At 60.8% G+C, this 922,746-nt stretch carries 768 protein-coding genes, 3 tRNA genes, 65 pseudogenes and 2 riboswitches (2 of these 838 cut by a window edge); of the genes and pseudogenes, 401 read left to right on the top strand and 435 right to left on the bottom strand.

The features are described 5' to 3' along the window. A protein-coding gene (locus GJU48_RS13180) for a nucleobase:cation symporter-2 family protein (RefSeq protein ID WP_094950692.1) crosses the window boundary here: on the bottom strand, nucleotides 1-784 show its 5' portion. 644 nt of this gene lie to the left of the window's left edge; only the first 784 of its 1,428 coding nucleotides appear in the window; the start codon lies at nucleotides 782-784; the stop codon falls past the left edge of the window. A 234-nt stretch (nucleotides 785-1,018) separates the two neighbouring features. Here GJU48_RS13180 and GJU48_RS13175 point away from each other — a divergent pair, with 234 nt between their 5' ends. Beyond that, the gene (locus GJU48_RS13175; protein WP_094950693.1) at nucleotides 1,019-2,644 is read left to right on the top strand and encodes a methyl-accepting chemotaxis protein; all 1,626 of its coding nucleotides are present in this window, start codon (nucleotides 1,019-1,021) and stop codon (nucleotides 2,642-2,644) included. On the opposite strand, the gene GJU48_RS13170 is transcribed toward GJU48_RS13175, so the two are convergent. Further along, on the bottom strand, nucleotides 2,637-3,791 hold the full coding sequence (locus tag GJU48_RS13170; RefSeq protein WP_155296011.1) for a Gfo/Idh/MocA family protein: 1,155 nt from the start codon (nucleotides 3,789-3,791) through the stop codon (nucleotides 2,637-2,639). The two genes, GJU48_RS13175 and GJU48_RS13170, sit on opposite strands and share 8 nt — an antisense overlap. A gap of 288 nt (nucleotides 3,792-4,079) precedes the next feature. On the opposite strand from GJU48_RS13170, the gene GJU48_RS13165 reads away from it, so the two are divergent. The 5 genes from GJU48_RS13165 (at nucleotide 4,080) to GJU48_RS13145 (ending at nucleotide 9,417) form a co-directional block, all read left to right on the top strand. Then, nucleotides 4,080-5,114: a WD40/YVTN/BNR-like repeat-containing protein gene (locus tag GJU48_RS13165; protein ID WP_176463007.1), complete on the top strand. Its 1,035-nt coding sequence runs from the start codon at nucleotides 4,080-4,082 to the stop codon at nucleotides 5,112-5,114. A gap of 16 nt (nucleotides 5,115-5,130) precedes the next feature. After that, the gene (locus GJU48_RS13160; RefSeq protein ID WP_094953444.1) at nucleotides 5,131-7,506 is read left to right on the top strand and encodes an efflux RND transporter permease subunit; all 2,376 of its coding nucleotides are present in this window, start codon (nucleotides 5,131-5,133) and stop codon (nucleotides 7,504-7,506) included. Between the two features lie 117 nt (nucleotides 7,507-7,623). After that, the gene (locus GJU48_RS13155) at nucleotides 7,624-7,920 is read left to right on the top strand and encodes a DUF5629 family protein (protein ID WP_094953443.1); all 297 of its coding nucleotides are present in this window, start codon (nucleotides 7,624-7,626) and stop codon (nucleotides 7,918-7,920) included. After that, complete coding sequence (locus tag GJU48_RS13150) at nucleotides 7,907-9,082, top strand: lactonase family protein (RefSeq protein WP_094953442.1); 1,176 nt, start codon at nucleotides 7,907-7,909, stop codon at nucleotides 9,080-9,082. Before GJU48_RS13155 ends, GJU48_RS13150 begins: the two co-directional genes overlap by 14 nt. 155 nt (nucleotides 9,083-9,237) lie before the next feature. Beyond that, nucleotides 9,238-9,417, top strand: a complete 180-nt coding sequence (locus tag GJU48_RS13145; RefSeq protein ID WP_065907868.1) for a hypothetical protein — start codon at nucleotides 9,238-9,240, stop codon at nucleotides 9,415-9,417. Nucleotides 9,418-9,543: 126 nt separating this feature from the next. Here the strand turns inward: GJU48_RS13145 and GJU48_RS13140 are convergent, their stop codons facing one another. The 11 genes from GJU48_RS13140 to GJU48_RS13090 form a co-directional block, all read right to left on the bottom strand. Further along, a complete protein-coding gene (locus GJU48_RS13140; protein ID WP_094953441.1) occupies nucleotides 9,544-10,137 on the bottom strand; it encodes a glutathione S-transferase in 594 nt (197 codons plus the stop codon). Further along, nucleotides 10,134-13,772 (bottom strand): AAA family ATPase, encoded by a 3,639-nt coding sequence (locus GJU48_RS13135; RefSeq protein ID WP_094953440.1) that lies wholly within the window; start codon nucleotides 13,770-13,772, stop codon nucleotides 10,134-10,136. Before GJU48_RS13135 ends, GJU48_RS13140 begins: the two co-directional genes overlap by 4 nt. Continuing rightward, on the bottom strand, nucleotides 13,769-15,010 hold the full coding sequence (locus tag GJU48_RS13130; RefSeq protein WP_094953439.1) for an exonuclease SbcCD subunit D C-terminal domain-containing protein: 1,242 nt from the start codon (nucleotides 15,008-15,010) through the stop codon (nucleotides 13,769-13,771). Before GJU48_RS13130 ends, GJU48_RS13135 begins: the two co-directional genes overlap by 4 nt. Before the next feature lie 163 nt (nucleotides 15,011-15,173). After that, the gene (locus tag GJU48_RS13125) at nucleotides 15,174-15,473 is read right to left on the bottom strand and encodes a DUF6124 family protein (RefSeq protein ID WP_094953438.1); all 300 of its coding nucleotides are present in this window, start codon (nucleotides 15,471-15,473) and stop codon (nucleotides 15,174-15,176) included. Nucleotides 15,474-17,076: 1,603 nt separating this feature from the next. Beyond that, on the bottom strand, nucleotides 17,077-18,717 hold the full coding sequence (locus GJU48_RS13120; protein ID WP_094952759.1) for a BatD family protein: 1,641 nt from the start codon (nucleotides 18,715-18,717) through the stop codon (nucleotides 17,077-17,079). After that, a complete protein-coding gene (locus GJU48_RS13115; protein ID WP_094952758.1) occupies nucleotides 18,714-20,453 on the bottom strand; it encodes a tetratricopeptide repeat protein in 1,740 nt (579 codons plus the stop codon). The genes GJU48_RS13120 and GJU48_RS13115 overlap by 4 nt, the downstream gene beginning before the upstream one ends. Beyond that, nucleotides 20,450-21,538 carry a vWA domain-containing protein gene (locus GJU48_RS13110; protein WP_094952757.1) on the bottom strand — a complete coding sequence of 363 codons (1,089 nt, stop codon included), beginning with the start codon at nucleotides 21,536-21,538 and terminating at the stop codon, nucleotides 20,450-20,452. The genes GJU48_RS13115 and GJU48_RS13110 overlap by 4 nt, the downstream gene beginning before the upstream one ends. Then, complete coding sequence (locus GJU48_RS13105) at nucleotides 21,531-22,025, bottom strand: DUF4381 domain-containing protein (protein ID WP_094952756.1); 495 nt, start codon at nucleotides 22,023-22,025, stop codon at nucleotides 21,531-21,533. Before GJU48_RS13105 ends, GJU48_RS13110 begins: the two co-directional genes overlap by 8 nt. Next, the gene (locus tag GJU48_RS13100) at nucleotides 22,022-22,954 is read right to left on the bottom strand and encodes a DUF58 domain-containing protein (RefSeq protein ID WP_094952755.1); all 933 of its coding nucleotides are present in this window, start codon (nucleotides 22,952-22,954) and stop codon (nucleotides 22,022-22,024) included. The genes GJU48_RS13105 and GJU48_RS13100 overlap by 4 nt, the downstream gene beginning before the upstream one ends. Before the next feature lie 5 nt (nucleotides 22,955-22,959). Continuing rightward, nucleotides 22,960-23,919 (bottom strand): AAA family ATPase, encoded by a 960-nt coding sequence (locus tag GJU48_RS13095; RefSeq protein ID WP_017739127.1) that lies wholly within the window; start codon nucleotides 23,917-23,919, stop codon nucleotides 22,960-22,962. 248 nt (nucleotides 23,920-24,167) lie between these two features. After that, entirely contained in the window at nucleotides 24,168-24,521 is a 354-nt protein-coding gene (locus GJU48_RS13090) for a hypothetical protein (RefSeq protein WP_094952754.1), read from the bottom strand. A gap of 492 nt (nucleotides 24,522-25,013) precedes the next feature. Between GJU48_RS13090 and GJU48_RS13085 the strand changes: the two genes are divergently transcribed. After that, nucleotides 25,014-29,882, top strand: coding sequence for an NAD-glutamate dehydrogenase (locus tag GJU48_RS13085; protein ID WP_094952753.1), 4,869 nt, complete (start codon nucleotides 25,014-25,016; stop codon nucleotides 29,880-29,882). Nucleotides 29,883-30,641: 759 nt separating this feature from the next. On the opposite strand, the gene GJU48_RS13080 is transcribed toward GJU48_RS13085, so the two are convergent. From GJU48_RS13080 to GJU48_RS13065, 4 genes are all read right to left on the bottom strand, one after another. Then, nucleotides 30,642-31,226 (bottom strand): hypothetical protein, encoded by a 585-nt coding sequence (locus GJU48_RS13080; protein WP_178119788.1) that lies wholly within the window; start codon nucleotides 31,224-31,226, stop codon nucleotides 30,642-30,644. Between the two features lie 121 nt (nucleotides 31,227-31,347). Continuing rightward, nucleotides 31,348-32,034, bottom strand: coding sequence for a GntR family transcriptional regulator (locus tag GJU48_RS13075; RefSeq protein ID WP_094952750.1), 687 nt, complete (start codon nucleotides 32,032-32,034; stop codon nucleotides 31,348-31,350). Nucleotides 32,035-32,051: 17 nt separating this feature from the next. After that, complete coding sequence (locus tag GJU48_RS13070) at nucleotides 32,052-32,753, bottom strand: FadR/GntR family transcriptional regulator (protein ID WP_094952749.1); 702 nt, start codon at nucleotides 32,751-32,753, stop codon at nucleotides 32,052-32,054. A gap of 169 nt (nucleotides 32,754-32,922) precedes the next feature. Then, a complete protein-coding gene (locus tag GJU48_RS13065; RefSeq protein ID WP_176462990.1) occupies nucleotides 32,923-34,248 on the bottom strand; it encodes a C4-dicarboxylate transporter DctA in 1,326 nt (441 codons plus the stop codon). A 217-nt stretch (nucleotides 34,249-34,465) separates the two neighbouring features. On the opposite strand from GJU48_RS13065, the gene GJU48_RS13060 reads away from it, so the two are divergent. Next, nucleotides 34,466-35,092 (top strand): DNA-3-methyladenine glycosylase I, encoded by a 627-nt coding sequence (locus tag GJU48_RS13060; RefSeq protein WP_094952747.1) that lies wholly within the window; start codon nucleotides 34,466-34,468, stop codon nucleotides 35,090-35,092. A 106-nt stretch (nucleotides 35,093-35,198) separates the two neighbouring features. Here the strand turns inward: GJU48_RS13060 and GJU48_RS13055 are convergent, their stop codons facing one another. The 7 genes and pseudogenes from GJU48_RS13055 to GJU48_RS24995 form a co-directional block, all read right to left on the bottom strand. Continuing rightward, nucleotides 35,199-35,975, bottom strand: a complete 777-nt coding sequence (locus tag GJU48_RS13055; RefSeq protein ID WP_155296010.1) for an SDR family oxidoreductase — start codon at nucleotides 35,973-35,975, stop codon at nucleotides 35,199-35,201. Next, on the bottom strand, nucleotides 35,972-37,039 hold the full coding sequence (locus GJU48_RS13050) for a phosphotransferase family protein (RefSeq protein WP_094952745.1): 1,068 nt from the start codon (nucleotides 37,037-37,039) through the stop codon (nucleotides 35,972-35,974). Before GJU48_RS13050 ends, GJU48_RS13055 begins: the two co-directional genes overlap by 4 nt. A gap of 130 nt (nucleotides 37,040-37,169) precedes the next feature. Beyond that, entirely contained in the window at nucleotides 37,170-37,532 is a 363-nt protein-coding gene (locus GJU48_RS25475; RefSeq protein ID WP_306109964.1) for a hypothetical protein, read from the bottom strand. Beyond that, nucleotides 37,484-38,878: a pilus assembly protein TadG-related protein gene (locus tag GJU48_RS13045; protein WP_306109963.1), complete on the bottom strand. Its 1,395-nt coding sequence runs from the start codon at nucleotides 38,876-38,878 to the stop codon at nucleotides 37,484-37,486. Before GJU48_RS13045 ends, GJU48_RS25475 begins: the two co-directional genes overlap by 49 nt. 88 nt (nucleotides 38,879-38,966) lie before the next feature. Continuing rightward, entirely contained in the window at nucleotides 38,967-39,920 is a 954-nt protein-coding gene (locus tag GJU48_RS13040) for a 2-hydroxyacid dehydrogenase (RefSeq protein WP_094952743.1), read from the bottom strand. Nucleotides 39,921-40,026: 106 nt separating this feature from the next. Further along, nucleotides 40,027-40,530, bottom strand: coding sequence for a cysteine hydrolase family protein (locus GJU48_RS13035; protein ID WP_155296009.1), 504 nt, complete (start codon nucleotides 40,528-40,530; stop codon nucleotides 40,027-40,029). 450 nt (nucleotides 40,531-40,980) lie between these two features. Continuing rightward, nucleotides 40,981-41,175, bottom strand: a pseudogene (locus GJU48_RS24995) (hypothetical protein); the annotation flags it as partial. 513 nt (nucleotides 41,176-41,688) lie between these two features. On the opposite strand from GJU48_RS24995, the gene GJU48_RS13025 reads away from it, so the two are divergent. The 3 genes from GJU48_RS13025 to GJU48_RS13015 all read left to right on the top strand — a co-directional run bounded on the left by GJU48_RS13025 (nucleotide 41,689) and on the right by GJU48_RS13015 (nucleotide 45,381). Next, nucleotides 41,689-42,966, top strand: coding sequence for a serine/threonine transporter (locus GJU48_RS13025; protein ID WP_094953659.1), 1,278 nt, complete (start codon nucleotides 41,689-41,691; stop codon nucleotides 42,964-42,966). Nucleotides 42,967-43,079: 113 nt separating this feature from the next. After that, complete coding sequence (locus GJU48_RS13020) at nucleotides 43,080-43,697, top strand: ParB-like protein (RefSeq protein WP_094953658.1); 618 nt, start codon at nucleotides 43,080-43,082, stop codon at nucleotides 43,695-43,697. Continuing rightward, nucleotides 43,687-45,381: a SulP family inorganic anion transporter gene (locus tag GJU48_RS13015; protein ID WP_256671143.1), complete on the top strand. Its 1,695-nt coding sequence runs from the start codon at nucleotides 43,687-43,689 to the stop codon at nucleotides 45,379-45,381. Before GJU48_RS13020 ends, GJU48_RS13015 begins: the two co-directional genes overlap by 11 nt. Here the strand turns inward: GJU48_RS13015 and acnB are convergent. After that, nucleotides 45,378-47,987: a bifunctional aconitate hydratase 2/2-methylisocitrate dehydratase gene (gene acnB, locus GJU48_RS13010; RefSeq protein WP_094953657.1), complete on the bottom strand. Its 2,610-nt coding sequence runs from the start codon at nucleotides 47,985-47,987 to the stop codon at nucleotides 45,378-45,380. The two genes, GJU48_RS13015 and acnB, sit on opposite strands and share 4 nt — an antisense overlap. 396 nt (nucleotides 47,988-48,383) lie before the next feature. Here acnB and GJU48_RS13005 point away from each other — a divergent pair, with 396 nt between their 5' ends. Further along, entirely contained in the window at nucleotides 48,384-48,854 is a 471-nt protein-coding gene (locus tag GJU48_RS13005; RefSeq protein ID WP_155296008.1) for a DUF1289 domain-containing protein, read from the top strand. 1,089 nt (nucleotides 48,855-49,943) lie between these two features. Here the strand turns inward: GJU48_RS13005 and GJU48_RS13000 are convergent. Next, on the bottom strand, nucleotides 49,944-50,807 hold the full coding sequence (locus GJU48_RS13000; protein WP_094953184.1) for a universal stress protein: 864 nt from the start codon (nucleotides 50,805-50,807) through the stop codon (nucleotides 49,944-49,946). Between the two features lie 156 nt (nucleotides 50,808-50,963). On the opposite strand from GJU48_RS13000, the gene miaE reads away from it, so the two are divergent. Beyond that, nucleotides 50,964-51,566: a tRNA-(ms[2]io[6]A)-hydroxylase gene (gene miaE, locus GJU48_RS12995; protein ID WP_094953183.1), complete on the top strand. Its 603-nt coding sequence runs from the start codon at nucleotides 50,964-50,966 to the stop codon at nucleotides 51,564-51,566. Here miaE and GJU48_RS12990 read toward each other — a convergent pair. After that, nucleotides 51,522-52,721, bottom strand: coding sequence for an MFS transporter (locus GJU48_RS12990; RefSeq protein ID WP_094953182.1), 1,200 nt, complete (start codon nucleotides 52,719-52,721; stop codon nucleotides 51,522-51,524). The two genes, miaE and GJU48_RS12990, sit on opposite strands and share 45 nt — an antisense overlap. Before the next feature lie 157 nt (nucleotides 52,722-52,878). Here GJU48_RS12990 and GJU48_RS12985 point away from each other — a divergent pair, with 157 nt between their 5' ends. Both GJU48_RS12985 and GJU48_RS12980 read left to right on the top strand, forming a co-directional pair. Then, complete coding sequence (locus tag GJU48_RS12985) at nucleotides 52,879-53,586, top strand: winged helix-turn-helix domain-containing protein (RefSeq protein ID WP_094953181.1); 708 nt, start codon at nucleotides 52,879-52,881, stop codon at nucleotides 53,584-53,586. Next, entirely contained in the window at nucleotides 53,587-54,864 is a 1,278-nt protein-coding gene (locus GJU48_RS12980; protein WP_094953179.1) for an ATP-binding protein, read from the top strand. It abuts the gene before it with no gap. Between the two features lie 127 nt (nucleotides 54,865-54,991). Here GJU48_RS12980 and GJU48_RS12975 read toward each other — a convergent pair whose 3' ends face one another. The 3 genes from GJU48_RS12975 to GJU48_RS12965 form a co-directional block, all read right to left on the bottom strand. Continuing rightward, nucleotides 54,992-55,783: a MipA/OmpV family protein gene (locus GJU48_RS12975; protein ID WP_094953187.1), complete on the bottom strand. Its 792-nt coding sequence runs from the start codon at nucleotides 55,781-55,783 to the stop codon at nucleotides 54,992-54,994. A gap of 16 nt (nucleotides 55,784-55,799) precedes the next feature. After that, entirely contained in the window at nucleotides 55,800-57,623 is a 1,824-nt protein-coding gene (locus tag GJU48_RS12970; protein ID WP_094953177.1) for a serine hydrolase domain-containing protein, read from the bottom strand. 94 nt (nucleotides 57,624-57,717) lie between these two features. Then, complete coding sequence (locus tag GJU48_RS12965) at nucleotides 57,718-58,206, bottom strand: GFA family protein (protein ID WP_094953175.1); 489 nt, start codon at nucleotides 58,204-58,206, stop codon at nucleotides 57,718-57,720. A gap of 91 nt (nucleotides 58,207-58,297) precedes the next feature. Between GJU48_RS12965 and GJU48_RS25260 the strand changes: the two genes are divergently transcribed. Next, nucleotides 58,298-58,543, top strand: coding sequence for a hypothetical protein (locus GJU48_RS25260; protein ID WP_256671142.1), 246 nt, complete (start codon nucleotides 58,298-58,300; stop codon nucleotides 58,541-58,543). Nucleotides 58,544-58,592: 49 nt separating this feature from the next. Here the strand turns inward: GJU48_RS25260 and ampC are convergent, their stop codons facing one another. Then, nucleotides 58,593-59,747, bottom strand: coding sequence for a class C beta-lactamase (gene ampC, locus GJU48_RS12955; RefSeq protein WP_094953556.1), 1,155 nt, complete (start codon nucleotides 59,745-59,747; stop codon nucleotides 58,593-58,595). Nucleotides 59,748-59,875: 128 nt separating this feature from the next. Here ampC and GJU48_RS12950 point away from each other — a divergent pair, with 128 nt between their 5' ends. From GJU48_RS12950 to GJU48_RS12925, 7 genes and pseudogenes are all read left to right on the top strand, one after another. Then, a complete protein-coding gene (locus tag GJU48_RS12950) occupies nucleotides 59,876-60,766 on the top strand; it encodes a LysR family transcriptional regulator (RefSeq protein ID WP_094953557.1) in 891 nt (296 codons plus the stop codon). Between the two features lie 76 nt (nucleotides 60,767-60,842). Beyond that, nucleotides 60,843-62,027, top strand: coding sequence for a DUF2252 family protein (locus GJU48_RS12945; protein ID WP_094953558.1), 1,185 nt, complete (start codon nucleotides 60,843-60,845; stop codon nucleotides 62,025-62,027). A 92-nt stretch (nucleotides 62,028-62,119) separates the two neighbouring features. After that, nucleotides 62,120-63,509: pseudogene (locus GJU48_RS12940) on the top strand (ShlB/FhaC/HecB family hemolysin secretion/activation protein); the annotation flags it as partial. A 27-nt stretch (nucleotides 63,510-63,536) separates the two neighbouring features. Then, nucleotides 63,537-63,791 (top strand): annotated as a pseudogene (locus GJU48_RS25720) (hypothetical protein); the annotation flags it as partial. Nucleotides 63,792-63,886: 95 nt separating this feature from the next. Then, nucleotides 63,887-64,852, top strand: a complete 966-nt coding sequence (locus GJU48_RS25715; protein ID WP_371923445.1) for a two-partner secretion domain-containing protein — start codon at nucleotides 63,887-63,889, stop codon at nucleotides 64,850-64,852. 28 nt (nucleotides 64,853-64,880) lie between these two features. Continuing rightward, nucleotides 64,881-66,972: pseudogene (locus tag GJU48_RS25710) on the top strand (DUF637 domain-containing protein); the annotation flags it as partial. A gap of 330 nt (nucleotides 66,973-67,302) precedes the next feature. Further along, nucleotides 67,303-67,695, top strand: a complete 393-nt coding sequence (locus tag GJU48_RS12925; protein ID WP_169876735.1) for a DUF2846 domain-containing protein — start codon at nucleotides 67,303-67,305, stop codon at nucleotides 67,693-67,695. Nucleotides 67,696-68,045: 350 nt separating this feature from the next. Here the strand turns inward: GJU48_RS12925 and GJU48_RS12915 are convergent, their stop codons facing one another. From GJU48_RS12915 to GJU48_RS12905, 3 genes are all read right to left on the bottom strand, one after another. Continuing rightward, complete coding sequence (locus GJU48_RS12915; protein ID WP_178119794.1) at nucleotides 68,046-68,285, bottom strand: DUF6124 family protein; 240 nt, start codon at nucleotides 68,283-68,285, stop codon at nucleotides 68,046-68,048. A gap of 355 nt (nucleotides 68,286-68,640) precedes the next feature. Then, nucleotides 68,641-69,528, bottom strand: a complete 888-nt coding sequence (yghX, locus tag GJU48_RS12910; protein ID WP_094953559.1) for a YghX family hydrolase — start codon at nucleotides 69,526-69,528, stop codon at nucleotides 68,641-68,643. Between the two features lie 44 nt (nucleotides 69,529-69,572). Next, complete coding sequence (locus GJU48_RS12905; protein ID WP_094953560.1) at nucleotides 69,573-70,067, bottom strand: PaaI family thioesterase; 495 nt, start codon at nucleotides 70,065-70,067, stop codon at nucleotides 69,573-69,575. A gap of 135 nt (nucleotides 70,068-70,202) precedes the next feature. Here GJU48_RS12905 and GJU48_RS12900 point away from each other — a divergent pair, with 135 nt between their 5' ends. Continuing rightward, nucleotides 70,203-70,757, top strand: a complete 555-nt coding sequence (locus GJU48_RS12900) for a YceI family protein (RefSeq protein WP_094953561.1) — start codon at nucleotides 70,203-70,205, stop codon at nucleotides 70,755-70,757. Here the strand turns inward: GJU48_RS12900 and GJU48_RS12895 are convergent. Further along, complete coding sequence (locus GJU48_RS12895; protein WP_094953562.1) at nucleotides 70,754-71,644, bottom strand: DMT family transporter; 891 nt, start codon at nucleotides 71,642-71,644, stop codon at nucleotides 70,754-70,756. The genes GJU48_RS12900 and GJU48_RS12895 overlap by 4 nt on opposite strands. Before the next feature lie 89 nt (nucleotides 71,645-71,733). Between GJU48_RS12895 and GJU48_RS12890 the strand changes: the two genes are divergently transcribed. Continuing rightward, nucleotides 71,734-73,059 carry an aminotransferase-like domain-containing protein gene (locus GJU48_RS12890; RefSeq protein ID WP_094953563.1) on the top strand — a complete coding sequence of 442 codons (1,326 nt, stop codon included), beginning with the start codon at nucleotides 71,734-71,736 and terminating at the stop codon, nucleotides 73,057-73,059. A gap of 16 nt (nucleotides 73,060-73,075) precedes the next feature. On the opposite strand, the gene GJU48_RS12885 is transcribed toward GJU48_RS12890, so the two are convergent. Then, nucleotides 73,076-73,507: a nuclear transport factor 2 family protein gene (locus tag GJU48_RS12885; protein WP_083358615.1), complete on the bottom strand. Its 432-nt coding sequence runs from the start codon at nucleotides 73,505-73,507 to the stop codon at nucleotides 73,076-73,078. A gap of 256 nt (nucleotides 73,508-73,763) precedes the next feature. Here GJU48_RS12885 and GJU48_RS12880 point away from each other — a divergent pair, with 256 nt between their 5' ends. From GJU48_RS12880 to GJU48_RS12870, 3 genes are read left to right on the top strand one after another with little or no spacing between them, the layout of a single operon-like run. Further along, a complete protein-coding gene (locus tag GJU48_RS12880) occupies nucleotides 73,764-73,982 on the top strand; it encodes a DUF6434 domain-containing protein (RefSeq protein WP_094953564.1) in 219 nt (72 codons plus the stop codon). Beyond that, the gene (locus tag GJU48_RS12875; protein WP_094953565.1) at nucleotides 73,979-74,449 is read left to right on the top strand and encodes a RidA family protein; all 471 of its coding nucleotides are present in this window, start codon (nucleotides 73,979-73,981) and stop codon (nucleotides 74,447-74,449) included. The genes GJU48_RS12880 and GJU48_RS12875 overlap by 4 nt, the downstream gene beginning before the upstream one ends. A 7-nt stretch (nucleotides 74,450-74,456) precedes the next feature. Then, nucleotides 74,457-75,194 carry a CPBP family intramembrane glutamic endopeptidase gene (locus GJU48_RS12870; protein ID WP_094953566.1) on the top strand — a complete coding sequence of 246 codons (738 nt, stop codon included), beginning with the start codon at nucleotides 74,457-74,459 and terminating at the stop codon, nucleotides 75,192-75,194. Nucleotides 75,195-75,505: 311 nt separating this feature from the next. On the opposite strand, the gene GJU48_RS12865 is transcribed toward GJU48_RS12870, so the two are convergent. Further along, nucleotides 75,506-77,215, bottom strand: a complete 1,710-nt coding sequence (locus GJU48_RS12865; RefSeq protein ID WP_094950158.1) for an amidase — start codon at nucleotides 77,213-77,215, stop codon at nucleotides 75,506-75,508. A gap of 55 nt (nucleotides 77,216-77,270) precedes the next feature. After that, nucleotides 77,271-78,059 carry a helix-turn-helix domain-containing protein gene (locus GJU48_RS12860; RefSeq protein ID WP_094950157.1) on the bottom strand — a complete coding sequence of 263 codons (789 nt, stop codon included), beginning with the start codon at nucleotides 78,057-78,059 and terminating at the stop codon, nucleotides 77,271-77,273. An 83-nt stretch (nucleotides 78,060-78,142) separates the two neighbouring features. On the opposite strand from GJU48_RS12860, the gene GJU48_RS12855 reads away from it, so the two are divergent. Together GJU48_RS12855 and GJU48_RS12850 are read left to right on the top strand one after the other, a co-directional pair. After that, nucleotides 78,143-78,448, top strand: coding sequence for a DUF2834 domain-containing protein (locus GJU48_RS12855; protein ID WP_094950160.1), 306 nt, complete (start codon nucleotides 78,143-78,145; stop codon nucleotides 78,446-78,448). Further along, nucleotides 78,441-78,863, top strand: coding sequence for an MAPEG family protein (locus GJU48_RS12850; protein ID WP_094950156.1), 423 nt, complete (start codon nucleotides 78,441-78,443; stop codon nucleotides 78,861-78,863). The genes GJU48_RS12855 and GJU48_RS12850 overlap by 8 nt, the downstream gene beginning before the upstream one ends. Before the next feature lie 124 nt (nucleotides 78,864-78,987). Here the strand turns inward: GJU48_RS12850 and GJU48_RS12845 are convergent, their stop codons facing one another. Next, nucleotides 78,988-80,199, bottom strand: coding sequence for an MFS transporter (locus tag GJU48_RS12845; protein ID WP_094950155.1), 1,212 nt, complete (start codon nucleotides 80,197-80,199; stop codon nucleotides 78,988-78,990). Between the two features lie 97 nt (nucleotides 80,200-80,296). Here GJU48_RS12845 and GJU48_RS12840 point away from each other — a divergent pair. After that, nucleotides 80,297-81,114: pseudogene (locus tag GJU48_RS12840) on the top strand (AraC family transcriptional regulator). Between the two features lie 351 nt (nucleotides 81,115-81,465). On the opposite strand, the gene GJU48_RS12835 reads toward GJU48_RS12840, so the two are convergent. Together GJU48_RS12835 and proP are read right to left on the bottom strand one after the other, a co-directional pair. After that, on the bottom strand, nucleotides 81,466-81,972 hold the full coding sequence (locus GJU48_RS12835) for a GAF domain-containing protein (protein WP_094950151.1): 507 nt from the start codon (nucleotides 81,970-81,972) through the stop codon (nucleotides 81,466-81,468). A gap of 52 nt (nucleotides 81,973-82,024) precedes the next feature. Continuing rightward, on the bottom strand, nucleotides 82,025-83,527 hold the full coding sequence (gene proP, locus GJU48_RS12830) for a glycine betaine/L-proline transporter ProP (protein WP_094950150.1): 1,503 nt from the start codon (nucleotides 83,525-83,527) through the stop codon (nucleotides 82,025-82,027). Nucleotides 83,528-83,680: 153 nt separating this feature from the next. Here proP and GJU48_RS12825 point away from each other — a divergent pair, with 153 nt between their 5' ends. Together GJU48_RS12825 and GJU48_RS12820 are read left to right on the top strand one after the other, a co-directional pair. Beyond that, nucleotides 83,681-84,211: a GNAT family N-acetyltransferase gene (locus GJU48_RS12825; protein ID WP_094950149.1), complete on the top strand. Its 531-nt coding sequence runs from the start codon at nucleotides 83,681-83,683 to the stop codon at nucleotides 84,209-84,211. Between the two features lie 143 nt (nucleotides 84,212-84,354). Next, nucleotides 84,355-85,758: an MFS transporter gene (locus GJU48_RS12820; protein ID WP_094950148.1), complete on the top strand. Its 1,404-nt coding sequence runs from the start codon at nucleotides 84,355-84,357 to the stop codon at nucleotides 85,756-85,758. Between the two features lie 374 nt (nucleotides 85,759-86,132). Here the strand turns inward: GJU48_RS12820 and GJU48_RS12815 are convergent, their stop codons facing one another. Further along, nucleotides 86,133-87,425, bottom strand: coding sequence for a PQQ-dependent sugar dehydrogenase (locus GJU48_RS12815; RefSeq protein ID WP_094950145.1), 1,293 nt, complete (start codon nucleotides 87,423-87,425; stop codon nucleotides 86,133-86,135). Next, nucleotides 87,422-87,847 (bottom strand): DUF2231 domain-containing protein, encoded by a 426-nt coding sequence (locus GJU48_RS12810; protein WP_094950144.1) that lies wholly within the window; start codon nucleotides 87,845-87,847, stop codon nucleotides 87,422-87,424. Before GJU48_RS12810 ends, GJU48_RS12815 begins: the two co-directional genes overlap by 4 nt. 210 nt (nucleotides 87,848-88,057) lie before the next feature. On the opposite strand from GJU48_RS12810, the gene GJU48_RS12805 reads away from it, so the two are divergent. After that, entirely contained in the window at nucleotides 88,058-88,537 is a 480-nt protein-coding gene (locus GJU48_RS12805) for an AAA family ATPase (protein WP_083358595.1), read from the top strand. Further along, the gene (locus tag GJU48_RS12800) at nucleotides 88,534-89,304 is read left to right on the top strand and encodes a nucleotidyltransferase domain-containing protein (protein ID WP_094950142.1); all 771 of its coding nucleotides are present in this window, start codon (nucleotides 88,534-88,536) and stop codon (nucleotides 89,302-89,304) included. The genes GJU48_RS12805 and GJU48_RS12800 overlap by 4 nt, the downstream gene beginning before the upstream one ends. Nucleotides 89,305-89,397: 93 nt before the next feature. Here GJU48_RS12800 and GJU48_RS12795 read toward each other — a convergent pair whose 3' ends face one another. Next, entirely contained in the window at nucleotides 89,398-89,574 is a 177-nt protein-coding gene (locus tag GJU48_RS12795) for a hypothetical protein (protein ID WP_155296007.1), read from the bottom strand. A gap of 158 nt (nucleotides 89,575-89,732) precedes the next feature. Between GJU48_RS12795 and GJU48_RS12790 the strand changes: the two genes are divergently transcribed. The 3 genes from GJU48_RS12790 to GJU48_RS12780 are packed head-to-tail and all read left to right on the top strand — an operon-like array spanning nucleotide 89,733 to nucleotide 91,070. Then, a complete protein-coding gene (locus GJU48_RS12790; protein WP_094950140.1) occupies nucleotides 89,733-90,164 on the top strand; it encodes an HIT family protein in 432 nt (143 codons plus the stop codon). 20 nt (nucleotides 90,165-90,184) lie between these two features. Further along, nucleotides 90,185-90,640, top strand: a complete 456-nt coding sequence (locus GJU48_RS12785; RefSeq protein WP_094950139.1) for a bleomycin resistance protein — start codon at nucleotides 90,185-90,187, stop codon at nucleotides 90,638-90,640. After that, complete coding sequence (locus tag GJU48_RS12780) at nucleotides 90,633-91,070, top strand: NUDIX hydrolase (RefSeq protein WP_155296006.1); 438 nt, start codon at nucleotides 90,633-90,635, stop codon at nucleotides 91,068-91,070. Before GJU48_RS12785 ends, GJU48_RS12780 begins: the two co-directional genes overlap by 8 nt. Before the next feature lie 57 nt (nucleotides 91,071-91,127). On the opposite strand, the gene GJU48_RS12775 is transcribed toward GJU48_RS12780, so the two are convergent. The 4 genes from GJU48_RS12775 to GJU48_RS12760 form a co-directional block, all read right to left on the bottom strand. Then, nucleotides 91,128-91,691, bottom strand: a complete 564-nt coding sequence (locus tag GJU48_RS12775; RefSeq protein WP_094950136.1) for a cysteine hydrolase family protein — start codon at nucleotides 91,689-91,691, stop codon at nucleotides 91,128-91,130. 60 nt (nucleotides 91,692-91,751) lie between these two features. Next, nucleotides 91,752-93,065 carry an NAD(P)/FAD-dependent oxidoreductase gene (locus GJU48_RS12770; RefSeq protein ID WP_094950133.1) on the bottom strand — a complete coding sequence of 438 codons (1,314 nt, stop codon included), beginning with the start codon at nucleotides 93,063-93,065 and terminating at the stop codon, nucleotides 91,752-91,754. A gap of 306 nt (nucleotides 93,066-93,371) precedes the next feature. Then, nucleotides 93,372-94,178 (bottom strand): suppressor of fused domain protein, encoded by an 807-nt coding sequence (locus GJU48_RS12765; RefSeq protein ID WP_094950132.1) that lies wholly within the window; start codon nucleotides 94,176-94,178, stop codon nucleotides 93,372-93,374. A 28-nt stretch (nucleotides 94,179-94,206) separates the two neighbouring features. Beyond that, nucleotides 94,207-94,839 (bottom strand): TetR family transcriptional regulator, encoded by a 633-nt coding sequence (locus tag GJU48_RS12760; RefSeq protein ID WP_094950131.1) that lies wholly within the window; start codon nucleotides 94,837-94,839, stop codon nucleotides 94,207-94,209. 126 nt (nucleotides 94,840-94,965) lie between these two features. On the opposite strand from GJU48_RS12760, the gene GJU48_RS12755 reads away from it, so the two are divergent. Further along, entirely contained in the window at nucleotides 94,966-95,622 is a 657-nt protein-coding gene (locus GJU48_RS12755; RefSeq protein ID WP_094950130.1) for an O-methyltransferase, read from the top strand. Nucleotides 95,623-95,625: 3 nt separating this feature from the next. Here the strand turns inward: GJU48_RS12755 and GJU48_RS12750 are convergent, their stop codons facing one another. Further along, nucleotides 95,626-96,246 (bottom strand): LysE family translocator, encoded by a 621-nt coding sequence (locus GJU48_RS12750; RefSeq protein ID WP_094950129.1) that lies wholly within the window; start codon nucleotides 96,244-96,246, stop codon nucleotides 95,626-95,628. 123 nt (nucleotides 96,247-96,369) lie between these two features. Between GJU48_RS12750 and GJU48_RS12745 the strand changes: the two genes are divergently transcribed. Next, nucleotides 96,370-98,568, top strand: coding sequence for an OsmC domain/YcaO domain-containing protein (locus GJU48_RS12745; RefSeq protein ID WP_094950127.1), 2,199 nt, complete (start codon nucleotides 96,370-96,372; stop codon nucleotides 98,566-98,568). Between the two features lie 481 nt (nucleotides 98,569-99,049). Here GJU48_RS12745 and GJU48_RS12735 read toward each other — a convergent pair whose 3' ends face one another. From GJU48_RS12735 to GJU48_RS12625, 25 genes and pseudogenes are all read right to left on the bottom strand, one after another. Beyond that, a complete protein-coding gene (locus tag GJU48_RS12735; protein WP_094950126.1) occupies nucleotides 99,050-100,216 on the bottom strand; it encodes a cystathionine gamma-synthase in 1,167 nt (388 codons plus the stop codon). Then, entirely contained in the window at nucleotides 100,213-101,589 is a 1,377-nt protein-coding gene (locus GJU48_RS12730; RefSeq protein WP_094950125.1) for a pyridoxal-phosphate dependent enzyme, read from the bottom strand. Before GJU48_RS12730 ends, GJU48_RS12735 begins: the two co-directional genes overlap by 4 nt. Nucleotides 101,590-101,731: 142 nt before the next feature. Then, nucleotides 101,732-102,595, bottom strand: a complete 864-nt coding sequence (gene dapA / locus GJU48_RS12725; RefSeq protein WP_094950124.1) for a 4-hydroxy-tetrahydrodipicolinate synthase — start codon at nucleotides 102,593-102,595, stop codon at nucleotides 101,732-101,734. A 327-nt stretch (nucleotides 102,596-102,922) separates the two neighbouring features. Further along, a pseudogene (locus tag GJU48_RS25245) lies at nucleotides 102,923-103,038 on the bottom strand (VOC family protein); the annotation flags it as partial. 31 nt (nucleotides 103,039-103,069) lie between these two features. Further along, nucleotides 103,070-103,185, bottom strand: a pseudogene (locus GJU48_RS25240) (VOC family protein); the annotation flags it as partial. 25 nt (nucleotides 103,186-103,210) lie between these two features. Continuing rightward, the gene (locus GJU48_RS12720) at nucleotides 103,211-103,579 is read right to left on the bottom strand and encodes an ester cyclase (protein ID WP_155296005.1); all 369 of its coding nucleotides are present in this window, start codon (nucleotides 103,577-103,579) and stop codon (nucleotides 103,211-103,213) included. A gap of 40 nt (nucleotides 103,580-103,619) precedes the next feature. After that, on the bottom strand, nucleotides 103,620-104,240 hold the full coding sequence (locus GJU48_RS12715; protein WP_094950121.1) for a LysE family translocator: 621 nt from the start codon (nucleotides 104,238-104,240) through the stop codon (nucleotides 103,620-103,622). 426 nt (nucleotides 104,241-104,666) lie between these two features. After that, nucleotides 104,667-105,428 (bottom strand): PIG-L deacetylase family protein, encoded by a 762-nt coding sequence (locus GJU48_RS12710; protein ID WP_094950105.1) that lies wholly within the window; start codon nucleotides 105,426-105,428, stop codon nucleotides 104,667-104,669. 176 nt (nucleotides 105,429-105,604) lie between these two features. Further along, entirely contained in the window at nucleotides 105,605-106,264 is a 660-nt protein-coding gene (locus GJU48_RS12705) for a glycosyltransferase (RefSeq protein ID WP_094950104.1), read from the bottom strand. Continuing rightward, nucleotides 106,261-106,860 (bottom strand): SAM-dependent methyltransferase, encoded by a 600-nt coding sequence (locus GJU48_RS12700; protein WP_094950103.1) that lies wholly within the window; start codon nucleotides 106,858-106,860, stop codon nucleotides 106,261-106,263. The genes GJU48_RS12705 and GJU48_RS12700 overlap by 4 nt, the downstream gene beginning before the upstream one ends. Next, a complete protein-coding gene (locus GJU48_RS12695; protein WP_094950102.1) occupies nucleotides 106,857-107,615 on the bottom strand; it encodes a PIG-L deacetylase family protein in 759 nt (252 codons plus the stop codon). Before GJU48_RS12695 ends, GJU48_RS12700 begins: the two co-directional genes overlap by 4 nt. Next, nucleotides 107,612-108,610, bottom strand: coding sequence for an acyl-CoA dehydrogenase family protein (locus GJU48_RS12690; protein ID WP_094950101.1), 999 nt, complete (start codon nucleotides 108,608-108,610; stop codon nucleotides 107,612-107,614). The genes GJU48_RS12695 and GJU48_RS12690 overlap by 4 nt, the downstream gene beginning before the upstream one ends. A 1-nt stretch (nucleotide 108,611) precedes the next feature. Next, entirely contained in the window at nucleotides 108,612-110,768 is a 2,157-nt protein-coding gene (glgX, locus tag GJU48_RS12685; RefSeq protein WP_094950100.1) for a glycogen debranching protein GlgX, read from the bottom strand. A gap of 131 nt (nucleotides 110,769-110,899) precedes the next feature. Then, on the bottom strand, nucleotides 110,900-111,178 hold the full coding sequence (locus tag GJU48_RS12680) for a DUF2934 domain-containing protein (RefSeq protein ID WP_094950099.1): 279 nt from the start codon (nucleotides 111,176-111,178) through the stop codon (nucleotides 110,900-110,902). Nucleotides 111,179-111,202: 24 nt separating this feature from the next. Next, nucleotides 111,203-113,959 carry a malto-oligosyltrehalose synthase gene (locus GJU48_RS12675; RefSeq protein WP_094950098.1) on the bottom strand — a complete coding sequence of 919 codons (2,757 nt, stop codon included), beginning with the start codon at nucleotides 113,957-113,959 and terminating at the stop codon, nucleotides 111,203-111,205. After that, the gene (gene malQ, locus GJU48_RS12670) at nucleotides 113,956-116,040 is read right to left on the bottom strand and encodes a 4-alpha-glucanotransferase (protein ID WP_094950097.1); all 2,085 of its coding nucleotides are present in this window, start codon (nucleotides 116,038-116,040) and stop codon (nucleotides 113,956-113,958) included. The genes GJU48_RS12675 and malQ overlap by 4 nt, the downstream gene beginning before the upstream one ends. Next, nucleotides 116,037-117,782, bottom strand: coding sequence for a malto-oligosyltrehalose trehalohydrolase (gene treZ, locus GJU48_RS12665; protein ID WP_094950096.1), 1,746 nt, complete (start codon nucleotides 117,780-117,782; stop codon nucleotides 116,037-116,039). The genes malQ and treZ overlap by 4 nt, the downstream gene beginning before the upstream one ends. A 31-nt stretch (nucleotides 117,783-117,813) precedes the next feature. Further along, nucleotides 117,814-119,367 carry a glycogen synthase GlgA gene (gene glgA, locus GJU48_RS12660; RefSeq protein WP_094950095.1) on the bottom strand — a complete coding sequence of 518 codons (1,554 nt, stop codon included), beginning with the start codon at nucleotides 119,365-119,367 and terminating at the stop codon, nucleotides 117,814-117,816. A gap of 422 nt (nucleotides 119,368-119,789) precedes the next feature. Continuing rightward, nucleotides 119,790-120,743 (bottom strand): D-2-hydroxyacid dehydrogenase family protein, encoded by a 954-nt coding sequence (locus tag GJU48_RS12655; protein WP_094950094.1) that lies wholly within the window; start codon nucleotides 120,741-120,743, stop codon nucleotides 119,790-119,792. 26 nt (nucleotides 120,744-120,769) lie between these two features. Then, nucleotides 120,770-121,769 (bottom strand): annotated as a pseudogene (locus tag GJU48_RS12650) (alpha/beta fold hydrolase). 109 nt (nucleotides 121,770-121,878) lie between these two features. Continuing rightward, entirely contained in the window at nucleotides 121,879-122,319 is a 441-nt protein-coding gene (locus tag GJU48_RS12645; RefSeq protein ID WP_094950091.1) for a YqaA family protein, read from the bottom strand. Nucleotides 122,320-122,322: 3 nt separating this feature from the next. Further along, nucleotides 122,323-122,769 carry a DUF411 domain-containing protein gene (locus GJU48_RS12640; RefSeq protein ID WP_094950090.1) on the bottom strand — a complete coding sequence of 149 codons (447 nt, stop codon included), beginning with the start codon at nucleotides 122,767-122,769 and terminating at the stop codon, nucleotides 122,323-122,325. 67 nt (nucleotides 122,770-122,836) lie between these two features. Further along, nucleotides 122,837-123,295 (bottom strand): SRPBCC family protein, encoded by a 459-nt coding sequence (locus tag GJU48_RS12635; RefSeq protein ID WP_094950089.1) that lies wholly within the window; start codon nucleotides 123,293-123,295, stop codon nucleotides 122,837-122,839. Between the two features lie 90 nt (nucleotides 123,296-123,385). Next, nucleotides 123,386-125,110, bottom strand: coding sequence for a methyl-accepting chemotaxis protein (locus GJU48_RS12630; RefSeq protein ID WP_371917663.1), 1,725 nt, complete (start codon nucleotides 125,108-125,110; stop codon nucleotides 123,386-123,388). Nucleotides 125,111-125,531: 421 nt separating this feature from the next. Next, on the bottom strand, nucleotides 125,532-126,512 hold the full coding sequence (locus GJU48_RS12625; RefSeq protein ID WP_155296004.1) for an aldo/keto reductase: 981 nt from the start codon (nucleotides 126,510-126,512) through the stop codon (nucleotides 125,532-125,534). 118 nt (nucleotides 126,513-126,630) lie between these two features. On the opposite strand from GJU48_RS12625, the gene GJU48_RS12620 reads away from it, so the two are divergent. Further along, entirely contained in the window at nucleotides 126,631-127,542 is a 912-nt protein-coding gene (locus tag GJU48_RS12620; RefSeq protein WP_094950087.1) for a LysR family transcriptional regulator, read from the top strand. Here the strand turns inward: GJU48_RS12620 and GJU48_RS12615 are convergent. Further along, nucleotides 127,539-128,444, bottom strand: coding sequence for an AraC family transcriptional regulator (locus tag GJU48_RS12615; protein ID WP_094950086.1), 906 nt, complete (start codon nucleotides 128,442-128,444; stop codon nucleotides 127,539-127,541). The genes GJU48_RS12620 and GJU48_RS12615 overlap by 4 nt on opposite strands. Nucleotides 128,445-128,546: 102 nt before the next feature. On the opposite strand from GJU48_RS12615, the gene GJU48_RS12610 reads away from it, so the two are divergent. The 5 genes from GJU48_RS12610 to GJU48_RS12590 are packed head-to-tail and all read left to right on the top strand — an operon-like array spanning nucleotide 128,547 to nucleotide 132,964. Beyond that, nucleotides 128,547-129,107 carry a carboxymuconolactone decarboxylase family protein gene (locus GJU48_RS12610; protein WP_094950085.1) on the top strand — a complete coding sequence of 187 codons (561 nt, stop codon included), beginning with the start codon at nucleotides 128,547-128,549 and terminating at the stop codon, nucleotides 129,105-129,107. Between the two features lie 51 nt (nucleotides 129,108-129,158). Next, nucleotides 129,159-130,220, top strand: coding sequence for an acyl-CoA dehydrogenase family protein (locus GJU48_RS12605; RefSeq protein WP_094950084.1), 1,062 nt, complete (start codon nucleotides 129,159-129,161; stop codon nucleotides 130,218-130,220). Further along, nucleotides 130,217-131,020 (top strand): ABC transporter ATP-binding protein, encoded by an 804-nt coding sequence (locus GJU48_RS12600; RefSeq protein ID WP_094950083.1) that lies wholly within the window; start codon nucleotides 130,217-130,219, stop codon nucleotides 131,018-131,020. Before GJU48_RS12605 ends, GJU48_RS12600 begins: the two co-directional genes overlap by 4 nt. Beyond that, nucleotides 131,007-132,206 carry an ABC transporter substrate-binding protein gene (locus GJU48_RS12595; protein ID WP_094950082.1) on the top strand — a complete coding sequence of 400 codons (1,200 nt, stop codon included), beginning with the start codon at nucleotides 131,007-131,009 and terminating at the stop codon, nucleotides 132,204-132,206. The genes GJU48_RS12600 and GJU48_RS12595 overlap by 14 nt, the downstream gene beginning before the upstream one ends. Then, nucleotides 132,203-132,964, top strand: a complete 762-nt coding sequence (locus GJU48_RS12590; protein WP_094950081.1) for an ABC transporter permease — start codon at nucleotides 132,203-132,205, stop codon at nucleotides 132,962-132,964. The genes GJU48_RS12595 and GJU48_RS12590 overlap by 4 nt, the downstream gene beginning before the upstream one ends. A gap of 48 nt (nucleotides 132,965-133,012) precedes the next feature. Here the strand turns inward: GJU48_RS12590 and GJU48_RS24900 are convergent, their stop codons facing one another. Next, nucleotides 133,013-133,150, bottom strand: a complete 138-nt coding sequence (locus tag GJU48_RS24900) for a hypothetical protein (RefSeq protein WP_176462913.1) — start codon at nucleotides 133,148-133,150, stop codon at nucleotides 133,013-133,015. A gap of 172 nt (nucleotides 133,151-133,322) precedes the next feature. On the opposite strand from GJU48_RS24900, the gene GJU48_RS12585 reads away from it, so the two are divergent. Then, complete coding sequence (locus tag GJU48_RS12585) at nucleotides 133,323-133,517, top strand: hypothetical protein (RefSeq protein ID WP_053255884.1); 195 nt, start codon at nucleotides 133,323-133,325, stop codon at nucleotides 133,515-133,517. 24 nt (nucleotides 133,518-133,541) lie between these two features. Here the strand turns inward: GJU48_RS12585 and GJU48_RS12580 are convergent. After that, nucleotides 133,542-133,907, bottom strand: a pseudogene (locus tag GJU48_RS12580) (fe2+ zn2+ uptake regulation protein); the annotation flags it as partial. A 238-nt stretch (nucleotides 133,908-134,145) separates the two neighbouring features. On the opposite strand from GJU48_RS12580, the gene pvdQ reads away from it, so the two are divergent. The 3 genes and pseudogenes from pvdQ to GJU48_RS25235 all read left to right on the top strand — a co-directional run. Then, nucleotides 134,146-136,425 (top strand): bifunctional acylase PvdQ, encoded by a 2,280-nt coding sequence (gene pvdQ / locus GJU48_RS12575; protein WP_094950079.1) that lies wholly within the window; start codon nucleotides 134,146-134,148, stop codon nucleotides 136,423-136,425. Nucleotides 136,426-136,637: 212 nt separating this feature from the next. Next, nucleotides 136,638-136,711, top strand: a tRNA-Cys gene (locus GJU48_RS12570). Between the two features lie 98 nt (nucleotides 136,712-136,809). Beyond that, nucleotides 136,810-136,980 (top strand): annotated as a pseudogene (locus GJU48_RS25235) (phage late control D family protein); the annotation flags it as partial. Here the strand turns inward: GJU48_RS25235 and GJU48_RS12565 are convergent. From GJU48_RS12565 to GJU48_RS12550, 4 genes and pseudogenes are all read right to left on the bottom strand, one after another. Further along, nucleotides 136,958-137,254, bottom strand: a pseudogene (locus GJU48_RS12565) (amino acid permease); the annotation flags it as partial. The pseudogenes GJU48_RS25235 and GJU48_RS12565 sit on opposite strands and share 23 nt — an antisense overlap. Nucleotides 137,255-137,404: 150 nt before the next feature. Further along, nucleotides 137,405-137,908 (bottom strand): YkgB family protein, encoded by a 504-nt coding sequence (locus tag GJU48_RS12560; RefSeq protein WP_094951104.1) that lies wholly within the window; start codon nucleotides 137,906-137,908, stop codon nucleotides 137,405-137,407. A 340-nt stretch (nucleotides 137,909-138,248) separates the two neighbouring features. Next, a tRNA-Leu gene (locus tag GJU48_RS12555) sits at nucleotides 138,249-138,335 on the bottom strand. Between the two features lie 350 nt (nucleotides 138,336-138,685). Further along, complete coding sequence (locus GJU48_RS12550; RefSeq protein WP_094953889.1) at nucleotides 138,686-138,967, bottom strand: hypothetical protein; 282 nt, start codon at nucleotides 138,965-138,967, stop codon at nucleotides 138,686-138,688. Nucleotides 138,968-139,149: 182 nt separating this feature from the next. Here GJU48_RS12550 and GJU48_RS12545 point away from each other — a divergent pair, with 182 nt between their 5' ends. Then, complete coding sequence (locus tag GJU48_RS12545) at nucleotides 139,150-139,599, top strand: GFA family protein (RefSeq protein ID WP_094953888.1); 450 nt, start codon at nucleotides 139,150-139,152, stop codon at nucleotides 139,597-139,599. Nucleotides 139,600-139,601: 2 nt separating this feature from the next. On the opposite strand, the gene GJU48_RS12540 is transcribed toward GJU48_RS12545, so the two are convergent. Beyond that, on the bottom strand, nucleotides 139,602-140,129 hold the full coding sequence (locus tag GJU48_RS12540; RefSeq protein WP_094953887.1) for a DinB family protein: 528 nt from the start codon (nucleotides 140,127-140,129) through the stop codon (nucleotides 139,602-139,604). Between the two features lie 125 nt (nucleotides 140,130-140,254). On the opposite strand from GJU48_RS12540, the gene GJU48_RS12535 reads away from it, so the two are divergent. Continuing rightward, nucleotides 140,255-140,911 carry a DUF533 domain-containing protein gene (locus GJU48_RS12535; RefSeq protein ID WP_155296003.1) on the top strand — a complete coding sequence of 219 codons (657 nt, stop codon included), beginning with the start codon at nucleotides 140,255-140,257 and terminating at the stop codon, nucleotides 140,909-140,911. A 33-nt stretch (nucleotides 140,912-140,944) separates the two neighbouring features. Here the strand turns inward: GJU48_RS12535 and GJU48_RS12530 are convergent, their stop codons facing one another. The 9 genes from GJU48_RS12530 to GJU48_RS12495 all read right to left on the bottom strand — a co-directional run bounded on the left by GJU48_RS12530 (nucleotide 140,945) and on the right by GJU48_RS12495 (nucleotide 149,587). Continuing rightward, complete coding sequence (locus tag GJU48_RS12530; protein ID WP_094953639.1) at nucleotides 140,945-141,766, bottom strand: hypothetical protein; 822 nt, start codon at nucleotides 141,764-141,766, stop codon at nucleotides 140,945-140,947. 18 nt (nucleotides 141,767-141,784) lie between these two features. Further along, nucleotides 141,785-142,132, bottom strand: coding sequence for a DUF2493 domain-containing protein (locus GJU48_RS12525; RefSeq protein WP_094953640.1), 348 nt, complete (start codon nucleotides 142,130-142,132; stop codon nucleotides 141,785-141,787). 63 nt (nucleotides 142,133-142,195) lie between these two features. After that, a complete protein-coding gene (gene mgtA / locus GJU48_RS12520) occupies nucleotides 142,196-144,910 on the bottom strand; it encodes a magnesium-translocating P-type ATPase (protein ID WP_094953641.1) in 2,715 nt (904 codons plus the stop codon). Nucleotides 144,911-145,145: 235 nt separating this feature from the next. Beyond that, complete coding sequence (locus GJU48_RS25230) at nucleotides 145,146-145,439, bottom strand: hypothetical protein (protein WP_094953642.1); 294 nt, start codon at nucleotides 145,437-145,439, stop codon at nucleotides 145,146-145,148. Between the two features lie 317 nt (nucleotides 145,440-145,756). After that, a complete protein-coding gene (locus GJU48_RS12515) occupies nucleotides 145,757-146,368 on the bottom strand; it encodes a LysE family transporter (RefSeq protein WP_094953643.1) in 612 nt (203 codons plus the stop codon). A 72-nt stretch (nucleotides 146,369-146,440) separates the two neighbouring features. Then, nucleotides 146,441-147,232: an AraC family transcriptional regulator gene (locus GJU48_RS12510; RefSeq protein ID WP_094953644.1), complete on the bottom strand. Its 792-nt coding sequence runs from the start codon at nucleotides 147,230-147,232 to the stop codon at nucleotides 146,441-146,443. A 211-nt stretch (nucleotides 147,233-147,443) separates the two neighbouring features. Further along, a complete protein-coding gene (locus GJU48_RS12505) occupies nucleotides 147,444-147,914 on the bottom strand; it encodes an arsenate reductase ArsC (protein WP_094953645.1) in 471 nt (156 codons plus the stop codon). Nucleotides 147,915-147,927: 13 nt separating this feature from the next. Further along, nucleotides 147,928-149,211 (bottom strand): arsenic transporter, encoded by a 1,284-nt coding sequence (locus GJU48_RS12500; RefSeq protein WP_094953646.1) that lies wholly within the window; start codon nucleotides 149,209-149,211, stop codon nucleotides 147,928-147,930. Between the two features lie 19 nt (nucleotides 149,212-149,230). Continuing rightward, the gene (locus GJU48_RS12495) at nucleotides 149,231-149,587 is read right to left on the bottom strand and encodes a metalloregulator ArsR/SmtB family transcription factor (protein ID WP_094953647.1); all 357 of its coding nucleotides are present in this window, start codon (nucleotides 149,585-149,587) and stop codon (nucleotides 149,231-149,233) included. A 177-nt stretch (nucleotides 149,588-149,764) separates the two neighbouring features. Between GJU48_RS12495 and GJU48_RS12490 the strand changes: the two genes are divergently transcribed. From GJU48_RS12490 to GJU48_RS12480, 3 genes and pseudogenes are all read left to right on the top strand, one after another. Further along, nucleotides 149,765-149,980: a hypothetical protein gene (locus GJU48_RS12490; protein WP_017138831.1), complete on the top strand. Its 216-nt coding sequence runs from the start codon at nucleotides 149,765-149,767 to the stop codon at nucleotides 149,978-149,980. A gap of 71 nt (nucleotides 149,981-150,051) precedes the next feature. Next, nucleotides 150,052-150,747 (top strand): AzlC family ABC transporter permease, encoded by a 696-nt coding sequence (locus GJU48_RS12485; RefSeq protein WP_094953648.1) that lies wholly within the window; start codon nucleotides 150,052-150,054, stop codon nucleotides 150,745-150,747. After that, nucleotides 150,744-151,034: pseudogene (locus GJU48_RS12480) on the top strand (AzlD domain-containing protein); the annotation flags it as partial. The gene GJU48_RS12485 and the pseudogene GJU48_RS12480, both read left to right, overlap by 4 nt. A 121-nt stretch (nucleotides 151,035-151,155) precedes the next feature. Here the strand turns inward: GJU48_RS12480 and GJU48_RS12475 are convergent. Further along, nucleotides 151,156-151,413, bottom strand: coding sequence for a hypothetical protein (locus GJU48_RS12475; protein ID WP_094952224.1), 258 nt, complete (start codon nucleotides 151,411-151,413; stop codon nucleotides 151,156-151,158). A 109-nt stretch (nucleotides 151,414-151,522) separates the two neighbouring features. On the opposite strand from GJU48_RS12475, the gene GJU48_RS12470 reads away from it, so the two are divergent. Then, entirely contained in the window at nucleotides 151,523-151,876 is a 354-nt protein-coding gene (locus tag GJU48_RS12470) for a hypothetical protein (RefSeq protein WP_094952223.1), read from the top strand. Between the two features lie 145 nt (nucleotides 151,877-152,021). Here GJU48_RS12470 and GJU48_RS12465 read toward each other — a convergent pair whose 3' ends face one another. The 7 genes from GJU48_RS12465 to GJU48_RS12435 form a co-directional block, all read right to left on the bottom strand. After that, nucleotides 152,022-152,726, bottom strand: coding sequence for a YoaK family protein (locus GJU48_RS12465; RefSeq protein WP_094952222.1), 705 nt, complete (start codon nucleotides 152,724-152,726; stop codon nucleotides 152,022-152,024). 69 nt (nucleotides 152,727-152,795) lie between these two features. Beyond that, nucleotides 152,796-154,430: an ATP-binding cassette domain-containing protein gene (locus GJU48_RS12460; RefSeq protein WP_094952221.1), complete on the bottom strand. Its 1,635-nt coding sequence runs from the start codon at nucleotides 154,428-154,430 to the stop codon at nucleotides 152,796-152,798. Nucleotides 154,431-154,554: 124 nt separating this feature from the next. Beyond that, complete coding sequence (locus tag GJU48_RS12455) at nucleotides 154,555-155,604, bottom strand: DNA topoisomerase IB (protein ID WP_094952219.1); 1,050 nt, start codon at nucleotides 155,602-155,604, stop codon at nucleotides 154,555-154,557. Between the two features lie 81 nt (nucleotides 155,605-155,685). Further along, on the bottom strand, nucleotides 155,686-156,765 hold the full coding sequence (gene modC / locus GJU48_RS12450; RefSeq protein ID WP_094952218.1) for a molybdenum ABC transporter ATP-binding protein: 1,080 nt from the start codon (nucleotides 156,763-156,765) through the stop codon (nucleotides 155,686-155,688). Nucleotides 156,766-156,768: 3 nt separating this feature from the next. Further along, on the bottom strand, nucleotides 156,769-157,449 hold the full coding sequence (gene modB / locus GJU48_RS12445) for a molybdate ABC transporter permease subunit (protein WP_094952217.1): 681 nt from the start codon (nucleotides 157,447-157,449) through the stop codon (nucleotides 156,769-156,771). Then, on the bottom strand, nucleotides 157,450-158,223 hold the full coding sequence (modA, locus tag GJU48_RS12440; protein ID WP_094952216.1) for a molybdate ABC transporter substrate-binding protein: 774 nt from the start codon (nucleotides 158,221-158,223) through the stop codon (nucleotides 157,450-157,452). Nucleotides 158,224-158,342: 119 nt separating this feature from the next. Continuing rightward, entirely contained in the window at nucleotides 158,343-159,401 is a 1,059-nt protein-coding gene (locus GJU48_RS12435) for an NAD(P)H-dependent flavin oxidoreductase (protein WP_094952215.1), read from the bottom strand. Nucleotides 159,402-159,605: 204 nt separating this feature from the next. Between GJU48_RS12435 and GJU48_RS12430 the strand changes: the two are divergent. Further along, a pseudogene (locus tag GJU48_RS12430) lies at nucleotides 159,606-159,748 on the top strand (CGNR zinc finger domain-containing protein); the annotation flags it as partial. Nucleotides 159,749-159,838: 90 nt separating this feature from the next. Further along, on the top strand, nucleotides 159,839-160,300 hold the full coding sequence (locus GJU48_RS12425) for a GyrI-like domain-containing protein (protein ID WP_094952214.1): 462 nt from the start codon (nucleotides 159,839-159,841) through the stop codon (nucleotides 160,298-160,300). 3 nt (nucleotides 160,301-160,303) lie between these two features. Here the strand turns inward: GJU48_RS12425 and ada are convergent, their stop codons facing one another. The 4 genes from ada to GJU48_RS12410 form a co-directional block, all read right to left on the bottom strand. After that, nucleotides 160,304-161,347 (bottom strand): bifunctional DNA-binding transcriptional regulator/O6-methylguanine-DNA methyltransferase Ada, encoded by a 1,044-nt coding sequence (ada, locus tag GJU48_RS12420; RefSeq protein ID WP_094952213.1) that lies wholly within the window; start codon nucleotides 161,345-161,347, stop codon nucleotides 160,304-160,306. A 75-nt stretch (nucleotides 161,348-161,422) separates the two neighbouring features. After that, nucleotides 161,423-162,088, bottom strand: a complete 666-nt coding sequence (gene alkB, locus GJU48_RS12415) for a DNA oxidative demethylase AlkB (protein WP_094952212.1) — start codon at nucleotides 162,086-162,088, stop codon at nucleotides 161,423-161,425. Between the two features lie 3 nt (nucleotides 162,089-162,091). Next, the gene (locus GJU48_RS24890) at nucleotides 162,092-162,259 is read right to left on the bottom strand and encodes a hypothetical protein (RefSeq protein WP_094952211.1); all 168 of its coding nucleotides are present in this window, start codon (nucleotides 162,257-162,259) and stop codon (nucleotides 162,092-162,094) included. A gap of 21 nt (nucleotides 162,260-162,280) precedes the next feature. After that, entirely contained in the window at nucleotides 162,281-162,583 is a 303-nt protein-coding gene (locus GJU48_RS12410) for a DUF1883 domain-containing protein (RefSeq protein ID WP_034119651.1), read from the bottom strand. A 211-nt stretch (nucleotides 162,584-162,794) separates the two neighbouring features. Here GJU48_RS12410 and GJU48_RS12405 point away from each other — a divergent pair, with 211 nt between their 5' ends. Then, on the top strand, nucleotides 162,795-163,145 hold the full coding sequence (locus GJU48_RS12405; RefSeq protein WP_094952210.1) for a hypothetical protein: 351 nt from the start codon (nucleotides 162,795-162,797) through the stop codon (nucleotides 163,143-163,145). Between the two features lie 199 nt (nucleotides 163,146-163,344). Further along, nucleotides 163,345-163,575 (top strand): hypothetical protein, encoded by a 231-nt coding sequence (locus GJU48_RS12400; protein WP_094952208.1) that lies wholly within the window; start codon nucleotides 163,345-163,347, stop codon nucleotides 163,573-163,575. 9 nt (nucleotides 163,576-163,584) lie between these two features. Here the strand turns inward: GJU48_RS12400 and GJU48_RS12395 are convergent, their stop codons facing one another. Beyond that, the gene (locus GJU48_RS12395) at nucleotides 163,585-163,869 is read right to left on the bottom strand and encodes a hypothetical protein (protein ID WP_094952207.1); all 285 of its coding nucleotides are present in this window, start codon (nucleotides 163,867-163,869) and stop codon (nucleotides 163,585-163,587) included. Nucleotides 163,870-164,013: 144 nt separating this feature from the next. After that, nucleotides 164,014-164,199: a hypothetical protein gene (locus GJU48_RS12390; RefSeq protein ID WP_094952206.1), complete on the bottom strand. Its 186-nt coding sequence runs from the start codon at nucleotides 164,197-164,199 to the stop codon at nucleotides 164,014-164,016. A gap of 311 nt (nucleotides 164,200-164,510) precedes the next feature. Between GJU48_RS12390 and galU the strand changes: the two genes are divergently transcribed. The 3 genes from galU to GJU48_RS25700 all read left to right on the top strand — a co-directional run bounded on the left by galU (nucleotide 164,511) and on the right by GJU48_RS25700 (nucleotide 166,622). Beyond that, nucleotides 164,511-165,350, top strand: coding sequence for a UTP--glucose-1-phosphate uridylyltransferase GalU (gene galU, locus GJU48_RS12385; RefSeq protein WP_003212579.1), 840 nt, complete (start codon nucleotides 164,511-164,513; stop codon nucleotides 165,348-165,350). 571 nt (nucleotides 165,351-165,921) lie between these two features. Then, nucleotides 165,922-166,461: an FAD-dependent oxidoreductase gene (locus tag GJU48_RS25705; RefSeq protein ID WP_371923421.1), complete on the top strand. Its 540-nt coding sequence runs from the start codon at nucleotides 165,922-165,924 to the stop codon at nucleotides 166,459-166,461. Continuing rightward, nucleotides 166,458-166,622, top strand: coding sequence for a hypothetical protein (locus tag GJU48_RS25700; RefSeq protein ID WP_371923420.1), 165 nt, complete (start codon nucleotides 166,458-166,460; stop codon nucleotides 166,620-166,622). Before GJU48_RS25705 ends, GJU48_RS25700 begins: the two co-directional genes overlap by 4 nt. A gap of 61 nt (nucleotides 166,623-166,683) precedes the next feature. On the opposite strand, the gene GJU48_RS12375 is transcribed toward GJU48_RS25700, so the two are convergent. Beyond that, nucleotides 166,684-167,691 carry a DNA-binding protein gene (locus GJU48_RS12375; RefSeq protein WP_094952204.1) on the bottom strand — a complete coding sequence of 336 codons (1,008 nt, stop codon included), beginning with the start codon at nucleotides 167,689-167,691 and terminating at the stop codon, nucleotides 166,684-166,686. 170 nt (nucleotides 167,692-167,861) lie between these two features. Between GJU48_RS12375 and GJU48_RS12370 the strand changes: the two genes are divergently transcribed. The 3 genes from GJU48_RS12370 (at nucleotide 167,862) to ahpF (ending at nucleotide 171,184) form a co-directional block, all read left to right on the top strand. Further along, nucleotides 167,862-168,794 carry a site-specific integrase gene (locus tag GJU48_RS12370; protein ID WP_094952203.1) on the top strand — a complete coding sequence of 311 codons (933 nt, stop codon included), beginning with the start codon at nucleotides 167,862-167,864 and terminating at the stop codon, nucleotides 168,792-168,794. Nucleotides 168,795-168,927: 133 nt separating this feature from the next. Further along, nucleotides 168,928-169,491 (top strand): alkyl hydroperoxide reductase subunit C, encoded by a 564-nt coding sequence (gene ahpC, locus GJU48_RS12365; protein ID WP_010210361.1) that lies wholly within the window; start codon nucleotides 168,928-168,930, stop codon nucleotides 169,489-169,491. A 127-nt stretch (nucleotides 169,492-169,618) separates the two neighbouring features. After that, nucleotides 169,619-171,184 (top strand): alkyl hydroperoxide reductase subunit F, encoded by a 1,566-nt coding sequence (gene ahpF / locus GJU48_RS12360; RefSeq protein WP_094952202.1) that lies wholly within the window; start codon nucleotides 169,619-169,621, stop codon nucleotides 171,182-171,184. Between the two features lie 106 nt (nucleotides 171,185-171,290). On the opposite strand, the gene gloA is transcribed toward ahpF, so the two are convergent. Continuing rightward, complete coding sequence (gene gloA, locus GJU48_RS12355) at nucleotides 171,291-171,812, bottom strand: lactoylglutathione lyase (RefSeq protein WP_094952201.1); 522 nt, start codon at nucleotides 171,810-171,812, stop codon at nucleotides 171,291-171,293. A 198-nt stretch (nucleotides 171,813-172,010) separates the two neighbouring features. On the opposite strand from gloA, the gene GJU48_RS12350 reads away from it, so the two are divergent. After that, on the top strand, nucleotides 172,011-172,547 hold the full coding sequence (locus tag GJU48_RS12350; RefSeq protein ID WP_094952225.1) for a DUF4946 domain-containing protein: 537 nt from the start codon (nucleotides 172,011-172,013) through the stop codon (nucleotides 172,545-172,547). Nucleotides 172,548-172,656: 109 nt separating this feature from the next. On the opposite strand, the gene GJU48_RS12345 is transcribed toward GJU48_RS12350, so the two are convergent. Both GJU48_RS12345 and GJU48_RS12340 read right to left on the bottom strand, forming a co-directional pair. Continuing rightward, nucleotides 172,657-173,022, bottom strand: a complete 366-nt coding sequence (locus tag GJU48_RS12345; protein WP_094952200.1) for a histone-like nucleoid-structuring protein, MvaT/MvaU family — start codon at nucleotides 173,020-173,022, stop codon at nucleotides 172,657-172,659. 200 nt (nucleotides 173,023-173,222) lie between these two features. Then, nucleotides 173,223-174,764 carry an EAL domain-containing protein gene (locus tag GJU48_RS12340; protein ID WP_094952199.1) on the bottom strand — a complete coding sequence of 514 codons (1,542 nt, stop codon included), beginning with the start codon at nucleotides 174,762-174,764 and terminating at the stop codon, nucleotides 173,223-173,225. 105 nt (nucleotides 174,765-174,869) lie between these two features. Between GJU48_RS12340 and GJU48_RS12335 the strand changes: the two are divergent. Both GJU48_RS12335 and hppD read left to right on the top strand, forming a co-directional pair. Beyond that, nucleotides 174,870-175,415 (top strand): annotated as a pseudogene (locus tag GJU48_RS12335) (DMT family transporter); the annotation flags it as partial. A gap of 245 nt (nucleotides 175,416-175,660) precedes the next feature. After that, on the top strand, nucleotides 175,661-176,737 hold the full coding sequence (gene hppD, locus GJU48_RS12330) for a 4-hydroxyphenylpyruvate dioxygenase (RefSeq protein ID WP_094952196.1): 1,077 nt from the start codon (nucleotides 175,661-175,663) through the stop codon (nucleotides 176,735-176,737). A 55-nt stretch (nucleotides 176,738-176,792) separates the two neighbouring features. On the opposite strand, the gene rarD is transcribed toward hppD, so the two are convergent. The 4 genes and pseudogenes from rarD to GJU48_RS12310 all read right to left on the bottom strand — a co-directional run bounded on the left by rarD (nucleotide 176,793) and on the right by GJU48_RS12310 (nucleotide 180,779). Continuing rightward, on the bottom strand, nucleotides 176,793-177,674 hold the full coding sequence (rarD, locus tag GJU48_RS12325) for an EamA family transporter RarD (protein ID WP_094952194.1): 882 nt from the start codon (nucleotides 177,672-177,674) through the stop codon (nucleotides 176,793-176,795). Nucleotides 177,675-177,889: 215 nt separating this feature from the next. Beyond that, nucleotides 177,890-178,897 carry an aldo/keto reductase gene (locus GJU48_RS12320; protein ID WP_094952192.1) on the bottom strand — a complete coding sequence of 336 codons (1,008 nt, stop codon included), beginning with the start codon at nucleotides 178,895-178,897 and terminating at the stop codon, nucleotides 177,890-177,892. 81 nt (nucleotides 178,898-178,978) lie between these two features. Beyond that, nucleotides 178,979-179,137, bottom strand: a pseudogene (locus tag GJU48_RS12315) (LysR family transcriptional regulator); the annotation flags it as partial. Between the two features lie 331 nt (nucleotides 179,138-179,468). Beyond that, entirely contained in the window at nucleotides 179,469-180,779 is a 1,311-nt protein-coding gene (locus GJU48_RS12310; protein ID WP_094951806.1) for an MFS transporter, read from the bottom strand. 161 nt (nucleotides 180,780-180,940) lie between these two features. Here GJU48_RS12310 and GJU48_RS12305 point away from each other — a divergent pair, with 161 nt between their 5' ends. The 3 genes from GJU48_RS12305 to GJU48_RS12295 all read left to right on the top strand — a co-directional run bounded on the left by GJU48_RS12305 (nucleotide 180,941) and on the right by GJU48_RS12295 (nucleotide 184,174). Then, complete coding sequence (locus GJU48_RS12305) at nucleotides 180,941-182,047, top strand: sugar diacid recognition domain-containing protein (protein ID WP_094951807.1); 1,107 nt, start codon at nucleotides 180,941-180,943, stop codon at nucleotides 182,045-182,047. Between the two features lie 91 nt (nucleotides 182,048-182,138). After that, on the top strand, nucleotides 182,139-183,278 hold the full coding sequence (locus tag GJU48_RS12300) for a glycerate kinase (RefSeq protein WP_094951808.1): 1,140 nt from the start codon (nucleotides 182,139-182,141) through the stop codon (nucleotides 183,276-183,278). A gap of 383 nt (nucleotides 183,279-183,661) precedes the next feature. Next, nucleotides 183,662-184,174: a GNAT family N-acetyltransferase gene (locus tag GJU48_RS12295; protein WP_094951810.1), complete on the top strand. Its 513-nt coding sequence runs from the start codon at nucleotides 183,662-183,664 to the stop codon at nucleotides 184,172-184,174. On the opposite strand, the gene GJU48_RS12290 is transcribed toward GJU48_RS12295, so the two are convergent. Then, nucleotides 184,171-184,863 carry an aspartate/glutamate racemase family protein gene (locus tag GJU48_RS12290; protein WP_094951811.1) on the bottom strand — a complete coding sequence of 231 codons (693 nt, stop codon included), beginning with the start codon at nucleotides 184,861-184,863 and terminating at the stop codon, nucleotides 184,171-184,173. The genes GJU48_RS12295 and GJU48_RS12290 overlap by 4 nt on opposite strands. Before the next feature lie 152 nt (nucleotides 184,864-185,015). Between GJU48_RS12290 and GJU48_RS12285 the strand changes: the two genes are divergently transcribed. After that, nucleotides 185,016-185,510, top strand: coding sequence for a hypothetical protein (locus GJU48_RS12285; RefSeq protein ID WP_094951814.1), 495 nt, complete (start codon nucleotides 185,016-185,018; stop codon nucleotides 185,508-185,510). Between the two features lie 84 nt (nucleotides 185,511-185,594). Continuing rightward, nucleotides 185,595-186,266, top strand: coding sequence for a DUF3313 domain-containing protein (locus GJU48_RS12280; protein ID WP_094951833.1), 672 nt, complete (start codon nucleotides 185,595-185,597; stop codon nucleotides 186,264-186,266). Nucleotides 186,267-186,367: 101 nt separating this feature from the next. Here GJU48_RS12280 and GJU48_RS12275 read toward each other — a convergent pair whose 3' ends face one another. Both GJU48_RS12275 and GJU48_RS12270 read right to left on the bottom strand, forming a co-directional pair. Continuing rightward, a complete protein-coding gene (locus GJU48_RS12275) occupies nucleotides 186,368-187,762 on the bottom strand; it encodes a DUF1254 domain-containing protein (RefSeq protein WP_094951817.1) in 1,395 nt (464 codons plus the stop codon). Nucleotides 187,763-188,005: 243 nt separating this feature from the next. Continuing rightward, nucleotides 188,006-188,371 (bottom strand): response regulator, encoded by a 366-nt coding sequence (locus GJU48_RS12270; protein ID WP_094951818.1) that lies wholly within the window; start codon nucleotides 188,369-188,371, stop codon nucleotides 188,006-188,008. Between the two features lie 726 nt (nucleotides 188,372-189,097). On the opposite strand from GJU48_RS12270, the gene GJU48_RS12265 reads away from it, so the two are divergent. The 5 genes from GJU48_RS12265 to GJU48_RS12245 all read left to right on the top strand — a co-directional run bounded on the left by GJU48_RS12265 (nucleotide 189,098) and on the right by GJU48_RS12245 (nucleotide 195,665). Next, nucleotides 189,098-192,595 carry a response regulator gene (locus GJU48_RS12265; RefSeq protein ID WP_094951820.1) on the top strand — a complete coding sequence of 1,166 codons (3,498 nt, stop codon included), beginning with the start codon at nucleotides 189,098-189,100 and terminating at the stop codon, nucleotides 192,593-192,595. Beyond that, on the top strand, nucleotides 192,596-193,426 hold the full coding sequence (locus GJU48_RS12260) for a CheR family methyltransferase (protein WP_371917694.1): 831 nt from the start codon (nucleotides 192,596-192,598) through the stop codon (nucleotides 193,424-193,426). It abuts the gene before it with no gap. Further along, on the top strand, nucleotides 193,423-194,022 hold the full coding sequence (locus GJU48_RS12255) for a chemotaxis protein CheB (protein ID WP_094951821.1): 600 nt from the start codon (nucleotides 193,423-193,425) through the stop codon (nucleotides 194,020-194,022). The genes GJU48_RS12260 and GJU48_RS12255 overlap by 4 nt, the downstream gene beginning before the upstream one ends. Then, a complete protein-coding gene (locus GJU48_RS12250) occupies nucleotides 194,016-195,209 on the top strand; it encodes a hybrid sensor histidine kinase/response regulator (RefSeq protein ID WP_094951822.1) in 1,194 nt (397 codons plus the stop codon). Before GJU48_RS12255 ends, GJU48_RS12250 begins: the two co-directional genes overlap by 7 nt. 78 nt (nucleotides 195,210-195,287) lie before the next feature. Next, nucleotides 195,288-195,665 carry a response regulator gene (locus GJU48_RS12245; protein ID WP_094951823.1) on the top strand — a complete coding sequence of 126 codons (378 nt, stop codon included), beginning with the start codon at nucleotides 195,288-195,290 and terminating at the stop codon, nucleotides 195,663-195,665. Between the two features lie 39 nt (nucleotides 195,666-195,704). Here GJU48_RS12245 and GJU48_RS12240 read toward each other — a convergent pair whose 3' ends face one another. From GJU48_RS12240 to GJU48_RS12225, 4 genes are all read right to left on the bottom strand, one after another. Continuing rightward, on the bottom strand, nucleotides 195,705-197,375 hold the full coding sequence (locus tag GJU48_RS12240; protein ID WP_094951824.1) for a response regulator: 1,671 nt from the start codon (nucleotides 197,373-197,375) through the stop codon (nucleotides 195,705-195,707). Next, nucleotides 197,375-198,874 (bottom strand): ATPase domain-containing protein, encoded by a 1,500-nt coding sequence (locus tag GJU48_RS12235; protein ID WP_094951825.1) that lies wholly within the window; start codon nucleotides 198,872-198,874, stop codon nucleotides 197,375-197,377. The genes GJU48_RS12240 and GJU48_RS12235 overlap by 1 nt, the downstream gene beginning before the upstream one ends. 119 nt (nucleotides 198,875-198,993) lie before the next feature. Beyond that, nucleotides 198,994-200,061: a tetratricopeptide repeat protein gene (locus GJU48_RS12230; RefSeq protein ID WP_155296002.1), complete on the bottom strand. Its 1,068-nt coding sequence runs from the start codon at nucleotides 200,059-200,061 to the stop codon at nucleotides 198,994-198,996. A 77-nt stretch (nucleotides 200,062-200,138) separates the two neighbouring features. Further along, nucleotides 200,139-201,032, bottom strand: a complete 894-nt coding sequence (locus tag GJU48_RS12225; protein ID WP_094951827.1) for a bestrophin family protein — start codon at nucleotides 201,030-201,032, stop codon at nucleotides 200,139-200,141. Nucleotides 201,033-201,257: 225 nt separating this feature from the next. Between GJU48_RS12225 and GJU48_RS12220 the strand changes: the two genes are divergently transcribed. Genes GJU48_RS12220 through GJU48_RS12200 form a run of 5 tightly spaced genes read left to right on the top strand, consistent with a single transcriptional unit; the run spans nucleotide 201,258 to nucleotide 206,814 of the window. Further along, complete coding sequence (locus GJU48_RS12220) at nucleotides 201,258-202,907, top strand: AMP-binding protein (RefSeq protein ID WP_094951828.1); 1,650 nt, start codon at nucleotides 201,258-201,260, stop codon at nucleotides 202,905-202,907. A gap of 21 nt (nucleotides 202,908-202,928) precedes the next feature. Continuing rightward, nucleotides 202,929-203,696 carry an SDR family NAD(P)-dependent oxidoreductase gene (locus GJU48_RS12215; RefSeq protein ID WP_094951829.1) on the top strand — a complete coding sequence of 256 codons (768 nt, stop codon included), beginning with the start codon at nucleotides 202,929-202,931 and terminating at the stop codon, nucleotides 203,694-203,696. Between the two features lie 11 nt (nucleotides 203,697-203,707). Then, a complete protein-coding gene (locus GJU48_RS12210; RefSeq protein ID WP_094951830.1) occupies nucleotides 203,708-204,892 on the top strand; it encodes an acetyl-CoA C-acyltransferase in 1,185 nt (394 codons plus the stop codon). A gap of 9 nt (nucleotides 204,893-204,901) precedes the next feature. After that, on the top strand, nucleotides 204,902-206,029 hold the full coding sequence (locus GJU48_RS12205) for an acyl-CoA dehydrogenase (RefSeq protein WP_094951831.1): 1,128 nt from the start codon (nucleotides 204,902-204,904) through the stop codon (nucleotides 206,027-206,029). Between the two features lie 11 nt (nucleotides 206,030-206,040). After that, entirely contained in the window at nucleotides 206,041-206,814 is a 774-nt protein-coding gene (locus GJU48_RS12200; RefSeq protein WP_094951832.1) for an enoyl-CoA hydratase, read from the top strand. A gap of 198 nt (nucleotides 206,815-207,012) precedes the next feature. Here the strand turns inward: GJU48_RS12200 and GJU48_RS12195 are convergent, their stop codons facing one another. The 12 genes from GJU48_RS12195 to arnC all read right to left on the bottom strand — a co-directional run bounded on the left by GJU48_RS12195 (nucleotide 207,013) and on the right by arnC (nucleotide 220,028). Then, complete coding sequence (locus GJU48_RS12195) at nucleotides 207,013-208,164, bottom strand: acyl-CoA dehydrogenase family protein (RefSeq protein WP_094952616.1); 1,152 nt, start codon at nucleotides 208,162-208,164, stop codon at nucleotides 207,013-207,015. A 3-nt stretch (nucleotides 208,165-208,167) separates the two neighbouring features. Continuing rightward, entirely contained in the window at nucleotides 208,168-209,271 is a 1,104-nt protein-coding gene (locus GJU48_RS12190) for an enoyl-CoA hydratase/isomerase family protein (protein ID WP_094952615.1), read from the bottom strand. A gap of 117 nt (nucleotides 209,272-209,388) precedes the next feature. Beyond that, nucleotides 209,389-210,102, bottom strand: a complete 714-nt coding sequence (locus GJU48_RS12185; protein WP_094952614.1) for an HPP family protein — start codon at nucleotides 210,100-210,102, stop codon at nucleotides 209,389-209,391. A gap of 163 nt (nucleotides 210,103-210,265) precedes the next feature. After that, nucleotides 210,266-210,442: a hypothetical protein gene (locus tag GJU48_RS24885; protein ID WP_178119786.1), complete on the bottom strand. Its 177-nt coding sequence runs from the start codon at nucleotides 210,440-210,442 to the stop codon at nucleotides 210,266-210,268. Between the two features lie 271 nt (nucleotides 210,443-210,713). After that, the gene (locus tag GJU48_RS12180; protein ID WP_094952613.1) at nucleotides 210,714-212,336 is read right to left on the bottom strand and encodes an ArnT family glycosyltransferase; all 1,623 of its coding nucleotides are present in this window, start codon (nucleotides 212,334-212,336) and stop codon (nucleotides 210,714-210,716) included. 3 nt (nucleotides 212,337-212,339) lie between these two features. Further along, nucleotides 212,340-213,719 (bottom strand): UDP-glucose dehydrogenase family protein, encoded by a 1,380-nt coding sequence (locus tag GJU48_RS12175; protein ID WP_094952612.1) that lies wholly within the window; start codon nucleotides 213,717-213,719, stop codon nucleotides 212,340-212,342. Further along, nucleotides 213,716-214,129 carry a 4-amino-4-deoxy-L-arabinose-phosphoundecaprenol flippase subunit ArnF gene (arnF, locus tag GJU48_RS12170; protein ID WP_094952611.1) on the bottom strand — a complete coding sequence of 138 codons (414 nt, stop codon included), beginning with the start codon at nucleotides 214,127-214,129 and terminating at the stop codon, nucleotides 213,716-213,718. Before arnF ends, GJU48_RS12175 begins: the two co-directional genes overlap by 4 nt. Continuing rightward, entirely contained in the window at nucleotides 214,126-214,473 is a 348-nt protein-coding gene (gene arnE / locus GJU48_RS12165) for a 4-amino-4-deoxy-L-arabinose-phosphoundecaprenol flippase subunit ArnE (protein WP_094952610.1), read from the bottom strand. Before arnE ends, arnF begins: the two co-directional genes overlap by 4 nt. Continuing rightward, complete coding sequence (gene arnT, locus GJU48_RS12160; RefSeq protein WP_094952609.1) at nucleotides 214,470-216,125, bottom strand: lipid IV(A) 4-amino-4-deoxy-L-arabinosyltransferase; 1,656 nt, start codon at nucleotides 216,123-216,125, stop codon at nucleotides 214,470-214,472. Before arnT ends, arnE begins: the two co-directional genes overlap by 4 nt. After that, nucleotides 216,122-217,006, bottom strand: a complete 885-nt coding sequence (gene arnD / locus GJU48_RS12155) for a 4-deoxy-4-formamido-L-arabinose-phosphoundecaprenol deformylase (RefSeq protein ID WP_094952608.1) — start codon at nucleotides 217,004-217,006, stop codon at nucleotides 216,122-216,124. Before arnD ends, arnT begins: the two co-directional genes overlap by 4 nt. Further along, the gene (gene arnA / locus GJU48_RS12150; protein ID WP_094952607.1) at nucleotides 217,006-218,997 is read right to left on the bottom strand and encodes a bifunctional UDP-4-amino-4-deoxy-L-arabinose formyltransferase/UDP-glucuronic acid oxidase ArnA; all 1,992 of its coding nucleotides are present in this window, start codon (nucleotides 218,995-218,997) and stop codon (nucleotides 217,006-217,008) included. Before arnA ends, arnD begins: the two co-directional genes overlap by 1 nt. Beyond that, nucleotides 218,994-220,028 carry an undecaprenyl-phosphate 4-deoxy-4-formamido-L-arabinose transferase gene (gene arnC, locus GJU48_RS12145; RefSeq protein WP_094952606.1) on the bottom strand — a complete coding sequence of 345 codons (1,035 nt, stop codon included), beginning with the start codon at nucleotides 220,026-220,028 and terminating at the stop codon, nucleotides 218,994-218,996. The genes arnA and arnC overlap by 4 nt, the downstream gene beginning before the upstream one ends. A gap of 471 nt (nucleotides 220,029-220,499) precedes the next feature. Here arnC and GJU48_RS12140 point away from each other — a divergent pair, with 471 nt between their 5' ends. Both GJU48_RS12140 and GJU48_RS12135 read left to right on the top strand, forming a co-directional pair. Further along, nucleotides 220,500-221,318, top strand: a complete 819-nt coding sequence (locus GJU48_RS12140; RefSeq protein WP_094952605.1) for a M949_RS01915 family surface polysaccharide biosynthesis protein — start codon at nucleotides 220,500-220,502, stop codon at nucleotides 221,316-221,318. Between the two features lie 108 nt (nucleotides 221,319-221,426). Then, nucleotides 221,427-222,341: a site-specific integrase gene (locus tag GJU48_RS12135; protein WP_094952604.1), complete on the top strand. Its 915-nt coding sequence runs from the start codon at nucleotides 221,427-221,429 to the stop codon at nucleotides 222,339-222,341. 221 nt (nucleotides 222,342-222,562) lie between these two features. Here GJU48_RS12135 and GJU48_RS12130 read toward each other — a convergent pair whose 3' ends face one another. Then, nucleotides 222,563-223,768 (bottom strand): multidrug effflux MFS transporter, encoded by a 1,206-nt coding sequence (locus GJU48_RS12130; RefSeq protein WP_094952600.1) that lies wholly within the window; start codon nucleotides 223,766-223,768, stop codon nucleotides 222,563-222,565. Nucleotides 223,769-224,048: 280 nt separating this feature from the next. Between GJU48_RS12130 and rbsK the strand changes: the two genes are divergently transcribed. From rbsK to GJU48_RS12115, 3 genes are read left to right on the top strand one after another with little or no spacing between them, the layout of a single operon-like run. Further along, nucleotides 224,049-224,969, top strand: coding sequence for a ribokinase (rbsK, locus tag GJU48_RS12125; protein ID WP_094952599.1), 921 nt, complete (start codon nucleotides 224,049-224,051; stop codon nucleotides 224,967-224,969). A gap of 28 nt (nucleotides 224,970-224,997) precedes the next feature. Then, nucleotides 224,998-226,329, top strand: coding sequence for an L-fucose:H+ symporter permease (fucP, locus tag GJU48_RS12120; protein ID WP_094952598.1), 1,332 nt, complete (start codon nucleotides 224,998-225,000; stop codon nucleotides 226,327-226,329). Next, nucleotides 226,326-227,372 carry an aldose 1-epimerase family protein gene (locus tag GJU48_RS12115; protein WP_094952597.1) on the top strand — a complete coding sequence of 349 codons (1,047 nt, stop codon included), beginning with the start codon at nucleotides 226,326-226,328 and terminating at the stop codon, nucleotides 227,370-227,372. Before fucP ends, GJU48_RS12115 begins: the two co-directional genes overlap by 4 nt. On the opposite strand, the gene deoR is transcribed toward GJU48_RS12115, so the two are convergent. Then, entirely contained in the window at nucleotides 227,369-228,127 is a 759-nt protein-coding gene (deoR, locus tag GJU48_RS12110; RefSeq protein WP_094952596.1) for a DNA-binding transcriptional repressor DeoR, read from the bottom strand. The two genes, GJU48_RS12115 and deoR, sit on opposite strands and share 4 nt — an antisense overlap. Before the next feature lie 128 nt (nucleotides 228,128-228,255). Between deoR and deoC the strand changes: the two genes are divergently transcribed. Continuing rightward, nucleotides 228,256-228,939, top strand: coding sequence for a deoxyribose-phosphate aldolase (gene deoC / locus GJU48_RS12105; protein ID WP_094952595.1), 684 nt, complete (start codon nucleotides 228,256-228,258; stop codon nucleotides 228,937-228,939). Between the two features lie 301 nt (nucleotides 228,940-229,240). Here the strand turns inward: deoC and GJU48_RS12100 are convergent, their stop codons facing one another. Further along, nucleotides 229,241-230,584, bottom strand: a complete 1,344-nt coding sequence (locus GJU48_RS12100; RefSeq protein WP_094949830.1) for a sensor histidine kinase — start codon at nucleotides 230,582-230,584, stop codon at nucleotides 229,241-229,243. Continuing rightward, nucleotides 230,581-231,240, bottom strand: a complete 660-nt coding sequence (locus GJU48_RS12095) for a response regulator transcription factor (protein WP_094949831.1) — start codon at nucleotides 231,238-231,240, stop codon at nucleotides 230,581-230,583. The genes GJU48_RS12100 and GJU48_RS12095 overlap by 4 nt, the downstream gene beginning before the upstream one ends. Nucleotides 231,241-231,372: 132 nt before the next feature. Between GJU48_RS12095 and GJU48_RS12090 the strand changes: the two genes are divergently transcribed. The 6 genes and pseudogenes from GJU48_RS12090 to GJU48_RS12065 all read left to right on the top strand — a co-directional run. Continuing rightward, complete coding sequence (locus GJU48_RS12090) at nucleotides 231,373-231,696, top strand: PepSY domain-containing protein (protein WP_094949832.1); 324 nt, start codon at nucleotides 231,373-231,375, stop codon at nucleotides 231,694-231,696. Between the two features lie 92 nt (nucleotides 231,697-231,788). Further along, on the top strand, nucleotides 231,789-232,259 hold the full coding sequence (locus GJU48_RS12085) for a DUF2271 domain-containing protein (RefSeq protein WP_094949833.1): 471 nt from the start codon (nucleotides 231,789-231,791) through the stop codon (nucleotides 232,257-232,259). Between the two features lie 25 nt (nucleotides 232,260-232,284). Continuing rightward, nucleotides 232,285-234,465, top strand: coding sequence for a PepSY domain-containing protein (locus GJU48_RS12080; RefSeq protein ID WP_094949834.1), 2,181 nt, complete (start codon nucleotides 232,285-232,287; stop codon nucleotides 234,463-234,465). Further along, nucleotides 234,449-235,426 (top strand): FAD:protein FMN transferase, encoded by a 978-nt coding sequence (locus tag GJU48_RS12075; RefSeq protein WP_256589232.1) that lies wholly within the window; start codon nucleotides 234,449-234,451, stop codon nucleotides 235,424-235,426. Before GJU48_RS12080 ends, GJU48_RS12075 begins: the two co-directional genes overlap by 17 nt. 31 nt (nucleotides 235,427-235,457) lie before the next feature. Next, nucleotides 235,458-236,159 (top strand): VIT1/CCC1 transporter family protein, encoded by a 702-nt coding sequence (locus GJU48_RS12070; RefSeq protein WP_094949835.1) that lies wholly within the window; start codon nucleotides 235,458-235,460, stop codon nucleotides 236,157-236,159. Between the two features lie 132 nt (nucleotides 236,160-236,291). Continuing rightward, nucleotides 236,292-236,504 (top strand): annotated as a pseudogene (locus GJU48_RS12065) (IS5/IS1182 family transposase); the annotation flags it as partial. A 1,298-nt stretch (nucleotides 236,505-237,802) separates the two neighbouring features. Here the strand turns inward: GJU48_RS12065 and GJU48_RS25220 are convergent. The 3 genes from GJU48_RS25220 to GJU48_RS12050 all read right to left on the bottom strand — a co-directional run bounded on the left by GJU48_RS25220 (nucleotide 237,803) and on the right by GJU48_RS12050 (nucleotide 240,365). Next, nucleotides 237,803-237,952, bottom strand: a complete 150-nt coding sequence (locus GJU48_RS25220) for a nucleoside/nucleotide kinase family protein (protein ID WP_256671234.1) — start codon at nucleotides 237,950-237,952, stop codon at nucleotides 237,803-237,805. Nucleotides 237,953-238,326: 374 nt separating this feature from the next. Further along, nucleotides 238,327-239,697, bottom strand: a complete 1,371-nt coding sequence (locus tag GJU48_RS12055; RefSeq protein WP_094951076.1) for a heavy metal sensor histidine kinase — start codon at nucleotides 239,695-239,697, stop codon at nucleotides 238,327-238,329. Continuing rightward, the gene (locus GJU48_RS12050) at nucleotides 239,694-240,365 is read right to left on the bottom strand and encodes a heavy metal response regulator transcription factor (RefSeq protein ID WP_094951075.1); all 672 of its coding nucleotides are present in this window, start codon (nucleotides 240,363-240,365) and stop codon (nucleotides 239,694-239,696) included. Before GJU48_RS12050 ends, GJU48_RS12055 begins: the two co-directional genes overlap by 4 nt. Nucleotides 240,366-240,511: 146 nt before the next feature. Between GJU48_RS12050 and GJU48_RS12045 the strand changes: the two genes are divergently transcribed. The 6 genes from GJU48_RS12045 (at nucleotide 240,512) to GJU48_RS12020 (ending at nucleotide 244,279) form a co-directional block, all read left to right on the top strand. Further along, nucleotides 240,512-241,015, top strand: a complete 504-nt coding sequence (locus GJU48_RS12045; RefSeq protein WP_094951074.1) for a GlcG/HbpS family heme-binding protein — start codon at nucleotides 240,512-240,514, stop codon at nucleotides 241,013-241,015. Nucleotides 241,016-241,025: 10 nt separating this feature from the next. Further along, a complete protein-coding gene (uraH, locus tag GJU48_RS12040) occupies nucleotides 241,026-241,436 on the top strand; it encodes a hydroxyisourate hydrolase (RefSeq protein WP_094951073.1) in 411 nt (136 codons plus the stop codon). Nucleotides 241,437-241,692: 256 nt separating this feature from the next. Further along, nucleotides 241,693-242,205 (top strand): thiol-disulfide oxidoreductase DCC family protein, encoded by a 513-nt coding sequence (locus GJU48_RS12035; RefSeq protein ID WP_094951072.1) that lies wholly within the window; start codon nucleotides 241,693-241,695, stop codon nucleotides 242,203-242,205. Nucleotides 242,206-242,310: 105 nt separating this feature from the next. Next, on the top strand, nucleotides 242,311-242,871 hold the full coding sequence (folE, locus tag GJU48_RS12030) for a GTP cyclohydrolase I FolE (RefSeq protein WP_094951071.1): 561 nt from the start codon (nucleotides 242,311-242,313) through the stop codon (nucleotides 242,869-242,871). A 36-nt stretch (nucleotides 242,872-242,907) separates the two neighbouring features. Beyond that, entirely contained in the window at nucleotides 242,908-243,618 is a 711-nt protein-coding gene (locus GJU48_RS12025) for an SDR family NAD(P)-dependent oxidoreductase (protein ID WP_094951070.1), read from the top strand. Nucleotides 243,619-243,835: 217 nt separating this feature from the next. Further along, the gene (locus GJU48_RS12020; RefSeq protein WP_155296001.1) at nucleotides 243,836-244,279 is read left to right on the top strand and encodes a PAS domain-containing protein; all 444 of its coding nucleotides are present in this window, start codon (nucleotides 243,836-243,838) and stop codon (nucleotides 244,277-244,279) included. Between the two features lie 24 nt (nucleotides 244,280-244,303). Here the strand turns inward: GJU48_RS12020 and GJU48_RS12015 are convergent, their stop codons facing one another. Next, nucleotides 244,304-244,612: a carboxymuconolactone decarboxylase family protein gene (locus tag GJU48_RS12015; protein ID WP_218193669.1), complete on the bottom strand. Its 309-nt coding sequence runs from the start codon at nucleotides 244,610-244,612 to the stop codon at nucleotides 244,304-244,306. Between the two features lie 145 nt (nucleotides 244,613-244,757). On the opposite strand from GJU48_RS12015, the gene GJU48_RS12010 reads away from it, so the two are divergent. From GJU48_RS12010 to GJU48_RS11915, 21 genes are all read left to right on the top strand, one after another. Then, nucleotides 244,758-245,525 carry a type VI secretion system ImpA family N-terminal domain-containing protein gene (locus GJU48_RS12010; protein WP_155296000.1) on the top strand — a complete coding sequence of 256 codons (768 nt, stop codon included), beginning with the start codon at nucleotides 244,758-244,760 and terminating at the stop codon, nucleotides 245,523-245,525. Beyond that, nucleotides 245,486-246,289, top strand: coding sequence for a type VI secretion system domain-containing protein (locus tag GJU48_RS12005; protein ID WP_155295999.1), 804 nt, complete (start codon nucleotides 245,486-245,488; stop codon nucleotides 246,287-246,289). The genes GJU48_RS12010 and GJU48_RS12005 overlap by 40 nt, the downstream gene beginning before the upstream one ends. A 53-nt stretch (nucleotides 246,290-246,342) precedes the next feature. Further along, nucleotides 246,343-246,840, top strand: coding sequence for a type VI secretion system contractile sheath small subunit (gene tssB / locus GJU48_RS12000; protein WP_083358409.1), 498 nt, complete (start codon nucleotides 246,343-246,345; stop codon nucleotides 246,838-246,840). 40 nt (nucleotides 246,841-246,880) lie between these two features. Continuing rightward, a complete protein-coding gene (gene tssC / locus GJU48_RS11995) occupies nucleotides 246,881-248,332 on the top strand; it encodes a type VI secretion system contractile sheath large subunit (RefSeq protein ID WP_371917680.1) in 1,452 nt (483 codons plus the stop codon). A gap of 82 nt (nucleotides 248,333-248,414) precedes the next feature. Beyond that, nucleotides 248,415-248,834 carry a type VI secretion system baseplate subunit TssE gene (gene tssE / locus GJU48_RS11990; protein WP_176462936.1) on the top strand — a complete coding sequence of 140 codons (420 nt, stop codon included), beginning with the start codon at nucleotides 248,415-248,417 and terminating at the stop codon, nucleotides 248,832-248,834. Between the two features lie 7 nt (nucleotides 248,835-248,841). Next, nucleotides 248,842-250,554, top strand: a complete 1,713-nt coding sequence (gene tssF / locus GJU48_RS11985; protein ID WP_094951066.1) for a type VI secretion system baseplate subunit TssF — start codon at nucleotides 248,842-248,844, stop codon at nucleotides 250,552-250,554. Then, nucleotides 250,551-251,531, top strand: a complete 981-nt coding sequence (gene tssG / locus GJU48_RS11980) for a type VI secretion system baseplate subunit TssG (protein ID WP_256589257.1) — start codon at nucleotides 250,551-250,553, stop codon at nucleotides 251,529-251,531. Before tssF ends, tssG begins: the two co-directional genes overlap by 4 nt. Continuing rightward, entirely contained in the window at nucleotides 251,528-254,149 is a 2,622-nt protein-coding gene (tssH, locus tag GJU48_RS11975; RefSeq protein WP_094951064.1) for a type VI secretion system ATPase TssH, read from the top strand. The genes tssG and tssH overlap by 4 nt, the downstream gene beginning before the upstream one ends. Nucleotides 254,150-254,240: 91 nt before the next feature. Continuing rightward, entirely contained in the window at nucleotides 254,241-258,356 is a 4,116-nt protein-coding gene (gene tssI / locus GJU48_RS11970) for a type VI secretion system tip protein TssI/VgrG (RefSeq protein ID WP_155295998.1), read from the top strand. After that, a complete protein-coding gene (locus tag GJU48_RS11965; protein ID WP_094951061.1) occupies nucleotides 258,349-259,296 on the top strand; it encodes a pentapeptide repeat-containing protein in 948 nt (315 codons plus the stop codon). Before tssI (GJU48_RS11970) ends, GJU48_RS11965 begins: the two co-directional genes overlap by 8 nt. A gap of 10 nt (nucleotides 259,297-259,306) precedes the next feature. Further along, complete coding sequence (locus tag GJU48_RS11960) at nucleotides 259,307-259,957, top strand: DUF3540 domain-containing protein (RefSeq protein ID WP_083358417.1); 651 nt, start codon at nucleotides 259,307-259,309, stop codon at nucleotides 259,955-259,957. Nucleotides 259,958-259,966: 9 nt separating this feature from the next. Next, nucleotides 259,967-260,374 carry a DUF4150 domain-containing protein gene (locus tag GJU48_RS11955; protein WP_094951060.1) on the top strand — a complete coding sequence of 136 codons (408 nt, stop codon included), beginning with the start codon at nucleotides 259,967-259,969 and terminating at the stop codon, nucleotides 260,372-260,374. Then, a complete protein-coding gene (tssJ, locus tag GJU48_RS11950) occupies nucleotides 260,371-261,018 on the top strand; it encodes a type VI secretion system lipoprotein TssJ (protein WP_094951059.1) in 648 nt (215 codons plus the stop codon). The genes GJU48_RS11955 and tssJ overlap by 4 nt, the downstream gene beginning before the upstream one ends. Before the next feature lie 40 nt (nucleotides 261,019-261,058). Beyond that, nucleotides 261,059-262,444: a type VI secretion system baseplate subunit TssK gene (gene tssK / locus GJU48_RS11945; protein WP_094951058.1), complete on the top strand. Its 1,386-nt coding sequence runs from the start codon at nucleotides 261,059-261,061 to the stop codon at nucleotides 262,442-262,444. After that, the gene (locus tag GJU48_RS11940) at nucleotides 262,441-263,109 is read left to right on the top strand and encodes a DotU family type IV/VI secretion system protein (protein WP_094951057.1); all 669 of its coding nucleotides are present in this window, start codon (nucleotides 262,441-262,443) and stop codon (nucleotides 263,107-263,109) included. Before tssK ends, GJU48_RS11940 begins: the two co-directional genes overlap by 4 nt. A gap of 1 nt (nucleotide 263,110) precedes the next feature. Next, the gene (locus GJU48_RS25215) at nucleotides 263,111-263,701 is read left to right on the top strand and encodes a hypothetical protein (protein WP_256671233.1); all 591 of its coding nucleotides are present in this window, start codon (nucleotides 263,111-263,113) and stop codon (nucleotides 263,699-263,701) included. Then, nucleotides 263,634-266,798, top strand: coding sequence for a type VI secretion system protein (locus GJU48_RS11935; protein WP_256671243.1), 3,165 nt, complete (start codon nucleotides 263,634-263,636; stop codon nucleotides 266,796-266,798). The genes GJU48_RS25215 and GJU48_RS11935 overlap by 68 nt, the downstream gene beginning before the upstream one ends. Continuing rightward, nucleotides 266,795-269,500, top strand: coding sequence for an ATP-binding protein (locus GJU48_RS11930; RefSeq protein ID WP_094951055.1), 2,706 nt, complete (start codon nucleotides 266,795-266,797; stop codon nucleotides 269,498-269,500). The genes GJU48_RS11935 and GJU48_RS11930 overlap by 4 nt, the downstream gene beginning before the upstream one ends. Nucleotides 269,501-269,503: 3 nt before the next feature. Continuing rightward, entirely contained in the window at nucleotides 269,504-270,148 is a 645-nt protein-coding gene (locus tag GJU48_RS11925; protein ID WP_094951054.1) for a two component system response regulator, read from the top strand. A 116-nt stretch (nucleotides 270,149-270,264) separates the two neighbouring features. After that, nucleotides 270,265-270,753 carry an Hcp family type VI secretion system effector gene (locus tag GJU48_RS11920; RefSeq protein WP_083358425.1) on the top strand — a complete coding sequence of 163 codons (489 nt, stop codon included), beginning with the start codon at nucleotides 270,265-270,267 and terminating at the stop codon, nucleotides 270,751-270,753. Between the two features lie 191 nt (nucleotides 270,754-270,944). Continuing rightward, the gene (locus tag GJU48_RS11915) at nucleotides 270,945-271,844 is read left to right on the top strand and encodes a LysR family transcriptional regulator (protein WP_094953654.1); all 900 of its coding nucleotides are present in this window, start codon (nucleotides 270,945-270,947) and stop codon (nucleotides 271,842-271,844) included. On the opposite strand, the gene GJU48_RS11910 is transcribed toward GJU48_RS11915, so the two are convergent. Next, nucleotides 271,829-272,818, bottom strand: coding sequence for a cupin domain-containing protein (locus tag GJU48_RS11910; RefSeq protein ID WP_155295996.1), 990 nt, complete (start codon nucleotides 272,816-272,818; stop codon nucleotides 271,829-271,831). The two genes, GJU48_RS11915 and GJU48_RS11910, sit on opposite strands and share 16 nt — an antisense overlap. Before the next feature lie 320 nt (nucleotides 272,819-273,138). On the opposite strand from GJU48_RS11910, the gene GJU48_RS11905 reads away from it, so the two are divergent. The 7 genes and pseudogenes from GJU48_RS11905 to GJU48_RS11880 all read left to right on the top strand — a co-directional run bounded on the left by GJU48_RS11905 (nucleotide 273,139) and on the right by GJU48_RS11880 (nucleotide 282,875). Then, nucleotides 273,139-274,749 (top strand): efflux transporter outer membrane subunit, encoded by a 1,611-nt coding sequence (locus GJU48_RS11905; RefSeq protein WP_371923437.1) that lies wholly within the window; start codon nucleotides 273,139-273,141, stop codon nucleotides 274,747-274,749. 24 nt (nucleotides 274,750-274,773) lie between these two features. Then, nucleotides 274,774-275,961 (top strand): efflux RND transporter periplasmic adaptor subunit, encoded by a 1,188-nt coding sequence (locus GJU48_RS11900; RefSeq protein ID WP_094953652.1) that lies wholly within the window; start codon nucleotides 274,774-274,776, stop codon nucleotides 275,959-275,961. A gap of 9 nt (nucleotides 275,962-275,970) precedes the next feature. Beyond that, nucleotides 275,971-279,054: an efflux RND transporter permease subunit gene (locus GJU48_RS11895; protein ID WP_155295995.1), complete on the top strand. Its 3,084-nt coding sequence runs from the start codon at nucleotides 275,971-275,973 to the stop codon at nucleotides 279,052-279,054. Nucleotides 279,055-279,193: 139 nt separating this feature from the next. Beyond that, the gene (locus tag GJU48_RS11890; RefSeq protein ID WP_094953879.1) at nucleotides 279,194-280,063 is read left to right on the top strand and encodes an isocitrate lyase/PEP mutase family protein; all 870 of its coding nucleotides are present in this window, start codon (nucleotides 279,194-279,196) and stop codon (nucleotides 280,061-280,063) included. A 189-nt stretch (nucleotides 280,064-280,252) separates the two neighbouring features. Continuing rightward, a pseudogene (locus GJU48_RS25210) lies at nucleotides 280,253-280,372 on the top strand (hypothetical protein); the annotation flags it as partial. A 71-nt stretch (nucleotides 280,373-280,443) separates the two neighbouring features. Then, a complete protein-coding gene (locus GJU48_RS11885; protein ID WP_155295994.1) occupies nucleotides 280,444-280,815 on the top strand; it encodes a RidA family protein in 372 nt (123 codons plus the stop codon). A gap of 80 nt (nucleotides 280,816-280,895) precedes the next feature. Then, nucleotides 280,896-282,875 carry a peptidase U32 family protein gene (locus GJU48_RS11880; RefSeq protein ID WP_094950586.1) on the top strand — a complete coding sequence of 660 codons (1,980 nt, stop codon included), beginning with the start codon at nucleotides 280,896-280,898 and terminating at the stop codon, nucleotides 282,873-282,875. On the opposite strand, the gene GJU48_RS11875 is transcribed toward GJU48_RS11880, so the two are convergent. Continuing rightward, the gene (locus GJU48_RS11875) at nucleotides 282,853-283,758 is read right to left on the bottom strand and encodes a DMT family transporter (RefSeq protein WP_094950530.1); all 906 of its coding nucleotides are present in this window, start codon (nucleotides 283,756-283,758) and stop codon (nucleotides 282,853-282,855) included. The genes GJU48_RS11880 and GJU48_RS11875 overlap by 23 nt on opposite strands. A gap of 109 nt (nucleotides 283,759-283,867) precedes the next feature. On the opposite strand from GJU48_RS11875, the gene GJU48_RS11870 reads away from it, so the two are divergent. After that, a complete protein-coding gene (locus GJU48_RS11870) occupies nucleotides 283,868-284,311 on the top strand; it encodes an Lrp/AsnC family transcriptional regulator (protein WP_094950531.1) in 444 nt (147 codons plus the stop codon). A gap of 205 nt (nucleotides 284,312-284,516) precedes the next feature. Next, nucleotides 284,517-284,633 (top strand): annotated as a pseudogene (locus GJU48_RS11865) (queuosine precursor transporter); the annotation flags it as partial. 89 nt (nucleotides 284,634-284,722) lie between these two features. Here the strand turns inward: GJU48_RS11865 and xylB (GJU48_RS11860) are convergent. The 6 genes from xylB (GJU48_RS11860) to GJU48_RS11835 form a co-directional block, all read right to left on the bottom strand. Continuing rightward, a complete protein-coding gene (gene xylB / locus GJU48_RS11860; RefSeq protein WP_256671231.1) occupies nucleotides 284,723-286,351 on the bottom strand; it encodes a xylulokinase in 1,629 nt (542 codons plus the stop codon). Between the two features lie 16 nt (nucleotides 286,352-286,367). Further along, on the bottom strand, nucleotides 286,368-287,360 hold the full coding sequence (locus GJU48_RS11855; protein WP_094950533.1) for a LacI family DNA-binding transcriptional regulator: 993 nt from the start codon (nucleotides 287,358-287,360) through the stop codon (nucleotides 286,368-286,370). 21 nt (nucleotides 287,361-287,381) lie between these two features. After that, complete coding sequence (locus tag GJU48_RS11850; protein ID WP_094950534.1) at nucleotides 287,382-288,314, bottom strand: ABC transporter substrate-binding protein; 933 nt, start codon at nucleotides 288,312-288,314, stop codon at nucleotides 287,382-287,384. Between the two features lie 34 nt (nucleotides 288,315-288,348). Beyond that, nucleotides 288,349-289,341 carry an ABC transporter permease subunit gene (locus GJU48_RS11845; RefSeq protein ID WP_094950535.1) on the bottom strand — a complete coding sequence of 331 codons (993 nt, stop codon included), beginning with the start codon at nucleotides 289,339-289,341 and terminating at the stop codon, nucleotides 288,349-288,351. Continuing rightward, complete coding sequence (locus GJU48_RS11840) at nucleotides 289,334-290,866, bottom strand: sugar ABC transporter ATP-binding protein (protein WP_094950536.1); 1,533 nt, start codon at nucleotides 290,864-290,866, stop codon at nucleotides 289,334-289,336. Before GJU48_RS11840 ends, GJU48_RS11845 begins: the two co-directional genes overlap by 8 nt. A 201-nt stretch (nucleotides 290,867-291,067) precedes the next feature. Continuing rightward, entirely contained in the window at nucleotides 291,068-291,619 is a 552-nt protein-coding gene (locus GJU48_RS11835) for a cytochrome b (protein ID WP_094950537.1), read from the bottom strand. 157 nt (nucleotides 291,620-291,776) lie between these two features. On the opposite strand from GJU48_RS11835, the gene GJU48_RS11830 reads away from it, so the two are divergent. Genes GJU48_RS11830 through GJU48_RS11800 form a run of 7 tightly spaced genes read left to right on the top strand, consistent with a single transcriptional unit; the run spans nucleotide 291,777 to nucleotide 298,077 of the window. Continuing rightward, the gene (locus GJU48_RS11830) at nucleotides 291,777-292,454 is read left to right on the top strand and encodes a thermostable hemolysin (protein WP_094950538.1); all 678 of its coding nucleotides are present in this window, start codon (nucleotides 291,777-291,779) and stop codon (nucleotides 292,452-292,454) included. Beyond that, nucleotides 292,444-293,922: an AMP-binding protein gene (locus tag GJU48_RS11825; RefSeq protein ID WP_094950539.1), complete on the top strand. Its 1,479-nt coding sequence runs from the start codon at nucleotides 292,444-292,446 to the stop codon at nucleotides 293,920-293,922. The genes GJU48_RS11830 and GJU48_RS11825 overlap by 11 nt, the downstream gene beginning before the upstream one ends. Then, nucleotides 293,919-294,593 carry a TenA family transcriptional regulator gene (locus GJU48_RS11820; protein ID WP_094950540.1) on the top strand — a complete coding sequence of 225 codons (675 nt, stop codon included), beginning with the start codon at nucleotides 293,919-293,921 and terminating at the stop codon, nucleotides 294,591-294,593. The genes GJU48_RS11825 and GJU48_RS11820 overlap by 4 nt, the downstream gene beginning before the upstream one ends. Beyond that, nucleotides 294,580-295,389, top strand: a complete 810-nt coding sequence (locus GJU48_RS11815; RefSeq protein ID WP_094950541.1) for an SDR family oxidoreductase — start codon at nucleotides 294,580-294,582, stop codon at nucleotides 295,387-295,389. Before GJU48_RS11820 ends, GJU48_RS11815 begins: the two co-directional genes overlap by 14 nt. Then, nucleotides 295,386-296,030, top strand: coding sequence for a tetratricopeptide repeat protein (locus tag GJU48_RS11810; RefSeq protein ID WP_094950542.1), 645 nt, complete (start codon nucleotides 295,386-295,388; stop codon nucleotides 296,028-296,030). Before GJU48_RS11815 ends, GJU48_RS11810 begins: the two co-directional genes overlap by 4 nt. A gap of 11 nt (nucleotides 296,031-296,041) precedes the next feature. After that, the gene (locus GJU48_RS11805; protein ID WP_094950543.1) at nucleotides 296,042-296,704 is read left to right on the top strand and encodes a response regulator; all 663 of its coding nucleotides are present in this window, start codon (nucleotides 296,042-296,044) and stop codon (nucleotides 296,702-296,704) included. Further along, a complete protein-coding gene (locus GJU48_RS11800; protein ID WP_094950544.1) occupies nucleotides 296,701-298,077 on the top strand; it encodes a sensor histidine kinase in 1,377 nt (458 codons plus the stop codon). The genes GJU48_RS11805 and GJU48_RS11800 overlap by 4 nt, the downstream gene beginning before the upstream one ends. Nucleotides 298,078-298,280: 203 nt before the next feature. Here GJU48_RS11800 and GJU48_RS11795 read toward each other — a convergent pair whose 3' ends face one another. Further along, nucleotides 298,281-299,354 carry an NAD(P)-dependent alcohol dehydrogenase gene (locus GJU48_RS11795; RefSeq protein WP_094950545.1) on the bottom strand — a complete coding sequence of 358 codons (1,074 nt, stop codon included), beginning with the start codon at nucleotides 299,352-299,354 and terminating at the stop codon, nucleotides 298,281-298,283. Nucleotides 299,355-299,849: 495 nt separating this feature from the next. Between GJU48_RS11795 and GJU48_RS11790 the strand changes: the two genes are divergently transcribed. Genes GJU48_RS11790 through GJU48_RS11780 form a run of 3 tightly spaced genes read left to right on the top strand, consistent with a single transcriptional unit; the run spans nucleotide 299,850 to nucleotide 302,830 of the window. Beyond that, nucleotides 299,850-301,199 (top strand): sensor histidine kinase, encoded by a 1,350-nt coding sequence (locus GJU48_RS11790; RefSeq protein WP_094950546.1) that lies wholly within the window; start codon nucleotides 299,850-299,852, stop codon nucleotides 301,197-301,199. After that, nucleotides 301,184-301,567: a response regulator gene (locus tag GJU48_RS11785; RefSeq protein WP_094950547.1), complete on the top strand. Its 384-nt coding sequence runs from the start codon at nucleotides 301,184-301,186 to the stop codon at nucleotides 301,565-301,567. The genes GJU48_RS11790 and GJU48_RS11785 overlap by 16 nt, the downstream gene beginning before the upstream one ends. 9 nt (nucleotides 301,568-301,576) lie before the next feature. Then, nucleotides 301,577-302,830 carry an EAL domain-containing response regulator gene (locus GJU48_RS11780; protein ID WP_094950548.1) on the top strand — a complete coding sequence of 418 codons (1,254 nt, stop codon included), beginning with the start codon at nucleotides 301,577-301,579 and terminating at the stop codon, nucleotides 302,828-302,830. Nucleotides 302,831-302,840: 10 nt separating this feature from the next. Here GJU48_RS11780 and GJU48_RS11775 read toward each other — a convergent pair whose 3' ends face one another. Continuing rightward, nucleotides 302,841-303,845: a M14 family metallopeptidase gene (locus GJU48_RS11775; RefSeq protein WP_155295993.1), complete on the bottom strand. Its 1,005-nt coding sequence runs from the start codon at nucleotides 303,843-303,845 to the stop codon at nucleotides 302,841-302,843. A gap of 103 nt (nucleotides 303,846-303,948) precedes the next feature. Between GJU48_RS11775 and GJU48_RS25205 the strand changes: the two are divergent. Beyond that, a pseudogene (locus GJU48_RS25205) lies at nucleotides 303,949-304,488 on the top strand (TetR/AcrR family transcriptional regulator); the annotation flags it as partial. Here the strand turns inward: GJU48_RS25205 and GJU48_RS11765 are convergent. Genes GJU48_RS11765 through GJU48_RS25470 form a run of 5 tightly spaced genes read right to left on the bottom strand, consistent with a single transcriptional unit; the run spans nucleotide 304,444 to nucleotide 309,721 of the window. Then, a complete protein-coding gene (locus GJU48_RS11765) occupies nucleotides 304,444-305,442 on the bottom strand; it encodes a DMT family transporter (protein ID WP_094950551.1) in 999 nt (332 codons plus the stop codon). The pseudogene GJU48_RS25205 and the gene GJU48_RS11765 sit on opposite strands and share 45 nt — an antisense overlap. After that, nucleotides 305,439-306,137 (bottom strand): ABC transporter permease, encoded by a 699-nt coding sequence (locus GJU48_RS11760; RefSeq protein ID WP_094950552.1) that lies wholly within the window; start codon nucleotides 306,135-306,137, stop codon nucleotides 305,439-305,441. The genes GJU48_RS11765 and GJU48_RS11760 overlap by 4 nt, the downstream gene beginning before the upstream one ends. Before the next feature lie 6 nt (nucleotides 306,138-306,143). Beyond that, complete coding sequence (locus tag GJU48_RS11755) at nucleotides 306,144-306,848, bottom strand: ABC transporter permease (RefSeq protein ID WP_094950553.1); 705 nt, start codon at nucleotides 306,846-306,848, stop codon at nucleotides 306,144-306,146. Continuing rightward, on the bottom strand, nucleotides 306,848-307,702 hold the full coding sequence (locus tag GJU48_RS11750) for a transporter substrate-binding domain-containing protein (RefSeq protein ID WP_176462924.1): 855 nt from the start codon (nucleotides 307,700-307,702) through the stop codon (nucleotides 306,848-306,850). The genes GJU48_RS11755 and GJU48_RS11750 overlap by 1 nt, the downstream gene beginning before the upstream one ends. A 24-nt stretch (nucleotides 307,703-307,726) precedes the next feature. Then, complete coding sequence (locus GJU48_RS25470; protein ID WP_094950555.1) at nucleotides 307,727-309,721, bottom strand: aminotransferase class I/II-fold pyridoxal phosphate-dependent enzyme; 1,995 nt, start codon at nucleotides 309,719-309,721, stop codon at nucleotides 307,727-307,729. A gap of 559 nt (nucleotides 309,722-310,280) precedes the next feature. On the opposite strand from GJU48_RS25470, the gene GJU48_RS11740 reads away from it, so the two are divergent. Continuing rightward, nucleotides 310,281-311,633 carry a cation:proton antiporter gene (locus GJU48_RS11740; protein WP_094950557.1) on the top strand — a complete coding sequence of 451 codons (1,353 nt, stop codon included), beginning with the start codon at nucleotides 310,281-310,283 and terminating at the stop codon, nucleotides 311,631-311,633. Here the strand turns inward: GJU48_RS11740 and GJU48_RS24880 are convergent. The 3 genes from GJU48_RS24880 to GJU48_RS11730 all read right to left on the bottom strand — a co-directional run bounded on the left by GJU48_RS24880 (nucleotide 311,624) and on the right by GJU48_RS11730 (nucleotide 312,610). Further along, nucleotides 311,624-311,761, bottom strand: coding sequence for a hypothetical protein (locus GJU48_RS24880; RefSeq protein WP_176462925.1), 138 nt, complete (start codon nucleotides 311,759-311,761; stop codon nucleotides 311,624-311,626). The two genes, GJU48_RS11740 and GJU48_RS24880, sit on opposite strands and share 10 nt — an antisense overlap. 11 nt (nucleotides 311,762-311,772) lie before the next feature. Further along, complete coding sequence (locus tag GJU48_RS11735) at nucleotides 311,773-311,985, bottom strand: hypothetical protein (protein ID WP_094950558.1); 213 nt, start codon at nucleotides 311,983-311,985, stop codon at nucleotides 311,773-311,775. A 79-nt stretch (nucleotides 311,986-312,064) separates the two neighbouring features. Continuing rightward, the gene (locus GJU48_RS11730) at nucleotides 312,065-312,610 is read right to left on the bottom strand and encodes a hypothetical protein (protein WP_094950559.1); all 546 of its coding nucleotides are present in this window, start codon (nucleotides 312,608-312,610) and stop codon (nucleotides 312,065-312,067) included. A 406-nt stretch (nucleotides 312,611-313,016) separates the two neighbouring features. Here GJU48_RS11730 and GJU48_RS11725 point away from each other — a divergent pair, with 406 nt between their 5' ends. From GJU48_RS11725 to GJU48_RS11715, 3 genes are all read left to right on the top strand, one after another. Then, a complete protein-coding gene (locus tag GJU48_RS11725; protein ID WP_094950560.1) occupies nucleotides 313,017-314,426 on the top strand; it encodes a circularly permuted type 2 ATP-grasp protein in 1,410 nt (469 codons plus the stop codon). A gap of 2 nt (nucleotides 314,427-314,428) precedes the next feature. Beyond that, nucleotides 314,429-315,379 carry an alpha-E domain-containing protein gene (locus tag GJU48_RS11720; protein ID WP_094950561.1) on the top strand — a complete coding sequence of 317 codons (951 nt, stop codon included), beginning with the start codon at nucleotides 314,429-314,431 and terminating at the stop codon, nucleotides 315,377-315,379. A 108-nt stretch (nucleotides 315,380-315,487) separates the two neighbouring features. Beyond that, nucleotides 315,488-315,916, top strand: a complete 429-nt coding sequence (locus GJU48_RS11715; RefSeq protein WP_094950562.1) for a nuclear transport factor 2 family protein — start codon at nucleotides 315,488-315,490, stop codon at nucleotides 315,914-315,916. A gap of 96 nt (nucleotides 315,917-316,012) precedes the next feature. On the opposite strand, the gene msrA is transcribed toward GJU48_RS11715, so the two are convergent. From msrA to msrB, 3 genes are all read right to left on the bottom strand, one after another. Then, nucleotides 316,013-316,708: a peptide-methionine (S)-S-oxide reductase MsrA gene (gene msrA / locus GJU48_RS11710; RefSeq protein ID WP_094950564.1), complete on the bottom strand. Its 696-nt coding sequence runs from the start codon at nucleotides 316,706-316,708 to the stop codon at nucleotides 316,013-316,015. 71 nt (nucleotides 316,709-316,779) lie between these two features. After that, the gene (locus GJU48_RS11705; protein ID WP_094950565.1) at nucleotides 316,780-318,540 is read right to left on the bottom strand and encodes a cytochrome c biogenesis protein DipZ; all 1,761 of its coding nucleotides are present in this window, start codon (nucleotides 318,538-318,540) and stop codon (nucleotides 316,780-316,782) included. 35 nt (nucleotides 318,541-318,575) lie between these two features. After that, a complete protein-coding gene (gene msrB, locus GJU48_RS11700) occupies nucleotides 318,576-319,076 on the bottom strand; it encodes a peptide-methionine (R)-S-oxide reductase MsrB (RefSeq protein WP_094950566.1) in 501 nt (166 codons plus the stop codon). Nucleotides 319,077-319,214: 138 nt separating this feature from the next. Here msrB and GJU48_RS11695 point away from each other — a divergent pair, with 138 nt between their 5' ends. Further along, the gene (locus GJU48_RS11695; protein WP_094950567.1) at nucleotides 319,215-319,925 is read left to right on the top strand and encodes a response regulator transcription factor; all 711 of its coding nucleotides are present in this window, start codon (nucleotides 319,215-319,217) and stop codon (nucleotides 319,923-319,925) included. Beyond that, entirely contained in the window at nucleotides 319,922-321,388 is a 1,467-nt protein-coding gene (locus GJU48_RS11690) for a sensor histidine kinase (protein ID WP_094950568.1), read from the top strand. Before GJU48_RS11695 ends, GJU48_RS11690 begins: the two co-directional genes overlap by 4 nt. Here GJU48_RS11690 and GJU48_RS11685 read toward each other — a convergent pair. The 3 genes from GJU48_RS11685 to GJU48_RS11675 all read right to left on the bottom strand — a co-directional run bounded on the left by GJU48_RS11685 (nucleotide 321,351) and on the right by GJU48_RS11675 (nucleotide 326,263). After that, nucleotides 321,351-322,292, bottom strand: coding sequence for an alpha/beta fold hydrolase (locus GJU48_RS11685; protein ID WP_094950569.1), 942 nt, complete (start codon nucleotides 322,290-322,292; stop codon nucleotides 321,351-321,353). The genes GJU48_RS11690 and GJU48_RS11685 overlap by 38 nt on opposite strands. 63 nt (nucleotides 322,293-322,355) lie before the next feature. Next, entirely contained in the window at nucleotides 322,356-324,620 is a 2,265-nt protein-coding gene (locus tag GJU48_RS11680; RefSeq protein ID WP_094950572.1) for an ATP-dependent DNA helicase, read from the bottom strand. After that, nucleotides 324,617-326,263: a VRR-NUC domain-containing protein gene (locus tag GJU48_RS11675; protein ID WP_094950573.1), complete on the bottom strand. Its 1,647-nt coding sequence runs from the start codon at nucleotides 326,261-326,263 to the stop codon at nucleotides 324,617-324,619. Before GJU48_RS11675 ends, GJU48_RS11680 begins: the two co-directional genes overlap by 4 nt. Before the next feature lie 203 nt (nucleotides 326,264-326,466). Here GJU48_RS11675 and GJU48_RS11670 point away from each other — a divergent pair, with 203 nt between their 5' ends. Beyond that, nucleotides 326,467-326,691: a YgdI/YgdR family lipoprotein gene (locus tag GJU48_RS11670; RefSeq protein ID WP_094950574.1), complete on the top strand. Its 225-nt coding sequence runs from the start codon at nucleotides 326,467-326,469 to the stop codon at nucleotides 326,689-326,691. Nucleotides 326,692-326,894: 203 nt separating this feature from the next. On the opposite strand, the gene GJU48_RS11665 is transcribed toward GJU48_RS11670, so the two are convergent. The 10 genes and pseudogenes from GJU48_RS11665 to GJU48_RS11620 all read right to left on the bottom strand — a co-directional run bounded on the left by GJU48_RS11665 (nucleotide 326,895) and on the right by GJU48_RS11620 (nucleotide 343,965). Next, entirely contained in the window at nucleotides 326,895-328,325 is a 1,431-nt protein-coding gene (locus GJU48_RS11665) for a polyurethane esterase (protein WP_094950575.1), read from the bottom strand. A 181-nt stretch (nucleotides 328,326-328,506) separates the two neighbouring features. Next, nucleotides 328,507-331,614 carry an autotransporter outer membrane beta-barrel domain-containing protein gene (locus tag GJU48_RS11660; RefSeq protein WP_094950576.1) on the bottom strand — a complete coding sequence of 1,036 codons (3,108 nt, stop codon included), beginning with the start codon at nucleotides 331,612-331,614 and terminating at the stop codon, nucleotides 328,507-328,509. Between the two features lie 166 nt (nucleotides 331,615-331,780). Continuing rightward, nucleotides 331,781-334,738, bottom strand: a complete 2,958-nt coding sequence (eprS, locus tag GJU48_RS11655) for an autotransporter serine peptidase EprS (RefSeq protein WP_094950577.1) — start codon at nucleotides 334,736-334,738, stop codon at nucleotides 331,781-331,783. Between the two features lie 30 nt (nucleotides 334,739-334,768). Further along, nucleotides 334,769-336,103: a TolC family outer membrane protein gene (locus tag GJU48_RS11650; RefSeq protein ID WP_094950578.1), complete on the bottom strand. Its 1,335-nt coding sequence runs from the start codon at nucleotides 336,101-336,103 to the stop codon at nucleotides 334,769-334,771. Nucleotides 336,104-336,105: 2 nt separating this feature from the next. Then, on the bottom strand, nucleotides 336,106-337,419 hold the full coding sequence (locus GJU48_RS11645) for an HlyD family type I secretion periplasmic adaptor subunit (protein ID WP_094950579.1): 1,314 nt from the start codon (nucleotides 337,417-337,419) through the stop codon (nucleotides 336,106-336,108). Further along, nucleotides 337,416-339,170: a type I secretion system permease/ATPase gene (locus GJU48_RS11640; RefSeq protein WP_094950580.1), complete on the bottom strand. Its 1,755-nt coding sequence runs from the start codon at nucleotides 339,168-339,170 to the stop codon at nucleotides 337,416-337,418. The genes GJU48_RS11645 and GJU48_RS11640 overlap by 4 nt, the downstream gene beginning before the upstream one ends. Nucleotides 339,171-339,272: 102 nt before the next feature. After that, nucleotides 339,273-339,641 carry a protease inhibitor Inh/omp19 family protein gene (locus GJU48_RS11635; protein WP_094950581.1) on the bottom strand — a complete coding sequence of 123 codons (369 nt, stop codon included), beginning with the start codon at nucleotides 339,639-339,641 and terminating at the stop codon, nucleotides 339,273-339,275. Between the two features lie 50 nt (nucleotides 339,642-339,691). Further along, nucleotides 339,692-341,120, bottom strand: a pseudogene (locus tag GJU48_RS11630) (serralysin family metalloprotease). Between the two features lie 367 nt (nucleotides 341,121-341,487). Next, nucleotides 341,488-342,591 carry a DmpA family aminopeptidase gene (locus tag GJU48_RS11625; RefSeq protein ID WP_094950583.1) on the bottom strand — a complete coding sequence of 368 codons (1,104 nt, stop codon included), beginning with the start codon at nucleotides 342,589-342,591 and terminating at the stop codon, nucleotides 341,488-341,490. 9 nt (nucleotides 342,592-342,600) lie between these two features. Beyond that, the gene (locus GJU48_RS11620; RefSeq protein WP_094950584.1) at nucleotides 342,601-343,965 is read right to left on the bottom strand and encodes an APC family permease; all 1,365 of its coding nucleotides are present in this window, start codon (nucleotides 343,963-343,965) and stop codon (nucleotides 342,601-342,603) included. A gap of 199 nt (nucleotides 343,966-344,164) precedes the next feature. On the opposite strand from GJU48_RS11620, the gene GJU48_RS11615 reads away from it, so the two are divergent. Further along, entirely contained in the window at nucleotides 344,165-344,950 is a 786-nt protein-coding gene (locus GJU48_RS11615; protein ID WP_094950585.1) for a helix-turn-helix transcriptional regulator, read from the top strand. A gap of 64 nt (nucleotides 344,951-345,014) precedes the next feature. Here the strand turns inward: GJU48_RS11615 and GJU48_RS11610 are convergent, their stop codons facing one another. The 4 genes from GJU48_RS11610 to GJU48_RS11595 form a co-directional block, all read right to left on the bottom strand. Further along, the gene (locus GJU48_RS11610) at nucleotides 345,015-346,094 is read right to left on the bottom strand and encodes a polyamine ABC transporter substrate-binding protein (RefSeq protein ID WP_094953734.1); all 1,080 of its coding nucleotides are present in this window, start codon (nucleotides 346,092-346,094) and stop codon (nucleotides 345,015-345,017) included. Between the two features lie 97 nt (nucleotides 346,095-346,191). Beyond that, nucleotides 346,192-346,533 (bottom strand): cupin domain-containing protein, encoded by a 342-nt coding sequence (locus GJU48_RS11605; RefSeq protein WP_094953733.1) that lies wholly within the window; start codon nucleotides 346,531-346,533, stop codon nucleotides 346,192-346,194. Nucleotides 346,534-346,559: 26 nt separating this feature from the next. After that, nucleotides 346,560-347,966 carry an NAD(P)/FAD-dependent oxidoreductase gene (locus tag GJU48_RS11600; RefSeq protein WP_094953732.1) on the bottom strand — a complete coding sequence of 469 codons (1,407 nt, stop codon included), beginning with the start codon at nucleotides 347,964-347,966 and terminating at the stop codon, nucleotides 346,560-346,562. A 49-nt stretch (nucleotides 347,967-348,015) separates the two neighbouring features. Then, entirely contained in the window at nucleotides 348,016-348,825 is an 810-nt protein-coding gene (locus GJU48_RS11595; RefSeq protein ID WP_094953731.1) for a helix-turn-helix transcriptional regulator, read from the bottom strand. Nucleotides 348,826-349,084: 259 nt separating this feature from the next. On the opposite strand from GJU48_RS11595, the gene GJU48_RS11590 reads away from it, so the two are divergent. Further along, on the top strand, nucleotides 349,085-349,357 hold the full coding sequence (locus GJU48_RS11590) for a DUF1652 domain-containing protein (RefSeq protein WP_026013572.1): 273 nt from the start codon (nucleotides 349,085-349,087) through the stop codon (nucleotides 349,355-349,357). Nucleotides 349,358-349,421: 64 nt separating this feature from the next. Here GJU48_RS11590 and GJU48_RS11585 read toward each other — a convergent pair whose 3' ends face one another. Beyond that, entirely contained in the window at nucleotides 349,422-351,872 is a 2,451-nt protein-coding gene (locus GJU48_RS11585; protein WP_094953730.1) for a UvrD-helicase domain-containing protein, read from the bottom strand. A 219-nt stretch (nucleotides 351,873-352,091) separates the two neighbouring features. Here GJU48_RS11585 and GJU48_RS11580 point away from each other — a divergent pair, with 219 nt between their 5' ends. After that, a complete protein-coding gene (locus GJU48_RS11580) occupies nucleotides 352,092-352,787 on the top strand; it encodes a pirin family protein (protein ID WP_094953729.1) in 696 nt (231 codons plus the stop codon). 56 nt (nucleotides 352,788-352,843) lie between these two features. On the opposite strand, the gene pgm is transcribed toward GJU48_RS11580, so the two are convergent. The 4 genes from pgm to GJU48_RS11560 form a co-directional block, all read right to left on the bottom strand. Continuing rightward, complete coding sequence (gene pgm / locus GJU48_RS11575; protein WP_094953146.1) at nucleotides 352,844-354,487, bottom strand: phosphoglucomutase (alpha-D-glucose-1,6-bisphosphate-dependent); 1,644 nt, start codon at nucleotides 354,485-354,487, stop codon at nucleotides 352,844-352,846. Nucleotides 354,488-354,592: 105 nt separating this feature from the next. Further along, entirely contained in the window at nucleotides 354,593-355,999 is a 1,407-nt protein-coding gene (locus GJU48_RS11570; RefSeq protein WP_094953145.1) for an aminotransferase-like domain-containing protein, read from the bottom strand. Next, on the bottom strand, nucleotides 355,996-357,429 hold the full coding sequence (locus GJU48_RS11565) for a hypothetical protein (RefSeq protein ID WP_094953144.1): 1,434 nt from the start codon (nucleotides 357,427-357,429) through the stop codon (nucleotides 355,996-355,998). The genes GJU48_RS11570 and GJU48_RS11565 overlap by 4 nt, the downstream gene beginning before the upstream one ends. 717 nt (nucleotides 357,430-358,146) lie before the next feature. After that, entirely contained in the window at nucleotides 358,147-359,169 is a 1,023-nt protein-coding gene (locus GJU48_RS11560) for a zinc-dependent alcohol dehydrogenase family protein (RefSeq protein WP_094953143.1), read from the bottom strand. A 268-nt stretch (nucleotides 359,170-359,437) separates the two neighbouring features. On the opposite strand from GJU48_RS11560, the gene GJU48_RS11555 reads away from it, so the two are divergent. After that, nucleotides 359,438-360,352, top strand: coding sequence for a LysR substrate-binding domain-containing protein (locus GJU48_RS11555; protein ID WP_094953142.1), 915 nt, complete (start codon nucleotides 359,438-359,440; stop codon nucleotides 360,350-360,352). Here the strand turns inward: GJU48_RS11555 and GJU48_RS11550 are convergent. Next, nucleotides 360,349-361,341: a LysR family transcriptional regulator gene (locus GJU48_RS11550; protein WP_155295992.1), complete on the bottom strand. Its 993-nt coding sequence runs from the start codon at nucleotides 361,339-361,341 to the stop codon at nucleotides 360,349-360,351. The genes GJU48_RS11555 and GJU48_RS11550 overlap by 4 nt on opposite strands. A 31-nt stretch (nucleotides 361,342-361,372) precedes the next feature. Further along, entirely contained in the window at nucleotides 361,373-362,107 is a 735-nt protein-coding gene (locus GJU48_RS11545; RefSeq protein ID WP_094948940.1) for a cysteine hydrolase family protein, read from the bottom strand. 462 nt (nucleotides 362,108-362,569) lie between these two features. Here GJU48_RS11545 and mexE point away from each other — a divergent pair, with 462 nt between their 5' ends. From mexE to GJU48_RS11530, 3 genes are read left to right on the top strand one after another with little or no spacing between them, the layout of a single operon-like run. Continuing rightward, a complete protein-coding gene (gene mexE, locus GJU48_RS11540; RefSeq protein ID WP_094951153.1) occupies nucleotides 362,570-363,811 on the top strand; it encodes a multidrug efflux RND transporter periplasmic adaptor subunit MexE in 1,242 nt (413 codons plus the stop codon). Between the two features lie 15 nt (nucleotides 363,812-363,826). Beyond that, the gene (locus GJU48_RS11535) at nucleotides 363,827-367,006 is read left to right on the top strand and encodes an efflux RND transporter permease subunit (protein ID WP_094951137.1); all 3,180 of its coding nucleotides are present in this window, start codon (nucleotides 363,827-363,829) and stop codon (nucleotides 367,004-367,006) included. Then, nucleotides 367,003-368,388: an efflux transporter outer membrane subunit gene (locus GJU48_RS11530; protein WP_094951136.1), complete on the top strand. Its 1,386-nt coding sequence runs from the start codon at nucleotides 367,003-367,005 to the stop codon at nucleotides 368,386-368,388. The genes GJU48_RS11535 and GJU48_RS11530 overlap by 4 nt, the downstream gene beginning before the upstream one ends. Nucleotides 368,389-368,780: 392 nt before the next feature. Here the strand turns inward: GJU48_RS11530 and GJU48_RS11525 are convergent, their stop codons facing one another. Next, entirely contained in the window at nucleotides 368,781-369,800 is a 1,020-nt protein-coding gene (locus tag GJU48_RS11525) for an AraC family transcriptional regulator (protein ID WP_094951133.1), read from the bottom strand. A gap of 166 nt (nucleotides 369,801-369,966) precedes the next feature. Between GJU48_RS11525 and efeU the strand changes: the two genes are divergently transcribed. Genes efeU through efeO (GJU48_RS11505) form a run of 4 tightly spaced genes read left to right on the top strand, consistent with a single transcriptional unit; the run spans nucleotide 369,967 to nucleotide 374,188 of the window. Continuing rightward, nucleotides 369,967-370,812, top strand: coding sequence for an iron uptake transporter permease EfeU (efeU, locus tag GJU48_RS11520; RefSeq protein WP_094951132.1), 846 nt, complete (start codon nucleotides 369,967-369,969; stop codon nucleotides 370,810-370,812). Between the two features lie 10 nt (nucleotides 370,813-370,822). Continuing rightward, nucleotides 370,823-372,025, top strand: coding sequence for an iron uptake system protein EfeO (gene efeO, locus GJU48_RS11515; protein ID WP_094951131.1), 1,203 nt, complete (start codon nucleotides 370,823-370,825; stop codon nucleotides 372,023-372,025). Between the two features lie 14 nt (nucleotides 372,026-372,039). Then, the gene (gene efeB, locus GJU48_RS11510; protein WP_094951152.1) at nucleotides 372,040-373,344 is read left to right on the top strand and encodes an iron uptake transporter deferrochelatase/peroxidase subunit; all 1,305 of its coding nucleotides are present in this window, start codon (nucleotides 372,040-372,042) and stop codon (nucleotides 373,342-373,344) included. Nucleotides 373,345-373,369: 25 nt separating this feature from the next. Continuing rightward, nucleotides 373,370-374,188: an iron uptake system protein EfeO gene (gene efeO, locus GJU48_RS11505; protein WP_094951130.1), complete on the top strand. Its 819-nt coding sequence runs from the start codon at nucleotides 373,370-373,372 to the stop codon at nucleotides 374,186-374,188. A gap of 351 nt (nucleotides 374,189-374,539) precedes the next feature. Here efeO (GJU48_RS11505) and pssA read toward each other — a convergent pair whose 3' ends face one another. Next, entirely contained in the window at nucleotides 374,540-375,883 is a 1,344-nt protein-coding gene (gene pssA, locus GJU48_RS11500) for a CDP-diacylglycerol--serine O-phosphatidyltransferase (protein WP_094951128.1), read from the bottom strand. A gap of 124 nt (nucleotides 375,884-376,007) precedes the next feature. Between pssA and GJU48_RS11495 the strand changes: the two genes are divergently transcribed. Both GJU48_RS11495 and GJU48_RS11490 read left to right on the top strand, forming a co-directional pair. Further along, entirely contained in the window at nucleotides 376,008-376,571 is a 564-nt protein-coding gene (locus GJU48_RS11495; RefSeq protein WP_094951127.1) for a TetR/AcrR family transcriptional regulator, read from the top strand. Between the two features lie 55 nt (nucleotides 376,572-376,626). Further along, nucleotides 376,627-377,106 carry a nuclear transport factor 2 family protein gene (locus GJU48_RS11490; RefSeq protein WP_094951126.1) on the top strand — a complete coding sequence of 160 codons (480 nt, stop codon included), beginning with the start codon at nucleotides 376,627-376,629 and terminating at the stop codon, nucleotides 377,104-377,106. Between the two features lie 48 nt (nucleotides 377,107-377,154). On the opposite strand, the gene GJU48_RS11485 is transcribed toward GJU48_RS11490, so the two are convergent. Beyond that, nucleotides 377,155-378,312, bottom strand: a complete 1,158-nt coding sequence (locus GJU48_RS11485) for a PQQ-dependent sugar dehydrogenase (protein WP_094952461.1) — start codon at nucleotides 378,310-378,312, stop codon at nucleotides 377,155-377,157. Nucleotides 378,313-378,324: 12 nt separating this feature from the next. Next, nucleotides 378,325-378,639, bottom strand: coding sequence for a hypothetical protein (locus GJU48_RS11480; protein WP_094952462.1), 315 nt, complete (start codon nucleotides 378,637-378,639; stop codon nucleotides 378,325-378,327). Between the two features lie 184 nt (nucleotides 378,640-378,823). Between GJU48_RS11480 and GJU48_RS25185 the strand changes: the two are divergent. The 4 pseudogenes from GJU48_RS25185 to GJU48_RS25870 form a co-directional block, all read left to right on the top strand. Then, nucleotides 378,824-378,901 (top strand): annotated as a pseudogene (locus GJU48_RS25185) (hypothetical protein); the annotation flags it as partial. Nucleotides 378,902-378,948: 47 nt separating this feature from the next. Beyond that, nucleotides 378,949-379,051: pseudogene (locus GJU48_RS11475) on the top strand (DNA polymerase ligase N-terminal domain-containing protein); the annotation flags it as partial. Between the two features lie 48 nt (nucleotides 379,052-379,099). Then, nucleotides 379,100-379,508 (top strand): annotated as a pseudogene (locus GJU48_RS11470) (DNA polymerase ligase N-terminal domain-containing protein); the annotation flags it as partial. Between the two features lie 71 nt (nucleotides 379,509-379,579). Beyond that, nucleotides 379,580-379,679: pseudogene (locus GJU48_RS25870) on the top strand (DNA polymerase ligase N-terminal domain-containing protein); the annotation flags it as partial. 25 nt (nucleotides 379,680-379,704) lie between these two features. Here GJU48_RS25870 and lpxO read toward each other — a convergent pair. Further along, on the bottom strand, nucleotides 379,705-380,604 hold the full coding sequence (gene lpxO, locus GJU48_RS11465) for a lipid A hydroxylase LpxO (protein WP_094952483.1): 900 nt from the start codon (nucleotides 380,602-380,604) through the stop codon (nucleotides 379,705-379,707). Between the two features lie 421 nt (nucleotides 380,605-381,025). Between lpxO and GJU48_RS11460 the strand changes: the two genes are divergently transcribed. Continuing rightward, nucleotides 381,026-381,412 carry a TIGR03067 domain-containing protein gene (locus tag GJU48_RS11460; RefSeq protein WP_094952463.1) on the top strand — a complete coding sequence of 129 codons (387 nt, stop codon included), beginning with the start codon at nucleotides 381,026-381,028 and terminating at the stop codon, nucleotides 381,410-381,412. 138 nt (nucleotides 381,413-381,550) lie between these two features. Here the strand turns inward: GJU48_RS11460 and GJU48_RS11455 are convergent, their stop codons facing one another. Further along, the gene (locus tag GJU48_RS11455; protein ID WP_094952464.1) at nucleotides 381,551-382,363 is read right to left on the bottom strand and encodes a class I SAM-dependent methyltransferase; all 813 of its coding nucleotides are present in this window, start codon (nucleotides 382,361-382,363) and stop codon (nucleotides 381,551-381,553) included. A 152-nt stretch (nucleotides 382,364-382,515) separates the two neighbouring features. Between GJU48_RS11455 and GJU48_RS11450 the strand changes: the two genes are divergently transcribed. The 3 genes from GJU48_RS11450 (at nucleotide 382,516) to GJU48_RS11440 (ending at nucleotide 386,919) form a co-directional block, all read left to right on the top strand. Beyond that, nucleotides 382,516-383,760 (top strand): MFS transporter, encoded by a 1,245-nt coding sequence (locus GJU48_RS11450; RefSeq protein WP_094952465.1) that lies wholly within the window; start codon nucleotides 382,516-382,518, stop codon nucleotides 383,758-383,760. Between the two features lie 142 nt (nucleotides 383,761-383,902). Further along, nucleotides 383,903-385,489 carry an ABC-F family ATPase gene (locus GJU48_RS11445; RefSeq protein WP_026140064.1) on the top strand — a complete coding sequence of 529 codons (1,587 nt, stop codon included), beginning with the start codon at nucleotides 383,903-383,905 and terminating at the stop codon, nucleotides 385,487-385,489. A 254-nt stretch (nucleotides 385,490-385,743) separates the two neighbouring features. Continuing rightward, nucleotides 385,744-386,919, top strand: a complete 1,176-nt coding sequence (locus GJU48_RS11440) for an MFS transporter (RefSeq protein WP_094952466.1) — start codon at nucleotides 385,744-385,746, stop codon at nucleotides 386,917-386,919. Here GJU48_RS11440 and GJU48_RS11435 read toward each other — a convergent pair. Further along, the gene (locus GJU48_RS11435; protein ID WP_094952467.1) at nucleotides 386,913-387,950 is read right to left on the bottom strand and encodes an alpha/beta hydrolase family protein; all 1,038 of its coding nucleotides are present in this window, start codon (nucleotides 387,948-387,950) and stop codon (nucleotides 386,913-386,915) included. The two genes, GJU48_RS11440 and GJU48_RS11435, sit on opposite strands and share 7 nt — an antisense overlap. Nucleotides 387,951-388,191: 241 nt before the next feature. After that, nucleotides 388,192-388,803 carry an FMN-dependent NADH-azoreductase gene (locus GJU48_RS11430; RefSeq protein WP_094952468.1) on the bottom strand — a complete coding sequence of 204 codons (612 nt, stop codon included), beginning with the start codon at nucleotides 388,801-388,803 and terminating at the stop codon, nucleotides 388,192-388,194. Between the two features lie 232 nt (nucleotides 388,804-389,035). Between GJU48_RS11430 and GJU48_RS11425 the strand changes: the two genes are divergently transcribed. The 3 genes from GJU48_RS11425 to GJU48_RS11415 are packed head-to-tail and all read left to right on the top strand — an operon-like array spanning nucleotide 389,036 to nucleotide 391,588. Next, entirely contained in the window at nucleotides 389,036-390,298 is a 1,263-nt protein-coding gene (locus GJU48_RS11425; RefSeq protein ID WP_155295991.1) for an MFS transporter, read from the top strand. A 31-nt stretch (nucleotides 390,299-390,329) separates the two neighbouring features. After that, on the top strand, nucleotides 390,330-391,238 hold the full coding sequence (locus tag GJU48_RS11420; protein WP_094952470.1) for a LysR substrate-binding domain-containing protein: 909 nt from the start codon (nucleotides 390,330-390,332) through the stop codon (nucleotides 391,236-391,238). Further along, nucleotides 391,235-391,588 (top strand): MmcQ/YjbR family DNA-binding protein, encoded by a 354-nt coding sequence (locus GJU48_RS11415; protein WP_094952471.1) that lies wholly within the window; start codon nucleotides 391,235-391,237, stop codon nucleotides 391,586-391,588. The genes GJU48_RS11420 and GJU48_RS11415 overlap by 4 nt, the downstream gene beginning before the upstream one ends. Here GJU48_RS11415 and GJU48_RS11410 read toward each other — a convergent pair. The 3 genes from GJU48_RS11410 to GJU48_RS11400 form a co-directional block, all read right to left on the bottom strand. Then, nucleotides 391,575-392,867 (bottom strand): amidase, encoded by a 1,293-nt coding sequence (locus GJU48_RS11410; protein ID WP_094952472.1) that lies wholly within the window; start codon nucleotides 392,865-392,867, stop codon nucleotides 391,575-391,577. The genes GJU48_RS11415 and GJU48_RS11410 overlap by 14 nt on opposite strands. Before the next feature lie 121 nt (nucleotides 392,868-392,988). Further along, on the bottom strand, nucleotides 392,989-393,372 hold the full coding sequence (locus tag GJU48_RS11405; protein WP_094952473.1) for a DUF1294 domain-containing protein: 384 nt from the start codon (nucleotides 393,370-393,372) through the stop codon (nucleotides 392,989-392,991). Next, nucleotides 393,369-394,199, bottom strand: a complete 831-nt coding sequence (locus GJU48_RS11400) for an undecaprenyl-diphosphate phosphatase (protein WP_094952484.1) — start codon at nucleotides 394,197-394,199, stop codon at nucleotides 393,369-393,371. The genes GJU48_RS11405 and GJU48_RS11400 overlap by 4 nt, the downstream gene beginning before the upstream one ends. A gap of 225 nt (nucleotides 394,200-394,424) precedes the next feature. On the opposite strand from GJU48_RS11400, the gene GJU48_RS11395 reads away from it, so the two are divergent. The 3 genes from GJU48_RS11395 to GJU48_RS11385 all read left to right on the top strand — a co-directional run bounded on the left by GJU48_RS11395 (nucleotide 394,425) and on the right by GJU48_RS11385 (nucleotide 397,237). Next, on the top strand, nucleotides 394,425-396,059 hold the full coding sequence (locus GJU48_RS11395; RefSeq protein WP_094952474.1) for a methyl-accepting chemotaxis protein: 1,635 nt from the start codon (nucleotides 394,425-394,427) through the stop codon (nucleotides 396,057-396,059). Between the two features lie 93 nt (nucleotides 396,060-396,152). After that, complete coding sequence (gene pnuC, locus GJU48_RS11390) at nucleotides 396,153-396,716, top strand: nicotinamide riboside transporter PnuC (protein WP_094952475.1); 564 nt, start codon at nucleotides 396,153-396,155, stop codon at nucleotides 396,714-396,716. Continuing rightward, nucleotides 396,713-397,237 (top strand): AAA family ATPase, encoded by a 525-nt coding sequence (locus GJU48_RS11385; protein ID WP_094952476.1) that lies wholly within the window; start codon nucleotides 396,713-396,715, stop codon nucleotides 397,235-397,237. The genes pnuC and GJU48_RS11385 overlap by 4 nt, the downstream gene beginning before the upstream one ends. Before the next feature lie 19 nt (nucleotides 397,238-397,256). Here GJU48_RS11385 and ggt read toward each other — a convergent pair whose 3' ends face one another. Continuing rightward, entirely contained in the window at nucleotides 397,257-398,981 is a 1,725-nt protein-coding gene (gene ggt, locus GJU48_RS11380; protein ID WP_094952477.1) for a gamma-glutamyltransferase, read from the bottom strand. 263 nt (nucleotides 398,982-399,244) lie between these two features. On the opposite strand from ggt, the pseudogene GJU48_RS11375 reads away from it, so the two are divergent. Continuing rightward, a pseudogene (locus tag GJU48_RS11375) lies at nucleotides 399,245-399,517 on the top strand (TetR family transcriptional regulator); the annotation flags it as partial. Between the two features lie 73 nt (nucleotides 399,518-399,590). Continuing rightward, nucleotides 399,591-399,764 (top strand): annotated as a pseudogene (locus GJU48_RS11370) (TetR family transcriptional regulator); the annotation flags it as partial. Between the two features lie 1,201 nt (nucleotides 399,765-400,965). Here GJU48_RS11370 and pdxR read toward each other — a convergent pair. After that, nucleotides 400,966-402,354 (bottom strand): MocR-like pyridoxine biosynthesis transcription factor PdxR, encoded by a 1,389-nt coding sequence (pdxR, locus tag GJU48_RS11365; RefSeq protein ID WP_094952485.1) that lies wholly within the window; start codon nucleotides 402,352-402,354, stop codon nucleotides 400,966-400,968. A 147-nt stretch (nucleotides 402,355-402,501) separates the two neighbouring features. Here pdxR and GJU48_RS11360 point away from each other — a divergent pair, with 147 nt between their 5' ends. From GJU48_RS11360 to GJU48_RS11340, 5 genes and pseudogenes are all read left to right on the top strand, one after another. Then, nucleotides 402,502-402,978: a carboxymuconolactone decarboxylase family protein gene (locus tag GJU48_RS11360; RefSeq protein WP_094952478.1), complete on the top strand. Its 477-nt coding sequence runs from the start codon at nucleotides 402,502-402,504 to the stop codon at nucleotides 402,976-402,978. Next, complete coding sequence (locus GJU48_RS11355; RefSeq protein WP_094952479.1) at nucleotides 402,971-403,411, top strand: GNAT family N-acetyltransferase; 441 nt, start codon at nucleotides 402,971-402,973, stop codon at nucleotides 403,409-403,411. Before GJU48_RS11360 ends, GJU48_RS11355 begins: the two co-directional genes overlap by 8 nt. Next, nucleotides 403,408-404,040: an FMN-dependent NADH-azoreductase gene (locus tag GJU48_RS11350; protein WP_155295990.1), complete on the top strand. Its 633-nt coding sequence runs from the start codon at nucleotides 403,408-403,410 to the stop codon at nucleotides 404,038-404,040. Before GJU48_RS11355 ends, GJU48_RS11350 begins: the two co-directional genes overlap by 4 nt. Nucleotides 404,041-404,052: 12 nt before the next feature. Beyond that, complete coding sequence (locus GJU48_RS11345) at nucleotides 404,053-405,198, top strand: MalY/PatB family protein (protein WP_094953591.1); 1,146 nt, start codon at nucleotides 404,053-404,055, stop codon at nucleotides 405,196-405,198. Nucleotides 405,199-405,391: 193 nt separating this feature from the next. Next, nucleotides 405,392-405,502, top strand: a pseudogene (locus GJU48_RS11340) (transporter substrate-binding domain-containing protein); the annotation flags it as partial. 1,101 nt (nucleotides 405,503-406,603) lie between these two features. On the opposite strand, the gene GJU48_RS11335 reads toward GJU48_RS11340, so the two are convergent. Then, nucleotides 406,604-406,819: a TOBE domain-containing protein gene (locus GJU48_RS11335; RefSeq protein WP_003173733.1), complete on the bottom strand. Its 216-nt coding sequence runs from the start codon at nucleotides 406,817-406,819 to the stop codon at nucleotides 406,604-406,606. A 335-nt stretch (nucleotides 406,820-407,154) separates the two neighbouring features. On the opposite strand from GJU48_RS11335, the gene GJU48_RS11330 reads away from it, so the two are divergent. The 3 genes and pseudogenes from GJU48_RS11330 to GJU48_RS11320 form a co-directional block, all read left to right on the top strand. After that, on the top strand, nucleotides 407,155-408,126 hold the full coding sequence (locus GJU48_RS11330; protein ID WP_094953592.1) for an aliphatic sulfonate ABC transporter substrate-binding protein: 972 nt from the start codon (nucleotides 407,155-407,157) through the stop codon (nucleotides 408,124-408,126). Between the two features lie 10 nt (nucleotides 408,127-408,136). Next, the gene (locus tag GJU48_RS11325; protein ID WP_094953593.1) at nucleotides 408,137-408,964 is read left to right on the top strand and encodes an ABC transporter permease; all 828 of its coding nucleotides are present in this window, start codon (nucleotides 408,137-408,139) and stop codon (nucleotides 408,962-408,964) included. Continuing rightward, a pseudogene (locus tag GJU48_RS11320) lies at nucleotides 408,961-409,659 on the top strand (ABC transporter ATP-binding protein); the annotation flags it as partial. The gene GJU48_RS11325 and the pseudogene GJU48_RS11320, both read left to right, overlap by 4 nt. Here the strand turns inward: GJU48_RS11320 and GJU48_RS11315 are convergent. The 3 genes from GJU48_RS11315 to GJU48_RS11305 all read right to left on the bottom strand — a co-directional run bounded on the left by GJU48_RS11315 (nucleotide 409,660) and on the right by GJU48_RS11305 (nucleotide 411,805). Continuing rightward, complete coding sequence (locus GJU48_RS11315; RefSeq protein ID WP_094953595.1) at nucleotides 409,660-410,580, bottom strand: FecR domain-containing protein; 921 nt, start codon at nucleotides 410,578-410,580, stop codon at nucleotides 409,660-409,662. Beyond that, nucleotides 410,577-411,095: a sigma-70 family RNA polymerase sigma factor gene (locus GJU48_RS11310; RefSeq protein WP_094953596.1), complete on the bottom strand. Its 519-nt coding sequence runs from the start codon at nucleotides 411,093-411,095 to the stop codon at nucleotides 410,577-410,579. The genes GJU48_RS11315 and GJU48_RS11310 overlap by 4 nt, the downstream gene beginning before the upstream one ends. 92 nt (nucleotides 411,096-411,187) lie before the next feature. After that, entirely contained in the window at nucleotides 411,188-411,805 is a 618-nt protein-coding gene (locus GJU48_RS11305) for an LbetaH domain-containing protein (RefSeq protein WP_094953597.1), read from the bottom strand. 113 nt (nucleotides 411,806-411,918) lie between these two features. On the opposite strand from GJU48_RS11305, the gene GJU48_RS11300 reads away from it, so the two are divergent. After that, nucleotides 411,919-412,884 carry a threo-3-hydroxy-L-aspartate ammonia-lyase gene (locus tag GJU48_RS11300; protein WP_094953598.1) on the top strand — a complete coding sequence of 322 codons (966 nt, stop codon included), beginning with the start codon at nucleotides 411,919-411,921 and terminating at the stop codon, nucleotides 412,882-412,884. A gap of 176 nt (nucleotides 412,885-413,060) precedes the next feature. Here the strand turns inward: GJU48_RS11300 and GJU48_RS11295 are convergent, their stop codons facing one another. Beyond that, nucleotides 413,061-413,687 (bottom strand): helix-turn-helix transcriptional regulator, encoded by a 627-nt coding sequence (locus GJU48_RS11295; protein ID WP_094953599.1) that lies wholly within the window; start codon nucleotides 413,685-413,687, stop codon nucleotides 413,061-413,063. Between the two features lie 251 nt (nucleotides 413,688-413,938). On the opposite strand from GJU48_RS11295, the pseudogene GJU48_RS11290 reads away from it, so the two are divergent. The 6 genes and pseudogenes from GJU48_RS11290 to GJU48_RS11265 all read left to right on the top strand — a co-directional run. Continuing rightward, a pseudogene (locus GJU48_RS11290) lies at nucleotides 413,939-414,073 on the top strand (SDR family oxidoreductase); the annotation flags it as partial. 986 nt (nucleotides 414,074-415,059) lie between these two features. Beyond that, nucleotides 415,060-416,310, top strand: coding sequence for a ribonucleotide-diphosphate reductase subunit beta (locus GJU48_RS11285; protein WP_005788524.1), 1,251 nt, complete (start codon nucleotides 415,060-415,062; stop codon nucleotides 416,308-416,310). A 295-nt stretch (nucleotides 416,311-416,605) separates the two neighbouring features. Next, nucleotides 416,606-416,884 (top strand): annotated as a pseudogene (locus GJU48_RS11280) (DUF1289 domain-containing protein); the annotation flags it as partial. Between the two features lie 90 nt (nucleotides 416,885-416,974). Continuing rightward, nucleotides 416,975-417,901 carry a class I SAM-dependent methyltransferase gene (locus GJU48_RS11275; RefSeq protein WP_094953838.1) on the top strand — a complete coding sequence of 309 codons (927 nt, stop codon included), beginning with the start codon at nucleotides 416,975-416,977 and terminating at the stop codon, nucleotides 417,899-417,901. A 148-nt stretch (nucleotides 417,902-418,049) separates the two neighbouring features. Continuing rightward, nucleotides 418,050-418,769 (top strand): phosphatidylcholine synthase, encoded by a 720-nt coding sequence (gene pcsA / locus GJU48_RS11270; RefSeq protein WP_094953839.1) that lies wholly within the window; start codon nucleotides 418,050-418,052, stop codon nucleotides 418,767-418,769. Between the two features lie 114 nt (nucleotides 418,770-418,883). Beyond that, entirely contained in the window at nucleotides 418,884-419,663 is a 780-nt protein-coding gene (locus GJU48_RS11265; RefSeq protein WP_094952357.1) for a TSUP family transporter, read from the top strand. Here GJU48_RS11265 and nudC read toward each other — a convergent pair. After that, the gene (gene nudC, locus GJU48_RS11260; protein WP_094952356.1) at nucleotides 419,631-420,464 is read right to left on the bottom strand and encodes an NAD(+) diphosphatase; all 834 of its coding nucleotides are present in this window, start codon (nucleotides 420,462-420,464) and stop codon (nucleotides 419,631-419,633) included. The two genes, GJU48_RS11265 and nudC, sit on opposite strands and share 33 nt — an antisense overlap. Nucleotides 420,465-420,469: 5 nt before the next feature. After that, on the bottom strand, nucleotides 420,470-421,282 hold the full coding sequence (locus GJU48_RS11255; protein WP_094952355.1) for a crotonase/enoyl-CoA hydratase family protein: 813 nt from the start codon (nucleotides 421,280-421,282) through the stop codon (nucleotides 420,470-420,472). Nucleotides 421,283-421,625: 343 nt separating this feature from the next. Here GJU48_RS11255 and GJU48_RS25180 point away from each other — a divergent pair, with 343 nt between their 5' ends. Together GJU48_RS25180 and GJU48_RS11250 are read left to right on the top strand one after the other, a co-directional pair. Continuing rightward, complete coding sequence (locus tag GJU48_RS25180) at nucleotides 421,626-421,757, top strand: hypothetical protein (RefSeq protein WP_256589287.1); 132 nt, start codon at nucleotides 421,626-421,628, stop codon at nucleotides 421,755-421,757. A 59-nt stretch (nucleotides 421,758-421,816) separates the two neighbouring features. Next, nucleotides 421,817-422,371, top strand: a complete 555-nt coding sequence (locus tag GJU48_RS11250; RefSeq protein ID WP_094952354.1) for a UPF0149 family protein — start codon at nucleotides 421,817-421,819, stop codon at nucleotides 422,369-422,371. 6 nt (nucleotides 422,372-422,377) lie between these two features. On the opposite strand, the gene GJU48_RS11245 is transcribed toward GJU48_RS11250, so the two are convergent. Continuing rightward, nucleotides 422,378-423,007, bottom strand: a complete 630-nt coding sequence (locus tag GJU48_RS11245) for a lytic polysaccharide monooxygenase auxiliary activity family 9 protein (RefSeq protein WP_083358232.1) — start codon at nucleotides 423,005-423,007, stop codon at nucleotides 422,378-422,380. Nucleotides 423,008-423,487: 480 nt separating this feature from the next. Between GJU48_RS11245 and GJU48_RS11240 the strand changes: the two genes are divergently transcribed. Further along, on the top strand, nucleotides 423,488-424,744 hold the full coding sequence (locus GJU48_RS11240; RefSeq protein WP_094952353.1) for a 3-phosphoshikimate 1-carboxyvinyltransferase: 1,257 nt from the start codon (nucleotides 423,488-423,490) through the stop codon (nucleotides 424,742-424,744). Between the two features lie 32 nt (nucleotides 424,745-424,776). Continuing rightward, nucleotides 424,777-425,166, top strand: coding sequence for a hypothetical protein (locus tag GJU48_RS11235; protein WP_094952352.1), 390 nt, complete (start codon nucleotides 424,777-424,779; stop codon nucleotides 425,164-425,166). 1 nt (nucleotide 425,167) lies between these two features. Here the strand turns inward: GJU48_RS11235 and GJU48_RS11230 are convergent, their stop codons facing one another. Beyond that, nucleotides 425,168-425,767 carry an NAD(P)H-dependent oxidoreductase gene (locus GJU48_RS11230; RefSeq protein WP_094952351.1) on the bottom strand — a complete coding sequence of 200 codons (600 nt, stop codon included), beginning with the start codon at nucleotides 425,765-425,767 and terminating at the stop codon, nucleotides 425,168-425,170. A gap of 77 nt (nucleotides 425,768-425,844) precedes the next feature. Between GJU48_RS11230 and GJU48_RS11225 the strand changes: the two genes are divergently transcribed. After that, entirely contained in the window at nucleotides 425,845-426,447 is a 603-nt protein-coding gene (locus GJU48_RS11225; RefSeq protein ID WP_094952350.1) for a TetR/AcrR family transcriptional regulator, read from the top strand. A gap of 135 nt (nucleotides 426,448-426,582) precedes the next feature. Here the strand turns inward: GJU48_RS11225 and GJU48_RS11220 are convergent, their stop codons facing one another. Together GJU48_RS11220 and GJU48_RS11215 are read right to left on the bottom strand one after the other, a co-directional pair. Beyond that, complete coding sequence (locus GJU48_RS11220; protein WP_094952349.1) at nucleotides 426,583-427,248, bottom strand: GNAT family N-acetyltransferase; 666 nt, start codon at nucleotides 427,246-427,248, stop codon at nucleotides 426,583-426,585. A 56-nt stretch (nucleotides 427,249-427,304) separates the two neighbouring features. Further along, nucleotides 427,305-428,189: a LysR family transcriptional regulator gene (locus tag GJU48_RS11215; RefSeq protein WP_094952348.1), complete on the bottom strand. Its 885-nt coding sequence runs from the start codon at nucleotides 428,187-428,189 to the stop codon at nucleotides 427,305-427,307. 114 nt (nucleotides 428,190-428,303) lie between these two features. Between GJU48_RS11215 and GJU48_RS11210 the strand changes: the two genes are divergently transcribed. From GJU48_RS11210 to GJU48_RS11200, 3 genes are all read left to right on the top strand, one after another. Then, nucleotides 428,304-429,518, top strand: coding sequence for an MFS transporter (locus GJU48_RS11210; RefSeq protein WP_094952347.1), 1,215 nt, complete (start codon nucleotides 428,304-428,306; stop codon nucleotides 429,516-429,518). Nucleotides 429,519-429,599: 81 nt separating this feature from the next. Continuing rightward, nucleotides 429,600-430,451: a CAP domain-containing protein gene (locus tag GJU48_RS11205; RefSeq protein ID WP_094952346.1), complete on the top strand. Its 852-nt coding sequence runs from the start codon at nucleotides 429,600-429,602 to the stop codon at nucleotides 430,449-430,451. Between the two features lie 172 nt (nucleotides 430,452-430,623). Continuing rightward, nucleotides 430,624-432,810 carry a GAF domain-containing hybrid sensor histidine kinase/response regulator gene (locus GJU48_RS11200; RefSeq protein WP_094952345.1) on the top strand — a complete coding sequence of 729 codons (2,187 nt, stop codon included), beginning with the start codon at nucleotides 430,624-430,626 and terminating at the stop codon, nucleotides 432,808-432,810. A 17-nt stretch (nucleotides 432,811-432,827) separates the two neighbouring features. Here the strand turns inward: GJU48_RS11200 and GJU48_RS11195 are convergent, their stop codons facing one another. From GJU48_RS11195 to GJU48_RS11180, 4 genes are all read right to left on the bottom strand, one after another. Next, nucleotides 432,828-433,994, bottom strand: coding sequence for a GGDEF domain-containing protein (locus tag GJU48_RS11195; RefSeq protein ID WP_094952344.1), 1,167 nt, complete (start codon nucleotides 433,992-433,994; stop codon nucleotides 432,828-432,830). A gap of 51 nt (nucleotides 433,995-434,045) precedes the next feature. Next, nucleotides 434,046-436,283 (bottom strand): 1,4-alpha-glucan branching protein GlgB, encoded by a 2,238-nt coding sequence (gene glgB, locus GJU48_RS11190; RefSeq protein WP_094952343.1) that lies wholly within the window; start codon nucleotides 436,281-436,283, stop codon nucleotides 434,046-434,048. Beyond that, nucleotides 436,280-439,627, bottom strand: coding sequence for a maltose alpha-D-glucosyltransferase (treS, locus tag GJU48_RS11185; RefSeq protein WP_094952342.1), 3,348 nt, complete (start codon nucleotides 439,625-439,627; stop codon nucleotides 436,280-436,282). The genes glgB and treS overlap by 4 nt, the downstream gene beginning before the upstream one ends. A 171-nt stretch (nucleotides 439,628-439,798) precedes the next feature. Next, nucleotides 439,799-441,787, bottom strand: coding sequence for an alpha-1,4-glucan--maltose-1-phosphate maltosyltransferase (locus GJU48_RS11180; protein WP_094952341.1), 1,989 nt, complete (start codon nucleotides 441,785-441,787; stop codon nucleotides 439,799-439,801). A gap of 204 nt (nucleotides 441,788-441,991) precedes the next feature. Here GJU48_RS11180 and GJU48_RS24875 point away from each other — a divergent pair, with 204 nt between their 5' ends. Together GJU48_RS24875 and GJU48_RS11175 are read left to right on the top strand one after the other, a co-directional pair. Continuing rightward, nucleotides 441,992-442,150, top strand: coding sequence for a hypothetical protein (locus GJU48_RS24875; RefSeq protein ID WP_174245633.1), 159 nt, complete (start codon nucleotides 441,992-441,994; stop codon nucleotides 442,148-442,150). Nucleotides 442,151-442,297: 147 nt separating this feature from the next. Beyond that, nucleotides 442,298-442,552, top strand: a complete 255-nt coding sequence (locus GJU48_RS11175) for a M10 family metallopeptidase C-terminal domain-containing protein (RefSeq protein ID WP_155295989.1) — start codon at nucleotides 442,298-442,300, stop codon at nucleotides 442,550-442,552. Here the strand turns inward: GJU48_RS11175 and GJU48_RS11170 are convergent. Next, complete coding sequence (locus GJU48_RS11170; protein ID WP_094952339.1) at nucleotides 442,541-443,056, bottom strand: MgtC/SapB family protein; 516 nt, start codon at nucleotides 443,054-443,056, stop codon at nucleotides 442,541-442,543. The genes GJU48_RS11175 and GJU48_RS11170 overlap by 12 nt on opposite strands. A 122-nt stretch (nucleotides 443,057-443,178) precedes the next feature. Between GJU48_RS11170 and GJU48_RS11165 the strand changes: the two genes are divergently transcribed. From GJU48_RS11165 to mapR, 3 genes are all read left to right on the top strand, one after another. Beyond that, a complete protein-coding gene (locus GJU48_RS11165; RefSeq protein WP_094952338.1) occupies nucleotides 443,179-443,418 on the top strand; it encodes a DUF3203 family protein in 240 nt (79 codons plus the stop codon). Nucleotides 443,419-443,602: 184 nt separating this feature from the next. Further along, nucleotides 443,603-445,012, top strand: coding sequence for a cytochrome c oxidase accessory protein CcoG (gene ccoG, locus GJU48_RS11160; protein WP_094952337.1), 1,410 nt, complete (start codon nucleotides 443,603-443,605; stop codon nucleotides 445,010-445,012). Nucleotides 445,013-445,106: 94 nt separating this feature from the next. Further along, entirely contained in the window at nucleotides 445,107-446,516 is a 1,410-nt protein-coding gene (gene mapR, locus GJU48_RS11155; protein WP_094952336.1) for a GntR family transcriptional regulator MpaR, read from the top strand. 311 nt (nucleotides 446,517-446,827) lie between these two features. Here mapR and GJU48_RS11150 read toward each other — a convergent pair whose 3' ends face one another. The 7 genes and pseudogenes from GJU48_RS11150 to tpx all read right to left on the bottom strand — a co-directional run bounded on the left by GJU48_RS11150 (nucleotide 446,828) and on the right by tpx (nucleotide 459,638). Further along, nucleotides 446,828-447,574, bottom strand: a complete 747-nt coding sequence (locus GJU48_RS11150; protein ID WP_094952335.1) for an SDR family oxidoreductase — start codon at nucleotides 447,572-447,574, stop codon at nucleotides 446,828-446,830. A gap of 54 nt (nucleotides 447,575-447,628) precedes the next feature. Next, nucleotides 447,629-449,725 (bottom strand): annotated as a pseudogene (locus tag GJU48_RS11145) (putative bifunctional diguanylate cyclase/phosphodiesterase). Nucleotides 449,726-449,928: 203 nt separating this feature from the next. Further along, nucleotides 449,929-451,404, bottom strand: a complete 1,476-nt coding sequence (locus tag GJU48_RS11140) for an efflux transporter outer membrane subunit (RefSeq protein ID WP_094953376.1) — start codon at nucleotides 451,402-451,404, stop codon at nucleotides 449,929-449,931. Then, entirely contained in the window at nucleotides 451,401-454,508 is a 3,108-nt protein-coding gene (locus GJU48_RS11135) for an efflux RND transporter permease subunit (RefSeq protein ID WP_094953374.1), read from the bottom strand. Before GJU48_RS11135 ends, GJU48_RS11140 begins: the two co-directional genes overlap by 4 nt. Continuing rightward, complete coding sequence (locus GJU48_RS11130) at nucleotides 454,505-457,606, bottom strand: MdtB/MuxB family multidrug efflux RND transporter permease subunit (RefSeq protein ID WP_094953373.1); 3,102 nt, start codon at nucleotides 457,604-457,606, stop codon at nucleotides 454,505-454,507. Before GJU48_RS11130 ends, GJU48_RS11135 begins: the two co-directional genes overlap by 4 nt. After that, nucleotides 457,603-458,907 carry an MdtA/MuxA family multidrug efflux RND transporter periplasmic adaptor subunit gene (locus GJU48_RS11125; protein WP_094953372.1) on the bottom strand — a complete coding sequence of 435 codons (1,305 nt, stop codon included), beginning with the start codon at nucleotides 458,905-458,907 and terminating at the stop codon, nucleotides 457,603-457,605. The genes GJU48_RS11130 and GJU48_RS11125 overlap by 4 nt, the downstream gene beginning before the upstream one ends. Nucleotides 458,908-459,137: 230 nt before the next feature. Continuing rightward, on the bottom strand, nucleotides 459,138-459,638 hold the full coding sequence (gene tpx, locus GJU48_RS11120) for a thiol peroxidase (RefSeq protein ID WP_094953370.1): 501 nt from the start codon (nucleotides 459,636-459,638) through the stop codon (nucleotides 459,138-459,140). Between the two features lie 171 nt (nucleotides 459,639-459,809). On the opposite strand from tpx, the gene GJU48_RS11115 reads away from it, so the two are divergent. The 10 genes from GJU48_RS11115 to GJU48_RS11070 all read left to right on the top strand — a co-directional run bounded on the left by GJU48_RS11115 (nucleotide 459,810) and on the right by GJU48_RS11070 (nucleotide 471,519). Beyond that, on the top strand, nucleotides 459,810-461,099 hold the full coding sequence (locus GJU48_RS11115; protein WP_094953369.1) for a glycosyltransferase: 1,290 nt from the start codon (nucleotides 459,810-459,812) through the stop codon (nucleotides 461,097-461,099). 72 nt (nucleotides 461,100-461,171) lie between these two features. Next, nucleotides 461,172-462,077 carry an AraC family transcriptional regulator gene (locus GJU48_RS11110; protein ID WP_094953367.1) on the top strand — a complete coding sequence of 302 codons (906 nt, stop codon included), beginning with the start codon at nucleotides 461,172-461,174 and terminating at the stop codon, nucleotides 462,075-462,077. A 570-nt stretch (nucleotides 462,078-462,647) separates the two neighbouring features. Further along, entirely contained in the window at nucleotides 462,648-463,931 is a 1,284-nt protein-coding gene (locus GJU48_RS11105; RefSeq protein ID WP_371917713.1) for an ABC transporter substrate-binding protein, read from the top strand. 228 nt (nucleotides 463,932-464,159) lie between these two features. After that, nucleotides 464,160-465,050 carry a carbohydrate ABC transporter permease gene (locus GJU48_RS11100; protein WP_094953611.1) on the top strand — a complete coding sequence of 297 codons (891 nt, stop codon included), beginning with the start codon at nucleotides 464,160-464,162 and terminating at the stop codon, nucleotides 465,048-465,050. A gap of 10 nt (nucleotides 465,051-465,060) precedes the next feature. Next, the gene (locus GJU48_RS11095; RefSeq protein WP_094953612.1) at nucleotides 465,061-465,891 is read left to right on the top strand and encodes a carbohydrate ABC transporter permease; all 831 of its coding nucleotides are present in this window, start codon (nucleotides 465,061-465,063) and stop codon (nucleotides 465,889-465,891) included. Nucleotides 465,892-465,928: 37 nt separating this feature from the next. After that, the gene (locus GJU48_RS11090) at nucleotides 465,929-467,032 is read left to right on the top strand and encodes an ABC transporter ATP-binding protein (RefSeq protein WP_094953613.1); all 1,104 of its coding nucleotides are present in this window, start codon (nucleotides 465,929-465,931) and stop codon (nucleotides 467,030-467,032) included. A 16-nt stretch (nucleotides 467,033-467,048) separates the two neighbouring features. Next, nucleotides 467,049-468,530, top strand: a complete 1,482-nt coding sequence (locus tag GJU48_RS11085; protein ID WP_094953614.1) for a mannitol dehydrogenase family protein — start codon at nucleotides 467,049-467,051, stop codon at nucleotides 468,528-468,530. A gap of 135 nt (nucleotides 468,531-468,665) precedes the next feature. Continuing rightward, nucleotides 468,666-470,147 (top strand): xylulokinase, encoded by a 1,482-nt coding sequence (gene xylB, locus GJU48_RS11080; RefSeq protein WP_094953615.1) that lies wholly within the window; start codon nucleotides 468,666-468,668, stop codon nucleotides 470,145-470,147. 12 nt (nucleotides 470,148-470,159) lie between these two features. Then, the gene (locus tag GJU48_RS11075) at nucleotides 470,160-471,098 is read left to right on the top strand and encodes a carbohydrate kinase family protein (RefSeq protein ID WP_094953616.1); all 939 of its coding nucleotides are present in this window, start codon (nucleotides 470,160-470,162) and stop codon (nucleotides 471,096-471,098) included. A gap of 151 nt (nucleotides 471,099-471,249) precedes the next feature. Next, complete coding sequence (locus GJU48_RS11070) at nucleotides 471,250-471,519, top strand: DUF2790 domain-containing protein (RefSeq protein WP_094953617.1); 270 nt, start codon at nucleotides 471,250-471,252, stop codon at nucleotides 471,517-471,519. Between the two features lie 244 nt (nucleotides 471,520-471,763). Here the strand turns inward: GJU48_RS11070 and GJU48_RS11065 are convergent, their stop codons facing one another. Next, nucleotides 471,764-472,048 (bottom strand): DUF1652 domain-containing protein, encoded by a 285-nt coding sequence (locus GJU48_RS11065; protein WP_094953618.1) that lies wholly within the window; start codon nucleotides 472,046-472,048, stop codon nucleotides 471,764-471,766. Between the two features lie 223 nt (nucleotides 472,049-472,271). Further along, on the bottom strand, nucleotides 472,272-473,294 hold the full coding sequence (gene ilvA, locus GJU48_RS11060; protein ID WP_094953619.1) for a threonine ammonia-lyase, biosynthetic: 1,023 nt from the start codon (nucleotides 473,292-473,294) through the stop codon (nucleotides 472,272-472,274). Nucleotides 473,295-473,567: 273 nt separating this feature from the next. On the opposite strand from ilvA, the gene GJU48_RS11055 reads away from it, so the two are divergent. Together GJU48_RS11055 and map are read left to right on the top strand one after the other, a co-directional pair. Next, on the top strand, nucleotides 473,568-473,768 hold the full coding sequence (locus GJU48_RS11055; RefSeq protein WP_003190946.1) for a ParD-like family protein: 201 nt from the start codon (nucleotides 473,568-473,570) through the stop codon (nucleotides 473,766-473,768). Then, nucleotides 473,768-474,577: a type I methionyl aminopeptidase gene (map, locus tag GJU48_RS11050; RefSeq protein WP_256671230.1), complete on the top strand. Its 810-nt coding sequence runs from the start codon at nucleotides 473,768-473,770 to the stop codon at nucleotides 474,575-474,577. Before GJU48_RS11055 ends, map begins: the two co-directional genes overlap by 1 nt. Before the next feature lie 1,837 nt (nucleotides 474,578-476,414). On the opposite strand, the pseudogene GJU48_RS11045 reads toward map, so the two are convergent. Continuing rightward, nucleotides 476,415-477,332: pseudogene (locus GJU48_RS11045) on the bottom strand (magnesium transporter CorA family protein); the annotation flags it as partial. Between the two features lie 6 nt (nucleotides 477,333-477,338). After that, complete coding sequence (locus GJU48_RS11040) at nucleotides 477,339-478,925, bottom strand: RimK family protein (protein WP_094953807.1); 1,587 nt, start codon at nucleotides 478,923-478,925, stop codon at nucleotides 477,339-477,341. A gap of 94 nt (nucleotides 478,926-479,019) precedes the next feature. On the opposite strand from GJU48_RS11040, the gene GJU48_RS11035 reads away from it, so the two are divergent. Beyond that, nucleotides 479,020-480,114 (top strand): GNAT family N-acetyltransferase/peptidase C39 family protein, encoded by a 1,095-nt coding sequence (locus GJU48_RS11035; protein ID WP_094953806.1) that lies wholly within the window; start codon nucleotides 479,020-479,022, stop codon nucleotides 480,112-480,114. 4 nt (nucleotides 480,115-480,118) lie between these two features. Here GJU48_RS11035 and sfnG read toward each other — a convergent pair whose 3' ends face one another. Continuing rightward, nucleotides 480,119-481,204, bottom strand: coding sequence for a dimethylsulfone monooxygenase SfnG (gene sfnG / locus GJU48_RS11030; protein WP_094953805.1), 1,086 nt, complete (start codon nucleotides 481,202-481,204; stop codon nucleotides 480,119-480,121). A gap of 266 nt (nucleotides 481,205-481,470) precedes the next feature. Between sfnG and GJU48_RS11025 the strand changes: the two genes are divergently transcribed. Beyond that, nucleotides 481,471-482,709 (top strand): acyl-CoA dehydrogenase family protein, encoded by a 1,239-nt coding sequence (locus tag GJU48_RS11025; protein ID WP_094953804.1) that lies wholly within the window; start codon nucleotides 481,471-481,473, stop codon nucleotides 482,707-482,709. Between the two features lie 39 nt (nucleotides 482,710-482,748). Here GJU48_RS11025 and GJU48_RS11020 read toward each other — a convergent pair whose 3' ends face one another. Together GJU48_RS11020 and GJU48_RS11015 are read right to left on the bottom strand one after the other, a co-directional pair. Next, nucleotides 482,749-483,534, bottom strand: a complete 786-nt coding sequence (locus tag GJU48_RS11020) for a sulfite exporter TauE/SafE family protein (protein ID WP_094953627.1) — start codon at nucleotides 483,532-483,534, stop codon at nucleotides 482,749-482,751. Nucleotides 483,535-483,625: 91 nt separating this feature from the next. Beyond that, nucleotides 483,626-484,396, bottom strand: a complete 771-nt coding sequence (locus GJU48_RS11015; protein WP_094953626.1) for a class I SAM-dependent methyltransferase — start codon at nucleotides 484,394-484,396, stop codon at nucleotides 483,626-483,628. A gap of 137 nt (nucleotides 484,397-484,533) precedes the next feature. Between GJU48_RS11015 and GJU48_RS11010 the strand changes: the two genes are divergently transcribed. From GJU48_RS11010 to GJU48_RS11000, 3 genes are all read left to right on the top strand, one after another. Next, on the top strand, nucleotides 484,534-485,055 hold the full coding sequence (locus GJU48_RS11010) for a DUF3455 domain-containing protein (RefSeq protein WP_094953625.1): 522 nt from the start codon (nucleotides 484,534-484,536) through the stop codon (nucleotides 485,053-485,055). Nucleotides 485,056-485,139: 84 nt separating this feature from the next. Continuing rightward, entirely contained in the window at nucleotides 485,140-485,670 is a 531-nt protein-coding gene (locus tag GJU48_RS11005) for a sigma-70 family RNA polymerase sigma factor (RefSeq protein ID WP_094953629.1), read from the top strand. Further along, nucleotides 485,667-486,347, top strand: a complete 681-nt coding sequence (locus tag GJU48_RS11000; protein ID WP_094953624.1) for an anti-sigma factor — start codon at nucleotides 485,667-485,669, stop codon at nucleotides 486,345-486,347. Before GJU48_RS11005 ends, GJU48_RS11000 begins: the two co-directional genes overlap by 4 nt. Here GJU48_RS11000 and GJU48_RS10995 read toward each other — a convergent pair whose 3' ends face one another. Together GJU48_RS10995 and GJU48_RS10990 are read right to left on the bottom strand one after the other, a co-directional pair. Further along, nucleotides 486,348-487,649, bottom strand: a complete 1,302-nt coding sequence (locus GJU48_RS10995) for an ATP-binding protein (RefSeq protein WP_094953623.1) — start codon at nucleotides 487,647-487,649, stop codon at nucleotides 486,348-486,350. A 3-nt stretch (nucleotides 487,650-487,652) separates the two neighbouring features. Beyond that, complete coding sequence (locus tag GJU48_RS10990) at nucleotides 487,653-488,354, bottom strand: response regulator transcription factor (RefSeq protein ID WP_094953622.1); 702 nt, start codon at nucleotides 488,352-488,354, stop codon at nucleotides 487,653-487,655. Between the two features lie 158 nt (nucleotides 488,355-488,512). Between GJU48_RS10990 and GJU48_RS10985 the strand changes: the two are divergent. The 9 genes and pseudogenes from GJU48_RS10985 (at nucleotide 488,513) to GJU48_RS10950 (ending at nucleotide 498,866) form a co-directional block, all read left to right on the top strand. Further along, nucleotides 488,513-489,657 (top strand): annotated as a pseudogene (locus GJU48_RS10985) (efflux RND transporter periplasmic adaptor subunit). Between the two features lie 6 nt (nucleotides 489,658-489,663). After that, a pseudogene (locus tag GJU48_RS25695) lies at nucleotides 489,664-490,617 on the top strand (efflux RND transporter permease subunit); the annotation flags it as partial. A 122-nt stretch (nucleotides 490,618-490,739) separates the two neighbouring features. After that, nucleotides 490,740-492,651, top strand: a pseudogene (locus tag GJU48_RS25690) (efflux RND transporter permease subunit); the annotation flags it as partial. 43 nt (nucleotides 492,652-492,694) lie between these two features. Beyond that, nucleotides 492,695-493,336 carry a DUF1345 domain-containing protein gene (locus tag GJU48_RS10975; RefSeq protein ID WP_094953824.1) on the top strand — a complete coding sequence of 214 codons (642 nt, stop codon included), beginning with the start codon at nucleotides 492,695-492,697 and terminating at the stop codon, nucleotides 493,334-493,336. A 358-nt stretch (nucleotides 493,337-493,694) separates the two neighbouring features. Continuing rightward, nucleotides 493,695-494,753: a LacI family DNA-binding transcriptional regulator gene (locus GJU48_RS10970; RefSeq protein ID WP_094953525.1), complete on the top strand. Its 1,059-nt coding sequence runs from the start codon at nucleotides 493,695-493,697 to the stop codon at nucleotides 494,751-494,753. An 87-nt stretch (nucleotides 494,754-494,840) separates the two neighbouring features. Then, complete coding sequence (locus GJU48_RS10965) at nucleotides 494,841-495,623, top strand: sugar phosphate isomerase/epimerase family protein (protein ID WP_094953524.1); 783 nt, start codon at nucleotides 494,841-494,843, stop codon at nucleotides 495,621-495,623. After that, on the top strand, nucleotides 495,616-496,557 hold the full coding sequence (locus GJU48_RS10960; RefSeq protein WP_094953523.1) for a sugar kinase: 942 nt from the start codon (nucleotides 495,616-495,618) through the stop codon (nucleotides 496,555-496,557). The genes GJU48_RS10965 and GJU48_RS10960 overlap by 8 nt, the downstream gene beginning before the upstream one ends. A gap of 45 nt (nucleotides 496,558-496,602) precedes the next feature. Next, the gene (locus tag GJU48_RS10955) at nucleotides 496,603-497,898 is read left to right on the top strand and encodes an MFS transporter (RefSeq protein ID WP_094953522.1); all 1,296 of its coding nucleotides are present in this window, start codon (nucleotides 496,603-496,605) and stop codon (nucleotides 497,896-497,898) included. Continuing rightward, a complete protein-coding gene (locus tag GJU48_RS10950) occupies nucleotides 497,898-498,866 on the top strand; it encodes an NAD(P)-dependent oxidoreductase (protein ID WP_155295988.1) in 969 nt (322 codons plus the stop codon). The genes GJU48_RS10955 and GJU48_RS10950 overlap by 1 nt, the downstream gene beginning before the upstream one ends. 1,425 nt (nucleotides 498,867-500,291) lie before the next feature. Here the strand turns inward: GJU48_RS10950 and GJU48_RS10945 are convergent. The 10 genes and pseudogenes from GJU48_RS10945 to GJU48_RS10900 all read right to left on the bottom strand — a co-directional run. Beyond that, a pseudogene (locus GJU48_RS10945) lies at nucleotides 500,292-501,977 on the bottom strand (AMP-binding protein); the annotation flags it as partial. 31 nt (nucleotides 501,978-502,008) lie between these two features. Next, nucleotides 502,009-503,307, bottom strand: a complete 1,299-nt coding sequence (locus tag GJU48_RS10940) for an acetyl-CoA C-acetyltransferase (RefSeq protein WP_094953519.1) — start codon at nucleotides 503,305-503,307, stop codon at nucleotides 502,009-502,011. Next, complete coding sequence (locus GJU48_RS10935) at nucleotides 503,304-504,194, bottom strand: MaoC/PaaZ C-terminal domain-containing protein (RefSeq protein WP_094953518.1); 891 nt, start codon at nucleotides 504,192-504,194, stop codon at nucleotides 503,304-503,306. The genes GJU48_RS10940 and GJU48_RS10935 overlap by 4 nt, the downstream gene beginning before the upstream one ends. A gap of 3 nt (nucleotides 504,195-504,197) precedes the next feature. Continuing rightward, nucleotides 504,198-505,541, bottom strand: a complete 1,344-nt coding sequence (locus GJU48_RS10930; protein ID WP_094953517.1) for a 3-oxoacyl-ACP reductase — start codon at nucleotides 505,539-505,541, stop codon at nucleotides 504,198-504,200. Nucleotides 505,542-505,670: 129 nt separating this feature from the next. Beyond that, the gene (locus tag GJU48_RS10925) at nucleotides 505,671-508,196 is read right to left on the bottom strand and encodes an acyl-CoA dehydrogenase (protein WP_094951958.1); all 2,526 of its coding nucleotides are present in this window, start codon (nucleotides 508,194-508,196) and stop codon (nucleotides 505,671-505,673) included. 233 nt (nucleotides 508,197-508,429) lie between these two features. After that, nucleotides 508,430-509,881, bottom strand: coding sequence for an outer membrane protein transport protein (locus GJU48_RS10920; protein ID WP_094951959.1), 1,452 nt, complete (start codon nucleotides 509,879-509,881; stop codon nucleotides 508,430-508,432). Between the two features lie 120 nt (nucleotides 509,882-510,001). Next, the gene (gene praB / locus GJU48_RS10915; protein WP_083358168.1) at nucleotides 510,002-510,505 is read right to left on the bottom strand and encodes an alkane oxidation protein activator PraB; all 504 of its coding nucleotides are present in this window, start codon (nucleotides 510,503-510,505) and stop codon (nucleotides 510,002-510,004) included. 121 nt (nucleotides 510,506-510,626) lie between these two features. After that, nucleotides 510,627-511,121 (bottom strand): alkane oxidation protein activator PraA, encoded by a 495-nt coding sequence (gene praA, locus GJU48_RS10910; protein ID WP_094951960.1) that lies wholly within the window; start codon nucleotides 511,119-511,121, stop codon nucleotides 510,627-510,629. Nucleotides 511,122-511,255: 134 nt separating this feature from the next. Further along, nucleotides 511,256-512,536, bottom strand: coding sequence for an alkane 1-monooxygenase (locus GJU48_RS10905; protein WP_094951961.1), 1,281 nt, complete (start codon nucleotides 512,534-512,536; stop codon nucleotides 511,256-511,258). Between the two features lie 308 nt (nucleotides 512,537-512,844). Beyond that, nucleotides 512,845-513,843: an alpha/beta fold hydrolase gene (locus GJU48_RS10900; protein ID WP_094951983.1), complete on the bottom strand. Its 999-nt coding sequence runs from the start codon at nucleotides 513,841-513,843 to the stop codon at nucleotides 512,845-512,847. 276 nt (nucleotides 513,844-514,119) lie between these two features. Between GJU48_RS10900 and GJU48_RS10895 the strand changes: the two genes are divergently transcribed. The 3 genes from GJU48_RS10895 to GJU48_RS10885 are packed head-to-tail and all read left to right on the top strand — an operon-like array spanning nucleotide 514,120 to nucleotide 517,406. Next, nucleotides 514,120-515,655 carry a flavin-containing monooxygenase gene (locus GJU48_RS10895; RefSeq protein ID WP_094951962.1) on the top strand — a complete coding sequence of 512 codons (1,536 nt, stop codon included), beginning with the start codon at nucleotides 514,120-514,122 and terminating at the stop codon, nucleotides 515,653-515,655. Further along, a complete protein-coding gene (locus tag GJU48_RS10890; protein ID WP_094951963.1) occupies nucleotides 515,652-516,542 on the top strand; it encodes an SDR family NAD(P)-dependent oxidoreductase in 891 nt (296 codons plus the stop codon). The genes GJU48_RS10895 and GJU48_RS10890 overlap by 4 nt, the downstream gene beginning before the upstream one ends. Nucleotides 516,543-516,557: 15 nt before the next feature. Next, nucleotides 516,558-517,406: a metal-dependent hydrolase gene (locus GJU48_RS10885; protein ID WP_094951964.1), complete on the top strand. Its 849-nt coding sequence runs from the start codon at nucleotides 516,558-516,560 to the stop codon at nucleotides 517,404-517,406. Here GJU48_RS10885 and GJU48_RS10880 read toward each other — a convergent pair. Then, entirely contained in the window at nucleotides 517,403-519,475 is a 2,073-nt protein-coding gene (locus tag GJU48_RS10880) for a PTS sugar transporter subunit IIC/EAL domain-containing protein (protein ID WP_094951965.1), read from the bottom strand. The two genes, GJU48_RS10885 and GJU48_RS10880, sit on opposite strands and share 4 nt — an antisense overlap. Nucleotides 519,476-519,675: 200 nt before the next feature. Between GJU48_RS10880 and GJU48_RS10875 the strand changes: the two are divergent. Continuing rightward, a pseudogene (locus GJU48_RS10875) lies at nucleotides 519,676-519,867 on the top strand (6-aminohexanoate hydrolase); the annotation flags it as partial. A gap of 37 nt (nucleotides 519,868-519,904) precedes the next feature. Then, on the top strand, nucleotides 519,905-520,234 hold the full coding sequence (locus GJU48_RS10870) for a DUF6388 family protein (protein WP_094951967.1): 330 nt from the start codon (nucleotides 519,905-519,907) through the stop codon (nucleotides 520,232-520,234). A gap of 8 nt (nucleotides 520,235-520,242) precedes the next feature. Here the strand turns inward: GJU48_RS10870 and GJU48_RS25165 are convergent. After that, a pseudogene (locus GJU48_RS25165) lies at nucleotides 520,243-520,398 on the bottom strand (serine/threonine-protein kinase); the annotation flags it as partial. Here GJU48_RS25165 and GJU48_RS10865 point away from each other — a divergent pair. Further along, the gene (locus GJU48_RS10865) at nucleotides 520,390-520,899 is read left to right on the top strand and encodes an Hcp family type VI secretion system effector (RefSeq protein WP_155296093.1); all 510 of its coding nucleotides are present in this window, start codon (nucleotides 520,390-520,392) and stop codon (nucleotides 520,897-520,899) included. The pseudogene GJU48_RS25165 and the gene GJU48_RS10865 overlap by 9 nt on opposite strands. A gap of 53 nt (nucleotides 520,900-520,952) precedes the next feature. On the opposite strand, the gene GJU48_RS10860 is transcribed toward GJU48_RS10865, so the two are convergent. Then, the gene (locus GJU48_RS10860; protein ID WP_094953274.1) at nucleotides 520,953-521,774 is read right to left on the bottom strand and encodes an aldo/keto reductase; all 822 of its coding nucleotides are present in this window, start codon (nucleotides 521,772-521,774) and stop codon (nucleotides 520,953-520,955) included. A gap of 94 nt (nucleotides 521,775-521,868) precedes the next feature. Here GJU48_RS10860 and GJU48_RS10855 point away from each other — a divergent pair, with 94 nt between their 5' ends. Beyond that, nucleotides 521,869-522,363, top strand: a complete 495-nt coding sequence (locus GJU48_RS10855) for a DUF1543 domain-containing protein (protein WP_094953276.1) — start codon at nucleotides 521,869-521,871, stop codon at nucleotides 522,361-522,363. Between the two features lie 4 nt (nucleotides 522,364-522,367). On the opposite strand, the gene GJU48_RS10850 is transcribed toward GJU48_RS10855, so the two are convergent. Together GJU48_RS10850 and GJU48_RS10845 are read right to left on the bottom strand one after the other, a co-directional pair. After that, nucleotides 522,368-522,913: a GNAT family N-acetyltransferase gene (locus GJU48_RS10850; protein WP_256589315.1), complete on the bottom strand. Its 546-nt coding sequence runs from the start codon at nucleotides 522,911-522,913 to the stop codon at nucleotides 522,368-522,370. 116 nt (nucleotides 522,914-523,029) lie between these two features. Next, nucleotides 523,030-524,076, bottom strand: a complete 1,047-nt coding sequence (locus tag GJU48_RS10845; RefSeq protein ID WP_155295987.1) for a TPM domain-containing protein — start codon at nucleotides 524,074-524,076, stop codon at nucleotides 523,030-523,032. A gap of 130 nt (nucleotides 524,077-524,206) precedes the next feature. Here GJU48_RS10845 and GJU48_RS10840 point away from each other — a divergent pair, with 130 nt between their 5' ends. Continuing rightward, nucleotides 524,207-525,022: an alpha/beta fold hydrolase gene (locus tag GJU48_RS10840; protein ID WP_176463003.1), complete on the top strand. Its 816-nt coding sequence runs from the start codon at nucleotides 524,207-524,209 to the stop codon at nucleotides 525,020-525,022. Next, a complete protein-coding gene (locus GJU48_RS10835) occupies nucleotides 525,012-526,145 on the top strand; it encodes a PAS domain-containing sensor histidine kinase (protein ID WP_094953280.1) in 1,134 nt (377 codons plus the stop codon). Before GJU48_RS10840 ends, GJU48_RS10835 begins: the two co-directional genes overlap by 11 nt. Here the strand turns inward: GJU48_RS10835 and dapF are convergent. Further along, the gene (dapF, locus tag GJU48_RS10830) at nucleotides 526,142-526,945 is read right to left on the bottom strand and encodes a diaminopimelate epimerase (RefSeq protein WP_094953282.1); all 804 of its coding nucleotides are present in this window, start codon (nucleotides 526,943-526,945) and stop codon (nucleotides 526,142-526,144) included. The genes GJU48_RS10835 and dapF overlap by 4 nt on opposite strands. 108 nt (nucleotides 526,946-527,053) lie before the next feature. Between dapF and GJU48_RS10825 the strand changes: the two genes are divergently transcribed. Together GJU48_RS10825 and GJU48_RS10820 are read left to right on the top strand one after the other, a co-directional pair. Then, nucleotides 527,054-528,103, top strand: a complete 1,050-nt coding sequence (locus GJU48_RS10825; RefSeq protein WP_094953284.1) for an alginate lyase family protein — start codon at nucleotides 527,054-527,056, stop codon at nucleotides 528,101-528,103. Between the two features lie 42 nt (nucleotides 528,104-528,145). Then, nucleotides 528,146-528,598 (top strand): annotated as a pseudogene (locus GJU48_RS10820) (AAA family ATPase); the annotation flags it as partial. A 36-nt stretch (nucleotides 528,599-528,634) separates the two neighbouring features. Here GJU48_RS10820 and GJU48_RS10815 read toward each other — a convergent pair. Beyond that, nucleotides 528,635-530,236, bottom strand: a complete 1,602-nt coding sequence (locus GJU48_RS10815; protein ID WP_094953288.1) for a L,D-transpeptidase family protein — start codon at nucleotides 530,234-530,236, stop codon at nucleotides 528,635-528,637. Between the two features lie 39 nt (nucleotides 530,237-530,275). Here GJU48_RS10815 and GJU48_RS10810 point away from each other — a divergent pair, with 39 nt between their 5' ends. Then, a complete protein-coding gene (locus GJU48_RS10810; RefSeq protein ID WP_094953290.1) occupies nucleotides 530,276-530,989 on the top strand; it encodes a murein L,D-transpeptidase catalytic domain family protein in 714 nt (237 codons plus the stop codon). Nucleotides 530,990-531,019: 30 nt separating this feature from the next. Beyond that, nucleotides 531,020-531,766: a creatininase family protein gene (locus GJU48_RS10805; RefSeq protein ID WP_094953292.1), complete on the top strand. Its 747-nt coding sequence runs from the start codon at nucleotides 531,020-531,022 to the stop codon at nucleotides 531,764-531,766. Nucleotides 531,767-531,825: 59 nt separating this feature from the next. On the opposite strand, the gene GJU48_RS10800 is transcribed toward GJU48_RS10805, so the two are convergent. Together GJU48_RS10800 and GJU48_RS10795 are read right to left on the bottom strand one after the other, a co-directional pair. Then, the gene (locus GJU48_RS10800) at nucleotides 531,826-532,167 is read right to left on the bottom strand and encodes a hypothetical protein (protein WP_094953294.1); all 342 of its coding nucleotides are present in this window, start codon (nucleotides 532,165-532,167) and stop codon (nucleotides 531,826-531,828) included. A 45-nt stretch (nucleotides 532,168-532,212) separates the two neighbouring features. Then, a complete protein-coding gene (locus tag GJU48_RS10795) occupies nucleotides 532,213-532,857 on the bottom strand; it encodes an ATPase (RefSeq protein WP_094953296.1) in 645 nt (214 codons plus the stop codon). A gap of 145 nt (nucleotides 532,858-533,002) precedes the next feature. Here GJU48_RS10795 and GJU48_RS10790 point away from each other — a divergent pair, with 145 nt between their 5' ends. Beyond that, the gene (locus GJU48_RS10790) at nucleotides 533,003-533,248 is read left to right on the top strand and encodes a hypothetical protein (protein ID WP_094953298.1); all 246 of its coding nucleotides are present in this window, start codon (nucleotides 533,003-533,005) and stop codon (nucleotides 533,246-533,248) included. 3 nt (nucleotides 533,249-533,251) lie between these two features. Here the strand turns inward: GJU48_RS10790 and yfcF are convergent, their stop codons facing one another. Next, nucleotides 533,252-533,884 (bottom strand): glutathione transferase, encoded by a 633-nt coding sequence (gene yfcF, locus GJU48_RS10785; protein ID WP_094953300.1) that lies wholly within the window; start codon nucleotides 533,882-533,884, stop codon nucleotides 533,252-533,254. 174 nt (nucleotides 533,885-534,058) lie between these two features. Between yfcF and GJU48_RS10780 the strand changes: the two genes are divergently transcribed. After that, nucleotides 534,059-535,492 (top strand): alpha/beta hydrolase family protein, encoded by a 1,434-nt coding sequence (locus GJU48_RS10780; RefSeq protein WP_094953302.1) that lies wholly within the window; start codon nucleotides 534,059-534,061, stop codon nucleotides 535,490-535,492. Here the strand turns inward: GJU48_RS10780 and GJU48_RS10775 are convergent. The 4 genes and pseudogenes from GJU48_RS10775 to GJU48_RS10760 all read right to left on the bottom strand — a co-directional run bounded on the left by GJU48_RS10775 (nucleotide 535,489) and on the right by GJU48_RS10760 (nucleotide 540,283). Beyond that, nucleotides 535,489-536,031, bottom strand: a complete 543-nt coding sequence (locus tag GJU48_RS10775; protein ID WP_371917711.1) for a DUF924 family protein — start codon at nucleotides 536,029-536,031, stop codon at nucleotides 535,489-535,491. The two genes, GJU48_RS10780 and GJU48_RS10775, sit on opposite strands and share 4 nt — an antisense overlap. 313 nt (nucleotides 536,032-536,344) lie before the next feature. Continuing rightward, complete coding sequence (gene metE, locus GJU48_RS10770; RefSeq protein WP_094952711.1) at nucleotides 536,345-538,633, bottom strand: 5-methyltetrahydropteroyltriglutamate--homocysteine S-methyltransferase; 2,289 nt, start codon at nucleotides 538,631-538,633, stop codon at nucleotides 536,345-536,347. Between the two features lie 97 nt (nucleotides 538,634-538,730). Then, a pseudogene (locus GJU48_RS10765) lies at nucleotides 538,731-539,335 on the bottom strand (LysE family translocator). A 72-nt stretch (nucleotides 539,336-539,407) separates the two neighbouring features. Beyond that, nucleotides 539,408-540,283: a LysR substrate-binding domain-containing protein gene (locus tag GJU48_RS10760; protein ID WP_094952710.1), complete on the bottom strand. Its 876-nt coding sequence runs from the start codon at nucleotides 540,281-540,283 to the stop codon at nucleotides 539,408-539,410. Nucleotides 540,284-540,399: 116 nt separating this feature from the next. Between GJU48_RS10760 and GJU48_RS10755 the strand changes: the two genes are divergently transcribed. The 4 genes from GJU48_RS10755 (at nucleotide 540,400) to GJU48_RS10740 (ending at nucleotide 543,600) form a co-directional block, all read left to right on the top strand. Beyond that, complete coding sequence (locus tag GJU48_RS10755; RefSeq protein WP_176462987.1) at nucleotides 540,400-541,689, top strand: NAD(P)/FAD-dependent oxidoreductase; 1,290 nt, start codon at nucleotides 540,400-540,402, stop codon at nucleotides 541,687-541,689. Between the two features lie 19 nt (nucleotides 541,690-541,708). Next, nucleotides 541,709-542,797: a polyamine ABC transporter substrate-binding protein gene (locus tag GJU48_RS10750; protein ID WP_094952708.1), complete on the top strand. Its 1,089-nt coding sequence runs from the start codon at nucleotides 541,709-541,711 to the stop codon at nucleotides 542,795-542,797. Between the two features lie 102 nt (nucleotides 542,798-542,899). Continuing rightward, complete coding sequence (locus tag GJU48_RS10745; RefSeq protein WP_155295986.1) at nucleotides 542,900-543,157, top strand: GFA family protein; 258 nt, start codon at nucleotides 542,900-542,902, stop codon at nucleotides 543,155-543,157. Next, entirely contained in the window at nucleotides 543,154-543,600 is a 447-nt protein-coding gene (locus tag GJU48_RS10740; protein ID WP_155295985.1) for a GNAT family N-acetyltransferase, read from the top strand. The genes GJU48_RS10745 and GJU48_RS10740 overlap by 4 nt, the downstream gene beginning before the upstream one ends. Before the next feature lie 44 nt (nucleotides 543,601-543,644). Here the strand turns inward: GJU48_RS10740 and GJU48_RS10735 are convergent, their stop codons facing one another. The 8 genes from GJU48_RS10735 to GJU48_RS10700 form a co-directional block, all read right to left on the bottom strand. Continuing rightward, nucleotides 543,645-544,964, bottom strand: a complete 1,320-nt coding sequence (locus tag GJU48_RS10735) for an OprD family porin (protein WP_094952704.1) — start codon at nucleotides 544,962-544,964, stop codon at nucleotides 543,645-543,647. Between the two features lie 137 nt (nucleotides 544,965-545,101). After that, the gene (locus GJU48_RS10730; RefSeq protein ID WP_094952703.1) at nucleotides 545,102-545,935 is read right to left on the bottom strand and encodes a phosphodiesterase; all 834 of its coding nucleotides are present in this window, start codon (nucleotides 545,933-545,935) and stop codon (nucleotides 545,102-545,104) included. A gap of 9 nt (nucleotides 545,936-545,944) precedes the next feature. Continuing rightward, nucleotides 545,945-546,976: an ABC transporter ATP-binding protein gene (locus tag GJU48_RS10725; RefSeq protein ID WP_094952702.1), complete on the bottom strand. Its 1,032-nt coding sequence runs from the start codon at nucleotides 546,974-546,976 to the stop codon at nucleotides 545,945-545,947. Continuing rightward, nucleotides 546,973-547,767, bottom strand: coding sequence for an ABC transporter permease (locus GJU48_RS10720; protein ID WP_094952701.1), 795 nt, complete (start codon nucleotides 547,765-547,767; stop codon nucleotides 546,973-546,975). Before GJU48_RS10720 ends, GJU48_RS10725 begins: the two co-directional genes overlap by 4 nt. After that, nucleotides 547,764-548,582: an ABC transporter permease gene (locus GJU48_RS10715; protein WP_094952700.1), complete on the bottom strand. Its 819-nt coding sequence runs from the start codon at nucleotides 548,580-548,582 to the stop codon at nucleotides 547,764-547,766. The genes GJU48_RS10720 and GJU48_RS10715 overlap by 4 nt, the downstream gene beginning before the upstream one ends. Further along, nucleotides 548,583-549,587 carry an ABC transporter substrate-binding protein gene (locus GJU48_RS10710; RefSeq protein ID WP_094952699.1) on the bottom strand — a complete coding sequence of 335 codons (1,005 nt, stop codon included), beginning with the start codon at nucleotides 549,585-549,587 and terminating at the stop codon, nucleotides 548,583-548,585. Then, nucleotides 549,571-550,590 carry a LacI family DNA-binding transcriptional regulator gene (locus GJU48_RS10705; protein ID WP_094952698.1) on the bottom strand — a complete coding sequence of 340 codons (1,020 nt, stop codon included), beginning with the start codon at nucleotides 550,588-550,590 and terminating at the stop codon, nucleotides 549,571-549,573. Before GJU48_RS10705 ends, GJU48_RS10710 begins: the two co-directional genes overlap by 17 nt. Before the next feature lie 177 nt (nucleotides 550,591-550,767). Next, nucleotides 550,768-551,118, bottom strand: coding sequence for a c-type cytochrome (locus GJU48_RS10700; protein ID WP_155295984.1), 351 nt, complete (start codon nucleotides 551,116-551,118; stop codon nucleotides 550,768-550,770). Nucleotides 551,119-551,257: 139 nt separating this feature from the next. On the opposite strand from GJU48_RS10700, the pseudogene GJU48_RS10695 reads away from it, so the two are divergent. The 3 genes and pseudogenes from GJU48_RS10695 to GJU48_RS10685 all read left to right on the top strand — a co-directional run. Beyond that, a pseudogene (locus tag GJU48_RS10695) lies at nucleotides 551,258-551,485 on the top strand (hypothetical protein); the annotation flags it as partial. Between the two features lie 72 nt (nucleotides 551,486-551,557). Next, on the top strand, nucleotides 551,558-552,655 hold the full coding sequence (locus tag GJU48_RS10690; RefSeq protein WP_094952696.1) for a carboxynorspermidine decarboxylase: 1,098 nt from the start codon (nucleotides 551,558-551,560) through the stop codon (nucleotides 552,653-552,655). Nucleotides 552,656-552,683: 28 nt separating this feature from the next. Beyond that, nucleotides 552,684-553,928, top strand: a complete 1,245-nt coding sequence (locus GJU48_RS10685; RefSeq protein WP_094952695.1) for a saccharopine dehydrogenase family protein — start codon at nucleotides 552,684-552,686, stop codon at nucleotides 553,926-553,928. Between the two features lie 413 nt (nucleotides 553,929-554,341). Here GJU48_RS10685 and GJU48_RS10680 read toward each other — a convergent pair whose 3' ends face one another. Further along, the gene (locus GJU48_RS10680) at nucleotides 554,342-555,034 is read right to left on the bottom strand and encodes a M24 family metallopeptidase (RefSeq protein WP_094952691.1); all 693 of its coding nucleotides are present in this window, start codon (nucleotides 555,032-555,034) and stop codon (nucleotides 554,342-554,344) included. Nucleotides 555,035-555,396: 362 nt separating this feature from the next. Here GJU48_RS10680 and GJU48_RS10675 point away from each other — a divergent pair, with 362 nt between their 5' ends. Together GJU48_RS10675 and GJU48_RS10670 are read left to right on the top strand one after the other, a co-directional pair. Then, a complete protein-coding gene (locus GJU48_RS10675; protein ID WP_094952690.1) occupies nucleotides 555,397-555,690 on the top strand; it encodes a DUF6124 family protein in 294 nt (97 codons plus the stop codon). 94 nt (nucleotides 555,691-555,784) lie between these two features. After that, entirely contained in the window at nucleotides 555,785-556,288 is a 504-nt protein-coding gene (locus tag GJU48_RS10670; RefSeq protein WP_094952689.1) for a signal peptidase II, read from the top strand. Between the two features lie 44 nt (nucleotides 556,289-556,332). Here GJU48_RS10670 and glsB read toward each other — a convergent pair whose 3' ends face one another. Together glsB and GJU48_RS10660 are read right to left on the bottom strand one after the other, a co-directional pair. After that, on the bottom strand, nucleotides 556,333-557,241 hold the full coding sequence (glsB, locus tag GJU48_RS10665) for a glutaminase B (protein WP_094952688.1): 909 nt from the start codon (nucleotides 557,239-557,241) through the stop codon (nucleotides 556,333-556,335). A 54-nt stretch (nucleotides 557,242-557,295) separates the two neighbouring features. Further along, entirely contained in the window at nucleotides 557,296-557,640 is a 345-nt protein-coding gene (locus GJU48_RS10660; protein WP_094952687.1) for a hypothetical protein, read from the bottom strand. A gap of 91 nt (nucleotides 557,641-557,731) precedes the next feature. On the opposite strand from GJU48_RS10660, the gene GJU48_RS10655 reads away from it, so the two are divergent. Then, on the top strand, nucleotides 557,732-558,079 hold the full coding sequence (locus GJU48_RS10655; RefSeq protein WP_094952686.1) for a hypothetical protein: 348 nt from the start codon (nucleotides 557,732-557,734) through the stop codon (nucleotides 558,077-558,079). Nucleotides 558,080-558,302: 223 nt separating this feature from the next. Here the strand turns inward: GJU48_RS10655 and GJU48_RS10650 are convergent. The 3 genes and pseudogenes from GJU48_RS10650 to GJU48_RS10640 form a co-directional block, all read right to left on the bottom strand. Next, nucleotides 558,303-558,416: pseudogene (locus tag GJU48_RS10650) on the bottom strand (IS3 family transposase); the annotation flags it as partial. Nucleotides 558,417-558,697: 281 nt separating this feature from the next. Beyond that, the gene (locus GJU48_RS10645) at nucleotides 558,698-559,339 is read right to left on the bottom strand and encodes a ribonuclease T2 family protein (protein ID WP_094953545.1); all 642 of its coding nucleotides are present in this window, start codon (nucleotides 559,337-559,339) and stop codon (nucleotides 558,698-558,700) included. 89 nt (nucleotides 559,340-559,428) lie between these two features. After that, complete coding sequence (locus GJU48_RS10640; protein ID WP_094953546.1) at nucleotides 559,429-560,409, bottom strand: Gfo/Idh/MocA family protein; 981 nt, start codon at nucleotides 560,407-560,409, stop codon at nucleotides 559,429-559,431. A 126-nt stretch (nucleotides 560,410-560,535) separates the two neighbouring features. On the opposite strand from GJU48_RS10640, the gene GJU48_RS10635 reads away from it, so the two are divergent. Further along, entirely contained in the window at nucleotides 560,536-560,898 is a 363-nt protein-coding gene (locus GJU48_RS10635) for an NUDIX hydrolase (RefSeq protein ID WP_094953547.1), read from the top strand. A 505-nt stretch (nucleotides 560,899-561,403) separates the two neighbouring features. After that, entirely contained in the window at nucleotides 561,404-561,544 is a 141-nt protein-coding gene (locus tag GJU48_RS24870; protein ID WP_176463011.1) for a hypothetical protein, read from the top strand. Here the strand turns inward: GJU48_RS24870 and GJU48_RS10630 are convergent. Then, nucleotides 561,541-561,789 carry a DUF1652 domain-containing protein gene (locus tag GJU48_RS10630; protein ID WP_094953548.1) on the bottom strand — a complete coding sequence of 83 codons (249 nt, stop codon included), beginning with the start codon at nucleotides 561,787-561,789 and terminating at the stop codon, nucleotides 561,541-561,543. The genes GJU48_RS24870 and GJU48_RS10630 overlap by 4 nt on opposite strands. Before the next feature lie 245 nt (nucleotides 561,790-562,034). Between GJU48_RS10630 and GJU48_RS10625 the strand changes: the two genes are divergently transcribed. Further along, the gene (locus tag GJU48_RS10625) at nucleotides 562,035-562,979 is read left to right on the top strand and encodes a sensor domain-containing diguanylate cyclase (protein ID WP_094953549.1); all 945 of its coding nucleotides are present in this window, start codon (nucleotides 562,035-562,037) and stop codon (nucleotides 562,977-562,979) included. Between the two features lie 544 nt (nucleotides 562,980-563,523). Here GJU48_RS10625 and GJU48_RS10620 read toward each other — a convergent pair. From GJU48_RS10620 to GJU48_RS10605, 4 genes are all read right to left on the bottom strand, one after another. After that, nucleotides 563,524-563,970 (bottom strand): GNAT family N-acetyltransferase, encoded by a 447-nt coding sequence (locus GJU48_RS10620; protein WP_094953551.1) that lies wholly within the window; start codon nucleotides 563,968-563,970, stop codon nucleotides 563,524-563,526. 77 nt (nucleotides 563,971-564,047) lie between these two features. After that, nucleotides 564,048-564,956 (bottom strand): helix-turn-helix transcriptional regulator, encoded by a 909-nt coding sequence (locus GJU48_RS10615; protein ID WP_094953552.1) that lies wholly within the window; start codon nucleotides 564,954-564,956, stop codon nucleotides 564,048-564,050. A gap of 36 nt (nucleotides 564,957-564,992) precedes the next feature. Next, entirely contained in the window at nucleotides 564,993-565,688 is a 696-nt protein-coding gene (locus tag GJU48_RS10610) for a fumarylacetoacetate hydrolase family protein (protein ID WP_094953553.1), read from the bottom strand. Nucleotides 565,689-565,791: 103 nt separating this feature from the next. Further along, entirely contained in the window at nucleotides 565,792-566,121 is a 330-nt protein-coding gene (locus tag GJU48_RS10605) for a hypothetical protein (protein ID WP_094953555.1), read from the bottom strand. Between the two features lie 331 nt (nucleotides 566,122-566,452). Between GJU48_RS10605 and GJU48_RS10600 the strand changes: the two are divergent. Further along, nucleotides 566,453-570,662: pseudogene (locus tag GJU48_RS10600) on the top strand (RHS repeat-associated core domain-containing protein); the annotation flags it as partial. Between the two features lie 366 nt (nucleotides 570,663-571,028). Here the strand turns inward: GJU48_RS10600 and GJU48_RS10595 are convergent. Continuing rightward, nucleotides 571,029-571,466: a DUF3995 domain-containing protein gene (locus tag GJU48_RS10595; protein WP_094953794.1), complete on the bottom strand. Its 438-nt coding sequence runs from the start codon at nucleotides 571,464-571,466 to the stop codon at nucleotides 571,029-571,031. Between the two features lie 93 nt (nucleotides 571,467-571,559). Between GJU48_RS10595 and GJU48_RS10590 the strand changes: the two genes are divergently transcribed. After that, complete coding sequence (locus GJU48_RS10590; protein ID WP_094953795.1) at nucleotides 571,560-571,949, top strand: DUF2946 domain-containing protein; 390 nt, start codon at nucleotides 571,560-571,562, stop codon at nucleotides 571,947-571,949. Nucleotides 571,950-572,045: 96 nt separating this feature from the next. Beyond that, nucleotides 572,046-574,172: a TonB-dependent receptor gene (locus tag GJU48_RS10585; RefSeq protein WP_094953796.1), complete on the top strand. Its 2,127-nt coding sequence runs from the start codon at nucleotides 572,046-572,048 to the stop codon at nucleotides 574,170-574,172. A 144-nt stretch (nucleotides 574,173-574,316) separates the two neighbouring features. Here GJU48_RS10585 and GJU48_RS10580 read toward each other — a convergent pair whose 3' ends face one another. Both GJU48_RS10580 and GJU48_RS10575 read right to left on the bottom strand, forming a co-directional pair. Next, the gene (locus GJU48_RS10580; protein WP_094953797.1) at nucleotides 574,317-575,333 is read right to left on the bottom strand and encodes an ABC transporter substrate-binding protein; all 1,017 of its coding nucleotides are present in this window, start codon (nucleotides 575,331-575,333) and stop codon (nucleotides 574,317-574,319) included. Between the two features lie 132 nt (nucleotides 575,334-575,465). Then, a complete protein-coding gene (locus GJU48_RS10575; protein ID WP_176463024.1) occupies nucleotides 575,466-575,915 on the bottom strand; it encodes a hypothetical protein in 450 nt (149 codons plus the stop codon). 417 nt (nucleotides 575,916-576,332) lie between these two features. On the opposite strand from GJU48_RS10575, the gene GJU48_RS10570 reads away from it, so the two are divergent. The 3 genes from GJU48_RS10570 (at nucleotide 576,333) to GJU48_RS10560 (ending at nucleotide 577,259) form a co-directional block, all read left to right on the top strand. Next, the gene (locus tag GJU48_RS10570) at nucleotides 576,333-576,608 is read left to right on the top strand and encodes a hypothetical protein (protein WP_094952521.1); all 276 of its coding nucleotides are present in this window, start codon (nucleotides 576,333-576,335) and stop codon (nucleotides 576,606-576,608) included. 110 nt (nucleotides 576,609-576,718) lie between these two features. Continuing rightward, entirely contained in the window at nucleotides 576,719-576,949 is a 231-nt protein-coding gene (locus GJU48_RS10565) for a hypothetical protein (protein WP_094952520.1), read from the top strand. Nucleotides 576,950-577,022: 73 nt separating this feature from the next. Continuing rightward, nucleotides 577,023-577,259 (top strand): DUF2789 domain-containing protein, encoded by a 237-nt coding sequence (locus GJU48_RS10560; RefSeq protein ID WP_094952519.1) that lies wholly within the window; start codon nucleotides 577,023-577,025, stop codon nucleotides 577,257-577,259. Between the two features lie 6 nt (nucleotides 577,260-577,265). Here the strand turns inward: GJU48_RS10560 and GJU48_RS10555 are convergent, their stop codons facing one another. From GJU48_RS10555 to GJU48_RS10495, 14 genes and pseudogenes are all read right to left on the bottom strand, one after another. Beyond that, entirely contained in the window at nucleotides 577,266-577,469 is a 204-nt protein-coding gene (locus GJU48_RS10555; protein ID WP_094952518.1) for a hypothetical protein, read from the bottom strand. A 115-nt stretch (nucleotides 577,470-577,584) separates the two neighbouring features. After that, the gene (locus GJU48_RS10550; RefSeq protein WP_371917703.1) at nucleotides 577,585-578,817 is read right to left on the bottom strand and encodes a methyl-accepting chemotaxis protein; all 1,233 of its coding nucleotides are present in this window, start codon (nucleotides 578,815-578,817) and stop codon (nucleotides 577,585-577,587) included. A 546-nt stretch (nucleotides 578,818-579,363) separates the two neighbouring features. After that, nucleotides 579,364-579,768 (bottom strand): TraR/DksA family transcriptional regulator, encoded by a 405-nt coding sequence (locus GJU48_RS10545; RefSeq protein WP_010564800.1) that lies wholly within the window; start codon nucleotides 579,766-579,768, stop codon nucleotides 579,364-579,366. Nucleotides 579,769-580,182: 414 nt separating this feature from the next. Continuing rightward, nucleotides 580,183-581,205, bottom strand: a complete 1,023-nt coding sequence (locus GJU48_RS10540) for an ABC transporter permease (RefSeq protein ID WP_094952516.1) — start codon at nucleotides 581,203-581,205, stop codon at nucleotides 580,183-580,185. Between the two features lie 25 nt (nucleotides 581,206-581,230). Further along, nucleotides 581,231-582,781: pseudogene (locus tag GJU48_RS10535) on the bottom strand (sugar ABC transporter ATP-binding protein); the annotation flags it as partial. A 63-nt stretch (nucleotides 582,782-582,844) separates the two neighbouring features. Beyond that, complete coding sequence (locus tag GJU48_RS10530; RefSeq protein ID WP_094952514.1) at nucleotides 582,845-583,780, bottom strand: sugar ABC transporter substrate-binding protein; 936 nt, start codon at nucleotides 583,778-583,780, stop codon at nucleotides 582,845-582,847. 48 nt (nucleotides 583,781-583,828) lie between these two features. Beyond that, nucleotides 583,829-584,008, bottom strand: coding sequence for a hypothetical protein (locus GJU48_RS25155; RefSeq protein WP_094952513.1), 180 nt, complete (start codon nucleotides 584,006-584,008; stop codon nucleotides 583,829-583,831). Between the two features lie 128 nt (nucleotides 584,009-584,136). Next, entirely contained in the window at nucleotides 584,137-585,165 is a 1,029-nt protein-coding gene (locus GJU48_RS10525) for a Gfo/Idh/MocA family protein (RefSeq protein ID WP_094952512.1), read from the bottom strand. Between the two features lie 154 nt (nucleotides 585,166-585,319). Beyond that, on the bottom strand, nucleotides 585,320-586,345 hold the full coding sequence (locus tag GJU48_RS10520; protein WP_094952511.1) for a Gfo/Idh/MocA family protein: 1,026 nt from the start codon (nucleotides 586,343-586,345) through the stop codon (nucleotides 585,320-585,322). A gap of 19 nt (nucleotides 586,346-586,364) precedes the next feature. Further along, nucleotides 586,365-588,296: a 3D-(3,5/4)-trihydroxycyclohexane-1,2-dione acylhydrolase (decyclizing) gene (iolD, locus tag GJU48_RS10515; protein ID WP_094952522.1), complete on the bottom strand. Its 1,932-nt coding sequence runs from the start codon at nucleotides 588,294-588,296 to the stop codon at nucleotides 586,365-586,367. Nucleotides 588,297-588,339: 43 nt separating this feature from the next. Further along, nucleotides 588,340-589,167 carry a TIM barrel protein gene (locus tag GJU48_RS10510; RefSeq protein ID WP_155295982.1) on the bottom strand — a complete coding sequence of 276 codons (828 nt, stop codon included), beginning with the start codon at nucleotides 589,165-589,167 and terminating at the stop codon, nucleotides 588,340-588,342. Nucleotides 589,168-589,189: 22 nt separating this feature from the next. Then, nucleotides 589,190-589,978: a 5-deoxy-glucuronate isomerase gene (gene iolB, locus GJU48_RS10505; RefSeq protein ID WP_094952509.1), complete on the bottom strand. Its 789-nt coding sequence runs from the start codon at nucleotides 589,976-589,978 to the stop codon at nucleotides 589,190-589,192. Between the two features lie 3 nt (nucleotides 589,979-589,981). Next, nucleotides 589,982-590,869: a myo-inosose-2 dehydratase gene (gene iolE / locus GJU48_RS10500; protein ID WP_094952508.1), complete on the bottom strand. Its 888-nt coding sequence runs from the start codon at nucleotides 590,867-590,869 to the stop codon at nucleotides 589,982-589,984. A 106-nt stretch (nucleotides 590,870-590,975) separates the two neighbouring features. Then, a complete protein-coding gene (locus GJU48_RS10495; RefSeq protein ID WP_094952507.1) occupies nucleotides 590,976-592,913 on the bottom strand; it encodes a bifunctional 5-dehydro-2-deoxygluconokinase/5-dehydro-2-deoxyphosphogluconate aldolase in 1,938 nt (645 codons plus the stop codon). Here GJU48_RS10495 and GJU48_RS10490 point away from each other — a divergent pair. Together GJU48_RS10490 and GJU48_RS10485 are read left to right on the top strand one after the other, a co-directional pair. Next, the gene (locus tag GJU48_RS10490) at nucleotides 592,912-593,115 is read left to right on the top strand and encodes a hypothetical protein (protein WP_141240592.1); all 204 of its coding nucleotides are present in this window, start codon (nucleotides 592,912-592,914) and stop codon (nucleotides 593,113-593,115) included. The two genes, GJU48_RS10495 and GJU48_RS10490, sit on opposite strands and share 2 nt — an antisense overlap. A gap of 83 nt (nucleotides 593,116-593,198) precedes the next feature. Continuing rightward, a complete protein-coding gene (locus GJU48_RS10485) occupies nucleotides 593,199-594,137 on the top strand; it encodes a MurR/RpiR family transcriptional regulator (protein ID WP_155295981.1) in 939 nt (312 codons plus the stop codon). A 1,036-nt stretch (nucleotides 594,138-595,173) separates the two neighbouring features. Here GJU48_RS10485 and GJU48_RS10480 read toward each other — a convergent pair. From GJU48_RS10480 to GJU48_RS10460, 5 genes are all read right to left on the bottom strand, one after another. Next, nucleotides 595,174-598,284 (bottom strand): efflux RND transporter permease subunit, encoded by a 3,111-nt coding sequence (locus GJU48_RS10480; protein WP_094952506.1) that lies wholly within the window; start codon nucleotides 598,282-598,284, stop codon nucleotides 595,174-595,176. Next, on the bottom strand, nucleotides 598,281-599,507 hold the full coding sequence (locus GJU48_RS10475; RefSeq protein WP_094952505.1) for an efflux RND transporter periplasmic adaptor subunit: 1,227 nt from the start codon (nucleotides 599,505-599,507) through the stop codon (nucleotides 598,281-598,283). Before GJU48_RS10475 ends, GJU48_RS10480 begins: the two co-directional genes overlap by 4 nt. Next, on the bottom strand, nucleotides 599,500-600,738 hold the full coding sequence (locus tag GJU48_RS10470; protein WP_094952504.1) for a TolC family protein: 1,239 nt from the start codon (nucleotides 600,736-600,738) through the stop codon (nucleotides 599,500-599,502). The genes GJU48_RS10475 and GJU48_RS10470 overlap by 8 nt, the downstream gene beginning before the upstream one ends. A gap of 96 nt (nucleotides 600,739-600,834) precedes the next feature. Continuing rightward, complete coding sequence (locus GJU48_RS10465) at nucleotides 600,835-601,173, bottom strand: hypothetical protein (protein WP_083358062.1); 339 nt, start codon at nucleotides 601,171-601,173, stop codon at nucleotides 600,835-600,837. A 27-nt stretch (nucleotides 601,174-601,200) separates the two neighbouring features. Further along, complete coding sequence (locus GJU48_RS10460; protein ID WP_242155759.1) at nucleotides 601,201-601,428, bottom strand: hypothetical protein; 228 nt, start codon at nucleotides 601,426-601,428, stop codon at nucleotides 601,201-601,203. Between the two features lie 66 nt (nucleotides 601,429-601,494). Here GJU48_RS10460 and GJU48_RS25150 point away from each other — a divergent pair, with 66 nt between their 5' ends. After that, the gene (locus GJU48_RS25150; RefSeq protein WP_256671224.1) at nucleotides 601,495-601,764 is read left to right on the top strand and encodes a hypothetical protein; all 270 of its coding nucleotides are present in this window, start codon (nucleotides 601,495-601,497) and stop codon (nucleotides 601,762-601,764) included. Nucleotides 601,765-601,893: 129 nt separating this feature from the next. Here the strand turns inward: GJU48_RS25150 and GJU48_RS10450 are convergent, their stop codons facing one another. Next, nucleotides 601,894-602,799 carry a hypothetical protein gene (locus GJU48_RS10450; RefSeq protein ID WP_094952503.1) on the bottom strand — a complete coding sequence of 302 codons (906 nt, stop codon included), beginning with the start codon at nucleotides 602,797-602,799 and terminating at the stop codon, nucleotides 601,894-601,896. Between the two features lie 412 nt (nucleotides 602,800-603,211). Between GJU48_RS10450 and GJU48_RS10445 the strand changes: the two genes are divergently transcribed. Both GJU48_RS10445 and GJU48_RS10440 read left to right on the top strand, forming a co-directional pair. Continuing rightward, on the top strand, nucleotides 603,212-603,895 hold the full coding sequence (locus GJU48_RS10445) for a response regulator transcription factor (protein WP_003219726.1): 684 nt from the start codon (nucleotides 603,212-603,214) through the stop codon (nucleotides 603,893-603,895). Beyond that, nucleotides 603,873-605,264 (top strand): sensor histidine kinase, encoded by a 1,392-nt coding sequence (locus GJU48_RS10440; protein ID WP_094952502.1) that lies wholly within the window; start codon nucleotides 603,873-603,875, stop codon nucleotides 605,262-605,264. Before GJU48_RS10445 ends, GJU48_RS10440 begins: the two co-directional genes overlap by 23 nt. A 111-nt stretch (nucleotides 605,265-605,375) precedes the next feature. Here the strand turns inward: GJU48_RS10440 and GJU48_RS10435 are convergent, their stop codons facing one another. The 5 genes and pseudogenes from GJU48_RS10435 to GJU48_RS10415 form a co-directional block, all read right to left on the bottom strand. Continuing rightward, nucleotides 605,376-605,792 (bottom strand): SRPBCC family protein, encoded by a 417-nt coding sequence (locus tag GJU48_RS10435; protein ID WP_094953819.1) that lies wholly within the window; start codon nucleotides 605,790-605,792, stop codon nucleotides 605,376-605,378. A 27-nt stretch (nucleotides 605,793-605,819) separates the two neighbouring features. Then, nucleotides 605,820-606,104, bottom strand: a pseudogene (locus GJU48_RS10430) (SDR family oxidoreductase); the annotation flags it as partial. Between the two features lie 237 nt (nucleotides 606,105-606,341). Then, complete coding sequence (locus GJU48_RS10425; protein ID WP_094953820.1) at nucleotides 606,342-607,637, bottom strand: NAD(P)/FAD-dependent oxidoreductase; 1,296 nt, start codon at nucleotides 607,635-607,637, stop codon at nucleotides 606,342-606,344. Next, the gene (locus GJU48_RS10420; protein ID WP_094953821.1) at nucleotides 607,634-608,722 is read right to left on the bottom strand and encodes a polyamine ABC transporter substrate-binding protein; all 1,089 of its coding nucleotides are present in this window, start codon (nucleotides 608,720-608,722) and stop codon (nucleotides 607,634-607,636) included. Before GJU48_RS10420 ends, GJU48_RS10425 begins: the two co-directional genes overlap by 4 nt. 21 nt (nucleotides 608,723-608,743) lie before the next feature. Then, nucleotides 608,744-610,102, bottom strand: coding sequence for a glutamine synthetase family protein (locus GJU48_RS10415; protein WP_094953823.1), 1,359 nt, complete (start codon nucleotides 610,100-610,102; stop codon nucleotides 608,744-608,746). A 138-nt stretch (nucleotides 610,103-610,240) separates the two neighbouring features. Here GJU48_RS10415 and GJU48_RS10410 point away from each other — a divergent pair, with 138 nt between their 5' ends. After that, nucleotides 610,241-611,137 carry a helix-turn-helix domain-containing protein gene (locus GJU48_RS10410; protein ID WP_094953822.1) on the top strand — a complete coding sequence of 299 codons (897 nt, stop codon included), beginning with the start codon at nucleotides 610,241-610,243 and terminating at the stop codon, nucleotides 611,135-611,137. Nucleotides 611,138-611,228: 91 nt separating this feature from the next. Next, a complete protein-coding gene (locus GJU48_RS10405) occupies nucleotides 611,229-613,370 on the top strand; it encodes a TonB-dependent siderophore receptor (protein WP_094952728.1) in 2,142 nt (713 codons plus the stop codon). On the opposite strand, the gene GJU48_RS10400 is transcribed toward GJU48_RS10405, so the two are convergent. After that, the gene (locus GJU48_RS10400) at nucleotides 613,360-614,490 is read right to left on the bottom strand and encodes an MFS transporter (RefSeq protein WP_094952729.1); all 1,131 of its coding nucleotides are present in this window, start codon (nucleotides 614,488-614,490) and stop codon (nucleotides 613,360-613,362) included. The two genes, GJU48_RS10405 and GJU48_RS10400, sit on opposite strands and share 11 nt — an antisense overlap. A 94-nt stretch (nucleotides 614,491-614,584) precedes the next feature. Here GJU48_RS10400 and GJU48_RS10395 point away from each other — a divergent pair, with 94 nt between their 5' ends. Further along, nucleotides 614,585-615,355 carry an AraC family transcriptional regulator gene (locus tag GJU48_RS10395; RefSeq protein WP_094952730.1) on the top strand — a complete coding sequence of 257 codons (771 nt, stop codon included), beginning with the start codon at nucleotides 614,585-614,587 and terminating at the stop codon, nucleotides 615,353-615,355. 63 nt (nucleotides 615,356-615,418) lie between these two features. Here the strand turns inward: GJU48_RS10395 and GJU48_RS10390 are convergent, their stop codons facing one another. Then, the gene (locus GJU48_RS10390; RefSeq protein ID WP_094952731.1) at nucleotides 615,419-615,889 is read right to left on the bottom strand and encodes an Lrp/AsnC family transcriptional regulator; all 471 of its coding nucleotides are present in this window, start codon (nucleotides 615,887-615,889) and stop codon (nucleotides 615,419-615,421) included. A gap of 123 nt (nucleotides 615,890-616,012) precedes the next feature. Here GJU48_RS10390 and GJU48_RS10385 point away from each other — a divergent pair, with 123 nt between their 5' ends. Together GJU48_RS10385 and GJU48_RS10380 are read left to right on the top strand one after the other, a co-directional pair. Then, nucleotides 616,013-617,257 (top strand): methionine gamma-lyase, encoded by a 1,245-nt coding sequence (locus GJU48_RS10385; RefSeq protein WP_094952732.1) that lies wholly within the window; start codon nucleotides 616,013-616,015, stop codon nucleotides 617,255-617,257. 231 nt (nucleotides 617,258-617,488) lie between these two features. Continuing rightward, nucleotides 617,489-618,166: a response regulator transcription factor gene (locus tag GJU48_RS10380; RefSeq protein WP_094952733.1), complete on the top strand. Its 678-nt coding sequence runs from the start codon at nucleotides 617,489-617,491 to the stop codon at nucleotides 618,164-618,166. A 135-nt stretch (nucleotides 618,167-618,301) separates the two neighbouring features. Here the strand turns inward: GJU48_RS10380 and GJU48_RS10375 are convergent, their stop codons facing one another. The 9 genes from GJU48_RS10375 to cobW all read right to left on the bottom strand — a co-directional run bounded on the left by GJU48_RS10375 (nucleotide 618,302) and on the right by cobW (nucleotide 651,641). Next, on the bottom strand, nucleotides 618,302-620,260 hold the full coding sequence (locus GJU48_RS10375) for a MacB family efflux pump subunit (RefSeq protein WP_094952734.1): 1,959 nt from the start codon (nucleotides 620,258-620,260) through the stop codon (nucleotides 618,302-618,304). Nucleotides 620,261-620,263: 3 nt separating this feature from the next. Further along, a complete protein-coding gene (gene macA / locus GJU48_RS10370) occupies nucleotides 620,264-621,385 on the bottom strand; it encodes a macrolide transporter subunit MacA (protein ID WP_155295980.1) in 1,122 nt (373 codons plus the stop codon). Next, nucleotides 621,294-623,570 (bottom strand): non-ribosomal peptide synthetase, encoded by a 2,277-nt coding sequence (locus tag GJU48_RS25685; RefSeq protein WP_256671223.1) that lies wholly within the window; start codon nucleotides 623,568-623,570, stop codon nucleotides 621,294-621,296. The genes macA and GJU48_RS25685 overlap by 92 nt, the downstream gene beginning before the upstream one ends. A 45-nt stretch (nucleotides 623,571-623,615) precedes the next feature. Continuing rightward, nucleotides 623,616-623,753 (bottom strand): AMP-binding protein, encoded by a 138-nt coding sequence (locus GJU48_RS25680; RefSeq protein WP_256671222.1) that lies wholly within the window; start codon nucleotides 623,751-623,753, stop codon nucleotides 623,616-623,618. A gap of 327 nt (nucleotides 623,754-624,080) precedes the next feature. Continuing rightward, the gene (locus tag GJU48_RS25670) at nucleotides 624,081-632,702 is read right to left on the bottom strand and encodes a non-ribosomal peptide synthetase (protein ID WP_256671221.1); all 8,622 of its coding nucleotides are present in this window, start codon (nucleotides 632,700-632,702) and stop codon (nucleotides 624,081-624,083) included. Beyond that, entirely contained in the window at nucleotides 632,699-644,632 is an 11,934-nt protein-coding gene (locus GJU48_RS10360) for an amino acid adenylation domain-containing protein (protein ID WP_452603460.1), read from the bottom strand. Before GJU48_RS10360 ends, GJU48_RS25670 begins: the two co-directional genes overlap by 4 nt. Before the next feature lie 536 nt (nucleotides 644,633-645,168). After that, nucleotides 645,169-645,771: a vWA domain-containing protein gene (locus GJU48_RS10355; protein WP_083360413.1), complete on the bottom strand. Its 603-nt coding sequence runs from the start codon at nucleotides 645,769-645,771 to the stop codon at nucleotides 645,169-645,171. A gap of 53 nt (nucleotides 645,772-645,824) precedes the next feature. Then, entirely contained in the window at nucleotides 645,825-650,570 is a 4,746-nt protein-coding gene (gene cobN / locus GJU48_RS10350; RefSeq protein ID WP_178119784.1) for a cobaltochelatase subunit CobN, read from the bottom strand. Between the two features lie 3 nt (nucleotides 650,571-650,573). Next, entirely contained in the window at nucleotides 650,574-651,641 is a 1,068-nt protein-coding gene (cobW, locus tag GJU48_RS10345; RefSeq protein WP_094952739.1) for a cobalamin biosynthesis protein CobW, read from the bottom strand. Between the two features lie 93 nt (nucleotides 651,642-651,734). Next, a riboswitch (cobalamin riboswitch) is annotated at nucleotides 651,735-651,934 on the bottom strand. A gap of 772 nt (nucleotides 651,935-652,706) precedes the next feature. Beyond that, nucleotides 652,707-652,910: riboswitch (cobalamin riboswitch) on the top strand. 96 nt (nucleotides 652,911-653,006) lie between these two features. Between cobW and GJU48_RS10340 the strand changes: the two genes are divergently transcribed. The 4 genes from GJU48_RS10340 to cobM all read left to right on the top strand — a co-directional run bounded on the left by GJU48_RS10340 (nucleotide 653,007) and on the right by cobM (nucleotide 655,119). Beyond that, nucleotides 653,007-653,195 (top strand): CbtB domain-containing protein, encoded by a 189-nt coding sequence (locus GJU48_RS10340; protein WP_078742010.1) that lies wholly within the window; start codon nucleotides 653,007-653,009, stop codon nucleotides 653,193-653,195. Between the two features lie 11 nt (nucleotides 653,196-653,206). Further along, nucleotides 653,207-653,914, top strand: coding sequence for a CbtA family protein (locus tag GJU48_RS10335; RefSeq protein WP_094953360.1), 708 nt, complete (start codon nucleotides 653,207-653,209; stop codon nucleotides 653,912-653,914). After that, nucleotides 653,911-654,303: a cobalamin biosynthesis protein gene (locus tag GJU48_RS10330; protein WP_094953358.1), complete on the top strand. Its 393-nt coding sequence runs from the start codon at nucleotides 653,911-653,913 to the stop codon at nucleotides 654,301-654,303. Before GJU48_RS10335 ends, GJU48_RS10330 begins: the two co-directional genes overlap by 4 nt. Nucleotides 654,304-654,372: 69 nt before the next feature. Continuing rightward, nucleotides 654,373-655,119 carry a precorrin-4 C(11)-methyltransferase gene (cobM, locus tag GJU48_RS10325; RefSeq protein WP_094953356.1) on the top strand — a complete coding sequence of 249 codons (747 nt, stop codon included), beginning with the start codon at nucleotides 654,373-654,375 and terminating at the stop codon, nucleotides 655,117-655,119. Nucleotides 655,120-655,310: 191 nt separating this feature from the next. On the opposite strand, the gene nfuA is transcribed toward cobM, so the two are convergent. The 3 genes from nfuA to GJU48_RS10310 form a co-directional block, all read right to left on the bottom strand. After that, a complete protein-coding gene (nfuA, locus tag GJU48_RS10320; RefSeq protein WP_017136914.1) occupies nucleotides 655,311-655,895 on the bottom strand; it encodes a Fe-S biogenesis protein NfuA in 585 nt (194 codons plus the stop codon). A gap of 58 nt (nucleotides 655,896-655,953) precedes the next feature. Beyond that, a complete protein-coding gene (locus GJU48_RS10315) occupies nucleotides 655,954-656,106 on the bottom strand; it encodes a hypothetical protein (RefSeq protein WP_155295978.1) in 153 nt (50 codons plus the stop codon). Between the two features lie 714 nt (nucleotides 656,107-656,820). After that, nucleotides 656,821-659,127: a fatty acid cis/trans isomerase gene (locus GJU48_RS10310; RefSeq protein WP_094953355.1), complete on the bottom strand. Its 2,307-nt coding sequence runs from the start codon at nucleotides 659,125-659,127 to the stop codon at nucleotides 656,821-656,823. 166 nt (nucleotides 659,128-659,293) lie between these two features. On the opposite strand from GJU48_RS10310, the gene metH reads away from it, so the two are divergent. Further along, a complete protein-coding gene (gene metH, locus GJU48_RS10305; protein WP_094953353.1) occupies nucleotides 659,294-663,004 on the top strand; it encodes a methionine synthase in 3,711 nt (1,236 codons plus the stop codon). A 260-nt stretch (nucleotides 663,005-663,264) separates the two neighbouring features. Then, the gene (locus tag GJU48_RS10300) at nucleotides 663,265-666,720 is read left to right on the top strand and encodes a dermonecrotic toxin domain-containing protein (RefSeq protein WP_256671220.1); all 3,456 of its coding nucleotides are present in this window, start codon (nucleotides 663,265-663,267) and stop codon (nucleotides 666,718-666,720) included. Here the strand turns inward: GJU48_RS10300 and GJU48_RS10295 are convergent. After that, on the bottom strand, nucleotides 666,714-667,178 hold the full coding sequence (locus tag GJU48_RS10295; RefSeq protein WP_155295977.1) for a DUF6543 domain-containing protein: 465 nt from the start codon (nucleotides 667,176-667,178) through the stop codon (nucleotides 666,714-666,716). The genes GJU48_RS10300 and GJU48_RS10295 overlap by 7 nt on opposite strands. Nucleotides 667,179-667,301: 123 nt before the next feature. On the opposite strand from GJU48_RS10295, the gene GJU48_RS10290 reads away from it, so the two are divergent. Then, nucleotides 667,302-667,520 carry a DUF2970 domain-containing protein gene (locus GJU48_RS10290; protein WP_094953380.1) on the top strand — a complete coding sequence of 73 codons (219 nt, stop codon included), beginning with the start codon at nucleotides 667,302-667,304 and terminating at the stop codon, nucleotides 667,518-667,520. On the opposite strand, the gene GJU48_RS10285 is transcribed toward GJU48_RS10290, so the two are convergent. Beyond that, the gene (locus GJU48_RS10285) at nucleotides 667,517-668,584 is read right to left on the bottom strand and encodes an ABC transporter substrate-binding protein (protein WP_094953381.1); all 1,068 of its coding nucleotides are present in this window, start codon (nucleotides 668,582-668,584) and stop codon (nucleotides 667,517-667,519) included. The two genes, GJU48_RS10290 and GJU48_RS10285, sit on opposite strands and share 4 nt — an antisense overlap. Nucleotides 668,585-669,005: 421 nt before the next feature. Here GJU48_RS10285 and GJU48_RS10280 point away from each other — a divergent pair, with 421 nt between their 5' ends. Together GJU48_RS10280 and GJU48_RS10275 are read left to right on the top strand one after the other, a co-directional pair. After that, entirely contained in the window at nucleotides 669,006-670,664 is a 1,659-nt protein-coding gene (locus GJU48_RS10280) for a nitrite/sulfite reductase (protein WP_094953383.1), read from the top strand. After that, nucleotides 670,648-671,142: a DUF934 domain-containing protein gene (locus GJU48_RS10275; protein ID WP_094953385.1), complete on the top strand. Its 495-nt coding sequence runs from the start codon at nucleotides 670,648-670,650 to the stop codon at nucleotides 671,140-671,142. The genes GJU48_RS10280 and GJU48_RS10275 overlap by 17 nt, the downstream gene beginning before the upstream one ends. Nucleotides 671,143-671,174: 32 nt before the next feature. On the opposite strand, the gene GJU48_RS10270 is transcribed toward GJU48_RS10275, so the two are convergent. Continuing rightward, nucleotides 671,175-671,579 carry a MerR family transcriptional regulator gene (locus GJU48_RS10270; protein ID WP_094953387.1) on the bottom strand — a complete coding sequence of 135 codons (405 nt, stop codon included), beginning with the start codon at nucleotides 671,577-671,579 and terminating at the stop codon, nucleotides 671,175-671,177. A gap of 72 nt (nucleotides 671,580-671,651) precedes the next feature. Here GJU48_RS10270 and GJU48_RS10265 point away from each other — a divergent pair, with 72 nt between their 5' ends. Continuing rightward, nucleotides 671,652-672,884, top strand: a complete 1,233-nt coding sequence (locus GJU48_RS10265; protein ID WP_094953389.1) for an NADH:flavin oxidoreductase/NADH oxidase family protein — start codon at nucleotides 671,652-671,654, stop codon at nucleotides 672,882-672,884. Between the two features lie 77 nt (nucleotides 672,885-672,961). After that, entirely contained in the window at nucleotides 672,962-674,686 is a 1,725-nt protein-coding gene (gene poxB, locus GJU48_RS10260) for a ubiquinone-dependent pyruvate dehydrogenase (protein WP_094953390.1), read from the top strand. Nucleotides 674,687-675,554: 868 nt separating this feature from the next. Here poxB and GJU48_RS10255 read toward each other — a convergent pair. Further along, nucleotides 675,555-676,112 carry an NADPH-dependent FMN reductase gene (locus GJU48_RS10255; RefSeq protein WP_094953785.1) on the bottom strand — a complete coding sequence of 186 codons (558 nt, stop codon included), beginning with the start codon at nucleotides 676,110-676,112 and terminating at the stop codon, nucleotides 675,555-675,557. Nucleotides 676,113-676,339: 227 nt separating this feature from the next. Between GJU48_RS10255 and GJU48_RS10250 the strand changes: the two genes are divergently transcribed. Beyond that, a complete protein-coding gene (locus GJU48_RS10250) occupies nucleotides 676,340-676,573 on the top strand; it encodes a hypothetical protein (protein ID WP_094953786.1) in 234 nt (77 codons plus the stop codon). Nucleotides 676,574-676,635: 62 nt separating this feature from the next. Here the strand turns inward: GJU48_RS10250 and GJU48_RS10245 are convergent, their stop codons facing one another. After that, nucleotides 676,636-676,980 (bottom strand): hypothetical protein, encoded by a 345-nt coding sequence (locus GJU48_RS10245; protein ID WP_094953787.1) that lies wholly within the window; start codon nucleotides 676,978-676,980, stop codon nucleotides 676,636-676,638. A gap of 89 nt (nucleotides 676,981-677,069) precedes the next feature. Then, nucleotides 677,070-677,519 (bottom strand): type II secretion system major pseudopilin GspG, encoded by a 450-nt coding sequence (gene gspG / locus GJU48_RS10240; RefSeq protein WP_094953788.1) that lies wholly within the window; start codon nucleotides 677,517-677,519, stop codon nucleotides 677,070-677,072. Nucleotides 677,520-677,664: 145 nt separating this feature from the next. On the opposite strand from gspG, the gene GJU48_RS10235 reads away from it, so the two are divergent. Next, nucleotides 677,665-678,561 (top strand): LysR substrate-binding domain-containing protein, encoded by an 897-nt coding sequence (locus GJU48_RS10235; protein WP_155295976.1) that lies wholly within the window; start codon nucleotides 677,665-677,667, stop codon nucleotides 678,559-678,561. Here GJU48_RS10235 and GJU48_RS10230 read toward each other — a convergent pair. The 5 genes from GJU48_RS10230 to GJU48_RS10210 all read right to left on the bottom strand — a co-directional run bounded on the left by GJU48_RS10230 (nucleotide 678,541) and on the right by GJU48_RS10210 (nucleotide 683,846). Next, complete coding sequence (locus GJU48_RS10230) at nucleotides 678,541-679,110, bottom strand: GNAT family N-acetyltransferase (RefSeq protein ID WP_094953791.1); 570 nt, start codon at nucleotides 679,108-679,110, stop codon at nucleotides 678,541-678,543. The genes GJU48_RS10235 and GJU48_RS10230 overlap by 21 nt on opposite strands. Nucleotides 679,111-679,130: 20 nt before the next feature. Then, nucleotides 679,131-681,386, bottom strand: coding sequence for an Orn/Lys/Arg family decarboxylase (locus GJU48_RS10225; RefSeq protein WP_094953792.1), 2,256 nt, complete (start codon nucleotides 681,384-681,386; stop codon nucleotides 679,131-679,133). A gap of 193 nt (nucleotides 681,387-681,579) precedes the next feature. After that, the gene (gene dnaQ / locus GJU48_RS10220; protein ID WP_176463026.1) at nucleotides 681,580-682,320 is read right to left on the bottom strand and encodes a DNA polymerase III subunit epsilon; all 741 of its coding nucleotides are present in this window, start codon (nucleotides 682,318-682,320) and stop codon (nucleotides 681,580-681,582) included. 228 nt (nucleotides 682,321-682,548) lie between these two features. Further along, the gene (gene rnhA / locus GJU48_RS10215; RefSeq protein WP_094953852.1) at nucleotides 682,549-683,001 is read right to left on the bottom strand and encodes a ribonuclease HI; all 453 of its coding nucleotides are present in this window, start codon (nucleotides 682,999-683,001) and stop codon (nucleotides 682,549-682,551) included. Between the two features lie 86 nt (nucleotides 683,002-683,087). Next, nucleotides 683,088-683,846 (bottom strand): methyltransferase domain-containing protein, encoded by a 759-nt coding sequence (locus tag GJU48_RS10210; protein WP_094953853.1) that lies wholly within the window; start codon nucleotides 683,844-683,846, stop codon nucleotides 683,088-683,090. 65 nt (nucleotides 683,847-683,911) lie between these two features. Here GJU48_RS10210 and gloB point away from each other — a divergent pair, with 65 nt between their 5' ends. The 19 genes and pseudogenes from gloB to GJU48_RS10115 all read left to right on the top strand — a co-directional run bounded on the left by gloB (nucleotide 683,912) and on the right by GJU48_RS10115 (nucleotide 709,757). Then, the gene (gene gloB, locus GJU48_RS10205) at nucleotides 683,912-684,679 is read left to right on the top strand and encodes a hydroxyacylglutathione hydrolase (RefSeq protein WP_094953854.1); all 768 of its coding nucleotides are present in this window, start codon (nucleotides 683,912-683,914) and stop codon (nucleotides 684,677-684,679) included. 98 nt (nucleotides 684,680-684,777) lie between these two features. Further along, the gene (locus GJU48_RS10200) at nucleotides 684,778-686,190 is read left to right on the top strand and encodes a transglycosylase SLT domain-containing protein (RefSeq protein WP_094953855.1); all 1,413 of its coding nucleotides are present in this window, start codon (nucleotides 684,778-684,780) and stop codon (nucleotides 686,188-686,190) included. A 244-nt stretch (nucleotides 686,191-686,434) separates the two neighbouring features. Then, on the top strand, nucleotides 686,435-688,264 hold the full coding sequence (locus GJU48_RS10195) for an extracellular solute-binding protein (protein WP_094953759.1): 1,830 nt from the start codon (nucleotides 686,435-686,437) through the stop codon (nucleotides 688,262-688,264). Further along, nucleotides 688,261-690,093, top strand: a complete 1,833-nt coding sequence (locus GJU48_RS10190; RefSeq protein ID WP_094953758.1) for an extracellular solute-binding protein — start codon at nucleotides 688,261-688,263, stop codon at nucleotides 690,091-690,093. Before GJU48_RS10195 ends, GJU48_RS10190 begins: the two co-directional genes overlap by 4 nt. Further along, a complete protein-coding gene (locus GJU48_RS10185) occupies nucleotides 690,094-691,167 on the top strand; it encodes a microcin C ABC transporter permease YejB (protein ID WP_094953757.1) in 1,074 nt (357 codons plus the stop codon). It abuts the gene before it with no gap. 1 nt (nucleotide 691,168) lies between these two features. Further along, a complete protein-coding gene (locus GJU48_RS10180; protein ID WP_094953756.1) occupies nucleotides 691,169-692,188 on the top strand; it encodes an ABC transporter permease in 1,020 nt (339 codons plus the stop codon). A 1-nt stretch (nucleotide 692,189) separates the two neighbouring features. Then, a complete protein-coding gene (locus GJU48_RS10175; protein WP_094953755.1) occupies nucleotides 692,190-693,803 on the top strand; it encodes an ABC transporter ATP-binding protein in 1,614 nt (537 codons plus the stop codon). Between the two features lie 346 nt (nucleotides 693,804-694,149). Further along, nucleotides 694,150-694,263: pseudogene (locus tag GJU48_RS10170) on the top strand (NAD(P)-dependent oxidoreductase); the annotation flags it as partial. Between the two features lie 560 nt (nucleotides 694,264-694,823). Further along, nucleotides 694,824-695,105, top strand: a complete 282-nt coding sequence (locus tag GJU48_RS10165; RefSeq protein WP_003174386.1) for a peptidylprolyl isomerase — start codon at nucleotides 694,824-694,826, stop codon at nucleotides 695,103-695,105. 127 nt (nucleotides 695,106-695,232) lie between these two features. Further along, complete coding sequence (locus GJU48_RS10160; RefSeq protein ID WP_094952979.1) at nucleotides 695,233-697,095, top strand: extracellular solute-binding protein; 1,863 nt, start codon at nucleotides 695,233-695,235, stop codon at nucleotides 697,093-697,095. Next, the gene (locus GJU48_RS10155) at nucleotides 697,095-698,156 is read left to right on the top strand and encodes a microcin C ABC transporter permease YejB (protein WP_094952980.1); all 1,062 of its coding nucleotides are present in this window, start codon (nucleotides 697,095-697,097) and stop codon (nucleotides 698,154-698,156) included. Before GJU48_RS10160 ends, GJU48_RS10155 begins: the two co-directional genes overlap by 1 nt. After that, a complete protein-coding gene (locus tag GJU48_RS10150; protein ID WP_094952981.1) occupies nucleotides 698,156-699,178 on the top strand; it encodes an ABC transporter permease in 1,023 nt (340 codons plus the stop codon). The genes GJU48_RS10155 and GJU48_RS10150 overlap by 1 nt, the downstream gene beginning before the upstream one ends. 10 nt (nucleotides 699,179-699,188) lie before the next feature. Next, on the top strand, nucleotides 699,189-700,760 hold the full coding sequence (locus tag GJU48_RS10145) for an ABC transporter ATP-binding protein (protein ID WP_094952982.1): 1,572 nt from the start codon (nucleotides 699,189-699,191) through the stop codon (nucleotides 700,758-700,760). Nucleotides 700,761-700,791: 31 nt separating this feature from the next. Beyond that, the gene (locus GJU48_RS10140) at nucleotides 700,792-702,189 is read left to right on the top strand and encodes a sigma-54 interaction domain-containing protein (protein ID WP_094952983.1); all 1,398 of its coding nucleotides are present in this window, start codon (nucleotides 700,792-700,794) and stop codon (nucleotides 702,187-702,189) included. Between the two features lie 284 nt (nucleotides 702,190-702,473). Continuing rightward, nucleotides 702,474-703,865, top strand: coding sequence for a GntP family permease (locus GJU48_RS10135; protein WP_094951624.1), 1,392 nt, complete (start codon nucleotides 702,474-702,476; stop codon nucleotides 703,863-703,865). Between the two features lie 7 nt (nucleotides 703,866-703,872). Beyond that, the gene (locus GJU48_RS10130) at nucleotides 703,873-704,646 is read left to right on the top strand and encodes a 3-hydroxybutyrate dehydrogenase (protein WP_094951625.1); all 774 of its coding nucleotides are present in this window, start codon (nucleotides 703,873-703,875) and stop codon (nucleotides 704,644-704,646) included. 151 nt (nucleotides 704,647-704,797) lie between these two features. Beyond that, nucleotides 704,798-706,756 carry an acetoacetate--CoA ligase gene (locus GJU48_RS10125; RefSeq protein WP_094951626.1) on the top strand — a complete coding sequence of 653 codons (1,959 nt, stop codon included), beginning with the start codon at nucleotides 704,798-704,800 and terminating at the stop codon, nucleotides 706,754-706,756. Between the two features lie 137 nt (nucleotides 706,757-706,893). After that, nucleotides 706,894-709,431, top strand: coding sequence for a PAS domain-containing hybrid sensor histidine kinase/response regulator (locus GJU48_RS10120; protein WP_094951627.1), 2,538 nt, complete (start codon nucleotides 706,894-706,896; stop codon nucleotides 709,429-709,431). Nucleotides 709,432-709,481: 50 nt separating this feature from the next. Further along, nucleotides 709,482-709,757, top strand: a complete 276-nt coding sequence (locus GJU48_RS10115) for a peptidylprolyl isomerase (RefSeq protein WP_003174397.1) — start codon at nucleotides 709,482-709,484, stop codon at nucleotides 709,755-709,757. 110 nt (nucleotides 709,758-709,867) lie between these two features. Here the strand turns inward: GJU48_RS10115 and GJU48_RS10110 are convergent, their stop codons facing one another. The 8 genes from GJU48_RS10110 to GJU48_RS10075 all read right to left on the bottom strand — a co-directional run bounded on the left by GJU48_RS10110 (nucleotide 709,868) and on the right by GJU48_RS10075 (nucleotide 716,635). Continuing rightward, nucleotides 709,868-710,776: a sugar kinase gene (locus tag GJU48_RS10110; RefSeq protein WP_094951628.1), complete on the bottom strand. Its 909-nt coding sequence runs from the start codon at nucleotides 710,774-710,776 to the stop codon at nucleotides 709,868-709,870. A gap of 291 nt (nucleotides 710,777-711,067) precedes the next feature. Then, the gene (locus GJU48_RS10105; protein WP_094951629.1) at nucleotides 711,068-712,276 is read right to left on the bottom strand and encodes an amino acid deaminase; all 1,209 of its coding nucleotides are present in this window, start codon (nucleotides 712,274-712,276) and stop codon (nucleotides 711,068-711,070) included. An 8-nt stretch (nucleotides 712,277-712,284) separates the two neighbouring features. Continuing rightward, nucleotides 712,285-713,049 (bottom strand): IclR family transcriptional regulator, encoded by a 765-nt coding sequence (locus GJU48_RS10100; RefSeq protein ID WP_094951630.1) that lies wholly within the window; start codon nucleotides 713,047-713,049, stop codon nucleotides 712,285-712,287. Nucleotides 713,050-713,215: 166 nt separating this feature from the next. Beyond that, nucleotides 713,216-713,605: a RidA family protein gene (locus GJU48_RS10095; RefSeq protein ID WP_094951632.1), complete on the bottom strand. Its 390-nt coding sequence runs from the start codon at nucleotides 713,603-713,605 to the stop codon at nucleotides 713,216-713,218. Nucleotides 713,606-713,619: 14 nt separating this feature from the next. Next, on the bottom strand, nucleotides 713,620-714,402 hold the full coding sequence (locus tag GJU48_RS10090; protein WP_094951633.1) for an amino acid ABC transporter ATP-binding protein: 783 nt from the start codon (nucleotides 714,400-714,402) through the stop codon (nucleotides 713,620-713,622). Next, nucleotides 714,399-715,061, bottom strand: a complete 663-nt coding sequence (locus tag GJU48_RS10085) for an amino acid ABC transporter permease (RefSeq protein ID WP_094951634.1) — start codon at nucleotides 715,059-715,061, stop codon at nucleotides 714,399-714,401. The genes GJU48_RS10090 and GJU48_RS10085 overlap by 4 nt, the downstream gene beginning before the upstream one ends. Nucleotides 715,062-715,072: 11 nt before the next feature. Continuing rightward, nucleotides 715,073-715,735 carry an amino acid ABC transporter permease gene (locus GJU48_RS10080; RefSeq protein WP_028616418.1) on the bottom strand — a complete coding sequence of 221 codons (663 nt, stop codon included), beginning with the start codon at nucleotides 715,733-715,735 and terminating at the stop codon, nucleotides 715,073-715,075. A gap of 51 nt (nucleotides 715,736-715,786) precedes the next feature. Continuing rightward, nucleotides 715,787-716,635: a transporter substrate-binding domain-containing protein gene (locus tag GJU48_RS10075; RefSeq protein ID WP_094951635.1), complete on the bottom strand. Its 849-nt coding sequence runs from the start codon at nucleotides 716,633-716,635 to the stop codon at nucleotides 715,787-715,789. A 318-nt stretch (nucleotides 716,636-716,953) separates the two neighbouring features. Between GJU48_RS10075 and GJU48_RS10070 the strand changes: the two genes are divergently transcribed. Next, nucleotides 716,954-717,202, top strand: a complete 249-nt coding sequence (locus GJU48_RS10070; protein WP_094951636.1) for a hypothetical protein — start codon at nucleotides 716,954-716,956, stop codon at nucleotides 717,200-717,202. Between the two features lie 346 nt (nucleotides 717,203-717,548). Here the strand turns inward: GJU48_RS10070 and GJU48_RS10065 are convergent, their stop codons facing one another. The 3 genes from GJU48_RS10065 to rpiB all read right to left on the bottom strand — a co-directional run bounded on the left by GJU48_RS10065 (nucleotide 717,549) and on the right by rpiB (nucleotide 721,012). Next, entirely contained in the window at nucleotides 717,549-719,114 is a 1,566-nt protein-coding gene (locus GJU48_RS10065) for a TerC family protein (protein ID WP_094951638.1), read from the bottom strand. A 392-nt stretch (nucleotides 719,115-719,506) separates the two neighbouring features. After that, entirely contained in the window at nucleotides 719,507-720,487 is a 981-nt protein-coding gene (locus tag GJU48_RS10060) for a sugar-binding transcriptional regulator (protein ID WP_094951639.1), read from the bottom strand. 63 nt (nucleotides 720,488-720,550) lie between these two features. Continuing rightward, nucleotides 720,551-721,012: a ribose 5-phosphate isomerase B gene (gene rpiB, locus GJU48_RS10055; RefSeq protein WP_094951640.1), complete on the bottom strand. Its 462-nt coding sequence runs from the start codon at nucleotides 721,010-721,012 to the stop codon at nucleotides 720,551-720,553. Between the two features lie 283 nt (nucleotides 721,013-721,295). Here rpiB and GJU48_RS10050 point away from each other — a divergent pair, with 283 nt between their 5' ends. The 7 genes from GJU48_RS10050 (at nucleotide 721,296) to dhaL (ending at nucleotide 728,661) form a co-directional block, all read left to right on the top strand. Next, nucleotides 721,296-722,783: a sugar ABC transporter ATP-binding protein gene (locus tag GJU48_RS10050; protein WP_094951641.1), complete on the top strand. Its 1,488-nt coding sequence runs from the start codon at nucleotides 721,296-721,298 to the stop codon at nucleotides 722,781-722,783. Continuing rightward, complete coding sequence (locus GJU48_RS10045; protein WP_094951642.1) at nucleotides 722,780-723,757, top strand: ABC transporter permease; 978 nt, start codon at nucleotides 722,780-722,782, stop codon at nucleotides 723,755-723,757. Before GJU48_RS10050 ends, GJU48_RS10045 begins: the two co-directional genes overlap by 4 nt. A 57-nt stretch (nucleotides 723,758-723,814) precedes the next feature. Further along, complete coding sequence (locus GJU48_RS10040; protein ID WP_094951643.1) at nucleotides 723,815-724,822, top strand: substrate-binding domain-containing protein; 1,008 nt, start codon at nucleotides 723,815-723,817, stop codon at nucleotides 724,820-724,822. Nucleotides 724,823-724,968: 146 nt separating this feature from the next. Further along, nucleotides 724,969-725,724: an SDR family oxidoreductase gene (locus tag GJU48_RS10035; RefSeq protein WP_094951644.1), complete on the top strand. Its 756-nt coding sequence runs from the start codon at nucleotides 724,969-724,971 to the stop codon at nucleotides 725,722-725,724. 27 nt (nucleotides 725,725-725,751) lie between these two features. After that, nucleotides 725,752-726,867, top strand: a complete 1,116-nt coding sequence (locus GJU48_RS10030) for an MDR/zinc-dependent alcohol dehydrogenase-like family protein (protein ID WP_094951645.1) — start codon at nucleotides 725,752-725,754, stop codon at nucleotides 726,865-726,867. A 153-nt stretch (nucleotides 726,868-727,020) separates the two neighbouring features. Then, entirely contained in the window at nucleotides 727,021-728,022 is a 1,002-nt protein-coding gene (locus GJU48_RS10025) for a dihydroxyacetone kinase subunit DhaK (RefSeq protein WP_094951646.1), read from the top strand. 3 nt (nucleotides 728,023-728,025) lie between these two features. Then, nucleotides 728,026-728,661, top strand: coding sequence for a dihydroxyacetone kinase subunit DhaL (gene dhaL, locus GJU48_RS10020; protein WP_155295975.1), 636 nt, complete (start codon nucleotides 728,026-728,028; stop codon nucleotides 728,659-728,661). Here the strand turns inward: dhaL and GJU48_RS10015 are convergent. Then, nucleotides 728,660-729,514, bottom strand: a pseudogene (locus GJU48_RS10015) (LysR family transcriptional regulator); the annotation flags it as partial. The gene dhaL and the pseudogene GJU48_RS10015 sit on opposite strands and share 2 nt — an antisense overlap. A 150-nt stretch (nucleotides 729,515-729,664) precedes the next feature. On the opposite strand from GJU48_RS10015, the gene GJU48_RS10010 reads away from it, so the two are divergent. Then, nucleotides 729,665-731,197 carry an MFS transporter gene (locus tag GJU48_RS10010; protein WP_094951649.1) on the top strand — a complete coding sequence of 511 codons (1,533 nt, stop codon included), beginning with the start codon at nucleotides 729,665-729,667 and terminating at the stop codon, nucleotides 731,195-731,197. Between the two features lie 108 nt (nucleotides 731,198-731,305). On the opposite strand, the gene sohB is transcribed toward GJU48_RS10010, so the two are convergent. Next, entirely contained in the window at nucleotides 731,306-732,331 is a 1,026-nt protein-coding gene (sohB, locus tag GJU48_RS10005) for a protease SohB (RefSeq protein ID WP_094951650.1), read from the bottom strand. A gap of 196 nt (nucleotides 732,332-732,527) precedes the next feature. Here sohB and GJU48_RS10000 point away from each other — a divergent pair, with 196 nt between their 5' ends. After that, nucleotides 732,528-733,238: a histidine phosphatase family protein gene (locus GJU48_RS10000; protein WP_094951651.1), complete on the top strand. Its 711-nt coding sequence runs from the start codon at nucleotides 732,528-732,530 to the stop codon at nucleotides 733,236-733,238. Between the two features lie 56 nt (nucleotides 733,239-733,294). Beyond that, the gene (locus GJU48_RS09995; RefSeq protein WP_048730219.1) at nucleotides 733,295-733,609 is read left to right on the top strand and encodes an SCP2 sterol-binding domain-containing protein; all 315 of its coding nucleotides are present in this window, start codon (nucleotides 733,295-733,297) and stop codon (nucleotides 733,607-733,609) included. 62 nt (nucleotides 733,610-733,671) lie between these two features. Here the strand turns inward: GJU48_RS09995 and GJU48_RS09990 are convergent, their stop codons facing one another. The 3 genes from GJU48_RS09990 to GJU48_RS09980 form a co-directional block, all read right to left on the bottom strand. Then, entirely contained in the window at nucleotides 733,672-733,899 is a 228-nt protein-coding gene (locus GJU48_RS09990) for a hypothetical protein (RefSeq protein WP_155295974.1), read from the bottom strand. Nucleotides 733,900-734,044: 145 nt separating this feature from the next. Further along, nucleotides 734,045-736,681, bottom strand: coding sequence for an MGH1-like glycoside hydrolase domain-containing protein (locus GJU48_RS09985; RefSeq protein WP_094951653.1), 2,637 nt, complete (start codon nucleotides 736,679-736,681; stop codon nucleotides 734,045-734,047). 146 nt (nucleotides 736,682-736,827) lie between these two features. Next, nucleotides 736,828-738,237, bottom strand: coding sequence for an OprD family outer membrane porin (locus GJU48_RS09980; RefSeq protein WP_094951654.1), 1,410 nt, complete (start codon nucleotides 738,235-738,237; stop codon nucleotides 736,828-736,830). Nucleotides 738,238-738,526: 289 nt separating this feature from the next. Here GJU48_RS09980 and hglS point away from each other — a divergent pair, with 289 nt between their 5' ends. After that, nucleotides 738,527-739,903 (top strand): 2-oxoadipate dioxygenase/decarboxylase HglS, encoded by a 1,377-nt coding sequence (hglS, locus tag GJU48_RS09975; protein WP_094951655.1) that lies wholly within the window; start codon nucleotides 738,527-738,529, stop codon nucleotides 739,901-739,903. Nucleotides 739,904-740,061: 158 nt separating this feature from the next. Here hglS and GJU48_RS24865 read toward each other — a convergent pair. Then, nucleotides 740,062-740,263: pseudogene (locus GJU48_RS24865) on the bottom strand (hypothetical protein). Between the two features lie 175 nt (nucleotides 740,264-740,438). Between GJU48_RS24865 and tkt the strand changes: the two are divergent. Next, the gene (gene tkt, locus GJU48_RS09970) at nucleotides 740,439-742,502 is read left to right on the top strand and encodes a transketolase (protein WP_094951657.1); all 2,064 of its coding nucleotides are present in this window, start codon (nucleotides 740,439-740,441) and stop codon (nucleotides 742,500-742,502) included. 108 nt (nucleotides 742,503-742,610) lie between these two features. Here tkt and uvrA read toward each other — a convergent pair whose 3' ends face one another. The 7 genes from uvrA to GJU48_RS09935 all read right to left on the bottom strand — a co-directional run bounded on the left by uvrA (nucleotide 742,611) and on the right by GJU48_RS09935 (nucleotide 753,669). Then, the gene (gene uvrA / locus GJU48_RS09965; RefSeq protein ID WP_094952640.1) at nucleotides 742,611-745,130 is read right to left on the bottom strand and encodes an excinuclease ABC subunit UvrA; all 2,520 of its coding nucleotides are present in this window, start codon (nucleotides 745,128-745,130) and stop codon (nucleotides 742,611-742,613) included. Beyond that, entirely contained in the window at nucleotides 745,127-746,839 is a 1,713-nt protein-coding gene (locus tag GJU48_RS09960; protein ID WP_094952639.1) for an ATP-binding protein, read from the bottom strand. The genes uvrA and GJU48_RS09960 overlap by 4 nt, the downstream gene beginning before the upstream one ends. A 109-nt stretch (nucleotides 746,840-746,948) precedes the next feature. Continuing rightward, entirely contained in the window at nucleotides 746,949-750,041 is a 3,093-nt protein-coding gene (locus tag GJU48_RS09955) for an error-prone DNA polymerase (protein ID WP_218193677.1), read from the bottom strand. Continuing rightward, the gene (locus tag GJU48_RS09950) at nucleotides 750,017-751,438 is read right to left on the bottom strand and encodes a Y-family DNA polymerase (protein ID WP_094952637.1); all 1,422 of its coding nucleotides are present in this window, start codon (nucleotides 751,436-751,438) and stop codon (nucleotides 750,017-750,019) included. Before GJU48_RS09950 ends, GJU48_RS09955 begins: the two co-directional genes overlap by 25 nt. Before the next feature lie 7 nt (nucleotides 751,439-751,445). Further along, nucleotides 751,446-752,060: a translesion DNA synthesis-associated protein ImuA gene (gene imuA / locus GJU48_RS09945; RefSeq protein ID WP_094952636.1), complete on the bottom strand. Its 615-nt coding sequence runs from the start codon at nucleotides 752,058-752,060 to the stop codon at nucleotides 751,446-751,448. Continuing rightward, complete coding sequence (gene lexA / locus GJU48_RS09940; RefSeq protein ID WP_094952635.1) at nucleotides 752,060-752,677, bottom strand: transcriptional repressor LexA; 618 nt, start codon at nucleotides 752,675-752,677, stop codon at nucleotides 752,060-752,062. The genes imuA and lexA overlap by 1 nt, the downstream gene beginning before the upstream one ends. Before the next feature lie 404 nt (nucleotides 752,678-753,081). After that, nucleotides 753,082-753,669, bottom strand: a complete 588-nt coding sequence (locus tag GJU48_RS09935) for an NUDIX domain-containing protein (RefSeq protein WP_094950196.1) — start codon at nucleotides 753,667-753,669, stop codon at nucleotides 753,082-753,084. A 116-nt stretch (nucleotides 753,670-753,785) separates the two neighbouring features. Between GJU48_RS09935 and GJU48_RS09930 the strand changes: the two genes are divergently transcribed. Both GJU48_RS09930 and GJU48_RS09925 read left to right on the top strand, forming a co-directional pair. Continuing rightward, nucleotides 753,786-754,943, top strand: a complete 1,158-nt coding sequence (locus GJU48_RS09930) for a GGDEF domain-containing protein (RefSeq protein WP_155295973.1) — start codon at nucleotides 753,786-753,788, stop codon at nucleotides 754,941-754,943. A gap of 98 nt (nucleotides 754,944-755,041) precedes the next feature. Then, nucleotides 755,042-755,968, top strand: a complete 927-nt coding sequence (locus GJU48_RS09925) for an alpha/beta hydrolase (protein WP_094950232.1) — start codon at nucleotides 755,042-755,044, stop codon at nucleotides 755,966-755,968. Nucleotides 755,969-756,160: 192 nt separating this feature from the next. On the opposite strand, the gene GJU48_RS09920 is transcribed toward GJU48_RS09925, so the two are convergent. Beyond that, nucleotides 756,161-757,321, bottom strand: coding sequence for an alpha-hydroxy acid oxidase (locus GJU48_RS09920; protein ID WP_094950194.1), 1,161 nt, complete (start codon nucleotides 757,319-757,321; stop codon nucleotides 756,161-756,163). 122 nt (nucleotides 757,322-757,443) lie between these two features. Between GJU48_RS09920 and GJU48_RS09915 the strand changes: the two genes are divergently transcribed. Further along, complete coding sequence (locus GJU48_RS09915) at nucleotides 757,444-758,229, top strand: DeoR/GlpR family DNA-binding transcription regulator (protein WP_094950193.1); 786 nt, start codon at nucleotides 757,444-757,446, stop codon at nucleotides 758,227-758,229. Between the two features lie 251 nt (nucleotides 758,230-758,480). On the opposite strand, the pseudogene GJU48_RS25130 reads toward GJU48_RS09915, so the two are convergent. Next, nucleotides 758,481-758,564: pseudogene (locus tag GJU48_RS25130) on the bottom strand (DNA methylase); the annotation flags it as partial. Between the two features lie 25 nt (nucleotides 758,565-758,589). Then, complete coding sequence (locus GJU48_RS09910; protein ID WP_094950192.1) at nucleotides 758,590-758,802, bottom strand: hypothetical protein; 213 nt, start codon at nucleotides 758,800-758,802, stop codon at nucleotides 758,590-758,592. Nucleotides 758,803-759,238: 436 nt separating this feature from the next. On the opposite strand from GJU48_RS09910, the gene GJU48_RS09905 reads away from it, so the two are divergent. Continuing rightward, nucleotides 759,239-759,799 (top strand): type 1 glutamine amidotransferase domain-containing protein, encoded by a 561-nt coding sequence (locus GJU48_RS09905; RefSeq protein ID WP_094950191.1) that lies wholly within the window; start codon nucleotides 759,239-759,241, stop codon nucleotides 759,797-759,799. Between the two features lie 49 nt (nucleotides 759,800-759,848). On the opposite strand, the gene GJU48_RS09900 is transcribed toward GJU48_RS09905, so the two are convergent. Next, nucleotides 759,849-760,055: a PLD nuclease N-terminal domain-containing protein gene (locus GJU48_RS09900; protein WP_094953799.1), complete on the bottom strand. Its 207-nt coding sequence runs from the start codon at nucleotides 760,053-760,055 to the stop codon at nucleotides 759,849-759,851. A gap of 111 nt (nucleotides 760,056-760,166) precedes the next feature. Between GJU48_RS09900 and GJU48_RS25125 the strand changes: the two are divergent. Beyond that, nucleotides 760,167-760,283: pseudogene (locus tag GJU48_RS25125) on the top strand (ATP-dependent Clp protease proteolytic subunit); the annotation flags it as partial. Between the two features lie 196 nt (nucleotides 760,284-760,479). Here the strand turns inward: GJU48_RS25125 and GJU48_RS09890 are convergent. Then, nucleotides 760,480-761,025 (bottom strand): putative natural product biosynthesis protein, encoded by a 546-nt coding sequence (locus GJU48_RS09890; protein ID WP_094953801.1) that lies wholly within the window; start codon nucleotides 761,023-761,025, stop codon nucleotides 760,480-760,482. Nucleotides 761,026-761,087: 62 nt separating this feature from the next. Further along, a complete protein-coding gene (locus GJU48_RS09885; RefSeq protein ID WP_094953802.1) occupies nucleotides 761,088-761,471 on the bottom strand; it encodes a DUF2946 domain-containing protein in 384 nt (127 codons plus the stop codon). A gap of 180 nt (nucleotides 761,472-761,651) precedes the next feature. Here GJU48_RS09885 and GJU48_RS09880 point away from each other — a divergent pair, with 180 nt between their 5' ends. The 3 genes and pseudogenes from GJU48_RS09880 to GJU48_RS09870 all read left to right on the top strand — a co-directional run. After that, the gene (locus GJU48_RS09880; RefSeq protein WP_053255622.1) at nucleotides 761,652-762,260 is read left to right on the top strand and encodes an SCO family protein; all 609 of its coding nucleotides are present in this window, start codon (nucleotides 761,652-761,654) and stop codon (nucleotides 762,258-762,260) included. After that, nucleotides 762,260-762,817, top strand: coding sequence for a copper chaperone PCu(A)C (locus GJU48_RS09875; protein ID WP_371923436.1), 558 nt, complete (start codon nucleotides 762,260-762,262; stop codon nucleotides 762,815-762,817). Before GJU48_RS09880 ends, GJU48_RS09875 begins: the two co-directional genes overlap by 1 nt. After that, nucleotides 762,787-762,933 (top strand): annotated as a pseudogene (locus tag GJU48_RS09870) (LysR substrate-binding domain-containing protein); the annotation flags it as partial. The gene GJU48_RS09875 and the pseudogene GJU48_RS09870, both read left to right, overlap by 31 nt. Nucleotides 762,934-762,966: 33 nt before the next feature. On the opposite strand, the gene GJU48_RS09865 reads toward GJU48_RS09870, so the two are convergent. Continuing rightward, nucleotides 762,967-763,296 (bottom strand): DHCW motif cupin fold protein, encoded by a 330-nt coding sequence (locus GJU48_RS09865; protein ID WP_094953803.1) that lies wholly within the window; start codon nucleotides 763,294-763,296, stop codon nucleotides 762,967-762,969. A gap of 140 nt (nucleotides 763,297-763,436) precedes the next feature. Between GJU48_RS09865 and GJU48_RS09860 the strand changes: the two are divergent. Then, a pseudogene (locus GJU48_RS09860) lies at nucleotides 763,437-763,988 on the top strand (HIT family protein). Nucleotides 763,989-764,079: 91 nt separating this feature from the next. Here the strand turns inward: GJU48_RS09860 and GJU48_RS09855 are convergent. Then, nucleotides 764,080-764,517 (bottom strand): annotated as a pseudogene (locus tag GJU48_RS09855) (GNAT family N-acetyltransferase); the annotation flags it as partial. A gap of 162 nt (nucleotides 764,518-764,679) precedes the next feature. Between GJU48_RS09855 and GJU48_RS09850 the strand changes: the two are divergent. The 5 genes and pseudogenes from GJU48_RS09850 to GJU48_RS09825 all read left to right on the top strand — a co-directional run. Next, nucleotides 764,680-765,261: pseudogene (locus tag GJU48_RS09850) on the top strand (cytosine permease); the annotation flags it as partial. Nucleotides 765,262-765,713: 452 nt separating this feature from the next. Further along, nucleotides 765,714-766,031, top strand: a complete 318-nt coding sequence (locus GJU48_RS09845) for a fructose-bisphosphate aldolase (RefSeq protein WP_094953905.1) — start codon at nucleotides 765,714-765,716, stop codon at nucleotides 766,029-766,031. A 320-nt stretch (nucleotides 766,032-766,351) separates the two neighbouring features. Further along, a pseudogene (locus GJU48_RS09840) lies at nucleotides 766,352-771,431 on the top strand (RHS repeat-associated core domain-containing protein); the annotation flags it as partial. 18 nt (nucleotides 771,432-771,449) lie between these two features. Continuing rightward, nucleotides 771,450-772,154, top strand: a pseudogene (locus tag GJU48_RS09830) (pirin family protein); the annotation flags it as partial. A gap of 144 nt (nucleotides 772,155-772,298) precedes the next feature. Beyond that, nucleotides 772,299-772,646: a hypothetical protein gene (locus tag GJU48_RS09825; protein ID WP_094953413.1), complete on the top strand. Its 348-nt coding sequence runs from the start codon at nucleotides 772,299-772,301 to the stop codon at nucleotides 772,644-772,646. A gap of 62 nt (nucleotides 772,647-772,708) precedes the next feature. On the opposite strand, the gene GJU48_RS09820 is transcribed toward GJU48_RS09825, so the two are convergent. After that, nucleotides 772,709-773,707 carry a quinone oxidoreductase family protein gene (locus GJU48_RS09820; RefSeq protein WP_094953414.1) on the bottom strand — a complete coding sequence of 333 codons (999 nt, stop codon included), beginning with the start codon at nucleotides 773,705-773,707 and terminating at the stop codon, nucleotides 772,709-772,711. 102 nt (nucleotides 773,708-773,809) lie between these two features. Here GJU48_RS09820 and GJU48_RS09815 point away from each other — a divergent pair, with 102 nt between their 5' ends. Continuing rightward, nucleotides 773,810-774,673: a LysR family transcriptional regulator gene (locus GJU48_RS09815; RefSeq protein ID WP_094953415.1), complete on the top strand. Its 864-nt coding sequence runs from the start codon at nucleotides 773,810-773,812 to the stop codon at nucleotides 774,671-774,673. Nucleotide 774,674: 1 nt separating this feature from the next. Here GJU48_RS09815 and GJU48_RS09810 read toward each other — a convergent pair whose 3' ends face one another. Then, on the bottom strand, nucleotides 774,675-775,634 hold the full coding sequence (locus GJU48_RS09810; RefSeq protein ID WP_094953416.1) for a GlxA family transcriptional regulator: 960 nt from the start codon (nucleotides 775,632-775,634) through the stop codon (nucleotides 774,675-774,677). Nucleotides 775,635-775,743: 109 nt separating this feature from the next. On the opposite strand from GJU48_RS09810, the gene GJU48_RS09805 reads away from it, so the two are divergent. Further along, nucleotides 775,744-776,286 carry a thioesterase family protein gene (locus tag GJU48_RS09805; protein WP_094953417.1) on the top strand — a complete coding sequence of 181 codons (543 nt, stop codon included), beginning with the start codon at nucleotides 775,744-775,746 and terminating at the stop codon, nucleotides 776,284-776,286. 346 nt (nucleotides 776,287-776,632) lie between these two features. Here GJU48_RS09805 and GJU48_RS09800 read toward each other — a convergent pair whose 3' ends face one another. Further along, complete coding sequence (locus GJU48_RS09800; protein WP_094953418.1) at nucleotides 776,633-777,964, bottom strand: LLM class flavin-dependent oxidoreductase; 1,332 nt, start codon at nucleotides 777,962-777,964, stop codon at nucleotides 776,633-776,635. A gap of 207 nt (nucleotides 777,965-778,171) precedes the next feature. Between GJU48_RS09800 and GJU48_RS09795 the strand changes: the two genes are divergently transcribed. The 3 genes from GJU48_RS09795 to tal all read left to right on the top strand — a co-directional run bounded on the left by GJU48_RS09795 (nucleotide 778,172) and on the right by tal (nucleotide 780,702). Next, nucleotides 778,172-779,116 carry an aliphatic sulfonate ABC transporter substrate-binding protein gene (locus tag GJU48_RS09795; protein WP_094953419.1) on the top strand — a complete coding sequence of 315 codons (945 nt, stop codon included), beginning with the start codon at nucleotides 778,172-778,174 and terminating at the stop codon, nucleotides 779,114-779,116. A 147-nt stretch (nucleotides 779,117-779,263) separates the two neighbouring features. Beyond that, complete coding sequence (locus GJU48_RS09790; protein ID WP_155295971.1) at nucleotides 779,264-779,584, top strand: hypothetical protein; 321 nt, start codon at nucleotides 779,264-779,266, stop codon at nucleotides 779,582-779,584. A 194-nt stretch (nucleotides 779,585-779,778) separates the two neighbouring features. Further along, nucleotides 779,779-780,702, top strand: coding sequence for a transaldolase (gene tal, locus GJU48_RS09785; protein WP_094953421.1), 924 nt, complete (start codon nucleotides 779,779-779,781; stop codon nucleotides 780,700-780,702). Between the two features lie 364 nt (nucleotides 780,703-781,066). On the opposite strand, the gene GJU48_RS09780 is transcribed toward tal, so the two are convergent. The 3 genes from GJU48_RS09780 to GJU48_RS09770 all read right to left on the bottom strand — a co-directional run bounded on the left by GJU48_RS09780 (nucleotide 781,067) and on the right by GJU48_RS09770 (nucleotide 783,811). After that, complete coding sequence (locus tag GJU48_RS09780) at nucleotides 781,067-782,251, bottom strand: sugar transporter (RefSeq protein ID WP_094953423.1); 1,185 nt, start codon at nucleotides 782,249-782,251, stop codon at nucleotides 781,067-781,069. Between the two features lie 111 nt (nucleotides 782,252-782,362). Then, complete coding sequence (locus GJU48_RS09775) at nucleotides 782,363-782,725, bottom strand: hypothetical protein (RefSeq protein WP_094953424.1); 363 nt, start codon at nucleotides 782,723-782,725, stop codon at nucleotides 782,363-782,365. A gap of 87 nt (nucleotides 782,726-782,812) precedes the next feature. Further along, nucleotides 782,813-783,811 carry a bile acid:sodium symporter family protein gene (locus tag GJU48_RS09770; protein WP_094953425.1) on the bottom strand — a complete coding sequence of 333 codons (999 nt, stop codon included), beginning with the start codon at nucleotides 783,809-783,811 and terminating at the stop codon, nucleotides 782,813-782,815. Between the two features lie 85 nt (nucleotides 783,812-783,896). On the opposite strand from GJU48_RS09770, the gene GJU48_RS09765 reads away from it, so the two are divergent. After that, nucleotides 783,897-784,685 (top strand): AraC family transcriptional regulator, encoded by a 789-nt coding sequence (locus tag GJU48_RS09765; protein ID WP_094953426.1) that lies wholly within the window; start codon nucleotides 783,897-783,899, stop codon nucleotides 784,683-784,685. Between the two features lie 125 nt (nucleotides 784,686-784,810). Here the strand turns inward: GJU48_RS09765 and GJU48_RS09760 are convergent, their stop codons facing one another. After that, on the bottom strand, nucleotides 784,811-785,824 hold the full coding sequence (locus GJU48_RS09760) for an ABC transporter substrate-binding protein (protein WP_094953609.1): 1,014 nt from the start codon (nucleotides 785,822-785,824) through the stop codon (nucleotides 784,811-784,813). A gap of 332 nt (nucleotides 785,825-786,156) precedes the next feature. Here GJU48_RS09760 and GJU48_RS09755 point away from each other — a divergent pair, with 332 nt between their 5' ends. Continuing rightward, nucleotides 786,157-786,588, top strand: a complete 432-nt coding sequence (locus tag GJU48_RS09755; protein WP_094953608.1) for a hypothetical protein — start codon at nucleotides 786,157-786,159, stop codon at nucleotides 786,586-786,588. 142 nt (nucleotides 786,589-786,730) lie between these two features. Here GJU48_RS09755 and GJU48_RS09750 read toward each other — a convergent pair whose 3' ends face one another. From GJU48_RS09750 to GJU48_RS09725, 6 genes are read right to left on the bottom strand one after another with little or no spacing between them, the layout of a single operon-like run. Further along, nucleotides 786,731-788,473, bottom strand: a complete 1,743-nt coding sequence (locus tag GJU48_RS09750; protein WP_094951502.1) for an ABC transporter substrate-binding protein — start codon at nucleotides 788,471-788,473, stop codon at nucleotides 786,731-786,733. Between the two features lie 21 nt (nucleotides 788,474-788,494). Then, entirely contained in the window at nucleotides 788,495-788,767 is a 273-nt protein-coding gene (locus GJU48_RS09745) for a DUF2160 domain-containing protein (protein ID WP_094951503.1), read from the bottom strand. 10 nt (nucleotides 788,768-788,777) lie between these two features. Next, nucleotides 788,778-789,578 carry a carbohydrate ABC transporter permease gene (locus GJU48_RS09740; protein ID WP_003232361.1) on the bottom strand — a complete coding sequence of 267 codons (801 nt, stop codon included), beginning with the start codon at nucleotides 789,576-789,578 and terminating at the stop codon, nucleotides 788,778-788,780. A gap of 10 nt (nucleotides 789,579-789,588) precedes the next feature. After that, entirely contained in the window at nucleotides 789,589-790,455 is an 867-nt protein-coding gene (locus GJU48_RS09735; protein WP_025858174.1) for a carbohydrate ABC transporter permease, read from the bottom strand. Further along, entirely contained in the window at nucleotides 790,452-791,549 is a 1,098-nt protein-coding gene (locus GJU48_RS09730) for an ABC transporter ATP-binding protein (RefSeq protein ID WP_094951504.1), read from the bottom strand. The genes GJU48_RS09735 and GJU48_RS09730 overlap by 4 nt, the downstream gene beginning before the upstream one ends. Next, on the bottom strand, nucleotides 791,549-792,643 hold the full coding sequence (locus GJU48_RS09725; RefSeq protein WP_094951505.1) for an ABC transporter ATP-binding protein: 1,095 nt from the start codon (nucleotides 792,641-792,643) through the stop codon (nucleotides 791,549-791,551). The genes GJU48_RS09730 and GJU48_RS09725 overlap by 1 nt, the downstream gene beginning before the upstream one ends. A gap of 256 nt (nucleotides 792,644-792,899) precedes the next feature. On the opposite strand from GJU48_RS09725, the gene GJU48_RS09720 reads away from it, so the two are divergent. After that, nucleotides 792,900-794,732: a sigma-54-dependent Fis family transcriptional regulator gene (locus GJU48_RS09720; protein ID WP_094951506.1), complete on the top strand. Its 1,833-nt coding sequence runs from the start codon at nucleotides 792,900-792,902 to the stop codon at nucleotides 794,730-794,732. Between the two features lie 106 nt (nucleotides 794,733-794,838). Here the strand turns inward: GJU48_RS09720 and GJU48_RS09715 are convergent, their stop codons facing one another. Continuing rightward, nucleotides 794,839-796,953, bottom strand: coding sequence for a TonB-dependent receptor family protein (locus GJU48_RS09715; RefSeq protein WP_094951507.1), 2,115 nt, complete (start codon nucleotides 796,951-796,953; stop codon nucleotides 794,839-794,841). Nucleotides 796,954-797,221: 268 nt separating this feature from the next. Here GJU48_RS09715 and GJU48_RS24860 point away from each other — a divergent pair, with 268 nt between their 5' ends. Together GJU48_RS24860 and GJU48_RS09710 are read left to right on the top strand one after the other, a co-directional pair. Next, nucleotides 797,222-797,380: a hypothetical protein gene (locus GJU48_RS24860; RefSeq protein WP_176462952.1), complete on the top strand. Its 159-nt coding sequence runs from the start codon at nucleotides 797,222-797,224 to the stop codon at nucleotides 797,378-797,380. An 80-nt stretch (nucleotides 797,381-797,460) separates the two neighbouring features. After that, nucleotides 797,461-798,012, top strand: a complete 552-nt coding sequence (locus GJU48_RS09710) for a helix-turn-helix domain-containing protein (RefSeq protein ID WP_176462956.1) — start codon at nucleotides 797,461-797,463, stop codon at nucleotides 798,010-798,012. A gap of 49 nt (nucleotides 798,013-798,061) precedes the next feature. Here GJU48_RS09710 and GJU48_RS09705 read toward each other — a convergent pair whose 3' ends face one another. The 3 genes from GJU48_RS09705 to GJU48_RS09695 form a co-directional block, all read right to left on the bottom strand. Then, a complete protein-coding gene (locus GJU48_RS09705) occupies nucleotides 798,062-798,562 on the bottom strand; it encodes a hypothetical protein (RefSeq protein WP_176462953.1) in 501 nt (166 codons plus the stop codon). 267 nt (nucleotides 798,563-798,829) lie between these two features. Continuing rightward, nucleotides 798,830-799,120 carry a hypothetical protein gene (locus GJU48_RS09700; RefSeq protein WP_094951509.1) on the bottom strand — a complete coding sequence of 97 codons (291 nt, stop codon included), beginning with the start codon at nucleotides 799,118-799,120 and terminating at the stop codon, nucleotides 798,830-798,832. A 119-nt stretch (nucleotides 799,121-799,239) separates the two neighbouring features. Further along, nucleotides 799,240-799,980 (bottom strand): hypothetical protein, encoded by a 741-nt coding sequence (locus GJU48_RS09695; RefSeq protein ID WP_094951511.1) that lies wholly within the window; start codon nucleotides 799,978-799,980, stop codon nucleotides 799,240-799,242. 287 nt (nucleotides 799,981-800,267) lie between these two features. Here GJU48_RS09695 and GJU48_RS09690 point away from each other — a divergent pair, with 287 nt between their 5' ends. The 3 genes from GJU48_RS09690 to GJU48_RS09680 are packed head-to-tail and all read left to right on the top strand — an operon-like array spanning nucleotide 800,268 to nucleotide 804,314. Beyond that, entirely contained in the window at nucleotides 800,268-800,720 is a 453-nt protein-coding gene (locus tag GJU48_RS09690) for a (2Fe-2S)-binding protein (protein ID WP_094951512.1), read from the top strand. Beyond that, nucleotides 800,720-802,957 (top strand): xanthine dehydrogenase family protein molybdopterin-binding subunit, encoded by a 2,238-nt coding sequence (locus GJU48_RS09685; RefSeq protein WP_094951513.1) that lies wholly within the window; start codon nucleotides 800,720-800,722, stop codon nucleotides 802,955-802,957. Before GJU48_RS09690 ends, GJU48_RS09685 begins: the two co-directional genes overlap by 1 nt. Nucleotides 802,958-802,973: 16 nt before the next feature. Then, nucleotides 802,974-804,314 carry a c-type cytochrome gene (locus GJU48_RS09680; protein ID WP_094951514.1) on the top strand — a complete coding sequence of 447 codons (1,341 nt, stop codon included), beginning with the start codon at nucleotides 802,974-802,976 and terminating at the stop codon, nucleotides 804,312-804,314. A 259-nt stretch (nucleotides 804,315-804,573) separates the two neighbouring features. Here the strand turns inward: GJU48_RS09680 and GJU48_RS09675 are convergent, their stop codons facing one another. Then, entirely contained in the window at nucleotides 804,574-804,936 is a 363-nt protein-coding gene (locus GJU48_RS09675; protein WP_094951515.1) for a hypothetical protein, read from the bottom strand. A gap of 2 nt (nucleotides 804,937-804,938) precedes the next feature. Then, nucleotides 804,939-805,928 (bottom strand): hypothetical protein, encoded by a 990-nt coding sequence (locus GJU48_RS09670; protein ID WP_094951516.1) that lies wholly within the window; start codon nucleotides 805,926-805,928, stop codon nucleotides 804,939-804,941. Between the two features lie 560 nt (nucleotides 805,929-806,488). On the opposite strand from GJU48_RS09670, the gene GJU48_RS09665 reads away from it, so the two are divergent. The 4 genes from GJU48_RS09665 (at nucleotide 806,489) to GJU48_RS09650 (ending at nucleotide 809,958) form a co-directional block, all read left to right on the top strand. After that, complete coding sequence (locus GJU48_RS09665; RefSeq protein ID WP_094951517.1) at nucleotides 806,489-806,791, top strand: DUF6124 family protein; 303 nt, start codon at nucleotides 806,489-806,491, stop codon at nucleotides 806,789-806,791. 440 nt (nucleotides 806,792-807,231) lie between these two features. Then, nucleotides 807,232-808,179 carry an ornithine cyclodeaminase family protein gene (locus tag GJU48_RS09660; RefSeq protein WP_094952089.1) on the top strand — a complete coding sequence of 316 codons (948 nt, stop codon included), beginning with the start codon at nucleotides 807,232-807,234 and terminating at the stop codon, nucleotides 808,177-808,179. A 19-nt stretch (nucleotides 808,180-808,198) separates the two neighbouring features. After that, a complete protein-coding gene (locus GJU48_RS09655) occupies nucleotides 808,199-809,332 on the top strand; it encodes an NAD(P)/FAD-dependent oxidoreductase (protein ID WP_094952088.1) in 1,134 nt (377 codons plus the stop codon). Further along, nucleotides 809,332-809,958 (top strand): helix-turn-helix transcriptional regulator, encoded by a 627-nt coding sequence (locus GJU48_RS09650; RefSeq protein ID WP_094952087.1) that lies wholly within the window; start codon nucleotides 809,332-809,334, stop codon nucleotides 809,956-809,958. The genes GJU48_RS09655 and GJU48_RS09650 overlap by 1 nt, the downstream gene beginning before the upstream one ends. Nucleotides 809,959-810,004: 46 nt before the next feature. On the opposite strand, the gene GJU48_RS09645 is transcribed toward GJU48_RS09650, so the two are convergent. Then, nucleotides 810,005-810,781: an ABC transporter substrate-binding protein gene (locus tag GJU48_RS09645; protein WP_094952086.1), complete on the bottom strand. Its 777-nt coding sequence runs from the start codon at nucleotides 810,779-810,781 to the stop codon at nucleotides 810,005-810,007. A 456-nt stretch (nucleotides 810,782-811,237) separates the two neighbouring features. On the opposite strand from GJU48_RS09645, the gene GJU48_RS09640 reads away from it, so the two are divergent. The 3 genes from GJU48_RS09640 (at nucleotide 811,238) to GJU48_RS09630 (ending at nucleotide 813,563) form a co-directional block, all read left to right on the top strand. Further along, a complete protein-coding gene (locus tag GJU48_RS09640) occupies nucleotides 811,238-811,987 on the top strand; it encodes a response regulator (RefSeq protein ID WP_094952091.1) in 750 nt (249 codons plus the stop codon). Then, nucleotides 811,984-813,045, top strand: coding sequence for an ATP-binding protein (locus GJU48_RS09635; RefSeq protein ID WP_094952085.1), 1,062 nt, complete (start codon nucleotides 811,984-811,986; stop codon nucleotides 813,043-813,045). Before GJU48_RS09640 ends, GJU48_RS09635 begins: the two co-directional genes overlap by 4 nt. A 182-nt stretch (nucleotides 813,046-813,227) precedes the next feature. Then, complete coding sequence (locus GJU48_RS09630; RefSeq protein ID WP_155296092.1) at nucleotides 813,228-813,563, top strand: hypothetical protein; 336 nt, start codon at nucleotides 813,228-813,230, stop codon at nucleotides 813,561-813,563. An 81-nt stretch (nucleotides 813,564-813,644) separates the two neighbouring features. Here GJU48_RS09630 and GJU48_RS09625 read toward each other — a convergent pair. From GJU48_RS09625 to GJU48_RS09600, 6 genes and pseudogenes are all read right to left on the bottom strand, one after another. Further along, a pseudogene (locus GJU48_RS09625) lies at nucleotides 813,645-814,480 on the bottom strand (DNA/RNA non-specific endonuclease). Between the two features lie 379 nt (nucleotides 814,481-814,859). Then, nucleotides 814,860-814,935 (bottom strand) — tRNA-Gly (locus GJU48_RS09620). 63 nt (nucleotides 814,936-814,998) lie between these two features. After that, nucleotides 814,999-815,559, bottom strand: coding sequence for a CDP-diacylglycerol--glycerol-3-phosphate 3-phosphatidyltransferase (gene pgsA / locus GJU48_RS09615; RefSeq protein WP_003232771.1), 561 nt, complete (start codon nucleotides 815,557-815,559; stop codon nucleotides 814,999-815,001). A gap of 12 nt (nucleotides 815,560-815,571) precedes the next feature. Continuing rightward, nucleotides 815,572-817,410 (bottom strand): excinuclease ABC subunit UvrC, encoded by a 1,839-nt coding sequence (gene uvrC, locus GJU48_RS09610; RefSeq protein ID WP_155295970.1) that lies wholly within the window; start codon nucleotides 817,408-817,410, stop codon nucleotides 815,572-815,574. A gap of 1 nt (nucleotide 817,411) precedes the next feature. Continuing rightward, a complete protein-coding gene (gene gacA / locus GJU48_RS09605) occupies nucleotides 817,412-818,053 on the bottom strand; it encodes a response regulator transcription factor GacA (protein WP_003190387.1) in 642 nt (213 codons plus the stop codon). Between the two features lie 151 nt (nucleotides 818,054-818,204). Continuing rightward, complete coding sequence (locus GJU48_RS09600) at nucleotides 818,205-818,570, bottom strand: helix-turn-helix domain-containing protein (protein ID WP_094953694.1); 366 nt, start codon at nucleotides 818,568-818,570, stop codon at nucleotides 818,205-818,207. 82 nt (nucleotides 818,571-818,652) lie between these two features. Between GJU48_RS09600 and GJU48_RS09595 the strand changes: the two genes are divergently transcribed. After that, on the top strand, nucleotides 818,653-818,892 hold the full coding sequence (locus GJU48_RS09595; RefSeq protein WP_094953693.1) for a DNA-binding protein: 240 nt from the start codon (nucleotides 818,653-818,655) through the stop codon (nucleotides 818,890-818,892). A gap of 35 nt (nucleotides 818,893-818,927) precedes the next feature. On the opposite strand, the gene GJU48_RS09590 is transcribed toward GJU48_RS09595, so the two are convergent. Then, entirely contained in the window at nucleotides 818,928-819,374 is a 447-nt protein-coding gene (locus GJU48_RS09590) for a GNAT family N-acetyltransferase (protein WP_094953692.1), read from the bottom strand. Next, nucleotides 819,375-820,124: a carbon-nitrogen hydrolase family protein gene (locus GJU48_RS09585; RefSeq protein WP_094953691.1), complete on the bottom strand. Its 750-nt coding sequence runs from the start codon at nucleotides 820,122-820,124 to the stop codon at nucleotides 819,375-819,377. Nucleotides 820,125-820,743: 619 nt separating this feature from the next. Between GJU48_RS09585 and GJU48_RS09580 the strand changes: the two genes are divergently transcribed. Further along, nucleotides 820,744-821,823, top strand: coding sequence for a 3-deoxy-7-phosphoheptulonate synthase (locus GJU48_RS09580; RefSeq protein WP_094953690.1), 1,080 nt, complete (start codon nucleotides 820,744-820,746; stop codon nucleotides 821,821-821,823). A gap of 10 nt (nucleotides 821,824-821,833) precedes the next feature. On the opposite strand, the gene GJU48_RS09575 is transcribed toward GJU48_RS09580, so the two are convergent. From GJU48_RS09575 to GJU48_RS09550, 6 genes are all read right to left on the bottom strand, one after another. Then, nucleotides 821,834-822,580 carry an NAD(P)H-dependent oxidoreductase gene (locus GJU48_RS09575; protein WP_155295969.1) on the bottom strand — a complete coding sequence of 249 codons (747 nt, stop codon included), beginning with the start codon at nucleotides 822,578-822,580 and terminating at the stop codon, nucleotides 821,834-821,836. Between the two features lie 130 nt (nucleotides 822,581-822,710). Next, nucleotides 822,711-824,318: a 5-guanidino-2-oxopentanoate decarboxylase gene (locus GJU48_RS09570; RefSeq protein ID WP_094952818.1), complete on the bottom strand. Its 1,608-nt coding sequence runs from the start codon at nucleotides 824,316-824,318 to the stop codon at nucleotides 822,711-822,713. Continuing rightward, nucleotides 824,308-826,416: an acetate--CoA ligase family protein gene (locus GJU48_RS09565; protein WP_094952817.1), complete on the bottom strand. Its 2,109-nt coding sequence runs from the start codon at nucleotides 826,414-826,416 to the stop codon at nucleotides 824,308-824,310. The genes GJU48_RS09570 and GJU48_RS09565 overlap by 11 nt, the downstream gene beginning before the upstream one ends. A gap of 18 nt (nucleotides 826,417-826,434) precedes the next feature. Continuing rightward, nucleotides 826,435-827,595, bottom strand: coding sequence for an acyl-CoA dehydrogenase family protein (locus tag GJU48_RS09560; RefSeq protein ID WP_094952816.1), 1,161 nt, complete (start codon nucleotides 827,593-827,595; stop codon nucleotides 826,435-826,437). Nucleotides 827,596-827,622: 27 nt separating this feature from the next. Next, nucleotides 827,623-828,414 carry an enoyl-CoA hydratase/isomerase family protein gene (locus GJU48_RS09555; protein ID WP_094952815.1) on the bottom strand — a complete coding sequence of 264 codons (792 nt, stop codon included), beginning with the start codon at nucleotides 828,412-828,414 and terminating at the stop codon, nucleotides 827,623-827,625. Nucleotides 828,415-828,562: 148 nt separating this feature from the next. Further along, on the bottom strand, nucleotides 828,563-829,201 hold the full coding sequence (locus GJU48_RS09550; protein ID WP_094952814.1) for a TetR family transcriptional regulator C-terminal domain-containing protein: 639 nt from the start codon (nucleotides 829,199-829,201) through the stop codon (nucleotides 828,563-828,565). 178 nt (nucleotides 829,202-829,379) lie between these two features. Between GJU48_RS09550 and dkgB the strand changes: the two genes are divergently transcribed. Beyond that, nucleotides 829,380-830,198 (top strand): 2,5-didehydrogluconate reductase DkgB, encoded by an 819-nt coding sequence (gene dkgB, locus GJU48_RS09545; protein ID WP_094952808.1) that lies wholly within the window; start codon nucleotides 829,380-829,382, stop codon nucleotides 830,196-830,198. Here the strand turns inward: dkgB and GJU48_RS09540 are convergent. The 9 genes and pseudogenes from GJU48_RS09540 to GJU48_RS09500 all read right to left on the bottom strand — a co-directional run bounded on the left by GJU48_RS09540 (nucleotide 830,195) and on the right by GJU48_RS09500 (nucleotide 839,753). Further along, a complete protein-coding gene (locus tag GJU48_RS09540) occupies nucleotides 830,195-830,614 on the bottom strand; it encodes an ANTAR domain-containing protein (RefSeq protein ID WP_094952807.1) in 420 nt (139 codons plus the stop codon). The genes dkgB and GJU48_RS09540 overlap by 4 nt on opposite strands. 134 nt (nucleotides 830,615-830,748) lie before the next feature. After that, on the bottom strand, nucleotides 830,749-834,375 hold the full coding sequence (locus GJU48_RS09535; protein WP_094952806.1) for a transporter substrate-binding domain-containing protein: 3,627 nt from the start codon (nucleotides 834,373-834,375) through the stop codon (nucleotides 830,749-830,751). A gap of 6 nt (nucleotides 834,376-834,381) precedes the next feature. After that, nucleotides 834,382-835,011, bottom strand: coding sequence for a response regulator transcription factor (locus GJU48_RS09530; protein ID WP_094952805.1), 630 nt, complete (start codon nucleotides 835,009-835,011; stop codon nucleotides 834,382-834,384). 299 nt (nucleotides 835,012-835,310) lie between these two features. After that, the gene (locus GJU48_RS09525; RefSeq protein ID WP_094952804.1) at nucleotides 835,311-836,027 is read right to left on the bottom strand and encodes an MgtC/SapB family protein; all 717 of its coding nucleotides are present in this window, start codon (nucleotides 836,025-836,027) and stop codon (nucleotides 835,311-835,313) included. Nucleotides 836,028-836,568: 541 nt separating this feature from the next. Further along, a pseudogene (locus GJU48_RS09520) lies at nucleotides 836,569-836,766 on the bottom strand (IS3 family transposase); the annotation flags it as partial. Nucleotides 836,767-836,883: 117 nt separating this feature from the next. Beyond that, the gene (locus tag GJU48_RS09515) at nucleotides 836,884-837,465 is read right to left on the bottom strand and encodes a GNAT family N-acetyltransferase (protein ID WP_155295968.1); all 582 of its coding nucleotides are present in this window, start codon (nucleotides 837,463-837,465) and stop codon (nucleotides 836,884-836,886) included. A gap of 20 nt (nucleotides 837,466-837,485) precedes the next feature. After that, nucleotides 837,486-837,812, bottom strand: coding sequence for an FKBP-type peptidyl-prolyl cis-trans isomerase (locus GJU48_RS09510; RefSeq protein WP_094952403.1), 327 nt, complete (start codon nucleotides 837,810-837,812; stop codon nucleotides 837,486-837,488). Nucleotides 837,813-838,095: 283 nt separating this feature from the next. After that, complete coding sequence (locus GJU48_RS09505) at nucleotides 838,096-838,716, bottom strand: transglycosylase SLT domain-containing protein (RefSeq protein WP_094952402.1); 621 nt, start codon at nucleotides 838,714-838,716, stop codon at nucleotides 838,096-838,098. 68 nt (nucleotides 838,717-838,784) lie between these two features. After that, complete coding sequence (locus tag GJU48_RS09500; RefSeq protein WP_094952401.1) at nucleotides 838,785-839,753, bottom strand: hypothetical protein; 969 nt, start codon at nucleotides 839,751-839,753, stop codon at nucleotides 838,785-838,787. 196 nt (nucleotides 839,754-839,949) lie between these two features. On the opposite strand from GJU48_RS09500, the gene GJU48_RS09495 reads away from it, so the two are divergent. The 3 genes from GJU48_RS09495 (at nucleotide 839,950) to GJU48_RS09485 (ending at nucleotide 842,121) form a co-directional block, all read left to right on the top strand. Beyond that, the gene (locus GJU48_RS09495; RefSeq protein WP_094952400.1) at nucleotides 839,950-841,449 is read left to right on the top strand and encodes a PAS domain S-box protein; all 1,500 of its coding nucleotides are present in this window, start codon (nucleotides 839,950-839,952) and stop codon (nucleotides 841,447-841,449) included. Nucleotides 841,450-841,580: 131 nt separating this feature from the next. Beyond that, complete coding sequence (locus tag GJU48_RS09490) at nucleotides 841,581-841,832, top strand: CsbD family protein (protein ID WP_094952399.1); 252 nt, start codon at nucleotides 841,581-841,583, stop codon at nucleotides 841,830-841,832. 13 nt (nucleotides 841,833-841,845) lie between these two features. Then, nucleotides 841,846-842,121, top strand: coding sequence for a DUF1652 domain-containing protein (locus tag GJU48_RS09485; protein ID WP_094952398.1), 276 nt, complete (start codon nucleotides 841,846-841,848; stop codon nucleotides 842,119-842,121). Here GJU48_RS09485 and GJU48_RS09480 read toward each other — a convergent pair. From GJU48_RS09480 to GJU48_RS09470, 3 genes are all read right to left on the bottom strand, one after another. Continuing rightward, nucleotides 842,116-843,312, bottom strand: coding sequence for an MFS transporter (locus GJU48_RS09480; protein WP_094952397.1), 1,197 nt, complete (start codon nucleotides 843,310-843,312; stop codon nucleotides 842,116-842,118). The genes GJU48_RS09485 and GJU48_RS09480 overlap by 6 nt on opposite strands. Before the next feature lie 76 nt (nucleotides 843,313-843,388). Further along, nucleotides 843,389-843,697: an RcnB family protein gene (locus GJU48_RS09475; protein WP_094952396.1), complete on the bottom strand. Its 309-nt coding sequence runs from the start codon at nucleotides 843,695-843,697 to the stop codon at nucleotides 843,389-843,391. Between the two features lie 82 nt (nucleotides 843,698-843,779). Continuing rightward, complete coding sequence (locus tag GJU48_RS09470) at nucleotides 843,780-844,190, bottom strand: nuclear transport factor 2 family protein (RefSeq protein WP_256589288.1); 411 nt, start codon at nucleotides 844,188-844,190, stop codon at nucleotides 843,780-843,782. A gap of 22 nt (nucleotides 844,191-844,212) precedes the next feature. Here GJU48_RS09470 and GJU48_RS09465 point away from each other — a divergent pair, with 22 nt between their 5' ends. The 4 genes from GJU48_RS09465 (at nucleotide 844,213) to GJU48_RS09450 (ending at nucleotide 849,249) form a co-directional block, all read left to right on the top strand. Then, on the top strand, nucleotides 844,213-844,770 hold the full coding sequence (locus tag GJU48_RS09465; protein WP_094952395.1) for a helix-turn-helix domain-containing protein: 558 nt from the start codon (nucleotides 844,213-844,215) through the stop codon (nucleotides 844,768-844,770). 11 nt (nucleotides 844,771-844,781) lie between these two features. Further along, nucleotides 844,782-846,128 (top strand): glutamine synthetase family protein, encoded by a 1,347-nt coding sequence (locus GJU48_RS09460; protein ID WP_094952394.1) that lies wholly within the window; start codon nucleotides 844,782-844,784, stop codon nucleotides 846,126-846,128. A 37-nt stretch (nucleotides 846,129-846,165) separates the two neighbouring features. Further along, on the top strand, nucleotides 846,166-847,233 hold the full coding sequence (locus tag GJU48_RS09455; protein ID WP_155295967.1) for a DNA alkylation repair protein: 1,068 nt from the start codon (nucleotides 846,166-846,168) through the stop codon (nucleotides 847,231-847,233). A gap of 156 nt (nucleotides 847,234-847,389) precedes the next feature. After that, nucleotides 847,390-849,249, top strand: a complete 1,860-nt coding sequence (locus tag GJU48_RS09450) for a DUF3857 domain-containing transglutaminase family protein (protein ID WP_094952407.1) — start codon at nucleotides 847,390-847,392, stop codon at nucleotides 849,247-849,249. A gap of 129 nt (nucleotides 849,250-849,378) precedes the next feature. On the opposite strand, the gene GJU48_RS09445 is transcribed toward GJU48_RS09450, so the two are convergent. Further along, entirely contained in the window at nucleotides 849,379-850,272 is an 894-nt protein-coding gene (locus GJU48_RS09445; RefSeq protein ID WP_094952392.1) for a LysR family transcriptional regulator, read from the bottom strand. Between the two features lie 129 nt (nucleotides 850,273-850,401). Between GJU48_RS09445 and GJU48_RS09440 the strand changes: the two genes are divergently transcribed. From GJU48_RS09440 to GJU48_RS09415, 6 genes and pseudogenes are all read left to right on the top strand, one after another. Then, complete coding sequence (locus GJU48_RS09440) at nucleotides 850,402-852,048, top strand: GMC family oxidoreductase (RefSeq protein WP_094952391.1); 1,647 nt, start codon at nucleotides 850,402-850,404, stop codon at nucleotides 852,046-852,048. Nucleotides 852,049-852,113: 65 nt separating this feature from the next. Continuing rightward, nucleotides 852,114-853,736: an MFS transporter gene (locus tag GJU48_RS09435; RefSeq protein ID WP_094952390.1), complete on the top strand. Its 1,623-nt coding sequence runs from the start codon at nucleotides 852,114-852,116 to the stop codon at nucleotides 853,734-853,736. 165 nt (nucleotides 853,737-853,901) lie between these two features. Next, a complete protein-coding gene (locus GJU48_RS09430) occupies nucleotides 853,902-855,851 on the top strand; it encodes a DNA topoisomerase III (RefSeq protein WP_094952406.1) in 1,950 nt (649 codons plus the stop codon). Nucleotides 855,852-855,983: 132 nt separating this feature from the next. Continuing rightward, complete coding sequence (locus GJU48_RS09425) at nucleotides 855,984-856,424, top strand: CBS domain-containing protein (protein ID WP_094952389.1); 441 nt, start codon at nucleotides 855,984-855,986, stop codon at nucleotides 856,422-856,424. 8 nt (nucleotides 856,425-856,432) lie between these two features. Beyond that, nucleotides 856,433-857,282, top strand: a pseudogene (locus GJU48_RS09420) (NAD-dependent protein deacetylase). A 597-nt stretch (nucleotides 857,283-857,879) separates the two neighbouring features. Further along, nucleotides 857,880-858,209 carry a hypothetical protein gene (locus GJU48_RS09415; RefSeq protein ID WP_094952388.1) on the top strand — a complete coding sequence of 110 codons (330 nt, stop codon included), beginning with the start codon at nucleotides 857,880-857,882 and terminating at the stop codon, nucleotides 858,207-858,209. 60 nt (nucleotides 858,210-858,269) lie between these two features. Here the strand turns inward: GJU48_RS09415 and GJU48_RS09410 are convergent, their stop codons facing one another. Beyond that, entirely contained in the window at nucleotides 858,270-859,172 is a 903-nt protein-coding gene (locus tag GJU48_RS09410; protein WP_094952387.1) for a LysR family transcriptional regulator, read from the bottom strand. 133 nt (nucleotides 859,173-859,305) lie between these two features. Here GJU48_RS09410 and GJU48_RS09405 point away from each other — a divergent pair, with 133 nt between their 5' ends. Genes GJU48_RS09405 through GJU48_RS09395 form a run of 3 tightly spaced genes read left to right on the top strand, consistent with a single transcriptional unit; the run spans nucleotide 859,306 to nucleotide 861,888 of the window. Then, nucleotides 859,306-860,004 carry a CoA transferase subunit A gene (locus GJU48_RS09405; protein ID WP_058425579.1) on the top strand — a complete coding sequence of 233 codons (699 nt, stop codon included), beginning with the start codon at nucleotides 859,306-859,308 and terminating at the stop codon, nucleotides 860,002-860,004. A gap of 31 nt (nucleotides 860,005-860,035) precedes the next feature. After that, nucleotides 860,036-860,695: a CoA transferase subunit B gene (locus GJU48_RS09400; RefSeq protein ID WP_094952386.1), complete on the top strand. Its 660-nt coding sequence runs from the start codon at nucleotides 860,036-860,038 to the stop codon at nucleotides 860,693-860,695. Between the two features lie 11 nt (nucleotides 860,696-860,706). Continuing rightward, nucleotides 860,707-861,888 (top strand): acetyl-CoA C-acetyltransferase, encoded by a 1,182-nt coding sequence (locus GJU48_RS09395; RefSeq protein WP_094952385.1) that lies wholly within the window; start codon nucleotides 860,707-860,709, stop codon nucleotides 861,886-861,888. 86 nt (nucleotides 861,889-861,974) lie between these two features. Here the strand turns inward: GJU48_RS09395 and GJU48_RS09390 are convergent. Further along, nucleotides 861,975-862,390: pseudogene (locus GJU48_RS09390) on the bottom strand (PaaI family thioesterase). 157 nt (nucleotides 862,391-862,547) lie between these two features. Between GJU48_RS09390 and GJU48_RS09385 the strand changes: the two are divergent. After that, a complete protein-coding gene (locus tag GJU48_RS09385) occupies nucleotides 862,548-863,402 on the top strand; it encodes a DUF4349 domain-containing protein (RefSeq protein WP_256671217.1) in 855 nt (284 codons plus the stop codon). On the opposite strand, the gene GJU48_RS09380 is transcribed toward GJU48_RS09385, so the two are convergent. Beyond that, on the bottom strand, nucleotides 863,329-864,414 hold the full coding sequence (locus GJU48_RS09380; RefSeq protein WP_094952383.1) for a DUF1615 domain-containing protein: 1,086 nt from the start codon (nucleotides 864,412-864,414) through the stop codon (nucleotides 863,329-863,331). The two genes, GJU48_RS09385 and GJU48_RS09380, sit on opposite strands and share 74 nt — an antisense overlap. A 144-nt stretch (nucleotides 864,415-864,558) precedes the next feature. Here GJU48_RS09380 and GJU48_RS09375 point away from each other — a divergent pair, with 144 nt between their 5' ends. Both GJU48_RS09375 and GJU48_RS25120 read left to right on the top strand, forming a co-directional pair. After that, nucleotides 864,559-865,197 carry a LysE family translocator gene (locus GJU48_RS09375; RefSeq protein WP_155295966.1) on the top strand — a complete coding sequence of 213 codons (639 nt, stop codon included), beginning with the start codon at nucleotides 864,559-864,561 and terminating at the stop codon, nucleotides 865,195-865,197. A gap of 196 nt (nucleotides 865,198-865,393) precedes the next feature. Next, nucleotides 865,394-869,770, top strand: a pseudogene (locus tag GJU48_RS25120) (RHS repeat-associated core domain-containing protein); the annotation flags it as partial. Nucleotides 869,771-870,347: 577 nt separating this feature from the next. Here the strand turns inward: GJU48_RS25120 and hemB are convergent. The 3 genes from hemB to GJU48_RS09340 all read right to left on the bottom strand — a co-directional run bounded on the left by hemB (nucleotide 870,348) and on the right by GJU48_RS09340 (nucleotide 872,998). Next, nucleotides 870,348-871,322, bottom strand: a complete 975-nt coding sequence (hemB, locus tag GJU48_RS09350) for a porphobilinogen synthase (RefSeq protein WP_094952561.1) — start codon at nucleotides 871,320-871,322, stop codon at nucleotides 870,348-870,350. 116 nt (nucleotides 871,323-871,438) lie between these two features. Next, the gene (locus tag GJU48_RS09345) at nucleotides 871,439-872,281 is read right to left on the bottom strand and encodes a PhzF family phenazine biosynthesis protein (protein ID WP_094952560.1); all 843 of its coding nucleotides are present in this window, start codon (nucleotides 872,279-872,281) and stop codon (nucleotides 871,439-871,441) included. 18 nt (nucleotides 872,282-872,299) lie between these two features. Then, a complete protein-coding gene (locus tag GJU48_RS09340) occupies nucleotides 872,300-872,998 on the bottom strand; it encodes a glutathione S-transferase N-terminal domain-containing protein (protein WP_094952559.1) in 699 nt (232 codons plus the stop codon). Nucleotides 872,999-873,252: 254 nt separating this feature from the next. Between GJU48_RS09340 and GJU48_RS09335 the strand changes: the two genes are divergently transcribed. Next, nucleotides 873,253-873,954, top strand: coding sequence for a histidine phosphatase family protein (locus GJU48_RS09335; protein ID WP_094952558.1), 702 nt, complete (start codon nucleotides 873,253-873,255; stop codon nucleotides 873,952-873,954). Between the two features lie 47 nt (nucleotides 873,955-874,001). After that, nucleotides 874,002-875,057: a permease gene (locus GJU48_RS09330; protein WP_094952557.1), complete on the top strand. Its 1,056-nt coding sequence runs from the start codon at nucleotides 874,002-874,004 to the stop codon at nucleotides 875,055-875,057. Between the two features lie 131 nt (nucleotides 875,058-875,188). Here the strand turns inward: GJU48_RS09330 and mnmH are convergent, their stop codons facing one another. The 4 genes from mnmH to GJU48_RS09310 form a co-directional block, all read right to left on the bottom strand. Continuing rightward, nucleotides 875,189-876,292, bottom strand: coding sequence for a tRNA 2-selenouridine(34) synthase MnmH (mnmH, locus tag GJU48_RS09325; protein ID WP_094952556.1), 1,104 nt, complete (start codon nucleotides 876,290-876,292; stop codon nucleotides 875,189-875,191). After that, nucleotides 876,292-877,326: a selenide, water dikinase SelD gene (gene selD / locus GJU48_RS09320; RefSeq protein WP_094952555.1), complete on the bottom strand. Its 1,035-nt coding sequence runs from the start codon at nucleotides 877,324-877,326 to the stop codon at nucleotides 876,292-876,294. Before selD ends, mnmH begins: the two co-directional genes overlap by 1 nt. Nucleotides 877,327-877,421: 95 nt before the next feature. Then, nucleotides 877,422-878,171: a TerC family protein gene (locus GJU48_RS09315; protein WP_094952554.1), complete on the bottom strand. Its 750-nt coding sequence runs from the start codon at nucleotides 878,169-878,171 to the stop codon at nucleotides 877,422-877,424. A gap of 28 nt (nucleotides 878,172-878,199) precedes the next feature. Continuing rightward, nucleotides 878,200-878,451 carry a hypothetical protein gene (locus GJU48_RS09310; protein WP_094952553.1) on the bottom strand — a complete coding sequence of 84 codons (252 nt, stop codon included), beginning with the start codon at nucleotides 878,449-878,451 and terminating at the stop codon, nucleotides 878,200-878,202. Between the two features lie 134 nt (nucleotides 878,452-878,585). On the opposite strand from GJU48_RS09310, the gene nhaR reads away from it, so the two are divergent. Next, nucleotides 878,586-879,488 (top strand): transcriptional activator NhaR, encoded by a 903-nt coding sequence (gene nhaR, locus GJU48_RS09305; RefSeq protein WP_094952552.1) that lies wholly within the window; start codon nucleotides 878,586-878,588, stop codon nucleotides 879,486-879,488. A 3-nt stretch (nucleotides 879,489-879,491) separates the two neighbouring features. Here nhaR and GJU48_RS09300 read toward each other — a convergent pair whose 3' ends face one another. Continuing rightward, the gene (locus tag GJU48_RS09300; RefSeq protein WP_094952551.1) at nucleotides 879,492-880,646 is read right to left on the bottom strand and encodes an MFS transporter; all 1,155 of its coding nucleotides are present in this window, start codon (nucleotides 880,644-880,646) and stop codon (nucleotides 879,492-879,494) included. Nucleotides 880,647-880,886: 240 nt separating this feature from the next. Between GJU48_RS09300 and sstT the strand changes: the two genes are divergently transcribed. Continuing rightward, nucleotides 880,887-882,107 carry a serine/threonine transporter SstT gene (gene sstT, locus GJU48_RS09295; protein WP_094952550.1) on the top strand — a complete coding sequence of 407 codons (1,221 nt, stop codon included), beginning with the start codon at nucleotides 880,887-880,889 and terminating at the stop codon, nucleotides 882,105-882,107. Nucleotides 882,108-882,183: 76 nt separating this feature from the next. Here the strand turns inward: sstT and GJU48_RS09290 are convergent, their stop codons facing one another. Further along, complete coding sequence (locus GJU48_RS09290; protein ID WP_094952549.1) at nucleotides 882,184-882,693, bottom strand: DUF1993 domain-containing protein; 510 nt, start codon at nucleotides 882,691-882,693, stop codon at nucleotides 882,184-882,186. A 116-nt stretch (nucleotides 882,694-882,809) separates the two neighbouring features. On the opposite strand from GJU48_RS09290, the gene GJU48_RS09285 reads away from it, so the two are divergent. Continuing rightward, the gene (locus tag GJU48_RS09285) at nucleotides 882,810-883,460 is read left to right on the top strand and encodes a YceH family protein (RefSeq protein ID WP_094952548.1); all 651 of its coding nucleotides are present in this window, start codon (nucleotides 882,810-882,812) and stop codon (nucleotides 883,458-883,460) included. Nucleotides 883,461-883,579: 119 nt separating this feature from the next. Here the strand turns inward: GJU48_RS09285 and GJU48_RS09280 are convergent, their stop codons facing one another. Further along, nucleotides 883,580-884,398, bottom strand: a complete 819-nt coding sequence (locus GJU48_RS09280) for a shikimate 5-dehydrogenase (protein ID WP_094952547.1) — start codon at nucleotides 884,396-884,398, stop codon at nucleotides 883,580-883,582. A gap of 156 nt (nucleotides 884,399-884,554) precedes the next feature. On the opposite strand from GJU48_RS09280, the gene GJU48_RS09275 reads away from it, so the two are divergent. From GJU48_RS09275 to GJU48_RS09265, 3 genes are all read left to right on the top strand, one after another. Next, a complete protein-coding gene (locus GJU48_RS09275) occupies nucleotides 884,555-884,908 on the top strand; it encodes a hypothetical protein (protein WP_083359188.1) in 354 nt (117 codons plus the stop codon). A 233-nt stretch (nucleotides 884,909-885,141) separates the two neighbouring features. Then, a complete protein-coding gene (locus GJU48_RS09270; RefSeq protein ID WP_010211349.1) occupies nucleotides 885,142-885,336 on the top strand; it encodes a hypothetical protein in 195 nt (64 codons plus the stop codon). 94 nt (nucleotides 885,337-885,430) lie between these two features. Then, nucleotides 885,431-885,613, top strand: a complete 183-nt coding sequence (locus tag GJU48_RS09265; RefSeq protein ID WP_083359190.1) for a hypothetical protein — start codon at nucleotides 885,431-885,433, stop codon at nucleotides 885,611-885,613. A gap of 3 nt (nucleotides 885,614-885,616) precedes the next feature. On the opposite strand, the gene GJU48_RS09260 is transcribed toward GJU48_RS09265, so the two are convergent. Then, a complete protein-coding gene (locus GJU48_RS09260) occupies nucleotides 885,617-886,684 on the bottom strand; it encodes an AI-2E family transporter (protein ID WP_094952546.1) in 1,068 nt (355 codons plus the stop codon). Between the two features lie 358 nt (nucleotides 886,685-887,042). Between GJU48_RS09260 and trhP the strand changes: the two genes are divergently transcribed. Then, nucleotides 887,043-888,356, top strand: a complete 1,314-nt coding sequence (trhP, locus tag GJU48_RS09255; protein WP_094952545.1) for a prephenate-dependent tRNA uridine(34) hydroxylase TrhP — start codon at nucleotides 887,043-887,045, stop codon at nucleotides 888,354-888,356. A gap of 40 nt (nucleotides 888,357-888,396) precedes the next feature. Here trhP and GJU48_RS25660 read toward each other — a convergent pair whose 3' ends face one another. The 3 genes and pseudogenes from GJU48_RS25660 to GJU48_RS09245 all read right to left on the bottom strand — a co-directional run bounded on the left by GJU48_RS25660 (nucleotide 888,397) and on the right by GJU48_RS09245 (nucleotide 891,487). Further along, nucleotides 888,397-889,152 (bottom strand): methyl-accepting chemotaxis protein, encoded by a 756-nt coding sequence (locus tag GJU48_RS25660; RefSeq protein ID WP_370004746.1) that lies wholly within the window; start codon nucleotides 889,150-889,152, stop codon nucleotides 888,397-888,399. A gap of 102 nt (nucleotides 889,153-889,254) precedes the next feature. Continuing rightward, nucleotides 889,255-890,076, bottom strand: a pseudogene (locus tag GJU48_RS25655) (cache domain-containing protein); the annotation flags it as partial. Nucleotides 890,077-890,173: 97 nt separating this feature from the next. Then, nucleotides 890,174-891,487 carry a Na+/H+ antiporter family protein gene (locus tag GJU48_RS09245; RefSeq protein WP_178119793.1) on the bottom strand — a complete coding sequence of 438 codons (1,314 nt, stop codon included), beginning with the start codon at nucleotides 891,485-891,487 and terminating at the stop codon, nucleotides 890,174-890,176. A 244-nt stretch (nucleotides 891,488-891,731) separates the two neighbouring features. Here GJU48_RS09245 and GJU48_RS25865 point away from each other — a divergent pair, with 244 nt between their 5' ends. After that, the gene (locus GJU48_RS25865) at nucleotides 891,732-893,879 is read left to right on the top strand and encodes a methyl-accepting chemotaxis protein (protein WP_094952541.1); all 2,148 of its coding nucleotides are present in this window, start codon (nucleotides 891,732-891,734) and stop codon (nucleotides 893,877-893,879) included. A 66-nt stretch (nucleotides 893,880-893,945) separates the two neighbouring features. On the opposite strand, the gene GJU48_RS09235 is transcribed toward GJU48_RS25865, so the two are convergent. The 3 genes from GJU48_RS09235 to GJU48_RS09225 are packed head-to-tail and all read right to left on the bottom strand — an operon-like array spanning nucleotide 893,946 to nucleotide 896,214. Further along, nucleotides 893,946-895,265 (bottom strand): sensor histidine kinase, encoded by a 1,320-nt coding sequence (locus GJU48_RS09235; protein ID WP_094953710.1) that lies wholly within the window; start codon nucleotides 895,263-895,265, stop codon nucleotides 893,946-893,948. After that, on the bottom strand, nucleotides 895,262-895,930 hold the full coding sequence (locus GJU48_RS09230; RefSeq protein WP_094953709.1) for a response regulator transcription factor: 669 nt from the start codon (nucleotides 895,928-895,930) through the stop codon (nucleotides 895,262-895,264). The genes GJU48_RS09235 and GJU48_RS09230 overlap by 4 nt, the downstream gene beginning before the upstream one ends. Further along, entirely contained in the window at nucleotides 895,930-896,214 is a 285-nt protein-coding gene (locus GJU48_RS09225; RefSeq protein ID WP_155295963.1) for a PepSY domain-containing protein, read from the bottom strand. The genes GJU48_RS09230 and GJU48_RS09225 overlap by 1 nt, the downstream gene beginning before the upstream one ends. 284 nt (nucleotides 896,215-896,498) lie before the next feature. On the opposite strand from GJU48_RS09225, the gene GJU48_RS09215 reads away from it, so the two are divergent. From GJU48_RS09215 to codA, 7 genes and pseudogenes are all read left to right on the top strand, one after another. Beyond that, on the top strand, nucleotides 896,499-897,578 hold the full coding sequence (locus GJU48_RS09215; RefSeq protein WP_094953706.1) for a patatin-like phospholipase domain-containing protein: 1,080 nt from the start codon (nucleotides 896,499-896,501) through the stop codon (nucleotides 897,576-897,578). Nucleotides 897,579-897,866: 288 nt separating this feature from the next. Further along, the gene (locus GJU48_RS09210; protein WP_094951227.1) at nucleotides 897,867-898,079 is read left to right on the top strand and encodes a helix-turn-helix transcriptional regulator; all 213 of its coding nucleotides are present in this window, start codon (nucleotides 897,867-897,869) and stop codon (nucleotides 898,077-898,079) included. 63 nt (nucleotides 898,080-898,142) lie between these two features. Beyond that, entirely contained in the window at nucleotides 898,143-898,499 is a 357-nt protein-coding gene (queD, locus tag GJU48_RS09205) for a 6-carboxytetrahydropterin synthase QueD (RefSeq protein WP_003237990.1), read from the top strand. Nucleotides 898,500-898,785: 286 nt separating this feature from the next. Next, nucleotides 898,786-898,971 (top strand): annotated as a pseudogene (locus tag GJU48_RS09200) (GNAT family N-acetyltransferase); the annotation flags it as partial. Nucleotides 898,972-898,980: 9 nt separating this feature from the next. Continuing rightward, a complete protein-coding gene (locus GJU48_RS09195; protein ID WP_094951226.1) occupies nucleotides 898,981-899,604 on the top strand; it encodes an NUDIX hydrolase in 624 nt (207 codons plus the stop codon). A gap of 144 nt (nucleotides 899,605-899,748) precedes the next feature. Then, entirely contained in the window at nucleotides 899,749-901,017 is a 1,269-nt protein-coding gene (codB, locus tag GJU48_RS09190; RefSeq protein ID WP_094951225.1) for a cytosine permease, read from the top strand. A 111-nt stretch (nucleotides 901,018-901,128) separates the two neighbouring features. Continuing rightward, nucleotides 901,129-902,364 (top strand): cytosine deaminase, encoded by a 1,236-nt coding sequence (gene codA / locus GJU48_RS09185; RefSeq protein ID WP_094951223.1) that lies wholly within the window; start codon nucleotides 901,129-901,131, stop codon nucleotides 902,362-902,364. A gap of 8 nt (nucleotides 902,365-902,372) precedes the next feature. On the opposite strand, the pseudogene GJU48_RS09180 reads toward codA, so the two are convergent. The 5 genes and pseudogenes from GJU48_RS09180 to GJU48_RS09165 all read right to left on the bottom strand — a co-directional run bounded on the left by GJU48_RS09180 (nucleotide 902,373) and on the right by GJU48_RS09165 (nucleotide 909,118). Next, nucleotides 902,373-904,272, bottom strand: a pseudogene (locus GJU48_RS09180) (lipase family protein). Nucleotides 904,273-904,287: 15 nt separating this feature from the next. Beyond that, nucleotides 904,288-904,981 (bottom strand): annotated as a pseudogene (locus tag GJU48_RS25115) (hypothetical protein). Then, the gene (locus tag GJU48_RS09175; protein WP_094951231.1) at nucleotides 904,974-905,810 is read right to left on the bottom strand and encodes a DUF4123 domain-containing protein; all 837 of its coding nucleotides are present in this window, start codon (nucleotides 905,808-905,810) and stop codon (nucleotides 904,974-904,976) included. The pseudogene GJU48_RS25115 and the gene GJU48_RS09175 overlap by 8 nt, the downstream one beginning before the upstream one ends. Further along, nucleotides 905,810-907,828 carry a type VI secretion system tip protein TssI/VgrG gene (gene tssI, locus GJU48_RS09170; RefSeq protein ID WP_094951230.1) on the bottom strand — a complete coding sequence of 673 codons (2,019 nt, stop codon included), beginning with the start codon at nucleotides 907,826-907,828 and terminating at the stop codon, nucleotides 905,810-905,812. Before tssI (GJU48_RS09170) ends, GJU48_RS09175 begins: the two co-directional genes overlap by 1 nt. 303 nt (nucleotides 907,829-908,131) lie before the next feature. Beyond that, entirely contained in the window at nucleotides 908,132-909,118 is a 987-nt protein-coding gene (locus tag GJU48_RS09165; protein WP_094951229.1) for a diaminopimelate epimerase, read from the bottom strand. Nucleotides 909,119-909,478: 360 nt separating this feature from the next. Here GJU48_RS09165 and GJU48_RS09160 point away from each other — a divergent pair, with 360 nt between their 5' ends. Then, a complete protein-coding gene (locus GJU48_RS09160) occupies nucleotides 909,479-910,630 on the top strand; it encodes an MFS transporter (RefSeq protein ID WP_094951220.1) in 1,152 nt (383 codons plus the stop codon). A gap of 24 nt (nucleotides 910,631-910,654) precedes the next feature. Here GJU48_RS09160 and GJU48_RS09155 read toward each other — a convergent pair whose 3' ends face one another. The 4 genes from GJU48_RS09155 to GJU48_RS09140 all read right to left on the bottom strand — a co-directional run bounded on the left by GJU48_RS09155 (nucleotide 910,655) and on the right by GJU48_RS09140 (nucleotide 915,685). After that, complete coding sequence (locus GJU48_RS09155) at nucleotides 910,655-911,203, bottom strand: type III secretion effector protein (RefSeq protein WP_094951219.1); 549 nt, start codon at nucleotides 911,201-911,203, stop codon at nucleotides 910,655-910,657. Nucleotides 911,204-911,690: 487 nt separating this feature from the next. Beyond that, nucleotides 911,691-914,096, bottom strand: a complete 2,406-nt coding sequence (locus tag GJU48_RS09150) for a TonB-dependent siderophore receptor (protein WP_094951228.1) — start codon at nucleotides 914,094-914,096, stop codon at nucleotides 911,691-911,693. Nucleotides 914,097-914,204: 108 nt separating this feature from the next. Continuing rightward, entirely contained in the window at nucleotides 914,205-915,158 is a 954-nt protein-coding gene (locus tag GJU48_RS09145) for a FecR family protein (RefSeq protein ID WP_094951216.1), read from the bottom strand. Between the two features lie 26 nt (nucleotides 915,159-915,184). Continuing rightward, nucleotides 915,185-915,685, bottom strand: coding sequence for a sigma-70 family RNA polymerase sigma factor (locus tag GJU48_RS09140; protein WP_094951215.1), 501 nt, complete (start codon nucleotides 915,683-915,685; stop codon nucleotides 915,185-915,187). Nucleotides 915,686-915,841: 156 nt separating this feature from the next. Here GJU48_RS09140 and GJU48_RS09135 point away from each other — a divergent pair, with 156 nt between their 5' ends. From GJU48_RS09135 to GJU48_RS09125, 3 genes are all read left to right on the top strand, one after another. Continuing rightward, nucleotides 915,842-916,642 carry a glucose 1-dehydrogenase gene (locus tag GJU48_RS09135; RefSeq protein ID WP_094951214.1) on the top strand — a complete coding sequence of 267 codons (801 nt, stop codon included), beginning with the start codon at nucleotides 915,842-915,844 and terminating at the stop codon, nucleotides 916,640-916,642. Continuing rightward, on the top strand, nucleotides 916,635-918,461 hold the full coding sequence (locus GJU48_RS09130; protein ID WP_094951213.1) for a glycoside hydrolase family 15 protein: 1,827 nt from the start codon (nucleotides 916,635-916,637) through the stop codon (nucleotides 918,459-918,461). Before GJU48_RS09135 ends, GJU48_RS09130 begins: the two co-directional genes overlap by 8 nt. A 150-nt stretch (nucleotides 918,462-918,611) precedes the next feature. Then, nucleotides 918,612-919,517, top strand: a complete 906-nt coding sequence (locus tag GJU48_RS09125; RefSeq protein ID WP_094951210.1) for an alpha/beta fold hydrolase — start codon at nucleotides 918,612-918,614, stop codon at nucleotides 919,515-919,517. Between the two features lie 149 nt (nucleotides 919,518-919,666). On the opposite strand, the gene GJU48_RS09120 is transcribed toward GJU48_RS09125, so the two are convergent. Continuing rightward, nucleotides 919,667-920,635 carry a GlxA family transcriptional regulator gene (locus GJU48_RS09120; RefSeq protein WP_094951209.1) on the bottom strand — a complete coding sequence of 323 codons (969 nt, stop codon included), beginning with the start codon at nucleotides 920,633-920,635 and terminating at the stop codon, nucleotides 919,667-919,669. A 90-nt stretch (nucleotides 920,636-920,725) separates the two neighbouring features. Between GJU48_RS09120 and inhA the strand changes: the two genes are divergently transcribed. Continuing rightward, entirely contained in the window at nucleotides 920,726-921,406 is a 681-nt protein-coding gene (gene inhA / locus GJU48_RS09115; protein WP_094951208.1) for an isonitrile hydratase, read from the top strand. 430 nt (nucleotides 921,407-921,836) lie between these two features. Further along, nucleotides 921,837-922,746, top strand: partial view of an undecaprenyl-phosphate glucose phosphotransferase gene (locus GJU48_RS09110; protein ID WP_094951206.1) — the 5' portion only. Its footprint extends 530 nt past the window's final position; the window shows 910 of its 1,440 coding nt (coding positions 1-910); the start codon lies at nucleotides 921,837-921,839; its stop codon lies off the right edge, out of view.

Here is a 922,746-nt window from a genome sequence, read left to right as displayed (position 1 = left end):
CCGGGATAAATGCCACCCAGTCGAACGAGAAACCGTATTTGAACGGCACCGGCACGCTGATCAACGGCACTTGAGGCAATGCGGCCAGGTCGACGCGGCCCATCCACCAGGCCACCACAAACCCCAGGGTCAGGCCGATCACAATCGAACCCAAACGCAGGAACGGGTTGTTGAAGCGGTTGAGCACCACGATGGTCAGCAGCACCAGCGCCGCCAGGCCCATGTTGCTCGCCGCGCCCAGCTCGCTTGAACCAAAGCCGCCGGCCATGTCGGTGACCGCCACTTTGATCAACGACAAGCCCATCAACGTGATGATGGTACCGGTCACCACCGGTGTGATCAGTTTGCGCAATTTGCCGATGAACTGGCTGAGCACCACTTCGATAAACGCCGCGAAGAAGCAGATGCCGAAAATCGTCGAAAGAATCTCATCGGTGCCACCGCCCCGAGCCTTGACCATAAAGCCGGCGCTGAGGATCACGCTGATAAACGAAAAGCTGGTGCCCTGCAGGCACAGCAGGCCGGAACCGATCGGGCCAAAGGTGCGCGCCTGCACGAAAGTGCCCAGGCCCGACACGAACAACGCCATGCTCACCAGATAGGGCACTTCGCTTTCAAGGCCCAATACGCCGCCGACGATCAACGTGGGGGTGATGATGCCGACGAAACTGGCGAGCACGTGTTGCAACGCGGCAAAAATCGCCGCGGTGAAGTGCGGGCGGTCTTCCAGGCCGTAGATCAGGTCGGATTTATAGCGGGGGCGAGGGGTTTGAGCTTCAGACAAAATACAGGCCCGAGAAGGAAAGGGGCGCGCAGGATGCCAGAAAGTTCCAGCTGTCAGAAGTGTGTAAAAATATTTCGAAACATCCTGCATAAAATCCACTCGCCTGCCGATACCCTCGTTAAGCCCACCCAACTATTACAACAGTGGTGCCCAAAGATCAGAGCTGCGCGTTGACGCCGGCTGATCGTGTCGCGGCAGGGATGCACGCCAACACTACTTCTCGAGAGCAGCCCTATGTCCCTCCGTCATCTGAATATTGCCCCTCGCGCGTTTCTCGGCTTTGCGTTCATTGCGTTGCTCGTCGTGATCCTTGGTGTATTTGCCGTCAACCGCATGACGCAGATTCGCCAGTCTTCGCTGGACATGGGGACCAATCAATTACCCAGTGTGAAGTATCTCGGCAACTTGACCGAGAACGTCCTGCGCCTGCGCATCCTGTCTTTTCGCATCCTGATCAACCGCGAGCCGGCAGCCCTGGAAGAAGCCAAGACCCGCGTGGCCGTATTGGTCGATAAGGTCAAGCAGGCCCAGAGTGCTTATGCCGTCATGCCGGCAGGTGCGGAAGAGGCGGCGCTGTACAAAACCTTCGTCGCGACCCTCGACAGTTACTTAGCCGCCCAGGCCGAGATGATGTCGCTGTCCCAGCAGAACAAAGTTGAAGAGATGCGCACCTTGATCAATACGCGCATCAAGGACGGCACCGACCGGATGGGCGAGCAGTTGAACAAGCTGATCGCCATCAACGGCGCCGACGCTGACCAGGCGGCTCTGGATGCTGAAAGCAGCTATCAGCAAGCTGTCACCGGGATCATCATCGTGTCAGTGGTCGCGGCACTGATGACGGTATTGCTGGCCTGGCTGCTGACTCGCAGCATCGTTACGCCGCTGCTCAAAGCCGTGGAAGCGGCCGAAACCATCGCCGGCGGCAACCTCACCAAGCTCATCGAAGACGATGGCAAGGATGAGCCGGCGCGCCTGCTCGGCGCCTTGTCGGCGATGCAAATCAACCTGCGCCAGACCATCCAGCACATTGCCGGTTCGGCCACGCAGTTGGCGTCTGCTGCGCATGAGTTGAGCGTTGTCACCGAAGAGGCCTCCAAAGGCCTGCAACAACAGAACAACGAAATCGACCAGGCCGCCACAGCCGTCAACGAAATGACCGCTGCAGTGGAAGAGGTGGCGCGCAACGCGGTGTCCACCTCCGAAGCCTCCAGCCAGTCGAACCAAGCGGCACGTGAAGGCCGCGACCGCGTGGTGGAAACCGTCGGCGCGATCCAGACCATGACCCAGGACGTGCAAAACACCTCGGTGATGATTGAAGGCCTGGCCACTCAAGGCCGTGACATTGGCAAGGTACTCGACGTGATCCGCGCGATTGCTGAACAGACCAACCTGTTGGCGCTCAACGCGGCGATTGAAGCGGCCCGCGCCGGTGAAGCCGGGCGTGGCTTTGCGGTGGTGGCCGATGAAGTGCGGGCTTTGGCCCACCGCACTGCGCAGTCGACCCAGGAAATCGAGAAAATGGTCGCCGGCATTCAGACCGGCACCGGTGAAGCAGTGCAGTCGATGCAGCAGAGCAACCAGCGCACCCACAGCACCCTGGAAATGGCCCGCGCCGCCGGTGTGGCGCTGGAGCAGATCACCCAGTCCATCAGCCTGATCAACGAGCGCAACCTGGTGATCGCCAGTGCGTCGGAAGAGCAGGCCCAGGTTTCCCGTGAGGTGGACCGCAATCTGGTCAACATCCGCGACCTGGCGACCCAGTCGGCAGCCGGTGCCAACCAGACCAGCGCAGCCAGCCATGAGCTGTCGCGCCTGGCGGTGGATTTAAATGGGATGGTCGCGCGCTTCGTTATCTGACACTTAAATGTGCGGGAGCGACGGTGCGGCGCTCCCGCCGTGGGACGTTGACCCATCGCGCTTGTATGGCGGCCAGGCGTATGGCGGCGGCCAGCCGCTCTACCGCCCAGGCAGCATCAAAGTCAGTGCCATCCGCGCCTTGCCCAGCCAGCGCCATGATCAACTCGTGCACTTCCAGAGTCTTCAACTCGTTGTAACCCAGTTGATGCCCAGCGGCTGGGCTGAACGCGGCATAGCCGGGCAGGGCGGGACCGGCCAGCACACGTTGGAAACCGTCCTGGCCGACGCGGCACACCTGTAGTTCATTCAATCGTTCCTGGTCAAACGCCAGCGTGCCTTGAGTGCCGCTGATCTCAAAACTCAGGTGGTTTTTGTAGCCGTGCTTGAGCCAACTGCTGCTCACCGTGCCGCGCGCGCCATTGGCGAATCGCAGCAGGGCATGCACTTGGTCATCCACTGCGATGGGTTTCAGGTCGCTGCTGCCTTTGACGGCTGGACGCTGGGCGTGGACGGTCTGGGTGTCGGCGCACACGCTGTGCACATCGCCGACTAAATAGCGCGCCATCGACAGCAAGTGGCTGCCCAAATCGGCCAGGGCGCCCCCGGCATGCTCCACTTCGCAGCGCCACGACCAAGGCGAGGCCGCGTCGGCCATGAAGTCTTCGCTGAACTCACCCTGGAAACTGATGATTTCGCCCAGCTCGCCATTGGCAATCATCTGCCGCGCCAGGCTGATCATCGGGTTGTGCTGATAGTTGTAGCCGACCCGTTTGACGACCCCAGCCGCACTGGCGGCGCGGCGCATGGCGTCGGCCTGCTCCAGGCTGACGGCCAGCGGCTTCTCGCAATACACCGCTTTGCCCGCCGCTATCGCTGCCATGGCCATGGGGTAGTGCAAGTGGTTGGGCGTAGTGATGGCCACCACGTCGACCTTGGGGTCGTTGATCAACGCCTGCCAGTCGCCATGGGCCTGGGCAAACCCCCAGGCCGCGGCACAGCGTTGGGCGCGTTCGGTGTCGGCATCGGCCAGCGCGGCCAGCTTGAGGTGTACCGGCAGTTCGAAGACCGCGCGGGCATTGTTGAACGCCAGGGCGTGGGCGCGCCCCATGAAGCCCGTGCCGATCAGGCCGATTCCGAGTTCACGCATAGCGGTGTTCCTTTGAATTATTGTTTTCAAGAGGGGTATTAATGGAATAAAAATTCGCACATTTCAAGATATGGAATAAAACATGCGGTAATGCAGTCATATTCAGCCCATGGCCAAAAGCCGCCAGTTAACAAAAGATAACGTAGCGCCGATTGTCAGACGATTCGAAACCCCGATAGGATGGATCCTGCTTGCTCCAGGCGCTCTAGATTGCAGGTTTCAGAGCCCAGGAAGGCGAGACGACCTAACAATAATAAATCGGGAGAAAGGTCTATGAGTGAGCCTGTCATGGGTTGGGTTGTTTGCCGCCCACGCGCCGCACGCAGGGTTGCGATGTTGGCCACAGCGCTCTCGCTGCTGGGGGTGTTGTCGACACCCGTGCTGGCAGCCGGCGATACCGGCGCAGCGCCGGCATTTGCGATTGAATCCCCCAAGGCTGCCAAAGGCCTGATGATCGATGTGGTCCACGCGGGCTCTCGCCTGGTGGCCGTTGGTGATCGGGGGCACATCCTCTATTCCGATGACCAGGGCAGCACCTGGACCCAAGCCAAGGTGCCGACCCGGCAACTGCTCACAGCGGTATTTTTTGTCGACGCTAAACAAGGCTGGGCCGTCGGCCATGATGCGCAAATTCTCGCAAGCGCCGACGGCGGCGCCACCTGGACCCAGCAATACCAGGACCTCAAGCGCGAAGCGCCGTTGCTCGACATTTGGTTCAAGGACGCCAACCACGGCCTGGCCGTGGGCGCCTACGGTGCGTTGATCGAAACCACCGATGGCGGCAAAACCTGGGACGATGTCAGCGAGCGCCTCGACAACGAAGACCAGTTTCACCTCAACGCCATCGCCTACATCAAGGATGCCGGCCTGTTTATCGTCGGCGAGCAAGGCAGCATGTTCCGCTCCAGTGACGACGGCCAGACCTGGGAAAAACTCGAAGGCCCGTATGAGGGCTCGTTGTTTGGCGTGATCGGCACCGCTCAAGCACAAACCCTGTTGGCCTATGGCCTGCGCGGCAATCTTTACCGCTCCACGGATTTCGGCAGCACCTGGGAGCAGATCGAACTGAACGCGACGCGCGGCGCCCTGGAGTTCGGCTTGTCGGGAGCGACCTTGCTCGATGACGGCTCGCTGGTGGTGGTCGGCAACGGTGGCAGCGTGGTGGTCAGCCACGACGACGGGCAGACCTTCAGCGTATTCAATCGCCCGGACCGCATTTCACTCTCGGCGGTCACGGCGGCAGGCAACGGCAACTTGATTCTGGTCGGGCAGGGTGGCGTTCGCGTCGCCACGGCCAGCGGCGCTGAACGCGTAAAACAATAATAAGGGCGGGGAAAGAATGAGCAGTCATCACAACGATAAAGCGACCTTTCTTGAGCGCCTGATCTTTAATAACCGCCCGGCAGTCATCGTCATCTGCCTGCTGGTGAGTATTTTCCTGTTCTGGCAGGCGACGTTGATTCGCCCGTCCACCAGCTTTGAAAAGATGATCCCGCTCAAGCACCCCTTCATCGAAAAGATGATGGAGCACCGCAACGACTTGGCCAACCTGGGCAACACGGTGCGCATCTCGGTGGAGGCCAAGGACGGTGACATCTTCACGAAGGAATACATGGAGACCCTGCGCCAGATCAACGACGAGGTGTTCTACATCTCCGGCGTCGACCGCTCGGGCCTTAAGTCACTGTGGAGCCCCAGCGTACGCTGGACAGAGGTGACCGAAGAAGGCTTTGCCGGCGGCGAAGTGATCCCGCAGAGCTACAACGGCTCGCCGGCAAGTCTCGACCAACTGCGCAACAACGTGCTCAAGTCCGGCCAGGTTGGGCGCCTGGTTGCCAACGATTTCAAGTCGAGCATCGTCGACATTCCGCTGCTGGAGTCCTACCCGGACCCACAAGACCAAGGCAAGTTGCTGGCCCTGGACTACCGCACGTTCTCCCATGAACTCGAAGGCAAGATCCGTGACAAATTCGAGGCGCAAAACCCCAATATCAAGGTTCACATCGTCGGGTTTGCTAAGAAGGTCGGCAACCTGATCGACGGCCTGGTGATGGTGGTGCTGTTCTTCGGCATCGCCTTCATCATCACCCTGATTCTGCTGTTGTGGTTCACCAACTGCCTGCGCAGCACCGTCGCGGTGTTGAGCACGACGCTGGTGGCGGTGGTCTGGCAACTCGGGTTGATGCACTTCTTCGGCTTCGGGCTCGATCCGTATTCGATGCTGGTGCCGTTCCTGATCTTCGCCATCGGTATTTCCCACGGCGTGCAGAAGATCAACGGCATTGCCCTGCAATCGAGTGAAGCGGACAACGCGCTGACGGCGGCGCGACGCACGTTCCGGCAACTGTTCCTGCCCGGCATGATCGCGATCCTCGCTGACGCGGTGGGCTTCATCACGCTGTTGATCATCGACATCGGCGTGATCCGCGAGTTGGCCATCGGCGCCTCCATCGGCGTGGCGGTGATCGTGTTCACCAACCTGATTCTGCTGCCGGTGGCGATTTCCTATGTCGGCATCAGCACGCGCGCCATTGCCAAAAGCAAGAAGGACGCGCACCGCGAACATCCGTTCTGGCGCCTGCTGTCAAAATTTGCCAGCCCCAAAGTCGCGCCGGTCTCGATTCTGTTGGCCCTGATCGCCTTCGGTGGCGGCCTCTGGTACAGCCAGAACCTGAAAATCGGCGACCTCGACCAAGGCGCGCCGGAACTTCGCCCGGACTCGCGCTACAACAAAGACAACAACTTCATCATCAGCAACTACTCCACCAGTTCCGACGTGCTGGTGGTGATGGTCAAGACGCGTGCCGAAGGCTGCTCGCGCTACGAAGCCATGGCGCCCATCGACCAGTTGATGTGGAAGATGCAGAACACCGAAGGCGTGCAGTCGGCGATCTCCTTGGTGACCGTGTCCAAGCAGATGATCAAGGGTATGAACGAGGGCAACCTGAAATGGGAAACCCTGTCGCGCAACCCCGACGTGCTGAACAACTCCATCGCCCGCGCCGACGGCCTGTACAACAACAATTGCTCGCTGGCGCCGGTGCTGGTGTTCCTCAACGACCACAAGGCCGAAACCCTCGACCGCGCGGTGCATGCGGTGCAGGACTTCGCCAAGGACAACAACAAGGATGGCCTGGAGTTTATCCTCGCCGCCGGTAACGCCGGGATTGAAGCCGCGACCAACGAGGTGATTAAAGAGTCGGAACTGATCATCTTGATCTTGGTGTACCTGTGCGTGGCGACCATGTGCATGATCACCTTCCGCTCCTGGGCGGCGACGCTGTGTATCGTGCTGCCGCTGGTACTGACGTCGGTATTGGGCAATGCGCTCATGGCGTTCATGGGCATCGGCGTCAAAGTCGCGACCTTGCCGGTGGTGGCATTGGGCGTGGGGATTGGCGTGGACTACGGCATCTACATCTACAGTCGCCTGGAAAGCTTTCTGCGCGCCGGCTTGCCGTTGCAAGAGGCGTACTACCAGACGCTCAAATCCACCGGTAAGGCCGTGTTGTTTACCGGGCTGTGCCTGGCCATCGGCGTGTGCACCTGGATCTTCTCGGCCATCAAGTTCCAGGCCGACATGGGCCTGATGCTGACCTTCATGTTGCTGTGGAACATGTTCGGCGCATTGTGGCTGTTGCCGGCGCTGGCACGATTCCTGATCAAGCCGGAAAAGCTGGCGGGGCAGAAGGGCAATTCGTTGTTTGCGCACTGATTCATCGTTGTCGCCAAAACGCCGTGGCCTGTGCTACGGCGTTTTGCATGGCGTGGTCTTAGGTCGATGCAACAATTTGACCTATCATGAGGTCTTTCCTTTTGATGACTGTTAGTTATGACTGCCGACACCGCTACCTTGCTCGACGCGTTTAAAGACTGCCAGATGGTCGAAATCGATGGGCTGCACACCTTCGACTTCAGCTTGGATGACCAGAAGTTGCTAATCGTCTGCATGGACGGTCGTGCCGAGAAACGCTGGAGTTTCAGCCTGGAGCAAATCAACGCTGCGGTCTTTGATCAAACCCTGCAAAGCTGGACCCTTACCGGTGAGTCGGGCGAGCATCGCCTGGTCTGCATGAGCGGCGTCACCGGCGACAATAACGACGAGGACGAAGCGGATGATGATGCGTAAATTCTGGCCTCTGCTGATGGCGGGCAGTGTCGGTGCGATGTCGGTGCAAGCTGCGCCGGCTGACACCTACGAGTTGCTGGTGGGCAGTTACACCGCCGGCACCAGCGAAGGTATTTACCGCCTGCAATTTGACAGCCGTACCGGCCAGTTCACCGGTAAACCGGAGTTGGCGGCCAAGGCGGCCAACCCGTCGTGGCTGACGATCTCCAAAGACCAGAAGCATCTGTTTGTGGTCAACGAAAACGGCCCAGGCCAGAAAGACTCGGTCGGCCGCGTCAGCAGCTACAGCATTGACCCGCAGAGTCACCAGCTCAGCCTGATCAACCAAGTGCAGAGCCTGGGCAATGAGCCGACCCATTCCAGCCTGGCAGCTGATGGACGCTACCTGTTCGTTGCCAACTATTCGGTACTCGAAGACCCGGGCGGCAGCCTGGCCGTGCTGCCGGTCGACGCCAATGGCAAGTTATCGGCGCCGGTGCAACTGAGCGGGCACCCGTCCAGCCGGGTGAACCCTGAGCGCCAGGCTTCCAACCATGTGCATTCGGTGGTGTCATCGCCGGACGGCAAGTACGTGTTTGTTCAGGACCTTGGGGCCGACAAGATTTTTGCCTACCACTACGACCCCAAGGCCAACCACGAGCTGCCACTGACCCCGGCCAACCCGGCCTCGGTGCAGCTGCCGCCCGGCAGCGGCCCGCGTCACTTGTTGTTCAGCGCGGACGGCAAGCATGCCTGGCTGACCACCGAGATGAGCGCCCAGGTCGCGGTGTTTGATTACAACGACGGCAAGCTCAGCCAAACCCAACTGGTGGAGTTCGCTGGCGGGCAACCGGTGTCCGACAAGGCCGGCGCCGCACTGCATGCTTCAAGCGATGGCAAATTCCTCTACGTGAGCAACCGTGGCACCGCCAACCAGATGCTGGTGTTCAGCATCGACCCGGCCACCGCGCACCTCAAGGAGCTGCAGCGCCGCACCGTGGAAGGCGACCACCCGCGTGAGTTCAGCCTGGACCCGAGCGGCAAGTTCTTGCTGATCGCCAACCAGAAAAGCAACCAAATCGTGGTCGTCGAACGCGACCCCAAGACCGGCCTGCTGGGTAAAACCGTGCAGAAACTGCCGATCGATGCCCCTAGCGACCTCAAGTTCCTGGTGCGTCAATAAGCCACAGGCCCCGCATCGCGGGGCCTGACCTTTAGTATTAATTGTATTAATAGCGGCTACTGTTTCAAAGCATTTCTAAGGTTCAGCCCTCGGGCGTAAGTTTGGTTCCAAGGCCTTCCCGGCCACCTCACCAAACGAACACAAGGGTTACCGACATGAACTTGAACCTCTTCTCCATCATCGCCGCTTCTGCTGTTTCCGCCACCGTGGCATTGCCAGCCGCTGCCAGCGTGGACGTTGCCGGCAAAAAATCCAGTACATCCGCCTACACCCAGAAATACCTGCAACAAAGCGCCAACTTCTATGCCGCACTGGATCACAAAACCCAGCACTGAGCTTGAGCTGAACGGCGGTCAAATGTGGGAGCTGGCTTGCCTGCGATGAAATTAACTCGGTGTATCCGTTGGACCGAGTTGACGGCATCGCAGGCAAGCCAGCTCCCACATTTGATTGTGTTGATTTCAGGGTTTTGCCATCACTGCAATAAACAGCGGCGATTCCAGAAAGCGTTGTAGCCAGTTTTGTAAGCGCTGATACGGCGCTCCGGCAAACCACTCCCGGTCCACATGCGCAAACTGGCGCACAAACGGCGCCAGTGCTACATCGGCCAGGCTCAAATGGTCGGCCAGCAAAAACTCCCGGCCCGCCAGTAATCCTTCCAGCTTCTGCAAAAACACCTCGCCCTCTGCCCGATAATGTTCCATCGGCTGCTGCGGGTAGCGATCGGCGTACTTGTATCGATCCAGGTGATGTTTGAACACCTGATCATTCTCGGCAATCAGTTCCAGCACCGCCGGGTCACCCTGCAGCAACCAATCCTCAGGATCGTGCTGCGCCAGCGCCCACTGCATGATTTCCAGGCTTTGCTCAATCACCCGGCCGTCCAGGCTCAATACGGGCACCGTGCTCTTGGGCGACAGCGCCAACATTTCCGCCGGTTTGGCCTTGAGGCTTACCTCGACGATCTGTACGGGCACGCCTGAATAGCGCAAGGCCAGGCGCGCCCGCATCGCGTACGGGCAGCGCCGAAACGAATACAGCAGCGCCTCGCTCACTTGACCTCCAAGGTGCTCAGGCCATTGCCCTGGCGCTTGACCTGGATCTGCACCGGGATGCGCTCGTGCATTTCCTGCACGTGGGAAATCACCGCGACCTTGCGGCCCTGGGCCTGCAAACCGTCCAACGCGTCCATCGCCAATTGCAGCGACTCGGGGTCGAGGCTGCCGAAGCCTTCGTCGATAAACAACGACTCGATTTTCAACGTGCTGGAGGCCATCGACGCCAGGCCCAAGGCCAGCGCCAGCGACACCAGGAACGTCTCGCCACCGGACAACGAGTGCACCGAGCGCAGTTCATCGCCCATTTCCGTGTCCATCACCAACAGCCCCAGCATGCTGCCGCCGCGTTTTAGGCGGTAGCGGCGCACCAGTTGGCGCAGTTGCACGTTGGCGTGGTGCACCAGCAAGTCGAGGTTGTAGGCCTGGGCGATCTTGCGGAAAGTGTCGCCAGTGGCCGAGCCGATCAGTGCATTCAGGCGCGCCCAGCGCTGCCATTCTTCGTAAGCCTTAGTGATCTGGTCGGCCAGCGCGTGGTTGGCGTCCTGACGACGCTGGTCTTCGGCCTGGCGCGCACGCAATTCGGCGCAGTGTTTCTCGCCCTCGGTGAATTGTTGGTTGAGCGCAGCCAGGCTGCTATCGAGTTGCTCAACGTCCAGGTTGCCGTTGTGCAAAGCCTGATGCTCGGCGAGGCGTTGTTCGCGTTCCTGCAGCAGCACCTTGGCTTGCTCGACGGCTTTTTCGCTGTGTTGCAGCTGCTGGCGCAGTGCGCTGACTTGGCTGTCATCAAAGCCCAGCAAGCGCGTGAGCCCATCGTCATCCAGTTCAGGGTGCAGGGCACGCCATTCGCCCAGGCGCTCGCCGAGGCTATGTTGCTCGGCCGCCAGCGCCTGTAGGCGCTCCTGCTGCGCCTTGAGGTCGGCGGCCAGTTGCACCAGCGCACTGCGGATCTCTTGCAGTTGTTGGTTGGCGTCGGCTTCGCTCTGGCGTGACTGCACCACCGTCTGTTCCAGCTGCTGTTGCCACTGTTCGGCACTGGCGTGATCGCCCAGCAGGGCCGTGAGTCTTTCCTGTGCGGCCTGTTGTTGCGTGGCCAACTCGGTGACGTGCAGGTGCAAAGCGTCCAGCTGCTGCTGGCGATGCTGCTGGTGGGTCTGTTCTTTCTCGATGGCCTGCTGACGTTCTTGCTGCTCGGCCAGTTCATCGCGGTGGTGGCCAAGCTGCTCAAGACGCTGGCTGACGTGCTGGTCCAGCTGCATGAAGGTCGCTGCCGGTTCGCGGCGTAAACCGTCGAGGGTCTCGGCGGGCAGCAGGCCGGCGAAGGCCTTGAGTTCTTCGTCAAGGCGCTCACGGTCGTTGGACAGCTCGCGTTGCTGGTCCGCCAGTAACTGGCGGGCTTGCTGGCTGGCGTCCTGGGCGGCTTGCAGTTGTTGCTGCAAACGCCCGGCATTTTGTTGCAGGTTGAGCAGGGCGCCTTGGCGTTGTTCGTCCTGGGTGATGCTTTGCGTCAACTGCGCCAGTTGCTGGGCCAACCAAGTGCTGCGCTTGGCGGCGTCCTGATTGAACAGTGAGGCGGCCAGCGGGTGGGCATCCAGGCTCGGTTTCAGTGCTTGTTGCTGCGTCGCCAGTTGCTCCTGCTGTTGCAGGAACTCCTTTTGCTGGGCGATCAGGCCGCCCACTTCCCCACGTAACTCGGTGAGTTTTTCCTTGAGGATATCGACGGCTTTCTGCGCCGTGGCTTCTTCGTTTTCGTCATGTCGGCCGAGGCTTTGCAGCAGCGCTTCAGGCTGGTGATACGGATGTTCATGGCTGCCGCACACCGGGCACGGCTGGTCATCCTGCAACTGCTCGCGCAGTTCTTCGACACTGGCACTGCGCGCCAGGCGCTGGCGTTCCAGCAGTTGCTTGGTCACCGTCAGGGTTTGCTCGGCGATGGTCAGCTCGGCCTTGGTTCGCAGGCCGCTCTGGTTCAGTTGTTCGCGCTGCTGCTGCGCGTCCGCGAGTCTTTGTGTGAGGTTGGCGCTCTGTTGATCCAGCTGCTGCTGGCTGTCCCACAGGCGCGTAAGGTCTTCAAACGCGCGCTGCTGTTTGCGGTTGTCCTGCAACAGGCTGGCGAGTAACTGGATCTGCTCGGCGACGGCGTGTGGCTCGGCGCCGGCTTCCTGATACAGCAGGTCCAACGCGTCGCGTTGCTGGGTGAACTGCTCGGCGGCGGTGGTGGCGCGCTGTTCCAGCTGCGGCAATTCAGCCTGGCCCTTATTCAGGCGATTGCCGACCAGCATCAACTGTTGCAGACGATCGCGGTAAGCGCTCCAGGCGTCGCTCAGCGGGGCGAGAGTGGCGCTGCGCTCAAGCTCAGCGGCCAGGCGTTGCAGGCCCTCGGCGACTTGGCTGTGTTTGTCCTGCAACGCTTTGAGTAACGTGTGGCCTTCGGTACAGGCGCTGGTGTGTTGCTGTTTATCCTCGGTGCGTTTGGCCAAGTCCTTGGTCAGGTGGGCGAGGGTGCTTTGTTCCTCAAACGCTTGACGCAGCAATGGCACGGCGTCGGCCTGGGTTTTCAGCGCGTCGGCCAATGTTGCCTGGGCGGCTGCTTGCTGCTGTTGCGCCTGCTCCTGACGTGTGTGCAGCACGGTTTGCTGCTCGATATGCTGCTGAATCTGCGCAGCGAGGGGCGTCAACAATGTGCCCAGTTCAGCTTGCCGAGCAAACTGATGGCGCTGCGGCGCCAAATGCTCCAGGCGGCTCAAGTCCTGGCGTTGTGCGCCTTGGCCGTCCCAGTCCGCCTGAGCCCGTTGCAGTTGCTCCGTCGCACTGTGCTGGCGCTCCTGCCATTCGCGCAGTTCCTTGAGCCAGGTGTGTTGCAGCTCCAACTGCTTGAGCTGGGCCTGCTGGGTCTTGAGCTGTTGCTGGGCCTCGGCCAACTGTTGATCAAGTTCGGCGCGGGCTTCGGGAGCCAGGGGCACCACGCCGGTGGCTTGGTCTTGCAGCTGTTTATGCGCGTCCTTGGCATCCTTGGCCTTATCGAAGGCGCGGCGGCCAAGCTGGGTGTAGAGCGCGGTGTCGGTGAGCTTTTCCAGCAGTTCGCTGCGCTCATTGTCGTTGGCCTTCAGAAACGCACTGAACTCGCTTTGCGCCAGCAACACCGCACGGGTGAACTGCTCGAAGTTCAAGCCCAGGGCCAGTTCCAGCTGGGTTTTGTATTCGGTCTTCTGGCTGGCCAGCAGTTGGTCACTGTCGAGGTCGATCAGGCTTTGTCGGCTGTTCTGCAACTTGCCGCTGGCCTTGTCGCGGGCACGGTTGGCTTCCCAGCGAGCGCGGTAGCGACGGCCACTGACGCCGACGAAATCCACCTCGGCATAACCGCCGCCGGTACCGCGACGCAGCAGGGTGCGCGGGTCGCCGATGGAAATATCGCTGTCGGCATCCGGCATCTTGGCCTGGCCGGTATCGCCCAGGCGCGGCACTGCGCCAAACAGCGCCAGGCACAACGCATCGAGCAGCGTACTTTTACCTGCGCCGGTCGGCCCGGTGATGGCGAACAACCCAGCGCTGGCCAGGGGCTCGGCGGTAAAGTCGATTTCAAACGGGCCTGCCAGGGAGGCGAGGTTTTTCAGGCGGATGGCGAGGATCTTCATGGCTGTTCGCCCTCCTGTTGTACTTCCTGGAGCAGCACGGCGAAATCCTTCAAGGTCTGTTCATCCACTTCACTGCCGTAGCTGTCCTGCCAGGCGCGGCTGAACAGCTCCTGGGGCGTGAGCTGGTCGAGTTCGATCAGGCGCTCGTCGTCCGTGTTGTCGCTGCCGCGTTGGCCGGCGTATTCAGCGGCGATGCGCACCAGGCGCACGGCTTTGCCTTGCAGGGCGGTTTCGATTTGCTGGCGCAGGTCCGGTTGCGGCTCGTCGAGGCGCACGCGCACTTCCAGCCACGGGTGGCGTTGGGTTTCGGCGAGCAGGTCGATGTCGGGCAGGTCGGCCAATACCTTGAGGATATCCGCCAGCGGCGCGGCTTCCAGGCGTTGCAGGTTGACCGAGCGCGGAATCAGGCGCGGCTCGACACTCACCAGGCGTTGGCCCTGAAAGGTCACATCGAGAATCTGATGTTTGTAGCCGATTTCGGAAAACGACAAGGGGATTGGCGAGCCACTGTAGCGAATCCTTTCTTCGCCATTCACTTGCTGCGGCTTGTGCAAATGGCCGAGGGCGACATAGGCCACGCTGGCATCGAACAGTTTGGCGGGCAGCGCCTCGGCATTGCCGATGATCAGGCTGCGCTCGGAGTCTTCCGACACCGAGCCACCCGCCATATGCGCATGGCTGATGGCAATCAGCGCCTGGCCTTTTTTGCGTTTGGCGTTGGCGGCGGCGATCAGCCACTCATGTACTTGGCCGATGCCGCGCAGGTAGTCGTCGCCCAAGTGCGCGCCGGTGACTTCCGCCGGGCGCAAAAATGGCAGCGCCAGGCACCAGGCGGCGATCTTGCCTTTGGCGTCAGGCAGCGGGATCAGCAAACGTTCGGCATCCAGTTGGCCGTCATCCAGCCACAGCACGCGGCCCAAGGCATGCGTGCGCAAGCGGCGCATCAGCGGCGCCGGCAATTCGATACGCGAGCCGGAGTCGTGGTTGCCGGCGATCATCACAATCGTGAGTTTCGGGTTTTGTTCATGGGCGCTGATGATGAAGTCATACAGACGCTCTTGGGCCTTGAGCGGCGGGTTGACCGTGTCGAAGATATCGCCGGCGATCAGCAGCGCATCTGGCTGCTCGGCGTTTAATTGGCCCAGCAGCCACTCGAGAAAACAGGCGTGTTCGAAGTCGCGTTCCTGGCCATGCAGGTTTTGGCCGAGGTGCCAGTCGGAGGTGTGGAACAGACGCAAGGCGAACTCCGTGGAGAAGATGAAAAGGAGGGGAGTTTACCTGTAAAAGCCCACACAGTGCCTGCGGACGAGCCAGATCGAATGTGGGAGCCGGCAAGCCAGCTCCCACAGGGTGCGCGGGCCAGATCGAATGTGGGAGCCGGCAAGCCAGCTCCCACAGGGGTTATGCGGCGTGCAGGCAGTCCAGCGCGCGGTCGGCGAGGGTTCTGGCGCTGTTGATCAGGTGCTCGGTGGCGCCGGCCAGGTGGTGTTGGTCGGCGGACAGCCCTTGGGTGGAGGCCGCTGCGGTGGCGGCTGCGCAGCGCAACAGGTCGCAGAGTTGGGCGAGGGCGTCTTCGAAGCTGAGGTCGTGATGTGCGGAGAAAGACGGCGGTGAGTCGGGTTGTAGGTAGTGGCTCAGGGCGCGCTCGAAGATTTCGCGGTCGGGGGTGAAGCGGGGTGGGTCTGGGACGATTTTGTTCATGAATGAAACTCCTGAAAGGTCTGGAGCCATTCTTTTGCCGATCTCACTCGTCAAAAGGTGGCAGCTATGTGCGGGGTGAGATTGCCGGTCAGGAGCACCCGGTCAGACCGAAGTCTGCCCGCACACAGCCGCCATAGAGCATGTTGCTCGCGGTTGTGGCACTTGGCACCTAATCACATCACAGGATCTCACCCCTGATCGCTGATATGCAGCGACGGAGCGAAGGCTAGCCAGTGGAGTGAGCAGGCGCAAGGCCGAAGGATTGTCTAGGAAACTTCCCGCAAGTTAAAGAGATATGGATTGCTGGCCTTTAACAATGCATGTCGATCAGGGGTTTAGGTAGATTGAGTACATATCCGTTGCTGCGGTAACGGCCACCTAGGGTTCCGCTCTTACAGCGGGTCACTTTTGGAAGGACCCAAAAGTAACCAAAAGGTCCTCGCCCCACCACTCGGTGCCTCGCCTAGGCTCGGCATGCCAGAACGAAGGCTTGAATCCGTGGGCCGCCGCCATGGGCCATCCTTGGCCCATCGCGGCTAACCCGGCGTCCTGCCGGGTTACCCACGGATTCAAGCCTGCGTTCGGCCAGCGTGGTTTAACGGGGCGCCTCAGATCAAGATCAAAAGCAAGAGCACGGCGGCCTAGTAGCCGACCTGAGTGGTAGAAGCAAAAGCAGAGCAGAAGCAGAGCACACCCATCTAGCTGATGTAATGAGATCCCAATGTGGGAGCGGGCTTGCTCGCGAAGGCGGTGGGTCAGCAGCTCATGTGTAACTGCCCACCGCCTTCGCGAGCAAGCCCGCTCCCACAATTTTGACCGAGTTGGCTGCCAGCACCGCAGTGCTCTGCTTTTCTGTGGGAGCTGGCTTGCCTGCGATGCAGCACCTCGGTGTATCAGGCATAACCAGTGATGCCATCGCAGGCAAGCCGCTCCCACAATTTTGACCGAGTTTGCTGCCAGCACCGGGCTCTGTTTTCTGTGGGAGCTGGCTTGCCTGCGATGCAGGCACCTCGGTGTATCAGGCATAACCAGTTGATGCCATCGCAGGCAAGCCAGCTCCCACATTAGATTGAGTTCAGAAGATCAGGTCGGCTGTCAGGGCGGTGAAGCAAAAGCAGGCAAAAGCACAGCAGCACACTCTCTGTCTGATGTACGAGATCCATGTGGGAGCGAGCAAGCCCGCTCCCACAATTTTGACCGAGTTTAGCTGCCAGCACCGGGCTCTGTTTTCTGTGGGAGCTGGCTTGCCTGCGATGCAGGCACCTCGGTGTATCAGGCATACCAGTTGATGCCATCGCGCAAGCCCGCTCCCACAATTTTGACCGAGTTTAGCTGCCAGCACCGCAGTGCTCTGCTTTTCTGTGGGAGCTGGCTTGCCTGCGATGCAAGCACCTCGGTGTGTCAGGCATAACCAGCCATGCCTCGCGCAAGCCGCTCCCACATTTTGACCGAGTTCGCTGCCAGCACCGCAGTGCTCTGCTTTTCTGTGGGAGCTGGCTTGCCTGCGATGGCATCAACTCGGTGTACTTGATGACCGAGGTGTCTGCATCGCAGGCAAGCCAGCTCCCACATAGGCATTATTGTGGTGTCAGGTAGCTGAGGTTTACTTGGGATACAGCGGCGGCAAGCTGGTGGTATCGGTCGCCGGGTCGTGTTCGCGCTCGGCTATCGGGATGGCTTTGACCGCACGCCATAAGTCTTCGCCCAGCCAGAAATGGCCGCCTTCGCTGTAGAGCGCGCCGTTCAATCCGTCGAGAGCATCCGACAACGGCACAAACCGCGCCGCCATATCCGCTAGGGTTTCCGGCTGTTGCCGCGCCCAGGCATCCAGTGCCTGGCGTGTGGCTTGCGGGTCGTTGGCCTGGGTGGCGCGCTTGAGGTCGTCGAGCAGCGAGCGCGGGCTCGGGCCGGTTTGCGCGGTGCGCTGCACGGCGGGTTGGCGGCGCGCACGCCACCACAGGCCAAAGCCCAGCAGGGTGGTGCAGATGAAGATCAGTGTACTGAGTTGCCACAGCCACAGGCGGTCATCGTCCGGTGCTGTAATCACGGTTGGCGTGGCAGGCGTGTCCACCACCAGGCTCGGGTTGGTCGCCACTTGCAGGGTGTGGGCGGGCAGGCTGGTGCGTTCGAGGTGGTCTTCGTGGGTGTTCCACCACACCACTTCCACCGCCGGCAGTTCGACGGCGCCAGCGCGGGTCGGCACCAGCGCTTCGCGGTCTTCGCGGCTGCCGGTCAGGCCGTGGTCGTTGTTCTGGTTGGCGAGCACCGGTTGGTCGGGGTAGCGGCGCAGGCCGTTGATGTCGGTGCTGGGCAGGGCCGGCAGTTGCGCGCTGGACAAGCCTTCGGCCTTGACCGTGAGGCTGCGGGTCAGGGAGTCGCCGACTTGTACGCGCTCAGGCTCAGGGTTCCAGGCTTGCGTCAGGGTCAGGCTGCGGGCCGGTATCCAGGGGGCGTCAGCCGGGTACAGCGCCGGCTTGGGCTTGACGTTCAGCGACAGCTCGGCGGAGCTGACGTGAATCAGCTTGCCCGGCTTGGTGCCTTGCAGCGTGTTCTCCTGGGGCGGGCGCGATTCCACCAGGGTGGCGCTGAAGGTCTGTGCTGGAATCACCAAGGCGCCGCTGTGCTGCGGGTAGATCGCGTAGCGGGTCTCGATCACGCCGTGGCGAATGCTGTTGATGACTTTTTCGTAGGTGCGCGACTCGCCCAGTTGCTCGATGCGTGCATCGGGGATCTGCAACGGCGTGAGGCTGCTGTCGTCGTACAGCGACACCGAGTGGTACACGCGCACGGTCAACAAGGCCTGGGCCTGGACGTACACGCTGCTCTGGTCGAGGTTGGCTTCGATGAATACCGGCGCCAGCTCGGCGCTGGTGTTCTGGCTGGCGGTTTCGACCACTTGCAGGCTGATCGGCTGGGTCTTGAGCTCGCCCACTTGCAGCGGCGGAATCACCACCGTGCCGTTTTCCTTGGGCAACAGGGTGATGATCCAGCGCGTGGTGGCGTGGTTATCGCCACCCAGGGTGGTGAGTTGGTTGATCTGGCGCGTGCCGCTGACTTCGAACTGCGCATCCAGGGGCGACAGGTCGGGTTTGCCGAACTGGGTGACGTCGCTGGATTCCACCGTCAGCTCCACCGTTTCCCCGGAATTGAGGCGGCTGCGGTCGACGCTGGCAACCAGGTTCGCCGCCTGGGCGTGGCCTGCCGTTAACGCGAGCAGGAGCAGAAGGGTGGTGCGGCGGCTCATCGAGTCTTGTCCTGATGTTGTTGCTGTTCGTACCAGAATTTGCGCCGCAGCAGTTCGCCAGGGTTGTCCGGGATCTCCTGCAGCCATTGCTCCAACGCTTGGCGATGCTCGCCGTCAATCCTGGCATCGGCGGGGCGCAGCGGCGGGGTGGTGGTTTGTTCATCACCCAGTTCGCTGCCCGGTACGTCGTTGCCGCCGGCTTTGGGCGTGCCGCCGGTTTGAGTATCGCCCGTGCCGGCCTCGCCCTGGCCTTGGGACGATTGTTCGCCGCCTGAAGCACTTTGCCCGCTTGTGCCCGGTTGCGCAGTTTGGCCGGGTTGGGTGGTTTCGTCATCCTCGTTTTTTTCGGGTTTGGCGGGGTCAGGCTGAGCGTGTTGCTGCATCAGGCTTTCCACCAAGGCTTTGTTTTTCAGCGCCGGTTGCAGGTCGGGCTGGGCTTCCAGCGCCTGTTCGTAGGCGTCGATGGCGGCTTCCAGTTCGCCGGACTTGGCCAGCGCATTGCCTCGATTGTAGTGGGAGTAGGCGTCGTTGCTCAGCGCAAAGCGCTTGATCGCCTCGGCGTAATTGCCCGCCTCATACAGGGCAACGCCTTGCCACTGCGGGTTCTCGAAGCGTTCGGCAGCCTCGGCCGGGCGCTTTTTCTTCAGCAGGTACTGGCCCTGCTGGTCGGGGCGCAGCCACAGGTCTTGAAACTCGAAGGCATAGCTGGGCTGCGGCGCGACCAACAGCAGCAATGGCAGGCAAAACAGCCAGCCGCGGCGCCCGGCGCAGGCGCCAAGCAGCAACAGCGGCAGGAGCAGCCAGTAACCCTGGTCGGCCCAGCTGTCGAGGTGCAACAGTTGGCCGTCGTTGCGCAGGGTTTGCGGGCCATCGAGCAGGTTGAGTTGGCGCAGGTCCTTGTCGTCCAGGCGCGCGGCGCGGTAGTGGCCGCCCATTTCGCTGGCGAAGGCCTTGAGGGTCGGGCTGTCGAGGCGTGGCACCAGGATCGCACCTTGTTCATCCTTGAGGAACTCGCCGCTTTCCTGGGTCACCGGCGTGCCTTCGCGGCTGCCGATGCCGAGGATCGACAAGGTCGGCGCCTGCGCGCCTTGCAACTGCAGGCGGATGCCTTGGCGTTCTTGTTTCGACAGGGACGAGCCGACCAGCAACAAGCGCCCTTGGCCGAGGCCGCCTTGCTTGAGTAAGCCCAGGGCTTTCTCCACGGCGAGGTCGGCGCGATGGCCGGGCACGGGCATGATCGAGGGGCGCAGGGCTTCGAGCAGGTTGCGGCTGGTGGCCAGGTCATCCGACAGCGGCACCAGGGTGTGGGCGCTGCCGGCATACACGACGATGGCGGTCGGTGCGTCGGCGCGCGCTTGCAGCAAGTCATACAGCTTGCGCCGTGCCTGCTCCAGGCGATTGGGCGGGCTGTCGGTGGCGAGCATTTCCGGGGTCAATTCCAGCAGCACCACCAGCGGGTCGGCGGGTTTCTGGCTGGACTGTTCAACCCTTTGCCAGCTTGGGCCCAGCAAGGCCAACACGGCCAGCAGCCAGGCGATGCCGAGCACCACCCACGGCGATTTGCTCTCGCGGCCGTTGCCACCACTGAGCAACACCGCATGAAAGGCGGGCGGCAGGATCATCTGCCAGCGCCCGGCGCGCTTTTGCCGGTGCCACAGCTGCCACAGCAGCCAGCCGAGCAGCGGCAACAGCAACAGCCACCAAGGACGGAACCAGTGCGGCCACAGGTCGATCATCGACGCCTCCGCAAACGCAGGCGTTTGAGGCGCTGGCGCCATTCAGGGTGCTGTTGCAGGAAATTGCCCTGGGTCGAGAGTTTATTAAAGAAGCGCTGCAGCGCGTTGTTGGGCCAGCGTTCCTGGATCACCACCAACATGCTCAGGACCAGCGCGAGGGCCAATGGCGCGCTGTACAGCGCCTGGGCCGGGCGGGCTTGGGTCGGTTGTTGGGCGACGGGCTCAAGCTGGTCGAGGGTTTCCTTGATCTTCTGCAATTCGTCGCCGTCACGGGCACGGAAGTACTGGCCGCCGGTGGCGTCGGCGATGGCTTTCAGCGCGGGCTCGTCCAGGTCCAGGCTCGGGTTGACGCCAAGAATGCCCAGCGAACCGGTTTGCTCTGGATCGGCACCAATGCCGATCGGGTAGATTTTTACCCCTTCTTCAGCGGCCAGGCGTGCGGCAGTCAGCGGGTCGATCTGCCCGGCGTTGTTGGCGCCGTCGGTGACCAGAATCAGCACGCGGCTTTGTGCCGGGCGCTGGCGCAGGCGTTTAAGGGCCAGGCCAATCGCATCGCCGATGGCGGTGTTCTTGCCGGCGATGCCGATGCGCGCTTCATCCAGCCAGGTGCGCACGGTGCGTCGGTCAAAGGTCAGCGGGGCTTGCAGGTAGGCCTGGCTGCCAAACAGGATCAGGCCGACGCGGTCGCCTTCACGGCTTTCCAGGAAGTCGCCGAGCAAGTGTTGCACCAGGCTCAGGCGGCTGACGTCTTCGTCCTGCCAGTGCATGTCGGGGAAGTCCATGGAGCCGGAGACGTCCACGGCGACCAATAAGTCGCGGCCGCTGGCGGCAATCGGTAGGGGTTCGCCGAGCCATTCCGGGCGGGCCGCAGCGGTGAGCAAGAGCAGCCACAGCACCACGAACGGTGCTTGTTGGCGCCAGCCCGGTAGGTTGATCCGCGCACGGCGGCGGGCCAGGCCTTCGAGGTCGGCGAGGTAGCTGACTTTCAGCGCGGGTTCGCCGCTGTCGGCCACCGGCAAGATAAGCCGCATCAACCAGGGCAATGGCAGCAGGGCGAAGATCCACGGCCAGGCGAACTCAAACATGTTTGCGAATCCAGGTGTCGACGGCTTGGGTCAGGCCGGCGATGGCTTTGTCGTCGAGTTTGCATTCGGGTTTGTAAGCGCCTTCTACCAGCACCATCCAGCGTGTGAGGCCGGCGGCCGGGCAGCGGTTGTCGAGGAACGCCAGCCATTTGCGCCCGTTGAGGGTATGGCTCTGGCTGTAGGGGTAGTCGTTGCGGCACAGGCGTTTGAGCAGGCCGTTGAGTTGCTGCAGCCAGGCGCCGGCGGGTGCGCCGTCGTAGGGTTTGGGCATCAAGGCCAGCTCGGCCAGGGCGGTGATGCGCAGCGGGTCCAGCGGTTGTTCGGCGCGAGCCACCGGGCGGCGCGTGGGCAGCAAGCGACGCAAGGACCACAAGCCCCAGCCGAGCAGCGGAACCACCAGCAGCAACAGCCACCAACCCGGCGCAGGCGGCCAGAAGCCGATGGCCGGTGGGGCGATCAGCGGTTGCAGTTGATCGAGGCTGCTCATTGTTTTTTAACCGGGCGTTGCGGGTTGAGGTATTCGCGCAGTTGCTCGACCATTTCGCTCTGGGTGCTTAACGGCATCAGCAGGATTCGCAGTTTCTGCGCGAGTAATTCCCAGCGGGCGATGCGGGCTTCGGCCTGGGCCTTGTAGGCTTGGCGCAAGTCGAAATTCAGTGTGTCCAGTTCCAGCTGCGCGCCGCGCTCGGCAAAACGCAACAGCCCCGCAGCAGGCAGGGCGTGGTCCAGCGGGTCGGAAATCGGCAACAGCAGCAGGTCGCAATGCCGCGACAGCAGGCTCAGCTGTTGCTCGGCACCTTCGGTCAGCGCGCGCTCATCGCAAATCACGATCACCAGGCTGCCAGGGCGCAGCACTTCACGGCCACGGCGCAGGGCCATGCCCAAGGCGTCGGCTTCGGGGCGGCTCTCGGTATTGAGGCTCTGGTTGACGCGCACCAGTCGGTTGAGCAGTTGCAGCAGGCTTTGCTTGCTGCGCCGGGGCTTGATTTCATAGTGCTCGTTGTCGCCAAACACCAGCCCGCCGACGCGGTCGTTGTGGCCCAGCGCCGCCCAACCGATCAGGCTGGCGGCTTGCGCGGCGAGCACCGACTTGAACATCTGGCCGGAGCCGAAAAACAGCCGGCAGCTTTGTTCAACCATGATGAAAATCGGCCGCTCGCGTTCTTCGTGGAACAGCTTGGTGTGCGGCTCCTGGGTGCGCGCCGTCACGCGCCAGTCGATGGTGCGCACGTCGTCCCCAGCCTGGTACACGCGCACCTGGTCAAAGTCGACACCGCGCCCGCGCAGCTTGGAATGGTGCAGGCCGATCAGCGGGCTGCGCTGGCTCGGCGTGGAAAACAGCTGCACTTCGCGCACGCGGTGGCGCATCTCAATCAATTCGCTGAGCGTGACGCGGATCCCATCGCTTGCATTCATGGGGTTCAAGCGACGGCAACGACGTCGAGAATGCGTTGCACCACGCGGTCCTGGTCGATGCCGGCGGCTTCGGCTTCGAACGACAGAATGATGCGATGGCGCAGCACGTCGAACAGCACCGCCTGGATATCTTCCGGGCTCACAAAGTCGCGACCGGCCAGCCAGGCGTGGGCGCGGGCGCAGCGGTCGAGGGCGATGGAACCGCGTGGGCTGGCGCCGTAGGCGATCCACTCGGCCATTTCCGGATCAAACTTGGCCGGGGTGCGCGTGGCCATGACCAGTTGCACGAGGTATTCCTCTACGGCGTCGGCCATGTACAAGCCGAGGATTTCCTTGCGTGCAGCAAAGATTGCCTGCTGGCTGACACGGCGCTCAGGCTTGGTTTCGCCGTTGAGCGCCTCGCCACGGGCTTGTTGCAGGATGCGCCGTTCGACGGCGGCGTCCGGGAAGCCGATTTTGACGTGCATTAGGAAACGGTCGAGCTGGGCTTCGGGCAGTGGGTAGGTGCCTTCCTGCTCGATGGGGTTTTGCGTGGCCATCACCAGAAACAGCGGCGACAACTCGTACGTGCTGCGCCCCACGCTGACCTGGCGCTCGGCCATGGCTTCGAGCAACGCCGACTGCACCTTGGCCGGCGCACGGTTGATTTCGTCCGCGAGCACCAAGTTGTGGAAGATCGGCCCTTGCTGGAACACGAAGCTGCCGGTTTCTGGGCGATAGATCTCGGTGCCGGTGATGTCGGCGGGCAACAGGTCGGGGGTGAACTGGATACGATGGAACTGCGCTTCGATGCCTTCGGCCAACTCTTTGATGGCTTTGGTCTTGGCCAGGCCCGGCGCACCTTCTACCAGCATGTGGCCGTCGGCGAGCAGCGCGATCAGCAGGCGATCGATGAGTTTTTCCTGGCCGAGAATCTGCGTAGAAAGAAAGGTTCGCAGCGCAAGCAGCGCTTCACGATGTTCCATCGATGACGGTTCCTGGAGAGATTGGCCGGGCATTGAGAAAAAAACGCCTGGCCTGGGGGGCTTACTTTAATGCATCGAGGGGTGCGGCGACTAACGGCGCGCGGGGTATTTTTAGGAAAACTTGTAGGAATTTTGTGTGTGCAGCACAAATTGTGCTGAAGGCTTGCCTTGCCCATGTGGGAGCTGGCTCCCATTGCTGGGCCTTGCCCATGTGGGAGCTGGCTCCCACATTTGATCTGTGCGGCAGTTTAGATTCGGGTAAAGGTGCCGGTGCCCTTGAGAATGTTCTGCAAGGTCTCTTCAACTTCAGCCAAATCCGACGCGGCAGTGGCGTGGGTGATCTGCAGCTGATCCTTGCCACCCAACGCGTCGGCGTCCCCGGCGGCCAGTTCAACCAGCAGCGTCGTGTCACTCAGGGTGACCTTCAGCCCATCGAGGGTCGACGGCTCGTAGTCCCAGGTCAGTTCAACCTCATCTTCATCCGGGTAACGGGTGAGCATGAACATCTCGCCGTTTTTACCGTGGCAGCAGAGCATAGCCATGTTGTCTTCTTCGTCGTCGCACGGGGTGGCCATCAGTGCGTCAGTGTTCAGTTGCAGCATGGGAAATCCTGTCAGGGGGAGGGCGCAGCTCGGCAATTGTGCCATTGCGGCGAATTTTGTGCTGCATCATATGTCAGACCCAGTGCATGACCTGACGGGCAATACCAGTCATTTTCGGTACTCCCAGGCTTGAATATAGCCGGATTTTCTTCGGAAAAATCCAGGTTGCCCAAGTCGCAACCTCAAGCCTGCGTACCGATGACCGAATATGTCGCAGCATCGCAAGCAGCTGTCTTCCTACACTCGTTAAGCTGCGCAACGGATGTGCCCTGTGCCGGGAGCCTGACCTGCCCGTCGTACCGTCGCCTGGTAAGGTGCACTTCTTATGGAAGTTGTATGTGACCTGACTGTCTTGTCCAGCTTCACCCACCTGTCACCCTGATTCGTTTATGGTGCTTATTATCCGTACCGACGAACAGCGCTGACGGTCTCCCCGCAAGGGGATAACACGCGACGCTTCCATCAATAACAAGCCCAAGCGGAGTACCACAGATGGCGTTCTTCACCGCAGCCAGCAAGGCCGACTTCCAGCATCAACTGCAAGCGGCACTGGCGCAGCACATCAGTGAACAGGCACTGCCACAAGTGGCGCTGTTCGCTGAACAATTCTTCGGCATTATTTCCCTGGACGAACTGACCCAACGTCGCCTTTCCGACCTGGCCGGTTGCACCTTGTCTGCCTGGCGCCTGCTTGAGCGCTTTGACCACAGCGCCCCGCAAGTGCGCGTTTACAACCCCGATTACGAACGTCATGGCTGGCAATCTACCCACACAGCGGTCGAAGTGCTGCACCATGACTTGCCCTTCCTGGTGGACTCGGTACGTACCGAGCTGAACCGTCGTGGCTACAGCATCCACACCCTGCAAACCACCGTGCTCAGCGTGCGCCGTGGCAAGAAGGGCGAGTTGCTGGAAATCCTGCCTAAAGGCACCCAGGGCGAAGGCGTCCAGCAAGAATCGCTGATGTACCTGGAAATCGACCGCTGCGCCAATGCCGCCGAACTGAACGTGCTGAGCAAAGAGCTTGAGCAAGTGCTGGGCGAAGTGCGCGTGGCCGTGTCCGATTTTGAACCGATGAAGGCCAAGGTCCAGGAGTTGCTGGACGGTATCGACGCCAGCCAGTTCAGCATCGACGGCGAAGAAAAAGCCGAGATCAAGAACTTCCTGGAGTGGCTGGTGGGCAACCACTTCACCTTCCTCGGCTATGAAGAGTTCGTGGTACGTGACGAGGCGGACGGCGGCCATATCGAATATGACGCCAGCTCCTTCCTCGGCCTGACCAAACTGCTGCGTGCCGGCCTTACCGCCGAAGACCTGCGCATCGAAGACTACGCCGTGGCCTACCTGCGTGAACCGACTGTGCTGTCGTTCGCCAAGGCCGCGCACCCAAGCCGCGTGCACCGCCCGGCTTATCCGGACTATGTGTCGATCCGTGAGATCAGCGCCGACGGCAAGGTCATCAAGGAACACCGCTTCATGGGCCTCTACACCTCCTCGGTGTACGGCGAAAGCGTGCGGGTGATCCCTTATATCCGTCGCAAGGTTGCGGAAATCGAACGCCGTTCGGGCTTCCAGGCCAAGGCTCACCTGGGCAAAGAGCTTGCTCAGGTGGTTGAAGTGCTGCCCCGTGATGACCTGTTCCAGACCCCGGTCGACGAGCTGTTCAGCACTGTGATGTCGATCGTGCAGATCCAGGAGCGCAACAAGATCCGCGTGTTCCTGCGCAAAGACCCGTACGGTCGTTTCTGTTACTGCCTGGCCTACGTGCCGCGCGACATCTATTCCACCGAAGTGCGCCAGAAGATCCAGCAAGTGCTGATGGATCGCCTGAAAGCCTCGGATTGCGAGTTCTGGACCTTCTTCTCCGAATCCGTGTTGGCCCGTGTACAGCTGATTCTGCGGGTTGACCCGAAGAACCGCCTGGACATCGACACGCTGCAACTGGAAAAAGAAGTGGTGCAGGCCTGCCGCAGCTGGCAGGACGACTACTCCAGTCTCGTCGTCGAAAGCTTCGGCGAAGCCCAAGGCACCAATGTGCTGGCAGACTTCCCGAAAGGCTTCCCGGCCGGTTACCGCGAGCGTTTTGCGGCGCATTCGGCTGTGGTCGACATGCAGCACCTCAACAGCCTGACCGAAGCCAACCCGCTGGTGATGAGTTTCTATCAGCCGCTGGGCCAGGTCTCCGGCCAGCGCGAGCTGCATTGCAAGCTCTACCACGCTGACACGCCGCTGGCACTGTCCGACGTGTTGCCGATCCTGGAAAACCTCGGCCTGCGTGTGCTGGGTGAATTCCCGTACCGCCTGCGCCGTGCCAATGGCCGTGAATTCTGGATTCATGATTTCGCGTTCATCGCCGCCGAAGGCGTGAACCTGGACATCCAACAGCTCAACGACACTCTGCAAGACGCGTTCGTACACATCGTCCACGGCGATGCCGAAAACGATGCGTTCAACCGTTTGGTACTGACTGCCGGCCTGCCATGGCGTGACGTGGCGCTGCTGCGCGCCTACGCGCGTTACTTGAAGCAGATCCGCCTGGGCTTCGACCTCGGTTACATCGCCAGCACCCTGAACAACCACACCGACATCGCTCGCGAGCTGACCCGGTTGTTCAAGACGCGCTTCTACCTGGCGCGCAAGCTCACCGCCGATGACCTGGAAGACAAGCAGCAACGCCTGGAACAAGCGATTCTCACGGCCCTTGACGATGTTCAGGTGCTTAACGAAGACCGCATCCTGCGTCGCTACCTGGACCTGATCAAGGCCACCCTGCGCACCAACTTCTACCAGACCGACGCCAACGGCCAGAACAAGTCGTACTTCAGCTTCAAGTTCGACCCGCGCGCGATTCCTGAGCTGCCTAAGCCGGTGCCGAAGTTTGAAATTTTCGTCTACTCGCCGCGTGTTGAAGGCGTGCACCTGCGCTTTGGCAACGTCGCGCGTGGCGGCCTGCGTTGGTCCGACCGTGAAGAAGACTTCCGTACTGAAGTGCTTGGCTTGGTAAAAGCCCAACAAGTGAAGAACTCGGTGATCGTGCCGGTGGGCGCCAAAGGCGGCTTCCTGCCGCGTCGCCTGCCATTGGGCGGCAGCCGGGACGAGATCGCGGCCGAGGGCATCGCCTGCTACCGCATCTTCATTTCCGGCCTGTTGGACATCACCGACAACCTCAAAGACGGCGCCCTGGTGCCTCCGGCCAACGTCGTGCGTCATGACGACGATGACCCGTACCTGGTAGTGGCAGCGGACAAGGGCACTGCGACCTTCTCCGACATCGCCAACGGCATCGCCATTGATTACGGCTTCTGGCTGGGCGATGCGTTCGCATCCGGTGGTTCCGCCGGTTACGACCACAAGAAAATGGGCATCACCGCCAAGGGCGCGTGGGTCGGTGTGCAGCGTCACTTCCGTGAGCGCGGCATCAACGTGCAGGAAGACAGCATCACTGTGGTGGGCGTCGGCGATATGGCCGGTGACGTGTTCGGTAACGGCTTGCTCATGTCCGACAAGCTGCAACTGGTCGCGGCCTTCAACCACCTGCACATCTTCATCGACCCGAACCCGAACCCGGCGACCAGCTTCGTTGAGCGTCAGCGCATGTTCGAGTTGCCGCGCTCGGCCTGGACCGACTACGACACCAGCATCATGTCCGAAGGCGGCGGTATCTTCTCGCGCAGCGCGAAGAGCATTGCCATTTCGCCACAGATGAAAGAACGCTTCGACATCCGGGCCGACAAGTTGACCCCGACCGAACTGCTGAACGCCTTGCTCAAGGCGCCGGTGGACCTGTTGTGGAACGGCGGCATCGGTACTTACGTCAAGGCCAGCACTGAAAGCCACGCCGACGTGGGCGACAAGGCCAACGACGCCCTGCGCGTCAACGGCAACGAGTTGCGCTGCAAGGTGGTGGGCGAGGGCGGTAACCTCGGCATGACCCAGCTGGGGCGCGTGGAATTCGGCCTCAATGGTGGCGGTTCCAACACCGACTTCATCGACAACGCCGGTGGTGTGGACTGCTCCGACCACGAAGTGAACATCAAGATCCTGCTCAACGAAGTGGTGCAGGCCGGTGACATGACCGACAAGCAGCGCAACCAGCTGCTGGCGAGCATGACCGACGAAGTCGGCAGCCTGGTGTTGGGCAACAACTACAAGCAGACCCAGGCCCTGTCCCTGGCCGCCCGCAAAGCTTACGAGCGTGCCGCTGAGTACAAGCGCCTGATGAGCGACCTGGAAGGCCGTGGCAAGCTGGACCGTGCCATCGAGTACCTGCCGACTGAGGAGCAGCTCACCGAGCGCGCTTCCACCGGCAAGGGCCTGACGCGTCCGGAGCTGTCGGTGTTGATCTCGTACAGCAAGATCGACCTCAAGGAAGCGCTGCTCAAGTCGCTGGTGCCGGATGATGACTACCTGACCCGTGACATGGAGACCGCGTTCCCACCGAGCCTGGTTGCCAAGTTCGGCGAAGCGATGCGCCGTCACCGCTTGAAGCGTGAGATCGTCAGCACCCAGATCGCCAACGACCTGGTCAACCACATGGGCATCACCTTCGTTCAACGGCTCAAAGAGTCGACCGGCATGAGCCCGGCGAACGTGGCCGGCGCTTATGTGATCGTGCGTGACATCTTCCATCTCCCGCACTGGTTCCGTCAGATCGAAGCCCTGGACCACCAGGTCTGCGCCGACGTGCAACTGGAGCTGATGGACGAGCTGATGCGCCTGGGCCGCCGTGCCACGCGCTGGTTCCTGCGCAGCCGTCGCAACGAGCAGGACGCTGGCCGCGACACCGCACACTTCGGTCCGCACCTGGCGGCGTTGGGCCTCAAGCTCGACGAACTGCTGGAAGGCCCGACCCGTGAAGGTTGGCAGACCCGCTACCTGGCTTACACCGAAGCGGGTGTACCGGAGTTGTTGGCGCGCATGGTTGCAGGCACGACTCACCTGTACACCTTGCTGCCGATCATCGAAGCCGCTGACGTGACCGGGCATGACGCCGCCGAAGTGGCCAAGGCCTACTTCGCCGTCGGCAGCGCCCTGGACTTGCCGTGGTACCTGCAGCAGATCAGCGATCTGCCGGTGGCCAACAACTGGCAAGCCGCGGCCCGCGAAGCCTTCCGCGACGACGTGGACTGGCAGCAACGGGCGATCACCATCTCGGTACTGCAAATGGCCGACGCGCCACAAGACATGGAAGCCCGCGTGGCCCTGTGGCTTGAGCAGCACCAGGACATGGCCGATCGCTGGCGCGCAATGATGGTGGAAATCCGTGCCGCCGTCGGCACGGACTACGCCATGTACGCGGTCGCCAACCGTGAGTTGCTGGACCTGGCGCTGAGTGGTCAGTCGGTGCTGCAACCGGCTTGATCAGGCAGTAAAACAAAAGCCCCCGTATCGTGAGATGCGGGGGCTTTTTGTTGGAACACGATTTATCAAACAACGGGGTCAACGGGGGGAGCAGGCAAGCCAGCTCCCCCATTTTGATCTCCACAGGTTAGCGTGTAGCCGCGCCGGCTGGCCCCAGGCAGGGCTGGATGGCTTCTATCCTTGCTGCGGTAACGGCCACCTAGGGTTTCGCTCTTACAGCGAGTCACTTTTTTACAAACGCCTAAAAAAGTAACCAAAAAACGCTTTGCCCCACCACTCGGTGCCTCGCTTAGGCTCGGCTGCCCGCACGCAGGCTTGAATCCGTGGGCCGCCGCGATGGGCCATCCTTGGCCCAGCGCGGCTAACCCGGCGTCCTGCCGGGTTACCCACGATTCAAGCCTGCGTTCGGCCAGCGTGGTTTAACGGGGCGCCTCAGATCAAGATCAAGATCAAAAGCAAGAGCACGGCGGCCTAGTAGCCGACCTGAGTGGTTGAAGCAAAAGCAGGGCAAAAGCACAGCAGCACACTCTCTGTCTGATGTACCGAGATCCAACTGTGGGAGCGAGTCGCTCCACACTTGACCGAGTTGCGGCTGCCTCTAGCTCCCACATTGACTGAGTTGABTAGTAGATCAAAATCAAAAGCAGATCAAGATCAACAGCACGGCGGGCGGGGCTTTTTGTTGGAACACGATTTATCAAACAACGGGGTCAACGGGGGGAGCAGGCAAGCCAGCTCCCCCATTTTGATCTCCACAGGTTAGCGTGTAGCCGCGCCGGCTGGCCCCAGGCAGGGCTGGATGGCTTTCTTCAACCCGTTGTTGTTTGCCGGCAATAAGAACGATGCCGTCAGCGGCTTGCCGCCCTCAGTGGCGGGGGCTAACGAAAGTGTCAGGGTTTGCCCGCGCGAGGCATCGGTGGCCCAGTAGGCTAATTCCTCTCGCGGGACAGAGATGCTGAGCTCAAAGACCAAACCCATCTGGAACATCCCGCCGTAATTCCAGACGCCACTGACCATGTGTTCGACGGCGGCGCGTGTGCCTGTCGTGATACTCAGTGGCCCATTTGCGCTGGCATCCTTGCCTTCAAATGGGTCGGCGTCCCAGCCCAGTAATTGCGGGATGATCTCCAGCGACAGGCCAGCGTTTGGGTTCTGCGGGTGACAGCTGATCACAAGGTTAGCCTTCATATGGTGATCACCGTAAGCGCTGCCACCAAAGGTACGTGCGGCCAACATCGGGCCTTCTGGGTAGGGCCGTTCAAGCAACCACACAGGGTTCGCATCGGTGATGACATGAGTGTCGGTCGCGGCCTTCTCAAAACCCGTGCACCGCGACATGCTCATCGTTGAACCGAACGTGGAGCGTTTGCTGGCCGCGGTGCTGAGTTATCAGGCGCCCAACGTGCCCAAGTGGATCAACCGAGAAGACACCTGAAGGTGCAAAAAACCGACGCGGTGGTGACCGTCAGTTGAGTTTCAGCAGTTTCGCTTCCAGGTGATCCAGGTGCTGGGTCATCAGGCTGATCGCGCCAGTCACATCACGTTGCTCCAGCGCATCCACAATCGCCACATGCTCCTGCCACGCACAATACGTACAGGCTTGCGCCTCGTATTGGGCAATGATCAGCGAGGTCAGCGGCACCAGGCTGTTGAGGAACTGCGCCAAGGGCGCGTTACGTGCCATCGCGGCCAATTGCAGGTGAAACTCCCCGGACAGCCGAATTGCCGGGCCGCGTTGGTCGCGCTCGATGTACTCACGCTCTCGGGCGATCAGTTCGCGTAACTGGCGGATGTGCGTCGGCGTGGCCTGGGCACAGGCCAGCTGCACCACGGTGATTTCGGTCAGGCGCCGCGCTTCCAGAATCTGCCGTGTTTGCTGGGCATCCGGCGCTGCCACCTGAGCGCGTTGGTTGGGGCGCAGGATGATGACTTGTTGGTGAGACAGTTTTGCCAATACACGGCGAATAACACTGCGGCTGACACCAAAGGTTTCACCCAGGCCTTCTTCGGTAAACCGGCTGGAGGGCGGGATGCGTTGTTCGAGTATGGCGTCGAACAAGCGCGGGTAGATGTCATCCACCGAGGGCTTTTTGCCTGCCACCAGGCGCAGGGCAGGGAGGATGGGGTGGCGTTGCAGGGCGTGGGCGGTCATGGCCTGTCTCCAAAAATTCAGCTGCCCAGATGGTCGTCCGGGATGTTCAAGCGAATGCCCATGCGCAGGCCTTCCTGGAGGATGTGCCGACGCATCTCGGCACTGGCCAGGGCGCTGTTCTTGTTGCGGATAGCGCGCACCACGGCCTCGTTTTCCTGCAGGCGTTCCGCCAGGTGTTCGGGCGAGTTACGCAGCACCTGGGCGCTTTGCTTGAGGGCGTTGCTGGTCTGTTGCACCACGTTCTGGAAGATCGGGTTGGAGGTCAGCGCGAACAGTTCTTCGTGGAAACCGATGTAGGCGTTCATGCCCGCTTCGGCGTCACCGGCATCCAGGGCTTCGCGCATGTCCATCAGGGTCAGGCGCAATTGGCCGACTTCTTTGCTGCTGATGGATTGGGCGACCAGGCCGACAATGAACGGCTCGAGGGTGTAGCGCAGTTGCAGGATGTCTTCCAGGCTGGCATCGGCCACGGCGTCACTGGATTGCGGTTCGCTGACGCTGGTTTCCAGCACCACCACACCTTTGCCGGGCATCGAGCGCACAAGGCCCAGGGTTTCCAGCACGATCACCGCTTCACGCAGGCTTGGGCGGCTGATGCCCATTTGTTCGGCCAGTTCACGCTGGCCGGGCAGCATTTCGCCACGCCGCCACTGGCCGCGCTTGAGTGCGGCGCGCAGTTTTTCTACGACTGAATTGACGACGGTTGAGGTGCTGATCACGTCTACGTCTCCTTGATAGTGCAAATACAATGGTGAGTCTTGTGACGATCCAGTGTGAGAGCTGGCTTGTCTGCGATGACTGACGGTCAGTCAACATCTCTATTGCTGACCCACCGTTATCGCAGGTAAGCCAACTCCCACAGTGGATCTGTGTTGTTTATGAAATCGCTTAAAACTCTTGATGCGCCGGCAGCACCGGCTTCTTGGCCTGGAAGGCATAGCCTTGTTGGCCGTCGAGCACCTTGTTGGCGCGCTGGATATCGATGTCTTTTTCCCAACGGGCAATGGCCACGGTGGCAACACAGTTGCCGATCAGGTTGGTCAATGCACGCCCTATACCCATGAACCAGTCCACCGCTAACACCAGCACCAGCCCGACCACCGGAATCGCCGGGATGGCGGTGAGGGTCGCGGCTAGAATCACCAGCGCCGAGCCCGGAATCCCGTGAGCGCCCTTGGAGGTAATCAGCGACACCAGCAGGATGGTCAGCAAGTCGGTCATCGACAGCGGGGTGCCGGTGGCGTTGGCGATAAACACGATGGCCAGGGTCAGGTAGATCGAGAAACCGTCGAGGTTGAATGAATACCCCGTCGGAATCACCAAGCCTACCGTTGAGCTGCCAATACCCAGGTGCTCGAGTTTACGCATGATCTGTGGCAGCACCGCATCGGATGAGGCGGTGCCCATCACGATCAGCAACTCTTCGCGCAGGTACTTGAGCAACGGCAACATGCGCAGGCCGGACAAGCGCATCACCAGGCCCAGCACCAGCCCGACAAAGGCAAAGCAGGTCAGGTAGAACAAGCCTACCAGGCTGCCCAGGTGTTGCAGCGAATCCAGGCCGTAGGTGCTGGTGGTGAAGGCGATGGCGCCGAACACGCCAATCGGCGCCAAGCGCACGATCATGCCCATGATGCGGAAGATCACGTGGCTCAGCTCGTTAATCAACCGCGAGATGCCCGAAGCGGCTTCGCCCACCAAGTTCAGCGCGCTGCCGAACAGCACTGAAAACAGCAGCACTTGCAGCACGTTGTTGTCGGCGAAGGCGCCGATTACCGAGTTGGGGATCAGGTCCATCAGGAACTGGCTGGTGCCACGGATATGTTGGCCCTTGTCAGCCAGTTCATTCAGGCCGGCGGAGGACAATTGCTCCAGGTGGATATTGGCGCCGGTGCCGATGCCGGTGCTGAAGGCCATGATCAGGCCGATCACCAGCGCAACAGTGGTCAGCACTTCAAAGTAGATCACCGACTTGAGGCCGATGCGCCCGACTTTCTTCAAGTCGCCGGCGCCGGAAATACCGCTGACCACCACGCAGAACACGATCAAGCCAATCAGCATCTTGATCAGCTTGATGAAGCCGTCACCCAGGGGTTTGAGTTGCGAGGAGAATTCGGGAAGGGCCAGGCCGCAGGCGATGCCGAGCATCAGGCCAATCACGACTTGCAGGAAAATCGAACGCGAGCACCATCTGAGCATGGGAGGGATCTCTATTCGGTGCCCTGGTGGTTCCAGGGCTTAATTGTTGTGGTCTTACCGGTAAGTCCAGTGCGTGGCCAGTCTACGCTGGGTTTTTTTGAAATCACAAGTAAATATTGGACGGTTGACAGGTTCCGGTCTGACCAGTTGGTCGGTAAGCGTGATGCTTGAGCGGTTGGTGGTTTGGAAAATTTTTCGCTTATCATCCACGGCAAGATTGGCGAGGTGATCGATGGACAGACCAGGACTGACCACGCACGCAGGGCAGACGCATTGCACCTGGCGCACAGCGGCGCCGGAATACCCGCGTTACCACGACCACGAGTGGGGCGTGCCGGTGGCGGATGATATCCAGCTGTACGAGAAGATTTGCCTGGAGGGGTTTCAGGCGGGCATGGCCTGGATCACCATCTTGCGCAAGCGCGAGCAGTTCCGGGTGGCGTTTGAGGGCTTTGATTTTCGTCGTGTGGCGCGGTATGGCGAGGCGGACATTGAGCGGCTGATGCAGGACCCCGGCATTGTGCGCAATCGGGCGAAGATCGTGTCCACCATCAACAATGCGTGCAGGGCGTGTGAGCTGGTGGATGAAACTGGCTCGCTGGCGCGGTGGGTTTGGGCGTTTGAGCCTAGCGAGGAGGAGCGCCCGGCCGTGGTGGACATGGCTTATTGGACGGGTAATCCGACGTCACCGGCTTCGGTGAGGTTGTCGAAGGCCTTGAAGAAACGCGGCTGGACCTTTGTTGGCCCCACCACGATGTATGCGCTGATGCAGGCGATGGGGATGGTCAATGATCACTTGGACGGCTGTGCTTGCCGACCGCTGATCGAGCAACTGCGGCGGGAGTTCAAACGGCCCTGAGCCCTCGTACCCAGCACCATTCAAACGGTGGGAGTTGGCTTGCGGCAGCATCAGTGGCTGGAACCGCCTGGCGGTGAGTTTTCGTCGGCAACCGCCGAACGCTTGATCAGGACAGGAAACCGCCGTCCACATTCAGCGACACCCCGGTGGTGTAGCTGGAGGCATCGCTGGCCAGGAACAGCACTGCGCCGGCCATTTCGCTGGGATCGGCCACGCGCTTGAGTGGGATCTGCGCCAGGGCCATCTTCAGGATCGAATCGTTCTTCACCAGCGCCGAGGCGAACTTGGTGTCGGTCAGGCCCGGCAGCAGGGCGTTGCAACGAATGCCGAACGCTGCGCATTCCTTGGCAAACACCTTGGTCATGTTGATCACCGCGGCCTTGGTCACCGAGTAGATGCCTTGGAACACGCCTGGGGAAATCCCGTTGATCGACGCCACGTTGATGATGCTGCCGCCGCCGTTCTCGCGCATCAGCTTGCCGGCTTCCACCGACATGAAGAAGTAGCCGCGAATGTTCACGTCCACGGTCTTCTGGAACGCGCCCAGGTCGGTGTCCAGCACGTTGCAGAATTGCGGGTTGGTCGCGGCGTTGTTGACCAGGATATCCAGGCGGCCGAACTGTTCACGGATGCCGGCGAACACCTGGGTGATCTGCTCCATTTCACCAATGTGGCACGCCACGGCGGTGGCTTTGCCGCCATCGGCGATGATCGCATCCGCCACGTGCTGGCAGCCTTCCAGCTTACGGCTGGAGACGATCACGTGGGCGCCTTGCTGGGCCAGGAGTTTGGCGATGGCTTCACCGATACCGCGGCTGGCGCCGGACACAAAAGCAATCTTGCCGTCGAGGTCGAACAGGTGGGTCTTGAATGTTGCCGTCAGAGTGCGGATTTACCGATGACATTCAGGCTCATTTGCTCCAGCAGCGTGTTCATGTGGATGAACTGCGCAAAGCGTTTGTCCTGGGTCTGGCCGTGGAAGAAGCGGTAGTAGATCTGCTGCACGATGCCGGCCAGACGGAACAGGCCGTAGGTGTAGTAGAAGTCGAAATTGTCGATCTGAATGCCGGAGCGCTCTGCGTAGTAATCGACGAACTGGCGGCGGGTGAGCATGCCGGGGGCGTTGCTTGGCTGGCGGCGCATCAGTTGCACCGGGGCCGGGTCGGCGGCTTCGATCCAGTAGGCGAGGGTGTTGCCCAAATCCATCAGCGGGTCGCCCAGGGTGGTCAGTTCCCAGTCCAGCACGCCGATGATCTGCATCGGGTTATTGGGGTCCAGGATCACATTGTCGAAGCGGTAGTCGTTGTGCACGATGCTGGAGGTCGGGTGGTCGGCCGGCATCTTGTCATTGAGCCAGGCGCGCACGGCTTCCCAGCTCGGGGCGTCGGGGGTCAGGGCTTTTTCGTAGCGGTCGCTCCAGCCGCGAATCTGCCGTTCTACGTAGCCTTCGGGCTTGCCCAAGCCGGCCAGGCCGCAGGCCGCGTAATCCACCTGATGCAGCTCGACGAACTTGTCGATAAAGCTTTTGCACAGTGCGTCGGTCTTGGTCGCGTCCAGGCCCAGTTCCGGCGGCAGGTCGGAACGCAGGATGATGCCGTTGACCCGCTCCATCACATAGAACTCGGCACCGATGACCGATTCATCGGTGCAATGCACGTAGGCTTTGGGGCAATAAGGAAAGCCGTCTTTAAGCTGGTTGAGAATGCGGTACTCGCGGCCCATGTCGTGGGCGGACTTGGCTTTGTGGCCAAAGGGCGGGCGGCGCAACACGAATTCCTGGCCCGGGTACTCCAGCAAGTAAGTCAGGTTGGACGCACCGCCAGGGAACTGGCTGATCTTGACCGTGCCGTGCAGGCCCGGAATATGGGCCTTGAGGTAGGGATCGATGAGGCTGGCATCAAGTTCTTCGCCTGGGCGAATCTGGGTCGATTGGTCGTTAAGCGCCATGCTTATCCCTTCTGCTTATTCTAAAGGCCTTGGACTATTGGCTAATCTAATGCGCACCGCCGCCCAGCGACAAGGTCGGGGCGGCTTAATAGGTTAGCGTGTTGGATGATGATCAGCGGGCCTGATGTGCTCAAATCACCAGCATCGCCCGGCCACCGGGGTTGCAGGACAGGTTGGCACCGATTTCAACTTTTGCCAGGTCAATGCCAAGGCCGGCGAGCAGGTTGTTGACGATGGGGTCGAGCAGCGGGCCGAGCAGCCCGGCAATCAGCCCGCCCAGGGTCGAGAGCAAGCCGTTGAGCAGGCCTGTGACGATGCCCAGCACGACGCCCAACAGGCTGGCCATTTTCGGCGGGTGGTTGATCAGTTGGATGCCGGTGAGTGTTTCCCTCAGGCTGCTGACCACATTCGATGCGGCGAACTGATAATACGTCGGTGGCTGATTCACCGCCGGCGGGTGGGTGTAGGTGTGTGCGCGTTGGGTTCGGGCCACACTGCTGTCGACGCGGATGCCCAGCCCGCCGGCCGCGAATGCCTGTCGGTCGCCACAGACTCCCGTGCCGCGCTTGCAGGTCTCAGGGCAATGTCGAGTTTGTCGCCGATTTCAAGGCTGGTGACCAGGCAACAATTGGGGTCAAGCAGCCCCAACAGGCCGCCCAGCACGTCATTCAGCGCTTGCACCACGCCACCCAACACATTGTTGACCAGCGTGACGATGGGTAACTTCACCGAAATCAGGGTGCGCACTTGAGCGGTACGGACAAAGATGGGCTGTGTGGCGATGTTCTTCGGGTCGCCGATGCTTGAGAGCTGCGCCGGCTCGATCACTTTGGTGCTGACGGTGACGCCGATCAGCCCCAGCACATCCACCGGCAGTTCCACGGCGACCGCGCTGGCCTTGTTCGACAGCTGCACGAAGCCCTGAATCAGGTTGAACAGTTGCAGCTTCACATCCAGCGCACTTTTGTCCGTGCCGTTCTGGATGTTGATCAGGTCGCCCAAGTGCAGGATCTGCGTGCCCGGCGCGATCAGTTTGATGGCTTCCAGGTTGTTGATCACCACCTTGACCGCGTCACCGCCCAGCTTGAGTACATCGATGGCGGCCTGGATCAACTGGCCGACGGTGGCGTCGGTCTTGAGCAACTGGTCGTAGTTGCCGGCGCTGACGTTCAAGCGGATGGCCAAGGCATCCAGGTACTTGAGCAAGCTGATATTGGTGTTGATCAAGCCGTTCCAGCCCACCGCGTCGAGTTGCAACGTGCCGCCCAGCAAGCCGCCGATCAGGGCGTTGAGGGCGACGGACTTGGTGCTGTCCACGGTCAGCAAAGTGCTGCGCACGGTGAGTGATGCCACCGTCGGAGTCGGCGCGGCGGCGACCGCCGTGGCGCTCAAGAGCGTCATCATGGTGATGGGTTTAGCCGAGAACAGCATGAGCAAGCCATGGGCGAGGCTGGTGTGCACACGGTGGGTGGCAATCACCCGGATGGCATCGGTTTTGGCGGGGTCGGCGCTGAAGGTGCGCATAAAGTCCGCACCGGTGGCCAGGGTGCCGCAGGCGACAGCCAATGTGCGACTGGCGTCGACCTTGAAGGCGTTGCGCGCTGCGCTTTCAGTCGCAAACTGCGTGGCATTGTTAGTCGGCGCCGCGCACTTGCCGCTGCGGCTCACCGCTTCCAGCGCTGCCGTATCGGCCACGCGCTGCAATTTGCGCTTCTCCAGGTACAAGCGGCCGCTGTCGACCACCAGCAACATAAACAACAGCGCGATCCCAAGGGTAACTGCGCCGATCAAGCCGATGGCCCCGCGTTGGCGGGCCGGGCCGAGTCCATGGCCAAACATTCTGCGTTCCTTCGCCGGTCATGCACCGACGTCCTGAGCATACCCGCAGAGCAGTGTAGTCAGGTTTCGCGTCGGTGCTGGCTAAACGCTATTGTTTGCGTGGCGGCAGGTTTACGGGTGTAAGCACGGGCCGACCGGCGAAATACTCCACCAAGTTGTCAGCCACGCGCTGCACGGTGTCGTGGGCGGCTTCCGGCGACAGGCCGGCGACATGCGAGGTGAGCACGGTATTGCTCAGGCGCTTGAGGGCGTCGGGCACTTTGGGTTCGTCGTCGAACACGTCCAGCGCCGCACCGCCGATACGCCGTTGCTCAAGAGCTGCCACCAGATCGTCGGTCACCACCACGCTGCCGCGCCCGATGTTCACCAGGTAGCCGTTCGGCCCCAGCGCGTCCAAGGCGTGGCGATCAATCAGGTGACGGGTGCTCGCACCGCCGGGCGTGGCCAGTATCAGAAAATCCGAGGTGCGCGCCAATTCCACGGCGGTGGCGCAGTAGGTGTAGTCCACATCATCGCGGGGCTGGCGGTTGTGATAACTCACCTCCATGCCGAAGCCCAGGGCCGCACGCTTGGCGATCTCGATGCCCACCGCGCCGAGCCCCAGAATGCCCAGTTGCTTGCCGCCCAGGGAAGGGCGCATCACCTTTGGCCACTCGCTGCGCCGCACGGCCGCGTCGTTCTGGGGAATACCGCGCACCAGTGACAGCAGCAACGCCATGGCGTGGTCGGCCACCGACGGCGCATTCACCCCGGCGCCGTTGGTCACCACGATCCCACGGTTGCTCGCCGCCTGCAGGTCCACATGCTCGTAGCCGGCACCGATCACGCAGATGATCTCCAGCAGCGGCAGTGCGGCGATTTCCTCGGCATACAGCCCCAGCGGGCCACGGGTCAGCACCGCCTTGATCTGCCCACCGTGGGCCTTGATCGCCTGGGCGCGTTCCGCCGGCGTCGGCGCCAGAATCACATGAAAATCATTGCTCTCGATGATTTGCAGGTATTCGTTGATGGTTTCAACCAGGACCAGAACAGTGGTGGTCATCGGAAGGCTCTTCCTGAAGGGTTTGAGAGGATGAGTATGCGGGATTTGTAAGACGGAACGTTTTGTTCAGATAGAAAATTTTCTTCTTTCGTAAGGCCATTCTGAATTACACCCGCTTTACGAACGCCCCCGCCAGGGTCGCATTGTGATGCGCGATGATCGCTTCGGCTGACAGTAGTGGGGTGTCCATGCAGGTATGGCCATCCTCCGGCAACACCACTGAAAACCCCAACTCAGCCGCCACTCGGCAGGTGGTGTCGATGCAGAACTGCGTTTTCATCCCCACAATCACCAGTTCATCCACCTGCTTCGCCGCCAGTTGCTGCGCCAGATCGGTGCCTAGAAAGCAGCTGGGGCGGGTTTTATTGAACAGGTGGTCGCGGGCCTCGTCGACATTCAGCTCGGGCAAGAGCTGCCAGAGAGGGCTGCCGGCTTCAATCGGTGAGCCGGCAGGGCCGGTGTGGCGGGCCACGAAGATCGGCGCGTTGGCTGTGCGGGCGCGCTGGATCAGTTGGTTGATGGTACCCAGCACGCGTTCGCGTTCGAAGGGTTTGTCCGGGCCATCGTATAAACCGTTTTGCATATCGATGATCAGCAGGGCGTTTGCCATGGTCTTGCTCCTTGCAGTGGCCAGGTGGCGGGGCAATAAAAAGGCCCCGTCCATTGCTGGTGGGGCCTTGGGTTGTATCCGGGATGTTTCTAGCTCAAGCACCCACAGCAACCGCACGACCCGCCATAAGCGGTCGTGGTGGTGGTGCGAGTGAGGCACAGCTGAATAAGGTTCATGGCCCGATCATGCTGGCGTGGTCGCGCGGCTGTCAACGGTCGCTTCCGAATTCTTCACGGGCAGCAGCTTGGTTCGTGTGGCTTCCAGGAATTCGTCTGACGGGCCACTGCCGCGTGCCGCACGCGCCAGGGTGACTTCTGCCAGCCTCAGGACGATGACCTGTGGCGTGGTCGCGCGGCTGTCAACGGTCGCTTCCGAATTCTTCACGGGCAGCAGCTTGGTTCGTGTGGCTTCCAGGAATTCGTCTGACGGGCCACTGCCGCGTGCCGCACGCGCCAGGGTGACTTCTGCCAGCCTCAGGACGATGACCTGCCCGATGCCCATGGTTATATTCCAACTGACGACTTCCACTCCGGCAGGAGGAAATACTGTGTGAAACTCCTGCTTGGCCAGTTGTGCTTTCAGTGCGCTTAACGGCCGTGACTGATCATGTTTAAGAAACACCGTTAACATGACCGCGTTATCAGACTTTGGTGGTCAACCACTGAGGGGAAGAGGCCAGCGTATAGACGTCTGATCCTGGCTCCCCTTGTTTTGCGTAAGTTTCGGGTGAGCTAAATATTCCAGCAAGAAACAGTCCGGCAAAAACCGTAGTGAGTCTTTGTATTGTTAGAACGCCTAAAAGTGTTAAATAAGAATCATTTTTTGAAACGACGTTTTGCTGAAGGTGTTTAAAAGGGAAGCTTCAATTTCACCGATTCGCAAGGGTTCATCTCCCCCTCCATACGGCAGAAAGTCCAAGATTTCTGTCGTTGTGAGGCCAGCTAACCTAGGATCGTGAAGATAGTCCGAAAATCCTGAAACCGTGTGAAACCGGCGCCTGCGGCCGCCCTTGAGCGGCCGCACCGCATAACCACTCCTCAGCTAAGTCTTTGCTTATTCACGAGAATCCCGGACAATCGCGCGCTTGTTATGGCTGGGGCGCTGCCTGTCAGGTTTTTCTGACTCGTCCCGGCTGTGGAAATGCGGAGATCCGACCGGATGAATGATCAGGCCAATAGCGTCGACGAACGCTATGCAACGACACCTGCAACCCTCACAAGCTGGAGCCGCCAGGACACTACCTGGATGCTCGGGCTGTTCGGCACCGCCATCGGCGCCGGCACTTTGTTCTTGCCTATCAACGCGGGCCTCGGGGGCTTCTGGCCGCTGGTGATCCTGGCATTGCTGGCCTTCCCGATGACGTTCTTTGCCCACCGCGGCCTGACCCGTTTCGTCCTGTCCGGCCGTGAAGGCTCCGACATTACCGACGTGGTTGAAGAACATTTCGGCGTTAAGGCCGGTGCGCTGATCACCTTGCTGTACTTCTTCGCGATCTTCCCGATCCTGCTGATCTACAGCGTGGCGCTGACCAACACGGTCAGCAGCTTTATGGAACACCAACTGCACATCATGCCGCCGCCACGCGCGATCCTGGCGTTTGTGCTGATCCTCGGCCTGTTGGCCGTGGTGCGTTGTGGCGAGCAAGTGATCGTTAAGGCCATGAGCCTGATGGTGTATCCGTTTATCGTCGCCTTGCTGTTCCTGGCGGTGTACCTCATCCCGCATTGGACCGGCGGCATCCTCAGTACCGTCAATCAAGTCCCGGCCCCCTCGGCGTTGCTCAACACGCTGTGGCTGGCGATTCCGGTGATGGTGTTCTCGTTCAACCATTCGCCGATCATCTCGGCCTTCGCGGTGGACCAGAAGCGCCAGTACGGCGCCAACGCCGATGAGCGCAGCTCGCAGATCCTGTGCCGCGCGCACCTGTTGATGGTGGTGATGGTGCTGTTCTTCGTGTTCAGCTGCGTGCTGACCTTGTCGCCGGCGCAGTTGGCCGAAGCGAAAGCGCAGAACCTGTCGATCCTGTCGTACCTGGCCAACCACTTCGACAACCCGACCATCGCCTTCGCCGCGCCGTTGATTGCGTTCGTAGCGATTGCCAAGTCGTTCCTGGGCCACTACATCGGCGCCAGTGAAGGCCTCAAGGGCCTGGTGCTCAAGACCGGTCGCCGCCCGGCGGCCAAGTCTCTGGACCGCATGACCGCTGCCTTCATGCTGGTGGTGTGCTGGATCGTCGCCACGCTCAACCCAAGCATCCTCGGCATGATCGAGACCCTGGGCGGCCCAATCATCGCGTCGATCCTGTTCCTGATGCCGATGTACGCGATCCGCAAGGTGCCGGCCATGGCCAAGTACCGTGGGCAGGCGTCCAATGTGTTTGTCACCGCCGTAGGCCTGGTCGCGATTACCGCGTTGATCTATTCGCTGCTGTCCTGAAGGCAGTGCGCGATTCGCGTACTGCGCGAATCGGCTTTTTTTTGCGTACGAAAAAATCGGCCCGGCAATGCGGGCTAAGCTGTCGGCTTATTGGTTCCCTTTTGGAGACACTCATGGCCCGGCCCCGTCCGCAACTGGTCACAAGCAAGCTGGAAAAGTTGCACCCCACTCAATTGACGGTGGGCATGGCTGAAGTCGCCAGCAAACGTGAAGCCTGGACCAAGCTCAAGCGCAAGGAGCGCGCCGCTGCGCTCGACAAGCACTGGTTTCCTTGTGTGCTGGGGCCGGACGGGCGCTATTACATCACCGACCATCACCATTTCGGCCTGGCGCTGTTGCTGGAAGACGTCAAAAGCGTGTCGCTGCTGATGCTCAAGGACTTGTCGTTCGTGGAGCGCAGCACGTTTTGGAGTGTCATGGCGTTCAATCAATGGGTGCACCCCTATGATGCGCGCGGCCTGCGGCGTACCTATGAAGCCATTCCGCGCAAGATTACTGACCTGCAGGACGACCCTTACCGCAGCCTCGCGGGCCTGTTGCGCACGGCCGGTGGTTACGCCAAGGACGCGACACCGTTCAGCGAGTTCCTGTGGGCGGATTTCTTCCGTAGCCGTATTGGCAGCGATGTGGTCAGCCAGTTAAACGCCAAGCTGCTGGGTAAGGCCATGACCCTGGCGCGCAGCCAGGAAGCACGCTATTTGCCAGGATGGGTTGGTTCGATTGAAAACTGAAAGCATTCCGCCGGCTGTTGCACCGAACAATCGTACACAAGACATCCTCGCCGGTTTATCCATTGCCGGTTTGCTGCTGCCCGAAGCCGTGGCGTATTCCAGCATCGCTGCGCTGCCGCCCCAGGCGGGTGTTATCGCTTTGTTTGCCGGGCTGGTGTGTTACGGCCTGTTCGGCACCAGCCGTTTTGCAATTGTCTCGGCCACCTCGTCCTCGGCGGCGGTATTGGCGGCAGCCACTTCAAGTCTGGCGGGTGATGATCCCGCGCTGAGGCTGTCCCTGGCATTCGGGCTGGTGCTGATCACCGGGGTACTCTTCTTGCTGGCCGGGCTGTTCAAGCTCGGCGGCGTGACGTCGTTTATCGCTAAACCCGTACTGCGCGGGTTTGCCTTCGGCCTGGCGCTGACCATCATCCTCAAGCAGCTGGCCAGCGTGGTCGGTGTGCACCTGAGCGACAACAACCTGATCCGTCTTCTGCCGCAGCTGATGGAGCAGCTACCGCGTTGGAACTGGGCGGCGGCGCTGGTCGCGGCGGCGGCATTGGTGGTGTTGTGGCTGTGCGCGCGTATTCCGCGCCTGCCGGGCGGGCTGCTGGTGGTGATCCTGGGAATCATCGCCGGGCAGTACCTGGACCTGCAGGCCCACGGTGTGGGCTTGATCGGCATGATCGACCTGCGTTTGGAGTTGGGGCATTTGCCGGTTCTGCCATTCGCCGACTGGCTGCGCCTGGGCGAGTTGGCGTTTGCCTTGGTCATGATCTTGTATGCGGAGTCCTACGGCTCCATCAGTTCGTTCGCGCTTAAACATGGCGACCGGGTGTCATCCAATCGTGACTTGCTGGCGCTGGGTGCGGCGAACCTGATATCCGGGTTGTTTCACGGCATGCCGGCCGGCGCGGGCTATTCGGCAACCTCGGCCAATGAGGCGGCCGGCGCGGGCTCGCGTTTTGCCGGCATCGTTGCGGCGTTGGTGGTGTTGGTGATCGTGCTGACGGTGTTGCCGTATGTCGCGTTGACGCCGGAGCCGGTGCTTGCGGCTATCGTCATCTACGCGTTGGGCCGTGGTTTGAGCCTGCAGCCCCTGGGGCGCTACTTTGTGTGGCGGCGCGACCGGTTGCTGGTGATCTGTGCGGTGGCGGCGGTGTTGGTGCTGGGCGTGCTGGATGGCTTGCTGGTGTCGGTCGCGATCAGCGTGGTGCTGATGCTACGCCAGATGTCGGCGGCCGAAATCCAGGTGCTTGGGCGCCTGGGCGACAGTCATGATTTTGTTGATTGTCAGCATCATGCCGATGCAGTGGCGGTGCCCGGCCTGTTGATCGTGCGGCCCAGCGAGGCGCTGTTCTTTGCGAATGCCGAGCGCATCCTGGGTGCGGCGTTGCGCCTGATGCGTCAGTCAAAGGTCGAGACGGTGGTGCTGAGCCTGGAGGAGTCGCCCGACCTGGACGGCACCAGTATCGAAGCGCTGGCGGCGTTTTTTGCGCAGGTGCGCGGGGAGGGCAAGCGCTTGGTGCTGGCGCGCGTACGGCATGAGGCGCTGGAAGTGCTGCAAGCCTTGCCGGAAGCGGTTGCGCCACAGGTCCTGCTCAGTGGGTTGAGCGCCGGTTTGGGGTGGAGGCTGTATTCCAGGCATAAAAAAACGCCGCGTACCTTGCGATACGCGGCGTCTTTTACATCAACACACCCTTAGGCTTGAAGCACCGGGATGTTTGCGCTTGCTGCGATTTTACGGAACTCGGCGATCTGGTCGAAGTTCAGGTAGCGATAAACTTCGCCGGACATGGTGTCCAGCTTGGCCGCGTAGCCCATGTACTCTTCGACGGTCGGCAGGCGACCCAGGGTGGAGGAGACTGCCGCCAGCTCAGCCGAAGCCAAGTAAACGTTAGCGCCATCACCCAGACGGTTCGGGAAGTTACGGGTCGAGGTCGACACAACGGTCGAGTTCGGCTCTACCCGTGCCTGGTTACCCATGCACAGCGAGCAGCCCGGCATTTCCATGCGCGCGCCAGCTTTGCCGTAAATGCCGTAGTAGCCTTCTTCGGTCAGTTGGTGAGCGTCCATCTTGGTCGGCGGCGACAGCCACAGACGGGTTGGCAGCTGACCCTTGACCTGTTCCAGCAACTTACCGGCCGCGCGGAAGTGACCGATGTTGGTCATGCACGAACCGATGAACACTTCGTCGATCTTCTCGCCGGCAACACTGGACAACAGACGGGCATCGTCCGGGTCGTTTGGTGCGCAGAGGATTGGCTCGTTGATTTCAGCCAGGTCGATCTCGATGATTTCAGCGTATTCCGCGTCGGCATCGGCTTCCAGCAAGTCAGGGTTGGCAACCCAGGCTTCCATCGCTTGGGCACGACGTTCCAGGGTCCGTGCATCGCCGTAGCCTTCGCCGATCATCCAGCGCAGCAGGGTGATGTTGGAGTTCAGGTACTCGGTAACCGAATCTTTCGACAGCTTGATGGTGCAACCGGCAGCCGAACGTTCAGCCGAGGCGTCGGACAGCTCGAAAGCTTGTTCCAGCGTCAAGTCGTTCAGGCCTTCGATCTCCAGGATGCGGCCGGAGAAGGCGTTCTTCTTGCCTTTCTTCTCTACAGTCAGCAGGCCAGCCTGGATCGCGTAGTAAGGAATGGCGTGAACCAGGTCACGCAGGGTGATGCCAGGTTGCATTTTGCCTTTGAAGCGCACCAGGATCGATTCCGGCATGTCCAGTGGCATAACGCCAGTGGCCGCGGCAAATGCGACCAGGCCAGAACCGGCCGGGAACGAGATGCCCATCGGGAAACGGGTGTGGGAGTCACCACCGGTACCGACGGTGTCCGGCAGCAGCATGCGGTTCAGCCAGCTGTGGATGATGCCGTCGCCTGGACGCAGCGATACACCGCCACGGGTCATGATGAAGTCAGGCAGGGTGTGGTGGGTGGTCACGTCGATCGGCTTAGGGTAAGCCGCGGTGTGGCAGAACGACTGCATCACCAGATCGGTCGAGAAGCCCAGGCACGCCAGGTCTTTCAGTTCGTCACGGGTCATAGGACCGGTGGTGTCCTGGGAGCCCACGGTGGTCATCTTCGGCTCGCAGTAGGTGCCAGGACGAACGCCTTTGCCTTCTGCCAGACCGCATGCGCGACCCACCATTTTCTGCGCCAGGGTAAAGCCCTTGTCGCTCTCAGCCGGAGCTTCCGGCAGTTTGAATAGGGTCGAAGGCGGCAGGCCGAGTTCAGTACGTGCCTTCTCGGTCAGGCCACGGCCGATGATCAGCGGGATACGGCCGCCGGCACGGACTTCGTCCAACAGTACCGGGGTCTTCATTTCGAAGGTGGTCAGGACTTCATCGGTGCCGTGTTTGCAGACTTTGCCAGCATGCGGGTACAGGTCGATCACGTCGCCCATGTTCATGTTGGTAACGTCGAACTCGATTGGCAGTGCGCCGGCATCTTCCATGGTGTTGTAGAAGATTGGAGCGATCTTGCTGCCGAAGCAGAAACCGCCAGCACGCTTGTTCGGCACGTAAGGAACGTCGTCGCCGAAGAACCACAGTACCGAGTTGGTTGCCGATTTACGCGAGGAGCCAGTACCGACCACGTCACCGACGTAGGCGATTGGGAAACCTTGGCCGCGCATCTCTTCGATCTGCTTCATCGGGCCGGTCTTGCCTTGCTCGTCCGGCACGATGCCTTCGCGCGCCATTTTCAGCATGGCCAGGGCGTGCAGCGGGATGTCAGGGCGGGACCAGGCGTCCGGGGCAGGGGACAGGTCGTCGGTGTTGGTTTCGCCGGTGACCTTGAACACGCGCAGGCTGATCTTGTCGGCCAGGGTCGGGCGGTTCTTGAACCACTCGCCGTCAGCCCAGGACTGCAGCACGGCTTTAGCGTGTTCGTTGCCGTTCTTGGCTTTTTCGGCCACGTCGTGGAACGCATCGAACATCAGCAGGGTGTGCTTGAGTTGGGCAGCAGCGACAGGCGCCAGCGTGGCGTCGTCCAGCAGCTCGACCAACGTCACGATGTTGTAGCCGCCTTGCATGGTGCCAAGCAGTTCAACAGCGCGTTTTTTGTCGATCAGGGGGGAAGTGGCTTCGCCCTTGGCCAGGGCAGACAGGAAACCGGCCTTGACGTAGGCAGCTTCGTCAACGCCTGGTGGAATGCGGTTGGTGATCAGGTCAACGAGGAATTCTTCTTCGCCAGCCGGGGGATTTTTCAGCAGCTCGACCAGGCCTGCGGTTTGTTCGGCGTTAAGCGGCTGGGGAACGATACCCAGTGCTGCACGCTCTTCGATATGTTTGCGGTAGGCTTCAAGCACAGTTATTACCCTCATCAGTGGTCCCACGGGACGCTCATCCAGAAATGAACGGCACGCATGCGCTCGGGGGCTTTTTGGGCCGCAAAGCCAGCGCTGCCGGCATTCCTCACAGAAGCTGCTTTCAAAGTTTTACGCCTGCAGAACGGAGCTGATGAGGGTTGGCGCTGGCATTTACCTACCGGGTAATAACCATCGCCAACACCGTTCTGAAGGAACGACTGTGCTCGTGACGCTTTGAAAACAGCTTCCAGCGGATTATTGGCGCCTTACAAGGCCGGATGATTCTACGGCAAAAAAAATCTAAAGGTAAGTTGCCTAACCAAGTTTGCTGGGTGATCAACCTTAGACAAAGGGCTAACATGACGCATCGTTTCGCTGAGTTGTGTGCCGCTGCCCATGTCCAACCAAACCATCAAGACCCCCTGCGTCGGCCTGTGCTCCACGGTCTACGGCGATCTGGTATGCCGAGGCTGCAAGCGCTTCCACCACGAAGTGATCCAGTGGAACGGCTATAACGAAGAGGAAAAACGTGCGGTATGGCTGCGGCTTGAGCAGCTGTTGGTGCAGGTGATGGCCGGCAAACTGGAGGTTTTCGACCCCAAGATGCTGCGCGGGCAGTTGGAGCAGCGCAAGATTCGCTTTGTGCCGCACCAGTCCGAATACTGCTGGGCCTACCAGTTGATCGCCCGCGGTGCGCGGGTGATTTCCAACCTGGAGGCCTATGGCATGGTGCTGATGCCGGAGTTTCGCGATTGGGCGTTGCCGGAACTGCGCGATGCGATTGATCGGGAGTTTTTTATCCTGTCGGAGGCGCATTACCAGCGCTATATCGCCCCGGGCTTTTTGAAAGACGCGCTGGGCCACTGACGTCAATGTGGGAGCTGGCTTGCCTGCTATGGCGGGCTGTCAGTCGATACTGCTTTGACCGATGTATCAGTCATCGCAGCATAGGTATTTACGCAACTCTTTAAGTTGAGCTTAGCCTGTGAGGGGTTAGGTGGATTGAGTACATATCCGTTGCTGCGGTAACGGCGGCTAGGTTCCGCCCTTACGGCGGGTCACTTTTGGAAAAGAGCCCCAAAAGTAACCAAAAGGGCTCTTGCCCCACCACTCGGTGCCTCGCCTAGGCTCGGCATGCCCTCACTCCGGCTTGAATCCGTGGGCCGCCGCCATGGGCCATCCTTGGCCCATCGCGGCTAACCCGGCGTCCTGCCGGGTTACCCACGGATTCAAGCCTGCGTTCGGCCAGCGTGGTTAACGGGGCGCCTCAGATCAAGATCAAGATCAAGATCAAAAGCAAGAGCACGGCGGCCTAGTAGCCGACCTGAGTGGTTGAAGCAAAAGCAGGGCAAAAGCACAGCAAGCTCTGCTTTTCTGTGGGAGCTGGCTTGCCTGCGATGCAGGCACCTCGGTGTATCAGGCATAACCAGTTGATGCCATCGCAGGCAAGCCAGCTCCCACATTAGATTGAGTTCAGTTTCAAAATCAGGTCGGCTGTCAGGCCGCCTCGGTTTGCTTTTGATTAACCACTCAGGTCGGCTACTAGGCCGCCGTGCTCTTGCTTTTGATCTTGATCTGCTTTTGATCTTGATCTTAGGCGCCCCGTTAAACCACGCTGGCCGAACGCAGGCTTTGGAGCGGGGTAAACCGGCAGGACGCCGGTTTAGCCGCGATGGGCCAAGGATGGCCCATGGCGGCGGCCCACGGTCCAAAGCCGGAGTGAGGGCACACCGAGCCTAGGCGAGGTGCCGAGTGGTGGGGCAAGAGCCCTTTTGGTTACTTTTGGCTTTTCAAAAGTGACCGCTGTAAGAGCGGAACCCATATCAGCCTACCAACCATATCTACCTAAAAAACCCCGCCAAAAACTTAGGGCAACACAAAAAATCGCGTAGATACCAATGGCTATCGCAGGCAAGCCAGCTCCCACAATGATCTTCACTGTATGAAGGGTTTGGGTCAGGCCTTGGTCGCCAGCTCTTGCAGGTGATCCATCAGTTCCTGCGGCTTGAGCACCAGCACATCGCTGTCCACCGCATCCAGCACCACTTCCGCCGTATTCCCAATCAACGCCCCGGAAATCCCGGTGCGCGCCACGGTGCCGATGATGGTCACCGCCGCCTGCCATTTATGCGCCGCGTGGGGGATCAAGACGTCTGCTGGGCCTTCTTCGATGTGCAGGTGCGCGTCATCCACGTCAAATTCGACCTGGAACGCCTTGCACTGCTCGCGATAGCGCGCCTCGATGGTTTCTTTGAGCTGGAAGGTCGGGTCTGCCGCCGACAGCATGGGCGACGGATGGGCGCTGATCACGTGCAATTGCGCCTTGGCCAGGCTCGCTATTTGGAACCCGTGGTCAATGATGGTGTTGTGCAGTGCCTGGTGTTCACTGTCGTTGTTGCCCACGTCAATCGCCGCCAGCACAACCTTGCCAGCCCACGGCGTGGAGGTTTTCACCAGCAGCACGGGCGTCGGGCAGTAGCGCAACAGTTTCCAGTCCGCCGGCGTCAGCAGCGCCTTTTTCAGCGGGCTGTCGGCAAAGTGCTGCTTGATCACCAGGCCGCAGCCCTCGGCTTGCTGCACCTCAATGATGGTTTCATGCAGGCTGTCGTTCCACGCTTGCTCGGTGCTCACGTTGTAGCCGTCTTCCTGCAAGCCGGACTTGAGCAGGCTCAGCAATGCCGAATGCTCGTGTTTCTTGTCGCAGACCAGCAAATGCAGGTGCGCGCCGGTGACGCCGGCGATCAGCTTGGCGCGCTTGAGGGCCAGGCTTTCCGAGTGCTCGGGGTCGATGACCACCAGGATGCTGCGAATGGCTTGCATGGACGGATCTCCAGAGACGGGAAAAAGGGGCCTTGGACAACTATAGTTGCTGCTCGCCAGGCGTCATGTTGATGCACATCAAAGCCGGCGGCTGGTGGTCTGCGACGGGGTCGGTATAATCGGCGCCCTTTTGTGATCCTTTTGCCCGTGAGCCCGATGAACCTGCCCGAAATCCACGAATTCCTCGGCTGCCGCACCCCTGACGCCTGGGTCCAGGCTGCGTTGGCCGATCAGGAAGCCCTGCTGATCGACCACAAGAACTGCGAATTCAAAGCCGCCAGCACCGCACTGAGCCTGATCGCCAAGTACCACGCCCATGTTGACCTGATCAGCATGATGTCGCGCCTGGCCCGCGAAGAGCTGGTGCACCACGAGCAAGTCATGCGCTTGATCAAAAAGCGCAAAGTCGAGCTGCGCCAACTGCACGCCGGCCGTTATGCCTCAGGTTTGCGCAAAGTGGTGCGCAGCCACGAGCCGGTCAAACTGGTGGATACGCTGGTGGTCGGCGCCTTTATCGAAGCGCGCAGTTGCGAGCGTTTCGAAGCACTGGTGCCGCATTTGGACGAAGAACTCGGCAAGTTCTACTTCGGTTTGCTCAAAAGCGAGGCCCGGCACTTTCAGGGTTACTTGAAACTGGCCTACCAGTACGGCGACGCCAAAGACGTCGCCCAGGTGATCGAGCGGGTGAGGGCGGCCGAGCAGGAACTGATCGAATCACCCGACATCGAGTTCCGCTTTCACAGTGGCGTGCCAGCCTGAAGCGACGGCCACGCCGAGCAGTGCGGTGATCCCGGCCAGCAGCAGGATCACCGTTTGTGTACCCAGTGGCGCTGCCAGCACGGCAATCGCCAGGCCTGCCAATGGCTGGGCCAGGTTGTTGAATAGCGTGATAACGCCCACGGTCTTGCCAAAGTCCTGCACCGGAATCACCCGTTGACGCGTGCTGCGCATGTACACATTGAACATCTTGTCGAAGCCGGTGATCAGCAGGAAGCCCAGGGTATATGTCCAGAGGTTGGGGCTGATCGCCATGATCAGTGCGCCTGCCGCAATCATTGCATAGGAGAGCCCTCCCAGCATTTTCAAGGGAACGGTTGCGCGCGCCAAGTAAAACAGAATGACGATAGTCACCACCGCGCCGGCAGCCTGCAGCAGGGCGTAGGCATCCTTGCCGGCAGCGTAGAGGCCAGTGACCATGGCGGCGGACGTTGCCAGCGTCACGCCGATGATCAAATTAACGCCCACGGCCAGGGTAATGACCCGCTTCAACTCCGTCAGGTTGCGGATATGCCCAAAGGCGATGCGCAGCGGTTGCAGCCAGATATCCTGGTGCTGCTCAAAACTTTCCAGGCTGACCGTGGTGTTGCGCTGCCACACCAGCATCGCCAAGTCCGCCACCACAAACAGCCCGGCAATCCCAATGACCACCCAATGCCAGGCCCAGACCTGCAGCATCAACGCCGCCACCAACGGCCCCAGTACCAGGCCGCTCTGGTCGGCGATTTGTGAGTAGGACAAGGTTTTGGCATAGGTGTAATGCTTGAAGATATGCGGCATGACCACTTCGCGCGCCATGATGCCTTGGGTCGTCAACACCCCACACAGCGCCGATAGGATTACCAGCCAATAGATACCGTCGAACACGCCGTACAACGCTACTGCCGCCACGCACGCCAGCGCCCGGTAAACCTGGCTGATATGCAGGATGCGCACCGGCGAGAACTTGTCGCACAATGCGCCGCACACTGGGAAGGCCAGGTAACGCGGCAGCGACTCGACAAAGAACGCCAGCCCCGCCCAGGAAACGCTGTTGGTGGTCTGGAACACGATCAGCGGCACGATAAACAGCAGGATCTGGTCCGCCAGCCGCGACAGGAACAGTGAAACAAAGAACGCCAGATAATCCTTGCGCATACAACTCCCTGTGAATGGCGTTAAAGATTGCAGGCAATTTGTTAAAAACTCTTAAAAGTATGAAGCTTCGTCAGGCAAAACCGGTCAACCGCTTCTGCCGGACAGCTTGCCACCTATAATGGCCGCACTTCAATCCGCGCGCGCACACTGAGAACTTATGGAAAACCTGGGTCTGGGCAAGGTCCTGCTCGTTGAGGACGATGAAAAGCTGGCGGGGCTGATCGCACATTTTCTGTCGCAACACGGTTTCGAGGTGCGGGTGGTGCACCGGGGTGATAAGGCCTTGGCCGCGTTCCTCGATTTCAAGCCGAAGATCGTCGTACTCGACCTGATGCTGCCGGGCCAGAGCGGTCTGCACGTCTGCCGCGAGATTCGGAACGTGTCCGACACACCGATCGTGATCCTGACGGCCAAGGAAGACGACCTTGACCACATCCTCGGCCTTGAGTCGGGTGCCGACGACTATGTGATCAAACCCATCAAACCACCGGTGCTGCTCGCCCGTTTGCGCGCGTTGCAACGTCGCCAGGTGCCCGAGCCGACGGTGCGCGGCGCTCTGGAGTTCGGTCAGCTGGCGATTGACCGCAGTTGTCGGCTGGTCAGCCTGGGCGGCGACAAGATTGACCTCACCACCATGGAATTCGAGCTGCTGTGGCTGCTGGCCAGCAGCGCCGGCAAGATCCTCTCGCGTGACGACATCCTCAACCGCATGCGCGGCATTGCTTTTGATGGCCTGAACCGCAGCGTCGATGTGTACATCAGCAAATTGCGCAGCAAGCTTAATGACAACCCGCGTGAGCCGGTGTGCATCAAGACCATTTGGGGCAAGGGTTACCTGTTCAACCCGTTTGCGTGGGAGGTCTAGATGCTGCGGCTGTTTCTGCGCCTGTATGTGATCCTGGCGCTCGGTTTGGCGGGGGCGATCTGGCTGGTCAACTACACCTTCGACGAGTTATTGCCCGAAGCCAACGAAGTCTATAACCGTGAAGCTTTGCGCGGGCCGGCTTACGGCGTGGTGGAACAATTGCGCCCGGTGCAGGGGGCGGCCCGCGACGCTCGCCTGGCTGAGCTTCAGCCCCATTACGGGCTGCACCTGAAGTTGGTGCCGCGCGATACCTTGGCGCTGAACGAACGCGAGCAAAAACTGCTGGCTGACGGCCAACTGGTCGTGCGTGGGGACTTTATGGAGTTCTTGACCACGATTGACGACGGCCCGCAATTACTCCAAATCAAACTGCCGGAGGAACCCAAGTGGCTCTACCTGTGGGCCTATGGGTTTCTGGGCGTGAGCCTGGCCATCGTGCTGTATTTTTGGGTACGCCCGCACTGGCGTGACTTGGAGCATATCCGCCTGGCCGCGCAACGCTTTGGTGATAACGATTTGGCGTCGCGCATCCTGCTGCCGCGCCGCTCCACCGTGCGTGAGCTGGCTGGGCACTTTAATCAGATGGCCGAACGCATCGAAAGCCTGATCGCCAACCAGCGCGAACTGACCAACGCGGTCTCCCACGAACTGCGCACGCCGATAGCGCGCTTGTCATTTGAACTCGACCAGCTCAAGCAACAGTCCGACCCGCGCCAGAGCCGTGCGCTGATCGCTGACATGTATGCCGACCTGGGTGAGCTGGAAGAAATGGTCTCCGAGCTGCTCACCTACGCCAGCCTGGAGCGCGGCGCCACTCAGGTTACTCGGGAAAACATTGAGGCCCACAGCTGGCTCGACAGTGTGATCGGCAGTGTGGCCTTGGAAGCCGAGGCGGCGGGGGTGCAGTTGTCGTTGCGTACCTGTGAGGTCGACTTTATCCAGATTGAACCGCGCTTTATGGCCCGTGCGGTCATCAACTTGCTGCGCAATGCCATTCGCTATGCCGAGCGGCGGGTGGAGGTGTCGTTGGTCAAGTTTGGCAGTGGCTACGAAGTGCGGGTTAACGACGATGGCCCGGGTGTGCCGCTGGAGGGCCGGGCGAAGATCTTCGAGCCCTTCTTGCGGCTGGACACCAGCCGTGACCGGCGCACCGGTGGGTTTGGTTTGGGGTTGGCGTTGGTGAAGCGGGTTAGCCAGTGGCATGGTGGGCAGGTGGAAGTGCTGGATTCGGAGTGGGGCGGGGCGTCGTTTCGGATGACTTGGGCTTATGCTGAGTAGGGCTGGCAGCTATGACCATTTTTGTTTCGGTCGATGGAGTACATGGTTGCGCCGCGATGGCATCAACTGGTTATGCCTGATACACCGAAGTGTCTGCATCACAGGCACGCCAGCCCTCACTCCCAAGTCAGAAGGTGTACTCAAGCACCCCCATCACCGATGTCTGCAACCGCCGCTCCACAATCGGGCTCTTGCCCGCTTCATCCGCCAAATACTGCACATCCAGCAAGGTCGAGAATTGGGTGTGCTCGCTGATCGGCATGCTCCACACCAGGTTCATGCCGTTGCTGATATTGCCTGCGCCGGCCTTGTACTCCTTGAAGCGGCTTCGTGCGGCTTGGCCGGTGGTCACGCCGTACCAGGTCATCAGGTATTCGCGGTCACCGAAGTGGCTGCTGAGGCTGGCGTCCACGGAACCGTAGCGGCCTTCATACAAATTGGTGCCCAAGCTCAACTCAAGGTGGGTGTAGGCCTTGCCGGTGTCCTTGTGGTCATCTTCCTTGAGCGCGTGTTCCAACGTCGCGCCGACGATCACGCCGCCCAGGTTGTAGGCGGCGCTGACGCCCAGTTGCGGGCGCGACTTGATCTCGCCCATACCCTTGAGGCGCTTGGAACCGGCATGCAAACTTTCGTTTTTATCCTTGCGCGCGCTGCTGGCGCCGACGTAGGCGCTGAAGCTCAGGGCATTGCCTTCGTAGCCCCAGCCCAGCCCCTTGCCGGTGTCGAGGAAAATCCCCCAGGGGCTGACGATTTTGCCGCCCAGCAATGGCGCGGTCATGCGTTCGTCGCTGCCGCTGTAGCGCGGCGCGTTGGCCACGCCGGCCTTGAGGCTGTATTGCCAGTCTTCGGCAATCGCGGTGTCGGCAGCGGCGAGCAGGCATAGCGAGGTGAACGACAGGCAGAGGTTTTTTGAGCGCATCAGGGGTTCGTCCATGTTAGAAATCCAGGCGGTTGTGGGGCGAGTGGGTACGTTTGAAGGAATAGCCCGAAGCGCTCAGGCCATTGACCTGGCGGCTTACGGTGTCGCCCAGGCCGTAGCCGTTGCCGGCCAGGACTGCGTGGGCGTTGTCGACGGGGAGCAGGATGTAGTCGGTCAGCGGCTCGTCGTGCAAGTGGCCGCGAATCACCAGGAAGCCTTCTTCGAGGCGCACGCTGATGCCGCTCAAAGGCGCGTCGGGCTCGTGGGTGTTGAGTACTTGATACGTGCCGATGGTGTCGGCCCAGGCCAGGGGCAGCGGCGGCGGGTCAATACGCTCGCCAATAGCAATGCGCTGGCCGTGGCTGCGGGCGGTGAGCATCTGGCGGCCCTGCACCGTGACCACATCGAGTTGCACGCGGCCCAGGTCGCCGAGGTCCTTGAACCACAAGCCCAGGACCTTTTTCTGCGCCCGCAGCCAGCCGGAATCGTCGCGCAATAACTCGAAGTCGAACCCGGCCAACTCGCCGGCCAGCCGGTTGTTCTCATCCTTGATGCGGAACACGCCCCAGGCCGTGGCATAAAACCCGGCCAGGCGCTTGCGGTCGACGGCCGCCGGCACGTGGCGCAACTTGAGCCCATGGCTGGGCACCTGGCAGTCGTCGGCGCACACCGCTTCGCCGGTTTGCGCCTGCAGCAACAGGCGCAGCGCGTCGGTGGCGAGGCGGGCGACCAGTTCTTCGGCGTTACTGTCATTGGCCATGATGATCACGGCCAGTTGCTGGTCCGGCAGCAGGCTCAACTGCGCGGCAAAATCGTCGCCACCGCCGCTGTGCTGATAAGTGCGCACACCGGAGCCCACCGGCTCATCGCCGCACGGCGCGAGGAACCAGCCCAGGCCCATCTGGCAGTCGAAATCCAGTGCGTTGCCGGTATTTTGTTGGGTGAACATCGCCTCAATCGACGCGTTGCCCAACACCCGGTTGCCTTTGTAGAGGCCTTGGGCGAACAGCATCTGCACGTAGTGGCTCAGGTCTTTCGGGCTGGCCCACAAACCAGCGGCGGCGAGGTCACGCACCTGGGCGTCGGTGCTCGCCACGCCGTCCTCGTAGCCCAAGGCGCGGAAGCTCAGCTGTGTACCGGTGCCGACAAAACTCGACTGGCTCATCTCCAGCGGCTTGAGCAGGCTGGTTTGCATCTGCGCTTCAAAGCTTTTGTTGCTGACCCGCTCAATGGCCGCGCCCACCAGCGAATAACCGAGGTTGGAATACGCCACTTGCGAACCGGGTTGGCTGCTCAGCCAGACGCCGGACACGCGCATCGGCATCTGGCCCATGGCGAAGGTGCTGCGCAGGTCACGCAGGTGTTCACTGGGCAGGCCGGACTGATGGCTGAGCAAGCGGCGCAGGGTGATATCACGGTCGGCGGCGTCTTGGTCGCTGTGAAAGCGCGAGCGCACGTAGAACTCGCGCAAGGTCTGCTGGATCGGCGCATCCAGCGCCAGACGCTGCTGCTCAACCAACTGCAACGCCGCCGTGGCGGTGAGCAGTTTGGAAATGCCGCCGGCACGGAACGCCGTGTTCGGCGTCACCGGCACACCCTGGGCCTTGTCGGCCATGCCGAAACCGCGCGCCCAGATCAGCTCCTGGCCATTGACCAGCGCAATCGACAGCCCGGGCACATTTTCCCGCGCCATCTCCTGTGGAATACGCGCTTGCAGGTAACGAATGATCGCACCGTAATCACCCTTGGGAATCGGCGGCGGGGCAGGCGGTTGCCCATGGCAACCGAGACTGCCCAGCAGGCAACCCAACAGCGGAATACCGCGCAATGTGCGAAACATGAAGAGCACCCGGATGGTGATTTGGATGCTCGAATGCTAGGGCGCAGCTGACCAACAATCTTTGAGAGCTTTGTCGAGAAACTGTCAAAGACTGTTAACGCGCCAGCCCTAAGCGTTCATGCCAGTGGGCGATGGACGCTTCGGGGTATTCATCGAACTGCAAGTCACCTTTGCACACGCTGACCTCGACCCACGGCGCCTTGGAACCGAGCATCAGGTGCGTGTGTTCCGGCGGCACCGGCAAGGGTGTGTCGATGGCTGAGGCAAACGGGTGAATCAGCTCAGGCCACTGCGGGCTGAACAGCCACAAGGCGCTGCCGCACTGCGAGCAGAAATGCCGTTCGGCGGTGCTCGCATGCGCGCGGCTGGCGCCCTCGGGCTTGAGGCTGGCGTGGTAGATCGAGATCTGCCTGCGACCTTGTACCTTCAGGGTTTGCGTATCACCGGCAAGGTTGATCGCATAACCGCCGCCGCCTTGGGTCTTGCGGCAGATCGAGCAGTAGCAACGTTGGTAGGGATAGGGATGCTGGCTGTTTAGGCTGAATGTTACGGCGCCGCAATGGCAGGATCCTTCGAGTTGCATGAGCTGACTTCTCAAGGCAGGTTGTAACAACACTTTGCTAATACCTTAGCCTCAGGCAAGATTCTCCGCTTTGGTTTCAGGGAAGACACCCATGATTGCTCACTTGCAAAGCGCTGCCACGCAAATCCGCCACGCTGTGCGTACGGCGACCGAGGGGTTGGTCGGGCGCGAGCAATTGGCCGAGCTGATTGTGCTGGCAGCGGTCGTTCTAAGTTACTTAGACGCTGTCAGGCAGCGCGAGGGGGCGGCTAATATCAAAGTGCTGGAGGCGTTTTTAAGTAGCGTCCATTTCCAGCCGGGGCCGGATGACAATTACTACGCGCGCGTGCTGGCGTAGCGTCGTCGCGGCCACGTGTGTCCGCGACGGTCGGAAACAGGCGCGTCGCTTAGTGATCCATCGCACTCAAGATCGCATAAGCCACCTTGACCCGCTCAGCATTCGGGTAGTTCTTGTTCGCCAGAATGACCACGCCCATGTCCTTGCTTGGCACGTACACCACGTACGCGCCAAACCCGCCGGTTGAGCCGGTTTTGTTGTACAGCACGTTGGCCGGTTGCGGCTGTGCCGGCGTCAGCCAATTGGCCTTGTGCGGCTCCATCGCCATGGGCGTGGAGTTGCCCTCCAGCAACGCTTGCAGCGTGATCGGGTAAGGGTAGCGCTCCCAACCCAGGCCCTGGGTCATGCCGTTCACGGTGTAGTAACCGGCGTGGGTCGCGGCGATGGCTTGTTGCAGCGGCTTATCCAAGGTTTCCGGGTGCATGTTCACCATCACGTAGTGAGCCAGGTCCTGGGTGCTGGTCTTGATGCCGTAGGCTTCGCTGTCCAGTGCGCCGGGGCTGACGCGTGTGGGTTTCAGATTCTTGTCGTAGCCTTGGGCGTACAGGCCGCGCTTGTCAGCAGGCACGCTGACGTGGGTGTTGTTCAAGCCCAGCTTGGGCAGCAGGGTTTTCTGCAAGGCAACGTTGAACGGCTGGCCAAGGCTTTGCGCCGACAGGTAGCCGAACAGCCCGATGCTCGGGTTGGAATACAGGCGTTGTGCGCCCGGCCCGTAAGTCGGTTTCCAGTGCTGGAAATAGCCGAGCATGGTCTCGGCGCTGTCGGCAGCATCCGGAAACTGCAGGGGCAGGCCGCCTGCGGTGTAGGTCGCCAGTTGCAGCAGGCTGATCTGGTCAAAGGCGCTGCCGGCCAGAACGGACAGGTGCTCGCTGGCCTTGTCCGAGAGCTTGAGCTTGCCGGTCGCCTGGGCATAACCGCCAAGGGTGGCGGTAAAGGTTTTGCTCACCGAGCCGATTTCAAACAGGGTGTTTTCGCTGACGGGCTGCTGGGTTTCCTTTGAGGCAGTCCCGTAGTTAAAGTATTGCGCCTTGCCGTTTTGTACGACAGCGACCGCGAGGCCCGGGATGGCCTGTTGTTGCATTAACGGTTTTACGCTGGCGTCTACCACGGCTTGCAGGTCGTTTGCGGCCAGGCAGTTGCCGGCGGCGAGCAATGCGGCCAGAGCCGTTAAATTACGTACTCCAAGCAAGGACAGTTGGGGCATGATGGTGCTTCCATGAGAAGATTCGATAGAATAAAGAGCCTGCGCAGGCGAGGCCAATGTAGGCAGTTTGCCTGCTGCGAACAAACGATGATATCTCGCACTAGCCATTAGAAAATTTAGGGTCAAGCATGCTGCGTTCCCACCTGCCGCTCAATGCCTTGCGCGCCTTTGAGGCGTCGGCTCGCCATTTGAGCTTCACCCGCGCGGCCATTGAGTTATGTGTGACCCAGGCGGCGGTCAGCCATCAGGTCAAAAGCCTGGAAGCCCAACTCAATGTCACGTTGTTCAAGCGCCTGCCACGCGGTTTGATGCTCACCAGCGAAGGCGAAACCCTGCTACCGGTGGTGCGCGAATCGTTTGATCGCATCGCCCAGACCCTCAGCCAGTTCGAAGGCGGGCATTACCGTGAAGTGCTCACCGTTGGCGCGGTGGGCACTTTTACTGTGGGCTGGCTGCTGCCGCGCCTGCCGGACTTTCAGGCGCGCTACCCGTTTATCGACCTGCGCCTGTCCACCCATAACAACCGCGTTGACGTGGCCGCCGAAGGCCTGGATTACGCGATCCGCTTCGGCGCCGGGGCCTGGCACGGCACGGATGCCTGTGAGCTGCTCGCAGCCCCGCTGACCGTGTTGTGTACACCCACGCTTGCCGAACAATTGCGCACGCCAGCCGACCTGTTGAAGCATACCTTGCTGCGCTCCTACCGCGCCGATGAGTGGACTCAATGGTTCCAGGCCGCCGGCCTGCCCGCTGACACCGTGGTGCCGCGCAGCATCGTGTTCGACTCGTCGCTGGCGATGATGGAAGCGGCGCTGCAAGGCATCGGCGTGGCGCTGGCACCGGCGATGATGTTCTCGCGGCAATTGGCCACGGATGCGATTCGCCAGCCGTTCGAGGTGGGCATCACCACCGGCAGTTACTGGCTGACACGCTTGCAGTCGCGGGTTGAAACAGCCGCCATGTTGGCGTTCAGGGGGTGGCTGGAGGAACTGTCGACAGCGCAGCGAAAACTGTCTTAATGCCACTATTTTGAAACAAAATGAAACATTCTCTCGGGAATAGAGATCTACCCCATCTCCCGCACTGAGTTCATCCATGAAAACCCCGCGCCCCGCCGACCGCATGCCCCACCTCACGCAACTACGCAATTTGAAGATGGCACGCTCCGCCCATGCCTATGTGCGGGGCAGTACGGTGCAGTTTTACGAATGGTTGCACAGCCAGTCCGGCCGCCGCTTGCCCCATGGCCCGGCCATCTGGATCTGCGGCGATTGCCACGCGGGTAATCTCGGCCCGACCGGTGATACCAAAGGCCGTATCGACATGCACATCCGCGACCTCGACCAGACCGTGATCGGCAACCCGGCCCACGACCTGGTGCGCCTGGCGCTGTCCTTGGCCACCGCCGCACGCGGTTCGGACCTGCCAGGGGTGACCACCGCGCGCATGCTTGAAGAAATGATGGTCGGCTACGCGCAAGCCTTCAAAGACAAACCCGACGAAGCGCCGCCACGCCCCTCCCAAGTCAAGGCCGGTATGCGCAGCGCCGTGGAGCGCACCTGGAAAAACCTCGCCCGTGAACGCATCGAAAGTGCCCGGCCGACGATCCCGCTGGGCAAGCACTTCTGGTCATTGTCTCGGGCAGAGAAGGGCGCCTTGCAAACACTGTGCGCCTCCGATGACATCCACCAGTTGGTCACCTCACTCAAAGGCCGCCCCAAAGACGCCAAGGTTGAACTGCTGGACTCAGCCTATTGGGTCAAAGGTTGCAGCTCCCTGGGCTTGCTGCGCTATGCCGCGCTGCTGGGCGTTGGCGACAAGGAGGATCAGGAATATTGCCTGATCGACATCAAGGAAGCCGTCGGCGCCGCTGCACCGCGTGCGGCACGCGCGAAGATGCCCAGGGATAACGGGCGGCGCGTGGTGGAGGGCGCGCGTCAGCTTTCACCGAGCTTGGGCGAGCGCATGGTCGCGACGCGTTTTCTCGACCATGGTTTTTTCATTCGTGAATTGCTGCCCCAGGACATGAAGCTTGAGCTGGATGAACTCAGCGAAATCGATGCCATGCACGCCGCCGGTTACCTGGCCCGCGTGGTCGGCATCGCCCACGCCCGGCAGATGGACCGCGATACGCGCAAGCAGTGGATGGCGGTGTTGCAGGAGAACCGCTCGAAACAGTTGGATGCACCGTCGTGGTTATGGACCAGTGTGGTGCAATTGGTGGGCAGCCATGAGCAGGGGTATCTCAACCATTGTCGGCGGTATGCGTTGGAACATTGATCTGAAAAAAAGCGACTAACCAATGTGGGAGCGGGTGGTGTTGTGTCAGGGGTAGTGGCTTATGCCTTGGGTTGCAGGCAATCCAGTGCGCGGTCGGCCAGTGTGCGGGCCCGCAGCTCAATGAAGTGCTCAAGGTCATCACCGACCGCTACTTGGCCAGAGGTTTGGTGACCAGCCGCGCCTACCTGCCACAGCAGGACCTCTCCAGCGGTAATCTCAAGATCCAGGTGGTCGAAGGCAAGCTCGAAGGCTTGAAGGGCGCCGAAGGCAGCGGCATCACCGACCGCCAGTTGGCGATGAGTTTCCCCGGCAAGACCGGCGAGTTGCTCAACCTGCGCGAAATCGAGCAGATGGTTGACCAACTCAACCGCCTGCCGTCGAACCAGGCGCAGATGGAACTGGCGCCGGGCAAGGCCGTGGGCGGCAGCGATGTGCTGGTCAAAAATACCCCGCAGAAGCCCTGGCGCGTCGGGCTGTCGCGCCACAACGGCGGCCAGCGCAGCACCGGCGAACAGCAGTGGGGCGCCAGTCTGGATTGGGATAATCCTCTCGGCCTGGCCGACCAACTGTCGCTGCGCGGCGGCCACGATGCCGTCAGCGATCACCAGAAAACCTCACGCAATTCGATGCTCAATTACAGCCTGCCGTTCGGCTGGTGGACCCTCACCTACAGCTACAACGAGAGCGAATACCGCTCCCAGGCCCAGGCGAATAATTTCACGTTCAAGCAGACCGGCGACAGCCAGAACCACCAGTTGCGCCTGGAGCGCGTCATCCATCGTGACGCCCTGAGTAAAACCTCCCTGAGCACCGGCGTGGCCTACCTGCGCACCAACAACTTCATCGAAGACAGCAAGCTGGCGCTGAGCAGCAACCGCCTCAGCGAAGCCCAGTTCGGCATCAACCACGGTCGCCGGATTGGCAGCTCATTTCTCAACATCGACCTCGGTATGCAAAACGGCATCGGCGCGTTTGACGCTCAAGCCAATCATGACCCCAAACCCGGCCAGGCCGATGCGCGCTATCGCAAATACACCGCCACGGTGAGCTACCTGTACCCGTTCAAGCTGTGGGGCGAGTCGCTCAGTTCAGCTGACCGGCCACACAGCGAAGACATCTTGTTCAGCCCCCAGCGCATGAGCCTGGGTGGCTCAGCCTCGGTGCGCGGTTTCAAAGACCAGCAACTCAACGGCGACAGCGGCGGTTACTGGCGCAACGACGTGCGCTGGGCCCGCCCGGTGACCTGGGATTGGATGCGCCCAGCCTTTGCCGAGTACGGCCCAGCTCGGTACGACCAGGCGTGATCAGCACGGCCGCTACAACGGCGAAGTGCACGGCCGGGTCTCCAGCAACTCGTTGGAGCTGTTCGCCCGTGGCAAATACGTCAGCACCAGCGTGACCTTTGCGCACTCTTTGGAACGCCCGGCAGTGATGAGCGAGCGCGAAGCGCCGATCTACTTCCGCATGGATTTCTTCCTGTAATTCAACGCCCCGTTCATCGAGTATGACATGGACGTCCGCCAGTTCGCCTTCCTCGCGCGCCAGCCTTCGGCTGCCGTAAAAAGCCGCTCCCATTTCTTGGGGCTGCCTAAACGTGGGTTAGCGTTGATCCTGGCCAACGCCATGTTCTGGCAGCCGTTGCTGGCCCAGGCCGACGGCATCGTGGTGAGCGCACCGGGCACGGGCCTGGCGCAAGCGGGCAATGGCGTGCCCATCGTCAACATCGCCGCGCCGAACGCGAATGGGCTGTCGCACAACCAATTCCATGACTACAACGTCGGTGCCAACGGCGTCATTCTCAACAACGCCACCGACCGCACCCAGGCCACCCAGCTGGGCGGCATCATGTTGGAACCCGAATTTCAAAGGCCGCCGCCAATATCATCCTCAACGAAGTCAACGGCGGCAGCCCCAGCCACTGCGCGGCTACACCGAAGTGGCGGGGCAGTCGGCCCATGTATCGTCGCCAACCCTACGGCATCAGCTGCAACGGCTGCGGCTTTATCAAACCCCAAGCCACGCTCACCACCGGAAGCGGTATCGAAAACGGCCAGATCAGTCGCTACCAAGTCGACCAAGGCAGCGTCGCCATCGAAGGCGCCGGCTTGAATGCCACCAACGTCGACCAGTTCGAAATCATCACCCGCGCGACCACCATTAACGCGCAAATCCAGCGTGAATTGACCGTGATCGCCGGGCGTAACGACGTCGATGCCCAAAGCCTGAAAACCACCGCGCGCGCTGACGACGGCAGCGCCAAACCAGAATTGGCCATCGATTCCTCGGCGCTGGGCGGCATGTACGCCGGTGCGATCAAACTGGTCGGCACCGAAGCCGGTGTGGGCGTGAAACTCGACGGCACACTGGCCGCCAGCGGCGGCGATATCCAGCTGGATGCCAACGGCCACTTGAGCATGGCGCAGACGTCGGCCACCGGTAACGTCAAAGTCACCGCGCAGAACGTCAACCTTACCGACAAGGTCTACGCCACCGGCAACGTGCAGATCACCAGCGCCCAAGGCTTGGTCAACCAGCAGAGCGTGGCTGCCGGCCAACGCATCGAACTCAACGCGACCACCGTCACCAACCCCGGTATCATCGAAGCCGGTGTGGCAGCGGACAACAGCCGCAACGCCACTGGCGACCTGGTGGTGAACGCGCAGACCGTCAACACCAGCGGCAATCTGCTGGCCAGCCGCGCCTTGGCGATCAGCGCCGCGCAAACGCTGACCAACCAGGGCGCGATCATCCAGGCCAAAACCGTCAGCGTCAGCACCGCCAAGCTGACCAACCAAGGCGCCACCGCGCGACGGCGAGCAATATGAACAACACTTGATCAAGCAAGCCGTGCAAGCGCGTACGGGGCAGCGTTTTATCGACGGTCAGAACACCGACGAAAAACTGTTCAAGTACTTGATGGATAACGCCATCAGCAGCAAGCAGCAGCTGAACCTGGCCGTGGGCGTGTCGTTGACCTCGCAGCAGGTTGCCGCCCTGACGCACGACATCGTCTGGCTCGAAGAGCATTCAGTGAACGGTGAGAAAGTGCTGGTGCCGGTGCTTTACATGGCCCAGGCCAACAACCGTCTTGCGCCGAACGGTGCCTTGATCGCCGGTAACGACCTGAACCTGATCGCCGGGGAAAACCTGGAGAACGCCGGCACCCTGCGCGCTACCAACAACCTTTCAGCCAAAGCCGGCAACGACCTGACCAACAGCGGCGTGATCGAAGCCGGTAATCGTCTGGACCTGCTGGCCGGCAACAATATCGTCAATAAGTCCGGCGGCATCAGTGTCGACCGCGCTGAGTGCCGGTGGGGACGTCTCGCTCAGTGCAGGTAAGGACCTGGGCCTGATTGCCAGCCGTATCAGTGCAGGCGATGAAGCGTACCTGGTGGCGGGTGGCAACCTGGCGTTGCTGTCGGCCGAAGACAGTGATTATTCGCTGTACGACATGAAGAAGAAGGGCAGTTGGGGCAGCAAGAAAACCCAGCGGGATGAAGTGACTAAAGTCACCCACATCGGTAGCGAAATCAAAACCGGTGGCGACCTCACGCTTAAGAGTGGCGGTGACCAGGTGTACCAGGTCGCCAAACTTGAAAGCGGCCAGGACATTACGCTGGACAGTGGCGGCGGTATTGCTTTTGAGGCGGTCAAGGATCTGCATCAAGAGAGCCACGAGAAATCCGACAACAACGCATTCTGGGTGTCGGCCAAGGGCAAGGGCAATACCGATGAAACCGTGCGCCAGACCCAGATGGTCGCCGAGGGCAACATCGCAATCAAAGCGGTCGAAGGCCTGAAGATTGACGTCAATCAGGTCAATCAACAGACCGTCAGCCAATCCATTGATGCGATGGTCAAGGCCGATCCCCAGTTGGCGTGGATCAAGGACGCCGAGGCAAGGGGTGATGTGGACTGGAGGCAGGTCAAAGAGATTCATGACAGCTTCAAGTACAGCAACTCGGGGTTGGGGCCGGCTTCGCAGATCATTATTGCGATTGTGATGGCGGCGGTAGTTGGGCCTATGGCGGCAGCTGCAGCGGGTGGCGGTACGGCAGGGGCGGTAGCTGGGGCTGTGGCGTCGGGAGCCTCCACTAACGCAAGCGTCAGCGTCGTCAATAATCGCGGCAACCTGGGCGCAGTGCTTAAGGATGTGACTTCTTCGGATGCGATGAAGGGGTATGTGATTGCGGGTGCTACAGCAGGCCTGACCGCTGCTTATTTTGGTGATTGGACGGGGACTCAAACAAACACAATCACTGGGAAAGTTACGACGCCAGGTCTGCTGAATACTTGGAGTGGTGTCGGGAAATTTGCTGCCAACCAGACATTGCAAAGCGGCACCTCCATGCTGCTGAGCAAGGCGCTGGGGCAGGGCGGTAGCGCTAGCGATGCGTTGAAAGGCGCGCTGTTTAATACGTTGGCGGCAGCCAGTTTCAATTTGGTTGGTAATTTCACCGAAGGTGTAATCGCGGATGGCTCTGCACCCAAAATCGCGATTCACGCGATGGTCGGTGGTTTGCTGTCTGAAGCCACAGGCGGCGATTTCAAAACTGGCGCGTTGGCGGCAGGGGCGAATGAGGCGCTGGTGACTCATTTGGATGCGCTGGTCAAAGGCAATGAAGAGCTGCTGACGATGAGTTCGCAGATCGTTGGTGTGCTGGCGGCGGCGGGGCAGACGGATGCGGATGCGGCTACGCTGGAGAAGGGTAAATGGATTGCACAGAACTCCACGCAATACAATTATTTATCCCATAACCAACTGGAGCGAGCAGCCAAAAAGATAGCCGCTTGCAACAACGACGCTTGTATTGAAGACACGACGCGCAAATTCAAAGAACTGAGCATACAACAGGATCTTGATGCGATAGCTAGCTGCCGGGCAACCCCGTCGTCCTGCGCCACTCACTCAAAAGTCGTGGGTGCAAAAACACCTGCATAGAAGCGGGTTGCTTTTGCACTCTGTTGTCAGGTCGCCAAACCTGATCGCCATTTGGGCGACGGGCCGGACTATAAGCCCCACGCCCAAACCCACGCAAGGCATCAAAGTACTGGCCCACGTTCATTGCCTCATGTCTTCAGCCCCATGGCCGACACACTGGCGATGATTAAACGCATCAAAGCACCCGCGTCGGTCAATCGCCGTCGCATCAACCCGCTCTACCGTTACACCACAAGGAAGAAGTACATGATCAAGCTGTTCTGCAAAGCTGCTGTTGTAATGTCCCTGGCCACGCTGTTTGGCTGCTCCTCGACACCGTCGGTAGAGAAAATGCAGGCGGACGTGGCGAACTACTCGCTGCCCAAGGCTGCTGTCGCCGACAAAGGCCTGGTGTACGTGGTACGCCCAAGCAACGTGGGGATGATGGTGCGGTTCAACGTGTTCCTGGATGACAAGGAAGCCGACTCGGAGATGGGTTACAACCGCGGCAACCAGTACATTTATTTCTTCGTGACGCCGGGCCAGCACGTGATCAGCTCCAAAGCTGAAAACTGGGCCGACATGCCGATCAACGTCAAGGCCGGTGAGGTGGTTTACCTCAAGCAGGAAGTCGAAATGGGCTTCGCCGTGGCGCGCAACAGCCTCAAAGTGCTGAGCGATGTGGAAGGCCGTTATCTGGTCAAGGATGCGTCCTTGGGCACCGTGGCAAAAGAAAGCAAGTGAGTTAAAAACGCTTGAGGCGGTCGGGCTCCAGGCTCGGCCGCTCACGTATTGCACCGACCCTGAGGCATTGCGCCGCGCGCTCAGGGGTATCACGCAGATCTCCAGTGGGTATCTGGTGAAAGAACTCAAATAAGCCCACACGTCAGTAACCTGCCGCGTAAAAAGCTCACGGAATGAATCCTGTCATCAAGGATGATCAATGAAATCCAGCATTCCCTTCTCGTGCAATTGGTGGGCAGCCATGAGCAGGGGTATCTCAACCATTGTCGGCGGTATGCGTTGGAACATTGATCTGAAAAAAAGCGACTAACCAATGTGGGAGCGGGTGGTGTTGTGTCAGGGGTAGTGGCTTATGCCTTGGGTTGCAGGCAATCCAGTGCGCGGTCGGCCAGTGTGCGGGCCATGTCGATCAGGTGTTCGGTGGCACCGGCCATGTGGCGTTGATCGCCGGTCAGGCCTTGGAGGGTGTCGGCGGCGGTGGCTGCAGCACAGCGCAGCAGGTCGCAGATTTGGGCGAGGGCGTCTTCGAAGCTGAGGTCTTGGTGCACGGTAAAGGACGGTGGTGAGGCGGGTTGCAGGGAGTGACTCAGGGCGCGCTCGAAGACTTCGCGGTCTGGGATCGGCGAGAAAACGCCGACATCGGTCTGATGGTGCTGGCGCTTTGCGCCTACTGATTCCCAGGTTTCCACACCCGATCGCTGATGTGCAGCGACAGAGCGAAGGCTAGCCAGTGGCGTGAGCAGGCGCAAGGCCGAAGGATTGTCTAGAAAACTTCCTGCAAATTAAAGGGATATGGATTGCTGGCCTTTAACAATGCATGTCGATCAACCAACACCGATCACATGTGGGAGCTGGCTTGCCTGCGATAGCGCCGGGCCGGCCAGCATATTTGTCACTGCAAGACCGCCATCGCAGGCAAGCCAGCTCCCACAATTTAGATGGGGGCTAGGCCAGGTATTTGTGAAACCAGCCGAGGGTTCTTTCCCACGCCAGATTCGCCGCCGCCTCGTCATATCTCGGCGTCGAATCATTATGAAACCCATGGTTGGCGCCCTTGTAGATAAACGCCTCATACGTCGTACCCGCCGCCTTCAACGCCTTCTCATAAGCAGGCCAGCCTTCGTTGATCCGCGTATCCAACTCGCCGTAGTGCAGCATGATCGGCGCCTTGATGCGTGGCACGTCCTTGGCTTCCGGCTGACGCCCGTAGAACGACACCGCCGCGCCCAATTCGGGGTAGGCCACCGCTGCCGCATTGGTCACGCCGCCGCCGTAGCAGAAGCCGGTAATCCCGACTTTGCCGGTGCTGTTGTCGTGGTGCATCAGCCATTCGATGGCGGCGAAGAAGTCGTTCATGAGTTTTTCGGGGTCGACTTTCTGTTGCAGTTCCACGCCTTTTTCATCGTTGCCGGGGTAGCCGCCCACGGAGGTCAGGCCGTCCGGCGCCAGGGCGATGAAGCCGGCTTTGGCCAGGCGCCTTGCCACGTCTTCGATGTAGGGGTTCAGGCCACGGTTTTCGTGGACCACCACCACGGCCGGCAGTTTGCCGCTGGCTTTGGCCGGGCGCACCAGGTAGCCGCGCACTGTGCCGTTGCCTTTGGGCGAGGGGTAGGTGATGTAGTCGGCGATGATGTCGGGGTCGGTGAATTTGACTTGTTCGGCCAGCGCGTAGTTGGGGCTCAGGGCCGCCAGCAGCGCGGAGGCGGTGAGGCCGCCGAAGGTGAACAGCGCTGCGCGGTCTAGAAATTCGCGGCGGTTGAGCTTGCCGTGGGCGTAGCCGTCGTAGAGTTCCAGCAGTTCGGGGGCAAAGTCTTTCGCGGTGAGACGAGTCATCGGTGCATTCCTCGATTAGCGGTGGCAATCACTGTAGACCAGGATCAGCGCACGCGGCCATGGGCGGAATCTGACAGTTGCCGGGTGTCGACGCGCACGAACACCGAGTCGCCGATGGCGGTGAGCACGTCTCCGGCGTACACCTCGCAGACCACGCGGCTTTTACGCCCCACTTCGCCCTCCACCCGCTCGCGCAGGCTCAGCGTTACGCCCATGGGCGTGGGTTTGATGAATTTGATGCCCAGGTTGCCGGTGACGCAGTCGATGCGCGGCAGGCTGCCGGGTTCGCGCTGCTCGGCGCGATAGTGGTAGGCCATGGCGGTCCAGTTGGAGTGGCAGTCCACCAGCATGGCGATCAGGCCGCCGTAGACCAGCTCGGGCCAGCCGCTGTATTTGGCCTCGGGCTGATGCTCGGCGATGACATGGACGCCATCGGCATCCCAGCGGCTCTTGATATGCAGGCCATGCGGGTTGCTGCCGCCGCAGCCGTAGCAAATGCCTTCGGGGGCGGTGGTGTCCTGCAGGGAAGGGGTGTGCATGCAAAGTCCTTATTGTTTCTTTTGGCGACTACTCTGTTTAGCAGGGCACGCACCGAAAGGGAATAAATCCATACCGTGGCGTGTTAGCTCAGCACGTTTGTCCTTTGTTTTGCGGAGTGTTCCATGAAGTGTCGAATGTCCCTGGTCGTCCTGCTGGCCCTCGTCTCTGGTTGGTTTGCCAGCGCCCAGGCGGTGGAATACAAAGACGTTAACCGTACGGCCAGCCAGATCAGCTTTACCTTTCAGCAATTCGGGCAGCGGGTGTACGGCACCTTCAGCGACTTTGAGGGCACCCTGAGCTTCGATACGCAAAAGCCCGAAGCGGCGCGTGCGTTGCTCAAGATCCAGCTCGCCAGCATCGATGCCGGCAGCCAGGACGCCAATACCCAGTTGCAACAGGCCGCGTGGTTCGACACAGCGACCTATCCGGTCGGTGTGTATGAATCCAGCGGCGCCACGGCGCTGGGGGATAACCGCTACAAGATCACCGGCAACCTGACGATCAAGGGCATTACGCGGCCGGTGGATATCACGGTGTTGCTCAAGGAGCAAAGCGGCATCGGTGTGTTCGACGGTGAGTTCGTGCTCAAGCGCGCCGACTTCAAGATCGGCGAGGGCGAGTGGGCGGGCAACAGCGTGGTGTCCAACGACATCAACATCAAGTTCAAGATGGTCGCGCCGCAACGCTAGCGTGCGAACCTTTTTGCCCCTGCCACGCAGCCGATCACCGCAACGGTTACCAGCAGCATGCCCAGGCTGACCTGCTCATGCAGCAGGCCCGCCGCTAGCGCCAGGCCAAAGAACGGCTGCAGCAGTTGCAACTGGCCGACGGCGGCGATGCCACCCTGGGCCAGGCCGCGGTACCAGAACACAAAACCGATCAGCATGCTGAACAACGACACATAACCCAGGCTCAGCCACGCTGGCAGGCTGATGCCGGTCAAGGTCGCGGGCGCCAGGATCAGGCTCAACGGCGCCACCACCGGCAACGACACCACCAGCGCCCAGCAGATCACCTGCCAACCGCCCAGGCTGCGCGACAACTTGGCGCCCTCGGCATACCCCAAACCGCACACCAGCACCGCCAATAACATCAGCACGTCACCGGCGGGCGCGGCGCTCAAGCCTTGGGCAACGGCATAGCCCATCACCAGCAGGCTGCCGAGGATAGAAAACAACCAGAACACCGGGCGCGGCCGCTCGCCGCCACGCAGCACGCCAAACACCGCCGTGGCCAGCGGCAGCAGGCCGATAAACACGATGGAGTGGGCAGACGTCACGTATTGCAGCGCCAGCGCTGTGAGCAATGGGAAGCCGATGACCACGCCGAACGCGACGATTGCCAGCGGCGCCCATTGGCCGCGCGCGGGGCGTTTCTCCCGGAACAGCCACAGCAGGCACAGCCCCAGCGCAGCGGCGAGGGTGGCGCGGATCATGGTCAGGAACACCGGGTTGAATTCCATCACCGCCAAACGTGTGGCCGGCAGCGAGCCGCTGAAAATCACCACGCCGATAAAGCCGTTGATCCAACCTTGGGTGCTGCTGTCGAGGGTGTTGAGGCGTGAGGTGCGTTCCATGAGGGCGTGCTCGAAAAGGATAAGTTGCGTTTGGCCATCCTAGGATTGAAGATTAAGACAATCAAAAAATTGTCATGGATACATCACCGATGCCACGCGCCCGCTACAAGTCGTTGGTCGACACCTACGCCGAGGACATCCGCAGCGGCGCACTGGCGCCCGGCACACGCTTGCCCACCCACCGGCAATTGGCCGCCGACCACGGCCTGGCGCTGGTCACCGCCAGCCGGGTGTACACCGAGCTTGAGGCCATGGGCCTGGTCAGTGGTGAAACCGGGCGGGGCACTTTTGTGCGTGAGATTTCGTTACCGCCGGGGCAGGGCAGTGGGCAGATGAGCGTCGCAACCGGCATGCTCGACCTCAACTTCAACTACCCGTCGTTGCCGGGCCAGGCCGATCTGTTGCGCACGGCTTTGCGCCAACTGGCGCTGTCGGGCGACCTCGACGCCTTGCTGCGTTACCAGCCCCACGCTGGCCGCCTGCACGAGCGCGCGGTGGTGGCGCGGCACCTGTTGAGCCGGGGCCTGAGTGTTGAGGCCGAGCAGGTGCTGGTGGTCAGCGGCGCGCAGCATGGGCTGGCGGTGACCATGATGGCGTTGCTCAAGCCTGGGGATGTGGTCGCCGTCGATGCACTGACCTATTCAGGCTTCAAGGTGCTGGCCGAAACCCTGCACCTGGAAATCGTCGCCATCCCGGTCACTGCCGGCGGCCCGGACCTGGACGCACTGCAACGCCTGTGCAGCAAGCGCCCGGTGCGCGCGGTGTACAGCATTCCGACCTTGCACAACCCGTTGGGCTGGGTGATGAGCCTGGCGCAGCGCGAGCAACTGGTCAGCATTGCCCGTCAGCACCACCTGATAATCATCGAGGACGCGGCCTACGCGTTTCTGGCCGCAGAGGCACCGCCGCCACTGGCGACCTTGGCGCCTGAGTGCACGGTGTACGTCGGCGGGTTTTCCAAGAGCGTCGCCACCGGCTTGCGCGTGGGGTTTGTTGCAGCGCCGGCGCCGTGGGTAAAGAAGCTGGAACGCACCATCATGGCCACCACTTGGAACGTGCCCGGGGTGATGAGCGCGCTGGCCGTGGCCTGGATCGAGGACGGCACCGTCGCGCAGTTGGAAGCGCAAAAACGACAGGATGCCCAGGCGCGGCAGGCCTTGGCGGCGCAGGTGCTCAAAGGCGTGGAGTACATCAGCCACCCGTCATCGTATTTTCTGTGGTTGCCGCTGGGGGAGGACGCGCGGGCTGATCAGGTCGCCATGGTGTTGCAGCGCGAGGGTATTTGCGTGTCCACCGCCGAGCCGTTTACGGTGTCGGCGATCGTGCCGCATGCGTTGCGGTTGGCGCTGGGCTCGGTGGACATGGCGGCGCTGCGTGAGGCGCTGGTGACGGTGCGCGAAGTGGTGCGGTGGTGAGCCGCACCGATGGCGATCAGTACTTGTAAGCCTGACGCCCGATCAGCAGCCATTGGCCTTTTTGCTTCTGCCAGACCTGGAAGTTGTCGATGTCGGTGGGCGTGTCTACGCCGCTGTTCACCGCCAGCGCGTGAAAGTGGTTGCGCACCAGGGCGGTGTCGCCGTCCAGGGTGATGGTCTGGTTCTGCATTTCGAGGGTCTTGAAGGCGCTGGTGTGGGTTTCAAGGTCCGCGATAAATTGCGCTTTGTTCTGCACCTTGCCGCTGGAGTGGCCGTAGGTGAGTTTGTCGGAGGTCAAGGCGTGAAGCTGTTTGAGGTCCAGGTGCAGCATGGCTTGGGTCAGTTGGTCGACCGCTTGGGCCACATCCTTCTCGGCGGGGGCAGGCGCAGCTGCGACGTAGCCGGTAAACAGGCACAGAAAACCGATCAGCACTTTGACGTTTGGCATGGGTGCTTCCTTATTGTTGTTAGGGGCGAACACGACAATTTAAGTTGTCGTACAACCATGCAATATTTCGAGCGGTGAAGGAAAGTGAAAATTTGAAATATTTGAAAGTGATGGGCTAAAAGGCATTTTAAGAGTCTGTTGCCCTTGTACGATATCCCAACACATTGGGTGGGTTTCAAGGACTGATCTTGCCGCTTCCTGCCCAAGTAGCACATCGCTATGCTACTGCCGAAACAACAATCGCCCGGTGAACACTATGGATTTTGACTGGCACAGCGACCCCATCACCCGCGCTACGCCCGTGACGCCACACTACAAAAATACCCAGAACGTACGCCGCTTCATGCTTTTACACTGTGGCCCCGCGTTCAAGTTCGACCGGCCATTCATGGCCTGGATTCGCAACGACATTCCCAAGACCCTGGGCGATGTGGTGGTTGAGTGGCAACGTCGAAACGAGGACTCACGCCCATGACACGCGACGAAAAATACCAGGCCGCTCAACAGCGCATTGGCTATCAGCTGAACGAATTCAAAATCGGCGGCAACTACACGCCGTGGGTGCGCGAGGGCAACCACTTGTACATCAGCGGCCAGATTCCCCGTGTGGGAGACACCATCGTGCTGCCGGGCAAAGTCGGCGACAGCCTGACCCTGGCCCAGGCGCAAATCGCCGCCGGTATCAGCGCGTTGCGTTGCCTGGGCTTGCTCAAGCAGGCGCTGGGTTCGCTGGACCAGATCAAGGCCATCCCGCGCATCAACGTGTATGTGCGCAGCGCTGAAGATTTTGATCAGCAAAGTGAAGTGGCCAACGGTGCCTCGGACCTGTTGCACGAGATTCTCGGCAGCGCCGGGGTACATACGCGTACGTCGCTGGGGGTGATGCAGTTGCCGAAGTCGGCGGCGGTGGAGATCGACATGATTGCCGTGGCTCACGGTTGACTCACGCATGATCACTCAGGGCTTGGTGGTACTGATCAACTACGCCACCTACGTAGCGCCTGGGCTGGTGTTGTTTGGCGTGTGGTTTGCGCTGACGCCCAGGGTGCTGACTGCGATGCGCATCCTGATCTTGTTGGCGGCGTTCGTGTTGATGCGTGATGCAATGACGCCGATGGGCCTGTGGGCGCTCAGCCGCGAGGTGCAGATTGCATTCAGCGCCAATGCGTTTGTGCTGGCGGTACTGGGCGGGCTGTCGGTGTTGCTGATTATGCTGTTGGCACGCATCGCGCCGGAGTTGTGGCGGCTGGTGCGCTGGACCATCGGCAACCCGGTTGTTGGCCTGGGTGCAGGGCTGATAGTTGGCTGTTTGATCGGTGTGCCGCTGCGGGTTTACCAAGGCATCGAGGCCAGCGAGATCCATGGCTACTGGGTTTGGCTGCCGGGCATGGTGGTCTTGGCCTATGGCGCTAATGCATTGGAAGAGGTGCTGTTTCGCGGGTTCTTGCAGGGTTACCTGGAGCAACAACTGACACCATTGCGTGCGGCATTGATCAGCGGCGTAGCCTTTGCGGCCTGCCATGCATTCCTGGCACTGAGCGTGACCCAACTCGGCTGGCCGGTGTTGCTGTTCACCCTGATCGAAGGGTTGGCCTGCGCGCTGGTGCGCCTGCGCTATGGCGTACTGGCGGCGACCGCCACCCACGGCACGGCAATCTTGCTGATTGCCGTGCCCTACATGGCTTGAGTTGAAACACAGCAAAATCTGTGGGAGCGGGCTTGCCTGCGATGGCTATCTTTCAGTGACAACTAGGCCAACTGATCCACCGCTATCGCAGGCAAGCCAGCTCCCACATTTGGACCGCGTTTAGCCTGCTACTGATCGCCGTGCCCTGCATCACTTGATTTGAAGCATGTGGGAGCGCAAAACGAAGCTTGGCTGAGCCCTGTGGCTTACAGAACCCGGTCCGCGGTAGCCTAACCATTAGCTGTCCAACTTTTGGGGCGCACTTCACACGCTTTCGCGAGCAAGCCGCTCCCACATTTTTTTGCCCGCGTTTATTCTGCTGTCAGCGGCGGCGTGCGCGGTGGGATCTGGCGTTTGCTGCCGGTGGCTTCATACGCGCACGCAAACCGCAGCAGCGCCGAGTCGTCATAGGCACGCCCGGCGAAGGTCAGCCCCACCGGCATGCCGATGTCTGCCATCACGCCCATCGGCACGGTGACGGTGGGCACGCCCAGGTGGCGAATCGCGAGGTTGCCGTTGGCCACCCAGACGCCGTTGCTCCAGGCAATGTCGGCGCTGGCTTCGTTAACATCGGCATCCGCCGGGCCAACGTCGGCCACGGTGGGGAACAGCACCGCGTCCAGCCCCAGCGTGTCCATCCAGTCTTCCAGGTCGATGCGCCGGGTTTGCTCCAGGCCACGCAGGCCATCCGGCACGGTGCTGATCTCGTTCCACGGCGTGATGCCGCGCTCGGCCATGCGCACGTATTCGTCCATGCCGGCGGCCAGGTCGTCTTCACGGTTGGGCAGGGTGCCGGGGTCGTGTGGGAAGATTTTCGGCCCGTCCACGTCAGCCAGGCGGTTCAGGTGCGGGTCGTCGTTGGCGCGCAGGAAGTCATCGAACGCCCAGGCCGACAGCTCCCACAATTCGTCGTGCAGAAATTCCTTAGAGACCAGGCCGCGGGTAAATACGGTCGGCGCGCCAGGGCGGTCGCCTTCGCAGTTGGACACCAGCGGGAAATCCACCTCGATCACTTCAGCCCCAGCGGCTTCCAGCGCCTGGCGCGCGTCCTGCCACAGGTCGATGACGCTGGCGCGGGTGTTGATCTTTTGCCCAGTCGGCCCGCCGATCCCAGGCTTTTCGCTGGTGCCGGCGTCGGGGTCGGCGTTGATGTACATGCGCGGCACGCCGAAACGTTTGCCAGCGAGGGATTCACTGCTCACCGCCAGCTCCGCATAAGACGCCGGGCGCACCGAAGCCACGCTGGGGATTGGCACCCAGGGTTGCAGGCGCCACAGGTCGCCACGGGTGTCGGGGTCGTCGGCGACCACCACGTCGAGTACTTCGAGCAAGTCGGCCATGGTGCGCGCATACGGCACCACCACGTCCATGGTTGGCGTCAACGGCCAGTTACCGCGCACCGAAATTACCCCGCGCGACGGCGTGTAGGCACACAAGCCATTGTTGGACGCCGGGCCGCGCCCGCTTGACCAGGTTTCTTCGGCCAGGCCGAAGGCGGCGAAGCTGGCAGCCGTTGCCGTGCCCGCGCCGTTGGAGGAACCGGAGGCAAACGGTGCGGTGAGGTAGCCGGCGTTATACGGGCTTTCTGCGCGGCCATACACGCCGCGCTGCATCCCGCCGTTGGCCATCGGCGGCATATTGGTCTTGCCCAGGCAGATGGCGCCGCCGGCGCGCAGGCGTTCAATGGTGAAGGCGTCACGCTGCGCCACCAGTTTGGCGAAGGCCGGGCTGCCGGAAGCTGCCGTCAGGCCCTTGACCAAATAGCTGTCTTTGGCGGTGTAGGGAATACCGTCCAATGGCCCCAAGGTTTCGCCTTTGGCCCGACGTGCATCGCACGCCTGGGCTTCTTTGAGCGCCTCGGGATTGCGCACCACCACGGCATTCAAGGCGGTGGCGGTCTGCGCGCCGTCATAGGCCTCGATCCGCGCCAGGTAAGCCTGGACCAGTTCTACGGCAGTGGTCTGGCCGCTTTCAAGTGCCGCGCGCAGTTGGGCAATGGAAACTTCAGTAACGTGCATCACGTGTTTTTCGCCGCCTTCAAGTGGGAGGTATGGCGGCAGTCTACGTACAGATATTTCACAAAACCAGCGCGGCATAATCCGCATAGCCAGCGCGCATCACTTGCCACGTGGGCTCGTCAGCCGGAATCAGATGTTCGATACGCAGCGAGGTGAGCGTGATGTCCTGGGGCATGCCGAACGTGGTGAAGGTCGACAGGAAGTTCAGCTCGCCCCGGCTTGAGCGGATACGCGTCAACACCAGTGGCGGCATGTCGATGGGCAGTTCGGTACGGGGCGGCGCCGGCAAACTCGCCAGCAACGCCGCCAGTGCCGGGTTGCCCAGAGCCTCGCGCGTGGCGCGTTGCCAGGCGACGGTGCGGATCTCTTCGGCGTTGATCAGGTGATCACCCAGGCCGCCGGTTTGCAGCAGGGTTGTCAGCAGGTTTAGCTCGTTGGCCGCATTCGCTTTGATCCCCACCAGCTCAAATAAAACGCAGGTACTGGCATTGGTGGCGAGGACTTCCCACTGGCTGCCCAGCAGAATCGCCGGGGCGGGGTTGTTGGCGTGCAACACGTGGCTGACCGCTTCACGAATGGCGGCCATGGCCGGTGACGCGAGCGGTGTAGCGGTGTAGCGCGGCGCATAACCGGCGGCGAGGAACACGCGGTTGCATTGCTCCAGCGGGGCGTCCAGGGCCATGAGCAACGCATGCAACGTGCCCGGGCTCGGCTTGGCGCGGCCGGTTTCGATGCAGCTGAGATGGCGCTGGGAAACACCCGTGATCAAAGCCAGGTCCAGCTGGCTCAGTTGGGCGTGTCGGCGCAATTGGCGCAGGTGTTGGCCGGCAGTTGAAGGGGTATCCATGGCCAGATTATGACCTCCGAGGTCATTGCGAGAGGCGCAACCTTATCACTATGTTGAGCCTTGATCATTTCAAGGAAGGCACCATGCACAGACCCTATTTCGCCTTGGCCGGTTTGCTGGGATTTTCGCTGTACACACTGGTCACGATGCTCACGGCCGAGCAATCGCTGCTGGCGTTCGGGCGGGAACTGATGTCTCGGCCGGACACCGCGCAGGTGGTGATCGACCTGTATCTGATGGCGCTGCTGGCGTGTGTGTGGATGTACCGGGATGCGCGCGGGCGAGGGCGTTCGGTTGCCTGCGTGGTGCCGTACTTTTTGCTGACGGTGGTGTTTGTGTCGGTGGGGCCGTTGCTTTACATCGTCGTGAATGGGTACCGAGATGAATGAACTGCTGCCTATCTACGCAGGGTGCGTGCTAGTGCTGTGCCTGAAGATGTTTGCGATTTCTTGCTACCAGGGTTTCTTCCGAATTCGGGGGCTGGCGTTTACCAACCTTGAGGATGCAGCTTTTTTCAGCCGCTCAGCGCAACCGGAAGAACTGCCACACGTCAGCAGAGCGAAAAAGGCCTGGGCGAATGATCTGGAGAACATTCCGCTGTTTTTTGTGTTGGGCGGGTTGTGCGTGGCAGTGGGGAGTTCCAGTGTCGTCACGGTCTGGTTGTTCGGCGGGTTTACAGCGGCTCGTCTGGTACACACGGTGACGTATCTGGCAGGGCAGCAACCCTGGCGTACAGTAGCTTACGTTGTAGGTGTGATGTGCCTCTTCGGTCTCGGCGCCATGGTGGTTTCCAGGCTGATATAAAAAGCGCCATCGTTCGCATTCGATGTGGCGAGCCGGGCAAGCCCGCTCGCCACAGGAAGCCGGCTTGCCACAATTAGCTGGGCGAGCCGGCCCCGGTGCGGTAACAGCGTCGGGGTTCGGCCGGTCAGACGCCTTTGGTCGAGGGCAGCAAGATCGTCAGGATGCCCGCCAACGGCAGGAACGAGCAGATTTTATAGACGTACTCGATGCCGTGGTTGTCGGCCAGCAAGCCGAGCAACGCGGCGCCAATGCCGCTGAAGCCAAACATCAGGCCGAAGAAGATACCCGCGATCATCCCCACATTGCCCGGCACCAGTTCCTGGGCAAAGACCACGATGGCCGAAAAGGCCGAGGCGATGATGAAGCCGATCACCACGCTGAGCACGGCGGTCCAGAACAGGTCAACGTAGGGCAGGGCCAGGGTGAAGGGCGCGGCGCCCAGGATCGAGAACCAGATGACTTTCTTGCGCCCGATCTTGTCGCCAATCGGGCCACCGGCAAAGGTGCCGACGGCCACCGCGCCGAGGAACAGGAACAGGTACATCTGCGAGCTGGCCACCGACAGGTGGAACTTCTCGATCAGGTAAAAGGTGAAGTAGCTGGTGAGGCTGGTCATGTAGAAGTATTTGGAGAACACCAGCAGCGCCAATACCACCAAGGCAAAGGTCACGCGGCCTTTTGACAAACCGTGGGTGGCCTTGCCGCCTTGCTTGAGTTTGAACAGGTTGAGGTGGTGGCGGTACCAACGGCTCAAGCCGTACAGCACCATGATCGCGAACACGGCGAACAGCCCGAACCAGGCGATATGAGTTTGGCCGTACGGAATGATGATCGCCGCCGCCAGCAATGGGCCGAAGGCGCTGCCGGTGTTGCCGCCGACCTGGAAGGTCGATTGTGCCAGGCCATAACGCCCGCCCGAGGCCAGGCGCGCCACGCGTGAGGTTTCCGGGTGGAAGGTCGACGAGCCGACACCGACCAGCGCCGCCGCCAACAGGATCAACGGGAAGGTGCCGACAAACGCCAGCAGCAGGATGCCGACCAACGTGCACACCATGCCCGCCGGCAACAGCCAGGGCTTGGGGTGGCGGTCGGTGTGGTAACCGATCCAGGGTTGCAGCAAGGACGCGGTCAGTTGGAAGGTGAGGGTGATCAGGCCGACTTGGGTAAAGCTCAGCCCGTAGTTGGCCTTGAGCATCGGGTAGATCGATGGCAACACGGCCTGGATCAGGTCATTGATCATGTGCGCCAGGGCGCAGGCGCCAAGGACGCGCATGACCAAGGGGCTTATTTGCGGCGTAGTGGTTGCTGTGGCGGGTGGCGCGGTCAGGCTCGACATGCAGGCATTCCATACAAGGCAGCGAACAGGGGCAGTGCGTACTTTAGCGCGCTGCCCGTTTCTAAATGTTGCGGCGTTTATGCTAGATTCGCAGAAAATGCCTGTCTCGCGTAATTCGGGCGCTAACCATCGCAAAAAGGGCGAAATCATCAAATCACTGGATGTATTTCTGCGGGAGATCGACGAAGGCGACTGGGCTGTGATCAGTTCCGCCACCGATTACCCCGAAAACTGGGTGATCCCCGAGCATAGCCACGAGAAGCATCAACTGCTCTACGCCGTCGAAGGCGTGATGGTGGTGTATTCGGCGCTGAACCAATGGACGGTGCCGCCCAATCGCGGCTTCTGGATGCCCTGCGGGCAAGTCCATTCACTGCGCTGCGTGGGCACCCTGAAGATGCGCAGCGTGTTTGTGCGCCCGGACCGCTTTCCCAATTTGCCCAGCGAACCCAAGACCGTGAGTGTGTCGCCATTGCTGAGCGAGCTGATCAAGGCCTCGGTCAGCTTGAAGCCGCCGTACGCCGAGGATTCGCGCGACGCCCGAATCATGCACCTGATCCTCGACGAGCTCGCCATCCTGCCGGCCTTGCCGCTGTCGCTGCCGCAGCCAGTCGACCTGCGCATCAATCGTATTTGCCAGGCGCTGCAACAGGAGCCGGGCGATGCCTCGACGGTGGCGGATTGGAGCGAGCGACTGGACCTGGATCAGAAAACCATCCAGCGCTTGTTTCGCAAGGAAACCGGCCTGACCTTCGGCCAATGGCGCCAACAAGCACGCTTGCTGCTGGCGCTAGCGCATTGCGGTAGGGGAGAAGATCATCGAGTGGCCTCGAGTTGGGCTATGAAAGCCCAAGTGCCTTTACCAGCATGTTCAAGAAGCAGTTTGGCAAGACGCCGAGTCAGTTTTTTAAATAGTGCATCACGTGACGCTTTGTTATTGCGAATGCCTCTAAAGAACTGTGAATGTTGACAGTTGGCAATCGCGCAGTGAAAAAGTAATTTTGTCAGGCTCAAGCAAAATAGTGGGTGAGCGGCATTAAAAGATAATTCACAGTGAGGTGACAGTGTGAAGATGATGAAATTAGTTTGATACAGAGTTAATTAAGAAGAGCCTGCGTTGTCCACGCATCATGTTTGACTCTTCTTAATTGGGTTTTCTTCACCGTGCATTTTTTCTGCGTGATCACGCCAATACGCGTTTGCTGCGCGGAATGCAGGCAGATGGGGCAGACAACCAACTTCCGCCACAACTTTCGAACTCAGGTATCACTGATCAGCCGCCGTCAAATTAGCGTAGAAAATACAACCGATCAGCCGCGCAAACAGGCTCAGGGTTTCCGGCAGATTAGGGTCGTCAAACAGCATCGCCCGCGAATCCAGGGCGCACAGCGCGCCGAACAGGCGGCCATCGGGCAGGAAGATCGGCGCGCCGGCATAGCTTTCGATGGCGTATTGCTTGACCACCGGGCGTGCGGCAAACCGGCCGTTCTGGCTGATTTGCGGGATGAACAATGTTTGAGGGTCGATGCAGAACTCACTGCACAGCGTGGTTTCCAGGTCGAGTACGTCGTTGACATCAATGCCCATTTGCAGCGGGTCATAGGCCGAGCACACCACCCATTCCTGGTCGGTGAATTTGGCGATACCGGCAAAGCGCATGCCGGTCAGGCGGGTAACCAATTGCAGGACGCTGGTGGTGGCTTCGATTTCGGCGATGGCAGCGCGCTCATCGGCGCTGAGTAATGCGTGTGCTGCGGTGACGCTTGGAACCATGCTTAAGCACTCCAATGGCGTGGCGGCGCGGGCCGCCACGCAGGGTCAGGGGTTAATTAATCCGTGGATGCTGCTGCACCAGGTTCTGGCGCTTGGCTTCCAGCTCGGCAATTTGAGTGTCGATGTCTTCGATCTTCTGCTCGATATTGTCGTGGTGCTCTTGCAGGATTTCCTTGGCTTCGGCCATGTCCGAGGCCGCCGGTGCCGCGCCGCGCAGGGGCTTGTTGGCGGTTTCCTTCATGGTCAGGCCGGTGATCAGGCCGACCACCGCAAACACCATCAGGTAGTAGGCGGGCATGAACAAGTTGTTGGTGCTTTCCACCAGCCACGCCACGGCGGTTGGGGTGATACCGGCGATCAATACCGAGACGTTGAACGCACTGGCCAACGCGCTGTAACGCAAATGCGTGGGGAACATTGCGGGCAGGGTCGAGGCCATCACGCCGATGAAGAAGTTCAAGATCACCGCGAGGATCAGCAGGCCTGCGAAGATCAGGCCGATCTTGCCGCTGGTGATCAGCATGAACGCCGGAATCGACAGGAAGAGCAAGCCGACACTGCCGGCGATGATGAAGGGCTTGCGGCCGATCTTGTCGCTGATAAAACCAATGAACGGCTGCACGAACAGCATGCCGACCATGATCGCGATGATGATCAGCACGCCGCTGTTTTCTTTGTAGTGCAGGTTGTGCGACAGGTAGCTGGGCATGTAGGTCAGCAGCATGTAGTACGTCACGTTGGTGGCCGCGACGATCCCGATGCAGGTCAGCAGGCTGCGCCAGTGTTGGGTGGCGACCTCTTTGAACGACACTTTGGGGCCGTGGGTCAGGCCTTGGAGGTCGCCTTGCTCGAGTTTGTCCATGTGCTGCTGGAAGGCTGGGGTTTCTTCCAGCGCGTGGCGCAGGTACAGGCCGATGAGGCCCAGGGGCAGGGCGAGGAAGAACGGCAGGCGCCAGCCCCAGGCTTCGAAGTCGGCTTCACCCAGGATGGTGGAAATCAGTACCACCACACCGGCGCCAAGCACGAAACCGGCGATGGAGCCGAAGTCCAACCAACTGCCAAGGAACCCGCGTTTACGGTCCGGCGCGTATTCGGCGACGAAGATCGAGGCGCCGGTGTACTCACCGCCTACCGAGAACCCTTGGGCCATTTTGCACAGCAGCAGCAGGATCGGTGCCCAGATGCCAATCGAGGCATACCCGGGAATCAGGCCGATGGCGAAGGTGCTCAAGGACATGATGACGATGGTGGCGGCGAGGACTTTCTGCCGCCCGTATTTGTCACCCAGGGCGCCGAAGAACAGGCCACCCAATGGGCGAATCAGGAACGGCACAGAGAAGGTGCCCAAGGCGGCGATCATTTGTACGCTGGGCGAGGCGTCGGGGAAGAACACTTTGCCAAGTACGTAGGCGACAAAGCCATAGACGCCAAAGTCGAACCATTCCATGGCGTTACCCAGTGCGGCGGCGGTGATTGCCTTGCGCACCTTGGCGTCGTCGACGATGGTGATGTCTTTCAATCCGATGGGTTTGACGCTTTTCTTACGTAATTTCATGCGGGCCACTCTAAAACTGAACAGGGGAGGTGCCATCGTTGCGATGGCACCGCTCTGTCAGTTCAGATACAACCAGACATGAAATAATTCACCTCTATTTGCTTTTTTTTGCAAATGAATTGAACTTCATGGCTTCAACAGGGAATTATCCGAATGCCTGTCACCGCCTCACGCCTGACCTACCGTAAGCCCGAACCCAGCGACGTGCAGCGATTGTTCGCGATCTTCGCCGACCCGCAGACCAACCTGTTCAATCCTGCGGGCCCGATGGCCAGCCTGGCCGACGCTCAACGCCTGCTCAATCACTGGCGCGAGCAGTGGGCTACCCAAGGCTACGGCTGGTGGGCGATTGCGCGCCGCGAGGCACCGGAGCACATCATTGGCTTTGGCGGCGTGGCACCCCTCAATTACCTGACCGAGCGGCGCATCAACCTGGGTTATCGCTTCGCCGTCGAGGCCTGGGGGCAGGGCTACGCCACTGAGCTGGGGCGTGATGCATTGGCGATGGCGTTCCAAACCCTCGGCTTGCCTGAGGTATTCGGGCTGGTGCGGCCTGATCACGCCGCCTCGATTCGTGTGTTGGAGAAGCTTGGCATGCTGCCCTTTGGCGCGCTCAACGATGTGCCGGGCCAGGCGCCGAGCCTGGTTTTTCGCCTGCGTCATCCTACAACCTCTGCTAGCTGAGTATTTTAGTACCCGCCTGACACCTAGATAAACCGCAATCTTTCAGATTGACAGCGTTCTGGGAGCTCGCTATAAAAGTCACAGTTGTACGACGACATATGACGTTGCGTATGTCCTATCTAACAAAAATAAAAAGTGATGCCATGAATTTGAATGAGCCCCTCAACGCCCATCGCGTCGGCACGGCCGTCGGCAACTATCGCTGGACTATCTGCGCGATGTTGTTCTTCGCCACCACCGTCAATTACCTCGACCGCCAGGTCCTCAGCCTTTTAGCGCCGCAGCTGTCGACACAATTTGGCTGGAGCAATACGGACTACGCCAACATTGCGGCGGTGTTCCAGTTTGGCTATGCGATTTCCATGCTGTTTGCCGGGCGGTTTGTCGACAAGATCGGCACCAAGGCCGCCTATGTGGTGGCGATCTGTATCTGGTCCACCGGCGCGATCATGCATGCGTTCTCGGTGCCGATGGGTGAGGGCATCGCTGCCGTGAGCGGTGCCATCGGCCTGGCGGTGATCCCGGTGTCGATTGCCGGCTTCATGCTGTCACGCGCGGTGCTGGCGATTGGCGAGGCGGGTAACTTTCCCATTGCGATCAAGGCCACCGCCGAATACTTCCCGAAAAAAGAACGCTCATTTGCCACCGGTATCTTTAACTCCGGGGCTAACGTGGGAGCGATCCTGGCGCCGATCTGTGTGCCCTTGATTGCCGGAATGTGGGGCTGGGAAGCGGCCTTTATGGTCATTGGCATGTTGGGCTTTGTGTGGGTCGCGGTGTGGGCAATGGTTTACGAAAAACCGGAGCAGCAAAAACGCCTGTCGGCCGCAGAACTGGCCTATATCCGCAGCGACCAGACGGTGCAACCGTTCACGCCTGAACCCGCCGGTACAATCCCGAAAAAAGTCTCGTGGTTCAAGCTACTGACCTATCGCCAGACCTGGGCGTTTGCCTTCGGCAAGTTCATGACCGACGGCGTGTGGTGGTTCTTCCTGTTCTGGCTGCCGACTTACCTGTCGGCGCAATACGGCATGAAAGGCGCCGATATCGTGATGCCGCTGGCGGTGCTGTACAGCATGACCATGGTCGGCAGTATCGGCGGCGGCTGGTTCCCCAGCTACTTCATGGCCCGTGGCGATGCACCCTATGACGGCCGCATGAAAGCCATGCTGGTCATCGCACTGTTCCCGCTGGTGGTGTTGCTGGCGCAGCCGTTCGGCTACCTGAGCTTCTGGGTGCCGGTGCTGCTGATCGGCGTGGGCGCCTCGGCACACCAAGCGTGGTCGTGCAACATCTTCACCACCGTGTCCGACATGTTCCCGCAGAAAACCGTGGCCTCAGTGGTCGGCATCGGCGGCATGGCCGGTGGGCTGGGCGGTGTGGTGATGACCAAGATTGGCGGTTGGGTGTTCGACTACTACAAGTCCATCAACGACATTCATACCGGCTACATGATCATGTTCGCGATCTGTGCGCTGGCGTACCTGGTGGCGTGGAGCGTGATGAAGGCGCTGGTGCCACGCCATAAGGAAATCACTGATTTGTGAGCTGCGCATGCCCGCGCTGGTGGCAGCGTGGGCGTGCACTGTAGCTTCTCGGGTTGTCTTGTTGGGCTGCGTAGCAGTTCCATTTTGGGGTCGCTTCGCAACCCAACGCGGGGCAAGCCCGCTCGCCATGGTGAGCCAGATTGCTACAGTTGCAGTGTTTGCCCTTAACTGACGGGTGTTAGTCAAATAGGGCTGGTTTTTTCAACGATGTTGAAAGGGCTGCGCCGAGAGTGTGCATTTGCCCGAGGCGATTTCGGTCTACAGGCAGCAAGGCACAGGCCCGCGCAGCGAGGTTGTGGCGCTGCTGGCCTGGCTTGAAGCGCAATTGCAGGGTGATGGCTGACAGGGGCGCGACCGCCCCTGTGCTGCAAGGGCTATGGGTTACGTGTCACGCGCCAAATGGTATTGGCCAGGTCGTCGGCGATGATCAGCGCACCTTTAGGGTCCACCGTCACACCCACCGGGCGCCCACGGGTCTTGCCGTCATCCCCACGAAAGCCGGTGGCGAAGTCGATCGGCTCACCCGCCGGTTTGCCATTGCTGAAGGGCACGAAGATCACTTTGTAGCCCACCGGGTTGTCGCGGTTCCAACTGCCGTGCTCGCCGACAAACACGCCGTCGGCGAATTTCTCACCCAGGGCAGGGATGGAGAAGTCCACGCCCAACGCTGCAACGTGGGAGCCTAGGCTGTAATCCGGCTTGATCGCACTGGCGACTTTCGCTGGGTTCTGCGGTTGCGCGCGCGGGTCGACGTTCTGGCCCCAGTAGCTGTAGGGCCAGCCATAGAAGGCGCCTTCGCGCACCGACGTCAGGTAGTCCGGCACCAGGTCCGGGCCGAGTTCATCACGTTCGTTGGCTACCGCCCACACTTGGCCGGTGCCGGGTTGGATGGTCAGCGCGGTGGGGTTGCGAATGCCGGTGGCGTAGGGTTTGTGCGCGCCGGTGGCGGCGTCGATCTGCCAGACCATCGCGCGGTCGATTTCCACTTCCATGCCACGCTCGGTGATGTTGCTGTTGGAGCCGATGCCCACGTAGAGCTGGCGCCCGTCCTCGCTCACCGCCAGGGACTTGGTCCAGTGGTGGTTGATCTGCGCCGGCAGGTCGGTGACTTTGGTTGGCGGGCCGCTGGGTTTGGTCTGGCCATCGGTGTAGTCGAAGCGCACCAGCGCGTCTTGGTTGGCGACGTAGAGTTTGCCGTCAGCGAAGGCCAGGCCGTAGGGCGCGTTGAGGTTGTCGGCGAATACCGTTTTCAGTTCATACGTGCCGTCACCGTCGGCATCGCGCAGCAGTGTCAGGCGGTTGCCACCCTTGACCTTGGTATTGCCCTCGGCCTTGATCAGGCTGGCGATCACGTCCTTGGGCTTGAGCTTGGCCGCGCTGCCGCCACGGCCTTCGGCGACGAGGATGTCGCCGTTGGGCAACACCAGGGTTTGGCGCGGGATGGCCAAGTCAGTGGCAATGGCGGTGACGCTGTAGCCGTCGGGTACCTTGGGTTTCTGCTCGCCCCACGGCGCCGGCTCGGCAATTTTCATGCTCGGCAGCAGGCTGCTTTGTTGCTCGGGTAATTTAGGGTCGGGGCCGCGGGCCTGGGTTTTGTCGCCTTCACCGCCACAAGCCGTGAGTAACAGGGCAGCGCTCAATACGCTTAGGGTATGAAGTGTTTTCATTTGGCAACTCCTGCGCGCAGGTTGGTCAGGCCGATCCAGGTGGCGGCGATTGCCAGCACCGTGACGATCACCGACAAGATCAGGCCGCCCGGCATCATGGCGTAAGCGTCCTTGGCATGCTGAAAGGCGTTGACCAGCCCGAGCACCCAAGCGGCCAACAGCAGTAGAAAATAAGCCGTGGGGCGCCCGGCCTTGTGGTCGGCACGCAGCAGGTTGACCAGCGCAAACAACAGCGCAAAGCCACTCAATACCAGGGCGCCGGCGATTAGCCAGGACGCAAAGTTGGCCCACTGGATCTGGTAGGTCTGGCCGTAGGCAATGTCACTGAGCAAGGCACCGAGAAACAACGGTACGCTGCCGGCCAGCAGCATTGAATGCAGCGGGCCTGGTCTGACGGTGGGGTAGGCGGGGAGGGTAGTCATGTCGGTGGCGGCTCCTTATCGTTCAGCACCGACGTGTGCTCTTCCGATCTCCTAAACGCGTGGGGGGAGCTTGCTCCCGTTGGACTGCGTTTTAGGGCCGCTTCGCGGCCCAACGGGAGCAAGCTCCCTCGCCACAGGTTAACGGCTGCCCACGCTATCGTTTAATTGACGGGCAATAACGCTTGATGGCCCGACATAAGGAACCGCTCCATGCCAACCCTGCATCTGCTGTGCGGCAAGATCGCCTCCGGCAAATCCACACTGGCTAAGACCCTGGCCGCCGAGCACGCCGCCGTCGTGCTCAGCGAAGATCACTGGCTCGCGCAGCTCTATCCGGGTGAGATCCTGTCGGTTGCCGATTATCTGCGCTGCGCCCAGCGTGTTCGCGGGGTGTTGGGGCCGCTGGTGAGCAACCTGCTGCAATCGGGCGTCAACGTGGTGCTGGATTTTCCCGCTAACACACTGGCCAACCGCGAATGGCTGCTCGGTCTGGCGCAGACCGCTCAGGTGCCGCACCGCCTGCACTACCTCGAATTGGACGACGCCACGTGCCGCGCGCGCCTGCATGCGCGCAATGCCCTGGGCGAGCATGATTTTGCCGCAACCGATGCCGAGTTTGACCTGATCACCCGGCACTTCTGTGTGCCGAGTGAGGCCGAAGGTTTGGTGATTGAGGTGCATCGCCCATGAGCGCCGTTCAAGGTGTCGATGTGAATGGTTGCGTGCTGACGGTTGCCGATGCGCCCATCCAACCTGAATTCCAATCGTTGCTGGCCGATGTGCGCGCGTCTCTGTCACCCGCAGGGCTGGGGCTGCACAGCGTTTATCTCTACGGCAGTGTCGCCAGGGGCGATGCCAGCCCAGGCGAGTCCGACCTTGATCTCACGCTGGTACTGACTGACCCGCCGGACGCGCAAGTACTCGAGCAGTTGGAACAGCTGCGCCAGGCGCTGGAACAACGGCACGAAGGGGTGACGAAGATCGACTTCGATATCGGCCACCGCGCCGAAGTGCTGGCGCCCGAGAACCGCAATCGCTGGGGCTTCTGGCTCAAGCATCATTGCCGTTGCCTGTGGGGCGATGACCTCTCGCTGCGCTTCGAACCGTTCGCGCCCTCGCGTGACATCGCCTTGGCGCTCAATGGTGATTTTGAGCCGGTGTTGAACGGCTACCTCACGCGCATCGAACATGCCAGCAGCGCGCCCGAGCGGCTTCGCTTGCAGCGCGAAGCGGCACGCAAGTTGATTCGGTCAACGCACACGTTGCGCGCGGCCGATGCCTCAGGTTGGCCTCAAACCCTCGAAGAGCATGTTGCCTTGTTCGTGCAGCATTACCCGACCATGCGCATCCAGATCGCCTACTTCCTGTTTGAGGCGCGCAACCCGAGCGCCGAGCGCGAGGCGTTTTTCGCGCGGCTGCAGGCCTTTGTGAGCTGGATGGTTTCAGTGCAGGCATAGACAGGTATTAGATCGATTCAAACCCGTTGGCGATGTGGCAACAGATCGCGGCGTTGCAGCGCAGCACGCTTTAGGATGTGAAGCGCAGCACTGTCAGAGGGTGTCTTTCGTCGCCTGTACCGAGTCTGCCTTGATCTCCTCGGCGAACTTGCGCATCAGCCGCACCAGGTTGTCGAAATCGCCTTCGTCCCAGGTCGAGAAGATCGACACGCATATGCGCTCGCGAGCGTCGAACATCCGGTGCGACGCCGAGTGCTTCAGCGGCGGCATCAAACACTGCTACGTTGCTGTGTGCCGTATGGAGGCAGGTGATTCGCATCGGTCAATGTCTCCTGGCTCAAGGGGTGAACTCAGTTAACCTGGCTTCGCTGGGCGAAACAACGTTATGTTTGTTTCCCTGAGTTGAACGTCATCATTAAGGACGAAGGATGTCATTGATTACGCAGCGCGTAGAACTGGCCCGCAACGGCGCCAACGATAAAGTCATTTGCCGCATGGCGTCAGGCTGGGCAGTGATGGGCGACGTGCAGTTTCTACCGGGTTACTGCCTGCTGCTGCCTGACCCTGTAGTCGCCAGCTTGAACGACCTGGACAGCGATGCCACGGCAACCTACCTGCTCGACATGGCCCGCCTGGGCGACGCCGTGCTAGAGGCGACCGGCGCGCTGCGCATGAACTATGAGATTCTGGGCAACTCCGAGCCGGAACTGCACTGCCACATTTTCCCTCGCTACGCCTCGGAACCGGCCGACAAACGTAAGATGCCCGTCTGGTTCTACGACTGGAAAACCGCTACACCCTACGCTGAAGAACAGCACGGCGACCTGCGTAAGAAAATCGCACAGTTGATCAGCCGTTAACCCGCAATGGAAGCAAGCGCATGATGCAACGAAATAAACTCGTCCCAGAGCTGATGGTCACGAACCTGAATAAGAGCCTGGAATTCTGGGTGGCGCTCTTGGGTTTCAAGGTTGCCTATCAACGCCTGGAGGACGGGTTCGCCTACCTCGATCTGGAGGGCGCGCAGGTGATGCTTGAGCAAGTCGACCCGCTCGCCAATCAATGGCAAACCGGCGCGCTGGAGCGGCCGTTTGGGCGCGGTATGAACCTGCAAATCGACGTAGCGGCCGTACTCGCGGTTATTCAGCGGCTTGGCGCTGCGGCGTATCCCTTGTTCAAGGCAAGCAAAGACGTGTGGTACAGGGCGGGCGAAATCGAGGTCGGCCAGCGCGAGTTCCTGGTGCAGGACCCGGATGGTTATCTGGTGCGGCTGGTTGAGCGGCTGGGTGAACGCGAGAGTAACGCTTTTCAAAAAGGAACAACGTCAAATGCGTGAACGAAAGGCTTCCCGATTACTGGTGATCAACCCCGCTGGCGACGTCCTGCTTTTCAGGTTCGTGCATAAGGACGGTGCATTGGCCGGCAAAAATTACTGGGCCACGCCGGGTGGCGGCGTCGAGGAGGGCGAAAGCTTTCACGCGGCGGCCCTACGTGAATTGCGCGAGGAGACCGGCATTGTGCTCAGCGCTGTTCAAGCCTCTGTGGCAGAGCGCAGTTTTCCGCTGATGCTGCCCAGTGGCGAAACCGTGTTGGCGATTGAGCAGTTCTTTGTCGTGCAGGCGCCCAATACCGTGCTTTCAAGAGACGAATGGACGCAGGAAGAGGCCTTGGTCATGGCCGATCACCATTGGTGGACCGCAGACCAATTGCGCTCAACCACCGATACGGTATGGCCGCAGGACCTGTCTCAAATACTGGTGGTGTGATAGGCCAGTGACGCACCCACTATGCCGGCGCCGATGACCACGATGTGTTGGCCCATCTCAATCTCCAACCGCCAACAGTTGCGCCGTGTCGACGACCCTGGCGTAGTCCATCGCCAAGTTACTCAGGGACAGCGCATGCACATCCTCGGCAGGCCAGAGCCGCCCCGACAAATCGGTTTGATCAAAGGTGTAGCAGGCGTCCCCGGCCACGATCACGTCAAAGCCCAAGTTGCCGCCGGAACGCGCCGTAGATTCCACGGAGTTGTTGGTGATCACCCCAACGATCACCAGTTGCTTGATCGAACGCATGTGCAGCCAGCGTTCCAGGCCGGTGGCGGTGAATGCATCCGGAACGTTTTTTTCCACCACGTGTTCATGCTTGAGCGGCGCCAGCGCTTGCTGGAATTCGCAGCCTGGCTGGCCCGGCCAAAATACCGAGCCGGGAGTGCGCGATATGTGCCGCACATGGATGACCGGGCGTTGAGCCTGCCGCCAGGCGTTCAGAAGCTGCTGGATGTGCTGTTCGGCATCCGGGTTGTTGCGACGCCCAAGCTTCGGGTCGTTCATGCCTTGCTGCATGTCGATGATCACCAGCGCTGCATTTGTCGCTAACGGTTCCATGCTACGGCTTTGAACCGGATAGCCGGTGCGCCATGGCGTGGCGCACCGTTTGACTGCCCGTCAACGCAGCTTCTCGAGCATCTGGTAGTACCACATCCCCACGGCCAGCATCGGGTTGCCGAACACATCGCCCAGCGGCACCTTGATGTGTTTGCACCCGGCAAAAGTGTCGAACTTTTCCAGGGTGCCGGTCAGCGCCTCAGCCATGATTTCGCCCATGATGTGGCTGGTGGCGATGCCGTGCCCGGAGTAACCCTGGCAGTACCAGACGTTGTCCGACAGCTTGCCCAGCTGCGGGATGCGATTCATTACAATGCCCATCGCGCAGCTCCATTGGAACTCGATGTCCACGCCCTTCAGCGCCGGGAATGTGCGTTCGATGCACGGGCGCAACTCCGCTGCGATGTCGCGTGAATCGCGCCCGGAATAGTTGGCGCCGCCACCAAACAGCAAGCGTGCGTCGCCCGTCAGGCGGTAGTAATCGAGCACAAACCGGCAGTCGTACACCGCCAGGTCGTGCGGGTTGATCTGGCGTGCCAGTTCGCCCAGCGGCGCGGTGGTGACGATGCCGCCCATGGCCGGGAAAATCTTGCCCTTGAGCTGTTTGGCTTCGAGCTTGTGGTACACGTCGCCGGCCAGCAGCACCTGGCGCGCATCGATGCGGCCCTGGGCGGTGATTACCGCAGGCCGATCGCCATGCACGATGTCGAGCACTTCGCAGTTTTCGAAAATCAGCGCACCCAGGCTCTGCGCCGCGCGTGCTTCACCCAGGCACAGGTTGAGCGGGTGCAGGTGCAGGTTGCGCGTATTTTTTAGCGCGCCTAGGTACAGCGGGCTGTCCAGATGCTGGCGCACAGCGGCCTCATCGAGCAGGCTGACTTGATCGCCCATGCCACGCCGTTGCGCTTCATCGTGAAAGGCGCGCAGCTCGGTCATGTGCGAGGGTTTCATCGCGGTATGCAAGTGGCCGTGCTTGAGGTCACAGTCAATCGCGTACTTGCTGACGCGTTGCTCGATGATGTCGTGGCCGCGCCAGCGCAGGTGCCAGATAAAATCGTCCACGTCATCGCCCAGGCGGCTGCGCATTTGCGCGCGCATGGCCTCGTCGCCCGACAGGCTGCCGGTGACTTGCCCGCCATTGCGCCCGCTGGCGCCCCAGCCGATACGGTTAGTCTCGACAATCGCGACCTTGAGCCCGCGTTCAGCCAACTCGACGGCGCTGGCAACGCCGGTAAAACCGCCACCGATAATCACCACGTCAACGCTGACCTGGCCTTGCAACGTTGGGTACTGGGTGGCGTCGTTGAGGCTGGCGGTGTAATACGAAGCGCTGCGCTGGGCAGCACCGATGACAGGGCGCATAGCGGCGGTCATGGGATGATCCTTCTGATAAATGAATGCCGGGCAGGCAATTTCGACTTAATCAGAAGCGCGCATCGGGCGGGCGCGCATGACGGCAATGCCACAGCGCCCAGAAGGCCAGGATGATATTGAACAGAGGATTTTCGCAGGAACGCGCCTGCACCTTCGCGAAGGAGGGAAGCAGGTGACGACGGATCAAGCATGGGCGTGAAATCATGGTCGCCGATGCTCCCATCGTGCGCAGGTGCGTTCAATCGCCGTTTGTGAACCTTCAGTTATGGCTTTGTTAAACAATCAACGCGTCGACACAACGACCGTTCACACCACGCTTGCGCGATACAGGCTGCTGGTATGGCCCACACCTGCGGCCTTCAACCGCTCGACCAGATCTTCCCGCGCCGCACGCCCACCGGAACGCACGTACTCGAGCTCCGACGCAGTGATCAACACCACCGGTACCAGGCGCACGGGCGACAGCGGCATGTCTTCCAGGCGGGTCGGGAAGTCGGGTTCCGGCCCGCCGAGCAGCACGCCGGCGGCATCGTCGTCGGTGACGAACAACTTAGGCACTTGCTCGCTCATCTGGTGCGACAGGCTGAACCCCGGCAGTTCCAGGGACAGTACGCCATGGTTGTCCAACTGATGCGTGATGCCGCCTGCATTAGCCACGGTTTTGGCCACGTGTTCGATCAGTTCGAACGCCCAGCTACGGCGTAAAGGGTCGACATCACCCAGCTCGCCACGCGCGTCGTTGGGGATGTCTGCGGTTTCCAGGAACAGTTCCATTTCGAACCCATTGCCCAGTCCTTCGGCATCGTCGAAGGGGTCAGACAGGCCCTCGGTGGCGAGAATGATGGCGCCGTCACGGCGCACCACGCGGTAGGCCTGGCGGGTGGACGGCCAGTGAGGGCCGCCGGTGAAGCTTGGGCTGATCATGTATGTCAGCACGTCACGCTCCACAGTGCCCACGGCCTGCCAATGCCGGTCCAGGCATGCTTCGCTGGCAATTCGGGCGGCCGTATTGGCGGAATCCGCTGGGGTTTCAACCGGGTCAACCGGCGTCGGCAGGGCCGCTTCGGTTTCGGGCTTTTTGGCTGCGCCGAACAGCTTTTTGAAGAAGTTCATGTGCATTCCTTTGCTGGAGATGAGTGCTTTACAGGTGATTGAGCGCGTTCACGTAGGCGCGAAACATATCAGCCATTCCGTCGGCGTAAATAGCTATTTCGGCGGCGGTACGCGGGCTGCCGGAAAAATCCTTACCCACCGAACTGAGCGTGGTCAGGATCAAGTCACAGGCCAGCGCGCGGGTTGGCTCAGGCACTTGCGGCAGCAATTCCAGCATGAAGGTCTCAAAGGCCTGCTGGCCCGCCGCGCGGACTTCCACGGCTTCGGGCGCATCCCGGTACAACGGCGCGGCGTCGTTCAGCGCCACACGCATCTGCGCTTCCTCGCATTCGGAATGGATAAACGCATGCACCAGGGTGCGCAGGCGCTGCAGCGGCGGCACGTCGGTTTTATCCAGAATGTTACGCAGCATCTGCGTGGTCTGCTGCCACTCATCGCTCTGCAAACGAAACAGGATCGCGGCCTTGTTGGGGAAGTATTGATACACCGAACCCACACTCACGCCGGCCTTTTCCGCCACCCGCGCGGTGGTGAACCGGGTGGCGCCTTCCTTGGCCAAAACCTGAATAGCCGCTTGCAGGATCGCGGCCACCAGCTCAGTGGAACGCGCCTGCTGTGGTTGCTTGCGTGAGGAAATACGGACGGTCTGCCGGGTTGTCATCAGGAGCTCCAGCGGCGGGGCTAACGCGAATAGCGAATGCGAGGAATCACTCGCATACTTTTAATGCGACGAATTAGTCGCATCCTAGCCCCAGCCAGCTTAGCCTCAACCTGACGGAAATCAATCATGGCAACCCTGACCTCTGCGCCACTGGCGCCCTTGATCGAACGCCTTTACGCACAAGCCGGCGCGGCGACCAGCCCGCTCATCAGCAGCGTATCGCGTGAAGAACGCGAGCGGATGATGCACAGCAAAACCGACTACCTTGAGCTCTACACGATGCTCAAAGACCTGTGGCTGCCGGTCTCCCGCGACACCGGCCACTTGCTCTACATGCTGGCGCGCAGCAGTAAGGCGCGGGCGATTGTCGAGTTTGGCACCTCGTTCGGTCTGTCCACGTTGTTCCTGGCCGCCGCGCTGCGCGACAACGGTGGCGGCGTGTTGATTGGCAGTGAGTTCGAGCCCTCGAAGATCGCACTGGCGCGCAAGCATTTCATTGAAGGCGGCGTGAACGACCTGATCGACATTCGTGAAGGCGATGCACTGGTCACCCTGGCCACAGACATGCCGGAAGCGGTCGACTTGCTGCTGCTGGACGGCGCCAAGGCCCTGTATGGCGATGTGCTGAACCTGGTGGAAAACCACCTGCGCGCCGGCGCGCTGGTGGTGGCTGACAACACCGACTACTGCCCGCAATACCTGGCGCGCGTGCGTGATCCTGCGAATGGCTATTTGTCGGTGGCGTTTGCCGATGACATCGAACTCTCCATTCGCCTGCGCTAAGGCTTAGCGTTTGCTGAACGCCAAGCGCGCGGCAAACAACACAAAGATCAGGCCGGTGGTGCGGTCCATCCACCGGATGACCTTTTCCTTGCGCAGAAATCCGGACAGGGGCCGGGTGGCGCCAATCAGCACCAGCGACCACGCCAGGCCCAGTACCACATGAATGCTCACTAGGCCGAAGGTCCAGGCAACCAACGAATGGCCTTGGGGAATGAATTGCGGCAAAAACGACACGTAGAAAATCCCCACTTTGGGGTTCAGCACATTGCCGAGCATGCCCTTAAGGAACCAGTTGCCACTGGGCTTGTTTTCGGCCTCAACCGTTGACAGTGAGTGGCGCGGGCGCAGCAGCATGTTCAGTCCCAGCCACGCCAGGTACGCGGCGCCGCAGTACTTGAGCAGGTTGTACGCCAACTCCGACACCGCGATCAGCGCGCCCAGGCCAAAGGCCACGGCCGCGCCCCACAACAGGCAACCGGCGTTGATGCCCAGGGTGGCCTGCAGCGCCTGGCGCTTGCCTTCTACCGTGGCGGTTCGCAACACCAGCGCGGTGTCGAGCCCGGGCGTGAGCGTGAGCAGGGTGGCGGCGAAGGTGAAGGCGAGGAGGTTATCGGTGATGGACATGGGCTGTTCCGCATAGCATGCAAAGAGGCACCGATCGGCAGGCAATTCGGAAAACCCTGAGACTTCCCGGCGAAAATCTTCATAATGGCGGCCAATTTGTTTAGCTCGTTCTGGTGTGCCCGCATGGAAATTAAGGTCAACTTTCTCGACAACCTTCGGCTTGAAGCCAAGTTCGATGACTTCACGGTGATTGCCGACCAACCGATTCGCTACAAAGGCGACGGTTCGGCCCCGGGTCCGTTCGATTACTTCCTGGCTTCGTCGGCGTTGTGTGCGGCGTACTTTGTGAAGCTGTATTGCCAAACGCGCAACATCCCTACGGACAATATTCGCCTGTCGCAGAACAACATCGTTGATCCGGAAAACCGCTACAACCAGATCTTCAAGATCCAGGTCGAGTTGCCGGCGGACATTTCCGACAAGGACCGACAGGGCATCCTGCGTTCCATCGACCGCTGCACGGTGAAGAAAGTCGTGCAGGCCGGGCCGGAGTTTGTCATTGAGGAAGTCGAAAACCTCGACGCCGATGCTCAGGCGCTGTTGATGCCAAGCTCCACGTCAGAAGCCGGCACCTACATTGCGGGCAAGGACCTGCCGCTGGAGCAGACCATCGCCAACATGTCGGGCATTCTCGCCGGCCTGGGCATGAAGATTGAAATCGCTTCGTGGCGCAATATCGTGCCTAACGTGTGGTCGCTGCATATCCGCGATGCACACTCGCCGATGTGCTTTACCAATGGCAAGGGCGCGACCAAGGAGGGCGCACTGGCGTCGGCATTGGGCGAGTTTATCGAACGGCTCAACTGCAACTTCTTCTACAACGATCAGTTCTGGGGTGAGGAGCTGGCCAACGCGCCGTTCGTGCATTACCCGGATGAGCGCTGGTTCCAGCCGGGGCGCAAAGACGAGCTGCCGACTGAAATTCTCGACGCCTACTGCCTGAAAATCTACAACCGCGATGGCGAACTGCGTGGCTCGCACCTGTACGACACCAACTCGGGCAATGAAGCGCGCGGTATTGTTTCGCTGCCGTTCGTGCGCCAGTCCGACGGCGAAGTGGTGTACTTCCCGTCCAACCTGATCGAAAACCTCTACCTCAGCAACGGCATGAGCGCGGGCAATACCCTGGCCGAAGCCCAGGTGCAGTGCCTGTCGGAGATTTTTGAGCGTGCGGTCAAGCGCGAGATCATCGAAGGCGAGTTCGCACTGCCCGACGTACCCGTTGAAGTGCTGGCCAAATACCCGGGGATTCTCGCCGGTATCCAGGGCCTGGAAGCCCAGGGCTTCCCGGTGTTGGTCAAGGACGCGTCCTTGGGTGGTGAATTCCCGGTGATGTGCGTGACCTTGATGAACCCCCGCACCGGCGGCGTGTTTGCCTCGTTCGGCGCCCACCCAAGCCTGGAAGTGGCGCTGGAACGCAGCCTCACCGAATTGCTCCAGGGCCGTAGCTTCGAGGGCTTGAACGACTTACCGCAGCCGACCTTTGAAGGCCACGCGGTGACCGAGCCGAACAACTTCGTCGAGCACTTTATCGACTCCAGCGGCGTGGTCTCGTGGCGTTTCTTCAGCGCCCAATCGGATTACGAATTCGTCGAGTGGGACTTTTCGGGCCAGGGTGAAGACTCCAACGCCCAGGAAGCCGCGACCTTGTTCGGTATTCTGGAAGGCATGGGCAAAGAGTCCTACATGGCGGTGTACGAACACCTCGGCGCCACCGCGTGCCGCATCCTTGTGCCGGACTACTCGGAAATCTACCCGGTGGATGATCTGATCTGGGACAACACCAACAAGGCACTGTTTTTCCGCGCCGACATCCTCAACCTGCACAGCCTCAGCGATGACGAGCTGAAGGCCTTGGCTGAGCGTCTGGTGGAAAGCGAGCTGGACGATTACACCGACATCACCACCTTGATCGGCATCGAGTTCGACGACAACACCGCGTGGGGCCAACTGACCATCCTTGAGTTGAAGCTGCTGATTTATCTGGCCTTGCAGCAATACGAAGACGCCAAGGAGTTGGTGGAAATGTTCCTGCAGTACAACGACAACACCGTTGAGCGCGGGCTGTTCTACCAGGCGGTGAATGCGGTGTTGGAGATGCACCTGGACGAGGACTTGGCGCTTGAGGATTATGAGGCCAACTTCCGCCGCATGTTTGGCAACGAGCGGATGGATGCGGTGATTGGTTCGGTGAACGGCACGGTGCGCTTCTATGGCTTGACGCCGACCAGCCTGAAGCTGGAAGGGCTGGACCGGCATTTGCGCTTGATCGAGAGCTACAAAAAGCTGCACTCGGCACGCGCCAACATCACCTCAGCCTGACGCTAAACACCTGTGGGAGCAGGCTCCCACATTTGATCATTCCCACGCTCTGCGTGGGAATGCATCCCGTGACGCTCTGCGTCACCCTTTCCAGGCAGGACGCGGAGCGGCCTAACACAGGGTAGGCATGTGGGAGTACAGCCTGAGCAGCACACCCATCTGCCTGATGTATTGAGATCCAAATGTGGGAGCTGGCTTGTCGGATCGCCGCACCGCTGCGATGCAGACACCTCGGTGTATCAGGTACACCGAGTTGATGCCATCGCAGGCAAGCCAGCTCCCACATTAGATTGAGTTCAGCCCAAGATCAGGTCGGCTGTCAGGCCGCCTCTAAACACCTGTGGGAGCAGGCTCCCACATTTGATCATTCCCACGCTCTGCGTGGGAATGCATCCCGTGACGCTCTGCGTCACCCTTTCCAGGCAGGACGCGGAGCGTCCCAGGCGGCATTCCCACGCGGAGCGTGGGAACGATCAATGGGTTAGATCAGCGCCAACGCCTGGGCCAAATCGGCCCTCAGGTCTTCCACATCCTCAACGCCCACCGACAACCGCACCAACCCATCGCCAATGCCCAGCTGCGCCCGCGTCGCCGCTGGAATGCTGGCATGGGTCATGATCGCCGGGTGTTCGATCAGGCTTTCCACGCCGCCGAGGCTCTCGGCCAGGGCGAAGATCTTGACGTTTTCCAGGAAGCGCGTAGCGCCGGCCAGGTCGCTGTTCAAATCCACCGAAATCATCCCGCCAAACCCACGCATTTGTCGACGTGCCAGCTCATGCTGCGGATGTGAGGCCAGGCCTGGGTAGTAAACGCGCGACACTTGCGGCTGCTTTTCCAGCCAAGTGGCCAAATCCAGAGCATTGCTGCAATGGCGCTCCATGCGCAGCGCCAGGGTTTTTACCCCGCGCAGGGTCAGGAACGCATCGAAAGGCCCGGCAATCGCGCCGACTGAGTTTTGCAGGAAGCCCAGGCGCTCGGCGAGTTCCGGGTTATGGCCGACGATGGCGATGCCGCCGATTACGTCAGAGTGGCCGTTGAGGTATTTGGTGGTGGAGTGCACCACGATGTCGAAACCCAGCTCCAGCGGGCGCTGGATCCATGGGCTGGCGAACGTGTTGTCGGCCACGCAGATAATGCCGCGGTCACGGCAGATGCGTGCGATGGCGCTCAGGTCGGTGAGGCTCAGCAGTGGGTTGCTCGGGGTTTCGACCCAAACCATGCGCGTGTCGTCCTGCAATGACGCTTCAAATGCCGACAGGTCGCTCAGGTCGACAAAGCTGAAACGGTGCCCGGCGCTGCGTTGGCGCACTTTATCGAACAGGCGGAAGGTGCCGCCGTACAGGTCGTTGCCGGAGACGATATGCGCGCCGGCATCGAGCAGTTCCAGCACGGTGGAAATCGCCGCCAGCCCCGAGGCAAAGGCAAACGCCTGGCTACCGCCTTCAAGGTCGGCCACGCAACGTTCCAGGGCAAACCGCGTGGGGTTGTGGGAGCGGCCATAGTCAAAGCCCTTGTGCACGCCGGGGCTGTCTTGCAAATAGGTGGAGTTGGCATAGATCGGCGGCATCAGCGCGCCCGTGGTCGGGTCGGGTGATTGCCCAGCGTGGATCACGCGGGTGGCAAACGCACTTTTATCGGGCTGACTCATGCAAGGGATCTCCGTAGGTGATTAAGCAGGTCGACGCGAGTAATCAGGCCGTGGAAGCCTGAGGCGTCGGCGATGATGGCGACCAGGCCGCGATCCAGTTCCGCCTGCAGTTCAGTCAGGCTGGCACTCGGGGCCAGGGTTTGCAAGGTGTCGGACATGGCGCTGGCGACGAGCATGGAAAAATCCGCGGCGTCGTGATGCAGCCCCAGCAGGATGTCGGACTCATCGATTACGCCCACCAGCTTCTGGCCATCGACCAGCACCGGCAGTTGCGAGACGTCGGCCAGGCGCATGCGCTGGAAGGCGGTGAGCAGCGTATCGTCGGGGCTCACGCTGATCACGCGGCCATCTTCGAAGCGGCGCGCGATCAGGTCGCGCAGGTCGCCGTAGTGTTTGTATTGCAGCAGGCCCGCGTCGTTCATCCACTGGTCGTTGTAGACCTTGGACAGGTAGCGCGTGCCGGTGTCGCAGACGAAGGTGACCACGCGTTTCGGGACGGTTTGCTCGCGGCAATACCGCAGCGCAGCGGCGAGCAGGGTGCCGGTGGACGAGCCACCCAGAATGCCTTCGGCCTTGAGCAGTTGCCGGGCGTGGTCGAAGCTTTCTTCATCGCTGATCGAATAGGCGTGGCGCACGCTGGAGAGGTCGGCAATCGAGGGGATAAAGTCTTCGCCGATGCCTTCCACGGCCCACGACCCAGGGGTTTGCATCTTGCCGCTGCGACTGTATTCGGCCATCACTGAACCCACCGGGTCGGCCAGTACCATGGCCAGCTCCGGCTGTACCCGTTTGAAAAAGCGGGTCAGGCCGGTGAGGGTGCCGGCCGAGCCGACACCGACCACAATCGCGTCCACATCATGCTGGGTTTGCGCCCAGATTTCCGGGGCGGTACTGGTTTCGTGGGCCAGCGGGTTGGCCGGGTTGTTGAATTGGTCGGCGAAAAACGAATCGGGAATGTCCTTGGCCAGGCGCGCGGCCACATCCTGGTAATACTCGGGGTGGCCCTTGCCGACATCGGAGCGGGTGATATGCACCTCGGCGCCCATGGCCTTCAAGTGCAGCACTTTCTCGGTGGACATTTTGTCGGGCACTACCAGCACCACCCGATAGCCTTTGGCTCGGCCGACCAGCGCCAGACCCAGGCCGGTGTTGCCGGCGGTGGCTTCGATGATGGTGCCGCCGGGGCGCAGGCGGCCATCGCGTTCGGCGGCGTCGATCATCGCCAGGCCGATGCGGTCTTTGATCGAGCCGCCGGGGTTTTGCGATTCAAGCTTGAGAAACAACGTGCACAGGCCGGTATCAAAACGGCTGACCTTGACGAGCGGCGTATTGCCGATCAGTTCGAGCACGGCGGGGCGGGAAAGGGTGGGCATGTCGTCACCTGATACGCAAGAGGATTGGGTGCGGGACAGCAAAAATGCAAAGCATGGCTTGGAACATAGGCCGGGATCGCGCCGGTCGCAACCGGGCGGTCCTGTGGATGTCTTTTTTTGGCGCATGAACGGGTTTTGATGATTAAGCGCCGCTGATTGAGACCTGCTGCAACCGCTCTATTACGGCCGTGCTGGCGGTTTGCATCGGGGCGCGCAACGCACTGCCGATCAACCCTTGCAGGGCCAGCGCGGCCTTCACCGGCGCCGGGTTAGGCTCCATAAACAGGGTGTTGATCAACGGCACTAACTTGAAAAAAGTCGCCCTGGCTTCGGTGAGCCGGTTATCCCGCACTTGCTGGCACAGCGCCACAAAGTCCTCGGTGCGCACATGTGCTGAGGCCGCAATCGCACCGCTGGCGCCCAGGCACAGCGCGTTGAAAATCTGCAGGTCCTCGCCGCACAACAGGTCCACGTCGCCACTGGCGAGCAGCGCCAAGGTGGTTGCCAGGTTGCCGCCACAATCCTTGATTGCGACGATTCGCTGATGTTTGACGATGTTCAGCAGCGTAGCCTGTTCGAAGGTCACGCCGGTTCGGTAGGGGATGTCATACAGGATGATCGGCACGCTGGACGCATCCGCCACCGTGCGGAAAAACGCCTCAAGGCCGGCCTGGGACGGGCGGATGTAACTTGGCGCCGGCACCAACAAACCGGCCACCGGGCGCTGCAGGATGTGGGCCTGGAACTGCAGCAGTTCGATTTGGTTGTTGCCGGCCAGGCCCATCACCACGCGGTGCGCGGGCACCAGCTGCAGCACCGCATCCAGCACGGCCAGCTGTTCCTGGCGGCTTAAGGCTGCGGCTTCGCCGGTGGTGGTGCACACCATGATCCCGGCCACGTGCTTTTCCAACAGGTGGCTGACCAGTCGGCGCAGGCCGATAAAGTCGATGGCGCCGTCATGAAACGGTGTGACGATGGGAACCCAGATACCTTGAAACGATGACATGCACTTTCTCCTGATGGTTGACCGCTTGAGTCACCGTCAGAAGGGCAGAGGCAATTGTGCAAAGGGAGGGAGGTCCGTCGCGCTCAATGTCCTGTCAGCTCATCTGACGGGACAGCGCGCCCCGGTCACATGAGCGACTGTTTCTTCGATTTGAGGGCGTGCGCCACGCAACCTTGCGCCTTGGCAATCAAGCCAATGGCGCAAAGGTTAACGAAAGACGATGCAGACATGTGTGGGCACACCCTGAATAAGGCCTCCATCTTCAATGGATGTGACGGAATGTGTCAACTGCGCGCTCGTACCACGCAAGCCAATTCAGTTAACTCACCCGCGGGCGGAGTGCACGGCCTTCACGGCGCTGTCGGGAAAGGCCTTGGCATGAAGAGGGCGGCTTCCAGTGCGGTGCCGTTGTACCAGAGGCAGAGCGTGTTTTTGGGAGTCATCTCAGGTCTCCCGCCCAATTCAGTTAACTCACCCGCGGGCGGAGTGCACGGCCTTCACGGCGCTGTCGGGAAAGGCCTTGGCATGAAGAGGGCGGCTTCCAGTGCGGTGCCGTTGTACCAGAGGCAGAGCGTGTTTTTGGGAGTCATCTCAGGTCTCCTCGGTGTTTATCCATCAAAGCTGCTGCTCGATAGCCGCCTTATCGATCACCGACCAAACGCGGGCGATTTTCCCATCGACGATTTCATAGAATACGTTCTCATCGAAGCTCACCGTCCTGCCGTTGATCGGTAGCCCGAAGAATTCGCCTCGTGGGCTCACATTGAAGTTCAAGCGGCTGGCAATGGTCGGTGGGTCGGCGATCAGCAGTTGGACACGAAACACCAAATCCGGGATTTCGCGAAAGTCCCGTTCCAGCATGGCGCGGTAGCCCGCCAGGCCTACCGTGTTGGCGTTGTAAGTCACCTGCGAATGCACGAAATCGCCGAGGCGTTGCCAGTCCTGCTGGTTGAGGCAGTCGATATAGCCTCGGTAAATCCTCATAGACCCTCGCAGCAGTGTTGGGATACTCGCCGGCGGCGACTCACGCCCGGCGGGCCATCAACAACACCGTCGCCGCCGCCGACAACAACCCCGCGCAGCAGCGATTGAAAATCCGCTTGCCACGTGGCTCCGCAAACCAGCGGCGCATATGCAGGCCCATATACGCGTAGGCGCTGATGGCAATCCATTCCAGCATCAGGAACATCGCACCCAGCAGTGCAAATTGCGGCGTGATCGGCTGGCCCGGCACTACAAACTGCGGCAGGAACGCGGTGAAGATCAAAATGGCCTTCGGGTTGCCCGCCGCCACCAGAAACTCCTGACGCGCCAACGCCCATAATCCCACCTTGCCCGCAGCGGCCTCAGCCTCTGCCTGCGGATTAGCCCGCCACAGCTGAAACGCCAAATAAAACAGATACGCCGCGCCCAGAATCTTGATTGCGTAGAACAACAACTCCGAGGTTTGCAACACCACCGCCAGGCCAGCGGAAGCGAGGGCGATCATGCCGGCGAAGGCCAGCAGCCGGCCGAGACCGGCGAGGCAGGAGGTACGGTAGCCGTAGCGGGTGGAGTTGCTGACCGACAGCAGGTTGTTGGGGCCGGGCGCCATGTTCAGGGCGAAGCAGGCGGGGAGGAAGAGGGCGAGCGTGGCGAGGTCCATGTGAACTCCGGTATCGACGGGGGCATAGGTGGTCACGAGGATAAGAGATGGGCAGGCGCTAAAACAACTGATGCGTTCAAGTTCGCAGGGCCAGTATCGATTAAAAGCCGCTGGCCCCACGTGATTGATAGCTCAACGCTTCAGGGTTTCACATTCGTTACGCAGGTTGCTGTCGCGAATGTTGCCGCAGCTTTGGCCATTGATTTTGGCATTGCAATAAGCGCGTTGATCGCTGTCGCTTACGCCGCATCGAGCAGGCCGGCCTTGATGTGCTTGAGCGCGCCGAAGGGGGGTTAGGCTCTGACTGGCCGGCGTTCGCGGCTCGGGCATTTCAGCATGCGCCATGGCCAGCGCACCGAACTGCAACGGCGGTGTTTCAGCAAGTGCCCCGGGTTAAACGCTGCGTACACACTGCGATACATAAGCCTAGGCAAACACGATCTCATACGGCTCGCGCATGCGTTCCAGCAGGTCCTGGGCGAGCATGGGTGCCAACCCGATGGCCGGGTCGCCGACCAATTGGCTGGCGTACGCATGCACGGCGTGCAGTTTGCGCGCCACGCTCCAGGTGTCCAGGCGCACTTTGCGTGCACGCTGCCACGGGATCATCGCACCGTCGCGCGCGGGCGAGTGCCAGGCCCAAATGGGCAGCTCATAGAGCCGCGCGCCTACCAGGCTACAAGCCTTGGCAGTGGCACGGCCGACGGCGTCATGGTCGTCTTTGCCGTCGTTGCGCCAGGTGGTGAACACCACATCACCGGCTTGCAGGTAGCGCGCGATAAATTGGCTCATCGGCTGCTCACGGGCGGCCAAGGCATCGTCGCAAAAGCCGCCACGAATCCACTTCAAACTATGCAGTGGCATACCCAGACGACGCAAAGCCTCGGCGCTCTCCTGGGGGCGAATCACACTCAGGCGGCTCGCCGGCCAGGCGTGGGAACCCGGATGGCTGGCGCTGCCGTCGGTGATTGAGATCAGCAGGAGCGGATGCTCCAGGGTGCTGAGCAGTTGCAGCAAGCCCCCGCAGGCCAGCACCTCGTCCCCCGGGTGCGGCGCGATAACGACGACGCGTGCGCCTCGGGGCACCAGAGAGGAGGGGCTGATAATGGGGATTTGCGCCAACTGCGGGGCGCTGTTCCAGATTTGCGCGGGGCCGCGACGGCCCTCGCTTAAGGCGGCGAGTTTCATGGGTGTCACATCCTTGTCGATTCGTGCTGGGCCGTTTCCCGAGAATGGGACGACGCTTTTTGTTGTACCGCAGGCTCCGCTGCGGTGAGGTGCTGCCATCCAACTGGGATGGCCAGCAAGGCTTGCTCAGCATAGTCAAGGATTCGGCACTTTTACATCTTGCAATCTCGTTTTTTTTAAGTGGTCTGCATCAGGCTCTTCAAGTAATCGCCGAAGCCGCCTTGGGCACGGCATTCCAGGCGTGCGCTGGTGATCACTTGCGGCGAATGGCTCCAGGCGATCGATGCGCCACAGCGTTCCAAGTTACGCACCAGTTGCACATCTTCTTGGCAGGCCAACGGCTCGAACCCTCCGGACCGCACATAGGCACCGGCACTCACGCCCAAGTTGGCGCCGTGGATATGCCGATGGCCGTCGCGGGCCTGGTAGGCCTGGGTGTAGCGAATTTGCGCCGCCGGGTCAAAGCCTTCGCTCCAGGCGTCCACGGTCACGGTGCCGCACACTGCGTCGACACCCAACGCCAATTGCGCCACCAGCCAGTCGGGGGCCACGCGGCTGTCGGCGTCGGTGCAGGAGATCCAGCGCGCGCCTTGATTCAACAAATGCCGCGCACCGACGCCGCGTACATGCCCGACATTGCGTGCTTGCACGTGCAGGCTCTGCACCGGGTATGCCTGGGCAATCGCCGCACTGCCATCGCTGCAGCTGTCGAGCACCGCCAGAATTTCTACCGCCTCGCCCAGCAAACCAGGATGGCTGGCGGCAATCAATGCGGCTTTCAGGCATTCAGCCAGCAGCGCTTCTTCGTTATGCACCGGGATCAGAATGCCGATCATCGCAAGCCCTCTACGGACGCGACCGAGGCGCCGTCACGGCTCCACAGGTCGAGTAGAAAATCACGCTCGTGATGCTGCACCATAACCGGCATGCCCAGCCGTTGTTGCAACAGGGCATGCACTTGTTCGGCGGTTTGCGGGCAGCCCTCGATGGTTGGGCGCCAGTGGCAGGCCAGCAGTTGCCCGTTTTCGGTCAACGAGGCGAGGGCGCGGTCAACCAAGCGATGCAAGTCCTCGGCGTCGAGGTAGTAGCACAGCTCGCTCAACACGATCAGTTCGAACGAGCCCGCCGGCCATTGCTCGGGCAGGCGGCTTTGCTGCACCTGGGCGTGGGGAAAGCCCAGTAACCGGGTTTTTGCCAGCGCCACGGCAGCGGCGGCCGTGTCACAGCACACCAGCCGATCACAGCGCGGCGCCAGTTCAGCACTCAGTTCGCCATTGGCGCAGCCGGGTTCGAAGATCGACGCGTAGCGTGGCCGGGGCAGTACCGCCAGGGTCAAGGCGCGTTTGCGCTGCTCGTACCAGCGTTGTCGAAACGCCCAGGGATCGTCATTGCCGTCGAACAGCTGATCGAAATACGGCGTGGCAACACTCATACAAACACCACTTCAAAAGGTTGCAGCAAACGCTCCACCACATAAGGTGCGAGCACGGGCGGAAGGCCGATCTGCGGGTCGCCCTCCAGCTGGCTGGCGAAGGCGTGGATGGCGTGGCGTTTGCGCGCCACCGCCTCGGGTGTCAGCGGGATCTTGCGTGCGCGGTGCCACGGCACTTGGCTGTCTTCGGGCGTCGCCCAGTGCCAGGTCCATACCGGCAACTCATACAACGTCGCGCCCACCGCCTTGGCGGCTTTGGCACTGGCGCGGCCGACGGCTTCGTGGTCGCAATGACCGTCTTCGCGCCAGGTGGTGAACACCACGTCGGTGGGCTTGAGATAACGCTGGATGAACGCGCTCAATTGCTCCTCGCGCGCAGCCACTTGGCTGTCGGCGAAGCCCGCGCGCAGCCATTTCAAACTGTGCAGCGGCAAGCCGAGGCGATGCAGGGCCTGGGCCGATTCCTGCGGGCGCACCACGCTCAAGCGTTCCACCGGCCAACGCCTGGAGCCTGGGTGACTGGCGCTGCCGTCGGTCACGGAGATCAGCTGAATCGGCCGGCCAAGCATGGCCAAGCCTTGCAACAGGCCGCCACAACCGAGCACTTCATCGTCTGGATGAGGGGCAATGATCACCGCGCGATGGCCTTCGGGCACCAACTGCGCGACGCTTATTTCGGGCAGATCGGCCATGTGCGACGACGTCTGCCACTGATGCAGCGGGGTACCTTGGCCGACGATCGGATTAGCTTTCATAGATGCCACCTCCGTGCGGAGTCTGCAGCGGCCAACTCGCCCAACGCCGCCAAGTCGCGTTCTGCATGACTTTGGCGCATATACACCGGCAAGTCGGCCATCAGTTGGGCAAAGTGCGGGTCCTTACAATACGGCCCTGCACCGACCGCGCGACCGACATGGCGCATGACCTGCTCAACCGTATCTTCGACGCAGGCACGTGCCAGTTGGGCAAGCTGTCGCGCACAGGCCTGGGGTTCGCGGTCGATCTGTTCAGCACTGTCGCGTAACACACAAGCGGCGCTGTTGAACACGCTGTCTACCGCGCCCAAATGGGCGAGCGCATGCGGTTCCGGGTGTTTCGCGCATTGCTCGCGCAGCACCTCGGCCAGGCGTTGTGCGCCGCCATACCAGCACGCGGCGATGCCGATTCCGCCTTGCCAGAAGCCTGGGCGTGACAAGTAATCCCCCGGGCCGCCGACCGCGATGCCGCGGGCGTCGTCGAACACCACCTCGACACTGCCCGTGGCAGCCATACCCACGGCATTCCAGCCTTCGTCAGTCACGCTGATGCCGGGTTGCTGCATGTCCACGGCGACCAGTTGCTGGCGATCCTCTTCGTCCCAGGCGGTCAGCAGCCCATGGGTGACTACCGCCGCGCCCGAACACCAGGCTTTACGCCCGTCGACGACCAACCGGTGGCCGTCGCGCTGCACGCGCACCTTGGCCGTGGGCGGCTCGGCGGCCCAGGTGCCCCAAACGCTGCCCAAAGGCGGCAAGGGGCTGTTGAGCTCAGCGATGATCGCCAAGGCATCGGTATGGCCTTCGAACAACTTGCACAGGCGCAAATCATGCCCGGCCACTTGCGCCAAACGGCTGAAGCGCTCCAGCGTCTGGCCGCTGCCGGGCAACGGCAGCTGGTCCAGGCCTTCCTCCTGAAGCGCCTTCAAGGCACTCCCCAAAGCCTGCGTGTGCGCATAGCTCCGAAAGCCTTGAAGGAATCCATGCAACGCCATTTCACACCTCGTCGTGTTGCAGTTCAAACAACAGCAGCGAGCGGCCGGTGACGGCGTATTCGTGCTCGAAATCAAACCGTTCCTGGCCCCGTACCGCCGGGTCGTTGGTATCGAGCATGCAGGTCCAGAATTCACCCTCGGGCACCGGCGGCAGGCGGAAATTGACCATGTCGTGGTGGGCGTTGACCACCAGCAGCAACGTTGCATCGCCACCCGGGCGACGAATTCCGGTTTCCTGGGCGCGGCCATCCATCAGCATGCCCAGGCAGCGGCCATGGCTGTCTTGCCACTGTTCGGTGGTCATCTCGTTGCCATCCGGCGCCAGCCAGGTGACATCTTTCACGCCGATGTCTTCGTTGTAGTCACCGACCAAGAAGCGACCACGGCGCAGAATCGGATAGGCCAGGCGCAGCTTGATCAAGCGTTTTACAAACTTGAGCAGCGCCTTGCCGTCGTCGTCCAGCTCCCAGTTGACCCAGCCGATTTCACTGTCCTGGCAATAGGCGTTGTTGTTGCCGTGCTGGGTTCGCGCGAACTCGTCACCGGCCACCAGCATCGGCGTACCCTGGGCCAGCAGCAGGGTGGCGAAAAAGTTACGCATCTGGCGCAGGCGCAGCGCGTTGATTTGCGGGTCATCGGTGGGGCCTTCGACGCCGTGGTTCCAGGACAGGTTGTTATTGCTGCCGTCCTGGTTGTTTTCGTCGTTGGCTTCGTTGTGCTTGTCGTTGTACGACACCAGGTCGTGCAGGGTGAAACCATCGTGGGCGGTGATGAAGTTCACCGAGCTGTACGGGCGCCGACCGCGCTGATTAAACATCTCGCCCGAGGCGGTCATGCGCGCGGCGAAGTCTGCCAGCTGGCCGTCGTCGCCTTTCCAGAAGGCGCGCACGGTGTCGCGGAAACGGTCGTTCCACTCCACCCAGCCCGGTGGGAACTTACCCACTTGGTAGCCACCGGGGCCGCAGTCCCACGGCTCGGCGATCATTTTTACCTGGCGCAGCACCGGGTCCTGACGGCAGGCCACGAGGAAGCTGTGACGCTCATCGAAACCATCGCGGTAGCGGCCCAGAATGGTCGCCAGGTCAAAGCGGAAACCGTCCACGTGCATCTCGGTGGCCCAGTACCGCAGCGAGTCGGTGACCATTTGCAATACGCACGGGTGACTTAGGTCGAGGGTGTTACCGGTGCCGGAATCGTTGATGTAGAAGCGCTTGTCATTGGGCATCAGGCGATAGTACGAGGCGTTGTCGATGCCACGCATGGACAAGGTCGGGCCGCGCTCGTTGCCTTCGGCGGTGTGGTTGTAGACCACGTCGAGGATCACCTCAAGCTTGGCCTCGTGCAGGTGCGCGACCATCTCCTTGAACTCGGCGATCTTGCCGCTGGCCAAGTAGCGCGGGTCTGGCGCAAAGAAGGCAATGCTGTTGTAGCCCCAGTAGTTGGTCATGCCTTTTTGCAGCAAGTGCTGGTCGTTGACGAACGCATGCACCGGCAGCAGTTCGACCGATGACACGCCCAACTGGCGGATGTGCTTGAGCACGTCGTCTTCCATCAGCCCTGCGCAGGTGCCACGCACCGACTCGCTGACCGAAGGGTGGCGCATGCTGATACCGCGCAAGTGGGTTTCATAAATGATCGTGCGGTCCCACGGCACCCGCACCGGCTGGTCGTTGCCCCAGGTGTGCGCCGGGTCGATGACCTTGCACTTGGGCACGAAGGGTGCGCTGTCGCGTTCGTCGAAACTGAGGTCGTCATCGGGGTGGCCGATGGTGTAGCCGAACAACGCCTCGGACCATTTGAGTTCGCCCACCAGTTGCTTGGCGTAGGGGTCGATCAGCAATTTGTTGTGGTTGAAACGGTGACCATTGGCCGGGTCATACGCACCGTACACGCGGTAGCCGTAAATCAGCCCGGGGTGGGCGTCGGGCAGGTAGCCGTGGAAGGTTTCGTCGGTGTATTCCGGCAGTTCGATACGTTCCAGCTCCACTTCGCCGCTATCGTCAAACAGGCACAGTTCGACTTTGGTGGCGTTGGCTGAGAACAGCGCAAAGTTGACACCCAGGCCGTCCCAGGTGGCGCCTAGGGGGAAGGGCAAACCTTCACGAATCCGCGACGGCTCGTGTTCCGGCGTCGGTTGGGTTTTATCGGGTTTGCTCATTGAGTTGCTCCTGCAAGGATGTTTTTCGGGCCGAGCGAGATCGTGCTGGCGATTGTTCAGCTGACGCATGTGTGATTGAAAACGAACCTCCTGCCGGCAGCGCCGGGAGGAGGCCCCTAAGGTTGAAAGGCTTAAGGCTTAGGTTTTTTTGGCGCGGGCGGCTTTTTCGCCACAGGCGCTGCCGGTGTGCTGGGGGCCGGTGCCGGTGGTTTGGTTGGCTTGGCTTTGGGCGCAGGCTTAGGCGCGGTTTTCGGCTTGGCGCCAGCCTTGGGCTTGCTCGGGGTCAGGGCTTCGGCTTCGGCCAGCTTGCGGGCCATCTCCCAGTGGCGTGCATCTTCACCGTGGGGTTTGCCTTCTGATTCCCAGATCTGATGCGCCAACTCGCGTATGCGTTTGTCTTCAGTACTCATCACAATGCTCCTCACAGAAAAGTTTCAGCTTTCTTGATCATCAGGATTAATAAAGACATTGACCGGGAAATCCCCCAGGGCAGCGCTGATTAACAGCTCCTTGTTTGGTGTGACTGCGCCTGTATGAAAAAGTCCCTTCCAGTTTTGTGTTGTGTCGGCGAACGGCAATTTCACCCGTGTATCGCCCCAAACCTGCGCATGGATGCGGGGCTGCTCACCCTTTTCCAGCAGGCGCTGGGGCCAACGTGGCACCACCACCATCAGGCGTTTGCCTTGATGTTCGCGACAGAATGCGACGACGTGTTCAGCGTGTGTGCCGGTGACCTCCAGCGGTGTGTAGCGCCCGCTGCGAAAGAGCTCGGGATCAGCCTTGCGCAAGGCTAACACCTGCGCAATCAGCGCCTGTTTGACACGCCCGTCGCGCCAGTGGGACAACAGTTCGTCGATGCCCGATGGATTGTTCAACGCGTGTTGCCGTGCGTTGAAATCCACTGGGCGGCGGTTGTCCGGGTCCACCAGGCTGAAGTCCCAGAACTCATCGCCCTGGTACAGGTCCGGCACACCCGGCACGGTGAGACGAAGCAAGGATTGCGCCAGGCCGTTTACCGCACCGGCCGGGGCGATGGCCTGGGCGGCAGTGGCGATGGCAGCGCGCAGCGCCTGGCCCGGTTCGCTGAGCAACAGCCGCGACAGGAAGGCCTCGACGCCTTGTTCATAGGCGTCGTTGGGTGCGCTCCAGCTGCTTTGCAACTTGGCTTCGCGCAGGGCTTTTTGCTGCCATTGCCAGAGGCGTTGTTGATAGCCCTGCATATCCGGGTTCGCGTCCAACGGCCAACTGCCGAGCAGCACTTGGTAAAGGATCAGCTCATCACCGGCTGACGGCGTGTTGGCGTCCTGGCGCAACGGGGCGGCGAGGGTGCGCCAGTGCTCGACCTGTTCGGCGTACCACGGCGCACACTCGCTGAGTACCGCCAAGCGTGCGCGGGTGTCTTCGCCGCGCTTGTGGTCGTGGGTGGCAGTGGCCAGCAGGTTGTCGGGAAAGGTCTGCAAACGCTGTTGGTTGATGGCGTGAAACTCGGCCACCGGCGCGCTGAACTGCTCGGTGCTGAAGCCCACGTCGTTACGCGACAGCAGCACCGCCGAGCGATAGAACGCGGTGTCTTCCACAGCTTTGGCGGCGGCCGGGGAGGTCAGTTGCTGGAAACGCACGCAGGCATGCTTGAGCATCTTGCGTTCACGGCCGACCGAGCGATCGCGCCACGGTTGGCCGCCGAGCCATTTTTCCAGGTGGTCGAGCACTGGCCAGTCGCCCTCGCTCAAGGTGCTGCGGGCACCGGCCAGGGCCTGCAGGAAAAACACATCATCGCGTTCGCTGCGCCCGCGCGCGCTGATGTAAGTGCGGTACACCGGGAAGTGCACGATCAATTCCTGCAAGGCGCGGCGGATCGCGCCCAGGGTCAGGTCACGGGTCATTACGTCGTCACGGGCCACTTGCAGCAGGGCCTGGGCCACGCTTTCAAAGTCACCGGCCAACGAGCCGTTGAGGATCTGCTGGCGTGCCAGCCAGGCTTCTTCGATAAAGGCGGCGGGGCGTTCGCTGTGGCGCGTCCACAGTTCGGCGAGCGGCGCAAAGCCTTCGGGATCATGTTGCAGCAGCGACAGCTGGTTCATGAATTCGTAGCCGGTGGTGCCGTCCACCTTCCAGTCTTCGCGCAGGGTTTCGCCTTCGCCGAGGATTTTCTCCACGAAGATCGGCAAATGCCGCTCAGGCGCCAGTGAATCCACTCGACGCCGCAGCTTGCGGCAGTAACCGCGCGGGTCGGCCAGGCCGTCGATATGGTCGATGCGCAGGCCGTCTACCAACCCTTCGCTGATCAGCTCGAAAATCTTGCCGTGGGTGGCTTCGAACACGGCGGTGCGCTCTACGCGCAGGCCGCCCAGCTCGTTGACATCGAAGAAACGCCGCCAGTTGATATCGTCCGCAGCGGTGCGCCAGCTAGCGAGGCGGTAGACCTGTTGTTCCAGCAGGTTATGCAGGCGATTGAAACCTTCGGGTTGGCGCCCGTCGAACGCGGTGAGCCGCTGTTCGATGGCGTGCAGCACGTCGCCTTCGGTGGCGCGCTCAACCAGCGCCTGCTTGAGCCAGGCGGCTTCGTGGTAGGCGTCATCTTGATAAGCAAGGGCACTGAAGCGTTCGGCTAAAGGCTTGAGCAGCGCGTCGGTGCCGAGGATTAACGCGTAATCGCGTGGGCAAATCGGGAACCGGTGTTCGTAATGTTCGAGGTGAAACGTGCCGTGGCCGGCATCAAAATGCAGCGTCAGCGTGCCGGTTTGCAAGGCTTCGCCGTAATCACTGCCCAGGAACGGCATCAGCAGTTGGCCCTTGAGCAGCGGGTCGGGCGAGTGCCACTGGATATCGAAGAACTCGCTGTAGGGGCTCAAACGGCCCCATTCCAGCAGATCCAGCCACCACGGGTTATCGGCACCGCCCACGGCCATATGGTTGGAGACAATATCGAGGATCAGGCCCATCTGATGCTCACGCAACGCGGCGACCAGGCGACGCAAAGCCGGTTCGCCACCCAGTTCGGGGTTGACGGTGGTCGGGTCGACCACGTCGTAGCCGTGCATAGAGCCGGCGCGCGCACTGAGCAGGGGCGAGGCATACAGATGGCTGATGCCCAACTGGGCGAAGTACGGCACCAACGGCACCGCGTCATCCAGGGTGAAACCTTTATGAAATTGCAGGCGCTGGGTCGCACGCAGGGGCAGTGCTTTCATCGGTCACGCTCATAGGCTTGGTTGCGCGCGACGGCCAACAGCTCGAGGCGGCGGGCGGCGCCGGCGTTGTCGAGCAGGCTGGCGGCTTCACCCGGCAGGCGACGGCGCCAATTGGGGTGGGTGTCGGTGGTGCCGGGCAGGTTGGCTTGCTCTTCGATACCCAGCGCATCTTCCAGCGGCAGCAACACCAGCGGCGCACGGGTGTGGCCCAGGTAGCGCACGCTGGCGTCGATCATATGGTCGGTGTCATTGCGGATTTCATCGACGAAGTTCTGCGGGTCCTGGCTCAAGGCCTGGCGCAGCGCCTGGCGTTCACGCAGGCGGTGCTCGCTCCATTGCTCCACGGTGGGTGCGTCGATCAGGCCGAGTTGGATGTTCCACTCGATGTCGCGGCTGTGCCACCAGCCGTTGAGGGTGGGCAGGTCGTGGGTGCTGGTGGTCGCCAGGGCATTGTCCGGCCAGTCGAGGATCGGCTTGAACTGGCCATCGTGGCCTTGTTCGAACAGCAACACGCGCATGCCCAGAATCGAACGGCCGATGAGTTTCTCGCGCAGCCCATCGGGCACGGTGCCCAGGTCTTCACCCAGCACAATTGCCTTATGGCGTTGGGACTCCAATGCCAGCAGCCGCAACAAGTCATCCACCGGGTAATACAGGTACGCGCCTTCACGCGGCGAAGCCTCCATGGGGATGACCCACAGGCGTTGCAGGCCCATCACATGGTCAATACGCAGGCCGCCGGCATGGGCGAAGTTGGCGCGCAGCATCTCGATAAAGGCGCGAAAACCATGGCGTTTGAGGCCTTCCGGGGAAAATGCGGAAATGCCCCAGCCTTGGCCGGCGCGGTTGAGGATATCCGGCGGGGCGCCCACGGTGAGGTTGGCCAGCAGCTCATCCTGACGGCTCCAGGCCTGGCTGCCGCCGCCGTCGGCGCCTACGGCCAGGTCGGCGATCAAGCCCACGCCCATGCCGCTGCCACGCGCGGCTTGTTGCGCACGTTCCAGGCAGCGCGCGATCAGCCATTGGCTGAAGGCGTAAAAACCGATTTCATCCGTGTGTTCTGCGGCGAATTGCACCAGCGCTGGGCTCTGCGGCGTGCGCCAGGCCTCGGGCCAGTGGCGCCAGTCGAGTTCTTCACCGGCAGCAGCGCGAACGGCCTGCACGGCTTCAAAGCGGCAGTGGTTTTCCAGGGCTTCGCCGCCGGTCTGGCGGAAGCTCAAGAAGTCGGCATGTTGTGGATGCTCGCCGTGGCGGAAGTCTTCGTACAAGGCGCGTAACAGGCGTTGCTTGGCCTTGGCGGCGGCGGGCCAGTCGATCAAGGTGTTTTGCTCAAGTGCGTGCAGCTCCTCGGCCAAGCCGAGGGCTTCAATGGCATTGCGCACTTCGCGCTCGCCAAGGATGCAGGCGGGCGAGGCGTACAAGCTGTTGAGGAACAGGCGGCTGGAGGGTGAATACGGGCTGTAGCGCTCGGTGTCGGCGCTGAACATCGCGTGCATCGGGCTGATCGCCAGGGCATCGGCGCCGCGTTCGGCGGCGCAGCGGGCCAGGTGTTCCAGCGCCTGGGTGTCGCCAAACCCGCCGTCACCCAGGCGGCGCAACGCATACAGCTGGGCGCTCAAACCCCAGGCGCGGGAAAGTTGGCTGTCGACGGCTTCGGCCACGCTGTAGCAGTGGATGGGCGCCACGGCGAGGGTGAACGTCTGGTCATCGATGTGCACTTGGTGATAGCCCAGGGCAATGATGCCGGGCAGCACGGCGTCGCCGTCGAGGCGTAGCTCTAGGGTTTCGCCGCCTTCCAGGCTGACCCGGCACGGCGTGTCCGCAGCAAAGTAGCGCGCCAGGTCCAGGCCTTCGCCGGTATCGACGGTCATCAGCGGTGGCAGGTGTTTGTCTTGTTGCACCCGCTCCAGTTCCAGCAGGCTGGCATCGATCTCGGCGTCGGTATCGGCCGGGTGGCCCAGGCCTTTGAGGACGGCGCGCAGGGCGTCGGGTTTTACATGTTGCGGGCGGCCGTTTGCGTCGATCCAATCGACGGCCAGGCCCGCGCGGCTGGCGAGTATTTCCAGGTTCGCTTCGCTCAAGGGTGCTCTCCAACAGGGAATAGGGCGACGCGTGCACTGAACGGCGCGAGGTGCGCCTCATCCGTGGCAGGCGTTTCGAATATCAGATGCGGCGGGGCCGGATGATCCAGCGGTTCAGCGCTCAGGTTCACGTCGATCTGCAACACACTGCCGTTGCCCAGGCGCCAGCGCGCGGTGACGGCGCCGTCAGCCAGCACCTGCGCGCCCAGGGCTCTGCTGGCGGGTAAATGCGGCACGATATGCAGGTGACGCAGGCTCAGTAGGTGGCGGTAAAACTGGCTGTGTTCGTTCTCGGTAAAGCTGGGCGCCGATTGCAGGAAGGTCGGCAGGGCGTTCGGATCGGGGATGTGTTCGCGCCGTTCAGGGTCTTTGAACGCAGCAAAATCGGCGAACTCGTTGCGCCGGCCTTCGCGCACGGCTTCGGCCAGCTCGCCGTGGTGGTCGGTGAAAAACAGGAACGGCTCGTCGGCGTTGACTTCATCGCCCATGAACATCAGCGGGATCATCGGTGACAGCAGCAGTAACGCGGTGGCGGCCTTGAGTGCCTGGGGCGAGCAAAGCTGATGCAGGCGTTCACCCAAGGCGCGGTTGCCGATCTGGTCGTGGTTCTGCAAAAACGCCACAAAGGCGCTCGGTGGCAGGTCCGCGCTGGGTTCGCCGCGTGCGTGGCCATGGCGGGTGGTGTGGCCCTGATAGATAAACCCTTCGCCCAGGCAGCGCGCGAGTTTGTCGGTAGGGTTTTCGGCGAAGTCGCTGTAATAGGCGTCGGTTTCGCCGGTCAGCAGCACGTGGAGGACGTTATGGAAGTCATCGTTCCACTGCCCATCGAAGTCGTGCTTCAACAGGCTGGCCTGGTTCAGTTCGTTTTCCAGCACCAGCCAGACATGCCGGCCGACGTCCACCTGTTGGCGCACGCGTTGTGCCAGCTCTATGAGAAAGCAGGGATTGTCGATGGCGTGCACCGCATCCAGGCGCAGGCCGTCGAAGCGGTATTCGAGTAACCACATCAGTGCATTGTCGAGGAAGAAGTCGCGCACCTCGCGCCGTTCAAAATCAATCCCGGCGCCCCACGGCGTGTGTACGTCCTCTTGAAAGAAGCCCTTGGCGTATTGGCCCAGGTAATTGCCGTCGGGGCCGAAGTGGTTGTAGACCACGTCGAGGATCACCGCGAGGCCGTGCTCGTGGGCGCTGTCGATCAGGGCTTTGAGTTGTTCGGGGGAGCCGTAGCAAGAGTGGGGCGCGTAGGGCAGGACCCCGTCGTAACCCCAATTGCGTTCGCCGGGAAATTGCGCCAAAGGCATCAATTCAATCGCGGTAACGCCCAGTTCGGCCAAGCGTGGCAGCTGTTTTTCAACCGCTGCGTAGCCGCCCAGGGCACCTACATGCAGTTCGTAGATCACCGCTTCGTGCCACGGGCGACCCTGCCAGTGGCAGTGCCGCCACTGATAGGCGAGCGGGTCAACGACCACGCTCCAACCATGCACGTCCAAGGCCTGGGCCCTGGACGCTGGGTCGGGTACATCGGTTTCGCCGTCGATGTTGTAGCGGTAGCGCGTGCCCGCCGGGCACTGTATTTCTACCTTAAACCAGCCGGCTGCCTGAGGCAGCATGGCAATCGACTTACCGTCTTGCAATTCAACGCTGACATATAACGCGTCTGGCGCCCACAAGGCAAAACGCGTGTGTTGCGCGTCCAGCATGATTGCGCCGTGGGGCCAGGTTTCCAGAGTCCGTGACGGCATCTATGAAGCCCTCCCTTGGTTTTTTATGTGGCTATTTAGTTGATTTCCCCAGTGCCTTAGCCACTAACTGTTCGTACAGCTCGGCGTAGGGTTCCACCGCCTGGCACCAGTTGAATGGCTGGGTCATGGAGCGGCTGCGCATGGCGTTGAGCAGGCCTTTGTTGGCAAACACGCGGAACGCGCGGCTCAGCGCCTCTTCGTAGCTCTCTACGGTGGATTCATTGAACAGGAAGCCGGTGACGCCATTTTCAATGGTGTCCGCCAGGCCGCCGGTATTACGCGCCACCGGCAACGAGCCGAAGCGCTGCGCGTACATCTGGCTCAGGCCGCACGGCTCATAGCGCGAAGGCATCAACAGGAAGTCGCTGCCGGCGAACATGCGCCGGGCGTCGGTTTCATTAAAGCCGATGCGCACGCCGACTTGGCCGGGGAAGCGCAGGGCCAGTTCACGCATGGCGTGTTCTTCTTCCGGCTCGCCGCGACCGATAATCGCGATCTGGCCGCCGTTTTCGACGATAAAGCTGCTGACTGCTTCGGTCAGGTCCAGGCCCTTTTGATACACCAGGCGCGAGACCACGGCGAACAGTGGCCCAGTGGATTCGTGCAGGCCGAACAGCTCGCGTACATGGGCAGCGTTGACGGCCTTGCCGTCCCAGTCACCGATGTTGAAGTTGTGGGTCAGGTGAGCGTCGGTGGAGGTTTCCCAGCTTTCGTCGATGCCGTTGGGAATACCACTGAGCAGGCCTTGCTGGGTCTTGCTGGCGAGGAAGCCATCAAGGCCGCAGCCGAATTCCGGGGTGGTGATTTCCTGGGCGTACGTGGCGCTCACCGTGGTGATATGGCTGGAATACGCCATGCCGGCCTTGAGGAACGACATCTTGCCGTAGAACTCCATGCCTTCTTGTTGCAAGGCATGCGGCGGAATGCCCAGCTCCGGCGTGGACGCCAAGCTGACCACGCCTTGATAGGCGAGGTTATGAATGGTGAACAAGGTTGGGGTGCGTGAACCACGCCAATGCATATAGGCCGGGGCCAGGCCGGCAGGCCAGTCGTGGGCGTGCACCAGGTCCGGGCACCAGTGGATCTGCGCGAGGTTGGCGGCCATGTCGGCGGCGGCCAGGCCCAGGCGGGCGAAGCGAATATGGTTGTCCGGCCAGTCGCGGCCGTTGTTGGCGCCGTAGGGCGTGCCTTCGCGCTCATAGAGCTCGGGGCAGATCAGTACATAGATGACCAGGCCATCCTTGAGGTCCATGCGCCCGATCTTGCACGGCGGCAGCGCCGCGTGGCCGCCCAGTTCGCCGATGATGTGGATGGGGTTGTCGCTTTCCATCACCTGCGGGTAACCCGGGATCAGCACGCGCACATCATGCAAGTGGGCCATGGCACGGGGCAGGGCAGCGGACACGTCGCCCAAACCACCGGTTTTCACCAAGTCGGCGAACTCGGAAGTGACGAACAAGACTTTCTTTCGATTGGGGTTACTCACGATCGGCCGCACAGTGTTGGGCAGGTCGGCCAAAGATGTTGGCCCCCCAGCCGGCTGACTAAAACGCTCTCCCTGAGTATCTACTGCAGCACTGATCATAGCTCTCTCCCACATATTTGGTTGGCTAATGGCTCGCTGCCATTAGCTCCGATGACCGCATCCTGCGGCCAGGCGCACAAGCACTGTACAAACTGGCAAGGCGTATGCCAGTTGCACGATTAGCCTAAAAAGAGTGGATGAACGGGCATTTGGCGTGAACCGCGTGCACTCGCCTCCCTTAAAAACTGGACCTATGGCAGAGTTGGAAAGTTTCGATTTTTTGCGGGGTTTTTGTTTTGGAACGGACCCATCGGTCATGAGTCTAGGACAGATCCCAGAGCCTGTATGGTTTATGTGGGAATTTTGTAGGACAAAAAACTTGTAACGGGAGATGGACTGGTTATTAGGCGAGGAGAGTAATGCTGTGGCGAGTGGGCTTGCCCCGCGGCAGCCTGCTCGCCACAAAATGGTGCGAAGCAGGATCAGTCGAGCACGCGAACGGGCGTGCCGCTGGCCCAAGCCTGAATATTTTCAATCATCTGCTGGTAGAACTGCCGGTAATTCTGCTCGCTCACATACCCCACATGCGGCGTGGCCAACACAGTGGGCAGGCGCCGGAACGGATGATCAACCGGCAGTGGCTCTTCGCTATAAACGTCCAGCGCCGCCCCGGCCAAGCGCCCGGCGACCAACGCAGCGACCAGCGCCTGCTCATCCACAATCGGCCCGCGCGCGGTATTCACCAAGCGCGCAGTCGGCTTCATCCAGCCCAGCGCTTCGGCATCCACCAGCCCACGGCTGCGATCGCTGAGCACCAGGTGCACGGTGAGGATATCGGCCTGTTCAAACAATTGGCGCTTGCTGACCCAGGTCACGCCCGCCTCAGCCGCACGCTGCGGCGTGAGGTTTTCGCTCCAGGCAATCACGCGCATGCCGAAAACCTGGGCGAACTGCGCGACTTTCTGGCCAATGCTGCCCAACCCGAGAATCCCCAAGGTCTTGCCGTACAGGTCGCCACCCAGGCCAACCTGCCATCCGCCGCCCCTCAGGGCATTGGCTTCCTGCAGCAGGTTACGGGTGCACGCCATGATCAGCGCCCAAGTCAATTCCGGCGCCGCGTGTTTATAGCTGTCAGTGCCGCAGACCTGAATGCCGAGGGCCTTGGCGGCCGGAATGTCGATGGCCGCATTGCGCATGCCCCCGGTCACCAGCAGCTTGAGCTTGGGCAAGCCTTGCAGCAGGGCTTTGTCGAAGGTTGTGCGCTCGCGCATCACGCAAATGACCTCGAAAGCCTTTAACCGCTCGATCATCACCGCGGTATCCGCCGGGTAATCGTGCAGGAAGTGCACTTGGCCCGCCGCGTCCAAGGCCGACCAATCCACCACGCCACTGGCCACATTCTGCCAATCATCAATGACTGCGATCTGTACCGACATTCACGAGTACCTCGAATAAAGTTGGATTACAGGGCGTTCAAGCCCTTTAGCAGGGCTTTATTGAACTGAGCCGGTTCCTCCATCTGCGGTGCATGCCCAAGCCCTGGGAATTCCACCAGGGTTGCATGGGGGATCAGCTTGGCCACTTGCTTACCCAGCACGTCGTAATGACCGAGCTTGGCCTTGACCGCAGGCGGCGCAATATCGCTGCCGATGGCGGTGGTGTCGGACGTGCCGATCAGCAGCAAGGTGGGCATCTGCACATCCTTGAACTCGTAGTACACCGGCTGGGTGAAGATCATGTCGTAAATCAGCGCCGAGTTCCAGGCGACCTGGGTGTGCCCCGGGCCTTTATTCAGGCCGGCGAGCATGTCGACCCAGCGGTCGTACTCGGGCTTCCAGCGCCCGACGTAATAGGTGTTAAGTTCGTACTGGCGGATGCCTTCGGCGCTGAGTTTCAGCTCGCGTTCATACCATTGGTCGACGCTGCGATAGGGCACGCCCAAAGCTTTCCAGTCTTCCAGGCCGATCGGGTTGACCAGCGCCAGTTGCTCGGTTTGCGCCGGGTACAGCAGCGCGTAGCGGGTGGCGAGCATGCCGCCGGTGGAGTGGCCGACCAGGGTGGCTTTTTGAATGCCGAGTTTATCCAGCAGTTGTGGTGTTAGCCAGTTGCTGGAAGCTGTATTGTAGTTCGGTTGCTGGAGGTCAGAACCGATTGGTCGGCGCGATCACGCGGTAACCGGCGTCGCTCAAGGCTTTTATCGACGCGTCCCAGGTAGCGCCACAGAAGTTCTTGCCGTGCATCAGCACCACGCTGCGTCCGTTGGCCTTGCCCTTGGCGGGCACATCCATATAACCCATCTGCAGGGTTTTGCCTTGGGACTGGAAGTTGAAGTGCTCGACCGGGTAGGGGTACTGGAAGCCTTGCAGCTCAGGGCCGTAGGCCGGGCCTTCGGTGGCCGCAAAGACCGCAAGGGCGCTGCCGAGCAGCAGGCTGGCGGCGCACAGTGAACGGATCAGCGTCATGGGTCAGGCTCCGGAGGCAACAGTGTCCGGATGCTGTGGCGGGGGGATTAAGCGAGGATTAACGGGGCGCGGCAATGCGTCGGCTACAGTGGCGACCAACGGTCAGCCGTTATGAAGAGGCGAGCTGGCTCAGCGTCAGCACCGCCAGCACCGCGTATCGGGCGCCTTTTGCAACACTGACCAGCAGCAGAAAACGCCAGAACGGCTCGCGCATCACCCCGGCCACCAAGGTCAGCGGGTCGCCGATAATGGGCACCCAACTAAGCAACAGTGACCAGTGCCCCCAGCGTTGATAGTGCCGGCTAGCCTTTTCCAGGTGCCGGGGGCTGACGGGGAACCAGCGCCGCGCCTTGAAGCGCTCAACAGAACGCCCCAGCCACCAATTAACCACCGAGCCCAGCACGTTGCCGACGGTGGCGATCGTGAGCAGCACCCACAGGCTGTAATGCCCGCTGATCAACAGGCCCACCAGCACTGCCTCCGATTGCATCGGCAACAGCGTTGCAGCACCGAAGGCGGCGAAGAATAGGCCCAGGTAACCCGCGAGCATCAATCAACGAGCCGGGTAGTCGGCCACCACCACGTCTTTACCCTCACGGGTCAGGCCGATGACCTGATAAGCGTCGCTCATACCGTCCATTTCCATGCCCGGTGAACCCATGGGCATGCCCGGGGCGGCAATGCCGAGCAAGTCGTCACGCTTGCGCAGGGCCATTACCTGCTCGGCGGGCACATGGCCTTCGACGAACTTGCCGTCGATCACGGCGGTATGGCACGAGCCCAGGCGCGGCGCCACGCCCAGGCGTTGTTTAACCGCGCTCATGTCGGCTTCCACATGGTCGTTGACCTTGAAGCCGTTGCTTTCCAGGTGGCTGATCCACTTTTTGCAGCAGCCGCAGTTGGCGTCGCGGTGCACGTCGATTGGGATCAGGTCGGCCGCCTGGGCCAGGGTGGAGGTGAGCAGGGCGCACAGCAGCGCCAGTCGCACGGGGGTTTTCATAGCGTGTCTCGTGAGCAGGAATGGCGGCGATCATGACGGCGTCCCGGGCGACGTTAATGTTTCAAGATTATACGACGGCTGCGTTTTCCAACCGCTGCTTGAGCTGGTCCAGCGCGATAGCAGAAAGCTCGGCCATGCGCTCATGCAAGGTGGCGAGCTGCAACTCGGTTTCGTAGGTCAGCACGCGTTTGAACAGCGTTCCGCCGCGATGGGCTTGCAAGAAGTACTCAATAGAACCGTCCACCGCGAGGGAGGTAAACACGGTTTTGAATTCACTCGGGCGGCGGGCGATCTGCACGCGGTAGCTCATGGGCACGCGCACGCCCAGCAGGTCGATGACTTCGGTAAAACGGGTGCCGACCGGCAGTGAACCGGTGGTGCCGGTGTCGGCACTCAGGGAGGTAGGGTGCCACTCGTGCCAGCGGTCGGGCTGGGTCACGTAGTCGTAGACGACTTCGATCGGGGCTTGGATGAAGCGTTCCTGGCTGATCCGCTCCATGCGGACAGAATGATCAGCAGCGTGCATGACACACCTCCTGTGTGGCGAGATCTCGCACTGGGAGCTGTCAGAATAGTCCCACTCCCGTGGTTTGCACGGGAGTGTTTCACTCATTTATCAGCGAACCTTGAAACGGCTCATCAACGCAATCACCCGGCCATTGGCATCCAGCAGGCTTTGCGTATTGGTTTCAGTGGCATGGCCACTTTCCACCAGCTCTTCAACCATATGTCGGATCTGCACCATGCTGCGGTTGATCTCCTCGGTTACCGCGCTTTGCTGCTCGGCGGCGGTAGCGATCTGGGTGCTGAGGTTGTTGATATGGCTGACCGAGCCGGCCATCTCATCCAAACCGGTGTTGACGCGTGCCGTGGCATCCGCCGCCGATTGGCAACTGGCCTGGGTGTTTTCCATCGCCGTTACCGACGAACTCACACCGGTGGTCAGGCGCGCCAACATCTCGTTGATCTGCGAGGTGCTGGCCTGGGTGCGTGCGGCCAGCGCTCGGACTTCGTCGGCCACCACCGCAAACCCACGGCCTTGCTCGCCAGCGCGCGCCGCTTCAATCGCGGCGTTGAGTGCCAAGAGGTTGGTCTGGCCGGCAATCGCGCCGATCACGCCGAGGGTTTCAGTGATACGCGCGGCGTCCTGGCGCATGTTTTCCACGGTATGGGTAGCGCTGGCGACTTCGCCGATCAGGGCGGTGACGCTGGTGGAGGCTTCACCCACCACCACACGGGAGCGGTCGGCGTGTTCGTTGGCGCGTTGGGTGAACGACGCGGTTTCAGCGGCGTTTTGCGCGACGGTGTCGGCGGTGGAGCTCATTTCGGTGATGGCCGTGACCGTCTGATCGGTCTCCGAGGCGTGCCGTACCAGAATCTGGTTAGTGTGCTCCGAAGTCTGCTGCAATTGCTCAAGCCCCGAGGCCATGGCGCCCGTGGCCTGAGTGACTTCGCCGATCATGTTTTGCAGGTAGATGATAAAGCGGTTCACCGAGTGGCCGATGGCGCCCATTTCATCTTCGGCACGGATGGTGATGCGCTTCGTCAGGTCGGCATCGCCGGCAGACAGCGCGTCGATATTGGTGCGCAGCGACTTCATGCGTTGCACCAGTTGGCGAATCGCAAAGAACGCCAGCAGTACCAGCAGCAACACCATCGGGATTTGCAGCAGCGCCAAGCTACCGAGTACATCATCACGCTGGGCGGTGATCAGCGAGGTAGGCAGGGCGGTGGCGAGGAACCACGGCGTGCCCTCGATCGGGCGCATGTAAAAGGTGCTGGACACGCCCTGGTTGTCGAATTCACTGCGCTGCAGCGCCTGGTCGCGATGGGCGAGGGCCTTGCTGACCTGGGCGGCAAACGCCGAGGTGCCGGTCAGTTCGCTGATGTTCTTGAGCACCACTGGGCTGCTGATGCGCGTGCTGTTGCTGATGATCTTGCCGTCGCCTTCGACGATCAGCATCTGGCCGCCGATGTCTTTTTCCTTGTTGGCCACCAGCTCATTGAAAAAGCCCAGGGTCACATCGATGGTGGCGACGCCGTAAGCCGCGCCGTCACGCTGAATCGCCATGGCGCAGTTGGTGCGCGGTTCCTGGCTGGCGTCGTCTTTGTAGGCAGCCGCCCAGGCGCACTGGCCGCGCGGCGAGGCGAGGCCGCCTTTGTACCAGCTCTGGTCGTAGTAATTGGGCGCGGCGTCGCTGTTCCAGAAGGTATTCACGGCCAGCTTGCCCGAGGCATCGCGGTGCCAGAACGTGCTGTGTTTGTTGCGCCCCGGCGTGCGCTGGTTGGGCAGCGGCCAGATGCCACCGCCGAAGACTTTCAGCTCGCCATACTGATCCACCAGGCCGGGCAGCACCTTGTCGATGGCGTCACTGTCGAGCAGCGGGATGGTTTGGGTGATGCTGCGTTGCTGGGCTTGAACCTTGTTGAGTTCGCCCTGAATCTGCACAGCCACCTCGGCGATGCGGTTGAGCACCACCTGTTCTTCGGTGTGTTTTAGCGTGGGGGGCGACCAACTGGCCGATACCCACGACGGTTAACACTGATAGCACCAGGACGAACAGCACCAGAAACAGGGTGTAGCGGGTTTGAATGGAGCGTAGTGGGGTCATGGGGTCGTCCTTACGAAGCATTTATTATCGACGCGGCTTTGTTAGAGCTTCGTCGGGCTATCGGCTTGGTAAGGAAGAGCTTGAGGTACTATTGTACAAAGTTGAACGGTTGACGGCGTCCTTTCCCACATGGGCGGCTAAGCCACCCTGTCAAGACCCGGCCTCGGGGTAGCGTGAACCGGCCGTAGCGCCCGCCTCGAAGATCGATGCCAGTGCTGACAGCTCAGCAGCACTCAGCGTGACATCCACTGCCGCCACGTTCTCTTCGAGGTACTTGCGCTGCTTGGTCCCGGGGATTGGGATCAGGTAATCGCCCTGCGCGAGCACCCACGCCAACGCCAGCTGCCCGGCTGTGATGCCTTTTTCAGCGGCCAGCGTCTTGACCCGGTCCACCAATCGCAAGTTTTTTGCAAAGTTCTCCCCCTGAAACCGTGGGCTGGAGCGGCGGTAGTCGTCGGCGGCGAAGTCATCCGGGTTTTTCAGGGCGCCCGTGAGAAAACCTCGCCCCAACGGGCTGTAAGGCACAAAGGCGATGCCCAGGCGTTGGCAGGCTGCCAGGCAACCGTTGTCTTCCTGGTCGCGGCTCCACAGCGAGTATTCGCTTTGCAGGGCGCTGATCGGATGCACCTTGTGCGCGCGCTCCAGGCTGGCGGCCGAGGCTTCGCTCAGGCCCAGGTAACGCACCTTGCCTTGCTTGACCAGTTCGGCCATAGCGCCGACGGTCTCTTCGATGGCCACTTGGGGGTCGATGCGGTGCTGGTAGTACAGGTCCAGCGTTTCCACGCCCAGGCGTTTCAAGGTGCCCTCAATCGCCTCGCGGATATATTCAGGGCGGCCATTCACGCGGCGCACTGTCGGGTTCGCCGGGTCACGCACAAAGCCGAATTTGCTCGCCAGGAACACCTGGTCGCGTTTGCCAGCGATGGCTTTGCCGATCAGCGTTTCATTGGTGTGGGGGCCGTACATGTCGGCGGTGTCCAGCAGGGTGACGCCCAACTCCAGCGCGCGGTGCAGGGTGGCGACGGCTTCCTGGGTATCGCTGCCGGTGGTGTAGAAGTCGGTCATGCCCATGCAGCCGAGGCCGAAGGCGGAGACTTGAGGGCCGTTCTTGCCGAGTTGACGGGTGTGCATGGGTTCAGCTCCTGGGTGGGGAAGGCCTCTATTGTTATCCTCGACAAAACCGAGATAAACCGGCTAAAAGCGCTATCACTGTTCGTAAATTCTAAATAATGGCGGGAGGCGTCGTCCCTTGGACCGATTCAACGCGATGCGCGTGTTCACCCGGATTGTTGAGTTGGGCGGGTTTGCCAAGGCGGCCGACAGCCTGCAACTGCCCCGGGCGTCGGTGACCATCCTGATCAAACAGCTGGAGGCTCATCTGGGCGTGCAACTGTTGCAGCGCACCACACGCCAAGTCAGTCCGACCCTGGATGGCGCCGCGTACTACCAGCGTTGTGTGCAATTGCTGACAGACCTGGAAGAAACCGAGGCGGTGTTCTCCGTCAGCCGCCAGAACCCGCGCGGCACCTTAAGCATCGACATGCCCTCGGGCATCGGTCGGCTGATCGTGATTCCAGCGTTACCGACGTTTACGGCGCGCTACCCGCACATCGCGTTGGAAATCGGCCTTAATGACCGCACAGTTGACCTGATTCGCGAGGGCGTGGACTGCGTGCTGCGCGGTGGCCTGGCCCTGGACGAATCGCTGGTGGCCCGGCCTTTGGCGATGATGGACCAGTTGACGCTGGCCAGCCCCGACTACCTCAAGCGTTTCGGTGTGCCCGCTACAGTGGACGACCTGGCTGGCCATCAAATGGTCGAGTACGTGTCCAGCGCCAGCGGCAAACGCTTCGGCCTGGCGTTTCAGGTGGGCACCGAACTGCGGGAGATCAACCTGCCCAAGGTGGTTGCGGTGAACAGTTCCGATGGTTATTTCGCAGCGTGCGAGGCTGGCTACGGGTTGATCCAGGCGCCGTATTATCACGCAACACGTCAACTGGCGCAGGGCACGCTGGTGGAAGTGCTGGCTGAGGTTGTGCCGCCGAGGATGGCCTTGACTGCGCTGTACCCGCCGCATCGCCAGTTATCACCGCGGGTGCGGGTATTTGTCGATTGGCTGGTGGAACTGTGCGCGCAGCCGGGTATTGGCTTGCAACGCTAGCCTTGAGCCTTGCGATAGGCGCCGGGCTGCTGCCCGGTTACCTTGTGAAACGCACGCGTAAACGCCGCCACCGATTGGTAACCCACCGCCAGCGATACATCGGCCACGGTCTGGTCTTGCTTGAACAGCTGGCATGCATACCGCATGCGCATCATCAACAGCACTTGCCCCGGCGATTGCCCACACAACTCGTTAAACCGTTTGAAAAACGCCGAGCGCGACAGCCCGGTGCAAGCCGCCATGCTTTCCAGGGTCCAAGGCTCTGCCGGGCGCGCAATCAATTGCTCCAGCAGGTTGGCGAACGTCGGTTGCCGGGCCAGTGCAGCCAGGCCGCCAAGCTCGGCGTTATCGAGCACTTGCTGGCGCAGCACATACAGAAACAACAAGTGGCAAAGACGTTCGAGCAAGGCGGACGAGGGCGCCGGGCTACGCTCGCACTCTTGCAGGATCAGTTCGAACAGGTTGCGCGCGGCAGTCAGCGAAGGGTCGCCAGCGCGCAGAATGATCCAGGCGGGCAGGGTGTCGACAATCATGGCCGACAGGCCGGAATGAAAGTGGAAGAATCCACATACCAGGCCCGCGCCGTCATTGGCGGCGCTGTCCAGCGCGAGCATCGGCCGGCGCGGGCATTCCCGTGCAGCCGCCGCCGTTGCGGCGCCAGACAGCTGGTAAACCAGGTCACGCAACAGAAACACCGCGTCGCCATTGTTCAAGTGTTTCGGGTCAGGTTCACCGTCAATATGCAACCAGCACTGGCCTTGTACGATCAGGTGGAAACTCGCGCTGGCCATGCCATGGGTGCTCGCATGCCAGCTGCCACAATAGCGGCCCACATGGAACAGGCTGGTGTTGAGTTCGAGGCTGTCTAATAACCAATCGACAAGGGCACTGGACGAATTCATCTAACGGAAAGACTCTAGAGCAAGTAATCGCTACTTTAGACTATTGAGGCGATTTTTTATAACCAACAGACTGGGTACACGAACCCATCAGGAGACCACTCCATGTCCCGTGTACCGTTGCTCACCCCTGAAACCGCGCCGCAAGCCGCGAAACCGTTCCTGGAAAACGCTCTGAAAACCTCGGGTTTTATCCCTAACCTGCTCGCCGTACTCGCCAATGCACCGGCTGCGCTGGAAACCTACGTCACCGTGTCGGGCCTTAACGCTAAGGCCGAACTGAGCCTGGCCGACCGTGAAGTGGTGCAACTGATTGCCGCCACCACGCACGGTTGCGACTTCTGCGTGGCCGGCCACACCGCTGTGGCGCGCAACAAGGCCAAGCTGCCGGAGGCAGTGATCGAAGCCTTGCGCCAGTTGGGTGAGTTGCCAGATGCGCGCTATGAGACACTCGCCGCCTTCACCCGTGAAGTGATCGCCACGCGTGGTGATGTCAGCGACGCAGGTTTCGAGGCATTTCGCGGCGCCGGTTACACCGACGGCCAGGCCCTGGAAGTTATTTTGGGCGTAAGCCTGGCAACCCTGTGCAACTTCGCTAACGTGTTTGCCCGTACCCCGCTGAACCCGGAGCTGGCGCAATACCGTTGGGAAAAACCGGCGAGCTGAGGCGCACACGCGCAGGTGTTGGTCCCCACGCAGTAAAAAGGAGAAACATGAATGCTTGACCCAATCTTGAGCCGTTGGCTCGACGTTCAAGCGCAGGCCCTGGATGTGGGCAGTTGCGATCCACAGGAAGTGCTGCCAAGGCTGGCAGAAGCCAACGTATTAGGTATCGGCGTGCCCAAGGCCCTTGGTGGCCTGGGCGGCGATGTGACCGGCGCGGTGGACGCCATCGCCAATGTCGCCAGCCATTCCCTGGCGGCGGCGTTTGTGTGCTGGGGCCAGCGGTCTTTTATCGAGTATTTGTTGCAGAGCCCGAATGAGCGGCTGCGTGAGCAACTGTTGCCGGACTTGCTCAGCGGCAAACTGGCCGGGGCCACGGGGCTGTCGAATGCGATGAAGTTTTTGTCCGGCATCGAGACGCTGCAAATCAGCGCCGAACCGACTGATGACGGCTGGACCCTCAACGGTCGCCTGCATTGGGTAACCAACCTGCGCAAGAACGGCTTTGTTGCCGCCGCTGCGATCGAACATGCCGGTGGTGGCGCGCCGTTTATCCTGGCGATCCCCGATTCGGTTGCGGGTTTGCAACGCTCGCGCGACCTGGAGCTGTTGGGGCTGCAATCAAGCAATACAGCAGCCCTGGGTCTGGAAGGGGTTGAGCTGAGTCGTGACTGGTTGTTGCATGAGGATGCGCGCAAGTTTCTACCGGCAGTACGCCCGGCGTTTCTTGGGTTGCAGTGCGGTATGTCCATCGGCCTGGCCCGTCGCTCCCTGGCGGAAGTAGCCAACCACTTGGGCTCGAGCCGCACCGTATTGCGCGATGAGTTGGAAGCGCTACGCGTGACGCTGGACCACTTGGTCAACGAATTGAAAAAAGGCCTGCTGGCCGTGCGATTTGCAGCAGAACCGGTGCCGTTGTTCAAGCTGCGCATTGCCCTCGCGGAAACCGCCGCCAGTGCTGTACAGCTTGAACTGCAGGCCAGCGGCGGCAAGGCGTACCTGACTGCCCACGGCAGTGGTTTCGCCCGGCGCTGGCGCGAGTCGGCCTTTGTGCCCATCGTCACGCCCAGCCTGGTGCAACTGCGTACCGAGCTGCATCGCCAGGCTAATCTATGAACCAGGCGGTATTGAGTGCCCAGGCGGTTTGCCTGGGGTATGCCAGTGGGCCGGTGTTCCAAGGGTTTGACTTGCACTTGCAGCCGGGTGAGGTGGTGTCGATCCTGGGTCCTAGCGGCGTCGGCAAGTCCAGCTTGCTGCGGGTGCTGGCCGGCTTGCAGGCGCCCCAGGGCGGTAGCGTGCGGGTGCTGGGCGAGCCGCTGGATGGCCCGCATCCGCGCGTGGCCGTGGCTTTTCAAGACCCTAGCCTGTTGCCGTGGCTGAACCTGGAAAAGAACGTCGCCTTTGGTTTGGATTTCGCTCGCCAGCCGCACTTGAGCACTGAGGAGCGTCGCCGCCGCGTGGACCACGCCATCGCGGCGGTTGGGTTGGAACATGCTCGTGCGCAGTTCCCGGCGCAGCTGTCCGGCGGCATGGCCCAGCGCACGGCGTTGGCGCGCTGCCTGGCGCGCCAACCGCAGGTGTTGCTGCTGGATGAGCCGTTCGGCGCGCTGGATGAAGTCACCCGCGCCGATATGCAGCACTTGCTGCTCAAGGTCAACCGCGAGCAAGGCTCGGCGGCCGTATTGATCACCCACGATATTGATGAAGCGCTGCTGCTGTCCGACCGCATCCTGCTACTGGGCAACCGCCCGGCGCGGACCTTGGGTGAATGGCATATCAACCTGGCGCAACCGCGCGAAGAGCAAGTTGAGGCCATCGGCGCGCTGCGTATCGAGATTCTGAAAACCTTACGGCAGGCGAGCCGCCCTCAACCCAACCCTCTTGAACAACTGGAGCCCAACTATGTGTCTGGATGACCTGACCCACTCGCGCCGTGACTTTCTCAAACTCTCGGCGGTGCTCAGCGCTGCCGGTGCCTTGCCGCTGTTGAGCAGCTTGCAAGCGCGCGCGGCCAGCGAGCCGGACGCGCCGGTACGCATCGGCTACTTGCCGATCACCGACGCCACGCCGCTGCTGGTTGCGCACAACAACGGCCTGTTCGAAGCCGAAGGCATCAAGGCTGAGCGCCCGGTGCTGTTGCGCAGCTGGGCCCAGGTGATCGAGGCGTTTATCTCCGGGCAGGTCAACGTGATTCACCTGTTGTCGCCGATGACGGTGTGGGCGCGCTATGGCAGCAAAGTGCCGGCTAAAGTGGTGGCCTGGAACCACGTCGGCGGTTCGGGCTTGACCGTATCGCCAGGCATTACCGATGTGAAGCAACTGGGCGGCAAGTCGGTGGCAATTCCGTTTTGGTACTCGATCCACAACGTGGTGGTGCAGCAACTGTTTCGCGATAACGGCCTCACGCCCGTGGCGCGCGCAGCCGGTTCTGGGATTGCCGCCAACGAGGTCAACCTGATTGTGTTGCCGCCCTCCGACATGCCGCCGGCCCTGGCCAGCAAACGTATCGACGGCTATATCGTCGCCGAGCCATTCAACGCCCTGGCGGAAAACCTCAAAGTCGGCCGCGTACAGCGCTTCACCGGTGACGTATGGCGTAACCATGCGTGCTGCGTGGTGTTCATGCACGAGCACGACCTGACCAACCGCCCGCAATGGTCGCAGAAAGTGGTGAATGCCATCGTCAAGGCGCAGGTGTGGACCCGTGATAACCGCGAAGAAGCGGTGAAGCTTTTGTCCAAGGACGGCCCGAACCGCTACACGCCGCATGCCGAACCGGTGTTGAGCAAAGTTCTCGCGCCGGCGGCCAGCGACCGTGCCGCTTACCTGGCTGACGGCGCCATCCAGCACGCCCATTGGGACGAGCACCGCATCGACTTCCAGCCGTACCCATTCCCCAGCTACACCGAGGAACTGGTGCGCCGCTTGAAGGACACCTTGATCGAGGGCGACAAGAAATTTCTCGCCGACCTTGACCCGGCGTTCGTCGCCAAAGACTTGGTGGACGACCGTTTTGTGCGTAATGCCATCGAGTCGGTGGGCGGCATGAAAACCTTCGGCTTGCCGGATGGCTACGAGCGGCAAGAGGAGATTGGCGCTTGAGTAAAGGCACACTCCCGGGCTGGTTGCTGGGCCTGAGTGGTTTGGCAGGCTTGCTGTTCTTGTGGTGGTTCGGCGTCAAAGTGTTTGGCGTCGCCGATGGCTTGTCGGCGCGCTTTTCGCTGGCGGCGACCGTCAGCAGCCTGTGGGAATTGTTCGGGCGCGGCGAGCTGTACCTGCATATCGCCGTGAGCCTCAAGCGCATCTTCGTCGGCCTGTTTCTCGCCCTGTTGGTGGGCGTGCCACTGGGCCTGCTGGTGGGCAGTTCGCGCAACCTGGAAGCAGCCACCACGCCAGCCTTTCAGTTTTTGCGGATGATCTCGCCGTTGTCCTGGATGCCCATCGTGGTGATGTTGATGGGCGTGGGCGACCAGCCGATCTACTTTCTGCTGGCCTTTGCCGCGGTGTGGCCGATCATGCTTAACACCGCCGCCGGCGTGCGCCAGTTGGACCCGCGCTGGTTGCAGTTGAGCAAGAGCCTGAGTGCCACGCGCTGGGAAACCTTGCGGCGCGTGATCATTCCCGGCGTAGTCGGGCACGTGCTGACCGGCGTGCGCCTGGCCATTGGTATCGTGTGGATTGTGCTGGTGCCGTGCGAGATGCTTGGGGTCAGTGCGGGCTTGGGCTATTACATCCTTGATACCCGTGACCGGCTGGCCTATTCGGAGTTGATGGCGATGGTGCTGCTGATCGGGCTGCTGGGGTTTGCCCTGGATGCGTTTGCGCGTTGGCTGCACCAACGCTGGGTGCACGCGAGCTGAAGGTCAAACGTCTCGCTTTGCGCCCTGCAAAGCGAGACGCATGGGCGATCAGCGGTGCTCGTAGCCTCGGCCGTCGTCATAGCGGTGGTCGTGCCAGCCACCACCACCGCCGCGTGGGAAAAAGAAGCAGCCGCTCATGCTCAGCATGATCAGCAATGGAATCAGCAGTGTGATTCGACGAAGCATTTCAACATCCTCTAGAGTACTGACAGGGTCAATCTGGCGCTGAACGAGCCAAAGCTTTTCATCGCCTGTAACATACGACCCTGTCGACCCTCATCCATCCCCGTCACTGGGTATGTGCTTGGCATGCTCGACGATACAAAGTGAATACATTTATCCGGTTCAGGAACCCGTCATGACCCAAAAGCAACGTTTGAAATATTCGATTCTGATTTCCCTTGTAGTACTGGGGACGATGTTTGGCCTGTCCTACCTGCAGAACACCGGGGTTATCAGCGAGAAAACGTTCCAGTACATCGCCATTGCCGTGGCGGTGACCGTGGTGGTGATCAACGGCATCATGCGCCGCAAGGTCAAGCCTAACTTCTGAGGGGGAGTCAGGCGCGACGGCGGCTTCGAGTACCTTGGCAGCCTCGTCATGGAGGCGGTAGCTTTTGTCCGCATTGAGGGTGATTACGCCCTCGCTGCACAGGCGCTTGAGCACCTCACGCACGCTGAGAAACGACAACGGAATGCCCAGCTCCAGCAAATGGCTGTGCACGCCGCGCACTCCCAGGGTGCGCTGGTTGTCGGCGGCGGTGAGCAGGGCATCGATGACCTTCAGCCGAATCAGGCTGGTGCGCAAACCGAAGTATTTGAGCAAATGGCGAATACGCTGGTTGCCGTGCTCCGGCGCTTTGCCAAATGCTTGCGCGCCGCTGCCGAAAGTGGCGTCGGCGGCAGGTGTTTGTCCGTCCGTGGGCAGTTGCGAGTTGTACATGCAAAAAACTCCTTATCAGAGCCTGATCAGGAAAATGATGGCGCTCTTATCTAATAAGACGAACGAGCGAGCAAAATCATGAAGTGCGCGATGTAGAAATTTTGTCGGTATCAGCTTTGTCACAGCGCAGATGACATAAATAGATACCCTGCGCGACTAAATCACAGCCGGCATTTTGCGTCCTTACGGTGGGGTAGTTACCCCTGGTGAGGGTGTTCAATTTGACTGTGGAGCTTGCGTGATTATTTCCAATGGGTTGTCCAGGGTGTGCATGGCCGGGGTGTTGCTCGGGTTGAGCCTTGCCGCATCGGCGCGCGAGCACGTCACACAAACGTCGGCAGAGATTCGCCGCACCACCTTCGGCGTGCCGCACATTCGCGCTAACAACGAACGCGGCCTGGGCTACGGCATCGGCTATGCATATGCCCAAGACAACCTGTGCCTGCTGGCCAATGAAGTGGTCACGGTCAACGGCGAACGCGCCAAGTTTTTCGGCCCTGAGCAGGCGACGCTGGAAGAGCGCAACAACCTCGCCAGCGATGTATTTTTTACCTGGCTGAACACCCCCGAAGCGGTTGCTGCCTTCTGGAACGCGCAGACGCCGCAGATCCAGCAGCGGATTGAAGGCTATGTGGCGGGCTACAACCGATACTTGAAAGAGCAAGGCGCACCGGCGCAATGTCACTCGGCGTGGGTGCGGCCGCTGGTGGTGCAAGACTTGGTCAAACTCACCCGCAGGCTGCTGGTGGAAGGCGGTGTCGGCCAATTCGCCGAAGCCTTGGTTGGCGCCGCACCGCCTCAGACGACCGCCAGCGTGCAACCCAACTTGAAAGCCTTTGAACTGGCCGCTGCCAACCAGCAACGCTTTAGCCTGGACCGCGGCAGCAACGCTGTCGCCGTGGGCCGTGACCGCTCGTTCAATGGCCGTGGCATGTTGCTCGCCAACCCGCATTTCCCCTGGGTGGGCGGCATGCGTTTTTATGAGATGCACCTGACCATTCCCGGCCAGTTGGACGTGATGGGCGCCGCGCTGCCGGGCCTGCCGGTGATCAACATCGGCTTCAACCAGCACGTGGCCTGGACCCACACCGTCGACACCTCCAAGCATTTCACCTTGTACCGCCTCACCCTTGATCCCAAGGATTCCACACGCTACTTGCTCGACGGCAAATCCATTGCCCTGGAGAAAACCTCGGTAACCGTGCAGGTCAAGCAAGCCGACGGTAGCCTTAAGGCCCAGCCGCATACCGTCTACAGCTCGCAATTCGGCCCGGTGGTGCAATGGCCCGGCAAACTGGATTGGGACAACCACTATGCCTTCAGCCTGCGCGACGCCAACCTGGGCAACGACCGCGTGCTGCAGCAGTGGTACGCCATGAACCGCGCCACCAGCCTCGAGGAACTGCAAACCTCAGTGCATACCCTGCAAGGCATCCCATGGGTCAATACCGTGGCCACCGATGACCAGGGCCAGAGCCTGTACATGAACCTGTCGGTGGTACCCAACGTCAGCGCCGCCAAACTCGCGCAATGCAGCGACCCACGGGCCGGCCTGCAGATGATCATGCTCGACGGCGCCCACAGCGCCTGCGCCTGGGACATTGACCCACGTGCGGCGCAGCCCGGCATCTTCGCCGCTGACCAACTGCCGCAACTGCAACGCACCGACTACGTACAACACTCCAATGACTCCGCGTGGCTGGCCAACCCCAAGGCGCCGCTCACCGGTTTCTCCCCAGTAATCAGCCAAGACCACATCGGCCTCGGCCCGCGCGCGCGATTCGCCGTGCAACGCCTGCAATCCCTGGAGAAACAACCGATCGGCGTGGTCGACCTACAAAACATGGTGATGGACAACGAGGTCTACCTCGCCAGCCAAGTCATGCCCGACCTGCTTGAGTTTTGCGCCAAACACCTCGGCACCGACGCGGCGACCTTGCAGCCATTGTGCAGCAGCCTGAAAAGCTGGGACCAACGCGCCAACCTCGACAGCGGCCTGGGGCTGGTGCACTTCATCAACCTGTTCGAACACCTGCAGCAACTCCCCGACGCCTGGCGCGTCGCCTTCGACCCGGCGCACCCGCTGACCACGCCACGCGGCCTGGCCATCGACCGCGAACCCGTCGCCAAAGCCCTGCGCGAAGCCATGCTGGCCTCCACCGCAGACGTCAGCAAGCTTGGCCTGACCCGCTGGGGCGACATCCAAGTCTGCGGCCAAATCCCCATCCACGGCGGCCCTCAAGAACTTGGCATCTACAACGCCATGCAAACCGTGCCCCGCGAAGACGGCAAGCGCGAAGTGGTCAGCGGCAGCAGCTACCTGCAAATCGTCACCTTTGACGACAAAGGCCCCCAAGCCCTGGGCGTACTGGCGTTCTCCGAATCCAGCAACCCCCAATCGAAATATTCAAAGGACCAGACCCAAGCCTTCTCCGAGAAAAAACTGCGCCCGCTGCCCTTCACCGAAGCCCAGATCCAGGCCGACCCGCAGTATCAGCAACAGCTCATCAAGGAGTAGGGCAGGGGCGCAACCCCTTGATGCCAATACGAAATATTTTTGAAATCAAGGGGTTGCAGCCAAAAGCAAATGAGTACATAATGGCGCCCATCGAACGCAACGAAGCATTAAAAACTTCAATGCATTCAATAAGTTAGAGTAGAGGCAGGGTTCTATAGCCCACTCAAGTTTTTATGCGGTGAATGTCAGTGGTAAGGGCATTGATCGTTTGAGGCCGAGTAGCAAAATGGTTATGCAGCGGATTGCAAATCCGCCTACGCCGGTTCGATTCCGACCTCGGCCTCCACTCTTAGAAACCCCGTAGATTAACGTCTACGGGGTTTTTTATTGCCTGCGATTTAGGATCCGTTCCGCAACTTTTGGCATGCGTTCCGCAACCCCCTGCGATACGACTGCACGGCCAAGGTGGCCGACGGCAAGCTGTTGGTGATGCCACGTCAAGGCAGCCAGACTGCCAGCGGCAAGACGTTCGGCGCGATCACCCGAGAGAGCGATCTCAGTCGATGGCAATTCAGCCTTGGGGATCGCAACAGGACGGAAACGGCAGGGTCCAGAACACCGACAAGCCAAAGGTCAGCCACAGCGCTGGGCGCGGGATGCCGGACTTCTCGTCAATACGCGTGAAGATCTTGAAGAACGTGCCGGTCTGCGCCCAGCCATACACCACGCGCGGGGTGGCGTAGATCACCGCGTCGGCCACCACCAGATAGGCCAGCCAGCCCACGCCCAGCGCCAGGGCGATGTCGCGGTAAGGCAGTGCGAGTTCCTTGCTGATCCCGGCCCAACCGTTGGCGAGCATCTCGGTGGGTACGCCGCCGAGGAATGCGGTTTACATCCTCCTAGAAACGCTGCCGGTGAGAACGTTCTCACTGCATCGTTCGTTTTCCTTCAAGGTAGAAATAATCGAAGTACTTGATCTTGAGTTCCGTTCTAATCGCTGGTCCACCTGTTGCTGTAGTGGACCAGTGACGGTTTTAGGCTAGAGCGCTGCATGCTCCCTATCAGTCTGTTTGGCGCGTGCCGTCAATTGTTGCGCCGCGTTCTTGAGCAGCACCAACGAGCCGGCCATCAACACCAGATCCTTGATCAGGAAAGAGGTGGCGCCGCCCATGGCGGGGAAACCTCCGGCCGAAGCCTCCCACCCACCCGGAGTGGTCAGGAGCAGACTGGCGGTTGTCAGATAAGTCACAGAGGAGGCCGCCGCGGCAATCAGTGTGACTCTCGATGACCATGCGCCGATGGCCAGACTCAGACCGATCGCCCATTCAGCTGTGCCTAGCGCATAACTCGCGCCCTGAATGCCAAACACACCGTACATCCAAGAAAGGAGGGGGCTGTTACTAATCAGCGGAATCAAAGCCTGGGCTTCGTAATCAAACCATTTTGTGTAGCCAAACATCAGAAATATCAAAACCAGCACCCAGCGCATGAACTCGACCTCAAACGGCTGACGAAGAAAACGGGAATACAGTGATGAGTGCATGGGGGTTTTTCCTTAATAACAATGAGAGTTACGGACGTAGAGTTAGATCAAAGCGATGCATTACAGTGTTTGTAATTTTTTTTCGAAAAACGTAGGAGGTCACACTGGCTTTCTGGCCAAACGGCAACGATTGAATCACGCCCAGCCCAATGTTCTGACATAGTTGATTAACACTAAACCATCGGACTCCATAAATCGAACCGAGGGTATCCCGAAATGTATCCCCTGACGGATGGGTTTGCATAGCACTGGATGGCACCCCCTGGAACGACAAACCCCGCACTAGGCGGGGTTTGTTTGGTTCTTTTGGGACTGCTTGGCACTCCCTGGAACTGCTAAATGGTGCCCGAAGCCGGAATCGAACCGGCACGCCCTTACGAGCGGGGGATTTTAAGTCCCATGCGTCTACCAGTTTCGCCATTCGGGCGGTAGCGCGGTGCAGCAGGGTTGGGAATATATAGACCCGAGCGTTTGGATGCAAGGTCGAAAACGCTGTTTATCGCTTTAATCCAAAGCTGAAAAAGCTTGTCAGATCAGTGATCTACACAGGAAAGCTGGGGCTGAAGCGAGGTGTTGGACACCTCGCGAAACGTTCCAGTCAACAACTGACACGGGCCTGAATGACTCAGACAAATGGCTGCCCGCTGAAACCGCGTGGCAAACGCTGCAAGCCGGGCATGTCAGATCAGTGATCTACACAGGAAAGCTGGGGCTGAAGCGAGGTGTTGGACACCTCGCGAAACGTTCCAGTCAACAACTGACACGGGCCTGAATGACTCAGACAAATGGCTGCCCGCTGAAACCGCGTGGCAAACGCTGCAAGCCGGGCAGGTCGGTGAGGCGTTGTGTCCACGCGCTGCGCCAATCGCTGGCGGTGTGGGTTTTGGCTTTGCGTGCGGAGCGGCGGGCGGCGTTGCGTTGGGTGCGGCGCGCTTCCTTGTAGGCATCGGTATTGCGGCAGGTACGGCATTTGACTCGGTTCAGCTCAGTGCTGGACGTGAGGTTGCTGCCGTGGTGGCCGCAGGCTAAATGCCCGGCGACCTTGAAGTGAGTGACCATGTAAGCGTCTCCTTCTTATGGGGTGCGCGCATCGGTAATACGCTGATGTGCGCGAGGAGGGCGGGCTGCGGAAAATCCCGACACCTGAAGTTACGACCCCAGACGCAGCGCAGCGTTCGGTTTTGCGCTTAAGGGTGTTCAGGCTAATCTGTGCCGCCAACAATCATAAAAAGGAGTGAATGATGAGCGTCGAAAAACTGCCGCTGGAAGGCAGCTGCCGCTGCAATCGGGTGCGTTTCAGTGTGAGCTTGCCACCGGTGATTACCATGGCGTGCCATTGCAGCGGCTGCCAGAAAATGACCTCCAGTGCGTTCTCCCTCAGCGCGCTGTTTCCCGCCAGAGGCTTTACCGTGACTCAGGGCTGCCCGGTGATTGGCGGCTTGCACGGTGTGGACCGCCACTATTGCTGCCCGCATTGCATGAGCTGGCTGTTTACCCGCCCGCATGGCATCGATGAGTTCGTCAATGTGCGTGCGACCTTGCTGGATAACGCCAGTGATTACGTGCCTTTCATGGAAACCTGGACCAGCGAAAAGCTGCCTTGGGCCACGACCCCCGCGGTCGAAAGCTTTGCGCAATTGCCTGAGCTGCAAGAATTCCCGCGCTTGATGCAGGCCTACGCGCAGCGCTGAGTTCAGTCGATCAGTGCCAGCAGGTCGGTGTCGCCCACGTCCACGCCCGCCTGGGTCAGCAACGTGGTTGCCTGGCCCCGGTGGTGGGTCTGGTGGTTGAAAAAATGCACCAGCAAGCCGAAGAACGGTTTGCTGTTCGCCACGCCGCCCATGTTGTGGTAACTCAGGCGCTGATCCAGGTCGGTTTCGCGCAGGCTGTGGGCCCACTCGAGGATGAGTTGGTCCAGCCAGGCGCGATGGTTTGCCAGCTCGCGGATATCGGCAAAGGCCAACTGCCTGAGGTCGCTGGGTGTGGCAATCGCACTTAAGGGGGCCAGGGCCGCAAAGTTTGCCGGGTGCTGGGCAAAGCGCTTGAGCCAGACGGTGTCGCCCAGCGCCAGGTGATTGAGGGTGCCGAGAATCGAGCCGAAAAACGCCTGTCGGTCCGCGCTCAGCTCTGCGTCCGTCAGCGTGCCGGCGGCTTCGTAGACTTTGCGGTTCATCCACTGGTTGTAGTGGGCCATCAACGCGATGTGCTCGATGCGGTTCACGTGGGTTCTCTCTTAGCGGCGTAGTGGCGCCATCATAAGGCGTGCCCGCCCGGCGGTCATGGTGTTCCAGCCTGGGCGGGCTATGGTTGTTGAACGCCATTACTGCGCCCCGGGAGGGTGAGAGCATGAACACCAGCGATCTATTGGAACAATTGCTGCGCGGGCAGCAAGGCGGCGGCGCCTCGGGCGGTGGCCTGGGTGGGCTGCTGGGCGGTTTACTGAAAGGCACCAGTACTGGGAATGCCTCGGCTGGCGGCGGTTTGGGTGGGTTATTAGGTGGCTTGGGTGGGTTGTTGGGCGGTGCGCCCGCCAGTGGTTCGACGCCGACGCGCTCAGGCGGGATGAATTACGCGGCGCTGGCTTCGTTGGGGATGGCGGCGTTTCAGGCGTATCAGGCGTGGCAGCGTCAGCAGGCGTCTGCGCCTCAGCAAGCGATCCAAACGGTTGACCAGCTTGATGGGCCGCAGGCTGAAGCTCATAGCCATGCGCTGTTGCGTGCGCTGATTGCGGCGGCTAAGGCGGATGGTGAGATTGATGAGCAGGAGCAGGAGATGATCTCAGCCGAGATTGGGCGCCATACTGATGACCCGCAATTGCAGCAATGGCTCGATGCCGAGGTGGCCAAGCCGCTGAATGCTGCGGATTTTGCTGAATATGCGAAAGATCCGGCGGTGGCTTCGGAGGTTTATTTGGCCAGTGTGATGCTGGTGAATGTTGAGCAGGCAGTCAGCTCATGTGTAACTGTTCCACCGCCTTCGCGAGCAAGCCCGCTCCCACATTGAATTGAGTCCAGTCTCCACTATCAGGCCGCTGCCTTAGAAACGCACCGTAGCCCCCGTAGTCAACCACCGGTTACGGTCCCCATTCAGGCTTTGCCCAACTACCAAGTCCACATCAACCAACTGGCCGACATGCAATCGCGGCCCGGCCTGCCATGCCTGGTCGCCGCCTTCCTGGCCGTAGCGCTCGCCAATCAGTGTCAGCGCATCCGCAACCTGGTATTCGAACCCGGTTCCCCAGGTCAGGCGGTGATTTTGCTCACCGCCGTTGTAGGCGTGTGTCCAGCCAGCATTCACGTTCAGGCGCAGCGCTTCGAGGGGTTGCCAGGTCAACGGAATGTTCAGGTCCGCGCCGTCAAACGCGTGTTGGCGATCCAGCGCAAAATGCGAAGTCGCTGCCACCGCCATCTGCAGCCCCAAGTCATCCCGCGACCACACTTGCGCCTTCACTTGCGGGCTGACTTGGGTCTCGGCCTCGCCGGCGTTGCTGGCGCGCGACAGTGCGGCGCTCCATTGCACCGAAGGCAGTGCGCTGAAGGTGCAGGCCGGGTTCAAGGTTTGGTTATGGACGTTGCCTTGATGCCGATTGGCGCTGTACCAGGCGTCCACATTGCATTCTCCCGGGGCGTTGACGGCGCCGTCGTCGACCACATATGCACCACCGGCTGCATGGGCCTTGGAAAGCAGCGCGATGAGCAACACAAGGCCCAGGGTCACGCCGATAAAGGTCAAGTTACGTTGCAGCGCGCGCCGCTTGGCCGGCGGTAACAGCAACAAGGTGTGGCGAGCGTCGCGATAGTGACGTGCGCGGTATTTGGCAAACCCGTCTAGACGGGCAGGGGTGTGTTTTTTGTGCATGATGCACCTCGCTTGAATTCAGCTTTCTACAATCAGCACCGAAATGCCGCTGGCTTTGGCCTGGCAGACCAGCTCCGAGGTGTCGTCACCACCCGGCAGGGCGATGATTACGTCGGGGCGGCTGTCGGTCAGCATGAAATGGTTGCGCTGGCGTTCCGCCTGCTTGCCGTGGCGTTGCCAATTGGGCGGGTAACGCACCACGTCGATGCCGATTTCCCGCGCCCACTCCTCAACGTCACTGCCCAGGAACTGGTTGCCGCCGTGAATCAATACCTGCACCGGGCGCAGGCGGTGGTAAGCGTCCAGCACTTGGCGGGACTTTTTGGTGTCGGCGTAATGACGACCTGCACAGATCAAGACGCGCATAGTTGAATCCTTGTGTTGCACGGTGGCCGCCGGGCGACGGCCACCGTTTTCAGAGGCGGGTGATCAGTACCACTGCTTGAAGCGGCGGATGTAGATCGTTTTCATCAGTTGGGCCACGCAGCAGTAGGCGAGCAGGGTGCCGACCAGCCATGGGAAGTACGCCAGCGGCAGCGGCTCCAGGCCGACCAGGGTGCCCAGCGGTGAGAACGGTACGTAGATCCCCAGCCCGATGACGATGGCGGTCATCATCAGCACCGGCCAGGCGGCCGTGCTCTGGAAGAACGGGATCTTGCGAGTGCGCAACATGTGCACCACTAAGGTTTGCGACAACAGCCCTTCGATAAACCAGCCGGACTGGAACAGGGTCTGCATTTCCACGCTGTTGGCGCTGAACACGTACCACATCAGCGCAAAGGTGGTGATGTCGAAGATCGACGAGGTTGGCCCGATCCAGATCATGAAGCGGCCAATGTTTTTCGCATCCCACTTACGCGGTTTGGCCAGGTATTCCTTGTCCATCTTGTCCCACGGCAAGGCCAGCTGGGAGATGTCGTACATCAGGTTTTGCAGCAGCAGGTGGATCGCCAGCATCGGCATGAACGGAATGAACGCACTGGCCACCAGCACCGAGAACACGTTGCCGAAGTTGGAACTGGCGGTCATGTTCAGGTACTTCATGATATTGCCGAAGGTTTCGCGGCCTTTGAGCACGCCTTCTTCCAGCACCATCAGGCTCTTTTCCAAGAGGATGATGTCGGCCGATTCCTTGGCGATGTCGGTGCCGCTGTCCACCGAGATACCCACGTCGGCATCGCGCAGCGCCGGCGCATCGTTGATGCCGTCACCCAGGAAGCCCACGGTGTGGCCGTTGGCTTGCAGCGCCTTGAGCACCCGGGATTTCTGCAGCGGCGTGAGCTTGGCAAACACCGTGCGCTCTTCCACGCGGCGCATCAGGGTGGCGTCGTCCATCGCTTCGATTTCTACGCCCAACAGTGGCTGGCCAGGTTCAAGGCCGACTTGGCGGCAGATCTTGCTGGTGACCACGGCGTTGTCGCCGGTCAACACTTTCACCGCCACGCCGATTTGTTGCAGTGCAGCAATCGCCGGGCCTGCGGTTTCCTTTGGTGGATCAAGGAAAGTCAGGAAGCCCTGGATGACCAGGTTGCGCTCATCGGCGGTGGTGTATTGCTGGCGAGCCAGGGATTTAGGGATGTTGCGGGTGGCGACCACCAGTACACGGAAACCATCTTCGTTGTAGTCGTTCGCCAGTGCCAACAACTCGTCACGGCGACGATCATCCAGCGGCACTGCAGCGCCATCCTCTATCACGTGGGTGGAAATGCTGAGCATCTCTTCCACGGCGCCCTTGCACACCAGCAACTGGTCGCCGGAAGCATCCTTGACCACGATCGACAGGCGACGGCGTACAAAGTCGAACGGCAATTCATCGACCTTGCTGTAGGCAAATGGCAGCTGGAACTTGGGGTTGTGTTCCGAGAACTGCACCACGGCCTGGTCCATCAGGTTCTTCATGCCGCTCTGGTGGTAGCTGTTGAGCCAGGCCAGGGACAGCACCGCATCATCACGTTGGCCAAAGGCGTTGACGTGGTGTTCGAGGATGATTTTGTCTTGGGTCAGGGTGCCGGTCTTGTCGGTGCACAGCACGTCCATTGAGCCGAAGTTCTGGATCGCATTCAGGCGTTTGACCACCACTTTGCGCTTGGCCATGGCGGTGGCGCCCTTGGCCAGGTTGGCGCTGACGATCATTGGCAGCATTTCCGGGGTCAGGCCCACGGCCACCGCCAGGGCAAACAGGAACGCATCGCCCCAGTCGCCTTTGGAGAAGCCATTGAGCAGGAACACGATCGGCACCATCACCAGCATGAAGCGAATCAACAGCCAGCTGACGCTGTTCACCCCACGGTCGAACGCGGTCTGCACCCGCGAGCCGACAATGGCCTTGGCCAGCGAGCCAAAGTAAGTGCGTGGCCCGGTGGCGACCACTACGGCCTTGGCGCGGCCGCTGACCACGTTGGTGCCCATGAAGCAGATGTTCGGCAGGTCGAGCAGGTTGCCTTGGTCGGCTGCCAGCGAAGAGGCAGACTTTTGTGTGACGTCACCGAGGGTGTCGTATTTCTCGACCGGCAAGGCTTCGCCAGTCAGCACGGCCTGGCTGATAAACAGGTCACGCGACTCGATCAGGCGGATATCGGCCGGGATCATGTCGCCGGCCGACAGTTGCACGATGTCGCCGGCGACCAGGTCGCGCATCGGTACTTCGCGCAGCGTTGGCTGGGCGCCGACTTGCTCACGCCGCAGCACCGTGGCGGTGGTGCGCACCATGGCTTTCAGCGCTTCGGCGGATTTGGCCGAGCGGTGCTCCTGCCAGAAGCGCAGCAGGCTGCTGAGCAGCACCATGGTCATGATGATGATGACTTTGGTCAGGTCGACTTCTTCACCAGCCTGCAAGGGCAGCCAGTAGTCCGTGATAAAGCTGATGCCGGCCAGGGTCAGCAGTACGTAGATGAAGGGGTTGTTCAGTGCCTGCAGGAACTGGACGATGGCGTGAGGCGGCTTGTCATGGGCCACCTCGTTGTAGCCTTCGCGCTGCAGACGTGCCGAGGCGTCCAGCTCGGTCAAACCGTCCTGGGTGGCTCGCACATTGGCGAGGGTGGCCTGTAGGCCGTTCTGGGCTTCACGGGCGGCACGCATCGACAGTTTGGTGTCGGCGTCGGTGCCATTTTTCTTGTGCAGAGGCGTGTTTTTTACGGCGCTCATTGTCTGTACTCCTGTCGCCAATTCTCGACAAAACATACCCGGTACTTACCTGAATACAGGCGAGCGAAAGCATGCCGAGCCGCGGACTTCGCGATCGGTTTAAATAAGGTGTTCACATAACTTCTACAGCGCCCGCCAGACGCACGTTAGTTAACTAACGCGCAGCGGGCTACTACTGGACTTGTTCATAAAGAACTCCAGACTATTAATCAGAAAGTTGCTGTTTCCAGCCGGTTTAAGCGGCGCGAGTGCTCAGGTAAAAACCGAGCAACAGGCTCGCTTGAGCCAGTGTGGAAACCTTAGGTCTCTGCGGGTCTTGAGGGTCGGCGTGGTCCCAGTGCTGCAGCAGTTGGCCGCTGGCAGGGCAGATACGCCAGTGCGCCAGCGGGGGGGCCGGACGCACTTGGGGGGAAGGTGCAGCAAAGGCGGAACGAGTAGGCGAAAAACCTACGGGCTCGCGGCACAGCTTGGCGCGCAGGGCTGCGGCTAGCGTACGTACATCAGGCAAAACTAAGAGTTGGAAGGTCATAACACACCTCGGGACCGGACGGGCGACCGGTGAGGCAGTTACGGTGGAGCATCAAGCTCTAGCGCAGCTTACCGGACCTGGAAGGCGAGTCCTGTCATATTCTGGGTTTGGCGCCCGATGCCCGCATTAGCGGTGCTCGGACAGCGACTAGATACTGTGTCCATTGGCTTCTTTTGTGAGGTTTAAAAAAGGCCCCAGTTGTGGGCAGGGGCAATCTACTCAGATGGTTACAAAATGTCAACGCATGATTAATTAAATTAACCCGTGTTCAGAGTTCATTCAGATAAGCCGCTCGGAAAGTTACTGGATATATAACTTCATACACCCTGTGCTGCCAGAACAGCCAGATACATCAATACCAGACCACACACGCCATAACTGATGCGCTGCCACAGCGGTGAGGCGTTCTTGCGTAGCAGGTTGACCAGTGCGGCAATCAGAAAACATGACAGCACCGACGCCAGCATAAAGCCTGCAAAAAACATCAACGTTTGCGCATGGCTGGGCGTGGCGCCGACGATGCCCGACAACGCGCTGCCCAGTGCGCCCCAATAAACGATGTTCTTCGGGTTGGCCAGGGAAATGGCCGCGCCCACCGCCAGCGCGTTTTGCCCGCAGCGGGCCGGCGCGGTGTCCGCTACGGGCAAGTGCCAGGCGTCGATCAGGCTGCGCACGCCCAGCCAGGCCAGGTACAGCGCGCACACGATGGTCAGTGGTACGCGCACGGCATCATGCGCAATCAGCAGGGCAATGCCGGTGAGGCCGATCACCGCCCACACGGCGTCGCCCACCAGCGAGCCGATCTGCACCAGCAAGGCCGGGGTAAAGCCCTGGAGCAAGCCTCGGCGCAACGTCTCGGCCAGCACTGCGCCGGGCGAGAGGCAAAACACAAATCCGAATACCAGCGCGTAAAAAAAGATCGTCAACATGCCCGCGTTCCTTCAAGAGAAGCGGGCAGTGTGCGGGCGTGTGGAGTAGGCGTCTTGAACCAGATTGCGCTTTCAGCGTTTCGATACGTGTTGATAGCGGCCAGGGGTGATGCCATAGGCGGCGCGGAAGTGCCGGCTGAGGTGGCTCTGGTCGGCAAAGCCCAGGTCATGCGCGACGTCGCTGGCCGAGACACCGCTGCGCAAAAGCCCCTTGGCGCGACAGGTGCGCAGTTGCATGGCCCATTGCCTGGGGCTTAGCCCGGTTTCTTTCTGGAAGGCGCGCAACAGGTGGAATTTGGACAGGCCCAGTTCATCACCCAGTTGGTCCAGCGGTGGCGACTGGTGTAGCTGCGAGGCGAGTAATTCCTGGGCGCGGCTGATCAGGCTTTTGCTGGTTTTCGGGCTGCCTGCCAGGCGCACACCGCTGACGCCGACCACCTCACCCAGCAGCAGCACCAAGGCTTCTTCATTGCGTTCGCGTAGCCATGCATCGGCGCTCAAGGCACCTTTGATTGCCGCCGCCAGGCGCTGCGCCAAGTCAGGCTGAAAGCAACACGCGTGATCAAACTCCACGTGGGAGAGCCCAAGGTCAGCCGCTAACTGCTCCGCCGTGGCGTACAGGCTGACAAAGTGCCAAGGCGCGCCGTGCGCCGCGCCGCCGCCCTGAATCTGCCCGGGGTTGTACAAGGTTATGCTGCCGGGCCCGGCCTCGAACTCGCGGCGGTCGAGCCAGACCTTTTCTTCACCGATCAGGTTCACGCCGATCACGCATTCATCATGGCTGTGGCGGGCAAAGGTCAGGCCGGTGCAGTGGGTGCTACTGACTTCGTAGTTGCCCAGCCAGGCGTGTTGAAGGGTGCTCATCGGGAAGGCTCGTGGAATCGGACTGCGGCCAGCATACGGGGGTTGTCGGCCTGACGGAACGACTACAGCAGCGCGATGCGGTCCAGCTCAGCCTTCAATTGCGTGGGGGAGAGCTGTGCAAAAGGCAGTGCGAAGAATGCTTGGCAGCGGGTGGCGATACGTGGAATCGGACTGCGGCCAGCATACGGGGGTTGTCGGCCTGACGGAACGACTACAGCAGCGCGATGCGGTCCAGCTCAGCCTTCAATTGCGTGGGGGAGAGCTGTGCAAAAGGCAGTGCGAAGAATGCTTGGCAGCGGGTGGCGATAGTGCTCAGGGTGAGCTGGAATGCCGCCTCGATACTGGCCTCGTCACGTTTAACCTCCGATGGGTCTGCCAACCCCCAATGCGCCTTCAGCGCCGGTCCGAAATACACCGGGCATGCTTCGCCGGCAGCCTTGTCGCAAACGGTGATGACCACGTCCGGCGGGCTGTCTTCAAACGCATCATTGCCCTTGCTGTATAAGCCGTCGGTGTTGATACCCGCCGCCTGTAACGTACTCAAGCTGCGCGGTAGCACCTGGCCCTTGGGGAAGCTGCCGGAGCTGATCGCCTCGAAGCCTGGCGGCGCCAGGTGGTTGAACAGCGCTTCGGACAAGATGCTGCGGCAGCTGTTGGCGGTACACATGAACAGGACTTTCATGGCGTTAGCTCCTTTAGAGGCTCAGACGCAAGGCGAGGGCGGCCAGGGTGATCAACAACACCGGCAAGGTCAGCACAATCCCGACTTTGAAGTAGTAACCCCAGGTGATGGTGATGCCTTTGCGCGCCAGGATGTGCAGCCACAACAAGGTGGCTAGGCTGCCGATAGGGGTGATTTTCGGGCCCAGGTCGCTGCCGATGACATTGGCGTAGATCATCGCGTCCTTGACCACACCCACGGCATGGCTGGACTCGATGGACAGCGCGCCGATCAGCACGGTCGGCAGGTTGTTCATCGCCGACGACAGCAGCGCCGTCAGCACGCCGGTGCCCATGGCTGCGCCCCACACGCCATAGGTGGCGAAGGTGTCGAGCCAGGTGGCGAGGTAGGTGGTCAGGCCGGCGTTACGCAGGCCGTAAACCACCAGGTACATGCCCAAGGAAAAGATCACGATTTGCCAAGGGGCTTCTTTCAGTACTTTGCGCGTTGAGATCGTGTGGCCCTTGGCGGCGATCACCAGCAGTAATACGGCGCACGCGGCCGAAATAGCACTGATGGGAATGCCCAGCGGTTCCAAGGCGAAACAGCCGACCAGCAAGATACCGAGCACCCACCAACCGGCGCGAAAGGTCGCACGGTCGTGAATGGCGCTGGACGGCTCTTCCAGGTCGGCGGGGTCGTAGGTCTGCGGAATATCGCGGCGGAAAAACCACAGCAACACCGCCAGGGTTGCTGCGACGCTGACGAAGTTGACCGGCACCATCACGGCGGCATATTCGTTGAAGCCGATCTTGAAATAATCTGCCGAGACGATGTTCACCAGGTTTGACACCACTAACGGCAAGCTCGCCGTGTCCGCGATAAACCCGGCGCCCATCACGAAGGCCAGGGTCGCCGCCGGGGAAAAGCGCAACGCCAGCAGCATCGACATCACGATGGGCGTGAGGATCAACGCGGCGCCGTCGTTGGCAAACAGCGCTGAAACCAGCGCCCCGAGCAGCACCATGTACGCAAACAAGCGCCGGCCACGCCCACGGCCCCAGCGCGCCACGTGCAGCGCGGTCCAGGCAAAGAACCCGGCTTCATCGAGCAACAGGCTGATGATAATCAGCGCGACAAAGGTGCCGGTGGCGTTCCAGATGATGTGCCACACCACCGGGATGTCCGCCACGCTGATCACGCCACAGGCCAGGGCCAGGATCGCGCCCAGGGTTGCGCTCCAGCCAACGCCCAAGCCTTTGGGCTGCCAGATGACCAACACGATGGTGAAGATAAAAATCGCAATCGCGACAAGCATGAATAAACGCTCCGATGGCTCAGCAGCAGGTGCTGGCCCGTTGTGGTCTGTCGCCCATTGCATCAAGACGCAGCGCGTCGTTTTGCAACCATGGCTGGTTGGCTTGCAAGGTGGTGTCCAGCACCTGTGTGACCCAGGCGGGCAGTGCCGGATTGATGCGGTAATAGACCCATTGGCCCTGACGGCGGTCCAGCAAAAGCCCGCTACTGCGCAGATGCGCCAGGTGGCGGGAGATTTTCGGTTGACTGTCGTCCAGAGCATGGATCAGTTCGCACACGCAAAGTTCGCCCTCGCGCAGGATCAATAACGTCAACCGCGCGCGGGTAGCATCCGCCAGGTATTTGAACAGGGTGGGTGGGGAGAGGAGGTCCGGCATTTTGAGGCCTTCGTATATATGGCTATCCGAATATATGGATAAACATATATGTAGGTCAAATCCTGATTTCGTTTGACGTGGATCAAATGCCGCTAAATCAACCACAAGTGACTGAAATTAAAATGAAACACGAATGTCCTAAAGTGCCTGCCCATTGCTGATGAAGGAAGAACCCGCGTGACCCGTGCCACTCGCAACCTGCGCAAGACCCTCGATTCCGTCGCGGACAACAACGAAACCGCTGCGTTTGATTTGATGCGCGCCGTCGAAAAACTCGGCGATGAAGTGCTGCGCCAACGCCTGCTCAATACCATCCACCGGCTCAACCAGGATGCTCATGAGCTGCGCGAGGCGCGTGACTCGGTGGAGCAGGTGTCGGTCAAGCTCGCCTGAGCACGATCGTTCAAGACAAGCCCCGCATGACGCTGGCATGCTTGTCGACTGTCTGTCGATGAGCCGTCTCCATGCCTACAGCCTTACCTCATTACGCCTTCGGTCGCGGCGCCATCGCCGTCATCCCCTTGTCCCTGGCCTGTGCGCCCTGGGGGCTGCTCGCCGGTTCCATGGCCATTGATGCGCAATTTACCCCGCTGCAAGCCCAGGGATTGTCCGCCATCGTCTTCGCCGGTGCCGCGCAGTTGGTGGCCATCGGTATGGTTAAGAGTGGCGCCAGCCTGATTTCGATTGTGCTGACCACGTTGCTGCTGACTTCCCAGCATTTGCTCTACGGCATGCATATGCGCCCCACGCTGTCGTCGCTCAATACGCGCTGGCGTATGAGCTTGGGTTTTTTGTTGACCGATGAGTTTTTTGCGCTGGTCAACCACTATGACCGTGAGACTTTCAATCGCTGGTATGCACTGGGTGTTGGCCTGACGTTTTATATCATTTGGAACCTGTTTACCTTGGCGGGCATTGTGCTTGGCAAGAGCATTCCCGGCCTTGATCAGCTGGGGTTGGAGTTTTCGATTGCGGCGACATTTATCGCGTTGATTACGCCGGTGGTGCGGGATGTGCCCACGGTGGTGTGCGTGGCGGTTTCGCTGTTGTGCTCGGTGTGGTTGAGTTACTTGCACTGGGAGTCGGCGGTGGTGGTCTCGGGGGTGCTGGGGATGAGCGCGGGGTTCGCCTGTAAGCGGCTTGGGGTAGGGCAGCGATGATTTACCTGATGATTGTGGGCATGGGGCTGGTGGTGTTTTTTAACCGCTACGTGTTTATTGAGCCGCGGTTGCCGGTGCGGCTTAATCGCGGGGCGCGGGAGTTTCTTGGGTTTGCGGTGCCGGGGATGCTGACGGCGATCTGTGGGCCGATTATTTTTCTCGCGGACCATAAATTGAATTTGAGTCTGGCCAATCCTTATTTGTTAGCGGGTGTTTGTGCGGTGGCGTTGATGTTCTGGACGCGCAGTGTGTTGGTGACTGTGCTGCTGAGTATGGGGTTGTTTTATTGTCGAGCCCCCAACCCCCAGGCAAAAAAAAGCCCGCGGGAGGGCGGGCAGAAGGGAGACTTCTTAAAAATGAGCCTGCCAACTATAGCCAGCACAACTACCCTTCACAGTGAAACTAAATTCATTCGGCAGCAGATGACGCCTTCTTCTTGGCTTTGGCCTCAGCCGCCAGGCATTCCAGCGCGAACTGCTCGGTGTAGGTCATCTGGATGGGCGTGCTTTCGCCCTTCACGGTGCGCTCGCCATCGAGGATGTAGCGGATGCGCTTGTCAGTGACGCCGATGCGCTTGGCGATCCACGTGGGCGTCTGGCCGATGCGGCTGATCAGCTTGTCGGCGTAGTCGGTGGAAGGGTTGTAGCGTTCGGCGTTGGGGGTCATCGGTTTTCCAGGTGACAGCGAGGTCGTAAGTAGGCGACAGGGTGACGTAATAGTCCTCGGGTGTCGCCTGCTAATGATAGAGTCGCGGTTTTTCCAAGGAGGCGATGGCATGCGAAAGCTGGTAATTGGCGTATTGGTGGTGGCAGCACTGTCCGGTTGTGCAGGTTCGAAAATGAAAGAAGCGCGCACCGGCACGCCTTACAAAACCCTGGCATCGCAGAAGGCCCCTCTGGTGGTTGCCCAATGCATCCAGTTCGGTTGGCAGGACGAGGCGGTATTTGGCGTTGACGCCGGCGGCTTCAAGGAGCCGATGGAAGCCGGCGGTTACACGGTGTACACCACCGGTGGCGACTATTTCGTCGACGTGCGCAGCGCGGGTGCCGGTTCTACCGTGAATTACTTTGCGGGCCAAGACTCGATGCCGACAAAACGTCGCCTGGCCGCACTCGCAACCTGTCTGTAGGCTGTCGCCTAGGTATTTTTCGGAAATGCCCGGCGGGACAGCCGCCGGACATTCGCTTATTATTCTTTTCGCTCGCTCGACGTGGTAGCTCTTTACCAGTACACGGACGTCGAGGCCGAAACGTCGGGCGGGCCTCTTTTCTTCCTTATCGCGGCATGTAACCCAAGTGCCAGCGCCGGGGAATCTTCAGCGACACTACCCCCAGCAACGCCGCCAATGCGCCACTGACCAGCAGCGCCTTGAGGCCGAGTTGATGTTCCAGCAGCGCGCCAATCACCGCGCCGACAAACATTCCCGCCCACGGAATCAGTTGCACGCGCCAACCATTGCGCCGCTCTCCGAGTATCCAGCGGCCCAGCCCGCGACCAAAGCGTGACAGCGCCCCGGTTACATAGGTCAGGCCCACCGGCAAACCGTTGACCTCTTCCACCGCCGCATTCAGCATGCCCATGGCAATAATCGCCGCGAGCAACGCCGGCAATGTATCGGCAAACGGCCACAAGGCTGCGCCACACAACAAGGCCGCAATGCACAACAGCAAGGGCAGCGCATGCCGCTTGGCGACGCGGCTGACTACCACACCCAACGCGTTGCCGACCACGAACATCGCGATCAGCAACAACAACCGCCCCGTAAGGCCCAGGTCCCCGGCGCCAATCGCTACCGCCAGCCGCGTGGTATTGCCGCTCATGAACGAGACAAAATCGCCACTGGCCATAAAACCGATGGCATCGGTCATGCCGGCCAGTACGGAAAGACTGGCCACCAACATCAAACCGACCCGGCCGCGCCAGCGTTGCCGATGGGCCAGTGCGGCATTGACGTAAGGTTTGCGCGATGCAGGCAGCATTGTGCCGGCCTCCTCGGTGAGATTATTCGGCCACTACCGTAGGGCGCTTTGAGTGTGTGCGCAATGACCTCAGACACACTTCAGCCACCAGCCCCGACTTTGCCAGGTTAAAACGTGCGTCGGCCTGATCGCTTGCACGAACGCCTCGTCATGGGACACCACCACCATCGCCCCGGTAAAACCCTGCAACGCCTGTTCAAAGGCCAGCACCGATTCCAGGTCCAAGTGGTTGGTAGGCTCGTCCAGCAATAGCAGTTGTGCCGGGACTTTGCGCCACAAGGCAATTGCCATTGCGGCCTTTAAACGCTCGCCGCCACTCAACTGGCCAGTGGGTTGAGTCACCCGCAACGCATCCAGTTGCAGCAAGGCTAGGCGCGTGCGCAGTTCGCCTTCGGCCAACGGTGTGTCGAGCAGGTTGAGCTGTTCGACGATGCTGCGTTCGTTCTCCAATAGCGCCAGGTGTTGATCAATATAAGCGCTGGGCACTTGCACGGCGCATTCCCCGCTGACGGCCTTCCATAGGCCGGCAAGCAGCTTGAGCAAGGTGGATTTGCCGCAGCCGTTCGGCCCGTGCACGGCAACGCGCACCGGGCCCGTCAGGTTGAGTGTGAGGTAAGTTGCAGGCGACTGCGGATCCAGCCACGGCAGTTGCGCATGCTCCAAGGCCAGGACGTGTCGACCGTTGGGCACTGCCGAGCCGGGCAAGGCGAGCAGGGTGGGCGTTTCGTCGACGACGCGTTCGTAGGCCTGGCGCACCTGCACATCCAGCTCGTTTTTGTACTCGCGGTGTGCACTGCGCACAGTGCTGACGATTTCGGTGGCGGCACCTTTCCAGCGGGCTTTGGTGAACCGGTCGACGTTGGCGGTTTCGGCCTGCTTGCGTGAGCGGGCGGCATTGCGTTGCAAGCTGTCGTGGTCTTTTTGCAGGCGTTTGCGCTCGCGGCTGCGTTCCAGGCGCGCGTGTTCAAGGGCTGCAACGGCAGCGTGCTGCTCGGTGTCGCGTTGCAGGCGGTAGGCCTGGTAATTGCCGCCATACGCGCGCGCCCCGAGGGGCGACAGTTCGAGGATGCGGCCCATGGCGTTGAGCAATTGCCGGTCATGGCTGACCACCACCAGGCCGCCGTGCCAGCCCGCCAGCACATGCAACAGCCAATCACGGCCGTCGCTGTCGAGGTGGTTGGTGGGCTCATCGAGAATCAGCAACTGTGGCTCGGCCAGCACCGCACCGAGCACCGTGACCCTGGCCAATTGGCCGCCGCTGAGCTGCTCGGCCGGTGTGTGCGCATTGAGGTGTGCCAAGCCTGCGGCGCCCAATGCGGTGCGCAGGCGTTCGGCCAGGTCCCAGCGATCGTCGATCAGCGCCAGGTCGTCCACGTGTGCTTCGCCGCGAGCCATGCGTGCTAGTGCAGCCAACACCTCGGCGGTGCCGGTGACATCGGCGATGGTTGCGCCCGGTTGAACCGCCGCTGCTTGGGCGACGTATGCGACGCTGGCCGAACGCTTCAGCGTGCCGGACGAGGGCGCAAGCAACCCGGCCAGCATCTTCGCGAGAATGCTTTTGCCACGGCCATTACGCCCGACAATCCCGGTGGGTGTGTGATCAATCGACAGGTTGAGACCTTCCAGCAAGGTTTCGCCATTGGCGAACTGGAAAGACACGTGTTGCAAGGAAACGAGTACGGGCAGCCGGTTGACGTCAGTCATAGGCACCTCCAAAAAAATGTCGAACAGGCCAACAAGCGCGCCAGGCGGCTCGTTGCAGATACATTTTGGAAGGCTTAGTTGTTCACGTCGGCGGTCATCCCGGGCGTCAGAAGGGCTGCAGAGGCTAACTCACCTTGGCGCTCTTCGGCAAGTCGGCGGCCAATTGCTCGAGGAACATCGCCAGTGCGACTTCTTCGGCTTTCAAGCCCTTGCGCACCCGTGGCTTGGGCAGCTTGGACAGTTCGCCTAGGCTGAAATGCTCCAGAACGGCCGGGTGGATATAGCACTTGCGGCACACCGCCGGAGTATTGCCGAGCTGCTTGGCGACGTCTTTGACGGTTGCCACCACGTGCCGCTTGGCATCGGATTCCGGCTGCCATTGCAGCTCGCGCAACACGGCCAAGGCAAGAGCGGTGCCGGCCCAGGTGCGGTAATCCTTGGCGGTGAAATCGGCGCCCGTCAGGCTGTGCAGGTAGGCGTTGACGTCGTGGGAGCTGACGGTATGCCGCTCACCGTCTTCATCCAGGTACTGAAACAGATTTTGCCCAGGCAGTTCGAGGCAGCGCTTGACCACCGTGGCCAGGCGCCGGTCCTTGACGCTGACCTGATGCTCCACGCCACTCTTGCCGCGAAACTGGAACTGGATTTCGCTGCCCTTGATGTCCACATGGCGGGTGCGCAAGGTGGTCAGCCCGTAGGATTTGTTGTCCCGCGCGTACTGGGTATTGCCCACGCGGATCAGCGTGGCATCCAGCAGCATCACCACCGTGGCCAACACTTTCTCGCGGGTGAAACCGGGTTCGGCGATTTGGGCTTCCAATTTCGCGCGCAGTGTTGGCAAAGCATTCCCGAACGCTTGCAGGCGCGAATACTTGTCGCTGTCACGCACTTCACGCCAGCGCGAGTGGTAACGGTATTGCTTGCGGCCGCGGGCGTCACGCCCCGTGGCTTGCAGATGGCCACGCGGGTCGGCGCAGATCCACACATCGGTGTAGGCGGGCGGCACGGCCAGTGCGTTCAGGCGTTTGATTTCGTCAGCATCGATGATACGCACTCCGTTGGCATCGACATACTGGAACTTGCCGCGCAGCTTCTTGCGGCGGATACCCGGTTGGGTGTCGTCAACGTAATGCAGGTCGCGGGGCAGGTCGGCAAGCAGTGCGGAGTCGGGCATGGTGCAAATTCCTTGGCGGTAATCAGGCCGGTATGTCTGATTGACCGCAGGGTTTTGCGCGGGTGCCAAATAGTTATGTAGTTATGCGAGCACGGCTACCGCCTTGATTTGCGCCCACAGCCTCAGACCGGGCTGCAGTTGCAATTGATCACGGGAGAACCGCGTGATGCGCGCCAGCAGCGGCGTGCCGCCAGCATCCAGGCGCACCAGCACATGGGCGTTGTTATCCGCAGAAATCTCCTGGGTCACCGTCACCGGCAGACGGTTAAGGATGCTGCTGGGTTCTTGCCCATACAAGCTGAGGCTGACATCTCGGGCCTGTACCTTGATGCGCAGTGGCTTGCCCACTGCCAACGGCGCGTGCGCCACGCGTACCTGCAATGGGCTGTCGGGCAATTGCAGGGTGAGCAACTGATAGTGCTCATCGTAGGCACTGACCGTGCCATTGATGACCACGCCGGCGTCGTCGCCCAAGGCGATGGGTAAGTCGAGCCGTGCCAGGGTTTCACTGATGGGGCCGCTGGCCAGGGCCTTGCCGTCGCTGAGCAATACAATGTGATCGGCCAGCCGCGCCACTTCATCCTGGGCATGGCTGACGTACAGCACCGGAATATCCAGTTCGTCGTGCAGGCGTTCGAGGTACGGCAAAATTTCGCTTTTGCGTTGGCTGTCCAGGGCTGCCAGCGGTTCATCCATCAACAGCAATTGCGGGCTGGTGAGCAGCGCGCGGGCGATGCCGATGCGTTGGCGCTCGCCGCCGGACAGGTGCTGCGGGTGCCGGTCGAGCAGGTGGCCGATGCCGAGCAGTTCGGTGGCCTGGGCCATGTCCACCCGACGTTGCTGAGGCGCAATACGCTTGAGGCCGAACTCAAGATTGGCCCGCACTGATAGATGTGGAAACAGGCTCGCTTCCTGAAACACATACCCCAAGGCGCGCTTATGCGGCGGCACAAATACGCCGTTGCGGCTGTCTTGCCAGACGTCATCATTGACCTGCACAAAGCCGTCTGCGGCGCGCTCAAGCCCCGCGATACAGCGCAGGCAAGTGGTCTTGCCGGAGCCAGAATGCCCGTACAAGGCGGTCACGCCACGGCCGGGCAAATGCAAGTCCACATTCAGGGCGAAGCCGGAATAGGTGAGGTGCAGGCGTACATCAATCATCGATCAGCTCCAGCCCATTTTGGTTTTACGGTTGGAATAGAGCGCCAGCAATACGAGGAAGGCGAACACCACCATGGAGCCGGCCAACCAATGGGCCTGAGCATATTCCATGGCCTCGACGTGGTCATAGATCTGCACCGACACCACGCGGGTTTTGTCGGGAATATTGCCGCCGATCATCAGCACCACGCCAAACTCACCGACGGTGTGGGCGAAGCCGAGTATCGACGCGGTGATAAAACCCGGGCGGGCCAGGGGCAGGATCACGGTGAAAAACGTGTCCCAGGGATTGGCGCGCAAGGTGGCGGCTACTTCCAGTGGGCGAGTACCGACGGCGGAAAAGGCGTTTTGCAACGGCTGCACCACAAACGGCATGGAATAGATCACCGAGCCAATCACCAGCCCGGTGAAGCTGAAAGTCAGGGTGCCCAGGCCCAGCCATTGGGTGAACTGGCCGAAGTAGCCATTGGGCCCCATGGTCAACAGCAGGTAAAACCCAATGACCGTGGGTGGCAACACCAACGGCAGGGCGACGATGGCACCGATGGGGCCGCGCCACCAGGAGCGGGTGCGCGACAGCCACAGGGCAATCGGAGTGCCGATGATCAGCAGGATCACGGTGGTCAGTGATGCCAGTTTAATGGTCAGCCAGATCGCGGAAAAATCGGCACTCGACAGCGGCATTTAGTTGGCCAACTCGTAACCGTAAGACTTGATCACCGCGGCGGCTTTGGGGCCTTTGAGGTACTCGACCAGCGCTTTGGCCGCGGCGCTGTCTTTGCCTTTGGTGAGAATGACAGCGTCTTGCTTGATCGGGTCGTGCATGGACGCGGGAACGATCCACGCCGAACCACTGGTGACTTTGCCGTCCTTGTAGATTTGCGACAGGGCGACGAAGCCCAGTTCTGCGTTGCCGGTGGACACGAACTGGAAGGCTTGGGTGATGTTCTGGCCTTCAACGAGCTTGCCCTTGACCTTGTCGGTCAAGCCTTCTTTAGCCAGCACTTGGGTGGCGGCCAGGCCGTAGGGCGCGGCTTTAGGGTTGGCGATGGACAGGTGCTTGAATTCGTTCTTCTTGAGCACCTCACCTTTGGCATCGACATAACCTTCCTTGGCCGACCACAGCGCCAGGGTGCCGACCGCGTAGGTGAAGCGCGAACCTTTGACGGTGTCGCCTTCGGTTTCGAGTTTTTGCGGGGTGGTGTCGTCAGCGCTGAGGAACACTTCGAATGGCGCGCCGTTTTTGATCTGCGTATAGAACTGGCCGGTGGCGCCGTAGGCTGCAACCAGTTTGTGGCCGGTGTCTTTTTCGAAATCGGCAGCAATCGCCTGGATCGGTGCGGTGAAGTTGGCGGCAACGGCAACCTGCACTTCATCGGCTTGGGCCGCGCCAAAGGCAAAGGCCGCAATCAGGGTGGCGATGGCCGTGGGGGCCAGGCGTGAGGCGCGGATCATCATGAAGCAGCTCCTTTGAGGGTGTACGGCTTGTTACAGGTAGAAGGCGTTACCGCTATGTATAGGAATATATAGCGGTTAGCCATTGCCGGTACAGTGCAACGTTGCCGCTGGTGTCAGTTCTATTGGAGCTTGGCCCGTGCCTGCTCGGCCAATTCGCGGGTCAGGTCGTACGTGGAAATGTCTTTGCCCAGGCGCAATGCCTGGCCTGACCACAGGTTGCTGAAACCCGCTTCATCCTTGGCTTTGAGCGGCATCAAGGCGCCGCCGGAAGTGGGGAAGGCGGGCGCTTGCGGGTTGATCGCGCCGAGTTCGCGCATCACGCGGTTAACGATGCCTCGCGCCGGGCGGCCGGTGAACAGGTTGGTCAGTGCGGTCTCGCTGGCTTGGGCGTGGCGCAGTGCATGGTGATGGGAAGCGCTGACGTTGGCTTCGGGAGTGAAGAGGTACGCGGTACCCACTTGCACGGCCGAAGCGCCCAGGGCGAATGCCGCGACAATGCCGCGCGCATCACCGATACCACCGGCGGCGATCACCGGCACGCTGACCGCGTCGACAATCTGCGGCAGCAGTGCCATCAGGCCGATCTGGGTGTTGAGGTCGTCGCTGAGAAACAACCCGCGATGCCCGCCAGCCTCAAACCCCATTGCAATGATGGCGTCGCAGCCATGCTGTTCCAGCCAGAGGGCTTCTTCCACGGTGGTGGCCGATGACAGTACCTTGGCGCCCGTGGCTTTGACCCGGTCGAGCAAGGCTTTTTCCGGCAGGCCAAAGTGAAAGCTCACCACTTCGGGGCGGAACTCTTCGACCACTTTGCAGGCAGCGTCATTAAAGGGTGCGCGGTTGGACGCGGGCGTTGGCGCGTCAAAATCGGCGCCGAGTTCATGGTAGTAAGGTTCCAGCAAGTCCTTCCAGCGGCGGTCACCGGCTTCATCGGCGGCGGGCGGTTGATGACAGAAGAAATTCACATTGATCGGCCGCGAGCTTGCCTGGCGGATCGTGGCCAAGGCTTCACGCAGTTGCTCGATGGTCAGCGCTGCGGCGGGCATTGAGCCCAGCCCGCCGGCCGCATTGGTGGCGATGACCATGGCGGTGGTCGTTGCCCCGGCCATAGGGGCCTGGATGATGGGCACTTCAATGCCCAGCAGGTCAAGAATTCGAGTGTCTGGCCAGCTGCTCATGGGATGCGTCTCCAGCGTGAGTAAGACTTTGCGCTGTTTTAGCAGGGCGATTGGCACCCGGCCAGTCTGTTTTATTCACTGGACGAAAGTGGGTTTTCGTGCGGCGCCATCAATTGATGGCATGGTGCTGGCTGATGACCCGGTGCTGGGCATGCTCAACACCCTGGCGACTATCGACGGCGTGCCGTGGGACTTCTGGCAAGTCTGTGGTTTTATGATCGGACCAAGGCGCACAAACGTCGCAGGTGCAGTATGGCGCTGTGCGGTAACCGTATAAGGTTGCAGAGTGTCCTAAACGCAAAGCTTCGGAGCAAACGTCGCAGGTGCAGTATGGCGCTGTGCGGTAACCGGTATAAGGTTGCAGAGTGTCCTAAACGCAAAGCTTCGTAAACGGAACGCTAAGTAAGCGTAAATTGACGTTTTAAAAGGAGAGCGCGGTGCAAACAATCAAGGAACAACAGGTAGCGGCCGTTCGTGTGTCCGGGCTGAAAGTTCGCACGCGTAATGCGGATGAAGCCCAGCCTTCGAGCGCGAAGATCGGCCCGATGTGGCAACGGTTTTTCGCTGAAGAGCTTTACCAGAAAATACCCGGCAAGCAGCCGGAGTCACCGATGTACGGGGTGTACAGCGGCTATGAGTCCGATGCGCAAGGGCTGTTTGATGTCACTGCGGGCGTGGCGACCCAGGCACCGGCTGCCGGGTTTGACAGCTTGGTGATTGAGCCGGGGCGTTATTTGGTGTTTGAGGCGCGTGGGCCGATGCCGGCTGCGATCATCACGGCTTGGCAGCACGTCTGGGACTACTTTGAGCAGCCGGGTGTGGAGTCGCGTGCGTTTGTCACCGATTTTGAGGTGTACCCGGCGGACGACGTGGCGCTGATCTATATCGGTATCCACTAGCCGTTACTGACTTTCGCGCTCCAGCAGCTGGCGCTTGCGCTCCACGCCCCAGCGGTAGCCCGAAAGCTCGCCGTTGCTGCGCACCACGCGGTGGCAGGGAATTGCCACCGCCAAGTGGTTGGCTCCGCAGGCCTGGGCCACCGCTCTAAAGGATGTGGGCGCGCCGATCCGCTGGGCAATTTGCGCGTAGCTGGCAGTGCTGCCCACCGGAATTTCGCGCAGCGCCTGCCACACCCGTTCCTGAAAGGCGGTGCCGCGCAAATCCAGGGGTAAATCCAGGCCCAAGGCAGGCGCTTCGACAAAGCCCACTACCTGCGCAATCAATTGTTCGAAGTCCCGGTCCGCACCGACCAACTCGGCCTTGGGGAACTGGTCCTGCAGGTCGCGCACCAGTTGGTCCGGGTCATCCCCCAGCAAAATCGCACAGACACCGCGTTGACTCTGCGCCACCAGAATCGCCCCCAATGAGCATTGGCCCACGGCAAAGCGAATTTCACTGTTGGTGCCGCCGGCCTTGTAATCGCAGGGCTTCATGCCGAGTAGCTGGTCAGCCGCCTCATAAAAGCGGCTGTTGGAGTTGAAGCCTGCGTCATACAGCGCGTCGGTAACCGAGTGCTGCCCCTTGAGGCCATCGCGTACTTTGCGCGAGCGCAGGGCGTTGGCGTAACCCTTGGGCGTCAGGCCAGTGATGGCTTTGAATACGCGGTGGAAATGGAACGCGCTTAACCCGGCCGGGCGTGCGAGAGCGTCCAGGCTGGGCGGCGTTTCGGCCTGTTCGATGCGGCGGCACGCATCGGCAACCAGTTGCCCATGGTGCGCGGCCAATTGAGTCTGGTCACCCGCGGCGCGTTTGCTGGGGCGATAACCTGCGGCTTCGGCTTGCAGCGGCGTGTCGAAGAATTCGATGTTTTCCGGCCGTGGCAAGCGCGAGGCGCTGCTGGGGCGGCAGTACACGCCGGTGGTTTTAACCCCGTACACAAACAGTGCGTCTGCCTTGGCGTCGCGGGTGACGATGGCGGCCCAGCGCGGGTCTTGTTCGTTGGTCATGGTCTGCACTCTTGGCGGCTCACGGCCAGATTAGCCGTGCTGGCCACGCTCGGCACTCACAAGCTTGCGGTCAAATTAACCGGCGGTGCGAAAGGTCAGGTTGATGCGTTGCGGGCCCATGACCGGATGCACGCCGTCCTTGATTGGCATCACCCCATGAAAGCGCAAGCGATCGACGCCGCCCCAGACCACCACATCGCCATGAAACAGCGAGACCTTTTGCGTGCGGTTGCCGCGTTCATGGCCGCCAAACAGGAAAATCGCCGGCAGGCCCAGTGACACGGAGACCACGGGCGCGTTGTAGCACCGTTCGTTCTTGTCTTGGTGCAGGGACATCTTGGCGCCGGGCACATAGCGGTTGATCAGGCAGGCATCCGGAGTGAAGTCGCTGAAGCCGGCTTCTGCGGCCGCCTGCACAGCCAGTTCGCGCAACGTGTGAGGCATGGCAGGCCACGGTTGCTGGCTGCGCGGGTCAAGCGGGCTGTAACGATAGCCGCTGCTGTCGGTGGTCCAACCCAGCTCGCCGCAACTGCTCAGCGCCGCCGACATGGTAAAGCCGCCGGGTGTGACCATTTGCCGAAACGGTGATTGGGCCAATATGCGCCGTAGTTCAGGTAACAGACGCTCGACCCGGGGCAGGGCATAGCCCCTTAACACGTAAGACTCTTCGCCAATCTGTTCACGCCCTGCGGGTTGTTGCAGGGCGTCGTCGGCAAACAGGTCCGCAGTCGGGCCGGGCATGGCTTACAGCGCCTTGCTCACGGTGATGTCGGTGATTTCGTCGGTTGCATCGTGGATTTTCGCCAGGGCTTGCTTGGCTTCGTCGACGTCGTTGGTTTGCAACTGGGCGAACTCAAAGCGGCGTTCGCCGTTGAGCTTGTACTTGATGACGTATTTGGTCGTAGGGGTCACAGCGGTTTTCCTGTTCAGGGTTCAGCTCAGCTTGGTGCTGGTGCGACGAACAATGCGAATCTTGTGGGACAGCGCCGGTTTGCGCGTAACGCTGATCGCGCGGCGCGTCACCACGTCCAGGGTAATGTTCCAGAAACCGGTGCTGGGTGCGGTGATTTTCGCCGGGAACTGGTCGAACGCGCCGCCGTGGTAGGTGTGGCGGCCACCGTTCTTGAAGCTGCGAAAGTTGGCATCGCTCATCAGGCGAATGTTGCAGGTCTGCGAGCATTCGATGACAACGATGTCGCCCTCGTTGAGGTGCTCGCGCTGGTGGATGAATTTCATGGGTGTCTCCAGAAGGGCTTTTTCTGAAAAATCAGAATGATACGTAGGTTAAGATAGAGTTTATCAGCCCCAGCGTGTTTATTATCGGGTCGTCGTTGACGACTTCGACAATTTAAAACAGTTATTTACCGAGTTTTCAGAGATAAATCCTACATTAGCGGGAGAAAATTACTCTCAGCGCTGTCGTAGGGTCTTTATCGGAGGTTTTAGTATGAAGTGGAGTGTGTTGGTTCTGGCCTTGGCGTTGGGTGGATGTGCTTCGGTTGCAGATATCAAGCAGACCCCGCCAACATTGGTGGTCATTTCAGGGAAGAAGCCGCCGGAATATGCCGCGTGTGTGGTTCGCAAGTTGGCTGAAACCCGGCGTCCACCGCAGATCGAGCCGCATAAGGACGGTGTACAGGTGATTGTGCCGCAGAAATTCTCGGCTGACCCTTCGGCGATCTTCGAGATTGAAGAGCGCTCCAGCGGCAGCAGCATCAAGCTCTATGAAAGCATGTCCAATGTACCGATTCGCCCGGGCGACGTGAAGAAAGCCGCGGAGGAATGTATTTCCGGCTGAGCCCTAAGGTTCAACCCGCACACTTAATCCGATAAAAAAGCCTGGCCCTGCTGTTGCGGGGCCAGGCTTTTTTTTGCGCTGCTTTTGGGTGTTGTCTCGACAGTCCCAAGGCATCCGTTAAACTGTCGGGTATTCAATGCAAAAAATGCCGCGCAAGCCTTGAGTTTGCGCGGCATTTGTCTTTATTCGGAAACCCGCCATGAAACGTGAACACGTTAAAACCCGCAATGCCGAGGGTCAGATATCGGCCACCCATGTCATCCAGAACCCCGCCGACCTGGGTGAATGGATCGTCTTTTTCAAGAAAAGCGGCGGGCGCAGTTACTTCCTGGTGGATGAGCAGGATGAAGTCGAGTCGTTCCCGCGCCTGGATGACCTGATCGAGCTGTTACGCGAGCTGGGCATCAAGTTCGCCGAAATTCACCTGTAGCCATACGGCTTACTTGCAGACCACAACGACGCTGCGGCTTTTGAAGTTGCCGACGTCTTTGCCCAGGGTCTTGTCGCTTTCTTTGAGTGACGGCGTGCCGTCGGTACCGACGATACGATAACCGGTGCCCGCGCAGGACGCGTCGGCTTTTTCGTAGCAACTGGCCCACGAATTGGCCTCGCCCGAGCAGTCGATGGTCAGGCCTTGTTCGCCATTTTTAAGGTAAGTGTCGGATGTAGTGGTGCAGCCGGTCATCAGCGCAAGGGCCGCAGTCAATGCCAGAATTTTGTTCATGTGTTGGTTCGTCGTCGAGGGTGTTGGAGGGGCGCTGACACTGTCGTGGGGCGTTCGCAGCAGATTATAGCGAACTGCCATGTAGGTACAGACAAACACAAAAAAGCCCCGCTTAACGGGGCTTTTGGCGCGGGGCATAGAGGCTTACTTGCCCTTCGGTCGCTTGCTCGATGCGTGACCGGCTTCATCCACAAACACTTCGGCGACTGCAGTAGCCATGGCTTCGGTCGGGAATACCCCAGCGACGCTGTCACCGTGGAAGTTGATCAAGTGCCAGCCGTCTGCGCGCTGCGTGATCAGGTAGCCGTTTACACCTTTTGGTTCTGACATCTATTAACAATCTCGTGGTCTGGTTCAAGGGCGCAATGATAGCGCACAAATGCACTGCGCCCGCCGAAGTTATTCCACATCAGTGCCCTCAGCTTGAAAGCATGCTAAAAGGGATGTAGCCCTCAGAAACATTGGCTTGTAGGTTGTTTGCCGGTCGAGGGTGAAGGTACTTGTCGGAAGATAAGTGGAACTTACGCCGACATTTTTTCTCTATGTTGACATCGCAACGCCAGCAGGACCCATTGTAAGGTGACTGCGGCCTGATTAGACTGCGCCGAATTCCGTACGCACAGCCCTTTGTAAGGACTCATATGATCAAGAAATGCTTGTTCCCAGCAGCCGGTTACGGCACTCGCTTCTTACCAGCGACCAAAGCCATGCCCAAAGAGATGCTGCCGGTGGTGAACAAGCCACTGATTCAGTACGGCGTCGAAGAGGCACTGGATGCTGGCCTGAACGAAATCTCCATCGTCACCGGCCGTGGTAAGCGCGCGCTGGAAGACCATTTCGATATCAGCTACGAGCTGGAAAACCAGATCAAGGGCACCGACAAGGAAAAGTACCTGGTCGGTATCCGTAAATTGCTCGACGAGTGCTCGTTCTCCTACACCCGTCAAACCCAGATGAAAGGCCTTGGCCACGCGATCCTGACCGGCCGTCCGCTGATCGGTGACGAACCGTTCGCCGTGGTCCTGGCGGACGACCTGTGCGTCAACCTGGAAGGCGACGGCGTGCTGACCCAGATGGTCAAGCTGTACCAGAAGTACCGTTGCACCATCGTTGCGGTTCAAGAGGTTGATCCTCAAGAGACCAACAAGTATGGCGTGATTGCCGGTGACGACATTGGTGATGGCCTGATCCGCGTACGCGACATGGTCGAAAAACCAGCGCCGGAAGATGCTCCGTCGAACCTGGCGATCATCGGCCGTTACATTCTGACCCCGGACATCTTCAAGCTGATCGAAGAAACCGAGCCAGGCAAGGGTGGCGAGATCCAGATCACTGACGCCCTGTTGAAGCAGGCAAAAGACGGTTGTGTGATCGCGTACAAGTTCAAGGGTCGTCGTTTCGACTGCGGTGGCGCTGAAGGCTACATCGAGGCAACCAACTTCTGCTACGAGCACTTCTACAAGACTGGCAAGGCTTACTGATTCACGCCTGCCCGACTGTTCTAAAAAAGCCACCTTAGGTGGCTTTTTCGTTTTTCAGCCCCATGTGAGTCGGTATGCTGGTGTCCTGCCAAGGAGAGTGAAATGGCCTACGATTTTGATCTGTATGTAATTGGCGCCGGTTCGGCGGGTGGCGCGCGTTTTCCGCGGCTTTGGTGCCAAGGTGGCCGTGGCGAAAGCCGCTACCTGGGCGGACTGGTAACGTCGGCTGCGTACCGAAAATTGGTTCGGCGCCATTGCGAAGACTTCGAGCAGGCAGGGTTTGGCTGGTCCGGGGAGGCAACTTTGATTGGGCACTGATGCCAACAAAGACCGCGAATCAATCGCTCAATGGATTACGCAACCTGTGGTCAACAGGGCGTACCCTGCATGAAGGCAGCGCGCTGTCCCCATCAGTGAATCAAGGTGAGCGCTTACGCCAACACATTGATCGCCACGGGGCTGGCCGCAATCCCGAATTCCGGGGCGACAGCATGGCTCCAAGAGCTTCTTCTAACGTGCCAAGCGGTATGGTGGTGGGGGGGTTACATCGCGTGAGTTTGCCGGATTTTCCATGGCTGGCGCCAACCGCTGCTGTATCGCGGCGACTGTTCTGCGCGGTTTTGACGGGCGTGCGCACCACCTGAAAGAAGAGCTGACCAAGCGCGGCCTGGACCTGCAATTTAACGCTGATATCGAGCGCATCGACAAACAAGCCGATGGCAGCCTCAAGGCCACGCTGAAAGACGGTCGTGTGCTGGAGGCCGATTGCGTGTTTTATGCCACCGGCCGCCGCCCGATGTTGGACAATCTGGGTCTGGAGAATACTGGCGTCAAATTGGACGAGCGCGGCTTCGTTGAGGTGGATGACCTGTACCAGACCGCCGAGTCGTCGATCCTGGCGATCGGTGATGTGATTGGTCGTGTGCAATTGACGCCGGTTGCCCTGGCTGAAGGCATGGCGGTGGCACGTCGCTTGTTCAAGCCTGAGCATATCGCCAGTGGATACGATGATCCGACGGCGTGTTCAGCCTGCCGAACATGGCACGTGGCTGAGGAAGAAGGCAAGACGGCCACAAGGTGCAGATCTTCGAAAGCCGCTTCCGACCCATGAAGCTGACGCTGACGGATTGCCAGGAAAAGACCTTGATGAAACTGGTGGTCGACGCCGACACCGACAAGGTGCTGGGTTGCCACATGGTGGGGCCGGACGCCGGCGAAGTCTCAGGGTGGCATCGCGCTCAAGGCGGGCGCGACCAAGCAGCATTTCGATGAAACATCGGGTGCACCACGCGGCGGAAGATTTGTCACCATGCGCACGCCTGTGGCCGACTGATCAGGTGGGCGATGTTGCCTCTGGCGCCGCTGCAACGGCGGCCGCCAGGCGCAACGCCTCGATACTGGCCTGGGCCTTGATAAGGTCCAGTTCCAGGCTTTTGTTGGTCTGCTGCTGTTCGCTCAGCACGTCCTGGCGTGACTGGCTTTCCAGCACGGCCACCCGCAGGCGCTCCTGAAGCAGGGTGCGTTCGCTTTCAATCAGGCTGACCTGTTCACTGAGCTTTTGCTGCAAGGCCTGGTCTTTGCGGGTTTGCTCCTGCAGCGCGGCCAATTCCTTCGCGGTTACGCGGTGCTCGATCAACAGCCGCTCATTGTCGCGGTGCAACTGTGTGATCTCGTCCTGACGCACCATTGCGCTTTGCTGGGCCTGGCGCAGTTCCGCCTGCACCTGTTGCAGCTGGCCTTCGTGGCGGCGCTGTTCTTGCTCGCGCTGTTCCTTGATTGCATTGCGGTAATGCTCGAGGGCGTCGCGGGCGTGCAGGTGCTTTTCTTCCAGCGAGCGAATCTGCTCGTCCTTGTCGTTGATGCGTAGCTCGTAATCGCTGCACGCCTGACTGAGCCCGGCGTTGCGGGTTTGCTCGGTCTGAAGGCTAGTGCTGGTGGTTTGCAGGGCGGCGCTTTCTTCTGCCAGGGCGGCGCCCTGGATATCAAATTGCTGCTTGAGCTCGGCGTGCGCCTGCTCAAGCGTCTGCACCTGGGCGAGCAGGGCAGCTTTGTGCTGTTCGAACTGCGCCAGGGCCAGGTCGATCGGCTCCTGGGCCTTCTCTTTTAGGCGCAGGGCCAGCCGTGCCACCAGCTCACCCAGCTCGTCATCAATAGGCGCTTCGGTGATGGTCACCCGGGTTTCGCTGTCGTCCAGTTCCTTCAAATAGCGATGAATCGTGGTTTTTGAGCCGGTATTACCCATCTCGATGCGTACCGCGTCGATGCTGGGGTTTTCGCCGCGGGCAAGGATCGCCAGGCGTGCCGTTTGAACTACTGCTTTGTTTATGCCGCCGCGAGCCATGGGGTCTCCGTCGATTTAGTACTGTGGTATGTAGTATGTATATACGTACTGTATCACGAATAAAAAACCGTTTAAATTCATGATTTAACAGATGGGATATTGGCGTATTATCCCGTGTCATAGCCGTTTTAAGCGCAAACTCACCCTGTCGCAGTACGAATAGGCCTTTCATGAGCGATCTGGACCGGTACCTCAACGCCGCCACCCGCGATAACACCCGCCTCAGCTACCGCGCGGCCATCGAGCACTTCGAAGTGAATTGGGGCGGCTTCCTGCCCGCGACCAGCGACAGCGTGGCGCGCTATTTGGTGGCGCATGCCGGCGTGCTGGCGGTCAACACCTTGAAGCTGCGGCTTTCGGCGTTGGCGCAGTGGCACACCAGCCAGGGGTTTCCCGACCCGACCAAGGCGCCGGTGGTGCGCAAGGTGCTCAAGGGCATTCGTGCCGTACACCCGGCGCAGGAGAAACAGGCCGAGCCGCTGCAACTTAAACACCTTGAGCAGGTGGTGGCTTCGCTGCAGGCAGAAGCGCTGCAGGCGAGCAACGATCAGGACTCACCCCGATTGCTGCGCGCCAAGCGCGACACCGCGCTGATCCTGCTTGGCTTCTGGCGGGGCTTTCGCAGTGATGAGTTGTGCCGCCTGAACATCGAGCACGTGCAGGCGGTGCCAGGAGCGGGGATCAGCCTGTACCTGCCGCGCAGCAAAAGTGACCGCGACAACCTCGGCAAGACCTACCAGACCCCGGCGTTGCTGCGCCTGTGCCCGGTGCAGGCGTACAGCGAATGGCTCAGCGCCTCGGCCCTCGTGCGCGGCCCTGTGTTTCGCGGGATTGATCGCTGGGGCAACCTGGGCGAGGAGGGGCTGCACCCCAACAGTGTGATCCCGCTGCTGCGCCAAGCGCTGGAGCGCGCGGGCATCCCAGCCGACCTATACACCAGCCACTCGCTGCGCCGAGGCTTTGCCACCTGGGCGCATCGCAGTGGCTGGGACATCAAGTCGCTGATGAGTTACGTCGGTTGGAGCGACATGAAATCCGCCATGCGCTATGTTGAAGCGACGCCCTTTCTGGGCATGACCCTGGCGACTCAACCGCTGATTTGAGATTTCTTCTATTAATACAGTTACCTGATAGGGAAAACCAATCGTCAGCATGAGGTTTGCCAATGAGTCATCGGCCGAAAGAGTGGGTAGCATTCATCTCATCAACTTCTTAACCCCTGACGGAGAGTCAACGATGCCTATCATCAACAGCCAAGTAAAACCGTTCAAAGCTACCGCATACAAAAACGGCAACTTCGTAGACGTGTCGGACGCTGACCTGAAAGGCAAATGGTCCGTAGTATTCTTTTACCCAGCCGACTTCACCTTCGTTTGCCCAACCGAGCTGGAAGACCTGGCTGACAACTACGCCGAATTCCAGAAACTGGGCGTCGAGATCTACAGCGTTTCCACCGACACCCACTTTGCTCACGCTGCCTGGCACAACACTTCGCCAGCCATCGGCAAAATCCAGTACACCATGATCGGTGACCCGACCCTGACCATCTCGCGCAACTTCGACGTACTGATCGAAGAAGCTGGCCTGGCAGACCGCGGTACTTTCGTGATCAACCCAGAAGGTCAGATCAAGATCGTTGAACTGAACGATGGCGGTGTTGGCCGTGACGCTTCCGAGCTGCTGCGCAAAATCAAGGCCGCTCAGTACGTCGCTGCCCACCCAGGCGAAGTGTGCCCAGCCAAGTGGAAAGAAGGCGAGGCTACTCTGGCTCCGTCCCTGGACCTGGTCGGCAAGATCTAAGTCTGTGAAATATCCAGGGCGGAACTCCGCACCTCAGTAAGCTGCATCCGCCCTCAAAACGCCCGGGCGAGATTCGCTCGGGCGTTTTTTTGTCTGCAATAAACCGAATTAATAGGAAATCGCCCGTATGCTGGACGCCAATCTTAAAGCTCAGTTGAAGTCATACCTGGAACGGGTCACCCAGCCGATCGAGATCGTCGCCTCCCTCGACGACGGTGCGAAATCCGAGGAAATGCTTGGCCTTTTGCAGGACGTAACCAGCCTCACCACGCTGATCACCCTGAAAACCGATGGCGATGATGCGCGCAAGCCCTCGTTCGCCATCAACCGCCCGGGTGCCGACATCAGCCTGCGTTTCGCCGGCATCCCCATGGGCCATGAATTTACTTCGCTGGTGCTGGCCCTGCTGCAAGTCGGTGGCCACCCGTCGAAGGCCAGTGTCGAAGTGATTGAACAGATCCGCGCGCTCAAAGGCGAGTTCAGCTTCGAGACCTACTTCTCGCTGTCGTGCCAGAACTGCCCGGACGTGGTCCAGGCGCTGAACCTGATGGCCGTGCTCAACCCCAACATCCGCCACGTCGCTATCGACGGTGCGCTGTTCCAGGCGGAAGTCGATGAGCGCCAGATTATGGCGGTGCCAAGTGTCTACCTCAACGGCGTGAACTTTGGTCAGGGCCGCATGGGCCTGGAAGAAATCCTTGCCAAGCTCGACACCAGCGGCATTGAAAAAGCCGCCGAGAAAATCAGCGCCAAAGACGCGTTTGATGTGTTGGTCGTCGGCGGCGGCCCAGCCGGTTCTGCCGCTGCCATCTACGCAGCACGTAAAGGCATCCGCACCGGTGTGGCGGCTGAACGCTTTGGTGGCCAGGTGCTGGATACCATGTCGATCGAGAACTTCATCTCGGTGCAGGAAACCGAAGGGCCGAAACTGGCCAGCGCGCTGGAAGCCCACGTGCGTCAGTACGACGTGGACATCATGAACCTGCAGCGTGCCAGCAGCTTGATCCCTGCGAAACACGCCGGTGACTTGCACGAAATTCGCTTCGAAAGCGGTGCGACCCTCAAGTCCAAGACCGTAATCCTGGCCACTGGCGCCCGCTGGCGCGAAATGGGTGTGCCGGGCGAGCAGGAATACAAAGCCAAGGGCGTGTGCTTCTGCCCGCACTGCGACGGCCCGCTGTTCAAAGGCAAGCGCGTGGCAGTGATCGGCGGCGGTAACTCCGGCGTTGAAGCAGCCATCGACCTGGCCGGTATCGTCAGCCACGTGACCTTGCTCGAGTTCGACAGCAAACTGCGCGCCGACGCCGTGTTGCAGCGCAAGCTCTACAGCCTGCCGAACGTGGACGTGATCACCAGTGCGCTGACCAGTGAAGTCAAAGGCGACGGCCAGAAAGTCACCGGCCTGGCGTACAAAGATCGCGACAGTGGCGAGTTCAAGACCATCGACCTGGAAGGCATCTTCGTTCAGATCGGCTTGCTGCCCAACACTGACTGGCTCAAAGGCACAGTGGAGCTGACCCCGCGTGGCGAGATCATTGTCGATGCACGTGGCGAGACTTCGCTGCCAGGTATATTTGCCGCCGGTGACGTGACAACCGTGCCGTACAAGCAGATCGTGATCGCGGTAGGCGAGGGCGCCAAGGCTTCGCTGAGTGCTTTCGATCACCTGATCCGCACGTCCGCACCGGCGTAAATCCGGGCCCGGAAATGAAAAACCCCATGAGTGATCATGGGGTTTTTCTCGTTCCCACGCTCCGCGTGGGAATGCCTCCGATGACGCTCTGCGTCACCCTGTCCGCTTACATAGGCGCTGGCTGAATAATCTCAACCCAGTACGCATCCGGGTCCTTGATGAAGGCCAGGCTTTTCATGCGGCCATCGGTCAGGCGCTTCTGGAAATCACAGCCCAGGGCTTCGAAACGCTCGCAGGCGGCGACGATATCCGGCACCGAGATGCAGATATGGCCAAAGCCACGCGGGTCGGTGTTGCCGTTATGGTAGGCAAAATCGGCATCGTTTTCGGTGCCGTGGTTGTGGGTCAGTTCCAGGATGCCCGGGATCGACTTCATCCACTGGGTGCGCGCGGCGGCGTCAGCTGGAATCTGGGCCTTGTCCACCAGGGCCAGGAAGTACAGGCTGAATTCGGCTTCCGGGAAGTCGCGCTTTTCCACCAGGGAAAAACCCAGGATGCGGGTGTAGAAATCCAGCGACTGGGTGATGTCCTTGACCCGCAACATGGTGTGGTTGAACACAAAGTTCGAGGTGGCGGTGTCGGGCTGGGCGGTGACGCCCGGGAAGGTGTTCAGATCGTGCAGGCTCATGGGCCCTCCAGAAAAAATGGGGCAAACGCGACTTGAAATGATAGGCGCGGTCCGTTGGCTTGCGGCAAGCATCCCTGCAGCCGAACCATGATACGCAAGGCCCAGCCGCTGCGCCAAATGAAAAAAGTCACGTAGCGCTTGCGACCAGCGGGCGCCGGGGCTCAAACTTTGGCGCTTGAACCTTGGGTGTTTTTCGTAATGATTGAATTTCGTAATTCGCTGTTGAGCGCCATGTGTTTTCTGTTGGCCAGCCCGCTTGTGCTGGCGGCCGACCCGGAAATTCACTGGCCCAGCGGCTGGCAGGTCGAGGAAGTGGACGTTGACGGCGAGGCGCCGGTAAAACCCCAGGCAGTGTCGCGCCAGCGCGCAATCAAGAACGATGAAAATGGCAATACCTTGATGGTCATGGAGTTGACCGGCACCCCGATTGAGGCCGGGCATAAAGTTAATCTTCAAGGTGTATTGCTGGAAATGCGTAAATCCATCCAGAAAGATTTCGCCGGTAGCGGTTATCAAAGCGTGTGCACCAAGATGCACCCAACCACATTGAGCCGTCTTGAGGCGCTGGAAACTACTTGTGTGATTACTGAAAATGGCCGACACGTTTTGTCGCAAACATTAGTCGGCGCGGTTGATAGCGATAAAGCCTATGTATTTTCGTATGCAGGGCAGGCCGAAGCCTACGAGGCAAGCAAAGACGAAGTGGGTTCGGTACGTGACAGCCTCAAACTTTGAGCGCGTTATCTCGAACGATAATGAACACAGTGAAGTGTTAGTTAAGTTCGTTTTCGACGCCTCAAAAAAAACCCCGCAGATGCGGGGCTTTTTTGTGCGTGCCGTGTGATCAGCCGCGCAGCCAGGAATCGACAGTGGCAGCGCCATACTGTTCTTTCCAGGCTTTCAGGCCGCGGTGGTTGCCGCCTTTGGTCTCGATCAGCTCACCGGTGTGCGGGTTGCTATACACCTTGACCACGCGCGCGCGGCGCTGTTTTGGTGCGGCGGCGAGCGTAGCGCCGGCCTTGCCAGGGTTTGGGTCAAGGATCGAGATGATGTCGCGCAGGCCTTTGCCGTAGTGCTTCATCAGGCCTTGCAGCTTTTCTTCAAATTCGATTTCTTTCTTCAAGCCGGCGTCGTTCTTCAAGGATTCGAGCTGGGCAAGCTGCTCTTGAAGGGCTTTTTCTGCTGCGCGAAATTCGGCGAGTCTGGACAAAATCTGTACTCCAATAATGGTGTTTGCTGATATCAACTGCAGACAAAGCTATAAGCCAAGCGCTTATAAGGTGACTCAAAGAAAGAGGCCTTTCTGCGAGTTCAGCACAGGCAGGAAAAATTGTAGTAGTTAATGCCCCACGAGTAAATCATGTCTTTTGCCTAAACAAGATTATTTCATCAAGCGCACGGGCTGGCTATTCAATGGCTGGCCAGCGACTTAATGAACTCGTCACAGGGTAACGGCCTACCAAACAGGTAACCCTGCAGGAAATCCACACCTTGTGCAGCAAGATAGTCGCACTGCTCAGCTGTTTCCACGCCCTCGGCAACGATGCCCAGATCCAGCTTGCCGGAGAGTTCGATGATACTGTCGAGAATATGCCGTGAGAGTGCATCCGCGCCAATCATGGCGACAAAGCTTTGATCGATTTTCAAGTAATCGACATTGAAGTTGCGCAAGTAACCCAGGCTGGAATGCCCGGTGCCGAAGTCATCAATCGCAATCATCACCCCCAGTTGATGCAGGGCGTCGAACAGCCGACGAGTGATGTCGGTTGGCGTGATCAGCTCGCGCTCAGTCAGCTCCAGCACCAGTGTCACCTGGCCGGGCGCGAAGGCAGCGAGAAACGCCCCACAGTCCTCAACCAAGTCCAGATCCTGACAGTGGCGCGCGGTGATATTCACGCCAATATGAAAGCCTGGACTGAAGCGCGCGGCATGCGGGGCAAGTTGCGCGGCGGTCTGGCGCAACAAGGCGCGGGTCATCGGCACGATCAGGCCAGAATGCTCTGCCAGCGGGATAAACAAGTCAGGACGCACCAGGCCTTCCTTGGGGTGCTGCCAGCGCATCAGCACTTCACAGCCGGCCCATTCACGGGTATCGCCGCGTACCACTGGCTGGAAATACGGGATGAACTCGTTGGCGCCCAAGGCCCGCTGCAATTCATGCGTAGGCGCAGACGAGCGCTTTTGCAGCCAATGCGCGAGCACGCCCGCTAGCAGGCCAAAGAACACCAAAAGGCTGAACAGCGCCGGGTAGCGTGCTTCCATGTACCGCCACACTTCACCGGCCGGCATGCCGACATCGACACTGTAGGGAAAGCGTTCTGAGACCAAATAGTGATGGGCCACGGCAAACACCGGTACGGGGCTGGTGTGCACCTTGCCGTCGGCATCCAGCCAGTTAGGCCCTGCTTGCAGGATCAGGTGCGCGTAGCGGCTGATCAGGCGCAAGGCGTTGGTCAGGTGGTAACCGTCAATCGAGGCAAACGCCGCTTTGTCGCCGTCCACCAAGCGGTAAACCAGCAACGCCGTATCCGGCGTCACCGGGTTGCCGTTCATCAACCATAACGTGCCATCGACATAATCATCCGGGTTGACCGCCGACTGGTAATCACCCCCGAACAGCGAGGTGCAATAGATGTTCTTCTGCCAGGACAGGGTCGTTGCGCGCACAAAAGGCCGACGCGTGACCTGTTCACGCAGCGCCAGTTGCGCACCGTTGTCACAAGGCTGGCCTGCCAGTGGCAGCAGTGCCTGGGCGGCGAGGGCGGTGTTGTCGAGCATCAGGTCAAACTGGCGCACGGCCTCGCTGGCGGTTTGCGCGGTGCTTTCTTGAAGGGTGCGTTCGGCTTGCCAGTGCAGGATCACCACGCCCAATGCGATAGGCAGCAGAACACTCAGGGCGGTGATCAAGTAGCGGGTGGCGCGTTTGCGCGGGCCGTTAACGGTCAGAGGCATGGAGGGGACGGCCTGTCGCAGGGTGGGGAAAGCGCCGAAGGGCTAATCAGGTTATTCAGATGATAGATGGCGCGCGGGAAATAAGCTCTACCTGGCCGCGCGACCCGGTGTCTGGGCATTGCCTTGTGCCTGGGGGGCGCCGGTGCGGTCATCATCAGCCGTAACCCGCTGCTCCTGCAGGGCGCCGAGAGTGCCTGGCGCGGTGACCTGCTGATTTTCGGCTGTGTGGTGGGGTGGGGTGCTTACTCGGTGTTTTCCCGCAGCCTTAATCAGAGCCTGGGGCCATTGCAGACGGTAACGTGGTCGATCTTGCTGGGCACGGCGATGCTCACGATCACCACGCTCGTTGGCGGCAAGCTCACACTAAGTGCCCTGAGTACAATCCATCTGCCGCAACTGCTAAGCCTGCTGTATCTGGGCATCCTCGGCTCAGCACTGGCCTACATCGTTTGGTACGACGGCATCCGCCGTATCGGCGCGACCCGTGCCGGCGTGTTCATCGCACTCAACCCACTGACGGCGGTCATCTGCGGTGCTGTGCTGCTGGGCGAGCAACTCAGCGCGCCGATGCTGCTGGGCGGTGCGGTGATCCTGCTGGGCATCTGCCTGTGCAACAAACCCCTTGCGCCGGCCAAGCCATTGGGGATTTGATAAGAGTGCGGACAATTACTGTTACGCTGTGTAGAATCGATTTACGCATACAAGAATATGGACTTGCGCTCACGCAAGCCTCGGCCGTCAGAGACTGATGTAACCATGAAGCTACTCGGCTCCCCCCTCATCTTTGGTGACTTCCTCGCCCGCAGCGTGCGAGGCCTCTCCTGTGCGCCACCCTCAAATCTCATCCTTGCTCGCAAATAACCATTTGTTAATTACAAGAATGATGAGGTGCCACCATGGCAGACCAATACGAAAACCCAATGGGCCTGATGGGCTTTGAATTTATCGAATTCGCATCGCCAACCCCAGGCACCCTGGAGCCGATCTTCGAGATCATGGGCTTTACCAAAGTTGCGTCCCACCGCTCCAAAAACGTGCACCTGTATCGCCAGGGCGAGATCAACCTGATCCTCAACAACCAGCCCGACAGCCTCGCGTCGTACTTTGCGGCCGAACACGGCCCGTCGGTCTGTGGCATGGCATTCCGCGTCAAAGACTCGCAGCAGGCCTACAGCCGCGCCCTGGAACTGGGCGCACAGCCGATCCATATCGAAACCGGCCCGATGGAGCTGAACCTGCCGGCCATTAAAGGCATCGGCGGTGCGCCGCTGTACTTGATCGACCGTTTCGGTGAAGGCAGCTCGATCTATGACATCGACTTCGTCTACCTCGAAGGCGTAGACCGCAACCCCGTCGGCGCCGGCCTCAAAGTCATCGACCACCTGACCCACAACGTGTATCGCGGGCGCATGGTCTACTGGGCGAACTTCTACGAGAAGCTGTTCAACTTCCGTGAAGCGCGCTACTTCGATATCAAGGGTGAATACACCGGTCTGACCTCCAAGGCCATGAGCGCTCCGGACGGCATGATCCGCATCCCGCTGAACGAAGAGTCGTCGAAAGGCGCAGGCCAGATCGAAGAGTTCTTGATGCAATTCAACGGCGAGGGCATCCAGCACGTGGCTTTCCTCACCGAAGACCTGGTCAAGACCTGGGACGCGCTGAAGAAGATCGGCATGCGCTTCATGACCGCGCCGCCGGAAACCTACTACGAAATGCTCGAAGGCCGCCTGCCGAACCACGGCGAACCGGTGGACCAACTGCAAGCACGCGGCATTCTGCTCGACGGTTCGTCGATTGAAGGCGACAAGCGCCTGCTGCTACAGATCTTCTCGGAAACCCTGATGGGCCCGGTGTTCTTCGAATTCATTCAGCGCAAAGGCGATGATGGCTTTGGTGAGGGCAACTTTAAGGCACTGTTCGAATCGATCGAGCGTGACCAGGTGCGTCGTGGTGTATTGACCGCCGACTAAGCGTAAAAAAGCCCGGCCGAGGTTAACCCCGGCCGGGCTTTTTATTGCCTGCGAATCAAGCTTTGCGCTGGCGCACCAAGTGCTTGAAGCCCTCAAACACCAGCACTGTCACCGCCAGCCAGATCGGGATGTAGGTCAGCCATTGGCCGCCCTTGATGCCTTCTCCCAATATCAACGCCACCGCGAGCAGCAGGACCGGTTCCACATAGCTGAGCAGCCCGAACAGGCTGAAGGGCAGCAAGCGGCTGGCAAGGATATAGCTCACCAGCGCCGAGGCACTGATGAGCCCCAGCATCGGAATCAACACATACAACTTCGGATGCAGATCCATCACGGCAAAGCCTTGTTCGCCGTGCTGCACAAACCACCAGGCCACCGGCAGCATCAGCGCCATATCCAGCCACAGGCCGCCCAAGTGATCGGTGCTCAGGTATTTGCGCACCACGAAGTAGATCGGGTAACCGATGATCACCACCAGTGTCGCCCAGGAAAAACCACCGGACTGATACAGCTCGTTAAGTACGCCGAGCGCAGCAAACACCACCGCGATCTGCTGCAGGCGCGACAAACGCTCGCCGTACACCAGGCGCCCGGTGAGCACCATGGTCAGTGGCAGCAGGAAATAGCCCACCGAGACATCCAGGCTGCGCCCATTCAGCGGTGCCCACATAAACAGCCACAGCTGCACGCCGAGCAAGGCCGATGACAACAACACACCGCCGATCAACCGTGGCTTTGCCGCCAACACTCGCACCAGTTCCAGCACCCGTCGCCATTCGCCGCTGACAATCATGAATACCGTCATGCACGGCACCGTCAGCAGCATGCGCCAGCCGAAAATCTCCAGGCCGCTCAATGGCGTGAGCAGCGAGGTGAAGTAATACATCACGGCAAATAACACCGAGGCTAAGACTGATACCACAACACCTTTAGACACACTGTCCTCGCGAAAGACGATTCATACAAAAAAAGGAAAAACTTCGCGTAGGAATATATTGGTCGTGACATTGTTTGTCACGTCTATTACACGTTTTAAGCCGTTTGAATGGAACATATTTTCCCGTCGACAAATGGGACGCCGACGCGTTACACGCCAGAACTTAAGCAAGTAACGAGCAAGAACGCCCACACCGATCGGTGTGGGCGATTTGACTATCGGCAACTACGCCCCGACACAAAATGGCCCACATCATTAAACCCCGGCGTAGACGAATGCCCCGGCGTCACCAGTGAATCAATAAATGCTTCATCTTCAGCGCTGATCTTCACCTCCAGCGCGCCGGTGTACGCATCCCACTGCGCTTCAGTGCGCGGCCCGACAATGGCCGAACTCACTGCCGAGCTGTTCAGCACCCAGGCAATCGCAAATTCGACAATACCTACCCCACGCCCTTGGGTGTACTGCTGAATCTGCTGGGCGATGCGTAATGACTCCACACGCCACTCGGTTTCCAGGATGCGCTTGTCCTGGCGCGCTGCACGGCTGCCGGCTTGGGGGGTGACGTCAGGTGCGTATTTGCCGCTGAGTACACCACGAGCCAACGGGCTGTAAGGCACCACACCCAGGCCGTAGGCGGCTGCGGCGGTGATCTGCTCGACCTCGGCCTGACGGTTGACGATGTTGTACAGCGGCTGGCTGATGATCGGCAGGTCAACGCCCAACCGCTCGGCCACACGGATGACTTCGGCAATGCGCCAGCCACGGTAATTGGACAGGCCCCAGTAGCGAATCTTGCCTTGGCGGATCAAGTCGCCAATCGCCGACACCGTCACTTCCAGCGGTGTGTCGTGGTCTTCACGGTGCAGGTAGTAGATGTCCAGATAGTCGGTGTCCAGACGCGTGAGGCTGGCTTCCAGCGCGTTGAAAATACGCTTGCGGCTCAAGCCGTTGCGGTTGGGCACCCCGTCCGCCGGGCCGATGCCGACCTTGGACGCCACCACCCAATCCTGGCGATGACGGGCGATCGCCTCGCCAACGATTTCCTCGGAGCGCCCGCCGGTGTAGACGTCGGCGGTGTCGATGAAGTTGATGCCTTGGTCCCAGGCCTTGTCGATGATGCGCAGCGAGTCTTCGGTGTGGGTCTGTTCGCCAAACATCATGGTGCCCAGGGTCAGTGCGCTGACCTTCATCCCGGACTGGCCCAATGTGCGGTAAATCATGCAAAGCTCCTCATGGCAGGGAAACGTGAGTCATGCAATACCAGACTCGAGCGCTCTGGAACAAGCCCTGCACGCGTTTCTTCATGCGCTCAGCAGGTTCTCACCGCGTTGCTGGAGAAAGCGGTGCAGCACGTTCACCCGTTCCGACACTTGCAGGCGATGAGGGCACATCAGGTTGAAAGGGGTGGGTTCGCCTTGCCAGTCGGGCAACCGCGCCACCAGACGGCCGGCCTTGATATCGACGGTGGGGGATTGGTGTAAGCACGGTGATGGGGGCGCTGGTTTGCCTGCGGGGCGTTTCTTTAGTTAGATATGAGTACATATCCGTTGCTGCGGTAACGGCTGCTTAGGGTTCCGCTCTTACAGCGGGTCACTTTTGTAAAGACACAAAAGTAACCAAAAATGGTGGGGCAAGAGCCCTTTTGGTTACTTTTGGGGCTCTTTTCCAAAAGTGACCCGCCGTAAGGGCGGAACCAATAGCAGCCGTAACCCAAACAACGGATATGTACCCCATCAAACCCGCGACAACCCCAGTACCACTATCGCAGGCAAGCCAACCCACCTGGCTGCGTTATACCTTCAAGGTCCGGGTCATGCGCAACGCCAACACACTGCCGGCAACAATCACTGCCGCTAGCAGGTACAACGCCACATCCGTGGACCCGGTGGCATCCTTCACAAACCCTACGATATACGGGCTGAGAAAGCCCGCCATCTGGCCCATGGAGTTGATCAGCGCCAAACCACCTGCGGCCGCGCCCGCGCTGAGCATGGCGGTTGGCACCGGCCAGAACATCGGCAAGCCGGTGAGGGCGCCCATGGTGGCGATGGTCAGGCCGAGAATCGCAATCGCCGGGGTGGTGGCGAAATTCACCGCGATCACCAGGCCAATAGCGCCCATCAACATCGGCACCACCAAATGCCAGCGCCGTTCTTTGCGTAAGTCGGCAGAGCGGCCCACCAGCAGCATGAACACGGCCGCCAGCAGATACGGAATCGCACTGAGCCAGCCAATCACCAAGTTATCGCTGAAACCCAGGCTCTTGATGATCGACGGCAGCCAGAAGTTGATGGCGTACACGCCGCTCTGGATGCAGAAGTAGATCAGGCCGAACGCCCAGATCGCCGGGTTCTTGAACACTTCGCCGAGCGAGTCCGTGGTGGTTTTCGGCTTGTTCGCCAGGTCTGTCGCTTGATCGGCCTCCAGCACCGTACGCTCATGGGGCGTCAGCCACTTGGCATTGGCAAAGCTGTCGCTGAGCAGGAAGTAGGCGAGGGCGCCGAGGATGACGGTCGGGATGCCTTGCAGCAGGAACATCCACTGCCAGCCCGCGAGGCCACCTTGGCCGGCGGCGAAGTGGTTGAGAATCCACCCGGAAAACGGGCTGCCGAGCAAGCCGGACACCGGGATCGCCGACATGAACAACGCCATGATCCGCCCACGGCGGAAGGTCGGGAACCACTGCGAGAGGTACAGCACCACACCCGGGAAGAAGCCGGCTTCGGCGGCACCGGTCAACAGGCGCAAGCCATAGAAGTGCGTCGGTGTGGTCACAAACAGCAAGCAGGTGGAGAGCGTGCCCCACACGATCATCATCAGCGCAATCCAGCGCCGCGGGCCGAACTTGGTCAGCGCCAGGTTGCTCGGCACGCCGCACAGCACGTAGCCGATAAAGAAAATCCCGGCACCGAGGCCGTAGACGGTTTCACTGAGTTTCAGCGCATCGAGCATCTGCAACTTGGCAAAGCCAACGTTCACCCGGTCGAGGTAGTTGAACAGGTAGCAGATGAAAATGAAGGGGATCAGGCGCAGGGTAATGCGCTTGTAGATGGCGTTTTTATCGTCATCGGTGGCCAGTGTGGCAGCGGCGCTCTGTGACATGGGAGTCTCTCTTTATTATGATTTTTTGCGATGCGCAGGTAACGTTGATCGCCCAACGAGTCTCGGCCACCTGGCAGGGTGCTGTCTTTGTGCTCGCGCACAGTCAAGCATGCTTTGCGCTGTGCCGATGAACAACCCACCCTTTCAAGGAACTTAGCCCCATGTTCGAGTTGGATCATGACTTGGCGCAGGATATTGTCGATCGCACCATGGCGATCCTGCCCTATAACGTCAACGTCATGGACAGTCAGGGGCTGATTCTCGGCAGCGGCGAGCCGGAGCGCATCAACACCCGCCATGAAGGCGCGCAACTGGTGCTGGCCAATGGGCGCGTGGTGGAAATCGACGGCCAGACCGCCAAGCACCTCAAGGGCGTGCAGCCGGGCATCAACCTGCCGCTGATGCACGATCAACGTTTGATCGGCGTGCTGGGCATTACCGGCGAACCCGAGCTGTTGCGCACTTACGCTGAACTGGTGCGCATGACCGCCGAAATGTTGGTCAGCCATCGCCATCAGCAAGCCGAACAGCAGTGGCGACGCCAGCGTTGTGATGACTTGCTGGCGTTGCTGCTGGCTGAAAGTGGCGACTCGCCGCGCCTCATCGACGAGGCCCAGCAACTGGGGCTCAAACCGCAAATGGCACGTACGCCGTACCTGTTTGAACTCGGCGTGGGCCAATCGGCGGAGGCACTCAGCGCCTGGCTTACCAGCCGTTACCCAGACAGTTGGTGTGTCAGCTCGGCGCAGTTTTCGCTGTTGTGGTGTCGGCCGGCTGCGGTGCAAGTCGACAACCCACGGCTGCTGGAAAAACTCCAGGGCCTGGGTTGGAACATCCTGCGTGTGGCTGTCGGCGGGCAAGCGGATGGCCTGGCAGGTTTGCGCCGTTGCTATCGGCGGGTTGGCGACTTACTGGCCTATGGTCGGGATATCTTGCCCCAATCGCGTTTGTTGACGCTCAACCGCTACCGCCTGCCGGTGATGCTGTGGCGCCATCGCAACGACGATGCTCTGGATGAACTGCTCAACCCCTTGCGCAAGGTGTTGGCCAAGGACAGTAACGGCCAACTCCTCGCCACCTTGCGCAGTTGGTGCGCGCATGACGGCCAAAGCCAAGCGTGTGCGGATGCCTTGGGCATTCACCGCAACAGCCTGCGCTACCGCATGGAGCGCATCGCCGAGCTCAGCGGCGTCGACCCGCTGACCCTCGACGGCATGCTCGCCCTCTACCTCGGCGTACAGCTATTTCCTCAGGTTTTGTCGGAATGAACAACAAACCTCACCCACACTTGTGCATCGGACCGGCGTCATTGCCGCAGCCAACTGGCAGCATGGGCGTTATAAAAACCGGAGAAAGCCCATGAAAATCATCATCGCCCCCGACTCGTTCAAGGACAGCCTCAGTGCCGAAGGCGTCGCCCAGGCCATTGCCGAGGGGTTGGCGCAGGTTTGGCCGGATGCACACTTGATCCAGTGCCCGATGGCCGATGGCGGTGAAGGCACGGTGGATTCGGTACTCGCTGCGTGCAACGGGCAGTTGCGCCGCCAGCTGGTGCGAGGCCCCTTGGGTCACGCCGTTGACGCGCGCTGGGGGTGGTTGGCTGAGAGTCACACTGCAATCATTGAGATGGCCGAAGCCAGCGGCTTGCAGCTTGTGCCGCCGGGCCAGCGCGATGCCTGCACCAGCAGCACTTACGGCACTGGCGAATTGATCCGCGCGGCCCTTGATGCCGGCGCGCAGCGCATCATTCTGGCGATTGGGGGCAGTGCCACCAACGATGGCGGTGCCGGTGCAATGCAGGCACTCGGTGTGCAATTGTTAGATGCCCAGGACCAAGCACTGGCACCGGGCGGCCTGGCCTTGGCACGCCTGGCGCGCATCAGCCTTGAGCAACTGGACCCACGCCTGGCCCAGGTGCGCGTTGAAATCGCCGCTGACGTGGATAACCCGCTGTGTGGCCCGCACGGTGCTTCGGCCATTTTTGGTCCGCAAAAAGGCGCCAGTGAGCAGCAGGTTGAGCAACTGGACGCGGCCCTTGGGCACTTTGCTGATCATTGCGCCAAGGTGTTGCCCAAAGACGTGCGTAATGAACCCGGTAGCGGTGCAGCGGGCGGTTTGGGGTTTGCCGCCAAGGCCTTTCTCGGCGCGCAGTTCCGTGCGGGCGTGGAGGTTGTCGCCGAGCTGGTTGGCCTGGACGCAGCCGTGCGTGGCGCGGACCTGGTGATCACCGGCGAGGGCCGCTTCGACGCCCAGACCTTGCGCGGTAAAACTCCGTTTGGGGTCGCCCGCATTGCCCGGCAGCACGGCGTGCCAGTCATCGTGATCGCCGGCACCTTGGGCGACGGCTACGAACAAATGTACGCACACGGTGTGGACGCCGCTTTTGCCTTGCCGTCCGGGCCGATGAGCCTGGAACAGGCCTGCCATGACGCACCGCGCTTGCTGCGCGAGCGTGCGGCAGACGCCGCGCGGTTGTGGCGTGCGGCGACGCGAGGGTGAACGCGGTTCGCGTGGGCTCAGTCTGAGGCGAAGCAGGTCGCAATGCGGTCGGGTTTACGGCCATACGCCAGGTACTCACCCACATTACGGTTCACGCAGGCGCTCAGATCAGCAAAGGACACACCGTGCTGATGCTGCACAAGCACTCACCACCAGTAAGACGGCCGCACCAATGCTGGCGACGATTGCCTGTTGTTTCACCATTTTGCCGACACATCCTGTTCACGCTTGGAAGGTTCAAAGTATCGCAAAGCCGGCTGAGCAGACCTGTAGGAAAACGCTACGTGTTGGCCAGGCAACCTCTTAGAGCGCACGCCGCTTTCCATTGTGCAGGGAGGCGTCCTACACTGGCCTGCCTCTTGTCTTTCAAAGGATGAAACACAATGCACACACCTGAACCCCATATCGTGATCCAGCGCTTTACTGAAGCCCACCTCGAAGGCGTGGCCGCGCTCTATAACGAACCGGCTGTATGCCGTCAGGTGCTGCAAATGCCTTTCCAGTCAGTCGAGGCCTGGCGCAACAAGCTGGTCAGCGATAACGAGCGGCGGCTACAACTGGTGGCCGTGCATGGCGGTGAGGTAATCGGCCAACTCGGTTTGGAACAGTACCTGCGCGTACGCCAGGCCCATGTCGGTTCGTTCGGCATGGGCGTGGCGACAGCCTGGCAGGGCAAAGGCGTAGGTTCCAAGCTGTTGACCGCTGCCCTGGACGTGGCCGACAACTGGATGAACCTGCGCCGCGTGGAGCTCACGGTGTACGCCGATAACGAAGCCGCGCATAACCTGTACCGCAAGTTCGGCTTCGAAGTCGAAGGGCGGCTGCGCGATTACGCCCTGCGTGACGGCGTGTTCGTCGACACCCTGAGCATGGCGCGCCTGCGCAAGTCGGCTTAACCCCCTAGAGCAAACGCCACCGCAGCCTGCGCATGCAGCTCGGTGGTGTCCAGCAGCGGCAAGTCGCTGTGCTGCGGCTTGATCAGCAGGCCGATTTCCGTACAGCCGAGGATGATCGCCTGGGCGCCACGCGCGGCCAGCGAGTCGATCACGCGTTGATAAACTTGGCGCGATGCATCACTGATCACCCCGACACACAACTCCTCATAGATGATCCGGTGCACGGCCTGGCGCTCGTCCGCGTCGGGCACCAGCACGGTCAAACCTTGGGCGGCCAGGCGCGCTTTGAGAAAGTCCTGTTCCATGGTGAATGCGGTGCCGAGCAGGCCAACCGTCAGCGTGCCAGCCTCAACAGCGGCTTTACCTGCCGCATCGGCAATGTGCAGGAACGGAATCGACACCGCCGCCTCGATACGCGGCGCCACTAAGTGCATCGTGTTGGTACACAGCACCACACACTCGGCACCACCGGCCTGCAGGCGGCGCGCGGCATCTTCGAGGATCAGCGCGGTGTCATCCCACCGGCCGGCATGCTGGGCTTGCTCCACCGGGCCGAAGTCCACGCTGTACATCAGCAGTTGCGCCGAGCGCAGCGGGCCCAGCTGGTCGCGCACGCGCTGGTTGATGATGCGGTAATACTCGGCGCTGGACTCCCAGCTCATGCCGCCGATAAGGCCGATAGTGCGCATGCGATGCTCCGGACAGGGGATGTCGCCTCACCTTACCCATCCAGCGCGCTTTAGTCATACGCAGTTACCGGCCAAATGACCGGAGCAATCGGCCCGCCGCCGCATCTGCCATGATCAGTGTTCGCAACCTGGCTTATCCAAGGAACGCCGCAATGGACGATGTACAGCAACTGGGCGAGATGCTTCGTCATTACGCCGACAGCGAAGCGCATAAAAAGCAGCAATTCGACGTGCAGTCGGCCCGCTGGGCGCAAAAGCTCGGCGAGCTGTTCGGGCAGATTGAGCAGTGGCTGGAGCCGGTCAAAACCGTGGGTTTGCTGGAGGTCCAGCGTGAAGCCTACGTGGCCAGTGGCCCGAGCCTGCCGGTAGAAACATCAACCTTCAAGACCGAGAAGCTGACCGTGCAGATCACCGGCAAGCCGGTGGAGTTCGTGCCTGACGTAATGGGCGCGGGCGGCTCGATTTCCGTGTCGGTCATGGGCCTGACCGCCGCACGGCACGGGAGTGTCTCGCTGGTGCTGGCGGCCGACAAAAACGACTGGTTGTGGAAGAAAACCAACGGCCTCAAAGACCCGGACACCTTTGCCTTCGACGCGAACTTCCTGGCGTCGCAGCTGCAGAGCCTGATCCCGCGCGAACGCGGCTGAGCAATTTATCACTGCGTTGGCTATACATAAGGCTCCGTGTCTCGATGATCACCTCCAGGGAGCTCAATAATGAGGAGTGCTATGATGAAACTAAGGCCAATGGTCAGCGCGCTGTGCCTCGCTTCAATCGCAATGGCAGGGTGTGCCAGTAAGGTCACCCAGCCGGACGAGTATTCCGGCTTTCTCTCCGATTACAGCCAACTCAAGGAAGCCAAGTCACCCTCGGGGGCCGAGGTGATGCGTTGGGTCGACCCGAATTTGGACGTGAGCCGTTACAACGCGGTGTATGTCGAACCCACCCAGTTCTATCCCAAGCCGCATGCCACCGCGAAAATCCCGGACAGCACCCTGAACGGTATCAACCTCTACTTCAACCAGGCGCTCAAGCGTGAACTGGCTAAATCACTGCCACTGGCCAACGCCCCAGGCCCGGGGGTGATCGTGGTGCGCGCTGCCATCACCGCTGTCAGCAGCAAGACTGAAAGCCTGAAACCCTACGAATACATACCTGTGGCCTTGGTGGTGGCTGCTGTGAGCACCGGCGCAGGTATTCGTGACCAGCAAACAACCCTGGGCACCGAGGCGCAGTTTCTCGATGGCGCCAATGGCAAGGTGATCGCCCAGGTGGTGCGCAAAGGCACCGGCAAGTCGCTGTCCAACGACTCGCAGGTGATGAAGGCCGATGACGTCAAAGGCGTTATCGATGGCTGGGCATCGGACCTGCATCAGTCGTTTGTGAAGCTGAAAAAGCGCTGAGGGCTTAAAACGCGTTCCTTGCAGGCCGGTTGTAATAGCTGAGCAGGAAGGGGAGGGAAGGCGCTGCCCGGCCGACTGCGTTTGCGGCCGGGCACGCGGTGTTACTTGAGCGGCGTCAACGGTGGCAGCTTCCATTGGCCCACGTCAGGCTTGGGCAGGTAGATGCGCAGTACGGCGTAAAACGGACCGGGCGGGGCGGGCAGCCAGTTGCTCTGTTCGGCTTTCGGCGGCTCGTGGTGCTGTAACGCCAGGGTCAGGCCGCCGTCGGCGTCGCGCTTAAGGTTGGGCAGCATCCCTGAGTTGATCTGGTAGCGTTTCTTCAGGTTAGGCGCCAGCAGCTTGGTCTTGGCGTCGTACATGGTCAGCGACCAGAACGCCTCGGCGGGCGGCAAATTGTCTTTGTCAAAATGCACGGTGTAGCTGTGGCGCGCACCATTGGTCGGTTTACCTTCGCTGTCGACGTGGTAGCTCAAGTAAACGGCTTCATCGGCAGAGTTACCAAAAATGCCTAAGTCGGCACCGGCGTAGCGGTAGAGGTAGTTGTTTTTCAGACGGTCACGGCTACCGAACAGGTCACCGCTGGACACTTGGTGCGTGTCGATCTTGTCTTTCTTGAACGCGGCAAACTCAGCCCGAGCGTCGGCAATCCCATCTTCCAGGGCTTTGCGTTGTTCAGCGGTCAACTCTTTGACCTTAAAGGGCGCACCAGGGGCGATACCGATTTTGGCAAAGCGCGCCAGCAGGTCTGTTTCGCTGTCCTGTGGTGCGGCAAACGCGAGCATGAAGTTCAGGTAGCGGAACAGCTGCGGCCCCTCGGTCATGGTGGCCATCGGCTTTGGCCAGACGATTTTAGACACCGGGGCCGGAGCGGGCTGTTTTACATAGCTGCTCAGCGGCTGCACTTTGTAGCCGTTCTGGATCTGCTTGACCTTGTTCAGGTCCTTCTCGTCAAACAACTGCGTGCGGTACAGGGCATAGGCGATATTGCTTTCGCTGTACACCACACGGTCGATGTCGACCGGCTGCTGACCTTTCCAGTCAGGGCCCGCGATCATGTAGTGGCCGCCATTGTTGCCGGTACTGCGCGTACCTAAGTAGGCGATATTTTGCGTATAGAGGTCGATCAACTGCACCGAGTAGTAACGGTTGTCTTCGATCTTGGGCAAGGTCAGCACCAACGGCTCTTTGCGCAAGTCCATCCACATGAAGGAGTAAGGCGTGTCCGAATTCGGGGTGGCGAACGCGGTGTCCTTGGGGGTGAAGACCTGGGCGGTGTTACCGATGTGGTTGAACGGTGCCTTGAAGTTGGCACCGCCCTTATCCACGGCCTGGGTGTAGAGCGTCTTGTACATCGCCACTACCGGGTAGCCATACAGGTAGGCTTCCTTGGCAATGGCCCGGGCTTCGGCCGGGGTTGCCGTGAAGTCGGCCAAGGCACCGGTACTCATCAGAATCGAGAGGCTCGCCAACAGCAGGCGCGTCGGTTTTCCAATCATGTTGTTGCTTCCTTCCTGAGTTCTTTATAAAGGCGTGGGATCAAGGCGCTGAGTTAACCGTTTTATTGGCCGAACGTCACGTTAATCCCTGCAAGACTTAGCCGTGAAGTGATAAGGGCAGGCGAGCAGGCACAGAGTAGCCCCCCAGCAGCTGAAATAGCCCGAAGATATGCGGTGGTGCAACGAAATGAGGCGCGTAGTGCCGTGGCGGGTGCATGAGGCGCGTAGTGCCGTGGCGGGGCTTCAGCCGACAGGCAACATCGACTTGACCTTGTCACGCAGCTGGTCGATGGAGAACGGTTTGCCGATCACTTGCATGCCCGCTGGCACGCCAATACTTTCGGCATAGCCGCTGGCGAACAGAATAGGCAGGGCAGGGCGCAACTCGCGAACCTTGGTCGCTAACTCCTTACCGTCCATGTCGGGCAGGCCGACATCGGTCATCATCAGGTCGATCACCTGGTCAGTGTTTTCGACCAGCTGCAAGGCCTCTTGAGCGTCCGCCGCTTCAAGCACGCTGAACTCCAACTCTTCGAGTACATCGACGATCAGCATGCGCACGATGGCGTCGTCTTCGACTACAAGGATGGTGGAGGGGGCAACGGACATAGGGAAAATTCCTGAGGAGTTGTAAGTGCTGGCCTTTAGTCATTTAACGACCATTCTCATCCCTGAGTCCTGTCGATCCAGGTAAGTTCCCCAGAGATCAAAACATTGTGACGCTAATGCGCGGCAATGTCCCGCCCGGTGAGCGGGTTCAGCAGCGCAAAGCCGAATGAGCGCTCGGATAGCTACAGCCGACCCTCGCATCACAACAAAAGACTGCGAGACACCTTGAACAGCAGGCCTGGCTGCTAATGGTCAGACCGAACTGGCCGAACAAGTGCAGGGCCAACTGACCTTGAGCATGTGCAGGGCTGGAGCTATTCACACGAGTCAAGGTTGCTTGCGGGGGCCGGCGTTATTGATGAAGTGTTGGAGATGTTTTGCGCAGGCAGTTGAGCTTCTGTGGTGGAGACGTTCACTGTTTGTTGCGTAACACTTGAAATGCTCATTTAGCGTACCTTGGCAAGTCATAAGAAGACGCCGTCCAAAAGATCTTCCGTGTTCCTGAGGCGTGCTTCTGAGTGCGAAGCCAATGAAAGTTCGTTCCTCTTTTGCTGTAGGAAGTTGTTATAAGTTGTGTGCGACGTACTCAAGAAAGCTGGCCAAAATCAGCGCGAAATCCACCCGCGCCTTCTAGGTTTTCGCCTCAAACCAGCGCAGAAACATAGCCCTGACCCCTGATGTTCGGGCAAACTCCTCCTTTTTCCGTACTTTGGCCAAGGCATGCCCATGACTCCCGCGTCGTCCGTCGATGAAAAGAGCTTTCGTAAACTCCTGAGCCGTAACGTGGCCCTGCCGTTGGGTGTGGGCGTGCTCAGCGCAGTGTTTTTCGTCGTGCTGATTACTTATTTGTTGTCGGTGATCCAGTGGGTGGAGCACACCGACCGGGTCATCAATAACCTCAATGAGTCATCAAAACTGACAGTGGACCTGGAAACCGGCATGCGCGGCTTCTTGATCACTGGCGATGAGCATTTCCTCGACCCCTACGAAGTGGCCAAACCGCGGATCATTGCCGACTTGCGTAACCTGCAGGAACTGGTGGCGGACAACCCCCAGCAGGTAGACCGCCTCAAGCGCCTAGAGGCGATGCAGGCCGAGTGGAACAAGTACGCGCAGTCGATGATTGATATGCAGCGCCAGAGCGGTGATTACCGCAGCGCGGTCAAGGCCGGTCGGGGCAAGCGCCTCACGGACGAGATCCGCAAGGAGTACGACGATGCGGTGGCGATGGAGCAGCAGTTCCGCATCACCCGCAATGAAGAAGTCACCAAGACCACGGTGGTCAGCGTCACCCTGTACCTGGCGTTCGTACTCGGCCTGAGTGGGTTCCTGGCGTATGTCGGTCGTAAGAATTTGCTCTCACTATCAAGGAGTTACAGCGATAACCTCGCGTCACAACAGAAGATTGCGCGACGCCTTGAACAGCAAGCCTGGCTGCGCAGTGGTCAGACCGAACTGGCCGAACAAGTGCTCGGCCAACTGACCCTGAACATGTTGGGCCGTAACATCCTGCAGTTCTTTGCCCAATACATGGGCTCGGCAGTCGCCGCGCTGTATGTGCGTGAAGAGCACGGCGGCCTCAAGCGTGTGGCGACCTATGGTTTCTCCCGCGAACAGGAGCAGCAGGAACAGTCGATCTACAGCGACGAAGGTATCGTCGGGCAGGCCGCCCAGCTTGATCGCCTGATTCGCTTGGACGATGTGCCGGTGGACTACTTCAAGGTCAGTTCCGGCCTGGGCGAAGGCGCTACTCGCAGCGTGCTGGTGATGCCGACCAGCGAGGACGACCGTGTCAACGGCGTGATCGAACTGGGTTTCCTGCGCTCACTGGAAGAACGTGACGTCGAACTGCTGGAGCTGATTGCCGGCAATATCGGCACCTCTATCGAAGCCGCGCGTTATCGCCAGCGCCTGCAGGAAGTACTGGCCGAGACCCAGCAGCTCAACGAAGAGCTGCAAGTGCAGCAGGAAGAACTCAAGACCGCCAACGAAGAACTCGAAGAACAGTCACGCATCCTCAAGGAATCCCAGACCCACCTGGAAACCCAGCAGGCCGAGCTTGAGCAGACCAACGAGCAGTTGGCCGAACAGACCCAGACCCTGGCCGAGCAGCGCGACGCCATGGACCGCAAGAACGTCGAGCTCAACAAGGCACAGCTTGAACTCGAAGACCGCGCCGACGAATTGCAGCGCTCCAGCAAGTACAAGTCCGAGTTCCTCGCCAACATGTCCCACGAGCTGCGCACCCCGCTGAACAGCTCGTTGATCCTGGCCAAGCTGCTGGCGGAAAACCCCCAGGAAAACCTCAGCGCCGAACAGGTCAAGTTTGCCGAGTCGATTTATTCGGCGGGCAATGACTTGCTCAACCTGATCAACGACATTCTGGATATTTCCAAGGTCGAAGCCGGCAAGCTCGAGGTGCGCCCGGAAAACTCCAGTGTCGTGCGTCTGGTGGACGGCCTGCGCGGCATGTTCGAACCGTTGGCCGCCGACCGCAAGCTGGCCTTCCAGGTGGAGGTGCAAAGCGATGCGCCGACCCTGCTGTTTACCGACCGCCAGCGTCTGGAGCAGATCCTCAAGAACCTGCTGTCCAACGCGATCAAGTTCACCGAGCAGGGCGAGGTCAGCCTGTCGGTGTCCCGTGCGCCGAACGAGAGCATTGCCTTTACGGTGCGCGACTCCGGCATCGGCATCGCCCCGGACCAGCAGGAAAGCATCTTCGAAGCCTTCCGCCAGGCGGACGGCACCACCAACCGCCGCTACGGCGGCACCGGCCTGGGCTTGTCGATCTCGCGCGACCTGGCCACGTTGCTCGGCGGCTATATCAGCGTGACCAGCGAACCGGGCAAGGGCAGTGTGTTTACCCTGGTATTGCCGGAGCAGTACATCGAGCGCGAGGAGGGCGCGGCGCCCATCGAGCAGCCGCGTCACGCTGTGGCGGCGCCTGCACCTGCACCGATCGCCATCTCGCCGCTGCCGGTGGCCGATGCGCAACAGATCCCACGTTTTGCCGATGACCGTGACAAGGCACCGTTCACCACCCGTTGCATCCTGGTCGTGGAAGACGAGCCGAACTTTGCGCGCATCCTGTTCGATTTGGCCCACGAGCTGGGCTACAACTGCCTGGTCGCCCATGGCGCGGACGAAGGCTACAGCCTGGCTGAGGAATTCGTGCCGGACGCGATCCTGCTGGACATGCGCCTGCCGGACCATTCCGGGCTGACGGTGCTGCAACGCCTGAAAGAACACGCCAACACCCGCCACATCCCTGTGCACGTGATTTCCGTGGAAGACCGCGTCGAAGCCGCCATGCACATGGGCGCCATCGGCTATGCGGTCAAGCCGACCACGCGCGAGGAGCTCAAGGACGTGTTTGCGCGCCTGGAAGCCAAGCTGACACAGAAGGTCAAGCGCGTACTGCTGGTGGAAGACGATGACCTGCAGCGCGACAGCATTGCCCGCCTGATCGGCGACGATGACATTGAGATCACCGACGTCGGCTACGCCCAGGCCGCCCTGGACCTGCTGCGCACCAATATCTACGACTGCATGATCATCGACCTCAAGCTGCCGGACATGCTCGGCAACGAGCTGCTCAAGCGCATGGCCACCGAGGATATCTGCTCGTTCCCGCCAGTCATCGTCTACACCGGGCGTAACCTGACCCGTGATGAAGAGGCTGAACTGCGCAAATACTCGCGCTCGATCATCATCAAGGGTGCGCGCTCACCTGAACGTTTGCTGGATGAAGTGACACTCTTTCTGCACAAAGTCGAGTCCCAGCTGTCCCATGACCGCCAGAAGATGCTCAAGACCGCGCGCAGCCGTGACAAGGTCTTTGAGGGGCGCAAGATCCTGTTGGTGGACGACGATGTGCGCAACATCTTTGCCCTGACCAGCGCCCTGGAGCACAAAGGTGCGGTGGTGGTGATCGGCCGTAACGGCCGCGAGGCCATCGACAAACTCAATGAAGTGGACGACATCGACCTGGTGCTGATGGACGTGATGATGCCGGAGATGGACGGTTACGAGGCCACGGCCTTGATCCGTCAGGACCCGCGCTGGAAGAAGTTGCCGATCATTGCGGTCACGGCCAAGGCCATGAAGGACGATCAGGAGCGCTGCCTCGCGGCAGGCTCCAACGATTACCTGGCCAAGCCGATTGACCTGGATCGCCTGTTCTCGCTGATTCGCGTATGGCTACCGAAGATGGAACGTATTTAAGTGGAGCAGCGTTTTTTGGACAAAAGCAGCGACATTGAGCTGCGCCTGTTGATCGAGGCGATTTACCTCAAGTACAGCTACGACTTTCGCGACTATTCCGGTGCGTCGGTCAAGCGGCGTGTGGCCCATGCCCTGCGCCAGTTTGACTGTGCAACCATTTCGGCGCTGCAGGAGCGGGTGTTGCACGACCCTGGCGCGTTCATGCAGTTGCTGCAATTTCTGACGATCCCCGTGAGCGAGATGTTTCGCGACCCGTCGCACTTTCTGGCGATTCGTCAGGAAGTGGTGCCGTTGCTCAAGACCTATCCGTCGATCAAGATCTGGATCGCCGGCTGCAGCACAGGCGAGGAGGTGTACTCCATGGCGATCCTGCTGCGCGAAGAGGGGGTACTCGAGCGCACCATCATCTACGCCACGGACATCAACCCGGCATCGCTGGATAAAGCCAAACAAGGGATTTTCTCCCTGGAGAATGTACGCGCCTACACTGCTAATTATCAGCAGGCTGGCGGCCAACGTTCATTCGCCGACTACTACACGGCGGCCTACGATTACGCGATCTTCGACAAGACCCTGCGCGAGAACGTCACCTTTGCCGACCACAGCCTGGCGACCGACAGTGTGTTCTCAGAAACTCAATTAATTTCATGCCGCAACGTACTGATTTATTTCAATAAAAAATTGCAGGATCGAGCGTTTGGATTGTTTCATGAGTCGCTGTGTCATCGCGGCTTCCTGGTGCTGGGCAGTAAGGAAACCTTGGATTTTTCCGCCTACAGCAAACAATTCGAACCCTTGGTCAAGCAGGAACGGATCTACCGAAAATCATGAACGAGGCGCAAGCCAACCCGTTTTTCGGGATTGAAGCCATTGTCGTCGGCGCCTCAGCCGGCGGCGTCGAGGCGTTGCTGAAGATTTTTGGCGACCTGCCTGAAGGGTTTGCCTTGCCGATTATTGCCGTGTTGCACCTGCCGGACGAACGCCGAAGCCAGTTGGCGCAAGTGTTCGCGCGGCGCCTGCGTATCCCGGTGAAGGAAGCGCGGGACAAGGAAGTGATCGAGGCCGGCACTGTGTACTTCGCCGGGCCCGGCTACCACCTCTCGGTAGAACATGACCACAGCCTGTCCCTGAGCCAGGAAGACCGCGTGCACTATTCCCGTCCGGCCATTGATTACCTGTTCGCCTCAGCCGCTGATGCCTACGGCAAGGGTTTGCTGGCGATCCTGCTGACCGGCGCCAACCAGGACGGCGCGCGTGGGCTGGCCCACGTCAAACAATCGGGCGGCACCACCGTGGTACAAGACCCCAAGGAAGCACACATTGCCGTGATGCCGTTGGCGGCCTTGGCACTGCACACACCTGACCATATTCTGACCTTGAGCCGCATTGCCTCATTGCTGGCTTCCCTGGAATCTTCCCCATGTTAAGTAATATCCAGGCCAAATTGCTGATCGTCGACGATCTGCCGGAAAACCTGCTGGCCCTCGAAGCGCTGATCAAGCGCGAGGATCGCCAGGTCTTCAAGGCCTTGAGCGCCGACGAGGCCTTGTCACTGTTGCTGGAGCACGAGTTCGCCATGGCGATTCTCGATGTGCAGATGCCCGGCATGAACGGTTTCGAGCTGGCCGAGCTGATGCGCGGCACCGAAAAGACCAAGAACATCCCGATTGTGTTCGTCAGCGCCGCCGGCCGCGAACTCAATTACGCCTTCAAAGGCTATGAAAGCGGCGCCGTGGACTTCCTGCACAAGCCGCTGGATATCCACGCGGTCAAGAGCAAGGTCAACGTGTTCGTCGACCTGTACCGCCAGAGCAAGGCGATGAAACTGCAAGTGGAAGCCCTGGAGCGCAGCCGCCGCGAGCAGGAGCTGCTGCTGACGCGCCTGCAGGCTACCCAGGCTGAATTGGAGCAGGCGGTGCGCATGCGTGACGACTTCATGTCGATCGTCGCCCACGAAGTGCGTACGCCGCTTAACGGCCTGATCCTGGAGACCCAGCTGCGCAAGATGCACCTGGCCCGGGATAACGCCGCCGCATTCACCCTGGACAAGATGCACGCCATGGTTGACCGCGACGAGCGGCAGATCAAAAGCCTGATTCGCCTGATTGAAGACATGCTCGACGTGTCGCGCATCCGCACCGGCAAGCTGTCGATCCGCCCGGCGCGCTTTGACCTGGCCCTGTTGGTGCGTAACCTGGTGGAAAACTTTGCACCGCAAGTCGCGGCCGCTGACTCATCGATGCACCTGGAAACCGAAGGCCCCGTGGAGGGCAATTGGGATGAGTTCCGCATCGAGCAGGTGGTCTCCAACCTGCTGACCAACGCGCTGCGCTACGGGGCCAAGAGCCCGGTGGAAGTGCGGGTCTACACCGAGCATGGCGAAGCGCGGGTGGAAGTGCGTGACCATGGCATCGGCATCAGTCAAGACAACCAGAAGCGCATATTCCAGCAGTTCGAGCGGGTGTCGGCCAGCCATGTCTCGGCGGGCCTGGGCCTGGGGCTGTTTATCTCCGAACAGATCGTGGCGGCCCACGGCGGTACCATCGAGGTCCAAAGCCAGATAGGCGAGGGCGCGCTGTTCCGGGTGTGCCTGCCGCTTGAGGCGGCCGCGTGAAATCAATCGTCACCTCGACGCAACCTCTGCGTGACCCCATGGTCGTAACTGCAGCAATTGACCGGACAAAGGCTTCCCATGAGTGAAGATGCACAAGATGTCGTTCTGATCGTCGAGGACGACGAATCCATTATGTTTGTGCTGGGTGAATACCTGGCAGGCCTGGGCTATCGGGTGTTGAAGGCGATCGACGGGGAGCAGGCCTTCGAAATCCTCGCGTCCAAGCCGCACCTGGACCTGATGGTCACGGACTACCGCCTGCCGGGTGGGATTTCCGGGGTGCAGATCGCTGAGCCTGCGATCAAGTTGCGACCGGAATTAAAAGTGATCTTTATCAGCGGCTACCCGCAGGAAATTCTCGACTGCAATAGCCCGATCACGCGCAACGCGCCGATCCTGGCCAAGCCGTTTGACTTGGATACGCTGCAAGAGCATATCCAGCGCCTGCTGGCGTGAAGGGTGACAGGGCTGCCATGCAGCCCTTGTTGTAGCGCCTCAACCCTGAATCATTTCCCGCACTTTTGCCGTTAACAGATCAAACGTGAACGGTTTGGTGATCAACTGCATCCCCGGGTCCAGGAAGCCGCCGCGTACCGCCGCGTGTTCGGCGTAGCTGGTGATAAACAGCACCTTGAGCTGCGGGCGCATCTGCCGACCGATTTCCGCCATCTGCCGGCCGTTCATGCCGGGCAGGCCCACATCGCTGATCAGCAGGTCAATACGCTGGTCGGATTCAATGATGGGCAGCGCCGTATCAGCATCACACGCCTCGACGAAGGCATAACCCAGTTCTTTGAGCACTGCACTGACTAATACCCGCACTGCCGGATCATCCTCGACGATCAACACGGTTTCACCCGCATTGGCGAAGGGCAGCAGCGTTGGGTTGAGCAGCTCCAGCGTCTTCATCTCGCCGACAAAGCGCGGCAGGAACAGGCTGACGGTGGTGCCTTTATCGATTTCGCTATGGATCGTGACGTGGCCGTGGGACTGGCGGGCAAAGCCGTAGATCATCGACAACCCAAGGCCTGTGCCCTGGCCGATGGGTTTGGTGGTGAAAAACGGATCGAACACCCGTCCCAGCAGGTGTTCAGGAATACCGCAGCCGGTGTCGCTGACGCTCAGCTCAACGTAATCACCGGGTTTCAACGTGCCGTAGGCGGCGGTGAACACGCTGTCCAGGTGGCGGTTGGTGGTTTCGACCACCAGCTTGCCGCCGCCAGGCATGGCGTCCCGTGCGTTGATGACCAGGTTGAGCAGGGCGCTTTCGAGCTGGTTGGGGTCGGCTTCGGCGGTCCAGAGCGTGTCGCTCAGGCGCATATCCAAGGCGATGCTTTCATTGATGCTGCGTTGCAGCAATTCGCCCATGGAGGCGACCAATTGGTTGATCTCCACGGGCTTGGAATCCAGCGACTGACGACGGGAAAACGCCAGCAGGCGGTGGGTCAGGCCGGCGGCGCGGTTGGCCGAGGTCACGCCTAGGTCGATCAGGCCATCGAGGTCGTCCAGCTTGCCGCGCGATATGCGCCTGCGCAGCAGCTCCAGGCTGCCGATAATCCCGGTGAGCATATTGTTGAAGTCATGGGCGATGCCGCCGGTCAACTGGCCGACGGCTTCCATTTTCTGCGACTGGCGCAGCGCCTCTTCATTGGTGCGCAGTTGCGTCGTGCGCTCCTCGACTTGCTGCTCGAGGGTTTCCAGCGTGCGTTGCAGGCGCAGCTCGCTCTCGCTCAAATCAATCAGCCGGTCGCGGGCTTCGTATTGCCGCCGTCGGCCGCGCAGGGCGGCGCTCACCAGACTGATCAAGGTCACTGGATGGAAGGGGCGCTCGAGGAAGGTCACGTTGCCCAACAGCCCGCTCAAGTGCGAGGAACCGTTCTGCTCGCTGCCGCCATGGTGGGTCATCAGCACGATGGGCAGGTCCGACCAGGCCGGTTGCTGATGCAGGTATTCCAGCAGCGGCTCCAAATCGACGCCGCGCAGGGCTTCGTCGGCGATCACCAGCAGGCCGGCGCCGTGCTCTAACGCTTCGCACAGGTTCGCCAGGTGCGTGGCGATGATGCCGCTGTAGCCGGCCTGGTTCAGCATCATCAGCGCCAATGAGCCGTCACGGCCCATGGGCGCCAGGATGATTGCACGCTCGGAGACGGGAGATAGGCCAGTCACTAGCCCTCTTCCTTGAGCAAAGGTGAGCCCGCGCCCATGTAGGTAGGAATGCCGCGTAACACGCCTTGGAAGTTATCCAGGGGTTCGCCAACCGTCATGCCGCGACCGCCGATGCGGTATTCGCGGATAGTCGATTCATGCGAGCCGGTGCGTTTCTTGATGATCGAAATGGCCCGACGCACCTTGCCCAGCGCTTCGAAGTAGCGCAGCAGAATGACCGTATCGGCCAGGTAAGTGATGTCTACCGGGGCCTGCATATCGCCCACGAGCCCGTGCTGGGCAACTGTCATGAAGGTCGCGGCGCCACGGCGGTTGAGGTACAGCAGCAGTTCGTGCATGTGCAGGATCAGGGCATTTTCTTCGGGCATGGCGGCCTGGTAGCCGTTGATGCTGTCGATCACCACGGTTTTGATCCCGCGTTCATCCACGCAACGCCGCACCCGGTGTGAGAATTCGCCCGGCGACAGCTCGGCAGCGTCGACCTGTTCGATCAGCAAGTTGCCGGTGGCTTGCAGGGCCTCAAGGTCGATGCCCATGTTTCGCATGCGTTCGAACAACAAGCCCAGCTCTTCATCAAAGATAAACAACGCGGCTTTTTCGCCACGGGCCACGGCGGCTGCGGCAAAGATCATCGAGATCAGCGACTTGCCGGTACCGGCCGGGCCCAGGATCAAGCTGCTCGAACCGGTCTCGACGCCGCCGCCCATCAGGGCATCCAATTCGGCTATGCCGCTGCTCAGGGTCTGGCGCGTGTAACCACCGCGATGCTCGGCGGCGACCAAGCGCGGGAATACATGGATACCGTCGGCCATGATGGTGAAGTCGTGGAAACCGCCACGGTATTTCTGCCCACGGTATTTCACCACCCGCACGCGGCGGCGTTCGGCGCCGTAGTTGGGGGTCAGTTCTTCCAGGCGAATCACGCCGTGGGCCACGCTGTGCACGGTTTTATCCAGGGATTCGGTGGTCAGGTCGTCGAGCAGCAGCACGGTGGCGTCGTAGCGCACGAAGTAGTGCTTGATCGCCAGGATCTGGCGGCGGTAGCGCAGCGAGCTTTGCGCCAGCAGGCGGATCTCCGACAGGCTGTCGATGACCACGCGGGTCGGCTTGACCGCTTCGACCACTTCAAAGATTTGCCGGGTGGCTTCGCCCAATTCCAGGTCCGACGAATACAGCAGGCTCTGCTGGTGGTCGGCGTCGAGCAGGCTCTCGGGTGGGGTCAGTTCGAAGATGTGGATATTGTCATCCAGGTCCCAGCCGTGGGACTTTGCGCCATGGCGCAATTCGCGCTCGGTTTCGGACAGGGTGATGTACAGGGATCGTTCACCGTTTTTCGCGCCGGCTTGCAGAAAGTGCAGCGCTACGGTGGTTTTACCGGTGCCGGGTTCGCCTTCCAGCAGGAACAGGTGGCTGCGCGATAGCCCCCCGGAAAGAATGTCATCAAGACCTTCGATGCCGGTGGCCGCCTTTTCACTGAACAGCTCTTTGGATGTAGACAAGAAGTGCCCTCAGGTCACGTACAAGTAGAGGAGCGCGCCGCCCTGGGCGCGCCATATTTACTTGACCGTAGTGGTCCGTAGCGGTTCAACACTTCGTGATATTTGTAGCCTCGTTGCGCTTATAATTGGTACAGGCCTTGTTGCAGTGCAGGATCGTCCGGGTTTTGTTGCTCAAGTTGCGCCAGTAACACCTGGACGTTTTGCAACTGGCCAGTCTCTTTCCAGTAGTTGATCAGCAACACGCGAGCTTTGCGGTTGGCGGGATGGCGCTGCACAATTTCTTCCAGTTGACGCTGGGCCGCTTCCAATTCCTCTTGGGCATGCAAGGTGGTCGCCAAGTCGTAGCGGTAATCCTGATTGTCCGGCTCCAGCTCCACCGCTTTGGACAGGCCGAGCAGCGCATAAGGGCGCTCGCCGTGGTGCAGCAACCACATGCCCAAGGCATGTTGCAGGTAGGCCGACTCCGGGTGGGCCGCCAGTTGCCGTGCCAGCAGTTGGCGCGACTCGTCGGTCTTGCCTTGTTTATCCAATAACTCGATCTGCGCCACCCCGGCTTGAAGGTTGTCCGGCTGCAAACGCATGGCCTGCGCCAAGGCATTTTGCGCGTCCGGCAGCAGCACGCTGTGGATGTACAGGCGCGCCAGCTGAATCCAGCCTTCAGCCGTTTCCGGCTGGTCCTTGAGCGTTTTCACGAACTCATCGAGTACTTGCTGCAAGGGCCCGAAGTACAGGCCCAACGTATCCGCAGAGAGGCCGAGCAGGGCATTGGCGGCGGCAAAGCGCACGGCTTGTTCGGGATCCTCCAGCACTGGCCCCAGCAGCAACACGCGTTGGCCGCTGGGCACCAGGCCGACGATGCTGTGAATCGCCGCCTCGCGCACCAGTGGCGAATCATTGGCCAGGTCTTTATCGGCAAGCTTCAGTGCCTGCGGGCTTGGGTAGTTGGGCAGTTCAGCGTGCAACGCCGCGCGACGTTCAGGTGACAGGTCCGGCCGACCAAGCTGTTGATACAGCACACGCGCCGCGCCCGGTTCACCGTTATGCGCCTGCTTTAAGGCTTTGCCGTAACCATGGGCGATGGCCTTCGGCACGGCCACCGGGCTGGAGTGGGAGAAAAACCAGGTAAGCAACACAATCAACAACAGGGCGCACAGGCCGACGATGGAATAACGGCGTGACTTTGACATGCAGGCGTCCAAAAGCTGGGGGCAGCTATCGCAAAGCCATCAGCTTCGGTCAGACCACCGCGGGTGTCAAACCCGCATCAGGTCAGCACGTATTCAACCGGCTCCAAGGCAGGCGGCAAGTCGCTTTCGCCGAGAGCTGCAAGAATCTCGCGCTCCAGGGTGCGCACCAGCGCATTGCATGGCAGGTCGTTTTCGTCGAAGCCGAACGGGTCTTCCAGGTCATCGCCAATTTCATCCAGGCCAAAGAAGGTGTAGCTGACGATGGCGGTGAACACCGGTGTCAGCCAGCCCAGCGGCTCGGCCATCGCAAACGGCAGCAGAATGCAGAACAGGTAGATGGTGCGGTGCAGCAACAAGGTGTAAGGGAAGGGCAGCGGCGTGTGTTTGATCCGCTCGCAGGAGGCCTGCACCTGGCTCAGGCTGACCAGTCGGGTTTCCAGCTGGGTGTAGCGCCATTCGCTGATCACGCCTTGCTCGGCCAGCCCCGAAAACCGCGCGCCGAGCTGTTGCAGCACATGGTCGGGGAGGTTGGGGTGCGTGCGATCAATGCCGATCCAGGGCTTTATCGCCGCCGCTTCGTCCTCATGCCGCAGGCGCGCGATCAAGCCATGGGCAAAGCCGCACACACCGCGCAACAGCCCGGCACGCTCAACCGGATCACTCAGCACCTGGGTCTGGCGAATCAGCGAACGCACCTCAATGATCATTTGCCCCAACTGCTTGCGGCCTTCCCACCAGCGGTCATAACAGGCGTTGTTGCGAAAGCTCATGAAGATCGACAACGACAACCCCAACAACGTGAAGGGCGTGGCGTTGACCGTGGAGAAATACGCCGGGTGCAGGGTTTCAACCAGCACGATCACCGAGGCCAGCAAGGTCACCAGCAGGCTACGCAGGGCAATACGCTTGGCAATCGAGCCCTTGAGGGAGAACAGGATACCCAGGAGGTTGGGTTTGGGACGAACGATCATCGCGGGGAGGCTTCTTCGGTGGCGCAGTCTTTCAGGTTAGAAGCTTGAATCAAGAGCGTCCAATCACTAGAACTGACTGGCTGATCAGCGCGATCAATGATTGGCCAAACCAGTCAGCCAAGTTGAAGGCTTTGACCATTGCTGCTACAGCGCTCTAGAGCGACTATTTCCACGCTTTAACGGCTCCAAAACGTCCTGAAAATAAAAAACACAAGGATTGAAGCGATGCGTGAGTATTTGGCTGCCACCACCGAGTTTGATTACCAGCACACTGTCGACGCCGCACTGGCCGGCAACCTGCAGGCCCTCAATGCCTGCGTGGAATGCTGCGACCGGCACGCACTGCCGGGCCGCATCGCGCTGTTCTGGGAAGGTAAGGACGGGCGCAGCGCCACGTCGACCTTTACTGACTTGCAGGACCAGGCAGCGCGCTTCGCCAATTTCCTTCTGGCCCAGGGCGTCAAACGCGGTGACAAAGTGGCGGGCCTGCTGCCACGCACGGCGGAACTGCTGGTGGTAGTGCTTGCCACCTGGCGCATCGGCGCGGTCTATCAGCCGCTGTTTACTGCCTTCGGCCCCAAGGCTATCGAACACCGCCTGAACAGCTCCGGCGCGGCGCTGGTGGTCACCGACGCGGTGAACCGCCCCAAACTGGCGGAAGTCGAGGGCTGCCCGACCATCGTGACGGTCGCCGGCGCCAAGGGCGAAGGCATTGTGCGCGGCGATTACAGCTTCTGGGCTGAATTGCCCAACTATTCAAACCTCTGCGAGCCGGTATTGCTGGGCGCAGACGATCCGTTCCTGCTGATGTTCACCTCAGGCACCACCGGCCCGTCCAAAGCCCTGTCGGTACCGCTCAAGGCCATCGTCGCGTTCCAGAGCTATACCCGCGACGCGGTAGACCTGCGCCCCGAAGATGCATTCTGGAACGTGGCCGACCCGGGTTGGGCCTACGGCATCTATTTTGGCGTGACCGGGCCGTTATCCTTGGGCCACCCGATCACCTTCTACGATGGGCCGTTCACCCTGGAAAGCACCTGCCGGGTGATCAACAAATACGGGATCACCAACCTGACGGGCTCGCCGACCGCGTATCGCCTGTTGATAGCTGGTGGCGAGCAATTCGTGCGATCGATCAAGGGCACGCTGCGCATTGTCAGCAGTGCCGGCGAGCCGCTGAACCCGGAAGTGATCCGCTGGTTCGCGGATAACCTGGGCGTGACCATCCACGACCACTACGGCCAGACCGAACTGGGCATGGTGCTGTGCAACCACCACGGCCTGGCGCACCCGGTGCACGTCGGCTCGGCGGGGTTTGCCTCGCCAGGGCATCGCATTGTGGTGCTGGATGACGATCACCAGGAATTGCCCGCGGGCCAGCCGGGAATCCTGGCCATCGACCGCGAACAGTCGCCGATGTGCTGGTTCGCCGGCTACGACGGTGTGAAGACCAAAGCCTTTGTCGGCAAGTACTACCTCAGCGGCGACACGGTGGAGTTGAACCCCGACGGCAGCATCAGCTTTGTCGGGCGCAGTGACGATGTGATCACCACCTCTGGCTACCGCGTTGGCCCGTTCGACGTGGAAAGCGCCTTGGTTGAGCACCCGGCCGTGGTCGAAGCGGCAGTGGTCGGCAAGCCTGACTCGGAGCGCACTGAGCGGGTGAAAGCCTTCGTGGTGCTCAACGCACAATACCGTGCCACCCCGGAACTCGCCGAAGAGCTGCGCCTGCACGTGCGCAAGCGTCTCGCCGCGCATGCTTACCCGCGAGAAATCGAATTTGTCAGCGACTTGCCCAAGACCCCGAGCGGCAAGCTGCAACGTTTTATTTTGCGTAATCAGGAAATCGCCAAGGCTCAAGCAGCACTGGCGTGATCCCTTTCAAAGGAAATAAAGATGCAGATTGAAAACAAGGTATTCCTGGTCAGCGGCGGCGCTTCGGGCCTCGGCGCGGCCACCGCTGAAATGCTGGTGGCCGCCGGTGCCAAGGTAATGCTGGTGGACCTGAACGCCGAGGCCGTCGCCGCCAAGGCCCAACAGCTCGGTGATAATGCCCGCAGCGCCGTGGCGGATATCAGCCAGGAAGCTGCCGCCGAAGCCGCCGTGCAAGCGGCCGTCGCCGCGTTTGGTGGCTTGCACGGGCTGATCAACTGCGCCGGTGTGGTGCGTGGCGAGAAAATCCTCGGTAAGAACGGCCCTCACGCCTTGGCCAGCTTTACCCAGGTGATCAACGTCAACCTGATCGGCAGCTTCAACCTGCTGCGCCTGGCCGCCGCCGCCATCGCCGAAACCGAGGCGAATGCCGATGGCGAACGCGGCGTGATCATCAATACCGCGTCGGTGGCCGCCTTTGATGGGCAGATCGGCCAGGCGGCGTATTCCGCCTCCAAAGGCGCCATCGCCAGCCTGACGCTGCCCGCCGCCCGCGAGCTGGCGCGCTTCGGCATTCGGGTCATGACCATCGCCCCGGGCATTTTTGAAACACCGATGATGGCCGGCATGACCCCGGAAGTCCGCGATTCCCTGGCCGCTGGCGTGCCATTCCCGCCACGTTTGGGCAAACCGACCGAGTACGCCGCACTGGTGCGGCACATCATTGAAAACAGCATGCTCAACGGCGAGGTGATCCGTCTCGACGGCGCCTTGCGCATGGCAGCCAAGTAAGGAGGATTTTTATGAACGATCCGATCGTTATCGTCAGCGCCGTGCGCACGCCCATGGGCGGGTTCCAGGGCGACCTTAAAGGGCTGACCGCGCCGCAATTGGGCGCCGCCGCGATTCGCGCCGCCGTCGAACGAGCCGGCATTGCGCCGGACGCCGTGGATGAAGTGCTGTTCGGCTGCGTCCTGCCGGCAGGCCTCGGCCAGGCACCTGCACGGCAGGCGGCGTTGGGCGCCGGGTTGGACAAGGGCACCCGCTGCACCACGCTCAACAAAATGTGCGGCTCGGGCATGGAAGCGACCATCCTGGCCCACGATTCATTGTTGGCCGGCAGTGTCGATGTGGTGGTGGCTGGCGGCATGGAAAGCATGTCCAATGCACCGTACCTGCTCGACCGCGCACGCAGCGGCTACCGCATGGGCCACGGCAAGGTGCTCGACCATATGTTCCTCGACGGCCTCGAAGACGCCTACGACAAGGGTCGACTGATGGGCAGCTTTGCCGAGGACTGCGCCGAGCACAATGGCTTCACCCGTGAAGCCCAGGACGCTTTTGCCATCGCCTCGCTGACCCGTGCCCAACAGGCGATCACCCACGGTAGCTTCGCCGCCGAGATCGTCCCGGTGCAGGTCACCGTCGGCAAAGAGCAAAAAACCATCTTGCATGATGAACAACCACCGAAAGCCAAGCTGGACAAGATTGCCAGCCTCAAACCCGCGTTCCGCGAAGGCGGTACGGTGACGGCGGCCAACGCCAGTTCGATTTCTGACGGCGCGGCGGCGTTGCTGTTGATGCGTCAGTCCGAAGCGCACAAGCGCGGCCTCAAGCCACTGGCGGTGATCCATGGGCACGCCGCATTTGCCGATGAGCCGGGGCTGTTCCCGGTGGCGCCGGTGGGCGCGATTCGCAAGCTGATGAGTAAGACCGGCTGGAACCTCGACGAAGTAGATCTGTTCGAGATCAACGAGGCCTTCGCGGTGGTCAGCCTGGTGACCATGAGCAAACTGGAAATCCCGCACAGCAAGGTCAACATTCACGGCGGCGCCTGCGCCCTGGGCCACCCGATTGGTGCCTCGGGTGCGCGCATCCTGGTGACGTTGCTCTCGGCCCTGCGCCAGAAAGGCCTCAAGCGCGGCGTTGCTGCGATTTGCATCGGCGGCGGTGAAGCCACGGCCATGGCCGTCGAATGCGTGTATTAAGGACTTTTTATGCTGCCCAATGACGAACAACTGCAAATCAGCGACGCGGCCCGGCAATTTGCCCAGGAGCGTTTGAAACCGTTCGCCGCCGAGTGGGACCGCGAGCACCGTTTTCCAACGCAAGCCATCGGCGAAATGGCCGAGCTGGGCTTTTTCGGCATGTTGGTGCCGGAACAGTGGGGCGGTTGCGACACCGGCTACCTGGCCTACGCCATGGCCCTGGAAGAGATCGCCGCCGGTGACGGCGCTTGCTCGACCATCATGAGCGTGCACAACTCAGTGGGCTGCGTGCCGATTCTGAAATTCGGCAACGATCAGCAGAAAGAGCAATTCCTCAAGCCCTTGGCCAGCGGCGCCATGCTGGGCGCCTTCGCGCTGACCGAACCGCAAGCCGGTTCCGATGCCAGCAGCCTGAAAACCCGTGCACGCCTGGAAGGCGATCACTACGTGCTCAATGGCTGCAAACAGTTCATCACCTCCGGGCAAAACGCCGGCGTTGTGATTGTGTTTGCGGTCACCGACCCGGCCGCCGGCAAACGTGGGATCAGCGCGTTCATCGTGCCCACCGATTCGCCGGGCTACACGGTCGCGCGGGTTGAAGACAAGCTTGGCCAGCACGCCTCCGACACCTGCCAGATCCTGTTTGAGGACGTGAAGGTGCCGGTCGCCAATCGGCTTGGGGAGGAGGGCGAAGGCTACAAGATCGCCCTGGCCAACCTTGAAGGTGGCCGCGTCGGCATCGCCTCGCAATCGGTGGGCATGGCCCGTGCCGCCTTTGAGGCCGCCCGTGACTATGCGCGCGAGCGCGAAAGTTTTGGCAAAGCGCTGATCGAACACCAGGCTGTGGCATTTCGCCTGGCGGACATGGCCACGCAAATCGCCGTCGCTCGGCAGATGGTGCATTACGCCGCCGCCCTGCGCGACAGCGGCAAGCTGGCCTTGGTCGAAGCCTCGATGGCCAAGTTGTTTGCCTCGGAAATGGCCGAAAAAGTCTGCTCGGCCGCCTTGCAAACCTTGGGCGGTTACGGTTACCTGAGCGACTTCCCCTTGGAGCGGATCTACCGCGATGTGCGGGTCTGCCAGATTTACGAAGGCACCAGCGATATCCAGCGCATGGTCATCTCACGCAATCTTTAAGGAGCCGATACATGAGTTACGACACCATTTTGGTCGAAGTCCAGGGCCGCGTAGGGCTGATTACCCTTAATCGCCCGCAAGCGTTGAACGCCTTGAATGCGCAACTGGTCAGCGAGTTGAACCAGGCGTTGGATGGGCTGGAGGCCAATCCTGAGATTGGGTGCATCGTGCTGACTGGCTCGAAAAAAGCCTTTGCTGCCGGGGCTGACATCAAGGAGATGGCGGAGCTGACGTATCCGCAGATCTATCTGGATGACCTGTTTAGCGACAGTGATCGGGTGGCTAACCGGCGTAAGCCGATCATTGCTGCGGTTAACGGCTTCGCGCTGGGTGGCGGGTGTGAACTGGCGTTGATGTGCGACTTTATCCTGGCGGGTGATGGGGCTAAGTTTGGTCAGCCGGAAATTAACCTTGGCGTGCTGCCGGGTATGGGGGGCACTCAGCGCCTGACCCGTGCGGTGGGTAAGGCCAAGGCCATGGAGATGTGCCTGACTGGGCGCTTTATCGATGCGGTGGAGGCTGAGCGTTGTGGGATTGTGGCGCGTATCGTTCCTGCGGATGAATTGCTGGAGGAAGCGTTGAAGGTTGCGACCTTGATTGCCGGTAAATCTGTGCCGATTAGTATGATGGTCAAGGAAAGCGTTAATCGTGCGTTTGAGGTGAGTCTTTCTGAAGGTGTGCGTTTTGAGCGCAGGGTGTTTCATGCGGCGTTTGCGACGCTGGATCAGAAGGAAGGGATGGCGGCGTTTGTGGGTAAGCGGGCGCCTGAGTTTAAGGATCGGTAGGGGGGTAGGGGTGGGGTTGCGGTTGGGGGCATATCCGTTGCTGCGGTAACGGCTTCGTATGGTTCCGCTCTTACAGCGGCTCACTTTTGGAAGGACCGGAATGCCGGCCCGCAAAAGTAGTGTAAGAGCGGAACCAATATCAGCCATCACCCCAATAACGGATATGTACCCAGCAGACCCTCGACAACACCAATTCCCTCAAAGCTGATAATTCTTCAACTCCCGCGCAATCACCATCCGCTGAATCTCACTCGTCCCCTCATAAATCTGCGTAATGCGCGCATCACGGTAATACCGCTCCACCGGGTAATCCTCCAGATACCCATACCCGCCATGAATCTGCATCGCCGAGGAGCAAACCTTTTCAGCCATTTCCGAGGCAAACAGCTTGGCTTGTGACGCTTCCGACAAACACGGCTTGCCAGCACTGCGCAACCGAGCGGCGTGCAGGATCAACAGACGTGCAGCATTCAAGCGCGTCTGCATATCAGCCAGCAAGTTAGCAACGCTCTGGTGCTCAATGATCGCCTTGTCGAATTGCACCCGATCCCGCGCATACGCCAGCGCCGCTTCAAACGCCGCACGGGCGATGCCCAAGGCCTGGGCGGCAATACCGATGCGCCCGCCCTCGAGGTTGGACAGGGCAATGGCCAGGCCTTTGCCACGCTCACCGAGCAAATTGGCCTCGGGCACCGTGCACTGGTTGAGGGTAACCGCGCAGGTATCCGACGCACGAATGCCCATCTTGTGTTCGGTGCGGTCGACCACAAACCCCGGCGTCTCGGTGGGCACCAGGAAAGCAGAAATACCTTTCTTGCCCAACTCCGGGTCCGTCACCGCAAACACAATAGCCAACTTGGCGCGCTTGCCATTGCTGACAAACTGCTTGGCGCCGTTGATCACCCACTGGCCATCGCGCAGTTCGGCACGGGTACGCAGGTTATGGGCTTCGGAACCGGCCTGGGGTTCAGTCAGGCAGAAGCAGCCGATGGCCTGGCCACTGGCAAGGTCGGGCAACCAGGTTTGCTTCTGCTCTTGTGTGCCGTAGTTGAGAATTGGCCCGCAACCGACTGAATTATGGATACTCATCAGCGCGCCGGTGGCGCCGTCACCGGCAGAGATTTCTTCGACCGCCAAGGCGTAGGCGACGTAATCAACGTAAGTGCCGCCCCATTCTTCAGGCACCACCATGCCCAGCAGGCCCAGTTCGCCCATCTTGGCGACCAAGGCGTCATCGATCCAGCCGGCCTTTTCCCAGGCTTGGGCGTGCGGGGCGATCTCGCCACGGGCAAAGTCGCGCGCCATGTCGCGAATCATTACTTGTTCTTCAGTATATTCAATGTCTTGCACGGCTTATCTCCCAACCTGCTTGAAGTTGTGGAAGAAGCTTTCCACATGGGTTGCGTCCAACCCGTGAATCGAGGGCGGGTTCCAGCGCGGGCTTTTGTATTTGTCGATGATCAAGGCCCGAACGCCTTCGATCAGGTCACCGCGCTCGAACCATTGGCGGTCCAGGTGCAACTCCAGCGCAAAGCACTGCTCCAGCGGCAGGCGGCGGCCACGACGGAGCATTTCCAGGGTGACGGCCATTGCCAGCGGTGAGCGGGTTTGCATCAGGTTGGCGGTGGTCAACGCCCATTCATGGCTGTCGGCGACGGTGACTTGCTGCAACTGCTCGACAATGCTGGGCACGTCCGGCAGGGCGAAGAAGTGGTCGATGGCCGGGCGCAGGGCTGCCAACGGTGCATCGGGCAATTGCTGCACGGCCAACTTGGCGAGTACACCTTGCAGGTCCTTGAGCGGCGAGCCCTGCCATTGCAGGCGGTCGAGCTTCTGGTCGAGGTCGGCGAACTTGGCGCTGTCCAAGTACCAGTCCGCCAACCCGCAATACAGAGCGTCGGCGGCGCGAATCTGTACACCGGTCACGCCTAAGTAAATCCCCAGTTCGCCAGGAATGCGGGGCAGGAAGTAGCTGCCGCCCACGTCCGGGAAATACCCGATGGCCACTTCCGGCATCGCCAGGCGGCTGCGCTCGGTGACCACGCGCAGGTCGGCGCCTTGCACCAGGCCCATGCCGCCGCCGAGGACGAACCCGTCCATCAAGGCGAGTACGGGCTTGCGGTAATGATGAATGGCCAAGTCGAGGGCGTATTCTTCGACGAAAAAATCGGCGTGCAGGCTGTCGCCGTTCTTGAAGCTGTCGTAAAGGGAACGGATGTCACCCCCGGCACAGAAGGCTTTTTCGCCAGCGCCGCGCAGGACCACGGCATAGACTTGCGGATCATCCGCCCAGGCCTGCAGTTGCGAGGCGAGGCTGCGGACCATGTGCAGGGTAATGGCATTCAAGCCAGCGGGGCGGTTGAGGGTAAGGTGGCCGATATGGTTGCGCACCTCGGCCAGCACTTCTTCCTGAAGAGTATCGGCGCGGCTTGCTTCGGATGAAACCTGAGCAGTCATCTGTAACTCCCTGCTTTTATTGTTCTTTATCAAGATATTCGCGGGCGAACCCTCTCGTGATCCTACCAGTGCAAATTTGCCCAGTACAACCGTGAATCATGCAGGTCGTTTTTGCATTTATGCAGCAGGTCGACTGGCCAGCACTTCGCCAATGCTGCGGCGTCGCGCATGGCCTTGCGCCGCGTGGATCAGCTGTTCGAGTTCGGACGGTGCGACATCGTAGAACTGCTCCATCTCGGCCAACGCCTGCTTCAAGTCGGCCGCCGTTATCGAGGGGTCAGCGACCTGCGTGGCATTGCCCAGGACGACGGCCGGCGAGTCGACTGTACCTTTGGGATAACGCGTGCGGGTGACGTTGTTATACGCCAACGCACACGCCAGCAGCGCACCCGCGCCGAGCATGACCGGTGCGAGTTCCTGCCAACCCAGGGCAATCGACGCCGGGTCGGCGAGCACCAGGGTCATGGCCAGGCCACCGGCAGGTGGGTGCAGGCAACGCAGCCAGCACATCAGGATAACGGTCATGCCCGCCGCCAGGCAGGCACTGCCCAAGGTGCGCCCCAGTACCCGCGCGATCAGCAGCGCCACGACAGCGGCGCATAAATAGCTGCCGATGATCGACCACGGTTGGGCCAGCGCGCCGGATGACACTGCAAACAGCAGCACGGCTGACGCCCCCAGCGGCCCGAGCAAGTGCAAGGCCACCTCCAGGCCAAACAGCTGGGCGCACACCCAGACACTGAACAGCGTGCCCAGGGCCATGCCGATTGCGGCGCGGCTCCATTCGGCGGGGCGGGTGTTGATTGCAGCGGGTAACCAGCGAGCGAGCATCGAAGGGGTCCATAAACAGCAGGCGAAAAAAAAGGCTGATCAGGTCACCCGGAAAAGCCCTTTGAAAGTTCCAACGGTTGGGGGAGGAACTCGCACAGTGTGCCGCCCCGAATGCCAGCGCGCCAATGCATATTAATGAGGGTTGAATACAAAGATAATGCAGTCAAGTGGCTTCGTCGAATGGAGCAGGGCATTCCTTCTCTGCCCGTGCAGTACTCAGGCGTCCCAATACACGTGTATCCGCCTCTTCGTTGAACAGGTGTCGTTGCAGGTTTTCCAGCAGCGCGGGGTCGTCGGCCAGCGGCCCCTTCAACGCCACCAGGGAGCACCGGCACGGCATTGCCCTCTTAATGAAGTAAGTCACTGTGTGTCGCATGGCCTAATGCGTCCTTGTTGTTATCCAATGTGCACTTACCCCAGCCTCCCTAGATCGGAGCAGTAGATAGTTAATGCACTGGGCAACGAGTCTACATTTGGGTTCCAAGCGTCGGAAGACAACGCGCGACAGCCGTTACGCATAGCTATGTAGGGGGTTTCTTGGTGGTTATGACGAAAAACGCCCACTCCTGAAAGAGTGGGCGTTGTTTGTTAAACCGCCGCTATAAACGCGATCAAGGCGCGGGCGCCCTCGCCAGATGCAGCAACACATAGGGGTCTTTGTCGAACTCCCCAGTGAGCGTCGGGGTGAGCGTGCGCAAGCGCGGGTCTTGTAAGCGCTCAAAGTCTGCTGCACTCATCACCAGCCAGGCAGGCCCTTGCAGCGGCGTCAGGTCAGCGGACGTTTGGGTAAACAACGGCACCTTATCGCATCCGAAGTTGACCATGAACTTGATGGCTTTGGCATCTTTACCCAAGCCATGCAGTATCACCGGTGCCGGCTGTTGGCGGATCTGAGCCTTGACCGCGAGGCTGAACGTGCGGGTGTCGTAGAGCGTGCGCTCCAACGGTTCGACCACCACAATGTAGGTCGACCATAACGCCAGTACCGCCGCGAATGCCGGGGCCAATGGTCGCAAGCGCGGTTTCAACACGGCCAGCAGCGCCAGTACCTGAAGCACGCCCAATAGCGTGAACATCAGCCCAAGGCTGCTCAACTGTTCCGGGTAACGCTTGCGCGCCACCACCAGCCCGATCACCAACAATGCCGGCAACAGCGTCCAGATGCCCAGCATCAAGCCGCGCAACCCGGCGAACAATCGCCCCTGGCTGACCTGGAACGGGTAGGCCGCGATGATCGCCGCCATGGGGAGCATCGGCAGGATGTAACGGGCCTTTTTCGCCTGGGGTACCGACAAACCGAGCATCACCAGTAAACCGGCGGCCGCGCAGTACAGCACCAGCTGCAATGCCGGATCTGGCGCCCGTCGCCCACCGACTGCCACGGCCAGCAGCACCAACAAGGCCAGCGGGTAAGCCAAGGCATAATTGCCCATGGAACTGGTGAAGTAATACAGCACGCCGCTGGAGCCTTCGGTGCCGTCCATACGCCCCAGGAACTGCATGCGGATCACGTCCTGCATGAAGTCCTCGCCACCACTGAGCTTGGCCAGCAGCAGCAACAAACCGACACACGCCGCCAGCAACGCCAAGGCAATCAAGCCGAAGGTGAACAGTTGGCGCCATTGCCGGTTGAGCAGGTAATAGCTGCACAGCACGCCAGTGGGGATCACGAGGCCAATCGGCCCACGCACCGCAAAGCCGATAATCAGCAGCAGGAACAGCCAATGCAGGCGTTTAGCCGCGCCGAAGTGATCATGCGCATAACCTAGGTAGAACACCGCCAAAACGACCGCGGCGAGCATCTGGTCCAGCGACACCGCACGAGTTTCGCTGATGAAGGTGCTGCTGAGCAGCAACATCGCGATACTCAGCAGGCCCCAGCGCGTGGAGTAGGGCGCTGTCAGGCGATACACCAGCGTGACGATCAGCGCCGAAGCGATGGAGGTGGGCAACCACGCGGTCAAGCTGGTGACCTGGCCGAACGGCAACGACAAGACCCACGTCAGCAACGTCGAGGTCGCCAGGTAGTCGGCGTAGGGCTGGCCATAGGTCGTGGGGAAGAAGCTCGGCCCATGGCGCAGCATTTCCTGGGCAAACAGCACAAAGCGCGAGTCAAACCCGATAATCGCCTGGTGCCAGTTACCCACTATAAACAGCACCAGGGCCAGGAGCCCAAGCCCCAGCGACTGGTGGCGGATCGTTGCGGTGAGCAGGGGAGGTTGAGCTCTATTCACGTCTCAGGCTTCCTTGACCTGCGGCACCCAGTTTTGCTGAGGGATCGGCAGTTCGCAGGAGTCACCTCGCCCTATTGGGAAGTATTTGAAGCCTTTGCGTGCCAGGCGCTCGCCGTCGTACAGGTTACGGCCGTCGAAGATCACCGGGTTTTTCAGGCGGGTGTGGATCAGGTCGAAATCCGGTGCCTTGAACTGCTGCCATTCGGTGCAGACGATCAGCGCATCAGCGCCGCTCAACGCCGATTCCGGCGTGCCCAGCAGGGTCAGGCGCGACTCGTCGCCGTAGATGCGCTGGGTTTCCTGCATGGCTTCAGGGTCAAACGCGCGCACATGGGCGCCCGCTGCCCACAGGGCTTCCATCAGCACACGGCTTGGCGCATCGCGCATGTCATCGGTGTTGGGCTTGAACGCCAGGCCCCACAAGGCGAAGGTTTTACCCTGCAAGTTGCCCTTGAAGTAGGCGTTGACGCGTTCGAACAGCTTGCTCTTCTGGCGCTGGTTGATGGCCTCAACGGCTTCGAGCAGGTCGCTGGAGCAATTGGCTTGCTTGGCGCTGTGGATCAGGGCGCGCATGTCTTTGGGGAAGCACGAGCCGCCATAGCCGCAACCGGGGTAGATAAAGTGGTAGCCGATGCGCGAGTCGGCGCCGATGCCCAGGCGCACGGCTTCGATGTCGGCGCCCAGGTGCTCGGCCAGTTCGGCGATCTGGTTGATAAAGCTGATCTTGGTGGCCAGCATGCAGTTGGCGGCGTACTTAGTCAGTTCGGCGCTGCGCAGGTCCATGAAGATGATGCGGTCGTGGTTGCGGTTGAACGGCGCGTACAGGTCGCGCATCACTTCACGCACTTCTTCACGCTCGCAGCCGATGATGATGCGGTCCGGGCGACGGCAGTCGGCCACGGCCGAGCCTTCCTTGAGGAATTCCGGGTTGGAGACGATATCGAACTCCAAGTGGCGGCCGGCCACGCGCAGGCTCTTTTCGATGTGCGCGCGCAAGGTGTCGCCGGTACCAACGGGAACGGTGGATTTTTCCACCAGGATCACCGGTTCCACGCGGTGGCGGGACACGGCGTCGCCCACCGACAGCACGTATTTGAGGTCGGCCGAACCGTCTTCGTCCGACGGTGTGCCCACGGCGATGAACAGCACTTCACCGTGTTCAACCGCGAGTTTTTCATCAAAGGTAAAGTGCAGGCGTCCGCTTTCCAGGTTTTCCTTGACCATGGCTGCCAGACCCGGCTCGAAGATCGTCACGTGGCCTTTCTGCAGCGACTCGACCTTGCTCTTGTCCACGTCCATGCAGATCACATCGTGACCGACTTCGGCCAATACGGTGGCCTGCACCAGACCAACGTAACCGCTACCAAATACACTGATTTTCATGGGGCATTCCTGGGGCTTGCAACGCTAGCACGACGAGAGTTAATGACCAGAACACCGAGGATGACCAGCGCCACCCCCAGGGTTTTCGAAAGCGAGAAATCTTCGTTGAACACCGGCAGGCTGGCAGCCAGCAGGTAGACCAACGCGTAGCTGATGCTGAGCAGCGAATAGGCGCGGCCCAGCGGCAGGTGCTTGAGTGCGCCAAGCCAGCAAAGCATCGACAGCGCATAGGCGATGATCGCCAGGATCACCACGCCCAAGGCGCCGAGGTCGATGGCATTGCTGTTGAACGCGTTCAGCCATTCGGCAGGCAGCGGCAGGCGCGTCATGCTCCAGCGCATGCCCAGTTGGGCGGCGCTGACCAGGCCTACGCTGCCCAATGCCAGGGCAAAGCCTTGAACCCGGCTCATACGTGACGCCCCAGCAACACCACACCGCCGATGACCAGTGCCACACCCAGCCAGTGACGGCCATCGATGTGTTCATGAAAGACAAACCGCGCCATCAGCGTGACCAGTACAAAATTAAGGCTGAGCATGGGGTAGGCGATGCCCACTTCCAGGCGCTGCAACACCAAAAGCCATACCAGCAAACCCAGGCCCAGGCACACCAGCGCCGACCACAGCCAAGGCGAACGCAGCTTTGGCGCCCAACCGTCCGGCTGGTCGCGCCAGCTTTCCACGGCAAACTTCTGCGAAACCTGGCCCATGCACGTAAGCAGGCACGCGCTTAATAAAAGAACCAGCGTGATCATGGCGCGGCCTGTGGGAATATCAGGATGACCAGATTGCCTTGCTCGTAACGCTTGCCGTCTTGGGGCAGCAGGTTCACTTCAGCGACTTCATCGTCGCCCTTGACCCGCATGACCACGCCGACCGACCCTTGCTTACGCGCATCACTCATCCATTGCTGGACCTGAGTGGTGCCGATCTTGCGGTGGGCAGTGTCTGCGTAGGCAATGCCGTACTTCACTTCACCGACGGTGTTGTAGAGCGCGACATCCGGACGCCCCAGGCGCCAGGACAAGGCCGACGCCGCGCCCAAGTCATTGCTGAGCAAGGCGGTGGTCGATTGCAATTCCTGCTGGTGGTCGATGATGAACTGATCCGGGATCTTGTTGTAAACCACCGAGTGGGGCAGTGCGGCCGGTACGAGCAGCACTAGCAAACCACTGCCGATCAGCGGCGCGGCCCACAGTTTCAAAGGGCGAGCGGCTTGCAGCAGGTTGACCAGGATCCAGCCGAACAAGCAGGCAAACACCAGCACCAAGCTGAGGGTTTCCTCACCGTGTTCGTACACCGGCTTCTTCAATTGGAACCAACTGAGCGCCAACACGGCCAGCACACCGACACTCAAGTTCAGCCAACCGTTGATGCGCAAGGCGCGGCCATGGCCCTGGGCGAGCTTGTTGCTTAGGGTTGAACCCATCAGCAAAGCCAGCGGCAGCAGGCACGGCATGATGTAGGACGGCAACTTGCCTTTGGCCAGGCTGAAGAACGCCAGGGGCATCAACAGCCACAGCAGCAGGAACGCGGTTTTGGGCAGGCGTTTGTCCAACCATGCCTGTTTGACCGTGGACGGCAGCAAGGCAACCCAGGGCAACGAGAACGCGACCATCAGCGGCAGGTAGTACCAGAACGGTTCGGCGTGCTGGGCATCGTCACCGGCAAAGCGTTGGATATGCTCGTGCCAGAAGAAGAAGTTCCAGTAGTCCGGCTCTTGCAGGTGCACGGCCAGCGCCCAGGGCAAGCTGACAACAATGGCGACGACTACCGCCACCACGCCGTAACCGAGCAGTTCACCAAAGCGTTTCTGCCAGATGGCGTAGGGCAGGGCGATCAGCACCGGCAGCAGCCAGGCGAGAAAACCCTTGGTCATAAAGCCCATGCCGCAGGCAAAGCCGAGCAAGGCCCAAGACCATAAACGGCCACGGCGCGTGGTGCTGTCGAAGCAGAACCACAGCGCAACGCCGGTCAGGTTGACCCAGAAGGTGAATTGCGGGTCCAGGTTGGCGTAGCCGCCGAGCAACGCCACGCTGACAAAGCTCATGTACAGCACGGTGCTGACCAGGCTTTTTTGCGGGTCGTTCCACAGCCTGCGCGACACCAGGTACACCAGCAGGATGCTCAGCCCGGTGCTCAAGGCTGAGGCAAACCGCACGCCGAACAGGTTCTGCCCGAAGATCGCCTGGCCCAGCGCGATCATCCAGTAGCCGGCAGCCGGTTTTTCGAAGTAGCGAATGCCCATGAAGTGCGGCGAGGCCCACTTGCCGGTCAGCAGCATTTCCTGGCTGATCTGCGCGTAACGGGTTTCATCCGGGATCCACAGGCCGTGGGTGGCCAGCGGTAACAGGTAAAACGCGCCAAACGCCAGCAGGAGCAGGGGCAATGCCCAGCGCCGGATCATGCCTGTTGCACTCCGAGCCAACCCTCGCGGCCGCTGAGTGCACCGCGCACCAGCTGTTGCTGGGCCAGGGTGCTCACATCCGCAGGCAACAGGTCGCCCAGGGGGTTGAAGTCGATGCCGCGCTGCCCGGCCTGGGCGAGCAGCTGGCGAAAATCATCAGCCATCAGAATCCCTTCTACTTCTGCGTGGATCGTGTAGACGTTCAGCTTCGATTCGGTAAAGCGGTCAAGAATGAAGCTGTTGAAGTCTTTGGCAGCCACTACCGGCCCGACGACTTCGTCGAAGGTCGGCAGGTCTACCGGAATTTGTGGGGTGCCCGCGCTGCCATCGGCCAGAGTTGGACGAAACAGGCTGGTGCCCCGGCAATCGCTGTTGTAGCGAAAGTTGAAACCTTGCTTGGCTTGCACCACGCGCTCATCGGCACGCCAACCGGCAGCCGCTGAACAGTCGATGCGTTCACCGAGGATGTCGCTCAAGGTGTCGACGCCACGGCGGATCTGCTCGACCAGCTGTGCATCGCTCCAGCGCCCGGTGTTGGCCTGCCAGCCGTGGTGGTCCCACGCGTGCAGGCCGACTTCATGCCCAGCAGCCTTGGCCTGGCGCATCAAATGCCCCAGGTCACGGCCAATCGGCTTGCCCGGCCAGGCGGTGCCGGCCAGCAAGATATCCCAGCCGTACAGCCCGGCGGCATTGGAACGCAGCATCTTCCACAGGAATTGCGGACGGATCAGGCGCCACAAGTGGCGCCCCATGTTGTCCGGCCCGACGCTGAAGAAGAACGTCGCTTTTACCGAGGCTTCATCCAGGGATTCGAGCAACCGCGGCACACCTTCACGGGTGCCACGGTAGGTGTCGACGTCGATGCGCAAGCCTGCCTTCATTATTTCTTGTCCGCGATTTCAAGCATGGCTTCGCGCAGGAAGAAATCCAGGGTGTTGCCGATGGTTTCGCTCATCTCAACGGTAGGCTCCCAGTTCAGCAGGCGCTTGGCGTTTTCGATGCTTGGCTTGCGGTGTGCCACGTCCTGGTAACCGGTGCCGTAGAACGCCTTGCTTTCGACGTCGCGGAAACCAGCGAACGGCGGGAAGTTGCTGCGCAGCGGGTGAGCTTCGAACTGACGCAGCAGCTCTTCGCCCAACTGACGGATGCTGGCTTCGTTTTCCGGGTTGCCGATGTTGATGATCTGGCCGTTGCACACATCGTTGTCGTTATCGATGATGCGCGCCAGGGCTTCGATGCCGTCGGCGATGTCGGTGAAGCAGCGCTTCTGCTCGCCACCGTCGAACAGGCGGATCGGCGTGCCTTCCACCAGGTTCAGGATCAGCTGGGTGATCGCACGGGAGCTGCCGATACGGGCCGAGTCCAGGCGGTCAAGGCGTGGGCCCATCCAGTTGAATGGACGGAACAGGGTGAAGTTCAGGCCTTTGTCGCCGTAAGCCCAGATCACGCGGTCCAGCAGTTGCTTGGAGACCGAGTAGATCCAGCGCTGCTTGTTGACCGGGCCCACCACCAGGTTGGAGGTGTCTTCGTCGAAATACTGGTCCTGGCACATGCCATAGACTTCGGAAGTCGACGGGAAGATCACGCGCTTGTTGTACTTGACGCAGTAGCGAACCAGTTTCAGGTTCTCTTCGAAGTCGAGCTCGAACACGCGCAGCGGGTTACGGGTGTATTCGATTGGCGTGGCGATGGCCACCAGCGGCAGGACCACGTCGCACTTCTTGATGTGGTACTCGATCCACTCGGAGTGAATGCTGATATCGCCTTCCACGTAGTGGAAGTTAGGGTGGTTGCGCAGGCGCTCGATGGCGTCGGAGCCAATATCCAGGCCGTAGATTTCGTAACGGTCGTCACGCAGCAGGCGCTCGGACAGATGGTTACCGATAAAGCCGTTCACACCCAGGATCAGCACGCGGGTACGACGTGGCTTGCGGCCGGACTCGGCGCCGCGCAGCACGGAGCCGTCCACCAGGCCGAGCTCGTCAGCCAGGGAAGGGCCAGCCAGGTACAGGCCGTTGGCGTTGCGTTGGCCGAACTTGACCACCAGCGAGTCTTGACCGCAGGCAATGCGCAGTGGGTTGACGCTGATCACGCGGCCTGGCGCCAGGCCTTCGTTGCCCTTGACCACTTCGGCCTGCCAAACGATCAGTTTGTGCTCGCCGACCGCGCAAAAAGCGCCCGGGTACGGCTGGGTCACGGCGCGAACCAGGTTGAACAGTTCTTCAGCCGGTTTTTTCCAGTCCAGCTTGCCATCGGCGGCGGTGCGGCGGCCGAAGTAGGTGGCTTGGCTTTCGTCCTGGGCGGTTTCAGCCAGCTTGCCTTGGGCCAGTTGCGGCAGCGCATCGCGCAGCAGGTTGGCGGCGGCGTCACGCAGTTTGGCGTGCAGGGTCAGGCCGGTGTCAGTGCGGTCAATGATGACTTTCTGTTGGGCCAGGATCGCGCCAGCGTCAGCACGCTTGACCATACGGTGCAGGGTCACGCCGGTTTCGGTTTCGCCGTTGACCAGCACCCAGTTGGCCGGCGCGCGGCCACGGTATTTAGGCAGCAACGAACCGTGCAGGTTGAACGCGCCTTTGCTGGCGGTGGCCAGCAAAGGCTCGCTCAGCAGGTTGCGGTAGTAGAAGGAGAAGATGTAGTCCGGGTTCAGCTTGGCAATACGCTCGATCCACAGTGGGTGGTTGGCGTCTTCCGGCGCATGCACCGGGATGCCGTTGCGGGCGCAGAGTTGGGCGACGGAGCCGTAGAAATTGTTTTCCTTGGGGTCGTCGGCATGGGTGAACACGGCAGCAATGTCGTAGCCGGCGGTGAGCAAGGCTTCAATGCCTGCACAGCCAATATCGTGGTAAGCGAAGACAACAGCTTTTGAATTCATGACGAAACCTGATCGGAAGGAGAAGTAGAGGTATGGGAGGACACCAGGCCATCAACGACGACGACTGGAGCCGGTGCTGCCGGTTGGTTGCGCAGCACTTTTTCAATAAAGAACCGTGGACGGGCACGAACGTCACTGTACATGCGGCCCAGGTATTCACCCAAGAGGCCCATGCCGATGAATTGGCCGCCGGTAAACACGAACAGTACCGCGAATAGCACAAAAGTACCGTCGCCCGCCCAAGTGGCACCGAAGGCCAGTCGCATGACGATCAAGGCAAAAGCGAACAGCACGCCCAACGCCGCCATGCTGAAGCCGACAATGCTCAGCAGGCGCAATGGCGTGGTGGTCATGCAGGTCAGCAGGTCGAACATCAGGCTGATCAGGCGCATCGGGCTGTATTTGGACTCGCCATGTTCACGCTCGGCGTGGTGCACCAGGATCTCGGTGGTGTGGCGGGCAAAGCCGTTGGCCAGGATCGGGATAAAGGTGCTGCGCTCGCGGCAGGCGAGCATGGCGTCGACGATGGTGCGCCGGTAAGCGCGCAGCATGCAACCGTAGTCGGTCATGGCCACGCCGGTGGAACGCTGCACGGCCAAGTTGATCAGGCGCGAAGGCCAGCGGCGGAAGGCCGAGTCCTGGCGGTTGTTGCGTACGGTGGCAACCACGTCGTAGCCCAAGGCGGCTTGTTCGACCAGGCGCGGGATTTCTTCCGGCGGGTTCTGCAGGTCGGCGTCGAGGGTAATCACCACCTCGCCCCGGCACTGCTCAAAGCCGGCCATGATCGCCGCATGCTGGCCGTAGTTACGGTTGAGGATCACCGCCACTACGTTGCTGCCGTCTTGCGCGGCGGCGTCTTCCAGTAATTGGGCGGAATTGTCGCGACTACCATCATCCACCAGGATGATTTCGTATTCGTAGGCCAGTTGCTTGCAGGCTGCCGTCGTGCGACGCAGCAATTCAGGCAGGCTCTCTTGTTCGTTGTAGACCGGGATAACGATCGACACGCAATGAATAGGGTAGGGTTTCAAAGATTCATGACCTCGGGGCAAGAGCAGGTTGGAGCGTTGAAAACAGCAGTCATCAGCGGCTGGAGATTCAGAAAACTGATTAAACGTAGCGTGGGTATGCAGTGTTCATTCGACATTCCTGGGAAGGGCAATGTTTTCTTCCATGGGCTAGCAGAGTAAAGACCAAATTTGTGAAAGATAAAGCCGAATCAACACGTTAGTCATAGAACGCGCGGCTTGTTCTCAAGTCCTGCGGCCAAGATTAAGCGCAAAATTGTTGAACGAATATGAAAGGCGGATGAAAAACTCGTTTATTTGACAGGTAGACAGCTAGGGTTCAGCTAAACCGCAAAGCCGCCTTGGCCGCCATTGACGGGTAAGTTTCGATGGTTTTTTCGGCGGTGCCGTCGGTCCTTGGTCTTATTCAACAATCTTCTCTGCATTGGCCCTCAAGTGCCGGTAAAGTAAGCCATCTCTTGCCAGGGTACTCGGATGAATAGCGTGCAGCTTTTACGCGGCCAGTTGCGGCCGGCGTTGATGGGATTGTGGATGGCTGTGGCCTGTGTCACGACCGTTCGCGCGGATGATGGGGTGGCGCTCACCACGGTCGAGCAGGTGCCGGAAGGCGTTGAAGTGCGCGGTAAACAAGTCGCGGCCTACAGCTGGGACGACCACCAAGGCAAGAATCTGCTGGTACTCGCCGAACAGGTCAGCGAGCGTGACGATGACGGCACCCAGTCGTCATTTGTCTACGCGGCCCAGTATTTGCTGGGCGGCGATCATCCCAAGCGGGTGTGGATGCTCTATGACGATGTGCAGCATTGCCAATTCGATGCGGCACTGCGCTTTGACATGGCGGCGACCAAGGTTACCGACCTTGCCGGCGATGGCATCACCCAGGCCACCGTGGGCTATTCGCGCACCTGCACCAGCGATGTCAGCCCCAACGAATTCAAGTTGATCATGCACGTGGGCAAGTCCCAGAAGTACCGCCTGCGCGGTGTCGATCGCATCGGCGCGAGCTGGTGGGATGAGGAGGCCGGTGCGTTGCGTGGCATGCCGCTGCCAAAGGATTGCAGCGTTGCGGCGCAACAGGCGCTGGTCAGCCAGTACAAGGAGCAGGGCACTGAGTTGCCGTTGCCAGGCTGCTATGGCGATGAAAAGGACTTTGCCAAGGCGCCGGACAGCTACCTGGCGTTTATGCGCCAGCATTGGTTTGCGCTGATGCACAAGCAAGACACCGAGTGGAGCCAGTCCCAGACCCAGCCGCAGCCCGAGGACCCGACCGAGGATGACGAGTCGGCTCCGTGATTTTGTGTGAGGGCCGCTACTGCGTTAGACTTGGCCCTCGCCAATTCACTAAATACTTCGATTAAACAACAGCTTGCTTGAGGTATTTAATCCAAAGGCTGATCTACTTTGACTGAGTCTATCCGTAACCCGCTGACCCTCTACCTCACCCGCCTGGCGCCCTCCAGCCAGCTGACCATGCGCTACGTGCTGCAAGACGCTGCCGACCGCCTGGGCTTCGAAGACATCAACCTCGAAGAGATCGACTGGCATTTGCTCCAGCCCGAACACGTGATTGCCTTGGTCGCCGCCTTGCGCGAGGACGGTTATGCGCCGAACACTTCATCGCTGTATGTGAATGCGGTGCGTGGGGTGATGAACGAAGCCTGGCGCATGAGCCTGATCAGCCAGGACCACTTGCTCAAGATGCGCTCGGTCAAGGCCGCGCCCGGTACACGCCTGGGGCAGGGCCGTAACCTGCGCCGCACGCTGATCCGCGAAATGATGGAAGTCTGCGCCGCCGACCCGCGCCCGCAGGGCCTGCGTGATGCGGCGGTCATCGGCATTCTGTATGGGTCGGGTATGCGCAAGTCGGAGTCGGTAAACCTTGACCTGGCGCAGGTCGACTTCCAAGAGCGCAGTTTGCGCGTGACCGGCAAGGGCAATAAGGAGCTGATCAAGTATGCGCCGGCTTGGGCCTTTGAAAAGCTCACGGCGTGGCTGGAGTTTCGTCGCGAACAGCTCAAGGACGGCGAGCAGGACGATACGTTCCTGTTCAACCGCGTTCGCCGTGGCAGCCATATCACCCGTGAACGCATCACCAAGCACGCGATTTACTACATCGCCCGCCAGCGCGGCGAACAGGTAGGCGTGAAGATCATGCCGCATGACTTTCGGCGGTCCTTCATCACTCGGGTGATTGAAGAACATGACCTGTCGATTGCGCAGAAACTGGCGCACCACACCAATATCCAGACCACTGCCAGTTATGACGTGCGCGACGACAATGAGCGGCGGCGGGCGGTGGATCGGTTTGATTTGTAGTGTCGGGTAGCACTTGCGCCGAGCCTTTGACGGGTTTAGGCGGATTGAGTGCATATCCATTGCTGCGGTAACGGCCACCTAGGGTTTCGCTCTTACAGCGAGTCACTTTTTTACAAACGCCTAAAAAAGTAACCAAAAAACGCTTTGCCCCACCATTTGCCTCCGTGGCCCTGATTGGCCTTGTGCATTCAGGGCCGGCGTTGCTGGGTTGATGCTGCGCATCAGGTGCGCGGCGCAGGTTGCAGATGCGCCGGCAAACGGCGCAGTGTCCAGAAGGCGGTCAGCATCGCGGCGACTGCACACAGCGCAATGCCAACCAGCATTGGTGCGGGCGTATGGTCGGCGTACAGCCCAACCAATGTCATCGACACGGCGGCGGTAATCATCTGGATCGCACCCAGCAGTGCCGAGGCAGCACCGGCCACGGCGCCGTGGTCTTCCAGGGACAACACGCCGGCCGCCGGCAACAGCAGGCCGAGGAAACCGAAGCCGATAAACAGCATCGTCATCATCACCGCCAAGTGGTTGCCCCACAGCGTGGTGGCTGCCAGCAAGACCATGACGGCCGCGACAGCCATCACCGACCAACGAATCACCGGCGCTAGGCCAAAGCGCGCGCTCAGGCGTGCGGTCATTTGGCTCATAGCGAAGAACGAGGCGGCATTCAGCGCAAAGCACAGGCTGAATTGTGTGGGTGTCAGGCCGAAGTATTCGATGTACACGAACGGCGCGCTGCCGATAAACACGAAGAAGGTGGCCAGGCCGAAGCCGCTGACCACCGCTAAACCGATAAATACCGGATCGCGCAACAGCGCGCCGTAACTGCCGATGGCGTTGCCCAGGGTCTTGCCCAAGCGGCGCTCGGCCGGGTGGGTTTCCGGCAATTGCACAATGGTCATCACCAGGCACAGCACGGACACGACCGCCAGTGCCGCGAACACTTCGCGCCAGCTCCAGAGTGAAATCACCACGCTGCCGGCCAAGGGCGCCAGGATCGGCGACACACTCATCACCAGCATCAGCAGGGCCATCAGGCGCGCGGCCTCATGGCCGGTGTACAGGTCGCGAACGATCGCCCGCGGAATGACCATGCCGGCACAGGCGCCGAACGCTTGCAGGGCCCGAAACCCAATCAGCACTTCAATAGTGGGGGCCAGTGCACAGCCGACGCTGGCCACGGCGAATATCACCAGGCCGAGATAGATCGGCGGCTTGCGACCGTACACATCGCTGATCGGGCCGTAGAACAGCTGGCACACGCCGATGATCATGAAGAACACCGTGAGGCTCATCTGCACCGCCGCCGGCGAGGCGTGCAGGCTGGCACCCAAGGTGGGCAGGGCGGGCAGGTAGCTGTCGATGGCGAAAGGGCCGATGGCGGTGATCAACCCCAGCAATAAGGCGAGGTGGGCGATGCTTCGAGACATGGGGTGTTCCGGGTTACGGCGAAAGACCGGCCAGCTTAGAGAGCGGCCCGTGGGGTTACAAGGTGGCGTTTACACAGCCGCTACATTTTTAGCGCTTGAAAGCTGGCGCTTTTTGCGGAAAGCTGGCGGCTGAGGTTTTGCTTGGCAGCGAAAGCCTCCTACGTCGTCCGTCGATCTCTCTGCGCAGAAAAAGATTGAATATTCACACTCAATGTTATTTAAATAACAAAATAAGAGCATCACGACCTGCCTGGCCGTTACGCAACAAGGTGGAATAGCAATGAGCAAGATCGCAGTCATCGGCAGCAATATGGTGGATTTGATTACCTACATTGACCGCATGCCAGCCCAGGGCGAAACCCTGGAAGCACCGGGATTTGCCCTGGGATGCGGCGGCAAAGGCGCCAACCAGGCGGTGGCGGCAGCCAAGCTTGGGGCGGATGTATTGATGCTGAGCAAGGTCGGCGACGACATGTTTGCCGACAACACCCTGGCCAACTTCCAGCGCTTTGGCATCGACACCCGTTATGTGCAGCGGGTGCCTGGCGTCTCCAGCGGCGTAGCGCCGATTTTTGTGCGTGCCGATTCCCACAACAGCATTTTGATCGTCAAAGGCGCCAATGCGCATTTGTCGCCGGCGGACATCGATGCCGCAGCAGCCGACCTGCGTGGCTGCACGCTGATTGTGCTGCAGCTTGAGATCAACCTGGAGACGGTCTACTACGCCATCGAGTTTGCGCACCGGCATGGCATCGCCGTGCTGCTGAATCCGGCACCGGCCCTGGCGGGCTTAAGCGCTGAGCACTTGGCGAAGCTGGATTTCCTGATCCCCAACGAATCGGAACTGGCGTTGATCACCGGCCTTACCGTGGACTCGTCAGACTCGGCTCGCGCTGCCGCACGCACGCTGGTGGCCAGCGGCATCCGCCACGTGATCGTCACCCTTGGCGAGCAGGGCGCGTTGTACGTGGGCGAGGAGGGCGAGTTCCAGGTGCCGGGCCAGCGCGTTGTGGCCCGCGACACCACCGGCGCCGGTGACGCCTTTATCGGTTGCTTCATTCAGCACTGGAACCGCGACGGCAGCATTCGCCAGGCCATGGAGCAGGCCGTGGCGTATTCCGCGTGCTCGGTAACGGCGCTGGGTACGCAAACCTCCTATCCCGACAGCGAAGCGTTCGCGCACTTCCAGCAACAGCGCTAAACCCATCAATTCAGCCCGGAGAACAATAATGAACAAACCTGCGCTGCAACAGACACCCGATGGTTTTTACCTGAACCGCACGCCGTGGTTCGCCTTTATCCTGCTGTGCAGCATCTTCGCGTTGTGGGCCGCGGCGGCGAGCATGAATGACGTGCTGATCGCCCATTTCAAGAAAGCGTTTTTGCTCAGCGATTTCCAGACCGCCTTTGTGCAGTCGGCGTTTTACCTGGGCTACTTTTTTGTCGCGATCCCGGCCGCCATGGTGGTGCGCCGCTTGAGCTACAAAAGCACGATTCTGATTGGCCTGTTGTTGTACATGTTCGGTTGCCTGCTGTTTTTCCCCGCAGCGTCTACGGCCAAGTACGGCATGTTTTTGCTCGCGCTGTTTGTGATTGCCGCCGGCCTGTCGTTCCTCGAAACCGCCTGCAACACCTACTCGACGCTGATGGGCCCACGGGAAACCGGGACGCGGCGCTTGAACATCTCGCAGACCTTTCACCCGTTCGGCGCCATGGCTGGGGTTTACGTGGGCAGCTTCGTGATGTTCAAGGACACCGATGCCACCACCGAGCAACTGACACAGATGAGCGCCGCGGATGCGGCGGTGCAGCAGTTGCAAATGATCCAGTCCACGCTGCTGCCTTATAAGTGGATGATCGCGGTGCTGGTGCTGATGTTTATCCTGATCGCGATCACCCGTTTCCCCGCCTGCAAGGGCAGCAAGCCCGTCGACAACAAGTCCGGTAGCTTGCGTAAAAGCCTGGGGCGGTTGTGGCGCAACCCGCGTTTTACTTTCGGCGTACTCGCGCAGTTTCTGTATGTGGGCGCGCAGGTCGGCGTATGGAGTTTCACCATTCGGTTGGCCATGCAAATGGGCGGCATGAATGAGCGCAGTGCATCATGGTTCCTGATGACCACCTTTGCCGCGTACTTTGTCGGCAAGTTGATCGCCAACCTGCTGATGCGCCGCCTGCACCCGGCCAAGGTCTTGGCGATCTACGGTGTGCTGTGCATTGTGCTGCTGGCCTACACCATTCTGGTGCCGAACATTTCGGCGGTATATGCAGCGGTGGGTGTGAGTATTTTTCTCGGCCCGTGCTGGCCGACCATTTACGGCCTGACCATCGATGGCTTGGGTGAAGACACCGGTGTCGGTGGTTCCTTGCTGGTGATGAGTATCGTCGGTGGCGGGGTGATTCCGATCTTCCAAGGCCTGTTGTCCGACGCCAGCGGTGGCAACATGCAGTTGGCCTACAGCGTGCCGTTGCTGTGCTTTATCGTGATTGTGATGTATGCGGTCAAATGCCTGCGCCAGTCAGACACATCACCCTCCAGTGTGGCCGCGGCGGTGGTCTCATGAACACGTGCATCCCGCTGTATCGCGCCGTGTTTGCCGAACAGGAAAAGATCCTGTTGCAGTCTGAGGATTTCAAGGTCAGTGCCTGGACCTATCCGTCCGGCGTGCTGGCCGTGAGCCTGGAGAACTGCCGTGGACGTTTGGTCGTGCTGCCGTATCAAGGGCAGATGATCTGGTCGGCCGTGTTCGACGGCTGCGACCTGACCATGACGAACCTGTTCGAGCAGCCAAGGCCCAGCCCGACGGTGATCGATACCTACGGCTGCTTCATGTTTCACAGTGGCCTGCTGCGCAACGGCTGCCCGGCGCCGGATGACACTCATGCGTTGCACGGCGAGATGCCTTGCGCGCCAACGGACACCGCCTGGCTGGAAATCGGCGAGGGCTTTGTGCGCCTGGGCGGCTCGTACCAATACGCCAAGGGCTTCGGCGATCGCTACCGGGCGTGCCCGAGCGTCACGCTGCGCGCCGATTCGGCGTTATTCGATATCGACATGGACGTGACGAACCTGGCTGGCAAACCCATGGACCTGATGTACATGGCTCACATGAACTACGCCTATGTGGCCGGTGCCCGGTTTGTCGAGCCGCTGGGCATGCAGCGCCTGCGCCTGCGCACCAGTGTGCCGGGCCACGTCAAGCCGACGCCGGACTGGAGCGCCTACATGGCGCAACTCGCTGAGCATCCCGCTCAGCTGGCGTGCCTGGAGCGGCCGGCGCTGTACGATCCAGAAATCGTGTTTTTCTTCGACGAGGTTGGCACTGACGCCACCGGCCACGCGCACTTCTTGCTCGATCACCCCGATGGTGCTGCGTTCTACACCCGTTATCGCCCCGAGCAATTCGAGCACGCCGCACGCTGGATCCTGCACTCAGCGGATCAGCAAGTGGCCGCGTTCGTGCTGCCATCAACCTGCGAACCCGAAGGCTATAACGCGGAAAAAGCCAAAGGTCACGTGCGTTCGCTGGCGGCCGGGGCCAGCGCCTCGTTCAGCGTGACCACCGGCTACTTGAACGCCCAAGAGCGGCACAAGTTGCTGGGTTAAACCAGCAGTTGCGCGCCGCTGGCCTCGATGAGGTCTTTGTAGCCGCGGGGGATTTTCTTGTCGCTGACCACGTAGTGAAAGTCTTCCAGGGCAGCGAAATGCGCGGTGCGCACAGTGTCGAACTTGCTGAAGTCGGCGAGCAACACACGCTGCTGGGCCTGGCGCAGGACCTTTTGCTTGACCTCGACTTCATTGAAGTTGAAGCACGTCACGCCGAATTCCTGGCTGACGCCGGCGGCGGTCACAAAAGCCCACGTCAGGCGCACGCTGTCGAGGATGCTGCTTTCGGCGCTGCTTTCAAACACCTGGTTCTTGCGGTGAAAGGTGCCGCCGCACAACACGATGTGACAGTTGGGCTTGTTCTGCAGCCTGAGCAGCACGTTCAACGAGCTGCACACGGCGGTGAACTCCAGCTCATCAGGGATGAAATCAATCACAAAGGGCGAGGTGGTGCCGCAGTCGAAAAACACCGTGTCACCGGGTTGTACCAGCCGGGCGGCGAGTTTGCCGATGCGGCGTTTTTCCTCGACGTGACGCGTGTCCTGGTCGGCTACGCGGTAATCGCTGGCCTCAGTGCCGACGCGGGTGATGTAGCCGCCTAGCAGACGCACATGCTCGGTGAAGTGGTTGAGGTCGCGGCGCAGGGTCATCTCGGAAACGTCCAGCAGTGCCGCCATTTCCCGCAGGTGAATGGCGTTCTGGTCCTGCAAAGCTTGTTGGATTAGCTTGAGTCGCTCGGCTTTTTTACTGTCCACGCGTATTCCAGGGCTTGATTGTTTGTGTTAGATAAGTAACATTTACTGATATTATTGTAACGTATTAATGTGAGCGCTGTGACAAGCGCACCACAATCATTGGCAACATACAGGCAAGGGCACGTTAAATGAATACACTTCAACCCGCAGCATTGGCCAAGTACATCGATCACACCTTGCTGGCGCCCGACGCCTCCCGTGAGCAGATTCGCACCTTGTGCGAGGAAGCCATGCAGCACGGTTTTTATTCGGTGTGCCTGAACTCCGGGCAAGTGCCTTACGCCGCTTCGTGCCTGAGCGACAAGACCGTGGTGATTTGTGCGGTAGTGGGCTTCCCACTCGGCGCCGGCTTGAGCGACACCAAGGCGTTTGAAGCCGAGCGGGCGATTGCCGCCGGGGCAGGGGAGATCGACATGGTGCTCAACATCGGCTGGCTGAAGGAGGGCTTGCTAGACGCGGTACGCGAAGACATCAACTGGGTCCACAAAGCCTGCGGCGCAGTGCCGTTGAAGGTCATCCTGGAAACCTGCCTGCTGAGCGACGAGCAGAAAGTCCAGGCGTGTGAAATCTGCCGGGATTTGGGCGTGGCATTCGTCAAGACCTCCACAGGGTTCAGCAAAAGTGGCGCTACCGTTGAGGACGTTGCACTGATGCGCAAAACAGTGGGCGCGGGCGTTGGGGTCAAGGCGTCCGGTGGCGTGCGTGATTATCCGACGGCGATGAAGATGATTGAGGCCGGGGCGACGCGCTTGGGCAGCAGCTCGGGGATTGCGATTGTGGGTGGAGTGATGACGACGGCCAGTGGTTATTGATGCGCCTAATTATAACTAAACTAAATAGACATTTAGTTTAGTTATAATATACAGATATATTGCAAGGGCAGGGCTCACTCATCTTTGACCCTTATCTGGGTACATGCGCGATACTTAAAACCGGCGGGCGCCATAAAGGGACGGTCTCTATGCTGAGAAGGTTTACGTTAGGTTGGGGTTCGTGATCAGTACTACGGGCGCACAGAAATCGAAAAGTAAAGCATGGAAATCAAACATGGATTTGGTTCGGCTCGCACCTGCGGCATACCACACAACGGATAGCTACTGTCCGGCACCACCTTCAATCGTCGGCAGTTGAGGCGAGCGCAAACCAGACGCAGACTTCGAATCCTTGCGTTCGCCCAGTCGCCGGCGATATCAACCGCATTTTCCCATTGACGCCCTGCACTATGGTTTGTGCAATCGCCAATCCCAACCCTGAACCGCTGGTTTCGCTGTGCCCCCGCACAAAGCGCTCGGTTAGCCGCTGCAACACCGCCTCGGGTACCGGCGGGCCACCATTGACCACCCGCAGCAGCGCCTGGTCACTGAGGCTGACTTCGACCGGTTGATCCGCGGAACCATATTTGAGAGCGTTCTCGATCAGGTTGCGCAATAGGATGGCGAAGGCGTCCGGGTCAATCGTCGAGTACAGGCTCGTCCGGGTTGGTAGGTGCAACTCGATCCGGTGCCCGCTACTGTGGTTCCACTCATCGACCACATGGGCTAGCAACGGAATAAGGTCCTGGGGCGTTTCGGACAGCAGCCCGCCCCCCTCGGCTTTGGCCAATTGCATGAGTTTTTCCGAGAGCCGCGCCAGTTCGCGCAACGAGTTTTCGATTTTAGCCGCGCGTAACCGCAACGGGCCTTCGGGCACCTCGTGGTGTAACCGCTGGATCTGCGCCAGGGTCGCGGCCAGTGGCGTGCGCAGTTCATGGGCGCTGTTGGCGGTAAAGCTGCGCTCCGCTTCCAGGGCCTTGCGTAAGCGCTCCAGCAAGTGGTTGACCGCCTCGGCCAATGGATCGATTTCTGCCGGCAGGCGGGCCACCTTGATCGGCGACAAATCACCCACGCCACGCGCCTCGACCGCACGACGATACGCCAAAACACTGCGCAGGCTGATCTGCACGAACAACCAGGTGCTCAACAGGCTGACGGGAATCAGCGCCAACAGCGGCAACAACAAGGCAAACAAAGCCTCCCGCGCTGCTTCACGACGATGGCCAAGCGGTTCGGCTATCTCGATGAACAGCGTCTCGCGTAACGCACTGGCGCCATACAAGCGGTACTTTTCAGAGGTGGAAAATCCCTCAGTCGGCCGCTTACTGAAGATCTTCGGGTTGGCGTCGTGGGACTGCATCAGGATCTTGCCGCTGGCATCGCGCACCAGGTACGTCAGGTATTCCTTGTGCATTTTCAACGTCGCAACGTGCTGCGCTTCACGGGGCTCCTCCCGGTTGCTGATCTCCAGCACGGCCAGCGGCAAGATCCGTTGTGCGGTCTCTTCCAGCGCACTGTCGAACGCCTCGTTCAACTCATGTTGCACCACCAGCCAGGCGCCGACGGTCGCGCCCAGCCAAAGTAAGGTCATGCCCAGGGTAAGCCCCAGACCGAGGCGTTTTTGCAGGCTCGAAGAAGACTTCATGCGGCCGTCAACCGGTAGCCCATGCCGCGCACGGTTTCAATCAGATCGCGCCCCAGCTTTTTACGCAGACGACTGATGTACACCTCGATGGTATTGCTCTCGATTTCGGCACCGAAGGCATACAGCCGCTCTTCGAGCTGCGACTTGGACAACAACGCGCTGGGGCGCTGCACGAACGCTTCGAACAGCGCCCATTCGCGGGCCGTCAGGTCCACGGTGGTGCCGGCACGCTGCACAGTGCGGGCGCTCATGTCGACTTGCAAATCACCAAGTCTGATCTGCGGATTGGGATTGCCACTGTAACGTCGGGCCACCGCCGCCACACGGGCCGAGAGTTCAAACAGGTCGAACGGTTTGACCAGGTAATCGTCGGCCCCGGCATTGAGGCCGGCGATGCGATCGGAAATCTGATCCTGGGCCGTCAGGATAATCACCGGGGTCACGTCCCCCGCCGAGCGCTGCTGACGCAAGAAATCCAGCCCGCGACCGTCCGGCAGCATCAGGTCCAGCAGGATCAGGTCGTAAGGCGTGGTGCGCACGCTGTTGCGCGCATGGTCCAGGCGCTGCACCCAATCGACGGCGTGACCGTCATCGGCGATCTGTTCGCGCACCGCTTCCCCCAGCCCTGGGGCGTCCTCGACCAATAAAACCCGCATCTGGCACCTCCTGTGGTGGTTGTCGTGCCGCACCTTAATCGCCTTACCTGACGTGAATCTGAAGATTCAGCTGGTTGTCAGGAATGCACCTTGGGGTATGCCACAGACGCCGACCTCGGCAGGAGACAGATCATGAAATCAGGTTTTATTGCCCATGCCGCGCTGTTGAGCCTGCTGCTTAGCGGTTTCGCCAGGGCCGACGACGACTGCAGCGACCCGGTGAGCGACTGGCAACCGCGCGACACTTTGCGACAGCAGGTCGAGCGGCAATACGGCTGGAGCGTACAACGCATCAAGGTCGACGACAGTTGTTACGAACTCAAGGGGTTGGACCGCAAGGGCAACGCCATCGAAGCCAGCTACTCACCGGCATCGCTGCGCCTGCGCACGCTCGAGATCCATTTCCGCGACGACGGCGATGCCAGGGATTATCTCGGCAGCCCACTCACCGAATGACGCCTCACCCGTCGATGAGTTTTTCCTGCGATTCAGGTTGCTGTCAGCAAGCAGGTCCAGGCTCTCGACCTAACGATCACAAGGACACCCTCATGAAAAAGATCATCGCAGCCACCTGTCTCGCCGGCGCCATTGCCCTGCCGGGGTTGGCCCAGGCCCGGGAAGTAACCCTGACCACCCAGCTCAAGGACTACAGCGGCAATGATGCCTACCTGGCGATCTACGTAACCGACGCCAACGGCCAATACCAGAAAACCCTGTGGGTGGCCGGCAAGAAGGCCAAGTACTACAAGCACCTGGGCGACTGGGCCCGTGGCAGCGGGATGAACCCGAGCGAGTTTGACGGCGTCAGCGGCGCCAGTGTCGGCAGTGGGCGCACGCTCAAAGTCAGCGTCGAACTGGCAGACACCCTGATCGATGCCGGGTATCAGATCCGCATCGACAGTGCCGTCGAGGACAAACGTGACGCCCGCGTCGATGTCAGCGTGCCCCTGACGTCCAAGGGCGCAGGCCAGCCGGCGAACGGCAGCACCTATGTCGAGTCCTTTACTTACGATTTGTAGCACCTGCCCTTTCTGGAGGCTGAACATGCTTCGCCAGTCCCATTCCCTGTCCGGCCTGATCGCCGCCCTGTTGGTCATGCTGTTGGCCATCAGCGGCGCGATCCTGTCGGTCGACCCGGCGCTGGAACGCTTGCACAACACCCCCACCGCGGCCGGGCAACTCACCGTCGGTCAATTGGCCGGGCGTGTGGCCAATCACTTCCCGGGCGTGGAGCAGATCCAGCGCACAGCGTCCGGGACGGTCATCGTCTACTACAACCAGAACGGGCAGGCCGGAGCTGAAACGGTCGACCCACTGACTGGCGAAGGCCTAGCGCCTTACGCACCCTCCGCGTTCACGCGTTGGGTGAAAGAGCTGCACCGCTCGATGTTCCTTGGCACACCGGGCCATGGGGTGTCGGGTGTCGGCGCGTTGTTCATGCTGATGCTGTCAGTGTCCGGAGCGCTGTTGCTGGTCCGGCGCCTGGGTGGCTGGCGCAACCTGCTGCGGCCACTGCGCGGCACCTTCAACCAGCGCTGGCATGCTGAAGTCGGGCGACTGGCCTTGCTCGGGCTGCTGCTGTCGGCCTTGAGCGGGCTGTATATGTCCGCCACCACCTTCGGCTTTATCGCCGACGGCAGTCAGAATGAACCCGCTTTCCCCGCCCACGTCAGTGCCGGGCCGGCCTTGCCAGTGGCGAGCCTGCAAGCCTTGCAGGCCACAGACCTGAATGACCTGCGCGAGCTGGTCTACCCCAGTCCCGGCAACCCGAAGGACGTGTTTTCCCTGCGCACCGCCCAGGGCGACGGCTACGTGGATCAGGCCAGCGGCGCCTTGTTGTCATACCAGGCCGACGACTCGATGCACAACCTTTATGAATTGATCTATCAGCTGCACACCGGTGAAGGCCTGTGGTGGCTGGGCCTGCCGCTTGGGCTCTGCGCCCTCTGTGTGCCGTTGATGAGCGTCACCGGCCTCCTGTTGTGGTGGCGCCGGCGCAAGGCGAGCCCGAACATCCGCCACAACAGCCCTGCCCACTCTGCCGACAGCGTGATTCTGGTGGGCAGTGAAAACAACAGCACCTGGGGCTTTGCCAAGACCTTGCATGACGCCTTGCACCTGGCCGGACACCGAGTGCATAGCGCGGCGATGAATCAATACGCCAACGACTACCGCAGCGCCCCACGCGTGATCATCCTCACAGCGACCCACGGTGACGGTGACGCGCCAGCCTCGGCTTCGCAGTTCATGGCGCGGCTGGCAAAAACCGGTCTCAAGCCCGGCCTGCCCTTCGCCGTGCTGGGCTTTGGTGACCGCCAGTTTGCGCAGTTCTGTCAGTTCGCCCATCAGGTGCAGGACGCGATGTTGCAGGCCGGTGGCTCACCGTTATTGGGGCTGGAAACCGTCAACCGCCAATCCTCTCAGGAGTTTGCACGTTGGGGCCACGCGCTGGGCGACGTGCTCAAACATGACCTGACACTGGTCCATGCCCCGCAGCGGCCACAGACCCATCCATTGCTGCTGACAGAGCGCATCGTCTATGGCGAACAGGTGAACGCACCGACCCACGTCTTGCGCTTCAAGGCACCCGATGCGCTGCCGGACTTCCTGGCCGGTGACTTGGTCGGGATTGTGCCTCCGGGCAGTCCGATCCCCCGTTTTTACTCGCTGGCCAGCGGTTCGCAGGACAGCGTGCTGGAAATCTGCGTGCGCAAACACAACGGTGGCGTGTGCTCGGAATTCCTTCATGGCCTGGACATCGGAGCATCGATCGAAGCGTTTATCCAGCCCAACCCGCAATTTCGCCCGGCGTCGGGCACGCACCCGGTGATCCTGATCGGTGCCGGTACCGGCATCGGTCCATTGGCCGGTTTTATCCGCAACAACACGGCCCACCACCCAATGCACTTGTATTGGGGCGGGCGCAACCCGGCCTCGGACTTCCTCTACGAGCCGCAACTCAAGCAGTACCTGGCCGACCGGCGCCTGACAGCATTGCGCGCGGCCTTTTCTCAGGTTCAAGACCGCTGCTACGTGCAAGACCGGCTGATCGGCGATGCCCAGGCCCTGCGTCGACTGATTGAAAAAGGCGCCCAGGTGCTGGTGTGTGGCAGTCGCGAAATGGCAAAAGGCGTGATGCATGCCCTCGATGAGGTGTTGGCACCTCTCAACCTGACGGTGCTGACCCTCAAGGCACAAGGACGCTACCGTGAAGACGTCTACTGAGTTGCAGCGCTACAGCCTGAACGGCAAAACCATGGGCAGCCGCTACACTGCCCTGTTCTATGCCGGGGCCGGAATAGATACCGACGAAGTGGGTCTTCACTTGGCGTGCGCGGTGGCCCAGGTGGACCAGCAAATGTCCACCTGGAAACCCGATTCGGACCTCAACCGCCTCAATGCTGCCCCCGAGCAGCAATGGATTTCGGTGCCCCAGGAACTGGCAACGGTGCTGTCAGCGGCACTGCGTGTCAGTCAGCAATCCGGCGGCGCCTTCGACATTGCCGTCGGTGATCTGGTGAATGCCTGGGGGTTCGGCCCCGCAGAACCGACCGTTACAGAACAGGCGCTCGCGACGATGCCGCCGCGCACCCGGCTGTCAGCCAGCGCCGCGTTGGTGGTCGACCCGTTACGTAATCAGGTGCGCAAACGCGCGCCGCTGCACCTTGATTTGAATGGCATCGCCAAGGGGTTTGGCGTCGATGAGTTGGCCCGTTGCCTGGAAGGTTTTGGCATCACCCGCTACCTGGTCGGCATCGATGGCGAGATGCGTGCCCGGGGCGTCAAACCCGACGGCCAGTGCTGGACCGTGGCGGTGGAAAAGCCTGACCGGGGCGTGCGTGCAGTCATGGGTGTGATGGAGCTTGGCGACGTCGCGATCGCGACCTCCGGGGACTACCGACAGTGGGTCGACGTGGCCGGTCAAGCCTATGCTCATACCATGAACCCGGCCACCGGCGCGCCGCTGTGCAACCCGCTCGCCGCCGTCACCGTGGTGGCTGCTTCGTGCATGCTCGCCGATGCCTGGGCCACGGCGCTGATGGTGCTGGGTGAAACCGAAGGGCCACGTCTGGCACAGGAACGCGGGATGGACGCGCTGTTCGTGCTGCGCGACGGCCAACAATTCAAGGAAATATCCATTGTCGGCGGCCAGTTGCAGGCGCAGATTGAAACCCGCCCGATATGAACCGCCCAATGACAGTGAGTCGCGCTCAACCATGAAATTCATGCACAGACACACCGAATCCCACCGCAGTGATCGTATCGGCTGGCTGCGCGCCGCCGTCCTGGGGGCCAACGACGGGATTGTCTCCACCGCCAGCCTGCTGATCGGCGTGGCCGCCGCCAACGCCAGCCACGCCACGTTGCTGGTCACAGGCATGGCGGGGCTGATGGCCGGCGCCATGTCGATGGCCGCCGGCGAATACATCTCCGTGCACTCCCAGGCGGATACCGAGCGTGCCGATTTGTCCCGCGAACGGGCCGAGTTGGCCAGTGACCCGAAAGCCGAACACATCGAGCTCGCCAACATCTACATGCATCGTGGCGTATCACCCGAACTGGCGCATCAGGTGGCCGATCAATTGATGGCCCATGATGCGTTGGGTTCGCACGCCCGGGACGAACTGGGTATCAGCGCCACCCTTACCGCCAAACCCTTGCAGGCCGCCCTGGCCTCCGCCGCCAGCTTTGTGGTGGGTGCCGCCCTGCCCCTGGCGGTGACGTTTGTCGCGCCGGAGCACAGCGTGGTGCCCTGGATATCGGGCATGTCATTGGTGTTTCTCGCAACACTGGGCGCCATCGCCGCCAGCGCCGGCGGAGCCAAAGTCATCACCGGCGCCTGGCGGGTGACCTTCTGGGGGGCGCTGGCCATGGGGATTACGGCGCTGGTGGGGCACTTGTTTGGCGCCGTGGTCTAGCTCAGTGCTGAGATGTGTGTACTTCGTTGGCATGGCAACACCTTACATCAGGTGTTGCACTTGGTCCTTGAGACCGCCCACCCCCTGAATTAATAGAATAACTGCACCATTTGAAACGAGAGGTATAAAGCCAGACTGAGCAACGCGCCGGACATGAGGCGAGTCCGCAAGCGCAAGGTCGAGCATCCCTTCGGGATACTCAAACAATGGAGGGGCGCCACGCATTTCCTGACACGAAAGCTGAACGGAGTAAGTGCGCAGATGAGCTTGAACGTACTCGCCTACCTGAAGCGGGTCATGAAAACTCTCGGCACCCGCTGTTTAATGAAGGCGCTGTCGGCCTGAAGAGGTCTTTATTTTGGCCACCCAGCACGGTAGAAGTGACGTTGGGGCTCCCAGGCCCTAGTGATGACCCGCAGGACTTTTTGCGAGCAATTACTCAGCTAACAGCCTTCTGCGCTACGCGCCGACAGTGCATCAGCGCGCTTTTACACACGCTGGGCCAAAAGTGGACATTACTGACTATTCATAGTCTTGGAATTTCCACGACAAGAATATCGGAAGGACGTGGGAAACGTGGAAGCAGGATCGCAAAGCTGCAACGCCAACCGACGCAGGAAATGTCGTTTAGTTGTTCCCCAATCTCTGGCACTCAAGAGCAGGGCCCGCGAATTCCACACACGGCAACGCCCCCGTTCAAAGTGGTGAATGGCGAGGAACACGCCTCCCCGACACCCAAGACCCATCCCTGATAAACTGCGCCCCATTCGTCTCGCTAACTCAGATCCCCAATGCCCTTACAAACCGCTCCCCTCTCCCGTCCCGGTGATGGATTGGAACTACTGAACCAAAGAGCCTTTAAAACAAAGGCCTACAGCTGATTTATCTTTATCTCGTACCATTTATGTACCATTGGACCCCATTCGGCCCATACCTCCGACCTGAATAGCCGCCATAGGCATCAGGCAGATAACGGCCAACACCAGACAGACTATTAGAGATCAGTGCCGTTAGGCTGGTGTATCGAAACGATATACCAAGTCGGGAGGTCAGCAACGCCGAGCTAGCCTTCGTCGATGAAGAAAACTTATATATCGCCCGATTATCAAGTGACGCTCTAGCTGCTGTAAAGGAGAAATATCATATGAGTATCATTCGACAGATTTCTTTAGGAACTTTCTGAAAAACGCGGCTGATTCTTCCCCAATTCCACTAATTTCCTCTTGGTTTACCTCCCCGGCAATCATTGAAGGACGCGATAGATCTCAGAAACCACCTGCCGCGTTGCGTCTTCAATCGTTCTTCATTACGGCATAAACCCAGCCTTGTCGATCGCCGCTCGAACGCCTGCGTACACGCGACTGTTCTCCAGCGTACTGCTCAGCCCCGCCGTCGTCGCGCCCGCCCATGAAATATCAGGGGCGGTGACAACCCGACATGCAGGTCGGCACTGACTTTCGATCAATTTAACTGAGAATTCTGCAAACGACATCGGCGAAACGCGCATCGAGGGTACCAGCGATCAATCAGAGATGCTCCGGTGGCTGTTTAGAGTACGTTGGAATCCAGGCACGGCTATCGCAAAGCGCCACACACCCAACTCCAAATCCCGGGTGGGGTTTCTGACGATTGGTTAACGAGGGTCATGGTTTCACGCCGATAGGGATCGCTTTTTTCTCGCAGCGGATCACCTTTTTGTTGCCTGCCCTCAGGGCTTTCGTGACGGCTTCCAACAGCGTGGTTTTGCCGGTGCCCTTGGGCCCATCCAGAGAAACAAACAGAGGACGATTCATTCTTCAGCTAATGATTGATGTAGGCATTGGTGAACTCTATCTGAATTTATGCCTGAGGGTCCCCAAAACCCCGAGTTAAAGCCGCTTATTAACACCCGTCATTGCCCCTATTTAAATGACGTATCTGCCCTTCCTAGGTATGCTCCGCGTTTATTACCGATCATTGCTACCGGGATGCCAGCCCAAGCCTCTGCTGCCCAGGCGCAGCTACGTACAGAACTTTTTCGAGTCTAAGCGTGGGGCGCGCCTACGCGTTCCAACACTCATCACCTGAACTTAACAGGGTTGCATCCCATGCCTTTACAGGTAGATGAGCTTTTCGAATAGATCCTAAGGTTCTGCCAGTTGTCTAGCGACAGTGACTACAAGACCACTCAATCTTTTCGAATAGGAAACTCCAAGCGAAAGCGCGTTCCTGATTGACTGCTATCTACGGTCACCCGGCCGCCATGCAGGTGCATGATTGAGCGAACGATCGCTAACCCCAAGCCACCAGAATCGTCCGGCTGATTGCGTGACGGGTCGCACCGGTAAAAGCGTTCAAACAGTCGAGGTAGATGTTGCGCTGAAATCGGCTGGCCTTGGTTGTGCACAGTGACTTCAATCCTGTCCTCACACATCACACTGCTAATCGTCACGGGCGCAGCGCGAGCCCCATAACGCAGTGCGTTGGCGAGCAGGTTAGCCAATGCTCGACGGATCAAGGCCGGGTCAGCCCGCAACTGATCATGGGCTTGATTGATTAGCGTGACATCACGCTCTTGCGCCACGCCTTCAAAATACTCACACAGTTGCCCTACTAGATCGTGCAGGTTGATGAACTCATCACTTACAGATGCATGCGACTGCTCAGTACGCGCGAGAAACAGCATGCTGTCGATCATTCGCGCTAGACGCTCATACTCTTCCTGATTGGAAACCAACAGGTTCTGATAGTCCTCGATTGAACGACCATACCTCAGGGATTGTTGGGTATGCCCCATCAGGTTAGTGAGCGGGGTACGCATCTCATGGGCGAGGTCCTCTGAGAATCGTGATAGCTGGGCGAACCCGTCTTCAAGGCGTGCAAGCATTTTATTAAGCGCTTGGCTGAGCGCTTGCAGTTCACTCAGTTCGTTGAACTCATCCAGCCGCAGATGCAGATGGTGTACATCAATTGCGGCAGCGCGCTTTGCCAGCAGGCGCACAGGTCGTAAGCCTCGCTGACTGACCCACCCACCGAGCACAAAAGCCAGCAGCGCGCCGAGGGACATCGCGAGCCAAAGCTTGAGTCGGTAAGCGCCCAGCATCTGCTCGCGCTCACTCAACAACTTGCCAGCGATCAGGGTCAAGCCGCGACCACCCTGCATGACATGCTGCCAGGCAAACCGCACCGACACTGAAGAGTGGCCGTCACCGAGCTGAGCCTGGGCTGCGGCAGGTAACTTGGGCAAGCTCATGCTTACGGGGTTGATCTCGATCAGCACCTGGCCAGTGTCATCGACAATCCACAGCAGATTGTCGCGATTGCCCAGCATGTTTTCGTAGAGCTTGGACCGATTTCTGAGTTGCTCGATGCTGACACTGTCGTTGATCAACGCCTGCATGCGCTCCAGGCGCCCAAGCAGGGCCTGGTCATCGCGCCATGCGATTTCTCGCTGTAACGACTGATATAGATAGAAACCAATGGTGCCCAGCAGCAGCGCACTGACTAACGCGAACATGACCGCCAGGCGCAAGCTCAGGGCACGCGGAAACAGGTTCAGGATTGCACCTCAAGCATGTAGCCGATGCCACGCACGGTGTGTATCAATTTAAGCGGGTAAGGATCGTCAACCTTGGCGCGCAGTCGTCGGATGGCGACATCGACCACATTGGTATCACTGTCGAAGTTCATCTGCCAGATCTGTGAGGCAATCAACGAGCGCGATAGCAACTCCCCTTCCCGACTGAGTAGCAGGTGCAACAGGGCAAATTCCTTGTTGGTCAGGGTCAGGCGTTCACCCTGACGCGTAACCTTACGTCGCAACAGATCCAGGCTCAGGTCTGCAACCAAGAACTGCTCGACCTCACGGGGCGGCCCCCTGCGCAGCAGGGTACGTACGCGTGCCAACAACTCGGCATAGGAAAAAGGCTTGACCAGGTAATCATCGGCCCCTGACTCAAGCCCCTTGACCCGATCCTCCACAGAGTCCCTCGCGGTAAGAAAAAGCACCGGGGTTTGCCACTTGCGACGAATAATTTGAAGCAATTGCCATCCGTCCAGGCCCGGCAGCATGACGTCCAGAATGATCAAGTCGAACTCACTTTCCTGCGCCAGATACTGGCCCTCCAGGCCATCCAAGGCGACCTCAACCACGTAGCCCGATTCAGTCAGGGCTTTACGGAGGTAATCCGCTGTTTTCGCTTCATCTTCAACGACCAAGATACGCATCTTTTCCTCCCAAACAGGCGCATAGGCTAGCGCGCCCGACCGATTTGGCACATTACATCTTGGTAATCATGAGGCAATCATTCTGACGGAATGCACGGGTCATCATGTCTGGCGATGACTCAGCCAGACAAAACAAAGGAAAAAGCATGCGTATAAGCCTATCGACCTCATTGCTGATGTCACTCGCAATGAGCTCTGCGCTCGCCGTTGCAGCCCCGGACCAAGTTGTGCAGCGCAACGACGTGTCACTGGCAATGGCCAATGATTTGCTAAATGCCGCGCTGGCCGCTTGTCATGCCGATGGGCGTACAGGTGTGGCTGCAATTGTCGACCGTGGAGGCAATTTAGTCGCCCTGCAGCGCGACGATGACGTTGGCCCACATAACACATTAGCCGCCCAACGTAAGGCCTATACCGCCCTATCGACCAAGACGCCAACACGACTATTGGCAGAGCGTGCTCGCAGTACACCCGATGCTGAAAACCTCAACACCGTGGATGAGCTATTGCTGCTGGGCGGCGGAGTGCCGTTGTTGTTTGAAGGGCAAGTCATTGGCGCTATCGGAGTGGCCGGTGCCGGCGGGGCAGCATTCGATGAAGGTTGCGCATTAGTCGCGATCAACAAAATTTTACCTGCTGTTAAAAACTAAGGACATCATCATGACTGTATTAAAAGCGCTCTTCGCTGGCGTTGTATTGAGTGTCGTCTCGTCACTGGCATCAGCGGCAGCAAACCCGCTCAGCGTGCATGTACTCAACTTACAAGATGGTTTGCCGTCGCCGGGTGTCAATGTCACGTTGGAAAAACAGGACGGCAAGCGCTGGGACATGCTCAACAACGCTGCGACAAACGAGCAAGGTCGTATTCCCGGGCTGTACCCCGATGGCCAGGCTCTGGAGAAAGGTACCTACCGTGTCACCTTCAAAACCGGTGAGTGGTTCAAAGCTCACAAAATCTCAAGTTTCTTTCCGGAGGTACCGGTCATTTTTGAGGTAGACGGTACCCTTGCGCACTACCACATCCCATTGCTGCTCAGCCCCTACGGTTTCTCTACCTACAGAGGGAATTGAGTTTCTACCAGACACAGAGACAAGGCCGCCCCTGATTTCATGGGCGGCATTTCTGCTTAATTATCCTGCGTTGGGAGCGCCCCCTGAACGTAAACACCTTCGCACAGCTTGCCGCCACGAACCTTGATATCGAAGGCACCGCCGATCCCTTCACAAAACTGGGATTACCGTCCGAAGCGCGGTGAAAGAACAGTGCCCATTGTCAGTCTGTTTATTTCGGCATATCTTGTGTAAAACTTATACAAGGTCATGGTCGATGTACAATAAAATGAATTGGCCGCTGACGCTGTACTTTGACGGTGAATGCCCGCTGTGTGCGCGCGAAATCAAGCTCCTGCGCGGACATGCCGTAAAGGATCGACTGCTTTTTGTGGACATCAGCAGCGGTGCATTCGACGCCAAGGCACTTGGGTTTACGTTCGAGCACATGCAGTCCTCGCTGCACGCCCGTTTTGCTGATGGGCGCTGGGTAACCGGTCTGGACGCCACCCTTTGGAGCTGGCGAGCTGCCGGTTTGGGTTTTTGGGCAACGCCACTGACGTGGCGTGCATTGCGCCCGTTGTTTGAGTTCGGCTATCGCCTCTTCTGCCGCTTACGTCCCCATTTGGCGTGGTTACCTCACCCAGATAGTGGCCGTCGCTGTCTCGATAACCGTTGCGCGGTGCCGGCGCCCAAACCCGCGTCAGACGGGCAGCCCACGTTGAAAAAAAGCAGCCCTAGAAAGCCTCGCCTTGTCATGGCCCCGACAAAAAGCCTGGGTCATGGCTGATCTGGCGAACCCTGTGTTATCTGCGTCAGATCGTGCGCAGCAGATACTCTCCCACCGCCAAGGATTGCCGACACATCAAGCGCAGCAAGGCTGCGAGGAATAAAGATGAACCCATCATTAGCCGAACATTACCGTGAAATTCTCGTCGGCGTAGGCGAGAACCCTGAGCGTGAAGGACTGCTGGACACACCCAAGCGCGCAGCCAAAGCGATGCAGTACCTGTGCAATGGCTACACAATGAATCTGGAGGAAGTGATCAATGGCGCATTGTTCGAATCGCAAAACGATGAAATGGTCATCGTGCGCGACATTGAACTGTATTCATTGTGTGAGCATCACATGCTGCCCTTCATCGGCAAGGCTCATGTAGCGTACATCCCCACCGGAAGGGTACTGGGCCTGTCAAAGGTGGCCCGAGTGGTGGATATGTTCGCCCGTCGCCTACAGATCCAGGAAAACCTTACCAAACAAATTGCCGACGCCATTCAGCACATCACCGATGCCGCCGGCGTGGCGGTGGTCATTGAGGCGAAGCACATGTGCATGATGATGCGGGGCGTGGAGAAACAAAATTCGGTGATGACCTCATCGGTAATGCTGGGCGCCTTTCGCGAGTCCTCCGCTACGCGTCACGAGTTCCTGCAACTGATAGGACGACTGGGTTAACACCAACAAATCGCATCAGACCGCAGGAGAGTCTAGATGAACAGTCCCTTCAAAATGAACTCCCTTGGTGAGGGCTACCGTGCCCTCGTGATAGGCGCCAGCGGGGCGCTCGGCTCGGCTTTTTGTGAGTTGCTCAATCAGGACCCGCGGTGTGCGTCTGTGCGTGAGTTGGGGCGCAACAGTGTTCCATGCCTCGATTTGGAGGATGCCGACAGTATCGCCAGAGCGGCAGCCGAATTGACTGAAGAAGCACCGTATCAGTTGATCTTACATGCCGCAGGCCTGCTCCATCGCGACGAAATAAAGCCTGAAAAAAGTTACTCCGCGATTGATGCCGATGCGTTGCAGTCGGTATTTCAAGTCAACACGTTTGGGCCTGCTCTGGTTTTGCGTCACTTCCTGCCCTTGCTGGACGCTCATGGCGCAATGGCGATGCTTTCTGCCAAGGTAGGCAGCATTGGCGATAACCGCTTGGGTGGCTGGTACGCCTATCGTGCCTCCAAGGCAGCACTGAACATGCTGATTAAAACGGCCGCCATCGAACTGGCACGAACGCGGCCTCAGACCCGCTTGTTGAGTCTTCATCCTGGCACCGTCATTTCGGGCCTGTCACACCCCTTTCGTGGTGCCTCTGCAGCCAGGCCGGCCAGCATTGCTGCCCACGAGTTGTTATCTCTGATTGACCGCTTGGCGCCTGCCGACAGCGGTAATTTCTTCGCTTATAACGGAGAGCGCCTTCCCTGGTAGCCGGGCTGAAAAACGCTCAAAACGCCCAAGTTGCCCTAGAATGATATGAAACTCACCGGGCCCTGAAAATGATAGACGCAGAACTGCTAAAACTGATGGTTGAAACCTGTAATTTCTTCGCTTATAACGGAGAGCGCCTTCCCTGGTAGCCGGGCTGAAAAACGCTCAAAACGCCCAAGTTGCCCTAGAATGATATGAAACTCACCGGGCCCTGAAAATGATAGACGCAGAACTGCTAAAACTGATGGTTGAAACCTCGAATGACGGTATCGTAATTGCCGAGCAGGAAGGCGATGAGAACATCCTGATCTACGCTAACCCCGCCTTCGAGCGCCTGACGGGCTACAGCATTGACGAAATTCTGTATCAGGACTGTCGCTTCCTGCAGGGTGATGACCGAGACCAAGCGGGCTTGGCCGTTATCCGCGAGGCAATAAAGATGCATCAGCCTTGCCGGCAAATCATCCGCAACTATCGTAAGGACGGTAGTGCTTTCTGGAATGAGCTGTCGATTACTCCAGTATTCAACGACGCGGATCAACTTACCTACTACATCGGCATCCAGAAGGACGTTAGCGTCGAATTTCAGACTGGCCAGCGCGTGCGCGAACTAGAAGCAGAAATCGCAAGCTTAAAAGCTCACGTCACAATGCCTGAATGAATACTCAATTCACCTCAGCAACCGCTATTGCTCGGGGAATGGCAGTGGCGCATCCCCATCACGGGGCACGGCAAAAACATTGAGTGTCATCGCCACAAATGCGTAGTAACCGTAGACACCTATCAACTCGACTACAGCAGGTTCGCCAAACGTACTGACGGCGTCGGCGTACAGCGCATCATCAACACGACGATACTCATAGATCGCCTTCCCAAGACGATAAACGATAGGTTCGTCATCTCGCTGGAACGCGGGCAAAGCCTGCTGTTTGAGAGATTCGATTTCGCGCTGAAACGATTGATCATCTAAAACCAGAACACTGGGTGTGCACATCTTGCCCACTACTCGCTAATGACGTTAAGTCAAAATTCTGGCGACTCGACATCACCGCACGTACACCAAGCTCTCCCGCACTTTCAGGTCTTTACCTGATGGGAGAACTCCACCCCGCCCCCTATTGTGGGAGGCACACGAACCGATGCACAGTGATCAGCAACAGAACGGCTCTTCGCCTAGCAGCGGGCAACCTCTGAAAAGTGACAGTTTGCGCGACAGCGCCATGTTTGCAGCGGCACAGGCCGAAATCGATAAGCTCAATAATATTCACGCGGTTGAACCCGTGGATTGGCAGCGGTTGTCGACGCTCTGTGAGCTTGTTCTCAACAACGAAGGCAAGGACCTGCGGGTTGCCATTTGGCTGTTGTGTGCATGGACCAAGTTGCGTGCAATGGCAGGACTCTGCGCGGGTGTGCACCTGCTTAAGGAGATCGTGTGCCTGCATTGGGACGCCGTGACGCCACCCTCTTCGCGTTTGCGCGCTCGGCGTAATCACGCCCAATGGCTGATCGAGTGGTTGGACAAGACCTTGGTAGAACCTTTCAAACCGCTGGACAGGCTGGCGGCTGAGCGCCTGATCAGCGATTGGGATGCAATCGATGCGTTATGGCGTATGAAGGACGACCAAGCGCCCAGCTTTGCCAAATTGCGTCGTCGCCTGGAACAAATACCCTGTGTTGAGGCGCAGGCGCCCCAACAGGTCACAGTGCAGCCAGCTCAGGAGCCCGAGGTTGCTGACGTCCCAATCAGTGGCCTCCCCGCACTGGCCGCGTCGGACGTCCCCTTATTGGACAGCGGTGACGCTATCAACCCATCGACAGCAGTGTCGAGAAGGTGTTCGAGTTGCTGGGCCCGGTGCAGTCTCACTGCATGGATCAGTTTCCCCTACTGCCGTTGGCCTATCGGCTGAATCGTCAGGCGGCGTGGATCACGCTCGACGAGCTGCCTCCCAGCCAGGGTCAGGCAACTCGCCTGCCAGCTCCGCCGCTCACGCTGCGAGACAGTGTCCTGCGTTTGCAGAGCAGCGCGAAGCCGTTGGAGGTGGTGCGCTTTTGCGAAGCTCGGCTCAGCAGTTATCCGTTTTGGCTCGACCTGAATCGCGTCAGTCACGCAGCGCTTGTGAAGGCTGGGGCCAGTGCTGCTGCCAGAGCCTTGGCGCTGGAGGTGCAAGGGCTGGCGGCCCGACTTCCGGGAGTGGTCGAGTTGACCTTCGCTGACGGTACGCCGTTTGCCGATGGCCCCACCCGGGCGTGGCTGGAAAGCCTGGCGCCGTCTACCCCCGTGGTGCCCGCAAACGATCGCATTGAGGCCTGTATAGACGCCGCGCGACACATGGCCAATGAGGGGCGGCTTAACGATGGCTTAGCCGAGCTTCAGCGCTGCATTACCTACACCGCCAGTGCGCGCGACCGTTACAGGCTGCGCGCCTCGCAGTGCGTACTGGTTTATCGGTACGACCCACACCCGGATCTGTGCATTGCGTTGGAGGGGCTGCTGGCGCAGGCCGACGAGCTCAACCTGGAGCAATGGGAGCCGGAACTGATCAAGCCACTGCTGCAAATGATGCTTGAGCACAGCGCCTCGCTTGAATGGTCCCGGCGCTTGTCGCGCCTCGATCTCGACGGCTTCTGGCGCAAGCGCTGTGGGCAACGTGCGGATTGCGCCAACGACTGAACCCGTGACAAGACGCGACCGCGTGTGCGAGTCGCCCACTGAGGAGAAACACCATGGCAAGTGACGGTTCTGTCGCGCCTAAAGAGCGCGTCAATATTGTCTACAAACCGGCGACAGGCGATGCCCAGGAGCAGGTCGAGCTGCCGCTCAAACAACTGGTCATTGGTGACTTCACCCTGCGTGAAGACGACACCCCTGTCGAAGAACTCAAGCCTATTCGGGTCGACAAGGACAACTTCACCGACGTGCTCAAAGGCCAGAACCTGCATCTGCAAATGTCCATCGCCAACTGCCTCTCGGAAGACGCTGCGCCGGATGAACGCCTGGCGGTGAATCTGACGTTCGAGTCGATTCGTGACTTTGAGCCGGATGCGCTGGTGGAACAGGTACCGGAACTCAACCAATTGATTGCCCTGCGCGACGCACTTAAAGCTTTAAAAGGCCCATTGGGCAATGTGCCCGACTTTCGCAAGGCGCTACAGGCGTTGATCGAGGACGAAGGTGCACGTGCCCGCTTGCTCGGTGAGCTGGGCGTTGAGGAAAAGGAGTAGAGCCATGACTCAAGAAGACACCCAGACCCCGGCCGCGCAAATGCCAGCCACGCAACAGCCAGGCTCGCTGCTGGATCAATTGATCGAAACAGCCCGCATAAAGCCCGGCGACGAAGCCTACTCCGTGACGCGCCAAGGTTTGGAGGCATTTGTCGCACAACTGCTTGAGCCCAGTCGCGCGGTTGAAAAAGTCAGCGCCAACCTGATCGACGACATGATTGCTGCGCTGGACGCCAAGCTGTGCCGTCAGGTCGACGCAATCTTGCACGATGAGCGTTTTCAAAAACTTGAGTCGTCATGGCGCTCGTTGAAATTCTTGGTTGATCGCACTGATTTTCGTGAAAACAACCGCCTGGAAATGCTCAGTGTGGCCAAGCAAAAACTCCTCGATGACTTTGAAGATGCGCCGGAAATCACCCGCTCGGGCCTGTACAAGGCGGTCTACAGCGCGGAGTTCGGGCAGTTCGGCGGCCAGCCGTTCGGCGCCATTATCGGCAATTTCGAGTTCAGCCCTGGCTCGCAGGACATCAAGCTGTTGCAGTCCATCGCGTCGGTATCAGCCATGTCGCACGCGCCATTTATTGCAGCAGCAAGCCCGCAATTCTTTGGTGTCGACAGCTTCTCCCAACTGCCCAACCTGAAAGACCTGCAGGCGGTTTTCGAGGGGCCGCAGTTCACTAAGTGGAATGCGTTTCGCGAGAGTGAAGACTCGCGATTCGTAGGCTTGACCTTGCCGCACTTCTTGCTGCGTACGCCTTACGGAGAAGAGACGGTGCCGGTCCGCAAGTTCCGGTACAACGAAAACGTCACGGCCAGCAACCGCGACTTCCTGTGGGGTAATGCGGCCTTCGCGTTTGCCAGCCGATTGTCCGACAGCTTCGCGCAGTATCGATGGTGTGCCAACGTCATCGGCCCGCAAGGTGGCGGTACGGTCAGCGACTTACCGATCTACAACTACGAAGCGATGGGTGAGGTGCAGACCAAGATCCCCACCGATGTGCTGATCTCCGAGCGACGCGAATTCGAGCTGGCCGAGCAGGGTTTTATTGCGCTGACCATGCGCAAAAACACCGACAACGCCGCGTTCTTCTCCGCCAACTCTTGCCAGAAGCCCAAATACTTCGGCAATGACAAAGAAGGCAAGGATGCGGAGTTGAACTACAAGCTCGGCACGCAGCTGCCTTACATCTTCGTGGTCAGCCGCCTGGCTCACTACATCAAGGTGATCCAGCGCGAAAACATTGGTGCCTGGAAAGAGCGCGGCGACTTGGAGTCAGAACTCAACGGCTGGATCCGTCAATACGTCGCCGACATGGACAACCCAGCCGTGGGCGTGCGTAGCCGCCGGCCATTGCGTCAGGCGCAAATCAGCGTCAACGACGTCGACGGCGACCCGGGCTGGTACCGGGTCAGCCTCAAGGTCCGGCCGCATTTCAAGTACATGGGTGCCTCGTTCACCTTGTCGTTGGTCGGCAAGCTGGACAAGAGCTGAAGGCCCGCTGTTGCGCACGCTGCGGTCATTCGCCCTGACGATGGCCGCACCCTTTGAATGATGAGTTTATGAGGCCTCGGTGATGAAAGAAAAACGCCTGCTGGAACGCATTGGCGCCCTGCAGTTGGGCAGCGAACGCTCCCACCTGACCCAGGCTCAAGTGCTGTTGGACTCACTGATGGCGCATCTGAGTCGAATCCTCAACACGCGCCAAGGCAGCGTGCCGATAGACCCGGAATTCGGTGTGCCCGACTTCACTAACCTGGCCGGCAGTTTCGCCACTGGAGAAACCACGCAAATCATCGAGCACATGACACGTATGGTTGCGCGTTACGAGCCCCGCCTGAAATCCCCCTGCATCACGCTGGCCGAACACGGTCGCGAGGTACTGTCGTTGCGCTTCATGCTCGATGGACTGGTGGCGATCGATAATCGCGACATCCCCATTCACCTGTCGACCCTCGTCTCCTGCGACGGGCGTGTCTCGCTGTCGATGCGCTAGGTGGACCATGCAGAACATCTACTATCAGAGTGAACTGAATAACCTGCGGCATCTGGCCGATGAGTTTGCGCAGCGCAACCCTGCCTTGGCGCCCTTGCTCGGCAACGGCTCGGCCAGCGATCCAGATGTAGAACGTCTGCTCGAGGGTGTGGCCTTTCTCACGGGCATGGTGCGTCAGCGACTGGACGATGAGTTTCCCGAATTTGTCCAGGAGTTGGCGCAGTTGCTCTATCCGCAGTACTTGCAGCCACTGCCGTGCATGACGCTGTTGCAGTTCGCGCCGCGTACGCCGCTCTCGCAGACCCTGCCTATCGACAGCGGATGCGAAGTGGCTTCCGTACCCATTGACGGCCATCGCGTGCGCTTTCGTAGCACAATGCCGGTCGACCTTGAGCCCGTCACACTCACCGGTGCGCGCTGGGACGGCGGTACCGCAGAGAGCCGCAGCCTGGTGCTGGACCTCGCGCTGACAGTCGCGCCCAATGACCTGAACACCGACAGCCTGACCTTCTACCTGGGGGACCCCTTCAGCGAAGCCTGCGCCCTCCTCCGCCTGCTGGACCAGCATGTGCGGGAAATACGCATCCAGGGTGAAGGCCTGCCGATGACGTTGCTGCCGGCAAGCTACATCCAACCCTGTGGATTTGATCGCGAGCACGCGCTGCTGCCCTATCCGGACGCCGCGCACCCTGCCTACCGTGGCTTGCAGGAATACTTCGCGCTGCCGGAGAAGTTCCTGTTTGTGCGCTTGAGCGGTTTGCAGCGCTGGCGCAACCGAGGCGAGCGCACGCGCATGAGCATCAAACTGGTGTTCGACAAGGTGCCTTCTTGGGCGCCGCCAATAACCGAAAACAGCTTCATGCTCGGGGTAACACCGGCGGTCAACCTGTTCACCCAGGACGCGTACCCGCTGCGGGTCGATCATCGGCAAGCCGAATATCGCATCCAGCCTTCGAACCAGCCCCAGCGCCAGCGCTTACGTATTCATTCGGTGCTGAGTGTCAGTGCTTACTCGGGAACCGGCAACGAAAAAACCTTGAAACCCTTTCACACCATTTACCAGCGCGATGCGTTCAACCTGCGTATACGCCAAGCCAGCAATGACATACGTGACTACGAGCACTTTATCAGCCTGCCGTATGCCGACCGCAAACCCCCGGAAGACCTCACCCTGTCGATTTCGCTCCTGTGCACCGACGGCCCAGCGCCGGAAAGCTTGCATCCCGGAGACCTCAACCAACCGATGGATAACACACCGGCACGCGTCACCCTGCGCAACATTCGCGGGATAACCGCCAGCCATCCGCCCAAATATCAGGACCCGTTGCTCTGGCGCATGCTGTCCCAGTTGAACGCCAACCACTTTAAGCTGCTGGATGCCGATTACCTCAAGAGCCTGCTCAAACTCTACCTCCCAAGTGCGGATGAAAGTGGGCAAGACGCCAATAACCGGCGCATCAATGGCATCGAAAAAGTCCTGGCCACTCAGGAGCGGCGCTTCATCAATGGCCTGCCCATCGAAGGTACGGTGGTCCATTTGCAGTGCCGCGGCGACCACTTCCTTGGGCCTGGCGGGCTCTACCTGTTTGGCGTAGTGCTTGATGAGTTCTTCGCAGGCTGTGTGGCGCTCAACAGCTTCGTGGCACTCAAGCTGTATGACAGTGTGAACCAAGAGACACTCTCATGGCCGGCGAAAATCGGTCGGCAACGCCTGCTATGACTCAGCATCCCCTGCTGGCCAAAGGTCGCGACTATGCTTTTTTCCAGGCATTGCGCTTGCTGCGCCTGCGCTTCCCAAACGATGAGGCCTTCAGCGACGGCGTGCGAATACGCCCAGACTTGGGCTTGGGGTTCCCCGAGTGCGACGTTTTAGCCATCGACCAAGACCCCAGTGGGCGCTACCACCTGCAAGCCAGCTTCTTTGGCCTGTATGGCGTGACGTCGCCGCTGCCGACGTTCTATACCGAAGACTTGATCGACGAGCAGTTACAAGGCCATAGCGCCGGCCGCGACTTTCTCGACATATTGCACGCCGCGCTGTACCCGCTGCTGTTTCGTGCCTGGGAAAAGCATCGCCTGTGGATGGCGATTGGCGAGCGGCGTGACCTTGGGCGCCTGAACCTGGTGCGCTCGCTGATTGGCCTGGCAGACGCCGACCCGCAGTGGCGCCAGCAGGCGCCGCAATTATTGCGCTACGCCGGCATTTTCAACCAGTTCCCACGCTCTGCACTGGGTTTGGAGCAACTGCTGCGCAGCACGCTGGACGGCGACCCCGTAGAGGTCGTGCCCTGTGTGCTGAGCCAAGTGCCGATTGATGACCAGTCCCGCTGCCGGTTGGGTATGCAGGGCAATGTGCTGGGCCAAGACAGCCTGCTGGGGCAACAGGTCAGTGACCGCAGCAGCACCTTGGATATCCGTATCGGCCCACTGGACGCCTTGCGTTTTCACCTGCTGATGCCAGGTGCCACGCTCTACAAACGTATCGAACGATTAACTGCGTTGTACCTGCATACCCCGGTCAACTGTCGGCTGGTATTGAGCCTCAAGCCCGCACAACAGGGTGGCACCCGTTTGGGGGACGGCTGGCACCGCCTGGGTACCAACACTTGGCTCGGCCACACGGTCAATCAGGGCAAGGCGTTATTCATGCTGGCCGGGACACAGAGTCAGAGCGCCCAACCGAGGAGCGAAAAATGATCCAGGTAGAACTCAAACCGCTGTTTGCAAGGCTCAACAGCTTCAGTAGTCAAGCACTGGAGAATGGCGCCGGCATGACGCTGGCGCGCGGGCATTACGAGATTACCCTCGAACATTTCCTGCACCCGTTGCTGCAAGACCCACAGGCCGATGTTGCGCTGATTCTGGCGTATTTCGAGGTGGACGCCTTGCGCCTGTCAGCTCAGATTGACGATAGCCTGGCGCAGTTCAAGCAGGGGAACCCTGGACGCCCGGTGTTTTCACCGCTGCTGACCGAATGGGTGCAAGACGCCTGGATCGCGGCATCGCTGATTGTCGGCAGCCCTTGCATCCGTACCGGAACGTTGCTGCTCGCGCTGATTACGCGCCTGGGCTACTACACGGCGGGGACCCGCTACGGCGAACTGCTCAAGGGTATTTCACGCGAGCGCCTGAGTAATGCGTTTGCCGATATCGTCGCGGGTTCCAGCGAAGGCCCATTAGCGCAGCTGCAAAGCGCGTCGCTGGCCGGCGGCGCGTCTGACGCCGGCGCCGGGGTCAATCGCGAAGACACCCTTGCACGCTTCTGCGAAGACCTTACCGCCAAGGCTGCCAGTGGTGGCATTGACCCGGTGTTCGGGCGCGACCAGGAAATTCGCCAGATGGTCGATATCCTCGCCCGGCGCCGCAAGAACAATCCCATTGTGGTCGGCGAGCCCGGCGTCGGTAAATCCGCCGTGGTCGAGGGCCTGGCACTGGCGATCCACCAAGGCGATGTGCCGGACTTTTTGCGCACGACTCGGTTGCTGAGTCTTGATATGGGTTTGCTGGAGGCCGGTGCCAGTGTCAAAGGTGAGTTTGAGCGTCGCTTGCGTGCCGTTATCGACGCGGTTAAGGCGTCCACCGTGCCGATCATTTTATTTATCGATGAAGCCCACATGCTGATTGGTGCCGGTGGGGCCAGCGGTGGTTCTGACGCCGCCAACCTGCTCAAGCCTGCGCTGGCCCGGGGGGAGCTGCGCACTATCGCCGCGACCACTTGGAGCGAGTACAAGAAGTACTTCGAAAAAGACCCTGCCCTCGCCCGCCGCTTCCAGGTGGTCAAGCTGGACGAACCGAGCGTGGCCACCGCTGTGCTGATTCTGCGGGGCCTCAAATCGCACTATGAAACAGTCCATGGCGTAAGCGTTCGCGATGATGCCATGATCGCCGCCGCCGAACTCTCCGACCGTTATATCACCGGTCGCTTATTGCCCGACAAAGCTGTGGATTTGTTAGACACGGCCAGTGCGCGCGTGCGTATTGGCCTGGACACGCGGCCCGCCGAGCTGGAACGCCTCGAGCGGCAGCAGGCGGCCTTGTCGCGTGAGCGCGAGGCCCTGGAACGCGATCGAAACCATGGCCATCCCGTAGACCCAGGGCGCGTACAGGCCATTGAACAAACACTGACTGAACTGGTTGTGGCGTACCAAGCGCTGGAAGTCCGCTGGCACGCTGAGCGTGCTGCGGCGTATCGCGTCCTTGAGCTGCGCGCACAGGGGCCACTCGTTAACGGCGCCGGCGCGGCATTGACCGAGGCCAGTGACAGGCTCAAGCACTTGCAAGGTGACGACCCACTGCTGTTTACAGAGGTCAACCCTGACGCCATCGCCAACGTTGTATCCGACTGGACCGGCATTCCCCTGGGCAAGGTTCTACGTGACAGCGCTGGCGGCGTAATGGCGCTGGCGGACAACATAAAAACCCGCATTCATGGCCAGGATGCTGCCGTCCAGAGCCTTTGCGACATATTGAAGGCGGCGCAGTCGGGCCTTCGCGATCCGCAACAACCATTAGGCGTGTTCCTGCTTGTGGGCCCTTCCGGTGTCGGCAAAACTGAAACCGCACTCGCAGTGGCCGATCACTTGTTTGGCGGTGAGCATGCGCTGACGACCCTCGCCATGAGCGAGTTTCAGGAAAAGCATACCGTGAGCCGCCTGGTAGGCTCGCCGCCAGGCTATGTGGGGTATGGCGAAGGCGGTGTGCTGACCGAAGCCGTGCGCCGCCGCCCCTACTCGGTGGTGCTGCTCGACGAAGTCGAAAAGGCTCATCTGGAGGTGGTCAACCTGTTTTATCAGGTATTTGACAAGGGCAGCCTGTGCGACGGTGAAGGGCGGCACATCGACTTCAGCAACACCGTGATATTTCTCACCAGCAACTTGGCGAGCGATGAAATCAGCGCGTTGTGCGCCGGCGATCGCCCGAGTGCCGACGCGCTTGTGGAGCGCATCCGACCCACGCTGTCGTTGCATTTCAAACCAGCGTTGCTGGCCCGCATGACCATCGTCCCCTACTTCACCCTGCAAGCTGAGCACCTAGTGAGCATTGTCGACTTGAAACTTGCGCGACTGGCTGCGCGCCTGCTGTCGTCGGCCAAAGTGCGCCTAAGCTTCAGCGCGTCGGTAGCCCGCACCCTGGCCGAGCGCTGCACGAGTGGGCAAAACGGCGCGCGCAACATCGACTTCATCCTGCGCACCAGCCTTACACCGCGGCTGTCGGACGTGCTGCTGGCGGCGTTGGCCGAACAGCGCGTACTCGCAGCCATCACGGTCGATGTGAACGTCAACGGTGAGTGGCTGATCGAGTCCGTGGCCAGCTGAACAATCAGGTCTTTACCCGAGCGCTAAAAAAACGAGCCCGCCCTACAGTGGCCCCGTGACTCGATTGCGCAGGTAACCAGGAGTTCAGACCATGACATCGACCGAGCTACCACTGTGCACGTTCCAAAGTGACGCGCTCGCCCTCGAACATTTGCTGGTTGCCAGCTGGCAGGGTGAAGATCTGTTATCGCGGCCGTATCGCTTCGAGGTGGTACTGGCGTCACTGGCTCCGTTGCTGAACGAAGACGCCATGCTCGGCGTTCCCGCACACCTGACGCTGTTTGACACCTTGGGCGCGGCGCATCCGTACCATGGCATCGTAACGTCGGTGGAGGTGCTGGACGCCGACGAGCTCTACCACTATTGCCGCGTGGTACTGGAGCCACGCATGAGCCGCTTGCGCCTGCAACGCTTCAGCGAAATCTGGCTGGATAAAAATCTGCCGGAGTTGGTGCGTGACATTCTCAAGCATGCCGACCTGACGCATGAAGGCCAGGGCTCGGACAGCACCAGCACGCAGGTCTTCGATTTCGACCTGCGCTTGCGGGACGACGACATTCCTCATACCCAAGCCAGCTTTACCTGCCAATACGAAGAGTCGAGTTTCGACTTTCTCTCTCGCCTGTTGGAATACAGCGGCTGCTACTACTTCTTCGAACAACAGGCTGAACAGGAAGCCCTGATCATTTGCAGTGACCGCAGCGCCCAACCCAGGTCCTTGCTGCCGGTGCGCTACCGCCCCTTGGACACCGCGCTGAACAATGATCTGCAAGCGGTCGCCCACAGCTTCATTCGTCGTACCGTGGTGCAGCCGGCGCACGTGGTGCTGCAAGACTTCTCCGCCAGCAACGCACAACGGTCGTTGCACAGCACCGCACCTGTGGCGGCCGGCTGCGTCGCCGGCAACGACCAGGCACCGGGCCCATCACCCGCGTTCAGCGGTGAATACGGTGTGTATGGCGAGCATTTTGGCAGTAACGATCAGGGTCTCTGGCTGGCGCAACGTCGCGCCCAGGCGTTGGGTTGCCGGCATCGGCTGTTTCAGGGCAGCGGTCATGTTGTCGGCCTTCGATCGGGTCGCTGCATGGCACTCACCGGCCATACCCACCCGGGTATGAATGCGGTCTACCAAGTGCTTGAGGTGCACCACAGCGGTCATCAACCTCTGCCTGCGACAAGCGACGATAAAGCACCCCGCGATACCCTGGTGCGCTTTGTGGTGATCCCCGCCGAGGTGCAGTTCCGACCACGCCTGGATACCCAAAAGCCCAACGTCGTCGGCGTGCTCAGCGCCGTGGTGGATGGCGACGACTGCGGCAAGCCGCTGCTCAACCAGCACGGTTGCTATAAAGTCCGCTTCCCGTTTATTCGCCATCAAAAGCCTGGCACGCGAGGCTCGGCGTGGCTGCGCATGGCGTCGATGTCTGCCGGCTCCAGCCATGGCATGCACTTTCCGCTGCTTAAAGGCAGCGAAGTGCTGGTGTCATTCCTTGGCGGCGACCCGGACCGGCCGATTATTGTCGGCAGCGTGCCGAATTCGGAAAACCCCAACCGGGTCAATGAAAAAAACGCCACCCAGAGTGGGCTGTCCACGGCGGGCGGGCACTTTCTGGCGATTGACGACCAACCTGGCGCTGCTCACATGCAAATGGGCGCGCCTGGCGGCAGCACCACCTTGACCTTGGGCAATGGCGAAATCGCTGGCGCACAACTGCGTACCAACGCGCATTTACACTTGACTTCGTCTTCGCTCCACCACGAGGTGCCCGGCGTATATTCAATGTCCATGGGCACCGGTGAGCCACCGCCAGCCAGTGGCAGCGGCCCAGAACCGGATGCCGCTGAGCCGGCGCAGCCAGCCGAGCCAAAAAAACCGCTGGGCAACCTCAACACAGGTAGCCATTGGGGTGGCCCGAGCTGGCTCAACCTCGGGGCCAAGGCCGACTACAGCAACGCCCCTACATTCTCGGCCGCACTCAAGACCGCTACCGTCCAGTCGGACGCCAGCTTTGGCGCACTCAAGCTCAGCCTCACTGGGCAAGCAACCTCTGTGGCCATGAATACGTCAGGCGTCAGCGCTTCAATGTCGTTTAACGGGATTGACTACTATTCGCCGCGGACTTGGCAGCGTGGTGTGGCCGGTGTTATGCCACGCACCACAGGCCCGCTCCTACCTTTGCCATTGGACCTGCACCATGCCTTCGGAGGGGCCGGCTGGGCGGACAATCCCGACGGCAGCGGTTATGTGGCTGATCCTGACAGCTGTGTGGGCACCTCGTTGCCACAAATCGAAGACGCACTTTCGCCCATGAGAGTGCCAGGGCAGACCCTGCCAATCGCCACCTTGGGCCCTCTGCCGCCGCATTGCCTGGAGCGTCGTGAGTGGTGGGGAACCTGCGATGCGCAATGGACCGCGCGTCGTGCGCCCTACCCACCACTGGATTGCGATGCCCGCTGGTTTGATGCGGTGCCCCAGGACCAATGTGCGCCTGGCTACTGGAGCGGCAACGAAGACTGGTGCGTGGAGGGCATGCACCCGCAGCACCCGCAGGTCAGTGGTTCGTTGCCGGCGTTGCGAGTACGTCTATTTGTGAAGCGAACGGCGCTTGCGCACGAGGTCGAAGAGCCGACTGTGCACCTCGACACGGTTTGGCTGTTCCCCGACGTTGAGCGGGTTTTGCTGCTGTACCGGGCCGAGGTCAGCGTGGCCGATCTTGACGGCGCCGATATTGCCCAACTCGGCGCACTGTATGAGTGCGCTGGCGCGCCCTGCGCAACCGTCGCCGCCTGCTGCGAAAAACTCTGGCCTTGCGTTAAACCGACGGCTGCGGCGATCCCAGCAGCACGGGAAACCGTCGACAAAGAGGTGATTATTCGCCGTATGCAGGCCTCGATTGACGCCCGTTACGCGACCTTCGCCGCCGAACAAGGCAAGGTACTGGAATGCGCCGCCAACCTCGGCAAACGCTTCGGTAAAACCTTGAACCGGGCCGACTACCCGGCCACTGCCCCTGACCTCGCGGCACTGATGCCACAGCCTGCGGCCAAGACCCCGGCGTTCGACCCGATGGCGCTTAAGGCGCGCATTCATACCGCTATTGAACACGCTCACGCGGCGGCCGAGAAGTTCCTGGACCAGACGGCGAGACACCTGAACATGCACCCCGAGGCGCTGCGCCAGCAGATCAAGCACGCCGAGCAAAGCGCCTCGCCCGCCCTCAAGATTGACCCATTGTCCAGTCTTGACTACCTGTCGCTGTCGCCGCAGCACAAAGCCTCATTGCACACGCAACTGAGCGCCGGCTTGCAACAGATGCGTGAGACAGAACAGCACATCAAGCAGACAATGCACGCACTGCGGGCAAAGTTACCGGGGGCCATTCCAGGCGCCAATCCGCTAAGAAACGCACCACCACCGACTGCCCACGGCGACCACATCATACCCAAGGCCGAGCCATGGACTCGCGCGTTACTGGAGGCTGCCCACACCCGTGGCGAGCACCTGGAAGGCGCGCATTTTGTCGACCTTGATCTGTCTTCCAGCGACTTGGCCGGCGCCACGTTGCAGCGCTGCGTGTTTGATCGCTGCGTACTGACTGGCGCTCAATGGCTGGGCGCCGACCTGACCGGCAGCATCCTGCGACATTGCGACCTGCGCCATATCAACCTACGCGACGCGCAGTTAGCTAAAAGCCGCTTCAACGCTTGCCTGTTGGACCATGCGCAGCTGGGCGGCGCCAGCCTGCAATCAGCGGCGTGGTCAGCGGTCAAGGGCCAAGACATTGACCTGACCAATGCCAAGGCCGCTGACCTGCAACTGGACCTGGATTGCCAACTGCCCGGCATTCGCCTGGACCACGCAGATCTCGCCAATGCCAGCCTGCAAGGCGCCTCACTGGTGGGCGCGAGCCTGCGTGGCTGCGACCTGCAAAACGCGCTACTCCACCAGTGCGACCTGCGCAGCAGCCACGGTTATCGCCTGTGCGCCCGCAATGCCGACTTCACTGGCAGCAACCTCAGCCACATACAGTGGGTGGGCGCCAACTTGCAGCAGGCCCGCCTGCGCAAAGTCCGGCTGGAGCAGGCCGACTTGCGCGACAGCAATCTGCATGCGGTGGCCAGCGAAGGCGCGCGAGGTCTTGGAGCACGCTTGCAGGGTGCTGTATTGAGCTATTGCCGTTTACCCGAGGAACTCAACAATGTCTGAACCAATGACCGCCGAACAGCTGCGCGCACGCATCGCTGAAGGCGGCGTACTGCGCGACCTCTGCCTGGCCGGCGGTGACTACCGGGGGATTGCTTTGCGCGATGCGCGCTTTGAGCAAGTCGATGCGCGTAATGCTTGCTTCAACGGCGCCGACCTCAAGGCCTGTACCTGGGTCGACTGTCAACTGGCGGGAAGCCACTTTTGCGGCAGCCATTTGCGTCAGGTCGACTTCAGGAATTGCCAATTCGATGGGGCAAACTTTGCCAAGGTTACGCTCGAAGGTGGCCGCTGGTTACGGTGCGAGGCCGTTGGATTGAGCCTCAGCGAAGCTAATGCCAGCAACCTCAGTTTTGTTGACTGCGCATTTTCAGTGCCCAACTTACGCGGCAGCGTCATGCGTCAATGCCAACTGGACCATATGAGCCTGTGTGATGCCGATGCCAGCTCAGTGCAATGGCATCAAGTGCGCGTGACCGACAGCCTGCTGCGCAACCTCTACATGATCGACGCACACCTTGAGCAATGTGCATTTGATCGCAGCAGCCTGACCGACATTGACCTGAGCCATGCCGAAACCCGCGCGCTGTCGCTGTACCAATGCCAGGGGACACGAGTGCGCTTCATCGCCACTAACCTGCTGCAGGCGATCTTTACCGACGCGCAGTTGAACGCTGTCGACTTCACCGACTGTGGGTTGATACAGGCCAACTTGAACGGTGCGCAGCTGCCCGGCGCACGCTTCTTGCGCGCGCGTCTGCGCTACGCGCAATGCATCTGTCTGCGTGCCCGTGGCGCCGATTTCACGGATGCCGATCTGTTTGGCGCCAACCTGCACGCCGCCGAACTGGACAACTGCCAGTGGCAAGGGGCACGGCTCGACGACATCTACCCTACCGACCCGCTACGCCTGGCCGCTGATTGCTGGCAGCCGACGCTGTAAGGAGAACATCATGCCACCGCACGTCCAGCCGCACAGTCAATACACGGCCACCTTGCACCATGCCCGGATCAATGCCCTGGAGGGTGAGCGTTTCGGCGTCGTCAGTAGCGACGGGCGACGTTTCTGGCTCAAACCCGCAGCCGGGTGCCTGCTACACCCGGCACTGGGCGATGCGGTGCTGATCTGCGTGGAGGGTGCGAGCGGCTACATCCTTACCGTGCTGGAGCGCGACAGCACCACGCCCGCACGCTTGAGTGTGGACGGCGACCTGCACCTGCAACTGCCAACAGGTGCGTTGCAGGTGCAGGCACGGGACGGTATCAACCTGGACGCCGGCGCCGCACTCGCCGTGCACAGCGCCAGCGTCCTGTTGCACAGCACCCACGCCTGCCTGACCACTAAAACGCTGCAGGTCAGCGGTGAACGCGCCGACAGCTATTGGCTGCAACGCCATGACACTGCGCTGCACGCGCACCAATACGTGCAGGTGCACACAGCGGAGTTCGGCGACAGTCGGCGCCGCGTGGAGGGGCACGAAGACCTGTACGCAGGCTCGGTCAGCCAGCAGGTGAAAAACGACTGGCAATTGCGTGGCGAAACCCTCGACCTGTTCGCCGACAGTACTGTCGCGCTGGATGGCCAGCGCATCAAACTCGGTTAGGAGCTCCCTATGTACATGCTGACCAATAATGGCGCGGTGGCAACCGCCACCGCACCCGACATGTGTAATACACCAAGCCCGGCCGGGCCTGTGCCAATGCCTTATCCCAACATTGCCGACACCAGCATGGCGGATCCCGGTGGCTTGGTTGCAAAAGTGCTGGTGATGGGCATGCCGGCGATGAACGTGATGAGCAAAGTGACAGTCAGCAATGGCGATCAGGCGGGCGCCGCAGGCGGCCTGGTCAGCGGCAGAATCATGGGTGAAATGACCTTCCTCAACGCCAGCACCTGCGTGATGGTCGGCGGCAAGCCTGCCGTACGGGTGACCTGCCTGACCGGCCATAACGGCGCGCCCCAGAATACCGTGGGTATGGTCAGCGCCCCCGGCCAGACTAAGGTCTTGGTGTTGCGATGAACACTGTTGCGCTGAAAACTGCTGCGCTGAAAACGATTGGCGTGCTGTGGCTCGTCCTATTCCTATTGCTCAGCGCCTGCAGCAGTAACGCCCTGACACCACAGCAACAGGCGCTGAGCGAGCTGAAATGGAATTACGCCGATGACAGCATTGAATTGACGCTGACCGCCGACAAAGATCTCAACCAATACGACGGCCAACCACACTCGCTCCTGTTGGTCGTGACCCAGTTCGCTCAACCTAACGCCTTCAGTGCCTATGCCGGCAGCAGTCAGCAACTGAGCAAGCTGTTGCTGATGCCCAGCGCACCGCCGGACCTGATTGGCCTGACCCGCCTGTTTATCGAGCCCGGCCAAACCCGTACCGTGCGCCTGCCACGCCTGGAGGGCGCAAAAATGGTCGGTATCAGCGCCGGCTACGCCCACTTGGACCCGCAGCGCAGCGTCAAGCTCTACCGCATTGGCGTGGACGTGACCTCCACCGGGTTCTTCAGCAAAACCTGGTCAGCCTGCCCCAAACCCCTCGCCATCCATCTACTGCTTGGGCCTGACGCGCTATTGCGCAGCCAGCAAAGCCGGCTGGCGAAGCCTGCCACCGAGCAGCCCGTCGAAGGCGAAATCAGCTTGCCTGGCGTGAGCCAATGATGGCTGTTGCGCGTGTTTCCTCTCTCTGTCGAGGTGCCCTATGAACATCGACAAACCGCTTTACTGGCATCAAGGCCTGTTCCTGCAACCGCAGCACTTTCAACACAATGACGCACGCCTGGAAAACCTCATGACCAGGCACCTGGCCTGCCTGCAACCGCATGCCTGGGGGCTTGTATCGATGCGCTTGAGTGAGGCGGCACTGGCGTCCCGTCAATGTCGATTTGAACAGCTGTCGGTGCGGTTTACCGACGGCAGCCTGGTGGAGTACCCCGGTAATGCCATGCTGGAGTGCCGCCCACTGGCGCAGGCAGACTTTGCCCGTGACAGCCGCACACTGTATGTCGGCCTCAAGCGCAGCCAGCCGGGCGAACCTGACGCGCAGGTATTCGAAGACCTGCAAGACGCCGAAAAAGCCAGCGTGCGCTTCGCGGTGAGGGCCGACCCGCAACCCCTGAATGATCGGCACGCAGAAGCCCCCGAAGCGCTGGTACGGCAAATGTGCTACGTCTTGCGCTTGTTCTGGGAAGAGGAGCTGGACAACCTCGGCGCCTATGAGCTGTTGCCTGTCGCGCGGTTGGAGCACGACGGTGACCGCATTCATTTGTGCGAACGTTACATCGCCCCTTGCGTGATGATCGGTGCCTCGCCAGCGTTAATGCAAACGTTGCGCGATACCCGTGACGAATTGGTCAGCCGAGCCCGACAGTTGGAGGTCTTCAAGCAATCAGGCGATGCGCGTTATGGCGACTTCGATGCCGCACACACGCAAAATTTGCTCGCATTGGTCACCCTTAACCGTTACGGCCCACTGCTGACGCATTTTCTAGAAACACCGCAAGTTTCACCGTGGCAGGTGTATGGGACGCTGCGCCAGTTGGTGGGTGAACTGAGTGTGTTCAGCGAGCGCTGCGACATGCTGGGGCAAACCGCCGATGGCCGTTCGTTGTTGGCGCCCTATCACCATGAAGAGTCCGGCCAGGCCATCACCTTGGCGGCTGGGTTAATAGGCCAATTGCTTAACGAGATCAGCGTCGGCGCAGAACTGCTGGTGCGGTTGCTGCCCAGCGATGGGTTGTTCCAGAGCGCCCTGCCTGACGCCTTTGTTGGCCCGCGCCACCGCTACTATCTAGTGGTGCGCAGCGAAGGTGATCCGACGCGACTCGCGCAGAACCTGGAACTGGACGGCAAGCTGGGCGCCCCGCAGCACATGCCTGACCTGATCAGCCGTGCATTACCGGGGGTTGAACTGATTTTCCTGCACGTGCCGCCGCAAGGCATGCCCCGCCGGCCCGGAGCCCTCTATTACCGACTGGAACCACTGAGTGACGCCTGGGAAAAAATCTGCAGCGCGCAGGCCGCCGCGCTGTTTATGCCTGATGCCCCGGCAGACTTGTTGGTAGAGCTGGTGGCGGTACGCGCATGAACGAAAGTCGCTTGGCCGACTGCTGGGTCGGCATCTTTGAAACCACTCATGGCGTCATCGCCGATCCCGCTGCGTCGGCGACCACCGCGAAAGCAACCCTCACCCACCAGCTGGACCTTGCGGTCGATCGCGCCCGTGAACTCGGTTACCTCGAAACGTGGGTGCGCGAATCACTGTTTTCGGTCGTGGCCTGGGTGGATGAAACGGCAATGACCACCCTGTGGTGCGGCGCCGTCGACTGGCGTCGGTCGCCCTTACAGCGCCACTACTTTTCTACCACACGGGCTGGGGTCGAGTTTTTCCAGCGCTTGCAGGCGCTACCGGAGGATGCCGGGCCGGTTCGCGAGGTGTTTGGCCTGGCCCTGCTCGCGGGTTTCGCCGGTCACTACGCAACGCGCCCAGGCGATGAACTGGCCGACTTTCGCCGCAAATGCCTGCAACGCATTGCCCGTGACGGCCAGATGCGCACGCTGGACGCGTCCAGCAGGTTATTTGCCCCGCCGTCATTCGGTGCCACAGCCGCGCGCGCGCAGACGCGTCGGCGAGTGCCCATGTTGGTGCTTGTCGCGTTGATCGTGATTCCGCTACTGGGCCTGGCAGCCCTTTACATCGGCCTGGACAGGCCGCTGGCAACGGCTGCCGCGATGCTGATGGAGACCCATTGAAATGTTGAAAAAAGCGCTAGTGGCGGTGTTCTGGATGGTCGCGCTGATGACGCTGGGGTGCGCCTGTTGGGTAGTCGTGGTGCTGTGCGGCTGGCCACTGTGGTGTTTGCCGTTGATGGTCATTGGTGTGTTGTCTGGCGGCTGGTTGCTGTTGTGGACCGTGCGGCAGTGGCAAGGTTGGCGCCTGCGCAAGCACCTGCAGCGTGACCTGCCGGACCGCGTCGCGCCCCTCAGCCCCGATGTCGATCAGTGCTGGAACGACGGTGTGCGCTTGCTGCGCCAGTCGCGTTTGGGCCGCTCGGGCTATTTTGGCTCGGCACTGCATGCCCTGCCCTGGTTCATGCTGCTCGGTGATACCAGCAGCGACAAAAGCACACTGCTGGCCCATAGCGGCTTGGCTACGCCGTTACGTTCAGCTCGGCATAAGGTTCTCAACTGGTGGTTCTTTGAACATGCGGTGGTCTCCGGTGGTACTCGACCCCGCCAAACCCTTGCTCGACTGCGCCAGTGCCTGGAAACGCCTAATGGTACGCCTGGCACGTTCACGGCGGCGCGAGCCGTTGAACGGCGTGATTCTGGCGATTGCGATTGAGCGTCTGCAAGAAACGAATAACGCTTACCTGCAAGCGCTTGGGCAGAACCTGCGTCAGCAGGTGGATGACCTGGTGACGGTGTTCGGAGCACGCCTGCCGGTGTACCTGGTGCTTACAGGCGCTGAGCGCATCGAAGGCATGCACGAATGGGCCGCCAGTCTCAATCAGGATCAACGCCAGCAGGCACTCGGTCTGCTGGCCGACGCGGGCGATGCAGATGCCCAGGGGTTTCTGGACAAGGTACTGGGGGAAATCGATCGTCGTCTCTTCGAACTGCGTATCGACCTTGGCCAGCGCGGGTTACCCAGTGCCCAGGCGCTGCATGTGCCTGAGCGCGTTGGTGCGCTGCGTCCGGCCCTCGAGCAATTGTTGTTACCCGCGTTTGACCGCAATCCGTACTGCGCCCCGCCGTTGTTGTCCGGCCTGTTTTTAACCGGCCAAGGTGTCGATGAAAATGGCAGCCCGGTCGGCTGGTTCAGCCGTGAGCTGTTTGACCGAGTGCTGCCTGTGCAACGCTTCGCGTATCGCTCCATCGACGGTTGGCGGCACTGGCGTCGTTGGTCAGGGCATGCAGCCATCGTGCTGTGGTTAGTCGCTTGCGGCGCCCTGGCCACGCTGCTGATTGACTCCAGCAGCCATGTGCGTCACGAACTGGACCTGATGACTCAGGAATGGCCGCGCACCCGCGCTTTTGGCAACGGGCTGGACCAGGATCTGCAAACCTTCCAGCAGCAGCACCAGTTCATCGAGAACCTTGAGCATGAACTGGCCCCGAGCTGGAAGCGCTGGCTGCCGTTTCACCACCGGGTCAGTCAAGTGATCGGCTACGACCGCGCGCGGTACGTCACCGCGTTCGACAATAACGTGCAGCGTCCTTTGTTCATGAAACTGCTGCCTGATCAGTTGCAAGCGATTGCGACCAGTCACAACGACACACTTATCGCCAGCTACGCGGAGCTGTTGGTACGGCAAATCAACTTGATCAATGCGCGGCTCGTCGGTGGTTCACTGGATGCCTTGCCGGGGCCGGGAGAACAATTGCTGCCGCTGCTGGGCCAATTGCTACCCGACCAGGTGCCCAGTGCAACGCAGGCGCGCTCGTTGAGTCACAGTTTCAAAGCTTATCTGAGGTGGCAAACCGACGAGCAAGCCCTGGTTGAAGAGCGTGCCAACGCCCTGCGCCAGCTTAACGGCCTGGGGCTGGCCACTCGGTCGTTGTCTTGGCTGGAGGCCTGGGCGGACCAGCAGTCCCAATTGCCCAGCCTGCGTTATTCTGACTTCATGCAGGTGCCACCCTCTGCCGACGCGGCCCTGCCCCGGGCGTTCACCGTTGAGGGACGCAATGCGATTCTGGGCTTCATTGATGAGTGGGTCTGTGCGATGGGCAATCAGGCCGAATGGAAAAATCAACGTGAGCATTTTCTTGTTCAGTATCAAAATGACACGCAGGATGCCTGGTATCGCTTTATCGAAGGTTACCTCTCGATGAATCCAGCTGATCGGGACAATCAAGCTCAATCGCGCGACATCCTCAGCACTGTTGGCACAGCGCGTGAGCCCTCCCGCCAACTGCTGCAACGCGCCGCCGCGCGTGTCGCACTGATCCCGGTGGCCAACCGCAGGCCCTGGGCACAGTTGAGCGTGCACGTGAACCGTCTGCTTGAACTGGCGCAAACAGCGCCTGCGTCGGGTCACGCCAGCCTGCTTGGCAACTTACGCACCGCGAATGACCTGGGTAGCGACGTGCTCAAGGGCAGCGTCAGCAGCGGTTCCGTCGCAAAGGGCGTGGATGCCGTGAACACCGATATGAGCCAGGCAAAAGCGCTCAGCCAGTTCAACCAAAAGCTGCAGGCGGTGGCGACCGACCTGCGCAAGAGTGATGCACAAGCGTTCCAGGTGGCCCTCGATAATTGGGGCTATGGCAATGATCCGTCGATCAAATCCGCGGGCCTGTGGGAAGCACAGGACCTGCGCGAAGGATTGCGCCGACAACTGACACAAGGTGACGCGAGCGAGCCGGTCGTGTGGAAACTGGCTTTCGGTGGCCTGGACTTTGCGATGGACTATGCCGGGCAGGTTGCCGCTTGCCAGTTGCAGCAAGACTGGAACAGCCAGGTATTGAGCGCCGTGGCGGGTGTGCACGACCCGGTGGTGTTGACTGACACGCTGTATGGCGAGCGCGGTCAAGTGCCCAAGTTTCTCACAGGCCCGATCAAGACCTTTATCCAGCAGGATGCACAGGGTTTCAAAGCGGTTACTGCATTGGGGCATAAATTGCCCTTCAACGATGGGTTTCTCACCTACGCCGGGCGCCTGCAACATGCCCAGTCGGACCTGGCAGTGGCCAAGCGCCAAAACGCTGCGCAGCAGGCTGAACGCCAGGCGCAACGACAAAACCTGCAAGCTGCGCAAAAGGCGTTGCAGGCACAGCAAGCGACATTGCAGCCGCAGCTCAACCTGCCAGCCAATGCCGCCGTGGTCGGCATCCAGGCGACGCCCGTGTCGATCAACCTTGGCGCCAGGCAATTACCCCAGCAAACCCGACTGACATTGCAATGCAGCAGCCACTCAAACGTGCTGGATAACTTTAATTTCCCTACCAGTACCGACTTCGCGTGGGCGCCCGGGGCTTGCGGCGATGTCAGCCTGCAGGTACGGTTTGCACATTACACACTGATTAAACATTGGCCCGGTGCGCAGGGGTTCATCGACTTTTTGCAGACGTTTGCCAGCGGTCAGCGCACCCTCACCCCTGACGACTTTCCCGAGCAGCGTGACCTGATGGCCAGCGATAACATTACCCACCTGACACTCACCTACCGCTACACCGGCGCCGACAGCTTGTTACGTACCGAACAACAAGCTCAGGCGGCGAGTAGCCAGGCCAAGGCGATTGATGAACAGTTGAAGACCATCAATGACCAACTGACGACCATGGATGCCCAGGACGCGGCAGAGACAATGGGCGAAGCCGCGCAGGGCAGCGTTACCGAACGGCGGTTGGCTGCGCAGCGCCCCCCGGCGCAGATTGCCTACTGCCGGGCGTACGCCCCTGAGCCTGGATTTTCGTCCACCCTCAAGGCACCGCCTGAATGAAAGCGTTATGGCGCAGGTCCCTGGCGTTGCGCATCACCTGCGCGCTGGTAGTGGTGCTGGCGGGCAGTTGGTGTGTAGCAACCGGGCTGAGTGCGTGGCGTGTCTACCATCAACTGGAGCGTGAGTCACTGCAGGAGCTCAGTCAACGCGTGGAGCTGATCACTCGCGTCGACAACGATGATTTGCAAGAGGTCGCCGATGGCGCGCGCAGGTTATTGCGACTATGGCGCAGCCCGGTGAGCGAAGAACTCGACATGCCGTCACCGCGCAGCACGCTTTACTGGCTTTCCGACCCGGGTGCCAAGCCGTCGACGAAACTGCCCCGTGCCGCTGTGGCTGCGGAAGCCTATGGCGCTGCGGGTCAGTCGATGATTGTTGATACGTTTTTCTACTTTCCAGGTGTCGGCGCGGCCTTTTCCACGGGCCCCTACCCCATCAAAGGATTCACCGCCAGCCGTGCCACCTACCTGCGAGACTTGAGTAAACGCCTGCCCGATGCAAAGGCCGACATCGTCTGGGATGGGCCTGTCTATGATGCCCATACCGGGCAGCAACTGATCACCGTGGCCGCTATAGGCCGCGACAAGAACGGTAAGGTGGAAGTCATTACCGGTTATGACCTGCAACTCAATGACCGTTTTGCGCGCATGTCGCAGTTACTGCGCGGGTACAACGGCTTCATCATCGACCACACGGGGCTGCCCATCGCATCGCTGCCCGCAGGCGCACCCAGAGACTACCAGTACCTGACGACGCCGTTACCGGGCCTGGACATACATGGCACCTTTCCTCAACAGCTCAAACTCAGCCATGGCACTGCGGTGGTCGCGCGCCTGGACGTACTGGATTGGTACCTGGTGTCGCTTTACCCACGAGCGCGTCTGCGCGCCAACACCTTGCAACTGATCATGAACGAAGCGCCGTTTGCCATCATCGGTCTGGTGCTGTTGACGCTGGGCTTGCTGACCGTACTGCGCCAACAACTGGCACGCCCGCTGGCCGGCTTCGCCCAGGCCATTGAAGAAACCCGCCACTCCGATGATCTGACACGCCGCTTGCCGGTGGTACGTGACGATGAACTGGGGCGTTTTGCCCGCGCCTATAACGACCTGCTCGACACCGTTCACCGGGAGCGCCTGGGGCTTGAAAGCCAAGTACAAGCACGCACTTGCGAGTTGCGTGAAGCGTGGCAGAGCGCCGACCGGGCGAATCTGCTCAGGGGGGAGTTCCTGGCGAACATGAGTCACGAAATTCGCACCCCGCTCAACGCGATCATCGGCATGAGCCATCTGCTCGCTGACACGTCTGCGGGCGCGCCAGAGCGGCGCTTCGTTGCTTCTATCCGCGATAACGGTGATGCGCTGCTGGCACTGATCAACGACATTCTTGATTTCTCCAAAATAGAGTCGGGCAACCTCACCGTGGAACACACGCCCTTTGACCTGGCGGCACAGGTTGCCGAGGCGATCAACGTGCTCACGCCGCGTGCTCAAGAGAAACGCCTGCGCCTTAGCGTGCACGTCGCCGGCGATGTGCCGACTGGCGTCAAGGGCGACCCGCTGCGCTTGCGCCAGATACTGCTCAACCTGCTCGGCAATGCCATCAAGTTCACCCCGAGCGGTTCTGTGCGATTGCTGGTGTGGAAGGGTTCGGAGGGCAACGTGGGTTTTAGTGTCGAAGACACAGGTATTGGTATTGCCGAGGATAAGCAGGCGCAGATTTTCGATGCTTTTCGCCAAGCCGACGCCTCGACCACCCGTGAGTACGGCGGTACTGGGTTGGGCCTTTCAATCAGTCACCGCCTGGCGCAGCTCATGGGCGGCGAGTTAAGGGTCAAAAGCGCACCGGGCAACGGCTCGACGTTTACCCTTGTGCTACCCCTGCCGCCCCTGGCCGCTGATGAACCTATCGTAGCGCCGGTACGCGAGGACATGGACACGCTGTGTGGCCACGCTTACCAACTCAACGTTCTGGTGGTTGACGATGTGCCGACCAACCGTGAAATCGCCTGCCTGTATCTTGAGCGGTTCGGGCATCGCTATCAGTGCGCGAGCAATGGAGAGCAAGCCTTGCAACTGCTGGGCAAAGTGATCTTCGACGTGGTCTTGATGGACAGCCAGATGCCGGTAATGGGTGGGGTGGAAACCATCCGCAAATTACGCTCGGGTGCGTACGGCGTGCTCGACGAAGAGACGTGGGTGATTGCACTGACAGCGAATGCCATGACGAGTGACCGCGAAGAGTTCCTGCGCCAAGGCGCCAGTGCCTACCTGGCTAAACCCGTGTTGCCAGGCCAACTGTTCAGGGCGCTGGAGAGCGCCATTGCCTGGCAGATCAAGCGCGGCATGGAGCTTGCGCCCATGCCCGTGGGCAACATCAACCCCCAGCAGAGTAATACCGCTCACGTCTCACCCACCTCACCGCTCATGACGCCGCGCCTGCGCGAACTGTTTCGTGTCGACACCCAGCGTTTACTCGGTTTGATGCGCACGGCCTGCGATGCGGCTGATCATGCTGAGCTCGCGCATCTGGCACACACACTCAGAGGCACCTGCGGGCAATTTGGCGAACGGGAACTGGAGCATCTCGCCCGCCTGCTTGAGGACAGTACAGAACAACAATACGCTAACTGCGAAGCCGCTTTGCGCAGTCTTGAAACTGCGTGCGCGCGGCTGTTTTGCAATAACGCCCTCAAAGGATGACCTATGGCTGACTATCGGATCGTGGTAGTAGATGACCACCCATTGATGCGTGAGGGTTTGCGTGCCCTGCTGCTTGATGTACCTGGAATCAGGATCGTCGGCGAAGCCGAGAATGGCCGCCAGGCATTGGATGTCTGTCGCGCCCTGGAACCGGATTTGCTGCTGCTGGACCTGAACATGCCGGTGATGGACGGCATTTCCGCATTACCGCTTATACGCCAGCGCTGGCCGAGTATTCGCATCCTGGCCCTCACCTCGCGTCTCAGCGAGCAAAACGCCGCCCTCGCGCTGGATGCCGGCGCTGATGGTTACGTGCTCAAAAACAGTACCAGTGACGTGCTTGTCACGGCTATTGCCACCTTGCTCACGGGCAAGCCGTTTCTGGATGCGCATTTAAACACCGACCAGGTCGCTGCACTGCGCGCCAACAGCAGCACACAATCAGGCATCACTCTGACCGATCGCGAGCGCCAGGTGCTCAAATTGGTGGCTGAGGGCGCGCGCAACCGCGATGTTGCCGAGCTGCTATGTATCAGCTTGAAAACCGTCGAAACCCATCGTTTGAACTTGATGAAAAAACTCGATGCGCACAATGCTGCGGACCTTACTCAATGGGCATTCAAGCTGGGCGTGTGCATCCAGGAGTGATTCAGGTATTCACCGGAGGGTGGCGGCTGCCAGCCCTCAGTAATCTGACTCCATCGCGAAGCGGCTCGAGGCCCATCGCGTATGTTCACCTCAATGAATGAACTGGAGTACTCGTTATGCCAATGCCCTGCTATCTCACACTGGAAGGCCAGAACCAAGGCAAAATCGAAGGTTCGACCAAAGTCCAGGGCCACGAAGGCAAGATCCTCGTGCAGGCCATAGACCACACCATCGAAATACCGAAAAACCCTCAAACCGGGCTCCCGACAGGCAAGCGCGTGCATGGCGCAATGACCCTCACCAAGGAAATCGACAAAGGCTCGCCCAAGCTTTTCCAAGCGCTGACGTCTGGGGAGCAAATGAAAACTGTGTCCCTGGAGTTCTATCGCATCTCGCCTAAAGGCACTGAAGAGAAGTACTACACGGTAAAGCTTGAGAATGCGGTGCTGGTGTCTATGAAGTCATGGACGCCTAACTGCCTGGACCCGAACAACAAGCAAATGGGCCACATGGAAGACCTGGCGTTTACCTACGAAAAAGTCACCTGGACGTACGAGCCCGACGGCATCGAAGCCGAAGATTCGTGGTTGGCACCTAAGGTATAGGAAGACAACGAAGGCTACGGCGACTAGCTCCGCGTAGCCTTCGCCCGCATTCGCAGGACGCTGTAGATCTCAGCAATCACCTGAGCCGTGGCGTCCTCGATCTGTTTATTGGACGCATCGTCAGGAAGCTCAGCAGACACTCCCAGGCTCAGACTTGAGGACAACATAAACCTAAGCCCGGCAGGTCACTTTTGGATTATTTCACGGCGCTAACCGCCTTTGTCGAAGCCGCCGAAGGCAACAACTTCTCGCGTGCAGCCGAGCGGCTCGGCATCAAGGCTTCAACCGTTTCCCGCTACGTGAAGGACCTTGAACAGGACCTGGGCATCGCCTTGTTCAACCGCTCGACACGCACGCTGCACCTGACCGAAGGCGGCCAGACGTTTTTGATGCACGCGCACAGGGTGCTGGATGAGCTCGAACAGGCGAAGGCGGCGACGTCGGCGCTGAACCAGCAACCGCGCGGGGTGCTCAAGCTCAACTTGCCGCCAGCGTTTGCCCGTCACCATATCCTTCCCGTGTTGAAGGCGTTTCTGACTCGCTACCCGCAGATCAAGGTAGAGCTGATGTTGGAGGAGGCGCAGGTCAACCTGATTCATTCGGGCGTGGATTTGGCCATCCGGATTGGCGCGCTGGCTGATTCCACGCTCAAAGCGCGCAAGATCTGCGCTGGCAAGTACCTGTTGGTGGCAAGTCCGACCTTTTGCACTGCGCACCCTGCCCCGTCAATGCCCGCAGAGCTGGCCCGCCTGCCCGCCATACTGAGTAAGCATGATTTTGCGTTTGCCTCCTCCGATGAAGTAGTGCCGCTGGTGCATAACGACTGCATCCGTATCAACGACCTCGATGCGCAACTGATCGCGGTGCGCCAAGGTCTGGGTTTTGCCCTACTGCCTGACTGGTTGGTGGCTACCAGTATTGAAGCGGGAGCCCTACAGGTGTGGCTGCCACAATGGAACATCCTCGGTGCTGAGCAGGAATTTTCTGTGTGGTTTGTCTATCCGCCCAAGCGAATCGTGTCGTCTAAGGTCAGGTGCTTTATCGACTTCATCGTTGAGCAGTTGGGCGAAACACCTTATTGGCAACGGTAGATCTGTCCGTCTGCGGGTCTAGCGGGACGCGCCCCACCAAAGCGAATATCCAACGCGCGCAAGTAAGTCTGCAACCCAGCATCCTGGATAGGAATCAGAAATGCTTCAGTATCAGACTCATTGAAGTGAGCGTGCCAGTACCCCGGCGGCGTCACAAACGCCAACCCCGGCGACCAATCAACACGTACCGGGTTGCGAATCTGCCCGTCGGCATCCAGTTCAGTGCCTACCAGCGAGTAGCAGCCCGTGGGACAGTTGATAATGAAATCCAGTGCAATCGACTGGTGCCGGTGTGGCTTCTGAATCGAGCCGGCCGGCAGAATGCCGTACATGGCCCACAACACATGGGTCACGGTTCGGGTCTGTGGAAAGTTTCGATTCCCCAGCAGAATGCTGATACGGCTGCGGTCCTGAGCACGCGGATCATCCGCCGCTTCACGCAATTTCAAGTTGGCCAGAGCGGCAGGATACAAGGTCGGCACAAAGCGGTCGGTGCTGCGCGTCACGCCCAGGTAGCGCAACAACGGCTCATCGTGCACATAGTACAGGCGCGCATCCTGCGAGGCGCTGAAGCGCGCTTGCAGCAAACCAGGCAGCGCGATAAAGCAGCCGGTAGACCAGGCAATTTCATGCTCGCCCTGCACAACGTTGCCCTCCCCCGCGATCACATAAAACACTTGCGAAGTCGCATTCGGGTGCAGCTCCAGGGACTCACCGGCGTTCAGCCGAATAAAGTTGGCGCACAGCCCTGGCCCGGTCGCCGGGCCCTCGCAGCCCAGCGCATCGCTGAGGTCAAGCGCCACGACTCGCGACGGGCCGCTGTCATACAGCGAGGCCGGAAAGCTGTGGTAAGGAATACGCGTAATCAGATTGGCACTGATCGGGTTGGCGGCCTTGCTGTATTCAAAGTATTCGGCGTCCACTTGTGTGCTCGGCACATCAGGGGTCAGGTCAGGCTTGAATTCGCTGTTCATGGTTCACCTCAGTCTTCGGCTGGTTTGAACCCACTATAGGCATTGCGCCCACAGGGATTAAGCACTCAGGTGGCACAGGAGTTGTGCAGGATGGGGCAGCTATGCCCTTTGACGGTGCAGCAGGCGCGTCCATCGCCTAAGCGTGAACCGATGAACCCTGTCCTCGCGCGATGCGCCTGCACATTGCACGGTGCCTGGCGCCGCCTACACTGGTTTAAACCCACGCAGCCCGCGTTGTTTTTCAGTGGCTCCGCCGGATGTACCAGCACGTTTTTGCTCAACCATAAAAGCAGTTAACCAACTGATTAATCAGAGTAAATATGAAAGATCAGCTTCGGCGGCGTGCATCAGCGGCAGCAAAAGCCCGCACCCCATCTCGACATTCATACCTTCTGGCTCCGCTGAGCCTGCTGTGCCTCGCCCTCGCCGGCTGTACCGTCGGGCCTGATTTCTCACGGCCCGATGTGCCAGCGAATGCCGACTATTCACGCGAAAAACTCACCCGCACGGCCCAGGCGGATATCGACCCCGGTGGCGCTGCGCAGCGGCTGATCGCCGGGATGGATATTCCCGGGCAATGGTGGACGCTGTTCCGTTCCCCAACACTCAACGCCCTGGTCGAAGAGGCCCTGCGCGCGAACCCGGATGTGAGCGCCGCCCAAGCAGCATTACGCCAGGCCAACGAGCGGGTGTATGCCGACCAGGCGTCGCTGTTTCCCTCGGTGAACGGCAACGTACAGAAAGCCCGTGAGAAGGTCTCGGGCGTCACGTCAGGCATCTCCGAATCACCCATTCTCACCGTGAGTTCTGCGTCGCTGAGCGTGTCGTACGCCCCGGATGTGTTCGGCGGCACGCGCCGGCAAATCGAATCCACCACGGCGCAAGCCGAGTACGAGCGCTTCCAACTCGAGGCGACTTACCTCACCTTGACCTCCAATGTGGTCAACACCGCCGTCAGCCTGGCGTCGTTACGTGATCAGGTCGCCGCCACTGAAGAAATCATCAAACTGCAGGGCGGTCAGCTCGACCTGCTGCAAGCTCAGCGCCGACTGGGCGCCATCGGCGATAGCGACGTGCTCACGCAGCAAACCGCTCTGGCGCAAACCCGTGCGACCTTGCCGCCGCTGCAAAAGCAATTGGCACAGACCCGCAACCAGTTGATGGCGTACCTCGGGCGCTTTCCGAACCAGGATCAAGGCGAGCGATTCAACCTGGCTTCCTTGCACTTGCCGGAAGAATTGCCGGTCAGCCTGCCCTCGGCCATCGTTGGCCAGCGCCCGGATGTGCGTTCAGCGCAGGCGCAACTGCATCAGGCCAGCGCCAATATTGGTGTGGCCGTCGCCAATCAGTTGCCGCAGTTCAGCATTACCGGGGCGTTGGGCTCTACAGTGGCGAGCGGGACCAAATTGTTTTCATCGGGCAGCGGCGTCTGGAGCCTGGCCGGTTCTATCACCCAACCGATCTTTGATGCCGGCGCACTCGAACACCGCAAACGTGCGGCCGTGGCCGCTTACGACGAGTCCGCCGCGCGCTATCGCGGCACGGTGATTACTGCGTTCCAAGATGTGGCCAACGCGTTGCGGGCGCTGGAGGCGGATGCCGATGCGCTCAATCAACAGGTCGTGGCCGAACGCTCCGCGCAAGCCAACCTGGACCTGGTGCAAGCCCAGTTCCGCCTCGGCGCGGTGGCGTATATCAACTTGCTCACGGCCCAGCAAACCTACCAAAACACCGTGCTCGCGCGCGTCAAAGCCCAGGCCGCCCGCTACAGCGACACCACAGCGCTGTTCCAGGCATTGGGTGGCGGCTGGTGGAATCGCACGGATGTGGACCCCGCCACTAAGGGCAAGCCGGACCGCTTCGGCCTGCCGTCGTGGCAAGAGATCATGCCAGCCAGCAATAAGCAAGCAATAAGGCTGCACCTGAATTGAATCATTGAAACAGTGAGAACCCCCATGGCTGACGTTCAGACTGCCTCTGCCCTGCCCCCCGAGCCCGGCGTACCGCGCAAGCGTCGCCTGTGGCGGCCGATGCTGATCATGGTCGCGGTGGTACTGGTGATCGTCGCGATCATTGCCGGGGTGAAATTCGTGCAGATTTCAGCGCTGATCGCCCAATCCAAAGCGCCGCTGCCTGCCGCCGTGGTGACGGCCATGCAGGTGCCGTTCAGCGATTGGCAGCCGAGCGTTTCCGCCGTGGGCTCGATGAAGGCGGTGCGCGGCGTGGACGTGACCACTGAAGTCGGTGGCATCGTGCGCACGATTGGCTTCAAACCCGGGCAAGAGGTGGCAGCCCAGGCGTTGCTGGTTCAATTGAATGCCGACTCGGATATCGCGCAATTGCACGCCTTGGAGGCGACTGCCGACCTGGCCGGCATCGTGCTCAAGCGCGACAAGGCGCAACTGGCGGTAAACGCCATCTCCCAAGCCCAAGTCGACACCGACACCGCCGACCTGAAAGCCAAACTCGCCGCTGCCGAACAACAGCGCGCGCTGGTGGCGAAAAAAACCATTCGCGCACCGTTTGCCGGGCGCATCGGCATTACCAGCGTCAACCCCGGGCAATACCTCAACCCCGGCGACAAAATCGCTACGCTGCAGACCTTTGACCCGATCTACATCGACTTCAGCGTGCCACAGACCCAGCTGGCGGCCATCGCCATCGGCCAAGGTGTGGCGGTGACGGCTGACGGCCTGTCCAACCAAACTTTCAGCGGTCGGATCAGCACCATCGACACCCAGTTTGACTCAACCACGCGCAATGTCACCGTCGAAGCCACCGTAGAGAACCCCAAGCAAAGCCTGGTACCGGGCATGTTCGCCCGCGCGGTGGTCAACTCGGGCACCACCCAGCGCTACCTCACTGTTCCGCAAACCTCGGTGACTTACAACCCTTACGGCACCACGGTGTTCATCGCCACGTCGAGCAAAAATGACAAGGGCGAGGAAGTACTCACCGCACAGCAAACCTTCATCAAGACCGGGCCGACCCGTGGTGATCAGGTCGCGATTTTGTCGGGCGTGAAGGAAGGCGATCTGTTGATTACCAGCGGCCAGATGAAGCTCAAAAATGGCTCGCCGGTAAAGGTCGATAACAGCGCCGCGCCGCTGAATGACTCCGCGCCGACTCCTCAAGAACACTAAAGGTGGCCCATGAAGCTTACCGATACCTTTATTCAGCGGCCGGTCTGGGCCGTGGTGGTCTCGCTGTTCATCCTGATCCTGGGGCTGCGCTCGATCTTCGAACTGCCGGTGAACCAATGGCCGCGCACCGAAAATACCGTGGTCACTATCACCACCGCCTACTACGGCGCCGATGCATCCACGGTCGCCGGCTTTATCACCCAGCCACTTGAGTCGGCCATCGCCCAAGCCCAGGGCATCGACTATTTATCCTCGACCAGCATCACCGGCGTCTCGACCATTACCGCCACACTGCGGCTGAACTACGACGCCAGCAAGGCACTCACCGAGATCAACACCCAGGTCAACTCGGTCAAGAACCAGCTGCCGGCCCAGTCCCAGGAACCGGTGCTGACAATTGCCGTGGGGCAGACCACCGACGCCATGTACCTGGGCTTCTACAGCGACACGCTGGCCACCAACAACATCACCGATTACCTGGTGCGGGTGGTCAAGCCCAAGCTGGATTCGATCCAGGGCGTGCAAACCGCAGAAATCCTCGGCGGGCGCCAGTTCGCCCTGCGCGCCTGGATGGACCCGGACAAACTGGCCGCGCATAACGTCACGGCGCAGGACGTGTCCACCGCCTTGGCCAACAACAACTACCTGTCTGCCGTCGGCTCGACGCGCGGGCAAACCGTGACAGTGGACCTGACCGCCGGCACCGATTTGCACACGGTGGATGAATTCAAACGGCTGGTGATCAAACAGAAAGGCGACGCGCTGGTGTACCTGGCGGATGTGGCCACCGTCACCCTCGGCGCCGAAAGCTACGACAGCAGCGTGGCGTTTTCCGGCAAGCGTTCGGTGTTCATCGGCATCAAGGCGGCGCCCACCGCGAACATCCTGACCGTCGCCGACAGCGTGCGCGAAGCCTTCCCCGAGCTGCAATCGCAACTGCCCGCCGGCGTGCGCGGCGAGATCGTGTATGACTCCACGGCGTTCATCAATACCTCGATTTACGAGGTGGTGAAGACCTTGGTCGAGGCGATGCTCATTGTCTCGGTGGTCATCTACCTGTTCCTCGGTTCGTTCCGCGCGGTGATCGTGCCGCTGGTGGCGATTCCGCTGTCGCTGGTCGGGACCTTCTTCATCATGTACCTGCTGGGTTACTCAATTAACCTGCTGACCCTGCTCGCGCTGGTGTTGGCGATCGGCTTGGTGGTGGACGACGCGATTATCGTGGTGGAAAACGTCGACCGGCATATCAAGGAAGAAGGCAAAGGCGTACTGGAAGCCGCGCTGATCGCGGCGCGGGAACTGGGCGGCCCGATCATCGCGATGACCGTGGTGTTGATTGCCGCGTACGTGCCCATCGGCCTGCGCAGCGGGCTCACCGGGGCACTGTTCAAGGAGTTCTGTTTCTCGTTGGCGGGTGCCGTGACCGTGTCGGCCGTGGTGGCATTGACGCTGTCGCCTATGATGACCTCCAAGCTGTTCAAAACCGGGCAGGAAGAAGGCCGTTTCGCGCGCAAGCTCGACCAGTACTTTGACTGGCTGCGTGGGCGTTATCACCGCGTCCTGTCCGGCGGGCTGGATATCTGGCCGGTGCTGGTGACCTTTGGCTTTGTGCTGTTCCTGCTGGTCGCCGCCAGTGGCATGACCGCCAAAAGTGAACTGTCGCCCACCGAAGACCAAGGGCTGGTGTTCATGCAGATCAAAGGCGCGCCGACGGCTTCGCCGCAGCAGATGGAGCGCATTGCCGACCAGGCCTTCCAGATCGCCAACAAAGAGCCTGAATACGCGCAGATGTTCCAACTCACCGGCTTGCCCATCCTCAACCAAGGCCTGGGCGGCGTGCTGCTGAAAACCTGGGATGATCGCACGCGCTCCCAGGCCCAGCTGATACTCGACCTGCAGCAAAAATGGAACCAGGTGCCGGGCGCGACCATTGCGGCCTTCCCGCTGCCGTCGTTGCCGGGCGCCCAGGGTTTACCGGTGCAGTTTGTGATCACCACCACCGATTCGGTGGAAAACCTCAATGAAGTCGCGCAAGCGGTGATGGCCGAAGCGCAAAAACAACAGCTGTTCTGGTTCGCTGACATGGATTTGAAACTGGATAAACCCCAGGCACGTCTGGTAGTCGACCGGGAAAAAATCGCAGCGTTGGGCATGACTCAGGCAGACGTCGGCGCCGCGCTGTCTGCGGCGTTGGGCGGCAACTACGTGAACTACTTCTCGACCGCCGGGCGCTCGTACAAAGTCATACCCCAAGTGCTACAGGTCAACCGCCTGAACCCGGAGCAGATTCTCGACTACTACATTCGCACACCGGCAGGTGCCATGATCCAGGCACGCACGGTTGCGCATATCGAGACCTCGACGCAGCCCGAATCGATCAACCACTTCCAGCAGCTCAACTCGGCAACGCTGTCAGGCGTCAGTGGCGTGGCCCAAGGCGAACTGCTGGCCAAACTCAACACGATCCTCGCCAACGTGGCGCCCTCGGGCTACACCTCAGACTTTGCCGGCGAGTCACGCCAGTTCATCCAAGAGTCAGGTGGCTTTTTCGGGTTGCTGATGTTCTCGATCCTGATCGTTTACCTGGCCCTGGCCTTCCAATTCGAGAGCTTCCGCGACCCGGTGGTAATCCTGTTCTCGGTGCCGCCCGCACTGTTTGGTGCCCTCGCCTTCATCACCATGGGTTACGCGTCGATCAACGTGTACACCCAGGTCGGCCTGGTGACGCTACTCGGTTTGATCACCAAACACGGGATTCTGATCGTGCAGTTCGCCAACGAATTGCAGCGCGCCGGCCACAGCAAGCGTGAAGCGATTGAAGAGGCAGCGGCCGTGCGTCTGCGCCCGATCCTGATGACCACGGCGGCAATGGTGCTGGGCGTAGTGCCACTGGTGTGGGCCTCCGGCGCCGGGGCTGCGGGGCGACATGATATGGGGCTGGTGATCTTTGCCGGGCTGTCGATTGGTACGCTGCTGACGTTGTTTATGGTGCCGGCGATGTATATGTTTATTGGGGAAACGCATCGTCAGGAAGCTCAGCAGACACTCCCAGGCTCAGACTGCTACGGTGCAGCAGGCGCGTCCATCGCCTAAGCGTGAACCGATGAACCCTGTCCTCGGCGCCTGCCTCATACTCAAACGTCATAATCCCCCGTTCGTGTGCGTGGTAATCTGGCGCCACCATGAATAGACATTGATCGTCACTTGACGATGACCAGAGCCAGGAAAGAACATGCCAAAGATTTCTCACTCAGCACTGCGCCGCAACTTCCGTGAACTGCTTGCCAAACAAATCTGCGTTGAAACCGCTTCCGTCTTCGACCCCATGTCCGCGCGTATCGCCGCCGACCTGGGTTTTGAAGTCGGTATTCTCGGCGGTTCGGTCGCATCGTTGCAGGTCCTCGCGGCACCCGATTTTGCGTTGATCACCCTGAGTGAGTTCGTCGAACAGGCCACCCGCATCGGCCGTGTGGCCCAACTGCCTGTCATCGCCGACGCCGACCACGGTTACGGTAATGCCCTGAACGTGATGCGTACCGTCGAAGAGCTTGAGCGCGCCGGCGTGGCGGCACTGACGATTGAAGATACGCTGTTGCCCGCGCAATTCGGGCGTAAATCCACCGACCTGATTTCGGTCGAGGAAGGCATCGGTAAGGTCAAGGCCGCCCTCGAGGCGCGGGTCGACCCGCAACTGTCGATTGTCGCGCGCACCAACGCCGGCGTGTTGCCGACCGAAGACGTCATCGCCCGCACCAAAGCCTATGAAAAAGCCGGCGCCGACGGCATTTGCATGGTCGGCGTCAAAGACTTCGACCACCTTGAAAAGATCGCAGAAAACCTCACGGTGCCGTTGATGCTGGTGACCTACGGCAACCCGCAGCTCAATGACAGCGAACGCCTGGCCGCGTTGGGTGTGCGCATTGTGGTAGCCGGGCATGGCGCCTACTTTGCGTCGATCAAGGCGACTTACGACAGCCTGCGTGCGCAACGCAAGTTGACCAGCAGCACCTCGAACCTCAGCGCGACTGAACTGACGCATACCTACACGCTGCCGGAAAGCTATGTAGCGTGGGCGAAAGAGTTCATGGATGTGAAAGAATAAAACCCTGCCCCAAACCGTAGGAGAGTCGCCAGACTCTCCACCTCCTTTTCCCCTCAGGGTGATGATCTCGATCCAGGTGATTGGCGACAACATGCCATTGCATCTGCCGCGTCGAGCTGAATTCCATACGCCCGCTGATCATCAATAACTTCCAGCATTCGGCCACCGTCCTCGCGTACAGCTGGACTCGCCGACGGCCTGGACAGGGTGCGCGGCGAAGCGCGGCCCATGCCGATGGAATACGCGCCGTCCAATGGCTTCGGCTTTGGTGGCGTGAATGCCGGCGTGCTGTTCCGCCGTTGGGTGTAACCCAAGGTTTGCCCCTGCCTTAGTTTTCGGGGACCATGGCGCCTTTCTGTTACAGCTAACCAGAGGCGCCCATGGCCAACCACGACCTGTCTTACACCCCCGATCCGGATGCCGACTCGATTTCTTCCGACGTCGTCGGCTTCAACGGCATCCTGGTCTCTACCCAGATCCCTACCCGCGCCGATGGCAGCCTGGAACTGGGCGACATCACCGTGCAAAGCGAATGCACCCTGCAAGCGCTGAAAGTCGCGCTGGAGAAAGCCGGCAGTTCCATGGACCGGGTGATGCACCTGACCATCTACCTCACCGACATGGCTGACCGTGCCGCGTTCAACGAGGTCTACAAGCGCTTTTTCGCCAAACCATGGCCGGTTCGTGCGGCCTTGGGTGTGGCTGCACTGGCCGTGGAAGGCATGCGTGTAGAGCGCTGCGATTCGGCCTGATAGCCCTGTGGTAGATGCCGGTCAGGCATTTCAGAGCTACAATGCACGCCTCGACCGTGACAAGCCTGACTAAAAAAACTATGTCCTTGCCCAAGCATCACCTGGAATTGCTCAGCCCTGCCCGCGATGTCGCCATCGCGCGCGAGGCTATCTTGCATGGCGCCGACGCCATCTACATCGGCGGCCCGAGCTTCGGCGCCCGCCACAATGCGTGTAACGAAGTGAGCGATATCGCTCAACTGGTCGAATTCGCCCATCGTTACCACGCCCGTGTGTTCACCACCATCAACACCATCCTGCATGACAACGAGCTGGAACCTGCGCGCAAGCTGATTCATCAGCTGTACGACGCCGGTGTCGATGCGTTGATCGTGCAAGACCTGGGCGTGATGGAGCTGGATATTCCGCCGATCGAGCTGCACGCCAGTACCCAGACCGATATCCGTACCCTGGGCCGTGCCAAGTTTCTCGACCAGGCCGGTTTCTCGCAGTTGGTCTTGGCCCGTGAGCTGAACCTGCAGGAAATCCGCGCCATCGCTGATGAAACCGATGCCGCCATCGAGTTCTTTATCCACGGCGCCCTGTGCGTGGCGTTCTCCGGGCAGTGCAATATCTCCCACGCGCAGAATGGCCGCAGTGCCAACCGTGGCGACTGCTCCCAGGCCTGCCGCCTGCCGTACACCTTGAAAGATGATCAAGGCCGCGTCGTGGCCTTTGAAAAACACCTGCTGTCGATGAAAGACAACAACCAGAGCGCCAACATCCGCGCGCTGGTCGAAGCCGGTGTGCGCTCGTTCAAGATCGAAGGCCGCTACAAGGACATGGGCTATGTGAAGAACATCACCGCCTATTACCGCCAGCGCCTCGACGACGTGCTCGAAGACCGCCCGGACCTGGCCCGCGCTTCGAGCGGCCGTACCGCGCATTTCTTCCTGCCCGACCCGGAAAAAACCTTCCACCGTGGTAGCACCGACTACTTTGTCAGCGACCGCAAGATCGACATCGGCGCGTTCGACACGCCAACCTTCACCGGCCTGCCGGTGGGTGTGGTGGAAAAAGCTGGCAAGCGCGACTTGCAGGTCGTCACTCATGAGCCGCTGTCCAACGGCGACGGCCTCAATGTGCTGGTCAAACGCGAAGTGGTGGGTTTCCGCGCCAACATTGCAGAACCCAAAGGCGAGTTCGAAGAAGACGGCGAGAAGCGTTACCGCTACCGCGTCGAGCCGAATGAAATGCCTGCCGGCCTGCATCAACTGCGCCCGAACCATCCGCTGAACCGCAACCTGGACCATAACTGGCAACAGGCGCTGCTCAAGACCTCGGCCGAGCGCCGCATCGGTCTGGCCTGGGTGGCACGCCTGCGCGAAGACCAGTTGCACGTGACCGCCACCAGCGAAGAAGGGATCAGCGCCAGCGTCACCCTGCCCGGCCCGTTCGGTGTGGCCAACAAGCCGGAACAGGCGCTGGACACCTTGCGCGATCTGCTTGGCCAACTCGGCACCACCGAGTATCACGCCACGAACATCGAGCTGGACGCGCCGCAAGCGTTCTTCATCCCCAACTCGCAGCTCAAGGCATTGCGCCGTGAAGTGATCGAAGCGCTGACCACTGCGCGGGTCGCGGCTCACCCGCGCGGTGGGCGCAAGGCCGAGACCTCGCCGCCGCCGGTGTACCCGGAAGCGCACTTGTCGTTCCTCGCCAACGTCTACAACCAGAAAGCCCGTGACTTCTATTACCGTCACGGCGTGAAGCTGATCGACGCGGCCTTCGAAGCCCACGAAGAAACCGGCGAAGTGCCGGTGATGATCACCAAGCACTGCCTGCGGTTCTCGTTCAACCTGTGCCCTAAACAGGCCAAGGGTGTGACCGGCGTGAAGACCAAGGTGGCGCCGATGCAGCTGATTCACGGCGATGAAGTACTGACCCTGAAGTTCGACTGCAAACCCTGCGAAATGCACGTGGTGGGCAAGATCAAGGGGCATATCCTGGGCTTGCCACAGCCAGGCAGCGGCGTGGGCCATTTTGACCCGGAAAATATCATCTTTCAGGGCACGCACTAGCCCTTGGGGAGCGGGGCCACCACCAGCCCCGCTGCAACCCCGCTGCCGCCAGCAGAATCGCCGCAACCCCCAGCCATTGCAGCCAGCCCAGGCGATGCCCAAAGGCAATCCAGTCGACAAAAATCGCCGCAATCGGGTAGATGAACGACAGCGCGCCGGTAATGGCCGTCGGCAGTTTCTGGATCGCCCCGTACAACAACACATACATCAAACCGGTGTGCACCACGCCCAACGTGACCAGCGCAGCCCAGGCATGGGGCGCTGCAGGCAAGCTGTTCCAAGGCACTAACGGCGCCAGCAACAATGCGCCCGTAATCACTTGAATCAACGCCATCAAGTGCGGCGGCACTGCCTTCAGGCGCTTGATGATCAGCGCCGCAATCGCATACAAAAACGCCGCGCCCAGGGCCAGGGCGATACCCGCCAGATAATCCCCGCCACCGCTCTGCTGCTCGCCATGGGCGGTGACAATCGCCAACATGCCTAGGAACGCCACGCTCAACCAGGCCAGTTTTTGCAGCGTGATCTTTTCCCCGAGAAACACCGCCGCCAGCACCACCAACATGAACGGCTGCACGTTGTACACCGCCGTACTGATCGCGATGGAAGCACGAGAATAGGATTCGAACAGCAGCAACCAGTTGCCCACAATGGCCACGCCACTGAGCATCGCCAGCCCAAGCTTGGCCCAGCTGAGCATGTCCAGCCGCAGGTAGCCCAGCAACGCACACACCAGCAACAGCGTCAGCGCGCCGACCACACAGCGCCAGAACACCACTTCGATCACCGACACACCCGACACCAGCACAAACCAACCAATGGTGCCCGAGATCAGCATGGCGGCGACCATTTCCCACGACCCGCGACGAATAGATGTGTCCACGATGGAAGCTCCTCAAGTGAGGCTCAATTATGGCAATCTGCTGGTCAGCGGCTCCAGCGACTAAAAAAGGCAAAACCTCGAAATCACCTTTTCTTATTAGGCACACGGCATGATTGACACTATCGACCAGAAACTGATCGCAGCTTTGATGGATGACTCGCGTCTGTCGCTCAAGGCCCTGGCGGGTATCACCGGGCTGTCTTCGCCCAGCGTCGGCGAACGCCTGCGCCGCCTGGAAGAACGCGGCGTGCTGACGCACTACACGGTCGATATCGACCCCAAGCACTTCGGCTACCTGCTGCAGGCCATCGTGCGCATCCGCCCCTTGCCGGGCAAGTTGCAGGAAGTGGAGCGCCAGATCCAGGCGATTCCCGAATTCACCGAGTGCGACAAGGTCACCGGCGAGGACTGTTTTATCGCGCGGCTGCACGTGCGCACCATGGACCATCTGGACACGTTGCTCGACCGGATCAACGCCTATGCCGAAACCAACACCGCTATCGTCAAGAAAACCCCGGTTAAACGCCGATTGCCGCCGCTGGTTGATGAGTGATCTTGTGTCACTAACGTAATGACCGGATCGCTATTGTGTCAGGGACGACCTCGCTAGACCGCGTACTGCGCCGGTTGGCCAGTCATACGGCTTGATCTACTGTAGCGAACGGGCTTGCCACAACAAGCCCGTTCGCCACAGTAGAAGCGGCAGTCTCTCAAGCCTGCAGCGTCTTCGCCGCCGTCAACAACCCTTGGAACTTGCGATACGTGCAATCTACGTGCAGATTGCGATCAAAGTCGGCTTTGCGTTCTTCAACATCTTGCCGGCCTATGGTGCGCGCGCGTTGTTCAAGCGCTGGATCACCGGCAGCGCTGCCTGATTCAAATACGCCGCCTCTTGTCAGAAAGAATGCGGCGTCTGGTCTTAGGGCTGCTGCGCAGCCCAACGCGCGGCAAGCCCTAATGCCGTTCAGTTAAGCGAACGCAATGCCCAAAGCAGCGAAGATAAAATGTGGGAGCGGGCTTGCCCGCGATGACGTCGCCCAGCAAACATATGTTGACTGACCCACCGCTTTCGCGAGCAAGCCCGCGCCCACAAGAGATCAGCGCTCAACTGAACGGCATTGGGGATGCCCCTACCGCTGGACTCAGGCTTCGCCGCCGTCAACAACCCTTGGAACTTGCGATACCGGGCTTGCAACACCGGCTGCTGAGCCAGGTCAGGCCAATACCTGGCCTTGACCGGCATCCCTGCCTCCAGCAGATGCGCCCCCTCGCCAATCGCCAGAAACCCAAGTTTCGCCGCGCCAATACACGCACTCAGTTCACTGCCCTGCAAGGTGAAAATCTCCCGCTGCAGAATGTTCGCCAGTAACTGCGCCCAGTACTCGCTACGCGCCCCGCCGCCCACCAATGCACACGCGCCCACGCTGGCACCCGCAGATTGCACGGCGCGCAAGGCATCCAGTAAGCCAAACCCTACGCCTTCCATCACCGCATAACCGAGCATTGCCGGTGTGCAGTCATGGCCCAGGCTCATAAAACCGCCGCGCAGCAAAGGGTCGTTATGCGGCGTGCGTTCACCGGCGAGGTACGGCAGAAACAATGGCGTATCCAATGGCACCGGTTGGCCGACCGGCAACTGTGCCTGCACTTGGTCCAGTAACGTTTGCTCATCCGGCATGCCGGTCAGCCGCGTCACCCAACGCAAGCAACTGGCGCCGGCGAGCATCGCGCCCATGGTGTACCAGCGGTTGGGCAATGCGTGACAGAAACTGTGCACCGCACTGGCCGGGTTGCCGGCGGCGTGATCGGTGATCGCAACAATGGCTGCGCTGGTGCCCAGGGTGATGAAGCCGTCACCGGCATTGATCGCGCCGATGCCGACGGCGGCGACCGGGTTATCGCCGCCGCCACCGGCAATCACCACGGCGGGCGACAGGCCCAGCCCGGCTGCCGTCACGCGCCCTGCCACCGCGCCACCTTCCACTAGCTGGGGCATCTGCGCAGGTGCAAGCCCGGTGGCGCGTACCATCGGGGTAAACCATTGACGGTGCGCCACATCCAGCCACAGTGTGCCGGCGGCATCGGACATGTCGCTGATGCGCTCACCACTCAAGCGCAAGCGCAGGTAATCCTTGGGCGACAGCACGCAGGCAATCGCCTTGAACACCTCGGGCTCATGCTGTTGCAGCCACAGCAGTTTCGGCGCGGTCAGCCCGGCCATCGGCAAGCTACCGGTGACCTCGGCAAAGCCTGGGCCGAGTTGTTGCGCTTGGGCGACAGCGCGCGAGTCGTCCCACAGGATGGCTGGGTACAACACGCGGTTGTCATCCCCGAGCAACACCGCCCCGTGCATCTGCCCAGACAATCCAATGCATGCCACACGACTGAAAGCCTCATGTGTGCGCAACTGGTCGAGCGCCTGCAAGCAAGCCTGCCACCAATCTTGCGGCGCCTGTTCAGACCAGCCGCTATGGCGCCGGGAAACACTCAGGCGCACACCGGTATGGGCCAACACGGCGCCGCTGGCGTCCATCAGGATCGCCTTGAGTTCCGACGTGCCCAGATCAATACCGAGGGAAACAGGACTGCTCATACGTGGTTCATTCCGATCAAATACAGCCACATGAATTACGGTATTGCAGGCTCGGCGCCAGGCGCACGCTGTGTACCGGCGCGGCTGGCGTGGCCATGCGTTGCAGCAGCATTTGTACCGCGAGCGCGCCCAGCTCCTTGACCGGTTGAGCAATCAAGGTCAGGCGCGGCACGAAAAAATCCGCCCAGTCAAAATCATCAAAGCCCACCAGGGCGATCTGCCTCGGCACCTCAATCTGCGCGTCACGCAGGGCGTGCATGGCGCCCAGCGTCATCAGGTTATTGCCTGCCATGATCGCCGTCGGCGGTGCTGCCAAGGCCAGCAACTGCGCAGTCGCGGCCCGTGCCGGTTCACTGCTGGAGCCGCCGTTGACCAGCAACTGCGGGTCAAACACCAAACCAGCCGCCTGTAAGGCAGCCCTATAACCCGCCACGCGTTCATCGGTCGTGCCAAGCCCCGCACGCCCGGCAATAAAGCCAATACGCCGGTGCCCGTGCTCAATCAAGTGCGCGATCAGGGCCTGGGTCGACTGGGTATTCTCCACCCCGATCTGGTCAAACTGCGCGCTCATCATGCGGTCCACCAGTACCGTCGGCACTTGATTGGCCTGCAAATATTCCAGAGCCTTCGTGCCGGTGGACGGTGCCAGCAGAATCCCATCGACGCGCCGATGATGCAGCGCTGTGACCACCCGCAGCTCCTGCTCCGGGTCGTCGTGGGGCTCGACAAACAGCATCATGTAACCGTGCTTGGCGCATTCAGTTTCAATCGCGTGCACGGTTTCACTGAAGTAATGGTTGGACAGCGCCGAGATCGCCACGCCTATCGTGCTGGTGCTCGAACGGGCGAGCGAGCGCGCCAGGGTATTGGGGATGTAACCCAACTCGGCGATCGCGCGCTGTACCGCCTGCACCGTGGCCGGGCTGACCTTGCGCGTGCCGTTCAACACGTGGGACACAGTCGACGTCGACACACCCGCCCTGCTTGCCACGTCATCCATGGTGACCACGACGCTTTCCTCTTCAGTGAATCAATGTTTACTCGACCAGCCGCTGTAAGTAGCCACGTTGTCGCGGGTGATCAGTTTTGGCGTAAGCAGGATAACCGCTTCGGCCGGGGCTTTGTCATTGAGCAAGTCATTGCCCACATTCACCGCTGTCTGCGCCATGGCCCACGGGTCCTGGCTGGCAGAGGCCTGGATTTGCGTGTCAGTCTTCAGTGCATTCTCGATATCCGGCGCACCGTCCACCGAGGTGATGAGGATGGCGCTGCGTTTGAGCTGCTTGGCCGCCAAATCACTGCCAATCGCTTGCGGGTCGTTGATCGCAAACAGGCCGTCGATTTTCGGGAAGCGCGTGAGGTAGCCCTGCATCACGTTCAGGCCGCCTTCGCGCGAGCCTTTGCCGTCCTGGTCATCGGACAGCACCTTGATGTCTGGCGCCGAAGCCAATGCAGCCTTGCAACCTTTGACGCGGTCCGTCACGGCGGTGACTTGCGGGCCATTCTGAATGATCACATTGCCCTTGCCCGCCAGCTTGTCCACCAGGAACTGGCAGGCCAGCTTGCCGGCTTCAACGTTGTCGGTTTGCACCGTGGCATTCACGCCTTTGGCGTCCACATCCACGGCCACCACGACGATGCCGGCACTGCGGGCTTTCTTGATCGCCGAGGCCATGGCCGATGGGTCGACGGCGTTGAGCAGGATCAGGTCAACCTTGGACGAAATGAAATTGTCGATCTGCGAAAATTGCTTGCTCAAGTCATAGTCGGCCGACACCGAGGTCACCTTGACGTTGGGGTTCAGCTCTTTGGCTCGTGCAGTGGCGCCGTCGGCCAGGGTCACGAAATACGGGTTGCCGAGCGAGCCCATGCTAATGCCCAGGGCTTTGAGTTCACGGGCTTGCACGGCGTTTGACATCAAGGCAGCCAAGGCAATAACGGGAAACAGGCGTTTAAGGTTCATGCGGGTCTCTCTTGTGATTGTTGTAGGAGTGAACTCAGGTGCGCGCACCGGACTGGCGATAGCGATCCAGCGCCACCGCGCCGATGATCACGATGCCCTTGATGATGTACTGCCAGATGTCCGACACGCCCAGCAGCACCAGGCCGTTGGTGAGTACCGCGATAATCAGCGCGCCGATCAGCGTGCCGCCGATGGTGCCGACACCGCCGGTAAAACTGGTGCCGCCCAGGATCACCGCGGCAATCGCATCCAGCTCATAGGATTGCCCCAGTTGCAGGCCGTTGGCCGCGAACAGGCGCGAAGCGCTCATCACCGCGCCAAGCCCGGCCAATGCACCGGACATGGCGTAGACGAACAGCAAGACTTTCCACACCTTGATTCCCGACAGCCGCGCCGCCTCGGGGTTGCCGCCCACTGAGTAGATCTGCACGCCCATGACGGTACGGCGCAGGATGAACCACGACAGCACCACCACCGCCACCGCGATGATCACCAGCCACGGCACGCCGAGCACCGAGTCATTGCCGATAAACGCAAACGGCAGGTCGGGGTTGAACACGGTCTTGTCATCCGCCAACAAGCGCGCCAGGCCACGCATGGCGGTCAGTGCACCGAGGGTGACGATAAACGGTGGCAAGCGCATGAAGGCGATCAACCCGCCATTGACCAGGCCCAGCAACAGGCCGAAACCGATGCCGGCAGCAATCCCGAACATGCCGAACTGTGGCGACATCGAGGCCTGCAACGCGACCACAGCGGACGCCGCGAGAATCGCGCCGACGGACAGGTCAATGCCCGCCGTCAGAATCACAAAGGTCATGCCCGCCGCCAGCACCACATTCACCGAGGCTTGCTGGGTGATGATCGACAGGTTCTGCACGGTGAGAAAGTTCTCACTGGCCAGGGCAAACCCCACCAGCAGCAACACCAGCACCGGCAACATGCCAACGGTGCGCATCAGCTCACGAACGCGCTCCGCTTTGCCGACGGGCGCGAGGGTCAGTGTGTTGTTGTTTGAATCAGCCATGGGCAGCCACCTGATCGCCACCGGTGGCGAGGTCAATAATGCGTTCTTGGGAGATGGCGTGGCCCGAAGCCCCGCCGACTTCGGCCACCAACTGGCCTTCGCGCATGATCAGCACGCGGTCGCACGTGCCGATGATTTCCGGCAGCTCGCTGGAGATCACCACAATGCCAACGCCCGCCAGCGCCAGTTGGTTGATGATGCGGTAGATCTCGGACTTGGAGCCGATGTCCACGCCCCGCGTCGGTTCGTCGAGGATCAGCACATGCGGCTTGACCTCCAGCAGCCGCGCTAACAGCACTTTCTGCTGGTTGCCGCCGCTCAAGGCGCCGACATTGACCTTGCCCGATGCCACCCGAATCGACAGCGACTTGATCGCGTCATTTGAACGCTGCGCGGCATGGCCGCGATCCAGCACGCCACCGGCATGCGCGTCCGGCACACAGGCACACACGTTGATGTTGTCGGCCACGCTCATGTCCAGGAACAGGCCCTGGGCCTTGCGGTCTTCAGTGAGGTAAACCACGCCCGCACGAATCGCGTCCGCCGGGTTACGCAGCTGGGTGACGGTTTTGCCGACCACTTCAAGGGTGCCGGAGGTGCGCGGGTCGGCGGCGAAGATCAGCCGCGCCAGCTCCGTGCGCCCTGCCCCGACCAACCCGGCAATGCCCAATACTTCACCGGCGTGCAGGTCGAAGCTGCAATTGCGCACGCGCTTGCCATCGGCCATGTCACGCACGCGCATCACCACGTTGCCGGGGTTATAGGCGGCGTGTTCCTTCTTGTAGAAACCGGAGAGGTCGCGGCCCACCATCATTTTCACCAGCACTTCGGCCGACAACGCGTCGCGGGTCAGCTCGCCGATGTACTGGCCGTCGCGCAGCACCGAGACCCGGTCCGACAACTCATAGATCTCAGCCATGCGGTGGCTGATGTAGATAATCGCCAGGCCCTGGCTGCGCAGGTGCTTGATCAACGCAAACAGGCGGTCGGTCTCACGCGATGACAGTGGCGTGGTCGGCTCGTCCATTACCAGGATCCTGGCGTGGGCATGCAGCGCGCGGGCGATTTCGACCAACTGGCGCTCGGCAATCGACAGGCTGCTCACCGGCGTGGTGGGTTTGAACTCGGCGCCCAGGCGTTGCAGCACCTCGACGCAGCCGGCTTGCATGCCCTTGCGGTCGATGGTCCAGCCGCGCCGCAGTTCGCGGCCCAGGTAGATGTTCTCGGCCACGCTGAGGTTCGGGCACAGGCTCAGTTCCTGGTAGATCACGGCGATGCCGAGGGTCTTGGCGGTGGCGGGGTCGAAGGTGGCGACGAGCTGGCCGTCGATGCGGATTTCACCGCCGGGGTCGGCCTGGTAAGCGCCGGAGAGGATTTTCATCAGGGTCGATTTGCCGGCGCCGTTCTCCCCCATCAACGCGTGAATTTCACCGGGGTAGACCTTCAGACCGACATTCTTGAGCACGCGCAAACCGTTGAAGGTTTTGCTGATGCCCTGCATCTCAAGCAAGGGTTCAAGGCTCATGGATGAGCTCCTGGCATTATTATTTTTGTAGGCGAGTGCCGCCGACTCTATGCCAGATACATTTGCTTACGCAAGCGCTTGCGTGTGCCGTTTATCGTTTGGTTAAACGTTTCATCAAGCGCAGAAGTGATAAATCTCTGTTGGCTGAGCGGATCTCTGTTGGCTGAAAGCTCGCGCGCAAGCTTTCAGCCATCAACGTTTTCAGCGCCCGTAACGCTTGGGCAGCATGCGCACCAGGGTGTTGTCATGCACCCAGTAATGGTGGAACAACCCAGCGGCCGCATGCAGGCCGATCAACCAATACCCGGTGCTGCCCAGCCACTCATGCCAGTGTTTGAATTGCTTGGCCAGGTCCGGGTCCGGTGCTACCAACGTCGGCAACGCAAACTCAAAATACGGCACCGGCTTGCCGGCAGCGTTGAGCATCAGCCAGGCCAACAACGGCGTCACAATCATCAAGCCATACAGCGCACAGTGCATCAGGTGCGACGCGGCCGTCTGCCACAGAGGCGGACGGGGCAGGATCGCCGGACGGGGCGCCAGACGCCCCAGTAAGCGCAGCCACACCAGCACGAAAATCGCGATCCCGAAGAGCGAGTGAGCCCCCAGGAACAGTCCCTTGAGCGCGTTGCCTCGCGGCAGCAGGCCTTTGATTTCAATGCAGGTATACACGCCGACAAACAGCGCCAGCATCAGCCAGTGCAGGGTCATCGAGAGTCTCGCGTAGCGCGGTGTCAGCGGATTTTGAGTCATGGGGTACAAACCTTCTGCGTGAATGGTGGCGCTACCCTGCCGCCCCAGTCTTAAGGCAGTCTGAAGATCGGCAAACCGATCATTTTCACCACCTTCAGACTTCGTTAAGAAATGCCTTTGATACTCCTCCCAACATCACGTGGGAGGCGTACCGCCAATGCCCGATATCGATTGGAAGACTTCTTTGCCCCTGCTGTTCGGCCAGGCCGACAGTGCACAACTGCGCCTAGCCCGCGCCCTGCCCCACGACCCACAGCGCCCGGCATTCGAGGCGTTTATCCAACAGCGTTTTCGCATTGCCCATGGCGCCGACATCCGACACTTCATGCCTCAGCTGTTTGGCGTCAGCCAGGCTAACGGCGACCTGTGTGCGGTCGCCGGGGTACGGCTGGCAGGTGACGAGCCGCTGTTTCTGGAGCGTTACCTGGACCATCCGATCGACCCGCTGATCAGTGCCGCCGCCGAGCAAACGGTAGAGCGCCACGCCATCGCCGAAGTCGGCAACCTGGCCGCCAGCGACACCGGCAGTGCGCGCCTGAGCATCATCGCGGTGACCTGGTTACTGGCCATGGGCGGCCTGGAGTGGGTGGCGTTCACCGGCAATATCGGCCTGGTCAACAGCTTCCACCGCCTGGGGTTGAAGCCGGTCACCCTGTGCGCGGCCGACCCGCAACGCCTGGGCGATGACCGCCATCACTGGGGCAGTTACTACGAAAGCCAACCCTGGGTGCATGTCGGCAATATCCGCGCCGGGTTCATCCACTTGCGCAACATGGGCCTGTTCTCACGCCTTGGGTTGCCCACTACCTTTGAGGACACCAGCCATGTCGCCTGAAACCCGCCGCTTCCACGCTGTGCTGCGCGGCTATGCCGAACGTAACGACGGCGCCATCGCCCTGTGGGGCGATACGTTGAAAATGGATTACACCTCACTGTTTGCCGAGGTTGCCTATCGCCAGCAACGCCTGCGTGATGAAGGCGTGAACGTGGTCGCCTTGGCCTTGGACAACGGCGTCGATGCCATGCTGTGGGACTTGGCAATACTGTTCGAGGGCGCGACCTGCCTGACCCTGCCGCCGTTTTTCAGCCCTGCTCAGCGTGCCCATTGCCTTGAACAAAGCCATGCCGAACGGGTGATCGCCGAGCCGTATCTTGAGGCTGAGCTGTTGGCCGCCGGTTACCACCAAGGCGGCGACTTCTGGTGCAAAACCTTTGCAGACCGCCCTTCGATGCCGTCGGGCACGGCCAAGGTGACATTCACCTCCGGCACCACCGGGGCGCCCAAGGGCGTATGCCTGAGTGCCGATAGCGTGCTGCGGGTTGCTCGCGAGTTGTACCAGGCCAGCCACGCCACCGACCCACGTCACCACTTGGCGCTGCTGCCCATCGCGATTTTGCTCGAAAACCTCGGTTGCTACGCCGCGCTGTATGCCGGCGCCACCTTGAGTGTGCCCAGCCAGAGAAGCCTGGGTATCCAGGGCGCCAGTGCGGTGGACGCCGCGCAATTGCTCGGTTGCCTGGCGGAGCGTCAGCCCCACAGCCTGATTCTGGTCCCGCAATTACTGCTGATGTTAGTCATCGCCGCCGAACAGAAGGCGTTCAGCCCGCGAGGGCTGCGCTTTGCTGCGGTGGGTGGTGCGCGCGTTTCCAAAGCCTTGCTGCACCGGGCACAACAGTTGGGCCTGCCGGTGTTTGAAGGTTACGGGCTGTCCGAATGTGCCTCGGTGGTATGCCTCAATCGCCCCGATGCGCAGCGCCCGGGCAGCGTCGGCCGGCCCCTGCCCCACGTGGAAATCCGCTTGGCCGAAGACGATGAAGTGCTGATCAAAGGCTCGACCTTGCTCGGCTACCTGGGTCACAGCGAACAACCCGAGCAGTGGTGGCCCAGCGGCGATCTGGGCGCCTTCGATGAAGACGGCTTTCTCTACCTCAAGGGCCGCAAGAAACATCAGTTCGTGACCAGTTACGGCCGCAACGTCAACCCAGACTGGGTCGAGGCCGAATTGACCCAAGGCGGCGTCATCGCCCAGGCGTTCGTCTATGGCGAAGCCCTGCCCGAGAATCACGCGTTGCTCTGGCCCCATAGCAACGCCTGCACCGACGCCCAACTGGCCGCCACCGTGGCCGCAGTCAATAGCACCTTGCCCGACTACGCCCAAGTGCATCAATGGACGCGCCTGGATGAACCCTTCAGCGCCGCCAACGGTTTGCTCACTGCCAACGGCCGGCCACGGCGCGACGCCATCGTCGCGCGTTATCAAACCCAACTGTCTACCGCACACAAAGAGGAAACCCCATCGTGAATTTTTTCGACACGCTGCAAGAGGCCACCCAACAGGAACGCCAGGCACTGTTCAGCCTGCCGATCATTCGGGATGCGCTGGAAGGTAAAGTCAGCCTGGAGAGCTATCGCGCGTTTCTTGCCCAGGCCTACTACCACGTTCGTCATACCGTGCCGTTGATGATGGCCTGTGGCGCGCGCCTGCCCTCGCACCTGGAATGGCTGCGCAAGGCCGTCTGCGAATACATCGAGGATGAATATGGGCATGAGCAATGGGTGCTCAATGACATCCACGCCTGTGGCGGCGACAAGGATGCGGTACGTGACGGGCGCCCGGGTTTGCCTATCGAACTGATGGTCAGTTACCTCTATGACCTGATCGCCCGCGGCAACCCGGTGGGTCTGTTCGGCATGGTCAATGTGCTCGAGGGCACCAGCATCGCCCTGGCCACTCACGCCGCCGGCAGCATTCGCGAACGCCTGCAACTGCCCGCCACGGCGTTCAGTTACCTCAGCTCCCACGGTTCCCTGGACATCGGCCATATGGAAACCTACCGCCGCTTGATGAACAGCCTGCAAGACCCAGACGACCAGGCTGCCGTGATCCATGCGTCAAAAGTGGTGTACGCCCTTTATACCGACATGTTCCGCAACCTGCCGCGTATCGGGGAGGCTGCTCATGCGCCTGTCTGATGCCCGCGTCGTGCTGACCGGCGCCAGTGGCGGTATCGGCCTGGCGATTGCCGACGCCCTGTGTGCCAGCGGGGCGCAAGTGCTGGCCGTGGCACGCCATCGCGCACCGCTGGAGCCCTTGCTCGACCAGTACCCGCAGCAGCTGTGTTGGGTGAGTGCCGACCTGACCTTCCTCGCCGACCGCCGCAAAGTGCTGGCCGCGGCCGAGGCCATCGGCGGTGTCAACCTGCTGATCAACGCCGCCGGCATCAATCACTTCGCCATGCTTGAGCAGCTGGACGACAACGAAATCAACGGCATGCTGGCGTTGAACATCACCGCGCCGATCTGCCTGACCAAGCTGCTGTTGCCCCTGCTCAAGGAAGCCGAGAGCGCCATGGTGGTGAACGTCGGCTCCACCTACGGCTCCATCGGCTACCCCGGCTATGCCACTTACTGCGCCACTAAGTTTGCCTTGCGCGGGTTTTCCGAGGCGTTGCGCCGGGAATTGGCCGATACGCGGGTGGGTGTGTTGTACGTGGCGCCGCGCGCCACCCATACGCGCATGAACAGCCAGGCGGCGCAGGCCTTGAACACGGCCCTTAAGTCCAACGTCGATGACCCGCGCATCGTCGCGTCGGCCGTGACCCAGGCAATCGCCAAGGATCGTCGCGATCTGTACTTGGGCTGGCCGGAGCGCTTCTTTGTGCGCCTCAACAGCCTGTTGCCGAACCTGGTCGACCGTGGCTTGCGCAAGCAATTGCCATTGGTACGTCGCTTGAGCGACAAACCCGTGAATAAGGATCTGAATCCATGAAACGTCTTTTCGTTGCGCTGCTGCTCACCGCCCTGAGCCCCTTCACCTGGGCCCTGGATGCGGGCGATCAGCAGCGCCTGGCTGACATCCAGACGCGCTGGGCGCATATTCAATACAACCTGCCCGAGGAGCAGCGTACCCAGGCCTTTGAACAGCTCGCCACCCAGGCGAACGCTTTCACCCAAGCCCGCCCCCAGGCTGCCGAAGCGTGGATCTGGGCCGGGATTGTCTCCAGCAGTTGGGCCGGCGCCCAAGGTGGGCTCGGCGCATTGAGCAAGGTCAAGGCAGCCAAGGTCGACCTGGAAACAGCACTCGCGCTAGACCCCAAGGCCCTGCAAGGCTCGGCCTATACCAGCCTGGCGGCGCTGTACGACCGTGTACCCGGCTGGCCGATCGGCTTTGGCGACGCCGACAAGGCGCAACAGTTACTCAAACAGGCCTTGCAACTGAACCCGGCGGGCATTGATAGTCTGTATTTCTGGGGCGACCACCTGTACCGGCAAAAACGCTATGGCGAAGCCCGGGACGCCCTGCGCAAAGCCTTGCTGGCCGCGCCACAGCCAGGTCGGGAAACTGCCGATACCGGACGCCGCAAAGAGATCGAAGGCTTACTGGCCGACGTCGACAAGAAACTCAACTGACAGGAGTCCATGTGCGGCTATTACTGATCGAGGATGATGTAGCGCTGGGCGAAGGTATTCACCAGGCGCTGGTGCGTGAGGGCTACACCGTTGACTGGCTGCAAGATGGCAGCAGCGCCTTGCATGCGCTGCTCAGCGAAACCTTTGATGTGGTCGTGCTCGATCTGGGCCTGCCGCGCATGGATGGGCTGGAAGTATTGCGTCGCCTGCGTGACAGCGGCGCCAACGTGCCGGTGCTGATCCTCACGGCGCGGGATGCCACCGAAGACCGCATCGCCGGGCTCGACGCCGGTGCCGATGACTACCTGATCAAACCCTTCGACCTGGCCGAACTCAAGGCACGCCTGCGGGCGCTACTGCGCCGTAGCGCCGGGCGTGCGCAGGTACTGATCGAACATGCGGGCATTTGCCTGAACCCCAGCACGCAACAGGTCAGCTACAACGGCGCAACCGTGCTGCTGACGCCCAAAGAATATCAACTGCTGCACGAACTGCTCTCGCCGCCCGGGCGCGTCATGACCCGCGACCAGTTGATGCAGTTGCTCTACGGTTGGAACGAAGAAGCTGAAAGCAACACCCTGGAGGTGCAGATCCATCACCTGCGCAAAAAGTTCTCCAGTGAGCTGATCCGCACCGTTCGCGGCGTTGGCTACCTGGTGGAGGAGCGTCGATGACGTCGATTCGGCGGCGCACCCTGACGTTGATCATCGGCCTGCTGCTCTCCGGGTTATTGGTGATCAGCGCGCTTAACCTGCATGACAGCAACCACGAAATAGCCGAAGTCTACGACGCCCAACTGGCGCAGAACGCGCGCCTGCTCCAGGGCGTCATGAGCATGCCGCTGGCCAGTAAAGATCAGGCTGACCTGTATCGGGCGTTCAACAAAGCCTTGGGCGAGGCCATACCCAAGGTGGACGGGCACCCTTACGAAAGCAAAATCGCTTTTCAAGTGTGGAGCCCCCAGGGTGAACTGATGGTATTTACCGCCAGCGCCCCCTCATTTGCCACGCCGCCCGCCCAACCCGGGTACAGCAATGTCAACGACCTCAATGGCCGTGAGTGGCGCGGCTTTGTGCTCAAGGACAAAGACACCGGGCTGCGGATCTGGGTAGGAGAACGCGACGACGTGCGCTCCGACCTGGTAGGCCGCATCGTGCGCCACACCTTGTGGCCCAATGTATTGGGTAGCCTGATCCTGGCTGCGATGGTCTGGCTGGCCATCGGTTGGGGGCTCAAGCCGCTGGCCAATATGGCCGCCACCTTGCGCGCACGGCATTCCGGCTCCCTGGAACCGATGCAACTGACCCCGCTGCCCATGGAACTGGAACCGATGCAAGCCGCGCTGAACCGCATGCTGGCACAGATCCAGGAAGTGCTCGGCCGCGAGCGGCGCTTTATCGCCGACGCCGCCCACGAAATGCGCACGCCCCTGGCGGTTTTGCGCGTGCACGCGCAAAACCTGTTGGAAGCCGGCACTGAAACCGAACGGCGCGAGTCCCTCGCATTTCTGATCACGGGCGTCGACCGCACCAGCCGCCTGGTCAACCAATTGCTGACCATGGCCCGTCTGGAGCCCAGCGCCGGGCAACCACCGGTGCAGGCCATCGACCTGGCGACCACCGTGCGTGACACGCTGATTCAGTTGACGCCCTGGCTGCTGAGCAAGGGCCTGGAATTGGTGTTTGACGTAGATGATGCGCACTACAGCGTGAGGTCCGAGGCGTCCGCCATCAATATCGCCCTGACCAATCTGGTGACCAACGCGGCAAACTTCTCACCGGAACACGGGGTGATCACGGTGGGCCTGCGCCAAAACACCGGCGGTTTCGAACTGAACGTGGATGACCAAGGCCCCGGCATTGACGAGAACGAGCGCGATCGGCTCTTCGAGCTGTTCTACAGCAGGGGCAATGCCGAAGGGGCAGGCTTGGGGCTGACCATCGTACAGACCATCGCCCAACGTCTTGGGGGGCATATCAGCCTGGATAATTTGGCTGACGGCGGGTTGAGAGCCTCCCTGCAGATCCCGCGATCACTTGACGAATAACCCCAGCCACATCGCGAAGGCTTGCCCGAGCGTTAGCCGCCTATGCGCAGGTCTTCAGGGGGTAATCGCGACTTTCATGACGCCGTCGCGCTTTGGCTGACGGCGGGTTGAGAGCCTCCCTGCAGATCCCGCGATCACTTGACGAATAACCCCAGCCACATCGCGAAGGCTTGCCCGAGCGTTAGCCGCCTATGCGCAGGTCTTCAGGGGGTAATCGCGACTTTCATGACGCCGTCGCGCTGGTGGGCGAACAGCTCATAGGCGGCCTCAATATCGTCGAGTTTGAAACGGTGCGTCACCAGCGGCGACAGATCCACCCCGCCGCTGGCCACCACGGCCATCAACCGGCGCATGCGTTCCTTGCCGCCGGGGCACAGGGTCGACACGATGCTGTAATCCCCCAGCCCCGCCCCAAACGCATCATAGGGAATACGCAAGTCACTGGAGTACACCCCCAGGCTGGACACGCGCCCGCCCGGACGCAGCACCCGCAATGCCGACTCGAACGTGCCTTGGGTGCCCAGGGCCTCGATGGCCACATCCACCCCACGGCCGTCGGTCAAGGCCATGATCTGCTCGACCACATCGCCTTTCTTGAAGTCGATGATATGGGTGGCCCCCAGGCCTCGGGCCACGCCCATGCGTTCAGTGACGCCGTCGACGCCAATGATCATCGACGCGCCCTTGAGCCGCGCGCCCGCCACCGCGCAAAGGCCGATAGGCCCCAGGGCGAAGACTGCCACCGTATCGCCAATGCTCACCTCGCCGCGCTCGGCGCCGGAAAAACCGGTGGACATAATGTCCGGGCACATCAGCACCTGTTCGTCGCTCAGGCCATCGGGAATCGGGCACAGGTTGGCCAGCGCATCAGGAACCAGCACGTATTCGGCCTGGCAGCCGTCGAGGGTATTGCCGAATTTCCAGCCGCCGGCGGCGCGAAAGCCATGGCGTGTGTCGGGGCCGTCTTGGGAGCCGCAGCCACACAGGCAGGCATAGCTTTGCCCGCTGGGGGTGATGGCGCCGGCGATCACCCGCTGGCCCTCGACAAAACCGCGTACCTGGGAGCCCAGGCGTTCAATCACGCCCACCGGCTCATGGCCGATAGTCAGCCCTTTGGCCACCGGGTACTCGCCGCGCAGGATATGCACGTCGGTGCCGCAAATAGTCGTGGTGGTGATACGTACCAATGCGTCCAGCGGACCAACTTCGGGAATCGGTTTGTCGTCTAGAACGATGCGGTTTTTTTCAACGAAAACAGCGGCTCTCATGGTAGCCATGGGGTGATCTCCTGCTCCAGGGAATACCAGACTGCGCCGTGATGGGGCCGTGCACGTTGATCATGATCAACAATCCCGCGATTGCCCTGTGCAATTGACCGGGCATTGGGTGCCTGGCCCATTCCTTGGGGTTCCACAGCGTTACCGACCCCGATGACAGTACCCGGATCATCCGTAGCGTGGCGCTCTGAGCATGACGATAGCGGAACGTGGCGCTGAGCGCAGCATCTGCTATTATTGGGTGCCTGGCCCATTCCTTGGGGTTCCACAGCGTTACCGACCCCGATGACAGTACCCGGATCATCCGTAGCGTGGCGCTCTGAGCATGACGATAGCGGAACGTATGAGTGCATTCGTACGGCGCTGAGCGCAGCATCTGCTATTGTCCAAAGACCTCATCTCCTGCTCGTCGCCTTGGCGCGATCTTCTGTGAGCATGCTCTGCGCCATCACCATTCGATGATGGCGGGCCTGAAGTTCCCGGAACGCCACCGCGATGGATAAAAGCCCCACCGACCGACCGCTGGAACCGCAATCGCGGGCCGAAAAGATCGTCGAGTTCAAACGCCAGAAAACCCTGCTCAAGACCGGCGCCCTGCAGGACGCAATCTTCAACAGCGCCTATTTTTCGAGTATCGCCACCGACGAAAAAGGCGTGATCCAAATCTTCAATGTCGGCGCCGAGCGCATGCTCGGCTACGCCGCCGAAGACGTGCTGAACCGCGTCACCCCTGCTGACATTTCCGACCCCGCCGAGCTGATCACCCGCGCCGCCGCTCTCAGCCTGGAGCTGGACACGTCCATCAACCCAGGCTTTGAAGCCCTGGTATTCAAAGCCTCACGCGGCATCGAAGACATTTACGAGCTGACCTACATCCGCAAGGACGGCAGCCGCCTGTCGGCGATGGTCTCGGTGACGGCCTTGCGCAATCGCCACGACACGATCATCGGCTACCTGTTGATCGGCACCGACAACACTGCGCGCAAACAGGAAGAAGCCGAACGCAAAGGCTTCGAACGTGCGCTGGAAGAAAAGAACCTGGAGCTGGAACACGCCAACCACATGAAGTCCGAGTTCCTCGCCACCATGTCCCACGAGCTGCGCACGCCACTGAATGCGGTGATCGGTTTTTCCGAGGCCTTGAAGGACGGCTTGGTCGGCGACATGAGCGAGGTGCAGCGCGAGTACATCGGCGACATCTTCACCAGCGGCCAGCATCTGTTGTCGCTGATCAACGACATTCTCGACCTGTCCAAGGTCGAGGCCGGGATGATGGACCTGGAGCTGGAGGCGGTTGAACTCGCCGGCTTGCTGGCCAACAGCTTATTGATCGTGCGCGAGAAAGCCGCGCTGCAACGCATCCAGTTGAAGCTCGAATGTGAGGGCGATTTCGGCACCCTGGAACTGGACCTGCGCAAGACTAAGCAGATCATCTACAACCTGCTGGCCAATGCGGTGAAGTTCAGCGAACACGGCGCCTCGGTGACCCTGGCGGTACGCGAGGTCAGCCACGCTCAGGTTGGGCAGATTCCCGGCGATTGGCCGACCCACGGCTTCGCCCTGCAACCCAGCAGCCACGAGCGCTTTCTGGAATTGAGCGTCAGCGACACCGGCATCGGTATCGCCGAAAACGACATGAGCAAGCTGTTCAAGGCGTTCAGCCAGATCGACAGCAGCCTGGCGCGCAAATTCGAAGGCACGGGCCTCGGGCTGGCGATGGTCAAGCAACTCACCGACCTGCATGGCGGCAGCGTCGCCGTCGCCAGCCGCGAAGGCGTGGGCACCCGCTTTGTGGTGTGGCTGCCCTTGCATCGTGCGCCGGAGGCCACATGGCCGAAATCCTGATCGTCGAAGACAACCAGGCGAATATGCGCCTGGCGCGGTTATTGCTGGTCAATGTCGGTCACACGGTGTTGTGGGCGGCGGATGCCGAGACCGGCCTGACCCTGGCGCGGGAAAAACAGCCGGCGCTGATCCTGATGGATATCCAGCTGCCCGGAATGGACGGCCTCGCCGCCACCCAATTGCTCAAGCAAGACCCCGACACCGCGCACATTCCGGTGATCGCCCTGACCGCCATGGCCATGAAGGGAGACCGCGAAAAAAACCGGTTGGCCGGGTGCGACGCCTACATCATCAAGCCGCTGCGCTACAAAGAGCTTTACCAGATCATCGACAGCCTGCTGCAACAACACATCAGCCCTCTTACATGAGTCCTCTCCATGGCCAGCCAACCCGCAACGCTATTGATCGTTGATGACGAACCCCAGGTTCGCAAGCTGTTGGAAACCCTGCTGCAACACGAGGGCTACCAGACCCTGAGTGCCGCCAGCGGTGAGGAAGCCTTGCAGTTGGTGGCGCAACAGCCGCCGGACCTGATCCTGCTGGACATCATGATGCCGGGCATGGACGGCTACGAGGTGGCCAGTCACTTGAAGGGCAACGAAACCACGGCGAGTATTCCGATCATCATGCTGTCGGCGCTCAGTGAGTCGAGCGCACGCGTCAGCGGGCTGGAAAGCGGCGCCGAGGAGTTCCTCAGCAAACCGGTGGAGCGTGTCGAATTGTGGCTGCGGGTGCGCAACCTGCTGCGGCTCAAAGCGCGTGGCGATCAGTTGAAGATCCATAACCTGATGCTTGAGCAACAACTGCAACGGCAAACGCCGGAACCGGCAGGCATGAGCGTGCACGACCTGGCGCGCCAGGACCTTGAAAACGCCCTGCGTGAGGCGGTTCAAACTCATCAGTTCACTGTGCATTACCAACCCAAGGTCGAGCTGCTCGGCGGCCAGATCTGCGCCCTCGAAGCGCTGCTGCGCTGGGAGCGCCCAGGCTACGGCGCGGTCTCCCCTGCGGTCTTCGTGCCCGTGCTGGAAAGCCTGGGCTTGATCGTGCCGGTTGGGCGCTGGGTGATCGAGACTGTCTGCCAACAGATCGCCGTGTGGCAACGCAGCCTCGTTGGCGCCGTCGAGGTCTCGGTCAACGTCTCCGGGCATCAATTGATCGAGGGCGACCTGATTGCCGATATTGTGCAGATCCTCGCCGGAACCGGGGTTGAAGCGCATTGGCTGGAAGTTGAACTGACCGAAAGCTCGCTGATGGAAAACACCCATCACACCATCACCAGCTTGCAGCGCCTGCGGGCCATGGGGGTGAAGATTGCTATTGATGATTTCGGCACCGGTTATTCAAGTCTGGCCTATTTGCGCCGCTTTCCCATCGACACTTTGAAGATCGACATTGCGTTTATCCGCGAAGTCACCACCAACCCGCAGGACGCGGCCATCACCCGCACCATTATCGAACTGGCCCACAGCCTGGACCTGCGCGTAGTGGCCGAGGGCGTGGAAACCCAGGAACAACTGGCGTTTTTGAAGGCCGCTGGCTGCGATCAGATTCAAGGTTATCTGTTCAGCCGGCCGTTACCTGCAGCAACCCTGGAGCGCCTGCTACTGGAGCGCCTGCCGAGGGAGTGAGAGCCCTTGATCAGCCCCCGGCAACTGTGGCGAGCGGCGCCACTCTATCCGATAACCGCGTCCCCGTGAACTTCGCCACCACCGCACCCTGCGCCACCAACCGCTCACGGTGCCCGGTCACCATGCGCCCAGTTTGCGCCGCATGCAAAATCACTTCTGATGCCGCATCGCCAGGGCGGCCAATGATCCGGGCAAACCGCTGACCCTCTTCGACCTGATCACCCAGGCCTATTTCAAACACCAGCACCCCGGCGCAGGGCGCGAAGATGGTCTCCATGCAGCCCATGTCCACCACATCACCTTGCCATTCGCTGATAGCCGCGACCTCATCAATCACCCCGTTGATGCACAGCCACGCCCACAAACCATCGGCATCCTGTTGCGCCAGGGCATCGCTGACATCCGCTTGCCCACGCAACTCGATAGTGGCCGCCAAGCGCGGCGAACTGTGGTTAAGGATGGTTTCTTCAAAGGAGCCATCGCCGCCGTCCTCCCAGACAATCACCACATCCACCCGCAACGCCGCCGCCAGCGCCAACCCTTGCTCCGGCCAAAAGCTGCGATGGATATACAGATAAGGCAGCGCCTCATCGTCAGTGTGCAAATCCAGCACCAGATCAGCATCGGCGGCCAGTTCTACCAGGCTTTTTTGCCACTGCGCCACGTTGCTCGCCGGGCGCTGCATGGCCAGGGATTGATCGAAGGCACGGTTAAAATTCTGCCCGGTAGCCTCATGAAAGCGCCCCAGCAACTTGCCCTGGCGAAACTGGCCGATACCCAACGGGTTGGCCTGTGGCACCAACGTGACGCTGCCTTTGAGGCGGCCCTGCTCCTGGCAAGCCTGCAAACGCGGCAGCAACTGGTGCAGCACCAGCATCCCGGCGATTTCATCGGCATGCACGCCCGCTTGCAGGTGGACCGTGGGCCCACTGCCGTCGCCCTCAAAACGCCAGGCGCCGATGTGCAGCACGTTACCGGCATCGCCTGCTACCTGCCACGAAAGGTCTTTTGCCATGCCTTGCCCTCCTCTCATCATTTAATCGCTAGAGATTGAACACACGTTCAACTAACCTGAGCAGACTGTTTTTCAAAGCTGGTCTTCAACCAAAGGCATTCCCGTGACCATCGACCCTCCCAAACTGCGCCGTGCCGACCCCGATGAACGCCGGGACTTGCTGATCGCCGCGACCCTCACCAGCCTTTCCCGCGACGGGCATGCCGGGATTTCCGTGCGTAAGATCGCCGCCCAAGCCGGTGTTTCCGTAGGCTTGCTCAACCACCATTTCGGCACCATCGATGCACTCATTGCCGAGACCTACCACAAACTCGCCAATGAACTGACCAGCGCGCTATGGGCGCAAGTCGAGCTGGCCGAAGGCGCCGCCGCACGTTTGGATGCGTTTCTCAGCGCGTCCTTTTCACCACGGGTCATGGACCCCGACCTGCTCGGCGTGTGGGTGGTGTTCTGGAGCCTGATCCGCCACTCGCCCCACGTAAACCAGGCGCATGAAAACAGTTACCGCGCCTACCTGGCGCTGATCCAGCAATTGCTGGACGACCTCGCCCGCAGCGAAAACCTGGTGATCCACGACAGCCATCTGGCCGCCATCGGTCTATCGGCGATGCTTGACGGGCTCTGGCTCGAGGGGTGCCTCAACCCCGGCACCTTCAGCCCCGCCAACGGCCTGCACATCTGCCGGTGTTGGGTACAGGGGTTGCGTTACGGCGCATTCGGCGCCGACCACGTCTTGTGATTTGGGGTGGCGCGCACTGAGCATCGCCAAGGTGCCGCTGACGGCAATCAGCACCGCGCCGAGGATCAGCGACACATCCATCGACGTGCCCCAGATCAGGCTCGATAACACAAAGGCCCAGATCAACCCGGTGTACTCGAACGGCGCGAGCAAGGTCGCCGTGGCGCGGCGGAAACTGGCGAACAGCAGGAATTGCCCGATACCACCGACCAGACCTGCCGCCAACATGCCCAGCCATGCCGGTGTGGGCGCCGGGGTATGGGTCCAGGGCAAGGTCACTGCCATGCAGATGACGAACACCCCATTGGTGATCAACATCTGTTCCAGCACTGAGGTGGTCGGGTCGACCTGGCGCAACTGGATATAGGTGAACGCCCAACACAATGCGGCGGCCAGGGTCAGCGCGATGGGCAACGGATCAACCATATGGCTGGGGCGACAGGCGATCACCACGCCTACAAAACCGATGATCAGCGAGATCCATTGGCCCCGGCTGGCGCGCTCCTTGAGGATCAGCGCCGCGAGCAGCGTGACCATGATCGGCGCGGAGAAATACAGCGTGGTCATTTCCGCCAGGGTCAGGTCCTTGGCGGCGGTGTAATACAGCAACCACGCCAGCAGCGACAGCACGCCACGGATGATCAGCAGCTTGCGGCTGACCGAGGCCCACGCACGCCGCAACAAGCCCATGCGCCCGGCCATCACACACGCACCCACTACCACCAGGCTGCGCCAGAACAGAATGCTGAACACCGAATAATCGGCCACCAGCCACTTGATCACCGCGTCCTGCAACGCCAGGAACGCGTAGGCCAGTGAGCACAGGGCAATCCCTTGCAATGCGCGGTTCTGGTTCATCCCACCGACCTGCGCAACGGTGTGCCGCGCCGTTCGGCGATGGCGTAGACGCCTTCGATGAGAAAGGTCAGGCACAGGTAAACCCCGGCCACCAGCAGCAACGGCTGATAGATTTGCAAGGTCTGCGCCCGTACCACGTTAGCCGCGCCCAAAAGATCGACCACGGCAATCGTCGAGGCCAGTGCCGTGGACTTGAGCAACATCACCGTCTCCCCGGCCAGGGTCGGCAACAGCAACCGCATTGCCCGTGGCAGGCGCACCCGCAGCAACGCCTGGCGCGGCGTCATGCCAAACGCAGACGCCGCCTCCATCTCGCCCTTGGGCACTGCCAGCAGGCCGCCGCGAATCACTTCACCCACATAGGCACCCACCGACAGCACCAGGGCGAACACGATGTACCAGTAACCGTCGCGCAAAAACGGCCAGAGGAAGCTGCCACGTATCATTGGAAACTGCGCAAACACGCTGCCCAACCCGTAGTAGAAAATGTAGATCTGGATCAACAGCGGCGTGCCCCGCAACACGCTGGTGTAGGCCAGCGCACCCCGCGCCAGCCACTTGCGCCGCGACAAGCGCGCCAGTGCCACCAGCACCGCCAGGGTAAAACCGAGCACTGCCGAGATCGCCAGCAGCGACAAGGTGGTCTGCAGCCCCTTGGCGATCAGCCCCGCGTAGTAACTTATCCACTCAGGCATGGCGACTCACTCGACAACCGGCATCCAGCGACGAATACGTCGCTCCAGGCGCCCGGACAGGTAGTTGGAAGCCAGCGTCACCAGGTAGTACAAGGCGGCGGCCGTGAGGTAGAACAGCAAGTATTGGCGTGTGGAACCCGCCGCCTGCTTGGCGGTGTACAGCAGTTCGTTGGTGCCGACCACGCTGATCAAGGCGCTGTCCTTGATCAGGTTGATCCACAGGTTGGACATGCCCGCCAAGGCGTACGGCGCCATGATCGGCAAGGTGACCCGGCGAAACAGGCCAAAGCCGCTGAGGCCAAACGCCCGTGCGGCTTCGATCTGGCCGTGGGGAATCGCCAGGATCGCTGCACGGAAAATCTCCGAGGCATAGGCGCCCTGCACCAGCCCCAATACCAGGACCGCCACCAACGGGCCGCTGATATTCACCTGCTCGAACCCCAGCCACAGCATCAGCGCGTTAAGGCCCATGGAGCCTGCGTAGTACAGCAGCAGGATCAGCAGCAGTTCCGGCACCGCGCGAAACACCGTGGTGTAGCCGCGCATCAACAACGCAATCGGGCGCGGCGCGCTGAGCTTGGCGCAGGCCACCACCAAGCCAATCAGCAACCCTACGACAAAGGAGCCTGCTGAGATTTGCAGGGTCATCCATAACCCTTTCAACAGCGCGTTGCCCCATCCCTGGTCACCAAAGCTGAGGAGATCCAGCATTATTCGGTCTTCTGGGCGATTTGCTGATATGGGCTGTCACAGGTCTTGCTGACAAACGCCGGGGTGTCGCTGCGTTTGCACGGGCTGACCGACAGGCCGAAGTAATGCTGGGACAAATCGTCATAGGCCTTGCTCACCAGCAACTCGCCGATAGCCTTGTCGAGGCGGGCCTTGAGCGCGGTGTCTTCCTTGCGCAGGCCGGCGCCGACGCCACGGCCGATAATCGGGTCATACGGCACGCTGGCGATATGCGCCAAGGCGCTGGCCTCCGGGGTTTTGACCATCATGGCGATGGCGGTGTCGTCGGCCATCATGTAGTCAATGCGCCCCGCAATCAGGTCGGCGTTGGCCGATTCCTGGGTGTCGTAGTACTTAAGGTCGGCGATGTTCTCATAGTACTTTTTCAGGTAATTAGCACTGACGGTGGAGATCTGCACGCCGATCAACTTGCCCTTGAGCCCCGCTGGGGAAACCTCGACTTCACTGCCTTTCGGGCCTGCCACACCGAGAAGAGAGTCGTAATAGGCACGGCTGAACGCGATCTGTTTTTCACGCTCATCGGTGACCGACATCGAGGAAAAAATCACGTCGATCTTCTTCGCCAGCAGCGACGGGATGATGCCGTCCCACGCGACTTCCTTGATCTGGCACTCAGCTTTCATGCCTTCGCACAGCTTGTGGATCAGGTCCACTTCAAAGCCGGACCACTGACCATTGCCGCCCTTTACGGTAAACGGTGGATAGGGTTCCGCCGCCACTGCGAACACGATGGGTTTCTCTGCGGCCTGGGTAAACCCTGCGGCCACCATCAACACTGCACTGCTCAACCACGTTGCCATGCGTCTGGATTTCATGATTTGCCTCGTCTTTTTTTGGTGTTAGCGAGTTTGATGCGCGTTGACGAACTGCCGGCAACGCTCACTGCGTGGGTTGATAAACACCGAGTCCGGCGAGCCGGTTTCCTCGATCATGCCTTGGTGCAGAAAAGCCACTTTGGAGGACACATCCCGGGCGAAGGCCATTTCATGGGTGACCAGGATCATGGTGCGGCCTTCTTCGGCCAGCGAGCGGATAACGCGCAGCACTTCGCCGACCAGTTCCGGGTCGAGGGCTGAGGTGGGCTCGTCGAACAGCATGACTTTGGGACGCATGGCCAACGCGCGGGCAATCGCCACCCGTTGTTGCTGGCCGCCGGAGAGAAACGCCGGGAACTCGTTGCGCTTGGCGGCCAGGCCCACGCGGTCAAGCAAGGCTTCGGCGCGCTCGATCGCCTCGGCACGGCTTTCGCGCAGCACTTGGGTCGGCGCTTCGATGAGGTTTTCAAGCACGGTGCGATGGGGCCACAGGTTGAAATTCTGGAACACCATGCCCAGGGTCGAGCGGATGCGCACCAGTTGCTTGGCGTCGGCCACCAGTGGCGCGCCGGGAGCGCCGTAGTTCAGCTTGATGCTTTCGCCATCGACGTGAATGCTGCCCTGGTCCGGCACTTCGAGCATGTTGATGCAGCGCAGCAAGGTGCTTTTGCCCGAGCCACTGGCGCCGATCAGCGAGATCACCTCGCCTTCGTGGGCGGTCAACGAAATGCCTTTGAGCACGTCGATATTGCCAAAGCGTTTATGCAGGTCGATGACTTCAATCATCTTCTTGGCTTGGGCCGGTTGCACCACCTCGACCTTCGGCGCCGCCGCGATACGCGGCTCACTGGCCAGCTTGGCGACGAACGCGGCAATGCGTTGGCAGGCTTGCGCCAGGCGTTCTTCACCGAGGGTGAAGGACAAGCGCACAAAACCTTGCGCCGGCTCACCAAAGGCGGCCGCGTCCAGCACCGACACGCCCGCTTCGCGGAACAAGCGCCAGGCAAAATCCAATGAGCCCAGGCCAGTGCCGCGCACGTCCACCAGCACAAACATGCCCGCTTGCGGTGCCTGCACCTTGATCCCCGGGCACGCACTAAGGCCCGCGACGACCAGGTCACGGCGGCGCCGGTAGATTTCGCGCATGCTCAGCGTCACCTCGTCATGGGCCAATACCGCCGCTGTGGCGGCTTCCATCACGAAGCCGGGCAAGCCGTACAGCATGCTCAGCACCAGGGTTTCTGCGTGCACGACCATCTGCGGCGCGGCAATGATCCAGCCGATTCGCCAGCCGGTCATGGCGTGGGATTTGGACAAACTGCCGATCACGATGCAGCGCTCAGCCATGCCCGGCAATGCGGCGAGGCTGTGGTAGTGGCCGTCGAACACCAGGCTTTCGTAGACTTCGTCCACCACCACCCACAGGTCATAGGCGACGGCCAGGTCGGCAATCGCTTGCAGTTCTTGCGGGTTGAGGACTACGCCAGTGGGGTTGTTCGGGTTGGAGAAAAAAATCGCCCGAGTGCGCGGCGTGATGGCGGTAGCGAGCAACTGGGCGTCCAGGCGAAACCCGGACTCCGGCGAACACGGCACGCGCACAAGCGTCGCACCACTGGCCTTGAGCGTGGCTTCGTAGGTGACGTACATCGGGTCGAGCACCAGCACTTCATCACCAGCTTGCAGCAGGCACAGCGAACTGATGAACAACGCGTTCTGCGCACCGGGCACGATGATGACGTTTTCGGCGGCTACTGGCCGCGACAGGGTCTTGCTGTAGCGCGTGGCGACGGCATCGCGCAATGTCGGGCGGCCGGGGATTTCGGTGTAGTGGGTGTCGCCGCCGCGCAACGCACTGACGGCGGCGTCGGTGATAAACGACGGCGTGGCGAAATCCGGGTCACCGACGCTGAGGATGATGATGTCTTCGCCCTGGCTGGCTGCTTGGTACGCCGCGTGGTGGATGTCCCAGGCGGCTACGCCCTGCCCTGCAATTCGTTCAACGAAGGGGGAAAACCGCATGCCAGAGCCTCTCGTTCCAGAAGAAAAAGCGCGAACCCGTTTGCATGCAAAAGGGTGGATGCGGTCAACATAGTTCAAACTGAACAGTCGTTCAATGGATAGAGTTGGGTGGGTGTCGTTTATCGTCCAAATAGGTCGTTGTGGTGACTTTTGAGCCTATTGGTCAGCGGTCTTTTCGTGGCAAGCCAAAGCCTCGCGGACTGGGCCTGCACCGGCCAGCCGCTATGCATGTACTACCCCAGCCTCCGCCAGTCGCCGCCGGGGCCGCGTCAATTAATGGACATGATTCGGATAAAAACCATCGGTTCGCCGTTAATGGCCCGACGGTCGACATCAAAAAAGAGGTTCTTGACGCGTACGCAAGAAATGGCATTGAGCCTCCGATCCTTCTGGATAACAAAATAAAGAAGGTGAAGGAACATTACTTCCCGCTTCACCATCGGTTCAACGTCAAAATAGGCTCCGACCACTCGTGGATCGATACCTGATAGAAGTACATTGAACCTGCACCCGGCCGTGGTCCTCCAACGTGGATAGACCCCGGCCTGGTGCACGCTCGATGACGTTTATTTTATGGTTGGCCGTCTTGGGCGCCGTGTTGCTCACACTCGCCCTCACCTCCTCCTACCTGCGCTGGATGCCGGTGACCACCTCGGCGGTGTGCCTGCTGCTGGGCGTGGCAATCGGCCCACTCGGTGTCGACCTGTTGCACCTCGATATCAAAGGCTCCGCACGCTGGATGGAGCACCTGACCGAAGTCGCGGTGCTGTTTTCCCTATTCGTCAGCGGCCTGAAACTGCGCCTGCCGCTCAGGCACCGCACGTGGCGCGTCGCATTCGGCATGGCCGGGCCGGTGATGCTGTTGACGATTCTCGGCGTGTGCCTGGCGCTGCATTACGTGTTCGCGTTGCCTTGGGGCGTGTCGTTGCTGGTGGGCGCCATTCTTGCGCCGACCGACCCGGTGCTGGCTGGGCTGGTGCAGGTCAATAATGCCCAGGACTATGACGCGCTGCGCTTTGGCTTGTCCGGTGAAGCCGGCCTCAACGATGGCACGGCCTTTCCCTTTGTGATCTTCGCGCTGCTGTTTATGCAGCACGGCGGGTTTGACGGTGACTGGTTCGGTGGCTGGGTGTTGAAGAACCTGTTGTGGGCGGTGCCGGCCGGGCTGTTGATGGGCTACTGGATGGGCCGTGGCATCGGACGTGTGACGCTGTGGATGCGCATCGCCCATGCAGACAGCACGTTGTCGCCCAACGATTACCTGACCCTGGCTCTGATTGCGCTGGCCTACGTGGCGGCTGAAGCGGTGGGTGGCTACGGCTTTCTGTCGGTGTTCGCCGCCGGGCTGGGCTTGCGCCAGGCCGAGTTCAAATCCACCGGCAACTCACAGACGCCGTCAGAGCATTTGGCGCTGCCGGTGGTGGGCCATTTGGAGGTGGAACCTGCGCGCGCCTTGAAAGGTGATGTCAGCGAACTTGCCGATACGCAGATCGCCGCCGGCGTGATGATGGGCGACATGCTGTCATTCGGCAGCCTGGTAGAGCGCTCGATGGAAGTGTTTCTGGTGACCGTGCTGGGGATTGTGCTGGCCAGCCATTGGGATTGGCGCGCACTACCGGTGGCGGCATTGCTGTTCTGCGTGATTCGCCCGGTCAGTGTGCTGGCAATGCCCTGGGGCAACCTGATCGATTACCGGCAACGCGGCTTGATCGGCTGGTGCGGCATTCGCGGCATCGGCAGTATTTACTACCTGTTCTACGCGCTCAACCACGGGCTGATCGGCACCAGCAGCGCGGTGGCGGTGAACCTTACGGTGTCAGTGATCGCCTTGAGCATCGTCGTTCATGGCCTGAGTACCCAGCCGATGCTGGCGTGGTATGAACGACGTGCCAAGGTGAACACTCAGTCTTGATTCTCGGTATGGCCTACATCCGCGGCGTCGTCCAGATCGTTCAGCGGCACTTGTGCATCGTCCATCAATGAACCCGGGTCTTCGTTGCCCGGGTCGTTGAGTTCTTCGTCGTCGAGTTCGTGGGACATGAGCGTCTCCTCTAACCGCCTTGGGTGTCGATATCAGCGTCGGTTTCAGGCTTGGCCTCAGGCGTAGGCTTGAAGTCTGGACTGTAGTCGTTTTCCTTGGCTTTGGGGTCGCTGGCAGGCTTTGGGTCTTTCGGCGCGTCGACGGCGGTGCCGGGTGCCGGTTCGCCACCGTCGATGGCCGGGTCATTGCGTTTGCTGACTTGGGGATCGTTGCTGGTATTCATGGGTCACCTCTTCGCAGTTTTGGAAAACACAGGCTGCGTATAGGTAAGGTCGTGCGCAGAGTCATGAAGTTCAAATTGCTTAAGACACCGGGTTATCGACCTGGATATAAAACGCATAGGCGCCGAGCAATACCCAAAACACCATGAATAGCCACGGCGCGCGCATGGAGAACAGCAGCGACTTGCGATAGCCCTTGTGGGATGACTCGGTCTCGCAGAACAGCGGCGAATCGTCATAGGCCAGGCCCATTACCGGCTCGCTGCGTAGCAGTTCACTCTGCTTGTAGTGCCAGTGATCAATGATTTCGTACGCGGCGCGGATACCTGGCCAGGCATTCAGGGAGCTGAGCACGCCAAGGGAGGCCAGGAATACCGGCACGATCAAGGTGAAGAACTTGCCCCACTCCGGGTTCAGGTTACCCATGCCGGAGACAAAGGCGATGACCAGGAACGACTGCGCGGTGAGGTAGGCGTCGGTGCGGTTGGCCAGGATGGTGGTTTCGTACTGGATCTCGCGGCGGTAGAAGTCGAGACGGTCCTTGGGTGAACCAAAGATCTTGGCGTTGTGTTCGCTGTGATCGGTCAGGGCCGCTTCGGGGGTGTTGGGAGAGATGATTCTGGGCACGACGGTGCTCCGCAAGGTTTCGAGTCTCGTTAGAAGAATCGGGCCTTGGCGAAGTTCAAGTTTGTTCATGCACCATTGTAGAACATCCCTTGCACCCTTGTAGTGAACCCGGTGTTTTGACGAGCAGGCTCATTGTGGCGAGCGGGCGCAGGAGCGCTGCGCACTCCAACGCGGGGCAAGCCCGCTCGCCACAGGATTAAATCAACCCAGCCCCCCCATTCCGGCACACGCATTGCGTTATCCATTCATCTGCCCGGATACAGGAGCATTCGTTACCCCCCGACCCAGAGCCGACCCCATAAGAAAGTAAGGACCAGGCCTGTTGGCACCATCAGCCACGGGCTCATAAAAAAATGCGTTTTTTTGCGGCAGTGCCAACCAAGCAAGGCACTGACAAGGTACTGGAATGGCTCGATCTTTCTTTGATGAAATGAATGACGCAGATGGCGTGTGCCGTGCGCATTATCAGGATTTCTCCCGCTGGCTGGCCAACACGCCGCCGGAACTGCTGGCCCAACGGCGCCGCGAAGCCGATTTGCTGTTCCACCGCGCCGGTATCACCTTCACCCTCTACGGCGACGAGCAGGACACCGAGCGCCTGATCCCCTTCGACATCATCCCCCGCAGCATCCCCGCCAGTGAATGGAGCGTCATCGAACGCGGCTGTATCCAGCGGGTCAATGCGCTGAACATGTTCCTCGCCGACATCTACCACGACCAACGCATCATCAAGGCCGGGATCATTCCAGCGGACCAAGTGCTGGGCAACGAGGGTTATCAGAAGGCCATGGTCGGGTTGGACCTGCACCGCGACATCTACTCGCATATCTCCGGTGTGGACCTGGTGCGCGACGGCGACGGCACCTACTACGTGCTCGAAGACAACCTGCGCACGCCCAGCGGCGTGAGCTACATGCTCGAAGACCGCAAGATGATGATGCGCCTGTTCCCTGAGGTGTTCGCCAAGCAGCGCATCGCGCCGGTGGACCACTACCCCAACCTGCTGCTCAAGACCCTGAAAAGTTCCAGCCGCCTGGACAACCCCAACGTGGTGGTGCTGACCCCGGGCCGCTTCAACAGCGCCTTCTTCGAACACGCCTTCCTTGCACGTGAAATGGGCGTGGAGCTGGTGGAAGGCGCCGACCTGTTCGTGCACAACCTCAAGGTGTTCATGCGCACCACCGACGGGCCCAAACCGGTGGACGTGATTTACCGGCGCATCGACGACGCCTTCCTCGACCCCAAAGCCTTCAACCCCGATTCGATGCTCGGCGTGCCCGGCCTGGTGGCGGCTTACTGCGCGGGCAACGTGGTGCTGGCCAATGCGATTGGCACTGGCGTGGCCGATGACAAGTCGATCTACCCGTATGTGCCGGAAATGATCCGCTTCTACCTGGATGAAGAACCGATCCTGCAAAACGTGCCGACCTTCCAGTGCCGCAAGCCGGATGAACTGTCCCATGTGCTCGCGCATCTGCCGGAGCTGGTGGTCAAGGAAACCCAAGGCTCGGGCGGCTACGGCATGCTCGTCGGCCCAGCCTCCACCGCCGCCGAGATCGAGGACTTCCGCCAACGCATCAAGGCACGCCCCCACGCCTACATCGCCCAACCAACCTTGAGCCTGTCCACCTGCCCCACCTTTGTCGAAAACGGCATCGCGCCACGGCACATCGACCTGCGCCCATTCGTGCTCTCAGGCAAGGAAACCCGCCTGGTGCCTGGCGGCCTGACGCGCGTGGCGTTGAAGGAAGGCTCGTTGATCGTCAACTCGTCGCAAGGCGGCGGAACCAAGGACACCTGGGTGGTGGAGGGCTGAGTATGTTGAGTAGAACCGCCGCAGATCTGTACTGGATGTCGCGTTACCTGGAGCGTGCCGAGAACCTAGCGCGCATGCTCGAAGTCAGTTACTCGCTGTCGTTGATGCCCCAGGCCGGGCGCAGCGATGGGCTGGACGAACTGGCGATGTCGTTGCTCAGCAGCGGCACCCTGGAGAGTTACCTGGAGCGTCACAAACAACTGGACGCGATGCGCATGCTGCACTTCTTCGCCCTCGACGAAGAAAACCCCGCCAGCATCTACAACTGCCTGCGCGCTGCCCGTGGCAATGCCCACGCGGTACGCGGGCGGATCACCGCCGACATGTGGGAAAACCTCAACGCCACCTGGCTGGAAATGCGCAGCATCGCCGCCGGCGGCCTGGCGCGCCATGGCATCAGCCACTTCTGCGACTGGGTCAAGCAGCGCTCGCACCTGTTCCGGGGCGCGACCTCGGGCACCATCATGCGCAATGACGCGTATCGGTTTATTCGCCTGGGCACCTTTGTCGAGCGCGCGGACAACACCTTGCGCCTGCTGGATGCGCGCTATGAGATGTTTGGTGAAGAGTCGGAAGAAGTCAGCGACTTGTCGGCACGCGGCTATTACCAGTGGAGCGCCCTGCTCCGCGCGTTGTCGTCGTTCGAGGCGTACACCGAGCTGTACCCGAATGCGTTGAATGCACGCTCGGTGTCGGAGTTGCTGCTGTTGCGCAGTGATGTGCCGCGATCGTTGCACGCGTGTATCGAGGAGCTGAGCCATATCCTGGCCGACCTGCCCGGCAGTTATGGCCGAACGGCGCAGCGTTTGGCCGCCGAGTTCGAGGCGCGGCTGCGTTATACGGGCATCGACGAAATCCTGGAAGACGGCTTGCACAGCCGGCTCACGGACTTTATCGACACCGTGCGCGAACTGGCCCGGGCGATTCACAGCTCATACCTTGAAGTGGTGTGAGTGCATTGCAGTCACTTAACTGTCAATTCGGGTGATTGACCCTGCTTTGTTACCGCTCTTATGTTGGGCAGGTGAAATGCCTTCCCATCATAAGAACAGGTACCGAACATGTCCGAACTGACACTGACCCCCGCCGCCGCCCAGACCCTGCAACGCTGGCACGCCCTGTTGGCAACGCGCGACCTAACCTCCCTGCCTGAACTGCTGGCGCCTGAGGCGGTGTTCCGCTCGCCCATGGCGCACACGCCCTACCCTGGCGCGCCGGTGGTGTCGATGATCCTCAACACGGTGATCAAGGTGTTTGAGGACTTTACCTATCACCGTGAGTTGGCCACCGGCGATGGGCTCAGTGTGGTGCTGGAGTTCAGCGCGCGGGTGGGTGACAAGCAGCTCAAGGGGATTGATCTGATTCGCTTTAATGAGCAGGGGCAGATCGTTGAGTTTGAAGTGATGGTGCGGCCGTTGAGTGGGTTGCAGGCGTTGGGGGAAGAGATGGGGCGGCGGTTGGCGCCTTATCTGGCAAAAGACAAAGGTTAAACATGTGGGAGCGGGCTTGCCCGCGATAGCGGTGGCTCAGTTGCATGGGTTGTGGCTGCACGCACGGGGACGAGCGCTCATTGGGTTTTGGGGTGGTTATTGGTTTTTGACCAGCACCGGTTCTGCGCGGTATTGGTCCGGGAACAGCTTTTTGAGTTGCGCCACTTTTGGCAGGTCGTTGATCACGATGTAGGGGTACGACGGGTTTTCGGTGAGGAAGTCCTGGTGATAGGACTCGGCCGGGTAAAACGCCTTGCCCATCTCCACTTTGGTCACGATGGGTTTATCGAACGCTTTGGCCGCGTCCAGCTGTGCGATGTAGGCCTGGGCGACTTTTTGTTGCTCGGCATTCTGCGCGAAAATTTCCGAACGGTATTGGGTGCCGCTGTCCGGGCCCTGGCGGTTCAGTTCGGTAGGGTTGTGGGCCACTGAAAAGTAGATCTGCAGCAACTTGCCGTAGCTGACTTTGCTCGGGTCGTAGGTTACCGAGACCGACTCAGCGTGGCCGGTGTCGCCGTTGCTGACCGATTCGTATTGGGCGGTGTTGGCTGCGCCGCCGTCGTAGCCGGAGACCGCGTTTTTCACGCCTTGTACGTGTTGGAACACGCCTTGAACACCCCAAAAGCAGCCGCCGGCAAAGACCGCGGTTTGCAGGTTGCCGGCGTTGGCGGGCAGGTCCAGGGCCGGTGGCGCGAGCATGACCGCGTCGTCAGAGGCGCCAAAGGAGAAGGCTGAGCTTTGGCCGACAAAGGCGGCGAAGGCAAGGGCCGGTAAGAACTTAAGCAGTTTCATTAAACTCACTCCAGAACACGGTTGAATGTGGGCGCTGGCTTGCCTGCGATAGCGGTTTTCGGATTGATGGGTTAGCCGAAGGTGAAGGCATACGCCGACACGTGCGGGTCGAGAAATTCGATACTGAAAGTGCGGTCCTTGACCCCGGCGGGCTGGCGTACCAGCTGGTACAGGCGTTGTTCGGTCACCGTACCGCTGCCATCCGGCGCCACATCGGTGCCGTGGGCGGCGCCTGGGGCCTGGCCGTCAATCGTCACGTTGAAACGCACCGGATTGCCATCGGCACCCGGGCCCAGCACCAGGTGCAGGTCACGGGCGTGGAAGCGGTAGACGATGCGCCCGCCGGCCTGGTCGAGGGCGGCTTGTTGGCCGCCGACGTTCCATTGGCCTTGCAGGGTCCAGTTGTTCAGGGCCAGGTTGCTGGCGGCCGGGTAATCCACCACCTTGTCGGTGCCCAAAGTGGCGGTGGTGACGAAGTTTTGCGCACGCTGGAAGCCCAGGTAGGTTTCAGGCGACTGCACTTCGTTCATGTCCGGCGCTTGCTGCACGCCCTTGGCGTCGGCCTCGATCAGGCCGCCGGCAACGTTTGTTGCACCGGCTTCACGCAGCAGCTGCTGAATAACCCGCTCCGACTCGGCGTAATCGCCTTCGCCAAAGTGGTGATAGCGGATCTGGCCCTTGGCATCGGCAAAGTAATGCGCCGGCCAGTACTGGTTGTTGAACGCGCGCCAGACTTTGTAGTTGTTGTCGATCGCCACCGGGTAGGTGATGCCCAAATCCTTCATGGCTTGGGTGACGTTGCCCACGTCGCGCTCAAAGGCGAATTCCGGGGCGTGTACACCGATCACCACCAAGCCTTGGTCGCGGTATTTCTCGGCCCAAGCTTTGACGTAGGGCAAGCTGCGCAGGCAGTTGATGCAGGAGTAGGTCCAGAAATCCACCAGCACCACTTTGCCTTTCAGCGCTTGGGCGGTCAGTGGCGGGCTGTTGAGCCATTGCACAGCGCCATCCAGCGACGGCAGCGTGCCTTCGATCGGCAGCGCGTCGTTGTGGTTGGCGGCCGCCATCATTGCGCCGCCGGCCATCATCGCTCCGCCCTTCTGCTCAGGCTTGGCGCTGAGTGTGTCCACCAGGCTTTGTTCCAGGCCACCGGTGGAGGCCGTCGACACGCGCGCCAGCACGCCGGTGTCCAGGCCCAGGGCGATGGCGGCCACACCGGCCAACATCAGCGCGCCAAGGCCACGGCGCAGCCATTCACCGGCACCGAGGGAGCGCTTCATAAAGCCAAAGACTTTACCGCCGACCAACAGTGCCAAGGCCAGGGACGTGGCAGCTCCGGCGGCGTAGGCCAGCAACAGTAAGGTCGTACCGATGCTGGCGCCCTGTAGCGCCGCGCCGGTGAGCACCAGCCCCAGGATAGGCCCGGCGCACGGTGCCCAGAGCAAACCGGTGGCCACGCCGATCAGGAACGAGGCGCCCGGACGCGGTTTGGCATCGGCCCCAGCGGCTTCGGACAGGCGACTGCCGGCGGCTACCAATGGCCGCGTCAGGCGTTCCGACAGTTGCGGCAGCAGCAGCGTGAGCCCGAACAGGGCAACGCACAGCAACGCGAGCCAGCGCCCGTATTGATTGACTTGCACCACCCAACCGCCGCCCACTGCCGCCAGTGAGGCCACCAGGGCGAACGTCACCGCCATCCCCGCTAACAGCGGCAAGCCACTGCGCATAAACGGCTGCCCGGTGCGAGCGAAGACAAAAGGCAGAACAGGCAGGATGCACGGGCTGACAATTGTCAGCACGCCGCCCAGATACGCGAGAACCAGAAGCCACATGGGATCGACCCTTATAGGTGTAAGAAAACATCGGCTTAAACCGCCGTGAACGTCATGGCCACGCCATTCATGCAATAACGTAGGCCGGTAGGTGCCGGGCCGTCGTCAAATACATGCCCTTGGTGACCGCCGCACCGGCGGCAGTGAATTTCCTTGCGCACCACGCCGTAGGAAGTGTCGACGTGGCTGGCGACGGCGTTGTCCAGCGGCTGCCAGAAGCTTGGCCAGCCGGTGTGGCTGTCGAACTTGGTGCTTGAGGAAAACAGCGGTAAGGCGCAGCCGGCACAGGCAAAGGTGCCGGTGCGGTGTTCATCGTTGAGTGGGCTGGTGTAAGGGCGTTCGGTGCCCTCCTCGCGCAGCACGGCGAATTGCTCGGCGCTTAGCAGGCTGCGCCATTGGGCCTCGGTGTGGGTGACTTCGAAGGTTTCGGCGGCTTCGGCTTCGGTGACCATGTTGAGGTGTTTGAGCAGGCCGCCGGCCAGGACGGCGACACCCAGGCCGCCAGTGGCTAGCAGTATTTGTCGGCGTGAGTACAGTCTCTTGCAATGGGGTCATCCTGGGCCTTGGGTGGTCGCGAAATCCTCACGCAGAGTTAAACAATTCGTGATAACTACACTGTTGCAAAACCCGCACAATGCGCGGACTACAAGCGAAGGTTTTTAAAGGTTTTCAGCATGGATCAGCCCAAACGTGTCCTCGTGGTCGAGGACGATGCCCATATTGCCGACTTGATCTGCCTGCACCTGCGCGACGAGCAGTTTGAGGTGGTGCACAGCGCCGATGGCAACGAAGGCCTGCGCCTGCTCGAGCAAGGCGGCTGGGACGCGCTGATCCTCGACCTGATGCTGCCCGGCGTCGACGGCCTGGAAATCTGCCGCCGTGCCCGCGCCATGACGCGCTACACACCGATCATCATCACCAGCGCACGCTCCAGTGAATTGCACCGCATTCTTGGCCTGGAACTGGGCGCCGATGACTACCTGGCCAAGCCGTTTTCGATGCCGGAGTTGGTGGCGCGGGTCAAGGCGCTGCTGCGCCGGGTTGATGCCATGGCGCGCAACTTGAAGATGGACGCCGGCAGCCTCGACCTCGGCCAGCTGTTCATCAACCCGCTGACCCGCGACGCCACCCTGCAAGGCCAGCGCCTGGACCTCACGCCACGGGAATTCGACCTGCTGTATTTCTTCGCGCGCCAGCCGGGCAAAGTCTTCTCGCGCATGGACCTGCTCAACGCCGTGTGGGGCTACAGCCACGAAGGTTATGAACACACCGTGAACACCCACATCAACCGCCTGCGCGCCAAGGTCGAGGCCGACCCGGCCAACCCGGTGCTCATCCTCACGGTGTGGGGTCGGGGCTACAAGTTTGCCGAGAGTTCGCCATGAAACTGACCCTGACCCAGCGCCTGTCGGTGGTGTTCGCCGTGTTGCTGGTGATCTGCAGCGGCACCTCGGCATGGCTGCAGGTGCGCTCCAACCACATGCACGAACTGGAAGTGGTGCAAGGCCTGTCCCGCGACCTGGCGGCGCACATCGCCCGCGACACGCAACTGATGGACGCCGACGGCCTCAAGCCCGACGCAGTACGCAACCTGTTCAGCCAGTTGATGCTGGTCAACCCCAGTGTCGAGGTGTACTTGCTCGATATCGACGGGCGCGTGGTCGGGAATGCCGCACCCGCAGGGCATTTGCTGCGCGACAAGGTCGATCTGGCGCCGATTCGGCGCTTCTTGAGCGGCGCGATGCTGCCGATCCTCGGCGACGACCCGCGCAGCGTCGATGGGCGCAAGGTGTTCAGCGCCGCGCCGCTCAAAGCCAACGGCCAGCAAACCGGATTCTTGTACGTGGTGCTGCTGGGCGAAGCCCACGACGTGTATGACGCCAAAGATGCCACGGGCATGGCGTTGAAAATCGCCCTGTGGTCCATCGGCCTGGTCGCCCTGCTCTGCCTGTTGGCCGGCCTGATTGCCTTCGCCTGGATCACCCGACCGCTGCGCCAGTTGACCGACAAGGTCGGCCAGTTCGACATCAACGGCGCGCCCGAACCCGCGCAAATCAACCGCCCCAAACTCGACAGCGGCGATGAAATCGCTGTGCTCGACCACGCCTTCGTACAAATGGAAAACCGCCTGGGCGAGCAATGGCGCGCCATCACCCAACAGGATCAGGAACGCAGGGAAATGGTCGCGAATATTTCCCACGACCTGCGCACGCCGCTGGCGTCACTGCACGGTTACCTGGAAACCCTGAGCCTCAAGGACGCCAGCCTCAGCCCCGAAGAGCGCCGGCGTTACCTGGGCATCGCCCTGGACCAAAGCCGTAAGGTCGGCGGGCTGGCCCAGTCATTGCTGGAGCTGGTGCGCCTGGAACATGGTTTCGTGCAGCCGGTGATCGAAGGCTTTTCACTGCCGGACCTGGTGCAGGACATCTTCCAGAAATTCGAACTCACCGCCGAAGCCCGGTCCATCAAGCTTATCGCCACCCTGCCGCGCCAGGTGCCGACAGTACTGGCCGACCTGGGCTTGATCGAACGCGTGCTGACCAACCTGCTTGATAACGCTTTGCGTCACACACCGCTAAACGGTGAAGTCGAAGTGATCCTGTCACCCGAGGCCAACAGTGTGGCGGTCACCGTCAGTGACAGTGGCCCAGGCATTGATGCCGAGCTGCGCGATGGCTTGTTCCTGCGCGCGTTCACCATCGGCGGTGCGCGCCGCGATGGCGGCCTGGGCCTGCGCATCGTGCACCGTATCCTGCAATTACACGGGCGCAGCATCCAACTGGTGGACCGCCCCGGGCATGGCGCGACCTTCAGGTTCTCGCTAGAAACGCGAGCATCAGCGCGTTGACCCGCTGGGCCTGCTCGTTCTGGACCCAGTGACCGCAGTTGGCCAACACCTGCTGTTGCAGGTTGGGCACTGCGTCGGGCATGCGCTTGAGGGTGTGGGCTTCGAACACACCGACCGGGTCGCGGTCGCCAATCAGGAACAACGTGGGTTGCAGCACTTGCTGGCCCGCCAGGCACTCGGTGCGCTGCCAGTTGCGCTCGAAGTTGCGATACCAGTTCAGCGCGCCGCGAAAACCGTGCTTGCTGAAGGTTTGCACGTAAACGTCCAAGTCCGCTTGAGCACACCACGGCGGCAGTGTGCCGGGGGCCGAGACGCCTTCGAGCAAGGTGGCGTTAGCCGGCTTCTTCTGCAGGAACACATCCTGATCCTGCATGAACAGCCGCAGCGTGCGTTCGATGTCGGCATCCAGTTCCCGCTCGGCTACGCCCGGTTCCTGGAAATACAGGATGTAGTTGAAGCGGTCGGCATACAGCTCACGCATGATTTCGATTACCGGGCGCCGGGCACGTCCGGCAAACGGCACCGACATCGTAATCAAGCGGCTGACCCGCGCGGGTTCGAGCAATGCGAGGTGCCACGCCACCACGGCGCCCCAGTCATGGCCGACCATCACCACCGGTTGATGGCCGAAATGGTTCATGGCCTGTTGAATATCGGCGCACAGCGTCAGTAAGTCGTAATCGGCGATCCCGGCAGGCGCACTCGATTCGCCGTAGCCACGCATTTCAGGCACGAACACCCGATACCCGGCAGCGACCAGCGCGGGAATCTGCTCGCGCCAGGAATGCCAACACTCAGGAAACCCGTGCAGCAGCCAGATAGGCTGGCCATGCTCGGGGCCGGCGATGTGAACGCTTAACTCAATACCGTTGACCTGGATCCTCTCGTGCTGGATATCGCTCATCACTGGCTTCCTTGTGCCGGCAAGCCGAACAGCTCTGGGCGCTGAGCGAACAACTGAGCGGCGTCACGCTTGAGTGACGGGCGCCCACCAGCGCGGCAACAACTGCCGCACCCGCGCCTCGCCAAAGCGGTCATCAATCAACATCACCACACCCTCGTCCTGCTGGCTACGAATCACCCTACCCGCCGCCTGCACCACTTTCTGAATGCCGGGGTACAGGTAGGTGTAGTCGTAACCGGAGCCGAAGATCGAGGCCATGCGCGCTTTCATCTGTTCGTTGATCGGGTTCAGTTGCGGCAACCCGAGTGTGGCGATAAACGCCCCGATCAAGCGCGCGCCCGGCAGATCAATGCCTTCGCCGAACGCGCCGCCCAGTACGGCAAAGCCGATGCCCTGACTGTGCTGGGTGAACTGATCCAGGAATGCTTGCCGTTCGGCCTCGGCCATCCCGCGTGACTGCAACCACAGTGCAATGTGCGGGTGTCGCTCGGCCATCAACTGCGCCACTTGTTGCAGGTAATCGAAACTTGAAAAAAACGCCAGGTAATTGCCGGGCCGTTGCGCGAATTGCGCGGCGATCAGTTCGACGATTGGCGCCAGCGAGGCTTGGCGATGCACAAACCGCGTCGAAATCGCATCGATGATGCGCACCTGCAATTGCTCGGCCTTGAACGGCGATTCCACATCGACCCACGCGGTGTCCGCCGGCAGGCCGAGCAAGTCGGCGTAATAGTGCCGAGGGCTCAAGGTCGCGGAGAACAGCACGCTGCTGCGCGCGGCGGTCAGCCTGGGGCGGATAAATTCGGCGGGCACTACGTTGCGCAGACACAGGGTCGAAGCACTGCGCTTGCCACTGAACTGGCGCTTGCTGATATCAAAGATGAAGTGTTCGTTGAACAGCTCGGCGACCTTGGCAAATTGCAGCGCCTCGAAATAGAACGCTTGCAGGTCGCCACTGAGGGCTTCGGGGTGGTCGTTGAAGTAGTCGCCCATGGCGCTGGCACACAGGCTCAGGGCCTGGAGGAGTTTGTCGGGCTTGTTGGCATAAGCCTGGTACGGCGCGAGCTGGTCCTTGTGCAGGGCGTTCCATTCGCGGTTGAGGCGTTGCAAGGGTTTCTTCAATGGCTCAGGTGCGATATCGCGCAGGGTCTTGAGGCTGTATTGGTCGAGGCTGGCGCTGTACATCGAACGCGCACGCTCCACCAGGTTGTGGGCTTCGTCCACCAGCACGGCGGCGCGCCATTGGTTCAGCTGGGCCAAGCCGAACAGCATGGCACCAAAGTCGAAATAGTAGTTGTAGTCAGCGACCACCAGGTCGACCCAGCGCGCCATTTCCTGGCTCAGGTAATACGGGCAAACGTCATGGGCCAGGGCCACCTCGCGCAGATTGCGCTGGTCGAGCAGGCGCACCTGGGAAGCCGCCGTGCGCGCGGCCGGCAGGCGATCGTAAAAGCCCTTGGCCAACGGGCAGGAGTCGCCGTGGCAGGCTTTGTCCAGGTGTTCACAGGCTTTGTCCCGCGCCACCAATTCGAGCACGCGCAGCGGCAAGTCGGGGCTGCTGTCGTACAGCACTTGGGCGGCATCCAGTGCCAACTTGCGCCCCGGGGTCTTGGCGGTGAGGAACAACACTTTGTCCAGTTGCTGCGGCGCCAGGGCCTTGAGCAGCGGGAAGATCGTGCCCACGGTCTTGCCGATGCCAGTGGGCGCCTGGGCCATCAGGCAGCGGCCGGTGCTGACAGCCTTGTAAACCGACTCGGCCAGCGCGCGCTGGCCCGGGCGAAAGTCGGCATGGGGAAACGCCAGGGTTTGCGCGGCGCTGTTGCGTGCGTCGCGGTGCTGCATTTCCTGGTGCGCCCACCCCAGGAACAGCGCGCATTGCTGGTTGAAAAACCGTTCGAGGTCGGCCGCCTGAAAGTGCTGGTTGAGCAGGGTTTCGCCTTCGCCGACGATGTCGAAGTACACCAGCGCCAGGTCGATTTCGCTAAGGCCGAGCTTTTGGCACATCAGCCAGCCGTACACCTTGACTTGGGCCCAATGCAGTTGCCGATGGTTGGCCGGCTGGGCGTCGAGGTCGCCGCGATAGGTTTTTACCTCTTCCAGGCGATTGCTGTCGGGGTCGTAGCCGTCCGCCCTGCCCCGCACCTTGAGCTGCTGGTATTCACCCTCCAGGGCCACTTCGTTCTGATAGTGCGCGCTGCGCCGCGAGGCCACGGTGCGGTGGCCGACAATGCCTTCCTGGGCGCTGGGCGACGGCGTGAAGCGCAGGTCGAGGTCGCCGACCTTGGCGGTGAACTCACACAGCGCTCGCACCGCAACGCTGTAGCTCAAGCGGGCTGCGCCCAGCGTACATAACAGACAGTGACCGGCATCTGGTATTCGCCACAGAACTCCAGCCAGCGCAGTTGGTTGTCTTGCAGGCGATCGCCGGGGCCTTTGACCTCGATCATGCGGTAGGTCTTTTGCGCGGGCCAGAACTGGATCAGGTCGGGCATGCCGGCACGGTTGGCGCGAATGTCCAATAGAAGCCGCTCAAACCAGTAGCGCAGGTGTTCGGCGGGCAAACAGTCCAAGGCCTGTTCCAACAGTTCTTCACTGAGCAGGTTCCAGAATACGAAGGGCGACTGAATGCCCCATTTGTCCACGTAGCGCTGGAGGATGGTGGTCTTGTAGCGCTCGTCCCCCAACTGCTCGAAGCAGGCGGCGAACAACACAGCGCGGCGCTGATGAAAGTCCTCGCTGTGCAGGTCCACCGGCCCACGCTGGAACGGGTGAAAAAACGAGCCTGGCAATGGCGCAAATATCGCCTCCCAGCACAACAACCCGAACAGCGAGTTAATCAGCCCATTCTCGACGTAATGTACCGGTGCATCGGGCTCGCTCAGATGCGCCTGCACGCAGTACTCCACCGACATCAGCGGCTGTGGAATTTGCAGTGCCAAATCCAGGCGCGTGACGGGCCGCGGCTTGACCTTGGGCAGTGCCGGCTCGCCCAGTTTACGGCGCAGGCGTGGCAGCACTCGCAACAGATGTTGCTGCTCGGCGGCGCTTTCCGGCGCCTGTTGCGCGGCGCACGCCAGGGCCATGGCCTGGGCGTAATCCTCCTGGCGCTCGAGCACACGAATCAGACGCGAGCGCGCGCCGGGATAAGCGCAATGGCGGTAGATCTGCTGCGCCATGTCCAGTTCGGCGCTGCGTTCGCAATACTGGCCGATTTGAAACAACAACTTGGCGCGGCGTTTTTCCAGCCACGGGTTGTCGGTAGACAGCGTGGCGATTTGCGCCAGCACAGCGTCCAGCGCCTCACCGGTTTCAAACGCCTGCTGGCATTGATGCAGAAACAGAAAACCCACAACGTCGTCACGCGTGCGCAGGCCACGGGACTCGGCGCAAAACTCGACTTTTTCATAGGTGTAGATGCCCAGGTCCGCCAGCACGAATTCCGACCAGTCCTGATGCAGGTTGCCGAAGAACATCAGGCGCAGGCGGTCGCACAGGTCCATCACGGTGAGGCTATAGAGCGCATCGCCGAGGTCCGGGCACCACTGGGCAAAGCTGCGTTGCTGCGGGAACTGCGCAGCCAGCGGCTCCAGCCAGTCGGCCTTCTTGGCCTTGGGCTGGTCAATCCATGGCTTGAAGGCCGCGAGGACTTCGCCTTTTTGCAGCAGCGCAAACAGCGCCTCAAAGCACAGCGTGCCCTGGTCACTGACCCAACCCTGCTCCACCAGCGCCAACACGGCGGCGCGGGTGCAGCCGATCTCGAGGTAATTGAGTTTGCTCGCACGAAAATGCACGCCCTTGCGCATCACCATGCGCACCAATAACGCCTGGGACGCTTGCGGCAACCTGTCAAATTGCTGAATGAAATGCGCTTCGTCCGCGTCGAGCAAATCGGCATAGCGCTGCCCCAGCCAGTGCAGCACTTGGCGGAAGTTATGCAGGTAATACAAGGGGTCGTCGAGGGGGTTGGCCATGTCGCGCGCCGTTCAAATACTGGTTATGCATACAGATTGCCGTCGTAAACCACTTGTTGCAATCGGTAATAGATAAATGGCGCACGCAACTTTTCTTATAAAAGTGATCAGATAGCTCTGTTGATGGCGTAACATTTGCGGTCCGCCCCATACGCAGCGGGACTTTCTAGAGTAAAAGCTTTCCAAGGTTAAAGGTAAGGGTTATGAACATGAAGAATTTGGGTCTGCCACTGGTTGCACTCACTTTTCTGCTATTGACCGGTTGCTCAACGCAAACCGTGGTGACATTGCAAAATGGTACGCAGTATTTGACCAAGGACACCCCAAACACCAAAACAGCCGATGGCTTCTACGAATTCACCGATATCGCCGGCAAGCACGTGCGCGTCAAGGCCGATGACGTGGCGACGGTACGCAACGGAAAGTGATAACAAACAGCCCCGCAGATGCGGGGCTGTTTGTTGCAGGCTTCAGTAACGGTTGATCAGCCGATCACTACGCCATCCGTCCACAGGCCGCCATGCCCGACGCCGACCAATGTCACCGACGTGGCGACGGTACGCAACGGAAAGTGATAACAAACAGCCCCGCAGATGCGGGGCTGTTTGTTGCAGGCTTCAGTAACGGTTGATCAGCCGATCACTACGCCATCCGTCCACAGGCCGCCATGCCCGACGCCGACCAATGTCACCGAGTCGGCGCCAAACGTGAGCACCGTGTCCGCGCCGACCACCTTGGCGTGGTCGCGCAGGTCGGTGCTCCCTTCCACGTCCTTGAACATCAGCTTGTCGGTGGGCTGGTAACCAATCACGCGGTCGTTGCCAAAGTGGCCACTGAACAGAAAGGTGTTATGCCCACTGCTGTCGCGGATCGTGTCATTGCCTTTACCGCCCTCGATAAAATCGGCGCCCTTGCCGCCCTGGATCAGGTCGTTGCCGTTACTGCCGATGATGAACGTATTGCCCTTGTGTGGTTCGGCATTGCGGTTCAGGTCCTGCACCCAGGTGTTGGCCCGCGCCGGGTCGGACAGGTTGGCGACGATCACCGTGGAGTCGCGGGTCATCTGGTCGTAAAAGCCGGACTCGAGGATGCGGGTCATGCCGTCGCCATACGCCGTGGGTAAGTGCGAGACCCAGGTCGGCAGGTTGACGATGGAAAACGGCAGCACATTCCACAAGGTCGAGGCGTAGTGGTCGTTGAAGTTGACGATGTTGTCAGTCGTCGACTCGTGGGGTTTGTCGTGCACGCCCAGGGACGACAGGTTGAACGACGAGCCGTTCAACGCGCGGAACACCGGGTCGTTTTCATAGCCGATATTAAGCACCTTGTCGCTGGCGCTCTGGGTTGGCGAGGCGTAGGCCACGTAGTTGGAGTCCTTGTAGAACCCCGACCATTTATTGCTGCTCAAATCCGCCATGCTGTTGACCGCCAGGCCGCCCAGGCTGTGGCCGCTGACCACCACGTCCTTGCCGGTCAGGCCATGGGCACCGGCAAAGTCGGCGACGTTCTTGAGCAAACCACTAAAGGCTTCACCGGCGTAGTTTTTCGCGTAATCCTTGGGGCCCAGCGCTGCAAGCAGGTCGCTGATCAAGTCGCCGATGGAGTCGCTGATCAAGGTTTCCCGCGGCCCCGAAGTGCCACGAAAACCGATACCGATTTCCAACAATTTGCCGGCGTCATCGTACTTGCCGAGCACTTCGACCTGCGCGCTGGTGTAGCCGGCCTTTTCGCCAAAGAACGTGCCCCGCGCATCAACCTTGCCACCGTACCCGAGGGCGCTGGCGCTGATCGGCGTCCACCCGGCTTTCTGCACGGCCCCAAGCGCAGCTTTTTCCGAGTCGGGGTTCCACGCAATGCCCGGAATCAAACCTTGTGAGTCCGTGCTGCCGAGCAACGCACCGACCAACGTGGCCGGCAGCCCGAGCCCCAGGCCGTAGTGCTGATAACCCACGGCAAAGCCGTTATCGAGGTTGTGATAGGCATACAACGTGATCGCCATGGCATCGGCGAACAACGCTTTGGAGCCCTCGGTTCCGAGGTTTTTATAGTCAAAAATTCCCATGGTACTGCCTCTCTGTTGTTGGATTTGTAGAGAAAGCGAAAACACCTTTTAACTGCGGGCTTGCCTGCAATGACGGCCTCCAGGCCAACGAAAATCTCCCTGTTACCTCTCAATCCATGCGCTTTCGCGAGCAGCCCGCCCCACATAAAACCCGGCCCCACATTCAGCAGGTCGTGCTTGTTTAGAACGCCCAGTCCAGGCTCAACCCCACCCCGTGCACTTTCTCCTTACTGGCCAGCAGCCCGTTGTAATCAAAGTTCAACCGCGCATCCTTGCTCAACGCCAGGCTCACGCGCGCGCCTACCAGCGCCGCATCACGCACCATCGGTGCACTTTCCACCGCAAACGAAGGCCCACCCGAGGCAAACGCCAGGTGCTGCTGCGAATCGGTGCTGCTCAAATTGTGCTGCCAACCCAAGGTGCCAGACACTTCCAACTGCTGGTGATCATTCACATTGAAGGTCTTCAACGCGCGCACACCCAGGGTGCTCAACACCACATCGCGCGTGTCGTCATGACCTTTCAACGCTGCAGCATCACCCTTCTCGGTAAAACCATCGGTATTCAGATGCACGTACGCCAAGTTGGCAAACGGCTCCAGGGCCAGCGGTTGCAGGTTGACGCGGTACGCCGCCTCACCGAACACCTGGGTGCTGCTCGCATCCACTTTGACTTTTTGCTTGCCGGCCACTTCACCGTATTGCAGGTCGCGCTTCACATCTGCACGGTGCCAGCTGTAGGTCGCGCCGCCGGTCAAGCGCCAGGCGCCGATCTCATGCCCGGCGTACGCGCCGAAGTGGTAACTGTCCACCGAAGCACGGCTATGGCTGCCGTCGCCCATGTTCAACGAGGTGTCGCTGTAGCCGGCGACTAAACCGATACGGGTCGCTTCGTCCAACGCACCATCAACCCCGGCGAGCATGCCGCCCAGTGATGTGGTGTAGCCCGCGGTGTCGCTGCGGCTGTCGGTCTTGCCCCACGCGCCCAGCGCCTTGACCCATACGTTGCCACGGCTGTCGACAGTCTGGCTGCTTGCGCCCATCTCACCATTGCGCAGGCGCTCGCCCACTGCTTCACGCACGTAACGGCTGTCGTTGACCAGTGCGCTCTGCAACGCCGGGTAAATTTCACCCGACAGTTGCTTGAACGCGCCTTGTGCCGAGGCCGCATTCGGCGCCAGCAGCAGGCTTTCGTACACCGCATTGCCCGCGCCCAACTGCTCGGCAGCCGCCGCGACCGCGCGCTGGTTAGGCGTAGCCGCCACACTGGCGAAGCTGTTGGTACGCGCCACGTCCAACTGCACACCGTTGGCCGCGTAGTTCAACGTGCCACCAATGAACAGGTAATTGGGCAGTACCGCACCAAAACTACCGGTAATGCCGCCAGCGGCTTGCAGGATGTTGTACTGGCGACCCACCAGGCTCTGGGCCTGCGCGTTGGTCAGCAGCGTCGGGCTGTTTTCCAGGGCCAGGGTCACGGTGCCGCCGTTGAGCGTGGCCGTGCCACCGGCAACGATGCGGTCGCTGCTGGTCGGCGACAATTGCACCGCGTAGGTCGAGCCGGCGTCGAAGGTCACATTGCCCGCCACGTTCAGCGTGCCGATGGAATTACCCGGCGCCACGGTGCCGCCGCTTTTGGCGGTCAGCGAGCCGATACGCCCCGAGCCACCGAGTACGCCGCGCTGGCTGACCGTCACGTCGGAGGTGACCGAGCCATTGATCGCCAGCAAGCCTTGATTGACCAGGGTCGGGCCGCTGTAGGTGTTGTTGCCGGTGAGCACCAGCGCGCCGATGCCCTGCTTGGTCAGGCCGCCATGGCCGGCGATGTTATTGCTCCACACGTCCAGCCCGCAATGCACGTCGGTGCACAGGCGCTGGGTCGGTTTGCCGGCATCCACCACAGCGCCAATCCCTGGCAAATCCGCAACGAATTGCCCACTGCCATACGCGCCGTCGATGCGGAACTCGGCCGGAATATCCTCGGCGGTGATGAACATGCCCGGGCCGTTGACCGCCTTGCCCAGGTTGATCATGCCCCAACCGTACAGCGAGTCGATGCCCGGCGCGCCGAGGTCGGTGGCGGTGGTTTTCAGCACGGTGGAGACCTGCTCGCCGCTCATGTACGGGAAGCGTTCCATCAGCACCGCCGCAGCGCCTGCCACATGCGGCGCGGCCATGGAGGTGCCATTTTTGTTGGCCCAGTCGGTGGTGAGGTTTGAAAGATCGGTGCCGTTGATGATCGAGCTGTAGATCTTGGTGCCGGGCGCCGACACGCAGAAGCTGGCCGCATAACCGCAACGCGTCGAGAAGGTGCTGATCACATACGGATCGGCGCTAGCGGTGTCCGGGTTTTGCTGCAAGGCCGCGACCGACAGCCAGTTCGGCGCGATCTCCGGCACAAAGTACGCAAGGCCCGATATCGCATCCGGGTTGTTGCGGTTGTAGTCGTTACCGGCGGCAAAGATGGTCAGCACGCCGCTGCGAGCCGCGTCGATTGCGCCCTGGTAAGCGCCACCGGCAATCGTGCCGAGGATCGGCCGGATATTATTGAACTGCGCCTGCGCTTCATTGACCGTGAAGTTGGGAAACGCCGGATCGCGGCCGCCCTTGGCGTACTGGTCACCGATGCCGATGCCCCAACTGTTGTTGATAATCCGTGCGCCGCTGGCCACCAGCCCGTCCCAACCGGCTTTGTACACCGCGCCGTCGTTGCCCAGGATGATCCCGTCTTCCGGGCCCGGGTCGCCGTTTTCCGCCGTGATGATTTGCGCATTGAACGCTACGCCATGCATCGGCCCGCCATCGCGGTTACCGGCGGCAATCCCGCCGACGTGGGTGCCGTGGTTACCCAGCTTGCCGTTGGAGTCCTTGGACGGCGTGCCGTCGTAGCGGAACGCATCGCCGGCCTTTACCGGAATATACGGGTCGGTGTATTGGCGAATGCCCTCGGTGACAACCGTCACCACCTTGCCGGGGCTGTTGAATTCCGGGTGCTGGGCGTACACCGGTTGGTCGAAGATCCCCAGTTTGACGCCCTTGCCGGTGTAGCCGGCGGCATAGGCCGCGTCTGCATGCACCGCGCCCAGGCCCCAGTCGGCCTTGAACTCATTGCTGCGCCAACTGGCAGCGTCGCCCAACTTGCCGGTTTCCACATAGGGTGCGGCCTGGGCGGTACCCAAGCTTGCCAGGCAGCACAGCAACGCACCGTATGGCACGCAGCTCAAAGCCTTGAGCGGGTAGCCCGGGCCGGTGTGAGTGGCGGTGATTAACCCTGACGTACGTTTTTTCACGGTGACCTTCCTTAGTTTTCTTATTGCACTTTTTTGGAAATCCAACCCGATCGTTCCCATGCTCCGCGTGGGAATGCAGCCCAGGGCGCTCTGCGTCCAAAGCGTGACGCAGAGCGTCACATAAGGCATTCCCACGCGGAGCGTGGGAGCGATCATCGTCTTGAACTCAGAACTGCCAGTTCAGGCTCAACCCCACGCCTTGGGTTGTCTCGCGCCCACCCAACTGCCCGTGGTAATCGAGGTTGACCCGCGTGGCCTTGCTCAGCGCCAAGCTGGCCTGCACCCCAACCAACGCCGCATCGCGCAGTAACGGCGAACTGCGCACGGCAAATGAAGGCCCGCCAGCGACAAACGCCAAATGTTCTTCCGATTCAACCGCGGTAAGGCTGTGCTGCCAGCCCAGCGAGCCGGACAGTTCCAGCTGCTGATGGTCATTCAACGGCAGGGTTTTCAATGCGCGCACACCGAGGGTGCTGAGCACCGCATCGCGCCGATCACGGCCACGCTCCAGCGCAGCGGCGTCGCCTTTTTCGTGGAATGAATCACTGTCCAGGTGCACATACGCCAGGTTGGCGAACGGCTCCAGCGCCAGCGGTTGCAGGTGAATGCGGTACGCCGCCTCGGTGAACAGCTGGGCCGTGCGTGCGTCCAGCTTGGTCTTTTGCTTGCCGCTGACTTCACCGTATTGCAGGTCACGTTTCACATCGCCGCGATGCCAGCTGTAAGCACCACCGACGCTCACGCGCCAGTCGCCCAGCTCGCGCCCGGCATAGGCGCCGAAGTGGTAGCTGTCGATGGACGCCGAGGAATGTGTGCCGCTGCCCAGGTTCAACGAGCTGTCGCTGTAACCGGCGACCACACCCACGCGGGTCTGCTCGTCCAGCGCGCCATCAACGCCAGCCAACAGGCCGCCGATAGACGTGGTCGAGCCTGCCGTTTCGCTACGGCTGTCGCTCTTGCCCCAGGCCCCAAGCGCCTTGAGCCACAGGTTGCTTTCGCCGTTCGCGGGCACATGGCGCAAGCGCTCGCCGACTGCATCGCGCAGTTGCAGGCTGTCGTTGATCAGCATCGCGCCAATCGCCGGGTAAATTTCGCCGGACAACTGCTGCAAGCCTTGCCGAGCGGTGGCAACGGAATCGGACTGCAACAGGCTTTCATACACCGGGTTGCCCGCGCTCAGTTGCTCGGCAGCGGCGCCGACAGCGCGCTGGTTACGGTTGGCGGCGACGCTGGCAAAGGTCGCATCGTTGCGCCCCACGTCCAGTTGCACACCGTTGGCCGCATAGTCGAGGGTGCCGCCGAGGAACAGGTAGTTGGGCAACACCTGACCAAACTGGCCCTGGATACCACCCGCCGCTTGGAGGATGGTGTACTGGCGGCCGATCAGGCTTTGCGCCTGGCTCTGGCTCAGCAACGTAGGGCTGTTTTCCAACGCCAGGGTGACGGTGCCGCCGCCCAGTACGGCTTTGCCACCGGCGACAATACGGTCGCTGCTGGTGGGCGTCAGTTCCACGGCATAGGTGGAACCCGCGCCCAGGTTCACATCGCCTGCCACGTTCAAGGTACCCACGGAATTGCCCGGTGCCACGGTGCCGCCGCTGTTCACCGACAAGGCGCCGATACGCCCGGAACCGCCGAGGGTGCCGCTGTCGTTCACGGTCACCGCCGAGGTCAGCGAGCCGTTCACCGCCAGCAGGCCGCCATTTACGCTGGTCGCGCCGCGGTAGGTGCTGTCGCCGCTGAGCAGCAAACTGCCGGCGCCGGATTTGATCAGGCTGCCTTCATACACGCGGTTCGCGGCGGCTTGGTCACGGGCGCTGCCGACCGCGTAGTCGGTCTGGTCCTGTTGGCTGGCAGTCGCGCCCACGCCGTTTTGCCAGCCCTTGTCGATCAGGGTTTGCTGCCAGGCCGTGTGCTCGGCGCGGTCTTCGGCCTGGCGCTGGAGCAACGCCTGGTCGGAGATGCCATTGCTCCACACATCGCCCTGCCCGGCCGCCAGGCTGACGTTCATCGGGCCGAGTAATTGCCCCGGCCCGTGCATCGCCCGGCCGAGGTCCGGCACGCCCCAGCCCACAGTGGTGTTGGGGGCCTGGGTGATCGAACCGTCGAGTTGCGTGGCGGTGGTCAACAGCACCTGCAACGCCTGCTCGTTGTTCATGTACGGGTAGCGTTCCATCACCAGCGCCAAGGCGCCCGTGGCGTGGGGTGCCGACATCGAAGTGCCGGACTTCACGCCATAGCCGCCACCAGGAACCGTGCTGTTGATCAGCGCGCCGGGCGTGGAAATACACCAGTACTTGGCAATGCCGCACTTGTTGTATTTCTGGTTATTCGCCTTGTCCAGGCCCGACACGGCCAGCCAGTGGCCTTCCAGTTCCGGCTGGAAATACGGCAGCGCCGAACGCACGCTGGCATTCGCGTAGCCGCTGTTGCCGGCGCTGAACACATTGATCACGCCGGCCTTGGCCACGTCCGCCGCTGCGTCCAGCCAGGTGCCCTGGTTGTAATGCTGGGCGTAGGCGGCATGCAGGCCGCCGAGGGTCTGGTAGCTGACATCCGAAGGCTGGCTGCCCCAGCTGTTGTTGATGGCGCGCACGCCGGAATCCACCAGCGCGGTGTACACCGCCTTGAAGTATTTGGGGTCCGGGGTTGGGCCGAACAAGAAGCTGTCATTGGCGTTGGTGTTGCCCACGTAGAGTTGCGCGTTGTAGGCCACGCCGTGCATGCCCACGCCGTCGCGCGCCGCGCCCATGGTGCCGGTGACGTGGGTGCCGTGGGAATCGTTGTTGGGGTTAAGCGCACCCGTGGTGCTGAACGGGCTGCCATTGACGTAAGTGCCAGTGGCCGTGACTGGGTGGAAGCGGTCTTTGGCGGCTTCCGGGTGATCAGCATCGAACCCGGAATCCAGCGCGCCGATTTTCACCCCGCTGCCGCTGATCCCGGCGGCGTAGGCCTCATCGGCCTTCATGCGACCCAGGCCCCAGTCGCTCTGAAACTCAGTGGACCGCCAGCTGGCGGGGTTACCCGGTAAACCGGTCTCGGTGTATTGCGCCTGTGCCGCAACGGACAACAGCAGCAAGGAGCCTGCGGTAAACGGTTTGAAGCGGGATGAGTCGGTGATCATCTAAACCCTCCTTATTGTTTTTATACGTGCTCATTTCACCGGGCCGAAGGCCTCATCGACTTTCGCTAGGTCGGTGTCGCGCAAGTTGCCCGCGTAGTAGTGCAATTTGGTCCAGGCCATCAAATAGTCGTACCGCGCCTGGGCCAGGTCGCGGCGGGTGCTGTAAAGCTGCTGCTCGGCGTTCAGCGCATCGAGGTTGACCCGCTCGCCACCGAGGATGCTTTGCTTGGTCGACACCACCAGCGCCTCGGCCGAGGTCAGGGCTTTTTGATACGCACGCAACTTGCTCACCCCCGACAGGCACGCACTGAATTGGCGGCGCAGCTCGATCAGGGTTTCGCGGGTCTTGCCTTCCAGCTCGTACTCGGCCTGTTCCATGCCGCGGCTGGCCTGGCGGGTGGACGCCGAGATGCCGCCACCGGCATACAACGGCATGCTGACTTCAATGCCAATGGTGTTGGTGTCATAGCGCTGGTTGTAGGTGTTGCCGCTGTCGGACTCCTGCTGACGCGCGCTGGCATACGCGGTGATCTTCGGCAGGTGGCCGGCGCGGTTGCGTTCCACTTCATAACGCGCCACTTCCACGGCCTGACGCTGGGAGGCGAGCGTGGGGTTATTGCTGATCGCCAGTTCATGCCAGGTGTCGTAGTTGGCCGGGGTCAGGGTGAAGGCCGAGAAGCTTTGGTTCAGCGGCGCCAGGTCTTGGATGTTGACGCTCTGCACACCGATCAACGCGCCCAGTTCGCGCAAGGACGCATCCTGCTCATCCAGCGCCTGGATCTCTTCGGCGGTGGCCAGTTCATACCGCGATTCGGCTTCGAGAATATCGGTGCGCGTGCCCTCGCCCTGCTGGAACAGGTGCTGGTTTTGCTGGAACTGTTGCTCGAAGGCCTTCTTTTTCGCGCGGGCGATGTCGATCTGGTCCTGGGCGAACAACGCCTGGGTGTAATAGCTCAGCACTCGCACCAGCAACGCCTGGCTCTTGTCGCGAAAGCTTTCATCGGCAAACAGCGACTGGGCCACGCCCTTGCGGTAGTTGGCATAGGCTTCGTAGTCGAACAACGGCTGTTGCAGGCTGAAAGTCGAGCCGTAGCTGTTGTAGTTGCGGTCATCGCGGTACGTACCGCCGCGCCCGTCCGGCAAATGCGCCTCGGAGTTGTTGCGGCCTTTGTTGTAGTTGTACGACAGCCTGGGCAAGAGCCCGGCGCGGCCGATGGTGCGGTTTTCGAGGCCGGCGTCGCGCTCTTTGATCGCGCCGAGAAACACCGGATCGTTGCGCAAGGCTTGCTCATACACATCAAACGGGCCCATGGCGGCTTGGGCAGAGCCGCAAATCAACATCAGTGAAATGAACACAGGTTTCATGCTCATTCCTCAGTCAACGCGGAGCCGGCGCGATCGAGCAGCGGCTTGAACAGGTAATTGAGCAACGAGCGCTCGCCGGTGCGCACGAACATCTCGGCGGGCATGCCCGGCTTGATCACCAGGCCGTGGAGTTTTTCCAGTGCGGCCTCGCTGACCGTGGTGCGCAGCACGTAGTACGGCTGGCCGGTTTTTTCATCGAGCATCTGGTCAGCGGAAATCAGGCTGACCTCGCCTGGTACACGCGGCGTGCGGCTCTGGTTGAAGGCGGTGAAGAGGATATCCACCGGCAGGTGCGTGCCGACCTTGTCCACCAGGTGCACGGGCAAATGCCCTTCGACTTCCAGGCGCGTGCCCTGGGGCACGATTTCCAGCAGGGTTTCACCCGCACGCACCACGGCGCCTTCGGTGTGCACGCTGAGGTTGACCGCAATGCCATCGGCCGGCGCGTTGATTTCACTGTGCTGCAGGTCGAAACCGGCCGAAGTCAGTTGCTGCTCCAGGGTCAAACTACGCAGTTGCGCGTCGGCCAGTTGGCTGCGCACTTCCTTCTGATACTCCTCGCTGTGCTGCTGCAGCTTGAGGCGTGATTCAAGGATGCCCTGCTCCACGCGGCCGCTTTCACCGGCGTTCTGCGCCAGGTCCTGTTGCACCTGGGACAGTTGGCGCTGGTAATCAAGCAAGCGATTGCGCGGGATATAGCCGTTGTCGGCCAAGGGCTGCAGGTTGGCCAGTTGATCGCGCAGGGATTGGGCCTGGGCGGCCAAGTCACTGCGGGCGCGGCGCATGCCATTGAGTTGCGACGTGGCGCCGTCGATATTCGCGCGAATCCCGGCTTGTTCACGGGAAAACGCCTCGCGGCGGCTGCTGAACAGTTGGCGCTGGCCTTCAAGTACCAGGGCCAGGGCCGGCTCGGGGTTGGCGCTCAGTTCGGCCGGAAAGGTGATGCTGGAATGGTTGTCGCGCTCGCTCTGCCAGCGCGCCACGCTGGCCCAGGCCATGCGGTACTGGGCTTGCAGCGATTGCACATCGGCCTGGTTCTGGGTCTGGTCGAGGCGAAACAGCGGCTGGCCCTGTTTGACCCACTCGCCCTCCTTCACCAGGATCCGGCTGACCACGCCGGGGCTGAAGGTTTGCACGGCCTTGCGCTTGCCCGACACCACCACCGTGCCCTGCACCGGGATGCCTTGGTCCAACGGGGCCAGGCTGGCCCAGAGAAAGAAGCCGCCGGCGCCGACAATGGTCAGCAGCCAGCCCATTTTTACGAAAAAACCGGCGTCGCGTTGTTCAAAACGAGGCTCAACAGTAAGGCTGCTCATGCGCCTGGATTCCTTCCGGCTTGGTACTGACGGCTAAGGCTCACACCGGCCTTTTCTCGTGGTGCTTCCTGCTGCTGGCCCGACAACGCGCGCAGCACTTCTTGGCTTGGGCCGAAGGCCTGCAAGTGGCCTTCGCTGAGCACCAGCAACTTGTCGGCCTGGGCCAGTGCCGAGGAACGGTGCGTGACCAGCACCACGCTGCTGCCCTGGGCTTTCATCTGCACGATGGCGCTGGCCAATGCGGCTTCGCCGACGGTGTCGAGGTTGGAGTTGGGCTCATCCAGCACAATCAAGCGCGGGCCGCCGTACAGCGCGCGAGCCAGGGCCACGCGTTGCTTCTGGCCGCCGGACAGGCCGCCGCCGTTGTCGCCCAGCACAGTGTCGTAGCCTTGCGGCAGGCGCAGGATCAGTTCATGCACACCGGCCTGTTGCGCCGCTTGCACCACAAGCTGCGGGTCGGCGTCGCGAAACCGCGCAATGTTGTCGGCGATGCTGCCGCTGAACAGTTCGATGTCCTGGGGCAAGTAGCCGATATGCGGGCCGAGGTCATCACGGTCCCAGCGGTGAATGTCCGCACCGTCCAGGCGCACGGTGCCGGCCAGGGTTGGCCACACGCCTACCAGCACGCGGGCCAGGGTGGATTTACCCGAGCCCGACGCGCCGAGCACGCCAAGCACTTCGCCCGCGCCGAGGCTGAAGCTGACCTGATGCAAGGTCGCCATGCGCCGCCCAGGTGGGCCCGCGCTGACCTGTTCGAAACTGACCTGGCCCTTGGGCGCAGGCAGCGCCATGTGTTCGACTTCCGGCGGGAATTCACGCAGCAATTCGTCGAGCCGCTGGTACGCCAACTTGGCCGAACTCCACTGCTTCCACACCGCAATCAACTGGTCGATGGGGCTGAGCACGCGGCCCATGAGGATGGAGCCGGCGATCATCATCCCGGCGGTCATTTCGCCCTTGATCACCAGGAAGGCACCCAGGCCCAGCACCAACGATTGCAGGCACAGGCGCAAGGATTTGCTCAGCGAGGTGATCACCGAACCGGTGTCGCTGGCCTTGTTCTGATAGCCGAGAAATTGCGAGTGCACCACGAACCAGCGCTTGCGCAACGCGCCGAGCATGCCCATGGCCTGGATCGTCTCGGCGTTGTGCAGATGGCTGGTGGCCAACTGGGTCGACTGCTGGGAAAACCCGCTCGCCTCGCCCAACGGCTTTTTGGTCAGGTATTCATTCAGGCAGGCCAGCGCGATCAGCAGCACCGCACCCGCCGTGGCCAGCACGCCGAGCCACACGTTGAAGAGAAAAATCACAAACAGGTAGATGGGAAACCACGGCGCATCAAAAAACGCGAACAGCGCAGGTCCCGTGATGAATTGGCGGATCGCGGTGAGGTCGCCCAGCGATTGCCCGGCGTGCCCCTGGCCACGTTGCAGGTTGCGTTCAAACGCGGCTTTGTAGACGCGCAAGTTGAAACGCCGCTCCAGCTGGCTGCCGATGCGGATCACGATAAAACTGCGAATGACTTCCAGCGTGCCGATAAACGCGAAGAAGCCCACGACCATCAGCGTCAACATCACCAGGGTGGTTTCATTCTGGGAGGACAACACACGGTCATACACTTGCAGCATGTAAATCGACGGCACCAGCATCAACAGGTTAATCAATGCGGTGAAAAAGCCGATACTGATCAAAATACTCTTGTATTCACCCAACGCCCTGAATAAGGGCGCAACCGCATGGGACTTCGCCATATCTTCTGATCTTCCCTGAAGCAAATTACGCACAACAGTTGCCCGAACCCTGGACAAGGGCGGCCAACTATTAAAATCGAGTTATATGCTTATAACTTTTAATTAAGGTGTTCGTTGCAGCACAACTTCCGGTATCGACGCCGTGTGGCCTTTATATTCACCGTCTTTTTCACGATTTAAATGGATAATGCCGGTGCCTTGGGCATTCATCAGCCAGATGCCGTCCGGGGTCGGCAACCAAGTCAGGGGTTTATCCCCCAGCCATTGTTCAGCGCAGACGACATCACCGGCCAGCGCGTTCGGCTGGTCCAACAGGTCCAGCGCGCACACCTGATCCTGCTGGTGCAACTGCCAGTGGCCGGCCAACTGGGCGGTGGTGGGTAAAACAAGACTGCTAGCCATTGCATGGGCTCCTGCCGACACGAACAACACCTGCGAAGCACAGGCGATCAAATGAGAAAAACGCGGCATTTTCTGCTCCATCCTAGAGCGCGGCGCCGGAGCGCCGCGCGCTTTTTACATCACGCTACGATGTCGCTGGCAACTGCCTGGCCAACGGTGGTGACGAGGAAATCCGCCACGCCGTGCCCGGAGAAGTCCACGGCCAAGGTGCCCAGGTTAGTACCCGAGGCATAGCTCAGCACAGCGTCGCCGGCGTGGCCGGTGAACGCGTTGACGAAGGTCAAGCCTGCACCTTTGGTGATGCCGGACAGGTCGATCTTGTCCGAACCCGAGGTGAAGTCAAAGATCTTGTCGGCAGCACCAGGCTTGGAGTCGGAGCTGGCACCGAACACGAAGGTGTCATTGCCGGCGCCGCCCCACAGCTGGTCCGCACCGCCACCGCCGTAGATGATGTCGTTGCCGGCACCGCCTTTGATGAGGTTGGCTGCGTTGTTACCAATGATCAGGTCGTTGCCCGAACCACCGAACGCGTTCTCGACGGTGACGCCCTTGGCGATGGACACGTTGCCCACCAGGCCGCCAACGTCGGAGAACGAGGCCTCATTGAGGTTGATCTTCTGGTTCTGGTAAACCGGAGAAGTCCAGGGTGTCGTTCCCCCCGTCCCATACCGAGAACACCAGCTTGTCGGCATTGGATGTGGCGCTGTAGAAATCACGCCCGGTGTTGGAGTTGAACCCGTAAGTGGTGTCACCGGCGCGGGTGTTGTAGTTGGCACCGTAGAGCTTCTGGATCGCGGCGATGTCGTCGATCAGCGGGCCTGAGGCGTAAGCTTCGACGCCGCCTTTGGTGAAGTTCTGGTTGGTATTGCTCTCGCTCCAGTAACTCATGACGCTGTAGCCGCGCGTGTCCTGTCCATAGTCCGCGTTTTTGTAGGTCGGGTTGCCGGTCCCGGCGTTGTAGTCGCCAGGGTGCGCCAGGCCCAGGGTGTGGCCGATTTCGTGGGTCAGGGTCTGCCGGCCATAGTTGTTCAGGTCCGGAGCCTTGTTCGGCGTGTAGCTGCTGTTGGTCAGGTACCACGACGTGCCGTCGTAGCCTGCGCCGGTGCCGGGCAGGTAAGCGAAGGCTGCAGCGCCGGCCTGGCCGCCGCTGTAGTTGCCGAAGGTCATGTGTGTGTCACCGCCCGAGGCGCTTTCGGTAAAGCTCACGTTGGCGACATCCGCCCAGGATTGCATGGCCAATACGGCCTGTGCTTTCTGCTGGGTGTTGAACTGGCTGAACCCGGAGATGCCATGCTTGTTCATGGTCGCCGAGCTGGCCGAGGCGAGGAAGGTGTAGGTCAGGTCAATCTTGCCGTTGTGGTTCACGTCCTTGTAAGCGGCGCCATCGCGCAGCAGGTGGTCCGCTGCCTGGTCCACGGTAAAGGAGGGTTTGCCATTCACCGTGAGGTTGCCGCCACGGTCATACTGATGGCTAAAACTATCGATTTGCGAGTAAGCAGTGCTGGCTTGCGCGGCAGACACGATAGCTTTGTCTTTTACTTTTGACATAAACGTACTTCCTTGTTTGCAAGTGCATCAGTCTTTGGTCGATAGGAACCTCGCGGACGAGATCGTCCCATCACTCACCTCTTTTGAAGGCGTATCGAAACTGACACAACTTGAAATCTTTCGTCTACACATATTTCCGCAGCGAAAATGTGACACAGATTCAACTTAAGGAAGACCCGGGCAGTGTTTATTGGGGGCAATTGCTTTTGCCCATCGGCGGCGCACTGGGTGTTATTTAAATATTAAATACAGGTAAAGCCGCTCTAATTGAGCGGCCCACTTAAATAGTGGATCCACTATATTGTCACGGTGTCATTGGCAACATTAAAGAGCCACTACTTAGACTATTAATTAATGTTGTCCCCTATTACCGGGCCACACTCCAGCCGCTCTTGTGTAATGCCGCTAATAATGTCTCGCTCGCAAGCCCCGGCACCTTGACGCCTTCGTCGGTGCTCATGGCCTCGCCGGCCAGTATGGCGTTGATGATCGCCTCCTCCACCGCCTCCGCCGCCGCGCTGAACAGCGGCGAAATATGGTCGTTATTGACCATCTGCAACGCGGTGCTCAACGGCAAGCCTTTGCGCCCGTAATCCGCCGGTGGCAGGTTCTGGTTGCCGGTGGCGAACGCCAGGAACAGATCGCCGCTGGAATCCTCGGTGCCGCCACCCGTGCGCGCAATGCCAATGGCGGCGCGCTGCGCCAGGCGCTGGCACTGGTGCGGCAATAACGGTGCGTCGGTGGCGATGATCACCACAATCGAGCCCATGCCCGGCGTACCGCGCTCGGCAAACGGTGAAGGAATCTCCATCAAATGGCGGCCCACTGGGTAGCCATCGACCCGCAGCTCCTGGCGCTTGCCATGGTTGGCCTGCACCAGCACGCCGACGGTCCAGCCGCCCTGCGCGGCTGGCAAGCACCGCGACGCGGTGCCGATGCCGCCCTTGAACTCATGGCAGATCATCCCGGTGCCACCGCCCACCGCGCCCTCCTGCACCGGCCCGCTTTCGGCATTGTCCAGTGCCTGGCGCACATGCTCAGGCTTGACGTGCTGGCCCCAGATATCGTTGAGCAGGCCGTCATAGGTTTCCATCACCACCGGCATGCACCAATACACCGCCGGGTCCGCCAGGCGCTCGCGCTCCAGGGCGATCAAGGTGTCACGCACAATACCGATGCTGTGGGTGTTGGTGATCGCCACCGGCGTGGTCAGCAGCCCCGCCTCGCTGATCCACTCAAGGCCGGTGGCATCGCCGTTGCCATTGAGTACGTGGTAGCCGGCAAAACACGGCTGCTGGCGCGCCTCACCCGCGCGCGGCTGCACCAGCGTGACGCCGGTGCGCACCTGTTTGCCGTCGATACGCGTCTTGAGCGTACTGTGGCCGACCCGGACACCGGGAACATCGGTGATGGCATTCAATTCGCCGGGCGTGCCCAGCCCCAACGTGATGCCCATTTGACGTGCGCGCATACCCACTCCTTACAATTTCTGATACGCCGGACTCGACCGGCCACTGATGCAATACAAAATCACCGACAACGCCAGCAAGCCGATGATGATCATGATGTCGCGCATGGACGCCGCAGCAATCAGGGTCACCAACAGGTAGCCCGCGCCCAGCACGGCCAGCAAAGCCGGCAACGGCCACAACGGCATGCGATAGGGATGCTCGCGATCACGCAGCAACACCCGGCTCATCAGCGCGCTCAGCGCCACCACCAGGTACACCAGCATGATCAGCAACACACTGAACGAGGTCAGGTCCGCCAGGTTGGAGCTGAAACTCAGCAGCGCCGAGGGAACCGCCAGGAACAGTGTCGCCAGCCACGGCGAGTCCCAGCGCGGGTGGATCCGCGTAAACAGTGTGTTGATGCGCGGCGTCCACAGCGCGTCGCGGCCACTGCTGAACACCACGCGGCCAATCTGGATAACGATAGCCACAATCGCGTTGAACACGGAGAGGAAGATCCCCGCGCTGACCAAGCGCGACAAGGTTTCATTGCCATGGCTGGTCAGCAGGTAACCGATGGGGTCCGGGCTGCTGATCATCGCGCTCAGCGAGGGCGCGCCGATCAACAGCGCGGCGATCGGTACCAGCTCGATCACCACCACCAACCCCAGTGACCACAGCACGGCCTTGTGCACGCCTCTGCCGCCGCACTTCATGTCTTCGGCCAGCAATACGGCCGGGCCGTAACCGTTGTACGAGAACAGGCCGATGCCGACGGCACCGACCACCAACGCCCACGGCGCCAGGTGCAACACGCCGTTTTCGACGATTTGCGGCTCAAACAGCACGCTGGCCGGCTGTACCGGATTACCGAAGCCGATAAACACGATTACCAGCAACGCCGCGACTTCCAGCAGCAAGCACGTGCCGGTGATCCAGGCATTGAGCTTGATATTGAGGATGCCCAAGGCGTAGCTGCACACCACGATCACCAAAGCGACGGTTTGTGAGTCGAATTGGGTCCCCAGGGCAGTGTTCAGGTAGGTCGCGGCGCCCGTGGCCAAGACCGGTGGGATAAACAGCAACATCACCAGCACGGTCAAAAAGGTCGCATAACCGGCCATGCCGCCAAACACCCGCTTGGCGTACACATACTCACCGCCGGCGCTGTTGTGCGCGCGGCCCAGTTCGGCGTAACAGAAAGCGAACATCAGCGCGAGCAAGGCGGCCATCACAAACGCGAGGAATACACCGCTGCCCGCTTGCTGGATGGCAAACGGCGCAATCACGAACACGGAACTGGCCGGCGTGACCGCGGAAACGGTGATGGCCACTACATCAAAAACGCTTAGGGTGGGTTTGAGCACGCCATTTGGCGCGTGGGAAGCACTCATATCGTTATCCTCTGTCGTTGTTTTTGGTAGGAGGCAGAAACGAAAGGTCGGGCTTTTGCGGGATATGTTTCCCACTGGATGACGGCAAAAGTAAACGCTGCGTTTACGCAGGCCAATTCCCCTATTGGCGTACTCCCCTTGACGGTACGCGTTAAAAGCCGAACCCTTGGCCGATCTTTTGCTGGCGGGAGCCTGTTACATGAGCCTGTTCAGTGAGGTCGGCATGCACGCGGGCCTGGGCCGCACCGTCGCGCACATCGGCACCGAACGGTTCTGGAAGCAGTTGGTGCTGTTGCTGCACCAATGCCTGCCGTTCGATAACGCCCTGGCGATTTTCTACCCGCTGGATGGCCCGCCCCAGGCCTTGGAAGAGTACGACGCCCAGCCCAGCAGCAAACCAGCGTCGATGCTGGTGTACCTCAATGGCTTGTATTTGCTCGACCCGTTTTACCAGGCTTGCCGCGAGGGCTATGCCAGTGGCGTGTACCGCCTGGAGGAAGTGGCGCCGGACCACTTTCGCCAAAGTGAGTACTTCCTCAACTACTTCCACGACAACGTGCTGGAAGACGAGGTGCAGTTCATTCTGCAATTGCCGGGTACGGGGACCTTGTCATTGTCGCTGGGCATGCAGCGCCGCTTCAGCTGTGAACACACCGGGCTGATGACCACGCTGGCGGCGTGGGTGCTGCCGTTGATGCAGCAGCATTGGCAGCAAAGCACCCAACGCGCACCGGCCATGGACAGCCAGATCCGCGATGCGCTGAGCCATTTCGGCAGCGGCGTGCTCTCGGACCGCGAACTGGAAGTCGCACGGCTGGTGCTGCGCGGGTTCTCGTCCAAGGCCATGGCTGAACGCCTGAAGATCTCGCCGGACACGGTGAAGGTGCACCGGCGGCATCTGTACGCGAAGCTGGATATTTCGTCACAGCCGGAGCTGTTTTCGTTGTTTATCCAGTCGTTGGGGCATGATTTGGAAAATCCCTGATTGCGCGCGCGTTTGTGATGAGCAGGCCTGGGCAGGGCAAGCCCGCTCGCCACCACAGGTAAACCTATCGCCCGGTACGAATGGTGTTCCACACCCGCGTACGAATCCGGTCGATGTTCAGCGGCATCGCCTCCAGCGCAAACAATTTGCCCATCATTGCAGGCGTTGGGTACACCTTGGTGTCGGACATGATCGCCGGGTCCACCAGGCTGTCGGCCGCGGCGTTGCCGTTGGCGTAGTGCACGTAGTTGGTGATGCTGGCCATCACGTCCGGGCGCAGCAGGTAGTTCATGAACGCATAGCCGGCTTTTTCGTTAGGCGCATCGGCGGGCATGGCGACCATGTCGAACCAGATCGCGGCGCCTTCCTTGGGAATGTTGTAGCCGATGTTCACACCGTTCTTGGCTTCCTTGGCGCGGCTCTCGGCCTGCAGGATGTCGCCGGAGAAGCCGACGGCTACGCAGATGTCGCCGTTAGCCAGGTCGGCGGTGTATTTCGAGGAATGGAAGTACGCCACGTATGGCCGTACTTTCATCAGCAAATCTTCAGCCTTTTTGTAGTCCTCGGCCTTCTTGCTGTGGTGCGGCAAGCCCAGGTAGTTCAGCGCTGCCGGCAGCAATTCCGGGCCGTTGTCGAGGATCGCCACCCCGCACTTTTGCAGCTTGGCCATGTTTTCCGGCTTGAAGATCAGGTCCCAGGAATCCACCGGCGCGTTGTCGCCCAGCACCGCCTTGACCTTGTCGATGTTGTAGCCGATGCCGGTGCTGCCCCACAGGTACGGGAAACCGTGCGTGTTGCCTGGGTCGTTGTTTTCCAGGGCCTTGAGCAGCACCGGGTTGAGGTTTTTCCAGTTCGGCAACTGGCTCTTGTCGAGTTTTTTCAGGGCGCCGCCCTGGATCTGCCGAGCCATGAAATGGTTGGACGGGAACACCACGTCGTAGCCGGATTTGCCGGTCATCAACTTACCGTCGAGGGTTTCGTTGCTGTCGTACACGTCGTAGGTGAAACCGATGCCGGTTTCTTTCTGGAAGTTCTTGGTGGTATCCGGCGCGATGTAGTCCGACCAGTTGTAGATCTTCACCGTCTCGGCGGCCTGGCTGATAGAGGCCACCAACATCAAGGGCAACAGGGCAATGGCTTTCATGGTTCGATTTCCTGGCGGTTTTAGGGCTGTTTTTATGGCAGGCGATCAAGGATCAAAGCGTTACAGAATCAATACTTTGCAGTCAAGGATCAAAGCGTTACAGAATCAATACGTAGGTCTTGCGCACGGTCTCCTGGATGTCCCAGATGCCAGTGCTGTTGGCCGGCAACATCAGTGCATCACCGGCTTGTAGGTGGACGATTTCACCGTTGTCAGGGGTGAAGGTGCAGCGGCCCTGGATAAAGTGGCAAAACTCCTGGGATTTGATCTGCCGACGCCAGCGGCCTGGGGTGCATGCCCAGATACCGGTTTCGACGCCGTCGTTGCGCTCCACGCTCAGGGTCGAGGCCACGGCGATGGGCTCGCCCAAGGGCACGGCCACCGATGACGAATCCGGCAAGTGGGCGTTCAGCGCGTCTTTAAATTGAGTGATGCTCATGGGTTTTCCCGTGTGAGTGAAACGGCTTAGTGCATGAAACCTTCCATGAACCCAGCCACGCCGGTCGCCAACGTGCGGCGCCAAGGCGCGGTGTTGGGGTTGGCCAACACCTGGTCTTCATGGACAAAGCTGCGAATGATCGCGTTGTAGCCCAGCCAGCGGCAGGGCTCAGGCTCCCAGGCCTTGAGCGCGTCCAGGCCACGCTCGCGGATCACCCAGGGCTGGGTGGTCAGTGGCGTGTCGAGACCCAAAATCAGATCGGCCAGGGTGCGGCCACCCAGGTTGGTGGCGCCTACGCCCTCCCCGCCGTAACCGCCGGACAACGCGATGCCGGTCTTGTGGTCGCAGAGCATGTGTGGGCGGAAGTTGCGCGACATGCCGAGGTTGCCGCCCCAGGAGTGGGTAATCTTCACGTTTTTCAGCTGTGGGAAGAGTTCGCCGAACAGGTAGCGACGCAGCTGCACTTCGCTGTCAGTCAGGTCGAAGTTGTGGCGCAGCTTTCCGGCGAACTGATAGCCGCCACGCGCGCCGAACACCAGGCGATTGTCGGCTGAACGCTGGCCGTAGGTGACCTGGCGACTGCTTTCGCCGAACGCCTGACCGTGGCTCAGGCCGATTTCGTCCCAGGTACTGGCCGGCAGCGGCTCGGTGGCCACAATCAGGCTCTGTACCGGCAACTGGTAGCGCCCCAAAGGCGGCAACGTCGTGGCATAACCCTCGACCGCCGGCACCACCCAAGCGGCGCGCACACAGGCTTTGGCAGTGCGCAGGCTGCCAGACTGCCAGTGGGTGACCGGGCTGTTTTCGTAGATCGTGACCCCCATGCTCTCCACCACGCGCGCCAGGCCGCGCACCAACTTGGCCGGGTTGATGGTCGCGACGTGGGGTGCATAGATACCGCCATAAGGCTTGGCGATGCGGATCTGTTCGGCCAGCTGTTGCGGGCTCAGCCAGCGGTAATCGTCTTCGGTCAGGCCTTGGGCATGGAGTTTGTCGAGGTAGCGGCGCAGGCTGCCTTCCTGCTCGGGATAGCGCGCAGCGCAATACAACGCGCCGCCCTTGCGGTAATCGCAGTCGATGCCCTCGCGGGCCAACACCTGCGCAACTTCATCGGGAATACCGTGCAGCAGGTCAAAGGAGGCGCGGCGCTGTTGCGGCGAGAGGCCGGCCAACAGCCGGTCTTCGCCGAGCAAATTACCCATCAGCCAGCCGCCGTTACGGCCAGAGGCGCCGAAACCTGCGGTCTGTGCTTCGATAATCGCGATGTTCAGCTCGGGCGCCTGGCGTTTCAGGTAATAGGCGGTCCACAGGCCGGTGTAACCGGCGCCGATAATGGCCACGTTGACGTCAAGGTCATGCGTAAGTGACGGCCTGGCCACCAGCGGGTCATCCAACTGGTCCATCCATAAACTGATATTGCGCCATGCCGGCATGCCAAGCTCCCCTACCTCGTTTCGATAGGCTGGATCCTAGAGCGCGGGGTTATGGGCTGTCTTGCGCGCGTGCACGCAGAGAAATTTGTTTGACGTAAGCCTTGGGCGATTGGCCGGTGTGCTGGCGAAACGCGCTATAGAACGCCGACAGCGAATTGAAACCGGCGGAGAATGCCAGGTCATCGACCTTGATCGGTGGCTGGGCTTTATCCAGCGCGGCCAGCAAATGCTGGAGCCGGGCCTGGTTGACGTAACGGTAGAAGCTCTGCCCGAGCACCTGGTTCAACAGGTAGGAAATCTGATTGCGGCTGTAGCCACACTCCTTGGCAACCCGCTGCAGGTCCAGCTCGGGGTCCAGGTAGGGTTGCTTGAGTTCGAAGTATTGCTGCAGGTCTTTGGCCATATGCCCCAACTGCTGGGGCGACAGGCCCAGGCGGCTGACCGTGGGGCGCATGGCCTGGGTCGGCTGCTCGTGCACCAGGGACGCGTATTCATTGACCCGCCAAATCAGCCCATCGCGCACGGTGATGGCTTCGCTGGTGCGAAACGACACCAGGCCCTGGCCGCCGCGCAAGGTAATGCGGTACTGGATGAACGCGGTGTCGCCGTCGGCGCGGATGCGGTCAGTGTGCTCGATCGCCTCGTCGGCGCCACGCGGCATGCTGGCTTGCAGATACTCGCGCAGTTCAGCGTAACCGATGACGCGGTTCTGGAAAAAGTCGTGGTACTGGATTTCAGGGTGGTAGTAGGCCATCACGCCATCCAGGTCGCGATGGCGCCAGCACAAGTGGTGACGCAAGACCAACTCGCCGGTGGCTTGGGTGTTCTGGCAATCATCGGCGGGGGCGATGCTGGGCATGTAGGGCTCTACGACGGATAAAACAGCTGAGAGTGCCGGATTTTACCAGTGTGTGCAGGCGTCAAAAGGCACATCTGAGTAGTGGCGTTTCGCCTAGTTTGTAGTAGGAGATGACGCACATCAAATTAATCGAAAACAACTGCCGAACGGACTCAAAAAAGTCACCTTGAGCGTGCGAACGAGTGCTATTTTTGATGTTCTTCGACGCCAAGACCCGTGAAGGTCGTGGCCCCCTGCAGCGAGCTAAAGGAAGCGCTCAATGAATAAGGTGGGCAACATGAATAAAGTGACGTTCCCGAACGCCTGCCAGCTGATGCGCTGGCATTTTCATCCGATGGGCTTTGAGGGGAGCATGGACGCCCCCGGCAGCATGGTCGCCCGCCTGTTCGACCGGGCCAGCGGCGAGACATTGATCGCCATTGCTGGCATCCCTTGCGCCACCGTGATGAATGCCGCCGATGTGGAGCGCATCATCGAGGCGGTAGAGGATGAGCTGGAGTGTTTTGTACCGCCGCTGTCGTTGCGCGCCTGAGGCTGATTTGTCAGGTGATGTCTATCTAATGTGGGAGTGGGGCACACATTGAAATTGCTTTCACTCACTGACCGCGCTGATCGTTGAAAAACGCTTTCTTCCCATCTACTCGCTCCGAAGCCCTGGGCACATTCACGCCCTGGCCTTCCGGCTTTTCCACATACCAATAGCAATGGCTCGCCGCCCGGGTAATGCCGACGTAAGCCAGGCGCAGCACTTCGTCTTTTTGTGCAGTGTCATACGGCTCGCTGTCACCGTCCTTGCCCAGGCCCGCCATGCGGTAGACCTGGTTCTTGTAAGGCGAACTGGTCACATGCTGGCAATCCCCAAGCAAAAATACTGCGTCCGCTTGCAGGCCTTTGGCGCTGTGATAGGTCAGTTGTTTCAATCGGCGCACCGCGGGCGGCAAGCTAGAATCAACATTAACCACAGACTGAATATGCTCTTGAATCAATAACTTATCGCTGCTTTTTCGATACAGCATTAAGACCGATTCGCCCTTTTGGTAATGCTCCAGCAACTGCCGGCCTAACGCAGCATCGTCCCTTTCCAATACCGTTACCGGCACTAACGCCTTGGGTTCACCACTGGCCTTGGCCTTTTTGCCGGGGATTGCCGGTGCGGCGCGCACGATATGCTCGGCGGCATCAATGACGTGCTGGTGGCTGCGGTAGTTCTCGCTCAGCATCACACGGGTGGTGCTGGGTGACGGGAATTCCTGGTTGAACGCCATAAAGTACTTGGGCGAACTGCCGCGCCAGCCATAAATCGACTGCCAGTCATCGCCCACACACAGCAGTGATGAGCGTTGCGCGCCCCGGCCCACGTGCATCGCCGGGCCACGGCTGCGAATTTCGCGCAGGCTGGCGCGAATCCACGAGACGATCTGCGGCGATACGTCCTGGAACTCGTCGATCATCAGGTGCGACATCGGCCGCAGCAGTGGATCGCTGAGCAGCTTGAGGTTTTCCGGGGTGTTCTCGCCGAACAGCGAGAACATGCGGTTGTAGGTCATCACCGGCGGCACCTGATCGAGCAGATGGTCTTCCAGGGCTTTCCAGAAAATGCTCAGGGCTTCAAAGAAGAACCGGTCCGGGTCGTCCTTGGCGAAGCTCATCTGGCCGACGGCGGTGGGTACGTCCAGCCCGAGGTTCTCGATAAAGCCGGCCGCCATGACAAAACTGTCCAGCAGCGGCGCCGAGGCCAGCTCGCCTTTGACCTTGTAGTCAAAGCCAGGCCCGGCGCTGGCGTCGCCGGCCAGACTGCTTAAAAGACGCTTTGAAGATTCGTAACTATCTATCCATATCAATGGCTTACGACAGAAAGCTTGAAACAAAGTGCGCTTTACCGCCCATTCTGCACGTACCGACAGCTTCGAATTGGGTCGACTTATCTGGGGGTTCTCTCGCGAATCGAAGCCCAGCACCACCCAGGCATCCAGCTCCGGTATGTAACCGTGACAATGAAATTGCGCGCCATTGATTTCGAAGGTCTGCCGGCTTGGTTCGATACCCTTGATCGGCCAGGCACCGGCGCGAAACCACAGGTCTTCGATCACATCGCAGAGTTCTTCATCGCGCTTGGCCGCCAGTTCGGTCACGGCTACGCGCTTTTGCACATCCGGGTGGTCACGCTCGAGCTCCCTGAGCTGCAGGCCCTGGCGCGCCAACGGCGTAATCAGCTCACGAAAGCGCGCGTGTTGGCCATGCAGCCGGTGGTAGCAGGCATTCATTTGTTGGCGCTGGGCGTCGCTGATGCGCAGGTCGAAGGGGTTGCTGTCGGCGTCTTCGAAGCCACTGCTGAGGTTTTCAAAGGCTTGCAGGCGTTCAAAGCCCGGCAAGCTGCGTACCATCGGCAAAATGCGCGAGTGAAAGGTCCGCACCACGGCCTGAGCCTCTTTAACGCCAAGGGGTTGGCCCCACAGGCTGAGAATCTCCATGAGCTTGTTGATGAAGTCCTTACGCGACTCGCGGGTGAAGGTCACCACAGTCATCGAGCTCAGTTCAAAGCCTAGGTAATGGGTGAGCAGCAGGATACGCAGGACCAGCGAGGTGGATTTACCGGCACCCGCCCCCGCAATCACCGAGGTCGAGGGCGTGTCACTGAAGATCATCTTCCATTGCGCCGCACTCGGCTGCGTATGCGCCGGCAGCAAGCGCGCCACGTCGGCCTTCATGCGCTTCTTCACGTCTGTGGTGAGCGGCAGCCGCCAGTCGTCGAACAGGCTGTCATCCACGCCCGGCGCTCGGTGTTCATCGGGGCGAAAGTCGCGGATCAGCAACACCTGCCGGCCTTCCTCGATACCGTCGGCCTTGCCCTCGCGATAGCCATATTCCACACCGGCCTCGTGCCCGCTGCGAAAACCGTCGGCCTGGCCGTGCAGCCAGGAAAACCGATGCTGGGCACGTAAACGCGTCAGGCCATGCCCGAAAAGACGCGCAGCGAGCCGTTTCAGCAGAGGCATCTCGGCTAATGGACGAAGTTCGGGGGGCAGATCAGGCGTTTGTTGCGGCACGCGGACTCCAGCGATGAGGTTGGTTTTGGCGAAGGTGCCATGGTCGCCGGAATCGGCGCTCAGTTCCAGCCAATTGCTTTGACGTCATACAGTTAGGCGATGAAGTGAAAGTCAAAACGCCAGCAACCCATCGAATTAATGGATTGGAATCAGGCATTTTTTACGCTTTTTATCGATCATGCTCTGCTGGATCATGGGCACCATCAACAGGAGACCCTCATGCTCGAACTTCGACCTTTCAACACCCTCGGCGGCGCCCATCATGGCTGGCTTGACGCCCATCACCACTTTTCATTCGCCGAATACCACGACCCCAAGCGCATGCACTGGGGCAACCTGCGGGTATGGAACGACGACATCATTGCGCCCGGCACTGGCTTCCCACAGCACCCGCACCGCGACATGGAGATCATCACTTATGTGCGTGAAGGTGCCATCAGCCATGCCGATAACCTGGGCAACAAAGGCCGCACTGAGGCCGGCGACGTGCAGGTGATGAGTGCAGGCACTGGGATTGCCCACAGCGAATACAACCTTGAAGCCACGCCGACCAAGATCTTCCAGATCTGGATCATTCCGAATGAAGCCGGCTTGCCGCCTTCCTGGGGTGCCAAACCTTTTCCCAAAGGTGACCGCGAGGGTTTTGTGACCTTGGCCAGCGGCAAAGCGGGTGACAGCGAAAGCCTGCGCATTCGTGCCGATGCGCGCTTGGTGGCGGCCAACCTGAAAGCGGGGGAAAGTGCTGAATATCACCTGGACAATGGGCGCCGCGCGTATCTGGTGCCGGCGACGGGGGTGATTGAAGTTAATGGCTTGCGTGCACAGGCTCGGGATGGTGTGGCGGTTGAGGATGAGCAGGTGTTGCGGGTGACGGCGATTGAGGACAGTGAGATCGTGTTGGTCGATTTGGCTTGATCTTCGGTCTGGGGCTGGGGGTCTTGCCCGCTCCCACATTTACAGCTGGGTGTCAGTTACTCGGAAATGGCCCCGTCCACCAACACCTGCGCCTCTTCCACCAACTGCTTAAGGTGATCTTCACCAATAAAGCTCTCGGCATAGATCTTGTAGATGTCCTCAGTCCCCGATGGCCGCGCAGCGAACCACCCGTTTTCGGTCATCACTTTCAAGCCGCCAATCGCCTGGTTATTGCCCGGCGCATGGCTGAGGATCTGCTGGATGCTCTCCCCAGCCAACTGCGTCGACGTCACCTGCTCAGGCGACAGCTTGCCCAGCAAGGCTTTCTGCGCCGGGGTGGCCTTGGCGTCGACACGAATCGCGAACGGCTCGCCCAAAGCGTCAGTCAGCCCACGGTAGATCTGGCTTGGGTCCTGACCTTTACGCGAAGTCATTTCCGCTGCCAGCAAGGCCGGGATCAAGCCGTCCTTGTCGGTGCTCCACACGGTGCCGTCCTTGCGCAGGAACGAAGCCCCAGCGCTCTCTTCCCCGCCAAACCCCAGCGAACCGTCGAACAGACCATCGGCAAACCACTTGAAGCCTACCGGCACTTCGTACAAACGACGGCCAATACGCGCAGCAACACGGTCAATCAAGCCACTGCTGACCACGGTCTTGCCCACGGCCGCATCAGTGCGCCAGTCGGGACGGTTCTGAAACAGGTAGTCGATGGACACCGCCAGGTAGTTGTTCGGCGCCAACAGGCCGCCGGACGGGGTGACGATGCCGTGGCGGTCGTGGTCCGGGTCGCAGGCAAAGGCCACGTCGAAACGCTCCTTGAGGCCGATCAAGCCTTGCATCGCATAGCTGGAAGACGGGTCCATACGGATCTGCCCATCCCAGTCGACGCTCATGAAGCGGAAGGTGGAGTCGACTTCGGTGTTCACCACATCCAGGTTCAAACGGTAGTGCTCGGCAATCGCCGACCAGTAGCGCACCCCTGCTCCGCCCAACGGGTCCACGCCCAGGCGCAGGTCGGCGCTGCGGATGGCGTCCATGTCGATCACATTGACCAGGTCGGCCACGTAACTGTTGAGGTAGTCATGGCGATGGGTAGTATCGGCCTTGAGCGCCTGGGCATGGGTTATGCGCTTGACCCCGGCGAGTTTGTTAGCCAGCAGTTCGTTGGCCTTGGCCTCGATCCACTTGGTGACGTGGGTATCAGCCGGGCCGCCGTTAGGTGGGTTGTACTTGTAGCCGCCGCTTTGTGGCGGGTTGTGCGACGGCGTAATGACGATGCCGTCGGCCAAGCCACTGGTGCGGCCACGGTTGTAGCAGATGATGGCGTGGGAAATCGCCGGGGTTGGGGTGTATTCATCGCCTTCGGCCAGCATCACGTGCACGCCATTGGCGGCCAGCACTTCCAGGGCACTGGCCCCGGCCGGTGTCGACAGCGCGTGGGTGTCCAGGCCGACAAACAAAGGCCCATTGATGCCTTGGGCTTCACGGTACAGGCAGATGGCCTGGCTGATGGCAAGCACGTGCCATTCGTTGAAGCTCAGCTCGAACGAGCTGCCACGGTGCCCGGACGTACCAAAGGCCACGCGCTGGGTGGAGATCGCTGCATCAGGCTGGCCGGTGTAATAGGCCGTGACCAGTCGCGGGATATCCACCAGCAACTGAGCTGGCGCCGGTTTGCCCGCAAAAGGACTGATTGTCATGCATAAACCTCGAAAAGAAGGATTTTGAGAAAAACGACAGTTTACTGGGAGTTGGACTACTGCGCGACGCTATCGATCCTACGCTCACAAGAGAAATTTCATTCGCTAATCGATTTGAGCCTGCCGCAGTGCCTCGCCCAGTGCCGCCAGCACAACTTCCAGGCTGGGCTGCCCGTGGAAGGTATGGCTCAAGCGCACATGTTGGTGGTGCAGGCCGCCGACGCTGAACAGTTCCCCAGGCGCCACGACCACCTGCTGTGCCAGCATTTGCTGGAATACCTCGCGCATGTCCACCGCACGGGTGGAGCCTAGCCAGAAGGTCGCACCACCGGCGGGCATCTGGTAGGTCACGTGTTCACCCAACTGCTGGTCCAACTGCTGGCTCATGTCCAAGGCCTGCTCACGCAGTAGCTGGCGCAAGCTGCGCAGGTGCAGGTCGATTCGCCCGCTGTGATAGACGCGTGCAATGGCGCGCTGGCGAATCGAGGACAACCGGAACGAGCGCAACAGGAACTGACGTTGTAATTCGCTGCTCATCTGCCGGGTCAGCACATAACCGTAAGGCGCCTCTGGCCCGAGTATTTTTTCGAAGGAGGAAAACACCACCAGCCGCTCAGGGTTGACCAAATCGCGCAGGGCAACAGGCGGTGACTTGAAACTCAGCTCACCATAGGTGTCGTTTTCCAGCAGCCAGCAACCGTAATGATCAAGCAGTTGCGCCACGTCCAGGCGCTCGCGTGGCTGCATGGCAACCCCCGACGGCAGGCTGACCGCTGATGACAGCAACACCAGTTGCACTGTCTCCCCGCGTAACATCCCTTCGAGCGCCGCCAGGTCCAGGCTGCCATCCACCGCCCAAGGCAACTCAATGATGCGCACACCGGCATCTTGCAGCAGGCGCAGAATCAGCCAGTCACAGGGCGACTCCACAATCACCGTGGAGCCCGGCAGGTCCAGCACTTCGATGAGAATCTCCAACACGCCACGCAGGTCGGCGCCGATATACACGTCATCGGCATGCCAGCAGCGAGTGGGCGACGAGGTGTAGCGCGCCGCCAATGCCGCTCGCAGCTCCCACACCCCGCAAGGCTGGGACCAGGCCTGCAAGTGGCGCGGGTACTGGCGCACAAGCTCGCGCTCCAGCCGTAGCAACGTCGCGTCCAGGGAGACCAGCAACGTAGGCTCATCGCTACTGAGCACCACCATCCCAGGGCGCCGCGCGGCCACGTAGAGGCGCTCGAGCAAATCCCCACTTGGCAACGTCGAAGGGCTGCCGGCGAGGGGCCAGGCGTAATAGCCTGACTTGGCCACCGAATACACCCGGCCCTCTTTCTCCAGCAGTGAGTACGCATACTGAATGGTGGAAATCGAGACATTCAGGCGCTGGGATAACTGGCGCAGCGACGGCAGTTTCACGCGGGAGTCGGTACTGACCTCGTTGATCAGGTTGATCATGTAGCGATAGACCGCCTGATAGGCGAAGTCCGCCTGCCGCTCACCACGCAGCGTCATCGCCCGGACAGCTGGAAGGCCAGTTCGCCGTCAGCCATAGGCCGTTCATGACGTGGGCTGCGTGCAGTTGCGCCGGGAACCAGCGTCGTCGGCCGTTTGCGGTACAGGTGCTGGAGCAACGGTAGCGGTACCCCGCTGGTGTCGGCGAGCCACTGCTGCAACATCTCGGCGACAGGCTTGCCCTGCAACACCTTGTGCAGTTCAGGCAAGGCCACCAGCATGCCCGGATGGCACTGGCGCAAATAGCCTTCCAGCCGTTCGCCATGATGGATGAAGGGCGAAAACAACAGACAGATCAGTTGGCCCTCTTCCAAGCCGAAGAACTGTTCGGCACATTGGGTCGCCAGCACGCGTCCTTCGCGGCTCATGGCTTGGGTTATCAGCGTATCGGGAATCTGAAGATCACGCAGGTACTGCGCGGCCTGTAGAAAGAACCCTTCGACACCCTCTTCGTAATCCAGCTCCCGCAGGCATTCCGCTTGCAGGCCGCGCAGGTGCGCCATCAGCAACGGGTTGGCAACCGTAGGGTGGCTGAAATGAAAGCCCAGCGGGTCCGGGTTATAGGCCATGAACTCGGTAAGCAAAGGCGCGCACGTGCGGTCAACGCCCTCAAGCAGGTCGGCAATGCCGATGGAGGCCAGGTTGCGATGCCCACCCGGGCTGGCGTTAGCCTTGGGCACACAGTGCTCGCCGAACAGGTCACGGTAGAAGCCTTCGCTCCATTCGTCCATCCGCGCGAACAGCCCGTTGAGCGATGCCGGCTTGTCGGTCGGCAGCGTAGCGCCTGCGGCCTGGGCGGTCTTTTTCAGCCAGGCGAGGAGTTGGCTCTGTTTGCGCGCGGAATCGCCGCTGGCCACGGCATGCACCCCGCCGTTCCACGCGGTGACACGCTGATAGAAATCCCCCAGGGCCAAGTAGGTGTCATTGCACAGTGTTGCGCAGATATCGCCGGAGGTCAGATGCCCTATCATCAACCTATTGCGCTGGCTGGTTTCACAGCCGACGCTGGACAACGGGCGCTGGTAGTTAAAGGGCAGCACCTGTTGGTTTTCCACCATCAGCAGCTCAACCCGTTCGTCATCGTGGAAAAACAAACGGCTGTAACCGCGATGGATCGTATCGAGGGTGTCTTGGGTCATGCCGGTGTGGCGCAACGTGGCAACCCGCAGCTGGAACGTCCTCGGCGCGCGCCCGGCAATACTCAATTGTGCGGCGCGCAGCATGGCCAGGGTGTAGCTGCTGACCTCCCCGCCGCCATGGGCTACCAACACCTTATAATCCCCTATCTGCTCCATGCCCCCTGCGGCCACGACAATACGCTGGATCAATAATTGAAGTGCTGTGCGTTCTGCGCGGGTAAAGTACCCAATCAAACGCTGCTGAACTTGTTGATAAACATAATTCATAGCCTGGTCGTGAATAGCGCTCATAGCTGTACTACCTGAGTTGAAATATCAGTTTCGAATAACGACAGAACGTAGTTGTTCGACTTATTGCGTCTGTGAGAATGTCGCCCGCGGCGAATGCTCGCGATGTATAAACACTAGCACCCCGCAACAAATCGACATAGGCTGGTTACTCGACTCCCCATGGGGCATCCATTGCTCCCGATGGCCTTATCGTCAAGCATCTAGGCCGTTTACGGCAGAGATCCTAGGAATCTTCCGACAGCCTCCTACGCCACCTTCACCCTGTATTAAAAGACTCATCCGACAAATATAACTCGCCAAACTTTAATCCTCGTTTGTGTACCGCTTGAAATCCGCCTTGAAAGTACCCGCCTGCGCGTGCACGCGCAGGCACTGAACTATTAGTTAGAGGAAGTGCCTGCAGCTGTATCAGCAAATCAATCATTACTCAGTCCTTGAGTTGAAAGTGAAGACTCAATTATCAGGACTGAAATTATGATTAACAGATACAGAACTTGGCAGAAAACCAGTTCAGATAATAATCAAGCGATACACCGATAACGCAGACACAACAACGCCGCGCTGAATTTCAGGGCGGCGTCAGGGGGAAAGGTATCGTTTACAGGACCAAACGGCATTGGCACGCTTCAAACAGCGTGCGAGTTAAGCCCTGTCAAATGGCGCATTTGCCCCATACACACGGGGTTTGGAATACTCCTTTGCGAATATTCCTACACCTCAAACAGCTTCAACCTGCAATGCAACTCGCTCGCGGCACGGGCATTCGTCCATATAACGGTGCGCTTCCACGAACTGGTTGAACGCAAACACCGTGGTTTTAAGCGGCACCAGCACGCGATCAGCCGTCAGTTGGTTGATATCACGCAAGGCACGCTGCAACGCAACCTGGTCTTGAATGATGCCAAGCTCCGGCTTGCCGGTGAAGTTGCCGATGCAGTGCACAAAGAACTGAATGTTCTTCTGGAAGGCGGCGCAGGCCGGGAATGGCGTCTGGTTGCCACCTTGCAGGCCATAAAGCACCAGGCTGCCACGCGGTGCCAGTACATCACCGAGCAGCGACATTTGCGGGCCGCCCAAGCCATCGAACACCACGTCTACGCCGCGATTATCGGTGAACTTGTTGATCTGCATAAGCAAATCCTGTTCTTCAGTGACGATCACCTTTTCCGCGCCCAGGGACAGCAGGTACTCACGCTCGGCACTGTCTTTGGTCGCGGCAATCACCCGCACGCCCAGGGCTTTGCCCAGTTGCACGAACGAGGGGCCAGAGCAGTGACTCGCGTCGGTGACCAAGGCGAATTGGCCGGGTTTGACCCGCGCCAAGTCCACGTAGGCAAAGTAGGCAATCAGCAGCGGCGTGTAGTGCACGCTGGCTTCAATCGGGCTCAAGACGTCCGGATAGCGGGTCAAGGCTGAACGGGGCAGGACGATCTGTTCGCCATACACCGGATAATCATTGGGGCTCTCGGCCGGAAAACTGGCCACTTTATCGCCCACTGCCAAGTCATCCACGCCGTCGCCGAGGGCTACAACCACCCCGGCCATCTCGTGGCCAAGGCCGGACGGCAGACGTGCATGGGAAGACGCCAGGTTCTGGCGCCATAGAATGTCATACCAGCTGATGCCAATCGCCTCGACACGCACCTGCACTTCGCCCGGTGCGGGCTGCGCGGCTACATGCTCTTCGCACTTGAGCACCTCGGCCGGACCAAACTTGTGAAAACGAATCGTGCGGGACATCGCAAACCTCGTCAAAGTAACCTCTAATGCCATGAACTCTATCTGGGCTTTCCAGGTAAGGCCACCGGTCGCCGTTAATAGTCGACATGCTTGTCATTGATTCCGCAACTGAGGTATTGAGCTCAGCTATCGTAGGAAAACTCAATTATCTTGTGCAGAGTACCAGCCTTTCCCCGTAAGATTCATGCCGGTCATGCGTCTACATGGAACCCAAGGGCTCTGTAGGTGGCCGCTCTCGTCAAGTAAGCTGACTCTTCCAGGACACAAGATGAACCGTAACGACCTGCGTCGTGTCGACCTTAACCTCTTGATCGTATTCGAAACCTTGATGCATGAGCGCAGCGTGACCCGTGCCGCCGAGAAACTGTTTCTCGGTCAGCCGGCCATCAGCGCGGCCTTGTCGCGCCTGCGTGGTCTGTTCGATGACCCGCTGTTTGTACGTACCGGGCGCAGCATGGAACCCTCGGCCCGCGCCGTGGAAATCTTCGCCCTGCTCTCTCCCGCGCTGGACTCGATTTCCACCGCCGTGAGCCGCGCCGCCGAATTCGACCCGGCCACCAGTACGGCCGTGTTCCGTATCGGTTTGTCCGACGACGTTGAATTCGCCCTGCTCCCCCAGTTGCTCAAGCGCCTGCGCGCCGAAGCCCCCGGCATCGTGCTGGTGGTACGCCGCGTTAACTACATCCTGATGCCGGGCCTCTTGGCTTCTGGCGAGATTTCCATCGGCGTCAGCTACACCGCCGACCTACCAGCCAACGCTAAACGCAAAGTACTGCGCCGCAGCTTGCCGAAACTGCTGCGCGCCGACAGCGTGCCCGGCTCGCTGAGCCTGGACGACTTCTGCGCCCGCCCCCACGCGCTGGTGTCGTTCTCCGGCGACCTGAGCGGGTTTATCGATGAAGAGCTGGAAAAGCTCGATCGCAAACGGCACGTGGTCCTCGCCGTGCCGCAGTTCAACGGGTTGGGCACCTTGCTCGCCGGCACCGATATTCTGGCGACCGTGCCGGACTATGCGGCCGAGGCGCTGACCTCAGCAGGCGGTTTGCGCGCAGAGGACCCGCCATTGCCAGTGCGTACGTTCGAACTGCATATGGCCTGGCGTGGGTCGCAGGATAATGACCCAGGCGAACGCTGGCTGCGGTCGCGGATTCAGATGTTTTTTGGCGACCCCGACAGCCTCTAAAAATCCTCGGCGTAATCGCCCAACAGCACCGGCAGTTGCTCGCGTAACCACTCCACCCAGGTGCGTACCTTGGCATCCAGAAACCGCCGCGACGGGTACACCGCGAAAATACGCCGTTCGCGCAGTTTGTAAGCCGGCAGCAACCGCACCAGCGAGCCGTCCTGCAGGGCTTGTGGATAAAGGGCGTAGTAGTGCCGCTCGCCCAATGAGTAATTGGGCAGAATGCGCACAAGCTGGCCTAGCGCCAAATCATTGTGCACGGTGGCCTGGGTGAAGCACGCAATGCCCGCCCCCGCCAACGTGGCCGCGTGCAGCGCGCTGATAGTGTTGGTACTGAACCGCCCCGACGGCGTGACGTTGACTACAGCGCCGCGTGCCGCGCTCAGCTGCCAATCCGACGACGCCCCCACGAAGCTCAGCAAGTGATGCTTGTCGAGCTCCTGGGCCGAACGCGGTAAACCATGGCGGCCGATGTAACCCGGCGAAGCCACCAGAACCTGACTGGAAACCGTCAACGTGCGTGCAATCAGCGAGGTGTCCGCCAAGGCGCTGGAGATGCGTATCGCGACATCAAACCCGTCGGCAACCAAATCGACGAATTGATCATCGCAACACAGTTGCAGCTCAATATCGGGATAGCGCCGCTGAAAACCCGGCAGCCAGTGCGGCAGATCCAAGGTCCCCACCACCAGCGGCACACTGACTCTCAGCACGCCTTCAGGGCGTTGGTGCCCATGGGCGATGGCTTGGGATGCGGCGTCGAGACGGTCGAGGATATCCACGCACGCAGCGTAGTACTGCTCCCCGGCCGCCGTCAGACTGAAGCGCCGCGTGTTGCGGTTGATCAGCTGGGCGCCCAGCTCAATCTCCAACTGCTGCAACTGCCGGGAAATCGTCGAGTGCGTGGTGTCCAGGCGCTCTGCTGCGGCAGAAAAGCCTTTGGCGTCAACGATGCACCGAAAGGCGCGCATGGCGGATAACTGGTTCATGCAACAGGCGGTCCCTGCGGGTTTTGGGGAATCAGTTAACCGGCAACGCGATAATTTGCGAGGTGGTCAGCACCGAGCCGAAAGTGTCTTCAATTTCCGCCAGCGCCGAGTTGTGCAACTCATCCTTGGTTACCGAATGGCCATCGGCGCGTGTAATCGCCCGGGTGGCACTGGCATCGGATGCTACCACAACGTCATAACCCAACGGCGCGGCGTCCCGGGCGGCGCCGGCGACACAGGCGTGGGTCATCAGGCCACTGATAATCAGAGTCTTGACGCCGGCCTTCTTTAATTGCGCATCCAGGTCAGTGCTGGCGAATACGCTGACGGTGGTCTTCTGCACGAGCGTGTCTTGCGCACGCGGCTTCATCAGCGGGTGAAAATCAACGGTCTTGCCGTTCTTGGCGAATACCGCCGCGCCATCCGGGGCGATGTGCTGCACGTGAATGACCTGGATTTTTTCTTTGTCAGCGAATTTGATCAGGCGCTGGGTGTTTTCCAGAGCCTTCATGCCGTCCGGGATCGGCATGCGGCCGGTGAAGTATTCATTCTGGAAGTCGATTACCAGCAGGGCGGTGGTTTTCGGGTCCAGGCGTTCTGTGGGTTTGGCACCCAACATGGCGCGAATGGTGGGCTGCTGATTCGCGGCGGTGTCGGCGGCGACCGCGTAGTGGCCGAACCCCATCATCATGCCGAGGCCCACCAGTGTGGACTTGAGCATGGCAGGTAATGAGCGGACGGGATGAGTGGCAATAGCGAGGGTCATGGTGCGAGTTCCTGAGGTGAGTAAATTGACGAGGCCCAGTCTAGGAGACTGTCATCACCGCACCAACGCACTAATCAGCACAATATGAATTCAGGCCAGACCTGCTACTGATTGATGCCCTTGACCAATACCCTGCCAGCACGCGCAGTGAAGCACTCACGAAAACTCTGTCGCGTGACAGGACGGCCTAAGCGAATTAACGGAGCGTTTACCCACCACGCCCCGTCGTTCTCTGTGCACTAAAAGCGCCTACCCAAGATCAAGGCTAGCTTCTTGCACCCTGCGCAACAGTCTTTTGTCATCACTCCCATTGATAGCACCCTAACGAAACCCGCATTCTAGAGGGCTAATCCCACGCTTATATCATTCCGAATGATAGTTACCTTTGTTTCATTCGATTCGTGACATAGCACCCCGCCGCGCATGATCCGCCCATCTCAAATACATCGGCGGATGCACCTCATGGAACAGTCACTCAAACATTTGCGCTTCCCCTTGGCGATCTTGGCCGTAGTGGTGATGAGCGCGTGCGGCAAGAGCCCGGAACAAGCGGCCGCCATGCCCCCTGCGAAGATCAGTGTGGCCAAGGTGCTCGAACAACCGGTCAACGAGTGGGATGAATTCACCGGTCGCCTGGAAGCGCCGGAGACCGTGCAGATTCGTCCGCGCGTGTCCGGCCAGATCGACCAGGTGGCCTTCACCGAAGGCGCCTTGGTCAAGAAAGGCGATGTGTTGTTCCAGATCGACCCGCGTCCGTTCCAGGCTGAAGTGCGCCGCCTCGAAGCCCAGCTTGCCCAAACCAAAGCCGCCGCCACCCGTAGCGATAACGAAGCGCAACGGGGCGACCGCCTGCGTCAGAGCAATGCGATTTCCGCCGAACTGGCCGACTCGCGCACCACCGCCGCCCAGGAAGCTCGCGCCGCTGTCGCCGGGATTCAGGCGCAGTTGGACCTGGCCAAGTTGAACCTGAGCTTTACCCGCGTGACCTCGCCGATCAGTGGCCGCGTCAGCCGTGCCGAAATCACCGCCGGCAACTTGGTCACCGCCGACGTCACCGCGCTGACCAGCGTGGTCTCCACCGACAAGGTCTACGCCTACTTCGACGCCGACGAGCGCGTGTACCTCAAGTACACCCAACTGGCGCGCGAAGGCCGCCGTGGCGCGACCACGCCCGTGTACCTGGGCCTGTCGAATGAAACCGGCAACCCGCACTTGGGCCAGATGAACTTCATCGACAACCAGGTCAACCCGGCCACCGGCACCATCCGTGGTCGCGCCGTGTTCGATAACAGCAAAGGCGAATACACCCCAGGCCTGTATGCGCGCTTGAAGCTGGTCGGCAGCGGCACCTACTCCGCCGTGCTGATCAACGACGAAGCCGTCGGCACTGACCTTGGCAAGAAGTTCGTGCTGGTGATGGACGGCGACAAGCCGGCGTACCGCTCGGTGGAACTGGGGCCGAAGATCGAAGGCTTGCGCATCGTGCGCAGCGGTTTGAACAAGGACGACACCATCGTCGTGAAGGGCCTGCAGCGCATTCGTCCGGGGTCGCCGGTTACACCGGAAACCATCCCGATGGCCAGCAAGGAAACCCTCGCCGCCTTGGCACAACAACGACAAGCGCTTGAAGCCAGCAACCTAGAGCAAGTGGCGCCGGATAAAGCCGCGCCAAAAGTTGCCAGCGTCGCGACTCCACGCGGTTAAGGGATACAATTCAAGATGAATTTTTCCAAGTTCTTCATTTCGCGGCCGATCTTCGCAGCGGTGCTGTCGCTGTTGATCCTGATCGCGGGTGCAATCTCGCTGTTCCAACTGCCGATCAGCGAATACCCGGAAGTGGTGCCGCCAACGGTCGTGGTACGTGCCAACTTCCCGGGCGCCAACCCTAAAGTCATCGGTGAAACCGTGGCCGCTCCGTTGGAGCAAGCCATCACCGGCGTCGAGAACATGCTGTACATGTCCTCGCAGTCGACCGCCGACGGCAAGCTGACCCTGACCATCACCTTCGCCCTGGGCACTGACCTGGATAACGCGCAGGTGCAGGTCCAGAACCGTGTGACGCGCACTCAGCCGAAACTGCCTGAGGAAGTGACCCGCATCGGTATCACCGTGGACAAGGCCTCCCCTGACCTGACCATGGTGGTGCACATCACCTCCCCCGACCAGCGCTACAACATGCTCTACCTGTCCAACTACGCCATCCTCAATATCAAAGATGAGTTGGCACGCCTGGGCGGTGTGGGCGATGTGCAGTTGTTCGGCATGGGCGACTACTCCCTGCGTGTGTGGCTGGACCCGAACAAGACGGCCTCGCGCAACCTGACCGCCACCGATGTGGTGACGGCCATTCGCGAACAGAACCGCCAGGTGGCGGCTGGGGCATTGGGCGCGCAGCCTGCCCCCAGTGACACCAGCTTCCAACTGTCGGTCAATACCCAGGGCCGCCTGGTCACTGAGGAAGAGTTCGAAAATATCGTGGTTCGTGCCGGCGCTAACGGCGAAATCACGCGCCTGAAGGACATTGCGCGGGTGGAGTTGGGTTCCAGCCAATACGCCCTGCGTTCGTTGATCGATAACCAGCCGGCCGTGGCGATCCCGATCTTTCAGCGCCCTGGCTCCAACGCCATCGACATCTCCAATGAAGTGCGCGCCAAGATGGCGGAGCTCAAACAGAGCTTCCCGCAAGGCATGGATTACCGCATCGCCTATGACCCGACCGTCTTCGTGCGCGGCTCCATCGAGGCCGTGGTTCACACCCTGTTCGAAGCGCTGATCCTGGTAGTGCTGGTGGTGATCCTGTTCCTGCAAACCTGGCGCGCCTCGATCATTCCATTGGTGGCGGTGCCGGTATCGTTGATCGGTACGTTTGCGGTGATGCACCTGTTCGGCTTCTCACTCAATGCGCTGTCGCTGTTCGGCTTGGTATTGGCCATCGGTATCGTGGTGGACGACGCCATCGTGGTGGTGGAGAACGTCGAGCGCAACATTGAATTGGGACTGGAGCCGTTCCCGGCCACTGAAAAGGCCATGAGCGAAGTGACCGGCCCGATCATCGCGACCGCGTTGGTACTGTGCGCGGTGTTCATTCCGGCGGCCTTTATCAGTGGCTTGACCGGGCAGTTCTATAAGCAGTTCGCCTTGACGATTGCGATCTCGACGGTAATTTCGGCGTTCAACTCGCTGACCTTGTCGCCCGCACTGGCTGCGGTACTGCTTAAAGGTCACAACGCACCGAAGGACGGCTTCTCCAGGTTCCTCGACAAGATGCTGGGTGGCTGGTTGTTCAAACCGTTCAACCGCTTCTTCGACAAAGCCAGCCATGGTTACGTCGGTACTGTGCGCCGGGTGATTCGCGGCAGTGGCATTGCACTGTTCCTTTACGCTGGCCTGATGGTTTTGACCTGGCTGGGCTTTGCTCACACGCCGACCGGTTTCGTACCGGCCCAGGACAAGCAGTACCTGGTGGCCTTCGCGCAATTGCCGGACGCCGCGAGCCTGGACCGTACCGAAGATGTGATCAAGCGCATGTCCGACATCGCCATGAAACAGCCCGGCGTGGAAAGCGCTATCGCCTTCCCCGGCTTGTCGATCAACGGTTTTACCAATAGCCCGAACAACGGCATCGTGTTCGTGACCTTAAAGCCGTTCGATGAGCGTAAAGACCCGAGCCTGTCGGCAGGCGCGATTGCCGGTGCACTGAACGGCAAGTACAGCAGTATCGAGGAAGCCTACATGGCGATCTTTCCTCCGCCGCCGGTACAGGGCCTGGGAACGATTGGCGGCTTCCGCCTGCAGGTCGAAGACCGTGGCAACCTGGGGTACGACGAGCTGTACAAAGAAGTGCAGAACATCATCACCAAGAGCCGTGGCGTACCTGAGCTGTTCGGCCTGTTCACCAGCTACACGGTCAACGTGCCCCAGGTCGATGCTGCCATCGACCGCGAAAAAGCCAAGACCCACGGCGTGGCGGTCAGCGACATCTTCGACACCCTGCAGATCTACCTGGGTTCGTTGTATGCCAACGACTTCAACCGCTTCGGCCGTACCTATCAAGTCAACGTGCAGGCTGAGCAACAGTTCCGCCAGGATGAAGACCAGATCGGCCAACTGAAAGTGCGTAACAACAAAGGCGAGATGATCCCGCTGGCGACCTTTATCAAGGTCAGCGACACCTCGGGGCCGGACCGCGTGATGCACTACAACGGCTTTATCACCGCTGAAATCAACGGCAACGCCGCACCGGGCTACAGCTCCGGCCAGGCCCAGGCTGCGATTGAAAAACTGTTGAAAGAGGAACTGCCCAACGGCATGACCTACGAGTGGACCGACCTGACGTATCAGCAAATCCTCTCGGGCAACACGGCGCTGTTCGTGTTCCCGCTCTGCGTACTGCTGGCGTTCCTGGTACTGGCCGCCCAATACGAAAGCTGGAGCCTGCCACTGGCGGTGATCCTGATCGTACCGATGACGCTGCTGTCGGCCATTACCGGGGTGATTATCTCGGGCGGCGACAACAACATCTTCACGCAGATCGGCTTGATCGTACTGGTAGGCCTGGCGTGTAAGAACGCGATTCTGATCGTCGAGTTCGCCAAGGACAAACAGCAAGAAGGCCTCGACCCGCTCGCTGCGGTACTGGAAGCCTGCCGTCTGCGTCTGCGGCCGATCTTGATGACCTCGTTCGCCTTCATCATGGGTGTGGTGCCACTGGTGTTGTCCAGCGGTGCCGGTGCCGAGATGCGCCATGCCATGGGCGTAGCGGTGTTCTCCGGGATGATCGGCGTGACCTTCTTCGGTCTGCTGCTGACGCCAGTGTTCTACGTATTGATCCGTCGCTATGTGGAGCGCGGCGAAGCGCGCAAAGCGGCCAAGGCCTTGAAGCTGGAGACACAGCAATGAGTGTGAAAGTCTTTCTGCCGAGCTTGCTGGTCCTGGCGCTGAGCGCCTGTGCCGTCGGCCCGGACTACAAAACCGAGCAATTGGAGGCGGCCAACATCACGGCCGCCGCCGACACCAAAAGTTATGACCACGCCAAGTACGAAGGCATCTGGTGGCAGCAGTTCGACGACCCGACCCTCGACCAACTGGTGACCCAGTCGTTGAACGGTAACCGTGACTTGCGTGTGGCGTTTGCCCGTCTGCGCGCGGCCCGTTCCATTCGCGATGACGCAGCCAACGACATCATGCCGGTGGTCACCAGCCGTGCCAGCAGCGACGTGGGCAAAGGCCAGATCCCGGGCCAGACCACCAAACGCGTGAACAGCGAGCGCTACGACCTGGGCCTGGACATGGCCTGGGAAGTGGATTTGTTCGGCCGCATTCGCCGCAACCTGGAAGCCAGCGATGCTGACCAGCAGGTGGCCGAAGCCGACCTGTACCAACTGCAAGTCACCATGATTGCCGAACTGGTGGACGCCTACGGCCAGCTGCGCGGTGCGCAGTTGCGTGAACGCATTGCCCTGGACAACCTGAAGAACCAGCAAGAATCGCGCACTATTACCGTCAGCCTGCGTGATGCCGGCGTCGGTGATCAGCTCGATGTGGAACGCGCCGATGCGCGTCTGGCCGCCGTTGAAGCCAGCGTGCCGCAACTGCAGGCCGAGCAAGTGCGCGAGCGGAACCGCATCGCCACCCTCCTCGGCCAGCGCCCCGACAAGCTCACCGTGGACCTGAGCCCCAAAGACCTGCCGGCGATTGCCAAGGCGTTGCCGATCGGTGACCCGGGGCAACTGCTGCAACGGCGCCCGGACATTCTCAGCGCTGAACGCAAACTGGCCGCCGCCACCGCGCGTATCGGCGTGGCCAAGGCTGACCTGTTCCCACGGGTCAGCCTCAGCGGTTTCCTCGGCTTTACCGCCGGGCGCGGTTCGCAGATCGGCTCGGCCGCAGCGAATGCCTGGTCCCTGGGCCCGAGCATTACCTGGGCGGCGTTTGACCTGGGCAGCGTGCGCGCACGTTTGCGCGGCGCGAACGCTGAAGCCGATGGCGCCCTGGCGACCTATGAGCAGCAGGTGTTGCTGGCGTTGGAAGAATCGGAAAATGCCTTCAGTGATTACGGCAAACGCCAGCAGCGCCTGGTCTCGCTGATCCGCCAAAGTGAGTCCAGTCGCGCGGCTGCCGACCTTGCGGCGATCCGTTATCGCGAAGGCACGGTGGACTTCCTGGTGCTGCTCGACGCGCAACGTGAGCGTCTGGCGGCGGAAGACAGCCAGGCCCAGGCCGAGGTGGACTTGTATCGCGGGATTGTCGCGATCTACAAGGCCCTCGGTGGCGGCTGGTAGCCGGACACGGTCGTCGCCAGCAGCAAGTGATGTAAAGAGCTCCTTTGGTTGGTCGCATCCAGCCAATTTTTAGCCCTGCGGTCCATTCGGTCGCGGGGCTTTTTTTTGCTGATGATTTCTTGGAAGGTCATGAGATGAACCCTTTGGGCTCGGTGTTGCAGACGTTCGACGATTGTCGGTGTGGCGCAGCGTACCCCGTTTAAACGGGTTAAGGGTGAGCATCCCTGCTCGAACAAAAAAACCTTACTGTTTAAGTTGTCAGCGGAACAACACTGGCGACTGACACCGTTGGCGGCGACTGCTCTAATAGTCTGAGAACCGCTCGCCGCAACAGGATCAGCTCAGCTGCTTTAGCAAAGTATATGTACGAATTACCACGCCTGAGCCTTGTGTCACACAGACGGCAACGCGTCACTCAGGATCAAACTGCGGTAGTGCCCCGGGTTGGAACCGGACCATTTGCGAAAGGCTTTGTAGAATGAGCTGACATCGGCAAACCCCAATCGCGCAGCGATTTCAACAAAACTGATGTCGGCCTCGGCCAGCCAGACAATTGCCAGCTCTTTACGGACACTGTCTTTAAGCCCCTGATAAGTCTGGCCCTCGTCCGCCAAACGACGACGCAGGGTTGAGGCAGAAATGCAGAGGCTGGCCGCCAGGCCGTCAGTTTCCGGCCACGTGTCTGGCGGCAGTTGGCGCAGGTCGTGCTTGATGCGGTTGGCGAGGCTGTCGGGGTCGCGATACTTGACCAATATGTTGGCCGGCGCATGCGCGAGGAAACGCTTGAGCTCTTCGGGGCTGCGCTTGATCGGCAGGTCCAGGCAATCAGCGGAGAAGATCATGCGGGTACGTGGCCGGTTGAAACGCAGGTTGTCGGAGAACATCACCCGGTAATCGTCATAGAAGCCCGGTTGCGAGCAACGCAGCTCAATGGCCAGGATCGGGATACGCCGGCCCGCCAGCCAACAGGCGACGCCGTGCACGATCATCCAGTAGGTGAAATAGGTAAACGCGCGTTTAGGCTCGGGTTCGAGCAATACGATTTCCGCCAGGCTTTGTTGGCGCACCAGTTGAGCGGGCATCTGCTCCAGCATCAAGGATAGAAAACCCAGGCCGGTTTCCAGGCTCGCGCCCAGAGTGGGTTGCGCCATCGCGGCGCGGCACAGGAACGCCAGGCTGCCGGACTTGAGCTTACGCGGGTCCATGCCAAAAAATTCATCATCCCTGCGCCGCGCCAACAAACGCCACAGCCGCGCGTACGCAGTGGCGGGTACGCGGGCGTCGGGCTGCTCGAGCAAGGCCGGGGCAATCCCGACTTTACTCAAGGCTTCGACCGTGGCCGCGCCGGGCGCGCAGCTTTGCAGCAAGGCCTCACGGACGAGATGGATGGAGATGGTGTCTTTTTCCGCCATGGGAGAAGGCTGTTCGGCTATGCATAAGATGGGGTGCATCATAAGGGCGGTTGCGATTCGCCACCACCGTTCAGCCGCAGTTCAGCAAAGGTCAATATTGGCTGTTTAGTAATGAGTATCATTATGTTACAAATTAGCATCCTCTCACGTTTTGATGCGGTGCCGAATGCTCGTTCCCTTTCTAATCATGTTGCGCGAAGGCATTGAAGCAGCATTGATCGTTGGCATCATCGCCAGCTACCTGCAACAGACCGGCCGCGGCCAGTGGATGCCGGCCGTGTGGATCGGCGTGTTTCTCGCCGCCGCCCTCGCCCTGCTGGTAGGCGGTGGCCTGGAACTGGTCAGCGCTGAATTCCCGCAAAAACAACAGGAACTGTTCGAAGGTGTGGTGGGCCTAGTGGCCGTGGGCATCCTCAGTTCCATGGTGTTCTGGATGCGCAAAGTAGCACGCTCGATCAAGCATTCCCTGCATGAGTCCCTCGACCACGCGTTGGCCGGCTCCAAGCACCAAGTGATCGCACTGATCGCCATGGTGTTTTTCGCCGTCGCCCGCGAAGGCCTGGAAACGGTATTCTTTCTGCTCGCCGTGTTCCAGCAGAGCGAAGGCCCAGGCGCGCCGATAGGCGCCCTGCTCGGCCTGATCCTGGCGATCATCGTTGGTTTCCTGATCTACACCGGCAGCATGCGCCTGAACCTCGGCGCGTTCTTTCGCTGGACCGGCTTGTTCATCCTGGTGGTGGCGGCCGGCATTCTGGCCAACTCGGTGCAGGCCCTGCACGAGGCTGGTGTGTGGAACCACCTGCAAACCGTGCTGTTCGATTTCAGCGCGACGCTGCCGATGGATGGCCCGTTGGGCTCGGTGCTGGCAGGGATGTTCGGCTATCAGGATGCACCGACCGTCAGCACCCTGGGCGCCTATCTGATCTACCTGGTGGTGGCCCTGGTGATGTTCTTTTTGCCCTCGGCCCCACCCAAGCCCCTCGTCAAAACCTCTTCCGTTTCCAGTCAGTAAGGACCGCCTCTTGTCCAACCCAACCCCTCAAACGGCTCCGCCCTCCCGCGCCCTGCGCTGGGCGGTGGCCGGCTCGGTGGTCGTCATGATCGCCGCCGGTGCGTTGTTCTATTACGCCTCGCAATTGGCCGCGGCCAAGCGCCAGACCAACCACAATGAAATCGCCGTGACCATCCATGGCCACGCCTGCGAACCCAACGAGTTGAGCGTGCCTGCCGGCCGCGCCAGTTTCCGCATCATCAACCGCTCCGACCGGGCGGTGGAATGGGAAATCCTCGACGGTGTGCTGGTGGTTGAGGAACGCGAAAACATCGCCCCGGGCTTGAGCCAGGTGATCAACGCCAACCTGTTGCCCGGTGACTACGCGATCACGTGCGGCCTGCTGAGCAACCCGCGCGGCACGTTGCACGTCACCGCGACGGCTGAGTCCGACGCCCAGGCCAAGGCCAAGCCGTCGATGGTGGCCTTTATCGGCCCGCTGTCGGAGTTCCGCGTGTACCTGAGTGGCCAAGGCAGTGCACTGGTCAAGGCCGTGACCGCCCTGCAGCAGGCTATTGCGGCCGGCGACCTGGCCCAGGCGCAGGCTCTGTATGTGCCGGCCCGTGAGGCCTACCAGCGCCTGGCACCGGCATCGCAACGCCTGGCCGAACTGGACAACGCGATCAACGCACGCGCCGACTACTTTGAAAAACGCGAGCAAGACCCGGCGTTCAGTGGCTTCCACCGCCTGGAATACAGCCTGTTCCAGCAACGCAGCCTCGATGGCTTGGCGCCGATTGCCCAGCGCTTGGTCACCGACGTCACCACGCTCAAGCAACAACTGCTGGCCCAATCGCTGCCACCGGAGCAACTGGTGAGCATTGTGGTGCGCAACCTCAACAGCCTGGCGGACGTGCGCGCCGCCAGCGGTGAAGAGGAACGCTACAGCCATATCGACGTGAACGGTTTTGCCGCCAACCTGGAAGCCGCCCACAAGGTGGTGGAGTTGATGCGCCCGTTGTTGACCAAGTCTGCAGCTGACGTGCTGCCCAAGATCGACAGCGCCCTCGCCGACTTCGATGCACAGCTTAATGGTTTGAAAGTCGACGGCCAGTTTAGCCGCTACGACAGCGTCACCGCCGATCAGCGCAAGCAGATCGCCGACAAGGCCAAGGCTCTGGCCGTTGCACTCGATGGAATCGACCCCGCCCTTGGCCTTTCCGGCCTGCAGTGAAGACGACCTACTACATGAGTGATTCAGAACAGTTTTGCGCGCAACGCCGCCGAGTCCTGCTGGGCATGGCGGCCACCGGCGCCGCGATTGCCGGCAGCACCCTGAGCTGCCCGGCCATGGCCGCTGCGGCCGAGCAAGTCACCACCGCACCGCGCAGTGACAAGACCCAGGACCACCACGACTTTTTCGGCAAGCACCAGAGCGGCATCGTCACCCCACGCCCGGCCTGCGGCATGCTGGTGGCGTTCGACGTACTGGCCAGCGACCGTGAAGACTTGGAGCGTTTGTTCCGCACCCTGAACGAGCGCATCGCGTTCCTGATGACAGGCGGCACCGTGCCACAAGTCGACCCGAAACTGCCGCCCACCGATTCCGGCATTCTCGGCCCGGTGGTCAGCCCCGACAACCTGACCATTACCGTGTCCGTTGGCGAGTCACTGTTCGACGAGCGCTTCGGCCTTACCGCGGCAAAACCCAAGCGCCTGAGCCGCATGGTCGGTTTCCCTAACGACGCGCTCGAACCTGCGCAGTGTCACGGCGACCTGAGCCTGCAATTCAGCTCGAACACGCCGGACACCAATATCCACGCCTTGCGCGACATCGTGAAGAACCTGCCGGACCTGCTGTTGGTGCGCTGGAAGCAGGAAGGCAGCGTGCCGCCCCAGGCGCCTGCCAAGCCTGGCACGCCGGCCCAGAGCGCACGTAATTTCCTCGGCTTTCGTGATGGTTCGGCCAACCCGGACTCCAACGACGCCAAGGCCATGGACCAGATTGTCTGGGTGCAACCCAGCAGCGACGAACCCGCCTGGGCCGCCAATGGCAGCTACCAGGCCGTGCGCATCATCCGCAACTTCGTTGAGCGCTGGGACCGTACCCCGCTGCAAGAACAGGAAGGCATCATCGGCCGTATCAAGCCAACGGGCGCGCCGATGGATGGCCACACAGAAGCCCAGGTGCCTGATTACAGCAAGGACCCCGAAGGCAAATTGACCAAGCTCGATGCCCACATCCGCCTGGCCAACCCGCGCACCCCGCAGACTCAGGCCAACCTGATCCTGCGTCGGCCGTTCAACTACTCCAACGGCGTCAACAAAAACGGTCAGCTGGACATGGGGCTGTTGTTTATCTGCTACCAGGCTGACCTGGAGAAAGGCTTTATCAGTGTGCAAACCCGGCTCAACGGCGAGCCCCTGGAGGAATACCTCAAGCCGGTCGGCGGTGGGTACTTCTTCACCTTGCCGGGGGTCACCGGCCCCAAGGATTTCATTGGGCGCACGCTGCTCGCCGCAACGCACCCTCAAACCACTGCCAACACCTAAAACAAACCCGAGCGGAAAACGTCCCATGAAGAAGTCGACTATCGCGTTGTCGTTGTTAATGACCCTTTCGCCGCTGGCAGCGCTCGCCGCTACCGCCCCGCTGGACCTGGTAGGCCCGGTATCGGATTACAAGATCTACGTCACCGAAGAAATCGGTGAGCTGGTCACCCAGACCAAAGCGTTCACCGACGCCATCGACAAAGGCGACCTGGCCACCGCCAAGAAGCTCTACGCGCCAACCCGCGTGCATTATGAGTCCATCGAGCCGATCGCCGAGCTGTTCAGCGACCTTGATGCCTCGATCGACTCGCGTGTCGACGATCACGAAAAAGGCGTGACCGCCGAAGACTTCACCGGTTTCCACCGCATCGAATACGCGCTGTTCTCCCAGAACAGCACCAAAGGTCTGGAAACCCTGACCGCCAAACTCAACACCGACGTCAATGACCTGAAAACCCGTGTGGATGGCCTGACCTTCCCGCCAGAAAAAGTGGTCGGCGGTGCCGCAGCGTTGCTGGAAGAAGTCGCCGCCACCAAGATCTCTGGTGAAGAAGACCGCTACAGCCACACCGACCTGTATGACTTCCAGGGCAACATCGATGGCGCGAAGAAAATCGTCGACCTGTTCCGTGGCCAGATCGAGAAGCAAGACAAGGCCTTCCTGGCCAAGGTCGACAAGAATTTTGCCGCCGTGGATAAGATCCTGGCCAAGTACAAAACCAAGGAGGGTGGCTTTGAGACCTACGACAAGGTGAAGGAAAACGACCGCAAGGCGCTGGTGGGCCCGGTCAATACCTTGGCTGAAGACCTGTCGACACTGCGCGGTAAGTTGGGCTTGAACTGATCCAACCGCTCCCGTGCCGCCATTAAGGCGGCCGGGAACTTGGGGCGTTGCCTTAGGCCTTTATCATGCTCAGCGGATTAGAGACATCCAGCGGCGTGCCCATCGGTAAACCCGTTCTCGGGTTAATGACGTACAAAAATCCATCGACCTGCGTCACCATCGCCCTTCTTTTTTTCTCCTTCGGAAAAGTAATCAGCCGTGGTCAAGCGATTTGTAATATTGACATTTCAAGTTCTCTTCACGATTGATCGCAAGAGTTCTTGTCCCTAAGAACCGTCCACCGGCAGATTACAAAGGCGCCCCAATCAAGGACGTAGGAGGATTCTGAACAGGGTCGGCGAAACCAGGGAGTTACAAGATGCGGTAAAGCAACCGCTCGATCCGCACCCGGCTGACCCGTCGCAGAAACTTGCCGACCGCTTGCGGATAATCCACCAGCGTCTGCAGTTGCTGGTAACGCTCGATGCGCGTGGTGTGCTGGAAAATCTGCGCCAGCTCAGTACGCCGTGGCCCCAGCCACTGGCCTTGCGGGTCATCGATCAGCAAGGCGTTTTCCAGGTCGAGGCGGAACGCCCGCGGGTTGAGGTTGTTGCCAGTGAGCAAGGTGTAGCGCTGGTCGACCCACAGACCCTTGAGGTGATAAGTGTTGTCGCCATCACGCCACAGGTGCAGGTTCAACTGGCCGCTTTCGATCATCGGCTGGTGGCGTTTGGCGAAGCGGCGCAGGCTGATTTCATACAAATAGGGCAGCGCCGCGATCACCTTGAACGGCTCGCTGGGCGGGATGTAGAAGTCGTTGGCGGTCTTGTCGCCGACGACGATGTCAACCTTCACGCCGCGCGCGAGGGCGCGGTTGATTTCCCGGGTCACCGGCAGCGGCAAGTTGAAGTACGGCGTGCAGATGGTCAACTGGTGCTGGGCACTGGCGATCAGTTCGAGGATCACCCGGTTCAGCGGGTTGTTCTTGCCGACACCCAGCAATGGGCTCACCGACATGTGCCCGTTGGGCAGCAGCCCGGTAGTGGTGTCGTAGGCCGCATGCTTGAGGCGGCTGCGCAGGTCGCCGATATCATTGCGCAGGCTGCGGGTGGTGGGCGGGTTCGGCAGGTCCAGGCGATGCACCGCATTGGAGGTGATCAGGCCGTGCTCCACCAGGTGCTGCATGGAATCAGCCAGCGGTTGGCTATGGATCAGGTGATAACGGTCATAGCGGTACTTGTCGAACTTGTGCAGGTACACGTTGTTCAGGCTGGCGCCGCTGTACAGCACGCTGTCGTCAATCACAAAGCCCTTGAGGTGCAACACGCCGAACAGCTCGCGGGTCTGCACCGGCACACCGTACACCGGCACTTCACTGGCATGGGATTGAGTCATGGCCTGATACCAGGCGCTGTTACCCGGCTGCTTACCCGCGCCGATCAACCCGCGCTGTGCGCGCAGCGAGTCAACCACCACCACAATGTCGAGTTCGGGCCGTGCGGCCTTGGCGGCGTGCAAGGCGTCATAGATCTCCTGGCCGGCTTCGTCCTGCTGCAGGTACAGCGCGACGATGTAGATGCGCCGGGTGGCCTGGGGGATTTTTTCCAGCAGGCAACGACGAAACGCAGCAGCGCCGGACAGCACCTCGATGGCCTCGGGAGTCAGTGGAAAACCGCGCAGTTTGGGCAACAGGGAGCGTTTGAAGAACGACGGCATAGGGCTCGCAATGGGTCGAATCCGAAGAGGACCAGAGCTTACACCATGGGGCAGCTCAGGTCTTGTCGGCGAAGAGCGGAAAAGTTAATTGACCAAGGAGAACGATCATTCTACTGTAGGCAGCATGAATGACATGCCCCTCAATGAAACCCGCGACATTATCCTCGACGTCACCGAGAAGTTGATCTATCGCCATGGCATCGCCGCCACCGGCATGGACCTGCTGGTAAAAACCGCCGGGGTCTCGCGCAAAAGTATTTACCGTTACTTCGCCAACAAAGACGAGTTGGTGATTGCCGCCTTGCAACGCCGTGACGAGCGTTGGATGCAGTGGTTGCGCGGCGAAGTGGAGCGCAGCGAAGGCAGTGGCGAGCGTTTGCTGGCACTGTTCAGCGCCCTGAAGGCTTGGTTTGGCTCGGCGGACTTTCGCGGTTGCGCCTTTATCAACACCAGTGGTGAAACCGGCGACCCGCAAAACCCGGTACGCCTGCTGGCCAAGGCGCATAAACAGAAACTGTTCGAGTACACACTCCAACTGTGCAAAGCACATGGCACCCCCGACCCCGAACGGCAGGCCGCGCAGCTGCTGATCCTGATCGATGGCGCCATTACCGTTGCCCTGGTCATGGGCGATTCAACCGCCGCTGATAATGCGCAAGGCATGGCGCGAACGTTATTGGCACTTTGAACGCGCAGGCCACACAACGCTGGCCAAAACCTTATTGTTCTCTGGAGCAGTTCCCATGTCATCTAACGCAGAAGTACGCCCGCCGCTGCCGCCGTTTACCCGTGAGTCGGCTATTGAGAAAGTTCGCCTGGCCGAAGACGGCTGGAACTCCCGCGACCCGCAACGGGTGTCCCTGGCCTACACCCTCGACACCCAGTGGCGTAACCGCGCTGAATTTGCGCATAACCGTGAAGAAGCCAAAGGGTTCCTCACCCGCAAATGGGCCAAGGAACTGGACTATCGCTTGATCAAGGAGTTGTGGGCCTTTACCGGTAACCGTATCGCTGTGCGTTATGCGTACGAGTGGCACGATGATTCCGGCAACTGGTTCCGCTCCTATGGCAATGAGAACTGGGAGTTCGACGAGAACGGCCTGATGGCTAACCGTTTTGCCTGCATCAATGACCTGCCGATCAAGGAAAGCGAGCGCACGTTTCATTGGCCGCTGGGCCGGCGCCCGGATGATCATCCTGGGTTGTCTGAGCTGGGGCTTTAAGCGCTGCCCGGTCACCCTGTGGGAGCTGGCTTGCCTGCGATAGCATATTCAATCCTGGTTCAGACCTACCCGGTACAACACACCGTCATCCTCATCCGTCAGTACATACAAAAACCCATCCGGCCCCTGCCGCACATCGCGGATCCGTGCTTTCAAACCGCCGAGCAAGCGTTCTTCATGGATCACTTTATCGCCATCGAACTGCAAACGAATCAACTCCTGACTGGCCAGCGCACCTATAAACAAATTGTGCTGCCACGCCTTGAACCGGTCGGCGTCATAAAACGCCATACCACTGATGGCCGGTGATTTCTCCCAGACGTGATGCGGTGCCACCGTGCCTTCCACCGTCTTGCCTTTGGCTTCGGGAATCGGTGTCAGGGAATAATTAATGCCATGGGTCGCCAGCGGCCAACCGTAGTTCTTGCCGCGTTCGATGATGTTGATTTCATCGCCGCCGCGTGGCCCATGTTCGTTTTCCCAGATCGTACCGCTCCACGGGTTCAGTGCCAGCCCCTGCGGGTTGCGCTGGCCATACGACCAGATTTCCGGGCGTACGCCCTGCTGGCCGACAAAAGGGTTGTCATCCGGCACGCGGCCATCCGGGAAGATGCGCACCACCTTGCCTTGCAGCTTGTCCAGGTCCTGGGCCGTCGGCCGATCATTATTCTCGCCGAGGGTCACGAACAGGTAGCCATCACGGTCAAACGCCAGGCGCGAGCCGAAGTGGTTACCGGTGGACAGCTTGGGCTCCTGGCGCAGGATCACCTTAAAATCCTTCAAGCCGCTCAAATCATCGGCCAACCGCCCACGCCCCACGGCGGTGCCGGCTTTGCCACCCTCGCCGCCACCTTCGGCGTACGACAGGTAGACCATACGGTCTTCCTTGAAGCCCGGCGACAGCACCACATCGAGCAAGCCGCCCTGCCCTTTGGCCCATACCTGCGGCACGCCGGTCAAGGGTGCGGACAACTTGCCGTCCGCGCTCACAAAGCGCAGATGGCCTGGGCGCTCAGTCACCAAAAAGCCTTGTTTATCCGGCAGAAACGCCACCGCCCAGGGGTGGTCCAGGCCTTTGACGATCGGGGTCGCGGTGATGCTGCCTTGCTCACTGGGGAATTGCTGGGCGTCGGCGGCGTAAACCGCCGCCAGTGGCAGCAGCGTGGTTGCGCAAATAGCGGCTAGCAGGGTTTTGCGTAGAAACATAAGACGGAATCCTTACCGGCGATTGCCGTTGGCATCATAGGTGGGGGCTTTGGTTTCGGTGGTGGGACGGCTGGGGGCGGCATTGCGCGTTGGATAGCGGTTGCCGATGCCGCCGTTTTCCACGGTCGGTGCGGGGCTGGTCGGGCCGGTCTGGATACCGCGAACCGCCGGCGCATTGGGCTGCGTGCCCTGCATGCTGTTGGGGTTGGCCCGGTGAATTGGGCTGTTGTTGCCATCGCTTCTGCCGGGCAGGCTTTGAGCCTGGGCCAATGGCGTGAGCGCCAGGCCCAACGCCAGTACTGCGAGATGACGCACACAACTGTTCATGACAAAGCCTCTCTAGGGCGAGTGGTACGTGCTTTCGATAACACGCTACGCCTTGGGTTCGGCTTTCGACACTAAATAGTTTCTCATCAGGTGTAACACAATCTGTCCGCGCATCTGCCCGCCGAAACTTTTTTCGGCGCCCGCGAGTCGCCCGAACACAGTCTCTTCTCAAGGAAACGCAGGCATGCCAAGGGCAATCTGGAAAGGCGCCATCCGTTTCGGCTTGGTCCATATCCCGGTATCACTGGTCTCAGCCACGTCCTAGCAAGGCGTTGATTTTGATTGGCTGGACAAACGCAGCATGGACCCGATGGCGTGCTTAAAAACTGGGCGGTGCCTAAAGGCCCAAGCCTGGACCCGACCCAGAAACGCCTGGCGGTGCACGTGGAAGAACACCCGCTGAGCTCTGGCACTAGCAAGGCGTTGATTTTGATTGGCTGGACAAACGCAGCATGGACCCGATGGCGTGCTTAAAAACTGGGCGGTGCCTAAAGGCCCAAGCCTGGACCCGACCCAGAAACGCCTGGCGGTGCACGTGGAAGAACACCCGCTGAGCTCTGGCAATTTCGAGGGCAGCATCCCAGCAGGCCAATACGGCGCAGGCGATGTGATTGTGTGGGACCGTGGCGTGTGGCAACCGCATGACGACCCGCACTTGGCCTATGCCGCCGGCAAACTCAAATTCACCTTGGTCGGCGAAAAACTCGCCGGCGATTGGGCCTTGGTGCGCACCCGCCGCAAAGGCAGCGGCGACAAGGAGCAATGGTTACTGATCAAGGAAAAGGACCCGCAAGCGCGGCCCGCGCGACGACGACATCGTTGAGGAGCAGCCCAAAAGCGTGCTCAGCGACGCTTGGGTCGGCAAGCCAGCACAGTGATTCGCGCCCTAGCGTTTCAGATGAGGATGAAGATCAGTGCCAAGCCTGCAAAAATCGCCCACCTGATCAAGGAAAAGGACCCGCAAGCGCGGCCCGCGCGACGACGACATCGTTGAGGAGCAGCCCAAAAGCGTGCTCAGCGACGCTTGGGTCGGCAAGCCAGCACAGTGATTCGCGCCCTAGCGTTTCAGATGAGGATGAAGATCAGTGCCAAGCCTGCAAAAATCGCCCACTTTTCCAAGTAGTAGCGTGCACGATTGCGCTTCTTCAGCTCTTTGCCGCGCAGGCGAATCTTGTACAGGCGGGTAAACGCACGGTTCAGGCCGCCGGTCTTGTCACCGTCATTATTGGGCGAGCCAGCCGCCGCCATTACGTTGCGGCTGAACCAGCGGTTGAACGCCGCCGCCCAGCGGTACTTCATCGGGCGCTCAATGTCGCAGAACAGGATGATGCGGTTCTGCTGCGTGGTGTTTTCCGCGTAATGAATGTAGGTCTCATCAAACATCACCGGTTCGCCGTCGCGCCAGTAATAGCTTTCGCCATCCACGTTGATGTAGCAGCCAGGACCGTTAGGCGTATCCAACCCCAAGTGATAGCGGTAGGAACCGGCGTAAGGGTCGCGGTGGCGCACCAGCTTGGAGCCCGGGGGCAATTCGGCGAACATCGCCGCCTTGATCGAGCCGACGCTCTGCACCAGTTCAGTGGTGCGCGGGCACAGCTTCATCGCCGACGGGTGGCTGTCGCCGTACCACTTGAGGTAGAAACGCTTCCAGCCGGACTTGAAGAACGAATTGAAACCCACATCGTTGTACTGGTCCGAGCGCTTGATCTCGCCCATACGCATCAGGTTCTGGCCTTCCTGGCGGATTTCTTCCCAGTGTTCCTGCAGCGGGCTCAGGTCCGGGAAGTCGGCAGGCGACAGGAATGGACGGCTCGGCTGCTTGGAGAACAAATACAGGAAGCAATTGATCGGCGCCAGGAACGTCGAGTGATCACTAAGCTGGCGGCCCAGTTTGTGTCGCACCCGACCACGCAGGTGAACATACGCAATGGAGGCGACGTAGAGAGCAACAATGATGAGTTTCAAGGGATTCGTCACAAGTCAGTAGAGAGAACAGGCTGCTCCTGCGTGCCCACAACGGCCGAGGATTGGATAAGCAGCACCTGAAATCACAATTCACAGATAAGCGACACGACCGGCAAAGCGCTCACCGGTTCATGACTATTGGCAGTTATTTAGCCACAGTTTGTAACCAAAGGTTAACTAAGAATTGTGAAAAGCTGTCCAGTCATTGTGCTGGATCAACACACGCGCTTGTCTCGCCGCCGCCTGCGTGGCGCACTGTAAGAAACCACCTTCAACAAAATGGAATTTGTATGTCAGCTCTGTTACACACCGATCATCAAGCCCTGCAAGGCACCTGGGAGCAAACCCAACACACGCGCTTGTCTCGCCGCCGCCTGCGTGGCGCACTGTAAGAAACCACCTTCAACAAAATGGAATTTGTATGTCAGCTCTGTTACACACCGATCATCAAGCCCTGCAAGGCACCTGGGAGCAAACCGCACTCGAAGACAGTGGCGTGCTCAACCCCATCGACGCCCACAGCGCGCCGGGCGCCCTGACCACCATCACCGGTGACTGTTTCGAAGTGCGCACGATGAACGGCGAGGTATTGCTGGCCGGTCGCTTTTCCCTGGACAGCAGCACCACGCCAAAAAGCATTACCTGGGTGGATTCAATCGGCGAAGACGCCGGCAAGCAATTGCCCGCCAGCTATCGCCTGGAAGGGGATGATTTCGTGTTTATTGCCGCCGATGAAGGCATGCCCCGGCCGACCGTGTTCAGTACCGGGCCAGGGCAAACCATGCGCAGCTTTGTGCGCAAAGGCTGATCCGCGCCCCTCCGAACGTGCGACAAGGTTTTCACATGGCCTTCACTTCTTGGCCTATAGGGTGAAGCCTACCTACTCCAGTGAATCACTTGGCCCGCCTCTCTTGGCGGGCCTTTTTTTTGCGCGCGGGAAAGCCGCTCAGGTGCGGCGCTGGGTGGCGGTCAAGGTAAAGCACAGTGGCAGTTGCGCCGGCTGATGCTCGTACTGGTCATACAATTCCTCGCGATTGGAATGCGGGTACTCCTGCAGGTGCTCAATCTGCAAGTGCGCCGCAATCGCCCCGCTCACCACGCTGCCCAGGGTATGCACGTACCAATAGGACGTCGGCCCGGCAATATCTGCCTGCCCTTCGTAAACAATCGACTGCTGCAGCACGAAGGGGTCGCGCTGGAAATACGAGCTGACGGGCAACAATGGGTTTGCCGCCTTGGGATCAAACACTTCCAAAAACGGATGAGTTTCGTAGATCACCAGCGTGCCGCCGGGCTTGAGCACACTCGCCACATGGCGCATAAACAGCGCCACATCCGGCATCCAGTTCAGTACGCCAATGGTCACCAGCGCGACATCAAACCGACCGTGCAAGTGTTCAGGCAGATGATGGACATCGGCTTCAACAAATTCAGGGTTATGCGGCGACACCTCGGCCAGTTCCTGCGCTTGCTGCAGAAAAGCGCGGGATTGGTCGACACCCACCACGCTGCGTGCGCCCAGGCCGAACAACGATAGGCTTTCACGCCCATTGTTACAGCACAGCTGAATCACGTCTTTGCCGGCCACGCCGACGTCTTGCAGCAACGCGGTGATGGTCGGGTCAAGGCATGAAAAGCCTGGCTGGGCGACCGATTCGAGCAGCGCGTTCCAGGTGGCGGTGTCTTTGTGCAGCTTGGCGGAGGCGTCCCAGGCGTCTTTGTTGCTGGCGATGGCCTGTTGGGCTGAGGGCATGTCCATTGCTTCTCCAGAGAGTCACTACAGCGGGCTTCGGAAAATAAGCCAATTGCCTGTCAGAAGAAACCCTCTGTGGCGGCGAAACTTCTATCCAAGCCTGTAGGTCACTAGCCCATTGAGTGTTCGCCCTGAGCACCCTTGTCGAAGGCAGCGCTATGGCCAATCACTCCGACCTGCGCAATACCTTGTCCTTGGACAGCTTGAATTTCTTCCTGGCGGATGTCCGCGACGGCCTCGGCCCCTACTTGGCGATTTACCTGCTGGCCGTGCACCAATGGGACCCGGCCAGCATCGGCGTGGTCATGACTCTGGCGGGCATCGCCGCCTTGCTCACCCAAGGCCCGGCGGGGGCGCTGATCGACCGCACGCGCAGCAAACGCGCGGTGATCGCGGTGGCGGCCGTTCTTGTCACCGTCAGTTGCCTGGTACTGCCGTTTGTCAGCTCATTCAGTTGGGTGGCGTTGACCCAGGCGGCCAGTGCCATCGCCGCTTCAGTGTTTGCTCCGGCGATTTCGGCCATTTCCTTGGGAATTACCGGGCCACGCGCCTTCACCCGCCGCACCGGGCGCAACGAAACCTTCAACCACGCCGGCAACGCCGTAGCGGCGCTGCTGGCGGGCGGCCTGGCATATCTGTTCGGCCCAGTGGTGGTGTTTTACCTGATGGCATTTATGGCGATCGCCAGTGTCGTGGCGGTCAGTTGTGTATCAGCGTCGGCGATTGACCACGATGCCGCGCGGGGCTTTGACCCCGCTCACGCCCACGAACACGAACACGAACAGCCCTCCGGCGTGAAGGTGCTGCTGGCCAATCGCCCGTTGCTACTGTTCGCGATCTGCTGCGCGCTGTTCCACCTGGCGAATGCCGCGATGCTGCCGCTGGTCAGCCAGAAGCTGGCGCAGATCAACCTGCACATGGCCACGCCGCTGACCTCGGCCTGCATCGTCGCCGCGCAAGTGGTGATGGTGCCGATGGCCTGGCTGGTGGGCAGCAAAGCTGACGTGTGGGGGCGCAAGCCGTTGTTGCTGGCCGGGTTCATGATTTTGCCGCTGCGTGGCGTGTTGTATACCTTGTCCAGCGACCCTTATTGGCTGGTCGCCGTGCAGATGCTCGATGGCATCGGCGCGGGGATTTTCGGCGCGCTGTTCCCAGTGATCGTCAAGGACCTGACCCAAGGCACCGGCCGCTTCAACGTCAGCCTGGGCGCACTGTCCACGGTGTTTGGCCTGGGCGCGGCACTGAGCAGCAGCCTGGCTGGTTTCGTGGTGCAGCAAGCGGGCTACAACGCGGCGTTCCTGACCCTGGCGGGCGTCGCGGCGGCGGCCCTGGCGCTGTTATGGCTGGCGATGCCGGAGACATTGACGAAACCATCGTTCGCGCGCATTACAACTGTCGCCTGACATATGCGACAATGCGCGCCAAATTCCAACACACATCCAAAATTTTCTGCTCAGCGACCGGGTTTCGCGCCTTGATGTCGCTGTTGACGCATGCCTGAAGGCTCCTGCCGCCACGCTCGCAACCCATTGATAGGTAAAGTAATTGATCTCCACAGCTAACATCACCATGCAGTTCGGCGCCAAGCCGCTCTTCGAGAATGTCTCGGTCAAATTCGGCGCCGGCAACCGTTATGGTTTGATCGGTGCCAACGGTTGCGGCAAGTCGACCTTCATGAAAATCCTCGGCGGCGACCTTGATCCGTCCGGCGGCCAGGTCATGCTCGAGCCGAACGTACGCCTGGGTAAACTGCGCCAGGACCAGTTCGCCTACGAAGAATTCACCGTGCTCGACACCGTGATCATGGGCCACGAAGAGCTGTGGAAGGTCAAGGCTGAGCGCGACCGTATCTACTCGCTGCCGGAAATGAGCGAAGACGACGGCATGGCCGTGGCCGAGCTGGAAACCGAGTTCGCCGAAATGGACGGCTACACCGCCGAATCACGTGCCGGTGAGCTGCTGCTGGGCCTGGGTATTCCCCTGGAACAACACTTCGGCCCGATGAGCGAAGTGTCCCCAGGCTGGAAACTGCGGGTATTGCTGGCCCAGGCGTTGTTCTCCGACCCTGAAGTGCTGTTGCTCGACGAACCGACCAACCACTTGGACATCAACACCATCCGCTGGCTGGAAAACATCCTGACCCAGCGTTCGAGCCTGATGATCATCATCTCTCACGACCGTCACTTCCTGAACAGCGTGTGCACCCACATGGCTGACCTGGACTACGGCGAGCTGCGCCTGTTCCCGGGCAACTACGACGAGTACATGACCGTGGCGACCCAGTCCCGCGAGCAACTGCTGTCGGACAACGCCAAGAAGAAAGCACAGATCTCCGAGCTGCAATCGTTCGTCAGCCGCTTCTCGGCCAACGCCTCGAAAGCCAAGCAGGCCACGTCCCGCGCCAAGGCGATCGACAAGATCCAACTGGCCGAGGTCAAGCCTTCGAGCCGTGTGAGCCCGTTCATCCGTTTCGAACAAACCAAAAAGCTGCACCGCCAGGCGGTCATCGTCGATCGTATGGCCAAAGGCTTCGACGGCAAGCCACTGTTCAAGGACTTCAGCTTCCAGGTTGAAGCCGGCGAGCGCGTAGCGATCATCGGCCCGAACGGTATCGGCAAGACCACCCTGCTGCGCACCTTGGTCAACGAACTGACGCCGGATGCCGGTAGCATCAAGTGGACCGACGCCGCAGAACTGGGCTACTACGCCCAGGACCACGCCCACGACTTCGAAGACGACATGAGCCTGTTCGACTGGATGGGCCAGTGGACCCAAGGCGAGCAAGTGATTCGCGGTACTTTGGGCCGCATGCTGTTCTCCAACGACGAGATCCTCAAGTCGGTCAAGGTCATCTCCGGTGGTGAGCAAGGCCGCATGCTGTTCGGCAAGCTGATCCTGCAAAAGCCGAACGTGCTGATCATGGACGAACCGACCAACCACTTGGACATGGAATCCATCGAAGCGCTGAACCTGGCGCTGGAAAACTACCCGGGCACGCTGATCTTCGTCAGCCACGACCGCGAGTTCGTATCGTCCCTGGCCACCCGCATCATCGAGTTGAGCGCCAACGGCGTGATCGACTTCAGCGGCACCTATGATGACTACCTGCGCAGCCAAGGCGTGGTGTTCTAAGCAACGCCACTGCAGTTGTGGCGAGCGGGCTTGCCCTGCGTTGGGCTGCGAAGCGGCCCTAAAATCAAACACCGCGTTCTGTCAGGCAGAACGCGGTGTTTTTTATTGGGGCTGCTGCGCAGCCCAACGTGGCCTATCTTATTGGGGCTGCTGCGCAGCCCAACGTGGCCTATCAAACAAACTAGTTAGCCTGCTTCCTTTTCCCCCACGCCCTTGCCATCATGCCGTCACCGCCCGCCCGCGAACGAGTGACCATGCCTGCCGTCGCCCCCAGCTCAATGTCGATCACTTTGCAGATCGTCTCCATCGTCTTCTATACCTTCATCGCCTTTATCTGCATCGGCCTGCCGATCGCGGTCATCCCGGGCTATGTGCACGAGCAACTGGGCTTCAGCGCGGTAGTGGCCGGGATCACCATCGGCTCGCAATACCTGGCCACCCTGCTCAGCCGGCCCATGGCCGGGCGCATGTCCGACAACGTCGGCACCAAGCGTGCGATTGTGCTGGGCCTGGCCGGTATTTTGGTCAGCGGTGTGCTGACGTTTTTCGCCACGCTGGTCGAAAGCCTACCCGCCCTGAGCCTGGGCATCCTGATCGTCGGCCGGCTGCTGCTCGGCGTAGCCCAGGGCCTGATCGGCGTGGGCACCATCAGTTGGTGCATGGGGGCGGTTGGCGCCGAACACACGGCGCGCTCGATTTCCTGGAATGGCATCGCCTCCTATGGTGCTATCGCCATTGGCGCGCCGCTGGGCGTGGTGATGGTGGCCGAGTATGGCTACACCAGCCTCGGCATCGCGTTGACGGTGCTGGCAGCGTTGGGCCTGGTGCTGATCCGTAATAAACCTTCGGTGCCGGTGGTACGCGGCGAGCGGCTGCCGTTCTGGGCGGTGTTCGGGCGTATCGCGCCGTTTGGCGCCAGCCTGTGCTTGGCCTCAATTGGCTACGGCACGCTGACCACCTTTATCACCCTGTATTACCTCAGTCGCGGCTGGGCCGGGGCGGCGTACTGCCTCACGGTGTTTGGCGCGTGTTTTATTCTGTCACGGCTGGTGTTTATCTCGGCCATCAGCCGCTTCGGCGGTTTCAGCGCAGCGATTGCCTGCATGACCATCGAAGCCCTGGGCCTGACGCTGCTGTGGCTGGCGCCCTCCACCGGGGTGGCGTTGATCGGCGCCGGGCTGACCGGTTTTGGCTTGTCGTTGGTGTACCCAGCGCTGGGCGTAGAAGCCATCAAGCAAGTGCCCAATAGCAGCCGTGGCGCCGGGCTGAGTGCGTATGCGGTGTTTTTTGATCTAGCCTTGGCGATTGCCGGGCCGTTGATGGGCGCCGTGGCACTGAACCTCGGCTACGGCTGGATCTTCTTTTGCGCCGCGCTGTTGTCGGTCACGGCGCTGGCCTTGACCGTACTGCTCAAGCGCCGCGCTTACTGATCGGCGGTCTGCAAACCGGCGCGGGTCATTTGCCCGAGGGTGTGGGAGAAGAACCGCCCTGCCTCTGAAATCAGGTCGCGGTGAATACCTTCGCGGTCGACGCCATCGGCGTCTGTGCAGATGGCCGGCATGGCCACCAACTGATCGCTATCACACGGCGCCATGAACACAAAGTGCCCTGCCCCGGCCAACAGTTTGAAATCCGGCGGTTCCGGCAGCTTGCGCGCCAGTGCCGCGGCGTTTTTGTCAACGGCCACCAGCTTGTCGCCATCGCCGCTGTAGAGCAGCACCGGCACATGCACGTCGGCCAAGGTGTGGCGGCCAAACATCAGGCTCAACGGCGCCATCAGCATCAACGTGTGGATGCGCGGGTCGGCCTGTGGTTGCAAATCGTCGCGGTCGACCACCAGCTCACCTTTGGTGGTGCAGGCATCGCGGTCTTCCGGGCGTTCCTGGCAGTAACGGCGCAGGCGATCAAAATCCGGCTTGGCGCCGGCCAGAATCAACGCGGTTTCACCGCCGGCGGAATAACCGATCACGCCCACCTGGTCGATATTGACGAATGGCGACAGCATTGGGTCGCTGAGGGTGGCGGTGATCGCTTCGGAAATCTGGATCGGCCGACCATACAGGTTGCTCACGGTGCCCAGGCGGCTGTGGTCCTTGTAGTTGTCGCCGGGGTGCAACACCGCCACCACCACAAAACCCTTGCGCGCCAGTGAGGTGGCCAGGTCGTGCAGGGCCAGCGGTGTGCCCGTGTTGCCGTGGGACAGCATCAGCATCGGGAAGCGGCCAATGGCGACCTTGGAGTCTTCAGCGGCGGCGACGTGATAGGCGCCCAATTGCGTGCTGTGCTCATCGTCGGTGGACGGGTAAAACGCGATGGCTTTCATCGGCTGCTGGTCCAGCGGGTCGAGAAAGGTCATGCGATGGAAACCCACACTCCAATGCGGGTGCGGCGCTGGGGCGGCGTGCACTGAAATCAGGCTACCGAGCAGGGAGAGTACCAAAACAGCACAAAGACGCATCATGGGGATGTCCACCTTTGCTGCGTGACCACGTTCAACACCCGCGGCATATCTGTATGAAAAGTCCATGGTTCAAGGTGCTCACACCGGGTGATAAACCCATGCCTGCATAACCTGGGCCAAAGTAGTGACAGCGGGCAAACGAAAAAACTCCGTACTCCGGTCGTTTTGAGACGACCAGAATACAGAGTTTAGGCGCCCGGTTTCAGATTGGAACCGGACAAAGGCGAACTTTACACAAGCCTTACGCGGCGGCGAACAATTGTTCGTTGATGACTGCGTTAGCGTCGCTCAACGCCTTGCTGCGCACTTCCTCACCGTAGGCCAGGCCTTGGGCGCGGACGAACTCGATGTCGGTGATGCCGAGGAAGCCAAACACCAGTTTCAAGTAGTCTTCGTGGCCGACGTTGCTCGCCTGACCGGCATGCAAACCGCCGGCGGTGGAAACGATGATCAGCTTCTTGCCACCGCACAGGCCTTCAGGGCCGGCTTCGGTGTAACGGAAGGTCTGGCCGGCGACGGCGATGCGGTCGATCCAGGCCTTGAGCTGAGAAGGTACCGAGAAGTTGTACATGGGCGCACCCATCACCACAGCGTCGGCGGCGATGAACTCAGCCAGCGACGAAGCGCTGAGGTCAGCCTCGTGCTTTTGTACTGCGTCACGCAACTCGGCAGCGGTGCCCAGGGCGCCCAGGGTCAGGCCGGAAAAGTGGCTGATGCCTTCGCTCGCCAAGTCACGGCAAGTCACTTCCACACCCGGCTCAGCCGCTTGCCAGGCCTTGACCACAGCAGCGCTGAGCTGACGCGAAGCCGAGTTGTCGCCGAGGATGCTGGAATCGATATGCAACAGTTTCATGTGGGATCTCCAAGTTAGGATCGCGGCTAGGCGATCGAGTGAGGTTGATCCTACACACGAACCCAATGATCGATTAGAGGGGCAAAATATGATTGTTCGTCCTGCCAGCAGGACAATGCTTTTTTGCAAAAAACCATTCCAGTCGGCTTGATGCCCACACCTCTGCGGCACTGGATTTCACCCGTGCTTCACTTCATTCTCGCCGGCTGACCCGACAGCCACCGGCCATCCCATGCACCCACCTTCTCCCGCCCTGACCAAGGGCCTGACCTTGATCCTCGCCATCTGCTGCGGATTTTCGGTTGCCACGATTTACTACAACCAGGCCATGCTGCCGCTGATTGCTAACACCTTCGAGGTGTCCACCGCGCACGTCGGGCAAATCGCGATGCTCACGCAATTGGGCTACGCCAGCGGCCTGCTGCTGTTCGTGCCGCTGGGCGACCGGATCAGCCGGCGCACGCTGATCCTGGCCGTGCTGTGCCTCAACTTCATCAGCCTGCTGGCCTCGGCCGCAGCGCCGACCTATGCCTGGCTGCTGGTGGCGAGCGTGCTGCTGGGGCTGTCGGGTATCAGCGCGCAGGTGATCATTCCCGCCGCTTCGGACCTGAGTACCGTTGAGCAAAAAGGCGCCGTGCTGGGCTTGATGGTCAGCGGCTTGTCTGCCGGCGGGTTGCTTGCCAGGACCGTCAGCGGCGTGGTCAGCGGATGGCTGGGCTGGCGCGGCATGTTTGCGCTGGCAGCGGCGCTGGATGTGCTGCTGTTCATGGCGATTCTGACGCGTATGCCGGTGTCGATTTCAACCAGCAAGCTCGCGTATGGCGCCTTGCTCAAATCCCTGTGGGGCCTGGCCAGGCAATACCCGACCCTGCGCCAATCAGCATTCAAAGGCGCCCTGGTGTTTGGCGCCTTGAATGTGTTCTGGGGCTCGATGGCGGCCCTGCTGGCCTTGCCGCCGTATGGATTCTCGAGTGCCCAGGCAGGCCTGCTGGGCCTCTCGGCCATCGTCGGTATTCTTTGCGCATCGACCATCGGCCAACAAACCCGACGCCATGGGCGTCTGCTCGAGCGCGCGGGCATCACCACCGTGCTGGTGGCGTTTATCCTGATCTATACCCTCGGGCCAAGCGGCTGGTGGTGGCCGATCTTGATCGCGGCGACCTGTCTGGACCTGGGTAACCGGATCAACCAGTTGGCCAACCAGACCCGCGTGTTGGCACTGGAGCCGTCCGCGACTAGCCGACTCAACACGGTGTTCATGGTGGTCTACTTTATCGGCGGCGCCTTGGGTTCGGCGGCTGGAGCCTTTGCCTCCGAGCATTACAGTTGGCAGGGCCAGGCGCTGACCGGCGCGGCATTTGCCGGGTTGGCCCTGTTGATCACGACGTTCAGAGCACCACGAGCGGGGCTACTGCGCACCCCAGCGGCAGCAAGCTTCCTCGCCACAGCAGCCTCCAATATTTGTAGTGGATTTGCCCTCGCCAGACGCGGATAGTTCGTCCCACTGACAGGACAATAGGTTGACCATGCAAGACCTCAACGACCTCTACTATTTTGCCAAAGTCGTCGAAGCCGGCGGCTTTGCGGCGGCCGGACGGCTGCTGGGCATCCCTAAGTCGCGGCTTTCACGGCGCATTGCCGAGCTGGAAGAACGTCTCGGCGCACGCCTGTTGCAACGCACCACCCGCCAACTGACCCTCACCGCCGTCGGCGAGCGCTACCTGCGCCATTGCCAGGCCATGCTGCTGGAAGCAGAAATGGCCGACGAGGCGGTGGCCAGCATGTCCAGCGAACCGCGCGGGCGCCTGCGGGTCAGCTGCCCGGTGGGCATGGCCCAGCACCTGCTGCCGGACATGGTCGCCGGTTTTCTCGCCGCCCACCCGCTGGTGCAGCTTGAAATGATGCTGGTGAACCGCCGCGTTGATCTGGTGGCCGAAGGTATCGACGTGGCCCTGCGCGTGCGCGAGTCAGGCGATGAAGACCCGCTGCTGGTGACCAAACGCCTGCGCCAGGCCCAGGCCATCCTGGTGGCCAGCCCTGAATTCATACAAGGCCGGCAAATCGACAGCCTCGAAGACCTCAAGCAACTGCCGGTACTGGGCGCCCTGGAAGCCGACCGCCTGGTGCACCTGCGCCTGATCGACCCACAAGGCAAAAGCGAAGACCTGGCGCTGGAAGCACGCCTGGGCATCGACGACTTCATCGTGCGCAAAGCCTGCGCCCTGAAAGGCTTGGGCTTTACCGTACTGCCGATGATGTATTGCGAAGAGGAATTGGCCAGCGGCCAATTGGTGCAACTGCTGCCGCAATGGTCCTCGCCGGGCGGCTGGTTGCAGGCGGTGTACCCGCACCGTCGCGGCGTACTGCCGGCCATTCGTGCCTGGATCGACTACCTGGAAGAAGCCTTCAAGGGCTGCGGAGATCGCTTGCTATGAAAATGACTGAAGCGCAGGTCGCCGCTTTCTGCCTGAGCCTGCCCGGCGCGCGGGAAGACTACAAATGGGGCGGCGTGCGCGTGTTCTCGATTGCCGGCAACAAGATGTTCGCCCTGCAAAACCTGCGCGGCGAGTCGCTGGCGTTCAAGGTCGACAAAGAACTGTTCCTCGGCCACGTGGACCGCCCCGGCATCCATCCGGCGCCTTACCTGGCGCGGGCCCAGTGGGTCATCATGAACACGCCCTACCCGATCGGCGCCGAGGAACTGCGTGGGCTGTTGCAGCGTTCTCACCAATTGGTGGTGAGCAAACTGCCCAAGCGCACGCAGGTGGGGCTCAGGTTGGATTGACAAAAGGCACGGCGCGCTCAATAGCCATCGCCGCCGCCAGCGCCAAATGCTCGTGCCACGGGCGCGCGACGATCTGCACGCCTACCGGCAATCCCGCAGCATCAGTGCCTGCTCGCACGACCACACAGGGCCAACCCGCCAGGCTGTACGGCAAGGTGTGACTGAACAGCCCCGGCCGTTCGGCGCCCAGCCGCGACGCGGGCGCGGCGTCAACTGGGCACAGGATAAGGTCGTAGTCCGCCATGAAACCTAACATCCCACTGCGAAACTGATCCCAGTCGGCAAGCAGTTTTATCGACTGCGCACCGGTGCCTTTGCTCATCGCCCAGTAGCGCTCGGTAATCTCGCGTGAGTGCCTCAGTACCGATGGGAACGCGGGATAGATGACGGCGCCCGCGCGCTCCAACAGATTGGCGGCTACCTGCAGCGTGGCTTGAGTTATCTCGTCAGCGGGCGCTATACCGCCGTCGCAATACCAAGCCACGCGCAAACCGCTCAGCGCTTGAGCCTCTACAGCGCGTATGGGCATCGGAATTACGCCGGCATCCTGCCCATCTTCGCCGGCAATCACCTGGAGCACCAAGGCCAGGTCTTCCACATGCCGGGCCATCGGACCAATCTGGCTGCGAAAGTCACTCAACCCGCCCGGGTGATCGAAAACCCCGGTGTTAGGCACGCGGCCAGTGGTGGGTTTTAAGGTGCTAACACCGCAAAAATGCGCCGGTACGCGCAAACTGCCGCCGGAATCACTGCCCAACCCCACCGGTGAAAGCCCCGCAGCAATGGCCGCCGCTTCGCCGCCGCTGCTGCCGCCTGGGCTATGGGACAGCGCATGCGGGTTAAGGGTGGCGCCATAGACGGGGTTGTCGGTCACCCCACCGCCACCGCCCGGCGGGCAGTTACTTTTGCCCAGCAGGATGGCGCCGGCAGCTTTCATACGCGCCACTAACACGGCATCCTGCGCCGGCCGGTAGTCAGCGCGCTCAGCCAAACCCGCCGCCGACACCACCCCACAGGTATCGATAACGTCTTTGACGGTAAAGGGAACGCCCTGCAGCACGCCGCCATACTCACCTTGAGCGACGGCCCGATCCGCCGCCCATGCGCCGGCCAACGCCGTCTCGGCGCACACTTGCACCAGCGCGTTGATCGCAGGGTTTTGCGCCTCGATACGGGCAAGGTAGGTGGAAACAATGGCGGTGGAGGTGAGCTTGCGCTGTTGAATCAGTGCGCCAAGCTCAGTCGCTGAATGGCGTAGCAATGAATCCGAGAAAGACATTCGTGTTGGCCCAGTGCATTCAAGTGCCTGGAGCATAACGCCAGTGTGGTGCGGGCTCCTATCAATGATTGGGTAAGGTGCTTCCCACAGCTTTGTAGGGAATATTCCTAGCGCCTCTGCCCTACAACACCGACAGCAAGGTACCGCCCAGGAACAGTTGGTCAAGCCAGAACACCTGGTGCAGCAACACAATCACCCAGAACAGCACCTGATATGACACTTTGCGCGTCTTGTGCCGGAACACCTGCTGGGCGATCAATGCTCCAGGCCAGCCGCCCGCCAGCTCCACGGCATGCAGGATGTTTTCGCGAACGCGCGGGCCCTCTGTCTGTGCCTTGCGCTTGTCGCCCCAGTACAGAAAAAATGCCACCACGCTGACCACACCATACGCCGCCAGCGGGATCACCGTCTCACCGCGAGACCACACCAACGCCGCGCCAATCAGCGGCGCGGCGCACAGCACCCCAAAGATCAACGCCTTCAGGCGCGGGTGCTGAATGTTCATGGCTTGACCGCAGACCAGTCGATCCAGCCGAACTGCCAGGTCGCCAGAATGACTAGGCCAAACGCGATCCGATACCAGGCAAAGGCCGCATAGCTGTGGCTGGCGATGAACTTGAGCAAGGCCTTGACCGCGATCATCGCGAAGATGAACGAGGTGACAAAACCAATCGCGAACACCGGCAGGTCATCGGGCTGGAACAGGTGACGGTACTTGTAGCCCGAATACACCGCCGCACCGACCATGGTCGGCATGGCGAGGAAGAACGAAAACTCGGTGGCGGTCTTGCGCGACAGGCCAAACAACAGGCCGCCGATGATGGTGGCGCCGGAGCGCGACGTGCCCGGAATCATCGCCAGGCACTGGGCCATGCCGACCTTGAGCGCGTCTTTCCAGGTGATCTGATCCACGGTTTCGGCGTGAACCGCGTGCTGCCGGCGTTCCGCCCACAACATGATCACGCCACCCACTACTAGGGCTGTGGCCACGGTGATCGGGTTGAACAAGTAATGCTTGATCAAGTCGGCAAAAATCACCCCCAGCACGATCGCCGGCAGTACGGCGATGATCAGGTTAACCGTGAAACGCTGGGCATTGCGCTGGGTCGGCAAGCCGGTGACCACATCGAGGATCTTGCGGCGAAACTCCCAGACCACGGCCAGGATCGCGCCCAATTGAATGATGATGTTGAACGCCTCAAAGCGTTCGCCGCCGAAGCCGATCAAGTCAGCGACGATGATCTGGTGGCCGGTGCTGGAAATGGGCAGGAACTCGGTCAGCCCCTCCACCACGCCAAGAATCAATGCCTGTATGGCGGTCCAAAAATCCATGCTTCCCCCGAAGGTCATGCTCAGCGGCATGCCTTGACTGTCTTTTTAATAGTTCACTGACGAGCGCACTCAAATTCCGGTGCTGATTTTCAACATCGATCTGCAAAAATTTCGTGAAAAATCAGGGAGTACTCAGGTTTTTCGATTACAGGCCGAAAGCCTATCAGACAAGCCGGAAATGTCGATGCAGCGCCCAAAAATATAAAAGCATGGAGTGACAGGACGATGAACAGTTTGCGCAGCATGTCGATCAGCCGCCGCCTCTGGCTGATCCTGATAGTCGCCGTGTTGATGCTGCTGACCTTGGGGCTGTTGATGCTCAAGCAGATCCACGGCGACCTCTACCAGGCCAAAAGCCAGCAGACCCAGCATGTGGTGCAGACCGCCAGCGGCGTGCTGGCGTATTACCAGAACCTTGAAAAAACCGGGGTACTGACCCGTGAAGCCGCGCAGCAGCAAGCCTTGAGCGCGGTGCGTGGCCTGCGCTACGACCACGACGATTACTTCTGGATCAACGACCTGACGCCGGTGATGATCATGCACCCGGCCAACCCCAAGCTTGACGGCAAGAACCTCTCGGCGATCCGCGACCCGGACGGTTTTGCAGTGTTCAACGAGTTCGTGATCCTGGCCAAGGCCAAAGGTGCCGGCATCGTCAACTACCGCTGGCCCAAGCCGGGTGCCGAAGCGCCGGTGGAAAAAACCTCGTATATCCAACTGTTCGAACCCTGGGGCTGGATTATCGGCTCCGGCGTTTACGTGGACGATGTGCAAGCCGAATTCAATGGCCAGGTGTGGAAAACCTCGCTGATTGTCCTGGGCATCGCGCTGGTGATGACGTTGCTGGTGGTGCTGATCGCCCGCAGCATCGTGCAACCCTTGCAGGCGGCGGTGAACGCTATGGCCAATATTGCCAGCGGCGAAAGCGACCTGACGCGCAGCCTCGATACCCATGGGCGCGACGAAGTCACCCAACTGTCCAAACACTTCAACAGCTTTACCGCCAAGCTGCGCCAGGTGGTCGGCCAACTGCAGGTGTGCGCCAACGCCTTGGGCCAGTCGTCAACGGAGCTGGGCACCAACGCCAGCCAGGCCCATGACCGCAGCCAGCAGCAGTCGCAGCAGATGGAGCTGGTGGCGACGGCAATCAATGAAGTGACCTATGGCGTGCAGGACGTGGCGAAAAACGCCGAGCATGCCGCCAGCGAAATGCGTGACGCCCAGGCCCAGGCGCAGCAAGGCCAGGTGAATATCGACGGCAGCTTGCTGCAGATCGATCAGCTCTCCAGCACCATCAGCCAGGCCGTGGAGGTGATCCGCACGCTGTCCAGCGAAAGCACACAGATTGGCGGCGTGCTTGAGGTGATTCGTTCCATCGCTGACCAGACCAACCTGCTGGCGCTTAATGCTGCGATTGAAGCTGCACGCGCGGGGGAACAGGGCCGTGGTTTTGCCGTGGTGGCGGATGAGGTGCGGCTGCTGGCTCAGCGTACGCAAAAATCCACGGCTGAAATCCAGGTGATGATCGAGCGCCTGCAAGGTCATTCGGAAGCGGCAGTGAAGGTGATCAGCGACAGCCACAGCGCTTCGCAACTGACCATTGAACAGGCCGGCCAGGCGGGTGCCAGCCTTACTGCCATCGGGCAGGCCTTGCATAACCTCAACGGGTTGAATGCCTCGATTGCCAGCGCGACGTTGCAACAGGCGCATGTGGTGGAAGACATCAACCAGAACGTTACCCAGGCGGCCGGGTTGTCTCACAGCACCGCGCTGGCGGCGCAGCAGTCCAGCGTGGCGAGTGCGCATTTGCGTGGGTTGAGTGAACAGTTGGATGGGTTGTTGCGCCAGTTTAAGGTTTAGATCGCATCACGGATATGTACTCACACCAACGTTTGAAGAAAACTCACCTCTGGTTACAATCACCGCCCTCTCCCACTCTCCCAAGGAACCACCATGTCCGGGCTTGAACTGTTCGCCGCCGCCCTGGGAGTGATTGCCGTCTGGCTGACGGTCAAGCAGAACCCTTGGTGTTGGCCCATCGGCCTGGTCATGGTGTTGCTCTACACCTGGGTATTCTTCGACGTAAAACTCTATTCCGACATGCTCCTGCAAGTGGTCTACGCCGCCCTGCAACTTTACGGCTGGTGGCAATGGACCCGCGCCGGCCAAGTCAAGCAAGGCCGTCAGGTCACCAGCCTCGGCGTACCCGCGATCATCACCAGCCTGGCCATCGGCGCCGTCTTCAGCCTGTTGCTCGGCGCCGCCATGGCCCACTGGACCGACGCCGCCCAGCCGTGGCTCGACGCCGCCCTCACCGGCTTCAGCCTGGTGGCGCAAATGTGGATGGCGCAAAAACGCGTGCAGTGCTGGCCGCTGTGGATTGCCGTGGATGTAATTTTTGTCGGGCTGTTCCTCTACAAAGGCCTGTACCTCACCGCCGTGCTCTACGCCCTGTTCACCGTGATCGCCGTGCAAGGCTGGCGTGAATGGCGCGCCGACCCGGCGCTGCACGCATGAAGGTAGTGGTACTGGCCGGCCCCGAGTCCAGCGGCAAAAGCTGGCTGGCGGCGCAACTGCACGCGCACTTTGGCGGCCTTATGGTGGGCGAATACGTGCGCCATTTCATCGACCACCACCAACGCGACACCACCCTGGCGGACATCCCCGCTATCGCCCGTGGCCAACTGGCCTGGGAAGACGCCGCCCGCGCCGAACAGCCCAACCTACTCGTCCTCGACACCCACCTGCTGACCAACAAGCTGTGGAGCCAAACCCTCTTCGGTGACTACCCGGCGTGGCTGGACAGTGAGCTGCTGGCCCGCCATTACGACCTGCACCTGCTGCTCTCTCCCGAGGATGTGGAGTGGACCGCCGACGGCCAGCGTTGCCAACCGGAACTGGCGGATCGCCGCGCGTTTTTCCAGGGTAGCCTGGAGTGGATCGAGCAGCACCATAAGCCCGCCGTGGTGATTCGCGGCAACTGGGAAGAGCGCCGTGCCCAGGCATTTGAAGCGGTAACGCAACTGCTCAACGCGTAATGCGAAGAACCATCAGTCCTTAGTAACCGAGCGACAACCCCGTGTTACGACGCGGGTCGTTAGCCCCGTAGAAGCGATTGTTGCCCACCGGCTTGCCGCCCAAGGACGGCGCCCCCACCAGAATGGCCGCCAAGTGGTTGGCATCCTGAGGGCCGGCAAACTTGTGGCCCCAGCTCTCGAGGATTTTCTGAGTGTCCGGGCTCACCGCGAAGGTTTCGAGGTTAGTGGTCTCAGGCATCCACTGCTGGTGGAAACGCGGCGCATCCACGGCTTCCTGGATGTTCATCTTGTAGTCAATGACATTCAGGATGGTCAGCAAGGTGGCGGTGATAATCCGGCTACCACCGGGCGTACCCACCACCATCACCGCCTTGCCGTCCTTGGTCACAATGGTCGGGCTCATCGACGACAACGGTGCCTTGCCCGGTGCGATGGCGTTGGCTTCGCCCTGGACCAGCCCGTACATGTTCGGCACGCCGACCTTGACGGTGAAGTCGTCCATTTCATCGTTGAGGATCACCCCGGTCTTGCTCGCCATCACGCCGGCACCGAACCAGTCGTTGAGGGTGTAGGTCACCGAAACTGCGTTGCCCCACTTGTCGACGATGGAATAGTGCGTGGTGTTGTTGCCTTCATGGGGCGACACACCCGGCTTGATCGCCTGGGAATCCCCGGCCTTTTGCGGCTCGATGGCAGCGCGCAGCTTGGCGGCGTAGTCCTTGTCCAGCAGGTGGGCAATCGGGTTTTTCACAAAATCCGGGTCGCCGAGGTAGCTGTTACGGTCCACGTAGGCGTGGCGCATCGCTTCGATCTGGTAGTGCAGGCCTTGGGCCGAGTGATAGCCCAGGTCGGCCATTGGGTAGCCTTCGAGGATGTTCATGATCTGGCAGATCACCACGCCGCCCGAGCTGGGTGGCGGTGCCGAGACCACGTGGTAGCCACGGTAATCGCACTCGATGGGCGCCAGTTCACGAGTTTTGTATGTGTCGAGGTCGGCCTGGGTGATGATGCCTTTGCCGGCCTGGCTGGAATCCACCAACGCCTTGGCGACCCAACCTTTATAGAAGCCGTCGGTGCCCTTGGCGGAGATTTCCTTGAGGGTCTTGGCCAAGTCTTTCTGCACCAACTTCTGGCCGACCTGCATCGGCTGGCCGTTGTGCAGGAAGATCCCGCGCAGGTCTTTGTCTTTTTCAAACTCGCCGGTGGCGGTGTGCAGCAGGTCGATATCACCCTGCTCCAGTTCGAAACCGTTTTCCGCCAGCTTGATCGCCGGCGCAATCACCTGGGCGCGCTTGAGGGTGCCGTACTTGCTCAGCGCGGCTTCCATGCCGGACACCGTGCCGGGCACGCCGACAGCCAGGTGGCCCTTGGCGCTGAGGCCATCAATGACGTTGCCGTCTTTGTCCAGGTACATGTCGGCGGTGGCCGCCAGCGGGGCTTTTTCGCGGAAGTCGAGGAAGGTCTTGCGCCCGTCCGCCAACTGCACGGTCATGAAGCCGCCGCCACCGAGGTTACCCGCCGCCGGGTACACCACCGCCAACGCATAGCCCACAGCCACGGCCGCATCAACCGCATTGCCGCCAGCCTTGAGCACATCCACACCCACATGAGTGGCCAAATGCTGGGCGGTTACTACCATGCCGTTTTCACCGGCCACCGGGGCCTGGGAAGCGGCTTGCACACCGCTGACCGTCAACACCAGGGCGGTGGCGATTAAGGTGCGGCTCAAAGGTTGGTATTTCATCCATGGCTACTCTAGTTATTGGGACGCACCAAAATAGCCCTTCCCGGATTTAATCCCCAGCGCAATGGCGTTTTTATTACAGAACTTGTCGGTCATAGAACGGGCGCGAAAAGCGTGTCGACTGTATTTCCAAGACAGCCGACTCCAACGACCGCATGCTTTATTACTATTTCTGCAGCAAGGAACACCTTTCCCGGATTTAATCCCCAGCGCAATGGCGTTTTTATTACAGAACTTGTCGGTCATAGAACGGGCGCGAAAAGCGTGTCGACTGTATTTCCAAGACAGCCGACTCCAACGACCGCATGCTTTATTACTATTTCTGCAGCAAGGAACACCTGTTCATCTGCTTGCTGGAATACGTCTACGAGCAGTTCAACAAGGCCGAAAGCAAACCCAAGCTGGACCTGGATGCACCGCTGCAGGTGTTGCGCGATCTGGTGGCGTTTATCTAGAACGACTGCGTCAAGCACGTGTACTTGATGATTGCTTCGCTGTGCTACTTCTATAGCTCCAACCGCCATACGCTCAGCTCGAAGCAAACCCAAGCTGGACCTGGATGCACCGCTGCAGGTGTTGCGCGATCTGGTGGCGTTTATCTAGAACGACTGCGTCAAGCACGTGTACTTGATGATTGCTTCGCTGTGCTACTTCTATAGCTCCAACCGCCATACGCTCAGCTCGTTTCCGGGTGAGGACCTGGCAGATAAGGGGCAGCAGCAGGATTGGCTGGGGTTTATCCGTGATTTGGTGTTGCGTGGCGTAACACCGATCCCACGGTAGAACGGTCAATGTGGGGCTGGCTTGCCTGCGATGCCATAGGTATCTACACATCTTTTTATGGGTTGAATTCTTTGGTTGTCGCGGGGGCGCTGGGTCATATCCGTTATTTGGGTAACGGCTGCTATGGGTTCCGCTCTTACAGCGGGTCACTTTTGAAAGAGCCAAAAGTAACCAAAAGCTCTTGCCCCACCACTCGGCACCTCGCTAGGCTCGGTGTGCCCTCACTCCGGCTTTGGAGCGGGGGCCGCCGCCATGGGCCATCCTTGGCCCATCGCGGCTAAACCGGCGTCCTGCCGGTTTACCCCCGCTCCAAAGCCTGCGTTCGGCCAGCGTGGTTTAACGGGGCGCCTAAGATCAAGATCAAAAGCAAGATCAAAAGCAAGAGCACGGCGGCCTAGTAGCCGACCTGAGTGGTTAGATCAAAAGCGAAGCCAAGGCGGCCTGACAGCCGACCTGATATTTGAAACTGAACTCAATCTAATGTGGGAGCTGGCTTGCCTGCGATGGCGTAGTCCAGGGCTGACACACCGCCTTCGCGAGCAAGCCCGCTCCCACATTGGAATCTCGGTACATCAGGCAAAAGTGTGCTGCTGTGCTTTTGCCCTGCTTTTGCTTCTACCACTCAGGTCGGCTACTAGGCCGCCGTGCTCTTGCTTTTGATCTTGATCTGAGGCGCCCCGTTAACCACGATGGCCGAACGCAGGCTTGAATCCGTGGGTAACCCGGCAGGACGCCGGGTTAGCCGCGATGGGCCAAGGATGGCCCATGGCGGCGGCCCACGGATTCAAGCCGGAGTGAGGGCATGCCGAGCCTAGGCGAGGCACCGAGTGGTGGGGCGAAGACCTTTTGCTTACTTTTGGGTCTTTCCAAAAGTGAGCCGCTGTAAGAGCGGAACCCTAAGCAGCCGTTACCGCAGCAACGGATATGTACTCACATCTACCTAAAAACCCCGTCAAAAGCTTAGCGCAACACAAAAAGTTGCGTAGATACCATGCTGCGATACGGTGTATCAGTCAGAATCTGACCCACCGCTATCGCAGGCAAGCCAGCTCCCACATTTGTTTTAGGTTCGCTCTTCCCGAATTACCAGACAACTCTGGCATATGCACCGCTCCCTAAATGTGGGAGCGGGGGGGGGGGCATCGCAGCGGTGCGGCGATCCGGGCGTTGGCCAAAAGTGACCCGCCGTAAGAGTGGAACCCTAAGCCGTCGTTATCGAAGCAACGGATAGACACTGCGCAATAACCCTGTGCAAAACCATCGCCAGATCCGCCGCATCTCGAGCCGTCACCACATTCGTAAACCCCATCACCACCCCCTGCTCCCGCCCCGGCTCCAGCATCCAGCCCGACAATGCATGAACAGCCAAACCCGCACGATCAGCCGCCTCGGCAACAACATGATCCGGCACCGAGACCAACAACCGCGCCAGCAGGTTAACCCCCCCAGCCTGCTCATCCACCCGCAAAAACCCCGAGCAATGCACCTCCAGCGCCTCCACCAACAACCCCCGGCGCTGCGCATACAACTGCCGCATCTTCTTCAGATGCCGAGTAAAATGCCCCTGCTCCAAAAAATCCGCCGCCGTCAGTTGCAACAACTGCGCACTACGCTGCTGCAACCTCTCAGCACTACGCCCAAACGCCTCCACCAAAGAAGCGGGCACCACCCAATACCCCAACCGCAACCCCGGAAACAGCATCTTGCTGAAGCTCCCGGCATAGATCACCCGATCCCCTACATCCTGACTCTTGAGCGCCGCCAACGGCTGCCCCCGGTAGCGAAACTCACTGTCGTAATCATCCTCAACCACCCAACTCCCCTGCTCCCGCGCCCACCCCAGCAAAGCCTGGCGCCGCGCCGGACTCAACGCCACACCCAGCGGGCTCTGATGCGCCGGCGTCACAATTGCCAACCGCGCCTGCCGATCCCTTTGCATCCCACGCTCAACCTCCAACCCCTCACCATCCACCGGCACCGGCACCAGTTCCACGCCTTGATGAACCAACAACCGCCGCGCATGCAAATACCCCGGGTCTTCAAACCAGCAACGCTGCCCCGTCATCTGCAGCGCATCGCACAACAGCGTCAAACACCCCGCATACCCCGCGCACACGAACACCTGCTGCGGCGTGCACTCCACGCCCCGGTACAGCGCAAGGTAGTTGGCAATCGCCACGCGCAAGGCCAGGGCGCCACGTACGTCGCCCATCGCCAGGCTATCGGCATCAGTGCGACGCACTTGTTGAGTGACCAGCCGCGCCCACAGCTTGCGCGGGAACGCATCCAGCGCCGGCAGGCCCATTTGCAGTGGCCTCGGCCCCGGTGCAGTCGACGGCACCACAGGCTGCGGCTTCACGGGCACTTGCGGCGAAGCCCCAGCAATCACGGTGCCGGCCTGCCCACGCGCCTCGAAAAAGCCCTCGCTGACCAGCAACTGATACGCCGCCTCCACCGTCCCCCGCGCCACGTTGAGTTCCAGGGCGAGGCTGCGCACCGACGGCACCCGATCACCCGGGCCAAGTTGGCCCTGGTCGATGGCCAGGCGAAAGCGTCGGTAGATTTCCTGGTATTTGGGCAGTGGTGACATCGCAGGCAGGCTCGGCAGATAGACAACGCCGAGTCTGATCATGTCCCAACCCACTTGTCCAATCATGCCCCTGTTGGGCAGCCGTGCCGCCGCCGAAAATGGCGCATCCCTTATCAGTAAACCTTATTCAACAAACAAGGATCGCCCATGAACCACCGCCTCGATTACGCCTTCGCCGCGCCTGCCGGCTACAAAGCACTGGGCTCGGTGCACAGTTACATCCACGGCTGCGGCCTGGAGAAAGAATTGATCGACCTGGTGTACCTGCGGGTCTCACAACTCAACGGCTGCGCCTATTGCCTGGACTCCCACTCCCGCGACTTGCTCAAGCAGGGCGTGAGCCTGGAAAAAATCATGCTGCTGGCCGCCTGGCGCGAGGCATCACCGCTGTTCACGCCACGTGAAAGCGCAGCACTGGCCTGGGCGGAGATCGTCACTCAAGTGGCGCAAACCCAGGTGCCGGATGCCGATTACGCCGAGGCAGCGGCGGTTTTCAACGAAAAAGAAATCGCCGACCTGACCCTGGCGATTTCACTGATGAACGCCTTGAACCGCGTCGCCATCAGCTTTCGCAAAGTACCCGCCGCGATCAAGGCTCATCTGGAGAACCTCAGCTATGAATGAACACGTCGAATTCGTGCCCATGCAAACCCAGGCTGAATGCATCGAAAGCTTTGCGGTGATGCAGCAACTGCGCCCGCACTTGACTGACGCAGCAGCGTTCGCCGAACAAATCCAGCGCCAACAGCAAAACGGCTATCACCTGCTGGCCGCCCGTGAACAGGGCAAGGTGATCGGTTTGGTCGGCTATCGCCTGACGGAAAACACCCTGTACGGGCGTTTTATCTACGTCGATGACCTGGTCGTGGACGCCGCCTTGCAGCGTCGGCGCCTGGGCGAGCAACTGCTTGACCGGGTCCGTGAAGAAACCCGCGCACGCGGCTACCGCTACCTGGTGCTGGATACCGGCATGCACAAGGCCTTGGCCCAGCGTTTCTATTTCCGCCAGGGCTTGCTGCCGCTGGGGATGCACTTTTCCCAGGATTTGAGCCAATGACCCGCGCCCTGCTGCTCAGTTTCAGCCCCCACGGCAAGGCCGCGCAGACCTTCAAGCTGGCACGCGCCCTGCTCAACGAGCAGGTGCCCGATGCCCACGTCACCGAGCGCGACTACGGCGCCCGGGCGCTGCCGCCGCTGACCCGCGAATACGCCAATGCACTTACCACCCCAGGCGGTTTGAGCGGCAGCGCCACGGCCCTGTCGGAACAGTTGATCGTTGAGCTGGAAGCCTGCGACCTGCTGGTCCTCTGCACCCCGGTGCACAATTTCACCGTACCCGCGGCGCTCAAGGGCTGGATCGATCATGTGGTGCGCATTGAACGCAGTTTTACGGTGAATGCACAGTTCGAAAAGGTTGGCCTGCTCAAGGACCGGCGTACGTTTGTGCTGGTCAGCTCGGGCAATGCACGCAAAGGGCATGAGCCGGATTTTCTCACGCCCTACATGACCGCCATCCTGTCGACGGTGGGCATCCGCACGGTGGGTTTTGTCTACCTGGGCGCGATGGTGCGCGGTGCAGAAGCGGTCAGCGCCTGGAACAGGCACCCGGCAGCTGGCAACAATCAGCTCTGGCCTATAAAAATAATGGCGCTAGAATCAGCGCCATTCTTGCGCCTGCTTTCCTGACACGAGCCCCCCATGAGCTTTGATTTCGACACGATCCACCCTCGCTTCGGCACCGGCAGCACCAAGTGGAACCGTTACCCGCAAGACGTCTTGCCGATGTGGATCGCCGACATGGATATCGCCGCGCCACCTGCCGTACTGCAAGCCCTGCATGATCGCCTCGACCAACAAATCCTGGGCTACAGCGTCGCCGGGCCGGACGTACGCGAAGCCATCGTTGCCGACCTCTGGAACAAATACGCCTGGCGCGTACAGCCCGAAGCGCTGTTGTTCCTGCCGGGCGTGGAGCCGGGCTTCAACATGGCCCTGCACGCGTTCGTGCAGCCGGGCCAGCCGGTGGTGCTGCAAACCCCCAACTATCGGCCGATTCGGCTGGCGCCGGGCCACTGGAACCTGCCGCGTATCGAGGTGCCGTTTGAGTGGGCCAACGGTGAGTACGCGACGCCGTTGCCAGCCATGCGCCAAGCGCTGAACGGTGCCGGTGCGCTGCTATTGAGCAACCCGCACAACCCTATCGGCAAGGTCTTCCCGCGCGAAGAACTACTGGCTGTGGCCAACGCCTGCCTGGAAAACGGCACGCTGATCATCAGCGACGAAATCCACGCCGAACTGTGCTTCGACGGCCGCCGCCACATTCCCACCGCCAGCCTCAGCGAGGAAATTGCCCAACGCACCATCACCCTGATGTCGGCGAGCAAAGCCTACAACGTGGCGGGTTTAAAGACCTGCTTCGCGGTGGTGCAAAACGCCGAGGTGCGCGAGCGGTTCAACAACGCGCGCTGCGGCATGGTCGACAGCGTAAGCCCCTTGGGCCTGGAAGCCACTCGCGCCGCCTACAGCCAGTGCGGCGAATGGCTGGACGCGCTGGTGCAGTACCTTCAAGGCAACCGCGACTACTTGCACAATGCCGTGCAAACCCGTCTGCCCGGCGTGGTGATGCATGCGCCGCAAGGCACCTACCTGGCGTGGCTCGATTGCAGCGCGCTGGGCCTGGATGACCCGCAGCAATTCTTCCTGGAACAGGCCAAGGTCGGCTTGAGTGCGGGGATAGAGTTCGGCGATGACAGCCAGCAGTTCGTACGCCTGAACTTTGGCTGCCCACGGGCGATGCTCGAAGAAGGTGTGCAGCGCATGGAACGTGCACTGCGTCACCGCTAGGCTTCAATTCACAACGTCGAAAATGTTCGGCCTCAACTGAGGCCCATTAGGCTGGCATCTATCAATGTGGGAGCTGGCTTGCCTGCGATGCAGACACCTCGGTGTATCAGGCATAACGCGTGGATGCCATCGCAGGCAAGCCAGCTCCCACAGAAAAGCAAACATGCGGTGCTGCCAGACGAATTCAGGGTTTAATACCGCGTTGGTCAGCGAGTTGAATGCCGCCATCGACGGCATCCGCGCCAGTGGTGAGTACCAGAAGATTTCACAGAAGTACTTCAAGTCGGATATCTACGGCGACTGACTGTGAATACGGTTTTGAACCTAGCCTAGGTCTATGTGAGAGCTGGCTTGCCTGCGATAGCTGTCTGTCAGTCAATCTCATTGGCTGATGCACCGCATCGCAGCATAGGTATCTACACATCTTTTTTAGGGTTGAGTCTTGGTTGCGGGGGGCGCTGGGTACATATCCGTTATTTGGGTACGGCTGCTATGGGTTCCGCCCTTACGGCGGCTCACTTTTGAACAGCGCAAAAGTAAGCAAAACGCTCTTGCCCCACCACTCGGCACCTCGCTAGCTCGGTGTGCCCTCACGCAGGCTTTGGACCGTGGGCCGCCGCCATGGGCCATCCTTGGCCCATCGCGGCTAAACCGGCGTCCTGCCGGTTTACCCACGCTCCAAAGCCTGCGTTCGGCCAGCGTGGTTTAACGGGGCGCCTAGATCAAGATCAAAAGCAGATCAAGAGCACGGCGGCCTAGTAGCCGACCTGAGTGGTTAATCAAAAGCAAAGCCGAGGCGGCCTGACAGCCGACCTGATCTTGGAGCTGAACTCAATCTAATGTGGGAGCTGGCTTGCCTGCGATGGCATCAACTCGGTGTACCTGATACCGAGGTGCCTGCATCGCAGGCAAGCCAGCTCCCACAGAAAAGCAGATCTGCTTCTGCTGTGCTTCTGCTGTGCTTCTGCTTGCTTTGCCCTGCTTTTGCTTCACCACTCAGGTCGGCTACTAGGCCGCCGTGCTCTTGCTTTTGATCTTGATCTTGATCTGAGGCGCCCCGTTAACCACGATGGCCGAACGCAGGCTTGAATCCGTGGGTAACCCGGCAGGACGCCGGGTTAGCCGCGATGGGCCAAGGATGGCCCATGGCGGCGGCCCACGGATTCAAGCCGGAGTGAGGGCATGCCGAGCCTAGCGAGGCACCGAGTGGTGGGGCAAAGCGTTTTTTGGTTACTTTTTTAGGCGTTTGTAAAAAAGTGACTCGCTGTAAGAGCGAAACCCTAGGTGGCCGTTACCGCAGCAACGGATATGTACTCAATCTACCTAACCCCCGCCATCAACCCACCAACGCCGCCGCTCCCACAGAAAAGCAGAACATTGCGGTGCTGCCAGACGAATTCAGGGTTTACAGCTTGGCAATCGACACTTCGGTCGACTTCACAAAGGCAATCACTTCGCTGCCCACTTTCAATTCCAGGTCACGCACCGAGCGGGTGGTAATCACTGAGGTGACAATGCCGGACGCGGTTTGCACGTCGATCTCGGACACCACTTCGCCCAGCAGGATCTCCTTGATCACGCCCTTGAACTGATTGCGCACGTTGATAGCTTTAATAGTCATGTCGGCTTTCCTTTTGGCTGTTGGGTCAATCCGCACGAATGCGCAGGCCCTCAAAATGCGCTATCCAAACGACCATTAAAAGGAATAAATAACTCTTTATTTATTCGATATAGGTATATGACAGCTGTTCACCTGGCAACAGCTGATCAACAAACTGCCCGCTCCCATCACAGCAATCGCTGCTCAACCCCTAGCAAATACGCCTGCGAACTCAATGGCACAGAGACTGCATCTGCTCCGATCAAAGAAAGCCGACAAAGCATGATGGAACATGCCATTTCAATTTTCTGAATATAAAAAAAGCCTTCTCTCATCGCCTTGCCCGGAGCTGTTCCATGAAACCCTTCACCCAACGCTTACTGGGCGCCTGCGCCCTCACCCTGTGCCTGCAACCACAGGCCTTCGCTGCCGATACCGATCCCGCGCACGTCAACTTGGATTATGCCTACTACTCACCGGTCAGCCTGGTGCTCAAGCATTTCGGCTGGCTGGAACAAGCCTTACCGCACACCAAAGTCGGCTGGGTCCTAAGCCAGGGCAGCAACCGTTCCCTGGAATACCTCAACAGCGGCGGCGTCGACTTCGCCTCCTCCGCCAGTTTGTCAGCCGTTTTGAGCCGCGCAAATGGCAGCCCAATCAAATCGGTGTATGTCTACAGCCGGGCCGAGTGGACGGCTTTGGTTGTTCGCAAAGACTCACCCTTCAAAAGCGTGACAGACCTCAAAGGCAAGAAAATCGCCGCCACCAAAGGCACCGACCCGTACCTGTTCACCCTGCGCAGCCTGCAGCACGCTGGGCTGAAAAAAGACGATGTCGAGTTGGTGCACCTGCAACACCCGGACGGCCGCACCGCGCTGGAGAAAGGTGACGTGGACGCCTGGGCCGGCCTCGACCCGCACATGGCCGCCAGCGAAATCCAGGCGGGTTCGCGCCTGTTGTACCGCAACAAAGACTTCAACAGCTACGGCGTGATCAGCGTCACCGAGCAGTACGCCAAGGCGCACTCACAGACCATCAGCAAAGTGCTCGGCGCCTATGAAAAAGCCCGCGACTGGGCGGTGAAACACCCGGATGAATTCGCCAAACTGCTCGCCGACGAATCCGGCCTGCCGCTGGAAGTGGCCAAGCTGCAACTGTCGCGCACCGACCTCAGCGCACCGTTGCTGACCGACAAAGATGCAGTGTCATCCAAGGCCGCCGCGCCGATCCTGGTGTCCGAGGAGTTGGTCCGCCGCGGGGTGAATGTGGACCAGGTGATCGACCAGTTGATCGATACCTCGTTCGGCCAGACCTTGGCGAAGCAGTAAGGGGCGCGTGATGACCAGCAAAACCCAAACCGTGCCGCTTGTGGCGCCGGTGGTCATTCACCGCAGTGCCTGGCCACGGCGGCTCAAAGGCCTGACGTTGCCGGTGCTGATCCTGCTGGTGCTGGAGGTGGTGGTGCGTATCGGCTGGCTGCCGTCGTACCAGATGCCGGCGCCCAGCGAGATCGCCGTAACCCTCACTGACCTGGCTGAAGGCGCGTTATGGAAACACATCAGCGCCAGCCCGTTGCGGGTGCTGGCGGGCTTCGCCATCGGCGCCGGCCTGGCCCTGGTGTTCGCCGCCTGGGTGGGTTTGAGCCGTGAAGCCGAGGCCTATCTGGAACCGACATTTGCCGGGCTGCGCTCAATCCCGAGCCTGGCCTGGGTGCCGCTGTTGCTGCTATGGCTGGGCATCGATGAAACCTCGAAAATTGTGCTGATTGCGATAGGTGCGTTTTTCCCGGTGTACCTCAATGGCGTCGCGGCGATTCGCGATATCGACCGCAAGCTGGTGGAAGTCGGGCAAATGTACGGCTTCAACCGGCGCCGTCTGGTGCGGCGGATTCTGTTGCCCGCCGCCCTGCCCGGCCTGTTTACCGGTTTGCGCAGCGGCCTGAGCCTGGCGTGGATGTTCCTGGTGGCGGCCGAATTGATCGCGGCCACCAAGGGCTTGGGCTATTTGCTCAGTGATGGGCGCGAAACCTCGCGGCCGGACATCGTGCTGGCAGCAATCATCGTGTTGGCGCTGCTCGGTAAAGTCAGTGATGGCGTACTCGCCGCCTTGGAGAAACGCTGCCTGGCTTGGCGTGACACGTTCAACGGCCAAGGTGCGCAGCAATGAGCATGCAGCCTTTATTGGATATTCGCGTGGAGCGTAAAAGCTTCGCCAGCACCACCGTGCTGACCAACGTGCACCTGGCCTTACAGCCGCGCGAAACCGTGAGCCTGCTGGGGCCAAGCGGCTGCGGCAAAAGCACATTGCTGCGCATCGTCGCCGGGCTGGAAAAGGACTTTCAAGGCCAGCTGCGCAGCCCCGAAGGCGAAGTGGCCTTTGTGTTCCAGGAACCGCGGCTGATGCCCTGGCTGACGGTGGAGCAAAACATCGGCTTCAGTGATGACGACCACTATGACCCAGCCTGGGTTACCCAGTTGATCGAGGAAGTCGGTCTGAAGGGCTTCGCCCAGGCACTGCCCAAGGCGTTGTCCGGCGGCATGGCGCAACGGGTGGCGATCGCACGCGGCCTGTATTCGCGCCCGCAGGTGTTACTGCTGGACGAGCCGTTCAGCGCGGTGGATGCCTTCACCCGCATGAAACTGCAGGACTTGCTGCTGCAACTGGCCGAGCACCATGCCATTGCGTTATTGCTGGTGACCCATGACGTGGACGAGGCGCTGTACCTGAGTGACCGAGTGCTGGTGATGGATAATCGGCCGAGCAGCATCCGCCAAGAGCTGGCGGTGGACCTGCCTCACCCACGGGACCGGCGCGACCCGTTACTGGCTCGGCTCAAGGCGCTGTGCCTGACCGAGTTGCAGCTAAGCCAGTGTGCGGCTCAGCGTCACCCAATACCGCGTCCGCGCGCGCACCTCAAACCCCAGCGTCTGGGACAGCAGCGTCAGGATGCGGTCGGTGTCATCCAAGCGAAAGCTTCCCGTAACCCGCAACGTTTCCAGGCTCGGGTCCCAGCGCAACACACCTGGGCGATAACGCTCCAATTCGCGCAGAAAATCCCCCAGCGGCTGGTTCTGAGCGGTCAACACACCGTCCCGCCAGCCCAGTTGCAGCACATCAAACGGCGCCCAGGCGCCAAGCCCGTGGGCCTCCAAGGGGGCTTGCTGACCACGGCTTAGCGTCGCCACTTGCCCTTGCAGGTCACGCACTTGCACCGCCCCTTTGAGCACCGACACCAGGCAACCGGCCGCCAGCTGCCGCACACACACCTCGGCCTGGCTGACTTCAACGTCGCCGTAGCGGGTTTGCACGCTCATCAACGCTGCGCCCGGCACATTCACCGCCAGTTCACCGTCCACCAAGGTGACGCGCCGCTGTGCAAGATCGACATCCACCGCCGTGGCGGTGTTGAGTTGCAAGCTGCTGCCATCGGCCAACGGCAGGCGTTTGCGCTCGCCCGTGGCGGTATGCAAATCGGCCCGCCACGCGTCGATGGGCAACTGGCGGCTGATCAGCCAGGCCGTCGGCACCAACGCGGCAACCCCCAAGGCACGCTTGAGGATTGCGCGTCGCCCCGGTTGCGAGCGGTCGAGGCTGGCCATCGCCAATGCGTGTGGCAAGTCGCTGAAACGCTGGCGCAGGGATTGGGCTTTCTGCCAGGTCTGTTCGTGGTGGGGATGGCTGTCGCGCCACTGCTGCAACGCTGCGTGGTCACGCTCGGTGGCCGCGCCCGACTCCAGCAAGGCCAGCCACTGGGCGGCGGCACGCGCGACATCGCGGCTCACAACTCCACCAGTAAACAGTGTTCGTAGGCCTGCGCCATGTAGCGCTTCACCGTGCGCTCGGATACGTCGAGCCGTTCGGCGATCTCGCGATACCCCAGGCCTTCCAGCTGGCTCCACAGAAACGCACGGCGCACCAGTACCGGCAAACCGTCGAGCATCTCATCCAACGCTTGCAGGGTTTCCAGCACCAACCAGCGTTGCTCCGGCGACGGCACACAGGTTTCCGGCAGGTTTGCCAGGGCATTCAAGTAAGCCTGCTCAAGGCTACGCCGCTGATGAAAGTTGACCAGCAGGCGCTTGCCAACCGTCACCAGGTACGCGCGCGGCTCCTGCATCTGCGCAATCGGCTGGGCACTGGCCAGCACCCGCAGGAAGGTATCCTGGCTCAGGTCCGCCGCATCCCAGGCATTGCCCAGGCGCCGCCGCAGCCAGCTTTCGAGCCAACTGCGGTGGTCGCGGTACAAACTCGACAGCGTGTGTTCGGCGGCGTGGGTCGGGACAACAGCATCATTCATGGCAAGCGACCTGCGCGGCGCGAGTGAGTCTCAAATGAGATTAATTCTATTTAATATCGTGCCGACACACCATGCTCTTTTCAACATTGCGTTTATGCAGACACCTCCGCGTCGAACACCTGCCCACGGCCGATGACGCTGGCAGGCGCCAACACCGCGCCCGGCGCCAGCACCGCATTGGCGCCGATTCGGCTTTGATCGCCGAGCAAAGCGCCGAATTTGTCGCAACCGGTGCGCTGCAATTGCCCGTCGATGCGCACCTGCACGTCCTTGTCCTCTCGTTCGTTGCGGTAGTTGGCGACGATGCTGCCGGCCTCCAGATTGATCCCATGGCCGAGCACCGAATCGCCGACAAAATTGAAGTGCGCCAGCTTGCTGCCACTGAACACAAACGACGTTTTCAGCTCGGCGCCGGGGCCGATGATGCAGTGCGCATCCACCCAGCAGCCACCACGCAGCAGCGCGCCGCTGGCGATGAAACACTCGGCACCGATGATCAGCGGGCCTTTGAGCAAAGCGCCGGGTTCTACGGTGGCGGTTCGGTGCACGGCGATTTCATCGTGAATGATGTACTCATCGGCAGGCAGTTCGGCCAGCAACGTACGAACAATGGCGGACGCCTGTGTCACCAGCGCCCAAGGTGCCAGTTCAGCCCACGGCGCCAACGGTGACTGGGCAACGTTGGCGATGTAGTCGGTGAGTCGGATCAACGGCGAACCCTCCAGCAGTCAAAGAAGCTCGAAACGCTAGCATGACCCAACGGAACTTTACTATTTGTCTTGATATGGATATTTTATCCAAACACGCAAACGAGGTCCGTCGCATGCAATTGCCTACCTACCCAGACGTCATCGCCGCCGCCCAGCGCCTGGAGGGCTTCGCGCATCCCACGCCAGTGTTCACCTCGCGCACCCTCAACGCCGAAACCGGCGCTGAAGTCTTCATCAAATGTGAAAACCTGCAACGCACCGGCTCGTTCAAGTTTCGTGGCGCGTTCAATGCCCTTTCGCAGTTTGACGCGCCGCAGCGCAAGGCTGGCGTGGTGGCGTTCTCCTCCGGCAACCACGCCCAGGGTATTGCCCTGGCGGCGCGTTTGCTGGGCATGCCGGCGACGATTGTGATGCCCTCCGATGCGCCGGCCGCCAAGGTCGCCGCCACCCGCGAATATGGCGCCAGTGTGGTGCTGTATGACCGCTTCACTGAAGACCGCGAAGCGATCGGTCGTCGCCTTGCCAACGAGCAAGGGATGACCCTGATCCCGCCCTACGACCACCCGCACATCCTCGCCGGCCAAGGCACGGCCGCCAAGGAGTTGCTGGCGTTCACCGGGCCCTTGGACGCTCTGTTCGTCGGCCTGGGCGGTGGCGGCATGCTTTCAGGCACTGCGCTTTCGACCCACGCGCTGTCACCGGATTGCCAGCTGTTTGGTGTCGAACCCGAAGCCGGCAACGACGGCCAGCGCTCATTGCGCACCGGCAGCATCGTGCACATCGACACCCCGGCGACCATCGCCGACGGTGCGCAAACCCAGCACCTGGGCAACTTCACTTTCCCGATCATTCGGGACCTGGTGAGCGACATCCTCACCGTCTCCGACGCGCAGTTGGTGGATGCCATGCGGTTTTTCATGCAGCGCATGAAGATGGTGGTGGAACCCACCGGCTGTCTGGGCCTCGCGGCGTTGCGCCAACTGGGCAAGCAGTTCAAGGGCCAACGCGTGGGGATTATCGTCACCGGTGGCAACGTCGATATCCAGCGCTATGCCGCGCTGCTCAGCGAGGCGCCATGAATCGGGTGGAGGTTGAAGCCGTGGGGCGCTACTTGGCGTAGGTGTAGACCGCTGCGCGTGACACGCCCAGGTGCGAGGGGGGATTATCGTCACCGGTGGCAACGTCGATATCCAGCGCTATGCCGCGCTGCTCAGCGAGGCGCCATGAATCGGGTGGAGGTTGAAGCCGTGGGGCGCTACTTGGCGTAGGTGTAGACCGCTGCGCGTGACACGCCCAGGTGCGAGGCCACCGTCTCCATGGCCCGGCGAATGTCCATGCAGCCTGAGTCTTTCAGCTCTTGCAGGAGCAGCCGCCGATCCGCCGTCTTGAGCGCGCGCGGGGTGGTCGCCAGGCGCGCGGCGAACTGGTCGATACGCGCGCGAATCACGTCGGCACCGGACGGCTCGAGGGACTCGCCGGGCGTGTCGCCACTGACTGAACCAAACTGTTCCAACATGCCCCGCAAGCCTCGGAACAACGAGAGATCGACGTTCATGCACAACGCGGCGACGTACTTGCCGCTGGCGTCCTTGATGCCGATCGACGTGCTCTTGACCTGGCGGCCATCGGCGAATTGATTCTGGTAGTTGGCGATGACTTGCGGGTAGTCCGGGTCGGCAATCCGCGCCAGGCCCAGCTCGGTCGCCGGGTCGCCCGGTTGGCGCCCCGAAAGGTTGTTATGAATGGCCAGGATCGCGTGCTGCGGGTCGCGCAAGTCGTGCAGCACCACTTCGCAGAATGGGCTGAAGGTTTTGCTCAAGCCTTCGGCAATCTGTTCGAGCTGGCTGATCAGGGTGGTTTCTTCGGGCGAGGTGTTTTTCATGCAAGACAACATATCCAGTCGTGGACAAGTCGTCAATTTGGCCGTCATCCCTCATTGTTGATCCGCTGGCCCAGCACCCAGCGTGAGCCCGCGCGCGTTTCCTTTCCTAAAAAGCCCGCTCCATCCTGATGATCTCGATGGAAACCGGGCTGTTGCCACGGCTGAACCTACCCTCGCCGATCTTGCGAAAGCCGTAGTCGGCATTGAACAGGTTTTCGACGGCGTTTTGGTGCACCGCGAAGAGGCTTTCCGGCAGCGAAACCCCGCTGGGGCGTCCCGGCCAACCGGTGGAAGTGGCGCCGATCTATGTGCTGCTGGCCTCGGATGAAGCCAGCTACATTTCGGGTTCGCGCTATGGGGTGACTGGCGGCAAACCGATCCTATAAGCCTCACACACAGTCGAATGTGGGTGCTGGCGTGCCGGTGATGGCAGTTATGCCTGACAAACCGAGGTGTCTGCATCGCAGCGGTGCGGCGATCCGACAAGCCAGCTCCCACAGAAAAGCAGCTCTTCTTCTGCTCTGTTGTTGCCCTGCTTTTGCCTCTACCACTCAGGTCGGCTACTAGGCCGCCCTGCTCTGCTTTTGATCTTGATCTGACAGGCCCCGTTAACCACGATGGCCGCACGCCGAGCCTAAGCGAGGCACCGAATGGTGGGGCAAAGCGTTTTTTGGTTACTTTTTTAGGCGTTTCGCGGCGGCGGCCCCGTTAACCACGATGGCCGCACGCCGAGCCTAAGCGAGGCACCGAGTGGTGGGGCAAAGCGTTTTTTGGTTACTTTTTTAGGCGTTTGTAAAAAAGTGACTCGCTGTAAGAGCGAAACCCTAAGCCGCCGTTACCGCAGCAACGGATATGTACCCAATCTACCTAAAGAAGCGCCCCCCAAAGACCGCTATCGCCGGCAAGCTTTAGTCAGTGATAGTGCGCACCCCCGGCTTGGCGCGCTCATCCACCACCAGCTCGAAAATATCCGGCCGCGCATAGTGCCCCACCGATCTTGCGAAAGCCGAGCATTGAACAGGTTTTCGACGGCGTTTTGGTGCACCGCGAAGAGGCTTTCGGCGTCTTCTTGAGTGGCTGGGCGGATCAGATTTTTTTTCATTCCCTTGAGTTTCCGTGTGTGGCCAGTGAACCCAGGCTTTATAGCCGAATGACCGCCTGGCAGCGACCGATGAGCGCCTATCTTGTGCGTTGACCTACTTTGTTACACACCATATAGTGTGCCCACAAACAGAACAGACCACTACATAGTGTGCAGTATCGGTATTTACCGACCACACTACGCGCAGCATTTCAATGCCTAGTAGCCTGCAAACCGCATTTTTTGGACGGGTTCACACGCCGTCAGAACAGATCAGGAAGGAGTATTTCAATGCTGAGTTGGGATGAAGTCGACAACGAAGACACCGGTGCAGCGGTGATCAAGGGCGCCAACGCCGGCCACGCCAGTGAAGCCAACATGGACCGTCTCGACGGTGCCGGCGCCGCTGCCGCGCTGGAAGCGCGCAACGTGACTGCCAACGACTCCGCCGCGATCATCCGCGCCAAGGCCGCCCTGGACAAACTCGACGTCGCCGAAGGCCTCGCTGAGCTGGAAGGCTCCGCCGCCCGCGTCGCCGTTGACGAAAAACGCATGATCAACTGCCGCGCCGACCTCAACCAACTCGTGCCGTTCAAGTACGACTGGGCCTGGCAAAAGTACCTCGACGGCTGCGCCAACCACTGGATGCCGCAAGAGGTCAACATGACCGCCGACATCGCCCTGTGGAAAAACCCCGAAGGCCTGACCGACGACGAACGCCGCATCGTCATGCGCAACCTCGGCTTCTTCTCCACTGCGGATTCGTTGGTCGCGAACAACCTGGTGCTGGCCGTGTACCGCCTGATCACCAACCCGGAGTGCCGCCAGTACATCCTGCGTCAGGCCTTCGAAGAAGCGATCCACACCCACGCCTACCAGTACTGCATCGAATCGCTGGCCATGGATGAAGGCGAGATCTTCAACATGTACCACGAGATCCCATCGGTGGCGAAAAAAGCCGCCTGGGGCCTGAAGTACACCCGTTCGATCTCCGATCCGAAGTTCGAAACCGGCACCGTTGAGACTGATAAAGAGCTGCTGCGCAACTTGGTCGCTTACTACTGCGTCCTGGAAGGCATCTTCTTCTACTGTGGCTTCACCCAGATCCTGTCCATGGGCCGTCGCAACAAAATGACCGGCGTGGCCGAGCAGTTCCAGTACATCCTGCGCGACGAGTCGATGCACCTGAACTTCGGTATCGATGTGATCAACCAGATCAAAATCGAAAACCCACATTTGTGGGATGCTGAAATGAAGGAAGAAGCGACCCAGATGATCCTGCAAGGGACTCAGCTGGAGATTGAATATGCGCGCGATACCATGCCGCGCGGTGTTCTCGGCATGAATGCGGCAATGATGGAGGACTACCTCAAGTTCATCGCCAACCGTCGTCTGTCGCAGATCGGCTTGAAAGAAGAATACCCAGGCACCACCAACCCGTTCCCGTGGATGAGCGAGATCATGGACTTGAAGAAAGAGAAAAACTTCTTCGAAACCCGCGTGATCGAGTATCAAACCGGTGGCGCGTTGAGCTGGGATTAATCCCTAAGCCGGCAACATCAAGAAGCCCTGACATGTTCAGGGCTTTTTTATGCTCCGTGATTTGAATAGGAGCCTTCTTACACCAAGATCATCCATTCAAGGGTTGATGTGAGTTTCAATGCTGAATAGTCTCGTCCACCGGTGCCACGGCATAGATCTAAAATTGTGGGCGCGGGCTTGCTCGCGAATACAGTGTGTCAGTCGATGCATCCAGTGACTGACCCACCGCATTCGCGAGCAAGCCCGCTCCCACATTGGGTCCGTGGTGTTCTATAGACTTTGCACATTACTTTTTATGCCCAATCAAACCATCAAGACCCCCTGCGTCGGCCTGTGTTCCACCGTTTACGGTGATCTGGTCTGTCGGGGCTGCAAGCGTTATCACCATGAAGTCATTCAGTGGAATGGCTACAACGCCGACGAAAAACAGGCCGTGTGGTTGCGTCTGGAGCAGTTACTGGTGCAGGTGATGGCGAGCAAGCTGGAAGTGCTCGACCCGCAGCGCCTGCGCCAGCAGCTGGAAGACCGCAAGATTCGCTTTATGCCGCACCAGTCGCCGTATTGCTGGGCGTATCATTCTTTTTACCAGCACGTTGTGCTCAAGCCACACGAGACGTTGCAACTGTGTTTAAAATGCCGCCCGCTCAATGACCGACGCTAACCGATGACCCCAGACGCACTCGCCACCCTGCACGCCCACCTGCTCACCGCCCTGGCCAGCCCGCCCGCTGAAACCCGGCGCCTGTTCCACGGCCGGGGCCGCTGCTGGCCGGGCCTGGAACAGCTGACAGTGGACTGGTTGCAAGGCGTGGTGCTGGTCGCGCTGTTCAAAGAGCCCGAGGCTACGCAGCTGGACGCGTTGAAACAGCTTCTGGTTGAGTTCGACTGGGCCCAACATGGCGCGCATACCGTCGCCCTGCAACATCGCTACCTGCCGCAAAGCACCACCGAGTGGCTGGTGGGCGAAGCGGTTGATGAGCTGACCATCACCGAGGGCGGCCTGCGTTACCTGATCGACCTGGGTAAAAAACAGAACAGCGGGCTGTTCCTCGATATGCGCTATGGGCGCAACTGGGTGCGCCAGCAGGCCAAGGGCCAACGCGTGCTGAACCTGTTTGCCTATACCTGCGGCTTCTCGGTCGCGGCCATCGAAGGCGGCGCCGACCATGTGGTGAACCTGGACATGGCCCGCGGCGCCCTCAGCCGTGGTCGCGATAACCATCGCTTGAATGGTCATGACCTGGGCAATGTCACCTTCCTGGGCCACGACCTTTTCAAATCCTGGGCCAAGGTGACCCACAGCGGCCCCTATGACTTGGTGATCATCGACCCGCCGTCCTTCCAGAAAGGCAGTTTCCTGCTGACCAAGGACTACCAGCGCGTGCTGCGCCGCTTGCCGGATTTGCTCACGCCACACGGCACCGTCCTGGCGTGCATGAACGACCCGGCGTTCGGCGAAGACTTCCTGATCGACGGCGTCACCCGCGAAGCACCGGGCCTGCGCTTTGTGGAACGGCTGCAAAATCCGCCTGAATTTCCGGATATCGACCCACAAAGTGGCTTGAAGGCGCTGGTGTTCCGTCAGGGTTGATGCTGAAACGTCCTACGCTTGCTACGCTAAGTGATACACCGGGTGGTGAACCTTATCCCCCCCTTCCCGGTCGATACCTGCATCCCCTGGCCAGACTCGACGGCGTTACGTTGTCGGCTGCCCTGTTTCACCTTTTGGAGAACCGCCCGTGATATCGACCCTGCATGTAGCCAGACTCAAAGCCTGGGGCGCCCACGGCTTTACCGCCACCGGCGTGGTGCTGGCCTTCCTGGCCACCTTGGCGCTGCTGGAAAACTCACCCAAGGCGTGCCTGCTCTGGCTGGGCCTGGCGCTGGTGGTTGATGGCGTTGACGGCTCCCTGGCGCGACGGGTGAATGTCAGCACGGTGTTGCCAAGCTTCGACGGCTCGGTGCTGGACCTGGTGATTGATTACCTGACGTATGTGTTTATTCCGGCGTTGTTTATCTACCGCTATATCGATTTGCCGGACTTTACCCACCTGTTCACGGTGTCGGTGATCCTGGTGTCTTCGTTGTTCTGCTTCTGCAATGTGAACATGAAGAGCAAGGACAACTACTTTGTCGGCTTTCCCGCGGCCTGGAACGTGGTCGCCTTGTGCGTGTATATCATCCAGCCGGAAGCCTGGGTTACGTTGCTGACCGTGATTGGCTTGGCGCTGCTGACTGTGACGCCGATGAAGTTTTTGCATCCGTTTCGGGTTAAGCGGTTTATGCCGCTGAATATCGCCGTTACCACCATTTGGTTGCTGTGCAGCTTTTTGATGGTGGTGGATTATCCGAATACGAATCCTTGGACGTTTGGGTTGTGGTCGGTGATGTCGGCTTATTTCCTGGGGATTTGTGTGTGGCGTACGGGGTTGGAGTGGTGGGATAGACGCCACGGTTGAGCTAGGTGGGACATATCGGTACCACAAAAATGGATATGTACCCAAAGCCAGAGGTACCATAACGCCCTTAGGCGCACCCAATTCGCTCCCCCCTGCCAACTATAAGCCCCGCCCATGCCCTTCGAACTCAGCGTTGACCTGACCACCCTCGCCATCCTGGCCGTCGTAGCCTTCATCGCCGGTTTCATCGACGCCATCGCCGGCGGCGGCGGCCTGCTCACCACGCCGGCCCTGCTCACCGCCGGCATGCCCCCGCACCTGGTGCTGGGCACCAATAAACTCAGCTCCACCTTCGGCTCCGCCACCGCCAGCCTCACCTTCTACCGGCGCAAGCTGTTCCACCCGCGCCAATGGGTGCACGCCATCATCGGCACACTGATCGGCGCCCTCGCCGGTGCAATAGTCGCCCACTACCTGCCCGCCGAAACCCTGAACAAAATGCTCCCGGTGATCGTGTTCGCCTGCGGTGTGTATTTGCTCTTCGGCGGCACGCCCAAGGCGCCGCTGGACGCCGACGCACCGATCAAGAAGAAATGGCAATCCACCCAAGGCTTCGGCCTGGGTTTCTACGATGGCGTGGCCGGCCCCGGCACCGGTGCGTTCTGGACGGTCAGCACCATGCTGCTGCACCCCATCGACCTGGTCAAAGCCAGCGGTGTGGCGCGCAGCATGAACTTCGTCAGCAACGCGGCGGCGCTGTCGGTGTTTATCTTCAATGGCTCGGTAGACTGGATCGTCGGCCTGGCGATGGGCTTCTCGGTCATGTGTGGCGCGTTCTTTGGCGCGCGCAGCGCGATCAGCGGCGGCGCCAAATTCATTCGCCCGGTGTTTATCACCGTGGTCCTCGGCCTGACCGTGCGCCTAGCCTGGCAACACTGGTTCAGCGTGGCCTAAACGACGGGCCAAGTAGAGGTCAATCAAGTAGCGCGCAATCGAGCGTGACGCCGGCAACGGCGGCAGTTCGTGGATGTTGAACCACTGCGCGTCTTCGATCTCATCGGCCTGGGGCACGATGTCGCCACCGGCGTATTCGGCGTGAAAGCCGAGCATCATCGAATGCGGGAACGGCCAGCACTGGCTGCCCATGTACTGGATGTTCTTGACCTCCACCTGCACTTCTTCGCGCACTTCGCGGATCAGGCAGTCTTCGGCCGACTCACCCGGCTCGGCAAACCCGGCCAAGGTGCTGTAGACGCCGGTGACAAAACGCGGCGAGCGCGCCAGCAGAATCTCATCGCCACGGGTCACCAGCACGATCATGCTCGGCGAAATGCGTGGGTAGCTGCGCAGGTCGCAGGCCTGGCAATACATCGCGCGCTCGCGGGGCACCTGGGCCATGGCCTGGCCGCAACTGCCGCAAAACCGGTGCTCGCGCGCCCAGGTGCCAATCTGCGCCGCGTAACCGAGCACTTTGTACAGCGTGTGGTCGCCTTGCAGCATGAAGCCGCGCAAGCCCTGCCAGCTGCAGCCGGGTACTTCACTCGCCGAGTTGAGTTCCAGCAGGTACACCGGCTCGCCGTCGAGGTGGCCGATGCCATGTTCGGCAAACACCGACAGGTCCTGGCGCTTGAGCCATTCGCGCGGGAACAGCGGGCCGTTGGTGTCATGCAAAAAGCCTTCGCGGCTGCGGGCTACGGCCCAGCCGCCAGGGGCGTCGTTGTCCAGCAGCGTTGTGGTAATCCAGCCTGGGGTCATATCAGTCAATCCACGAATTCGGGTTTCTGCTTACTCATATGGGCCGCGATGGCCACGCGCAGATCGTTGGATTGCAACATAGCCGAGTTCCAGGTGGCAACGTATTCCAAACCATCATTGACCGTGTGGTCACGCATGTAGCTGATCATGGCCTTGGTGCCGGTCACGGCAATCGGCGACTTGGCGGCAATTTGCTCGGCAATTTCCATGACGCCGGCCAACAGGCTTTCATAGTCCGCATACACACGATTGACCAGGCCGATGCTGCGCGCTTCTTCGGCGCCGAATTGGCGGCCAGTGTAGGCCAGTTCACGTAGCATGCCGTCGCCGACAATCCGCGGCAGGCGCTGCAAGGTGCCGACGTCGGCGGCCATGCCGATGTCGATTTCCTTGATGGAAAATTGCGCGTCTTCAGCCGCGTAGCGCATGTCACAGGCGCTGATCAGGTCAATGGCGCCGCCGATGCAATAGCCGTGGATCGCCGCCAGTACCGGTTTGCGGCAGTTGTCGACGGCGTTGAACGAGGCTTGCAGCTCGAGGATCTTGCGCCGCAGCAGGTGCGCGTTGCGGCCCACGTCCTTGCCGAACGCGTTGGCCACCGAGGCCAGCAGCATCAGGTCGATACCGGAAGAAAAATGCTTGCCCGCACCGCTGAGCACCACAGCGCGCACGGCATCGGTGTCTTCGACCCATTGGAAGATCTCGATGATTTCGGTCCAGAACGCCGCGTTCATCGCGTTGATCTTTTCCGGGCGATTGATCTGCACATGGGCAACGTTGCCGGTGAGTTCGACGACGAAAGCTTGGTATTCGGACATGGCAGTGATCCCTGACTGGCGAGTGATAAGGCCCGAACTATAACAAGGGAGCGCGACGGCGCATCGGCCAAAAACGGGACTGGCAAACGTAATGAAATGTTGTGTGTGCGGGCTTCATGCAGTGCCGATACCTTTCACCCCGCAGGCCCGCGTTATCGGCTATACAGTCAGGGCCCTTGCCTGGAGCCGCCTATGCCGTCCACAGCAGAATTTACCCGTATCGGCCATGACTTTCTGGTGCCGATCATTCTCGCGGTGGTGGGTTCGGTGTGCGTGAGATACCTTTCACCCCGCAGGCCCGCGTTATCGGCTATACAGTCAGGGCCCTTGCCTGGAGCCGCCTATGCCGTCCACAGCAGAATTTACCCGTATCGGCCATGACTTTCTGGTGCCGATCATTCTCGCGGTGGTGGGTTCGGTGTGCGTGAGCAAGCGGTGCCAGCACTGGGAAAACACTGGAAAAAAGCCAGCCTAAGCGCCATCCTTCGCGCTTTAAGCCGCCCGCAGCGGCGCTCGACGCTCAAAGGAATTGCCATGCACGCCCAACCCCTCGCCCCCGCCGATTTCGAATTCATCGAAGAAACCCTGCTCAAGTACGGCGACGATCACTCGGTGCTGAACCTGGCCGAACTCGACGGCTACTTCACCGCGCTGGTCTCAAGCCCGGCCCAAGTGGAAGTCGGTGAGTGGTTCCCGGCGATCTGGGGTGGGCAGAACCCGGACTGGGAAAGCGTGGAAGAGGCCCAGCGTTTCCTGGAATTGTGCGTACGCCATATGAATACGCTGGCAGCGCAACTGGCGACCGATGCCCAGGCGTTCAAGGCGCGCTTCGACGAAACCGACCATCAGGGCCAAGCCGTGACGCTCGCTGAGGAGTGGTGCTTTGGTTATATCCGCGGTGCCGCGATCGGCAACTGGCCCGAATTGCCTGCCGAACAGGCCGGGCAACTGGAGAAGATTTCCTGGTGCGCCGAGCAAGACAACTTCGAATTGCCGGCGGACCTGGATGTAAACGCCCATCAACAGCGGGTCAGTGCAATCGAACCGGCTGCGCGGGCGCTACATGATTACTGGTTGGCCCAGCGTTAACAGCGCTTACTTGAAATCCAGGTCAAACGCCTGATAGAACGCGTTGCCGGTGTTGGCCACGATCCACATCAACACCACCACGTGCCGACCTTTCTTGCCCTTGGGCAGCGTCACTTGGTGCTCGACCTTGGCCTTCATTTCATCGGCGTGCTGGTAGTACGGCTCCTGGGTGTAGAAATCCTCAAAGAACGGCTTGGCCTCCAATTGGGCGCGGCTGATGCGCTGCTTGGGGTCCCAGCCGTCTTTGGTGATGAGCCAGCGATAACCACGGGTGACGTGAGCGGCGGTGTATTCCCATTGCACCTTAAACACCTGGCCGGCTTCGACATTCAGCAATGGCCAATTGAACGAGGTGTTGAGCTTTTTACTCATTTCTTCGTCGGTGAAGTTGATGCAGTCGCGGTCATCGGTTTTGCCGCCGCTCAAGATATACCCGTCGGCAGGTGGCGCGACGCTTGGGTCATCAGTTTGGTAAGGCGCAGGGAATGGCCCGGCGGTGAGTGCGGGGAAGTTCTTGCCGCCTTCCATTTCGTTGACTTGCCAGTTGCCCAGCAGCCCACGCTCCACGGCCACCGAGCCACGGCTGGCGGGGGTCACGACACGGCCGTGTCTGAGTTGCGTCTGGGGTTTGTTCATTTCAGTCACTCCTTGATTGAATACGCACCGTCTTGGGGCGTGCATCGAACTTACCTCGCCGGGCGATATTGTCCAGCCGCTGCTTCCCTCAGAAAGTTCGTACATCGGCCAGGTTTCGCGGAGTAAAGGCCTTTGCCCTGCATCGGTAGGGTTGTTTGTCCTACCCAGTGAAGGGCGATACAGCTACAAGCAGCGTCCACACGCGGATCACGCCGCAAATACACGCCGTACAACGCCCTCAGAAAGTTCGTACATCGGCCAGGTTTCGCGGAGTAAAGGCCTTTGCCCTGCATCGGTAGGGTTGTTTGTCCTACCCAGTGAAGGGCGATACAGCTACAAGCAGCGTCCACACGCGGATCACGCCGCAAATACACGCCGTACAACGATCCCCGCTCGACAAGCGTGGCGTGTTTGGCTGATTATTCGGGTCCGCCCGTCGGCCACTCCACGCCACCTTGCCCTGATCAGGAGCCTTGTACCTTGAGTTCGCAGAAAACCGTGACCGTTACACCGCCCAATTTCCCCCTGAACGGCAAGGTCGCGCCCCCCGGCTCCAAATCCATTACCAACCGCGCCCTGTTGCTGGCGGCCCTGGCCAAGGGCACCAGCCGTCTGAGCGGCGCACTGAAAAGCGATGACACCCGCCACATGTCGGTGGCCCTGCGCCAGATGGGCGTGACCATCGATGAGCCGGACGACACCACCTTCGTCGTCACCGGCTCCGGCAAGCTGCAACTGCCTGCGCAGCCGTTGTTCCTCGGCAATGCCGGCACCGCCATGCGTTTTCTCACCGCTGCCGTAGCGACGGTCGAAGGCACCGTGGTGCTGGACGGCGATGACTACATGCAAAAGCGCCCGATCGGCCCGCTGCTGGCCACCCTTGGCCAGAACGGTATCCGCGTCGACAGCCCCACCGGCTGCCCACCGGTGACCGTGCATGGCGTGGGCAAAGTCCAAGCCAAGCGTTTTGAAATCGATGGTGGCTTGTCCAGCCAGTACGTGTCGGCCCTGCTGATGCTTGCAGCCTGCGGCGAAGCGCCGATTGAAGTGGCGCTGACCGGCAAGGACATCGGCGCCCGTGGCTATGTGGACCTGACCCTGGATTGCATGCGGGCCTTCGGCGCGCAGGTCGAAGTGGTCGACGACACCACCTGGCGCGTGGCCCCGACCGGCTACACCGCCCATGACTACCTGATCGAACCCGACGCCTCCGCGGCCACCTATTTGTGGGCCGCTGAAGTGTTGACCGGCGGGCGCATCGACATCGGCGTCGCCGCGCAAGATTTCACCCAGCCGGACGCCAAGGCCCAAGCCGTGATCGCCCAGTTCCCGAACATGCAGGCCACAGTGGTCGGCTCGCAGATGCAGGACGCGATTCCGACCCTGGCTGTACTCGCCGCCTTCAATAACACCCCAGTGCGATTCACCGAGTTGGCCAACCTGCGCGTGAAGGAATGCGACCGCGTGCAGGCACTGCACGACGGCCTCAACGAAATCCGCCCGGGCCTGGCGACCATCGAAGGCGATGACCTGCTGGTGGCCAGCGACCCTGCATTGGCCGGTACGTCGTGCAATGCGCTGATCGACACCCACGCTGACCACCGCATCGCCATGTGCTTTGCCCTGGCGGGTTTGAAAGTCGCGGGTATCCGCATTCAGGACCCGGATTGCGTGGCCAAGACCTACCCTGAATACTGGAAGGCCTTGGGCAGTCTTGGGGTCGCGCTGAGCGACTGAAGCAGCCGCGTTGGTATGGGGAGGGAATGCACATGACACTTCGCCAACCCTGCCCACCCGGCGCTTGTGTCTGCGAGCGTGAACAATTGCTGCAGGCACCCGACGCCGACGTGCGCATTCTCAACCTGACGCGCCAGGAGGAGAAAAAGCTGATCGAACGCCTCGAAGACCTCAAGAGCCTGCAAGACCTGGAGCACATGCAACAGCGGATGTACGAACTTTTGGGCATCCGCGTGCATGTCGCGCCAGGCCATACCGAAGTCAAAAGCATGCGCGGGATCCAGATCGTCATCGACGACCTGCCCGGCATGTGCCGTAAGACTCGGCAATCCATTCCGGCGGCGATTCGTCGCGGCATGGAGAAACGCCCGGAGATTGCTTACCGGTTGCTGGATGCCCACGATCTGTTTCGCGAAGGTTGAATCAGCCCGCTACAGCCTCGCCCTGAAACAGCCCCTGCCCTACGGCTTTCGCCGTGTGCAAATGCGTTTGGGCGCTACCGCCTTCAGACTCCAACAGCAACTCGGACGTCACCACCTGCGCCCCGCAGTAATCAAAGATCCCGTAGTCGATCTGCGTGCGCATCGCCTTGGCATAGCCGTGGCGATCAAATGCGCCGGCATCCGCCGCGCCGAGCGCCAGCAGGTGCACCTGCAAGTGCCGCAGCTTCTTCACCACCGGCGTATCGGGGCCATAGTCGATGGCCCAGCCGTTGACGAACACGCGGTCGATCCAGCCTTTGAGCACGGCCGGCAGCGACCACCAATAAATCGGGAACGCGAGAACCAAGGCGTCGGCGCGGTCCAGGCGCGCTTGTTCGGCAAGCACGTCGGCAGGCGGGGTGGCACGGCTGCGGTGTACGCGATGGTCGGCGGCGTTGTAGCGCGGGTCGAAACCTTCGGCGGCGAGGTCGGCGATCTCGAAGGTGTGGCCGGAGGCTGTCAGCCCCGCCGCCACCTGTGCGGCGAGGCCGTGGGTGAGCGATTGTGGGTCGTGATGAGCAACAACGATTAGTGCGTGCATGACAAGGACTCCCTTTCGGCTTAGGATAAGCTACTTTTGGTAAGTTACGCCGATTAAGTTACTTTTGGTATATAAGCATGTCAAGCACTGAATCCCCTGCCCCACGCCGCCGCCTTACACGCGAGGATCGCCTGCGCCAGTTGCTCGATGTGGCCTGGCAACTGGTGCGCGAGGAAGGCACCGAAGCCCTGACCCTGGGCCGCCTGGCGGAACTGGCGGGCGTTACCAAACCGGTGGTCTATGACCATTTCGTCACCCGCGCGGGGCTGCTCGCCGCGCTGTATGAAGACTTCGACGGGCGCCAGAACCAGGTGTTTGCCGAGGCCCTGGACACCAGCGGCGCGACGCTGGATGAGCGCGCGCAGGTGATCGCCGCGTGTTATGTCGATTGTGTGTTGCTGCAAGGTCGGGAAATTCCGGGGGTGATCGCCGCGCTGAGCAGCTCGCCAGAGCTGGAAACCCTCAAGCGCAAGTACGAGGCGATCTTCCTCGACAAATGCCGCGCTGCCCTGGCGCCGTTCGCGCCGGGCGCCACAGTGTCCCAGGCCGGGTTGCGGGCGATGCTCGGCGCGGCGGAAGCCTTGTCGCAGGCGGCGGCCAGCGGCGAGATCAGCCGTGACGAGGCGCAGCAGGAGTTACTGGCGACGATCCTGGCCATGGTCAATCGCGGGCGTGTTTGAGTAATTTGTGGCGAGCGGGCTTGCCACAACAAGCCCATTCGCCACAACAGCCCGATGGCCACTAGCGCTCAGCAATAAACCGTTGCGAGCGGGCTTGCCACAACAAGCCCATTCGCCACAACAGCCCGATGGCCACTAGCGCTCAGCAATAAACCGTTGAACCTTGCGCGCCAGTTGATCGAGATGCCGATCACGTTGCTTCTCCGCATCCACCATCGCGCGCTTGCCGTGTTTTTGCAGCAGGTACGTGTGAATCTGCCGCACTTCCAGCGAGCTATAGATAGCCGCCACGTCCAGCACGCCCATCAAGCCATCAGTGCCGTAATCGCGGGTATTCATCAGCACCTGGGTGCCACGCGCGCCGCGTACCTGAAAGCCCATGGCCGCGAACGCCGGGACCTTTTCCACGGCACACGCCAACTCGGCGTGGGGGTAGCGCGCCAGCACGTCCTGCAGCATCGCGCGGGCCACACCCTGGCGCCGCCTACCTGCCTGCACCGCCATGAACGCGATGCCGCAGGCTTGCGGATCATCTTTCACCGGTAGGTACAGACAAAAGCCAATCACCGTGTCCTCATCCATCGCCACTACCAGCTCAACGGCAATGCCCTTGGCGCCATCCAGCGCCTCCAAGTACAGGTGCACCTCAAAGCCGATGGCGTACTGGTAGATGTTGTAGAGCAAGTTGCTGGGCGCCAGCGCGACGCTGCTGATGTCGGTGAGGTTATCGACCACCAACTGCAGGATCTGACTGTTGATCGGCTCGGGGCACGGCGTGGTATAGCGGGTAAGGCTGAACATGCAAATTCCTGGGGTTTCGCGTCAAGGCAGCGGCGATTGTACCTGTTGCAGCCGCGTTATTGCCCGCACACCTCGCGCAAACAACCGCGCAGCCAGCGGTGGGCCAGGTCGGCGTCCAGGCGCGGGTGCCAGAGCATGGCCACGGTGAACGTCGGTATGGATACCGGCAGTGCAAAGCTGAACAGCCCTTCACGCTGGTTGGCGGTGTAGCGCTCGGGCACGCTGGCGATCAGGTCGGTATCGCGGGCCAGGGCGATGGCGGTGGCAAAGCCGGCGACGAGGGTGCTGATCTCGCGCGTGAGGCCCAAGGCGAGCAAGGCGTCATCAACCTGGCCACGCGCCAGGCCGCGCCGGGAGACATAGACATGCTGCCCCTGGGCAAACCGCTCGGCGCTGACGGCGCCCCGGCTCAAGGGATGGCCGCTGCGCACCACGCCGACCAGGCGATCACGAAACAGCGCCTGGGTCAGCACTTCAGGGCTGGCGCCGGGGTCGACCACGCCGATGGCCACGTCGACGCTGCCTTCGCGCAGCAGCGCGTAGTCGTTGTCGGTCTTATTCACGAAGCGCAGCCGCACGCCGGGCGCCTCGTGGGCGATTCGCGCCAGCAAGGCCGGGCCGAGGTTCTCCACAAACTCCTCGCTGGCACGCAGGGTGAACGTGCGCACAACCTGGCCCATGTCCAGAGATTGCACGGGGCGCAGCACCGCCTGGGCCTCCTGCACCAGCCGGCTGACCTGTTCACGCAGTGCCAACGCACGCGGCGTCGGTACCAGGCCGCGCCCGGCCCGCACCAGCAAGGGGTCGCCGGTGGTCTCGCGCAAGCGTGCAAGTGCCCGGCTCATGGCTGATGGGCTCAGGCGCAGGCGCTGGGCGGCACGCGCGACGCTGCCTTCGGTCAGCAACACATCCAGGGTGGTCAGCAGGTTGAGATCGGGCATGGGCAATCCTCATAAGGCGTTTGATGCACGTATAGGCTGCAAACCCTGCGCCTTCCGCCATAGTAGGCGAGGACGTAGATTGGCGACAGCTGCGTTCACTCAAGGAATCGCCCCATGCACACCTCATCAAAAGGCCGACTTATCAGCCTGTCCCTGTCCATGCTTCTGGCCTCCCTCGGCACCAGCATTGCCAATGTCGGCCTGCCCAGCCTGGCGCAGGCGTTTGATGCCTCGTTTCACGCGGTGCAGTGGGTGGTGCTGGCGTACTTGCTGGCGATCACGGCGGTGATTGTCAGTGCAGGCAGCCTGGGCGACCGTCTGGGGCGGCGCCGATTGTTGCTCGCCGGGTTGCTGCTGTTCGCCGTGGCCTGCGCGCTGTGCGGCGCCGCACCTTCACTGCAATGGCTCGTTGCCGCGCGCGTCCTGCAAGGGCTGGGCGCAGCGAGCATGATGGCGATGACTTTAGGCTTGGTCGGCGACACCGTGCCCGCGCAACGCACCGGGCGTGTGATGGGCCTGCTCGGCACGATGTCGGCGGTGGGCACCGCCATGGGCCCCAGCGTCGGCGGCGTGCTGCTCAGCCTGTGGGGCTGGCGCGCGTTGTTTCTAGTGGGCGCGCCTCTGGGTTTGTTGGCCGCCGCCCTCGCCTGGCGGTATTTGCCGGCAGATCAGCAAGGCCGCACGTCGGCCTCGGGCAATGCATTCTGGCTGCCGTTGAAAGACCCAGCCTTGCGCGCAGGCCTGGCGATGAGCACCTTGGTATCGGCAGTAATCATGACCACCTTCGTGGTCGGCCCGTTCTATCTTTCCCGGGGCCTGGAGCTTGAGGCGGCGTGGATGGGCCTGGCGATGGCCGTCGGGCCGTGCGTTTCAGCGGCCACCGGTGTGCCGGCCGGCCACCTCACCGAGCGCCTGGGCAGCCAGCGCATGACGCTCGCGGGGTTGGGCCTCATGGCCGTCGGCGCCCTGGCGCTGTCGCTGGTCAGCGCCCTGGTGGCGTACCTTGCCGCGCTGGTGCTGCTGACGATGGGCTACAGCCTGTTCCAGGCCGCCAACAACACGGCGGTCATGAGCGATGTCGACGCGTCACGCCGGGGCACGATCTCCGGCCTGTTGAACCTGTCGCGCAACCTGGGCCTGATTTTCGGTGCCTCGGCCCTGGGCGCTGTGTTTGCCTGGGCCAGCCCCGATGTCACCCGCGCAGCGGCGCAAACCGTGGCTAATGGCCTGCACGTGACCTTCGCCGCAGCACTGGCCCTGATCATCGCCGCCAGCACCTTTGCCTGGCGCCGCCACAGCGCCGAGAACGGCGCGCAGAACACCCGTTGAGGCAAAAAAACAAAAAAGGCGTTGCGCCAGACCGGGTTACATCGCGCATCATGGGCACTTTCAAGCTCAAGGGTAATGTCCATGCGCGTGCTGTCATTGATGATGGGTCTTACGACGCTGGCCGCCAGTTTGGCGTTCTGCGCCAGCGCGATGGCGAATGAAGAAAGTCAGTTGGTGCAACAGATCAATCAGTACCGCAGCCAGGTGCAGCGCTGCGGTAACCAGGGTTCCCAGGAACTGCCACCGTTGGCCAACGACACGCGGCTGGTGCTGCCGGCCACCAATGTCGGCGACTTGCAGCAAGCGCTGGCGCGGGCCGCGTACCCGATGGTGAATGTGCAAGCCATCAGCCTGTCCGGCCCCAAAAATGCCGAGGCGGCGATGAAGGCCGTGCGCGAAAGTTTCTGCCGCGTAGTGCTCGACCCGCAATTTGTCGACATCGGCGTAAGCAACAGCGGCCAGGATTGGCGCATCGTGCTCGCGCGCCCGTTGTTGACCAGCGGCCTGGGCGACTGGCAGACCGAAGGCAAACAACTGCTGAACCTGATCAACACCGCGCGCGCGCAACCGCGCCAGTGCGGCACCCAGGCGTTTACCGCGACCACGCCGGTGTCGTGGAACGATGAGCTGGCCAATGCCGCCAACAGCCACACACGCAACATGGCCAACGGCAACTTCTTCGACCACCTCGACCACGATGGCCGCACCCCGGGCGACCGCGCGGAGCTGGCCGGCTACATCGCAAAAAACATCGGTGAAAACATCGCCGCCGGCCTCGACACCCCGCGCAAAGTGGTGGACGGCTGGCTCGCCAGCCCCGGCCATTGCGCCAACTTGATGAACCCGCAATTTCGCGAGTTGGGCGCAGCCTATGCCATGGACCCGAAGAGTGACGCGGGGATTTATTGGACCGGTTTATTCGGCGCGCAGTAGGGCGTGAGCAGGCGCCGAACTCCGCCGAGCGCAATCTATCCAAACGGAGGGAGAATCAAATTGCCATCTAGGCGATAATTGCGCTGAACTGGCAGCGGTCAACCGGGTCAGTAGCTTGATACCTGAGGCATTCAGGCACGCTAAAGACTCTGGAAAACAAGGTGTTCACCCAATGATGAATTGGCTGCAAAGCAGCAGCGACATGGCCGAGCGAGTTCGCCAGCATGATTGGGCAAGTACGCCATTAGGTCCATTGGAACAATGGCCTGATGTACTCAAAACCACCGTTGCGCTGTGTTTTGCCTCAAGCTTCCCCCAGTCCATCAGTTGGGGCCCGCACCTGATCACGCTCTACAATGATGCGTTTATCCCTATTCTGGGCGATAAGCCCTACGCATTGGGGCGTGCTTTCAGCGACACCTGGCGTGAAGTCTGGGACGAAGTGAGCCACTTCGCCAATGCTGCCTTTCAAGGCAATGCGACCTACGTAGAAAACTACCCGCTGGTGATTGAGCGTGGCAATGGCCCGGAGCAAGCGTACTTTACGTTTTGCTACAGCCCTGTGCGCGACCCGCAAGGCACGGTCGTCGGCATGCTCAATACGGTCACAGAAACCACCGCCACGGTCTTTCTCGCCCGTCGCCTGGCCGTACTGGATGCCATTGGTAGTGCGGTGGCCAACGCCACCGACGCCGAATCCATCATGACCACCACCACGCGCCTGTTGGCCGAACACCTGCATGTGTCCAATTGCGCCTATGCCGATATGGACGCCGATGAAGACGGCTTCACCATTCGCGGTAATTGGGCGGCGCCCGGCTCGCCAAGTATCGTCGGGCGGTACAGCCTGGCCTCGTTCGGCGCACACGCGATAAAACAGCTGAACGCCGGTGAAGCGCTGGTGATTGGCGACAACCGCGTGGAGTGCACGCCCGAGGAGTCCGCCTGCTACCAGACCTTGGGCGTCACGGCGACGGCGTGTTTCCCGCTGATCAAAGACGGGCGCCTGACCGCCCTGATGGCCGTGCATCACAAGTTCGCGCGCGTCTGGTCGCCCTATGACTTGGCCCTGGTGAGGGAAGTCACCGAGCGCTCCTGGGCGCATATCGAACGGGTGCGCGCCGACGCCGCCGTACGCGAGGGCCTGGCGGCCATTACCGAGCTGAACGCCACCCTGGAGCAGCGCGTCGAAGAACGCACCAGCGCCCTGACCCAGGCCGAAGCGGCGCTGCATCAGTCGCAAAAGCTCGAAGCCATCGGCCAGTTGACCGGCGGCGTGGCCCACGACTTTAACAACCTGCTGACGATCATTCGCTCCTCGGTGGACTTCCTGCGCCAGCCCGGGCTGTCCGAAGAGCGGCGCCAACGCTACATGGGCGCCGTCTCGGACACCGTCGAGCGCGCCAGCAAGCTCACCAGCCAGTTGCTCGCCTTCGCCCGCCGCCAACCGCTGAACCCGGAAGTGTTCGATGTGTGCCAGCGGGTCAAGAACATCGGCGAAATGCTCGAAAGCGTGACCGGTGCGCGTATCCATGTGCAGACTCAATTGCCCGGCCAGCCTTGCTATGTGCGCGTCGACCCCAGCCAGTTTGAAACCGCGCTGATCAACATCGCGCTCAACGCCCGCGATGCCATGGAGGGCCGAGGCACCCTGACACTGCGCGTGGCAACGCTGGCGGCGCTGCCGCGTATCCGGGGCGATGCCGAAGCCCATCAGCCGTTTGTGGCGATTGCGCTGGCCGATACCGGCAGCGGGATTCCCGGCAATACCGTCGAGCGCATTTTCGAGCCGTTCTTTACCACCAAGGCCGTGGGCAAAGGCACCGGCCTGGGCTTGTCGCAAGTGTTCGGGTTTGCCAAGCAGTCCGGCGGCAATGTCGATGTAACCAGCCACTTGGGCCAGGGCAGTGTGTTTACCCTGTACCTGCCTGAAGCGGAACCGGCGGCGGAGCAACCCAGCCTGGCGCAGGAAGACTGCAGCCCAACCCACGACACGGCAATGCACCATATTCTGATCGTGGAAGACAACCTGGAAGTCGGCCGTTTCGCCAATCAGATCCTGCAGGACCTCGGCTACCAGACCACCTGGGCCACCGATGCCGAACAGGCGTTGGCGCTGGCCGGCCCGGATGGGATGGCCTTCGACGCGATTTTTTCGGATGTGGTGATGCCGGGCATGACCGGCGTGGCGATGGCCAAGCTGCTGCGCCAGAGGCGGCCGGACCTGCCGGTGGTGCTGACCTCGGGCTACAGCGAAGAGCTGGCCGACAGTGGCTACGAAGGCGTCGAGTTCCTGGCCAAGCCCTACTCCGCCGACCAAGTGGCCCGTGCGCTGGCCAAATCGATGCAACGCGACTGAGCCCTGCCTCAAGCGCCCTACTCTGCTACCGCCACCTGGTTACGCCCCATGGCCTTGGCGCGGTACAGCGCCTTGTCGGCGGTGTTCATCAGGCTGTGCAGGTCCTGATCGAGGCTGCGGGTGGTGGCAACGCCCAGGCTCGCGGTCAAGCCCTGCACCGGCGCGGAGGCCAGCCCGGAAATCGCCTTGACCAGTTGCTCAGCGATACCCCGTGCAGTTTCCAGTGAGGTATTGGGCAACAGCACCGCAAACTCCTCGCCGCCGAGCCGCCCGTAGACATCGGCCTGACGAAACGATGCACTGATCACCCCGCCGACTTGGCGCAGCACTTGGTCGCCGGCCTGGTGGCCGTAGGTGTCGTTGATATCTTTGAAGTGGTCCATGTCCATCATCAGCGCGCACAGCGGCTGCTGGTTGTGGCGACACTGCGCGTAGAGCACTTGGGCGTGTTCGAAAAACGCCCGACGGTTCATCAGCCCGGTGAGCTCGTCGGTCTGGGCGGCGCGTGTGGAAATCGTGTACGCACGCTCCATTTGCCGGGTCAGGCGAAAGGCTTTTTCCAGGGCATCGGACAGTTTGTGCGTGGCGCTGGCCACGAAAAACGAGAACACCAGCACCGCAATGGCCACACCCACTTGCATCGACGAGGGCTGGAACAGCAGCCACAGCGTACACGGCATCAGCACCAGGGCAATGGAGCCCAGGGTCATGTAGCGATAGGCTGAATAACACGAGACCGCGCTGACTGACATGCCCACGGTAAACAGCATGACCAGCACTTGGGATAGGCGGTCGTCCGTGGGCATCACCGCCAACGCGCCAATGCCCCACACGCCCGCCGACAGCATCAGCGTCACCCAGTAACGACGCTCCCAACGCTGGGGCGTACGCTCGTTAATAGGGCAACGAAACCACTCCAAGAACATCTTGATGCGCAACAGCGAGGTGCCCGCCAGCACCGGCAGCCAGACCAGCATGACCTGGTGGTCAAAGCGGTCCCAACACAGCCAGCAGAGCATGCTGGCGGCCAGGTAACTGCCGAAAATGGCGGAGAACGATTGGCGAAATAGCTGGTGCAACCGGTCGGTTCGCACCTGCTCTTCGATAAAACCATCCTGGTCCTGCCCACGTCCAAGGCTATTCATGAAATACGCCTGTTTCGACTGCCTCGACAAAGGCGCCATTGTGGCACCCTGCCAGTAGTGCGGACAACAGAATCCGGCATGCTAGAGCCTTTAAAGGGCTTCCGGCCGCAGAATCAATACACCCAGTGGTGGCAGATTCAGCGAGAGCGACACCGGTTGCCCATGGCGCGCCTCATCCTGAGTGAACACTCCCCCACCGTTGCCATAGTTGGAACCGGCATAGGTGTCGGCATCACTGTTGATCACCTCGCTCCAACGCCCCGCAATCGGCACGCCGACCGAATACGCCTCGCGCGGTACTGGGGTGAAATTGGCAACTACCAATACCGGTTTGCCGTCCTTGCTCCAACGCAGCCAAGCGTAGACGCTGTTGATCGCATCGTCGCCGATTAGCCACTGGAACCCTTGAGGTGCGTCGTCCTGTTCGTGCAGCGCCGGCTCCTCGCGGTACAGGCGGTTCAGGTCGCCGACCAGCTTCTGCACGCCCCGGTGCTCGGGGTATTGCAGCAGGTACCAGTCCAACTGCTGATCGTGGTTCCACTCACGCCATTGGCCGAACTCGCAGCCCATGAACAGCAATTTCTTACCCGGGTGCATCCACATGAAGCTCAGGTAAGCCCGCAGGTTGGCAAACTTCTGCCAGCGATCACCGGGCATCTTGTCGATCAGCGAATGCTTGCCGTGCACCACTTCATCGTGGGAGATCGGCAGGATAAACCGCTCGGACCAGGCATACACCAGGCCGAAACTCAGCTCATTGTGGTGATGGGCGCGGTACACCGGGTCTTGCTGGATGTAATGCAAGGAATCGTGCATCCAGCCCATGTTCCACTTGTAGTTGAAACCCAGGCCACCTTGCTGCGTGCTCTGGCTCACACCCGGCCAGGCGGTGGACTCCTCGGCAATCACCAGCGCGCCGGGTGCTTCCAGCGCCACCACGTCGTTCAAGTGCCGCAGGAAATCGATGGCTTCGAGGTTCTCGCGGCCGCCATGGCGGTTGGGCACCCACTCGCCGGCTTTGCGCGAGTAGTCGCGATACAGCATCGAGGCCACGGCATCCACCCGTAAACCGTCGACATGGAAGTGTTTAAGCCAGTGCAGCGCCGAGGCCAGCATAAAGCCGTGCACTTCCGTACGGCCCAGGTTGTAGATCAGCGTGTCCCAATCCTGGTGAAAGCCTTCCAGCGGGTTGGCGTATTCATACAGCGCGGTGCCGTCGAACTGGGCCAGGCCGTGCGTGTCGGTGGGGAAATGCGCTGGCACCCAGTCGAGGATCACGCCGATATTGGCCTGGTGCAGGGCATTGACGAAAAAGCCGAAATCTTCCGGCGAGCCAAAACGCGCACTCGGAGCGAATTGTGACAACGCTTGGTAACCCCAGGAGCCGCCGAACGGGTGTTCCATAATCGGCATCAGCTCGATATGGGTGAAGCCCAATTGCTGCACATACGGAATCAATCGATCGGCCAGCTCGCGCCAGCCGTACTGGCGCGATACTTCGCCGGCCTCGTCCAGCTCGCATTGCCAGGAACCGACGTGCAGCTCATAAATCGACAGCGGCGCCGTGGTCTTGTGCTTGTCGCCGCGCGACTGCATCCACTCATGGTCTTGCCAGTCCACCTGCAACGGCGCGGCGACTTTCGAGGCGGTGTCGGGCGGCAGTTGGGTGGCCAGTGCCATCGGGTCGGCCTTGAGCGGCAGAATCCCGTTGGCACCGAGAATTTCGTACTTGTAGGCCGCACCCGGTTGCAGGCGTGGGATAAAGATTTCCCACACGCCAGACGGATGACGCAGGCGCATCGGGTGACGGCGGCCGTCCCAGATATTGAAGTCGCCCACCACCGACACACGCCGGGCATTCGGCGCCCACACGGCGAAGCGCACACCCTGCACGCCGTCGACGCTGGTCACCTGCGCACCGAGGCAACTGCTCAGGTCACGGTGATTGCCTTCGGCAAACAGGTACAGGTCCATTTCACCGAGGAGCAATTGGTTGAAGCTGTAAGGGTCTTCGGTGATCTGCTCACCGCCGGCCCACTGGATCTTCAGCAGGTAACCCTGGCGCGTGTTGAAATGCCCGACAAACAGACCCGGCACCTGAGTCGCGTCGAGGCTGCCGATCTGTTCACCGCTGTCACGCGCCAAGACCTGAACACTCAGGGCTTCGGGCAGGAACGCGCGGATAAACTGCCCGCCCTGCTCGTCATCATGCGGCCCCAGAATCGAGAACGGGTCATGGTGCTCGGCGCGCACCAGTGCTTCGACGTCCTTGGACGCCGGCATTGCAGTCAATTTCGGTTGCAGCGGTTCTTTATTTGTAAAGCTCATGACGTCTCCCCACCGCGTGCAGTTTTCGATATAGGTGTCAGCCCGCTGAGCAGGCCGTGCAAACCTTGCAACGGCACTGGCAACCAGGTCGGGCGGTTTTCCGCTTCGTAGGCCACTTCGTACGCGGCCTTCTCCAGGCTGAACAACGTCAGCGCGGCGCTCTGGCCTTTGGCATCCTGCCAGTCATGCGCCAGTGTAGTCGTCGCCTGATGATAAGCCTGGGTAAATGCCTCTCGCGCTTCATTCAGGTAACGCTCGGTCACGCGTTTACGGGCGATATCCGCTTCGGGCGAGTGATCCACTCCTTGCACATTCAGGGCCATGGCGGCAGCGTAATCAAACGAACGCAGCACGCCACTCACATCTTTATACGGGCTGTGCTTGCCGCGCCGCTCATGCAGCGGCCGCGCCGGTTCACCTTCAAAGTCGATCAAGTAAGCATCGCCCTTGACCACCAACACCTGGCCCAGGTGCAAGTCACCGTGGACCCGAATCCGTAAGCCGCCCGCCGTGGCTTTCGCCAAGGCCTGAACGTGACCGGTGATGGCTTTTTTCTGCGCCAGCAACTCACTGACCCGCGCCTGATCGGCAGGGTTCAATTGGTTTTGATGCAGCTTGAGCAAGTGCAGCGCGCGGTCGATCTGCGCCCCGACGTCCTTGGCCCAGGCCTGTGTATCCTTGACCGTGGTGGCTTCGGGGTTGAAGGCCTTGTTGGTGGTTTTCGCCGCCAGCACCCCATGCATTTCACCCAGGCGCTGGCCGAGCAGGCCGGCAAAGTCTTTCAACTCACCCAAGGCGTTGTAGTGCTGTTCCTGCTCGGAGATGGCTTCAGCCAGCTCGTCGCGAATCGCGCGCTCCAGGTTGTTCTGGGTCCAGCCCCACGCATCGCCCTGGTTGCTCAAGTAGCCCTGGGCGATCATCAGCAGGTTGTCATGGCCCTCGGCATCATGGCGAATCATCGAGCCCAGCAGCGGCGAGATATTCGGGTAGCCGGCGGCGGTCAAATAAGCGCTCATTTCCAGCTCCGGATGTACCCCGGCGCTGACTTTGCGGATAAGTTTGAGCACCAGGCTTTCGCCCACCACCACGGAGCTGTTGGACTGTTCGGCCGCCAGGTAGCGCACCTGCGACTCATCGCTCAGTTGCAACTGGGCCAAGTTCGGCGTGGCCTCAAAGCGCAAATCACCTTCACGGGTGTTCAACACCGTGCCGGCTTGCAGGCCGTGAATCACCGCACGAATAAAGTGCTCGAGGCTGAAGGCATCGGTCACCAAGCCCACCTGACGCGCTCGGCGTACGCGGGCCAGCGCCAACTGCTGCGGCAAGGCGCTGGTGAACTGGTCTTCACCGAGAAAGCCGAACGGCAGTTGGTAGCGACTGACCTGACCACCGCTGCTGACCTCGATTTCGCTGAGCAGCACCGGGTACTGCGGGTCGCCGAAGCGCACGCCGTAGGCGATGTGCACTCTGTCGATGGCGGTGTCCTTGCCCGCGAACCAGCGCCGCTTGGGCAGCCAGGCCGGCAGCGAGGTGTGCTCCAAAGTGGTGCGGCACGGTTCTTCGAGTAACTCTTCCATGCGTTTTTTCAGCACCAACGTAGTGAAGTCCGGAATGCTCTGCGCCGGTTCCACATGCCAGCTCGGCATTTGGTTTTCCGCCGCCAACACGAACCAATAGAAACCGTACGGCGCCAGGGTCAGCAGGAAATTCAGCTGGCCAATCGGCGGGAAGGCATTACCGCCGAGCATTTCCACCGGCACCATGCCGGCAAAGGCCGACAAGTCCAGCTCGGCCGCTTGGGCACTGCGCGACACGTTGGCCACGCACAGGATGATCTCGTTGCGCCCATCGTCGCCGGTGTATTCGCGGGTATAGGCCAAGATACGGCGGTTGCTCGGCGAGAGCATTTTCAAACTGCCCCGGCCAAAGGCCTTGGACTGCTTGCGCACCGCCAGCATGCGTCGGGTCCAGTTCAGCAGCGAGTGCGGGTCCTGGGCCTGAGTCTCGACGTTGACCGACTGGTAGCCGTAAAGCGGATCCATGATCGGCGGCAGCACCAGGCTGGCCGGGTCGGCGCGGGAGAAGCCGCCGTTGCGGTCGATGGACCATTGCATCGGCGTGCGCACGCCGTCACGGTCGCCGAGGTAGATGTTGTCGCCCATGCCGATCTCATCGCCGTAATACAAGGTCGGCGTGCCCGGCATTGAAAGCAACAGGCTGTTAAGCAATTCAACGCGACGGCGGTCGCGCTCCATCAGCGGCGCCAGGCGCCGACGAATACCCAGGTTGATCCGTGCACGACGGTCGGCGGCATAGTAGTTCCACAGGTAGTCACGCTCTTTGTCGGTGACCATTTCCAGGGTCAGTTCATCGTGGTTGCGCAGGAAGATCGCCCATTGGCAGTTGGCAGGGATCTCCGGGGTTTGGCGCAAAATGTCGGTGATGGGGAAGCGATCTTCCTGGGCCAGGGCCATGTACATGCGCGGCATTAGCGGGAAGTGAAAGGCCATGTGGCACTCATCGCCGTCATCACCCTTTTTGTCACCAAAGTAGAGCTGCGTGTCTTCCGGCCACTGGTTGGCCTCGGCGAGCAGCATGCGGTCCGGGTAATGCGCGTCGATCTCGGCGCGGATCTGCTTGAGGACGTCGTGGGTTTCCGGCAGGTTCTCGTTATTGGTGCCGTCGCGCTCGATCAAGTACGGGATGGCATCCAGGCGCAGGCCGTCGATGCCCATGTCCAGCCAGTAACGCATCACCGACAGCACCGCTTTCATCACCTGCGGGTTGTCGAAGTTGAGGTCCGGCTGGTGGGAATAGAACCGGTGCCAGAAGTACTGGCCGGCGACCGGGTCCCAGGTCCAGTTGGACTTCTCGGTGTCGAGGAAAATGATGCGGGTGCCGTCGTATTTCTGGTCGTCGTCGGACCACACGTAGAAGTCTCGAGCGGCCGAACCCGGCTTGGCCTTGCGCGCACGCTGGAACCAGGGGTGCTGGTCGGAGGTGTGGTTGATCACCAGTTCGGTGATAACCCGCAGCCCGCGGTTGTGCGCTTCGGCAATAAAGCGTTTAGCGTCGGCCATGGTCCCGTAATCGCTGTGCACGCCACGGTATTCGGCGATGTCATAGCCGTCATCGCGGCGTGGCGAGGGGTAGAACGGCAAGAGCCAGATGGTGTTCACGCCCAGGTCGGCGATGTAGTCGAGCTTAGCGATCAGCCCGGGAAAGTCACCGATGCCGTCATTGTTGGAGTCGAAATAGGATTTGACGTGAACCTGGTAGATCACCGCGTCCTTGTACCAGAGCGGGTCTTTGATAAAGGTGGCAGCCTTGGGTTTCTTCGCCATTGGAAACTCCTGAAATGCTTGAACATTGACCTGAAGGGGCGCGTTCGATGTGGGAGCTGGGTTGCCTGCGATAGCCGTGTGTCAGGCAAAAAATCTGCCACTGACAGACCGCTATCGCAGGCAAGCCAGCTCCCACCTTTACTCTTCATCAGTCTGAAGATCAGGCTCGGCTTAGGAAGTGGTGATGCGCCATATTCCAAACGGGGTGTGCGGCTCCAGCCGCAGCCACTGGGTCTTGCCGTACCAAGTCCAGCGATGGCCGTTCATCAAGTCTTCGCCTTGGGTCTGGGCATCATCCGGCAAGCCCATTTCCCACAGCGGCAACTCGAAATCCGCCTCTTGGGCATTGAACGGGTCGAGGTTGACGGCGACGAGGATGAAATTGCTGCCGTCTTCACTGCGCTTGCCGAAGTACAGAATGTTGTCGTTCCACGCGTTGTAGAGCTTCAGGCCCAAGTGGGTCTGCAACGCAGGGTTCTGCCGGCGGATACGGTTGAGCTGGGCGATCTCGGCAATGATGTTGCCCGGCGCGGTGAAGTCCCGTGGGCGGATCTCGTATTTTTCCGAGTCCAGGTACTCTTCCTTGCCCGGCACCGGGGCGGCTTCGCACAGTTCGAAACCCGAATACATGCCCCACAGGCCCGAGCCCATGGTGGCAAGCGCCGCGCGGATCAAAAAGCCTGGTCGGCCGGACTGATGCAGGAAGCCCGGGTTTATGTCCGGCGTGTTGACGAAGAAATTCGGCCGGTAACACTCGCGCCACGGCGACTCGTTTAACTGCGCGAAGTATTCGCTCAGCTCGGCCTTGGTGTTGCGCCAGGTGAAATAGGTGTAACTCTGCGAGTAACCGACCTTGCCCAGGCGCGCCATCATCGAAGGGGTGGTGAACGCCTCGGCCAGGAAGATCACGTCCGGGTGTTTGGCGCGCACATCGCTGATCAGCCACTGCCAGAACGGCAGCGGTTTTGTGTGCGGGTTGTCGACGCGAAAGGTCTTCACGCCCTCTTCTACCCAACCGACCACCACGTCGCGCAGCTCGGTCCATAGGCTGGGGATTGAGTCGGCGGCATAGAAGTCAACGTTGACGATGTCCTGATACTTCTTCGGCGGGTTCTCGGCGTATTTAATGGTGCCGTCCGGGCGCCAGTTGAACCATCCGGGGTGCTGCTTGAGCCACGGGTGGTCCTGGGAACACTGGATGGCAAAATCCAGGGCGATCTCCAAACCATGCTCGGCGGCGGCCTTGACCAGTCGGCGGAAGTCATCGCGGCTACCCAATTGTGGGTGGATGGCCTCATGGCCGCCCTCCTCGCTGCCAATCGCGTACGGGCTACCGGGATCATCCGGGCCGGCGGTCAGGGAATTGTTCTTGCCTTTGCGGTGGCTGCGACCAATCGGGTGAATCGGCGGGAAATACAGCACGTCGAAGCCCATGTCGTGGATCATCGACAGCCGCGAGTGAACATCGTTGAAGGTGCCGTGACGCGCGGGATCGTCGGTAATCGAGCGGGGAAACAGCTCATACCAGCTGGCAAACTGCGCAGCCTCACGCTCAACGTCAATCGGGTAGACGGGGCTGATACTCAAGTAGGCGCGGTGGTCGGCCTGGGTCATCAAGTGCGCACTGTCTTCGTGCAAAAATTGTGCGACCTGCTCGGTTTCCAGCAGCCCGGAGAGTTCATGGTGCAACAGCATCAGGCGGTCACGCAGCTCATTGTCACTGCGCTCAGCGGCCTGCAGCACCAGGCTGCGGCCTTCCTGCAATTCCAGGCTGACCGGCACGCCGGCTTCGTGCTTTTTACGCAATTCGTAGCAGAAGCTGGCGAACGTATCGATCCAGGCTTCGATGCAATATTCATGGGGGCCTTGCTGGGTCACGCTAAACGCGCCCTCCCAGCCATTGTTGCCCACATCTGCCATGACCACGCTGTGCCAGCTTTCGTCCTGCAGCGGGCGCCAGCGAATCAGCACGGCGAGCTTGTCATGGCCGTCGGCGAACACCTTACTGGTGACGTTGACCCGCTGGCCAACCACCGCCTTTACAGCAAATTCGCCGCCGTCGATCACGGGCGCGGTGCTTTCGATAGCGATCCTAGGCAGCAGCAGCGCCTGGGACAGTGGCAATAAAGAATCGTCTGGAGCCAGTGTTTCAGCAGTCATCGAGCATCTTCCCCTTACGCCCTGTGGACGCTCTTTGCTTGATCCGAATTCTGAGGCGGCAGCGCTCTCCCTGAGCAGGGCCGTAATAGGTCCGAGCCTGCCGTCAGCGCAAAAGTTCAGGTGGATGTGCCGCCATTGGGCGGGGAATCAAATCTCCCCGGCGGTTGTCCACCGGTAGAGCAAAGCACAAAGGAGGCCACACCGATGAATATCCCGATCCCGGCTGAAACACCTGATCCGAATATCGACGATCCGACATTACCGCCTGCGCAGCCACCGCCGATTCCTGAACAGGAACCCCCTGAAAATGAGCCGCCGCCAGTGCAGGAACCTCCAACAAGCGAGCCGCCGGTCATCCTCTGACGTATTCGCTGCTGGTTCGACGTCCGCTTGCTCAATCCGCGTAATGGTGGCAATCGAACCAAGACGTGCAGGCGGACGTTAATAGTCGAAATTTCCCACCTACATTAAAGGAAAACCCCAAATCCAACCGACCGTTCCCATACTGATCTGACGCTGACACACCCCTCCGAAATCAGGAATTTCGTCGCTGACCGAGACAAAATCGACGTCACCGGTATTAGTAAGCAGCTCAATAAACCCCTGCACTGGGTCAACCAATTATCCGGCGCCAGTGGCGAGATGCAGTTGAAATACTCGCGTGAAAATAATGCCAGTGTGCTGGTGATTTCCGGCATCAAAGGGGAGCCGGCGCTGGTCGCGAAGATATTCGGCCAAGTGAAAGAAAAGGACCTACTGATCTGACCGGCGGTCATCATGGGCCTCGAACGCCCTGACAATCCGGGGCATCACGCTAAATACCGCCAAGGCCAACAACGTACTGAGCACCGCGGTCGATTCGCGGCCCATACCCGCGGCAACCCCAATCGCAGCGGTCATCCAAAGGCCGGCAGCGGTGGTCAGGCCTTTGACGTGCTGGCCGTCCTCATCTTCCTTGCCTTTGAGGATGGTGCCGGCGCCAAGAAAGCCAATCCCCGCAATCACCCCCTGCACGACGCGGCTCATGGCATCGGCCTGATTACCGGACATCTGCGGCACCAATACAAACAGCGCCGCACCCAATGCCACCAGCATATGGGTACGCACGCCCGCCGCCTTGCCCTTGTGCTCACGTTCAAAGCCGAGAATACCGCCCAGGATCGCGGCGATCAGCAGGCGCACGGTGATCTGAGTGAGTTGCTTCGCATCAGCGATGTCGGCGAATTCGGCTTGCAGCGTTTGCCACACTTCATGCCACCAGGCGTTCATGGAAGCGGTCCTTTGTGATTATTGATAAACGATGGACAGCGGCGACCGCCAGTCAGTTGCCTGGAACGCTTGGCACAGTGGTGAGCCCTAACAATTACCAGCCTACGGAAAAGGAGATCACCATGCCTGTACGTATCGACAACCAAACGTGCTACTTCAAGGTCGACGAAAACGGCCAGGAACGCAGCCTGCCGGCGCCTGAGATAGAGGTCCTTACCGACAGCCTCAAGTCCATGTCTTTTGTGGTGGTGGAAGGCGAGCGAATCTACATCACCGAAGCGCAAGCCGACGCATTGACCGTCGCCGGCGCCGTGGATGGGCGTAAACACTTGAAGGCGACCGACAGTGATTCGGTGATTTGATTGATCTGTATCAGCACCCGCTCGATAGCGCTGCACTCCAGGCGCCACGGGGTGCAGCAGATCGTCGCAGGCCCGCCTGCAAAACCCATCTGATCCGATTTTTATCGCCCTAGCTGAGTCTGTTATGCAAACAGAGCGGCGTTCATAGTTCATCGGCCTGATGGAGGCTGATGAGCGAACGACCATGAGCGAAAGAACCCCCACCGTGGAAACCTTTGAGCCCATACACCCAAAGAAGGTGAAGGCCAAAACCAGCGATAACCTGATCCATACCCGCAGCTTCACCGGCCTGTTCCGCACCTTGCGCGTGAGCGGTGCAGCCCTACTGTTCCTGGCGTTTTTCGGCACCGTGTGGCTGAACTGGGGTGCACGGCAAGCCGTGCTGTGGGACCTGGCCGAAAGCAAGTTCCACATCTTTGGTGCGACCTTCTGGCCCCAGGACTTCATCCTGCTGTCAGCGCTGTTGATCATCTGCGCCTTCGGCCTGTTTGCGATTACCGTGTTTGCAGGCCGCGTGTGGTGCGGCTACACCTGCCCGCAAAGCTCGTTTACCTGGCTGTTCATGTGGTGCGAAAAAATCACCGAGGGTGAGCGCAACCAACGCATCAAACTGCAGGCGGCACCCTGGAGCCTGAACAAACTGGCGCGGCGCTCGGCCAAACATACGTTGTGGCTGGGTATTAGCGTGCTGACCGGGCTGACCTTTGTCGGCTACTTCACGCCCATCCGCCCCTTGGCCCTGGAGCTGCTGACCTGGCAAATGGGTGGTGTGAGCCTGTTCTGGGTGCTGTTTTTTACGGCCGCCACCTACATCAATGCCGGTTGGCTGCGCGAAGCGGTGTGCATGCACATGTGCCCTTATGCGCGGTTCCAGAGTGTGATGTTCGACAAGGACACGCTGACCATTTCCTACGACGTGGCCCGTGGAGAAAACCGTGGGCCACGCAAGCGCGAGGTGAAGCCTGCCGATGTCGGCCTGGGTGACTGCATCGACTGCCAGCTGTGCGTGCAGGTGTGCCCCACCGGCATCGACATCCGCGACGGCCTGCAAATGGAGTGCATCGGCTGCGCGGCCTGCATCGACGCCTGTGATTCGATCATGGACAAGATGGGCTATGCCCGTGGCCTGGTCAGCTATACCTCCGAACACCAACTGCAAGGCGGCAAAACCCACCTGCTCAGGCCGCGGCTGATCGGCTACAGTGCCGTGCTGCTGGTGATGATCGCCGCGTTGGTGGTGGCCCTTGTGGGGCGGCCGATGGTATCGCTCGACGTGACCAAGGACCGTGGCATGTTCCGCGAAAACAGTCAGGGCTTGATCGAAAACATCTACAGCCTCAAGGTCATCAACAAGACCCAGCAGCGCCAGGACTACCGTCTGGAACTGGTGGATGCCGATGGCTTCGAGTTGCAAGGCAAGACCGAAATCAGCCTGGCACCGGGGGAAATCAGCGATGTGCCGGTGTCGGTGGCGTTGTTGGCCGACAAACCGGCGAGCAGTTCGCAGCCCCTGCGCTTCAAGGTGACGGATGTGGATGAACCGTGGATCTACAGTGCTGCCGATAGCCGCTTTGTGGCGCCGATGAACCGCTGAGGTCTGGCAAACACAAACGATCAATGGTGGGAGCTGGCTTGCCAGCTCCCACCTTTAGCCCTGCGTACACTTTTACAAAGCTAATTAGGCCCTCATGAAACGCTACGAAAAATTTGCCGATGACATCGCAGAACTGATCCGCTCCGGCGTCCTCGGGCCCGGCCAGCGGGTGCCGTCGGTGCGTTATGCGAGCCAGACCTATGGCGTCAGCCCGTCCACGGTCTTCCAGGCGTACTACCTGCTGGAGCGCCGTGGGCTGATTCGCGCGCGGCCGCGTTCTGGCTACTTCGTCAACGCCCATGCGCCGAGCCCGTTTTCCGAGCCGGTGGTAAGCGAGCACGTGCATGAGTCCACTGAAGTGGATGTGAGTGAGCTGGTGTTTTCGGTGCTCGACTCCATCAAGGACCCCAATACGGTGCCCTTCGGCTCGGCCTTCCCCAGCCCGATGCTGTTTCCGTTGCCGCGCCTGGCCCGCTCCCTGGCCAGCGCCAGCCGCGAGATGGACCCTCGCCTGGTGGTCACCGACATGTCACCGGGCAACCCGCAACTGCGTCGACAGATTGCTCTGCGTTACATGGTCGGCGGCCTGATGCTGCCCATGGAGGAGCTGCTGATCACCAACGGCGCCCTCGAAGCGTTGAACCTGTGCTTGCAGGCCGTGACCGAGCCGGGCGACCTGGTCGCCATTGAAGCCCCCGCGTTTTATGCCTGCCTGCAAGTGCTGGAACGCCTGAAACTCAAGGCGGTGGAAATCCCCGTGCACCCGCGCGATGGCATCGACCTCAACGCCTTGGCGCAAAGCCTTGAGCGTTACCCGATCAAGGCCTGCTGGACCATGACCAGTTTCCAGAACCCCATGGGCGCCACCTTACCGGAGGCGAAAAAACAAGCGCTGGTAGAACTGCTGCGCAGCCACCAGGTGCCGCTGATCGAAGATGATGTGTATGCCGAGTTGTATTACGGGCAACAAGCACCGAAACCGGCCAAGGCCTTCGACACCGAAGGGTTGGTCATGCACTGCGGTTCCTTTGCCAAGAGCCTCGCGCCGGGTTACCGCGTCGGCTGGGTCGCGGCCGGGCGTTATGCGCAGAAGGTCGAGCGCCTCAAATTGATGACCTCGTTGTGCCCCTCGATGCCGGCCCAGGCAGCGATTGCCGACTACCTGCAACATGGTGGCTATGACCGGCACCTGCGCAAATTGCGTTACGCCCTGGAAGAGCAGCAAAGCGCCATGCTGGCCGCCATCGCCCGTTACTTCCCCGCACAGACGCGGGTCAGCCAGCCGGCCGGCGGGTATTTCCTGTGGTTGGAACTGCCGGAACAGACCGATTCGCTGAAGTTGTTCCAGATGGCCCTGGCACAGGGCATCAGCATTGCGCCGGGGCCGATTTTTTCGGCGACTCAGCGCTTCAGGAATTGTATCCGTTTGAATTATGGCAGCCCGTGGACCGAGGCGTCGGAGAAGGCAATGGAGACGTTGGGGCGGATTGTGCGGTCATTTTGAGGGCAAAGTGAAGGTCGCCAATTTCGTTTGCGCTATGGACGCTGATCGGGAACAGCTCGGGCCGAAACAACGTATAGGGGAACGGGTCGATCGCATACTGTGGGCAAAACATCATTAACACCGGCTGCCTTACGCTTATTTGCTGACCATTTCCTTGTCAGGAAATGGTCTGATCGGGAACAGCTCGGGCCGAAACAACGTATAGGGGAACGGGTCGATCGCATACTGTGGGCAAAACATCATTAACACCGGCTGCCTTACGCTTATTTGCTGACCATTTCCTTGTCAGGAAATGGTCTTTTTTATCAATATCAGCGCCCGCCGCCCAAATCCAGGAATGCCCCGGTGGTGTAGGAAGCCTTGTCCGACAGCAGCCAGATGATCGCTTCCGCCACTTCATCCGGGCGACCGCCACGGGCCATGGGAATGCCGGACTCCAGTTTGCTGACGCGGTCCGGGTCGCCACTGAGCGCGTGGAAGTCGGTAAAGATATAGCCAGGGCGCACGGCGTTGACGCGAATCCCCTCACCCGCCACTTCTTTGGACAGGCCAATGGTGAAGGTGTCCAGCGCGCCCTTGGAGGCGGCGTAGTCGACATATTCACCCGGCGACCCCAGACGCGCGGCCACCGACGACACATTGACAATACTGCCGCCCTGCCCGCCATGTTTGGGTGACATACGCAGCACCGCGTGCTTGGCGCACAGCATCGGCCCCAGCACATTGGTCTTCATGATCTTCAGGATGCGGAACTCGGACATCTCATCGACCCGCGACTTATGCCCCACGGTACCGGCGTTATTGACCAGCGCGGTCACACGGCCCAGTTCCGCATCCACGCGATTGAACAGCGCGATCACTTCATCTTCGATGCTGACATCCGCACGCACTGCAATCGCCTGGGCGCCCAGGGCGCGAACGTGTTCCAGCACACTATGGGCGGCTTTTTCGTCGCACTGGTAGTTGATGCAGATACGGTAGCCCTCGCGAGCAGCCAGCAATGCCGTCTCGGCGCCGATGCCACGGCTGCCCCCGGTGATGATGACGACTTTGTCCATGCGTGCAGTCTCCTGATTCAACCATCTGTTTAAGGTTGGATCCAAGAATACCCGTCACCCACCGCTCTTGTCAGGCGCTACCGCCTCTTTGGCGCGCTGGATGTCGGCCATGAAACCCTCAGCCGGCAAGGGATGCCCCAGCAAGTAGCCTTGCAGCGAGTTGCAACCCAAACGCGTCAGGAAACTCTGCTGCACATCGGTCTCCACACCTTCAGCGACAATCCGCAGCCCCAGAGCCTGGCCGAGGGCGACGATCGCGGAAACGATGGCCGCATCGTCGCTGTCATGCTCCAGGTCGCGAACAAAACCACGGTCGATCTTCAACTCGTTGGCCGGCAAGCGCTTGAGGTACATCAGGCTGGAATAGCCCGTACCAAAGTCGTCGATGGACAGGTCCACACCCATGTCCGACAACTGCTGCAACACCGTCATGCTCGCATCGGCATCGCTCATGGCGGTGGTTTCAGTGATTTCCAGGGTCAGGCTGTTGGCCGGCAACTGGTGACGTTCGAGGGCGGCGGCGACACTGTTGACCAACCCGACATGGCAAAACTGCAGTGCCGACAGATTCACGGCAATGCGCCAGTCTTCATAGCCCTGGGCGTACCACACGCGCATCTGGCGACACGCTTCATTCAGCACCCACTCGCCGATCGGGATGATCAACCCGGTCTTTTCCGCCAGCTCGATAAAGGCCGCCGGCATCAGTAAACCTTGCTGCGGGTGCTCCCAGCGCAGCAGTGCTTCGGCGCCGACAGGCAGACCACTAAGCGCATCGAACTTAGGCTGGTAATACAACCGAAACTGCTCGTGCTCCAGGGCATTGCGCAGGTCCTGCAGCAACTGCAGTTGTTTGCGCGCGTTGGTATTCATCGACACGTCAAAGAAGCTGTAGCCGTTCTTGCCCATGCCCTTGGCGTGGTACATCGCGGCGTCAGCATTCATCAACAGTTCCTCGGGGTTGCCGCCGTTGCCCGGAAACAGCGCGATACCGATGCTGGCGGAGATTTTCAGCTCATGCTCGGCCACCGTGAACGCACGGTTGATCAAGCCGACCTGGCGTTCAGCCAAGCCCATGGCATCGTCCGGCTGCGTCAATTGCACCAGCAATACAAATTCATCACCGCCGATGCGTGCCAGGGTGTCCTGGCTGCGCAGATCTTCGCGCAAGCGCAGGCCCACTTCGCGCAGCAACTGGTCGCCCATGTGATGACCAAACGCATCGTTGACCGGTTTGAAACCATCCAGGTCGATAAACATCAACGCAAAGCAACCGCCCTGCTCCTTCACCGCCTGGATGGCTTGTTGAATGCGGTCGGCGAGCAAGGTGCGATTGGGCAGACCGGTGAGCATGTCATGCAGGGCCAGGTGGGTCAGTTCCTGGTTGGCCAGGCTCAGGGAGTCGGCGAGTACGGCAGTGCGCGTCTCCAGGCGTGCGTCGAGCAAGGAGGTCAGCAACGCGATGGTTAACACCGCCAACGAGGTGACCAGCACCAAGTTATCCAGGCCTGTGCCGCTCAGCCCTGTCAGCGCGGCGCCGCAGAAACTGTCGTCGTCAAAACGTGCCGCCGCCATGCCGGTGTAGTGCATGCCCACGATCGCAATGCCCATCACCACCGCTGCCCCGCCACGTGCCAGGCGCACGTACGGCGTGTTGCGCCGCAGGTTGAAGGCGATCCACAGGGCTGCGCCAGACGCCCCGACGGCAATCAGCAACGAGGCGCCGAACAGGGTGGGATCGTAGTCGATACCCGGGGTCATGCGCATTGCGGCCATGCCGGTGTAGTGCATGCTGCTGATGCCCGCGCCCATGATCAATGCGCCAAACCCCAGTTGCCACGCGGGCAGGCGTGGTTGGCTGACCAGCCACAAAGCAAAGCCGCTGGACAACACGGCGATTAGCAGCGACAGCGCGGTGATGCTCAGGTCGAACCCCAGGGCAAACGGCAGGTGTAAGGCCTACATGCCGATAAAATGCATGGACCACACGCCTACGCCCATCGCCAATGCACCGCCCGTCATCCACAAATACACCGCGCGGCCCTTGGTGGTCGCGATGCGGCCGGCGAGGTCCAGCGCGGTGTAGGACGCCAGGATGGCGACGAACAGCGAGATCACGACCAGGGAGGGGGAATAGCTACCGATCAGCATGGGGTTTCTCAAGACTGACGGGCATTGAAGGCCCGTGGCAGGTGGCAAAGCGGGCGATTGTAGCGAGAATAATTATTGGACAGTTGATTAATTATCAAGGGGCCATTAGTGGCGTTTTGACGTCAATTTGCTGGCTTGGGAATGGTGGGGTGGGGGGTGGATTTGAGTACATATCCGTTGTTTGGGTTACGCAAGGTGCTCAGTCACTCCTTGCCAGCAACCGACGTCTGCCCATCCCACCCACCACCCAAGGCAGCAATCAACTGCACACTCGCCACCAACCGCGTCTGCAACAACGTCAGCACCGTCCGCTCATTACTAAGCGCCGTAGCCTGCACCGTCACCACATCCAGATAAGCAATCAACCCCGCCTTATACTGGTTCTCGGTCAACCGCAGCGATTCACGCGCCGCATCCAAGGCTTCGTTACTGACGACCGCCTCGTCTTCCAGCACCTTCAACTGCACCATGTAGTTTTCCACCTCACGGAACCCATCCAGCACCGTCTGGCGATACTTAGCCACCGTCTCGTCATAAGACGCCACAGTCCGATCAACCTCCGCCGACCGCTGCCCACCGTCGAACAACGTCATCGCCAACTTAGGCCCAACCGACCAAAACCGATTAGGCAAACTGATCCAATTCGCATAAGTACTGCTGGAATACCCACCCGCCAAGCTCAAGGTCAAATCCGGATAATAGGCCGCCTTGGCCACACCAATATTCGCGTTGGCAGCCATCACCGACCGCTCAGCCGAAGCAATATCCGGACGACGCTCCAGCAATTGCGACGGCAAGCTCACGGGAATCTGCGGCAATGCAGGAATATCCTTGCTCACGGCCAGGTTGAAATTGGCTGGCGCCTCACCGATCAACACCGCAATGGCATTCTCCAGTTGTGCACGCTGCCAGATCAAGTCGATCAGGCTCGCCTGGGTCGTCTTGAGCTGTGTTTGCGCCTGGGCGATCGCATCCTTGCCCGACACACCGGCGCGGTATTGGTTTTCAGTCATTTTCAGCGAGCGCTGGTAAGTGTCCAGTGTGGCTTGCAACAAACGCGTCTGTTCATCCATGACCCGCAATTGCAGGTAGTCCTGCACCAGCTCCGATTGCTGGCTCAAACGCATCGCCGCCAGGTCCGCCGAACTGGCCTCGGCAGTCGCTTCATTGGCCTCCAGGCCACGGCGCAATTTGCCCCACACGTCCGCCTCCCAACTCACGCCCAATTGCGCGTTGAGCGTGTCGCGAATACCGCTGCTGGAACTGCTGAGGCTCGCATTACTGCTACCAGTGCCCTGGCTGGCGCGGGTCTTGCCGGCGCTCAAGTCCACCGTCGGAAAAAACGCACCGCGCGCGCTGCGCACCTGCGCCTGGGCCTGGCGAAAACGTGCTTCGGCCTGGGCCACGGTCTGGTTGGAGTTGTTCAGGCGTGTCACCAGGTCGTTCAGTTGGCGGTCGCCGTACAGCTCCCACCAGGCGCCACGGGCCAGGGAGTCACTCGGCGTCGCCTGACTCCAGCCCTGGGCCTCCTTGAATTGCACCGGCTCGACCACCTCCGGCCGTTTGTAATCGGGGCCGATGGCGCAGGCGCTGAGCAAGGCCGCGCACAGCACCAGGCTGGCGACGCGGGAACCACGGGGCATGCTCATGGCCAATTTGGCAAACGTTGAATCGGTCATAGCGCAGTGTCCAAGGCAGCATCGGTACGCACACCGCGCCAGGCGTTGAAGCGGTGGCGCGCGCGGTCGAGATAGAGGTAAACCACCGGGGTGGTGTAAAGGGTCAGGATCTGGCTGAACACCAGGCCGCCGATAATGGTCAGGCCCAGCGGCTGGCGCATTTCCGCGCCGTCGCCGGAGCCCAGCAGCAGCGGCAAGGCGCCGAGGATCGCGGCGAGTGTGGTCATCAGGATCGGCCGCAGCCGCAACAAGCAGGCGCTGCGAATCGATTCCAACGGGCTCATGCCGTCGTGGCGCTCCAGTTGCAGGGCCAGGTCGATCATCAGGATCGCGTTCTTTTTCACCACCCCGATCAGCAGGAACAACCCCAGCAGCGAGATCAGGCTGAACTCGCCACCCAGTAAGTAGATCGAGAGCAACGCGCCGACACCCGCCGACGGCAAGGTCGAGAGGATGGTCAGCGGGTGAATGTAGCTTTCATACAGAATGCCCAGCACCAAGTACACCGCCACCAGCGCGCCGAGGATCATGAATGGCTGGCCCTTCTGGGTCGCCGCGAAGGCATCGGCGGTGCCGGCCATCTTGGCGATCACATCTTCGGGCAAGCCCACCTTGGCAATCGCCCGCTCGATAGCGGCCGTGCCCTGCTCCACCGTCACCCCAGGCGCCATGTCGAAGGCAATGTCTTCCGAGGCGAACTGGCCTTCATGGCTGACGCGGTCATCGGCCAGGCTGTTTTCGTAATGGGCAATGGTCGACAGTGGCACCCGCGCGCCGGTGGCCGTGATCACCTGCATCTGGTTCAGGGTAATCGGGTCCTGGGCATATTTGGGGTTGACCTCCATCACCACCTGGTACTGGTTGAGGCTGTCATAGATGGTGGAGATCTGCCGCTGGCTGTAGGCGTTGTTCAGCAACGCCGTGACCATGCTCATGTCGATGCCCAGGCGCTTGGCCTGATCGCGGTCGACCATCAGCGTCACCTGCGCCGCACCACGGCCCTCACGGGCGTCGATGGCGGTCAGCTCCGGCAGCTCACGCAGGGCCGCGACCACTTTCGGGTACCACAGGCGCAACGCGGCCAAATCGCCGCTTTGCAGGATGTAGGAATATTGCGCGCTGGTCTGGTCGCGGCTGCCGCCAAATTGCAGGTCCTGGTCGGCCATCAGGAACAGACGCCCACCCGGTACCAGCGGGACTTCCTTGCGGATACGTTCGATCACCGCCTGGGCCGAGAGCTTGCGCTCAGCGATCGGCTTGAGGCGCACCAGCATCACCGCGTTGTTGGTGCCGCTGTTGCCGCCGATAAACCCGGCCACGCTGAGCACCGCCGGGTCTTTCAAGACCGCCTGGCGGAAGATCTCCATCTTGGGCTGCATCACACTGAACGACAGCCCATCGTCGCCACGCACAAAACCGATCAACTGGCCGGTGTCCTGCTGCGGCATGAAGGTTTTCGGCACCACCACGTACAGCGCGATGTTCACGCCCACGGTGAGCAACAGGCTGAGCAGGGTCAGGCGCCGGTGGCGCAGCACCCAGTCCAGGCTGGTGGCATAGACCGCAACCATGCGCTCGTTGACCCTGTGGCTCCAGCGCTGCAAACCGGTCATCTGGCCTTTGACATGCGGCTTGAGCCAGCGCGCGCAGAGCATCGGGGTCAAGGTCAGCGAGACGATCAGCGAAACGATGATCGCCGCCGACAAGGTGATGGAAAACTCCCGGAACAGGTTGGTGACGATGCCGCCCATAAACAGGATCGACAGGAACACTGCCACCAGCGACACGTTCATCGACAGCAAGGTAAAGCCGACTTCCTGCGCGCCCAGGTACGCCGCCTTCATTGGCGGCACGCCGTCGTCGATATGCCGGGAAATGTTCTCCAGCACCACGATGGCATCGTCCACCACCAAACCGGTGGCCAGGATCAAGGCCATCAGCGAGAAGTTGTTCAACGAGAAACCGAACAGGTACATCACCGCAAAGGTGCCCACCAGCGACACCGGCACCGCCAAGGTCGGGATCAACGAGGCGCGGAAGTTACCCAGGAACAGGTACACCACCAGCACCACCAGGGCCACGGCAATCAGCAAGGTCATCTCGGCTTCATGCAAGGTGGCGGTGATCACCGGCGAGCGGTCCATGGCCAGGTTGAGCTTGACGCTGGACGGCAGCACCGCCTGCAACGCCGGCAACTGCGCCTTGATCTGCCGGACCGTCTCGATGATGTTGGCGCCGGACTGGCGGTTGATCACCAGCAGCACCGCCGAATCATTGTTGAAAAAGCCGCTGTTGTAGCGGTCTTCCACGCCGTCGCTGATCTTCGCTACATCGCCCAGGCGCAAGGCCGCGCCATTCTGGTAGCGAATCAGCAGCGGTTCGTAATCCTTGGCTTTTTCCAGCTGGTCGTTGGCTTGGATCTGCCAGTTACGCTCGCCGTCTTCCAACGAACCCTTGGGCCGGCGCTGGTTGGCGTTGGCGATGGTGTTGCGCACATCGTCCAGGGCCACGCCGTACTGGTCGAGGGCCTTGGGTTCCAGCTCAATACGCACCGCCGGCAAGGAGCTGCCGCCGATTTGCACTTCGCCCACACCCGGCACCTGGGACAGGCTTTGCGAGAGGATCGTCGACGCCAGGTCATACAACTGGCCCTTTTGCAGCACGTCGGAGGTCAGCGACAGCACCATGATCGGTGCCTGGGACGGGTTGATCTTCTTGTAGGTCGGCATGCTGCGCATGCCGCTGGGCAATAGGTTGCGCGAGGCGTTGATCGCCGCCTGCACTTCACGCGCCGCACCGTTGATATCTCGGTCGGAGTCGAACGCCAGGATCACCCGCGTCGAGCCCTGGCTCGACGAACTGCTCATGGTGGTGATACCGGCAATCGCACCGAACGAGCGCTCCAGCGGCGTGGCCACGGTGGACGCCATCACCTCGGGGCTGGCACCGGGCAAGCTGGCCGAGACCACGATCACCGGAAAGTCGATCTGCGGCAGCGGCGACACCGGCAGCAAATTGAAGCTGACGCCGCCCAGCAACATGATCGCCAGGCTCAGCAGCATGGTCGCTACCGGCCGGCGAATAAACGGTCCGGACAGGTTCATGACTCAACCGGCTCCAGGCTTTGCGGCTCTTTGCGCCAGCGACGGCCCAGACGATCAAAATACAGGTAGATCACCGGCGTGGTGAACAGGGTCAAGACCTGGCTCACCAGCAAGCCGCCAACCATCACCAGGCCCAATGGCTGGCGCAACTCGGCGCCGGAACCGGTGGCCAACATCAATGGCACCGCGCCAAACAAGGCCGCCAAGGTGGTCATCAGGATCGGCCGGAAACGCAACAGCGCCGCCTGATAAATCGCGGTCTGCGGGTCCAGGCCTTGGTTGCGTTCGGCGTCGAGGGCGAAGTCGATCATCATGATCGCGTTCTTTTTCACGATACCGATCAGCAAGATGATGCCGATGATCGCAATCATGCCCAGGTCATTGCCGCTGAGCAGCAACGCCAGCAAGGCCCCCACCGCAGCCGACGGCAAGGTCGAGAGGATGGTGATCGGGTGGATATAGCTCTCGTAGAGCACGCCGAGCACGATGTACATGGTCACCACCGCTGCCAGGATCAGCAACAAGGTGCTCGACAGCGACGCTTCGAAGGCCTGTGCTGCGCCCTGGAACTGGGTCTGCACCCCGATCGGCATGCCGATGTCTTTCTGGGTCTGGTTGATCAGCTCCACGCCTTTACCCAGCGCGACGCCGGGGGCCAGGTTGAACGACATCATCACCGCCGGGAACTGGCCGATGTGCGAGATCGCCAACTGCGCCTGGCGTTGCTCCACGTGGGCGAGGCTCGACAGCCGCACTTGGCCGCCGTCGGTGGTTTTCACGTAGATCTGGTTCAGCGCCGCAGGGCCGAGGGTTTCACCGGACTGCGCCTGCAGCACCACGCGGTACTGGCTGGCCTGAGTGTAAATGGTGGAAATCTGCCGCTGGCCGAAGGCGTCGTACAGCGCGTCGGTGATGGTCGACACACTCACGCCCAGGCGCGAGGCAGCGTCGCGGTCAATCACCAGGAACACTTGCAGGCCTTTGTCCTGCAGGTCGCTGGCGACGTCGGTGAGTTCCGGCAACTGGCGCAAGGTGTGCACCAGCTTATCGCTCCACAGCGCCAACAGATCGGCATCGGGCGAGGACATGCTGAATTGGTACTGAGTGCGGCTCACGCGGTCTTCGATGGTCAGGTCTTGCACCGGCTGCATGAACAGGCGAATGCCCACCAGCTTGTCGATTTGCGGCTGCAACCGCGTGATCACCTGGGCCGCGCTCAAGTCGCGCTGGCCGTGGGCCTTGAGGTTGATCAGCAGGCGCCCGCTGTTGAGGGTGGCGTTATCGCCATCCACGCCAATGTAGGACGACAGGCTGTCCACCGCCGGGTCAGCCAGGATGACCTTGGCCAATTCCTGCTGACGCTGGCTCATGGCAGCAAACGAAATCGACTGCGGCGCCTCGGAAATGCCCTGGATCACCCCGGTGTCCTGCACCGGGAAAAAGCCCTTGGGCACCACCAGGTACAGCACCACGGTCAGGCCCAGGGTAGCGATAGCCACCAGCAGGGTCAGCGGCTGGTGCTTGAGTACCCACTGCAACATGCTTGCATAACGCGCGATCAACCAGTCGATCCACGCGCCGCTGGCCTTGTAGAAACGGCTCTGATCTTCTTCCTTGGGTTCACGCTTGAGCAGGCGCGCGCACATCATCGGCGTGAGGGTCAGCGAGACCACCAGGGAAATCAGGATTGCCACCGCCAGGGTGATGGCGAATTCGCGGAACAGCCGCCCGACCACGTCAGCCATGAACAGCAGCGGGATCAACACCGCAATCAACGACAGCGTCAGGGAAATCAAGGTAAAGCCAATCTGCTTGGCGCCCTTGAGCGCCGCATTGAGCGGCGTCTCGCCCTCTTCGATGTAACGTGAGATGTTCTCCAGCATCACGATGGCATCGTCCACCACAAAGCCGGTGGCGATGGTCAGGGCCATCAGTGTCAGGTTGTTGATGGAAAAACCCGCCAGGTACATCACGCCAAAGGTGCCGATCAGCGACAGCGGTACGGCAATCGACGGAATGATCGTGGCGCTGAAGCGGCGCAGGAACAGGAACGTCACCATCACCACCAGGGCAATGGCGATCAGCAATTCGTGTTGCACATCGGTAACCGAGGCGCGGATGGTCTGGGTGCGGTCGGTGAGCACTGTGACCTCAAGGCCGGCCGGCAGATTGTCGGTGATGCTCGGCAGCAACGCCTTGATACGGTCGACCACCTCAATCACGTTGGCGCCCGGCTGGCGCTGAACATTCAACAGCACGGCCTGGTTTTCGTTGGCCCAGGCGGCAAGGCGCTCGTTTTCGGCACCGTCGACGATCTGCGCCACATCTTTAAGGCGTAACGGCGCGCCATTGTTGTAGGCCAGGATCAATTCGGCATATTGCTCGGGCGAGACCAACTGGTCGTTGGCGTCGAGCATCGACACCCGCGTGGGGCCGTCGAAGTTACCCTTGGGCTGGTTGACGTTGGAGGCAGCGATCAGGGTGCGCACGTCCGACAGGTTCAAGCCATTGGCGGCCAGGGCCTCGGGGTTGACCTTGATGCGCACGGCCTGGCGCTGGCCACCGGCGATGCTGACCATGCCGACGCCACTGATCTGCGCAATTTTTTGCGCCATGCGCGTGTCCACCAAGTCATTGAGCTTGGGCAGCAGCATGGTCTTGGACGTGATCGCCAGGGTCAGCACCGGGGTGTCCGCCGGGTTGACCTTGTTGTACACCGGCGGCGCCGGCAAATCCTTGGGCAACAGGTTGGTTGCCGCGTTGATCGCGGCCTGCACCTGTTGCTCGGCAACATCAATATTGATGTCGAGGTTGAAACGCAGCGTGAGCACCGACGCACCGCCGGAGCTGGTCGACGCCATCTGGGTCAGCCCGGGCATTTGCCCGAACTGGCGCTCAAGCGGCGCTGTTACCGCGCTGGTCATCACATCGGGGCTGGCGCCGGGGTACAGAGTCATTACCCGGATCGTCGGGTAATCCACCTGGGGCAAGGCCGAAACCGGCAGCAAGCGATACGAAATAATACCGGCCAGGACAATGGCCAGCATGCTCAGCGTAGTGGCAACCGGGCGAAGGATAAACAGGCGCGACAGGTTCATGAACCGACCTTTTGCGCCTTGCCGGCGTCAGCGCCGGTCTCCCCTTTGGCCGCGGGTTTGCCTTGCAGGTGTTCGGTCGGCGTGGTCGGCACTTCAGTGCTGTCGTTGACCACTTCGATTTCGCTGCCTTCCTTCAGGCGGTCGGTGCCTTCCATGACGACGCGGTCACCCGCGACCAAACCTTCCTTGATCACGGTGTTGTCGCCGTCGGTATCACCGACCACCAAAGGTTGGACCTTGACCTTCTTGTCGCCATCGAGCTTGTAGACAAAGGTGCCGTTGTTGCCGAACTGGATCGCAGCGGACGGCGCCAGCACTACGTTGTGCAAGGTATCGGCCAGCAGGCGCACGTTGACGAACTGGTTGGGGAACAGCGCCTGGTCCTTGTTATCGAAACGGCCCTTGAATTTCAGGGTGCCGGTGGTCACGTCAATCTGGTTATCCAGGCTCTGCAGCACGCCGACTGCCTGTTTTTTTGTGTCGCCACGGTCCCAGGCTTCCACCGGCAGCTTGTTGCCGGCGTGGTAACGGGCGAGCACGGTGTCCAGGGTGCTTTCCGGCAGGGTAAAGACCACGCTGATCGGCTGGGTCTGGGTGATCACCGCGAGGAAGGTGGTGTCGTTGGCGGCCACCAAATTGCCCACATCGACCTGACGCAAGCCCACCCGGCCGCTGATCGGCGCACGGATCTTGGTGAATTCGAGGTTGAGCTTGGCGTCGTCCACCGCGCCCTGGTTGGTCTTGACCGTGCCCTGGTATTGCAGGACGAGTGCTTCGGCGGTGTCCAGGGTCTGTTTGGCGATACTGTCCTGGGCATACAAGTCGCGGTAACGCTGCACGTCAACCTGGGCGTTTTTCAGCTGGGCCTGGTTTTGCATCAGCGTGCCCTGAGCCTGAAGCAAGGCGTTCTGGTAGCTGCGCGGGTCGATTTCCGCCAGCAGGTCACCGGCCTTGACCATCTGCCCTTCTTCAAAGGCGATCTTCACCAGCTCACCGCCCACCCGGCTGCGTACATTAATGGTGTTGAGCGCGGTCACCGTGCCCAAGGCCTTGTAGTACACCGGGAATTCCCCCAGCACCGCCGGTGCCACACGCACCGGCACCGGGCCGGTGGAACCGCCGAAGCCAGGGCGCGCCATCCCCGTCTTGCCGGTGTGCCCGGCCGGTTTCTGGGCGGCGCCATCCTTATGGCTGGCAGGCCAGAACTTCCAGCACAGGCCGGCGATAACCAGCAGCACGAGCAGGCCGAACAGCCAGCGACGGGAGTTGCGGGGGGAGGATTGCATCGAGTGATCAACCATTGGGCGCGAGAGCTTCTTCTTTAGGAGGCTGAAAGATAAGCACTGGGGCGCATTAAGAAAAGCGCCTTTACCGGCAATTTACCTTGGACTTACAACTTTTAACTTCTGGCCTTAGTCCAGTCGCTATTTAGCTAAGCCGCTGACTCTAAATGAAAACGGCCTGGACTAGGCCAGGCCGCAATCATCTATCAAGCGTGTTACTGCGAAAAGACAGTAATGCGCTGAAACAGTTACTTCAAAACAGCCAGGGCCGCTTCGTAGTTTGGCTCTTGGCCGATTTCGCTGACCAATTCGCTGTGCAGCACGTTGTTGTTCTCGTCCAGTACCACCACGGCACGGGCGGTCAGGGCTTTCAGTGGGCCCTCAACGATAGACACACCGTAGTCGACGGCGAAGCCTGGGTCGCGGAAATCCGACAGGCTCAGCACGTTGTCCAGACCCTCAGTGCCGCAGAAACGTTTCTGGGCAAACGGCAGGTCAGAGGAGATGCACAGCACGACAGTGTTGCTGACATCGTTGGCCTGGGCGTTGAACTTGCGTACCGAAGTCGCGCAGGTCGGGGTGTCAACGCTTGGGAAGATGTTCAGCACTTTGCGCTTGCCGGCGAAAGTTTCCAGGGTCGCTTCCGACAGTTCGACGGTGGTCAGGGCGAAATCTGGGGCGGTGGAACCGGTTTTAGGCAATTCGCCTTCAACCTGGACAGGGTTACCATGAAGGGTGACTTGGGCCATGAACGGAATCCTTATGCTGGGTTTGATTAAACGAAATCGAGACGCAGAAGTTAACCACAAACTGCCGTAGCTACCTATGCCCGAACGTAAATTGTCATGCCGACGCCTTGGCGACGGCAGCTATGGTTTAATTGCGCGCTTTTCGCCCACCCTGCAAGGAAACCGTCGTTGATGAATCAGCCCGCCACCACAGTCCTGGTCATTGGTTATGTCTGGCCGGAACCCCGCTCCTCGGCTGCCGGCGGGCACATGATGCAAATTCTCGAAACCTTTCTGACACAAGGTTGGGACGTTACCTTCGCCAGCCCCGCGACGGTTGGCGAGCACAAGGCCGATTTGCCAGCGCTGGGCATCACCGAATGCGCCATCGCGCTGAATAACAGCAGTTTCGATGACTTTATCCGCGAACTGGCCCCGGATATCGTGCTGTTCGACCGTTTCATGATGGAAGAACAGTTCGGCTGGCGCGTGGAAAAGCACTGCCCCGACGCCCTGCGCGTGCTGGAGACCTGCGACCTGCAAAGCCTGCGCGACGCCCGCCAGCAGCGCCTCAAGGACCACCTCAAGGCGCATCCTCACGACGACGACTTCAGCCCGCTGTTCGCCCCTGCGCTGCTGGATGAATTTCAACGGATGGCCGACACCGACGTGGCCAAGCGCGAGATCGCGGCGATTTTGCGCTGCGACATCAGCCTGATGATCTCCGACGTCGAAGCCCGGCTGCTCACCGAGCAGTTCAAGGTGCCGACCGCCCTGCTCCACTGGTGCCCGCTGATGCTGGAGCCGCCGACCGAGGCCTTCACACCGTTCGAAGACCGCGCGCATTTCCTCAGCATCGGCAATTTCCGCCACGCGCCCAACTGGGATGCGGTGTTGTGGATGAAGAACAGCCTCTGGCCGCTGATCCGCCAGCAATTGCCGGGCGCTCAACTGCATATCTACGGTTCCTACACACCGCCCAAGGCCACCGCCCTGCATAACCCCGCCCAGGGTTTTCACGTGATGAACTGGGCCGAAGATGCACTCGCGGTGATGAGCGCCGCGCGCATCTGCCTGGCGCCGCTGCGTTTTGGCGCCGGCATCAAGGGCAAGCTGGCCGATGCCATGCTGTGCGGCACGCCGAATATCACCACGCCGATTGGCGCCGAAGGCATGGGCGATGAGCAACCGTGGCCGGGTGCGATTGAGCACAACGCGCAAGCCCTGGCCGCAGCTGCCGTGGCGCTGTATCAAGACCGTGAACGCTGGACCCAGGCCCAAGAAAACGGCCGCCGATTGCTGGCCCGTCGCTATGACCTGGCCATCCACGGCCCGGCGCTGGTGGAATGCCTGGAGCAGTGCCGCAGCAACCTTTCGGCCCATCGCCGCGACAACTTCATCGGCAGCATGCTGCGCCACCATGCGCATAAGAGTACGCAGTACATGTCCCAGTGGATCGAGGCTAAAAACCGCAACGTATAAGCACTGACGCTGGCGAGGTTGCGCGCGAGGGGGCATTATCCCAGGCAGCAACCACAATGAAGCGACGGCAGCATGACCCGAGCAACGCGAATCACCGACCCTTCCTACGAGTTGATGGACGATCACAACGGTCTGTCCATCATCTATCGCCAGCACGGCTTCCCCTGCCCACTGGTGCGCTGGCATTTCCACAAGGAATACGAGCTGCACCTGATCGTCGCCAGCGCAGGCAAGGTGTTTATCGGCGATTACATCGGCAACTTCTACCCGCAAAGCCTGTTCCTCACCGGCCCCAACCTGCCCCACAACTGGATCAGCCAGGTGGAGGAAGACGAGGTGGTGCCCAAACGCGACATGCTGGTGAACTTCACCGACGAGCTGCTCGAGGGCGGCAGCCAGATCTTCACCGAACTCAAGAGCCTGGCGCCGTTGCTCGAACGCGCGCAATACGGCATCGAATTTCGCTGTAAAAAGACCATCGCTCAAGCCATGAACTTGATGCAACGCATCGAGGACGCCCAAGGCATGGCGCGCCTGGGGCACTTCTTTATCTTGTTGGAAGTGTTGAGCGCCTGTGAGGACTACCAACTTCTGTCCGGCGTCACTACGCCGCAACTTGCCGATGAGCACAGCATTGACCGCACCAACCGCGCGGTGGACTACATTTTTGCGCATTACGCGCGGGAGTTGTCGCTGGAGGAAGTCGCCGAATACCTGGGCATGAAGCCGACCTACTTCTCCAGGGTGTTCAAACAGGCGACCGGGCGCACGTTTATCGAGTTTGTGAACCGCTTGCGTATCAGCAAATCCTGCGAACTGCTGGCCGATGGCGACAAGGCGGTGACCGACGTGTGCTTTGAGTCGGGCTTCAACAATATCTCCAACTTCAATCGACGCTTCCAGCAGCTCAAGGGCATGACACCCTCACACTACCGGCGCCTGGCGGTGCAGCGGCTGACCGAGCAGAACCTGGCTTAACCCTGGCCCCCTCGAAACACGCCGAATAGATATTCGTCAGTGAAACGGCCTGGTTTTGCAAAACGCCACAGGAACCTCATCGAGCCCACTGCCACTCAGCGAAAGCCCCCTCATCTAATCGATAGAGGGACGGCCTTCAACGCATGAGCAAAAAGGACACCCGATGATCCCCCCATAGCAGAGGTGCCTCTGTCGCCACTTGAAACCCTGGCGCAAGCCGTCAAACAGCCCAAGCAAAAGCGTCAGCGAGCCAATAGCCGCGCATAGGCACGAACCGGCAGGCCAGGTTTGATCCAAAAGGGCAAAAGTGACGGCGGTGGAACGCCAGTGCTTTTCCCCTGCTGTTAGGTGAACCGTTTTACCCCGCCCCACCACGAGTGCAAAAAAGTATCAGTCCAAGTGCGCCCAAGGATTTGTCTTAACCCCATTTGAAGGCTGTAATCAACGCACACTCTTCCTGGCTACCTGTAGGAAGACACAACAACAATAACTGTCCTTCTGTAGCCCCTGGGCGCAGAAATGGAGTGCGCGATGAAGTTCACAGCAAAAACGCTGCTTGCCTGTTCTTGCATGACTGTATGCATGACCCTCAGCGCCGTCAGTTTTGGCGCGCAAACCCTGACCATTGCTACCGTCAACAACAGCGACATGATCCGCATGCAAAAGCTCTCAAAAACCTTCGAGGCCGAGCATCCGCAGATCAAGCTCAACTGGGTGGTGCTCGAAGAAAACGTGCTGCGCCAACGCCTGACCACCGACATCGCCACTCAAGGCGGGCAGTTCGACGTATTGACCATCGGCATGTACGAAGCCGCACTCTGGGGTGCCAAGGGCTGGCTGGAACCGATGAAGGACCTGCCGGCCTCCTACGACCTCGATGATGTTTTCCCTTCGGTGCGTGATGGCTTGTCCGTCAAAGGCTCGCTGTACGCCCTGCCGTTCTACGCCGAAAGCTCGATCACCTATTACCGCACTGACCTGTTCAAGGACGCCGGGCTGACCATGCCTGAGCACCCGACCTGGACGCAGATCAGCGAATTCGCGGCAAAACTCACCGACAAGACCAAAGAGCAGTACGGCCTGTGCCTGCGCGGCAAAGCCGGTTGGGGTGAGAACATGGCGCTGATCACCACCTTGGCCAATGGCTACGGTGCGCGCTGGTTTGATGAGAAGTGGCAGCCGCAATTCAATGGCCCTGAGTGGAAAGACGCGCTGAACTTCTACGTCGACAACATGAAAAAATCCGGCCCGCCGGGTGCTTCCAGCAACGGTTTTAACGAAAACCTGGCGCTGTTCAACAGCGGCAAGTGCGCGATCTGGGTCGATGCCAGCGTGGCCGGCTCGTTCGTCACCGACAAGACTCAGAGCAAGGTCTCCGAGCATGTCGGCTTCACTTTTGCCCCGCACGAGAAGACCGACAAAGGTACCTCGTGGCTGTACTCCTGGAGCCTGGCGATCCCGACCAGCTCCAAAGCCAAGGACGCCGCCAAGGTGTTCACCAGTTGGGCGACCTCCAAGGAATACGGCCAGCTCGTGGCCAAGACCGACGGTATTGCCAACGTGCCGCCAGGCACGCGCAAGTCGACCTACAGCGACGAATACATGCAGGCTGCGCCGTTCGCCAAGGTGACGCTGGAATCGCTGAAAGTTGCCGACCCGACCAGCCCGACGCTCAAGCCGGTACCGTATATCGGTATCCAGTTGGTGACCATTCCTGAGTTCCAGGCGATTGGCACCCAGGTCGGCAAGTTCTTCTCGGGCGCGCTGACCGGTCAGCAAACGGTCGATGCTGCCTTGACCGCCGCGCAGACCACTACCGAGCGTGAAATGAAGCGGGCGGGTTATCCCAAATAGTACGCAACCCCGTCATTAATGTGGGAGCGGGCTTGCTCGCGAATGCGCAGTGTCAGTCGACACATGCAGCGAATGACACACTGAAGTGCGCCCCAGAAGTTGGACACTCGTCCAACTCCTGAGGCTTTTCGACCATTAGCTGTCCAACTTTTGGGGCGCACTTCACACCGCATTCGCGAGCAAGCCCGCTCCCACAGTTCTGTCTGCATCTGACTGGCCATGATCACCATGAATACACCCTCCAAAAACCGCCTGGCCAACCCCGGCTGGTTCCTTGTCAGCCCCTCGGTGGCCTTGTTGCTGCTGTGGATGATCGTGCCGCTGGGCATGACCCTGTACTTTTCGCTGATCCGATACAACCTGCTCTACCCCGGCGAAAAACAATTCGTGGGGCTGGAAAACTTCACTTACTTCATCACCGACTCGGGCTTCCTGCCCGGCGCCACCAATACCCTGTTGCTGGTGGGCAGCGTGCTGCTGATCAGCGTGGTGTTCGGCGTACTGATCAGTGCTTTGCTTGAGGCCAGTGAATTTTTCGGTCGCGGCCTGGTGCGGGTGTTGTTGATTTCACCGTTCTTCATCATGCCCACCGTCGGTGCGCTGATCTGGAAGAACCTGATTTTCCACCCGGTGTCGGGGGTTCTCGCCGCCGTGTGGAAGCTGTTCGGCGCCGAGCCGGTGGACTGGCTGGCGCATTACCCGTTGCTGTCGATCATCATCATTGTGTCGTGGCAATGGCTGCCCTTCGCGATCCTGCTGCTGATGACCGCCATGCAGTCCCTCGACCAGGAACAAAAGGAAGCCGCGCGCCTGGACGGTGCCGGCGCCATCGCGATCTTCTGGCACCTGACCCTGCCCCACCTGGCACGCCCGATTGCCGTGGTGGTGATGATCGAAACGATCTTTTTGCTCTCGGTATTCGCCGAAATCTTCACCACCACCAACGGTGGCCCCGGCTACGCCTCGACCAACCTCGCCTACCTGATCTACAACCAGGCGCTGGTGCAGTTCGATGTGGGCATGGCCTCGGCCGGCGGCTTGATTGCCGTGGTCATCGCCAATATCGCGGCGATCATCCTGGTGCGGATGATCGGCAAAAACCTGACTGACAAGCCTTGAGGGCCGCGCCATGACGCTTCAACAATCCCGCCGCCTGCAAAGCCTGTTGCTCGGCACCTTGGCCTGGGCCATCGCGATCCTGATTTTCTTCCCGATCTTCTGGATGGTGCTGACCAGCTTCAAGACCGAAATCGACGCGTTTGCCACGCCGCCGCAGTTCATCTTCACGCCGACGCTGGAGAACTACCTGCACATCAACGAGCGCAGCAACTACTTCGCCTACGCCTGGAACTCGGTGGTGATTTCGTTCAGCGCCACCGCCCTGTGCCTGCTGATCTCGGTGCCGGCTGCCTACTCCATGGCGTTCTATGAAACCAAACGCACCAAGGGCACGCTGCTGTGGATGCTGTCCACCAAGATGCTGCCGCCGGTGGGCGTGCTGATGCCGATCTACCTGCTGGCCAAGAGCCTTGGCCTGCTGGATACGCGCGTTGCGCTGATCATCATCTACACCCTGATCAACCTGCCGATTGTGGTGTGGATGGTTTACACCTACTTCAAAGACATCCCCAAGGACATCCTCGAAGCCGCGCGCCTGGATGGCGCCACGCTGTGGCAGGAAATGGTCCGCGTGCTGCTGCCGATTGCCAAGGGTGGCCTGGCTTCCACGGTGTTGCTGTCGCTGATCCTGTGCTGGAACGAGGCGTTCTGGTCGTTGAACCTGACCTCCTCGAGTGCCGCGCCGTTGACCGCGCTGATCGCCTCCTACTCCAGCCCCGAAGGCTTGTTCTGGGCCAAATTGTCGGCCGTGTCGACCCTGGCCTGCGCGCCGATCCTGATTTTCGGCTGGTTCAGCCAGAAACAGCTGGTGCGGGGTTTGTCCTTCGGCGCCGTTAAGTAACGATTGCTTATAAAAATTCCAAGTGGAGGCCCATCCCATGGCCAACCTGAAAATCAAAAATCTGCAAAAAGGCTTCGAAGGCTTCTCCATCATCAAGGGCATTGACCTGGAAGTGAATGACAAGGAATTCGTGGTCTTCGTCGGCCCCTCGGGCTGCGGCAAATCCACCTTGCTGCGCCTGATCGCCGGCCTGGAAGAAGTCACCGAAGGCACCATCGAACTGGATGGTCGCGACATAACCGAAGTGACTCCGGCCAAGCGTGACCTGGCGATGGTGTTCCAGACTTACGCGCTGTACCCGCACATGAGCGTGCGCAAAAACATGTCGTTCGCCTTGGACCTGGCCGGTGTGGACAAGAAACTGGTGGAAAGCAAGGTCAGCGAAGCCGCGCGCATTCTGGAACTCGGCCCGTTGCTGGAGCGCAAGCCCAAGCAGTTGTCCGGCGGCCAGCGTCAGCGTGTGGCCATCGGCCGCGCGATTGTGCGCAACCCGAAGATCTTCCTGTTTGACGAACCGCTGTCCAACCTAGACGCCGCGTTGCGCGTGCAGATGCGCCTGGAACTGGCGCGCCTGCATAAAGACCTGCAAGCGACCATGATCTACGTGACCCACGACCAGGTTGAAGCCATGACCTTGGCCGACAAAGTGGTCGTACTCAATAGCGGCCGCATCGAACAGGTCGGCTCGCCGCTGGAGCTGTACCACCAACCGGCCAACCTGTTTGTGGCGGGCTTTTTGGGCACGCCGAAAATGGGCTTTCTCAAGGGCAAGGTCACCCGTATCGAGAGCCAGGGCTGCGAAGTACAACTGGACGCCGGCACCACCATCAGCCTGCCGTTGAGCGGCGCCAGCCTGAGCGTGGGCAGCGCGGTGACCCTGGGGATTCGTCCGGAGCATCTGGAAATCGCTTCACCCGGCCAAACCACCTTGACCGTCACCGCCGACGTCGGCGAACGCCTGGGCAGCGACACCTTCTGCCACGTCATCACCGCCAACGGCGAGCCGCTAACCATGCGGATTCGCGGCGACATGGCCAGCCAGTACGGCGAAACCCTGCAGCTGCACCTGGACCCGGCGCACTGCCATCTGTTCGACACCGACGGCGTGGCCGTGGCCCGACCACTGCGCGCTGCCGCCTGATTTCGCGAGATTTGTGATGAAACTGAATAAACAGAACCTCACCCAGTTGGCGCCGGAAGTCAAAACCCCGACCTACACCATTGCCAGCACCACGCAAGGTATCGCGCATATCGGCGTCGGCGGCTTCCACCGCGCGCATCAGGCGTATTACACCGATGCGCTGATGAACACCGGTGAAGGATTGGACTGGAGCATTTGCGGCGTCGGCTTGCGCAGCGAAGACCGCAAAGCCCGCGACGACCTGGCCGGCCAGGATTACCTGTTCACACTCTATGAGCTAGGTGACACCGACGACACCGACGTGCGCGTGATCGGCTCGATCAGCGACATGCTGCTGGCTGAAGACGGCGCCCAGGCGCTGATCGACAAACTGGCCAGCCCGCAGATTCGCATCGTCTCGCTGACCATCACCGAAGGCGGCTATTGCATCGACGACAGCAATGGCGAGTTCATGGCCCACCTGCCGCAGATCCAGCATGACCTGGCGCACCCGAAGTCGCCAAAAACCGTGTTCGGCTTTATCTGCGCCGCGCTGACCCAACGCCGTGCAGCCGGGGTTGCGGCGTTTACCGTGATGTCCTGCGATAACCTGCCGCACAACGGCGCCGTCACGCGCAAGGCGCTGCTGGCCTTCGCCGCCCTGCACAACGCCGAGCTGCATGACTGGATCAAGGCCAACGTGAGCTTCCCGAATGCTATGGTCGACCGCATCACACCGATGACCAGCACCGCCCACCGCCTGCAATTGCACGATGACCATGGCATCGACGATGCCTGGCCGGTGGTCTGCGAACCCTTTGTGCAGTGGGTACTCGAAGACAAGTTCGTCAACGGTCGCCCGGCCTGGGAAAAGGTTGGCGTGCAGTTCACCGATGACGTCACGCCCTACGAAGAGATGAAGATCGGCCTGCTCAATGGCAGCCACTTGGCACTGACTTACCTGGGCTTTCTCAAGGGCTACCGGTTCGTACACGACACCATGAATGACCCGGTGTTTGTGGCCTATATGCGCGCGTATATGGACCTGGACGTCACGCCAAATCTGGCGCCGGTGCCGGGCATTGACTTGACCGAGTACAAGCAGACGTTGGTGGATCGCTTCTCCAATCAGGCGATTGCCGACCAGTTGGAGCGGGTGTGTTCGGATGGCTCGTCGAAGTTTCCCAAGTTCACCGTGCCGACCATTAATCGCTTGATTGCCGATGGGCGTGAGACGGAGCGCGCTGCGTTGGTAGTTGCCGCCTGGGCGTTGTATTTGAAGGGTGTCGATGAGAATGGCGTGACTTACAAAATCCCGGATCCGCGCGCTGAGTTCTGCCAGGGTTTGGTCAGTGATGATGCGTTGATCAGCCAGCGGTTGCTGGGTGTGGAGGAGATTTTTGGCAAGGCTATTCCCAACTCGCCTGAGTTTGTGGCAGCGTTTGAGCGGTGTTTCATCAGCTTGCGCGACAAAGGCGTCACAGAAACCCTGCAACAACTTCTGAAGAAACCGGCTTAAACCTGTGGTAGCTGACTTGCCTGCGATAGCGGTGGCCCAGCCCGCCATGATCTGACTGATAGACCGCCATCGCAGGCAAGCCAGCGCCCACATTGGCCGCATTTTCACTCCAACAATAATGCTGAGCACTCCACCATGACCCAGCAAAACCTTTACCTCGGCATCGACTGCGGCACCCAGGGCACCAAAGCCATCGTCCTCGACGCCACCCGCGGCAAGGTACTCGGCCTGGGCGCCGCGGCGCATACGCTCATCAGCGGCGCTAATGGCCGGCGCGAGCAGCACACCCAGGAATGGCTGGACGCCTTCACGGAAGCCACCCACCGCGCCTTGCAACAGGCCGGTGTGGACGGCCAGGACATCCTCGGCATCGGTGTTTCCGGCCAGCAACATGGCCTGGTTTTACTCGATGACCAAGGCCAGGTACTGCGCCCGGCCAAGCTGTGGTGCGACACCGAAACCGCACCGGAAAACGAGCGCCTGCTAGCGTATTTGGGCGGTGAACGCGGCTCGCTGGAACGCCTCGGCGTGGCCATCGCCCCCGGTTACACGGTATCCAAATTGCTCTGGACCCGCGAGCAGCACCCGGACGTGTTCGCGCGCATCGCGCATATTTTATTGCCCCACGACTACCTCAACTATTGGCTCACCGGGCGTGCCGTCGCGGAATACGGCGATGCCTCGGGCACCGGCTATTTCAACGTGCGCACGCGTGAATGGGACGTGGCGCTGCTCCAGCACATCGACTCCAGCGGCCGCCTGGAAGCTGCCTTGCCTGAGCTGATCGAGGCGAATCAAAGCGTGGGCACGATCCTGCCAGCCATCGCCGAACGCCTGGGCATCAACCCCAACGCGCGCGTTTCCAGCGGCGGCGGCGACAACATGATGGGCGCGATCGGCACCGGCAATATCGCCCCCGGCGTGATCACCATGAGCCTGGGTTCGTCCGGCACCGTGTACGCCTTTGCCGAGCAACCGAATGTGAGCCCGCAAGCGTCGGTGGCGACCTTTTGCTCCTCCAGCGGCGGCTGGTTGCCGTTGATCTGCACGATGAACCTGACCAACGCCACCGGGGTGATTCGCGAACTGTTCGACCTCGACCTGGCCACCTTCAACGCCTTGGTCGCCGAGGCGCCGATTGGCGCTGACGGCGTGAGCATGCTGCCCTTCCTCAACGGCGAGCGCGTGCCCGCCCTGCCCCACGCCACCGGCAGCGTGCACGGCCTGACCATGACCAACCTGACCCGCGCCAACCTGTGCCGCGCGGTGGTCGAAGGCACCACTTTCGGCCTGCGTTATGGCCTCGACCTGCTGCGCCAGACCGGCCTGCAAAGCCACAGCATCCGCCTGATCGGCGGCGGCTCGAAAAGCCCGGTGTGGCGGCAGATGGTTGCCGATATCATGAACACCGAAGTGATCTGCACCGAACAAAGCGAAGCCGCCGCCCTGGGCGCGGCGATCCAGGCGGTGTGGAGCCAGTCCGGCGAACCCTTGGCCAGCGTGTGCGACAAATGCGTGAGCGTCGACCCGGCCAGCCGCACGCTGCCGGTGGCGGCCAATGTCAGCGCCTATCAACAGGCCTACGCGCGCTATCAACAACTCGTGGCAACCCTTTAAGAGCGAACGACTATGTATTTGGTGTGTGGCGAAGCGTTGTTTGATTTTTTCAGCGAAGAAGATGCCAGCGGGCAGGCTTCCAAGGTCAATTACAAAGCGATTGCCGGCGGTTCGCCGTTTAACGTGGCGGTGGGTTTGCGCCGCCTGGGCATCGACTCCGCGCTGTTCGGCGGCGTGTCCAACGACTTTCTCGGCCAGCGCTTGTTGCAGGTGCTCAAGGACGAAGGCGTCAGTGAGCAATTTTTGGTCGAGTTCCCCGCGCCGACCACCCTGGCGATGGTCGCGGTGGGCGCCAATGGCTCACCGCAATACAGTTTCCGTGGCGAAGGCTGCGCCGACCGCCTACTGCGGGTTGTGCACTTGCCCACGTTGGGCCAGGAGATTCGCGGGCTGCATGTCGGCTCGTTTTCGCTGGTGGTGCAGCCGATCGGCGACACCCTGCTGAGCCTGGTCAAGCGCGAAAGCGGCAAGCGCCTGATCAGCCTCGACCCCAATGTGCGCTTGAACCCGCAGCCGGATATCCAACTGTGGCGTGACCGCGTGGCCGAGTTGGTCAAGCACGCCGACCTGATCAAAGTCAGCGATGAAGACCTGCACCTGCTCTACCCCGACCAGTCGCCGGAAAGCGTACTGCAAGGCTGGTTGCAGCACCGCTGCCAGTTGGTGTTCCTCACCCGTGGCGGTGACGGCGCTACGGTATTCAGCCGCCAGCACGGCAGTTGGTCGGCACCTGCAGTGAAGGTGGTGATGGCCGATACCGTCGGCGCCGGTGACACCTTCCAGGCCGCGTTGATTGCCTGGCTGACCGAGCAGCAGTTGGATTCGGTGGAAGGCCTGCAACAGCTCACGCGCACGCAGATCGACGCCATGCTCGCCTTTGCCATTCGCGCCGCCGCCCTGACCTGCAGCAAGACCGGGCCGGACCTGCCGTATCGCGCCCAACTTGGATGAACGCAACGTTTCATGAAGGTTTTGTCAGCCACGGCAAAATTAATCGATGGTTAATCGCGCGCGCCGAGAGTGAAGGTGTACCCACTTGCGGAGAACCACCATGAGACGCGCGCGCCGAGAGTGAAGGTGTACCCACTTGCGGAGAACCACCATGAAACTGCGCACTTTGATGCTCGGCGGCGCCTTGGCACTGGCAGCCGTTTCGGGCCTGGCCCAGGCCGACACTCAAGCCACGGCGGCCAAACCTGTGCCGTATCGGTACGGCATGCCCTTGAACATCGACAAGGTCATTGCCATGAACGAAACCCAAACCAACGACTGTAAAGTCATCAATGCGGACATCAAGTTCGTCGATAATGCCGGCAAGATCAAAGACGTGGGCTACCTGAAAATGTCCGAAGCCTGTGATTTCCAAAATTGAAGCGTTGGACCAGCACCACAACCAACAACCGAGCCTTATTGGGCCTGGCGTTTACCAGGCCCACCGCTCTTTCGGTGACTCAACCTCACACAAGATCAAAGACGTGGGCTACCTGAAAATGTCCGAAGCCTGTGATTTCCAAAATTGAAGCGTTGGACCAGCACCACAACCAACAACCGAGCCTTATTGGGCCTGGCGTTTACCAGGCCCACCGCTCTTTCGGTGACTCAACCTCACACTGGGCTTAATAATAGCTGCGCCCTGACACTCTTTGCAGAGGTAGCCTCTGTAGAGCAGGTGAATGGGAGTGTTTGAGGTCTTCGCGCAACCCGGCGATCAGGTTGCAAATGGCTCGACTGCTGTCGAGTTTGTCGGCGTTTATACCTTTGACTTCCAAATCCACTCGGTCGCGGTCACGGTCGTCATAGACTTTGATCGTCAACGAAGCATCTTCGGCTTTGGTGCATTCGCACCGTTTAGGCAGGAAACTTCCTTCAATAATGCTGCGAAGTTCTAATTCCGAAAGCATGGCCAACCTCTCCTTTTATGAGACTGCCAACAGATTATTGTGTGCCCGGCAGGCGCCTGCCTGCCACGTCTTACCGACCTTGGAAGACGCTTACAACCCCCAAGCCTACTCGGCAAAATCCGCTCTCGTTGTAACTTTTCCTCATAAGCGACACGCGCAGCTATATAAGTCTGCAGGTTCGGTGTACATCATCGGCGAATAGCATTGATTAAACGTTTATGCACTAAATTGAACATTGCGCTGCGACTCTTTCTGCAACATGTCGCAAACTATCAAAGTTGATATTGGCACCGGAATTCACCGCCACCAGGGTTTGCCCGCGCACGCCGTTTTGCTCGACAAACTGGCGAATGCCCGCGACGGCCAAGGCGCCTGAGGGCTCGGTGATGGAACGCGTGTCGTCGTAGATCAGCTTGATGGCGCTGCACAATTGGTCGTTGCTGACGGTGATGACTTCATCGACCCAGTCGCGGCAGATCTCAAAACCATAGGCGCCGACCTGCGCCACGGCGGTGCCGTCGGCAAACCCATCGACACTGGGCAGCACCACCCGCTCGCCCGCGCGCAGCGCTGCCAACAGGCAACTGGAACCTTCGGGCTCGACACCGACGATGCGCACCTCGGGCCGCAGGTATTTAACGTACGCCGCGATCCCGGCGATTAAGCCACCGCCGCCCACCGGTACAAAGATCGCGTCCAACGGGCCTTGTTGCTGGCGCAGTATTTCCATTGCCACGGTGCCTTGGCCGGCGATCACGTCCGGGTCATCGAAAGGCGATACAAAGGTGCAACCCGAGGTCTGGGCCAATTGCAACGCGTGGGCCAGGGCAAACGGAAAGCTCTCGCCATGCAACACCGCCTCGGCACCGCGCGAACGCACGCCCAGCACCTTCAACTCCGGCGTACTGTATGGCATGACGATCCGCGCCTTGATCCCCAACTCCCGCGCCGCCAGCGCTACACCCTGCGCATGGTTGCCCGCCGACGCCGTCACCACGCCACGCGCTCTTTGCTCGGCAGTGAGCTGCACCAACGTGTTGTAAGCGCCGCGAATCTTGAAGGAGAACGTCGGTTGTAAGTCTTCGCGCTTGAGCAATATCTGATTGCCCAGCAGTACCGACAACGCCGGTGCCACCTGCAACGGTGTGCGCACCGCCAGGTCGTAGACCGGTGCAGCGAGGATCTTCTTCACGTAGTGCTCAAGCAGGCCCGGGTCGGCGGTGTGGGGCGCAGTGCAGGTGCTCATGGGTGTCTCCTGGCTTTGTATACATGGCCCTGGAGACGGAAAAACAAAACCCGCCTCTAGGGCGGGTTTGGGTGCAGCCGTGTGCTATCCCGCCAAATGAGGAATGGCGGTAATAATGCTTGGCTGGCTGCGCAAGGTTTGAAAGGTCATGCAGCGAAATTAACCGGCGGTCACCGGGCAAGTCAATGGCCGCCCGCCATTTAGCCGGCGGGGGTTTACTAGAGACATACGAAACGTATACGCTTTGTATATCCATTTAACACAGTGAACCTCATGGGCATCGTCAAGATCACCGACCAACTGCACGAACAGCTTCGCCTGGCCAGCGCCGCCATGGACCGCTCCATCAACGCCCAGGCCGAGTTCTGGATCAAGATCGGCCTGCTCGCCGAACTCAACCCGCACCTGCCCTACAACGAGCTGATCAACAAGCTATTGCTGGACAAGCCCGACCTGATCCGGGGGCGCAGCTGATGATCAAGACTGCCGCGCAACTGGCTGTGATGCGTGAATCCGGGCGCCTGCTGGCCCAGGTATTCACGATGCTCGACGGCTTTGTCGTCGCCGGCCGCTCCACCCTGGAACTGGACGCCGCCGTCGAAGCTTTCATCCGCAACGACTTGAAGGCCCGCCCGGCGAGCCTTGGGCAATACGACTATCCCTTTTGCATCAACACCTCGATCAACGAGGTGGTGTGCCATGGCATGCCCAGCGCCAAGGACGTGCTCAAGGACGGCGACATCATCAACATCGACATCACCCTGGAAAGAGGCGGCTTTATCGCCGACTCCAGCAAGATGTACATGATCGGCAACGTGGCGCCCAAAGCGCAGCGCCTGGTGGAAAAGACCTTCGAGGCCATGTGGGCCGGCATTCGCCAGGTCAGGCCCGGCGCACGCCTGGGTGACATCGGGCATGCGATCCAGAGCCATGCGCAGGCCAATGGCTACAGCGTGGTACGTGAGTATTGCGGCCACGGTATTGGCCGTGAGATGCATGAAGAGCCACAGGTCCTGCACTTCGGCCGCCCCGGCACCGGGCTGGAACTGCGTGAAGGCATGGTGTTTACCATTGAGCCGATGCTGAACCAGGGCAGCGCCAAGGTGCGCGACTTGAAGGATGGCTGGACGGTGGTGACCAAGGACAACAGTTTGTCGGCGCAATGGGAGCACACCGTGGCGGTGACGGCGGACGGGTTTGAGGTGCTGACCCTGCAGCAGGTAAGGAGCTGTGTGGGAGCGGCTTGCCTGCGATGCAGGCACCTCGGTTTCAGGACCGGGTGATGCTATCGCAGCATAGGTATCTACACATCTTTTTATGGGTTGATTCTTTGGTTGTCGCGGGGGCGCTGGGTACATATCCGTTTGGGTAACGGCTGATATGGGTTCCGCCCTTACGGCGGGTCACTTTTGAAAGAGCCCAAAAGTAACCAAAAGGCTCTTGCCCCACCACTCGGCACCTCGCCTAGGCTCGGTGTGCCCTCACGCAGGCTTTGGACCGTGGGCCGCCGCCATGGGCCATCCTTGGCCCATCGCGGCTAAACCGGCGTCCTGCCGGTTTACCCCCGCTCCAAAGCCTGCGTTCGGCCAGCGTGGTTAACGGGGCGCCTAAGATCAAGATCAAAAACAAGATCAAAAGCAAGAGCAAGAGCACGGCGGCCTAGTAGCCGACCTGAGTGGTTAGATCAAGAGCAGAGCCGAGGCGGCCTGACAGCCGACCTGATATTTGAAACTGAACTCAATCTAATGTGGGAGCGGGCTTGCTCGCGAAGGCGGTGGGTCAGTTACACATGAGCTGGCTGACCCACCGCATTCGCGAGCAAGCCCGCTCCCACATTGGGATCTCATTACATCAGCTAGATAGGGTGGTGCTCTGCTCTGCTTCTGCCTTGCTTTTGCTTCAACCACTCAGGTCGGCTACTAGGCCGCCGTGCTCTTGCTTTTGATCTTGATCTTGATCTAGGCGCCCCGTTAACCACGCTGGCCGCACGCAGGCTTGAATCCGTGGGTAACCCGGCAGGACGCCGGGTTAGCCGCGATGGGCCAAGGATGGCCCATGGCGGCGGCCCACGGATTCAAGCCTGCGTGGGGCACACCGAGCCTAAGCGAGGTGCCGAGTGGTGGGGCAAGAGCCCTTTTGGTTACTTTTGGGGCTCTTTTCCAAAAGTGACACACTCTTCTCAGACGTGGCTCTTCCGATCAAAGTAACCAAAGGGCTCTTGCCCCACCACTCGGCACCTCGCCTAGGCTCGGTGTGCCCTCACGCAGGCTTTGGACCGTGGGCCGCCGCCATGGGCCATCCTTGGCCCATCGCGGCTAAACCGGCGTCCTGCCGGTTTACCCACGCTCCAAAGCCTGCGTTCGGCCAGCGTGGTTAACGGGGCGCCTAGATCAAATCAAAAGCAAGATCAAAAGCAAGAGCACGGCGGCCTAGTAGCCGACCTGAGTGGTTGAAGCAAATCAAAAGCAAAACCGAGGCGGCCTGACAGCCGACCTGATCTCTGAAACTGAACTCAATCAACTGTGGGAGCGGCGGTGCGACGACTCGACTTGTTCGCGAAGGCGGTGGGTCAGTTACACATGAGCTGGCTGAACCACCGCCTTCGCGAGCAAGCCCGCTCCCACATGGGATCTCATTACATCAGCTAGATGGTGGTGCTCTGCTTCTGTCTGCTTTTGCCTGCTTTTGCTTCACCACTCAGGTCGGCTACTAGGCCGCCGTGCTCTTGCTTTTGATCTTGATCTTGATCTGAGGCGCCCCGTTAACCACGTGGCCGAACGCAGGCTTGAATCCGTGGGTAACCCGGCAGGACGCCGGGTTAGCCGCGATGGGCCAAGGATGGCCCATGGCGGCGGCCCACGGATTCAAGCCGGAGTGAGGGCATGCCGAGCCTAGGCGAGGCACCGAGTGGTGGGGCAAGAGCCCTTTTGGTTACTTTTGGGGCTCTTTTCCAAAAGTGACCCGCCGTAAGGGCGGAACCAATAGCCGCCGTTACCGCAGCAACGGATATGTACTCAATCTACCTAAACCATCCAGGCTAAAAGCAACACAAAAAGTTGCGTAGATACCTATGGCTATCGCAGGCAAGCCAGCTCCACATACCTCACAACTCGCCCCACCCGCAATCCGCTTCAACCCCAACACCATCAACCCCGCCCCCAACGCCATCGCCGACATCAGCAGCGGATACGACACCCACCAAGGCGTCCCCGCCGTCATCATGCTGAACTCCGACATCCCACCCACACTGGCAATCAGATTAAGCGGCAAAAACACCACATTGATCAGCGTCAACTTACGCAACAGATTATTCATGCTGTTGTTCATCAAGTTCCCACGCGCATCGATCAACCCGGAAAACACATTGGAGTAGATCTCCGCCTGCTTGTAGCACTGGTGATTCTCGATGATCAAATCATCGATCAACCCCAAAATCTCAGCACTGAAATGCTCCTTTTCCGCGTGGTTACGCAGCCGCGAAAGCACCGCGCCGTTGCTGTGCAGCGCATTGATGTAATAGATCAAACTCTCGCTGAGGCTGAACATCTGCATCAAGTGATGGTTGCTCATCGACGCGTTGAACTGCTGCTGCAACTCCCGCGCAACCAGCTTGATCACCTTAAGGTGGCCCAAGTAGTGATGAATGTTATTGAGCAACAAGTCGAGCAACACATCCAGCGGTGTGTGCAGCGGCCGGCGTGCGCCGAGCCCAGACAGCGGGGTTTCATCAGTGGCGATCACCAACAGGCGATCCTGGGAAAACAACAGGCCGCAGGACGACACCTCAAACACCAGATTGCCGCCGCCGGAATAGTTTTCCGGGCGCTTCCAGATCAGGAACAGGTTATCGGGGTGAAACTCGATACGTGACACCTCATCCGGGTCCAGCGCCGAGGCCAGGGCATGCTCATCCAGCTTGTGGTGGTCGCGCAGCCACTCACGCTCTGCAAGGTCGGGGTTGTTGAACAGCATGATCGGGGCATCTTCGCTCTCCCCACTGCGCAACTTCCCACCGGAGAACTCAAAGCGCTGGATCATCGCGCGTCACCACACCTGGCCTTGACGCTTCAACTCCAGGCGCCGCACAAACTCCTCCAGCACCAGGGCATACAGGTCGTCTTGCAGGTAGGCGTCTTCGATGCCGGCGTCCATATTGGGGTTGTCGTTGACCTCGATCACCACCACTTTGTCGCCGGACTGTTTGAGGTCGACCCCGTAGAGGCCGTCGCCGATCAAGTTGGCAGTCTTCACCGCCAGTTCCACCACCGCCTTGGGCGCTTCGTGGACCGCCAGGGTGCGGCATTCGCCGTTGATGTCCTGGCCGATGGCCTTGTGGTTGTAGATCTGCCAATGGCCCTTGGACATGAAGTACTGGCAGGCAAAGATCGGCTTGCGGTTGAGTACGCCGATGCGCCAGTCGTACTCGGTGTAGAAGAATTCCTGGGCCAGCAACAGCACCGAATGTTCGAACAACTCGGCGGTGGCCTTGAGCAACGCCTCCTGACTTTCCACCTTGATCACGCCCCGGGAGAAACAGCCGTCGGGGATCTTCAATACCAGCGGGAAGCCCAGGCGCTCGCCGACCCGCTCGAAATCTTCCGGTCGTTCCTTGTACAGAATTTCGGTGGCGGGCATGCCCAGTTGGTGGCTGTTGAGCAGGTCGGTGAGGTAGACCTTATTGGTGCAGCGCAGGATTGACGCCGGGTCGTCCATCACCACCAGGCCTTCGCTTTCGGCCTTTTTGGCGAAGCGATAAGTGTGGTTGTCGACGCTGGTGGTCTCGCGGATCAGCAAGGCGTCGTATTCGGCGAGGCGCGAATAATCCTTGCGTTCGATCAGCTCCACATCAATGCCCAAGCCCTTGCCGACCCGCACGAAGTTTTCCAGGGCGCGGGCGTTGGATGGCGGCAGTTGCTCCTGGGGATCGTGCAAAATCGCCAGGTCGTAACGGGCCAACCGGCGTGAGCGCGGTTGGCGCCAGATCTTGCGACTGAAGTTGTCGAGGGCGTGGGCGAACTGGTCTTCCTGGTCGTCGCGCAACTTATGCAATACGCCGGATTTGACCCCTTCGATGTGCCAGCCGTTATTCTTGCGAAACTCAACTAACAGAATCGGGCACGGGAAGGTTTCAAACAACTGACGGGCCAACTCCTGCAACGGTTCTATATTGGTTCGGCCAAAGTAAAGCGTCAGGGTAAAGCCTTCGGTATTGCTGTAAAGGTGATGGCTCAAGGCTTTATCGAGGGTTTTATCCAGGTCATCCAGCGACAAGCCATACAACGACTTCTTGGTCAGTTCGCTGATGGTACGCACCGATGGAATCACCTTGTGCCCACGCGCCTCGGCCAGCAGCGAGCAGTAGTAACCGTGCCCCAGGTACTTGTAGCTGCGGCACAGGTTGATCACCTGCACACGCTTGCCCGTCTCGTTCTCGCGGGTTTGCTCCAGGTACTCCTGGGCGGTGACGATGTCTTCGCTGGGAAAGTAGGAGGCCCAATCTTCCTTGCGTTCGACAATGATCACGACTTGGCTGGAACCTTTGAGGGGAGGCGAAAAATAACCCTTGGAAGTTATTGTCGCCGCGACTGTTTGCTCGGATACTTCACGCCAATGACTTTGTACCGCCGACATAATATTTGATCCGCTTTAGAGAACTCGACCTTTTCTATTAAGCACGATCTTTTAGAGAAGTCCCGTTTCGTTACGCAACTTTTACGGCGGTCATATGGCTCTTTCCTTTCGCGTTGCAACACCCGCTGACGTGCCCGAATTGGTGGCACTGGAACAGCACTGCTTCACCACCGACCGGCTGTCGCCACGCAGTTTTCAGTGGATGGTCAGCCGCGCCCATGGCCAGTTGCTGGTCGCTGAAAATGACGACGGTTTGCTCGGTTATGCGCTGGTGCTGTTCCATCGCGGTACTTCACTGGCGCGGCTGTATTCCATCGCCATCGCCGAGCACGCACGCGGCATGGGCCTGGGCAAACAGTTGCTCGCGCGCATCGAGGCTTGCGCCGTGGCCCACGATTGCGCCTACCTGCGCCTCGAAGTACGCACCGACAACCCCGGCGCCCTGGCCCTGTATGAGCGCAATGGTTACCGGCGCTTTGCGCTGATCAACGACTACTACGAAGACCACGCCCCGGCCCTGCGCCTTGAAAAACGCATCGTCCAGCACCAGGACGCGCGCCCGCAAAGCGTGCCGTATTACCAGCAGACCACCGACTTCACCTGTGGCGCCGCGTGCCTGCTGATGGCCATGGGCGCGCTGGTGCCTGCGCGTGTGGCTGGTCGGCGCGAGGAGCTGCAAATCTGGCGTGAAGCGACCACCGTGTTCATGACCGCAGGCCACGGTGGCTGCAGCCCGCAGGGCCTGGCACTGGCGGCGTGGCGCCGGGGCTTTCGCGTACGTATGCAGGTGAATGTGCGCGGGCCGCTGTTTCTGGATGGCGTGCGTGACCAGCATAAAAAGGACGTCATGCGCCTGGTGCACGAGGCGTTTGAGGAAGAACTGACGGGCAGCGACGTCGAGCAGGTGCTTGGCGGCGCGCTGGATTTACCTCAGGTACTGCGCGATGGCGGGCAGCCGCTGGTGCTGATCAGCAGCTACCGGCTGACCCGCTCCAAGTCGCCGCACTGGGTGATGGTCACCGATTGCGACGACGACTTCGTCTACCTGCACGACCCGGATGTGGACCACAGCCAGCACCGCCAGCCCCTGGACTGCCAGCACTTGCCGGTCAGCCATGGGGAGTTCGAACGCATGTGCCGGTTTGGCAACAACAAGCTGCGCGCGGCCGTCGTGCTCTTCACTCGGTAAAGGCTCAGGCCACCTGCTTGATGCCGGCCTTGGCTTCCAGCTCGCGCACCAGCGGCAGTACGCGTTTGCCGAAGTACTCGACTTCCTCCTGGAAGTGCAGGAAGCCCGCCAGCACCAGGTCCACGCCGACGGCCTTGAGCGCAACAATGCGCTCGGCAATCTGTTGCGGCGTGCCGATCAGGTTGGTCTTAAAGCCGTCGTTGTACTGCACCAGGTCTTCAAAGCTGGATTTAGCCCAGTTGCCCTCGCCTTCCGGTGAGGCTTTGCCGGCCTGCTTGGCCGCGTCACCAAAGGCATTCACGGCTTCCGGGTCGGCCTTGTCGATGATCTCGGCGAGCACGGCGCGGGCTTCTTCCTCGGTGTCGCGGGCGATCACAAAGGCGTTCACGCCAACTTTGACCGAATGGTTATTCGCCGCCGCCTTGGCGCGAATATCATCGACCTGGGCCTTGATGCCTTCCGGCGTGTTGCCATTGGTGAAGTACCAGTCTGACACCCGCGCGGCCATGTCCCGCGCCGCTCGCGAGCTGCCGCCCTGGAACACTTCCGGCTGGCCCAGTGGCTTAGGCTTGAGGGTGTAATGGTTGAACCGGTAGAAGTCGCCTTTGAAGGTGAAATCGTCCTGGGTCCAGATGCCTTTCAGCGCGCGGATAAACTCCTCGGAACGCCGATAACGCTCATCGTGTTCCAGCCAGTGTTCACCGATCGCCTGGAATTCGCCCTTGAACCAACCGCTGACGATATTCACCGCAATGCGACCGTTGGTGAGCTGGTCGATGGTTGCCAGTTGCTTGGCCGCCAGCGCCGGCTGCCACGGGCCGGGCAGGATCGCCGCAATCACTTTGAGCGTGGTGGTCGCCGCCAGCAATGCATGGCTGAACGCCACGGATTCATGCTGGTTTTCCGCGCCGTAACCTGCGGTGAAGCGGATCTGCGTCAGCCCATATTCAAAGCCGGCCGCTTCGGCCAGCTGTGCCAGTTTGCGGTTGTAGTCGATGCCCCAATGGGTGCGTTGCTCGATCTTGCTCACCACCAGCCCACCGCTGACGTTGGGCACCCAATAGGCAAATTTCACGGCTTGCTGACTCATCTGGGAGTACCTCGCATGAAGGGATGTACCCAGTGCTTGAGCAGCAAGCGTGCCAGGCCGCGGCAAAGGCCCGGCGCAAAGACGTTGCGGCCTGAAAACCGCGGTTGAACGATGACCGCGTGAATGTCGTGGATCGCGCCGGTTTGTCGGTTTGCTGTTGCCGGAGCAACAGTTGTACGTATCCAGGCGCCGTAAACACGGGCCCCGGTGCCCGGCACGGACTGTGCAATCGGCTACCTATTGATCACTGCCCAGGAGCCGTCCCCATGACCGAGCAACACGTCATCAACCCACTGTCCACCGGCGTCGACTACCCCACGTTGGCCGCACGCTTTCGGCCGATCTTCCAGCGCATTGCCGAGGGTGCCGTAGAGCGCGAGCACAGCCGCACCCTGCCCTACGAGCCGATCCAATGGCTCAAGCAAGCTGGTTTTGGCGCGGTGCGGGTGCCGGTGGAATACGGCGGCGGCGGCGCGTCGTTGCCACAGCTGTTCGAACTGCTGATTGAACTGGCGGCCGCCGACTCCAACGTGCCGCAGGCCTTGCGCGGGCATTTCGCCTTTGCCGAGGACCGCCTGAATGCGCCACCGAGCGCCGGCCGTGAGCGGTGGTTCAAGCGCTTTGTCGATGGCGATATCGTCGGCTGCGCCTGGACTGAAATCGGCAACGTGGCCATCGGTGATGTGGTCACCCAGGTCAGCCCTGACGGTGACCAATGGAAGCTCAACGGTGAAAAGTTCTACAGCACCGGCAGTCTTTTCTCCGACTGGATCGACGTGTATGCGCAGCGCAGTGACACCGGTGGAAATGTGATCGCCGCCACCCGCACGCGCCAGCCTGGCGTGGTGCAAAGCGATGATTGGGACGGCTTTGGCCAGCGCACCACGGGCAGCGGCACTACGCGTTTTACCGATGCGGAGGTGGAAGCGGAAAACGTGATCGACTTTGCCACCCGTTTCAAATACCAGACCGCTTTTTACCAGTTGGTGTTGCTGGCAAGCCTGGCCGGGATTGGCCGCGCGGCGCTCAACGATGTGGCGCATCAGGTGCGTAATCGCACGCGTATTTACAGCCATGGCAATGCCGCGCATGTCAGTCAGGATGCGCAGGTTCAACAGGTGGTGGGTGACGTGGCGGCGTTGGTGTATGCCGCCGAGGCCAGTGCGTTGAAAGCTGCGGTGCCGGCGCAATGGGCGTACTTGGCACGGTTTGGTGGGGATGACGTAGCGGAGCGTGAAGCGAATGTGGCGGCCGAGATTGAATCGGCGACGGCGCAGGTGGTGGTGTCGGGGTTGGTTCAGCGGGCTACCACTGAGTTGTTTAATGCGCTGGGGGCGTCGGATGTGCGCCAGGGCAAGGCGCTTGACCGGCATTGGCGGAATGCGCGGACGGTGTCTTCGCATAATCCGGTGATCTACAAGGCGCGGATTGTGGGGGATTGGGTGATCAATGGGGCGGAGCCGCCGTTTGTGTGGCAGATCGGGAATGGGCCGGGCAAGGGGTAGGATTTATCACGACCGGGTAAATTCAATCCAGGCGAAAAATCAAAACGCCAACTTATACCCAATACCCATCAACATAACCGCCAGACACGGCCGCAACACACCATCCGGCACCTTGCCGGTCATATGACTGCCCAGATAAATCCCAGGCAACGACCCCATCAGCAAAAACCCCAACAGATGCCAGTCCATATTCCCCATGCTGGCATGCCCCAATCCCGCCACCAGCGTCAGCGGCACCGCGTGGGCAATCTCCGTCCCAACCAACCGCCGCGTAGCCAGAAACGGATACAGGATAAACAGCGCAACCGTCCCCAGCGCACCCGCGCCGATAGACGTCAGCGCAACCATGGTCCCCAGCACCGCCCCGGTCACCACCGTCAACGCGTTCAAATTACGCGGGGTCATGTGATAGTCATCACCCGCATGACGCTGGGCAAAAGCCAACAAACTTTTCTTAAACAGAATCGCCAGCGCCGTCAGCAGCAACACAAAACCCAGAGCCTGCTTGATCACCGCGTTCATGGCACTGGGATCAGTGTGCAGGCTTGCGAGGAACCACAGCGTCAGCAGCACCGCCGGCACACTGCCCAACGTCAGCCAGCCGGTGATGGTCCAGTCGATGTTCTTATTCTTGCTGTGCACCAGCACGCCACCGGACTTGGTGATAGCCGCATACAACAAGTCAGTGCCCACGGCGGTGGCCGGGTTAATGCCGAACCACAACAGGATCGGCGTCATCAACGAACCACCACCGACACCGGTCATGCCCACGATAAAACCAACGATCAGGCCCGCAATTACAAAACCAACATTACCCACATCCATTACAGCTACCTGCGGCCTTATAAATTTCTGGCCGCAGGATAGCGATTTTTCTTATAACGACTTATATCAATATGATCTGACTTTATGCCTTTTACGCCAGCCGATGACAGACATAGGCCTGGGTCTGATACGGAAAAGCCACCGTGTCGCGCCCGCGCAACGCCGGGTGGGTTTCGATCAACGCCTGCAATTGCGCAGTGACCGTGGCTTTTTGCGCCGCTGGCAGCGCCGCGATAAAGCTCACCGAGAGGAAACGATCCATGATCACCTCCTGCGGACTGCCAACATGTTGATACGCAAAAGTGGTCATTTCGGGCGCAGTAAAGTACTCCCCCGTGAAGGCTTCGCGCCAACGACCAGAGTGAAAGCGCGGCGTGTCGCCCTCGTACGGCGTGATGATGTCGGTAATGGCCGCGACCCAGTCCACCGACTCATCGCGCACATTCCACACCAGCCCCAGCCGCCCACCCGGTTTGAGCACCCGGTGGATTTCCGTCAGCGCCGCCTCGGTGGAGAACCAATGGAAGGCTTGCGCGCACACCACCGCATCGGCGACGGCGGTTTGCAACGGAATGGATTCGGCGGTGCCATTGACCAGGCGCACATCCGGCAACAGTTTACTCAGTTGCGCGCCCATGGCTTGCACCGGCTCGACGGCGATTAACGCAGGCGCCAGAGTGTTGAGTAAACGGGTGAACTTGCCGGTGCCGGCGCCCAGGTCGATCACCGTCGAGTGCGCGTCGATGTGCAGCGCCTCGGTCAGCCAGCCGGTGAGTTGTCGTGGATAGTCGGGTCGGCCCTGGGCGTAGGTGACGGCTTGGATAGAGAAACCCTGTTGAGCAGACGTGTGGACACCAGTCATTGCCAATCTCTCCTCGGGTATAGCGGGGCGACAGTGTGCGCCCTTGCGCGTTTATTTTCTAATCACTGCATCCAATCGTGCGCGTCCCGGGTAGTGCTTACAGTTGTCCCGCTGTTTTACTCAATGGAGAAACACCGATGAACGCTAAAGCACTGTTCTGCCTGACCGCCCTGCTGGCCGCTGCGCCAACGGCTTTCGCCCAGACCGGCTTGCCCGACAGCATCAAGGTGCCGGATGGGCACAAGGTGGCGCTGGAGACCACCGGCGTCGGCGAAATCACCTACGAATGCCGCGACAAAGCCAACGCCGCCGGCCAGACCGAATGGACCTTCGTTGGCCCCAAAGCCGTACTCAACGATCGCAGCGGCAAGCCCGTCGGCACTTACTTCGGCCCGCCGGCCACCTGGCAGGCCAATGACGGCTCGAAAATCACCGGCACTCAACTGGCCGTGGCGCCGTCGAGTGCGGGCAACCTGCCCTATCAGTTGGTCAAGGCCAACCCCGCCGAAGGCAAAGGCGCGATGAGTGGCGTCAGTTACGTCCAGCGGGTCGCGCTTCAAGGAGGTGTAGCGCCGAGTACCGAATGCACCGCCGCCAACAAGGGCAAGCAAGAGAGGGTGAAGTACCAGGCCGACTACATTTTCTGGGCGGCCAACTGAGCAATTTCAGCTACGCTGCTGAGCTAGCGCCCCGCCCTCTGGGTCGGGGCATTGGTTTTGTTCTTGCTGCGGAAAACGGTGTCCTTGCCCGAAACCACTTTTGATTACGAAGCCTGTTTGGGCGCTTGTGCCCGTGGCGACCAACGCGCCCTGCGCCGACTGTATGAGCACGACAGCAGCCGACTGCTCGGCGTGGCCATGCGTATCGCCCGGGACAGAGCCCTGGCCGAAGACATCGTGCATGATGCGTTTATCAAGATCTGGCGCGGCGCCGGCAGTTTCGACCCCAACCGTGGTTCGGCACGTGGCTGGGTGTTCAGCGTAACTCGGCACTTGGCATTGAATGGGGTGCGCAACCATCACCGCGAAGTGGCGTTGGGCGAAGAACATGAATACGTTGCAGACGCCGACGACAGCTTTGAATTCACTGCGCGCTCAGGGCAGATTCAGCACTGCCTGGAACAACTCGACCCGGCCCGTCGCCGTTGCGTACTCCACGCGTATGTCGACGGCTATTCCCACAGCGAAATCGCGCAGAAACTGGACACCCCACTGGGGACAGTCAAAGCCTGGATCAAACGTAGCCTCGCCGCGCTGCGGGAGTGCATGGCATGAGCAACCCATTGGACGAACTGGCCGGCGAATACGTGCTGGGCACCCTGCCCTTTGAGCAACGCGCCGAGGTTGAACAGCGCTTGCCCCAGGATGCCGAGTTGCGCGCGGCGGTGGATGCCTGGGAGCAGCGCCTGTTGCCGTTGACGGCATTGGCCAAACCGGTGCCACCCTCCGCCCAGCTATGGCAGCGCATCGAGCGCACTGTCGCACCCGCCCCCGCCAACACCCAAACCCCGTGGTGGAACCTGCTCGCACTCTGGCGTGGCTTGGCCGGTGCAGGGCTGGTCACCACGTTAGTATTGGCAGCGCTGCTGCTGACGCGCCCGCCAACCGCTGAACCGACCTTTGTGGTGGTGCTGGTAGCGCCACAAAGCCAGGCGCCAGGCTGGGTGATCCAAGCCAGCAATACTCAGCAGATCCAGCTGATTCCATTGGGTGTGATGCAAGTGCCTGCCGACAAGGCCCTGCAATTCTGGACCAAGGGCGATGGCTGGCAAGGCCCTGTATCGCTGGGGTTGGTCAAGCCCGGCCAGACGTTGTCGGTGCCGCTGGACAAACTGCCGCCACTGGCGCCAAACCAGCTGTTCGAGCTGACCCTGGAAGATCTACAGGGCTCACCGACCGGCAAACCGACCGGGCCGATCCAGGCAATCGGCCGTGCCGTCAAAGTGCTCTGATCAGCCGACGCTGGGCAGCCACAGCCGAAACCGCGCCCCACCCAGGGGCGAGGCCAGGGCCGTCAAGCTGCCGCCCTGGGCTTCCATCGCGCGCCGGCTGATGGCCAGGCCGAGGCCGAAGCCGCCGGTGGCGCGGTCGCGGCTGTGGTCCAGGCGATAAAAGGGTTCGAAAATGCGCTCACGCTGGTCCACGGGAATGCCGATGCCATCGTCATCCACCCAGATTTCACAGCCGTTGGCACACACCTTGACGCCCACTTGGATGCGCTTGTCGCAGTAGCGCGTGGCGTTGCGCAGCAGGTTCTGCAACGCGCGGGCGGTGAGGCGCGGGTCGAGGCTGAAGCGCTCCACGGCGCAGTCGAGCGCCACGTCGATGACAATCTCGGGGTTTTCCAACTCGTCATCGACGCTGCCAAGCACGCTGTCGATAAACTCGTCGAGCACCACATCTACGCGCTCCGGCAGTTGCGCCGGGTTTTGCAGGCGGCTGTAGGAGAGCAATTCCAGCACCAGCTCATCCAGCTCACGGATGTGCGCCACCAGGCTTTGCAGGCGCTCGCGGCTGGCCGGCGGCAAGTCTTCGGACAACGCCAGGGCCAGGCCGAAATCCAGGCGAGTCAGCGGCGTGCGCAGTTCATGGGAAACCGCGTTGAGCAGGTCACGCTGCTGGTTGAGCAGGCGCTCGATGTCGTCGGCCATGGTGTCGAATACCGATGCCAGGCTGCCGATGTTGGAGCTGGCAGGAATACGCGTGCGCTCGGCCAGGTTGCCCTTGCCCAATTGCGCGGCGGTGGTTTTCAGGCGTTCCAGGTCACGCCAGTGCGGGCGCAGCCAGAACAGCAGGCAGGCCAGCAGCGCAGCGCCGATCAGCACGTTCATCGACCAGTACAACAGGTTCATGTCCAGCGGGTCTGGCGGGATGGTCAGCTTGACCGCGAATTGCTGGTTGATCGGCGAGCTGATTTCTTCCATCCAGCCCCACTCGCCCAGGCGGATCACCGGCTTGCCGTGTTCCAGCAGCTGTTCTTCTTCAGGGGTGTAGCTCGCATCCTGGCGCAGCAGCAGTTGCACTTTCAGCGGCGCAAAGTCGCGGCTCAGTTGGTCAGTGACCTGGGACCAACGCTCCACCGGCGCGCGCAGGTATTGCTTGACGATGAGCTTTTGCAGGCCGCGGGTTTGCTCGACGTTGTAGTTCAGGTAACGGTGTTCGAACACCTGGATCACCAATTTGGGGATCAGGTAGATCGCCGCACTGTAGGTGACGATGGTGATCAGGTAGAGGCGCAACAGGACACGAAACATGGATCAGCATTCCCACTCGGAACGGCTGAACAAGTAGCCCTTGCCCCACACGGTCTTGATTTTGCGCGCTTCACCGGCGTGGTCATCGAACTTGCGGCGCAGCTTGGAGATGGCCACGTCTACCGAACGGTCGGTGCCGTTGAACTCGATACCGCGCAGGCGTTGCAGGATTTGGTCGCGGCTAAGCACTTCACCGGCATGCCGAGCCAACACCACCAGCAGGTTGTATTCACCGCTGGACAACTCCACCGCCTGCTCACGCCAGGTCACGGTGCGTTCCGACAGGTCAATGCACAGGTTGCCCATGACGATCTGGTCATTAGCCACCTGGGGTTCGGACAGGCTGCTGCGGCGCAGCAAGGTGCGCACACGGGCCAGCAGCACGCGCGGCTCGCAGGGTTTGGTCACATAGTCGTCGGCGCCCATTTCCAGGCCCAGCACCTGATCGTGGCTGTCATCGCGTGCGGTGAGCATCAGGATCGGCAAGCCCGCCGAGTCGGTGCGCAACAGGCGGCACACTTGCAGACCGTCGAGGCCGGGCAGCATCAGGTCGAGAATCACCAGGTCCGGTGGGTTCAGACGCGCTCGTTCACGTACGTGGTCGCCACGGCTGAGCACGCTGACGTGGTAGCCATTGCGTTCCAGGTAGCTGGCAATCAGCTCGGAGAGTGCGGCGTCGTCTTCCACCAGGAGGATATTGGGCATGGTGTTTCCAGATAATGCTGTGCAGGATTGTGCAAGGATATACGCCCTCAGGCGACTGTGGGTCGCACCTTACATTTCTTCACAGACGAGCTACACAGCTTCACAGCACCACGACGCAGGTGTCTTTAGGATGCGCCAGTCAATATTGGGATATGAGCATGTCGAAGAATCTGTTTGCGCCGTTTTGCCTGCTGGCACTGACACTCGCCCTCAGCGCGTGTGGCCCATCGGCGGACGAAGCGCCGGAAACGCCCCTGGCCAAGGTCCGCATCGAAACCCTTGAGGCCAAGCCCCTCTCCATCACCAGCGAACTGAGCGGGCGTATCGCCGCGCCGCGCATTGCCGAAGTGCGCGCACGGGTCGCAGGCGTAGTGATGCAGCGCGTGTTCAAGGAAGGCCACGACGTGAAACAGGGCGACGTGCTGTTTCGTATCGACCCGGCGCCATTCAAAGCCGACCTCGACAGCGCCCAGGCCAACCTGAGCAAGGCCCAGGCCAACGCCTTCCAGGCACGCCTGCAAGAGCAGCGTTACAGCCAGTTGGTCGAAGGCAACGCCATCAGCGGCCAGGACTACGACAACGCCCGCGCCGCCGTGCGCCAGACCAATGCTGAGGTGGCCGCGAACAAAGCCGCCGTCGAGCGCGCCAAGCTCAACCTGGGCTACGCCACCGTGACCGCGCCGATTTCCGGGCGTATCGGCCGGGCGTTAGTGACCGAGGGCGCGCTGGTCGGCCAGAACGAGGCCACGCCGCTGGCAATCATCCAGCAACTGGACCCGATTCACGCTGACCTCACCCAGTCCACCCGCGAACTCAACGACCTGCGCCGCGCCTTCCGGGCCGGCAGCTTGAAACAGGTCGGCCAGGACCAGGCCAAGGCCACGCTGATCGAGGACGACGGCAGCCTGTACCCGCTGCCGGGCAAGTTGCTGTTTGCCGAAATCGCGTGACCCCGGCACCGGCAATCATCCTGCGCAGCGAATTCCCAACCCGACCTCGATGTGCCCGGCAGCTTTGTGCGCGTACGCCTGGACAGGCCGTGGATAAACAAGGCATCAGCGTGCCGCAACGCGCCATCACCCGCGACAGCGCCGGTATCCCGATGGTGCTGCTGTTAGACGCCGAACACACCGTGAGCCTGCAACCGGTGGAGCTGGGTGCGGTGATTGAGGATCGCTGGATCGTCAGCAGCGGCCTCAAGCCCGGTGACCGCATCGTCGTCGAAGGCATGCAACACGCGCGCCCCGGTGAAAAAGTCGAGGTGGATAACAGTCCAGCCTCCGGCCAGCCAGTCAAGGAATAACCCGCCATGCCGCAGTTCTTTATTGATCGCCCAATCTTTGCCTGGGTGGTCGCCCTGTTTATCCTGCTGGCCGGCGCGCTCGCCATCCCGCAGCTGCCGGTGGCCCAGTACCCCGACGTCGCCCCGCCGAAGGTGGAAATCTACGCGGTGTACCCGGGCGCCTCGGCCCAGACGCTGGACGAAAGCGTGGTCAGCCTGATCGAGCAAGAACTCAACGGCGCCGACCACCTGCTGTATTTCGAATCCCAGAGCAGCCTGGGTTCGGCCACCATTACCGCGACGTTCCAGCCGGGCACCAACCCGGAAATGGCCCAGGTCGATGTGCAGAACCGCCTCAAAGCGGTAGAGCCGCGCCTGCCGCAGGCGGTGACCCAGCAAGGCTTACAGGTGGAGAAGGTGTCCGCCGGCTTCCTGCTGCTGGTCACCCTCACCTCCACCGACGGCAAGCTCGATGCCGTAGCGCTCAGCGATTACCTGGCGCGCAACGTGATGAACGAGCTCAAGCGCCTGGACGGTGTGGGCAAGGCGCAGTTGTATGGCGCCGAGCGCGCCATGCGTATCTGGATAGACCCGCAGAAACTGATTGGCTTCAACCTCACGCCGGCTGACGTCAACGCCGCGATCAGCGCGCAGAACGCCCAGGTTTCGGCAGGCAGCATTGGTGATTTGCCAGGCACCAAAACCCAGGAAATCACCGCTGCGATCCTGGTCAAGGGCCAACTGTCGACCCCGGCGGAATTCGCCGACATCGTGCTCAAGGCCAACCCGGACGGCTCCACCGTGCGCGTCGGCGATGTGGCACGGGTGGAAATCGGCAGCCAGGAGTACCAGTTCTCCACGCGCCTGAACGGTAAGCCGTCCACCGCCGTCAGTGTGCAACTTGCGCCGGGGGCCAACGCGTTGAACACCGCCACCCTGGTGCGGGCGAAGATGGACGAGCTGTCGCGCTACTTCCGGCACTGATACAATCTACGACACCTCGCCTTCGTCAAAGTCTCGATCACCAAGTGGTTACACCTTGCTCGAGCATGGGCTGGTGTTTGCGTGATGTCTGTTCCTCAAAACTCGCTACACTTGATCCACTTGGTGTGCCGTGCCTGATGGGCACCTTGCCATGCGTGCTGGGGTTCTCATCAAGTGCTGACCATGTTCGGCATGGTGTCCATCGGATCTGGTGGACGACGCATGTGGTGGTGGAAAACGTCGAGCGCATCATGGTCACCGAGGGCCTGTCGCCCAAGGACGCGACGAAGAAGGCCATGGGCCAGATTACCGGTGCCATCGTCGGTATTACCCTGGTGCTGGTGGCGGTGTTTCTGCCGATGGCGTTCATGCCGGGTTCGGTGGGAGTGATCTACCAGCAGTTCTCGCTGTCGATGGCCACCTCGATCCTGTTCTCGGCGTTCCTCGCCCTGACCTTGACCCCGGCCCTGTGCGCCACCTTGCTCAAACCGATTGCCAAGGGCGAGCACCATGCCAAGGGCGGTTTCTTCGGCTGGTTCAACACACGCTTTGAACGCCTCACTGACCGCTACGAAGGCTGGGTGGCCTATGCCCTCAAGCGCAGCGGGCGTTACCTGTTGATCTATCTGGTGCTGCTGGTGGGCCTGGGTTGGATGTTCAGCCGCCTGCCCTCCTCGTTCCTGCCGGTGGAAGACCAGGGTTACACCATCACCGATATCCAACTGCCGCCGGGTGCAAGCAAGAACCGCACGGTGCAGGTGGCCGAGCAGATCGAGGCGCATAACGCCGAGGAGCCCGGGGTGGGTGACACCACCATGATCATGGGCTTCAGTTTCTCTGGTTCCGGGCAGAACGCGGCGTTGGCGTTTACCACGTTGAAGGATTGGTCGGAACGCAGCAGCGATGACTCCGCCGCATCGATTGCCGACCGCGCCAACGAAGCCTTCAGCGAACTCAAGGATGCGATTGCCTACGCGATCCTGCCGCCGCCGGTAGACGGCCTGGGCACGTCCAGCGGCTTCGAATTCCGCCTGCAGGACCGTGCTGGGGTCGGCCATGCCGCGTTGATGACTGCGCGTACCGAGTTGCTAGCCGCCGCCGAAAAAAGCCCGATCCTGGCCAACGTGCGCGAAAGCGCCCTGGCCGAGGCGCCGCAAGTGCAGCTGGAAGTCGACCGCAAGCAGGCCAACGCGCTGGGCGTGTCGTTTGCCGATGTAGGCAATGTGCTGTCCTCGGCCATTGGTTCTGCGTATGTCAACGACTTCCCCAACCAGGGCCGCATGCAGCGGGTGGTGGTACAAGCTGAAGGCGACCAGCGCAGCCAGGTGGCGGATTTGATGAAGATCAACGTGCGCAACAATGCCGGGAAAATGGTGCCGCTGTCGGCGTTTGTCGAAGCCAAATGGACCCAGGGCCCGGCGCAGTTGACGCGCTACAACGGCTACCCCGCCATCGCCATCAGCGGCGAGGCGGCGCCGGGGCACAGTACGGGTGAGGCCATGGAGGAGATCCAGCGTCTGGTCAGCCAACTGCCAGCGGGCCTGGGGCAGGAATGGACCGGGTTGTCGCTGCAGGAACGCTTGTCCGGCTCCCAGGCACCGTTGCTGTTGGGCCTGTCGCTGCTGATGTGTTCTGTGCTGGCGGCGCTGTAGAAGCTGGTCGATCCCGACGTCGTTGCTGGTGTGCCCTGGGCGTCTCGGGCCGTGTGGCGTGACTGCGGATGCCAAGACGTTTCTTCAAGGTGGTTGATCACCATCATGGTGTCGGCGAAAACGCGATTTGATCATCGAGTTTGCCAAGCTTAGACAGGGCAGACCTGTCGACGCCACCTAAGCCGCGCGCGCGTGCGGCCGATTATGACTCTGGCGTTATCCTGGCGTGGTGCCTTGGCATTGCCACCGGTGCCAGCTCGGCCAGCCAGCAGGCGATGGTACCGGGGTGATCGGCGGGATGATCACCGCCACACTGGCGGTGGTGTTTGTGCCGGTGTTCTTTGTGGTGGTCATGAAGCTGGTGCGCAAGAAACCCTAAGCGGGCGCTATGGTGCTCACAACATCCTCTGTTGTGAGCACCTATGGCCTTCCTTGCCCGCACCCACCCTCGCCTCTCATCCGCCGCCGTGCTCGGCCTTGCCGTGGGCATTCTGGCGCCTGCCGATACGCTGATCAGCAAGGTCCTCATCGGCTGGAACGCCGGGGTGTGGACCTACCTGCTGCTGATGGTGTGGCTGGCGACCCGCGCCCGCGCCGACGACGTAAAACGCATCGCCGAAGTCGAGGATGAAAACGCAGGCCTGGTGCTGTTTATGGTGTGCATCGCAGCGATTGCGAGCCTGGCGACCATCACGGTCAACCTGGTAGGCAGCAAGGACCTGGACAGTACGGCGCGCCTGCTGCATTACGGTTTTACCGGCATGACCGTGATCGGTTCATGGTTGCTGACGGGGGTGATTTTCAGCGTGCACTACGCGCGGCTTTTTTATACCTGGGAAGGTGACGAGCCAGCGCTGCGCTTTGCCGAAGGCTTGCGCAACCCCAACTATTGGGACTTTCTGTACTTCTCGTTCACCATCGGCGTGGCGGTGCAAACGGCGGATGTGGGGGTGGCCACGCGCAGTTTGCGCAAAGTCGTGCTGGGCCAGTCGTTGATCGGGTTCCTGTTCAATACCGCAATTCTGGGTTTCTCGATCAACATTGCCGCAGGGTTGTTCAGCTAGGCCGGCGTACAGATCTGGCAGGCAAAAAAATGGGAAGCCGAGGCTTCCCATTTTTAACTGCGTGAACTGCTTAGAAAGCCCACTGCACGCCTACAGTAGCGCCCCAAGGCTGGTCATAGGCCTTGCCTTTCATGTGAGTGCCTTCGGCATGCAGGCTGGGACGCCTAAAGCCTTTGGCCGGATACTGTCATAACTAACAGGTAGCCCTATCCGTTCGTCGGTTTTCTCACGCCTGGTGCCGTGACCTTTTTTAAATAGTTCTTGACGAAACGGGCTGCCTGGCATTCTATGAAACCGGTTTCAGACTGCCGAATGCTGGCAATCAAACGACTAAATCCAATAAGAAAGGCCCGCCACCGTGACTCCATTTTCCGCCGCCCAGCGCAGCCGCGTGACCATGCTTGACGTCGCCGAGCGCGCCGGCGTGTCCAAGGCCAGCGTTTCGCGCTTTATCGGTGATGACCGCGCCCTGCTCTCCGACGCCATTGCCCTGCGCATCGAGCAAGCCATCAGCGACCTCGGCTACCGCCCCAACCAAATGGCCCGCGGTTTGAAACGAGGGCGCACACGCCTGATCGGCATGCTGGTCGCCGATATCCGCAACCCCTATTCCATTGCCGTGATGCACGGCGTCGAGACCGCCTGCCGCCGGCATGGCTATAGCTTGGTGGTGTGCAACACCGACCGCGATGACGAACAGGAACGCCAACACTTGGCGGCGCTGCGCTCGTACAACATCGAAGGGTTGATTGTGAACACCCTCGGCCATCACCTCGACCAATTGCTCGAACTGCAGCAGGAAATGCCGCTGGTGCTGGTGGACCGCAAGGTCGAGCCGCTGCACAGCGACCTGGTCGGGCTGGATAACCCCGCCGCCGTGCGCATCGCTGTGGAGCATCTGCAACAGCAGGGTTATCGCGATGTGTTGCTGGTGAGCGAAGCCGCCGACGGCACCAGCTCGCGCCTGGAGCGCCAGACCAGTTTCACGGCCGAGATCGCCAGCCGCCCCGAACTGACTGGCGCAGTGCTGGAACTGGATGGCGAACTGGAAAGCCGTTTGCAGGCCTTTGTTGCCAAGCCCGGCCCGAAGGCGTTGTTCTGCGCCAACGGCATTGCCGCGCTGGCCTGTACCCGTGCGCTCAAGGCCCTGGGCTGTAACCTGTTTGACGATGTGGGCCTGATCGCCCTGGATGACCTGGACTGGTACCCATTGGTGGGCAACGGCATCACCGCCCTCGCCCAGCCCACTGAAGCGATTGGCGCCAGTGCCTTCGACTGCCTGCTCCAACGCCTGCGCGGCGATGACGCGCCGACGCGCACCCTGGATTTTTTGCCGGAATTAATCATCCGTGGCTCCACACAATCCCTTGTGGGAGCTGGCTTGCCTGCGATGACGGTTCGTCAGACGAAGCAGTAATCGCCTGACACACCGTCATCGCAGGCAAGCCAGCTCCCACACTTGTTTTGCGTAGAAAAATGAAACCGGTTTCAGAGGTACATAACAATGCATAAATACCCCGTCTCCATCAGCCTTTCCAGCTACGGCGCTGACCTGGTACGCCAGCAGGGCCAACTGAGTTTCGTCGAGTTGCTGAGCGCCGCCGGCGCCCAGCGCATCGAATGGCGCGAAGAACTGCTGACCCGCGAACACCCTGCCGCTCTGGCCCAGGCCGCCGCCGCGCATGGCCTGGAATGCGTGTTCTCCTCGCCGCTGGAACTGTGGGTCGCCGGCCGCGCCCAGCCCAACGCCGAGCTGAATGCCACCCTCGACCGCGCCCAGGCATTTGGCGCGCGCTGGCTGAAAGTCTCCCTCGGTTACTTCACCGACACCAACGACCTGCAAAGCCTGCACGCCCTGCTCAACCGCCACCCCGTTCAGTTGCTGGTGGAAAACGACCAGACCCTGCAGGGTGGGCGTATCGAGCCGATGCAGCGGTTCTTCACTGAGGTCGAGCGCCTTGGCCTGCCCGTGAAAATGACGTTCGACATCGGCAACTGGCAGTGGCAGGACCAATCCGCCCTCACCGCCGCACGCCTGCTCGGCCGGCATGTGGATTACCTGCATTGCAAGGCCGTGGCCCGCCGCCAGGACGGCAAGCTGGTGGCCCTGCCGCCCGGCGCCACCGACCTGCATCTGTGGGAACAACTGCTCAAACATATGACTCAAGGTATTACCCGGGCCGTGGAATTCCCGTTGCAAGGCGATGACCTGGTGGAGGTCACCGCGCAGCAGGTCGCCGCCCTCGCCGTCCTTGGCCAACCCCGTGCGGAAAATGCCCATGTCTGAGATCGATATCCTGTCGTTTGGTGAAACCATGGCGATGTTTGTCGCCGAGCAGACCGGCGATTTGGCCCAGGTGGCCCAGTTCCACAAACGTATTGCCGGCGCCGACAGCAACGTCGCCATCGGCCTGTCGCGCCTGGGCTTCAACGTGGCCTGGCTAAGCCGCGTCGGGGATGATTCGCTCGGGCGTTTTGTGGTCGACACGCTGAAAAAAGAAGGCTTGGATTGCCAGCATGTGGCGGTGGACCCGCAGCACCCCACCGGCTTTCAGTTCAAGTCCTGCGAAGAAGCCGGCGCAGACCCTCAGGTCGAATACTTCCGCAAAGGTTCGGCCGCCAGCCACTTGTCCATCGCCGCCATCAGCCCCGCGCTGTTACAGGCGCGGCACCTGCATGCCACCGGCATACCGCCGGCCTTGTCTGAGGCGACCCGCGAGCTGTCGGTGGAATTGATGACGCAAATGCGCAAGGCCGGGCGCAGTGTGTCGTTCGACCCGAACCTGCGCCCGTCGCTATGGGCCAGCCAAGCGCAAATGATCGGCGCAATCAACGCCCTTGCCGCGCTGGCTGATTGGGTACTGCCAGGCTTGAGCGAAGGCCGCTTGCTCACCGGTTTCGACGACCCGGCCGACATCGCCGCGTTCTATCTCGACCAAGGCGCCGAAGCCGTGGCGATCAAGCTTGGGCCGGATGGCGCCTATTACCGCACCCAAATGGACCAAGGCTTTGTCGCCGCCGTGCCGGTGGAAAAAGTCGTCGACACCGTCGGCGCCGGCGATGGCTTTGCCGTCGGCATGATCAGCGCCCTGCTGGAGAACCTCAGCTTCCCCGACGCGGTAAAGCGCGGCAACTGGATCGGCAGCCGCGCCGTGCAGAGCCGGGGCGATATGGAAGGCTTGCCGACCCGTTTGGAGTTACCTGCCCGATCCGTTGCATGACCCACACCCTGTTGCCACAACTACAACAAGCTCAGGAGCAACCCCATGGATACCTTGAAACTCGCCACCCGCCGCTGGTGGTACATCATGCCCATCGTGTTTATCACCTACAGCCTGGCGTACCTGGACCGCGCCAACTACGGCTTCGCCGCCGCCTCCGGGATGGCCGAAGACCTGATGATCACCCCCGGCATGTCCTCGCTGCTGGGCGCGCTGTTCTTCCTCGGCTACTTTTTCTTCCAGGTGCCGGGGGCGATCTACGCGCAAAAGCGCAGCGTTAAAAAACTGATTTTCGTCAGCCTGATCCTCTGGGGCGGCCTCGCCACCCTGACCGGCGTGGTGTCCAACGCCTACATGTTGATCGCCATACGCTTCATGCTCGGGGTGGTCGAAGCCGCCGTGATGCCGGCGATGCTGGTTTACCTGTGCCATTGGTTTACGCGTGCGGAACGCTCGCGCGCCAACACCTTCCTGATCCTCGGCAACCCGGTGACCATGCTGTGGATGTCGGTGGTCTCGGGCTATCTGGTGCAGCATTTCAGCTGGCGTTGGATGTTTATCATCGAAGGTTTGCCGGCGGTGATCTGGGCGTTTATCTGGTGGAAGCTGGCGGATGAAAAACCCGCCGACGCCAAGTGGCTGAGTGAGCAACACAAAAAAGACCTGGAAAGCGCCCTGGCCGCCGAACAAGTCGGGATCAAGGCGGTGAAGAACTACGCCGAGGCGTTTCGCTCGCCCAAGGTGATCGTCCTGGCGCTGCAGTTTTTCTGCTGGAGCATCGGCGTGTACGGCTTTGTGCTGTGGCTGCCGTCGATCCTCAAGGCCGGTTTGCAGATGGACATGGTCGAAGCCGGCTGGCTGTCGGCGCTGCCGTACCTGGCAGCGGTGATCGGCATGCTCGTGGTGTCGTGGGGCTCGGACAAGCTGCAAAAACGTAAACGTTTTGTGTGGCCGCCGTTGTTGATTGCGTCCATCGCGTTTTATGCGTCCTACGCACTCGGCGCTGAGCATTTCTGGTGGTCCTACACCCTGCTGGTGATTGCCGGGGCCTGCATGTATGCGCCTTACGGGCCGTTCTTCGCCATCGTCCCGGAAATTCTGCCGGCCAACGTTGCCGGTGGCGCCATGGCACTGATCAACAGCATGGGCGCGCTCGGCTCTTTCGGCGGCTCCTACCTGGTGGGTTACCTCAATAGCAGCACCGGTTCGCCTGGCGCCTCGTACCTGCTGATGAGCGGTGCGCTGATGCTGGCCGTGGTGCTGACGATTTTCCTCAAGCCCGGCGCCAGCGACCGTGTACGCGTGCCGATGCCCACTCTTGGATTGAAGGTGAAAACCTGATGAAAAAATCTGTCGTTTTATATAAAAAACTCTCCGCGCCCTTGATGGCCCGGCTGCACGAGCACGCCGACGTCACGCTGATCGACGCGCTGGACGAACCGGGCCTGGCCAAACTGCGCGACGCCTTACCCCGTGCCCAGGGCCTGCTGGGTGCCAGCCTGCGCCTGGACGCCCAGTTGCTCGACCTGGCGCCCAAGCTTGAAGCAGTCGCCAGCGTCTCGGTGGGTGTCGACAACTACGACATCGACTACCTCACCCAACGTGGCATCCTGCTCAGCAACACCCCGGATGTGCTCACCGAAACCACTGCCGATACCGGTTTCGCGCTGATCCTGGCGACCGCGCGCCGTGTGGTCGAACTGGCCGACATGGTCCGCGCCGGCCAATGGAACAAGAACATCGGCCCCGCGCATTTCGGCAGCGACGTACACGGCAAGACCCTGGGCATTATCGGCATGGGCCGCATCGGCGAAGCCCTGGCTCAACGCGGGCATTTTGGTTTTGGCATGCCGGTGATCTACCACAGCCACTCGCCCAAACCGTTGGTGGAAGAACGCTTCGGCGCGCAGTACCGCAGTTTGGTGGCCTTGCTCAAGGAAGCCGACTTTGTCTGCCTGACCTTGCCGCTGACCGCCGAAACCGAAAAGCTGATCGGCGCTGAAGAGTTTGCGCTGATGGGCCCAGAGACGATCTTTATCAATATCTCGCGTGGCAAAGTGGTGGACGAGGCCGCACTGGTCCAAGCGTTGCTGCAACGTACGATTCGGGCGGCGGGCCTGGATGTGTTTGAGCGTGAACCGTTGAACCACGACTCGCCATTACTGCGCTTGAACAACGTGGTGGCCACACCACACATCGGCTCGGCGACCCATGAAACGCGTGAGGCGATGGCCAAGTGTGCGGTGGACAACCTGCTGGCGGCGCTGGCGGGTGAACGGCCGAAAAACCTGGTGAATCCAACCGCCTGATGCATCGCAGGCAAGCCAGCTCCCACAGAAAAGCAGAGCACTGCGGTGCTGGCAGCAAACTCGGTCAAAATTGTGGGAGCGGGCTTGCTCGCGAAGGCGGTGGGTCAGTCAGCTCATGTGTAACTGACCCACCGCTTCGCGAGCAAGCCCGCTCCCACATTGGGATCTCATTACATCAGCTAGATAGGGTGGTGCTCTGCTTCTGCTCTGCTTCTGCCCTGCTTTTGCTTCTACCACTCAGGTCGGCTACTAGGCCGCCGTGCTCTTGCTTTTGATCTTGATCTTGATCTTGATCTGAGGCGCCCCGTTAACCACGATGGCCGAACGCGGCTATGTACTCCATCGACCGAAACAAAAATGGTCATCCTGTGGGAGCTGGCTTGCCTGCGATGGCATCAACTGGTTATGCCTGATACACCGAGGTGTCTGCATCGCAGGCAAGCCAGCTCCCACAGAAAAGCAGATCTGCTTCTGCTGTGCTTCTGCTGTGCTTTTGCCCTGCTTTTGCTTTCGGAAGAGCACACGTCTTGGAATTGAGCGGCTATGCGGCGAAAGCCTCGGCCCTGCTCAAGGAAAGTGGTAATGGCGGAAAGCTTGAACTGCGTCGTGTATTTGCTCATGAAAAGCCTCAGGAGTTGGACGAGTGTCCAACTTCTGGGGCGCACTTCAGTGTCGCAGGAGCCAGCTCCCACGGCTCTGTGTTTCTGCTGTGCTTTTGCTTCAACCACTCAGGTCGGCTACTAGGCCGCCGTGCTTTTGATCTTGATCTTGATCTGAGGCGCCCCGTTAACCACGATGGCCCCCGCGCCTGACAGCCGACCTGATATTTGAAACTGAACTCAATCCAATGTGGGAGCTGGCTTGCCTGCGATGGCATCAACTGGTTATGCCTGATACACCGAGGTGCCTGCATCGCAGGCAAGCCAGCTCCCACAGAAAAGCAGATCTGCTTCTGCTGTGCTTTTGCCCTGCTTTTGCTTCAACCACTCAGGTCGGCTACTAGGCCGCCGTGCTCTTGCTTTTGATCTTGATCTTGATCTTGATCTGAGGCGCCCCGTTAACCACGATGGCCGAACGCAGGCTTGAATCCGTGGGTAACCCGGCAGGACGCCGGGTTAGCCGCGATGGGCCAAGGATGGCCCATGGCGGCGGCCCACGGATTCAAGCCGGAGTGAGGGCATGCCGAGCCTAGGCGAGGCACCGAGTGGTGGGGCAAGAGCCCTTTTGGTTACTTTTGGGGCTCTTTTCCAAAAGTGACCCGCCGTAAGGGCGGAACCAATACAGCCGTTACCGCAGCAACGGATATGTACTCATATCTACCTAAAAACCCGGTCAAAAACTTAGCGCAACACAAAAAGTTGCGTAGATACCCATGGTCATCGCGGGCAAGCCCGCTCCCACATTTAATCTTCGCGCTTGGGCGGGCAGTACTTTGCCGACGGTGGTCTTGGGCAGTTCGGTGGTGCGAAATTCCACATACCGCGGCACTTTGTACCCTGTCAGGTATTCCCGGCAGTGAGCGAGGATCTGTTCCTGGGTCAGGTTCGGGTCTTTGCGCACGACGATGATTTTCACTTTTTCCCCGGTCACAGCGTCTTCCACGCCGATGGCCGCCACTTCACTCACGCCTGGGTGCAAGGCCACCACGTCTTCGATTTCATTGGGGTACACGTTGAAGCCCGAGACCAGGATCATGTCTTTCTTGCGGTCGACCAGGCGGATATAGCCGCGCTCATCCATTACGCCGATATCCCCGGTCGACAACCAGCCCTCGGCATCCAGCACCTCGGCGGTTTCCTTCGGGCGCTTCCAGTAACCCTGCATCACCTGCGGCCCACGCACTTGCAGTTCGCCCTGCTCACCGATGCCGGCCAACTCGCCGTCCTCGCGCATAAAGCGCACCCAGGTCGACGGCAATGGCACGCCAATGCTGCCGGTAAACTCCATCTCGCGCATGCGTGAGATGTCGATGGGGCTGATGCTCACCACCGGCGAGCATTCGGTCAGCCCGTAGCCCTCGATGATCGGCAGCCCTGTCACCTCCTTCCAACGCTTGGCCACCGCCGTGTGCGTGGCCATGCCGCCGGCAATCACCATGCGCAGGTCGGAGAAGTCCCGCGCGCAGAATTCCTTGTTTTCCAGCAAGCCATTAAACAAGGTGTTGACCCCGGCAATCCCGTTGAAACGCTCTTTGCGCAGGATCATCTGCACGCGCTTCACGTCGCGCGGGTTGGCGATTAGGATGTTGCGCCCGCCCAGGCACATGAACATCAGGCAGTTCACCGTCAGGGAAAAGATGTGGTACAGCGGCAACAAGGTGACGTTGGTTTCTTGCGTGTCCTGGTCCAACTGGTCACCGACCCAGGCCTTGGCCTGCAACAGGTTGGCGATGATATTGCGGTGGCTGAGCATCACGCCCTTGGCGTCCCCCGTGGTGCCGCCGGTGTATTGCAAGAAGGCCAGCTCATCGAGGTTCATCGCCACCGGGAGGTGATTAAGCGCCCGCCCCTGTTTCAGCACCTTGTTGAAGCGCACGGCGCCGGGCAGGTTGAATGTGGGCACCTGCTTTTGCACGCTGCGCAGGATGAAGTTCATCGCCGCGCCCTTCAAGGTGCCGAGTAAGTCGCCGATGGCCGCCACCACCACGCGCTTGACGCTGCTGCCGGCCACAACCTTTTCGAGGGTGTGGGCGAAGTTTTCGAAGATCACCACCGTTTCGGCGCCGCTGTCCTTGAGCAAATGCTTGAGCTCATGGGCGGTGTACAGCGGGTTGACGTTGACCACCACCGCACCGGCCAGGATCGTGCCCAGCAGGCAGATCGGGTACTGCAAGCAGTTGGGCATCATCAACGCCACACGGTCGCCTTTCTTCACGCCCTGGCCCTGCAGCCACGCGGCAAACGCGATGCCTTGCACCTGCCAGTCGGCATAGGTCATTTCGGTACCGATGCTGACGTAAGCGACGCGTTCGCGGAACTTCTCCAGGTGTTCCAGGAACACCTCACGCAACGACGGATACGCCTCGATACCCGCCTCAATGTCTGCCGGCACGCCGGGCAAGTAAGCGTTCAACCAGATCCGTTCGGCGTGTTCCAGGCTTACAGCGTTCATGGCAGTCTCCTTGTTATTGTTTTGGGTAACGCTACTTTTCGACGATGGCAGTAATGCCCAGCCCGCCCGCCGCGCAGATCGAAATCAAGCCGCGCCCGCCACCGTTCTCATGGATGGTTTTGGCCAGCGCCGCCAGTTGCCGGCCACCGGTGGCGGCGAACGGATGACCGCAGCCGAGCGAGCCGCCGTTGACGTTCATCTTGCTGCGGTCGATGGCGCCCAACGGTGCGTCCAAGCCTAGACGCTCGCGGCAATAATCGGCGTCCTCCCAGGCCTTGAGGGTGCACAGCACCTGAGCGGCGAAGGCTTCGTGAATCTCAAAAAAATCGAAGTCGGCAAAGCTCAGGCCTTCGCGTTTGAGCATGCGTGGCACCGCATAGGCCGGTGCCATCAACAGGCCCTCGGCGCCGTCGACAAAACTCACCGCCGCCGTCTCGCCAGTGCGCAGGTAGGCCAGTACTGGCCAGCCATGTTCAGCCGCCCATTCTTCGCTGGCCAGCAGCACCACCGAGGCGCCATCGGTCAGCGGCGTGGAGTTGCCCGCCGTGAGGGTGCCGTTCTGGCGGTCGTAGGCCGGGGACAGCCCGGCGAGCTTCTCCAGGCTGGCGTCGGCGCGCAGGTTGTTGTCGCGCACCAGGCCACGGTAAGGGCTGATCAAATCGTCAAAGAAGCCACGTTGGTAGGCCGCATCCAGGCGCTGATGGCTGGTCAGGGTCAACTCGTCCTGGGCCAGGCGTTTGATCTGCCAGCGCTTGGCCATTTCTTCGCAGTGCTCACCCATCGACAAGCCGGTGCGCGGCTCGCCATTGCGCGGCAGCAACGGCTTGAAAAACATCGCCGGTCGCACCTTCAGCAGCGCTTTCAACGTGTCGCCAAGGCCTTTGGCGCGATTAGCCGAGAGTAAGGTGTGGCGCAGGGATTCATTGATGCCGATGGGCGCATCGGAGGTGGTGTCGGCCCCCCCGGCAATGCCCACTTCGATCTGGCCCAGGGCGATTTTATTCGCCACCAGCAACGCCGCTTCCAGGCCCGTGCCGCAGGCTTGTTGCACGTCGTACGCAGGCGTTTCTGGCGACAGCGTGGTCGACAACAACGACTCACGCGCCAAGTTGAAATCCCGCGAATGCTTGATCACCGCGCCCGCAGCAAACTCGCCCAGGCGCTGGCCGTGCAGGTTGTAGCGCTCGACCAGGCCTTGCAAGGCGGCGACCAGCAGGTCCTGGTTGCTGTCATGGGCATACACACTGTTGGAACGGGCAAACGGAATACGGTTGCCGCCGATAATCGCCACACGGCGGGTCGGGGCCGGGTTGAAGCTGTAATCACTCATGGGTGGCTCTCATTCCAAATAAACAGCCCACGCATATGCGGTTTATCACCGGCAAAGTTGCGCACTTCGAACTCACGGCGCGGGCCGGTTGCCGGGCGACTCCACAGGGCGACCTGGCCGGGCAGGAAGATCGGCAGTTTGAAGTCGCAATGCGCTTGCGCCTGATCCAGACCACCCGGCGGTTGCTGGGCCGCCAATGCGCGGCCCAAGGTCCACATGCCGTGGGCGATAGCACGGCGAAAGCCGAATATTTTGGCGCCGATCACCGAGGTGTGAATCGGGTTGAAATCCCCCGAAACCTTGGCAAACCGTCGGCCGAGGTCGGCGGGTAGCACCCAGCGTTGGGTGCGTAACAGGCCGTCTTCCTGCAACCCCAGCACGTCATCCCACGGTTCACCGACCGGGTTTTTCACGGCGCGACGCAGGTACAGGCTGTCGCTCTCCCACACCAGCGCGTCGGCGCTGTAGGCCCGCGTGGCGATACTCAGCGCCTGGCCTTTGGGATGCGCGACCCAACGCTCGCAAAATACCTCCAGGCGCAGCGCCTGGCCTTCGTGCAAGCGCTGGTGCTGACGAATGCGATTGGCCAGATGCACCATGCCGCTGGCCGGGTACGGAAAGCTTGGCCGCGTCAGCAGCATCAGGTGCAACGGGAACGCCAGCACGTGCGGATAGGACAGCGGCACGCCCTGCTCACGCCGGAAACCACAGGCGCGGCCATACGCGGCGATGTCACTGGCCGACAGCTCCACCGCCGCGCGCACCAACAGTGCCTGGGGCAGCAACGGCGCGCCGTCGAGCTTGGGTTTGCGCAGCGCGCGCACACCATCCAGTAACAGCTGGGTGCGTGAGGGTGGTGGGTCGATGATCTGCGTCACGTAGTCCATGGCTCAGGCTCCCAGCAGGCTTTGGCCGCACACGCGTACGACTTGGCCGTTAACCCCGCCGGACGCCGGATGGGCCAGCCAGGCGATGGTCTCGGCCACATCAATCGGTTGCCCGCCTTGGGACATCGAGTTCATGCGCCGCCCCGCCTCGCGAATCATCAGCGGAATTTTCGCGGTCATCTGCGTCTCGATAAACCCGGGCGCCACGGCATTCACCGTGACTTGCTGCTGCGCCGCCAACGGCGCCAGGCCCTGCACCAGGCCAATCACACCGGCCTTGGAGGTGGCGTAGTTGCTTTGCCCCAGGTTGCCGGCAATGCCGGAGATCGACGACACGCACACAATCCGCCCGCCCGGGTTCAACCCTTGGCTGTGCAACAAGGCATTGCTCAGCTGCAACGGCGCTTGCAGGTTGACCGCCAGCACACTGCGCCAGGCCGCCTCGGTCATCTTGGCGATGGTTTTGTCTCGGGTGATCCCGGCGTTGTGCACCACCACGTCGAAGGCGCCGTATTGGCTGACATGCGCCTGCAACAACGCGGCGGCATCCGCGGCAGTGATGTCCAGCGCCAAGGCTGAGCCGTTCACACTGTCAGCGGCCTGGCGCAGCGCCTCCTGGGCTTGGGGCACGTCGACGCAAACCACATGGGCGCCGTCGCGGGCCAGCACTTGGGCGACGGCCAGACCAATCCCACGGGAAGCGCCCGTCACCAGCGCACGTCGACCGGCGAAGGGTTTGTCCCAGTTCACGGCGACAGCGCCGTCCACCGGTTTTTCCAGGCGCACCACTTGCCCCGACACATAGGCCGAACGGCGCGACAGGAAGAAGCGCAAGCTGCTGTCCAGGGCGTGTTCGGCACCCGGCGCGACGTAGATCAATTGCGCGGTGATCGCCCGGCGCAGCTCCTTGGCCAGCGAACGCACCAGGCCTTCAAGGGCACGCTGGGCGATGGCCTGGGGCAAATCCTGGCAATGTTCCGGCGCAGTGCCGAGCACCACCACGCGGCCGTGGTGGCCGAGGCGTTTGGCGTTGGCGTGGAAAAACACGTACAGCTCATCGAGCTGCTGTAAATCGAGCACACCCGTGGCGTCAAACACTGCGCCTTGCACCTTGACCGTGGACGGCGCCTTGAGGGTCGCCGGGGTGGCGGCGACGGTGTCGGTGGCCTCGAAAATCTGTTGCACCTGCGAGGCAAGCCGCCCTGCCCCGGCGACGATCACCGGGTTGGCCAGACCTGACTGGCCGCTGCGATGACGCTGCAACGGCAAGGGTTGCGGCAGGCCGATAGCCTGGGCCAAGCGCCGGCCCCAGGGGGAATTGACGAAGGATAGGTAGCTGTCACTCATAAAAGGTCCCACTCACAAAACAATCCTGCCTTGTAAACCCGATCAACTGTGGGAGCTGGCTTGCCTGCGATACAGACACCGTGATGCCATCGCAGGCAAGCCGGCCTCCACAGGTGGACCGCGCTTCTCCTAGTTCACCGAGGCGTTTTCGCCTTGGGGGGTGCGGCGTTTGGCCTTGGGCTCCAGCGCTTGCTGACGCTGCTGCAACGCTTCGAGCAAGCCGAAATCCTGCGGGAAGTCGTCGACTTGAATGCCATGGTCGGCGTATTCCACATAGCGCCCCAGCAAGCTATCTTCCTCGTCACTGATCAAGTCCAGCGCCCGCGCTTTGACGCGCCAGCCGGTGAAGGCCGTGGCGCAAATCGGCATCGGTTCGATCAGGCCTTGCTTGACCGCCGACTTGAGCCGCGCTTCGATCAGTTCTACCTGCGGCAACAAGCGCAAGCCCAATTCGCCGTAAGCCAGCTTGTCGATTTCCGGGCGTGGGATGTAGGAGTTAGCCAGCAACCGGTCGCGGGTTTCGCCTGGGGTTTGCACCACATCCGCCACTTGCGCCAGCAAGCGATCCGAGGGTTTACGCAGTGGAATACCGAACGGGAAACTCAAACCGCGCACCACGACTGCAGCGGCTTTGGAGGGGTAGTTATCGAGCACTTCGGCCAGGGCTTCATGGGCACGCAACAGCGCGTCTTGGGCCGACCAGTGCACCAGCGGCAGGTCTGCCTGGGGCCGTCCGTCATCCTCAAAGCGCTTGAGCACGCAGGACAGGATGTACAGTTGCGACAGAATATCCCCCAGGCGCCCGGTGATACTTTCCTTACGCTTGAGCGCACCGCCGAGTACGCCCATGGACACGTCCGAGATCAACGCCAGCACCACCGACAGCCGATTGGCCTGGCGGTAGTAGGACGCCAGCGCCGGGTCGGTCTTGGCCGGTGCGGAAAGCAGCCGCCCGCCGGTCAGCGAATGCACCGCCGCGCGTACGGTATTAGCCAGCACAAAGCTCACATGGCCGAACATCGCGCTGTCGAATGCCTCCAGCGCCTTGCGCCGGTCCGGGTTGCGCGCGGCTTCCATCTCGCGGAACACATAGGGATGGCAGCGGATCAGGCCCTGACCAAAGATGATCAGGCAACGGGTCATGATGTTCGCGCCCTCCACGGTGATCGCAATCGGGCTTTGCTGGTAAGCGCGGGCCAGGAAGTTATTCGGCCCCATGCAGATACCCTTGCCGGCGACGATGTCCATGCCGTCGTTGACGATGATCCGCGCGCGCTCGGTGACGTGGTATTTGGCGATGGCCGAGATCACCGAGGGTTTTTCGCCGGCATCCAGGGACGCCACCGAGACCTTGCGCACCGCATCGCAGGCATACAAATGCCCGGCCATGCGCGCCAATGGCGCCTGCACGCCTTCGAACTTGCCGATGGGCAGGCCGAACTGTTTACGCATCGCCGCGTAGGCGGTGGTGCCGCGCACCGCGACTTTGCCCAGGCCGACGTTGGCCGAGGGTAAGGAAATCGCCCGCCCGGCTGCCAGGCATTCCATCAACATGCGCCAGCCATTGCCGACCTGTTCGCGGCCGCCGATGACCCATTCCAGCGGAATAAACACATCCTTGCCGGTGGTCGGGCCGTTCTGGAACACGGCGTTCAGCGGCCAGTGACGACGGCCGCTGTTCACACCTGGGTGGGACGTTGGAATCAACGCGCAGGTAATCCCCAGCGAGCCCGCCTTGCCGAGCAAACCGTCCGGGTCTTCGGCACGAAACGCCAGGCCCAGCACCGTGGCGATGGGCCCAAGGGTGATATAGCGCTTGTCCCAAGTCACTTTGAAACCCAGCACTTCCTCGCCTTCGTGCACGCCTTTGCAGACGATGCCCAGGTCAGGAATCGCCCCGGCATCGGAACCGGCATAGGGGCTGGTCAGCGCAAAGCAGGGAATGTCTTCACCCCGCGCCAGGCGCGGCAGGTAGTAATTGCGCTGGGCATCAGTGCCGTAATGCAGCAGCAGTTCAGCCGGGCCCAGGGAGTTGGGCACCATCACCGAAATCGCCGCCGCCGAGCAGCGCGTCGACAGTTTCATCACCACTTGCGAATGCGCATAGTGGGAGAAGCCTTTGCCGCCGTACTGCTTGGGAATGATCATGCCAAGGAACCCGGCGTCCTTGGTGTATTGCCAGCCTTCGGGGGACATGTCCTGCCAGACCTGGGTGGTTTCCCAGTCGTTGGCAATGTCACAGAGGGTCTCGACCTCGTTGTCGAGAAAGGCTTGTTCTTCAGCGCTGAGGCTGGCCGGTGCGGCCTTGAGCAGGCGGTCCCAGTTGGGTTTGCCGCTGAACAGCTCGGCATCCCACCACACGGTGCCGGATTCGATCGCGGCGCGTTCGGTGTCGGACATGGCCGGCATGATTGTACGAAACAGGCCCAGGGCCTTGCTGGTCAACAACGCGCGGCGCAGGGGCTTGATCGCCAGCAGCAACGCGGGCAACACCACCAGTATCGCCGCGACGGTGGCGCCAAACCCGGCCACCACGTTGAACAGGTAACCCGCCGCCAGCCAGATAAGGCCAGCGCCCAACCACAGGGCGGCGACGGCTTGTCGATACGCCAGGGCAATCGCTGCTGCGAAGCCCACCAATAACCAGATAACCATGGGGATACCTCTACTTGATTCAGGGCGTGGCCGATGCGCAGGTCACTCGAAATGAGCGGTGGCGCAAGACCACACTACAAACTTGAAAAGCTAAATTCAAATTATGTTTTGAAATTTTTATTTAATGTTTTCGCGCAACAATAACGGGCTGAACGCGTCAGCCTGCTTGAACAGCAATCAGGGGGTTAAGCCGCGAGCACCTAGATGCGCTGGGTGCCCGGGCCGCAATGGTTTTAGAACTTGTAGGTAGCAGACAGACTGACGATGTCGCCTGAAGACTCAGCCGTACCGTCTAGTCGACCGCCACCAAGACGATCAACGTTTTGGGTTTTGATGTTGACCTTCTCGACAAACTGGTGCGAATACGCGGCATCCAGCGTCAAGCCCGGAATGGCCTTGATGTCGTAACCCGCACCCAGCGAGGCAAAGTAACGATCGCCGTCCGGGATACGTGGGTCACGCGTGGAGTTGCGCGTGGGGGTTTGGTCATACGCCACACCGGCCCGCAGGGTCAGCTCATCCGTGGCCTTGAAATCGCCACCCACGGAGTACATCCAGGCATCCCGATAGTTGTAAGGAATGGCAACGATCGTCGAGCCCTCGGACTTGAGTGTCAGGTCCTTGAAGGACGACCATTGCGTCCACATGGCGCTGAGACCCAAGGTCCAACGGTCGTTGAACTGGTGCACCCAGTCGATCGCGGCAGTCGCCGGAATATCCAGCTGAGTGCTGGCATTGGCGCCGTTGGGGTACAACTTCAGCCCAGGGTACGCCGTTTCGACCAGCGTCTTACCGGTACCGAAGACGGTGTCGTCGGTCATCAAGCCGTTGTTCAACGCATCAGCCCGGATGTTGTATTTACCGGTCAGCTTGTTTTTGATTTTGGCGTGGTAGTTAAGGCCCAACGAGTCTTGGTCAGTCGGTTTCCAGACAACGCCAGTAAACCAGCCAACGGAGACGTTATCGACCTTGACGCGCATCAGCGCGCTGCCGACGCCCGACGGAAACGCCCCATTGCCCAAACCGGGAGAGACCGACGCAGCCGAAAACAGATCGATGTTCTGGCTGACGAAGCCTTGGCTACGCTGGACGATCATGCCACCACCGATGGAGAAGTCGTCACGCACTTTGAACGATAACGACCCCGTCAAGCCGACGGTTTCGATTTTGGTGTCGACGGCGAAGTCGCGAAACTTGGAGTTTTCATTCCAAGTGGTACGCATCCCTTGTGGCACGACCTGACTGAGGCCGAATGCAAAACGGTCACCCATCGGGATGACCAGAAAACCGGTCGGCAACCAGGCGGTGAAACCGCCCTGGCCACCGTCATTGTTGTTGACGACTGCCGTACTCGGATCAAAGCTGGCATCGGGCATCACGGCGGTATTGGAGACTGGGTTGCCGGCGTAGTCGTAAGCCTGGCCGCTGTATTTGATCTTCACACGCGCATAGTCGACGGTCTGTTGAACCACGGCTTGGTCAACAAATGCCATGGCCGCCGGGTTGTTGTAAGCAGAACTTGGGTCGTTCTTGAACAGAGAACCGCCGCCGAACGCCCGCCCCCACCCAGGGGCACCGTAAGTCGGCGTGGAGAAACCACCCGCCTGCACGGGCGCTGTCGTCATCAGCCCCCCCAGTAATGCCAGCCCCAGCAGTGTTTGAGCCTGTTGTTTCTTAGTGATCATGCGGCACTCCTTATTATTATGCGCTCCCGGTATTGCCGGGTTTCCACGTCAGCCGGCACCTCTTGCGAGACACCGGCCTTTCATCGGGAGATCAACCCTTTGTCCTGCGACGCGCGCCCTTTATGGGTTAACGGTCAGACCGGCGGCAGTAGTGGTCAGCGATACAATGTTGCAGCCGCCGCTCAGCGCCTGGTTAGCCGCGGTGAGGGTGTGAGTCGCAGCGTTCCAGGCCACACTGATGGTGGAAGGGCCGCAATCGGTGGCTGGGATAACGATGGACTTTTTGATGGTGTAACCCACGTTCTCCACCTGGCCTGTAGTGCCCGACAATGCGGTCAGCTTCCAGCCTGGCGACGGGATGCTTTTGAGGGTTGGCAACGAGCAGAGGCCACCACCGGTCAGGGCGGCATTGTTGATAGTGGCAACGCCGCCACTCACATTACCGCTGAAGGTAATACCGCACGTCACAGAGCCCCCGAATGAAGACGGTGACTGCACGACGATGGAGCCTGCGGTGGTGGTAAAAGGACCTTCCGGGCTGATCGAAGCCGCGCTGGCCAGCGAAGCAGCACCCATGCAAACAGTCAGAGCAGTCAACGACACGAGAGTTTTCAAGCTTTTCATTGTTTTTCCTCACATGTTATGGCGAGTCATTTCGCCAGGGGTAATGGCCATGATCGAGAGGTCACGGTGAAACTGCAGAACTTCCCTTCCCAGCCAAATCTCAATTCAATTACCGCACCGTTTATTCGACCACTTTGAAGGTCGGCGGCATCTTGATCGACACTGTCTTGATCGTGCAGTCTTCGCCAATCGGCACATTGACGGCTTCCAACTTGCCGGTGGCGTTATCCCAAGTACCGTCGGCGGTTGAAGGGCCGCACTTGCCGCCCAGGCCAAAGGCATGAACATCCACGCTGATCTTCGACATGGAGCCGCTCTTGGTATCCTTGGCAACTAATACCCAAGGCAAGTTGATGGCTTCGACGCGGCTGCACTTAAGGCCGCCGTCAAATTCAACTTTATCGACATTCACCGATGAACCATCGGCCGCGACCTTGCCAGCCACCTTGATGGTGCAGTCGGCGCTGATCAGCGCGCCCTTGGAAAAGCTGATCGGCCCCTGGGCCGTAAAGGCGCTGCCGGCAGGCTCTATACGCGCGGCCTGGGCCTGGTGGTAGACAATCAGGCCCAGGGCGGCCAATACGACATGGGCGGTGAACTTGGCAGGGCTTTGCATAATGTACGTCCTTCCCTTGAAATTATTGTTGTTCGGGTCAAACCACTTTCTTGCAACTAAACCGCTAAACCTTGGGCGATAAAAACCTGCGCGATACACAGATCCCGAGTACGCCCATCCTGTTTTAATTCAGATCAAAACGGCCTGGCACTGTTGCTGTACTTCTCCAGGTACTTCAAACGTTGTGACGGTTGAAGGTTAGCCAGGCTGATATCACCGGCGTAATGATTGAGTACCCGATGGTCCATGCGGCGTCGCCACAAGTACGGCACATAGGCCCAGACAATCATGCTCGCGTAGCCATAAGGCAGTTGCGGCGACTCATCAAAGTGGCGCAACGACTGATAACTACGGGTGGGGTTAGCATGGTGATCGGAATGACGCTGCAGTTGGAACAGAAAGATATTGGTCACGATCCGATTGCTGTTCCACGAGTGCCGTGGCGAGCAACGCTCATAACGGCCGTTGGGCAACTTCTGGCGTTTAAGCCCGTAGTGCTCCACGTAGTTGACCACTTCCAGTAACGAGAACCCATAAATGCCCTGGATGATCAGGAACGGAATCACTGACGCCCCCAACCAGGCAATCATTGCGCCCCACAACACCACGCTGTACATCCAGGCGCTGAGCACGGCGTTCTTCCAGTGCAACGCCGGCAGGCCGAGTTTGCGCAGGCGTTCGCGCTCCAAGTTCCAGGCCGAGACGGCGCTGAACCACACCGAGCGCGGCAGGAACGCCCAGAAGCTTTCACCCAGGCGCGAGCTGGCCGGGTCTTCCGGCGTGGCCACGCGCACGTGGTGGCCACGGTTGTGTTCGGTGTAGAAGTGCCCGTAGAAGGTCGGCGCCAACGTAACTTTGGCCAGGAACACTTCCAGCGCCTTGGGCTTGTGCCCCAGCTCGTGGGCGGTGTTGATCGCAATGCCGGTGGCGGCACCGGTGGACATCGCCATGCCCAGGTAAGTGAACCAGGTGATTTCGCCGTGCAACTCGGTGCGTGCGGTCATAAACGCGGCGGTTTTGGCCAGCCAGCTGGATGGTTCGAGGGTGGCGGTGGCGTTGAGCAGGCCGCCGTTGATGATCCAGTCGATACCGCCGGCAGCCAGCCAGCCGGTGATCACCACGGAGGCGATCACAAACAGCACGCCGGTGTAGACGATCCAACGGTAATAGCTTTGCGATTCAAGGTTGCTGACGGCAGATTCGGGTGGGTTGCTGACGTCTTCGCCGAGCAGGCCGTCGATCAAGGGGATGAAACCAAAGATCACCAGTACGCCAACCCACCACAGTTGCTGCACGCCGGTGGTAATGGCCAGCGCGCCGGAAAGCAATGGGGTTGCCAGGGGCATGATGCCCAGCCACCAAAGGTGACGTTTGCCGTCGGCCCAGACGGTCGGAGTTACCAGAGTCTGATTCATGGCAGCCTCCGAACGAGACAGATTGGAGATGCGATAAAGGGTTTATTCATGGCAGCCTCCGAACGAGACAGATTGGAGATGCGATAAAAGGCGTTTTTTTCATTATTTTATTCGCTCTTAGGCATTTCAAAAATCGTTTCAAATTTCACATTGAAATAATTTTTTTAAATAAATAGCGCGGAATCGTTAGGTCGTCAACTAGTTTCTCGAAGGCTTTTTGACGTGACCGGGCAGTCTCTTTTTCAGCCATCTGGTCAGGTGTCTAAAGCAGGCATCGACGCCGTTGAACCGCGAGTCGGGTAGCACAATTATTTACTCGCCAGGGCAAACGGCGGGTGCAACACGGTGGCACTTTCTACCGGCCTGACGCGCTTGGCGACCTGCTCCACCACCGCCACCACGCGCTCTGTGGCGGTGATCGGCAACATATGCCCACGGCCCTCCACCACCTGCAGCTTCAGCCCAGGCACCTTGCTGGCCAGGGCCTGGCCGTGCTTCTGGAAGTCCAGCACCTGGTCGCGCGCGCCATAGATCAGGCCGATCGGCAGGGTCAGTTGCGGGTAGCGCTTGACCATGTCCGGCAGGTGATCGTTGACCGTGTTGATCTCGGTGGAGGCGGCGTAGAAGTTGGTTGGGCGCATACCCAGCAACCCGCCACCGCGCGTGGCGAAGTCCGCCGGCGCGGCATCAGGGGCGAACACGCCCTTCACGACCGAACCTTTGGTAAGCAGGCCAACGGGCATGGTCAGCGTGTGTGACACCCAGCGCCGCAACCACGCCGGGCGCACCGCCAGGGACAGGAACACCAGCGGCAGCAGGCGCTGGGGATGGGTCAGCGGCGCCACCAAGATCAACCCGGACACCGCGTGGGGATGGTCAAGCGCCAGCGCTAAAGCAAGCGCCCCGCCGAGGGAATGCCCCAGCACCAGCGGTTTATCCAGGTCCAGGGTCTTGATAAACGCAGCGATTTGCCGAGCCTGGCCCGGCAGGTCTGCCGCCGTGCCGTTGTGGCGCGTGGAATAGCCCGACCCCGGACGATCCAGCGTGATCACCCGAAAATGCTCACGCAACTGGCCGGACAAGGCATACGTCAAGTTGCGACTGCTGCCCATCAGCCCGTGAATCATCACCAGCGGCGGGCCCTTGCCTTCCTCTACATAATGAAAGCGCTCGCCATCGACCTCGACAAAACGCCCGTTGATCGGCACACGGGCTTCTATGCGCCGTGTCATCCAGGCACTGAAGCCCCATAACACCACGCTCGCCCCCACCAATACGCCCGCAGCGACAACCCATTCAACCGCCATAGCTCGGCCCTCTGCTTCCCTGCTGCTGGCGACCCGACCGGTATTGATCAAGGCCTCAGCCATCGTCCACACCTTGGACCTAAACTTCATGCAACCCGTGCTCGTCCGTCGGACAAGTCGCACATGAGGAACAAGGTCCTAGCGTAGGCGATATTTTCAGGTAGATTATTTAAAATCTTTTTTAAAATAATTAATTCATTTTTCCTTTGCAATGGTGTTCTATCTAAAAGACAAAACAAAAACAGGAGCACATCTGATGCCCAAGAGGGACAACTCATGAATGCCCACAGCGACTCAATCGACATCGCCATCATCGGTTCAGGGTTTGCCGGCCTGTGCATGGCGATCAAACTCAAGGAAGCCGGGCTCACCGACTTCTTTGTCGCCGAACAGGCCGCCACCCTCGGCGGCACCTGGCGCGACAACCATTACCCGGGTTGCGCTTGCGATGTGCAGTCCCACGTGTACTCGTTTTCGTTTGCACCAAACCCGGACTGGACCCGCCAGTTCGCGCCCCAGGCAGAGATCCGCGCGTACCTGGAGCAATGCGCACAGCGTTTCGAGCTGGCGCCCTACCTGCGTTTCGGCATGGGCCTGCAACGAGCAGTGTTTGATGAGCAGCAGCAACGCTGGCAATTGAGCTTCAGCGATGGCCGCCAAGTCAGCGCGCGGGTGCTGGTGTCGGGCATGGGCGGCTTGTCGCGCCCGGCGCTGCCGGATATTCCTGGGCTGGACAGCTTCAAGGGCAAAAGCTTCCACTCCCAGCACTGGGATCATGACTATTCATTGAAAGGCAAACGCGTGGCGGTGATCGGCACCGGCGCCAGCGCTATCCAGTTCGTACCGCAGATCGCGCCGCAGGTGGCGCACCTGGACCTGTTCCAGCGCACGCCGCCGTGGATCATGCCCAAGCCCGACCGCAAGATTTCGCGCCTTGAGCGCTGGGCCTTCAAGCACCTGCCCTTCACCCAGCGCCTGGTGCGCGGGGCGTTTTATTGGGCGCTGGAAGGCCGCGTGGTCGGCTTTGCCCTGCACCCACGGCTGATGAAGATGGTGCAGAAAATCGCCCTGCGGCACCTGCGCAAACAAGTGGCGCGCCCTTCCCTGCGTAAAACCCTGACGCCGGACTACACCATCGGCTGTAAGCGCGTGCTGATCTCCAATGACTATTACCCGGCGTTGTCACGCAGCAATGTCGAGGTGGTGACCGACAAGGTGCTGCGCATCGAAGCTGACGGTGTGATCACCGCCGACGGCATCAAGCACCCGGCCGACTGCCTGATTTTCGGCACCGGGTTCCAGGCCACCGACCCGCTGCCCCGCGATTGCATCATCGGCCGCGACGGCATCGACCTGATGGATGCCTGGCGCGATGGCGCCCACGCCTACAAAGGCACCACGGTGCCGGGCTATCCGAACCTGTTCCTGATTGTCGGGCCGAACACCGGCCTTGGGCATAACTCGATGATTCTGATGATCGAAGCCCAAGTCACCTACATCCTCGATGCCATTGAGCACATGCAGCGCCAACGCATCGCCACCGTGGACGTCAAACCCGCCGTGGAGCTGGCCTACAACCAGCAGTTGCAAGCCAAGCTCAAGCGCACCATCTGGAGCACCGGCGGTTGCCAGAGCTGGTACCTCGACCCGCGCACCGGCAAAAACACCACCCTGTGGCCCGGCTCGACCTGGCGCTTCAAGCAGGTCACGCGGCACTTCGCCCTCAAGGACTACCTCGCCCACCCACTGCCTGCGCCGACACCTCGCGCGGTTCCGGCGCCCCACTCCACCGCAGAAGGCAGCCTGTCATGAAGTCATTCAACGGCCGCGTAGCGGCCATCACCGGCGCGGCGTCCGGCATGGGTCGCGCACTGGCACTGGCGCTCGCCCGCGAAGGTTGCCACCTGGCCCTGGCGGACAAGAACAGCCAAGGGCTGGAACAGACCTTGGCGCTGATCAAGACCTCGACGCTGGCGCCGGTAACGATCACCACCCAGGTGCTGGATGTGTCCGACCGCCAGGCCATGCAGGATTGGGCGGCACGCTGCGTGGCGGATCACGGCCAGGTCAACCTGATCTTCAACAACGCCGGCGTGGCGCTGTCGAGCACCGTCGAAGGCGTGGACTATGCCGACCTCGAGTGGATCGTCGGCATCAATTTCTGGGGCGTGGTGCATGGCACCAAGGCGTTCTTGCCGCACCTCAAAGCCAGCGGCGACGGCCATGTGATCAACACCTCCAGCGTGTTCGGCCTGTTCGCCCAGCCTGGCATGAGCGGCTACAACGCGACCAAATTTGCGGTGCGCGGCTTTACCGAATCCCTGCGCCAGGAACTCGACCTGCAACGCTGCGGGGTGTCCGCCACCTGCGTGCACCCCGGCGGTATTCGCACCGATATCTGCCGCAGCAGCCGTATCGACGCGAACATGACCGGCTTTCTGATCCACAGCGAGCAACAGGCCCGCGCCGACTTCGAAAAGCTCTTCATCACCGACGCCGACCACGCCGCCAAGGTCATCCTGCAAGGCGTGCGCAACAACAAACGCCGCGTGCTGATCGGCCGCGATGCGTATTTTCTCGACCTGCTCGCCCGCTGCCTGCCCGCCGCTTATCAAGCCCTGGTGGTGTTCGCCAGCAAGCGCATGGCGCCCAAACAGCGCACGCCGGTGTTTGAAACCAACGACGAACCTCGTCTCTAAACAGGAGCACGTACGATGCTACCCATCCGTCGCGATATCCGTTTTGCCTTGCCTGCCGAGCGCATCAAGGACTGGCATGAACAAGGCCCGTTCATCACGCACTTCTTCAACGCGTTGTCGCTGCTGTTTCCCCAGGGCGAGCTGTTTTTCATGGACAGCGTGCGCCACTACCGCGATCGCATCGACGACCCTGAGCTTAAAAAAGAGATCCAGGGGTTTATCGGCCAGGAAGCCATGCACAGCCGCGAACACGTGGCCTACAACGATCATTTGCAAGCCGCGGGCCTGCCGGCGCACACCCTCGACCGGCGCCTGAAATTCATCCTCGACCTGCAGAAAAAACACCTGCCGCCCTCGTTCAACCTGGCGGTCACCATCGCGCTTGAGCACTACACGGCGATGCTCGCGGAAATCCTGCTGAGTGACCCTTCGCGTTTTGGCCAATCACTCAAAGGCTACCAGCAGATGTGGCACTGGCACGCCCTGGAAGAAACCGAACACAAAGCCGTGGCGTTTGACGTGTGGAACACGGTGATCAAGCCGGGGCCTGGGCGCTACCTGTTGCGCACCGGCACCATGCTCGTCACCAGCGTATTCTTCTGGCTGGTGGTACTGGATTTCCACCTGCGCCTGCTGATTGCCGACCGCAAGGCTGGCGGGCACGTGAAGGGCTTCTGGCGCATGCTCAAGTTTCTGTACGGCCCCAAGGGCGTGTTCCCGCGCATGCTGCGGCCGTGGCTGCACTACTTCAAACCGGGCTTTCACCCCTGGGACCACGACAACCGCGCGCGCTTGGCGGGGATCGATCGGTTAGTCGAAGAGATCGAACAGACCCAGCGCGAATACGCGGCGCAGCCGGGTTAAACCTGAGCCGCCGCGCGTTCGCGCACAAAGCGCTGCAACTGATCGCCGGGCAGTGCCTTGCTGAAATACCAGCCCTGAATGAACAGCTCAGTGCCGGTATTCAAGAACGCCAACTGCTCGGCGGTCTCTACGCCTTCGACCACCACGCCCAGGTTCAGCGCCTCGCAGAAACGCAGCATGCCGGTGAGCACCTGGGCGCCCTTGGGGTCGCGCTGGGCCACCACGAAGCTGCGGTCGATCTTGATGAAATCCACCGGAAACTGGTGCAGATAACTCAAGGCGGAAAACCCGGTGCCGAAGTCGTCGATATACACCTTGGCGCCAATGGCCTGGAGTTTCTGGATGGTCTGGCGCGTGGCCTGGACATCGCCGACCAGCGCGTCTTCGGTGATTTCCACCGACACCTGGCCATGGGCCTGGGCGAGGATCTCCACCAGGCGATCCGCGTAGGCAGCGTCCGTCAGCGTGGCGCTGGAAACATTGATGGTCATCGGCAAAACAAAGCCCCCCTTGCGCCACTTTTGGTACTGGCGCACCGCCTGGGACGCCACCCACACATCCACGTCCGGCATCAACCGCGCCTGGGCCAACCACTGCAGGAACTCCCAAGGTGAATGCACCGTGCCCTGGCTGTCCCGCGCGCGCATCAGGGCCTCGCACCCCGTGCACAGGCCGGTGCGGGTAGAGATTTGCGGTTGAAATTCGAGGTAGAACTCGTAGTCGCTGATCTGCTGGATGCGGCTCAGCGCCACGGCCTGTTGGGCCAGGATCTTGTGCGACGCCAACACCGCGTCCAGCGCCAACAGGCGGCCTTTCTCTTCGAGGCCACGGAAGGTCATGTCCAGCGATTTAAGGTAAACCGTGCCGCCCTCGCTGGACTGGCGGTGAATCGCGCGTACGTACGGCGCGTACACCAGCGTGCCGAGGCCCAATAGCGCGACTTGCAGCACCACTGCCGCCACATCGCCATGGGTGCTGAGGTAGGCATTGAGCAGCACCGGCGCGGTAAACGGCACACTGGCCACCGCCGGTGAGACCCAGCCCAGTTGCACCACCGCCAACGCCACCATGGTGTTAAGCGCCGGCACCAGCAAAAACGGGATGAACAGACGCGGGTTAAGGATGATCGGCAACCCAAACAACAGCACTTCGCTGACGTTGAACAACGACAGCGGCAGACTGGCCATCGCCAGCAAACGCATGGACTGGCTTTTAGAGCACAGCAGGATCGCCACCAGCAGGCACAACGCCCCGCCGGAGCCACCGATAAACGCGAAACTGCCCAGCAAGCCACTGTTGAGCAGGTACTTGATCGGTTCACCGGCCGCCAAGGCCGCACCGTTAAGCACCACCGCCTGGTCGAGTACATCGAACAACGGCTGCATGGCGTACACACCGTGAATGCCGAAAAACCACAGCAGCGAATTCATCAAGGTCACAAACAAGCCGCTGCCATACGGCGTTTGCAAGGCGTCGAGCACCTGCGGGCCTTGCAGTTGCGCCACATAAGGGATTTGCAGCAGCAACGACAGAATGACCACCAGCAACAAGGCGGTGATGGCGCCGGGCACCACCATATTGATGGTGCCGCGCAGGTTGTGGCCGACCAGGTCCTCGTTGACCAGACGCGTCCACCGAAACCGATGCAGCCAGGCAATCGCCGGCACATTGAGCAGCGGCGAGGCGATGGCGATAAACAATACAAAGGTGGCCGAAGCGCGCGGGTAATCACGCAACACAAACGTGGCGACCACCACATGGGCCAGGCACAAAAACGCGACGGGCAATTGGGGCAGGCGGTGCTGGATCGCCAACATATAACCAATCGAGGCAGCGACCAGCAGCGGGATCACTGAGCTGATTTGGTTGTGCAGCCCAGACAGAAAGGCCACCACCTGCGGATCGACCCCCAGCACCCTGGCGCATTCGGAAAGGATCAGGAACCCGGCCGACACCAGCAGGCACGGCAAAATCCACAACAAGCCTTCACGGATGGCACGCAACGATTCGGTGCTGGCCAAGGCAGCCAGACGTTGCGTGAGGAAAAGTTTGAACAGCGTTTGCGCCATGCTCCGTCCCTCTGTTCCTCTGCCCATCGCTCTGTGCCTCTGCGCCCATGGTAGGCAAGCCCGAAAACCCTGGTTAACGCTACACGCCCTGATAGCCTGCGCGAAAGGTTTTTACCGGCTCGTCAGTAATTATTTAGAATTGATTTTGCCCGTTGATGCTTGTCGGTTACCGAGTGTTAGCCCATCCTTTGCCGCGTGACTCTCACAACCCGGATGGCGCGTTCATGGCCCGTGGCGTGCATGGCCAGAGTATTTACATCGACCCGGCGGCCGAAATGGTGATTGTGCGCTTCGCCTCCCACCCGGTTGCGGCCAATGCCGCGAATGACGGGGTGACGTTGCCGGCGTATGAGGCAATCGCGCGCTACCTGATTGCAAACCCAGGGGCATGACCCCATTGAGTCAATTCACTTAAACGGGAGCAAGCCCTTGTCAGAACCCGGTGATAATCACCAACGTGCCCTGGATCGGTTCTTAAGCGAACATCCGGATGTGGCCACGCAGCTCGATACCCTCAACCCCTTGGCCGCGCAGGCCAAGGGTGAAACCCAGGCGCAGTATCGTGCCGAACGCCTGCACGAAGCCTTCGAGGCCGAGGCTGAGCGCCAGGGCCTGTTTGCCTGGGAGCTGACCCTCAAGTTGACGGCCGAGACCCCCGAAGCCTTCGAGGCCCAACGCCTGGAAGTGCACAAGGAAGTTGCGCAGATGGCGGGGTTGAGCTGGGCTGAATACTGTCAATTGCATGGCTTGGCTGGGTGAGCTATTGCCTACAAGTACCAGGGGCGTCGTGTGTACCCCATCACCTCGCGCAATTGAGCAACGGTGATGGTTCGGCGTTCGGGGTCAACTGCCAAGGCGGTGCGTAACGCAGGCCAGCAATGCCTGGGTAGGTGCCGAGGCCGCGTGATCGTAAGCTGACGCTCGCCAAGCCTCTCTGTTACCGGTGTAAAGCAAGGATCACGGCAGGCACATTTACCCAAGACTCGGTCGGCAACATTTATCAGGAGGGTCATGAGGATCAGATTCTCGTGCAGGCGTTTGCCCATCAGGTGATCATTCCCCGCGATCCGCAATCAGGTCAGCCAACCGGCCAGCGGGTGCATAAACCGCTGATGATCAGCAAAGTCTTCGACAAATCGTCGCCGCTGCTCTTCAGCGCGCTCACCACAGGTGAAGAAGTGTCGTGCCGACTGGAGTGGTTCCGTACCTCCTCGGCCGGCACCCAGGAGCACTACTTCACCACTGAACTGGAAGGCGCGACCATCGTCGACATTCAATCGCGCATGCCCAATTGCCAGGACCCTGACAACGCGCACTTCACCCATTTGGAGGATGTGTATTTCACCTATCGCAAGATCGTGTGGACCCACGAAGTCGCCGGTACTTCCGGCTCGGACGACTGGCGTAGCCCGGTAGCTGGCTAACCTCGGCTGATGCAGGAGCGCAGGCCATGGACGGCGGCGCTCCTGCTGTTGGGCTACACCATCGCCAACGGGTGCTTACGCTTGGGTGCGCCAAACACACGGTCGATGGCGTCCAGGTCGTGCTCGTCCAACACCAGCTGCGCGGCGCCGGCATTGAGCCGCACATGTTCGGGTGTCACGGCCTTGGGGATGGCAATCACGCCGTCCTGCCGCAAGACCCAGGCGAGTGAAACCTGGGCGGGTGTCACCTCATGGCGGCGAGCGATTTGCTTGAGCGTGGGGCTGGACAGCAGCTCGCCGCCCTGGGCAATTGGGCAGTAGGCCATCAATGGCAAATGGTGCTGTTGCCACCACGGCAGCAGGTCGAATTCGATACCGCGCTCTTCAATGTTGTAGAGCACCTGGTTGGTGGCACAGGCCGGGGACGCAAGTTCCTGAAGGTCGGCCACGTCAAAATTGGAAACGCCCCAGCGGCCGATCTTGCCGGCCTCACGCAGACGCTCAAAGGCTTCGACGGTTTCTTCAAGCGGGTACTGGCCACGCCAGTGCAACAGGTACAGATCAATATAGTCAGTGCCCAGGCGCTGGAGACTCGCTTCACAGGCACGGGGGACGCCCTTGTGGCTGGCATTGTGAGGGTAGATTTTACTGACCAGGAACACTTGGTCGCGTTTGCCGCGAATGGCCTCACCGACCACTTCCTCGGCACCGCCTTCGCCATACATTTCGGCGGTATCGATCAGAGTCATGCCCTCGTCGATACCCAATTGCAACGCGGCGACTTCGGCCCTGCGCTGGTCGGGGTTTTCGCCCATGCTCGCGGTTCCCTGACCGATGACAGGGACGGGAACACCGGCTAAATCGACGGTACGCATGACAACCTCCTGATTAACTAGCGGATTAGTAGTGTGGAACTGGCCGAACAAGAAGTATGGTTACTCTCTGCTAAATCGCCAGGAAGGACCTGCAATGCTGTTTGTCGTCATGCTCGGGGGCAAGCACCCACGGGCCAGAATTGAAGTTCACGATGTGGTGTTCGCGGTGGCGGATACGCTGGAATCCACCTACCCGCAATTGCGCGACGGCTGGTTCGGCAGCCCCAAGGGTGTGCATATCGACTCATGGATGGCCGTCGACGGCGTCGACGGCTGGAAAGTCCAGATCAGCCAGATGGCACCCCAGGCGGATGCGCATCACCTGTACTTCATCAACCTGGGCGGCTATGAAGCCAACGCGTTTGGCGAGGCCCATCATTATTTGCTGGTGGTCGCGCGCAATAAAAAGGAAGCGATGAGCAAAGGCAAACAGCAGATGCTGCGCCACTGGTCCCAGGCCCACACCGACGGCGTGATGGACATCGACGACTGCCTGCCCATCGACTTGGTGGACGGCCGCTATGTTCATCTGGTGCAAGGCCCGCACCGGCCGATCATCCAGCAGAATGACTACATCGTCCTGGCGTAAGCTCTCAGGTGCTGAGCACCAAGGTTTTACCAAACAGACGATTGCCATGGGTTTCTCCCTGGAAGGTATAGGTCGGTGAACCCAGCACCTCATACCCGCGCCGAGGGTAGAAACCCAGCGCCCGCTCATTGCCCACCCACACGGTGGCCCACAATAACCCGGCGCCGCCCCGCGCCGCGTGTTGCTCCGCCGCTTGCAGCAGCTGACAACCAAGCCCCAAGCCGGTGAATCGCTCCTGAATATAGAGACGCTGGAGTTCGGCAGCGTCAGCGGCGTCGATCATCGAATGGCTGGCGTTGAGCTTGATCTGGGCGAAGCCAACAAGATGACCATTTACTTGCGCGACCAGCAGCGAGACACCCGGCTGCGTGATCAGTTGACTAATGGTCTGCGGCGCGAAGGCGTGCAGTGCCTCATTGGCGATTGAGCTGCGAATGCCTTCGGTGGCATAGGTATCAAGGAAGACCTGCATGCCCAGCACGCCAATGCACACGGCGTCCTCAGCAATGGCGTCACGAATAATCACGCGTGGGGTGTTGGCGGCAGGCATCGAGCCTCCGTACTCTGAGTGAAAGGCTCAATGTTTTATCACGAATGCACGTGACCGTGTTTACCACTGCCGATTGCCCGCAGTAGGGTTTAGCCCTCGCCAAATCCGCAGGAGCCCTATGCCGGAGGCGGAACCGCCAGCAACCAACCGTCACGGCCCGCGTCGGCAACCAGACCTGCCACCACGTACATCGCCACCGCCGCAAACAGCCGCACGGCAAACCCTACCCGGCTGGTTTTCCAGGCGTTTCGCATGACCACCCACAGCACCAGGTACGCCCCCAGCACAGCCAGTGCTCCCAGCGGCATTGCCAACCAATGGATGAAGTTGACGTCGACGTATCGACCCACCACCAGCAGCCCGCCGATGTAGAGCAGCAAGCCGATCACGCAGTAAAACACGGTACGCGCCAGCCATAGCGCACCAAACGTCGCGCCGCCGATCAGCAGGGTCAGCGGCAACAGCAGCAGGTACATCGGCCATTCGCGGCCGCCACCATAAAGCGCCAACAGCAGCGTGGCCACCACGGCGGCAATTAATGCCCGGCGCCAAGGCAACTTGCCGGCGGCTATCAGTACGCCGCCAATACCGCCCAGGATAAACGCCAGCAACACGGCTATCGCCTGGGGGTTAATGCCAGGCCCGGTCACCCTGGGCAGATCGCCGCCGTCCACCAGCACGGTCAAGTCATTGACCGCCTGTTGAACACCGCCCGCATAGTCACCCTGGCGAAACGCCGGCGTGATGTGTTCTTCGATAATGCGATGGGCCAACAGGTCAGTAACGGTGCCCTCCAAGCCGTAGCCCACCTCGATACGCACTTTGCGGTCGTCCTTGGCCACCAGCAGCAGGATGCCGTCGTTAACGTCCTTGCGCCCCAGTTTCCAGGCGCGGAACAGTTGGTTGGCGTAGTCCTCGATACTCGCGCCGCCGGTGGTGGGCACCAGCAGTACCGCGACTTGCGCACCTTTGCGCTGTTCAAGGGCGGCGAGTTGGTCGTTGAGGCGCGTGGTGAAGCCAGTGTCGAGGGTGTTGGTGAGGTCGATCACCCGCTGATCGAGGGAAACGCCAATGGGCGACGTCTGCGCATGGACGGTGCAGAACAGCCCGATGAATACCAGCGCCAGCAGACTCAACACGGATTGCCGCACAAACAGCATCATGCTTTGTTACCTGAGGTTTCTACCTGAAGGCGACGACTTTACCTTATCGACGTATAACGCGTGACCCCACGCCTGCGACTATCTAAACTGCTCGCAGCCCGCATAGCAAAAAGCCATACACGAGAATTGCATGAACCTAAAGCACCGCAACAACGTCAGTGTGATGGGCAACGGGATGGCGACCCTGGTGTTCTCCCATGGGTTCGGCTGCAACCAGGCGATGTGGAATTACCTGGCCCCGGCCTTTGTCGACCGCTTCCGCGTGGTGATGTACGACTTGGTCGGGGCCGGCCTGTCGGACCTCAGTGCATTCGACAAAGCCAAGTACGGCACGCTGGATGGCTATGCCCAGGACCTGAACGAGATTATCGAAGCCTTTGCCGTAGGCCCGGTGATCCTAGTCGGCCACTCGGTCAGCGCGATGATCGGCACCCTCGCCGACCGCCAAGCCCCCGGGCGCATCGCCGCCCATGTGATGATCGGCCCGTCGCCGCGCTACATTGATGACGTCGATTACACGGGCGGTTTCAAGCGCAGCGACATCGACGACCTGCTCGACACCCTCGACAGCAACTACCTCGGCTGGTCCAGCGCCATGGCCCCGGTGATCATGGGTGCGCCTGGGCAACCGGCCTTGAGCGACGAACTGCGCGAGAGTTTCTGCCGCACCGAACCCGACATCGCCAAGCAGTTTGCGCGCGTGACCTTTTTGTCGGACAACCGCCAGGACGTGATCGGCCTGACCGCCCCGGTGTTGATCCTGCAATCGAGCGACGACCTGATCGCGCCCCTGGCGGTGGGTGAATACCTGCACCGCGTACTGCCCAACAGCACGTATTGCCTGGTGGACAATGTGGGTCATTGCCCGCACATGAGCGCGCCGCAAGCCTGCGCAGCCGCGATGCAAAGCTTCCTGGCGCCGTGGGCGATTACTGATGTCGGTTGACCTGTTCGACAACGCCGCCTGTGCCCTGGCCGTCACCGCAGAAGACGGCACGATCCTGCAAGCCAACGCGCGGTTCAGCGAATGGCTGGGCTTGAGCAGCGCCGAGCTGTGCGGGCGGCGCTTTCAGGATTTGCTGACCATGGGCGGGCGGATTTTCCACCAGACCCACCTGGCGCCGATGTTGCGCCTGCGCGGCAGTGTCACCGAAGTGAAGCTCGACATGCTGCACCACGACGGGCACAAAGTGACCGTGCTGCTCAATGGCAACAAGCGCGAACAGGCCGACGCCGTGGTCTACGACCTCGCGCTGTTCGGCACCACCGACCGCGACAAGTACGAACGCGAGCTGCTCAACGCGCGCAACCTGGCCGAGGCGCTGTTGCAGGAAAAAACCGCCACGGAAATCGCGCTGCAGCAGGCCCAGGCGGAATTGAGCGAGGCCTATGCCATTGCCCAGCGTCGTGCGTTGTTTGCTGAACAGATGGTGGCGATCGTCAGTCACGATTTGAAGAACCCCCTGACGGCCATCCGTATGGCGTCCGATTTTCTCAATCGTGGCGAGCGTACAACCAAGGAGCGCCAGTTGTTGGGCCATATCGCCCAGTCGTCCGAGCGCGCCCAACGAATGATCGCCGACTTGCTCGACTTCACCCAAGCCCGGGTCGGCCACGGCATCACCATCAAGGCCGCGCCGCTGGAGTTGCACGCGGTGATTGCGCACGCGGTGGATGAACTGCGCGTGGCCTTCCCCAAGGCCACGTTGGAACATCAAGCCCAAGGCCATGGCGATGCCTGCCTGGATGCCGACCGTGTGCAGCAGATCATCGGTAACCTGGTGGCCAACAGCGTGGCGTATGGCGACCCGCTCCAGCCGATCACCATCACCTCACGGCTAGGCGATACCGGCTGCGAAGTGGCGGTGCACAACCACGGCGCGGTAATTCCAGAAACGCTGCTGGCAGGCCTGTTCGAGCCCATGACCCGTGGCACCGACCAAGGCAGCGGTGTGCGCAGCGTGGGCTTGGGCCTGTACATCGTGCACGAATTGGCCAAAGTGCATGGCGGCGACGTAACGGTAAGTTCCTGCGCCATTAACGGTACGACATTTACCGTAAAGTTTTAGAACAGATACGCCGTGCCTTGCATGATCGGCTCGACGCTGCCGGTCAATACCACACCGCCCTGCCCGTCCCACTGCACCGTGACCGTGCCGCCGTCGCACTGCACCTGCACTGTCTCATCCAGCAAGCCGCGTCGGATCCCATTGACCACGGCGCCGCAGCAACACGAACCGGAACCCTGCGGCACACCGCCGCCACGCTCCCAGATACGCAGGCGGATATGGCTGCGATCCAGCACCTGCACGAAATGCACATTGGTCTTGGCCGGGAACAACGGGTGGGTTTCCAGCGCCGGGCCCACGGCGGCCACGTCGACGACAGCAACGTCATCGACAAAAAAGGTGCAGTGCGGGTTGCCCATGCCGCACGCCGCCGGGTCGCCTTCAATGGGCAAGGTGCGGGTATCCATCGCCGTGGCCAGCGGCACGGCCGACCACGCCAGCGACGGCTCGCCCATGTCGACCGAAACCCGCTGCCCCGCAACGCGTGCGCACGTCAGCAAGCCTCGATCGGTGCGCAACACAATCGAATCGCTGCCGGCTTCGTGCATCAAGCGGTCGGCGACACCGCGCGTGGCACTGCCGCAGGTTTGCAAAGGTGTGCCGTTGGGGTTCCAGAACTTGATGCGCGCGGCGGCGTCATCGCAGTCGAGGACCACCGCCAACTGATTGAAACCGATACCGGTGTGGCGGTCGCCCAGGCGACGGGCGAGCTGCGCGGTGACCGGGTCGCTGTGGCCACGGCGGTCGATGATGATGAAATCGTCGCCAAGGGCATGCATCTTCACAAAGGGCAAGGTCATGGGCTGTCCGGTGGGCGAGCTGAGTAGAGGGTCAGCATACGGGAGTTTCATCCAAGCCGATTCGGGCGCATGTTAGCGTGTGTGCGTGCTGATCCGGCAGAGCCCGCCATGAAAAAAACCTTCTTCGCTTTAACCGCGCTGCTGCTCGCGTTTTCCCACGCGGCCATGGCGGCCGCGCAAAATCCCAGCCTGTGCCAGCCGGCCACGTCGAACCCGATGTCGAAGGCGCTGCTGGCAGCCGCCCAACGGCACCTGGCCGACCCGCCCAACCCGTTGCCCCATCTGCACACTGAAGGCACCCTGCCCCACCACGGCATCCGTGAGCAAAGTATTGCCGCCGAAAAAGACTGGCCAGTGATGCGCCAAGCGGCGCTGGCGTGGCGGTTGAGCGGTGACCCACGTTACCTCAAGCAAGTCGACGACTACCTGGCCGCGTGGGCCGACGTGTACCAGCCGGACTTCAACCCGATTGATGAAACCAACCTCGACATGCTGATCACTGCCTATGCGCTGACCGCCGATCACCTGCGCCTGGAAACCCGCGCCGCCAGCCGCCGCTTGATCAGCAACCTGGGCAACGGTTACATCGCGCGTATCGAGCAATTCCATGGGCAGAAAAAAGGCACCCAGACCAATAACTGGCAGAGCCATCGCGTCAAACTGGTCAGCGTGGCCGCCGCCGCACTGGGCGACCGCGCGATGCTTGAACACGCGCACCAGCTGTTCAAGCAGCAGATCGCCGACAACGTGCTGCCGGATGGCTCGGTTACCGACTTCCAGGACCGCGATGCCTTGCATTACGTGGTCTATGACCTTGAGCCCCTGGTACAGGCCGCGCTGGCGGCCAAGCCCTACGACGGCGGCGGCGGCGACTGGCTGAGCATCAGCGTGAAGGGCGCGTCCCTGGCTGGCGCGCTCGATTGGCTGGTGCCGTATGCCACTGGGCAACGCAGCCACGAGGAGTTTGTGCACACCCACGTGCAATTCGACAAAGACCGCGCCGGGGTAGGCGAAGCCGGGTACAGCGGCACCTGGCAACCCAACAGCAGCGCGACGCTCTTCTGGCTGGCGGCGCAGTTGGACAAGCGTTACCTGCCTGTGGCGACGCAACTGGCAGCACACCCGGCAGACTGGATCAGTGCCTGCTATTTGAAGTAAGCGCGGCTAGACTGGCCGGGTTCCCCTTGCAAAGGATTGATGATGCTTATTGTGTTCAGTGGCCTTCCCGGCAGCGGCAAAACCACGATTGCCAACGAACTGGCGCGCCAGATCGGTGCGGTGTACCTGCGTATCGATGTGATTGAGCAGGCGCTGCGGGATGCGGGCGTGTTGGCCGGTGATGTGGGTGCCAGTGGTTATGGCGTGGCGAATGCGCTGGCGTTGAGTAATGTGCGCTTGGGGCACAGGGTCATTGCCGATTGTGTGAACCCGGTCAGGGAAAGCCGGGCGGCGTGGAAGGCCGTGGCGACGGCGGCAGGCGTTGAGTTGTTGAATATTCAGGTGGTCTGTTCGGATCGGCAGGAACACCAGCGCCGCGTTGAAAGCCGTTCAGGTGATATTGCCGGCTTGGTACCACCTACTTGGCAGTCGGTATCGGCGCATGAGTATGAGCCTTGGGATGAACTGCCGCTGACGGTCGATACGGCGCTTGTGAAGCATCGCGTTGGCGCCACAGGTAAGGTGCCGACCTTAAAGCACAGCCCCCATCGCCTTCATCAACACCAGGTCGCGCCCATAGATGTCCGGCGCGTACACCAGGCCACCCTGGCGATCGACTTCCACCGTCCAGTACCCCAACAGCACCGGCACCGGCGTGGCCAGCCGGAATTCGTGGGTCACGCCGGTGGCGAGCAGTTCGTCGGTGCGCGTGCGTTCGGCCGGGCTCACCAGCAGGTCGCGCAGCAGCAATGGTTGCTCAACCCTCACACAACCCGAGCTGAAGGCGCGCGGCCCTTTGGTAAACAGCGGTTGGCTTGGCGTGTCATGCAAGTACACCGAGTAGGGGTTGGGAAAGCGCATCACGATCTTGCCCAGCGGGTTGCGCGGGCCAGCGTCCTGGCGCAGGAGGATGTTGCCCGGGCGCGCCCAGTCGATCTGTTCAGGCGCCAACGGGCGGCCTTCGGCGTCGAGCACTTGGAGGTTTTGCTGGCGCAGGTATTCGGGGTTGAGGCGGATGGCCGGGAGTTTGTCCTCGCGCATGATGGTCGGCGGGATGGTCCAGGTGGGGTTCAGGGTCAGTCGGGTGATACGCGACTTGAGCAGCGGCGTCTGGCGTTCGGCGCGCCCGACTTGCAGACGGGTTTGCCACACGGGGATGCCACTCTGGTAGACGCTCAGCTGCGCGGCGGCGACGTTGACCAGCACACCTTCGGGCTCCAGGTCCTGGGCCAGCCAGCGGAAACGCTCAAGGTTGATGCGCAGTTGGTCGCGGCGCATCGCCGGGCTGATGTTGAGTTCGGCCACGGTGCCCGCGCCAATCACGCCATCGGCCTGCAACGAGTGGCTGAGCTGGAAGGCCTTCACCGCCTTGACCAGTTCATCACCGTATTGCTTGCCATTGCCGGTGGGCGCCTTGGCCAGGTAGCCGCCGCTGTACAAGCGCCGCGCCAGCTCCGGCACGCGCGGGTCTTCCATGCCGGGGCGCAGCAATGGGCCGCTGCCGACCGGGTCCCAGTGCGGCAACGGTTGCAGGCGCACGGTGGCATAGGCATTGCGTAAGCTGCGGTAAAGGTCGGCGCTGGGGCGTGCCTGGTCGAAGGCTTGGGCCATGTCTTGCAGCCCGGTGGCGGCGAAGGCCAGCACCTCGGTATTCGGGTCGCGGGTGGGCGGCTGGGAATGCCACAGCGGCTCAAAGCGTGATTGCTGCAAGCGCCCGAAGTGCAAATCCTGCAGGGCTTGCAGGTACTGGCGGCTGACGTCGATATCGCTGCACAGCACGTTGGCCGTGGCGTCCGCCGCAGGCAGGCTATAGTGGGTAGGGTCCAGGCCGTCGTCCGCCAGCATCAGCAATTGAGTGTGCAAGGCTTGGCGGCGGTCATCGGCAGACCACAGCGGCACATCACCCTGCTGCTGATAGAACGCTTGCAAGCGCGATTGCGCCGCGGCGTCGATGTGCGGGGCGAGTTTGGGGCAAACGCTGGGGAGCTGCGCGAGGGCCTGTTGCACCGGGGCCATTTGCACAGGGCTTAGGGAAATAACCGGCACGGCGCCCACTGGCAGTTCGTCAGCTGTCGCGACCAATGGTGCAACGAGCAGGCAAATGCTCAAGTAACATGCGTGTTTTTTGAACAATTGACTGGGCTCCAATCCACAGCGGGGGACGCTTTGTAGATGCTGACTTTTATGTGCCGCTTCGGTTTGATCACCATCACCCTGGCTACGTTGAGCAATTTAGCGCTCGCCGCCAATGGGAATCCTCCTAACTTGTATAGCAGCCTGGCGCGCTCGGCTCCAGAACTCAATCCCACAGTACTGAAAAGCGCCCTGAGCGCCGTGCAGTGCGCGGTCAATAACGGCGAGGAACGCTCAGAGCGCCTAGCGGTTATTGACTACTCCCAGCCCTCGACCGCTCGTCGGCTGTGGATCTTCGACTTGCGCAAAAAGACCCTGGTGCTGCGTGATCTGGTGGCCCACGGCGCAAAATCCGGGGAAAACTTCGCCACGCAATTTTCCAATCTCGAAGGCAGCCACCAGTCCAGCCTGGGCTTGTTCCGCACCCAGGAAAGTTACCTCGGCGCCCACGGCTATTCGTTACGCATGGACGGCCTGGAGCCCGGTTTCAACGACCAGGCCCGCGACCGCGCGCTGGTGATCCACGCTGCCGACTACGTCAACTCCGCGTGGAGCAAGCGCGAAGGCCGTATCGGCCGCAGCCAGGGTTGCCCTGCCGTACGCCCGCAGGTGGCGCGCCAAGTGGTGGATAAGCTCAAGGACGGGCAGTTCATGTTTTCCTGGTACCCGGACCAGCGTTGGTTGAAGTCGTCAACGTATCTGAACTGCAAGCCCCAACAAGTGGCAAGTAGTCGTACAATCCGTGGTGGTTAGCCTGTCCCCACAGATAAAAGAGAGCGTCGCATGCTTCTACACCACTCCACCTGGATCGAGATCGGGCAGTTTCTGGAACGCAGCCGCACGGTGGTGATCCCCATCGGTTCCAACGAACAACACGGCCCCACCGGCCTGCTGGGCACTGACTGGATGTGCCCGCAGATCATCGCCCATGAGGCGCAGAAGAACGCCGACATCCTGATCGGCCCGACTTTCAACATCGGCATGGCCCAGCACCACTTGGGCTTTCCCGGCACTATTTCGCTGCGCCCTTCCACCTTTATTGCCGCGATTGGCGACTGGGTGCGCTCGTTGGCCGGGCATGGTTTCGAGAAGATCCTGTTTCTGAACGGCCACGGCGGCAATATCGCTACCATTGAAGCGGCGTTTTCCGAGCTGTACGCCGAGGCGAGCTTCGCCCGCCGCCCGGCCGGGTTCGCGCTGAAACTGGTGAACTGGTGGGACCTGGAAGGCGTCACTGACCTGGCGCAGCGCCAATTCCCAGTCGGCCATGGCAGCCATGCCACGCCGTCGGAGATTGCGGTGACGCAATGGGCGTACGCTGATTCGATCAAGTCAGCCGACTATTCCCCACAAATCGCCAACACCGGGCCGATCCGCGAAGCGCTGGACTTCCGCGCACGCTTCCCCGACGGGCGCATGGGTTCGGACCCGGCCCTGGCGACGGTGGAAAAAGGCGGTGAGTTGGTGGCGTTGGCGGCTAAAGGGCTGGTCAAGACCGTGAACAGCTTCAGTAGCGAAGCAAAACCCTAACCACGACACAAAGCAAAATGTGGGAGCGGTGGTGCCGTCACTCGTGTATTGGCCTTTAGCTACTTGCAGTCCTGAGCCGCCAACTCAAGCCGCGACGGCTTGATCGCCGACGCCAGTGGCTTACGCTCGTACAGGAACACTTTGGTGCCGTCCTGGGACTTGTAGGCCTCCAGCACGTCATCGGCGGCAATCTTGCTGGTCAACACCACCTTGGCGTGGCGCGAGTTCTGCGTCACGGTCGAGGTGAAGCCGTACTTTTCAAGCTTGGGCAATACACATTGCACATAGCTTTCGGGAGTCTTGCTGGTTTGCAGGGTTAAGCTCGGCGCATTGGGCGCAGTGATACAACCGGTCAGCAACAACGAAGCAAAAGCCAGGGCCGGGACGAAAAAAGAGCGCATAAACATTCCTGAAAATAACCAATAGGGTTCACATCGATCCGCGCGTCATCCGGCGCGGACCAGGGCCTTGAGCGATGCATCAAACTGCTTCAAGGCATTGAGCTGTACATCACGCTGCTGTTCAATCTGCGCGGCAATTTCCGGGGCCGCCTTGTCATGCACCCAAACCGATGGCACTTGTTTGTGTACCGAGCCTTCGGCCTTGGCGATGTATTGCAGGTCTGCATCATAGAACCGTGCAACAAAACGCGCCTCGACCTGGTCGTTACGCTGGGTCAGCAGCTGGTTATGGGTGTCGAGCATCACCACCACATCAGGGTGCGCCTGCACCAGTTCATCCAGGCTGCTATAGACCGTCACGCTGCGAAAAGTGCCCTGCAATGAATTCATCAGCCAATCAATCGCCAGTTCCGGGTCTGAACTGTTGACGAACGCCTCGCGGATGCGCCCGTCAAGGGCATCCTTGGCGCCGTTCATGGCCATGGCGTGGTAGCGTTCAAGGTAACTGAGGTTGTCGCGGGTGTTTTCGCTGTACAACACCCCCACCGACTGCGCGTGCTGCAGGGAGTCTACGCTACCGGCGAGTGCCAGCAAATGGCCGGTACGCAGATCATCGGCAATTGCCGGATTGGCCAACACCGTCGTGCCAAGCATCAGCATGATTAAACCCAACTGGATCATCGTCCTCATCGCGCATTTCCTTGAACAGCGTCTCGATGGGGTGATTCTGCGCTTTTGGTACAAAAACAGAACTTGCGATCCTTGATGGTGACTATCATTTGAACCGATAGTGTCGAGTATCTCGCGACCTCTATAAAACTATAAGGACCCTGCCATGAAGCCCCACCAGAAAACCTTCGACCGCATCCGCGAAGCCGTATTGCCGGAGTTTCGCGAGCGGGTCGCCGATTACCTGGTCGATTATGAAAACGTGCTGCAGGATCAAACCGCCGATGCCGACCAGCGCTACGCCAGCGCCCAGCAACTGCGCGGTTACCTGCGCGGTTTGAACACCACACGGGTGCTGGGCATGGCGGACTGGGAAGATTTGGACCGACGCGTAGCCCACGAATGGCTGTAAACCCTAAAGCGCCGGGCGCTGCAGGTTGACCCATGCCTGCACCGACGGCCGCTGCCATTGGCGCTGTGCGTAATCCACCAACTCGGCTGGCACACTGTCACCGTTGAGGATCAGACGGTTGAGCATCACCGCCAGGTCCACATCGGCAATCGACCATTGGCCGAACAGGTAGTGGGGATTGCCCGCCAGCAGCGCCTGCGCCGCGCTGATCAGCTTGCGCGCGGCCGCCTCTGCAACGGGCGACAACGGCGGCATCTTCTGCCCGTAAAACACCACCAACGTCGAACGTTCCTGACGGATCGGCAGTAAGTCGCTACGCAGCCACGCCTGCACCTGCCGCGCACTCGCCCGCTTTTTTGGATCAGCAGGGTACACCGGCGTTTCGGGGTAGACCTGCTCCAGGTATTCAGTGATCGCGGAAGATTCCGACAGCGCAAAGTCGCCCTCAACCAACGTAGGCACGCGCTGCGTCACCGAGAGCTGGGCGAAGTCCGCCGCCTGGTTTTGCCCGGCGTCCAAATCCAGGGTGAGCAGGTCGAACGCCAGGCCTTTTTCGCGCAGGGTGACAAACACCGACATCGCATAGGGGCTGGTAAACATCGAATCTACATAGAGGCGCAGCGGGCTCGGGTGCATGGGCGATCTCCTTGAATGGAACCCCACGCTACGAGATCTGCGGCGATAAAGACAATGCAGGGTTTTTATGGGGCCATTCCTGGCGGGAATAGGCCCAATAGTGGCAATATCATAGCGACTCGCTAGTCTGCGAGAACGCTCCGCCATTCAAAAGTGCTCAAGGAAGAACAGCTTATGAAACAAGCAGTTGTCGTCATTCACGGCATCGGTGAACAACGCCCAATGGATACGTTGCGTGGTTTTGTCGAAGCGATGATCCCCGCCGACACCCCCGACGGCACCCCGTTGTACTGGAGCAAACCGGACCGGCTGTCGCGCAACTTCGACCTGCGCGTGCTGAAGTCCTCGGGCCGCACAAGCACGGATTTCTACGAGTACTACTGGGCCCACAAGATGCAGGGCACCAAGCTCGGCCATCTGCTGGGCTGGCTGTGGGACATCTTTAAGCGCCCGCGCCGTGATATCCCCGACGCCATCGTGCCGATTTGGCGCACCACGCGCTGGACGGTGATCCTGCTGTTGCTGCTGATCGCCAGCGGCAGCCTCGCCACCGCCTGGGGAAAATTCGAGCACCACGACAACCCTTACGCCCTGGTGCCGCTGCTGCTCGGCGCCATCGGCCTGGGGCTGCGCTATTCCGCGCTGTCCTACCTGGGCGATGCGGCGCGTTACCTCAGCCCCAACCCGCAAAATGTCGTGGTGCGCGAACAGATCCGTGCCGACGGCGTGGCGCTGCTGCGCGCGTTGCACAACAAGGGCGAGTACGACCGCATCATCGTCGTCGGCCACAGTTTGGGCAGCATGATTGCCTACGATATCGTCGGCTACCTGTGGCACGAACATCACGATCAACTCACCAAAGTCATCCCCAGTAACCGCGAGCTGGCCAACCGGTATGCCCACCACGAACCGCTGCAACCGGTGGTCAAGGATGCGCTGCCAAACGCCGGTGCCGCACTCGACGGCAGCCTGGGCAGCCTCTTGAGGTTTCGCGAACAGCAGACCCAAGCGTTTATCGAGCAACGTGGCCTGGGCAACCCGTGGCGCATCACCGACCTGGTCACCGTCGGCAGCCCGATGGCCCACGCCAGCTTGTTGCTGGGCCGCAGCGTCAGTGACTTCAAACAACGCATGGCACGTCGCGAAGCCCCGGCCTGCCCGCCCACCCAGGACGAAAAGGGCTACGGCTACAACGCCCGCCAGCCAGTGATGCTCGGCGAAAAACCCTTCACCCCACAGTATTTGCACCACGCGGCGGCCTTTGCCGTGACGCGCTGGACCAACCTCTACTTCCCGGCGCCCTACGGCCTGTTTGGCGATATCGTCGCGGGCCCGGTCAAGCCGGTGATGGGCGCCGGCGTGCTGGATTTGCCGGTCACTGTAGGCAAGTGGAAGGGCTGGCTGGCACGGTCGTGGTTCAGTCACACCCACTACTGGAGCGAACGCGGCGGCGCCCAAGGCTACCTCGGTGCACTCGGCAACGATGAACAGGCGATCACCCATGGCCCACGCCCCTCGGCGACCGAAGCATTGCGCTGGGCGGTCGACCTCAAGGGCTTGCGGCGTTATCGCGCGGCAGGCGCCAAGGAAGCCCTGGCACCGGCTTAGCCTGCGAAGCCGCCTTTAACCAGAAACTCACGTTCTTGCGCGGTGGTGGCCCTGGCCAACACCGCGTTGCGATGGGGAAAACGCCCGAACCGTTCGATGATGTTTGCGTGCTCCTTGGCCCAATGGTAGGTGCTGGCATCCAGGCGCTGGTTCAACACCAGCGAGCGCTGCTGATCGGCCGGGTCTTCGGAATGCTCAAACGGCAGATAACAGAACGCTCGCAGCTCGGGCTCGATCAACTGATCCAGCCCGGCATCGAGCATGCGCTGCGCATACAGCCGCGCCAGCGGGTCGGTGGCAAACATGTGCGCCGTACCGCGAAAGGCATTGCGCGGGAACTGATCCAGCAGGATCAACAACGCTAGCGCGCCGTGCGCTGAATCCAGCCAACCTTCCAGCTCGCGCCGAGCGGCTTGCATATGGGTGGCGTAGAAGGTGTCGCGAAACGCTGCGTCGAACGCCGCGTCCTTGGCAAACCAGCGCTTGGGCCCCGCCTGCTTCCAAAATTGAATCACCGCCTCGGCCGGCTGGCCGTTCATGCTTGTCATCATTGCCTCCTATGAGCCTGCAGATTTCATCATTGACGCCGCCAGAGGCGATTAAGTTTCGCCTCCGGCGCCGGGGCTGCACCTAGGGTTAGCCTTTTGGTGTGGGAGCTGGCTTGCCCTGATGCCGGTCGGTTAAGCGGACGCAAAAGCTCAAAGCAGCGAAGATCAAATGTGGGCTGATACACCGAGGTGTCTGCATCGCAGCGGTGCGGCGATCCGACAAGCCAGCTCCCACATTTGGATCTCAATACATCAGGCAGATGGGTGTGCTGCTCAGGCTGTACTCCCACATGCCTACCCTGTGTTAGGCCAGTTCAGCCCGCAGTTGCCGCGCAGCAGTAACCATATGAATCAACGCCGCTTCCGTCTCCGGCCAGCCGCGGGTTTTTAGGCCGCAGTCCGGGTTGACCCATAGGCGCTGCGCAGGAATGCGCTTGGCCGCCTTGCGCAGCAAATTGGCCATTTCCGACGCATCCGGCACGCGTGGCGAGTGGATGTCATAGACGCCCGGGCCAATGTCGTTCGGGTAAGCAAAGGCTTCGAACGCCTCCAGCAGTTCCATATCGGAGCGCGAGGTTTCGATGGTGATCACGTCAGCATCCATCGCCGCAATGGACTCGATCACATCGTTGAACTCGCTGTAGCACATGTGCGTGTGAATCTGGGTTTCGTCGCGCACGCCACAGGCGCACAGGCGGAACACTTCGGTGGCCCAGTCCAGATAGTGCTGCCACTGCGCCCGGCGCAACGGCAGGCCTTCGCGGAACGCGGCTTCGTCGATCTGCACGATCTTGATACCAGCGGCTTCCAGGTCCACCACTTCGTCGCGAATCGCCAGCGCCAGTTGCCGCGCCTGCACTTCGCGGCTCACGTCTTCGCGCGGGAACGACCACATCAGCATGGTCACCGGGCCGGTCAGCATGCCCTTCATCACCTTGTTGGTCAGGCCTTGGGCGTAGCGGATCCACTCCACGGTCATGGCTTTCGCACGGCTGAGGTCGCCGAAGATCACCGCCGGTTTCACGCAGCGCGAACCGTAGCTCTGCACCCAGCCGAAACGGGTGAACACGTAGCCGTCGAGCTGCTCGGCGAAGTACTCGACCATGTCGTTACGCTCAGCTTCGCCATGTACCAGCACGTCCAGGCCGAGGTGTTCCTGCACTTCAACGGCATGCTTGATCTCGCTGTGCATGGCTTCGACGTATTCGGCTTCGCTCAACTTGCCGGCTTTATACGACTGGCGCGCCAGGCGAATCGAGGCGGTCTGCGGGAACGAACCGATAGTCGTGGTCGGAAACAGCGGCAGGTTCAGGCCGGCACGTTGCTTCTCGATACGCTGGGCAAACAGCGACTGACGCTGGCTGTCCTTGGCGGTGATCGCCGCCACACGGGCTTGCACGGCAGGCTTGTGAATCCGTGGCGAGGCCGAACGGGCAGCTTGCACGGCACGGCTTTCCGCCAGGGCGGCGAGCACGTTAGGGGCTTGCGGTGCGTTGACGGCCTGGGCCAGCACCGCAACTTCCGCGCACTTCTGCACGGCGAAGGCCAACCAGCTTTTCAGCTCGGCATCCAGCGTGTCTTCGCGGCCCAAATCAACCGGGCTGTGCAGCAGCGAGCAAGACGGCGCGACCCAAAGGCGATCGCCCAATTTCTCATGCGCGTGCTGCAAGGTCGCCAGGGCTTTTTCCAGGTCGCAGCGCCAGACGTTACGGCCATTGACCACGCCCAGGGACAACACCTTATACGCCGGCAAGCGGTCGAGAATGGTCGGGTACTGGTCCGGTGCACGCACCAAGTCGATGTGCAAACCATCAACCGGCAGGTTGGCGGCTAGGCCGAGGTTCTCTTCCAAACCGCCAAAGTAGGTGGCCACGAGTTTTTTCAGCGGGTCGCGCTGGATCTGGTTGTAGGCGCGCTCAAAGGCGTTTTTCCAGTCTTGTGGCAGGTCGAGCACCAGGATCGGCTCATCGATTTGCACCCACTCAACGCCCAAATCCGCCAGGCGCTGGAAGATCTGGCCATACAACGGCAGCAGGCGGTCAAGCAGGTCTAGCTTGTCGAAGTCGCCGCCCTTGGCCTTGCCCAGCCACAGGTAAGTCAGCGGGCCGATGACCACGGGCTTGACGTTGTGGCCCAGGTCACGGGCTTCTTTAACCTCTTCGAACAACTGCTCCCAACCCAGTTGGAATTGCTGGTCGGCGCTGAACTCAGGCACCAGGTAGTGATAGTTGGTATCAAACCACTTGGTCATTTCCTGGGCGTGGGCACCGCCGCAGCAGCTGTCGCTGACACCACGGGCCATGCCGAACAGGGTCTGCAGCGTGGTGTTGCCATCGGCTGGGCGGAGGCGTTCAGGGATCACACCGAACATCAGCGAGTGAGTCAGGACTTGGTCGTACCAGGCGAAATCACCGGCCGGTAGCAGCTCGATACCGGCTTGTTTTTGCAGTTCCCAGTGCGCCTTGCGCAAGTCACGGCCCACGGCACGCAGGCCGGCCTCGTCGAGCTCGCCCTTCCAAAACGCTTCCTGCGCTTTTTTCAGTTCACGATCGCGTCCAATGCGCGGAAATCCAAGGGAATGAGCGACTGCCATGACTTACAACTCCAATGTCGATATTGATGGCAGCCATTGTCGACACACACTCATAGTGAGACAAACTCATTTTACTCTAGACGATCACGAGAACCACTCATGTTGCCATCACGTGTAGATAGAACGCGTGAAACATGAAATACGCACACGCTGCCAGCGCCAAGCCCATGCAACGATTGAATACGGTAAACGCCGACGCCCCGTTAATCCGCCGCCCCAGCACCGCGCCCAGCAAGGCGTAGACCCACGGCGCACCGACTGCGCCCAGCCCCAGCAAGGCCGAAACCCCGGCGATGGACGCCCCGGTAACATGCGCCGCCGGCAACATCACGCTGGTAATCGGCAACACCGCCACGATGCCTTTGGGGTTGAGCAACTGAATCACCAGGCCATTCCAGAACGTGAGGGCCTTGGTCGGCGTGCTTGAAGACGCTTCAACCACCGTGCGGCGGTGAACACTTGATAGGCGAGGTACAGCGTGTACACACCGCCGACCAGTGAGATATACGGCAGCGCCGCCTGGGAAACGATCGCCTCGCCGGTGTAGCCGAACAGCACGAACATCAGCAGCATCGCGCAGCCCACGCCAATGTAGAACCCACTGCAGCGGCGCAATTTACCGGTGAGCCCGGCGTTCAGGCCCATCAAGTTCACAGGGCCCGGGCTGTACATGACACTGAAGGCGTAGAGGAAAATGTCCATGAAAAAACCTGCCGTAGAAGAAGTCCGCGAGTCTACTGAGGCGGTTTACGCTGAATCTTGTACGTTTGTAGTTCAGCGTTGTACCTGTTGTGCGAACCACGCCATGACCACGGCACACCCTGCGTGGGACGCCGCCATCGGTTGCAAGCACAGCGCATACACCCCGCCCGTCTCCAACGGCTCACCCAACGGCACCACCAGCACGCCGCGCTCGATGGATTCAGCGGCCAGGCTCAAGTCGGTCATCGCCACACCCAGCCCGCGCGCGGCGGCGTCCAGCGCCAATTCATCGAGGTTGAAGGGAATGTGCCGGTAGTCCTCCAGTGCACCGGCGCCGTTGGCGGCAAGCCATACGCGCCAGTCTTGCTGGTCGACCGAGCGGTGCAGCAGCGCCACGGTGCGCAGGTCAGCAAGGGTTGCCAACGGCTTCAGGCTGGGCGCACACACCGGTACCAGTTTTTCCTGGAACAGCGTGAGGCACGTCGGATCAGTGGGCGGCGTGGGCAGGTACTGAATGTAGGCATCGCTGTCGCCGGCAGGCTCGACCACTTCCGTGGCGACGGTCTCGATGGCCAGGGAAATGTCCGGGTGCAACCGGTAGAAATCGCTCAACTTGGGCAGCAGCCAGCGCACGGCCAACGACACATGCAGGCGAATGCGGAACGGGCGTTTGTGCGGCGAGATGCGGTCCTCCAGCGCCTTGAGTTGCGCGAGGATACTGCGTGCGAAAATCAATACCTGCTCGCCTTCAGCCGTCAGCTGCAAACGGCGGCTGGTGCGCGTGAACAGCGCCACACCGAAGTGGCTTTCCAATTGCTGCACCTGGCGACTGACCGCGCTCTGGGTCAGGCACAACGTGTGCGCAGCCTGGGTGAAACTGCTGCTGTCGCTGACTGCCACCAACGCCTGCAGACCTTGCATCGACGGTACGTGACGAAGCTTATCCATGCGCTTTCCGAATAGCTGGATGATTTTATAGCGTTGGTTGTACCACCCAAGTCCCTATAAATTCCAGCCATCGACTTAAATCATCCATGCGATCAACGCATGCAGCCGAGGTAAACGTGGACAATATCTGTGGCTGGATCGCCCAAACCCAACCCCTGCCCGCCCGCAGCGCCTTGAAAGGTACACAGCAGGCCGACTGGCTGGTGATCGGCGCGGGTATCACCGGGCTCTGCGCGGCTCACAGCCTGGCCGAGTTGCACCCCGATGCACGTATCGTGATCGTCGACCGCCAATGCGCGGCGCAAGGTGCCTCGGCGCGAAACTCCGGGTTTGTGGTGGCGCACGAACACCCGACCGAAAGCGAGTTGCTGGGCAATGTGGGCTTCGACGGTTTTGAGGTGGACACCGCGATCTCCCGCGCGGCGAGCGACGAGGTGCGCCAACGCATTGCTCGCCATGCCATCGACTGCGACTATCGCGACAACGGTTACTTCTTCGCCGTGCATGACGCCGATAAGCTCGATCACGTCGACAGCAAACTCGCCACCTTGCTCGCCCTCGGCGCTTCTGCACAATTTCTGCAAGGCGACGCGCTGCACCAGAAGCTCGGCACCGCGCATTACCAGGCCGGGATCTGGTGCGGCAATGGCAACGCCCTGCTGCAACCGGCCAAGTACGTGAAGGGTTTGCTGGCGGCGTTACCGGCCTCGGTCAGCCTGTTTGAACACACCGACATCAGCGGCCTTGAGCGCATGGGCAACGGCAGCATTCGCGCGACCAGCCCTGGCGGCAGTATTGAAGCGCGGCACGTGCTGGTGTGCCTGAACGCCTTTGTGCCGCGCGTAGGCCTGGACCACAGCGCCACGTTCCCCATGGAACTCAGCGCCAGCCTCACCCGCCCGCTGACGGACAAAGAATGCGCCGCCGAGCCCTGGGGCGTGCTGTCCACGCGACCACTCGGCGCCACGGTACGTCTGACGCCGGACCGGCGCGTGATGATCCGCAACACCGCCGAGTACCGCACCCGCGACTTGTCCAACACCGACTTGCTGCAACGCCGCCAGCACCATGTGCGGGGTTTGCAACGACGCTTCCCGTGGCTCACCGAACAGGACATCCACTACACCTGGACCGGCCACCTCAGCGCTTCGCGGTCGGGCCAACCGTACTTCGCCAAGGTCGAAAACAACCTGTACGCCATCGCCGGGTGCAACGGTTCCGGCGTGGCGCGCGGCACCTTGTGGGGCCGGCTGATGGCGCAGTGGGCCTGCGGGCACAGCTCGCCGTTACTGCAATCGGTCATCCAGCGTGCGCAACCGGGCTGGTTGCCGCCGCGCCCGCTGTTCGACCTTGGCGCCCTGCTGCGCATGCGCATCGAAGCGGTGCGCGCCCGTTCAGAAATCTAAAACAAAAAAGGTGAATGCAATGCACATCAAGCGATTGTCTGTGGCGGTGATACTCGGCGCGTTGTCGGCGGCCAGCCACGCCGCTGAAGAAGTGAACATCTCCAACTGGAACGGCTATATCGCCGACGACACCCTCACCAATTTTACTCAGGCCACCGGCATCAAGGCCACCTACGACATTCATGACAGCAACGAAGTGCTTGAATCGAAGTTGATGACCGGCAACACCGGCTACGACGTGGTCAGCCCTTCCAACCACTTCTTGTCGCGGCTGATCAAGGCCGGCGCGATCCAGAAGCTCGACCGCAGCCAGTTGCCGAACTGGAAAAACCTCGACCCACTGCTGATGAAAAAACTCGAAGTCAACGACCCGGGCAACCAGTACGGCTTCCCCTACATGTGGGGCACGGCGGGCATCGGCTACAACGTCGAGAAGATCAAGGCGATCTTCGGCAACACCGACGTCACCCGCTCGTGGAAGATGTTTTTTGACGAAGACACAATCAAAAAGCTCAGTACCTGCGGCGTGGCAATCATCGACAACCCCACGCAGATTCTGCCCATCACCCTCAACTACCTCGGCCTGCCTCACCACAGCCATGAACCCGCCGACTATAAACAGGCCGAGCAGGCACTGTTGAAGATCCGGCCCTACGTCCAATACTTCCACGCGTCCAAGTACATCAGCGACTTGGCCAACGGCAATATCTGCGCGGTGATCGGTTTCAACGGTGACGTAGTGCAAGCGGCTACGAGCGCAAAAGAAGCCAACAATGGCATTCAGATCGGCTACTCCATCCCCGAAGAAGGCTCGACGCTGTGGCTGGACATGGTGGTGATGCCCAAGGCCGCGCCCCATGAAAAGAACGCCTACGCCTACATGAACTACCTGCTCGAGCCCAAGGTGATCGCCAACATCAGCAACAGCATCCACTACGCCAACCCCAACAGCGCGGCGGATGAGTTCCTCACTCCTGCGGTTAAGCAGGACCTGGCGATCTACCCGCCGAAAAGCGTGATGGACACGTTGTTTATCGTCGAAGACCTGCCCCCGGCCATTGCACGGCTGGCTACCCGGCTGTGGACCAAGTTGAAGACCAACACCTAAGCGCACCTGCCACAGAAAACCTGCGTGCCACGACAACTCATTCACCACAGCCTCTGCGCGCTGAAATAAACTAGGGTGGTACTTCTTGGGAGACCCACCAACATGGATGCAGTGACTCAAGGCAGTTGCCTATGCGGTGCTATCAACTATCAGGTTTCGACTCGATTAAAAGCCGTCACCCATACTCGCCAATTCTGTTCACGGTGTGGATCATCGCTATTCTGGTCTGATGCCAATGGGCTTTACCGAGGATGGGTTTCCATCGCACTCGGCACGCTAGACACGCCTTTTGTTGCGCGCAATCAGGCGCACAGCTGCCTTGAATCCAAGGCTGCCTGGTTTTGCGAGGACTCTGTATGACACCGGCCAGCGAAGCCTTTTCGATACGCAAGCTCGAAGAGCTTCCCGAGCAGCTCCGTGAGCTGGAAGCGCAGGCCGTTGCCGAAGGGTTCAGGTTCCTGACGCGGCTTATCACCGAGTGGGAAAACTGCACAAATCGGTTTGACCAACCGGGAGAGTGCCTTGTAGGCGTCTTTCGTCACGGCCAATTGCTTGCAGTTGGCGGTCTTTCCCGCGACCCATACGCAGGTCCAGAAACCGGCCGGCTAAGACGGATATACGTTGATCCAACGATGCGCAAGCGTCGTATTGGTGGGGCGTTAGTCAGCTATTTACTGGAATACGCCGCTAAACAGTTTCAAGCAGTGCGTCTTTCCACGGAGAGTCCAAGCGCCATGAAGTTTAGTGTTGATATTCATGCGCAAGGGCGCCGTTGGATTCTGCTGGGTTGCAGCAGCGATTAAGCGTAAGCCCCAAGGGTGAATTGGGGCTCAAGCGACTTGACGACTTACATCAACGGAATCGAATAACTCACAAACACCCGATTCTGATCCTGGTCCCGCGCCACTTCACTGCGCGACACGCCGTTACGCCAGCCGAACCCGACGTTCTTGAACGTGCCGCTTTGCACCACGTAATCCAGGGAGATATCCCGTTCCCATTCGCTGGCCGTGTTGCCAGCGGTGGTGAGGATATGGTCGCCTTTCAAGTACATTACCGACGCCTTAAGGCCCGGCAGGCCCAGTGCGACGAAGTCGTAGGCGTATTGCGCGAAGACGGTGCGTTCGCCGGCCTGGATGAAGGTTTGCACGGTGCAGTCGGTGTAGAGGTACAGGCTGGAACCGCCCTCGCCTTTGTTGACCAGGCCGCCCTGGTTGAGTTGGGCGAAGTTGCTGTCGTCGGAGACTTGCTGGTAACCGGCAGTGATCGCGTGTGGGCCCAAGGAGTAGATAAACGCGGCACTCCAGGTGTTGTTGTCGATTTCACCACTGCCGTTCTTGGTGTAGCCGCTGAATTTATACCCTTCGGCACGCCCGGCGGCGTTGCTGTTTTTGCCGTCTGCGGTGGTCTTGAAGTAACGCAGGTCGGTTTTCAATGAGCCGTAGTCGCCAAGCGGCAATACATGGATCAAACCGGCAAAGTGCTGCTGGTAATAGTCTTCGAGGTTGGCGTAGTAGTACTGGACCAGCAGGTCCTTGTTCACTTGATAGTCGGCACCTGCGTAGTTGAATTTGTTGCTCTCTTGGGTGCCGCCCGCCGCCGCCAGGCCACTGCGATCGCTGGAGCCACGGCCGGTGGTGTGCTGCAGCTGGCCGCCGATCAGGGTCAGGTTGTCGATGTCTTTACTGGTGACCTGCCCGCCCTCGAAGGATTGCGGCAACAGGCGGCCATCGTTGCTCACCAGGATCGGCAGGTTTGGGCGCAGGTAGCCGTAGCGCAGCTCGGTCTTGGCAACACGCGCCTTGGCCGTCGCGCCGCCACGCGCCCAGCTGTCGGCGGCCTTGCCGTCAGCGGTGGGGATCATCGAGCTGCCCACATGGCGGCCGGCGCCGCTGTCGAGGGTCACGCCGAGCATGCCGACGGTATCCAAACCAAAGCCGACAGTGCCATCGGTAAAACCCGACTGGTAGTTAAGGATAAACGCCTGGCCCCACTCTTGAGTCTTCGACGGTGCAGCGGCGCCGTCGCGGTTGTCGTTATTGAAGTAGAAGTTGCGCATGTTCAAGTTGGCTTTGCTGTCGCTCAAGAAATCAGCCGAGGCCAAGGGGCTCAGGGCAATACCCAGGCCGCCGGTCAATACGCTTAATACATTCAAAGTGGCTTTCATCAGGACGAACTCCGGCGCGGAATCCAAGTTCCGGGCGCTTAAAAAAGGCAGCAGGATGCACGCGGCCAACTTGGGCTGGCCGCCGCGTTAACGAACGTTTAAGTGCTTAGTTGAGTGAAGTGAACCTCCGTAAAACCTCAGTCAATCAATCCATGAGCGTCATAAAACGGATACGGCCCCGGGTAGTCCCCGAACACGCCGTTGTGGCTGATCACACCCTGCTGCTCATCCCAGCGGTGCAGCAGATAACCTGCCGGCTCCAAGTTGAAATGCGCGGGCGCGGCGTCTTGCAGGTCGAGCACGATCTGGTGCGAAGTGCCGGGGCACACGCAACTCAAGCTGCCGCCAAAGCGCCGTTGCATCGGCCGATGCAGATGCCCGCACAGCAGGCGTTCCACTTGCGGGTGACGGGCGATGACGCGCTCCAGGGCGGCGGCATTGATAAAGGGTTCGCGGTCCATATGGCCGATACCGCTGATAAACGGCGGGTGATGCAGGATCAGCAAGGTCGGCGCCTCAGGGCGCAACGCCAATTGGTCGTCAAGCCACTGCAACTGGCTGTCGAGCAGTTGGCCCCCGTGACCACCGGGAATGGTCGAATCGAGACCGATCAGGCGCAGCGGATGCTCCTCCACCACCCAATCCAAAGGGCCGTCTGGCGACGCTGGCAAATAACGGTGATCACCAAAAGCATCCAGTAACGGCCCACGCGTGTCGTGGTTGCCGGGCACCAGGTAGCAAGGCATGTGCAGGCGCGCCAATTCCGGATGCAGCACGGCGTATTCATCGGCGCGGCCGAAGTCCACCAGATCACCGCTGATCACCACAATATCGGGCCGTGGGTAGCTGGCGTTCAGGTAGTCGACGGCACGGCGCAGTGCGCCCAACGTATCCACCACGCCATAGGTCAGGCGGTTGCCGGCTTTAAGGTGCAGGTCGCTGATCTGAGCGACAAGAAACGGACGGTTCAAAATAGGCTCTCACGCATTCAGGGTGAACAACATGTGCGGCGCAATCGCCAGAGCAATCGGCGCGCCGACGCGGTGCAGTTGGTTGTCGCTGCTGTCCACCAGCAGCGGTTGCGGGCCGCCGACATCCACCAGCAAGCGGCTTTGTGCGCCCTGGAAGAATTGCGCCACCAGGTGGCCGTGCAGGTGCCCTTCGTCTTCCATCACACGCAGGTGTTCGGGACGGCAGTACACCGTGCTCGGCAAATCGAGCGCGTGCCACGGCAGCTCGCCGCCGCAGACTTTCAAGCCGTGGGCGGTGCGATCCAGCACGGTAAAAGCATTGAGGTTGCCGACGAAGCCTGCGACGAACGCGTTGGCCGGCTGCTGGTAAATCTCCCGTGGGCTGGCCAGTTGCGCGACGCGCCCCTGCTCCATCACCAGGATGCGGTCGCCCAGGGCCATAGCTTCGCCTTGATCATGGGTGACGAAGACCGAGGTGATGCCAAGCCCGCTCAGCAGTTGATCCAACTCACTGCGCAAGCGCTCGCGCAATTGCGCATCCAAGGCCGCCAGCGGCTCATCCAGCAACAGCACTTTGGGGCGCGGTGCGAGGGCGCGGGCCAGGGCCACACGCTGACGCTGGCCGCCCGAGAGTTCATGGATGCTGCGCCGGCCGTGGTGCTGCAAGCCCACCAGCTCCAACAGTTCTTCGCAGCGTTTGTTGCGCTCAGGCGCTGACACGCCGCGAATCTTCAAGCCATAGACGATATTGCCGGCGACATCCAGGTTGGGAAACAGCGCGTAGTTCTGGAACACCATGCCCACATCACGCCGCTCAATGGGCAGGCGCGTGACGTCTTGATCGCCGAAAAATACCTGGCCGACATCCGGGCGCTCCAACCCGGCAATCAGGCGCAAGGTGGTGGTTTTGCCACAGCCAGACGGCCCGAGAATCGCCAGGGTTTCGCCGCCTTCGACGGTCAGGTTCAAGTCATGCACGGCCACGGTGCCGTCGGCGAATGCCTTGCGACAGCTTTGCAGGCGGATAGTGATAGCGGTCATCGACGCTCTCCACGGGACAAACGAGCACTGATGGCCTGCAATGCAATCAGCAGCGGCACGATCATCAGCAAAAAGATAAGGGTGTAGGCACTGGCGATTTCCAGGCGCGCCGAGGCGTAGCTGTCGGCCAAACCCACCGGCAGCGTTTTCGTCATCGGCGTGTGCAGCATCCAGGTCAGGTTGAACTCACCCAAGCTCAGGGTGACCACCATCAGCACGCCCGCCAGAATCCCCGCCCGGCAGTTGGGCACCACCACGCTGAAAAAGCGCTTGATCGGCCCCGCGCCGAGGCTGGCTGCAGCCTCTTCCAACACCGGCAGTTGCTGGCGTTGCATCACCGCCATCACCGGGCGCACCAGGAACGGCAAGGTGAACAGCACATGGCCGACAAGGATGAACAACCAGCTGCTGCGGAACGTGCCGAACTGGCCGTAGGTCAGCAGCAACGCCAACGCACTGGCCAACCCCGGCATCGCCACCGGGAGCACCATCAACTCCTCGAAGGCGCGGCTGAAGCGGTTGTTCATGCGCACCAGGGCGTAGGCCGCCGGCACGCCGACCACGCAGACGCACACCGCGCAGGCCAGGGCCAATTGCAGCGACAGCCACACCGTCGGCGAGTAGGCCTGCCACACCTGCACCAGCCAGTCGAAGGTCAGGCCGCTGGAGAGGCCGACGAAGAAATTACGCGTCAACCCGGCCAGCAACGACATCAGCACCGGCACCAACATGAACGCGCACACCAGCAAGGTGAACAGCAGTTGAATCACGAACAGCGATGAGCGCTTCACAGGACCGTCCCCGCGTTTTTCACCAGGCGCCGCGTCAGCAGCAACACGGCCCAGGTCACTGCACCGAGCACCACCGACAGCGCGGCGGCGACGGCAAAGTTGGCGTAGTTGGTGAACACGTTGTAGATCGCCACCGGGGTGACGTTAAGCCGCGTGCCCAAGGTAAAAGCCGTACCGAAGGCGCCCATGGAGGTGGCGAAGCAGATTGCTCCGCAGGACGCCAGCGCGGGCGCCAGGCCAGGCACGATCACGTCGCACACCACGCGCCAATGCCCGGCCCCCAACGAATGCGCGGCTTCTTCCAGGCTGCGGTCGAGGCTTTCGCACGCCGCCATCACCGTGAGGATCACCCGCGGAATCGAGAAGTACAGGTAGCCGACAAACAACCCCGCCAGCGAGTACGCGAAGATCCAGCGCTCACCGGCCAGTTGCAGGCCCAGGACGGCAAACAGGCCTTGGCGCCCGGCCAACAGAATCACCAGGAAGCCCACCACTACGCCAGGAAACGCCAGGGGAAAGGTGAGCAATGCCACCAACGCCGAACGCCCAAAGAACTGCTGACGCGCGAGAAACACGCCGCTGATGCCGCCGATCAGTAACGCTGTGAGCGTCACGACAACGGCCAGCACACAGGTCTGCGCCAGGCTGCCCAAATACTGCGCGCTGCTCAGCACCTGCCAGTAACCGCTGCCCTGGCTGTCGCGGCTCTCGGCGCCGAGCACTACCAAGTGCGCCAGCGGCAGCAGCCAGAACGCGAACAGCACCGCAAAGGCCGGGGCCAATGCCCAGGCGGCGTGTTTTGCCGATGCTGCCACTTACTTGACCTCGTTCAGGTAACGGGCGGCGAAGGCTTCCTGCACAGCGGCCATTTTTTCGTAGTCCACCACGCCGGCACGGGCGTAGTCGCTGTCGGGCAGGAACTGCGCGGCGACGTCGGCCGGCATTTTCATTGGGCGCACCGGGCGCAGGTAGGCCTTGGCCCAGAGGGCCTGGCCTTGCTCGGAAAGCACGAAATCGAGGACCTTTTCAGCGTTGGCGCGGTGCGGCGCATTGGCCACCGCGCTCATCACGTACGGCACGCTGATGCTGCCTTCTTTGGGGATCACGAACGCGACGTTGGCGTTGTCCTTGTAGCGCGCGCGGTAGGCGTTGAAGTCGTAGTCCACCAGGATCGGCAATTCACCGGACAGCACCCGCGCATAGGCGGTTTGCTTGGGCACGATGGGCGCGTTTTTCGCCAGCTTCTGGAAGTAGTCGATGGCCGGGGCAAAGTTATCCAGGTCGCCGCCCAGGGCACGGTTGATCGCCACGGCGCAGACGTAGCCGACGAACGCGCTGGACGGGTCGAGGTAACCGACCATGCCTTTGTATTCAGGCTTGAGCAGGTCGGCCCAGCTTTGCGGCACCGGCAAACCGCCCAGCGCATCGACGTTGACCATGATGCCCAAGGTGCCGGTGTGGATCGCGAACCAATGGCCGGTCGGGTCTTTCAAACCAGCGGGAATCTGCTCCCAGCCTTTGGGTTTGTAGGTGCCGACCACGTCGGCTTTTTGCGCCTGCAAGCCGAAGGTCACGCCGTAATACACCACGTCAGCCACCGGCGCGGCCTTCTCCGCCACCAACTGCGCCAGGGACTGCCCGGAGTTCTTGTTGTCCAGTGGCACTTGCACGCCTGTGTTGGCGGCGATGGCCTTGAGTTGGCTGCCCCAATCAGCCCAGTCGGGTGGGCAGTTGTAGCAAATCGCCGTTTCGGCCGCCTGGGCCAGGTGGGCCATGCCGCACAGCAGCACGGCTGCCAGGGTTTTACTGAACGCGCGCATCAAGTGTCTCCTCAAGGGGTTGAGTGCTTTCGCCGGGCCGGATATGGCACGGCAGGCAATGGGAAATCGGAGCGTTACCGGCAATTTGCGCCAGCAGTTGATCAATCACGGTGCTGGCCAGCAGCCCGATGGGCTGCACCACGCTGCACAGGGTCGGGTGCATCTGGGTGCCGAGGGCGATGCCGTCAAAGCCCATTACCGAGAGTTGCTCGGGCACATTCCAGGCGTTGCGGCGCAGCTCAGCGATCAAGCTGATCGCCAGGAAATCGTTGGAGCACACCAGCGCGGTGGGCGCGTGGGGGCCTTGGAGGAACGGCTCGATCACCTTGAACTCGGCCTGGGTGTGGGCCGGCATTTCGATCACCGGGCGGCTGTCCACACCGAACTCGCGCATCGCGTCGCAATAGCCGGCGTAACGCAGGCGGGCCCGGTCGGACTGCAACGCGGGGCCGGCGACCATGCTGATGCGCCGGTGCCCCGCTTCCAGCAAATAACGTGTGGCCAGGGCCATACCTGCACGGTTGTCGACCGACACGGCGCTGTAGTTGGGGTTGCTCGGTTGGTGATAAGCCAGCACGAACGGCGTTTGTTCGCTGGCGAGGCTGTTCAGCACGCTATTGCTTTCGGCATCGGTCACCGTCAGCACCAAACCGTCGACGCGCTGGCGCAGCAGTTCCTCCACCACGATGCTCTCGCGTTCGCTGCTGTAGTCGGTGGTCGCCAGCACCAGGCTGTAGCCGCGCAGCCGGGCGGCACGTTCCATGGCCTGGAACTGTTCGGCGAACACCGGGTTGAGCAGGTTGGGCACCACCACGCCAATCAGCTGGGTGGTTTGCAGGCGCAGTTGGCGGCCGAGCAGATTCGGTCGAAAGCCCAGCTCGCGGGCGGCGGCGAACACCTGCTCACGGGTGGCCGGGCGCACTTGGTCGGGGGAAGCAAAGGTGCGGGCGGCGGTGGCGCGGGATACGCCGGCCAGCTGCGCAACGTCTTTCAGGTCAGTCATTGTCACTCGCTTGAGATCGATCTCATTGGCGAGGACAGTAACGGCGGAATATGGCAGCAAAGTGGTGGACAGATGACGGTTTGATGTCGGCCGAATGTGCTGCCGCGCTAGCGCCCCGCAGATCATCTGCCTTTATACTGCGCACCCTGCCTATTATCATCGACTTTCGAATACACCTCATGTATTGTTTAAATCGCGCAGATCGTTAATCGTCCAAGCGTGCGGCGGTACCTTCACGCCGTTCTCTCGCAACGTTCTTGGAATCAAGTCTCCATTGGGGCGGAGTATTACCGACGATACAATAACGCCCGGATAATCATTGAGTCGTTTCTTGAAAACAGGTGTTGTCAGGTTAGGTGTAGGAGGGTTGCTCTTATTCGCGAGTGGTCCTGTTCCCTTGAGATCTGCCCCGTGGCACATGGCACACCGGTGTAAGAACAGGTTTTTCCCATTGGCACTGTCCGCGAAGGACAGGGGTGTATGGATTAGCGATAACATTCCCAGCGTGGCGATGAACACTGCTTTCATTTTTATAGGGTCTTGTTGTATGAGTCAGGTCTGAATCGAGGGCAGGCCCCAGCAGGTGTACGCAGGCTAGTGTATAGACGAGCCGTTGAATTCTAAAGCGGGTGCTGTGGCATCAAATGCGAGACAAACAAAACCCCTGGTTTCGGGAGACACCTCGGAGCTGATCTACACTTTTAACGTCGGCCTTCGCCCGCGCTGGCTCGGCTGGCTGCTGGACCCGTTGGCCAACCGCCTGTTCGAGCACGAAACCCGTCAACGCTTCGCCGCGATGGCGGCGTATTTGCGCAGCCATACGTTAAACAGTCACGAAGTTTCGCCAGAGTCACCGGCGACCGTGAATCGAATCCCGGCAAAATCCGCCCGCTAACCTTTCGATCTGATCCAAGTGCGGGCACAATGCGTGTCCTTTTTTGGCAGGCACCGCCGCAGGCTCTCAAAAATGATCAAAACGCCGTACTACCTCATCGATAAACAGAAACTTCTGGTCAACATGCAGAAGATTGCTTACGTGCGCGAACAGTCCGGCGCCAAGGCTCTGCTGGCGCTCAAGTGCTTCGCCACCTGGTCGGTCTTCGACCTGATGCAGCAATACATGGACGGCACCACCTCGTCGTCGCTGTATGAGTTGAAGCTCGGCCGCCAGAAGTTCGAAGGCGAAGCGCACGCCTACAGCGTGGCCTGGGCCGACGATGAAATCGAAGAGATGCTGGATAACTGCGACAAGATCATTTTCAACTCGATCAGCCAGCTGCAGCGTTTTGCCGAGCGCTCCGAGGGCAAGACCCGTGGCCTGCGTGTGAACCCACAGGTGAGCAGCTCCGACTACTTGCTGGCCGACCCGGCGCGCCCGTTCAGCCGTTTGGGCGAGTGGGACCCGGTGAAGATCGAAGGCGTGATCGAACAGATCTCCGGCTTCATGTTCCACAACAACTGCGAGAACGGCGACTTCAGCCTGTTCGACAAGATGCTGGGCACCATCGAAGAACGCTTCGGTGAGTTGCTCCACAAGGTCAAGTGGGTCAGCCTCGGCGGCGGCATTCACTTTACCGGTGAAGGCTACGCAATCGACGCGTTCTGCGCCCGTTTGAAGGCGTTCTCCGAGAAGTACGGCGTGCAGGTCTACCTGGAACCCGGCGAAGCGGCGATCACCAACAGTGCGTCCCTGGAAGTCACCGTGCTCGACACCCTCTACAACGGCAAAAACCTCGCCGTGGTCGACAGCTCCATCGAAGCCCACTTGCTGGACCTGCTGATCTACCGCCTCAACGCCAAGCTGGCACCGAGCGAGGGCGAACACACCTACATGGTGTGCGGTAAATCCTGCCTGGCCGGGGACATCTTCGGCGAGTATCAATTTGATCGTCCGCTGGCCATCGGCGATCGGCTGTCGTTCATCGACACCGCAGGCTACACCATGGTCAAGAAAAACTGGTTCAACGGCCTGAAAATGCCGTCCATCGTAGTGAAACAACTCGACGGTACAGTCGAGGTGGTTCGTGAATTTGGTTACGACGACTACCTGTCCAGCCTTTCGTAAGCTGGCGGATATAGGAGAAATAAAGCAATTGAAAAAGAACGTTCTTATCATTGGTGCAGGAGGTGTCGCCAAGGTGGTGGCCCACAAGTGCGCGCAGCACAACGACGAACTCGGTCGTATTGCTATCGCGTCGCGCAACATCTCCAAATGCCAGGCCATCATCGACAGCGTCAAGGCCAAGGGTAGCCTCAAGGTTCCCGCCGACATCCAAGCCTTCGCGCTGAACGCCCTGGACGTGGAAGCGACCAAGGCCCTGATCCGCGAGACCGACTCGCAGATCGTCATCAACGTAGGTTCCGCCTTCCTCAACATGTCGGTGCTGCGCGCCTGCATCGATACCGGCGTTGCGTACCTCGACACCGCCATCCACGAAGAGCCGGGCAAAGTCTGCGAGACCCCGCCGTGGTACGGCAACTACGAGTGGAACCACCTGCAAGAGTGCAAACAGAAGAACATCACCGCCATCCTTGGCGTGGGCTTCGACCCGGGTGTCGTCAACGCGTATGCCGCGCTGGCGCAGCAACAGCATTTCGACCGCATTGATTCGATCGACATTCTCGACGTCAATGCCGGCTCCCACGGCAAATACTTCGCCACCAACTTCGACCCGGAAATCAACTTCCGCGAATTCACCGGGCAGGTGTGGAGCTGGCAGAACAGCCAGTGGACCAGTAACACCATGTTCGAAGTCAAACGTACCGACGACCTGCCGGTAGTCGGTTCGCAAAACCTGTACCTGACCGGCCACGATGAAGTGCACTCGCTGTCGAAAAACCTCGACGTGCCCAACGTGCGTTTCTGGATGAGCTTCGGCGAACACTACATCAACGTGTTCACCGTGCTGAAAAACCTCGGCCTGCTCTCCGAAAAGCCGGTCACCACCGCCGAAGGCCTGGAAGTGGTGCCGTTGAAAGTGGTCAAGGCCGTGCTGCCCGACCCGTCTTCGCTCGCCCCAGGCTACACCGGCAAGACCTGCATCGGCGACCTGGTCAAAGGCACCAAAGATGGCCAGCCACGTGAGATGTTCATCTACAACGTGGCTGATCACGAAGAAGCCTTTGCCGAAACCGACAGCCAGGGCATCTCCTACACCGCAGGCGTACCACCGGTGGCCGCAGCGCTGCTGGTTGCGCGTGGCGAGTGGGATGTGAAACACATGGCCAACGTCGAGGAACTGCCAGCGGAGCCGTTCCTCAAAGCGCTGGACGTGATGGGGCTGCCGACTCGGATTAAAGACGAGAACGGTGACCGTGCTTGGGATGCGATTGCCTAAAAGGCCGTGGCTGACTGAACAAAAAAATGCGCCCTCAGGGGCGCATTTTTTGTTTGGGCACAGAGAGATTCGTCAGCACACTGAGGATCTAAATGTCGAATCGTCGCACCGCAGCTCCCACATTTGGATCTCTTGCGTCACTGCTGCTCAACCGCCCGGCTTGAAGCGACGTCCTGCGGCGGCAGTAACCAATGCCGCGTGGTGGTCCACCCCAGAAAGACTCTCGCGCCGTCCTCAGTTGGCGCGTGTTGAGGCACCTGCCCAGTTGGGTGTTCGCGCTGCTCATTGCACTCTGCGCCATCGGCGCACTGCAAGACCGCATCCGCCGCGTACGGCCGGCGTACGCCGCGCTGCTGTGCGTCGGGGTACTCTTGCTGTTATTGGCGGGCTGGGTACAGTGGTTTGCGCCTGGCTCATAGCTCGCAGGCGTCACCCTCGCCATCAAAAAAATAGATGTTTTCGTGCTTGTAACCCCAGCGGCCTGCGCGCTCACGGATATGCGGCTCGAAGGTAAAACACGCTACTTCCTCAAGACGCCGGTGGTTGCCCGCTTCTATGTAAAGCCGCTGATCACGCTGCGTGCAGATGCTGTGACCAACGTTCCCGGCGAAATCCAGGTTCTCAAAACCGGTGATCTCGATCAAATCATTGGCGAACTCATAAAGTTCATTGAAGGTGGTTTCAGGCCGAACAAACCGCCGCATGCGCTCATGCAATGCGTGCTCGGCTGCATGGCCTCGGCTGAATTCAACGCCGGTCGGCACCGCTCGGCAGACGCCCTCCTCCATGTAAAACGAACGCGCGCAATCGCCCCAATGGCTGTCAGACCTTGGGCTTAGGTCCACGGTGATCAGGTTGTGTGTTCCCACCGGCTCCTCAGCAGGCTGATAGTCGCGGCCGGACACGGAAAGCAGGCTGCGCGAACCGAGTAACACAAAGGCCGGGCAGTCGTAGTACCAGGTGTCTGGGTAGCCGGCTTCGTTGAGTAACTGCGTGGCTCGTCGGGCGATGGAGGTTTCTGTCGAGTCGGGCGTGATGCAAGCGATGAGCTGCTGCAACACCCACTTTGCTGCGGTTTGGACGACATCATTAGACGGTTTGGGCATCGCGGCTTCTTCCTTGAGTCGGTGCAGCTTACGCGATTGCAGAGTGCTCGACGCAGGGTGCTCTCGGACATTTCCCACAGTGGTTTCAGGTTGTCGCTCGGAAGTGCGCTGACTAACCTCTTCGACGTCGCTGCCGATTCAGCGACCGGATTTGACCGTCCGACTCCAAAAGAGCAAATGCGCTAACACCGATCTTGGGCGTTTTTTTACGCCTGATGTATCGTGTCGCGGCAGCTGTGCGCGGGATACCTTCGGGTATGCCGGTGTTGCTCTTTTGGCCGGTCGGTCAACCCGCGTATAGCTGCCACCCTATTTCGTTTGACCGCGAATTGTGGCAGTTCCATTTATAAAGGAGCTTGACCATGATTAAAGACAGCCCAAATCCCCCAGGCCAGCAAGACTTCGACACCAGCACCCTGCACGAAGTGGCCTACCGCGCGATCAGCCACTACCTCAACCCCGGCAAACCCATTCCCGAACCCAGCGAAGGTATCTTCACCGTGCGCGCCGACCTGGGCACCGAAACCTTGCTGGTCAATGCTTCCCAGGACCTGGCGTCCGTCTGCGAAATCGCCAACCATATGGCCTTTGAAATCGAGGGTTCGCAACGTAATGTCGCGCTGGGCATTTGCAGGATGCTGGAAAGCGTGCAGTAGCTGGTAGACGGCACCGTGGCCTGAGATGGACGAGATAAAGCGCCTGAGCTATCTTCTGGCGCTCTATCGAAAGCCCGAAACAGGAAGTTACCGCTTGAGCACGTCACCCCTACTGCGAGGCCGCACCTTCGCCCTCCTCGCCGGCATCGCCTTTATTGCCGTCGACCAGTTGGTAAAGCTACTGGCCCTGGTTTCACTGCAAGCCAGCAGTTTTAAAATCGGCCCCAACCCAATCAACCTGGCGCTGGAACTGAGCCTTAACCCCGGCGCATTCCTCAGCCTGGGCGCGGCGTTGCCGCCGCAGGTCAAACAGCTGATTTTTATCGTCGGCGTGGCCATCGTGGTCGCGTGGGCTACGTGGTGGTCGCTTTCCAATTGGAACCAGCCGCTGCGTAAGGTCTTGCCGCTTTATGCGATTGCCTTGGGCGGTATTGCCAACTTGATCGACCGCGTATTTCGGGACGGTCATGTGGTTGACTACATGGTGCTGAACGTCGGGCCAACGCATACCGGCGTGTTCAATATTGCCGATATTGCGATTACTGCCGGCGCATTGTTCCTGATGCTCGATCTGTTCGTGAAGCCGCGCAAAGCTTAGGTATCCATGGGGATCTACGGCCCCCGCCGTCAATCCCCAGCCCCTCAAAACACCGACCACCCAATCCGCTCACTCAACAACTCCAACGCCTTCATCCCCGCCAGCGAGTTCCCCGCCGCATTCAGCTCCGGCGACCACACGCACACCGTAAACTGCCCCGGCACCACCGCAACAATCCCGCCGCCGACCCCGCTCTTGCCCGGCAAGCCCACGCGATAAGCAAAGTTGCCCGCCTCGTCATACAGCCCGCTGGTGGCCATGATCGAGTTGACTTGCTTGGTCTGGCGCGCGGTCAGGATCTGTTCGCCGCTGTGGGCGCTTACGCCCTCGTTGGCGAGGAAGCTGAAGGCGCGGGCCAAGTCCAGGCAGCTCATCTGCAGCGCGCAGTAGTTGAAGTAGCTGTGCAGTACCGCATCCACGTCATTATGAAAGTTGCCGAAGGACTTCATCAGGTACGCCATGGCCGCGTTGCGCGCACCGTGTTGGGCTTCGGAGTCGGCGACGACGCTGTTGACCAGAATGTGCGGGTTACCAGACAGGCGCCGTACGAAGTCGCGCATCGACAGGATCGGCACGGCGAAGCGCGATTGGTTGATGTCGCAAATCACCAGCGCGCCAGCATTGATGAAGGGGTTGCGCGGGCGGCCGCGCTCGAACTCCAGCTGCACCATGGAGTTGAACGGTTGCCCCGACGGCTCGTGGCCCAGGCGTTCCCAGATGGTTTCGCCACCGTGGTCGATGGCCTGCACCAGGCTGAACACCTTGGAAATGCTCTGCACCGAAAACAGGGTATCGGCATCACCGGCGCAATAGGCCGAGCCATCGTTGCCGTACACGGCGATGCCGAGTTGGTTGGCGGGCACGTCGGCCAGCGCGGGGATGTAGTCGGCGACTTTGCCCTGGCCGATCAGTGGACGAACTTCGTCGAGGATCGACTCGAGCAGCGCCTGCATGTCTTGTCCGGTCATGTTTCTTTGAATCAGTGATAGCGGGGCGCGGAGGATACTTCAATGCGCCCGAAAGCCCCAGACTATCTCCACCACCCGCTCGGCAATCACCAGGTAAACCAGGATCAGCAACAGTTGCAGCACCAGGTGATACCGCAGCTTGGCCAGCCGGCGAATGCCGTCGCTGATGTTCAACACCATCAACACGGCGGACAAAATAATCAGGCCCCAGCCCGCCACGCTGGAGGCGAACACGCCGATAAACAGTTCACGTTGCCCGAGCAAGGTATTGGTCCCCGCCGCAAACAGCAGCGCGCACACCAGCAGGTTTTTTACGTTGTCGAAAATCTGCGTGCTCAGGTCGTTTTCCAGCAAAGCTAAATAGCGTTTCCATAAGGTGTGCATGGGTCAGTTCCAGGTAGGGATCGCTCGCCAATCAAAGTAGTCCAATCGCCCGTACACTGCACTACTGCGCTGACTCCATGAGGATTTTTGCATGAAATTGATGATTGGCTTGGCCGCCCTGCTGTTGGTATCGGCCTGCTCCACCCACTCGCCCACCGCTGCACCGGCACAGGACGCCGCCGCGTCCACCTGCCTGGCGGGCGGTGGCACGATGAGGCAGGTCGGCAAGTTGCAGAGCTGGAAGTGCATCACGCCATACAAGGACGCGGGCAAGGCCTGCACTGATTCGAGCCAGTGTGAGGGTGAGTGCCAGACCAGCGTGACCACGCAATCGGGTAACGGCCCTGTAGCGGGCACGTGCCAGGTGGACAACAGTCACTTCGGCTGCTCGGCAACGGTGGAGAAAGGCAAGCTGGGCCGGGCGATTTGCGTGGACTGATGGGCGCCACCTAACCCATGTGGGAGCGGGCTTGCCTGCGATGAGGCCGTGAAGTCCTGTAGCGGGCACGTGCCAGGTGGACAACAGTCACTTCGGCTGCTCGGCAACGGTGGAGAAAGGCAAGCTGGGCCGGGCGATTTGCGTGGACTGATGGCGCCACCTAACCATGTGGGAGCGGCTTGCTGCGATGTGAAGTGCGCCCCAAAAGTTGGACAGCTAATGGTTAGGCTACCGCGGACCGGGTTCTGTAAGCCACAGGGCTCAGTCCGCCAAGCTTCGTTTTGATTCGCTTATGGTTGTAGTAATGGATGTACTTATCCAGCCCGGCCTGCGCGTCTGAGCAACTGTGATGGTTTCGAGCTTGTTGCTCGCTTCAGCCTCAGGAGTTGGACGAGTGTCCAACTCTGGGGCGCACTTCAACGCCGCATTCGCGAGCAAGCCCGCTCCCACATTTTTTACCGAGTGCAATTCAAAAGTGAAGTGCGCCCCAAAAGTTGGACAGCTAATGGTTAGGCGACCGCGGACCGGGTTATGAAAACGCAAGCGCGTTACCTGGCGGACCGCGCCGGAGCGGCGAATGCCACGCCAGCCGCCATTTCACTGCACTCGGGCACCTGATCAGCGCTGCACCGGGATGCGAATATCACCGCCACGGCACTGGCTCTTCACGCTCTTGGGGCAACCGGCAAAGCGCAGTTCCTTGCTCAGGCACACGCGCACTTCAGACAACTCCTTGCCCTTGCAGATCACCGCCATGCCATGGTCGCCCATGGCCGGGTTGCTCTTACGGAACAGCGCCGCGATTTCCCCAGCTTCCAGGTAATTCGGTACGTTGAATGGCTGCAATTGCTGCGGAATCTGCACCGCCGCCAATGCCTTATCGGTCGCCTCCAGGTAACCCGAAGCGTCCAGCCCGCTGCACGTGCCGTGCTTGGTCCATTCATGCTTGAGCAAGGCCTGGGTGGGAAACATCAACGCGCCTTTGGCCAAGTCCTCTGTCGACAGTCGCGATTGCGCATCACACGACGCCGGCCAGCCGCCTTTGGCGTATTGCGGCCATAACCCATGCAGCACAAACCCATAGCCTTTGCCTGTGCACTGTTCGTTGCCGGGGTGCGTCAGGCAGAAGGTCGGCGACCACGACAACGACAGCACATAAAAATCAAAATCCCCCGCCGGCCGCTGCTCCCGGGGTGCCGCTTGCGTCGCCATACTGGCCAGCACCAGGCAAATTGCCATCCATGTTGTTTTGTAGTTCATCCCTCTAATCCTTGAAAAAAGTAAGCCGCTATTGTTGAAACCGGCGGCCATAAACGATAGTGGCCAAAGCAACACAACGGGTTGGAAAACTACTCAGGACGGTTGGGATTGCGCTGCAATACTTTGTCCAGAATTCGATCGGTCTTCAACGCCTCGATCGCCAGCGAAGGATGCTCGGCTTCGCCACGAATGTGCGCGTTCATCGCCAGCACATGATGCCACTGGATATGTTCGTGGTGAGGCACTTCGAGCACTTCGTTAACCTCGCCTTCAAGGCGCAACGGCTGGTTTTCGAATACCGCAAAGGTAATGCGGCCACGGCTGCCGATCAGCTCGACGCGGTCTTCGCGACGGTCCGCGACGAAGTTCCAGCACCCCATGCCCAGCGCACCTGAGCCGAAGGTCCAGCAGGCCGTCACCGCATCTTCCGCCGCATACAGCCCGGCCTGGCGCGCGGTGAACCCGGTGACTTCGACGATATCGCCGGCCAGGTACTGCAACAGGTCAAACCCGTGGCTGGCCAGGTCGGCAAAGTAGCCACCGCCGGCGATCGTCGGGTCAGTGCGCCAGTTGGCGGCGCTGGTGTCGGCGGCGGCTGGCGGCTTGGTAAACGTCCAAATCACTTGGCGCAACTCACCGATGCGCCCGTCGCGCAGCCAGTCACGTACTTGCTGGAAACGCGGCAACGAGCGGCGGTAGTAGGACACAAACAAGTGCAGCCCGGCGCGCTCGAAGGTGCGCTGCATCAACGCGCTTTGCTCGGCGTTGAGGGCCATGGGTTTCTCGACGCAGCAATGCTTGCCGGCCGCGGCCACCATCAAGCTGTATTCGAGGTGGCTGTCAGGCGGTGTGGCGATGTACACCGCGTCTACTTCGGGGTCGTCAATCAGTGCCTGGGCGTCGGTATAGAAACGCGCAATGCCATGGCGTGCCGCATAATCGCGCACGGCCGCCTCACGGCGCCCCATCACCGCCACCAGGGCCGAGCCTGGCGCTTTGTAGAAAGCGGGTCCACTCTTCAACTCAGTTACATCACCACAGCCGATCATGCCCCAACGTACGGTAGTCATCTGTTGTCCTCGTCCGTTTTCATCAATCGGTCAGTATCCACATCCCCACCCCTGTGCGCTATAAGCACTTAGCATGACAATTGCATTACACTTTTATGACACTCATCCCGCGCGGGGGCACACTCGATGAAAATAAGAGCCACGGTCATTTGCAAACACGAGGGGCATATCCTCTTCGTGCGCAAGGCCAGATCAAAATGGGCACTGCCCGGCGGCAAGGTCGAGCGTGATGAGCGCCCGGTCGGTGCAGCCGAGCGCGAGCTGGAAGAAGAAACCGGGTTAAACGTGGACGGCTTGCTGTACTTGCAGGAACTCAAGGCCCGCGACACCGTGCACCACGTGTTCGAAGCCTCGGTGGTAAACATTGCCGACGCGCGGCCGCGCAACGAGATCGTCGCTTGCCGGTGGCACGCCTATGGCGCCCTGGACGAACTGGACACCACCGACGCCACCCGGCACATCGTCAGATCCTTCCTACGTCGCCTGTAATTGCGCGCTCTACACGCTGCTCAGCAAACCTCGCTTCATTACCTCACTTGCTTTCTGCCGTTCGACAAAGGATTTGACGAACGCGGCAGCGGCTGAAGATTTCGTCTTCGCTCGTCCAGCCTGTTTAATCGGGTCATCGCCGATATTTCCCTTTCCCTCGCAGGACGTTTCCGAGAAAACCCCAAATTGAGTGGTGGCAGCTAAACTCGGTCAAAATTGTGGGAGCAGCAGTGCGCCGATTCGACTTGCTCGCGAATGCAGTGGGTCAGTCAGCTTATTTGTAACTGAACCACCGCATTCGCGAGCAAGCCCGCTCCCACAGTTGGATCCCAGTACATCAGACAGAGTGTGTGTTGCTGTGCTTCTGCTTCTACCACTCAGGTGGTTGAGACGAGTATTACTCAGGGGATGGCGGCGCTTGATGAAATGTTTGAAAGCATTGCGACGGGTTTTTACAGGTGGCGGCGTTCAAGGAGTAACGCCGTACACACACTGAGGAAATATCATGACCCGTCGCCTTTATAGGCTGGTTGCCGCCCTGTTGATCGTCAGCCTCAGCGGCTGCGTAATCCTGCCGGAACACCGGCATTGCTGCTGGCGCTACTACAGCGCAATCACTGCCCCAACCAGCACCGTCAATAGCTAGCCGAATGCCGCAAAGCCACGACGCCCGGCCTTGAGCTCGGTGCGCAGTTCGCCAATCAGGTTGGCGATGGAACGCACGCTATCCAGGCCTTGGGGCGAGACCCGGGTCAGCAACAGGTCGACACGCCCGGACGCCGGCTCGAACACGCTGATGCGCAACGAGCCGTCGCTGTTGAGGCTGCAATCACACGACAGCGGCAGGAAGCCTGCGGCCATGATGCGGTTGAGTTCGGTGATCGGAATCATGACAAAACCCCGTCTCTGGGTTCGACCCTGTAGGTGTGATGCATCCAGCATAGATAAGCTTTTGCCGGCCACTGAACAATTAATTCAAAAGTGATACATGTGCCGCATTTTGCCGTGTAAACGCTGGCGTGCTGGCGCCAAAAACCCAGCACGCGACCTCTCGTCTGCTGCGATGCCGAAGGCTTGACTCTCGGCGTCGTTCAAAACACGATCTTGGCTCTTTGCCATCATTCCGAGCCGCCGCCATGAGCCTGACTCCACCGAGCCCGCCCGACAGTGCCGTGTACAAAACGCTGCTGGAGTCAACCAAGGCCATCCCCTGGCGCATCGATTGGCAGACCATGACCTTCAGCTATATCGGCCCGCAGATCGAAGCGCTGCTGGGCTGGGCCCCGCAAAGCTGGGTGAGCGTGGACGACTGGGTCGAACGCATGCACCCGGACGACCGTGAATACGTGGTGAATTTCTGCGTGTCGCAATCGCGCGCCGGTGAGGATCACGAGGCCGACTACCGCGCGCTGACAGTAAATGGCGACTATGTGTGGATCCGTGATGTGGTGCATGTGGTGCGCAAGGGCGATGAAGTTGAAGCGTTGATCGGCTTCATGTTCGATATCAGCGAGCGCAAAAAGACCGAAGAGCACCTGATCCGCCTGCAGAAACAACTGGAGGAATATTCTTTCCAGGACGGCCTCACCGGCATCGCCAACCGGCGCATGTTCGACACCGTGCTGGAGCGCGAATGGGCCAGCGCCCAGCGCAGCCAGTTGCCGCTGTCGTTGATCATCCTCGATATCGATTTTTTCAAGCAGTACAACGATCACTACGGCCATATCAAGGGCGACGAAGCCTTGCGCCAGGTGGCGCGCACCTTGTCGCTGGCGGCCAACCGGCCACGGGATTTCATTGCGCGTATCGGCGGCGAGGAGTTTGTGTGGTTGCTGCCGGAGACGGATGCGGCGTCGGCGCGGCAGGTGGCACGGCGTTGCTTGCATCTGATTTGCCAGCAGCAGATCGAGCATGGCTTTTCGGCGGTTTCCAAGCTGCTGACCCTGAGCCTGGGGGTCGGTACGCATATCGTTACGCCCAACAGTAATATGCTGGCGTTTATCGAGTCAGTCGATAAGTTGCTGTACCAGGCCAAACGTAATGGGCGTATGCGGGCAGAGTTTGCCGACAGTGAAGTTTGACGCCGAGGTCAAATTTCGGGCAAAAAAAATCCCAAGTAGCTGATGGAAACTTGGGATTTAAAAATGCATAAACCGTGGGAGGTGAACGCCCGGCTATAGTATCGATTGAGAAAAGCCGGAACAAGATTATTTTAATCCTTTCGTCGGATTAAAATCGTCGTAAGTCATTCAATAACCACACCTTTTTTAAGGTAGACGGGATTATAAGTGCCACTTTTTGGTGCAAGTACCGCTTATATTTCCTTGTATTAAAAATGGTTATTACCTAATGCGATGTAACGCTGTTGGAGGACTGCCCATTGAATTGACGGCACGTCTCGCGAAGTTCAGCGCTGTTTGACGCGCGCTGTTTGACGCCGCCTCGCCGGCCACACGTTCCACTTGCCTGCAAAGGGCCAAACGCTCGACCACCTCTGCCCGTTCCCGATCGACTTGGGCATTAAGCCGCACGAAATAGCCGCCCAGTAACACCGCGACGCACACAACCCCAATCGCAAAGTAGCGAAAGATGTAGGACGAAGGGGCTGGTGATGGGTTCATGGCATTAAGGCACCCTGCTCTTCTCATAACGAACGTCATCACCCTCGACGCGATCAACCTTCGACCAGCCCAGCCGTTGGTAAAAACCGTTAGCGCGGATTTCGTCGCGCCCGTCCGTGACCAGGTACAGCGTGTCGTGGCGTTCAAACAAGGCTGCTTCCGCCACCGCCATCAAGCGGCGGCCCAGGCCACGGCCTTCGAAGCCGGGCTGTACGAACATCGCAAACACCTCGCCTGCGGCCAGGTCGACCATGGAAAAGGCGGCGGGCTGACCTTCCACTTCGGCGATCCACACGCACGGTGCTTCGCGGATGCTATCCGCCACCACCTGTGGGGTAATCCCCAAGTCGTTCATTTGTTCGCGGCTCAGGTGGTTTTGCACCACCGAGGTGCGGATAGCGAAGAGCGTGTCGATATCGTCCAGTGTCGCCACACGTATCAGCGTTTGCATACAGGCCTCCTGTTGAAGGATGCAATTGTATGCACATAGAAACATAAGGTTTGTGGTGGATTTGTAAAACGCGCGGCCTACAAGGGCTGCGCCTGTTGCTGACGGCGAAACTGCCCCGGCGCGAAGCCATGGGCCTTGCGGAAACAACGAGAAAAGTACGCTTCGTCGGTAAACCCGCAGCGCTGGGCGATAACTCCGATCATCTGCGCACTGTTGAGCAACAAAGTGCGCGCCAATTGCATGCGGCGATCAAGTACCCATTGGGAGAACGGTTTGCCGGTCTCCTTGCGCAACAGGTGGGTGAGGTAGTTGGGCGATAGGAAAGCAGCGGCGGCGGCATCCGTCAGGTTGAGGGTCGGCTCGTGCAGATGCTCGCGGATATAGCCCTGCACGCGCGCCAAGGCATCCTTGCGCCCGCGTCGAGTGGCGTTGTTGGCGGCAAATGCTTGCAAGGGCTCAGCGTACTGCTCGCAGACCAGGCCGATCAGCTGGAACACGTAGCCTTTTAACCGCTCGCGCGCGCCGAAGGTGCGATGGGCGTCCAAGGCACGCATGTGCGTGACCCAGGTGTTCACTTCGTCGAAGGCGGCGTCGTCGAGGATGAAATCCAGCTGCTCCTGAAAGCGAAACGGTGACAGCTCCGGCGCCTGGCCGATGGGGATGTCTTCCAGGTCCAGCGGGTCGCAGGTCAGTTGCGGCAGGAAAAACGCCTGGCTGAAGTTGATCAGCATGAACTCGCCGTCTTCAGGATGGGGAATCACGTGCAGGCGATGGGGCAGGATAAACGCCAGGGCCTTGCGCGGAAACGGCCGCACCGCGCCGCCGATATGCTGCACGGTGTCGCCACCCAGGTTGATCTGGATCTGGAAGTACTCATGCCGATGCGGGCTGGTCAGCGCCGCCCGCCCGCGCTTGTCGCGGATATAGAAGTCGGGGCGGTCGCTGCGCTGCTCCATGCCATAGGTGGTGACGCGGGTGCCTGGCATAACGGTCTCTCGGGTGGCCTGGGCACCACTTTAGCCTCAACCTTGGCCGAGGGTGAAGCTCAGCTCGCCGATGCCGTCGATGCCGGCCGTGACCACATCCCCCGGTTGCAATGCACCGACGCCTGCGGGTGTGCCGGTGAAGATCAGGTCGCCGGCCTTGAGCGCCACGGATTTGGAGGCGTGGCTGATGACTTCGCTGACGGACCAGATCTGATCAACCAGGTCGCCGACTTGGCGTTGTTCACCATTGACCTTCAGCCAGATTTTGCCGCTGGCCGGGTGCCCTACCGCACTCACCGGTTGCAAGGCCGTGCTGGGCGCCGACTCATCAAAGGCTTTGGCCCATTCCCACGGGCGCGAAAGCTTTTTCGCCTGGGCTTGCAGGTCGCGGCGAGTCAGATCGATGCCGACACCGTAACCCCAGATGTGGGAAAAGGCGTCTTCAGGACTGATATCCACCCCGCCCTTGCCGATGGCCACCACCAGTTCCACTTCATGGTGCAGGTCGGCGGTCAGCGGCGGATACGCGATCACGCCTTCGGCAGGCACTACCGCATCGGCCGGTTTCATAAAGAAGAACGGCGGCTCGCGATCCGGGTCATGCCCCATCTCGCGGGCATGTTCGCTGTAGTTACGGCCCACGCAAAACACCCGGCGCAGCGGGAAACGCGCCGCGCTGCCTTGGATCGCCAGGGATGGAAGCTGCTCGGGGGTGAATACGTAATCAGTCATGGCCTGTGCCTCGTGGTTTACCTGGCGCCAGTATGGCGAGCGGCGCCAGGGCAAAGTTGGACAGGCTTACGCAGATTTTGCACTGGCCGGTGCAGGTAATGGATTATTTACGCGCCACCTTATAACGCAGGCAATCCTGATAAAAACTCTGGCGAATCGCCTCGGGCTTGAGCCGTGAACGGCTGTCATAGGTCTGCTCGGTGATGCCCATGGCCATCATGCGCATCCAGGATTTGCTGAACTTGATGGTCTGGATCTTCTGCCGCGCGGCATACAGCGACACGCCCGACAGCTTGAGTTCCTGGGCCCTGGCGGCGGTGCCCGCGCCCCAACTGCACATGTACTTGTCACCGTCGCGCAGCTCCCGTGCCTGCACGGCAACTGCACCGCCTGCCATGGAGCAGGCGATCAGCATGATTCCAACAGTGCGCATTTGCATTCCCACCTAACCACCTGAAAATAAAAGCGATTCTGGCGGGGATTTTGTTACAAAGGGGCCATTAAATTGCCTTATCGGCCGAGCCGAGCGAGCTCTGCCGGCCGGAGCGGCCATGGGCGCAAATCGGGCACGGATGAGCGTGTTTTTCTATTTTCCGCGTTTTTGCGCAATCAGTTGGATCGCTTTTTTGTGTAAGTCTCCTGGCTAGTTCTTCGCGGTTTTTACCCGCTTAAAGTCGTCCCTTTCTGATTTTCCCAGCCGTTCATCCAGGCGCTTTTTCCTGCGGCATGCTCCGACGCCTTGCCATTTTGCCGAGACGTCACGGATGACCAACGCTGCCCACATCGCCTTTATCGAACATGAACTCAACGGCTTCCATCTGAGCCTGGCGGAGTATCGCCAGCAGATGGGGGCCTGGTACGCGCGGGCGCTGGATTCGGTCAGCCACGCAACGGATATGCCGTCACTGCTGGGCATGGATCGGGTATTGCGGGTGGGGGCCTCACAGACCACGGCCAGCATGACCGACCCGGATGTTCTGGGCACCGTCGTCATGTGCCCGCTGGGCGGCGAGCTGAAGATCGAGAGCCTATTCGAGTCAGTGTACGACGTGCCGATCGGTGACATCCCGGTTGAGGTGATTCGGCTGGAGGACGGCAGTTCCACCGTTGTCATGCTCGATGAGCACGGCAAAGGCTCGCATACCTGCGTGGCCGGCGGGCGGTATCAGGTGCGGGTGCAAGGCGGCGCGTCGACTCAACAGGTGGACGCGTTGTTTGCGTCCTACGCCGGGCTGACGGCGGACCTCGAGCAATGGCTGCGCGAGCAATGGAACGACTTCAAACCCTATTGGCAGCAATCGACCGCCAGCGCGATTGGCAGCGGCGTGCTGGCGGGCAGCTGGGCGGCGATCCGCGACGTGTGGGACAGCATCAAGCTGGTGCAGGCGATTCTTGAAGACCCGCTGAAGTACGTCGAACAACTCGGCAGCGAGGCGGCCAAGTTGGCGCAGCTGGCCACCGATGCACCCAAGGTCATGGAAAAGGCCATGTTGCTCGCCAGCGATGAGGCCGCGCTGTACCTGATGGTGCGCACGGCGATGCTGTGGCTGGACGCACTGCCGCCTGGCGAGATCGCCGAGGCGGCGGCGGGGTTTGTGGTGTCACTGCTGATCGATCTGGTGATTGGCGCGGTGTTGATGATCGCACTGCCAGCGGCGGGTGTGGCGTATCTGAGCTTGCGGTTGGTCAAGTATGGCGCGCGGATTCTTGAGGCGACCGTTGGCTTTGTCAGGAGCCTGCTGGCGATTCTGACCCAGTTCATGCAGGCGGTGGATCGCTATAAGGCCGTGGCGGTTCGCGGCGTGGTCGGTGGGCTGAAGCAAGGCACGATGCAGATGCGCTGGCGGGCGCGGCAGAACGCGGTGTTGAAGCACAAAGAGCATGTGGATGATGTGCCTGTTGCGGGGAAGAATCCGCAGGGAGATGCGGCGGCGCCTGCGGATAAAACGGCCACCAATGGCTGCCCGGTGTCGATGGTCACCGGCGAGGAGTTGCTGACTCTTACCGATGGCGCGCTGGATGGGATATTGCCGTTTGAGTGGACCCGTTTGTACCGCACCAGTGCGGTGGAAGTGGATTGTGGGTTGGGGTTTGGCTGGAGTCACTCGCTGGCGCAGCGGTTGGTGGTGGACGGTGATTCGGTGGTTTGGACGGATCATGAGAACCGGTCTACTGCCCTGCCCTTGCCCACGGTGGCTCGACCGGCGATCACCAACAGTTTGGCCGAAGCGGCGATTTACTTGGGGTCGCTGCCTGATGAGTTGGTGCTGGCTCAGGCGTCACGGTTTTATCACTTTCGCGACGGTGTGCTGACGGCGATCAGCGATGCGTATGACAACCGGCTGCGGATTTCTCGTGATCGTTCCGGTCGGATTGAGCGGCTGGATAACGGTGCGGGTCGGTCGCTGTTTCTGCGCTACGAGCTGGGTCGCATTGTTGCCGTTGACTATCAGGTTCATCGCGCCAAAGGGTATGAACCCTACGTATGGGTGACTGAGCAGAATCTTGTTTCCTACGCCTATGACGAGGCTGGACGACTGGTTTCAGCGACCAATGCCGTAGGTGAAAGCGAGGTTTATCGGTACGACGATCAGCACGTCATTCTTGAGCGGCAGTTGGCCGGTGGGGCGAGTTTCTTTTGGGAGTGGGAACGGGCTGGTAAGGCGGCGCGGTGTGTTCGGCATTGGGCCAGCTTTTCACAGATGGACACGCGGTATGCGTGGGAGGACGGCGGCAAGGTTACGGTTCACAACGCGGATGGTAGCCAGGAAGTTTATGTCCATGACCAGCGGGCGCGGCTGGTGCAGCGCATTGATCCGGACGGCGCTGAGCATTTCAAATCCTACGATACCAAAGGCCGGCTGACGGTCGAGCAGGACCCGCTCGGGGCGGTGACGGCGTATCAATACGACGAAGCCGGACGCTTGGTGGCGATGTTTCCTGGAGAGGATGAGCCGACTTCCTACGAGCATGACAACGGGTTCGTACGAGTCGTACGGCGTGGTGAAGCGGTTTGGAAATATGAGCGTAATGACCAGGGCGACGTACGCGAAGACGGATCCTGATGGCCACGTTACGGACTATACGTACAACAAACACGGGCAACTGATTGGGGTTTGGTACCCAGATAACGGTTGTCACCGGCTGGTTTGGAATGAGCGTGGGCAGCTCGTTGAAGAACAACTGCCGAATGGCGGTATCAAGCGGTATCGCTATGACGATCTTGGGCGACAGACTGCACTTGAGGACGAACATGGCGCCCTGACCCAGTATCAACGGGACGGTGTAGGTCGGTTGATTCGCGTCCTACTTCCAGACGGCGCAACGCGGGAATACAGCTACAACCCCTACGGAAAAATCACCGCCGAACGCGATGAACTCGGCCACGTCACCCGCTACGAATACGCCGACGGCCTGCACCTGATAAGCCGGCGCATTAATTCTGACGGCACCCAGGTCAAATACCGCTACGACAACGCCCGGTTGCTGCTGACAGAGATCGAAAATGAAGTTGGCGAAACCTACCAGCTTGATTACCACCTCAACGGGCTGATCCAGCAAGAAATCGGCTTTGACGGCCAGCGCACGGCCTACGTCTACGACCTCAACGGCAACCTGCTGGAAAAGACCGAACACGGCGACGACGGCAGTCAGCTTCTTACCCGTTACGAGCGAGACCCTTCCGGCCGCCTCGTACGAAAAACCCTGCCCGACGGCGGTGTTGTTGACTATGCCTACGACCGTCAGGGCAACCTCCTCAGCGTCGACGACGGCCACTGGGCGCTAGCCTACGAATACGACGCCCAAAACCGCCTCACCGCCGAACACCAAGGCTGGGGCACCTTGCGCTACGGCTACGACGCCTGCAGCCAGCTGAAAAGCCTGCGCCTGCCGGACAACAATCGTCTCACCTTCAACCACGACAAAGGCGGCCACCTCGCCACCGTCGAGCTGAATGGCAAAACCCTCACGTCTCACCTGTTCAAAACCGGCCGAGAACGCCAGCGCCAACAAGGCCAACTCCTCAGCCATTACCACTACGACGAGCAAAACCGCCTGCACGCCCACGCGGTGACTCAAGAAAACCATGACCTCTATCGCCGCCAATACGACTACGACAAAACCGGCAACCTGACCCGCCTGCTAGACACTCGCAAAGGTGAACACCACTACCACTACGACCCGCTCGCCCGCCTAACTCGGGCCGACCACTCGCAGGACGTGCAGGAACGCTTTGGCCATGACCCAGCCGGCAACCTGCTAATGCAAGACCGCCCCGGCCCGGACATCGTGGCGGGGAATCGGTTGATGATCCAGGGCGATCATCATTACGACTATGACGCCTTTGGCAACCTGATCCGCCAAAGGCGCGGTAAGGGTCACCAGTTCGTCACCGAGTACCGCTACGACTGTCAGCATCGGTTGATCGGCATTACCCAACCGAACGGGCAAACGGCCAGCTACCGCTATGACCCGTTTGGGCGGCGGATCAGCAAAACCGTCGACGGCATAACCACAGAGTTTTTCTGGCAAGGCGACAAGCTGGTTGCGGAACATCACGCAGATTGCCATCGCAGTTACCTCTACGAACCGGACAGTTTCCGTCCGCTGGCATTGCTGGAAGGTTTCGGGCCGAAAGACACCCAGCCCTTCCACTACCAACTCGACCACCTCGGCACGCCACAGGAACTCACGGCCCCCGACGGCGAAATCGTCTGGTCCGCGCATTACCGCGCCTATGGCCAAATCAGTCGCCTCGACATAAATAAAGTCGACAACCGGCTGCGCTTTCAAGGCCAATACTTCGACCCGGAAAGCGGGCTGCACTACAACCGCCACCGCTACTACAATCCAGATATTGGTCGCTACCTGACGCCTGACCCAGTGAAGCTGGCCGGTGGGATCAACGCGTACCAGTACGCGCCCAACCCGACGGGGTGGGTGGACCCAACGGGGTTAAGCGCCAACTGTCCACCTAAAGGTAGGAAAACTCTAACATGTGACAAACCTGCCGAACCCTCTACACCGGAGGTTTCAAGGAATGGTGCTTTCAAACAAGCTAAAGTCGATGCAGGAGTTCCGCGTACGCAACACCCAGACCCAGTGCTCGATCCTAGACTAGGGAAGACAAGGCAATCGTATTCAAAGTGATCAGTTGATTTTCCTCGTCTGCGACACTTCCTACAGAGCATGGGAAATCGGCCCCCCCCAGCAACTTGAACGTATTTTATCTGATACAACCGGGTATCCATTTTGGGTGACGGATGTGAGCTTTTCATTTTTGATCTACATGGATGACCATGACTGCGTTAGTTGGGCTTAAACCTAAGACAGCCGAGCTCACCCCCACGCCACCACCAACAACCCCACCCCCAACACCAAACACAACGGCGAATAAAAATACGTATCCAGCCTTGCAAACCTCGACCCACCCACCTTCTTGAAAAACCCCACCAACTCCGAATCCCCAATCGCCCTGGCGAACATCACCACGGCTATCGCACTGATCCCCCATTGCAACGCCCCATGGGACACCGGCGAAAAATACAGACCGGCTCGCAGGCAGACGAGCAGCGCTATCGCGACCAAGCCCATTGCGACCAGGAACGTGCCCAGCGCTGAGGGCTTGAACGCCGGTCGGGGGCCGTGGGCGAATTCGCCGGGCAGTTGGGGGATGGCGGCAAGGCTGCCGAGTTTGCCGCCAGCGGCCCAGTATAGGTGCACCATGCTGATGCAGGTAAAAACCCCAACGATCCATCGCGCGATGACAAAGCTCATGGCGGGCGCTCCCTGAAAATGTGCGAGTGATGATAGTCGCCCTGAGATTTTTTGTGGGTATTTCGTCGGCGGGTGATGGTAAAGTGCCGCCCCATGAAAATCGCTCGTGCCGACCGCTCGCTCATTGCCTGGATGCTCTATTGCTGCGTCCTGTTCAATGTGTTCGCGTGCAGTATTGGTCATGGGCAGATGGTGGGCATGCAGCTCAACGGTATCAGCGGGCAGTTTTGTACGGTGGACCCGCGTACCCAGGCGCCCAAGCAGAGCAACTCCACGGATGAGAACCTGCCGACGCTGTCGAAGGCGTTTGGTTGCCCGCTGTGTTCGACCGGCGGCATGGGCCCGGCGCTAAGTTCCAGCCTGAATGTGGCGGTGTTGCCGCAACCCCATGCGCCGCCACCGGCGGTGGTTCTCGCCGCTGATATCCCTGCCCGTTTCACCTGGCCCACGGCCAACCCGCGCGCGCCTCCCGCTTTCGCCTGACCCCTTCGCTTTCTGATCTGCACCGGCCAACGTTCCCATTGGGGAATACGCGCGGCTGTGCGTTGTTTTTCAAGCCAAGTTTTTCAGGATTCAACCATGAAACATTTACCCTTGTTGGCGGGCCTGTTCGGCTGCCTGCCTGTCTGTGGCTGGGCGCTCGAGTTGGCGCCTACCACCATCGATGGCGAACAAACCGCAGAGCCCGGCCTGACCCTGGATCAATCCAGCGGCATGGCGTCGCGCCTCGGCCTGAGCGTGCGGGAAACCCCGGCGTCGGTGGCCATCGCCACTCGTAACGATATCGAGCGCCATGGCGCCAAGACCTTTCGCGATGCGGCCAACACGTTGCCCGGCGTCAACGCCAGCGCGCCGCCGGGGTTTGGCGGGTTTGTGTCCTACCGTGGGTTTACCAGCAGCCAGATCACCCAGATGTTCAACGGCATCAACGTCGCCACCGGCTTGGCACGCCCAGTGGATGCGTGGATCTATGACCGCGTTGAACTGGTCGGCGGCCCCTCCTCCTTGATCAATGGCGCCGGCTCCGTGGGCGGTTCGCTGAATTACGTGACGAAGTTGGCAACCCGCGAGGAACAAGCCGCCGAAGGCCAGCTCACCTATGGCAGCTACGACACCGCCGGCATGGCTTTCGGCCTCAACCACGCGCTGACAGAACCGGGCGCCGAGGTGCAGCATTACGCGCGCCTGGACGTCAGCCGCAACACCAATCACAGCTACATCGACCGCGACCAGCGTGAAGCCTGGAGCCTGGCGTTTTCGCTGCTCAGTGACCTGACCCCCAACCTGTCCCACACCCTGGCACTGGAATACCAGGACGAACAGGAAGACAGCCCGTACTGGGGCACTCCGGTGCTCAACCCCAAGGCCGGTGAGCTGAAGATCGACCGGCACAACCGCTTCAACAACTACAATGTTGCCGATGGCCGGTACGAACAGCGCACGATCTGGGCACGTTCGATCATCGACTATCGAATCAACGACAGCACCACGCTGAAGAACACCCTCTATCACTTGGACAGCCAGCGCGATTACCGCAACCTGGAAACCTACCAGTACAACGCCGACAACAGCGCAGTGAACCGTTCGACCGCTTACCAAGTGCGCCATCAGGGCGAACAGAACGGCAACCAGTTCGAGCTGCGCCATGACGACACGATCTTCGGCCTGTCCACCACCTGGTCCGGCGGCTTTGAGTACAAGGTCAACAGCACCACCAGTTACCCGCTGAACAAACCGGGCAATAGCACCGTAGACCCGAACAACTACAACCCTGGGCACTTCTATGACATCCCAGGCACCAAACCCGGGTTTGTTAAGGACAAGACCAACGAAGTCACCACCAAAGCCTTGTTCGTGGAAAATCGCCTTGGCCTCACCGATAAATTGTCACTGCTCACCGGCCTGCGTTACGACGCTATCGACTTGGACGTAACCAACCACAGCAAAGTGACGGCCACCAACCCACGCCACTTCAAGCGCAGCTGGGAACCGGTGACCGGGCGTGTTGGACTGACCTACCAGTTCATCCCCTCGGCTAATGTGTATGTGCAATACAGCACGGCGGCCGAGCAGCCATCGACCACCACTCAAGTGTTCGACGTATCAACCGGCAAACAGTGGGAAGTGGGCAGCAAGTTTGAGTACCTGGAGGGTCGCGGTTCGGCCACGGTCGCGGCCTACAAGATCGAGCGCAAGGATTTCGCCGTCACCGACCCGCAAGACCCGAACAACAGCATCCCAGTGGGGGCGCAGTCGTCCAAGGGGATCGAGTTGGCCAGCTCATTGCGCATCACACCGAAACTGTTGGCGGAAGGTAACTTTGCCTGGGTGGATGCTGAATACGACGACTTCAACGAGAAAATCGCCAGCGGCGCCGTGGTCTCGCGCAAGGGTAATACACCGACCAACGTGCCAAAACGCGTAGGCAACCTATGGCTGACCTATGACTTCACGCAAGATTGGCAAGGCGGCGTGGATGCGCGGTATGTCGCACAAGTGTATGCGGACAATGCCAACACCATGACGGTGCCGGCCTACACGTTGTTCGGAACGTTCCTGCGCTACAGGGTCGACTCGCACACCTCGGTGACCGGCCGCGTGCGCAACCTGACGAATGAGGTGTATGCCGAGTTTGCGCATGTGTCGCCGGCGTATTACCTGGGGTCGCCAAGGACCTTCGAGGTGGCGATTCAAACCAAGTTCTAAGCCTGCCATGCAATCAACTGTGGGAGCCGGGCTTGCCCGCGATGGCGGTGTGACAGTCAACACATACATGACTGAACACACATACATGACTGATACACCGCCATCGCGGGCAAGCCCGGCTCCCACAGGGTTCTGCATACCGTGTTAGCGCAAACTCGCTTCAACCTTCTGCGCCACATCCGCCGTCAACCACGCCTTCCACACCTCTGGATGCTCCTTGAGAAACACCTGAGCCACTTCCCGTGGCGCCGTGTGGTTCTCGCTCATCGCAGCCAGGGCTTTGTTCAGCGGCTCGATAGGAAACTGAACCTTGGTAAAAAACTCGGCGATCTGCGGGTGTTCCTGCTGGAACGGCGTCGACACGCCAATGCTCAGCTTGGACGCCAACGACCGAGTCGGCCTAGGGTTGGGGTTCTCCGCGTCGGTCAGTGTCTTCCAGGCATCGGCGTCAAACGGTGGTTCTTCCAGCTGGATCAGTTTGTAGCGCCCCATCAAAGGCGTCGGCGACCAGTAGTAGAACAACACCGGCTTGCCTCGACGAATCGATGAGGCAATTTCGGCATCCAGCGCGGCGCCCGAACCACTGCGAAAGTTCACATAGCTGTCGTCCAGGCCGTAAGCCTTGAGCTTTTGTTTGTTGACCACTTCCGAGGTCCAGCCGATCGGGCTGTTGAGAAAGCGCCCCTTGCCTGGAGATTCCGGGTCCTTGAACACGTCCTTGTAACGCGCCAGGTCCTGTACGCTTTTAAGCTCGGGGGCCAGAGGCTTGAGGCCTTTGGCAGGGTCGCCCTTGACCACGTATTCCGGCACCCACCAGCCTTCCGTAGCGCCCTTGACTGTGTCGCCCAGGCCCACCACCTTGCCTTCGGCCTCGGCTTTGATCCACACCGGGCTGCGGCCGGCCCATTCTTCACCGATCACCTGGATGTCATTTTTTGCCAGGGCCGTTTCCAGGGTGATGGTGGTGCCGGGCAAGGTGTCGGTGGGCAGGTCGTAACCCTTCTCGACGATAAAGCGCAGTACTTCGGTGATCAGGCTGCCGCTTTCCCAGTTCAGGTCGGCGAAATGCACCGGTGCCTGGGCAGCCGATACCGGCAATGAAACCACCGACAGGCTCAAGGCCGTCAGGGACGCTGCCAATAGGGTTCTCAATCCTTTCATGCCTTTGCACCTCGCGTTTTCGCAGCCATAGCGGACGGCTTTGCTGCCAATGCGCGAAGCCTCTGAATAGTTAAGTCAACTCAACTGTAGTAGAGGTTCCGAGAGAGCATAAATACACCCGAGGTTTATCGACTACTCACTGGCCTTGAACGTTACCAATTCACCCTTGCGCCACTTGGCGGCCTTGCCGGTCACGGCCTTGAGGGTTTTGGTCAGGCCTTCCTGCAGTTGTTCGTTGGCGGCAAATACCAGCATCACGCTGTGGCCTTCCTTGAACACGATGCCTTGGCCTTCGGCCGAGGAAACAAAGGCGTAATCGCCCAAGCCATACACCGTCAACTTGATATCGCGGAACTTCAATTCGAACTTTCCACCTTCGCGACTGGGCAACACGGCTGCGCGAAAATGATCGCCCACCTTGAGTTCCAGGTGTTGCTTGTCATCCACGACCAGCGCCGTCTCGGTATCGATTTCGGCGATGTAGATGCCTTCCGGCGTCTGCTCTGTGATGTAAACAAAACGGGATTGAAACTGCTTGACCAACTTTGCGCGCAAATCACCCAACACGAACAACGCGTGCATATCCAGATTACTGACTGCCAAGGAAACGCCCCCACATCAAAAAAGAGTACCAACCGCCAGAGCGGGCAGCACAAAAAAACGGCCGTAACGGCACGATCACACACGCGTTAAAAAACTGAAGAGATCCTGCGTCGAAACATCAACTGACTGTTGCACTTGGAACCTGAGACCGCCGACCTGACGAAGGTCTTCAGGCCCCACAGCAAATCACAGGTTCAACGGTCCGAGAATACGGGCCGACCAGCTTCAGAGAATAACCCAAATAAAAAGCGCAGTTTCCGACATCAAACACATAACAAAATACTTGGCATGGAACCAAGCATCGACTGCCAACGACAATACTAAAACAGCAACAGGGGACAAAACCACCCGAAACGCTGCTGGTGGGTCAACAAGATCGATCGACAGGAGCTGACCATGCAACCACGTCAACACGCCGTAATGTCTTCCAGCACTCGCTCATCATGCCCAGACGAGCGCCAATACTACTGCTTGCAAAGCGACAGCGGGTACTCCAATTCTGTTCTTTACCAAGTTGTACCTGCTGGGCGTAATTTCTTTCATATCCTGGAAGTCACCAGCGGCAGGATCAAAGGCTTTCGCAGCAACCACATCCAAGCCTGCGAGTTGGCCAAAAAACTCGAAGCCAGCCTGCACGCCCCTCACGCAGGGCTCGTTTCGTCATCTGGATGACTTTACTGCGCCGTCGCCCCTCAACAACTGCCATACTACCGCGTCCATTGAAGTTTGCCCCATAGGGGTCAGGTTTCATCAGTGCAGTTACCTTGAAGGGAAGGCTATACGTGACGGAATTTGATATTGGCGAATTTTTTATCCATGGCGATGCGAGGGAAGTAGACGGTGAATTTCAAGCGGTGATCATCATGCGGGCCAAACCACCGCTGACCACTGTCACAGCACACCAGGTAGAAAAAGACCGTTGGTTCAAAACTGTCGACGCCGCCGCAACTGCGGCAAAAGATGCCGCCAAGGCCCTGAAAACCGCTGTGGACTCAGGTGCACTCAATTCCTGACACGCCGATAGAACTCTGCCGCGCACCAAGCCTCACATGCACAACGACCATCACCTTGCATGGAGACTGAAATATGGACGCGCCAATCCCGACGCTCGAAACCCTGTTTGAACAACTGGGCCTGGATTCGACCCCCGAGGCCATCGACGCATTCATCGGCGCACACCCGCTGGGCGAAGATGTGAAACTGATCGATGCGCCCTTCTGGACGTCGCAACAGGCGAATTTTCTGAAGGAAGAGCTGCGTGAGGACGCCGAATGGGCCATCCCCGTGGACGAGTTGAACCAGCGCCTACATCAATCCCAGTAATACCCCTCAATGTAGGCTGTCTGACTGTTCCAGGCGCAACAGCGCTTGCCAGGCAGCCCTGCATTCCTGCGCTTCATCACGGCTGGCGAACGCCGTGCCGCGCTGCTCGCCATTGATCAGCACCACCCAACAGGCTTTCTGACCCAACGCACGCAGGGTTTCGGGAACACCACTGCCGATCATCACGGCGACATCGACTTTGTTTTGCATGGAGCTTCTCCGCAGCATTAGTTAGCTGGCTAACAATGTTGGCCATGCTACGGCTTTATTCCAGTTGGAAAAAGCTATCCCAGGAATAGCTTCATTGCATAATCAGCAACAATCCCTAACGCGCGGCCTTTGCCCCTTCCGGTTTATAGCCAAGGCGCAACCCACCCCAATGCCGGCCATTGACCATGATCGGCACCGACAAGTCGTGCATCAACTCGCCGGTGTCACGGGTATAGGTCTGCAACAGCACAGCCTGCTGATGACTGCCGCAACGAATGCCCGTGCGGTCTTCGAACTTACGTTTGGTGCGGTTCTGCACCGCGTCGATCTGCGCGTCACCGGTCAGGGCGTGAGAAAACGCCTTGTTGTGCGTCGGCACGTAACCTTGAGGTGTGCAGGCAATCGCAAACACTAAACCTTCATGACGCGGCAGCAGCGCTTCCTGGATCGCCGGCAATACCTGGTCGGTGTAACCGTCAAAACGCGTGTGATATTTGCTTGGGCTGGTATTCGGGATCGGCGTGTAACTGCGGTCAAACAAGTCCTGCAGGCTGATACGGTTTTGCACTACATCGGCCTCGAACTGTTCGCTAATGCGGTTTGCGCCTTCGCGGGCCAGGTCGTAGATACGCTGGTGATAGTCATCCAACCCGACTTCGGCCAAGCGCTCGCTGATGGTTTCGGCCTGCCCTTCCATCTGCACCGCCGCATCGGCCAGTTGGCGGGTTTGCAGGTCGCTCACGGTCAGGTCGCTGCGCATCTGCTCCACGGCATGGAACAAGCTGTCGAGTTGCACACGGTTGGTGTCGGTGCCCTGGGCAATCTCATTGACCTGCCCTTCCACGTCCGCCGCCAGGCTGGCGATGCTCTGCAAGTGTTCGCCTGCGTGTTCCACTTGTTCGACGCCGGTGTGCAGGTCCGACGACAACTGGCGAATCTGCTCGACCACTTGCGCGGTGCGATGCTGGATATCAGCAACCATCACCCCGACCTCATCGGTGGCCATGGCCGTACGCCCGGCCAGGCCACGCACCTCGTCGGCAACCACAGCAAAGCCGCGCCCGTGCTCACCGGCGCGCGCGGCTTCAATGGCCGCGTTCAATGCAAGCAAATTGGTTTGGCTGGCGATGGATTGAATCACCAAGGTCACGCGCTGGATTTCTTCACTGCGCTGGCTCAGCGCCTCGATCAATTCGCGGCTGGCATTGGCGCGTTGGCTGAGTTGGTGCATGCGGGTGATGGACTGGGCCAGCACTTCGCGCCCTTCGGTGCTGCGTTGGTGAGCCTGGGTGGCTGCGCCCAGGGCTTGGCGGCTGAGCTGCGAGGTGACCTTTTCGGTACCGATCATGACTTCGGCGCTGCTAACAATTTGCTTGGCCGCGCTCAACTGTGACTGCAAGCGTGCCGCCAGTTGCTTGACCGAATAGGCCACGCCGGCAGCGGAAAGCGCGTTATGGCTGGTGGTGTAGGAGAGATCGCGGGTCAGTTCACCCATCGCATCGGACGCGGCTGACGGCGTGAGTACGGGCTTTTGAGTTTTAACGCGAGGCAGCCAGATCACCAGCAAGGCCAGTGGCAGGCACAGGTAGATCGGCCAGCCGGCAAACGCCAGGCCCAGGAGTACCAGCACCAGGGCGGTGCTCTGCAGGAGCGGCATCAGCCAGCCGGGCAGCACGCGCGCCACCGTCTGCGGTGGCACTGCTGCGCCCATCAGAGATCCGTCTCCAGCCATCATCGTTACCCCACTGTTTGTCGTTATTGTTGCTGCATTAAACGCCACTATCAGGCCATTATCTATGGGCTATTAGAGGAGGCGCTTGCAACAGATCAATAGACCTGGGCGTAACCGGTATTTCTCTTGGGCGCTGCATGCACAGCGCCCAACTTCAGCCCATCAGGCTTGGCGCTGGTGCTTGTCGATCTGCTCGTGGCGCTCTTGCGCTTCGATGCAGTACTTGGTGGTCGGGCTGATCAGCAGGCGCTTGAGGCCGATAGGCTCACCGCTGTCGTCGCACCAGCCAAAGGAATCTTCCTTGATGCGTTCCAGGGCGCGCTCAAGCTGCGGCAGCATGCGCTGGTCGCGATCGATAGCATTAACCAACCAGGTGCGCTCTTCTTCCACGGAAGCGGCATCAGCCGGGTCAGCCGGGGTGTCCAGGCTTTCGATGGCGATGCGGTTCTGTTCAATGCGCTCGTGGTGTTCCACTTTCATGTCTTGCAGCAGCTGCTCGAAAAAAGCGTGCTGTTCGGCATTCATGTAGTCATCCGCCGGCATGGCCAGCAACTTTTCCTTTGTCATTGATTTCTCTATAAAAAATACGTGCATTAAGGCGAATAAGGGAGCGTTTCGGCAGACCGTTGCAGGCCTCGGAAAGGCGCCTTCCATTTCAAGCGCCACCCGGCACTCAATTTACGAGGGGCGGCAGTCTAAGGCCGACTTGAGGGCTCAGCAACTGAAATGACAGGCATTTTTTCCCAATTAACCTCCAAAGGCACCAGGACGGGCTTGGCGAATGGTCATCGGAGTGCGTTTATAGCAGGAAAGTTCGTTAAGCAGCTATAAGCCACACGCTGCAAGCGACCAGCTGTAAAGCTCGTCTAACTTGCAGCGTGTGGCTTACAGCGTTAAGCAGCTATAAGCCACACGCTGCAAGCGACCAGCTGTAAAGCTCGTCTAACTTGCAGCGTGTGGCTTACCGCTTGCAACTGCGCTTCAGCGTTTGAGTTTGCGCTTGTTGCGATACTGGTCGATCACCACCGCCACCACAATAATCAGGCCCTTGATGATGTCCTGGATATACGCATCCACCCCGACAAAGGTAAACCCGCTGGCCATCACGCCGAGGATCAACGCGCCGATCACCGTACCGGTAATACGCCCTACCCCGCCCGCCAGGCTGGTGCCGCCGATCACGGCGGCGGCAATCGCATCCAGCTCATAGGACATGCCCATGCCGGCCTGGCCCGTCGCGGCACGTGCCGAGGCGACGACGCCAGCCAAACCCGCCAGCAACCCGGCGATGCTGTAGACGATGATCAGGTGGCGCTTGACGTTGATCCCCGAGGTGCGCGCCGCCTGCATGTTGCCGCCGATGGCGTAGGTGTACTTGCCGTACTTGGTGTAGCGCAGGGCGATATGGAAAATCACCGCCACCACCAGAAAGATGATTACCGGCATCGCGCCATGACCGATGGCGGTGTAGGAATCCGAGAGCATGCTCACCGGCTGGCCTTCGGTGTAGTAACGCGCCAGGCCACGGGCCGACACCATCATGCCCAAGGTTGCGATAAACGGCGGAATACCGGTCACCGCGATAATGCTGCCGTTGATCGCCCCCGCCAGCAGCCCGACCCCGAGGCCCATCGCCACCGGGATCCACACCGGCAAATCCGTCAGGCTGGGAAACACCGCCCGGGAAAAGTCGGAAGTCTGCGCCAGACTCGCGGCGATCATCGCCGATAACGCCAGCACCGAGCCGGAAGACAAGTCGATACCGGTGGTAATGATCACCTGGGTCACGCCAATCGCCAGCAGGCCGATAATCGACACTTGCAGGATCATCAGCACCAGGCGCTGGGAGTTCATCAGGAAGCTCTGGTCGCGCACGATCCAGCCGAACACTTCAAACACCAGGCCGATACCGATCAGCACCAAGAAGATGCTTAATTCGGTGGGCAAACGCCTGCGGTTCTTGACCGGTGCCGTGGCAGGCTTGTTGTCTGTTATTGCGTTCATTGCCAATCACCTTCTTATTCTGGCAGTGGACTACGGTCAAACCGGAGGCCAGATGCATCACTTTTTCCTGGGTCGCATCCGCGCGGTCCAGGGTGCCCATCAGTTCGCCCTCGTGCATCACCATCACCCGGTCGCTCATGCCCAGCACTTCGGGCAGCTCGGAGGAAATCATGATCACCGCCATGCCTTCGCTGGCGAGAAAAGAGATCAAACGATAGATCTCGGCCTTGGCACCGACGTCGATGCCCCGGGTGGGCTCATCGAGAATCAGCAGCCGTGGGTTGGTCATCAGCCAGCGCGCCAGCAAGGCTTTCTGCTGGTTGCCGCCGGACAAGGTGTCGATGCACTGCTCCAGCGACGGGGTTTTCACCCGCAGCTTCTTGCACATGTCTTCGCACAGGGCGCGCAGGGCTTTCTGCTGGATGAAGCCGTTGCCCGAATAATGCGGCAGCACCGCCATTTCCATGTTTTCCAACACCGACAGGCACGGGAACAAGCCGCTGAGCTTGCGGTCCTCAGTCAGCAGCGCAAACCCTTTCTCGATGGCCATGTGCGGGTCGCTGATGCGCACCGGCTTGCCGTCGAGGGTAATTTGGCCGCCGGAGCTTGGGGTGATGCCGAAAATGGTTTCGGCCACATTGGTGCGCCCCGAGCCCATCAACCCGGCGATGCCGAGGATTTCGCCGGCGTGCAGGTCGAAGGACACGTCCTTGAACACGCCGTCCAGGCGCAGGTCGCGCACCGACAGCAGCAACTCGCCGATGGGCGTCTCGCGCACCGGGAACAATTGGCTCAGCTCACGGCCGACCATCATCGAGATCAGGCTGTCGCTGTTCATGCTGTCGGCGCGTTGCAAACCGATGTACTGGCCGTCACGGAACACCGCCACTTCATCGGCGATGGCGAACACTTCGTTCATTTTGTGGGTGATGTAGACGATGCCTTTGCCCTGGGACTTGAGGTCGGCAATGATCGAAAACAGGTGGGCCACTTCCTTCTCGGTAATGGCCGACGTGGGTTCATCCATAATCAGGATGTCGGAGTCGTAGGACACCGCCTTGGCAATCTCGACCATCTGCCGTTCGGCGATGCTCAGGTTGCCGACCTGTTCTTCAGGGTCCAGATTGATGCGCAACCGCGCCAGCAACTCAGCCGTGCAGCGGTGCATTTCACGGTGGTTGACCATGTGCAGGCTGTTGAGCTGCTCGCGGCCGATCCAGATATTTTCGGCGATGCTCATGTGCGGCATCAGGTTAAGTTCCTGGTGGATCATCGCGATCCCCGCCTTTTGCGCCGCCAGCGGCGTTTCAAACACAATCGGCTTGCCACGCAGGCGAATTTCCCCGGCGTCGGGCTGATAGATGCCGGCGATGATCTTCATCAGCGTCGACTTGCCCGCACCGTTCTCGCCCATCAGCGCCAGCACGGAACCGGGGCGTACGCGCAGTTGCACATCGGCCAGGGCCACAACGCCGGGAAAGCCTTTGCTGATATTGAGGATTTCCAGCAGGTAGGGTTCTTCCAGCGACGGCGGCTGGATACCGGGAGGCTGCGAGACAACCGCTTGAGCAAGCATATCGGGTACTCCATCAGCAGGGCGACCGTGGCCGCCCTGCTCGCTTATTGTTGTTATAAAGGGCTACTTGAAGTCTTTAACATTGTCCGGGGTGATCAGCTTGAACGGAATAATCACGTTCTGCTCGACCGGCTCGTGCTTGGCCATCTTGCGCGCGGCTTCCACCGAACCGACTGCCTGCCCTTTCGCATCCTGGAACGCCGACGCGGCCATGTCGCCCTTGGATATCGCGTTCAAGCCGTCCGGCGTACCGTCGACCCCAGCGATCAGCACAGTGCCAGGCTTGGTGCCCGCCGACTTCAAGGCCATGGACGCACCGATGGCCATCTCATCGTTGTTGGCCAGCACTGCATTGAACTCACGGCCTTGGGTCATCCAGTCGTTGACCAGGGTCATGCCGCGGTCACGCAGCCAGGTACCGGTCTGTTCCTGTTCGATGGTGATGCCCGGGTATTTGGCCAGGACTTCTTTCACGCCCTTGGTGCGGTTGGTGGTGGAGTTATTCGCCAGGTCACCCAGCAGGATCACGATCTTGCCTTTGCCACCGAGTTTGTCAGCGATGTATTGCATTTGCAGGCGACCGGCCTCGACGTCATCGGACGTCACCGCCACCACATCTTTAGGCAGGTCTTTCTGGTCGGGGCGGCGGTTGACGAACACCAGCGGAATGCCGGCCTTGGTCGCCGCACTGATGATGTTCTTGGTCGAAGCGGTATCCACCGGGTTGACGATAATTGCGTCGACTTTCTGGCTGATAAAGTTCTCGACCTGGCTCAGTTGCTTGACCACGTCGGCGCGGGCGTCTTCAAACTGCAGTTGCACGCCGTCGCCCTTGGGATAGGACTTGGCTTGCTTGTCCATGTCTTCGCGCAGGTAGGTCAGAAAGGTGTCATCGAAGGCGGACATGGTCACACCCACTTTGATGTCGGCAGCCGAGGCAAAGCCGCTGGCAAGCAGCATGGACAGGGCCAGCGCGGTGAAACGAATCGGGGTCTTCATGAACGGTCTGTCTCCAATTTCTTGTTGGTTTTTTGGACGTTGCGTTTTTCAGAGCGCGCAGGTCGGCAGTCGCACGATCGGTGCCCCCGGAATGCAGCACACCAGGGCGCCTTTGTTTTCGACGCAGAGCACATTAAGGAAGGAAAAATAAAACGGCCGGGCGCGGGGCAGACCGCGTGGCGCTTTGGAGGGGCGTAAAACTCGCAGTACAGCGTTGAAGATTTTCATCTGACGGTACCTGGTTGTTTTTGATCTTGTTTTTGTTGAGTCGCCTGGATCAAGCCCGAGGCGTACTTTTTGCAACCTGGAAAAGACTTTATTAGAAAATAATTTCCATATCAACCTGCTTTAGAATTTTATTCTATTTTTGTCGAAACCACCTGTTGCCGCTCGTTACTAAGGCGTGCGGCGTCCAATATACGGGTGGTTTCCAGTGCGTCATAGGCGTTCACCGGCAGCGGTCCCTGCCCTTGCACAGCGCGTTGCAACTGCTGATAGAACTGCGTCCAGCAGCCTTTTTCCGAGGGCACCCGTTCGCGCTCCGCGCCTTGTTCAAACCAGCCCCAGCGCCGATGCTCTTCCGCGCCCCAATGCTCGCCTTCGGTTTTCGGCGACTTGCCGGCCATCAGCGCGTCCTCCTGGCCATCCAGCCCTTCCACGGTGTAACAACCGAGGGTGCCACTGACGCGAAAACGCGGGGCCTGGCTGTTTTGCAGCGCACTGCCCCATAGGTGGGAAATCACGCCGTTGGCGTGGGTCAACGAGACAAAAAAACCGTGGTCGAGGCTGGGGTGTTCCGGGCTGAACTGTAATTGCGCGAGCACCCGGTCCACCGGGCCGAACAACTGCATCGCCTGGTCCACCAAGTGGCTGCCAAGGTCACGCAGCCAGCCGCCGCCGCTGGCATTGCCCACGGCTTGCGGGCTGAAGCGCTCAACCCGCGATTCAAAGCGGGTGATCTGGCCCAGGGCACCGGCGTCGATCAGTTTGCGCAAGGTCAGGAAATCCGAGTCCCAGCGACGGTTCTGGTAGACGCAGAGCTTCACGCCTTGGCGTTCGGCAGCAGTGATCAACGCCTGGGCCTGTTCGGCGTTGCTGGCGAACGGTTTGTCGCTGACCACGGCAACCCCGTGTTCGATAGCTTCCAGTACCAGTGCCGGGCGGCCCTTGAGCGTGGTGGAAATCACCAAGGCATCCACGCCGGCTTCGACGATCTGGCCGATGGAGTCGAACGCCTTGAGGCCCGGGTGGTCAGTCGCCAGTAGCTGACGGCGTTCCGGTGAACGCGTCACCACGCCGACAAAGGTCGCGCCGGGCAACGTTGCAATCAATGGTGCGTGAAAGAAGCGGCCGCCATGGCCGTAGCCGACTAGTCCAATTCGCATACATACACTCCTTCTAGAACTGAAAACCCAATCAAATGTGGGAGCTGGCTTGCCTGCGATAGCAGTGTGTCAGTCAATGAACCCGTCACTGAAAGACTGCTATCGCAGGCAAGCCAGCTCCCACACTGACTGCATTCCACCTGTCTAAATATGATTAGCCGTAGAAGCGTGGGCGATCCGGCAAGCTCACCTTGACGATCTGCTCACTGCTCTGCGCTTCAATACACGCATCCGCCGCGACCGCTGCGGCGAAACCATCCCACGCCGACGGCCCACCCACTTGCCCGGCGCGCACGCTATCGATGAAGGCCTGCAACTCGACGTCATAGGCGCCGATAAAGCGGTCCTTCCAATCCATCAGAATCGCATTCGACAGCTTGGCCCCGCTGCGCAGCTGCACCTGCGAAGGCTCCGGCAGTTTGGCGATGCCGGTCTCCCCCACCACTTCGCACTGGATGTCGTAGCCGTACTGACAGTTAACAAACACCTCCACATCGATGCGCGTGCCCTTGGCGGTTTCCAGCAGCACGATCTGCGGGTCACGTAGGTGGGCCAGGGCCTTGCTCGACTTGCGCGGAAACACCACCTGCACCGACACGTAGTCGTCGTCGAGCAACCAGCGCAACACATCCAGCTCGTGGATCAAGGTGTCGGTGATCGCCATGTCGGTCTTGTAGTTCTCGCCCACCGTAGGGTTGCGGTGCGCGCAGTGCAGCATCAGCGGCTCGCCGATCTGGCCGCTGTCGATCACGGCCTTGAGGGCGCGATAGCCTTCGTCATACGGGCGCATGAAGCCCACTTGCACCAGGCGCTTGCCGAAGGCAATTTCGGCGTCGACGATCTTGCGGCAGCCTTGCGCGGTCACGGCCAAGGGTTTTTCGCAGAACACCGGCTTACCCGCAGCGATGGCGGCAAGCACGAATTCCTCGTGGCTCGGGCCCCAAGAGGTCACCAAAATGGCCTCGACTTGCGGCGAGTTGATCAACGCATGGCCGTCCGCGTACACCTCGGCGGTAAGGTTCAAATCCGCCACCACCTTGGCGGCTTGCTCAAGGTTGATGTCGGTTACCGCCACCACTTGGCTGTTGAGCAGGGTCTGGCTGCAACGACGAATATGGTCACGGCCAATCGCACCGGTACCGATGACACCGATCCGCAACGAATTAGTAAGCAAAGACATGCAAACACTCCTCTTGTTATTAGTACTGCCGGGCTTTCGCCAGCTGTTCATTGAGTTTTTTCGCCGCAGCATTCGTGCGTTCACTGGTGGACACCTGGGCCACACCCACCCGCCACCACGACAGGTAGCCGTGAATCATGGTCTTGGGCAGTACCTTGATATCAATCAGCGTCGACACCGTTTGCGTGCGCGCATCGGCCAGGGCCGCGTCGAGTTGCTCCACGGTGCTGACTTTGTAAGTCTTGCAACCATAGGCCGCCGCGCTCATGGCGAAATCCACCGGTACCAGGCCGCCGTCAAGCTTGCCGCTCTCGGGGTCGCGGAAGCGGAATTCGGTGCCGAAACTGCCCATGCCATTGCCGATCTGCAGGTTGTTGATGCAACCGAAGGCCATGTTGTCGAGCAGCACCACGTTGATCTTGCGCCGCTCTTGGATCGAGGTGGCCAGCTCCGAGTGCAGCATCATGTAGGAGCCATCGCCGACCAAGGCGTAAACCTCTTTAGACGGTTCGGCCAGCTTCACGCCGAGGGCGGCATTGATCTCGTAGCCCATGCACGAATAGCCGTACTCGACGTGGTAGGTGTTGACGCCCTTACTGCGCCAGCTGCGCTGCAAGTCACCGGGCAGGCTGCCAGCGGCGGCGACGATGATCGCGTCATCGGCCAGGCTGGCATTGAGCACGCCAAGTACGCGGCTCTGGGTCAGGCACGAGCCGGTCAGTTCGATAAATTCGCGCAGCACCGCGCGGTCCAGGTGGTCATCGACCTCGGGCACAAAGTCGTCGCCCTGGTATTGAACCTGATGCACGCGGTCCACTTCCGCATCCAACTGCGCCTTGGCGTCGCGGATCTGCTCGCCCCAGCCGGCGCGGTAGTCGCCCAAGGCATCCGCCAGCGCCTCAAGGGCGACGTGTGCGTCCGCCAGCACTTGTACACCGTCGAGTTTCAAGGCGTCGCAAGGGCTAATATTCAGGTTGAGGAACTTCACCTCGGGGTGCTTGAACAGCGACTTCGATGAGGTGGTGAAGTCGGTGTAACGCGTGCCGATACCGATGATCAGGTCCGCTTCGGGCGCCAGCAGGTTGGCCGCCAGGCAGCCGGTTTCACCGATGCCGCCGACGTTCAGCGGATGGCTGGACAGCACCGCGCTCTTGCCCGCCTGGGTCTCAGCGAAGGGAATATCAAAGCGTTCGGCAAACGCCTGCAGCGCGGCATTCGCGCCGGAGTACTTGACCCCGCCGCCACAGATGATCAGCGGCTTGCGCTTGCCCCGAAAGGCGGCCACCGCGTCAGCGATCATCGCTTTGGTCGCCGGACGCCGCTCGATACGGTGCACACGTTTTTGCAGGAAGTAGTCGGGATAGTCCCAGGCTTCGGCTTGCACATCCTGCGGCAAGGCCAAGGTGACGGCGCCGGTTTCCGCCGGGTCGGTGAGCACGCGCATGGCGTGGATCGCCGCCGTCATCAGTTGCTCGGGGCGGTTGATGCGGTCCCAGTATTTGCTCACGGAACGGAAGGCATCGTTGGTGCTGATGCTCAGGTCATGAAACTGCTCAATCTGCTGCAGCACCGGGTCAGGCTGGCGGCTGGCGTAGACATCGCCGGGCAACAGCAATAACGGAATACGGTTGGCGGTGGCGGTTGCAGCGGCGGTGAGCATATTCGCCGCGCCCGGGCCTACGGAGGCGGTGCACGCATAGATCTTGCGGCGCAGGTGCTGCTTGGCAAAGCCGATGGCAGCGTGGGCCATGCCCTGCTCATTGCGACCTTGATGCACCACCAGGTCGCCGCTGTCCTGCTCCAGCGCCTGGCCCAGGCCGAGCACGTTGCCGTGGCCGAAAATGGTAAAAACCCCGGCGACAAACTTGCTCTGCACGCCATCGACTTCGATGTATTGGTTATCCAGAAACTTCACCAGGGCCTGGGCCATGGTCAATCTTGTTGTGGTCATCACTTGCACCTTGAGTAAATGCAGATCCATTGATCAACAGAGATTATGGGCAGGTCCGGTTTTTTTGTAAATGGGCGATGCTTGCCCCAATGGCTTGCTGGATGTCGGCTAGGCCATGCACGCTCTCGGCAAACGGTTCGAACGACAGGTAGCCGCCGTACCCAGTGCTGAGCAAGGTGTCGATCTGCGCGGCATTGCCGAGGATATCGCCCTCGCCCACCAGCACGCGGTGGCCGTCGCGAATGGAGTTGAGCGGTGCTACAGCATCTTCGACGCCGGAGATATGCACCAGGCCGGTCAGCTGCGGGAAGAACGCCTGCTCGCCGGCCAGGTGATGGTGAAAGGTGTCGTGCACCAGGCGGAACACATCCAGGCCGCCGATGGACTGGATCGCGTCCACCGCCACACGCTTGCGGCGCAGCGCAGAGCCTTCGAAACCCAGCGGCTCGATAAAGCCCAGAAGCCCGTATTCGCGCAGGATCGGCGCCAACTCACTCAGCGCGGTGCGCAAACCGTCCGCGCGCTGGGCTTCGTTGCGCGTATCGCCGCGCTCATTGAACGGGCACATCACCAAGCCTTGGGCCCCGCATTCACGGGCATAAGTCGCGAGTTTGATCGCCTGGGCGCGGCGCTCGTCATTCCACACGTCAAACGGGTACAGCGCGTTGATCGACAGCACCGTGATGCCCTGCACCTCGCACAACTCGCGCACGCGGCTGGCCGGGGTGCCGTATTCGATTTCGTTGCCTTTGAGGTCGTTGCGAATCTCGATGGCATCGCACTTCAGGGCCGCCGCCAACTGAATGAAATCCGGCAGGGAAAGGTTGGGCGCGACCATGCGGTTAAGGGCAAAACGTAACGGCGACTTCATTATTGTTCTCCGTTCAAACCGGTTACAGGTTCAGCAGCCAGCTGTGCTGTGGGTCGTTATGGAAATGCCAGGCACGCTTGGGACCGGCCATCACGTTCAGGTAATAAGACTCGTAGCCGTACGGCACGCTGACCGGGTGATAACCCTTGGGCACCACCACCAAGTCGCTGTTTTCCACGGCCATGGCCTGGTCGATGCTGCGATCGTCGGTGTACACCCGCTGGAACACGAAGCCCTGGGGCGGGTTGATCTGGTGGTAGTAGGTTTCTTCAAGAAAACTCTGGTGCGGCAGGTCGTCGGTGTCGTGCTTGTGCGGCGGGTAGCTCGAGGAGTGCCCCGACGGCGTGCGCACTTCCACCACCAGCAGCGAATGGGCCGGCTCGCTGTCCGGCAGGATGTCGCACACATAACGGGTGTTGGCGCCTTTGCCGCGCACACTGCGCTTGCATTGCTCGGGGCGGATCAGGCGCGGTGCAAAACCGGCCGCTCCCGGCGCGGCGCAGACAGCGATTTGCACATCGCTCAAGGCCGTGATCTGCGCATCGGTGCCTGGCGGCAGGTAGGCGGCGAAGGGTGATTTGTCTTCGAATACCGACTGGCGATCACCGAGGTTCTGCCAGTTGAAACCCTCGCCTTCGATATTCACCCGGCCGCTGAGCAGAACCAGGCACAACTCCTGATCACCGGCCGTGACCGGCAGGGTTTCACCGAGGCTCAGGCGGTAGGCGGCAAAGCCTACGTACTCCAGGCGCCCTTCTTCCAGGGCGACCATGGTTTGCCCGCGTTTGCTGCTTTTGACCAACAGGCTCATCACTTAAGTCCTCTCGTTGAGCAGCGCGCGCAAGGTGTCATAGCCCTTTTTCGCATAGATATAGCTGGGCGCCACGGCCGGGTCCTGCTCGGCTTCCACCACCAGCCAGCCCTCGTAGTGGGCCGCCAGCAGCACATCGAGCAGTTCGCCAAAGTCGATATCGCCATCGCCGGGCACGGTGAAGGTGCCGTTGACGATGCAGTCGGGAAAGCTCCACATCTGGTTGCGCGCCAGTTGCACCACCGGTTTGCGCACGTCCTTGAAATGCACGTGGCAGATGCGCTCGATGTGTTTGCGCAGCACCTCGATGGGTTCGCCGCCGCCCATGTAGCAGTGGCCCGAATCGAACAGCAGGCCGACTTCCGGGCCCGTTCGTTTCATAAGCTGGTCAATGTCTTCGGGGGATTCGACGTAAGCGCCCATGTGGTGGTGGTAGGCCAGGCGCACGCCTTGGGACAAGGTGAAGCGCGCCAGCTCAGTGAGTTTGTCGGCGTAGTCCTGCCAGGCGTGTTCGCTATGGAAACGCGGACGTTCGATCAGGCGCACCTTGGCGCCCTGGATCGAATCGGCGACTTCGCCGTAGACCAGCACCTTGGCGCCGTTGAGTTTCAGCAGCTCGACGTGGCCGGCGATGGCCTCGATTTCTTCCGCCACCGAGCGCCGCGCCAGGCGGCTGGAGTACCAGCCGGAGACCAGCGCCAGGTCATAGGGGCGCAGCACATCGCCGACGCCTTTGGCGTCCTTGGGGAATTTGCCGTTGAGTTCAAAACCTTCGTAGCCGATCTCCTTGCCTTCGCCCAGGGCGGTGCTCAAGGGCGTTTCACCGCCCAGGGCCGGCAGGTCGTCGTTGCTCCAGGAGATCGGGTTGATGCCAATTCGGATTGCGGGCATGGCTGCACCTTTTTGTTGTTTTTCAGCTATCACTGAGGTCTGGCTTTATGTGGGGCGCCAAAAAGCAGCTCCCACATTGGATTGCATTTCAAGTTGAAGACTGTGTTTAGGTTCGGGCGCTGCGCCAGGCGTTGATGAGCTGTTCGAATGTACCCTGCACCTGCTGGATCAGGGTTTCATCATCAATTTCCCCCGCCATCCACGCGCGGCTGGGTTCCTGGAAAATCGTGCGGCCCACGGCGAACCCCCGGCAGGTGGTGCTTTGGCTGGCTTGCTGGAAGCCGTCGGCGAGAAACTCGGCCGAGGCGTTCAGGCCCAGCAGCACTACGCCACGGCAGTACGGGTCACGTTCCTGGATCAGCTCATCGAGCTTTTTCCAATCCTCGGCCGACTGCGCCTCGATCTTCCACCACGCCGGGTAGATGCCCAGGTTGTACAGGCGCTTGAGGCTGCGATAGAGCACATCAGGATAGGTCGACGGGTGATCCTTGGGCGGGATGACTTCCAGCAGCAGCTCATGGCCGCTGACCAGCGAGGCCTCGTACACCGCTTTGAGTTGCGCTTCCTGTTCCAGGCGCAGCATCGGCTCGTCATCGGGGTGGTATTGCACCAGGCACTTGATGATCTGTTCTTGGGGCCAGGCGATCAGGTTGCTGCCCACCGAACGGCCGTGCTCGAACGCCAGCGGGCGCGAGTTCTGCACTTCTACCGGGCGGGCAATCCACCAGCCGCGACCGCTGGCGGCGTTGAGCGCGTCCTGGCCGAAGCGCTGATCGGCCAACAGGCCCACATCGGCGTCGACACCTTGCTCGCGCAGTTTGCCCTCGACGCGTTCGATGGCTTGGATAAACAGCTGCTTGATGTCGCTGATACGTGCCGTGTCCTGGCCGCCTTTTTGCGCCAGGTCCACCAGTTGCCAGCGATGATCGAAGGCAAACACGAACAGCTGCTTCCAGGCTTTGCGCGGCACCGTGACGCGGTGCAGGCGTTGCAGGGTTACGTCTTGATCGGGCCGGGTGATAGGCACCGGGCTGTTGAACAGGTAATCCAGTTCGGCAGGCGTAGGCATGGCCGGTGCGCAGGCGTGGCGGGACACCACCAGGCCGCCGCAGGCATTGGCCAACTGGCTGCAACGTTCGTCGCTGGCATCCTTGAGCCAGCCGCTGAGGAAGCCCGACATGAACGCATCGCCGGCCCCCAGCACGTTGAGGACTTCAACGCGCACGCCGGGGTAGATTGCGCCGTCTTCCAGCCGCGCCGCAATTGCGCCGTGGATCACCGTGCAGCCCTGCGGGCCGAGCTTGACCACCAGGGTTGCCGGGGTCAGGTCCCGTACGGTGCGCAGCGCGGTGAGCAAATCTTCACTGCCGCCGGCGATCAAAAACTCTTCTTCGGTGCCGACGATCAAATCAAAACGAGGCAGGATTTTCTGCACGTGCTGGCTGACGTTCTGGTCGGCAACAAACCGTGTTTCGCCATCCGCCTTGCCCGCCAGGCCCCACAGCACCGGGCGGTAGTCGATATCCAGTACGCGCTGGACGTTGTGCTTGGCCGCGTAATCCAGGGCCTGAATGCTGGCCTCGTACACGCTGTCGGTGGAGAAATGCGTGCCGGTGATCAGCAAGGCTTTGCTGGAGGCAATAAAGGCTTCGCTGATGTCTTCGGCGCGCAAGGCCATGTCGGCACAGTTTTCGCGGTAGAACACCAGTGGAAAGGTTTCGCGGTCCTTGAGGCCCAACAGCACCAGGGCGGTGAGGCGTTCCGGGTCGACCTTGATGCCTCTGACATCACAGCCTTCGCGGGCCAAGGACTCCACCAGGAAACGGCCCATATGGTCGTCCCCTACCCGGCTCAGCATTGCTGACTTGAGCCCCAGCCGCGCGGTGCCGAAGGCGATATTGGCGGAGGACCCGCCGAGGTACTTGGCAAAGCTGGACACGTCCTCAAGCCGCGCACCGACTTGCTGTGCATAGAGGTCGACGCCCAGGCGCCCGAGGCAAATCAGATCCAATTGACGCCCACTGGCAAAACGAGTCTGGCCCATGCTGGCTCCTGTTATTTTTATCAGCCTGCGTGGTGCCGCCGTGGTGACGGCACACGCTCTTGGTGCAAGCAGACTAGAACGTCCGGCGGCCGCAATCAATATTTATTCCATAATTATTTTTAGTGGAATATTTTTTCCAATAAGCCAGCATAATGGCATGCCAGCCGTCCTGCATCGTTTCAGCAGGCCACGGCCGCCGTGATGCCGGGGTATTTTTTTGCGCCTACCCTGTAGACTTGCGCCCACCCATCAGCGCCTCAGAAGAACACGCCAGAAGGATTACCCATGTCCCGCACCGATCCCGAGACCACCCTGGAAGACACTATCGCCAGCCCTCCGATCAATGCCGAGCGCCTGTTGCAGCTGATCACCGACGAATACGAGAGCCTGCCGCGCCAGCTCAAGCGCATCGCCAGCTACATGAGCCAGCAGAGCGACCGGATCATGGTCGACCGCATCAGCGACATCGCCCGCGAATGCGAAGTGCACCCCTCGGCCATCGTGCGGTTTTCCCAGCGCTTCGGTTTCAGTGGGTTCAGTGAAATGCAGGCGCTGTTTCGCGAGGCCTACACCCACAAGACCACGCCGGTGCAGAACTACCAGCAGCGTATCCGCAGCATGATCGCCAACAAGTCGCAGAAGGCCAGCGGCGGTGACCTGGCGCGTGAGTGCGTGAACGCGACCCTCTCCGGCATCGAACGCCTGGGGCTGGAGCTGGATGATGTGGCCTTCGAGAAAGCCGTGGACCTGGTGGTTAACGCCGACAATATCTACGTGGTCGGTGTGCGCCGCTCCTTCGCGGTGGCCGATTACCTGGTCTACAACCTGCAGCACACCAACAAGCGCATCCATCTGATTTCCGGTTTGGGCGGCAGTTATCGCGAGCAGATGCGCAGCGTGCGCGCCAATGACCTGGTGATTGCGATCAGCTTTACGCCGTATGGCAAAGAGACTCAGCACTGCTTGCGGATTGCCCAGCATCATCAGGCCAAGACCTTGATCATTACCGACAGCAACCTGTCGCCCCTGGCCAAGCGGGCGAACGCGGTGCTGTTAGTGAATGAGGGGTCGTCGTTTGCGTTTCGCTCGTTGAGCGCCACGCTGTGCCTGTGCCAGGCACTGTTTATTGCGGTGGCGTATCGGTTGGAGTTGAAGGTCGATGAGATTCATGAGCAGGTGCACCGCGAAACVACATGTGGGAGCGGCTTGCCGCGATGGGCATAGGTATCTACACATCTTTTTATGGGTTGATTCTTTGGTTGTCGCGGGGGCGCTGGGTACATATCCGTTATTTGGGTAACGGCTGCTATGGGTTCCGCCCTTACGGCGGGTCACTTTTGAAAGAGCCCAAAGTAACCAAAAGCGCACCACTCGACACCTCGCCTCCGGCTCGGTGTGCCCTCTCTCCGGCATTACTCCGCGGGCCGCCGCGACGGGCCGTCCCTGCCCCGTCGCGGCTAAACCGGCGTCCTGCCGGTTTACCCCCGCTCCAAAGCCTGCGTTCGGCCAGCGTGGTTTAACGGGGCGCCTAAGATCAAGATCAAAAGCAAGAGCACGGCGGCCTAGTAGCCGACCTGAGTGGTTGAAGCAAATCAAAAGCAAGCCGAGGCGGCCTGACAGCCGACCTGATCTTGGAAGTGAAACTCAATCAAATGTGGGAGCTGGCTTGCCTGCGATGGCGGTCGTCAGCTCATGTGTAACTGACCCACCGCCTTCGCGAGCAAGTCGAGTCGTCGCACCGCCGCTCCCACATTGGGATCTCATTACATCAGCTAGATAGGATGTTGCTGTGCTGTTGCCCTGCTTTTGCTTCTACCACTCAGGTCGGCTACTAGGCCGCCGTGCTCTTGCTTTGATTTGATCTGAGGCGCCCCGTTAACCACGATGGCCGAACGCAGGCTTGAATCCGTGGGTAACCCGGCAGGACGCCGGGTTAGCCGCGATGGGCCAAGGATGGCCCATGGCGGCGGCCCACGGATTCAAGCCGGAGTGAGGGCATGCCGAGCCTAGCGAGGCACCGAGTGGTGGGGCAAGAGCCCTTTTGGTTACTTTTGGGGCTCTTTTCCAAAAGTGACCCGCCGTAAGGGCGGAACCTACGAAGCCGTTACCGCAGCAACGGATATGTACTCAATCTACCTAACCCCTCACAGGCTAAAGCAACACAAAAAGTTGGTAGATCCTATGCTGCGATAGCGGATCAGTACTATTTCACTCCGCTCCGCAAGCCCGCTCCCACATAAAGCCAGTTCCTACAGTTTGCTCAGTGCCTGGTTTTGGGGCGGCGTAGCAGTTTGTAGGCGGCTGGGATTACGAAGAGTGATAGCAACGGCGCGGTGAGCATGCCGCCGATCATCGGCGCGGCGATGCGGCTCATGACTTCGCTGCCGGTGCCGCCGCCCAGCAAAATCGGGAGCAAGCCGGCGATGATCACGGCCACGGTCATGGCTTTGGGGCGCACGCGCAGTACTGCGCCTTCGGTGATGGCGGCCAAAAGGTCGCCGTCCTTGCGCGCCGCCCAGGCGTTTTTCAGGTACAGCAGCATGATCACGCCGAACTCCGCCGACACACCCGCCAACGCGATAAAGCCCACGCCCGTGGCCACCGATAAGTTGAAACCCAGCCAGTACAGCAACCACACGCCTCCCGTCAGCGCAAAGGGCAGCGTGGCGATGATCAGCAATGCCTCGTCCACACGGCGGAAGGTCAGGTACAGCAAGACAAAGATGATCAACAACGTCGCCGGCACTACCAGCTTCAGGCGTTCATTGGCGCGTTCCAGGAACTCGAACTGCCCCGAATAACTGAGGCTCATGCCCGGTTGCAGTTGCACCTGCTGGTTGATTGCTTCACGCAGGTCTTTGACCACCGACGCCAAGTCGCGGTCGCGCACGTCGATGTAGACCCAGCCCGAAGGCCGTGCGTTTTCACTCTTGAGCATTGGCGGGCCGTCACTGACCCTGAGCCTGGCCACCGTGCCGAGGGTGATCTGGCTGCCTTGCGGTGTATAGATCGGCAGGTTTTCCAAAGCAGTTACCGAGTCGCGCCAAGCCTTCGGGTAGCGCAGGCTGATGGGGAAACGCGCCAGGCCTTCAACGGTCTCGCCAATGGTTTCGCCGCCAATCGCTCCCGACACAATCGACTGCACATCGGCAATGTTCAGCCCGTACTGTGCTGCGGCTGCACGGTCGATGTCCACGTCGATATAGCGCCCGCCGGTCAGCCTTTCAGCCAACGCCGAACTCACGCCGGGCACCCCCTTGGCGACCTTCTCCACGGCCTGGGTCACCGCGTCGATCTGCATCAGGCTTAAGCCTGCGACTTTCACGCCAATCGGGCTTTTCACCCCAGTGGCGAGCATGTCGATGCGGTTGCGGATCGGTGGAATCCAGATGTTGGTCAGGCCCGGCACCTGCACCGTGCGGTCCAACTCTTTGACCAGTTTGTCCGGGGTCATACCCGCGCGCCATTGGTCCCGGGGCTTGAATTCGATCGTGGTCTCGAACATCTCCAGTGGCGCCGGGTCGGTAGCGGTTTCGGCGCGACCGGCCTTGCCGAACACATGGGCGACTTCCGGCACACTTTTGATCAGGCGATCCGTGCGCTGTAGCAGTTCACCCGCGGTTTGCGTCGACAGCCCCGGTAGCGCCGAAGGCATGTAGAGCACGTCGCCTTCATCCAGCGGTGGCAGGAACTCACCGCCCAGTTTCGACAACGGCCACAGCACGCTGGCGACCATCAACAGCGACACCAGCAAGGTCGCGCGTGGCCAACGTAGCACCGCGTCGAGGGCCGGTTGATAGAGCCTGATCAGGCCGCGATTGAGCGGGTTGCGTTGCTCGTCAGGGATACGCCCGCGAATCCAATAGCCCATCAAGACCGGGACTAGGGTCACCGACAACCCGGCCGCCGCCGCCATGGCGTAGGTTTTGGTATACGCCAGCGGGCCGAACAGCCGGCCCTCCTGCGCTTGCAAGGTGAACACCGGGATAAACGACAGGGTGATGATCAACAGGCAGAAAAACAGCGCCGGCCCGACTTCCACTGCTGCATCGGTCACCACCTTCCAATGCGCGTCGCCCTTTAAATCTCGCCCTGGATTGGCGTAGTGCCAGGCTTCGATTTTCTTGTGGGCATTTTCGATCATCACCACGGCCGCATCCACCATCGCGCCGATGGCAATCGCGATGCCGCCCAGCGACATGATGTTGGCGTTGATCCCTTGGTAGCGCATGACAATAAACGCCATCAACACGCCCACCGGCAGCGAGATGATCGCCACCAGCGATGAGCGCAGATGCCAGAGGAAAATCCCGCACACCAGCGCCACCACCAGGAACTCCTCCAGCAGCTTGTGGCTGAGGTTGTCCACCGCGCGGTCGATCAGTTTGCTGCGGTCGTAGGTGGCGACGATTTCCACGCCGGGCGGCAGGCTGCTTTTCAGTTGCTCCAGCTTGGTTTTGACTGCAGCGATGGCTTCACGGGCATTTTTGCCGCTGCGCAGGATCACCACACCGCCGACCGCCTCACCTTCGCCGTCGAGTTCACTGATGCCCCGGCGCAAGTCCGGGCCGAGTTGAATCGTTGCTACATCGCCGAGGGTGACCGGCACATTGTTGCTGTCGAGGCGCAGTGGAATAGCGCGGAAATCGTTGAGCGTTTTCAAGTAACCGGACGCGCGCAGCATGTACTCGGACTCGCCCATATTCAGTACCGAACCGCCAGTTTCCTGGTTGGCCTTGCCGATGGCGTCCGCCACTTGCGCCTGGGTGATGCCACGACTGGCAAGGGCCAGCGGGTCAAGCTGCACCTGGTACTGCTTGACCTGGCCGCCGATGGTCGCGACTTCCGCCACATTCGGCAGGGTCTTGAGTTCGAACTTGAGAAACCAGTCCTGCAGCGCGCGTAACTGCGCCAGGTCGTGCCGCCCCGTGCGATCCACCAGCGCGTATTGATAAATCCAGCCAACCCCGGTGGCGTCCGGCCCCAGCGCCGGTTTAGCCGACGCCGGCAGCCGCGCCTGCAACTGGCTGAGGTATTCCAGCACCCGCGAACGCGCCCAATACAGGTCGGTGCCTTCGTCAAACAGCACGTAAACATAGCTGTCGCCAAAGAACGAAAAACCGCGCACGGTCTTCGCCCCCGGCACCGAAAGCATGGTGGTGGTCATTGGGTAGGTGACCTGGTTTTCGACAATCTGCGGCGCCTGGCCCGGGTACGGCGTGCGGATGATCACCTGCACATCCGAGAGGTCCGGCAAGGCATCGACCGGCGTGTTTTGCACGGCCCAGACGCCCCACGCAGTGATGAACAGCGTGGCGAGCAGTACCAGAAAACGGTTGGCCACCGACCAACGAATCAGCAAGGCGATCATGGCTGAGCTCCGGGCTGCATGCTCATTTCAAAAGTGCCGGACGCTGGCGATACTAATCCGCGCAAACTTGCTTCAGAGTCCAGCAAAAATTGACCGGACGCGACCACCTGCTGGCCTTCCTGCAAGCCGCTGCGGATCACGGTCTGGTCCTGGTTCTCGGCGCCCACCTCGACTTCCAGCGGTCGAAAGTGCCCGCCTTCCTCGGCCAGCATCACCAACACGCGCTTGCCGGTGCGGATCAACGCTTCGCTGGGCACCTGCAACACCGCTTGCCCGCTGGTTTGTGCCAGGCGCACCTGGGCGGTCATGCCGGGGCGCAAACTGCCGTCGGCATTGGGCAGTTCGACGCGAACCTGCACGGTGCGGCTGTCGATGGCGTTGGCCGGCAGGATCGCGCTGACGCTGGCGTTGACCGTTTTGCCCGGCAACCCGACAAACTGCGCCGCCACGCGTTGCCCCACGGCCAACGCCGCGCCTTGAGCCTGGGGCACAGCGACCTGCAACCACACCTGATCCAAGCCATTGACCCGTGCCAGGGTCTGCCCCGCCGCTACGGTCATGCCTTCGCGCACGTCCAGGGTTTGCAGCGCGCCGCCCAACGGCGTGGTGACGGTCAACACCGACTGCACCTGGCCGCTGCGTTCCATCTGGGTGATCAGCCCGGTAGGCATGCCACTCAAGCGCAGGCGTTGGCGGGCAGCCGCCAATAAACCACTGTCAGCGGTATGACGCAGGGCGAGGAATTCTTCCTGGGCTGCGGCCCATTCCGGCACCAGAATGTCCGCCAACGGCGCGCCGGCCTTGAGCACATCCCCCGGCGCCCGCGCGTAGACCCGTTCGACAAACCCGCCGACCCGCGCTTGCACCACGGCGACATCGCGCTCGTTGAAGGCGAGGATGCCGGACAGGTCCAGGGTGGACGTCATCACGCCACGGCTGACCGTCGCCAGGCGTACGCCGATGTTCTGCGTCTGGCGTGGGTCGATCTGCACACTGGGCGTGTCAGCAGAGGCACCCTCGGCGTAACGCGGCACCAACTGCATGTCCATGAAAGGCGACTTGCCGGGCTTGTCGAATTTCTGTTGCGGGAACATCGGGTCGTACCAGTACAGGGCCTGCTTGTCGTTTTTGGCCGGTTCAGGCGCGCCCGGCTGCAACTGCGCCAGCCCGTAGCCCGCGCCCAGGCCAAGAGACAACAGCACTGCCGCGATTCGATTATTCATGGGTGGGCTCCCAATAGGCGAAGTACAGCTGGGCGCCGATCAAGGCGCGCTGTTCGATGGCTTCCAGCTGTTTGAAGCGGGCTTCGACCAGCTCGCGGCGGGCGCTGACCACACTCATCAAGTCGCCCTTACCCGCGCGATAACTGGCGAGGCTCAGGGCTACCTTCTCTTGCGCCAGCGGCACCAGGCTGTCCTGGCCGCGTTGCACGGCACGGTCCAGGCGTTGGTAAACCGCCAAATCGTCATCGAGCAGCTGGGTATGTTCACGGGTGGCGGCTTCGCGTTCAGCGTCGAGTTGGTCCAGCTCAGCCTGTTTGGCGGCAATGCCCGGGGTTTGCCGACGGCCGGGAAAAATCGGTAGGTCGAAGCTCAATTGCAGGCTGACCATATCGCCGTATTCGCGGCCGCGGTGTTGGTAGTCCACTTCCCAACTCCAATCCGAAGTCTTCTGCGCCTTGGCGTCCTGCAAACGCGCTTGCGCTTCGCGGGTACGCGGCACGAAGGCTTGCAACTCGGGATGTTGATGCAGGTTGTGGCTCAAACCGTGGCTGTCGAAGGTCCAGTTGGGCAACTGGCCGCTGGGCGCTTCATTAGCGGCCGGGCCGATCCAGCGTTTGAGGGCGGCGCGAGCCTGGGCCCGTTGTTGGGTCAATTCATCTTCGCGTTCGGCCAGTTCTGCGGCTTCCTGCTTGGGAATAACCGTATCAGCGGCCTGCCCACGGCCACCGGCCAACTGCGCCCTCACGCTGTCTTGCAACAGGCGATTCTGTTGGTAGAAGTCTTTGAACAACGCCTCTTTGCGCTCCACTGCGAACGCGCGAATCCACGCCTGGGCGGTGGCTTGACGCACGTTAAGGCGTTCGATGCGGCCCTCAGCCGCCGCCCGTTCTACCGTCGCATCGGCAAACTCAATACGGGCCTTGCGTTTGTCTCGGCTGGGCACCTGTTGCTGGATGCCGATCATCTGCTCGGTCATGTCATCGCCATACAACGTGCCGCGATTGGGCCCGCCGACGGGGAAATTCTGCAGGCCCACCACCAATTTCGGGTCGGGCAGTTCGCCGGCCGGGATGGCGGCTTGGGTAGCCGCGTGCAGCTTGGCCGTCTCAGCGGTCAACGAAGGTGCGTTGTTTTGCGCCAGGCGTAAGGCGTCATCCAGGGTCAGCGCTGAGGCCTGCGCGGGCCATGTCAGCACGCCCACCACCAGAGCGCGCAAGTAGAGGGAATTCATGGTGAAGATTCCTGATCTGTTCGACTGCGTTCCGCTTTACGCGGCCCACAGCAAGGCCATCCCGAATACGGGATGAGTCTTCAGGTGCGACAGGAATCAGGAACGGGGTGGGCGCCAGACGCCGGACGGCGTGCGGTCGGGGATGAAATCAGAGGAGAGACCGGCAACCAGCGGATGGGCCAGGGTCAGCGGGGCCTTGAGCACCGGCATGGACAGTTGCAGCAGGCTGCCGGTCTTGCATTCCTGGCCGGGTTTGCAGGCCTTGCCATGGTCGGCGCCGTCCTGGCAGCAGTCCGGGGCCATGTCGGTCATCATCTGCATGTCCGACATCTTCATCGGGCAAGGCTCGCTGCTCGACGGCACACCCGCCATCCCAGTCAGGGGAAGCGTGAGGCTTAACAGCATGACCAGGATTAAACGCAGAAGGCGGCTCATAGAGGCGCGAGTCTAGCCAAGCGCGCGTTAAGCCGCTATTAATAATTGCGCGAGCACTCGGCCGTGATAACGGATCTGCGCCAGGGTCAGCGCGGTATAGCCGATGATCACTGTAGGCAGCAGGCTCACACCCACACAAACCTTGCCCAGCGGCTGTAGCGTCAGCCCAACGGCGGCGCGAGTGCAGAATTCGCTTTCCTCGACACCGGCCAGCAGCCACAACACACAATGCAACCCGGCTTGCTGGCCGCTCACCCTGCAATCATCCGGCTGACACTGCGCCGCTCCCACAAGGGACCGAGCCAGGCTCAGGTTTAGTGCATGAAGAAGATCGCGATCATGTTCCGGCGCCTGGTGCTGCGTTTCGAACCCGACGCTTTGATCAGCGCCGCAATCGGCCTGAACGTGCTGGGTAGCCTGATGCTCGCGGGGGCTACGGCCCTGCTGCCGGGTGATTGGCTGGCAATTGTGCTGCCGATGGTGGTGATCACGGCGCGAGTGCAGAATTCGCTTTCCTCGACACCGGCCAGCAGCCACAACACACAATGCAACCCGGCTTGCTGGCCGCTCACCCTGCAATCATCCGGCTGACACTGCGCCGCTCCCACAAGGGACCGAGCCAGGCTCAGGTTTAGTGCATGAAGATCGCGATCAGGATGATGACCGGGATAGGTACGCCGAGGAACCAAAGCAGTAATGAGCGCATGTTGTTCTCCTTAATTAACGAACGTAGTTTTCAGTTTCGACGTACACCACGGCATCCCGGCGACGGCCGCCGAAGGTTGCAGCGAAGCTGGCGAAGAACGCACCGATCAACAGTGCAATAAAGGTCCACAGCGAGGTATAAGCCGCCACCTTCGCAGCAGTATCGGCGGCCTGTTTGGCTTTCAATTTGGCGTCTTCGATGGCTTTGCGTGCGTCGGCGTAGACCTTGTCGATCCGCGCTTGAGCATCGGCCTGGCTGAGGTTGGTGCGCTGGCTGATCAACTGGGCGAGGTAAGTACGGTCTTCAGGGGCCAGTTGGCCGTCGTTGCTCAGGGTGCGGGTGAAGATGCGTGCCACTACGCCATGCACAGCGTCATCGCTGACGGCAGCTGGGCGGTCGTCACGAAACAGGCTGTCGACGTAATAGTCAAAGTCGCCACTGTTGGCGCCTTTGGCTGCGCTGCCGGCAGCCTGGGTCAAGCCACTGGCAGCACCGGCCGCGACACCTGCACCGGCTTTAACGCCGCCGCTGACTACGCTGCTGACCGAACCGACCACCAACACTGCGGTCACCAGCGTGGCCACTGCCCACGCGAGGAAACCATGGGCGGTGTCGCGAAAGTACACCTCATCGCCATGCATATTGGCCCACTTCACGCGCAAACGACCGGCGATATACCCGCCCAGCCCCGACGCGACGATCTGGGTAAATGCCAGCCAAACAATCGTGGAAATGCCAAGCCCCTTGGCGCTGATGCCGCTGTCGGCCCACGGCGACACCGCCGAAAAACCCAGGCCGAAGCCCAGCAGCACCAGGATAAGCGACAGCGCAGCCGCAGCGGCGGCACCGGCAAAAATCGCCCCCCAGGAAACCCCGGAGTGCGTGCTCGACTCTTGCAGCGTGGATGAGGATGTGATCATTGTTGTTTTGCTCCCAGCAGGAAAAATAGTGTTACAACTCTCAAAAGGGACAGTGCAGGCAGCATGCCAGTCCGCATAAAAAATAAACTCGTTACATTTCAAATAGTTAATTAAATTGAACCCACGTGAACCATGCAAGTTGCAAGAAATGACCGAACAGAGCGTGCTTTATGCAATCCCTCAACAACCCCCGCCCCCTGTGGGAGCTGGTTTACCTGCGATAGCGGTCTACCAGACAAAAAGTGAGTGAGTGGTGCACCGCCATCGCAGGCAACCCTGCCCCCACAACGGACCGCGCCCAGCATGAAAGTTGTGTCAGTTTTGCCAACATGAAGTTTAATTTAGGAAGCGTTCAGGCATTTCTTGGCAAAATGCCCCCACTTCTAGTGTGAATCGCTCACCAGGTAATCCTATGACCCGTATTTTGACTATCGAGGATGACGCCGTAACAGCCCGCGAGATCGTCGCCGAGCTGAGTAGCCATGGACTGGATGTGGATTGGGTGGACAACGGCCGTGAAGGCCTGGTCCGCGCTGTGAGTGGTGATTACGACCTGATCACCCTCGACCGTATGTTGCCGGAACTCGATGGCTTGGCCATCGTCACGACCCTGCGCACCATCGGGGTGTCGACGCCGATCCTGATGATCAGCGCCCTCTCCGACGTCGACGAGCGCGTGCGTGGCCTGCGCGCCGGTGGCGATGACTACCTGACCAAGCCGTTCGCCTCCGACGAAATGGCCGCCCGCGTCGAAGTGCTGCTGCGGCGCAAAAGCACGGTCAAGGAATTCGAAACCGCCCTGCGCGTGGCCGACCTGGAACTCAACCTGATCAGCCGCGAAGCCAGCCGCGCCGAACAGCCGCTGAGCCTGCTGCCCACCGAATACAAGCTGCTTGAGTTCCTGATGCGCAACACCGGGCAAATCCTGTCACGGATGATGATCTTCGAGGAAGTCTGGGGGTATCACTTCGACCCGGGCACCAACCTGATCGACGTGCACATCGGTCGTCTGCGCAAGAAAATCGACCCGCCGGGCCTCACGCCGCTGATCCGCACGGTACGAGGTTCCGGTTATGTCATTGCTGAACCCCTCTAAGGGCTGGCGTTCCTCCAGCAGCCGCTTGCTGGCGCTGTACAGTTCGCTGTTTGTGGCCTGGAGCTGCATCCTCATGGGGGTGCTGTACTACGAGGTGTCGGGGTACCTGGGCGACTTGTCGCGCCACTCGCTGATGCAGCGCCAGCACCTGTTCCAACGCTTCGACGGTGAAGAACTGGTGGAAGCCCTGACCACCAGCATGACCTTCGACATGAAGGGCGTGGACGCCTACGGCCTGTTCGATGAGCAATTTCGCCCGTTGAGCGGGCCGATTCGTGCGGTGCCGCCCGACCTGCCGCTGGACGGCAAGATCCACGCCCTGGCTAATTGTGTCGCCTCCAACGACCCAAAACTGCCAAAGGACAGCTGCGACGCCGTGGCCACCCACACCGATGACGGCCGCTGGCTGGTGCTGGTGCGTGCCAACGGTTCACTGTTTGGCGTGACCCGGATCATCTGGCACGCACTGTTGTGGGCGCTCTCCCTGACGATTATCCCGGGCGCTGCCGGTTGGCATTTGTTGCGCCGCCGTCCGCTGCGGCGTATTCGCGGGATCCAGGCCAGCGCCGAGGCCATCGTTGCCGGCGACCTGACGCATCGCCTGCCGCTGTCCGACCGGCGTGACGAACTGGACATGCTCGCGGCCATCGTCAACGCCATGCTCGACCGCATCGAGAAGCTGATGAACGAGGTCAAGGGTGTGTGCGACAACATCGCCCACGACCTGCGCACGCCGCTGACGCGTTTGCGCGCGCAGCTCTACCGCATCAGGCAAGAGGCAGAGCAAGACTCGGGCTACGCGGTAAAACTCGACGATGCGATTGCCGAAACCGACACCCTGATGGCGCGCTTTCGCGGGCTGTTGCGCATCTCGGAATTGGAAGACCACCAGCGCCGCTCAGGCTTTTTGGTGATGGACCCGCTGCCGTTGCTGCGCGAGCTGCATGACTTTTACCTGCCCCTGGCCGAAGAAGGCGAATTGCAGTTGCGCCTCGACGTGCCCGAGTCGCTGCCCTGGATCACCGGCGACCGCGCATTGTTGTTCGAAGCCCTGGCCAACCTGTTGAGCAACTCGATCAAGTTCTCGCCACCGGGCGGTGAAGTGATCCTGCGCGGCGTGAATGAGGCGGGAAGCACGCGCATCGAAGTGCACGACTCCGGCCCGGGCATCCCGGCAGCGGAACGCGACGCGGTGTTCCAGCGGTTCTATCGCGTGGACGAAAACGACCAGCAAGGCGGGTTCGGGTTGGGATTGTCGATTGTGGCGGCGATCATCAACTTGCACGGGTTCAAGCTGGAGGTCGGCAGCAGCCAGAGTGGTGGTGCGCGGTTGGTGCTGGAGTGTCGGCAGCAGCTGATGCCCGAATAGCCCAAACACCACAAAATAATGTGGGTACCTACGCAACTTTTTGTGTTGCGCTAAGCTTTGACGGGTGACCGCAGTGCTCTGCTTTCTGTGGGAGCTGCAGCGCCTCTTAAATCAGGCCGGGAAGTTAGCCCGCAGCGCCTCAAGCCCACCGCTGTACACGCCGGTAAACAACTCCTCCACCGCCACGTCCGTAGTCCCCACCGCCGGGGTAAACACGCCGGACCAGGTCACTTTCGCCGACGCCTCCGTCAACGCCTCAACCTGCAACGTCGCCAGGTAGGCACTCACCGGAAACGGCGACTGCTCAATGGTGTAGGTATAAGTGCGCGCCACGTTATCGAAGCTCTGCAAACGCTCAACCACGACGCCGCCATCTGCAGTTTCCAAATGACGCACACGCCCGCCGTCGCGCGCCTCGCTCTTGACGATCAACGGCAGCCAATCCGGCAGCGCGTTAAAGCCACCGACCAACTGCCAAACCTGATCGGCCGAAACCGGTACTTCAATAACAGAAGAAGCTGTTGCCACAATAAATACTCCAACAAAGTAAAAAAATCAGATCGCCATGCTGTCGACAACACCACCGTCGACCCGTAACGCGGCACCTGTGGTTGCAGAAGACAGGGGTGAAGCAATGTACGCCACCAGGTTCGCCACTTCATCCACATTCGCCGCGCGCTGGATGATCGAGGTGGGCCGCGCATGACGCACAAACACGCCTGCCTCTTCCCGCGCGCTGCGCCCAGACTGGGCTGTGGCGCCTTTAAGCATCTGTTCCAGGCCATCGAAAAAGGTCGACCCCGGCAGAATTGCATTCACCGTCACCCCAGTACCCACCAACCAGTACCGAATAAGCCAACTGACACTCCGCTTGCGCGAGCAAGCCCACTCTTACATTTGGATCGCGGCGCCTACTGCTGTGGCGCCTTTAAGCATCTGTTCCAGGCCATCGAAAAAGGTCGACCCCGGCAGAATTGCATTCACCGTCACCCCAGTACCCACCAACCAGTACCGAATAAGCCAACTGACACTCCGCTTGCGCGAGCAAGCCCACTCTTACATTTGGATCGCGGCGCCTCAGCTAACCAGCTCCCGCAGCCGGAACCACAACATCCCCAGCGCCAGCAGCGGTGAACGCAAGGCCTTGCCGCCCGGAAACGTCATGTGCGGCACCTGGCTGAAGGTATCCAGGCCTTGGCTATGACCGGCATGAATGGCTTCGGCCAAAAGCTTTGCGCACCAGTGCGTCACGTTCAGCCCATGCCCGGAATAGCCTTGGGCATAGAAGACATTCGGGTATTGCTCGAGCCGCCCAACTTGGGGAAAACGATTGGCGGTAATGCCGATCTTGCCGCCCCACTGGAACTCGATGGCGGTACCTGCCAACTGCGGGAACACCTTGAGCAGCTTCGGTTGCATATAGGCGGCGATGTCCGCCGGGTCACGCCCGGAGTAATGGCAGGCACCGCCGAACAGCAGGCGGCGGTCAGCGGAAAGCCGGTAGTAATCCAACCCGACTTTCTGGTCGCACAGCGCCAGGTTCTGCGGGATCAGTTGCTTGGCGACGTCCTTTGATAAAGGCTCGGTGGCGATGATGTAGCTGCCCGCTGGCAGTACTTTGCCGCTCAAGCGTGGCTCCAACTCTTCCAGGTGTGCATTGCAGGCCAGCACTAACTTAGCGGCACGCACCGTGCCTGCGGCGCAGCGTACTTGCACGGTGTCGCCGTGGATCAGTTCGAGGACCTGGGTGTGCTCGAAAATCCGCACCCCGAGCGACTCGGCCAACTGGGCCTCGCCGAGTACCAGGTTCAGCGGGTGCAGGTGCCCGGAGCCCATGTCCACCAGGCCACCGGCATAGGCCGTCGAGCCGACCACTTGCTGCATGTCCTGCGGTTCGACCAGCCGCGTTTCATGCGCATACCCAAGCGCCGCCAGGCTCTGCTGTTCCCCCTTGAACGCGGCGAATTGCGCCGGGGTATTGGCCAGCTCGCAAAAGCCCCAACGTAAATCGCAGTCAATGCTGTGCTGACGAATGCGCTCGCCCACCAGCGCCACCGAATCAATCCCGGACCGCTCCAGGTAACGCACGCCCTCCTCGCCTACATACTTGGCAAACCCCGACACGTCGTGGCCGATGCCGCGAATCAACTGCCCGCCGTTGCGCCCGCTGGCGCCCCAGCCGATGCGCCGGGCCTCCAGCAGAATCACCGAGAGCCCGCGCTGGGCCAGCTCAATGGCCGTGTTGACGCCGGTGAAACCACCGCCGATCACACACACATCGGCGCTGAGGTCAGCGCCCAGCGCTGGACGCTCGGGCATGGCATTCGCCGAAGCCCGATAGTAGGACTGGGCGTGGTCTTGGGACTGAGTCATTTATTGGTCTTCACTTTGCTCCAGGCGCGGGTCATCAGGCGCATGGTCGTCGGGGTCGGCGTGGTGGAAATATAGAGTTTGTCGAGCACTTCCTGGGAGGGGTAAACCTCAGGGTTATTCACCAGTTCCGGCGCCATGAAGGGTTTGGCGGCGGGGTTGGCGTTGGCATAACCCACCGACGCACTGACCTTGGCGATCACCTCAGGGTCGAGCAAATAGTTGATAAAGGCGTGGGCTTCTTTCAGGTTGCTCGCGTCGGCCGGAATGGCCAGCAGGTCGAACCACAGGTTGGAGCCCTCCTTAGGAATCGAGTAGGCGATATTCACGCCATTCTTGGCTTCCTTGGCGCGATTGGCCGCTTGGAATACGTCCCCTGAATAGCCGAAGGCCACGCAGATATCGCCGTTAGCCAAGTCCGAAATGTACTTGGAGGAATGGAAATAGGTGATGTAGGGCCGCAGCGTCAACAGCTTGGCTTCGGCCTGCTTGTAATCCTCAGGGTTCTCGCTGCGCGGGTTCTTGCCCATGTAGTTGAGGATCGCCGGGAACAGTTCATCTGCCGAGTCGAGGAAGGCGACGCCGCACTCGTGCAGCTTCTTAATGTTCTCGGGTTCGAACAGCACCGCCCACGAGTCGATGTGGTCGACGCCCAGCACCTGTTTGACCTTGTCGACGTTATAGCCAATGCCATTGGTGCCCCACAGGTACGGCACCGAGTGCGCGTTGCCCGGGTCGTTGTTCTCCAGCAACTTGAGCAGCTTGGGGTCGAGGTTCTTGAAGTTGGGCAACTGCGAGCGGTCGAGTTTCAGGAACGCCCCGGCTTTCACCTGGCGCGCCAGGAAGTGGTTGGACGGCACCACCACGTCATAGCCGGTGCGGCCTGCGAGCAGCTTGCCTTCCAGGGTCTCGTTGGAGTCGAACACGTCGTAGATCACCTTGATCCCGGTCTTGGCCTGGAAGTCAGCCAAGGTGGTCTCGCCGATATAGTCGGTCCAGTTATAGACGCTCACCGTCGGCGCGGCCTGGCCGGCACTGCTGAACGCCGCCACCAGGGCCAGCGGGAGAAGCTTTTTCGCAAGACGCATATCGACACCCCTTTTAGTTTTTTAGACGCTCAACAGCAGGAACTCACGCTCCCAGGAACTGATCACCCGCTTGAAATTCTCATGCTCGGCGCGCTTGACCGCGACGTAGCCGCGCACGAACTTTTCGCCCAGGTACTGCTTGACCGTGTCGCAGTCCTCCATCCGCGCCAGGGCATCTTCGAGGGTGAACGGCAGTCGCAGGTTGCGGCGCTCATAGGCGCGGCCTTCCACCGGCGCGCTCGGCTCGATCTTTTCGATCATGCCCAGGTAGCCACACAGCAGACTTGCGGCAATCGCCAGGTACGGATTGGCATCGGCGCCCGGCAAACGGTTTTCCACGCGCATCGCCTCGGGGCTGGAAGTTGGCACGCGCAGGCCGACAGTGCGGTTTTCTTCGCCCCACTCCACATTGACCGGCGCCGAGGTGTCGGGCAGGAAGCGGCGGAACGAGTTCACATTCGGGGCGAACATCGGCAGCAGCTTGGGGATGTACTTCTGTAAGCCGCCGATGTGATGCAAAAACAGTTGGCTCATCTTGCCGTCGGCATCGACAAACACTGGCTTACCGGTGGCGATGTCCACCACGCTCTGGTGCAAATGCATGGCGCTGCCCGGCTCATCGGCCACCGGCTTGGCCATGAACGTCGCCGCCACGTTGTGCTTCAGTGCGGCCTCGCGCAGGGTGCGTTTGAACACGGTGATCTGGTCGGCCAGATCCAGCGCATCGCCGTGGCGGAAGTTGATTTCCATCTGCGCCGGGCCGTCTTCGTGGATCAGCGTATCGAGGTCAAGGCCCTGTAATTCGCACCAGTCGTAGACATCTTCAAACAGTGGGTCGAATTCGTTGGCGGCGTCGATGGAAAACGACTGGCGGCCGGTTTCGGCGCGACCGGAGCGACCAACCGGGGTTTTCAACGGCAGGTCCGGGTCTTCGCAGCGCTGGGTCAGGTAGAACTCCATTTCCGGCGCGACAATCGGCTGCCAGCCTTGGTCGGTGTAAAGCTGCAGCACCTTCTTCAGCACGTTGCGCGGCGACAACTCGATGGGGTTGCCCTGCTTGTCGAAGGTGTCATGGATCACGATGGCGGTGGGTTCGATCGCCCAAGGGATGACGTACGTGGCGTTGGCCACCGGGCGGCAGATCATGTCGATGTCGGCCGGGTCGAGCAGGTCGTAGTAGACGTCGTCGTCGACAAAGTCCCCGGTTACCGTTTGCAGCAACACACTTTCCGGCAGGCGCATGCCTCGCTCATGCAGGAACTTATTGGTGGGCGCAATCTTGCCGCGTGCGATGCCAGTCAAATCACTGATCACGCATTCGACTTCGGTAATCTTGTGTTCTTTCAGCCAGGCGTGCAGCTGATCGAAGGGGGCGTTCATAAGGACCTCGTCATGGGTTGGATGATGCGCCGGCTTGTACTCCTGGCGCATTGAGGTCTATCTTGGGCCAGCCTTGTAACGGCATCTATCCACTTTGCACGCAGCACAACGCACCAATAGAGTGCGCACGGATCACCCATGACACAGGCAACAGCTTTGCGCGTACAGGCCTTCACCACCGGTGATGTGGCCGCTCAATGCAGTGCGACACCCGGTTGGGTGCAGCACTACCAGCAGATGTCCCCGGGGCATTTTGCCGGGCAGGTTCGCTACCTCGACCTGCAAGGCGTGCAGGTGTACGAAGAGTGCATGAACACCCGCGTGGAACAGCATTTCAACGCACCGCCAGGCTCACTGGCGTTCTGTTTCGACGGCAGCGACAACGCGCTGTACATGCTCAATGGCGAAAGCCACAACACCTGGATCACCCCGGAAAACTACCGCGAAGTGGCGGTGGTGTTCGGCCCGCAGTTCGTGCAGCGCCATGGTTTGGATGTGGCCAAACTCGAGGGCCTGTTCATGGCGCCGCTGACCTGCCAGCAGAACGCGCTGTTCACCCGCTGGCTCAGTGGCACCCTCACGCGCTTGTCTGCGACCGTCGACCCGATCAGCCGCGATGCCCTCACCCAACAGTTGCTCGACGACTGCCTGTTCATCCTCGACAACGCCTGTGTGTGCCTGGACCGCAGCTCACTGCAACGGCGCAGCGAAGAACGCCGGTTGATGGCACGCATCGGTGAATGGGCGGCGGATGCGCCGGATGAAACCGTCAACCTGCTGGAACTGGCGCAGATTGCTGGCGTGCCGTTGCGCCAATTGCAGCAAGGCTTCAAGACCTACACCGACATGAGCCCGGCGCAGTGGTTGCGCTTGCGCCGCTTGAACGGGGCGCGGCGCGAGTTGCTGAGTTCAACGGACACTACCGTGGCGGAAGTGGCGATGAATTGGTCGTTCTGGCATTTGGGGCGGTTTTCCAATAGCTATCGGGCGTTGTTCCAAGAGCTGCCGAGCGAGACCCTCAAGCGCTCCAGCTGAAATGTGCTGTGCCACTCTCAATAACTTGTAAAACCCCGTCGATCCACCTAGCTTATGCGCCCCCCCGCCCTGCGCTTTAAGGCCTTGCCCCATGGTTTTGCGTTTTCGCCCCGTCGTCACTTCACGTTTCGCCCTCGGCCTGCTGCTCAGCGGCGGTATCGGTAGCAGCCTGGCAGCTGAAATAGAACTGCCGGCAGTGAACGTCCAGGGTCAGGATGAATCGGGGTATCGCACCAACACCGCCTCGGTCGGTGGCTTCGATGAAGCGCCGTTGCTCGAAACGCCCGCTTCGATCACCGTGATCAACGCCGCCATGATCAAGGACCAGCAAGCCCGCCTGCTCAGTGAAGTGCTGCGCAACGACGCCTCGGTGGGCGACAGCTACGCCCCCATCGGCTACTACGAAAATTTTGTGGTGCGCGGCTTCTCGCTGAACGCGGCAAGCAGCTACAAGATCAACGGGCGCACCATCACCGGCGAGCAGAACGTCGCCCTGGAAAACAAGCAGCAAGTGGAAGTACTCAAAGGCCTGGCCGGTTTGCAAAGCGGGATTTCCGAGCCCAGCGGCGTGATCAACTACGTGACCAAGCGCCCAGAGGATGTGCGTTCGGTGACCGTGTCCACTGATGATCGCGGCAGCGGCTATGTCGCCACCGATGTCGGCGGTTGGTTTGGCAGCGAGCAGCAGTTCGGCCTGCGCGCCAACGTCGCCCATGAAGACCTCAATGCCTATGTGGAACACGCCAATGGCCAGCGCGATTTTGTGTCCCTGGCCTTCGACTGGAACATCAGCCCCGATGCGCTGCTGCAACTGGATGCGGAGTACCAGAACAAGCAACAGCGCTCGGTGCCGGGGTATCAGCTGTTGGGGGGAACCGAAGTACCGCATGGCGCGTCACCGAAAAAGCTGTTGGGGCACCAGAGTGGTTCCAAACAGGTCGGCATTGAGTCGCTGAACCTCAACGGCAATTTCGAGTACCGCTTCAGTGATCAGTGGAAAGGCAGCGTAAGTGCGGCGCGCAGCAAGGTGGTGATTGACGATTACAGTTCGTTTGCGTGGGGTGGCGACACCCAGGGCTTCGGCAATCACTTCACTCCCGAAGGCAACTACGACATCTACGACTACCGCAGCCCCGACGACACCCGCCGCGACGATGAAATCCAGGCAGCCATGACCGGGCTGTTCGACACCGCAGGCCTGGGCCATGAACTGACCTTTGGCACCAGCGCGTTCCGCCGGGTGATCGACAAACGCGAAGCGGTCAACGAATACATCGGCAGCGGCAACATCAACGAAGACGCACCGACTTTCAAGCCTACCGATAAACCGCTGAAAGACAGCCACCGCAACCTCGACAGCCGCCAGTACGGCCTGTTCGTCACCGACCGCATTCGTTTCAACGAACAATGGCAAACCATCCTCGGTGGTCGCGAGGTACGCCTGGATGAAAAAGCCTTCGATGTGAATGGCAACGAAAATCGCCACACGCAGCAATACGTATTCTTGCCGCAAGCCTCGCTGATCTATAAGCCAGTGGAAAACATCTCGCTGTACACCAGCTACAGCAAGGGCCTGTCACTGGGCGGTACGGCGCCGTGGTTCGCCACCCATAAAGGCGACACCCTTGCCCCAACCGTCTCACGCCAAATCGAAGCCGGCGTAAAATACGACTGGCGCCGCATCAGCTTCGCCGCCGCCGTGTTCCAGACGCGCCAGGCCTATCAATACGCCAAGCCCGAAGGTATCGAGTTCACCTACGTGCAACAGGGCCAGCAAAAGAACACCGGGATTGAATTGTCGGCCAACGGCTGGGCCACCGACCGCCTGCAAATCGCAACCAGCGTGGCGGCGATTCGCGCGCGGGTGAACGGCAGCGGCACGCCGGATTACGAAGGCCATCAGGCGATAAACGTGCCCAAACTGCGCGCCAGCGTGTACGCCGACTACGCCCTGCCGTGGGTGAACGGGTTGGCCGTGCTCGGTGGCGTGCAATACAGCGCCAAGAAGTCCGCCAACCGCACCGGCAATGTTGAGGTCGGGGATTACGCGGTGGTCAATGTCGGCAGTCGCTACACCACCAAACTCGATGGCTATGAGACGGTGTTTCGCCTGAGCGTCGACAACCTGTTCGACAAGCGCTACTGGCGCGACGCGGGCGAATACATGGGCGATGACTACCTGTTCCAGGGCGCGCCGTTGACCGCACGCCTGAGCGCCACGGTCAACTTCTGAACACACGCGGCGCTGCCAGCCACAGCGCCGCCAGACCACAGATCAACAGGCTCCAACCCAGATCCTGGGCCCAGGCTACCAAGCTGAGCCCGGCACCGATCAGCAGGTAATACATCAAGCCAAACAGCGCAGCGGCGGTGCCCAGCCGGTCGCGATAGGCGACCAACGCGGCCCCCAACACATTGGGAATCGCCATGCCGAACGCCAACACCACCAGCAACATCGGCCCTACGAATAACCAGCTGTGCTGCAGCAGCAGTACCAACAAACCACCCAGCACCGCGATAGCTGCAGCGGTCAGCACCAACTGCTCACCGTTCATGCCGCGCTTGAGCAAGCGCGTGTTCAGCCACGCGCCAAGCCCTGACCCCAGCGCCAGTAGCACGCCGCTGTAGCCGAACTCGGCGGCAGACAACCCCTGTCGCGCGAAGATAAACGGGCCCACGCTGTAATAGCCGAACAGTGCAATATTGAACGCCGCCACCAAGCCGACCGAACGCCATATTCCCGCGTCCCTGAGCATCAGGCCCAAGGTCTGGGGCAGCGATGCCGTCGGTAACGATGCAGGCCGCGTCTCGGGCAAGGCCCACAAGCACCAACCCCACAGCGCCAGTGCAAGCAGCAGCAAACCGGTGAGCACGCCGCGATAGCCAAAGTACTGCACCAGCGTCGCGCCACTGAACAGACCCAGTGCCGGGCTGGCAGCCAGGGCAATGCCCATCAGCGAAAACACCTGGGCCAGTTCGGCGCCATGGTAGCGGTCGCGCAACAGCGTCTGCGTGACGACCGAACCCACGGCCGCGCCAAACGCCGCCAAGGCCTGGGCCAGCAGCAAAGCGTTGAACGTGGTCATTTTCAAGGCCAGCGCCGAGGCGCCAACGTACAGCGCCAACCCGGCCAACATCACCGGCCGCCGCCCCCAGCGATCACACAGCCGGCCCCACACCACGACGCCAAAGGCGAACGCCAGGAAGTACACCGACAGTGTCTGCCCTGCCCGTTCAGGCCCGACCGCAAAGGCCCGGCCGATGTCACCCAGGGCCGGGCTATACAGCGTTTGGGCCAGTTGCGGAAACATCAGCAACGCCATCGCCAGCACCAGCAGGTTTTTAACGTTCATCACTCACTCCCATTTAACAGCGCAAGGAGTGTAAGGACTGGCGACTGGGGTATTATCCAAACTTCGACAGTTTATCCATCGAATCGGACAACCTATGGCCTGGCTCTCCGCCACCGCATCTTTCGATCCCGACCGCTTGACGACCCCGGTCATCGGCATCGCCGCACTGCTTGGCGACCATGACTCCGGTCTGCACCGGCACCAACGTGGGCAACTGTTGTTCACTCAGCAAGGCTGCACCCGTATCACCCTGGACAACCAACTTTGCCTGCTGCCGCCTACGCGCGCGGCGTGGATACCCTGCGGCGTACCCCATCGCGCGGTGATGCACAAAACCGTGGATTACCGTTCGATGTATGTGAGCCCGGCGTTGGCCGAGCAATTGCCGAAACAGGTACGGGTGATCGAGGTGAGCGCCTTGTTGCGCGCGGTGCTGGAACCGATGGCGATGGCGCCCTTCGAGACCGACTGGCAGGCCGGCCGGTACGCCCATTTGTTGGGGCTGTGCCTGGACGAAATCCAGGCTGCTACCGAGCAACCGATGCTCCTGCCCTTGCCGCAGGATAAACGCCTGGCACCGTTGCTGGTCGATCTCCAAACGCTGCCGCCCACCCTGCAAGAGCTGGAAAAGCAGATTGGCGCCAGCGCCAAGACCATCGGCAGGATTTTCCTGCGGGAAACCGGCCTGGGGTATCAGCAATGGCGCCAACAGTGGCGTTTGATGCGGGTCATCGAACTGCTTGCGAGCGGCCGGAGCCTGGGCTACTGCGCTTTCGAGTTGGGCTTTGCCAGTGACAGCGCGTTGATCGCTTTCTTCAAGGGCATGACCGGCACCACGCCACGCGGGTATTTCAAGTCACGCTGAGGGCTCACTTGGGCATCGCGGAACCCTAAGCCGCTGCTACCGCAGCAACGGATATGTACCCAATCACTCCGGCAAAGGAATCACCCGCAACCGCCGCACCGACTTATACGAAAAACTCGAATAAATCTCCTTAACACAAGGCAACGTCTGCAACACCTCCCGCGCAAACTCCCCAAACGACTCCAGATCCCGAGCCACCACCTCAAGCAAAAAATCATACCGCCCCGACACGTTATGGCACGCCACAATCTCAGGAATCTCCAACAGCCGCTGCTCAAACGCCCGAGCAATTTCCCGCGTATGACTGTCCATCATGATACTGACAAACGCCGTCACCCCATACCCCAACGCCTTGGGCGACAGGATCGCCTGATACCCACTGATCACCCCACTCTCCTCCAGGCTCCGCACCCGGCGCCAACACGGTGAGGTGGTCAGGGCCACCCGGTCAGCCAACTCCGCCACGGTCAGACGGGCATTGCCTTGCAACGCGTTCAAAAGAGCCTTGTCAGTGCGATCAAGATTGACGGGCATATCTTGCCTCTACTCATTATTTTTATGGACGTTCCATCCCTTAACGCGGGAAATATCGGCAAACTTTGCAACTTTCTTCCTTGGTTATGAGCATAGCATTGTAGGAAATAAGGAGCGCCCGACATGAACAATAAACATAATGCATGCGGCTTTTCCACCCGCGCCATCCACCACGGCTATGACCCCAAAGACCACCACGGCGCCCTCGTTCCGCCGATCTACCTGTCCGCCACCTTCGCCTTCCCCACCGCCGAATACGGCGCCACCTGTTTTGCCGGCGAAGCCAGCGGCCACTTCTATACACGCATCTCTAACCCAACCCTGGCCCTGCTGGAAACGCGCATGGCCGCCCTGGAAAACGGCGAGGCCGCCGTGGCCTTCAGCTCCGGCATGGGCGCGATTGCCGCGACGTTCTGGACCCTGCTGCGCCCTGGCGATGAAGTGATCGTCAGCCAGACCCTCTACGGTTGCACCTTCGCCCTGCTGCACCATGGCATTGGCGAGTTCGGCATCAAGGTGCGCCATGTCGACCTCACCGACCTGGCCGCCTTACGTGCGGCACTCTCCCCCGCCACCCGCATGATCTACTGCGAAACCCCAGCCAACCCCAACCTGCGTCTGGTGGACATTGCCGCCGTGGCCGAACTTGCGCACCAGCAACCGAATGTCACGGTGGTAGTCGACAACACCTACTGCACGCCTTACCTGCAACGCCCTCTGGAACTGGGTGCCGACGTGGTGGTGCACTCAGCCACCAAGTACCTCAGCGGCCACGGCGATATCACTGCGGGTATCGCCGTGAGCAGCCAGGCCCTGGCGCAACGCATCCGCCTGCAAGGGCTCAAGGACCTGACCGGCGCGGTGATGTCGCCACAGGATGCGTCCTTGCTGATGCGCGGCCTCAAGACGTTGGCGCTGCGCATGGATCGCCATTGCAGCAATGCCCAGGCAGTGGCCGAAGCTTTGCAGGCGCACCCGGCCGTGCAGTGGGTGACCTACCCCGGGCTGCGTTCTTTCCCACAGTACGAACTGGCGGCGCGGCAGATGAAGCAGTCCGGCGGCATGATCGCCTTCGAACTCAAGGGCGGGATTGAGACCGGGCGGCGCTTCATGAATGCCCTCAAGCTGTTCACCCGCGCGGTGAGCCTGGGCGATGCCGAGTCACTGGCCCAGCACCCGGCGAGCATGACCCATTCCACCTACACCCCGGAAGAACGCGCGCAACACGGTATCAGTGAAGGCCTGGTGCGATTGTCGGTGGGGCTGGAAGACATCGCCGACCTGCTGGCGGATGTGCAGCAGGCGCTGGCCAAGTGCACCCGCGCCGCCCCGCGTCAGGCGATGATAGAAGAGCACGCAGTAAAATAAGGCCTACATGCCAAGTAATACTTTCCCACACACGGTGAGTCGGACAGGTCCGACCATCGTTATGCGTTTTTAATCTGATTTTTCCAGATTGGATCCCCCTCAGCTCGCAATGCTGTACTAGCATAGGTCTCGGCGGGAGGATTATCACCGTAGGTTATTCACCCTGGTTACCTTATTAAACCCCGTCGCTATAAGGCTGAATACCTGCACTCGAAACTCATGGAAGAACTGATGAACTCACACCTGTTCCCACATATAGGCAAGGTCATCGCCAGCACCGGCAGTCGCCACTTCCCACGTATGCTGCATGACCTCATCCTTACCCAACTGGCAGTGGACGCTACCCATATCACGCAGCTGCGGGTGGGTGCCGAAGGCCATACCCGCCGCCGGATCAGCCCGGTCTACACCGATTCGGTAGTGGCCTTAGGCGCAGAACAACCGGCAGCCCAACTGCACCTCACGCGCCGCAAGGACGATGTAAGCTACGTGTTGTCGGTGTACCGCTCGCACCAGTCGGAAAGTTTTTCGCCGCAAGAACGCAGCATGCTGCAGGACTTCTCCACGCTGCTGCTGCCGATGGTGGAAAAACACATCACCGCGATCCAGCCGTGCCGCCAGAACAACGACCCGGCAATGCCGGAAAACCAGGGCATCGAAACCCTGCGCCGACGCATTGAAGAACGCCTGGTGCAATCGGGGCTGACCTTGTCCAACCGCGAACTCGAGGTGTGCGTTGGTCTGCTAGCCGGGCGCACTGCACCGGAGTTGGCGGAGCAACTGACGCTGAAGGTCAACACCATCGAGAGTTACCTCAAGCGCGCCGCAATCAAGCTGGGGATCAGTGGGCGGCATTCGTTATTGCGGTGGATGTATGCGACTGAGGAAGGAACGGTCACAATCCTCTGAATCACCAAAAAACCCTGTGGGAGCGGGCTTGCTCGCGAATGCGGTGTGTCAGCGCCAAATGTACTGCTGACCCACCGCTTTCGCGAGCAGCCCGCTCCCACATTTGATCTAAAGTGTCAGTGATACCTGATCCAGTCAGTCCCGTGCCAACGCCTCAATCGGGTCCAGCCGCGCCGCATTCCTGGCCGGCACAAAGCCAAACACAATGCCGATCAGGGTCGAGCAGGCAAACGCGGTCACGATCGAGCCTAAGGAAAACACCATCTCCCACTCCTTCACAAACAACGAAAACAGATAGCCGATCGCAAAGGACAACGAGATCCCGATCATCCCGCCGATCAAGCACACCATCACCGCCTCCACCAGAAACTGCTGGCGGATATCCGACTGACGCGCCCCCACCGCCATGCGAATGCCGATCTCGCGGGTACGCTCGGTGACCGACACCAGCATGATGTTCATCACCCCGATGCCGCCCACCAACAACGAGATCACCGCGATCAGCGACAACAGCAGCGCCAGCGAGCGGCTGGTTTTCTGAACCGTCTGCATGATGCTGTCGAGGTTATTGGTGAAAAAATCCTTGGTGCCATGGCGTTGCAGCATGAGCTTATTGACGTTTTCTTCCACCACCTTGCTCGGCTGGCCGTCCTTGATACGCACGGTGATGCTGTCCAGATGGCGCTGGCCCAGAAGGCGTCCGGCCGCGGTTTCGTAAGGCACCCACACGTTCAGCGCCTTGCTGGCGGCGAACATGTTCTTATTGTCGGCCGTCACACCAATCACCGTACACGGCAGGTTGCCGACCAGGATCACCTGGCCCAACGGGTCCACATTCGGCCCGAACAGGCGATGCCGGGTGTTGTGGTCGATCACCACCACCTGCGCCTGGCGCCGCGCGTCGTTTTCGCTGAAGGCAATCCCGGCTTCCAGCTTCAGCCCTTTGACTTTGAAGTAGCGGTCGCTGACACCATTGACCTGTGCATCCAGGTCGATATTGCCAAAACGCAGCAGCAGGTTACGCCCCACCACCGGCGTGGCACTGTCGACGTAATACAGCTGATTCAATGCCTCCACATCCGACGGCATCAGCGTCTCGATGGCTGACGCGCGGCTGTCACCAAAACTGGTACCGGAAAAGATGTCGATGGTGTTGCTGCCGATGGCCTGGATGTCCTTGAGCACATAACGCTTGGCACCTTCGCCGATGGCCGAGATCGACACCACCGAGGTGATACCGATGACGATACCGAGCATGGTCAGCAAGGTGCGCATGCGATGGGAAATCAGCGCGACCCAGGCCATGTTGAACGCTTCCTTGAACAAACCCAGGCTCGCCACCAACCGTCGGGCGCCGCTGCGCCGGGTCTCGATGGGCGCCTCAGTGGGCGCGTCCAGCCCGACACGGTCATTGGCCTTGTCGCTGACAATCTCGCCGTCACACACCTCGACAATGCGCTGGGCATTCGCCGCGACCTTCGGGTCGTGGGTCACAATAATCACCGTGTGCCCGGCGGCGTGCAGCTCGGCTAGGATGCGCATCACCTCCTTGCCGCTGTGGGTGTCGAGGGCACCGGTGGGCTCGTCGGCGAGGATCACCTCACCGCCGTTCATCAACGCGCGGGCAATACTCACCCGCTGTTGCTGCCCACCGGACAACTGGCTCGGCCGGTGACTGGTGTGCCCCGCCAGGCCCAGGCGCGTGAGCAAATCGCGTGCGCGGCTGTGGCGTTGTGCCTCGGGAGTACCGGCGTAAATCGCCGGCATTTCCACGTTGTGCAAAGCACTCAGGTGCGCGAGCAAGTGGTAGCGCTGGAAGATAAAGCCGAAGTAATCGCGGCGCAGTTCCGCCAGTTGCTCATCGCCCAGCGAGCGAGTTTCGATGCCATTGATCTTGTAGCTGCCGGCAGTGGCGTAATCCAGGCCGCCAAGGATGTTCATCAGCGTCGATTTACCCGAGCCGGAAGCGCCGATAATCGCGAGCATTTCCCCGGCGTGAATGGTCAGGTCGATACCCTTGAGCGCAATGAACTCACGCTCGCCGGCCATGAAACTGCGGGTGATGCCCTTGAGTTCCAACAGTGGCTGGGTCATGGGTCAACTCCCCGCCACAACAGGCGATGCGTCACCGATCACCACTTTATCGCCCTCGACCAGGCCGTCCAGAATCTGCACTTTGACGTTGTTATTGATGCCGGTCTGCACATCGCGCGACACGGCCTTGCCCTTGGCATCCAGCACGCGCAGCGGATAGCTGCCATTGGCATTACGCGCACCGAGCGCCGCCACCGGCACCATCAAGGCGGCCTGGGCAGTATCGAGCACGATCCGCACCTGGGCGGTCATAGCGATGCGCAGACGGTGGTCGGGGTTGGGCACGTCGAACAGCGCGTTGTAAAACACCGCCGTGTTCTGCTTGGGCGTGCCGGCGGTCGGGGTCTCGAGGAAGCTCTGCGGCGCCGGCTCCGTGCCACGCAGCTTGGCGTAGTAGCGCTTGTCGGCCTCGCCGAGGATGGTGAAATACACCTGCTGGCCGGGGCTGATGTGAATCACATCCGCCTCGGACACCTGGGCCTTGACGGTCATGGTGTCCAGGTCCGCCAGCTTGAGCAGTACCGGCGCCAACTGGCTGGCAATCACCGTCTGGCCTTCCTGGGTGACGATGCCGACCACATCACCGTCGATGGGCGCGACGATGCGAGTATAGGCCAGGTTGACCTTGGCGGTGTCGATCTGGATATGCGCGCTTTTGATCTGCGCATCCAGGGACAACAGGTTGGCTTGCTGCACCTGAAAGGTCGACTCGGCGTCCTCAAAATCCTGGCGCGACACCGATTCGTCGACCTGCAAGCCTTTGTAGCGCTCATAGACAGACTTGGCCTGCTTGAGCTGCGCCGCCGTGGCACGTCGCTGAGCCTGCAGGTTTTCTTCATCAACCTGGGCTTTGCGCAGGGTATTTTGCAGGATCAACGGGTCAATTTCGGCGAGCCATTGGCCCTTCTTCACCTTGTCGCCGACCTTGACCTTGAGCGACTTCAACTGCCCGGAAACCTGGGCACCGACGTCAACCTGCTTGATGCCTTCCAGCACGCCAGTAGCCAGGACGGCATTTTCAATATCACCCCGTTCAGCCGTGGCGGTGAGGTATTGCGGCGCGTCGGCGGGTGCTTGAACGGTGTAGACGACAAGGCCGATGGCAACCGCCAATACCGCGAGCATTCCGAGTTTGCGAAACGTTACACTCCCCAATCACCACCCCCTCAACCCACCACCGCGCCAACCCCAACACATTCGGCGCCTTAAGCAACGTAAAGTGGTTCCCCGGCCCATACCAAACCTGCAACCCGCTCCCCTGCCGCCGCCACCCCTCAACCATCAACCCCTGCTCCCGCTGATTCCCCGCCGCATCCAGCGAAGGATCCTCAGCCAACACCAACCGCACCACCCCGTTATAACGCTGCAAAGGTCGATACACCGTGCGCAACGCCGCCGCATACGTGCGCGCCGGCCCATCCATGGCATCCACCGCAGAGCGCCCCGGCAACAACCCCACGCCCACCATCCCTGCATGCAGCCATTGGCGCTGCGCCACTTCATCACGCTCGGCAAACTCCACCGGGTCTATGCCCAACGGCTTCCCAGCCGCCAACTGCATCGCCTCGATCAACCGCAACAACGCCGCCGTGGTCGTATAAGGCTTACCCAAACCCCCAGGCGATTCACTGTCAATAACCGTCAACGACGCCACCTCACGGCCCATCGCCTGCAGCCGCAGCGCCATCTCCAACGCCACCCAGCCGCCAAACGAATGCCCAACCAAATGCACCGGCCCCTGCGGGCACTCCTGCGCCAGCGCCGCCAGATAACACTGCGCCGCCGCTTCCACCTGGCTATGCGGCACCGCCTCGCCATCCAAGCCTCGTGGCTGCAAACCCAACAAAGGCCAGTCGCGCCCCAGGGCCTCGCTCAACCCCACAAACCCGGTGACGCTGTCCCCCGCGCCGGGCACACAAAACACCGGCGCATACCCCGCCCGCCCACTCTGAATACGCAACAACGGTTGATGCGCCGCCTCAGCGACCGGCACACCCACCGCCAACACCTCAGTCATCGCACGGCCCAACGCCTGGATATGCGGCGCCTGCATCATGCTCTGGTGATCCCCCGGCACCTGCACCTGGCGCAATTGCCCCGGCGCCAACGCGTCCTGCCAACCCAGCGTGTCACTGCGCCGGGACAACTCGGTCGTCCGTTGCATAGCGCTGAACAGGTGCACCGCAACCGGCAATGGGAACAGGCTGTAATGCGCCAACGCATGCCCATGCCCGACCTCTCGCTCGATAAAACTCAAGAGGTCCGCGTCCGCAGCCGCTGCCATTTGCGCGTATAGCAAACCTTCATCGCGACAGCGTTGCAGCAGACCCGCAAAGTCCAGCTGTCCAATGCCCGCCTCCAAGTGTTCAAGCCTCGCCAGCTCATCCACACCTCCTTGTGCTGTCCAATACGCCGTGCACTGCAACAGCAAATGCCGCTTGAGCGCATCCGGCCCGTGCCAACGCGCCTTGCCTTGGTCGGTCATGCGCGGCACGTAACTGTCGATCAAACCGAGGAAGGCCACCGCCTCATCCAGCCCCAACAACTGCATCGCCACTTCATAGGCCAACACGCCGCCAAACGACCAGCCTGCGAGCCGGTACGGCCCATGGGGCTGGATACCCCGAATCAGCCCGACCATGCGCGCCGCCAGGCCTTCCATGGTGTTCAGGTGCGAGTCGCCAAGCGCCGCGCCCGGCAAGCCGTAGATGGGATAGTCACCGGGCAGGTGCTGACCCAGCGCCGGGAAGTACACGTCCATGCCACTGAATTCGTGGACCAGGAACAGCGGCGGTTGCGCGCCACGGCTGCGCACGGTGATCACCGAGGTGTCACGCACCGGTTCATCCGTACGTTGTTGCAGCATCGCGGCGACCGAGGCCACGCTGGCATGCTCGAACAGCTCAGCCAGGGACACCTGCAACCCCGCCGCTTCCATCAGGTTGACCAGCCGAATCGCCAGCAACGAATGCCCGCCCAGTTCAAAGAAGCTGTCATGCCGCCCAACCTGTTCCAGCTTCAAGACCTCAGCCCACAGCTGCGCCAGGGTCAGCTCCAACGCATCGCTCGGTGCTTCAAACTCGCGACTATTCATCGCGTCAACGCTGGGGGCCGGCAACGCTTTACGGTCAATCTTGCCATTGGCCGTCAGCGGCAAATGCGCCAGCGGCACATACGCCGACGGCAGCATGTAGTCCGGTAATTGGCCTTGCAGATGCGCGCGCACGCTGTCGATGCCGACGGGTTCGCCAGCCCAGGTGAAATACGCCACCAGGCGCTTGTCGCCCGGCACGTCCTCACGCGCCAGCACCACCACGTCTGGATGCCCGCACAGGTCGCCAGGCGCGCTTCGATCTCACCCACTCAATGCGGAAACCACGATTTTGACCTGATCGTCATTGCGCCCAAGGCACTCAAGCAAGCCGTCCGCCGTCCAGCGACCGAGGTCGCCGGTGCGGTACATCAAGGCGCCTGGGTTGAACGGGTCTTGCACAATTTTCAGCGGTCAGTCAGGCGGTTCAGATACCCTTGGCCACGCCGTCGCCGCCGATGCAGATTTCACCGCTCACCCCCAGTGGCACCGGCTGCTGCCAAGCATCCAACAGATAATTTGCGTGTTGGAAATCGGCCGCCCCACGGGCACGCTGTCGGCGTCATCGGCAATCGCGCGCACTCATAGGTGGTGGCGTAAGTGGTGTTTCCGTGGCCGTAGCAATGCACCAAACGCAACTCGGGCGCCTGCGCCAACAGTGCGGAACGCCGCCGGGTCGGCACGTCCCGCCGCACAGCAGGATGCGCAGGCCGGCCAACGCCTCAGGAATCATCTGCACGTATTGGTTGAACAGCGCCGTGGTGACAAACAGCACCGTCGCACCCTCCAAGGCTTCACGAATGCCGCTGGGTCGAGCAAGGTGGCGTGGTCGATCACCTGCACCTGGCCGCCATTGAGCAACGCGCCCCACACGTCCATGGTGCTGGCGTCGAACGCCGGGTTGGAGGCGAAGGCCACACAATCCGCGGCGTTGAAGTCGGCGTAGCCGTTGTTGAGCACCAGCCGCGTGATACCGCGATGCGGCACCAAGACGCCCTTGGGCGTGCCGGTGGAGCCGGAGGTGTACATGATGTACGCCACGCTCTCGGAAGACTGCGACAAGTCCGGGTTATGGCTCGGTTGCGGGTCGAGGGCCAGGGTGTCCAGGTCCAGGCGCCGGGCCGGATATTCAACGAGCGCCTCGCTGCGCGTCAACAGCCACGTCGCGCCGCTGTCCTGCAGCATAAAGCCCTGGCGTTCGGCCGGTGCGTTGATGTCCAGCGGCACATAGGCCGCCGCGCATTTGAGCACGGCCAGTTGGCTGACCAGCAGGTCGATGCAGCGCGGCAGCAGGATCGCCACGTTATCGGCGGGGCGCACACCCAAGCCCAGCAGGTGATGGGCCAGACGGTTGGCGCGGGTGTTGAGTTCACCGTAGCGCCACACCTGCTCGCCATGCAGCACTGCCACGGCGCCGGGGCGCGCCTGGGCCTGGGCTTCGAACAGGCGCTGCACCGTGTGTTCACGGGGGAACGTGCGGGTGGTGGCGTTGAAGCCCGCCAGCTGGCTGCGCTCTGCGGCCGCCAGGATCGGCAGGCGGCTGATGGCGATTTCACGGTTGTGTTCCAGCGCCTCAACCACCTGCTCAAGTGCAGTGTGCAGGTAGTCACACAACCGCCGGGCGCCCTGCCCCATGGCTTCCAGACTGAAACCCTCACCGAGGTCATCCACACTCACCGACAAGCCGTAATTGGTCTGTTCCTGCGCCTTGAGCAGCTCAATACCCTGCCACGCTTCGGCCACGCCAGCGGTTTGCGGCGCACTGTGGCGGTAGTTGAACAGCACGCTGAACAACGGCGTCGCCACCGGCACCGCGCTGCAACGCTGGGCCACTGCCAGCGGCGCGTGCTCATGGCTGAGCAGTTGAGTCAGGCGGGCATGGGTGGCGCGTAAGGCTGTACGCACCGAGTGTTCCCCTAGGTCGACTCGCAACGGCAAGGTGTTGATAAACACCCCCATGGCGCGCTCGGCGCCTTCGCCACCTTGCAGGCGGCCAAGCATCACGGTGCCGAATACCACCTGCTCGCGGCCGCTGACCTTGCCCAGCACATGGGCCCAGGCCAGGTGCATCAGGCTGGCGGCGCTCACGCCCGCTTGGCGGGCCTGGGTACGCAGGCGCCGGCTTAACTCAAGGTCAATCGCTAGATGGGCTGCTTCATCGCCGCCCAGGTTTTCGACCTCGGTGGGTTCGTCGATCTCAGCGAGCATTTCGCGAAAGAACGTTTCGTGATCGTCAACACCCAAACGGGTCTGGGCCACGTAATTGCGGTACGGCACCGCAGCGCCCAACTCATCCTCTCGGCCCAACAAAAACGCCTGCATTTCGTGCTGCAGGATGTCCAGTGCGATGTGGTCCATCACCAGGTGATGGAACAGCAAAGTTGCGACCACCCGCTGCGGTTCCTGGGTGTAAACCAAGCGCATCAGCGGGGCTTGAGCCAGGTCGAGACGCTGCGGCAGCGGCCCGGTTTCGACGCTTAACAAGGCTTCACGCCAAACCACCTGCACCGGTTCTTCCAGGCCGTCCCAGTGCAAGGATGAACGCAGCACATCATGGCGCTGGATCACCGCCTGCAACGCCCGGGCAAACGCTTGCAGCCGTACGAGGCTGTCGAACGCAAACTGCGCCTGCAGCAGGTACGCATCGCCTTCCACTACTGCGCGATGGTGATAGAGAATGCCGGCCTGCAACGGCGCCAGCGGGTAGATGTCCTGCACATTCGCCGCGCCGCCTGGGATACAGGCGACAATGCGCTCGATAGCCGGCTGATCCAACTGGACCAGCGCCAACATGTCCGGGGTGATGTAGGTGCAGTCGGGTGCAATGCCATTCGCCGGCACCGCCACTTCACGCCCACCACCCAGCGCCGCCGCCAACGCAGACAAGGTCGGCTGGCCAAACAGCACTTTGACGTCCGCCGACAACCCAAGGCGGCGCATGCGCCCCATCAGGCTGACGGCCAGCAGCGAATGCCCACCCAATTCGAAGAAGTTGTCGTGGCGGCCCACGCGTTCCACGTTGAGCAACTCGGCCCACAGGCTGGCCAGGGCAATTTCGGTATCGCCCTGAGGCGCCTCGTACTCGCGCACCACCATCGAATCCAGGTCCGGTTCGGGCAAGGCTTTACGGTCGAGCTTGCCGTTGGGGCTCAGCGGCAAGGCGTCGAGATGGACAAACATCGCCGGTACCATAAACTCCGGCAGGTGCCGCAGCAGGTGACTGCGCAGCGCATCGATTTCGCTGTATGCGCCGGTGTAATAAGCCACCAGGCGTTGTTCACGGGCGACAACCGCTGCTTCATTAATCGACGGATACTCGGTCAGGCGGGCTTGGATCTCACCCAACTCGATGCGTAAACCACGGATCTTCACCTGGTCATCATTGCGCCCCAAATACTCGATGTTACCGTCCGGCAAGTAGCGCCCGACGTCACCGGTGCGGTACATCCGCCCATTGATAAACGGGTCGTCAAGGAAGCGCTCGGCCGTCAGTTCAGGCCGGTTCAGATAACCGCGCGCCACTTGCACACCACCGATAAACAACTCACCGACCACACCCAACGGCACCGGCTGCAACTGGCTGTCGAGCAGGTACATGCGCGTGTTGGCGATGGGCTTGCCAATCGGCGTGTTGTCCGGCGTCACCACGCCCGCGCAATTCCACGCCGTCACGTCCACCGCCGCTTCCGTCGGGCCATACAGGTTATGCAACGCACTGCCCGGCAACTGCTGCTTGAAACGCCGCACCAGGCTGCCCGGCAAAGCTTCGCCGCTGCACATCACACGCACCAGCCCGGCCGCCTGGCGCACATCACCGTGGGCCAGGAATACATCCAGCATCGACGGCACAAAGTGCAGCGTGGTGATCTGTTCGGCCTCGATCACGTCGCACAGGTACTGCGGGTCTTTGTGCCCGCCTGGGCGCGCCATCACCAGGCGCGCGCCGGTAAACAGCGGCCAGAAGAACTCCCACACCGACACGTCGAAGCTGAATGGGGTTTTCTGCAGCACCGCGTCATGCGCCTTGAGGCCGTATTCGTCCTGCATCCACAGCAACCGGTTGACCACCCCGGCGTGTTCGTTGATCACGCCTTTGGGCTGGCCGGTGGAGCCGGAGGTGTAGATCACATAAGCCGTCGCGCCCGCTGCATCGGGGTTAGCGACCGGCTGGTGCTGCCAGCAGGGCTGGTCCAGATCGACCACCGGCACCGCGCCCAGCAACCCGCGCGTGGAGCCCTGCGCCAACACCACCAGCGGCGCGCTATCTTCCAGCATGTAGGCAAGGCGCTCTTGCGGATAAGCCGGGTCCAGCGGCACATACGCGGCGCCGGCCTTGAGGATCGCGTACAGGCCAACGACCATGTCCAAGCCCCGCTCCACGCAGATCGCCACCCGCGAATCCGGTTGCACGCCCAACGCCTGCAGGTGATGGGCCAACTGGTTGGCCCGCGCATTCAGCTCGGCATAGGTCATCTGCTGCTCGCCAGCCTTGACCGCAATCGCCTGCGGCGTGCGCGTGACCTGCGCCTCGAACATCCCGTGCAGGGTTTGGTCGAGGTTGTAATTGACGTCAGTGGCATTCAAATCAAACAGCAACTGCTGACGCTCACGCGGATCCACCAGCGGCGTGTGTTCAAGCACGGCCTGATCGTTATCGACCATCGCCTGTAGGGTGCGCGTGAAATAGCCGACGTAACGCTGCACGGTCGATTGATCAAACAACGCCACCGCATATTCCAACGCGCCCAAAATACTGCCCTGCACTTCGCCGAGGTTCAGCGACAGGTCGAACTTGGCAAAGTGGCTACTCTCGACGATGCCTTCCAGGGCCAGGTCACCCAACGCCAGGGTCGGCGCGCTGCTGTCCTGCCAGCTCAGCAAGGTCTGGAACAACGGGCTGTGGGCCAGGCTACGCACCGGCCGGGTGATTTCCACCACCTGCTCGAACGGCAGGTCCTGATGGGCTTGGGCTTCAAGCGTCAACGCCCTGACCCGCGCCAACAGTGCCTCGGTGCTCAACGCGCCCGAGGTGTCGATGCGCACCGCCAGGGTGTTGACGAACAGGCCGATCAGCCCTTCGACTTCGCTGCGTGTACGGTTGGCCACCGGCGAGCCGATCACCAGGTCCGGCTGCCCGGACAGCCGCGCCAATAGCGAGGCCCAGGCGCTCATCAAGGTCATGTACAGCGTGGTGCCATGGCGTTGGCTCAAGGCCTTGAGCCCGGCGGTGAGGCGTTCATCCAGGCGCACTTCGACGCTGCTGCCGGCGTAGTCCTGTTGCGCCGGGCGCGGGCGGTCCGTTGGTAGCGTGAGCAGCGCCGGCGCCCCGGCCAGGGCCTGTTGCCAATACGTGCTTTGGCGCTGCAGCACTTCGCCGCTCAGCCACAAACGCTGCCACACGGCAAAGTCGCCGTACTGGATCGGCAGTGCCGGCAACGGGTCGGGCAGGCCGTGGCTGAAGGCTTGGTACAGCGCCATCAGCTCACGGGTGAGCACGCCCATCGACCAGCCATCGGAGACGATGTGGTGCAGGGTCAGCAACAGCACATGGTGATCGTCGGCCATCACCACCAACCGCCCGCGCAGCAACGGGCCGCGCTCCAGGTCGAACGGTGCCGAGGCTTCGCCTTGGATCAAGGCGTCCAGCGCCTGCTGGGGTTGTGGATGGCGGCGCAGGTCCTGCACTTGCAACGGCAGCACGTCTTCGGCGGGCACAATCAGCACCTGAGCGTCGTCGCCGTGTTGGGCGAAGCGACTGCGCAGGGTTTCGTGGCGCGCGACGATACGCGCCAGCGCCCGTTGCAGCGCCTCGACATGCAGCTGCCCGCGCAAACGCAGGCCGATGGGAATGTTGTAGGCGGTGTTGGCGCCGTCCATCAGTGCCAGGAACCACAGGCGCTGCTGGGCGAAGGACAGCGGCACGTCTTCATCACGGTTAGCGGGCAAGATATCCGGCAACGTGCTGCGCCCCGCCCGGGCGAGCACTTCGGCGACCGCCGCCAGCTCGGCATTGGCAAACAGGTCGCCGAGGCTCAGCTCGACACCCAGGCGCTGACGCACCTGGGAAACCATGCGCATCGCCAGCAGCGAATGCCCGCCCAATTCAAAGAAATGATCGCGACGCCCAACGCGCTCTACTTGCAGCACATCAGCCCAGATGTGTGCGAGCACGGTTTCGATCTCGCCTTGGGGCGCCTGGTACTCGCGGGTAAATACGGCGGCCATGTCCGGCGCCGGCAAGGCCTTGCGGTCGAGTTTGCCGTTGGCGGTGAGCGGCAATGCATCGAGTTTCACGTAGGCGACCGGAACCATATAGTCCGGCAAATGCGCGACCAGATGGGCGCGGATATCGCCGACGGCCAGTGGGTCGAGCTGGGGGTTTGCAGTGAAGTAGGCGATCAACCGCTCTTCACGGACCCACACCACCGCCTCCTGAATGCCCGGCAGTTGGTTGAGTTGGGTTTCAATCTCGCCCAACTCGATGCGCACGCCACGGACCTTCACCTGGTCGTCGTTACGCCCCAGGTATTCAATGTTGCCGTCCGGCAACCAGCGCGCCAGGTCGCCAGTGCGGTACATGCGCCCGGCGTTGAACGGGTCTTGCAGGAAGCGCTCGGCCGTCAGCTCCGGGCGATTCAGGTAACCGCGCGCCACGCCTTTGCCGCCCACATACAGCTCACCGGCGACACCCAACGGCACCGGGCGTTGCTGTTCGTCCAGCAGGTACACCGTGGCATTCGCGATAGGTGTGCCGATATGCAACGGCTGGCCCACTTCGACCTTGCCGGAAGTGGCGACCACCGTGGCTTCGGTCGGCCCGTAGTTGTTGATCAACTCGAAACGCTGGGCCCGCGCGAACTGGCGCAGACGATCGCCGCCGATCAGCAAGGTACGCAGCGTGGGGTGTTCGATCTGCTGGCTGAAGGCGTACTCGGCCACCGGCGTGGGCAGGAAGCACACGTCCAACGGTTGCGCGCACCACCAGGCGAGCAAGGCGTCGATGTCTTCGGCGCCGTCATTGGCCGGCGGCAGGTGCAAGGTCGCGCCGACACACAGCGCCGGCCACACTTCCCAGGCCATCGCGTCAAAGCCGAAACCGGCGACGCTGGCGGTGTGGCGCCCGGCGCACAGGTCAAACGCGCGGCAATGCCAGTCCACCAGGTTGGCCACGGTGTGGTGTTCGACCATCACGCCTTTGGGCAGGCCGGTGGAGCCGGAGGTGTAAATCACATAGGCGAGGTTCGATGGCGTGACATTGACCTTGGGGTTACTCGCCGAATGGTGCTGCCAGGTGAAGCGGTCGAGGTTGATCACCGGCACGTCCAGCGCGGGCAGGCGATCCAGCAGCGCCTGTTGGGTCAGCACCGCCACCGGGTCACTGTCGGTCAGCAGGTAATTCAGACGCTCGGCCGGGTGGGACGGGTCCACCGGCACATAGCAGGCGCCGGCCTTGAGGATCGCCAGCAACCCGGCCAGGGTGTCCAGGCCACGGCGGGCGACGATGGCCACGCGGTCGTCGGGCTTGACCCCCAGCGCCAGCAGGTGATGGGCCAACAGGTTGGCTTGCTGGTTCAGCTCGGCGTAAGTCAGTTGGCGGCCTTGGTGCACGGCGGCGATGGCCTCGGGCGTGCGCGCGGCCTGGGCTTCGATACGCCCGTGCAAGGTGGTGCCTTGGGGGAACTCGACCTGGGTCGCGTTGAACTGCTGCAGCAGCTGTTGTTGCTCGGCGGCGGGTACTACCGAGACGTGATTGAGCGGCGTGTGCGGCGCCTGCTCCAGGGCGGTCACGAGGTTTTCCAGGGCGGTTTGCAGGTAGGCGCAGACACGCTGCGGGTCCACCAAAGTGCTGGCGAGCACGCTCAAGCCAAAGCCTTCGCCGAGGTCATCCACGCTCAAGGTCAGCGGGTAGTTGGTGCGTTCTTCGGCGCTGAGCGCCGCGATGCCTTGCCAGGCCGATACGGCGGCGGCACTGGCGGCCGGGGCACTGTGGCGGTAATTGAGCAACGCACTGAACAGCGGTGTCGGCGCCACCACGCCACTGCAACGCTGGGCGAGTGCCAAGGCGGCGTGCTCGTGGCGCAGCAAGGTAGTCAACCGCGCGTGGGTGGCCTTGACCCCGGCGCGCACGTCTTCGGCGCCTACGTCCACGCGAAACGGCAGCGTGTTGATGAAGATCCCCAGCGCCCGATCCGTGTCATGGCTGCCTTGCATACGGCCCATCAAGACCGTGCCGAACACCACCTGTTGTTTACCGGCCAGCACAGCCAACACTTGCGCCCACCCCATGTGGAACAGGCTGGCGGCGCTCACGCCCAGCAGCCGAGCTTGTGCACGCAAACGCAGCCCGAGCGCTGGCGCCAGCGGCAGGCTGACTTCGGCAATCCCACGGGCATCGCCTTGCACGTCCTGCAAACCAAACGGCAAGGTCGGCTCACTGATGTCGCCGAGCATTTGGCGGAAGAAACTTTCGTGTTCCTGCTCGCTGATCCCCAACCGCGCCTGCGCCACATAGTTGCGAAACGGCACCGCCTGGCCCAGCGCGGCGCCCTGCCCCAGCAGGCACGCCTGCAGTTCATGGCACACCACTTCGAGGGCGCTGTGGTCGAGGGCCATGTGGTGGAACAGCAAGGTGGCGACGATGCGCTGATGGGCCGGATCTTCGGCACGCACCAGGCGCAGCAGCGGCGCCTGGGTCACGTCGAGGCGATAGTGGCGCGCATCAAACAACGCGTGCAGCTGCGCGGCGATATCGCCGTCAGCCGGGTCCAACACCAACGCCTGCACCGGCAGTTGCGCTTGGCGCCAGACCACTTGCGACGGTTGCTGCAAACCGTCCCAGACCACGCCGGTACGCAGGATGTCGTGGCGGTTCATCACCTGTTGCAGGGCTTGGGCGAAGGCCTCGAAGCGCGCCAGGCTGTCGAACGCAAACTGCGACTGCATCACGTACGGGTCGCCCTGCTCGGCGCTGACATGGTGGAACAGAATGCCTTCCTGCAACGGCGCCAGCGGGTAGATATCCTGGATATTCGCCACACCGCCCTCCACCGTGACGACGATGCGGTCGATCTCCTCCTGGCTCAGGGTCGACAGGGTCAGCATGGCCGGCGTGATGCGCTCGGCGCCCGCCGGGATGCCATTGGCGGGCACTTGCACTTCGCCGGCCTTGGTCGTCGAGTACTCGCCGGCCTTGATCAACGCGATCAACGCCGGTTTGTGCTCGCGCAACGCGGCGAGGGTCGCCGGGTCGCTCAGTGCTTGTTTATTGCCTTGCACCGACAACTGCTCGCCTTTGAGCGCCAGTTGGATGTCCTTGGTTTTCAGCGTCGCCAACAGCTCAGAAATGCTCACAGGACGATCTCCATTCGTTCGGTTATGGCGGCATAGCCGGCCAGGGTCGGCTGCTCGAACAGCGCCCGCACGTCAGCTTCCTGGCCTTCCTGGCGCAGGCGGCCGATCAAGCTCACGGCCAGCAGCGAGTGCCCGCCCAGTTCAAAGAAGTTGTCGTGCCGCCCGACCCGCTCGACGTTGAGCAACTCAGCCCACAGCTTGGCCAGGAGGGTTTCGGTGTCACCTTCGGGGGCCACGTACTCGCGCACGATCAGCGCGTCCATGCCCGGCGCAGGCAAAGCCTTGCGGTCGAGCTTGCCGTTGGGGCTCAGCGGCAGCGCGTCGAGGTGCATGAACAGCGCGGGCACCATGAAGTCCGGCAGGTGCTGCAGCAGATGCGCGCGCAGCTGTTCGATGTCGGTGGCTATGCCGGTGTAGTACGCGACCAGCCGGTCTTCGCGGGCGACCACGGCCGCCTCGTTGACCTGCGCATGCTCCAGCAGCCGCGCCTGGATTTCACCCAGCTCGATGCGCAGGCCACGGATCTTCACCTGGTCGTCGTTACGGCCCAGGTACTCGATATTGCCGTCAGGCAAGTAGCGGCCAACGTCACCAGTGCGGTACATGCGCCCATGGGTGAATGGGTCCTTGAGGAAGCGTTCGGCGGTCAGTTCAGGGCGATTCAAGTAGCCACGCGCCACTTGCACACCGCCGATAAACAGCTCGCCGACCACGCCCAACGGCACCGGCTGCAACTGCGCATCCAGCAGGTACATGCGCGTGTTGGCAATCGGTTTGCCGATCGGCGTGTTGTCCGGCACGTCGGGGCGCGCGCAGTTCCAGGCGGTCACGTCCACCGCCGCTTCGGTCGGGCCATACAGGTTGTACAGGCCGATCCCCGGCAATTGCTGCTTGAAGCGCCGCACCAAGCTGCCCGGCAAAGCTTCGCCACTGCACATCACGCGCACAAGCACAGCTGCCTGGCTGACATCGCCGTGGGCCAGGAACACATCGAGCATCGACGGTACAAAGTGCAGCGTGGTGATCTGTTCGGCCTCGATCACCGCGCACAGGTACTCAGGCTCTTTATGGCCACCTGGGCGCGCCATGACCAGGCGTGCGCCGGTAAACAGCGGCCAGAAGAACTCCCACACTGACACGTCGAAGCTGAACGGGGTTTTCTGCAGCACCGCGTCATGGGCCTTAAGGCCATAGGCGTCCTGCATCCACAGCAGGCGATTGACCACTCCGGCGTGTTCGTTGATCACGCCTTTGGGCTGGCCGGTGGAGCCGGAGGTGTAGATCACATAAGCCTGATGCTGGGCGGTAAGGCCCGGCACCCGCGGATTGCTGGCGAGCTGGTGCTGCCAAGTGCTGTGGTCCAGGTTGATCACCGGCACATCACCCAGCAACTCGCGGGTTGCGCCTTGCGCCAGTACCACCACGGGCGCGCTGTCTTGCAGCATGTAGGCCAGACGTTCGCGTGGATACGCCGGGTCCAGCGGCACATAACCGCCGCCGGCCTTGAGGATGGCAAACAGGCCGATGACCATGTCCAGGCCACGCTCGACGCAGATGCCCACCCGCGAATCCGGCCGCACGCCGAGTTCACGCAAGTAGTGGGCCAGGCGGTTGGCGCGTTCGTTGAGCTCGCTGTAGGTCAGGTGCTGGTCACCGGCCTTGACCGCCACGGCCTGCGGCGTGCGCTCGACCTGGGCTTCGAACAGGCCGTGCAGGGTTTGCTCAAGGTTGTAGTTCACCTCGGTCGCATTGAACTCCACCAGCAGTTTTTGCCGTTCCTCACTGCCCAGAATCGGCAAACGATTGAGCGCCTGGTGCGGCGCCTGCTCCAAGGCTTCGACCAATCCGGACAAAGCAACCTGCAGGTAACCGCACACCCGTTGCGCGTCGACTTGGGCCAGGGCGGTGACGTCGTAACCATCACCCAGGTCATCCACGTTCAAGGTCAGCGGGTAGTTGGTGCGCCCGTCGTTGACCAGCGTCTGCATGCCTTCCCAGGCCTGCTGCGCCTCAGCCGATCGCGTGGCGGCGCCGCGATGGCGGTAGTTGAGCATCGAGCTGAACAGCGGCGCCGGTGCCGCCACGCCGCTGCAACGCTGGGCCAAGGCCAGGGACGCGTGTTCATGCCCGAGCAACGCGGTCAGCCGCGCATGGGTGGCACGCACGGCAGCGCGTGCGCCTTGCGCGTCGATGTCCAGGCGCAGCGGCAAGGTATTGATGAACACGCCCAGCGCACGGTCGGCGCCCTCGCCACCTTGCATTCGACCAACCAGCACGGTGCCGAACACCACGCTTTGGCGCCCCGACGTGGCCGCCAGCACCTGGCCCCAGGCCAGGTGGAACAGGCTCGCCGTACTCACACCGAGCAAGCGCGCCTGGGCGCGCAGGCGGCGGTTGAGGTCGCTGCCCAGGCGCAGGCGATGCTCTTTGATCGCGTTGCCGTCGCCGCGCACATCCTGCAGGCCGAACGGCAAGGTGGGTTCATCGACATCACCGAGCATCTCGCAAAAGAACGCTTCGTGCTCCCGCTCGCTCACACCCAAGCGCGCCTGCGCCACGTAGTTGCGGTACGGCATCGGCGGCGCCGTTGGGGCTTGGTGGCCGAGCAAGTGGCCCTGCATTTCGCGCAGCACCACGTCGAATGCGGTGTGGTCGAGGGCGATATGGTGATAGAGCAACACCACCACCACACGCTGATTGGCCGGGTCCTGGGCGTACTTCAAGCTGATCAAGGGTGCCTGACTGATGTCCAGGCGATAGCGTCGCGCATCGAAACGCGCATGCAAGCCGGCCAGTACATCACCTTGCAGGTGCAGCTCTTCAAGCGGCAATTGAGCCTGACGCCACACCACTTGCAGCGGTTGCGCCAGGCCTTCCCAGACCACGCCGGTACGCAGGATGTCATGGCGATTGATGACCTGTTGCAGCGCCTGGGTGAAGGCATTCAGGCGCTCGATGCTTTCGAAAGCCAGGTGCGATTGCAGCAGGTACGGGTCGCCCTGCTCGGCGGTGATGTAGTGGTAAAGAATGCCCTCCTGCAACGGCGCCAGTGGGTAGATGTCCTGCACATTGGCGGCGCCACCGGGTACGCGGCTGACGACCTCGTCGAGGGTTGCTGGGTCCAGATCCACCAACGGCAACATGTCCGGGGTGATGCGCTGGCAGTCGGCGGCGATGCGGTTGGCGGGCACCGAAACTTCGCGACCACTGCCCACGGCAGCGGCCAACGCTGCGAGGGTTGGCTGGCTGAACAACACACGCACATCGGCGCTGAGGCCGACCTGGCGCATGCGTTCGATCAGGCTGACAGCCAGTAACGAATGGCCGCCCAATTCAAAGAAGTGGTCATGGCGGCCGACTTGCTCCACCTGCAACACCTCGGCCCAGATCCGCGCCAGGGCGGTCTCCACTGAACCTTCAGGCGCTGCATAGTCGCGACTCAGCAACGCCGACTGATCAGGTTGCGGCAGGGCCTTGCGGTCCAGCTTGCCGTTGGCGGTCAGCGGCAGCGTGTCGAGTTTGACGTAGGCCGCCGGCACCAGCGCCTCGGGCAGCTGCGCTTGCAGTTGCGCACGCAGGGTTTCAATCGCCAGTGGGTAGTGTTCGGTGAACCAGGCCACCAGACGGCCCTCGCGCACCAGCACCACCGCTTCGGCGATGCCGTCGAGTGCCGCCAGGCGGCTTTCGATTTCGCCGAGTTCAACGCGCACACCGCGCACTTTGACTTGGTCGTCGTTACGGCCCAGGTACTCGATATTGCCGTCAGGCAACCAGCGCGCCAGGTCGCCGGTGCGGTACATGCGCCCGCTGTTAAACGGGTCTTGCAGGAAGCGTTCGGCGGTCAAGTCCTGGCGGTTCAAATAACCCCGCGCCACACCGCTGCCGCCCACATACAGCTCACCGGCAACGCCCACCGGCACTGGGCGCAGTTGCGCATCCAGCACGTACACGCGGGTATTGGCGATAGGCTGGCCGATATGCAACGCCTGCCCGGCGCGCACACGGCCGGAGGTGGCGACCACCGTGGCCTCGGTAGGCCCGTAGTTGTTGACCACTGCAAAGCGCCGCTCCTGGGCAAACTGACGCAGGCGATCACCGCCGATCAACAGGATGCGCAAGGTCGGGTGGTGCAGGTTCTGGCTGAAGGCGTACTCGGCGACGGGTGTGGGCAGAAAGCTCACGTGCAGCGGTTGCGCCATCCACCAGGCGAGCAATTCGTCGATAGTTTCATTGCCCACGTGCGCGGGCGGCAGGTGCAGGGTGGCGCCTGCGCAGAGTGCCGGCCAGACCTCCCAGGCCATCGCGTCGAAACCAAACCCGGCGACGCTGCTGGTGTGGCTGCGCGTGTCCAGGCCGAAGGCTTCGCAGTGCCAGTGCACCAGGTTTTCCACCGTGCGGTGTTCCACCATCACACCTTTGGGCTGGCCGGTGGAGCCGGAGGTGTAGATCACGTAGGCCAGGTGTGCCGGGGTCAGGGTTGCCAGCCGCGGGTTGCTGACGGGGTGGTGTTGCAAGCGCTCGTCGAACAGGTCGACAGCGGCATGCGCGCCCAACAGGTCGCGGGTGCTTGCCTCGGCCAATACCGCTGCCGGAGCGCTGTCCTGCAGCAAGTAGGCGATACGCTCGGCGGGGTAAGCCGGGTCGATGGGCACGTAGCCTGCGCCGGCTTTGAGAATGCCCAGCAGACCCACCAGCATCTGCGGGCCACGGCGGCAGCAGATCGCCACGCGATCATCCGGCTGCACGCCGAGCGCCAGCAGGTGGTGGGCCAACTGGTTGGCGCGCTGGTTGAGTTGCTGATAGGTCAGAACTTCGCCGTCTTGCTGCACGGCAATCGCATGGGGTTGGCGTTCGACCTGGGCTTCCAAGGCGCCATGCACGGTATGCCCGGTGGGGAAGTCGGCGGCGGTCGCGTTGAATTCACGCAGCAGGGTTTCGCACTCCGCCTGGGGCAAAACAGGCAGTTGGTTGAGCGCGGTTTTCGCCGCGCTTTCCAAGGCCGCAACCAGCTGCTCCACGGCGCTGTGCATGTAGCCACACAGGCGCTGGGCGCCGATCTGCGGCAGCGCCAGCACACTCAGGCCAAAACCTGCGCCAAAGTCATCGACGCTGAGGGTCAGCGGGTAGTTGCTGCGTTCCTCACCGCCCAGCAGCTGCACACCTTCCCAGATGCCCTGGCCGTCGCGGGCCATTTCACCGGGCGTGCTGTGGCGGTAATTGAGCAAGGCGCTGAACAACGGCACGGCCGTCGATACGCCACTGCAACGCTGGGCGAGCGCCAGGGACGCGTGCTCGTGACCGAGCAATGCACTCAGCCGCGCATGGGTGGCCTTGACCGCAACGGCGGCGCTGGCGCCCACATCGACGCGCAGCGGCAAGGTGTTGATGAACATGCCCAACGCGCGATCAGCGCCCTCGCCGGCCTGCATGCGGCCCATCAATACGGTGCCGAACACCACGTCGTCACGCCCGGACACCAACCCCAGCACTTGCGCCCAGGCCAGGTGCATCAGGCTGGCCGCGCTGACGCCCAACACCCGCGCCTGTTCACGCACACGCACCGCCAGCGCCGCGTCCAGCTGCCGCTCGGCTTCTTCGATAGCGCGGCCGTCGCCCTGCACATCCTGCACGCCAAACGGCAAGGTCGGCTCATCGACATCAGCGAGCATCTCGCGGAAGAACTGCTCATGCTCAGCCACGCTGACACCCAGGCGGGCCTGGGCGACATAGTTGCGAAACGGTGCCGCTGCGGGCAACGCATCGGCCTGGTTGAACAGGAACGCGCGCATCTCCTGGCCGACCACTTCCATGGCGGTATGGTCGAGTGCCAAGTGATGGAACAACAGGATCGCCGCGACTCGGTTATTCGCCGAGTCCTGGGCGTAGACCATGCGCAGCAGCGGCGCCTGGGTGATGTCCAGCCGGTAGTGGCGAGCATCGAAGCGTGTGTGCAGCTGTTCAAGGATGCCACCGTCGGCTGGGTCCAGGGCGACTTCCTGCACCACCAACTGCGCGTCACGCCAGACCACTTGCACCGGGCTGTCCAAGCCTTCCCAGACCACGCCGGTGCGCAGGATGTCGTGACGGGCCACGACCTGTTGCAGCGCGCCCATGAACGCGTGCAAACGCTCAAGGCTGTCGAACGCCATGCGCGATTGCAGCAGGTACGGGTCGCCCTGCTCGGCGCTGATATGGTGATAGAGAATGCCTTCCTGCAACGGCGCCAGCGGGTAGATATCCTGCACATTCGCTGCGCCGCCCGGCACCGTGGCGACAATACGGTCGATAGCTGCCTGGCCGAGCGGCACCAGAGGCAGCATCGACGGCGTAATCTGCGTGCAGCCCGAAGGAATGCCATTCACCGGCACCACAACTTCACGCCCGCTGCCCACCGCCGCCGCCAGCGCCGCCAGGCTTGGCTGGCTGAACAGTGCGCGCACGTCACAGCTCAGGCCGACTTGGCGCATGCGTTCAATCAGGCTCACCGCGAGCAGCGAATGCCCGCCCAACTCGAAGAAATGATCATGGCGCCCCACGCGTTCAAGCTTGAGCACGTCCTGCCAGATCTGCGCCAGCAGGGTTTCCACCTCGCCTTGCGGTGCTTCAAACTCGCGACTGCTCAGCGCGTCTACGCTGGGTGCCGGCAACGCTTTACGGTCAATCTTGCCATTGGCCGTCAGCGGCAAATGCGCCAGCGGCACATACGCCGACGGCAGCATGTAGTCCGGCAATTGGCCTTGCAGATGCGCGCGCACGCTGTCGATGCCGACACCGAATGCCGCTGGGTCGAGCAAGGTGGCGTGGTCGATCACCTGCACCTGGCCGCCATTGAGCAACGCGCCCCACACGTCCATGGTGCTGGCGTCGAACGCCGGGTTGGAGGCGAAGGCCACACGGTCTGCGGCGTTGAAGTCGGCGTAGCCGTTGTTGAGCACCAGCCGCGTGATACCGCGATGCGGCACTTGCACACCTTTGGGTGCGCCGGTGGAGCCGGAGGTGTACATGATGTACGCCACGCTTTCCGAGGACTGGACCCGCTCAGGGTTGCGCGGCGATTGCGCGTCCAGGTTCAGGTCGGCCAGGCTATTGAGTACCCGATGCGCGCCGCTGTCCTGCACGATGAACGCCTGGCGCTCAACCGGCGCATTGACGTCCAGCGGCACATACACCGCCGCGCACTTGAGGATCGCCAGCTGGCACACGAGTAAATCCAGGCAGCGCGGCAGTGCAATCGCCACGCTTTCACCCGGCTGCACGCCTTGGTTGATCAGGTGATGAGCCAGGCGATTGGCGCGGCGGTTGAGGTCGCGATAGCTCAAGGATAACGCGCCATGCACCGCCGCCACGGCTTCGGGACGCGCCAGCGCCTGGGCTTCGAACAGTTGCTGCACGGTGAGCTGCGAGGGGTAGTCGCGGGCGGTGGCGTTGAACGCGACCAGCAGTTGGTGGCGTTCGGCGGCCGGCAGAATCGACACCGCCTGCAAGGGCGTGGTCGGCGCTTGTTGCAGCGCGGTCATCAAGTGCTGCAATGCGGTGAGCATGTACTCGCCCACGCGCTGTACATCCAGCATGGCCAGGCCTTGTACCGTCAGCGAAAAACCTGCGCCCAGGTCATCGACGCTGAGCACCAGCGGGTAGTTGCTGCGTTCTTCGGAACTGAGAATTTCGATACCAGAGGCGGCAAACGGGCTGTCTCCCGGGGCTTCACCCGGCGCGCTGTGACGGTAGTTGAGCAAGGTGCTGAACAACGGCAACGACCCCGGTACGCCACTGCAACGCTGGGCCAGTGACAGCGAGGCATGTTCATGCCCGAGCAACTGCGCCAGGCGCGCGTGGGTGGCGCGCACGCCGGCTTGTACGCTGACGGCGCCCAGGCTAACGCGCAGCGGCAAGGTATTGATGAACATCCCCAGCGCACGGTCGGCGCCCTTGCCGCCTTGCATGCGGCCCAGCAACACGGTGCCGAACACCACGTCCTGCTGGCCGGAAACCTGCGCCAATACCTGGGCCCAGGCCAGGTGTACCAGGCTGGCGGTGCTCACACCGAGTTGCCGCGCCTGTTCACGCAGGCCGTGACTGAGCGCCGCTGGCAACGGCAAGTGCGCCTCGACGATGCCGCTGCCGTCGCCATTTACATCCTGCAAGCCGAACGCTAACGTCGGCTCGTCGATATCGCCGAGCATGTCGCTGAAGAACGCTTCGTGTTGCGCCTGGGTAACCCCCAGACGCGCCTGGGCTACGTAGTTGCGGTACTGCACCGCGTCCGGCAGGTGCGCGCTGTTTCCGGCCAGGCTGGCGCTCATTTCTTCGACCAGCACTTGCAAGGCGGTATGGTCGAGCAGGATGTGGTGCAGCAGCAAAATGCCGACGTAGCCGCTCGACTGTTGCGCGTAGCCAAAATGCATCAGCGAGGCGCGGGACAGATCGAGGCGATAATGGCGTGGGTCGAAGCGTTGTTGCAGCTGTGCCAAGGCTTCACCACCCTGTACGTCGACACGTTCCACGGCCAATGGCGCTTGGCGCAGCACCACTTGCACCGGCTCATCCAGGCCCTCCCAGAGGATGCAGGTGCGCAAGATGTCATTGCGTTCGATCACGCTGTGCAACGCGCGGATAAACGCATCCACCGCCGCTTGGTCAGCGAAGCTGAACTGCACTTGCAACACGTAGGGGTCGCCCTCGGTGGTTGCCAGGTGGTGGTAAAGAATGCCCGCCTGCAGGGGCGCCAGGCCGTAGATGTCCTGCACGTTGGCGATGCCGCCGGGCACAGTCTTGAGGATGTGGTCGATGGCGGCCTGGTCCAGCTCCACCAGCGCCAGCATGTCCGGCGTGATGCGCTCGCTCGTCTCGCTGATCAGGTTGGCCGGAACCTGCACTTCCTGCTGCCCGCCCACCGCTGCGGCAAGTGCAGCCAGCGTGGGTTGACCGAACAGCACGCGCACATCGGCGCTCAAGTCCACCTGGCGCATGCGTTCGATCAGCTTGACCGCCAGCAGTGAGTGGCCGCCAAGTTCGAAGAAATTGTCGTCGCGGCCGACCTTGTCGAGCTTCAATAGCGCCTGCCAGATCGCAGCGATGGCGGTTTCGACTGCACCTTGCGGGGCGGCATAGTCACGTCGCGCCAGCGCGTCGGCATCCGGTGCGGGCAACGCCTTGCGGTCGAGTTTGCCGTTGGTGGTCAGCGGGAATTTATCCAGCAGTACAAACGCGCTGGGCACCATGTACTCGGCCAGGCTCAGCAGCAGGTGGTCACGCAGTTCGGCTGCACCGATGTCACGCTCGGCGATCACATAAGCCACCAGGCGCTTGTCACCCGGCGCGTCTTCACGGGCGATCACCACGGCGTCACGCACGCCGCTGGCGGTGGCCAGGCGTGCTTGGATTTCACCCAGTTCGATACGGAAACCACGGATCTTCACTTGGTCGTCGTTACGCCCCAGGTACTCGACGTTACCGTTAGCCAGCAAGCGGCCAAGGTCGCCGGTCTTGTACATGCGCAAACCGGTGGCCGGGTCGGCCAGGAAGCGTTCGGCGTTGAGCGCGTCACGGTTCAGGTAACCGCGCGCCACGCCGGCACCGCCGACGTACAACTCGCCGACCACGCCGATCGGCAGCGGCTCGCGGCGCTCATCGAGCACGTACAGCTGCAGGTCGGGAATGCGCACGCCAATCGGGCTGACGCCGACCAACTGCGCGTCCGCCGCCTCCAGCGCGCGATAGGTCACGTGCACGGTGGTTTCGGTGATGCCGTACATGTTCACCAGTTGCGTACCGGCGTTGATGGCGCGGGCGTACCAGGGTTTGAGCATGCCCGGTTCCAGCGCTTCGCCGCCGAAAATCACCTGGCGCAGGGAATGCACCTGCGAGCTCTGCGCCTGGGCCGCAATCAACTGGCGAAACGCGCTGGGCGTCTGATTGAGGATGCTCACGCCGGCCTCACAGATCAGCGCGTAGCACTCATCCGGCGAGCGGCTGACCAGTTGCGGCACGATCAGCAATTGGCCGCCGTGCATCAGCGCGCCCCAGATCTCCCACACGGAGAAGTCGAACGCAAAGGAATGGAACAGCGCCCACACATCGTTGCGGTTGAAGCCGAACCAGTGGTCGGTGGCGCTGAACAGCCGTGCGACCTGGCGGTGCTCGATCATCACGCCTTTGGGCAGGCCGGTGGAACCAGAGGTGTAGATCACGTAGGCCAGGCTGGCGGGGCTGAGAGGGATGCGCGGGTTGACGATGGGCTCGCTACCGAGGCTATTAAGGTCGATTTGCGCCAGCGCGCCCACCAAGTGGCGGGTGTTGGCTTGCACCAGCACGGCCAGCGGTTGGCTGTCGGCCAGGGTGTAGGCGATGCGTTCCAGCGGGTAAGCCGGGTCAATCGGCACATAACCGGCGCCGGCTTTGAGGATGCCCAGCAGGCCGATGATCATTTCCGGGCCACGCTCTACGCAGATGGCCACACGGTCATCCGGACTCACGCCTTGGGCGAGCAGGTGGTGGGCGACCTGGTTGGCGCGTTCGTTGAGTTGGCGGTAGGTGAGGCACAGATGCTCGAAGCGCAAGGCGATGGCTTCAGGCTGGGCGGCGGCGTGGGTTTCGACGCAACGGTGGATCAGGGCGGTGTCGGTGTAGTGCGCGGGGCTTTGGTTGAGGCTGTGCAGCAGGTGGTGGCGCTCAGTGTCGGGCAGGATGTTCAGGCCGCAGAGCGGCTGATCCGGTCGATGTTCCAAGGCATCGGCCAGGCTTTCCAGCGCGGTATGCAGGTAACCGGCGACACGTTGCGCGTCGATGGACGCGTCGACCATCACCGTCAGCGCAAACTCTTCACCCAGGTCATCCACGTTGACGGTCAGTGGGTAGTTAGTGCGCTCCTCGGCGCCCAGCACCTGGATGCCTTCGGCCACGTCGATGACGGCGGCCATGTCGGTGGCGGCGCTGTGGCGGTAGTTGAGCATCGCGCTGAACAGTGGCGTGGGTGCGGCTACACCGCTGCAACGCTGGGCCAGTGCCAGCGAGGCATGTTCGTGATTGAGCAAGGTGGTCAGGCGCTCATGGGTGGCTTTGACCCCGGCGCGCACGCCCTGCTCGCCCACATCCACGCGCAGCGGCAAGGTGTTGATGAACATGCCCAAGGCGCGGTCACCGCCCTCGCCTGCACCCATGCGGCCAAGCATCACGGTGCCGAACACCACGGCGTCGCGACCAGACACCACGCCCAACACGCGCGCCAGGGCCAGGTGCATCATGCTCGCCACGCTCACGCCCAGCGGTCGTGCCAGGCGGCGCAGGCGGCGGCTGAGTGCGCTGTCGACGAGCACGCGCGCTTCGTTGATGCCCTGGCCATCGCCCTGCACATCCTGCAAACCGAACGGCAAGGTTGGCTCATCGATATCCGCCAGCATCGCGCGGAAGAACGCCTCATGCGCCTGCTCACTGACGCCATGGCGCACCTGGGCGATGTAGCTGCGAAACGCAACCGGCTCACCGGCCTGGGCTTGCTCACCGGCCAGGTACAGCTGGATTTCATGGCGCACCACATCGAGGGCGGTGTGGTCGAGAATGGTGTGGTGGAACAGCAGCATCGCCACCACGCGCTGGTTGGCCGGGTCGTCGGCAAACACCAGGCGCAGCAGCGGCGCCTGGCCCAGGGCCATGCGGTAGGTGCGGGCGTCGTAGCGTGCCAGCAACTGGGCCAGGGCGTCACCGCCGTTCAAATGGGCTTCTTCGCAAGCCAGGGTCGCCTTGCGCCACACCACTTGCAACGGCTCGTCGAGGCGCTCCCAGACCATGGACGTACGCAGGATATCGTGGCGGTCGATCACCCATTGCAGCGCTTGCGCGAAGGCGTGGAGGCGTGCGCGGCTGTCGAATACAAACTGCGCGTGCAGCACGTAAGGGTCGCCCTGCTGCGCCGAAAGATGGTGGTAGAGCATGCCTTCTTGCAGCGGCGCCAGCGGGTAGATGTCCTGCACGTTCGCCGCGCCGCCGGGGATGGCGGCGACGATGCGGTCGATGGCCGGTTGATCGAGGTTGACCAGTGGCAGCATGTCCGGGGTGATCCGATAGGCCGGGCTCAGCCAGTCGCCGCCGTGCTCGGCCACCCACTCAAGCAGGCGGGGTTTGTGGGCGATCAGTTGATCCCACAGCGCGTCATCCAGCGCTTCGTCGTCGCCCAGGATAATCAGGTCGCCCTCTTCCAGTTGCAGACGGATCGCGTGGGTGGAAATCGCTGCCAATAATTCGCTGAACTGCATGGGGGTAACCTGCTGAAAAGTCACGGTTGAGGAGAAAGTCCGTCTTCATCTGCCGCTTGCATAGGGTGTGCTGGGCGCCCTGAAAAAACTGCGGGCGCAGCCGGGGGCCTGAAGAGGCTTCCAGCAGGCTTGGAAAATTAAGGGATTTGGCAGGTAGGGGGTGACATGGGAAGCGGGGACAAGCGGGAATCAAGCAGCGTTCACTTTTATTGCAGTTACACGGCGTCGATATGCCGATAGTCCAGGTGCAATTGCAGCGCCAGCTGTTTGGCCCGGCCGAGAGTGATCGGCCCGCGCTCGATATCCACCAGCACACCCGGGCAATCGAGCAGCGGCAGGCCGTCGATAGCCTTGAGCCGCCCATCGGTAATCACCAGCAAACGCTGCTGCTCGGCGGGGTAACGCTGGCGCCGCGCGTGCAGCCACTGCCCGGCTTCGGACAAGGCCGCCAGCAACGGCGTGCCGCCGCCGGCGCCGAGCTGAGCGAGCCAACCGGCCAAGCCTTTGGCGGCCTTGAGGCCCTGCACTTGCCACTTCGGCGAGTGGCCGCTGGCCGTGAGTAACGCCATGCGCGCGCGTTGCCGGTAAGCGTCATCAAACAACTGGGCGAGCAGGCCTTTGGCGTCGGTCAACGCGCCATGGCGCCGCGTAGACGCCGAGGCGTCTACGATCACCAGCCACAACTCATGGGCCGCGCGGTTGCGCAGGTGGAACAGTAGATCCTCACGGCACTGCGGCCGGCCGCCGAGCAAGGTGCCGGGCCAGTTGATCGCGCCGTGTTTGGCGCTGCGCGCCTTGCCGTGCCTGCCTTTGTCCAGTCGCCCCGCCTTGGGCCGGGCATCCGCCCCCGCGTCAGGTCGGGGGCGAATGCCTAGGGCTTTTTTGGCCAGGTGGGTACTTCCCGGCGTGCGCCCGTGGGCAAGGCCGGCGCGGGCATGTCGCCCCACTGGCCCTGGCCAGGTGAAGTGTCTGAAGCCTGGGGCGCCTGGCCTTGATTGGGCGGGCTTGCCGGCGGGGTTTGCGCTTGACGACGATGGCGCAAGGCAAATTCGGCCACCGCTTCGATGTCTTCCTCGGCGATGGCGGTAGCGCCACGCCAGGCCGCATGGGCGCGGGCGCCGCGCAACCAGACGAGGTCAGCGCGCAAGCCATCGACCCCGGCGGCAAAACAGCGCTCGGTGATCTGTGCCAGCGCCTGGTCATCCAGCTCAATGCCGTCGAGCTGTGTCCGCGCCTGGGTGCAGCGTTCACGCAAGGCGGCTTGCGGCTCGGCCCACTGCGTGCAGAACGCGGCGGGATCGCTGTCGAAATCCAGCCGACGCCGGATGATTTGCCCGCGCTCGGTGGGCAGCGTTTGCCCGCTTAATGCCACGTTGAAACCGAAACGGTCGAGCAGCTGCGGTCGCAACTCCCCCTCCTCCGGGTTCATGGTGCCGATCAACACAAAACGTGCCGAGTGGCGATGGGAAATGCCATCGCGCTCGATCAGGTTGGTGCCGCTGGCGGCCACATCCAGCAGCAGGTCCACCAAGTGGTCGGGCAGCAAGTTGACTTCATCGACGTACAACACGCCGCCATCGGCCTTGGCCAGTACGCCGGGGGAAAACTGCGCACGGCCTTCGCCCAGTGCGGCGTCCAGGTCCAGGGTGCCGACCAGGCGTTCTTCGGTGGCGCCCAACGGCAAAGTGACGAACTGACCACTGGCGAGCAGGTCCGCCAGGCCACGTGCCAGGGTGGACTTGGCCATGCCGCGCGGGCCTTCGATCAGCACACCGCCGATTTTCGGGTCGATGGCGGTGAGGCACAGCGCCAGTTTCAGGTCGTCGGCGCCGACCACGGCGGACAGTGGGAAATGTGGAATATCAGTCACCTTTATCAACAACAGGTTTTCCAACGCCTCGCGATAGGCGCCCGGCTCTTGCCACATGCCACGCTGCTGGGCTTCGAGCATGCGCTCGGTCATGTCGCGCAGGGCATCGGGGTTGTGCTGCTGCACAAAGGCCCGGGTGTCAGGATCGAGCAGATACGCGTCAGCGAGCAAGGCGTATTGGTGATCATCGATCAGTGCGGTGGTGGCGTCGAACGCGAACAGGTTGTCCACGGTTGCGGCCATTTCGAACGCACCTTTATAGCCATGACGCTTCACGCCGTCGATCCACTTGGGGTTGGCGGCGCGGGAACGGATCACCCGGTTCAGCTCTTCCTTCAAGGTGCGGATCTTCGGCAAGTCGGGCTGGCTATGGTCGCCATGGTAGCTGGCGGCCTTATCGCCGCTCAGGGTTTCCACGGCGGCGAGCATACCGCCCTGGAATTGGTAATAGTCGTTGGAGTCGAGCAAGTCGTGCTCGCGGTTGTCCTGGTTTTGCAGGACCGCCTGCACCAGGCTCAGGCGCTGGGCGAACTGTTCGCGGGCAGCGGTGCCTTCATCGGAACCACCGTAGGCGTAGCCACCCCAGTTCAAGTAGACCTCGGCCAAGTCCTCGCGGCTCTGCCACAGACGACCGTCAATCGCGCCCTGCACGCCCGCGCCATACGCCCCCGGCTTGGCGCCAAAGATGCGCCAGCCGGCTTGTTTAGCTGCGGCTTCTGCGTCCAGGCCCGAGAGGCGCAAGGCCTCACGCTCACTGCGCACCTTGGCCGCCAGCGGGTTCATATCATCCGGTTCATCCAGGGCCGCCACCGCCTGCACCGCCGCATCGAACAGGCGGATCAGGTTGGCGAACGCGTCACGGAAGAACCCGGACACGCGCAGCGTCACGTCAACACGCGGGCGGTCGAGCAAACTGATCGGCAGGATCTCAAAGTCATCCACCCGCTGGCTGCCCGTGGCCCAGACCGGGCGCACGCCCATCAACGCCATGGCCTGGGCGATGTCGTCGCCGCCGGTGCGCATGGTGGCCGTGCCCCAGACCGACAGGCCAAGCTGGCGCAAGTGATCGCCATGGTCTTGCAGGTGCCGTTCAAGGATCAGGTTGGCGGATTGGAAGCCAATGCGCCAGGCCGTGGTGGTGGGCAGGTTGCGCACGTCCACGGTAAAGAAATTGCGCCCGGTGGGCAGCACATCCAGGCGCCCGCGACTTGGCGCGCCGCTGGGGCCGGCCGGTACGAAAAGGCCGCTCAAAGCATCCAGCAAACCGCGCATTTCCGCCGGCCCGCACGCGTCCAGGCGTGGCGCGACGACGATGCGCAGGCTCTCAATGACCGACTTCACATCCTCCCAACCGGGCTCTTCAAGTTGCTCAAGCGGCCCTTCCAGCGCTTGCTCGATCAAACGCGCGGCATACAACTCCAGGCGCTCGCGGGTATCACCGGCGGTGCGCCAGCGCTGTTGATCGATTTGCTGCAACACCTCGGGGCGGCGCCCGGTCCAGGGCTCGGCCAGCGCACAATCAAGCGGGTCAAAACCCAGCTCGAAGGCCTTGGCCAATACGCGCAGCAAACTCGATTGCGGGCCACGGCCATCGCCGCGCGGGATGCGCAGCAAGGCCAGCAAGGTGTCGATGCGCAAGCGGCCTTCGGGCGACTCGCCAAAGATATGCAGGCCGTCGCGGATCTGCGACTCCTTCAAGTCGCACAGGTAGGTGTCCAGGCGCGGCAGCCAGACCGCCGCGTCGGCGTCGTTATCCAGCTCAAGTTCCTGGTCGATACGGGTCTCGCGCACCAGCTTGAGAATGTCTTTTTGCAGTTCGAGCGCGCGGCGCGGGTCGAGCAATTGCGCCTCGTAATACTCGTCCGCCAACAGCTCAAGATTGCGCAGCGGGCCGTAGGTTTCGGCGCGGGTCAGCGGCGGCATCAAGTGGTCGATGATCACCGCCTGGGTGCGGCGCTTGGCCTGGGCGCCCTCACCCGGATCGTTGACGATAAACGGGTAAATGTTCGGCAGCGGCCCGAGCAGCGCATCAGGCCAGCAGTTTTCCGACAGCCCCACGCCTTTGCCCGGCAGCCATTCGAGGTTGCCGTGCTTGCCTACGTGGATCACGGCGTGGGCGCCGTAGGTGTGGCGCAACCAGAAGTAGAACGCCAGGTAACCGTGAGGCGGCACCAGGTCCGGGTCGTGGTACACCGCGCTGTGGTCGACCTGATAACCGCGCGCCGGCTGGATGCCGACGAAGGTCAGGCCAAAACGCAGGCCGGCGATCATCAGGCGGCCGTCGCGGCACATCGGGTCGGTGTGGGGTGCGCCCCAGCGCTCCAGCACGGCTTGGCGATTGGCTTCGGGCAAGCGCTTGAACAGCGCCTCGTAATCATCCAGGCCCAGGCTTTGATGGCACGGGCGCAGGTCGAGGCTGTCGAGGTCGTTGGTCACGCCACCGAGCAATTCGTGGATCAGGGCGGTGCCGCTGTCGGGCAACTCACGGGGCAGCGGATAGCCTTCGGCTTGCAGCGCGCGCAGGATATTCAGCGCCGCCGCCGGCGTATCCAGACCCACGCCGTTGCCGATACGGCCGTCGCGGGTCGGGTAGTTGGCGAGGATCAGCGCGATGCGTTTATCCGCGTTCGGCACCCGCGCCAGTTCGACCCAACGGCGTGCCAGCTCAGCGACGAAATCCATGCGCTCGGGCGCGGCGCGGTAGCACACCACGTCGGACTGGCTGCGCTCGCTGCGCCAGGCCAGGTCCTTGAAGCTGATCGGGCGGCTGATAATGCGCCCGTCCAGCTCCGGCAAGGCGATGTGCATCGCCAAGTCGCGCGGGCCGAGGCCTTGTTCGCTGGCCTCCCAGCCGGGCTGGTTGTCCTGGGCGCAAATTGCCTGGATTACCGGGATATTGCGGCGAAACGGGCGCAAATGCGGCGCTTCGGGGCTGGATTGGGCAAACCCGGTGGTGTTCAGAATCACCGCCGCCTGCACTTCATCCAGCAAGTCCTCGACCACCGTCAGGCAGCCAGGCTCTTTCAAACTGGCCACCGCCATCGGCAACGGGTTAAGGCCCGCCGCCTGCAAGCGCTGGCAGAACACATCGATAAAACCGGTATTGGCCGCCTGCAGGTGCGAGCGGTAAAACAGTACCGCCGCCACGGGGAAATCCGGCTGCCAATCCGCCTGCCAATCATTCAGGCGTGCGTTGGCTATGTGCGGGTGATAAATCGCGGTGCGCGGCAAGGTTTGCGGCTCGGCCCAGGCGTAGTCGCGGCCCAGGTAGCGGCTTGCCAAACAGCGATAAAAATCCAAGGCATTGCCCAGCCCGCCCTGGCGCAGGAAGTGCCAGAGGCGATCACGATCGTCTACGCCTACGGTGCTGAGGCTGCTGAGTTCCGGGTCCGGGCGGTCATCGCCCGGCACCAGGATCAGTTGCACGCCGCGCTCGGCCAATTCCACCAGGCGCTCGATGCCGTAGCGCCAGTAACCGATGCCGCCGTGCAGCGAAATCAGGATGACCTTGGCGTGGCGCAGCACCTCATCGACGTACAGGTCGACCGAGGCGTGGTTTTGCACCTGCATCGGGTTGGCCAGGCGAACGCTTGGGTAGTCGTCGGGCAGCTGTTGAGCCGCTTCGGCCAACAACGCCAGGCTGGAATCACCGCTGCACAGGATCACCAGTTCAGCGGGGGTTTGGCCTAAGTCGGCAATATTGTCGTCGGAGACGAAACCACCGGGCTGGGTCCTGAGCAGGTGCATGGGTTAAACGCTGAGCGCTGCGCGCAGCTGCGCTTCGAGGCCCGCCGCGTCCAGTTCCTGACCGATCAGCACCAGGCGCGTGATGCGTGCTTCGTCGGCGCCCCAGGCACGGTCAAAGTGCTTGTCGAAACGCGTACCCACGCCCTGGATCAGCAGGCGCATCGGCTTGTTCGGGATCGCGGCGAAACCTTTGACGCGCAGGATGCCGTGCTGCACCACCAACTGAGTCAAGGCGTCGAGCAGCAACGCTTCGTCGGCTTGCGGCAGGTCGATGGAGATGGAGTCGAAGGCGTCGTGATCGTGGTCATGCTCGCCTTCATCGTCGTGGTGATGGTCGTGGTGGCTGTGGCGGCCGTCGATGTGTTCTTCGGAGCCGGCGCCCAGGCCGATCAGCACGTCCAGCGGCAGGCGACCGCTGCTGGCTTCGATGACCTTCACGGCGGGCGGCAGCTCTTCGGCGACTTCCAGGCGCACGCGGGCCAAGTCTTCAGGGCTGATCAGGTCGGCTTTGTTGAGGATCACCAGGTCAGCGCTGGCCAGTTGGTCGGCGAACAGCTCGTGCAGCGGCGATTCGTGATCCAGATTCGGGTCGAGTTTGCGCATGGCGTCGACCTGGTCCGGGAACGCCGCAAAAGTGCCAGCGGCCACGGCTGGGCTGTCGACCACGGTGATCACTGCGTCAACGGTGCAGGCGCTGCGGATTTCCGGCCACTGGAAGGCTTGTACCAGCGGTTTTGGCAGGGCCAGGCCGGAGGTTTCGATGAGGATATGGTCGAGGTCGCCGCGACGGGCAACCAGTTCGCGCATCACCGGGAAGAACTCTTCCTGCACGGTGCAGCACAGACAGCCGTTGGCCAGTTCGTACACGCGGCCGTTGGCTTCTTCTTCGGTGCAACCGATGGAACACTGCTTGAGAATTTCACCGTCGATGCCCAACTCACCGAACTCGTTGACGATCACGGCGATGCGACGGCCCTGGGCGTTGTCGAGCATGTGGCGTAGCAAGGTGGTTTTGCCCGAGCCGAGAAAGCCGGTAACGATGGTGACGGGGAGTTTGGCCAGTGTTTTCATCGGATGCCCTTTGGGGCGGGCATACGGGACGATAGGCCCTGCGACGGCGCGCAGCAGCGGATTTCGTCACCGGATCACCCCGCCCGGTTGAAGTAGAAAATCGGTTGCGAGGCAGGTCTCCTGGCTTGGGGCGTGCGGGTCTTGCGACCGGCGCTGGCTGCGCCTTCCCGCCGTATTGGCAGTGGCGTGGCAGTCAGCTAAACCCTTTACAGTTGCGGGGGCAGCCGCGGCTTGGACCGCGTTCCCTTCTTAGCTTCGGCGTGGGCCGAAGAACCTCGAAGGTGCAAGGCTACGCAGTGCGTGGGGGATGGTCAATGATGGGGTTGGGTTGGGTTGGTTGGTTGGTTGGTTGGTGTACATATCCGTTCTTGCCGTAACGGCCACTAATGGTTCCGCTCTTACAGCGGCTCACTTTGGAAAAGCCCCAAAGTAAGCAAAGGGCTCTTGCCCCACCCTCGCCCCGCCGGGAACAGGGTTGCACGTCGATGATCAGCAGTACCTGGCGCATGGGGTTCCTGGTGGCGGCTTGGGGCTGCCTATTGTGCACCATAGACCTGATCCTGGAAGCTGAACTCAATCAAATGTGGGTGCTGGCTTACCTGCGATGCAGCCCCCTCGGTTTATCAGTGACCCACAGTCGATGCCATCGCAGGAAGTCTCTGTTCTGCTCTGCTTCTGCTCTGCTTTGCCTGCTTTTGCTTCTACCACTCAGGTCGGCTACTAGGCCGCCGTGCTCTTGCTTTTGATCTTGATCTTAGGCGCCCCGTTAAACCACGATGGCCGAACGCAGGCTTGAATCCGTGGGTAACCCGGCAGGACGCCGGGTTAGCCGCGATGGGCCAAGGATGGCCCATGGCGGCGGCCCACGGATTCAAGCCGGAGTGAGGGCATGCCGAGCCTAGGCGAGGCAACGAGTGGTGGGGCAAGAGCCCTTTTGGTTACTTTTGGGGCTCTTTTCCAAAAGTGACCCGCTGTAAGAGCGGAACCATTAGTGGCCGTTACCGCAGCAACGGATATGTACCCCAAAAAAACTCCCAATTGACTCCCCTCCCACCCCCATGCTCTCCTACACATCTTGTTTCGGGTGCCCTTCACAGGGTGAAACGGGAAACCGGTAAGTCATGCATACATGACCAGTCCGGTGCTGCCCCCGCAACGGTAAGCGAGCGAAGCGTCACAGCCACTGTGCCTGCAAGGCATGGGAAGGCGATGCTTTTTAGACCCAGTGTCCCTCGCAGCCCGGAGACCGGCCCGAAAAATCAGATAACAAACCCGCGGTGGGCGGGCGCTGTTCAGAACCCCGCGTGCCCGGCTCGCGGGGTTTCCATGCGCCCGTTTCACCCTGACACCCAGAAGGGACGCGCCATGTCGATCATCAGCAGCACCTCGCACACCGCCAGCAGCACCAGCACCCTGAGCCAACGCCTGACCGCCGCCATCGGTGCGTCGATCCTCGGCGCGTGCCTGGTGTATTTCGCCGGTTTCTCGCATATCGAAGCGGTGCACAACGCCGCCCACGATACCCGCCACAGCGCCGCGTTCCCGTGCCACTGAGACCTGCCGACATGATCAAGCGTATCGCCCAAACCGCAGGCTTCACCGGCTTGCTGGCCGCCCTGTTGCTGACTCTGCTGCAAAGCTTCTGGGTCGCCCCGCTGATTCTGCAGGCGGAAACCTTTGAAAACGCCCCGGCCGCTGCCGAAGTAATACCCCATGAACATGCACAAGGCGCCGCCGCTCACACCCACGACGCGGAAGCCTGGGAGCCGGAAAACGGCTGGCAACGTGTGTTGTCGACTACCGGCGGTAATCTGGTGGTGGCGGTTGGTTTTGCCCTGATGCTGGCCGGTCTCTATACCTTGCGCGCACCGACCCGCACGGCTCAAGGCTTGCTGTGGGGCTTGGCCGGTTACGCGACGTTTGTACTCGCGCCGACCCTGGGCCTGCCGCCGGAGTTGCCGGGCACCGCCGCCGCTGACCTGGCCCAACGTCAGGTCTGGTGGATTGGCACGGCTGCGTCCACCGCTACCGGTATCGCGCTGCTGGTGTTTGGCCGCAGCTGGCTGCTCAAAGTGTTGGGCTTGGCGATCCTGGCCGTGCCGCATCTGATCGGTGCGCCGCAGCCTGAAGTGCATTCGATGCTGGCTCCAGAAGCGTTGGAAGCACAATTCAAAATCGCTTCGCAGCTGACCAACGTCGCCTTCTGGCTGGCCTTGGGTCTGATCAGCGCTTGGCTGTTCCGCCGCAACCGCGACGGTCAATACTCGGCATGACCCTGGTGGTCGGCCTGGGTTGCCAGCGGGGCTGTGATGTTCACACCCTGCTGGGCCTGCTCGATACTGCCCTCGCCGAGGGCAGTATCGAACGCCATCGCATCACCGCGCTGGCCAGTCTTGACCGCAAGCAGAATGAACCTGGGCTGCTCGCTCTAGCAAAGGTGCTGAACCTGCCATTGCACTGTTTCAGCGCCACACAATTGACGGTTTTTGAACACCGTCTTAGCCACAAATCAGAGGTCGCTTTTGCCCATACCGGCTGTTACGGCATCGCCGAAAGCGCCGCGCTGGCCTTGGCTGAACAGCTCTCCCACGGCCCTGCCCGCCTGCTGATCACGCGCAAAAAAGTCGCCCAGGCCACCTTTGCATTAGCCTGCGCCGACTAAAAACCCGATAATCGCCCTTCTCGATCATGAGCAATCTTCATGCTCGCCCGATTTTCAACAGGAACTCCCATGACCGTCTACTTCATCGGCGCTGGCCCCGGCGACCCGGAATTGATCACCGTCAAAGGCCAGCGGCTGATCCGCAGCTGCCCGGTGATCATCTATGCCGGCTCGCTGGTGCCGGCGGCGGTATTGGAGGGCCATCAGGCGAAACAGGTGGTTAACAGCGCCGAATTGCACCTCGAGCAAATCATCGACTTGATCACGGCAGCCCATGCCAAGGGCCATGATGTGGCGCGCGTACACTCCGGCGACCCCAGCCTGTATGGGGCGATTGGTGAGCAAATCCGTCATTTGCGTGAGTTGAATATCCCCTTTCAGATCATTCCAGGCGTCACGGCGGTGGCGGCCTGCGCGGCATTGCTGGAGACGGAACTGACCCTGCCGGATATCGCCCAAAGCGTGATCCTGACCCGCTACGCCGATAAAACCAGCATGCCGGCCGGTGAGGATTTCGACAGCCTGGCGCGCCACGGCACGACCATGGCGATTCACTTGGGGGTTAATCATCTGGAGAAGATCGTTGCTGAGCTGCTGCCGCATTACGGTGCGGATTGCCCGATTGCCGTGGTGCACCGCGCGACGTGGCCGGATCAGGATTGGGTGGTGGGTACGTTGGTGGACATTGCCGAGAAAGTGGCCGCCAAGGGTTTCCGTCGTACGGCGCTGATTGTGGTGGGTCGGGTGCTGGCGAACGACAGCTTCAGCGAGTCGTCGCTGTATCGCGCGGGTCACGCGCACCTCTATCGGCCCTGATAAAACACAGTTGATTATCTTTGTTAGATATATATTGCAAAGTATTGTATCGCGGGTCACGCGCACCTCTATCGGCCCTGATAAAACACAGTTGATTATCTTTGTTAGATATATATTGCAAAGTATTGAATTACATACATAAAAAACGGCGCTCACGGGGCGCCGTTTTTTGTTCGCAGTGAACACCTTACTCAGTAGTAGGCGTTTTCTTTCTGCGTGTGGTCGGTCACGTCACGTACGCCCTTGAGCTCAGGAATGCGCTCAAGCAGGGTGCGCTCGATGCCTTCGCGCAGGGTCACGTCCGCCTGGCCGCAGCCTTGGCAGCCACCGCCGAATTTGAGTACGGCGATACCGTCTTCCACGACGTCGATCAAGCTGACCTGCCCGCCGTGGCTGGCCAGCCCCGGGTTGATTTCGGTTTGCAGGTAGTAGTTGATGCGCTCGTTGACCGGGCTGTCGGCGTTGACGTTTGGCACCTTGGCGTTGGGCGCCTTGATGGTCAACTGGCCGCCCATGCGGTCGGTGGCGTAGTCGACCACGGCGTCGTCGAGGAAAGCTTCGCTGAAGTTGTCGATGTACGCGGTGAAGCTTTTGAGCCCCAGGGCGGTGTCTTCAGGTTTTTCTTCCCCAGGCTTGCAGTAGGCGATGCAAGTCTCGGCGTATTGGGTGCCGGGCTGGGTGATGAAGACGCGGATGCCGATACCCGGGGTGTTCTGCTTGGACAGCAGGTCAGCCAGGTAATCGTGGGCGGCGTCGGTAATGGTTATGGCAGTCATGGAAACTCCTCACAGGCTTGCGGGCAGTTTACGCCAAACATTACAGAGGCACAAAGTCCTAGTGTTTTTGTCGGGAAAGGCGTGTCGGGTCATCCATGCCAAACCAACGCTTGAACACGCGATAGCTGCCCTTTTCCAGCCATTGGTAGCTCGCAAATGCACACAATGCCGTCACTGCGATGCAAACGGGCAGGATCGCATAGGCGTCCATGCCCGTGTGTTCCGCAGCCCATCGCCCAGCGTACAGCACCATCGTGTGGATCAAATACACTGAACTGATCTCTGAAACTGAACTCAATCTAATGTGGGAGCTGGCTTGCCTGCGATGGCATCAACTCGGTGTACTTGATGGACCGAGGTGTCTGCATCGCAGGCAAGCCAGCTCCCACAGAAAAGCAGATCTGCTTTTGCTGTGCTTTTGCCCTGCTTTTGCTTCAACCACTCAGGTCGGCTACTAGGCCGCCGTGCTCTTGCTTTTGATCTTGATCTTGATCTTGAATACACCGGTTGCCGCAGCAAGCCCGCTCCCACATTTAGATCTCGGTACATCAGACAGAGAGTGTGCTGCTCTGCTGTGCTTTTGCCCTGCTTTTGCTTCACCACTCAGGTCGGCTACTAGGCCGCCGTGCTCTTGCTTTTGATCTTGATCTGAGGCGCCCCGTTAAACCACGCTGGCCGAACGCAGGCTTTGGAGCGTGGGTAAACCGGCAGGACGCCGGTTTAGCCGCGATGGGCCAAGGATGGCCCATGGCGGCGGCCCACGGATTCAAGCCTTCGTTCTGGCATGCCGAGCCTAGGCGAGGCACCGAGTGGTGGGGCAAGAGCCCTTTTGGTTGCATCATCGGAATACCTGTTCCAATCCCGCAAGATAGATACCCGACTGCTTCAGCACTCGCTTAGAGAGATGACTGAGTCACTGCAATACTTATAGGTTCTCATACCGGTTCATGTCCAGAACCCCCTCTTCCATCGGCGTGGTTTCGCGGATGTACTGTGACAAGTCGTGAAAGTACTGCCAGAACTGCGGATGGCTGCGGCGTATGCCCCAACGGTCGACAATCTTCTCAAACCGCTTGGCATCCTTGGCATTCTCCATCGCTGCCACAAACTCCGGCACTTGCTGCGCCGGAATATTGAACATGAAGTTCGGGTAACTGCTCAGCACGCCCGGATAGACAGTCAACGTGTCCAACCCCGGCTGATAGCGATAAGCCTCACCCAACAAAAACGCCACATTACTGTGCGCCCGATTACGCAGCAGGCTGTAAAACACCCGCTGACCATTGGCCGTCTCAACCCGCAGCATCGTAGCCTCAGGCAACTGATCAATCACCTTGAGCCCCGCCGCCGGCCGCGACGTCAGACGGCTCAGCGCCTGCTCCGCATCCTGTAACGCTGGATCAATCCCATCGCGCGAGCAATAGGCCCCGGTACAGCGGTTGATCGGATCCGGACTAGCGTTCAGGTTGCCATAGCGCGTCAACAACTGGTTGGCAAAATCTCGCTTCGGATCCTTTTCATCCAAATGCAGCCCGCTCGGTTTGTCGTCATCAATAGCTTCATAGTCCAGCCACAGCTTGAGTTTGCCGCTGTTCTGGTACCAATCATCCATAAAATCATCGCGAGTATCCGCCGGCATCAGGCGCAGGAAGTTCTGCTCGGCGCCATTGCGGATCAGGTCGAAGTACAGCCGGGTCTGGGCTTGATGGGACACGTTGCCGAACACATCGAAGTTCACCGCCAACTGATAATAGGTGCGCTCCAGCAGCGGATAGTCAAACAGCCACATCGTCTGCGGTACCTCACCGATCAAGCCCTTGTTCACCGAAGCGCTGTCGAAGTGGCGGAAAATGCTCAACAAGGCATTGTCATTACCGGCCCACAGGCTGGACCAACTCGGTGGCGGCAAATCAGCGTAGCTGTCACGGCGCAAGGCTTCGTATTGGTTGCGCTTGTCGCGATACGCCAACCACAGGCTGAGCACGCTGCCCACGTCGTCGTTCTGCCCCGGCATCGCCAGCAATGGCGTGGCCTGGCCGCGATAACGCGCATCGGTGATGTACAGGTCGTGGTCCGGGTCCTGGAACAGGGCCCAGAAGTTGTCGCGAATCACATCCGTAGCAATCTGCCCACGGCACACCGGCCCACGAATAAAGGTGCGCACGAAGTATTCGGCGTTATCGAGCATAAATTGGTAGCGCGCTTTGGCCGGAATCGCCTCGAACGTCTCGAACGGATTGGCCCGGCGCCCGGGGCCGTAGCCCGGCAAGGCGTTGACTTGCCAGTCACCGGCGTAGAACAGCGCTTTGATCCGCGTCATTTTTGCCGCGCTGAACGGGTACGTGATGTGGGTTTTATGCACGATCACACCCTGCACCGGCCACAGGCGGTAATACACCTGGGTGCCCGGGTCATCGTTGGGGCGGCGGGTGGCGATCAGGTCGATCGGCTGGCCGCTTGGCGTGCGCGAACGTACCCATTGGAAGAAATGCCCCGGCTCGCCGTTCTCAAAGTAAATGTGCGCCAGGTATAGATGCTCATACAACCAGCGCGCCACCAGGCTTTCGCGGGCGCCGGGCTGGTTGAACAGGTTTTCCCACTGCTGCACTTGCAAGGCTTCCTTGGCGCTGGGCGCCAGGCCTTGCTCATCAATCGGCGCACCGGAGCCGAGCCAACGTTGCAGGGTCTGGTATTGCTGGTCGGTCAGGCCGGTGACCGCCAGCGGCATGCCTTCCTTGGGATGGCTGCCTGCGTAGGCATTGAACTCGCCGGGCATGGCGCACAGGTTCTCGCGATTCAGGCCCAGCACGATCTCGTCGGGCAGCTTGGCATTCGGTTGCAGCGGCGCGTTATGCCCCAACTCCAGCATGCGCGCCATCAAGGCGGCCTGGCTGCCTTGGGCGTCGAGTACCGAATAGAAGCCCTTCTGCTGCCAGGCTTGTTTGCCGAACGCGTCATAGAACAGCCGCGTGGTCGGCGCGGCCTGGCTGCGCTCGCCGTCGTAAACCGGTGTTTTGCTCGCACCACGGGCCGCGCCCTCGGCGCTGCCCAGGTTGAGCTGGCAGGCTGAGTCGTAGCAGGCGTGGCAGGCCACGCACTTTTCGGTGAAGATCGGCTGCACGTCACGGGTATAGGAAATCGCCGGGGCGGGGCTGTTGACCGGTAAAGCGTCTGCCTGGGCAGTACTGGCAATCAAGGCCAGTACGGCGCTGACGATAAGACGAAGTGACATGTATCCGGTCCCGATTCAATGCGAGCGATAGAGAAGTGCCGGCGATTCTACCGGGCCATGACCGCCTCCAACATGAACGATATTCATGCAAAACCTAGGCATGCTGTAAATCGGCACAGGTTTGCTATGATTCACCCCCTCCGAAATGCCTGACCAGAGTAGTCCCATGTCCGATCGTAGCGCTCGTCTGCAAGCCCTTCACCAAGCCCTCAAGGAACGTATCCTGATCCTCGACGGCGGTATGGGCACGATGATCCAGAGCTACAAGCTTGAGGAAAACGACTACCGCGGCAAACGCTTCGCCGACTGGCCGAGCGACGTCAAGGGCAACAACGACCTGCTGGTGCTCACCCGTCCGGACGTGATCGGCGGCATCGAAAAAGCCTACCTGGATGCCGGCGCCGACATTCTGGAAACCAACACGTTCAACGCCACGCGCATTTCCATGGCCGATTACGGCATGGAAGAACTGGCCTTTGAGCTGAACGTAGAAGGCGCGCGACTGGCGCGCAAAGTCGCCGACGCCAAGACCCTGGAAAACCCGGCCAAGCCGCGTTTCGTCGCCGGCGTGCTCGGCCCTACCAGCCGTACTTGCTCGCTGTCGCCGGACGTGAACAACCCCGGCTACCGCAACGTGACCTTTGATGAACTGGTGGAAAACTACACCGAGGCCACCAAAGGCCTGATCGAGGGCGGCGCCGACCTGATCCTGATCGAAACCATCTTCGACACCCTCAACGCCAAAGCAGCGATCTTCGCCGTGCAAGGTGTGTTCGAAGAACTGAATGTCGAACTGCCGATCATGATCTCCGGGACCATCACCGATGCCTCCGGCCGGACCCTGTCGGGCCAGACCACCGAAGCGTTCTGGAACTCGGTCAGCCACGCCAAGCCACTGTCGGTGGGCCTGAACTGCGCCTTGGGTGCCAGCGAACTGCGTCCGTACCTGGAAGAGCTGTCGAACAAGGCCAACACCCACGTTTCCGCGCACCCGAACGCCGGCCTGCCCAACGAGTTCGGCGAGTACGACGAATTGCCGTCGGAAACGGCCAAGGTCATCGAAGAATTCGCCCAGAGTGGCTTCTTGAACATCGTCGGCGGCTGCTGCGGCACCACACCGGGCCACATTGAAGCCATCGCCAAGGCCGTTGCCGGTTATGCGCCGCGCCCGATTCCGGACATTCCCAAGGCGTGCCGCCTGTCGGGCCTGGAGCCGTTCACGATTGATCGCAGCTCGTTGTTCGTCAACGTCGGCGAGCGCACCAACATCACCGGTTCCGCGCGTTTTGCCCGCCTGATCCGTGAAGACAACTACACCGAAGCCCTGGAAGTCGCCCTGCAACAGGTGGAAGCCGGCGCCCAGGTGATCGACATCAACATGGACGAGGGCATGCTCGATTCGAAGAAGGCCATGGTCACCTTCCTCAATCTGATTGCCGGCGAACCGGATATCTCCCGCGTACCGATCATGATCGACTCCTCCAAGTGGGAAGTGATCGAGGCCGGCCTCAAATGCATCCAGGGCAAGGGCATCGTCAACTCCATCAGCATGAAGGAAGGCGTCGAGCAGTTCATTTACCACGCCAAGCTGTGCAAGCGCTATGGCGCCGCCGTGGTGGTGATGGCCTTTGACGAAGCCGGCCAGGCCGACACCGAAGCGCGCAAAAAAGAGATCTGCAAACGTTCCTACGACATCCTGGTGAATGAAGTCGGCTTCCCGCCGGAAGACATCATCTTCGACCCGAACATCTTCGCGGTCGCCACCGGTATCGAAGAGCACAACAACTACGCCGTCGACTTTATCAACGCCTGTGCCTACATCCGCGACGAACTGCCGTATGCGCTGACCTCGGGTGGCGTGTCCAACGTGTCGTTCTCGTTCCGGGGCAACAACCCGGTGCGGGAGGCGATCCACTCGGTGTTCCTGCTGTATGCGATCCGCAACGGCCTGAGCATGGGTATCGTCAACGCCGGGCAGCTGGAGATCTACGACCAGATCCCGGCCGAGCTGCGCGATGCGGTGGAAGACGTGGTGCTCAACCGCACCCCGGAAGGCACCGACGCCCTCCTCGCCATCGCCGACAAGTACAAGGGCGACGGCAGCGTAAAAGAAGCCGAGACCGAAGAATGGCGCGGCTGGCCGGTGAACAAGCGCCTGGAACATGCGCTGGTCAAAGGCATCACCACGCACATCGTCGAAGATACCGAAGAATCGCGGCAGTCGTTCGCGCGCCCAATCGAAGTGATCGAAGGCCCGCTGATGTCCGGCATGAACATCGTCGGCGACCTGTTTGGCGCCGGCAAAATGTTCCTGCCCCAGGTGGTCAAATCCGCGCGGGTGATGAAGCAGGCCGTGGCCCACTTGATCCCGTTTATCGAGCTGGAAAAAGGCGACAAGCCCGAAGCCAAGGGCAAGATCCTCATGGCGACGGTAAAAGGTGACGTGCACGACATCGGCAAGAACATTGTCGGCGTGGTGCTCGGTTGCAACGGCTATGACATCGTCGATTTGGGCGTGATGGTACCGGCGGAGAAGATCCTGCAGGTGGCCAAGGAACAGAAGTGCGACATCATCGGGCTGTCCGGCCTGATCACGCCGTCGCTGGACGAAATGGTCCACGTGGCCCGTGAGATGCAGCGCCAGGACTTCCACCTGCCGTTGATGATCGGTGGCGCGACCACCTCAAAAGCGCACACGGCGGTGAAGATCGAGCCTAAGTACAGCAATGACGCGGTGATTTACGTGACTGACGCCTCGCGCGCAGTGGGCGTGGCCACGCAGTTGCTGTCCAAGGAATTGAAGCCCGGCTTCGTCGAGAAAACCCGCTTGGAATACATCGACGTGCGCGAGCGTACCTCGAACCGCAGCGCGCGCACCGAGCGCCTGAGCTACCCCGCCGCCATCGCCAAGAAGCCGCAGTTCGACTGGAGCACCTACACGCCGGTCAAGCCGACGTTTACCGGTGCCAAGGTGCTGGACAATATCGACCTCAAGGTGCTGGCCGAGTACATCGACTGGACGCCGTTCTTTATCTCCTGGGACCTGGCCGGCAAGTTCCCGCGCATCCTTGACGACGAAGTGGTCGGTGAAGCCGCCACCGCGCTGTACGCCGATGCCCAGGAAATGCTCAAGAAGCTGATCGACGAGAAGCTTATCAGCGCCCGCGCGGTGTTCGGTTTCTGGCCAACCAACCAGGTGCAGGAAGATGACCTGGAGGTCTACGGCGAAGACGGTCAGCCGATTGCCAAACTGCACCACCTGCGCCAGCAAATCATCAAAACCGACGGCAAGCCGAACTTCTCCCTGGCCGACTTCGTCGCGCCAAAAGACAGCGGCGTGACCGACTACATCGGTGGCTTCATCACCACCGCCGGCATCGGTGCCGAAGAAGTCGCCAAGGCCTACCAGGACGCGGGCGATGACTACAACTCGATCATGGTCAAGGCCCTGGCCGACCGCCTCGCCGAAGCCTGCGCCGAATGGCTGCACCAGCAGGTGCGCAAAGAGCATTGGGGCTACGCCAAGGACGAGCAACTGGACAACGAGGCGCTGATCAAAGAGCAATACAGCGGCATCCGCCCTGCCCCGGGCTACCCGGCGTGCCCGGATCACACCGAGAAAGCCCAGCTGTTCCAACTGCTCGACCCTGAGGCACGCGAAATGCAGGCCGGGCGCAGTGGCGTGTTCCTCACCGAGCACTACGCGATGTTCCCGGCGGCAGCAGTCAGCGGCTGGTACTTCGCCCACCCACAGGCGCAGTACTTTGCCGTGGGCAAAGTCGACAAGGACCAGGTCACAAGCTACACCGCCCGTAAAGCCCAGGACCTGGCTGTGACCGAGCGCTGGCTGGCGCCGAACCTGGGTTACGACAACTAAACACCTGGAGCAGGGTTGCGGTATCCCAATGCCGCACGTGTGACGACGAAATCCGCTTTTCTGTGCAGGACCTCTACAGAAAAAGGATTTCGTCATGCCCGAACACCCAACGGCCCTGAGCCCATTGCCCAGCCAGGCCATTCATGCCCATTTCGCCGCGCGCCCCACCTTGTTTTCAGTGGTGTTAAGCACTGCCCACCGCCACCGGTGCCTTCCCACTGCTGGTCAACGTCGCCGTTGCGCATGTCCTGAACCCGCAATTGCTGAACCTGCGACCCCGTGGCGAAATGCCGTTCTACCTCTCGCCCGCGCCAGGCAGTGGCCTGGCCGACATCGACATGCAGGCGGTTGCGCAACTCATCGCCGAGCTGCCTGGCTCGCTTTACCTGTACTTCCAGCAGGACCTGGCAGACTTCTGGAGCGCCACCGACAGCCACGGCAGCAGTCGCTGGCAATGGCTCGGCGAGTTTCTCCAGGGGCAAATGAGCGCAACCGCAAGCAGCCCCTCAACGTTGAGCGATACCCAACGGGACATGCTGGCGGTCACCTGCGCCTGGCCGGGGCGCCTGGAACGCCTGCCCCGCTCCACCCCTACTACGTATGCATATTTCATTGAGACCACGCTGTCGACAGGCGCACAGGAGGTGTGCCTGCTGACGCCGGACTTGCTGCTGATACGCGACAGGCAGGTGTTGCTGTGCAGCGTCGCCGGGGCAATCACACCGTTTGCCTCACTGGATGCCTTTGGCGAAAGCTGGGGCGCGCGGATGCAGGCTGAGTTGCAGTTCGACACCCTCACCTGGCGGCTTAATGAACCGGACGGCAATGTGTTCGAACAGCAAGCCGGGCTTATTCTCAACCAGCAACTGGAAGACCTGGCAACCTTGTCATTTCAAGGTCAAGGCGAAGAAGCGCTTGCACGCACGCTGGATAAACTCACCGATCCGGCCCTGCTGTTCACGCTCGCCCCCAAGGCCGCTCCGCAGCGTTTGCAAACGGTTAACGCGCAACTTCCGCAGTGGCTCAAACACGCCAGCGCCGATGACCGCTTTGCCTACCATCGCCATTTGCAAGACATGGCGCAGGTGATCAAACAGAACCAGGGACGCTCTTTCAACGAAGGCATCGAAAACATCCACGCCTTCAGCCGCGCCGCGTTGCGCAAGCAGATGCAAACCGACCATGGGGATTACGATCCCGATGACCTGGTACTGGACTTCGCCGTGGCTGCTGGTTATCCAGGCACCACGGGCATTATCGAACATGTGCGGATGTCGCTGACCGAACTGGCCCTGAAAAACCTCGCCGGCAAGCCAAAGGGCACGCTGACGCTGTCTTCAAAAAGCGCCACGACGATTCCCGCCTGGCTGAACGAAGCCTATCTGCTGGGCAGCCAAGGCTTGATCCAGCGGGTGGACATTGGCACAACCTACCCGCAGACGATCAAGGACCTGTTGCTGTCCGACAGTGTTGACGCGCGCCGCCGGGAACAACTGTTTGCCCGCGAACTCAAGGTCCAACTGCCGATGCTGGCGCTGGAATATGCGATCAGGCAGCAATACGGCGTCACCACCACTGGCTATCGGTATGTGAAAGCCTTGATGGGCGAAACCCCAGCAGACAGAGTCGTCGACGGCCAGGAGATCGTGCTGCGCCCCCTGGCCCTGTGCCGCAAAACCGGTGCCGCGCCGGATACCGTCAACAACGTTTTCATCATCGAGCCCCGGGACGCCCACACCGGCCCGCACCTGCTGTATCGACCCCTGTATGGCGCGGCCTTGTATCAATACCCGACACGCCAAGCCTTGCTGAATGCGCTGGCCGCCCCCGGCGAGTTGCAGACCAGTGTGCTGGCGTGGCTGAGCGACAAGGCGCGGCCGGTCTACGATAACGGTGGCTTCAAAGAGCCGCACATCATTCACTTTCTGCCGGGGGATGAGTTCTCCCCGCCGGAGCATCCCGCGCCGGCGACGCTGGCCGTCGATGAAGGCGCCGATGAATGGTTGCAGTCGCAAGTCAACGGCCAACTGCTCAACCACGTGTTCGGCAGCACCGCGCGGGCCCTGGTGGACCTGGCGGATCGCGAGTCGGTGTCCAACAGCGAAAGCCGCTGGGCCATTGTGATGGAAGGCGCCTGGCTGCTGTTCAACACCTTGGTATTGCCACTGGTACGCGGCCCGGCCATGTTGGCCGGCTGGCTGCTGGTACTGGTCGCCAGCCTGGAACAGGACCTGACAGGCCTGGACAGCAGCGATTCGACCACCCGCGAGCTGGCGCTAATTGACCTGCTGCTCAATGCCGCCATGGTGTTGTTGCACGCCGCGACACCCACCCCCCAAACCCGTCAGCCACTCGCGGCCCAAGACACCGTGCTACGCCTGGCGCCCTGGCGGCGTGCTGCGGCCCAAGCCCATCAGCCCGGCACGCCGTTGATTCGCAAGGGCGCAGTGGCGCTGCCCGGCGAGCCGCCGGCCACCGGCCACACGCCTTTGGATTTCAGCCGCTCGATTGCCGCCCCAAAGGCCAGCGCACGGTTGCTGAAGGCGTTGCTCGATGTGCACGTGCCCTGGCCCGACGCCTTGCCGCCTCCCGAGGCAGGCGGCGCGTTCAAAGGGCTGTACCGCATTGGCGCTACCTGGCACGCCAGCCTCGGCGGGCTGCTGTTCCAGGTCAGCGTGGTGCCGGGTTTCGGCGAGGTGTATCTGGTTGACCCACAGCACCCGCTGCGCCCCGGGTTCAAGCTGGCCAGCGACGGTCAAGGGCATTGGCGGCTGGAGCGCAAGGCCCGGCTGGAGGGCGGTATGCCCAGGGAAAAACTGGATAAATGGCAGCGCAAACACCGCGATCGGATCGCCGCGCTCAAGCGAGAGTTGCAGAGCCTCAATAAGGAAATGCTGCCGTTGGCGAATGCTTCAGTTGGGTTAAACAAAACCATGGAGCTTGCCCGTGCCGAGTGGGTCAAGTGCAAAAGAGCCCTGCGCGAGGATTGGATAAGGCTCAACACCCCGAGCACAATTGCCGGGCTGCAAGCCAGCATCGCCGTGCGCCATGAGCAAAGGCGCGGGTTAACCGCTAAAGCCATGGTCGAGTGGGAAATTGCCTTCGATAAGTACCGGCAAAACGCCGAGACCGTCAATGCCCAAATGCGGCTGATCGAAGCCAAGGCAGGCGAACTGATGGAAGCCGACAAGACCGATCCCAAGCATACACACGACCGCAATATCGCCGCAAAAAGCCTCTATGCCTTGATCCAGACGTACCTCGACGAGGCGACCGACACACAGAAGCAGGCCCGTCAGATGTGCAGTGAAGGCTACCTGCAGCAGCGCCCCCAAGCCTACAAAGTCGACTACCTGTGGAGACATGGGTTTGTTGATATCAACTTGGCAAAACGGCGCAAGTTACTCAAGACGGGCGACTATATCGACGAATATACCGTGCGCGATAAAAGCAAAGTTGAGGCTAAGAAACCGCCTGAGGAAACCCTCTTGTGGTACGCACATTTCCATTACCTACGCGTCGATACACCGATATTACAAAGCAGCTTCGGGCACCTGAAGACCAAAGAGGAGCAGCTCTTTACGCGTAGAGAGTTGATCGATCAGGCCAAGGCAGACAACCGCGCCGTGATCAATCTGGATAAAGCCGAGATCAAACCGCCGCTGGATTACGATCTGTTCCTCAAGCTGGGAGAAGAGCAGGCTAAAAATCAGTAGGCGCACCTTGAGTAAGCGCTAACGTCACAAAAAATCCGAGTCTTGAGAAGCTCGAACGACGATATTTCCACTTCGGCCACACTGACCGCCAGCGGGCGCCGCAGGCAAAGGAAGGTCTTGTCGACATCGACTTCCACTTGGTACTGGTCTTTCAACGCCTTGAGCAGCAACGGCCGGGCGAATGCATCGACGTCCAGGAACGTCGCCATGCTTGTGTCCAGTTGCACCTGAGCGATAGCGCTGGCCTTAAGGCTCGCATTGAGGGCCGTGCGTCGCTCGGGCGAGGCGTTTTTGTATCCGCTCGGCAGGACCGGCGCGGCGCGTTTAAGCGCCGAGCGGCGGGCGGGCGTCGCGTCGACCAGCCATTGAGGCACGGCTTTTTCGAGAAAATCGCCGTGAACACTTCGGGTCGCCGCCAGCGGTTCGCCAGCGTCGGAACGGGGGGGTAAATCGGACATGCTGTGACTCCTGTTAAATGGAGTGACAGCACATCACCGTTCAGCAGCGTTCAACGCCAGACCGGTGGTGCATAGATACAGGGCGTCTATGCTCTGTAGGACAGTCATCCTGACGAGGGTTTTATGGACGATCCACTCGACAACAAGCCGCCCACCTTCTGGCAAATGCTGCACAGCGTGATGGCGGCGGCTTTTGGCGTGCAGAGCGGGAAAAATCGCGCACGCGACTTCACTCATGGCAAGCCCAGCCATTTTGTCGTACTGGGCATTCTGTTCACGGCAGTGTTTGCGCTGATGCTGTTCGGCATCGTCAAGCTGGTGCTGCACCTGGCCGGGGTTTAGCGCAGCAGCAGTTGCAGGCTGAACGGGTAACGGTAGGACGCGGGCTTGCCTTGGGCGGAGAGCGCACGAAAATCCACCGGCGGCGCTGGCCCCAGCAACCGTTGCGCCTGGCTGGCATCAATCAGTTGGAACAGCGCCTCCTGCCGATCCCGCCCACCGTAGGCGCTGATGTCGACGCCCTTGGCATCATCATTAATCAGCACCATCGCCCAGCCGCCCAAGGTGAAATGCCCGGCGACCAGCGTGGTCAACCGCCCATCCAGGTAGGCCCGCAATATGCCCGGCGAACTGTTGACCGCGCTGAATAGCGCGTCCTTGCCCGGTACTCGCCCGCTGTCTTGCAGCGCCTGCATAGCGCCCAGGGCCATCTCATCATTGGCCGACCACACCAACGCCGTCTGTGGGTAGCGCTTGAACAACTGCGAGGCTTGTTCAAAGGCGCGCTGGCGGCTCCACTCCCCGTAAACCAACTGGCGCAGGCGCACTTGCGGATGCTCGGTCAAGGCGCGGCGCAAACCCAGTTCACGGCGTTGCGCGGCCGGGGTGTTCTTGGCGCCGGAAAACGCCAGCAGGTCAAGGGATTCACCCGGTGCAACCGGCCCGTGCTGGCGCAGCAGGTCGGTGAGCATCAGGTAACCGGCCTGCTCGTCGTCGGCCACCAGGCTGCACACCCAGTTGGCGTCGCTGCGGGCATTGAGCAATTGCACTTGGTCGGGGGTCAACGCGTTATTCACGATCAGCAACTTAACCCCACTGCCCTGGGCCATGCGCAAAATCTGCGGGGCGACGTATTGCTCATTCACCAGCACCAGGTAATCGGGGCGCTCACTGCCTTGCAGCGCTTCGCGGGCCTGGGCCAGGGTGTTCTGGGCGTCGCGCTCGGAATAACGCACGCGCAAATCCAGGCCGAGGTCCTTGGCAGCGGCCTGCATGAATTGCGCGTAGCTGACCCAGAAGGTCTCGGTGGATGTGCCCGGGTTGAGAAATACCACTGACGTCGCATGGGCCATCGCCCCGTACGCCGATCCCACTAACCACACACACGCAATCAGAACCTTCAACATGATTGTTTGAGCCTTAAGCATTAACCCACAGGATAATGGCAATGCGACATTGAATCGAGGCTCAATCAAGCGGTTTACTGGTGGCTGACCCAGAATACGGCTGTGCCCACCACCAGGATTATCAAGAACAGAATGGCCCAGGCATCAACGGTACTGTCGGGTTTACGGGCTTTAGTCGAATTGCTCATCGCATCGCCTCTTGTCGGTTTTATAGGTGATTGCACTAAGACTCGACGACAGTAAAGATCATGATTGCCCGCATGACAAATGTGGGTATCGCGATAACCCTTCTCATTAGTCATTTTGGTTATGTGCATATACTCAAACATCACTTTTGCGCATAAACGCAAACTGGTATCGTGCGCCGGCTCCGTTGGGAGTGCGCGGCCGTGCGCGCAGATTTGCCGAGAACAGGACCTATATGTACGTATACGACGAATACGATCAGCGCATCATCGAGGACCGCGTCAAGCAGTTCCGTGATCAGACCCGACGCTACCTGGCTGGTGAGCTGAGCGAAGAAGAGTTCCGCCCTCTGCGCCTGCAAAATGGCCTTTATGTTCAGCGCTTTGCGCCGATGCTGCGGGTTGCCGTGCCCTATGGCCAACTGACTTCGCGCCAGACGCGCATGATGGCCAAGATTGCCCGCGACTTCGACAAAGGCTACGCCCACATCAGTACCCGCCAGAACGTACAGTTCAACTGGCCGGCGCTGGAGGACGTGCCGGACATCCTGGCTGAGTTGGCGACCGTGCAGATGCACGCCATTCAGACCAGTGGTAACTGCCTGCGCAACGTGACCACCGACCAATTTGCCGGGGTTGCCGCCGACGAATTGATCGACCCGCGCCCCTGGTGTGAAATCGTCCGTCAATGGACCACCTTCCACCCTGAATTCGCCTACTTGCCACGTAAGTTCAAGATCGCCATCAATGGCTCGACCTCGGACCGCGCGGCGATCGAAGTGCACGATATCGGGCTGGAGCCGGTGCACAACGCGGCCGGCGAGCTGGGCTTCCGTGTGCTGGTCGGTGGCGGCCTTGGTCGTACGCCGGTGGTTGGCGCATTCATCAACCAATTCCTGCCCTGGCAGGACCTGTTGAGCTACCTCGACGCCATCCTGCGGGTCTACAACCGCTACGGCCGTCGCGACAACAAATACAAGGCCCGGATCAAGATCCTGGTCAAAGCGCTGAGGCCTGAGGTATTTGCCCAGAAAGTCGACGCTGAAATGGAACACCTGCGCGGCGGCCAGACCACCCTGACCGAAGCCGAAGTACACCGTGTGGCCAAGCACTTCGTCGACCCGCAATACAAAGCCCTGAGCAATCAGGATGCTGAGTTGGCAGCCCTCGACCAGCAGCACCCAGGTTTCGCCCGCTGGCGTACCCGCAACACCCTGGCGCACAAAAAACCAGGCTATGTGGCCGTGACCCTGTCGCTCAAACCCACGGGTGTAGCACCGGGCGATATCACCGATAAGCAGCTGGACGGCGTGGCCGACCTGGCCGAGCGCTACAGTTTCGGCCAACTGCGTACCTCCCACGAGCAGAACATCATCCTCGCGGACGTTGAGCAGAGCCAACTGTTCACGCTGTGGGGCGAGCTGCGCGAAGGCGGTTTCGCCACGCCGAACATCGGCCTGCTGACCGACATCATCTGCTGCCCGGGTGGCGACTTCTGCTCCCTGGCCAACGCCAAATCGATCCCGATTGCCGAATCGATCCAGCGCCGTTTCGACGACCTGGACTACCTGTTCGACATCGGCGAGCTGGACCTGAACATCTCCGGTTGCATGAACGCCTGTGGTCACCACCACGTCGGCCACATCGGCATCCTGGGCGTGGACAAGAAAGGCGAAGAATTCTACCAAGTGTCCCTGGGTGGCAGCGCCAGCCGCGATGCGAGCCTGGGCAAGATCCTCGGCCCGTCCTTCGCCCAGGAAGCCATGCCCGAGGTGATCGGCAAGCTGATCGATGTGTACATCGAACAGCGCACCGAAGATGAGCGTTTCATCGACACCTACCAGCGCATCGGCATCGACCTGTTCAAGGAGCGCGTCTATGCAGCGAATCATTAAGAACAACGAAGTCCTCGATGAAACCTGGCACCTGCTGCCCAAGGACGCGAGCTTCGACGGCATTTCCAACTGCGACGACCTGATCGTGCCGTTGGCCCTGTGGCGCGAACACGGCCATGCGCTCAAGGCCCGCGACGGCGGCCTGGGTGTGTGGCTGGACGCCGATGAAGAAGCCGAAGAAATCGGTGATGACGTGCAGCACTTCCAAGTCATCGCCCTGAACTTCCCGGCCTTCACCGACGGTCGCAACTACTCCAACGCGCGCCTGCTGCGTGACCGTTACGGTTACAAGGGCGAGCTGCGCGCGATTGGCGACGTGCTGCGCGACCAACTGTTCTACCTGCGCCGCTGCGGGTTCGATGCCTTCGCCTTGCGCGCCGACAAAGACCCGTACGAAGCCTTGGAAAGCCTCAAGGACTTCTCGGTGACGTACCAGGCGGCCACGGATCAACCGTTGCCGCTGTTCCGCCGCCGCTAAGCGTCAGCCTATAAAAAAGCCCTGGCATGCAATCATGCGTTGAGTTTGATCGACGCCAGCACCTGCTTCTGGCCCATGGAACACGGCAGATCTTGCGGCTGCGCACGCACTGCCTCGATCACCCCCAGCAATTGCGCCTTGCTGTGCGCCAACTGCGCCTGCATCACTTCGATCTGCTGCGCCTTGCGCTCCAACGCCTCGATCAGCTCATCGCGCTTGTGCTCGCCCGGCGCCGGCATCAACGCCTTGAGCTCCTGCAAGGTAAACCCGGCCTGCTGCGCACTCTGAATCAGTTGCAGCGTTTGCAACGCCTGCGGTGCATACCGCCGATAGCCATTGGCCTGGCGCCCCACCTGGCTGATCAGCCCTTGAGCTTCATAAAAGCGAATGCGTGATGCCGCCAGCCCACTTTGTTTTGCCAGCTCGCCAATATTCATCGCCACGCCCCGCTTGACATTAAAGTTAACTTTAAGCTTAGCCTGAGGCCTCCCCCGCTCAGGAGTCAACCCATGTCACCTTTTGAAGCTCTGCAACTGCCTAACGGCCAAGTCCTCGCCAACCGCATCGCCAAGGCGGCGATGGAAGAGAACATGGCCGACGCCCGTCAAGCGCCGTCGCGCGAATTGAAGCAGCTGTACCAGGCCTGGGCCGAGGGTGAGCCTGGCTTGCTGCTGACCGGCAACGTGATGATCGACCGCCGCGCCATGACCGGCCCCGGCGGCGTTGTGCTTGAGGACGAGCAGCAGTTGGACAGCTTCCGTGAGTGGGCCGATGTCGCGCGAGCCAAGCAGGTGCACTTTTGGCTGCAACTCAGCCACCCGGGGCGCCAGACGCCCGCCAACCTGCGCCAGCAAGCCTTGGCGCCCTCTGCGGTAGCACTCGACCTGGGCGGCTTCTCGAAGATGTTCGCCAAGCCCAAAGCCATGACCGAGGCGGATATTCAAGACGTGATCGAGCGCTTCGCCACCAGCGCACGCCTGGCCGAGAAAGCCGGGTTTACCGGGGTGCAGATCCACGCTGCACACGGCTACTTGATCAGCCAGTTTCTCTCACCGCTCAGCAACCAACGCACCGACCGCTGGGGCGGTTCGCTGGAGAACCGTGCGCGCCTGCTGCTGGAGGTGATTAACGCGGTACGCGCCACTGTCAGCCCGTCGTTTTGCGTGTCGGTCAAGCTCAACTCGGCGGACTTCCAGCGCGGCGGGTTTGCAGAGGCCGATGCGCGTGCCGTGGTCGAGATGCTCAACCCGTTGCCCATCGACCTGCTGGAATTGTCCGGCGGCAGCTACGAAGCGCCGGCCATGCAGGGCGAAGCTCGGGACGGTCGCACCTTGGCGCGTGAAGCGTACTTTCTGGCATTTGCCCAGGAAGTGGCGACCCTCGCCAGCATGCCACTGATGGTCACCGGCGGCATTCGGCGCCTGCCGGTGGTGCAACACGTGCTCGACAGCGGCATCGCCATGGCCGGCATCGCCACCGCCCTGACCCTGGAGCCGCAGTTGATCAAACACTGGCGCGCAGGCCGCGACCTCAACCCGCAACTCAAACCCATCAACTGGCAACGCAAGCCCCTGGCCGCCCTCGCCACCCTGGCCGTGGTGCGCTACCAGATGCGCCAATTGAGCCGCGGCCACCGGCCCAACGCCAAGGTGGCCCCGTGCATCGCGCTGGTCCGCGATCAGTGGTTTCTCGCCCGCCGCACCCGCCAATACCGCGCCGCCATGACGCAATCTTCACATTAAGCGCGGAGCATTCGCCGTGATCGAACTGTCCTCTACTGATCAGCAGCTTTTAACCTCACTGACGATTGGAGTTCTTCATGGCGAAAATCAACCTGGCCCAGCAATTGGCGACCACCCTTGAACAGGCGGGCATCAAGCGCATCTGGGGCCTGACCGGCGACAGCCTCAACGGCCTGACCGACGCCCTGCGCACCATGGACAGCATCGAGTGGATGCACGTGCGCCACGAAGAGGTCGCCGCGTTCGCCGCCGGTGCCGAAGCCGCCGCCACCGGCGAATTGACGGTGTGCGCCGGCAGCTGCGGGCCGGGTAACCTGCACTTGATCAATGGCCTGTTCGACTGCCATCGCAACCATGTGCCGGTGCTGGCGATTGCGGCGCAAATTCCGTCCTCGGAGATCGGCCTGAACTACTTTCAGGAAACCCATCCTCAGGAGCTGTTCAAGGAGTGCAGCCACTTTATCGAGCTGGTGACCAACCCCGAGCAGATGCCCCAGGTGCTGCACCGCGCGATGCGCTCGGCGATCCTCAACCGTGGCGTGGCGGTGGTGGTGATTCCAGGCGACGTATCGTTGCTGGAAGTGGAAGACAAACTCAAGCCTTGGCCAGCCCTGCACGCACCGCGCACCTTGCCGGCGGAACAGGACCTGCAACGCCTCACCGAGATCCTGCAGAGCAGCCAGAAAGTCACCCTGCTGTGCGGCAGTGGCTGCGCCGGTGCCCACGACCAAGTGGTAGCCCTGGCCGATGCCCTCGGCGCGCCAGTGGTGCACGCCTTGCGCGGTAAAGAGCACGTGGAATGGGACAACCCGTTTGATGTGGGCATGACCGGCCTGATCGGTTTCAGCTCGGGTTACCACGCCATGCTCAACTGCGACACGCTGATCATGCTCGGCACCGACTTCCCCTATCGCCAGTTCTACCCCACCGACGCGAAAATCATCCAGGTCGACCGCAACCCGCAGGCGCTCGGGCGCCGGGCCACGCTGGACCTGGGCATCGCAGCCGACGTCAGCGAGACCCTCGACGCGCTGCTGCCACGCCTGACCCGCAAGGCTGATCGCAGCTTCCTCGACACCTCGTTGAAGCATTACGAGAAAGCCCGCCAAGGCCTGGACGACTTGGCGCAGCCGTCGAAACCCGACCGGCCGATCCACCCGCAATACGTCGCGCGGTTGCTCAGCGAATTGGCGGATGACGATGCCATCTTCACTGCCGACGTCGGCTCACCCACCGTGTGGGCTGCGCGCTATTTAAAGATGAATGGCAAACGCCGCCTGATCGGCTCGTTCAACCACGGCTCGATGGCCAATGCCATGCCGCAGGCCATTGGCGCCCAGGCAGCCTTTCCTGGGCGACAGGTGATTTCGATGTCCGGCGACGGTGGCTTCGCCATGTTAATGGGCGACTTCATCTCGTTGGCGCAATTGAAACTGCCAGTCAAAGTCATCGTGTTCGATAACTCGTCACTGGGTTTCGTCGCCATGGAAATGAAAGCCGCCGGTTACCTGGACACCGGTACCGAGCTGAAAAACCCGGATTTCGCTGCCATGTCCAACGCCATGGGCATCCTCGGCATTCGCGTGGAGCAGTCCGAAGACCTCGAACCGGCCTTACGCCGTGCCCTCGCCCATGACGGCCCGGTGCTGGTCGACGTGGTCACAGCCACTCAGGAACTGGTGATGCCGCCGACAATCAAGCTCGAACAGGCCAAGGGGTTCAGCCTGTATATGCTCAAGGCGGTGATGAGCGGGCGCGGCGATGAAGTGATCGAACTGGCGCGCACCAACTGGTTGCGCTGAGTTTTAGTAACGGCGAACAGCCCCGTAGCGGACTACCGACTGTAGGGTTCCGCCCTTACGGCGGGTCACTTTGGAAAAGCCCCAAAGTAACCAAAGGGCTCTTGCCCCACCACTCGGCACCTCGCTAGGCTCGGTGTGCCCTCACGCAGGCTTTGGACCGTGGGCCGCCGCCATGGGCCATCCTTGGCCCATCGCGGCTAAACCGGCGTCCTGCCGGTTTACCCACGCTCCAAAGCCTGCGTTCGGCCAGCGTGGTTTAACGGGGCGCCTAAGATCAAGATCAAGATCAAAAGCAAGAGCACGGCGGCCTAGTAGCCGACCTGAGTGGTTAAATCAAAAGCAAAGCCGAGGCGGCCTGACAGCCGACCTGATCTTGGCTGAACTCAATCAATGTGGGAGCGGGCTTGCCGCGAAGGCGGTGGGTCAGTTACAATGAGCTGACTGACACACTGAAGTGCGCCCCAGAAGTTGGACACTCGTCCAACTCCTGAGGCTTTTCATGAGCAAATACACGACGCAGTTCAAGCTTTGCTTACCACTCAGGTCGGCTACTAGGCCGCCGTGCTGTAGATTTTGATCTTGATCTGACAGGCCCCGTTAACCACGATGGCCGAACGCAGGCACGGTGGAGCGGGTAAACCGGCAGGGATGCCGGTTTAGCCGCGCTGGCCTGTGATCTTGATTTTAGGCGCCCCGTTAAACCACGCTGGCCTGCGTGCGGGCACCCGAGCCTAGGCGAGGCCGAGTGGTGGGGCAAGAGCCCTTTTGGTTACTTTTGGGGCTCTTTTCCAAAATGACCCGCCGTAAGGGCGGAACCCTAAGCAGCCGTTACCGCAGCAACGGATATGTACTCAAAAAAGCCCCCCCATCACCCCAACTGCTTCTCCACCCACACCCCATAGGCATCAACAAACGCCTGCAAAAACGGCTTGGTCTTCTCCGACAATTTACCCGCCTCATCAAAGGCACTCCCCGCCCCACCCAGATAAGCCTCCGGCTGTTGCATACAAGGCACATTGAGAAACACCAGGGACTGGCGCAAATGGTGGTTAGCACCAAACCCACCAATGGCCCCCGGCGACACACTGATGACCGCCCCAGGCTTACCACTCCAGGCACTTTGCCCATAAGGCCGCGACCCCACATCAATCGCATTCTTCAACGCCGCCGGCACTGAGCGGTTATATTCCGGGGTCACAAACAACACCGCGTCGGATGAACTCACCTGTTTGCGCAAAGTACTGTAGGCTGCGGGCGGTGATGCCCCGTCGAGGTCCTCGTTGTAGAGCGGCAAATCGCCAATTTCCACAATGTTCAACTTCAGATTGGCTGGGGCCAGTTCGGCCAAGGCCAGGGCGACCTTGCGGTTGATCGACTCTTTTCTCAAGCTGCCAACCAGTACGGCAATCGTGTAGACCTTGCTCATTGAGGTTTTCCCGACGTCTGACTAAGGAGCTTGTAGTTATAAAGTCTTCACGGCAGGTTCACCAGCAGGTTTTGATAATCCCCAAGAGGTTTTCTACGCGATCACCTGCGTAGGAAGCGTCTGAAAAGATCAACGAATAGTATTTTTTTTCCATAGGTAAACTACCCCGCTCCATGACGGTCTACAGAACCGCAAATCGAGTGTTTATCTCCAGAGGTTCTAAACAGATGGCTGCAGTACTTGTCGGACAGTTCCATGCCAGAGACGCGGAAGGACGCGTGTATTCCGTGCATGAGTTCCAGGAATCCAACCCGGTGCAAGGCGACCAGGCTGGTTCGGCGCCCACCACTACCTACAAGCTGGCCATTGGCGATCGCGTAGAAAAAATGGAAGGCGATGAATTCAGACTGATCCAGTCGGACAAAATTATCACCCGCGAATCCCCAACGTTCCAGGCTTAATAAGCTCTCACCTTATCGACCTGCTCAGTCCTGGCCATTGACGGCATTGACTGGGCTGGTGATCAAGACCGGCGAATCTCTGTCACCTCCACGCCCTGCCCGCCATCCACGTGCTTGAGCGTCACCATCAACCTCCCCCGCTCTCCTTCAACGGCATACAACGAACGTTTGTAGCCCGTCGTGCCATACGCGGGATAGGCCACCACCTGCCTGACCAACGCAATCTCCAGCACCGCGCCCACCTGCGCATCCACCTGTTCCTGGGAACGGATAAACGCCTCGAGGGCGAGGTTTTCCGGCGTGTGTTCATCGGGAGTATTGAAGAGATAAGCAGCCACGCACCCCACGGTCACCAAGACCAGCAGTTGCTTGGCCGTTACCCCGAAGAAGATCGAGGGTAGAGGCATGTGAGACCAGACCTGTTTTTGTTGTATTGGTGTTTGTCTGATGATCAGAGCAGCCATTCTAATCAGGTCGATGGGTATTGCCAGATCTATCAGTTGTCGCCGTAGGTAATATCCTTGTTGTCGCCTACGCCGCCCAGGGTGCGGTCTTTGCCGAATGAAAACAGGTCGAAGGGCGTGTTCGGCTGGGTTGGCGGGTAGTGGTACTGGTAGGCAATGCCCCAAGGGTCATTCAGCAAGTCTTCGTTAACGTAGGGGCCTTTCCATTTCGCCTCGCCAACAAGTCGCGTGGTCAATGCCTCCAATCCCTCTTCATCCGTGGGGTAGCGACCGGTGTCTTGATGAAACCGTTCGACCGCCCTGCCCAATTCGCTCACCTGGGCCTTCGCCTGGGCTATTTCTGCCAGCGTGACATCGCCGAACAGCCGTGGCCCCACCGCCAGGGCCAGCAACCCGATAATGACCAACACCACCAGCACCGCCCAACGCGTAAAGCCATGCTGGGTGTGCACGCTGCCAATTGTTGCGGTATTGCCGGACATCGCAAGGCTCCCTGAAGGTTGGTCAGTTATTACACGTTTTGTATGACCCGCAGGTTGCAGTGGCGAGCACGCTTAACGGTAGCCGACCCGCGCTGTTTTTTCCCAAGCCATTGAAACCCCACCGTACTGAACATAGACTCCGGCGATGCGTTTACGTCATATCGAAGTGATTCAGGCCATCTTGCAGACCGGACACCTCGGCACGGCCGCCGAATGGTTGCAACTCCCCGTGGGCGACGTGGATGCAACCCTCAAGGACGCCGAGCAGCAATTGGGCTTCATGCTGTTTGCCAGTGTGCGCGGGCGTTTGCAGGCAACCCGTGAAACCCTTGAGCTGCAGGCACAAATCGCCCACCTCTACGAAGCACTGGAACCGGTACAACGCTTGGCCAGTCGCTTGAAACACCACCATGCCCCCACACTGCGCGCCTTGTGCACCCCGCCCCTGGCCAATCAACTGTTGCCGCAAAGTATCGCGCTGCTGCGTCGACGGTTCCAGGACACGCCGTGCAACCTGTCGAGCCAACCGACGCGGGAAATTGTCAGGAGCCTGCTCCTGCACGAAGCCGATGTGGGCCTGAGCCTGCATGACCCGCAACACCCGCAAATCCAAAGCACTGTGCTGGCCGAGGGCAAACTGCAACTGCTCGCGCCCCATGGCTGGCTCAAACCCAAGCAAAAGTACATCGCGCTGCAGGACCTGGCCGGGCAGTCGATGATCGGGCTTGAGGGGCATGACCCGCTGAGCCGCCTGCTGGACGCCAAGCTGCACGCTCTGCGCCCACTGCCAGTGGTGCAGACGCGGGTGCAGACCTACCAGATGATGCGCAGCATGGTGGAAGCCGGGGAAGGCCTGGCGGTTGTCGACCCGTTCACCGCTTTTGGCGCGCGGGAGGTCGGGCTGGATAGTTGCCCGTTATCGCCACCCATTCCTGTCATCCTCTACGCATTGACGTTGAAGGACGCTGAACCCACGCCTGCGCTGAACGCGCTCGCGCCAAACGTCAGCCAACAGCGACGTTCAGGCCGTTTCCAACTCTGACTTGAATAACCGATACCAAAAGATCGCCACTTCGCGGGTTTGTGGATCAATCCCGCGATAACGCAGTTGATCAATCCCGCCCATCACGTACCCGCAACGCTCATACAGGCGGCACGCGCCGAGGTTGTTGTTCTGGGTTTCGAGCATCATGCCCGGCAGGTTTTTCTTGCGGCTCCAGAACTGCGCCACGTCCAGCAACGCTTTCGCCACACCATGGCGCCGCGCCGGCAAGGCCACCGCCAGTTCGTCGACGTGGGCAAAGCCATTCCAGTTGGTGCTGACCACAACATGCCCCACCGCACGGTCATCCAGATAGGCCATGAAGATCGCACTGTCCGGTGCATCGCGGAAACTGGCGAATTCTTCCGGGTCGATGCCATAACACTTGCGATACGGCACGATGCGCTCCACGGGCCATTGTTCCACGCGCTGGCCCATCTGTGGCACGCCGTAGGCGTTGACTTCAAAGCTGAAATCATTGCCCCACACGTAGGCATCAAAGCCTTCGTCAGCGACCCGCACACTGAGCCCCGGGTACTTCGGGTTCATTACAGCTTGCATAAACATCCTTAACCCTTGATGCAATCGACGGTGTAACAACGACCATTGCCATCGTCTTCGTGTTGCAACCCATGAACATCAGCGACAAAACCGGGAAAGCTGCTATCGAACGTCCGGGCAAAAGCCAGGTAGTCGATGATCGATCGCGTCGACTCGGTAAAGCGCTCGCCCGGCATGATCAACGGAATGCCCGGCGGATAAGGCACCAGCATCACGGCAGCGATGCGCCCTGGCAAGGCATCGATGGAAACCGCCTCCACTTCCCCCCTGACCAATTGGTCGTAGGCGTCGGCCGGCTTCATGGCGATTTCCGGCAATACCGTGTACATCCGCTTGAGGTGTTTGGCCGTGGCATTGCCACGGTAACAGCCGTGTAATTGATCGCACAGGTTGCGTAAGCCCAGGCCTTGATAGCGCGCTGGGCCCTGGGCAAACACCGATGGCAAGCAGCTTGCCAAGCTCACATTCGCGTCATAGCTGCGCTTGAACTCCAGTAATTCGGTGAGCAAGGTACTCCATTTACCTTTGGTTATGCCCATGGAAAACAACACGAGGAAGGAATACAGCCCGGTCTTTTCCACCACCAGCCCACGCTCCCAGAGGAATTTACTGACCACTGCGGCGGGAATCCCGCAGTCGCTCAAGGCGCCATCGGCGCTCAGGCCGGGCATCACCAGGGTCACTTTGATCGGGTCGAGCAGTACGTAATCTTCGGCCACATCGCCAAAGCCATGCCAGTCATCCTGCGGGTGCAGCAGCCAGTCAGCCGTAACGACCCGGTCGATGCCCGCCACCGAAGGCGGCTGCCAGATGGAGAACCACCAATCCTCAGCAGCGATGTGCTGGCGCAAGTTGGCCAGGGCACGCCGAAAGCTCAGGGCCTCGTCAAACATTTCCTGCAACAACGAACGCCCGGCCGGGCCTTCCATCATTGCCGAGGCCACGTCCAGCGAGGCAATGATGCTGTATTGCGGCGAGGTGGAGATGTGCATCATGAACGCTTCGTTGAAGCGGTCGCGGTCCAGTTGCCGTGCGCCGCCATCCTGCACATGGATCATCGAGGCCTGGCTGAAGGCGGCCAGCAACTTGTGGGTCGAGTGGGTGGTAAACACCAGCGGGCTGTCCGGGGTGCGCGAGGTGCCCATGCCATAACGCCCGGCAAAGAACTCGTGAAAGGCCGCGTAGGCGTACCAGGCCTCGTCGAAGTGCAACACCTCGACACTGTTGCCCAATTGTTGCTTGATCAGCTCGGCGTTGTAGCACAGGCCGTCGTAGGTGGAATTGGTGACCACCGCCATCTTCACTTTGGTTGGCCGGCCACGGGTCAAGGGGCTGGCATCGATCTTGGCGCGGATCGACTCGGGGCTGAACTCACTCAAGGGAATCGGGCCGATGATCCCCAGTTCATTGCGTTCCGGGCACAGGTACAGCGGGATCGCGCCGGTCATGATGATCGAGTGCAACACCGACTTGTGGCAGTTGCGGTCGACCAGCACCAAGTCGTCGCGGCCGACCATGGAGTGCCAGACGATCTTGTTGGCGGTCGAGGTGCCGTTGATCACAAAAAACGTGTGATCGGCGCCAAAGTTACGCGCGGCGCGGGCTTCGGCTTCCGCCAACGGCCCGGTGTGATCGAGCAGCGAGCCCAGTTCCGGCACTGAAACGGACAAGTCAGAACGTAAGGTGTTTTCACCGAAGAACTGATGAAATGCCTGCCCTACCGGGCTCTTGCGATACGCCACGCCGCCGCCATGGCCGGGTGTGTGCCACGAGTAGTTGGAGTCGGCGGTGTGTTGCACCAAGGCTTTGAAGAACGGCGGCAACAAGCCATCAAGGTAAGTGCGCGCCGCGCGAGCGACTTGCCGAGCCAGAAACGGCACGGTGTCTTCGAACAAATAAAGAATGCCGCGCAGTTGGTTGAGTTCGCTCATGGCATCGGCCGGCGCATTTTCCAGGGTGACTTGCTCGCCCAGGGCAAAGATAGGCAGGTTGGGCGCCCTCACCCGCGCCAGGCGGATCAGTTCGACCATGTTTTGCAGCAGGTGGGTATTTTCCCCGGCGCCTTCGACAGCGATCAACATGCACGCTAGGCCGTGATGGGTAGAAGCCACCAGCCGCCCTTCGGCGTAGTCCACGGCGGAAAAAATACTGAAACCCTCTTGTTCCAGCTCTCGGGCGATGCCTCGAACCCGATCACCGGCAACGGTATCGGCCTTAATGTCGCGATGTACGATAAGAACAGGGAACTTCAGGTCTTTGTACATGAGTGCTGATAGTCCTGAGGGCTATGTACTCAGGGTAGAAGCTGGGAGCGGATGTGGCGAATGAAGATTTTACAGGCGCTGTAAATCAGCTGTGGGAGCTGGCTTGCCTGCGATGGGCATAGACAAAATGTGTAGATACCTATGGCTATCGCAAGCAAGCCAGCTCCCACCGTTTGATCAAGTTCAGCCGATCTTATTGCTGCGTCAGCTGCGACCACAACGCCGGCGCACCGGCCGACTTGGCAATCGCTTCCAACCGCGTCGCATGCTCAGCCAAATCCTGCTCACTGGCACGAATGATCGGAGTGGGCTTGCGATCCGCCGGCAGACGGCGAATTTCCGAAGGGCGGTTGCCTGAACCTTCCGCCGAGCCGTTGCCGTCAGAGGCATTACCCGCCAGGGACAGGCTGGTCTGCCCGCCGGTCATGGTCAGGTAAACGTCGGCCAGAATCTCGGAGTCGAGCAAGGCGCCGTGCAGTTCACGACCGGAGTTGTCGACGCCGTAGCGTTTGCACAAGGCATCCAGGCTGTTGCGCTGGCCCGGGTGACGCTCACGGGCCATCATCAAGGTGTCGAGGATCGAGCAGTGCTGGGAGATATCCGCACGATCCTTCTGCCCCATCAGGGCAAATTCGTTATTGATGAAACCGACGTCGAACGCCGCGTTGTGGATGATCAACTGCGCGCCGTTGATGAACTCGAAAAACTCGTCGGCCACTTCGGCGAAGCGCGGCTTGCCCTTGAGGAATTCGTCGGTGATGCCGTGGACGCCGATAGCGCCTTCGTCACTGTCACGGTCCGGTTGCAGGTAGACGTGGAAGTGGCGACCGGTAAGGCGCCGACCCATCAATTCGACACAGCCGATTTCGATGATCCGGTGACCATCGGTCACCGGCATGCCGGTGGTTTCGGTATCGAGTACAACAGATCGGATGGCCATCAGGGTTCAGCTCTCAACGGTGGTATGCAGTGTGGTGTGAATCAAGGGGCGCGATGTTAACACGTGAGTCGCCATCAGCTCTGCTTGTAGCCCCGCACATCATCCACACCCCGGTTGGCCAACTGGTCGGCGCAGATCGGATGGCCATCAGGGTTCAGCTCTCAACGGTGGTATGCAGTGTGGTGTGAATCAAGGGGCGCGATGTTAACACGTGAGTCGCCATCAGCTCTGCTTGTAGCCCCGCACATCATCCACACCCCGGTTGGCCAACTGGTCGGCGCGTTCGTTACCTGGGTGGCCGATGTGCCCGCGCACCCATTTCCAGGTGATGTTATGGCGGTTGCATTGCTCATCGAGCAGTTGCCACAGGTCGGCATTTTTCACCGGTTCCTTGTCGGCGGTTTTCCAGCCGCGCTTCTTCCAATTGACCATCCACTCGTTGATGCCTTTCATCACGTATTGCGAGTCGGTCACCAACAGCACGTCACAGCGGCGCTTGAGTTCTTCCAGCCCACGAATGGCGCCCATCAGCTCCATGCGGTTGTTGGTGGTGTTGGCTTCGCCGCCCCACAACTCCTTCTCCACGCCCTTGCACACCAGCAAGGCGCCCCAGCCGCCGGGGCCCGGGTTGCCCTTGCAGGCGCCATCGGTGAAGAGTTCTACGCTATCGGTCATCGGTTGCATCCATCAAAACGGGCTGGCGGTAATGGACCGACAGTATCCCGAGGCCGAAAGACTCGGCCGGTAATCAAAAAGAGTTTTTACGGTTCGCTTTGCTTGCGATTGACCTTGGCCATCGGCATCGGCACCAGCTTGCCCATAGGTTGGCGCAGCACCTGGCGTACCGGCCGCAGCCCGACCACGATCTTGCGTGCCACCAACAAATAGAAGCCGCCACCCGACAGTTGCCAGGCGCCCGCCCGGCGTTCCCACCCGGCCAGACGGCCTTGCCACTTGGTCGACGCAAGCGGCGGACGATAGCACCCGAAGCGGCGTTTCTCCAGCGCAAAGCCCAGCAGGTTCAGCCAGTCGCCTACCCGCGAAGGCGAGATACAGCGCGCCTGGCGCAGGGCGTCATGGGCGAATACATGGCGCAGGCCCCAACTGCTCCAGGGGTTGATGCCGATAATCAGCAAATGGCCACCAGGGCGCACACTGCTTGCGGCTTCGCGCAGCAAACCGTGGGGCGACAGGCAGAAATCCAGGCCATGCTGCAACACCACCACGTCGGCGGCATGCTCGCTCAAGGGCCAGGCCTGCTCCTCGCACACAATCTCGACGCCCGGCAACGGCGCACCGAGGCGCACGTTACGTTGCACCTGGGGCGCAGCAGGCGGCGTTTGGGCCGATGGGCCGTAATGCACCAGATAGCCACCAAAGAACCGGCCCAGCTCGTCTTCGAGCATGCGCCGCTCTTCGTCCAGCAAAAATTGCCCGATGGGCCCGGACAGCCACTCACGGGCTGCGCTGATCAGGGCCAGCCACTCAGGATCGGCCTGGGCGAACGCTTTATCAGTCATTGCATTCTCCAACTCGCCTAGACGTTCTAAGATGCACCAATGTGTTCAGCTTGGCGAATCGAAGAATGATACAGATCAGTGCCCTACCCGCGTTCACCGACAACTACATCTGGTTGTTACAGGACCCGCAAACCCAGCGCTGCGCCGTGGTCGACCCCGGCGATGCCGCGCCGGTGCTGGCCTGGCTCAAGCAGAACCCGCAGTGGAGCCTCAGCGACATCCTGATCACCCACCATCACCATGATCATGTCGGCGGCGTCGAGCAACTGAAAAGTGTTACTGGCGCCAAGGTCTACGGCCCGGCGAACGAGAAGATCCCGGCTCGAGACGTCGCCTTGCAAGATAACGACCGTGTCACCGTATTGGGCCTGGACTTCGACATTTATAGCGTGCCGGGCCACACCCTTGGGCATATCGCCTTTTACCACCTGGGCCTGCTGTTCTGTGGCGACACGCTGTTTGCCGCCGGTTGCGGACGACTGTTCGAAGGCACGCCGGAACAGATGTACACCTCGCTGGAACGCCTCGCCGCGTTGCCTGCCGAAACACTGGTTTACTGCACCCACGAGTACACACAAAGTAACCTTAAATTCGCCCAGGCCGTGGAGCCGGATAACACCGATATCGCCGAGCGAGTGGAAGCCGTCAAGCAGCTGCGGGCTCGCGGCGAAATCACGCTGCCGTCCAACCTGGCCCTGGAAAAACGCACTAACCCTTTTCTACGTACCGCTGAAACATCCGTTAAACAAAAAGCAGACGAACGGAATGGGCGCGATAACCGCTCTGGGGCCGAGGTGTTTGCTAGCTTGAGGGCGTGGAAAGATAAGTTCTAACAGGATGCAATCTGATACGAAATTTCTGAATGGTTGACCGGAACCAAAGCGCTTTCTAGAATCGCCCGACATTTTTGCCCGGAACTTACTTCCAGCCAATGTCGTCATCTATTCGTAATTCCATTTCTTCAGACGCATTGACCCGCCTGGCTCAAGCCGTGGCGGTGGCTGTGTCCGCTACTCTGGCGGGCTGCCAATCGACTAATTACGCTGCACAATCCACCGTGCAACCCAAACCCAATCTTGCCGTCAAGATCAAGCAAAAACCTATTTGGCTATCAGAGAAGCCCAGCCCCGAAGTGCCCCAGGATGTCTGGGAACGCATGCGACGGGGCTTTCAATTGCAGGACGGCTTAGGTGTCAACCCACGCATCGAGCAACAGCGTTTGTGGTTCGCCAGCAACCCGTCCTTTTTGGAGAACGCCGGAGAACGCGGCAGCCTCTACATTCATTACATCGTCGAACGCCTTGAAGAACGCAACATGCCCCTGGAGCTGGCGCTGCTGCCAGTGATTGAAAGTGCCTACAACCCAATGGCCTATTCGCGCAGCGATGCAGTCGGCTTGTGGCAGTTCATCCCCTCCACCGGGCGCTACTTCAACCTGCGCCAGACCCGCGCCTATGACGGCCGCCGTGACATCACCGCCTCCACCACCGCCGCCCTGGACTATCTGACGCGTCTGCATGACATGTTCAACGGCGACTGGCTGCTGGCCCTGGCGGCCTACAACGCCGGCGAAGGCACGGTCAGCCGGGCCATCGAGCGGAACGAGAAGCTCGGCCTGCCCACTGACTACTGGAACCTGCCCCTGCCCCAGGAAACCAAGGACTACGTGCCCAAGTTCCTGGCGCTGTCTCAGGTGGTACTGGCCCCCGAGGCCTACGGCGTCAACCTGAACCCGATTGCCAACACACCGTACTTCGAAGTGGTTGAAGTCAAGCAAAGCATGGACCTCTCACGGGTTGCCGCGCTGGCTGAAATCGACGAAGACGAGCTCTTCCAGCTCAACCCGGCCTTGAAACAACGCACTACACTCGATGGCCCCCAGCATTTGCTGGTGCCGAGTTCCAAGGCGCAACTGCTCACTAGCACCCTTTCGACGATGAAGCCGGAAGAATTGCTGGCGATGCGCCCTAAAAAGCAGGTATTCGACGAAGTTGAGACCACGCGAGTGGCCGGGCGCACCCGCAACTACAAGGTGCGCAATGGCGACAACCTCACGTTGATCGCCAAGGCGAACAAGGTCGATGTGCATGACCTGCAGCGCTGGAACAAGCTCAACGGCCAGGCCCTCAAGGTCGGCCAGACCCTGGTGATGCAAGACACGCGCAAGCTGGTGGCCAAGTCCGGCGCCAAGAAGCCGGTGCAGTACAAGGTCAAGAAAGGCGACTCGCTGTACATCGTCGCCAAGCGCTTCAACGTTGAGATGCAACATCTCAAGCGCTGGAACCCGCGCACCGGCCAGGCGTTGAAACCTGGGCAGATGCTGGTGGTTTCCGGGCCAAGATAAACCTCTGCGCAAGCAGGCTTGCTGTGGCGAGCTGGCTTGTGTGGGAGCTGGCTTGCCTGCGATAGCATCATGAAGTGCGCCCAAAGGCTGCATCGCAGGCAAGCCAGCTCCCACATTTGTTCTCCACACAGTTCAATACCTTAGCAGCCCCCAAGCGGGGTGTTTTCAGCAGCCTTTTTCCAACCGGAACAAGCTGTTACTGTACCGATCATAAAGCCCAAGCCGCCTGGATCGGATCTCTGACTTGAAGCGTCCCCTCCTTCTACTAATAAGTCTGGCCTTGAGCTTTGGTGCGAACGCGACGATTACCGAGAGCCACGGTTACACGCAGTTCGGCACGCTCAAGTACCCGGCCAAATTCACCCACTTCGATTGGGTAAACCCTGCAGCGCCGAAAGGCGGGACATTGCGGGTCATGGCATTTGGCACCTTCGACACGCTCAACCCGTACACCTTCAAGGGCTCAAGCCCGGTGTCCACCCCCAATTTCCTGCAATACGGCGTCAATGAGCTGAACGAGCCCTTGATGGTCGGCACCGGCCAGTACGCGCCGTCCGGCGATGAACCCACCTCCAGTTATGGGCTGATTGCCGAGTCAGTGGAGTACAGCGAGGATCGCAGCTGGGTGGTGTTCAACCTGCGCCCACAAGCGCGCTTCCACGATGGCAAACCGATCACCGCCTACGACGTGGCGTTTTCCTATCGCACCTTGCTAACCGAAGGCCACCCGCAGTACCGCACCAACCTGCAGGAAGTGGCGCGGGTCGACATCCTTAGCCGCCACCGTATCCGCTTTGTGTTCAAGCGCGCCGGCAACCCGTTGCTGATCCTGCGCCTGGGCGAACTGCCGGTATTGCCCCAGCACTATTGGAAAAACCGCGACTTCAAGGCCACCACCTTCGAACCGCCTTTAGGCAGCGGGCCGTACCGCATCACCCAGGTCACCCCTGGGCGGCAGTTGGTGTTCGAACGGGTCAAGGATTACTGGGGCAAAGACCTTCCGGTCAACCGGGGCTTCTACAACTACGACAAGGTCGAAGTGGAGTTCTACCGCGACAGCGACGTGGCCTTCGAAGCCTTCAAGGCCGGCGAATTCGATATCTATATCGAACACCAGGCCAAGAACTGGGCCACCGGCTATAACTTCCCGGCGGTCAACCGGGGCGAAGTGATCAAGGCGCAGATCGCCCACCAGATCCCGACCCAGAGCCAGGGCCTGTTCATGAACACGCGGCGGCCAACCTTCGCCCAGACCAAGGTGCGCGAAGCCTTGGGGTTGATGTTCGACTTTGAATGGACCAACCGCACCCTGTTCAGCAGCGCCTATAAGCGCACCTTGAGTTACTACCCCAACAGCGAGTTTTCCGCGACCGGCGTGCCGGTGGGCCATGAATGGCTGATGCTCTCGCCGTACCGCGACCAGTTGCCGGCCAACCTGTTTACTCAAGCCTTCAGCCTGCCGCAGACCGACGGTCGCGGTATCCCACGCGAGACCCTGCGCCGCGCCCTGGCCTTGTTGGGCGAAGCCGGCTGGAAGCTGTCGGGGCAACGCCTGCTCAACAGTGACGGGCAACCGCTGCGCTTTGAAATCCTGCTGGTCAACCCGAACTTGGAGCGCATCCTGCAGCCGTATGTCGAGAACCTGATCAGCATCGGCATCGACGCGCGCCTGCGCACCGTTGACCGCGCGCAATACAAGCAGCGCCTGGATCAGTTCGACTTTGACATGATCCTGATCACCCTCAACCAGACCTTGAGCCCCGGCCTTGAACAGTGGCAGTACTTCCACTCAAGCCAAGCCGCGATCAAGGGCAGCAAGAACTACGCAGGCATCGCCAACCCGCTGGTCGATCGCCTGCTGGAGCAACTGCTGGCGGCGCAAACCCGCGAAGAACAATTGGCCGCCGGCCGCGCCCTCGACCGAGTGCTGCTGTGGCAGCACTACAGCATTCCCAACTGGTACCTCAACTATCATCGTTTGGCGTACCGCAACCGGTTCGCCTTTGTCACCACGCCGCCCTACAGCCTGGGCCTGAGCGCATGGTGGCTGAAAGCTTCGGAGAAAGCCCAATGATGTATTTACGCCGTGCATTACTCGCCAGCCTGTTGCTGTGCAGCGCGGTCAGCGCCGCGCCGCAACACGCGCTGACCCTCTACAACGAGCCGCCAAAATACCCCGCCGACTTCAAACATTTCGACTACGTAAACCCCGACGCGCCCAAGGGCGGCACCTTCCGCGAATCGAGCATGGGCGGCTTCGACAGTCTCAACCCTTACATCAGCAAGGGCGTGCCAGCGGACAACCTGCCGCTGATATACGACACCCTGGCCATGCAAAGCCTGGACGAGCCCATCACCGAATACGGGCTGGTGGCCGGCAAGATCGAGAAAGCCCCGGACAACAGCTGGGTGCGGTTCTACCTACGCCCCGAAGCGCGCTTTCATGATGGCCACCCGATCCGCGCGGAAGACGTGGTGTTCACCTTCCAGGCGCTGATCAAGGATGGCTCGCCGCTCTACCGCACCTACTACGCCGACGTCGACGAAGTGGTGGCCGAAGACCCGCTGCGGGTGCTGTTCAAGTTCAAGCGCACCAATAACCGCGAACTGCCGCTGATCCTCGGCCAATTGCCGGTCTTGCCCAAGCATTGGTGGGCCACCCGCGACTTTGCCAAGGGCAACCTGGAAATACCGCTGGGCAGCGGGCCGTACAAGGTCGCCGAGGTCAAGCCCGGGCGCATGGTGCGCTACGAGCGGGTCAAGGATTACTGGGCCAAGGGCCTGCCAGTGACCCAAGGTTTCTACAATTTCGATAACCGCATCACCGACTACTACCGCGACAGCACAGTGTCGCTGGAAGCCTTGAAGGCCGGGCAATTCGACTACTGGCTGGAGTTCAGCGCGAAGAACTGGGCCAACGCCTACAACATTCCGGCGGTGGCCCAGGGCCGGTTGATCAAGGAAGAAATCCCCAACGGCAACCCGACCGGTATGCAGGGCTTTGTGTTCAACACCCGCAAGCCGATGTTCCAGGATGTGCGGGTGCGCAAGGCGATCAGCCTGTTGCTGGATTTTGAGTGGAGCAACAAGCAGCTGTTCAACGGCGCGTACACGCGCACCCGCAGCTACTTTGAAAACTCAGAAATGGCCGCCACCGGCCTGCCCGGCCCGGATGAGCTGGCGATTCTGGCGCCGCTTCGCGACAAGATCCCCGCCGAAGTCTTCACCCAGGCGTTCGAACCGGCCAAGACCGATGGCAGCGGCATGATCCGCACCCAGCAGCGCGAGGCCTACCAGTTGTTGCAAGAGGCCGGCTGGAAGATCGTCGATGACCAGATGGTCGACACCACCGGCAAACCGGTGACCATCGAGTTCCTGCTGGCCCAGACCGAGTTCGAGCGCATCCTGCTGCCGTTCAAGCGCAACCTGGCCGACCTGGGCATCAACCTCGTCATTCGACGCGTTGACGTTTCGCAGTACATCAACCGCCTGCGCTCGCGCGATTTCGACATGCTGGTGGGCAGCTTTCCGCAATCCACCTCGCCGGGTAACGAACAACGCGAGTTCTGGGCGTCTTCCAGCGCCGACAAACCCGGCAGCCGCAACTACATGGGGCTCAAGGACCCGGCCGTCGACCAGTTGGTCGAAGAGCTGATCGACGCCAACTCGCGTCAAAGCCTGATCGCCCACGCCAAGGCCCTGGACCGCGTATTGCAGTTTGGCTATTACGTGATCCCCAACTGGCACATCAAGACCTTCCGCGTGGCGTACTGGGACCACTTGGGGCACCCCAAAGTCTCGCCGCGCTACGACGTCGGCACCTCCACCTGGTGGGCCAAGCCTGACGTGAAACCTGCCGTTACCCTGGACACGAGCGCCGACCCGGCGAGCGGAGGCGATTAAATGCTGGCCTATATTGTTCGCCGCCTGTTGCTGATCATCCCCACGCTGTTTGGGATTTTGCTGATCAACTTCATCATCATCCAGGCCGCTCCCGGTGGCCCGGTGGAACAGATGATCGCCAAGCTCGAAGGCTTTGAAGGCGCCACCAGCCGCATCGCCGGTGGCGGTGCCGAAGTCTCGGTGGCCGGCTCCAGCTACCGTGGCGCCCAGGGCCTGGACCCCGCGTTGATCAAGGAAATCGAGAAGATGTACGGCTTCGACAAGTCGGCGCCGGAACGCTTGTGGATCATGGTCAAGAACTACGCCCAGTTGGATTTCGGCGACAGCTTCTTCAGAGACGCCAAGGTCATCGACCTGATCAAGGAAAAGATGCCGGTGTCGATCTCCCTCGGGTTATGGAGCACGCTGATCATGTACCTGGTGTCGATCCCGCTGGGGATCGCCAAGGCCACACGACACGGCAGCCACTTCGACGTGTGGACCAGCTCGGCAATCATCGTCGGCTATGCGATCCCGGCGTTCCTGTTTGCGATCCTGCTGATCGTGGTGTTTGCCGGCGGCAGTTACCTGGACTGGTTTCCGTTGCGCGGGCTCACCTCGAACAATTTCGATGAGCTGAGCTGGAGCGGCAAGATCTTCGATTATTTCTGGCATTTGGCCCTGCCCGTCACCGCGCTGGTGATCGGCAACTTCGCGACCATGACCCTGCTGACCAAAAACAGCTTTCTCGACGAGATCAACAAGCAATACGTGGTCACCGCCAAGGCCAAGGGCCTGACCAACCACCGCGTGCTCTACGGCCATGTGTTCCGTAACGCCATGCTGCTGGTGATCGCCGGCTTCCCCTCGGCGTTTATCGGGATTTTCTTCACCGGCTCGTTGCTGGTCGAAGTGATCTTCTCCCTCGACGGCCTGGGCCTGATGAGCTTTGAAGCGGCAATCAACCGTGACTACCCGGTGGTCTTCGGCACGCTGTTTATCTTCACCTTGCTGGGGCTGGTGGTGAAACTGATCGGCGACCTTACCTACACCCTGGTCGATCCGCGTATCGACTTTGCCAGCCGGGAGCATTGAGATGAACTTATCCCCCCTCAATCGCCGCCGGTTCGAGCGGTTCAAGGCCAACAAGCGTGGCTGGTGGTCACTGTGGCTGTTCCTGATTCTGTTCGTGCTCAGCCTGGGCGCAGAGCTGATCGCCAACGACAAGCCGCTGGCCGTGCACTTCGACGGCGGCTGGTACTTCCCCGCGCTCAAGCGCTACCCGGAAACCGCGTTTGGCGGCGAATTCCCGCTGGAGGCCAACTACAAGAGCCCGTACATCCAGGAACTGCTCAAAGCCAAGGACGCCTGGACGCTGTGGGCGCCGGTCCCGTTCAGCTACCAGAGCATCAACTACGACCTCAAAGTACCGGCGCCGGCCCCGCCCTCCTCGGTCAACCTGCTGGGTACCGATGACCAAGGCCGCGATGTACTGGCGCGGGTGATCTACGGCTTTCGCGTGTCGGTGCTGTTTGCCCTGACGCTCACGGTGCTCAGCTCGATCATCGGCGTGATCGCCGGGGCCTTGCAGGGCTTTTACGGCGGCTGGGTCGATCTGGCCGGGCAGCGCTTCCTGGAGATCTGGTCCGGGTTGCCAGTGCTCTATTTGCTGATCATCCTCGCCAGCTTCGTGCAGCCAAACTTCTGGTGGCTGCTGGGCATCATGCTGCTGTTCTCGTGGATGAGCCTGGTCGACGTGGTGCGCGCCGAGTTCCTGCGCGGGCGCAACCTGGAATACGTGCGTGCGGCGCGGGCGCTGGGCATGCAAAACGGCGCGATCATGTTCCGGCATATCCTGCCCAATGCCATGGTGTCGACCATGACCTTCATGCCGTTCATTCTCACCGGCGCCATCGGCACCCTCACCGCCCTGGATTTTCTCGGCTTCGGCCTGCCAGCCGGCTCACCGTCATTGGGTGAACTGGTGGCCCAGGGCAAATCCAACCTGCAAGCGCCGTGGCTGGGCATGAGTGCCTTTGCCGTACTGGCGATCATGTTGAGTTTGCTGGTGTTTATCGGCGAGTCCGCTCGCGATGCCTTCGACCCGAGGAAATGAGATGAATCAGGACAATCTGATCGAAGTCCGCGACCTCTGCGTCGAGTTCGTCACCGGCGAACACCACCACCGCGTGGTCAACAACGTCAGCTTCGATATCAAGCGCGGCGAAACCCTGGCCCTGGTCGGCGAAAGCGGCTCGGGCAAATCGGTCACCGCCCACTCGATCCTGCGCCTGCTGCCCTACCCGCTGGCCCGTCATCCGGCGGGCACCATCAGTTATTCCGGGCAAGACCTGCTGACCCTCAAAGAAAAAACCCTGCGGCATATTCGCGGCAACCGCATTGCGATGATCTTTCAGGAGCCGATGACCTCGTTGAACCCGCTGCATTGCATCGAGAAGCAGATCAACGAAGTGCTCGGCCTGCACAAAGGCCTTACCGGCAAAGTCGCCACCCGGCGCACTCTGGAATTACTCGAGTTGGTGGGCATCCCGGAGCCGCACAAGCGCCTCAAGGCCCTGCCCCACGAGCTGTCCGGCGGCCAGCGTCAGCGGGTGATGATCGCCATGGCCCTGGCCAACGAGCCGGAACTGCTGATCGCCGACGAGCCGACCACGGCCCTCGACGTCACGGTGCAATTGAAGATTCTCGAGTTGCTCAAGGAGTTGCAGGCGCGGCTGGGCATGGCGTTGTTGCTGATCAGCCATGACCTGAACCTAGTGCGGCGCATCGCCCATCGTGTGTGCGTAATGCAGAAGGGTTGCATCGTTGAACAAGGCGATTGCGAGACGCTGTTCCAGGCGCCCCAACATCCTTACACCCAGGAATTGCTGGCGGCTGAACCCAGTGGTGGGCCTGCGACCAATGAGGTCGGGCCGCCGTTGCTGGAAGTCGATGACCTGAAAGTGTGGTTTCCGATCAAGAAGGGCTTTTTGCGTAACACCGTGGATTACGTCAAGGCGGTGGACGGCATCAATTTCAGCCTGCCCCAGGGCCAGACCTTGGGCATCGTCGGTGAGAGTGGTTCGGGCAAATCGACCCTGGGCCTGGCGATTTTGCGCTTGATTGCGAGCACTGGTGGGATTCGCTTTGAAGGCCAGCAGTTGGACCGGCTTAGCCAGCAACAGGTGCGGCCGTTGCGGCGGGAAATGCAGGTGGTGTTTCAGGACCCATTCGGCAGTTTGAGCCCGCGGATGAGTGTCAGCGAGATTGTTGGCGAGGGGTTGCGGATTCACAAGATGGGCACGGCTGTTGAGCAGGAAGCGGCGATTATTGCGGCGCTGCGCGAGGTTGGGCTGGACCCGGAGTCGCGGCATCGTTATCCGCATGAGTTTTCCGGTGGCCAGCGGCAGCGGATTGCCATTGCTCGTGCGTTGGTGCTCAAGCCACGCTTGATTTTGCTGGATGAGCCGACGTCGGCGTTAGATCGAACGGTGCAGCGGCAGGTGGTGGAGTTGTTGCGCAGTTTGCAGGCCAAGTACAACCTCACCTATCTGTTTATCAGCCATGATTTGGCGGTGGTCAAGGCGCTGAGTCACCAGTTGATGGTGGTCAAGCATGGGCAGGTGGTGGAACAGGGGGACGCGGCGGCGATTTTTGCTGAGCCGCAGCATGCTTACACGCGGCAGTTGTTGGAGGCGGCGTTTTTGGTGCCTGCTGGGGTTGGCGGTTGACCTTGTACATATCCGTTGCTGCGGTATTGGCTGATATTGGTTCCGCCCTTACGGCGGGTCACTTTTGAAAGAGCCCAAAAGTAACCAAAAGGCTCTTGCCCCACCACTCGGCACCTCGCCTAGGCTCGGTGTGCCCTCACTCCGGCTTTGGGGGCGTGTGTGCTGTTTTTTTTGCTTTTTTTGTTCTACCACTCGGTCGGCTACTAGGCCGCCGTGCTCTGCTTTTGATCTCGATCTGACAGGCCCCGTTAAGCCCTGCCAACAACACGGTGTACTTGATGGCGAGGTGCCTCCATCGCAGCCACCCCAGCTCCCACAGAAAAGCAGAGCACTGCAGTGCTGCAGGCGTCCCGGCCAACCGGTGGAAGTGGCGCCGATCTATGTGCTGCTGGCCTCGGATGAAGCCAGCTACATTTCGGGTTCGCGCTATGGGGTGACTGGCGGCAAACCGATCCTATAAGCCTCACACACAGTCGAATGTGGGTGCTGCTAAACTCGGTCAAAATTGTGGGAGCGGGCTTGCTCGCTCCCACATTGGGATCTCAGTACATCAGCAGAGAGTGACTGCCGTGCTTTTGCTGTGCTTCTGCCCTGCTTTTGCTTCTACCACTCAGGTCGGCTACTAGGCCGCCGTGCTCTTGCTTTTGATCTTGATCTAGGCGCCCCGTTAACCACGATGGCCGAACGCAGGCTTGAATCCGTGGGTAACCCGGCAGGACGCCGGGTTAGCCGCGATGGGCCAAGGATGGCCCATGGCGGCGCAAATGTGGATGAGTACTGGGGTTGTTGTGCCCCACCACTCGGCACCGAGTGGTGGGGCAAAGATCTTTTGGGTACTTTTGGCTGGGCCGGCATTCCGCGCGTTTGCCAAAAGTGGCCCGCTGTAAGAGCGCAACCCTAGTTAGCCGTTACCGCAGCAACGGATATGTACTCAACCAACCAACAAAACATGGAACTTTGCCAACAAATAACCGCCTGAATCCGGTACGCTCACCCTTTTTATTCAAGGAGTTATTCCCCATGGCCAAAGCTACCGCCCGTCACATCCTCGTTTCCACTGAAGACAAGTGCAACGAACTCAAAGCCCAGATCGAAGGCGGCGCCGATTTCGCAGAAGTCGCCAAAGCCAACTCCAGCTGCCCTTCCAGCCGCCAAGGCGGTGACCTCGGTTCGTTCGGCCCAGGCCAAATGGTCAAAGAATTCGACACCGTCGTCTTCAGCGCCCCGGTCAACACCGTGCAAGGCCCGGTGAAAACCCAGTTCGGCTACCACCTGCTGGAAGTCACCAGCCGCCAGGACTGATCCAGTCCGTGCTAATGCTATAAACAACGGCCCGCCTTATGGTGGGCCGTTGTGCATGTGATGACTGGCAACGTTGAAGCCGTTAACGTACAAAAACCTATTCTTCACCCGGCACTCAAGGCTGACAATGCGATTGGCTTTTTCCACAGCACTCCTTAGCTCTGCCCTGGCCCTGCTGCTGGCCAGCACCGCCGTGATCGCGGCCCCGCAGACCTACCTCACGGTCTACGGCGAACCGGCCAAGTACCCCGCCGGCTTCACCCATTTCGACTACGCCAACCCCAACGCCCCCAAAGGCGGCAGCCTCAAGCGCTCAGCCCTTGAGATCGGGCGCTTCGACCACGTGCTGCCGTACATCGACAAAGGCATCGGCGTCTCCCAGGTCGACGGCTGGCTGTACGCCCCGCTGGCCCAACGCTCCCTGGATGAACCGTACACCGTCTACGGCCTGGTCGCCGAAAAGATGGAACGCGCCGACGATGGCCTGTCGCTGCGCTTCTACCTCAACCCCAAGGCGCGCTTCGCCGACGGCACACCGATCACCGCCGAAGACGTGCGCTACAGCTTCGACCTGCTGATGACCCAAGGCAGCCTGCGTTTCCGCACCCTGTTCGCCGACGTCAAACACGTCGAAGTCGAAGGCGAGCGCCAGGTGCGCTTTGATTTCTCCAGCAATGAAAACCGCACCCTGCCCCTGGATATCGCCACCCTGCCGGTGTTCCCCGAGCACTGGTGGAAAACCCGCGACTTCTCCAACGGTGGCGGCTACGAAGCCCCACTGGGCAGCGGCCCGTACAAGGTCAGCAAGATCGACTCCGGCGCCACCATCACCTTCACCCGCAACCCGGACTGGTGGGGCAAGGACTTACCCGTCAGCCGTGGCCTGTACAACTTTGATCACCTGAGCCTGGAGTACTTCGGCGACACCGAAGTGGCCCGCCAGGTGCTGCGTGGCGGTGCCTACGACTTCAACCGGGAGTTCTCCGCCACCGGTTATTCCATCGGCTACAACGGCCCGGCCCTCGACGATGGCCGCCTGCAACGCGCGCACTTGGCCAAAGAGATGCCGCAACCGGCCCAGGGCTACGTGTTCAACGTGCAAAAGCCGATGTTCAAGGACCGCCGCGTGCGCGAGGCCCTGGCGATGCTGTGGGACTTCGAATGGGCCAACCGGCAGATGATGCGCAACCTGTACATCCGCCAGCAGAGCTATTTCTCCAACAGCCCACTGGCGGCGAGCCAGTTGCCGACCCCAGAGGAGCTGGCGATTCTTGAGCCCTTGCGCGGGCAGATTCCCGACGAAGTGTTCACCCAAGTGTTCAAGGCCCCCGTCACCGACGGCAGTGGCATGATCCGCGACAAGCAGCTGCAAGCCCTGGCCTTGCTGGAGGACGCGGGCTGGAAGCCGCAAGGTGACAAGCTGGTCAACGCCGAAGGCGAGCCGCTTGAGTTCACCTTCCTCAATACACAAAACGGCCTGGAACGCTTGCTACTCCCGTACAAACGCAACCTGGCGCAGATCGGCATCACCCTGAATATTCGCCGCATCGACTCCTCCCAGTACGTCAACCGGCTGATGACCCGCGACTACGACATGATCGTCACCGGCTTCCCGGTCACCACCTCGCCGGGCATGGAGCTGTACAACTATTTCGGCTCCGCCGCCGCGTTTGATTCGGGCGCCAACAACTACATGGTGCTCAAGGACCCGGCCGTCGACACGTTGATCAAGGGCCTGGTCAAGGCCAACACCCAGGCGCAGATGCTCACCTACGCCCACGCCCTGGACCGCGTGCTGCAATGGAACTACCTGTGGATTCCCAACTACTACCCGCCCGGCACCTCCGCCGCGTGGTGGAACCGCTTCGGCCGCCCGGCCATCGAGGCGAAGAACGACGAAGCCTTGGAAACCTGGTGGGAAATCAGCCCCACGCCACTGACGAATGAACAAATGAACGCCGAGTTGAAAAAACGCGCAGGTGCCCGCTGATGTTTGCCTATATCGTGCGGCGCCTGCTGCTGATTATCCCGACGCTGGTGATCATCCTGTTGGTTAACTTTGTGATCGTCCAAGCCGCGCCTGGCGGCCCGGTGGAGCAAGCCATTGCGCACTTGCAAGGCATCGGCGGCGGTGCCGTCGGTGGCTCATCCGGCGAGGGCATCAGCAGCGGCTCACGGGCCAGCCGCGGCCTGGACCCGAAGTTGATCAAGGACATCGAAAAACAATACGGCTTCGACAAGCCCGCCCCGGAACGCCTGTGGCTGATGCTCAAGAGCTATGCGCAGCTGGATTTCGGCAACAGTTTCTTTCGCGGCGCGACCGTGACTGACCTGATCCTGGAAAAGATGCCGGTGACTATTTCCCTCGGCTTATGGGCCACGTTGATCACCTACCTGGTGTCGATCCCGCTGGGGATTCGCAAGGCAGTACGCCATGGCAGCAGCTTTGATGTGTGGAGCAGCACCGCCATCGTCATCGGCTACGCGATGCCGGCGTTCCTGTTCGCGATGTTCCTGATTGTGGTGTTCGCCGGTGGCACCTCGCTCAACTGGTTCCCGGTACGCGGGCTGGTCTCGGAAAACTTCGAAGAGCTAAGCACCGTGGGCAAGATTGCCGACTATTTCTGGCACTTGGTGCTACCGGTTACCGCGCTGGTTATCGGCGGGTTTGCGACCTTGACCATCCTTACCAAAAACTCGTTCTTGAATGAAATCACCCGCCAATACGTGGTAACGGCCCGCGCCAAGGGCTTGAGCGAACGGCGCGTGCTCTACGGCCACGTGTTCCGCAACGCCATGCTGCTGGTGATCTCGGGGATTCCCCAGGCGTTTATCAGCGTGTTTTTCGCAGGGTCCCTGCTGATCGAGGTGATCTTCTCCCTCGATGGCCTGGGCCGCATGAGCTATGAAGCCGCCGTGTCCCGCGACTACCCGGTGGTGTTCGGTTCGCTGTTCATCTTCACCTTGTTTGGCCTGCTGATAAAACTCATCGGCGACCTCTGCTACACCTTGGTGGACCCGCGTATCGACTTCGCCGCGAGGAACGCCTGATGCTTAATTTGTCTCCGGTGGCGCGTCGGCGTTTCGAGCGGTTCAAGAAGAACCGTCGCGGGTGGTGGTCGCTGTGGTTGTTTATCGGCCTGTTTATCCTGACCCTGGGCGGCGAGTTGATCGCCAATGACAAACCCTGGGTGCTCAGCTTCAAGAACGAGCTGTATTTCCCAGTGTTCAAGCGCTACACCGAGCAGCAGTTCGGCGGGCAGTTGCCGTTCCAGGCCGACTACCGCAGTGACTACGTGCAAAAGCTGATCAAGCAGGACGGCGGTTGGATGCTGTTCCCGCCGATCCCGTTCAGCGATGACACGCCCAACTACGAACTGAGCCGCCCTGCCCCCAGCCCGCCGTCGACGGTGAACTGGCTGGGCACCGATGATCAGTCGCGTGATGTGCTGGCGCGGGTGATCTTTGGCGCCCGCGTGTCGATTTTGTTTGCCCTGGCGTTAACGGCCATCAGCGCCGCCATTGGCATTGCCGCCGGCGCCTTGCAGGGTTACTACGGCGGCTGGGTGGACCTGCTCGGCCAGCGCATTCTGGAAGTGTGGTCCGGGCTGCCAGTGCTGTACTTGCTGATCATCCTCTCAGGGTTTGTCGAGCCGAACTTCTGGTGGCTGCTGGGGATCATGGCGCTGTTTTCCTGGCTGGCCCTGGTGGACGTGGTGCGCGCCGAGTTCCTGCGCGGGCGCAACCTGGAATACGTCAAGGCCGCGCGCGCCTTGGGCCTGGGCGATGGCAAGATCATTCGCCGGCATATCCTGCCGAATGCCATGACCGCGACGTTGACCTACCTGCCGTTTATTTTGACCGGGGCAATTTCGACCTTGAGCGCCCTGGATTTCCTCGGTTTCGGCATGCCGGCGGGCAGTGCGTCACTCGGCGAACTGATCGCCCAGGGCAAGCAGAACCTGCAGGCGCCCTGGCTGGGCCTGACGGCGTTTTTCACCTTGGCGCTGATCTTGTCGCTGCTGGTCTTTATCGGCGAGGCATTACGTGATGCCTTCGACCCACGCTCATGAGTGACTGCCTATGAACCTCATTGAAATCCGCGACCTGAGTGTCGCCTTCAGCGGCCAGACCGTGGTGAGCAAGCTGTGCCTGGACCTGCGCCCCGGCGAATGCCTGGCGCTGGTGGGCGAGTCAGGCTCGGGCAAGTCGGTGACGGCCCACTCGATCCTGCAACTGCTGCCCGAAGCCGGCACGCAGACCACGGGCTCGGTGAAATATCGCGGCCAGGAGTTGATCGGCGCCTCGGCGGCCACCCTGCAAAAGCTGCGTGGCAACCGCATTGCGATGATCTTCCAGGAGCCGATGACTTCGCTCAACCCGCTGCACAGCATCGAAAAGCAGATCGGCGAAACCCTGCTGCTGCACAAGGGCCTGGGCGGCAAGGCGGCGCAGGCGCGCATCCTTGAACTGCTCGAATTGGTGGGCATCCAGAAACCCCTGGAGCGCCTCAAAGCCTATCCGCATCAGCTGTCCGGCGGGCAGCGCCAGCGGGTGATGATTGCCATGGCCCTGGCCTGCGAGCCGGAACTGTTAATCGCCGACGAACCCACCACCGCACTCGACGTGACGGTGCAGCGCAAGATCCTGCTGCTGCTCAAGTCCTTGCAACAGCGCCTGGGCATGTCGCTGCTGCTGATCAGCCATGACCTCAACCTGGTGCGCAGCATCGCGCAGCGCGTGTGCGTGATGCGCGCCGGTGAAATCGTCGAGCAGGCCGACTGCCAGACGCTGTTCAACGCACCGCAACACCCTTACAGCCGCCTGTTGCTGGATGCGGAACCGGCCGGCGATGCACTGTGCAGCGATGAGCGCGAAACGGTGTTGCAGGTCGATGACCTGACGGTGCAATTCCCCCTCAGCGGCGGGCTGTTTCAGCGCAAGACCTACCTGCGCGCGGTGGACGGTATCAGCCTCAGCGTGCAGCGCGGCAAGACCTTGGGGATTGTCGGCGAGTCCGGCTCGGGTAAATCGACCCTGGGCCAGGCGATTCTGCGTTTGCTCGATTCCACCGGCAGTATCCGCTTCCAGGGCGAGGCCCTCGACCCGCTCAACCACAAGCAAATGCGCCCGTGGCGCAAGCAGATGCAGGTGGTGTTCCAGGACCCTTACGGCAGCCTCAGCCCGCGCATGTCGGTGGAGCAGATCATCAGCGAAGGCCTGGAAGTGCACGCACCGTGCAGCCTGGCCGAGCGCGATGCGCAAGTGATGCAGGTGCTCAAGGACGTGGGCCTCGACCCCGCCAGCCGGCACCGTTACCCACACGAATTTTCCGGTGGCCAGCGCCAACGCATCGCCATCGCCCGCGCCCTGGTGCTTAAACCGGCGCTGATGCTGCTGGACGAACCCACTTCAGCCCTGGACCGCACGGTGCAGAAGCAGGTCGTGGCGTTGTTGCGTGAACTGCAAGAGAAGTACGGCCTGACTTACCTGTTTATCAGCCATGACCTGGCCGTGGTACGCGCCATGGCTCACGACATGATTGTGATCAAGGATGGCAAGGTGGTGGAGCGTGGCGCGAGTCATGAGGTATTTGAAGCGCCCCAGCACGCGTACACCAAAGAACTGCTGGCGGCTGCGCATATCCCCTTGTGAGAGACGTCAGCGATCACAGGATTCGGCACGCATGAATAGCAACGAAAGCCTCAAGGACTACCAACAGGTTCGCGGCCTGGCCATCCAGTCGCTGTTCGAGATCATCGAGCAGTCCAGCGAAGGCACGGTGATCGTCGACCGCGACGCGAATATCGTGTGGATGAACGAGCGCTACGCCAAGCGTTTCGGCCTCAAAAGCGCCGACGAGGCCATCGGCCAGCCCTGCGAACAGGTGATTTCCAACAGCCTGTTGCGCCAGGTGGTGCGCAATGACCAGCCGATCTTGCTGGACATCCAGGACACGCCCAAAGGCCCGCTGGTGGTGATGCGCCTGCCAATTCACGACGATGCCGGCGCGGTGATCGGTGCGATTGGCTTTGCGCTGTTCGACGAGCTGCGCAACCTGTCGCCGCTGATCGAGCGCTACCTGAGCATGCAGCAGGAGCTGGCGTCGACCCGCTCGCTGTTGCGCTCGCGCCAGAGCAAATACAACTTCGCGCACTTTATCGGCACCAGCGCGGCCAGCCTGGAAGTCAAACGCCGGGCGCGGCGCAGTGCGAGCGCTGAGTCGCCAGTGTTGCTGCTCGGCGAAACCGGCACCGGCAAGGAGCTGCTGGCCCAGGCGATTCACGGCGCATCACCGCGTGCGCACAAAGCCTTCGTCAGCATCAACAGCGCGGCGATTCCCGGTGACCTGCTCGAAGCCGAGTTCTTCGGCACCGCGCCGGGCGCGTTTACCGGCGCCGACCGCAAAGGCCGCCCCGGCAAATTGCAGATCGCCCAGGGCGGCACGCTGTTCCTTGATGAAATCGGCGACATGCCGCTGCCGCTGCAAAGCAAACTGCTGCGGGTGTTGCAGGAAAAGGAATACGAGCCAGTGGGCTCCAATGAAATGCGGCACAGCGATGTACGGGTGATTGCCGCCACGTCCATGGACCTGGAGGCGGCGATCAAGCGCGGCGAGTTCCGCGCGGATTTGTATTACCGGCTGAATGTACTGCCGATCCAGGTGCCGCCGTTGCGTGAGCGGCTGGATGACATTCCGGCGTTGAGTGAGGCGATTCTGGAAGAGTTGCGCAGCCAGCATGAACTGGACCGCGAGGCACTGGCGCTGTTGGCGCAGCATGCGTGGCCGGGAAATATCCGAGAGCTGCGCAATGTGCTGGAGCGCGCGGCGTTGCTGAGTGATGACTTGGTGCTGGATGCGGGGGAGATTCGCGCCGCGATTGGCACGTTCAGCCCTGTGGCGCGTGGCGCGGTGGAAACGGTCGAGGGCGAGACGTTTGCGGCGGCGCGGGAGCGCTTTGATCGCCAGGTGATTGGGGCGGCTTTGGCGGCGTGTGAAGGCAACGTAGTAGGGGCAGCCAAGCGCCTGGGGCTGGGGCGGTCGACGCTGTACAAAAAAATGGTCGCCCTTGGCATTACCTAGTCTCTATATAGGGACGAGAATCTACAAATGTAGATATTCTAATGTGGGAGCGGGCTTGCACAACCTATCAAAAGATGTGTAGACACCTATGGCCATCGCAGCCAAGCCAGCCCCCACATTGAATATTCACCTGTCTCAAAATAGAGACAAAATTCAAAAACGCAGCTTAAAGTAAAAACAATATCCTTATATTTGAACATGTTAATGTGTTGGCACACATCTAGCTATAGCTCCTCTCCAAAGCACCACCCCACAAAAATAACAATTCGATCTGGAGACACACCATGAGTGTGATCATTGCCCTGGCAGCCCTCGCGCTGCTGATGCTGGCCGCCTACCGTGGCTACAGCGTTATCCTGTTTGCCCCCATCGCCGCCCTCGGCGCCGTCCTGCTCACCGACCCGTCCGCCGTCGCCCCTGCGTTTACCGGGGTGTTCATGGAAAAAATGGTCGGGTTCATCAAACTGTATTTCCCGGTATTCCTGCTCGGCGCGGTGTTCGGCAAGCTGATCGAACTGTCGGGCTTCTCGCGCGCCATCGTCGCCGCCGCGATCCGTTTGCTCGGCACGCGCCAGGCGATGCTGGTGATCGTGCTGGTTTGCGCCCTGCTCACCTACGGCGGCGTCTCGCTGTTTGTGGTGGTGTTTGCGGTGTACCCGTTTGCGGCGGAGATGTTCCGTCAGAGCAATATCCCCAAGCGCCTGATCCCGGCGACCATCGCCCTCGGCGCGTTCTCGTTCACCATGGACGCCCTGCCCGGCACGCCGCAGATCCAGAACATCATCCCCAGCACCTTCTTCAACACCACCGCGTGGGCCGCGCCGTGGCTGGGCTTGATCGGCACGATCTTCGTGTTCTGTGCCGGCATGCTCTACCTGGCGCGCCAGCGCAACAAGGCCCAGCGTGCCGGTGAAGGCTACGGCACCGAGCTGCGCAACGAGCCGGAAACTGCTGAAAATATCGCCCTGCCTAACCCGTGGATCGCACTGTCGCCGCTGCTGCTGGTGGGCGTGATGAACCTGCTGTTCACCCACTGGATCCCACAGTGGTACGGCAAGACCCACAGCCTCAGCCTGCCGGGCATGAGCGCGCCGGTGACCACCGAAATCGCCAAGCTCACAGCGATCTGGGCGGTGCAGGCGGCGTTACTGGTCGGCATCGTGATGGTGTTGGTATTCGGCTGGTCGGCAATTCGCAGCAAGCTCGCCGAAGGCAGTAAAAGCGCGGTGAGCGGTGCGCTGCTGGCGGCGATGAACACCGCGTCGGAATACGGCTTTGGCGCGGTGATCGCCTCGTTGCCGGGCTTTCTGGTGCTGGCGGACTGGCTCAAGGGCATCCCCAACCCGCTGGTCAACGAAGCGATTACCGTGACCTTGCTGGCCGGCATCACCGGTTCCGCCTCCGGCGGCATGAGCATTGCCCTGGCGGCGATGTCCGAGAGCTTTATTTCGGCGGCCCATGCGGCCAATATCCCCCTTGAAGTGCTGCACCGGGTCGCGGCCATGGCCAGCGGCGGCATGGACACCCTGCCTCACAACGGCGCGGTGATCACGCTGCTGGCGGTGACCGGGCTGACCCACCGCGAAGCCTACAAGGACATTTTCGGCATCACGATTATCAAGACCCTTGCGGTGTTCGTGGTGATCGGTACTTTCTACGCCACCGGCATTGTGTGAGGTTTTCATGACGACTTTGAACGGCAAGACCGCCCTGGTTACCGGCTCCACCAGCGGCATCGGTTTGGGCATCGCGCTGAGCCTGGCCAAGGCCGGCGCCAACCTGATCCTCAACGGCTTTGGCGACGCCAGCGCGGTGATCGCCCAGGTGCAGGCGTTCGGCGGCAAGGTCGGCCACCACCCGGCCGACGTCAGCGACCCGGCACAGATCGCCGACATGATCGCCTACGCCGAGCGTGAGTTCGGCGGCGTGGACATTCTGGTCAACAACGCCGGCATCCAGCATGTGTCGGCGGTGGAAGACTTCCCGGCCGAACGCTGGGACTCGATTATCGCGATCAACCTGTCTTCGGTGTTCCACAGCACGCGCTTGAGTTTGCCAGGCATGAAGGCCAAGGGCTGGGGGCGCATCGTCAACATCGCCTCCGTGCATGGCCTGGTCGGTTCGGTGGGCAAGGCCGCATATGTGGCGGCTAAGCATGGGGTGATCGGTTTGACCAAGGTGGTGGGCCTGGAAACCGCCACCAGTAACGTCACCTGCAACGCCATCTGCCCGGGCTGGGTGCTGACGCCGTTGGTGCAAAAGCAGATTGATGACCGCGCAGCCAAAGGCGTGGGCCCGCAGCAGGCGCAGCATGATTTGCTCTCGGAGAAACAGCCGTCGCTGGAGTTTGTGACGCCGCCGCAGCTGGGTGAGTTAGTGTTGTTTTTGTGCAGTGAGGCGGGCGCCCAGGTGCGTGGTGCCGCGTGGAACATCGACGGCGGCTGGCTGGCCCAATAAAAACAGACACTGAAGATCAAATGTGGGCGCTGGACGCGCTGGGTCAGCTGGCTCATGCATGACTGATACACCGCTATCGCAGGCAAGCCAGCTCCCACAGGTTGGCGCTGTGTTGTTGGGTAGATTGATACAAGAACAAGAGACTTTGCTGATGTCCGAAATCCTCTGGCAACCCTCCCCCGAACGTATTCGCAACACGCGCATGGACCAGTTCCGGCGCTTTATCAATGAGCGTCACGGCCTGCAACTGCCCGACTACCCTGCCCTGCACCAGTGGAGCATCGACCAGCGCCCCTACTTTTGGCAGGCCATCGTCGCGTTCTTCGACGTAGCGTTTCGCAGCCCGCCCACCACGACGTTGATCGAAGACACTGAGATGCCCAACGCCCAGTGGTTCCCCGGCGCCACCCTGAACTTTGCCGAACACCTGCTGCGCCGACGCGACGATCACCCGGCGGTGGTCGCGATCAGCGAGGACGGCCAGCGCGAACAGCTGACCTACGCCGAACTGGCCGAACACGTCGCCGGCCTGCAACACAGCCTGCGCGCGGCCGGTGTCGGCGTGGGCGACCGCGTAGCCGCGTGCATGCCCAACACCTGGCAAACCCTGGTGGGCATGCTCGCCACCACCAGCCTCGGGGCGATATGGTCGTGCTCGTCGCCGGACTTCGGCACCCAAGGCGTGGTCGATCGGTTTGGCCAGATCGAACCCAAGGTGTTGATCACCTGCGCGGGTTACCGCTATGCCGGCAAGGACATCGACCAGACGGCCAAACTGAATGAAATCCTCGAACGCCTGCCGTCCCTCGAACAGTTGATTATCGTGCCCTATGCGCGGCCGCAAGCGCGCGCCGAAGACTATCGGACCCCGGCCAAGGTCGCGCTGTGGCGTGATTTTTACCAACCCAACGGCGTGCCCGATTTCGTTGCGGTGCCGTTCGATCACCCGCTGTACATCCTCTATTCCAGCGGCACCACCGGCGTGCCCAAGTGCATCATCCACGGCACCGGCGGCGTGCTGCTCACCCACCTCAAGGAGCACGGCCTGCACGCCGATCTGTCGCGCGAGGACTGCCTGTTCTACTACACCACCTGCGGCTGGATGATGTGGAACTGGCTGGTGTCGGTGCTGGCCCTCGGCGCCACGGCGGTGCTGTATGACGGCTCACCGTTTCACCCAGGACCTGCGCGCTTGGTCGACCTGATCGACGCGGAAAAAATCAGCGTGTTCGGCACCAGCCCCAAGTTCCTCGCCACCCTGGAGAACGCCGGGCTGCAACCACGCTTGAGCCACGACCTGAGCAGCCTCAAGGGCCTGATCTCGACGGGCTCGCCGCTATCGCCGCAAAGCTATGACTACGTGTACCGCGAAATCAAGGGCGAGCTGTGCCTGTCGTCGATGTCCGGCGGCACCGATATCGTCTCCTGTTTTGTGATCGGCAACCCGGTGCTGCCGGTGCGCCGTGGTGAGATGCAATGCAAGAGCCTGGCGATGGCCATCGAAGTGTGGGACGACCAGGGCAAGCCGCTGATCGGCGAAAAAGGCGAGTTGGTGTGCACCCGGCACTTTCCGGCCATGCCGATTGGCCTGTGGAATGACCCGCAGCAGAAAAAACTGCGCGCCTCGTATTTCAGCCAGTTTCCCGGGGTGTGGGCCCAGGGCGACTACGCCGAGCAGCGCCCGAATGGCAGCCTGCTCATCCACGGCCGCTCTGACGCGGTGCTTAACCCCGGCGGCGTGCGCATCGGCACAGCGGAGATTTATCGCCAGGTGGAAAAGGTCCCGCAGGTGCTGGAAAGCCTGGCCATCGGCCAACGCTGGCAGGACGATGTGCGCGTGGTGCTGTTTGTGCGCCTCAATGACGGCGTCGAACTCGATGAGGCCCTGCAGCAGCAGATTCGCCAGGTGATCCGCGCCAACACCACGCCGCGCCACGTGCCGGCGAAGATCCTCGCTGTCAGCGATATCCCGCGCACCCTCAGCGGCAAGATCGTCGAACTCGCGGTGCGTAACGTGGTGCATGGCGAGCCGGTGAAGAACACCGATGCCCTGGCAAACCCGCAGGCCTTGGAGCAATTTCGCCATCGCCCCGAGCTGGCTGAAGGATGAAAGGTTTCAGCGCAAAAGCACTCATTTGAAGACAAAGCCCCAATGCATGCTATTTTTCGAGGGGTAGTCAGCCGTTCCCGACTCGCGGGATAATCGGCTTTTGTGGTTTTTCAAAGTGTTATGCGTAGGGTTTTTTCATGAACGCAACATCCACCGGTAGCGAAGCTGCTGCATTGATTGCACGGCTGGACTGGGCGCAAAGCCCCCTCGGTGCGGCCAATGATTGGCCACAAAGCCTGCGCACAGCGGTGGATATCGTCGTCAACTCACCGATGCCGATGCTGCTGCTGTGGGGCGGCCAACTCACCCAGCTGTACAACGACAGTTTTGCCCGACTCGCAGGCAACAAGCACCCCGGCGCCATGGGCCAGCCGGCCCACGAGACCTGGCCGGAACTGGCGAGCTTCACCGCGCCGGTCTACGACGCGGTGCTGAGCGGCCAGGTGCGCAGCTTCAGCGAACAGCGTTTCGTGCTGCAACGCCACCATCGCGACACTGAAATCTGGCTCGACCTCACTTACAGCCCGGTCCGCGATGAAAGCGGCGCGGTCGCCGGCATCCTGGTCACCGCCATCGAAACCAACGAACGCCGCAGCAAAGCCTTGGAGCTGCAACAGCGCTCCGAAGACAGCCTCAAGGCCCAGCACAACTCCGAGCAACGCCTGCAACTGGCACTCGCGGCGACCGATGCGGTCGGCACCTGGGATTGGGACATCGGCGAAGACCGTTTTGTCGCCGACGCCCACTTCGCCTACCTGCACGGCGTTGACCCGAGTGATGCTGACCTCTTGCCGATCAGCGACTACCTGCACGGCGTGCACCCCGAAGACCGTGGCATGGTGGCGCGCAGCATCAAGCACTGCATCACCTTCGGCACCGAGTACGCCGAGGAGTACCGCCTGTTGCAAGCCGACGGCCAAGTGCGCTGGGTGTTTGCCCGTGGCCGTTGCTACAAGGATCACCAAGGCCGCCCGGCGCGCTTTTTAGGCGCGGCGCTGGACCTGACCGAACGCAAACACACTGAACAGGCCCTGCGCCAAAGCCAGACCGAGCTGCAGCTGATCATCAACGCCATGCCGGTGCTGATCGGCTACGTCGACCATGAAGAACGCTTTCGCTTGAACAACAGCGCGTACCTGGAATGGTACGGCATGACTCCGCAGGAGTTGTACGGCAAGAGCATCCGCGAAATCATCGGCGACGAACTGTATGCCGGGCGCGAGGACAAGATCGCCGCCGCCCTGCGAGGCAAGGCGTGCAGCTTCATGACGGTTACGCCGCACCACGACGGTCGGCCGCGCCATGCGTTGATGAAGTACCTGCCGCGCTTCAGCAATGACGGCTCGGTGAACGGTTTCTACATCTTTGTCATCGATGAAACCGAGCGCAAACTCACCGAAGAAGCGCTGCGCAACCTCAACGAAAACCTCGAAGAACGGGTGGCCCAGCGCACCCAGGCGCTGGCCGAGGCCAACCAGCGCCTGCAAAACGAGATGTTCGAACGCGAGCGTGCCGAAGATGCGCTGCGCCATGCGCAGAAGATGGAAGCGGTGGGCCAACTCACCGGCGGCATCGCCCATGACTTCAACAATATGCTCACCGGCATTATCGGCAGCCTCGACCTGATGCAGCGCTATATCGCCGGCGGGCGCAGTGACGAGATCGGCCGGTTTACCGACGCGGCGGTGTCCTCTGCCCACCGCGCGGCCGCCCTCACCCATCGGCTGCTGGCGTTCTCACGCCGCCAGTCGCTGGACCGGCGCCCGCTCGACCCAAACACGCTGGTGGCGTCCCTGGAAGACTTGTTCCGGCGCACCAAGGGCGCACACATCGCGCTCAAGGTGGAACTAGGCAAAGATATCTGGCCGGTCAACACCGATGCCAGCCAGCTCGAAAACGCCCTGCTCAACCTGGTGATCAACGCGCGTGATGCAATGCCTGACGGCGGCGAATTGTTGATCGAAACCGCCAACAGTTACTTGGACGGCACCGACATCACCACGCTGGAACCGGTCAAGGCCGGCGATTACGTGATGCTCGGCGTGAGTGACAACGGCAGCGGCATGGCGCCAAAGATTCTGGCCAAGGCGTTTGACCCGTTCTTCACCACCAAGCCCATCGGCCAGGGCACCGGTCTGGGGCTGTCGATGATCTACGGCTTCGCCCAGCAGTCCGGCGGCCACGTGACCATTCAAAGCGAGCCCGGCCAAGGCACCTGCGTACGCCTGTACCTGCCGCGCCTGCATGGCACGGCCTTGGAGAGCAACCTGCCGCAACACCTGAGCGAAGCCCCGCTGGCGCTGGCCGGTGAGGCGGTGGTTGTCGTCGAGGATGACCCTGCGGTGCGCATGTTGGTGGTCAACGTGCTGGATGAATTGGGCTACACCGCGCACCAGGCAGCCGACGCACGCGCGGCGCTGCCGTTGCTGGAGTCGGATTTGCGCGTGGACTTGCTGGTCACCGACGTCGGCCTGCCGGGCATGAACGGCCGGCAACTGGCAGAAATCGCCCGCCAGCATCGGCCCGGCCTGCGCGTGTTGTTCATGACCGGTTACGCCGAAAAAGCCGCCGAGCGCCAAGGCTTCCTGGAAGACGGCATGGACATGGTCGCCAAGCCGTTTTCCATCGACTTGCTGGCGACAAAAATCCGCAGCATGATCAGCGTCAACGAGTGAGTTCAGGCATAATCGCGCGCCCTTACGTTTGACCGTTGCAAGGTAACAACATGAAAGCCCAAGCCCGTCACATCCTGGTGAAAACCAGCGAAGAAGCCGAACAGCTCAAGCAGCGCATTGCCAAGGGCGAAGCGTTTGATGTGCTGGCCAAAAAGTACTCGACCTGCCCGTCCGGCAAGCGCGGCGGTGACCTGGGTGAAGTGCGGCCGGGGCAGATGGTGGGGGCGATTGATGCGGTGATCTTCAAGAAGCCGGTGAAAGTGGTGCATGGGCCGATCAAGAGCAAGTTTGGGTACCACTTGGTGCAGGTGTTTTACCGCGACTGACCAGCGATCGTTCCCACGCTTCGCGTGGGAATGCCTCACCGGACGCTCCGCGTCCGCTTCTGGGACGCAGAGCGCCCCTGGCTGCATGCCCACGCGGAGCGTGGGAACGATCAGTGTTTAGGGATCAGTGCTCCGGGCACCTGGATAACCCGGCTCGCCAACCGATGCCCAGCCAAGGCCGCCGCCTCTGGCGAACCACCCTTCAGCCGACTGGCCAAATACGCCGCACTGAACGAATCCCCCGCCGCCGTGGTGTCCACCACCTTCTCAACCTTCAGCGCCGGCACGGCAAAGCGCTCGCCCGCGCAGCGGATCAAACACGCCTGCGCCCCGCGCTTGAGCACCACCTCTGCCATCGCCGGGTACGCCGCAAACACCTGCTCGCTGTCGGCGTAGCCAAACAACGCACGCTCGTCGTCCTCGGTCAGCAAGGCGATATCCACTTCGGCCAACACCGTGTGATAGGCCGCGCGCGCCGCCTCGACGCTGGCCCACAAACGCGGGCGATAGTTGTTGTCGAACACCACCTGGCCACCGCGCTTGCGGGTTTCGATCAGGGTTTGCAGTAAACGAGCACGCCCGACTTCACCCAGCACCGCCAGGGTGATGCCGCTGAAATACACCACGTCGTAATCCGCCAGGGCGGCCAGGATCGGCTCGGCGGCCGGCGTGGTGAAGCAGTCGCGCACAGCGGCTTCGTTGCGCCAGTAGAGGAATTTGCGTTCACCGTTCGCGTCCGTCTGGATGCAGTACAAACCTGGCAAACGCCCGGGCAGGCGCTGCACCATGCCCAGGCCCAGGCCTTCTTCGGCCCAGTGCTTGCACATGGCATCGCTAAAGCTGTCATCGCCCAGGGCGGTGACGTAGTCGACCGTGCCGACATCGCCCAGCTCACGGCGCAGGTACACCGCCGCGTTCAGGGTGTCGCCGCCGAAGCTTTGTTGCAGGCTTGCATCGGCGCGGTGTTGGAGTTCGATCATGCATTCGCCGATGAGGGCGATGCGCGGTTGTGTGTTCATAGCCAATGTCTCTGGTGGGCGTTAAGGCCTCATCGCAGGCAAGCCAGCTCCCACATTTGAAATGTATTCACACTTCCAATGTGGGAGCTGGCTTGCCTGCGATGGGCGCGACGCGGTTTAGAAGCAGGTATGCAATGACTCAACCACCTCGCCCAAGCCCGCTCCCACAGTTGTAGCCAATGTCTCTGGTGGGCGTTAAGGCCTCATCGCAGGCAAGCCAGCTCCCACATTTGAAATGTATTCACACTTCCAATGTGGGAGCTGGCTTGCCTGCGATGGGCGCGACGCGGTTTAGAAGCAGGTATGCAATGACTCAACCACCTGCAACTGCTCATCCACCAGGCAGCCCACTTGCCACTTGTCGAAGGTCAGGCACGGGTGTGAAGTGCCGAAGGAAATGATGTCGCCAATACGCAACTCAACCCCAGGCGCAACGGTCATGAACGCGTGCTGGTCCATCACTGCGGTGACTTTGCAGGCGCTCACGTCATCGCCTTCAGCCGGCAGGATACCGGCCTTGTAGCGCTTGAGCGGCACCGGCAAGCCGGCGTCGTAGGCCACGTCGCGTTTGCCCAGGGCGATGACCGCAAAGCCTGGCTCGGGCATCGATTGCACGTGGGCCCAGATTTCCAGCGCCGGGCGCAGGCCTTCGTTGAGGTCGCTGCGGCGGTCGAGCACGCAGCATTGCGCCTCTTTGTAGATGCCGTGGTCGTGGGCCACATAACTGCCCGGGCGCAACACGCTGAGGAAACGGCCGGCGGCGTTCTGGCTCTCGAACGACTCGGCGATCAGGTCGTACCACGCCGAACCCGAGGCGGTGATGATCGGCTTGGGCAGGTCGAAAGAACCATTGTTTTGCAGGTCGACGGCCAGGCGCACCAGGCTGGCGGCGAAGTCGCGGATACCGCTGACGGCGTGCTCGCCGTGGATCACGCCTTCGTAGCCTTCAATGCCGGTGAGGGCCAAGGCTGGCTGGGCTTTGATCGCCGTGGCCAACTCGCGCACCTCCTGCTCGCTGCGGCAACCGCAACGGCCACCGACCACGCCGTACTCAATCATCACGTTCAAGCGCAGGCCACGGGCGGCGAAGAACAGGCCCAGGTCGGCGACGTTGTCCGGGTGATCGACCATGCAGTGGAAGTCGAAATCGTTGTCGGCCAGCAGGTCGGCAATCAACGCCATGTTCGGCGCGCCGACCAGTTGGTTGGCCATCAACACGCGGCGCACGCCACCGGCATAGGCGGCGCGGGTTTGCACCGCGTTAGCCAGGGTGATGCCCCAGGCGCCCGCCTCAATCTGGCGCTGAAACAGCGCCGGCATCATGCTGGTTTTGCCGTGGGGTGCGAGTTCTGCGCCGCTGTTGCTGACAAATGCCTGCATCCAGCGAATGTTGTGTTCCAGGGCGTCGCGATGCAGCACCAGAGCCGGCAGGCTGACGTCGCGGACCAAGTGAGCGCCAACGGCGGCGGCGCCTTTTTCAACGGCATTGAGGGCAGACATAAAAACTCCTATTCGTTGATGCGACGGGCCAGGTTGTTGGCGCTGTCGATCAACACCCGGCGATAGTCGTTGTAATTTTTAAGCGCGTCGGCCCGTGGGGCAACGATGCACAAGGTCGCAATGCTGATGCCCTGCGCGTCCCGCACCGGGGCGGCAAAGCAATGGGTAAAGGTGTCGGCCACGCTGTCGAAGGAGAAGAACCCATCGAGGGTGGCCTGGCGGATTTGCGCCAGGAAGGTTTCCAACGGCAGGCGCTGGCCGTCCGGCAGGATGAAATCGTCGTAGTCGATCAGGTCGATGATTTGCTGGTCGCTCAAGTGCCCCAGCAGCAGGCGCCCGGAAGCTGTCCACGGGATTGGCGCGTTTTCGCCGATGTCCGACGAGATGCGAAAATGCCGCTCGCCTTCGCGCATCAGCGCCACCGTGTATTTGCGCCCGTTGAGCAGGCACATTTGCGCGGTTTCGTGGGTTTGGCTGACGATTTCCTGCAAGGCATGGTCGGCCTCGCGGGTCAGGTCGAAATGACGCAGGTGCGCCTGGCCAAGGAAGTACAGCTGGCGGCCGAGGTAGACGTGACCGTCCTTGCCTACGGTTTCGAGGATGCGCCGTTCCAGCAACGACGCGACCAGTTCGTAGACCGTGGATTTGGGGCTGCCGATGCCGCTGGCGATATCATTCGGGCGCAGGGGCTGGCCGATTTCCTTGAGGAAATCGAGGATGTCGAATGCACGGTCCAGGCCTTTGGCGCGGCGTTTGATGGTGTCTTCGGTCATGGCAGTTTCGGTCCGGTCAAAGTCTAAAAGCTAGTGATAACCCTGTGGCGAGGGAGCTTGCTCCCTCGCCACAATAGCGCGCACAAGGCACCTGACGCTCTGCGTCACAGAAGCGGACGCAGAGCGTCCAGGGCGACGTTCCCACGCAGAGCGTGGGAACGAGCATTTAGCCTTTTTTCTTGTAGGCCACGCAATCAATCTCAACCTTGCAGTCCACCATCATGTTGGCCTGCACACAGGCGCGCGCCGGGGCGTGTTCTGGGGTGAAGTATTCGCCGAAGACTTTGTTGAAACTCCAGAAGTCCCGTGGGTCTTCCAACCACACGCCCACGCGCACGACGTCTTTGAGTTCAAAGCCGGCCTCTTCGAGGATCGCCACCACATTGCGCATGGTCTGGCGGGTCTGTTCGACGATGCCACCGCTGATGATTTCACCGTCCACCGCTGGCACCTGGCCCGAGACGTAGAGCCAGCCGTCCGCTTCCACTGCACGTGCGAAAGGACGAGGTTGGCCACCGCCGGCGGTGCTGCCGGTGCCGTAACGAGTAATGCTCATAAAGTTGCTCCTGATTAAAAACGAATGTTCTTCAAAAATTCCGCCAGGCGCGGCGATTGCGGGCGCTCGAAGATGTCCTTCGCGCTGCCCTGCTCTTCAATACGGCCCTGGTTCATGAATACGATCTTGTCTGATACTTCATAGGCAAAGCGCATTTCGTGGGTGACCAGCAACATGGTCATGCCCTCCTCCGCCAAGCCCTTAATCACGCTGAGCACCTCGCCCACCAACTCCGGGTCGAGGGCGGAGGTGACTTCGTCGAACAGCATCAGGCTTGGGTTCATCGCAATCGCACGGGCAATCGCCACGCGCTGTTGCTGGCCGCCGGACAACTGACCGGGGAAGTGGTTGCGCCGTTCCAGCAGGCCGACGCGGTCCAGCCATTTTTCGGCCAGGGCCACGGCTTCGTCCTTGCCCATCTTCTTGACCTTGAGCAAGCCGAGGGTGACGTTTTGCAAGGCCGTCAGGTGCGGGAACAGGTTGAACTGCTGGAAGGCCATGCCGGTCATCGCGCGGTGCTGGGCGATCACGCGCTCGGGGTGACGCACGCGCTTGCCGGCGATCTCACTGTAGCCGATGGACTCGCCGTCCAGGGTGATCTGCCCACCCTGGAATTCTTCCAGCAGGTTGACGCAACGCAGCAGCGTGGTCTTGCCCGAGCCGCTGGAGCCGATCAATGTCACCACGTTGCCGCGTTGCATGGACAGGTCGACGCCCTTGAGCACTTCGACCTCGCCGTACTGTTTACGCAGGCCGCGAATGTTCAGCAGCGGTTGTTCTTTTTGAGGTTGGTTCATGGCAAGGCCACCCGTTTTTCAATGTAGCGCCCGAATAACTCGATGGCGTAGTTGATGACAAAGAACAGAAACCCGGCGAACAGGTAGAACTCCAGAGTCATGAAGGTACGCGCAATCACTTGCTGGGTGCTCAGCAGCAGTTCGGCCACACCGATCACCGAGAGCAAGGTCGAGGCCTTGACGATTTCCGTGGAGGAATTGACCCAGGTCGGCAGGATCTGGCGCAGCGCTTGAGGCAACAGCACGTAGCCCAGGGATTGGTAGAACGTCAGGCCAATCGCCTTGCCCGCCTCCAGTTGCCCACGGGGAATGGCCTGCAGCGCACCGCGCACAATTTCCGAGACGTGGGAGCCGCAGAACAACGTCAGCCCGACGGCGCCGGCCTGGAACGCGGTGATCTGCCAACCGAGCGCCGGCAGCATGTAGAAACACGCCAACACCAGTACAAACACCGGTGTGCCACGGATCAGATCGACATACAGACGAAACGGCGCGCGCATCCAGAATTTGCCGTAGGTCAGGATCAACCCGGCGACAATGCCGATCAGCGTGCCGAAGATAATTGCCAGCGCAGACACATACACGCTGGCCTGAAAGCCCGCCCACAGGGTGTCCCGGGCGATCCACAACTCATGCAACACGCTTGGGGACTCGTACATGGAAACCCTCCTTAACGACGGATCGCCAGACGCTGTTCCAGGTAACGGAGCAGCATGGCAATGAGGTAACAGGCAGCCACGTAGAGCGCGGTCGTGACCATCCAGGTTTCAATCACCCGGTAGCTTTCGACGTTGATCTTGCGGGCGTAATAGGTCAGCTCCGGCACGGCAATCGCAGCGGCCAACGAGGTGTCCTTGAACAGCGAAATGAAGTTGTTCGACAGCGCCGGCAGCACGTTGCGCAGCATCACCGGCACGGTGATGTAGGCGCGGATACGCCACTCACCCAAGCCAATCGCCAGGCCGGCTTCACGCAAGCCCTTGGGAATATTCAACAGCCCGGCGCGGAACACTTCGGTCAGGTAAGCACCGGCGTACAACGACAGGGTAATGATGAAGGATGGGATTTTATCCAGACGAATGCCCAGTGACGGCAGTGCGAAGTAGATCAACAGGATCAGCACAAGGATCGGCGTATTGCGCACTACCGTCACATACACCGAGGCGAAGATTCGCAACGCGCGGTGCTTGGACAGCATGGCAAACGCCATCATCAAGCCGATCACGCAGCCAATCGCGATCGACAGCAATGCCAGCTCAAGGCCCAGGCCGAGCCCCGCCAGCAAGCTGGGAAAATCACGCCACACGGCGGCAAAGTTCAACTGATAGTTCATGGTCGGCAGTACCTGATTGGGGCGTCGTCAGCGACGCCCCAGGGTTACGATTTACTTGAACTCAACCGGGAAACCGATCGCCGGCTCTGGCAAATCCACACCGAACCACTGTTTGAACGAGGCTTTGTAGGTGGGGAACTCCACGCCGGTCATGGCTTCATGTAACGCAGTGTTGACGAAGTTCAGCCAGTCCTGGTCGCCACGCTTGACCGCGCACGCATAGGTTTGCGGGCTCCAGGCGTAGGTCGGGCTGCGGTAGCGGCCTGGGTTCTGCACCATCAGGTACTTGACCGAGGATTGGTCGGTGGCAGCAGCATCGGCGCGGCCGGAGTTCACGGCCTGGTACATCAGGTCGACGCTGTCGTATTGGTCAACCTTGGCCTTGGGCAGTGCCTGGTGCACCAGTTCTTCGGCGTAGACGTTTTGCAGCACGGCCACGGTAACGCCATCGCCGCCCGCCTGCAGGTCTTCGATTTCTTTGTATTTGCTGTTATTCGGCAACAACAGGCCCACGCCTTCGCGGTAGTACGGCAAGGTAAAGGCCACCTGCTGCGCACGGCTGGCGGTAACGGTGATGAACTGGCAACTCATGTCGACCTTATTGGTCAGCAGGTTGGGAATACGCGCGTCGGAGGACTGCACCACAAACTCGACCTTGCTCGGGTCGTTGAACAAACCCTTGGCCACGATGCGGCCGATATCGATATCAAAACCCTGCAACTTGCCATCCGCTCCCTGGAAGTGCCACGGCGCATTGGTACTGCCTGTACCCACGATGAGATGCCCACGCTTGAGCACATCATCGAGCTTGCTGTCCGCCGCTTGCACAACGCTTGCGAGGGAAGCCGATGCGGCGAAGAGAAAAACACACGCTTTAAACACGGAAGGTCGGTGATGCATGACAAGCACTCCAGGAGTTGTGTATTCCGCTATACCGGAACTTGGTATGTAACAACGGAATAGACAGCAGAAAGTGTGCCATACGCTGTAGGAGAAAAACATGTCGGGGATTAATTCGTTTTAAATCAGGTAGATAAATTTTTCGGGGAGTAACGCGCTGGGCCAGCAGGTGGGAGCAGTTTGCTACTCAAGGCCACACAGTGCGGTGACAGGGTTATGGGGTGCACCATTGAGGCGTTACCGTGCACCGTCGCGGGGCTGTGCGCCGATCCCACAAAGGGTTTCTTTGCCGGGCTCTGGCTGATGCTAGCTGGCGTGATGAAGTTAAGCCTTAGTGTGGTTTTGCTGTGCTGTTTGGCGGCCGGCACGGCTTCGGCCAGCAATGATCGGCGTGAATGCAAGGAAGAATTGACCAAGCTCAAGGAGGCCTTCAGCACGGACTACACCAGCCAGAACCATCATGGTTACCGCAAGGCAAAGGCGTCGCGGGATAACGAGGAATATAAGAAATGCGCGAGCCAGGCGCGCAAAGCTCGCGAACGCGTGGAGCGTGCGGAGGATGCGTGAAGCTGTCTACCTGTGAAGGTTGACAGTAGACGGTGGTGCTCTCTCGACTTAGCGTTGGCCGAAACGAATGCTGTCAAAAAAGGAGACTGCCATGGGGATCACCAACGCAACCATTGCCAATGCCGAGGACTATCAGAGAGTTCTGAGCACCCACCACCCCGTGTTCCTGTTCCCTTGTCCTGCCTGCCCGGACGCGGTGGAGGCAGGAAAAAACTCAAGGGCTTTGGCGTCTACGAGGGCCAGGTAAAACGGCTGATGCGGACGTTTATGCGCTACGCAAACACGCACAAACGGCCGACATCATCCCTGCACAACCCCAAGCATCACCTACATGGCACACACCGGCTTAAATCGCAGGCGCACTAGCCATTAACAACACCTGCGTAACTCGCCGCTCCTCCACCGCCGCCACGGTAAGGCGCCAGCCTTCATGCTCCAGGCTGTCGCCGACCATCGGCAGGCGGTCCAGCAGGCTCATCACTAAACCTGCGAGGGTCTGATAATCGTCGGTGGCCACGGCCTTGAAGCCGGTGCGCTGGCGAATCTGGTTGAGGTTCAAGGCGCCATTGGCGCGAAAACCTTGACCTTCCTCGACGATATCCGGCCCTTCAATCTCGCTGGCATCCGGCAATTCACCGGCGATGGATTCGAGAATGTCGGTCATGCTCAACACGCCCATGAAATCGCCGAATTCGTTGATCACGAACGCAATGTGGGTGGATTCCTGGCGCATCTGCTCCAGGGCGTTGAGGATCGAAAAACTCTCCAGCAGGTTAATCGCACGGCGCGCCAGGTGTTCCAGGTTCGGCTCGTTGCCGGCCAGGTATTCCTTGAGCAGTTCCTTCTTATGCACGAAGCCTAATGGCTCATCAACGGCACCATTGCGGATCAACGGCAGCCGCGAGTAGGACGAATGCATCAGTTTCAGGCGAATAGTGTCGGGATCGTCCGCCAGATCGATACAGTCAACCTGCGCCCGTGGTGTCATCAAGGTGCGGATCGGCCGCTCGGCCAATTGCAGCACGCCGCTGATCATCACGCGCTCGCGTCGGTCGAACAGCGGGCCCTGGGTCGCGTCCGGCTCGCCCATCAGGTCGGCAACCTCGTCATCCATGCCCTCCACTGCCAGACTGCGACCGCCCAGCAAACGCATCACCGCATGCGCGGTACGCTGACGAACTGGCAAGGTGCCTTGCGCCGACTTCTTGCGACGGGCACGGGCAATCTGGTTGAACACCTCGATCAGAATCGAGAAACCAATCGCCGCATACAGGTAGCCCTTCGGAATATGGAAGCCCAAGCCTTCGGCAGTCAGGGCGAAACCAATCATCATCAAGAAGCCCAGGCACAGCATGATCACCGTCGGGTGCGCATTGACGAAGCGGGTCAGCGGCTTGCTGGCCACGATCATCAGGCCGATGGAGACAATCACCGCGATCATCATCACCGCCAGCTCATCGACCATGCCCACGGCGGTAATCACCGCGTCGAGGGAGAACACTGCGTCGAGCACCACGATCTGCGCCACGATCGGCCAGAACATCGCATACGCCACATTGCCCGAGCGCTGGGCCACATGGCCTTCAAGGCGCTCGTGCAATTCCATGGTGGCCTTGAACAACAGGAACACACCACCGAACAGCATGATCAGGTCACGGCCGGAGAAGCTCTTGTCGAACACCTCGAACAATGGCTGGGTCAGCGTCACCAACCAGGAAATACTCGCCAGCAAGCCCAGGCGCATCAACAGCGCCAGGGACAAACCGATCAACCGCGCCCGGTCGCGCTGCTCCGGCGGCAACTTGTCCGCCAGGATCGCGATAAACACCAAGTTGTCGATGCCCAGCACCAGTTCCAGCACAATCAAGGTCAACAGGCCGAGCCAGGCCGTTGGATCCGCTAACCATTCCATTTATAGAGTCTCGTAATAGATTTCAGAGTGCCAGACACGGCAAAGCGCGGTCAGTGGACCGGGACAATGTTAGCAGTCGGAATACGGGATGCTTTAGCGCAAACAGCGGCAGTGGGTGTCTTGGGGAAAGACGACCGGGAGGCTCCGAGAGGGTGTTCATGCAAGTCCTGAAATGACAAAAGGACTCAAATCCTACAACCCAAACCCAAATTCCCCACAACATAAAACTATTACAAGATCTGTAATCAACCCTCTCACCCCCACAGAAACCTGTGGGAGCCGGGCCTGCCCGCGATGCAGGCGACTCGGTCTATCAACAAGACCGAGGTGATGCTATCGCAGGCAAGCCAGCCCCCACACACGCCCGATCCCACATTTTAATCGGTGTTGAATCAGCTTTTACGCGTTGCATCATCCAACGCCAAAATCGTATGCGCATTCGTCACCGTGGTTGCGAGGGTATTAATCACCCCCGACCGCAACGCCCCCAGCGTCGCCGCCGCCTTGGTGTTCTCACTGGCAATCGCCACCACATCCGGGATGCGAAACAACTCCTGCACCGTCAACCCGATCACCCGCCCTTGAATCGCGTTGACCGCCGGCTGCCCGTGAATGTCGATAAAGTCATAGCCCATCATGTCGCCCACCGTACCGGACAACCGCGCCTGGGCGATTTCCTGCGGCGAGAACCAGCCCATGCGCACCATGTTGCTGTTTTCGCTCATATCGCCAATGCCAATCAGCGCAATGTCCGCCCGCCGCGCCCGGTCCAGGGTCGAGCGCACCGTGTCGTTATTGATCAACACCCCACGCAGTTCCGGGTTCGCCACCAGTGCCGGGGCGTACAGGCTTTCACTCTCGCCGCCAAAGCGCAGGGCCAGGCGGCGGCAGATATGGTCGGGGTTCATGTACTCGCCAGCCTTGAGCGAACCGCCGATAGCACAGACAAATGTGCAATTGCGCGTCACCGGCAAAAACACGTTGTCAGCCACCGCACCCACATTACGCCCCATGCCCACCGCGACGATCATGCCGTCACTCAGGGTTTTATTCAGGTAGTTGGCCACCAGGCTGGCAACGGCCGAGCGCTGGGTGTCGGGGTCGCTGTGGTCGACGGCGATCAACGCCCGGTCGAGCTTGAAGCGTTCCACCAGCGCCCGCTCCAGCTCGTTGTTCATCGCCGGGTGCTGCAACACGCGCACTTCGACAATCCCTTCATCGCGCGCACGCTTGAGCAGGCGACTGACCTTCGCGCGTGACAGGTCGAAGCGTTTGGCGATGGCTTCCTGAGTGACGTTCTCGAGGTAATAGAGCATCGCCACTTCGGTCATCTGATCGATATCGCTGGCGATGCGCTGGGTACTCTCACTCATGGGGACGGGCTTCCGTTTCGGCGTCAAAGGCGCATTCTCCCGACTCTTACCCCGCGCCGTCCACTACTGATGCCCATCACGCTCGATCGCATTGATGCGCGCCACCTTGGCCCCGGAACGCGCCGCCTCGAACTCCGATGCCAGGAACGAGGTGACGATGCTTTTGGCCAGCTCTGCGCCGATCACCCGCGCGCCGATGGACAGGATCTGCGCATCGTTGCTCTTGCGCGCCCGCTCCGCCGAATACGTGTCATGCGCCTGCGCAGCCCGAATGCCCAGCACCTTATTGGCCGAGATACCCATGCCTATCCCGGTGCCACACACCAGCACGCCCAGGCGCTGCTGCCCGGCATTGATGGCATTGGCCACCGCCAGGGCGATGTCCGGGTACAGCACCGGCGCGGTGGAGTGGGTGCCGAAGTCGGTCACCGGGTAACCCAACGCCTCGATATGGCGCTTCAACAGCTCTTTGAGCTCAAAACCCGCTTCATCGCATCCGATAGCCACCGGGAATGGTGTGTTCATGGCGTCTGGCTCCGCTGCCGTAATCGTATTTATGACTGATCATATGATCACTCAATGAAATTTCGCTCAGTCATTTCTCGGGTATTCCGCCCTTCCTGTCAAGCGAGTTTTAACTGACCTCGCAGTCAAAGCCCTATATAGGGGCGATGAGACCCCGCCAGATGAGATTTACACCTTTTAAGTGAAAGAGATTGACTGATCAGAATTTCATTTGATACACATATGATCACAGCAAAACATGACTGTGCGACCTAATAAGAATTCACAGCACGAGGACACGCCGATGGCCACGCCATTACTGCTCCAGGCTGAACACGTCGCCAAGGCTTACGCCGGGGTGCCTGCCCTGCGTGACGGGCGCCTCTCTCTGCGGGCCGGCAGCGTCCACGCGTTGTGCGGCGGCAATGGCGCAGGCAAGTCGACCTTCCTGAGCATCCTGATGGGCATCACCCAACGTGACGCCGGGAGCATTCTGCTCAACGGCGCACCCGTGCAGTTCAACCGCCCGAGCGAAGCCTTGGCGGCGGGGATCGCGATGATCACCCAGGAGCTGGAACCCATCCCTTATATGACCGTCGCCGAAAATATCTGGCTGGGCCGTGAGCCGCGCCGTGCTGGCTTCATCGTCGACAGCAAGACCCTCAACCGCCGCACCCGCGAGCTGCTCGACAGCCTGGAGTTCGACGTCGACGCCACCAGCCCCATGCACCGCCTGAGCGTGGCGCAGGTGCAACTGGTGGAAATCGCCAAGGCGTTCAGCCATGACTGCCAGGTGATGATCATGGACGAACCGACCTCGGCCATCGGCGAGCGCGAGGCGCAAACCCTATTCAAGGCAATTCGCCGCCTCACCGACCGCGGCGCCGGCATCGTGTATGTGTCGCACCGCTTAAGTGAACTGGCGCAGATCGCCGACGACTACAGCATCTTTCGCGACGGCGCCTTTGTGGAAAGCGGGCGCATGGCCGATATCGACCGCAACCACCTGGTGCGCGGCATCGTCGGCCAGGAACTGACGCGCATCGACCACAAGGTCGGCCGCGAATGCGCCGCCGCCACCTGCCTGCAAGTCGATAACCTGAGCCGCAACGGTGAGTTTCACGACATCAGCCTGCAACTGCGCCAAGGCGAAATCCTCGGCATCTATGGCCTGATGGGCTCGGGGCGCAGCGAATTTCTCAACTGCATCTACGGCCTGACAGTGGCGGACTCCGGCAGCGTCACCCTGCAAGGCAAGCCCATGCCCATCGGTTTGCCCAAGGCCACGATCAACGCCGGCATGTCGCTGGTCACCGAAGACCGCAAAGACAGCGGCCTGGTGCTCACCGGCAGCATTCTTTCCAACATTGCGCTGTCGGCCTACAAACGCCTGTCGAGCTGGTCGCTGATCAATGCACGCAAAGAAGCCCAGCTGGCGCAGGACATGGTCAAGCGCCTGCAGATCAAAACCACCTCACTGGACTTGCCGGTGGCCTCCATGAGCGGCGGCAACCAGCAAAAAGTGGTGCTCGCCAAATGCCTGTCGACCGAACCGGTGTGCCTGCTCTGCGATGAACCGACCCGGGGCATTGATGAAGGCGCCAAGCAAGAGATCTACCACTTGCTCGACCAGTTCGTACGTGCCGGTGGCGCGGCCATTGTGGTGTCGTCCGAAGCCCCGGAGTTGCTGCACCTGAGTGATCGCATCGCCGTATTCAAGGGCGGCCGGCTGGTGACCATCAGCACCGACACCGCCCTTTCCCAGGAAGCCTTGTTGAGTCTTGCCTCATGAATGCCAAAACCATTGCCCCACCCCTGACTGCCACGCCGCGCAATCGCCTGCGTTTGTCCCTTGACCGTTTCGGCTTGCCGCTGGTGTTTATCCTGCTGTGCGTGGTGATGGCGTTTTCCAGCGAATACTTCATGACCTGGCGCAACTGGATGGACATCCTGCGCCAGACGTCCATCAACGGCATCCTCGCGGTGGGCATGACCTACGTGATTTTGACCAAGGGCATCGACCTGTCGGTAGGCTCGATCCTGGCGTTCGCCGGGTTGTGCAGCGCCATGGTCGCCACCCAAGGCTACGGCCTGCTGGCGGCGGTCAGCGCCGGGATGTTTGCCGGGGCGATGCTCGGCGTGGTCAACGGTTTTATGGTCGCCAACCTGTCGATCCCACCGTTCGTGGCCACCCTCGGCATGCTCAGCATCGCGCGGGGCATGACCTTTATCCTCAACGACGGCAGCCCGATCACCGACCTGCCCGACGCTTACCTGGCGCTGGGCATCGGCAAGATCGGCCCGATTGGCGTGCCGATTGTCATCTTCGCCGTGGTCGCGCTGATCTTCTGGATGGTGCTGCGCTACACCACGTACGGGCGCTATGTGTACGCAGTAGGCGGCAACGAAAAGAGCGCGCGCACCTCCGGCATCGGCGTGCGCAAGGTGATGTTTTCGGTGTACGTGGTCTCAGGTTTGCTCGCCGGATTGGCCGGCGTGGTGCTGTCGGCACGCACCACCTCCGCCCTGCCCCAGGCCGGGGTTTCCTATGAGCTGGACGCGATTGCCGCCGTGGTGATCGGCGGTACCAGCCTGTCGGGCGGCACCGGCAGCATTGTCGGCACCCTGTTTGGTGCGCTGTTGATCGGCGTGATCAACAACGGCCTGAACCTGCTCGGCGTGTCCTCCTACTACCAGCAGGTCGCCAAGGGCCTGATCATCGTGTTCGCGGTACTGATCGATGTGTGGCGCAAGAAAAAACGCTAGTCGCTGTTCCTCAAAAAATGCACTGAACGACCCACAACAATAAGCGGAGTTCTCACCATGAAATCTGGAATGTCTTTGGCTGCTGTCGCGGCCCTCTCCCTGCTCGCCAGCAGTATCGCGTTGGCCGCCGATGGCAAGACCTACAAAGTCGGCGCAGCCGTCTACGGCCTCAAGGGCCAGTTCATGCAGAACTGGGTCCGCGAGCTGAAGGAACACCCGGCGGTCAAGGACGGCACCGTGCAGTTGACCGTGTTCGACGGCAACTACGACGCCCTGACCCAGAACAACCAGATCGAAAACATGGTGACCCAGCGCTACGACGCCATCCTGTTCGTGCCAATCGACACCAAGGCCGGCGTCGGTACCGTGAAACAAGCCATGAGCAACGACGTGGTGGTCATCGCCTCCAATACGAAAGTAGCCGATGCCTCTGTGCCTTACGTGGGTAACGATGACGTGGAAGGCGGCCGCCTGCAGGCCCAGGCCATGGTCGACAAGCTCAACGGCCGTGGCAACGTGGTGATCATCCAGGGCCCGATTGGCCAGTCGGCACAGATCGACCGGGAAAAAGGCGAGCTGGAAGTGCTGGGCAAGCACCCGGACATCAAGATCATCGAGAAAAAGACCGCCAACTGGGACCGCGCGCAGGCCATGACCCTCACCGAAGACTGGCTGAACGCGCACCCCAAAGGCATCAACGGCGTGATCGCGCAGAACGACGACATGGCCCTGGGCGCCGTGCAGGCCCTTAAGTCCCACGGGCTGACCTCCAAGGACGTGCCGGTGACCTCCATCGACGGCATGCCGGACGCGATCCAGGCGGCGAAAAAAGACGAAGTCACCACCTTCCTGCAAGACGCCCAGGCGCAATCCCAAGGCGCGCTGGACGTGGCCTTGCGCGCGTTGGCGGGCAAGGACTACAAGCCGCAATCGGTGATCTGGGAGCGCTATGCCAAGGACGTGAAATGGGCTGATGGCACGGCCAAAAACTACATCCTGCCGTGGGTGCCGGTGACCAATGCGAATGCGGATGCGCTGTACAAACAAGTCAGCGGCGGTAAGTAGCTTTCACCTTGAAATAAGGTCAAGTGTGGGAGCTGGCTTGCCTGCGATGGCATCACCTCGGTTTGGCTGAAAGACCGAGTCGCCTGCATCGCAGGCAAGCCAGCTCCCACATTGGATCAGCAGCGCTTTTGAAAGAGGAGTTATTCATGTCTGGATTCTGGAACCAAGCCTTCGACCTCACCGGCCGTTGCGCGGTGATCACCGGCGGCGCCGCCGGGATTGGCCTGGCCTGCGCCACCTTGCTGGCAGAGCGCGGCGCACGCGTGGCCTTGCTTGACCGTGACCCAGCGGTGGTTGAAGTCGCCGCCCGCCTGGGCGCCCAACACCTGGGCATTGCCGTCGACCTCAGCCAGATCGGCCAGGTACAACACACCATCGACCAGGTGTTCGAGCACTTCCAACGCCTGGATTACCTGATCAACAGCGCCGGCATCGTCCTGCTCGACAAGGCCGTCGATGTCAGCGAAAGCGCTTGGGACAGCACCCTGGATATCAACCTCAAGGCCAGCTTCTTCGTGGCCCAGGCCTGCGCCAAACACATGCTGGCCAACGGCGGCGGGCGCATCGTCAACCTCGCCTCGCAAGCCGCCGTGATCGGCCTGGACCGCCACGTCGCCTACTGCGCGAGCAAGGCCGCCATCGTCGGCATGACCAAGGTGCTGGCCATGGAATGGGCGCCGCAGATCAACGTCAACGCCATCTCCCCGACCATCGTCGAGACCGCGCTAGGCAAGAAAGCCTGGGCCGGTGAGGTGGGCGAACGGGCCAAATTGCAGATCCCGGCGGGCCGCTTCGCCCAGCCGGAAGAAATCGCCGGGCTGGCGTTGTACCTGCTCAGCGACGCAGCACAGATGATCACCGGCGCCAATATGGTGATCGACGGCGGCTACAGCATTCAGTAATTCATTTTTTTGTCGTGAGGTTTTGTCATGTCCACCGTCACCGAACGCACACCCGAACAACTCGCCCCGAGCATCCCGAAAACCATGCAGGCCGTGGTCTGCCATGGCCCGGAAGACTACCGCCTGGAAACCGTCGACGTGCCCACGCCCGGGCCTGACGAGATCCTCACCAAAGTCGAGCTGTGTGGCATCTGCATGGGCGATATCAAGACCTATCGCGGCGCGCCGTCGTTCTGGGGCGATGCCGAGCAACCGCGCTACGTAAAACCGCCGATGATTCCCGGGCATGAATTCGTCTGCCGCGTGGTTGCCCTCGGCCCAGGCGCGGAAAAACGTGGTGTGGCGGTCGGTGACCGGGTGATCTCCGAGCAGATCGTGCCGTGCTGGGGCTGCCGTTTCTGCAACCACGGCCAGTACTGGATGTGCCAGAAGCATGACCTGTATGGCTTCCAGAACAATGTGCAGGGCGCCATGGCCCAGTACATGATCTTCACCAAGGAAGGCATCATCCACAAAGTGCCGGAATCCATCGCCCCCGACGAAGCCATCCTGATTGAACCGCTGGCCTGCTCACTGCATGCCGCCGAGCGCGCGAATGTCGACCATGACGACATCGTGGTGGTGGCCGGTGCCGGCACCCTGGGCCTGGGCATCATCGGCGCCGTGCGCCTGCGCAACCCGAAAAAGCTGATCGTGCTGGACATGAAACCCGAACGCGCGGCCCTCGCCCTGCGCATGGGCGCCGACGAAGTGTGGAACCCGGCGGAAGTCGACGTGATGGCCAAAATCCGCGCGATCACCGACGGCTATGGCTGCGACATCTACATCGAAGCCACCGGGCACCACAAGGCGGTGAACCAAGGCCTGGCGATGCTGCGCAAGCTGGGGCGTTTTGTCGAATTCAGCGTCTTTAATGATGAGGCCACGGTAGATTGGTCAATCATCGGCGACCGCAAAGAGCTAGACATTCTGGGCTCACACCTGGGCCCGTACATGTACCCGCGCGCCATCGACTTTATCGGCAACCGCAAGATCGACATGCGCGACGTAGTGACCCACAAATTTGCGCTGGCGGAATTCAAGGAAGCGTTTGCGGTGATGGAGCGCGGGGACAAGTCGCTGAAGGTTGTGCTGGAACCCTGACCCCAGCCCCCACAGTTGATAGTTTGTTGCCCTATAAATAAGAACACAGTGGAGCGCGGGGACAAGTCGCTGAAGGTTGTGCTGGAACCCTGACCCCAGCCCCCACAGTTGATAGTTTGTTGCCCTATAAATAAGAACACAGGAACCCGCGTTATGAATCGAGTTATCAACGATCCGGACCAAGTGGTCGAGGACATGCTGCGCGGTATTCTGGTCGCGCACCCCGAGCTGCGCCAATACGAGTCCAACCCACGCGTTATCGTCAAAGCCAAGCCCTCGAACAAGGGCCACGTGGGCATTGTCACCGGCGGCGGTTCCGGCCATGAACCGGCGTTTCTCGGCTACGTCGGCCCAGGCTTGGTGGACGCCGTGGCCGTCGGGGAAATCTTCTCCTCGCCCACCGCCAAGAGTTTTTTCGACGCCTTCCGCGCCGCCGACCATGGCGCGGGCGTGGCCTGCCTGTATGGCAACTACGCCGGCGACAACATGAACGTAAAGCTGGCGATGAAGATGGCCGCCAGCAAAGACATGCGCATCCGCACCGTGGTCGCCAACGACGACGTGGCCTCCGCGCCCAAGGCCGAAATCGCCAAGCGCCGTGGCGTGGCCGGGGAAATCTTCATGTGGAAGATCGGCGGTGCCGCCGCCGCCCAGCATTATGACCTCGACGGAGTGATTCGCGTCGCGCAGAAAACCGTCGACCATTGCCGCTCGATCGGCATCGGCCTCACACCCTGCACCATCGCGGCGGTGGGCAAGCCGAACTTCCAAATTCCCGACGGCCAGATGGAGTTGGGCATCGGCCATCACGGCGAACCGGGCATTGAAGTGATCGCCATCGAATCCGCCGCTGCCATGGCCGAACGCATGCTCGCGCCGATCCTGGCCGACCGTGACTTCAGCCAGGACGACAGCGTGGTCGTGCTGGTCTCCGGCCTGGGCGCCACGCCAGTCATGGAGCTGTACATTTTCTACGCTGAGGTGGAACGCCAGCTCAAGGCCAAGGGCTTGAAGATTCACCGTTGCTACGTGGGCAACTACTTCACTTCCCTTGAGATGATGGGCGTGACCCTGACCCTGCTCGGCCTCGACGCCGAGCTTAAAACCCTGATCGACCAACCCTGCCGCTCCATCGGCATGACCCAGGCGGAGTGAACCATGAGCCAACATTTTTCCACCCATGACGGCAGCGCCATCGTCGCCGACTTGGTCAGCGTGATTGTGGCCAACCGCGAATACCTCAGCGAAGTCGACGGCGCGATTGGCGACGGCGACCACGGCATCAACATGGCCAAGGGTTTCGCCCATTGCGGGCGCACTATCGAGGGCCGGCAACTGACCCTGGCCGAAGCCCTGGACGAACTGACCCTGAGCCTGATGGAAGGCATCGGCGGCTCCATGGGGCCGTTGTACGGCAGCCTGTTTATCGGCATGGCCGACGAAGTGCGCGGCCGTGAAGACATCGACGCCGCGACCTTTGCCCACCTGCTGCGCGGTGGCCTGACCTCACTGCAAGACATTACCGAGGCGGGCGTGGGCGACAAGTGTTTGATGGACACCCTGATCCCGGCGGTTGAAGCCTTTGAGCGCGCGCATACAGGAGGCGCATCCTTCAACGATGCGCTGGACGCAATGAAAACCGCCGCCTCACAGGGGCGCGACTCGACCAAGGATCTGGTCGCGAAAATCGGCCGCGCCAGCCGTTTGGGCGAGCGCTCGCTGGGCGTGCTGGATGCCGGGGCGGTGTCGTGCTGCCTGATACTGACGCGGCTAGCGGATTCGGTTCAACCGTGACCTGCTGGATATACCGCGCCACCGCCGGCGCTTTCTCAAAGCGCCGGTGAATCAGCGACAGCCACGACGACGCCTCGCTGCCCTGAATACCGCGGTACACCACGCCCGGCAAACTCACATGCCCGACCATCGACGCTGGCACCACCGCCACGCCCTGCCCTAACGACACCAGCGCCACCACCGCAACCAACCCACCCGGCTGCGGCCCCAGGCGCGGGGCAAAACCGCCCTGGGTGGCGACGTGCAAGGTGCCGCTGATTTGCTCCGGCAGGATAAACGTCTCGTTTTGCAGGTGCTCGCAGCCAATGGCCTTGAGCCCCAGCAGCCAAGAATCCTGCGCCAGCGCCAACACAAACCCTTCGCTGTGCAGGCGCACGGCTTCCACACCGTCGGGCAGGGTCATGGGCGAGCGGATATAGCCGATGTCGTAACGCCCGTCCGCCACTGCACTCGGCAAGGTCGCCATCGCGCATTCGCGCACGTTCACGCTTACATCGGGAAACGCCTGGCTGAACGCTTGCATCTGCCGCTGCAACACACCGGAGTACACCGCCGAGGCCACGTAGCCCAACTCGATATGGCCGATCTCGCCACGCCCGGCGCGCTGGGCATTGCGCTGGGCAAATTCAAATTGGCGCACCGTGGCTTCGGCCTCAATCAACAACGCGGCGCCGGCTTCGGTGAGGCTGACTTCGCGTTGCTGACGGATAAACAAACGCGTGCCCAGGCTGGCTTCCATGTCCTGGATCTGTCGGCTCAAGGTCGGCGGCGCGATGCCTAGCTGCTCGGCGGCGCGGGTGAAATTGCGCTGACGGGCAACGGCCAGGAAGTAGCGGAAGTGGCGGATTTCCATCGCAGGATTAGCTCAAAGGTAATGAAGTGCTTCAGGCCAGCTAATAGAACGAGCTGCGGCTAGGGATAAGCTCAGCGTACCTCAACACTAGAGAGCCTTTGCGATGTTAGTCAACTGCCTTTCCCCTATTGCCCGCAAGGTAATTAAGCCATGAGCCGGGCCAGTCCGCGTTTGACGCTACTGACCGCCTCCGGCGTGTGTTCGCTGATAGTGCTCGACACCAATATTGTCGCCGTGACCCTGCCGAGCATCGCCCGCGACCTGGGCGCCAACTTCGCCGATATCGAGTGGGTGGTCAGCGCCTATATGCTCGCGTTCGCCGCCTTGTTGCTGCCGGCCGGCAGCATCGCCGATCGCTTTGGCCGCCAGAAGACGCTGATCTGGGGCTTGAGCATTTTCATCCTGGCCTCCCTAGGCTGCGGTGCGGCGCCCACTGCGCTACTGCTGGATGTCGCCCGCGCAGTGAAAGGTGTCGGCGCAGCCTTGTTGCTGACCTCCGCCCTCGCGTCCATCGGCCATACCTTCCACGATGAAGTGGAACGCGCCAAAGCCTGGGCGTTCTGGGGCGCGTGCATGGGCGTGGCGATGACCGCCGCGCCCACCCTGGGCGGCGTGATCACCGAATACCTGGGCTGGCGCTGGATTTTCTACCTCAACCTGCCCGTGGGCCTGGGCTTGATGGCGCTGGTGCTGCGTGCGATTCCAGAGTCGCGCGACACTCAGTCGGCGCGGCTTGATCCATGGGGCAGCCTGGCGTTCAGTGCGAGCCTGCTGTGCCTGATGTGGGGGCTGATCGAGGCCAATCGCATCGGCTGGGATAACCCGCTCACCTCTGCACGCCTGATCGGCGGCGCGGCGCTGCTGGGTGTGTTTGTGATCGTCGAGCGTGTGCAACAACGGCCCATGGTGGACTTGCAACTGTTTCGCCATCCGCGTTTTATCGGCGCCCTGCTCGGCATGTTTGCCTATGCCGGGTGCGCCCAAGTGATGATGACGTTGCTGCCGTTCTACCTGCAAAACGGCCTGGGCTTCTCCGCGATTGCTTCGGGCCTGGGCATGTTGCCGTTTGCGCTGACCATGCTGATCTGCCCCCGCATCGGCGCGCGGCTGGCGGGGCGCTTTGCACCGGCAACGATGATGGCGACCGGCTTGACCCTGGTCGGTTGCGGCAACCTGTTGAGCGCCTGGGCGGTAACGGCGGGCGGCTATCTGCCCTTCGCCCTGGCGATTGCCGTGACCGGCGCCGGTGCGGGCCTGCTCAATGGCGACACGCAGAAAAACATCATGGCCTGCGTGCCACGAGACCGCGCGGGGATGGCCTCGGGCATGAGCACCACCATGCGTTTCAGCGCAATCATGTTGGCTATCGGTGTGTATGGGGCATTGCTGAGCAGCCATAGTGAACAGCTGCTGCGTGCGAGCATCGATCCGCAGTGGCAGGCCCAGGTGGCGGGGATTGCATCGCGGGTGGTGGCAGGTGATATGCCAGCGGCGATGGGTGTGTTGCCGGAACCGGCGCGGGTGCAGGTGCAACCGCTGGCGCGGCAGGCATTTGTGGGTGGCTTCAGCGGGGTGTTGTGGGTGGCGGGGTTGTTGGGGCTGCTGGGGGCGTTGGTGGTGGGGACGTTAATGAGAAACCCGATTCCCTCAGTACAACAGTCTTCCAGACTGACTCAGAACTAAATGTGGGATTAGATCGCTCCCACGCTCTGCGTGGGAATGCCGCCCCGGACGCTCCGCGTCCAACCTGCCCACAGATCACCCCGCAAAGCGTGGGAACGATCGGTCGACTTACCAGAACCGCTGCTGGGTCAATCGGCTCCACCAGGTCAGCAGCACGCGGTCTACCGAGCCGCTGGCCGCCAGGCCCACTCGCTCCTGCAGGCTTTTACGCTCGGCATAGTGCAGGTGGTACACCTCGGCAGTCTTGGCCTTGGTGGCCAGGTATTCGTCGCTGGTTTGCAGCTCGTCGACCAGTTGTTTGTCGAGCGCTGCAACACCCAGCCACACTTCACCGGTCGCGACTTCATCAATCGCCAGCTGTGGGCGATAACGCGAGACGAAGTTCTTGAACAGCTGATGGGTGATGTCCAGGTCTTCCTGGAACTTCTCACGGCCCTTCTCGGTGTTTTCGCCAAACACGGTGAGGGTGCGTTTGTATTCACCGGCCGTCAGCACTTCAAAGTCGATATCGTGCTTTTTCAGCAGGCGGTTGACGTTGGGCAACTGCGCTACCACACCAATCGAGCCGAGGATGGCGAACGGGGCGCTGATGATCTTCTCGCCGATGCACGCCATCATGTAGCCGCCGCTGGCGGCGACCTTGTCGATGCACACGGTCAACGGCACGCCGGCCTGGCGGATACGCGCCAGTTGGGAGGACGCCAAGCCATAGCTGTGGACCATGCCGCCGCCACTTTCCAGGCGCAGCACCACTTCATCTTTAGGCGTGGCCAGGCTCAGCAGCGCGGTGATTTCATGGCGCAGGCTTTCGGTGGCAGAGGCCTTGATGTCGCCGTCAAAATCCAGCACGAATACCCGCGGCTTGGCCTCGGGCTTCTTCTTGCTGTTCTTCTTTTCGGTTTTGCTTTCGGACTTGCGCAGGGCCTTGAGCTGGTCTTTGTCGAGCAGGCTCGATTCCAGGCGCTCACGCAGGCCCTTGTAGAAATCATTCAGCTTGCTGACCTGCAACTGGCCGGCCGCTTTGCGACGGCCTTTGCTGCGCAGCGCCGCGAAGCTGATCAGTACCACCAAAATAGCGACCACCAGGGTGACGGTCTTCGCTAGAAAGCTCGCGTATTCAGCCAAAAAATCCATGTGTCTCCTTAACAATGCACGGCGCCAGGCGCGGATTGCCCAAGCATACCGACGCGATCGTCAGGCGACCAGTGCTCAAACCGCCAGCAGCCAAGCTGCTCTAACGCACTTTTAAAACAAGCGTATGTTTTTTCATTGACAGCTCGCAGGCATCCTCATAACCTCGCCAGACTTTCAACGTACCGGGAAAACGGACGTGGGCAGCATTTATTTGATTCGACATGGCCAGGCCTCCTTCGGTGCAGACGACTATGACGTCCTGTCGCCCGTCGGCGTGGAACAAGCGCAAGTACTCGGGCGCCACCTGGCCGACCTGGGCCTGACGTTCGACCGCTGCATCGCCGGCGACCTGCGCCGCCAGCAGCACACCGCCACGGCCGCGTTCGATCAATACAGCGCCCTGGGCCTGCCGGTGCCGCCTCTGGAAACCGACCCGGCGTTCAACGAGTTCGACGGCGAGGCCATCATCCGCGCCCTGCTCCCTGACTTGCTCGCCAGTGAACCCCACGCTGTGGAGGTGCTGCGTAATGGCGCGCAGAACCGCAGCGAGTTCCAGCGCATCTTCGCGTTGATCATCGAGCGATGGCTGGCCGGTACTTATGATCCACCGGGGCTGGAAAGCTGGTTGGGGTTTGTCGAGCGTTTACAAGGCGGCCTGCAACGAATTCTTGAAGCCGCCGACAGCTCGCACAAGATCGCCGTGTTCACCTCCGGCGGTACCATCACCGCCCTGCTCCACCTGATTACCCGGATGCCTGCCGCCCAGGCCTTCGAACTGAACTGGCAAATTGTTAACACCTCGCTCAACCAGCTGAAATTCCGCGGTCGCGAGGTGGCACTGGCTTCCTTCAACAGTCATACCCACTTGCAACTGTTGAAGGCGCCGCAGTTCATCACTTTCCGATGAATTGCGGCCAACCGTGACCCCAAGGTCACTGGACTCTACCTTAAAGGATCGAAACCATGACTGACGTAGCCAAAGCTGTAGAAGCAATGAAAGCCAAATTCAACCCAGCCGCTGCCGACGGCCTGGACCTGGTGTTCGGTTTCCGTATCGACGACACCCAGAACTTTTCGCTGGTAGTGAAGAACAACACCTGCGAACTGCTGGAAGGCGAAAACCCGGACGCCCAAGTGACCCTGGTCATGGACGGCGACACCATGAAAGGCATCGTTGACGGCTCCACCGACGGCATGCAAGCGTTCATGGGCGGCAAGCTGCGCACCGAAGGCGACATGATGCTGGCGATGAAACTGAGCGAGCTGTTCCCGGCCTGATAACGCCGCGCTCAAAAAAAATCCCGCCAATGGCGGGATTTTTCGTTCAGCCAGCCTCCCGATCAACGGGTGCCAGCGTTATCCATCTGTTCAAATGTGTCCATGTACGCGGGGTCATTACCATCGTTCTCACGAATGTAACGCGCTTCGTTCTCGTCGGTGATATCACCGGTATTGACGTCCAACCCAATCACGATCACCACCTTGTATTTACCCATCTGCAAATACATGTCGTAGAGGTCCTTGGGTTCGAGGCTAGCATTGCGAAACCGCGCGATAACATTCGCCATTGTCTACATCCTTGTCTTAAGGGGCGGCGAATTTACCTGATTCAAACCGTTGCCGGCAGGATTTTTTTGCATGCAATTTCTGAATCGATGCAGCGCCAATGTGGGTGCTGGCAAGCCAGCGCCCACGCCCGATTGCTGGTGACCGTTAAGTTTTCGGTTGCAACAACAACGCCACCAACGCACTCCACCCCGTCTGATGCGAAGCACCCAACCCCCGCCCGGTCTCGCCATGGAAATACTCATGGAACAACACCAGATCACGGCTGGCCGGGTCGGCCTCCAGTTGCGCATAGCCCGCCATCGACGGCCTGCAGCCATCCTCATCCCTTAAAAACAAGCGTGTCAGTCGCTGGCTCAGCCCGTCAGCAACCTCCTCCAGGGACGCCAGGTAACCACTGCCTGTCGGGTACTCCACCGAGAAGTTATCCGCGTAATACCGATGAAACTCACGCAGCGACTCGATCAGCATGTAGTTCACCGGCATCCACAACGGCCCACGCCAATTGGAGTTGCCGCCGTACAGGCGCGAGTCGGATTCCCCAGGCTGATAACGCGCGCACAACGTATCGCCATTCATCTTCAACGCCAGCGGCTGCTCGGCAAACGCCTTGGACAAAGAGCGCACACCAAAGGCCGACAGAAACTCATTGTCATCGAGCATGCGCCGCAACAGGTCCTTGGTGCGCTCGCCACGCAACAGCGCCAGCAACAGGCGATTGCCCTGCCCCGGCTCGTTCCAGCGCGACACCAACTTGGCCAGGTCCGGCCGGTGGTGCATGAACCCCAGCAAGCGTTCACGCAAGCCTTGCAAGCCCTCATGCTCGCGTTGCTCCAGCACCAGCACGGCGAACAGCGGCATCAGGCCAACAATGGAGCGCAGCCGTACCGGCTCGTTCTGGCCGTCGGGGCGGTGCAGTACGTCGTAGAAGAACAGGTCCTGCTCATCCCACAGCCCTTCGGCGCTGTCGTCGACGCGGTTAATGGCACCGGCGATATACAGGAAGTGCTCGAAAAACTTCACCGCAATGTCGACATACACCACGTTGCGCTTGGCCAGCTCCAACCCGATTCGCATCAGGTCCAGCGCATAGGCCGCGACCCACGCCGTGCCGTCGGCCTGATCCAGCTGGTAACCCGGCGGCAAGGTGGCCGAGCGGTCGAACAAGGCAATGTTGTCCAGACCGAGGAAGCCGCCCTGGAACAGGTTGCGGCCTTCGGCATCCTTGCGGTTGACCCACCAGGAAAAATTCAACAGCAGCTTATGGAAAATCCGCTCGAGGAAATCCATGTCGCCGACGCCGGTCAGCGCCTTATCCTGCTGATACACCCGCCAACTGGCCCAGGCATGCACCGGCGGGTTGGCGTCGTCGAAACGCCACTCATACGCCGGCAACTGGCCGTTGGGGTGCATGAAACGGTCCTTCACCAGCAGCAGCAACTGCTGCTTGGCATACCCAGGATCGATCAGCGCAATCGCCACTGCCTGGAAGCCTTGGTCCCAGGAGGCGTACCACGGGTATTCCCAAGTGTCGGGCATGGAGAGGATGTCGAAGTTGGACAGGTGCCGCCAATGGGTATTGCGGATATGCAGGCGCTCAGGCGGCGGCGCGGGCTGAGCCGGGTCGCCGTCGAGCCATTGGTTCACGTCGAAGTAGTAGAGCTGCTTGGACCACAGCAACCCGGCCAGTGCCTGGCGCTGCACATTGCGCGCGTCTGCATCGCTAATGCCGTGTTGCAAGGCCGCGTAGAAGTCATCGGCCTCTTGACGGCGCTGTTCGATCAGCTTGCGCGCATTGACCTGGGGCGCGTCCGTGGGCGCAAACCGCAGGTACAGGGTTTTGCTTTCCAGGCCTGCCAGCTCGAGGATGAAACGCGCGGCGACCTTGGTGCCGGCGTCCCGGCGAATCGCCGATTGCACGCCGCCTACCACGTAATCATTGATGCCGTCCTTGAACGGCCCAGGCGCCGGTTGCCCGCCCAGAGTGGGAAAGTTGCTCTCGTTTTCGCAGAACAACCATTCCACGCCGTCCTGGCCCCAGGCGCTAAGGTGGCGATCGGAAAGTTCATGATGCTGGGCCAGCACGTGCTCGCCGTCCAGGCGCAACTGCGGCTTGGGCGCATCGAAGGTCCAGCTCCAGTCATTGCGTGCCCACAGTTGGGGCAGCACCTGCAAACGCGTCGGCTGGTCCGAGCGGTTATGCACGGTGACCTTCATGAAAATATCATCGGGCTGATGCTTGGCGTATTCGACGCTGACATCGCAGTAGCGGTTGTCTTCAAACACGCCAGTGTCGAGGATCTCGTACTCGGCATCCTCAAGCCCGCGGCGCGCGTTCTCGGTGGTCAGGTCGGCGTAGGGAAAAGCCGCATGCGGGTATTTGTAGAGCATGCGCATGTAGGCATGGCTCGGTACGCCATCGACGAAAAAGTACAGTTCCTTGACGTCTTCACCGTGGTTGCCCTCGGCGTTGTTCAGGCCGAACAGGCGCTCCTTGATGATCGCGTCGCGCTCGTTCCACAGCGCCAGGCCCAGGCACCAGCGTTGCGCTTTGTCGCTGAAACCGGCCAAGCCGTCCTCGCCCCAACGGTAGGCGCGGCTGCGTGCATGTTCATGGGGGAAGTAGGCCCAGGCATCGCCGTCTGCGCTGTAGTCTTCGCGCACCGTGCCCCACTGGCGTTCACTCAAGTACGGGCCCCACTCACGCCAACGCTCAGCCTCTTGCGTTGCCAGGCGTTGGCCTTCAATCGTTTCAAGGATGTTGGTTACGGGCGTGGCCGTCATTGGGTCCTCCATCACTGACAAAGTGAGGGGCAGTGTAGAACCCATCCGTGCTGCGATGCACATGAAGTCTCATCCAGTCGCGCAAAAAAAGAGGCCGCTGATGAGGCGGCCTCCGCTTTTTCGACTGTGTAAAAGCACGCGCTTTCTTAGAAGATCGCGTAGGTATAGTTGAAGATCAGGCGCGTTTGATCCTGATCCGCAGTGCCGGTGTTGTGGCCGTGGTAAGTACCGGTGCGGAAGGTGGTGCCAAAGCCTTTGAGCGGGCCGGCCTGCACGACGTAATCCAGGCGGAAGTCGGTTTCGTTTTCTTTCTGATCAGGGCCACCAGCCACCTTGGACTTGATGTCCGTACCGTCCAGGTAAGCCACGGACGCTTTCAGGCCGGGTACATAGGCCTTGAAGTCATACGTGTACTGACCAAAGTTGACTTGCTCACCCGCACGGGAGAACTGGCCAACCACGGCGTCGGTGAACAGGTAGAAGTCGCTGCCGCCGGCACCTTGTTGTTGCGGGTCGGCGAGGCTGCCCTGGTTAACCCATACGAAGCCGCCATCGTCGCTTACGCCGATGTGGCCGAGCATCAGGCTGCTGCCGCCCAACTGGTAGGTGAACGCGGCGCTGTAGGTTTTGTTATCCACTTCGCCGGCGTGCTTGGCGTAGCCACCGTTGTTGTTGAACGCATAGCCGCTCTCGCCATTCTTGCCGTCGCTGGTGCTGTCGAAGTAGCGCAGATCAGTCTTGAACGACTGGTCATTGCCCAGCGGCAATACGTGGACCAGGCCGAAATAGTTCTGTTTGTAGAAGTCCTGCAGGTTGGCGTAGTAGTACTGCAACGTCAGGTTTTTCGCGATGGCGTTGTCGGACGAGCCGAACGGTTTGTAGTCCACACCACCGAACTTGAAGCTGTCGCTGTCACGCGTACCACCGGCCACACTCAAGCCCGTGGAGTTGCTCGAAGCACGGCCTTCGGCCTTGTTCAGCTCACCGCCGGTGAAGGTCACGTTAGGAATGTCGCTGGAGGTGAGGATGCCGCCGTCAAAGGTCTGCGGCGCAACACGGCTGTCGTTGGAGACCAGGATCGGCAGCACCGGGGCCAAACCGCCACCCACGTGCAACTCAGTCTGGGAAATCCGGAACTTCACGTTACCCGCCGCGCGGCCGAAGCTGTCGGCAGGCTCGGTGCCGTTGTTTTTGGTCGGGAAGAAGCTGTTGCCGTTCCCCGCCAGGCCTGGGCCAGCGGCGTGGCCGTCGCCACCATCAAGACGCAAGGCGCCGAACGCCATCACGTCGAAACCGACGCCAAGGGTGCCTTGGGTGTAGCCGGATTTGTAGTCGAAACGCAGCAAGGTCGCGGCTTCGCGCAGATCGTTGTTGGTCCCCGAGCGGTTATCTGCGCTGTAGTACATGGTCCGCGAACTGACCGCCGCATGGCTGTCTTCAACAAAGCCACTGTGACCTGTGCCCGTGCCCAGTGAGCCGAGCCCAAAATCATCCGCGCAGGCTTGTTGTGCGAGCAATGCGGCGGTGATGGATAACGCCAGTGTAGAAATTTTCATGTGTGACGGCCCCTAAACATTTTTTTATGTACGTTGTGTGCAAAACGGCGTTTTCATCCCTACAAACGTGACGATTGTTTCATGAGGACCGGGGCGCACCTCGTGAAGAATTTGTTAGGAAAGGGGCTGCGAAAATGAAATTTTGCCGTTGCCGTTTTTTGTCATATTCACGTCATCTCATTCATTTGCAGAATGAAGTCCAGAGGAATCTTCGTTTGCAAGCCGCCCCCAAGCTCAACAAAATCAGATGCAGGCCACGCTCATCACAATAGCCATCAGGAATTTTTCTATGCCAACCACCGCACATGTCAGCCCCGACGAGATCCGCAAAGGCTTCTCAAAGGCCATGTCCGACATGTACCGAGATGAAGTCCCGCTGTATGGGGCGTTGATGGCGCTGGTGGCCGAGACCAATACCCAGGTGCTGGCCAGTGATTCGAGCCTGGCCCGGCAGCTGCGCCGCACCGGCGAAATCGAGCGCCTGGACAAGGAGCGCCACGGCGCCATCCGCCTGGGCACTGCCTTTGAGCTGGCAACCATCGGCCGCCTGTTTGCGGTGATGGGCATGCAACCGGTGGGCTACTACGACCTGACCCCGGCGGGCGTGCCCGTGCATTCCACCGCCTTTCGCGCCGTGCATGAACGCTCGCTGCAGATCAGCCCGTTCCGCGTGTTTACCTCGTTGCTGCGCCTGGAACTGATCGAAAACCTCGAACTGCGCGCCTTCGCCGAAAGCGCGCTGGCTAAGCGCAAGATCTTCACCCCAGGCGCCTTGGCGTTGATCGAACAAGCCGAACGCGACGGCGGCCTCAACGCCCCTGATGCCGAAGAGTTCATCCGCCAGGCCCTGGAAACCTTCCGCTGGCACCACACCGCCACCGTGACCGGCCAGCAGTACCAGCAGTTGAGCGACCAGCACCGCCTGATCGCCGACGTGGTGGCCTTCAAGGGCCCGCACATCAACCACCTGACCCCGCGCACGCTGGACATCGACAAGGTGCAGGCCGCGATGCCCGGCAAAGGCATCACCCCCAAGGCCGTGATCGAAGGCCCGCCGCGCCGCCACTGCCCGATCCTGCTGCGCCAGACCAGCTTCAAGGCCCTCGACGAGCCCATCGCCTTCACCGACGCCCAAGGCAGCCACAGCGCGCGCTTCGGCGAAATTGAACAACGCGGTGTCGCGTTGACGCCCAAGGGCCGCGCCCTGTACGACCAACTGCTGAACGTCGCGCGCGATGAACTGGGGGCTTTTCCCAATGAGGCCAACGCCGCACGTTATGTGCACTTGATGGAGCAACACTTCACGGCCTTCCCCGACAACCACACGCAGATGCGCGAACAGGGCCTGGCCTACTTTCGCTATTTCGCCACCGAGCAAGGCCTGGCGGCACACGGCCAAGCCGATCAGCCGAAAACCTTGGAGGCGCTGATTGCTGCCGGCCACGTCGACGTGGAACCGTTGGTGTATGAGGATTTTCTGCCGGTGAGTGCGGCGGGGATCTTTCAGTCGAACCTTGGGGATGCGGCGCAAAGTCACTACGCGGCGAGTTCGAACCAGGCCGAATTCGAGAAGGCGCTGGGCCGCAAGACGATTGATGAGTTGAAGCTGTATGGCGAGACGCAGCAACGCTCTATAGATGAATGCACCCAAGCGCTACTGGCATGAAATGAGAGTGTCCGCCCGGCTCACCAGCGCAATCCTTGCGCCACAACAGTCCCCAGAGCCGGGTGGACGGGGCGCATCATAAACACGCAAAAGCGCGCTGTCCCTCAGGCAATTCTGAACAAATATGTCCGCGCCCCTGTAGGAGCGCGGGCGTTGATTTAGCCCAAGTGCTGCACAATCTCGTCTTTAACCAACGCGCTCCTCATCGCTGCCAGCTGCTTTTTCAGCAGTCACCACCAAGTCATCGACGGTTTTGTATTTATCAAAGAGCGCATTCAGATGGGGATTTTTTGCCCGGCGCTCGTCGACAGTTTCTTTACTCAAACCCAGGTCCTGCAACAGGTCGTGTTTCACTGGCATGGAGTACCTCCGCACGTTGATCAATGGCCTACGCTCTTGAAGCTAGCCCATTCCAAGGGGTCTTGTCATGTCTTGAGTCAATGCATCCCCGTTCGTCGCAAGGTGGGCGATGGGATCAAACCTTTGCCGCACCCTGCCCTCCACTGTAGATCGCCACCTGAGGGAGAACGGTTTTATGACTCACGCTGCCACTGCTGTCGACACCCAATGCATCAACACTATTCGCACCCTGGCCATGGATGCCGTGCAGAAGGCCAATTCCGGCCACCCGGGCACGCCCATGGGCTTGGCGCCGGTGGGCTACACGTTGTGGAGCCGGTTCCTGCGCTATCACCCCGAGCACCCCGACTGGCCTAACCGTGACCGCTTTGTGTTGTCGGTGGGGCATGCCTCCATGCTGCTCTACTCGCTGCTGCACTTGGCCGGCGTGGTGGAGATTGACGCCCACGGCAAACGCTCCGGCCAACCGGCGATCAGCCTGGACGATATCAAGCAATTCCGGCAGATGGGCTCCAAAACCCCAGGCCATCCCGAGTACCGCATGACCACCGGCGTTGAAACCACCACCGGCCCGCTGGGCCAGGGCTGCGCCAACAGTGTCGGCATGGCCATGGCCGAGCGTTGGCTGGGCCAGCGCTTTAACCGCGACGACAAGGTGCTGTTCGACTACAACGTCTACACCCTGTGCGGTGACGGCGACATGATGGAAGGCATCAGCAGCGAAGCGGCGTCGATGGCCGGGCACTTGAAGCTGGATAACCTGTGCTGGATCTACGACAACAACACCATCAGCATCGAGGGCCACACCGAGCTGGCATTCAGCGAGGATGTGATCAAGCGTTTCCAGGCCTACGGCTGGCACACCTTGCACGTCACCGACGCGAATGACTTGCAGGCCTTGAGCACGGCGCTGGAGACCTTCAAAGCGAATACCGGCGCGCCGACCCTGATTGTGGTCGACAGCGTGATCGGCTATGGCTCGCCGCACAAACACAACACCGCCGCCGCCCATGGTGAGCCGTTGGGCGCGGACGAAATCCGCCTAACCAAGGCCGCCTACGGCTGGCCCGAAGACTCCAATTTCCTGGTGCCCGACGAAGCCCGCAGCGTTTTGCGTGACGCCCTGCTGGAGCGCAGCAAGCCGTTGTATGAAGAGTGGAATGCGCGGTTGTCACAGCTGGAACAGTACGAACCGGAACTGGCGGATGAACTGCGCCGCATGCGCGCAGGCGAAATGCCCGAGCAGTGGCAAAATGAGCTGCCCAGCTTCGACACCGACGCCAAGGGCGTGGCCAGCCGTGCCGCCGGTGGCGAGGTATTGAATGCCTTTGCCCAGCACATCCCCTGGCTGCTCGGCGGTTCGGCGGACTTGTCGCCTTCAACCAAGACCAACCTCACCTTTGACGGTGCCGGGCGTTTCAGTGCTGACGACTACAGCGGTCGCAACCTGCACTTCGGCATCCGCGAGCACGCCATGGGCGCGATTGCCAATGGCATGGCGCTGTCCTACCTGCGGCCGTACACCTCGACGTTCTTGGTGTTCAGCGACTACATGAAACCGCCGATCCGCCTGGCGGCGATCATGGAGTTGCCGGTGGTGTTCGTGTTTACCCATGACTCGATTGGCGTGGGTGAAGATGGGCCGACGCATCAGCCTATCGAGCATCTGACGCAACTGCGTGCGACGCCGGGGTTGCTGACCTTACGGCCAGGCGATGCCAACGAAACCCTGGAGTTGTGGAAGGTCGCCCTGGCGCAAACTCATCGGCCGAGTTGTGTGGTGTTGTCGCGTCAGGCATTGCCGACGTTGGACCGTACCCAATATGCGGCGGCGTCTGGCGCGGCCAAGGGCGCTTATGTGTTGGCGGGTGCTGACAAGCCGAAGGTTCTGCTGTTGGCGACGGGCAGTGAAGTCAGCCTGGCGGTGGCGGCGTATGAGCAGTTGAAAGGCCAAGGGATCGCGGCGCAAGTGGTGTCGATGCCGAGCTGGGAGCTGTTTGAAGAACAGGACCAGGCTTACCGCGACAGCGTGTTACCGCCGGCGGTGAAAGCGCGCGTGGTGGTGGAACAGGCCGGGCCATTGGGTTGGGACCGGTATGTCGGGCAGACCGGCGCCAAGGTGGTGATGAACAGCTTTGGCGCGTCGGCGCCGTTGGCCAAGTTGCAGGAGAAATTTGGGTTTACGGTGGAGAATGTGGTGAAGCTGGCTAAAGAGCAGATTCAACTGACTCAACACTGATCAAAGACTGTGGGAGCTGGCTTGCCTGCGATGGCGGGCTGTCAGTCGATACTGCTTTGACCGATGTAGACAGGCAAGCCCACCCCCACATTTCGACCTCATAGCTAGTTAAATCAGCTCTCGGCTCAGAAACGGCGCAGTACGGCTAACCTTGCTTTTCGCCACCTTCTGCGGCGTGCCACTGACAACCACCTTCCCGCCCAAATCCCCCGCCCCCGGGCCGATATCAATCACCCAGTCACTCTGCGCCACCACGCGCATTTCATGCTCCACAACCACCACCGTATGCCCGGCGTCCACCAGATGATTCAGTTGCCTGAGCAAGCGGTCCACATCCCGTGGGTGCAGCCCGGTCGTCGGCTCATCCAGCACGTACAAGGTGGCGCCCCGTGCATTGCGTTGCAGTTCGGTCGCGAGCTTGATGCGCTGCGCCTCACCGCCGGACAGTTCCGTCGCCGGCTGGCCCAAACGCAAATAACCCAGGCCGATATCGCGCAGCACCTGCAGCGAACGCAACACCCCCGGCTGTTCGGCAAACACCTCCACCGCCTGTTCCACCGTCAGCGCCAGCACCTGGGCGATGCTCAAGCCCTGCCATTTGATCGCCAGGGTGTCCGGGTTATAACGCGCACCGTGGCACGTCGGGCACGGCGCATACACGCTCGGCATAAACAGCAACTCGACGCTGACAAACCCTTCACCCTCGCAATTCGGGCAGCGGCCCTTGGCGACGTTGAAGGAGAACTGCCCAGCATCGTAGTGGCGCTTCTTCGCAGCCGGTGTGGCGGCGAACAGTTTGCGCACGTTGTCGAACAGCCCGGTGTAGGTTGCCAGGTTAGAGCGCGGGGTGCGGCCGATGGGTTTCTGGTCTACCTGCACCAGACGGCGGATGTGCTCCAGCCCGGCACTGATACGCCCACCGCTGGTTTGTGGGGTGGCGTCTTCCAGGCTGGGTTCTTCGTCGTTTTCCACAACGCGGCCCAGGCCAATGCCCACCAGTTCCAGCAACGCCTGGCTGACCAGGCTGGATTTGCCCGAGCCGGAAATCCCGGTCACTGCCGTGAAGCAGCCCAGCGGGAAATCCACGTTCAGGTCATTGAGGTTATTGCGTGTCACGCCTTTGAGCTTCAACCAGCCGGAAGGCTCACGACGCGCCTGACTCGAAGGGCGCTGCTCGGCAAACAGATACTCGCGCGTCTGCGACGCCTCGACATCCGCCAAGCCCGCCGGCGGGCCGCTGTACAGCACTTGCCCGCCGTGCTCGCCGGCCGCCGGCCCCACATCGATCAGCCAGTCGGCGCGGCGCATGGTTTCCAGGTCATGCTCCACCACGAACAACGAATTGCCCGCCGCTTTCAGACGCTCAAGCGCGGTGAACAACGCTTCGCCATCCGCCGGGTGCAGGCCCGCCGACGGCTCATCCAGCACATAGATCACGCCGAATAACTGCGAGCCCAATTGCGTGGCCAGCCGCAGGCGCTGCAACTCGCCGGAGGACAAGGTCGGTGTGCTGCGCTCCAAAGACAGATAACCCAGGCCCAATTCAGTCAAGGTGCTGACCCGCTCCAGCAAATCCTGAGCGATACGCTGCGCGGCCAGGCGCTTTTCCACCGACAGTTTCATTTTGTCCTGCCCCGCCGCGACCGGGCGCAGCAACTCGGCCAGTTGCGACAATGACAGCTGCGACAACTCACCAATATCCACCCCGGCGAACTTCACCGACAGCGCCGCCTGGGTCAGCCGTTTGCCCTCGCACACCGGGCAGGCACTGCCTTGCATGAACTGCGACACGCGCTTTTTCATCAGCGCACTTTGGGTGTGGGTGAAGGTGTGCAGGATGTAGCGCCGCGCGCCACTGAAAGTGCCTTGGTAGCTCGGCTCGAGCTTGCGCTTGAGTGCGTCGCGAGTCTGTTCAGGGGTGAAGCCTGCGTACACCGGCACGGTGGGGGTTTCTTCGGTGAACAGGATCCAGTCCCGCTGCTTTTTCGGCAGCTCGCGCCATGGGATATCCACGTCGTAACCCAGGGTCACGAGGATGTCGCGCAGGTTTTGCCCCTGCCACGCCAACGGCCAAGACGCCACCGCGCGTTGACGGATGGTCAAGGACGGGTCGGGCACCATCAGCGCCTCGGTCACTTCGTACACCCGGCCCAGCCCATGGCATTGCGGGCACGCGCCTTGGGGCAGGTTCGGTGAAAAGTCCTCGGCGTACAGCATCGCCTGCCCCGGCGGATAGCTGCCGGCGCGGGAGTACAGCATGCGGATCAGGCTCGACAAGGTGGTAACGCTGCCCACCGAAGAGCGCGCACTCGGCGTGCCGCGCTGCTGTTGCAGGGCCACAGCCGGTGGCAGGCCTTCGATGGAGTCCACGTCCGGCACGCCGACCTGATCGATCAGGCGTCGCGCATAGGGCGCCACCGATTCGAAATAACGCCGCTGGGCCTCGGCATACACCGTGGAAAACGCCAAGGATGATTTGCCGGAGCCCGAGACGCCGGTGAACACCACCAGGGCATCCCGGGGAATGTCCACATCGACGTTACGCAGGTTGTGTTCGCGGGCGCCGCGCACCCGGACAAAACCTGGGCGCTGGGCAGTGATGGGAGGGATGTTGCGCTGTGAAGTCATGGGCAACCTTGTCTGGCGGTGAGCACGCTGCGCACCCGTTGCGTCAAGGCTTCGGGGCTGTAGGGCTTGCTCAGCAGGTGAATGTCGGGGCTCAGCAGGTGATTGCTGGAGAGAATGTCGCGGGTATGCCCGGAGGTGAACAGCACCGCCACCGGCGGCACCTGGGCGCGGGCCCAGTCAGCCAGGTCGGTACTTTTTATCCGGCCGGGCATCACCACATCGGTAAAAATCAGGTCCGGTTGTACGCCGCCCAGCAACGTTTGCATCGCGCGGTCGCCGTCTTCGGCGGTGAGCACGGTGTAGCCCGACTGTTCGAGCAAATCCACTACCGTCACGCGTACGTCAGCATTGTCCTCGACCACCAGGATCGTCTCCTGGCCACCCGTATGCAGCACAGGGTCAACCTCGGTGTCGTGGCTTTCCTCGCCGAGGCTGCGCGGGAAATACATCTGCACCACCGTGCCCCTGCCCTCCTCGCTCCACACCTCCACATGCCCGCCGCTTTGGCGCACAAAACCAAATACCATGCTCAGGCCCAGGCCAGTGCCGTGGCCCTCACGTTTGGTGGTAAAAAAAGGCTCGAACACCCGCGCCAGGATCGCCGCCGACATGCCCCTGCCGATATCCGTGACGGCCAGGCGCACGTACTCGCCCGGCAGGAGGCTCTTACCTGCACAGTCGTCGGGGTTGAGGAGGATGTTTTCGCCGGTAATGCGGATCACGCCCTCGCCTTGCATGGCATCGCGGGCATTGATCGCCAGGTTGAGCAGCGCGTTTTCCAACTGGTTGCGGTCGACGTTGATGCACCAGGAATCCTGGGGCAGTTGCACATCGATATGGATGGTTTCGCCCAACGCACGCTGCAGCAGTTCGACCAACCCGGCATAAATGCGCTGAGGGTTATAGACCGCCGGCGACAGCGGTTGACGGCGGGCAAAGGCCAGCAGTTGCGAAGACAGTTTGGCGCCGCGCTCCACCGCCGCGATGGCGGCCGTGACACGCCGCTGCACCTGGGCGTTTTCCGGTTCATGCCGGGCCAGCAGGTGCAGGTTGCCAGCGATCACTTGCAGCAGGTTGTTGAAGTCGTGGGCCACGCCGCCGGTGAGGCCCCCAATCGCTTCAAGCTTCTGCGATTGGCGCAGTTGCGCTTCGGCGGCGGAACGCGCCTGCACTTCGGCAGCCACGCGTTGCTCCAGGTTATGGGTCAATTCCTGGCGCAGGCGCTCGGAGTTCACGTGCGCGGTGGTCTCCACCACAATCGCCAGCACCCCGGCCGGTTGCTGGTTATCGCCGGCGAGGGGGCTGTAGTAAAGGTCCATCCACACATCTTCGGGCTTGCCGTTGCGCAGCAGCACCAGTTCTTTGTTGTTGAACGACAACGTGCCACCCGCCAGGCAAGTGTCCAGCACATAGCGGTTGAACTCGGCCACTTCAGGCCAGCCCTGCTCCACGGGCGTACCGAGCAAATACGGGTGCCGCCCGCCGGCAAGCACCGAATAGCTGTCGTTGTAGATCATGTGCCCCGCCGGGCCCCAGAGCATCACCATCGGTATGGGCGAGGCCAGCATCATCTGCACGTTGCAGGCCAGGCTGGTGCTCCAGCTGTCGATCGGGCCCAGGTCAGTGCTCGACCAATCGAAGGCACGAATACGCCGGGCCATTTCACCAGACCAGCCTTCACAGCCGTAGGGGTTAGATAAAAATTGCATCGGTTGGCTCTGTGCAAAGAGAGGGCAGTCGCAAGTTTTGGAGCACGCCAGCAGCAGATGGTTTCACTGGGTATACGTTAGGGGGTAATGCCGGCAAAAACCACTGGCCTCAGTGAAAATCTCGGCTGCGCACATGAATGCCTTCCAACAGCGGCGTCAGGTCGCTCAGGCGCCCGGCAATCAGGTGCCGCACCTCGCCTACAGCTTCCCAGCGCCCGTCGACTTTCAACAGTCGTGAACCGATTAATGCCTGGCGCTGACGCTCGGCCAGGTCGCGCCAGACCACCACATTGAGGTTGCCGAATTCATCCTCCAGCGTGACAAAGGTCACCCCGCTGGCGGTGCCCGGGCGCTGTCGACCGGTGACCAACCCCGCGACGCTGACATTGCGCCCATGCTCCACCGTCATCAGCTCCTGGGAACTGCGGCAGCGGCGCTTACGCAACTCAGCACGCAACAACGCCAACGGATGCGGGCCGAGGGTGGTACCCACCGTGGCATAGTCGGCGTGCAGGTCCTCGCCGACCGTAGGGGCAGGCAGTTCCACCCGCGCTTCATCGGGGCTGGGCAGGCCAGCAAACAGCCCCAGCTGCTTATGCACGCCCGCCACCTCCCAGCGCGCCTTGTGCCGGTTGCCGGCCAGGGCGCGCAAGGCGCCCGAGTCCGCCAGCAACGCCTGGGCGCGGGCATCCAGCCCGGCACGCTCGTCGAGGTCGGCAATGTCGCTGAACGCCCGGCGCTGGCGGGCCGCTTCGATGCGCCGGCCATCCTCCTCGCGAAACCCCGAGATCATGCGCAACCCCATACGAATCGCCGGTTGCTGGCCGTCGATGGGTTCCAGGCTGCAATCCCAGTCACTGGCCAGCACATCCACCGGGCGAATCTGCAAGCGATGACGCCGCGCATCCTGCAGGATCTGGTCCGGGCTGTAGAAGCCCATCGGCCAGCTGTTGATCAGTGCACAGGCGAAGGCCGCCGGTTCATGGCATTTGAGCCAGCAACTGGCGTACGTCAGCAAGGCGAAACTGGCCGCGTGGGACTCGGGAAAACCATAGCTGCCAAAGCCTTTGATTTGCTCGAAAATCTGCGCGGCAAATTCCTCGCTGTAACCGTTTTTGAGCATGCCGGTGCGCAGGCGCGCCTGATGCGGTTCCAGCCCGCCGTGGCGTTTCCAGGCCGCCATAGAGCGGCGCAACTGGTCGGCCTCACCGGGGCCATAATCGGCGGCAACCATGGCGATTTGCATGACCTGCTCCTGGAACAGCGGCACGCCCAAAGTGCGCTTTAACACGGCCTCAAGCTGCGGCGACGGATAGGTGGTGGGCTCTTCCTTGTTCCGCCTCCGCAGGTACGGATGCACCATGCCGCCCTGGATCGGCCCGGGCCGCACGATAGCGACCTCAATCACCAGGTCATAGAAAGTTTGCGGCTTGAGCCTGGGCAGCATCGACATCTGCGCCCGCGACTCGATCTGGAACACACCGATGGTGTCGGCCTTGCTGATCATCGCGTAGGTGGCGGGGTCTTCCTTGGGGATGCTCGCCAAGGCCAAGTCCAAGTTGCGGTGGCGACGCAGTAAATCGAAGCAGCGGCGGATCGCGCTGAGCATGCCTAACGCGAGGATATCCACCTTGAGCAGGCCGACGGCATCGAGGTCGTCCTTGTCCCACTGGATGATGGTGCGCTCGGCCATGGCGGCGTTTTCCACCGGCACCAGGGTGTCCAACGGGTATTCGGAAATCACAAAACCGCCGGGGTGCTGGGACAGGTGCCGGGGGAAGCCGATCAATTGCTGGGTGAGCGTGAGCACGCGGCGCAAGATCGGGCTTTGCGGGTCGAAGCCGCCTTCGCGCAGGCGCTCCAAGGGCGGTGCGTCTTCACTCCAACGCCCGCAGCATTCAGCCAAGGCGTTGATCTGGTCCGGCGGCAAGCCGAGGGCCTTGGCCACATCGCGCACCGCGCCAGCCGCGTGGTAGCTGCTGACCACCGCCGTCAACGCTGCTCGGGTGCGGCCGTAGCGCTGGAACACGTACTGCAGCACTTCTTCGCGGCGTTCGTGTTCGAAGTCGACGTCGATATCCGGCGGCTCGTTGCGCTCCTTGGACAGGAAGCGCTCGAACAGCATGTTCATCAGGCTCGGGTTGATCTCGGTGATGCCCAAGGCAAAACACACCGCCGAGTTGGCCGCCGAACCCCGGCCCTGGCACAGGATCGAGCGGCTGCGGGCGAAGCGCACGATGTCATGCACGGTGAGGAAATAGCTCTCGTAGCCCAGCTCGCTGATCAGCTCCAGCTCATGGTTGATCTGCTGCAAGGTCTTGGCGTCGACACCCTGGGGCCAGCGCTGGGCGATGCCCTCTTCGGTGAGCTGGCGCAGCCAGGATTTCGCATCCTGGCCTGCGGGTACCAGCTCGCGCGGGTAGTGGTAACGCAACTGGCTCAAGTCGAAGGTGCAGCGCCGCGCGATAGCCAGGGTTTCGTCGAGCAAGGCTTGCGGGTACAGCGCGGCCAAGGCGCCGAGGCTGCGCAGATGCCGCTCGCCATTGGGGTGCAGGCGCGTGCCGGCGTCGGCCACCGTGACGTGATGGCGGATCGCGGTCATGGTGTCTTGCAGGGCACGGCGGCCACGCGCATGCATGTGCACATCGCCGCAGGCCACCGCCGGAATATGCAGGCTGGCGGCCAGGGCCAGGCGCTGCGCCAGATGGCGCGCATCGTCCTGGCCGCAATGCAGGTGCACCGCCAGCCACAGCCGTTCGGCGAAGGTGCGGCGCAGCCATTGGATCGAGGCTTGGGTGTCGCTGTCTTCGGCGACCCACAATGCCAGCAACCCCGGCAGTGGCTGGTCGAAGTCTTCCTGTAGCAGGCGATAGCGGCCTTTTTCGGCGCGGCGTCGGGCCAGGGTGATCAGGCGGCACAGGTGTTGGTAACCGCTGAGGTCCTGCACCAGCAGCACCAGTTTCGGGCCGTTCTCGATGCGCACCTCGCTGCCGATAATCAGCGGCAAGTCCACCGCCTTCGCCGCCTGCCAGGCGCGCACGATGCCCGATAAAGTGCATTCATCGGTGATCGCCAAGGCGCTATAACCCTGGCGCTTGGCGCGCTCGAACAGCTCCAGCGCACTCGACGCGCCGCGTTGGAAGCTGAAATTGGACAGGCAATGCAGCTCGGCGTAGCTCATGCAAACCAGCCTTGCAGCCACAGCCCATCGCTTTGCCCCACGGTGCGATAGGCCCAGCCTTGCTGCCCGGCGCGGGTCTGGATCAGGTAATAGTCGCGGCGAATATCGGCGCCATCCCACCAGCCGGACTCGATGCGTTCCGGGCCCATCAAAATCTGTACGCCCTGCTCGGCCAGCAAGGTCGGTTCGTGCAGCAGCCAACCGGGGCGTTGCACCTTGCTCAAGCTTTGGCACGCGCGGTTATCGGCGGCGGCTTGCCAGGCGCATTCGGGGCGGTGGTCGGCATGAAAACGCAAGCCTTGCACCGCTTCATCGCCAAGACGTGCGCGCAGGCGTTCGCGCAGTTGCTCCCAGGGCAAAGTCTGTTGCGGGCGGTCGTCGAACAAGTCCTGGCGCTGCGGCACGAACACCGGCAGGTCCTGGGCCACCAGGCGAAAGCCGCGTACCGGCGAGGTGACTTGTACCTGTTCCAGGCGGCCACGGGCCAGTTCGAAGAGCATCGCCGGTTCACGCTCGGCGCTGAGCAGGCCGACCTTGATCACGCTGTCGGGCGCCTGGGCGTGTTCCAAGTGCAGGTCGAAACGCTGCACGCCACTGTCGCGCCCGCAAAGGAAGGCAGACAGGTCACCGGTCAGGCGGCGCAAGGGAAACAGCAGCGCCTGGTGGGATTGCACGTCGAAATTCAACTCGATGCGCACATCGAACTGGTCCGGCGGCTGATAGAACGCCAGTGGCAGCGGCCGCTGCCCGGTCAGTGCATCCAGGTGCTTGAGCAAGCTGGCGTCAAAACGCCGCGCCAGCGTATGCCGGGGCAACGCCTGCACCTGGGCCAGCGTGCGCAGGCCCATGCGCGACAAGGCGGTGGCGGCCTGCGGTTCAAGGCCAGCGCGATCAATCGGCAGTGGCGCCAGGGCTTGGTGCAGCGCGTGCTCATCGGCCACGGCCAGGCCATCGTAACTATTCGCCAGCACCCGCGCCGCTGCCGGGTTGGGTGCAGCGACGATACGGTGGCGAAACCCCAGCTCGGTCAGCTCCTGGCGCAACCGCGCCTCGAACTGCGGCCACGGCCCGAACAGGCCAAGGCTCGACTCGATCTCGAACAACAAGGCGCGCGGGTAATACACGCTGACCTGGGAACTGAAACGGTAGGCCCAGGCCGCGAGAAACTGCTGCCAGCGCTCGATCTCTGCGGGGTCGTATTCGGCGCTGGCGAAGGTCTTGGCCAGCGCATGCGCGGCGGTCAGCGATTGCCCGGGGCGCAGACCCAAGTCGCGCGCGGCGTCATTGACGGTTTGCAGCACGCGGCGCTGCGGCGTGCCGGCCAGCAGCGCCAGCGGTTGCTCGGGCTCGGGCTCGGGATGCACACGCTGCACCCCGTCCAGCGCCAATTGCGGGAAGACAATACACACCCAGCGCATGGCAACCTCAGTGCCCCGCCAGCGCAATCGGCGCCGGATGAGCCAACCCGCCGCGGCACTTGAGCACCCGCACTTGCGCAGGTTTTGCCTCAACGGCCAGGCGCAAGGCGGCGGGCGATGCATTAACCGCCTCCTGTAAAGAGCGCCAGGCAAACGCCAGGGTCTGCCCGGTTTCGGCCGCCACCTGCAAGCGGCGCAGGGCACGGTCATCGGCCTTGCGCGGCCAGCACAACACCGCGCCGCAGCTGCCGGAACGCAGGCATTGCTCGACCGCCCACAAGGCATCGCGCTCTTCGGCCTGGATCACCGAGAGCTGACGCAAATCCACCCCGGCGTTCTGCCAGGCGTGCGGGTACGGCGTGTAAGGTGGCGCGACCAGCACGATGCGCTCGCCAGCCTTTGATAAGCGCGCCAGGGTCGGCAACACCAATTGCAATTCGCCGACCCCTTCCTTGGCCATCAGGATTTCGCTCAGGGCCGCCTCCGGCCAGCCGCCGCTGGGCAGCACCGCATCCAGCGCCGCAAGCCCGGTGGGGTGCACGCTGGCCGGTGGCGCGGCAGGCCGGCCCTTCCAGACTCGGCCGCCATTGAACAGCGAGTCCAGGGCAACGACGGCGCCCATCAGCCTTGCCTCACCAGGCCGCAGAACACCCCTTCGATGGCCAGGTCCTGATCGGGCCCGACCACGATGGGTTGATACGCGGGGTTGCGCGGCAGCAAGCGCACATGCTCGCCGTGACGTTCAAAGCGTTTGATGGTGACTTCGCCGTCCAGGCGCGCCACCACAATCTGGCCGTTCAAGGCTTCGGCGCTGCGGCGCACGCCCACCAAGTCGCCGTCGAGGATGCCGTCTTCGATCATTGAATCGCCCTGGACCCGCAGCAAGTAGTCCGGGGTTTTGGCGAAGGTGGCGGGGTCGAGTTGCAGGCGGTTGTGGACTTCGGCGTCGGCGCCGATGGGCAAGCCGGCGGCGACGCGGCCGAGCACGGGCACGTCCAGCCATTCGGGACGAGCCGGCTGGTTAAGCAGGCGAATGCCACGGGCCTGGTTGGGGTTGACCTCGATGAAGCCGGCTTCGGTGAGCGCCACCACGTGCTTGCGGGCGACGCTGCGCGAGGCGAAGCCGAACGCCTCGGCGATCTCGGCGAGGCTGGGAGGCTGGCCTTGTTGCGCGATACGGTCGCGAATGAAGGTCAGGATGGCGGTGCGGCGGGGGGTCAGGGTTGTCATGGAGTACATTTGTACTCTTGTGGGAAATTCCTGACAATAGCCGGTAGTCGGACGGGGGTTTGATCGAGTACATATCCGTTATTTGGGTAACGGCTGATATGGGTTCCGCCCTTACGGCGGGTCACTTTTGGAAAAGAGCCCGGAATGCCGGCCCAGCCAAAAGTGACCCGCTGCAAGAGCGAAACCATACGAAGCCGTTACCGCCGCAACGGATATGTACTCAGTCCAAATCACTCGCATCATGCTGTTCTGCTTCTGCCGTGCTTTTGCTTCAACCACTCACTGCTTTTGATCTGACAGGCCCCGTTAACCACGATGGCCGAACACAGGCGAGGCACCGAGTGGTGGGGCAAAGACCTTTTGGTTACTTTTAGCTGGGCCGGCATTCCGGGCGTTTGCCAAAAGTGCCCCCCTCACCACCCCTCTTTCAACATACGCAACTCCAGGTGCTGCAACAGCATGATGGTCTTACCATCCACAATCTCACCGCTCTGCACCATCGCCAGCGCCTGCTCAAAGCCCAGCTCCAGCACTTCGATATCCTCGCCCTCTTCCTCCAAGCCACCCCCCGTACCGACCCGATCCTCCGCCTGATACTCACCGATAAAGAAGTGAATCCGCTCAGTCACCGACCCCGGGCTCATGAACGCCGCATAGATTTTCTCCACATAACCAACGCGGTACCCGGTCTCTTCCTCAGCTTCCAGGCGAATACGTTCCTCAGGGCTGGCATTGTCCAACAAACCGGCAGCGGCTTCGATCAAGTAACCCGGGTAATCGTTGACGAAGGTGGGCATACGAAACTGGCGAATCAGCAGCACCGTGCGCTGCGCACGGTTGTACAACAGGATGGTCGCACCGTTGCCCCGGTCATACACCTCGCGCGTCTGGGCTTGCCAACTGCCGTCCTGCCTGCGCAAGTCGAAGCTGTACTTTTTCAGAAGGTACCAACTGTCCGAGAGGGTTTCCTCAGCGGTGATTCGAATGGGGCTGTTGTCCATGCTCAGGCCTCTGCGCAAATGTGCAGGAGCATCTCGCGCCGTCAATACCAGCGTCAAGCGCATCACTTGCGGCTACAATCGCGCCCCAAGAAGGATCTCCCTGCGGGTTCAAGGAAATGATGCTGCACATCCCGACGCTATTGATAGTGGCCGTGTTCGTGTTCTGCCTGATGGGCCTACTGACGGCGCATGCCTGGAGCCGTGGCCGCGAACCGACCCTAGGCTATCTGGGCATCATGCTGTTGCTCGCCTCCCTGGGCACCGGGCTGATTGTGGTACGCGGTATGGGCATGGACTTTGTCGCGCTGATCATCGGCAACGTGGTGCTGCTGCTCAGCGCCGCCATGAACTGGACCGCCATGCGCGCTTTTGTGCAGCGCAAACCCAATGTGCCGGGGATCTTTGCCGGTGCCGGGCTGTGGTTGTTGATGTGCCTGGTGCCGCCGTTCTACGCCTCGCTGTCGGCGCGGGTCACGCTGTATTCGCTGTTGGCGGCCGGGTATGGCGTGTTGTCGGCGCTGGAACTATGGCGCCGGCGCGCCAGCCTGGAAGTCGCCTACGCCCCCGCCCTGGTGCTGACCCTGTGGCACACCGGTTTCTATGGCATTCGTGCCTTTACCGACCCCGGCCTGCCGATCAAGAGCGCGCAGGCCTCGGGCAGCGAAGGCGTGCCGTTTTTCTCGTTCATGCTGTTTGAATCCATGCTGTACGCCATCGGCATTGCCTACGTCACCCTGGCGATGGTCAAGGAGCGCGCCGAACTGCGCTTCAAAGCCGCCGCCTTCAGTGATGCGTTGACCGGCATCGGCAACCGCCGCGCCTTTATGCTCAAAGGTGAGCAACTGTTGGCCGACAGCGCTCGGCGTAACCAGGGCGCAGCCCTGCTGCTGTGCGACCTGGACCACTTCAAGCGCCTGAATGACAACTTCGGCCACCCCATGGGCGACCAGGCCTTGATCGCGTTCAGCCGGGTGGCTGAAGCGACATTGCGGTCCACCGACGTGTTCGCACGCATCGGTGGCGAAGAGTTCGCCTGCCTGCTCGCCGACAGCGATGCCGCCGGCGCGTTTGAAGTGGCCGAGCGTATTCGCCAGACGTTCGCGCAGTTGGACCTGTTGGCCCCCGGCTACTTGGGCGTGAGCATTGGCATCGTCACCTCCCAGGCGGGCGGCGACCTCTCTCAATTGCTCTCGCAGGCCGACCAGGCGCTGTACCTGGCCAAGGCACGAGGGCCGCAGGGGCGCAATCGGGTGCAGGTGGCCGCCGCGCTGTAACACTTTGCAAGCAAACCCCATGCGCGGCTGTCGAATTAATTCCTGCCTGCATAAGCCATCTGGTAAAACCCGTGCTTCGCCTTTATATGGGTACCTTCATGTCATCTCGTTTTATCGCTCGCCTGGGCCTGCGCTGGTTTCCCCTGCTGTGCATGGCCATCCTGATCATCGGTTTGCCGGTGGGCTGCGCCGTGCTGCAACACAAAGAGCGCGAGCTGGTGTTCCGTATCGAGCCGGGCACGGCCGGCTGGTACACCGGCTTGCCTAAGGCGGTGCAGGAATTCGATATCAAGCCCGCCAGTTTCAAACCGGGGCAAAACCTTCACGGCTGGTGGTACCCGGCCGACAACAAGGACGCGCCGGCCATTCTCTACCTGCACGGCGTGCGCTGGAACCTCACCGGGCAGCTGTTTCGCATCGAGCAACTGCACGCGCTGGGCTTCTCGGTGCTGGCCATCGACTACCGTGGTTTCGGCCAAAGCCACGGCGATTTGCCGTCGGAAACCAGTGTGTATGAAGACGCCCGCATCGCCTGGGAACGCTTCCAAGTGCTGCAACCCGACCCAGCCAAACGCCTGATCTACGGGCACTCCCTGGGTGGCGCGGTGGCCATCGACCTGGCGGCCGAATTGAGTAAGCAGACACCGCTGCCCGTGCGCGGGCTGGTGATCGAATCCACCTTCACCTCGCTGGGGGACGCGGCCGCCGCCGTCGCCAATACCTCGTTGCCGGTGCGCTGGCTGCTGTCGCAGAAGTTTGACTCCATCGACAAAATGGCCAACGTGCACATGCCGCTGCTGGTGGTCCACGGCCTGGCCGACCAGTACGTGCCACCGCGTTTCAGCCAGCAATTGTTTGATGCCGCCCAGGAGCCCAAGCGGCTGTTGCTGGTGCCGGGCGCCACACACAACAACAGCATGAGCCTGGCCGGACGCAGTTATGGCCAGGCGCTGGAAAACCTCATGCGCGCAAAAGCACCGGCGCAGGTGGTCACGCACTCCACAGGCCGTGATAGCGACTCATAAACATACTTTTCGGCACTGGGTTCGCACTTGGCTGTCAAGCGCAAACCCTGCCCATACTGGCCCGCGTTGAAAGTTGATCAAATATTGACCGAGGGCTAAATCGCCAACCCTGCCGGGCCTTCGCAAAGTTATCCACAGAGATACCCACGGTTTTCGTGGACAACTCTTTTTACTTTTTTACGATTTTTTTGCTCAGCAAACGCCTGTGGGAAACGTTCCAGGCAGCAAAATCTCGCGACTCACATCGCGTATATCGTTATAGCCACACAGCGCCATCGACACATCCAACTCCCGGGCGATGATGTCAAGGGCCTTGGTCACGCCCGCTTCGCCCATGGCGCCTAAACCATACAAGTGCGGGCGGCCGATCATGGTGCCTTTGGCGCCCAACGCCATCGCCTTGAGCACGTCCTGGCCGGAGCGAATGCCGCCGTCGAGCCACACTTCAATTTGCGTGCCTACCGCCTCAACAATCGCCGGCAGTTGGCTGATGCTCGACGGTGCGCCATCCAACTGGCGGCCGCCGTGGTTGCTCACCACCAGCGCGTCTGCACCGGAGTTGGCCGCCAGGCGCGCATCTTCCACATCAAGGATGCCCTTGATGATCAGCTTGCCGCCCCAGCATTTCTTGATCCACTCCACATCGTCCCAGCTCAGACGCGGGTCGAACTGCTGCGCGGTCCACGACGACAGCGAACTCATGTCCGCCACACCTTTTACATGCCCAACGATATTGCCGAAACCCCGGCGCTTAGTGCCGAGCATGCCCATTACCCAGCGCGGCTTGGTTGCCATGTTGAGGATATTCGGCAAGGTCAGTTTCGGCGGCGCCGACAGGCCGTTGATCAAGTCCTTGTGGCGTTGCCCGAGGATCTGCAAATCGAGGGTCAGCACCAGCGCATCAACCCCGGCGGCCTTGGCGCGCTCGATCAACTGCTCGATAAACGCACGGTCGCGCATCACATACAGCTGGAACCAGAACGGCTGGCCGACGTGTTCGGCGATATCTTCCAGGGAGCAGATGCTCATGGTCGACAAGGTGTAACGCAGGCCGAACGCGGCGGCGGCGCGGGCGGTGAGGATCTCGCCATCGGCATGCTGCATGCCCGCAAGCCCCGTCGGTGCCAGTGCCACGGGCATGGCCATGTCCTGGCCAATCATGCTGGCGCGGATCGAACGCTGATCGATATTGCGCGCCACGCGCTGGCGGAATTGGATGCGGGCAAAATCGCTTTCATTCGCCCGGTAGGTGCTTTCAGTCCAGGAGCCGGAATCGGCGTAGTCGTAGAACATCCGTGGGACACGTTTTTGCGCCAGCTTGCGTAAGTCTTCGATGGTTGTGATCAACGGCATCTAGGTCACCTCTCCCTGAACTGAGCCCAGAGAGTAACCGCCCATCGGCGACGCAACCAGTCATTGCGTTTATATAGAGGCAAGCTTAATCTTGGCATAAAACCGCAGAAAGATGCACAAACATGCACAGCACTCATCAAGCCATCGACCTACCTTCGTTGCGCAAACAGAAAATCCTGTTGCTGCTGGAGCGCGACGGCAAAGTCACCGCCTCAGAATTGGTGGAACACTTTGCGGTGTCCCAGGACACCATCCGCCGCGACCTCGGTGAACTCGCCGCCGCTGGCCTGTTGCAACGCGTGCACGGCGGCGCCCTGCCCCGGCCCAAAGACACCGGCAAAGACTTCTTCACCCGCGTCGGCGAGACCAATGAGGTCAAGCGCCACCTCGCGCAACTGGCGGCGGATCGCGTTGAAGATGGCCAGATCGTACTGTTCGATTCCGGCTCCACTACGCTGCAGATTGCCCAATCCTTGCCGCGCTCGATCCGCCTGACCGTGGTCACGCCGTCGCCGATGATTGCCATTGCCCTGGCCGACCATCCCGACGTGAAAGTGATTTTGACCGGCGGCCAACTCAACCCCGCCACCTTGTCCACCAGCGGCCACGAAACCGTGCGCCTGATCCAGAGCATCAAGGCCGACCTGCTGTTTACCGGCGTGTGCGCGCTGCACCCGCAGGTGGGCATCAGCTCGCTGCATTTCGATGAAGTGGCGGTCAAGCAAGCGCTGCTCGACAGTGCATCGCACGTGGTGGCCGTGACCATGGCAGACAAGCTTGGCGCCGTAGAACCATTTGTGGTGGGGCCGTGCAACCGCATCCATACGCTGATCACCGAGTGGCATGTGCAGGGTGTCGAGGCGTATGAGCAGTTAGGTTTGGAAGTGCTGCGGGTTGAGGTCGAGTAGGTGAAAAACGAACGTCCAAGCAAAGCAGGTTGAATGTGGGAGCTGTCGAGCGTTAGCGAGGCTGCGATGGGATCACCGCGTTCTACCTGCAAGACCGTAGCGCCTGCATCGCAGCCTCACTAACGCTCGACAGCTCGCGCGCCCAAGCATTGAAACCAGTTCGTTAGCGAGGCTGCGATGGGATCACCGCGTTCTACCTGCAAGACCGTAGCGCCTGCATCGCAGCCTCACTAACGCTCGACAGCTCCCAAATGCGCGCGCCCAAGCATTGAAACCAGTTCCCTGGCGGTGCAGTGCTGCAACTTGCGCGCGGTGTCGCGGCCCTGCTGCTCCACACTCAAGTAATCGACCTGGCCATGCTCAGAGGCCCAGCTTGCGCTCAGCTTTGGCGGCCTGCTCGTTGATGGCGTCGGTCTGGCGTTCGATGTCCTTGATCGAGGTGGGCGTCAGCACCTTGTCAACGGTTTCAGTCTTCGGGTTCGGACGTTCCAGGGTCTGGCCCTTGGCGGGTTTTTCAGTGCCTTTCTGGGCGTCTTCGGAGCTGATGGGGGCTGGGGTTTTATCGGCAGTCACAGTCTTTCTCCAAGCAGTTGAAGGCCCGTAAAAAATAGCGGGCCCATATTCAGCAGAGCCCACCGAATTTCGATAGTTCAAGGAATTTACCGCGCTGCACCACCGGAGAAAAAAACGCGCATTAATTTAAACCTTTTGCCGAGGGCCCCGCTCAACAGTCAGGTACGGCATCACGCCACGGTGGATTTCAAGGAGATCCACATAACTACTCTGCTGATGAAACAAATACCGAGCTGCAAGCCAAACACGCCCACTAATCATCCCTGACCCAATTAATTTAAACCTTTTGCCGAGGGCCCCGCTCAACAGTCAGGTACGGCATCACGCCACGGTGGATTTCAAGGAGATCCACATAACTACTCTGCTGATGAAACAAATACCGAGCTGCAAGCCAAACACGCCCACTAATCATCCCTGACCCAGGAGACACTCGACCATGAGTTCGCAACTCAACGGCAAGCACATCCTCATCATCACCTCAAACACCGGCATTGAGCGCGATGAGCTGCTCAAACCCCTGCAAGCGCTGCGCGGTTATGGCGCCACGGTAACTCACGCGTCCAGCAAGGGCGGCACTACCCAGACCTTTGTTGGCGACACCGAGAAGGACAAAACCGTGGAGTCCGACGTGCAATTGTCGGCGGTGGTGAGCAGCGACTTCGACGCCCTGGTGATCCCAGGCGGCACCGTCAACGCCGACACGTTGCGCCAGGATGCGGCGGCGTTGCGCCTGATCAACGATTTCGTCAAGGCCGGTAAAACCGTCGCGGCGATCTGCCACGGGCCGTGGGCGCTGATCGATGCAGGCGTGATCAAGGGCAAGACCCTGACCTCCTACAAAAGCGTGCGCATCGACCTGCAAAACGCCGGCGCTGCCGCTTGGGTGGACGTCGAGGTCAAGCAATGCCCGGCCAATGGTTGGACCTTGATCACCTCGCGTACGCCGGATGACCTGCCGGCGTTCAACGAGGCGATTGCCAAGGCGGTTGCGGGTTAAACCAGCCGTTTAAAGCAAAACAGGCGCCCTGGCTGTTTGGTGCTTAAGTTCAGCTTTTACGCTGATCAGCCATCTCACGTTTGGGCCCGAACATCGCCCACACGATCAGCCCGAACAGCGGCACGAAAATCAGAATGATCAACCACAACCCCTTGGTCTCCCAGCCACCGGTGCTGCGCAAGACGACGTTGATCGCCCACAATTCCAAGATCAGCAGAATCACGGCCAAAATGATCCAGATAGTTTCCAATTGCATAGTTCACCTCCTGAGGTCTATGCATTAGGTCAGCCGTATGGCTCCAGGGTTCCATCCGATTTGCACCCAGGCGCTCTCGCCCAACGGTTGCGGCTAATCCTGCGCGACCTTCTAGACTCACCGCACTCACGTTTTTTAATCCACCCGATGAGCGGGAATTTCAACCAGCGCTCGGTGGGCCACCCACGTCTGCGCGAATACCTGTCGAGCTTGAAGAACTCGCTGAGCGGCAACAGCGCCGCCGGCTCCGCCCTGCCTCCGGGCACCTACGCCAGCAGCCCGCGATCACAAAGCTTCGTGCCGGGTCGCATCGAAGCGCTCCCGCGCCTGAAGTGCCGACCTTGCTCGCGAACCTGGCCGCCGTAACCTTCAACGCTCAGCTGCACATCACCGTGACCAGCGTCGCAATGGATTGGCCGCCACCTCAAGGCACCGGCAACCAGCCGCTGAAGCCGCCCTGTCGGGTCAGCGGGCTCCAGGCAAAGTCGCCTGCACTCGCCGGCAACACTTGATGTTCAGCGCCCGCAACGGCGGCACCTTTCCAGTCAAAAATCCTTGACCCCCGCCAGGCCAGAACCACCCCTTGGGCCTGGCTGTCATCGGTGCTTATCCAACACGCAGCCGCAGCCGCCATGAAGGCCTCGATGGGCTCCTCGTCAATCTGCGCGCGGTACGCCGAGCCCAGCAGCCAGCGGCAGACGTTCAGGTGATACGTCCAGTCCTGCGGTGGTTGGTTGTGATAGGCCCAGATCATAAAGCTGCGAAACAGGTTCAACCCCTCGGGCGGGTCGAGCTTGAGCAGTGCCGGGCAGATGTCGAACAAGGTGTGCCAATACGGCAACAAACGCGCATCCAGGTGCACGAAGCAGCGGGAATTGCTGGGGTATTCAGGCAGTGTCGGTTCCGCGCGCAAGCGACGGGACGCCTTGCTGACCAGGCGGCTGGCGCCTGCAGGCAATAGATGGTTCATCAAACGCACTCACAGTCGTGACGATAGAACGCCTCCTGATCACAGGAAGCCCAAGGCACACGTCAGAATGCGGGGGAAGCGCGGGGATTGGCTGAGGGCCAGGAATATCGCGGCGGCGCCTTGTTGCGCCGCTCATGGGCCGGGCGCGGGGTTTGCTGGAGACTCAACAGCCAGGCCAGGCCGATGAGGAACACGATGGCCACGGTCACGGCGGAGCACACCGGGCAGGCAAAGTAGTTCGAGATGTTGCTGGAAGACGGGTTCCCCAACCCTTTGTCGGAAAGTGGCGCCTGGCTACCGTCCACCGAACAGAAGGCCCCGCCGATGCCATTGAGCTGTTGGCCCATCATCTGCCCATGCCCCAAACCACAGGCGAACACGTTCATCAGCACGCAAAAGTACAGGGCCCAGGCGATCAGCGAACGGTCAGGGTGGCTCAATTTCATGGCGGCGACTCTACCACCGAAGCCCCAAAGGGATGAAGCACCGCGCGCCCCTGTGGCAGAACGTCGCAGATTACGTGGGCTGGCCGGGGTTGGTAGACTGTGCGCCCGCATCATTACTCCTTTTCAAAGCCTGTTATGTAGATCCAGAGCAATGCAGGCGTTTCACAGGATGCACAGTTAATGAGTACGTTATTCACCCGCCGCAAAGTGCTGACCGGTATGGGCCTGTTGGGTCTAGGCAGCCTGCTGGGCGGCTGTGACTACAGCCCCAAGCTGAACTTCAAGTACGGCAAGGACCTCAGTGACAAGATCATGGGCCGCACCTTCAAGCTCAAGAACACCGACGGCGAAACCGTCACCCTGAGCTCGTTCCGTGGCCTGATGCCAGTGGTGTTCTTTGGTTTCACCCAGTGCCCGGCCGTGTGCCCAACCACCCTGGCCCGCGCCGCCCAAGCCAAGAAGCTGATGGGCCGCGATGGCGAGATCATGCAAGTGGTGTTCATCACCCTCGACCCCGAGCGCGACACACCGGAATTGCTCGACAGGTACGTGAAGGCCTTCGACCCCAGCTTCGAAGCGCTGTACGGCACCCCGGAAGAAATCGCCGTGGCCGCCAAGGAGTTCGGGATCTTTTATGAAAAGATCCCTGCCGGTGACACCTATACCTTGTCGCACACCTCGACCAGTTTCGTCTTCGACACCCGTGGCAACCTACGCCTGGGCCTGTCGGCATCCCTTACCGCTAAAGAGTGCGCAGAAGACCTGCTCACCGTCATGGAGGTCTGCTAATGACTGCCGTTCAACACCTCAAGCGCTTTACTTTCGGCCTGACGCTGCTGGGCCTCGCTGCCCACGCCAGTGCCCAGGTACAAGTGAGCGACGCGTGGGTACGCGCCACCGTAGCGGGCCAAACGTCCAGCGGCGCCTTCATGACCGTCACCGCCGACAGCGACAGCAAACTGCTCAGCGTAGCGTCGCCGGTAGCCAAGGATGCGCAGATTCATGAGATGAGCATGAAGGATGACGTGATGCGCATGGGGCCGGTGGACTCGGTGGCGTTGCCTGCGGGTAAAGCGGTCAAGCTGGACCCGAACGGTTATCACGTGATGCTGATGGGGCTGACTGGGCAGATCAAGGAAGGTGATCAGGTGCCTTTGACCTTGACCGTAGAGAACGCCAAGGGTGAGAAGCAGGTGATTGAAGTGAAAGCGCCGGCGCGTGGGTTGAACGGTATGGATGGCAAACATGGCATGCATGGTCAGAATGGCCAAGACGGCCAAGACGGCGAGAACGGCATGGACCACGGCAAGATGACCCCGGCGCGCCGGGCATGTACGCCAACCTGATCAAGGCCTGCCAGAACGCCGATTTCGAACCCACGATTGCCTTTGAAGTGGAACGCATGCTGACCAACGTCAGCCTAGTGGCGGCCGGCGAAGGCATCTCGGTGGTGCCGGCCTCCGAGCTGGGGGCGATGTATCGCAAAGGGTAAGGCTCAATCCACAATAAACAGCTTCGCCCCACTGCGGGTGGATGAGCGATGGCCTTCCATGTCATTGCCCACCTGGTAACTCATCCCGGCCGTGAGCGTGAACTGGCGGCCGTCTTCCAATTCGGTGTGCAGTTCCCCTTCGAGACACAGCAACACATGCCCGCGCCAGCACCAGTGATCGGCCAAGTAACCGGGGGTGTACTCGACCATGCGCACACGGGTCGTGCCGAAGTGGCAAGTACGCCACAGGGCACTGCCGGTAACGCCCGGGTGAAGTTCGGGTTCGACGGTGGACCAGTCGGTGGTGCCAAACGGGACAGCAGTCAGTTCCATGGTGGGCTCGGTCGTCAGTTAACGTGGTACGACCCTATCTGCCTGAAACGCGCAGCGGTAGACACAGATCGACGGCTTTTGTGAGATACAGGCGCCCATGCTTGTTAACCTACCCGCCCTGCCCTCACGGACGCGTGCTTATGCAGATCGACCCCGCTTTCATCCTTCACGAGACCGAGCACTGGCGGCTCAACCATCACCTTGCGTCGAAGCTGCCGGGCTACCTGATGCTGGGCGCCAAGGCCCCCATCGATTCCCTCGCCGACATGCCGGACGCAGCGCTGGCGGAACTGGGGGGCTTACTGGCTAAAACCCAACGGGTGATCGAGGCGCAGCTCCAGCCGAAATGGCTGTATATCAGCCGCTACGGGCACATGCCCGGCTTCCCGCTGCACTTTCATTTCATCCCAGTGTATGACTGGGTGGAGCAAGCGTTTTGACAGGATCAGCGCTACCGCGTGCTGCAAAATTTTGGTGCCCCGGAACAGGCGCAGGCGCTGACCGATGTGGCTGAATTGACACTGTTTGTGTGGCGCGAGTTTAGCGAGAGCCCGACACCGCCGGCGGTTCAAGGGGGTTCGGTTGGCCGGGTGATCGAGCGGTTGCGCACCGCTCCGCAACCTGCTCCAATGTGGGAGCTGTCGAGCCCCAGCGAGGCTGCGATAGCGGTGGGCAGGCGACAACTGTGCTGACAGTGCCGCCGCCTTGCAGCCTCGCTAAAGCTCGACAGCTCCCACAGGGGATCAGCTTGTCGGTCAGGTTCGGTTCGCAGGGCCTGGATGCAGCCAATTCCAGCCCCGACGGCGAGTGATACACCGCCTGCTCCTCGCCCACATAACCGTAGGCTCTGTAGAAGCTCGCCGCATTCAGCGTCGCATCCAGCACCACTTCTTCAATCGCCAGTTCCCGCGCAACCCCTTCCAAATGGTCAAGCATCGCCTTGCCATACCCCCGCCCGGCAAACTCAGGTAGCACGAACAACGCGCCCACTTCGTTGTTGTCGGGGTCGAGCATCCCGGTGATCACGGGTTCATTGTTCACCCAGCCCAGGTAAAACGGCTTGTCCATCAGCACGCTGTAACCGTCTTCGGCGCGGCCGCGGGTCCACAGCAGCATTTGTTCGCGGGTGTAGGCGCCGATGCATTGGCTGCGGATGGCCAACAGGCGAATGTCGAACGCCGCCTGGGCGTCCTCTGGGGTGGCGCGTTTGATCTCTAGCATTGCTTTCTCCGTCCATGAACTCATCGTGCGATTAGCACACTGGTGCTAATCGATCCCTTTGCCCGGCGGCGCTATATTCCGCGGCACTTCCAACGCCCCCTGGCACCGTGCATTTATCGCGCGTGGGCGCGGTGCGCGCTGAAAAAACCATAACAAACCCGACTACCGCTACACGTACCCGTCGCGTCCACCTTCTGGACCACCTACCTCGGCTCCGCCCTCGGTTCCAGCCTGGCCTTCATCTTCGGCGCCGTCGCCGTGCTCGCCACCCCGGTCGGCATGGACACCATGGACGCCGTCAAACTCGCCACCGGCGCCATCGGCCCGCTGATGCTGGTGCTGTTTTTGCTCAGCGTAATCAGCCACAACGCCCTCAATCTGTACGGCGCAGTACTGTCAATCATCACCCTGGTGCAAACCTTCGCCTACCGCTGGATCCCCACCGCCAAAAGCCGCGCGGTAATCTCCATCCTCGTACTCGCCGCCTGCGCCATTGCAGCCGTGTTCGCCTCCAAAGACTTCATCGGCCACTCAGGGCTGCTGGGTGCAGTGGGGATTGCGGTGCAAATTCCGTTTATGAACACGCCGCTGTATGTAGGGCCGATTTCCGAACACATTAATGGGGCGGATTTGTCTTGGGTGGTGGGGTTGCTGGTGACGTCGCCGTTGTATTTCTGGTTGGCGAGTCGGGACAGTGCGTACAAACGTCGGATGGAGGGGGGGAAGTTGGTGAGTGGGGTTTAAGCCGACTGCCTGAAGCGTTTCAACAGTGATGGATAGAACCACCCCTATCTTGGCTTTACGGCTGGGGTATGGGTGGTTTTTTCGTTTTTGAGCGTGGGCGAACCGTTTGCTTTCGCCCAAATGCGAACGTCAGTGAGTGGCTGCGGTGCGGGTGTGATTTGGACGGTGGACAGGGACTGCTTCTGGCCGAATGCTGCCCCTCATGACAGGCAGCAATCGCCCATAAGCGGACGGTTACGTTCGCAGCCCTAAAACGATTCACACCAATACCGTCAGACATGCCCCAGCCGGCTCCCGGCTGCCGAATGTTTTATGGCGGTTGTGCGTGGGAGACCTTCGGGTCTGCCGGGTTTTGGTGTAAATCGTCCGGTCTGCGAACCCGCGCACAGCTGCCACCCAATCTGTTTCGCAGCAGAGCCGGTGGTAAATCTTTTTTCTTGAGGATTTACACCATGACTACTCAACACCCGCCCCGCCGCTTCACCCCCATGTCCCAAACCGCAACCGAATACCCTGTCCTCCTCATCGACAGCGACGCCCCGCTCAGCGAGCTCCACGCCTGCGCCAGCGAGCGTCTCAACGCCGCCCTCGCCTACCTGCACCTAATGGCCTGTTCCAATGTGTCCGACTATGCCGAGCACGACATCAATACCGTCGCCAATACCGCTCGGATCATGGTCCAGGATGTGGCGGATGTGTTTACGGTGATGGAGCGGCGCGGGTTTGATTGTAAGCGCTCCATAAACCCCGCATTCAAAGCGCTTAGCTGATGCCGGATGCTGTGCTTCCGATTCCCTCAGGAGCCTGTTCGCCATGATGCGACCCGATGCAAAAGTCGAGAAAGTGTATCTGTACCCTAAGCCAGTCGACTTCCGAAAATCCATTGACGGCCTGGCTGCCTACTCGAGATCTTAGCGAAACGTCCTAGCCATCCTGGCGAATAACGCCGACATATTTACCTGACAAACCCCTTCAAAGTCTCTCGCCTGACTGTTCAGTGCGAGGGACCGCCGATGTACTTCTCCGTTAATGCCTGGCCCTATGGGGCTGTCATTTGAACCCGGCCATTGGCCGGCTGGCCCTGACGCCCATGGATGCCAAAGCGCCGGACGTTGAAAGCGTCTTGCGTGACTTTCGCAACTGCCTGAACACCTTTGACGACTGGGCTTCGAGCTTCTGGAGCTTTTCGGCGCTGGATGTAGAACAGGTGTTCAAGGTTGGCAATGAAGTGGCGCTGGTCGCGCCCATCAACCGCTCCATTTTTCCCAGCAGCACCGTCGCCACCTGCCAGGCCAATGGCACATTGACCCTGGTGCACATGTTCCAGAGCGCGCGGTTTGTGCCCATCGGTGACACGCCGGTGATACTGCAACGCGTCGACCCCAACGGCGGGCCATTGGGCGAGCCGATCCACAAGACCATCGGCCCCAGCGGCATTCTCGAAATCACCGAGTGTGATCGCAACCAGCAGTACCGAATCAGTTTCTACCCCAACGTTTCCAAGGATCACGTCAAGGCGCTGTATGCGTCTTATCAGTCGGTGATCGCGGAGCTGGAAGCGCGCCTGCGCGACGAATGGAACAGCACGTTTAAGGCGCAGTGGAAAAACTATACGGACGCTACCCCGCTGGACCGGCGCAGGATGCTGGAAGCGGCGTTTCTCAGTGGCATGGGCAAAGCACTTTACGGGCTGTGGGACAACATCACGCAGTTGTATGACCTGTTGGCGGACATCAAGCCCAACAGCGAGAAGTTGCTGCACTACATCTCCCAAACCGAACTTGATGAGCTGCTGAAGCTCGGCAACGACGCGATCGCCAACGGCCTGCTGGTGCTTAGCGATGAGCCACTGCTGTTCATTTATGTGTCGGCGATGGTCAGCTGGATGCGCATGCTGCCGCCGCCAGAAATGAATGAGTTGATGGGGGAGATCACTGGCGAGGTATTGATCAACCTGCTGCTGATTTGGGCAACGGCGGGAATGGGTGTGGCGGTGCGCCTGGGTACGCAGGTGCTTGGGCATATCAAGTCTGGACGGACGCGGGATTTGTTGGAGTTGCTGGCTAAAAAGCTGGTGATGCCCAGGTTGGAGCCGCATGCCGAGGTGGTGAAGCCGTTGCTGGTGGGCAGTGCGGCGACGCCGATCAAGACGGTGCCGGTTGTGCCGTTGAAGGCAGGGGATCAGTTGGTCTCAAACCCGGTGCCTGCGGTTCGTAAGAAGACTCAGCAAACAGCGTTGGTGCGCCAGGAACATGTCGATGATGTGCCTGTCGCTGCGAAGAATCCGCAGGGAGATGCGGCGGCGCCTGCGGATAAAACGGCCACCAATGGCTGCCCGGTGTCGATGGTGACTGGGGAGGAGTTGCTGACCCTTACCGATGGCACGTTGGATGGGATTTTGCCGTTTGAGTGGACCCGGTTGTACCGCACCAGTGCGGTGGAAGTGGATTGTGGGTTGGGGTTTGGTTGGAGTCACTCGCTGGCGCAGCGGTTGGTGGTGGACGGTGATTCGGTGGTTTGGACGGATCATGAGAACCGGTCTACTGCCCTGCCCTTGCCCACGGTGGCTCGACCGGCGATCACCAATAGCTTGGCCGAGGCGGCGATTTACTTGGGGTCGCTGCCTGATGAGTTGGTGCTGGCTCAGGCGTCACGGTTTTATCACTTTCGCGACGGTGTACTGACGGCGATCAGCGATGCGTATGACAACCGGCTGCGTATTGCTCGTGATCGTTCCGGTCGGATTGAGCGGCTGGATAACGGTGCGGGTCGGTCGCTGTTTCTGCGCTACGAGCTGGGTCGCATTGTTGCCGTTGACTATCAGGTTCATCGCGCCAAAGGGTATGAACCCTACGTATGGGTGACTGAGCAGAACGTCGTTTCCTACAGCTATGACGAAGCTGGACGACTGGTTTCAGCGACTAACGCTGTAGGCGAAAGTGAGGTTTATCGGTACGACGATCAGCACGTCATTCTTGAGCGGCAGTTGGCCGGTGGGGCGAGTTTCTTTTGGGAGTGGGAACGGGCTGGTAAGGCGGCGCGGTGTGTTCGGCATTGGGCCAGCTTTTCACAGATGGACACGCGGTATGCGTGGGAGGACGGCGGCAAGGTTACGGTTCACAACGCGATGGTAGCCAGGAAGTTTATGTCCATGACCAGCGGGCGCGGCTGGTGCAGCGCATTGATCCGGACGGCGCTGAGCATTTCAAATCCTATGACGCCAAGGGCCGGCTGACGGTTGAGCAGGACCCGCTCGGGGCGGTGACGGCGTATCAATACGACGAAGCCGGGCGTTTGGTGGCGCTGTTTCCTGGGGAGGATGAGCCGACTTCCTACGAGTATGACAACGGGTTCGTACGGGTCGTACGGCGTGGTGAAGCGGTTTGGAAATATGAGCGTAATGACCAGGGCGACGTCACGCGTAAGACGGATCCTGATGGCCACGTTACGGACTATACGTACAACAAACACGGGCAACTGATTGGGGTTTGGTACCCAGATAACGGTTGTCACCGGCTGGTTTGGAATGAGCGTGGGCAGCTCGTTGAAGAACAACTGCCGAATGGCGGTATCAAGCGGTATCGCTATGACGATCTTGGGCGACAGACTGCACTTGAGGACGAACATGGCGCCCTGACCCAGTATCAACGGGACGGTGTAGGTCGGTTGATTCGCGTCCTACTTCCAGACGGCGCAACGCGGGAATACAGCTACAACCCCTACGGAAAAATCACCGCCGAACGCGATGAACTCGGCCACGTCACCCGCTACGAATACGCCGACGGCCTGCACCTGATAAGCCGGCGCATTAATTCTGACGGCACCCAGGTCAAATACCGCTACGACAACGCCCGGTTGCTGCTGACAGAGATCGAAAATGAAGTTGGCGAAACCTACCAGCTTGATTACCACCTCAACGGGCTGATCCAGCAAGAAATCGGCTTTGACGGCCAGCGCACGGCCTACGTCTACGACCTCAACGGCAACCTGCTGGAAAAGACCGAACACGGCGACGACGGCAGTCAGCTTCTTACCCGTTACGAGCGCGACCCTTCCGGCCGCCTCGTACGAAAAACCCTCCCGACGGCGTGTTGTTGACTATGCCTACGACCGCAGGGCAACCTCCTCAGCGTCGACGACGGCCACTGGGCGCTAGCCTACGAATACAACCCGCAAAACCGCCTCACCGCCGAACACCAAGGCTGGGGCACCTTGCGCTACGGCTACGACGCCTGCGGCCAGCTGAAAAACCTGCGCCTGCCGGACAACAATCGTCTCACCTTCAACCACGACAAAGGCGGCCACCTCGCCACCGTCGAGTTAAATGGTGCGCTGCTAACCTCCCACCTATTCAAAACCGGCCGCGAGCATCAACGCCAACAAGGCCAGCTCCTCAGTCATTACCACTACGACGAGCAAAACCGCCTGCACGCCCACGCGGTGACTCAAGAAAACCATGACCTCTACCGCCGCCACTACGACTACGACAAAACCGGCAACCTGACCCGCCTGCTAGACACTCGCAAAGGTGAACACCACTACCACTACGACCCCCTCGCCCGCCTGACTAGGGCCGACCACTCGCAAGACGTGCAGGAACGCTTCGGCCATGACCCGGCGGGCAACCTGCTAATGCAAGACCGCCCCGGCCCGGACATCGTGGCGGGGAATCGGTTGATGATCCAGGGCGATCATCATTACGACTATGACGCCTTTGGCAACCTGATCCGCCAAAGACGCGGCAAGGGACACCAACTCGTCACCGAGTACCGCTACGACTGTCAGCATCGGTTGATCGGCATTACCCAACCTAACGGCCAAACCGCCAGCTACTGCTACGACCCGTTTGGTCGGCGGATCAGCAAAACCGTCGACGGCATCACCACGGAGTTTTTCTGGCAAGGCGACAAACTGATCGCGGAGCATCACGCAGATCGCCATCGCAGTTACATCTACGAACCAGACAGCTTCCGTCCGCTGGCACTGCTGGCAGGCTTTGGCCCGCAAGACACCCAACCCTTCCACTACCAACTCGACCACCTCGGCACCCCGCAGGAACTCACCGCCCCCAACGGCGAAATCGTCTGGTCAGCGCATTACCGCGCCTACGGCCAAATCAGCCGCCTCGACATAAACAAGATCGACAATCCGCTACGTTTCCAGGGCCAATACTTCGACCCGGAAAGCGGCCTGCACTACAACCGCCATCGCTACTACAATCCAGATATTGGTCGCTACCTCACGCCCGACCCGGTGAAGCTGGCGGGCGGGATCAACGCGTACCAGTACGCGCCCAACCCTACGGGATGGGTAGATCCGCAGGGTTTGGCATGTACTCCGCATGACTGCCCTCAACCTGTTGCTGGCGGAACCTGGCGATTTAATTCCGACGTAGACGTTGATAGACGGAAGGAGTGATCGAACAAATGCACAAGGGATTGAACCAAGACCGCCCGGGCCCGGACATCGTTGCGGGTAACCGATTAGTGATCCAAGGCGATCATCATTATGACTATGACGCCTTTGGCAACCTCATCCGCCAAAGGCGCGGTAAGGGCCATCAGCTCGTCACCGAGTACCGCTACGACTGTCAGCATCGGTTGATTGGCATCACTCAGCCCAACGGCAAAACCGCCAGCTACCGCTATGACCCGTTTGGTCGGCGCATCAGCAAAACCGTTGATGACATAACCACGGAGTTTTTCTGGCAAGGCGACAAGCTGATCGCGGAGCATCACGCAGATCGCCATCGCAGTTACATCTACGAACCGGAGAGCTTCCGTCCGCTGGCACTGCTGGAAGGCTTTGGTCCAAAAGACACCCAGCCCTTCCACTACCAACTCGACCACCTTGGCACCCCGCAAGAACTCACGGCACCTGACGGCGAAATCGTCTGGTCCGCGCACTACCGCGCCTACGGTGAAATTGCTCGCCTAGACATCAATAAAATCGACAACCCGCTGCGCTTCCAAGGCCAATACTTCGACCAAGAAAGCGGGCTGCACTACAACCGCCATCGCTACTACAATCCAGATATTGGTCGTTACCTGACTCCCGACCCGGTGAAGCTGGCGGGTGGGATCAACGCGTACCAGTACGCGCCCAATCCTACGGGATGGGTGGATCCGCTGGGATTAAGTTGCAAGGTTGGAGGGTGCCCTGGCTCAAACGTCGACCCCCTTCAATAAGCCTCGGAACGCGGCGCCGCCAATCACGGTTGGTTGAAGTCGTTCCACACCTTCTCGTTCGCCAGTTACTGGAACCCCAAGGAACAGGGGTTTTCCGACCTGTTGGTGATCAACGATGACCGCGTCGCGGCCGGTAAAGGCTTCGGCCAGCACCCGCACCGGGACATGGAGATTTTCTCCTACGTGCTCGACGGCGCCCTGGAACACAAGGACACCCTGGGCACCGGTTCGGTGATTCGCCCCGGCGATGTACAACTGATGAGCGCCGGCAGCGGCGTGGCCCACAGCGAGTTCAACCACAGCCAGAGCCTGGGCGTGCACTTCCTGCAAATCTGGATTGTGCCGAATGTGGTCGGCGCCGAGCCACGCTATCAGCAGGAGCACTTCAGCGTGGCGCAGAAACGTGGGCGCTTGCAGTTGATCATCTCGCCGGACGGCGCCGAAGGCTCACTGAGTGTTCGCCAGGATGCACGGGTGTATGCCGGGCTGTTCAACGGCGACGAAACCGCGACCCTGGACCTGCCGCCCGACCGCCACGTGTACATCCACGTGGCCCGGGGCAGCGTTGAAGTCAACGGCCAGCGCTTGCAGGAAGGCGACGGCGCCCGGGTGCGCAATGAACGGCAGATCCGCCTGAGCCATGGCGAGAATGCCGAGGTGCTGGTATTCGACCTGCGCCCTCAGGAACTGCCGCAGATGCCATGACCGTCGCCACGATAGCTCGCAAAACGGGCTATCGCTGGCATCGATAGTCACCATCAGCGCAATGAAGTTCTCTTAAAAAATCCAACGCGTACCATCAAACCCATGCCAAACGGCACCCCACTAGAACACTCGGAGCACACCACCATGAAACGCCAACTCTTGCTTAGCCTCGCTTTCTCGGTACTCGCTGCAAACGCTTTTGCTCACCCGGTTGTCGCTGAAGGCGGCGCGGATCGCCTGCAAGGTAACCACGTAGCAGAAGGTGGTTCTGACCGTCTGCTGGAACGTCGTGTTGCTGAAGGTGGTGCCGATCGTCTGCAAGAACGTGGCCTGGCCGAAGGCGGTGCCGATCGTCTGCAAGAACGTGGCCTGGCCGAAGGCGGTGCCGATCGTCTGCAAGAACGTGGCCTGGCCGAAGGCGGTGCCGATCGTCTGCAAGAACGTGGCCTGGCTGAAGGCGGTGCGGATCGTCTGCAAGGCAACAACGCATAACCCCGCCGTGTTCGCGGGGCACCCCAAACCGGCCTGATCAGCCGGTTTTTTTCGTCCAGGATTCAGCGCAGGTCGCGGTCTACCCACAGCACTGCCTTGCCGATCTGTTGCCGCGCTTCGATGCGCGCATGGACATGCTGCACCGTCTCCAGGGTGTAATGGCCCTCGATCGCGACGCTCAGTGATCCCTCCAGCATCGCCGCGAATACCGCATTGGCGCGCCGTTGCACAGTTGCGCCATCGATCATGTGATCGGCCAGCCGGGGCCGGGTTAGAAACAATGAACCCGCCTCGCCCAACTCAATCGGGTCCAGGTCGGTCAGCGAGCCGGACACGTTGCCGTAATTAACGATCAACCCACGTGTGCGACAGGCGCGCAAACTTTCGCGCAAGGTGTTCTTACCCAGCGAATCAAACACCACGTCCACCCCTTGCCCGCCTGTGGCTTGCAGGACCTGATCGGCAAACCGGTCATACGTCCAGGCCTGGTGTGCACCGCGCTGCAGGGCAATCGCACATTTCTCCTCGGTACTGCCGGTGGTAAACACCGTGGCCCCCAACCGCCGCGCCATTTGCACCAGTAATTGCCCAATGCTGCCGGACGCTGCGTGCACCAGGCAGGTGCTGCCCGCGTGCAACCGGGCCACGTCGTCAATCAGGTAGTGCGCCGTGCAGCCCTGGAACATCGCCGCAGCGGCTTGATCGAAGCTGATCTCGCTGGGAATCTGCGCAATTTTGTCGGCGGGCACATTGGCGTACTCGGCATAGGCGCCCCAGGCAATGCACCAGGCCACGCGGTCGCCGACGGCCAGATGGCTCACGCCCGGGCCGACTTCCACCACCACACCGGCGCCTTCCATGCCCAAGGTGCACGGCAGGCGCACCGGGTACGTCGCCGAGTTGGCGTACTTGCCTTGGCGCGTATGAATGTCCATGAAATTGATCCCGGCGCAGGCCACTTTGACCAACACATGCCCCGCCGTGACCTGGGGTTTGGCAACGTCGTGGCGCAATTGGGAGACTTCGGGACCGCCGTAGGCTTGCAGGGTAATGGCTTTCATCGGGGAACAACTCCGTTTGCACTGGGAAGCGGCCATGGTAAAAGGACTTCTTCGGTTGGAAAATTCCCGAATATCTCCCAGGCTCTGTGCGGAAATAACCCGATGTTCGATTGGCAGGATCTGTATTACTTCACCGTTTTGGCCCGCACCCAGTCGCTGTCGGCGGCCGCTCGCGAGTTGCAGGTGGAACACGCCACCGTCGGGCGGCGGGTCGACGCCCTGGAAAAGGCCTTGGGCGTGAAGCTCGTCGACCGCCTGCCACGCAGCCGGCCGCTCACCGCCCAAGGCCTGGCGCTGGCCCAAGTCGCGGCAGGCATGGGCGAGATGGCCACCGAGGTGCTGCGCTTGTCACGGGTCGCCTCCATCGAACTGGCCGGCACGGTGCGGGTCAGCTGCCCGCCGTCCATCGCCAACCACTGCATCGCGCCCCACGTCGCCAGGCTGCGCGCCGACTACCCGCAGTTGAACCTGGTGCTAATGCCCTCCACGCAACTGGCCGCGCTGGACAAGGGCGAAGCCGATATCGCCTTGCGCACCGTGCGCCCCGACGAAGAGGCACTGGTGCGCCGCAAAGTCGGCGTGGTGCGCTTCGGTCTGTATGCCGCGCCGGCATTCCACCCGCTGCCTGCCAGCCAATGGACATTCATCGCCTACGACAACAGCCGCGATCACCTGCCGCAACAGGCGTGGCTGCACCAACTGCGCGGCCAACGCCCGATCGTGTTTGCCGCCAGCGACCTGATCACCCAGCAAATGGCCGCCCGCGCGCATGTCGGCGCGGTGGTATTGCCAACGCTGGTAGGCGATCACGACCCGTTGCTGGCACGATTGCCGACAGCCAGCGACGGGCCGATGCGCGATATCTGGCTGACGGTGTACCCCGATATACGCCGCTCGCCATCGGTGAAAGTGGTGATGGAGTTTCTGGTGGCGTGCATCGAAGGTGAGGCGCAGTTGCGGCGTTGAATCAGTACGACGTGGCGAGGAATTTCTTGCGATATGCCGCCGGCAGCATCCCTACGCGTTGTTGGAACAGGCGGCGAAACGAATTGCTGTCTTCATACCCGACCGCATAGGTGATGCTTTCAAGGGTCATGCGCGTCGACTCGAGCATCTGCTTGGCGCGCTCCAGGCGCAGGGTTTGCACATAGGCGATTGGCGTGTAGCCAGTCGCCTTCTTGAACCGCCGCTTGAAATTGCGTACGCCAAAACCAAAACGCCGGGCCACATCATCAATCACCAGCGCTTGGGCAAACTGCTGCTCCAGCCAATGCTGCACCCGTAGGATCTCACCGTCGCCGTGGCTCTTGGGCAACGACCACATGGCGTACACCGACTGCTCGGTACGCACGTTGTCGATCAACAAATATTTGCCACAGGTATGCGCCAGCTCCGGTGAACCGAAGCGGCGGATCAGGTGCAGCATCAGGTCCATCGCCGCACTGGCGCCACCGCACGTAATCACACGGCTTTCTTCGCAGAGAATCTGCGCGTCTTCCAGGACCACGTCTGCGTAACGCCGTCGGAACAACTCAGCAAACGCCCAGTGGGTGGTGGCGCGCAGGCCGCGCAACAGGCCGCTCTCCGCCAGCAAAAACGCCGCCGTGCACATCGACGCCAACACAGCTCCCTGAGCATGCTGCTCGCGCAACCAAGGCGCGTATGCGGGAAAAGTCGGCAAGGCTTGTTTGAGGGTAAACAGAAAGCCGGGGACCAGGATCAAGTCGGTCTGGCGGACCTGCGCGGTCGAGCACGCTACCTGCAAGCGCTGCCCGCCCCAAGCGTCTACGGCCTGGCCGTCGAGGGACGCGACCACGATTTCAAACTGAGGCGTGTCAGCAAACAGGTTGGCAGCGCTGAGCATCTCCAGCGCCAGGGTGGTGCTGGCGGCAGAACATTGATCGACCAGGAGCAAGGTAATGTGCATAAAGGAGCGCCCCTTTGCGCTTTTCGCATGTAATAAGTCATTTGCGCACCTACCTTAGCCGATTCCACGCCCTTACAGTGCTGCCACTGATCAACTGCCTGGCGCGTTTATGAATCTCTGGTTTCGATTGCTGTTCATGCTGTCCCGTCGCCCCTGGCGCAAGCCCGCCCATGGCCTGGACACCACCGTGGTGCGCATGCGGGTGTGGCCGCTGGACCTGGATATCAACCGGCATGTCACCAACGGCCGGTATTTCTCGCTGGCGGACGTTGCGCGGATGGATTTTGTACTGCGCACCGGCGCGTTTCGCGTGGCCCTGCGTAATAAGGCGCTGCCGATCGTGGGCGATACCTGGGGCAAGTTTCGCCGCGAGCTGAAGCTGTTCGAAGCGTTTGAGGTACACACCCGCATGCTTGGTTGGGACCACAAGTGGAGCCTGATGGAGCACCGTTTCGTCAGCAAAGGCCGGGTGGTTGGGGTGGTGGTGATGCGCGGGCTATTTCGTTCAGCCAAAGGCACCCTGCCCCCAGCAGATTTTGTGCGGGAGCTGGGCTTGGTCGAGGCGTCACCGGCTATGCCGCAGTGGCTCAGCGACTGGGCAAAGAGCTGTGATGATATGAGTGTGCAGTTGCGGGAAGAGGAGCAGGTTTGAAGTCAAGGCGCTGACGCGGACTGCCCGGCACTGACCGGCTCCAACCCATCTGAGCGGCGAAGCGGCTCCAATAGAGGCCACTGCGCGCTTACTGATAGAGCGCGGTGTCAGGTTTAAGGGCCGCTTCGCGCCCCAACGCGGGGCAAGCCCGCTTGCGACAACAGCCCCGCTTGCGACAAAGAGGGGGTTCAGGCCTGCAGATCGGCCAGCCCCAAGCGGCGAAGCGGCATAGAGGCCACTGCGCGCTTACTGATAGAGCGCGGTGTCAGGTTTAAGGGCCGCTTCGCGCCCCAACGCGGGGCAAGCCCGCTTGCGACAACAGCCCCGCTTGCGACAAAGAGGGGGTTCAGGCCTGCAGATCGGCCAGCCCCAGATGCTCGCGCAGCGTCGAGCCTTCATACGCGGTGCGAAACAACCCTTTGCGCTGCAAATGCGGAATCACACTTTCGACAAATTCGGTAAACGACCCCGGCAAATAGCCCGGTGAAATCACAAACCCATCGCACCCGCCCTGCTCGAACAGCTGCGCCAACTGGTCGGCGATCTGCGCCCCGGTGCCCACCAGTTGTGGCACGCGCACGCTGCTGGCGAACAGTCGGCCAAGTTGTTCCAGAGTGGTTTGCGGGCCTTGCATCAGCAGTTTTTCGGCAGCCGCCGCATGGATCAGCGGCGACTGGGCGATCTGGGCCAAGGTGGCCGACAGCGGGAATGGCGACAGGTCCACATTGAGTTGCGAAGCCAGTGTGACCAGCCCCAACTCGGGCCGCGCCAGGGCGTTGTGCTGGTCGCGCTTGGCCCGCGCTTCGGCCTCGCTGCCGCCAATAAACGGCATCACCGCCGTCAGCACCTTGCAGCTGTCGGCATCGCGCCCTTGCTGCACCACTTGGGCGCGCACGTCATCGCGAAAGGCGCGCATGGCCGCCAAGTGCGGGTGAATGGTGAAAATCGCTTCGGCCCAGCGCGCACCAAACCGCCGACCGCGCCCGGACGAACCCGCCTGGATCAGCACCGGCCGGCCCTGGGGCGTGCGCGGAATATTCAGCGGCCCTTCAACCTTGAACCACTCGCCGTGGTGCTGCACCGACGTAATCAACGCCGGGTCGGCGAGCACGCCACGCTCGCGGTCCAGCTTGAGCGCGTCCTTGCCCCAGCTGTTCCAGAGTTTCAGCGCGACGTCCACAAACTCATCGGCGCGGTCGTAGCGCAGGTCGTGTTCCAGGTGCTTGTCCTTACCGAACAGGCGCCCTTCGCTGTCGTTCATCGAGGTGACAATGTTCCATGCCGCGCGGCCCTTGGACAGGTGGTCGAGGGTGGCAAACTCGCGGGCGATATGTGCCGGTTCGTAGTAGGTGGTGGAGCGCGTCGCGCCCAGGCCCAGCTTGCGGGTCTGGCCTACCAGATAAGACAGAATCGGCAACGGGTCCAGGCGCGTGGCGTCCTGGGCGCCGTAGCGCAAGGCGAACTCACGGGAGCCGCCCATTTGGTCGCCGACGGCCAGGCGGTCGGCGAAGAACAGGAAGTCGAACAGGCCCTCTTCCACCACCTTGGCGATGCGTGAGTAGTAGTCGGGGTCGAGGTAATTGCCCACGGTTTCAGGGTGGCGCCACACGGCGTGGCTGTGCACCACGGGGCCGCTCAACAGGAACGCCGATAGGTGGATTTGGCGGCTCGTGGTCATGGAAGGCCTTAGCAGGGAGACTTAAAAGATTCAGCCTTAAAAGTTATATTGATAATTAGGCATTATGAAAGAACGATATAATTCTATGGATATGCCCCATTCATCGAAACGCAGTAAAAGCGCCCTAAGCTCAGACCGAAAGAGTATTTATCGAATGCTTTTTAGAACTTTAAGCTTGGCCATATTTCGCTGAATATCGAGCGCGCCATGTCTATTCGCTGCCCCCTCGTTGTTGTCCTCGGGTTGTTGGCTTTTTCGATCGCGGCCAGTGCTGAGGCCCAGGAAACCGTGCGCATCGGTTACCAGAAATCCTCAACCCTGATCACTCTGCTGAAAACCCAGGGCACCCTGGAAAAAGCCCTCAAGGCCGACAATATTGGCGTGAGCTGGCACGAGTTTCCCAGCGGCTTGCCGCTGCTCGAAGCGCTGAACGTGGGCAACGTCGACATCAGCGCCGACGTGGCCGACACCGTGCCGATCTTCGCTCAGGCCGCCCAAGCCAAACTCACCTACTTCGCCCAGGAAGCGCCCTCGCCTTCAGCCCAGGCCATCGTGGTGCGCAAGGACTCGCCGATCCAGCAGTTGGCGGATTTGAAAGGCAAGAAAATCGCGGTCACCAAGGCCGCCGGCACTCACTATTTACTGATCGCCGCGCTGGCCAAAGCAGGTTTGGCGTTCTCGGATATCGAGCCGGCCTACCTGTCGCCGGCAGATGGCCGCGCGGCCTTCGAAAACAACAAGGTTGACGCCTGGGTCACCTGGGAACCCTTCCTCACCAGCGTGCAGCGTCAACTGCCGACCCGCACCCTGGCGGACGGCGCCGGCCTCGCCAGCTACAAGCGTTATTACTTGACCGGCACGCCCTACGCCAAGGCGCACCCCGAGGTGTTGAAGGTGGTGTATGCGCAATTGGAAAAAGCCGGCCAGTGGGTGAAAACCAACCCGCAGGACGCGGCGAAAGTGCTCGGCCCGCTGTGGGGCAACCTGGACGTGGCCACGGTTGAAGCCGCCAATGCGCACCGCAGTTATCAGGTGAAACCGGTGACGGTCGACCAGTTGGGGGAACAGCAGAAGATCGCGGACGCATTCTTCAAGGCCGGGTTGTTGCCCAAGGCAGTGGATGCCAAGGATGTGCAGACTTGGAAGCCCTGAGGTCTATCGACAGGCCTCATTCTTCAAGCGCGACTGGTTATAAAACCTATCGCCAATTGTTCTGATTACCTGTCAATTATCACAGTAGACGCCCCCTGCGAGTCTTTTTAGGCTGTCGTGGTAAACCCATCATGCAAGGAGCATCCCATGGCAATCGTCGAAACTTACAAAGGTTATCAAATTGAAGAAGGGCTAACGGGGGGCCGTTACGACAGCAATAACAACCTGGTTGATCAGGTCAAGGCTTACACCACCATAAGCCCTACTGGAAAGAGAAACAGCATAACCAAAGACACGTTAGCTAGCGCGAAGAAATACATTGATGACACAATCTCGCCGCCGCCTCCTCCTGCCGGTCGTCCCTTTGCGTCGCGAATGATCATGGAAGGAGAAAAAGCTCATTTGGCAACCCTACCGGGTGGCCGCAAAAAGGGCTTTCTCTCCTTGCGATCAGGTCACCGAGCATGATTTTCGCCATCCACGCGCGCTACATTGCCGATGCCACCGAGTGTCTCGCCGCTTGGATGTGCAACTGTTGCAGAACCGCTGACCACACAAAGTCGGCTTTCCAGAGGCTTGACGGATTAGCGAGCGGGTAAACAAGCCGTCCAGGAAGTGGTACAACAGGTGCCCTTGCCCACCCTTCCTGGAGGCCGCCGCTCATGACGTCCAAGCTCGAACAACTCAAGCAATTCACCACCGTGGTCTGCGACACCGGCGACCTCGAAGCCATCAGCCGCCTGCGCCCGGTGGACGCCACCACCAACCCGTCGTTGCTGCTTAAAGCCGCCGCCATCCCGGAATACGCCGAGCTGCTGCGCAATGCCGTGAACCTGTCCAAAGGCGACGTGGGCCTGGCCTGCGATCACTTTGCGGTGTCGGTGGGTGCCGGCATTTTGAAGGTGATTCCGGGGCGCATCTCCACCGAAGTCGACGCGCGCCTGTCCTTCGATGAAGACGCGCTGTGGGCCAAAGCCAACCAATTAATCGCCCTGTACGACCAGGCCGGCATCAGCCGCGACCGCGTGCTGATCAAGCTGGCCTCCACCTGGGAAGGCATCCGCACCGCCGAACGCCTGGAAAAGGCTGGCATCCAGACCAACCTCACCTTGCTGTTCTCCTTCGCCCAGGCCGTGGCCTGCGCCGATGCGGGGGTGTTTTTGATCTCGCCGTTCGTGGGCCGCATCTACGACTGGTACCGCAAAAACACCGGCCTGGACTACACCGGCGTTGATGACCCGGGCGTGCAGTCGGTAACGCGCATCTACAACTACTACAAGGCCAACGCCATTGAGACGGTAGTGATGGGCGCGAGCTTTCGCACCCTCAGCCAGATCGAAGAGCTGGCCGGTTGCGACCGCCTGACCATCAGCCCCGACTTGCTGCAAAAACTCGATGAGGATAACGGCCCCCTGGAACGCAAACTGCTGCCGGGCGCCGAAGGCGAAGCGCGTCAGCAATTGACCGAAGCGCAGTTCCGTTGGGCGTCGAATGAAGATGCGATGGCCACAGAGAAACTGGCGGAAGGCATTCGACAGTTTGCGCGGGATCAGGAGAAGTTGGAGGCGGTGTTGGCTGCGCTTTAACAGCGCACCATGACCCGTGTGGCGAGGGCGCTCAGAACGGCCCCTTCGTCATCACCCGCTCTTCAATAAACCCGCGCAACATGCCAATCCGTTGCATGTAGGCGTCACTCAGGCAACTCACCCGTGACCCGCACCTGCGCCGCTGCTTGAGCCAGGCCGCTTGCCCGTCCACAGAAGGTACCTAGAAACTCTGCGGTCAAACGTTTTTGCACAATCGACTCCATTGCATTCCAAGTGCCACGCCTCTTGTTCAAGGTCGTGGCAATTGCCGTCACCACGGGATGTGGCAGGCCCGGCGCGACGGTAGCAATGGGCAACAAAACGCCCTGTAGGAATTGTCTTTAATCTGTGCCTATTTTTCGCGTCAGCTACGCGCCACACCCTGCCCATACCGATGAATCGCCAGGCAATACCCAATCAACGCCACCGCCGCCAGCGCCCCACCTGCCGCGCCGATCCAGGCGAAGCCGAAGTGGCTGCCGACCCAGCTGCCCATCAGGGCGCCGCCGCCGATGCCGATGTTGTAGATGCCGGAGAACATCGCCATGGCCACGTCGGTGGCGTCCGGTGCCAGCACCAGAACCTTAGATTGCATGGCCAGGCCAAAGCCCATGATCGCCATGCCCCAGAACACGCTCAGGCCGACGAGGTATGACTCGGCGCCGCTCAAGGGCAGCATCAGCGCCAGGCACGCGGCGAGCAGGAACACCGCGCTGACCACGAAGAGGTGCGGGTTGAAGCGGTGCACGAGGCTGAACAGCAGCGAGCCGATGATGCCCGCGCCGCCGAACACCAGTAGAAACAGGGTCACCACATTGCCACTCAGGCCGGCAACGCCTTCGACAAAGGGTTCGATGTAGCTGTAGGCCGTGAATTGCGCAGTCACCACCATGGCGGTGAGCACGTAGAGCGCCACCAGTGCCGGGCGTTTGAACAGCATCGGCAGGCTGCGCAGCGAGCCGGAGTTCTGGCTCGGCAGCGCCGGTAAAGTGCGCGCCAACCAGAACACCAGGGCGGCGGCGAACGCGGCGATCACCAGGAACGTGGTGCGCCAACCCATGGCTTCACCGAGCAAGCGGCCCAGCGGAATGCCCAAGACCATCGCCAGGGACGTGCCGGTGGCCAGCAGGCCGAGGGCTTGCACTTGCTTGCCTTGCGGCGCCAAGCGCACGGCCAAGGAGGCCGTGATCGACCAGAACAGCGCATGGGACAAGGCAATACCGATGCGGCTGACCATCAGCAAGCCGAAGCTGGTGGCGACGCTGGAGAGGATATGGCTGGCGATAAACAAGCCGAACAACACGATCAGCAACTTGCGCCGCTCGACGTTACGCGTCAGCAGCATCACCGGCAGCGAGGTCAGCGACACGATCCAGGCATAGATGGTGAGCATCAGGCCGACGCTGGCGATGGGCATGTCGAAGCTGGCGCCGATGGCGCTGAGCAGGCCGACCGGTACGAATTCGGTGGTATTGAATACAAATGCGGCCAACGCGAGGGCGATGACCGGTTGCCAGTTGGCTTGGGGGGTTGCGGCTGAAATGCTCATTGGCGGGCGAGGTACTCTGGCGATGATCCTACGGCCACGCAGAACAGCGCCGCCGCCGAGCATTCTATAGGTTTCTGGCCACGCTGTTGACGCGGATCGTCGCGCTGAGGTTTAGGGCGAGGTCATGGTGATCACGTAGTTGCCCGACTGGATCGGCTTGCCGGCGCTGTCCACCAGCAGATAGCGCTGGTCGTAATAGCGCCCGTTGCCGCTGTCTGCCACCAGCTTGACATGGGCGGCATTGACGCTGGCCACCGGCGACACATTGCTCACATCGAAGCGGCTGCCCCGGTTGGAAATGGCGCACCCGTTCAGTTCCATCACCGCGCCGCTGCGCGCATTTGTCGCACACCCAGGTTCCACGATGGCGCCAGTGAAATAAATGGTGCCCTGCCCCACTGTCTGTGCCGCAGCACAGGCACCTGCCCAGAGGCAAAACAGGCCGGTAAATACCGAAATACCTTTAACGTTCATGCCGACACTCCTTATTGGGCTCTCAATAAGGGTAGTCGTCTGGGCAGGCGTTAACTTGAGGGGATTCGGCCAAGGGTGTGACCTAGATCACGGATCCACCTGCCCCATCATCTCGGGGATGCTTTCCGGCCGCTTGGCGTAGCGCTGTGCCAGCGCCGCACACACCATCAACTGGATCTGGTGAAACAGCATCAGTGGCAGAATCAACACGCCCATGGTCGCGCCGGCAAACAGCACCTGGGCCATCGGCACACCGGTGGCGAGGCTTTTCTTCGAGCCGCAAAACAAGATGGTGATGCGGTCTTCCTGGTTAAAGCCAAAGGCCTTGCCCAGCACCGCGGACGCCACCAGCACCAGCGCCAGCAACACGCAGCACGCGACCACCAAGCCGCCCAGCTCCCACAGCGGGATCTGGTGCCAGATGCCTTCGTTGACCGCTTCGCTGAACGCGCCGTAGACCACCAGCAGGATCGAGCCCTGATCGACGAATTTCAGCCAGGATTTGTTGCGGCCCACCCACTCGCCGATCCAACGACGGGCAATTTGCCCGGCAACAAACGGCAGCAACAGCTGCACGCTGATTTTCAAGATCGCGTCGACGGTCGAGCCCGCGTCACCGTGCACATTGAGCAGCAGGGCCACCAGCAACGGCGTGAGGAAGATGCCGAACAGGCTGGAGGCCGCTGCGCTGCAGATCGCCGCCGGGATATTGCCGCGCGCCAATGAGGTGAAGGCAATCGCCGATTGCACCGTGGCCGGCAACGCGCAGAGGTAGAGCATGCCCATGTACAGGTCTTTGCCGATCAGCGGCGACAACAACGGCTTGAGCGCCAGGCCCAGCAGGGGGAACAGCACAAAGGTCAAGCTGAACACCAGCAGGTGCAGGCGCCAGTGCCCGGCACCGGCGACGATGGCCTGGCGCGACAGCTTGGCGCCGTGCAGGAAAAACAGCAGCGCAATAGCCAAGTTCGTCACCCAGCCAAAGGCCACGGCGGTCTGGCCGCTGGCGGGCAGCAATGAAGCGAGGATCACCGTGGCGATCAGGATCAGTGTGAAGTTATCGGGCAAAAAACGCGGGCGGGTCATAAGCAAATCTTCCAGGGGTTGCCAAGAGCATCGCTGCGACTCTAACGTAACGGCTTATTACCGACTAACGCCAATGAGCCAGTAAATGCCGCCTAAAGGACATGACAAGACCGTGCGGCGCAGTGTGCCCGGGCTTTCAAGCCTGCCACGGCCGGTGTATGGGCGCACCGAATCGTTGCCCAATCGTGCGCTGACCCGCCGGCACAGCCACCCGTGGGTGCAGTTGTCTTACGCGATTTCCGGGGTGCTGGAGATCCAGACCAGCGTCGGCCGCTTCGTCGCCCCGCCCCAGCGCGCGGTGTGGATCCCGGCGGGCGTGCCGCACCGAGTGTTCAGTTCGCCACACACGGAAATGCGCAGCCTGTACCTCGATTGCAGCGTCACCGCGTGGGCGGCCGAGCGTTGCCAGGTGCTGGAGGTGAGCAGTTTGTTGCGCGAGTTGATCCGCAGCTTCAGCGAGCTGCCGGTGGAATACACCGAGGATGGGCCCGATGGGCGTCTGGCCCAGGTGGTGCTGGACCAGCTGGCGGCTGCGCCCCAGGTGGACTTGATGCTGCCGTTGCCCCACGACGTGCGGTTGCGGCAGATCTATCGCAGCCTGAATCTGCACCCGGAACAGCACACGACCTTGGGAGACTGGAGCCGCAAGCTGGGGGTGAGTGAGAAGACGCTCAGCCGGTTGTTCCTAAGTGATACCGGGCTGACGTTCCGCGCATGGCGCCAGCGGCTGCGGCTGCTGAGTGCCCTGCCGGCGCTGGAACAAGGTGAGCGGGTCACGGATGTGGCGCTGGGGTGTGGGTATGAGTCGACGTCGGCGTTTATCGCAGCGTTTCGTCAGCAGTTTGATGCAACACCGGGGGAGTTCTTTCGCTGATGCTCGGGCGATGAGGATCAAAGGTGGGAGCTGGTTTGCCTGCGATAGCGGTGGGTCAGCTGGAAATATGTCAGCTGACCTCATCGCAGGCAGCCAGCCCCCACATTGTGTGTGCGTATCTGAGATCAGCTGCCATCCCCGCCATGTGCCTCTTCAAAGAAGTAATCCTTCCAGCTCCCCGCCTTGTTCTTCAACACGCCCAGCTCCTGCAACTTCTCGGCATAGATGTAGGTACGTTGCGGCACGATGGTGAAGTCGATTTCCGGGTCCTGGACGATTTTCTCCACCAGGTCCAACGGCAGCTTGGATTCCTCTACGCGGATATACGCCTTGGCCGCCGCAGGCTTGTCGGCCTTGATGATCTTCTCGGCCTCAGCCAGCGCGGCGTAGAACGCCTTATAGGTTTTGGGGTTTTCATCATGGAATTTCTGTGTGGTGTAGAGCACGTTGAACGTCGCCTGCCCACCGAGAACGTCGTAGGAACTGAGTACCTTGTGCACATTCGGGTTGAGCAATTCCTGGTACTGGAATGGCGGGCTGGAGAAGTGCGAATTGATCTCCGAACCACCGGCAATCAACGCTGCCGTGGCGTCGGGGTGGGCCAGGCTGATGGAAATATCGTCGAACTTCTTGAAGTTGGCAGCGCCGAACTGCTTGGCGGTCTCGATCTGCAAGGTGCGCGACTGGAAACCCACGCCGGCGGCGGGCACGGCGATGCGGTCTTTCTCGGTGAAGTCCTTGAGCGTCTTCACGTTAGGGTTGTTGGTCAGCAGGTAGTTGGGCATCGAGCCCAAGGAAGCAATGGCCTTGACGTTCTGCTTGCCCTTGGTACGGTCCCACAGCGTGAGCATCGGCGGCACACCGGCCGAGACCACGTCCAAGGCGCCAGCCAGCAGCGATTCATTCATCGCAGTGGCGCCGGAAATGCTGTTCCATTGCACCGTGATATCCAGGCCCTGCTCCTTGCCGTGTTTCTCGATCAGGTGCTGGTCGCGCACCACGTCGAGGATCAGGTAGCCGATGCCGAATTGCTGGGCAATGCTGATCTTGCCTTCGGCCTGGGCGCCGGGGCTGAGCAAGGCGCTGGCGGCGGCCAGCGACGCGGCTAAAAGGGTCAGGGAGGAACGCTTGAATATCATGGAGGTCTGCCGCGCTTTCGAGAAGGTGATGAAGCCTAGCGGCGATGTTTAAGACAGGAAAAGAATATCGGGATCTATTGTTATGCAAATTATCCCCAAAATGCCGTGTGGCTGTTATTGTGCCGCGCTTTGAAATACACCTGCCGACCTGCGAGGAAATGGATCATGGAGGTCTGCCGCGCTTTCGAGAAGGTGATGAAGCCTAGCGGCGATGTTTAAGACAGGAAAAGAATATCGGGATCTATTGTTATGCAAATTATCCCCAAAATGCCGTGTGGCTGTTATTGTGCCGCGCTTTGAAATACACCTGCCGACCTGCGAGGAAATGGACGTTGAACACTGACGATAAAATGACCGGGGACTTGTTCGAGGTGGATAAGCGCCTGTCACTCAAGCCCGTGGTGGACTTCAACACCTACCTGCGCAGCGCGTTCGGCGACGGCCCCTGCACCTGTGTACGTTGCGCCGCCAGCAACGGCGATGAAACCGGCTACGCGTTCCAGCACACGTTCAACTTCGACGGCAAACCGACCCACCGTCGCTTCGCCTCGACCGCGGGCAGCGATGTGTTGATGAAGCTCAAGCAGGCGTGGCTGTCGTACACCAAGACCGAGTTGCCGCTCAGTGGTGTGCTGGCGTTGGACACGGTGAAAGAGTTTGTGGAGCCGCAGTTGCACCAGCGCCTGGCGCCACTGCTGCTGGCCAGTGGGTTGGCCAAGGATGTCGACGGCGTATTGCAGATCCAGCCACAAGCCCTGAGCTGAGCTGATTGCGAGATCGCCGCCATTTACTGCGGAAGCTGGCTTGCCTGCGATCTACTGACTGACAGATTGCCATCTCAGGCAAGCCAGCTCCCCACATTCGAAGCGGCACCTAAGTGCCGCTTTGTACTACCGCCCAACGCGTTTACTTACGCGCCGCCTCCCACGACTTGAGCAAATCGCTGTAAGCCACGGTCTCGCCTTTAGGCTTCTCATTGGCCAGTTTCGGCTTCGGCGCGCCCGGCTGGTCGAACCAGTACTGAGCATCACGCTCGGGGTTCATTTTCGGGCCACACACCGGCTGCACTTTAGAGCGCTCCAGGCGCGTCATGATCGCGTCCTGTTCCTTGGCCAGGTTATCCAACGCCTGCTGCGGGGTTTTCTCGCCGCTGGCAGCCGCCGCGATGTTGCTCCACCACAGCTGCGCCAGGCGTGGATAGTCCGGCACGTTGGTGCCGGTCGGCGTCCACTCGACCCGCGCCGGGCTGCGGTAGAACTCCACCAAGCCACCAAGTTTGGGCGCCAGGTCGGTCATGGCCTGGGAGTTGATATCGGACTCACGAATCGGCGTGAGGCCAACGATGGTTTTCTTCAGCGACACGGTTTTCGAGGTCACGAACTGCGCGTAAAGCCAGGCCGCGAGTTTCTGCTTCTCGGGGGTGGATTTGAGGAAAGTCCAGGAACCCACGTCCTGATAGCCCTTCTTCATGCCCTTTTCCCAATAAGGCCCGACCGGCGAGGGGGCCATGCGCCATTTCGGCGTGCCGTCGGCGTTCACCACCGGCAGGCCAGGCTTGGTCATGTCGGCGGTAAACGCGGTGTACCAGAAGATCTGCTGGGCGATGTTGCCCTGGGACGGCACCGGGCCGGATTCGGAGAAGGTCATGCCCGCCGCCTCAGGTGGTGCGTAGGCTTTCATCCAGTCCACGTATTTCTGCGTAGCGAATACGGCGGCCGGGCCGTTGGTGTCGCCGCCACGGGTCACGCTGGAGCCCACCGGGTGGCAGTCCTCCACACGAATGCCCCACTCGTCCACCGGCAAGCCGTTGGGCAGGCCTTTGTCGCCGCCACCGGCCATGGAGAACCAGGCATCGGTGAAGCGCCAGCCGAGGGACGGGTCTTTTTTGCCGTAGTCCATGTGCCCGTAGATGCGTTTGCCGTCGATTTCCTTGACGTCTTCGCTGAAGAATTTGGCAATGTCTTCATAGGCCGACCAGTTCACCGGGACGCCGAGTTCGTAACCGTATTTTTCCTTGAACTTGGCTTTCAGCTCCGGGCGCTCAAACCAATCGGCGCGGAACCAATAGAGGTTGGCAAATTGCTGGTCGGGCAGCTGGTAGATCTTGCCGTCCGGCGCGGTGGTGAAGGAGATGCCGATAAAGTCTTTGATATCCAGGGTCGGCAAGGTGAAGTCTTTGCCTTCGTTGGCCATCAGGTCGGTAATCGACTCGGTCTTGCCATAGCGAAAGTGCGTACCGATCAAGTCGGAATCGTTGACCCAGCCGTCATAAATGTTCTTGTCGGACTGCATCTGGGTTTGCAGCTTTTCCACCACGTCGCCTTCCTGCAGCAGGTCGTGGGTCAGCTTGATCCCAGTGATTTCGCTGAAGGCCTTGGCCAGCACCTTGGACTCGTACTCGTGGGTGGTGAGGGTTTCCGACACCACGTTGATCTTCATCCCACGGAACGGCTCGGCCGCCTTGATAAACCACTTCAACTCTTCGAGCTGTTGGGCTTCGGTGAGGGTGGACGGTTTGAACTCGCTGCCGATCCATTTTTTCGCCGCATCTTCATACGCATCGGCCCAGGCCGTGGCGCTCAAACCGCTGAGGGCCAGTACGGCGGCCAATGAAATGCTATGTCGCAGCTTATTGTTTTTATTCAACATAGAGACCTCCTGTAGACATGTCTAGCCCCAACGCATCACACTCAACAGCCACACCACAGACAGCGCGGACGCCGCCCAGATGCTCCAGTCGGTAACGCCGATCACCAATAAATGCAGGTAAGCGCTGCCGAGAAGACCGATAAACAAACGATCACCACGGGTGGTGCTGATCGGCAACACGCCGCGCCGCGGGATGCTCGGCGAGCGCAATTCCCACGTGGTCATGCCCACCAGCAACAGGGCAATACCGCCAAAGAACAACGCGGTGGGGGTGGTCCAGGCCATCCATTCCATCATCGACTCCTCAGACCCGGCCGAGGGCAAAGCCCTTGGCCACGTGGTTGCGAACAAACCAGATCACCAGCATGCCCGGCAGGATGGTCAACACCCCCGCCGCCGCCAGAACGCCCCAATCAATCCCTGAGGCTGACACCGTGCGGGTCATCACCGCCGCGATGGGCTTGGCGTTGACCGAGGTCAGGGTGCGCGCCAGCAGCAGCTCGACCCAGGAAAACATGAAGCAGAAAAACGCCGTCACACCGATGCCGGAGCCGATCAGCGGAATAAAAATCTTCACGAAAAACTTGGGAAACGAGTAGCCGTCGATGTAGGCGGTTTCGTCGATTTCCTTGGGCACCCCGGACATGAAGCCTTCAAGGATCCACACCGCCAACGGCACGTTGAACAGGCAATGGGCCAGGGCCACAGCGATGTGGGTATCAAACAACCCGATGGACGAATACAGCTGGAAAAACGGCAGCAGGAATACCGCCGGCGGCGCCATGCGGTTGGTCAGCAGCCAGAAGAACAAGTGCTTGTCACCCAGAAAACGGTAGCGCGAGAAGGCATACGCCGCCGGCAGCGCCACGCTCAGGGAAATCACGGTGTTCAGGCTGACGTAGTACAGCGAGTTGAGGTAGCCGGTGTACCAGCTCGGGTCGGTAAAGATCACCTTGTAGTTGGCCAAGGTGAAATCCTGCGGAAACAACGTCAGCCCGCCGAGGATTTCAGTGTTGCTCTTGAAGGACATGTTCAACAGCCAGTAGATGGGCACCAGCAGGAACAGGATGTAGATGAGTAAGGGTATTAGCTTGCGTTTGCTCATGTTGGCGGCCTCAGCGGTTGGCGTCGGAATGGGTCATGGCGGTGTAGAACAGCCAGGACACCAACAGGATGATCAGGAAGTACACCAGGGAAAACGCCGCCGCTGGGCCCAGGTCGAATTGGCCGACAGCCATCTGGGTCAGCGTCTGACTCAGAAAGGTAGTGGCGTTACCCGGTCCGCCACCGGTGAGCACGAAGGGCTCGGTGTAGATCATGAAACTGTCCATGAAGCGCAGCATCACCGCGATCAGCAGCACGCTTTTCATCTTCGGCAACTGGATATGTCGGAACACCGCCCAGGCGGACGCACGATCAATCCGCGCGGCCTGGTAGTACACATCCGGAATCGCCCGCAGCCCCGAGTAGCACAGCAGCGCCACCAGCGAGGTCCAGTGCCACACGTCCATCACCAGCACCGTGACCCACGCGTCCATGGTGTTGGCCGCGTAGTTGTAGCTGATGCCCAACGCGTTGAGGCTGTAACCCAGCAAGCCAATGTCGGCGCGGCCGAAGATCTGCCAGATGGTGCCCACCACGTTCCACGGAATCAGCAGCGGAATCGCCAGAATAATCAGCACCAGCGACGACCAGCGGCCCTTGGTCGGCATGGTCAGGGCGATGGCGATACCCAGCGGGATTTCGATCAACAGCACGCAGGCCGAGTAGATGAACTGGCGCAGCAAGGAGTCGTGCAAACGCGGGTCGAGCAAGACCTGCTTGTACCAGTCGGCGCCGACAAAGTAGCGGCTGGACTGGTCGAAGATGTCCTGCACCGAGTAGTTGACCACGGTCATCATCGGGATCACCGCACTGAACGCCACCAGCAGGAACACCGGCAACACCAGCCACCAGGCCTTGTTGTTCTGCACCTTGTTCATGGCTGCACCTCCAGCAGATAGTCATCGGCGTAGACCATCAGCCATTGCGCGGGGAAGCTGATCGAGGCTTTGCCTTCGGGCACCGGCTTGTCTTCGGCCAGGCGCACTTTCAACGGCGCGCCGTCGAGGTTAAGGGTCATGATTTTGTAGGTGCCAAGGTCTTCGACGTGAGTGACGTCGGCCTGCAGCGCGTCAGGGTTGTACTCGTCCCACACGTGGATAAATTCCGGGCGGATGCCCACCTGCAGTTTCTTGTAGCCGGTGTCACGGATGCGCTGCTGCAACGCCTCGGACAAGGGCAACAGCGTCCCGGCAAAACGCACCCCGCCCGCCTCGGCCTGCACCTGGATCAGGTTCATCCCCGGGCTGCCGATGAAATAGCCGACAAACGTGTGGCTGGGCCGCTCGAACAACTCGCGCGGCGTACCGAACTGCACGATCTGCCCGCCGTACATCACCGCGATTTTGTCGGCAAAGGTCGAGGCTTCGAGCTGGTCGTGGGTCACGTAGACCATGGTGATATTGAACTGCTCGTGGATCTGCTTGAGCTTGCGCCGCAGCTTCCACTTCAGGTGCGGGTCGATCACCGTCAGCGGTTCATCGAACAGGATCGCCGACACGTCGTCGCGTACCAGGCCACGGCCCATGGAGACTTTCTGTTTTTCATCGGCCGTGAGGTTGCGCGCCTTTTTGCTCAGCAGGTTTTGCAGGTCGAGGACCTCGGCAATTTCCTGCACCTTGCTGTGAATTTTCGCCTCGGGCATGCCTTGGTTGCGCAGCGGAAAGGCCAAATTATCGAACACGGTCATGGTGTCGTACACCACCGGAAACTGGAACACCTGGGCGATGTTGCGTTTTTCCGGAGTCAGGTCGTTGACCACTTTATGGTCGAACAGCACCTGGCCTTCCGACGGGCTGAGCAGGCCGGAGATGATGTTCAGCAAGGTCGACTTGCCGCACCCCGACGGCCCGAGCAAGGCGTAGGCGCCGCCCTGCTCCCACACATGGTTCATTTCCCGAATCGCGTAGTCCTCAGGGCCAGCCGGCGTAGGGCTGTAGCTGTGGGCAAGGTTCTGCAAATGGATCTCGGCCATCAGGCAACCCTCGCAACACGGCGCCCAGGGGCCTGGACCAAGCGGCCCTGGCCATCGAACACAAAGAGTTTATGGGTGGGGATATACACGCGGATCGGCGCGTCGACGTCGTACTCGTGTACGCCCGGCAGGTGCAGCACCAGCAGGAAATGCTCGCTGCGCACGTGCAGGAAAGTTTCCGAGCCGCTGATCTCAGCCACCTCCACGGTGACGGCCAGCTCCAGGTCATCGTCGTTGCTCGGCACCAGGCTGATATGGCTGGGGCGCACGCCAAAGCGGAACTCGCCCTCGCCGATGGGTCGCAGGTCGACGTTGAGCGGGAAGTGCACAAAGTTGGCGAAACTCACTTCATTGCCGCTGATACGTCCGGGCATCAGGTTAATCGGCGGCTCGGAAAACAGCTCGGCCGCCAGCACCGTCTGTGGCTGGTGGTACACCTCGGCAGCCTTGTCGCTCTGGATGACACGGCCTTCATGCAGGATGGTGGTGGTGCCGCCCAGGGCCAGGGCTTCGTTGGGTTCGGTGGTGGCGTAGATGGCAATGGTATGGCGCGCCTTGAACAGTTCGCGCATTTCCTGACGCAGTTCTTCGCGCAGTTTGTAGTCCAGGTTCACCAGCGGCTCGTCGAACAGGATCAGTTCGGCGTCTTTGACCAGCGCACGAGCCATGGCCGTGCGTTGCTGCTGGCCGCCCGACAGCTCCAGCGGGTGGCGCTGCAGGAACTTCTCGATGCGCAGCATCTTCGCGGTTTCCAGCACTTTGCTCTGGATCAGCTCGTTGGACACACCGGCCTGGCGCAACGGCGAGGCGATGTTCTCGAACACGGTCATGGTCGGGTAGTTGATGAACTGCTGGTAGACCATCGACACATTGCGCAGGCGTACCGGCTTTTGCGTGACGTCCACGCCATTCATCAGGATGCGGCCGCTGTCGGGCTTGTCCAGGCCAGCCATCAGGCGCATCAGGCTGGTCTTGCCGGACAGGGTGCGGCCGAGCAACACGTTGAAGGAACCGGCTTCGAAACGCAGGTTGGCGTCGTCGATCCAGGTTTGGCCTTCGACGACGCGGGAGACATGTTCCAGGGTCAATGACATGACACGCCCTTTTTATTATTGGAATGAATCTGGCAACCCTGCAGAGCGAGTTTCGTGCCAGAACTGGCAGGTGGTTGATCTGTAAGGAGATGGGTCAAATACGCTGTTCAGGCATGAACACGAGTGAACACCCCTGGCTGAACAACTGAACAGGCGCGGGGTTGACAATGAACAGTTGTGAACAACAATTGATGGGCGACACACAGTAGCTCCTCCAGCAGATTGACCCCACAACAATAAAAATGAAGGTCGCCCCATGGCCGAACCCTTGGCTCACGACACCCTTATCCAGGAGTCCTGGCGGCGTTGCCGCGCATTTGGCCTGGACCACCAGAGCACGCCCAGCTTCGACCAACTGCCCGCCGAGGGCATCAGCCAGTTATTGGAAAGCCAGCATTCGCTGGTGCAGACCACCCATCAGGAAGTGCTGCCCTACTACGAAAACATCCTGAGCAATTCCAACTGCCTGATCATGCTGGCCGACAACCAGGGCCAGGTCCTGACTTCGTGGGGCACGCAGCGGTTTATCGAGCCGAAACTGGCGCGCGGTTTCAGTGCCGGCGCCAGTTGGCAGGAGCGCAGCAGCGGCACCAACGCGATCGGCACCGCGCTCGCCTGCGCGCAGGCGGTGCATATCGAGCATGACGAACACTTCCTCAAGGCCAACCGCTTCATGACCGGCTCGGCGGCGCCGATCTTCGATGCCCAGCGCGAAATCATCGCGGTGCTGGACGTGTCCAGCGACAGCTACCTGCCGCCCTCCCACACCTTGGGCATGGTCAAGATGATGAGCCAGACCGTGGAAAACCGGCTGATCCTCAACCTGTTTCGCGGCGAGCACTTCCAACTGACCTTCAACACCGGCCTGAACAACCTCGACAGCCAATGGGCGGGTTTGCTGATTTTTGACGAGAGCGGCCAAGTGCTGTCGGCCAACCGTCGCGCGGATAATTTGCTGGGCATTAGCCTGTCGCGGGTGCTGATCGACAGTTTGTTCAAGGTGTCGCTGCTGGAGCTGTTGAATCAGCCGGAAGGCATGCCGTTCTCGCTGCAAGCGGCGGGACGCAATCGGTTTCAGTGTTTATTGAAGCGGCCGAAGAAAATGCCGGTGCAGGCGCGCGTGTTCAGTGAGCCCAAGCTCAGCAAAACGGCCCCCGCAAAACCGACGTCGATCGGCCTCAACACCCTGCATTTTGGCGATGTGCGCGTGGAAAAAGCCGTGCGTCAGGCCGTGCGCCTGCTGGAAAAGGACATTCCGCTGCTGATTCACGGGGAGACCGGCGTTGGCAAAGAGGTGTTTGTCAAAGCCCTGCACCAGGCCAGCTCGCGCAGCGCGCAGGCGTTTATCGCGGTGAACTGTGCGGCGATTCCGGCGGAATTGGTCGAATCGGAACTGTTCGGCTATGAAAAAGGCGCCTTCACCGGCGCCAATCAGAAAGGCAGCATCGGCCTGATCCGCAAGGCAGACAAAGGCACGCTGTTCCTGGATGAGATCGGCGATATGCCGCTGCCGACCCAGGCCCGCCTGCTGCGCGTGCTGCAGGAACGCTGCGTGCAACCGGTGGGCAGCAGCGAGCTGTTCCCGGTGGACTTGCGGATCATCTCCGCCACCAACCGCGCGCTACGCGAATGGGTACAGGCCGGGCGCTTTCGCGAGGATTTGTATTACCGCATCGGCGGCCTGACCCTGGAGCTGCCGCCGCTGCGTGAACGTACCGACAAACAGGCGCTGTTCCAGCAGTTGTGGCAGCAGCACCGCGAACCGACCCAATGGGCCGGGCTGAGCAGCGAGGTGCTGGCGTTGTTCGAGCAGCACCCGTGGCCGGGGAATTTGCGCCAGGTAAGCAGCGTGTTGCAGGTGGCGCTGGCGATGGCCGAGGAGCAGCCGGTGCGCCCGGAGCATTTGCCGGATGATTTTTTCGTGGACTTGAAGGTGACGGCGCCATTGCCTGCCAGCGAGTTTCTCGAGGATGGCATCGACCTGACGCAACGCCTGAAGGCGGCGGGCGGGAACATTTCCCACTTGGCGCGGGAACTGGGCGTCAGCCGCAATACGCTGTACAAGCGCCTGCGGCAGCACGAAAGCTGACTTAGCGCGGCAGGTCTGCACCCGTGGTGTTTTTTTGGGCGTTACACGTTGTGGCAGTGGGCTGTTCGAGGGGCTTCCTGTGGCGAGCGGGTCATACAGGTGTTGCTTAACGCCAGCGCCACGACACGCCGGTGTAGATGCCCCGCCCGTCTGCCGGTGTGGACCGCGCCATATCCAGGCCCTTGTCGTCGTAACCCGGTGTGACGGTGTTGGCGTAGCGACGGTTGGTGAGGTTGCGCACGTCGACCCAGGCTTGCCAGTCCTGCTTGGGCGCGTCGTAGCCAAAGGTGGCGCCGAGGGTGGTGTAGGCCGCCGCGTAGTAGGTGTTGGCGTAGTCCACCGCCACGCGGGATGAATGCTCGGTGTTGAGGCTGGTGTAGAAACCCGTCGGGTGGCTGTAGCGCAGTTGCGCCTGGTAGTAGTGCTTGGGGATGCCCGGTAAGGTGTTGTCGCCGAAACGCTCGTCGTCGCGATAGTGGAAGTCGCTGTAGGTGTAGGCCTGGCGCAGGGCCAACTGACCGTTGCGACCGCCGTCCCAGAGTGGGCTGAGCACGCTCAATTCTACGCCTTGGTGCACCGTGGGGCTGGCGTTGGCTTCGGCGATGATCGCGCTGCTATTGATCGTTGCAGCCTGGGTTTCCACCGTGAGCAATTCGTGGCGCACTTCGGAGCGGTACAGCGCCAGGTCCCACTGGCCGAACCACTGCTCGCCTCGCCCGCCGAACTCCAGGGTGGTAGCGGTTTGGTTGCGCAGGCTGACGCCTTCACGCGCTAAGCCGTTAGCCGGACCACTCGAAAAGTACTTGTTGGAACCCCAAATCATCGACCACGCATGCGGCGGCTCGACCGAGCGGCTGAGGTTGCCGTACACCTGCAATTGCGGGGTGAAGTCATAGCGCAGGCCGATACGCGGGGCGTAGTCCCAATCATGTTGGCTGAGCGGCGCCTGCCCTTCGGGGTAAGTGACCTGGGTTTCGCGGCGGGTGTAGATCGCGGCCAGGCCGGTGGTCAGCCATAGGTCCGGTACCAACTCCAGATCGTTGCCGATATGCAGCACGGTGTCCGAGCCGAGATAGCTGTAATCGCGGGTCTTGGTGCCGGGCGCGTAATACTTTGTGGGATCAGTGGAAGGCACGCGCACATATTCCGAGGCACCGTTATTCGGCATCGCCTGGGTGGTGCGCAGGCCAACCGTGGTTTTACTGTCGTGGCCGAACACGGTGTCCTGGCGGATGTAATTCAGGGTGCCGCTGATATCGGTGTAGGCGACTTTCAGGCGGTTGGTGCCCTCGCGCAGGTCCATCGGGTAGTCGTGATAGGCCAGCCCGACCTCGACGCGGGCATTGTCATCCAACTGCAAGGTGGTCTTGTTGGCGATCCACGTGGAGCCTGGCTGCAGGCGTTTGGAATCACGGGCGGCGTTAAGGCTGTTGGCGGCCGTTGGCGTGTGGCTGATCTGGTAACGCGTCAGCTTGCCGGGCGTGTCGTTGGTGGTTTCGCGGTAACGCAAATAGAACCGCGTCTCCAGGTCCGGGTTGAAACGGTAGCCGAAGTTGGCCGCCACGCCCTTGCCCGTGCCGGCGCTCTGGTGCTGGTAGCCGTCGGACTCCGAGTCGGTGAGGCTGATGTAGTAGTCGGCATCGCCCAGCACCTGCCCGGAGCTGATCTCGCGCTGGGCATAACCGCGACTGCCCACGTCGTAACGTACTTGCAGCGTGGGCGCGTCGTAGCCGGTGCGCGTCACGTAGTTGACCGCGCCACCCAAGGCCAGCGCGCCCTGATCAAAGCCGTTGGCGCCGCGCAGCACCTCGACGCGGCTTTGCCACAGCGGGTCTTTGAGTTCATACGGCGTACCGCCGGGGCCGGTGAGCGGCAAACCGTCGAACATTTCATACAAGCCAGAGGCGTGGGAACCCGGGCTGCGGTTCAAGCCCGAACCGCGGATCGAGAGTTTCACGCCTTCATTGTTGGCCGCCTTGGCGTACACCCCGGCCTGGTACTTGAACACATCCTCGTTGGTGCTGACCCGGCCCTGCTGCACGCTGTTCATGTCGATGTAGTGAGTGCCGCCGGGCACGCTCTTGAGTTGCGCCTGGGCCACTTCACCTGCGCTGGCTTCGCTGCCGGTGACCTCGACCGGCGCCAGTTGCAGTGCGTCGGCGTGCACCAGCGAACTCAAGGTCAGGGTGGCAAAAAGCAGCGGAGGTTGACGCAACAGCATGGGCAAGTCCTTCGAATTCGGGGGCGTGACAGGCACAGACCAAGTGGGCGGCCATCACACGAACAGTGATGGGAAGCCAGGCAGGCCTGCCAGGTCACGCCTGATTAACGGACCAGCCCCTTCCCACAACAGCGTCCGACGCGTTTTTTTAAGTCCAAAAACGAATTAACACATGCAAACTCAGTATTTAAAGAAATAACCGCTACACATTACTGTGGAGCCATTGAGTCATTTACGTGGGCCAACCAGGCCCCAAGAGATCGCCCCCATGCAAACATCCGCCACCGTCATCGACTTCACCCTCCACCGTAAACGCCGCCAGGCGCGTGCAGCGGCCGAGTTGATGTGGGCGATGTACGCGGCGCGTGCCGGGCTTGCGGTGTTTACCGTACAGGCGGCGCCGTCCAGTGATACGCGCCGGGCGTAACGCCGATAAATTTCCTACACGTGCTTGCCGAACCGCCCGAACCCCTTCCAAAGCCCGGCCTTGATGATGACGACACCAGCCTGTGTGTCGCGCAGAACCTGCAACGCCTACGCAGCAAACGCCACCTCTCCTTGGACGGCCTGGCGCGTGCCTGCGGCGTCAGCCGGGCGATGCTGGCGCAGATCGAATCCGGCCGCAGCGTGCCGTCGATCAAGGTGCTGTGCAAAATCGCCAAGGGTTTGAAGGTGTCGGTGGCGGCCTTTCTGGAAGACCGTGCCTTTGAAGGTGTCGAGGTGTTGCCGGCGCAACAGAGCAAACGCCTGGTGAGTGCCAACGGCGCGTTCGTCAGCCGTGCGTTGTTCCCCTACGACACGGCACGCCAATCTGAATTCTATGAAATACGCCTGCGGGCCCTCGGCGAAGAAGTGTCCGAAGGCCATGGCCCCGGCATCCAGGAAAACCTGGTGGTGGCCCAAGGTGTGCTGGAAGTCAGCGTCAACGATGAGCGCTACCTGCTGTCTACCGGCGACTCGATTCTGTTCTACGCCGACCAGCCCCACCGCTACCGCAACCCGGCAGACAGTGAGGCGGTGGCGTTCCTGGTGATCACCTACCCGGAACGTCTGGACTGAATGCAAAACGCCCCGAATCATCGGGGCGTTTTTTATGCTGCGGGATCTATCAGCAAGTGCAGCACATCATCGGCATGCCGTTGCAGCTCATCATCATCGGCATCGCGCAGTCGTTCATCAGCTTGTTCATCAGCATGCAGCAGTTTTCCATCATGGCCATGCTCATGCCAGGCATCGGCATCATTTTGCACTGCAGGCTGTCGCCCATCAGGGTGCATTCCATCATGCACTTCATCATCGGCATCGACATGCCCATGGCCATCATCGGCATGTTCATGTCAGTCATCATTTTCATGGCGTCGGCCGACATGCACATCATGGTCATGTTGGCGCACTGCATCATCATCGGCATACCGCAGTTCATCATCATCGCCATCATTTCGGCGTTGGTCTTGAACTGAGCCATGTCCATCCCGGCCGCAGGCTTCATGGTGCACATCATGGCGCCGCCGGCCATTTCACATTGCAGGGTGGCCATCATCATCGGCATGCCCATCATCGGCATCATTGGCATGGAGGTGTTCATCGGCATCTGCATTGCATTCATCATGTTCGAAACTCCGTAATCGACAGCAAATGGCTAAGGTCTGGCGCCGATTCTAGAGACGCCGGGCAGCGGCGCAAGACGGCGGCAGAGCAGCAAAAATGGCTGTTCGGGGGCAAGCTTAGTTAATCAGAACAGCTGCGCAGGCTGTGATGACGGACGGAGCGTTGCTACGACGTCTAAACACTCTTGTTTATGCCGATAAACGTCGCTGTGGATATGCGATTCAGGTCTTGAGACCAACCGTAAGGAAATAAACGATCTAAACAGTGTTTAAAAAACCACGCCCTTCGTCGTATCGGCCCCACGTTCCAACGCGCACATTAAATCATCCGCCTCCGTTCCCGCTGGGAACCTGAACCCAAGCATCTCATCGCACGCCAGAATATCGGCGAGCGTTTCAAGCAGCTGCGCCTCGGTGGGCGCGTCGCGTAGCAGTTTGTGTGCGGGCAATAGCACCTCGGCGGGGACGCCTTGAGCACTCGCCACGTCGATCACGGCAAACAGGATAAATCGCAGGCGAATTTCGCGTTCAGTAGGCCAAACCGTTTTTTGCTTACCCAAGTCAGGCACTCATCATTAGGAAAAGTCCGAGGCTATGGCCGACCGGGAGGTGTTTCAAGCAGAGGAAGGCAAGATAGGCCACTTCCTACATAAGAGAGAGAAACGCCGTACTGGCAAACTTACTGCACCGGCAGGAAATTCATCAGCAGCAAGCTCTGCGCGTAATTCAGTGCGACACGCCGGTAACGCTCATCAAGCATCTGCGCGAGCAGGTCCAGGCGCGCGACCACTTTGCCGAACTCAACGGCAAAACTTAAGTTGCTGCCCTCCTCCGAGATCTCATTGGAAAACAGCAGCAACACGCCATTGGCGTCCTGGCGTTGGCTGAGCAGCCAGGTGGCTTTCTCGATATTGCGCGCGGCGTTGCTGACAAACTGCGGGTTGATCGAGTCGGTGATATAAAACTGGGTGCGGCCACCGTGGGCCGTCACGAGCATGCTGCCGATGGCATAGATAAACGCGCCGACCCGGTCGCCGCGAAACTCCGGGCTCAAGGAATAGCTCAATGCCGCCAGGTCACGCCGGTCCCCCAGCGCAGGCAAGGGTTGACGGTTTTCGATGGCCTGGCGAATCTCCCGCGCAGCACTCACCGCATCCGTGTAACCCGATTGCCGCCACTGGCTGGGGTTGCGCAAGTAGAGCTTGTTCATCAGCAGGTACAGGCTTTGCAGGTTGGCGCGCATGCTTAAGGTCGCCATGCGATCGACGCTGGTTTGAAAAAATTCGTCGGGTTTGCCCTCGCTGAACTGCTTGGCGATATCGCGGCCTGCCTGCTGGCTGCAGCCGCTCGCACAGAGCACAAACACCGCCGCCATCAGCAGCGGCCATCGGGTGATAAAAGCAATTAACGTTCGATCCATCGGCACCGGGTCTGGCTGCTGTCCACGCGCAGAATGGGCGTGGTCGTGACAGGGATAGATCAGAAGAATGAAAAAAAGTGCAGCTCGCGGGCGTAGATCAGTAAAGGACTACAAGTCCGTAGGCCAGAAGCTGTGGTGCAATCCTGTTGAATACTTGCCTAATCCTCCGGACTTTCCGGCGATTGGATAGATAGGCCTTGCCGCGTGGTCTAGAGTTCAACGATGGGCGACCAATCGCCTGGCACTTATAAGAAAAGCCACACCAACCGTTGATCAGCAGGTGAACCATGCAATTACGTATCAACCAAAAGGCCTACGAGGTCGATGCCGACGCGGACACACCGTTACTCTGGGTAATCCGCGATGATCTGGGGCTGACCGGCACCAAATACGGGTGCGGCCTGGCCCAATGCGGCGCCTGCTCGGTGCTGGTGGACGGCAACGTGGTGCGCTCCTGCGTGACGCCGGTGGCAGGCGTGGTCGGCCGCGAGATCACTACCATCGAGGCGATTGAAGCCGATGACGTGGGCAAGCGCGTGGTCGCGGCCTGGGTCGAGCATCAAGTGGCGCAGTGCGGTTACTGCCAGTCCGGCCAGGTGATGGCCGCCACCGCGCTGCTCAAGCACACCCCGGCGCCCAGCGATGCGCAGATTGAAGCGGCGATGATCAACCTGTGCCGCTGCGGCACCTACAACGCGATCCGCACCGCCGTGCATGATTTGGCCAAGGAGCGCGTCTGATGAGCACGCCCAAGGCATTCTTCGACGCGCCCCTGAGCGAACCGGTCAACCTGTCGCGCCGACACTTCCTGGCCAGTACCGCCGTGGGCGCGCTAGTGATCGGCTTTGGCCTGCCCCTGGGCTCGGCCCGGGTTTACGCCGCCACGGCCAACGCGGCAGAACGCGGCACCCAGGTGCCGGCATTTCTGGAGATCCGCCCCGACGGCAGCGTGCGCCTGCTCAGCCCCTTCATGGAAGGCGGGCAAGGCACCCACACCGCGATGGCGCAGATTGTCGGTGAAGAGCTGGACGCCGACCCCGCCACCTTCGTGGTCGAGGCCGCGCCGCCCGGCGAGGCGTATGTGGTGATGGAAAACGGTATGCGCATCACCGGCGGCAGCATGTCGGTGCGCATGAGCTACCCAACCATGCGCCGCCTCGGCGCCCTGGCCCGCGCGATGCTGCTGCAGGCCGGCGCCGAGCAGCTCGGTGTACCGGTGGCGCAGTTGACCACCCAACCCGGCCGCGTGGTGCATGCCGCGTCCGGTCGCTCGCTGGGCTACGGTGAACTGGCCGGGCGCGCCTTGGACATGCCGGTGCCCGATCCGGCCACCATCACCTTGCGCGACCCGAGCCAGTTCCGCTGGATCGGTAAGCCGGTGAAACGCCTGGATGCCTACGACAAATCCACCGGCAAGGCGCAATACAGCATCGACATCAAAGTCGACGGCATGCTCCACGCCGCCGTCCAGCACGCGCCACGCCTGGGCATGACCGTGGGCAGCCTGCGTAACCAGGCGCAGGTCGAAGCCATGAAAGGCGTGCACTCGGTGCATCAACTGCCCGGCGCCGTGGCCGTGGTTGCCGAACGCTGGTGGCACGCCAAGCGCGCGGTGGAAGCCCTACAAGTGGAATGGCTGGAAGCCGCTGCGGACTCGACCCTACGCGCGATGCCGGCGGATTTCTCCAGCGACAAATACCGCGACTTCCTCGCCGCCCAGCAAGGCCCGGCCCGCGACGATGAAAACGAAGGCGATGTAGCCGGTGCGCTGGCAAACGCCAAAACCAAGGTCGAAGCCACCTACCATAACCAGTACGTCAACCACGCCCAGTTGGAGCCGCCGTCGGCATTGGCACGCTTCAACCCCGACGGCACGCTGGAGGTCTGGCTGCCCAACCAAGCGCCGGACATGTTCCGCGCCGACATGGCCAAGCGCACCGGCCTCGACCCGGCGAAGATCACCCTGCATTCACCGCTGCTGGGCGGCTTTTTCGGCCGACACTTTTTGTATGACTCGGCCAACCCTTACCCGCAGGCCATCGCGCTGGCCAAGGCCGTCGGCCGCCCGGTCAAGCTGATCTGGAGCCGTGAGGAAGAGTTCCTGCGCGACGTGCTGCGCCCGGTCGCGGTGGTTAAGTTCCGCGCGGCGCTGGACGCCCAAGGGTTCCCGCTGGCGATTGAAGCCGTGAGCGCCACCGAAGGCCCCAGCGAAGCCATTGCCGGCAAACAGGGCGACAAAATCGACCCCACGGCCCTCGAAGGGCTGTCGGGCAAAAGCTACGCGATCCCCAACAAGCGTATCGCGCAGATCTACGTCAAAGGCCCGACCATGCTCGGCTACTGGCGCTCGGTGGGCAATTCGCTGAATGACTTCTTCTACGAAGCGTTCCTCGATGAGCTGGCCGACAAAGGTGGGCACGACCCGTACGAGCTGCGCCTGCACTTGCTACGCGACAACAAGCGGCTGACCACCCTACTGCAAGCGGTGGGCGAGTTGTCAGGCGGCTGGAAGCGTGGCCCCTACACCGCAGAAGACGGCAGCCGCCGCGCGCGTGGCGTGGCCATGGCGTCACCGTTCGGCTCCCACGCTGCCGTGGTCGCCGAAGTGTCGATCGAAAACGGCCAGGTCAAGGTGCACCACATCTGGGAAGCCATCGACCCGGGCAGCATCGTCAACCCGGCGATCATCGAAGCGCAGGTCAATGGCGCCGTAGCACTGGGCTTGTCGCAAACCTTGCTGGAGGAAGCGGTGTACGTGGACGGCAAACCACGGGCGCGCAACTACGACCTGTACCCGATCCTGCCTATGTCGCGAATGGCGCAGGTGCACGTGAAGATCGTCGAGAGTGGCGAAAAAATGGGCGGTATCGGTGAACCACCACTGCCTGCCGTGGCGCCGGCCGTGGCCAATGCGGTCGCGCACCTGACGGGCCAGCGCATCCGCAGCCTGCCTTTGAGCCGATACACTTTCGCCTGACCGACAAGGAACGCACATGAACAACCGCCGATTCGCAAGAACCGCAGGCTGGCTGGTGCTGGCCGGCGCGGTCGCAGCAGGCGTACTGGCCTGGTACGTCACCCGCCAGCCCGCTTCGCCTTTAGAACAAGCCCCCGCCGCCAGTTTTGACCCTGCCTTGGTCAGTCGTGGCGAGTACGTCGCCCGCGTCAGCGACTGCGTGGCCTGCCACAGTTTGCCGGGCAAGACGCCGTTCGCTGGCGGCCTGGAAATGGCCACGCCGTTGGGCGCGATTCACGCCACCAACATCACGCCCGACCGCAACACCGGCATCGGCGCCTACACCGCGGCCGACTTCGACCGTGCGGTGCGCCACGGCGTCGCGCCGGGCGGGCGCAGGCTTTACCCGGCCATGCCCTACCCGTCTTACGCCAAGCTCAGCGATGACGACATGCGTGCGCTGTACGCGTTTTTCATGAAGGGCGTGGAGCCGGCCAATCAGCCCAACATCGAAAGCAGCATTCCCTGGCCGCTGAATATGCGCTGGCCTATCGCCCTGTGGAACGGCGTGTTCGCACCCAACGCCACCTACGCGGCCAAACCCGCCCAGGACGCGCTGTGGAACCGTGGCGCCTACATCGTCCAAGGCCCCGGCCATTGCGGCAGTTGCCACACACCGCGCGGCCTGGCCTTCAACGAGAAGGCACTGGACGAGTCCGGCGCGCCCTACCTGGCTGGCGCTCTGCTCGATGGCTGGTATGCACCGAGCTTGCGCCAGGACCACAACACCGGGTTGGGGCGCTGGAGCGAGGACGAGATCGTGCGGTTCCTCAAGACCGGGCGCAACCAGCATGCGGTGGTGTATGGCTCGATGACCGAGGCGTTCAATAACTCCACGCAGTTCATGAGCGATGAGGATTTGAACGCCATCGCCCGCTACCTCAAGTCCCTGCCCGGCGACCCGCAGCGCGACGGTTCGCCGTGGCAGTATCAGGCGGCCACCGCGCGCGCGGACGCCCCTGGTGCCCACACCTACGCAACCCGCTGCGCGTCCTGCCATGGCCTGGACGGCAAGGGCCAGCCGGAGTGGATGCCACCGCTGGCGGGCGCCACCTCAGCACTGGCCAAGGAAAACGCCTCGGCGATCAACATCACGCTTAATGGTTCACAACGGATCGTGACGGCGGGTGTGCCGGACGCCTACCGTATGCCGGCGTTTCGGGAGCAATTGTCGGATGCGGAAATCGCGCAGGTGCTGACTTACGTGCGTGGTACGTGGGGCAACAACGGCGGTGCAGTCGATGCAGCGGCGGTGAACACGCTGCGCGGGCACACCGACCCGGCGAGCAGCAGCCCGATTATTCTGCATATGCGTTAAGGCCTGGATCGCAGATCGTTCCCACGCTCCGCGTGGGAATGGCGCCCGTGACGCTCTGCGTCACCCATACGCCGAATTCAAAACGTGCGTGGGCTGGCGCGCGGGCACACCGACCCGGCGAGCAGCAGCCCGATTATTCTGCATATGCGTTAAGGCCTGGATCGCAGATCGTTCCCACGCTCCGCGTGGGAATGGCGCCCGTGACGCTCTGCGTCACCCATACGCCGAATTCAAAACGTGCGTGGGCTGGCGGGACAGGCTACCAGCCATACAAATACGTCCAGAGGACTAAGCCCGCAGCCCATACCATCCCAAAATGATACGGCCACAACGCCCAACGCTTGAGGGACAGGGGGACGGACGCCAGTTCAGCCTCGGTCACCTCCCTTCTTTTGATGTGAAATTTAGGCATGCCCAACAGTTCAGTGATCAGAAGCATGCGATGAAACCTGTCGATGCGCTGATTTCTGCCCCAAAAACGTTTGTGATCGCAGACCACCTTGTTCTCGCTGAAGTAGCTTTCCAGCGCTTCGAGCTTTGTGTACTCAGCGTATAAAGTCAGCCCTGCGAAAATCAGCGCCCCTGCAGCTAAAAAGATTGCCAGAATGAGTTGAAAATTCATGCTTAAGCGCCCTCTGGTTGAAAGATCAGATCACCGTCGATCTCTACGATCTGTCCGCCCAGAAACGCACCGAGAGCGCCAGCTGCATTACCCGCTGCATACCCTCCCGCAGCACCGCCGATCACTGCGCAGGCCAGCGCACCGTTTCCTTTAGCCGCGATGCCCAAAAAAACCTCACAGCCGCGACGGGCTAAGTTCGCCCCCAGCTTCCCTCCCCCATAAGCCCCCGCCACGCCGCCCATCAACTTCCCTGTCTCCACGTACTTCGCCCGCCGACACTGCGCCTCCCGCCCCTGCACACACGCCTCCTTGATCTCCAACCCTCCCACGCCCACGTCCAGTACCAACCCGACATACGTCCCCTTCCCCAACCACTTCGACATCTGCGCAATGTTCCGTATCCGCTGCGCGTACCCGGCGATTTCACCCTTATGCAGATAGCTCTTGGTTGAAATCCCCAACACCTTCTTCAGCGCCTGATTGGCTCCCAGCCCCGTGCCAAATCGCGCCGCACCTTGCAATTGGGTGTCCAGCACGCCAAACAACGCCTTGCGCTGGCGAAAAAACGCCTCACGGTCCAAACCACCGTTTTTCAGGCGCTGATGCAGCCGCTCAATCGCTTCCAGCGTATGCGCCACCTCATCCAGGTGCCGCGCCCACGCCGATGTCGCGCTGCCCACACCCAACGAGCCGTACCCCAGAAAGCTTTGCAGCAGGTCATAATTGTTGACCACTTGGGTGCCGGCGCCAGTGCCCAGCTCCCGACGAATCGCCTCGGCCTGGCGCATCAGCCAGGCCTCTTCGATCGAACAGGTCACGCTGTAGAGATCGGGGACAATCACCAACTGCCCCGACGTCACCAGCCCATGACGCAGGTGCCGGTTCAGCACGTCGAAATGATCAGACCGTTGCCGACTCGGGGCACAGCCCATCAACCGGAACTTCAAACTTTGGTAGTCCGCCGTGCGTTCATTGATATAGCCCTGCGCCATGCCTCACATCCCTGGATGCAATGAAGATGGCGTCGAAATATAAGCAAGCGAATACGCCCCGGACACAAGCACCGGAGGGCTGAGTAACATTTGGGAAGTTGCCTACATCGCAAGGAAGAAGCGCCTACAAAAAAGCCGTTCACCACAACAACTTTAGAGCCTTGGAGTTTTGTATAGCGCCCACACGCTCAGATCGTTCCCACGCTCCCGCGTGGGAATGCCTCCCGGGACGATCTGATTAGTGGCATTGGGTCATGGTTTGTAAAGGGCCAGCAGGGCGTGTCGCTTTAAATTGCAGGACGTTTCCTAGACAATCTCTGCCGCCTTGTGCCTGTTGGAATCGATGGCTAGTCTGCGATCCGTCACTGCTTATCAGTGATCGGGTTTAGTCGCTCGGGTCTTACATGGTGCATGGTCCTCCATGAAGTTTTATGGTGGCTGTGCGTAGGGCACCTTCGGGTGCGCCGGTTTTCCATGTGACCGGTCGACTAACCTGCGTACAGCCGCCACCCAACGTTTAGTCGCGACGGGTGTCAGCTCCAACCATGTGGAGTTACACCATGAAAAAAGTCGTCCCCGATCCACCCCGCAACACCATTAAAGACCGCGCCGCCTTCAACCGCGCCATCGACCATTACCTGCCGACCCAAGGTGTTCAAATCGAAGACCTGAGCTTCGAAGACGCCCTGCTCTACACTTCCAGCTTGCTCGACAGCGCTTCGGCCACGACACTCAACTGCAGTGAGCAACTGCCTAACCCCGAGCGGGCGAAGATTCTGGCGGTGTGGCATTTGCTGGAAATGGCCAAGACCACCGTGGACCGCTCTATCGAGTGCCTGAACCCCGCAAAAACGCCGGCCTGAACACGGTAAAAACTGTGGGAGCTGGCTTGCCAGCTCCCACAGTGAGTTCACACCGGACGGCTCTCCCAAACAGCCACTAGGATTTAAACCGATCAGGCAAATATTCCTGCCTCTCCATCTCTCTCACGACATCCGTCACCCCGGAAAGAAAGTAAGACAGCTCTAGCTTCGATTCACACACGGTCATCTCGGCATCCGACGTTCCAAACGCCACATCTCTAGATCCCTCTATATGGCACTGAGCCACTAATTGGCGGCGATAATAGGGTGGCGAAATGATGGCGTCAATTAAATGTACGCATCTGTATCAGTTCTGATGCATTGATTCGCTGCGTATTACGTTGATCAGGAGGCGGCGACGTAGCTTTTTTTAATACGGATATTGCCCAGCAGAACTAAAAGTCCATAATGGACAAATTAGTTTATTTGCAGAGATCGCCATGTCCAGCACGCCCCACGTGATCAACCAAGCCCAGGCTCGCGAATTACTCGCCCAGATCGATGTGCCTCACATCCTGCGCAAGCTGTTTCGCGACCTGGCCGCAGGGCTTGCAGTGCAACCGGCGCAACAGTGGGTGGCGTTCCCGCAGGGCGCCGGCGACTTTATCAACTACCTGGGCGTGCTGGCCGAAGACGGGGTTTACGGGGTCAAGACCTCGCCGTACATCGTGCGCGAGCAAGGCCCGCTGGTGACGGCATGGACGCTGTTGATGTCGATGCGCACCGGCCAGCCCTTGTTGCTCTGCGATGCGGCTGAGTTGACCACCGCGCGCACCGCCGCCACCACAGCATTGGCGGTGGACGCCCTGGCACCGGTGGCAGCACGGCGCCTGGCGATTATCGGCAGCGGCAAGGTTGCCCAGGCGCATCTGCGTTATGTGCAGAACCTGCGCGACTGGCAGCACATCAGCCTGTATTCGCCCAGCCTGAGCCGAGCAAATGCCGAGACCCTCGCCCACCTCAAAGGCCTGGACCCACGCCTGACCCTCGCCCAGACCCGTGATGCCGCCCTGGACGACGCTGACGTCATCCTGCTCTGCACCTCCTCGGCAGGCCCGGTGATCGACCCGACACGCTTGCGCAAACCCGCACTGATCACCTCCATCAGCACCAATGCCCCGCGCGCCCATGAAGTGCCGCCTGCGAGCCTCGAGCACATGCACGTGTTCTGCGACTATCGCCAGACCACCCCGGGCGCAGCCGGTGAGATGCTGATCGCCAGTGAACGCCACGGCTGGGACAAGCGCGCCATCGTCGGCGACCTGCCCGAATTACTCAGCGACATGGCGCAGCGCCCGGACTACGACCGCCATGTGTTTTTCCGCTCGATCGGCCTGGGCCTGGAAGACATTGCGCTGGCCAATGCCCTGTACCAAATCCAGCGCTAAGCGCTTTAAGGAGACGTTTATGAGCCATGCAGATTTCATCATCATCGGCGGCGGCATTGCTGGCGCGTCCACAGGTTTCTGGCTCTCGCAGCATGGCAAAGTGCTGGTGCTGGAGCGCGAAAACCACCCGGCCTATCACTCCACCGGGCGTTCGGCGGCGCTCTATACGGCAGCTTATGGCACCCCGCAAGTGCGCGCGCTGACCCTCGCCAGCCGCGAGTTCTTCGACAACCCACCCGCAGGCTTCTGTGAGCACCCGCTGCTGACGCCGCGCGGCGAAATGACCGTGGATTTCAGCGGCGACCCAGCGGAGTTGGAGAGCCAATACCTGAGCGCCAAGGCCACCGTGTCGCAGGTCGAGCGGCTGAGTGCCGACGAGGCCTGCGCGCGGTTGCCGATCCTGCGCCGTGAAAAAGTCCATGGCGCAATCTTCGACCCCACCGCCAGCGACATCGACACCGACGCTCTGCACCAGGGTTATTTACGCGGTATCCGGCGTAACCAAAGCGAAGTGCGCACCGACAGCCACGTGCTCGGTTTGAACCGTGACGCCGACGGCCTGTGGCATGTGAGCACCCAGGATGCGACGTACACCGCGCCGATCATCATCAACGCCGCCGGCGCGTGGGCCGACCATATCGGCGGGCTGGCTGGCGCGGCGTCCATCGGCCTGCAACCCAAGCGCCGTTCGGCGTTTATCTTCGCCGGGCCCGAAGGCGTGGACACCCATCATTGGCCGATGCTGGTGGCCCTCGACGAAGCCTTCTACATGAAGCCCGATGCCGGCATGTTCCTGGGCTCACCGGCCAACGCCGACCCGGTTGAACCGCAAGATGTGCAGCCCGAAGAACTCGACATCGCCATGGGCATCTATCAGATCGAAGAAGCCACCACCTTGACCATCCGCCGCCCGACGCGGACCTGGGCCGGCCTGCGCAGTTTTGTGCACGACGGTGATTTGCTCTCGGGCTTCGATCCGCAGGTGCCCGGGTTGTTCTGGGTGGCGGCACAAGGCGGCTATGGCATCCAGACATCACCGGCCATGGGCCAGGCGAGCGCAGCCCTGGTGCGCGGCGCGCCGCTGCCGGAGCCGTTGACGCGATTCGGCCTGGACGCTGGTATGCTCTCGCCCGTCCGCCTGGAGCCGCATTAATGAACACCGCCGAACACGACAAGGTCATGCAGAACTTCCGCGCGATTGCCGATGCGATCGCCACGTTGTTCTTTCCCCACGCGGAAGTGGTGCTGCATGACCTGCGCACGCAAAAAGTCGATTACATCGCCAATAACCTGTCCAAACGCGCCCTCGGTGACGACTCATCGTTGGAGGACATGCTCAGCGATGACGTCAGCGAAGTGAATATCGGCCCGTACGAAAAGCTCAATTGGGACGGTCAGAAAATTCGCAGCCTGAGCACCGTGCTCCACGACCACAAAGGTCACCGGCTGGCGGTGCTGTGCATCAACCTGAATATCTCGCTGTTCGAAAATGCCAAGGCGGCGTTGGATCTGTTCCTGTCGCCAAGCAAGCTGATCCCGCAACCGGACTCGCTGTTTCGTGATGACTGGCAGGAACGGATCAACACCTTCTTGCATGCGTGGATGCGCGAGCGTCAGTTGAGCCTGAACCTGCTGACCCGCGACCATAAGCGCGAACTGGTGTTGGCGTTGCATGCCGAAGGCGCGTTCAAGGGCAAGAGCGCTTCGAACTATGTGGCGAATGTGCTGGGGATGGGGCGGGCGACGGTTTACAAGCACCTTAAGGAATTGAAGGGCTGAGCAGATAATCTTCGAAACACCACCGGTCAACTGTGGGAGCTCACAGTCAGTCGCCGTAGATATCCGACTTGAAGTACTTCTGTGAAATCTTCTGGTACTCACCACTGGCGCGGATGCCGTCGATGGCGGCATTCAACTCGCTGACCAACGCGGTATTGCCTTTGCGCACCGCAATCCCAGCGCCCTCGCCCACGTATTTGGGGTCCTTGAGTTCCGGGCCGACGAAGGCGTAGCCCTTGCCGCGCGGCATGTTCAGGAAGTCACTCAGCGGGATGGTGTCGGCAAAGATCGCGTCCAGGCGCCCCGACGCCAGGTCCATGTAGATCTCTTCGTTGTTGCTGTAGCGCTTGACCTTGATGCCCTTGGGCTCGAACACCTCGGTGGCATAACGGTCGGTGGTCGTGGCGCGTTGCACGCCGATGGTTTTGCCTTTGAGGCTGGCGTACTGGTCATCCACCACCGCACCGTCCTTCATCACCAAGCGCGAGGAGGTGAAGTAATACTTGTGGCTGAAGTCCACCGACTTCTTGCGGTCTTCGTTGATGGTCATGGACGACAGGGCCATGTCGATTTTCTTCACCTTGAGGGAAGGAATCAGGCCGTCGAACTCACCTTCCACCCACACGCACTTGGCTTTCATCTGCGCGCACAGGGCGTTGCCGATGTCGTAGTCGAACCCCTCGATCTTGCCCTCTTGCGTCTTGGACGCGAACGGCGGGTACGCCGCCTCGATGCCGATACGCAGGGGTTTGTCGGCCGCCAGCACATGGCTGGAAGCAATCAGGCTCAGGGCCAGAGCGGTGATAAGCGTGCGTTTCTTCATGATCGTTGTCTCGCAAGTTGTTGTTGGTTTGGCAAGAAGTGAAGAAAGAAAGGAGCCGGCGGAAGATTTTATGTACTTATAATTCCATATTGGACTTTTGTGTATTGCTCGTCAATCCGCCTGATTCATCCACGCCAGCGCCATAAAACCTCCCATGAAGCTCCATACCTGTTGGCCAGACTGGGCGCCCATAGACGGCGTTAAAGGCTTGAGGTTTTATGTTTCGAACCATAACGGCGAGCATCCTGATGATCCGCTGCCCATCTCCATCGTCCCTCCACAAAACCTCCCATAAAAGCGCACGTTTGTTGCGCACAATGCACCGACCACGGTCGAATGGCATCACCCAAAGGCTATGATCAACATTCGAACACGGCAACGGACGGCAGCCAAGACACGGCAGATAACCGCGAGCACAGGGATGGGACGGCGCGCGACCAATTCACCGAGCAGACCATGAATGATTTTCCCGTTGCATCGATGCCCCGACCGGACAACGCCCGCGAAACTCAGGCGCTGGTACTGATTGCGGAAGACGAGCCCGAGATCGCCGACATCCTGATTGCTTATCTCAAACGCAGCGGTTTTCGCACCGCCCACGCACTCGATGGCCGGCACGCCTTAGAAATGCACCTGGCACTCAAGCCGGACCTGCTGTTGCTGGACGTGTTGATGCCTCACGTGGATGGCTGGCAGGTACTCGCCGAAGTGCGCCATCGCGGCAATACGCCGGTGATCATGCTGACGGCGCAGGATCAGGACATGGACAAGCTGATGGGCCTGCGCATCGGGGCCGACGACTACATCGTCAAACCGTTCAACCCGGCAGAGGTGGTGGCCCGCACCCAGGCGGTGCTGCGCCGCTCCCTCGATTACAGCTACCGCGCCTGCCCCACAGTGTTGCGGGTGGATGCGTTTGATATCGACCTGGAAAGCTATGAAGTCACGGTGACTGTCGCCGGTAAAAAAGTGCCGCTGGCCTTGACCGTCACCGAGTTCCGCTTGCTGGCCCAGTTGGCCAAGGCGCCGAAACGGGTGTTTACCCGCGCCGAACTGCTGGCCCAATGCTCCCCGGAAAGTGACAGCCTGGAACGCACGGTCGACAGCCACATCAGCAAACTGCGCCGCAAGATCGAAGACCTCGGGTTGCAGGGCGTGCCCACCAGCATTCGGGGCGTCGGCTACCGCTTTGGAAGTGCCTCGTGAAGATGTTTAACGGCTTGAGCCGTCAGATCATCCTGTCGATGTCCGTTGTGGTGTTGTGCGTGATCGCGTTGGCGGTGATTGGCTCATACATTTTCTACGCGTTGCTTTGGACGTACTGGCCGCTCACCGATGACGAAGTGGATCAGTGGCTGCCGGCCAGTGCCGAGTGGATATGGATGGGCTTGACCACGTGCGTGAGCTTGGCGGTGGGTTCGATCGTGGCGCTGAAATTATCTCGGCGGATCCTGATGCCCTTGAACTCGGTGGCCGAGAACCTGCGCAAACTGGCGGACGGCGACTTGGATGTGCAAGCCGTGGCCGGCGACCAATCCATTGGTGAGGCGGCCATTCTGGTGGATGACTTCAATAGCATGGCCAAACGCTTGCAGCGTATGGCACAGGAGCAGGCGTTCTGGAATGCAGCGATTGCCCACGAACTGCGCACGCCTCTGACCATCCTGCGCGGGCGCCTGCAGGGCTTGGCCGAAGGCGTGTTCGAGCCCGACACCGCGCAGTTCTACAGCCTGCTGGGCCAAGTGGAAGGCTTGACCCGCGTGATCGAGGATTTGCGCGTCGTCGGCCTGGCCGACAGTGGCTACCTGGAACTCAACCTGCAGGAAGCCGACCTGGCCACGGGGATTGAAGAAGATGTGCGGCTGTTCGAACCGAGCCTGGCGGACGCAGGGTTTGTGCTGCAGCTGGACATGCAACGCCGCACGATGCGCTGCGACCCGGCCAGGATCCGCCAGGCCTTGTTGGCGCTGCTGGACAATATCCGCCGGCACGCGACACCGGGCAACGTCGTCGTGCATTTGAGTACCCGCGATTCAATCAATTACCTGCGCGTGCGCGATGACGGCCCCGGCATTGACGAGGGTTTCGCCAAGCACATATTCGAGGCCTTCCAACGCGGTGAACACTCCCGCTCCCGTGCCCAGGGTGGCAGCGGCCTGGGCCTGGCGGTGGTACGCGCGATTGCCCTCGCCCATGGTGGGGCCGTGACCTGCCGACGGATGGAAAACGGCGGAACGCTGTTCGAACTCAGCTGGCACGCTTGATTTAACCAGGGACTGCGATGCGTATTTTTTCCTGGGGGTTCACGCGAACCGCCCGCTATCGACACTTTGCCTTGTTGGATACCCACGGCGTTTGCAGGGCGTTCAAGAGCTGTGGTGAAAAACCTGCCGGTGAGCACTGGGTAGAAGTTGAACACGTGAACTTGGCCTGGCTGGGAAGCACGCTGCCCAGCCGCGCGTCTAAGCAACACTTCGCTAACGCGTACTTATCAACCCTTGAAGACGCACTGAGACTGCACACCTTGCGCCTCAAGAAACTACAGCGCTTCTGGATCCCGCTGCAGCAACGCGCGCCCAAATGGGTGTTGGCGTTGTGGGTGGTGGGCGTCTGCGTGTCCGTAACGACCCAGTGCTACTGCCACTGGCTGGTGACCGCCCCGATGATTTGTGGGTTGATCGTGGCGGAAATCATCATCGACGAAACGCAAATGACACTACTGCTGCGTGCGGATGCCACCCGTGACTTGCTCAAAGAGGCGCGGGAAAGCTGTCTGTATTAGCGGAGTAAATTGCCGTTTTCGGCAACGCCTTTACGACCTCTACAGTCCAACGTGAGCAAGCGCCCTCGCCACAGGTTACGGCTACTGACAGCCGATCCGGCTCGGCAACTGGCCCTGCTTCGACTTCAACGCGGCCTGCACCGGTTGCGGCAAGTTGCTCCAAAACGTCAGCCCTGAGCGCGCCTCGATCTGGTTCACCGTCACTTGGTAGTCGCAAAAATTCGCGTCCTTGGGCGTCTCCTGGTTCATCACAACGGGCGTAAACCGTTTTCAGGTGACTGCCGACAAGATATTTCCAGTACCGCTGGGATGGTGTGCACCTTGTTAGTACCCGGCAGCGTGCCGACAAAATGTTCATACAGCGGCCCGGTGGTGACGTACACCTGGTCAATGCCGGCAGCTTTGCTCAGGTTGCGCTCCTGATCTTCAAGGTGCGCCCAAGGCCCCTGGTTGAGATCGGCCTTCTGCGGGGTGATGTTCGACAGGTAGTTGAGCGTGTGCCAATCAGCAACGCCCGCCATCGACGCGAGGTTGGTCTGATGGCCGCGGTCGACTTTGAGCGCGACATTCGCGCCGTTGTAATCCACTGGGTCGAGGGTTTCGCCTTGCGGGATATCCGGGTCGGTCTTCCAGTCACGGGGGCGACCGCTGGCCGGTGTGTCCTTGGTAATTCTGTACGCCACCCAGTTGGCAAACTTGGTCGAGCCATTGTTGTTCAGCGTGTACGCCTGGCGGTTCAACGTCAGCGGGCTGCCGCCGCTGGGGCAACCCACCGAGCAGTTATCAAACGGCAGCACCGGCTCTAGTGGGGGCTGAACAGTGACAAGAGGTTCGCGGGTTCTATCGGGCGTGGTACAGGCGGCAAGCAACGGGATCAATAGATACGCCAGGTGCTTTAACTTCATACGTCCTTGCATGGTGTAGCTCCTTGAGGTGACAGCAATAAATGGCAAATCGACGGTTGCGATTCCTTCGCGAGTCGACATACACATTAAACCAGCACAAATGTTTCAATGTGAGGATAAGCGTTACCACTGGCTGGAAATAAGATGATCAACCCAATGAACACGACCCGGCACGGGCCTGTTAAAGAGTCAGCACCCGATGCTCGTCCGGTACCCTGAAGTGACCCAGCCCAAATACATTTTCTAGTCGTTCCGTAAAAACTACTTACCAGACTACTTAAACATACCGGATTACCCTGGATCCCAGTAGTTTCCCGCAGAAACGAAAAAAGACGCCTAAGCGTCTATTTCGTGGATCCCAGCGTCCAGTGGACATCTGTGAATCAAATTTTGGAGCGGGAAACGAGACTCGAACTCGCGACCCCGACCTTGGCAAGGTCGTGCTCTACCAACTGAGCTATTCCCGCGTCTTGGTGGTGCGCATTCTATAGAATTATCAGAACCCGTCAACCCCTTGATTCAAAAAAGTTTTATTTCTTTTCCACAGTGGTGCGCAGGTGAGGCCAGGCGGCACGCAAATACTGGAGCATGGACCACAACGTCAGGCCGGCGGCGATCAGCAGCAAGGCGTATCCCGTGAGTACCCAGAAGGAGAAGTCCGACGGGTTCGCCAGCAGGATCACCAGCGCGAGCATTTGCGCAGCGGTTTTCCATTTGCCCATGTTGGAGACGGCCACGTGGGCGCGGGCGCCAATTTCCGCCATCCATTCGCGCAGGGCCGAGACGACGATCTCGCGGCCGATGATCACGGCGGCCGGTAGGGTCAGCCACAGGTTGCCATGCTCCTGCACCAGCAGGACCAGGGCGACCGCTACCATCAGTTTGTCGGCCACCGGGTCCAGGAACGCGCCGAATGGCGTGCTCTGCTCCAGACGGCGGGCCAAGTAGCCGTCGAGCCAGTCGGTTGCGGCGGCGAAGGCAAACACTGAACTGGAGGCGGCATAGCTCCATTCGTACGGCAAATAGAACAACAAAATGAAAATCGGGATAAGCAGGACGCGTAGAACGGTGATCAGATTAGGGATATTCATCGGCACAACTGGCTACGAGGTGAGAAGGCATTCTATCGTGAGATTTGCATAAATCAACTCAGCGAGTTTTTTACTGATACCGGGGGCTTTGGCTATTTCGTCAATGCTGGCACGGGATAGCTCCTGCAAGCCACCAAAATGTTTAAGTAGGTCGCGACGACGGGTCGGACCAACGCCTGCCACCCCTTCCAGGGTTGAGGTTCGCCGGGTTTTACCGCGACGGGCGCGGTGGCCGGTAATGGCAAAGCGGTGGGCCTCGTCGCGGATCTGTTGAATCAGGTGCAGTGCAGGTGAGTCGCCCTTTAAAGTGAACTCATGGGCGGCATCATTCAAGTACAACGTCTCGAAACCGGCCTTGCGCGTGGCGCCCTTGGCCACGCCGAGCAGGATCAGGTCGGGCACCGCCAGCTCGTTAAGCACGTCACGGGCCATGGACAGCTGGCCCTTGCCGCCGTCCACCAGCAGGATATCCGGCAGCTTGCCCTCCCCGCCCTTCAATTTGCTAAAGCGCCGTGTGAGGGCCTGGTGCATGGCGGCGTAGTCATCGCCGGCGGTCACGCCTTCGATGTTGTAGCGCCGGTAATCGGATTTGATCGGCCCTTCCGGCCCGAACACCACGCAGGAGGCCACCGTGGCTTCACCGCTGGAGTGGCTGATGTCGTAGCACTCCAGACGCTGAGGTGGCTCGTCCAGGTTGAGGACTTCGGCCAAGGCGTCGAAGCGTGCAGCCACGTGCTGTCGATTCGCCAGACGCGCACTCAGGGCCTGTTCGGCATTCGTCACCGCCAGTTGCTGCCAGCGGGCACGGGTGCCGCGTACGCGGTGGCTGATGTCCAGCTCGCGGCCGCGCAGCTCGTGGATGGCCTCGATCAGCGTGGGGAAGTCTTCGTGCACCACGTTGACGATCAGCTCAGAGGGCAAGTCGCGCTCGGGGCTGCTGACATAGTACTGGCCCAGAAAGGCCGCCATGACTTCAGCCACCTCCTCATCGATGCCCGTCTGTGGGAAGAAGTTCTTGCTGCCCAGCACCCGGCCGCCACGCACGCTGATCAGGTGCACACAGGCGCCGCCCGGGTTGACGAACGCGGCGATCACATCGACATCGCCGGTACCGCCTTCCATGCTCTGCTGGTCCTGTACGCGGCGCAGCAGGGAGATCTGGTCACGCAACTCGGCGGCCCGCTCAAAATCCAAGGTGCTGGCGGCCTGCTCCATGGCGCCGGAGAGTTCGTCGGTGAGCGCATTGCTGCGCCCTTCGAGGAACATCACCGAATGGCGCACATCCTCGGCGTACTCCGCCGGTTCAACCAGGCCCACGCACGGCGCCTTGCAGCGCTTGATCTGGTATTGCAGGCACGGGCGCGTACGGTTCTTGTAGAAGCTGTCTTCGCACTGGCGCACAAAAAAGGTCTTTTGCAGCAGGCTCAAACTCTCCCGGATCGCGCCGGCGCTGGGATAAGGCCCGAAATACTTGCCTTTCTGCTTCTTCGCGCCACGGTGAATGCTCAGGCGCGGGAAGTTGCCATCGGATAAAAACACGTAAGGGTAGGATTTATCGTCGCGCAGCAGGATGTTATACGGCGGTCGCCATTCCTTGATCAGCGTCTGCTCAAGCAGCAGCGCCTCGGTTTCATTGGCGGTGATGGTGGTTTCGACTTGGGCGATACGCGCCACCAGCGCGGCCGTTTTCGGCGCCAGGCCGGTCTTGCGAAAGTAGCTCGCCAGACGGTTCTTCAGGTTCTTGGCTTTGCCCACGTAAAGCAGGCGTGCCTCGCTGTCGAACATGCGGTACACGCCGGGGCGGCCACTGCAGGTTGAGAGAAAGGCACTCGGATCAAACGGTGTGGTCATGTCAGGCGCTGGCGTCCACCATGCCGTGGCGCACCGCGAGCAGGGTCAATTCAACATCACTGCTGATGGCGAGCTTCTCGAAAATGCGATAGCGGTAGGTGTTCACGGTTTTTGGCGACAGGCACAGCTTGTCGGAGATCGTCTGGACCTTCTGGCAACCGACGATCATCAAGGCGATCTGGATTTCCCGCTCCGACAGCGCATCAAACGGCGAGTCACTGGTCGGCTGGAACGACTTGATAGCCAACTGCTGGGCAATCTGCGGGCTGATATAACGCTGGCCGGCAAACACCAGGCGAATGGCTTGCACCATCTCCGCCAGGCCTGCGCCCTTGGTCAGGTAACCCGCCGCCCCGGCCTGCAACAAGCGCGTGGGAAACGGGTCTTCCTCGCACACGGTCACCACCACGACTTTAATGTCCGGATGGCTGCGCAGTAATTTGGTAGTGGCACCAAGACCGCCGATCCCAGGCATCTTGACGTCCATCAAAACCACATCGGGTTTCAACTCCCGGGCCTTGATCAGGGATTCCTCCCCCGACTCGGCCTGACCGACTACTTGCAGGCCATCGATGTCAGCCAGCATTCGTGTAATGCCTGTACGAACGAGATCATGGTCATCGACTACTAGCACCCTAATCAAGCAGACACCTCGCGATATGGTCTTATAGGTTGCTGAACACCTTAGCAAAAAACCAAGGCGCAGACCTAGCTGCAAGCGTCATATATATAGAGTTTGCGCACGCTATCGGTGCCTGGCTTGCGCCAGACAGCCGATTTTACTGAGCAAAAGGTCAGCTTTGCGTGAGAGCCAACTTGTATTTTCCGTTCTGCGACACGGAGTGTTCCGCCAGTGTGGAGGTCAATCGGCGGATAGCGTCCTGATCTTCCTTGAACATCGCCCGGTAGTTTTCCAGGATTTTCTCTTCAAGCTGGCTCAGGTTTTCCAGCTGGATCGGCGTTGGGCTTCCCGTCAGTACATATAAAACATCTACACCACGCTGGGCCACGCGTGACAAGTAGTCCGCCTTGGGTGCGCGGCCACCGCTCTCATACTTGCCTTGGGCGTTTGCTTCAACGCCGCCGATTTCACCAAAAACTTTCTGTGACAGGCCAAGACGTTCTCTTTCCTGCCTTAAGCGCGAACCGATTCCACTCATTTGGATGTATGATCCTGTCTGGCACACCCCAAGAGGTGACACACTCATCTCGTTTTTAAACAAACTTGAACGGTTTTGAACTATGCCCGGTATTCGCACTGCTGCACAAGCCAAGGCTTGGTTGGACCATCAAGGAAAGTCAGTTCAAGCGTTCGCTCGTGAGCACGGCGTCGATCCCGCCACGACGTATCAAGTGCTCGCTGGGCGTAAAAAGGGACGGCGCGGGGAAGCCCATAAGGTGGCAGTCCTGCTGGGCATGAAAGAAGGGATTATCGTGGATGAGCCTGTTGCTCAACACCGCGACGCGCAAGCGGTTACCTGACGGCAGTATGCGCTTATTCATACAGCGTGCCTGTTTTAGTCCGATGGGGTTGCGTGACACTCGCGCTCCATGCGCCAGAAGCAACCCTCCTCCCCAACGATGCTCAAACCCTGGCGCTGATACAGCCTCCTCGCCGGGTTGGTCTTGAACACGGTCAAGCGTAAAAGGCCCAGCCCCTGCGCGCGCGCCTTGATGACCATCTGCTCCAGTACCCAACTGCCTGCGCCTTGCTTACGGCAGCTTTGCAGCAGGTGCAACTCGCGAATATAGAGCGCCTCGCTGTCACGGTTCACGCTGACAAACCCCATCACGCTCTCATCCTTGCAGATCAGCCAACTTTCCCGTCCCGCCCAGCCGGCGTCGAAGCCTCGGTCAGACCAGAACAACCCGTACTGCTGGTAATAACGGCCCATGGCCTCGAGGGTCAGCGTTCGCGCAAATGGCAGATCCTCGCTTGTCGCTGCGCGCAGGTGGAATGTCATTTACAACGCCACCACGTGGCCAGCCCAATGCCCGCCATCGGGGCGGGCAATGACTAACGCGTCGCCGATACCCGGCGCGGCGGCAAGTAAACCGCCGTCGGCAGCCCAAATGGCGCTGCGCCCCGCGCAGGCCCAGCCACCCGATGGGCCGCCATGATTGGCCATCAGCACCAGCAAGCCGTGCTCGGCGGCATAGCCTTGAAGCAGCGCACTGTCGGTGGCGTAACCGCCCTCGCTGATCAGCACACCGGCCGCGTACACATTGGCGCCCGCTTCAACCGCCTGACGCGGATGGCTGGCGTGGGAAAAGTCGGCACAGACTGCCAGCGCGATGCGGTTATCCCCGTATTCGAGGGCTGCGCCGCCCTGCCCCGCGATAAACGCCGCGTCTTCGCCCGGGTGCAAATGCTGCTTGGTATAGACCGCCAGCGAACCGTCCGCGCCCAACACCAGTGCGCCGATCAACACGCCCGTCTGCGGCGCCAAACGAATCGGCATCCCCACCACTGCCGTCAGCCGCAGCGCCCGCGCCATGTCGCGCAGGGGTGCGAGCAGTGCATCCTCGGGGGCAATCGCCAACCCGGCCGCCAGCGTCGGCTCATAGCCGGTCAGCGACAGTTCTGGAAACACCAGCAACTGCACGCCGTGCTCCGCCGCCGCGTGCATAAACGCCAGGTGCCGCAGGATATTGGCCGGCACGTCGCCGGCGACGGAAGTGGTTTGAGCAGCAGCAAGGGTCAAGGCAGTCATGGTCGCGTCCCAGCAATCATTATCTAAGTGTTACCAGCATATCGGCACTCGCCCCATAGCCGTAAGTACCTCACACGATAGAAATTACTGATTGAACCCACCCGTGTGCCTCTAGTAAGCTCCGCCCATCATTTGGAGAAATACCATGTTGCCACTCACCCCAACTCAGGTTTGCCCTGCTGCCAGCGCCTCGCGCTCGGTGTCGGCTACCCGCGTGAACGGTTCGAGCGCACTGGTCAGCTTTTATTTTGGGTATTGGTTTAGCCACTGGCGCGCCTGATACCTGAAATCGGCGCCCACTACTCAAGGGGTCGCCTACCAGAGAAATCTAACCCCCGGTCGGCTCCCCGACCGGGGGTTTTGTTTTTTCAGGCCTTAATCATTTTGCTTCACACCGACTACTAAAAGGACTCACGACATGAACTACGCCACCTATTACCGTTACGACACTTGCACTGCATGGCGATTTAGCAAGCTCCGTTCGGGACAGCCTGCCGCCTCCGATCGGTCACCTATTGGTGGCAAGCCAACACACGCAGCCAATACGGCCAATTGTCGAACACCCCAGTAGGGCAGAGCGTGCGGGAACAGCCCGCCGCTTGCCCAGGAAGCCTTGAATATGAACTCCTCCGTCGCCGCTTTGCCTGTTTGCACCCTTGCCAGCGCCAATGAAGCCCTGACCCAGCGCCTGCCCAGCTCCCTTGAGCTCAAGCACCAGTTGCCCCTCAGCCCGTTCCTCAACGAACAGATCCACGCTCATCGCCAAGCCGTGCGCGCCATTCTCAAGGGTGAAGATTCACGCTTGTTGGTGATTGTCGGCCCGTGCTCGATCCACGACCCGGAATCGGCCATGGAATACGCGCGCAACCTGAAGAAGCTGGCGCTGGAAGTCAGCGACCAGATGCTGCTGGTGATCCGCGCCTACGTTGAAAAACCACGCACCACCATCGGTTGGAAAGGCCTGGCCTACGACCCGCACCTGGATGGCAGCGATGACATGGCCGCAGGCCTCACGCTGTCGCGCGAGCTGATGCGCGAAATGCTGCGCCTGGGGCTGCCGGTCGCCACTGAGCTGCTGCAACCCATGGCCGCCGGCTACTTCGATGACCTGCTCAGTTGGGTCGCCATCGGCGCACGCACCACCGAGTCGCAGATCCACCGCGAAATGGCCAGCGGCCTGGGCATGCCCGTCGGCTTCAAGAACGGCACCGACGGCGGCGTGGCGATTGCCTGTGACGCAATGCGCTCGGCCTCGCACCCGCACCGCCACTTCGGCGTCGACAGCCAGGGCCACCCGGCGATCATCCAGACCCCGGGCAACCCCGACACGCACCTGGTGCTGCGCGGCGGTCACCGTGGGCCGAACTACGATGCGCAAAGCGTGGCGCAGGTGAAGCACGATTTGGCCAAGTCCAAAGTCGCGCCACGGATCATGGTCGATTGCAGCCACGCCAACAGCGGCAAGGACCCATTGCGTCAACCGGCCGTGTTCAACAACGTGCTGGAACAACGCCTGCAAGGCGACACCTCGCTGATCGGCATGATGCTCGAAAGTCATCTGTTCGAAGGTTGCCAGCCGCTGAGCGCGTCGATGAAATACGGCGTGTCGGTGACAGATGGCTGTCTGGGCTGGGACGGTACCGAGCAGCTGCTGCGCAGCGCGGCCGAGCGGTTGCGGGAACACCGCAGCGCTAACTGACTGGTTGAGATCAAATGTGGGAGCGCGCTTGCTCGCGAATGCGGTGGGTCATCACATAGGAAAGCGGATACAACGCCTCATCAAACTGCTCCAACCTCGGAAACACCAAGGGCTGCTCCTCCGCCAGCCCTTGTAACCGCCCCACGTACCCCAGCAAAAAATCGCGCCGTGCTTGATCACTGATATACGGCACATGCCACGCCACAAACGGCGCCAGCACTTCATACCCGACATACGCCAGCGTACCGCGCAGAATCGGCCGCAACATGTCCTCCAACGGCCCATGAATCGCGCCCTCGCCGAACATGTGCTCACGCCCGCCCAAGGTCACCGTAACCATCGCGCGCTTGCCCGCCAGCCCGCCCTGATCGTAGAAACGCTTGCCGCCGTAACACACGCCCGACACCAGCACCCGGTCGATCCAGCCCTTAAGCATCGCCGGCGCCGAGAACCAGAAAATCGGGAAGTTGAGGATCAGCAAATCGGCCCACAGCAACTTGTCCAACTCGCCCTGGATATCCGCCGCAATCGACTGCTTCTTCACACCCAGCCGCTGCTCCAGGGCATACACCAGATAGTCGGGATTCTCCCGCGTGGAAAAATCCGCCGCCGACGCCACTGGGTTCCACTGCATGGCGTACAAATCGCTGACTTGCACTTCGTGCCCCTGCCCTTGCAACGTGGCGATAGCCTGGTCGCGCAAGGCGGCGGTAAACGACTGCGGCTCAGGGTGAGCGTGAACAATCAAAACCTTCATGTGAACTCCTCAAACAGTGGGCGCTGCCCGTTGGGCCAGCAAGTGATCGAGCCAGTCCGGGTCCATTTCCGGCTCCGATGACACAGTCATTTTGTTGTTGTTTTCGCTCACGGTCTTGCTCCTCTAAAGATCAACAGGCACAGGCATGTTTCAGCTCGATCAAGGTCACGCCATTGCGTTTGAAGCCGTTGCGCAAGTCCGTCTGCAATTCATCCAGGTTCTTTGGCTGGTTCACGGTGCACCCGAACGCCTGGGCCAACAGCGCGAAGTCCGGGTTGCGCGGCAGCACGCCGATAGGCTCGATGTCCAGGCTGAGCATGTCGTCGCGGATCTGGCCGAGGGCGTCGTTGTTCCACAGCAGCACCACCAACGGGCTGTCCAGCTCCTCCACGGCGGTGGCCAGTTCCTGGGCGGTGTAGAGGAACCCGCCGTCGCCCACCAGCACCAGGCCCGGGCGCTGCGGTGCGCCGAACTTGGCGCCAATGCCGGCGGGCAGGCCGTAACCCAAGGTGCCGTAGCCGGTGGGGTGCAGCCAGCTGCGCGGGGCGCGGCTTGGGTAGGCGTAGTTGCCGGTGTAGGCCAGCTGGGTCATGTCGCTGCTGATGAAGGCGTTGGCCGGCAGTTCGGCCTGGATGCGGTCGAGAATGGCTTGGTGGATCGACTGCAATGGGCCGTGCCCCTGCTCAACGGCCTGCAGCAGCGCGGCGACTTTTTCGCTCGCGGCTTCAGGGTTGCGCGGCGTCGTTGGCAAGCGTGCAAGCAACGCCAGCACGGTGTGAACGGCATCACCGTGCAGCGCCACCGTGCAGGGGTAAAAATCATTGAATTTGCGTGGGTCGATATCCACTCGTAGCAGTTCGCCGTTAATCGGCAGGCGCTCGCGCCAATAATCGGTGTCGGCCATTTCCGTCCCCACCGCCAGCACCACATCTGCCTCGCTGATCAACTGCCAGCCGGGCTCGACGCAGAGGGTTGCACCGGCGTTCAGCGGGTCATCCATCGCCAGTAAACCCTTGCCCGCGACGCTGGTGAAAAACGGCGCCGCCAGTTGCCTGCTCAAACACTGCAAGGCCTCCCCCGCCGCCAGCGCACCACCGCCGGCAATGATCATCGGGCGCTTGGCCGAGGCGAGTTTCGCCGCCGCCTGATCCAGCACCTCGGCCGCTGGCAAACCACGCCCAGCACCGCGTACCACTTCATTACTCCAGTCCCTTTCGATCGGTGCCGCCAACACATCCAGCGGCACCGAAATATGCACCGGCCGTGGCCGCTCGCTGTCGAACACCGCGTAGGCACGGGCGACCAGCTCGGGTAAATCCTCGGTACTCAAGGCCACGGCCGAAAACGCAGTGATGGGCGCAGTGATCGAGCGCTGATCCTGAGTCTCATGCAGGATGCCCCAACCCATTCCGAGGCTGGCAATGTGATTGACACTGGAGATCACCAGCATCGGGATCGAGTCGGCATACGCCTGGCCGATGGCGGTAGCGGCGTTGGTCACACCGGGGCCGGTGATCACAAAGCACACGCCCGGTTTGCCGCTGACCCGCGCATAGCCGTCGGCCATAAACCCGGCGCCCTGTTCGTGGCGTGTGAGCACATGGCGAATGCCGCTGCCGGGCAAGCCGCGATACAGCTCCAGGGTATGCACGCCGGGAATGCCGAACACTGTGTCGACCCCATAGTTAGCCAGTAAGCGCACCAAGGCCTGGCCGCCCGTCATCGTTTTATCCTGCATAACCCTCTCCTAAACGAATCAACGCATCGACCGCCGTGGCGCCGCGGGCATTGACCAACAATGGGTTCACATCCAGTTCCAGCAACTGCTCAGCGTTGGCGCACGCGTAGTCGGCCACGGCGCGGATCGCCGCGACCAAGGCGTCCATATCCGCCACTTCACGCCCGCGAAAGCCTTGCAGCAAGGCGGCGCTGCGCAGGCTGAGCAAGGCGTTGCGAATCGCACCGTCGGTGGTCGGCAGCAACAGGCTACGGCTGTCCTTGAGCAATTCCACGAGGATGCCGCCAGCGCCCATCACCAACGCCAGGCCGAAGTCGTTCTCACGCTTGATGCCCACGATCAACTCGGCCAAAGGTGGCGCCGCCATGGACTCCAGCAACAATTGATCGAAGACCACACCCGGCGCGTGCACCGCAATTTTGCGCCGCATTTGCTCGAGCGCGGCCGTCAGGGCGAAGCCATCTTGCAGGTTCAACGCGACGGCACCGGCTTCGGTTTTATGCGGCAAGTCGGCGCTGACAGCCTTGAGCACTAACGGGTAGCCCAACAGCTTGGCATCCGCAATCGCCCGCCCCGGCGTACTCAAGACGCCGGCTGGGGTGCTCAGGCCAAAGGCGCGCAAGGCTTGTTTGGACGCCCACTCATCCAGAGCCTGGGCTTGGCCCCCAAGGGTCTTGGGGCAGAACGGCTCAAGGACCGACTCGCCGCGCTCGAGCAATACGCGACGATTGTTTTGGTAATCGGCAATCCGCCCCCACGCCGCCAGCGCATCCTCCACGCCTTGCAGCGCGGCAATGCCGTGGGCGTGCAGATGTTCGCGGGCGTGGCGCGGCAGTAACTCGGGAAAGGCCGAGGTGACAAAGCCGGTCTTGCCATGGCGGCTGAGTGCGTTGCAGAACAGCTCCAGCAGCACGTCGCATTCCTTGCGCTCGCCGGTAAATTCAGCCGGATAATCGAGCACCAGCATGGCCGCGTCCGCGTCAGTGCGCAGGGCCGTGTCGAGCATGCGGTTGAGCGCTTCGCGGTCGCCCCAGATGGCGGTGGTGAAGTCGAGCGGGTTGACCAAGTTGGCGTAGCTGGGCAGCACCTGTGCCAGCTCGCCGCGCTGGTCTTCATCCAGCTTTGGCAGGGCCAGATGGTTGCGCTCGGCGTAGTCAGCAATCAGCCCCGCGTCACCACCGGAGCAGGCCAACGCCATGAGGCGATTGCCCGCCGGCAGATTGCCGCACGCGGCCGCTTTCAGGGTTTCGACAAAACTCACCGGGCCGCTGACGCGGATTACCCCCAAGCGCGCAAACAGGCTGTCGTAGAGCGCATCGGAGCCCGAGAGCGAACTGGTGTGACTCAACGCCAGTTCGGCACCGATCTGCGACACGCCGGTTTTCAGCGCGATGATCGGGATGCCCTTTTCCAAAGCCTTGTGCGCCGCGCGAGCAAACCCCGGCACATTCTTCAGGCCTTCCAAGTGCAGGCCGATGGCGGTGACGCGCGGCTCATCGAGCAACACATCCATCAATTCGGCAACGCCCAGTTGCGCCTGGTTGCCCACCGACGCCATGTAGGCCACCGGCAACGAGCGGTCGCTCATCGACAGGTTGTAGGCGAAGTTGCCGCTCTGGGTCAGCACTGCCACGCCCTTCTCCACCGCTTTGCCGCCGTGGGCCACCGGCCATAGCGCCGAACTGTGAAGGTAATCGAGCAGGCCGTAGCAGTTGGGGCCGAGCAACGCCATGTCGCCTGCCGCCTTCAGTAACTGCTGTTGCAAAGCCGCGCCGCCAGCACCGGTTTCGGCAAACCCCGAGGCGTAGCAAATTGCGCCGCCGGTGCCGATGGCGGCGAGTTCCGTCACGCAGGTCAGCGTCAGCTCACGGTTGGTGGCGATAAACACCGCATCCGGGCCGCACGGTAAATCGGCGATGCGGCGCACACACGGGATACCGTCGAGGCTGTCGTGCTGCGGGTTGACCAGCCACAGCTGCCCGGCAAAACCGCCGTCGGCGCAGCGCTTGAGCGCGCGTGCCATGCTGCGCCCGCCGACGAAGGCCAAGTGCCGGGGCGCCAGCAGGCGTTTGAGGTTGTCGCGAATAGCCTGGGACATAAGCGTTCTCCGCGCCGATCAGCGCAACAGCGGCCGCAACAGTTCACGGGCAATGATGTGGCGCTGGATTTCCGAGGTGCCTTCCCAGATCCGCTCGATCCGTGCGTTACGCCAGATGCGCTCCACTGGCCCCTCGTCCATCAAGCCCATGCCACCGAAAATCTGCACGGCTTCATCGGCGACTTTGCCCAGGGTTTCACTGGCAAACAGCTTGGCCATGCCAGCCTCGCCGTCGGTCATGCTGCCTTGGTCCATCTTCCAGGCGGTGTGCAGGGTCAGCAGTTCGGCCGCGCGAATCTGCGTGGCCATGTCGGCCAGTTTGAAGCTCACGCCTTGGTAGGTACCGATGGGCTGGCCAAATTGCTTGCGGTCTGCCGCCCATTGCAGTGACACATCCAACGCGCGCTGGGCCTGGCCGACGCAGTTGGCGGCGACCATCACGCGCCCGGCGGTGAGCCAGGCGTTAGCGACATCCCAGCCTTTGCCGACCTCGCCGAGCACCTTGGACGCGGGCACGCGACAGTCGTCGAAGAACATTTCATAGGTGTGATAGCCACGGTTGCTCACGCACTTGGGGCCACGGCGGATCGTCATGCCGGGCGTGCCCCGATCAACCAGAAACGAGGTCACCGCGTTGCGCTGCCGGCCGTTGTGTTCATAGGTGTCGGTCACGGCAAAGACGATGGCAAAATCAGCGTGGCCGGCATGGCTGATGAAGTGCTTGCTGCCGTTGATCACGAAGTCATCGCCGCTGCGCACGGCGCGGGTCTTGATGGCGTTGGCGTCAGAACCGGCGCCCGGTTCGGTCAGGGCGAAACAGTCGATTTTCTGGCCCTGCACGCAGGGCAACAGGTAGTCGTCAATCTGTGCGCCGGTGCAGGCCATAAGGATTTTTGACGGTCGCGCGACGAACACGTGCAGTGCCCACGAGACCTTGGACAACTCCCGTTCGATCAGCGCCTGGGACAGGTAATCCAGGCCACCACCGCCGACTTCTTCGGGCATGTTGAAGGCATAGAAACCGGCGGCAATCGCCTTGTCGCGAATCTGTGCGGCAAGCTCGGTCGACACCTCATCGGCGCGGTCCACCGCCGCTTCATGGGGCAGCAATTCCTTGGCGACAAAACTGCGTACCGCGTCCACCAACATGTCTTGTTCTTGGCTGAGTTGGAAATTCATGGCGCTACCTGCTCGGGGGTGTTGTTGTTATTGGCCGCAGAAATTCGGTGGGCGCTTGTCCATGGCCGCGCGCAGGGCTTCGGCGCCATCGGCACTGCGCCCGCACAACAGCCCGGCGGCCAGTTCGGCCTGCAATTGCTCGGGCAGGCTGCGGGCGGCGCCTTCGCGGATCAGCGTCTTGGTCTGGGTGAAGGCGAACGTCGGGCCGTTGGCCAGGCGGGTGGCCAGCTGCGTGGTGTGGGTGTGCAGTTGCTCGTCGGCAACCACTTCGCCCACCAGCCCGGCAGCCAGTGCGCGATCAGCGCTCCACAGCTCGTCGAGGAACAGCAGGCGCTTGGCGTGTTCGCTGCCGATCAGCCGTGGCAAGTGCCAGCTGGCGCCGGCATCCGGCGAGTAGGCCATGCTGGTGTAGCCGGCCTTGAAGCGCGCCGACTGGGCGGCGATGCGCAGGTCGCAGCACAGCGTCAGGTCCATGCCGGCGCCGACGGCGGTGCCGTTGATCGCGGCAATCGTGGGTTTGTCGAGGGTGTGCAGGCGGGTCATCAGGGCGTGGGCGGTTTCGGTCCAGCCGTAGGTTTCCAGGGCGCCACGCGATTCGGCTTCGGCCCACTCAGCCAGGTCGGCACCGGCGCAGAAGCTGCGGCCGCTGCCGGTCAATACCACCACGCGCACGGCGGGGTCGCTGTTGAACGCATCGAGCAAGGTATGCAGGTGCTTGAGGGTCGGAATGTCCAATGCATTGCGCTGTGGGCCACGGTTGAGGGTGATCCAGGCAACGCCTGCTTGCACATAGGTGAGCACGGACGAATCGGTAGGCATGGCTTCCTCGAATTATTTTAATTGGCGTGAGGGGTGCGACATGACGAAATACTAAACGAGTGTTCAGTAAGGAGGCAATCGGCAAACAGCAAATTTTTTCAGAGGGCAAATACCGGCCTGAACAGTGCGTTCAGGCGGCGAGAAAGGCTCAGGGTTTGAGCAGGTAACGCTGGCGCCCGCCGCTATGCAGGCCGTCGACCCACGCCTCGCAGATCTGGATGCCCTGCTCCGGGGTAAAGGTGCCGGGGTTGAGCCCGGACTCCAGCCACAGCCCGTCAAGCAAGGCGCTGAGGGCGATGGCGGCGAGATCGGCGTCGAACTGCTGCCAGCCTTCCTCCTTGGCCATGTCGGTCAGGGCGGAGCGCATGATGGTGCGGTACTCACCGTAGGAATGTTCGTGAGCCTGGTTGATAGCAGGCGCCGTTTTCACCGCGCCCCAGAACACCAGCCAGGCATCGAGCAGTTGCGGGTCGAGCAATTCAGCCGAAAACGAACCCCGGAACAACGCCGAGAGCCGCTCGCGAGGGTCCGGCGGCGCCTTGGCCATGGTCTCGCGCAGCAGGCTCATGACTTGACCGGTGATCGTGCGGTAAGCCTCGGCCACCAATTCGTCCTTGCCGGAGTAGTGGTGGCTGATCAACCCGACCGACACCCCGGCCTCGGCACTGATCTTGCGGATCGAGGCGCCCTGGAAACCATCGCGCTTGAGGCACGTGAGCGTGGCCTGGACCAGATTGGCCTTGCGCAATTGCGGCTCCATGCGGGAGAAGCGGGATTCCTGGGTCATGGGGCAGTGTCCTGGTTGAGTCGGCTGCACGACTCTACATCAGTCACGGAACCCCGGCGACACCCGATCCAGCATCCGCAGCACGCGGTAAAGAGTCCTTTTCGGATTCGACGGTTTTTCCGAAGGAACGACGGGCGGATACTCGACTCCATTGTTCACACCTCTTCAGGAGTTACTGATGTCTATCCCGACCCAAAACGTCCCCGCCTTCGGCCTCGGCACCTTCCGCCTGCAAGGCCAAGTGGTGATCGACTCCGTGAGCACCGGCCTGGAACTGGGCTACCGCGTCATCGACACCGCGCAGATCTACGAGAACGAAGCGGATGTCGGCCAAGCCATTGCCGACAGCGGCGTACCGCGTGACGAACTGTTCATCACCAGCAAGATCTGGATCGCCAACTTCGCCGAGGGCCAGTTGATTCCCAGCCTGCGCGAGAGCCTGCGCAAACTGAAAACCGACTACCTGGACCTGACCTTGATCCACTGGCCATCGCCGGAAGACCAGGTGCCTGTCGCCGAATTCATGGGCCAGTTGCTGGAAGCCAAGCGCCTGGGCCTCACGCGCCAAATCGGTATTTCCAACTTCACGATTGACCTGATGAAACAGGCGATTGCGGCGGTAGGTGCCGAGAACATCGCCACTAACCAGATCGAACTGCACCCCTACCTGCAAAACCAGAAGGTGGTGGATTTCGCTACCGCCAACGGTATCCAGATCACCTCGTACATGACCCTGGCCTACGGCGAAGTGCTCAAAGACCCGATCATCCAGCAAATCGCCGAACGCCATCACGCCACCCCGGCGCAAGTGACCCTGACCTGGGCCATGCAATTGGGTTACGCGGTGATCCCGTCATCGACCAAGCGCGCGAACCTTGAGAGTAACCTCAAGGCCCTGCAACTGACCTTGAGCGCGGCCGACATGGCGCAGATTGCCAGCCTGGAACGTGGCCACCGCCTGACCAGCCCCAAAGGCATCGCACCGAAGTGGGACTAAACCCTGCTGGCGGGCTCGCGGGATAATTCCCTCAGCCACGGCAACACTCGCAGGCCACCGGTGGCCTGCGGGGGGTCGATGATGTCCATGAAGTGTTCAAGGTTAACGGTGTCTGGCGCGCCGGGCAGCCGTACCAACACGCTGGGTGTTACATCGGATTGGCCCAGGTCCTGGTGATCGTAGACCAGCGCATGGCGTACCTGCGGCTGCGGCCCGACGGCATGGGCCATCAACCCCGCATTAATGATCAGCACGTCAAAGGGTTCGGCCGGGATGGCGGTGAGAATCTGCAGCTCTTCGAAGGTTTGCACCGGGACAATCCGGTGATACCCCAACTGGTTGAGCATTTTTTCGATGTACAGCCGGTGCAGGTGCTGTTCATCGGCAATCAGGATGGTCAGTGCTTTGTTCGGCATGGCAAATCCCTGGGCAGGCTGTGCTCGTCAGTGAGCATCGCCCATTCTCCAGACATATCTCGAAGACAAAATCAGGCTTATTCCCACTTATTGTAGGAATTTTCCCAAATCCGCCAGATGACCATCAACCATCGTCAATGCCGATTGCAATAAGCACTCAGGTAATGATGCAGCTCGCCGATTGCCTCACTGACGGCGTCAACCGCCGAGCCCAAAGCCTTACGTTCCTGCCGTTGACAAACCGACTCGAGCGTTTCACAACAGGCAATCAGCGCCAAGGCCTTGACCATTCGTGCCCCGCCCTTGGCGCGGTGGGCAAGGTCATGCAGCGCGTGAAAATTCGTTGTGTGTTGCAGCGACGGGAGCAGCGCGCGGTCAGTTTCCAAGCTATCGAGCAACGGCTCCAGCAGCTCCTTCAGCGCGGCGTGATCGTCCCCCGTCAACGAGATTAACGTGCTCAAATCGAACGCCACTTCAGTTGCATCTGGACGAGGAAGGGCCGTGAGCGAGGCCAGGGCCGAGCGCAAGTCCTCAAGCCCGGCAGGTTTGAACAGGCATCCATCCATACCCGCTTGCCGACAACGCTCGGTTTCTTCCGGTTGTGCGTTGGCAGTAAAGCCCAATAACAGGCACGGCTCCAGGCCGAACTCTCGCTCATGCGTGCGTATATCACGGGCCAAGGTGTAGCCATCCTTGAGGGGCATGTTGCAATCGGTGATCACCGCATCCGGCTTCTCGGTTCTCCAGAGCTCAAGCCCCTGTATACCTTCTTCGGCAGTAATGATGCGATGCCCCAGGAAGCTCAATTGCCGCGCCAGCAGCAAACGGTTGGCCGGGTAGTCATCCACCACCAGAATGTCCAATGCCCGCGCCGGCTGGACGGCAGGTTGGGGGGCTGATACCTCAGCCGGCAAAGTAGCCGTCCTGGCCAACGCCAGCGTCACGTCCACCCGCGTTCCTTGGCCGAGCACACTGCTCAAGTGCAGCTCACCCTCCATCATTTCACACAGGTTACGGCTGATCACCAGCCCCAACCCCGACCCGCTACGCGCCGATTGCTCGGTATTGCTTCCCTGAATAAACGGGTTGAACAGCCGTTGCTGGTCTTGCGCACTGATGCCAATGCCGGAGTCTTCCACCCATAGCCTGAGGCTCAGCTGGCACGTGTCGGACGCCGGCGAACTGCGCGCGCCCAACCGCACCTGGCCTGCAGCGGTGAACTTGATGGCATTGCTCAGCAGGTTGGACACCACCTGCTTGAACCGCATAGGGTCAGCCAGCACCTGGCAATCAATCAACGGATCAAGCTCTACCTGCAGCGCCAAGCCCTTGGCCCGCGCCAGCCCCTCGAACACCCGCACCACCGACATCAGCAGTTCATGCAGGTTGGCCGGCTCCAGGGCCAGGGACAGGTGGCCAGACTCGATCCGGGCAATATCCAGAATATCGCCAATCAACTCCAGCATACCGTGAGACGCAACCGAAGCCACCTCCAACGCATCGCGGTCGGCGCGGCCCTGCTCGGCATTGGCAAGGGCCAGTTCGATCATGCCGATCACCGCATTCATAGGGGTGCGGATCTCATGACTCATGGTGGCCAGGAACGTAGTCTTGGCGCGGTTGGCGGCGTCGGCATCCTCCTTGGCCTCCTGCAACTGGCCCAATAGGCGCTGACGCTCACTCACGTCCACCCAACCGGCAATCATGCCCACGACGTTATCGTCGCCATCACGGTACGGCAGCATCCAGTGGTAAATGGTTAGCGCCTTGCCACTGGGCAACCTGAGTACCCGATCATGAATCTGCGGCTCGCCACGCTCCATCAGCCGCAGGTAATCGCCATGAAAAGACTGAGCCTGCGGGAGGTTAGTGCTGTCGTTTTCTATCACTGTCTTGCCGATCACCGTTTCGAGCTTGTAGCCGAACACGTCCAGGTAAGCACTGTTGCAGGCCATCAGCCGCCCTTGGCGATCACGCACATAAATCGGATGCGGCGTGCCGTCGATCAACACCCCCATAAAGCGCATCTGGTCGCTCAAGGCGCGTTCGGCCTGGGCACGTTTGCGTATCAGGCTGCGCAGGTAAAACGCCCACCCCAGGGTTATCAGCAGCAATAGCGCCGCCAGGCCAAAACCTTGAATGATCGCGCTGCGATGGCGTAGCCAATGGTCTTCGACGATAACGTCAGTGCGCCACTGGCTGATCAGCTCATCCATTTCCTGAGGCGGGATGCTCAGCAACGCCTTGTCCAGAATCGAATACAACTCCAACTGGCCGCGGTTGACCCCAAATGTCATGCGTGCTGGGTCAGAGCCGACTGTGCTGGTCACGCGCAACGTGTCACGGTACTGAAGGGCGATCAGGTAGCGCGCATTGATTAATGAATTGACGGCCCCCTCGGCGGCGCCACTGCCCAACAGCGCCATGGCTTGTGTGGGGTTCTTGGCCTCCACGAAGTGGATACCGGGGTAATCGCGATTGATGACCTCACGCAGCGCACTGCCCTTGGTAATCGCCAGGCGTTTTCCAGGCATGTCCTCCAAGGTCATCGTCGCCGGGTCGTCGTTGCGGGTGACCAGCACCAGAGGGTTGGTCAGGTACGGCCGAGTAAAGCGCAACTGATCAGAGCCTTCGATACTGGGGGTAATCACCGCCATCATATCCGCCCTGCCAGTGCTGACCGCGTCAATCTGCTGGGGCATCGACCCGCCTGGGACAACGTCGAACTTCAAACCGGTACGCAGGCTGATCCGGGACAACACGTCGGCACTCAATCCGTCCAATTGCCCTTGCGCGGTAAAGGAGGCCAAAGGCAGCATCTGGTCGGACGCTACCACTCTGACCCGGGGATGTTTCTCCAGCCAACGCTGCTCGCCCGTGCTCAAGTGCAATCGCTCAGCACCGAGCAGGCCAAGATTACCGCCACTCCAACGCCGTAATATTTCCATCTGCTCGTTAGCCGGGATCGCCCGCAACGCCGTATTGACGATGCGCAGCAGCCGAGTGTTATCGCGGGAAACAGCGAAGGCAAAGGAGTTGGATTCCAGCGTGGAAAAGTCTGCCATTTGCACATTGTTCAGGTGGTTGCGGCTGATCTGGTAATTGGCGGTGATGGCGTCTCCGAGATAGACATCGGCGCGACCGAACGCCACGGCGCCGATGGCTTCGAAAATAGACGGAAACAGTTCCACACGGGCCTTGGGATAGAAGGCCTGTACGGCGTCGGGCGTCATATAGTGATAGAGCATCGCCACGCGCTTGCCTGCCAAATCGACAGTCAAGGCCTGGGCGTCTCCGGTGCGGGTTACCAGGACCGGTTGATCGTTAGCGTAGGAGCGAGACAAGACCAACTCCGAGTCGCCCGCTTCAAAACCGTTGGCCGTCCCAAGCAAGTCAATGGCGCCTTTCTTGAGCGCTTCGATCACCTCATCGCGAGTGTCGTAGCGCCGAACCTCCACGCTGACATTCAGCGCCTGGGCGAGCAACCCGGCATAGTCGGCCGTGATCCCCTCAAGCTCGTCGTTATTATTCGTCAGTTCGAAAGGCCCGTAATCCGGTGCGGAAACCCCCAGGAGCAACGTACGACGCTCGCGCAGCCAGTGCCAGTCAGCCTCCCCTTGCTCCATGGATGGGCCACGGCTATCCAGGCTGGCGTGCCCCAGCAAACGCAGGGCTTGAGGCTCATCAAGGGCGACCGCCGCCATCGGCAGCAGCCCTATCAACAGGGCAATCATCAACCTTCGAATGTGGGTTGGGGTCATTTCAAATCAGATCAGATGATTACGCTGGGCGAACTTGGCCATGTGCACCACGGATGACATGCACAGCTTGTCTTTGAGCCTCGTTTTATAGGTACTGACGGTCTTGTGGCTGAGTAGCATTTGATCGGCAATCTGGTTGTTACCCAGGCCCAGAGCCAGCATGCGCAACACCTCCACCTCACGGTCCGAAAGCGACTCTACCAGCTGCATCTCCGTGGACTGCAAATCGTCACGACGCACCGAACTGGTCGGTAAGCTGGGAAAACAACTGTAGTTGGACATCACTGCCTTGATCGCCTTTTGCAACTCGTCCAACTCCCCGGTCTTGGAGACGAACCCCATAGCACCGGCACGCATGCAGCGAGAGGAAAAATACTCAGGAATCGCCGCCGTCAGTACCAGCATCTTGCACGGCACGCCCAGCGCCTTGACCCGGGCGATGACCTCAAGCCCACCCAGCTTCGGGATTGCCAAATCAAGAATAATCAGGTCTGGGCGCCCCTCTCTGGCCTTCTGCACAGCATCCGCGCCATTACCCGCCTCATCGATGTCGGTGAAACCTTCTTGCTTAAGCAAGAACCGAACGGTCTGGCGGATAAACGGGTGGTCATCGACTATTAATGCTTTGTTGTTCATAAATATGCCTTGGTGTAAGTAGCCTTACACATCACTCGGAACACAGGTACCTGTGAGAAATGACAGTGCCGACCAACGGCACTGCCCTCACCCGGGACGATAGCCAGGTTGTGCCTGGTCCCTTCGGTTGAAAACGCGGCGAACACGTACAACCAAACCGACGTCGCCTGCTAGCTGCAAGTGCGCAACCTTAGCAACGAAATGACGTTTCACCCGAAGGGATAATCCCACCCACATGTAGGACTTATCCGAGTAAAGTGCCGCCAATCCGGCACTTGGCAAGGCTGACTACGACCACGCTAGTCGGTGGTACTCGGGCTCCAGAAGGCCTGCACCACCAAGGTCGACGTGGAAATACGCGCCACCAGCGCATCCAGTTCGTCGCCATCGACCGATGTCGCGGCCAGGGTGGCCTCGATCTCCACTTCTTCGCTGCCAAAGGGCCGCACGTCGACGTCACTGGCCGGGTAGTTGCAGCGCGCCAGTTCGGCTTCCAGCAAGACCATCACCGCCTGCTGCTGGCTACGCCGCGCGATGACATAGAGGATGTTGGTGACCTCTGCCGACACCACGTCCATCGGCTGGCGGTTGATGTTATTGACGATCGGGCGCAGCAAGGTGTTGGCCGCCAGCACAAACAGCGTGCCCAGCAACGCTTCCAGGATCAGGTCGGCACCGGCACACGCACCGACGGCCGCCGAGGCCCAGAGCGTGGCAGCCGTGTTGAGCCCACGCACGTTGCCCTCTTCGCGCATGATCACGCCGGCCCCCAGAAAGCCTATGCCCGAGACCACATACGCAACCACACGTACCGCGCCTTCCGCGCCGCCCAGGCGGCTGGCCATGTCGACAAAAATCGCCGCACCCACCGCCACCAGCACATTGGTGCGCAAACCCGCCGTGCGCTGGCGGTACTGGCGCTCAAAGCCGATCAAGCCACCCAGGATAAACGCCGCAGTGAGGCTGACCACGGTATCGACCAAGGAATTGAGGTTGATGTTGTTGATTGCTTGCATAAGAGATCTCCCTGAACGCAGCAGCCTAATTTAAGCCACCGCCGACCCGAAAACCTTCGTGCAGGTACAACCGTGCGCACCGCGCCGGTGTTAAAGGCACAGTCAGCTTGGCCCGCCCACCGTAAAGGTAGGCGTGTCCGTCGCAGCCTCGACCAAGGAATTGAGGTTGATGTTGTTGATTGCTTGCATAAGAGATCTCCCTGAACGCAGCAGCCTAATTTAAGCCACCGCCGACCCGAAAACCTTCGTGCAGGTACAACCGTGCGCACCGCGCCGGTGTTAAAGGCACAGTCAGCTTGGCCCGCCCACCGTAAAGGTAGGCGTGTCCGTCGCAGCCTGAATGATTTCAGGTGCTGGTCAGCGTCGATGAGAGGGGTTCGGGCAGGCGCCAGGACAGGCGCTGCCGGGATGCCGCTTCTCGCTTTTTGAGGCGAGACAACGGCATAGAAACAATGCGCGTTACCTTGCCAAGTAGGTGCCGGTTACCGAAACCGGCCGACGACTGTCACTCGAACAAGTACCCACGAGGGTCTTGTAGTGGTCAACTGATCCCGGACACGATGTTAAGTTTTTTTTCGGCCTGAGCCGGTGGCAGCCCACCATTAAATTGGTGCGGTCGAATCCAGTTGTACCGGTGCATCAAAAAATGGCTGATATCCCGCTGAGCTTGTTGGACCGTCGTGTAGCCCATGGTCGGTATCCACTCGGTTTTCAGGCTCCTGAACACAATCTGGGCGGGTCGCCGCATCGCGGCGATGGCATCAACTGGTTATGCCTGACACACCGAGGTGTCTGCATCGCAGCGGTGCGGCGACCCGACAAGCCAGCTCCCACAGTAAGCGGTGTACATCCGCGGTTACGGCGTACCCGGTCGATCCCGCTCGACCCTTTCCAGGTATTCATCAATCCGGCCACCTGCCAACGCCTTGACCTGAATCGACACCGTATTGACCTGCCGCCCCATCGTAATCCCCTCCCGCGTACGCACCTGCACATACCCAAGTTTGGGCCAGAAACGCTCCGCCTTGGCATTGCCGACCACCACCGTCAGCCGCAACCACTGGGCGCCTTTGCCCAGGGCCCACGCCTCAAGTTCGGTATGCAGCCGCCGCGCCAGCCCGCTGCCATGCAAGCGCGTATGCACCAGCAACAGCCCGATATGCCACGCCCCGGCTGCAAGCAAGTCGGCGGCGATATTTACCACGGCGACCAATTGACCCGCAGCATCGCGGTAACCCAGCCAGTACAGGCGACTGCAGCTCCAGCCTGCGGGCAGGTCACCCTGCAACTCTTCACGCGCTTCAGTAGGCGTCGCGGGTTCGCCGTTGACCGCGATGAAGTAGTCGGGGGCCTGCTCGAAGAAGTGCTGCAACTCGGCCTCATCGGCCAGGCCACCCAGCTCCAGCTGTCGCGTATCGCTTGAATCACGTCCATACAGCCTCCTTGCGCCGAAGCACGTCAGTCGTCCCGCGTCAGCACTTCCAACAACTCAATTTCAAAGCGCAAATTGCTGTTGGGCTTGATATGCGCGCCCATCGAGCGCTCACCGTAGGCCAGGTGCGCAGGCACAAACAGCGTGCGTACGCCGCCGACCTGCATGCCCATCAGCCCCTGGTCCCACCCCTTGATCACCCGCCCGGTGCCGATCACACATTGGAACGGCTTGCCGCGTTCCCAGGAAGAATCGAACACTGTGCCGTCTTCCAGAGTGCCGGTGTATTGGGTGGTGATCAGCGCGCCTTTGACCACGGTTTTGCCGGTGACCTGCAGTTCGTCGTTGCTCATAGGGGGCTCTTTGAATGCGTAAAGGCTGGGGTTTTCCCAGAATTGGGTAGGTTTGGCAAGTGCGGGAGCGATCAAAAAACACCCCTCCTGTGGCGAGCGGGCTCGCCACAGGAGGCGGGGCAACCCTTTATAGCCAGTGCCAGAACCGTTGCTCATAGGGGGCTCTTTGAATGCGTAAAGGCTGGGGTTTTCCCAGAATTGGGTAGGTTTGGCAAGTGCGGGAGCGATCAAAAAACACCCCTCCTGTGGCGAGCGGGCTCGCCACAGGAGGCGGGGCAACCCTTTATAGCCAGTGCCAGAACCGGCTCCAAAACCCGCGCCCCAAATCATCCTTGCACCGCGCATATTGCGCTGCATACAGCTGCGACCGCGCCTGCACTTTGCTCGCCACCGGCGGCAGCCAGGCTTTAGCCGCATAGGTGCGCTGGCGGTAGCCGCCCCAACCTTCGTGGTAGTTCAAGTACTGGCCGTAGGCATCGTATTTGTACACGCCGTTGACGGTGTAGGTCTTGTCCATGTACCAGCCGACAAAGTCGATGGCGTCGTCGAAGTCCTGGCGGCTGGCGCCGCTGCGGCCGGTGCTTTTGCGGTAGTCGTTCCACACTTCATCCTTGGCCTGGGCGTAGCCGGCAGCGGTAGAAACGCGGCCCCAGGGGATGATCCATAGCAGGTATTTGCGTGGCGCCAAGGCATCCTGACGGAAGCCGGACTCCTGATACATGATGGCGAACGGCACTTGGATCGGCACGCCCCAACGCTTTTGCGTGACCTTGGCGGCGTCGTACCAGTCGTCCTTTTCGCGGAAGATGCCGCAGATGTCATTAGGCGTGCGTGGCGGCGAAGTACCGCACGCCGCCAGCATGGAGGTGAGTAATAACAATCCGACGGCTTTGCCTGCGCTCAAGGGGCACCTTTGCGTGATTCGCGTAAAAAGCCGACATTTTACGCATTCATTGAGGCAGGTGGAGAAACTCAAGCCAACGGCACGCGACGGTTAGTCAGTGCCATACGACCGACAAAGAAGCTCAGCGCTGCGCCCAACAACAACATCGCCAGGGTGCTCCAGGCAGCACGGGACAGTTGCTTGGCCGCCACTTCACCGGCTTCACGGGCTTTCTGTTCAGCCTGTTGTTTCAGCTCAGCCACTTTTTGCATGGCCTGCTCATAAGCTTGGGCATAGTTGTCAACGATCTGAGTGGCCTCCTCCTTGCTCTTGCCGGTGCGGGCGGCAACGATGTTGACCAGTGCGTCTTTGTCAGCGGCATTCAGCGCTGGCTCACCGGACGCTTTGACGCGCTCGAACCATTGCTTCAACGCATCGCCGGCCTGGGCAGGATCGGTCGCCGCAGCAGTAGCCGCTTGCTTGCCCTCGGCGCCCGCCTGGTCAGCCTTCTGTTCAACGTTGGCCGGGTCCAACTCAGGCTTGCCGCTTTGCTTGAGCAGGGTATCCAGTTCACCTTGCAGGCTGTTCCAGTCCAGCTGGATGCCTTGCTCGTTCAACTGTTGTTTGACGCTGTTACCAATGCCCGGCGCAGCCGCCGCGATGCCGCTACCGGCAGCGGACAAACCTTTGCCCACCACGTTGCCGGCGGTACCGACCACGCTGGCGGCCAAACCCGCCAGCAGCCAGGTGGTGAGCAAGGTGGTGACGGTCCAGGTCAATACGCCGTGCAGGCCGCCGCGGTCAGGTGCGGTGCGCCCGGCCACGAAGGCACCCACGCCGATGGCGATCAGCGTCGACACAAACAACCAGATCCCGGCGCCGGTGCCGAAACCGCTCAGCGGGTTACCCGCTTTCATCGGGTCGACGGCACTCGCGCCGATGGCCGTACCCAGCACACTCAGCACCAGGTAGGTCACCAGTGCAATTGCACTACCGGCCAATACCGAACTCCAGGACACACGAAACAGCGAACGATTGGTTTCATAGACAGTAGTCATACAGAGGTCCTTCACACGTTATGAGAGCAAGGCAAAATGCCTTGATGGTTGGGAGTGTGGCGAAAGGACATACGTTCAGTCGTGGCCCAAATGCACCAGTTCAACTGGTGCATTCGCACTTCCTCATGCGCACATTCTCTGCACTATCCTCAACCCCGGGTGTCGTACCCCCATGTGCCGTCTACCGGGAGAAACCATGAGCCAGGATGTCCTCGCCAAAGAAACCAACCGCCGCCAATTGCAGCAGATCATCTCCGGGCTGTCCGACGGCGTGATACTGGCCGAAGTCGACCAGACCATCCTCTGGGCTAATGAAGCCGCGTTGACCATGCACGGGATCAGCGACGTCGAGGCGCTCGGTGCCAATACTGCGGAATATGCCAAGCGTTTCGCCCTGCGTTACCGCAACAACCATCCTTTAGCGCTGGACAGCTACCCGCTCAGCCGGGTGGCGGCCGGTGAAGAATTCAGCGATGTGGTGGTTGAAGTCACCCCCACCACCGGCGAAGACCGCAGCTGGGTCCACCGCTTGCGCAGCCTGGTGCTGACCGACGCTCACGGTGAGCCGGAACTGTTGGTGCTGATCCTCAGCGACGCCACCGAATGGGCCAGCGCCGAGCAGCGCTTCGAGAAAACCTTCAATGCCAACCCGGCGCCCGCCGTGATCTGCCGCTTGAGCGACCTGCGCTACATCAAGGTCAACCAGGGTTTTTTAGAGATGACCGGCTACAACCGCGATCAGGTCATCGGCCGCTCGGTGTATGAACTGGATGTACTGGAACAGGCCGAGCGTAAGGACCTGGCCATCCAGCGCCTGAGCGAAGGCGCGACCATCCCGCAGATGCAGGCCGAGCTGCGCCTGCCCGAAGGCGGAAGCAAACTGGTGATCGTCGCGGGCCAGCCGTTGGACATGAACGAGGAAGACTGCATGCTGTTTTCCTTCACCGACCTGGAACCGCGGCGCAAAGCGGAAATTGCCTTGCGCCAAAGTGAGGAACGCTTCGCCAAATCTTTCCGCCTGACGCCGGTGCCAACCTTGGTGTGCAGCGCGGCCAACCGGCAGGTGGTGGATATCAACGAAGCGTTCATGAACATCACCGGTTTTATCAGCGAAGAGCTGATCGGCAAAGCCGTCGAGGACATCAACTTCATCGACAGCGCCCAGGCCTTTGCACAGCTGTTCGCCACCCTGGAAAAAGCCGGCAACCTCGACGGCCAGGACCTAAAGGTGCGTAAGAAAGGCAACGAGGTGATCGACTGCGTGGTCTGGGCCGACACGGTGCTGATCGAGGATGTGCCCTGTTACCTGCTGGTGATGATGAACATCACCGAACGCAAACGCTCGGAGCTGGAACTGGTGGCGGCCATTGAGGAAGTGATGCAGGACGCCTCGTGGTTCAGCCAGACCCTGATCGAGAAATTGGCCAACGCCAAGAGCGTCAACAACAGCCCCAACCTGCCGAACGTGGCCTTCACCGACCTGACCGCCCGTGAGCGCGATGTGCTGGGTTTGATCTGCGAAGGCCTGGCCGACAAGGAGATCGCCTCGCGCCTGAAACTGGCGCCCAACACCGTGCGTAACCATGTGGCCACGGTGTACTCCAAGCTGGGGGTGCACAGCCGCAGCGCAGCCATCGTTTGGGCCCGTGAACGCGGGTTGTTTGCCGGTGAATTGCGGGTCAAAAGCAAGAAATAGAGTGCAAATGCACTAGTGCAACCAGTGCAAATTCGCCTTATTTGCGCATGACGCGGTGCTTAACCTTGAAGAGTGGGCACAGGGCCTTGGGCCCTGTGCCGTGATGATTTGACCTCTTGAAGGAATGCACCATGAAAAGCGAACAAGTCAAAGGCGCCGTGGAGAAAGTCACGGGCAAGGCCCAGGGTTTTCTCGGCGACCTGACCGGTGATGAGCAGTTGCAAGCCGAAGGGGTTGCCCGCCAGGCCGCCGGCCAGTTGCAGCAAACCTACGGCGACGCGCTCGACACTGTGAGTGATTTTGCCAAGCACAAACCACTGGCTACCGTGGCCGTCGTCGCCGGTATCGGCCTGTTGGTGGGCTTGTTGCTGCGTCGTCGTTGAGGAGGCTGGGCACATGTTTACCCTCTCCCAACTGCGCAACTGCATCGAAGAAGCGCTGTTGCCCCTGACCTGTGAATTCACCCTGTGCCGTGACGCCTCGTTGACCTTAAAGGTGTTCGATGCCCAGAGCGGCCGGGTCGACTTGGTGGTGACGGGCATCAGCGTGAACAAGTTGCAGTCCACCCACGCAGTGGAAAAGATGGTGGAAGAACTGCGCTATGAGCTACAGAGCAACACCATGGGGCATCTGACCCTGGAAGACCTGCCAATGTCGCCTTCGGCGTCATGACCGCGTTGGTCGTGGTTTCAACGACGCTCCAATGAAGTAAAACACCCCGCCCCCGACGATAAACGCCCCCAACATGTAGAACATGGAGTGGGCCGGCAGGCTGGCCAGCACCAGCCCACACAACACCGGCCCCAACGCTGCCCCTAGGTTGGACAGGTTCTGCGCGCCGTAATACATGCCCCGCAGGTGGTCCGGGGCGATTCGGTCGATAAACATGTACTCAGCTGGGAACACGATGATCTCCCCCACTGTAAACACCGCCATCGCCAGCACCCACCACAGCACGCTGGTGGCCAGGGCAAACCCGATCACCCCCAACATGAACATGCCCAGGCCGGCGATCAGCCATTGGCTCAGATAACGGTGCGAGATGCGCCGGCCAATCACGTACTGCAAGGCAATCACCAGCGCGGCGTTGGTGGTGAGCACGGCGCTGATCACGGTGTAGGTATATTCCGCGGTGGTGGTCGTCACCAGGTACTGCGACAGGTAGGCAGTGAACTGGCCGAACACCACGGCACTGAGCAAGCCGCCAAGCGTGAAGCACACCAGCCGATGGTCCCGCAGCAGCACGCGGCCGACGGCGAGAAACGCCAGCGTTTTTTGCGTGGCATCGACGGTAGCCAGCGTGCGATCGCCCCAACGCCAGTACAGCAGGAAAAAACCCGCCCCCAGCAGCGCCGAGAGCATGAACGGCAGGCTGATATCGAGCTTGGCCACCATCGCGCCAAAAAACGGGCCGACGGCATAGCCGATATTGGTCAGGGTGTACTTGATGGAAAACACTTCGCTGCGCGCGTCTTCCGCCAGCAAGCTGGCAAAGCCGGCTTTGACGGCAATGTCGATAACGGCATAAGCCAGGTTGATCAGGATCAGGCAGCTGTAGAACAGCCAGATATCATCGGCCACTAGCGTGCCGACAAACCCCAGTACAAACAGCGCACTCAAGCCGAGCAGCAGCCGGTAACTGTTGACGCGGTCGACCAGGAAACCGCCGTACACGCTGAGCAATGAGCCGACGATCAATGAACTGCCGATCACCAGGCCAACTTGGGTAATGTCGAGGTTGAAGTGACGGGTGAGGTAAATCACCAGGTACGGAAAGGTAATCGCCTTGGCCAGCGTCAGCAGCAACGTGGCGCACAGCAACAGGTTCACGGTGCGAGGGTAACTTCTTATTGTGGCAAGCATCCTGCTCTCGCTCTTTGAAGGTAACGCGACCAGTGTTGCGCGTTACCTTAACGCAAGCGCCAGGAAAAAAGACCGGTCATTTCTTGACGGGGGTGATCTCGAGAATGGTGCCGTTGGTGGTCTTGAGCAGCACAAACTTGTCACCCACACGGGCCCATTGGCTGTCTGCTTCAGGCTGCTTCAAACCGCGCTTTTTCCAATCGCTGACCGCCGACTCCTTGCGCATCAGCATATCCGGGGCACGGTCGCCTTCTTTCAAATCACGGGCGTTGATGCTTGAAGGCGGCACGGTTTCTTGCGGGGTATCACCGGCCTGCACGACAAAGCTGGCGGTGGACAGGCCGGCGGTGAGCAGCAGGCAAGCGGCTAGGGTTTTAGACTTCATGGGTGCTCCTTCAATGAATGGTGCGTACCCAGGTTCCGACCGCGGGCGCACGGAATCATTCAGCCAACTCCTTTCAAGATTTTCATCGCCCCCTCTGTGGCGAGGGAGCTGCCGCTGGTGTGCCTTGGTGGAACACCATCCGCCACTGCCCCTCCTCCTCGCGCCATACTGAACTGCGCAACGAGTCCCCTACGCCTTCGCGATGGCAGCGATAAGTCACCAGCGCCAGTCCCTGCCCGAGCAACTTCACGGCGAACTCAGTCATGCGCCGTGCCGAAAACACCTCGTCCTTCAACCCGGCAATCACCTCGGCCTTGCTGCCCCAGACATTGCCACTGGCGCCAAACTCAACGAAATCGTCCGCCAGCAACTGCGCCAATCGCTCCGTATCCGAGCGGGTGGTGCATTGCTGCAGCGCCTGTTCCAAGGCGAATAAATGCTGCTCCAACTGCATGCCCATTGCCCCCATGAAATTAATCCTGTAATTTTTCATGAAATTTCTTGATATAAATTTCATGAGCCAACAACAAGAACTTGACGCCCTGGCCGTGCTGATCCACGACTTGCGCAAGCACAAGAGACTCACCCTGGCGCAACTCGCGCAAAAAATCGAGCGCTCGGTGGGCTTCCTTTCCCAGGTCGAACGCGGCCTGTCGCGCCCCACCGTGGCCGACCTGACCGCCATCAGCCACGCCCTCGATGTGCCCACCACCTACTTCTACAGCCTGCCCAAACCCAAGGCGGTGGATTGGGTCACCCGCCCCAACGAACGGCGCACGGTGTATTACGCCAATGGCATCACCGACATCCTCGTCTCGCCCAGCATGAACGGCGCCTTTTCGATGCTCGACAGCTTGCTCGCGCCCGGAGCCAACAGTGGTGAACACACCATGAGCGACCGCGCCGAGCAGGCCGGTTTTGTGCTGGAGGGCGAGTTGACGCTGTGGGTGGAAGGCGAGCCGGATTCGGTCACCCTCGGCCCTGGCGACAGCTTCCACCTGGCCAGTTTCGCGCATTGCCGCTACGCCAACCTGACTGATCTGCCCGCCCGCGTACTGTGGGTTTACAACTAGGAGCAACCCCCGTGAAAAACCAGTCTTCCACGTTGCTGGCCGAAGTACGGACCTTTCGCCAGAACCACCCCGACGTGCGTTACGTCGACCTAATCGCCCTGGACATTCCCGGGCATTTCTACGGCAAGCGCTACCCGGTGGACATGCTCGAAAAGGTCGCCGCCGGCAGCCCGCTGAAGCTGCCGCAAAACGCCGTGCTGCTCGGGGCGCAGGGTGGGCTGTTCAAGATTGGTGACTATTGCTTTCACGACGGCGACCCGGATGCCAACCGGCGCTTGGTGCCGGGCACGCTCAAGCCGGTGAGCTGGGAGTCGCAGCCGCTGGGGCAGATGTTGATCACCTCGGATGGCACCGAAGCGCCGATCGAATTCGAACCTCGCGAAGTGCTGGCCAAGGTGCTGGAGCGCTTGCAGCACAAAGGCATTCATCCGGTGGTGGCCTTTGAGCTGGAGTTTTACCTGTTCGATAAGAAGCTCGACAACGGCCTGCCGCAATTCGCCCGCGACCCGCTGAGCGATGACGCCGACGACCAACCCAACCTGCACATCGAACGGTTGTCGCGCTTCAGCGAGGTGCTCGACGACATGGCACAAACCGCCAAGGACCAGGGCATCGACATCACGGTGATCACTGCCGAAATCGGTCCCGGCCAGTTCGAAATCAACTTCGGCCACCTCGAAGACGGCCTGCGCGCCGCCGACTGGGCCGCCCTGTTCTGCCGCAGCACCCGTGGCGTTGCACTCAAGCACGGTTACCGCGCCAGCTTCATGGCCAAACCCTACCTCCAATACCCCGGCAGCGGCATGCATGTGCATGTCAGCCTCTACGACGCGGCGGGTAATAATTTGCTCGCCGCGCACCAGCAGCAACCGCTGCGCCACGCGGTGGCCGGCTGCCTGGAATTGCTGGCGCATTGCATGCCGATCTTCTCGCCCAACCACAACGCCTTCCGCCGTCTGGGTGGCACGGTCAACGCCGCAACCCGCGCCAGCTGGGGCTTTGAAGACCGCGATGCGTGCGTGCGCATCCCCGAGTCCGACCCGCGCAACCTGCGCATCGAGCACCGCTTGGCCAGTGCCGATGCCAATCCGTATCTGGTGCTGGCGGCGATTCTGGCAGGGCTTGAGCATGGCCTTGAAGCCAAGCAAGAACCTATCGCCCCCCTGAACGAAGACCGCCTCAGCGGCACCGATTTCCCCGTGGAAATGCTCGAGGCCGTACGCGCCATGCAACATCAACCGATATTGCGCGATAAGCTGGGCGCAGAATTTGTCGACGTGTATTGCGAGAACAAACGCCAGGACCACCTGGCCTTTCAACAAGAGATCAACGCGCGGGAATACCGCTGGTTTCTCTAACCCCTGGAACCACCGATGACCGAGCCCACTCAAGGAAATCTTCAACGTCGAACGCCTGCAACACATCGCCGTCGAGATGTCGGCGGTATACCCGGCGTTCGATGCCAAGGGCTTTCTCAAGCACGCGAAGGTGGGGCTTGCCGAGTTGTCGGTGATGCAGCGCATGGCGCGGGTCAGCGAAAGCCTGCATGCGGTGATCCCACTGGGCTACGCGCAAACCCTCAAGCTGCTTTACGCCCTGGCGCCGCGCCTGAACAGCGCCTTTGTCTGTCTGTTCCTGCCGCACTACGTGGCGAGTTACGGCCTGGGTGACTTCAAGCGCTCCATGGCCGCGCTCAAGTACTTCACCACGTTTGGCTCTGCCGAATTTGCCATCCGCCACTTCTTGCTGCACGACTTCGAGCGCACCTTGGCGGTGATGCAGGAATGGTCGCTGGATGCCAACGATCACGTGCGCCGCCTGGCCAGTGAAGGCTCGCGCCCTCGCCTGCCGTGGTCCTTTCGCCTGGCCCAAGTGCAGGCCAACCCCGCGCTGTGCGCGTCGATCCTGAATAACCTCAAGGCTGACAGCAGCCTGTACGTACGCAAGTCGGTGGCCAACCACCTCAACGACATCACCAAGGATGACCCAGGCTGGGTGCTCAGCCTGATCGAAGGCTGGCACCTGGATAACCCGCACACTGCGTGGATTGCCCGCCATGCGCTGCGCAGCCTGATCAAACAAGGCAACACCCGCGCGTTGACGCTCATGGGCGCCGGGGCCAAGGCCGAGGTGAAGATTCATCACCTGGCCGTCACCCCGGCGGTGATCAACCTGGGCGAGCGCATCAGCCTCTCGTTCAGCCTCGAATCCACCGCTGCCACCGCGCAAAAACTGGTGGTGGACTACGCCGTCGACTACGTGAAAAGCGCCGGTCATAGCGCGGCCAAAGTGTTCAAACTCAAGGCATTTACCCTCGGCGCGGGCGAGCATCAGAGCATTCGCCGCGAACAACACATTCGTGAACTGACCACCCGCAAGCACTACCCCGGCACGCATTGGGTGCATGTGTTGGTCAACGGCGAGAAGCTCGCCAGCGCCGAGTTCGAACTACGAAAACCATGATACACATCAAAGAAAAGGCTCTAGCACGGGGCTTTCAGCCAGATAGATTGTCGAACAATCCTGGCTTTTTTTGTTGCGACCCATTATCATCCGTCGCCTTCTCACTACCCGTCGGGTAGTTGTTTCAATGTGTCACCCGAGGCGCCAATGTCCCGTTTGTACCGATTTTCGTGTCACCGCTCTTTGATTGCTATCAGCCTGGGGCTGGTTACCCATTCCGTCAGCGCCGCACTGCAACCCATGGCCGAAGCCCCGTTGGCCAGCGACACCGAGCTACATTGCCACTTCAACCGCGACGCCAGCACCGACTGCACCACCACACAGCACTACACCATCCTCAAGCCCAACGGCCGCGAGATCCTGTCGCGCATAGACTTCGATTACTCCGAAGGCGACACCTTTGAAGTGGTCAGCGCGCAATCCACCCAACCTGGCGCCAAGCCGGTCGCCCTGGATGCCGCGCAAATCGACACGCGCACCGCGCCCAACCCTGACCAGGGCTTCAGCCGCGACAAGCAGACCTCACTGGCTTTCCCGAACCTACGCGTGGGCACACAGATTCGCTACACCGTGCGCAAACATCACGCCGCCAAACCGTTGGTGACCCAGTTTCACTATGCCCTTACGTTTGGCCCTAGCGCGTTCCGTCGCGACCACATCAAGGCGCGCTTTACCGCCGAGCGACCGATCCAGTGGCGCAGCGAACTGCTCGACGGTTTCACAGTGACCCCGTCGGCCAATGGCAAGACGTTGGACGTGGTGCAAAAAGCCCCGACCTATCTCAACTACATCAACGAATCTTCCAGCGCCGCGCTGTTACGCATCCCGCGCCTGGAAGTGGGCAGCGCCCTCGATCGCCAGGCGTATTTCGGTGATTTTGCCCAGCGCTACAACCAGATCCTCGCTGCCAACCTGCCTGCACAAGCGGCCGCCGCGGTGGCAGCCGCAAGCCGCTTGGCGCCGGCGGAACGGGTCGCCGCGCTGATGCAGCACATCAATGATCACTACCGTTACCTGGGCGACTGGCGCGCCACGGAGCGCGGTTATGTGCCGTTCGACCTGGCTGAAATCGAGCAGCATGGTTATGGCGATTGCAAAGACCTGGCGATCTTGCTGACCGCGATGCTCAAAGCCAGCGGCATCAAGGCTGAGACCGCCTGGGTCAGCCGCGGCGACGTGGCGTATGCATTACTGATCCCCGGCACCAATGCGCCGGATCATGCGATCGTGCGCACCGAAGTGGACGGCCAGGTCTGGTGGCTGGACCCGACCAACCCGGTGTTCGCCCCAGGCCAGACCATGCCCGACATCCAGGACCGTTGGGTGCTGGTCAACAATGCTCAGGGTCAAGTACGCGAAGAACAGATCCCGCTGGAACACCCCGAAACCACCTTGCGCCTGGATAAACAGGTGCACTTCGACAAACAGGGCAATGGCGCCACCCAGGCCACCATCACCTTCAGCCGCCTGCCGCTGATGCAAATGAGCGTGGCCGACCGCCAACAAGGCACCACCGCCACCGACCAGAACCTCTGCGCCCACTTTGGCAACGACATCAGCGACTGCCAGATCACCCGCCCGCCCACCGCCTTTGTGGTGCACGACGGCTACACCGTCAACGCAACCCTGAACGACCAGCGCGCCCTGGAAAAACTGGCGAATGACTACGTCTATACCGATGAGTCGCTCAAAGGCCGCTGGGATGGCTTCATCAACTACCGCCGCCACGATCAACAGGCCGACCTTTACCTGGGCAACCCTGAGACTTACGACTACAGCTTCACGCTGACGGGCGGAAAAATGGAAAAAGCCATTCCCGGCTGCCAGGTGCGCTCGCCGTGGTATGACCTGGACCTGGAAGGGAAACGGTTGGACGACGGGCTGCGCTATCACTATCGCCTAAGCCAGAAGACGCGTTGGCTGACCCATGCCGAGGTTGCCAGTGAGGCGTTTGGCAAGATGATTGACGAAGCCCGGGCGTGTGCCGAGCAGGTGCATCAGGTGGTGAAGCTTTAAGGTAAGTGAGCCCCCTTGGGTCCTGTAAACGCAGAGCCCATGTGGGAGCTGGCTTGCCTGCGATAAACCGCGAGAACTCGGTCAAAATTGTGGGAGCAAGCCCGCTCCCACATTTTTGATCCGGCCTACTCAGTGAGATTCGCCCAGCAGCAACCCCTGCTCGCGCGCGCACAACTCCACCACGTAATCCCACAACACCCGCAACCGCACCGACTTGTGCAGCTCCCGGCGCGAGCTGATCCAGTAGCTACGCTCAATCCCCTCCCCCGGCAGCAATGCCACCAAATCCGGGTCACCCGCCGCCATAAAGCACGGCAACACAGCGATGCCCAAACCCGAACGCGCCGCCTGGTGCTGGGCAATCACGCTAGTGCTGTGAAACACCACCTTGGGGTTGCGGCAGAAGCTGCTAAGGAACTTCAATTCCTGGCTGAACAGCAAGTCATCCACATAATCGATCCACGCATGCACGGCGAGGTCTTCACGTTTCTCGATGGGCGGGTTGCGCTCCAGATAGGCGCGGCTGGCGTAGAGCGCCAGGCGGTAATCGGTGAGTTTGCGCGTGACCAACTGGTCGACGCTGGGCCGTTCCAGGTGGATGCTGATTTCCGCTTCGCGGTTGAGGATGCTGACAAAGCGCGGCACAGCCACCAGTTCCACTTCCAAGCCCGGGTAACGGTCGAACAACCCGCCCATGCGACCGGCGAGGAACATCACACCCAAACCTTCGGCCACACCGAGGCGAATTTTGCCCAGCGGCGCAGCGGAATGAGTGAGTTCGTCTTCAGCCAGCAGCGCGACGTTTTCCATGGCTTCGGCGTGCTTGAGCAGGGCTTCGCCAGAGGGCGTCAGCTCATAGCCCTGAGCGTGCTGCACGAACAGCGCAGTGCCGAGGCTCTTCTCGATGGCCTCGATATGCCTGGCCACAGTGGCGTGGGTGGTCTTCAGGCGCTGCGCGGCGGTGATCAAGCGGCCGCTGCGTTGCAACTCGAGAAAAAACCGCAGGTCATTCCAGTCGAACATGTCGCCTCCAATGCGAGAGCCTGAGCCGCGCTGTTTAAAAACGCACAGCAGCTGGGTAAAAACTAACATTTTTAAGACGAAAACTAACAACTAGGATGGGGCCAACAAGAAAAACAAGCGAGACCTCAGATGCCCATTGCAGCTGCTGAATACGATTACGTGGTAGTAGGCGCCGGCCCCGCAGGCTGCTTGCTGGCCAATCGACTGTCCGCCAACCCCGCCAATCGCGTGCTGCTACTCGAAGCCGGTGGCCGCGACAATTACCCCTGGATCCATATCCCCGTCGGCTACCTGTTCTGCATCGGTAACCCGCGCACCGACTGGTGCTTCAAGACCGAAGCCCAGGAAGGCCTGCAAGGCCGTGCGCTGAGTTACCCACGCGGCAAGGTGCTGGGCGGCTGTTCGTCGATCAACGGCATGATCTATATGCGCGGCCAGGCCCAGGATTACGACGGTTGGGCGGCCCAGGGCAACCCGGGTTGGGCCTGGAACGATGTGCTGCCGTTGTTCAAGCAGAGCGAAAACCATTTTGCCGGCAGCTCGGAATTTCACAGCGATGGCGGCGAGTGGCGCGTTGAGCAACAGCGCCTGCACTGGCCGATCCTGGATGCCTTTCGCGACGCGGCGGCGCAAAGCGGTATCGCGCCGATCAGCGACTTCAACAGGGGCGATAACGAAGGCTGCGGCTACTTCCAAGTCAACCAGAAGGCCGGAGTGCGTTGGAACGCGGCCAAGGCGTTTCTCAAGCCGATCCGCCAGCGGCCCAACCTGACCGTGCTGACCGACGTCGAAGTGGACCGCGTGGCGCTGGAAAACGGCCGCGCCTGCAACGTGCTCGGGCGTCAAAACGGCCAACAGATGAGCTGGAAAGCGCGCAAGGAAATCGTGCTGTGCGCCGGTTCCGTGGGCTCGCCGGGCATCCTCCAACGCTCAGGGATCGGCCCCTCCAACGTGCTCAAGCCGTTGGGCATCGACGTGGTGCACGAACTGCCGGGCGTGGGCGGCAACCTGCAGGATCACCTGCAATTGCGGCTGATCTACAAACTGGAAAACGCGCGCACCCTGAACCAGATCGCGGGCACCGTGTGGGGCAAGATGGGCATGGGCCTGCGCTACCTGTATGACCGCAGCGGCCCGCTGTCGATGGCGCCCAGCCAGCTCGGCGCGTTTGCCCGCTCCGGCCCGGAACAGACCTCGGCCAACCTTGAATACCATGTGCAGCCGTTGTCCCTGGAGCGCTTTGGCGAACCTTTGCACGCGTTCCCGGCGTTTACCGCTTCGGTCTGCGACCTGCGCCCACAAAGCCGTGGCCGTATCGATATTCGCTCCGCCAACCCGGCGGATGCACCGTTGATTCGGCCCAACTACCTCAGCCATCCGGAAGATCTGCGAGTCGCTGCCGATGCGATCCGCCTGACTCGGCGCATCGTGGCCGCACCCGCCTTGAGCCAATTCAAACCGGTGGAATACCTGCCGGGCGATTCACTGCAAACCGAAGAGCAACTGCACGAAGCCGCCGCGCGTATCGGCACGACGATCTTCCATCCGGTGGGCACCTGCCGCATGGGCAGCGACAAAGACGCGGTGGTCGATGCCCAACTGCGCGTGCATGGCGTGCCGGGCCTGCGTATCGCCGATGCCTCGGTGATGCCACGCATCACGTCCGGCAACACCTGCTCACCGACACTGATGATTGCGGAGAAAGCCGCGCAGTTGATCCTTTCGCCGAACACAAGGAGCCTCGCCCCGCAGAAAGAAACGGTTCATGCAATCTGAATAGCGGCGCCGCACCCGGCGCCGACAGTGGAACAACAATAAATAATCACTGTGAGGGTTACCCGATGTCAGAACATGCTCAACCCCTGGGCTCGGCCGTCAGCGCGAGCACCGGCAGCGAATCAAGAAAAGTCATCTTCGCCTCGTCCCTGGGGACGGTGTTCGAGTGGTATGACTTTTTCCTCTACGGCGCCCTGGCGGCGGTGATCAGCAAGCAATTCTTTGCTGGGGTCAACGACACCACGGCGTTTATCTTTGCCTTGATGGCCTTTGCGGCCGGCTTTGTGGTGCGCCCGTTCGGCGCGCTGGTGTTCGGCCGCCTGGGCGACATGATCGGGCGCAAGTACACTTTTCTCGTCACCATCATCCTGATGGGCGTGGCCACGTTCTGTGTCGGGCTGTTGCCGACCTACGCCAGCATTGGCATTGCCGCGCCGGTCATCCTGATCGTGCTGCGTATGCTGCAAGGCCTGGCGTTGGGCGGTGAATACGGCGGTGCAGCCACTTATGTGGCCGAACACGCGCCGGCCGGCAAACGCGGCTTGCACACCAGCTGGATTCAATCCACCGCCACCCTCGGCCTGTTGCTGTCGTTGCTGGTGGTGCTGGCCTGCCGTTACTTCACCGGCGACCAGTTCGAAGTCTGGGGCTGGCGCATTCCGTTCCTGTTTTCCATCGTGCTGCTGGGCATTTCCACCTGGATCCGCATGAGCCTGCATGAGTCGCCGGCTTTCTTGAAAATGAAAGAAGAAGGCAAGGCCAGCAAGTCACCGATCCGCGAGTCTTTCGGCAAATGGGAAAACCTCAAGGTGGTGCTGATTGCGCTGTTCAGCATCAACGGTGGGCAAGCGGTGACTTTCTACGCGGCGCAGTTCTATGTGCTGTTCTTCCTCACCCAATTCCTGAGGATGGACCCGGCCCTGGCCAACATGCTGTTGATCATCAGCGTGGTGATCGGCGCGCCGTTCTTTATTCTGTTTGGCTGGCTGTCGGACAAGGTCGGTCGCAAGCCGGTGCTGATGCTCGGCCTGCTGCTGGCGACCGCGCTGTACTTCCCGATCTTCAAGGGCCTGGCGCACTACACCAACCCGGCGATGGACCAGGCCAGCCGTCAGGCACCGATAACTGTACTGGCGGACCCGGCCACGTGCACCTTCCAGTTCGACCCGGTGGGCAAGGCGCGGTTTGACAGCCCCTGCGACAAGGTCAAGACCTTCCTGGTCAAGCAAGGCCTGCCGTACAGCAGCAGCGCCGCGCCAGCGGGCAGCCCAGTGCAGGTGAGCGTGGGTGATGTGCGCATCGACGGTTTCGACGAAGCGGCCCTGCGCGGCGCAGTGACATTGGCCGGCTACCCGACTTCGGCGGATGTGGCTCAGGTCAACAAGGTGATGGTGGTGGTACTGATCGTGGTGCTGATCCTGATCGCCGCCATGTGCTACGGCCCACTGGCGGCACTGATGGTGGAACTGTTCCCGACGCGCATCCGCTACACCTCGATGTCGCTGCCTTACCACATCGGTAACGGTTGGTTTGGCGGGTTCCTGCCGACTGTGTCGTTTGCCTTGGTGGTATACACCGGCGATATTTTCTATGGCCTGTGGTACCCAGTGGTGGTGACCGGGGTGAGTTTGATCGTGGGGTTGTTCTGCCTCAAAGAAACTCGGCATGTGGACATCGATAACAACTGAGTCAGCTTCAAGGGGCAAGCTGCAAGCGGCAAGTAGGAGCTGATCGGCCTCTACTTGCAGCTTGTAGCTTGAAACTTAAAGCTGTACATCCATACAGATAGTGGTTGCTCAAATCCTTCTGACTCAGCATCCTGCAAGGCATCAACCTGATCTGATGTGATGACCATGCGGCTGTACCTCTGTGAAAAACCCTCCCAGGCCAAAGATATCGCGGCCGTGCTCGGCGCCAGCCGGCGCGGCGACGGTTGCTGGGTGGGTAATGGCGTCACAGTCACCTGGTGCATCGGCCACCTGCTGGAAACCGCCCCGCCCGATGCGTACGACGCCAAATACAAACGCTGGGTGCTGGCCGACCTGCCCATCGTTCCGGAAAAATGGAAGATGCAGGTCAAGCCCAAGACCGCCAGCCAGTTCAAGGCGGTCAAGCGTTTGCTGGGCGAAGCCCAGGAACTGGTGATCGCCACCGACGCCGACCGTGAGGGCGAGATGATCGCCCGTGAGCTGGTGGAGCATTGCCGTTATCGCGGCCCGATCCAGCGGCTGTGGCTGTCGGCGCTGGATGACGCGTCCATCCGCAAGGCCCTGGCCGCGCTCAAACCGGGCGCCGAAACTTTCAGCCTGTACCACTCGGCCCTGGGCCGTTCCCGCGCCGACTGGCTGATCGGCATGAACATGAGCCGCCTGTTCACCCTGCTCGGGCGCCAATCCGGCTATCAAGGCGTGCTGCCGGTGGGTCGGGTGCAAACCCCAACCTTGCGCCTGGTGGTGGACCGCGACCGCAGCATCGCCGACTTTGTGCCGGTGGCTTACTGGGCCATCGATGTGGACCTGCGCCATGAGCGTATGACCTTCACCGCCCAATGGCGCGCCATGGAGGATGCCTGTGACGACCAGGGCCGCTGCCTTAACCCGCAGCTGGCTCGCGACGCTGCCGACGCCATGCGCAACGCTGCCACCGCGCGGCTGGTGAAGCTGCGTACCGAACGCATGCGCGAGGTGGCGCCCCTGCCCTTCGACCTCGGCACCCTGCAGGAAATCTGCTCCAAGAAACTCGGGCTCGGCGCCCAAGAAACCCTGGATATCGCCCAATCGCTCTATGAAACCCACAAGGTCATCACCTACCCGCGCAGCGATTGCGGCTACCTGCCGTTAAGCCAGCACAGTGACGCGCCGAAAATCCTCGCCGCGCTGGGCCGCGCGGATGCGGCGGTGAACGAGCTGATGCCGCATATTGATGCCCAGCGCCGTTCGCGGGCGTGGAACGACGCCAAAGTCAGCGCGCACCACGGCATCATTCCTACAGGCGCCGGCAAGGACGTCGGGCAGCTCACCGGCAAACATCGCGCGGTCTACACCCTGATTCGCGCGCGCTACCTGGCGCAGTTCCTGCCCAACCATGAATACGATCGCACCCAGGCGGATTTCGACTGCGCCGGCCAAGCCTTGCGTGCGGTGGGCAAAGTCATCATCGAACCAGGCTGGAAACGCGCCTTGCCCGAAGCGCTGGCACCGGCAAAGGGGCGCGAGGCACCCGCGCCGCAAGCCTTGCCGACGCTGATTCAGGGCCAGGATTACACGGTGGCCAAGGTCAACCTCAAGGACCTGTGGACGCAGCCGCCCAAGCCGTTCACCGAAGGCGACTTGATCAAGGCGATGAAAAACGTCGCCAAACTGGTGGAAGACCCGCTGCTCAAGCAAAAACTCAAGGACACCACCGGCATCGGTACCGAAGCGACGCGCGCCGGTATCATCCAAGGCCTATTGGACAGGGGTTATCTGGTGAAGAACGGCAAGGCGCTGTCAGCTACTGCGGCGGCGTTCAGCCTGATCGACGCAGTGCCACGCGCCATCGCCGACCCGGGTACCACCGCGATCTGGGAACAGGCGCTGGACATGGTGCAGAGCGGTGAAATGAGCCTGGAGGAGTTCGTCGCCAAGCAGGCGGCGTGGATGAGTAAACAAGTGGCGCGCTGCAATGGCATGCGCATGACCATCACCGGCCCGGCCAGCCCCGCTGTCCGAGGCGCCACGCCGTGGAAAAACAAACGCAAGGCCGCACCCCGCAAGGCGACAGGCACGCCCAAGCGGGCAAAAAAACCGACAAACGCCGGGTAAACGTTGAATAAATCCAGAGAATGACGTTTTTCGACGGGTTTAATGCCGCTTTGGGCCTTGTTCCGGCGTGGGCCGTCTAGGATTCTGTAGAGGACCTGCTGACTACCTAACAACAACACCGGAGTGGCCGCCATGAAAACCGTCGCACAAGTGCTCAAAGCCAAGGACCAGAAAAACCAGGAGGTCCACACCATCAAGTCGCACCAGACGGTGATGGAGGCATTGATCCAGATGGCAGCCAAAAACGTCGGGGCCTTGCCGGTTGTGGACGAAGGTAAGGTCGTGGGGGTGATCAGTGAGCGCGACTACGCGCGCAAGCTGATCCTCAAGGGCCGCTCTTCCGCGACAACGGCCGTGAGTGAAATCATGAGTTCGCCGGTCATCACGGTCGACAAGCACCAGAGTGTCGAAAAGTGCATGAACATCATGACGGACGGTCACCTGCGCCACTTGCCCGTGGTCGAAGATGGCAAGCTGATCGGCCTGCTGTCCATTGGTGACTTGGTGAAAGAAGCCATTGCCGAACAGGCTGACCTGATCAAGCAACTGGAGCAGTACATCCGCGGCGAATAGGGGAACCCATGCTCGACACGCTGGAACACCAAGAGGACCACCTCGACACCCTGCACCGGGCGATGGCTGAACGGCGCTTTTTGGTCTTGACCGGTGCGGGGATCAGCACATCCTCGGGCATCCCGGATTATCGCGACAGCGAAGGCGTGCGCCGGGGCAAGGCGCCGATGATGTACCAGGAGTTCCTGGCCACCCCCACACGCGCGGCGTCGTTACTGGGCAAGGGCGATGCTGGGTTGGCCACGGGTGCGCATTGCACAGCCGAACAAGGCGCATCTGGCGCTGGCAACGCTGCAGCAACGCGAGCGCATCAGTGGGCTGATCACGCAGAACGTCGATACCTTGCATGACCAGGCCGGCAGCCATGATGTGATCGAACTGCACGGCAGCCTGCACCGGGTGCTGTGCCTCGATTGTCAGCAGCGCAGCGAGCGCGATGTGATCCAACGGGTGATGGAAGACCAGAACCCGTACCTGGCCGGCGTCGATGCCGTGCAGGCACCCGATGGCGATACGCTGCTTGATCGCGCGTTTGAGGAGCGCTTCCAAGTCCCGCACTGCCCGCACTGCAACGGCCAACGGTTGAAACCGGACGTGGTATTTTTTGGTGAAAACGTCGCCCAGGCGACGGCGGCCAAGGCCATGGCTGCGGTGCAGAACGCTGAGGGTTTACTGGTGGTGGGCTCCTCGCTGATGGCCTATTCGGCTTTTCGCCTGTGCAAGGCGATGGTGGAGCAAGGCAAACCGGTCATTGCCATCAACCTGGGCAAAACGCGCGGGGATGAGCTGTTGCAGGTGAAGATCGAGGCCTCATGCGAGCGGCTGTTGCCGTTGCTGGTCGAGCGACTGGGACTGTAAGAACGCCGCAAATCAAAAATATGGGAGCTGGCTTGCCTGCGATGGCGGTGTGTCAGGCAAGCATTTGCTGACTGATACACGCCATCGCAGAAGCTCCCACAGGGAATCCATCGCTGAATCGACCGCCCCGGCCCTTCGACCAACCGCACAAAAAATGACGCCCAAGTCACGTTTTCCTGCATTCTCCCGTCCCCACTACGATTTATGTAGTGCTATAAAAAATCACTACATAATCGTTGACGTAACCTTTTTGTCCTTGCATTATCGAGACGTCTCCCGGATCGGGAGCGTTGGTAACAAGCGTTTTGAACAAGCTCGTCTGACCGCCGAGCTGTTTTTTCCGGATGTGCACTGCCCACAAGGCAGATTGATGAAGCTGACCGGCCTGTAAGGATCGGTACAAGGAGCTCAAACGCTGCTTGTCTTCGTTATGAAACCATTGCGTAGCAGTTCATCAGCAAGACTACATGCATCAGGTTCAAGACCCTGCCCGTATTCGGCAGACCCTCACTGACGCCCGGTTTTCCACGCCGGAGACAACTAAGCAGTTTTAACGGAATCAACTGATAGATCGCCAACTGGTCAAGGGGCTTACACATGAATCTGAACAACCAACCCACTATCGATGAATTGGCTGAGATGTTCGCAGCGCAGAAAGACACACTCGACGACCATATCTTGTGGGTCGAAAAATCGGGTCAAGTCCATATCGACTGCGTGGCGCCCCATACCCTTGAGGAAGAGTTCGATAAAAACAACCGTGAACTGGCGGCGCGCCTGAAGATGTACCGCCGCGGCCAGGGTTATGTCGGCAAGAAAGCAGCCGCCGACCAGAACTTTATCGAGCACGTATTCGACACACTTAACAATGCCTGGTCGTCTTTCAAAGACAACTCGCAAGTTAAAGTCATCGACCGTTACTACTAAGTACAACTTACTCACGGTGGGAGCTGGTTTACCAGCTCCCACCGTTGTTTTGCGGTGCGCTTAAAAGGTTGGAAATCTGCCCTTCCCCGCTTCATCCCGAAAGATATCAAACAACACCTGCGCCGCCGCCGACAGCTCATGGCCAGGTTTGGTCAGCACTCCAATCGGCCGCTCAATCACCGGATCACTCAAGGTGATGCAATGGGCGCCCGCCTCCTCCATCTGCCGTGCACACAATGCCGGTACCGCGCTGACGCCCAGGCCATTGGCAACCATCTTGCCCACCGTTGCCAGTTGATGGCTTTCCAACGCCACCGGCAATTTCATCTGCAACGCGCCCAGATGCTCCTCCAGCATTACCCTTACCGTGGAAGGCCGCTGCAAGGTAATGAACGGCTGTTCCAGCAAGGTTTTCCAGTCGATTTCGGCACGCTGGGCCAACGGTGAATCCCCCGGCACCACCGCAATAAACCGGTCCAGGTACAACGGCGTGAAGGCCAATGACGAACCTTCGGACGGTTCGAACGCCACGCCCAACTCCACCTGACGGTCGCGGACCATCTCCAGCACCTGCTCGTTGATCAGGTCATGCACCGTCACATTCACCTGAGGGTAACGTGCGCGAAATATCTTCAGGATCGGCGGAAGTAAATTGCCCGCAAACGACGGCATCGCCGCCACCGTCACCCGGCCGCGCTGCAAGGTAAAACGCTGGCGTAGTTCATCCTCGGCGTTGTCCCAATCCGCAATCAAGCGACGCGCCAGGGGCAGCAACGACTCACCTTCAGGCGTCAGCGCAACGTTACGCGTATTGCGGCTGAACAAACGACCGCCCAAGCCCTCCTCCAGCCCCTTGATGGTCAGGCTCAGCGCCGATTGGGAAAGGTGCAGGCGCTCGCAGGCGGCGGCAAAACTCAGGCTCTGGGCCACGGCGAGAAAGGCACGCATCTGTTTAACTGTCATGAGGCTGCTCCGGACGGCGGGTCGACTATGCTGTTTTCTAAATCAATCAACCTTAAAAAACAACTTAACAAATCAATCCGTCGGCGCAACACTCAGGTCATTGGCTGGCCCACAAACAATAAAAGAGGTGCATATGGCAGGTTTCGATAAACGCGTGGCGTCCTATGAAGAAGCGCTGGCTGGCCTGGAAGACGGCATGACCGTGCTTTCCGGTGGTTTTGGCCTGTGCGGCATTCCGGAAAACCTCATCGCCGAGATCAAGCGCAAAGGCACCCGCGATCTGACCGTCGTCTCCAACAATTGCGGCGTCGACGGTTTCGGCCTCGGCGTGCTGCTGGAACAAAAACAGATCAGCAAAGTGATCGCGTCCTACGTCGGTGAAAACGCCCTGTTCGAGAAGCAATTGCTCAGCGGCGAAATCGAAGTGGTACTGACGCCCCAAGGCACCCTGGCGGAAAAAATGCGCGCAGGCGGCGCAGGTATCCCGGCGTTCTTCACCGCCACCGGCGTCGGCACCCCCGTTGCCGAAGGCAAGGAAACCCGTGAATTCAATGGCCGCCCGTACCTGATGGAAGAGTCCATCACCGGTGACTTCGCCATCGTCAAAGGCTGGAAAGCCGACCATTTCGGCAACGTCATTTATCGCCACACCGCCCAGAACTTCAACCCGCTGGCGGCCACCGCCGGCAAGATCACCGTGGTCGAAGTCGAGGAAATCGTCGAACCGGGCGAGCTGGACCCGGCGCAGATCCACACCCCAGGCATCTACGTCGACCGGATCATCTGCGGCACCTTCGAGAAGCGCATCGAACAGCGCACTGTCCGCAAATAATCCGCCAGCCCAAATAATAAGGAGACAAACAATGGCTCTTACCCGCGAACAAATGGCTCAACGCGTCGCCCGCGAAATGCAGGACGGTTTCTACGTCAACCTGGGCATCGGCATTCCAACCCTGGTGGCCAACTACATTCCCGAAGGCATGGAAGTGATGCTGCAATCGGAAAACGGCCTGCTCGGCATGGGCCCGTTTCCGACTGAAGACACCATCGATGCCGACATGATCAACGCCGGCAAGCAGACCGTGACTGCGCGCATTGGCGCCTCGATCTTTTCCTCCGCCGAGTCTTTCGCGATGATTCGCGGCGGCCACGTTGACCTCACGGTGCTCGGCGCGTTTGAGGTGGACGTACACGGCAACATCGCCTCGTGGATGATCCCTGGCAAATTGGTCAAAGGCATGGGCGGCGCCATGGACCTGGTGGCCGGTGCAGAAAACATCATAGTGATCATGACCCACGCGTCCAAGGACGGTGAGTCCAAGTTGCTCAGCCAATGCAGCCTGCCGCTGACCGGCGCCAAGTGCATCAAGCGTGTATTGACGGACCTGGCTTACCTTGAAATCGAAAATGGCGCTTTTGTCCTCAAGGAACGCGCACCTGGCGTCAGCGTTGAAGAGATTGTGAGCAAGACCGCCGGTAAACTGATCGTCCCGGACCACGTTCCAGAAATGCACTTCCAGTGAGGACAGATTCCATGCAAGACGTCGTGATTGTTGCTGCCACCCGCACCGCCGTGGGCAGCTTCCAGGGTTCGTTGGCGAACATTCCGGCACCGCAATTGGGCGCCGCCGTAATCCGTCGCCTGCTGGAGCAAACCGGCCTGGACCCGGCACAGGTGGATGAAGTCATCCTCGGCCAGGTACTCACCGCTGGCAGCGGCCAGAACCCTGCACGCCAGGCATCGATTCTCGCCGGCCTGCCCCACGCCGTGCCGGCCTTGACCCTCAACAAAGTTTGCGGCTCGGGCCTCAAGGCCCTGCACCTGGGCGCCCAAGCGATCCGTTGCGGCGACGCTGAGGTGATCATCGCTGGCGGCATGGAGAACATGAGCCTGGCGCCGTACGTATTGCCCGCCGCGCGCACCGGTTTGCGCATGGGCCACGCCAAAATGATCGACAGTATGATCACCGACGGCCTGTGGGATGCGTTCAACGACTACCACATGGGCATCACCGCCGAGAACCTGGTGGACAAGTACGGCATCAGCCGTGAAGCCCAGGACACTTTCGCCGCCGCCTCCCAGCAGAAAGCCACTGCGGCGATTGAAGCCGGCCGGTTTGTTGATGAAATTACCCCGATCCTGATCCCTCAGCGCAAGGGCGACCCAGTGGCCTTCGCCGTGGATGAACAACCGCGCGCCGGCACCACCGCCGAGTCCCTGGCCAAGCTCAAACCTGCATTCAAGAAAGACGGCAGCGTCACCGCCGGCAACGCTTCCAGCCTCAACGACGGCGCCGCCGCAGTGTTGCTGATGAGCGCCGACAAGGCCAAGGCCCTCGGCCTGCCTGTTCTGGCGCGTATCGCCAGCTACGCCAATGCCGGCGTCGACCCAGCGATCATGGGCATTGGCCCGGTGTCGGCCACCCGCCGCTGCCTGGACAAAGCCGGCTGGAACCTGGGTGACCTGGACCTGATCGAAGCCAACGAAGCCTTTGCCGCGCAATCGCTGGCGGTGGGCAAAGAACTGGAATGGGACGCCGACAAAGTCAACGTCAACGGCGGTGCCATCGCCATCGGCCACCCTATCGGCGCGTCAGGTTGCCGCGTGTTGGTGACCCTGCTGCATGAAATGATCAAGCGCGATGCCAAGAAAGGCCTGGCGACACTGTGCATCGGTGGCGGCCAGGGTGTAGCCCTCGCCCTCGAACGCAGCTGATTCAAAGAGCAGCATGAGAAAAGGCCCGATTCCACGAAAAATCGGGCCTTTTCTTTTTACGCGGTCCCTGCCACAGACCGGCATTATCAGTCCGTACGAGGCACCGCAAACACCGCATTCGCCCGCGCCACCACCTTCTCCCCCACCTGCAAGCTCACCGTGGCAAGGCCATCTGCCGCCCTCGCTTGTGATGCTCCAACCGCATCACGATCCATTCCCCGACCTGCACCGCCCCCAAGTAATCCAAGGTCATGCTCGCGGTAATCAACGGCAACGGCGGCTCACTGGAAAACGCCATCGCATAACCCATGCCGACATCCGCCAGGGTCGCCAACACCCCGCCATGCACCGTGCCGCGCCCATTCGCGTGACGGTTGTCGGCGCGCAGGCCGATTTCCAGTTGCAGGCCTTCGCCGCGGCAATACGCCGGGCCTAACACGTCGAGCAGCGGGCTACTGCGCGGCAGCGAAACAAACCCTTCGGGCACGGCGTAGGCGATCATGGCGAATTCATCCTTGGAGTAAGGCTTGAGGTGTACGCCCTGCCCCCTAAGGCAGCCATCATCATCAGCCACGCAAATCCTGCGCGATGCTTTGCGTAAATCCGCCAGACCCGCTTTAATCGCGGTCAATTTCCCCCGCACACTCCAAGGAACTGCAATGCGCCACCTGGACGGCACAACAAAACCGCTGCTTTTAATCTTGCTGGCCGGCTTGGCCCTGGCCGGTTGTTCGCCCAAGGATCACCCTCGCGCCACCGTGATCAACGGCGAACAGGGCCGAGCCGGCGCGCAATTGGCGTATGAGCACGAGCTGACCCTGGCCCTGCCCGGCGCCCTGCTCGCACCGCGCATGCAGGCAACTCGCGAGGCCTGTGAGTCGGCACGCTTTGGCGCCTGCAATATCCTGGGCATCACCGAGGATGGCAACGGCGGCGAGATCATCTTGCGCATTGCGCCCACCGGCGTGGAGCCGATGGTCGCACTGGCCGCCGAAGGTGGAAAACTCGGCCAGCGCATCACCACCGCCGAAGACCTGGCCGACGCAGTCGCCGATGTGCGCCGTCGCCAGGACCGCCTGCAAGCCCAGCAGCAACGCCTCGACGAACTGACCAAACGCAAGGACATCACCGTCAGCGACCTGATCGCCTTGAGCAAGGAACAGGCCGGCATCGAAAACGAACTGCAGGAACTCGCCCAGGTCGCCGCCGGCCAGCAACGCCGCCTTGATACCAACCGCGTGACCCTGAATTTCCGCTCATCCGATGGCGCGAACCAGCCGTCACGCTTCAGCCGGATGTTCAGCAACCTGGGCGACAACCTAGTGGGCGGCACAGCAGACGCCTTGGAGCGCGCCAGTTATGTGCTGCCGTTCGTGATCCTGGCGTTCCCGGTGGTGTGGCTGTGGGTGTCTGTGGCGCGTTGTCGAATCGTCACGATGATCAGCGCTTCATGCAGCGCTGATACCGCTCATCCACTCGCTTGGCAAACCAAGCTGTCGTCAGGTTGCGAGTGATCTTCGGGCTCTTGAGCACGATGCCCGGCAAGATCGCCCTTGGCATTGGCTTGCCCGCAGCTTTATCAGCCAGTGCATACACGCGTTTGTAGAGGGTGGTTTCCTCAAAGTCCAATTGCTCACCCTTCTCCAACTGGCTGCGGATACTGGGGTTGCGCATGTCCAACTTGGCGCCCAGGGAGCGCACCGCCAGCTCGGTGGTGCCCGGCAATAATGAACCGTAACGAATCAAGTCCCCATCTAGCGCCAACTCGGTACCGGTGACACGGCTGAGCGCTGCCTGGAACGCGGCATTACGGCTGGCGTACCAACCGGCGTTGAAGTCAGCAAAGCGGTACAACGGCTGGTCATAATTGACCGGGTAGCCCAGCAAGTGGGCGATACCGAAATACATGCCGCCGCGACGCGTGAAGACTTCCCGGCGAATCGTGCCATCCACCGTGTAGGGATAACCCCGCGCCTGTTTCTGTGCAAAGTCGATGCTGACTTGCATGGGGCCTGCGGTATGCACCGGGTTGAAACCGCCGAACAAGGTATTGCCCAAGGGCACCACGCTGATGAAATCGTCAAAGATCCCACTCAGGTCCTTCTCCGTGCGCGCAGCACTCAAGCGATCGGCGTAGGACTTGCCCGTGGGCGAGCGCAATTGCAGCGCGCTACGTACCACAAAGGCCGGCACATGGACCTTGCCGGCGCGCCGCAAGATTTCATCCTGGGCGATCTTGCCCATGTTTGGCACCGCAGGGTAAACTTGGTACGTGGACTCTTGCTCGGTCACCGCCAGCACGGCGCAGATATTTTCGGTGCTGGGGAAGATCTTCTGGGTGTCAAAGGCGGTGTAGATATCCTGGGCCCAGCCTTTACGGTCCGGTACCGATGCCGGCAGCAGCCGCACAATCTGCGCGGTCACCTCGGCCTCGCTGCGTTCCGGCTGTTGCGGGCTGCGTGAAGTGGAGCAACCGGCCAGCACCAGCAACGTGGTGAGGCACAGGATCAGGCGGCTTGAATACATGGGGTTTCCTTGGCTAACGACGGGCCGGCATTGCGCATATCGACAGGTAAGTCTAACCGGGGTTCGCCGACATGCTGCACTCGCCAGCCGCAAACTAACGTGACAGGATCTGTCATCGACCATTCCTACAGGAGTTTGAATGCCATGCTCAGTGTGAACTTCTTCGTTACCTGCCTGATCGTCGTGCTGATCCCCGGCACCGGTGTGATCTTTACCGTGTCCACCGGCCTCACCGCCGGCAAGCGCGCCAGCGTGTTCGCAGCGTTGGGCTGTACCGCGGGCATCCTCCCCCACTTGCTGGCGTCCGTGCTCGGCCTTTCCGCGCTGCTGCACACCAGCGCGCTGGCGTTTGAAGTACTCAAATATGCGGGCGTCGCCTACCTGCTCTACCTGGCCTACGCCACCTGGCGTGATCGCTCGGCCTTCGCCATGAATGACGCACCGACGGTAGCCACAGCGCGCAGCCTGATGCTCCGGGGTTTGCTGCTGAACATCCTCAACCCCAAACTGACGATTTTCTTCCTGGCCTTTCTGCCCCAATTCGTCACCCTCGGCAGCACCGCGCCCGCCGTGCAAATGCTGGTACTGAGCGGCGTATTCATGGCGATGACGTTTGCGGTTTTCGTGATCTATGGCCTGCTGGCCAATGGCTTCCGCCGTGCCGTGATCGAATCGCCTCGAGTGCAGAACTGGCTGCGCTGCAGTTTTGCGGCAGCCTTTGCAGGACTGGGGTTGAATTTGGCGTTTGCGCGCGGGTTGAATTTGGCGTTTGCGCAGCGCTGACAAGGACTACTGAAACATCCCACATAACTACCGGATAAGCTCTACAGATACCGCCTGAAAACCTCTGCAAAGTCCTTCGCCTGATCACACAGTGCGAGGGATTGCAGATGGTTTTTTCCGTTAAAGCCCTAGTTTTTGGGGCTGTCTTTTGATCGCCGCCACCAGCCAAGCTATTGGCCTTCTGGTGCTGGCCGCCATGGATTCAAGTGAAAGCGTCTTGCGTGACTTTCGCAACTGCCTGAACACCTTTGACGACTGGGCTTCGAGCTTCTGGAGCTTTTCGGCGCTGGATGTAGAACAGGTGTTCAAGGTGGAATGAGGTGGCGCTCGTCGCGCCGATCGATCGCTCTATCCTGCCCAGCACCACCGTTGCAGCGTGCAAGCAAGACGGCACCTTGACCTTGGTGCATATGTTCCAGAGTGCTCGATTCGTGCCCATTGGCAACACGCCCGTGGTGTTACAACGTGTCGACCCCAACGGTGGCCCGCTGGGCGAACCCATCCATAAAACCATCGGGCCCAGCGGCATTCTGGAAATCACCGAGTGTGATCGTAACCAGAAGTACCGAGTCAGTTTTTACCCCAACGTTTCCAAAGAACACTTCAAGGCGCTGCATGCCTCCTATCAGTCGGTCATTGCACCGCTGGAAGATTGGCTGCGCAGTGAGTGGAACGGCACCTTTGCGCCGCTGTGGAAGAACTACGCGACGCTACCCCGCTGGACCGGCGCAGGATGCTGGAAGCGGCGTTTCTCAGTGGCATGGGCAAAGCACTTTACGGGCTGTGGGACAACATCACGCAGTTGTATGACCTGTTGGCGGACATCAAGCCCAACAGCGAGAAGTTGCTGCACTACATCTCCCAAACCGAACTTGATGAGCTGCTGAAGCTCGGCAACGACGCGATCGCCAACGGCCTGCTGGTGCTTAGCGATGAGCCACTGCTGTTCATTTATGTGTCGGCGATGGTCAGCTGGATGCGCATGCTGCCGCCGCCAGAAATGAATGAGTTGATGGGGGAGATCACTGGCGAGGTATTGATCAACCTGCTGCTGATTTGGGCAACGGCGGGAATGGGTGTGGCGGTGCGCCTGGGTACGCAGGTGCTTGGGCATATCAAGTCTGGACGGACGCGGGATTTGTTGGAGTTGCTGGCTAAAAAGCTGGTGATGCCGCCTGGATGCCCATGTTGAGGCGGCTAAGCCGATATTGCTCGCAGGGCCGGCGACGTCGATCAACACGGTGGCGGGTGCGCCGTTGAAGGCTGGGGAGAACCTGGTTACGAACGCGGTGCCAGCGGTTCGCAGCAAGACGCAGAAGACGGCGTTGGTGCGCCAGGAACATGTCGATGATGTGCCTGTCGCTGCGAAGAATCCGCAGGGAGATGCGGCGGCGCCTGCGGATAAAACGGCCACCAATGGCTGCCCGGTGTCGATGGTCACCGGCGAGGAGTTGCTGACTCTTACCGATGGCGCGCTGGATGGGATATTGCCGTTTGAGTGGACCCGTTTGTACCGCACCAGTGCGGTGGAAGTGGATTGTGGGTTGGGGTTTGGCTGGAGTCACTCGCTGGCGCAGCGGTTGGTGGTGGACGGTGATTCGGTGGTTTGGACGGATCATGAGAACCGGTCTACTGCCCTGCCCTTGCCCACGGTGGCTCGACCGGCGATCACCAACAGTTTGGCCGAAGCGGCGATTTACTTGGGGTCGCTGCCTGATGAGTTGGTGCTGGCTCAGGCGTCACGGTTTTATCACTTTCGCGACGGTGTGCTGACGGCGATCAGCGATGCGTATGACAACCGGCTGCGGATTTCTCGTGATCGCTTGGGGCGGGTTGAGCGGCTGGATAACGGTGCGGGTCGGTCGCTATTTCTACGCTACGAACTCGGTCGCATTGTTGCCGTTGACTATCAGGTTCATCGTGCCAAAGGGCGTGAACCGTATGTTTGGGTGACAGAGCAGAACGTCGTTTCCTACAGCTATGACGAAGCTGGACGACTGGTTTCAGCGACTAACGCTGTAGGCGAAAGTGAGGTTTATCGGTACGACGATCAGCACGTCATTCTTGAGCGGCAGTTGGCCGGTGGGGCGAGTTTCTTTTGGGAGTGGGAACGGGCTGGTAAAGCGGCGCGGTGTGTCCGGCATTGGGCCAGCTTTTCACAGATGGACACGCGGTATGCGTGGGAGGACGGCGGCAGGGTTACGGTTCACAACGCCGATGGTAGCCAGGAAGTTTATGTCCATGACCAGCGGGCGCGGCTGGTGCAGCGCATTGATCCGGACGGCGCTGAGCATTTCAAATCCTATGACGCCAAGGGCCGGCTGACGGTTGAGCAGGACCCGCTCGGGGCGGTGACGGCGTATCAATACGACGAAGCCGGGCGTTTGGTGGCGCTGTTTCCTGGGGAGGATGAGCCGACTTCCTACGAGTATGACAACGGGTTCGTACGGGTCGTACGGCGTGGTGAAGCGGTTTGGAAATATGAGCGTAATGACCAGGGCGACGTACGCGAAGACGGATCCTGATGGCCACGTTACGGACTAACTACAACAAACACGGGCAACTGATTGGGGTTTGGTACCCGGATAACGGGTGCCATCGGCTGGTCTGGAATGAGCGTGGGCAGCTCGTTGAAGAGCAACTGCCGAATAGCGGGGTTAAGCGTATCGCTATGACGACCTTGGGCGACAGTGCCGAGGAGACATGGCGCCTGACCCAGTATCAATGGGATGCCGCCGCGCGCTTGCAAATCCAGCCCGATGGTGCCACGCGGGAATACAGCTACAACCCCTACGGAAAAATTACCGCCGAACGCGATGAATTGGGCCACGTCACCCGCTACGAATACGCCGATGGCCTGCACCTGATCAGCCGGCGCATTAATTCTGACGGCACCCAGGTCAAATACCGCTACGACAACGCCCGGTTACTGCTGACCGAGATCGAAAACGAAGTCGGCGAAACCTACCAACTTGATTACCATCCCAACGGGCTGATCCAGCAGGAAATTGGCTTTGACGGTCAGCGCACGGCCTACGTCTACGACCTCAACGGCAACCTGCTGGAAAAGACCGAACACGGCGACGATGGCAGTCAGCTTCTTACCCGTTACGAGCGAGACCCTGCCGGCCGCCTCGTACGAAAAACCCTACCCGACGGCTGTGTTGTTGACTATGCCTACGACCGCCAGGGCAACCTCCTCAGCGTCGACGACGGCCACTGGGCGCTAGCCTACGAATACGACGCCCAAAGCCGCCTCACCGCCGAACACCAAGGCTGGGGCACCTTGCGCTACGGCTACGACGCCTGCAGCCAGCTGAAAAGCCTGCGCCTCCGACAACAACGCTCACCTTCAACCACGACAAAGGCGGCCACCTCGCCACCGTCGACTGAATGGCAAAACCCTCACTCCACCTGTTCAAAACCGGCCGGACCACGCCAACAAGGCCAGCTCCTCAGCCACTACCACTACGACGAGCAAAACCGCCTGCACGCCCACGCGGTGACTCAAGAAAACCATGACCTCTACCGCCGCCACTACGACTACGACAAAACCGGCAACCTGACCCGCCTGCTAGATACCCGCAAAGGTGAACACCACTATCACTACGATCCTCTCGCCCGCCTGACCCGCGCGGATCACTCGCAAGACGTGCAGGAACGCTTCGGCCATGACCCAGCCGGCAACCTGCTGATGCAAGACCGCCCGGGCCCGGACATCGTTGCGGGTAACCGATTAGTGATCCAAGGCGATCATCATTATGACTATGACGCCTTTGGCAACCTCATCCGCCAAAGGCGCGGTAAGGGCCATCAGCTCGTCACCGAGTACCGCTACGACTGTCAGCATCGGTTGATTGGCATCACTCAGCCCAACGGGCAAACGGCCAGCTACCGCTATGACCCGTTTGGGCGGCGGATCAGCAAAACCGTCGACGGCATAACCACAGAGTTTTTCTGGCAAGGCGACAAGCTGGTTGCGGAACATCACGCAGATCGCCATCGCAGTTACATCTACGAACCGGAGAGCTTCCGTCCGCTGGCACTGCTGGAAGGCTTTGGTCCAAAAGACACCCAGCCCTTCCACTACCAACTCGACCACCTTGGCACCCCGCAAGAACTCACGGCACCTGACGGCGAAATCGTCTGGTCCGCGCACTACCGCGCCTACGGTGAAATTGCTCGCCTAGACATCAATAAAATCGACAACCCGCTGCGCTTCCAAGGCCAATACTTCGACCAAGAAAGCGGGCTGCACTACAACCGCCATCGCTACTACAATCCAGATATTGGTCGTTACCTGACTCCCGACCCGGTGAAGCTGGCGGGTGGGATCAACGCGTACCAGTACGCGCCCAATCCTACGGGATGGGTGGATCCGCTGGGATTAAGTTGCAAGGTTGGAGGGTGCCCTGGCTCAAACGTCGACCCCCTTCAATCAAGCAAGGCCCCTGTACTAGACTCGCATGAAAAGTCAGGGGGGCACCTAATTAGGAAGCACATAGATCAAACGGACGCTCAGCTAACCGCAAGGCTTGAGTCAGAGCCAAATATTCCAGCGGCATCTACATTCAGCAATGAAATTTTAATTTTAAGTTTCGATGCATCCGTAGAGGCGGACACTCGCGAGACGAGCAAAATACAGCCAAAAAACAAGATACAAACAAAAAATCAAACAACAAACCCAGAACCACTCATACCAAATCATAAATATGAAAAGACAGCCGAGCATGGAAATAATCCGTGGATTACTGTTCACTTACGACATTGAAAACACAGACAACTTAGAAAGAGAAAAACTTATCTCGTCAAAAGACCCAAATAACGAAAAAGAGCTTATAGAGATCTTTGACGCACTGACAAAACCAGAATTTCTAGCTTATACAGCCCTTGAACAAAAATGGTTTATCTCCTCTATCAAGCACTACCTATCAAAGAATGATAACTTCGACGCCATCTTCAAAACTATGGCAACCTATTTTAGCCCCCCATAACGCACCAACAAAGCTTTATGCAATTTCTCTTATGAAGAAAGTAATCTCACCAACGACATACAGGAGCAACACGACTTCTGCCAGCGCTGGGCAGAATCGGTGTAGATGTAGCCCCGAGACGAGCAGTTCCGCTCGCCACAGGACTACAACCCGATATCAAATCCCCGCCAACGCCAAATCCATCGCAAAGTACGTGAAAATCAAATCCGCCCCCGCGCGTTTGATCGACCCCAACGTCTCCCGCACCACGCGCGCCTCATCAATCGCGCCCGCCTGGGCACCGAATTTGATCATCGCGTATTCACCACTGACCTGATACGCCGCCACCGGCAAGCGCGAGGCTTCGCGGATGTCGCGGATGATGTCGAGGTAGGCACCGGCTGGCTTGACCATCAGCGCATCCGCGCCTTCCTGCTCATCGAGCAGCGATTCGCGCACGGCTTCGCGGCGGTTCATGGGGTTCATCTGGTAGCTTTTACGGTCGCCTTTGAGCGCGCTGCCGCCTGCTTCGCGGAACGGGCCGTAGAGGGCTGAGGCGAATTTGGTGGAGTAGGCCATGATCGGAATATGCGTGAAGCCGGCATCGTCCAGGGCGCGACGGATCGCTTGGACTTGGCCGTCCATGGCGGCGGAAGGCGCGATGACGTCAGCACCGGCGCGGGCGGCGGCCACGGCTTGTTTGCCGAGGTTGACCAGGGTCGCGTCATTGTCGACATGGGCGCCGTGCATCACGCCGCAGTGGCCGTGGTCGGTGTATTCGCAGAAGCAGGTGTCAGACATCACGATCATTTCCGGCACGGCGTCCTTGATGATTGAGGACATGCGCGAGACCAGGCCGCGTTCTTTCCAGGTGTCGCTGCCGTTGGCGTCCAGGTGGTGGGACACGCCGAAGGTCATGACTGACTTGATCCCGGCGCGGGCATAACGCTCGATCTCACCGGCTAGTTTCTTTTCAGGAATACGCTGCACACCCGGCATGCTGGTGATGGGGACGAAGTCGTCGATTTCTTCTTCGACGAAGATCGGCAGCACCAGGTCGTTGAGGGTGAATTCGGTTTCCTGGAACAGACCACGCAACTCCGGGGAGCGGCGCAGGCGGCGTGGACGGGCTTGGGGGAACTGGCTGGTCATGGCTGTCCTAGGTTGCGGCAGAAATAGTTGGGGCGAAAGCTTATGCCCCTTGGCCCCGGCAGCACAAACGCCGAGGGGCCAATAGTGTATTGCGCAGCCCGTAACAATTCATTGATCTAGAGCTGTACGCGCCCTTCGATGCACACCGAAACGGCGCCGCCGATCCAGATTTCATCACCTTGGCGATCGACGCGAATACGCCCGGCGCGCCCAATGGCCGTACCTTGGCTGACTACGTAGCGGCTCGGCGCAAGGCCTTCACCCAGTAACCATTGGGCAATGCCCGCATTCAGGCTGCCGGTGGCCGGGTCTTCCTGGGCGCTGTCGCCCGCGATAAATGCGCGGACTTCGAAGTGCGTGCCCACAGCGTCCCGCGCCGGGTCACAGGGCGCGATGACGCCAATGGCCAACCCATGCAGTTGCGAGTAATCCGGCTGCAGCGCCAGTACTTGTTCGCGATCGGCGAGCATTACTGCCAGCCAGTCCGCGCCATTGTCGACCCATTGGCTACGCACAATGGCGTCGGGTGCCAGGCCGAGCCCCAAGCGCACGCGTTCCAGCAAGGGCGCTTCAACGGCACCGCTACGCAACAACGGCGGAGCTATAAAGGCCAGCTCATCGCCTTCGCGACGGATACGCACCAGGCCGATTTCGCACTCTTGGATAATCTCCTCACCTTTGGGAACGCCCCCCGCTTGCAGCCAGGCATGGCAACTGCCCAGCGTCGGGTGGCCGGCGAATGGCAGCTCTTTGAGCGTGGTGAAAATTCTCACCCGGTAGTCAGCTCGTGGGTCGCGCGGTGTCAGCAAAAACGTGGTTTCGCTGAGGTTGGTCCAGTTGGCGAAACCGGCCATTTGCTGGTCGGTGAGGCTGTCAGCCCCCAACACCACCGCCAGTGGGTTGCCCTTGAGCGAAACGCTGCTGAATACATCCAGTTGCTTAAAATCGAAAGTCGGCATATTTCAACGCTCTTGGGGTCAGGCAGGTATGTTCAGGCCACGGATCACCGCCGGACGTGCGACAAAGCCGTCCAACGCGCGCAGTACGTTCGGGAAATCGGCAATGCCTACCAGGTCGCCGGATTCGTAGAAGCCGATCAGGTTGCGAATCCATGGAAAGGTAGCGATGTCGGCGATGCTGTACTCGTCGCCCATGATCCAGGTGCGGCCCAGCAGGCGTTTTTCCAACACATCCAGCAAGCGCCGGGACTCGGCCACGTAGCGATCACGCGGGCGTTTATCTTCGTAGGCCTTGCCGGCAAATTTGTTGAAGAACCCCACTTGGCCGAACATCGGCCCGATACCGGCCATCTGGAACATCAGCCATTGGAGGGTTTCGTAACGGGTGGCCGGGTCTTCGGAGAGCAATTGGCTGGTTTTCTCCGCCAGGTAGATCAGGATCGCGCCTGACTCGAACAGCGCCAATGGCTGACCGCTCGGGCCATTGGGGTCGATGATCGCGGGGATTTTGTTGTTGGGGTTCAGCGACAAGAACTCAGGCGAAAACTGGTCCTGAGTCTCGAAACTGACCTTGTGCGCTTCATAAGGCAAGCCCAGTTCTTCAAGCATGATGGATACTTTGACGCCGTTGGGCGTAGCCAACGAATACAACTGCAAACGTTCCGGATGCTGGGCAGGCCATTTGCTATTAATCGGAAAAGCGGCGAGTGCGTTCATCAGAAAATCCCCAGGCGCAAAGCTCACATAATAACCACCTACCCAACGTCGTGCATGGGTCATCATTGCGCAACATTGCCACGCTAATCTGGCGCGCAGGCGAACCAAAGTGGCTATATGCACTCTTAACTGCGCCATCACGGTGAAAGGAGACACCCTGTTACAACGACATGGAAAAACCGCAGGGCGCCGCATGCGTCGCTGGGGCCGGGCTTGTCCGCCTTAACCCGATGCACTGAAGACTCGAACCTACAATGAGAATCAAGCCTTTGTGCCTTGCTCGTCGCCTTAAACGTTACTCATACATCATGTTGCCGCTGCTCGTGGTCGGCGGCGCGATCGGTCTGACCCTGGAATCACGAATCAGCAGCGCCGGGCCGGTAGACGGCGTACAAACCCTGGTATTCCTGCGCCACGGCGAAAAACCCGCCGGCGGCCTCGGCCAGCTGAACTGCCAAGGCCTGAACCGCGCCATGAACCTGGCCACCGTGCTACCGCAAAAATTCGGTAATGCCAACTATGTGTTTGCCCCCAACCCGACGCGCAATGTCGAAGAAGGCGAAAAGGACAATTCGTACAGCTACATTCGCCCGTTGATGACCATCAGCCCTAGCGCCATCAAGCTCGGCCTGCCGGTTAACATCAAATTCTCGGCCAACGACACCAGCGACCTCGCTGACGAGCTGGTGGAAGACAAGTACCACAACTCGATCATCTACACCGCCTGGTCCCACGGCTACCTGCCGGAGCTGATCAACAAGGTGGCCAGTGAAGCCTCGGGTGAAAAACACACCATCACCGACGATTGGTCAGGCAGTGACTTCGACACCTTGTATGTACTGACCTTGACCTGGCATAACGGCAAGGCCTCCCTGCTCAGCCGCAACTACAAGCAAGGCCTGGATAACGGCCAGCAGACGTGCCCGGATGCAACGCAGACCGCTGCGGATATCTGACACAGGCGTATGATGCCCCGCTATTGAACCCTCTGCGGACCTGCACCATGCCCAACCTCATCTCTACCCAGCCCAACCGGGGCTGGTCGTTCTGGTGGAAACCAGCGCTGTTCCTGCTGGTGGCCTGCATCGGCCTCTACTACGTGAAGTGGTCGCCCTATTACCTCAAGGCGTTCGTGGCAGCGGATAACCACAGCATCGGCGCCTCGATTCTCAATGATCAGCAAACCGCCCCCCTGACGGCCGCGCTGGCCTATGCCCAAGTGTATTTCCTAGCCATCTGGAAGGCCGCCGTGCTGGCGGTGATTCTGGGTTCGCTGCTGCAAGTGTTGATCCCCCGCGACTGGCTGCTGCGCCTGTTTGGCCGCGCCGGCCTGGGTTCGACCCTGCGCGGCGGGCTGTTCGCCTTGCCGGGCATGATGTGCAGTTGCTGCGCAGCACCGGTGGCGGCGGGCATGCGCCGTCAGCACGTATCGGTAGGCGCCGCACTGGCGTTCTGGATCGCCAACCCGGTCTTGAACCCGGCGACGCTGGTGTTCATGGGCTTTGTGTTGGGCTGGGGCTTTACCGCGTTGCGGTTGGTTGCGGGGATTGTACTGGTGGTCGGCGTGTCCCTGGTGGCACAGCGGATTGCCCGACCCGATCAGGTGCCCGAAGCCGCTTTAGACGCGGTAGCCGACGCTAGCCTGAGCGAATCGCAACCGTTCCTGAGCCGTTGGTTGCGTACCCTGTGGCAGTTGTTCTGGAGCACGATCCCGGTCTATATCCTCGCCGTGCTGGTGTTGGGTGCCGCGCGGGTCTGGCTGTTCCCCCATGTCGACGGGGCCATGGCCAACAGCCTGATGTGGTTGGTACCGCTGGCCATCGTCGGCACACTGTTCGTGATTCCTACAGCAGCTGAGATCCCTATCGTACAAACCATGATGACTCTGGGCATGGGCACCGGCCCGGCCGTGGCCTTGCTGATGACCCTGCCCAGCGTGAGCCTGCCGTCACTGTTGATGCTGCGCAAGGATTTCGATGCGCGGGTGCTGGTGACGGTGGCCGGGCTGACCATGCTGGTGGGTGTGGTGTGTGGGTTGATTGGGGCGGTGATTCTTTAGTTTTCAGGTGAGGCTGAGGGCCTTATCGCAGGCAAGCCAGCGCCCACTTTTTGACCGCGTTTCTACAGAATGAACGCGGTCAAAAATGTGAGAGCAGGCTTGCTCGCGAAAAGGCCCTTAAACCCACTCCATTATGCTGACCTGGCAATGCGCTCGCGCAGGTACTCCACCACCGCGCTCTGCTCGCCCGCAAACTCGATCCGCGCGCCTTTGCTTTCACGCTGGAAGGCGTACATCGGGTCGTAGTACTCGCGCAACAAGCCCTCGATCCACACCCGATGCAGTTCCACCGCACCGCTGCGGGCCTGCTCGGCCAAAGCGTCCTGCAGGATTGCCTGCAACCGCTGGAAGCGCTCGCCGCCCAGGCGTTTGTGGATATTGGCCAAGCTCTGGGTCAGGCGTTCGGCAAACAGCGCCTGGCCATTGTCGCCAAATACCTGGATGAACTCGGCGCAGAGGTCGACCACGTAATCGCGCAGGATTCTTTCGACGCGGCCTTCAATACTGTCTTCCAACCACACCATTGGAAATGTCTGCATGCCCTTGTGCAACGGCAAGGGCAGCGCGCAACTGCCGATCGTGCGACTTTCGTCCTCGACGACAAACTGCTCGACGCCGGCCGCGCGTCTTTTGAGCAGGTCCACGGCCAAGCGGTTTTCGAAGTCGATGTTTGAGGGTTGTGATGTCGCGCGTTTGCCGAAGCTGGAGCCACGATGGTTGGCGTGGCCTTCCAAGTCCAGGGCGTTGCGCAGTTGGCCGAGCACTTCGGTCTTGCCGGTGCCGGTCATGCCGCCCAACAACACGAAATCACACTCTGCCGTGGCGTGCTCCAGCGTCTCCAGCAGAAAGGTACGCATGGCCTTGTAGCCACCGCCCACCCGCGGGTACTCGATACCGGCTTCGGTCTTCAGCCATTGCTGCACGATCTGCGAACGCAGACCGCCGCGAAAACAATACAAATAACCCTCAGGGTTGGCCTTGGCAAACTGCGCCCACTGCTCGATGCGCTCGGCCTTGGTCGCCCCGGACACCAGTTCATGCCCCAAAACGATTGCCGCCTGCTGGCCCTGCTGCTTGTAGCAAGTGCCGACCCGCTGGCGCTCGTCGTCGGTCATCAGCGGCAGGTTGATCACCCCGGGAAATGCGCCCTTGGTGAACTCGATTGGCGCGCGGGTATCCATCATCGGCCGGTCGTTGAGGAAGATGTCGCGGTAGTCGGTGATGTCAGTTGCCATCAAAACACCTCTACCGCGTGGGTCTGTCGCTCAACCAGTTCGCCGATTGGCTCAAGGCTCAGGCCCAGCTCGGCGGCCACCGTGTGGAATTCGGCGTCGCCCTCCGGGGTCACGGCAATCAGCAAGCCGCCGCTGGTTTGTGGGTCGCACAGCACGCGCTTGTGCAGTTCTTGCAGGCGCCCGAGCTTGCTCGAATAGCTGTCGAAGTTGCGCAACGTGCCACCGGGCATGCAACCCTGATCCAGGTAGTCTTCAACCCCCGGCAGGCGTGGGACTTTTTCATACTCGATGCGCGCTGTCAGGCCGCTGCCGTCAGCCATCTCCACGAGATGGCCCAGCAGGCCGAAACCGGTGACATCGGTCATGGCAGTAACGCCCGCCAACTTGCCGAAACGGCTGCCAGGCTTGTTGAGGGTGCACATCCAGTCGCGGGCCAGGCCGATGTCCGCCTCGCGCAACTTGCCCTTCTTCTCGGCGGTGGTGAGGATGCCGATGCCCAGCGGTTTGGTCAGGTACAGCTTGCACCCGGCGGTGGCGGTGTCGTTACGCTTCATATGGCGCTTTTGCACGATGCCGGTGACGGCCAGGCCGAAGATCGGCTCCGGCGCGTCGATGGAGTGCCCACCGGCCAACGGAATGCCGGCGGCGTCGCACACCGAACGGCCGCCACGGATCACTTCGCGGGCGATTTCCGGCGCCAGCACATTCACCGGCCAGCCCAGAATGGCGATGGCCATCAACGGATCGCCGCCCATGGCGTAGATATCGCTGATCGCGTTGGTGGCGGCGATGCGGCCGAAGTCGAAGGGGTCATCGACAATCGGCATGAAAAAGTCGGTGGTGGAGACCACGCCACGCTCGTCGTCGATGGCGTACACCGCCGCGTCGTCGCGTGAGGCGTTGCCTACCCACAGGTTGGGATCCAGGTTCTGTGCGCCGCTGCCGGCGAGGATCACTTCCAGCACCTGGGGTGAAATCTTGCAGCCGCAACCCGCGCCGTGGCTGTACTGGGTGAGGCGAATCGGCTCGTTCATGGTGGACCTCAAGGTAACAAGTGCGCAGATTCTATCAGACAGCAAAAAGCCGGCTGGGCGCTTGTTAGCTCAGCCGGCTTTTTGCGTTTCTAGCGTTACTGCCTGGCGGCGAGCAAACGCTGATGGCGATTGCGTCTTGCGATGTTCAAGCACTCAATCGCTGCCGAGAACGCCATGGCCGCATACACGTAGCCTTTTGGCACATGGGCGCCGAAGCCTTCGGCGATCAGCGTCATGCCGATCATGATCAGGAAGCCCAGGGCCAGCATCACCACGGTCGGGTTGTCGTTGATGAACTTGGCCAGCGGTTCAGCCGCCACCAGCATCACGATCACCGAGACCACCACAGCAATGATCATGATCGGCAAGTGCTCGGTCATGCCCACGGCGGTGATGATGCTGTCGATGGAGAACACCAGGTCGAGCAACAGGATCTGGCCGATGGCCGCAGCAAAGCCAATGGTCACGACGTTACTGACGGACTCCTTCTGCTCCGGCTCCGGGTCCATGCTGTGGTGGATCTCGGTGGTCGCCTTCCACACCAGGAACAGGCCACCGGCGATCAGGATCATGTCCTTCCACGAAAATGCCTGGCCGAAGATTTCGAACACCGGCGCCGTCAACTGCACGATAAACGCAATGGTGCTCAACAGGCCCAGACGTAACACCAGCGCCATGCTGATGCCGATGCGCCGCGCCTTGGCTCGGTGCTTCTCGGGCAATTTGTTGGTGAGGATCGAGATAAAGATCAGGTTATCGATGCCCAGCACGATTTCCATGACGATCAAGGTGGCCAGTGCGACCCAGGCGGTGGGGCTGGCAGCCAGTTGTAAAAGGTAATCCATAGGTCAGTCCTGACGTTGTGCTGGGGAGTTAAGCTTCTTTGCTGCTTGATTCAGATTCTTTTTGTTTCTGATCATCGTTTTTTTCCGGACTGATCAGGCCCTGTGTCGCTTCACTCAATGCCTGTTCGGCAGCTTTATGGGTTTCATCGATAGCCTGCTTGGCGGATTCGGTGGCCTTGCCCAGCACTTGCTGGGCGCTCTTTTCCACCTGATCACAGCCGCTGACCATTACCAATGAAAGCGCAAGCAACGACGCGGCGCCCAGAGAATTGAGTTTCATGATGTATTCCTCGTTAGAACCATTGGGTCCAAATAGTGGCCCCTCGATAGCGAGGCATTCTATGCACGCGAACACTTCAGGAAAATTCGTATTTTTTTCACGTATACTTCGTTTTTTACGAAGTGTAGCCCGCCATGCTCAATTACCGACAGCTGCATTACTTCTGGGTTGTGGCCAAGACCGGCAGCATCGTACGCGCCTGTGAGCAACTTAACCTCACGCCCCAGACCATCAGCGGGCAGATCAGCCTGCTGGAGCAAACCTTTGGTATCGCGTTGTTTCAGCGCGTCGGGCGCCAGTTGGAACTCACCGAAGCCGGGCGCCGCGTCCTGCCCTACGCCGAGCAGATGTTCCAGACCGGCAATGAGTTGGAGGCGTTGTTGCGCGCAGAGCCCAATGAACAGCAGATCCTGTTCCGGGTCGGGGTCGCGGATGTGGTGCCCAAGTCCATCGTGTACCGGCTGATTGCACCGACCATGGAACTGAGCGAGCCGATCCGCATCACCTGCCGCGAGGACAAACTCGAACGTTTATTGGCCGACTTGGCGATCCAGCGCCTGGACCTGGTAATTTCCGACAGCCCCATGCCCACGCACCTGGACATCAAGGGCTACAGCCAGAAACTGGGCGAATGCGGCATCAGTTTTTTCGCCACCCAGGCATTGGCTGACCAATACGGCGGCGATTTCCCACAGTGCTTGCAGGGCGCACCCTTGTTGATTCCGGGTGCAGAAACGGTGGTGCGCAGCCGCTTGCAGCGTTGGTTTGCCGAGCAGCAGATTCAACCGAAGATCATCGGCGAGTTCGACGACAGTGCCTTGATGCAGGCATTTGGCCAATCCGGCAGCGGGATCTTTATCGCGCCCAGCGTGATTGCCGATGAGGTGGTGCGCCAGTACGGCGTGGCGCTGATCGGCCAGACCGATGCGGTCACCGAGTCGTTCTACGCGATCTCGGTGGAGCGCAAGGTCAAGCACCCCGGCATCGTGGCGATTACCGAAGGGGCGCGACGCGAGCTGTTTACCGCCCTGCCCTGATGATCAGGCGCGGGCGGCGGGCGGTTTGGCAATCATCAGCCACAGCGCCAGCAGGATCGACACCAGGATAAACCCGGAGGCGGCAAAGCCCAGACTGCCAAGGCCGAGGGTGTCGATCACATGCCCGCCGACCATCGCCCCCAGGCCAATCCCCAGGTTGGCCCCGGCAATGTTCAACGAGGCGGCAAACGCCGGCGCATGGGGTGCGGCCTTCATCAAGCGCACGTGGCTGACCAGGAACATCGCCGCCTGGGTCACGCCCCACACCGCCATGGCCGCCGCCAGGCCGACCGGTGAGTGAATCGCCGGGACCAAGGCCACCATGCCCGCGATCATGAAGCCGCAGAACACCATGGACGCGATCAACGGGTGGCGATCCACTGCGCGCCCACCCAGGGAGTTGCCGATCAAGCCCACTGCGCCAAAGCCCATCAAGCACCAGCCCACCAGTGTGCCGTCGAAGCCGGCCAGGCGCTCGAGGATGTCCGCCAGGTAGGTGTAGGCGGTGAACATGCCGCTGAACACCAGGATCGACAGCAAAATATGGCCCTGCATCACCGGGTTACGCAGGATCTTGAACTGCGAGCGCAGCGTCACCTGATCGTTCTTCGGTTTTGTCACCGGCAGGTAGATGAACAGCAGCAACGCTTTGGCCAACGCCACGACGGCGAGGATGGCAAACGCGGTGCGCCAGCCGAACATGTCGGAAATCAAGGTGCCCACGGGGATGCCGAACACCGTGGCGCAGACGATGCCGAAACCAATCTTTTCGATGGCGCGCCCGGCGTATTCCGGGCCGACGATGTCCACCGCGGTTTCACTGGCCAAGGCCCAGAACACCGGCAACCCTAGCGCCGGAATCAACCGTGCAAAGGCCATCACCCAAATATTCGGCGCCAATGCCGCCACGGTATTGGCCACCCCGAACATGATCAGGATGCTGATAAACAGCCGTTTGCGTGGGAAGCGTGCGAAGTACGCCGTGAGAAACGGGCCGAACGCCGCCACGGTAAAGGCGAACAGGGTCACCAGCAGCCCGGCCTGGGACACGCTGACATGCAAGTCCCGGGCAATGGCCGGCAACAGGCCGACGATGATGAATTCTGTGGTCAGCACAGTAAAGCCGGCAGCCGACAGCAGCAGGATGGGAAACAGCATGAAAACTCCAGAAACGACGACATCAACGACAGCCCGAAGGGCTCGCTGACGGATAGGAAAGTTGAGAGGCGAGAATGTTAACAGAGTATGTCGGGATATGGCCAAAGCCTACGGCCGCGGTGACGGAATGTCGCACTGAACGGGACGCTTCCTACAGCATGTTAGACTTTGCGCCTGCTTTCATCTGCGCTTCCTGCCTGCAATGCTGCTTCCCATTAAAAGAACTAGAGACAACTGTTTATGACTGCCGCCCCTTCCCTCTTCCAGCGCCTGACCCGCGTCAGCCTGGTCACGCAAATCCTCATCGGCCTGGTCGCCGGCATACTGTTGGCCCTGCTGTTGCCCGAGGCAGCCAAGGCCAGCGGTTTTATCGGCAAGGTGTTTGTCGCCGCGCTCAAGGCCGTGGCGCCGATCCTGGTGTTTGTGCTGGTGATGGCTTCGATTGCCGGCCATAAACATGGCCAGGAAACCCATATCAAGCCGATCCTGTTCCTGTACTTGCTGGGCACCTTTGCGGCTGCCGTCGTCGCGGTGGTGGGCAGCACGCTGTTCCCCTCGACGCTGGTACTGGCCTCCCATGACCTCACCGTCAGCGCCCCCGGCGGTATCGGCGAGGTCCTGCAAAGCTTGCTGCTCAGCGTGGTGGATAACCCAGTCAGTGCGCTGATGAATGCCAATTTCATCGGCATCCTGGCCTGGGCCATCGGCATGGGCATAGCGATTCGCCATGCTGGCGAGACGACCCGCACGGTGCTGGATGACCTGTCCAACGGGGTAACGCTGATTGTGCGCGTGGTGATTCGCTTCGCACCGTTGGGTATCTTCGGCCTGGTGGCCTCGACCCTGGCCACTTCCGGTTTCGGCGCCCTGCTCGGCTACGCGCACCTGCTGGCGGTGCTGATCGGCTGCATGCTGTTCGTGGCGTTGGTGGTCAACCCGGCTATCGTGTTCTGGAAACTGCGCCGTAACCCGTACCCGCTGGTGCTGTTGTGCCTGCGCGAAAGCGGCATCACCGCGTTCTTTACTCGCAGCTCCGCGGCGAATATCCCGGTGAACCTGGCGTTGAGCAAACGCCTGGGCCTGCATGAAGACACCTACTCGGTGTCGATCCCGCTGGGTGCCACCATCAACATGGCCGGTGCCGCGACGACCATCACCGTGTTGACCCTGGCGGCCGTGCACACCCTCGGGATTGCCGTCGACCTGCCGACCGCCGTGCTGCTCAGCGTGGTCGCGGCGGTGTGTGCCTGTGGCGCATCGGGTGTGGCCGGCGGTTCGCTGTTGCTGATTCCCTTGGCATGCAGCCTGTTTGGTATTCCCAGCGAGATCGCCATGCAGGTGGTGGCCGTCGGTTTTATTATCGGCGTGCTGCAGGATTCGGCGGAAACCGCACTCAACTCGTCCACCGATGTGCTGTTTACTGCGGCGGCGTGCCTGGGCAAGGAAGAGCAACCGGCTTAACGCTCAGGCACAAAAAAGCCCGGGGAGGTTCATTGAAGAACCACCCCGGGCTTTTTTTGGCTTGGAAAGCGGCTATTTAGAAAGAGCCCATGTAATCGCGCTTGCCCACTTCCACACCGTTGTGACGCAACAAGGCGTAAGCGGTGGTGACGTGGAAGAAGAACTGCGGCAGGCCGTAGGTCAGCAGGTAGGACTGGCCGCTGAAGCGCTTCTCTTTCGGCGTGCCTGGGCGGGTGATGATCTCGATGCCTTCCTTGCCGTCGACTTGCTCAGGCTTGATGGTGTCGACAAATGCCAGCACCTTGGCGATCAGTGCCTGCAGGTCGGCAAAGGTCACTTCGCTGTCTTCGTACTTCGGCACTTCGATCTCGGCCAGGCGTGCGGAAACACCCTTGGCGAAGTCGACGGCGATCTGCACCTGGCGTACCAGTTGGAACATGTCCGGGAACAGACGCGCTTGCAGCAGTGCGTTCGGCTCGATGTTCTTGGCGGTGGCGTGGGCTTCGGCTTTGTTCAGCACATCGCTCAGGGCGTTGAGCATTTGCTTGAAGACCGGGATGGAGGCGGCGTACAGGGAAATAGTCATGACAGTCTCGCGGTTATGGCAGGGTTTGGAACCAGCGGCGATTATAGACATGCCAGCTGCTTGTCTTTTATTTTTTCCAGCTTAGGCTAGTGCATTCACTGCATAGGGAAAGCGCGATGACCGCCGAGCACGACACCGAGACCCCTGAGCCGCGCCTGAACAGCACGGAAATCCGCATCCTGGGCTGCCTGATCGAAAAACAGGCGACCAACCCGGAAACCTACCCCCTGACCCTCAACGCCCTGGTGCTGGCCTGTAACCAGAAGACCAGCCGCGAGCCGGTGACCAACCTCAGCCAAGGCCAGGTCGGCCAAAGCCTGCGCGCGCTGGAAGGCCAGGGCTTTACCCGCCTGGTGATGGGCAGCCGCGCCGACCGTTGGGAGCATCGCGTGGACAAGGCGCTGGAGCTGGTACCGGCACAGGTGATCCTGATCGGGCTGCTGTTCCTGCGCGGGCCGCAAACCGTCAATGAGCTGCTGACCCGCAGCGGGCGCATGCATGACTTTGAAGATGCCGAGCAGGTCGTGCACCAGCTGGAGCGCCTGATTGCGCGCGGGCTGGCGGTGCTGGTGCCGAAACAGGCGGGGCAGCGGGAAGACCGGTATACCCACGCGCTGGGGGATCCGGCGGATATCGAGGTGATTCTGGCGGCGCGCGGGAGTCCGGTGGAGCGGTCGGCTGGTGCAGTCTCTCTGGATCGTATCGAAGAGCTTGAAGCCAGGATTGCTGCGTTGGAAGAGCGCCTGGCCCAGCTGGAACAGGCTTAACTCGGTCAAACATGTGGGAGCGGTCTTGCTCGCGAAAGCGGCTAATCAGTCGGTTCATCTATTGACTGACACACCGCCTTCGCGAGCAAGCCCGCTCCCACATTGACTATGTACAAGGCTTAGCCTCGGGCGAAGGCCACTGCCGCCTTAAACTGCTCATCAGTCGGCCGCACGCCGGTGTACAGCACAAACTGCTCCAACGCCTGGATCGCGATCACTTCCAGCCCGGTAATCACGCGTTTGCCTTTGGCACGCCCGCGCACGATCAGCGGCGTTTCGGCGGGGATCGCCACCACATCAAATAGCGTATCGGCCGCATCCACAGCCTCAGCGTCAAACGCCAATTGATTCGCCTGCGCCCCACCGCTCATGCCGATCGGCGTCACGTTGACCAACATCTGCGGGCGCAGGTCACCCAATTCCGGCAGCCATTCATACCCCAAGTTCTGGGCCAACGCCCGGCCCGCTGCCTCGTTACGCGCCACAATCACGCCGTTGGCGTAACCGCCGTCGCGCAAAGCGCTGGCCACGGCCTTGCCCATGCCGCCGCTGCCACGCAGGGCAAAGGTCGAATCCTTCGGTACCGCGTGCTTTTTCAGCAGTTGTTCGACAGCGATGTAGTCCGTGTTGTAGGCCTTGAGGTGGCCATTGGTGTTGACGATGGTATTGAGGGAGGTGATGGCCTTGACCGAGTCGTCCAGCTCATCGACCAGGGCAATGCTGGCCTCCTTGAACGGCATGGAAACACCGCAGCCGCGCACGCCCAACGCGCGTATACCGCCGATCGCGCCGGGTAAATCCTGGCTGCTGAAGGCCTTATAGTAGAAGTTCAGACCCAGCTGTTCATACAGATGGTTATGGAAACGCAAGCCAAAATTTCCAGGGCGCGCCGACAATGACATGCACAGTTGGGTGTCCTTGTTGGGGTGCATCTGCATGGGTAACTCCTTTGAGTAAGCAATTGGGTACAGACCTTACACAACCTTTACCTATCGGCTGTGCTGTTTTTCAGAAACACGCTGTCTTAAAAGTATCCCCGCGACAATCCTTGAGTCTATTGATTGCAGACCACAAGCGCAGGGGCTAACCGAGGAATGACCATGATTCGTAAAATCCCCAAGATCGCCTTGCTTATCGGTGCACTCGCTATGGCAGGCCAAGCCTCCGCCCACGGTGGTGGATGGGGTGGCCCGGCCGTCTTGGGTGCGTTAGTGGGCGCAGCTGTCGTGGGCTCCGTGGTTGCCAGCCAACCGCGTGAGGTTTACGTGCAGCAGCCGGTGTACGTCCAGCCGCAGCCGGTGTATGCCGCTCCGCCGCCGGTCTACTACGCACCGCCACCGCCGGTGTATGTGCAACAGCAGGTTTATTACCGCCCGGCGCCGGTCTATTACGGCCCACCGCGTGGCTACTACGGCCCTCCCCACGGCTATTACCGTCGCGGCTGGTAACACTTAACTGACATGACAGGCACAGGCCTCGCCTACACGCGGGGCCTTTTTTTTGCCCGCAAAGTCCGGATTTAGAGTGCCAAGGTCGCTATGAGGACAATGGCATGGCCGTAATCGCACATCATTAAGGCCAATGTCTACTTGCCGGGCCGATACTCGCGCTGTCATGTTTACGTCACGAAACAGTCTCACAATTGACCCTGTCCACCCAATAACAACAAGGACGACTGACCATGCCCACGCAGAACCCACACCGCACCGCCGGCCTGTGTACCTCCAGTAAGGTCTACAGCGCACTCACCGAACTCAAGCACCTGGAAGGCCACCGCAGCGCGAAGTTCCTGGCTTTGCTGGCAGAAAACCTGGTGCGCAAGGGCCTGCTCAGTGAGCAGGAAGTGGTGAACATGCTGGATCAGGTCGTGGATTGACGCTTAGCGTTGATGTCGACTATCGAGCCAGGTGATTTTTCCTGCGTGCATTCACCGCTTAAGGTGGCCTCCATAGCAATCGGAGGTATCTATCATGCCCACTGTCCAGATCATGTCCGTCATCGGCAGCGCCGTCCCCGCCTCTCTTCGCGAGCATGGATTACTGGCCTGCTGGTACCTGGTACGCGATGGCGAGCCCATCAGCGGCCCGCTCACCTCGTTATCCGCCGCACAAAAACAGCTGCAACAAGCGTCCACGTTCAGGCTGCACGCGTGATGCTCAAGGCAGCGGCAGCTTGACCCGCGGCTTGCTCTCCACAAACAGCGCCCAGCTGGACATGAACAACGCCGCCACCAGCGGCCCGATCACAAACCCGTTCAGGCCAAACACCGACAGGCCGCCCAGGGTCGAGATCAGGATCAAATAGTCGGGCATTTTAGTGTCCTTGCCCACCAGGATCGGACGCAGCACGTTGTCCACCAACCCGATCACAAATACGCCGAACAACGCCAGCACCACGCCCTGCCAGATCGAACCGCTCAACAGGAAGTAGGCGGCCACCGGCCCCCACACAATCCCCGCGCCCACCGCCGGCAGCAGTGACAGAAACGCCATCAACACCGCCCAGAGCAAGGCACTGGGAATGTCCAGAAACCAGAAGATCAAACCGCCCAGCGCGCCTTGGGTCACGGCCACCAATACGTTGCCTTTGACTGTGGCCCGCACCACCCGGTTGAACTTGAGCTGCAAGCGACGCTTTTGCGGCTCGGCCAGCGGCACCGCCGTGCGCACCTTGCGTACCAGCTCGGGGCCATCACGCAGCAGGAAAAACAACAGATACAGCATGATGAAAAAGCTCACCAGGAAATCAAACGTGCCCTGGCCGAAGCTGAATGCCTGGGTCGCAAAGAACTGGCTGCCTTGCATCGCGCTCTTGACGATTTTCTCCCGCAGGCCTTCCAGGTTGCCCATGCCGAAACGGTCCAGCAGGTGCTGAAAGTACGGCGGCAGCACGTTCTTGAACTGCTCGATGTACCCGGCCACATCCAATTTGCCGCTTTCGATGTTTTTGTAGAGGGTCGCGCCCTCTTGCACCAGCAATATGCTGGTGATGATCACCGGCAGAATCGCAATGATCAGGCACACCGTCAGGGTCGCCAGCGACGTCAGGTTGCGGTTCCAACTGAACCGCTGTTGCAGGCGCCGCTGCATCGGGGCAAAGATAATGCCGAGGATCACCGCCCAGAACACCGCGCCGTAGAACGGCAGCAATATCCAGATGAAGGCGATGGTCACCAAGGCCAGCAGCAACAGCAGGGTTTTGAATTGCAGGTTGGTTTGATTCATGTCCGGTCCATGTCAGAAAAGCAAAGGCCCTGTGTAGGCCCTGTTGCTTAGTCCGCAGCCAATCCTGGGAGTGCCCTTGATTCTCCAACCAGCATAGACGGCCTGATTCAAGGGCTTGAAGCCTGAGTCTTCGCACTCGCCCTGCGCATCAATCAAGTCATGATAAAAAATCAGCAAAGGCCGACCTGGATCAATTCCAACCAGCATAGACGGCCTGATTCAAGGGCTTGAAGCCTGAGTCTTCGCACTCGCCCTGCGCATCAATCAAGTCATGATAAAAAATCAGCAAAGGCCGACCTGGATCAATAAATCCCACCTCAAGCTCCACTACCCTCGCGACCTTTTGCGACGTGAGCCCATGCCCCCTGTGATCGCCCCCGAACTGCTCGCCCCCGCCGGCACCCTGAAAAACATGCGCTACGCCTTCGCCTACGGCGCCGACGCGGTCTACGCCGGCCAGCCGCGCTACAGCCTGCGCGTACGCAACAACGAATTCGACCACGCCCACCTGGCCCTCGGCATCCAGGAAGCCCACGCGATGGGCAAGCGCTTCTACGTGGTGGTGAACATCGCGCCGCACAACGCCAAGCTCAAGACCTTCCTCAAGGACCTGGCGCCGGTGATCGCCATGGGCCCGGATGCGCTGATCATGTCCGACCCAGGCCTGATCATGCTGGTGCGCCGCCACTTCCCGCTGATGCCGATTCACTTGTCGGTGCAGGCCAATACCGTGAATTGGGCCAGCGTGGAGTTCTGGCAGCAGCAAGGCATCTGCCGGGTGATTCTGTCACGCGAGCTGTCGTTGGAAGAGATCGACGAGATCCGCCAGCAGGTGCCGACCATGGAGCTGGAAGTGTTCGTGCACGGCACCTTGTGCATGGCCTATTCCGGGCGCTGTTTGTTGTCCGGCTATATGAACAAACGCGATGCCAACCAAGGCACCTGCACCAACGCGTGCCGTTGGAAGTACCAGGCCACGCCGGCCGTGGAAAACGCCACGGGCGAGATCGTCCAGCAATTCCAGCCGACCTTGGGCATCGGCGCGCCGACCGATCAAGTATTCCTGTTGCAGGAAGCCAACCGCCCTGATGAGCACATGCCCGCGTTCGAGGATGAACACGGCACCTACATCATGAACGCCAAGGACCTGCGCGCCGTGCAGCACGTGGAGCGCCTGACGCACATGGGCGTGCATTCGCTGAAGATCGAAGGCCGCACCAAATCGCATTTCTACTGCGCACGCACCACCCAGGTGTATCGCCAGGCCATCGATGACGCGGTGGCCGGCCGCGCATTTGACCGCACCCTGATGACCGACCTGGAATCCCTGGCCCAGCGCGGCTACACCGAAGGTTTCCTGCGCCGCCACGTGCACGACGAATACCAGAACTACCAGAACGGCAGTTCAGTCTCGGAGCGCCAGCAGTTTGTCGGGGAATTGACCGGCGAACGCCGTGGCGAGCTGGCCGAGGTCAAGGTCAAGAATCGCTTCGCCGTGGGCAACCACCTCGAACTGATGACCCCCGCCGGCAACTTTCACTTTGACCTGGCCACGCTGCACAACGCCAAGGGCGAAGCCATCGAGGTGGCGCCGGGCGATGGGCACACAGTGTATGTGCCGCTCCCGGCCGAGATGGACCTGCGCTTCGGCCTGCTGATGCGCGACCTCTAACCCGGCGCCACGTAAATAACGGCCTCCCGGCTACTGAAGATCAGATCCTGAACTGCCCCACCAATTGCCCCAAGCGCTGGCCCAAATCCGCCAGGCTGCGTGAGGTCTGGGCGCCCAGTTGGGTTTCGTCGGCCACGCTGTCCACCGCCACGGCTATCTGATGCACGCTGCGGTTGATCTCTTCGGCCACGGCGGTCTGCTCTTCGGCGGCGCTGGCGATTTGCGCGTTCATTGAGTTGATGGTGCCGATCAGTTGGGCCATGGTGTCCAGCGACGCCCCGGCCTGGTTGGCCTGGGCCGAGGTGCCGTCGCCGGCATCGCTGGAGCGGCGCATCGCGTCCACGGCGGCTTCGGTGCCTTTTTGCAGGCGGTCGATCATGCCCTGGATTTCCTGGGTGCTGGTCTGGGTGCGGCTGGCCAGGGCGCGCACTTCGTCGGCGACCACGGCAAAACCGCGCCCGGCCTCACCGGCCCGCGCGGCTTCGATGGCGGCGTTGAGCGCCAGCAGGTTGGTCTGTTCAGCAATCGAGCGGATCACCCCGAGCACGCTGACAATCGACGACACATCCTGCTGCAGGCTGTCGAGGGACACGCCGCTGCTGCGAATGTCGTTCACCAGCGCATGGATCTGCGCGATGCTGCCGTCTACCACGCGCTTGGCCGCCTGGCCCTCGGCGTCGGTCTGTTGCGCAGCGACGGCGGCGCCCTGGGCACTGCGGGCGACTTCGTGGGCCGCGGAGGACATCTGGTTAATGGCCGTGGCCACTTGGTCCGTTTCGTGACGCTGGCGCTCCATCGCGGTTTCCGAGCGTTGGGCTTGCTCAGACACCTGCCCGACCAGCCCGGTGAGCTGCGAGGTCATCTCGGTGATCTGGCGCACCAGCCCGTGGATCTTGTCGACAAACCGGTTGAACGCACCGGCCAGGTCGCCCAGTTCATCTTGGCTGGTGATCGCCAGACGGCGGGTCAAGTCACCCTCGCCCGCCGCGATATCGTCGAGGTTGGCTTTCATCAAGCTCAACGGACGCAGGATGGTATTGGCCGTCACCATGCCCACGGCGGCAATCACCAGCAACACCACCACAGCGACACCAAGAATGCTCAGCAGCACGCCTTCCATGCGTTTCTCAACCTTGGCTTCGACCACCGCCACCTGGGCTTCGATACCATCGAGGTTCACCGAGGTACCAATCACCATGTCCCACTTGGGCAGGTATTCGGTGTAGCCGAGCTTGGGCACCAGTTCACTCTGGCCGGGCTGGGTCGAGCTGTATTGCAGGTAGTGAGTGCCATCCTTGCCGACCTTGACCAGGTCGCGGTTGACGTAGACGCCGTTAGGGTCGCGGTTGTCCTTGAAGCTCTTGCCCACGCCGTCCGGGCTGTTGCCCTTGAACAGGCGAATGGTCTCGGAGTCGTAGCCGAAAAAGTAACCGTCCTTGCCGTAGGTGGTGTTGGAGAGCAACTTGACCACCTCAGCCCGCGCGGCGGTATCACCAGGGGCGGCAGCGTCGTAGAGCGGTTTGACGGTGGTCATGGCCACTTCTACATAGCTTTGCAGGGTGGCCTTGGCGTTGTTGAGCAGGCGCTGGCGGGTTTCATCCACCTCGTTGCGCGCCTGGCCCTGGAGGATCCACACGGTGGTCAGGCTGATGACCACAGCAAACAACAACACCGGCACGACGGCGAGGGACAGGACTTTGGCCTTCAAGCTCAGACGCATGGCATTTCTCTCTTATTAGGGGCGACTTGAGAGGTTAACGGCCAACTGCCTGGATTCTAAAGGACTCAAACGACGTGTCGCCGAGCTCACCCTTCAGCTATATCGCTGCCAGCCACCCAAACGCCAACAACGGAATGTTGTAGTGCAAGAAGGTCGGCACCACTGTGTCCCAGATGTGATGGTGCTGACCATCAATATTGAGCCCAGAGGTCGGCCCGAGGGTGGAATCCGACGCAGGCGAGCCAGCATCGCCAAGCGCACCTGCGGTGCCGACGATGCACACAATGGCCAGCGGGCTGAACCCCAGTTGCACACACAACGGCACAAAAATCGCCGCAAGAATCGGCACCGTGGAAAACGACGAACCAATGCCCATCGTCACCAGCAGCCCCACCAGCAACATCAGCAACGCGCCCACGCCACGGCTGTGGCCGATAAACGCCGCCGAGGCTTCCACCAGCGAGCGCACGTCACCGGTGGCCTTGAGCACTTCGGCAAAGCCCGAGGAGGCGATCATGATGAAGCCGATCATCGCCATCATCTTCATGCCTTCGGTGAACAAATCGTCGGTTTCGCGCCAGCGCACAATGCCCGACACCGAAAAGATCAGGAACCCAGCCAGGGCGCCGATGATCATCGAGTCCAGCCACAGCTGAATGATGAACGCCGAAGCAATCGCCAGCCCGGCCACCAGCAGGGTCAGCGGGTTGTACTGCACTGCCACCTGCTCGACCCGCTCGATTTTCTCCAGGTCGTACACGCGTTTTTTGCGGTAACTGACAAACACCGCCACCAGCAAGCCAACCACCATGCCCAGCGCCGGTAGGCCCATGGCGTGGGTGACGTTGACCTGGCTGATGTCCACGCCGCTCTTGGCCACGTTGGCCAGCAGGATCTGGTTGAGAAAGATATTGCCGAAGCCCACCGGCAGGAACATATACGGGGTGATCAGGCCGAAGGTCATTACACAGGCGATCAGCCGGCGGTCCAGTTGCAGCTTGGTCAGCACGTATAACAGTGGCGGCACCAGCAGCGGGATAAATGCGATGTGGATCGGCAGGATGTTCTGCGAGGCAATCGCCACCACCCACAACAGGCCGATCAGCAGCCATTTGACGTGGCTGCCGCCGGTGGCTTCCTGGCGGTCCACCAGCGTCAACGCCTTGTCCGCCAGGGCATGGGCCAGGCCGGACTTGGCAATCGCCACCGCGAAAGCGCCGAGCAAGGCGTAGGACAACGCCACGGTCGCGCCGCCACCCAAACCGCCGTTGAAGGCCTTGAGCGTGGCCTCAATGCCCAGGCCACCGGTCAAGCCACCCACCAGGGCGCCAACAATGATGGCGATGACCACATGCACGCGGGACAAACTGAGCACCAGCATGGTGCCGACCGCGGCGATGACTGCGTTAATCATGGTTACCTCAAGACAGAAACATAAAAACAGGCATGCCCGCTTCCGAGCGGCCATGGGGTTGGCTGCCGGCGTGCAGGCTTTAGGAGGTCTTATTAGAGGGCGCGCACTTTGCAGCAGGCGGGCGCGCATGTCAAAAAGCGGCGTCGCTTTCAGCATTAAATTGAACGTTTAAATAATAAAGAAGCAACAATAACGGCCGATACAGAGGCTCTCTGCGTTTTCAGGTTAAGGATGCTCCTCGATGCCCCTCAGACAGCTCTCCATTCAATGGAAAATCACCCTGCTCGCCGGCCTGTGCCTGCTGGGGATCGTGACCCTGCTGGTGGGTCTGTCGCTGTATCGCATGGAGCACAGCTCGCAGCAGGTCAAAGCCTCGAGTATGCAAATGCTCGACGAGTCTGCCCAGGCGCGCATCGAGGCCCAAGGTGAAGTGCAGGCGTTGGGGATTCGCCAGCAATTCATGGACGCCTACCAGTACGGTCATGGTTTTTCCCGCCAAGTGCTGTTTTTGCGCGAACAGGCCGAAAAGCGCTTCCTCGACGCCTTCGACACCCGCGAAGACCTGACCCGCCAGGTCAAGGCCGCGCTACAGGCCAACCCAGACCTGCTCGGTTTGTCGCTCGTGTTCGAAGCCAACGCGCTGGATGGCAAAGACGAGTTGTTCGCCAACCAGGCGGAGCTGGGCAGCAATGACAAAGGCCGCTTTGCCCTGTACTGGTCGCAGCCGACGCCGGGCAAGCTGACTTCCATGTCGCTGCCGGAAAGTGACATGGCCGACACCAGCGTCGGGCCGAGCGGAGAAAAAGCCAACGCCTGGTTCACGTGCCCGCGCACCTCCCTGAAACCCTGCGTGATCGAACCGTACTTTTATGTAATCGACGGGCAAAACGTGCTGATGACCAGCATCGTGTTCCCGTTGATGGTCAACGGCAAAGTCATCGCCTCGCTGTCGGTGGACATCAACCTCAACAGCCTGCAGGCCGTGAGCCAACAGGCGAGCCAGAAGCTGTATGACGGCCAGACCCAAGTCAGCATCCTCAGCCCCAGCGGTTTGCTCGCCGGCTACAGCCCGGACGCCAGCAAACTCAGCCAGCGCCTGGATAAAGTCGACACGGCCAGCGGCGCGCAATTGATCAGCGCACTGGCGACCAGCACGCAGATCCATAGCTTGCGCACCGACCATCAACTCAAGGTATTGGCGCCCTTCGCACCCATTCCCGGCGGCAAGCCGTGGGGCGTGTTGCTGGATGTGCCGGAAACAGTCCTGGTCGGCCCCGCCGAAGTACTGAAGGCGCAACTGGATGCCGATAACACCCGCGGCACCTTGCTGGAACTGAGCCTGGGCTTGTTGGCGGCGGTGGTCGGCTTGGTCCTGGTATGGCTGATGGCGCGCAGCGTGACCCGGCCGATCCTCGGCGTGGCGCGCATGCTGGAAGACATTGCCAGTGGCGAAGGCGACCTGACCCGCCGCCTGGCCTACGACAAACACGATGAGCTGGGGCAACTGGCCGGTTGGTTCAACCGCTTCCTCGACAAGCTGCAACCGATTATTGCCGAGGTCAAACGCTCGGTTCAGGACGCCCGTGGCACCGCCGACCAGTCCGCCGCGATTGCCACACAAACCAGCGCCGGCATGGAGCAGCAATACCGCCAAGTTGACCAAGTGGCCACCGCCTCCCACGAAATGAGCGCCACCGCCCAGGACGTGGCCCGCAGCGCCGCCCAAGCGGCACACGCTGCGCGCGATGCCGACCAAGCCACCCGCGAAGGTTTGACCGTGATCGACCGCACCACCACCAACATCGGGCACCTGGCGGCGGACATGAGCACCGCCATGGTTCAGGTCGAAGGCTTGGCGGCCAATAGCGAGAAAATCGGTTCGGTACTGGAAGTGATTCGGGGCATTGCCGAGCAAACCAACCTGCTGGCACTCAACGCCGCCATCGAAGCCGCGCGTGCCGGTGAGGCCGGCCGTGGGTTTGCCGTGGTCGCCGACGAAGTGCGCAACCTGGCGCGGCGCACCCAGGAATCGGTTGAGGAAACCCGCGTGGTGATCGAGCAACTGCAAAACGGCACCACCGAAGTGGTCGGCTCCATGGGCAACAGCTATCGCCAGGCCCAGGGCAGTGTCGAGCAAGTCGGCCAAGCGGTCACCGCCCTGCGCCAGATTGGCGAGGCGGTCACGGTGATCAGCGACATGAACCTGCAAATCGCCAGCGCCGCCGAAGAGCAAAGCGCGGTGGCCGAAGAGATCAACAGCAACGTGGCGACGATCCGGGATGTGACAGAGTCGCTGTCAGAGCAAGCAAATGAATCGGCGCGGGTGAGCCAGGCGTTGAACAGCCTGGCTAATCAGCAGCAGGGGTTGATGGATCAGTTCAGGGTCTAAATCTTCAAAATGTCGAATGATTAATGTAAAAAGATGTGTAGATACCTACGCCGCGATGACGGTGGGTCAGGCCTGGCGCTTGGGCAATTCGATCAGCACCTTTAGCCCGCCCAACTCACTCTCCTGCAACTGCAACACCCCACCCCACACCTCGACGATATCCCGCACGATCCCCAGCCCCAGGCCATGGCCATCAATTTGCTCGTCCAGGCGCGTGCCACGGCTGAACACCTGGTCGCGCTGACTCTGCGGAATGCCGGGACCATCGTCCTCCACAGCCAGCAGATAGCTGCGCGGCGTTTCGCTGATGACCAAGCGTATTTCCGCATCCGCCCATTTGCAGGCGTTGTCCAGCAAGTTGCCGAGCAGTTCCAGCAGGTCTTCGCGGTCCCACGGCAATTGCAGGCCCGGCGTGACGTGGTAACTCAAGTCCAGGTGTTCACCGTGGATCATGTTTAGCGTTGCCAACAGACCCGGCAGCTCTTTTTCGCAATCAAACAAGGCGCCCGGCAGGGTTTCACCGGCAAGGCGCGCGCGGTTGAGTTCGCGATTCAGGCGTTGCTGCACGTGCTCCAGCTGTTCACGCAAGAGCTTGCTCAGTTCGGGATGGGCCTTGAGCTGTTCGCTGGATGCCACGCTCAACAGCACGGCCAAGGGTGTTTTCAGCGCATGCCCCAAATTGCCCAACGCATTGCGCGAACGCTTGAGGCTGTCTTCGGTGTGGGCCAGCAGGTGGTTGATCTGCGCCACCAGCGGTTCCAGCTCCAGCGGTACCTGGGTATCGAGTTGCGAGCGCTGGCCCTGTTGCAATTGGGCGATCTGCTCGCGAGAGGTTTCCAGCGGGCGCAAGGCTCGGCGCACGGTCACCCGTTGCAGGATCAGTACCAGCAGCAATGCCGCGAGGCCCATCACCAGGCCGATCTGACGCATCAAACGGAAACTTTCCCGCACCGGCGTGTAGTCCTGGGCCACGCTGATGGAAATCGACTGGCCAAAACGCTTGTAGTCCGCGCGCAACACCAGCAGTTGCTGGCCTTCCGGGCCTAGCTGCAAGTTGCCCTTGAGCCCGGCTTCGGGCAGTCGCGGTAATTCCTGGTCCCACAGCGAGCGGGAACGCCAATGAATGTCGGCAAAATCGATACGAAAATAATGCCCGGAAAACGGCCGCTGATAGGCCGGTGACAGGCGTTGTTCATCCAATTGCACGCCGTTCGGCCCACGCACCAGCGCCACCAGCAGGTTCTCGGCGTCATTGCGCAAGCCGGCTTCCAGGTAGCGCTGCAAACCGGCCTCGAACAACCACAAACTGGTTTGCGCCAGCACCACGCCGACGACCACCATCACGCTGATCAGCCCCAGGCTCAGGCGCCGTTGAATGGACTTCATGCAGGGCCGGCGCCAAACCGGTAACCCTGGCCACGCCGGGTTTCAATCACGCTGCGGCCCAACTTGCGGCGCAGGTGGTTGACGTGCACTTCCAATACGTTGGAATCACGCTCGGTCTCGCCATCATACAAGTGCTCGGCCAAGTGGCTTTTCGACAGGATCTGTTCCGGGTGCAACATGAAGTAGCGCAACAGACGAAATTCGGCGGCAGTCAGTTGAATCTCGTCGCCATCGCGCAGCACGCACTGACGGCCTTCATCCAGGTGCAGCCCGGCGGCTTGCAAGGTCGGCTGGTTGGCATGGCCGTGGGAACGGCGCAGCAAGGCCTGGATGCGCAGGTGCAGTTCTTCGGGGTGAAAGGGTTTGCTCAAGTAATCGTCGGCGCCGGCCTTGAGCCCTTCGATACGCTCGGCCCAGGAGTCGCGGGCAGTGAGGACCAGCACCGGTGTGGCCAGGGCGGCAGCGCGCCATTGCGCCAACACCTCCAGCCCAGGCAGGCCGGGCAAGCCAAGGTCGAGGATGATCAGGTCATAGGGCTCGCTGCGCCCCTGATACGCGGCATCGCGCCCGTCGGCCAGCCAGTCGACGGCGTAGCCTTGGCGTTGCAGGCCAGCCAGCAGCTCATCGGCCAGCGGTACGTTGTCTTCCACCAGGAGCAGGCGCATCAGTCGTCTTCCTTATCTTTGAGCAGTACACCGGTCGTTGCGTCCAGCTTGATTTCGCGCACCACGCCCTCGGTGGTCACCAGCTCCACTTCATAGGCATATTGGCCGTGCTTCTTCTCAAGCTCGGCCTCCAGCAGCCGGGAGCCCGGGTAGCGCGCCATGGCCTGTTGCAGCAGTTGCTCCAGCGGCAGGATCACCCCCTGCTGGCGCAAGGCCAAGGCTTCATCCTGGTTGAGGTCGCGGGCCGCCAGGCTTGAGCAAAAAGCCATGAGCGCCAGCACCATCCAACCGCTGGCGCGTCGATTTTACCCAGGCAATTTCAGTGGCTTGTCGGGGTCCACTGCTTGGGCCTGTGCCGCCGAGAAGGCGATGATACCGGCGGCGACCAGCGCTGTGAGGCGCTTCATGATAAGTCTCCGTTTCAGGATGTTTTTCCTACGCAGGCCACCGTACCCGCTGCAACTTAACTGAAACTGAATTGCCACCATGGCAATTTCCTCGCGCTCTTCTTCACCTATCACGCTGCGAGTTTTTCTATACTGCCCCGCTCGCTTCAAAAGAGACCGGTATGACAGCCATCCACATCAAATTCCCCGCCTTGACGCTCAAGGCCGGCAAACGCGCCTTCACGCGCATTCGCGAACAAGGCCTGGCGCCTGCGGATGTCGGCATTCTTCCCGGCGCCGCCGGTGGCCCCAAGGCGCTGGGCATCCAGGGCCTTGACCTGGCGCTGTTCGGCGATTGGTTGCCGCGTGCGCCACGCGAACGTGCGCTGATCGGCGCCTCCATCGGCTCCTGGCGGTTTGCCAGCGCCTGCCTGCCCGACCCAGTGCAAGGCCTGCTCGACCTTGGCCGCTTGTACAACGAACAGCGTTTTGCCAAAGGCGTGAGCATGGCCGAGGTCAGTCATAGCTGCCAGCGCATGCTCGATGACCTGTTCGCCGGCCGCGATGCGCGGGTGCTGGACAACCCCGACTATCGCCTGAACATCATGGTGGTCAAAAGCCACGGCCTGCTCGCCGATGACCACCGTGGGCGGCTCGGCCTGGGCCTGTCGTCGGTGATTGCCGACAACCTGCGCGGTCGCGCGCGGCTGTCGCGGCATTTCGAGCGGCTGATCATCCACGACCCACGCCAGGCGCCACCGGTGCATCCGCTCAAGGATTTCCCTTCGCGTTTCCTCGCGCTGGAGCTGGGCAACCTGCGCCAGGCACTGCTGGCATCCGGCTCGATCCCGATGGTTATGCAAGGCGTGCGTGACCTGCCCGGCGCAGGCGCCGGCACCTACCGCGACGGTGGCCTGCTGGACTATCACCTCGACCTGCCCTACCACGGCGACGACATCGTGCTGTACCCGCACTTCACCGACCGGGTTATCCCCGGCTGGTTCGACAAAGGCCTGCCGTGGCGGCGCAGCAATCAACAGGGTCTGCAGGATGTGTTGCTGCTCGCGCCATCCAAGGACTACCTGGCGCGCCTGCCCTACGGCAAGTTGCCGGACCGCAGCGACTTCAAGCGTTTCATGGGCGATGACCCGAGCCGCAACAAGTACTGGCAGGCCGCGATGAGCGAGAGCCAACGCTTGGGCGATGAGTTCCTGCAATTGGCCGATAACGGCGGCCTGGGTGAGCGTTTGCAGCCACTTTGACGCGACACAGGCCTCTTGCAGAGGGGCGGTATGCCCGGCGAGGGATCAAACTGCTAAACTCGCCGCCTGCCAGATACCTGACCGAGCTGAAAATACTGTGGAAATCTTCAAAGATTCCACGGTAGCCTCCCGCCGAAAACCCTCCCGTCTCAGAACCCTCCAAAAACCCCATAAAACCTAAACACTTGAGTATCACCGCGTACGGACGTCGGTCCGCATAACCCACCCCACCTTCTGCCGCCCAGCGCGGCTCATTGACTCACGCCGCCCGCGGCACGGAGTATCAACATGGCAGCAGCAGAGAAAATTGATCGTTTCCTGCGCCTCGACGAGGTGCTTTACACCACAGGCCTGGGCCGCAATACGGTTTATCGGCGGATCAGGGAGGGCACATTCCCAAAACAGGTTAGAATAGGCCCCAATTCGGTCGCTTGGCGCCAGTCGGCAATCGCTGAATGGATGACCTCAACAGCGCCCAGCAACGACCAATCAGTACATTGATCAGTACACCATCAACTGACAATACTCCCAAAGCCACGCAACACAAGCCCTACAGGTCACACCGTGGAAATCTTCAAAGAGTTTACCTTCGAGTCCGCCCACCGCCTGCCCCACGTACCGGAAGGCCACAAATGCGGGCGCCTGCATGGGCATTCGTTCAAGGTGGCAATCCACCTGAGCGGCGACCTGGATCCCCATACCGGCTGGATTCGCGACTTCTCGGAGATCAAGGCGATTTTCAAGCCGCTCTATGAACGCCTCGACCACAACTACCTCAACGACATCCCAGGCCTGGAAAACCCGACCAGCGAAGTGCTGGCCAAGTGGATCTGGACTGAGCTGAAACCTCTGCTGCCGGAACTCAGCGCGATTCGCATCCATGAGACCTGCACCAGCGGTTGCATTTATCGCGGCGAGTAAGCCGCTGCGGTAAAAAAACCACCCTTGCGGTGGTTTTTTTATGGCCGCCTACCTTACAGTCGTGGCTCCCCACCAAAACAAGCACGCGTGGATGCGCCCTTCAATACGCCCCGCCACTGCCGGGCCGTCGCCCCTGATTTCGGGCGGCTGTTGATGGGCTTTGCGCAGCAACTTGCGGTGGTTTTTTTATGGCCGCCTACCTTACAGTCGTGGCTCCCCACCAAAACAAGCACGCGTGGATGCGCCCTTCAATACGCCCCGCCACTGCCGGGCCGTCGCCCCTGATTTCGGGCGGCTGTTGATGGGCTTTGCGCAGCAACAGGCGATCGACGCGGGCTACGAAGCGATCCGCCTGTACACCCATGAAACCATGACCGAAAACATCACGCTGTACACCCGCCGCGGCTATGTCGAAACCCATCGCGCGCAAGAGCATGGCCTGCGCCGCGCGTACATGACCAAACGCCTCTAGGAGAAGCCCATGGAAACTATCTGGCTGGCCCAGGCCAAGCGCCTGCAGGCATTGGCGTCCACGGGGCTGCATTTTTGCACCGACGCCTTTGAGCGCGAACGCCTTGAGGAAATCGCCGAGATTGCCCATAGCATGCTGGCGCAACTGGCGGATGTGCCGCTGGAACGTATCACCGGGCTGGTGCCGGATTTCGCCAAGCGCTATTCGACGCCCATGATCGATGTGCGCGGCGCGGTGATCGAGGGCGAGCGCATTCTGCTGGTGCGTGAGCTGACCGATGGCTGTTGGGCGCTGCCGGGTGGCTACGCCGATATTGGTTTGTCGGCGGCGCAAAACATCGTCAAGGAGATTCGCGAGGAAGCCGGGCTGAACGTTACTGCGCGGGCGCTGTACAGCGTCACGCACAAGGCCAAGGGTTTGTACCGCCCGGATGTGCGGGACTTCTACAAGTTGTACTTCCTGTGTGAACGCGTGGATCAGCTGGCACCGATGGCCGGATTCGAAACCACAGACGTGGGCTTTTTTGCTTTGGATGAGCTGCCGCCCCTGTCCCGTGGGCGCACCATCGAAAGTGATCTGCAGGCTGCGTTTGCGTTTCATCGCGGCGAGACCACCCAGACGCTGTTCGACTGATCCAATTTGTATCACTGGCGCACCGCTTTCGTGCCCGACTGGGCACAAAGACCACCCCTTCCGGCCATTCACCCCGCGCCACTGCTGCTGATTTGGCACGCGCGGTGCAATAAGCCTGCGTCACTCATTCAGGGAGCAAGGCACATGACGCAGCAAGAACCTGGCAACGATTACCCCCTCAGCGAAGTGCCGATGCATGCGCGCAAAGGCTTGGCGTCCACCGCCATGGTGCTGCTGGGGTTTACGTTTTTTACCGCGACCATGTTTGCCGGCGGCAAGCTGGGCGTAGCGTTCAGTTTCACCGACATGCTCGGCGTCGTGGCCTTGGGTAACCTACTGCTGGGCATCTACGCCGCTGGCCTGGGTTACATCGCCTTCAAGAGTGGCTTGAATTCGGTGTTGATGGGCCGCTTCTGCTTTGGCGAAGTGGGCAGCAAGCTCAGTGACTTGATCCTCGGCTTCACCCAGATCGGCTGGTACGCCTGGGGCACCGCCACCGCCGCGGTGGTGCTGGGCAAGTACTTCGAGCTGAGCCAAGGCAGCGTGCTGGGGTTGATGGTGCTGTTCGGCATGGTGTTCTGCGCCACCGCGTATGTGGGGTATCGCGGGCTGGAGATCCTGTCCTACATCGCAGTGCCGGCCATGGGCATTTTGCTGTTTGTGTCGATGTGGGTCGCCACCGTTAAAGTCGGCGGCCTGGATGGCCTGCTGGCGGTGGTGCCCACGGCTGAACTGGACTTGTCCACCGCGATCACCCTGGTGTTCGGCACCTTTGTCAGCGGCGCGACCCAGGCCACCAACTGGACGCGATTCTCCCGCTCGGCCAAGGTCGCGGTGCTGGCCAGCCTGATTGGATTTTTTGTCGGCAATGGCTTGATGGTGCTGATCGGGGCGTATGGCGCCATCGTCTATCAACAACCGGACGTGGTCGAAGTGTTGCTGGTGCAAGGCTTCGCCATGGCGGCAATGGCCATGTTGCTGCTCAATATCTGGAGCACCCAGGACAACACCATCTATAACTTCGCCGTCGCCGGCTGCAACCTGCTACGCACTAAACGCCGCAAGACCGTGACGCTCGCCGGTGCAGTGATCGGCACCCTGCTGGCGCTGCTCGGCATGTACGACATGCTGGTGCCCTACCTGATTCTGCTGGGCACGGTGATCCCGCCAATCGGCGGGGTGATCATGGCCGACTTCTTCTACCGCTATCGCGGCCAGTACCCGCGCCTGGCCGAGACACGCCTGCCCGCCTTCAATTGGCCTGGGCTGGTGGCCTATGCGGTGGGCACCGTGCTGGCGTTCCACTCGCCGTGGGTAGCGCCGTTGGTGGGGATTGTGGCTGCGTCGCTGACCTACATAGTGCTGACATTAGTACTGCGCGTACGTGCGCCGCTGGCTGACGCCCCGGTATGAGCCTGCGGCTGGCTGACGCTGGACAACTCATATGACCGCCTGGACATCGGCATCGCCCTGATGATCTGGCGGCTATCTGCCTGACTGTCTTTAGCCAAGAGGAACTTGCCCATGCATATCATCAACGCCCGCCTGCGCAACCGTGAAGGCCTGCATGATCTGCACCTGGAACACGGCCGGATCGCCAGCATCACCCCACAAACGCGGGTGCCTGCTTTAACGGCCGGCGACTTGGACGCCGCCGGCAACCTGGTCATACCGCCTTTTGTTGAGCCGCATATTCACCTCGACGCCACCCTGACCGCCGGCGAGCCGCGCTGGAACATGAGCGGCACGCTGTTCGAGGGCATCGAGTGCTGGGGCGAGCGTAAAGCCACCATCACTCAAGAGGACACCAAGACCCGCGCCAAGAAAACCATCCAGGCCCTGGCCGCCCACGGCATCCAACATGTGCGCACCCACGTCGACGTCACCGACCCCGACCTCACAGCGCTCAAAGCCATGCTCGATGTGCGCGAAGAAAGCTCGCACCTGATCGACCTGCAAATCGTCGCGTTTCCCCAGGAAGGCATCGAGTCCTACCGCAATGGCCGCGAACTGATGGAAGAAGCCATCCGCCTGGGTGCCGACGTGGTAGGTGGCATTCCCCACTTTGAATACACCCGCGACCAAGGCGTGAGTTCCGTGAAGTTCCTCATGGACCTGGCCGAACGCACCGGCTGCCTGGTGGACGTGCACTGCGACGAAACCGATGACCCGCACTCGCGGTTTCTCGAAGTGCTCGCCGAAGAGGCCCGCAGCCGTGACATGGGCGCGCGCGTGACCGCCAGCCACACCACGGCCATGGGCTCTTACGACAATGCCTACTGCGCCAAACTGTTCCGCCTGTTGGGGCACTCGGGCATCAGCTTCGTCTCCTGCCCCACCGAAAGCATCCACCTGCAAGGGCGTTTCGACAGTTTCCCGAAACGCCGCGGCGTGACCCGCGTCAACGAACTGCTCGAAGCCGGCATGAACGTGTGCTTCGGCCAGGACTCCATTGTCGATCCCTGGTACCCCCTCGGTAACGGCAACATTCTGCGTGTGCTGGAGGCCGGTTTGCACATCTGCCACATGCTCGGCTACCGCAACCTGCAAAGCGCCCTGGACCTGGTCACCGACAACAGCGCCAAAGCCATGGCCCTGGGTGAGCGTTATGGCCTGGAACCTGGGCGCCCGGCCAACCTGTTGATCTTGTCGGCCGACAGCGACTACGAGGTGATCCGCAGCCAAGGCCTGCCGCTGTACTCGATCCGCAATGGCAAGGTGCTGATGAAACGGCAACCGGCGCAGGTGGCGTTTTTATAGGCGCCGTTTCAGACAATCGAATCGAGGTCCAACGGTTGCGCACGCCCTGGGCCGTTATGAGTCGGTGAAGGAATACTGGCAACTTGCGCCAGCACACGGTTTTCGTGGTGGCTGAACCAGCGCTTCAGGCTGGGTTGCAAATAGCTGGAGGACGCGTGACTGCCGTATACGTCGCGCGCTTCCAGACGTCGCCAGCGTAGGGTTTCCAGGCGCTGGCGACTGGTGCGCAACCGATCGATTTCAGCATTCAACGCCTGGTTATGTTCGTGCCCATATCCGCGCTGGTTTGAAGGGCGGCGGCGATCAAGCTCGCGGTTTTTGTCGCGCAGTTGTTGAGTCATGGTTTCGAGCGCATGGTCCAGTAACTCGAACTCTCTTGGCGTGACCAAAGGCCCTTGCCTATCCACGGTTTGTTGCCAGCGACGAAATGTGGCCCAGGCTGCTGGAATATAGCTGGCGGTCATGGAGTGTTGGCTGGCCTGAAACAGTTGTTTCAGCAGGTTGGCGCGGTCGGGCATGTCGCCCTGCAGTTGCAGCGCCCGATTACAGCCGGCCTCCAGGATGGACTCACACGCGGGCCGCCATAACACCGAGGAGTGCGTGCCATCCGGAAGCGTGATCGGCATGAAGTGCTGTTGTTCACCATGATGCTGGTAAGGATTGCCAACGACGCGCACCAGCCCGGCGGCGAATAACAAGCCGCCCGACGCTGGGGCACTGAACAATATCACGGCCCCAGGAACCCAGAGTTTGGCGGTGGTGTTCATCCATGTGGCGGGAACACTGGGGACCGGGTCGTTGTGGTTGACGATGCGGTGGTGGACCAGGGATGAGGCGCCTTCGGTGAACTCGGTGTCGGCGCCGCGAGGCGCACCGTAGGTGTAGAGAAGAATGTTGTAGTGGGCGCTGGAGACTCGACGCAGCCCTTCTGCCAGTAGCAAGGCGATGGCGCCACCAAGGCTGTGCCCACAAATGATAATGCGTTGGCGGTCGTGAAATTTATCGAGGTATTGCAAGACAAATTCGCGCATCGCTCGATAGGCCAGATAGAAGCCTTCATGGGCTTTACCTACGCCATCGGCAAACGGCACTTGGTGAGCGTTTGCGTCTCGCAGTGCGTCAGCGCCACTGGCGGTGCCTCGCACAGCAATCAGGATGACTTCATCGTGGTGAGTAATAAATGCCTGCGTATCAGTGCCGAAATTTTTATCGTCGAAAAAGTGCACGAGAGCAGGATGCTCCTGTTTCGCTCCAAGCTGCGTACGGTTCTGCGAATACAACTCCGGATCGAAGGGCACAATTTCAAAGCGCTGTGAGTAGGCGACTTCCTCATAGAGCGGATAAAAGCGTTGAACCTGTTTACCGTCGACCTTCCAGGCTTCCTGATACCCCGAGAGTTTTTCCGCAAACAAATTCCCTATCGCGTGCCGCAGGTGCGAAGATCCGGGGCGCCAAGGGCGGCAAGTGGGCAACATGTCGGACCAAGTCGCGTACTTCAACCTGATAAAACCGATCCGCTTGCCGCTGTGCGGGGTTACCCTCAATGCGCTGACCATCAGCCGCAACAAAGCGGGTTTGTTCAGCGCGAATTTGGAGTTCGGTGATAGGTAATCTGTAAGTCTGGCGCGTACTCAATTCAAAATACGGCTCCTCTTTCCCAGAATACAGCCCTTCCAAAGCAAGCACGACGGGACCGCAGTAAAACCCTTGCAGCTTGGCAAATCCCTCCCCCGTCAGCCTTCCGTTGTACTGCTGGCCTGTACTGTCGCAGATGCTGTACGCGAGCCCGCCGTACGCCTTCCCACAGCCCGCTTCATCAACCAGACAAAAGCTTGCCCAGTGCCCTTTCAACGCGCAAGCAGGCATCTTGCTACTAAAAAAAGGTTGCTTCCATGCTTCCTGTTTCATGAACCAGTTCCCTTGTTATTTACACGTGGGATAGACATCACAAGAGCGTCCATCCGGCATTATTATGGGTTTAAAGTCTGTTGTATCGCTGTCGCAAATGCCCCGCGTATCCTCATAACTTTCCCCCCGGCAGCGTTTCCAGCCGCCTGGTACAGCTATCCACCGTCGGTCAAAAGCCGGCGCCTCCTCGTCTGTAAATGCCAGCACCAGCCTGAGTGTCTTTCCGGGTAGCAGCTCGCGCTGTACAAGCCCACCCGCCCGGACTTTTTGCCGCTGTCCCATTGCGTCCAATGCTTTGCATTCCAGCAGTTTCCTGATCGCATGCGACCGCCCCACCGTCCGAAAAAACCACATACATTGCCCAGGTAATTCCTGTACGCCCGAATCCGGCATCCCCGCCACATCCTCAGACTCTCGTAGGGCACCCCTCAATGGTTTGAGTCAACGGCAGGTCATAACTCATCCTTCCAGCCACGGGTTTGTATTCAGCAATAATGATCTTGCGTTCAGGCCTGTTGCCTCGACGCTGTGGCAACTTGCACATTTGGTACCTGGCGGGTTCATAGTAAGCCGCGCCTACAAATCTGAATTGCGCCGGCAAGTCCACCTCCAGCGTAAAGTGATTCACCGGCCCCGACGGCACCAGTGCACACCCCGAAAGCCATCCCGTTACAAGCGCAATCAAGGCGCCACGCAGTCGCTTACTCATGCTTACTCCTCAACGTGCGCCACTGCTGCGACACTCGCTCAAAATGATCGCCAGGCGCCTCCTCTTGCAGCGGCTGCCACTGGATCACACTGCTTCGCGTCGCCTCCTCCAACCTGCGAACCACCAGGAATTCAAGTTGCTGCGGCCCACGCCATTGCCAGCCGCGTGCTTGTTCCAGCACCTGGGCCAGCCAGATTCTGGGCTCCTGAAATTCGACCAAGGCGGCCAAGCCCTCGCCGTGCTCGGTCAGCAGGTAGCGCAGGATATTGGCGTGCAGGATGGCGTCGGCCTGGGGGTTGGGCGTGTTCAGCCAGGGCGCGGGCACAGGCGTCGGGTACTCACCGGGGGCAGGGTTTTCGCCCTCGCACCAGTGGCCCTCATGCCAGTAGTACACGTTGATCAGTGGCCCGAGAAACACCGGCCAACGTTCGATCGGCAGGTGGGCTAAAGCGCGGGCCACGGTACGGTTATCGTGAAAGCGATACAGCGCCTGGCTGCCTGCGGGCCCTACCAACATTCGCTCGCGCCAGTGTCGAGCCACTCCGGCCAGGTCATCATCGGGCAGGCTGCCCAGCCAGCCCCAATTCGCCTGCGGCTGTTGTAGCAATTGAACCAGCGCGGGTTCCCCTACCTGCTCCAGCAGCAGGATCACCGGGCCAAGAGTTGCCAGCTCGGCCACGGCCGTTTCACCGTAGAGAAAGCAGTACTGCGAAACATTACGAGCCGCCAACAACGGCTCGCGGGCGTCATTGTTTCCCTCAAGGATCAAACAAAGGCGGCGCCCCGCCTGTTGCTGTCGGGCCATCCACAGGCTGGGCATGCGCTCCATCATGCAGCCCTCCTTGGGATGTCACACCGACCTTCACGGCATTGCTCACACACTGGGCAGTAGTCGGCACCTAACTGCCGGGCCGTATCCATGATAGCGCCCTGCGCCGCTGTAAACTTCGGGCCACCCGCTGCAGAAAACGGGTTCGCCGACACGCTTGCAGGCGGGGCGCCGCCGACAGTGATGGGCCGACTGCTGAACACCCCACCCGCCTGGATCATCAGGTGCTCTCCCCCGGCCTGCAAACTCAATTGTGCGCCTGCATCGATGACCAGGCTGGCACCGGCCTTGAGATAAACCTGTTGCCCGGCTTCGATGACCAGCGTGCGCCCCACACGGGTCTCACTGTTACCTTGCACATCCAGGCGATCATTCGCTTGGAGCACCACGTTGCGATTACCCGTGGTGTGATGGTGCTCTTCGCTTTCCAGGCGAACCGTGCTTGCCCCACGAATGATTTCACGGCGCTCTCCGGCCACTTCCAGGCGGCTGTCATGCCCCACCTGCTGCTCCAGGTCCCGTTGGGCGCGCAGGTAGATAAGCTCCTCGCCGCGACGGTCTTCAAGGTGCAGCTCGTTGGCCCCGCCGCCGCCCAGGGCGCTGCAACTGCGCAACACGCTGCGCGTCTTGTGTTGTGGCAAAGGATAAGCTGGCATGTGCAACGCATTGGGCAGGCAGCCGTTGATCAAGGGCTGGTCGGGGTCGCCGTCCAGAAAGGTCACCAGCACCTCCATGCCCACCCGAGGGATCAGCATCGCGCCGAAGCCATCGCCTGCCCAGCCGGAAGCCACTCGGACCCAGCAACTGCTTTTATCGTCGGTTTTGTCCAGCCGGTCCCAGTGAAAACGGACCTTCACCCGACCGTAGGCATCGCAATGCACCTCCTCGCCTTCCGGCCCTGTCACCGTGGCCGTCTGGCTGCCGCTGATCGTCGGTTTGGGATGTTTGAGGGGCGGTCGATGCGCTGCACGCCATGGCGTAGCGGTGAATCGATTGCGATAGCCTTGGAATACGTCAGCCTCAAGCACGGCCTCCTCCAGCACTTGCGGTTGATACCCCTCATGACGCACCGACGTGATCAACCACAGGTCGTTGCAGGCAGGGTCCGGGTGATCACGCAGCTCTAGAAAGTAGCCGCTGCTTAACGCCGGTTGATCACTTTTACCCAATGCACGATGGCGATCGCTCAGATGGCGTTCCAACCCCCGACGTGCCAGTTGCTTGCCACGTGCGTGGCCGGTAAAATCGGCGGGGCAACGGTAATCTTCAAGGGTTTGCAACGCTGCAGCACTGGCCTTTTGTTGCAGGCGCAACGACGGATGTTCGAAGTCATGATCGCGGCGCACCGTTTGGCGGCTGCGGGTTTCCAGGCGCACGTCGAAACGCCGGATCGCTCTTGTTTCAGCCGCCAGGTCGCCCACCGCGCAGTATTGCTGCACAGGCAAGCGTCGAAACACCGTTTGATCATCACCAAACACCAGCAAATGATTATTCGGGCTGTGGCGAAAGTGGTAGTGAATGCCCTCCTCTTCGCACAGCCGTTGGATAAAGTGCAGGTCGCTTTCCGCGTATTGCACACAGAACGTGCGCGGCGGATAGACCACAGGGCCAAGTTCGAAGGCATAGGCGTCGGCAAAGATGCCATGGTGTTCGAGTACCGCGACGATGATCTGCGGCACGCTGCGTTGCTGGAAGATACGCTGGTCACGCCGATGGGCAAGGCACGCCAGGCGGGGTGCCAGGGTGAGGTGATAGCGGGTCAGCCGGGCGCCGGGGTCATCCCGGCCAATGGCGTAGACCTGCCCATGCAGGCCCGCATCCGTTTCGCCAACGTCTAGATAGGCAGGCTGGTGGAGCAGCGCCTCCAGGTCCAGGGAAGGGTTTTCGCTGACTAATTGCAACTCAATGAAATAAGGCTGGTCCAGGGACTCGCTGCCTTTGAAGGCCAACACCTGAAAGTCGTTGTTCACTTGTGGAAGTATCAATTTAAAACGTGAAGAAACAAACGCATCAACCATCCGCAAGTTACCCATCATCAATGATTTGATTGAAAGGCTTTCTCCCATCGGATACCGATTTAACTGCTGGAAAAAAGCACCTGAACGCCCTAAAGCTTAGCGATTACAGGCGAATTGCGGCGCCGAAAAAAACAAAAAAGAAGTTTCGTACGACTTGGGAGGAAGTGTCTTTTACAAAACAAGACAAACGATCAATTAAACACATTTCCACAACAAGAAACTTCCCACATCAACTTTACAAACTTAACTAGTTGATAAGGAAACAGCCGACACTTATTCAAGATATCAGCCGCACACCAACATTCAGGTTTGCCGCTGTGCAGTCCCGAACAAACTGACGCTCAGCAATATTTCAGCCTGACCCTGCAACCGTACCGGCGCAGTGCCACCTGGCATGACCACGGCCACTTCTCCAGCCTCAACCCAACCGGCCCGCCATGCCGCGCATGCCACAGCACTGGCACTGGTCCCGGAGGACGCAGTTGGCCCCTCGCCCCGCTCAAACACTCGCGCAATCACCCGATTGCCCGAAGACCTTGCGGCCCATTGCAGGTTGACGCCAGCCACACAGGGTTGGCCGCGCCCCACCGGTGGCGCAAAGGCAATCGCCTGCAAAGGGTCAAACAATGCGCTCTGATGCATCGACTGATTGTCAGGTAATGCCCCTGCGTGCTCCACGAGCGTCACGCAGTGGGGGTTACCGACACGGACAAACTGGCTGTGCGCCCATTGCGGGTTGATCGCAGCCAGCGCAGCGACATGGCTGAATTCTCGATGCCCCATAGTGATCGGCTCAATACCGCAAGCCGCCACTGCAGATGGCCCGAACGCCGGCTGCCCCAGGGCCAGCCAGAAGCCCGCAACCTGTTCGTTGACCGCAGGTTCCACATAGGTCGCAAGCGGTGACGCCGTGTGCACGTTGTCGTGATGGACGCGCAATTCACAGCCCTGAGTCATCAAGCCTTGATCGGTCAGCGCCTGGGCAAAAATGGTCAAGCCGTTGCCGCTGCGTTCGGCGAGTGAGCCATCCGTATTGACGATCAGCACGTCAAACGGCGGCGCGGCCTGAAATGGCCCGACCAACAAACCATCGCAGCGGTGTGCCTTGGCATCGGCCGCATGGGGCAAGGCGCCCCACCCACATTCGGCGGCGATAGCCGACGGTGTCCAAGCCTTGCGAGTACTCGCGGCCAGGCCCGTGTGCTCGGGCACGTCAACACCTTGGTTACGCAGATACGCCGGGCTGACCACGCCGTAGATATTGCCCCGCGCGTCGTAGAACAAGGTCATTTTGCCACCCGTTTCAAAACCTTCATCGGCTCGCCCATCCAATTGCCTACACACTGGAACGGCAGCGTATTACAGAACCGCCAACCTGTGGGAGGTGGCCTGGAAGGTGGTAATCCAGTGCAAGAACCCCGGGGTTCAGCAATTCTCACCAGGATTACGCACCTTCCAGGCCACATCCCGCACGTTCGATACGCTTATGTGTGGCGACTTCGTGCAGAGCGTTCCGAGTTTGTAAAAATAAAAGTCGTTATCCCAAGCGCAATCCGCAATCCGCAGGGAACCTGGCTCGCTCGACAAGGCCTGATGTGCAAGGATGTCGCGCCGGACATCGTTCGTTGAACGCAAAACCAAGGATTTTTCATGACTGCCATCCCCACCCCAGCGCCCGTGGTTCCCGGGCGGCTGGAGCAAATGTCGACCCGTATCGCTTTTTTCATCGCCGGCTTCGGTATCGCCGCTTGGGCACCGCTAGTGCCGTACGCCAAAGCGCGCGCGCAACTCAATGAGGGCACGCTTGGCCTGTTGCTGTTGTGCCTGGGGGTGGGGTCGATCATCGCGATGCCAGTGGCGGGTGCCTTGGCATCACGCTTTGGCTGCCGACGTGTGCTGACTGCCGGCACGATCATGATCTGCCTGGCACTGCCGATGCTCGCCACGGTCAGTTCGATCCCGCTGCTGATGGCAGGCTTGTTTCTGTTTGGTGCAGGCCTAGGCACCGTGGATTCGACGGTCAACCTGCAAGCGGTGATTGTGGAGCGTGCCAGCGGCAAAACCATGATGTCGGGCTTCCACGGTTTGTTCAGCCTGGGCGGCATCGTCGGCGCGGCAGGTGTTTCCGGGCTGCTGGGGTTGGGCCTGTCGCCGTTGCAGGCGACCCTGGTGGTGATTGTCATCATGGCGGCCGCGCTGCTCAAGGCCGGGCCACACCTGTTGCCCTACGGCAGTGAAAGCTCGGGCCCGGCATTTGCCGTGCCTCACGGCGTGGTGCTGTTTATCGGCTGCCTGTGCTTCATCGTGTTTCTGGCCGAAGGCGCCGTGCTGGATTGGAGCGCAGTATTCCTCAGCGCCGAGCGGGGTCTCGATGAGGCTTACGCCGGGCTTGGCTACGCGGCCTTTGCCTTGACCATGACCGCAGGCCGCCTGACCGGTGATGCGATTGTTCGACGCCTGGGCGCCACCCGGGTGATTGTAATTGGCGGCGCGCTGGCCACCGCCGGCATGTTACTCGCCACACTCTTCCCCGCTTGGGAAACCGCGCTACTGGGGTATGCCTTGGTAGGCGCCGGTTGTTCGAATATCGTGCCGGTGCTGTACACCGCGGTAGGTAAGCAAACAGTTATGCCGGAGCATATTGCGGTGCCGGCCATCACCACCCTGGGTTATGCCGGTATTCTCGCAGGCCCTGCGGTGATCGGCTTTATCGCCCACGGCAGCAGTTTGAGCACCGCCTTTGTACTGATTGCGATGTTGCTGGCTGGTGTGGCCATCAGCGGTAAAATTCTCAAAGTGTAAACCGCTGCTGCACAAGGCCAGGCGTTACCTGGCCTTGTGCACCTCATGCTGTTCCAGCCAGCGCTCCAGGCTTCGATTGCAAAGCCATCCCTCATGCTTGGGGCGACCTAACAAGCGCATGTTGTTGGCGCGCTCTAACGAACGCAATAAACCTGGGCGTTCAATGGTGTTTTTTGCCGTGTACACACAGTGTTCGCTGTACTTTTTCTTGGGTAGCCCAGTGGACGGTTCCAAAATGGGCATGCCATTTGAGTCAGTGTCGTCGGGGTCATTCATCACGGTTCTGAGCAGTGCAATATGCACGTACTCAAAGGTTTCAAAAAAAACCGTGCGGTCCTTGGGCTTATCCCTCAATTGCTTGAAGTAGCCTTGCAGGGCCTGAACCACGTCGGCATTGCCCAGGCCATGGAAAGGATCCTGGCTGAAGGCGCCGGGGGAGCTGTTACCGCGCAAGGCTGATGCGGCTGCGCCCAGGCTGTCGCGGGTGATGTACCCGTCGCCATCAATGATCGAATCGTTCAGTAGCGGGCGACTGATAATTTCCCTGGCCACCAGAATGATGCTGTCGCGCACGTTAATCGCCCCCCAGCGGTTGAGCCGCAATCTTGCGCAGGGATGACAGCGTCAGACGGCCGTCCTGTAAAAAGTCGTGCAATTCGCCAAAGTGTTTCTGAAACTCGCTCGCTAGTTGGCTATCGGTAAAGCTCGGGCCCGGCGGGGTTGTGTTCGCACGAACAGTCGGCGCGTTCTGCAATGCCTGGCGGCGCGGCGAAAGCGAGGTTCCGCGCCACAGGCCGGGGCGCGGCCGCGGGTGTCCGCACTGGATGAAATTGATACAGAAACAGTGGTATTCGATACCGACATAAGTGCCTCCAGGGCAAGGGGTACGATTATCAACCTGTCGCTGCCCGCTTATGTGGAAGCCGACCAGGTTTGCCTCCTGTGTGGCGTATCTGTCGGAATAGGTTCCTGATCAAGCAGAAAATCGCGTGAACCGGCGTAGGAAACAGGCAAAAAAAATCGCAGCCCTTAGGCTGCGATTTTTCCTATCAACGGCAGATCAGAACCCGACACTCGCCTGTACGAAGAACGTACGTGGCTCGCCCAGGTACAACCCGGAATTGTTGTCACTGGAGCGTGTGTAGTGCTGTTGGTCAAAGACGTTTTTCACGCCCACACCCAGTTTCAAGTTCGACAGTTGCGCACCAAAGTCATACCCGCTGCGCACGTTGACCGAGACATAACCCGGGATGTCGCCGTACTGACCATCGGCGGTGCCTTGGGTGATGTAGGTGGTGCCGGTGCCTGGCGCACGTTGCCTGGACTGGGCATAGACGTCCAGGTTATGGGTCCAGTGGTTGATGTCGTAACGCAGGCCCACAGTCGCCACTTCACGCGAATACAGCGGCAGGTCGCGGCCCTTGAACGGCACATCGCCTTCAGAGGTGGCCTTGGTGTAGGTGAAACCAGCGTTGGCGGTCAGGCCGTCCAGGCTCGGGTCGAGGTTCGACAGGTCATAGTGGGCCGAGGCTTCAATACCCTGGTGCTTGGTCGCCCCCAGGTTTGTCCAGCCCACGTCGTTGCTGACGTATTGCAACTCATCCGAGAAGTCGATGTAGAACAACGTCACTTCGCCGCCCCACACACTGTCGTTGTAGCGCGTACCGACCTCGTAGGTCTTGGCTTTTTCCGGGTTCAGGCCGTTGGCCGTCTGGTCGCCGTTACCGCCCTGCCCGAGCTGGAAGTACTGCAGGCTGCCGAAGGAGGTTTCGTAGTTGGCGAACACTTTCCAGGCATCCGAGACGTGGTACATCACGCTCAGGGCCGGCAGCGGTTCGTTGTTATTGACCTCGCGGCGTTTTTCCTGGGTGCGGGTGCCATTCAAGGCCACTACCGGGCGGTCATGCCATTCGGTACGAATGTCTTCGAAGCGAATACCCGGCGTGATGGTCCACTTGCCAATATCAATCTTGTTATCGATATAGAAGGCGTTGGCCTCAGTGCCACCGGTACGGTCCTGATAGACGTGACCGTCACTCTGGCCGCCCGGCGTCGGCACATTGTTGACCAGGTTCAGGCTGGTGGCCTGCTCGTGCATGCCTTCTTTAAGGTAGCGATAACCGACGCTGACTTCCTGGGTGCTCGGCCCCACGTCGAATACATGTGACACCCGCGGCTCGATACCGAAGGTGTAGTAGGTGCGCGGATAAGAACTGAGAGTCTTGAGGTCGCGGTTGGCGATATTGCTGCCACGGAAACTGTCGGAGTAGTAGGTCAGCACTTCGGCCTGGGTACGGTCGTCGATCTGGCGGATGTACTTGAAGGACACATCCTTGCGGCGCCCGCTGAAACTGTCCCAGTCACGCACCGATTGGTACGGGTTGGCGCTGAACTGCTTCTGGGTCAGGCCGCCCGGCATATCGGCACTGGCGTCGTAGTAGTGGAAGTTCAGCGAGAAGTCGTCTTGATCGGTCGGTGCCCAGTGGGTCTTGAAGATCACGTCGTCAATGTCGTTGGAGTTGTTGCTGTTGCGATAGCCATCGCCCTTGACCCCGGAATACAGCAACGCCGCGCCGATACCGTTATCCGCCGTGCCGCCGATAAAGGCGTTTTCGATGTGCTTCCAGCCGCCGTGGGCGGAGGTTTGCAGGGTGGTGCCGACCTCACCGGAGAATGTCTCGGGGATAGCGCGGGTCACGAAGTTGATCACACCGCCGACGTTCTGCGGCCCATAACGCACGGAACCGGCGCCACGCACCACATCGATGCTGTCCAGGTTGCCGGCGGAAATCGGCGCCATCGACAGTTGAGGCTGGCCATACGGTGCGAAGGCCGCCGGCACGCCGTCGATCAGTACGGTGGAGCGTGGCGACAGGCGCGAGGTCAGGCCGCGCACGCCCACGTTGAGTGAAATATCGCTGCCACCGGTGCCGTTGGATTCCTGCACCTGTACGCCAGGGACGCGGCGCAACACATCGCCCACGTTCATCGCGCCCTGCTCCACCATGGCTTCGCGGCGGATGACCGTACGTGCGCCCGGGTGGTTCTGCACCACTTCGGCGTTAGCATCGCCCAGCCAGTTGCCGACCACTTTGATATCGGTGACGCCCAGTTCCAGCGGCGAGCCGGCTTCACCGGTGCCGTTGCTTTGCGGGCGCAGGGTCACTGAACCGGCGTCGATCTGGTAATCCAGGCCGCTGCCTTGCAGCAACTGGCGCAGGGCTTGTTCGGGCGAGAGGTTGCCGTCCACCGCAGGCGCTTGCTTGCCGGCGACCATGTCGGGGTTGAAGAACACTTGCAGGGACGTTTGCTGACCCAGTTGGCTCAATGCCGCCCCCAAAGGCTGGGCGCGGATATGGATACCGTCGTTAGCATAAGCCGCAGGCAGCCCGGCACTGACAGCAAGCGCCAGGGCCAGGGGCACCCAGCGGGAAATTTTATTGTGGGAGACGGTCAGTTTTTTCACATCGAAGCTTTTCACATCAAACCCCTGTAATCGCAAGAGCGTGCGGCTGTTAATGCAAACCAGTTGCAGTTGCAAGAGAAGACGAAGAACTCGAAAAAAACCTGAACCTCAGCGTGAAATAATTTCCTGGCTGCCGTCCGGCAAGGTACGCAAGGCGACCGGCAGGATGTGCGGCAAGGCTTTGAGCAAGGCGTCGGTGTCGCTGGATTTGAACACACTGGTCAAGCGCAGGCTGCTCACCGCAGCGGTACTGACCCGCAACGGTTGCTCGCGGTAGCGCGACACTTCGCGGGCCACTTCGCCAAGGCTGGCGTTGTTGAACACCAGCTTGCCGCTGCGCCAGGCGGTCAACTCATCGGTATTCACCGCGTACGCCGCAGCCACTTGCCCCACGGCATCGACTTGCGTGCCTCGGCCCGCCGTAAGCGTGACGATCCGGTCCGATGCACGCCCCTGGACCTTGACCGTGCCAGCCTCGACCACCACACGGGTCTGATCATCATCGCGGCGCACATCAAAGCGCGTACCGGTAACTGTCACCTGCCCTGCCCCGGCGGCGACGACAAAGGGTCGACTGGCGTCATGCTCGACGCTGAACATCGCTTCGCCCTGCTTGAGCTCCACGCCGCGCCGGCCTTTTTCGTAATGCACTGCGACCACGCTGCGGCTGTTGAGGTCCATCACCGAACCGTCGGGCAAAGCCACCTGGCGGTGCTCCCCCAAGCGCGTACTGAACTCGGCGTTGTAAGCTTTTGGATGATCAAGGCCGCTGAACAAACCCAGGCCCAAGGCGATAGCCACCACGCTTGCGGCGACTGCATAACGCACAATGGTACGGCGCATGGGCCGCTCCACCGGCGCATCACACAAGGCCTGCAAACGGGCCTTGGGCAACAAGTCGGTGGCGTTCCACACCCCTTGCAGCACGTCGAATTCATATTGGTGCTCAGGCCGTTCTGCGCGCCATGCGTCGAAACGCCGGCGCTCTTCGATGTTCAGCTCGGCGTCTTGCAAGCGTACAAACCATTGCGCGGCTTCGTCGCGAGCACGGCTATCCATCATGGAAGGTCCTGTTTCATCAAAGCGGGTCATGGGGCCAGCGCATCCAGACGGTCACGCAGATGCCGCAAGGTGCGGATCATATACTTTTCAACCATGTTTTTAGACAGGCCCAGGCGCACGGCGATTTCCTGCTGGGTGAGGCCTTCGATTTTCTGCCAGATAAATATCTTGCGACAGTTAAGCGGCAGCTCGGCCAAGGCCCGCTCGATGGAGTCCGCCAACTGGATCGCGTGCATAAAATGCTCCGGGTCGCCGCTGTGGGGCGAACGCTGGTCAAAGGTCTCCAGCGCCAGCGCCTCACGCCGGTCTTCGCGCCGGTAGGCATCAACGGCGATGTTGCGCGCTGTTTGATGCAGATAGGCGCGTGGTTGCTCAACCTCGCTCGAACGCGACTCAAGCACTCGCACGAAGGTGTCGTGGGCCAGGTCTTCAGCCTGCTGACGGTTTCTCAGGCGGCGTGTCCAGGTGCCGATCAACTCTTCGTAATGCTCGAAAAAGCCTGTTCTACGGGGCGGCTGAGGGATCATTGCGTGAGCACTGGGGAGGCGGGGGCGTGAATAGTAATGCTTCCTATTAAGTGGAGCAATTGCTTCCCGTCGCCGCGCCTTGGACTTCCCACTGGTGAACTTCCGCCACGCGCCGCCAGTCAGCTGCAAAGACTCTCTTAAAACGGTGGGTGGGCAATGCAGATCTCCTTGCAGCAACAAGTGGCCCTGGTCACCGGCGCCAGTTCCGGTATCGGCGCAGGCGCCGCCCAAGCGTTGGCCGAGGCCGGTGCGGCGGTGGTACTCAATTACAACTCCCAGGCGGCGCCGGCCGAAGCCCTCGCTGCGCAGATCAACGCCAACGGCGGCCGTGCAATTGCCATCGGCGGCGATGTGTCCCAAGAGGCCGACGTTGAACGCCTGTTCGCCCAGACCCTCGATGCCTTCGGGCATCTGGACATTCTGGTGGCCAACTCCGGCCTGCAAAAAGACGCCAACCTGGTCGACATGACCCTCGACGACTGGAACACGGTGATCGGCGTCAACCTCACCGGCCAGTTCCTGTGTGCCCGCGCCGCCGTGCGCATTTTCAATCGCCAGGGCGTGCGCGATGGCGTGTCGCGCGCCGCCGGCAAAATCATTCACATGAGCTCAGTGCACCAAATCATCCCTTGGGCCGGGCATGTGAATTACGCCGCCTCCAAAGGCGGTGTGGAGATGTTGATGCGCACCCTCGCCCAGGAAGTCAGCGAGCAGCGTATCCGCATCAACGGCATTGCGCCCGGCGCGATTCGTACGGCGATCAACCGTGCGGCCACCGAAGGCGCGGCAGAAAAAGAGCTGTTGAAGTTGATTCCCTATGGCCGCGTCGGCGACGTGGAAGACGTGGCGAACGCGGTGGTGTGGCTGGCCAGTGATGCCTCCGACTATGTGGTGGGCAGCACCCTGTTTATTGATGGTGGCATGAGCCTTTATCCGGAGTTTCGTGGCAATGGTTGATTTTAAAAATGAACAGCAGAGCGCCATCGATGCCCACGGCATTATTGGCGATATGCGCAGTGCGGCATTGGTCAATGACCGCGGCAGTATCGACTTTTTCTGCTGGCCGGAATTCGACAGCCCGTCGATCTTCTGCTCGCTGCTCGACACGCCCGAGGCCGGTGTTTTCCAGCTCACACCCGACCTGAAAAACGCCCGCCGTGAACAAATCTACCTGCCCGACACCAACGTGCTGCAAACCCGTTGGCTAAGCGATGAGGCGGTGGTCGAAATCACCGACCTGCTGGTCATCAGTGAAGAGATTGATGATTTGCCGCTGCTGATTCGTCGCGTACGAGTAGTCAGCGGCACAGCCACAATCCATCTGCGCTGCGCCGTACGCCACGACTACGCGCGCACGCCGACCCAAGCCAGTATCGACGACGGCATGGTCTATTTCGCCGCCGACGGCCAGCCCGGCCTGCGCTTGGCGAGCAGCCACGCAATGCAGATCGAAGCCGATGCCGCCGTGGCCAGTTTCACCCTGGCCCAGGAAGAAGGCGCCGAGTTCGTCCTCGGCGGCCAAGATGATCCACGGGTCAACAGCGGCTGCACCGATTTGGCATTGGCACACACATTGAAGTTCTGGCGCGGCTGGATCGCACAATCGAATTACCGTGGGCGCTGGCGCGAAATGGTTAACCGCTCGGCCCTGGCGCTGAAGCTTTTGACCTCACGCAAACACGGCGCAATCATCGCCGCCGCCACCTTCGGCCTGCCGGAAACCCCTGGCGGCGAGCGCAATTGGGATTACCGCTACACCTGGATCCGCGACGCCTCGTTCACGGTCTATGCATTCATGCGCCTGGGCTTCATCGAAGAAGCCAATGCTTACATGCGCTGGCTCAAAGGCCGCGTCAGCGACTGCTGCGGCCAGCCGACCAAAATCAACATTCTCTACGGCATCGACGGCCGCCAGGAACTGCCCGAAACCACGCTTGATCACTTCAGCGGCCACGGTGGTGCCAAGCCAGTACGTATCGGCAATGAGGCCTTCGACCAGATCCAGCTGGATATCTACGGCGAGCTGATGGATGCGGTGTACCTGGTCAATAAATACGGTGAAGCCATCTCCCACGAAGGTTGGAAACACACGGTGGAAGTGGCTGATCAGGTCTGCGAGATCTGGAACAGCAAGGACGTGGGCATCTGGGAAATGCGCGGCGAGGAGCATCACTTCCTGCATTCGAGGCTGATGTGCTGGGTGGCGCTGGACCGCGCAATCCGCCTGGCTTCCAAGCGCTCGCTGCCCGCTCCGTTCGCGCGGTGGGACCAGACGCGTCAGGCGATCTATGCGGATATCTGGAGTAACTTTTGGAACGAAGAACGCGGGCACTTTGTGCAGCATATCGGCAGCACCGCACTCGACGGTTCGATGCTGTTGATGCCGCTGGTGCGCTTCGTTGCGGCTACCGACCCGCGCTGGCTGTCGACGCTTGCGGCGATTCAGAAAAGCCTGGTGCGTGACGGCATGGTCTACCGCTACCGCAACGACGACAGCCAGATCGACGGTTTGCAAGGCACCGAAGGCGCGTTTGCTGCCTGTTCGTTCTGGTACGTCGAATGCCTCGCCCGCGCTGGGCAAGTGGAAAAGGCGCACTTGGAATTTGAACAACTGTTGCGATACGCCAATCCGTTGGGGCTGTATGCCGAAGAGTTCGATAACCAGGCGCATCACTTGGGCAATACGCCCCAGGCGCTGAGCCATTTAGCGTTGATCAGCGCGGCAACGTTTTTGGACCGTAAGCTCAGTGGCACGAAGACCACCTGGCAACCCTGAGGAGGCCTGAGGGGTAGAAGCAAAAAAACAGCTCTAAAGCCGCCAATCTCTACCTGAAAGTAATGAGATTCAATTGCCTGCGACCCCGTGACCCCGTCACAGCATTTGACTAGAGTTCAAGCACTTTTGGCCGGCTTCGAGGAGCCCATCATGACCATTTCCGCCCCACTGCTGTCTGTGCGTACGCCCCTGCTCGAAGTAGCCTACGAAGCCCATGGCCCAGAAGACGGTGAACCGGTGATCCTGCTGCACGGCTTCCCTTACGACCCGCGTGCCTACGATGACATCGCACCGCACCTGGCTGAGCGTGGCTGCCGGGTGTTGGTGCCGTACCTGCGGGGTTATGGCCCTACGCGGTTTATCAATGAGCAGGTGATGCGCTCCGGTCAACAGGCGGTGTTGGCCAAGGATCTGTTGGATTTCATGGATGCCCTGGGCATCCCGCAGGCCACGCTCGCCGGTTACGACTGGGGGGGCCGCGCCGCGTGTATCGTCGCCGCGTTGTGGCCGCAGCGAGTGCGTGGGTTGGTAACCGGGGACGGCTATAACATCCAGGACATTGCCAAGTCGCTCGAGCCTCACGCGCCCGAGACAGAGCATCGCTTGTGGTATCAGTTCTACTTTCACACCCAGCGCGGTGTAGACGGTTTGACTGCCAATCGCCGTGAGTTGTGTGAGTTGCTGTGGCAGCTGTGGTCGCCGACCTGGGCCGAGGGGCCGGGGCTGTATGGCCGCACGGCGCCGTCGTTTGATAACCCGGATTTTGTCGAGGTGGTGATCCACTCATATCGCCACCGCTTCATGTACGCGCCGGGCGACCCGGCAGTGGAAGCCATCGAGCAGGCGCTGGTAGCGCAACCGCCGATTTCGGTGCCGACGATTTCACTCTGCGGCGCCGATGATGGCGTGGGCCCGGCCCCGGTGGAGGATGACGATGTGGAACACTTCATTGGCTTTTATCGGCGCGACGTTTTGCCGGGGGTGGGTCACAACATTCCTCAGGAAGCGCCGCAGGCGACCCTCGCGGCGATCTGCGAGTTGCTGGACCGCGCGTGAATGTTAGCGGCGCTTAGGGGACCACCCACGGCGCAAGGTCATCACGCCGACATAGCCTGACGTGAATGTTAGCGGCGCTTAGGGGACCACCCACGGCGCAAGGTCATCACGCCGACATAGCACCTTGATACAAATGTGCACGTTTTCGTTCAAGCCGGGTCGTAGAAGCGCTCACGGTAGGCCTGGGGCGTGACGTCCAGGGCGCGCAGGAAACTGCGCCGCAGGGTCTCTTCACAGCCGAACCCGCACTGCACGGCGATGCGTTTGATCGACGCTGTGCTGTCAGCCAACTGCCGGCGCGCGGTTTCCACGCGGATCAACTCCACCGCCCGCGCCGGGGTCTGGCCGGTTTCGGCGCGGTAGTGGCGCACGAAACTGCGTTCGCTCATACCGGCCTGGGCGGCCAGCGTAGGAATGTTCAGGTCGAGGGTGAGGTTGTCAGCCATCCAGGCGTGCAAATCAGCGAAGCGGCTGTCGCCCTTTTGCAGGGACAAGGCCACGCTGAATTGCGATTGACCGCCTGGCCGTTTAAGGAATACCACCAAGTGCCGCGCCGCCTCCAGGGCCACGGCGCGGCCCAGGTCTTCTTCCACCAGGGCCAGGCACAGGTCGATGCCGGCCGTCACGCCGGCGGAGGTCCACACCGAGCCTTGCTGGATGAAAATAGGGTTGGATTCCACGGTCAGCGACGGGAACCTGCGCGCCAGTTCTTCGCAGCGGGTCCAGTGAGTGGCTACGCGACAGCCGTCGAGCAAGCCACTGGCGGCGAGCAGAAAAGCGCCGGTACACACCGAGGTCATCCGCCGGGTGTGCTGGGCTTTTTGCTTCACCCAATCGACCAACTCCACGTCTTCGGCAGCGCCGTACACACCCCAGCCGCCCGCGATCACCAAGGTGTCGCAAGGCGTGTCGGCTGCGGGCAGCGCCTCAGCCACCAGTGCCAGGCCGGCGGAGGTCATCACGGGTTCTGCCTGCGCGGCAATCACCGACACCGCGTAAGGCAACGGCAGGCCGCGCTGGCGCGCCAAGTCATTGGTGGTGGCGAACACCTGCAACGGCCCGGTGACGTCAAGCACCTGGACATTATTGAAAGCGAGTACGTGAATAGTCCGGGTCATGATTGGCGTAATCTGTGGGCTCAATAGCGCATACGCCAAAGCCTAGGCCGCTAGAGTGAAGCCGTCCACCCCTTTATCGGAGCTTCACTCATGACCCTGCAGATCGGCTTTCTGTTGTTCCCCGGCATTCAGCAACTGGACCTCACCGGCCCCTATGACGTGCTGGGTTCGCTGCCGGATGTGAAGCTGCACCTGGTGTGGAAAGACCTGGCGCCGGTCACGTCCAGCACCGGCATGGTGTTTACCCCGACCATGACTTATGCCGACTGCCCGCGCCTGGATGTGATTTGCGTGCCCGGAGGTGCAGGCGTAGGCGAGTTGATGGAGGACCCGCAAACCCTGGACTTCCTCAAGGCCCAGGCCCAAACCGCACGCTACGTGACGTCGGTGTGCACCGGTTCGCTGGTACTGGGGGCTGCGGGTTTGCTGCGCGGTCGCAAGGCCACCACTCACTGGGCCTACCACGACCTGCTCGCCCCGCTCGGCGCGATCCCGGTGCAGGCGCGTGTGGTGCGTGACGGCAACTTGTTCACCGGTGGCGGCATCACCGCCGGCATCGACTTTGCCCTGACCCTGGCGGCAGAGCTGTACAGCGAGGCCGCCGCGCAACTGGTGCAGTTGCAGATTGAATACGCGCCGGCGCCGCCGTTCGATTCGGGCAGCCCGCACACCGCGCCCGAGCCTGTGCTGGAGGAAGCCAGGAAACGCACGGCGGAATCGCGTCGGGTGCGCGGCGAGATCGTGGCACGGGCGGCGGCGCGGTTGGGGTGATGCAATGAATGTGGCTGGCGGGCTTCGTGTGGCGAGCCCGCTCGCCGGCCTCAGGCTGGCCGAGACATCAGCATCAGCCTAGCGGCCAACAGCATCAGCACACTCGCCAGGCCCCATTTCTGCAGTTTGGCACTGCCAGGTTCCTACACTCAAAAACACACCCCCAACACCGAGTGCTCGAACAAGGAACGTCAATAAAATGCCACAAAAAATACCAGTTAACGTGTCTAGCACGCCACCTCAAGAGCATCGTCAACCCACCGACAAAGCAATCCTAAGGAACATTCCTTAAGTCACTGCCCACGTAAAACATTCATTTGGATAGCTTCAGATGAAGGGTCAGTTGCGTTTTAGCCAGAGTAGCCGTCGTTCGTCTTGTGCGTATTCAAGCAAGCCGAACAGAAGTCTGGAGTGCAATGAGGGATGTTTTATGCGAGAGAAGTCGTCAGTCGACAGCCTGTTTCTGACCCGCGCCGGATTTGTTGAGTTTTTTGTTGTTTTCGTCAAATTGATCCACGGCCTGACGGCTATTTTGCCGCCACTGGTGCTGGTGCTTTTCCTCGACCCGATGGCCCCCGAACTGCGTTCTCACTTCCTCGGTTTGCTGCTGTTTTTCGCGATTCTGACCATTATTCTGTTCCAGGCCCTGAGCATCTATTCCGAGGATCTGTTCAGTAATCGCCTGCGCCTGCGGGCCAAGATAGTCGCCTGGTCGGCGGCGTTCTGCATCTTGCTGTTCATGTACCAGATCCTGCTGTTTTTCCCGCAATTGACCCCGCGCAATCTGGTCGCGTGGTACTTCGCCAGCCTAGGGCTGTTCTGCCTTGAGCGCCTGTTGATGCTACGCCTGTACCGCAACCTGATGCGCAAGGGCAAATACCTGCAACGTACGGTAATCCTGGGCTTCACCGACACCGCCGTGCACGTCGCCGACCACCTGCAACGCAACGGCGATATCCGCTCCGGCCTGATTGGTTTTATCGACGACCGCACCGAGCGCATTCCCAAGGAACTGAGCAACCTGCCGCTGCTGGGCAACACCCGCGACCTGGAAAAACTGATCCGCGCCGAGCAGGTCAACCAAGTGATGATCTGCCTGCCCTGGGCTGCCGAGCAACGTATCCACGGGCTGGTCAATCGCCTGCGCCAGATGTCGGTAAACGTGATGCTGGTCCCGGACATGGCCGCCCTACGCTACGGCCACAGCCGCATCACCGACGTGGGCGGCATTCTGATGTTCAACACCTCACAGTTGCCGCTGCGCGGGTGGTCGCCGGTAATCAAGCGCTGTGAAGACGTGCTGCTGGCCAGCTTGGCACTGGTGGCGCTGTCACCGGTGA

Origin of the sequence: Pseudomonas sp. IB20 (assembly GCF_009707325.1) — a bacterium.
GTDB lineage: Bacteria > Pseudomonadota > Gammaproteobacteria > Pseudomonadales > Pseudomonadaceae > Aquipseudomonas.
Note: the sequence above shows the minus strand (reverse complement) of the source record. Positions and strands in the feature narration are given on the sequence as shown.

Coding starts and splice junctions, on each gene's coding strand:
- GJU48_RS13175 (WP_094950693.1), top strand. CDS start 1,019: ATGTCCCTCCGTCATCTGAATATTGCCCCTCGCGCGTTTCTCGGCTTT.
- GJU48_RS13170 (WP_155296011.1), bottom strand. CDS start 3,791: ATGCGTGAACTCGGAATCGGCCTGATCGGCACGGGCTTCATGGGGCGC.
- GJU48_RS13165 (WP_176463007.1), top strand. CDS start 4,080: ATGGGTTGGGTTGTTTGCCGCCCACGCGCCGCACGCAGGGTTGCGATG.
- GJU48_RS13160 (WP_094953444.1), top strand. CDS start 5,131: ATGAGCAGTCATCACAACGATAAAGCGACCTTTCTTGAGCGCCTGATC.
- GJU48_RS13155 (WP_094953443.1), top strand. CDS start 7,624: ATGACTGCCGACACCGCTACCTTGCTCGACGCGTTTAAAGACTGCCAG.
- GJU48_RS13150 (WP_094953442.1), top strand. CDS start 7,907: ATGATGATGCGTAAATTCTGGCCTCTGCTGATGGCGGGCAGTGTCGGT.
- GJU48_RS13145 (WP_065907868.1), top strand. CDS start 9,238: ATGAACTTGAACCTCTTCTCCATCATCGCCGCTTCTGCTGTTTCCGCC.
- GJU48_RS13135 (WP_094953440.1), bottom strand. CDS start 13,772: ATGAAGATCCTCGCCATCCGCCTGAAAAACCTCGCCTCCCTGGCAGGC.
- GJU48_RS13125 (WP_094953438.1), bottom strand. CDS start 15,473: ATGAACAAAATCGTCCCAGACCCACCCCGCTTCACCCCCGACCGCGAA.
- GJU48_RS13120 (WP_094952759.1), bottom strand. CDS start 18,717: ATGAGCCGCCGCACCACCCTTCTGCTCCTGCTCGCGTTAACGGCAGGC.
- GJU48_RS13115 (WP_094952758.1), bottom strand. CDS start 20,453: ATGATCGACCTGTGGCCGCACTGGTTCCGTCCTTGGTGGCTGTTGCTG.
- GJU48_RS13110 (WP_094952757.1), bottom strand. CDS start 21,538: ATGTTTGAGTTCGCCTGGCCGTGGATCTTCGCCCTGCTGCCATTGCCC.
- GJU48_RS13105 (WP_094952756.1), bottom strand. CDS start 22,025: ATGAGCAGCCTCGATCAACTGCAACCGCTGATCGCCCCACCGGCCATC.
- GJU48_RS13100 (WP_094952755.1), bottom strand. CDS start 22,954: ATGAATGCAAGCGATGGGATCCGCGTCACGCTCAGCGAATTGATTGAG.
- GJU48_RS13095 (WP_017739127.1), bottom strand. CDS start 23,919: ATGGAACATCGTGAAGCGCTGCTTGCGCTGCGAACCTTTCTTTCTACG.
- GJU48_RS13090 (WP_094952754.1), bottom strand. CDS start 24,521: ATGCTGCAACTGAACACTGACGCACTGATGGCCACCCCGTGCGACGAC.
- GJU48_RS13085 (WP_094952753.1), top strand. CDS start 25,014: ATGGCGTTCTTCACCGCAGCCAGCAAGGCCGACTTCCAGCATCAACTG.
- GJU48_RS13080 (WP_178119788.1), bottom strand. CDS start 31,226: ATGAGCATGTCGCGGTGCACGGGTTTTGAGAAGGCCGCGACCGACACT.
- GJU48_RS13075 (WP_094952750.1), bottom strand. CDS start 32,034: ATGACCGCCCACGCCCTGCAACGCCACCCCATCCTCCCTGCCCTGCGC.
- GJU48_RS13060 (WP_094952747.1), top strand. CDS start 34,466: ATGGACAGACCAGGACTGACCACGCACGCAGGGCAGACGCATTGCACC.
- GJU48_RS13050 (WP_094952745.1), bottom strand. CDS start 37,039: ATGGCGCTTAACGACCAATCGACCCAGATTCGCCCAGGCGAAGAACTT.
- GJU48_RS13045 (WP_306109963.1), bottom strand. CDS start 38,878: ATGTTTGGCCATGGACTCGGCCCGGCCCGCCAACGCGGGGCCATCGGC.
- GJU48_RS13040 (WP_094952743.1), bottom strand. CDS start 39,920: ATGACCACCACTGTTCTGGTCCTGGTTGAAACCATCAACGAATACCTG.
- GJU48_RS13035 (WP_155296009.1), bottom strand. CDS start 40,530: ATGGCAAACGCCCTGCTGATCATCGATATGCAAAACGGTTTATACGAT.
- GJU48_RS13025 (WP_094953659.1), top strand. CDS start 41,689: ATGAATGATCAGGCCAATAGCGTCGACGAACGCTATGCAACGACACCT.
- GJU48_RS13020 (WP_094953658.1), top strand. CDS start 43,080: ATGGCCCGGCCCCGTCCGCAACTGGTCACAAGCAAGCTGGAAAAGTTG.
- GJU48_RS13005 (WP_155296008.1), top strand. CDS start 48,384: ATGTCCAACCAAACCATCAAGACCCCCTGCGTCGGCCTGTGCTCCACG.
- GJU48_RS13000 (WP_094953184.1), bottom strand. CDS start 50,807: ATGCAAGCCATTCGCAGCATCCTGGTGGTCATCGACCCCGAGCACTCG.
- miaE (WP_094953183.1), top strand. CDS start 50,964: ATGAACCTGCCCGAAATCCACGAATTCCTCGGCTGCCGCACCCCTGAC.
- GJU48_RS12990 (WP_094953182.1), bottom strand. CDS start 52,721: ATGCGCAAGGATTATCTGGCGTTCTTTGTTTCACTGTTCCTGTCGCGG.
- GJU48_RS12985 (WP_094953181.1), top strand. CDS start 52,879: ATGGAAAACCTGGGTCTGGGCAAGGTCCTGCTCGTTGAGGACGATGAA.
- GJU48_RS12980 (WP_094953179.1), top strand. CDS start 53,587: ATGCTGCGGCTGTTTCTGCGCCTGTATGTGATCCTGGCGCTCGGTTTG.
- GJU48_RS12975 (WP_094953187.1), bottom strand. CDS start 55,783: ATGCGCTCAAAAAACCTCTGCCTGTCGTTCACCTCGCTATGCCTGCTC.
- GJU48_RS12970 (WP_094953177.1), bottom strand. CDS start 57,623: ATGTTTCGCACATTGCGCGGTATTCCGCTGTTGGGTTGCCTGCTGGGC.
- GJU48_RS12965 (WP_094953175.1), bottom strand. CDS start 58,206: ATGCAACTCGAAGGATCCTGCCATTGCGGCGCCGTAACATTCAGCCTA.
- GJU48_RS25260 (WP_256671142.1), top strand. CDS start 58,298: ATGATTGCTCACTTGCAAAGCGCTGCCACGCAAATCCGCCACGCTGTG.
- ampC (WP_094953556.1), bottom strand. CDS start 59,747: ATGCCCCAACTGTCCTTGCTTGGAGTACGTAATTTAACGGCTCTGGCC.
- GJU48_RS12950 (WP_094953557.1), top strand. CDS start 59,876: ATGCTGCGTTCCCACCTGCCGCTCAATGCCTTGCGCGCCTTTGAGGCG.
- GJU48_RS12945 (WP_094953558.1), top strand. CDS start 60,843: ATGAAAACCCCGCGCCCCGCCGACCGCATGCCCCACCTCACGCAACTA.
- GJU48_RS12925 (WP_169876735.1), top strand. CDS start 67,303: ATGCAGGCGGACGTGGCGAACTACTCGCTGCCCAAGGCTGCTGTCGCC.
- yghX (WP_094953559.1), bottom strand. CDS start 69,528: ATGACTCGTCTCACCGCGAAAGACTTTGCCCCCGAACTGCTGGAACTC.
- GJU48_RS12905 (WP_094953560.1), bottom strand. CDS start 70,067: ATGCACACCCCTTCCCTGCAGGACACCACCGCCCCCGAAGGCATTTGC.
- GJU48_RS12900 (WP_094953561.1), top strand. CDS start 70,203: ATGTCCCTGGTCGTCCTGCTGGCCCTCGTCTCTGGTTGGTTTGCCAGC.
- GJU48_RS12895 (WP_094953562.1), bottom strand. CDS start 71,644: ATGGAACGCACCTCACGCCTCAACACCCTCGACAGCAGCACCCAAGGT.
- GJU48_RS12890 (WP_094953563.1), top strand. CDS start 71,734: ATGCCACGCGCCCGCTACAAGTCGTTGGTCGACACCTACGCCGAGGAC.
- GJU48_RS12885 (WP_083358615.1), bottom strand. CDS start 73,507: ATGCCAAACGTCAAAGTGCTGATCGGTTTTCTGTGCCTGTTTACCGGC.
- GJU48_RS12880 (WP_094953564.1), top strand. CDS start 73,764: ATGGATTTTGACTGGCACAGCGACCCCATCACCCGCGCTACGCCCGTG.
- GJU48_RS12875 (WP_094953565.1), top strand. CDS start 73,979: ATGACACGCGACGAAAAATACCAGGCCGCTCAACAGCGCATTGGCTAT.
- GJU48_RS12870 (WP_094953566.1), top strand. CDS start 74,457: ATGATCACTCAGGGCTTGGTGGTACTGATCAACTACGCCACCTACGTA.
- GJU48_RS12860 (WP_094950157.1), bottom strand. CDS start 78,059: ATGGATACCCCTTCAACTGCCGGCCAACACCTGCGCCAATTGCGCCGA.
- GJU48_RS12855 (WP_094950160.1), top strand. CDS start 78,143: ATGCACAGACCCTATTTCGCCTTGGCCGGTTTGCTGGGATTTTCGCTG.
- GJU48_RS12850 (WP_094950156.1), top strand. CDS start 78,441: ATGAATGAACTGCTGCCTATCTACGCAGGGTGCGTGCTAGTGCTGTGC.
- GJU48_RS12845 (WP_094950155.1), bottom strand. CDS start 80,199: ATGTCGAGCCTGACCGCGCCACCCGCCACAGCAACCACTACGCCGCAA.
- GJU48_RS12835 (WP_094950151.1), bottom strand. CDS start 81,972: ATGGTTCCAAGCGTCACCGCAGCACACGCATTACTCAGCGCCGATGAG.
- proP (WP_094950150.1), bottom strand. CDS start 83,527: ATGAAATTACGTAAGAAAAGCGTCAAACCCATCGGATTGAAAGACATC.
- GJU48_RS12825 (WP_094950149.1), top strand. CDS start 83,681: ATGCCTGTCACCGCCTCACGCCTGACCTACCGTAAGCCCGAACCCAGC.
- GJU48_RS12820 (WP_094950148.1), top strand. CDS start 84,355: ATGAATTTGAATGAGCCCCTCAACGCCCATCGCGTCGGCACGGCCGTC.
- GJU48_RS12815 (WP_094950145.1), bottom strand. CDS start 87,425: ATGAAAACACTTCATACCCTAAGCGTATTGAGCGCTGCCCTGTTACTC.
- GJU48_RS12810 (WP_094950144.1), bottom strand. CDS start 87,847: ATGACTACCCTCCCCGCCTACCCCACCGTCAGACCAGGCCCGCTGCAT.
- GJU48_RS12805 (WP_083358595.1), top strand. CDS start 88,058: ATGCCAACCCTGCATCTGCTGTGCGGCAAGATCGCCTCCGGCAAATCC.
- GJU48_RS12800 (WP_094950142.1), top strand. CDS start 88,534: ATGAGCGCCGTTCAAGGTGTCGATGTGAATGGTTGCGTGCTGACGGTT.
- GJU48_RS12795 (WP_155296007.1), bottom strand. CDS start 89,574: ATGCCGCCGCTGAAGCACTCGGCGTCGCACCGGATGTTCGACGCTCGC.
- GJU48_RS12790 (WP_094950140.1), top strand. CDS start 89,733: ATGTCATTGATTACGCAGCGCGTAGAACTGGCCCGCAACGGCGCCAAC.
- GJU48_RS12785 (WP_094950139.1), top strand. CDS start 90,185: ATGATGCAACGAAATAAACTCGTCCCAGAGCTGATGGTCACGAACCTG.
- GJU48_RS12780 (WP_155296006.1), top strand. CDS start 90,633: ATGCGTGAACGAAAGGCTTCCCGATTACTGGTGATCAACCCCGCTGGC.
- GJU48_RS12775 (WP_094950136.1), bottom strand. CDS start 91,691: ATGGAACCGTTAGCGACAAATGCAGCGCTGGTGATCATCGACATGCAG.
- GJU48_RS12770 (WP_094950133.1), bottom strand. CDS start 93,065: ATGACCGCCGCTATGCGCCCTGTCATCGGTGCTGCCCAGCGCAGCGCT.
- GJU48_RS12765 (WP_094950132.1), bottom strand. CDS start 94,178: ATGAACTTCTTCAAAAAGCTGTTCGGCGCAGCCAAAAAGCCCGAAACC.
- GJU48_RS12760 (WP_094950131.1), bottom strand. CDS start 94,839: ATGACAACCCGGCAGACCGTCCGTATTTCCTCACGCAAGCAACCACAG.
- GJU48_RS12755 (WP_094950130.1), top strand. CDS start 94,966: ATGGCAACCCTGACCTCTGCGCCACTGGCGCCCTTGATCGAACGCCTT.
- GJU48_RS12750 (WP_094950129.1), bottom strand. CDS start 96,246: ATGTCCATCACCGATAACCTCCTCGCCTTCACCTTCGCCGCCACCCTG.
- GJU48_RS12745 (WP_094950127.1), top strand. CDS start 96,370: ATGGAAATTAAGGTCAACTTTCTCGACAACCTTCGGCTTGAAGCCAAG.
- GJU48_RS12735 (WP_094950126.1), bottom strand. CDS start 100,216: ATGAGTCAGCCCGATAAAAGTGCGTTTGCCACCCGCGTGATCCACGCT.
- GJU48_RS12730 (WP_094950125.1), bottom strand. CDS start 101,589: ATGCCCACCCTTTCCCGCCCCGCCGTGCTCGAACTGATCGGCAATACG.
- dapA (WP_094950124.1), bottom strand. CDS start 102,595: ATGTCATCGTTTCAAGGTATCTGGGTTCCCATCGTCACACCGTTTCAT.
- GJU48_RS12720 (WP_155296005.1), bottom strand. CDS start 103,579: ATGAGGATTTACCGAGGCTATATCGACTGCCTCAACCAGCAGGACTGG.
- GJU48_RS12715 (WP_094950121.1), bottom strand. CDS start 104,240: ATGGACCTCGCCACGCTCGCCCTCTTCCTCCCCGCCTGCTTCGCCCTG.
- GJU48_RS12710 (WP_094950105.1), bottom strand. CDS start 105,428: ATGAAACTCGCCGCCTTAAGCGAGGGCCGTCGCGGCCCCGCGCAAATC.
- GJU48_RS12705 (WP_094950104.1), bottom strand. CDS start 106,264: ATGATCGGCATTCTGATCCCGGTGCATAACGAAGAAGCGCTGCTGGCT.
- GJU48_RS12700 (WP_094950103.1), bottom strand. CDS start 106,860: ATGAGTGTTGCCACGCCGTATTTCGATCAGCTGTTCGACGGCAATGAC.
- GJU48_RS12695 (WP_094950102.1), bottom strand. CDS start 107,615: ATGAAAGCTAATCCGATCGTCGGCCAAGGTACCCCGCTGCATCAGTGG.
- GJU48_RS12690 (WP_094950101.1), bottom strand. CDS start 108,610: ATGGCGTTGCATGGATTCCTTCAAGGCTTTCGGAGCTATGCGCACACG.
- glgX (WP_094950100.1), bottom strand. CDS start 110,768: ATGAGCAAACCCGATAAAACCCAACCGACGCCGGAACACGAGCCGTCG.
- GJU48_RS12680 (WP_094950099.1), bottom strand. CDS start 111,178: ATGAGTACTGAAGACAAACGCATACGCGAGTTGGCGCATCAGATCTGG.
- GJU48_RS12675 (WP_094950098.1), bottom strand. CDS start 113,959: ATGAAAGCACTGCCCCTGCGTGCGACCCAGCGCCTGCAATTTCATAAA.
- treZ (WP_094950096.1), bottom strand. CDS start 117,782: ATGCCGTCACGGACTCTGGAAACCTGGCCCCACGGCGCAATCATGCTG.
- glgA (WP_094950095.1), bottom strand. CDS start 119,367: ATGATCAGTGCTGCAGTAGATACTCAGGGAGAGCGTTTTAGTCAGCCG.
- GJU48_RS12655 (WP_094950094.1), bottom strand. CDS start 120,743: ATGTCGGTACAGATCGCAGTCATTGATGATTGGCAGAATGTGGCCAGT.
- GJU48_RS12645 (WP_094950091.1), bottom strand. CDS start 122,319: ATGCTCGCGGGTTACCTGGGCCTATTCTTCGCCGCCTTCGGTGCTGCA.
- GJU48_RS12640 (WP_094950090.1), bottom strand. CDS start 122,769: ATGAAAACCCCCGTGCGACTGGCGCTGCTGTGCGCCCTGCTCACCTCC.
- GJU48_RS12635 (WP_094950089.1), bottom strand. CDS start 123,295: ATGCACGCTGCTGATCATTCTGTCCGCATGGAGCGGATCAGCCAGGAA.
- GJU48_RS12625 (WP_155296004.1), bottom strand. CDS start 126,512: ATGCACACCCGTCAACTCGGCAAGAACGGCCCTCAAGTCTCCGCCTTC.
- GJU48_RS12615 (WP_094950086.1), bottom strand. CDS start 128,444: ATGAATTCGTCCAGTGCCCTTGTCGATTGGTTATTAGACAGCCTCGAA.
- GJU48_RS12610 (WP_094950085.1), top strand. CDS start 128,547: ATGTCCCGTGTACCGTTGCTCACCCCTGAAACCGCGCCGCAAGCCGCG.
- GJU48_RS12605 (WP_094950084.1), top strand. CDS start 129,159: ATGCTTGACCCAATCTTGAGCCGTTGGCTCGACGTTCAAGCGCAGGCC.
- GJU48_RS12600 (WP_094950083.1), top strand. CDS start 130,217: ATGAACCAGGCGGTATTGAGTGCCCAGGCGGTTTGCCTGGGGTATGCC.
- GJU48_RS12595 (WP_094950082.1), top strand. CDS start 131,007: ATGTGTCTGGATGACCTGACCCACTCGCGCCGTGACTTTCTCAAACTC.
- GJU48_RS24900 (WP_176462913.1), bottom strand. CDS start 133,150: ATGCTTCGTCGAATCACACTGCTGATTCCATTGCTGATCATGCTGAGC.
- GJU48_RS12585 (WP_053255884.1), top strand. CDS start 133,323: ATGACCCAAAAGCAACGTTTGAAATATTCGATTCTGATTTCCCTTGTA.
- GJU48_RS12560 (WP_094951104.1), bottom strand. CDS start 137,908: ATGCACTCATCACTGTATTCCCGTTTTCTTCGTCAGCCGTTTGAGGTC.
- GJU48_RS12550 (WP_094953889.1), bottom strand. CDS start 138,967: ATGGTCACTCACTTCAAGGTCGCCGGGCATTTAGCCTGCGGCCACCAC.
- GJU48_RS12545 (WP_094953888.1), top strand. CDS start 139,150: ATGAGCGTCGAAAAACTGCCGCTGGAAGGCAGCTGCCGCTGCAATCGG.
- GJU48_RS12535 (WP_155296003.1), top strand. CDS start 140,255: ATGAACACCAGCGATCTATTGGAACAATTGCTGCGCGGGCAGCAAGGC.
- GJU48_RS12530 (WP_094953639.1), bottom strand. CDS start 141,766: ATGCACAAAAAACACACCCCTGCCCGTCTAGACGGGTTTGCCAAATAC.
- GJU48_RS12525 (WP_094953640.1), bottom strand. CDS start 142,132: ATGCGCGTCTTGATCTGTGCAGGTCGTCATTACGCCGACACCAAAAAG.
- mgtA (WP_094953641.1), bottom strand. CDS start 144,910: ATGAGCGCCGTAAAAAACACGCCTCTGCACAAGAAAAATGGCACCGAC.
- GJU48_RS25230 (WP_094953642.1), bottom strand. CDS start 145,439: ATGACCTTCCAACTCTTAGTTTTGCCTGATGTACGTACGCTAGCCGCA.
- GJU48_RS12515 (WP_094953643.1), bottom strand. CDS start 146,368: ATGTTGACGATCTTTTTTTACGCGCTGGTATTCGGATTTGTGTTTTGC.
- GJU48_RS12510 (WP_094953644.1), bottom strand. CDS start 147,232: ATGAGCACCCTTCAACACGCCTGGCTGGGCAACTACGAAGTCAGTAGC.
- GJU48_RS12505 (WP_094953645.1), bottom strand. CDS start 147,914: ATGAAAGTCCTGTTCATGTGTACCGCCAACAGCTGCCGCAGCATCTTG.
- GJU48_RS12500 (WP_094953646.1), bottom strand. CDS start 149,211: ATGCTTGTCGCGATTGCGATTTTTATCTTCACCATCGTGTTGGTCATC.
- GJU48_RS12495 (WP_094953647.1), bottom strand. CDS start 149,587: ATGCCGGACCTCCTCTCCCCACCCACCCTGTTCAAATACCTGGCGGAT.
- GJU48_RS12485 (WP_094953648.1), top strand. CDS start 150,052: ATGCCTACAGCCTTACCTCATTACGCCTTCGGTCGCGGCGCCATCGCC.
- GJU48_RS12475 (WP_094952224.1), bottom strand. CDS start 151,413: ATGACCCCCAACGCCGAACGCTACAACCCTTCCACCGACTACGCCGAC.
- GJU48_RS12470 (WP_094952223.1), top strand. CDS start 151,523: ATGCGAAAGCTGGTAATTGGCGTATTGGTGGTGGCAGCACTGTCCGGT.
- GJU48_RS12465 (WP_094952222.1), bottom strand. CDS start 152,726: ATGCTGCCTGCATCGCGCAAACCTTACGTCAATGCCGCACTGGCCCAT.
- GJU48_RS12460 (WP_094952221.1), bottom strand. CDS start 154,430: ATGACTGACGTCAACCGGCTGCCCGTACTCGTTTCCTTGCAACACGTG.
- GJU48_RS12455 (WP_094952219.1), bottom strand. CDS start 155,604: ATGCCCGACTCCGCACTGCTTGCCGACCTGCCCCGCGACCTGCATTAC.
- modC (WP_094952218.1), bottom strand. CDS start 156,765: ATGATTGATGTACGCCTGCACCTCACCTATTCCGGCTTCGCCCTGAAT.
- modB (WP_094952217.1), bottom strand. CDS start 157,449: ATGCCGCTGTCGAGTGCCGATTTTTCCGCGATCTGGCTGACCATTAAA.
- modA (WP_094952216.1), bottom strand. CDS start 158,223: ATGATGATCCGCGCCTCACGCCTGGCCCCCACGGCCATCGCCACCCTG.
- GJU48_RS12435 (WP_094952215.1), bottom strand. CDS start 159,401: ATGAGCAGCTGGCCAGACACTCGAATTCTTGACCTGCTGGGCATTGAA.
- ada (WP_094952213.1), bottom strand. CDS start 161,347: ATGACCAACGAACAAGACCCGCGCTGGGCCGCCATCGTCACCCGCGAC.
- alkB (WP_094952212.1), bottom strand. CDS start 162,088: ATGCCCGGCCCGACTGCGGACCTGTTTGCCGACGACGCCCTGCAACAA.
- GJU48_RS12410 (WP_034119651.1), bottom strand. CDS start 162,583: ATGAAATTCATCCACCAGCGCGAGCACCTCAACGAGGGCGACATCGTT.
- GJU48_RS12405 (WP_094952210.1), top strand. CDS start 162,795: ATGAAGTGGAGTGTGTTGGTTCTGGCCTTGGCGTTGGGTGGATGTGCT.
- GJU48_RS12400 (WP_094952208.1), top strand. CDS start 163,345: ATGAAACGTGAACACGTTAAAACCCGCAATGCCGAGGGTCAGATATCG.
- GJU48_RS12395 (WP_094952207.1), bottom strand. CDS start 163,869: ATGAACAAAATTCTGGCATTGACTGCGGCCCTTGCGCTGATGACCGGC.
- GJU48_RS12390 (WP_094952206.1), bottom strand. CDS start 164,199: ATGTCAGAACCAAAAGGTGTAAACGGCTACCTGATCACGCAGCGCGCA.
- galU (WP_003212579.1), top strand. CDS start 164,511: ATGATCAAGAAATGCTTGTTCCCAGCAGCCGGTTACGGCACTCGCTTC.
- GJU48_RS25705 (WP_371923421.1), top strand. CDS start 165,922: ATGGCTGGCGCCAACCGCTGCTGTATCGCGGCGACTGTTCTGCGCGGT.
- GJU48_RS25700 (WP_371923420.1), top strand. CDS start 166,458: ATGAAGCTGACGCTGACGGATTGCCAGGAAAAGACCTTGATGAAACTG.
- GJU48_RS12375 (WP_094952204.1), bottom strand. CDS start 167,691: ATGGCTCGCGGCGGCATAAACAAAGCAGTAGTTCAAACGGCACGCCTG.
- GJU48_RS12370 (WP_094952203.1), top strand. CDS start 167,862: ATGAGCGATCTGGACCGGTACCTCAACGCCGCCACCCGCGATAACACC.
- ahpC (WP_010210361.1), top strand. CDS start 168,928: ATGCCTATCATCAACAGCCAAGTAAAACCGTTCAAAGCTACCGCATAC.
- ahpF (WP_094952202.1), top strand. CDS start 169,619: ATGCTGGACGCCAATCTTAAAGCTCAGTTGAAGTCATACCTGGAACGG.
- gloA (WP_094952201.1), bottom strand. CDS start 171,812: ATGAGCCTGCACGATCTGAACACCTTCCCGGGCGTCACCGCCCAGCCC.
- GJU48_RS12350 (WP_094952225.1), top strand. CDS start 172,011: ATGATTGAATTTCGTAATTCGCTGTTGAGCGCCATGTGTTTTCTGTTG.
- GJU48_RS12340 (WP_094952199.1), bottom strand. CDS start 174,764: ATGCCTCTGACCGTTAACGGCCCGCGCAAACGCGCCACCCGCTACTTG.
- hppD (WP_094952196.1), top strand. CDS start 175,661: ATGGCAGACCAATACGAAAACCCAATGGGCCTGATGGGCTTTGAATTT.
- GJU48_RS12320 (WP_094952192.1), bottom strand. CDS start 178,897: ATGATTTACCGCACATTGGGCCAGTCCGGGATGAAGGTCAGCGCACTG.
- GJU48_RS12310 (WP_094951806.1), bottom strand. CDS start 180,779: ATGTCACAGAGCGCCGCTGCCACACTGGCCACCGATGACGATAAAAAC.
- GJU48_RS12305 (WP_094951807.1), top strand. CDS start 180,941: ATGTTCGAGTTGGATCATGACTTGGCGCAGGATATTGTCGATCGCACC.
- GJU48_RS12300 (WP_094951808.1), top strand. CDS start 182,139: ATGAAAATCATCATCGCCCCCGACTCGTTCAAGGACAGCCTCAGTGCC.
- GJU48_RS12295 (WP_094951810.1), top strand. CDS start 183,662: ATGCACACACCTGAACCCCATATCGTGATCCAGCGCTTTACTGAAGCC.
- GJU48_RS12290 (WP_094951811.1), bottom strand. CDS start 184,863: ATGCGCACTATCGGCCTTATCGGCGGCATGAGCTGGGAGTCCAGCGCC.
- GJU48_RS12285 (WP_094951814.1), top strand. CDS start 185,016: ATGGACGATGTACAGCAACTGGGCGAGATGCTTCGTCATTACGCCGAC.
- GJU48_RS12280 (WP_094951833.1), top strand. CDS start 185,595: ATGAAACTAAGGCCAATGGTCAGCGCGCTGTGCCTCGCTTCAATCGCA.
- GJU48_RS12275 (WP_094951817.1), bottom strand. CDS start 187,762: ATGATTGGAAAACCGACGCGCCTGCTGTTGGCGAGCCTCTCGATTCTG.
- GJU48_RS12270 (WP_094951818.1), bottom strand. CDS start 188,371: ATGTCCGTTGCCCCCTCCACCATCCTTGTAGTCGAAGACGACGCCATC.
- GJU48_RS12265 (WP_094951820.1), top strand. CDS start 189,098: ATGACTCCCGCGTCGTCCGTCGATGAAAAGAGCTTTCGTAAACTCCTG.
- GJU48_RS12255 (WP_094951821.1), top strand. CDS start 193,423: ATGAACGAGGCGCAAGCCAACCCGTTTTTCGGGATTGAAGCCATTGTC.
- GJU48_RS12250 (WP_094951822.1), top strand. CDS start 194,016: ATGTTAAGTAATATCCAGGCCAAATTGCTGATCGTCGACGATCTGCCG.
- GJU48_RS12245 (WP_094951823.1), top strand. CDS start 195,288: ATGAGTGAAGATGCACAAGATGTCGTTCTGATCGTCGAGGACGACGAA.
- GJU48_RS12230 (WP_155296002.1), bottom strand. CDS start 200,061: ATGTCAAAGTCACGCCGTTATTCCATCGTCGGCCTGTGCGCCCTGTTG.
- GJU48_RS12225 (WP_094951827.1), bottom strand. CDS start 201,032: ATGATCGTTCGTCCCAAACCCAACCTCCTGGGTATCCTGTTCTCCCTC.
- GJU48_RS12220 (WP_094951828.1), top strand. CDS start 201,258: ATGCGTGAGTATTTGGCTGCCACCACCGAGTTTGATTACCAGCACACT.
- GJU48_RS12215 (WP_094951829.1), top strand. CDS start 202,929: ATGCAGATTGAAAACAAGGTATTCCTGGTCAGCGGCGGCGCTTCGGGC.
- GJU48_RS12210 (WP_094951830.1), top strand. CDS start 203,708: ATGAACGATCCGATCGTTATCGTCAGCGCCGTGCGCACGCCCATGGGC.
- GJU48_RS12205 (WP_094951831.1), top strand. CDS start 204,902: ATGCTGCCCAATGACGAACAACTGCAAATCAGCGACGCGGCCCGGCAA.
- GJU48_RS12200 (WP_094951832.1), top strand. CDS start 206,041: ATGAGTTACGACACCATTTTGGTCGAAGTCCAGGGCCGCGTAGGGCTG.
- GJU48_RS12190 (WP_094952615.1), bottom strand. CDS start 209,271: ATGACTGCTCAGGTTTCATCCGAAGCAAGCCGCGCCGATACTCTTCAG.
- GJU48_RS12185 (WP_094952614.1), bottom strand. CDS start 210,102: ATGCTCGCTCGCTGGTTACCCGCTGCAATCAACACCCGCCCCGCCGAA.
- GJU48_RS24885 (WP_178119786.1), bottom strand. CDS start 210,442: ATGCCGTGCCGGTGCTCCCTGGTGGCGTTGAAGGGGCCGCTGGCCGAC.
- GJU48_RS12175 (WP_094952612.1), bottom strand. CDS start 213,719: ATGAAAATCAGTGTATTTGGTAGCGGTTACGTTGGTCTGGTGCAGGCC.
- arnF (WP_094952611.1), bottom strand. CDS start 214,129: ATGAGCCGGGTTCAAGGCTTTGCCCTGGCATTGGGCAGCGTAGGCCTG.
- arnE (WP_094952610.1), bottom strand. CDS start 214,473: ATGATCACGCTGGTTCTTTTATTAAGCGCGTGCCTGCTTACGTGCATG.
- arnT (WP_094952609.1), bottom strand. CDS start 216,125: ATGATCCGGCGCTGGGCATTGCCCCTGCTCCTGCTGGCGTTTGGCGCG.
- arnD (WP_094952608.1), bottom strand. CDS start 217,006: ATGAAGGCAGGCTTGCGCATCGACGTCGACACCTACCGTGGCACCCGT.
- arnA (WP_094952607.1), bottom strand. CDS start 218,997: ATGAATTCAAAAGCTGTTGTCTTCGCTTACCACGATATTGGCTGTGCA.
- GJU48_RS12140 (WP_094952605.1), top strand. CDS start 220,500: ATGAATAGCGTGCAGCTTTTACGCGGCCAGTTGCGGCCGGCGTTGATG.
- GJU48_RS12130 (WP_094952600.1), bottom strand. CDS start 223,768: ATGTCTCGAAGCATCGCCCACCTCGCCTTATTGCTGGGGTTGATCACC.
- rbsK (WP_094952599.1), top strand. CDS start 224,049: ATGAGCAAGATCGCAGTCATCGGCAGCAATATGGTGGATTTGATTACC.
- fucP (WP_094952598.1), top strand. CDS start 224,998: ATGAACAAACCTGCGCTGCAACAGACACCCGATGGTTTTTACCTGAAC.
- GJU48_RS12115 (WP_094952597.1), top strand. CDS start 226,326: ATGAACACGTGCATCCCGCTGTATCGCGCCGTGTTTGCCGAACAGGAA.
- deoC (WP_094952595.1), top strand. CDS start 228,256: ATGAATACACTTCAACCCGCAGCATTGGCCAAGTACATCGATCACACC.
- GJU48_RS12100 (WP_094949830.1), bottom strand. CDS start 230,584: ATGAAGTCTTCTTCGAGCCTGCAAAAACGCCTCGGTCTGGGGCTTACC.
- GJU48_RS12095 (WP_094949831.1), bottom strand. CDS start 231,240: ATGCGGGTTTTATTGGTCGAGGACGCCCCAGGGCTGGGGGAAGCGGTG.
- GJU48_RS12090 (WP_094949832.1), top strand. CDS start 231,373: ATGAAATCAGGTTTTATTGCCCATGCCGCGCTGTTGAGCCTGCTGCTT.
- GJU48_RS12085 (WP_094949833.1), top strand. CDS start 231,789: ATGAAAAAGATCATCGCAGCCACCTGTCTCGCCGGCGCCATTGCCCTG.
- GJU48_RS12080 (WP_094949834.1), top strand. CDS start 232,285: ATGCTTCGCCAGTCCCATTCCCTGTCCGGCCTGATCGCCGCCCTGTTG.
- GJU48_RS12070 (WP_094949835.1), top strand. CDS start 235,458: ATGAAATTCATGCACAGACACACCGAATCCCACCGCAGTGATCGTATC.
- GJU48_RS25220 (WP_256671234.1), bottom strand. CDS start 237,952: ATGAATCGTCCTCTGTTTGTTTCTCTGGATGGGCCCAAGGGCACCGGC.
- GJU48_RS12050 (WP_094951075.1), bottom strand. CDS start 240,365: ATGCGTATCTTGGTCGTTGAAGATGAAGCGAAAACAGCGGATTACCTC.
- GJU48_RS12045 (WP_094951074.1), top strand. CDS start 240,512: ATGCGTATAAGCCTATCGACCTCATTGCTGATGTCACTCGCAATGAGC.
- uraH (WP_094951073.1), top strand. CDS start 241,026: ATGACTGTATTAAAAGCGCTCTTCGCTGGCGTTGTATTGAGTGTCGTC.
- GJU48_RS12035 (WP_094951072.1), top strand. CDS start 241,693: ATGTACAATAAAATGAATTGGCCGCTGACGCTGTACTTTGACGGTGAA.
- folE (WP_094951071.1), top strand. CDS start 242,311: ATGAACCCATCATTAGCCGAACATTACCGTGAAATTCTCGTCGGCGTA.
- GJU48_RS12025 (WP_094951070.1), top strand. CDS start 242,908: ATGAACAGTCCCTTCAAAATGAACTCCCTTGGTGAGGGCTACCGTGCC.
- GJU48_RS12020 (WP_155296001.1), top strand. CDS start 243,836: ATGATAGACGCAGAACTGCTAAAACTGATGGTTGAAACCTCGAATGAC.
- GJU48_RS12015 (WP_218193669.1), bottom strand. CDS start 244,612: ATGTGCACACCCAGTGTTCTGGTTTTAGATGATCAATCGTTTCAGCGC.
- GJU48_RS12010 (WP_155296000.1), top strand. CDS start 244,758: ATGCACAGTGATCAGCAACAGAACGGCTCTTCGCCTAGCAGCGGGCAA.
- GJU48_RS12005 (WP_155295999.1), top strand. CDS start 245,486: ATGGATCAGTTTCCCCTACTGCCGTTGGCCTATCGGCTGAATCGTCAG.
- tssB (WP_083358409.1), top strand. CDS start 246,343: ATGGCAAGTGACGGTTCTGTCGCGCCTAAAGAGCGCGTCAATATTGTC.
- tssC (WP_371917680.1), top strand. CDS start 246,881: ATGCCAGCCACGCAACAGCCAGGCTCGCTGCTGGATCAATTGATCGAA.
- tssE (WP_176462936.1), top strand. CDS start 248,415: ATGAAAGAAAAACGCCTGCTGGAACGCATTGGCGCCCTGCAGTTGGGC.
- tssF (WP_094951066.1), top strand. CDS start 248,842: ATGCAGAACATCTACTATCAGAGTGAACTGAATAACCTGCGGCATCTG.
- tssG (WP_256589257.1), top strand. CDS start 250,551: ATGACTCAGCATCCCCTGCTGGCCAAAGGTCGCGACTATGCTTTTTTC.
- tssH (WP_094951064.1), top strand. CDS start 251,528: ATGATCCAGGTAGAACTCAAACCGCTGTTTGCAAGGCTCAACAGCTTC.
- tssI (WP_155295998.1), top strand. CDS start 254,241: ATGACATCGACCGAGCTACCACTGTGCACGTTCCAAAGTGACGCGCTC.
- GJU48_RS11965 (WP_094951061.1), top strand. CDS start 258,349: ATGTCTGAACCAATGACCGCCGAACAGCTGCGCGCACGCATCGCTGAA.
- GJU48_RS11960 (WP_083358417.1), top strand. CDS start 259,307: ATGCCACCGCACGTCCAGCCGCACAGTCAATACACGGCCACCTTGCAC.
- GJU48_RS11955 (WP_094951060.1), top strand. CDS start 259,967: ATGTACATGCTGACCAATAATGGCGCGGTGGCAACCGCCACCGCACCC.
- tssJ (WP_094951059.1), top strand. CDS start 260,371: ATGAACACTGTTGCGCTGAAAACTGCTGCGCTGAAAACGATTGGCGTG.
- tssK (WP_094951058.1), top strand. CDS start 261,059: ATGAACATCGACAAACCGCTTTACTGGCATCAAGGCCTGTTCCTGCAA.
- GJU48_RS11940 (WP_094951057.1), top strand. CDS start 262,441: ATGAACGAAAGTCGCTTGGCCGACTGCTGGGTCGGCATCTTTGAAACC.
- GJU48_RS25215 (WP_256671233.1), top strand. CDS start 263,111: ATGTTGAAAAAAGCGCTAGTGGCGGTGTTCTGGATGGTCGCGCTGATG.
- GJU48_RS11935 (WP_256671243.1), top strand. CDS start 263,634: ATGGTACGCCTGGCACGTTCACGGCGGCGCGAGCCGTTGAACGGCGTG.
- GJU48_RS11930 (WP_094951055.1), top strand. CDS start 266,795: ATGAAAGCGTTATGGCGCAGGTCCCTGGCGTTGCGCATCACCTGCGCG.
- GJU48_RS11925 (WP_094951054.1), top strand. CDS start 269,504: ATGGCTGACTATCGGATCGTGGTAGTAGATGACCACCCATTGATGCGT.
- GJU48_RS11920 (WP_083358425.1), top strand. CDS start 270,265: ATGCCAATGCCCTGCTATCTCACACTGGAAGGCCAGAACCAAGGCAAA.
- GJU48_RS11910 (WP_155295996.1), bottom strand. CDS start 272,818: ATGAACAGCGAATTCAAGCCTGACCTGACCCCTGATGTGCCGAGCACA.
- GJU48_RS11905 (WP_371923437.1), top strand. CDS start 273,139: ATGAAAGATCAGCTTCGGCGGCGTGCATCAGCGGCAGCAAAAGCCCGC.
- GJU48_RS11900 (WP_094953652.1), top strand. CDS start 274,774: ATGGCTGACGTTCAGACTGCCTCTGCCCTGCCCCCCGAGCCCGGCGTA.
- GJU48_RS11895 (WP_155295995.1), top strand. CDS start 275,971: ATGAAGCTTACCGATACCTTTATTCAGCGGCCGGTCTGGGCCGTGGTG.
- GJU48_RS11890 (WP_094953879.1), top strand. CDS start 279,194: ATGCCAAAGATTTCTCACTCAGCACTGCGCCGCAACTTCCGTGAACTG.
- GJU48_RS11885 (WP_155295994.1), top strand. CDS start 280,444: ATGGCCAACCACGACCTGTCTTACACCCCCGATCCGGATGCCGACTCG.
- GJU48_RS11880 (WP_094950586.1), top strand. CDS start 280,896: ATGTCCTTGCCCAAGCATCACCTGGAATTGCTCAGCCCTGCCCGCGAT.
- GJU48_RS11870 (WP_094950531.1), top strand. CDS start 283,868: ATGATTGACACTATCGACCAGAAACTGATCGCAGCTTTGATGGATGAC.
- xylB (WP_256671231.1), bottom strand. CDS start 286,351: ATGAGCAGTCCTGTTTCCCTCGGTATTGATCTGGGCACGTCGGAACTC.
- GJU48_RS11850 (WP_094950534.1), bottom strand. CDS start 288,314: ATGAACCTTAAACGCCTGTTTCCCGTTATTGCCTTGGCTGCCTTGATG.
- GJU48_RS11845 (WP_094950535.1), bottom strand. CDS start 289,341: ATGGCTGATTCAAACAACAACACACTGACCCTCGCGCCCGTCGGCAAA.
- GJU48_RS11840 (WP_094950536.1), bottom strand. CDS start 290,866: ATGAGCCTTGAACCCTTGCTTGAGATGCAGGGCATCAGCAAAACCTTC.
- GJU48_RS11835 (WP_094950537.1), bottom strand. CDS start 291,619: ATGACTCAAAATCCGCTGACACCGCGCTACGCGAGACTCTCGATGACC.
- GJU48_RS11830 (WP_094950538.1), top strand. CDS start 291,777: ATGCCCGATATCGATTGGAAGACTTCTTTGCCCCTGCTGTTCGGCCAG.
- GJU48_RS11825 (WP_094950539.1), top strand. CDS start 292,444: ATGTCGCCTGAAACCCGCCGCTTCCACGCTGTGCTGCGCGGCTATGCC.
- GJU48_RS11815 (WP_094950541.1), top strand. CDS start 294,580: ATGCGCCTGTCTGATGCCCGCGTCGTGCTGACCGGCGCCAGTGGCGGT.
- GJU48_RS11810 (WP_094950542.1), top strand. CDS start 295,386: ATGAAACGTCTTTTCGTTGCGCTGCTGCTCACCGCCCTGAGCCCCTTC.
- GJU48_RS11800 (WP_094950544.1), top strand. CDS start 296,701: ATGACGTCGATTCGGCGGCGCACCCTGACGTTGATCATCGGCCTGCTG.
- GJU48_RS11795 (WP_094950545.1), bottom strand. CDS start 299,354: ATGGCTACCATGAGAGCCGCTGTTTTCGTTGAAAAAAACCGCATCGTT.
- GJU48_RS11790 (WP_094950546.1), top strand. CDS start 299,850: ATGGATAAAAGCCCCACCGACCGACCGCTGGAACCGCAATCGCGGGCC.
- GJU48_RS11785 (WP_094950547.1), top strand. CDS start 301,184: ATGGCCGAAATCCTGATCGTCGAAGACAACCAGGCGAATATGCGCCTG.
- GJU48_RS11780 (WP_094950548.1), top strand. CDS start 301,577: ATGGCCAGCCAACCCGCAACGCTATTGATCGTTGATGACGAACCCCAG.
- GJU48_RS11775 (WP_155295993.1), bottom strand. CDS start 303,845: ATGGCAAAAGACCTTTCGTGGCAGGTAGCAGGCGATGCCGGTAACGTG.
- GJU48_RS11765 (WP_094950551.1), bottom strand. CDS start 305,442: ATGAACCAGAACCGCGCATTGCAAGGGATTGCCCTGTGCTCACTGGCC.
- GJU48_RS11760 (WP_094950552.1), bottom strand. CDS start 306,137: ATGCCTGAGTGGATAAGTTACTACGCGGGGCTGATCGCCAAGGGGCTG.
- GJU48_RS11755 (WP_094950553.1), bottom strand. CDS start 306,848: ATGCTGGATCTCCTCAGCTTTGGTGACCAGGGATGGGGCAACGCGCTG.
- GJU48_RS11750 (WP_176462924.1), bottom strand. CDS start 307,702: ATGAAATCCAGACGCATGGCAACGTGGTTGAGCAGTGCAGTGTTGATG.
- GJU48_RS25470 (WP_094950555.1), bottom strand. CDS start 309,721: ATGCGGTTTTCCCCCTTCGTTGAACGAATTGCAGGGCAGGGCGTAGCC.
- GJU48_RS11740 (WP_094950557.1), top strand. CDS start 310,281: ATGACGTTTATTTTATGGTTGGCCGTCTTGGGCGCCGTGTTGCTCACA.
- GJU48_RS24880 (WP_176462925.1), bottom strand. CDS start 311,761: ATGTCCCACGAACTCGACGACGAAGAACTCAACGACCCGGGCAACGAA.
- GJU48_RS11735 (WP_094950558.1), bottom strand. CDS start 311,985: ATGAATACCAGCAACGATCCCCAAGTCAGCAAACGCAATGACCCGGCC.
- GJU48_RS11725 (WP_094950560.1), top strand. CDS start 313,017: ATGGCTCGATCTTTCTTTGATGAAATGAATGACGCAGATGGCGTGTGC.
- GJU48_RS11720 (WP_094950561.1), top strand. CDS start 314,429: ATGTTGAGTAGAACCGCCGCAGATCTGTACTGGATGTCGCGTTACCTG.
- GJU48_RS11715 (WP_094950562.1), top strand. CDS start 315,488: ATGTCCGAACTGACACTGACCCCCGCCGCCGCCCAGACCCTGCAACGC.
- msrA (WP_094950564.1), bottom strand. CDS start 316,708: ATGAAACTGCTTAAGTTCTTACCGGCCCTTGCCTTCGCCGCCTTTGTC.
- GJU48_RS11705 (WP_094950565.1), bottom strand. CDS start 318,540: ATGTGGCTTCTGGTTCTCGCGTATCTGGGCGGCGTGCTGACAATTGTC.
- GJU48_RS11695 (WP_094950567.1), top strand. CDS start 319,215: ATGGATCAGCCCAAACGTGTCCTCGTGGTCGAGGACGATGCCCATATT.
- GJU48_RS11690 (WP_094950568.1), top strand. CDS start 319,922: ATGAAACTGACCCTGACCCAGCGCCTGTCGGTGGTGTTCGCCGTGTTG.
- GJU48_RS11685 (WP_094950569.1), bottom strand. CDS start 322,292: ATGAGCGATATCCAGCACGAGAGGATCCAGGTCAACGGTATTGAGTTA.
- GJU48_RS11675 (WP_094950573.1), bottom strand. CDS start 326,263: ATGGCCAACCCCCTCGACGACCCCTTGTATTACCTGCATAACTTCCGC.
- GJU48_RS11670 (WP_094950574.1), top strand. CDS start 326,467: ATGAACATGAAGAATTTGGGTCTGCCACTGGTTGCACTCACTTTTCTG.
- GJU48_RS11665 (WP_094950575.1), bottom strand. CDS start 328,325: ATGGGAATTTTTGACTATAAAAACCTCGGAACCGAGGGCTCCAAAGCG.
- eprS (WP_094950577.1), bottom strand. CDS start 334,738: ATGATCACCGACTCATCCCGCTTCAAACCGTTTACCGCAGGCTCCTTG.
- GJU48_RS11650 (WP_094950578.1), bottom strand. CDS start 336,103: ATGAAACCTGTGTTCATTTCACTGATGTTGATTTGCGGCTCTGCCCAA.
- GJU48_RS11645 (WP_094950579.1), bottom strand. CDS start 337,419: ATGAGCAGCCTTACTGTTGAGCCTCGTTTTGAACAACGCGACGCCGGT.
- GJU48_RS11640 (WP_094950580.1), bottom strand. CDS start 339,170: ATGGCGAAGTCCCATGCGGTTGCGCCCTTATTCAGGGCGTTGGGTGAA.
- GJU48_RS11635 (WP_094950581.1), bottom strand. CDS start 339,641: ATGCCGCGTTTTTCTCATTTGATCGCCTGTGCTTCGCAGGTGTTGTTC.
- GJU48_RS11625 (WP_094950583.1), bottom strand. CDS start 342,591: ATGCGCGCACGTCAAATGGGCATCACGTTGGGGCTGGGCACGCCCGGC.
- GJU48_RS11620 (WP_094950584.1), bottom strand. CDS start 343,965: ATGAGTGCTTCCCACGCGCCAAATGGCGTGCTCAAACCCACCCTAAGC.
- GJU48_RS11615 (WP_094950585.1), top strand. CDS start 344,165: ATGAGCCTGTTCAGTGAGGTCGGCATGCACGCGGGCCTGGGCCGCACC.
- GJU48_RS11610 (WP_094953734.1), bottom strand. CDS start 346,094: ATGAAAGCCATTGCCCTGTTGCCCTTGATGTTGGTGGCCTCTATCAGC.
- GJU48_RS11605 (WP_094953733.1), bottom strand. CDS start 346,533: ATGAGCATCACTCAATTTAAAGACGCGCTGAACGCCCACTTGCCGGAT.
- GJU48_RS11600 (WP_094953732.1), bottom strand. CDS start 347,966: ATGCCGGCATGGCGCAATATCAGTTTATGGATGGACCAGTTGGATGAC.
- GJU48_RS11595 (WP_094953731.1), bottom strand. CDS start 348,825: ATGCCCAGCATCGCCCCCGCCGATGATTGCCAGAACACCCAAGCCACC.
- GJU48_RS11590 (WP_026013572.1), top strand. CDS start 349,085: ATGAATAAGGTGGGCAACATGAATAAAGTGACGTTCCCGAACGCCTGC.
- GJU48_RS11580 (WP_094953729.1), top strand. CDS start 352,092: ATGCTCGAACTTCGACCTTTCAACACCCTCGGCGGCGCCCATCATGGC.
- pgm (WP_094953146.1), bottom strand. CDS start 354,487: ATGACAATCAGTCCTTTTGCGGGCAAACCGGCGCCAGCTCAGTTGCTG.
- GJU48_RS11570 (WP_094953145.1), bottom strand. CDS start 355,999: ATGACGCTGCGTGGTGAGCGGCAGGCGGACTTCGCCTATCAGGCGGTC.
- GJU48_RS11565 (WP_094953144.1), bottom strand. CDS start 357,429: ATGAGCGCTATTCACGACCAGGCTATGAATTATGTTTATCAACAAGTT.
- GJU48_RS11560 (WP_094953143.1), bottom strand. CDS start 359,169: ATGTCCCGCACGATTCGTTTTCACAAGTTTGGTCCGGCCGAGGTGCTC.
- GJU48_RS11555 (WP_094953142.1), top strand. CDS start 359,438: ATGAACCGTAACGACCTGCGTCGTGTCGACCTTAACCTCTTGATCGTA.
- GJU48_RS11550 (WP_155295992.1), bottom strand. CDS start 361,341: ATGAACCAGTTATCCGCCATGCGCGCCTTTCGGTGCATCGTTGACGCC.
- GJU48_RS11545 (WP_094948940.1), bottom strand. CDS start 362,107: ATGACCCTCGCTATTGCCACTCATCCCGTCCGCTCATTACCTGCCATG.
- mexE (WP_094951153.1), top strand. CDS start 362,570: ATGGAACAGTCACTCAAACATTTGCGCTTCCCCTTGGCGATCTTGGCC.
- GJU48_RS11535 (WP_094951137.1), top strand. CDS start 363,827: ATGAATTTTTCCAAGTTCTTCATTTCGCGGCCGATCTTCGCAGCGGTG.
- GJU48_RS11530 (WP_094951136.1), top strand. CDS start 367,003: ATGAGTGTGAAAGTCTTTCTGCCGAGCTTGCTGGTCCTGGCGCTGAGC.
- GJU48_RS11525 (WP_094951133.1), bottom strand. CDS start 369,800: ATGGCGGAAAAAGACACCATCTCCATCCATCTCGTCCGTGAGGCCTTG.
- efeU (WP_094951132.1), top strand. CDS start 369,967: ATGCTCGTTCCCTTTCTAATCATGTTGCGCGAAGGCATTGAAGCAGCA.
- efeB (WP_094951152.1), top strand. CDS start 372,040: ATGAGTGATTCAGAACAGTTTTGCGCGCAACGCCGCCGAGTCCTGCTG.
- efeO (WP_094951130.1), top strand. CDS start 373,370: ATGAAGAAGTCGACTATCGCGTTGTCGTTGTTAATGACCCTTTCGCCG.
- pssA (WP_094951128.1), bottom strand. CDS start 375,883: ATGCCGTCGTTCTTCAAACGCTCCCTGTTGCCCAAACTGCGCGGTTTT.
- GJU48_RS11495 (WP_094951127.1), top strand. CDS start 376,008: ATGAATGACATGCCCCTCAATGAAACCCGCGACATTATCCTCGACGTC.
- GJU48_RS11490 (WP_094951126.1), top strand. CDS start 376,627: ATGTCATCTAACGCAGAAGTACGCCCGCCGCTGCCGCCGTTTACCCGT.
- GJU48_RS11485 (WP_094952461.1), bottom strand. CDS start 378,312: ATGTTTCTACGCAAAACCCTGCTAGCCGCTATTTGCGCAACCACGCTG.
- GJU48_RS11480 (WP_094952462.1), bottom strand. CDS start 378,639: ATGAACAGTTGTGTGCGTCATCTCGCAGTACTGGCGTTGGGCCTGGCG.
- GJU48_RS11460 (WP_094952463.1), top strand. CDS start 381,026: ATGTCAGCTCTGTTACACACCGATCATCAAGCCCTGCAAGGCACCTGG.
- GJU48_RS11455 (WP_094952464.1), bottom strand. CDS start 382,363: ATGGACATGCCCTCAGCCCAACAGGCCATCGCCAGCAACAAAGACGCC.
- GJU48_RS11450 (WP_094952465.1), top strand. CDS start 382,516: ATGGCCAATCACTCCGACCTGCGCAATACCTTGTCCTTGGACAGCTTG.
- GJU48_RS11440 (WP_094952466.1), top strand. CDS start 385,744: ATGCCTGCCGTCGCCCCCAGCTCAATGTCGATCACTTTGCAGATCGTC.
- GJU48_RS11435 (WP_094952467.1), bottom strand. CDS start 387,950: ATGATGCGTCTTTGTGCTGTTTTGGTACTCTCCCTGCTCGGTAGCCTG.
- GJU48_RS11430 (WP_094952468.1), bottom strand. CDS start 388,803: ATGAAACTGTTGCATATCGATTCCAGCATCCTCGGCGACAACTCGGCT.
- GJU48_RS11425 (WP_155295991.1), top strand. CDS start 389,036: ATGCACCCACCTTCTCCCGCCCTGACCAAGGGCCTGACCTTGATCCTC.
- GJU48_RS11420 (WP_094952470.1), top strand. CDS start 390,330: ATGCAAGACCTCAACGACCTCTACTATTTTGCCAAAGTCGTCGAAGCC.
- GJU48_RS11415 (WP_094952471.1), top strand. CDS start 391,235: ATGAAAATGACTGAAGCGCAGGTCGCCGCTTTCTGCCTGAGCCTGCCC.
- GJU48_RS11410 (WP_094952472.1), bottom strand. CDS start 392,867: ATGTCTTTCTCGGATTCATTGCTACGCCATTCAGCGACTGAGCTTGGC.
- GJU48_RS11405 (WP_094952473.1), bottom strand. CDS start 393,372: ATGAACATTCAGCACCCGCGCCTGAAGGCGTTGATCTTTGGGGTGCTG.
- GJU48_RS11400 (WP_094952484.1), bottom strand. CDS start 394,199: ATGGATTTTTGGACCGCCATACAGGCATTGATTCTTGGCGTGGTGGAG.
- GJU48_RS11395 (WP_094952474.1), top strand. CDS start 394,425: ATGAACAGTTTGCGCAGCATGTCGATCAGCCGCCGCCTCTGGCTGATC.
- pnuC (WP_094952475.1), top strand. CDS start 396,153: ATGTCCGGGCTTGAACTGTTCGCCGCCGCCCTGGGAGTGATTGCCGTC.
- GJU48_RS11385 (WP_094952476.1), top strand. CDS start 396,713: ATGAAGGTAGTGGTACTGGCCGGCCCCGAGTCCAGCGGCAAAAGCTGG.
- ggt (WP_094952477.1), bottom strand. CDS start 398,981: ATGAAATACCAACCTTTGAGCCGCACCTTAATCGCCACCGCCCTGGTG.
- pdxR (WP_094952485.1), bottom strand. CDS start 402,354: ATGTCACCACTGCCCAAATACCAGGAAATCTACCGACGCTTTCGCCTG.
- GJU48_RS11360 (WP_094952478.1), top strand. CDS start 402,502: ATGAACCACCGCCTCGATTACGCCTTCGCCGCGCCTGCCGGCTACAAA.
- GJU48_RS11355 (WP_094952479.1), top strand. CDS start 402,971: ATGAATGAACACGTCGAATTCGTGCCCATGCAAACCCAGGCTGAATGC.
- GJU48_RS11350 (WP_155295990.1), top strand. CDS start 403,408: ATGACCCGCGCCCTGCTGCTCAGTTTCAGCCCCCACGGCAAGGCCGCG.
- GJU48_RS11345 (WP_094953591.1), top strand. CDS start 404,053: ATGAGCTTTGATTTCGACACGATCCACCCTCGCTTCGGCACCGGCAGC.
- GJU48_RS11335 (WP_003173733.1), bottom strand. CDS start 406,819: ATGACTATTAAAGCTATCAACGTGCGCAATCAGTTCAAGGGCGTGATC.
- GJU48_RS11330 (WP_094953592.1), top strand. CDS start 407,155: ATGAAACCCTTCACCCAACGCTTACTGGGCGCCTGCGCCCTCACCCTG.
- GJU48_RS11325 (WP_094953593.1), top strand. CDS start 408,137: ATGACCAGCAAAACCCAAACCGTGCCGCTTGTGGCGCCGGTGGTCATT.
- GJU48_RS11310 (WP_094953596.1), bottom strand. CDS start 411,095: ATGAATGATGCTGTTGTCCCGACCCACGCCGCCGAACACACGCTGTCG.
- GJU48_RS11300 (WP_094953598.1), top strand. CDS start 411,919: ATGCAATTGCCTACCTACCCAGACGTCATCGCCGCCGCCCAGCGCCTG.
- GJU48_RS11295 (WP_094953599.1), bottom strand. CDS start 413,687: ATGAAAAACACCTCGCCCGAAGAAACCACCCTGATCAGCCAGCTCGAA.
- GJU48_RS11285 (WP_005788524.1), top strand. CDS start 415,060: ATGCTGAGTTGGGATGAAGTCGACAACGAAGACACCGGTGCAGCGGTG.
- GJU48_RS11275 (WP_094953838.1), top strand. CDS start 416,975: ATGACCCCAGACGCACTCGCCACCCTGCACGCCCACCTGCTCACCGCC.
- GJU48_RS11265 (WP_094952357.1), top strand. CDS start 418,884: ATGCCCTTCGAACTCAGCGTTGACCTGACCACCCTCGCCATCCTGGCC.
- nudC (WP_094952356.1), bottom strand. CDS start 420,464: ATGACCCCAGGCTGGATTACCACAACGCTGCTGGACAACGACGCCCCT.
- GJU48_RS11255 (WP_094952355.1), bottom strand. CDS start 421,282: ATGTCCGAATACCAAGCTTTCGTCGTCGAACTCACCGGCAACGTTGCC.
- GJU48_RS25180 (WP_256589287.1), top strand. CDS start 421,626: ATGCCGTCCACAGCAGAATTTACCCGTATCGGCCATGACTTTCTGGTG.
- GJU48_RS11250 (WP_094952354.1), top strand. CDS start 421,817: ATGCACGCCCAACCCCTCGCCCCCGCCGATTTCGAATTCATCGAAGAA.
- GJU48_RS11245 (WP_083358232.1), bottom strand. CDS start 423,007: ATGAACAAACCCCAGACGCAACTCAGACACGGCCGTGTCGTGACCCCC.
- GJU48_RS11235 (WP_094952352.1), top strand. CDS start 424,777: ATGACACTTCGCCAACCCTGCCCACCCGGCGCTTGTGTCTGCGAGCGT.
- GJU48_RS11230 (WP_094952351.1), bottom strand. CDS start 425,767: ATGCACGCACTAATCGTTGTTGCTCATCACGACCCACAATCGCTCACC.
- GJU48_RS11225 (WP_094952350.1), top strand. CDS start 425,845: ATGTCAAGCACTGAATCCCCTGCCCCACGCCGCCGCCTTACACGCGAG.
- GJU48_RS11220 (WP_094952349.1), bottom strand. CDS start 427,248: ATGTTCAGCCTTACCCGCTATACCACGCCGTGCCCCGAGCCGATCAAC.
- GJU48_RS11215 (WP_094952348.1), bottom strand. CDS start 428,189: ATGCCCGATCTCAACCTGCTGACCACCCTGGATGTGTTGCTGACCGAA.
- GJU48_RS11210 (WP_094952347.1), top strand. CDS start 428,304: ATGCACACCTCATCAAAAGGCCGACTTATCAGCCTGTCCCTGTCCATG.
- GJU48_RS11205 (WP_094952346.1), top strand. CDS start 429,600: ATGCGCGTGCTGTCATTGATGATGGGTCTTACGACGCTGGCCGCCAGT.
- GJU48_RS11200 (WP_094952345.1), top strand. CDS start 430,624: ATGATGAATTGGCTGCAAAGCAGCAGCGACATGGCCGAGCGAGTTCGC.
- GJU48_RS11195 (WP_094952344.1), bottom strand. CDS start 433,994: ATGGCGCCTTTGTCGAGGCAGTCGAAACAGGCGTATTTCATGAATAGC.
- glgB (WP_094952343.1), bottom strand. CDS start 436,283: ATGAGCTTTACAAATAAAGAACCGCTGCAACCGAAATTGACTGCAATG.
- treS (WP_094952342.1), bottom strand. CDS start 439,627: ATGGCGAAGAAACCCAAGGCTGCCACCTTTATCAAAGACCCGCTCTGG.
- GJU48_RS11180 (WP_094952341.1), bottom strand. CDS start 441,787: ATGACTGCTGAAACACTGGCTCCAGACGATTCTTTATTGCCACTGTCC.
- GJU48_RS24875 (WP_174245633.1), top strand. CDS start 441,992: ATGAATATCCCGATCCCGGCTGAAACACCTGATCCGAATATCGACGAT.
- GJU48_RS11170 (WP_094952339.1), bottom strand. CDS start 443,056: ATGAACGCCTGGTGGCATGAAGTGTGGCAAACGCTGCAAGCCGAATTC.
- GJU48_RS11165 (WP_094952338.1), top strand. CDS start 443,179: ATGCCTGTACGTATCGACAACCAAACGTGCTACTTCAAGGTCGACGAA.
- ccoG (WP_094952337.1), top strand. CDS start 443,603: ATGAGCGAAAGAACCCCCACCGTGGAAACCTTTGAGCCCATACACCCA.
- mapR (WP_094952336.1), top strand. CDS start 445,107: ATGAAACGCTACGAAAAATTTGCCGATGACATCGCAGAACTGATCCGC.
- GJU48_RS11150 (WP_094952335.1), bottom strand. CDS start 447,574: ATGGACAAAGTCGTCATCATCACCGGGGGCAGCCGTGGCATCGGCGCC.
- GJU48_RS11140 (WP_094953376.1), bottom strand. CDS start 451,404: ATGACCGATTCAACGTTTGCCAAATTGGCCATGAGCATGCCCCGTGGT.
- GJU48_RS11135 (WP_094953374.1), bottom strand. CDS start 454,508: ATGAACCTGTCCGGACCGTTTATTCGCCGGCCGGTAGCGACCATGCTG.
- GJU48_RS11130 (WP_094953373.1), bottom strand. CDS start 457,606: ATGAACCTGTCGCGCCTGTTTATCCTTCGCCCGGTTGCCACTACGCTG.
- GJU48_RS11125 (WP_094953372.1), bottom strand. CDS start 458,907: ATGGTTGATCACTCGATGCAATCCTCCCCCCGCAACTCCCGTCGCTGG.
- tpx (WP_094953370.1), bottom strand. CDS start 459,638: ATGGCCCAAGTCACCCTTCATGGTAACCCTGTCCAGGTTGAAGGCGAA.
- GJU48_RS11115 (WP_094953369.1), top strand. CDS start 459,810: ATGAATCAGCCCGCCACCACAGTCCTGGTCATTGGTTATGTCTGGCCG.
- GJU48_RS11110 (WP_094953367.1), top strand. CDS start 461,172: ATGACCCGAGCAACGCGAATCACCGACCCTTCCTACGAGTTGATGGAC.
- GJU48_RS11105 (WP_371917713.1), top strand. CDS start 462,648: ATGACTGTATGCATGACCCTCAGCGCCGTCAGTTTTGGCGCGCAAACC.
- GJU48_RS11100 (WP_094953611.1), top strand. CDS start 464,160: ATGAATACACCCTCCAAAAACCGCCTGGCCAACCCCGGCTGGTTCCTT.
- GJU48_RS11095 (WP_094953612.1), top strand. CDS start 465,061: ATGACGCTTCAACAATCCCGCCGCCTGCAAAGCCTGTTGCTCGGCACC.
- GJU48_RS11090 (WP_094953613.1), top strand. CDS start 465,929: ATGGCCAACCTGAAAATCAAAAATCTGCAAAAAGGCTTCGAAGGCTTC.
- GJU48_RS11085 (WP_094953614.1), top strand. CDS start 467,049: ATGAAACTGAATAAACAGAACCTCACCCAGTTGGCGCCGGAAGTCAAA.
- xylB (WP_094953615.1), top strand. CDS start 468,666: ATGACCCAGCAAAACCTTTACCTCGGCATCGACTGCGGCACCCAGGGC.
- GJU48_RS11075 (WP_094953616.1), top strand. CDS start 470,160: ATGTATTTGGTGTGTGGCGAAGCGTTGTTTGATTTTTTCAGCGAAGAA.
- GJU48_RS11070 (WP_094953617.1), top strand. CDS start 471,250: ATGAAACTGCGCACTTTGATGCTCGGCGGCGCCTTGGCACTGGCAGCC.
- GJU48_RS11065 (WP_094953618.1), bottom strand. CDS start 472,048: ATGCTTTCGGAATTAGAACTTCGCAGCATTATTGAAGGAAGTTTCCTG.
- ilvA (WP_094953619.1), bottom strand. CDS start 473,294: ATGAGCACCTGCACTGCGCCCCACACCGCCGACCCGGGCCTGCTTGAG.
- GJU48_RS11055 (WP_003190946.1), top strand. CDS start 473,568: ATGGGCATCGTCAAGATCACCGACCAACTGCACGAACAGCTTCGCCTG.
- map (WP_256671230.1), top strand. CDS start 473,768: ATGATCAAGACTGCCGCGCAACTGGCTGTGATGCGTGAATCCGGGCGC.
- GJU48_RS11040 (WP_094953807.1), bottom strand. CDS start 478,925: ATGTCGGCGGTACAAAGTCATTGGCGTGAAGTATCCGAGCAAACAGTC.
- GJU48_RS11035 (WP_094953806.1), top strand. CDS start 479,020: ATGGCTCTTTCCTTTCGCGTTGCAACACCCGCTGACGTGCCCGAATTG.
- sfnG (WP_094953805.1), bottom strand. CDS start 481,204: ATGAGTCAGCAAGCCGTGAAATTTGCCTATTGGGTGCCCAACGTCAGC.
- GJU48_RS11025 (WP_094953804.1), top strand. CDS start 481,471: ATGACCGAGCAACACGTCATCAACCCACTGTCCACCGGCGTCGACTAC.
- GJU48_RS11020 (WP_094953627.1), bottom strand. CDS start 483,534: ATGGATGTGGGTAATGTTGGTTTTGTAATTGCGGGCCTGATCGTTGGT.
- GJU48_RS11015 (WP_094953626.1), bottom strand. CDS start 484,396: ATGACTGGTGTCCACACGTCTGCTCAACAGGGTTTCTCTATCCAAGCC.
- GJU48_RS11010 (WP_094953625.1), top strand. CDS start 484,534: ATGAACGCTAAAGCACTGTTCTGCCTGACCGCCCTGCTGGCCGCTGCG.
- GJU48_RS11000 (WP_094953624.1), top strand. CDS start 485,667: ATGAGCAACCCATTGGACGAACTGGCCGGCGAATACGTGCTGGGCACC.
- GJU48_RS10995 (WP_094953623.1), bottom strand. CDS start 487,649: ATGTTTCGTGTCCTGTTGCGCCTCTACCTGATCACCATCGTCACCTAC.
- GJU48_RS10990 (WP_094953622.1), bottom strand. CDS start 488,354: ATGCCCAATATCCTCCTGGTGGAAGACGACGCCGCACTCTCCGAGCTG.
- GJU48_RS10975 (WP_094953824.1), top strand. CDS start 492,695: ATGGCCTTCCTTGCCCGCACCCACCCTCGCCTCTCATCCGCCGCCGTG.
- GJU48_RS10965 (WP_094953524.1), top strand. CDS start 494,841: ATGCATAAATACCCCGTCTCCATCAGCCTTTCCAGCTACGGCGCTGAC.
- GJU48_RS10960 (WP_094953523.1), top strand. CDS start 495,616: ATGTCTGAGATCGATATCCTGTCGTTTGGTGAAACCATGGCGATGTTT.
- GJU48_RS10955 (WP_094953522.1), top strand. CDS start 496,603: ATGGATACCTTGAAACTCGCCACCCGCCGCTGGTGGTACATCATGCCC.
- GJU48_RS10950 (WP_155295988.1), top strand. CDS start 497,898: ATGAAAAAATCTGTCGTTTTATATAAAAAACTCTCCGCGCCCTTGATG.
- GJU48_RS10940 (WP_094953519.1), bottom strand. CDS start 503,307: ATGAGTGATTACAGCTTCAACCCGGCCCCGACCCGCCGTGTGGCGATT.
- GJU48_RS10935 (WP_094953518.1), bottom strand. CDS start 504,194: ATGGACTACGTGACGCAGATCATCGACCCACCACCCTCACGCACCCAG.
- GJU48_RS10930 (WP_094953517.1), bottom strand. CDS start 505,541: ATGAGTGACAGCTACCTATCCTTCGTCAATTCCCCCTGGGGCCGGCGC.
- GJU48_RS10925 (WP_094951958.1), bottom strand. CDS start 508,196: ATGGTTATCTGGTTATTGGTGGGCTTCGCAGCAGCGATTGCCCTGGCG.
- GJU48_RS10920 (WP_094951959.1), bottom strand. CDS start 509,881: ATGATCACTAAGAAACAACAGGCTCAAACACTGCTGGGGCTGGCATTA.
- praB (WP_083358168.1), bottom strand. CDS start 510,505: ATGAAAAGCTTGAAAACTCTCGTGTCGTTGACTGCTCTGACTGTTTGC.
- praA (WP_094951960.1), bottom strand. CDS start 511,121: ATGCAAAGCCCTGCCAAGTTCACCGCCCATGTCGTATTGGCCGCCCTG.
- GJU48_RS10905 (WP_094951961.1), bottom strand. CDS start 512,536: ATGAATCAGACTCTGGTAACTCCGACCGTCTGGGCCGACGGCAAACGT.
- GJU48_RS10900 (WP_094951983.1), bottom strand. CDS start 513,843: ATGGCGGTTGAATGGGTTGTCGCTGCGGGCGTATTGGTGGGGGCGAGC.
- GJU48_RS10895 (WP_094951962.1), top strand. CDS start 514,120: ATGAATGCCCACAGCGACTCAATCGACATCGCCATCATCGGTTCAGGG.
- GJU48_RS10890 (WP_094951963.1), top strand. CDS start 515,652: ATGAAGTCATTCAACGGCCGCGTAGCGGCCATCACCGGCGCGGCGTCC.
- GJU48_RS10885 (WP_094951964.1), top strand. CDS start 516,558: ATGCTACCCATCCGTCGCGATATCCGTTTTGCCTTGCCTGCCGAGCGC.
- GJU48_RS10880 (WP_094951965.1), bottom strand. CDS start 519,475: ATGGCGCAAACGCTGTTCAAACTTTTCCTCACGCAACGTCTGGCTGCC.
- GJU48_RS10860 (WP_094953274.1), bottom strand. CDS start 521,774: ATGCGTACCGTCGATTTAGCCGGTGTTCCCGTCCCTGTCATCGGTCAG.
- GJU48_RS10855 (WP_094953276.1), top strand. CDS start 521,869: ATGCTGTTTGTCGTCATGCTCGGGGGCAAGCACCCACGGGCCAGAATT.
- GJU48_RS10850 (WP_256589315.1), bottom strand. CDS start 522,913: ATGCCTGCCGCCAACACCCCACGCGTGATTATTCGTGACGCCATTGCT.
- GJU48_RS10845 (WP_155295987.1), bottom strand. CDS start 524,076: ATGATGCTGTTTGTGCGGCAATCCGTGTTGAGTCTGCTGGCGCTGGTA.
- GJU48_RS10840 (WP_176463003.1), top strand. CDS start 524,207: ATGAACCTAAAGCACCGCAACAACGTCAGTGTGATGGGCAACGGGATG.
- GJU48_RS10835 (WP_094953280.1), top strand. CDS start 525,012: ATGTCGGTTGACCTGTTCGACAACGCCGCCTGTGCCCTGGCCGTCACC.
- dapF (WP_094953282.1), bottom strand. CDS start 526,945: ATGACCTTGCCCTTTGTGAAGATGCATGCCCTTGGCGACGATTTCATC.
- GJU48_RS10825 (WP_094953284.1), top strand. CDS start 527,054: ATGAAAAAAACCTTCTTCGCTTTAACCGCGCTGCTGCTCGCGTTTTCC.
- GJU48_RS10810 (WP_094953290.1), top strand. CDS start 530,276: ATGCTGACTTTTATGTGCCGCTTCGGTTTGATCACCATCACCCTGGCT.
- GJU48_RS10805 (WP_094953292.1), top strand. CDS start 531,020: ATGCTTCTACACCACTCCACCTGGATCGAGATCGGGCAGTTTCTGGAA.
- GJU48_RS10800 (WP_094953294.1), bottom strand. CDS start 532,167: ATGCGCTCTTTTTTCGTCCCGGCCCTGGCTTTTGCTTCGTTGTTGCTG.
- GJU48_RS10795 (WP_094953296.1), bottom strand. CDS start 532,857: ATGAGGACGATGATCCAGTTGGGTTTAATCATGCTGATGCTTGGCACG.
- GJU48_RS10790 (WP_094953298.1), top strand. CDS start 533,003: ATGAAGCCCCACCAGAAAACCTTCGACCGCATCCGCGAAGCCGTATTG.
- yfcF (WP_094953300.1), bottom strand. CDS start 533,884: ATGCACCCGAGCCCGCTGCGCCTCTATGTAGATTCGATGTTTACCAGC.
- GJU48_RS10780 (WP_094953302.1), top strand. CDS start 534,059: ATGAAACAAGCAGTTGTCGTCATTCACGGCATCGGTGAACAACGCCCA.
- GJU48_RS10775 (WP_371917711.1), bottom strand. CDS start 536,031: ATGAACGGCCAGCCGGCCGAGGCGGTGATTCAATTTTGGAAGCAGGCG.
- metE (WP_094952711.1), bottom strand. CDS start 538,633: ATGGCAGTCGCTCATTCCCTTGGATTTCCGCGCATTGGACGCGATCGT.
- GJU48_RS10760 (WP_094952710.1), bottom strand. CDS start 540,283: ATGGATAAGCTTCGTCACGTACCGTCGATGCAAGGTCTGCAGGCGTTG.
- GJU48_RS10750 (WP_094952708.1), top strand. CDS start 541,709: ATGCACATCAAGCGATTGTCTGTGGCGGTGATACTCGGCGCGTTGTCG.
- GJU48_RS10745 (WP_155295986.1), top strand. CDS start 542,900: ATGGATGCAGTGACTCAAGGCAGTTGCCTATGCGGTGCTATCAACTAT.
- GJU48_RS10740 (WP_155295985.1), top strand. CDS start 543,154: ATGACACCGGCCAGCGAAGCCTTTTCGATACGCAAGCTCGAAGAGCTT.
- GJU48_RS10735 (WP_094952704.1), bottom strand. CDS start 544,964: ATGAAAGCCACTTTGAATGTATTAAGCGTATTGACCGGCGGCCTGGGT.
- GJU48_RS10725 (WP_094952702.1), bottom strand. CDS start 546,976: ATGACCGCTATCACTATCCGCCTGCAAAGCTGTCGCAAGGCATTCGCC.
- GJU48_RS10710 (WP_094952699.1), bottom strand. CDS start 549,587: ATGCGCGCGTTCAGTAAAACCCTGGCAGCCGTGCTGCTGTGCGGCATG.
- GJU48_RS10705 (WP_094952698.1), bottom strand. CDS start 550,590: ATGACTGACCTGAAAGACGTTGCGCAGCTGGCCGGCGTATCCCGCGCC.
- GJU48_RS10700 (WP_155295984.1), bottom strand. CDS start 551,118: ATGAAAGCAGTGTTCATCGCCACGCTGGGAATGTTATCGCTAATCCAT.
- GJU48_RS10690 (WP_094952696.1), top strand. CDS start 551,558: ATGATCAAAACGCCGTACTACCTCATCGATAAACAGAAACTTCTGGTC.
- GJU48_RS10680 (WP_094952691.1), bottom strand. CDS start 555,034: ATGCCCAAACCGTCTAATGATGTCGTCCAAACCGCAGCAAAGTGGGTG.
- GJU48_RS10675 (WP_094952690.1), top strand. CDS start 555,397: ATGATTAAAGACAGCCCAAATCCCCCAGGCCAGCAAGACTTCGACACC.
- glsB (WP_094952688.1), bottom strand. CDS start 557,241: ATGCAGGCGCTGCTCGAGTCGATCCTCGACGAAGTTCGTCCACTGATC.
- GJU48_RS10660 (WP_094952687.1), bottom strand. CDS start 557,640: ATGCACACCTTATGGAAACGCTATTTAGCTTTGCTGGAAAACGACCTG.
- GJU48_RS10655 (WP_094952686.1), top strand. CDS start 557,732: ATGAAATTGATGATTGGCTTGGCCGCCCTGCTGTTGGTATCGGCCTGC.
- GJU48_RS10645 (WP_094953545.1), bottom strand. CDS start 559,339: ATGAACTACAAAACAACATGGATGGCAATTTGCCTGGTGCTGGCCAGT.
- GJU48_RS10640 (WP_094953546.1), bottom strand. CDS start 560,409: ATGACTACCGTACGTTGGGGCATGATCGGCTGTGGTGATGTAACTGAG.
- GJU48_RS10635 (WP_094953547.1), top strand. CDS start 560,536: ATGAAAATAAGAGCCACGGTCATTTGCAAACACGAGGGGCATATCCTC.
- GJU48_RS24870 (WP_176463011.1), top strand. CDS start 561,404: ATGACCCGTCGCCTTTATAGGCTGGTTGCCGCCCTGTTGATCGTCAGC.
- GJU48_RS10630 (WP_094953548.1), bottom strand. CDS start 561,789: ATGATTCCGATCACCGAACTCAACCGCATCATGGCCGCAGGCTTCCTG.
- GJU48_RS10625 (WP_094953549.1), top strand. CDS start 562,035: ATGAGCCTGACTCCACCGAGCCCGCCCGACAGTGCCGTGTACAAAACG.
- GJU48_RS10620 (WP_094953551.1), bottom strand. CDS start 563,970: ATGCAAACGCTGATACGTGTGGCGACACTGGACGATATCGACACGCTC.
- GJU48_RS10615 (WP_094953552.1), bottom strand. CDS start 564,956: ATGCCAGGCACCCGCGTCACCACCTATGGCATGGAGCAGCGCAGCGAC.
- GJU48_RS10610 (WP_094953553.1), bottom strand. CDS start 565,688: ATGACTGATTACGTATTCACCCCCGAGCAGCTTCCATCCCTGGCGATC.
- GJU48_RS10605 (WP_094953555.1), bottom strand. CDS start 566,121: ATGCGCACTGTTGGAATCATGCTGATCGCCTGCTCCATGGCAGGCGGT.
- GJU48_RS10595 (WP_094953794.1), bottom strand. CDS start 571,466: ATGAGCTTTGTCATCGCGCGATGGATCGTTGGGGTTTTTACCTGCATC.
- GJU48_RS10590 (WP_094953795.1), top strand. CDS start 571,560: ATGAAAATCGCTCGTGCCGACCGCTCGCTCATTGCCTGGATGCTCTAT.
- GJU48_RS10585 (WP_094953796.1), top strand. CDS start 572,046: ATGAAACATTTACCCTTGTTGGCGGGCCTGTTCGGCTGCCTGCCTGTC.
- GJU48_RS10580 (WP_094953797.1), bottom strand. CDS start 575,333: ATGAAAGGATTGAGAACCCTATTGGCAGCGTCCCTGACGGCCTTGAGC.
- GJU48_RS10575 (WP_176463024.1), bottom strand. CDS start 575,915: ATGCACGCGTTGTTCGTGTTGGGTGATTTGCGCGCAAAGTTGGTCAAG.
- GJU48_RS10570 (WP_094952521.1), top strand. CDS start 576,333: ATGCAACCACGTCAACACGCCGTAATGTCTTCCAGCACTCGCTCATCA.
- GJU48_RS10560 (WP_094952519.1), top strand. CDS start 577,023: ATGGACGCGCCAATCCCGACGCTCGAAACCCTGTTTGAACAACTGGGC.
- GJU48_RS10555 (WP_094952518.1), bottom strand. CDS start 577,469: ATGCAAAACAAAGTCGATGTCGCCGTGATGATCGGCAGTGGTGTTCCC.
- GJU48_RS10550 (WP_371917703.1), bottom strand. CDS start 578,817: ATGATCGGTACCGAAAAGGTCACCTCGCAGCTCAGCCGCCAAGCCCTG.
- GJU48_RS10545 (WP_010564800.1), bottom strand. CDS start 579,768: ATGACAAAGGAAAAGTTGCTGGCCATGCCGGCGGATGACTACATGAAT.
- GJU48_RS10540 (WP_094952516.1), bottom strand. CDS start 581,205: ATGAACGCAATAACAGACAACAAGCCTGCCACGGCACCGGTCAAGAAC.
- GJU48_RS10530 (WP_094952514.1), bottom strand. CDS start 583,780: ATGAAGACCCCGATTCGTTTCACCGCGCTGGCCCTGTCCATGCTGCTT.
- GJU48_RS25155 (WP_094952513.1), bottom strand. CDS start 584,008: ATGAAAATCTTCAACGCTGTACTGCGAGTTTTACGCCCCTCCAAAGCG.
- GJU48_RS10525 (WP_094952512.1), bottom strand. CDS start 585,165: ATGCGAATTGGACTAGTCGGCTACGGCCATGGCGGCCGCTTCTTTCAC.
- GJU48_RS10520 (WP_094952511.1), bottom strand. CDS start 586,345: ATGTCTTTGCTTACTAATTCGTTGCGGATCGGTGTCATCGGTACCGGT.
- iolD (WP_094952522.1), bottom strand. CDS start 588,296: ATGACCACAACAAGATTGACCATGGCCCAGGCCCTGGTGAAGTTTCTG.
- GJU48_RS10510 (WP_155295982.1), bottom strand. CDS start 589,167: ATGAAGTCGCCGTTACGTTTTGCCCTTAACCGCATGGTCGCGCCCAAC.
- iolB (WP_094952509.1), bottom strand. CDS start 589,978: ATGAGCCTGTTGGTCAAAAGCAGCAAACGCGGGCAAACCATGGTCGCC.
- iolE (WP_094952508.1), bottom strand. CDS start 590,869: ATGCCCGCAATCCGAATTGGCATCAACCCGATCTCCTGGAGCAACGAC.
- GJU48_RS10490 (WP_141240592.1), top strand. CDS start 592,912: ATGCTGGCTCCTGTTATTTTTATCAGCCTGCGTGGTGCCGCCGTGGTG.
- GJU48_RS10495 (WP_094952507.1), bottom strand. CDS start 592,913: ATGGGCCAGACTCGTTTTGCCAGTGGGCGTCAATTGGATCTGATTTGC.
- GJU48_RS10480 (WP_094952506.1), bottom strand. CDS start 598,284: ATGATCGCCTTGCTGATTCGTTGGTCGGTGGCCAACCGTTTTCTGGTA.
- GJU48_RS10475 (WP_094952505.1), bottom strand. CDS start 599,507: ATGAATAATCGAATCGCGGCAGTGCTGTTGTCTCTTGGCCTGGGCGCG.
- GJU48_RS10470 (WP_094952504.1), bottom strand. CDS start 600,738: ATGAATTCCCTCTACTTGCGCGCTCTGGTGGTGGGCGTGCTGACATGG.
- GJU48_RS10465 (WP_083358062.1), bottom strand. CDS start 601,173: ATGAGCCGCCTTCTGCGTTTAATCCTGGTCATGCTGTTAAGCCTCACG.
- GJU48_RS25150 (WP_256671224.1), top strand. CDS start 601,495: ATGAAGAAGATCGCGATCATGTTCCGGCGCCTGGTGCTGCGTTTCGAA.
- GJU48_RS10450 (WP_094952503.1), bottom strand. CDS start 602,799: ATGATCACATCCTCATCCACGCTGCAAGAGTCGAGCACGCACTCCGGG.
- GJU48_RS10445 (WP_003219726.1), top strand. CDS start 603,212: ATGACCCGTATTTTGACTATCGAGGATGACGCCGTAACAGCCCGCGAG.
- GJU48_RS10440 (WP_094952502.1), top strand. CDS start 603,873: ATGTCATTGCTGAACCCCTCTAAGGGCTGGCGTTCCTCCAGCAGCCGC.
- GJU48_RS10425 (WP_094953820.1), bottom strand. CDS start 607,637: ATGACTCAGTCCCAAGACCACGCCCAGTCCTACTATCGGGCTTCGGCG.
- GJU48_RS10420 (WP_094953821.1), bottom strand. CDS start 608,722: ATGCGTCTTGCGAAAAAGCTTCTCCCGCTGGCCCTGGTGGCGGCGTTC.
- GJU48_RS10415 (WP_094953823.1), bottom strand. CDS start 610,102: ATGAACGCCCCCTTCGATCAGCTGCACGCCTGGCTGAAAGAACACAAG.
- GJU48_RS10410 (WP_094953822.1), top strand. CDS start 610,241: ATGACACAGGCAACAGCTTTGCGCGTACAGGCCTTCACCACCGGTGAT.
- GJU48_RS10405 (WP_094952728.1), top strand. CDS start 611,229: ATGGTTTTGCGTTTTCGCCCCGTCGTCACTTCACGTTTCGCCCTCGGC.
- GJU48_RS10400 (WP_094952729.1), bottom strand. CDS start 614,490: ATGAACGTTAAAAACCTGCTGGTGCTGGCGATGGCGTTGCTGATGTTT.
- GJU48_RS10395 (WP_094952730.1), top strand. CDS start 614,585: ATGGCCTGGCTCTCCGCCACCGCATCTTTCGATCCCGACCGCTTGACG.
- GJU48_RS10390 (WP_094952731.1), bottom strand. CDS start 615,889: ATGCCCGTCAATCTTGATCGCACTGACAAGGCTCTTTTGAACGCGTTG.
- GJU48_RS10385 (WP_094952732.1), top strand. CDS start 616,013: ATGAACAATAAACATAATGCATGCGGCTTTTCCACCCGCGCCATCCAC.
- GJU48_RS10380 (WP_094952733.1), top strand. CDS start 617,489: ATGAACTCACACCTGTTCCCACATATAGGCAAGGTCATCGCCAGCACC.
- GJU48_RS10375 (WP_094952734.1), bottom strand. CDS start 620,260: ATGACCCAGCCACTGTTGGAACTCAAGGGCATCACCCGCAGTTTCATG.
- macA (WP_155295980.1), bottom strand. CDS start 621,385: ATGCTCGCGGTATTGGCGGTTGCCATCGGCCTTGTCGTCTACACCGTT.
- GJU48_RS10360 (WP_452603460.1), bottom strand. CDS start 644,632: ATGCTCTACCACCATCTTTCGGCGCAGCAGGGCGACCCTTACGTGCTG.
- cobN (WP_178119784.1), bottom strand. CDS start 650,570: ATGCACCTGCTCAGGACCCAGCCCGGTGGTTTCGTCTCCGACGACAAT.
- cobW (WP_094952739.1), bottom strand. CDS start 651,641: ATGAAAACACTGGCCAAACTCCCCGTCACCATCGTTACCGGCTTTCTC.
- GJU48_RS10340 (WP_078742010.1), top strand. CDS start 653,007: ATGTCGATCATCAGCAGCACCTCGCACACCGCCAGCAGCACCAGCACC.
- GJU48_RS10335 (WP_094953360.1), top strand. CDS start 653,207: ATGATCAAGCGTATCGCCCAAACCGCAGGCTTCACCGGCTTGCTGGCC.
- GJU48_RS10330 (WP_094953358.1), top strand. CDS start 653,911: ATGACCCTGGTGGTCGGCCTGGGTTGCCAGCGGGGCTGTGATGTTCAC.
- cobM (WP_094953356.1), top strand. CDS start 654,373: ATGACCGTCTACTTCATCGGCGCTGGCCCCGGCGACCCGGAATTGATC.
- nfuA (WP_017136914.1), bottom strand. CDS start 655,895: ATGACTGCCATAACCATTACCGACGCCGCCCACGATTACCTGGCTGAC.
- GJU48_RS10315 (WP_155295978.1), bottom strand. CDS start 656,106: ATGGACGCCTATGCGATCCTGCCCGTTTGCATCGCAGTGACGGCATTG.
- GJU48_RS10310 (WP_094953355.1), bottom strand. CDS start 659,127: ATGTCACTTCGTCTTATCGTCAGCGCCGTACTGGCCTTGATTGCCAGT.
- metH (WP_094953353.1), top strand. CDS start 659,294: ATGTCCGATCGTAGCGCTCGTCTGCAAGCCCTTCACCAAGCCCTCAAG.
- GJU48_RS10295 (WP_155295977.1), bottom strand. CDS start 667,178: ATGTCCGATTTACCCCCCCGTTCCGACGCTGGCGAACCGCTGGCGGCG.
- GJU48_RS10290 (WP_094953380.1), top strand. CDS start 667,302: ATGGACGATCCACTCGACAACAAGCCGCCCACCTTCTGGCAAATGCTG.
- GJU48_RS10285 (WP_094953381.1), bottom strand. CDS start 668,584: ATGTTGAAGGTTCTGATTGCGTGTGTGTGGTTAGTGGGATCGGCGTAC.
- GJU48_RS10280 (WP_094953383.1), top strand. CDS start 669,006: ATGTACGTATACGACGAATACGATCAGCGCATCATCGAGGACCGCGTC.
- GJU48_RS10275 (WP_094953385.1), top strand. CDS start 670,648: ATGCAGCGAATCATTAAGAACAACGAAGTCCTCGATGAAACCTGGCAC.
- GJU48_RS10270 (WP_094953387.1), bottom strand. CDS start 671,579: ATGAATATTGGCGAGCTGGCAAAACAAAGTGGGCTGGCGGCATCACGC.
- GJU48_RS10265 (WP_094953389.1), top strand. CDS start 671,652: ATGTCACCTTTTGAAGCTCTGCAACTGCCTAACGGCCAAGTCCTCGCC.
- poxB (WP_094953390.1), top strand. CDS start 672,962: ATGGCGAAAATCAACCTGGCCCAGCAATTGGCGACCACCCTTGAACAG.
- GJU48_RS10255 (WP_094953785.1), bottom strand. CDS start 676,112: ATGAGCAAGGTCTACACGATTGCCGTACTGGTTGGCAGCTTGAGAAAA.
- GJU48_RS10250 (WP_094953786.1), top strand. CDS start 676,340: ATGGCTGCAGTACTTGTCGGACAGTTCCATGCCAGAGACGCGGAAGGA.
- GJU48_RS10245 (WP_094953787.1), bottom strand. CDS start 676,980: ATGCCTCTACCCTCGATCTTCTTCGGGGTAACGGCCAAGCAACTGCTG.
- gspG (WP_094953788.1), bottom strand. CDS start 677,519: ATGTCCGGCAATACCGCAACAATTGGCAGCGTGCACACCCAGCATGGC.
- GJU48_RS10235 (WP_155295976.1), top strand. CDS start 677,665: ATGCGTTTACGTCATATCGAAGTGATTCAGGCCATCTTGCAGACCGGA.
- GJU48_RS10230 (WP_094953791.1), bottom strand. CDS start 679,110: ATGAACCCGAAGTACCCGGGGCTCAGTGTGCGGGTCGCTGACGAAGGC.
- GJU48_RS10225 (WP_094953792.1), bottom strand. CDS start 681,386: ATGTACAAAGACCTGAAGTTCCCTGTTCTTATCGTACATCGCGACATT.
- rnhA (WP_094953852.1), bottom strand. CDS start 683,001: ATGACCGATAGCGTAGAACTCTTCACCGATGGCGCCTGCAAGGGCAAC.
- GJU48_RS10210 (WP_094953853.1), bottom strand. CDS start 683,846: ATGACTGATAAAGCGTTCGCCCAGGCCGATCCTGAGTGGCTGGCCCTG.
- gloB (WP_094953854.1), top strand. CDS start 683,912: ATGATACAGATCAGTGCCCTACCCGCGTTCACCGACAACTACATCTGG.
- GJU48_RS10200 (WP_094953855.1), top strand. CDS start 684,778: ATGTCGTCATCTATTCGTAATTCCATTTCTTCAGACGCATTGACCCGC.
- GJU48_RS10190 (WP_094953758.1), top strand. CDS start 688,261: ATGATGTATTTACGCCGTGCATTACTCGCCAGCCTGTTGCTGTGCAGC.
- GJU48_RS10185 (WP_094953757.1), top strand. CDS start 690,094: ATGCTGGCCTATATTGTTCGCCGCCTGTTGCTGATCATCCCCACGCTG.
- GJU48_RS10180 (WP_094953756.1), top strand. CDS start 691,169: ATGAACTTATCCCCCCTCAATCGCCGCCGGTTCGAGCGGTTCAAGGCC.
- GJU48_RS10175 (WP_094953755.1), top strand. CDS start 692,190: ATGAATCAGGACAATCTGATCGAAGTCCGCGACCTCTGCGTCGAGTTC.
- GJU48_RS10165 (WP_003174386.1), top strand. CDS start 694,824: ATGGCCAAAGCTACCGCCCGTCACATCCTCGTTTCCACTGAAGACAAG.
- GJU48_RS10160 (WP_094952979.1), top strand. CDS start 695,233: ATGCGATTGGCTTTTTCCACAGCACTCCTTAGCTCTGCCCTGGCCCTG.
- GJU48_RS10155 (WP_094952980.1), top strand. CDS start 697,095: ATGTTTGCCTATATCGTGCGGCGCCTGCTGCTGATTATCCCGACGCTG.
- GJU48_RS10150 (WP_094952981.1), top strand. CDS start 698,156: ATGCTTAATTTGTCTCCGGTGGCGCGTCGGCGTTTCGAGCGGTTCAAG.
- GJU48_RS10145 (WP_094952982.1), top strand. CDS start 699,189: ATGAACCTCATTGAAATCCGCGACCTGAGTGTCGCCTTCAGCGGCCAG.
- GJU48_RS10140 (WP_094952983.1), top strand. CDS start 700,792: ATGAATAGCAACGAAAGCCTCAAGGACTACCAACAGGTTCGCGGCCTG.
- GJU48_RS10135 (WP_094951624.1), top strand. CDS start 702,474: ATGAGTGTGATCATTGCCCTGGCAGCCCTCGCGCTGCTGATGCTGGCC.
- GJU48_RS10130 (WP_094951625.1), top strand. CDS start 703,873: ATGACGACTTTGAACGGCAAGACCGCCCTGGTTACCGGCTCCACCAGC.
- GJU48_RS10125 (WP_094951626.1), top strand. CDS start 704,798: ATGTCCGAAATCCTCTGGCAACCCTCCCCCGAACGTATTCGCAACACG.
- GJU48_RS10120 (WP_094951627.1), top strand. CDS start 706,894: ATGAACGCAACATCCACCGGTAGCGAAGCTGCTGCATTGATTGCACGG.
- GJU48_RS10115 (WP_003174397.1), top strand. CDS start 709,482: ATGAAAGCCCAAGCCCGTCACATCCTGGTGAAAACCAGCGAAGAAGCC.
- GJU48_RS10110 (WP_094951628.1), bottom strand. CDS start 710,776: ATGAACACACAACCGCGCATCGCCCTCATCGGCGAATGCATGATCGAA.
- GJU48_RS10105 (WP_094951629.1), bottom strand. CDS start 712,276: ATGTCTGCCCTCAATGCCGTTGAAAAAGGCGCCGCCGCCGTTGGCGCT.
- GJU48_RS10100 (WP_094951630.1), bottom strand. CDS start 713,049: ATGACCGAAGACACCATCAAACGCCGCGCCAAAGGCCTGGACCGTGCA.
- GJU48_RS10095 (WP_094951632.1), bottom strand. CDS start 713,605: ATGAGCATTACTCGTTACGGCACCGGCAGCACCGCCGGCGGTGGCCAA.
- GJU48_RS10090 (WP_094951633.1), bottom strand. CDS start 714,402: ATGAACCAACCTCAAAAAGAACAACCGCTGCTGAACATTCGCGGCCTG.
- GJU48_RS10085 (WP_094951634.1), bottom strand. CDS start 715,061: ATGTACGAGTCCCCAAGCGTGTTGCATGAGTTGTGGATCGCCCGGGAC.
- GJU48_RS10080 (WP_028616418.1), bottom strand. CDS start 715,735: ATGAACTATCAGTTGAACTTTGCCGCCGTGTGGCGTGATTTTCCCAGC.
- GJU48_RS10075 (WP_094951635.1), bottom strand. CDS start 716,635: ATGCATCACCGACCTTCCGTGTTTAAAGCGTGTGTTTTTCTCTTCGCC.
- GJU48_RS10070 (WP_094951636.1), top strand. CDS start 716,954: ATGAAGTTAAGCCTTAGTGTGGTTTTGCTGTGCTGTTTGGCGGCCGGC.
- GJU48_RS10065 (WP_094951638.1), bottom strand. CDS start 719,114: ATGGAATGGTTAGCGGATCCAACGGCCTGGCTCGGCCTGTTGACCTTG.
- GJU48_RS10060 (WP_094951639.1), bottom strand. CDS start 720,487: ATGAGTGAGAGTACCCAGCGCATCGCCAGCGATATCGATCAGATGACC.
- rpiB (WP_094951640.1), bottom strand. CDS start 721,012: ATGAACACACCATTCCCGGTGGCTATCGGATGCGATGAAGCGGGTTTT.
- GJU48_RS10050 (WP_094951641.1), top strand. CDS start 721,296: ATGGCCACGCCATTACTGCTCCAGGCTGAACACGTCGCCAAGGCTTAC.
- GJU48_RS10045 (WP_094951642.1), top strand. CDS start 722,780: ATGAATGCCAAAACCATTGCCCCACCCCTGACTGCCACGCCGCGCAAT.
- GJU48_RS10040 (WP_094951643.1), top strand. CDS start 723,815: ATGAAATCTGGAATGTCTTTGGCTGCTGTCGCGGCCCTCTCCCTGCTC.
- GJU48_RS10035 (WP_094951644.1), top strand. CDS start 724,969: ATGTCTGGATTCTGGAACCAAGCCTTCGACCTCACCGGCCGTTGCGCG.
- GJU48_RS10030 (WP_094951645.1), top strand. CDS start 725,752: ATGTCCACCGTCACCGAACGCACACCCGAACAACTCGCCCCGAGCATC.
- GJU48_RS10025 (WP_094951646.1), top strand. CDS start 727,021: ATGAATCGAGTTATCAACGATCCGGACCAAGTGGTCGAGGACATGCTG.
- dhaL (WP_155295975.1), top strand. CDS start 728,026: ATGAGCCAACATTTTTCCACCCATGACGGCAGCGCCATCGTCGCCGAC.
- GJU48_RS10010 (WP_094951649.1), top strand. CDS start 729,665: ATGAGCCGGGCCAGTCCGCGTTTGACGCTACTGACCGCCTCCGGCGTG.
- sohB (WP_094951650.1), bottom strand. CDS start 732,331: ATGGATTTTTTGGCTGAATACGCGAGCTTTCTAGCGAAGACCGTCACC.
- GJU48_RS09995 (WP_048730219.1), top strand. CDS start 733,295: ATGACTGACGTAGCCAAAGCTGTAGAAGCAATGAAAGCCAAATTCAAC.
- GJU48_RS09990 (WP_155295974.1), bottom strand. CDS start 733,899: ATGGCGAATGTTATCGCGCGGTTTCGCAATGCTAGCCTCGAACCCAAG.
- GJU48_RS09985 (WP_094951653.1), bottom strand. CDS start 736,681: ATGACGGCCACGCCCGTAACCAACATCCTTGAAACGATTGAAGGCCAA.
- GJU48_RS09980 (WP_094951654.1), bottom strand. CDS start 738,237: ATGAAAATTTCTACACTGGCGTTATCCATCACCGCCGCATTGCTCGCA.
- hglS (WP_094951655.1), top strand. CDS start 738,527: ATGCCAACCACCGCACATGTCAGCCCCGACGAGATCCGCAAAGGCTTC.
- tkt (WP_094951657.1), top strand. CDS start 740,439: ATGACTCACGCTGCCACTGCTGTCGACACCCAATGCATCAACACTATT.
- uvrA (WP_094952640.1), bottom strand. CDS start 745,130: ATGACTTCACAGCGCAACATCCCTCCCATCACTGCCCAGCGCCCAGGT.
- GJU48_RS09960 (WP_094952639.1), bottom strand. CDS start 746,839: ATGCAATTTTTATCTAACCCCTACGGCTGTGAAGGCTGGTCTGGTGAA.
- GJU48_RS09950 (WP_094952637.1), bottom strand. CDS start 751,438: ATGCGCTGGGTGTGTATTGTCTTCCCGCAATTGGCGCTGGACGGGGTG.
- imuA (WP_094952636.1), bottom strand. CDS start 752,060: ATGGGCGCCGTCGTTGCCCTGGACTCGCTGTTCAATGGCGGCCGAGTC.
- lexA (WP_094952635.1), bottom strand. CDS start 752,677: ATGTACTCCATGACAACCCTGACCCCCCGCCGCACCGCCATCCTGACC.
- GJU48_RS09935 (WP_094950196.1), bottom strand. CDS start 753,669: ATGGACAACAGCCCCATTCGAATCACCGCTGAGGAAACCCTCTCGGAC.
- GJU48_RS09930 (WP_155295973.1), top strand. CDS start 753,786: ATGATGCTGCACATCCCGACGCTATTGATAGTGGCCGTGTTCGTGTTC.
- GJU48_RS09925 (WP_094950232.1), top strand. CDS start 755,042: ATGTCATCTCGTTTTATCGCTCGCCTGGGCCTGCGCTGGTTTCCCCTG.
- GJU48_RS09920 (WP_094950194.1), bottom strand. CDS start 757,321: ATGCCGTTGATCACAACCATCGAAGACTTACGCAAGCTGGCGCAAAAA.
- GJU48_RS09915 (WP_094950193.1), top strand. CDS start 757,444: ATGCACAGCACTCATCAAGCCATCGACCTACCTTCGTTGCGCAAACAG.
- GJU48_RS09905 (WP_094950191.1), top strand. CDS start 759,239: ATGAGTTCGCAACTCAACGGCAAGCACATCCTCATCATCACCTCAAAC.
- GJU48_RS09900 (WP_094953799.1), bottom strand. CDS start 760,055: ATGCAATTGGAAACTATCTGGATCATTTTGGCCGTGATTCTGCTGATC.
- GJU48_RS09890 (WP_094953801.1), bottom strand. CDS start 761,025: ATGAACCATCTATTGCCTGCAGGCGCCAGCCGCCTGGTCAGCAAGGCG.
- GJU48_RS09885 (WP_094953802.1), bottom strand. CDS start 761,471: ATGAAATTGAGCCACCCTGACCGTTCGCTGATCGCCTGGGCCCTGTAC.
- GJU48_RS09880 (WP_053255622.1), top strand. CDS start 761,652: ATGAGTACGTTATTCACCCGCCGCAAAGTGCTGACCGGTATGGGCCTG.
- GJU48_RS09875 (WP_371923436.1), top strand. CDS start 762,260: ATGACTGCCGTTCAACACCTCAAGCGCTTTACTTTCGGCCTGACGCTG.
- GJU48_RS09865 (WP_094953803.1), bottom strand. CDS start 763,296: ATGGAACTGACTGCTGTCCCGTTTGGCACCACCGACTGGTCCACCGTC.
- GJU48_RS09845 (WP_094953905.1), top strand. CDS start 765,714: ATGACTACTCAACACCCGCCCCGCCGCTTCACCCCCATGTCCCAAACC.
- GJU48_RS09825 (WP_094953413.1), top strand. CDS start 772,299: ATGAAACGCCAACTCTTGCTTAGCCTCGCTTTCTCGGTACTCGCTGCA.
- GJU48_RS09820 (WP_094953414.1), bottom strand. CDS start 773,707: ATGAAAGCCATTACCCTGCAAGCCTACGGCGGTCCCGAAGTCTCCCAA.
- GJU48_RS09815 (WP_094953415.1), top strand. CDS start 773,810: ATGTTCGATTGGCAGGATCTGTATTACTTCACCGTTTTGGCCCGCACC.
- GJU48_RS09810 (WP_094953416.1), bottom strand. CDS start 775,634: ATGCACATTACCTTGCTCCTGGTCGATCAATGTTCTGCCGCCAGCACC.
- GJU48_RS09805 (WP_094953417.1), top strand. CDS start 775,744: ATGAATCTCTGGTTTCGATTGCTGTTCATGCTGTCCCGTCGCCCCTGG.
- GJU48_RS09800 (WP_094953418.1), bottom strand. CDS start 777,964: ATGACCACGAGCCGCCAAATCCACCTATCGGCGTTCCTGTTGAGCGGC.
- GJU48_RS09795 (WP_094953419.1), top strand. CDS start 778,172: ATGTCTATTCGCTGCCCCCTCGTTGTTGTCCTCGGGTTGTTGGCTTTT.
- GJU48_RS09790 (WP_155295971.1), top strand. CDS start 779,264: ATGGCAATCGTCGAAACTTACAAAGGTTATCAAATTGAAGAAGGGCTA.
- tal (WP_094953421.1), top strand. CDS start 779,779: ATGACGTCCAAGCTCGAACAACTCAAGCAATTCACCACCGTGGTCTGC.
- GJU48_RS09780 (WP_094953423.1), bottom strand. CDS start 782,251: ATGAGCATTTCAGCCGCAACCCCCCAAGCCAACTGGCAACCGGTCATC.
- GJU48_RS09775 (WP_094953424.1), bottom strand. CDS start 782,725: ATGAACGTTAAAGGTATTTCGGTATTTACCGGCCTGTTTTGCCTCTGG.
- GJU48_RS09770 (WP_094953425.1), bottom strand. CDS start 783,811: ATGACCCGCCCGCGTTTTTTGCCCGATAACTTCACACTGATCCTGATC.
- GJU48_RS09765 (WP_094953426.1), top strand. CDS start 783,897: ATGCCGCCTAAAGGACATGACAAGACCGTGCGGCGCAGTGTGCCCGGG.
- GJU48_RS09760 (WP_094953609.1), bottom strand. CDS start 785,824: ATGATATTCAAGCGTTCCTCCCTGACCCTTTTAGCCGCGTCGCTGGCC.
- GJU48_RS09750 (WP_094951502.1), bottom strand. CDS start 788,473: ATGTTGAATAAAAACAATAAGCTGCGACATAGCATTTCATTGGCCGCC.
- GJU48_RS09745 (WP_094951503.1), bottom strand. CDS start 788,767: ATGGAATGGATGGCCTGGACCACCCCCACCGCGTTGTTCTTTGGCGGT.
- GJU48_RS09740 (WP_003232361.1), bottom strand. CDS start 789,578: ATGAGCAAACGCAAGCTAATACCCTTACTCATCTACATCCTGTTCCTG.
- GJU48_RS09735 (WP_025858174.1), bottom strand. CDS start 790,455: ATGAACAAGGTGCAGAACAACAAGGCCTGGTGGCTGGTGTTGCCGGTG.
- GJU48_RS09730 (WP_094951504.1), bottom strand. CDS start 791,549: ATGGCCGAGATCCATTTGCAGAACCTTGCCCACAGCTACAGCCCTACG.
- GJU48_RS09725 (WP_094951505.1), bottom strand. CDS start 792,643: ATGTCATTGACCCTGGAACATGTCTCCCGCGTCGTCGAAGGCCAAACC.
- GJU48_RS09720 (WP_094951506.1), top strand. CDS start 792,900: ATGGCCGAACCCTTGGCTCACGACACCCTTATCCAGGAGTCCTGGCGG.
- GJU48_RS09715 (WP_094951507.1), bottom strand. CDS start 796,953: ATGCTGTTGCGTCAACCTCCGCTGCTTTTTGCCACCCTGACCTTGAGT.
- GJU48_RS24860 (WP_176462952.1), top strand. CDS start 797,222: ATGCAAACATCCGCCACCGTCATCGACTTCACCCTCCACCGTAAACGC.
- GJU48_RS09705 (WP_176462953.1), bottom strand. CDS start 798,562: ATGATGAATGCAATGCAGATGCCGATGAACACCTCCATGCCAATGATG.
- GJU48_RS09695 (WP_094951511.1), bottom strand. CDS start 799,980: ATGGATCGAACGTTAATTGCTTTTATCACCCGATGGCCGCTGCTGATG.
- GJU48_RS09690 (WP_094951512.1), top strand. CDS start 800,268: ATGCAATTACGTATCAACCAAAAGGCCTACGAGGTCGATGCCGACGCG.
- GJU48_RS09685 (WP_094951513.1), top strand. CDS start 800,720: ATGAGCACGCCCAAGGCATTCTTCGACGCGCCCCTGAGCGAACCGGTC.
- GJU48_RS09680 (WP_094951514.1), top strand. CDS start 802,974: ATGAACAACCGCCGATTCGCAAGAACCGCAGGCTGGCTGGTGCTGGCC.
- GJU48_RS09675 (WP_094951515.1), bottom strand. CDS start 804,936: ATGAATTTTCAACTCATTCTGGCAATCTTTTTAGCTGCAGGGGCGCTG.
- GJU48_RS09670 (WP_094951516.1), bottom strand. CDS start 805,928: ATGGCGCAGGGCTATATCAATGAACGCACGGCGGACTACCAAAGTTTG.
- GJU48_RS09665 (WP_094951517.1), top strand. CDS start 806,489: ATGAAAAAAGTCGTCCCCGATCCACCCCGCAACACCATTAAAGACCGC.
- GJU48_RS09660 (WP_094952089.1), top strand. CDS start 807,232: ATGTCCAGCACGCCCCACGTGATCAACCAAGCCCAGGCTCGCGAATTA.
- GJU48_RS09655 (WP_094952088.1), top strand. CDS start 808,199: ATGAGCCATGCAGATTTCATCATCATCGGCGGCGGCATTGCTGGCGCG.
- GJU48_RS09650 (WP_094952087.1), top strand. CDS start 809,332: ATGAACACCGCCGAACACGACAAGGTCATGCAGAACTTCCGCGCGATT.
- GJU48_RS09645 (WP_094952086.1), bottom strand. CDS start 810,781: ATGAAGAAACGCACGCTTATCACCGCTCTGGCCCTGAGCCTGATTGCT.
- GJU48_RS09640 (WP_094952091.1), top strand. CDS start 811,238: ATGAATGATTTTCCCGTTGCATCGATGCCCCGACCGGACAACGCCCGC.
- pgsA (WP_003232771.1), bottom strand. CDS start 815,559: ATGAATATCCCTAATCTGATCACCGTTCTACGCGTCCTGCTTATCCCG.
- uvrC (WP_155295970.1), bottom strand. CDS start 817,410: ATGACCACACCGTTTGATCCGAGTGCCTTTCTCTCAACCTGCAGTGGC.
- GJU48_RS09600 (WP_094953694.1), bottom strand. CDS start 818,570: ATGAGTGGAATCGGTTCGCGCTTAAGGCAGGAAAGAGAACGTCTTGGC.
- GJU48_RS09595 (WP_094953693.1), top strand. CDS start 818,653: ATGCCCGGTATTCGCACTGCTGCACAAGCCAAGGCTTGGTTGGACCAT.
- GJU48_RS09590 (WP_094953692.1), bottom strand. CDS start 819,374: ATGACATTCCACCTGCGCGCAGCGACAAGCGAGGATCTGCCATTTGCG.
- GJU48_RS09585 (WP_094953691.1), bottom strand. CDS start 820,124: ATGACTGCCTTGACCCTTGCTGCTGCTCAAACCACTTCCGTCGCCGGC.
- GJU48_RS09580 (WP_094953690.1), top strand. CDS start 820,744: ATGAACTCCTCCGTCGCCGCTTTGCCTGTTTGCACCCTTGCCAGCGCC.
- GJU48_RS09575 (WP_155295969.1), bottom strand. CDS start 822,580: ATGAAGGTTTTGATTGTTCACGCTCACCCTGAGCCGCAGTCGTTTACC.
- GJU48_RS09570 (WP_094952818.1), bottom strand. CDS start 824,318: ATGCAGGATAAAACGATGACGGGCGGCCAGGCCTTGGTGCGCTTACTG.
- GJU48_RS09565 (WP_094952817.1), bottom strand. CDS start 826,416: ATGTCCCAGGCTATTCGCGACAACCTCAAACGCCTGCTGGCGCCCCGG.
- GJU48_RS09560 (WP_094952816.1), bottom strand. CDS start 827,595: ATGAATTTCCAACTCAGCCAAGAACAAGACATGTTGGTGGACGCGGTA.
- GJU48_RS09555 (WP_094952815.1), bottom strand. CDS start 828,414: ATGCCTACCGATTCGTCCGTGCTCACCTATGTGCAAGCAGGCGTTGCC.
- GJU48_RS09550 (WP_094952814.1), bottom strand. CDS start 829,201: ATGACCCAGGAATCCCGCTTCTCCCGCATGGAGCCGCAATTGCGCAAG.
- dkgB (WP_094952808.1), top strand. CDS start 829,380: ATGTCTATCCCGACCCAAAACGTCCCCGCCTTCGGCCTCGGCACCTTC.
- GJU48_RS09540 (WP_094952807.1), bottom strand. CDS start 830,614: ATGCCGAACAAAGCACTGACCATCCTGATTGCCGATGAACAGCACCTG.
- GJU48_RS09535 (WP_094952806.1), bottom strand. CDS start 834,375: ATGACCCCAACCCACATTCGAAGGTTGATGATTGCCCTGTTGATAGGG.
- GJU48_RS09530 (WP_094952805.1), bottom strand. CDS start 835,011: ATGAACAACAAAGCATTAATAGTCGATGACCACCCGTTTATCCGCCAG.
- GJU48_RS09525 (WP_094952804.1), bottom strand. CDS start 836,027: ATGCAAGCAATCAACAACATCAACCTCAATTCCTTGGTCGATACCGTG.
- GJU48_RS09510 (WP_094952403.1), bottom strand. CDS start 837,812: ATGAGCAACGACGAACTGCAGGTCACCGGCAAAACCGTGGTCAAAGGC.
- GJU48_RS09500 (WP_094952401.1), bottom strand. CDS start 839,753: ATGACTACTGTCTATGAAACCAATCGTTCGCTGTTTCGTGTGTCCTGG.
- GJU48_RS09495 (WP_094952400.1), top strand. CDS start 839,950: ATGAGCCAGGATGTCCTCGCCAAAGAAACCAACCGCCGCCAATTGCAG.
- GJU48_RS09490 (WP_094952399.1), top strand. CDS start 841,581: ATGAAAAGCGAACAAGTCAAAGGCGCCGTGGAGAAAGTCACGGGCAAG.
- GJU48_RS09485 (WP_094952398.1), top strand. CDS start 841,846: ATGTTTACCCTCTCCCAACTGCGCAACTGCATCGAAGAAGCGCTGTTG.
- GJU48_RS09480 (WP_094952397.1), bottom strand. CDS start 843,312: ATGCTTGCCACAATAAGAAGTTACCCTCGCACCGTGAACCTGTTGCTG.
- GJU48_RS09475 (WP_094952396.1), bottom strand. CDS start 843,697: ATGAAGTCTAAAACCCTAGCCGCTTGCCTGCTGCTCACCGCCGGCCTG.
- GJU48_RS09470 (WP_256589288.1), bottom strand. CDS start 844,190: ATGAAAAATTACAGGATTAATTTCATGGGGGCAATGGGCATGCAGTTG.
- GJU48_RS09465 (WP_094952395.1), top strand. CDS start 844,213: ATGAGCCAACAACAAGAACTTGACGCCCTGGCCGTGCTGATCCACGAC.
- GJU48_RS09445 (WP_094952392.1), bottom strand. CDS start 850,272: ATGTTCGACTGGAATGACCTGCGGTTTTTTCTCGAGTTGCAACGCAGC.
- GJU48_RS09440 (WP_094952391.1), top strand. CDS start 850,402: ATGCCCATTGCAGCTGCTGAATACGATTACGTGGTAGTAGGCGCCGGC.
- GJU48_RS09435 (WP_094952390.1), top strand. CDS start 852,114: ATGTCAGAACATGCTCAACCCCTGGGCTCGGCCGTCAGCGCGAGCACC.
- GJU48_RS09430 (WP_094952406.1), top strand. CDS start 853,902: ATGCGGCTGTACCTCTGTGAAAAACCCTCCCAGGCCAAAGATATCGCG.
- GJU48_RS09425 (WP_094952389.1), top strand. CDS start 855,984: ATGAAAACCGTCGCACAAGTGCTCAAAGCCAAGGACCAGAAAAACCAG.
- GJU48_RS09415 (WP_094952388.1), top strand. CDS start 857,880: ATGAATCTGAACAACCAACCCACTATCGATGAATTGGCTGAGATGTTC.
- GJU48_RS09410 (WP_094952387.1), bottom strand. CDS start 859,172: ATGACAGTTAAACAGATGCGTGCCTTTCTCGCCGTGGCCCAGAGCCTG.
- GJU48_RS09405 (WP_058425579.1), top strand. CDS start 859,306: ATGGCAGGTTTCGATAAACGCGTGGCGTCCTATGAAGAAGCGCTGGCT.
- GJU48_RS09400 (WP_094952386.1), top strand. CDS start 860,036: ATGGCTCTTACCCGCGAACAAATGGCTCAACGCGTCGCCCGCGAAATG.
- GJU48_RS09395 (WP_094952385.1), top strand. CDS start 860,707: ATGCAAGACGTCGTGATTGTTGCTGCCACCCGCACCGCCGTGGGCAGC.
- GJU48_RS09385 (WP_256671217.1), top strand. CDS start 862,548: ATGCGCCACCTGGACGGCACAACAAAACCGCTGCTTTTAATCTTGCTG.
- GJU48_RS09380 (WP_094952383.1), bottom strand. CDS start 864,414: ATGTATTCAAGCCGCCTGATCCTGTGCCTCACCACGTTGCTGGTGCTG.
- GJU48_RS09375 (WP_155295966.1), top strand. CDS start 864,559: ATGCTCAGTGTGAACTTCTTCGTTACCTGCCTGATCGTCGTGCTGATC.
- hemB (WP_094952561.1), bottom strand. CDS start 871,322: ATGACCAGCCAGTTCCCCCAAGCCCGTCCACGCCGCCTGCGCCGCTCC.
- GJU48_RS09345 (WP_094952560.1), bottom strand. CDS start 872,281: ATGCCGACTTTCGATTTTAAGCAACTGGATGTATTCAGCAGCGTTTCG.
- GJU48_RS09340 (WP_094952559.1), bottom strand. CDS start 872,998: ATGAACGCACTCGCCGCTTTTCCGATTAATAGCAAATGGCCTGCCCAG.
- GJU48_RS09335 (WP_094952558.1), top strand. CDS start 873,253: ATGAGAATCAAGCCTTTGTGCCTTGCTCGTCGCCTTAAACGTTACTCA.
- GJU48_RS09330 (WP_094952557.1), top strand. CDS start 874,002: ATGCCCAACCTCATCTCTACCCAGCCCAACCGGGGCTGGTCGTTCTGG.
- mnmH (WP_094952556.1), bottom strand. CDS start 876,292: ATGGCAACTGACATCACCGACTACCGCGACATCTTCCTCAACGACCGG.
- selD (WP_094952555.1), bottom strand. CDS start 877,326: ATGAACGAGCCGATTCGCCTCACCCAGTACAGCCACGGCGCGGGTTGC.
- GJU48_RS09315 (WP_094952554.1), bottom strand. CDS start 878,171: ATGGATTACCTTTTACAACTGGCTGCCAGCCCCACCGCCTGGGTCGCA.
- GJU48_RS09310 (WP_094952553.1), bottom strand. CDS start 878,451: ATGAAACTCAATTCTCTGGGCGCCGCGTCGTTGCTTGCGCTTTCATTG.
- nhaR (WP_094952552.1), top strand. CDS start 878,586: ATGCTCAATTACCGACAGCTGCATTACTTCTGGGTTGTGGCCAAGACC.
- GJU48_RS09300 (WP_094952551.1), bottom strand. CDS start 880,646: ATGCTGTTTCCCATCCTGCTGCTGTCGGCTGCCGGCTTTACTGTGCTG.
- sstT (WP_094952550.1), top strand. CDS start 880,887: ATGACTGCCGCCCCTTCCCTCTTCCAGCGCCTGACCCGCGTCAGCCTG.
- GJU48_RS09290 (WP_094952549.1), bottom strand. CDS start 882,693: ATGACTATTTCCCTGTACGCCGCCTCCATCCCGGTCTTCAAGCAAATG.
- GJU48_RS09285 (WP_094952548.1), top strand. CDS start 882,810: ATGACCGCCGAGCACGACACCGAGACCCCTGAGCCGCGCCTGAACAGC.
- GJU48_RS09280 (WP_094952547.1), bottom strand. CDS start 884,398: ATGCAGATGCACCCCAACAAGGACACCCAACTGTGCATGTCATTGTCG.
- GJU48_RS09275 (WP_083359188.1), top strand. CDS start 884,555: ATGACCATGATTCGTAAAATCCCCAAGATCGCCTTGCTTATCGGTGCA.
- GJU48_RS09270 (WP_010211349.1), top strand. CDS start 885,142: ATGCCCACGCAGAACCCACACCGCACCGCCGGCCTGTGTACCTCCAGT.
- GJU48_RS09265 (WP_083359190.1), top strand. CDS start 885,431: ATGCCCACTGTCCAGATCATGTCCGTCATCGGCAGCGCCGTCCCCGCC.
- GJU48_RS09260 (WP_094952546.1), bottom strand. CDS start 886,684: ATGAATCAAACCAACCTGCAATTCAAAACCCTGCTGTTGCTGCTGGCC.
- trhP (WP_094952545.1), top strand. CDS start 887,043: ATGCCCCCTGTGATCGCCCCCGAACTGCTCGCCCCCGCCGGCACCCTG.
- GJU48_RS25660 (WP_370004746.1), bottom strand. CDS start 889,152: ATGGAGCGCCAGCGTCACGAAACGGACCAAGTGGCCACGGCCATTAAC.
- GJU48_RS25865 (WP_094952541.1), top strand. CDS start 891,732: ATGCCCCTCAGACAGCTCTCCATTCAATGGAAAATCACCCTGCTCGCC.
- GJU48_RS09235 (WP_094953710.1), bottom strand. CDS start 895,265: ATGAAGTCCATTCAACGGCGCCTGAGCCTGGGGCTGATCAGCGTGATG.
- GJU48_RS09230 (WP_094953709.1), bottom strand. CDS start 895,930: ATGCGCCTGCTCCTGGTGGAAGACAACGTACCGCTGGCCGATGAGCTG.
- GJU48_RS09225 (WP_155295963.1), bottom strand. CDS start 896,214: ATGGTGCTGGCGCTCATGGCTTTTTGCTCAAGCCTGGCGGCCCGCGAC.
- GJU48_RS09215 (WP_094953706.1), top strand. CDS start 896,499: ATGACAGCCATCCACATCAAATTCCCCGCCTTGACGCTCAAGGCCGGC.
- GJU48_RS09210 (WP_094951227.1), top strand. CDS start 897,867: ATGGCAGCAGCAGAGAAAATTGATCGTTTCCTGCGCCTCGACGAGGTG.
- GJU48_RS09195 (WP_094951226.1), top strand. CDS start 898,981: ATGGAAACTATCTGGCTGGCCCAGGCCAAGCGCCTGCAGGCATTGGCG.
- codB (WP_094951225.1), top strand. CDS start 899,749: ATGACGCAGCAAGAACCTGGCAACGATTACCCCCTCAGCGAAGTGCCG.
- codA (WP_094951223.1), top strand. CDS start 901,129: ATGCATATCATCAACGCCCGCCTGCGCAACCGTGAAGGCCTGCATGAT.
- GJU48_RS09175 (WP_094951231.1), bottom strand. CDS start 905,810: ATGGAGCGCATGCCCAGCCTGTGGATGGCCCGACAGCAACAGGCGGGG.
- tssI (WP_094951230.1), bottom strand. CDS start 907,828: ATGGTTGATGCGTTTGTTTCTTCACGTTTTAAATTGATACTTCCACAA.
- GJU48_RS09165 (WP_094951229.1), bottom strand. CDS start 909,118: ATGACCTTGTTCTACGACGCGCGGGGCAATATCTACGGCGTGGTCAGC.
- GJU48_RS09160 (WP_094951220.1), top strand. CDS start 909,479: ATGACTGCCATCCCCACCCCAGCGCCCGTGGTTCCCGGGCGGCTGGAG.
- GJU48_RS09145 (WP_094951216.1), bottom strand. CDS start 915,158: ATGATGGATAGCCGTGCTCGCGACGAAGCCGCGCAATGGTTTGTACGC.
- GJU48_RS09140 (WP_094951215.1), bottom strand. CDS start 915,685: ATGATCCCTCAGCCGCCCCGTAGAACAGGCTTTTTCGAGCATTACGAA.
- GJU48_RS09135 (WP_094951214.1), top strand. CDS start 915,842: ATGCAGATCTCCTTGCAGCAACAAGTGGCCCTGGTCACCGGCGCCAGT.
- GJU48_RS09130 (WP_094951213.1), top strand. CDS start 916,635: ATGGTTGATTTTAAAAATGAACAGCAGAGCGCCATCGATGCCCACGGC.
- GJU48_RS09125 (WP_094951210.1), top strand. CDS start 918,612: ATGACCATTTCCGCCCCACTGCTGTCTGTGCGTACGCCCCTGCTCGAA.
- GJU48_RS09120 (WP_094951209.1), bottom strand. CDS start 920,635: ATGACCCGGACTATTCACGTACTCGCTTTCAATAATGTCCAGGTGCTT.
- inhA (WP_094951208.1), top strand. CDS start 920,726: ATGACCCTGCAGATCGGCTTTCTGTTGTTCCCCGGCATTCAGCAACTG.